Below are 675,489 nucleotides of genomic sequence, written 5' to 3'. Positions count from 1 at the left end.
CGCTGTACTGATTGATAATTATTGCATCTTTAGAACATAGATCGGCTGTGTCGGAATAATTATCAATCTGCACAGCGCATTGAAAAATAGAACTTTGAAAAATTGACACAGTTTATTTTACACTCCCGTCGCTTAACATTTAGTTTACAAATATTGAGTCCAACTCAATTTACCTTAGTTGTCTTATTCATGCTCATTTTTGAAACCCAACCGTAAAATATTATTCCTGCTTTTATTTTCCAGCTTATGCTGGATCATACTATCTCATGCTTTCCAGCGAGAGGATAGTGTCAAACCACAAGATTGGCAATTCCATTTAAATAAAATGGGTAAAAATCCTGACCATGTATCTATGGTTAGTGACCGATTCAAAAAAAGCGAAACAGATAAAGACAATTCGAAACGTCATAAAAAAAGTCTTGTTAGTAAGGCTTTCGCATTAACGCCTTATATTTCTACAAACAGATACACCTATAACATTTCCCGCCAGTATTCCTCTCTCAATTATATGCTGGTTCAAAAGGTGATTGCCCAGCTTTCACTGAGGGGGCCTCCTGCAGCCTGTTAAGCTTTATCATTTCATTTACAATTATGGCCATCAATTAGAATAGGCCATTCTTTTATTTTTTATCAAATCCAGCATGATGCCCCTACACAGAGTAGTTGCAATAAGGCAGGCCTTGCCTGTTTTAATTGTATTTTTTTGCAGTTCAGTTATTGCACAGACCAGCAGTCAAAACTATTTATCGCTTAACAAAGCTGTAAGTCTTGCCCTGAGTAATTATCCTTCCATCCTCTCCAAAAAAGCCACGCTGAATGCAGCTAAGGCCACCCTTGCAGAGACTAAAAAGTCCTGGCTACCCAACCTGAAAGTCAGCGACCAGCTGGATGCCGGCAGTAACAACAATTTAAATGGTGCTTATTTCCCGATGTCGATAGTGCCCTCTAATTCAGGAGGCAGGCGGCTGGACAATAATTCAACCATGGCCATAGGTAATATAGCAACAGCATATGGTGATTGGGAAGTGTACAATTTTGGATTGTATGGAGCCCGAAACAGAGAAGCTGACGCAGCACTTAGAATCCAGGAATACAATCTCGGTGCTGAAGAATATAATATTGAATCGGCGGTCATCGGGAATTATCTCGATCTGGTGAAGTTCCAGCGGCTGGCAGGTATACAGCTTAAAAATATTGAAAGGACTCAAATCATTTTAGATGCCATAAAAGCATTTGTGAAATCTGGTTTAAAGCCTGCTGTGGATAGTTCAGTGGCTGCAGCTGAATTATCAAAGGCCCGCTTAACCTATCTCGACCTGGTGAATACAGTCCAATTACTGAAAATTCAGCTGGCTACATTTACAGGACTTGATTCGGCCCAGGTCAGAGCGGATACTGCTTTAAATATTTTGCAGAAAATCAATTTATCTGAATCGAACTACCTGGACTCAGGGTATTTCCAGCATCCTTTGCTAAAATACCAATACGCCATTTATGAAGATAACCTGGCGCAGCAGAACCTGATCAAAAAAACCAATTTACCAAAGATCAGTATCATGGCTGCCGGTTGGATGCGGGGATCAAGTATATCTCCCTCAGATGAATACAAGAACCTGAGCAGCGGCTTTTCCTATACGAGGTACAATTACCTCGCCGGGCTTGCTGTTATTTACAATTTCACTGACCTGAAAAGGACCCAGCTGAAACTGAATGTTCAGAAATATAAGTCAACCGCCGCTCTGGAAACTTTCAACGAACAGAAAACCCAGCTGGCTAACGCGCAGGCACAAGCGAATAGTGCCCTTCAAAATTCAATTGTCAAGCTGGCGGAAATACCTATACAAAAAAATGCTGCAAGTGCAGCATACCTGCAAAGGAATGCGCTGTACAATGCCGGCCTTACGAATATAGTAGACCTCACCAATGCTTTATACCTGCTGAACAGGGCAGAAACAGATGAAGTATTGGCGGCCGACGAAGCCTGGAAAGCCTTCTTCAGAAAAATGTATGCCGGCAACCAGGTAAACCAATTTATATCCCTCTTTAAATAAGTAATATGTCATTAGTGTCCACTGCCTTAAGAAAGCCGGTTGCTGTAATCGTCTTAACGGTTGGATTGCTGCTCTTTTCGGTTTTGTCAATAATGAAAATACCGATCGACATCTTTCCGAAACTGAATTCACCCACTATCTATGTTATTGAACCGTATGGTGGCATGTCACCCAAGCAGATGGAAGGATTTTTTGCGACCAGGCTGCAGGACCAGTTTCTTTATGTATCCGGTATTAAAAATATTTCCAGTAAGAATATCCAGGGACTATCACTCATCAAGCTAAGCTTTTACGAAAATGCAAACATGGCTGAAGCTGCGGCGCAGGTAGCCCTCCAGGTAAACCGGGCCATGAACTTTTTCCCGCCTGGTGCTCAACCACCGCAGGTAATTCGATTCGATGCCTCTTCCCTTCCGGTTGGTCAATTGGTCTTCAATAGTCCAACCAAAACGTTGAAGGAAATTTATGACCTGGCATCGACCCGGATCAGGCCCTTATTTTCTACCGTATCGGGATTATCGGCGCCGCCTCCTTTTGGTTCAAATGCCCGGTCTGTAGTAGTAAGCTTCGATCCGGCGAAACTTCGAAGCTATAATTTAAGTCCGGACCAGGTGGTGGAGGCCATTGCTAAAAACAACGTGATGTCCCCTTCCGGCAACCTGCGTATCAACAACACCATGTACGTTACCACCCTGAACTCACTGGAAAAGGAAGTGGCTGATTTCAGCCAGATCCCAGTGGTCTCAGAAGGATCGAAAGTAATACTGGTTGGCGATGTGGCAACTGTGGCAGATGGCGCTGATATTACCGTAGACTACGCGCTGATCAATGGTAAAAGATCGGTGTACATGCCCATAGTGAAAACAGCAGACGCTTCTACCTGGGATGTGGTACAGCAACTAAAAGGCAAGCTGCCCGAAATGCAGGCCCTGCTCCCTGATGACATCAGGATATCGTATGAATTCGACCAGTCGGTATTCGTGATCAATGCTGTGAAAAGCCTGATCACCGAAGGTATTCTTGGAGCAATACTAACCGGACTAATGGTGCTGCTTTTCCTGCAGGATTTCCGAAGCAGCCTGATCGTTATCATTACTATCCCGGTATCCATTATCAGCGCTGTATTCTTCCTTAACATGTTCGACCAGACCGTTAATATCATGACCCTGAGCGGCCTTGCGCTCGCAATTGGTATCCTGGTAGACCAGGCGACGGTAACGATAGAAAATATCCACCAACACCTGGAAATGGGCAAACCGAAAAAACAGGCTATTTATGATGCCTGCGAAGAGATATCCTTCCCGTTGCTGCTGATACTGCTTTGTATTTTGGCGGTATTCGCCCCTTCTTTTATTATGACGGGCGTTCCAAAAGCCATGTTCCTGCCACTTTCCCTGTCGATCGGTTTTGCCATGATCATTTCCTTCCTGATGGCGCAGAGCCTGGTACCCGTATTGTCCAACTGGATGCTGAAAACGGAAAAATTCAGTTACCACCATGGTGAACACCACGCTCATGCCGGTATGGCCCTGGATAACGAAGAGATCAATGAAGTGAATGTACACCTGAAACAAGAACTGAAAGAGCCGGAAAAAAATGACTTCTTCCAGCGGTTTAAAATCCGGTACATGAAAATGATCGGGAGCTGGATGAAAAACTCAAGGTTAACTGTAATAGTTTACCTGGTTGGAGTACTTGGACTGGCGGCGACCGCCTATGTCTTTATTGGTAAAGACCTGATGCCGCATATTAATACTGGCCAGTTCCAGCTGAGGATTAAAATGCCCGATGGAACCAGGCTGGAACGCACGGAAGAAAAGTTGCACCAGGTACTGGATATTATAGACAGTACGTCAGAGCATCATGTGGAGATCAGTTCTTCCTATGTGGGACTGATACCCAGCAGCTTCGGTTCCAGTAACCTTTATATTTTCAATAGCGGCACACATGAAGCAGTGCTGCAGGTAAACATGAGCGAAGATTACAAAACCGATATTGATGCATTCAAAGATAAACTGAGAGACAATATCCATAAAGCCATCCCTGATATGAGACTATCTTTTGAACCGATTGACCTGACTGAAAAAATCATGAGCCAGGGTGCATCCACACCAATCGAAGTAAGGGTTGCGGGTAAAGACATGAAACAAATTGAAGCCTATGCCTATAAACTGGAAGCTTCGTTAAAGAATATCCCTTTCCTGCGGGATGTACAGATCGCCCAGCCGCTTAAGTATCCGGTTATCAATGTGAACCTTGACCGTTTCAAGGCAGCGCAGATGGGACTGACGGTTGCCCAGGTAGCCAGGTCTGTTACAGAAGCAACGTCTTCCAGCAGGTTCACGGAAAAAAACCTCTGGCTCGATGAAAAAGTGGCCTATACCTACCAGGTGCAGGTGCAGATACCGGAATATGTCATGAATGAAAAGAGCCAACTGCTGGAAATTCCACTTATAAAAGGGCAGAGCAGGCCCATACTAGCTGATGTGGCCACTTTAACTGTTGATACACTGCCGGGAGAATATGACCGTGCCGGCCCAAGGCGATTTGTAACTGTTGGGGCGAATATCCGTGGGAAAGACCTTGGGAATGCCACCAAATCAGTTCAACAGGTAGTACAATCAATGGGTGAACCCCCTAAGGGAATGGTCGTTGAGTTAAAAGGAACATCCAGCCTTCTTGTAGAAACTATGAGCAGCCTGCAAAATGGACTCCTGATAGCTATCGTCGTTATTTTCCTGCTGTTGGCAGCCAATTACCAGTCCACCAAGGTCTCACTGGTTGTATTAAGTACAATACCGGCAGTTATCCTTGGGTCGCTTACAGCACTCCTGGTGACCGGTTCAACCCTTAACCTGCAATCTTATATGGGTATGATCATGTCGACAGGCGTATCAGTAGCTAACGCCATCCTGATTGTTACCAATGCCGAAAGTTTAAGGTTACAATACCAGGATGCTGAAAAAGCAGCTGTTGTAAGTGCTTCAATTCGTTTAAGGCCAATCCTGATGACGAGTTTCGCCATGATCGCTGGCATGATTCCTATGGCCAGCGGAATGGGTGAAGCCGGTGACCAGACAGCCCCACTTGGCCGGGCGGTAATTGGAGGTCTCATCTTCTCAACACTCGCCGCGCTTTTGGTACTGCCCCAGGTATTTGCCCTGGTCCAGAAAAAAAGCAGCCTTAAATCCGTATCCCTCATGCCCGAGGAAAACACTTTAAATTAATACAAATGAAAAAGTACTTTATTATACTTCCACTTATAGCAGCAGTAGCCTGCAATCATGCGGAAAATGCAAAAAAAGAAACCACATCAGCACCGGCAAAGCAATACAATATTGCAGCAATAACAACAAGTAACCTGTCCCCGGTGATAAAATTGCCCGGTGAATTAAAGCCCTTTGAGATTGTTCAGCTCTACCCGAAAGTGAACAGCTTTGTAAAAGAAGTACTGGTAGACCGGGGCTCCAAGGTTAAAAAAGGACAGGTACTGATCAGGCTGGAAGCCCCTGAAATTGAACAGCAATACTATGCAGCCAAATCGAAATACCTGCAGGCTTATTCCATCTTTATAGCCAGCAAAGACAATTATGAAAGGCTGTTGACAACCAGCCAGACACCAGGAACTGTTTCTGCACACGATATCACCCTTGCAAATGCCAGGATGCTGGCAGACAGTGCGAGTATGCAGGGAGAAATTGCCAACTACAAAGGCCTTGAAGCCAATATGCAATATTTAACAGTAACTGCGCCATTTGATGGAATTATATCTGAAAGGAATGTTCACCCAGGCGCACTGGTGGGACCTAATTTAAAAACAGACGATAAGGCAATGCTGGTGCTGCAGCAGGAAGAGAAGTTGCGGCTCATCATAAACATACCGGAAGTTTACAGTAACCAGCTAAAAAATAAGAATGCCCTGAACTTTACCGTTAGTACGCTGCCTGGCAAATCATTCAAAGGCATCCTGGACAGGTCGGCCGGTGCGCTGGACCTCAAATACCGTTCAGAAGCCATGGAGGCCGACGTAATAAACACCGACCGCTTACTCAAGCCGGGTATGTACGCAGAAGTGGAGTTGCCAGTGCAGAGGTCCGGACTTGCGATGGTAGTTCCAAGTAGCTCTATTATCACCTCCACAGAGGGCAAATACATAATATCTGTAAAGAATGGAAAAGCCTTCCGGATCAGTATCCAGGAAGGAAATACACAGCACGATTCCACAGAGATATTCGGAGATATCAAAGTGGGTGAAAAAATAATTGTAACTGCAAGTGATGATATTAAAGATGGCGCAATAATCAAATAATAATATGGACGCGCTTCCCATTTTATTATTGACTGGTTTTATTGTCGGTATCCTGGGTACATTGATTGGCGCCGGAGGCGGTTTTATCCTGGTTCCTGTTTTACTCTTTGCACACCCCGAATTAAAACCAGAAATCATCACTGCCATATCAATGGCCATAGTAGCCGCCAATGCCATTTCCGGCAGTTTTGCCTATGCACGTGAAAAGCGCATAGACTACAAGGCAGGATCCCAGTTTGCATTGTTTACGCTGCCCGGATCTGTCATTGGCGCATTGATCACAAGCTATATTTCACAACACATATTCAATACTTTATTTGGCTTGCTGTTAATATTGATGGGCATCTATTTAACTATAAAGAAGGAACCGGTACCCATAAGCCACCTTGTTGCAAAACCAGGGCCGGGGTGGAAACAACACACTCTCACAGATAAGTCGGGGCAAAATTATAACTATACCTATAATCAATACATTGGTATGGCTATCAGTGTTGCTGTTGGATTTATCTCCCCTATCCTGGGAATAGGCGGTGGTATAATCCATGTGCCGGTTATTGTACATTATCTTAATTTCCCGGTACATGTGGCCACGGCAACCTCCCATTTTATCCTTGCAATAATGTCATCTGTAACTGTAATTGTGCACCTGGTCACCGGAAACTATTCCGACCCGGCGATTCAGCACCTGGTAATTTTTCTGGCTATAGGGGCAATAACCGGAGCCCAACTGGGAGCCTGGGTCTCTCATAAAATCAAAGGTAGTTTCATCATTAAAGCATTAGCCATATCACTTACCCTGGTTGGCATCAGGATACTACTAAAAACATAGAAAACCAAATACTATGTACGGCTAAACAATGCCTTATTCAGGGTTTTGTAATTAATAGACTAAATTCATCAAATTAATTACAAAACCCTGATTCTCTATGGCACTTATCGTAATCGGATTGATTGTTTTCTTTGCTTCATTTGGGCTCGGTCGCGCAGAAGAGCCACTCAAAAGGTTTTCAGGAACAATAAGAAGCATTGGACTCGCTATTGCCGCAGTAGGTGTATTAACATCCTGTATTATACAAATTGATGCAGGTCAGATTGGTGTTAAAAAACTGTTTGGCCAGGTGCAAAAAGATGTACTAAGCAGTGGTCTCCATTTAATCAACCCCCTGCTTGAGATTGAAAGACTGGATGTAAAAACACAGAACTATACCATGAGTGGCATGCATGATGAAGGCACTAAAACCGGGGATGATGCCATCAGGGTTTTAACAGCAGATGGTTTGGAAGTAACCATTGACCTTTCGGTTTTATACCGTGTGGTAACCAACGACGCACCCATGCTTTTGCAGGAAACAGGTTCAGATTATGAAGACAAGATCGTTCGCCCGATTACAAGAACCCGTATCCGCGATAATGCAGTGTATTATGATGCTGTTGCTTTATATTCTACTAAAAGGGATGAATTCCAGCAAAGGATTTTTAAAAGTATAGAAGCTGATTTTAAAAAAAGGGGGCTGATGCTGGAGAATTTGCTGGTACGCAATATCACTCTACCGCTATCGGTAAAAGCAACCATAGAACAAAAGATCAATGCTGAGCAGGACGCCCAGAAAATGCAGTTCGTTTTGCAAAAAGAAAGGCAGGAAGCTGAAAGGAAAAGGGTTGAAGCCCAGGGAATTGCTGATTACCAGCGTATTATCAGCGAAAGTTTGACAGACCGCCAATTGCAATATGAAAGTATTAAAGCCCAATTGGAAATTGCCAAATCGCAAAATGCTAAAGTTATCATAATGGGAAAGAGCAATTCACCTATAATATTGGATAGCAAAACACAATAACCTATAACAATAATTTATTTATATATTCTATATTAACTGGTAATTTTGCTGCCAGCATATGGAATCAAAAAATACAGGGATTTTTTTCTTAAAGCTTAGTGCGCCGTTATTCATCGTACTGGTTTTCAGTTGCCTGGCTTTTCCGAAAGCTGAATCATTTATTACCCTGAATTTTTACCACAGCAGTTCCCTAAATAGTTTTTTTGAAATTTATACGTATTTGGGAGATGGACTTTTCCCTACTGTGCTGGCAGTATTACTGCTGATTTGGAGGAAATATGAATTAGGTATTAAAGTTCTTTCCTCTTTTCTCCTATCGGGGCTCGTTGCACAAATCCTGAAAACCATATTTCATGCACCAAGACCAAAGGTATTTTTAGCTAATGGTACTTATCCATATTTTATTGATGGGGTAACCCATAGCGGCCTGACCAGTTTTCCTTCCGGTCATTCAACGACTGCATTTGCTTTGGCTGCCACTTTAGCTTTCAACACCCAAAGTAAGTACAAGACCCTGGCCTATTTCCTTTTGGCAACACTTACACTTTACTCAAGGATATATTTAGGCCAGCATTTCCTGGAAGACACTACAGCCGGGGTTTTTATTGGAACTTCCACTGCAATTGGTGTGGAATACCTGTCAAAGAGGGTTAAATTCAGGCTTCCAAAAAAATCCTCCAGGATAAACAATGAACCCATTACAATTGAATTTTAAGCGTCCTGCAATTTGGCTGATCGTCCTGACAACCCTCCTCAAATTAATATTAGCAGGCTGGGTTGAACTGAATAATGATGAAGCTTACTATTGGACATACGCCACCAAACTACAATGGAACTATTTTGACCATCCGCCAATAATTGCCGTTTTACTAAAGTATACAAGGCTCCCATTCTTTCACCATGAATTTTTCCTGAGGCTGCCATTTGTTCTTTTTGGCGCGGGCAGCTGCTGGATGGTTTTTAAAATAGGTTCATTATTAAAGGATGAATTCACAGGATTAATTGGCACCATCATTTGTATTGCATCCTTCTATGTAAGCATCCTGGCGGGAATGCTTGTATTGCCCGATGCGCCAATGGTTTTTTTCTGGTTATTGGCAGCATACCTGTTGCTTGAAATAATCAGTTCTCCATTATCTTCTTTCGCCCTTAATTTTAAATTACTGCTGGTTGGCGTAGTTATAGCACTTTGCATTTTAAGTAAGGTCCAGGGTGTATTTCTGTGGGGTGGTTTTGGTGCATACCTGGTTTTCAGGAAGCACCCCCTTCTCAAAAACCCATTCCTTTACATAAGTATCCTGGTAAGCCTTTTATTATTAATCCCCTCTTCCCTCTGGTCTGTTCAAAACAGTTTAAGTAATATCAATTACCATCAGAGCAGGATACATTTCAACCAGATCGGCCTGAACAATTTTATAACCGAACTATTTGGAGAAATACTTTACAATAACCCCATCATTTGGGGATTACTGGTATATAGTTTTTTTTTCACCGGAATAAAGAATCAATTGCTAAAGCGACCGGACATTTCTTTGCTGCTCTGGCTATCACTCCCTTTAATTGCAACTGTTCTTGTGCTATCGCTTTTCAATAGCACATTACCACATTGGAATGGTCCGGGGTACAGTTTGCTGATACCCATAGTGGCCTTTTTAATAAGGGAAAAAACGCCAGAAATTAAAATCCCTGGTATAGTAAAATTTGCAGCAGGCTTTATCTGGACTTTGCTCATTTGCGCCATACTTCTTGTTAATTATTTTCCAGGATCATTGGGCAAAACGGAAATGCCAAAATATGGTAAAGATGATGTTACGCTGGATATGGCCGGATGGCGCGATTTTGCTAATACCTATAAGTCGAAATTCGGGACTCAATATGTATGTATTCTGACGGATTATTGGTTCCCGGCAGGTCACCTGAATTTTTACCTGGCACCTGATATCCCAGTTATAGCAGTCGGGAATCTTCCTGAAGTCCATCATTTCGCATGGATAAATGCCGATACCTACACCTTAAAAAAAGGGGATAATGCCTGTTTTATCAGTGTTTCAAACTTCTATTCGCAGCCAAAGGATTTTATTCTGAAATCCTTCGATTCGGTTAGCCAGCCTATACTCGTGCCTCAATTCAGGAGTGGAAAAATTGTCCGGTATTTTTATATCTATCCTTTGACTGGTTACCGGGGGGGCATTCCGGCAAATGGAGTCCTTGAAAATATAAATTAGGTACAAGTCGAAAATACCACAACAGATTCAGCTGATTTAGTTAATGTTTTTTTGCATATTGTCATCCCCCGGTTTACCTTTGCGCCAGATTAGCCATTTATAAATTAATAAATTATATATCTGGCTTTTCCATTATTCTTTCCCTTAAATTAACCATTATGAAAAAGCTGATTTTCCTGTTCCTCATGATAAGCTCACTTGGCTTATTTGCCCAGACAGAAAAAGGGCATTACACAGTTTCCGGCGGCCTTCTAGGAGCAGCCAATTTCTCCAGGTTCAGGGTTGGCGGTGATAACCCAAAAAATATTGATTATAATTTTGGTACTGGTTTAGGAGGTGGTGCATGGTTCAACTTTCCTTTTAGCAAAGTAGTATCATTTGAACCACAGCTATTATTTTCTAATTACAGGTATGACCAAAAGGATACTTTTAGCACTGCACTGAACGGTAGTATCGATTATTTTTCCCTGCCGCTTTTGTTGAAATTCAACCTGAATAAAAAAATCGCCCTTACATTCGGACCACAGTTTGATTTTCTCAGTTCAGTGAAGGATGACCAAAATAATGTTAATAAAAGTGCTTTTAATAAAACCAGCACGTCGATAAGCGGTGGTATTGAAGTTATGCCACATGGCCGCCTCACTCCTTTTGCCAGGTATATCCATGGCTTGAACGACATGAATAATTCCGGGTCAGGCGTAAAATATTACAACCAGAATATACAAGTTGGTCTAAAACTGAAATTAGCCGGAGGCAATTTCATTCCATATGATACAGATAAAGACGGCATTCCCGATTCTAAAGATAAATGCCCTACTGTACCAGGTCTTGAAAGATATGCGGGGTGCCCGATTCCTGATACCGATGGAGACGGCATTAATGATGAAGAAGATAAATGCCCGGCAGTAGCAGGTCTTGCCAAATATAACGGATGCCCGATTCCAGACACTGATAAGGATGGCATCAATGACGAAGAAGATAAATGTATAGATGTTCCGGGTATCGCGAAGTACAATGGCTGCCCGATTCCTGATACCGATGGAGATGGTATTAATGATGAAGAAGATAAATGTATAGATGTTCCGGGTATCGCCAAATACAATGGCTGCCCGGCTCCGGACAGGGACAACGATGGTGTAAACGATGATGAAGATAAATGCCCGGATGTAGCAGGCCCTGTTGAAAATAGCGGATGTCCAACCCTGGAAACTGCTAAATTCAGGTCATCTGCTGTGCAGTTTGTATCAGGAAGTTCCGCATTAACTGCAGCATCTAAGAAAACACTGGATGCCGGAGCTAATATCCTGAATACACAGTATCCTCTATTGAAAGTTGAAATAATCGGCCATACCGATAATACCGGTAAGCCAGAAACCAACCAAACACTCAGTATGAAGCGTGCCGAAGCTGTTAAAGCCTACCTGGTTAAGAAAGGTGTTAATGAAGATCGCCTGACTGCAATAGGCTTTGGCCAGGATCAACCAATTGCTGATAACGCTACCAAAGAAGGAAAAACTAAAAACCGCAGGGTTGAATTCAAAGTAAGCCAGTAATTTTTTAAGATGTATAGAAGGTCCTGGAAAATAAATTACCAGGACCTTTTTTTATTCCAGCCAAAGAAATTACTGGTTAGCTTTAATCATAAAAACCCGGGACATGAAAGCTTTACTCTTTTTTATCATGATGGCTATCCTTTCGTTTTCATGTAATAATGGTACAAACCCAGGAAAAATGGCTGAACTAACGGATACAGCCACACTCACACCCAAGGTTTCTGCTACCGGCAGGATACCCGTGGCCGAGATCAGGGAATACAAAATGCATTCAGGAAAATCAGTGCAGGTAGAAATAACGCACCCGGTTGGCATGAGCCTGAGTAATATCATAGTTGGATTTACCGGAGACAGCAGTTCAAACCTTACACTTAAGGATGTTGATCCAGTTAACAAAATACTGGTGGCAGATCTGGATGGCAATGGGTTTGATGAAATCTATATTATTACCACTGCAGCCGGTTCAGGCAGTTACGGAAATGTATATGGATTTGCATCTAACGGGGATAAATCATTTTCTTTCGTCTATTTACCAGAAATAACTGCAGCCGATTTAGATACCGGAGGAAAATTCGAAGGGTATGAAGGACATGACGAATTTGAAATAGCAGGCAAATCTTTATTAAGGACCTTCCCGGTAAAAATTGGAAACAAATCAAGGATGACCATAACCTATAAAATGAAAGCGGGAGAAGCAGGCTACCTTTTTTACATCACAGCGGCTAACGCATACTAGTCAAGCACTTCATAGATAGTCAAGGAAACTGATTTATTCTTCAGGTTAACTTTTCCCACTTCAAGGCAATTGAAAGATTCCTTCACTTTTTGGTAGGATTCTTCACTAATAATTATTTGTCCTTCTTTAGCAGCAGTCTGCAACCGTTGGGCAGTATTCACGGTATCGCCGATAACGGTATAATCTAACCTGCGCAGGCTTGCCGAACCAATATTACCTGAAATCATTTCGCCACTGTTGATACCAATGGATACTTTGGGAATGAAAGAAATACCTTCAGTTAACGGCAATGCTTTATCAATTTGTCGCCTTACCGCAAGAGAAGCCTCAATAGCCCGGTCTAAGTGGTAATTTCCCCGGAATACCGCCATTACAGCGTCCCCAATGAATTTATCAATGTAGCCGCCCTGGGCAATAATTTCTTTCACCATTACATCAAAATAAGTATTGAGCAGTTTCACTACCATATCAGGTGATTCTTTTTCACTAATTGAAGTGAAACTGCAAATGTCAATAAATACAACAGTTGCCTCAACTGTTTCATTGACCATCAATGAAGTTTCAAATTCATGGCTGCCCATAAAATTCAAAACGGTTTCATCGACATACATTTTCAGGATATTGTTCTCCTTTATTGCCTTAAGTGTTTCGCGGATATGGATAACATGTTTAAGCGTTTTTTCCATTGTCAACGACAGGTCCTCGAAATTGATCGGTTTGGTGATAAAATCAAAAGCACCACGGTTCATGGCTGTCCTGATATTCTCCATATCCCCATAAGCGGAAACAATTACTGCTTTGATCAGGGGACTCGATTCGCCAAGTTTGCTTAATAAGGTTAGACCATCCATTTCAGGCATATTGATATCGCTTAGTACGATATCAACATCCGGATTTTGCTGGATCTTTTCGAGTGCGTCATTGCCATTGACTGCAAAAATGAACTCATATTGGTGTTCGCGTATTTTCTGGCGGAATTTCTGTTTGATCAGCATCTCCAGGTCCACCTCATCATCTGCGACTAAAATCTTTGCCATCAAATGATAATTTTAAGTTTTTCTTTCAATAAGGAAAAGTCGACAGGCTTGGTCAGAAAATCATCTGCTCCCAGTTGTTTTGCAGTATTAAAGTTCTCGGCATCACCGTAGGCAGTGATCATCATGACAACCGGTGGTGGTTTCATGTACTTTTGCTTTATATGTGCCAACAATTCTAATCCGCTCATTCCCGGCATATTGATATCTGATAAGATCAGCACAGCTTCATGTTCGTGCCCGTTCAGGTAATTTAAAGCTTCTTCGCCTGAAAAGGCAAATACAAAATTAACCAGGTTTTCCCTGATCTCCCTACGGAAGCGTTGTTCAAACAGTGTTTGAATATCTCTTTCGTCATCAACCACTAATATTTTCATAGCATGCATTTAAGGTTTATACCGGCAACTTTATAATAAATTCAGCGAATTCGCCTTCTTTTGTTTTCACGAGCAACTGGCCACCATGGCCTTTGGTAACGATATCGTAACTCATACTAAGACCTAAACCAGTACCTTCCCCGGTTGGCTTTGTGGTAAAGAAAGGCTGGAAAATTTTGTCCATTACTTTTTTCGGGATACCCGGTCCATTATCTGCAACCTTTATTTCCAACCAATCATTCAACTTTTTAGTACTTACGAAAATAGTTGGGTCATAGTTTTCGGGGTGGTGTGATTTTTTTTCATTTACGGCATAAAATGCATTGGTTATTAAATTCAGTATAACCCTGCCAATATCCTGCGGAACGACATTCACATTCCCGATATGCACGTCAAAATCAGTTTTCATGTTCGCATTAAACGATTTATCCTTTGCTCGCAGGCCATGATAAGCCAGCCGTAAATATTCATCGGCAAGTGCATTGATATCTGTAGGCTCTTTCATGCCACTGCCAAGGCGGCTATGTTGCAGCATTCCCTTTACAATAGCATCAGCACGCTTTCCGTGGTGATTGATTTTGGCCTCATTATCCTTTATATCCTGTGCAATGGCTTTAACTTCCTCATAATTGCCCTTTTCAATTTCCTGCTCCATTTCTCCAATAAGTTCAGCATTTACTTCGGAAAAATTATTAACAAAATTCAAGGGGTTTTGAATTTCATGGGCAATACCAGCAGTAAGCTCACCAAGGGAAGCCATTTTTTCAGATTGTATTAACTGGGCCTGGGTTGCTTTTAATTCCACTACGATCTGCTGTAATTCTTCCTTCTGTTTGGTAAGTTCAGCTGTCCGCTCTGCCACGAGTACCTCCAATTCAGCTTTTTTAGTTTCGGCAATCTGCTTTAAATGTTCTTCATGCAGTGTTTTAAGCTCAACTTTCTTAAGTGCCTTATTCTGCCGCGTAATTATGACAATCATGGCCACAAGCCAAATTATGGCAAAGGCTTTTGCATTTTCGAGCCCGTTTTCAAGATCATTCAGCCACTTCCAGTTACCCAGATGGGTAGCTTCCTGCAGCACTTCCAGCAGGATCAGCGGAAGAAATGCATACATAAGGCTTCTAAGGCGGACAAAATCCTCTATCCGGTATATAATATAAAAAACCACCAAAAGGCTGATATACCAGGCCCAGGTGATGAAATTCCAATCGAAAATAATATCCAGAGCAAAAAGTGCGGCAATAGCAATAAGCCCATACTTGATATTTTGCTGCCATTCAGGCCAGGCTCCCGATTGCATGAGAGTTTGGCGCATTTTATACAATAGTGCTGCAAGAAGGAAAGGACTAATTCCCATAGTTAAATACTCCTACTCAAATATAAAGAGGATCGGTGGTTATATAAATATTAGTTAACCCGGAAATCCTGCCCGGTTAAACCGGTAAAGACACCGTAAAAGTGGTACCTTCTCCTTCCTTTGAGGATACAGAAATTTCACCACCGTGCACTTTTACGATATCGTAGCTCAGTGACAAACCCAGTCCGGTACCCTGCCCTGAAGGTTTGGTGGTAAAGAAAGGCTGGAATATCTTATCCAATACTTTAACAGGTATGCCATTGCCGTTATCTTTCACACTTACTTCAATTTTTCCATTAATATTTTTTGTACTTACTGTCACGGAAGGCCCATAACCCTCATTCGATTGTTTCCTTTTTTCATTCACCGCATAAAAAGCATTATTAATCAGGTTGAGAATAACCCTGCCAACCTCCTGGCGACTAATGCTGACCATAGGCATTTCTTTTTCAAAGTTCATCACCAGGTTAGCCTGGAAGGATTTTTCCTTTGCCCTAAACCCATGGTAAGCTAACCGTAAGTATTCATCGCAAAGGGCATTGATATCAGTAGATTCCTTTATTCCCCGGCTGGACTGCGAATGTTGCAGCATGGATTTCACAATGGAATCAGCACGTTTACCATGTTCATTGATCTTCACATTATTTTGCATTACCTGCTTTGCAACTTCTTTAGCAGCTGCAATTTCACCCTTATCCATTTCCTCCTTCATCTCACCCAGCAGTTCATTGTTGACTTCAGCGAAATTGTTGACAAAATTCAAGGGATTCTGTATCTCATGGGCAATGCCGGCGGTAAGCTCACCAAGGGATGCCATTTTCTCTGCCTGTATCAGTTGGTTCTGGGTGGCTTTCAGGCTCTCATGTGCCTCTGTGAGACCACGGTAAGCTTTTTCAATTTCTTTAGCCTGCTCCAGTTCGCGGTTCCGGTTGCGCTCGCGTTCCTTTTCAACCAACCGGTATCTCAAAATACGGTCCCCAGCAAATAACCCGCCAATAAACATTAAAATGTAAGCGCCATAGGCCCAATAGGTCCGCCACCAGGGAGGCAGGATAGTGATACTTAATGAGGCCCCTTCCTCATTCCAAACACCATTGTTATTGGCTGCTTTAACGCGGAATACATATTTACCAGGCGGGAGTTTGGAATAGTATGCGGAATGTTGGCTACCAACATCACGCCAGTCGTTCTCAAAATTTTCAAGGCGGTAGGCATATTTGTTCTTAGCCGGGTTACCATAATGAATGGCGAGAAAGTCGATGGAAATATTATTCTGGTCGTAGGCCAGGGAGATTTCCTTTGTTTCATTGATGGGCCTTTTCAGGACAGCGTTATCACCGGGAGTAACCGATTTATTAAACAATTTCAGGTCGGTCAGGAAGACTTTTGGGGGAATGGAGTTTTTGGCAATATCCCCAGGCTTAAAAATAGTGATGCCATTTGAGCCGCCAAAGGCAAAATAACCTTTGGAAGTTTTGACAGCAGACCCATCTGCAAACAACTGGCTTTGGATGCCGTCTGCAATTGAATAACTGATACTCTGCCCGGTTTTCTTATCAAACCGGATCAATCCATCAAAACTGCCCATCCATAATGTACCGTTCTCTTCATCGCCCAGGATACTTTGAATACTCATGCTCGGCAATCCATTCTCGGTGGTATAGTTTATAATCTTGTGGGTCTTGAAATCGTATTTGCCCAATCCGCCCTGCCAGGTACCTACCCATAAAATACTGTCTTTATCTTCATAAATAGAATTCACATCCTGGGAGAAGAATACATCACCCTGGGATTTATCAAAGCCATGGCGATCGATCTTGTCAGTTGCATAGTCGTAAAAAAATAAGCCGTTATTGGTCCTTAGCCATAAACCATTGTACCGGCTTTCGAGGATGCCGTTTATTTCATTGCTGGTGAGGTTAGACCCGGGCAAAACAGAAAGTTCGTAAAGCTTAAATGTACTGGCGCCTTTGTCTCTTTTATAGAGACCACGGGAAGTTCCCAACCAGAAATTCTGTTGCTTGTCGGTATAAAATGTCCAGATGACAGTATTATCCGGAACACCTGGTAAATTTAATTTTTCAACTTTTTTTGTGGCTGGCCAAAAAAGGTAATTATCCCGGTAAGTATTGATAATATATTCCCCGGGTGCATTTTCGTATACACCATTTATACCCCAGATCAATGGCGCTATCTCGTTGTTGGGAATTATACTGATCATGCCGGTCACGGGATCCAGTACATTAAAACCACCCGTACCATTTTGCCCACCTGTTGTGATCAGAATCTTTCCTCCGCTAATCTCCCGGACATTATTAGCCCAGCCGGGAGACAAGGAGTTTTTTACTTCATTTTTATTACTGTAGGTCTTGAGTAGTGACGTGTTATCATATTTCAACAATCCCTTTGTGTTGGAGCCCATCCACAAGGTGCCGAATGCGTCAAATTTGATACTCCACAAACCTTCGCGTTCAATTTTTTTATCTGATACCTCCTTAAAAATTTCTGCTTTTTGGGTGTTCTTATTAAACACAACCAGGCCATAATTAGAACCGATCCAAAGTGTTTGGTTTGGCCCGCCATCCATCGAATTGAAAGACATGCCTTCTTTTTTGTTTCCAAATAATCCCTGCAGGGAGTACAATGTTTTTTCGCCAGTCAACAGGTTAATCCGGCACAATTGAGCATTTGATAACCCTGTCCATAAATATCCCTCCTCATCTGCATAAAGGCCTGAAGGGTAGATTTGCGAATTAATTATTTCAGACAACCCAGTGTACCTTGATAATTTACCCGCCGGGTTGATCTTAAAAAGCCCAGTGTTACTCAGGAACCAAAAGTCGCCGGACTTGGCCAGGCTTGAGTACCAGACTTCGCCGATAACCAGGCTGTCTGGATATTCAAACCTTTTTAATGCATCCGTTTTTTCATCATAATACAAAAGTCCATGTGTGATACCAGTTCCACGGTTTATCCTTACCCCAAAGTATATCCGACCTTTTGCATCGCTATTGATGGCGAGAATTCCGGTTTCAACATTTTCAGGCTGGTCTATTAGTGGTAAATAATTATAATGGTGAAATATTTTGGTGACCGGATCATAACGGTTAAGGGCACTGACCCCACCGATCCAGATATTACCATTGGGTTGTTCGAAGAGTGACCAAATCAAACTGCCTTTAATGGAATTGCTGTCGTTGGGATTATAATAATAGCGTTTGAATTCATAGCCATCGAAGCGGGAGAGGCCATTGATGGTACCCGTCCAGATATAGCCAGAGCGATCGGGCATTACCGCAAAAACTTCTGAAGCGGGGAGCCCGTCTTTCTCGCTGTATTGCATTAGCCGGTCGGCATTGAGTTGGGCTTGAACTTCACTTTGAACTGAAGACAAGGCCATCATGGTCAGCAGTAATACAATCGATAAAAGTCCCTGGTTACAACTTCGATACATTATAAATTTTTCATTTAGGTTAAAGGTAATTGAATAATGAATGTTGCACCTTCATCGTCTTTGGTTTCCACTTTCAGGTGTCCGCCATGCGCTTTTATGATATCATAACTAAGGCTTAATCCCAGGCCAGTACCTTGGCCGGTTGGCTTTGTGGTAAAGAAAGGCTGGAAAATTTTGTCCATTACTTTTTTCGGGATACCCGGTCCATTATCTGCAACCTTTATTTCCAACCAATTATTCAACTTTTTAGTACTTACGAAAATAGTTGGGTCATAGTTTTCGGGGTGGTGTGATTTTTTTTCATTTACGGCATAAAATGCATTGGTTATTAAATTCAGTATAACCCTGCCAATATCCTGCGGAACGACATTCACATTCCCGATATGCACGTCAAAATCAGTTTTCATGTTCGCATTAAACGATTTATCCTTTGCTCGCAGGCCATGATAAGCCAGCCGCAAATATTCATCGGCAAGTGCATTGATATCTGTAGGCTCTTTCATGCCACTGCCAAGGCGGCTATGTTGCAGCATTCCCTTTACAATAGCATCAGCACGCTTTCCGTGGTGATTGATCTTCTCTTCGTTTTGAATCAAATCACCGGCAATGGATTTTGCATCGACCAGGTTGCCCTTATCCATTTCCTCCTTCATTTCGGCCAGTAATTCTTTGTTGATCTCGGAGAAGTTATTGACAAAATTCAATGGGTTCTGGATCTCGTGGGCGATACCGGCAGTAAGCTCACCAAGAGAAGCCATTTTTTCAGATTGGATCAGTTGGGTCTGTGTGGATTTCAATTGAGCCAGGGTGGATTCTATCTCTTCCTTTTGTTGTTGCAATAAACTATTGGCTTTTTGTTTTTGCCGGTTATTGCGATACAAGATGAGACCTATGAGAGAAATTGCCAATAAGCCAGCCAGTAATGCCGAGGTCCTGATCTTATTCTGGTAGCTGATCCGTTGAGCAGCCAATTCCTGCTGCCGCTGGTCTTCTTCAAATGTCATCATCTGCAATTGCTGGTTAGCGCGGGTATTGAAAAGGCTGTCATTCGCAGCCCTGTAAATCTTTAAATATTTTATGGTGCTATCGGCATTCGAGTTTTCATACATGTCAGTAAGCAATCTCGCCGGCTTAAAACTGAGGTAGGAAAAGACAGTATGCTGAACTGCCTCAATTGCCTTTTTAGAATAATAAATGGAGGAATCCTGTTGCTTATAGCGTTGGTAATGCTCGGCGAGCCCCAGGTATGCAAAATACAAATACCGGTTTGACCCGCTTTGAATGGCCGAATCCACTGCCAGTTTAAAAAACCTGGCAGCTTCAGTAGCGTTTCCCAACTTACTGTAAGCACCACCAATATTGGATAAAATATAGGGCAGGTTCCGGCTCATATCATTCTTCAGTCCTTTTTCATATACCTGCATGGAATAAAATAGGGAGGAATCCAATTGGTTAGTACCAAGGAATACTGCGCCGAGGTTCATCATTGGCCAGAGCAACATCTGTTCGTTAACGCCCAATCTGGCATTATCCTTAGCCACCGTATATAAACGCAGGGCCTTATCATACTCTTCCCTGTCCTTGTAGATATGTGCCATCTGGTTTTGGGCAAGTGCGAGCAGGGATTTATTGCCTGATTTTTCTGCAAGCGCAATGGCTTTATGGTGGCATTCCAGGCCTTTAATATAATTGGCTGATAAGCGGTAGCTTTGGCCATAAAAACTCCAGGCAGCTGTTTCACAGATAATGTCTTTGTTTTTCTGTGAAATCGTGTATAGTTTTTGAGCTGTTTCAAATACAAGGCCAGGATATGATTCAACGCCGGTTCCAAATAAAGCAAGGATCAGATCAAATCGTTTATTTTCTTCAACGCCTGTACCAAATTGTCGTAAAACCGATTCAACTTTTCGGTTTGTTTCCTGGATAATATCATCCTGGCCCATAACGAACTGAAAACTCATCAAACAATAAAAACAGATTAGTATTCTACTCATGAACATTAGGTTATCGGTAATACAATAATAAATTCAGTCCCTTCCCCTTCCTTTGTTTCCACTTTTAATTCACCATCATGTGCTTTTACTATATCATAAGCTAATGAAAGTCCGAGGCCGGTTCCCTGTCCGGTGGGTTTAGTGGTAAAGAATGGCTGGAAGATTTTGTCCAATAGTTTTTGAGGAATGCCTTTGCCATTGTCAGCAATCCTTACTTCCATTTTATGGTTTAAATTTCTCGTTGAGACTGAAACTGTTGGTTCATAATTATCATTAGCCAGTTTATTCCTTTCCGCAACTGCATAAAAAGCGTTGTTAATTAAATTCAACATCACTCTTCCGATATCCTGCGGAATGATATTTATTTTTCCTAAGCTTTCATCGAAAATTGTTTTCATGCCTGAATTGAAAGATTTGTCCTTTGCACGAAAACCATGATAAGCCAATCTTAAATATTCATCTGCCAGCGCATTAATGTTGGCGGGCTCTTTCGTTGAACTGCTACTCCGGCTATGCTGCAGCATGCCTTTTACAATAGCATCTGCACGTTTGCCATGATGATTGATCTTCTGTTCGTTAACAGCAATGTCATTAGCAATGGATATCGCGTCATCAAAATTCCCTTTATCCATCTCATTCTGCATTTCTGCTATCAACTCGGTATTCACTTCCGAAAAATTATTCACAAAGTTTAACGGGTTTTGAATCTCATGAGCGATGCCTGCGGTTAATTCACCAAGGGATGCCATTTTCTCTGCCTGCACCAGCTGGGACTGTGCCTGTTTCAAATCGATCAACGTTTTATCTACCTGCTGCTTGGCGGCCTCCAGTTTTTTAAAATCCTCATACCGCGCATAGGCCGTGGAAAATGCATCAGCGAGGTTTTGAACCAATTGCAATTCATCAACACTTAATGCTGCAATATTTCCTACATATAACATGCCCTGGAAAAACGGAAGGAAATGCAAATACAAATCTGTTGGCCGGTTTTCTGTCAGGTATTTTTCGCCGGAAGTTATAGCGCCTTCTTGCACAAGGTTTTTGTCAAACTCAATAAACATCATTTCATCCCAATGCTGTGTGTACATTTCATTTTTGCGCCAGCTTTTCACAAGTTCGGAAATTTCCCCCGTTGTATTGTACGGCTGATGAAAAGCGGCAATGGCCTCCCCGTCCGGATTAGATAAATAAGTATTCACCTGTTGCAGTTCTTCGTCCATTATGAATACACCACAACGGATAAAGGGTACGCCGAGTGTGGTTAATTCATTCCAAATTAAAGGGGTTATTTTTTCCAGGTCACTGGTGGAACGCATGGAGGCAATTTCAGCACGGACCCGGTCTACAGAGGCATGTTTAACGGCCTCCAATGCCTGCTCTTCGGCCTGTTCTAAATCTTTAAATCGGGTGTAGGTTTGCTCGAAAACTTTGCCAAAGCGCATGAGTATTGCATTCTCAGCATCCGTATAAGGAATGCCCGCATAATTTGAGATGTACAACCAAACGTTTTTCAAATACACATGAGATTCTGCAAGGCCCGTAGTATTGTAAAGCGCTTCTTTTGCTTCTGGCTTCGCGGGAGCATATTTAAACACCTGATCGAATATTTTATTCCGGTTTTCAATTGTGTGGTTGAATGTTAAGGATTCAACACCCTTTTTCTTTGCTTCGATAATAGCATTAGTAAAAGGGTGATCGAAATAGGGAATATGAATTTTATTTGGAAATGGAGTGTAAGCGTCTGCGTGCCAAAGATTCCAATCATCGGTTTCTCTAAAGTCCAGGTCAAAGCCCGCACTATCAATGTTAATATTTAAACCGACCATTTGTTCATAAATCACCTGGATAACATCGCGAAGTTCGTCACTCTTTTGCATACCCATGGACCGGCTGCGCACCCTTTCCAATGCCGTCTCAATCTGTGATTCCCTTGCCTGGGCAACTGCCTGTGAAATATCCATGTATCGACGATAGGCCAGATCAAATACATTCCGGAAACGTTTGAGTACAATTCGATTCTCCTCAGCAATATTATTAAAGGTAGATAATCCAATAGCGCCTGTGCCCGTTGAATAAAAATAATAGGTGATTGCATCAATATTATCGAACCGCGGATCATCGGATTCGCCGTTATTTAAACGCATCGCCCTGAAATCAGCCAATTCTTTGCCAGCAATTATGATTTCTGAAAAAGCATCTGGCGAGCTCCGGAGTTGGTACACCTGCTTTTGAATAATGGGATGGATATTATAGGAAAATAATGTGACAGTTTTACCCTGTTCAGGGGAATAGTCATAATTCATGAATGACTCCTTTGCATCATCATAAATATTAATCATTGCATTGCGGAGCCGACTAAAACCCAATTTAGCAAGTTCGCTGAACAGCACTTCACAGATATCGAGCAGGTCATTGCCTTTCCGCATACCCATGGCAACTGCACGAACTCTTTCCAGCGCCGTTTCCAGTTCCAGTTCCCGGTTTTTTTGGTCCAGTTCAATAGTACGTCTTTTGATCGCATCCTTTAGTTCGAGGTTTTCGGCTGTGATCTTTTCAATGGCAATATTTTCACCCTCCAGCGTTCTAAGGTCAGGCATGGAAGAATGCTGGTGAATGAACTTCCAGCCACCTTCCTTATTTTGTAAAATTGATGATGCCCTGAATTTGGCATAGAAAGCCCAGGTGCCTTCCATTTTAAAATATAAATCAGCCTGCTCGTTGATCAGAATAAGACCATCAAGCGGTTCGGTTTTAATTATCCTGTTGCGCATATTCACATTTCCCGCAACCTGGTTAATAGTAGATGCCACGAAATTGACAGCATCCTTTTTATTGAAAAACACTTCGCTTTCAGCACTTCCCACCTGGGTATAACCATCATCAAGAAAAGATGCAAGTTTATCAACGTCACCATTAATATAACTTTCCCAGTATGCAAAATAAACTTCCATTACTGCTGATTCCATATCTGCGTTTAGCTTCATTTTTTTTAGTTAACCGGTAAACTGATAATAAAACAAGCCCCCTCGCCTTCTTTTGTCTCTACAGTCAATTCCCCGCCATGCGCCTTGATAATATCATAACTCAAACTCAACCCCAATCCTGTTCCCTGGCCAGTTGGCTTAGTCGTGAAAAATGGCTGGAAAATCTTTTCCTTTACATTGCCCGGTATACCCATGCCATTATCAATAACCCTGATTTCCAGTTTATCACCGATTTTTTTTGTACTGACTGACACCATTGGTTCAAAGCCTGGAAAATTCCGCCTGCTCTTTTCATAAACTGAATAAAAAGCATTGTTATATAGATTAAGCAATACCCGGCCAATATCCTGTGGAACAATATTGATTTTGCCTATTGAATGGTCAAACTCAGTATGCAATGCTGTATTGAATTTTTTGTCATTCGCCCGAAGCCCATGGTAAGCTAACCGAAGATGTTCATCTGCCAAGACATTAATAGCTGTCAACTCTTTTTCGCTGGTACTGGTCCTGCTGTGTTGCAACATGCCTTTTACAATGGCATCTGCCCGCTTGCCGTGATGAATAATTTTATCTTCATTTCCTTTAATATCAAGAGCAATATTTTTCACCTCGTTAAAATTGCCTTTTTCAATTTCCCTTTGCAGCTCTTCAATCAATTCTTTATTTACTTCAGAAAAATTATTGACAAAATTCAACGGGTTCTCAATCTCATGGGCAATTCCTGCAGTTAACTCTCCTAAGGAGGCCATTTTTTCCTTCTGCACCAATTGTTTTTGAGTGGATTTCAATATTGTCAGTGTTTCCTGGATCTCATTTTTCTGATCCTGGAGTAACAAATTGACCTTTTGCTTATGGCGGTTATTCCGGTAAAGTATTATTGCAATAATCAATAAGAAGGCCAACATTCCCAACAAAGCAAACATGCCTATCCTATTTTTAAAGCGCTCCTGTTCCTGTAATATTTCCTGCTGTCGCTGTTGTTCTTTAAGTGTCAGGATCTGGAGTTGCCTGATTTTTTCTGGTCCAAATAAATTATCATTCATAGCAATAGCGATATCCTGGTAATGTATTATACTATCAGGCATATTCTTATCCCTGAATAACTTAACCAGCAAATTGCTTGACTCCAGTATTTGCAATTTTTGGGATACCTGCTGCCCATTAACAAATGCCAGGCGGGCATAAAAAAGGCTTGAATCTTTTTGATTAATCACCAGGAATGTTTCAGCAATCCGTTCCTGAATTTTACTTGGATTTACTATATCATTTATGTTGTAGGCATTCTGAAGGGCTTCATGATAATACCTTAAAGCCTGTTCGTATTTTCCCAACCTTGCAAAAACGATTCCCAGCCTGCTCAGGATTAATATCTTTAAATTTCCGTGGGTAAATTCAAGTGATTTTGTTTGGGCCAGCTGCTGAAAAAACAAGGCAGAATCCAACATATTCATGCCTTCATAAGCATTCCCGATGTTCGATAAAGTAAACGTATTCATTATTGGCTCAGAAATGCCTTCATATATTTTTTTTGACTGGAAAAGAAAATTCAGCGCCTGCCTGTATTCATTTAATTCTATAAAAACAAAGCCGATAAAACCCATTGTTACTGCCTCACCCATTTTATCACCACTAATTCTGTTTAATTGAAGTGCTTTAAATTGCATTTCCAATGCCTGCGGAAAATCACCAAGAAATCGCAGAGCTTCGCCAGCCTTGTTTAAGGCCATTAATTCTCCTTTGGAATAGCTCAATTTCCTTGAAAGTTCAATGGCTTGTTTAGACAGGAACAGGCAGGAGTCTGGTTTATTGAAGTAATATTGATCGGCAAGCTCCAGCAATAAATTCACCCGGTTGGTATCTGGCTTAGAATTTTCCAAAAGGTCTTTGGGTTTCCCTTTTTTTTGTGCATTTACTGCTGATGCAATAAACATTGTAAAAACAAGAAATGCACGGAATATTTTCATCGTATTAAAATTTAAACGATTGGTAATTGAATAATAAATTCAGCCCCTTCACCTTCTGTGCTTTCAACTTTAATATCGCCCCCATGCGCTTTGATAATATCATAACTTAACGACAAGCCTAATCCAGTTCCCTGTCCGGCTGGCTTGGTGGTGAAGAAGGGTTGAAATATTTTATCCGCCACTTTCCGGGGAATGCCATTACCATTATCTTTCACAATTATTTCAACACCAGCATTCACCCTTTTTGTTATTATCGAAACGAGAGGCTCATAGGCTTCGCCAATTTGGTTTTTCTTTTCGGTTACGGAATAAAAAGCATTATTGATGAGGTTGAGTATTACCCTTCCGATATCCTGAGGAATAATTTTAATCTTATCAATACTGTCATCAAAATTTGTTTTCAAGTCAGCGTCAAAAGACTCATCCTTTGCCTTTAATCCATAATATGCCAACCGGACATATTCTGCGGCAAGGGCATTAATATTTGTTGGTTCCTTTACCCCTTTGGCGTTTTGGCTGTGCTGCAGCATGCCTTTCACAATTGCATCTGCCCTTTTTCCGTGGTTAATTACTTTTCCTGCATTCTCAATTACATCATCAGCAATTGCATTTGCACCATCAAGGTTACCATTGGCAATCTCGGCTTTCATTTCCACCAGCAATTCCCGGTTAACTTCTGAAAAATTATTAATGAAATTTAGCGGGTTATCTATTTCATGGGCAATACCGGCTGTGAGCTCACCCAAAGATGCCATTTTCTCAGATTGTATAAGTTGGGCCTGAGCCGCTTTTAGTTCTGCCAACGTTTTTTCAATTTCCATTTTCTGCCTCTGAAGGATGGCATTGGATTTTTGCCGGTGCCTGTTACTTCGCCAAAGTAAAATTGCTACTAAGAAGAATACGGCCATCCCTGAAATCAGCCAATAGACCTGCAACCGGTTCCGGTAAGCATTTGTCGCTGCCCGGATCTCCTCCTTGCGCTGCCGTGCCTCAAAATCAATATTTTGAAACTGTTGTACCTGTTTTGCATTAAATAGGCTGTCATTGATTTTAATGATCAGTGCCTGGTATTTAACAATGCTGTCATTGCGATTAGCTGAATTGTAAAATGCTGCCAGTGTTTTATAAGACCTTAATAAAAGTCCGGGGGAATTCAAATCCCCGGCTACCTTCAGGGCAATGTTTGCATAATAAAGGCATGAGTCGTCATTCCCGGACTGCCTGTATAACTCGGCCAAAGCAAGATTTCCCGCAACCACACCCCTGAGGTAGCTTTGCTCTAAGCTGGCGGTTATTGCCCTATTGAAAAATTCGGTAGCGGATTGTTTGTTTCCAAGAGCCAATTGAATCCTTCCAAAATTCAATAATATACTTCCAAAGTATCTTTTAAATCCTGCCTTTACTGCCTGGTCATACGCTAACTGAACGGTGATTAATGCCGAGTCAGGTTTATTTAAAGAAAGATATACCCTTCCCATTGTACCGTTGATAATACTGAGCAGCCGGGTGTTGCCAGTTGGCTCAACAATTTGCCTTGCCTGCAAATAATAGTATAACTCCTTTTCATGATTATTTGCATTACCATATAAAATACCAATATTCTGGTAAATCCGGCCTAATCTGCTGAGTCGTTGAAAATAGGCCGATGCGGAGCGGTCTATTAATTCATCATTGTCGTTATATTTAACAGATAAAACATTTTGTTCACATTTTGGATCTTCAGCAATTGCGATCGCCGATAAAAGTGTTTGTAAAGACCGGGGGAAGTTACCCAGATTTATGAGTGCATAGCCCATTTTCCCTAAAGAGAGTACTTCTTCAAGGCGAAACTTTAATCTCCTGGTAAAAGCCAATGCCTGCTCACTATAATAAAATGAACTATCCGGATTTAGTTCAGCATAAGATTCTGAAATGGAATTATACAAAACCATTTTCATTGTGTCATCTTTAGCTATTACCAACTCATGCTGCAAACTATCAATGACCCTTAGTTGAGCTCTGCTTCCCGCTGCTGTATGCAGTAGTAATAACAAAAAAATGAGTTTGCTGACCATTCCAAATTTTTAGGAACTTATTATTAGTGCAACTCTTTAATCAAGGGGAATACAATTTCCATTGCCCCATTCATCTCACTATTTCAGGTACGGTTATCGGAAATAAGTTGCTCTACCACAGGGCTAAACTTTGCTAATTAGAAAAGGAGAAAAAACAGAAATTCAAGTTGCCGGACTTCCATCATTACGTGCCATTTAGAAATAAATCTTTCCTGGTTAATACATTTAATAGGGTAAAGAAAGACTTAACTAAACACACTGAATATACACCCAATAATTCAATTGTTATACAATAAAGAAATTGATTTCAAAACGAGGGAAACCCTACATTTTCCTGACTTTTATTTGATTGCCCTGTTCCCAGGCACAAAGGATTTTATTACCTGGCAGGGTAACTGATTTCAGGAAGACACCCTTTCCAATAGTGACAGATTCCCGGTTATTGAAATCTGCTATTTTGACTTCACCGCCATGCTGCATTGCAATGAATATTTTATCGTTATTCAGGCCTGAACTAAAACTGCAAATCTTTCCATTTCCAAGGTTTATTTCAGGTTGGCCCGGCCGGCAATAATAAACAGCACCTTCCCTCTGCCAAACCGTGTGAATTTGGCCTGCGTCATCAATTGTTATTCCACCACCGTCCATCGGGCAGCCATCTAATTTCCAGGTTCCGTTGCCCAGTTTTTTCGAAGCGTCAAAGGTTTGTCCCCCATTTTCAGAACTGCTCATGTACAGGTCCCTGGATCCTTTCAGCCAGTTTCGGTACATCAACGCTAACCTGGAACCATTAACTGCAATACCTGGCTTGCAGCATTCGCAAACATGGCCGTCGGGCGATTGGTAAATCATCCTGTTTTTTGTCCATTTGGGTTTTTCCCCGGAAAGACTGGCAAAGAAAATATTGTTGTGCCTGCCAATTCGGATATCCAGCCAAACCGCATAAAAATTATCATTGGCATCGGCAGTTATGCTCATGAGGCCCTCTGGAGCAGTATCCGGAACATCATTTACCAGACCTTTGTAAGTCCAGCCTGAATCAGTATTCGACAATTCAAAAAAGTGGATATTACCTGCTTTATCCATTGCAGTGATAATCGTATACCTGGAAGAGCTGGCTATCTGAGGGCCCCTGGTCATACCAAGGTGCATGCCTGATATATGTCCAACCAAAACAGGGTCTGAAAAAGTTTCTCCCGTATCCGTTGACGAGGAACAAAAAATACTATCCGCCCGGCCAAAAACTACTCTTATTACACCATTGTAATCCAGGGCAACCTGGGGCTGGGATCCGGTTGCTACAAATGAATCAGATGACGCAAACAAGGAAATGAAAAATAACAGTAACGCTAACATGGCATTTTTTAAAATGAACCTAAAATGAAGGCGATGTAACTTTTAACTGCAGCAATGCTGTCATGGCAGCAGCAAGAATAAGTTGCATTTTCGCATCGGATTTAGCATTGATCCAGACAATATTTTTATTCATCCCCAAAGCACCGCTGCCAAGGTACTGAACAGCACACAATGGATAGCCATTCTCCGTAAATTCATAACCCTGCGCCGGCATCGACTGATGGTCATCACCGGGTTTATTTGAGCTTGCCGGAATGATAAAGATTTTCCTTTCCCCATTTGTCATAAATGCTTCATAGTTACCCTCTGCATTTGCTTTTCTGATCACATTCATTAACAGGACCCATGTTTCGGCGGTATCACTATTAATATTGATAAATGCACTGAAATTTTTAGACTCCTGTACCAATTCGTTAGTTCCTATGGAGAAATTTGCTGTCAGCGGAAAGGATTGCAGGGCCTGTACTTCAATATTATCTGCAGCATTTACTTTGGCCGTATCACTGGCCTTATTGGTCAAGTTAAAGGAAAACTTTTGTGTTGTTTTACTGTCTGTTTTAGTATTCCAAAAATTACTTTTTGAGCTTCCTGTAGTCCAGCCCAGCTTACTGGATACAACAGCATAATCCCCAAACTTAAACTTCCAGATTTTCCCAAAAGACTGCGACCCCATTTTTACGGGCAATTTTTCAGCATTGTTGGCAAGGCTGTCACTTATAATGATATTCTTCTGACCAATAGATAGTCCGGAAATGAATAACAGAGCACTTAAAAATTTGATTCTAATTAGATGGATAGTCATATAATAAGGCTTATATGACAATTTACTAAAACTTAAGCATCATTTTCCTATACAATAAAATTACCTGCCTTCCTCACTGAAAACTCTCGTCCATTTATCAAGATACTTAAATACAACATAAAGAAGTAAGGTGAGAATGGTACCTGCGATTAAAAAATCATTGAAGTCAGTACTGTGTCTTATCAGATTTCCGACGATATCAAAACCCAGGAAAACTAAAAAAACCGCTAACAGTCCATTTTTCTCCTGTTTCATCACTTTTTTCCAGCTAAAGGGCAGGTTGGGCTTTACGAAATTTTTAAAGTCAGGAATAAAAGCAGGCCTGTTTTCTGCCCAATCAGTATACATGGTCCCGAACTTCCGTCTCAGGAATTGCTCTTCTGCAAACATGATCCTTTCATAATACAACCAATAAAATAAACAAAAGGATATTACAAACCATAAATGCCCCGTCAATAATGCCGGGCCTAGCCACATAAAAAAATTCCCCAGGTACAGGGGATGCCTTACAATGGAATATATTCCTGTTGTGTTAAGGGAATCAGCTACTTGTTCCTCAGTATTTCTACCGGATGTATTTGAGGGTGTATGTCCAACCGTATATACCCTTATAAATAATCCTAATAAACTAAAAGCAAGACAAAGTATTTCATAATAATGTTCATAAATAGTCCCTTCTAATGTAACCGGTCCTGGATTGATTTCAGTAAACAGGTAGACAATTAACCCAATTACCAAAATAATTATTGGAAGTGTACTGCGGTATTTAAAAAGCCAAACACCGTCCTGCTCAAATTTTTCAAGTAATGCCATGGATCCTACTTTTTATGTATATAATTGAAATTTAATTGCTTAATGTACTATTAAAAGAACATCACCAACCTTTAATAAATAGTGCAAAAAGTACGATTATTATCATTACCAGTGAAACGAATCCTCCCTTGAGACTTCTGTTTTTTACTTTATTGTTTGACTTTTTCCCAGTAAACCAATGACAAAACTATGCGGCTCTAATGTTTTGGGAAACAGGGTCATTCATTTTTTGAAATAAAAAGACTGGTACTCCGATTCATCAGGCGGACCAGCAGTTACCTGCATGGTTAGTTTACCCGATAAAGTATATATTACGGAGCCAAAAGTAAAGCCTGCATGATTGGGCAAATGTGCACGACAAACCGGGTTTTCCAAATTGTCTTTTGACCTTAAAGTGGACTTAATCAGCTGATCATCTTTCACATCAGCCCGCGTTACCCTGAACTTCACTGCTGCGAATCTAAGTTCGCTGTTATCATTCTGTGTCTTTCCGGCAAGGTAGTCTTGATAATAACTGGTATACCACGATTTGATATCATCATTTACAACAGGATGGTTGGTATGGTAAACAGCACCCGATAAATCAGGTTGCATTCGAACCACCCTGGATCCTGAAGCTTCAAAATCATAAACACTATCAACTGTTCCGAGTATATAATTTTGTCCGGATGCATGTTTTGTATGCTGCACAAAATCGACTGCGTTTTTGCTTTTTTTCTGTGCCAGGATACCGCGAATTATAAAAGCTACCGGTAACCCATCACCACTTGCATTCAGCTGCATGAGCGTATTCACACAAGTGCCGATACCATGTTCATTGAGTCCATTCAACCCGATCAATCCGGCACTGGTAAACACAAATTGTTCAGGCGTATTCCCATTGGGGAGAATATGCATCACCACCTGGTAGCCGTCCATCCAGGATTCCAGGTCCATGTTCTGGGCAATTAAAGCCGGTTGCCCGTTCATCGCCGGAACCCCAATGCCACTGCAATGGTGGTGAGAAGGGTCATTGCTCAGTTTATCCTGGTAAACCCAATATTCATCAACCAATTGATAGGCAAGGATATCATTAAAAGATTGCCCCGAGCCAACCGCTATTCCTTTTACCTCTTCAAGTAAATCGGGAGTATATTTTTTTATGGCGGGTAAAAAATTTGTGCCGGACATGAATTGTTGAATAAAACTATCCGCCGGCATTTTCATGCTGCTTTGCAGGTCATCTTTCCAAAGTACAAGCACCTCAGCAATATCCTTTTTTAATTGTTGTCCATGCTGCAGCCCACGCTGGTAACCATTTCCCGAAACTGTTATGGTTTTTAAATTTCTGGCCTTCGAACCCGGCTGGGAAAAAGCGCCAATAAAAAGTAACTGCAATAAAAATGCAAAACAGATTGATCTCATGGTGGTTGGTTTCAGGCAATATTATTTTATCCTATTATACTTTCTTAACAAGTCAATGACTAATTTATGGGGCATCGCATAGGCCTTGTTCCCATTGACACCTTCCATGGTTTCCGCCGCTACCATCGCATTGATAATCGCTTCTTCAACAGCTTGTACAGTCGCTTCGAATAAAGGATTGATGATGTCATTAGGCAAAACATCAACTTTTACGAATTTTTCCCGTTGGAAGGCATCAGGATTGGCCGTGGAAAAAGCGATAAAAATATCTCCGGATCCATTTTCCCCCCGGCCGCCAACTTTCCCAACGCCAAGGGGTACCCGCGCAGCGATTCTTTTTAATTGATGCGGTAGTAATGGAGCATCCGTAGCAACGACAACTATTATTGAACCATCGCCTTCCTGGCGATATGATGCCGGAGGAGATTTAATATCATAGTTCAGGGTATCTTTTAGTTCAATACCAACAGGCACACCGGCAATGGTCAGGTTGTTTTTTCTTCCGAAATTGGATTGCACCAATACACCAACGGTATAGGAAGAGTCTTTGATTTTTACAATCCGGGAAGAGGTTCCCGTCCCCCCTTTAAAACCAAGGCACATCATACCGGTTCCGCCGCCAACATTACCCTCCTTTAAAAAGCCTGTACCAGCGGTATTTAAGGCTTCATAGGCATTTTCGGCAGTTACATGGAAACCATAAATATCATTTAGGCCACCATCGTATGTTTCCGCTACCACTGGATAGGTGTACCAAAAATCTTCTTTGTACCAATGTTTATCTACAAACCATTTCAGCACTGCATCCCGCACTGCACCAACACTATTGGTATTAGTGATCATGATGGGTGTTTCCAGAAAACCCGATTCTGTAATCCAGGTGGTCCCGGTCATTTCACCATTTCCGTTTAAGGAATACCAATTGGCGTAAACCGGGTTATTTTTCTTCCCCCTGGGCAGGATGGCTGTAACCCCGGTTCTGACAGGACCCTTGCCCAAGATATTTTTACCATTTCCGGTAATTATAGTACTATACCCCACTTCAACACCATAGACATCTGTAATGGCGTTGTATTTGCCTGTATTCCCTTCAAATGGTATACCGATATCCCTTGCCCTGGGTTTTTGTCCATAGGAAGCAATTTGTGTAAACAGGTAAAAAATAAGCCAGGCAGAAAGTCTCATGAGAAGGTTATTATAGTGTTGATCATCCTATTTAAGCTCAAATAGCACAAGGTTAATATCACCCATTCCACTGGAAGAAAAATAAAATGATTCCCCTGGCTCTATATACAGATACTTCCCGGCGATTATTTCCTTCACCAGATTATTTTTTACAGCGTGAAATTGAAGCCCATCACCTGAAATTAGTTCTGCAACCATGGGGCCGCGGCCCTGGATAGGCACCTTATTGAATCCATGATTTACCAATTGATATGCTGTCGCCCTTTCGTTGTCAAATAATACAGGGAATGGCAAGGGGGTATTGTTGCTACTTGTATTATAAGCCGAGAGAATTTCAATATCATTTACATGAAATGGACCTTTATCAAAATTACTTACCCTGTGAACCAAAGTATCCCCAATAAAGGACCGGTATGACGCATTGCCTGAAGAGGGCCGATCTTTAACCCATTCATCCCCCTTTACCTGGGAACCGATATTCGTTGTAGAAAAATGCACAAAGAGAGAAGGTGTGGCGTGTATATGGAATAAAGTGGTGTCACCCGGGGGCAGCCATACATCTAAGACCCTGAGGTATTTATTTTCAAAAACATTGTGATGCCGGGGTTCTTCCCTGACAGGAACCTGCGCCAATATTGATTTTGAAGGTAACAATGATAACCCGATCAATAAGATATTCAAGAATTTAGCATTTAGCATTCATTATATTATTTCTTTTTTGCTCACGCTACCCTATCAGGATAGAATTTAAGGTACAATATTTTTTTCCTATGGCTATTGTCAAAATAATCATGAAATAACAGCACCAGTAACCGAACAAATTTTGACAATAATCGTTGAAAATCATACATTCGATGTTTAACCACTCTTTGTATTTTTGCAAATCCAACCCTTTAAATTGCAACCAAACCGGTGGCAATTTTTGAAATCTGTTTATGTTTCCTATTTACTCTACGAGGTATTTGTTTAACGAAGCGACAGACCGGAAATTTAACTTTCCCCGCCGCGGTGTTTTATCTGCGAATTGTCGTAAATTAATAGTCCTCAGCACTTAAGCCATATAAATTCGTAACGAGATGCCCTGCTCTCAAAAAGTTAACGATTGCGCTCCTTGTAAAAGCGAGTCAAAACCGCCATCAAAGCGGGAAAAAGGCATTGGCCTGTTGTCTGGTATAATACTGGCAGTGCTCCCAAAATGCCCATTTTGTGTTTTGGCCTTTTCCAGCACGATGGTACTCTGCGGCAAGGGAGGCTCGGTTTCTTCTACTGTATCGCATACCCATCCAGTTACACTCTATATTTCCCTCTTTTTTTGTTCGCTTACCCTTGTTAGCCTGACCCTGAGCTTTAAAGACAAAAGAACCTGGTATGCTCTGGGGCTGGCCCTGGCGGGTAGTAGCTGTATATTTTATAGTGTTACTACTGCAGGTGGTCAAGCCCTTTATTTTACCGGCGTGCTCATTATGTTAACCGGCATCGGTATGAACATGAAGCGTTTCGGCTGGCTAGAAAAAATTACTGCCCTTACCCAATCCAAAAACAATTCCACTAATTATCTGACAAAGCAATAAAATCAACAGTTATGATCCCCCAATCCTTCCAGTACGAATCACCAGGCACATTAGAAGAGGCCATTAAATTATTACACCAGTATGGCGAAGAGGCAAAGATCCTTTCCGGGGGTCATAGCCTGATTCCCATGATGAAATTGCGGTTCGCCACACCTGAAGTGCTGGTGGACATTAATAACATCCCCGGACTTTCCCACATTGTTGAAGAAAACGGCAAGATGAAAATTGGCGGACTGACCCGCGAATCCGAATTAGAACATTCGGCGGCCCTGGCCAAGATTTTTCCGATATTCAAAGATGTCACCAAACTGATCGCTGATCCGCAGGTACGCAACCGTGGCACCATTGGTGGTAACCTTGCCCATGGCGATGCCGCAAATGACCATCCTGCTGTAATGCTGGCTTTGAATGCCACCGTTATTGCAACGGGTGCCGAAGGATCAAGAGAAATCCCAATTGATGAATTCTTCTTCGGCTTTTACTCAACTGCCCTGCAGTTTGGTGAGATCCTTACAGAAATTCAGATTCCGATTCCACCTACAGGCACCGGTAGTGCCTACCACAAACTGGAAAGAAAAGTGGGTGATTATGCTACTGCAGGTGTTGCTGTCCAAATTACCATCGGGGATGATGGTATAGTGAAAGCTGCGGGAATAGGATTAACCAATGTGAACCCGACACCCTTGCGCGCAGTGCGCTCCGAACAGGCACTAATCGGCAAGCCACTTACCGAACACAGCATTGCTGAAGCAGCCCTGTATGCATCGGAAGATTGCAGTCCGTCTGCCGACCTGCGGGGCTCCGAAGAATACAAACGCGCTATGGTGGCCGTGCTGGTGAAACGTATGATCCATGAAGCTGCCAACCGGGCCAGTAACAATTAACAATAACTGATAAACTGAACAATATATGTTAAAAGAAATAACCGTAACCGTTAACGGCGAAAAGCATACCCTCGAAGTGGAGCCCCGATTACTATTGGTGCACATGATCAGGGAAGTATTGAACCTGACGGGCACACATATTGGCTGCGATACATCCAGCTGCGGCGCCTGTACCATATTAATGGATGGCAAATCCATCAAATCCTGCACTGTCCTAGCCGTACAGGCCAATGGGAAATCCCTTACCACTATTGAAGCAGTGGCCGTAAACGGGGAGCTTTCTGCACTCCAGGAAGGATTCAAGGAAAACCACGGGCTGCATTGCGGTTTCTGCACACCGGGCATGATCATGCGGGCAACAGAATTACTGGCTAATAATCCCAATCCCACTGAGGAAGAAATTCGCTGGGGTATTTCGGGTAACCTTTGCCGTTGCACCGGCTATAATAATATTGTGAAAGCGGTTATTTATGCCGGCGCTAAAATGCGTGGCGAAGAATTGCCATCCACCGAACCGCAATTTGTATAAAAATTATTTAAAACGATTCAATTCATCATTATATGAATAAGTGTAAAACATCAAAGGAAATCGGTGGCATGGGCCATTCCCTGAAAAGAAAGGAAGACATCCGCTTCATACAGGGTAAGGGCCATTATGTGGATGACATCAAACTTCCGGGCATGCTGTATATGGATATTGTAAGGAGTCCGTATGCCTATGCCAAAATAAAAAAGATCAATATTGAAGAGGCCATGAAAGTGCCTGGGGTAGTTGCAGTGGTTACCGGCCGCGACCTTGAGAAATACAATCTCCATTGGATGCCCACCCTGATGTCTGATACGCAAATGGTATTGCCAACAGACACAGTGATGTACCAGGCGCAGGAAGTGGCTGCGGTTATCGCCACGAGCAGGTATGCCGCACGTGATGGTCGTGAAGCAGTGAAAGTTGATTATGAGAAGATGAAACCCGTGATCGATCCTTACAAATCCATGGATCCGGATGCTCCCGTTTTAAGGACAGACAAAGCTGGTAAAAAAGATAACCATATCTGGCATTGGGAGGCAGGCGACAAAGCCAAAACGGAAGCCGTTTTCGCATCGGCCGATGTAGTGGTTAAAGAACAGATGCATATCCCCCGCATCCATGTGGCTTCCATCGAAACCTGTGGTTGTGTAGCCGATTATGACAAAATCAACAATCACCTCACGATGTATATGACCACACAGGCGCCGCATGCCATCCGCACGGTAATTGCGCTGGTGGCAGGTCACGTTGGTTTAACAGAAGAAAAGATTCGGGTTATTTCCCCTGATATTGGAGGGGGATTCGGTGGCAAAGTGCCGGTATATCCCGGCTATGTAATTGCCATTGCTGTTTCCTTCCTGGTTGGCAAACCCGTGAAATGGATCGAAGACCGCAGTGAAAACCTGCAGGCCGATTCATTCGCGCGCGACTATCATATCACAGCAGAAATGGCAGGTACAAAAGATGGTAAGATCCTCGCTACTCGTTTCAAAATTCTCGCCGACCACGGTTATACCGATGCATCTGCCAACCCATCAAAATTCCCGACGGGTATGTTCTCCATTGCAACTGGCTCCTATGATTACGACACTTCCTATATGGAATGCGATGCTGTTTATACCAACAAACCTCCTGGTGGTGTTGCCTATCGTTGCTCATTCAGGGTTACCGAAGCTGTGCATGCGATCGAACGCATGACCGACAGGTTCGCCCTAGAAATAGGAAAAGACCCGGCTGACCTTAGGATGGAAAACTTCATCAAGAAAGAGGACTTCCCCTGGAAATCACCAACCGGCTGGATCTACGATAGCGGCGATTACCATAAAGGGCTTTTAAAGGCTATGGATGCCGTTGGCTATTGGGAATTGCGGAAAGAACAGGCTGAAAAAAGAAAGAAAGGTGAGCTGATGGGTATAGGCCTCTCCACATTTACAGAAATTGTAGGTGCCGGTCCTTCAAAAGACTTTGATATCCTCGGTATAAAAATGTTTGACAGCGCCGAGATTCGTGTTCACCCAACCGGTAAAGCCATCGCACGTTTTGGTACAAAATCCCAGGGCCAGGGACATGAAACTACTTATGCACAGATCATTGCCGAAGAATTAGGTATCCCGGCAGAGAATATCCAGGTTGAAGAAGGTGATACAGATACCGCTCCTTACGGATTGGGAACCTATGCATCAAGAAGTACACCAACTGCAGGTGCGGCTGCGGCTATGGCTTCCCGCAAGTTAGTCGCCAAAGCCCGTAAAATTGCTGCCTACCTGCTTGAAGTCAGTGAAGAAGACCTGGAATGGGAACCAGGAAAATTCTGGGTGAAAGGTGCTCCTGAAAAATCAAAAACCATCCAGGAAATTGTTTTCGCGTCCTATACCAATCACCCACAGGGTATGGAGGCCGGATTTGAAGCCACACATTATTACGATCCGCCAAACCTCACCTTCCCATCCGGAGCATATATCTGCGTGGTTGATATTGACAAGGAAACCGGCGGAATCCATGTGCGCCGTTTTGTAGCCATAGATGATTGTGGCAATATCATTAATCCAATGATTGTACAGGGACAGGTACACGGAGGTCTGACACAAGGCATTGCACCGGCTATGTATGAAGAACTGATCTATGATGAAGATGGCAACATATTAAATGGAACACTGATGGACTACCTGGTACCCACAGCCGTAGAATCACCCAGTTGGGAAACCGGCCACGTAATTACACCATCGCCACACCATCCGATTGGTGCTAAAGGCGTCGGCGAATCACCAACTGTAGGTGCACCACCGGCCATTGCTAATGCTATTGTAGATGCGTTAAGTCCATTTGGCATCACCCATCTTGATATCCCGATCACACCAGCCAAGGTATGGAAGGCATTGAAAGATAAAGGAGCTATATAACCAGTAAAAAACAGATCATGACAACGAGCATAACAAAATCATTCCATGTAGAACAGCCAATTGAGGCCGTATGGAATAATCTCACTAACCCTGCGCAGGTCGTCGTTTGCGTACCCGGGGCCTCCCTCACCGAAACAGTCGACAACGATAACTACAAGGGTGAGGTGGAGTTGAAATTCGGTCCGGTTAAAGCAAAATACGATGGACTCATCACTTTCCTGGAAAGGAATGCAGCCACCCGGAAGATGTCGCTGAAGGGTGTAGGTACAGACAGTAAGGGAAAAGGTGGCGCAGACATGAAAATGGATGGACAGCTTACAGAAAAAGACGGAGGCACTGATGTGAATGTAACCATGGAAGTAAATGTGACCGGCATGATGGCGCAGTTCGGATCAAGGCTCATCAATGATGTGTCTAACCAGGTCTTCGATCAGTTTGTGACTAATTTCAAGAAGCAACTGGCAGGTGAACAGGTCGACAATACATTGAGTGCCGGATCCATGGTGGGCGGAATGCTTAAAGGAATGTTTGGTAAAAAATAGTGACAGTGAATACAATTGAAAATCAGGAACAGATTATTGAAACACTGGACAAGATGCAGTATGTTGTTGACGAGGAATTCGCCACTTCCTTATTCCTGTTGCTGAAACTGCGGAAGCCTCTCTTGCTGGAAGGTCCGCCGGGCGTAGGAAAAACGGAAGCGGCGCTTGCCTTGTCACAATTGCTTAAAACCAAATTAATAAGGCTGCAATGCTACGAAGGCCTTGATGTGAATGCAGCACTTTATGAATGGAATTACCAGAAACAATTGCTGGGAATCAAACTACAGGAAGAGAGTGGGTTAACAATTGAAGAAAAAGAGAAGCATATATTCGGTCACGATTACTTGCTGAAGCGCCCCCTACTGGAATCTATCACGCAGGAATTTCAGTCACCTGTTTTGCTGATCGATGAACTCGACCGGTCAGACGAGGAATTTGAAGCTTTCCTGCTCGAATTATTATCAGCCTTCCAGATAAGCATACCTGAAATCGGGACCATCAGGGCAAAACACAAACCTTATGTGATACTTACGTCTAATCGTACCCGTGAGCTAAGTGATGCCCTTAAAAGAAGGTGTTTGTACCATTGGATAGACTATCCCGGCCTCGATAAGGAAATGCTGATCGTACGTAAGCGCCTGCCCTCCATTGAAGAAAAATTACTGGCACAGGTGGTACATGTGGCCCAGCAGTTCAGGCAGCGAAAGTTGGCTAAAACACCAGGTGTATCAGAAACCATCGATTGGGCAGAATCATTAATGGCCCTGGGTTACCGCGAATTAAACGAAACAGCTTTCTCTGTATCACTGGGCAGTATCCTGAAATCGGCAGAAGATATTTCGCTGATCAGGGCAGAAGGCCATGGCACTTTCATGACTTGATATTTGTAATCAACACCCATGAAACAACAGGCATTTGAAACTACTAGTATTACCCAAAGTATTGTGGCTTTTGCGCAATTCGCCCGAAGCCATGGAATGAATGTGGGCTTATTGGAAGCCCAGGATGCCTTACTGGCTGCGGATGCCGGATTGCTTTCCAGCCGGACACATTTTAAAAGTGCATTGAAAACGATCATGTGCAAATCACCGGAAGAAGCCCGAATTTTTGAAAAAATATTTTTACTTTACTGGGATACTAATCCTATTGACCTTCAGTCCAGAAAAAGCAAGACTTCTATATTGGGAATGGTTGAAAAAAAAACCAACGCCTCGTTAGTTATGCTTGGCCGGGGAAAACCGGAAGCCGAAGAAACCGAAGCTAAAAATGTTTCCGGGGCCAATGAAACCGAAAGGCTGAAAACCACCGACCTGGCAAAAATCAGCGAAATGGATGCTGCCCAACTTGAAGATCTTTCCAGGAAACTCTTCAGGGAAATGGCTATCAGGATGCGCCGAAGGATGAAAGAATCCCAAAAAAAAGGGCCTGTATACCTCCGCAGGACTATCCGGAAAAGTATACCATTCGGCGGTGAACCCCTGGAACTATTCCGGCGTTCGAAAAAGGCCAAAAAACAAAGATTGATCGTTTTGCTGGACGTCAGCGGTTCTATGGATAAATACAGCCATTACCTGCTTCGATTTATTTGTGCATTGCGTGAACAATTCAGGCAGCTCGAAGCTTTTATATTCAGTACTTCTTTATTAAGGGTAACCCGGGCCCTTCAGTTCAGCCGGATTGACCTGGTACTGGCTACTATTGGCAGCCAGGCTGAAAACTGGTCGGGTGGCACGAGGATCGGGGCCTGCCTTCAGGAATTTACCGATAAATACGGTAAACAATTGCTGAACGGCTCACCAACCGTCCTGGTGCTGAGTGACGGACTTGATACCGGCCAGCCTGAGCAGGTAAGCAAGGCAATGCGCAGCATTCATCTGCGGGCAAAAAGGATTATCTGGCTGAACCCATTGAAGGGAATGAAAGGTTATGAGCCAACGGCAAGGGGTATGAAAGCAGCACTGCCCGCCATAGATGAATTCAGGCCGGCACATAACCTGAAGAGTTTGTTGGAACTGGAAAATATATTACAAGATGCTTGATGAATTTCTAGAAAAAAGCCAGGAACTGCGCAAAAAGCAAGAACCCTTTGCCATCGCAATAGTGGTGAGAAGGGAAGCGCCCAGCAGTGGCAAAACCGGTGATAAAGCCATCGTGAATAAATTCGGTGATATTATCGGCTGGGTAGGCGGCGGCTGTGTCCGCGCGATTATTATTAAAGAAGCAGAAGATGCAATGAAATCTGGTAAGCCAAGGCTGGTCCGGATTGGAAACTCCCTCCACAATACCCATCAGGAATCTGTTATGGAATATAAAATGACCTGCCAGAGTGAAGGCACAGTTGAAGTATTTATTGAACCCGTTTTGCCCCTGCCACACCTTGTTGTAATGGGAAAAACTGCTATCGCGAAATCACTGGTGAAACTGGCGAAAGCGACTGGGTTTAAAGTAACCGCCGTAGCATCTGACGCTAAAATTGACACTTTTGAAAAACCCGATGAACTGATCACCCGCTATAATCTCGACCAGGTTAAAACAGGTCCATCGACCTTTATTGTTGTGGCAACCCAGGGCGAGCAAGATGAAACAGCGCTGGAACAAGCCCTTGGTAAGGATCATAGCTATTTAGGTTTTGTATCAAGCCGAAAAAAAGGCCAGACAGTGATGGATTACCTCCGGAATGCCGGACTCAATGAGAACGCCATAGCTGCCATTAAGTCGCCTGCGGGAATTGATATCAGTGCGAAAACACCTGAAGAAGTGGCAATTAGTATCCTGGCAGAAATCATTGCCGTTAAAAGCGAATTACCGGACGCTGAAGGATTCACCAAATTTGATGAAACCAGGGAGGAAGCCGGCAAACCGAAGTTTTATATCAACCCGGTCTGTGGTGTACCAGTGGATATTAATAATCCAAAACACATTATCGAATACCAGGGCGAAAAAGTCTATTTCTGTTGTGATGGCTGTAAGACTAAATTTGAACTGGAACCGGAAAAATATATGCACAAAGCAAAAGCCTGATTGATGAAGGAAATCAATTCCATCATTGAAGCATTTGATGCTGCTCGTGAGTCGGGGGAAAAATCCGCACTCGTTACAGTCGTACACCTCGAAGGTTCTTCTTACAGGAGGCCGGGCGCTCGTATGCTGGTAACCGATGAGGGACAAATGACCGGTGCCATCAGCGGCGGTTGCCTCGAAGGTGATGCCCTTCGCAAAGCATTGCTGGTATTAAACCAGCAGCAATCCAAACTGGTCACTTACGATACCAGCGATGAAGATGATGCTACTATTGGCGTGCAGCTGGGTTGTGCAGGGGTGATCCAGGTTTTAATGGAACCGATTAACTCGACCGACCCCAATAACCCGATAGAATTATTACGCAAAGCTGCAGCCAAAAGGCAAAACTTTGTACTGGTAACCCTGTTTGCACTCGAAGAAAAAAAATCCATCCAACATGGCACCTGCCTGTTGGTAGAAGCCGATGGCACTATCTCCGGAAACCTTGAAGACGGGTTCCTTAAACATACAATCCTGGAGGATGCCCGTATAGCCCTTACAACGCAACGCCCGGCTTTCAAAAATTATAAATCCGCTGAACACAACCTTACTGCTTTTATAGAATTTGAGCCCCCCCCCATATCCCTCGTGATTATTGGTGCTGGTAATGATGTAATGCCGCTAGTGAATTTTGCAGATATTCTGGGCTGGGAAACAAGGGTAGTTGATGGGCGGCCTACACACGCAAAAAAAGAACGTTTTGTCAGCGCGTGCCAGGTGCTGGTCTCTAAACCTGAACATGTGCTGGAGCAAATACCGATAGACGAACAAACTGTATTTGTACTGATGACCCACAATTATAATTATGACCTGGCCATGCTAAGGGCCCTGTTGAAAACCAAAGTCAATTATATCGGGGCATTGGGGCCTAAAAAAAAACTCGACCGTATGCTCGATGAAATTAGAGCAGCCGGCACGAAAATAACTGCTGAACAGTTATCGCGTGTATACGGTCCGGTTGGTTTGGATATTGGTGCCGAAACCGCCGAAGAAATTGCGTTGTCGGTCATTGCTGAAATAAAGGCTATTCAGGCCGGTAAAACCGGTGAATCGTTAAGACATAAACAAGAAGCGATCCATTCAAGGCATGAAACCCGTATCGAAGAAAAAAGAATATCCGATGGTCAAAAATCCTAACGATATTTATTGTGCCATTGTAATCCTTGCTGCAGGATCGTCGAGCCGGCTGGGGGAACCTAAGCAACTTCTCCCCTTCAATGGGAAAAGCCTGTTAGGCCAGGCAGCATTTACTGCTTTGTCAACCGGACTTAAGCCTGTAGTTGTAGTGCTGGGAGAAAATAATGAAGCCATGAAAAAAGAACTGGAAGGAATGGACCTGGCCATTGCAGAGAATAAAAACTGGCAGCAAGGGATGTCTACCTCGCTGCAATGCGGCTTGGATAAAGCCCGTCAACTGCTACCGGAATTGAATGCAGTTATTTTTATGGTATGTGACCAGCCATTTGTCACAGCCGCCTTGTTGCAGGAATTGGTGAACACACAGGCTGAAACCGGGAAATGGATCGTAGCGAGTTCATACCAGGATACCCTTGGCACTCCCGCCCTGTTTACCCAACGGGTATTTTCCGCATTATCAGAATTGACTGGTGATGCAGGTGCCCGCAAACTGATTAAACAATACGGTAATGATGTGGCGGCAGTTGATTTTCCTAAAGGGTATATAGACATAGATACGAAAGAAGAATACGAATCATTTATTCATCCAACGCAATGGAAAAAAAACTAGTCGATACCTTTAACAGGCCGCATAATTATCTCAGGATATCCTTAACGGATAATTGCAATTTCCGTTGCTTCTATTGTATGCCCGAGGAAGATTACGATTTTACGCCTGCCAGCAGGCTGATGCAGGCGCACGAAATCGAAGCTATAGCAAAAATATTTGTTGAACAGGGTGTCGATAAGATCCGGCTCACAGGCGGTGAACCATTGGTGCGAAAAGATGCCGCAGACATTATTATGTCTCTATCAAAATTGCCTGTAAACCTCACTATTACTACAAATGGCAGCCGTATTCACGATTATCTAGATGTCTTAAAAGAAGCCGGCATCCGGTCCCTGAATATCAGCCTGGACACCCTCGACCGCGATAAATTTTTACTAGTCACCCGCCGCGACCAGTTTAAACAGGTCTATGATAATATCCAACTTTTACTGCAGGAAGGTTTTCATGTAAAAGTGAATATGGTGGTGATGAAAGGAATGAATGAAAATGAAATAAATGATTTTGTAGCATGGACAAAAAACGACCCGGTACACGTACGTTTCATTGAGTTCATGCCGTTTAGTGGCAACCGGTGGACCAGCAATAAAGTGGTGACCTGGCAGGAAATATTAACAGAAGTGGGCGCCCGTTATGATATCCTGCCATTGGCTGGCGACCCGCATGATACTGCCAAGAAATATATTGTTCCCGGTCATGCCGGCACTTTTGCTGTGATCAGCACGATGAGTGCAAATTTCTGCGGAAACTGCAACCGTATACGATTAACAGCAGATGGCAAGATTAAGAACTGCCTTTTCTCCCAACAGGAAACCAACCTGCTGCAGCCATTACGCAATGGTGAAAATATTCTACCGCTGATCCATCAAAATATCCTGGCAAAAGCAAAGGAATTGGGAGGGCAATTCACCACCGATTTCGAAAAAATACATGCAGAAACCATTCACAACCGAAGCATGATAACTATCGGTGGATGAAAAAATATTATACTATACTTCATCTATTACTTTGCCTCGAGGCCAGGAGTCAGGAAAAACATACTACTCCGAATCAGGATACTATTCATACTACATTACTGAATGAAGTGGTCGTGAGCGCTTCACGGATTCCAGAAAATATTTTACGGAGCCCTTTAAGCATTCAAAAAGCTGGTCGTTCATTTTTCACCAATAGCTCCGCTCCTTCTTTTTTTGACGCCCTTGAAAATATGAAAGGGGTACAGATGATCACACCAAGTATGGGTTTTCGCATCCTTAATACCCGCGGGTTTGCCAACACAACAAATGTTCGCTTTACCCAATTGGTAGATGGCATGGACATCCAATCGCCTCATATTGGCAGTCCGATCGGTAACGTATTAGGGCCCAGCGACCTGGATATTGATAATGTGGAAATCATACCTGGTATGTCATCTGCTTTGTATGGCATGAATACGGTAAATGGACTGGCTCAATTCAACAGCAGGGACCCATTTACATCAGAGGGACTCAGTGTTCAGCAAAAAACAGCGCTTACACATTTGGGCGATCCCAACACCAGCGCCAAATTATTTTCAGAAACAAGCCTGCGTTATGTAAAAAAAATAAGCACTAACTGGGTCATTAGGTTCAACGGAACTTTCACAAAGGGGTATGACTGGATTGCCGACAATTACCAGGACATCAATCCTAATGCCAATTCCAGCACCCAGTTATTAGGTGCAGATAATCCAGCCCTGAACCCGGTAAACAGCTATGGCAATGAATCATCGAACCGGAAAACGCTAACGCTTGGCGGGAAATCATATGTTGTTGCAAGGACGGGTTATAAAGAAATTGAGGTGACCGATTATAGCCTCCAAAACATTAAAGCAGACGCGGGGATTTTCTACCACAACAGCAGGGGGGATAAATTTTCTTATACATTCCGCTTTGCAGTATTAGACAATATTTACCAGCGGGCTAACCGGTTCAGGCTGGCTGATTATTTTTTGCAGCAACATGCTCTCAGTTATCAATCCAAAGCCCTGCAAGCGCGGTTATACCTGAACAATGAGAATACCGGCAACTCCTATAACCTGCGTTCCATGGCCGAAAATATCGACCGTAATTACAAATCCGACAAAACCTGGTTTGCAGATTATACTACCGGTTACAACCAGTCGCAGCAGAATGGCACAGATGCAGTGAATGCCCACAAACAGGCCAGGTTATTTGCCGATAATGGCCGGTACGAACCTGGAAGCTCTGCTTTCAATGATGTACTGGGTCAGTTACAACAAATCAACAACTGGGACCAGGGTGCTGCCCTAAAAGTGAAAGCCAGCTTTGTCCATGCAGAAATGCAATTGAACCTCACCGACAGTTGGCTGGGTAAAATGAAAGAGAAAACAGGTATCGAACTGCTGGCAGGCGGCGACCACCGAAGTTATATTGTAATACCTGATGGTAATTATTTTATGAATCCGGCAGCAGGGAAAGAAGGTAAGAATATTGTTTATGGCAGGACCGGTGTTTACCTTTCCGCAAACCGGAATTTTTTCTCAGGAAAGCTTCGCCTTGGCGCAGCAGTCAGGGGCGATAAAAATGATTATTACCCGGTACTGTTCAATCCCCGATTTACCGCTGTTTATTCGCCTTCCGCATTACAGAGCATAAGAATATCCTACCAGGGCGGATACAGGTACCCTATTCTGTTTGAAGCCTTTTCTAATGTAAATAGTGGAGGTGTAAAACGCGTGGGCGGATTACCCGTAATGTCGAACGGCATATTTGAAAATGCCTGGCTACAGACTTCCATTGCGGCTTTCCAGTCGGCAATCCTTAAAGATGTTAACCAGGGAGGTGTATCAAGGCAAGCGGCTTTTGAAAAAAACAAGGAATTATTAATAAAAAGTCCATACACCTATATCCAGCCTGAACATGTGCAATCTTTTGATGCCGGTTATAAAAGGGGTATGGCCAATGGAAAAATACTATTGGATGCTGAAATTTACATAAACAAATACCGGTCCTTTATTGCACAGGCAAATATGAATGTACCCAAAACTGAAGACCCCGATTCAATTCCCTACTATTTAGCTGACAATACAAAACAGGACCAATACCGTATGTGGACCAATTCAAAAACATCGGTATATCAATATGGTGGTAGTATAGGAATACAATGGAAACTAAACCGGGGCTATATGATTACTGCGCATAGTTCCTATGCCAAATTGCAGAAAGCGAAAGGAGAAGACGGCCTTGAAGACGGTTTCAACACGCCCGAATGGATGGCCTTTGCTTCTGTTGCCAACGAAAAATTATACAAACAATTTGGGGCAGGCATCAGCCTCCGATGGCAAAGCAGGTATTACTGGCAATCCTTCCTGACAAATGGTGATGTGCCGGCCACAACCACCCTGGATATGCACATCAGCTATCGCTTTACGAAAATGCCATTTCGCCTTAAATTAGGGGGAAGTAATATAAGTAACCATTATTATTATTCTATTTTAGGCGGACCATCCATTGGTGGTATGTATTACCTTACCGCCACATGGGGAATATAAGCACACAAAAAACATGATCACAGTTACAGCAGCTAAAGAACTTATCAGGACAAATTGCCAGGCATTGTCACCGGTTACAATGCCATTGCTTCAGGCTGCTGGGAAAACCCTTGCCCATGATATCTGGGCGCCTAACGATATCCCTGCTTTTCCACAATCATCTATGGATGGCTATGCTATTTCCTACAAGAGCTGGAAGACATACGGATTACTCGACCTGTTTGGGGAAATTGCTGCGGGCAGGGGGGATAGTATTGAATTACCTGATGGAAAGGCCTTCCGGATTTTTACTGGTGCACCTGTCCCGTTCGGGGCAGATACAGTAGTAATGCAGGAAAAATGCCGTGTGGTAGAAGATGAATTATCGATAGATGACCCATCACTCAAAGCTGGTGACAATGTTCGTCCGGTTGGTTCCGAAATCAGCAAAGGCGCATTAGCCCTGGAAAAAGGCACACTCCTAACTCCAGCTGCCATCGGATTTTTAGCGGGCATCGGGATAACTGAAGTCAGCATTTACCCATCACCGTCAATAAGCATAATTGTAACTGGGAATGAATTGCAAACACCCGGCAACCCACTTTCATACGGACAGGTTTATGAATCTAACTCCCTGACCCTCTCAGCTGCATTGCAGCAACTGTCATTACACTTGAAAGAGACCTATCGCGTAGAAGACCAGTTAGAGACACTTACAAAAACGCTGGGGCATGCGATAGAACAAAGTGACATCGTATTAATAACAGGCGGTATTAGTGTCGGCGACTATGACTTCACTTTAAAAGCAGCGATGCAATGCGGCGCAGAAACAGTGTTCCATAAAATTAAACAGAAACCCGGAAAACCCATCCTCTTTGCAAAAAAAGGCACTAAACTGGTTTTCGGGTTACCAGGAAACCCAGCTTCGGTTCTCACCTGTTTTTATGAATATGTATTGTTGGCCATCAGCATGTTGCAAAACCGTTCAGTGACCCTGGCCAAAAAAACCGCACCACTGGAAAAAGAAATTAAAAAACCAGCAGGCATAACCCATTATTTAAAAGGGCATTTCAATGGAACAACCGTTTTGCCACTCGACGGACAAGAATCCTATAAACTCAATTCCTTCGCCAAAGCAAATTGCCTGATCATGCTTCCGGAAGAAGTTACCCAGTGCCAAACAGGAGAAGCCGCAGAAATCCACCTTTTACCCCAATAAATGCCTGCTATGGACATCAGCCTGGTCTTTTACCTGCTCTTATTTACAGTGGCATTTTTGTATGCATCAGTGGGCCATGGTGGCGCAAGCGGGTACCTGGCATTGATGGCTATTTATGGTTTCGCACCCGATGTAATGAAACCTACGGCCCTGCTGCTCAACCTTTTCGTATCCATAACCGCATTTATACAGTTTTACCGGGGCAAACACTTCAACTGGAAAATATTTTTACCCCTGGCAGTCGCATCTGTCCCAATGGCATTTTTAGGGGGATTAGTTAGTATTGATGCAGTGATCTACAAAAAGATACTTGGCGCATTACTGTTAATCCCGGTAGCAAGGTTTTTCTTTTTTAAAAACACCGAAATATCAGATATGCGCCCTTCCAGTATAGGTTTATCTGTGCTTATTGGAGCAGTGATCGGTTTACTTTCCGGAATGATTGGTATTGGGGGCGGAATAATTCTCTCACCGGTACTGCTTTTGTTAAAATGGACAGACCAAAAACAAACTGCAGCAATCAGCGCCCTGTTCATTTTCGTAAATTCGTTATCCGGGTTGTTTGGCCAGCTCACAAAAGGGATTAGCTTCAGCAGCGATATGTTGCTGATGGTATTGATCGCTTTTGGCGCTGGATTCCTGGGCGCCTGGCTGGGGTCACTGAAATTCAGGCAGGACGTGCTGAAATTCATCCTGGCTTCCGTACTCAGCCTGGCAGCTTTTAAATTATTATTTACCGGCGCATGAGTAGTTTTAAAAAAAATATTATTGTCTTCGGACAATTGACTGATATCATTGGGGCCGCTGAAATAAATTTCCCGGCAGTCGGGGATACCGATGCGCTTAAAAACCAATTAATAGCAAAATATCCGCAATTGGCGGAATTGAGTTTTGTAATTGCGGTTGATAAAAAAATCGCTGCGGGAAATACCCCGCTTCAGCTTGATTCAGGTATCGCACTACTGCCGCCATTCTCAGGAGGATAACCATGCAACCAAACGGTAACAAACCAGACAGATACCAACGCCAGCTTTCACTTAAATACTTTGGCGCTACTGCCCAGGAAAAACTGGGCAAAGCAAAAGTATTGGTGATTGGCGCAGGCGGGCTCGGTTGCCCGGCACTATTATACCTTGCAGCCGCAGGCATTGGCACTATCGGCCTGGTTGATTTTGATACCGTAGCGCTGAGTAATTTACATCGCCAGGTCTTATATACCATGGAGGATATAGGACATCCAAAAGCCATCAGCGCCGCAATGAGATTACTGCAATTGAACAATGAGGTAACTATTCAACCCTACCAGTTAAAGCTCACAAATAATACATGCCTTGAACTTTTTCCAGGGTATGATATCATTATTGACGGAACAGATAATTTTTCCACGCGTTATATGATCAACGATGCCTGTGTATTACTTGGAAAGCCTTTGGTCTATGGGGCTGTATCGCAATATGAAGGACAGGTAGCAATTTTTAATGCCGGTGCGGATGCCGTTAATTACCGTGACCTCTTCCCCCATCCTCCAAAATCAGGGGAGGTATTAAACTGTGCAGAAGCAGGCGTACTGGGCGTACTGCCAGGATTCATTGGCACTATGCAGGCCAGTGAAACCATTAAACTTATCACTGGTATCGGCGAAACATTGGAAAATAAACTCTTCACATTCAATGTGCTCACTAACCATGCATTTGAACTTTTTATAAGTCCAAATGCAGCAGCTACAGGGTTACTGCCGCAAGACAGGGAAACCTTTGCAAACACCAATTATGACTGGCTATGCGGTGTAGGATCACCGGAATTTGAAATCGAACCAGGATTTTTCAATCACCTGCTGCACCAAAACAATGTTACAGTAATAGATGTACGTGAACCCGGTGAAATGCCGGCCATCTCTGCCTTTGTTCACCAAAAGCTTCCGCTATCTTTACTGCGTGAAAAACTCACTTCGATTGAGGCAGAAACTGTTGTATTTATTTGCCAGTCAGGTAAAAGAAGCCTGCAGGCAGCAAAATGGCTAAGCGAAATCAGGAGCCCGGTAAAAAAAATTTATAGTTTACAGGGTGGCCTCCTGAACTGGCGGTCACCATCAACCGATTAATATGGAACCTAGAAAACCGAAAAATATATTTGTAAAGGGTGCTGTCAGCGCATCATTTATTGCAGAAAGTATCCAGAAACACAGCAGCCGCCATGACATTGGCGGGCATAGTATTTTCCTGGGACAGGTAAGGGCAGACAAGGTTGAAGGCAAGACAGTTTCGGCCATTGATTATACAACCTATGAAGAAATGGCCCTGGAAAAAATGCATGAAATCAGGGAGGCTATATTTGCCAAATACGAACTTACCTGTATGCATGTCTACCATAGCCTGGGCAAAGTTGCAGCAGGTGAAATCTGCTTATTCGTATTCACTTCCTCTGCACATCGTAAACCCGCAATAGCAGCATGCTCTGAACTGGTTGAAAGGATTAAGGCTGAATTGCCTGTTTGGGGTAAGGAAGTCTTCGATAATGAAACCTATCAATGGAAAGAAAACAAATAAGGAATGGTTAACATAACGCATAAATCACCCAGCCTGAGGCAGGCAATCGCAACTGCGATAGTAAAAGTGTCGGGGCAGCAGACTATTGATGCCATCGAACAAAGAAAAGTCCCCAAGGGTGATGTTTTTGAATTCTCCCGGGCAGCTGGTTTATTGGCCATCAAAAAAACCAGTGATGTCATTCCCGACTGCCATCCCCTCCCGATAGAATACTCCGCCATTACTCATCGTATTGAAGGCCTTACCATCATAATAACTGTTGAGGTGCATACTATTTATAAAACAGGGGTTGAAGTGGAAGCCATGCATGGCGCTTCGGTTGTTGCTTTAACCATGTACGATATGCTGAAACCTTTGGATAAAGGCATTGAAATTTCCACAATAAAACTTCAGGAGAAAAAAGGCGGAAAGTCTGATTTGAAATATGCCCTTCCCGATACTGTAAAAACGGCTATTGTTATTTGCAGTGACAGTGTAGCTGCCGGAATCAACGAAGACTTCACCGGCGACAGGATTGAACAAAAGCTGCAAGATTACAAATTAACACCTGCACAGCGAGTAGCCATACCCGATGACTTTAGTACTATCCAGGAAAAAGTTAAGGAACTATCCGCTGCAGGTTTCCGGCTGGCCCTTTTCGCAGGAGGAACAGGACTATCTCCACGTGACCTCACACCTGATGCAATCATGCCATTAATTGACCGTGAAATTCCCGGCATCATGGAAACTGCCAGGCAATATGGCCAGCAACGTATGCCTTATGCTATGTTATCTCGCGGCATTGCTGGTTTTGTTGGAAACCTGCTGGTGATTACCTTGCCCGGTTCACCGCGGGGATCAGAAGAAACCATGGAAGCCTTGTTTCCACATGTATTGCATGTGTTTAAAGTGGCTGAAGGTTTGAGGCATTCCTGACCTGTTGGGAATCAATTTACTGAATGACCAGTTTATTACTGACTGTCCTTATACCGTCCTTAAAAATATTGTAAAAATAAACGCCGGACTGCATCCGGGATACATCTATTTCCTGAATAGTGTTTGTAAGTTCCGTTGTCAAAACCTTCCTGCCCAGCATATCATACAGGACAAACCAGGAATTCTCCGGCTCTTTTGTAAGTATGCGTATTGTGTTTCCCTTTTGAACCGGGTTGGGGAATATAAAATAAGAGTGGTTTTCAAACTGGTAAACAGATTCCGGGGTCGTATAGTAGGTTGTCCCATTCTCCAGTTCAACCAGTGCACGATAGATGTTCAATCCATCCTGCGCAGCTGTAGTAAATACGTTTAATATTGAATTGACCGGGCTCAACTCACCAACTGCTACATAATTGGTATTGTTGCGTTTTTCGAATTGGATCCGTTTAACACCATAAGTCGTGCCGAGTTCCAGTGTCAGCCTGGCCTGGTTTATTTCAGCAGGGTCTGCCAGGAAATTTCGGATATAACATCCTGTTTGCTGTTGGGTATAATTAAACGTATATGCCTTTATTCCTTCAATTCCATTCTTGAGGATGGGTGCAACCGTAAACCATTCATCAGGATTATTTGCCTTGTTTTGGACCACAGCTGTGTCGTTTACTTCAAGGGATGATTCGAGGTATTTTTCATGAAGGCTATAGAGGCGGTAATTGCCGTTAGCTTCCGCCGGCGCTTTCTGCCAATAGATAAGGAAGGAATCGATACAATTGAACCCGGTTTTGATGAATAAATTATCGGACAGGCTAACCGTATCTGATAATACCTGCAGATCAGAGGTTTTCATCCTGAACTGTATGTTGGCAAACAAATCCGGCGCCTGCCATTTAAAATATCCCAAAGGCAGGTTAACGGCATTATTGGCAACCTGCCAGTCCGGGCTTCCATCCAGGCGGTACTCAAGGGTTCCCTGGCCATCAATTACAGAAGACCAGCGTATAGTATTCTTTTTCCCGGGAACAATATTATCGCCTTTTACCGGGTAACTGAATTGAAATGAATTCAGTGTATCATATTCCCAGCAAATCGCATAGTCTTGCTGATTAGTTAACAGGGAATATCCTTTAACGTTTATTGTATATGTCCCGCCAACCGGATAGGCAAGGCTTACTTGTTCAATATTATTAAGGCTATCCCTTTTCCGGACTGGTAATTGCTGCAGGGAATCAAGGTTTGGGAAACTATTCAATACCCATGGCAGCCACTTTTCGCTGCTACTTTGATTAAGTATTTCCAGGTCTAGATCGTTTACAAGGGCTGTGGCAGAATTGGCAATCGCAGCAGGGTCTGTCCAGCTCAATGTAACCTTCAGGTTTCTCGCATTATCAGGTATACTTATGCGGTAGCTGCTTGTTTCTCCTTTGCCGATTGTGGCTAAATTAAAACGATGCTCACCTACGGTTTTTATAGCTTTGAATGCATTAATTGCACCGTAGCCAGAGAAATAATCAATACCAGCCGGACCAACATCAGTTGCTGAGTTGATCATTATTGCTTTTACCAATGATGAGCTGGGTAACTGGTTGTTCAGTTGTTTATAGGTATCTTGTAATAGAATAGCCAGTCCGCTTGCAATAGCAGCTGCGCCAGAACTGCCATCCTCACCGAAAGCAACCAGCTCTGGCTTTACACGGCCATCAAAGGCAGGTCCTTTAGAAATGGGCGGCAGGATACTACCAATTGAATCCATCGCCGCTACAACCAGCACATTCTTTGCCATTTTAAAACTTCCAGTCAGGTTAGCCATGCCCGTTATACCTGCATAATTACCGTTTGCACTGGTTTCATTACCTGAATTTCCGGCTGAGAATACATGCAGCAGGTAGGGCAGATTAGCGGCCTGCAGGTCATAGGCCCTGGCATCTGCTCCATAATAGTTTTCGATGGCAGTACCATAAGAATGATTCTGGACCGAAACGTTTAAAGCAATAAGGCTTTGGGCATCATCAGGCAGCAGGTTGGCAAAATCTGAAGAGCTTATCCGGCTTCCCCAGGCCACCCCTTTCCCGGTATAAAAACTGTTACCGCCACCGGCGACTATTGTGGCCATGGTTGTGGCATGGGTTTGCATTAGGGTTGATGCACCAGGAGAGTAAACATATCTTCCACTGAAATCGATATCTGCCGTGTCCATCCGATTTTCCTTGATAGATACCGTTAAACCATTTCCACTAATTCCTGGCCAATACCGGTGGGCCGTGTTCACCAGGTTGGCGGAAAGATCAAAGCCGGTAAGCTCCCGCTCTGTATGTGCAATACGGCTTGTGGCAATGAATATTATATTGTCATCCGATAATCCGCGTTTGTGGATCCAATCATCTGATGCCTGTACCCGGAAAGTTTTTGCAGAAAGATCCTGCTCTATGATTTTCAATTCACTCCCATGCTTCCCAATAAAATCATTAAAATTATTTACCCCGATGATCAATTTATTACTGCCTGTTTTAATCGGCTCAAGATCAATTCCGGCCAATAATTCAGGTGACAATTTCCATTTATCATTTACAGGAACCAGGGCTATCCCGCTATTCTTATAACTTAACCATTCTGGCAGATCTTTCACATTGATGATGGAAATATGACCAGGTAGCGTTCGGAGTATATTTTCCTTCCGGGAAAGCTTATCTGCATCCACAGCATATGCAAGATGACCAGGGATATAACGGGCCAGGGCTGAAATTGGCCCACCTTTTGCAACAGGGTCCAGCAGGAAAGGTTCCAGCAGCTTGCTTTTTTCGCCGGCAACCTGCGACCAGAGCTGATGAGTAAAAAGGAGACAGCAGATCAAAAAGAGAAAGGGTCGCATAGGTATACTTAACGTTAAATATAGTCAAATGGCTGCTAATCGAGATCGTATGTTTACTATAAAAAGGGAAGGGAATCTACCTTACTTTCAGTCATTATTTTTTAATCTCATAAAAAATATTAAATTTCATAAAATCACACACATGCAAAACAATTTACGTATTTCGGCATTGGCAGCATTGTTGCTTCTCGCTGGCTTTTCCTGTAAAAAGTCTTCCAGCTCAGCTGAGGAAACATTCGCAGTTACACCTGCTGTGATCAATAGTATTAAAGAAATGGGATTCACGACCTCGAATATTGCATCCACTGAAGGCGGATTCATTGTTGAAGGGGATATTTTTATTCCAAACAGCGACCTTAACCGATCCATGAAAGGCAGTATACTTAGGGTTGGTGAGTCTGAGCAGTATAGAACAACAAACCTTGTAACTGGATTACCAAGGGTAATTACTGTTCTTGTTTCTACAAAGTTGCCTGTATCTTATATTAGTGCAACCGATGAAGCAATTTCCCGTTACAATGCGCAAAACCTGCAAGTAAGCTTTCTTCGAGTTACTTCCGGATCGCCAAGTATTACCATTACCCCTGCGCCAAAAAGCGCACAATACCTGGCATCAGCAGGATTCCCAACAGCACAAGGCAACCCATACAACCAGGTATTGGTGTCAACACGCCAGATCGGTTCACAACCCCAGGCTACTGTCGCCTCCATACTGGCGCATGAAATGGGACATTGCATTGGATTCCGTCATACTGATTATATGGACCGCAGTTATAGCTGTGGAGGTGCTGCTTCAAATGAAGGGGCATCAACAGTTGGTGCCATCAATATACCAGGAACACCTACCGGACCTGATGCCAACTCCTGGATGCTGGCTTGTATCGGCAGCGGCATGGACCGCCCATTTAATGCTAATGATAAAACGGCATTGAATTACCTGTATTAATAATTTACTTAATAATAAAAAAGGCCGGAAAATTCCGGCCTTTTTTTATGTCAGCAATCTTATGTTCATTTTGTATCCTTTAAGGTGGCCAGGAAGCTCACCACATCCCGGATCTCTTTTTTGTTTAAAATAAACCGCATTTCCGGCATACTGGATTTTGCATTGATCCTTTTGCCGACCTGGTCTTTGGAGATCGCTAAAGGTGCATCACTCCCCGATTTAACCATTAACTGGGTTTTTGTTTCTTCCTGCAGGATTCCGGATATAGTTTTTCCGTCTTTTGTCGTTACCGTAACCATTCCAAAACCGGGGGAAAGCCTGGCGCTCGGATTAATCAGCGCCTCCAGAAGTTGCGGGCGCGTTAACCTCGAAGCTATTCCATTCAGGCGAGGTCCGGCATTCCCTCCATAATCATCATAAGAATGGCAACGGATACATTGGGCTGCTTCACCACCAAAAAACAGGTCCCGCCCTTTTTCGGGATTACCACCATACAAACTGCCTGCAAATGCTGCAGTGAGTGTGTCGGTTGCTAATGTTTTACTGACTTCTTTTAACTTTGATGCCAGTTCCGCTGAACGCGAACTGTCAATAGCTTCCGATAGTTCTATAAGCACATCCGGAGAAAGTTTTTTCTTTTCCATTTTATCCAATTGCTCTTCAAGGACTTTTTTAGATTGATCCAGGGGCAATTTTCCTAATGTCAATAAAGCAGATTGCTTTTCTTCGGTCGACTTGGTATTGATTACGTTGGCTAACAAACTCACCATCAGATCAGCCGGCACTTTTGATCTTCCCAGCAGGTCAATGCCGGCTACGCGAACAATCTTTTCTTTATCTGAAAGTGCCTGCTTAATCGCCATTCCAATCTGGTCGTATTGCAAATTTGCCAATGCTTCCAGGGCTTCTTTCCTGACTGCAGGCTGGGGATCAGTTTTTAATAAGCCCAGCAGCAGTTTTTCACTGCCGCTGATTTGCAGCTTACTGATTGCCTTAGCAGCTCCCAACCTGATCTGGCCGTCTTTACTGGCCAATAGCTTCATTAAAACCGGACCTGCTTTTGCTTTCACTGGAGCAGCGTCGCGGGTTACCGCCCCCCTTAGCCTTCCGTCCACCCTGTCCAGCACCGAAGGTTTGGCCCAGGTGCTTAAGGTTGAAATGGCTTCAAGGCGCATGTTCACGGGGTTGCCATCTTTCGCTGCATAATCCACTAAGGCCTGCAAGGCGTCTTCCGTTCCAACCCGCATATTGGCATTGATAACCCTCCTGATCAAGGCTTCGTTTGTAAAGTGGGTAGTATTCAATAATCCCCCTAATGCAGGCAAAGCTGCCGGAATGGAATTATCATCATTTATTGCCCTTGCAGTTTCGGTAACTACAAATTCATCAGCATCTGCCAGGAAATTCGCGATACTGGGATGGCTCATCCGCCTTAATGCAACAACTGCTGCAATGCGCACCGCACGTGAAGTATCTTTTGACAAAGCAATGATTGGATCTGCTTTTCCTATACGCGATAAAGCCAGCGATCCGGCATGCCGTAAATAAGCATCTTCATCCCTGTTGGCACGCAACATGTCAATTATTGGCTGTATTGCCGGCTCGTAAGATATCCTCCCAAGGGCTTCAGCAGCAAAGAAACGGGCACGGCTATACGAATCATTCAACAGTGGCAATAGCGACTCACCGGCTGCCTTATAACGAATATCACCTAACCACTTAGCTACCTGGGCCCTGATCTCTGGATCCTGGTCTTTCAGGTAAGGCAACAACACAGTCGCCTGATCCTTTTCTTTTCGCGCCAACTGGCTAATACCCCAAATTCCATGAATCCTTGCCAATTGGTTATTTTTCTGTGCCAGCCATTGTTGCAATACAGGCATGGACTGGGTACCTCTTTTTACCAGTTCAAACTGTGCTTTCAAACGCACACGCATATCCGCATTACCTAACAATTCTCCTAACTGTTCTTTACTATAACCCTTGAAATCAGCTGCCAGCAAATCTTTGGTGAGCTTCCGTTCCGGCATTGCTGCACCTGCCTTATCATCCAGCTTCCATATCCGGCCAAATTTTCCCGTTGCCCAGCCATCAATCCAGTCTGCAGCATAAAGTGCGCCATCCGGACCAAAATCCATGCCCGTAGTCAAAATTCCACTGACAATCTTTTTGGTATCACCTAGTTCAAAAGTCGCACCCTTTGGTTTTAAGGTGAAACTGTGAATGGCTGAGCCAGCGGGACTACCCACAAACTCCGCTACAAAAAAATGGTTCTTGTATTGCGGTCCGAGTGCGGTACCCGGATTGTATACAAATCCCGCCGGCCCACTTACATAATTGGAGATGCATGGTGTAATGTAAGCTGCCTGTCCCTCGTAACGGGGCAGGTACATCTTTTCATCCATCCAAACTTTATAGGTATTATTATCAGGATCATTGTATTTACCATATTGCCAATTCGATCTCCAGCCAGCATCGGAACCATTGGTTATATAAACCAGCCTTTCTTTTTCCCCGGCATGGTCGCCGTCATTGTCTTCGCTGATCAGGTTCCCAAACTCATCAAATGCAAATTCATGTGTATTGCGCAATCCCGCGGCAAATACTTCAAAATCACTACCATCCGGATTAGACCGGGCGATGACCCCACTGTTGGGATATTCCCATTTTTGTCCATCTGCCGATTTGCCGTTAAAACCGATATCCCCGATTTGCCAATATATTTTTCCATCAGGGCCCATTTCAACGCCCGACATGCCATGACCGCTAAAGCCAATATGCACGCCGTAGCCATGGGAAAGGGAAGTTTTTTCATCGGCAATACCATCACCATTTTTATCTTTCATACGCCACAGGTCAGGCGCTACAGCTACATACAGGTCATCACCGTCAGATAATACCCCACCGGCCACATCGGTCACCTCATCATGAAAATCATCCACTACCCGCTGGGATTTATCAGCAACGCCGTCACCATTCAGATCTTCCAGCCTGAATACATTTTCCTTTTCAACAGTTAGATCGCGCCAGTCGCGTGAGCTGTCGCCATTCACATCTTTCAGCCATTTATTGCGGTAACTATTTTCAGGTGATAATTCCGTGTGCAGGAAATTACGCCTGTCTTCCACCGTTTGCAGGCTGATGGACCGGATCTCCCAGTCGCGGTGCGCACGGATATCAAACTCGGAATTCACCTGCCGGTTGGTTTTGGTATAGTACAAACGGCCCTGGTCATCAATATCAATGGCAATGGGCGAAATAACCAATGAATCAACACCCCAGAGTTTAATAGTTAACCCATCTGCCAGCTGGGGTTTCAGCACGCTGCCAATGGAATCTGACATTCGCACGGCTACTGCAGGCTCCAACTGTTTGATGGAAGAAATGTCAGTAACGGCCTGCTGTTTGCAGGATACAATAAGGAAAGTAAAAACTACACTACTAAATACAAAACCTTTTTTCATATCTGGCAATTAAAGAGCATTTGAAAAAACGGATAAGATACCCAATTTACATGTTTCTGCAAAACAGTATTCCCTAAATATAGCTGGAATTACCCGTTAATCGTATCCAGCTCAAATGGTAATTTTACCGACAACACTGGCATATGCAAAGAGCCTTTTTTAAAAAAACACTGCCACTAATAGTAACCTCATTATTGGTAGTGGTATATTCCTCTTTTATAATAACTAACAATTCAGCTAAACCTGAAGGCAGGACAAAAATCTTCCCGCTCAGGTATATTTATTTGACTTTTGATGACGGCCCTTTAAAAGGTAGCGAAAACATTGATAGTGTAATCCTTGCAGAACGCTTGAAGATAAATGTGTTCCTGGTTGGTGAGCATGCAGAAAAAAGCAGGCAACTGGATAGTTATTACAAATTATATGAACAAAACCCATTTGTGGAAGCCTGCAACCATAGCTACTCCCATGCAAATGGCAAATACACCCTTTTTTACAGCAACCCGAAAAATGTACTGGCCGATATCCAGAAGAATGAACAACTACTGAAACTGCGGTATAAAATTGTCCGCTTGCCCGGAAGGAATATGTGGCGAATTGGCAATAGAAAGAAAGATGATGAAGTAAGTGGTTCTGCAGCTGCTGATTTACTGGCAGAGAATGGCTATTCTTTATATGGATGGGATATCGAATGGCAACACAATGCTACAGATGGCAGGCCTTTACAAACTGTTGAACAGATGCTGAAAGAAATTGAATCCCGCCTGGAAACCGGCAACACCTTTACCAAAGACCATATAGTGGTATTACTGCATGATGAAATGTTCCAGAAGAAATGGGAAGAAAGCGAATTGAAACAATTGCTTGACAAACTCCGGCTGCATGAAAATTATGTATTCGAACATATCCGCTTTTACCCAAGGAACTTTTTTTTTCAATAAATAATAGGTTAATTAGTAATTTTTCGCCTTTGTATTATTATAAAATCATCATGGATAACAGGAGAGAATTTCTTAAACGGGCTTCATTACTGGCAGGTGGTACAGGTATGCTGAATATACTTCCCATGCCGATCCAAAAGGCACTAGCCATCAACCCCACACCAGGCAGTACTTACCTGGATGCAGAACATATTGTAATATTAATGCAGGAGAACCGCTCATTCGATCATACCTATGGCACATTACAGGGTGTACGCGGGTTCAATGATCCCAGGGCAATAACCTTGCCCAACAAAAACCCAGTATGGCTGCAAACCAATCAAAAAGGGGAAACTTATCCTCCGTTTCACCTGGATATAAAAGATACAAAAGCCACCTGGATGAGTTCTCTTCCCCACTCCTGGAGCAACCAGGTTGATGCCTGGAACCATGGCCGGTACGACAAATGGCTCGATGCAAAGCATTCCGGCCACAAAGAGTAGAGCGAAATGCCATTAACCATGGGATATTATACCCGGCAGGATATTCCATTTTATTATGCACTTGCTGATGCCTTTACGGTTTGCGACCAGAATTTTTGTTCAGCTTTCACTGGCACCACGCCAAACAGGGTTTATTTCTGGTCCGGAACTATCCGTGAGAAACAGCTAGCAGCCGCACATGCAAAGGTTTGGAATGGCGATATCGATTACGATAACTGGGCCAACTGGACAACCTTCCCCGAAAGGCTTGAAAAAAACGGTGTCTCCTGGAAAGTTTACCAAAATGAACTTAGTGTAGGCGTAGGCCTGGAAGGGGAGGAAGATTCATGGCTGGCAAATTTTACGGATAACCCGCTGGAGTTTTTTGCACAATATAATGTGAAACTTACCCCGGGATATATTGCCAACCTGCCCAAATATGCAGCTTTAGCCAAGACCGAAATACAAAAAATGGAACTGGCTTTACCAACTTTAACGGGCAAGGAGGCGGAAGACCTCAGTAATAAAATAGCAGAATATAAAAAGTACCTGGTTAAGAATGCCAATGAGCAAAAAATATATACTGCTGAAAAATTCAACCAGTTAAGTGAATTTGATAAAAACATTCACAACAAAGCTTTTACGACTAATAAAAATGATCCGCATTACCATGAACTGACTTCCCTGAAATACAAGGATGGAAATATCGAAAGGGAAGTACTTGTACCCAAAGGTGATGTTCTGCACCAGTTTCGTGATGATGTTAAAAAAGGGGAGTTGCCGACTGTATCATGGATTGTTGCTCCCGAGAATTTCTCTGATCATCCTGGTGCAGCATGGTATGGCGCCTGGTATATCAGTGAAGTGATGGATATCCTTACACATAATCCGGAGGTATGGAAAAAAACAATTTTCATTCTCGCCTATGATGAAAATGACGGATACTTTGACCATATCCCACCCTTCACAGTGCCAAACCCAACTATGGAAGGAACAGGGTTAACATCTAAAGGCATTGATGCTGGTGTGGAATATGTAACTAAAGCACAACAATCTTCAGATGCCCGCTCCGTTAGGGAAAGCCCTATTGGCCTGGGCTTCCGGGTGCCACTTGTAATTGCCTCTCCATGGAGCCGGGGTGGATATGTTAACTCACAGGTATTTGACCATACATCCACTTTGCAATTCCTTGAAAATTTCCTGAACAATAAATACGGGAAGAAAATAGAAGAAAAAAATATCAGCCAGTGGCGCCGTACGGTCTGCGGGGACCTTACCTCAAATTTCCGGCCATACAATGGTGAAGAGATTTCCACGCCCGCCCCGCTTAAAAGGGATGAAGTTGTAGAAGATATCCACAAAGCCAAATTTAAAGAGCTGCCTTCTAATTTTAAAAACCTTACTGCCGCAGAAATAGAACAAATAAAAAAGGATCCGTCGGCTGTTGATTTTATGCCACGCCAGGAAAAAGGGACTCGTGCGGCCTGCGCTTTACCTTACGACTTATATGTTGATGGCCATCTTAGCCCAGACAAAAAATCTTTTGAAATACAATTCAGGTCGGGCAACAAGGTCTTTGGCCAGCAATCCCTGGGTTCGCCTTTTAATGTTTACACTCCCGGTAATTATAAAAACAAGACGCTTGAAACATGGTCGTATACTGTAATTGCAGGCGATGCATTAAAAGATTATTGGTCAATCGCCAATTTTGAAAACAATGTATACCACCTCTGTGTCTATGGGCCGAATGGATTTTTCCGGGAATTTAAAGGCAGTAGCAATAACCCCGATGTGGATATCCTGTGCGACTATGAACATGCAAAACTGAACCCAAAAAGGCTCACCGGGAATATCGCTTTGCACCTCAAAAACAAAAGCGGCAGGCAACAAGTGTTAGAAATTATTGATAACGCTTACAAAAACCCGGTTGTTACCAAAAACCTGGCGGTTACCGGTTCAGACTCTGCAATTATTTTAAACCTCGACAAAAGCCATAACTGGTATGATTTTTCCATAAAAATAAATGGCCATGATTTGTTTGAGGCAAGGTATGCGGGACATATAGAAACCGGGGAAATCAGCAAAACTGATCCTGCTATGGGCAAGGCAATATAATTATATACCGCTTAAAACTTATTAACCCCCTCATTATAAAAAATACACAGGCCATCTTTTCCGGCAACAATCCAATCAGGACGCCCATCGGCATTAAGGTCAGTCACTGTAAAAAAATTACCGGTGCCTTTGGCAAACCCTAAGGCACCGTAATTAATAACCTGCTTACTAAATGCTTCCCCGTTCCATTGGTAATAATACAGGCCATAATCGTCATAAGCACCGGGATCATGGTCATTGTGTGCCCTGAAGCGTTTCCCGGTTAATAATTCGGGGATATTATCGCCGGTGATATCTGCCCAGGCCATAGTATGGAATTGTGCGTTATTAGGATCAATGTCATGTTTAATCCATTTCCCTCCTTGACCTTGTTCATACCAATACAAGCCGTAGCCGTGACCATTTCCAACGATCAGGTCATTATGGCCATCTTTATTAAGGTCCACAACCAGTATGGGTATACTGGCTTTATCGAAATGGAATTCGGGATGCCATTTCCAGGGTTCAGCCAGGGGCTTCTTAGGCGCTTCAAGCCAACCATCAGCTAATACAAAATCTGAGCGGCCATCATTGTTCACGTCACCAAAACCAAGTCCATGGCCCTGAGTATCGAACAGCTTATGCTCAGCAAAACTGCCCTTACCTTTTCCTTTTGCATCAAGGTCCAAACGATAAAACCTGAATGTCTTTTCCAGGTTATTCGGTACAATTTCCACAATACCATCACCATCAACATCCCAGGCACGGGCAGTTTCAAGGTTACCAATTTGAGCTATAATATGCTCTGGCCAGTTTTCATCATATTTACCAGTATTTTCATACCAGTAGATTGTTCCTCCGAACCAACCGCCGGAAATATAATCCATCCTGCCATCGCCGTTCACATCTAATGGAATGGTAAAAAAATCATCAAAATACTCGCCGGTCCGCTTTACATCCCTCGTAGGAAAGCGTTTGATATATTCCGGGCCTTTATACCAAAACCCACCTGAAACCAAATCTTGTTGTCCGTCACCATCAACGTCGAAAACACCTACCGACTCATATGTTTCTGTGGATACCTTTTGCATCCTGAAATGGACAGGTGGCTGTATTGTATTAACCTGGGCTTGCTGCGAAAAACACATTTCTATTGTAGACTGGAAAAAAAAGGACAGTATTATATACTTGCAGTTTAACATTTTTGGCCTTATAATTTGAACAGCAATCTACTGTATTTACTAAAGCCACAATTGCGCCATTACACAAAAAATTATACCACAGCGCAACGACTTTCCCTTTGTGCCGGACAGACGAGCATATCCACATATCCCCCTTCCCTTAGGAACAAATTTCAAATGGCCTTATTCCCCTGAATAACCCTAAGAATGATGGCGATTAATGCAATTACCAGCAAAATATGTATGATGCCACCAACATGAAATGCAAAGAACCCGATTAGCCATCCTATTATAAGGATCACAGCTATGATATAAAGTAGTCTTCCCATTCTATTAATTTTATTATTTTAAGTTAAAAAATAGTAAATAGGATATTCCTGACCCTTGTCTTACATTCATATGATAAAAATCAGTAAGCCAATAATCTGTCAATAGTTATACCTAACATTTTAAAGTTTAGTATTACATTCTCATTATTAGGTTGATAAGTCAAATTTTTGGAAATATGGCACATGTAGAAAATCACTTAAAGAGTTCAGAATTTATTACTGATATCGTTATTGGCATGAGTGATGGATTAACCGTTCCATTTGCACTCGCTGCCGGTTTAAGCGGTGCTGTAAGCAGCAATAAAATTGTTATAACCGCTGGTATTGCCGAAATAGTTGCCGGATGTATCGCTATGGGTCTTGGTGGATACCTTGCTGGCAGGACTGAGCTGGAACATTACCAAAGCGAATTAAAGCGGGAATATGACGAAGTGGAAAGAGTCCCGGAAAGGGAAATGCAGGAAGTAAAAGATGTATTTGCTGATTATGGGATAAGTACTGAAGGGCAAAACCTTATAGCCCTTGAGTTGGCAAAAGATAAAACCAAATGGGTCAACTTCATGATGAAATTTGAATTGGGCCTGGAGGAACCTAATGCCAACAGGGCCAGGAATTCAGCGCTAACAATAGGTGTAGCTTACTTTATTGGTGGATTATTGCCTTTGTCTGCCTATTTTTTTACCCCTTCTCCTAAAGAAGGTTTAATTGTATCGGCAATTATCACGACCATTTGTTTATTTGTTTTCGGGTATTTCAAAAGCAAGGTTACAGGACAGCCACCACTTAATGGTGCATTAAAAGTTACGCTAATAGGCTTAATCGCAGCTGCTGCCGCTTTTGGAATCGCAAAGCTGGTAAGTTGATTCCTTTATTTATTATTATATGAAATGCACATGGAAATAGGGATTGATAGTTTCGCAGCCGCTACAACCGGCACCGGCAAAAGCACTTCCAATGATTCTATGGATGCGTTGGCAGAATTACTGGAAAGAATAGAACAGGCAGACAAAGCCGGACTGGATTTTTTTGGCATCGGTGAACACCACCGCAAAGAATTCCTGGATTCCGCACCGGCCATCATTCTCGCAGCTGCGGCTGCACGTACAAAACATATTCGCCTAACCAGCGCCGTTACAGTTTTAAGTGCAGCTGATCCGGTACGGGTATTTCAAAATTTTGCTACCCTCGATCTGATTTCCCGTGGCCGTGCTGAAATGGTGGTTGGCCGCGGTTCATTTACGGAAGCCTTCCCCCTCTTTGGTTTGAACCTGCAGGATTACGATGAACTTTTTTCCGAAAAGCTGGATCTCCTGCTGAATATCCGCGACAACGAGGTTGTCAATTGGTCGGGAAAATTCCGGCCCTCACTGCGTAACCAGGCTATCTACCCAAGGCCATTACAAAACCCCTTTCCCATTTGGCTTGGCGTTGGCGGCACACCTGAATCATTTATACGGGCCGGCTTCCTGGGGCTGCCGCTGATGGTGGCCATAATTGGTGGGGAAACCCATCGCTTCCGGCCACTTGTAGATTTATACAGAAAGGCAGGGGCAAAAGCTGGCCATGCCCCGGAAAAATTGAAAGTTGGCCTGCACTCATTGGGTTATGTGGCAGAGACCACAGAAGAAGCTATTAATGATTATTACCCGGGATATGCCGAAACCTTTACCCGTATTGGCAAAGAGCGTGGCTGGCCGCCTGTTACAAGGGCTCAGTTCAATGCACAGATTGGGCCAACAGGTGCATTGCTGATTGGCAGCCCGGAAGAAGTTGCCGCCAAAATCTTACGGCACAGCGAATCGCTTGGAGGCATTTCCAGGGTCAGCTTCCAAATGGATAACGCCGGATTATCGCATGCCAGACTTCAACAGGCCATTGCGTTGATTGGTTCCAGGGTGGCAGCTGCCATACGGCACTAATTTTCGTTAAATTAGAGGTATGAGTACCATTAATATTCCCTCCGCAACCGAAGAAATTGTATCGAATAGCCTGGATTACACCCTGTTTTCCTGGAGCAAACAATCGGGACTTTCACCTATTGCCGTGAAATATGCCAAAGGGGTATACCTGTATGATTACGATGACAGGAAGTACATTGACTTTTCCTCCGGGTTAATGAATGTAAATATCGGGCATGGCGATCGGCGTATAACCGATGCTGTTATAAAGCAGATGCAGGAAGTGAGTTATGTTACCCCATCCTGCATTACAAAAGTGCGCGGTGAATTGGGAAAAAAACTCGCGGAAATTTGTCCGGGCAACCTCAACAAAGCTTTTTTTACCTTATGTGGCGCCACCTCAATTGAAAATGGGATCAAGCTTGCAAGGCACTATACCGGCAGGCACAAAATTTTGACCCGTTACCAGTCCTACCATGGTTCCTCCTATGGGGCAATATCTGCGGGCGGCGATCCCAGGAAACATGCGGTGGACAGCCAGCAGGCTCCCAATTTTATTCATTTTGACCTACCCAATAGGTACCGCTGGGAATATGGTGAAGAAAACCTGCTGAAAGAATCCATCGCCAGCCTGGAAAGGATGATCGCCTATGAGGGAGAGTCAAACATCGCTGCTATTTTGCTGGAAGGGGAATCAGGCACATCGGGATGTTTACAATACCCAGATGGCTTTATGAAAGCGGTTAGGGCTATCTGTAATAAGTACGGTATTCTGCTGATTATCGATGAAGTGATGAGCGGGTTCGGAAGAACCGGGAAATGGTTCGGCTTCGAGCACCATGGCATTATACCAGATATGATCGCTATGGCCAAGGGATTAACCTGCGGATACCTGCCTTTCGGCTGCCTGATGGTTAGCGATACCATTGCCGAAAAATACAATGATACAATGTTGCCATTGGGACTCACCTATTCTGCACATCCGGTGTCCTGTGCGGCAGCCCTGGAAACGCTGAATATATATGAGACTGACGCACTGATTGAAAATGCTGCCAGGATGGGCAGGTTTATGGATGAACAGGTGGCACAATTGAAACTTAAACACCCAAGCATCGGCGATTGGCGAAACAAGGGCTTACTGGGCTGCATTGAATTGGTGAAGGACAGGTATACCAGGGAACCACTGGCACCTTTCAACGCGAAACCTCATGAAATGGCTGTCATGAATAAAGTGGCCGCCCGGATCAGGCAACTGGGCATGTACACTTTTGTGCGCTGGAATTTTATCTTCATCGCCCCACCATTAACTGTCACTAAGGAAGAAATCCTGGAAGGATTGGCCATTATTTCAAAATCTATTGAAATAGCCGATGAGTCAATAGCCACTTCATAATATTTATATTGAAATATAAACGATATATTTCAATGGAATTAAGCCAGCTATTATGAAAAAGTTATTTTGTTATGGCAATACTGTTGCCTTTATTTTATGTATAATAGCCTGCCAAACTACAGATTCAAAAAAATTAGTAGGATCAAAAAAGAAATCAGATACTGATTCTGTTGCAGTAAAGCTTGAATTAGTCACAACCGTAATTGAAACGCCTGTTGAACTGAATGTATCACCCGACAATACCCACCGGATATTCCTTACGGATAATCAGGGAAAAGTATGGATCCTGAAAAATGATTCAGTATTATCAACACCTTTTTTAAATCTCAAGAGCAAAACTGGTCAACAGGATAAAAAACCTAAAGCAGGCGCCATCTTCAGTGTTGCATTCCATCCGCTGTTTGCAACAAACGGCAAATTTTTTGTGGCCTATAGTACCCGTCCTACGATCCAACGAAAAAAATACAAACTGGTTATTTCAGAATTTACAGCCAGCAAATCCGACAACAATTTTGCAGACCCGGAAACTGAGCATCTGGTAATTGGATTAGAAGGGAATAATATTCAAAACAATGGCGCCCAGATTGCCTTTGGCCCCGATGGCTTTTTATATATTTCTATCGGCGATGATAAATTAGGTGACAGCACATATAGATACCACGCCCAGGATTTAAACCTTTTAAACGGGAAATTATTGCGGATAGATGTAAACAGGCATCCTTATGCAATTCCAGCTGACAACCCTTTTGTTGCGATGAAGAATACAAGGCCTGAAATCTGGGCTTATGGCTTTCGTAAAATGTGGCGATTTTCCTTCGACCCATCTTCCCATCAATTATTTGGTGCCGATGTAGGTGAAAAAATGGAGGAGGAAATTGACATCGTTCAGAAAGGTGCAAATTATGGCTGGCCTTTAAAAGAAGGAAACAGCAGTTTTGTAAAAAGCGACTCAAATAACAAATCCACTTTTATTTCACCAATTAATACTTATAACCGTAAAGAAGGCATTTGCATCATTGGTGGAAGTTTTTATTACGGAAAGGAAGTGCCTTTATTAAAAGATAAATATGTTTTTGCAGATTTCGGCGGCAGCATGTTCACCCTTATGAAAAATGCAACAGGAACCTGGATAAGACAACCATTGAAAATAGTCAATAAACCAGCAGATCCCTTTTTAATTTGTGGCTGTAATATTGATGAAAACAATGAAATATATGTAATGGGCATACTGAACACTAAAACAGGCCCTAAAGGTGCAGTGTATAAAATCATAAAAGGATAAGCCCTCTTTTGCTAATCAGCGAAGAATGCTGCACCTATTTTTTAAGGCTATTAACTTTTTCCCGGATCGCGTTAAAAAAGCGGTTCCTGTCTTTTTCACCGGTCTTACTGATAAGCGTCGAACGACTCAATAAAGAATTGAATGAAGACATTACTTTATTTGCGAATCGCTCATCCCTTGTAAAAAGGTAATGGTAAACACTGTAGGTTACCATCGATAATACATTGCTATCGAGCTTAATAGCCATTGTATTGTTGCCCAGAATCAATTCATTTACATAAAATTGAATGGGCGCCTGGTAAGCAGCCGGCCCATCCCCAGGCATGAATTTCACCCCTTTTTCCGCCTGGTGTTGAAGATGGTCGATCATCAGATGAAAGGATTGCAGCACACCGTCAAAATCACTTTGTGTTTTAAAATTGCCTGCATCCCGGTAGTATGCAATCTGGTTGATTGTACTGATCATACTTTCTGTATTCCACAATTCAACGCAGGGAATTTTATTGAATTCGCGCAACACTTTCTGGCCAACTTCATAACAGTCCTTAAAGGGATACTCATTATAAGAAAAAGCCTTATTACTAAGCGCCGGATCGTTGTTTATAGTTTTAGTCCAGAAGAAGGTTTTAAAGGCTGCGATTTCAGGAAAAAGATAAAAATTCCAGATAGTTGAATCCTTGCATAAATAAAATATCTCTTTTTCCCTGAAAGAATTGAAGTATGTGAATTGTCGTAAAATGCCGTTGATATGGTTAATAAATTCCACAGAATTCCCATTCATACCCGGCGCGTCAAACAAAATGGATTCTGTTTTCAGATGCAATAGCTGGTCTACAGACAGTTTGAACTTCTCACATAATAGCTTGAGCTCATGTAAGGCCAGGGGCTTTTCTCCCCTGATGCGGCGATATACACTATCATAACTGAGATTAAGCATTTCCGCGATCTCATCCACCATGGAAATATGCTGGGGCAGGCTATTCTTGATATAGCTGAACAGTTCTTTCTGGAAATTAGGCTCAGTCATGCTCATTTAATTTACGGATTTTCCGTAAAGCCCCAAATCAATTTTTTAAATATCCGTTTTCAATTGACCGTTGAATCTTAAACTACGGGAAACCCTTAACAGCAATACTACTATTTTCTCACCTTTAAGAATATTCGATACGGCGGCAATTCCCGCCGCGATTTTCAATTATGGCTGGCTTTATCCTGGAGGTATTTTCGGATGGCTATACAATAAACCAACAAACATAAAGCCATGAAAAAGCTACTCCTTATCTGCCTCCTTGCCAACTTATTCATGTGGGCTGATGCACAGTTCATTGCTGTCAATTATTTGCAAAAAGATTCCTTCACCAATCACCTTGAAGCATTAAAAGATAACTATGGAATGAATAAAATTATTCCGCCTGTGCTCGAAACAGAATGCCTTACAGCATTGCAGTTCTACCCTGAATTGAAGACGGTGAATATAGAATTCAGGTTTGGTAAAGCTTCTACAACGATGTCTTCAAGGCCAACCCTGTCTTCGCTGCTAAAGAACAGGAATAAGAGATTATATATAGTTACCATCAACCAGGATGGCGCTTCAAAATTAGGTTTAAAATGGAATGAACTGAGTTTTAACCAGACAGTAGGCTGGATTGGCCATGAATTGGGGCATATCCTGCATTATACCCAAAAAACAAACGGGGGAATATTATGGATGGGGTATAAATATTCATTTGCCAGGTACAAAAGAAAAATGGAGCGGTTTACAGACCAGCTTGCAATAGGCCATAACCTGGGCTTCGCTTTATACGATGGCACAGAATATACCCTTAATTGTTCTAATGCTAAAAAAAGCTATAAGAACAATGCAAAGATATTTTACCTGAAACCAAACGAAATTTTACAAAAGAGCTACACCAGGGATTCTGTAGTAGCCAATTACCGGAAAACAAAATTTAGCAGAAAATCAAATGTCATGGCCTGTTTAAAATAATTGTAAAAATCAGAACCGTATTGTAAATACCGTCAAGCCTGTTTCTGCCTGTTTTAGTGAAAACTCAAAACCATGGTTCATTAAGATCTCCTTTACCAGTGTTAATCCTATCCCCTGCCCATCACGTTTTGTACTGAAAAACGGACTGAACAACTGTTCCGAAACCTCCGTACTTATTCCTTTTCCATTATCTGAAATTATTAAAATCCGTGTGGTCCTGTTAAGTTCAATACTTATCACACCATCTGCTTCAATAGCTTCCATGGCATTCTTTACAATATTGATCAGCGCCTGTTCCATCTGCTGGCTGTCGGCTACCAGATGGAATGACTCGCCGTTAGAGCAATAGTTGAATCGGATTGACTTTTCTACTGCCTTCCGTTCCATTAATTGAACCACAGCAATTATCATGGCATTCATGTCAATACAGGTTTTGTTCGGTGCGGGTAACCTGACAAGGTCGGCGAAATTTCGCATGAACAGGTTCAGGTTGTGGTTGCGGTCAATCGCTACTTGCAGGGCATGAGCCAAAGCGTGGTGTTCAGGCAAAGACCAGATTTTTCTGACTGATAACGCGGATGCCAGGATAGAATTAACCGGGCCAATACTGTTATTCACCTCATGTGCCATCATGCGGATGACCTTTCCATAGGCCTTCTTTTCAGCTGCCAGGATTTCTGCAGTAAGTTCTTCAATCATAATGAAATGCCTGGGAAAGCCCCGGTCGACAAAATGGGACTTCTGCAATTTATATGTGACTGCCCCGTTGAATGTGTGGGTAATGGATTTGCCCGAATCCAATAATTTGACCTGGTCCAAAACCGGGTGCGATAATTCTTGGATGGACTTCAATAAAATCGCTGAAGGCTCCATCTCCAGCAATTCAAGAGCCTTCGGATTCACCTGCTGGACGTTGTCATCAAAATCCAAAATAATAATACCGGTTGGTGAAGTCTGGATCAATTTTTCAAGGAACAGATGCTGTTGTTCATGGCGGGTTCTTTCAGTACGCAACTCATCCATCATCTGGTTATAGATATATATGAGCTGGTCTACTTCATAATTTCCTGAAGGCACTAGTTTGACAGTAAAGTCGCGGTCCTTCATGGCTTCTGCACCTTGCGATAACATCATCAGCGGCCGCACTAATTGCTTAAAAAACTGGTAGGAAAGACCTGCCGAAACAAGGATCACCACTTCAGCAGCAAGAAAGAGCAATTTATTCCCATTGAAAATAAAATAGGTCAGCAATAATGCGGTCAAATGCAGAATAGAAACAAACAGGATGTATTTAGTCCTGGTTCTCATCGTAGGGAATACTGTATTTATCCAGCCGCCGGTATAGTGAACTACGGGTAATGCCGAGTGAAGCTGCCGCCTTCGAAATTCTATTATTATGAAAAGCCAACGCTTTCCTTATCATGCCCATTTCTATTTCATCAAGTGTTAAGGTACCCACTTCGGGCAATTGAAGGTAGCCTTTTTTAGCTGTGGATGCAGCCAGTTGCAACCGGAAATCATCCACCGCCAACAGGTCTTTCCTGCTTACCAGTACCGATCTTTCTATAAGGTTTTTCAACTGCCTGATATTGCCGGGCAGTGGCAATTGCTGCAACCACTTCAGGGCATCCCGGCCAACAGCAAGGTAAGGACGATTGTATAGTATTTTCATATTATGGATAAAGGCATTCACCAATAATGGGATATCGGTTGGCCTTTCCCGTAAGGCCGGCAAATGGATGCTGATCAGATTGATCCGGTAAAACAGGTCTTCCCGAAAAGCTCCGGCGCTGACCATTTGTTCAAGGTCTTTATTCGTTGCGCATACCACCCGCATATCTACTGTTTTGGTGCGGCTGCTGCCCAGCACTTCATAGGTGCGATCCTGCAAAACGCGTAAAAGTTTTACCTGGCTGCTCATCTCCAGTTCGCCAATTTCATCCAGGAATATTGTGCCTTTATTGGCCATTTCGAAACGGCCCGCCCTGTCTGTGCGGGCATCCGTAAAAGCACCACGCACATGGCCGAACATTTCACTTTCAAATAGCGAAGTCGAAACACCGCCCAGGTTCACTTTCACAAAGGGTTTCTGCTGGCGCCTGCTATTTTGGTGGATAGCTTCTGCAATGAGTTCCTTACCTGTGCCACTCTCCCCCGTGATCAATACCGCCGCATCGGTGGAGGCAACCCGGCCCACTGTTTCCAGTATCTCCAGCATTTTTTTGTCTTCACCGATAATATGTTCAAAATGGTATAATTCATCCAGTTGCTGGCGCGTATGTTTGTCCACCCCCGTTTTCTGGAGTTCAAGCAAGGTCTTAATAGACTGCAGCAAATGACTATTATTCCAGGGCTTGTTGATAAAATCGTTGGCCCCAAGTTTCATTCCCTGCACAGCCAGCTCAATAGTACCCCAACCTGTGATCAGGATCACTGGAACCCCTGGTTTAAGCTGCCTGATCTTTTGTAGTAGTTCCATGCCTTCTACCCCTGAAGTTTCGACAGAAAAATTCAGATCAAGGATGATCAGGGTAACCGGCTCCTTCGCTACAATATCCAGCGCCTGTCCGGGTGCGGGCGCTTCCATGACATTGAAGCCTTCGCTCACCAGTAAGAGCATCAGGGAAGTCCTAACTGCATGATCATCGTCGATAATCAATATCATAATACATAGACAATTTAATATTTTTTTATATAATGGGCCTAATCTTCATGCAAGGCAGCAGCCGGGTAAATAGCTGCAGCCTGCTTGCCCGGGTAAAGGGAACAGACCAGCACCAACATATACACAAAAATAATGGCCAATAGCAGCGCTGAGAGGTAAATTCCGGCTGGCAGGTCAAATACATTGAGCAACGGAAATTGTATAGCGAAAAAACTTCCGATCATTAAAGCAAGGCATGCCAACAACATCGATTCGGTGACCAATTGAACCGATATGGATTTCCCGCTGGCACCAATGGCACGGCGCAATCCGATCTCGCCCCGCCGTTTATTGATATTATACCACAATACACCAAAGAGCCCCAGTGCCACATTTACGATCAGAAATGAACTAATGATGGATAATATGATCATAGGGACAAGGGCAAAATAATTAATGCTTTTTCGCTTATTAGTAAGGTATTCAATTTCCACATTGCCATTCTTCATTGAATTGGCCAGTACTTTGTATAGCTTTGCCTCGAAAGCAGCATCAGCACCCGGAGCTACTTCAATAAGCATATTACCCACCCAACGGATATTGCCGGTATCAATACGACTAAAACTAGCCAAACCCGCCCCAGTATAATCGCCATCAAATTTCGGATCCTGCACCACTCCTATTACCTTTCGCTTATCCTTATCTGGCCCGTCGCCAATTAGTTCACCAATAGCTTTCCCATTTCCAAAAAGCCTTTGCTTTAGAGAATTATTGATCACGATCGGTTTGTTTTTGAATGTGATATCCGATTTATCAAACCATCGTCCTTCCATGATCTGGAGTCCCAAGATCGCAGCATAACTATCTTCAATATCATAACTGTTTACATTATTAACAGAAATTGCATTCTGTTTAATTCCATATTGTATGGTTCTTTGAAAATAAGGCAAATTACTACTTGCCAAACTAACTGACCTAACCTGAGGGAGAGACAACAACAATTGTTTTACTGCATCATAGTATTGCACCACTGAGTCGGTATTGCTTTCGGCAAATGATTGGTTATATGAAACCGCCCATACCTGCTCGCACTTAAAACCCGCAGGCTTTTTATAATTATGGTAGAAATACACCAGCATAGAAAATACTGCAAACAGCACCAAAAAGGAAACAAGTATCTCAGAAAGGAGCAGGGCATTTTGTTTCTTCTTATTCCAGATCAGCGTAAATAAATGCTTGACCATAGTAACTTTTTTGTAGATAATTAAATTTATTAGGCTTTTAGGGCTTCGACTACCTTCAATCTTGACATACGCCAGGCGGGGAAAACGCCTGACAATAAACCAAACACCAGGCAGGTAAGTAGCCCAATGCCTAACACCTTATAATTAATGGATAATTCAAGGTAGGCAATCAGGTCTGCCCTGTTGATGAAAAAGATGATGATGGCAGTCAGGACTAACCCGATTAGTCCACCTATTACGGTAAGGATAAGGTTCTCTACAATAAATTGGTAAACCAGCGTTGAAGAGGATGCGCCGAATGCTTTCCTGACACCAATTTCAGAAGATCGTTCCATAATCCTGGTGATATTGATGTTCACCAGGTTGATTGTTGGTAAAGAAATGGTGATCAACACAAAAATCCCAAGGGTTAACAACGCAATGGTAACGCCGGAACTCTCTTCATTGCCTGTTCTTACATAACCACGGATAAAGGTATCCGCATGGCAGTATATCTTAGTGAAATTCTTACTCTGTATTGGCAACCTTGCAACCATGGCATCATATTCCTTCTGTATAGTTGGAATATCCGCTTTGGATTTAGCTAATAAAATACCGGTATAACCACCCTGGTACCCTGTACCCTTATAATCAGTTTTGGAAACCGTATAAGGCAGGTAAATATCACTGTACAACATGTACAAGGTAATAGGCACATTTCTTACCACACCACAGACACGGTACTGCACATTATCAGCTTCAATATATTTACCCACAACAGAACTAACATTCCCGAAATAGTTTTTTTTAATGTCTTCTGAAATCACTGTCACCAATTCACCATTGGCGATCTGCTGTGCCGTAAATGGCTTCCCTTCCAGAAATTCATGGTCAAGTACCTCCCAGTATTCTGCATTGGTATATTTATAATTGAGGGCGATCTTTTTGTTGTTTACATAAGTATTGGTTCCATTAAAACCCGATGAAATAGCCAGCTTCAATGGCGTTTTCAGGCTCCTTACATAATGGTCCAGGAAATAAAAGGACAACGACCCGCTTTGCATGGATTCCTTTCCCCTTTCTTCGATTCTATTAATATAAAGGGACCGGTCTCTCTTTTTATCGGGGTAATCGTCGCCAATAACCTTAGTAATGAAGGCTGTCATCACCAGTAGAATGGTCAGTGTAAAACTGATGCCAAACAAACTTATAAAAGTGAAGAATTTCCTTCTTTTCAATACAGCCAGGGCGATCTTAAAATAATTGAGCAACATATTTGCCAGATTTATAAATGAACAATTACTGAACCTGTGAACCATCAAATAACCGCACCAGGCGATGGGTTTTCCTTGCCATGTTTTCATCATGGGTGACCATTACGATCGTTGTCCCTTCGCGCTTATTCAGATCCAGCAGGATATCCATGATCTCATTACCCATGGCACTATCCAGGTTACCGGTAGGTTCATCTGCTAAAATGATTTCCGGTCGGCCAACAATGGCGCGGGCGATGGCCACACGTTGTTTTTGCCCGCCTGATAATTGATTGGGAAAATGTTTGATCCTGTTACTCAACCCTACTTTCCCAAGTGCTTCAGTAGCCAATTCTTTTCTTTCCTTTGCATTGCAGTTCCGATACAAGAGCGGCAACTCCACATTATCAAGCACTTTCAGGTCATTAATCAGGTGATAACTCTGGAAAATAAAGCCCAGTATTTTATTCCTGAACTGTGCAAGTGCCTTATCTGAAAGATCAGTTGTCCGCTGTTTATTGATCTGCAGGTCGCCTTTTGTTGGTGCGTCGAGCAGTCCCATGATATTTAGCAAGGTGCTTTTTCCGCAGCCCGATGGCCCCATGATCGACAGGAATTCACCTTGTGCAATATCCAGGCTGATGCGGCTCAGCGCAAGGGTTTCCACTGTATCTGTCCGGTATACTTTTTCGATGTTTCTTAAACTGATCATATCTTAATGGTTATTTTTATTTATAATATATTTTTTCGCCTTTCTCAAAATCATATAGAGAAAGGTATCGCAGCTGATAATAGGCGCCCCAGAAATCCCTCAGCGCTGCAATATAATCCCGCTTTGCCTGATCTTTTTCCTGGAAGGCAATGCTGAGGTCGGTAATACTGAGATTACCCAACACATACCTTTCACTGGCAATCTGGTATTTTTCACTGGCGATACTATCCGCCCTTGCTGTAAAAACCAATTGCTCCTGCATCATATCAAATAAGGTCACCTGTGTAAATATTTCCTGGATGAAGACTTGCTTATCCTGCTCCACTGAATATGAAGTGAACTCCAGGTTGGCCTCTGCGGTTTTGGTGCGTGACTTAGACCTTCCCCAATCGAGGATGGGAATAGTAAAAGTTAGCCTAACCTCCTGTTGGTCTTGTGGCGACTGGTACACCTTGGGAATTGTAGGTGCACTCTTCGAAAAACCCAACTGTGCTGTTAATGCAGCATTGAGTCCGTTGTCTCCTTTTGCCTTTGAAACGTCCCTTCTCGCTTCCGCCATCCGGCGCACAAACGCTATTGCATCACTACGGTTGGCAAATGCTTCAGACAGGACCCTGTCAGCCTGCGCTTTCATGTTGATAGTTGCATTTGGCATCGACAACGCAATCTGGACGGCACTTTTCAAGCCAGTATAGGAGCGGAGGTTAAGGCGGGCTATTTCCATATCACGTCGCGCAATACCTACAGCTTTCTGCGATTTAAGTTCTTCAAGCTGTAATTGCAGAATCTCATTTTTAGAAATTTTCCCCAGAGTCAGTTTTTCATTGGTGATCACTTGTATTTTCTGTGTATTGGCCAAGTTGGTTTCAGCGACCTGCAAGTTCACCTGGGCCACAAGCAGGTCAAAAAAATAGCCGCAGGCGATAATGGCGATCCGCTCCATTGATTCAATATATGCCTGGTTACTTTCGCGGTATTTCAAGGGCTCAATTTTTTTATCCCATTTCAGCGCATTGAATTGCCAAAGCGGCTGTTTGTAGCCAATTCCGAAAGGAACCCCATTATACAGTTTATTATTCCTGTCATAATCCTCGAAACGTTGTAATTGTGTGGTACCAAAAACGGTTCCCCCTGTCCCTGAAATACTTTGGCTAAAAGAAAGGTCGAGTGATGAGTTATTGTTGTGGATGGATTGAAACAAGATAGTACCATCAGGTTGCTGCACTTCCGTAAAAGTTTTGTTGTAGCCAGGCATTATTCCACTCAATAATAATTGTGGTTTATAATTGGACCGGAAGGTCTGGTACTCCCAATACTTTGTTTTTTTTGTAGTGCTGGCCTGTTTAGAAGCAATAGATTTTTCCCTGGCCATAGCGATGACATCCTGAAGGTTGAGCAAAATGGTATCCTGACTTTGCGCGAAAGCCATCGTACCTGCAAAGAGAAGGAGAATAATATAGAATAATCGCGTTGTCATAACTTGTTAGTCTGTAATAGTAATTGTTTGGGCATTTTTAAAGGCACTCATGTCGGAGGTTACGATAACATCGCCGGGCTTCACCTTGTCTTTGATTTCAACAAAATCAAAATTGCTCATACCCAGATGTACACTTCTTCTTTCTGCTTTGTTTCCTTTCATTATAAAGATATCCTGGTCGGCAGCCCCTTTGAAAGCAGGACCATTGGCCACACGAAGCACGTTCTTGGTTGAGGCTGTTACCAGGAAGACCTCTACCTTCATATTGGGTCGCAACATTTTATTGTTGACATCATCTAGTTGTATGTCGAAAAACACTACACTATTTTGAACTGAAGGTTGAATATTGACGATTGTTCCCCGGAGTTTTTCTTCATTAATGCGGATGAGGGCTTTAAGTCCGGGATGCATTTGATCAAGATAGGTATCAGAGATACTGCCCTGTACCTTAAAACTGCTGAGATCGGCAATTTTAGCCAGTGCATCTCCTTCGCGGATGGCAGCGCCGATATTTTTATTTACCCAGGTAACTACACCATTACGACTGGCAACTATACTGGCACGCTGCAGCTTGCGTTCCAGCCCTTTCAGGTCATTTTCCTGAATAGCGGCAGCAATCTCCGCTTCGCGCATTTCAACCTGCATGGTCTGCTGTTTGCTGCTGATCTCATTTTCAAGTTGCAGTTTTTCCAGTCGGGCTACTTTCAGGTTTTGTTCTGCTTTTTCAATATCCTCACGGGTACCGCCACCCGCTTTAAAGAGTCGTTTTGCATTTTCAACATCAGCTTCAAAACTGTTGATACGCAATTGTTTGATGTCATTGCTAGACTTGATATCATAGAAACCTTTATCAAGCTGCAGTCGCAGTTTCCTGATATCGTTGCGCTTGGATTCGAGCTGAAATTTCAATTTTTCAAATTCTGTCTGGGCGGCAGTTTTATCGAGAGTAAGGATTGATTGTCCGGGTTTCACCGCACTACCGGCATCGAGTAGCACTTCCTGTACAGATGCACTGATCGGACTGGTTATGGTTTCTTCAAACTCTGGCAATACTTCCCCGGAGGCGGAAATCGTATTCTCTATTGTGCCCTTTTCTACAACGGCAGTGGTGATAACCGACCTCGACACTGATGATGTTAATTTTGAACGAAGCATCCAGGCTGCAGCTATAAGTATCACTATCATGACAACAATAGTGATGATTGTTTTTTTTCTCTTTTGTTGGAGGACTTCTGCTTCAATAATCTTGTCCATAGATAAATTTGTATCTATAGACTTCCAAGACGGATGCCAAAGTCAAATACCTGTAAATCAATTATTTGAAAAATAAAAAATCAAATGACCTGTCCGGTTTCGGACAAACTGTTTGATTTCGGAAAGAAGTTTGCGTTATGTTGACTAGGCAGGTAACTCGGCTTCTTTAACAGACCGAAAATCCACACCGGATGTTTCCTGCATCTTACTGTACCAGGTCTTAAATTCAGAAGCAGCATGGTCACCCATCTCTCATCTGTTATGGAAGCGGACAGGATTATAATTTTCCAGTAATTGATGAAAAAGCAAAAAATAAAGAGAAATAAAAAGAGTTGATCTTTGAATCAGTATGTATTCAATAATTATCGGAAGTTTATTAATCAGTTTATTACATGCGGTGATTCCCAATCACTGGTTGCCTATTGTAGCCATTGGTAAAGAAGAAGGGTGGAACCTTGCCAAAACAAGCCGCATTACTTTTATTGCAGGTACCTCACATGTTGTTAGTACCCTAATTATTGGCTTGTTGCTTGGAATGATCGGCAGTAAACTGACTGCGCAAATAGAGGACTTTTCACGAATCATAGGACCTTCTATCCTGGTTTTAATGGGACTCTATTTTTTGAGGCAGCACTATATCCATCATCATTTTCATTTGCAGCAGGACCAGGTCAGGAAAAAGGGAAAAACTGCCATTATAATGGCATTGGTAACAGCCATGTTCCTTTCCCCTTGCATGGAAATCGAAGCATATTTCCTTTTAGCAGGAAGCAAGGGTTGGCATGTAATGTCGGGCATAGCACTAATGTATTCGGTAATCAGTATTGCAGGAATGCTTTTATGGGTGCGGATTGTTTATAAAAGGATGCTACATCTCAACTGGCATAAATGGGCGCACAATACCGGCATTATAACAGGACTCGTATTAATTGCAACAGGCATTGTCTCGTTTTTTATTAATTAAACGTTATGGAAGGCTTACCAGTATGCGGGAAGATGCAGCATTACCGGATATCCATGTATGGAGCTTTTATTCTGTGCGTAAACTCTTTACCGGATTGGCAATTGCTGCCCTGATTGCCTGGTAGCTTACTGTTATGATAGCAATAGCTACAGATAAGCCGCAGGCGGCCGCAAAGACCCACCATTGAATGCTCACCCGGTAGGTATAATCCTGTAACCAATTATGCATACCCCACCAGGCCAGGGGTGCTGCAAGTAAAAATGAAATAACAACAAGCTTCACAAAATCCTTGGACAACAAGGCAGTGATTCCTGTAACGGATGCACCTAATACTTTACGCACTCCAATTTCCTTGATCCTGTTTTCTGCCATATAAGTGGCGAGCCCAAATAAACCCAGGCAGGAAATAAATATCGTGAGTGCTGCAAACAAAGCAGCCAGTGTGCCCTGCCTTTGCTCGTTCTCAAATTTCCGGGCATATTCTTCATCCACAAACTTGTAATCAAAAGGATATTCAGGATTGTACTTTTTGAAAATAATTTCCGCTTTCTGAAGGTTTTGCGCCGTCGGGTTATTTCCATTCAGTTTTATCTGCATGGTCTGAAACCAATTGTTTTTTGCACCTCCAATCAGCATTGGCCTTGTTGGCTCATAAGGATTGGTCAGGATGAAATCTTTGATTACACCTATAATATGCCATTCAATATCGTTGTCCTTCACGATCTTGCCAATCGGGTCTTTGAACTTCATCACTTTCAGGGAAGACTCATTGATGATCATTCCCGTAGAATCGGTAGGGAATTGTTTCAGGTCAAAATCACGGCCCTGTACAAATTGCAACCCAGCCGTTTTACCCAATCCCTCATCACAGACATACCTGGCGAAATCTGTTTTATCATTCGGGTCCTTACCCTCCCATTCCTGGCCCCAGCCATCACTCCAGCTTTCGGTTAAAGGCGCACTTGTTTTAGTTATTGCAACAGCCACACCGGACTCAAGCAATTCATTTTTAATGAGTGGATAATTCTTTGGGATATCACCTGTCATGAAATGATAGATCAGGTTATCTTTATTATATCCTGTTTCACGGTCTCGGGCATAATCGATCTGCTGCTTCACAATAATTGTGCAAATGATTAGTATAATGGCGAAAGTAAACTGAAGTACTACCAGCACTTTGCGTGGATTGATCAGTGCATTCGCCTTTTTAAACGTGCCCTTCAATACTTTAACCGGCTGGAAGGAAGAAAGGAAAAATGCAGGGTAACTGCCAGCCAGCAGGCCGGTAAATAAAATAAATCCAATGCAGGCCAGCCAGGTCCAGCCACTACCGTAATTGATGAATAGTTTTTTATCTGTAAGGTGATTATAGGCGGGAAGGCTGAGTTGAACAATCAGCACGGCAAACACAGCAGCAATAAATGCAATCAGGATGGATTCCGCAATGAACTGACCTATGAGAGATGATTTCTGAGCGCCTACAACTTTTCTTATGCCCACTTCCTTGGCACGCTTTTCACTTCGGGCCGTACTCAGGTTCATGAAATTGATACAGGCAATCAAAAGTATAAAGGCTGCAATAGTGGCAAAAAGTTTAACAAATGTGGATCTGCCACCATTGTCTTCCACCCCGTTAGTAAAACTGGAATACAACCTCCAGCGACTAATCGGGTAAATAAACATTTCCCATTTGTCTTTTTTTGCTTCTTCCTCGTAATGCTGTTTCAGGACTTTAATCTTTGGCTCCACCGATGCATAACTTGCATTTTGCTTCAGCATTACGTAGGTCCGGGTGCTGTTATTGCCCCAACTCGAATCATCTTCCTGCCTGTATGTCAAATAGGACCAGGGCAATAAATATTCAAAATCGAAGCGGGTATTATTAGGCAGGTCTTTCAGGATACCCGTTACCGTGAAATTATCTTTATTCTCAATTTTGATCACTTTACCCATGGCATCCTGGTTGCCAAATAAACTTTTCGCCAGCTTTTCAGTCAACACAACGGAATGCATATCATTCAACGCAGTGGCCGGATTACCTTTTAGCATCGGGAAACTGAACATCTGCAGGAAACCGGTATCCACCATATTCCCCGATTTCATGATTTTTTTATCCCCTACAGTAAAAAGCAGGTTGCTGTTCCAGTTTACCCGCACTGTCCGCTCAACTTCTGGCAGGTCATGCTCCAGGGTACGGGCAAGTATTTTAGGGGTGGTATTCCAGCACCAGAGTTTACCATCAAACCTTGCCCTGTTCCATGCTTCATAAATCCTGCCCTTATTCGAGTGGAACTGGTCATAGCTTACTTCATTCTGGATCCATAACAAGATAAGAATAGCGCTGGCCATACCAATTGCCAATCCAATAATATTAATAGCGGAGAATCCTTTATTCCGGAGCAGGTTCCTGCAGGCGACCTTGAAAAAGTTCTTGATCATAAGCTGTTTTTTGAAGCATCAGGGCTTTGGCAAAAAAAGTATGACGCGATGCAATTCAAAAAGTTACTTTGTACTGTAGAAATAATTTTACTTAAACATGAATGGTAAGGTAACAAAAGCATCTGTTTATATTGGCGCCAGTCTTGATGGCTTTATTGCAAGAAAAGATGGCAATATCGACTGGCTGGTAAAATTTGAAAGTCCGGAAATTGGCCACAGCTATGAGAAATTTATGCAGCATATAGACGCACACGTTATTGGCCGCAGCACTTTTGAAAAAGTACTTGGTTTCACGCAATGGCCATTCAAAAAAAAGGTCTTCGTATTGAGTACCACTATCAATGAACTACCCCAACATTTAAAGGAAAAGGTAACCGTACTTTCCCTGGCTCCGCACGAAGTGCTCCAATACCTTTCGAACAAAGGTTTCTCACATATTTACGTTGATGGCGGAAAAGTTATTCAGCAGTTCCTGAAGGAAGATTGTATCGATGAATTGATAATAACCAGGATACCTGTGCTTTTAGGTAGTGGTATTCCTTTATTTGGATGGCTTGACCATGAACTCTGCTTTAACCATACAGGAACTGAGGTATTTTCCAATGGGCTGGTCAAGAGCCATTATAAGCGGGGTTAACAGCGAAAAACAATAAACCTCCGCTGATGGCGGAGGTTCAATTTAAGTCAGCGGTGAGGGAGGGATTCGAACCCTCGGTACAAGTTTAAGCTCGTACAACGGTTTAGCAAACCGGCCCTTTCGGCCACTCAGGCACCTCACCAACCTACCTCAAAACTGGTTCGAGGGGACGCAAAAATAGGGATTATCCCACTTACCACCCAAAAAACAGGTTCAAAAATTTTATGAAATCCGCAGAGAGACAATTGTCCACTACGCAAGGCCTACCGCTCACCGTTTACCGCTTACAGCTCACCTATAATGCTGCCAGCTGCACTTTTTGCTGCAATTCCATCACATTTTCCCGGAAAACATTGTCCGTATCCATAAGGTCTTTAACGGTCTGGCAACTATGGATTACCGTAGTGTGGTCGCGGCCGCCAAAATGCTCACCGATGGTTTTAAGGGAGTTCTTTGTAAAGGATTTTGCAAGGTACATGGTGATCTGCCGGGCCTGCACGATTTCCCGCTTGCGGGTCTTCTGCAATAATTTTTCGTAGGGAACATCAAAATAGTCGCAAACCATTTTCTGGATCGCTTCAATAGTGATTTCCTTGGAAGAGGTCTTCACAAAGTTACGGAGTACTTTTTTGGCCAAATCTAGGTCGATTTCCCTACGGTTGAGCGAAGACTGTGCCAAAAGTGATATCAGCGCACCTTCCAGCTCCCGGACATTACTATTAATATTATAAGCGAGGTATTTTACTACCTCCCTTGGCATCTCCAGTCCGTCGTTCTTCATCTTCCGCTCCAGGATATCAATCCGGGTCTCATAATCAGGCACCTGTAAATCGGCACTTAATCCCCAGCGGAACCTGCTAAGTAATCTTTCCTGCACACCTTCAAGGTCTTTAGGCGCTTTGTCTGATGTAAGGATTAACTGCTTGCCACTCTGGTGCAGGTGGTTGAAAATGGCAAAAAAAGCATCCTGTGATTTCTCAGCCCGGTTGAAAAACTGTACATCATCAATGATGAGTACGTCAATCAACTGGTAAAAATGAATAAAATCATTGATAGCATTATTACGGCTATGGTCAACAAACTGGTTAATGAATTTCTCCGAACTCACATATAAAACGATTTTATTCGGATTCACCCGTTTAACCTCATTACCAATTGCCTGCGCCAGGTGGGTTTTACCCAGTCCTACACCGCCATATATAACCAATGGATTAAAAGAATTCGCCCCTGGTTTTTCTGCAACAGTTTTACCAGCCCTTCTGGCTACCCGGTTGCAATCACCTTCAATATAAGTTTCAAACGTATAAATAGGATTCAATTGCGGGTCGATCTGCATTTTTTTCAATCCGGGTATCACGAACGGATTCTTCACCGGGTTATTAATAACCAGTGGAAAATCCATTTCATTGTTGGAATAGGTCTTATAACCATGGGCGGGTACGTCCATTGTTAAAGGTTTATTCTTGTGATTGCCGCTATCTACCATGATACGATATTCCAATTGCGCGTCTTTACCCAAAACCCTGCGCAAAGTTTTTGCCAGCAGGTTTACATAATGTTCTTCAAGGTACTCATAAAAAAACTGGCTCGGTACCTGGATTACTAAAATGGTGCTCTTGAGTTCTACGGGTTTAATCGGTTCAAACCATGTTTTGAAATGCTGCCACTCCACGATATCCTTAATGATTTCCAGACAACTACTCCAGACTGTATCTAAGGTTTTGGTCATTTATGAATGTGCAGTTTTTATAATGAGTTACGAATGTTTTTTTCTAATAACAGTTTGGTTTGCTCTCAGGTATTCGGATTGTGAAAAAAGTAACGTAGGGGGACGAATATCAAATTTTTTTGTTGAAAAAAAAATTTTTTACTCACGTGTTTTTTCATCAATAACAACCTTGTGAAATGCCTCCAAATTTTTTTGACCAATCCGCTGAAATGTAAATTCCAAGCGGGCTGACACGATTCCCTACACCCCTACCTGGTTCACAATCACATTGCTGCACGATTTAGTTTATACACAACAGGTGCATCAAAAACTGTATGTGTATATCCACCTGAGACTAAATCAGGATATAGTAACTTCTTTGCCAAAATTTCATCACTTACCTTGTTCCCCTTATTATTGTTTTCTATCTTACTGTACCTGCCCCTTCAACTCAATGCCAACAACAGTTGCGCCATAACCCGGGTCGGCATTTTGGTAACAACTGCCATGGTTTATAGTGATACTCCATTGGCGTATTGCTAAAACTCATGGTTTCCCATAGTTCAGGCAGCCAGACCACAGCCACAACCGCATTTCACCAAAAGAACCTGATTTTTTATCCTGGAAACCACAAATGCGATTATACATAAGGTACAATTTTTTTTCTTTACCTGTTAGTTGGCTTTTCCCTGATAATTGTTATGTAAAACAGAAATCACGTATTTCTACTCGACACATCCATCGCCCTCCTATAATATTTATATTTGCCCTGTTTTAGGATAAAAACCTAACCATGCAACAAGTCATACATTTACAACTCAGTCCTGCAGATGCAGAAAATACCGGGGCTATCCTTACTCATCTCGCATCGGCAACTGCCAGGCCGAAATCCTCCCTCTCCGGATTCCATATCATAAAAAAATCAATAGACGCAAGAGGCAGGCAGGTGCGTATAAATCTTTCCGCACTTGCTTTTATTGATGAGCCATTCCAGCAGCGAAGCATTCATCGGTTTAATTACCCCGATGTGCGTAAGGCCCGGGACCAGGTGATCATTGTAGGCGCAGGACCTTGCGGGTTATTTGCTGCCCTGCAATTGATTGAAGAAGGCATCAGGCCTGTAATCCTGGAAAGGGGAAAAGACGTACGTGCACGCAGGCGCGACCTGGCTATCCTTAATAAGGAGGGAATTGTGAACCCGGAAAGCAATTACTGCTTTGGGGAAGGCGGGGCTGGCACATACAGCGACGGAAAATTATATACCCGATCCAATAAACGCGGCAGTATCGATCGCATTTTACACGCGTTTGTGCGCTTCGGGGCCGATGAACGCATCCTTTATGAGGCCCACCCGCATATTGGCACTAATAAATTACCACAGATTATCACCGCCATGCGCAAGCAGATCATCGAATGTGGCGGGGAATTTCTTTTCGATCAGAAAGTAACAGAATTACTGTCAGTTAATGGTACAATAACAGGCGTTCTAACATCATCGGGCAACCGATTTGATGGCGCGGCCGTCATATTGGCTACCGGGCATTCCGCCCGCGATATTTTTGAATTATTGCATCGCCAGAACATCCTTATTGAAGCAAAACCATTTGCACTGGGCGTGCGCATCGAACATCCGCAGGAACTGATCGACAGCATCCAATACCACTGCGTTAGCCGCGGTGAATATTTACCCCCTGCTTCTTATAGCCTGGTACAACAGGTGCAGGGCCGGGGCGTGTTTTCTTTTTGCATGTGCCCCGGAGGCATTATCGCTCCAGCTGCCACAAATCCGGGTGAATTGGTGGTCAATGGCTGGAGTCCTTCCAAAAGAAACAACCCTTTCGCCAATTCCGGAATGGTAGTGTCGGTAGAAGAAAAGGACTACGGCACCAAAGCAGGACCGCTTGCTGCCATGCAATTCCAGCAGGCCGTGGAACAAAAAGCCTTCCAGTATGGCGGAGGCCGGTTTGTTGCGCCTGCACTTCGTATGACCGATTTCGTTAGCCGGAAGGTTTCCTCCAGTTTGCCCGATTGTTCTTACCTGCCCGGCATTACACCAGCACCCTTATGGGATGTATTACCCGGATTTATTTTCCAGGGCCTTGCAGAAGGATTCGGGGCTTTTGGCCAGAAAATGCGGGGTTATTACAGCAAGGAAGCGGTTATTGTTGCTACCGAATCGCGTACTTCTTCCCCCGTGCGTATTCCGCGCGACCCTCAAACCCTGCAGCATCCACAGTTAAAGGGCCTTTACCCGGCGGGTGAAGGAGCCGGTTATGCAGGCGGCATCGTAAGCGCTGCCATGGATGGTGAAAAAATCAGTCGCTGCATCATTTCGAGGTTGACTGGTAAAGAATTTAATGCAGCTTTGTAATAAATGGCCATCTTTTGTTACCAATCGATGGACAACCCAAATCAAACCAAAACTTGTGCATATGGCTTTGCTGGAGGTGCAACACCTGAAAAAATATTATGCCACGCAAAAAGCCGTGGACGATATCAGTTTTTCTATAGAAGAGGGCAGCATATTTGGATTACTGGGCCCTAATGGCGCAGGAAAAACCACGCTGCTGCGCATGATCACAGGTATTTTTTTCCCCGATGAAGGCAATATCATATTCGAAGGCCGCCCTTTTGATGCCATCAATGATATTATCCGTATCGGATACATGCCGGAAGAACGGGGCCTGTATAAAAAAATGAAAATAGGCGAGCAGGCTGTATACCTTGCGCAATTAAAGGGACTTCCCCGCAATACTGCCATACTAAAAGTGAAAGAATGGTTCGAGAAATTTGAAATGCAAAGCTGGTGGAATAAAAAGGTGGAAGACCTCAGCAAAGGAATGGGACAAAAACTGCAGTTTGTTACTACTGTGCTGCATGAACCTAAACTGATCATCCTGGATGAGCCTTTCAGTGGACTTGACCCGGTTAATTCCAATTTGATCAAGGAAGAAATTTACCAGCTCGCTAAAAAAGGATGCACCATCATATTCAGTACGCACCGGATGGAGCAGGTCGAGGAAATCTGCGATCAAATCGTATTGATCAACAAAGGCCGAAAAATACTGGATGGTAAAGTAAGCGATATCAGGCAACAATTCAAGGAAAACCTGTACCGCGTTATCGTAGCGGAAAACCCCCAAATACCAGGAGCTTCGGGTTTCAGCATCCTTGGGCAAGAAGGCGATGAATGGACCATCCAGCTGCAACCACAAACCAGTACCAATGACTTTTTATCGCAGCTTATTTCACAGGGTGTGGCCATTAAAGGATTTAACGAGATCCTGCCATCATTAAATGACATTTTTATTAAACTGGTACATGATAAGCAATCTGCCACCCGCCAGTTTCAACCCATTTCTGCCTAATACCTATAGACCTTTTCCATGAATAAGACATTTATTATAATCAGAAGGGAATTCTTAAGCAGGGTACAGAAAAAATCTTTTTTACTGTCCACCATTCTTTTACCGCTCTTCATTTTTGGTTTCTACGCACTGATTATTTATTTCAGTGTAAAGGGTGAAGAGAACCTGAAAGTTGCCGTGGCAGACCAAACCGGATTACTGGAGGGAAAACTGGAAAGTTCAGAAACCATCAGGTTCAGTTTCATAAAAGAACAGGATCCTGCTGCCCTTCAAACACTCCTGAACAATAATGATTATACCGGTTATATAATTATCCCTGCCGGATTCAGCGGCAAACCCGGCGATAGCCTCTTATATACCAGTAATTCAAATGTGGGATTGATGACAAAGGAAAAAATTCAATCCACCCTTAATAAAGCCCTGGAGAAAATACAGGTGCAAAAATTACTTGCCCCTGGAATAACCCTTGGCCAGCTGGATAGTACCAGGAGTGATATTACCCTGAAAGTTTCCAAAGCCGGGCAAAAAAGTGGCAGTACTGGTTTCGCATATGCGCTGGGATTCATTTGCGGTATTTTAATTTATGCTATACTATTCATTTATGGTGCCATGGTGATGCGTGGTGTTATGGAAGAAAAAACCAGCCGTATTGCCGAAGTGATGGTGAGCAGCGTTCGGCCCTACCAGCTGATGCTGGGAAAAATTATCGGGATTGGTGCAGTTGGATTGGTGCAATTCCTAATATGGGGCGTGCTGATCATTGGACTGCAAATGCTTTTACCGGTAATATATCCGCAACTACTTGACCATGCTGTAAATAATGCCGGCAATATTTCTGCGGCTAACAATAACAGCCAGCAAATGGAAATGGTGAAAGAAATCCTGAAAAACATGCATGATATAAATATCGGAAAGATCCTTGCCCTATTTATATTGTATTTTCTTGGCGGCTATTTATTGTATTCAGCCATGTTTGCTGCGGTTGGAAGTGCAGTAAATGAAGATCCGCAAGACGCCCAGTCATTAATGCTGCCGATTACAATGCCCATTATTTTTTCGTTTGTGATAATGACCCAGGCTATCAATAATCCGGATGGGGGACTTGCTATTTTTGGTAGCCTCTTCCCTTTGTCCTCTCCCATTGTAATGATGGCGAGGCTACCCTATGGTGTGCCCGCCTGGCAGATCGCCTTATCGCTGTTATTACTGGTGCTGGGAATTATGGGAACCACATGGCTTGCTTCACGAATATACCGCACCGGTATACTTATGTATGGCAAGAAGGCCAACTGGAAAGAACTTTGGAAATGGGCAATGCGTGGATAATGAAACTATATTTTATAGCCTTACTGGCTCCACCTGTTATCGCAGACCAGGTACTGCAATGGAAAAATGATATGCACTTTAAATATGGTTGCCGGGCTGCGTTGAAAAGTCCTGCCCATATTACACTTATCCCACCATTTAATGCAAACCAGGCCGAGGAACTGAAGTTGTTAGAATTCCTGGAGGAATTTACCCAGCAACAACCTGCAATGGAAGTTTCAGTAAACGGGTTTGGTATTTTTGGCCGGCGCACCATATTCCTTGCAGTGGAAAAAAACAAACCCCTTGAAATACTATACCAATTATTAAGCAGTTTATTCTACCACGAATTCCCGACCAAGGGCAAAACCACTGGTCTTAACTTTCATCCGCATATCACCATTGCCAACCGCGATATCCCCCCGGCAAAATTTGATGAGGCCTTTGCCAGGTTTTCATACATTTCCTATAAAGCGCAATGCCCTCTCAATGATATCAGCCTCTTGAGGCTCGACCCCGGTAAATGGACCACCCTTAAATCTTTCCCTTTCCAAACATCCTGTTAATTATTTGCTGCGCCGTCTGAATAATACAAGACATACGAAATGAATCGTATATTTATTACGAATTTATTCGTAATTAAAACCAAACGCTATGTACAAATTCATTAAATCTCCCCGCAAAATGCTTCAGGTTGCCTTATTCATTGGCCTTTCACTTACTGCCATCAGCTGGAGAGGGACACTGGTACATTCGGCCGGTATCAATTTTGACCTCTATGCCGCCGATACCATTCCCGATAAACCGCAAAGCCTTGATGACCAGATAAAGCAACTGGAAAAAGCCCAGCAGGAATTACAACAGGAAATCAGTAGTAAAGACTGGGGCAAAATGGAGGCGGAAATGGCGAACTCCCTGGCACGCATCAATACCAAAGAAATTGAAGCCCAGGTTGAAAAAGCCATGAAAGAAGCAGAACGGTCAATCCGTGAAGTGCAAAAAATTCAGCTAAGCCGGCAGCTTGACCTTGAAAAAATGCAGGATGAACTTTCGGCTACCAAAATTGAAATCGAAAAAGAATTTGCCAAAAAAGACTGGGAAAAGGAAATGAAACAAGCCATGGAAGAAGTAAAAAAGGCATCCATGGAAATCAGCAAAGTGAATGAAAAAGAACTAAGGGAACAAATGGCCAAAATGAAATTGGATCTGCAAAAAAACAAAGAAGTAATGGCAAAGGAAATAGCAAGGGCAAAAGAAGAAATCCGGACCAACGGTCCAATGATAAAAGCAAGCCTAAATAAGGCCCACCAGGAACTATTAAGCACCCGAAAAGAATTTATAGGTTATAAAACAATGGTTGGTGCCATGCAAAATGAAGGGCTTATCACCGATCCCAAAAATTACGATATCGAATTTTCTGGTGGTGAACTTATCATCAATGGCAAAAAACAACCCGCATCAGTAACTGACCGATACCGGTCATATTTCAGGCATGACAACATAAGGCTGAAAAATGAGGAGGATAACTTTAAAGTGGAGGATTAATCACCAGATTCCATCAACAAGCCGCAGTACCGGATGATCTAATTCAACGGGTGATTCAACGGCAGTTTTTTCTGAGATAAAATCAATGTTCATTTTTAACACCATTCCTTCTTTCAGGGCTACCGGTTCCTTGCGGATATTGTGGTAGCCCTTTTTATCGAACTGTATTGACAAATCACCAGCTGGCAATTGCTTAAACTTAAAATATCCGTCGGCATTGGTAGCAACTTCCCTGCTGATCCCGGTTTTTGCGGAAGCTGCCGATACAACAACTCCAGAAACAGGTTTATGTGTTGTGGCATCTACTACGTAACCATGAACCACTCCATCTTTCCCTAAAATTTCACCTGGTGATGCTATCGCCAATTGGGTGGTTGCCAATAGGCCCGCCATTATAATAATGGAATAGAAATTAAACATACAGACAGGTTTATTTTTTAAGAAATGGAGCTTCCACAGCGTCTTCAAATTCACGCCATAAAAATCGGACAATTTCTCCGGCAGGAAGAATTTCTTTTACCAACGCACTGACCTGCCCGATCTCCAGTTCACCCTCTTCCAGGTCACCTTCAAACATGCCTTTTTTCGCCCGCGCCCGACCCAGGATCTGCCTCAATTCTTCTTCATTCGCACCGCGCTGCTCGGCAGCCCGGATTTTTGAAAAAAACTTGTTCTTAATAAGCCGTACTGGCACCAGTTTCTTCATACATAACTGGGTATCCCCTTCACCGGTATGGATCACCAGTTCCTTAAATGCCTCATGGTTCGAAGCCTCAATACTGGCCACAAACCTTGTACCAACCTGCACCCCTTCGGCACCGAGTACCATGGCTGCCATCATTTGCCGGCCTGTTGCGATACCTCCGGCAGCAATAACCGGGACTTTCACTGCTGACGCTACAGCGGGAATTAATACCATACTGGTGGTTTCTTCACGACCATTATGGCCACCGGCTTCAAACCCTTCCGCAACTACGGCATCGCAACCCGCTTCTTCCGCTTTAAGCGCAAACCTGCTGCTGCTGACCACGTGAACAACCGTTATCCCTTTTTGTTTTAAAAAGCCTGTCCAGGTTTTTGGGTTGCCTGCCGAAGTAAAAACAATTTTAACGCCTTCTTCTATTAATATCGCTACCAACTGGTCAATATTGGGATACAGCAAGGGAAGGTTTACCCCAAATGACCGCGAAGTAGCTGCTTTACATTTCCTGACATGCTCGCGGAATACATCAGGATACATACTTCCCGCCCCGATGATCCCCAATGCACCTGAATTGCTAACAGCACTGGCCAGGCGCCATCCGCTTGTCCATACCATACCTGCCTGTATTATGGGATAGTCGATACCGAATAATGCGGTTACACGATTATTAAAGGAAGACATATTTTCGATTATGCATTAACGTTTCCCCAGGTCGATCTCAGTATTGTCGCCGATATTCAGGCTACGGCTTTCACCACGCACTTCGGTATCAGACCCGATCAGTGAGTGGGTGAGGACAATGTCTTTCAGGTCGGAGAAAGCGCCAATAATGGAATCCTTGATAATAGAATCTTTGATGGTAACGCATTCGCCGATGGCAACATTTGGCCCGATTATGCTGTTGGAAATATCACAACCGGCTGCAATGCTAACCGGCGGAACTATAATAGTATTGCCAAGTTGGTGATCAGCCGCAATGGTTTGTCCCATTTTACGGAGCAATGTCGCATTACTCTCCAGCAACGATTCTTTTTTACCGCAGTCGAACCAGTTCAGTACTTTATACGATTTAATATATGCACCCCGGGTAATCATGCATTCTATAGCGTCGGTAAGGTTAAATTCACCGTAGGAAGTAATATTATCGCGCAGGTTGATTGCGAGACAATCAAAAAGTACCGGGGTTTCCCTGATCCTGTAAATACCCACCAGGGCCATATTTGATTTCGGGATCTGTGGCTTCTCCACCACTTTGGTAATCACACCTTCTTCATTTATTTCAGCCACACCGAAATCACGGGGGTCATCCACTCGCTTTACACAAAGCAGGGAATGTTCGCTCTGGATAACAGATTGAACATCATATTCACAAATACTATCCCCAAGTACAATGATTACTTCATCATCCTGAACAATATTTTGTGACAACAAAACCGCATGCCCGAGCCCCAGCCTTTCATTCTGCTGGATGAAATGCGTGGTAAGGGTGGGGTACTTTTCCCTGACAAAATCCTGGATCTTATCGCCGAGGTAACCAATAATAAAAATAAATTCATTTACGCCGGCATCCACAAGCTGGTCGACAATTATACTCAATATTGTTTTACCCGCCAGGGGTATCAGGGCCTTGGGTTGTGTATAGGTATGGGGGCGCAACTTGGTGCCTGCACCTGCTACGGGGATAATCGCTTTCATTCGAAAGATTTTTCGAAGGCCTTAATGGCTGGCCTCAACGTGGCGTGAAAATAGGAAAAAAGCACATGATAAAAATCAGTCGTCCATATGAGCAATGATATTGTCTGCCTTCCGAAGATACCGGACCTTTACATTATTAAAAATAAGGAGGTGTTTATGGCAAACCTGACAATCGGAAAACTTCCAATAGCCAGGCCTTGGACAGACTGGCTTGATGTTGATCGGATTTTCAACGATAAGTTAATGACGGAATTCAGTAAAAAAATGCCGGCTGTTAATATCTCTGAAACGGAAAAAGCCTACCAGATTGAAGTTGTGGCACCGGGGTTCCTGAAAACAGACTTTTCGGTCAACCTTGAAGGAGACTTGCTTAAGATAAGTGCCGAGTCAAGCACGGAAACAACAGGGGAAGAAAAAAATTACTTCAGGAGGGAATACCAAAGGAATAGTTTCAACCGCACATTTACCCTGCCGGAAAATGCTCAGGTTGATGGAATCAATGCCCAATATGAAGATGGTATCCTTAAATTAAATGTCCCTAAAATAACAGAGCAGGCGAAATCAACGCCAAAGTCTATAAGTGTGTTATAAATATGCAGTTGGTTTATTTTACGGCCGTCCCTTTTGGGATGGCCTTTCTATTCTATAATAATTCCCTGCAGATCCTGTATTTTTGCGCCAAATTTTTACCGCATGCAACCCGATACGCTGGTTTTTGACCTGATCCGCCAGGAATTAGAAAGGCAACGTCATGGTATTGAACTTATCGCTTCCGAAAACTTCACTTCCCTTCCTGTAATGCAGGCCATGGGCAGTGTCCTTACGAATAAATATGCTGAAGGTTACCCCGGCCGCCGCTATTATGGCGGTTGTGAAATAGTTGACCAGGTTGAACAACTTGCCATCGACCGCATTAAACAGGCATTTAACTGTGAATATGCCAATGTGCAGCCACACAGCGGCGCGCAGGCTAACGCAGCAGTAATGCTGGCTATCTTAAACCCCGGTGATAAAATCCTGGGACTCGACCTCAGCATGGGTGGTCACCTCACCCATGGTTCGGCAGTTAACTTTTCCGGAAAATTGTACCAGCCCCATTTCTACGGCGTTGTAAGGGAAACCGGCCTGGTTGATTATGATATGCTGGAAAAAGTGGCCCGTGAACAAAAACCCAAACTGATTATCTGCGGCGCTTCCGCCTATAGCCGCGACTGGGATTATGCCCGCATCCGCAAAGTGGCCGATGAAGTTGGCGCCTTCGTTCTTTGTGATATGGCCCACCCGGCCGGACTCATTGCAAAAGGCCTCCTCAATTCCCCTTTTGAACATTGCCATTTTGTGACTTCCACCACCCACAAGACACTGCGTGGACCCCGTGGCGGTATCATTCTGCTGGGCAAGGATTTTGAAAACCCATTTGGACTTAAAGATGTAAAAGGAAATATCCGTATGATGAGCAACCTGCTCGATATGGCTGTTTTCCCAGGCACACAGGGTGGTCCGCTGGAACATGTGATCGCCGGAAAAGCAGTTGCTTTCGGGGAACTGCTTAGCGATGATTTTACCAGCTACGCAAAACAAATTATTGAGAACGCACAGGCTATGTCTGCCGCCCTGGTTAGCCGCAATTACAAAATCATCAGCGATGGCACCGACAACCACCTGATGCTGATCGACCTCCGTAATAAAAATATCAGTGGCAAAAAGGCCGAGCAAGTGCTGGGCAAAGCGGAAATCACCCTAAATAAAAACATGGTTCCCTTCGATGATAAAAGTGCTTTCGTTACTTCGGGTATCAGGGTGGGCGTTCCAGCCATTACTTCCCGCGGCATGAAAGCCGGGCACATGGAATTTGTAGTAAACGCCATTGACCGTGTATTGATGAACGCCGACGATGAAGCGTTACTTAATGCCGTAAAAAATGAGGTGCACGATTTCATGGACCAGTTCCCCCTTTATCCGCAACTAGGATAACCGGAATTCCAACGGTTTACCATATAAAAAATGCGCTTCCAATAACAGGAGGCGCATTTTTGTTGGATTGCTTACCTTTAAGTAACCTCCCTCATTTCGTTTATACATCATAAAAAAATACAGTTATGAAGTTTAGCATCCTCCTGGCAATAATTGCTTTCGCCAACATTATTTTGCCTGCAGACAAAGTTATCTTCAAGCTGGACCAGGGAGAATATATTGTTAGCAGTGAATCACAATTGAAAGTAGGCGGGTCCGGCACTGAAGGGTTTTCTATTATTACTAAAAAGGGAAACAAATTTTTTGTGAACACGGAAAAAGGGAAAGCGGGCCCATTTGAAAAGGTCCCGCTGGAAAACCTGCCCCCAAGCGGGATCAGGAAAAGCGATGTGTACCAGTTTGAAGAACCGGGAGATAAAGATGGCAAACCGGAAATGGGCATGACTCCCCAGGGTAATATGACAATAAAAGTTGACAACAAGGTAATTGCTACGCTCCCCCCGGGAGAAGTGCCCTCTTCTATTGCAATAGATAAAAAAAGGAACCGGTTGGCCTACGTAACCATGGTGGCAGACAATGATGGAAACCTGGCATTTACTGCAACACAAATGCCCGGAGGAAAAAAATTCCAGGTCAAGGGGCCTATGATGGTCATGATCAAAAAAAACGAACAGTCCGGTAATTTTATCTTTGAAGGAATGGAGCAGGATGGCAAAAAAACCTTTTATACCGAGGCAGGAAACAAACAGGGGCCCTTCAGCATGGACGCAAAGGCATTTGAACTGTACGATAACAAAACCATTGTAGTGATGGAACCCGGGAAAGACCAGCAAAATAATTCGGTGACCAATATCATCAAAGACGGCAAAGTGATTCATACCCTAAAGAACACTAACAGCGACAGTCAATTATTATTCAGTGGCGACGCAACAAAATATTGTGTTGTTTCAGCAAGTGGACTGGAATTTTCCGATGGGTCAAAAATTCCCCGTGGCATTCTGCCTACTGTAGAAAAATCAGCTACAGGTACAAAACTTCATTACCTGCACATTAACGAAAACAACGAAGTTATCCAAAGTACGATACCATGGTAACCCGGTTTATTCCACTGCTCTTATTTGTAGTATTACAAGGGAATCCCATCCGGGCCCAGCAACTGGATGCGCATGATTTTGGCACAGATTATACCAGCGCAAAAGAATGGCTGCATTCCAGTGAAGCGCATTGGAAAAAACTGGAACAGGATGGTTATGATAAACGGCTGGCCATGGCTGTTATTTTTCCTGAACTCCTTCGCTACAGCAGGTTGCGGGATAAGATAGAATTATTTGCGCTACAGGTTTTATATATCCAGTTTGGGAAGGATTATGCCGACTTCTCCATCGGTCCGTTCCAGATGAAACCTTCGTTTGCCGAGCAACTTGATGTAAACTTTAGCCAACAACAACCTGTTGAACCTGAAACCATCGCAAACCGTAAAGAACGGGTTGACCTGCTCAACAGTGCAGAAGGACAATTCACTTACCTGCGCCGTTTCCTTCAATGGATGGATAAAACCTACGCAAAAAAACATTGGAATACCGCTGGGGAAAAAATAAAGTTCTATGCATCTGCATACAATTGTGGTTTCAATAAACCAGAAAGTTATATAACCGGAATGCTCAGGCAAAAAAATTTCAGGCTCAGTGAAACAAGTCTTGAAACTTATAACTATTCAGCCATTGCTGCCTGGTTTTATTATGAGGATGCAAATACTGTTAATACCCAATTTATATATCTTTACGGCAATAACCCGTCAAAACCATGATCCAAAGAATTCAGTCTGTATGGCTTGCACTGGCCGCAATTTGCGGATTTACCATGGCCAAAGTACCCTTATTCTCTGCTACCCTTACTGACCAGACTAAACGTAGTTTTTTAGCTACGGAAAGCCTGCTGACTTTTGCCCTTATTGTTGGCATTGCCTGTTTATCTGTGGTGACTATTTTCCTGTACAAAAAAAGGCCCACCCAATATAAACTGGCAATAACAGGGGCCCTGCTTTCTGCTGTCGTGATCGCTTTACAGGTTTACTCTATTGAAGGATTTAAAAAGGCCAACCCTATTCAACAAGGAAGTTACCAGTGGGGCGGATTGTTACCTATCGCCATGGTGATTTTCCTGTTCATGGCTGCAAGTGCCATCAGGAAAGACGAAAAACTGATCAAAAGCCTTGATCGCCTTAGATAAGCCTAAACATCTTTATAAAAATTTCCCGGTCTGGCTGGCCTTGACTTTTTTCAACCCGGCGGGCACACCGGCATAAACCAATTCCCCGCCACCATCCCCCGCATCCGGACCGAGGTCAATCACCCAGTCGGCGCATTTGATTACATCAGTATTGTGTTCGATTACCAATATCGAATGGCCCTGTTCAACAAGCGCATTGAAAGATGCCAGTAACTTTTTTATATCATGAAAGTGAAGTCCGGTCGTAGGTTCATCGAAAATGAATAGAATATTTCCCTGCGACCTTCCTTTCCCTAAGAATGATGCCAGTTTAACCCTTTGCGCTTCTCCGCCCGATAAGGTATCGGATGACTGTCCAAGTTTCACATAACCCAATCCCACATCACTCAGTGCCCTGATCTTGTTCACAACATCTTTTTCACTGCTGAAAAAAGCAATGGCCTCATCAACACTCATATCCAAAACCTCGAAAATATTTTTTTCCTTGTAGGTCACTTCCAGCACTTCTTCTTTAAAGCGTTTCCCTCCGCAAACATCGCAGGTCAGGTGTACATCAGCAAGGAACTGCATCTCCACAATTTGTTCCCCCTCCCCTTTGCAGGCGTCACAACGGCCGCCATCCACATTAAAAGAAAAATGCTTTGGCAGGAAGCCGCGCATTTTGCTCAACGGCTGGCTGGCATACAGGTCGCGGATTTCATCGTAGGCTTTTATATAAGTCACAGGGTTACTTCGCGAGGATTTCCCAATAGGGTTCTGGTCTATCAGTTCAACCTGGGTAATGAATTCAATATCGCCTTCGATGGATTTGTGCATCCCCACTTTATCTGCTGCTTCCCCTTTTATCTTTTGAAGGGCAGGATAAAGGATCTGTTTCACCAGGGTAGTTTTACCACTTCCACTCACCCCGCTCACAACGGTAAATACACCCAGGGGAAACTCGACATCAATATTTTTCAGGTTATGCTGCCTGGCACCTTTCACCGTTACTGACCTTCGCCAGTTGCGGGTTTTATCGGGAGGGTCGATGCTCAGCTTACCAGTAAGGTACTGCCCGGTTAAACTTTTTTTATCCTTGATAATGGTATTGTAATCGCCGGCGGCAACTACTTCCCCACCCAAATGGCTGGCCAGGGGTCCCATATCTATAATATGGTCAGCTTCCCGCATCATCATTTCATCGTGTTCAACAACAACAACAGTATTACCCAGGTCTCGCAGGTTTTTCAAAACGCCAATCAATCTTTCTGTATCGCGGGAATGCAGCCCAATGGATGGCTCATCCAGTATATATAATGAGTTGGTAAGGTTACTGCCCAAACTCCTGGTCAATTGGATACGCTGGCTTTCACCACCACTCAGCGAATTGGCGAGGCGTGCCAGGGTAAGGTAGCCCAATCCCACATCCATCAGCGTGCCGATACGGGTTTCAATTTCCAGCAAGATCCGTTTAGCCACCTGCCGGTCATATTCACTCAAACTAAGCTCGGTAAACCAGGCCTGGAGGTCACGCACCGGTAATGCACATAGTTCACCAATATGCCTGCCCCCTACTTTTATATACAAAGCTTCTTTCCGAAGCCGGTACCCCTCGCAATCGGGACAGGTAGTCCGTCCGCGGTATCTTGATAATAATACCCGGTATTGCACTTTATACAGGTTTTGCTCTACCTCTTTAAAGAAATCGTCAATACCCTGTGCCGGTCCGCTACCCTTCCACAATTGCCTGTATTGTTCTTTGGTGAGATCGGCAATCGGTTTATGGATGGGAAAACCAGTTTGCCTGGCGGCCTTGATGAATTGCTCCTTCCACCAGCCAAGTTTTTCACCTTTCCACGGAGCAACGGCACCTTCGTATACACTTAACCGTTTATCAGGAATAACAAGGTCCTCATCTATTCCGAGTACCTGCGAAAAACCTTCACAGGTCGGACAGGCACCAAAAGGATTGTTAAAAGAAAATAAATTGGGAACGGGTTCTTCGAATACTATGCCATCCAGTTCGAAACGATTGGAAAAAGTTAACCGCTTCTTTTCATTCACCAGCAAAACCACTTCGCCTTCGCCTTCGTAAAAAGCAGTTCCCACTGAATCGGCCATACGGTGCAGGTCATCCTCATCAAATTGTTTTACAACCAGCCGGTCTATTAATAGGTAAACCTGTTTTTTAGAACCTGGCTTCCAAACATTTCCTTTAGCACTTTCTTCCAGCAGATCTTCAATCCTTAACACTTCATCCCCATACAACCTGCTAAACCCTTTCTGTAATAAAATACTCAGTTCTTCCTCAACCGACCTGTTCTGGTGCTGGCGAAACGGAACCATTACCAAAACCTTGTCGCCGGTGGCAAGTCCTTTTATAGCATTCACCACATCGCCAACATCATCCTTCCGTACTTCCTGCCCGGATACCGGTGAAATGGTTTTTCCTGTCCGGGCAAAGAGCAAACGCAGGTAATCGTAAATTTCCGTCATGCTGCCTACTGTAGACCGCGGCGTTCGGGTAATTACTTTTTGCTCGATCGCTATTGCCGGGCATAAACCTTTAATATAATCAACATCAGGTTTGTTCATTCGCATCAGGAATTGCCTTGCATATGCACTCAGGCTTTCCGCATAACGCCTTTGTCCTTCGGCAAATAATGTATCTATAGTGAGTGATGATTTTCCCGAGCCGGAAACACCTGTTACAACTATCAGTTTGTTGCGCGGAAAACTAACATCTATATTTTTCAGGTTATGCACCCTTGCCCCTTTAATATATATATCATGGATGGCAGGAGGCGCAGTGGCGATTGTCTTGTTCATACTTGAACTACAAAAGTATTGGATATTGGAGTATTGTATTTATTGTGTTAAGGGAAGGCTTTATTTTATTATAATGGTTTAAAAAAAAATTTGCTAAACTATTGTTTATTACAAAAAAATATTATCTTGGATGTCAATTACGTCCTAACAGAAAAACCCAAAACTCACGCCTATCGTATATTTACTAAGCCTTACGTATTTTTCCCAAGAACCATAATTGTAACCAATATCCCATTTAAAAATTCAAAACCGTAGAAGTTTATGAAATCACTATGCATCAAAACCGACAATGAACTCATCCACCAGTTTATGGATGGAGACATGGCATCACTGGAAACACTAATCCTGCGCCACAAAGACAAATTGTACACTTCCATCCTCTTCCTGGTAAAGGATAAATACCTTGCCGAAGACATCTTCCAGGATGTGCTTATCAAAATCATTGACACCCTGCGTATTGGCCGTTACACAGAAGAAGGAAAATTCCTGCCATGGGCTATGCGAATTGCGCACAACCTATGTGTAGACCATTTCCGGAAAGTTAAGCGCACTCCAGCAATTAAAACCAGCGACGACCGCGACATCTTTGAAGTTTTGAATTTTACTGAAGATGGTGCTGATGTGAAAATGATGAAACGCCAGAGTCATGACAGGGTTCGTAAAATGCTCGACCTGTTGCCTGAAGACCAGCGTGAAGTAATCATTCTTCGCCACTATGCCGAATTAAGCTTTAAAGAAATCGCAGCGCTTACAAATTGCAGTATTAACACTGCATTGGGACGCATGCGTTATGGATTGATTAATTTGCGCAAGATGATGACAGAAAAAAACATCGCCTTATAATTTAACCAAATCCAAAATATTGTCATTCTGTAGCTCCCTCTAACATCTTTTAATTCGCTTGCCCGTTAGAAGGCTGTTACAGAATGACGCCAAATAAAAAAAACCTCCCGATGGGAGGTTTTTTTTATTTTCCTGTACCACATTTTAGCCATTCAAGATATGCAGCAGCACTGGGTGTGTAGCCAACCGGTTTATTCATTAGCTTTTCCTCAGGGGAAACAATTGCATATAAAGGTTGAGATGCATTTTTGAAATTTTCAGTCTGGAAAGTCACAAACTTATCTCCTACTGTCCTGATCTCCTGTTTCTTGCCGGCTCCATTGGTATAAATGAACTGTTCATTTTCAGGAAGCTGTTTGCGGTCATCCACATATAAAGAAACCAGGATAAAATCTTTTTCAATCATTTCCCTTATCTCAGGTTGTGTCCAAACGTTCTCTTCCATTTTACGGCAATTCACACAAGCCCAACCTGTAAAATCAATCAGCAGGGGTTTACCTGTTTGCTTCGACAATGCAAGGGCTTTCTCATAATCGTTCACCACCTTCGCCTCCACTCCTTTTCCGGCACCTGATGAGGCACCATAAATACTATAGGACAATGGGGGCGGAAACCCGCTGATCAATGCCCTGTTGGCATATCTGGTATTGGTAAGTCCGGGTGACAGGTAAACTGCGAAACAAAGGAAAACCAGGGCCAATATCTTCCTGCCTGCGCTTAATTTTTGGGGGGGCGGGTCATAACTGAACTTTAAAATGCCGAAAAGATATAAACTGGCAGCCAGGGAAATGAGTATCCATATCGCAAAGAATATTTCCCGTTTTAAAAGCCCCCAATGCATGACCAGGTCGGCATTCGACAGGAATTTGATCATCAGTGCCAGTTCTATGAATGCGAAAACAATTTTTACTGTATTCATCCAGGCTCCGGAACGGGGCAAAGTTGACAACCAATTAGGAAACAAGGCAAAAAGTGCAAAAGGCAGCCCGAGTGCCAAGCCAAATCCAGCCATGGCAACCGTTAATTGCAGGGCACCACCATTCTGGTTCAGTGCGCCTACCAGCAAGGTTCCCAGGATTGGCCCTGTACAGGAAAAAGATACAATAGCAAGTGTCAGTGCCATGAAGAAAATCCCCACAGTACCGCCAATTCCCGCTTTTGAATCAGCCGCATTCGTAAACCTGCTGGGTAAGGCAATTTCAAAAAGTCCGAAAAAGGACAGGGAAAAAATAAAAAACACCACGGCAAAAAGCAGGTTCAGCCATGCATTGGTGGAGATATTATTCAGGATATCAGCACTCCCGGCATCCAGGAAATAAAACGGCACGCTCAGCAGCACATAGATCAGGAAGATGAAGAAACCATAGGTAAATGCATTCATGATCCCCTTTGAACGACTCTGCCCTTTTTTAGTGAAAAAGGAAACCGTTAATGGAATCATGGGGAAGGTACAGGGCATGAAAAGACCAATCAACCCACCAATAAAACCAAGTACGAATATCGACCAAAAGCTTTTAGAACCGGCATCTTCACCGCCTGTTCCGCCACAACCTGCAGCCGGATTGGCCAGGTCTATTGACGAACGCCTTAAGGCGCTGGAACTATCGGTTTGCTGGCGTAGCGTCGTACTCTTGCTGGAAATAGCACCGGCAGCGTCAATTGAAAACCTGAATGCCTGTTCTTCCGGCCCAACCACTTCTTCCCCTTTCAGGGCCATATATTGAATACTTCCTTTAATTTCTGAGGAAGGTCCGATACCGGTTATGGGCACTTCGATCAGCACTTCCTTTTTATAATAACCGAGCTTTTCATTATCAAACAATGGCTCAGCTGCAATTATGAGGTTTCCCTTTTCCTGGAATGGCCCAACCTTTCCCTGAAGCGAAGAATCAAAGACCACCCGGGTATTTGGCTGGTCATCGTGCATGGTTGTGGAAAATAATTTCCAGCCTGCACCAATATCACCCCTGAATTGCAGGAGGTAATTACCATCAGACTGCTGCGTAGCCTGGTAGGTCCATTTAACCACAGCAGCAGAATCCTGCGCCATGGTGGTACCGAACATCAGGGTGGCCAGGAAAACAAGTAATATATTTCGCATGGGGCTTGGTTTCTCTTTAAAAAACAAACGAGTCCTGCAAAAGAACTCGTTTTATACGATAATTGTTTAGACTTAAGTCACTAACCACCTACAGGAACCTTAAAATTAACAGTTGCAGGTGGAAGACATTCCCGGTCATTACAAACCATAAATTCAACTTTACCTGCCAGGCTGGTTTTGGCTTTACCCTTTATCTTAACCACCTGGACAAAATCTACCTTTTTTTCAAAAAAACGCACTTCCGAACTAAAAGCCTGCTCGTACACTTTTTTCATTTTACCCTGCTCTTTTATAGCACCATCTAGCGTAATCAAGGGGTTCTTTGTAAAGTCAAAACTTGTAGATACCGGGCCTTCACCGGCATTTTGTGCATATAAATGGTAGTTTCCACCGATATCGGCCACCATATGTATTTCAAAAGTGTTTTCCCCGATTTTTTTAGCTTCGAAAGTCCAATTGACCTGCTTTGTACTTTGGGCAAAAAGGGCACCTGCTACAACCAGGGAAAAAAGGGTCGTAATGAATTTTTTCATGACCCAAAATTGGGTTAAATAGTCCTAATTAAAATCTAAAATTGGCGGGAAGCCAAAAACCGGTAAATAAGGGGATTTACTTCATTAAAAGGGTTTCCAATACAATACGGCCATCGATATTCCCTAAGGCTGAAGAGCAGGCTCTTTCCGGGTGTGGCATCATCCCGAAAACATTACCGGCGGCATTGCGGATCCCTGCAATATTGCGGATTGCTCCATTTGGGTTTGCCTCAGCGGTAATATCGCCTTCTTCATTACAATAGCGATAAATTACCTGGCCATTTGCTTCAAGCCCATCCAAAACGGCATCCGCTGCAAAATACCGGCCTTCGCCGTGTGCAATTGGTATTTTAAGGGCCTTATCAGCACCCAGGCCTTTCAGGTAAACGTTTTTGCAAATAAACTGCTGGTTGGCATTCCGGAGCAATACACCGGGAAGCAGGTGAGATTCGCAAAGGATCTGGAATCCATTGCAAACACCCAGTACTTTACCCCCACGGTTGGCAAAATCGATAACACTTTGCATCATCGGGCTAAACCGGGCAATGGCGCCGCAACGCAGGTAATCCCCATATGAAAATCCGCCCGGTAAAATGATACAGTCGTCTGTATTAAAATGACTAAGGTCTTTGTCCTTATGCCATAACATGATCACTTCCTGGCCCAGGTCCTGTGCTAAAGCATCCTGCATATCCCTGTCACAATTGGAACCGGGAAAAACGACTACTCCGAATTTCATAATATTTATTTTGGGGTGAGCGGTGAGCAGTAAGCCGTGAGCGGTAGATTTTAAATCAACCTTCGCATTTTCTCACTTTTTACGATTCACCGCTTACGGTTTACCGCTTACCGCTTACGATCTGCCATCAGGCCGCAAATTTAGCCGATTCGCAGCAAAAGATCAGCTCAAATGCGGGAAATAATTAACGGCAATGGCAAAAGCAAAAGTGACCCAGTGAAGAATAAGTGGAATTGTCCGTTTATTGGGGTAATAATAGGTAGCAGCATGGAAACAGGTTATAGGGACAGAACTCAGGAACCAGTGCTGGTAGTTAGTCCCGGGGTTCACCAGAATGATCAGCAATCCCACCAGCAAAATGGCAAGGAGCAGGCTCCAGCATTTGCGGACCTGGATCAGCATCTTATTCAGGTTATCCTGGACGAAAAATCCGCCTACCAGGAATGGGCCAACCATCAGCAACATGCCGGCGGTTGTCCATAAAGAAGCCGGCAGCCTTGGCAGGTGAAAACTGATCACCGGCATTAATCCGGCCGACTGCCATTGGTTGGTCAGGAAAAGTATGACCAGCAGAAAATAATAGGGCGTCACAAATCCAACGCCTGCTATAACCCACTCACCCACCCTCAGGGGCCGGGTAATAATTAAGGCAAGGATGAGCATCACTATATAGGCCAGTGATGGACTGTAAATTAGCGGTAATGCCCCTGTCAGCAGGCAGACATTGAATATAGCGGATAGCGGTTTCTGGTTATTATACAGGCCTGTCATACCATACCAGATCCAGATCAGCAGGAAATTCACGATAAGCGTTGAGGAAAACTGGTTCCATTCCGGCAGCAGTGAACTTAAAAGCAGGAATGACATACCCACGAGGTAACTGGGGCGGGGTAAGATTTTTAATGTATTAGCGATGCGGTTTAATAAAGTCGCCTGCAGGTAGAGCAATATAAAAGCCAGTAAACCATATAAAAATCCTTTTTCCCCGGCCAAAGGTTTCAATAAATCCAGGACCAGCCTGTACAGGTAATTATCTTCTTCCTGCCTCAGGGGGGCAGGCATATGGAGGAATACAGGAAACTTCAGGATTAAAGCATATATCAACAAAATGAACGCGTTACCCGGGTTCTTTTGTTTAAAGATTCCTATCACAATGGGTTAGTTTTTAAAAATCGATTCTGGCAAAGCACAGGTAACTCCTGTACATGCAAGGGATAATCATTTGCCGCGCACTCACCTGTTTCCCGAACCTTGGCATAAATTCATACCCCTTATCCAGATTTTTTAACGTCGGAAATCGTGTAATCTTACCAGTTGGATCCATGCTCTGGTCAGTTAGTACGAAAGTCCTGTTCTCGAATGTATTAAAAAGAAAGTGTACTTCACCGCCTGTATTCATATTTCCATAAGAAATCAGGTTATCCGTATCATCCTCAAACTGGCTTTTTGCAATAACATTATTCCAGACCAAAGCACCCGATTTGTCGAAAGACAGCACAAGTATGTTTTCAGCCAGGTATCTTGTGGGAGCGCTATTATTATATCCGTACCGGGTCCAGGGCATTGACCATGGACTATACATGGGCGACCAATAACTATAATTCATCGGAGACATCCAGGGATTACCATAACCACCATAGTCCCACCGGTTAATACTGTTGTTCCGTGAAGAAGTAAACAAGGATTCACTTACAATAACGAAACCACCATCTTTACGGGAATAAATATTCTTAATAAAGAAATCATTAAACACTGTCTTTTTATTGCCTTCTTCCCCCTTGGCCAGGTTCCTTAATTCATCATTGAAAACGAAGGTTGTATCCATTATTTTCTGGTTGGAAGATTTATCCCAGCCAACAACATATATCCCTTCCATATTCCCCCTTTTCTGCCTGGAGAAAAAAGTAGCCATTAAAACACGGTTATTGCCATTATCAACCTTCAGCTGCACATTGTCCAGGATCAGCTTCCCGATATTCAGGCTTTGTACGCTGAACCCAAGTGAATCAGGGTGTTTGATCAGCATTGACACCCCTGAAATAATATCTGTACTGCCCGATTTAATGAATTTGGCAACAACCAGCTCGCCCTTATTACTCAGGTGAAAATCAGAGAAAAAATTATCCTTATCGCCCATATCAACTTCACACTGGCTCCGGGTAATCAGGTCCAGGCTTGAATTGAACAAATAGGAAGCAATAATAAACCGGCGCGGGTTTCCGCTATTCACCTTAAACAGCATGATCTTTTGTTTATCATCACTGTTTATAACATTATAAATTTTGTTGCTGGAAGAATAACTAACCTCGGTTGTATCGAGTGTTACCGGCGGACCCTGTATTTTACCACCCGCACCGATAACCACGTAATCACAATAAACCACCCTTTTCCTTTGGTACTCAAAAAATACCAGGATCTTATCAGGATAGGTTATGTATTGCATGGAAATGGTCTTATCGGGAAAAAAATCGAGATCAACATTTTCCTTTAAGGCCATTTCGCTGTCATACACTGAAAGTTTATGGTTAGAACGGTTGTTCTTATAGACCAACACATCATTACCCAGCTTGCCCATAATCTCAAAATTGGTCTGCCGGGTATCGTCTCTTTCAGGCTGTGAATAAACAACCTTCGGCGCCTGGGCAATCCCACCCTGACCGGTAAAAAATAAAAGGCCAATTACAAAAAGCCCGATTTTCATGACGTACGCTTTTATTAAAGTTAACATGGAACCCCTACAAATCACTTACAATTTATCGAAACATACGGTTGTTTATGTTAGAAACATCTGCATTCCGTATCATCATTTTAACTTTACCTTTGCAAAGCGGGTACGGGAAACCGATACCCTAACTTAATTCATCCAATTGTGGGTAAACACTTGAATAAGGCCACCCTGGCGGGACTGGTCGTTGCTTTAGGCATTATTTACGGAGATATCGGAACATCCCCCCTTTATGTACTCAATGCCATTATTAAAGACAGAGCGATTTCTGAAAAACTGATCCTGGGGGGATTGTCCTGCATTATCTGGACCCTGACCCTTCAGACAACAGTAAAATATGTAATATTAACCCTCCAGGCCGATAACAGGGGTGAGGGCGGGATTTTCTCCCTTTACGCACTGGTCAGAAGGCAGAGAAAATGGCTGGTAATACCGGCAATGTTAGGCGGTGCTGCACTTTTGGCCGATGGTATGATTACCCCTCCAATTACCGTAACCTCTGCTATCGAAGGATTAAGGCAAATCCCCCGCCTCAGCAATATTAACCAGGCCACAGTAATGTATATCGTACTGGGTATCATTTCCATGCTTTTTTTTGTACAGCAATTCGGAACAGCTTCCATCGGGAAACTATTTGGCCCTATCATGGTGGTTTGGTTTGGCATGCTGGCTGCAATGGGACTTTTCCACCTGTCAGATGACCTGGGCATATTTAAAGCATTCAGTCCGCACTATGCCATCGAACTGCTTACCACTTACCCGAAGGGGTTCTGGATTTTGGGGGCGGTATTCCTCTGTACAACCGGGGCTGAGGCCTTATATTCCGACCTGGGGCATTGCGGCAAGGAGAATATCCGCGTATCCTGGATTTTTGTTAAGGCAGCATTGATCTTTAATTACCTGGGGCAGGGCGCCTGGTTACTGGCAAATTACCAGGGCAAGGTTTTTGACACAGCCAATATGAACCCGTTTTACGGGCTTATGCCACAATGGTTCCTTTTACCAGGTATAGCTATCGCAACCGCTGCAGCCATTATTGCCAGCCAGGCCCTGATCAGTGGCTCCTTTACCCTGATCAGTGAAGCAATGCGACTTAACCTTTGGCCAAGGCTGAGAATCAATTATCCATCAGAAGCAAAAGGGCAGTTATATATTCCAGGCATCAACCTGATCCTTTTCCTGGGTTGTATCGGGGTAGTTCTATATTTCAAGAAATCTTCCAATATGGAAGCGGCATATGGACTAGCCATCACCCTTTGTATGATTGCCACGTCCATTTTGTTTTCCAATTTCCTGATTTCAAAAAGGGTACCCTCCGTCCTTATTTATTTATACCTGGCCGTTTACCTGAGTATTGAATTCAGTTTCCTGTTCGCCAACCTCGACAAATTTGAACATGGAGGTTATGTAACCCTTATAATAGGCGGACTATTATTTACCATCATGTACGTATGGTACAGGAGCCGGAAAATTAAAAACCGCTATGTAGAATTTGTCAGGCTCGAACATTATGTTCCCATGATCCAGGAACTGAGCAACGACAAAACCGTTCCCAAACATGCTACCCACCTTGTGTACATGACCAGTGCCAATAACCCGAAAGAGATTGAGCACAAGATCATTTACTCCATATTGAATAAAAAACCCAAAAGGGCAGACATATACTGGTTCGTGCATGTTGATACCCTGGATGACCCTTATACCTGCGAATACGTGGTAGACCATATTATTCCCAATGATATCATACGTGTTGAATTCAGGCTCGGTTTCAGGATGGAATCAAAGATCAACCTGTTGTTCCGCAAAGTTGTTGAAGACCTTGTTGCCAATAAGGAAGTGAATATTTACAGCCGTTATGAAAGCCTTGAGCGCAATAATGTGGTAGGTGATTTCCAGTTTATTGTAATGGAAAAATACTTAAGCCAGGATAATGAATTGCCGCTGTTTGAAAGAGTAGTGATGAAAATTTATTTCATGCTGAAAGACATCAGTTTGTCGGAAGAACGCGGTTTTGGACTCGATCCGTCCAATGTGGTTGTGGAGAAATTCCCGCTGATAGTAGCGCCGGTTACTACCATCCGCCTGAAAAGGGTGTTTCATGATGAAGAGGAAGAAGCCCAATTTTAGCGATGGAACAGATTACTGCACAAGAACTGCAACAATTACTGGTAGCCGAACCAGGCACACTGCTTGTTGATGTACGGGAAGAAACGGAGCATGAATCCCATAATATTGGCGGATTGAATATCCCGCTTAGCGAAGTAGTAAAAGCTGCCGCAGCAATACCCAAAAAAGGGAAAGTGGTCGTCTATTGCAAAAGAGGCATCCGCAGCGCAATAGCCATCCAGCGCCTGGAGGAAAAATTCGGTTATACGAACCTGGTAAACCTGCAGGGAGGCCTGGAAGCCATTCCCGGAAAGGAGCAACAAAAATTCAATTGAATATATTCTGGTATATAATAATCGGTATTGCTGCACTCAGTATACTGGGATATTTTTTCCAGGAGCGTTTCATTTTTAAACCGGAAAAACTTAAGCAGGATTTTAAGTTTAAGTATGACGTTCCTTTCAGGGAACTATTTTTCGATATTGAACCGGGAGTAAGGATAAACGGGTTACATTTTTTCAGGGAACAGCCACACGGACTTGTACTTTATCTCCATGGCAATTCCAGGAGTATCAAAGGCTGGGCAAAATGCGCGAAGGATTTTTACCGCTATAACTATGATGTGGTTTTGGTTGACTACAGGGGATTTGGAAAAAGCACCGGCAGGCGCAGCGAGAAAGAGATACTCGGCGATATACAGTTCGTGTATAACAAACTAACAGAACACCTGCCAGAGCACCATATGATTGTTTATGGCAGAAGCATTGGCAGTGGGTTTGCAGCAAAGCTTGCGGCAGATAACAAGCCGCGCTACCTGATCCTGGATGCACCGTATTACAGTTTTAAAAAAGTGGTGGAGCGGTTTTTACCCATCCTGCCCGTTTCCCTGGTGCTACGCTACCATTTGCGTACCGATAAATGGATAAAGCATGTGAATTGCCATACCTATATCCTGCATGGCACACGCGACCTGTTGATTCCCATCAGGCATAGCGAGCAGTTGCAAAAAATAAATCCGGGTAAAATAACGCTCATCCGCATACATGGCGGCGGGCATAACAACCTGCCTTCGTTCCCGGAATACCACAATTTTATACGAGATATTTTAAAGTATTAGCGAAAAATACTCATGAAAAAAGTTACGTTGAAAATCCTGAAATTCAGTGGCATTTTTGTTGCAAGCATTCTGGCCCTGCTTTTTTTATTACCTATACTTTTCCCAGGTACTATTGCCGAAAAAATTAAAAGCTGGACCAACCAGAGCATCACCGGTAAACTCGGTTTTTCAAAAGCAAGGCTTAGCTTTTTTGAGCACTTCCCCTCCCTCACTTTAACCCTACATGATTTTTCCTTAACCGGTGCTTCGCCATTTGAAAAGGACACACTGATGGCCGGAAAGGCCTTAAGCTTCGGAATAGACCTGGGTTCTGTATTCCAGGAATCTATACGGGTGAATAAATTTTATGTCGACAAAGCAAGCATCAATATAGAAGTTGATGAAAAGGGAAATGCCAATTACAATATTTACAAAAGCGCCGTGGATAGTAAAAGAGATTCTTCAGGCAGCAGCAATACCCAATTAAAAATTGAGGGCATTTACATTTCAGACAGTAAGCTGGTATATAACGACAGGTCTATACCCATGAGAATTGAAGCAGATGGTTTCCGGTATGTGGGCAGCGGCAACCTTGCCAGCGCGGAATTTGACCTGGCCTCACACCTTGAAGCCAAAAGCCTGGACTTCAATTATAATGGCAGCACTTACCTTAAAAAAAGAAAGATTGATGCCGACCTGGTAACAGGCATTAATACATCAAGCCTGGCACTCAAATTCGAAAAAAATAAAATCCTGCTTAATAAATTACCCATCGACTTTTCCGGGAATATGGCCATCCTGAAAGACGGCTATGATATAGACCTTAAACTCGTATCGGGTACAACAGATTTTGCCAATATATTCTCCATACTTCCGCCCGATTATGAACTGTGGTTTGCAGACACCCGCTTTAAAGGAACCAGCAGGCTGACGATGGACATAAAAGGGGCTTATAAAACAGCAGAAAACCTGGCACCGGACCTTACCGTAAAGTTATGGGTGCGCGATGGCCAGGTAATCCATAAAAATGCACCGGCCCCATTAGACCATTTTAATATCGCTGCCAGTGTCGTGTTGCCAAAATTAAACCCCGACAGCCTTACCCTGAATATCGACACCCTGGGATTTGACCTGGATGGAAAACCAACGCAGGCAACTTTAATGACGAAAGGAATCAGTGAACCCTATATTAAAGCTGATCTCAAAAGCCAATTAGACCTTGCTTTGCTCGACCAGGCAATCGGGCTCAGTATCGCTGAACTAAAAGGACAGTTAGACCTGCAATTCCAGGCAGAGGGTAAATATGCCACCGGCCAGAACCCTGATAATTTCAGGCCCGATACAATTGTTACCACCATACCTTCTTACCAGCTCAGGGCCCGCATCAATAACGGCTTCTTCAAACACAAGGACCTTCCCCTCGCCATTGAACAAATCAGTGCAGATATCGAATCCCGCTGTGCAAACAGTGAATGGAAAAATATTACGGCAACCATTAACAACGTGAATGCAGTAATCGGGAAAGGGTTTATAAAAGGAGATATTCGCTTTAAGGGCATAGGGCCATCAGACCTCCAGGCCAACCTGGATGCCAGCCTGCATCTGGATGACCTTGCCAAATCAATTCCGATGCAGGGATATTCTTTCGGTGGCAACCTCAGAACCAACATAACCGCAAAAGGCCGGCTGGATAATCAAAGAAAATTATTCCCCTCAATTAATGCCAATATACAACTGACTAACGGCAAAATACAAACGCCGTACTACCCGGAAGCGATACAAAACCTGCAGGTAATGGGCAAGGCCACCAGCACAAAAGGCAGTTACCAGGACCTTTCTGTAGCCATCCGGCAGGCATCATTTGATTTTGAAGGCCAGCCATTTCTTGTTATTGCAGACTTATCAAACTTCAATAACCTTCGTTATGCTATCACTGCCAAAGGAATCCTGGACCTTAACCGCATATACCAGGTATTTGCCATCAAAAATTACCAGGTCGGTGGTAAAATAAAGGCAGACCTTACTGGCAAAGGAACCCAGTCGGATGCCATGGCAGGCCGTTATGCAAATTTGCAAAACAGGGGCACCCTCGAATTTGAAAACCTTGAATTAAGTGCCAAAGAGTTCCCCTACCCGTTTACTATTCCCTCGGGAATACTGGAATTTAACCAGGACAAAGCCTGGCTTAAAAACCTTGTGCTGCGATACCATGAAAATGAATTTACCCTGGATGGCTATGCGCAAAATATCCTGGGGTACACGTTGCAAAATGGAATATTGACAGGCGCCATGAAACTAAGCAGCAGGAAAGTAATGGTTGATGATTTCATGGTTTTTGCAGGAACTGATACAACTACTACCACCTCCCCGGGTGGAATTATTTTATTGCCTGCTAACCTGGACCTGTCATTGGGTGCAGACTTCAGGGAAGTATATTATGGCACAACAAGGCTGAATGATTTTAGCGGACAGCTCGCTTTGAAAAACGGGAACCTTCGGTTAACCGACACCCGGTTTACTATTGCCGGTGGTACTTTTAGTCTGGGGGCGAGCTACCAGCCGGTTGACCTGCGAACCGCAAATTTCTCCTTCACAGTTAAAGCCGATTCCTTTGATGTAAAACGGGCATACAAAGAAATCCCATTATTCCGGGAAATGGCCAGCTCGGCTTCAAAAGCAGAAGGACTTATTTCCCTGGATTATGGTTTGGAAGGCAGGCTGAACGACCAGATGAAACCCGTTATGCCTTCAATAAAAGGGAAAGGGCAACTTACGCTTGCCCAGGTTAAATTGAATGGTTTGAAACTATTCAGCGCCGTAAGCAAAGCCACGGGAAAAGACAGCCTCAACAATCCAGGCCTGAAAGCAGTGGTGATAAAATCTTCGGTAAAGAATAATATCATTACCATCGAAAAAACCAAAATGAAGGTATTCGGGTTCAGGCCAAGGATTGAAGGACAGACATCATTGGATGGTAAGCTGAACCTGCGTTTCAGGCTTGGCCTGCCACCGCTCGGCATAGTGGGAATACCAATGCTGGTAACCGGCACTGCCGAAAGCCCCATTGTTACCATGAAAAAGGGTACGGAAAAAGACGAACTAACTGAAGAAACAGACCCCGGGGAACAATAACAGGCAGGATACTTACATTTGCGGCTATGAAATGGTCAAGGTTCCTTAAAATTTTTTTGTTACTCTATGCAATTGTGGGCATTGCCTTGTATTACCTGCAGGACCGGTTCCTCTTTCACCCTGAAGTTTTACTTAAAAAAGACAAATTCGATTTCACCCTTCCCCATAAAGAATTGAACATCCCCTTCGATGCAGTTTCAAACCTTAATATAGTGCAGTTCCCGGCAGATACTAATACCCGGCCTGGTGGCCTTTCAGCACCAAAGGGAGTAGTCCTGTATTTTCACGGTAACAGGAAAAACATCTCCTGGTATGCGAAGTATGTACCTTCGTTTACCCGACAGGGTTATGAAGTATGGATGATCGACTACCCGGGTTTCGGTAAAAGTACCGGTCCGCTTACTGAAGAAAGGTTGTATGCCTATTCCGAACAGCTCTACAAACTGGCCCGTTCAAAATATGGCGCAGACAGTATCATTTTATACGGCAAAAGCATGGGGACAGGCATTGCGGCTGAACTGGCCACGAAGCACAACATAAAAATGCTGGTCCTGGAAACGCCGTATTACAGCATACGGTCGCTGGTGAAAAGGTATTTTCCCATTTACCCCATTGACCGTATAATCCATTATGAATTACCCACGGGACAATACCTGGCTAAAGTCATAGCGCCGGTAGTTATATTCCAGGGAACAGATGATGGCGTTGTGCCCTATAGCCAGGCGAAAAAACTGCAACCCCTGTTAAAGCCAACAGACCGCTTTTTTACCATTGAAGGCGGAAGCCATAACGACCTCAGCACTTACCCATTATACCAGTCGAAGCTCGATTCATTGCTGCAACGCTAAACGGGAATTACATTCCGGGCTTTATTCTTCCGGATCTTTTCAGGGATATTCAGCATGATCACTTCTTTCAGTGCCGCCAATTGCTTCTGTTTCACAAAGGATTTGGCTGTCAGCAGGCTCACTTCCCGCATAGGCGCGGGGCTCCTGAAGTGGCGGATCAGTTTGAGTTGTGCAGCCGATAAATCGAAGGTGGCCAGTTCCGGCAGGATGGTGATACCCCGGTTAGTTTCCACCATCCTTTTAAGGGTTTCAAGACTACCTGCCTCATATTCAAACAGCAGGAGGTCTTTATGGGCCTGCTGCAATTCGCAAAGGTTCAGCATTTGTGATCGCAGACAATTGCCTTCCTCCAGCAACCACAGTTCATTAACGTCAATATCTTTAGCCAGCACATAAGTCTTTTTATAGGCCGCATTTTTCTTTGACACATATGCCATCATTTCTTCATAGAACAAAGGGTATTCCATGACCGTATTATGCTGTAAAGGCGTAACTGCGAGTCCCATATCAAGGTGCCCTTTAAGCAAGGCGTCCACGAGATTATCGGTGGTCATTTCCTTTACCTTCAGCTGCACGTCGGGAAAGCGGTCAAGAAAACTTTGCAGGAACAATGGCAGCAGGTAGGGTGCCAGTGTTGGGATAATACCCAGCCTTAATTCGCCATGGATCAAACCCTGCTTTTCCTTAATCGCATCCTCCATCTGCTTCACTTCCCGCATCACTTTACGAGCATGGCCAATCATCAGTTCCCCGATGGGTGTAGGCACCACCGGCTGGCGGCTCCGGTCAAACAGCTTTATACCCAGTTCGTCTTCCAGTTTCTGGATCTGCATACTTAAGGTGGGCTGGGTAACAAAGCAATCAGCCGCGGCTTTGGCAAAATGACGGTGCTCATCAACCGCCAGGATATATTCCAGCTGAACAAGGGTCATAATATAGTTTTTCTCTATTAAAGGGCAAAACTAATCAATCGAACTGATGCAATGAACACCTCATTCCGACCGGGAAGGAAGCCTGGAAGCGTTGTTTATACCTCGTCGAGGCGCACCGTTTTGGCGTTTACTTTCAATTGGTAAACCGCGCCTACTTTAAGCGCATAATTTTCTTTTTCGTGGCTCACGGGAAAATCAAAGCACACGGGATACAGGTAGTTTTTCACATGCTCATGGATGATCTCATGGACTGTTTTACCGAAAGGCCTGTCGGTGTCTTTGTTATCGGTGAAACCACCAATCACAAGGCCGGCCAATTCATCAAATACCCCGGCCCTTTTCAACTGCAGCAACATCCGGTCAATATTGTACAGGAATTCGCCCACATCTTCTAAGAACAGGATCCGGTTTTTCGTTTTGAAAGCAGAAGGTGTGCCAACCAGGTGGGCGACCAGGGTCAGGTTGCCGCCAACCAGTGGCGCGGTGGCAATACCAAACTGGTTGAATTCATGCAATGCAGCAGTATATTTTCCCTTTTTGCCTGTAAGCGCTTTCCGCAGCGATTGTACATAAGGGTTAGTATGTTCCCCGTTATTAAAAGCATTGGCCATTGGCGCATGCAGGGAAGCAATGGAGAAATTCCTGTTGATATGCGCATGCAGTACCGTGATATCGCTGAAACCGATGATCCACTTGGGGTGTTTTTTAAATTTCCGGAAGTCCAGCTGGTCAATAATCCGGCTAACACCATAACCGCCGCGGCCGCAGAGGATGGCTTTAACTTCGCGGTCATCCAGCATTTGTTGGAGATCATCCAGGCGTTCGGCATCCGGCCCGGAAAAATAATTGCCTGAATTGCTGAGCATGGTTTTCCCCAACCGGGTTTTATAGCCCCAGGCCTGCAATTGTTCCACACATGTCTGCCATTTTTCGGGAGGCATATATCCGGCCGGACAAACAAGTCCGATGGTATCACCGGCTTTTAAATAAGGAGGGATGGTCATGCGGCAATCTACACAAAAAAGAAAACCCGAAGCATGACCCCGGGTTGAAAACAAATTACACTACCAGGTCTTTCCGACGGACCGGAGGTTTACAGGCAATGGTCTGCCCGCACCGGTTACGAGTAATCACGTTATCATTTGCTTTAGACATTTTGTCGGTTTTTAAGTTTTATAATAATTGGAATTACTGTTATTTGCGGGTAGCGGGCGTGCATTTTGGGGAATTTTCACATGGTCTTCATGTGGTCCTTAACTGGTCCTTAAGTGGTCCTTAAAAACACTCATCAAACTACCGCAATTTGCCAGGAAAACAGCCAGGCCATTAGCCGTCAATCTGGCATAACCGGAATCATTAAGTGCTGGTTACCGGGGCCGCTCCTCCTGTTCAGCTTAAGTGATGTTCCTGCAGCAATAACAACATTCCAAAAATAATGCTGCAAATCACCGTTTTCCGGCATTTGGGATGGGCTATACTCATTTCCGGTACCGGATATAGAGAAATCCGGGACGTACCGGTTTTTAGGGGGTCTTAAAGCGGGTAGGCGTAATCGGGAAAGGAAGTCCCGACTATGTGCCAACCATGTGCCATCCATGTGAAAAATGCCTATTTTACGCAGGAAAGCACATGGATGGCACATGGTTGGCACATGGATCAGGCTAAAAAAACCAATCCAGGTAAGGCAATATGACCCGGGACGTGAAGCTAGGATCAAGCCAGGATCAAGCCAGGATGGGTCAAATAATCTTACATTTATAAGATGCGGATAAAGTCATTTTTCACCCTGCTGGTTTTTTGCATCTCCTTTGGAACCATCGCCCAGAAAAACAAGGAAGGCTATTTTGTTTCCTTCGACAAAACCCGTATCTATTACGAGGTGAAGGGGAATGGATCGCCGGTACTGCTAATCCATGGTTTCACCAGCAAGGGCGATGACTGGAAAAACATTGACCTGTATAACCAACTCGCCAATGCAGGGTTTTCAGTAATTACAGTGGACCTTAGGGGTAATGGCAAATCCGATAAACCACATGATACTTTTGCTTACCAGGATGATGCAGAAGCAAAAGATGTTATGGGACTGATGCATTCCCTGGGGTATAAAAAATATGGGGCAGTAGGCTATTCGCGGGGCTCTATCATTTTGGCCAGGCTGCTGGTACTTGACAAACATTTACAAGCTGCAGTATTAGGTGGAATGGGCGCTGATTTTACCAATCCCCAATGGCCAAGGCGGATCGCTTTCTACAATGCACTGATGAACGATACCACTGCTGCATTTGCAGCCTTCTATAAACGGATACGCGAAAACAACCTCGACCAGCTTGCCCTGGCTTACCAGCAAAAAGGGCAGCCCTCAACCAGTAAGGAAGAATTGGGCAAAGTAAAGCAAAAGGTACTGGTGGTTTGCGGCGAACAGGACCAGGATAACGGTAATGGACAGGAGCTGGCAAGTCTTATTCCTACCGCAAAGTTTATAACCGTGCCAGGCAATCACGGCACGGCCTGGCATACACCTGAATTCAGTACTACTGTTGTGTCCTTTTTTACAACAAAATAAATAACCGGTTTACTTTACCGCATCATAGTACAACCCGGCTGCGCCAAGGATGCCACTGTTCTGCAGTTCCGATAATTCAATCCTCAAACCAGGTAATGATTTCGTGAAAGCGAAAGTATTAATGCGCTCCCACATGGTTTCCTGGAAATAGGGATACGCATGCCTTACGGAGCCACCAAATACTATCAACGGCGGGTCATAAGCATACAGTATTAATTTGACCGTATTGCCCAAATGCGTTCCCAATTCAGCATACCACTGCAGCGCCTGGGGATCACCTGCCTGCGCGCGTTCAAATACTACCTGCCCGTCTGTCTGGTATACATTACTAAAAAACTGCCCGCTTCCATAGTATTCATAGTTGTGATCGAGATAATCCACCATGCCAAATTCCCCTGCACCGCAATTCGGACCCGCATATAAATGGCGATTGATAATCACACCTGCACCAATGCCGGTGCCAAGGGTAAGTCCAATCATATGATCGCTTCCGATTCCTTTACCAAAATAATATTCACCAAGTGCAAAGCAATTGGCATCATTATTTACAAATACCGGCAAATGGTAGCGCTCTTCCATCCTCTTTTTCAGGGGCACTTCTTTCCAGGAAGGAATATGTTGTACATCGTAAACAATACCTTCCGCCAGGTTCACAACGCTGGGCACACCAATACCAATTCCCGCAACATTTTCATTCACCAGCAGATCGGTAATATCAAAAATATCCTGTAACACTTCTTCCACGGTTCCCTTGCTGCGTATCGGTTTTGCATGGGTGTTAGTTATTTCCTTCCCGGTCACCAGCCCGCCGCGGATATTTGTTGCGCCAAGGTCGATACCAATAATATGTTTCTCTTGCATAAATCTCTTTTGTAAAAGTCTCTTTTGAACAAATTAACTGACAGCTTCTTTTTTCTTCCTGCTGATGGTTTTATTCGTAACAATTGGCCTGGCCCAGAAACCGATACTTAATATATAGCCCATAGTCAGGTAGATGAACAACATGCCATAACGCAGTCCCAGGTGATCACCCAGCCAGCCGACAATAAGCGGGATTACAGCGCCACCCACAATGCCGGTAACCAGAATACCCGCAAAAGATCCATGGTGTTCAGTCACGGAATTGAGGGCCAAAGAGAAAATAATCGGGTACATAACTGATGCAAAAAAGCCCACCATCGGGAAGGCGATCAATGCCCAGTTGCCCGGACCGAATAAGGCTACTGTTAAAGAAACCAGTGCCAGTGCCGTAAACAGGATCAGCACCTTCCGGCTATCCATCAGCTTTACCAGTAACAAGCCCAATACCCCACCGGCAGTCATTAATCCCCAGAAATAAGCCACCACTTCTGCTCCTGTTTTTTGGGGATCATACCCGTGGTAGCTGCTCAGGAATTGTGAGATCCAGTTGGCTACACCCTGCTCTGTGCCTACATAACAAAACAAGGCAAGGAAGTAAAGGACCACCACACGCTTTTTAAACAAATCAATATAGGTTTGGACAGTACCCGCCTTTTCATCCTGTTTAAGTTCAACTTTGGGGAATCGGGATACCAGGATGATGACAATCATGGCCAGGGAAATCAAGGCAAAAAGCCAGTACAAGGATATCCAGGGTAAATCACCCGGCGTATGGCTTTTAAGGAGTCCCATTATTCCGGTAATTTCTCCCTGGGCCTGGAGCTTCGATACCATGCTGGAATAGACCAGCGGACTAACGAAGGATGCCAGTCCAAATATCAGTTGCGCAAGGATGGAATAAAAAGCATAATGCTCTTCACCGCCTGATGTGCGCAGCAAAGGATTGATGACCACCTGTAACATCGCCATACCACAACCGATCAAAAACAAAGACAATACCGCACTCAGGTAATTTGGGAAAAGGGCCAGCAACAGTGCACCAAAAAACGAAACGAAGAAGGCCGCCACCATTACCTTTTTTTCTTTATACCGTTCAATCAGCATTCCCGATGGGATAGACATCACGCCATAAGCAATAAAGAATGCGAATGGCAGCAGGGCTACCAGGGTCAGGCTCAGGTCAAATCCTTTGATAATATCGGGAATCAGCGGACCAATAATGTTCGTAAGGAAAGAGATCACAAAAAACGTGAGCATAATGAGCCCAACAGTGTAATAGCTACGGTTCATTTGAGGCAATTAATTGCAGTTAATTTAATTAGGGTACAACTTAGCCAAAAAAACCAGTTTAGCAAACCGTTTAACGCTGGACCAGCTATATTATTTACCGTTTAGTGATACGAAACCGGTTTCGGGAGATTGAATAATAGTCTTCTTTTATATGTTGCAAGGCCTGCTGTTGGTACAAACAAAAAAAGAGGCCGCCCTATTGAGGCAGCCTCTTCCTGGCTAAATGTATTGCCAATTATTAATTATTTCCGCCGCTCTTTTGCAGGGACTCCAAAACCTGGTCAAGGGAAAAACTACCCACTTTTTGCCGTTGCGGGAAGTCCCGGAATGATCCAAGAAATTGCCCGACATAAGCCTGGGCAGGCACCAATAAATAGACGTGGTCAACCAGCCATTTAGTATACAATTCAGAATCATGCTCTGCCCTTTCAAAAGGGTCAGCCTGAAGATCAAAAATTAAAGGCACCCGAAGCGAGGTCCAGGGTCTTGCCCATACTTCAAAGCCATGGTGTTCCTGGATTTGAAAATGTATTTTCCAGCGGTTGTAACGCAAAGCCACCAGGCTTCCGTCATCATTAAAATAGAACATTTCCTTGCGGGCCGATTGCGCAGTTTGCCCGGTGAGATAGGAAATTTGGTTATAGCCATCGAGATGGACTTTATAGTTAGTATTACCAGCCTGGTAGCCAGTCAATAGTTTTTCCTTTATATCCGTAACACCAGCTGCGGCAAGTAAAGTAGGCATCCAGTCTTCGGATGAGAATATTTCGTTAGAAATTTGGCCTGGCTTTATTTTACCGGGCCAGCGGATCATGGCAGGGACACGGAATCCGCCTTCCCAACCAGTTGCTTTTTCCCCACGGAAAGGCGTCATGCCGCCATCAGGCCAGAACATTATTTCGGCACCATTGTCTGTTGAATAGATCACAATGGTATTGTCTGTAATTTTCAAATCATCCAATTGCTTCAGCAATTCACCTACCATGGCATCATGTTCTGCCATTCCATCTGCATACAAGCCATTGCCGGTTTTTCCTTTAGAAGCATCTTTCAGGTGAGTCCAAATGTGCATCCGGGTACTATTATACCATACAAAAAAAGGTTTGTCGGCCTTAACAGATTTGTCAATAAACCCTTTCGCAGCAGCAAGAAATTCACCATCGATGGTTTCCATTCTCTTTTTAGTCAGGGCGCCGGTATTCTCAATTTTCTGGGTGCCATCGGCATTAGCATATGAATGAATCACTCCGCGGGGTCCAAATTTTTCCTTGAAGCCCGGCATTTGTTTTTCAGTCGGGTAATCTTCATTTTCGGGTTCTTCTTCCGCATTCAGGTGATAGAGGTTGCCGAAAAATTCGTCGAAGCCATGGGCAGTAGGCATGTGTTCATCCCTATCACCCAGGTGGTTTTTACCAAACTGTCCAGTTGCATACCCCTGCGGTTTGAGGAGATCTGCAATCGTTGGGTCTTCCTTTTGCAATCCTTCTTTTGCGCCGGGCAGACCAACTTTCAATAAGCCGGTACGATACGGGCTTTGCCCGGTTATGAAGGCAGCACGGCCCGCGGTGCAGCTTTGCTGGCCATAATAATCGGTGAACATCATGCCCTCTTTAGCAATGCGGTCAATATTGGGTGTTTTGTACCCCATCATGCCCATATTGTATGCGCTGATATTATTCCAACCAATATCATCGCCAAAGATCACAAGGATATTAGGTTTGCCGGGTGCTTTTGCAGCCTGTTGCTTTTTCTGGGCAACTGCAAAAGATACTACTGCCATGAGCAATATCATCATGACAATTTTGCTTCTCAATTTTCTCATAAATTTTCGTTGACTACCAGGTTAAGTCCTTTTTTTGATTTGCGGTAATAAATATATTTTTAAAGGTAATATAAATGACTCAGCCATATGCATAATTTTAGTCATGCATATGGCTGATTGTTCTTTTTTCCACTATTGGTTAGCGGATTACCGGCAATATTATGGAAGAGGCATTTTCCCCGTTGTGAAATATTTTGATATCACTCTTAATGAAATCCTTTTCATCGCAATGGTAGATATCAACAAATTGCTGCGGGTTGCGGTCTACCAAAGGGAACCAGCTGCTCTGTACCTGCACCATCAGGCGATGCCCTTTCTTAAATGTATGCGCAATATCAGGTAACTCGAATTTCACAGTTTCAATTTTACCGGGAGTAAACGCTGCCGGGGTTTCATAGCTTTTCCTGAAACGGCCCCTGAAAATTTCACCGCGCACCAGCATCTGGTAACCGCCCATCGGATAGGGCAATACAGGATCCTCATTGGCATATATGTCAACATTATTGTGGCCCATATCATCCGGGAAAACATCAATGACCTTCACCACGAAATCCGCATCTGTTGTTGAAATACTGGTGCGCAGGTCAGCAATAACTGGTCCGGCTACAGTAACATCATGATCCAGCAGTTCCGTTTCGAAAACCAGAACATCGGGGCGGCGGGCGGCGAAGCGCTGGTCGTTGGACATATATTTCCTGGTCCTTGTAAAATGCACTTCTTCGTCATAAGGCACCGGCTTTGCTGGATCGCTGGTGTATTCGCTGAAACTGTTGTCGCCACCCGGTTTTTCGGCCGACAACTTACCATTCGGCTGCAGGTACATTGTGGTAGCTGTCTTTTCCGCAGGAGGCCATTGTGCAAAAGTTTTCCATTCATTGGCACCTGTAAAAAAGATATTGGCTTCCGCGAATTTGGAAACATCTCCCTTGCCTTTCAGGAAATAATTGAAGAAGGGTACATCGAAATTTTCCTGGTAATATTCACTCGTGTTAGATCCAAACCGGATATTGCCATGGTGGGTTCCATCCTGGTTAGCCCATTGCACATGGTACCAGGGACCTTCAACAATTTTATTAAAGGACTTCCCCGGGTTATTCGCTTCCGCTGCCTTATACGCATTAAAAGCACCCCAGGTATCCTCCGCATCAAACAAACCACCAACCCATAACATCGCCGGACGCAGGTTTTTAGTGGCGTTACGCGCATCACGAGCTTTCCAGAAAGCATCATAATTGGGATGCGCCATCAGGTCTTTCCAGAAGGCGATACTGTCGCCCATATACCTGCTTAAATTTTTCAAGGTGCCGGCTTTTAGGTAAAACTGGTAACTATCGTAATCCGGATAGGGTACAGGGTCTGGTGCTACTGATATCGGCTTCGGATGCGGCACACCAAACCCGCCGCCCAAGGCTGAATAAAAACTAAAAGCATCCATCTGGAAAAATGCGCCGTTATGGTGAAAATCATCGCCAATAAACCAATTGGTGACCGGTGCCTGCGGACTAACGGCTACTAATGCAGGATGGTTACTGGCAGCAGCCATAGTCGAATAAAAGCCCGGGTAAGAGATCCCGAAGACGCCGACCTTGCCATTATTGTTGGGAATATTTTTTACCAGCCAGTCAATCGCATCATAGGTATCGCTTGACTCATCAATCTCCTTCCCTTTTTTATCAGCATTAAATGGCCGTACGTTTTCAAATACCCCTTCACTCATCCACCTGCCCCGCACGTCCTGCGTAACCAGTATATAACCTTCCCTGCAATATGCCTTCAGGTAACTGCCCCAGTATGGTTTATTCTGGCCTGCACCGTATGGCGCGCAGGAATAAGGCGTTCTCTCCATCAGGATCGGATGCTTTTCCGCTGTTGAAACAGGCATATACACAGAAGTAAATAACCTCACCCCATCACGCATGGTAATGTAAACTTCCTTCTTGGTATAGTTCTGTGAGAACCAGGTTGAATCAATATCCTGGGCAAATGAAGACAAGCAAAGCAAAAGGCATAGCCCGACAAAAAAAGGTTTCATCTTGCACTAATTTTTGGTAATAGCATAAGATACGACCTTCGCCATTGATATTTTCAATTCCGGTAAAAAGAATAATTCTCCTTCGTGATAATATCAATCGGCATATAATGGACCTTCTCAACCACTAAACCAAGCACCAGGCCCTGGTAAAGTGTCATAATACCCCTGTACCCCTGCTCCTGCGGTTTATCGCAGATGATAAAATCAATAACCCCTTTTTCAAGGTATTCAATATTGAGGTCGGTAAAGTCAAACCCAACCAGGAAGTAATGTTTCCCGGGCATGGTTTCAAGGCATCGCGCAACAGTGGATACCCTTGAATTAGTAACACAAATAGCCTGGATACCTGGATTGGCTGATAAGATTTTTACCAGGCTTTTGCGTATGGATGACTGGTCCGCTTTTTCAAGGTCTGCTTTGATGATCTCCTGCTGTAGCTGGTTGTTCTTAAAATATGCCCTTATCCCCTCTTCCTTCCTGAAAAGCCTATGATTGCCTGCAGGTTCCATATTTGCCAGGCTAATGTCTTCCGATATATTCATGACCAGCAGTTTAGCCTGGCCGGAAATACCATACCGGATCAGGTGGCCGGCGAGGTAACCACTTTGAAATAAATCGGGGCCAATATAAGAGAGCTTATCCTGGTCCGGAATATCAGCATCAATAAATACATAAGGAATACCCGCTTCCCGGCATGCTGCAATAAATGCAATTGATTCAGCAATAAACAGTGGCGCCAGCAATACACCGGCCACTTTACTTTTAAGGACAAGCCTCGATTGTTTAATAAAAGTAGAAGGATCGTCCTGGTCAAAAAAATATTTGGTAACGGTGATGCCTAGTGGCCTGACCTCCTTTTCAGCCTGCACTATCCCTTCAAGTGGCGCCTGCCAATAGCTGGTCTCGACAGAAACCCCGGGAATTAAAACTGCGAATTCGGTATTTTTCCGGGAAGCCAGCCGCCTTGCAAAAATATTCGGCTGGTAATTCAATTCTGCAATGATCTTGTTGATCCTGTTCCTGGTTTTTTCAGCAACGCCGGTGCGGTTATGTATTACCCGGTCAACCGTAGCAATGGAAACCTTTGCCCGCCTGGCTATTTCCTTAACACCACTTAGTTCAGTTTTTTCTTTCCTATGCATCAAACGTTTATTTAATTCCAAAAACTAATCCTGTGCCTTTCGGGGAATATTATTTACAAACAATTTATTAAAGCCTTTTGTAGCAGTATCGGCAACCAGCCCGTTTCCATTATGATAGATAAAATAAGCTTCCATTTCCTTGTGCTGTGCTAAAAATTGAAATGCCTGCTCCAATCCCATTCCCATTAAAGCATTATCATAACCATCGGCAGTAGTCGCATCTTTTGCGTAGACAGTTACACTGATCAGTTCATTTTGAACAGGGTAACCAGACTTAGGGTTAATGAGGTGGGAAATAACCTTCCCATTGCTTTCATAATAGCGCCGGTAATTACCGGATGTGGTTACTGCACCACGATCAACCTGGATGACCCGCTTTACTACCACATCGTTAGAACCATGTTCAGGCGGACTTTCAATGCCAACACTAAAAGGAATATTCCCTGGTTGTTTATGGCCTTTTATCCTTAGTTCGCCGCCTACTTCAACGATGTAGTTTTGGATGCCCTTCTTTTCAAAATAATCAGCAAGCACATCTACTGTATACCCCTGCCCTATGCCGTTTACATCAATTTTCACACAAGGCATTTTTTTAACCAGCCGGTCTTGCTGAAAGAATATTTTATCTGAACCAACGCAGGCTAAAATTGATTTTATGCTTGCCGAATCAGGCATTGCTGCAATTTTTTTCGTCCCGAAACCCCATTCCCTGACCAGCGGATATACGGTTATATCAGAAATACCATTGGTTGCCTTATAAATAATAAGCGATTGCTTTACTACCCGCCCTAAATGCATACCCGGTGCTATTTCAAGGACAGCCTCATTAAATTTGCTGATCGTTGAATAAGGCTTGTAAACCGAAAGGGAACTGTCGATACTATTGAAAATACTGTCCACCTCAAATTTAGTAACCAGGCTATCCTTTGCATAGTAGCTTATGCTATACGTTGTACCCTGGGCAAAACCTGCAATATGGAAAGCGCTGAAGTTTTCTCCGGCAATATTATGGCTTGCAGCACATGAAACCAGGAACAGGAAGAACCACACAAAACGCTGCTGCCTCATAGCTTCTGGAATAAAACCCGGCCATTAACGATTGTTGTCTCAACAGAAATGCCTTCATCAAAAATGACGATATCGGCATCTTTACCAACTGCAATTTCTCCCTTCCTGTCCAGCACACCCATAATACGGGCGGGAGTAGCCGACATCATTTTAACAGCATCGGCAACCGAAACACCAGCCAAAGCAATCATGGTTCTCACCAAGCGGTCCGTAGTTGCAACACTACCTGCAAATGAAGTCCGGTCCGGCAATTTCGCCACACCATCTTCAACAATTACTTTCAGCCCGATGTGCTCGTTACCCAAAATACTTTCGCTAACATCAGTACCCGCTGCCCGCATGGCATCGGTGATCAATGCAATCCGGTCGGCGCCTTTTATTTTAAAAATCAGTTTAAGTAATGGAGCCGGCAGGTGGGCGCCATCGGCAATAACCTCCACATCCATCTCGTCAATTAAAAAGGCGCTTTCAATAACACCGGCATAACGATAAGCATTCCTGCGTGTTACGCCAGACATGCCAGAATACAAATGGGTAGCCAGGGTATATCCATTATCGAATGCCTTAATCACTTCTTCATAAACAGCATCAGTATGCGCCAGGGCAGGTAAAACGCCATGGGATTTTATGTACCTCCCAAATTCAATAGCGCCTTCCAGTTCAGGGGCGGCACTCCAGCGTTTGATGCAGGAAACCTGCGACAGGATATCTTTATATTCTTGCGGGTCAGGATTTCTTATAAAGCGCGGATCCTGCGCACCCCGCTGGTTCATGGCAAAATAAGGACCTTCCAGGTGCATCCCCAGGAACTGTGCGCCATGGATATTTTTATGGTTTACTTTTTCATACACCGCCAGTGTTTCCAGGATTTCTTCTTTTGATCCGGTGAGCGTTGTAGGCACCATTGCCGTGGTTCCGTAGCGCACATGTGTTTCCGCGATTTTCAGAAAAGCAGTTTCTGAAGCATCCATAAAATCATGGCCACCACCGCCATGGACATGGATATCAATAAAACCCGGGGAAACATATTTTCCTTTTGCATCAATTTCAATTGCGGCTTCGAATTCAATATCCCTGTCACTGATAGCGGCAATGGCACCTTCGATGATCAGTACTGTACCACCGGGAATAATTCCTGATGGTGTCAGTATTTTACCATTAACGATTTTTAAATTTTGCGCAAATTCCATACTCTTATTTTATGTCCGTGAAAAGCATAAAACCCCAGGTAAAGGTAACAGGGAAACAAGACCCAGTAGGCACTCCTGGCAGAAAAGAAGTCGGCGAAATAGCCATACACTAATGGCAGGATAGCATTCCCGCATAAACCCATAATCATAATAGAAGCGCCAAGTTTTGTAAACCGGCCTAACCCATCCAGGGCCAGTGGCCAGATGCCGGCCCATACCAATGAGTTGGCAAATCCCAATAAGACCACAAACCAGATTGAGATATCCGTGGCATGGCCGAAAACAACAACCGGCATGCTGGTGAAAAGGATGCAAAGTGTAAACAGGGCACCCAATAGTGTACATACCCGCAATGCATTAACCTGGCTGATAAATTTCGGGATACAGGCTATTCCCAGTATATACCCGAAAATCGTTGCAGCCAGGGTATAAGATGGAAACACTTTGGCTTCCAGCAGGTCAATATGCATTGAATTGGCATAACCGATTATGGTATCAATCGCAATAACCTGTGTACCCACATGGAGGAAAATACCAATAGCACCCAGTATCAAGTGCGGGAACTGGAAGATGTTTGTTTTCCCCGCATTGGCAAGCGCCAGTTCAGTAGTTTCCTGTTCCGTATTAATTTCTGGCAGGGGCGAAAAGCGAACCATTAAACCAAGCCCAAACAGCACTGTACCCACCACTGCATAAGGAATAATCACCCTCCTGACCAGTTCATCCAAAACGACATTTCTTTGTACGGAATGCATGGAAGCCAGTTCCTTAAACAGGCCGGTATCCGTTGCTTTAAGTATTACCGCTGCAAATACCAGTGGCGCAAGAATTCCGGCGCCCTTATTACAGATACCCATGATGCTGATCCGCTGCGCTGCACTTTCCTTTGGCCCCAGTACCGTTATATAGGGATTAGCAGCAGTCTGCAGGATGGATAACCCGGTGCCCAGCATAAACAGTCCCAACAGGAAAACAGCATAAGTGCGGGAGTAAGCAGCCGGCAAAAAAACAAATGCGCCGGCAGACATCACCCAGAACCCGATCATCATTCCTTTCTTAAATCCAATTCTTTTCAGCAGGTAGGAAGCCGGCACGGACATAATAAAATAAGAAATATAAAAGGCGAATGTAACCAGGTAGGACTGGAAATTTGTCAATTCGCAGGCGATCTTGAAATAAGGAATCAAAATTGAATTAACCCAGGAAACAAAGCCAAAAATAAAAAACAGTAACCCGATGATCAGGATAGATACAATGGTTTGCCTCTTTGTAAGGGAACTAATCTCTACCTGGCTGGTCATTGGGTTATTTTTTGACTGGAAAGCAAGGCAGCGGAATTATGATCTAAATAAAACCGGCAATTGGCATGCGTTTGCAAAATGCTTGCAGGATAAAGATTACTTACTTCCCGTTCAACTGAATTCTTAACAGCAATTGCTTTTCGGCTATCCGGCACTGAACAGATAATTGCTTCAGCTTTCAGGATTTGCTTAACAGACATACTGATTGCCTTGAGCGGCACTTCTTCCAGGGAACCAAACCAGCCTTCACCCAGTTGCTGTTTCCTGCAGGGCTCATCGAGGTTCACAATTATATAAGCAGCTTCTGTATCAAAATCTGCAGGTGGATCATTAAATGCCAGGTGGCCATTTTCCCCGATGCCTACCAAAGCCACATCAATTTTATGCGTGGAAAGAATATGGTGCAGGCGCGCACATTCGCCAGCGGGATCCGCTTCGCCATTTACCAGGTAAGCAGCTTTCAGCGGTGGCACTTTGGCCAGGAAACGTTCTTTCAAATACTTCCTGAAACTGGCCGGGTGTGATTCGGGCAAACCAATATATTCATCCAGGTGAAACATGGTCACCTTATTCCATTCAATATCCTTTTCACTGATTAATTGGTTTAAGGTTTCAAACTGGCTTGCCCCGGTTGCCAGGATAATATTGGCAGTCCCGTTCCTGCGTATCGCATCACGAATTAACTGCGCGGCTGCAGCACCTGCTGCCTTACCCAGTTCTTTCGGATTTTGTAGTACATAAACATCCATAATAATAATCTGCTCTTGGTTATTTAAATTTTTACTTCAGTAGTTCCGCCTGTGCTTAATGAAATATCAACCGGCCGGTTTGTTTTCCAGGAACCAGCGGTGAAGTCAGGGATATCAATTGAATTAGACCGGTTGGCAACAGACTTTTCACTCAATGGCGCAATGGAACTCCAGAGTGCTGCATCGTATACATCCATATCCACCGGCAAGCCATTGCGCAGGCAATCAATAGTCCGCCAGTCCATCAGGAAATCCATTCCTCCGTGACCGCCAACCTGCTTAGCCATCTCCCCCACTTTATTTACTATCGGTGCCGTATACTTGCTTTCCAGGTTTTTAAATTCTTCTTCCGTAACCCAGCCTTCGTGGCCAAAAGCAATTTTACCGGGCAACGGATATTTCAGGCAGGAACCTTTTGTACCGCTGATCTTATGTATCCGGGAATAAACATTGGGAGAAGTAACATCATGCTGCAGCATAATGGTGCGGCCCTTATTGGTACGGATGGTGGTCGTATTCATATTTCCACGGAACTTCTTACCGGCAAATGGTTTATAAAAATCATCCTTAGCGGCCAGTTCATTTGCCATAGCTGCCATCTGGAAATCATTACCAGAAACAGCCACCAGGAAATCCATTTTATCACCCCGGTTAATATCCATTGCCTGGGCTACAGGCCCCAGTCCATGGGTCGGGTACAAATTTCCATTCCTGAAATTCTCTTTTAAGCGCCAGGAATTATAATACTTGTCCTTAGAAAAATTGCCTTCCAGCAAAGTATGGATATAGGCACCTTCGCCATGGACAATTTCGCCAAAGAGTCCCTGCCGGGCCATATTCAACGTAAGCAATTCAAAGAAATCATAGCAGCAATTCTCCAGTATGATACAATGCTTTTTGGTTTTCTCGGAGGTCTCCACCAATTGCCAGCACTCTTCCAGTGTTTTAGCAGCCGGCACTTCAACGCAAACATGTTTGCCCTGGTTCATGGCATAAACTGCCATAGGAGTATGTAAACTCCAGGGAGTGGCAATGTACACCAGGTCAATATCCTTACGGTCGCAAAGTTTTTTCCATTCGTCTTCCTTACCGGTATATATATCCGCATTATGCGTGGTATCTTTCAGCAATTGTTTTGCGGCGGCAGCTTTTTCAGGGCGCAAATCGCATAATGCCTTAATATCTGTTCCCCCGATATGGATCATTCGTTCAACGGCAGCCGGGCCTCGATTGCCCAGGCCAATAAAACCAATCCGGACTGTTTCAATTTTAGGCGCAGCATAACCGCTCATATTAAAATGCTGGAAACTGGTATTGATTAACCGCTCATCAATTGGGGCGGCATACCCCCTTACTACAGCCGGACCAGCCATTCCGATGCAGGCAAGTCCACTCGTTTTTAAAAAATCCCTGCGATTTGTTTTCATTGAATGTTTTTACAAATTATTATAATAGAATTTTATGCTTTCAGCCATTTATCAAACCAATTAAAAGCCTCTGCCTGCATAGCCTTATCAAATTTGTGCGGACCGGGATAATAAGAACATTTGTAATGATCAGTGGCGCCAGCCTTCTGGTACACTTCGCCCAGAATTTTGTCTGCGGCTTTCATTTCCTCAAGGGTATATAATTCATCTTCGGTGTCATTCAGCACCAGGGTTGGCAGTGGAACACGCAAGCCCAGTATCTCCGGAAAGTCCAATTCATTGGGAAGTACCGGCACATAGGTCATCCAGGTATGGGTGGGTGCTTTATTCAGCACAAAATCTTTCCAGGTAGTCATAAACCCTATGCAAACCGCGCATTTGATCCGGTCATCCTGCCCGGCCATAAATACAGTACGCATACCCCCACCCGATAGTCCGCCGCAGCCAATATTCTTTGCATCAACATCAGGCCGGGCGCATAAAATATCAAGCGCTTTCCTGTCCTCTGCGAAGAACACGCCGGGCCAGGTGGTACCGGCGCTGAACAATGATTTGGCCATAATATGTTCATGATCCGAGGCCCATGCGTTATACGCATTTATATGCTCAGGGTTTTCAGGATCATCGTCAGACAATCCCTTCCGCAGGTATTCCGGCACATCTTTTAATAAAACCCGCCGGCTCGCGAAAGGAAATGCATCCGATACGAGTACAACATACCCACGTTTGGCAACTTCATTTGCCCAGGCCAAATCTTCATAATAGGCTTTCTGGTGTTCAGCCATCATCGGGTGGAATTCCCCGGATGTGCGGGTTATTTTCCTTGTCCCAAAATATTTCACCCCGCCATGGTCGTGAAAAGCAAGAATGCCCGGCAATTTGCCTTTAGCATTAAGAGGTTTCAGGAGAATGGCATCTGTTGGCGGCCCGTATGGTAATTGCCAGCTCAGTTCCTCAATATGCAACCCGTCATAGGCATATTGCCTTTTAACAGTTACAGCTGGAACAGCGCCGGTATCCGGAATGGCTAACCGCTCCGTTAACCGCTTGCGGGCCATTTTTTTCCAGGCATCAAGATTTGTGACATCCTTTTTCCGGAAGGACAAGGATGGCAGGTTATGTTCCGTTAAGCCAGCGGCCCATTTACCATAAGCGCCAATGACACTGGTGTTTTCATCCTTCAGCAAAGTATTTTCCACGGCAGATAATTTTTCCGGACTGTTATGAATATTTAATGATGAACCGAAACTATTTAAGAAACTCCCGCTCACCCAGCCGAGTCCGGTCAGGCTGCCAAATTTTATAAAATCCCTTCGTTTGCTTTTCATGCCCGCTGTTTTTTAAAGAATTTTAAAATCATTGCTTTTGAAATAATATTATCTGACTTCAGTTTCCCAAACTCTTTACAGCTATATACGTCATTAGCCCGGTACTGACAGCTAATGCCTCTTCATCAATATTAAATGTCTGGGTATGCAATGAAGATTGAATTCCTTTTTCTGTATTACCCACACCTAACAGGTAAAAGCAGGCATCTGCCGCTTGGGAATAATAGGCGAAGTCTTCAGCAGCCATCCAGATATCGGCATCCAGCACATTTTCCTTGCCCAGGAATTCGCGGGCATATTCCTGCACCTTTCCAGTAAGGATTTCCTCATTGATCAAAAAAGGGTAACCCCGGCCAATGTTAAATTCACAGCTACCGCCCATGCTTTCAGCGATATCTTCTGCCATTTTTTTCATGAGCCGGTGGGCTTCATTGCGCCAGTTTTCATCCATTGTCCGGAAAGTGCCTTCCATGTACACTTCATCGGGTATAATATTAATAGCGCCATTGGCAATTTGCTTACCAAAAGACAAAACTGTTGGCATAACCGGGTTTGCCATGCGGCTGACAATTTGTTGTAACGCAACAATAATATGGGCCGCAATTAAAACCGGGTCGATATTCTGGGCCGGTTGTGCTGCGTGCCCGCCTTTACCACGAACCCTAACAATAAGTTCATCCATGGAAGCCATATGCCTGCCCTTTCTTAGCGCAATTTTCCCGGCAGGAATTGAAGGCATTACGTGCTGACCGATAACAGCCTGGGGAACCGGGTTATCCAGTACGCCTTCTTTAATCATGATACTGGCGCCACCCGGCAATTTTTCTTCTGCAGGCTGAAAGATCAGTTTAACTGTGCCGCCAAAATCATTCCTTATAGCTTGTAAAATAGTTGCGACGCCCAACAGGGAAGCAGTGTGTGCATCATGGCCGCAGGCGTGCATAACACCGATGTTACAGGACCTGAAATCAATATCATTCGCTTCAGTAATTGGCAGGGCGTCCATATCGGCGCGCAAAGCAACAACACGGTCAGAAGGCCGGTCGCCTTTTATGATAGCAACCACGCCGGTATTGGCAACAGGTTGCCAGGCTACGCCCATGCCATCCAAAGCCTTCTTTACAAATGCGCTGGTTTCATATTCATGGAAAGACAATTCAGGATGGGCATGAAGGTGCCTCCTGTTGGCAACAACCATGCTATTGATGGCTGCAGCTTTTTCTTTTATTTTATCAATCAGCATCATCTATAAACCAGGGATATTGTGCATAAATACGGTCAATTTCGGCAGATTGCCCGGGGGAAAGTATTTCATCGGGATTCAGGCACCAAATACCCTCCAGCAATCCCTGCCGCCTTAATGCTTCATGAATACCGGGGATACATCCTTTAAAAGAATTATTCGCATCAAATATAACTGCGTTCATATCCGTCACTGCAATCCCTTTAGCCAATAAGTCTTCAATTCCGGTGTAATTACCGGCAATACAATCTTTGATTTCCCGGAAGAGTGCAACAGCTTTTTTGGTCCATACAGCCCAGTGGCCAAGCAGGCCACCAACAAATCTTTTTTCAATCCATTCACCGTTGATATTAAACCGGTAAGGGGTAAGCAGGTCGGCAACAATATTATCGTCATTCCCGGTATATAAAGCGATGTCATTCCTCCTGGAAGAATTGCAAACGGCCCTTACGACATCCAGAGTCTGGTAACGATTAAATGCAGCCACTTTGATCGCAAAAACATTGGGTATTTCTGCGAATTCCCTCCAGAAACCATAACTCAGGATCCTGCCACCAACAGCAGGCTGCAAATAAAATCCGAATACCGGGATGATTGCTGCAACAGCTTCTACCCGTTTGATTAATTCTGCTTCAGTAAGGGTTGACAGGCCGCCCATGCTAACAAGGCCCAGGTGATAACCATATTTCACCGCCAGTTCCGCTTCGCGGACTGCAATATCTGTTGGCCCGACAATTCCCGCAACCTTAATAAAAGGCCTTCCCGGGTCAGTCCTTTCAATTTCATCTGCAGCCAACTGCAAAACCGGCTCCAAGAGGTTTATTCCGGGTTTCCTGATTTCAAATTGCGTGGTATGGACGCCAACAGCCACGCCACCTGCACCACTTGCCATATAATAACGGGTAAGGGCCCTTTGCCTCTTTTCATCCAGGAATAAATTCCTGTCCAGCGCCAATGGATGCGCCGGTATTACAGTACCCTGTTGCAACAAATTATAAATGGCCTGGTCGGTTGTTTTCACTTTTAGTATTTTAAAATTGTCCTTCCCTTTCCTGGAAATGCGTTGGTTTGTTGATGGTCTTCCCGCCCTGGTTGACCCATTCCGCCAAAAGACCTATCATTTGTTTTAAGGTGACGCGCGGATATCCAAACAACCGGAACGATTCCGCTGCATTACTCAATAAAGCTGTTGGCTTTTCTTCATTTATAAATTGGGGTGTTTTACCAAACAGCTTCCCGAATTCCTGGGCAGCCCATCTTACTGAAACTGTTTCAGGCCCGGTAATATTTACAATTTTCGGAGGGACAGCACAATGCAGTAAAGCCCGCAAGGCTATTTCATTGGCATCACCCTGCCAGATAACATTAACATGGCCCATACCAAGATCAACAGGCCTTCCTTCATTCACTGATTTCGCGATTTCAAGCAGTACCCCATAGCTCAGGTCAACTGCATAATTCAACCGGTAAATAAATAAAGGTGTTGCATATTTAGCGGCAGCGTATTGGAACAGGCGTTCACGCCCCAGGCAGGATTGCGCATACTCACCCAATGGACCGGGAGGGTGGTCTTCGGCCAAACCACCGAGGGAAACAGCTGACAATGGGTACACGTTCCCGGTTGAAAAAACAACGATCCTGGAATGCCTGTATTTTTCAGCAACACGTCCGGGCAGGTAAACATTCATTGCCCAGGTATATGCTTCCTTGCCGGTGGTGCCGAATTTCTGGCCGGCGAGGTAAAGTATATTTTTTGCATCAGGCAGTTGTTGCAGTTGGCCATCATCCAGTAAATCTGCAGAACAGGTTTCAATTCCTGCAAGTTCCAATTCATTTTGCAGTCCGGGTTCCGAAAAACGGGAGACGGCAGTCACCTTCTTTGGGATGCCGGCTTTATCAATCGCCTTCCTGGCGAGCTTTGCCAGGGCCGGACCCATTTTACCACCGGCACCTAAAATAATAATATCACCATCCAGTTTTTTAATATCGGCGACCAGTGCATCTGAAGGCTCTAATAAATCCTGGTACACCTGTTGGATGGAATTCATAAATTAATTTTAATAGCGTGATAATTAAATGGCATAGCCCGGTTTCCATTCCTGGAGTGAACCGGTATCCATGGCTGCATTGCCCATGTGTATTGCAATAGATGTTTCAGCTGCCGTCACCACATTGGAAACAGTCTTTTTATTATTCCGGATACAGTCAAAAAAATCCTGCAAAGCATAGGTAGTTGGTTCAACGATCTCCTCACCAGGTTTGGCAAACGCAATTTCGACAGGCTTTCCCTGTGTTATCGCTTCAATGGTTGCACCGGTAACACCATCCACAATACCTCTTTTATTTTCTGTTGATTCAGCATAAATAAATGCCTTCTCCCTTTGAATATCTACTGTAGCCTTATCACCTAATATCCTGATATTATAGCCATTAAAGGCGTTTGATAAAACGGAAGTGAAACTGGCTTTCACGCCATTAGGGTACTCATATATAGTCCGCACATTATCGTAGGTATCGCGACCATCCTTCCAGTAATTCACACTGCCCATGCCCACAACTTTAAGCGGATGGCTATCGGTTAAATAATTAACCATATCGATTTCATGGGCACATAATTCAGAAAGCGGGCCGCCACAGTATTCCCGGTACATTCGCCAGTTTATCTGCCGTTCCAGTTTCGGGTCACTAACCGGGTTGCGCCAATTAGAATTCCGGTTATACTGGCATTCGAAATGGGTAACCTTACCCAGCCAGTTACTGGCCATTACCTCTTTAATTTTCTGGTACAATCCATAATACCGGTACTGGTAACCTACCTGGAAAACAAGTTTTGATTCTTTCACTTTTTTCACCAACTGCAAGGTCTGGGGAATATCATAAGTCATGGATTTTTCCAGGTAAACATGTTTACCCGCGTCTAATGCATCTGCGGCCATGGGAAAATGCAGGTAAAGTGGTGTGGCGATTATTACCACATCAACATTTTTATCTTCCAGTAATTTCCTGTAATCAGTATATGCTTTAGCGCCTTTGCCGGCAATCTTCATCCCATCCTGCAAATGCGCGGGCAGGATATCGCAACAGGCTACCAATTCTATAGAAGGCAATTCCTTAATGAGTCCGGCTAATCCACAGCCACGGCTACCCGCACCAATCAGTCCAACCCTGATGGATTTCAGACCCGGACCTGCTGAGGCAAAAGCAGGAAGTCCCAAAGCAGTTATTCCAGATGCAGTGATGGCAGTTGTTGCAATAAATTTCCTGCGGGAAATATTTCTCTCGTTCATTGAAGGATTTTTAAGGAACCGGGGGTAATATTTAAATTTCCGGGTACGTACCCGAATTTACCGCAATAATTGATTTTGCCAAAATATGATGACGGGTTTCGGCCTGTTACATCATTGGTTATTTGGTACTGTCATTGCTATAATAGCCTTTAGGTGCAGAAGGCTTCCTGCCAATAAGCTGTATCCGGGTTACCGGTGGCAACTTTTTATTATTGTCACCAATTGAATAGTATCCTTTTTTCACAACAGGGAAACTGGCTGTGTCTGCTTCCAGGTTAACCGGACTTTTTATTGCGGGAAGTTTACCGGATTTCCCGGAAATGGAATAGTATCCTTTGGGGGAGGGACTGCCTTGTGAAAAACCCCTCGTGATGCTTATAGTAAATATGCTGAAGAATAAAATAATTACCTGTTTCATAGTAAAATGCATTGAATGATGAGAATAGCGGAATATCCGGCCAGGAATGCATGTCAGGAAAAATTTGTCATTCAATGATTCCTACAGTAAATGTGAGCAATAATGCTGGTAGCGTTCCTTGTAAATGGCTATTACGGAAATGCCGGATTTGATATCAGTACCAAAACCCGGGGAGGCCTGGCCAATTGCGCCAAAAACAGACATGCCTGGTGAGCTGCTTTTACTGACCCTGGTTTTCCCATCGATAACAGATCTTCCGGCAACGGATTTGCCGGGTAGTATTCCGGCCTTTTTCGGGCCTGCGGATTTGTCAAAATGCAATTGGTGAAAACCTGCAGCAGTATTGCCTGAATGAAATACAAGCGCATTTCCCCAACCGGAAAAAATACAGACCAGGTAAACCAGTCCCAGGGCAAGAACTGAAAAATGCTTTTTCATTGGAACCAAAAATACTGCGGCAAGCTGGCAGAATGAATTAACAGCCTGTTAAAACAATGCATTACTCTAAATGGGCAGTAAGTTATCCTTTAATCGATTGCGGAAAAAACTGAGCCGGGCCGAAGGATTTTTTCATTTATCCCGTCTAAGCATTTGGACAAGACTATCATCATGAAGATTTTATTGACTTTATTGATTGGAATAAGCCTGCAGTTTACAGCAATAGCGCAAAATTCAGTGACCGGAAAAATCCAGGACAGTATAAATAACAGCCCGTTGGCAGGAGCGACCGTTCATTTGCTGAATAAGGGATTTTCACGCACCCTGGTTTCCACAAAAAATGGCGAATTTACATTTTCAGACATCCCCAATGGATCCTATTTTTTACGGATCAGTTTTGTCGGGTTTAGCCGGATTGAAAAACCTGTTGAACTAAGAGGCGGAAATATTAACCTGGGCATCATCCAGTTGCAAAAAGGAGCCAAAAGCCTCGAAGAAGTTGTGGTAAAGGCTAATACGCCCCCGGTACAGCAAAAGGGTGATACGGTGCAATTCAATGCAAACCAGTTTAAGGTGAACCCAGATGCCAATGTAGAAGACCTGGTGAAGAAAATGCCGGGTGTAACTGTCGATAACGGACAGGTGAAGGCCCATGGGGAACAGGTGAAAAAAGTAACGGTAGACGGACGTGAATTCTTTGGAGATGATGCCACGGCAGCACTGCGCAACCTTCCGGCGGAAATTGTGGATAAGGTCCAGGTATTTGACCGGTTAAGCGACCAGGCGCAGCTTACCGGCATTGATGATGGCCAGGGCTATAAGGCCATTAATATTGTTACCAGGGAAGACCGTCGCAATGGGCAGTTCGGCCGCGTTTATGCAGGCTATGGTACAGAAGACCGTTACCAGGGCGGAGGTTCCGTGAACTTTTTCAAGAAAACGCAGCGCATCTCTGTTGTAGGCCTTTTCAATAATATCAACCAGCAGAATTTTGCCGGAACAGATATACTCGGCCTGACTACGGGCGGGAGTGGCCGCGGTGGTGGTGCCGGCAGGGGTGGCCCGGGTGGTGGCGGGAATAATTTCCAGGTGCAAAACCAAAACGGTATCACGAAGACCAACGCATTAGGAATTAATTTCAGTGACGTCTGGGGCAAGAATTTCAACTTTACCGGCAGCTATTTTTACAATAACAATGATAATAACAACAATTCAGTTTCAAACCGCGAACAGCTGATCACCCCTGATTCAAGCACATTCTACAATGAAGGATCCAAAATAGACAGCAAAGGCACCAGTCACCGCGTCAATATGCGCATGGAATACAAGATCGATTCGAACAATTCCCTGCTGATTACGCCCACTTTCAATTACCAGCAAAATAATAACGTCCAGGATATAACCGGCTTAACCAGGTTGCAGGACAAGACCCTGATCAACAGCACTGACAACTTCAACCAGACAAAGGGTGATGGCTATAATTTCAACAATAACATTTTATTCAGGCATTCCTTTGCAAGTAACAAAAGAAGGTCATTTGTAATCGGGCTTACCACAGGAATCAATAACCGAAACTCGACCCAGGAGGTTTCTGCCATCACCACCATGTATAAAACCGGTATCCCGGTTTTTGATTCCACGCTCCAGCAACAGCTTGCCGAGACTAAAGGCTATAACCTGTCAGCAAATATCAACTATACGGAGCCGTTAGGTAAAAAAGCCATACTGCAATTCACCTATAACCCTTCCTACAGCTATAGTGACGCAGACCAGCGGACCTGGAAGTTCGAAGACAACACAGGCAAGTACAGCAAGTTTGACACCAGTCTCTCTAATGTATTTACCAGCCAGACGACCACCCAGCGGGCCGGTGTGAGCTACCGTTTCGGCGACCGTGATAAAAACTTTTCATTTGGTATCGACGGCCAGCAATCCACCCTGGATAACAACCAGACGTACCCGGCTACAGGTACCCTGAAGAAAACATTCAGCAACTTACTGCCAAACGCCATGCTCTGGTGGAAGCTGAACGCCATGAGTAATATCAGGATATTCTATCGCAGCGGTACCAGCAATCCATCCGTGAACCAGTTGCAGAATGTAATCAATAATTCCAACCCTTTATACTTCACTACAGGTAACCCCCAGCTTGAGCAATCCGTTTCGAACCGCCTCGGTGGCCGGTATATTTATACCAATAGCAGGAAAGGCAATAGTTTTTTTGTAAACCTCTTTGCAACGCAGACAGATAATTATATTACCAATGCAACTTATACGGCTTATGCTGACTCGGTACTAACACCAACTGTAACCATGCATGAAGGCGCACAGTTGTCCAAGCCCGTAAACCTGAATGGATACTGGAATACCAATATTATGCTCACCTATACCTTCCCGTTAAAATCCATCAAGTCGAATCTGACCTTCAATGCCGGCAATGTCTTTACCAGTACCCCGGGCATCATCAACAATGTGCTCAATACGGCCAAAACCCTTAACTGGAATGGCGGATTTCTATTAGGCAGCAATATCAGCCAGTATGTCGATTTCAATATCAACTACAACGCCAACTACAGTACGGTAAAAAACAGCTTCCAGCAATCGCTGGATAATCATTATTTCAGCCAGTCTGCTGGTGTGGGACTAAACCTGCTGAGTAAAAACGGCTGGGCTTACCAGACCGATATCAATAACCAGTTATACCGGGGATTAACGGCCGTTTTCAACCAGAATTTCTGGTTATGGAATATGGCTGTTGGAAAGAAATTCCTTAAGGACCAGAAAGGTGATTTACGGTTATCGGTATTTGACCTGCTGAAGCAGAACCGCAGCATCAGCAGAACGGTTGCAGCCAACTATATTGAGGACGTCCAGACAAAAGTGCTGACGCAGTATTTCATGTTAACCTTTACCTATAAGATCAAAAATTTTGGCAAGGCGCCGGCACAACAACAACGGAGGATGGAAGGTCCTTGGGGGCCGCCACCGGGAGCGCCTGGTGGTCCGGGTGGAATGCCAGGCGGACCTGGCGGAATGCAGGGTGGATCTGGAGGAATGTAATTTGGTACCGGTCAATCAGTAAATTAGCAGTTTTCAAGGTATCAACCGGAAACATTGAACGAGACCGAATTAATTGTAAGACTGCAGCAAAAAGAAGAAGCAGCCTTTCGCCAGTTGGTGGAAGGCTGGAAAGACCGGATATACAATACGGCTCTTGGATTGATACAACAGGCTGAAGATGCGGAGGACATTACCCAGGATGTATTTGTTACTGCCCTGGGATCGATAGGTGAATTCCGGGCTGAATCGGGCATCAGCACCTGGCTATACAGGATCACGGTGAATAAATCTATTGACCACCTCCGGAAGAAGAAACGGAAGAAGCTATTTGGCCTGGTACTGTTGATCCGGGGGAAAAATGGCGGGCAGGAAAATGACAACCCCGATTTTATTCACCCGGGGGTGCAACTGGAAAAGAAACAGGAAGCAGCAATATTATTTTCAGCTATCCGGAAATTGCCTGAACAGCAAAGGATAGCTTATAGTTTGCATAAAGTTGAAGGATTGCCTATGGCAGAAATCGGAAAAATTTTAAACCTTTCGGAAGGCGCAGTAGAATCATTACTGCAAAGGGCGAAACAAAATTTAAGAAAATCACTGCTCAGTTATTACCAAAATAATCGTCATGAAAGATAAAGGGGACATTGAATCAAAAACAGATGCAGCACTCAATAGCCTGGATGGGCTGCAGCGGGCAGCCGCTTCACCATTTCTGTATACTAAAGTCCAGGTAAAATTAAAAGAAGACAGAAGTGCATGGTCAGCCCTGGGCCGCTTTATATCGCAGCCTAAGGTAGCAATATCTGTATGCCTGATTTTACTATTGCTCAACACCTGGATCCTCTTATCTGTGATTTCTTCGCGGGTTGATGAAAGGGCAGAACAGTTAAATGACCTGGCGCTGGAATACCATTTTGAAACACCTGCCTTACCAGAACAAAATCCCATCCAGCCATGAAGCAAATCAATAATAAAACATTAATTGTAATAATCGCCGTGTTGCTGGTTTCCAACCTGGTCTTATTAGGCATGGGCTTAAGAGTTTTTCCACGGAAAAAAGGTCCCCGGGAAATGCGTTCACCCACTGAATTCATGACTCGTGAATTACAATTAAATAAAGACCAGGCAGCCAAATTTACTGCCATGTGGGAAGAGAACAAACAAACCAACAAACCGCTTTATGATTCCCTGAAATTGTACAGGGCGGATTTGTATAACCGCCTTAAAACAGGCAGCCAGCCCGATTCCCTGGCTATCCGGCTGGCAGATCGCATTGGTGAATTTGAAAAACAAGTGGTGTTGAATAACAATATCCATTTTGGTAAAGTAAGAGCCATTTGTTCACCTGAGCAACAAATAAAGCTGGATACTGTGATCCTGAAAATGGGCAACAGGAGAAGGTAAGAAGTTACCATTTATACGGACCGAAGCAACCTTGCAGGTAAAAATACAATACCTTTTATGAGGGCCAACACGCCCCCTACAGCAATCCCAAGAATCCTGAATGGCAAAAGAATAATCCAGACCAATGGATACAGGACCAAAGCCAGCAAGGCTATGGGCCAGGAGATGATAAATAATAATATCCAAAGCAGGAATGTAAACATGACATAAAGTTACAAAGGAAATTATTCCACCAGGGTCACTCCATCCTCTTTAACGACCATTTGTACTTTTATCCCGCATTTCAGGGCATAATTATTCCGCTGGTGGCCAACAGGAAAATCGAAGCAAACCGGGAATCCGCAATCGCCAACTTTTTCCAGTACAATCTGGTAAAGGCTCCGGTTAAACTCTTCAGCGGGATCTTCTGAAGGCTTTATTTTAAACCCTCCGATAACCAGGCCGGCAAGGTTTTCCAGTTTGCCGCTTCTTTTCAGGCTCCAGAACATCCGGTCGATGCTGTACAGGTATTCGCCCGTGTCTTCCAGGAACAGAATTTTCCCTTTTGTTTTGATGTCGGAAGCAGATCCTGCAATCGATTCAATAGTTTTACAATTCCCGCCGATGAGTTCACCCCTTGCCTTACCCAGCCGATTGCTTTCATGGGGAGGGATGCTGAAGGACATGGGTTTCCCAAAAAGTGCGTCGCGGATAGAAAGGATAGTGTCCTGGACCATGGGCTCGGCGAACAGCCAGTTATCGGGAAAACTATTACACATTTTAGAATGGATGGACGCTATTTTTACCACCCTGTTAAGGTGTGCATGCAGAACAGTAACATCACTAAACCCGATCAGCCATTTCGGGTGATGCCTCAACCCGCTAAAGTCAAGCTGGTCGATGATCCTGACCATTCCATATCCGCCCCTGGCGCACATAATGGCTTTCACTTCGCGGTCATTGATCAATTGCTGAAAATCACTAACCCGTTCAAGGTCTGTGCCCCCGAATGTACCATCCCTTTTTCCAATAGTTGACCCAACTTTTACAGTCAGGCCCCAGGATTGCATTTGGCTTAGTGCAGGTTGAATTTCTTCAGGGGTAATAAAACCGGCGGGCGCTGTAACAGCGATTGTATCACCCGGTTTAAGGTAGGGCGGAATATGGGTACCCATGCTATCCTCATCCGCCAGGTCTCCTAATGCTTTAAGCGGTAAGGCTGCCGTTGCAAGCAGTCCCTGCCAGATAAAATCTTTCCTTTCCATATTCTTACAATTGAAATCCCATTCCATTGCTCAGGGCCTGCTGGTATTTTTTCATATCGAACCTGTAATAATAAGGCGCTTTAGGGGTAACCCCAACCTTTCTGTCCTTTAGTCTTTTTAAGATGCCTACGCCAAGTATCTTTCGCTGGAAATTCCGGCGGTCGAGCGTTCTACCCAAAATTGTTTCGTACAATTTTTGCAGCTCAGGCATGGTGAATTTTTCGGGCAAAAGGCTGTAGCCAACCGGGCGGTAATTCAATTGAAGGCGGAGGAATTCCAGCGCATCTGCAACCAGGCTGGCATGGTCCATGATCATTTCCGGCAATTCATACACATTAAACCATTCCGCCTCGGTGGAAAATCCATCAAAGCTGGGCGTTGCTTTATTAAAATCAACCAGGGCATAATATCCAACGGTAATGAACCTTTCAAACAACCAGCCCTTATCATTTTTGATACCGGCTTCCTCCCATAATTTTTTATTTACAACCTGCGTAGCCCGGTCTGCCTGGCCAAATACTTTAAATTGTTGCATGTAGATGTCAACCAGGCCGGTCCGTTCTTCCAGGGTACGGTGGGCAGCACTGTCAATATCTTCCTCACGGCCAATCAGTCCGCCGGGTAAAGCCCAGCCCCTGGCGAATTTAGCCTTCAGCAACAATATCTTCAGTTCCCCGGCATTAAAGCCAAATATGATACAGTCAATGGAAATGTTGCGCAGGTAAGATTCATGCCCTTTGGCAAAAAGCTGTTTTATCTCCTGGTTAAACGCCATTCCCAAATCTACATCCTACCCAACAGATATCAGCATTTATACCGGTTTAGCCAGGAAAAAAATAGTCCGGGTAAAATCAAATGCGTTTGGATTGCCTGCCACGCGGCCTCCCTCCTTATCTTTGCGCCATGTTAGCACCAAAAAGATACCTGATTACAGCGGCCCTTCCCTACGCCAACGGGCTGAAACATATTGGTCACCTGGCCGGCGCCTACCTGCCAGCGGATATATATGTGCGTTACCTCCGCAGCCAGAAAAGGGATGTTGTTTTTGTATGTGGCAGCGATGAGCATGGCACTGCAATCCCGATCCAGGCAATGAAGGAAAATACTACCCCGCAGGCGATAATAGACAAGTACCATGGCATCATTAAATCGAATTTTGAGGACATGGGCATTTCTTTTGACATATATCACCGCACCAGTTCACCGCTGCACCACGAAACCTCCCGGGAGTTTTTTACCGTGCTGAACAATGCCGGCGAACTGGAAACAAAGGAAACAGAACAATATTTTGATGAGTCTGCCAAAACCTTCCTGGCTGACCGGTATATTAAAGGCACCTGCCCGAATTGCGGTTTCCCCGGCGCTTATGGCGACCAGTGCGAAAAATGCGGAACAGCACTTAGTCCGGATGAACTAATCAACCCGGTGAGTACCCTAAGCGGGCAGCCCCCGGTAAAAAGGAAAACCACCCATTGGTACCTGCCGCTTAACAGGCATGAAGCGTTCCTGCGGCAATGGATCATTGGGGATCATAGCCAGGACTGGCGGGCCAATGTGGTAGGACAGTGTAAAAGCTGGATAGATGGCGGGCTTCAGCCCCGGGCAGTTACGCGCGACCTCGACTGGGGTATAAAAGTGCCCCTTGAATCAGCAGCCGGCAAAGTGCTTTATGTTTGGTTTGATGCACCTATAGGCTATATCAGCGCAACCAAACAATGGGCAACAGACAGCGGAAAAAACTGGGAACCATACTGGCAGGATAAGGACACCAAGCTGGTCCATTTTATCGGGAAAGACAATATTGTTTTCCATTGCATCATTTTCCCGGTTATGCTGAAGCTTCATGGCTATATCCTGCCTGACAATGTTCCCAGCAATGAATTCCTGAACCTGGAAGGCGACAAGATGAGTACCAGCAGGAACTGGAAACTCGACATGCAGGATTATATAGATGATTTTGTAAAAAAGGAAAATGGTGGCGCCCCACTGGTTGATGCATTACGATATTACCTTACCCAGATTGCCCCGGAAACGAAGGACAGCGAATTCACCTGGAAGGGTTTCCAGGATGCCGTGAATAATGAACTGGTGGCAATTTTTGGAAATTTTGTAAACCGGGCTTTTGTACTGATGCATAAACTGACATCAGGGAAAGTGCCGCCATTGCACCAGGACCTGCTGGATGATAAAGACCAGGGCCTGATTGCTGATATCCAGCTCGCAAAAAACAGGATTGAGAGCCTGCTGGAAGCCTATAAATTCCGCGAAGCGCAATTCGAGGTGATAGACCTTGCAAGGAAAGGCAATAAATACATGCAGGAGAAAGAACCCTGGATAAAAGCGAAAAAACTTGCCGATGGCGCCGCAACTGCAGATGAACAACAAAAGGCACAACAGGAAATAGACAATACCTTACACATTTGCCTGCAACTCTGTGCCAACCTGGCTATTTTCATGAATCCATTCCTGCCCAATACGGCAAAGAAAATGATATACCTGATGAAGGTTGTAGATAAAATGCTGGAATGGGAAAATGGCGGGAAAATTAAATTATTAAGTGTTGGTTACAGCCTCAGGGCACCGGAACTATTATTCAGAAAAATTGAAGACATGGAAATACAGGAACAGATAGACAAATTAAAAAACAACAGTGTGCCAGCCCCTGGTGAAACAGCAGAAGCTGCAGTTCCCGCAGGTGAGCCGGCAAAGGAGGTTTCAAATCCGGTTAAACAGGAGATCGTTTTTGACGATTTTGCAAAAATCGACTTAAGGGTTGGCACAATTATATCAGCTGAGAAAGTGGAAAAGGCAGATAAACTATTAAAACTATCCGTAGACCTGGGTTTCGAAACCCGGACAATTGTGAGTGGCATAGCACTGCATTTTAAACCAGAGGAAATTACCGGCAAACAAGTTGTGGTTGTTGTAAATTTAGCACCGCGGAAAATGCGCGGTATAGAAAGCAATGGCATGATCCTGATGGCAGAAGACGGAAATGGAAAACTGCATTTCGTTCGCCCTGAAACTGTGATTAATGCAGGTGCAGGTGTCAGTTAAAAATTAAATACAATTTCGCATATTCCTGGAGGTTGCCACACACAAGTTGCAACCTCCTTTTTTTTGAGTAATTTGTAGTGCATGGCGATGAGAAAATGGATAAAATGGGGCATAATTGCAATTAGCGGGATTTTACTGATCCTCACGCTGTCTATTGGTCTCTGGATCCGATTAAGGACAGTGTCTGCAGTACAGGAGTTAGTGGCTAATTTATCCGATGGGAAATATGCGCTCAGGGCAAGCTCAATAAGGGTTGACCCTTTCCACATGAAATTCAATGCCAAAAAAATTTACATTTATCCAGTTCATAAAGGCAGCAGCAACAGTGAGTTCGAATTGAAGGCAGATAGCCTTTCGCTGGAGTTGAGCCATATTTTCGAATTGCTTTTGTTCAAAAAGCTGAATGTTGACAATTTTTCCATTGCCAACCCATCCCTGGAGTTGCGTGTATATGAAAAAAATGACCGCGAAAAAAAAGCGCCGGTTCCATTACACCAGCAGGTGGCCAGGATACAAACGGTTTTTTTCGAAGTACTGGAGTCCCTGAAAGTGAAGAAGTTCAGGTTAGCCCAGGGCAATATTGCCTATTATCCCGAACTAAATGTCAGCAACGGCCGCTACTACCTGGACAATATAAACCTGTCAATAGACAACCTACATTTACTGGAAAAATTCACATCCGGCAAACGCCAGAATAAAGCCGCAATACACCTGGAATTGCTGGATCCCAAAATAGAATATCCTGACTCTTCTATAACTGTCGACCTGAAGCATTTCGACTGGAACACGAAAAACAGGCATTTCGATATAACCGGACTTGGATTTCATAAATCTCTCGTAACAAAAGGTGATACCTCTGGATTTGAATTAGAGGATATAGAATTGGATTCAATGAACTGGAACAAATTACTCACCCAGGGTGTAGTTGAACTAGGCGAACTAAAAGCCAGCAGAGGCAGTTTTACAAGCAACGACTTCTCCTTTAAAAAGAAAGTAAAAGACAGCCTTAATATTGCCAAAAATGGCAACCTGCTTGATGTGATCGGACCCATACTGATTAAGCGCCTGTCTATTCATGAAATTAAGTTTGCAGGCAATACACATACAGCCCGGGGCAAAGAAACCATTCAGATTAATGGAGACCAGCTTGAGGTAGAAAACCTGGTCATCGATAAATCACTGAAGAATAAAGTCGAATTGCAGGAACTGAGCCTGAAAGTAAGGGCCTTTATGGAAAATGACAGCAGCAAAACTTTCCAGGCCGGCTTTGATGAAGTGTTGATCCGGAAAAACAACCTCACCTTAAAAAATTATTACCTGCACTCTTTAAAGAATAACCGCCTGGGAGAGAATAAGATTGATGTAAGGGAATTAACCCTTGAAGAACTCTCCATTCAGGACCTGATCAATGGAAAACTGAAAGCCAGGGAATTAGTACTAACAACACCGCTTGTGCATATTAACCTGCCGGCTGCTAAAAAGAAAGGGAAGAATACCGACTGGCAAAAACTACAAGCCAATATCAGGAAGAAATTGGATATCGGTATTATCAGGATTAACAATGCTTCTGTCATAATTAAACAGGCAGGTCGTGAAACGCCCCTCGTTAAAACAGATTCTTTTTTTGCGATAATAGGAAGCCGCAATATACTCAGGTCGAAAACACTGGAAGAAATTTTTGAAGGCCAGGGCTCTTTTAGTATGCCAAAATTAGCAGTCAGGACACCGCTTATAAATATCGATTTCCAAAATGCAGCATACGATAAAAAGAATTTTCATGCCGCATCTGCCAGCGGGGAAACAAAAAATGGAACTGTAAAATTCAAACTCAATAACATTTTTGCCCGGGATATCAATCCCGCAAGCATAATACACCAAAAAGATTCCGGTTTGTTGAGGTTATTGGATATTGGCAATGGTGATATAGTAATCCGCATACCCGAAAGAAAGGCGGAAGACAATAATAGCGCCACTTCAGAACTAGTTCGTACAATCAATAGCGGACCATTAAAATTCCACATTTTCGCTAAAGCCTGGTCACTGGAAACAGAGTTCGACAGCATTTATATAGAGCGCCTGAAAAAACAGGAAGGTATATGGACATGGCAGGAATACCTGTTAAAGGGGAATAACCTGAAAATAAATCACCCGCTGATAAAAGGCAATTCAGGATCTTTTGAATTTGCATCGAACCATGACGCAGTAATATATAACAGCCACTGGGAAATTAACCATCCGAAGCTAATGGCAACTGCACAATTACCTTCGATGCAAGTCACCAATGACATCATCTCTACAAAAAAACCTTTGAACGACATACAGCAAATTTCACTGAAAGACCCTGTCATTACAGTACTCCTTAAACAATCGGGAGTGGCAAATCCCAAAGGGAATAAAACTAAATACACAGAACTACCAGCCATCAGTTTGCAGGACCCAAGGATAAATATCAGTAAACATAAGGGGGACAGTATTATAGAAATTGCCGGCGTGGATGGGGGCAAAATGGCTGTAGGCCGGATGCGCATTGATCCGGAGGCATTTGCAACAAACAGTCTCGAACTGGATCTTAAAAACATTGTTTCAAACCAGGAAAAATATGCTGTGCGGGTACCATACCTGAAGTTGCATACCGGTAACATCACTGTAAAAAAAGATGAACCCATACAAACCAATATAAATGCACTGTCAGTGCAAGATGGCAGGTTTGACTTTCACGACAGCAGCAGGCAATTATCCCTAAATGGAATAAATACCAGCATTGACAAAAGTTTCAGGCTAAATACTGCAAAAGATTCCCTGAAAAGATTGCTAACCACATTACCCCACCTAACCTTCCATACCAATAACCTGTTTTATGAAACAGGAGGCCGGCAAATAAGTGTTGACCAATTGCGGGTAGCGTCAGATAAAAAACAAATAAGTTTCGACAGCCTGAAGTGGGTAGGCACTATTTCGAGGGACAGTTTTTTTAAAGCAGCGAAAGTGCAGAAAGATTTTATACAGCTGCATGCCGGCAAAAGTTTGCTGAATGGATACAAGATGGTGGAAAGAGGCAAAGACACTGTATGGGCCATTGAACAGTTCAACCTGTCGAACCTGGGAATGTTACTGGAAAGAGATAAAAGATTTCCTGCAGACAGCATCAATTACCGGCCATTACTGACAGGCATGCTGCAAAATTTACCACTCCGGTTTTCCATGGGGAAAATAATCCTCGACCATGCTGCAATACGCTATAATGAAATCAGTGAGAAGAAAGGAAAAGAAGCCAGCATTTGGTTTTCAGATATAAATGCAACAATCGGGAATGTAAGGAATATTGATATCAGGCCAACAGACAGTCTTTCCCTGAACGCAAGGGCAAAACTGATGGATAAGGGAAATCTTCGCCTGGCGTTCAGGGAATCGTACACTGATAGCCTGCAGGGTTTTTTCATGCTGGCCAGGATGGGAAACATGGAATTTAATGCCTTATCACCATTGTTATTACCGCTTGTCAACATCAGGGTTGAAAGGGGAACTATTGATAGTTTATGGCTGAAGGCAAAAGCAAATGATTACCTGGCATTAGGAAAAATGGAAATGGACTATCGCAACCTTAAACTAAGCCTGTTAGATGATTCGGGCAGTAAAAAGAAATTCACGAGTTTCCTGATCAATACTTTATTAAAAGGGAAGAATGATAAAACCGGAATGGTTTATAAGGAGCGGTTAAGAAACAAATCGATGTTTAATTTTTGGGGTAAAATCGCGTTAAGCGGGTTATTGACAAATATAGGCGTACAAAAAAACAGGAAATACGCTAAAAAATATAAGCAACAAATGAAAACACTGAACCTGCCTCCAGACCTCCTTGAAGAGTAAAACCCACGGCCTAAAATCCCGGACAATAATTCCCCCAAATTCATTCCGGAATATCAAAATTCCTTAACTTCGAGCAAATTAGTTGTTTAGCTAACTATTATTTATATCATCGCGCGCTCTGAATAAAGTCTTGTAATATGAAAAGAACAATAAAAAAAATTGCGGTGCTTGGCAGTGGGGTAATGGGATCCCGGATCGCCTGTCATTTCGCAGGAGTTGGACTTCCCGTTTTATTGCTCGACATGGTGCCAAAAGAAGCAGTTGAAAGTACAGATAAGGCTATGCGCAATAAACTGGTAAATGATGCATTGCAGGCGGCAATAAAAAGCAATCCCTCCCCGGTATACACGAAAGATGTGGTGAAGAAGATATCCACCGGAAATTTCACCGACAACATGAAAGACATTGCCGGATGCGACTGGATCATTGAAGTTGTGGTAGAGCGGCTGGATATAAAGAAAATCATTTTCGAGCAGGTAGAACAATACCGTAAACCCGGAACCCTGATTACTTCCAATACATCCGGAATACCCATCCATATGATGGCAGAAGGCCGTTCAGATGATTTCAAAAAGCATTTTTGCGGCACCCATTTTTTTAATCCGCCACGCTACCTGCGACTATTGGAAATAATTCCTACACCTGACACAAGTGCTGATGTTATAGACTTCCTGATGAGCTATGGCAGCCTGCAGTTAGGCAAGACCACGGTACTTTGTAAAGACACTCCCGCATTTATTGCAAACCGTATTGGTGTTTATGGCATTATGGCCATATTCGGGCTGGTGGAGAAACTGGGATTGTCAATTGATGAAATTGATGCGTTAACCGGACCGGTAATCGGTCGCCCGAAATCTGCCACTTTCCGGACAGCGGATGTTGTAGGAATTGACACACTGGTTAAAGTTGCAAAAGGAGTCGCAGAAAATTGTCCCGCAGATGAGCAACGGGCAACTTTTACAATACCTGGCTGGCTTGATAAAATGATTACGAACAATTGGCTGGGCGATAAAACCGGGCAGGGCTTTTTCAAGAAGACCAAAGGTGCAGGTGGCGATAAGGAAATACTTACCCTGAACCTGGCCACCCTGGAATATGGCGCAAGGCAGCGGCCAAAATTTGCTTCACTTGAAGCTGCAAAACCAGTTGAAGACCTAAAAACCAGGTTGCAGATGCTGGTGCAGGGAACTGATAAGGCCGGTGAATTTTACCGGTTGTTCCACTATGGTTTATTCTCTTATATCTCGCACCGGATACCTGAAATTTCAGATGAAATTTACCGTGTGGATGATGCCATGATGGCCGGTTTTGGCTGGGAGATCGGCGCCTTTGAAAGCTGGGATGTTCTGGGGGTAGAGAAAACAGCCGCGAAGATGAAAGAAGCAGGCTATACACCTGCACCATGGATAGATGAAATGATTGCATCCGGGGCAAAAACCTTTTACAGGATAGAAAATGGGAAGCGTTTATACTATGACGTAACCAGCAAAACATATAAGCCATTGCCAGGTGGAGAAGCATTTATTGTAATGAAGAATTTCGAAGGCCAGACCGTTTGGAAAAACAGTGCCTGCCGGACTTACCATTTGGGTGATGATGTACTAGGACTTGAATGGTATACTAAAATGGGAAGTATCGGCGGCGAAGTGCTGGAAGGTATAAATAAATCCATCTCGCTGGCAGAAGAAAAATATAAAGGCCTGGTGATCGCCAACGATACGACGAACTTCAGTGCCGGTGCAAATGTGGGTATGATTTTCATGTTTGCTGTTGAACAGGAATATGATGAGTTGGATATGGCCATCAGGCAATTCCAGCAATCCATGATGAGGGCCCGTTATTCGTCTGTACCAGTTGTAATAGCGCCACATGCCCTTGCATTGGGTGGGGCATGCGAGCTAACCCTTCACTCCGATAAGGCTTGTGCGGCTGCAGAAACGTATATCGGCCTTGTAGAGTTAGGCGTTGGCCTTATTCCGGGTGGCGGCGGCACCAAGGAATTCGCTTTGCGTGCTGCAGATGAAATGCATGAAGATGAACCGGAAACAATTACCCTGAAAAACCGTTTCCTGACTATTGCCACGGCTAAAGTGGCCACGTCAGCCCATGAGGCCTTCGAACTGGGTATTTTAAGGAAAGGCCTTGATGAAGTGGTATTAAACCCAGGCAGAAGGATCAGTGAAGCTAAAAAATCGGTCGTGGAAATTTATGACAGCGGTTATGTATTGCCGGTACAACGCACTGATGTAAAAGTACTTGGCAGGTCGGCACTAGGAGCACTACTTGCAGGCATCAATGGTATGTGGCGGGCTAACTATGCTACCGACCACGATGCTTTGGTAGCCCGGAAATTAGCATATGTAATGTGTGGCGGGGACCTTAGCGAACCAACATTAGTTTCAGAGCAGTACCTGCTTGACCTCGAAAGAGAGGCTTTTCTTTCCCTTTGCGGAGAAAAGAAAACACTTGAGCGGATACAAAGCGTATTAAAATCGGGAAAACCAATAAGGAATTAAAAATTAACGATTGATATAAACAGCTTGCCTGCACACTTGAGAAAAGAGGCTGCCCGAAAAGGCAGCCTCATATTTTTTCACATGCGAAGTTACTTTCTATTCTGCTTTACAATTTCACCAGTTTTCTTATCTTTTAAAATCAGGCTGATATCGCCATTGGGTAATATTTCCTCCTTAATCAGGTAATACTGTTCATTATAAGAGGTGAATTTTTCGCCGCTCTCCGCTATTTCATCCCCCCGCCAATCATCAATCACTACTGGTTCCCAGTTTTTGGTTGAGGCAGATAAAAATGCAGCGTCCAAAATAGCATTAACAATATAACCGTCGTAAAAGCTTTCCAATGGTTTACGTCCTGTTTCGATTGCCTCAAACATATCGGTAAACATATTCGGGTATCCCAGTTCATGCGCTTCATCGCCCACAGGAAAAAGCCACCCGCTATTGCTTTCCGCTTTCTCCGCTACATATCCTCCTTTGCCCGTGCTGAACATTTCAAAACCAGTCCTTAAAAAACCATTGATCCAGATGGTACCTTCCGTACCCATCACTTCATCGCGCAAATCCATCCCGCCCCTGAAGTTCCAGCTCACTTCAAACTGGCTGATGGCGCCATTGGCATATTTTACAAGGCCAATTGCGTGGTCTTCAGCCTCAATGGGATGCACCTGCGTCGCGGACCAGCACATCACTTCAACAGGCCTTATATTTTTACCAATAAACCCCCTGCCAATTTCCACGCAGTGGCAACCCAGATCAATTATAGCCCCGCCTCCGCTTTTTTCCTTGTCCCAGAACCAATCGCTATGCGGGCCTGGATGGGCTTCCCTGGATTTTGTCCACAAGACCCGCCCTATTGCCCCGCTTTGTATACTTTCTACTGATTTCAGGAACTTGGGCGTATAACAAAGGTCTTCAAGGTACCCGCCAAAAATTCCCGAATCTTCAACCATCTGCAACATCTTTTTTGCTTCTGCAGCGGTGCGGCCCAATGGCTTCGTGCACAACACATGTTTTTTAGCCCTGGCGCAAGCTTCAACAGCCATTTCATGCAGATGGTTGGGCAGTGAAATCAATACCACTTCAACATCAGGATGGCTGATGGCCAATTCCATGTCGTCAGTAAAATGAGGTAAATGGTAATCATCCGCAAATCTTTTTGCATTCCTGATATTTCTGGAATACACCGTACAAATTGAGTCTTTTCTTCTTTGGGCATGAAGTGAACTGGCATAAAAGCGGGCAATAAAACCAGAGCCCAGCATCGCAATTTTCATGGACAATTAATTAAGTGTTTGGGTTATTTGCAGGAAACAACCTGTTTGGTATCATTCCGGGCAAGGCAATCTTTTTTGACAGATAATTTGCCGATTTAATTTAAGTTATTTAATGCTATACCAGGTTGGTAAAATGAAAAAGTTGCGGGGAAATTTCGCCGTTTTTTACCACTTATAAAATTCATTTCGGCGGGCGCCAATCCCAGCTTAACTTGATAAAAAAACCATGGATGTATTGGAGCTTACTAATATCACTAAATCCTATGGTAAGGTAAAAGCCCTCAATGGTATCAGCCTGGCTGTGCCAGAAGGTGCAATTTTCGGCATACTTGGCCCAAATGGCAGCGGAAAGACAACATTACTAAGTATCATATTAGATGTTTTGTCAGCCGACAACGGGCAATATAAATGGTTTGGCCAAAAGGGCAGTAAAGAGCAGCGAAAGCAAATTGGGTCCCTGCTTGAAACCCCCAATTTTTACCATTATTTATCGGCTGTCAGCAATCTAAAGATCACGCAAAGCATTAGTGGCCGTGGCATGGTGGCTGATATTGAAAATGCGCTAAAGACTGTTGACCTATTTGACCGGCGCAACAGTCGTTTCAGCAGTTTCAGCCTTGGCATGAAACAGCGACTGGCAATTGCAGCAGCCCTGCTGGGCGACCCGAGGGTACTGGTTTTAGATGAGCCAACCAATGGCCTTGATCCGGTTGGCATTGCAGAAATCAGGGACCTGATTAAAAACCTGCATAAAAGAGGGCATACTATCATTATGGCAAGCCACTTACTTGATGAAGTGGAAAAAATCTGCACCCATGTTACCATACTTAAAACCGGTAATATCATTGCAACCGGCGAAGTGGATGAAGTGCTTTCTGATGAAGACACCATTGAATTGGGAAGTGCTGATAACCCTGCGTTATTCAGGTTGCTGCAAGATTATCCGGGATTGCTGCATTGCAAAACTGAAGGCAAACTACTATTACTTGGATTTGAAAAAGGTAAAGCCGATGCTGCGGCCATCAATAATTTCTGTTTTAAGAATGGGTATGTTTTGCAGCACCTGGCAATAAAAAAGAAGAGACTGGAAACCAGATTTTTCGAACTGACCAATAATTAACAAAAAAAATCATGATATCACTGCTGAAAACGGAATGGCTCAAGATGCGAAACTATCCTGCATTCTGGCTTTTACTGGGGCTTTGTGTTTTGTCATATCCGGGTATAAATATTATGGCGATAAATATTTACCAGAACATTATTGAAAAAAAATCTGCTGCCGGCCAGGTGTTGAGCATACTCCTTGGCGAACCATTTTCATTTCCTGAAGTCTGGAGGACCACCGCCTATTTTTCATCCTTGTTTATTTTTATTCCGGCTGTATTAGTGATCATGCTCATCACCAATGAATTCACTTACAAAACACACCGGCAAAATATTATTGATGGCTGGAGCAGGCAGGATTTCATGTTGGCCAAACTGATTGATGTTATCATTGTTTCCCTGCTTGTAACAGCGCTGTATGCCACTGTTGCATTAATAATCGGCATAACTTATACCAGTGCTCCCACAGAAGGAAAATGGACCCTGGTATATTATGTTGGTTTATTTGCCCTGCAAACTTTTTCGCAATTATCAATTGCCTTCCTGGTGGGTTTGGTTGTGCGAAAATCATTTATAGCACTTGGCGTTTTCCTGTTTTATTCAATGGTAGCCGAACCAATCGGAGTAGGCCTATTGCGTTATAAATATTTCAAAAATGATATAGGCCGGTTTTTCCCCTTTGAAATTTCTGACCGCATTATACCTGCCCCGGCTTTTATGAAGGGTATTGATGAAAAAGAATACCAGGCAGCGCTGGATGCTGTTTCCAGGCATGTAGTATATACAATTATACTTGTGATTGTAACCTGGGGTATAAATTACCGGGTATACCAGAAGCGTGATTTATAATGAACCGAAAGCGCTTTCAATAGTGGGATAAGTATACTGAAAGCCGGCTTGCCGGCATTTAGCAGCACTTACAGTAGTACTTTTCAAAACTTCAATACTCATTTCTCCCAAAACCATTTTAAGCATAAATTCAGGAACATGAACTGGCAGGAACAAATTGCCTTTGATTTTCCTTGCCAGTGCCAAAGTCAATTCTTTGTTGCTGACAGGCTTGGGTGCAACAGCATTAAACACCCCACTCCAACTATCATTCTCAATGGCAGTGTTGTACAAACGGATTAAATCAGCCAGGTGAATCCAGCTGATTACCTGGTTACCGCTTCCCAGAATAGCTGCAATACCAAGCCTGATGGGCTTAATGAATTCCTTTAAAGCACCGCCCTTTTCGGACAATACGATTCCTGTCCTTAAGATAACCAATCGAATACCCATTGCTGTTACTTCCTGCATGCTTTCCTCCCATTCCCTGCAGGTATTGCCCAGGAAGTCACTGGCAGCCGGCTGATTTTCTGTAAATGGTGCAGGATTCGGAACTACCGGATCAGGGCCATACCAACCAATAGCCGAGGAGCAAACAACTGTTTTTACCTGGTTCGGGATTTCTTTCAAAGCTTTACACAGTAAAGCACCGCTTTCCACCCTGCTGTCCCGGATTTCTGCTTTCCTGCGGTCTGACCATCTTTTTTCTGCAACGCCGGCGCCTGCCAGGTGGATGATATGGTCGGCAACTGCTATTGCTTCGCGGTCGATTGTACCGCGTTGAATATCCCAGGCGGCATAGCGCATTTTATCTGTACTGGTATAGTTTGAAGGCGTCCTTGTAAGTACAATAACCTGGTGATTATTTTGCAGTAAAAATTCTGTCATGGCACGGCCAATAAGCCCGGTGCCACCTGTAATTAAAATCGTAGCCATACTGATACTAACAAATAATTGACCAGGTAGTTTGAAGCCTGGTTAATAGTGAACAAAAAAGGCCCCTCGCAAATGCGAAGGGCCGACTATCCTTTATGGATAACAACTAAAAACAAACTCATTTTCAAGGCACATAATACCTGACTAGTCGGGCTTTTTGCCGTCCAGGAAAGTATTAATGGTGCTGATCTGGGAATTATTGTGCTCATCTGTTTTCACCGTATAATTGCTATAAAAGTTTTCAGCCGGTGAAACAGTGTTATAAAGTTCAAGATTGCGGCGGATATAGGCCGGCACAGTGTCAAACTCGTTATTAGGGTCTGCAGCATTGATGTTGAATGACAGATTCCGTAGTTTCTGTATCCTTTCAGCGGCTTTCCGTTTCTGTTCCTCCGCTTCGTCCGGCATCGCCGGCTCCTCAGCAGGAGAGGTCCGATTGTTATCGGAATAAGAAGGTAGAGTTGATGGTGCCCCAGGCTGATCCGCCGCAGGAGAAACATCTTTAATCACCAGTTGCATATCGAACGAAGGTTCATCTTCTTTCTGTGGCAATGCCGGCAACTGTTGAGGGATGGGTTCATTCACAGGAGGAGTCGCAAATTCCATTTTGGAATTGATTTCCGGACGACTAGCCGGTTCTGCATAAATATTGGAAGGCTTGGCCAAGTATCCCCCGGATGCTGCAGACACCGGAGAATTCGTTTCAACTATCTTTAATTCAATTCTTTCTTCAGTGGTACTATCGAAATTGCTTTGCGAATCTAGGTCAGCAATGCTATTTCTATCTGATAAGTTATCAACCGTAATATTACGGTCTGAATCATCCGTAAAATACACAATGGATTCAGGCTGCTCTTCTACCAGCACAGGTTGCATGGCAGAAGGCTTTTCTACAACAGGTGCTTGTGGCACTACCCTTTTTTCTTCCTGGAAAAATGGCAAAACCGGTTGATCATATATTTTAGCTTCTTCATTACGCGCACCAAGAGTCATCAGGATTTTTTCTTCCTTTTTAGCCTCGGGTTTTCTCTCAGTCTTTCTGTCAAATGGGTCCTTATACTCAAATCCGGTAGCAATAAGCGTAATACCTATTTTATCCTCCAATGTATTATCATAACCCAACCCGAGTATCACATCAGAATCTTCACCTGCCTGGCTAAGCAGGTAACTCTGGATAGTATCAACTTCATCCATCGTGAATTCATGCTGACCTTCAGCTGAATTAATATTTATCAAAATCCATCGTGCGCCCCTGATATCGTTATCATTCAGTAATGGTGAATTGAGGGCTTCTTCAATGGCTTGCTGCGCGCGGTTTTCACCGGAAGCGGCAGCATTTCCCAAAATTGCCACACCGCCATTGCGCATAACAGTGCATACATCGGCAAAATCGACATTTATCTGTCCGGTGCTGCTGATTACATCGGTAATACATTTTGCAGCAGTAGCCAGTACATTGTCAGCTTTTGCAAAAGCTTCTTTCATTTTGAGGTTACCATACTGGTGGCGCAACTTATCATTACTGATCACCAGCAGGGTATCAACATATCCTTTTAATTGCTGGATGCCTTCTTCCGCCTGGATTTGCCTTTTCCGACCTTCATAGGAAAAAGGTGTAGTAACAATACCGACAGTCAAGATGCCAAGTTCCTTACAAATCCTGGAAATGATCGGGGCACCGCCGGTTCCGGTACCACCGCCCATGCCAGCAGTGATAAAAGCCATTTTGGTGTTAACTTCCAATATGCGCTTGATTTCTTCGAGGCTCTCCTCTGTGGCCTGCTTGCCAATTTCCGGATTCGCACCGGCACCCAGGCCCTGTGTAAGATGTGGCCCCAATTGTATTTTATTGGGAACCTGGCTAAGTGCAATTGCCTGTGCATCCGTATTACAAATAATAAAATTCACGCCGTCAATACTTTGACTGAACATATGGTTAACTGCATTGCTTCCGCCGCCTCCAACACCAATCACCTTAATTATGGATGATTTTTCCTTCGGTAAATCAAAGTGTATCATATTCACAAATTGTTTTCGACTCGCTGTTTCCAGCAGGTTGTTAAGAATAATGGGTTATAAAATCGTTTGGTTAGTAAGAATCCTATAAATGCTGATCTTCTTCTTCCTTAAATAAATCAATCAGGTTGTCTTTAAACTTGCTCCAGAACCTGTTGATGCCAAGTTCAGTTTTTCTGTTTCCAACAGGTACTGATTCCGCCTCAACAGAAGCAACCCTTTCAATTTCTTTTTCCTTTTGCAATTCCCTTGGAATTTCAACAGGCCTGAAATGGCGATCGAACTGCTTTCTGTTGCGCTCATAGTCATCATATCCTTTCAGGATTAAACCGATACAGGTTGCATACATAGGCTTGGTAAGCTCATCAATATGCCCGGATGCCAGGTGCTCGTTGGGATAACCGATCCTGGCATTCAACCCTGTTACATATTCAGTTAACTGGATCAGGTGTTTCAACTGGGAACCTCCCCCAGTTAATACAATCCCACCATTCAACATCCTGCTATCCATCCCTACCTGTTTCAAATGATAGGTCACAAAATCCATGATTTCGCTCATCCTGGCCTGGATGATGTTGGCCAGGTTCTTCACGCTGATTTCCTTAGGGGGCAATCCGCGCATACCCGGAATAGTTATAAAGGCATTTGCTTTGGCTTCATTAGCCAACGCTGAACCGAACTGGACTTTCATTTGCTCTGCCTGTGTTTTCAAAACACCAAGTCCGGTTTTGATATCATTTGTAATATTTTCACCACCAAACGGAATTACAGCAGTGTGCTTAAGGATACCTTCATAAAAAACAGCCAGGTCAGTGGTTCCGCCACCGATATCAACAATTGCAACACCAGCTTCAATGTCTTCCTGGCCCATTACAGCCGCCGCTGAAGCAAGTGGTTGCAGCACCAGGTCTTTGGTATGTAACCCGCTTTTTTCAACAGCACGGTTAATATTCCTTATCGCATTTTTATCGCCTGTAATGATGTGGAAATTGGCGCCCACTTTCACCCCGCCATAACCAATCGGGTTGGGAATATTCTGAAAATTATCCACTGTAAACTCCTGCGGTATTACATCAATGATCTGGTCTCCGGCAGGAATATATGTTTTATACTGGTCTGCAACGAGCTGGTCAATTTCACGCTGCGTGATTTCTTCATCAGTGGTTTGCCGGACTATATCTCCCCTGGTTTGTAAGCTTTTAATATGATGGCCGGCTATACCAACATATACTTCACTGATCTCAAGGTTTGGATTGGACGCATAGCAATTTTCCAAAGCACAGGCAATCGCCTTGATCGTTTCATCGATATTCAGCACCTGGCCATGTTTTACACCATTGCTGTTCGCACGACCAAATCCCAGTATCTCCAATTTTCCAAATTCATTTTTCCTGCCTGCTATTGCTGCAATTTTTGTTGTCCCTATATCGAGCCCTACAATAATGGGTTGTTCATGGTTCATCAGTTATATGTTTTTAGTTGTTGTTACAATTTTTTCTTCATCACAGCCTTCGGCTGCTTGCCAGTATTCGTTTGCACAGGGGATGGATCGGGACCGGGTTTTCTTTCGGATTGGGATATTGGAGATGCAGTAACAGCAAGGTTTTGAACATTACTATTAACCAATAAAGATGTATCAGCAAAATTCCTCCACACTATTTTTTTATCCACGGATGTGGATATTGTATTTCCTTTTATACCTATAACCTGCTTGTCAAATTGCACATCAATTGCCTGGTAATAATCAAAGCCTGTTTTCGAAAGCACTTGTTTATAAAAAATCTGCAATTTGTTGAACTTGTTCTCAATATTTTCCCCATCACCAAAAAGGATAATATGATTGCCAATCAGGGGTATTATCTCAAACTTCTGGTTAACATTCAAATTCACTTGTGCTATCTGTGCCATCCAGAAAGGGTCCGTATTCATAATCCTGCTAATACCCTTCACACCCGAAAGCAATACACTGTCTGCAGCCTGCCTTATTTTTAGTTTTTCCGGCATTCCCGTAAAAACAGGCAGTTTAACCGGGGGCTTTCCAGGTGCAAGCGGCAGGTATTTACCGGTGCTGTCTATATAATAAGAATTTCCGGCTGCGGTAAAAACCCGGGCCAATGGCTCCCTTTCCTGTATCCTGATCTGTAAAACCCTATCCTGGTCAATAAACAATTCCGCATCACTGACCCAGCTTTGCTGGCGCAACTTTGACTCCATACCACGCAAATCGAAACTTGCTACCGGCATTCCCTTAAAAGACGCAGATCCGTTTGGACCAATCAATTTCCAGATATCCGATTTATCAATAAACAGGTAATTGTGCGCACCGTTGATTTCAACCTTTGCCCCTTTGCAGCTGGCATCATTAGTTTTGCGAATGGCAGCAATTAAAATAACCAGCAGGGAAACACCAGCCAGCAGCCACGCGCAGGCCACTAAAATCTTCCTGATATTGATGCGGCCCTTACTCATGCTTCTTCGATCAAACGTTTTATAGGTTGAACCAGGGTGTCAATATCTCCGGCCCCGGCTGAAATCAGTAAATTCCCCTGGCGACTACCTGCATTATCCAGAATATGTTGCCGTATATAATTTTCCAGTTCGTCCTTTTCCAGTAACACAACATGACCTGGTCTCATCTGGTCACTGATTATCTTACTGGTAACACCTTCCATCGGTAATTCCCTTGCCGGATAAATCGGCAGCAAAACAACTTCATCTGCAAGATCAAGGCTTGCTGCAAACCCGGCAGCCAGGTCACGGGTTCTCGAAAAAAGATGTGGCTGAAAAATGACGGTGCATTTTTTACCAGGGAACAATGCTTTCGCTCCGGTAATCAGTGCCTTTAATTCTTGTGGATGGTGTGCATAATCATCAACAAAAATCAGTCCGGTCTTTTTAACCACATATTCAAACCGACGCCTTACGCCGCGAAATGCCTCTACCGCAGACTTTATTTTATCTTCGTTTATACCAAGTTGATGAGCTATAGCAACAGCCACTACAGCATTCTCTACATTATGCAACCCACCCATATGCAAAACAATGCGCGATATTTTTGCAGCAGGCATCACAACAGAAAATTCGTAACTGCCATCCTGCATTTTAATATCTGAAGCATAGATGTCCGCCGCAGTATTATCCAGACTATAGGTCAAATGATGCCCTGCCCTCAGTTCATTAGATTTAGGAAGACCATATTTACTAAAAAGTGTTCCCTGGGGCTTAATACATTTACTAAAATCCACGAAAGCTTCCTGCAAAGCTTCTTCCGTGCCATAGATATCGAGATGGTCGGGATCCATGGAGCTGATCACTGCGATATCGGGATGCAGCCTCAAAAAACTGCGGTCATACTCGTCCGCTTCAATTACCGCAACATTTCTAGGGTCACTCCAGAAATTGGTTTGGTAGTTTACGGCAATACCACCCAGGAAAGCATTACAACCATAGCCGGTATGCCGCAAAATATGTGCAGTCATACTGGTAGTAGTCGTTTTCCCATGGGTCCCACCTATACATATGTTAAAAGAACTATTGCTGATAATTCCTAAAACCTCACTTCTTTTCTTTACAGGATAGCCGCCTTGCTGATAAAAAACAAGCTCTGCATGTGTTGATGGCACAGCCGGCGTATATACTACCAACCCAACCTGCCTGGGTATTAAGGCGATATTCTCTTCATAATGAATATTCACGCCCTCATTTTCCAATGCACGCGTCAATGGTGTTGGTGTTTTATCATAACCGCCCACTTCCTTACCCAGCGATAAAAAATACCTGGCCAGGGCACTCATACCAATTCCACCGATACCGATAAAATAAACACTTTGTATGTCTTTAACTGAAAGCAATTGCTGAGTTAATTTATTCTTTTTAAAATTTCACGCGCCACGGTTTCATCTGCATCCCCAACAGAAAGTGGTGCTAAATTATTGACCAGTTCCTTTTGCTTCAATGGATCTTTTGCAAGGGAAACCGCGGTTTCCACCAACCTTCCTGCCGCTTCTTTATCCATAATCATCAGTGCGGCATTCTTATCTGCAAGGTGCATTGCATTAACTGTCTGGTGATCTTCTGCAGCGAAAGGATATGGCACCAGAATGGCCGGTTTCCTGACAACACAAATTTCAGCTATGGCCATTGCGCCCGCCCTAGAAATAATAATATCTGCCGCTGAATAAGCATATTCCATTTGGGTAATAAATTCGCTTACCCAAACCCCTTTTCTTCCTTCAGCAGATTTTTTTCCCTGTTCTGCAAAAGGCTTTCCGGTTTGCCAAATCAGTTGCAGGTTATTGTGCTCCAGCAATGGCAAACCGCTTTCTATCGCTTCATTTATACTTTTTGCACCTAAACTGCCACCAACTGACAAAATGGTGGTGCGGGCCGGATCAAGACCGAAAAATTTAATGGCAGTTTCGCGGTCAATCGCAGCATGCACAATATTTGAACGGACCGGGTTACCGGTTACCATGATCTTGTCTTTGGGGAAAAATTTTTCCATGCCGTCTGATGCAACAAAAATCACAGTAGCTTTCCTTCCAAGCATCTGGTTAGATTTCCCTGCAAATGAATTGGACTCATGCAGAAAACTATAAATGCCACGTTGTTGAGCCAGCCTGAGAACCGGGAAACTGGAATATCCACCAACCCCTATTGCTGCATCAGGCTTAAACCTGTCAAATATTTTCCTGACCTGGAAAAAACTCCTTATAAGTTTAAAAGGCAACCCAATATTTTTTATCAAAGAGCTTCGGTTAAAACCTGCTATATCCAATCCTTCAATCTGGTAACCAGCCTGCGGTACTTTCTCCATCTCCATTTTACCCTTTGCACCCACAAATAATAATTCAACCTGCGGATCCATTTTTTTCAACGCATTGGCAATGGCTATTGCCGGGAATATATGCCCGCCGGTACCGCCTCCCGCTATAATTATTCTTCTGGCCATTATTCTTCCGTTTTTTCTACTGCTTCTTCCATTTTCAACAATTCATTCTTCTCCACATAACGGGATACACTTAAAATGATGCCTATTGCTATACAGGTAAATAAAAATGAGCTGCCTCCCATACTCACCAGGGGAAGTGTAACGCCGGTAACAGGAAACAGGTTTACATTTACTGCCATATTGGCCATGGCCTGGATCACCAGGGTGAAACTTAATGCAAGGGCAAGAAAGGCGCCAAATGCATAAGGACACTTGCGGAATAACTGTATACTCCGGTACAAAAAAACCAGGTAAACCAATATCACGATTGCGCCACCCAGTATTCCATACTCTTCTATTATTATCGCGTAAATAAAATCCGAATAGGGATGTGGCAGGAAATTCCTTTGCTCGCTGTTACCCGGACCTAACCCGAAAAATCCACCTTTTGCAATGGCAATCTTGGCCTGGTTAACCTGGTAATTATTATCATCGTCTTCCTGTTCCTTTCCACCATAAACAAAAGCTTCTACCCTGTTAACCCATGTAGTGAAACGGGCAGTCAACCTGGATTTACCTTCTGTTTTTGATTTTATGCCATTCCCGCTGTTGTGTTGAATAACCGCGGTGAGTATTAAAAAAATAATGGGCACAAGGGCAATTAAACCGGTTAGCAAAAGATGCTTCATGCTAACCCGGCCGATAAACAACAACATCATACTGGTTGCCCCCACCAGCAATGCGGTAGATAAATTTGCAGGTGCAATAAGTACGCAGGTAATACCTACAGGTATAATAACAGGGAGAAAGCCTTTTTTAAAATCCTTTATCACATCCTGTTTTTTCGACAACATCCTGCTGATATACATGAATAAAGCCAACTTAGCCAGGTCTGAAGTCTGGAAAGTAAGGTTAATAATCGGGAGCCTGATCCAACGGCTTCCCTCATTCAACTTAACCCCAAAAAATAAAGTATAAATTAAAAGGGGTATGGTCAGGAGAAAAACGATTTGTGCGATTCTCGAATAGAGGGTATAATTCACCATGTGTGCAAAATAGATCATCATGATGCCGATACTTATAAACGCCACCTGCTTAAACAGGTATACCTCAGTATTTCCCCGATACATTTTATAAGCCAGGGATCCTGTGGAACTGTACACAACAAGCAATGACATCAGTGCCAGCAACACAACAAGTGTCCAGATCACTTTATCACCCTTTGTTTTGTTAAGTAACTGATTCATTTTTGTTTAATTCGCCATTCACTATAATGCCTTCACTGCATCTTTAAACTGTTTTCCACGGTCTTCATAATTTTTAAACAGGTCAAAACTGGCACAAGCCGGACTCAACAACACAACATCTCCTTTGTTAGCCAACTGATAGGCAGAATGCACTGCTTCAGCCGCACTGGAAGTATTTACAATTACGGCCACATCGTTCTGGAAAGCCTCGTGTATTTTCCGGTTATCTGTGCCCATACAAACAATTGCTTTAACCTTTTCCTTTACCAGTTCCAGGATCAATGAATAATCATTTCCCTTATCAACACCACCCAGTATAAGTATTGTAGGCTGGTTAAGGCTTTCGAGCGCATACCATGTGCTGTTTACATTGGTCGCTTTGCTGTCATTTATAAATTCAACTCCCCTTACCGTAGCAACATGCTCCATCCTGTGTTCAAGAGCCTCAAAAGATTGAATAGCCTCCCTGATCTTGTCTTTCCGCAACCCAATAACGGATGCGGCTAACCCTGCTGCCATGGTATTATATTGATTGTGTTTACCCTTCAGCGCAAAATCATAAATACTCATTTGAAATTTCTCGTCTTTTGCTGCGACGGTCATTTCATGGTCTTTAACAAATGCGCCCGGGTGTAATTCTTTTCTCATACTGAATGGTAATGGGTTAGATAGGATCGAAAATTCCTTGATATACTTTACGGTTACTTCATCATCTTCACAATAAATGAAATAATCGCCTGGTTGCTGGTTCATCGTAATCCTGAACTTGCTATTGATATAATTCCTGAACTGGTAGTCATAACGGTCGAGGTGATCTTCTGTGATATTGGTGAGGATGGCTATATAAGGACGAAAAGTCGATATGTCATCCAACTGAAAACTGCTGATCTCTGCGATATACCAGGCCTTCGGATTCAATGCGACCTGGCGGGCAAAGCTGTACCCGATATTGCCAACCAGTGCACAATTCAATCCTGCATGTTTACAAATATGATAGGTAAGCGCAGTGGTGGTTGTTTTACCATTACTTCCGGTAATTGCAACAACCTTACTGTTTCCAATAAAGCGATATGCCCATTCTATTTCACTAATCACGGGAATTCCCTTTTCCCTGATTTTTTTCACCAATTCATTCTTTTCAGGAATGCCCGGACTTTTTATCACCAATGCGGCGGAAAGAACGCGCTCAATGCTATGCTTACCTTCCTCCCACTCAATTCCATTGGCAATCAATTCAGCCCGGTGATCCTCTTTCAATTTCCCGCCATCACTTACAAAGCAGGAGTATCCCTTTTGCTTTGCCAGCAATGCTGCTCCAATTCCACTTTCACCTGCACCTAATATGATAACTGGTCCATTCATGTCATTAAAAGTGTTTTCCACGGATTGGGGGTTCTTCAACAGTATTGGATTTCTGCACCACAAATGCGTTCAACGAGCCGGTTGGTTTTTCAATAATGATCTAGCGGATTTTCAATGTAACGATGGAAAAAATCACGCAGAATATTGTAACGATCCAGAATCTTGTAACAATCTTACTTTCATGATAACCCAATTTCTGATAGTGATGATGCAACGGGCTCATCAGAAATATCCTCCTTCCTTCCCCATACTTTTTACGGGTGTATTTAAAATAACTCACCTGCAACATCACACTGAGGTTTTCAACAAGGAATACGCCACAAAAAATGGGTATCAGCAATTCTTTCCTGACAATGATGGCCAGGGCAGCAATTACCCCACCCAGCATCAGGCTGCCAGTATCACCCATAAAAACCTGCGCGGGATAAGCATTATACCAAAGGAATCCAACACAGGCCCCGCACATGGCTCCGATGAAAATTGACAATTCACCAAGGTTGGGTATATACATAATATTGAGGTAATCTGCAAGCAACAGGTTTCCGCTTGCATAGGCAAATACCCCCAAACAAATACCAATAACCGCACTGACACCAGTCGCCAGACCATCCAGTCCATCGGTGATATTTGCACCGTTGGAAACAGCGGTTACAATAAAAATCACAATCAGTACATATAACACAGAAGTACCTCCCCTGAGTGCCTGTGGCAACAATTTCGAATAGTTGAACTCATGGCTCTTCACAAATGGAATTGTAGTAATCGGTTCATTCGCTTCAACAAAATATCGCTGCTTTCCCTGGAATTTAACAGTCTTTACCGTTGCTCCGGCATCAGGTGTTCCCGTATATTCCCGCCATACTTTAGTATTGCCATTAAACAAAAGCGTAATTCCTATAACCAGTCCAAGTCCAACCTGTCCAAGGATCTTAAACCATCCTGCCAATCCGTCTTTATCACCTTTCCTGTAAGCCACTCCCTGCTGCTGCGCTATTTTCTTTGCACGCAACTTGAGGAAGTCATCTATAAAACCAATAATTCCTAGCCAGATCGTACTAAAAATCATTAACCGCACATAGGCTTTTGTAAGGTCTGCCAGCAATAATGTTGGAAGCAATATTGCAAGGATGATGATCAGCCCGCCCATTGTTGGTGTTCCCTTCTTTTGTTGCTCTCCCTGCAAACCGAGATCACGCACACTTTCACCTACCTGCCGCTTCAACAGGTATTTAATCAGTTGTTTTCCAAATACAGTTGTAATAATCAGGGACAAAATCACGGCCAGTAACACCCGGGAAGTGATGAACTGAAACAGCGCACTTCCCGGGAACCTGATCCCCAATTCTTTCAACCAATCAATTAAGTGGTACAGCATGATGGTTTTTTTCGTACTGGCTTTCCACCTGGTGTCCAGCCAGGCAGATTTGTGTTTGTAACCGTCCTAAAAAATTAATATCCTTTATTTTCACCCGGCGGGTAATACCCGGCGGGTGAAATGTCACTTTCCTAATAATGCAATCACTTTTACCATTTCTTCCTTATCATCAAAATGATGTTTCACTCCTTTAATTTCCTGGTACTTCTCGTGCCCCTTTCCAGCAACCAGGATAATATCACCAGGACCAGCCAGGCTAAACGCCGTTTTAATTGCTTCATGCCTGTCTTCAATGGAGAGATGTTTCCTCCGGGCCGCAGTGTTTAATCCGGTTTCCATTTCCCTCAAAATCTGGTGTGGATCTTCGCTACGTGGGTTATCTGAAGTAAAAATTGCCTTATCACTATAATCACATGCCGCCTGTGCCATTACGGGCCTTTTACTTTTATCCCTATCACCGCCACACCCAACCACAGTAATTATTTTTTCGTCCCCTCTCCTCAATTCCCGGATTGTCTTCAGCACATTAACCAATGCATCGGGAGTATGCGCGTAATCCACTATGGCAATGATCTTTTCAACGGGTGAAATAAGGTAGTCGAACCTTCCCTCTGCGCCGCTTAGAATACTTAAACAACGCAGCACTTCATCACTCTTTTCACCAAGACAAACCGCAGCTCCATAAACAGCCAAAAGATTATATGCGTTGAATTCGCCAATCAGCCTGAAATGGACTTCCTTTTCGTTAACCGTCATCACCAGGCCTGTCAATCCGTTTTCCAGGATCTTTCCCTTAAATTCTGCAACTGTACGCAGGCTATAATAATATTTCTGCGCATTGGTATTCTGCAGCATCACTGCTCCCCGCTTGTCATCCATATTACTGATGGCAAAAGCCGCTGGAGGCAGGTTATCGAAAAAAGACTTCTTCACCCTGATATACTCGTCAAATGTTTTATGATAGTCGAGATGATCATGGGTAATATTGGTGAAAATCCCACCTGCAAATTCAAGTCCGGCTATGCGCTGCTGGTGAACAGCATGAGAGCTAACTTCCATGAAGGCAAACCGGCATCCTGCATTAACCATTTGTTGCAGCAAGGCATTGATGCTTATGGCATCCGGTGTGGTATGTGTTGCAGCAATTGGTTTCGTAACAATAATGTTCTGCACGGTACTAACCAATCCGCAATCATATCCCAACGCTGTAAAGAGCTTATATAATAAAGTAGCTACCGTTGTTTTTCCATTTGTGCCGGTAACCCCAATTAATTTCAACTTTTGTGAAGGCCGGCCATAATAATGATTCGCCATCCAACCTGCGGCCTCACTGCTGTTTTCAACTTCTATATATGTAACATCCCCGTTCAACTTAGCAGGAAGTTTTTCACAGATAACCACGTTCGCTCCTGCTGAAATAGCCTTTTCAATAAATTCATACCCATCTGACTGAACTCCTTTAATCGCTATAAAACAAGAACCATTACTGACTTTCCTAGAATCTATCTGCAGGTCTTTTACTCCTGTCTGCAGGTTTCCATTCACAGAACGGATCTTAACCTGGTACAATATATCTTGTAAAATGACCATCAATTCAGGGCTAACACGATAGTTTGATTATTCACAACCGGCTTACCGGCTTCTATTGATTGCGTCTTTACTTTTCCTGTACCTTTTACCAACACTTTAAGTTTCATTTCTTCCAGCAGGAATAAAGCATCTTTCAGTCCCATGCCCTGCAGGTCGGGCATCATATTGGCGGCCATTTCCCTTCGCTGCAAAACCGGGTCAAAATTTTCTGCTGCCTGAACATTGGCCCACACATTTTCCTTTACACTATCCTGGTAAGGCACTTTAAGCCTATCAAAAACCGTCCGGACATCTTTTGCAGTGCCTGTATAATAAAATGCCGTACTATCCTTCATGAGAAGCGAAACCGATTTTGCCGGAACCTCCTGCGCCTGAATAGCAAAGAGCTTATCTGCTATTTCTCTGAAAACCGGTCCTGCTACAGCTGCGCCATAATATTTAACAGCATGCGACTTATTCTTTATTACCACGATGCAGCTATATGCAGGTTTTTCTGCGGGGAAATACCCTGCAAAAGATGACTGGTATATATGATCGCTGTACCCGTGGCTACCATTTGCCACCAGTGCAGTACCAGTTTTTCCTGCGAACCTGTAATAAGGAGACTGGAGGGTTTTTCCTGTTCCATTCACCACAACACCTTCCAGGCAGGTTTTCAATTGTTTCAAAGTTGCTTCGCCGCAAATCTTCTCCTCCAATACTTCGGGATGGTTTTCACTCACTGTTAATCCGCCTTTACGAACTTCTTCAACCAGGTAAGGCTTCATCATTTTCCCGTTGTTGGCTACCGCATTGTATACCATTAAAGTTTGCAGCGGACTAACCAAAACCTCGTAGCCAAAAGCCATCCATGGCAATGAAGTTGCACTCCAGGTTTTCGACCTGGGACTCTTGATCACCGGCTGGGTTTCCCCGACGAGGCCAATTCCTGAAAATTCGTTTAGTCGTAACCGCTTTAAATGATCAATATATTGCATTGGGTTCTTTGCGTAATAAGTCATCGCCAGTTTTGCCATCCCTACATTACTGCTCAGTTCAAAAGCCTGTTGCACGGTTACATCGGTGCGGTTATGCTTTTCACTATCATACACCGTCCTGCCATTCACTTTCCAAACTCCGGTCTCAAGGTTTACATGGCTGCCGATATCTATTTTTTTATCTTCAAGTGCCGCTAAAAGCGTTGCCAGTTTAAAGGTTGATCCTGGTTCGCTCGCACGGATCGCATAATTAAGATCTTCCCAATATTCACCTTCGCCTCTTTTTCCCAGGTTGGCCATAGCTTTAATTTTACCGGTGGCTACTTCCATTACTATGCAGGTGCCGTGCTCTGCTTCATTTTCAATCATCGTCTTCAACAATGCATTTTCAGCTATATCCTGGATATTTACATCCAGCGTAGTAATAAGGTCCTTACCGTTTTCGGGCTCAACTTCATAACCCTCAACCGGAACAGCCACACCACCGGAAATAAACCGTACCAGCCTCTTTCCTGTCTCACCCCGAAGCAGACTATCATAAGTCCTCTCCAATCCTACGTTTTGCGCATTTTCCCTGGCCAGTCCGATTGTTCTGTTAGCGAGCAACCCAAATGGATTGAGCCTTTTACTTTTTACATCTGCTATAAAACCACTTTTGTTCCGCCCCTGCCTGACCAATGGAAAATCTCTCAATTGTTTATACTGCTGAAAACTTATATCTTTTCGCAGGAGAAAATAACGGTCCTTTTTGCGGAAACCTTCCTGCAGCATTTTTTTGTATGCCTGTGAAGATTGATCCTGGAATAAGCCAGCCAGTGAAATACTGAGAGAATCTACATTTTCACGAAATCTTTTACCATTCTTTTCCTGTAAACCCTCTGCACCGAAATCAATATATATATTGAAATACGGAATTGACGTGCTGAGCATGCTCCCATCTTCGCTGTAAATTGTTCCCCGATCTGCATCCAGGTTTACTATCCGGGTATGCAAACTATCACTCTTGCTTCTCCAGTAATTACCTTCAACATCCTGTATGTAAAGAGCTCTGCCTAATACAATCACCGACAATACAACTATGCCCAGAAAACAGAGATAAACTCTCCATAGTATGTCGCGTTTTATTTCCAAAGCGCCCGTTGATTAGGTTCTAATTATTATTTGTACTGGCACTATCAATTAAAATAACCGGCGGAGTAATCAGCTCCCTCAATCCCAGTGGCTCTACCGCTTTCGCCAGTTCTGTCTGCTTGCTGCGAAACATCACTTCACTCTTCAGCGTCTTATACTCAAATTGCAATTCCCGCAATTCTTTATTCGTTCTGCTGATCGATTTGATCAGCTTATCAGAATAATGACCGTTATAGATATAGATTACTGCAAGGGCGCTCAGGAATAAAAAAAATGGCAGGTTCTTTACCATTAGCTGGTAATTGATCCTTTTTCTTTTACCTTTTTTGGTGATCACTGGTTCCATAAGCAAAACTGGTCATTCATTTGGACATTAACATTTCACAACGATATCAAACGATACTACGAAATCAAAAAAACTAACCCTATTCTACTATCTTCTTTCTGCTACTCTCAACTTGGCGCTCCTGGCCCTCGGATTTTTTTTCATTTCCTGTTCTGTCGGCACAACCGGCTTCTTGCTGATAACCGCCATGGGTGTTACAACAACCCGGTTTTCAAATGGATGGTCATCCACTATGTCAAAGCTGCCGGACTTAAAAAAAACTTTCACCAACCGGTCTTCCAGTGAATGGAACGTGATGATTGCAGCCCTTCCACCTGGTTTTAATACCTGGGGTAATTGTTGCAGCATTTCTTTCAATGCACCCAACTCATCATTCACTGCAATTCTCAAGGCCTGAAAAACCTGCGCGAAATATTTATTCGGATTACCCTTTACCACACCCTGTAATGCAGCTTTGAACTGGCTAATGGTGCGCATGGGCAATTTGTTTCTTAGTTCCACTATCGTTCTGGCAAGTGTTTTTGCATTGGTTACTTCCCCGTATTGTTCAAATAACTTGTGCAATTCCTGTTCACTATAAGAGGCAATAATATCCGCAGCCTTAAGTGTACCACGCTGATCCATCCTCATGTCCAGGTCTGCATCAAAACGGATGGAAAACCCACGGTCGGCCTCATCAAACTGGTGACTGCTAACGCCCAGGTCAGCCAAAACACCATCCACATTTTCAATACGGTGCAATCGAAGGAACCTTTGCAGGTGTCTGAAATTGTGCGGTACAAAAATTATCCGCGGATCATCAGGCAGGTTATTCTGTGCGGCTGCATCCTGGTCAAATGCGACGAGCTTACCAGCAGGTCCAAGTTTAGCCAAAATAGCCCTCGAATGGCCACCTCCCCCAAATGTGCAATCAACATAAATCCCATCTGGCACAATGCCTAAAGCATCGACCGATTCTTTCAGTAACACTGGAATATGATAGTCACTTTCCATCTGGCGGGCTAAATCTTCACCTTTTGGTATAGTGCTTTTTTTTGCCATTATTTATGCGCCCGTTTCATTGGCCCTGGCCATAACCGCCTGGGCAAGTGTACTGAATGCTTCAGATGAGAATGATTCAAAGAACTTTTTATAAATACCCGCATCCCAGATCTCAATTTTATTAACCGCCGAAACAAGCACAATATCTTTCTCCAGGGCTGCATGCTCTTTCAGATTGGGCGGAAGTAAAAGGCGACCGGCTGTATCTGGTTCTATTTCCATGGCACCGTTCATGAAATACCTTCTGAATTCCCGAACTTTGGGGTCAAAATCGTTCAGCTTGCTGATTTCTGCATATATGGGTTCCCAGCTTTTCATCGGATACAGGGTGAGACATTTCTCGAATCCCCGGTTAATGACGAATTGCAATTCTCCTTCCGGCAGTTGCTTTTTAAGCCCTGCAGGGAGAAGGAAGCGCCCTTTGGCGTCCAGTGTTGCTTCGTATTCGCCTAGAAAACCTTTCATTTACACGTATATGCCGCGATATTGACATTTATTACCACAAAATAACACTTTTTCCCACTTACGGGACAAATTTAGGAAGCTTTATTTTTTCCACACAGGATAACTACGTCCAGATACACCGTGGATATACGTTTGATAGTTTTATGAGCCCTAATTTTTTAGATTAAATGTTAGTTACCTGTGAATTGCGGTGGATAACCTGTGAATTGCTAATTTGCAAACCATGACAACACCCCCGCATCCGCGTGATATTGCCATCGCGGACTTTATTTATGACCTGCCGGAGCACCGCATTGCCAATTTTCCATTGAATAAAAGGGATGCCTCCAAATTGCTGGTTTATTCCGGTGGGCAAATAACAGAAAGCACATACCGCAATCTTGCTCAATTCATCCCCGAAAACTACCTGCTGGTTTTTAATAAAACCCGCGTAGTAGAAGCCCGGCTTTTCTTTACCAAATCAACAGGTGCGGTTATTGAGATTTTCTGCCTGGAACCCCATCCCCAATACCCCGATATTTCTTCCGCTATGGGCCAAACCCATTCTGTAAAATGGAATTGCCTGGTTGGTGGCGCGGCTAAATGGAAAACCGGCCAGGTTTTGGAGAAAACCCTGCCCCGGGAATCCGGCAATTTTGTTTTGAAAGCCTCTCTACAATCCCGCAACGGAGACAATTTTACCATCCTTTTTGAATGGACCCCGGCAGGCCTTTCCTTTGCTGAAATATTGCATTACATGGGGGTAATTCCTATTCCGCCTTACCTTAAAAGGGCAAGTACCAGGGACGATCTCGAAAGATACCAGACCATTTATGCCGAACAGGAAGGATCTGTAGCTGCACCAACTGCCGGACTTCATTTCACCGATGAGGTTTTTACAAAACTGCGCGAAAAGAATATCCATGCTGCATATGTAACCCTTCATGTAGGTGCAGGCACTTTTAAACCCGTTAAATCGGAATTGATCGCCAACCACGAAATGCATGCAGAATTTATAGATGTGGATCGGAATACCATTTCATCTTTACTGGCCGCAAATGGAAAAATAATAGCAGTAGGCACTACTTCATTAAGGACCCTGGAAAGCCTTTACTGGATGGGTGTGAAAGCAATTCTTTATGCGGGGAAAAAACTCGACAGCCTGGCTATCGGGCAATGGGAAGTGTATGATGAACTACTACAGCATGCAAAACCTGTTGAAGAAGCATTACTTGCTTTATTATCACGAATGGATCAACAGTCAACGGATCGTATTTTATGCAAAACTCAAATTATGATCGCACCTGGGTATAAGGTAAAAATGGTGAAAGCACTCATCACCAATTTCCACCAACCTCAATCGACTTTATTATTGCTGGTGTCTGCCCTGATCGGTTCCGATTGGAAAAAAATTTACAACTACGCACTGGAGCATGAATTCAGGTTCCTGAGTTATGGTGATGGGTCACTGATATGGGTAACCGCTTCTTAAGATTATTTTCCGGCAGGCATATCAATTGTGAATGAAGTCCCCTTCCCGGGTGTGCTGTCTACTTTTATCTTTCCATTATGCGCATCCACTATGGTCTTTACATAACTTAAACCGAGCCCAAATCCTTTTACATTGTGCAGGTTGCCGGTATGAACACGATAAAATTTTTCAAAAATCTTTTTGACATTTTCTTTCGTCATCCCAATCCCGTTGTCTTCAATTCTAATCAGTATACCTTTGGAAGTATTCACAGTGCTGATTTTCAGCAGGAGATTATCTTTAGAGTATTTCACCGCATTGTCAACCAGGTTGCTGATAAGATTTGTGAAATGAACTTCATCGGCCATGATCTCATCATTGACAGCATTAAGTTGAATATCTGCATGGCCACCTTTACTCTGCAATTGCAGGTCGAAGTTTTCCAGAACCTGCTCAATCACAGCATGTACCCGTATGGGGCGTTTACTTAACTGGATTTCCTGCCGATCCATTAAAGCCGCTTGAAGAATTGTTTCCACCTGCTTATTCATCCGCTTGTTTTCTTCTTTGATAATGCCGGTAAAATACTGCCCCTTCTCCCGGTCATTGGCCACTTTTTCTGTCCTTAATGCATCCACCGCAAGAGATATTGTAGCTAATGGCGTCTTAAATTCATGTGTCATATTGTTTATAAAATCATTCTTGATTTCACTTAATTTTTTCTGGTTCAGCAAGGCACTAACAGTTACATAAAATGCTGCAAGCAGAATAAGTGTAAACAAAACCGCTCCCGCTATCATCCATCGAAGCTCGCGAAAAACAATATGCTTAATATTAGGCACAACCACAACCATAACCTCTTCCGGAACCAGGCCCTCCAGGCTACTGCCGGCTGGAACCTGCAGGGGAAAGATGAAACTGCGGTTTCTGATTGTGTCTTCAACTTCTTTATCGAAGCCCTTTGACCTTAGTTCATCATAAGATAAAAATCCCGCATCGGAAGTTATAACAAATTCAAAGCGGGTATCTCTTAGTCCAATATCATTGAAATTTTTCCGGAGTTTCTCTTCAACCTCGAAAGCAGTAAACTTCTGGGATATAGTTGAAGGTTTCATCATTTCCATCATCAGCTGGTCTGAAGGCCAGTTCAGGTTTGGCCTGATGCGATTGTTTTTCAGAGAGGGCATGGTACCTTTCTGCTGAATCAGGTCATCGGCGGTAACCTGCATCGCCTTTACCACTTTTTCCGCCAATTGTTCTTCCCGAACTTCCAGCATAGACCTGAACCAGGATACCTGGATCAGTATGATCCCAATCAGAGATAGCGAAACCAGTATGATAATTAGTGGAAAAATTCTCTTCATCAGCGCAAAAATAGCTTTGGTTAATGTTTATTCCGGCCTGTACCGCCCCAAAGCCCCTGAATTAACAGGAGTTTATCACCACCCGCCGGGTAATACCCGGCGGGTGCCAACCGGCAGGCAAAATTGTAAAACCGGTAAAACAAATCTTGTTCTATTCCTCAATATTCTATAAATTAATGGTATGACACAAATATTACCGGCTGCCGGGGTATTGTTGATCGCAGATCCCTTCCTTAAGGATCCGAATTTTAAACGGACCGTAGTCTTTCTTTGTGAACACCAGGATGAGGGAAGCTTTGGATTTGTCCTGAACCGGCCATACGAATATACACTCGACCAGTTAATGGCCAGTGCTGAAGGGATGCCCATTCCTGTTTTTTATGGAGGTCCTGTACAGATGGATACCGTTCACTTCCTGCACAGGTATCCCGATCTGATTCCTGGCGGATTCGAAGTTGCGAATGGAATTTATTGGGGAGGGGATTTTGAAACCGCAGTGGATTTGCTGAAAAAAGGCACTATTAAAAGCACGGGCATCCGGTTTTTTATTGGTTACTCCGGCTGGTCAGAAGGTCAGTTACAGGATGAACTCAAAGAGAAATCATGGATCACTTCCAAAGGAACGAGTAAATTAATCTTTCATGAAAACATGAACGCCATTTGGAAAGATGCCTTACTGGATTTGGGTGGTGAATATGAACAACTTATAAACTATCCCATCGACCCGCAATTAAATTAAAACAGCATACACTTATAAAAGATGATAAGAAGGTAGTTATAACATATTAAGGAAAAAAGAAAAAACTTAAAAGCAAAAAACCGGTTCATCCCATTGGAGACCGGTTTTTTGTTCCACTTACTACCCTTACCCAGAACCTCTGGGATGACAAGCTTTTATCAACACCCTACATTTCCTGCTTGTCTGCAATGCTTGCCACCAGAGATTCTTACTGCAATGTTACTAAGGTTTACCAGCTCCCGCCAGCGTTTTTTAACGGTAATTGAAAGGGTGAATTAACGGCTAAAAAAAATCCCGCAGTGAAATCACTGCGGGATAGTTATTCTAAAGGTTCTGGACCGTGTCGGCTATTGAATTTGTATTCTTACTTTGTTCCCGGGTACAGGATAAACTTCATTACCGGCCAGCTTCAGCGGGAACAGCTCCTTCTACCAACACGGTTACTTTGTTATGGAATACTTCTACAAAACCTCCCTGGATGGCATAGGATGTCGTATCTGACATGCTTTTATCCTTCAGTACTTTAAGCTTTCCAGCTTTCAAAGCACTTACCATCGGCGCATGCTTTTCCAGCACTTCAAATAAACCATCAACACCTGGCAATTGTACACCGTACACTTCGCCATTATATAACTTACGTTCGGGAGTCAGTATTTCGAGATTCATGTAATAATTCTAAGGGTTATCAATTGAAAATTATCCCTGTGCCTGGGCAAGCAGTTTCTTACCTTTCTCAATAGCATCTTCAATTGTTCCCACAAGGTTGAATGCCGCTTCAGGATACTCATCCACTTCGCCATCCATTATCATATTGAATCCGCGAATAGTATCATCCAAGCTTACAAATACACCTTTCAAACCAGTAAACTGCTCAGCCACATGGAAAGGCTGGCTGAGGAAACGCTGTACCTTACGTGCACGCTGTACGGTCATTTTATCATCATCACTTAATTCATCCATACCAAGGATAGCGATGATATCCTGCAATTCCTTATAACGCTGGAGGATCAGTTTAACCCTGTTAGCAGTATTGTAATGTGACTCACCAACAATCAACGGAGTCAATATCCTTGAAGTTGAATCCAGTGGATCAACCGCGGGATAGATACCCAAATCCGCAATTTTACGGCTTAGTACCGTTGTTGCATCAAGGTGGGCAAAAGTCGTTGCAGGTGCCGGATCGGTTAAGTCATCCGCAGGCACATATACCGCCTGCACAGATGTAATTGAACCGTTTTTGGTTGATGTAATCCTTTCCTGCATCAATCCCATTTCTGTAGCAAGGGTCGGCTGGTAACCTACTGCTGATGGCATACGTCCCAACAAGGCCGAAACCTCAGAACCTGCCTGTGTAAACCTGAAGATATTATCAACGAAAAACAGGATATCTCTTCCTTTTCCAGTACCATCACCGTCACGGTAATATTCCGCAATGGTCAATCCACTAAGGGCGACCCTTGCACGTGCTCCTGGAGGTTCGTTCATCTGTCCGAATACAAAAGTGGCTTTTGACTCTTTTAACTCTTCCATATTAACCTTTTCCAGGTCCCATCCGCCTTCTTCCATACTATGTTTGAATGCATCGCCATATTTCATGATGCCTGCTTCAATCATTTCACGCATCAGGTCATTCCCTTCACGGGTACGCTCACCTACACCGGCAAATACAGATAATCCGCCATGGCCTTTCGCGATATTATTGATTAATTCCTGGATCAATACGGTTTTGCCCACCCCTGCACCACCAAACAGACCAATCTTACCACCTTTCGCATAAGGCTCAATCAGGTCAATTACTTTGATACCGGTAAACAACACTTCTGTGGATGTACTCAGGTTTTCAAATAAAGGTGGCTTATTGTGAATCGGACGGCCATTGGTCTTATCCACTGCGGGCAATCCATCAATAGGATCACCAGTTACATTAAACAAGCGGCCCTTGATGCCTTCGCCAATCGGCATGGCAATTGGCTTGCCTGTGTCAACTACTTCCATTCCGCGAACCAAACCTTCGGTCGCGTCCATAGCGATACAACGTACGGTGTCTTCGCCAAGGTGCTGCTGCACTTCGAGTACAAGTGGTGCAGCATTCTCCCGCTTAATCTCCAGGGCGCTAAGAATTTCTGGTAATTTACCATAGAACTGCACATCAAGTACGGCTCCGATGATCTGTTTGATCTTTCCTTTTGTTGACATGTATGAAGACCTTTTTAAGGTGATGTATTCGAAATTTGCCGCAAAGGTAAGGGTTGGGCGATAAAATCCATCAAATTCAAAAGGATTTTGAAGGATTTTGGCCAGCCTTTTAGGTTATTTTTGTCTATTACCAATCTATATGAAGTTATTCACTCTTTTTTTATACCTCACCCTTGTATTTTACGGCTGCAAGCAGGGAAATTCCAATGGTCACACGGCCAAACCTTTCAGGGATACTGCTATTAACCCCTCCAATTCTTTTTCCAGCCTGTTCTTCGACAGTGCAGCCATGGAACAATACCTGTCCTCGCTAAAAGCAACTGATACAGCAAAAAACCTGTTCCGAAACTTTTACATTCAGCGGAATTATGAATATGCCTGGTTCGATAGCACAGGTGTGGCAGAACAGGCTGTTAATTTCTGGAACCTCCAGGAAAATTACATCGCTTATTCAGGCGACAGCACCATTTTTAACCCATATATACAAAGATGGGCTGATTCAATCAGGGCAAACGGACCCAGGGTAGTTCCTGATTCGGCAAGGCTAAACATAGAATGGCAGCTCACCATCCAATTCTTCCGTTACGCAGACAAAGCATATGCGGGTAACCGGAAACTGGATGCCCGCAGCCTGGAATGGTTTATCCCCCGAAAAAAAATCGATTACCTGTCTGTTCTGGATACCCTAGTGAAAGAAAAGGGGAAAAGCATCAGTTCCTATGAACCGGTAAACCAACAGTACAGGTTATTACGCGACCAGCTTATGAAATATTATGGTATCAGGGCGAATGGCGGCTGGAAAACACTCAACCCTAGTAAGAAAAAATATATATTGGGAGATAGCCTGCCGGAAATAAGGCAAATTAAAAGCCGCCTGTTCATGACTGGGGACCTCAAAACCCAAGACACTGGCATAGTATTTAATAAGTCTTTGGAATTGGGTGTGAAAAACTTTCAACGCCGTTACGGAATAAAGGAAGACGGGGCTATTGGAGGTGGCACTCTCAGTGAAATGAACAAACCAATCGATTTCAGGATCCGGCAGATCCTGGTAAATATGGAAAGGATGAGGTGGGTCCCGGCAGAACCAGCAGGCGATTTTATCCTGGTAAATATCCCGCAATTCAAACTTCACGTTTTTGAAGAAGGCAAACCGGCTTTCAATATGAATGTTGTGGTAGGCACAACCCAAAATAACACCGTGATTTTTACCGGCAAATTGAAATATGTAGTATTTAGCCCATATTGGAACGTTCCACCGAGCATCCTGAAAAAGGAAATATTACCTGCCATGAAAAGGAATCCGGATTACCTCGAAAAAAATGACATGGAATGGTATGGTGACCAGTTAAGACAAAGGCCCGGACCCCAAAATCCTTTGGGTTATATTAAATTTCTTTTCCCGAACAGTTATAATATTTACCTGCATGATACCCCCTCAAAAAACCTGTTCAACGAAACTAAAAGAACATTCAGCCATGGCTGCATAAGAATTTCAGATGCCAGGAAACTAGCCAAATGGATACTAAGGGATGAAAGCAGCTGGACAGATCCTGCTATCGATAATGCCATGTATTCCGGAAAGGAAAAATTCGTTACTATAAAAAAAGACATAACAGTATTCGTGGGCTATTTCACTGCATGGGTGGATCGGGATGGCAACCTGAATTTCAGGGATGACATTTATGGCCATGATAGGAGAATGGCTGAAAAAATGTTCGAAAAATAATTGCTTACCATCCGCCCCCTAGCGCCTTGTACAACAACACAACAGCATTAAGCTTTTGCTGCAGCGTTGTCGACTCCTGTAATTCAGCATCGAAAAGTGAATTCTCCTGGACAATCACTTCGAGGTAAGAAGTATAACCGTAATTATACCTGGCCATGGATAATTCCAGGGCTTTACGGGAAGCTTCCACCTGGATCTTCCTTTGTTCGTGTTCTTCCACCAGGGTACGATAGGCAGTTAGGGAATAATCCACATCCGAAAATGCTCCCAGCACTGTCTGCTGGTACTGGTAGATCAATTGTTCTGTCCGTTTACGCTGTACTTCGACCAACCGCTTGTTCTGTCCAAAGTTGAAGATTGGTCCGGCAAGGTTGGCAAAACCATTGGCCACCAGGCCCTGTGTCCCCAGGAATGTTGACAATTGCGGACTGGCGAAACCCAATAAACCAGTCAGGCTAAACGACGGAAACCGGTTGGCCTCCGCTACCCCAATCCGTTCAAACTGGGCCTGCAGGCTGTTCTCCGCTGAACGGATATCCGGGCGCCGAACCAGCAATTGGGAAGGCAGTCCCACAGGGATATCGGGGGTAATGGCCTGGTCATAATTTGACAATCCGCGATTCAGTTGTCCGGGCCCCATTCCCATCATAACCCTGAGTGCGTTTTCTGTCTGGACAATCTGTCGCTGAATATTAGGGATCAGCGCAGCTGCCGCCGCCTGCTGGTTTATAGCTTGCAGCTTATCCAGTTCAGAAACATACCCCGTATCAAAACGATTGGTCAGGATCCGGGTATTTTCCTTCCTGGATTCCAATGTTCTTTTGGCGATCTCCAGGCGGTTATCAAGATCCCTGAGCAGGAAATACAGAGTAGCTGTTTCAGCCACCAGGCTCACCTTTAAAGCATTCCGGCTATCTTCTGCTGAAAGCATCTCTGCAATTGCAGCCCTGTTTGCATGGCGAACTTTTCCCCAGATATCGATCTCCCAGCTAAGCACACCAAATGCATTCAATACCCCACCATCATAACCACCGGAAACCTTTTGCGCTTCGGTACCGGCAGAACCACCACCGCCGGATAACTGGTAATCAAATTTGGGATAGAGGTTTGCTTTCACAACACCGGAAATAGCCCTTGCTTCTTCAATTCTTGCAGCAGCCGTCATCAGGTTGCGGTTGCTGTCCAGTACGCGTTGGATATAATGCTGTAGAACAGTATCCTTATACAGGTCGAACCAGGCCACCAGTGCGGATGTGTCTGTACCCGGTTTTTCCCGGTAATCAATAGCCACATCGGTATTCGGACGACTGTACTTGGGCCCCACCATACAGGCTGTCCAACCCAGTGCCAGGATCAACAGTAATATTATTATTCGATTATGCTTCATGGTTGGTTGCAGGTTCAGGTGAAGAATTAACTTTTTTATCCTTCTGTTTTTTGCTCCTTTCGATCAATACGAAGAAGGATGGGATCAGGATACATCCGATCACAGTTGCGGTGATCATACCTGCAAATACGGCCATGCCCATTACCTTCCTGGCTTCGGCGCCAGCCCCGGCTGCAGTAAGCAGGGGAACTACGCCAAGGATGAATGCAAAGGAAGTCATCAGGATGGGACGAAATCTAAGCCTGGCACCATCCAACGCTGCATCCAGCACTGGCACTCCTTCTTCCATTTTCATCTTGGCAAACTCCACGATGAGGATGGCGTTCTTTGCATTAAGACCAATCAGCATGACCAATCCAATCTGTGCGAATACGTTGTTCACATAACTCTCAGAGTACATCCTTGCCAGGAACAATCCCAGCATCGCACCCATAACAGCCCATGGTGTACCCAGCAGAACACTGAACGGGAGTTTCCAGCTTTCATATTGTGCAGCCAGGATCAGGAAAACGAATAGCAACGCCATAGCAAATACCGAAGCGCTCTGCCCTGATGCAGCCTTTTCCTGGTAACTCATATTGCTCCATTGGTAACCCATAGTATTCGGAAGGGTTGATTTAGCGACTTCTTCCAATGCATCCAGTGCCTGTGCGGAACTATAGCCCGGGGCAGGGGAACCTGAAATTTCAGCCGCCCGGTAAAGGTTGAAACGGTTCGTATATTGCGGACCGGTAGTATCCTTAACAACCGCCAGAGTTGCCAATGAAACCATGTTACCTTTGGCATCCCTGATGAATAGTTGCTCCAGGTCATTCGGTTTCATCCGGTAAGGTGCATCTGCCTGCACGTAGGTTCGGTACTGACGTCCGAAGGCGTTGAAGTTGTTGACGAAAACACCTCCCAGCATTGCTGAGATGGAACTGTTAACGTCACTTAGCTGCAATCCCAGCTTCTCCACTTTCTCTTTATCAACTTCAATACTTTTCTGAGGAACATTAGAGCGGTAAAGGGTATAAATATTGCCGATTTCCGGGCGTTGGCGGGCGGCAGCAATAAAACGTTGTGATTGCTCAGAAAGGAACTGGGGCGAGTTACCTGCCCTGTCCTGCAATTGTAATGTAAATCCTGATGCATTACCGAGGCCCGGAATTGGCGGAGGCCCCACAGCAATAACAGTAGCATCCGTGATCTCCCTGTTGGTAATTGCATTCACTTCGCGGATGATCTCCTTGTCTGTCCTGGACCGCTCATCCCATTTCTTCAATTGCACGAATACGGTAGCCGTATTGGGGGCAACAGTATTTGACAGGATATTAAATCCATTGATTAAAGTATAGGATTCAATGCCCTCAACATTCTTCAGCAATGCTTCCACTTTTTTGGAAACCGCATCGGTCCTTTCAAAGGAAGCTGCATCCGGAAGGATAACCCCCATTATGAAGTAGCCGTTATCTTCTTCCGGCACGAACCCACCAGGCACTTTCTTGCCCAGGACAACCATCGTAACAACAATTATACCCAATACCAGCAGGCTCATAACTACTTTTCGGGCAAAGAACCCTGCTATTCCCATATAGCCATTCGTGAACTTGTCAAACATTTTATTGAAACCACGGAAAAACTTCGCCAGGAGGTTATTGCTCTCTTTCTTGGGTTTCAGGATCAGGGCAGCCAATGCCGGACTCAGGGTCAGGGCGTTAAAGGCAGAAAGCAATACCGATACTGCAATTGTAATGGCGAACTGTTGATAGAGCCTTCCAGTGATACCACCTGTCATGGCCACCGGAATGAATACCGCAGCCAGGATGATGGCAATTGCCACTACCGGTCCGGCCACTTCTTTCATCGCTTTTTGTGTAGCTTCTTTTGGACTAAGCCCATGCTCTATATGATGCATCACCGCTTCCACCACCACTATTGCATCATCCACTACCAGGCCAATAGCCAAAACCAGGCCCAGCAGGGATAGTACGTTAACAGAGAATCCCAGTAAAGGGAAGAAGATGAACACACCAATCAGTGATACCGGAACAGTAAGCAATGGAATCAGGGTTGCACGCCAGTCCTGCAGGAAGATGAATACCACCAGGATCACCAGCAGTATAGCCTCGAACAGGGTATGCAGGATCTCTTCAATACCAGCTTCAATAGGCAAAGTTGTATCGAGGGAAAAACGGTAGTTCAGGTCATTAGGAAAGCGTTCCTTCATTTCCTCCATTACCTTTCGGATAGATTCTGCTACTTCAATGGCATTACTGCCTGGAATCTGGTAAACGGCCATGGTAGCGGCTGTCTGGCCATTCAGGCGGCTGTTCTGGAAATAATTCTCTGTTCCAAGTTCAATGCGGGCAATATCACTCAGGCGAACCACGGCTCCGCTTGTATTCGATTTCAGGATGATCTTACCAAATTCTTCAGGACTCACCAGGCGTGCCTGCAACTGGGCGGTATAAGTATTCTGTACTCCGGGAAGGGCAGGATTATTACCAAAACTACCCCCGGGGAAAATATTGTTGTATTCATTCAATGAATTTTTTACATCGTTCACCGTTATACCCAGTGAAGTCATCTTGTCGGGCTTCAACCATACCCGCATGGCGTATTCAGCACCACCAAATACAGTCACATCACCCACGCCCTTGATGCGCTTGATCTGGTCAAGGATGTTAATGTATACATAGTTACTTACAAACTGTGCATCATAAGAGTTTTTAGGAGAATACACGGAAACCAGCACCAGTGGAAAAGACAATGCTTTCTTTGTATTAACCCCCATATTCTTAACGTCTGCCGGCAGGAAGGGATTTGCCATCGCCACCCTGTTCTGTGTAAGCATGTTGGCATTATCCAGGTTGGTACCGACCTCAAATGAAACCTGGATGGTAGTGGTGCCGTCATTCGCATTGATGGATTGCATGTACAACATTTCCTCTACACCATTCACCTGCTGCTCTATGGGTGTTGCTGTTGTCTGCTCTACGTTTACCGCATTGGCTCCATTATAGGTTCCCGTGATTTTGATCATGGGTGGTACGATCTCCGGATATTGGGCAATAGGGATTTTCCTCAGGGTTAGCAACCCAAGTAAAATGATAAAAATGGAAATGACCATTGCTACTATCGGTCGTCGTATAAAAAACTCACTCATATCTGGGGCAGTTAGTTGGTTCGATTAGATAGAACTTTAATTCGTGATCGTGGAATCGTAGTTCCACTTCATCTGGATGGGCTTTATGGGTACTTTCGGATTAACCACCGCATTACCTACAATGGCAACTTTGTCGCCATCTTTCAATCCCTCTGTAATGATCCAGTTGCTTCCCACCCTGGCTCCAGCCTTCACAACAGTTGGCACAACTTTATTGCTGTCATTCACCAGGTAAACCTGGTAAATGCTCTGCATTTGGTTGACAGCCTGCTGGGGAACAACTATTGCTCCCTTGTATTCATTGGTTTTGAATCGAACCTTTACATATTGCCCGGGCCTGAGCAAACCCAGCTTGTTTTCAAACACAGCCTGGATAAGGATCGAACCAGTTTCAGGATCCACCTGCCTGTTGGCCAGGTCAAGCCGGCCCGCTACAGGATATAGTGTTCCGTCACTCAATACCAGGTTCACGGGCAGGTCCTTATTAGCAAGCATGGCCTGGCCTCCCGTCTGTCTCGCTTTAAAAAACTTGAGCATCTCATCTTCCGCAACAGGGAACCTTACCCTCATGCTGCCGGTGGAAGAAATGGTATTCAAAGGCTCGCCAACGCCCGGAACCTTGCCCACATAATCACCGATCTGTACTTTAGAAATGCCAATAATACCAGAAACCGGCGCTGTAATCCTGGTATAACTCAGTTCAATGTTGGCGGTGTGCAAAGCTGCCTCAGAAATATTCACCTCTTCACGCGCTGCTTCATAGGAGGCAACAGCAGCATCCAGGTCGCGCTTACTGAGCGCATTCATATCTGCCAGGGGCTTTACACGGTCAAGATCTGCTTTTGCTTTAGACATCAGGGTTTTGGCACGGCCAACCTGTGCTGCGGCCGCATCAATCCGGCTTCTTATTGGGAGGTCATCTATTGTATATAACAACTGTCCTTTCCTGACCACATCGCCTTCCTTGTAATGAATTCCGGTGATCCATCCATCCACGCGGGCCCGGATCTCAATATCAGATTCACCAAGTGTCTGGCCCGTATATTCCGAAAAGACCGGAATATCCCTTTGGCCTGCTGCTACTATATTTACTTCCGGATTAATGACCTGCTGTTCGTTTTTCTTCTCCTTGCAGGAGGAAAAGAGCAAACAAAATAATCCTGGGGCCAATATCCAGGCATGGTTTCCGATAATCTTCATTTTTTTCAGTTTGAACTACGCAAATGGCTTTTTTGAAGGAGTATTGGGGATTTTACAGGAGTGATTTTGCCGGATGTTTTGAAACTCGGACCACCCAAATGGATCGAAAATTATCTACCCATTATAAAAAAGTCTCATGAAAATAGGAGAAATAATCGAGTAAACCGCAGATGCTCAAAGAGACTGGTTAATTTCCGGTTTTTAATACTGGCTACTTACCTGCCTTTTTCTTTTTCCTGTTCTGGAACCATTTTACGGCCATATCGGCAAGGGCTGCTATTCCTTCTTTCCTTGAGGAACCGCCCAGCAGGCCTGCCACATTAACAGCGGCTTTGGGAAGCAAATAATTACCCAGTGCGGCTGATCCTACAGTCAATACCAATCCCGCAACCTTATTATTCAGGAAAGACGGTACCGCTCCACCCATTCCGGCTTTCACCGCTTCTTTGGGAAGTTTTTTCAGATGCGCACGAAGTGCTGTTTCCTGCACTTTCAGGCTGTCACTGATGCGCCTTGCCTCAGCCTGCAGTTCGCCGATATTCCTGATCGGTGAAAGTTTAGTTTGGCTGGTTGGTGTCAACGCTTTCATCATCATGAGTTTTATCAAGAATTATACGGATAACCATGTTTGTAAGATAAGGACTGAGGTATTTTTTCCTGACTAGTAATACAATAATTAATAGCAGGAGATAGAAGCCCGCAACGATGCCAAATCCATATAACAGGCTTCCCGTCAGGTCGGCAAAATAATAAGCTGCCGTGAGACTGAGAAACAGCAGTACCAGCAATCCAAGTAAGACCATAATCATCAAAACAAACACCTGAGCAGCCAGTTTCGCAGATTGCTGTGATGCCTTCAATTTTAACAACAATATTCTGTCATTAACATATTGCCGCAGCATCGCTTCTGTTTGCTCAAAATATCCAGGTTCTTGCTGTTCCATAAATTTGCATATCAGGAATTAACTGAATTAGCCGTTTCTTCAACGTCACTTGCCCATTTGTTCACGGTTTCTTTCACTTCACCTGCGGCATTAGCTGCTGCAGACTTAAGGTCTTCTATTATTTCACGGCCCTTTTCTGTTGTAAGCAGGTATCCAATGGCTGCACCGGCAGCTGCACCTAGTAAAACACCAAATAAAAATTTTGAATTATCAGACATAATATTGAGTTTTTTCGGGAATAAATCTGCCTATTAAAATTACGGCATCCAATCCGAATAAAAACCCTGCCTGACGGAAATCAGGTTGTTGCCAAAACCCGTACCTGCCCAAAATAACCCTGTTCGCTTTAACTTGCCTTATCTAATTTCAAGTAATAAATAAATATTCGGGAATAATTTTGAAATCAAGCCCATGACTATTGAAGCAGTAAATACGCCAGAGCAAGCCCTTACCTTTCTGGAAGTTCCCATAGCTATCTATAAGCAATATCCGAATTGGATTCGTCCGCTTAATAAAGATATTGAAGAGGTATTTGACAAATCCGGGAATAAAACATTCCGTCATGGAACCGCAATTCGCTGGATACTATATGACGAAAATCATGTGACTATCGGGAGGATTGCCGCATTCACTAACAAAAAATATAAGAATAAAGGGGATGACGTTCCCGTAGGGGGGATCGGCTTTTTCGAATGCATCAATGACCAGCCTGCCGCAAATCTGCTCTTTGATACAGCGCGGGAATGGCTTAAGGCGCAAGGTATGCAGGCGATGGACGGCCCCATTAATTTCGGGGAACGGGATAAATGGTGGGGATTGGTAACCGAAGGCTTCCAGTCACCATTATATTGCATGAATTACAATCCGCCTTACTACAAAGACTTGTTTGAATCTTATGGTTTTAGGCTATTTTTTAACCAGGTTTGTTTTGGAATGCATCCCAAAGAACAATTATTACCAAAATTCCTTGAACGCCATGCAAGGATCGCTGCAGACCCTGCCCTATCTGCAAGGCATATCCGAAAAAACCAGCTTGATGCCTTTGCCGCAGATTTTCATACCGTGTACAATAAAGCCTGGGCTGGTCATGGTGGCATTAAAGAGCTTAGCCTGGAACACTGCCGCAAAATATTCAAACAAATGAAACCGGTCATGGATGAAAAGATCGTTTGGTTTGCCTACCATGGCAAAGATCCTATCGCCATCTTTATCAACCTTCCAGACCTGAACCAATGGTTCAAATACCTCAATGGAAAATTTGGCCTTTGGCAAAAACTCAAATTTCTATGGATTAAGGCTACCCGGAAAAATCCGCGTTTCGTTGGTATCGTCTTTGGTGTTGTGCCGGAATGGCATGGAAAGGGAATTGACAGCTATATAATAGTGGAAGCAGCCAAAGTTGTTCAGGCAAACCTGAAATATGAGGAATACGAAATGCAATGGATTGGCGATTTTAACCCTAAAATGATAGCGCTGGCCGAAAACCTGACCCCAATAAGGAGTCGTATCCTCACCACCTATCGCTTTCTTTTCGACCGGGAGAAACCCTTCCACCGACACCCTATTCTATAAAAATTTCACCCGGCGGGTAGTACCCGCCGGGTGAAAACTATTCGCTAATTTAGCCGCCTATGGAGCAGTTTATTGTTTCGGCCAGGAAGTATAGGCCACAGAATTTTTCAACGGTAGTAGGACAGTCACATATTACTACAACGCTTAAAAATGCCATTCGCAACCAGCAGCTGGCCCACGCATTCTTATTTTGCGGTCCGCGGGGAGTGGGAAAAACAACCTGCGCCAGGATTCTGGCTAAAACTATCAATTGCGAGCACCCCTCTGAAGACGGGGAAGCCTGTAATACCTGCCACTCCTGTGTTTCCTTTAATGAAGGCAGTTCGCTGAATATCCACGAACTCGATGCCGCGAGCAATAACTCAGTAGATGATATCCGGGCACTGGTTGATCAGGTTCGTTTCGCGCCGCAGGCAGGAAAATACAAAGTTTATATAGTGGATGAGGTGCATATGTTAAGCGCCAGTGCTTTTAATGCCTTTCTTAAAACCCTGGAAGAACCGCCGCCATATGCCATTTTCATACTTGCCACCACAGAAAAACATAAGATCCTCCCAACAATTTTATCAAGATGCCAGATTTTCGATTTTAAGAGAATTACGACAAATGATACGGTGGAACACCTGGAAGATATCTGCAGTAAAGAATCCATCCGTGCAGAAAAAGCAGCATTACAGATAATTGCCCAGAAAAGCGAGGGCTGTATGCGTGACGCCCTCAGCATTCTCGACAAAATTGTAAGCTTTACAAATGGTGAGCTGACTTACCAAAACACCCTCGAACACCTGAATATTCTCGACGCAGATTATTATTTCAGGATGATGGAACATATGCTGAACCAGGATCTTTCCAGCGCCATGCTGCTGTATGACGACATTAACCGAAAAGGTTTCGAAGGCGACATGGTATTGAATGGATTTGCGGAATTCATCCGTAACCTTCTGCTCAGCAAAGATGAAAAAGTAGCATCGCTGATGGAAGTAGTGGAAAGTTTCCGGCACCGTTACATAAAAATGGCAGCTAAACTAAGTGCCGGTTATCTGGTCAGCGCCCTGAATATCCTGGCCGAAGCAGAGATCAACTATAAATCAGCCCGGAATAAAAAACTGCATGTGGAACTTGCATTGATCAGGCTTTGCTACCTGCATCAGGCACTTGAAATAGTAAGTGATTCCAGCAAAAAAAAAATAACTGAATTAAAGCCATTAAATTTTCGGGTACTGCAGCCAGTTAGGCAACCGCAGGAAAAAACCATTCAACCTGCCACTTCTCCCAGGCCTATCCCTGTACCGCAGCCAGTATCAGCTCCTCAGCCTGGCCCCGTGCTCATTATAGAAGACAAGGCCATTGCCCAAAAGGAGAAAACGCAGGCAGGAAAACTTGGATCACTGCAAAAATTAAGGGAAAGGGTTAGCAATAACAGCCAGTCTGAAAAAAAGACGCATGCCATTTGCCTTACCGATGAATTACTGCAAAAAGCCTGGCAGGAATTTATCGAGCAATTGAAGTTATCCCGTAATCCGGCTGCACAGAGTTTTGAAATGGCCGCACTCCAGGTAAAAAATGACAGCAGCTTCTGTATTATTACACCAAATAACCTGCAACAGAAATTCATAGAAGGAGAACGCATCCCGCTATCCGAATACATGCAAAAAAGATTCCATAATAACCTACTTACGTACCAGGTTATTGTTGAACAGAGGGAAGATTTGCAGATAAAATTCGAAGCCCCGCTGAATTCAAGAGAAAGATATCAGCAACTCTCCAGCCAATTCCCGCTGGTAAAAGAACTGAAAGACCGCCTCAGGCTTGAGCTGGATTATTGATGCGATCTATTAACTTCGCGCACCATGAGTAACCCGTTACCACACGATAGCATAGTACCTTTCGGCGATGAGAAACGCAGTAAAAAAGAGCAGGTCGCCGATATGTTCGACCAGATAGCATTCCGCTACGATTTCCTGAACCGGTTTTTGAGTGGTGGCATAGACCTTTACTGGCGGAAGAAGGCAATTGCAGAACTGCGCCCTATCATGCCCATGAAAATACTGGATGTAGCAACCGGAACCGCTGACCTGGCGCTGATTACTATGAAATATTTAACTCCAGAGAAAATAATTGGCATAGATATTTCTACAGGTATGCTTGACCTCGGAAGGAAGAAAATTGCCAAGGCAATGTTAAACGATCGGATTGAGCTTCTGGAAGGTGATAGTGAAACAATAAACTTCCCGGACAACTCGTTTGATGCGGTAACCGTTGCCTTCGGTGTCCGAAATTTCGAACACCTTCGAACCGGATTAGCAGAAATGTTGCGTGTACTGAAGCCTGGGGGAAAACTGGTTGTACTGGAATTTTCCCGCCCAAAGCAAACGGGTTTTAAGGGCTTATATAAAATGTATATGAAACTGGTTGCACCGGGTATTGGTAAACTGGTTTCAAAAAACAAAGTTGCCTACCAATATCTGAATGATTCCGTACAGGCCTTCCCCGAGGGAGAAAATTTTATAACCATTTTACAGGAGACCGGGTATACCAATACCTATTTAAAAACGCTGAGCTTAGGAATATGTACCATTTATTGCGGAACAAAATCACCACATACTTAGTTTTATCTTTTCAGCTTGGATTCAGCTTAATGGGTATTTCCCTTACTGCTTCCGCACAGCTTAGGGAATCCACTAACTTACCAGATAATGATGAAAAATGGTATCATATCGGTATAGTTATTATGGGAACGGCTAACCGTTTTCAAATAAACCAGCACCCGCGCTTCCTTCAATACGACAGCGTTTTAGTATCTAACCCTAATAATAATTTCGGCTTCGGCATTGGCGGAATGCACACTTTCCGCATTAATAACCGATTTGAGGCCCGGGTAGTCTTCCCCCAATTGCTGTTTGTGAACAAATCCATTAACTATCATTTACAATACCCTGACCCCACAAAAGGAGAGTCTGCCGAAATGGACCAAAATGTGGAATCAATACTTCTTGGCATTCCCGTACAGCTTAAGCTGAAGTCTGACCGGATTGGAAATTTCAGGGTATACATGATGGGGGGATTTAAATTCGAAACCGACCTGTCTTCAAAAGCCAGTTCAAGGAATGCAGAAAACTTAATAAAGTTGAATAAATCAGATTTCGGCATTGAAGCAGGTATCGGGTTTAATTTTTATAACAAGATGTTTATCCTATCTCCCGAAATAAAGATCAGCAATGGCATCACAAATGTCCATTCCCGAGACGAGAACCTGAAATTCTCCAATGTCATTGACAAGATTCAGAGCCGGCAAATTATTTTCTCCCTAATTTTTGAAGGATAAACCGAAGGCTGAAAGATTTACTTTTTTTGGTATCGGCCAGATTAAATAAATTGTTGATACCAATTCTCTTTTATGCTGAAGTTTAAAGGCTTTTACAGTTAATTCGGCAATTAATAATAGTTACCTATCGGATATTTAGGTAACTATTGGTTAAAATACTGGTATAGCATGTATCTCCAACCAGGAACAAAACCGTTGGCCAAATCCAACGGTTGTTCTTTCTTATCTAAAAAATAAACTTATATGCTATTCCCAATTAGCGACGACAATAGTGATAGAAGGGTAACACCTTATGTTAACTGGGCAATTATTATTGCTAATATCCTGGTTTTTGTCTTCCTGCAGGGCCTGGGCGAAAATACCAGCTTTACCTATGCCTTCTCCACCGTTCCGGCTGAAATATTGACCAATACAGATATTATCACAAAATCGAAGATCGTTCGTGATCTGGCGAGCGGACAAAGTTTTGAAATACCAGGTCTTCAAATGACCCCGATACCGGTTTATTTCACGATGCTTACATCTATGTTCATGCATGGCAGCATTGCACATATTGCCGGAAATATGCTTTACCTCTATATTTTCGGAGATAACCTCGAAAACAGGCTCGGTCATATCCGTTACCTGGTATTTTACCTGTTCTGTGGAGTAATTGCCTCATTAAGCCATGTTTGGTTTACCGGTTTTATAGGAGCAGATCCTTTAGTTCCAAGCATGGGTGCATCGGGCGCAATTTCCGGAATACTTGGCGGATACCTGCTTTTATACCCTACCCGCCGGGTAAATGCTTTAGTTGGCTGGTTTATTATTGCGATCCCTAGCTGGGTTGCATTGGGTATGTGGATTATCCTACAGGTGGTAAGCGGATTTGGTGCCATTAGCGGCGAATCTGACGGGGTTGCCTATGCCGCCCATATTGGTGGATTTGCTGCTGGATTTTTACTAATCAAACTTTTTGATAAAGGCGAACCTGTACCCTCAATTCAACATAAACAATGGATCAGCAGAAAGCCACGCCGGTAAATTCCTTCACAAAAAAACCCGCTCTGAAAAAGCGGGCTTAATTCTATTGTATGGTTTTATAATGCTTTTTAAACCAGCATACGCAAAGGTTCTTCGAGCAGGCCTTTCAGTGTTTGCAAAAAGGCTGAGCCCGATGCCCCATCTACGACACGGTGGTCGCAACTGAGGGTTACTTTCATTACATTTCCAGGAACTACCTGGCCATTTTTAACTACCGGCACCTGTTGGATTGCCCCCACTGCCAGGATACAACTATCAGGCGGATTAATAATGGCCGTGAACTCATCAATTCCGAACATTCCAAGATTGCTGATCGTAAATGTGCTTCCTTCCCAATCTGAAGGTTGCAATTTTTTATTTTTAGCCTTAACAGCGAAATCTTTTACTTCTGTAGCAATCTGTGCAAGGCCCTTCGTATCTGCAAAACGGACTACAGGAACCAGTAAGCCATCTTCAACCGCAACAGCTACACCAATATTCACATGATGATTTGTACGAATTGAATCCCCCATCCAGCTGCTATTTACTGCAGGATGCTTTTTGAGGGCAATTGCCACAGCTTTCAGCACCATATCATTGAAAGATATTTTCACAGGGGCAACTTCATTAATCTGCGCCCGGCTTGCAACGGCCTTGTCCATATCGATTGACATGGTCAGGTAAAAATGTGGGGCTGTGAATTTACTTTCAGCCAGCCTGCGGGCAATAATCTTCCGCATTTGTGAAACCGGCTTGTCCTCAAAACTGATTTGTCCGGCTGGGGCAGTTGCAACAGTCGCCACGGGGGCAGCCGGAGCTGCAATAACAGTTGCTGTTGTTGAAACGGCCGCAGGGGTAAAGGTTTCAATATCAGCCTTAATAATCCGTCCCCCATCACCTGAACCATGAACCTGGTTCAGGTTAATGCCTTTTTCTGCTGCTATTTTCCGTGCCAGCGGGGATACTTTTAACCGGCCATTTTCCGTGGTGGCAGTTGATGTGATTGCAAGTGCACTTTCGGCAGGAGCCGCAATAGCTGTTGTTGCAGTTGATGCAACTTGCGCAATACCACCACCGGCTGCAGCTTTAATTGCATCCAGGTTCACCTTACCCTCTTCACCAATTACGCAAAGCAGCGAATTCACTGGTACTTTATCGCCTTTTTGGGCACCAATATATAATAAGGTTCCGTTTTTATAGCTTTCCAGGTCCATAGTGGCTTTATCCGTCTCTACTTCAGCCAGAAGGTCTCCTTTACTTACTTTATCACCCACTTTTTTATGCCATGCTGCAATTACGCCTTCAGTCATGGTGTCACTTAAACGGGGCATTAATATTACTTCCTCTATTTTGCTCAGGTCTGTTGCAGCAGCTGCAGGCGCAGAAGATGGCACAGGTGTTTCAGGAGCTTTTGGCGCAGTTGCAGCAACCGGCGAGCCCGAATTAGCAGCAACCAGGCTGGAAATATCCTCACCGGGATTACCGATAATTGCTAAAAGATCATTCACCTGAAGCTTGCCGCCTTTGTCAATCCCGATGTGCAACAGGGTTCCATCCTTGTAGCTTTCAAGGTCCATCGTTGCTTTATCCGTTTCAACTTCAGCCAGCAATTCACCCTTTTTCACAGTATCACCTACCTTTTTATGCCAGGCTGCAATGACACCTTCTGTCATTGTATCGCTCAAACGGGGCATCAAAATCACTTCTGCCATTGGATATATATGTTTTTTAGTCGTTTCTTAAGTGAGGCCGAAATTAATGCAAATTGAGGAAAAGAAAATGGAATTCGCCCTCCCTATCTTTGCTGTATGCACATTACCAAAGCCAGCTACCTTATAAGTAGTCCGGAAGTTGAAAAATGCCCTCCTGCAGACCGGCCGGAATATGCCTTTATAGGAAGAAGCAATGTCGGAAAATCTTCCGTGATCAATATGATTTGCCGAAACCAGAAACTGGCAAAAACCTCCAGGTCTCCCGGAAAAACCCAAATGATCAATCATTTTGAGATCAGCAGCATTTCAAAAGAGGGTGCCAAAGACTTTTTTAAATGGTACCTGGTAGATTTACCCGGATATGGATTTGCAAAAGTTTCCCAGGCCCAGCGAAAGCAATGGGAGAAAATGATAGAAAACTACCTCCGCCAAAGGGAAAACCTGGTGATGGTCTTTATCTTGATTGATGGGCGCCACGAACCCCAAAAAATTGACCTTGATTTCGTAAATCAACTTGGATCATGGGAAATCCCCTTCACGCTGGTTTTCACTAAAGCTGATAAGGAAACCCAACGCGTGGTGGCGAAGAACGTAAAAATGTTCCTTGATGCCATGCGCGAAACCTGGCAATTTCTTCCCGCACATGTCGTTACAAGTGCTGTAAAAATGCAGGGGCGTGATAAACTACTGGGAATGATCAGTGATATGAATAAGGAAATTTCAGAATAAGCTTTCTTTAAAAAAATAATTTTTGTAGATTTCCGGGATAATTTAATTATTCTATATGAAAAGCATCCTGACTATTGTGTTGGCTATGTGTTGTTTTGCAAGTGTTTCCGCACAAACCGGCAATTATGCGAATGACCTGAAATCTGCAGAAGAAACAATTAAAAAAAATGTCTTTAAAAATAATTTCAAGTACCTGATCACTTATTCAGAAAAGACAAATGCTTCATTTTCAGTGTCGCCTAAAACTGAGTACCGGGTTTATTTTGTATACGACAACACTAACCATCCTGTAGGAAAATTCAAGGCTTACCTGATGAACCCCGATAAAAAAATAGTAGCTAAATACACAGCAGTTCCTGAAGACATCGGACAAATTGGAGTAGCACGTGTACAGCGCCTGAAATTCACCACAAAGGACATTGGCGGCAAAGACACACAGCCTATCAAACTGGAAGCTTCTCCTAAAGCCACCATTTACATTTTTTACAAAAATTAGGCCCGCAAACAGTTTTCCACAGACCCGGTTCAGTTTACCACTTTATTGGCACAACTGCTGCTGGCAAAGGCTTCGGGCTTTGCCTTAAAGGCAAAACCCATACCCAGGATATAGCCCATAGCTTCTTTTAATGCATCATTGCTTTTAAAATGCGGATTGGTATTTATATCTGCATGTACTTCCATATCCACATTATAAGCGGTGAACAAATTGCATAAATCGTATGCAATTTCAATGCTGCGCGCAACTTCTACCAGCATCCTTTCCTTAATGGAATATTTCTGGCGGGTCTTTTCATTCTGGATGAACATGAACCCTCCATGGCCTTCCCTCAGGAATACAATAACTGTGGCAAATTCAGTTTCGGCGCCTTTTACCTGGGAGTCTGTTCCGATGCAGACCTTAAGGTGATAACCATTTTCGGTTTCACGCCTGATGGCTCTTTCTACGGCGTCCCGGATCGGCAATTCGATCGGGTCGCCATTAAATTTTCTCCATAACATAACATTGGGTTTTCCTAATTTACCAAAAAACCGGCTCAACCCATACATTTCCACCTGTTATGAAAAAATTAATTTCCCACAATCATGAATAAAACTTTCTGGTCAATATTGCCCGGTACTTAATAAAACCAGGGTGCAGGCCTCCTGGGGGTATATATTATTTGCCCTGGCAAGTTCAGCCAGTTCATCATTTTCCGCCCCTGGATTAAAGATTATCCTACGGGGATGAAGGGATAGTATGTAATCATAATACTCACGCTGATGTGCAGGTGAAAGGTATAGCGTAACTGTATCAATTCCTTCAAATGGCGGCTTGTTGGTATGTATCAGTACGTCTCCAACCTTTACCTCTTCACGACCAATCCCTTCAACTGAATACCCATGTGCCCTTAGCCTTTTAAGAGCCAGGTAACTGTACCTGTTTGTATTGCCTGATGCCCCCAGTACTAAAGTTTTCTTATTGAATAACATAGGAAATTGATTTTTTAAAAGACCGTACGGAAGTGACTAAATATCAAATTCTCTTTTACACTGAAATCTAGCCATAACTTGGGACAATCAGCTATTTTTCGCTTCCCCGCTGCAATTGAGCCTTTCCGGGGAGAATAGTCGGGGAATATATCCACATCACAAATTTAAAATTGTTCGCCATGCGTTTGCTGAACTAAAAAATTGGTTACCCCCGGAAAAATCCTTGCGGTCCTGACCAGTATTTTTGACAGTAACGGATCACCAAAAAAACGCTGTATCGACCTCCCGGCAAATAACCGCCGGCTGAAATTCTTTCGCCAATCTGCCCGGTACATCTTTTCCATTTCCTCCCTGGAAATTTCATTCCGCAAAAACCTGGCTGCATGGCCTGCCAGTATCTTACTGCTATGCAATGCCATGCTCATGCCATTACCGCACAATGGCGTTATCATTCCAGCTGCGTCTCCTGCCATCAGCACATGATCGTGGAGTAAAGGCTTATTTGAAAAAGAAACCTGGGATATAATCAAAGGCTCGCTCCAGATCATTTCAGCAGCACTGAATATTTTTTCCAGATGCGGGTTTTTCCAAAGTACCCGGCGTTCCATTTGGGCGATGGAATTGTTACTGAGCCCAAGATTATTGGCGGTGGTTAGATAACAAAGGCAGGATAACCCGTCTTCAATTCGTGAAAGGCCGCAATAACCATCCTCGAAATTATGTAACGCAATGGTATCAGGAGGATGATCCAGCCGGATATGGTACTTAACACCAATAAAATTATTCAGCTTTCCTCCCTTCGCCAGAGTGAATTCCCTTTTCCACTGCACATCAAGGTTAGACCTCTTTCCAAAACTACCAATAGCAACCGCAGCATTTATTTCACCATGCTGCGATAAAATTTTCATAGCCCCTTTTTCATACAGGATATCATGTACTTTGGTGCCTTCCAATATATGAACGCCAGCAGCCTTTGCCTGTCCGGCTAATAATGCATCCAGCCTATACCTGCTGATACCAAATCCCCCGGACTGAAGTGCTGCGTCCAGTAGCTCACCATCTGGAGCACTTACGACCAGCTTCCTTATCGAAGGCAGTTTTAATTGATCAAGGGAAATTCCCAGGCTTTGCAGGAATGGCCTGCTTTCTTCGCTGACATATTCGCCGCAAACCCTGTGAAAAGGATAAAATTTCTTTTCAAAAAGAATTACTTTAAATCCTTTCCCGGACAACTGGATGGCCGCTGCAAGACCGGCTAGTCCACCGCCCGCCACTGCAACATCATATGCAATATTGTTAATTTTCATGTGCCTCCTTTGAAAAGGTTATAAGCCATCGGAAAGCCCATTTCCAATGAATCTTTCCGGCGGCAATGCCAGAACGCCGGAAAAGCTGTTCCCATTCCCTGCGGGTAAAACTTCTCCGGACTGATAATGGGGCATCGTGTTTAACTAACCGCGACCTTGAAAACAACCAGGTTAATAGTTTAATGGAATAATAGGCTAATGCATTCCTGTGTAAATCATTGATAAAAAAACCAATTTTGCAATGATCATGCATCCAGGATAGCTGTTCAGCAATTTCATCATCTGAAAAATGGTGGCAAAATAAAGAGGAGAAAACGATATCAGGCATTTCAGGCAAACGCACTTTCCTATAATCGCCTGTAAAATAAATTCCCTGCGGAAACTGCTGCTTGGCAAAACTGATGCAATCTTCATTAATGTCAATTCCGGAGCATTTTACTGATATCCCGTTTTTCAAAGCCCAGTTGTAAATAACAGCAAGGTTATCACCACCTCCGCAACCAATTTCACAAACATGCAATACCTGTTTTTTTAAAGCAATCCGACGAAGCCCGTTAATCGTTATTTTATGACCGCCTAACCAATGGTTAATATTATTTAACTCAACCATGTTCTGCCTGATCTCCTCAAAGGAATTCCCAGTGCCATCAAGCAGCTCCTTTTCATATGAACGCTGGCCCCAGCTCATACCGGCTCTGCCTCCATCCAGCAGGTTTCCATCGTAAGTCCCGGCCCAAATGCTGCAGCCAGCATATTTCCACTGGCACCCATTTCCAGCATTTCCTTCAACACAAACAAAATTGTAGGTGATGACATATTTCCGTATTGCTTCAAAACTTCATACCCTGCAGCAAGTGCATGCCCGGGTAAGGCGAGGCTTTTTTCAACCGCCTGCAATATGCGCTTTCCGCCCGGGTGAATACACCATTGGCTGATGTCATTTATTTGAAGGCCAAAACCGCTAACGGCCCTTGAAACCAGCGGTGAGAAATCGGTTGCGATCAGTTCCGGAATATAGCCGCTTAATGTCATCTGGAAACCTGAGGATGACAGCTCCCAGGACATGTCTTTCTTTCCCTTGGGAATAACTTCACTATAAAATCCCCTGATGGCGTGGCCTTTTTGCTGCTCATCATTACTAAGCAGCACTGCTGCCGATCCATCTCCGAACAACAATGATGAGGCGATATTATCCGCAGTGGCAGATTTCTGAAAATGCAGTGTGCAAAGCTCAGTACAAACGACCAGAACTTTTGCGCCCGGTGCAGACCGGCAAATGGCATCTGCCTGTTTAAGGCCATGCAATGCAGCATAGCAGCCCATAAAATTAATAGAACTCCTGTTTAAGGAACGCGGCAATTCCATTAACTCCATCACTTGCAGGTCGAGGCCAGGCGCACTCATCCCTGTACAACTTACCGTAATCAGGTGGGTTATACCCTGGGGACTTTGCTTTGCCTCTGCCAGGCATTTACGGATTGCATCTACAGAAAGTGATGCAGCATATTTCTGGTACCAGCTCATCCGCAACTCCAATGAAGGAAAGGGTTCAAAAGATTCAGTAGCCGGATAGAATTTCCATTCTGCTATTGGTGCGCTGTAATCAGGCAGTACTGAATACCTGCTATCAATACCACTATGTTGATAGAGAAACCTTAGTTTTCTTTCACCAGTATAATCAAGGGCATAAACCCGTTGCATAAATTGCAGGATGTCCTGTTGCCGGTGGCGATAAGCTGGGATAGCTGTTCCTATTGATAAAATCTTAGTCAAATAATTTCCATATTAATAAGATCAAAAAACCGGTATTGGAACATATTGCTGCCAGCTTGTTCATGCCCATCAGGTTATCGAAACTGGCGGCTTCAGTGTTTTGCCATACTTTTTTCGCCCATCGCAAAAAATAAATTAACACCGGGAAAAAGCAAATGAGCAGGACAAAAAACCGCACCAACTCCAATTGAAGCGCAAAATGCAGGCCCAATACAACAAAAGCCATATTAAACAACAAAGCCGATAACCTAAATGTTCCCTTTACCCCTAAAAGCATACTGATGGTTCTTACTCCGTCTTTCTGATCTGCTGCATGCTGGTATACCTGGGTTAGAGGATAAGCGCCTGCTATTAATAAGGTACTGGCTATTATACCGGTTAAAGGAACTATAACCGGCTGCCGCTGATGTACCCCATGATAAACTAACCAGAATACAAGTCCGCCCTGGCATAAGACCACCAATAAAAACCCCAAAACCGGGTATTTTTTTAACCGTGTAACCCTGCTACTGTAGGCCCTCGAAGCAAGTATATAAAGAAGGATGCCAAAGGTAAACCAGGAGCTCACCAAAAGGCTTAGTATTAACGCTGCTATATCCATTACTAACACTACCCATAATAGTTGCCTGGTGGGTTGCATGGGATGCCTGATCCCACCTACAGGGCTTTCGTCCCGGTCAATAAAACTGTTATACCCGTTACTCGCAGGATATACCAGTAAATGAAGTATAAAAAAGACCAAAGCAGCTTTCCACCAATTGGTGTACAAAACCTGGCTAAGAGCAAATAAATATACAGGTAGCAGGAAAAAAGCAAATGGAAAGCGCAGTAACTGTATGGTTGATTTTTTCAGCATACAATTTCGGTTACACTTAATAGTCATACTCTCTCCTGAACATATTCATCCGGAATCCAAGGGAAACCATGGTGATGTTGCGTGTTAACAGGGGATCATCAGGAACATCATATTTGCGAACCATCAATGATGCGTCTATAAATAAATTTTCTGCAAGTTCATATCCAATCCATAAAGAGGCATTAACACCGGTAGCTTTCCTCCCTGTACCAATAGACCAGCCATAATCTGCTGGCCGGGTGTCATAAAGGCGAAATATATTGCTGCCAAAATTAATCCCTGCAGAATCAAGGCCCTGCCTCCAGGCAATCAGTTTCCCCTGGATGTTCCATTTTGGATGTGGCTGGTACCTGGCAATTCCAACAAACTCATGAAAATTCGCACCCAGTGGATGCGCCAATGGCTGGTTATAGTGGCTGTAATTAGACACTGAATCGTTGTGGGAATAGGTAAAAGGCCTGGCCATATTGAACTCGCCCTGAAGGTCCAGGTTCTTCACTCCAAATGCATCTATATACTTCCCACCTAGCTGTAACGCCCATTTATTTCCCCACCATCCCTGGCCTCCTTTTACTTCACTCAACTTGAATTCATCAAACAATACCTGTCCGTAAAACTGAAAGCGTTTAGCCACATTGGTCTTAAAATCAAATCCCACATTTGCATTGTCCTTGCTGCCATTCTGCTGCTCAATTGACCGCAGGAAGATAATTGGATTAAGATAGGAAAATTCAAAATGGTTCTCCCGGCCATAAATAATGGATTCAAACAGCCCGATATTCAGCCATCGGTTTGCCTGCCAGCTGAGGTGGTGCATGGCTGCATATTTTTTATCGAGTAACACACTGCCATTATTTATAGGTTCCTGGGGCGTTAACTCCATAAACAAATTCTGGTAATCCAGTTTCCATATTTTCGTATTGAGTTTGAGGAAAAGGTAATTGCTTGAAAAATCACTTAAAAAGAAACTACGGTATCCATCGCCAATAAAATTCTTATCGTAACCAAACTGCACATTAATATATTTGGTCACATTAAAATACACTGATCCCCTTGCATCAAAATAGTCGTAGGCCGTTTCCTTAAATGCTTTATAGAAACCGTTACCTGGAACAGCATGAAAAGTGTCTTCAAACTGTTTCACAAAATAGGGCGGCCTCTCCTGGTTATCAGTCAGGTAAAAATCAAACCCGATCTTATGGGCAATTAAGCCTCTCGCCGTAGCCCCCTTTGTATTCTGGAACATCTTTTCATCAGTGCCTGACTCCTTCCCGACCATGAACTGAAAAACAGGGTTAACTGTAAGGAAGAAATCCTTGACATCCACATGAACCAGGTCTGTCTTTGTTATATATAATGTTTTCAAAAAAGGCTTCCTGCTCTGGAAGGATTCTTTTGATCCGGTTACCCATTCTGAATTATTCATCAACGCGCTGTTGATATTATGTGCATCTGCCTTCGAAAATACAGCCGTGGTATCTAGCCGCTCGAGTACACCCACCCAGGATTTCCTGTCAAATGGCTTTAAATTCTGGAAAGACATGGCACTGTCCCTGAACCTGATCTCCAGCCTGTCCATCAGTGGCTGGTGTTTATATCCTTGCGGAAGAAGGGTTGATTGCGAAAAACCCACTACGGGTACCAATAAAGAGAGTATGTACAGCAGTCTTTTAATAACTTGCATAGGTTCGAATATTTAAAAGCTAATCAACAAATTATGCAAAAATACCTGATAAAGAATACCCAAATAGTAAACGAAGGAAAGGTTACCGCCGGCGATGTACTTATTTCGGGTGGCCGTATCAGTAAAATAAGCTCAGGGATCAATGTTTCAGGGGCGGTCAACGAGATTAATGGGGAAGGGCTTTTCCTTTTGCCTGGAGCTATAGATGACCAGGTCCATTTCAGGGAACCCGGACTCACACACAAAGCAACTATTTATACCGAATCAAAGGCTGCAGTTGCTGGCGGGGTAACCAGTTTTATGGAAATGCCCAATACGGTACCTCCGGTTTTTACACAGGAGCTGCTGGAACAAAAATACCAGATAGGTGCAGATACCTCATTGGCGAACTACTCTTTTTTCATGGGTACTTCCAATGAGAATACCACGGAAACGCTAAAAACCAATGACAAGAAAGAGTCTGTTTGTGGCATTAAAATTTTTATGGGGTCTTCCACCGGTGGATTATTGGTCGACAACCCTCTCTCACTTGAAAAAGTCTTCAGTGAATCCGAGGTCTTAATTGCCACCCATTGTGAAGACGAGAAGATCATAAAGCGGAACCTCGAACAAATGAAAGCTTCCGGAAGGCCGATAACAGCTGCAGATCACCCCATCATCAGGAACGAAGAAGCCTGCTTTGAATCCTCTTTTTATGCCATCCAGATGGCAAAGAAATTCAATACCAGGTTACATATCCTGCATATCAGCACAGAGCGCGAATTGCAATTATTCTCCAATTTGCTTCCCCTTGAAGACAAAAGGATTACAGCTGAAGTATGTGTACACCACCTTCACTTTACCAGTGATGACTATCCGCAATTAGGTAACCTGATAAAATGCAACCCCGCAATTAAAGCGCCTTCCAATAAAGAAGCGCTTTGGAAGGCATTGCTTGATAACCGGCTTGACATCATCGCCACAGATCATGCACCGCATACCTGGGCCGAAAAACAGGAAGAATACCTGCATGCCCACGCCGGACTTCCGCTTGTTCAGCATTCTCTGTTACTGATGCTCAAATATGTCCAGGATGGCCGCATCAGCCTGGAACAGGTAGTCGATAAAATGAGCCATAGTGTAGCCCGCTGCTTTAACATCAGGGAAAGGGGATTTATACGGGAAGGGTACCATGCAGACCTCGTATTGCTAAACAGGGACCAGGTTTCAACCGTAAATAAAAACAATATTTTGTATAAATGCGGCTGGAGCCCCCTTGAAGGCAGTTCGTTTCCTGCAGCCATTACCCATACATTTGTCAATGGCCACCTTGTTTATGCTAACGGGGAATTTGATGAAACAAGAAAAGGACAGCGCTTATTATTTAACCGCTAGTTTTATGAAATATGAGACAGCCTGCATCTTATTCTATTCCATTACGACCTAACTAGGCCATATACCAGAAAAATTGAAAAGCTATGGATATAGATAAGACCTCTCTACTTGACCTTTCTATTTTTCACCAGGAAGAGGAACATTCCATTTTCCACCACCTCAACTACACCCGAACTGCCGATGGGAAAGCCTGGCTTATGCATCTTTTCCGGGAGCCATTTAATGAATCCGGACCGATTTTGCAAACGCAGCAGATATTGAAAATCATTCTTAGTAACGTTGACCAATGGCCGATGACCATTACCAATGGCACTATTATGGTTATGGAGAAATTCTATGACGCGCAAATAGACCCAATACCTCATAGCCATAACCTCTTCAACGGATTTATTTATAAGCTTACTAATGGCCCCGATTTCGCCATGGTTAAATACAGCATAGGGCACTTTTCAGATTTTGTTAGGGGATTCCGGCAACTTATCGATCATTTATCGGCAAACCAAATCCCGGCAAATCTTAGGATCGTCCTGGAAAGATCCGCGCAATTATTAAAAGATCCGCATATAAGCGAACTCGCAAACCTGCCCGCCGGATACTCACTTACCCCGGTTCAGGTTGTTTACTTTGGGCATTTCCTGCACAACAGGTACAAAAACCAGACTCTTGAACTGATCCATTTATTTGCCCGACTCGACGCATGGTATAGTATGGCTGTGGCCATGAAAGAAAACAACCTTTGTTTTCCTGAGATTTCCGAAAGTGGGCAGCCATTTATCGAAGCAGAAGGATTATACCATATTCTCATACCTGCACCTGTATCGTACGATGTAACGCTCGATAAGCAACACAATTTCCTTTTTTTAACTGGTGCAAACATGGCAGGAAAAAGCACCTTTATCAGGTCAGTCGGTGCGGCAGTTTACCTCGCTCACCTGGGAATGGGTGTACCTGCGAAAAATATCAAATTATCACTTTTCGAAGGCATACTTAGTAATATTAACGTATCAGATAATATCATAAAAGGAGAGAGTTATTTTTTCAATGAAGTACAGCGTATTAAAAACACAATCCAAAAAATTAATGACGGCCATAAATGGCTGGTGCTTATTGACGAATTGTTTAAGGGCACTAATGTTCAGGATGCCATGAAATGTTCCCTTGCAGTAATTAAGGGACTGATCAAAATCAATAATTCCCTATTCATATTATCTACTCACTTATACGAAATCGGGGAGGAACTAAAATCCCATCCCAATATTATTTTCCGGTATTTTGAAACCGCCGTAAAAGACGACCAGCTTGAATTTGGCTACCATTTGAAAGAAGGTATCAGCAATGACCGGCTGGGCTATCTTATCCTGAAACGCGAAAAGGTGATAGACCTGCTCGAAAAATTATAAACCTGCCAAATCTGTTTATATGAGGTTCCTTTGCATGCTGGTTTGCTTATTATACTTTACAAACGCATGGACACAACCCGAACATTATTTCTACCATAATATTGATGTTCAGCATTACACATTTGCATTAAGAATCACCGACAGCAGCAATACTATTGAAGGGATCGCAGATATCGACCTTAGAAAAAAAACCGGCGCTAAAGAACTGGTATTCGACCTTGCGGGAAAAACTCCGGATGGTAAGGGCATGACTATTTCTTCAGTACTGCTGCAGGGGCATATATCCAATTTCAAACACGAGCTAAACCAGCTACACGTCCCGGATTCAAGTGAATATGACAAAGACAGCCTGTTACATCTTCAGGTATACTATTCCGGTATACCCGCAGATGGCCTGATCATCTCAACAAATAAATATGGTCACCGTACATTTTTCGGGGATAACTGGCCCAACCGGGCCCATCAATGGCTTCCGTGCAATGACCATCCTTCTGACAAAGCCACCGTTACTTTCAGGGTTTTGGCGCCTGATCATTACCAGGTTGTTTCAAATGGACTACAAACCGAAAGAACAAATAATGGAAATGGATATACGCTTACAGAATGGACGGAGAATTTTGCCATACCAACTAAAGTGATGGTAATCGGCCTTGCCGGTTTTTCTGTGGGCTATGCCGGCTCCGCTGGCTCTGTTCCTGTATACAGCTGGGTTTTCCCCGAAGACCACGTTAATGGTTTTTTTGACTATGGCCAGGCAACCAGCATATTGCCATTTTTTATGGATAAAGTCGGCCCTTACCCATTCGCTAAACTTGCCAATGTACAGTCCAAAACCATTTTTGGCGGTATGGAGAATGCAGGATGCATTTTTTATTATGAAAATTCAGTGAACGGTAAGCGCAGGGAAGAGCCTCTTCTGGCCCATGAAATCGCTCACCAGTGGTTCGGAAATAGCGCCACAGAAATTTCCTGGCAACATCTTTGGCTCAGCGAAGGGTTTGCAACTTATATGACCGATGCTTACATGGAAAAACAATATGGAACAGATACCCTTCAGGCCATGCTGAAAGAACAACGATTGAAAGTAATCAACTTCCATAAAGTATATCCCGGAAAACCTGTTATCGATAGCATGGAAAACAAACTCATGAACCTGTTAAATGCCAACAGTTACCAGAAAGGTGGTTGGGTTTTGCATATGCTTCGCAGGAATTTAGGGGATGACCAATTCTGGAATTCAATTTCCACTTATTATAGCAGGTTCGCCGGTAAAAATGCATCAACCGATGATTTCAGAAGCGTTTGCGAAGAAATTTCACATAAAGACCTGCGACTATTTTTTTACCAGTGGCTGCGTCAACCTGAAATTCCAGGTCTTTTTGTTAGCTGGAAAAGCAAGCCGAATGGCCAACTTGAAATTTACATCCGCCAAATGCAGGAATACATTTTGCAATTCCCCCTTGAAATAAGCATTAAATCAACAAATGGCATAATCAGCAAAACCTTCAATATTACCGGCCGGAAAAGCGTTTTCACATTACCGGTAGCAGATCCTGTAGTATTGCTCACAGTTGATCCCAATACGAACTTATTAGCCGAATGGACTGTAAAAAGGGTTAAATAACGCTTGATGCATAACCAGCCGGAACCTAATTTTCCCGGATGTTAGTTAAAACATTTGGAAGCGCAGTTTACGGCATTGAAGCAGTAACCATTTCTATTGAAATAAATGTAACACTCGGTGCAAGTACATTTGTGGTTGGCCTGCCCGATAACGCGGTTAAGGAAAGTATTTTACGGGTGGAAAGTGCAATCAAATCCAATGGGTTTTACATGCCCCGCACAAAAGTTATTATAAACCTGGCCCCTGCTGATATCAGAAAATCGGGTTCAGCATTTGATTTGCCTATTGCCATAGGGATCCTTGCCGCAACGGAGCAACTACTCAATGTCCAGGCATTGGCAGATTTTGTTTTAATGGGAGAACTGGGATTGGATGGTAATATCCTGCCTATAAAAGGGGCACTGCCAATTGCCATTAGCTGTCGTAAAGAAAAATTCAGGGGACTTATCCTGCCTATCCAAAATGCGCGGGAAGCCGCCATGGTGAACCAACTGCAGGTATTCGGCGTAAAGCACCTTAATGAAGTAATCAGTTGCCTGGAAAAGCCAGGACAGGCTACTGCAGTTGCTGTCCATACCAGGGAAGAATTCCTGGAAGCCCAATTACAGGCAGACTTCGACTTTTCTGAAGTAAAAGGCCAGGAACATATAAAAAGAGCTTTGGAAATCACTGCGGCCGGTGGACATAATGCGATTTTAATTGGCCCGCCCGGATCGGGAAAATCGATGTTGGCTAAAAGGTTACCCACCATCCTTCCACCACTTACACTGAACGAAGCATTGGAAACAACGCGTATACACAGCGTTGCAGGCAAATTACCTGAAAATACAACCCTTATCAGTAAACGCCCATTCAGGGCACCGCACCATACAATTAGTGATATGGCTCTTGTAGGTGGCGGAAGCCTTCCCCAACCAGGGGAAATATCACTTGCACATAACGGAGTTTTATTTTTGGATGAACTCCCTGAATTTAAAAGAACTGTACTCGAGGTTATGCGGCAACCCCTTGAAGAAAGGAAAATCACGATTTCAAGGGCTAAAACCGCCCTCGATTTCCCGGCTAGTTTTATGTTGCTCGCAGCTATGAACCCCTGCCCATGTGGCTATTACAACCATCCGGTAAAAAACTGTTCCTGCCCTCCCGGGGTAGTACAGAAATACCTGAATAAAATCTCAGGCCCATTATTGGACCGGATTGACCTCCATGTCGAAGTAACCCCGGTCGAGTTTAATGACCTTACAGGTATCCAACAACAGGAATGCTCAGCTGATATAAGGAAGCGCGTTATCGCTGCAAGACTAATCCAGGAAGCAAGGTTCAGTTCTTTCGCAGGCATCTATTGTAATGCACAAATGCACAACCGGCTATTGAAAGAAATCTGCCTGCTTACCCCATCTGGAAATCAATTGCTTAAAACAGCCATGGAAAAACTAAATCTTTCAGCAAGGGCCTATGAAAGAATCCTGAAAGTGGGCCGTACCATTGCCGACCTGGCTTCGAGCCAAAATATCCTTCCGGAACACATAGCAGAAGCCATTCAATACCGGAGCCTTGACAGGGAAGGATGGGCCGGCTAAACCCGAAAGGCAGGTTAGGAATTCAGTAGATTAGTTCAGCTCAAAAATAAAGGGCTAATTTTAGGATTATCTTTCTTTAATATGAAAATACTCCTGCAATACCTTAAACCTTATAAATGGCTGGTACTATTAACCCTGGTATTGGCTGCATTCAATACCGGCTTTTCCATGATCGATCCGATTATATTCGGTAAAATGATCAAGGTCGCCTTCAATTACAAACAGTATAAAGACGTTGGCAATTATTCAGGGTTCGTCAGGGCTGTTGGCTGGTTACTGCTGATGTCTATTTCTGTAGCAATGGTAAGCAGGATAGCAAAAGCCTTCCAGGACTACTTCTTTAACGTGGTAACCCAGAAATTTGGGGCGAGGGTGTTTACCGACGGACTGAAGCACGCCATGAAACTGCCATACCACGAATTCGAAGACCAGAGAAGCGGCGAAACACTTAGTATCCTCCAGAAAGTGGAAACAGATACTGAACGCTTTATTTCCAACTTTATCAATATACTTTTCGGGGTTATTATCGGAATATTATTTGTTGCTATTTATGCCTTTAATATCCATTGGAGCTTACCCATTGTTTATTTTGGCGGTATTATTTTGCTCACATTTATTACCAACCTGCTCAGCAAAAGAATAAAAGTCATACAGAAAAACATTGTTGCCCAAACCACTTCATTAGCTGGCACAACAACAGAGTCTTTGCGGAATATTGAATTAATCAAGAGTCTTGGCCTGACTAACCAGGAAGTGAACAGGCTGAATAAGAATACTTATAAAATACTCAGTCTTGAACTTACCAAGGTTAAACGCATTCGAAGCCTCAGTTTTGTCCAGGGAACTTTCGTGAATACCCTTCGCCAGGTAATACTCTTCCTTTTGATGTGGCTGATCTACCAGGAAAAAATGAAGCCTGAAGAAATGGTGACCATGCAATTTTTTTCCTTTTTTATTTTTGGACCCCTTCAGGAAATCGGCAATATTATTCTCTCCTACAGGGAAGCTGAAGCATCACTTAATAATTTCAAAACCCTGATGCAGAAAAAACCCGAACCAAGGCCCGACCATCCAAAACCAATTTCTGCAATTAGCCATTTGTCTTTTAATAGTGTAAGCTTCAAACACAAAACGGCCCAGCAATCTGCCATACACCAGATCAGCTTTGAAGTAAAAAAAGGAGAAACCATTGCCTTTGTTGGTCCATCAGGAGCAGGAAAAACAACACTGGTAAAGCTTTTAGTAGGACTATACCGCCCGCAACTTGGTCATATAGACTATAATGGGATAAACGAAGACGATATTGATTTTGATGAATTACGCACACAAATAGGATTCGTTACACAAGACACACAGTTATTTTCAGGCACCATAAAGGAAAACCTGTTGTTCGTCAATCCTGAAGCTACTGATGACGATGTGCTGGATGCATTGAATAAAGCCAGCTGCAATAACCTGCTATCAAGAGCAGAAAAGGGACTTGATACGATGATAGGGGAAGGTGGATTAAAACTGAGTGGTGGTGAAAAACAACGTTTATCGATCGCGAGATCCCTCCTCCGCCAACCCGATTTACTAATTTTCGATGAAGCTACTTCGGCACTGGATTCATTAACTGAAGAAGAAATCACAAGGACAATCCGCAATATTTCTGCAATAGGCGACCAGATTACCATCATGATTGCACACCGGCTGTCTACTATTATGCATGCCGACCGGATTTATGTGCTTGAAAAGGGTGAAATCGTGGAAACCGGCACTCACCAGGATTTACTGAGTGAAAAAGGACTTTATTATGCCATGTGGCGGCAACAGATTGGTGAAAGAAAATTGGTCAGCCAACCAGCTATAACTGAATCAATTTCCTGATTTCTGACTCAGCAGCAGGAAGTTGGTTCCTGGATTTCCCTTACAGGTGTGCGACCAGCGGAATCTGCAATTTGATATTAAAATTTCGCCCCATATTGTAAACCCCGGTTCTGCCAGTAGCCAAATTTTCAGCAGTATACTTCAAGCGGCTTAAATGGTTCTGGTAAGCAACATCACCAATATTCATAACATTAAGGAAAATTGTTGCACGGGTTTTCTTATTGGTCATTAGATCGGTACTGACGCCTGCATTTACCAATGCATAACCGGGCGTTCTTGTTTCTGTATTATACACATCAAAAATATTATTCTGCTGGAAAGTATTGTCTAACTGGACCCTAAGTGAAAGGTGGCTGAACAGTACTTCTTTTTTAAGCAGGTCTGCCCTTAATTCAGCTACCCAGTGTGCTGCGGGAATAAAGGGAATATTCCGGTTTCCCTCAATGCCTTCGGCAAAACGGCCACGCACATAGGAAAATGTATTTTCAAAATGCAACCAGTCAAGTGGGTGCGGATGGATATCTATTTCAAGTTCAAATCCGGCAAGTGCAGCATTGCGCTGGTCAAATTTAAAAGCTGTATTTCCATTAACGAGTGAGTCGCCACCCAATACTGACTCAAGTTTGGCATAATAGATATAATTGTTAATGCTATTAATAAAAAAACTTGCAGAGGCCGATATGTGTTCAGCATTATATTCTGCGCCAAGATCAGCCTGCCAGCTGGTTTCAGAGTGAAGTTGCGTGTTACCGTATTCGTAACGGTTTGTTCCTTCATGGGCCCCATTGGAAGAAAGCTCAGGTATACTTGGCGCCCTGAATCCCCGGGAAAGGTTTAATTTGAAAGTGGTTGATTTGGTTGCCAGGTAACTAATGCCCGCGCTGCCCGAGATATTGGAAAAGTCCTTACTGAATGATTCAAATTTTGTCACACCGTTTTCTGCATAAGCAGTAGTGTTGAGATGCCGGTTATCAAACCGGAGGCCGCCACTGAAAGTGAACTTATCCATCCTTTTCTGCAGGTACCCAAATAATCCCGCATCAAACATATGGTATTCGGGAATTAAGGCTTCTATTCCCTTATTTTCATTCTGTTGCAACAGGCCATTAAGTCCCAGGGCTGCTTTCCAGCCCTTCTTTTCTTTTAAATGGTATACGCCGGAATAAGTAACTGTCTGTAAATCAAAATACAATTGCTTTTCCTTCGGGTCATCCGGGTTCCCAAATTCTATTCTCTGGTTTCGTTGGTAACCTATGTTTACCGCCAGGTTATTCCCCCCCAATTGGAAATTATTATCAGAAGCAATTTTGAAATGCTTTATTTCCTGCATCGGAATATTAGGGTGTATGCTGTTATAATCACTTTCATCAGGTAATCCCTGTACACCACCCGGCAATAATTTTATAAACTGTCCGGCTTCATTCCTTTCTCCTTCAATGATACCCAGTTGCTGGTGAAAATTGCTTAATAGCAAATGGCTATAACCCCAGTTGCCATTATAGCCTATGTATCCCCCAAAATTCTGTTCATTGAAATTGGAATTAAAAACCGGCCCGTCATATTTATTCCGATAAGCAGCCGCAGCTTTTAATGATCCGTAAACATTCCAGTTCAACCCATTTTTATTACCCCCCAAATCAAGGTGAACAGACCTGAGTTTATTGTTGGTTTGGTAATTACTTAAAATCGAACCCTTCATTAATCCATCCTGCACAGGCACATTGGTTAAAATATTAATTACTCCTGCCATTGCATCACTGCCATACATCAACGAAGCCGGTCCTTTAAGTATCTCCACTTTTTGCACACTTTGTTCATCAATCTCAATCCCATGCTCATCGCCCCATTGCTGCCCTTCCTGCCTGACCCCATCGTTTAAAACAATTACCCTGTTATAGCCCATTCCCCGAATGACCGGTTTAGAAATTGCCGGTCCCGTAGACATTTGGGAAATGCCTGGTTTGCTGCTCAAAGCATCGATCAGGTTCGTAGATACCGATCGCAATAAGTCCTGCTTCTTCACCACCAAAACCGGTGTCGGATTACGGCGGGCCTGCGTGGCAGTGCTGATACCGGTTACCACAACCTGTTCATTCTCCACCACAGACGGTTGTAACTTAAAATCTTTTACAGCATCTGGCGTTACCATTACAAATTCAGAAACTGAAGCAAAACCCACATAGGATACTTCAACAAGGTGCTGCCCCTCTGATATATTTGTAATATGGTACCGGCCGGCCTCATTGGTAACACCCCCCGTTTTAAGGTCGGTTATCATTACAGTAGCACCTGCAAGCGGTTTTCCCGTTTGCGCATCCAATACAATTCCACTTAATGAGTTTTTTTGATTTTGTGCAGGTAAACTGAGCCAACCTAATAATAAGATCAATAGTGAATAAAACGACCTCGTCATAGTATATTTTTGAAACGCTGTTGCAAATATATAGACAGTCGTGGATGATTTACCACAACGCTGCAACTATTTTTCAAACTGGATTTCAAAGGAGGTTCCCTTACCTTCTTCACTACTAAAGGAAATAGTGCCGTTCAGCTCATTCACCAATCTTTTTACGATTGACAAACCCAACCCTGTTGATTCTTCACCAGCAGTTGGTCTCGGTGACAATTGGGCATACTTGGTAAAAAGTAGTTTCTTTTCACCATCCGGTATTCCTACCCCTTCATCTCTTACAGTAAGAATCACCCTATTTTCATTGCCGGTTACTTCAACCCATACTTTTTTTCCCGGGGGTGAAAACTTTATTGCATTTGATACCAGGTTATCGATTATTCTCTTAACAAGGTCCTGGTCGGTTAATAAGAAAATATTAGTATTTGCGTCAGGTCCGATTAATGTAATATTTTTTGATTCGGCTGTATGCTGGTGTTCCAGTACGACATGGGCAACAAATGCCCCCATATTAGTATCCTCAATCTCCAATTGCCTGGTACTGGTGCCCTGCTTTTCAATATCGAGGATATTCCTTATCAAACGTTCACCACTTTGTGCTGAATCGCGAATCTTACCAAGCGCCTTACGCTGGTCGTCTGATAAGGAACTGTCTTCGTTGATCAAATGGCTCCACATGGCAATACTTGCGAATGGCGTACTAAGGTCATGGGATACAATGCTGATCAACGAATTTTTTTCCTGGTTAAGCGCCGATAATTTTTCTTTTTGCTTACCAATAACCTGGTTAACTTCTTTTAGTTTCTGGTTTGCCTGCCAGTATACCAAAAGGAAAATACCAACTAATAACCCTATTAATACTGCCGCCGCTGTGAGGTAACTCAGGTAGCGATTCCTCAATTTTTCCTGGCCAACTTCAGCCAACAGGAGTTGATTTTGCTTTTCGCGGTCCTGTGCATGAAACCTTTCCTGCATTTCAGCAATGGTCCTGCTGGAAGCTTCATTTACAAGTGCGGTATCCAGTTTATACCAACGCCGTTGGAAATCCAGTGCCTTTTTATACTGGCCGAGCCTTTCATATAATTTTGCAATTAAAGCATAAGAATCTGCCTCTTTACTTTTAGAACCCAGTTTTTGGGCAATTTCCAAAGATCTCTGCGTATAGTATGTGGCTGAATCATACCGGGACAATTCAATAAAACAATCACCAATATTTAAATAATCGATCCATAAATCAGCCTGGCTATTTGTGGAATCATGCAATGCTTTATTTAACCTGAAATACTCAATAGCTTTAGAAAATTCTTTTTTCTTAAAGTAAACATTGCCGGTATTGTTATAAATAAATGGAAGGGTCTTCTGGTTATTGTGCTGCTTGCATAACTGCAAGGCAGCAGTCAGGTAATAAAGTGCACTATCGGGTTCGTTAAGGATATTATATATAGCCCCCATGTTACTATACCCGGAAATAATAGAAGAAATTTCCCCTCTCTTCCTGGTCAGTTTCAGGCATTCCATGTAAACCTCTTTAGCTTTTTCGGGTTGCTTTATTTCAGTGTAGGTAATGGCCAGGTCGCTTAATGCAGATATTTCGTATTCAGGATAGTGGCCCTCACGCGAAGCGGAAAGCGTGGATAAAAAGTAACGGATGGCATCATTATAATTTCCAGAAAGTTCGCTATGCAGGCCAAACAGCCGTTGAGATAAAATTTTGCCTTTCTTAAACCCGATTGCTGCTGATTGTTTTTCAATAAATTTGGCATTCCAGGAAATAGAGTCGAGTTTTTCCTCTGAAAAATTTACACTCCTGTCATATAATTGCTTAAGGTAGTTTGTATCTGCAACTTGTGCGGCAGCGTGCAAAACAGGGCAAAACACAATCAGTATGAGGAATAAATATTTCAATCAATCTATGAGATTATTCCTGATGGCGAATTTAACAAGGCCTACAGTATTCTGAACCCCCAGTTTTGCAATCAGGTTTTTTCTGTGTGTTTCTACCGTACTTACACTTAGGAATAATTTCTGCGCAATTTCAACATTACTGAACTCCTTGCATACAAGTTTCAATACTTCAATTTCGCGCTTTGATAGTATTTCACCCACTTGCTTATCTTCAACAGTAAGGGTGTTGCGAAAATCACCGTCACTTAAAATGTCAATTTCCTTGCTGAAATAAGTTCCGCCACCATCTACAATATTAATTGCATTCAATAACTCATCTACACTGGCATTCTTCAGTATATAGCCCTGGACCTGGTACTTAAGCAGCTTATGCACATATCTTGTTCCCCTAATCAGGGTTAGATAAATGATTTTTTGCCTGGGTCTCAGGGTCCTGATTTGTTTAATCAATTCTTCTTCCTCCATGTCGGGAAGATTAACATCCAATAACAAAACATCATCCGGGGACAAATCAGGCAAACTTGATAACAATTGTAAAGCAGTTGAACTTGTTCCGGTTACTTCTAAACTATCTTGTTTTTGCAATAGCAAGGAAAGTCCCTCTAAATACATTTCATGGTCATCAGTAATAAAAACCCTGGTCATACTACACATTTCTTTTTATTATTATTGTAATCCCCATTGATTCTATGAGGATTACAAAGAAATGATATTTTAATGTTTTCGCTTGACAAATTCCCAATAAAAAACGCCGTGAGGGATCACGGCGTTGAAAAATCACTTAAAATGGGGGCTATAAATTCTCAATAATCCCCGCAATTCCCTGACCACCACCAACACAGGCAGTTACCAACCCATATTTTTTGTTAAGCCTTTTCATATCCTGTGTAACCTGGATAGTCAGTTTGGCCCCTGTGCATCCCAAAGGATGGCCCAATGCAATGGCTCCCCCATTGATATTTACGGTTTCCGGATTCAATCCGGCTTCCCTGATCACAGCCAAAGCCTGCGAAGCAAAAGCCTCATTGAGTTCAACCAGGTCTATCTGTGACAAATTTAATCCAGCCTGCTTTAGGGCTTTTGGAATAGCGGCAACCGGCCCAATGCCCATGATACGGGGATGTACACCAGCACTTGCACAGCTTATTAGCCGGGCAATAGGCTTTAAGCCAAGTTCTTTTACCATTTTTTCACCCATAACCACAACAAAGGCAGCACCATCACTGGTTTGGGAAGAATTTCCGGCGGTAATTACTCCGCCTGCAGCGAATGCCGGTTTCAGTTTGGCCAACGCCTCAATACTGGTATCCGCTCTCGGACCTTCATCAGTATCAACGAGGTAGGTTTTTTTCTGCTTCTTACCCTTTGCATCTAAAGCAACCTGTTCAACACTAATGGGCAATATGCCGGATTTAAAATAACCGGATTGTATGGCATTCATTGCTTTCTGGTGCGACCGGAAGGAAAACTCATCCTGGGCTTCCCGGCTAATACCATATTCTTTTGCCACCGCCTCGGCTGTTAATCCCATATTCAGGTAATAATCCGGTGTTTCACTGGCAACGCTATATGCTGGAACTGTCTTCCAGCCTGAAGTTGGAACCAGGCTCATACTCTCTGTTCCCCCTGCTACAATACATTCAGCCTGTCCGCTCCTGATTTTTGCTGTCGCAATTGCAATAGTTTCCAAACCACTGGCACAATACCGGTTAACCGTCATCCCCGGAACATCAATTCCCAATGCCCTGACCGAAATCATACGGCCGATCTGCAAACCCTGCTCCGCTTCGGGAACTGCGTTTCCAACAATCAGGTCATCCACCCTGGACGGATCCAGTTGCGGTATGCTTGCCATTACCCCCCTGATCACATCAACTGCCAGGTCATCGGGACGTACAAAGCGGAATCCCCCTCTTTTTGACTTGGTAACTGCTGTGCGGTAACCCGCAACTATATAAGCTTCCTGCATAACCTTGATTTATTCAGTAAAAAATGAATCCTAAAATAAGTTGCATAGACAACTTTCTATGCCAAATTTAAGTGATCCGGCTGTTTCATAAAATATTTTTTTGTCAGGATGGGCTAAAGAGTTTTTTTTTGAGCATGTATTCATTGATAAGAAGTATTCTTTTTAAGTTTCCCACCGAACCCGTTCATTATTTCTCGATGAACTGCCTGCAGGCTGCATGCTCAGTGCCATTATTTAAGAAATGGATCAGCCGTAGTTTTTCAGCCCGCCACACTAAACCGGTTGAAGCTTTTGGTTTAAGGTATAAAAATGCTGTTGGCCTGGCGGCTGGTTTTGATAAAAATGCCCGCTGGCTGCGTGAATTAGAAGCACTCGGTTTTGGTTCCGTGGAAATAGGCACGGTAACACCGCAACCACAGGACGGAAATGATAAACCCCGGCTTTTCAGGCTGCCTAAAGACAGGGCGCTTATTAACAGGATGGGGTTCAATAATGAGGGGGTAAAAGTTGTGGCCGAAAGATTGCGACGCTGGAAAGCTGCACAGGCTGAACTTCCCGCTAACCAGGCAAGCCTCGTCATTGGTGGAAACATCGGGAAAAACAAAATCACCCCTAACGAAGATGCCTGGAAAGATTATGAAATCTGCTTCCGTGAATTGTTTGATGTGGTAGATTATTTTGTGGTAAATGTTAGTTCGCCGAATACCCCCGGATTAAGGGAATTGCAGGAAAAAGATGCTCTCTATAAAATTTTATCACACCTCCAGACGATTAACAGGCAGCAACCTAAACCAAAGCCACTGCTCCTTAAAATCGCACCAGATCTTACCAGCCCGCAAATAGATGATGTAATAGACCTGGCTATGGAAGTTCAGCTCGATGGATTGGTAGCAGCTAACACAACCATCAGCAGGGCAAACCTGGTAACTACAGCAAAACAACTGGAAGAAATCGGTGCCGGTGGACTTAGTGGCGCACCATTACGTAAACGTGCAACCGAAATCGTGGCATATATAACCGAAAGATCAAAAGGAACTATTCCGGTTATCGCCAGCGGTGGTATCTTTACCGCTGAAGACGCTCTTGAAAAGTTGCAGGCAGGTGCGGTTTTGGTACAGGTGTGGACAGGTTTTATTTATGTTGGCCCGGCTATTGCCAAAAAAATCTGTTCCGGCCTTTAATAATTTAACAGCCATTCTTTTAAGCACAGCGAAACATGGAATATTTATTCACCAGCGAAAGTATAATCAGTTTTATCGTTTTGGTAATACTTGAAATTGTACTGGGTATTGACAATGTGATTTTCGTTAGCATCATTCTTAATCGCCTGGATGATGAGCGGCAACAGAAAAAAGCACGCAGGTTCTGGATGGTCTCTGGTATTATAGTGCGTAGTTTATTATTAATGGGTTTGGGGTGGTTACTTTCTCAAAAAGGGAAATCTATTTTCTCTGTTTCTGATAAAGGTTTTGACCTTGCCAGCCTTGTAATGCTTTGCGGCGGATTATTCCTGATTTATAAATCAGTCAAGGAAATACACGCCAAACTGGAGGGGGAAGACCCTAATGAATCTGGCGAGTCCCAGGAAGGGACCTCATTACCCAAGGCATTGATACAGATTGTGATAATAGATGCCGTATTCTCCTTCGATAGCATCATTACCGCCGGTGGTACTGCCAAGCATGTTGAAATCATGATCGCCGCAGTTGTAATCGCAATGATCATTATGTTTTTATTCAGTCCGAAAATCGCCGGTTTCATCCACAAACATCCTACCCTGAAAATGCTTGCCTTATCTTTCCTTGTTATGATAGGGCTCAGCCTGGTCATTGAAGGTTGGGATAGCAAGGCCGCCCATGAGCTTCACCTCAAAAATTATATATATTTCGGAATGGCTTTTTCCTTTGGTGTTGAAGTGCTGAATATGGTTATGCGCAAAAGGACCAGGCCAAAACCTGTTGAACTCAGGGAGCCCAGCCTGGAAAAATCCGGTGCTTCAGGAAAGCATCCGGAACATTATAGCGACCGGGCGAAATAATCATCTAACACAAAGCAACGTCGCCCCTACCATGCCTGCGGTTTCAGTCCTCAGACGGTTATCACCCAGCATCACAGGTTCACATTGCAGTGCAAGGGCCTGTTGAATTTCTTCCGGCGTAAAATCACCTTCCGGGCCGATAAGCAACAGCTGCGCATTTTGTGCAGCACCCTGTTCTCTCAGGGATTTCCGTTCTTCGGGAAGGCAATGTGCAATCCATTTACGGCCAAAGCCCTTTTTATCTATCACGGTATTGAAAAGTTCTGGTTCATGCAGCCGGGGAAGCCAAACCTGCTGGCTTTGCAACATTGCACTAATTATTATTTGCTGCATTCTTTCAAACCGGAAATGCATTTTTTCTGTGCGGTGGCAAATTAAAGGAATGATTTCCGCTACCCCTATTTCTGTAGCTTTCTCAAGGAACCATTCCATCCGCGAAACATTTTTTACAGGAGAAATGGCAATTGTGACGAGCACATTATTACGGGCTTCAAATTGCTTTCCGGTCAATTTAACTGCACATTTTTTTTTATGCGGGGAAATTATCGCTGCAGTATAAAGATTCCCTTTGCCATCTGTTATATTAATTTCTTCGCCTTCTGCCATTCTTAAAACAGCAACTACATGCCTGGAATTGGCTTCGTCCAGGTGCAGTATGTCCTCATTTACAAGCTTGGGCAAATAAAAAAAGGGGAGCGCCATGCCTCAGAAGGGGGTTTCATCATCATCAAAGGACACATCATTCATACGGCTGCCGATCTGGCGATATCCATCATTACCTGGTGTGGCGCCTGTTGGGGCAATGGGTTTCCAGGATGGGCCTCCAGCCTGGCTATCACCGCCTTCTATACCATCATCCACAAATTTCTGGATATGCAATTGTGCCCGAAGTTTTATGGTCTCCAAAGAACCATTACGGTGTTTTGCAATCCGGATATGTGTTTCGCCTTTTACACTTTCACCATGCTCATTTGCATTAACATCATAATATTCCGGCCGGTATATAAACATTACCATATCAGCATCCTGCTCAATAGCACCTGATTCCCTGAGGTCACTTAATTGCGGCATCTTATTTCCTTCTTTACGGGTTTCCACAGCCCGGCTTAACTGTGATAGCGCAATAATGGGCACTTCCAGCTCCTTGGCCAGCTGCTTAAGCGAGCGCGAGATTTGGCTGATCTCCTGTTCCCGGTTGGTATTTCCACCTGCACCGCTCATGAGCTGCAGGTAATCTATGATGATCAAACCCAGGTCATGCTTATTTTTTAAACGGCGGCATTTGGCCCTTAATTCAAAAATATTGAGGGCGGCCGTATCATCAATAAAAATTTTGGCCTCGGAAAGACGCTGGATGCCTTTTGCATACAACTGTTTCATTTCATATTCTTCCAGCTTACCCCGGCTGATCTTTTCTAGCCATATTTCACTTTCTGCAGAAAGTATCCGCTGCACCAATTGCCCGGCACTCATTTCAAGGCTGAACAATGCCACCGCCGTAGGACGGACAGGACTCAAAGCTGCATTACGTGCCAGGTTCAGTGCAAATGCAGTTTTACCTACCGCAGGACGTGCTGCAAGGATTATCAGGTCGGTTTTCTGCCATCCATAGGTCACTTTATCAATACTCGGGAACCCGGAAGGCACACCCGAAATATCTTCTTTCTGGTTACGGAGGTCCTCAATCCGCTGGACGGCCTTGACTAACACAGAATCAATTGAATTATAATCTTTCCGAAGGTGATTATTGGTAATTTCAAATAGTTTGCTCTCCGCAGTATCCAGCAAATCAAAAACATCCGTAGAATCCTCGTATGCATCACTTATTACCTCACCACTGATCCTGATTAACTCCCGCTGGATGAATTTTTGAAGGATAATCCTGGCATGCGCGTCAATATTGGCTGAAGAAACTACGGTATTGGTCAGCTTGGTTACATAATACGGCCCTCCCACCAGTTCCAGTTCTTCCTTTTTCCGCAACTCTTCTACAACAGTAAGGATATCAATTGGCTGGTTTTTTTGGGTAAGAGCCTGCATTGCCTTGAATATCCGCTGGTTAGCATCTACATAAAAGCATTCCGGCTTAAGTATTTCTAGCACGGTATCAAAAGCGCTTTTCTCGAGCATAATGGCACCTAAAACAGCTTCCTCCAGGTCTTTTGCCTGGGGGGGCACTTTGCCATAAACCATCGTACTGAGATCAAGCGAACCTTTTCGCCTGGCTTTTCGGTCTTTATTGATATTTGTCAGGTCCATTTATAGTGTACAAAGGGGCTTCAAGGTGATTCAATGCCTTCCCGGGTGCGCTTTCCTGATGTTACTATTAGTTTAAGAAATCATGAAAAAGGTGTTAACACCCTAAGTCGGGACGGCGAATATATACCCCCCCCTTTCTATTTAAAAAATTTTTTATCCCGTTTAGTTATGCTTAAGTAATGCAGAAGGTTACCCACAGATTTTATATTGTTTTCCACATAATCCCATAGGCTTTCCACAATTTAAAAAAGTTTTCCTTGGAATTGCAAAGGAAATTCACACAGGTTGTGTACAAAGATAATGATCTTGATTTTTGGTGGGTAACTGCATACTACAGGATGGGGTTTTATGCATTTCGGCAGGTTTCTGAATGATGACCGACTTACTAAAATCCTTTCCTGCAAGGCCTTCTGGGAAAATCGCTTTTTTCCCTTTACCGCCATTATTCAATACCAGCATGATTTTGAATAGGCCTTTGCAATACCGTTAAAACACCTTTTTTTTCACAATAGCCTGTTTCACTATTGTTTCACGGCAAGGCAGACTTTCATAAATGTGCCCTTTCAGCCACTTCATTATCATTATGACAACTATTGCACCTTTTTACCAGCAGCTGATATCCCTTTACTGCGGCAAGGCTATCCCTTGATTTGATGCTTTTCAGTAGTTCCCCAACTGTTTTATCAAGTTTTACAGCATAATATTCGCTGAATGGCTTATTCAGCCGCTGGTGTTTGGGAAAGTCATCTGACAATTTCGAGAAAACACTGTCCATGGAAACCGTCATTTCATACGCCGATTGCCAATCACCAGCAGCAATGTCTGTTCCAATGGACCCCTGAAGTATAGCCAAAACATCCATTTGTTCACTCAGGTCCTTAAATGGCGTTTGTTCTGCTATATCTCTTCCGCATGCAGTAATACCCCCTAAAATGATTAACAAAGTGACCCGCATCAGCATAATGCACAATTTATTGTTCACAAATCTAGTACAACAATCAAATTTTCAGGCCGGTAAAGGGCATAATCAAGGTCATGCCTGCACAAACTGTTATATTTGCCCTTTAAATAAATCCGGGTTGCAATTTCCGGGTCAACCATTTATATACAATTAATTCGAATACGTTTCATGACCATCTCGTACAATTGGCTTTGCGAATATTTACCGGTTACCGTAGAACCTGACCGCCTGTCCAGGATCCTTACAGCTATTGGGTTGGAAGTTGAAAATATGGAACCTTATGAATCGCTGAAAGGCAGCCTTAAAGGTCTGGTTATCGGGGAAGTACTAACCTGTGAACCCCATCCTAACGCAGATAAATTAAAAATAACTACAGTTGATATAGGTTCGGGAAATCCACTGCAAATTGTGTGCGGGGCGCCAAATGTGGCAGCCGGACAAAAAGTTGTCGTTGCACCGGTGGGTAGTACTATCTACCCCATATCCGGAGAACCTGTTACTATGAAGCTTGCAAAAATCAGGGGAGTGGAAAGCCAGGGCATGATATGTGCTGAAGACGAAATTGGATTGAGTAAAGATCATGCCGGTATCATGATTTTACCTGCCAAACTGAAACCCGGAACTCCTGCAGCCAGCCATTTCCTCCCGTATACAGATACGATTTTCGAAATAGGCCTTACGCCAAACAGGATGGATGCCATGAGCCATATGGGTGTTGCCCGCGATGTTTGCGCCTACCTGACACACCACGATAAAAAAGAATTACGCATCAAATCGCCTTCCGTTAACGCATTCAAAGTGCAGGACCAGGCATTATCCATCACTGTTAGTATAAAAGATGAAGTGGCCTGCCAGCGCTACGCGGGAGTTAGTTTAACCGGGGTAACCATTGGTGATTCCCCGCAATGGCTGAAAGACCGCCTGCAATCCGTAGGCGTTCGGCCTATTAACAATATTGTTGACATTACCAATTTCGTATTGCTTGAAACGGGGCAACCGCTGCACGCTTTCGATGCAGATGCTATTACAGGCAAACAGGTCATCGTACAAACCCTTCCCGATCAAACTGGTTTTATAACGCTCGATGAAAAAGAAAGGAAATTAAGCCAGGAAGACCTGATGATTTGTAATGCAGAAAGCGGTATGTGCATAGCAGGCGTATTTGGCGGCTTGCATAGCGGCGTTACTGCAAACACCAAAAATATTTTCCTTGAAAGCGCCTGGTTCAATCCCGCATCCATCCGTAAAACATCTTTCAGGCATGGCTTGCGCACCGATGCTGCTACCAGGTTTGAAAAAGGCGTTGATATTTCCCAAACGGTCCCGGTTCTGAAACGCGCAGCGCTGCTTATTAAAGACCTGGCAGGAGGTACAATTTCATCAGATATCGTTGATGTATACCCGAATCCAGCAGTGAAAAAGCAGGTGGCAATAAAGTACCACTATCTTAAAAAACTGAGTGGCAAAAATTACCATCCCGACACCGTTAAAAAGATTTTAGAAGCCCTTGGCTTTGAAATCCTGAAAGATGGTATTGATGAACTATGGGTTTCCGTTCCCTTCAGCAAACCAGATATTTCGATACCGGCAGATATCGTTGAGGAAATTCTGCGGATTGATGGACTGGATAATGTTACAATACCACAGGCGATCACAATTACGCCTTCTGTAGAAGATGACCAGGATGGCAAATTGCGCGAAAAAATCGCACAGTACCTCGCCGGCTCCGGCTTCAGGGAGATTTTAACCAATTCTATCACCAATAGTGCCTGGTTTACAGAAGACCAATTGTCAGGTTCCGTAAAAATGCTAAACAACCTTAGCGTTGAACTGGATGTACTGAGACCGGCAATGCTGGAAACCGGGTTATCGGTTGTTGCATATAACCTTAACCGTAAGAATACGGATTTGCAGTTTTTTGAATGGGGTAAAACCTATCAACAAAAAAACATTGGCAATTACCTGGAACTTCCACATTGCTGCATTTACCTTACCGGAACAATTACCCCGGCTTCCTGGCGCAGTAAAGGGAATGCTGCAGATTTGTTTGCGCTGAAAGGGGTCATTGAAAAAATCGCATCCGCTGCCGGGCTTGCCCAGCTTAGCTGGGAAGAGGGTTCAGCTCCCGGCCTTCAGCATTGTTTATTGATTAAAGCAGGGAAAGACCTAATTGGCATCGCCGGCCAGGTCTCCAAAACAAAGGCGGCACAGTTTGACATCCGGCAACCTGTTTTTTTTGCTGACCTGAATTGGCAACAGGTATTAACCCTTGCCACCCGAAATACCATTAGTTTCAAGGAACTTCCCCGCCAATTGCCTGTTCAACGCGACCTGGCGATGCTGGTTCCACGCGAACTGCCCTATGGGGCTATTGAATCAGCTGTTAAAAAAGCCACTATTTCTAAACTTAAAAAACTATCCCTTTTTGATCTTTTTGAAAGTGATAAATTAGGAGCAGGAAAAAAATCGGTTGCCGTAAGCTTTACCTTTCTTGATGAAGAGAAAACTATGACAGATAAAGAGATCGATGGTATGATGCATCGCATTATGCAGTCACTCGAAAAAGAAGTTGGAGCCGAAATAAGGAAATAAAATATTGGTCAGAACCAGGTGCTATCGCTTTAATTGAATTACATGGAAGAAATGCTGCAACATATCAGGCGGATACAGGAGAAACTACAAAGCCTGCAGAAGCAATACCAGCAGCTAGCCCGTGAAAATGATCGGTTAACCCAGGACCTTAAAAGTAACCAGGAAAAAGACCGGTTGCAACAGCACAGGATAGTTGAACTGGAAAAACAACTGGAACTGAGCAAAGCAATCCGCTCCGACATGACAGAAAATGACAGGCAGGCCCTGGATAAAAGAATTAATCAATACCTGCGGGAAATTGATAAATGCATTGCATTATTGAATGAATAAAAATGACTGACACTTTAATACCTGTAAATATTGTTATCGGCGACCGTACTTACCGGATCAAGATTCGCCCGGATGATGAAGAGGCGGTTAGGAATACCATGAAAGTGATCAACGACAAAGTCATTGAATTCAAGACCAGGTTTTCGGCAAAAGATATGCAGGACTATATCGCCATGGTACTGGTTTGGTATGCCACAGAACAAAGCCAGCATACAAAAAACAGCCTTGTAACACAGGATTTAATTGAAAAACTTACCCAAATTGAAAATTTAATAGACAAAATGGCCTGACCTTCCTGCATCCTATTGCCCAATAATTCCCGGGCTTCCCCATTTACCAGGTATGGCTATTCCAGTACAACACAAAAACAGGAAACCCGTTTCGGACCAACAGTATCAAAGTGATTTGTTAAAATAAAAGGTGAGGTAACCGGTTCTGGTCCCTGGCCGGAAAATGGATACATGCCATGGTCGAATGTAATGCTATCCTGCTTGCAGCCAGCCAAATCGAACAAAATCAGATATACCCTATCTGTTGCCAGGGTTGAATTTGAAACAGTTCTGATTAAGTTGAAACCGATTCCCTGCCCCTTTATAAAACCAGGCCAGGTCAAAGGAAAACAAACCATCAATTTCCATATACAGAAGAATAATTTGGTCAAATTACCGCCAGCCCGGGAATGGTCGTCACCTTTTATCCAATGAATTCGTATTTTCGCAAATTAGCATCTGGCTCAATTACTTATGAGGTATGTGCAGAATATAGAAACGATTGTAAACAGTTTAAAAAAACAACTAAATGGACTCAACGATATTGATTTTAATTGCCGCTGTCATAGCCCTGGTGGCAGGCATAGTGGCGGGAAAATTCATTTTTAAAGCAAATACTGACCAAAAAATCCAGGAAGCGGAACTCCAGGCAAAAAAATTACTCAACGATGCTCAGTTACAGGCTGAAACCTTAAAAAAGGAGAAATTACTGGAAGCCAAGGAAAAATTTGTCCAGCTGAAAGCCGAACACGACAGGGAAGTCCTGGACCGTAACAGGAAACTGGGGGACACCGAAAACCGGATTAAGCAAAAAGAGGTTTCCATAAACCAGAAGGAAAGTACGCTTGAAAAGCAGGTTAAGGAAAATGAAGCGATTAAGGAAAATCTTAACCGCCAGATAGAACTGGTGAATATTAAGCGGACCGAACTGGAAAAGCACCAGGAAGAGCATATCCGCCGGCTGGAAAAAATTGCCGGATTAACTGCAGAAGAGGCTAAATCCCAACTGGTGGAAAGCCTTAAACAGGAAGCCCATACCCAGGCCCTGGGCATCCAGCAGGAAATTATTGATGATGCCAAACAAAAGGCCAATAAAGAAGCCCGTAAGATTATTATCCAGACAATTCAGCGAACTGCTGCTGAACAGGCTATTGAAAACTCTATAACCGTTTTCAACCTGGAAAGCGATGAAATCAAAGGACAGATCATTGGCCGTGAAGGCCGTAACATCCGGGCAATCGAAGCAGCCACTGGGGTAGACCTGATTGTTGATGATACTCCTGAAGCCATCATTTTGTCGTCCTTCGATCCCCTGCGCCGGGAAATTGCCCGTCTAAGTTTAACCCGACTGGTTACAGATGGCCGTATCCACCCAGCCCGCATTGAGGAAGTAGTTGACAAAACGCGTCGCCAGATTGAAGAGCAGGTGATGGAAATTGGTGAAAGAACAGTTATTGAACTGGGTATACATGGCCTGCACAAAGAATTGGTCAGGATTGTCGGAAAAATGCGTTTCCGTTCCTCTTATGGCCAAAATCTATTGATGCATAGCCGGGAAGTGGCCAACCTATGTGGAATTATGGCCTCTGAACTTGGAATGAACCCCAAACTGGCTAAAAGAGCCGGGTTACTGCATGATATAGGTAAAGTTCCTGATGAGGAATCTGAACTGAGCCATGCCCTGCTGGGTGCTAAACTCGCGGAAAAATATGGTGAAAATCCGGCAGTTGTAAACGCAATTGGCGCCCACCATGATGAAATGGAAATGCAGTATGTGATTTCGCCGATTGTACAGGCTTGTGATGCCATCAGCGGTGCCCGTCCGGGTGCCCGCCGTGAAATCATGCAGCAATACCTGCAAAGGATCAAGGACCTGGAAAATATGGCTATGGGTTACCAGGGTGTTGAAAAAGCCTATGCAATTCAGGCCGGTCGTGAATTAAGGGTTATTGTTGAAGCTGATAAAGTAACCGATGCGGATAGTGATCGCCTGAGTTTTGAAATAGCGCAGAAAATACAAACTGAAATGACCTTCCCTGGTCAGATCAGGGTTACCGTTATCCGCGAAAAAAGAGCGGTGAATGTAGCCAGGTAGGCATGCGGTAAGCGGTAAACGGTTTGCCACTGTTCACCGCTTACCGTTTTCCGTTTACTTTTTTTTGTTTTTCCAATTCTTCCTCCTACCTTTGCCGTCCGATAAAAATAAGAAGTCATGAACGCAGTAGCATTTGTTCACGAGCAGTTAACACAGAAAAGAGAATTTCCGAAATTCAAGGCCGGTGACAATATCACCGTAAACTATAAAATTGTAGAAGGAAATAAGGAGCGTATCCAAAGCTTTAAAGGCGATGTAATTAAGCGTCAGGGCCAGGGTACAACCCAAACTTTTACAGTTCGTAAAATTTCTGATGGCGTTGGGGTGGAAAGGACCTTTCCCCTGTTTTCCCCAAATATTGAATCACTGCTAGTAAACAAGGCAGGTAAAGTTCGCCGCGCTAAATTGTACTTCCTGCGTGAACGTAGTGGTAAAAGCGCCCGGATCAAAGAAAAGAAAATGGCTGTTGCCACAAAATAATTGTCAACCTGTTGACAAGGAAGCTGCCTTTGGGCAGCTTTTTTTTTTCGTATGGTCCTGCAATATTGCTGCTCCTGGAAACTGTTAACGATTGGTTTACATAATTCCTTTTTCTTTGGTGCAATTCGATGTATAATTGCGTACCTTTATCAACTACAAAAATCAATTTAGCATGTTAGTAGCTAATTCTTTATTAATGATCTCCATGCCCGGAGGTAGCGAGTGGATCCTGATCATCGCAGTTGTATTGCTTATGTTTGGCGGTAAAAAAATCCCCGAATTAATGCGTGGTCTTGGAAGCGGTATCCGTGAATTTAATGACGCCAAGAACAATGTAAAAAAAGAAATCGAAGAAGGTATGAAGGAAAAAGAGAAAGCACCCACTTCTCAGCCTTAATACGCCTTCCACCAACTGAAGAACTTAAGAAACAAACAAGCTTTGTTTTCCTACGAATCAATAGCACAATATCATACCGCACTAAATAATAACTCCACTTCCTGTAAATCGGAAGTGGAGTTTTATTTGAAGCAAATACAGCTAAAGCAACACCTGAATGCTTTTATCGACGTATTCGCTGATACAGCCCGGGAACAGGCACAAAAACTGGATGATGCTATCGCAGCCGGCCAACCATTACTGCCGCTTCATGGGGTTATAACCGGCATTAAAGATGTTTTATGCTACAAAGGTCACCCGGTAAGTGCTGCCTCCCAAATACTCGAAAATTTTACCGCTCCATATTCAGCCACCGTTATACAGAAATTGATTGATGCCGGTGCAATTGTCATCGGAAGGCTCAATTGTGATGAATTTGCCATGGGTTCCTCTAATGAAAACTCTGTATATGGACCAACGCTAAACGACCTCGACAATTCCCGCGTACCTGGCGGATCTTCAGGTGGATCTGCTGTTGCCGTACAAGCCGGACTATGCATGGTAAGCCTGGGCAGCGATACCGGAGGATCGGTTCGTCAACCTGCTGATTTTTGCGGCATTTTCGGCCTGAAGCCAAGTTATGGCAGGGTTTCACGTTATGGCCTTATTGCGTATGCCTCTTCCTTCGACCAGGTTGGCATTTTTGCAAAAAACATTGCGGATACAGCCCTGGTCCTGGAAATAATTGCCGGGGCAGACGAATTCGATAGCACCGCTTCCGTTAAGCCGGTTCCTGCCTATTCCACTGCGCTGCAAACCAACACGGCTTTCCAAAAATTCGCTTATTTCAAGGATGCAGTTGAACACCCATCACTGGATCCAGAAATCAAAACCGGATTGCTGGCCTATTTCGACCGCCTTCGCAAGGAAGGGCATACGGTTACCGGGGTTGATTTCCCTTACCTTGATTATATTGTTCCTACCTATTATATCTTAACCACCGCTGAAGCGTCCTCAAACCTTTCAAGATTTGACGGAGTCCGGTATGGTCACCGCAGCAAGCGCGAAATTTCAGATTTGGCAGAATTTTATGCACATAACCGCTCTGAAGGTTTTGGCAGAGAAGTGAAACGGCGTATTATGCTGGGTAGCTTCGTATTAAGTGCCGGTTACTACGATGCTTACTTTACCAAAGCACAACAGGTTAGGCGCCAGCTATTTGATCAAACTCAATTGATTTTCAAAGACTTCGACGCAATTCTTTCCCCAACAGCCCCAGGTACGGCATTCCGTTTCGGGGAAAAGTCAAACGACCCGATCGAGATGTACCTGGGTGATATATATACGGTTTTTGCCAACCTGGTAGGCATCCCGGCCATCTCTCTTCCCATTTTTTGGCACAGTAATGGTATGCCTTATGGTCTGCAGGTTATGACTAACCGGTTTGAAGAGGTATCTTTACTCCAGGTTTCAACGTTACTGATGCAGTTCAAGAACTAATCCTCCATTGAAAGCCTTACCAAAATTCCTGATGAGAAAGCTGTTTTTATTGTGAACCAAAATCTGGAACATGAAACAATTTCTTATACTGAGCACATTTTTATTGGGATGGCGAAGTTTTTCAATCGCCCAGGATACGAAATTGATCGCTGGTCCGCAAGTGAATGCAGACACTACAGTTGAAAAAGTTTCCCCTTTACCCGAACAATCGGCCGGAATTGAAACGCCCGTAGTCATCAAAGACCTCTTTGTGAGCGATGCAGCCAATTCAAATATGGCCCCAAAGCTCAATCCAAGGGCGGTCAGCTTTGTTTCCGATTATATGGAGAAATACAGCAAATCCCTGCAGGAAATGAAAAGCTGGGCCCTTCCCTACTTCAACATGATTGATGCTATCATGGTACAAAACGGATTACCCCGTGAACTTAAATACCTTGCCGTCATTGAATCTGAACTTAAATCGGGGGCAACATCCTGGGCTGGTGCAGTCGGTCCCTGGCAGTTGATGCCCGGAACAGCAAGGACCCTGGGTTTAAAAGTTAACAGGAAAGTTGATGAGCGCCGCAATTACGTAAAAAGCACACAGGCTGCCGCCAGGTACCTGAAAGACCTGTATGCCATTTACAATGACTGGCTTTTAGTTATTGCTTCCTATAACGCCGGGCCTGGTTCGGTACAAAAGGCAATTGCCAGGAGCGGAAGCCGTAATTTCTGGGACCTGCAATATTACCTTCCCGCAGAAACAAGAAGCCACGTCAAAAAATTCATTGGCACACACTATGTTTTTGAAGGACAAGGCGGTTTAACTACCCTAACCAAGGCGGAAACAAAAGCACATTATGGCCCAAATCTATATGCCTTTACCCGCAACATTACAAGGGAAGAACAAGAATCTGCAATAAGTCAGCAGGTTTCAGGAAAATACCAGTCGGTGGTGATTGCAAAATATACAACTATGGATATTGCCGATTTCAATCGCTTTAATCCTGATTTTGATAAAGTCATGGCGGGTATTTCCAACAGCTATGACATGAAATTACCTGCCGATAAAATGGATCTTTTCAAAGCAAATAAATATAATATCCTTCAGGAATCTGTGCAGTTATTGCTGAACAGTACTGCAGTAAACAATAATAATATTGCAGCAGGTGGTTCTTTAGAGGTAAAATCACTTAAATAAAATAGGACGTAAGCGGTTAGCGGCAAGTCACGCAGCAAATTTACTGCTTACACCTTACCACTCACCGTTTCCATAATGGCGGCTGCTTTCAGCAAACACTCTTCATATTCTTTTTCAGCCTCAGCATACCAGGTAATTCCTGAACCAACGAGGCAGGACAGGTGTTTTTTTGTTTGGTTATACAGGATGCTTCTGATTACAACATTAAAATCAGCATTTCCTTCTGGCGTACAATAGCCTACTGCTCCTGAAAATATCCCCCGCCTGGCCTTTTCATAGGCTTCAATTAGTTCCAGTACGCGTCTTTTCGGCGCCCCGGTCATGGAACCCATTGGAAAGCTTTGCTGCACAGCATCAATCCAGTTCATACCCGGTGACAATTCACCCTTAACTGTTGAAATCAATTGGTGCACCTGTGGAAAACTATATACACCAAATAACTCTTCCACATGAACAGTCCCAGGCTGGCAGAATTTCGACAAATCATTACGTACCAGGTCAACCACCATAACATTTTCAGACTGTTCTTTACTGTTTATTGCCAGTAAGCGTGCCAGTTCGGCGTCTGCATTGGGATCGACAGTATTCCGGGGAGCTGTACCTTTAATCGGTTGCGACCATACAGAGCCGGCGTTAATTCGCAGAAAACGCTCGGGGCTGGCACACAACAGGTATACATCCTCAATTTTGTAAAATACCGAAAACGGATTGGGGGAAACTTCGGTTAAACGTTTGAATACCTTAACCGGATTTATTTCAGCGGGTGAGGCAAAAAACTCCTGGCAAAAATTGATTTCATAACAGTCACCCCGATGAATATGCGCTTTTAATGCATTAACTTTATTAATATATTCATCCTTACCCATAGCAGGCTGAAGCTTAACCGGGCAATCTGCTTCCGATTGATTTACCTCATGACTGTTAATGATACTCAATAAAAGTTTTTCAGGATCTGCTGAGTATGAACTAATCAGCACCTGGTTATCCTGCAGGAGCAGAAGATGTTCCGGAACAAAAAAATAGCAATCCGGAAACCCAATCCGGTCAGGGAGTGCTGTGGGTACCGATTCTGTTTCCGCCTTAAGGTCAAAACCAAAATGACCAAATAACCAGTCTGCCTGATGTTCATAAAAGGCTCTCAGTGTACAAAATGCATTGCCGGCGGTAAGCTTCACCCATTTCCATGCCCCTGCTGCCACCAGCGTTTCATAACTATGGAGGCTTGCCGGATAGTTATTATTATCCATAAAGCAACAAATGTTGAACTGGTTGGCCCAATTCAACATTTGTTGCTTTAAAGTTGGCGTAACAGTCAGGGAAAATCCGGTAAACTGCCGCTTTACAGCATAGTTACTTATAGACATTAAAAGTCATCCTCATCGTCGTCAAAACCAGAGTCATTGAAAAGATCCATTTCCTTGAAATCATCATCAATTCCAAGATCATCTTCATCTTTCCCGGCTTTTTTACTCCCGGTTGCTGGTCCCTTCTTGGTTTTGGATTTTGGAAGATCAAACTCCTCGAAGTCTGGGTCCCAACTATCATCTTCCTCTACCTTATCCCAATCATCTTCTTCTTCACCAACTTCTTCATCATCATCTTCTTCATCAGACTTTGACAACTTAGAAGACTTGGCAGATTTTTTAGCAGTTGATTTCGGGGTCTCTTCATCCTCGTCAAAATCTTCATCCTCATCTTCCAATTTCTTACTTGGTTTAGAAGAAGCTTTCTTAACGGGCTCGCTTGCATTACCTGCAGCTTTCGGGGTGGTTTTTTTTTCTTTATCAGATTTAGAAGCCATAGCACAAATGGATTACGATGTAAATTTCAATGTTCTTTTTAAATGGCCAAATTTTTAAAAAAATATTTTTTCGGGCAGGCTGTAAACTGTTTAAACAGCAACAATCTGGTCACGGCCGGGCCCGTTTGATATATGTGAAACATTTACGCCAGTGAAACGATTAATAAAGTCAACATATTGCTTCATCTTTTCAGGCATTTCAGCAATTTTGGTTACCTGCGTGGTATCAGTATTCCATCCCGGGAAACTCTTCAGCACAGGATCAATCTGGTGCCTGGTCATCTGGAAGGGGATATTTTCTGAAATATTTCCGTCGATTTCATAACCTGTACAAACTTTCAGTTCCTCAAATTTATCCAGGACATCGGCCTTTGTCATAATAACTTTGGTTACCCCGTTGATCATACAGGCATATTTCAATGCTACCAGGTCGATCCATCCGCAACGGCGGGGACGACCTGTGGTGGCACCAAATTCATTGCCAAGCTTGCGTAATTCCTCGCCGGTGGCATCGTGCAGTTCTGTCGGGAATGGTCCACCACCTACTCTTGTACAATAGGCTTTGGTTACCCCCATAACTTCCCTGATTTTCTGCGGGGCCACACCCAGGCCGTTACAAACGCCCGAAGTCGTGGTATTTGAAGAGGTAACAAATGGGAAAGTGCCAAAATCAATATCCAGCATACTACCCTGTGCACCTTCTGCCAAAACTTTTTTACCGGCAGCTATTTTCTCATTTATAAAATATTCCCCGTTCACTACATTCAGGCTGCGCAGGAAATCAATGGCATCGAAAAACTCCTCTTCCCAGGCAGTTATATCTTCCTGGAAATTAAAATTATCGAGCAAACGCTGATGTTTCAGCCGAAGGCGGATATAAGATGTAGTAAAATTTTTATCCAGGAGGTCACCTACACGCAATCCATTACGGCCGGTCTTATCCATATATGCTGGTCCGATTCCTTTGAGCGTAGAACCTATTTTATCATTTCCCTTCTGGAGTTCAGAAGCCTTGTCAAGCGCCCTATGCGTAGGTAGAATCAGGTGGGTACGGTGAGAAATGAAGAGATTTTTCTTTACATCAACTCCAAAAGAAGCTACCGTATCACATTCCCTTTTCAAGGTTACAGGATCCAGGACTACCCCATTCCCTATAAGATTTATAGTGTTTTCATGGAAAACCCCGGAAGGAATTTGGTGCAAAACAACTTTCTTACCACCAACATACAGGGTATGTCCTGCATTTGGTCCACCCTGGAAGCGCGCTATGATATCATAACGGGGGGCGAAATAATCTACTATCTTACCCTTACCCTCGTCGCCCCACTGGAGGCCTAAAATTGCATCTACCATGTATTATTATTTGTGGAAATTGTCAAATGATTAGGCGGCAAAAATAGGCCTTGCGAAATAAAAGCCGAAATAAAAAACCCCTTCGCTGAGAAGGGGCCTTTTGTTTATTTTCCGAATCTACTAATTTTCAGTAGCCGGACGGGGAAATTCAACCCAAACATCATCTCCGGTGCGGTCTATAGGCAGCTCGCTTAGCCGGTCGTACCTGCGCATGTCTATCCACCTGTGCCCTTCTGCATACAACGAATACCTGCGTTGTACCAGTATTTCATTGATGAGGCTCGCAGCATCAGTTGCTCCGCTATAATTTACCAACCCGGCAGCAGTGCGCACCCTGTCAATGGCTTTTATAGCTTCAGTGCTATTATTCGACTGTGCCTGTGCTTCAGCATATATCAGGACCAACTCCTCATTCCGGATGATCGGCATCGGGTCTGTATTGGTTTTATATACCCAAACATCGTAATCGCTTGACAAACCATCTACAAAAGCATTCTGGTCTCTTTTGGAGACTTTATTAAGCCTTGTATCGCCAGGTGCAGCATCGGTGATAAAGGATGGCTGGGCAACCCTTGTTTCACCACTGGAGTTCTGGGGATAATAAAGTGCCGTAAGGGCATCACCTCCTGCTGTTGAAAAAAGATAATAAGAACCGGTCTTTAAATCCCCGGTAAGCGAATAAAACGACTCGGAAAGTGCCGTTAAAGCCTGCGCCCATTCCTGTTTATAAACCGCTACACGGGCAGCCAGCGCACGGTTGAGTTTCGAGAACTCCCCTGCAATATTGGAACTCCATAATGTCGTCGTGAATGGCAATACAGCACCACTGGATTTTAGGTCAGTATTTGCCTCATCGAGCAAGGTTTGGATTGCTGTTAAAGAAGCATCTTTATCGAGGAATGGACCCAGGTTATCAGGGTCTGCAACATCAACCCTTATACCATTTGAATATTGCAGGTTAAACACCATTAACAACTCATGCGCTTTAATGGTTTTTGCATAGGCAATGCCTGCCTTACGCTGGTCTTCACTAATGGCAGCTTTTGTATTTTGCAGGGCTTCGATAAGAATATTCGCGTTTTTCACAACCCGGTAGCGGGACTCAAAAGGGTTTGTTGTATAAAAAGTGTTGTTGTCTAAGGTTGCACTTCCCTTTCCCAATAAATCAGAAGTAAAGCGGGGATCGGATGAAGAGAACCTGTAAAATTCCCTGCCAATAACACCAACGTCGTCAAGATAACCGCCCAGGTTTTCTCTCATGCCCGATTCAATACCTGTTACCAGGTTCTGAATTTCACCCAGTGAAGCGTTTTTGGTTATTTCCCCTGCACTGGGGTTATTGGGATCTGGTATAGGATCTATAGTACAGGCACTAAAAGCAAGTATCGCTGCGCCTACCCAGCACATGGAAAAAATGGATGATCTTTTATATGAAGGTTTCATACTCATTAGTTTTTTAGGTTAGGTTAAAAAGTTACCGTGATATTAAACAGGAAACTTTTTGCAGATGGGAATGGGGTAACTTCTACATTGCTTGAAATAGCGTTGGCCCCAAAATTTGAAACTTCAGGGTCATAACTATTGTACTTGAACACATTGATGAGGTTACGGCCCGAGAACCCGACTTTAACAGCTGCCAGGTTGCGGAACCATTCTTTTGGCAATCGATAACTCAACCCAATTTCCCTCACCCTGAAATAAGACGCATCCTCTATCCAGGGCCCCGCAGTTGTACCCAGCGCATTAAGCCGGTAATTTCCATTAGTGACTTGACTTTTAGGATCCAGGGTCATTTTATCAAAATCAGGGGATGTTCCGAAAATATCACTTAGCAAAGTGGATAAATTAATGTTTTTACCCCCCTGCTTCCAGTGCATCAAAACGGCTAGTTCAAAATTTTTCCAGGTAACATTATTAGACCATGACATGTTAAAATCTGGCTCGGCATCTCCAAATACAGCAAGGCCTGTAGCTGGATCAACTTTATCGTCAGCTGTGCCAATGCCTACTAATTGGGTTGGACTTTTTCCTTTTTCAATTCGGTAGGTACCTAACGTTGCACCAAAAGCGCCGGTATTAAATGCCGGTACGTCAAGGCGCGTAACTTCAGCCTTATTTTTCCAGAAGTTTAACTGTGTATTCCATTTCCATGTTTTCGTTGCAACAGGTATCGCGTTAATACCTAATTCCACCCCTTTATTCTGGATAGCTGCAACATTCTTCCATGCGGTGGTAAAACCTGAAGAACTGGCAACTTCAACATTCAGTAAAAGATCCTCAACATTCTTCAGATAGTAGGTAAAGGTAACACCAATGCGGTTTTTCAAAAGGCCCAGGTCTACGCCCATTTCAAGCTCTTTCTGCCTTTCGGGACCAAGTTTATCATTACCTCTTGTAAGCCCTACAATTGACCCGGTTGTGCCATTAAAGACTGCCGGTACAAGTGGCGTGTAAATAGCTCCAAAAGGTGCAAAGTTTCCGGATTCACCATAGGCAACCCGGGCTTTCAACTGGCTGATGGAACTAGCATTCCAGGAAGGCAATTCATGAATATTGAAAGCCAATGATGCTTTGGGATAATAATACATTTTATTGGCATCACCATTACGGCTCGACTTGTCGCCGCGAAGGCCAATTGTTGCAAGGACAATGTTTTTTAAATTCAATTCTTCCTGCGCAAAGAAGCCTCGGTCTTTTTGGATAGTCTTAGCCTGGTCAACTTTTATGGCACCGGCCTGACTAAGGTTAGTTTGTGTCCCAATCAACTGGGTCGCGGTATTCAATACATTGTTCAGGTTAATATCCTCCGCGGTAACACCTGCCTGGGTCCTGAAATTTAATCCTTCTTTTGGCGTGAACGTATACACTGCAAAGGCGGAAATATTTGAGTTCTTGGCCACTGTGGTACCATAAATAGAAGCACCATTGGTACCATTACCATTTTTTTCAAACTGCAATTCCGGCGGGAATATGGCAGTTGTACCAAGGGTATAATTATCCATACCGCCCCTTGCGGTTAATTTTAAATCGTGGTGTCCAGAAGATAAAACTTTCCAATTCAGGGAGCCGCCTATTAAAATACGGTTCACGTCTTCCCTGTTGGTAATAAGGTCCCTGGTCTGAAGAAAATTTGAAGGAGCAAGTGGGTTATTTGGATAATTACCGTTTGCATCCGGGTGCAGGTCCACCCAGGAAGGGGTAGATACAAATGAAACTCCCATACTGGTGCTGGTATTATCATTATTGAAATACCCTCTGTCGGCCCTTGAAGAAACATAATTGGAATTGACAGAAAGGTCCAGGTTTTTTGCTATTTTTTGGTCAAGGTTTATCCGGAAGGATGTTTTTTTATACCCTGTGCGTTGCACAATTCCATCATCATCACGGTGACTGAAACCAACATAGTAACTCGTTTTATCAGAACCACCGCTTACACTTAACCGCGTATCGCTCATCTGGCCTTTGTTTCCATATAATTCATCTTCATAATTATAGGTTTTACCATTAACTGAATTATACAAATTCAGGCCATTTGCTCCATAGGCGGCTTCAACTTTAGTAGCATCCCAGCTTCTCTGGCCAAGTTTATGTAATTGTGACTGCATACCAAAAGATTGCCCGAATTCTATCTTCGGCTTACCGCTTTTTCCTCTTTTGGTAGTAATTAAAACCACACCGCCCGCAGCTCTTGAACCATAAATTGCCGCAGCAGAAGCGCCTTTCAGGATCTCTACCCTATCAATATCCTCGGGGTCGAGATCAGCAATCCTGTTCGATGGGTTATCCTGGTTTGAATTACTTCCCTGTCCGGCAGCTTTTGATATGGTATTTAAACCGGCCGGAATTGAGGAGTTATCATAGTAAACACCATCAACTATAAACAAGGGCTGGGAGTTACCGACAATTGAGGTAATGCCCCGCATCTTTATGGATATACCACCACCGGGAGCACCGGAATTGGCCGAAATATTGGCACCCGGGAACTTACCATACAAAGCACCGTCGAGTGTTGGCTGAGATGTTGTACCCACCAGTTCTTTTGCAGAAACCGATGAAACTGCATTGGCAAGGTTGGAACGCTTTACAGAAGTGGCCAGGCCTGTAACAACTACTTCCTCAAGCCTGCTAAGGTCTTCCTGCAATTCAATAACAACTTTATTATTTGCCGCAGTTACCTGGATAGTACGGGATAAAAATCCGACTGAAGAAATTTCTATAGTGGCAGACTGCCCGGGAAGCGTCAGGGAAAAATATCCCGCAGCATCAGTACTCGTTCCGGTATTAGTGTTTATGAGCCTGACAGATGCGGCAGGCACCGGTTTTTTTTGGGCGTCTGTAACCGTTCCCGAAACAGTAAACTGGGCCCAACCGTAAGCAGGCAATACCATTACAAGGAAAAATGGCAGAACCCGCATGAGCGTTTTTCTCATACAGCAATATTTAGGTTATTGAAAAAATAAAAAAGCTAGTTATACACTTAGTAATTAAAGCCTATCTATCATTGACACAAAAACCACCTTATTTGCTGCTAAAAACAAACAGATACATTAATCAACTATGACGGAGTATCTGTATCATATCTTTCAATAGAATGAATACCGCTCAATTGCTTCAACCGCATTACCAATTCATCCAGTTCTTCCTTATCGTGAACAAATACCTTAATAGACCCCCTGAAAATACCTTCATTCGCTTCAATGGAAAGGGCACTGATATTGATTTTCATTTCCCCCGAAATAAGGTTTGTGATTTTATTAACCACACCAACATCATCCAGGCCTATAATGTTCAAACCAGTAAGAAAAGATATCTCTTTATTTTTTGCCCATTTGGTTTTCACCACCCTGTGGCCATAATTAGCCAGCAACTTTGAAGCATTTGGGCAATTGGTCCGGTGTATGGTTAACCCTTTCCCTGTAGTAACAAAACCAAAAACATCATCACCAGGAATTGGCTTGCAGCAATTAGCAAGGTTATACATGATCTTATCGCTGCTCTCCCCGAATATGATCAGCTCAGCGTCTTTTTTTGCAAGGTCATGGTTGGTGGATTCCGACTTGTTTTCAATCGGTGGCCGCTGGGGTTTTGGAGCTTCCAGTTTATCGCCCAAAACATGGAATTCTTTCAATTCCTTCAGGTCGATGCTTTTTGTAGCTACCTGGTAAAAAAAATCCAGCGTGCTCGGCTGTTTATAAAAGTCTGCCAGTATTTCAATATTTTGAGGGTTATACCCTGCTCCCATGCCTTCCAGTTTACGCTGGACAAAATATTTTCCGTCTTCGGCAATTTTGCGCTTTTCTTCCTTTAGCGCATCTTTTATTTTCGACTTTGCCTTGGCTGTTACTACAAAATTCAGCCAGTCTTCCGAAGGCTTCTGCTTATTCGAAGTGATGATTTCAATCTGGTCGCCACTACGCAACTTATGGCTCAGGGGCACCAGCTTATGGTTCACTTTTGCGCCTATACAACGAGCACCAACCGCAGAATGGATAGCAAAGGCAAAATCAAGCGCTGTTGAATTTACCGGCAGCATTTTCACATCGCCTTTGGGTGTATATACATAGATTTCTTCTGCCAGGAAACTGGTTTTGAAATCCTGCAGAAAATCTACCGAGTCGGTATCCTGGTTAGCCAGCACTTCCCTTATTTGGTGGAACCATTTATCAAACCGGCTTTCGTCGGCCGCACCTTCCTTATATTTCCAGTGGGCTGCAAGACCTTTTTCTGCAATCTCATTCATCCTTTTGGTGCGGATCTGCACTTCCACCCATTTGCCCTGGGGCCCCATTACTGTTGTATGGAGGGCTTCATAACCATTGCTCTTGGGATTACTGAGCCAGTCCCGCAACCTTTCTGGAGAGGGCGTGTATTCATCCGTAATCATGGAATAAACTTTCCAGCAATCTTCTTTCTCCCGTTCTGGGGGGGAATTAAGTATAACCCTGATGGCAAATAGATCATAAACCTCCTCGAAACTGACCCCCTTTTTTTTCATTTTGTTCCAGATCGAATGGATACTCTTTGGGCGTCCATAGATGTCGAAATCGAATTCCGCCTTCTCCATTTTATCGCGCAGCGGCCGGATAAACTCGTTTATATACCGGGTCCGTTCCCGCTTTGTTTCTGAAAGTTTGCGGGCGATTTCCTTATAAGTATCCGGCTCCATGTATTTCATGGCCAGGTCTTCCATCTCGGTCTTGATATTGTACAAACCCATACGGTGGGCCAGGGGCGCATATATATAGACGGTCTCAGAAGATATCTTTAGCTGCTTCTCCCGCTTCATGCTCTCCAGTGTTCGCATATTGTGGAGGCGGTCCGATAATTTGATCAGGATAACCCTGGGGTCATCGGTTAAGGTGAGCAGGATTTTCTTAAAATTCTCTGCCTGCTGGGAAGCATTTACATCTATGACATTAGCAATTTTGGTAAGCCCGTCTACGATCCTGGCTATTTCACTGCCAAAATTCCGCTCTACATCATCCAGGGTAATATCGGTGTCTTCTACCGTATCATGCAACAGGGCACAAATAGTAGAACGTACCCAAAGGCCAATTTCTTCCACGCAAATACGGGCAACCGCCAGGGGATGAAGGATATAGGGTTCCCCGCTTTTCCTGCGCATGGTCTTATGGGCATCGGCTGCCATTTCAAATGCAACCCGCACCAATTCCTTATCGCCGGGCTTCAATTTCGGTTTAAGGCAACGTAAAAGTGCACGGTATTCCCTCAGGATCAGCTTCTTTTCCTGCTCCTCTGACAGGTTGTATTTTGGTATCGCGGCTACAGTTTCCATCGTCTACGAATTTACAGAAAAGGCGTTGTTTTTAATTTTTTCATGAAATCCCCTACATTTGCGCTCCTTAGGTCAAAGAATACCTCCGGGATATTCTGAATTCTTTCTGCCAAACATAATGCGGGCGTGGCGAAACTGGCAGACGCACCAGACTTAGGATCTGGCGCCGCAAGGCATGTAGGTTCGATTCCTATCGCCCGCACAAAAAGGCTTCCTCCGGGAAGCTTTTTTATTTTCCGGATTTTTTTCTTTTCGGGCAACCCATACAATACAATCCGCATTTACCTTGTATAATAAAACCATACAGTAAAGTATGCATCTTGGACAATTGATTTATGAGGCAAAAAAAGGCAGCGCTGCTGCCCAGAAATGCCTGTTTGATGAAATGGCAGACAGGATGCTGGTGACCTGCTACCGGTATGTCAAAAATCAGGAAGATGCCGAGGAACTTATGCTGAATGGTTTTTTCAAGTTCTTCCGGAATTTACAGGCTTTTACTTATGAAGAAGATGCGGCATTATTTGGCTATGTTAAAAAAATAATGGTAAATGAATGCCTGATGTTCCTGCGGAAGAAAAAGGTATTTACCATTGTCGCAGAAACAGCAGCAGCAGATATTTCTTTTGAGGAAGAAGCCCTGAATAATTTATCAGCAGATGAAATCTTAAACCTGGTTGTACAATTACCGGTTGGATACAGGACTGTTTTTAACCTGAGCATTATAGAAGGTTATAACCACCTTGAAATTGCTGCATTGATGGGCATTTCTGTGGGTACTTCAAAATCACAACTAAGCAAGGCCCGGGGTTTGTTGCAAAAACTGATCACACAAAAAGGAATTGAATATGCCAGACAAAAAACACAATAATCCGGCTGGTTGGCAAAGTCGCCTGGAGCAGCTTGGACAACTGCCTGGTGAGCCTTCTTATAACAAAGGTGCAGCCTGGGGTAAACTATATGCAAAGCTGGAGCAACCGAAAAGAAAAAATAATAAAATCTGGTTATGGATGGCGGCAGCTGCAATATTCACAGCATTATTGATTACAATACCCTGGTTTAAAAAGGAATACAATAATCAGGATCAGCCTGTTGCTAAAACCAGGACTGGCGCAGAACCTTTGGTTACCAGGGAACTGGCAATTGTTCCCGAAGGTCATCCTGAACCTGCTGCTAAAGGCATTAATAAGCTTGTTTTAACAAAAAGAGCCAGTTCCGGGAATCACCAGGCTTCGGGTGCTAAAAAACCAAATACCCCGATAGAACAAATGGAATTAACACCGGCTATTTCCTCAATTCGGATCACTCAACAACCATTCGCAGCAAATGACAACAAAATGGATTCGCCATTATTATCTGTTGCACCCATAGCCAGGCAAAAGAAAAAAATGGCCGTCGTTTACCTGAATGAAATTGAAGCCGGCGGCAACAACTTGATCACTAACCAGGCACACGAAAAACCGCATAGGACATTTTACCCAAATTTTGGGCAAACAGGAGCAGATGATATTTATGCAGCCTCCAAACCCGAAAGATTTACGATTAACATAAGTTCAGCAAACTAATCAACATGAAATATTTTTTATTTGCACTGGTGCTGTTGATCAGCGCCTCAGGAAAGCTTTTTGCCCAGTCCGGCAAAACAGCGGAAACTTTTAATTTGCCAACAAGTTTTAGTTTCAGCAAAAGGTTTATGGTGGACCTTGGCAAAGGCAATAAAATGCAGGTTGAAGTCAGTGATATTAATGACTTAACACGCATACAAAATATTGACTCCATCCTGGCCATATTCCTGCAGGATTTTGCACCGCTCAAAGATTCTGTCAATGATGACCTGGCCGCCATACGCATCGATCACTTGACGAATGCAGCCGGTATCCGGAAGATCCGGTTACAACAATTTCCACAACAAGGCAGTGTTTTTGTCCGGCAGGGGGAAGACATGGCCCCGCTCAAGATTGAACAGGATACCATAAATATTATTGGAGTGGTCAATAACCCCCCAAAAGCAAAGGAACATTATATCAGCAGGTATGATCCCCGCTTCTACCGATTAATATTTTACCTGAATAAGCTGGAAGATCTGGCAACCTTTGATGCCGGTATGCTCAACCAAAAAATCCCCAGCTACCTGGCTAACTATAACGGGAAATGGAAAAACAAATGGGGTAAAACATCAGGCTGGGGGCCGTTTTATTTAAATGGCGATCCTACTATTTATGCCGACAAGCGCCGGGCAACAGCAGGTGCACCGGGCGATTATTTATCCTTCCAGTTCACAGTCAACATCCAGAATTATAAAAATTATTTTGTGCCGTCCTTCGGCCTGGGAACGACGCTTGTGCTCTGCAACAGGGAAAAAGAATGGAAACATGAAATCGGGTTGCAATGGGAACCGAACTTCCTTTTTGCAAAAAATACGGAAGGCAACCTGAGCACCTTCCGGAACGATTTCCTGACCCTGAGTTATGGCCAGGGCCCGGTAAAAGAAAAGGACCCCAGGAAGCCTGTCAGTTTAAACGCCATTGTAAGCCTTGGTTACCTGGTATACCGAAACGGGGAATTCTATGACAAGAATACCTTTCGCCTTGGTGCAGGTCGCCTTCAGTTGCAGAAAACAGCCATTGAACCCGGTCTGTATTTCCATGATTTCTTCCTGAATGTAACCCCAACGATCAGGGTTATCCAGAATTTCTGATAATCTTCATGAGGTTGCATTTCTCATGTACAAAAATGACGAGAATCATATCGGAAAGGCAATCGATCAATTAATTTTAACCATTAAAATTATTGTATATGAAATCTTTCCTGGTTGCCACTGATTTTTCCGAGCCTTCAAGGGAGGCCGCACTATACGCTGCTAACCTGGCCAAATCATTAGGGGCTGAGTTAACACTTTTACATGCCTACCTTTTACCCACTCCAGTGAGTGAAGTTCCGTATGTAATGGTTTCAGTGGATGAATTGCAGAAAGACAATGAAAAGCTGGCCCGGGAAATGGCCGCGAACCTGCAACAGCAAACTGGTATTACCGTGAAAACAATTGTAAACATCGGGATGCCGGCAGATGAAATCGTTTACCAGGCAAAAGAAATTGGCGCTGAGCTTATCGTTATTGGTATGCGGGGTGAAAATACGGCTCTCGACAAGTTCATCGGCAGTACAACAGTTGCGGTTATCAGGAAATCTCATATCCCGGTTTTAGTGGTCCCTGCAAAAAACAGTTATGTCGCCCTGCAAAACCTGACCTATGCAACAGATTTCAGCTATACTATGAACCCCCGCTGCCTTGAGGCCCTTGGCAGCTTGCTGAAAAGTAACCCCGGAGCCAAATTACATGTGGTGAATTTCCAGCGGCCTGGTGAAATTATGAGTGCTGAGCAAATCAGTGGTAAAGTCAGGCTGGAACCAATGCTTGAGAAAATAAACCACCAATACCATAGCCTTGAAAATTCCAGCGTTGAAGCCGGATTAGTGGAATTCCTGAACCAACAACCCAGCCAGATGCTGGTAATGGTAGCCCATAAACACAGTTGGTGGGAACGCCTGGTCAGCGGAAGCCACACAAGGGAAATGGCCTACAAATCAAACATCCCCTTATTGGTATTACAGGATAAAGATTAAGGACGACATTCCGATTTTTTCTTTGTACTTTTGCCCCCCAATTTTGAGGCATGGGGTACCCCCTGTGCCATATTGTATCAATTAAAATCGCATTGTATGGCAACCGTTACGAGGGAAAATATCGGTCTGTTGAATGACAAGATCACAGTAAAAGTGGCAAAAGAAGATTATTTGCCATCTTTCGAAAAAGCTTTAAAAAACTATAGCAAACAGGCCAATATTCCGGGCTTCCGCAAAGGCATGGTACCCTCCGGGCTGATCCGCAAAATGCATGGCCAGTCTGTATTTGTTGATGAAGTGCTGCGTACGGTAGAAAAGCAGTTGAGTGATTTTATGGTGAATGAAAAGCTGGAAATCTTTGCCCAGCCCCTTCCCTTGCCTGAAAATGATTCCCGCCAACTTGATTTCAATACCCCCCATGAATATGCTTTTGCTTTTGAAGTTGGCCTGAAACCAGATTTTAAGGTAGCAGACCTGGCAAATGCCAGCCTGCCTTTCCTCAAAATAACCGTAACCCCAGAAATGGTGGATGAAGAGATCACACGCCTGCAACTGCGTCATGGCAATATGACCGAACCGGAAATGGTTACGGGTGAAGACAACGTCCTTAATGTTGTATTTACTGAAACCGATGCCAATGGCCAGGAAATTGAAGGTGGCGCCCACAAGGAAAATTCACTGCTGGTTAAATATTTCGCTGAAGGTTTCCGCCCATCCCTGGTTGGCAGGAAAAATGGGGATGTTATTAACCTTCAACTCAGCAAGGCGTTTGATGCCAAGGAAAGAGAGTGGGTTTTGGGAGACCTCGGCTTTGCTAAGGAAGACCATTCCGCCGCTGACAAGTACTTTAATATGGCAATCACCAAAGTTGGACTGGTTGAAAAATCCCCCTTGGAGGAACCGTTTTATAAGACTGTTTTTCCAGGTAAGGAAATAGCTGATGAAGCAGCTTTCCGTGAGGCTATTAAAGAAGATATCCAGGAACAACTGGATGCTCAAAGCCGGAACCAGATTTATGATACTATTTATCATTTCCTGTTGGATAAAACAGAGATCAATTTCCCTGAATCCTTCCTGAAACGCTGGATGCAGAGCGGTGGCGAGCAACCTAAAACGCCAGATCAGGCTGAAAAAGAATATCCTTCTTTTGTGAATTCCCTGAAATGGACCCTGATCGTTGACCAGTTGGTTAAAGACCATCAAATTGAGGTTAAACCGGAAGACCTGCGCGACTTCGCGAAAGCGCAGTTATTCAGCTATATGGGCAATATGAACATGGGCCAGCTGGATATCGAGCAACCATGGGTGAACGATTATGTAGAGCGGATGATGAAAGACCGCAAATTTGTAGAAGACAGTTACCACCGTATCCAGACAGATAAGATCTTCGCCCTGGCAGAAAGCCTGGTGAAGAAAGATGAAAAGCCGGTTAGCCTGGAAGATTTCCAGAAAATGCAGGCAGAACATCACCACCACCACTAAAAGGTGAATCGAAGACCATAAATCGTGAATTGTAAAATACAGGGCTACCAGTAAAATGGTAGCCTTTTTTTATAGTAGCTCCCGGGAAACACCCTCAGGTTTGCGCATTACCTTACGCGATTAACCCATTTTGTCAGCATTCTTTACGTTTTTTGTCATGATTTTCAATTGGAAAGATATTTGCACCATTGTTCTACCTTATTTTTAATAAAATAACCCGGAATATGAGTTCAGAATTTGAAAAATATGCCGTCAAGCACCGGGGCATCTCGAGCCTGACCTTGCATGACTACCAGAAGCATCAAGTAACTAACCTCACCCCCAATATTATTGAGGAGCGCCCAATGAATGTTGCAGTGATGGATGTTTACAGCCGCCTGATGATGGATCGTATCATTTTTTTGGGCTACCCAATTAATGACGAAGTAGCCAATATTGTTACTGCGCAGTTGCTTTTCCTTGAAAGCACCGACCGTACCCGCGACATCCAGATGTATATCAACTGTCCGGGCGGAAGTGTATATGCCGGACTTGGCATGTACGATACGCTGCAATACATCACCCCCGATGTAGCAACCATTTGTATTGGTATGGCCGCATCAATGGGAGCTGTTTTGATGTGCTCAGGCACTAAAGGGAAACGCACAGCGCTGAAACATGCCCGCATTATGATGCACCAGCCGAGCGGGGCAATAGGCGGACAAGCTTCAGACATCGAAATAACTGTAAATGAAATCAGGAAACTGAAGCGGGAATTATATGATATTATTTCACACCATACCGGCAAGCCATTAAAGCAGGTGGAAAAAGATTGTGACCGCGATTACTGGCTTACTTCAACTGAAGCCAAGGAATACGGGCTGGTTGATGAAGTGCTGCTGGTTAATCCAAGGAAAGAGCACAGGGATTAAATTTCCCAAACCTGTTGCCGGTAATTCTGTATTAAACTCCGAAAATCAAAAAGTTATATGTACAACTCAAAATATTATTCTCCCCGTTTCGAAGAAGAGGAAGAAAAACCAAGGGATGATAAGCGTGATGACCTGATGATGCTCAACAAAAAACTGGAAAAGTATTTTTTTGACCAGAGGGCAGTTTATCTCTGGGGGCCGGTTGATGACAAATCTGCACGCGAAGTTGTCACTAAAATGCTGCTTCTTGATGCCGATAAATCCGGAGAAGAAATAAAATTTTATATCAATAGCCCGGGTGGTGTTGTAAGCAGTGGCATGGTTATTTATGATACCATGAAAATGCTGAAGAGCCCGGTTTCTACAATTTGCATGGGTTTGGCCGCATCAATGGGTTCAATATTGCTGAGTGGCGGCGTAAAAGGAAGAAGATTCATATTCCCGCATGGAGAAGTGATGATTCACCAACCAAGCCTTGGCGGATATATGCAGGGTGTAAGTGCTGATTTGGAAATCCAGGCAATTCAAACCAAGCGGGTAAAAGAACTGGGCGCCCGGATCCTGGCAGAAAACTGCGGAAAAACATTTTCCCAGATAATGAAAGATTTCGATCGCGACTACTGGATGGACGCGAAAGATGCTATTACTTATGGCATTGTAGACGACCTTGTCGATAAAATTTAACAATTAACCGGAATTATACGGTTAAATAATCGTAATAAACCACCGTAAAATGCCGTTCCGTCTATTCGGAGCGGTTTTTTATCTGCATCAATCTAAAGGAATAGATACCTTTGTAACCTAGTAATGTGCATATGGCTAAAAATACTTTACACTGTTCATTTTGCGGACGCAGCCGGGATGAAGTTAAAATCCTGATTGCAGGTCAGGATGGGCATATTTGCGAGAACTGTGTTGAACACGCTCGTGAAATTATAGAACAGGAATTACTGACAAGGTCAGATTCTCCGGGTTCAGGATTTAAATTAACGGTTAAGAAACCAATAGAGATCAAACGCTTTCTTGATGAGTATGTAATTGGCCAGGATGATGCAAAGAAAGTTCTGGCAGTGGCAGTATACAACCACTATAAAAGGCTCCAGCAAAAAATAAGTGATGGTGATATCGATATTGAAAAAAGTAATATCGTAATGGTTGGTGAAACCGGAACAGGTAAAACATTATTGGCTAAGACCATTGCCAAATTGCTGAATGTACCTTTTGCCATTGTTGATGCTACTGTTTTTACCGAAGCAGGTTATGTGGGCGAAGATGTTGAAAGCATCCTGACCCGACTGCTGCAGGTTTGCAATTATGACGTTACAGCAGCAGAAAGGGGCATTGTTTATATTGATGAAATTGATAAGATAGCAAGGAAAGGAGATAATCCCTCTATTACCCGTGATGTAAGTGGCGAAGGTGTGCAGCAGGGACTTTTAAAACTCCTGGAAGGAACTGATGTATTAGTGCCACCACAAGGCGGCCGCAAGCACCCGGAACAAAAACTTATCAAAATTAATACCCAGAACATATTGTTCATATGCGGCGGTGCATTTGATGGTGTAGATAAACTCATTGCACGCAGGGTTAATACAAACGCTATCGGATTTAATGTAAATAAAGAACAACAGGAACATGCCAAAAAGAACCTGTTGCAATTTGTGAATGCGCAGGATCTTAAGCATTTCGGATTGATTCCCGAATTACTCGGCCGTTTACCGGTTGTCACTTACTTAAATCCCCTTGACGCCGAAACATTGAGGTCAATTCTTACAGAACCCAAAAATGCCCTGATCAAACAGTATAAGAAAATTTTTGAAATTGAAGGAATCGAGTTGACTATCGATAGCGATGTCCTCGACTTTATGGTTTCAAAAGCGATGGAGTATAAATTAGGCGCACGCGGACTACGTTCGATTTGTGAAAGCATATTAACCGATGCTATGTTTGAACTGCCTTCCAGCAAAGAAACCAAGTTTCATCTTAGCCTGGATTATGCTGAAAAGAAATTCGATAAAAGCAAGATGAGCCTGCTGAAAGTTGCTTAAGAATTGGATGGTGCAGTAAAAGTGCCAGGCAGTTAACAGAAAATAGATAATTATATGAAAGAATTGATAGACCAATTAAAAGCGGAAGGATTAACTGAAGAACAAGCATTTAAAGCTGTTGAGATTATAAAGAATTTTGCAAAAGAGAAATTCCCCATTTTCGGTGGGGCGATAGATCGCTTGTTTGATAAATATGGCCCCAAAGACAAAGAACAGGATGATTATCTTGACTAAAAATAAAAGATATTTTAAATGCCCCGCTTTTGCGGGGTATTTTTTTGGCAACCCCTTAGTGGTGAGTGGGATGTAAGACTTCCCGGGCAATAACGATTTTTTGGATCTCAGAGGTGCCTTCCCCAATGGTACAAAGCTTACTATCGCGGTAAAACTTTTCTACAGGAAAATCTTTGGTATATCCATAGCCTCCGAATATTTGTACGGCTTCGGTAGCAGCTCTTACAGCTACTTCACTGGCGAAATATTTTGCCATAGCAGCCTCTTTTGTCATTTTACGCCCCCTGTTTTTAAGATCTGCTGCCTGGTTAGTGAGCAATTCTGCAGCCATAATTTCCGTGGCCATATCTGCCAGTTTAAATGAAATCCCCTGGAAATGGGCAATTGGCTGGTCAAACTGTTGTCTTTCCTGGGAATATTTAAGGGCGGCATCCAACGCGCCTTTTGCTATACCTACAGATAATGCTGCAATGGAAATCCTGCCTCCATCCAAAACTTTCATGGATTGCTTGAAACCGGCTCCAATTTCACCTAACCGGTTTTCATCCGCGACCCGGCAATTGTCGAATATCATTTCGGCGGTTTCACTCGCCCGCATACCAAGTTTATTTTCCTTTTTACCGCCTGCAAACCCCGGAGTACCTCTTTCGACGATAAAAGCAGTGGCATTGTCCTTTGTACGGGGCTCTCCCGTACGGGCAATCACCACTGCTATATCGCCACTTTTCCCATGTGTGATCCAATTTTTTGTGCCATTTAAGATCCAGTCATTTCCATCACGCACTGCGGTTGTTTTCATATTCCCTGCGTCACTTCCGGTATTTGCTTCAGTTAATCCCCAGGCTCCCAGGGCTTCAGCCGAAACCAGTTTCGGCAGGTATTTCTTTTTTTGGATCTCATTTCCAAAAGCCAGGATATGCCCGGTACACAATGAATTATGCGCAGCCAGGCTTAAACCAATAGAGCCGCAGACTTTGGCTATTTCTTGTATAATCGCCACATATTCCAGGTAGCCCAATCCGGCTCCGCCAAATTCCTCAGGCACCATTACCCCCATCAAACCCAATTTCCCCATCTCCGAAAAAAGTTGCCTGGGAAACTCCTGAACTTCATCCCATTGCATTACATGTGGCAGAATTTGCAGCCGGGCGAAATCCCGGGCAGTCTGCGCAACTTGCTGGGTGAGTTCAGAAGTATTAAAGTCCATATAATTGCTTAATTGCCTTTTATACTGCAATATAAATGGATTTTTATTGAACTAACAAGTGTTAGTTATTGCATTTTAAGATAAGGGACAATTTTCTCATATTGTTCCTGTTTCAACAAATGGATGCCCATCAGTTCTTCCTTTTCCTTGAAAGGGCCATGCGCATTTCGGTATTGAATAATAGCTGCCGCTAAGTAATGCCTTATATAAGGATGGACAGCCAACTCCGCCTCTGTGGCGGTATTTATTGGAATCAATTGGAGATGTTGCTGATCTTCCTCCAATAAAGGCTCAATTTTCCGGAAAACGGAATCTGGCAGTCCATATACTTCAGCCACCTGGCTTACCTGGAAAAATCCGCCTAATTTCTTACGGAAATTAAGGATCCTGCCGGCCAACTTTGGACCAATTCCTGGGAGAGCCAGCCATGCCAGGCTATCTGCCGTATTTACAGCCACTTTCTGTGCTTTTTGTTCTTTGGACGGATTACGCCGGAATGGATGTATGCTATCCTGCCGGGGGCGTACCATATAGCTTGGCTGACTTTTTTCCTGCACCTGCATTATTTTAACCCAGGGTATTAACTGCCGGGCTAATTCCGGGCTAAGGCCGTAAATTTTCTCAAGGTCTCCCGCCGACCTGAACCTGCCTCCTTTTGCACGGTACTTCAATATCGTTTCAGCGGTTTTTGGCCTTAACCCCAACCTTATCCATTCATCCCTGCCTAATAAATTGGGGTCAAAGGGAAAGCGTTCAGGAGAACTTATCCCATTGGCCTGGTTTGGCAGGATAGCCTGCGGACCCTTTGTAGTATTTCCGGCACTATCAAATTGCTTAACCGCTGAAGTAATTAGGCTATCGGCTATATTAATCCTGCTTTCCTGCTCCGGTAAAAAATCAGGTAAAATAAAAAGTATCAGGATAATTACCACCAGTACCAGGACTGCCCATCTTTCCCTGGTAGAAAAACTAAAATAGTCTTCGGTTAAACGCCGCAGGTCAAACTTTTTCATACCATAAACCTGTCAAATTAAACAGGTCCGGGCAAGCGTCTTTTCACGGTTTTTCACCCGGCGGGTAATACCCGCCGGGAATTACCCGCCGGGTGGTGATGCAGGGTTAATCCGTCATAAGCCAGGTGCATACCCTGGGGAAGGCGGGAATCGATGCTGGCATGGAGGCCTAACTGGTGACTGATATGGGTAAACCAGGCATTCGGCACACCAAGGGTTTGCACCATTTCGATAGCTTCATTCAGGGTAAAATGGGAAATATGCTTTTCATGGCGCAGGGCATTAAGCACCATGTGTGTGCTGCCTTTGATCTTTTCCTGTTCGGCAGCATCTATCTGGTTGGCGTCGGTGATATAGGTAAAATCGCCAAAACGAAAACCCAGCACCGGCATCCGCATATGCCACACCATAATGGGAGTTACTTGAATATCCCCTACCATAAACGGTTCCTGGTCGATGGAGTTGATTTGAATTTCAGGCACGCCAGGGTATTTTGTTTCAGCAAATGCATATGGGAACTCACGGATGATATTCATCTGTGTCATTTCGTTGGCATAAATATTCATCGGCTGCCGCGAAAAAAAATTATACGCCCTAACATCATCAAGGCCGGCGATATGGTCTTTGTGGGGATGTGTAAATATGATCCCATCAAGTTTTTTTACGCCCGCCCTTAGCATCTGGTAACGGAAGTCGGGGGTGGAATCAACAACGAGGGTGGTCTTTGCCGACCTTACTAAAATACTTGACCGAAGCCTGTTATCCCGCGGATCTGAAGATGTGCATACTTCACAATCACATCCGATCATTGGCACACCACTGCTTGTGCCGCTCCCCAAAAAAGTTATGGTCAGGTCATTCAAAGTGATGAATAATTTAAATGCAGAATAGAATTACGGTCAGTCTGAACCTGTTTCATTCTCCCTGGCCAACCTTAGCTTTTCCATTATTTCAGCATAAGTTTTCCTGGCTTCCGGTGAAAGATCGTCAAGGTTAATATTCAATTGCGGAATTATGTCCATAAGGGTATTAATCCTTCCTTCAAGTGGCAGGAATTTATTCAATACCACCACTTTCTTTTGTTCCAGGATACAATAACCACTTTGGAATGTACCCCTTTCGTACCTTATTATATACGAAGCATCATCGAGAACCTGTTCAATTTTCTGTAAAGTGGCTTGGGTGTACTTCATGCAATGTAATCTTGTTAATGACCAGGTAGCAAAAATACCAAATGAAAGCTGCATAGGGACTGAGAGTACCCACCAATTTTCCACAGACCTGGCAGGCAACTCATTTACTGGACATTTTAATAACCGGGATGATCATTTCCTCAAGGCTAATTCCACCATGCTGGAACGTATTGCGATAATAATTTACATAATGGTTGTAGTTATTAGGATAACACAGGTAACCATCTTCCTTGGCAAATATATAGGACGAGTTGACAGTAGGCACCGGGAGACCGGCTTCTTTTGGATCCTTTATGGCTAATACATCCTTTGCCTCATAATTGAGGTTCCGTCCATGTTTATAGCGCAAATTGGTGGTGGTTTGTTTATCCCCCACTACTTTATGCGGGTTATTAACCCTTACAGAACCATGGTCAGTGGCCAATACCAGGTTGATTTTCTTATCGGCAATTTTTTTCAACGCCTGGAAAAGGGGAGAATGTTCGAACCAGCTTGCAGTTATGCTACGGTAACTGATTTCATCACTGGCCAATTCCTTCAGCACCTCCATTTCGGTCCTGGCATGACTGAGCATGTCTACAAAATTGTAAACAATGATATTGAGGTCGTTCCCCAGCAGGTTATGGATATTATTCACCAATTCATTTCCAGCCTGATGGTTTACGACTTTCACATAAGACAACTTTATGTCTTCCCGCTTTAAGCGTTTTAACTGGGCCCGGAAAAATACCTCCTCATGCAAATTTTTACCCCCTTCCTCTTCATCATTTTTCCAGTACTGGGGAAATTGTCTTTCAATTTCAACCGGCATCAATCCGGCAAAAATAGCATTGCGCGCATATTGTGTAGCAGTGGGCAGGATACTGTAAAAGGTATCTTCCTCCAAAATCCGGAAATGGGCTGCGAAAATTGGCTGGATTGCTTTCCACTGGTCAAAACGCAGGTTATCGAGCAAAATAAAGAAAGTGGGTGTACCCTTTTCAATATGTGGCAGCACTTTAAACCTGAACAAGGTATTTGACATGATCGGCGCTTCGTCTGATTTTGGGTTAACCCAATTCAGGTAATTGCGGGCTACGAATTTGCAAAATTCCGTATTGGCTTCCTGCTTTTGCGATTGCAACACTTCCACCATTTCAGGGCTATCACTTTTTTCCATTTCCAGTTCCCAGTATACCAGTTTCCTGTAGATGTCCATCCAGTCATTATAATCCGGATTATTGTTCAGCGCCATAAATAAATTACGGAACTGCTGCTGGTATGCGGAGGTAGTTTTTTCTGCCACTAGCCTCCTGTTATCAAGAATTTTTTTCAGGCTCAGTAAAACCTGGTTGGGATTGACAGGTTTGATGAGATAGTCGCTGATCTGCGATCCTATTGCCTCATCCATCAGGTTTTCCGTTTCATTTTTAGTGATAAGAACCACCGGTATCTGCTGGTTGATTTCCTTGATTTTAGCCAGTGTTTCCAAACCGGTTATACCAGGCATCGTCTCGTCAAGCAATACCAGGTCAACCTGGTTTTCCCGAACATAATCGATGGCATCAAATCCATTGGTAAGGGTGTGTACGGAATAGCCCTTTGTTTCCAGGAAAAGCTTCTGTGATTGCAGGCTTTCCATTTCATCGTCGACCCAGAGTATTGTTGCTATTGGCATGAATTCAAATGTAATTTATCTGGTGCGCCTTCGTACTTTTACAGGCTAGTATTTAAAGAATTTAACAAAACCAGCAAGGATATGATGGCAAGCCGGAAAATTGTAAACGATCCCGTGTATGGTTTTATTACCATTGACCATCCCCTCCTTTTCAAGGTTATTGGCCATCCTTATTACCAGCGGCTGCGGCGTATCCAGCAAATGGCATTTGCCCACCTTGTATATCCCGGGGCTGTTCACAACCGGCTACACCATTCCCTGGGTGCTTACCACCTGATGAGTAATGCCCTGTCTGAGTTGAAAAGCAAAGGGATTGAGATTTCCGCAGAGGAGGAACTTGCGGCAAAAATTGCCATCCTGCTGCACGATATAGGGCATGGCCCCTATTCTCATGCCCTGGAAGAAACGCTTATCGAAGGTGTTCACCATGAAACACTTTCACTGCTCATCATGGAGGCATTGAATAAAGAATTCAACGGACAGCTAACCCTGGCCATCTGCATTTTTACAGGGCAATACCATAAACACTTTTTGCACCAATTGATTTCCGGGCAACTGGACGTTGACAGGATGGATTTCCTGACGCGCGATAGTTTTTTTACCGGCGTTTCAGAAGGGGTGATCATGTATGACCGTATCCTGAAAATGCTTACTGTGCACAACGGGGAACTGATGGTTGAAGAAAAAGCCATTTTTTCCATTGAGAAATTCCTGGTAGCCCGCCGGTTGATGTATTGGCAGGTATACCTCCACAAAACAGTTTTGTGTGCCGAAAAAATGCTGGTCAATATTATATTAAGGGCTAAGGAACTGATCCGGTTGGGAATCCCGGTACATGCGCCCTCGCAGGTGCTTGATTTTTTCCTGCACCAATCAAAACCGCTGCAGATTTCAGCCCATCTGGATAAGTTTTGCCAGTTAGATGATGTTGATGTTTTGGGTGCCATAAAAAGCTGGATGTTCCATCCAGATAAAGTCCTGTCAGTACTTTGCAGGATGCTGGTAGACAGGCAGTTGTTAAAAGTGAAACTGCAGGCAGAACCTGTCAGCCAGCAGTTCCTTGAAGAAGAACGGCTGGCCATTGCCAACGCTACCGGCCTTAGCCTGGAAGAATCTGCCTATTTCGTTTTCAGCGGTGAAGCAAGCAATACGACTTATGACCCGAGCGAGGAAAAAATCAATATACTTTTTAAAGACGGCAGCGTTAAAGATATCTCTCAAGTTGATAACGCCCTGATCCAGCACAATTTATCCCGCCCTGTTAAAAAACATTACTTTTGCTACCTGAATCCAATTTCGGCATCCGCTTTGTTTAATGCCTTGCCGTATTAAAATATTTATTATGCAATTCAGTGCCGCGCAAATAGCTGTTCTGATCAATGGAAAAATTGAAGGGGATCCCAATATTTCCGTGGGATCTTTTGGTAAAATTGAAGAGGCTGCTACCGGGCAACTGTCCTTTCTGGCCAATCCCAAGTACGAAGATTATTTATATAGTACTTCGGCTTCCATTGTTATTGTGAATGAAAGCCTCGAATTAAAACAAGCCGTAACCCCTACCCTGATCAGGGTACAGGATGCCTATACAGCTTTTGCCACGCTGTTATCCAAATACCAGGAATTAAAAACACAGCAGTTAGTCGGCAGGCAGGAACCTTCCTATGTTCCCGATTCAGCCAAACTTGGGGAAGACGTTTTCATTGGTGCTTTTGCCTATATCGGTGAAAATGTGACCATCGGAAACCATGTAAAAATATTTCCGCATGCCTACATCGGAAACAATGTAAGTATCGGTGACAAAACAATTATCCACCCTGGCGTGAAGATTTATTTCGATTGTAAAATCGGAAAACAGGTTACCATACATGCCGGTAGTGTAATCGGAAGTGATGGTTTTGGATTCGCACCCCAGGCCGATGGCAGTTTCAAAAAAGTACCCCAGATCGGGAACGTTGTTGTGGAAGACGGGGTTGAAATAGGGTCAAATGCAACCATCGACCGGGCGACAATCGGATCTACCATTATCCGTTCTGGCGCCAAACTGGATAACCTGATCCAGGTAGCCCATAACGTGGAAGTGGGACAAAACACTGTTATAGCCGCACAGGTGGGAGTAAGCGGATCCACCAAAATAGGCAACAATGTCATGATTGGCGGCCAGGCCGGTATCGTAGGGCATATAAGCATTGCTGATGGCAGCAAAATCAATGCCCAGAGTGGCGTAAGCAAATCCATAAAAGTACCCAACTCAGCAGTGACAGGCTCCCCGGCTTATGATTATACCAGCGCACTTCGCAGCCAGGCACTGAGTCGCAACCTTCCCGATATTGAAAAACGCCTCAAGGAACTGGAGCAACTGGTAAAGCAATTGCTGGCAGAAAGAATCAACCTCTGACTTCAAACTTCTTTCTGTTTGGCTATCTTTGGCAATTAAGATTACAGCATGGACGCAAATTTCAACCCAGATAAACAGCATACCGTAGGTTCAGAAATAAGTATTTCAGGCACTGGTTTACACACAGGAGTTAAGGTTGACATGACCTTTAAACCCGCAAACCAGGGTTTCGGAATCCAATTCCAGCGTATTGACCTGCCCGGCCATCCAACGATCAAGGCCGATTGCGACCTGGTAACGGATACTTCCCGGGGTACCACAATTGAAGACAATAATGCTAAAGTAAGTACAGTAGAACATGTGCTGGCTGCCCTTGTTGGAATGGGCGTAGATAACTGCCTTATTGAGATCAATGGCCCGGAAATGCCAATTATGGACGGAAGTTCACAACCCTTTGTGGAAATGCTGGAAGAAGTTGGCGTCCAGGAACAACAGGCTGCTAAAGCCTGGTATAGTATCGAAGAAAATATTTACCATTACGACGACAAAAAAAGGGTTGAAATGGTGGCCATGCCATCGGTGGATTACCAGATTACTACCCTGATTGATTTTAATTCCCCGGTTTTAGGCACACAGCACGCCGGACTGAAAAAAATGAGTGATTTTGTAAAGGAAATCTCTCCCTGCCGCACTTTTGTTTTCCTCCATGAATTGGAAATGCTGCTGGAACATAACCTCATTAAAGGGGGCGACATTAATAATGCCATTGTTGTTGTAGACAAACCGGTAACCGCTGAAGAAATGAGCAGGCTCGCCAAATCCTTCGGTCGCGATAAAATAGAGGTGAAGCATGAAGGCTACCTGAACAACCTGGAATTACGCTTCCCCAATGAACCAGCCCGCCATAAACTTTTGGACGTGGTTGGAGACCTCGCACTGATTGGTTACCCGGTAAAGGCACGGATTATTGCCAACCGGCCCGGCCATAGCACAAATGTTGAATTTGCCAGGAAAATCAAGCAGTATATTAAGAAGAACAAGCACCTCAAGGATGTTCCGGTTTATGATTGTACTCAGCCCCCAATTTTCACCGCCCAGCAAATTGAACAGACCCTGCCCCACCGCTTTCCTTTCCTGCTGGTAGATAAAATCATTGAGTTAACCGACAAAGTGATTGTAGGCGTGAAAAATGTAACTTTTAATGAACCATTTTTCCAGGGACATTTCCCGAATAACCCGGTAATGCCTGGTGTACTGCTTTGCGAAGCACTTGCGCAGACTGGTGGGATCCTGGCCATAAATTCCATGCCAACAGGACCATATGATACTTATTTCCTGAAAATTGATAACTGTAAGTTTAAACAGAAAATCGTACCGGGAGATACCATGTTGCTGAAAATGGAGCTGACTTCACCTATCCGCAGGGGAATTTGTGAAATGAGAGGTACCGTTTACGTTGGTAATAAACTATGCGCGGAGGCTGATATGGTAGCCCAGGTAGTGAAAAGACAGTAATTACCCCTATTTTTGCCCGTCAGTTTAAAAGACTGACGTTTTTTATGCCCCCGAATTGTGGGCTTATCGACAATTTCTGAAAATTTACCAATGATTCACCCGCATACCTACATACATCCAAATGCGCGTCTGGCTACCAATGTAAAAGTTGACCCCTTTACAGTCATCCACCAGGATGTGGAAATCGGGGAAGGTACCTGGATTGGCAGTAATGTTACAATTATGGAAGGTGCCCGCATTGGTAAAAATTGCCGGATTTTTCCAGGTGCCGTACTGGCTGCAACACCACAGGACCTGAAATTCGAAGGCGAATATTCAAATGTTGAAATTGGTGATGGCACCACCATCCGTGAATTTGTTACGATTAACAGGGGCACAAAAGACCGTGGTAAAACTGCGGTAGGTAACAATTGCCTCATAATGGCTTATAGCCACCTGGCACATGATTGCATAGTTGGCAACAATGTGATTATGAGCAATAATGTGCAGATGGCTGGCCATGTAACTGTTGGCGACTGGGCAATTATCGGAGGTGTAAGTGCCGTTCACCAGTTCGTTCAAATCGGTCAGCATGCTTTTGTTAGCGGCGGATCACTCGTGAGTAAGGATGTTCCCCCATATATAAAGGCTGCCCGTACACCGTTATCTTATGCCGGCGTTAATTCAGTTGGCCTCAAACGGCGGGGCTTCAGTTTAGACCGCATCAACCACATTCTTGATATTTACAGGGTACTCTATAATAAAGGCATGAATACTTCCCAGGCCCTTGAATTTATAGAGGAAGAATTTAGTGCAACTGATGAACGAGATGAAATCGTAACCTTCATCAGGGAAAGTGGAAGGGGAATCATCAAGCGCTTCACCAAAGGCAGCAGTGATGACGATAGCGCTATCTGAAACCGGCAAAAGGTTTAACCGGGAATGGATATTCCGGCAACTCTCCTATACCTTCCATGCAGGAAAAGCATATGCCATAACCGGACCAAACGGCTCAGGTAAAAGCACTTTACTGCAGGCTATCGCCGGCTCTTTAACCATTTCAGCTGGTAAAATAAAGTACACACTGCAGGGAAAGGAAGTTGATCCTGATGCTGTTTTCCGCCACCTGTCTATAGCCGCACCCTATCTTGAATTAATTGAAGAAATGACAGCGGTTGAGTTCCTTACATTCCATGAAAAGTTCAAACCCCTGCTCCCCGGCTTTACCATCTTTGAAATACTTGCAAAAGTCGGGTTAGACGCAGCAGCGCATAAACAGGTGCGCTATTATTCATCCGGAATGAAACAACGGTTAAAACTTGCCCAGGCCATTTTTTCTGACACCCAGGTAGTAATGCTCGATGAACCCTGCACCAACCTGGATGCAACAGGCATTAACCTTTACCAGCAATTAATCGCAGACTTTGGACCCAAAAGACTGATCATAGTGAGCAGTAATGACCCCCAGGAGTACAATTTCTGTACTGAAGCCATTCATATCCTGGATTACAAATCCCAGGCGGGAAAAAATAGCATAACAAATCCTAACGCTTAGCGCCTGCTGGCAATCAGCAGGTTCAGGTCGGTATATTTCAGGTTGAAGCGCTGGCTGAGGTGAAAATGTGTCAAGGCACCTTTGAAGAGGTAGATGCCGCTGCGGAGATGCACCCGGTGCCAGATCAGGCTTTCTATACCGCCTTCATCAGCCGCTTCTAGCAATAACGGCATCAGCACATTGCTGATGGCATGGGAGGCCGTCCGGGCAAAACCTGAAGGAATATTCGGCACACAGTAATGGATAACCCCGTATTTCATGAAAATCGGGTGTTCATGACTGGTGATTTCTGAAGTTTCAAAACAGCCGCCGGTATCTATACTAACGTCAATGATCACACTGCCAGGACGCATATTGCTGACCATTTCATCCGTTACCACCAACGGGGCCCTTCCGCTGTTACTACGCAATGTACCCACGGCAACTTCACAGGTTTTCAGCTGCTTGGCAAGGATTTTTGGTTCAATTACCGAAGTCCACAAACGATGGCCCACATTATCCTGCAACTGCTTCAGGCGATAAACACTGTTATCGAAGACTTTCACAGATGCACCAAGTGCAAGGGCCGCCCTGGCAGCGTATTCGCCAACAATTCCGGCTCCAAGTATTATTACTTTGGAAGGTGGTATACCTGTTATCCCTCCAAGCAAAACGCCTTTACCATGATTAGCTGAACCAAGATATTGCCCGGCTATTAACATTACAGAACTTCCGGCAATTTCACTCATGCTGCGCACGATGGGAAATGTACCGTTTTCATCCTTGAGGTTTTCAAAAGACAAGGCCGTGATTCTTTTTTCCATCATCTTCTCCAGCAACTCAGCCTTCAGTAATGTGATATGCATTGGGGAAATAATCACCTGGTTGGCCTGGAGAAAAGGGATATCCTCTTCAATGACCGGGGCGCTTTTCACCAGTAAGGGTGCTTTATACACTTCAGCCTTATCGTAAACGATTTTTGCCCCGGCTTCAGCATATTCTTTATCCCGGTAATGGGCCATATCGCCCGCATTGTGTTCAATGATTACCTGGTGGCCATTACTTACCAGCACACCAACAGCATCCGGGGTTAGTGCAACCCTGTTCTCCTGGAAGGCTATTTCTTTGGGTATACCAATAAGCAGCTGCGCACCTGTTGGCTTAACATCGAGTGTTTCTTCAAGCGTTTCATAGCTGAAAGATGGACTGATAAATGGTTTTTGCTGGGCCATGTACTGAAATAAAGGGATAACAAATTACAACTTTATTTCCAGCTCAAGGGTTCGTATTGATGGCGCAGTGACACTAATTTTCAGGATGGCTGCATTTTCAGGAATTAAATGGGGAATTTTTTCCGGCCACTCCACAAAGCACCATTGACCACTATACAGGCAATCCTCTACACCCGCAGCAACCGCTTCTGCTTCATCACGCAACCGGTAGCAATCAAGGTGGTAAACTGTTCCATTTTCAAAAGCATATTCATTGATAATTGAAAAAGTCGGGCTACTAACGGCTTCCTGCACACCAAGCGCATCACACAATGCATGTACAAGCGTGGTTTTACCGGCACCCATCGGGCCATATATCGCAACAACCCTGTGCTCTCCGAGTAAGTCCAGGAGTTTTACTGCCAAACCAGGCAATTCCTGAAGGGAAAAACTGTAATGCATAGCCAAAGTTAATTCACAAGGCGCTATAACTGCAACAGGGTTACTTTTTTAGTGTATCCATCTAAAAGCAATGCACCCGCATATTCGTATATTTGTATGTGCAATTATGTTGATGAAAAGATGAAATATGGAAACAATTAACTGGAAAGTAGAAGGCATGACATGTACCAATTGTGCATTGAGTGTTACCAAATTCCTGGAAAAAGAAGGCATGCAGAATGTGAAAGTAAATCCGATTGACGGTGATGTACATTTTGAAATAGTAGAATTGGATGAAGCACAACAAAAAAATCTTACCCAAGGCATTAACTCACTGGGATATAAAGTGGTGGATGAAAAACTCCGGAAAGCCACGGCATCATCACATAAGCCAATGAACAGGTACCTGCGGTTTTTGCTGATCTGCCTTCCTTTCACCCTGGTTTTAATGCTGCATATGATACCCGGCCTGCATATACACTGGCTGATGAACCCCTGGGTACAGCTGGTTCTCTGCCTGCCTGTGTACATCACCGGAATGTATTTTTTTGGCCGCAGTGCCTGGAAAAGCCTGGGAAGCGGAAGTCCCAATATGAATGTTTTAATTACCATCGGGGCAACAGCAGCCTTTGTATACAGCCTGATCGGAACATTGATGGGACAAGGCGACCAGTTCCTGTTTTATGAAACAGCAGCGGCAATTATTACCCTTGTATTCCTGGGCAATTACCTGGAAGATGTATCTGTCCAATCCACACAGCGTGAACTGAACAAGCTGGCCAGGAGCCAGAAGGTAATGGCCAACATGATTGCTTTTGATGACCATCACCAGGAATTGGTTTTCCCCGTTGAAAATACACAGCTGAGAAGCGGCGACCTCGTACTGGTAAAAAGCGGCGAACAGGTTCCGGCAGATGCTAAAATATTGTGGGGTGAGGGAACTGTGAATGAAGCAATCATCACAGGTGAAAGTTTACCCGTCAGCAAAAAACCAAAAGATAAAATTATAGGCGGAAGCCTGCTTACCAGTGGCACGCTTAAAGCACAGGTTTCAGCGGCTGCAGACCAGTCAGTGCTGGCCAATATTTTGAACCTGGTAAAAAAAGCACAGGGCGACAAACCACCGGTTCAAAGAATGGCTGACCAGATCAGTGCCATATTTGTGCCTGTTGTCCTGGGTATCGCAGCGGTTACATTTGTTGCCAATTATTTCTTCCTGGATGCTTTCACGCCGGCGCTTATGCGAAGTATTGCTGTATTGGTCATCGCGTGCCCATGCGCAATGGGATTGGCTACCCCGGCTGCAATTGCGGTAGGCCTGGGAAGGGCTGCAAAAAATGGTATATTATTCCGGAATGCCAGGTCCCTGGAAGCTTTCAAAACAATACGCCAGGTTGTATTTGATAAAACCGGAACATTAACAACCGGGGAATTCAGCATTGATAAATTTGCTGCTGAAGGCATTGCTGAAAATGAATTTAAACTTATTGCTTATTCACTGGAGAAATATTCCAATCATCCCATCGCGCAATGTATCAGTAAATACTGGAAAACATCCAATGATATTAAATGGACCAAAATTGAGGAAGTTAAAGGAAAAGGGATGATTGGCACCAGTAAAGAGGGGGATGAATATTGGGCAGGATCTTATGTTATGGCAGGCAATAATATTACTGAAGACCACCACAATATTTATGTGCTTAAAAATGGCCGTTTGTTAGGCTGGATAGATGTTAAAGACACTGTAAGGGAAGAAGCCGCAAGCGTAATCAGCTACCTCCATACTAAAAAAATTACAACTATTTTGCTGAGTGGGGATAGTTTGGCCAACTGCAATACACTGGCAAAAGGACTTGGCATAGACACGATATATGCGGAAAAGACCCCGGAAGAGAAGCTGGAAATCATCAGCAGGCTTAGTGAGACCACACCAACTGCAATGGTGGGTGATGGCATTAATGATGCCCCTGCACTGGCAAAAGCCACTATCGGTATTTCCTTAAGTGATGCATCACAAGTAGCCATGCAAACCGCTGATGTTGTTTTAATGAACAATGGCCTGAAAAACCTACCCCTTGCACTTGGCCTGGGCAAGCATACTTTGATAACTATCAGGGAAAACCTGTTTTGGGCATTTTCCTACAATATAATTGCAATTCCAATTGCTGCATTTGGTTTTTTAACCCCGGCATTAGGGGCATTGGCGATGGGCCTGAGCGATGTTGTACTGGCCTTCAATTCCCTGCGTTTGCTTGTTAAGAAAACCACCTGAGTAAAATTGTAGATTGCAGCCGATGCCAGATAACATCCATGCTATTTTAAAGGAATATTGGGGGTATGATACTTTCAGGCCTTTGCAGGAAGAGATTATCCGATCTGTCCTGGCAGGGAAGGATACCCTTGCCTTGCTTCCTACAGGAAGCGGGAAGTCGGTTTGTTACCAGGTTCCGGCATTAGTGAAACCAGGCATATGCCTGGTGGTAAGCCCTTTGATAGCCCTGATGAAAGACCAGGTACAGCAATTGCGCAAAAAAGGTATTTCTGCTCTCGCACTGCATACCGGCATGCCTTACAAAGAGATCATGAAAACGCTCGAGCTGGCTATTAACGGGAAAATAAAATTGCTTTACCTGTCCCCGGAGCGATTACAAACCAGGGTCTTTAAAGAGTTCCTCCCGGAAATGCCGATAAGCCTTGCGGCAATTGATGAAGCGCATTGTGTTTCACAATGGGGATATGATTTCAGGCCCAGTTACCTGCAGATCGCCAGTTTACGCGAAGCAATACCCGCAGTTCCGGTGCTTGCATTAACTGCTTCAGCGACACCGCTGGTGCAGGCCGATATTGTCAATCAACTCGCGCTCAGAAAGGCTGTTATAATAAAGGGTTCTTTTGCAAGGGAACTTCTTTCCTACAGCTGTTTCGAAGAAGACAACAAACTGCAAAAGCTGGCCAATATTTTTAAACAGGTTGAAGGTAGCGGGATTGTATATTGTAAAAGCAGGAAGAGAACGGCCGATATCTGCCGGTACCTGCAGGACAAAGGTCATACCGTTACCTTCTATCACGCCGGGTTAGGTCATGAAGAACGAAATGAAAGGCAACAACTATGGACCAGTAACCAATGCAGGATAATTGTAAGCACGAATGCTTTCGGCATGGGCATTGATAAACCTGATGTGCGGCTGGTTGTGCATTATGATGTACCTGACTGCCTTGAAAACTATTACCAGGAGGCAGGAAGGGCTGGCCGCGACCAGCAAAAAGCTTATGCGGTATTACTATATAATAAACAGGAACTGGATGAGCTGGATGGACAACTGGAAAAGAAATATCCCAACATTGAAACCATTAAGAAAGTATACCAGGCACTGGCGAATTTTTTACAAATCCCCTCCGGAAGCGGCGAGGGCAATACTTATGATTTCGACCTGGGCCTGTTTTGCAATAATTTTAATATCGACAGGGCCTCTGCAATAAACTCGCTGCAGCTACTCCAGGCAGAAGGCTATTGTGCACTGAATGAATCAGTTTACATGCCATCTACCGTAAGGTTTTCAGGCGACCGGCAATGGATCGAAAATTTCGAACAACAATATCCCAGGCTGGAACCGCTTATCAAGGCATTGCTAAGGAATTATGAGGGCATTTTCTCTTACCCGGTCATCATCAGCGAATTATACCTGTGCCGCATACTGAAAATTGAAAATGACCAGTTGATCAATGACCTGAATTTCCTGCACCAGCATGGAATAATAATTTACGAACCTAAAAAAGACCAGCCCCAACTGGTTTTGCTGAGTGAAAGGGTTAAGGTTGAATACCTGAAAATTGACCTGCAGGCCCTGGCAAAAAGAAAGGAACTTGCCAGGGAAAGGCTTCGCAAACTGCGGTTATACATAGAAGGGAAATCCTGCCGCAGCGTTTATATCGGAAATTATTTTGGGGATGAAACCATAAAAGCCTGTGGCATCTGCGACAATTGCCTCAGGAGCAGGAAAGAACCCGTTTCAATTGACGGGCTGGTTAAAGCCATAAAGAAAGTTTTATCGGCAGGAGAACTGCAATTAGACGCAATCAAACTGCAACTGCCTTTTCCCTGCGATGAAACCGAGCTTTGGAAAGCGATTAACCACCTGCAGGCCGAGGAACAGATCGTTATAAGTACGGATGGTAAATTCAGCCTTGTTTAACCTACCACAAACTTTTTTTACGACGGCTTGTCCCGCCCAAACCCAGGGCACCCAACAGGGACCTTGTAATAACACTGGCTGCCGTTCTTCCAACCTGGCGCGCGGCTGGACTCTCCAGCATTTCTTCCAGCATCGACTTTTCTTCCTTCCCTTTTTTAACAGGTTGCTGCTCTTCCTTTTCAGCTTCCCCTGCCGCTTCCTGCAGCTTGGCGTTAAGCATTTCATAGGCGCTTACGCTGTCTATTTCTGCATTGTATTTTTTTATGAGCCTGCTGGATGCAACCAGTGCATTAATTTCTTCGGGGCTTAAAACATCCATCCTGCTCCTTGGTGATATCATCAGTACATGTACCAGCGGGGTTGGAATTCCTTTTTCATTCAGCATGGTAACCAGTGCTTCCCCAATACCAAGCTGTGTAATCAGTTCATCGGTTTTATAAAATTCAGTTTCGGGGTAATTTTCAGCGGCCTGTTTGATCACCTTGCGGTCTGCAGCGGTAAAAGCACGCAATGCATGCTGCACTTTCAAGCCAAGTTGGGCCAGGACGTCTTTCGGAACATCCATTGGGTTTTGGGTACAAAAGAAAATGCCTATCCCTTTGGAACGGATCAGTTTTACTATGGTCTCGATCTGCTGTAACAACGCTTCGCTGGCTTCCTGGAATATGAGGTGCGCCTCATCAATAAAGATGACCAGCTTTGGCTTATCAATATCTCCTTCTTCGGGGCAGGACCCATATAATTCTGCCAGGAGTTGCAGCATAAACGTGGAAAACAATTTGGGCCTGTCCTGCAAATCGGTAACCCGGAGTACCGAAATAATCCCCCGTCCATCATCAGCAATTTTCATGAGGTCATCTACCTCAAAACTTTTTTCCCCGAAGAACTGGTCTGCGCCCTGTTGTTGCAACTCTACAACCTTCCGCAAAATTGTTCCGGTTGATGTAGTGGATATTTTGCCATACTCTTTTTCCATGGCGGCCTTCCCCTCATCACTGACATATTGCAATACCTTGGTAAAATCCTTAAGGTCAAGCAATGGCAGTTTATTATCATCGCACCACTTAAATATCATGGCAACAAAACCTGCCTGGGTATCATTCAGCCCTAATATTTTACTGAGCAAAACAGGACCGAACTCACTAACAGTTGCCCTTAAACGAACACCGGGCTCTTTGCTCAGGGATAGTAATTCAACCGGGTAGGCAGCGGGTGAGTAGGTTAAACCCAGGTGCTGGTATCGTTCTGTTATCTTATCGTTCACTTTTCCGGTAGCCGCTATTCCGCTGAGGTCGCCTTTTATATCCATCAGTAAAACAGGCACACTGTTATCACTGAGTAATTCGGCGAGTACCTGCAGGGTTTTTGTTTTCCCGGTACCGGTTGCGCCGGCAATCAGGCCATGCCGGTTCATCGTTCTTAATGGCAGCAATACGTCGGCTCCATCCACTGGCTGGCCATCGAGCATTCCCACTCCTATTTTAGCCGAGTCGCCTTTAAAAGTATAACCGGCCTTAATAGCTTCTACAAATGCTTTCTTATCTGGCATATAAAAAAATTAAGACAGAAAGATAATTAAAAGACTAACCTTCACCTTGAAAATTACCGGCCGGGGGTGAACTTTTTCCGTAAAACGCATTTAACAAAAGATTAGCCCCCCTAGGTTGGGCCGTTGAAATGAATTAATTTTATATTATCACCATAAATAAATAGCTATGGAAGAAAAGAAAGCAAAAATACTATTGTGCGAAGATGATCAAAACCTTGGCCTGGTATTGAAAAATTACCTGGAACTGAACGACTTTGATGTGGTGCTGGAAAGAGACGGGCGCCTGGGCCTTGCAGCTTTCCAAAGAGAAAAATTTGACCTTTGCCTGCTTGATGTAATGATGCCGAATATGGATGGGTTTTCACTTGCGGAAGAAATAAGGGATATAGATCCTGATGTTCCGTTATTTTTCCTGAGTGCCAAAACGATGAAAGAAGACATTATACAAGGCTATAAACTGGGAGCTGATGACTACATCACCAAGCCCTTCGACAGCGAAGTGTTGCTGATGAAAATAAAAGCGATTCTGAAGCGGAATGAAGAGATAAACAAGGAAAGCGAAAACAGGGAATTTGACCTGGGAAGTTTTCACTTTAACCCGAAGTTGCGTGAATTGAGCCATGTGGGACAAACACAAACGCTTTCCCCGAAAGAGAACGAATTGCTCAAAATGCTCTGCGAGCATATGAATGACCTCCTGCCAAGGGAGCAGGCTTTAAAAAAGATCTGGGGAAGTGACACTTATTTCAATGGCCGCAGTATGGATGTGTATATTGCCAAGTTGCGCAAATACCTGAAAGAAGATACCAATATTGAAATCGTGAATATACACGGTAACGGCTTCAGGCTTGTAGTCCCGACACCTGCCTGACCCGATTTTTAATAATCTATCCATCAACGTTAGCTACCGGAATATAACCGGTAGCTTTTTTTATATTACATAAAACAATAACTTTAATTTCAAGCGCCTTTATCATGCTGAATTAAACACTCCTTAATGAAAAAAATATTTTTTCTGTTTTGCTTTCTATTCAGCCTTTTTCTTAATGGATTTACCCAGGACAGTACAAAAGCCCCAAAAGACAGTTTGTCGAAATTCGACAGCTTCAACCAGAAAATGGAGCACTTGTTTAAGATCATCCCGGTTCCTATTTTTTCCTATTCCCCCGAAGCCGGGCAAATATTCGGGTTAGCCAAATTCAATTTATTTACCCTCAATAAAAAAGATACAATCTCCAATCCCACCAGGCTTTCCGAGGTCTTTACCTTTTCAACTGAAGGGAGGATCAACGCCTCTGTTTCAACAGAAATGAGCTTTAAGGAAAATAAGTATGTGGTACTTAGTGCTGTAAACTACAGGGTGCAGCCGGAATATATTTTCGGCATCGGCAATGAGATTAACCCCGACAGTCTTGAGCAGGTGCAATACAGCCGTTTCCGGTTTATGCTGACCGGTTTGCGGCTCATTGCAAAAAATCTTTATGCGGGCCCGGTCTTTGATTTGTCCAATTATTTCGATATCAAGCCAGACAGCAATAGTTTCCTGATCAGGGATAATGTAACCGGCCTGAACGGGGGGTTCAACTTTGGTGTTGGTATCGCCGTTGCCTACGACAGCAGGGATAACCGCTACAATACCACTAAAGGAACTTATATCATCTCTTCACTAATGGGGCATCCTGCCGCACTGGGAAGTGTCTATCCATTTACAAAATGGGACCTGGATGCAAGGAAGTTTTTTAACCCCTGGCTTAAACATGTCATCGCCCTGCAGGCCACCACAACCTATATTTCAGGGGATGCCCCTTTTTATGATTTAGCCATGCTGGGCGGTGAAAATAAAATGAGGGGATATTATCTCGGTGCCTTGCGGGATAAGGTTTTGGTGGATGCACAGGTTGAATACCGGCTTCCGGTCTGGAATATTTTTGGTCTAACCGGCTGGCTGGGAACCGGAAGGGTTGCGAATACCTACAGCGGGCTTAACATCGATGGATTCTATTTGTCATATGGAGTTGGTTTACGAATCCGGGTAGACACCAAGCATAATACCAATATGCGGTTTGACTTTGGTTTTGGGCCTAACAATGTCCAGGGCGTTTATATCAATTTCGCAGAAGCCTTTTAATCCATCAAAAAGGAATAAATGAATCCAGGTTATCCAGGCAAAGGCAGGACTATTTTATTAATCCAATATATAGCTGCCATTATTTGCATTTTGCTGGCACCCGGTTGCAGCAACAATCCGTTGGCATCTTATAAAGGCCTTGATGAACGCCTTATCCATGCCACAAAAGATAGTGTCATTAAGGAACGCTTATACCTTAACCGGGATTCAACTTTAAGTTACCACAATGTGCGCCTTGACCAGGATGGCGGAATCCTGCCCTGGTATTCTGCTGACCTTGGCGAATCCTATGACAAGGTGATCAACCTGGTTTGGGGTTTCTGGGATAAAATGGAACTGGATTCAAACGGAATAAAGTACTATATGAACCACCAGGTCTGGCGGCCTGAACATGATAAACGCGGACTGGGTGGTGACCAGTTAATGATGGCGCTTTCTTCCTGGGACCTGCTGTATAATTACACCGGGAATAAAGCCATTGTTGAAAACATGAAATACATGGCGGATTATTATTTATCCCATGGATTTTCCGGCCCGGATGATACCTGGGCAAACCTGCCTTATCCATATAATACTTCCTTGCATTCGGGTATTTATGACGGCGATATGATCCTTGGAAAAGGTTATTTACAACCGGATAAAGCCGGATCCTTTGGCTATGAACTGGTGCGTTTGTATAAGAAAACCGGCGAAGAAAAATACCTGGATGCCGCTATTAAAATCGCTAATACCCTGGCAGCAAAAGTGCAACCCGGGGATGAGTTCCACTCCCCCTGGCCATTTAAGGTAAATGCTAAAACAGGGGAAGCAGGAAAGCTGATCAATAAACCAAATATCAATAAGCCGGAGCCGGGAACAACCTATAAGAGCGAACAGGAATCTGTATACACGACAAACTGGACACCAACACTGGGATTGTTTACGGCGTTAACTGCTTTAGGCAAAGGTGATGCGGCAGCATATACCAGGGCACATGATATTGCACTGAACTGGTTGAAAACATTTCCAGCTAAAAACAACAAATGGGGACCTTTTTTTGAAGATATCTTAGGATGGTCCGATTGCCAGATCAATGCAATAACCTATGCCATGTACCTGATGGACAATGAAAAGGCTGACCCGGACTGGAAGAATACGGTTAAAGGCATTTTCCAGTGGGTGCGTTCTTCACTGGATGATAAAGAATTCGCAAAGTATGGTGTAACCACCACTGATGAACAGACCATCTACCGCACTCCGGGCAACAGCCACTCTTCGAGGCAGGCTTCAATGGAATTGCGTTACTGGGAGATGACAGGGGATACAACCCGCCTCACTAACGCCATCAGGCAACTCAACTGGGCAACTTATATGGTCAATACAGACGGAAGGAATTATTATATCCGGGATGACATCTGGCTTACCGATGGATATGGTGATTATGTAAGACATTATATCCGCGCAATGGCTGCTGCCCCGCAACTGGCCCCGGCTAAGGGAGATCACCTGCTTCGCACATCTTCCGTTGTAACAGGTATTACCTATGAAGCTTCTGGTATAAGCTATGCAACATTCGATAATACATCACAGGAACGCTTTCGTTTACAGAAGAAGCCTTTCGGCATAATAGTAGATGGAAATAAACTTAATGAAGTTACAAATGGTAATATGGCAGGATATTTATGGCAGACCATTGGAAAAGATGGCGGGGGCGTACTAACGCTTAATAAGGAAGGCAGTTCTGTGAAAATTTATAAATAACGGCCCTCCACCATTCACTATTCACTGTTCCCAAACAAAGTCCCTGGTTTCCCTGCCGGCTTTTTGCCCAGGTGCTCATAGGCCTTGGCTGTTACTTCCCTGCCCCTTGGTGTACGTTGAATAAATCCTTCCTGGATTAAGAAGGGCTCATATACTTCTTCCAGGGTACCGGCTTCTTCGCCCACAGCTGTAGCGATAGTAGTTATGCCCACAGGCCCGCCTTTGAACTTTTCAATTATAGCAGCCAGTATACGGTTGTCCATTTCATCCAGGCCGTGCTCGTCTACATTCAGGGCCTTTAGCGCATGCTGGGTAATGCCAATATCCAGCTGGCCATCATTCAACACCATTGCAAAATCGCGGACCCTTCTAAGCAATCCGTTTGCTATCCGCGGGGTTCCCCTGCTGCGGCGTGAAATTTCTACAATTGCCTCCGGTGTAATAGGTGCGCTCAGCAGGTTAGCAGACCTGTTGATGATTTTTTCAAGTGTAGCCGAATTATAATATTCCAACCTTGATTTGATACCAAACCGTGAAAGCAGGGGTGCGGTTAATAAACCACTTCGCGTGGTTGCCCCGATAAGGGTAAATGGATTAAGGTTAATCTGGATGCTTCTTGCGTTCGGACCGCTATCAATCAGGATGTCGATGCGATAATCCTCCATGGCAGCGTAGAGGTATTCTTCCACCACATTGCTGAGGCGGTGGATCTCGTCTATAAACAATACATCATTAGGTTCAAGGTTAGTCAGTAAACCAGCAAGGTCGCCGGGCTTTTCAATAACAGGCCCGGATGTTTCCCGGATATTCACCCCCATTTCATTGGCAACAATCCTGGAAAGGGTTGTTTTTCCAAGTCCGGGAGGACCATGAAACAACACATGATCCAGTGCCTCTCCCCTGATTTTTGCGGCTTTGATAAAAATCTTCAGGTTCTCAATAGTCTGTGACTGCCCGGCGAAATCAACGATTTCTTTGGGTCGCAGGCTATTCTCAAATTCCTTTTCTGCAGAATTTAATGCGGATGGCTCAGGATGTAAATTAGGGTTGCTCATGCAGGCCCCAATATTAAAACAATAATTTTACTTGCATATACAAATGAATTTATTTTACCTTTATTTTCATGAAGACGTCGGATAGCAGGTATTGTAAATGCATGTATTTTGCCAGCGGGGCTTTAGCCAGGAAAATGGAAAAGCTGGCTATTAACAATTGGAAAAAAGTGGGATTGTCACCAAGCCATGCTTACCTGTTAATTATGGCCATTGAAGAACCTGGTATCCAACCGGGAACCCTGGCTGATGAATTACAGCTGAGTCCAAGTACCATCACGCGGTTAATAGAGAAATTGGAAGAGAAAAAACTGGTCATCCGGACAACAGAAGGAAAACTAACGAATGTATATCCCACCCCCAAGGGAAAAGACCTCCATCCCCAGTTGAAATCCTGCAGTGCCGAGTTTAACGAAAGCTATACCACCATACTGGGCAAAGAAGAAAGTACGCGGCTGGTACTGAATATCAACCGTATTACCGATAAATTATAATACAATTTTTCTTTACTTATTTGCATGTACAAGCAACTGCAGGTGAAAAAATAATTTGTATCAATACCAGCTAACAAATCCTGGATACCTGCTTTTTAATTCCATTGAAACGCGTCAACCTGCAAACGGGAACATCTGTTTAATTAAGCCTTACCCTACCTGCCAGTCGTTGCCTTTGGCCCTCCTGGCATAGGCGGGATCTTCAGCATGTTTTCCTGTTCCCCTTTATTTTTCATGAAATCGCCCAGCAGGGTGGAATAGACTTTTCCCTGTTCGATCTTCAGCGCAATGGCAATAGCCAATTTCCAGTCCGGGTTTTTTACTACCGTTTTCGCATACAGGGTCGCCAGGCACCATAGGTCATTCACAGCCTTCTTCTTCTCGGTGGGTTTCTTGTTTGATTTCCTTGGCAGGCCGGCCATGACGGTCATGCCCTTGTATTGTTTGATCACGACGCCATTGAGCTTTCCTGAGAAGCCGGCCAGTGGATTACCGGGGTTGGTATTATATGCCATATAATTTGGTTTTGTACCCTTAAGATAGGGAATTCTTCATATTTGGAACTATCTACTAACCGTTTTTTTACCGATATAACAAGGTTTAAATACCGTTTACCAACCGTTATTTTACGGTAGGTAAACTGTAATAAAACGGTTTAAGAACGGTTAAAGAACGGTTAGTACTATATTCCTAAGTGGTTGAATTAAGGTTTTTGGTAACTGGCAGGTTTAGGCAACCTGCGGTTTCGGGTAATTTCCCGGGATGGCATAATTGTGGATTTGGTTATATTAATGGAATATTCGTTTAAGTCTGACCCATGTGGTGAAGCAGTGGCTTATAGGCTGGTATGTTTCGGCAATATGATTTGTATAGCAACAACCTGAAAAATGAAAGGGAAGGGAGAAATGGAATTTGACCCAAATAACAATATTATTAAACTCTGTATTCAGGGCATGGACATGGAGGGAAAAAGCAAACCTGAAGAGGCAAGCAGACTATTTCTTCAAGCCTGGAACGAAGCGACAAATGACTTTGAAAAATTCACTGCTGCTCATTTTGTGGCCCGACATCAAAAAAATATTTCCGACAAATTAAACTGGCTCGAAACAGCTTTACAGTTTGCACTAAAAATAAATAACAACATTGTTAATGGTGCTATCCCTTCTCTATATGTAAACATTTCCAAATGCTATGAAGATTTAGGCGACCTCGACAACGCAAAAAAGAATTATGAATTAGCAATTTCGTTCACGGACAAATTTTCTGACAACGGTCCCTTTTATCACGGGACGAAAGCAGATTTGCAGGTTGGCGATTTGCTGACCGCAGGGGGCAGGTCTAATTACAACCCGGAAGTTATAATGAATCACATTTATTTCACAGGCCTGGTTAATGGGGCGGGACTTGCTGCGGCATTAGCTAAAGGTGATGGGCGTGAACGTGTTTATATAGTTGAACCGACAGGGAGCTTTGAAAATGACCCGAACGTTACAAACAAAAAATTTCCGGGCAATCCGACACGTTCATATCGCACCCAGGCACCATTGAAAATCGTTGGCGAAGTAACAGAATGGGTGAGACAAACCCCTGAGGAACTCCAAAAATGGCGCGAAAAGTTAGCGAATGCCAAAGGAGAAATTATTAACTAATTTCCGAGAAGCAGCATCCCCGCTCAGTCATTGAAATTAACGTCATTTTGGACTGTGATATAAATAGCGGACAGTAACGAAGGATATAATAAACCAAACTGCTGACAAGTGTATCCTATGTATTAAGGCCTTTAGCATTTCTAACCCTATATATTTGAAGATCTAATCAACATTAAATTTTTAAACCAAGGTTATATGCAAAGACATGACTTCAGGATCTATATACTCGCGATAACTGTTGCCATATTTTTTTCACAATTTGCAAATGCTCAAAACGAACTGCTAAATGTAGCAGCAAGTCTTAAAAAAAGTGAAGGTAAAGTAACTGCATATTATCCTGCATCCATAGAAAAACAGGCAAAGAGCATCCAGGGTTTACTGGAAAAAGCTGTTGATTATTACAACAAACAACTTAATATCAATTTCCCTATCACAGTTGTACTGTTTGGCCCTGAAGAATTTGAACGATTTACAAAAGAAAAATACGGCAAGGCAGACCCGTACAACGAGTTTTTACCTTTTGTAACTTCGGGACCGCCAAAGGTTATGTGTCTGCCTGCAATGGGTGGCAGTGCGCTGGATAGTTTGACGCAAATGGCACTTAAAAAAAGCCCCTCACTAACAAAAAAATTGAACTTATCCATTCCTGAAATTTCACAAAGGTTTACTGCACTCGTTGGATTGCATGAATTAGGACATCAATATATAGGAGAACTTGAAATCTGCCAGGCTGTTCATTGGTTCCAGGAAATGATGGCCAATTATATTGCAGATGCGTTTCTCACAGATCTATCTCCCACAGATGCTTTGATATGGCAAGTGGTAAATGAAGCGTATGAAACCAATCTTATGCCAGCCAACAGAACGTTTAGCGGAATACACAAAGGCAACCAGGAAAACTATGTATGGTGGCAGGGAAATATTTCCCGCATAGCTCATGAAGTGTACATGAAATATGGTCTTGATTTCCTCCAAAAACTGAAGAAACTCAGTAATGTTAAAATCTATCATGAAGATGACCTTGCATTTATTATTGCACTTGATGAGATTGCCCCTGGCTTTGAACAATGGGCAGGGAAATATGGGCATATTACTACTGCTGATAAAATACAGATGGACAGTATGAGTAAGAACATTCGTGAAGAAACTAAAATTGCTATTGCCCAAAACATGCCGAACCTTTATACTTCTATTTATTCGAACCAGTGGGAAAAGGGCAATACTTCATATAACAAAACAGTGATGCGCTTTCTAAAAGATTTTGAAACAGCTGATTTTAAACAAACAGACGAAATAGCTGATTATATTGAAATCAATTTTATGGGAGTCGATAATTTTTTTGAAAAAGCTACAGCAATAACAAAGCTTAAAGAAATCCGTTCAGGATTCAGGAACCTTAAAATCAGGTTACAGTCAGTAATTCCTATAAAAAGTGCGGACAGTAATGAAGACTGGGTGTTTGTCACTGGAAACATGATAACTACACAGGAAAATGGAACACTTAAAAATATAGATTTCTTTCAGCAATTCAGTTTTACTAAAGATGGAAAAATCAGACTGATTAAACAATATGAACTTGCATCACAGTAAAAATTAAAATCGGCTCTTATTTATTTAATCTTATCCGTAAACATGAATCTACAAAACAAAGAGAGGCTTCATAGCACTGATTTTTTCGATATTTTTTAAACTTTTCAATCTATGCATTGAATTTAAAATCAAAAAGGAGGTCACTACGGATAAAACGACAAATCATAAAGACAAAAAACAGTTTCTGGATTTCTTTTAGCTTCATTAAATCATGTATTATATGCTATTTGAGCCAGTGGTGCAGTAGGTGCACTATGGACCTTAGACTAAAAAGAACTGCTCATGGAAAGTACTGCAGGCTACAATTGCATTAGTATACGCACTACCGGAAATAGAATTCATCAGCATATGATCATAATTAAACAGTGGTATTCGACGACAGTGGTGCTACTGAAAAACCAAAAAAATCTACTAACTTAATAAGAGATATACTCACTAGCAAAAAGTCCACTTTCTTCTGACAACATATATTATGAAATCAAATGAATTATGAGACCAAATAATGAAACAAGCCGTAGAGACTTTATTAAGCTAGGCGGCACAGCAGCAATAGGCTTATCAGCAATTAACCTGATAGGGTGTAAAAATGAGGCGCCTTCTAGTGAAGAGAAAAATCATTCCCAGGTTGATCATAACAGGAAATTTCCTGACAATTTCGTGTGGGGTACAGCCACGGCAGCTTACCAGGTTGAGGGTGCGGTAAAGGAGGACGGAAGGGGCGTATCTATTTGGGATACTTATTCAAAGATTCCGGGGAAAATAATGCATAATGATAATGGAGATGTTGCCTGTGACATGTACCATCGCTATAAGGAAGATGTTCAATTGATGAAATCCATCTATGCCGGTGCTTACCGCTTTTCCATTTCCTGGCCGCGTATTTTTCCAAATGCCACCGGAGCTCCCAACCCCAAAGGACTTGACTTTTATAATAGACTGATAGACGAATTACTGGCTAATGGCATAACTCCCTATGCCACGCTTTACCACTGGGACTTACCTCAAATTCTCCAGGACAAGTATGGCGGCTGGCAATCTAAAGAAACAGCAAAAGCATTTGCTGAATATGCCACCTACGTAACGGAAAAAATCAGCGACCGTGTGAAGCACTATTTCACCCTCAATGAATTTTATTCCTTCACCGACTTAAGTTATGGTCTTGGTCAATTGGCCCCAGGTTTAAAATTGCCTCAAAAGGGAATATACCAGGTGAGGCATAATGCTGTTTTAGCACATGGCATGGGGGTGCAAGCAATGAGGCAAGTTGCCAAATCACCTATTGAAATTGGTGTGGCGGAAAATATTGTTACTGCTGTACCGGTCATTGAAACGAAGAAAAATATAGATGCCGCTAAAAAGGCGACCCGGGAATTGAATGCCGGACTCTTGACTGTGATGATGGAAGGAAAATACACTGACAACTACCTTAAAAGCATGGGTGCAGATGCCCCCGAATTTACAGATGAAGAATTAAAACTCATAGGAAGCCCATTGGATTTTGTGGGCATCAATGTATACTTTGCCAACAATTATGTGCAGGCTGCGGATAACGAAGCCGGGTATGAGCTAATTCCTCATGCGAAGGATCACCCGACAATGGCTTCGCCATGGCACCGCATAAGTCCTGAGAGTTTGTATTGGGCTCCCAAACTCGTTAAGGAATTATGGAATGTTAAGCAAGTTTATATCACTGAAAACGGATGTGGCACGACTGATGAACTTACAAATGAGGGGAAAATATTAGACACAGACAGGGTAATGTTCCTAAAGAACTACTTAACGCAGCTTCATCGTGCAACGACAGAAGGAATTCCGGTGAAAGGGTATTTTCATTGGAGTTTAATGGACAACTTTGAATGGATATATGGTTATGGGATTCGATTCGGACTGTTTTATATGAATTACAAAACATTGGAGCGGACTCCCAAGCTAAGCGCCGAATACTTTAAAAATGTAGCCAGTAGCAATACTTTACTTTAATTAAGAAAACCTCTTCCACCAGGCCTCAATAAACAATCTTAATTTATAAGATATGAAGAAGATATTAAAACGTACATTAATTGTTTTAATCGCTTTAGGAGGTATCATTTTTCTTGCCTTTAAGCTCTCTCCCTATCCCTCTGTTTGGATAATAAGACATGCTTTTAACAAAGAGGCCATAAGAGTCAATAAAGAATTAGAAAACTTTGTACCTGATAAGATAGAAACAATCAGAAATGTCCAATATGACGAAACCGATAAGGAGGCTTACATGGACTTTTATTTTCATAAAGACTCTGTAAAAGCAAAAGGTAAATTACCTGTAATTGTATGGACCCACGGGGGAGGTTTAATTTCAGGCAATAAAAATCAATTGAGCAATTATTGCAAAATACTTGCTTCCAAGGGATATGTGGCAATATCCATTGATTATACAATTGCTCCTGAAGCAAAATATCCTACTCCCATGCAACAGCTCAACAGGGCATTGGCGTATATTTCATCAAATCCTGATAAATTTAATGCCGATACTTCATTTTTTGTGCTGGCAGGAGACTCAGGTGGTTCAATGATCTCAGCAGCAACAGCCAATGTAATAACCAGTCCTTCTTACGCACAAATTACCAATATAAAACCTGGATTAAACCCCAACCAACTAAAGTGTTTACTGTTGTATTGTGGTATTTATGAAATAGACAACTTAAAAACCGAAGGCGCTTTTGGTTCTTTCTTAAAAACAGTTATGTGGGCATATTTTGGCAAGAAAGATATTTCAAATGACGATTATGCTAAAACTGCTTCGGTTACTAACTTCCTTACGAGCTCATTTCCTCCTACCTTTATTTCTGCAGGTAATAACGACCCTTTATTACCTCAATCCAAAATTCTGGCTGATAAACTTTCAACTCTAAAGATTTCAATAGATACATTATTTTTTCCGGAAAATCACGAACCTGCTTTAGGGCACGAATATCAGTTTACATTGGATGATGCAGGGAAATTTGCACTTGAAAGGTCAATAAAATATCTTAAATCAATTGCCGAATAAAAACCTCCGCTTACATTCGAATTACAAATATGAGGGCGGCGTATCGTAACAAAACCAATTTTGAAGGGTTTGAGACATGATGAGATCGCGGAAAAACAAAAGCAACCTGCAAAGGACCTACTTTTAGGCAGAAATACCTTTGAGATTTTTGCTTCCTTCTCTCCTGAACATGATGACATCAGGCCCGGAGTTAATGATGCCAGAAAATATGTTATGAGTAGCACGCTTGAAAAGTCAGATTGGAAAAATTCAGTTTTTCTTAAAAGCGTTGATGATATCAAAAAGCGCAAAGAATCGGATGGTTCTGATATTAAAGTCCACGGCAGCGGTAACCTGGTCCAGGCACTGCTCAAAAAAGACCTGGTCGATGAACTATGGCTCCTAATTCATCTGTTGACGCTCGGCAAGGGAAAGAAACTGTTCGAAGATGGTACAATTCCGGCGGCATTCACCCTACTGGAGAGTACAGCCACAGCAAGCGGAGTGACCGCTACCCATTACAAAGGAGCTGGAGAATTTAAGACGGGTAATATGGGAGGCTGAGGGAAATTTCACGACGAAAAGTATGAGCCGCTAACAGGCGTATTTTACGCAAATATAGAAATGAACAACAGAAAAAATACTATAACAAACAATCTAACCACTGCATTATCTATCATTTATTTGATCGCACTATTTTGGATTCTGCTTTTTAAGTTAGGTGTCAGGTTTTTTTATATGGGAAACAGGAATGTTAACCTGATTCCGTTTAGTGAATTTTTTAATTCAAAGGCTAAAATTGATGTTAGTGAATTGATTTTGAATATAGTTGTTTTTGTACCGCTTGGTATTTATGCAGGGGTTTTATTTAAAGGACGAACATTTGTAAAATATCTTTTCATTTTTTTCTTAAGCAGTTTAATTGTTGAAGGACTTCAATTTATTCTGAGAGTCGGGATTTTTGATATTACAGATATAATTACTAATACTTTAGGCGGAATAATTGGATTAATGATATTTAAAGCCATTGAAAAAATATTCAACAATGGTGTTAAGGCACAAATATTTATAAACATAATTGCAGCTATAGGAACTGTATTGATGATTTCATTGTTATTATTACTAAAAATGAACATGCTGCTAGTAAGATACCAATGATGCTAATTTTAAGTATTGTAAAACTACCACCAAAAAAAGTGTTGATACAAGCAGGGCTTGACATTAAAAATCCCCCAACTGCAGTCATACCATATCGTTGTTGCTACCTGACTTGATAAGAAACCATGAAATCCATCTAACCGTTACGATCAACCGTTATCCAGGAACTTATTGAGCTGCAGGATACAATCGGGGTCAGGACAATTTTCCAGCCATTGGTCCCGCTCAGAATATTTACATACCCCGGGATAATCACCGCTTCTTCCGCCGAGATCAGCAATTACCTGGAAATGAAGATGGGGTGGCCATTGCCCGTTTTCTGAAGGTTCCCCGAAATGGGCAATTTCCTGCCCATGTGATAAATACTGTCCCGGTGAGACCTGTTGTATATCCTTCTTAGAAATATGACCATATAAAGTATAGAAAGAAGTACCCTCCAATTGATGCAGGAGGATCAGGGTAGCGCCATAATCGCCAAAGTCGCCGTTATAGGCAATGCTGTGGACCATTCCTCCCGAGAACGCAAAAACCGGGGTTCCGGCAGGCGCCCAGATATCTGTACCCAGGTGTAACCTGCGGGGTTCCCTGCCATCTTCAAACAAGGGACTACGGTTATACATGCTTCTTAATTCGCCATAACCGCCCAGCAGGTATGTCGCCGCCCTGTCCTTCCTCAGCTGTTCCATATGCCTACAGAAAGCAGGCAGGTCTTCGGCAATGCCTGGGGGCAAATCTGTGCCCGTCCCTGAAAGATCCAGCGATGCCAGCCTGTCTGCAAGCGGATTAAACCTTACCACCTGGTGAAAAATCGATTGATGGCGAAGCAATAAAGCTGCAAGGGGGGAATGCATAGGTACAAATATAACGCAACGGTTTGCTGTGGAGATATTATCCACAAAATCAGTATAAACCTGAAAAAAGGGAATCAGGAATAATTACATTTAGATACCAATCTAACGCTTGCATATGACATTTTCCAAACCAAGGCTCAGCTTCTGGCAGATCATCAATATGAATGTTGGGTTTTTCGGCATCCAGTACAGTTTCGGGTTACAACAAACCGCCATCAACCCATTGTACAGTTTCCTGCATGCAAAGCCAGAAGACCTCCCTATTTTAAACCTTGCCGGACCAATGACCGGGCTGCTTATCCAGCCAATTATCGGCGCATTAAGCGACCGCACCTGGCACCCCCGGTGGGGAAGAAGGAAGCCCTATTTCCTGTTTGGCGCGATATTTTGCAGCCTCTGTTTATTTACCTTTCCCTTCAGCCGGAGCTTATGGATGGCAGCCGGATTGTTGTGGATCCTGGATGCAGCAAATAACACAGCCATGGAACCCTACAGGGCCTTTATTGCCGATAAGCTCGACGTGCAGCAGCAACCAATGGGCTTTCTGACCCAAAGCTTCTTTACCGGCCTGGGCATTACCCTTGCCAATCTTTCTTTAGGATTTTTCCAGCAAAGGATTAGTGGCGTTTCCGAATCAGGAATTCCGCATTGGGTATATGGATCCTTTTTCGTGGGTGGGATATGTTCCATTTTATCAGTACTCTGGTCAATTATTAAAACACCTGAAATTCCACCTACCCCTGATGAATTAAAAGCACTCAGGGAGAAGGAGGGCGGCATATTGGAACCATTAAAGGAAATCATCCAGGCTATTAAAGAAATGCCTGCAGTTATGTGGCAACTGGCCCTGGTGTACTTTTTCCAATGGTACGCGATGTTCTGTTACTGGCAATTCGTTTCCCTGAGCATTGCCAAATCAATTTTTAAAACTGATTCTGAAAGTCCGCTTTACCAGGAAGCCGTTGTGCTGGCTGGACAGGTAAATGGTTTTTACAATATCGTAACTTTCCTTTCGGCATTCGGGCTTGTGTGGCTGGCCAATAAATACAGTGCAAAGTGGGTGCATGTTTTCTGCCTGGCTATGGCAGCTTCCGCCCTATTGGTCTTCCCGCATATCACCGATAAAAATCTGCTATTTGCCCCGATGGTTGGTTTCGGAATTGCCTGGGCGAGCATGATGGGAGTGCCCTACATTATGGTTGTAAGCAGCATTCCCAAAGAACGGTATGGCGTTTATATGGGCCTCATCAATATGATGATTGTAATTCCAATGATCCTGCAGACCTTAAGTTTCGGATGGGTCTACAAGACCTTCCTGGATAGCAATCCATCGGCTGCCATTAGTTTCGCAGGGGTACATTTGTTGCTGGCAGCTATAGCAACCCTGAGGATAAAAGTAAACCGCAACCCTAATGAAATTGTTCTTCCTGCCGGAGGTGGTCATTAAATTATTTTTCTTATGGTTAATGAAAGCGCATATGCATCATCAATAGACTTATTAAAGCGGGCGTCAACACCAACCGGATTTGTAGCCGCCGTGCAGGAGCATGACAATTACCGGAGGATCTGGACCCGGGATGGCACCATCAACAGCCTTGCCGCAATACTTAGTGAGGACGAAGCACTGGCCGGCACTGCCCGGGCAACGATGCAAACAATTTTCAGTAACCAGCATAAAAGCGGGTTTATGCCTTCCAATGTGAGCCCGTCGGGGGGAGTCAGTTATGGTGGAACTGTTGGCCGGGCTGATAATCCAAGCTGGGCGGTAATCGGACTCTGCCAATATGCGCTGTACAGGAATGACCTGCAATTTGCCAGGCAATACCAAAAAAATGTTGAAGCCTGTTTTTCGGTTATGGATGCCTGGGAATTCAACGGAAAGCACCTGATGTATGTTCCACAAAGCGGTGATTGGGCAGATGAATATATCCAGCACGGTTATGTATTATTCAACCAGCTGTTGAGGGTGTGGGCATTGAGGCTTGCTGCGAAAGTGTTTGGCAATACGGCATGGCTGGAAAAATCCGGGAAAATCACTGACGTGATCCGCGTCAATTTCTGGAATAACCAGGATGCCAAAAACCTGTATGCCCCAAACCTTTCCCACCAACTGGAGCACGCACCGATGGACTTTTGGTTCCTGGGTTTCAATCCATCCCGCATCTATTCACAATTCGATTTGCAGGCCAACACACTGGCTTTATTACTGGGAATTGGCAATAGTAAACAGGACCAAACCCTGGCCGAACTGATCAGGGGGTTATTTATGCAGCAACAAAACCTCCTGCCTTCATTTTTCCCAACCATTCAGTATGGTGATGCAGATATGGCTGAACTGCAAAATAATTATGCCTACAGTTTCCGCAATATCCCTGGTGAATTTCATAATGGCGGCTTATGGTCCGTATGGAACGGGTGGCTTGCCGCTGCACTATGTACCATTGAAGAAACCGGCCTTGCGGTGCAGCTTACCGAAAAAATTGCAGCAGCAAACAGCTTAAACAACAATGAATTCAATGAATGCCTGCATGGTGTTTCAGGGAAACCAATAGGTGTGCCTCATTGCGCATGGAGTGCGGGCGGATACCTTGTTGCTGCTGCATACCTGGAGGGAAAAAGATTATTTATTTAATTAAGCATATGCAACCACCATTTGTACTGGCTATTGGCGAGGCGCTTATTGATGCTGTTTCTACGGAATTCGTAACCGACCTCTCTGAGGCAAGGCAGGCAGACCTGAAACCAGGTGGCAGTCCAGCTAACTTATGCCGGTTCCTTAACCAATTGGGCACACCAGCTACACTTGTTGCGGCAGTCGGCAAGGATGCACTGGCACGCATTATCATTAACGACCTTAAAGCAAAAGGCATCGACAGCAGCAATATCATGCAGGTTCCCGACCAGCCTACCACACTAATATTGGTGGGAAAAAGCAAGGGGACTCCCGATTTCATTCCCTATCGCGGCGCAGACCAGTATATCGGTAAAGTTGGCGAAACGCTTATTCACGACTGTGCAATAATCCACACTACTGCATTTGCCCTCAGCAAGGAACCTGCACAAACCAGTATACTAACAGCAATGCATAAAGGAAAAAACCTGGGCAAAGTGATTAGTGTCGATTGGAATTATGCAGAAAAAATCTGGGGGACAAGTAATAATGCAAAACAGGTTTTTGAGGAACTGGTAAAATTATCCCCGCTTTTAAAATTCAGCCTGGATGATGCAGAGCGTTTTTTTGGGAGGCCAATGGATTCGGACACCGCAAAGGAAATACTGGGCAAATACAACACTACCATTTCCTGTTTAACCTGTGGAGGTGATGGTGCCTGGTACAGGCAGGGCACTGGTAACTGGAAACATGTTGCAGCGAAGCCGGTTGAGGTGAAAGACAGTACCGGTGCAGGGGATTCTTTCTGGGCCGGCTTTATGCATGCTTTCCTGGAAAAGCAAAGTACAGAAGCCTGTATTGAAAATGCCCTGGCAACTGCAGCCCGCAGGCTGGAAGGAAAATTACATTAATCAATCAGTATGAGAATATTGAAACACCCCATATTATTAATAGTCGCAATGGCCATTGCCGTTTCAGTTACAGCGCAGGAAAAAACCGTTATGCATTCAAAGAATTCGGCCATTTCCCTGGTAGTGCAAAATAACGAAGCGGGCAATGTGCAATACAGCATTACTTATAATGGCGAACCTGTAATCCTGCCTTCCGGAACAGGCTTTGTCTTTAACAAGCCTTCCCTGCGTCTTGACAGTTTTGAAACGATTGGTATAGACTCTTCAGCAAATGACGAAACCTGGGAACCGGTATGGGGTGAAGTGAAATCAATCCGGAATAGTTATAAAGAACTGACCTATGCCATGGCAGATAAGAAAGGTTCCGGCATAAGGGTGAATTTGATTTTCCGGGTATTTGATGATGGGGTTGGATTCAGGTATGAATTCCCACAGCAGGAAAAACTCGGGCATTTTATCATTGGTGATGAACTGACAGGTTTCCAGCTTACTGCAGACCATACCGCTTTCTGGATACCCGGTGATTACGATAGCAATGAATACCTATACAACACTACCCGGTTAAGCGCAGTTGATGCAACGAAAGCTGCAGCAAAGGAACCCGATATTGCCCTGAAAAGCCTGTACGGGCCAGATGCCGTACAAACACCACTATTGTTGAAAACGGATAAAGGCATTTATATCAATATTCATGAAGCAGCATTGGTCAATTACCCGGTTATGCAACTTAACCTTGACAAAGCGCATTTGTTGCTCAGCTCACACCTGGTGCCGGATGCCGCTGGCAATAAAGCCTACCTGCAAACCCCTTTCAAGACACCATGGCGCACTATAATTGTCAGTAACAAGGCAACAGACCTGCTGGCTTCCAAAATGATCCTGAACCTGAATGAACCTTCAGTTATCAGCGACCCTTCCTGGATCAAACCACAAAAATTTATCGGGATGTGGTGGGAAATGCATGTCGGAAAAGCCACATGGCCAAAAGCAGGCGGCAAGCATGGTGCAAACACCGGTAATGTGATGAAGTATATTGACTTTGCCGCAGCTAATGGATTTGATGGTGTATTGGTTGAAGGATGGAATGAAGGCTGGGAGGACTGGTTCGGTAACTGGAAAGAAAATGTATTCGACTTCGTAACCCCTTATCCCGATTACAATATTGACAGCCTCAGTGCCTATGCGAAAAAGAAAGGCGTACGACTGATCATGCACCACGAAACTTCAGGCTCGGTAACCAATTATGAACGCCATATGGATACTGCCTACAGGTTTATGCTGGAGCATGGAATCAATACAGTAAAAACAGGTTATGTAGGCCGCATCATTCCGCGTGGTGAATACCACGACGGGCAATGGATGGTTAATCATTTTCAGCGCGTGACTGATAAGACTGCCCATTATAAAATAATGGTCGATTCACATGAATCAGTGCGGCCAACAGGGTTGCATCGCACTTATCCCAATTGGCTGGCCAGTGAAGCCGCCAGGGGCAACGAGTTTAACAACGCGCCTGCACTCGGGCTAAGGCCGGAACATGAAACCATACTCCCCTTTACCCGCCTTATGGGTGGCCCTATGGATTATACGCCCGGTTATTTCCATTTCCAGTTAAACCAGTTTGACAGTACGCGCAAGACAAGAATCAGGACTACCCTGGCCAAACAGCTGGCCTTATTCGTAACTATGTACAGTCCATTACAGATGGCTGGCGACCTTCCGGAGAATTATGAACAATTCCCGGATGCATTCCAGTTTATAAAAGATGTGCCGGTTGATTGGGATGATACAAAGATTTTATCTGCTGAACCGGGCGATTATGTTGTTATAGCAAGGAAAGCAAAAGGCAGGGCTGATTGGTTTGCCGGTGCTGTAACGGATGAAAACAGCAGGTCCGTTGAATTTGATTTTAACTTCCTAGACCCTGGCTATAATTACCAGGCCATAATTTACAAGGATGCTGAAAATGCCAACTGGGAAACCAATCCTGCTGCTTATGCTATAGAAAAGAAAACAGTAACCAACAAAACAAAGTTATCCGTAAAACTGGCTAAGGGCGGAGGTGCGGCTATTGCTTTAACCAGGCTTGCATCGCAAGGTAAACGCCGTTAGTCCAGCCAAAGCCATCCTGGGCTGCATACTCACCTCCGCCGGCAGGTTGGCTGAGGTCAGCTACATTGTATTTTTCCATCAGCTTACCGGTTTCCCTGTAAACTTTTTCATTCAGGCCCATCCAGCGGTTGGCAATTTCCTTTGCCAATCCAATTTGTCCACAGCGGGCCAATCCAAGAACAGCCATCCATTCCAAAGGCGCCCAGCCATTTGGTGAATCCCACTGCTGCCCTGTTTGTAAGGTGGTAGTTTGCAAACCGCCGGGCTGCAATAATTTCTCGTTAACTATTACAGCAGCCTGCCTGCCAAGTACACTTAAATAACCCTGTCTTTGCGGGAAAAAACAAAAGGGGAAAAGCCCTGCAGCAGTGACCTGGTTCGATATTTTAAATTTGTGGAAATTATAATCGGTATAATATTTCAATTCAGTACTCCAGCAATATTTATCAATGGCTTGCCTGCGGCTTTCGGCTTTATTTTTAAATTCAGTGGCAATACTATCCTCTTTATTTATAATTTTTGCCCGTGATAGCACGGTTTCCAGGTTATACAACAAACTGTTCAGGTCAACAGGTATAATATCTGCAGTTTCAATAGTGGTAATATTTTTCCCGTCGGCAAACCAGCGACTGCTGAAATCCCAGCCGCTTGCTGCGCCAGCCCTGAGGTGCTGGTAAACCTCCGGTTTATTCCGCTTCGATTTCGTTGCAGTTTCAATATCTTCCCGGTAACTTTCCTGCCTTGGCAGGGATTGCTCATCCCAATACCTGTTAAGTAATGTACCGTCCTTTAATTTGACTACAGATTTCAGGGCATTACCTGGCTTCACTGTTTCGGCACCATCCATCCAATAGTTATACTCTTTTTCTAACTGTGGCAGGTAGGTTAAATAAACCTGGTCACCTTTTATTCCGGCCAGCAATTCAATCATCATAGCAAAAAAGGGGGGTTGCGAACGGCTTAGGTAGTAGGTCCTGTTACCATTTGGGATATGGCCATAAGTGTCGATCAGGAAGGCAAAGTTCTTTACCATATTCTCGACCATTTCATTTTCGCCGCTTTCTTTCAATCCAAGCATGGTAAAGTAGGAGTCCCAATAATAAACCTCCCTGAACCGGCCACCAGGAACAATATAAGGATTAGGCAGCGGAAGCAGCGATGAGCCCTTCACCGGAACGTCAGGATTTCGTTGAAGCAGTTTCCACAGATTTTTAATGTGTGCTGTGATGTCTTCGTTAGTTTTCGATGAATATTTTTCGGGAGGATTAGCCGGCAATTGAAAATTTTGTTCTATAAAAAGCGGGAGGGAAAATTTTACGGATGTGTTCTTTTTTGCAGTCCTGTAATCCTTTAAAATTTCAGCCGGGTCACGTTTTGGTATACAGTCTGCAAATGTCTTCCCGTCCGGAAATATCTTAGCCAGCTGCACATCAGTGAATAATTCGGCATAAATAATATCTGGCGCAGCCGGAGGCAATTCCTGGCAGATTCCGGACAAGGCTACAAAGATTGCAGCGAACAAAAGCAGGAATTGTTTCATGGCATAATTAATTACCTGAAATTACTAAAACTACAAGTGCAGGATAAACATTTTCCTGCCGGGTACGGAAACCAGGACTTTTATGCCAGGAGCCTCCGTAATGCCGGAATTGGGCTAACTTTACGGAAGCTAATGCAGCGAGCACAAAAACGGGATATTCTTCCCAGCAAGAAGAAAATATGTTAAGAGGGAGAAAATTTCTATCTGTACTTATACTTGGGATAATGAGCCTTTTGCTCCTCCTTTCCGTTTCCATACCCATTACATTCAATACAAAAGCACATGTACCTTTTCCGCTGGCAAAGACCATGGAGCAATTTACATCGGCCCAACAACTTCAAAAATGGTTCCTGCCTTTCGCTGGTTTAGACAGCAGCCAGTTTACCACCAGCCAGGCTCCGCAGGTTGAATTAAAAGGAAGTAATGAATCCCTTATCCTAACCTCTGCTAAACCGGGAAATATTGATTTATTATTTAAGGAATCAGGTTCCGAGCAGGATTACAAATTCCTGATTTCCCGGGACCAGAAAAAAAACATTGGTAGTATCGTTACCATGTCTATCAGCAATACTTTATGGAAAAGGATGATAGACCCTGACCCTATTGATGAAATTGTAATTAATAGTTTAAAAAACCTGGACAGGATCACCAACAATACAGAATTATACTACGGCTATTTAATAAAAAAACTAACGGTAACGGATAGTACTTTTTTATACGCCACTGCTGTTGTTAAGCGAAACCAAAAGGCCTCAGCCGTAAAAATTCTTTTTGATTCGTTATTTCAGTTTGCCGGACAGAATTATATCAATTATACCGGCAGGAGAATACTGTCTGCCAAACCACTAAACGATTCTGAAATGAGGATCTTTACCGGAATCGTTATCAATGGTCCAGCTACCATTGACCAGGATGAATCCGGAATATCAGTTAAAACCATGCATGCCGGGAAAGGCATGCTTGTTGCCGAATATAACGGAGTATACAAAAATATCAGCAGCGTATACAAAGCCCTTGAATCCTATAAGCGGGACAACCAGCTTGCCAGTATGGAATTGCCATTTGAGGAATTCCTCAATAACGGAAATAAGTTTGAGCCCGACGATACTGTTAATGTGAAAGTATGTTACCCGGTTTTCTGACCAATCCTGTTCTTATTTCGCAGAAAAGAATAAGGGCGTTTCATTATTTCGTGCGTACATGATGACCTTCTCCCCTTTTATTGTAAACAGGACAATATCTTTTGTAATTCCCGGAACCATAATACCAGATTTTTGGTCAGGAACCACTTGGAATGACCTTTTGCCATCATTAATAAGAAGGTGTCCAAAGCCCGCATCAATAGCACCAAACTGGGGTTGGAAATCAGACAGGTTACCACCTGTAACCAGGTCGGGCAAACCATCGCCGGTAATATCAGTTACCATAGCTGCATTTAATGAGGTCAATTGTATTTCAAGGGGCAGTAATCCCAGCTGGAATTTCCCATTACCCTCATTCCAGGCAACAAATGACCCGCATTCATTCAGCTCTTTTACAGTTGCCGACTGAACCAACTCCTTGCCAAAAAGGTCTTCGATTGATTTCCTGGCATACTCTTCGTGCTTGAGGTTTTGCTTTATAAGGGAAGGTAACTGGTCATTCAGTTCCCTTTTCATAAATACCGGCATATCGCGCCCATCAACCCTCCTGGTAAGAATTTTATCGACAGTTCCATTACCGTCAAAATCATTCATCCAAAGTTTAACTGGTTTGTCTGCAGTTGCTTTCAGGTAAAAATTCTTACCGATATTACCAAGCACCAAATCATTCTTACCGTCTTTATCCAGGTCAGCCACTCTTACTGATTGCCACCAGCCATTCATCTTTCCAAAATTGGCAGGAAGCTCAGCCAGCTGATCATTCACCACTGAATAAATAACCGGGGACATCCATTCGCCGACTATGATCAATTCCTTTTTTCCATCACCGGTAAGGTCTGCCCATACAGCATCAGTTACCATTCCCAGTGAAGCAAGGTTTTTATTATACCTGTCGGTAGCATCTGTAAAATGCCCTTTTCCATCATTTATGTAGATATAGCTCCTCGGGGAAATACCATATTGCCCTGGCACGGAACGGCTCCCTACAAATAGATCAAGGTCGCCGTCACCGTCTATATCGTTTGCAGCAGCTACTGCAATATTCATTTTATTTAAAGGGAAGGAATTAGGTTGCTCCGTAAACCTGCCATGACCATCATTGAGGTATAGGCGATGTGCATATCCGGCATTGTTTTCAGACTGCCTGTTTCCGCCGGATCCGATAAAAAGATCGGGATCTTTGTCATTGTCCGCATCAAAGAACAAAACAGCCACGTCCTCGCTGGCTTTGAAGTTCTCAAACACGGGCTGTTTATCCATTTGAAACCCTTTCCCTGTCTGAAGGTATAATTGACCTGGCTGGCCCGCAGCGCCCCCTGCGTAAAAATCCAATTTACCATCTCCGTTAACATCGGCCTGGGCAATATGCGGCCCCTCCCTCGAGAGCATAACGGGAATGTTCCTTTCATAATTAAAATCAATATAATCATCTTCCTTATGGGCTTCTATCCCACTAACCACCAATGGCGAAAAATAGGTGGCAGCCTTCGTTAATGCCGGTTGCCATTGCCGGGATGCTGACGCAATGTCCACGGTATGAAACTGGTTAATGGCGGGTTTTTGCAAAATGGACATAGTTTTATCGGGCCATATTACCTGGACTGAATCGGCGATTTTCCCACCCAATCCAAATTCAAGGGTATAATCCATTGATGACTGGAAACCCCGTGCAGGGAAAAGTTCCCTTGATAAAATATCTTTACCACTAAATACTTTCACCAGCGTTCCAACCGCAAAAGGATTTTGTTTTGCACCCTTCAGGCGGAACCCGATAAAATTATTATGGTTCAACTCCCTTGAATTATTCCGGTAAATAAAAGCAGGCTGGTTAACATTGTTCTCCACAAGGTCAAGGTCGCCATCATTATCGAGATCACCGTAAGCGGCGCCATTTGAAAAAGAAGGTGTAGACATACCCCATTTAGCAGCCACGTCTTCAAACTGAAGGTTCCCCTTATTGTGGAACATTTTATTTACGATAGGCTCTGAAGGCATTTTACTGATAATTTCAAGGATGTCTTCTTTCTTACCGGTTAAAACCATTTTCTGAATTACATCGTTGGCGAAAAAATCGATAAAATCCTGGTCAGTTACATTGTTGTAAATACCATTCGAAACATAAATATCATTCAGCCCGTCATTATCGGCATCAAAGAGCAAACCACCCCAGCTCCAGTCTGAAGCAGCGACATCACTATAGAATGCCGTCTCTAAAAACTGTCCATTCCCATTGCTAACCTGCAAGGTATTTTGCTGATACTGGTTAAAGAAACCGGTCGTTTGTTTTAAGTGCTGGATATCGGTATTCTCAAACGTTGTAGTAGTTTTCAAACGGATTTCATTATCGGGAAGCATTTCAGTAACAAAAATATCGGGATGGTCATCATTATTGATGTCGCCGATATCAACTCCCATGGAAGAATGGCTGATATGCTGGATCCGGTTTTCCAGGTCTTCCTTAAATGTTCCATTACCCTGGTTGATATAGAGGTAGTCTTTTTCGAAAAAATCATTCGAAATATAGATATCCGGGTAACGGTCACCGTTAACATCCCCAACTGCCACACCAAGGCCGAACCCGATCAGGCTGCTGTAAATATTTGCCTCCTTGCTAACGTCAACAAATTTACCGTTATCATTCCTAAGCAGGTGGTTACCACTGCCTTTCAGGTAATCAGGAACCTGCCAGTCTTCTGCCCTCAGGTTTCGTTTGCTGGCAGCATTAATTGTATTAACAGGAATCAGGCTGTTGTTCAGGATATAAGCATCCAGGTCACCATCGAGGTCGTAATCAAAAAAGACCGCCTGGGTTGAATACCCTGAATCTGCAAGACCATACTCTTTTGCCCTATCCGTAAAACTAAGGTCCTTATTGTTTATAAACAAAGCATTTTGGCGCAACTTTCCATCCTGGTATCCGGCATTACATACGTAAATATCCAGCCAGCCATCATTATTAACATCGGCCATTACAACACCTGTACTCCACTTTAATGCCTCGCCAATCCCGGCTTTTTCGGAAATATCTTCAAATTTGAAACCACCTTTATTCAGGAACAATTTATTACTGCCCATATTGGCTGTTAAAAACACATCGGGCAGCCCATCGTTATTGATATCTCCGATTGCGCACCCACCACCGTTATAAAAAGTTCGGTAATTGAAAATATTTAAATCGGTCGTATTATTAATTGTATTAGTAAACCTGATACCCGAATCTTCCACCAGGCTGAATGCGTTTTTTTTTGCAGGGGTCGGTCTGCAGCCCGCGAGCACTATCGCCAATAAAAAAACTGCTCCAGCTAATCTCATGATTGTACAAACTAAAACAAAAAAATGGTTACATTATACAAAGACCTGTGCTAGTTATCAAAACAGTAACTTATTTTTCCAAAACTATAAACAGTACCCCATCATCCACCCAAACAGCTATTGTGGCCAGAGTAACGATAAAAGACATTGCCAGGCAACTGCACATTAACCCTTCTACGGTATCGCGGGCCCTGCGCGGCCACCCCGATGTAAGCGGGCCAATGAAAGAATCCGTAAAACAACTGGCTGAAAAACTGGGCTACAAACCCAATTTTATGGCCATCAACCTGAGAAGGGGCAGAACCCATACTATTGGACTTATCATTCCTGAAATCGCCCCGTTTTTCTTCCCGTCTTTAATTAAGGCAATAGAGGAAGCAACACATGAAAAAGGGTACAACCTGCTGATACTGCATTCCAATGATCAAATAGACAGGGAAATTGAAAATGCAGAGATCTGCATGAATATGGGGGTTGATGGTGTATTGGTTTCCTTATCAAGGCAGAGCCAGGATATTGAACATTTCCAGGAATTGCAATCTGGCGGCACACCCATTGTTTTTTTAGACAAGGTAATAACGAACAGCAATTCCCACAAAGTGGTGATGCCCGGAGAGGCAGCAACTGGAATGGCCATTTCCAGGCTGCTTGCCGACCTGCCTGTTGCAAGGAATATTACTGGTTTTTTCGCCGCCCCCCGCTTGTCAATCACCGAAGATCGTATCCTTGGATTTCGTAAGGCATTGCAGGAGCACGGGGTTCCGGAACACGGGATCAATTTTGAAACAGCTGATAACCCGGGGCAGGCGCAGCAAAAGATGCTTGATCTTTGGAACAGTCCCCAAAAACCAGAAGCAGTTTTTGCCATGAGCGATGAATTGCTTTCGGGTATTGTACAGGCTGTTTATCAATTGGGCATCAAAATACCTGATGACCTTTACCTGGTATCCATCAGCGATGGATGGCTGCCCCAATTCCTGCCTTTTCCATTGCCCTATGTAAAAACTTCTGGCTATGAACTTGGCAAAGCATCCGCGGCACTTCTTTTTAAGCTGATTATGAAATTGCCCATATTACCCCAAACGCATTACATCGACGTCAGGATGGAAAGTAACCGTCCTTAAATGGCATAACGCCGCAAAGCATCAACCAGTTCGAATTCCGGATTAAGGCCCGGGCTTTTTTGTGATTCCTTTTATAATAGAATCGGGTCAGCTGCGTTAGCTTAGCTGCGAAACCACCACATATGAAAGCAATTGGCGCGATTTTAATTATTATTAGTTTTTTAAACCTGGCCCAAAATACCCAGGCCCAGGCCATCACCGGGATCTGGAGGGGAAAAATAAAAGGCATCCCTACGGAATTAAAACTTGTAAAAAATGGCGACCAGCTGGTTGGTGTAGTTTACTATTACCATGGAAAAAACAAGGTCAAACGATATAGTGTAAAAGGGAATTTTGATCCCCGGACGAATTCAGTCATTTGGTGGGATGAACTTTTACTGGAAGGCCCATCGTCTAAAAAAAGTTTGTTAATAGGTCCCGACCCCGAAGCGCAAATGACAGTTGCTGATTTTAATTGCCCGGGATCGGAAGAAATGTACCTTGATGGCAACAGTACTTCCCGCGATAACAAGAACCAGCAAAATGGTATTGTTCATTTGGAGAAAACAGACAAAACCCAATTTCCCGATGAATGGGATTATGTGATCGACAATTATTTTACAGGAGGCAATGATCCGCAGCTGATTGATAGTATCAGCCAATATGGATTAGCGACAAAAATTCCGGAAGAAAAACCGCTTCAGCCCCTGGCACTGGCCTCAACTCCTGCCCAGCCCACAGCAACAAATCCACCCGCTGTTGCTGAGGCAGCGGCAGTTGCTGAAACGGCCGGCCAGGACGTTATTGAACGGAAGTTCAATAGCCGGAAAAATGTTTTGCAAACTGTAATCCCGATTACTGCTAAAACCATTGAGCTCCGGTTTTACGATAACGCTGAAGTGGATGGTGACTCTATTGCCCTCTTCCTGAACGGGAGGATGTTACTTAAAAATATCAGGCTTACCGACCAGCCTTACACCGTTAAAATTGATGTAGCCGAACTTGCTGCAGATAACGAACTGGTTATGGTTGCAGAAAACCTGGGGAGCATACCGCCAAATACATCCTTTATGGTGGCAATTGTTGGCGACAAACGATACGAGGCAAGATTGTATGCCAATGAAAAAAGCAGCGCACTGATCAGGATCGTTCAGCCAAAACCGGGAGAATAAAACAACTAATTTCCCCTATTGCTGTAACCTAAATGGGCAGAACATCGTCAAGTAAAGAAAAAAATGATTGCCAGAATTATCGCCTGCGTGTTATTCTTGTCACCAATCTTGTCAACCGCCCAAAAAATCAACTGGCCAGCCATAAACAATACGAAATCTGATAAGGTTTTATATGCAGATGGATACCAACCTGTAAAAACATTATTATTAGGGACTTTTCACTTCGATTATCCAAACCTCGATGCCCATAAAATAGACAGTTCGAAAATGATCAATATCCTTGATACCCGGCGGCAGCAGGAAGTGCGTCAGGTAGTTGAAGTACTCAAACAAATGAAGCCCACAAGGATTTACGTTGAAGCAAAGAAACAGTCAAAACTCGATTCACTTTACAATGCCTACCTGTCTGGAAATTATACTTTAGGGCGGGACGAAATAGACCAGCTTGCTTTTCGCCTGGCAAAAGAATCAGGCGTAAAAAAATTGTATGCAGTTGATGCTTCCAATTTTGCTGAAGACCACGAAAAAGAATACCCGTGGATTGATAGTTTATGGAACCAAAGCATCCCCGTAGATTCTACACTTGACAAAAAATGGAATACAGACTATGCAAAATTATATGCAACGGGCGATTCACTTGAACTAAAAATGACCATCCTCGAATCTTTACTTGTAACAGCCAATCGCGCCAACATGCAAAGAATGCATGGCCATTACCTGAGTGTGGGATTTAATACTACAGATGAAAAGGGACCAGACGCATTATCTATCTGGTGGTTCAACAGGAATCTCCGTATTTTCAACAAAATCCTGCAAACAAAACCAAAAAGTGAGGACCGTATTCTTGTCATATTTGGAGCCGGACATATCCCTATCCTGAGACAATGTTTTGAATCATCACCACAATTTGAAATCGTAGAATTGGAACAATTAGCACGGCAATATGAACAACTTAGCACTCAAAAAAAACTATAAGAAACAATTAATTCCTGTAAATAAAAAAATCCCGTTTTGCAACGGGATCAATTCTTTTCGGGCGATAACCTTAACTGTAGTTTTTCGGATTAACTGGATTTTTTTTCAACAACAGCTTTTCGTGGATAGGATCAGGCTATTTCAATAGATTCGGATAATTAGCTTTCAATGGATCGGATTCGGGATTCAGGATAAGGGTGAATTTTTACAAGGATAGTGGATTAGTTCGTTCCTGATACAAAGATGTAAAACACCAACCCCAATCTGAAATCTGTTCGATTAATTGCCGGAAACCATCGATTTTCGGGTAAAAAACACGGTTTACCGCTGGTTTACAGTACTACGTTTATCATCTTATTTTTTACATAAATGATCTTTTTGGGCGTTTTCCCATCAAGCCATTTCTTCACAGTCTCATCTTCCAGTATTATAGCTTCAACCTGCTGCTGGGTCGCATCCAGAGAAATGGTGATTTCAGCCCTGGTTTTACCATTGATGGCAACCGGATATGCTTTGGCCGATTCTTTTACATACTTCTCTTCAAAAATGGGATATGAGGCATCCAGGATACTGCCTGAATTGCCAGTCAGTTGCCAGAGTTCTTCTGCAATATGCGGTGCATATGGGGTAAGCAGGATAAGCAATTGATCCAAAATCACTTTTTTCCTGCATTTGAGGTCGCTCAGCTCATTCACACAAATCATAAAGCTGCTCACGCCGGTATTGAAAGAAAACCTTTCGGTATCATCTTCGATTTTCCGTATGGCCCGGTGCAATACCTTCAATTCTTCGGCAGTTGCCGGTTCGTTGTTTACGACAACACCTTTTTGTTCATCAATAAACAAGCGCCATAGTTTCTTTAAAAACCGGTGTACCCCTTCTATTCCCTTTGTATCCCAGGGTTTACTAATTTCCACAGGCCCAAGGAACATTTCATACATCCGGAAAGTATCCGCCCCAAAACGATCTACAATCTGGTCGGGGTTTACCGTATTGAATTTCGACTTGGACATTTTCTCCACTTCATTTCCGCAGAGGTATTTGCCATCTTCCAGTATAAATTCAGCCTGGGAAAAATCTGGTTTCCAGTTTTTGAACGCGGCCATATCCAGTTCGTAACCATCTACAATATTTACATCAACATGCAGTTTATCTAACTGCTTTTGCTGGTAGGTTTCCTCCTCTTCAAGCAATCCCCTTGATACAAAAGTATGGGTACCGTGAATCCGGTAAACAAAGCGGCTGCTTCCCTGGATCATACCCTGGTTCACCAGTTTCTTATAAGGTTCATCATGGCCAATATAACCCAGGTCGAAAAGGGCTTTTGTCCACATACGGCTATACAGCAAATGCCCTACCGCATGCTCTGTTCCCCCGATATACAAATCCACCTGGCCCCAGTAATCACTGACTTTCCGGTCACAGAAAGACTGGTTATTATGGGGATCCATATAGCGTAAAAAATACCATGATGACCCGGCATAACCAGGCATTGTATTCGTTTCCAGTTCCCGAGCCACCCATTCCGGAATATTGGCAAGGGGTCCCTCGCCATCAGGACCGGGTTTATAATTATCCACGTAAGGCAATTCAAGGGGCAATTCTGATTCAGGTAAAGGAACCGCCACGCCATCTTTCCATTGAACAGGGAATGGTTCACCCCAATAACGCTGACGGCTAAATGCCGCGTCACGCATTTTATAATTGACTTTCCGTTTACCAATGCCCATTGCTTCAATCCGGTCATTCACAATGCTAATGGCATCGCGCATAAGCACGCCGTTCAGGAATTCACTGTTTTCAAGGATGGCATCCTTGGTAGGATTTGCGTCCCGGCCATTATAATGGGTTCCTATAATATTGGTGACCGGAATATTAAAATGCTCAGCAAATTTATGGTCACGTTCATCACCGCAAGGAACGGCCATAATAGCTCCAGTTCCATATCCGGCCAATACATATTCGGAAATCCAGATGGGTATCTTACGGCCGTTAAAAGGGTTGATGGCATATGCGCCAGTGAAAACACCGCTGATCTTTTTTTCAGCCATCCTTTCCCGTTCGCTCCTGCTTTTTACATAAGCGAGGTATTCTTCAACAGCACTTGCCTGTGCTGCAGATTTCAAATGATCAACTATATCAAGCTCCGGGGCAACCACCATGAAATCTACCCCGAAAATTGTATCGGGCCTTGTTGTATAAACACGTAAATTACCCACTGCTTCCTGCTCACTGCTTACTTTGAAATCTATTTCAGCCCCATAACTCTTACCAATCCAGTTGGTTTGCATTTCCTTCATGGCATCACTGAAATCGACCTGTTCAAGGCCTTCGAGCAGGCGATCGGCGTATTCAGTAATCCTCAGGTACCATTGCCTTAACCTCTTCCTTTCCACAGGATAACCACCTCTTTCACTTACGCCATTCACCACTTCATCATTGGCCAGCACGGTTCCAAGTGCTTCGCACCAGTTCACTTCACCATAACCGCAAAATGCAAGGCGATAATCCATCAGGATTTCCTGCTGCCTTTTGGGGGTGAACGACTTCCATTCTTCCCCTGAAAAAACCAGTGCATTATTAGCAGGACACACATGTTCCTGGTTACCTGCTTTTTCAAAACTTTCCACCAGCTGGCTAATGGGTGTTGCCTTTGCCGTATGCCTGTTAAAAAAGGAATTAAATAATTGCAGGAAGATCCATTGGGTCCATTTATAATAGGAAGGATCAGAAGTACGGACCTCGCGGTCCCAGTCAAAACAAAACCCGATGTTATCCAGTTGCTTCCTGAAATTTGAAATATTCTGTTCAGTGCTTACCGCCGGATGAACACCATGCTCAATGGCATATTGTTCCGCAGGCAGGCCGAAAGCATCATAACCCATTGGGTGAAGCACATTGAAACCTTTCAGCCTTTTGAACCGGCTATAGATATCACTGGCAATATAGCCGAGTGGATGCCCCACATGAAGTCCTGCACCACTTGGGTAAGGGAACATATCCAGGACATAACACTTTGGTTTCGATGATTCATTGGATACCTTATAAGCATTGGTTGCCTTCCAATGCGCCTGCCATTTCTGTTCTATCTGCCGGAAACTATACTCCATTAATATTAAAATTGTTGTACTACCACTTGCTTAAGGGAATGTGAAAGTAGACTTAAATCCTTGCCTATTTCCAGCAAAGCCGCAATATTACAGCTGGTAGCCATCGTTTAGTGGGCGACAAAAATACAAACTGAACCGCTAAAACCGCTATTTTTGTCCATATCGTTACAGTACTAACCCACTGAAAATTGTAAACATGTCTCAAATCGGAAAATCATCCGCCAAACGTTCACAGCCCTCCTATTTCATGTCGATATTGGGCGTTTCGTTGGTGCTATTCATTTTAGGATTGCTTGGCTGGATTGTGATCAATGCCAATAAGCTGGGGCAATATTTCAAGGAAAATGTTGAAGTAAGGGTATACCTGAGAGAAAATATTTCACCAAAAGACAGTGCTGCCCTTGTTCAATATATTGCCAACAAGCCATATGTAAAAGAATACGAATATATTACGAAAGAGCTGGCTAAGGAGAAATTTGTAGCTGACGGAAATGAGGACTGGAAAAATATCCTGGATGCTAATCCATTGCCGGCGAGCATTGATTTCAAGTTGCGTAACCAATATGTAAATAGTGATACACTTATTGCGATCAAAGCCGACCTGCAACAAAATATTGGTGTAAATGATGTGCAGTATCCGCGTTCCCTGGTAGATAACCTGAATGAAAACGTACGTAAAATCAGCCTGATCCTGTTGATTATTGCCATTACCCTATGCGTGGTAGTTATTGTGCTGATCGATAACACAATCCGTCTGGCCATGTTCAGCAACCGTTTCCTGATTAAAACCATGCAGATGGTTGGCGCAACACGTGGTTTCATAGCCAAGCCAATGGATTTCAGGGCAATTATTAACGGTGCCATTTCAGGGATTATAGCCCTGGCCGGTATCATAGCCCTTGTGCTTTTCGCTGAACAACAACTTCCGGAATTGAAAGCCATGCGTGATAATTCATGGTTAATTATGCTGGGATCTGGTATAATCATTTTAGGAATCCTGATATCTTTGCTCAGTACCCACAGAAGCGTAATCAAATACCTTAAAATGAAACTGGATGAGCTTTATTAGTGGATCTTTCACCATTCACTATTCACCATTCACCATTCACTAAAAAATATTCCCCCGATCATTATGTCAAAAAAAGAAACAAAACAAAGTGGCAATGTTGCCCACACTTCCGAAAGCCTTTTTGGAAAGGAAAATTATACCTGGATGCTTGCCGGTATTATTGTAATTGCCATTGGAATGATTGTAATGTCCGGGGGGAAAAGTTCCAATCCCGCAGTCTTTGACCAGAAAGAGGTTTACAGCACAACCCGTATTACAATTGCTCCTTTGCTGATTATAGCCGGACTGGCTATAGAGGTAATAGCCATCTTCAAAAAGTCCAAAGCCTGACCTACCCCACATGAATATTTTTGAAGCCATCGCAGTGGCCATTGTTGAGGGACTGACTGAATTCCTGCCAGTTTCTTCAACAGGGCACATGATTATCCTCAGCTCATTATTGGGGATCCACAAAGAAGAGTTTACCAAACTATTCGAAGTTGCGATCCAATTAGGGGCCATATTAGCTGTTGTAGTACTATACTGGAAGAAATTCATCGATTTTAAAAGCTGGGCTTTTTATGTAAAGCTGGCAATAGCTGTAATCCCTGCTTTGGTGCTGGGCTTTTTATTTTCCAACCAGATTGATGCATTGCTTGAAAGTCCGTTAACGGTAGCTATTACCCTCCTGCTTGGTGGTATTATACTGATATTTATTGACCGGGCTTTTCAACGACCTGCAACAAACGAAGAAAAGGAAATCAGTTCAGGCAAAGCCTTTGTGATCGGGTGCTGGCAGTGCCTGGCTATGATACCCGGGGTAAGCAGAAGTGCTGCATCCATTATTGGCGGGATGCAACAAAAACTAACCAGGTCACTTGCAGCAGAATTTTCTTTTTTCCTCGCCGTTCCGACAATGGCAGCGGCAACCGGGTATTCCCTTGTGATCAAAAAATGGCCCAACCCGGCAGGTGGCGTGCAAAAAGGGTATGAATTATTGATGAACTCCCGGGAGAATTTAATTGCCTTTATTACAGGAAATATCGTTGCTTTTGTTGTAGCCCTGCTGGCTATTAAATTTTTCATTGGCTTTTTACAGAAACATGGATTTAAATGGTTTGGTTATTACAGGATTGTTGCAGGCCTAATTCTTCTTATATTGCTGTTCACGAATGTGATCCATAACTAGGTTTCAAACCAAACCATTTCATGCAAACTGCCTCCAAAAAAGTAATTAATGGCTGGGCTATGTACGATTGGGCGAACAGCGCCTATAACCTGGTAATTACTTCCACTATTTTCCCTGCTTACTATGTTGGCATTACCAGCAATGGTAATTCTGCCGGCAAGCACTATGTTGATTTTTTTGGCAGAAAATTCGTAAACACTGCATTAATGGATTACGCATTATCTGTGGTGTTCCTGTTGGTTGCGCTTAGCTCCCCTATATTATCTTCAATTGCAGATTACCGCAGAAATAAAAAAGTATACCTGCGCTGGTTTTGTTTTATGGGATCTGCAGCATGCCTCGGACTGTTTTTTTTCACCCCGGGGAATATTGAATATGGCATTATCCTATTTGCGATTGCCGCGTTGGGATTCTGGTCCAGCCTGGTATTTTACAATTCTTACCTGCCGGATATTGCAGCACCTGAAGACCAGGACAGGGTGAGCGCCAAAGGATATGCGCTTGGTTATATCGGCAGTGTATTATTGCAGATCGTTTGCTTTATTATCATCTTAAAACCTGCTCTTTTCGGATTAGATGAAACCGACAAAACCATCGGGGCAAGAATATCCTTTTTACTGGTCGGGTTGTGGTGGTTTGGATTTGCCCAACTAACACTAAGGGTTTTGCCGTTAAGCAGCAAGCAGGAAAGAAAGTCAAAAAAACACGTATTGGTGAATGGCTTCCATGAATTAAGGATAGTGTGGGGCCAATTAAAAGAAATGGCGGTGCTCAGGCGCTATTTACTGGCATTTTTCCTTTACAGTATGGGAGTTCAAACTGTTATGCTGGTAGCTGCCGGCTTTGGTAAAAAGGAAATATTCCCTAACCCGGAAGACGAACCAAAATTGCTGGTAACTATCATCCTCATCCAGATTGTGGCTATTTGCGGAGCTATAGGCATGAGCAGGTTATCGAAAAGAATTGGCAACCTTTGGGTATTAATCATTGCAGTGGTCACCTGGATTGTCATTTGCATTGCCGGTTATTTTGTAAGGACCCAGGCTGAATTTTATATATTAGCCTGTTTTGTGGGCCTGGTGATGGGTGGCATACAAAGTATGAGTCGCAGCACCTATTCAAAATTGCTCCCGCAAACACAAGACACTACCTCTTTTTTCAGCTTTTATGATGTAACTGAAAAGATCGCCATTGTAATTGGTATTTTCACATTCGGTTATATGGAAGAATTAACCGGCAGCATGCGGAATTCGATTGTTGCCCTTGGATTTTTTTTCCTGCTAGGCCTGCTTGCTTTATTGTATACAAAAAAAGTTTACGATCAACACTATGCAGTTACACACCATTAATACCGGCAATTTCAAACTCGACGGTGGCGCTATGTTTGGGGTAGTCCCCAAAAGCATCTGGAGCAAACTGGTTCCGGCAGATGAAAAAAATCTATGTTCCTGGGCAATGCGTTGCCTCCTGGTAGAAGACGGAAAGCGGTTGATCCTGATTGACAATGGCATTGGGGACAAGCAGGACGCCAAATTCCTGGGCCATTATTATTTGCACGGTAATGACAGCCTGGATAAATCACTGCAAAAAAAAGGATTTTCAAGGGATGATATCACTGACGTTATCCTTACACATTTGCATTTTGACCATTGCGGCGGCAGTATTATCCGGGAAGGCGACAAACTTGTACCAGCCTTTAAAAATGCAGTTTACTGGAGCAATGAAGGGCACTGGAATTGGGCCACCCATCCCAATGATCGCGAGAAAGCTTCCTTCCTGAAGGAAAATATACTACCTATAAAAGAAAGTGGCCAACTCAGGTTTATTGACAGTCCGGCAGCAAAAAAAATCGACCTCGCTGATCCACATGCTGTTCATCCTGAATTATTATCGATGCCCTTCTCAGAACAAATCAGCCTGAGATTTGTGAATGGACATACCCATTCAATGATGCTTCCGCAGATCAGTTATAAAGGCCGGGAAATTGTATTTATGGCAGACCTTCTACCGTCAGTGGCGCATATCCCCTTACCTTATATTATGGCTTACGATATGTTTCCGCTGGCTACATTGAGTGAAAAAAAATCATTCCTGGCAGAAGCGCAACAAAAGAATTATGTTCTTTTTTTTGAACATGACACTGAGCATGAATGCTGCGACCTTGAACTAACGGAGAAAGGCATACGCCATGGGAAAACATTCCGGCTTGAGGACCTGTAATCAATCCATTTCCAGCAAAGAAGTCAACGGATAGCGCAGGTTCCGGTATTTCATCATATCTACTTTCACGCTACCAACACTAATCGGGCTTTCAACGCGCAAGGGAATTCTGTTACCATCATCGCTAACCCAAACTTCCATTTTTTCCCCGCCCTCAAAAATAGTTCCTTTAACAAGCAGGGGCTTAAACCGTATGGCCTTGAATTTGCCGTATTTCGTATGGATAATTTCCCTACCCATATACCGGATATACAGGTTATAGGTTTCATTATCAAGGAACATGGTAAAAGGAATTTTGTCACCTGCCTTATACTTGTCAAAGTCAATATTCCTGGCGTAATAAACACTACTTACAACATCCTGGACACAATTAGGAACACTGAATGTACCGGTATTGGTAATTGCCTTATTCGCCTGGTGATCAAAGTTGACCAGTTGGTATTTTTTATACCCGCCTTCATTAATATTCCTGACAAAGCGGTACGGCTGGAGGGAACCTGTATCAATATAAGTTTCATATCGGTCGCGCACCTTAAAAAAGCTATCATAAAAACTATAGGTCTTACCCTCACCGGTTATATGATAAACCGGTTGATCATTCAATTTCTGGAGGTCAACGAGGAAACTGGCTTCACCTGCGCCGATAAACATATTTGCCAAAGTATAGAATACCTTAAAAGTAGTGGCCTCGCCATTTTGGAAAGTGATATTTCTTATGCCGCAAAATTCATCACCTGCATCAAGCCTGATTGAAAACAACAATGAAAATATGATGATCAGAAAAAAACTTCTCATTAGTTCATTTTACTTGTGGTGCGCGGGTCGAAAAAATTTTTATACGCAAAATTAAAAGGCTTCCCAAAACAGCCGGTAATACAAGGTTTACTATCCAGATTGAAAACGTTGCCGTGATAATCCCAAGCTGGTTAGCGCTTAACCATCCGAATAACTCAAGTGCCAGTTTCCCCCTTATGCCAAGTTCGGCCAATGCAACCGTAGGTACAATAGCCAGAGCCAGGAATAGAATACTAATCATCCACCAGGTCATCCAAATATCGTTAGTAACGCCAAAACATTGCAACAGTAAGATATATTGAATCACAAATATTACATAACGAAACATTGACCATCCAAGTACTCTTAACAAAATTCTAACCGGCAGGTGATCAACCACCATCAAAACCCTGCCCCATTTTTCAATACCGGGTATCTTTTCCACAAACCTTACCAGCCAGCTTATACGAAGGTATACTAACAATAACAAAACACTGATGGTTGTCATCACCACGCTCAATAATCTTATCCATATGGTATAGGACTGCCAATTATTTGCGGCGTTTAATGGCAGTACACTACTGTTAAATATCCAGAGGCCTGCCGATCCTAAAACCACGGTCACCAGCAATTGGCTGTAACTACCAATAAGTGTAAGGGACACAGCCTGCAATCGCTTTCCCTCGGGAAGATAAATCACTCTTCCGCCATATTCACCAATCCTGTTGGGAGTGTTCACTGCAAAAGCTAAGCCAGCAAGTATAGCTTTCATCGACCTGGCAAAAGAAACAGGGTATAACGGCGCTAATAATTCAGCCCATTTCCTTGCCTCGATACTCCAGTTTACAGCCATTAGAAATAATACCATCCAGAACTTCCATGCCTGATTACCGTTTAATGCAGAATTGATTGTATTCCAGGAAGCATATAAATCAGGCTGTGACTTAACCTGGTGGTAAATAGACCAAGCAAGCCAACCGAATATTATTGGGCCCAGCCAATAGTTGAGAAAGATTTTGATATTTTTGTTATTGAGCATTCCCCGATAAAAATAACCTCTTGTCGCAAAAAGACTCCAAAATAATTCTCGGCATTGATCCAGGCACTATTGTAATGGGATATGGAATTGTCGCTGTCCATGGACAGAAGATACAATTATTGCATATGAATGTACTGAAGATGAATCCCAAAAAAGACCAGCACACGAGGCTTGAACAAATACACAGAAAGGTTTCTGAATTAATTATTGAATTCAATCCAACCACATTTGCGATTGAGGCACCTTTTTTTGGGAAGAACGTTCAAAGTATGTTGAAACTGGGTCGGGCCCAGGGGGTTGCCATTGCAGCCGCGATCCAGGCTGGCTTAAAAGTTTGCGAGTACTCACCAAAGAAAGTAAAGCAATCAATAACCGGAAACGGAAATTCCGATAAGGAGCAGGTATGGCAGATGCTGCAAAGGATTGTTGAGATAAAGGAAATCCCGGATTACCTGGATGCTTCTGATGCGCTTGCAGTGGCTATTTGCCATCATTATCAATCCAATTCACTGGTTCCCGCTGGTAAATCAGCCGGAAAAGGTTGGGATGATTTCATCCGCCAAAACGCGGGCAGGATCAAGGGTTTATAAATAAGCCAGTATCTTTTCCTGGCAGGTTTTCAATTCATCTGCAGACAGGGACATTTTTCCCCTTGTAAAATTCAGGTCGTCGGTGTGTTGCAGGGGAACCAGGTGAAGGTGTGCATGGGGCACTTCCAGTCCAATAACAGCAGAGCCTACCCTTTTGCAGGGAAATGCTTTTTCAATAGCCTGGGCAATTGGTTTGGCAAATACAAGGATTTCTGAAAGATAGGTATCAGGCACATCAAAAAATTTATCCACCTCCATTTTAGGAACAACAAGCACATGTCCCGGCACAATAGGGAAAACATCCAGGAAGGCATAAAACTTGTCGTTTTCGGCTATTTTATAAGAGGGGATTTCGCCGTTGATAATTTTTGAGAATAAAGTCATATAAGTAGTTATTACAAAGTTATGATTCCGGTTGGGAATTGAACCTGATTTATCAAATACTACTTTAGGTGACCAGCCAAAAAAAGGTCTGGTAAATAATACCAGACCTTTCCCGATTTTTTTCATTTTTATTTACGCGCTGATCTGCTCTACCTTGAATCGTAATACACCAGCAGGAGCTTTAATCTCTGCCACTTCGCCCACAGTTTTGCCCAGTAAGCCCTGGCCAATTGGCGAGGTCACTGATATTTTTCCCGACTTGAGATCCGCTTCTTTTTCTGAAACAATCTGGTAAGTAACTACTTTTTGGTTATTCAGGTTGGTTACCGTCACTTTTGTCAGGATAGACACTTTACTGGTGTCAATGGAATCTGCTTCAAGAATGCGTGCATTTGCCATATCACTTTCCATTTTCTTGATTTTGGCTTCCAGCATCCCCTGGGCCTCTTTGGCAGCATCATATTCGGCATTTTCCTTCAAATCGCCTTTTTCCCGTGCCTCGGCAATTGCCCTTGACGCAGCAGGACGCTCCACCGATTTCATATGATGAAGCTCCGCCTTCATTAATTCCAATGTTTCTTTAGATACATAAATTACATCTGCCATAATTAACCTCCTTTGGTTAAAAAGTAAAAAAAAAGAACAACGCCTTCAGCTAATGCGAAAGCGTTGCACTTATAAGTCAAATATAGTAAATCTATTTTTATCCAACCCGGGGGGATGTAAAATTCCTAAAGACCAAGTTTATCCAGCACCACTTTGGCCATTTTAAGGAATGCCTCGTGGCTATAACCAGCAATATGCGGGGTTATCAGCACATTTGACTGCCCGCAGAGCCAGTTGACCTGGCCCTTTTCTTCGGGGGACCATGTTTCTAATTTTTCATTTTCAAGGACATCAAGTCCGGCGGCAGATATTTTGCCCGATTCCAATGCCCTGATAACAGCGGCGGTATCATGTACTTTCCCGCGGCTGGTGTTGAGGAAAACCGGTTGCAATTCAAGGCTATTGAAAAATTCATCGTTGGCCAAATGCCTGGTTTCAGGAGTAAGTGGCACATGAAGGCTGATTACATTAGCATAACGGCCTATCTGTTCCTGGTTAGCCTCCTTAATATAATCACCACCAAATCCGAACCGGTATTTATCATATGCAAGTACAGTAACGCCAAAAGGCTGCAAAAGCCGGGCAAAAGCCTCACCGGTGTTCCCGTAACCAATTATTCCCACTGTTTTCCCGCTCAATTCAGTGCCCCTATTGGCATCCCTGATCCACTTTCCGTCTTTAACTTCAAGGGCACTGCTGGCTAACCTGTTCAGTAAACTCAACAGCATTCCAAGTTCGTGTTCAGCAACGGCATTACGGTTACCCTCAGGACTGCTCACACAGGTTATGCCTTTTGATTCCGCATAAGGTACATCTATCAATTCCATCCCACTGCCTAAACGACCTATCCATTTTAATTGCGGAGCTGCATCAATTGCCGCTTTATCAATCGTTAAGCGGGTTGTAACAACCAATCCTTGTGTATCGGGCAACTCCTTAAGTAATTCAGCATAGGAAATGGCGGGGTGGTAGGCTACCGAAAAACCCTGCTGCCCTAAACGCTCTATCATCCAGGGATGCACCCTTGCTGTTATAACTACTTTAGACATCATCCATTCATTTTGAAGGTTAACGCTGCAAAATCTGCCACAGTTAATTGTTCTGCGCGCTGGTTGAAAAAAGGATCAACCAGTATTTCGGGCTTAAACAAACCCCTTACTGCATTCCGTAGCGTCTTCCGGCGCTGGTTAAATGAAGTTTTAACCAACATAAAAAAATCCTTACGGCTGCGCATGGCAGGTATCTCTTCCCGGGGAACCAGGCGTATAACCCCGCTCATAACCTTGGGCGGGGGATTAAAGCTGCCCGGAGGCACATCAAAAAGGTATTCTACCGTATAAAATGCCTGGATCAGCACACTGATTACACCATAAACTTTGTTGCCTGAAGGCGCTGCCACCCGCTGGGCCACTTCTTTCTGGAACATACCCACTACACATTCAACCGGGCTTCCCCAGTCCAGGACTTTAAATAATATCTGGGTGGAGATATTATAAGGAAAGTTACCTACAACTGTAAATGGCCCGGAAAAAGGCGGCTCCATGTCCAGGAAACTTTTATGAATCAATTTCCCTTTAATTGCAGGATAGGTTTTCTCAAGGAAAATCACTTTTTCACTATCCAGTTCCACCGCAAGAAAATCAATACCCTGCAGTTCCAGCAGGTATTTGGTAAGCGCCCCGCCACCCGGGCCAACCTCCAGTAAACGGCTAAAAGTCCTCTCCTGCAATACACCAACAATTTTGCGGCAAATATTTTCATCGCGCAAAAAATGCTGACCCAATGATTTTTTAAGTGTATACATAACCGGCTGCAAAAATACACTATTGCCCGCGCCCCCTGAATATTGTATTTTTACGCCTTATAATTTTCGCAATCATGTATACCACCCCAGAATATATTCGCCCGGTAATTGGAATCAGCTGTGGCGACCTGAATGGCATCGGGCTTGAACTCATTATAAAGACGGTTACCAATAGCAGGATACTTGACCTTTGCACCCCTATCCTGTTCGCATCCAACAAAGCAATAAATTTCTACCGGAAATCACTACCCGAGAACAATTTCAATTTCCAGGTTATTAAAGAATTCACTCGGATAAACCCCAAACAGGTGAATGTTTTCAGCTGCTGGGAAGAGGATGTTGCCATTACACCGGGCCAGCTTACTGAGGCTGGGGGAAAATATGCGGTATTATCGCTTACCACGGCAGTCCAGGCGCTGAAAAACGGGCATATCCAGGGATTGGTTACAGCACCGATCAATAAGAAAAATACCCAAAGTGAAGAATTCCCCTATACCGGTCACACTCCATACCTTAAGGCGGCTTTTGAAGCAAAGGAAGTGGTTATGATGATGGTTGCCAGCAACATGCGGGTAGCCCTCCTGACAGAGCATGTTCCGGTTACCGCGATAGGACCATTTATAACCAAGGCCAATATAGTTACCAAACTAAAACTTGTGGAAGAAAGCCTTGTAAAAGATTTTGGTATTGAAAAGCCGAAGATTGCTGTTCTTGGCCTTAATCCACATGCCGGTGATGAAGGCCTTATCGGCAATGAAGAAGAAACAATTATTAAGCCTGCCATCAAGGAATTCAAGCACCAGGGCAATAGTATCGTGCAGGGTCCTTTTTCAGCCGATGCTTTTTTTGCCAGGGGCTTTCATGAAAAGTTTGATGCAGTTCTTGCCATGTACCACGACCAGGGACTGATCCCCTTTAAATCGCTGGCCCATGGGGAAGGGGTAAACTTTACAGGTGGGCTCCCAATAGTCAGGACTTCGCCAGACCATGGTACAGCATTCGATATTGCCGGGAAAAACAAGGCGGATGAAAGTTCCATGTATGCCGCAATATTCACCTGCGTGGATATTATCCGTCAACGTGCAGAATACGCCGAAAACCGTAAAAATCCACTCAAAAAAGTCACCAACCGTTTACTGGCAAATGCCGTAGATGAACGCATAGACCTTGATTAAGGAAAATGCTGACTATTTAAAAAGATCAGCAGGCAGGCCCTTATTGATGGTATAACGGCTATACGTAATTGAAACCCTTCCCTTTCCATCTCCTGCAGGTTTTGCAGCACTGGCTTTTTTGCTGCCTTCATATTCCATGGTAACTCCCTTGGGAAGCTTGTAAGATGAAATATTAAACACAAAAAATACCTTGTCGGGCAGACCCCAGGATGCATATTTACCATATTGTAAGCTGGTTTCGTAGGTCCCGTTATCTTTTGTTGTAGTAATGGTTCTATAAACAAGAGCGTCTTTCTCGTTTACATAAAGCGTACTTAGCACAACGCCGTTATTCTCTGCAACCGGAAGCAGTTTCAATACGGCCAGCCGGTTATTTCCTTCCTGTACATATCCACCCGGAACAGCAATGAATTCCTTGCCAGATAAAAGTGAATTCAGTCCAACACTCATTCCACCTTTTGGCAGAATTGAAATTCCATCTTCCTTTACAATTTTAAACTGGTCCGGCTGACGGAAGTAAACCTTTACTTTAGAATCTGCGATATTGATGAAAGTAACATCTGTAGCCATTTCACCTTCTGCCATATAATTATCCACCTGCTGCAATTTAGCTTTCACTTTGGCCAATAAAGCATTGGCATCCTGCGCCTGTGCAGGACTGAGGCAAAAAAAGGAAAGGCAGCAAAGGCAAAATAATGGTATGGATAAGTTTTTCATATCAGGACAAAATATCTTTTCTTTTGAATGCAATAACAGAAGTTGCCAGGAATAAAAATATATGGAAAACCAGTATTGAGGCAGACCCGAGAACCGGTGACCAGGAAACAGGCGCATCAAAAAACCCTTTCCAGCCAATCATATGGGTAGTAAAGAGATAAGGCTTTAATGCGTTAAAAAAGGGGATATCCATGGTCGACAAAATTGTAAACAAAATAATTATACTCATTGTAGATACAATTGGGCCTATGGAATTTTCGGCAAAAATTGACAGCAAAAAAGAAAGTGCGGCAACCGTTGTCATGGCAATTGCAGCAAAGCCAAAAGCAGCAAAATATCGCCAGAGCACATCGGCTTTATTCAGCACAACAACCTCTTCACTTTTCAGTATCATCAGGTCCCCGGTTCCAAAAATCAGCACTGAAACCAGTAATGCCAGAAAGGCCATCCAGACCAGCAGCATTAATGTATAGATGGTTGACGCAGAAAACTTGGCCATCAGCAGACTGGTTCGGCTAACCGGCTTTGTCAGGAGCAGGCGGAGGGTACCCATATTAGCCTCCCCTGCGATCTGGTCACCTGCTACCAAAGCGATCAGTAACGGGACATGGATTAGTAATGTTTGCAGGATAATATAACAAACCAGGTAACCATTCAGCACTTTACCCTGGATATCGAAACTTTGTGTAAGTGATTGCAATCCGAATGCCATGTAATTGTTCCCTTCTGCGTAGAAAGCCAACTGGATTAAAACCACGATAGCACCAATAGCAACAAAGCTGATATAGGTACGCGGACGTTTAAATATTTTAAACAGTTCAATTTGTAAAATTGGCAACATGTTGTTTTCCTGCGGTTAAGGATAAAAAATAATCTTCCAGGGAATTGGCGGGCCGGACAGATAAAAGGCCAATTCCGGCATTAATAATGAGCCGCGACAGTTCGGGTACTTCAAACTGGTCCATCCTGATGACCAAAGCACCATCAGTTCCTGATTCAAGGGCATCAGACCATTTGGATGCACTGATAACCTGGCGGGTTTTTTCAGGATCCTGCACTTTTATGTGCACCCTGCAATTGGTCGAATGAAATAAATCTGAAACAGTTCCTTCCATCATTTTTTTCCCCTTATCGATAATAAGCATCCTGGTGGCAACCTGTTCAATTTCGCCAAGCAGGTGCGAGGAAACCAATACGGTCTTTCCCATTTCCCTGCTAAGCCTTAGTACCAGGTTACGCATGTCGGCAATTCCCTGCGGATCAAGGCCATTAGTAGGCTCATCAAGTATAACCAGCCTGGGGTTATGTACTAGGGCAACAGCGATGCCTAAACGCTGTTTCATTCCCTGTGAAAAAGTCCTCACTTTGCTGCCTGCCCGATCTGCCAGTCCTACCAGTTCCAGTTGTTCCATCAACAATTGCTTTTTGGGACTAAGTCCACTCATGCGTGCAAAAAGGGAAAGGTTTTCGAAAGCTGTAAGGTACTTGTACAGGTCGGGGCGTTCGACCACTGCGCCTACCTGCTGCAATATTTCCTTTCGATGGGTTTTCAGGTTCAGTCCGAATAATTCAATTTCACCTGAACTGGGAGTTACCAGGGAAAGGAGCATCCTTATACAGGTAGATTTCCCCGCACCATTTTGTCCAAGGAAACCATAAACATCCGAAGGGTGAACCTGGAAAGAAAGATCATCAACCGCCAGAAGGCCGTTAAAATTTTTCACCAAATGTTTTACAGTAATAACCGGCTCCATATAAGGGTGCATTATTCAGATCCATTAACAGCCAAATGATGGTATTGTTGGCTTCCCCTCATTTTTTACTGGCTTGCATATTCCAAAAACTCTGCTTAACTTGCCGGAACAATTCCTACGATTACATCTAATCCATCCCTTACGGCTTTTTCCAACTGTTTCAAATCCTTTGAACTTCCCGTTCTATTCCCTGGCCGATCCCGTAATCAACAAAAAGTACGACTATGAAACAGTTACTTATGTCTGCATCCAGTATGATGCTGTCTTTTATTTCAGCTTATTCTTTACATGCCCAGAATATGGAAGTGAAATGGGCCAGGTACACTGAAGACATTCCGGTAAATACATCCTCATCAACTCCAGCTTTTTCAACAGGAATTAAATCTATTTCCGCTTCTTTTACCCACAACAGGGTTAACCTTGAATGGACAACTGCAGGTTTACCCGTTACCGGTTATATTGTTGAAAGGAGTCTTGACGGTGAACACTTTGAATCGATCGGATCAGGATCAGCAGCAGGTTATATGCCATCTTCCTTTAAATATTCATTTACGGATAAGCCCGGGAACAAGGCCATCTATCAACGTGATATTTTTTACAGGCTTGGCAATCGGAACGAATACAATGAAATACAATACACAAAACCCATTTTAGTACGGGTAAACAATAGGGGAAACATAGACTACATAACTGTTATGCCGAATCCCCAAGGCAACGATATCAGTCTTGTGGTTGCACTAAAAGAAGGTGGCTACCTGGCTGCGAAGATCTCAGATGACCAGGGAAATGAGATTATGAACAAAAAAGGGAAAGTCAATAGTGGCCAACAGCAATTGACATTAACGGGAACCCATAAACTTGAGGCAGGAATTTACTGGCTCGACCTGGCCGTTGACAGTAAACCAGCACTTAAACTGAGGTTGATTAAAGATTAATACTGAACACCAATCAGCAAAGAAACAAGGGATCAGGTTTACTGTTTCTTTGACTGGGAAAATAAAAGATAGCCCGGTACAAGGTAACCAAGTAAAACAGCAACTGCCCCTGTAAGCATTTCGTATTTCATATCATCTATTGCAAACATTGCAATACCGGCAATCCAGATCAATACTGCGCCTATCACCAAAGGCCTGAATTTTAAAGCGTTTCCATGGATAAATATCCAGAATCCAAAAAGGATAAAGAAAAATCCCCAGAATTTAATTTCCAAACTACCCACGCCAAGTGCAAAGTATACATTAATGCCAGCAATCATGGCTAATAGGCTGGCAAAAAAACCGATGGCAATTTCTTCCAGCAATTCCTGTGCATAAGTCAGGGTTCTTCTATGCTGCCTTGTTTTCCTGCGGATAACAGAAATAATAATTAAAACAATGCCGAATGGGACTACAATAAACCAAAGCCAAAAGCTTCCCTTTAACTGGTATTCCATCATTAAATAAGTGCCCAGGCAGGAAACGAATAGAATAATACCCCATACTATCCAGCCCAGCCCGTTTTCACTATGTTCCTTACGGGCAGAAATGATCATCTGGTGAATCAGCTCCTGTTTTACTGACTCAGGCAAATTTTCCTCCTGGTTCGATTCGTTATGCATATTGCTTGTTTTTTATACCATTTCTTAATAAATGCCTGGAATTATCCATCCGGGAGCTTTCGCAAAGCAATAATTTCACTTCAAATGTAAACCAGTTTATATCATTAACAGGTATCAAAAAAAATGCCCGGCTAAGAATAGCCAGGCCTTGTTGATCGTACCCTTTAAAACTAAACTATCATTAAATTTTTTACGTAACCCAAGGGCCGGATCATTATATATTTTACATCCTGTTTGCGTGTATTGCATACTGAACTGCGAATTCCTTTTGGCAACTTGACCTGATCACATAAGTTCCGGCAGGCAGGTCATTTAATTCCAATTCAACATTGGCAGGCGCCTTATGCTCGATAACTTTTTTTACCAGGCCAGCATTCTCATTAAAGATTTCAAAAACCACCTCTTTATTATTCCAGTTCTGCGGAATAGTGAGCATTAATTTATCTGTAATTAAGGAAGAAGACAATTTCAGATCAACCTGGCTAGCGCAGTCGGCAAGTATTACCTTACGGATAGCTGAATATTCTTCCCCGCCATTTTCTTTAACCATATGCAGGCGATAATAGATTTGCCTGGTATTGCCGGTGGCAGCCTGGTCAGCATAAGAAAAATGTCCGTTTATATTTTTCACTGCCTTCATATCTATATTGTCAATTGCTGAAAACTGCGCACCATCTGCACTTTTCTCAATAATAACATCTTTCACAGCTTCGGGCCTGGCAGTATTCCACTCAACTGAAACATAGTTCTGTTGTGCTTTTGCATCAAATGAAATCACAGATGGCTTATAAGAAGCAGTAAGGTCCGGAGCTGAATTGCTAAGTGCAAGGTTATATGTACTAACACCTGCCCAGGTTTGAGCTTTCCTGTTCACACCAAATTTCACTTTAAAACCTGTAACCTGCTGATTCAATAAAGAGAATTTCTCAAAAATTGAAGCCGAAGCCATCTTGCCTGTTTGCACACCCCATTTATTTTCTGCACGGTATGAATTTCCAATGCGGGTAACCATCAGGTTATTTATTTCTGTTTCATAAATCACCTGGCTGTTGCGGCCCAGGTCGCACTCAACAAATTCCTGCGCCTTGTCAAAACCGTTAAGTCCATATATTGAAGCTGCAAGCAATGGCAACTGAAACATATCATTGTCATTTTTACCAGCAACATGTGGAATAAAAGAGAAACTGAATTCAATCCATGATGGCCCGATGGTATTCATATGTTCTACTACAGGCTGGAATGCAGCATCATCTGCTGAATTTGGATTGTCAATGTTTTTTAATTGTACACCCGGGGAAATTCCATCAATCCGAACAATACAATCAGCAAGTGGATTTCCTTTGGTATCATTAATGACACCTGTAAAACGGTATTCAGCGCCTTTCTGGCCTTCACCACCATTCACTAATTCATATTTGCTGAAATTTAAAGACTGAGCTGAAACGCTCATAACGCATAAGAGAGAAGTCAACATAAAAAGTGTCTGGAACACTTTAGCCAATGCAATTGCAGTTGGACGTGGGTACATTTGTTTCATGATCTATAGTTTAGGGTAACGAACTCTTGGGTAACTATAGATATTGGAATACGATCAGTATGTAATTCAAAGGAGTTGGGAAAATGAAACTAAGATATGGATACGGTAATCAGGAGGAGATTTGGATAACGCACTTAGGCAAAACAAAGATTAAACGGTTTTTTTAAAGTTGCAAGTACCCCTTGAGGATTTTCGACGAATGGATAAGGGGAGAATGGTGAATTGTAAATCGTGAATGGCGACATCGCTGGAATTGTAGAACAAAAAAGGTGCTATCAAAACCTGATAGCACCTTTCATTCATTTCCTCCAATTCACTATTCACTATTCACAATAACTTACTTCTTATACTGTCCCATTAATCCTTTCGCAAGCTCAACCATTTTCTGGACACCATCTTCAGGAAGATTTCCCTTCTTGAATTCAGCCAATACATTTGGAAGTTTATTCTCCATATCCAGCAGGAATAATTCTTCAAATTCCTTCACACGGTTAACAGGCACTTCGCGTAACAAACCTTGTGTACCCAGGTAAATAATGGCAACCTGCTTCTCTACGGAGTAGGGTGAATACTGGGGCTGTTTCAGGATTTCCACGTTACGGGCACCCTTGTCCAGCACCATTTTAGTTGCCGCATCAAGGTCACCGCCAAACTTAGAGAAAGCTTCCATTTCGCGGTATAGTGCCTGGTCAAGTTTGAGTGTACCGGCAACTTTTTTCATTGATTTGATCTGTGCATTACCACCAACACGGCTTACAGAAATACCAACGTTAATCGCGGGGCGGATACCTGCGTTGAACAGGTTGCCTTCCAGGAAGATCTGGCCGTCGGTAATGGAAATTACGTTAGTTGGGATATATGCAGATACGTCACCAGCCTGGGTTTCAATAATTGGAAGGGCAGTCAGTGAACCACCGCCTTTTACCAGGTGCTTAATGCTTTCAGGCAAATCGTTCATATTTCGGGCGACCTCATCTTTACTGATTACTTTAGCCGCACGCTCCAACAAACGGCTGTGCAGGTAGAATACGTCACCAGGATATGCTTCACGGCCTGGTGGGCGACGAAGCAACAAAGAAACCTCGCGATAAGCAACTGCCTGCTTACTCAGATCATCATAAATGATCAGGGCAGGGCGTCCGGTATCACGGAAAAACTCCCCGATTGCTGCCCCGGCAAAAGGTGCATAGAATTGTTGTGGTGCAGGGTCTGATGCAGAGGCAGCTACGATTGTAGTAAACTCCATTGCGCCATTCTCTTCCAGGGTTTTCATTACTCCGGCAATAGTAGAAGCTTTCTGACCAATCGCAACATATATACAATAAACCGGCTTACCAGCCTTATAGAATTCTTTCTGGTTGATGATCGTATCAACAGCAATGGCTGTTTTACCGGTCTGGCGGTCGCCGATAATCAACTCCCTTTGTCCGCGTCCGATAGGAATCATTGCATCAATGGATTTGATACCTGTCTGCAGCGGTTCTTTAACCGGTTCCCGGAAAATTACCCCTGGCGCTTTACGCTCTAATGGCATTTCATACAGCTCACCTTTAATCGGGCCCTTACCATCAATTGCCTCTCCCAACATATTAATAACACGGCCAACGAGCCCCTCGCCTACATTTATGGAAGCGATTTTGCCGGTACGGCGAACTTTGTCACCTTCTTTTATTTCTGAAGATTCTCCCAACAATACCACTCCCACATTATCTTCTTCAAGGTTAAGTGTAATCGCTTTAACCCCATTGGAAAACTCTACCAGTTCTCCCGCGCGTACTTTGTTCAATCCGTATACACGGGCAATACCATCACCCACCTGCAAAACGGTTCCCACTTCTTCCAGTTCGGCTGAAGTGTTGAAGTTGCTCAGCTGCTGGCGCAATATCGCTGATATTTCATCTGGTTTAATGCTTACCATGATAGATTATTTATTCGTTTTTTCAATGTTTACTTATCTGATTTTCTGAACATACATGTTCTCTACAAACTGTTTCTTGATCACAGCAAGATCATGCCTGATGCTGGCATCAAATAACAGGTCTTCAATCTGTGCAATAAATCCGCCCAGGATATTTTCATCAACTGTTTCAGTCACTTCCATTTTAATACCCTGGTATCTTGGCAGTGCTTCAAATTTTTCGCGAATTTCATTTTTAACAGTTTCGGAAACCGCCATTGCAGTGGTTAGTTGAAGAGTTTTCACACCATGCATCCGGCGGTATTCGGCATCAAATTCCAATAAGATCTCTACCAGTGCAACTTCCCTGCCCTTGGCAAAAACCAGGTTGAAAAAGGATTCTGTTAATGGGGTAATCTTACCGCTGAAAATGGCAGTGAATACCTGCACTTTTTTATCATGCCTGATAATGGGTGATAATAAAACCTGGTTCAGCTCACCGGTAGTGGCCTGGCGAAGCATATCAATATCTTTCTTTACTGCCTCAACCTGTTTGGTTTCTACAGCAAGATCCATTAATGCTTTTGAGTACCTGTTAGCAACACGTGTATTGCGCATCTGATTGTTGTTCTGATTTATTCAATTAATTCCTGCTGCCTTTTGTCAGGTCATCAGCTAAAGTCCTGATATACGATTCCTGCTCTGCTTTTCCTGCCAGCTCACGACGAATTACTTTTTCCGTTACCTCAATAACCATGTTACCAATACTGTTTTTAACATCTGTAAGCGCTGCATTTTTTTGCTGTTCGATGGAAGCCTGAGCATCAATCAGGATTTTATTGGCTTCAACTTTGGCCTGTTCTTTCGCTTCGCTTACAATGCGGTCTTTCATTTCCTTCGCCTCTTTCAGCATTTCAGCACGTTCCTCACGGGCTTTTTGGATCATCGCCTCATTTTCATTTTTCATCTGGGCCATTTCAACTTTTACCCGTTCAGCATTGGCGATTGAATCGGCAATATTTTTTTCCCGCTCATTCAATGTGGTAAGGATGGGCTTCCAGGCAAATTTCTTCAGGATGAAGAACACAATCAGGAAAGCTACCAGTGTCCAAACGAAATACCCTAAGGCAGGCAGTAATAATTCCATAGTAATCTCTTATTAATAGTGAATGGTGAATGGGTTCGTATACACCAATAATTCAAAAATCAAATTCCTTCATCAATTTAAAACATCTTCACACAAGAACATAAGAAGCTGCACCCTCGGCCCTGTGCTCTGGATGCAGCACTTAGTTTACGTGGCTTATTTAGCCAATACAGCCAACAGACCAGCGATTACAGCGAAAAGGGCAACACCCTCAATGAACGCTGCGGTCAGGATCATGTTTCCACGAATGTCATTAACTGCTTCAGGCTGGCGGGCAATCGCCTCAACCGCACCTTTACCGATCTGGCCGATACCGATACCAGCACCGATTGCTGCAAGTCCGGCTCCAATTGCTCCACCCATCTGGGCCTGGCCAACTTCCAACAGAATGTTCATGATTGACATACAATTTGTGTTTAGATGTGTATAAAAAAATTCTACAATTATTAATGTGAAAGCGCTTCATGATGACCAGCGCCTTCGGCATGATGTTCTCCTTCAAAAGCCTGACCAATGAAAACAGCCGTCAGGGTGGTGAAAATAAAAGCCTGGATAAATGCTACTAATATTTCAATCAGGTAAATAAATACAGAAAATGCAATGGAAACAGGTGAAAAACCCCATCCTGCTATTGTACTCATCTGTCCGAAGATAAAGATCAGGGAAACAAAACTTAAAATAACTATATGCCCCGCAGTCATATTCGCAAAAAGACGGATCATGAGGGCCACAGGCTTAATGAACACACCCATCAATTCAACGGGGATAAGAATAATTTTCACTGGCAGGGGTACATTGGGAGGCCAGAAAATATGCCCCCAGAAATGGCTGTTTGTACTGAACATGATTACTATAAAGGAAACCAGGGCCAGCAGGGCAGTAAATGCAATATTACCGGTAACATTGGCTGCTCCAGGTAATAACCCGAATAAATTATTAATCAGGATAAAGAAAAATACGGTTAATAAATAAGGGAGGTATTTTTTATACTTGTGCCCCAGGTTTGGCCTTGCAACGTCATCCCTTACGAAAGTGATGACAGGTTCAATGGCATTCTGGAAGCCAGATGGGGCTTTTCCAGCTCCTTCCTGGGTGTATTTTTTTCCTATAGCAGTCATGACCCAGATCAGGGTAATTACCGCCAGGATCATCTGTACCACATTCTTGGTCATTGAAAAATCGTACACATTCACTGATTCATCTGTTGATCCGTCCTCTTTTACCCCAATCACTTTATCATGTTCCAGCTTATAGCCATTATACACTTCTTCACCATGGTGAAAATGACTTGAAGAAAATATACTTAGTCCACGTTCAGGTGAATAAACAATTACAGGCAAAGGGAGAGAAATATGTTTATCGCCCAAGCTAAAGAAATGCCATTCGTGTGAATCGGCGATATGGTGTAAAATAGCTTCGCCAGCATTGAATTCCTCCTTTGCACCTTCACCATGGCCGCCCTCACCTTCCTCTTTAGCGAACGCTGAAGAACCGAAAAATATTAAAACCGCGCTGAAAGCCGCTACTAGTGTAGTTTTGAAGGAAATTCTTGCCATGCTGGTTGTAAATTTTGCGCAAAGATAGGAAGGAATCAGGTAAATATTCAAAATTCAGAAGGCAAAAAGAAGGGTGAATCTTAAACCATTTATGCCTTTGCCGCTTCAAACTGGCTCTGGTACAACGAATAATAGTATCCCTCCTTACCCATAAGTTCTTCGTGATTGCCGATTTCCCTTATTTCGCCCTTTTCCAGGACAATAATTTTGTCTGCTTTCCTGATCGTACTTAACCTGTGGGCGATTACAATTGCGGTTCTTCCAGAAATTAAAGTTTCTATAGCGTGCTGTATAAGTTGTTCACTTTCAGTGTCTACGCTGGATGTCGCTTCATCCAGGATCAGTATTGAAGGATCGTACAACAGCGCCCGGATGAAAGAAAGCAATTGTCTCTGGCCTAATGAGAGAGTGCTACCCCTTTCCATTACCTTATAATCATAGCCCCCTGGTAATTGCTCAATAAACTGGTGCATTCCGATAAGTTGTGCAGCATTTTCAACTTGTTCGCGGCTGATTTCGGGATTCCTCAGTGTAATATTATCCAGGACCGATCCTGAAAAAAGGAAAACATCCTGTAGTACCACACCGGTTTGCCGGCGCAAGGCATCCAGTTTATAGGCTTCAACCGGAACACCGTCAATCCTGATTTGCCCCTTATTAATATGGTATAACCTGTTTAAAAGGCTAATAATTGAGGTTTTACCACTTCCGGTATGACCAACAAGCGCAACGGTTTCTCCGGGTTCCACCCTGAAATTCAGGTTCTTCAATACATACCTGTTCTCTGTATAGCCAAACCATACATGGTCGAACTCAATTAATCCAGCCACTTTATCAGGGGCATATTCCCCTTCCTGTTGAATATAATCGTCATTATCTATCAATTTGAAAACCCGCTCACTGGCTACCATACCCATTTGAAGTACATTAAATTTATCGGCGATTACCCTGAGTGGCCGGAACAACAGGTTTAAGTACAGGATAAAAGCGATCATTTTGCCAGACATTGCTGCTGCCTCTGCCTCGGGTAGGAGCATTGCCTTGCCGGCACCCCACCATACCAACAATCCGGTTGCAACTGCTAAAACGATTTCCACTACCGGGAAAAAGACCGAATAGGCAAAAATCGCCTTGATATTGGCATTCCTGTGGTCTTTATTGATCTTCATGAACTTCCCATATTCCCGGTTCTCAGCGGCAAATGCCTGTACTACCTGGATCCCGGTTAAATGTTCCTGTACAAATGCGTTTAGTGCTGCCACAGCATTTCTTACCCTGATGAAAGAGCGGTTCACACTTTCCTTGAAAACATAGGTTGCCAATATTAATATGGGAAATGGTAAAAGGCTAATTACCGCCAGCTTCCAGTCCACCCAAAACATCACAAACAGTATGGAAATAATTGATAAAAAATCTGCAATAATCGGAATCAGTCCGTCTGAAAATATATCATTGATGGACTCGATATCATTAATCGTCCGGGTAGTGAGGGTTCCAATAGGCGTTTTATCGAATTGAGACAGGTTAAGGTGGATCACTTTATTAAACACCGTTACCCGCAGGTCTTTTACAACAGATTGCCCAAGCCAGGAAGTGGTAAACGAAAACAGGAACCTGGAAACCGTTTCAATAACAAGGAATACCGCCTGGATAATGGTAATCCTAACTACCCAGTCGAGTAATCCGTTACGGATATAATTATTTACGGTTATTTGTATAAGATAAGGGCGTACCGGCGATAAAACAGCCAGGAAAATAGCAAGTAAAAGCGAACCAATTACTTTTCGTTTATACGGTTCTGCCAACCGAAATACCCTTCTTAGCAGCGCAAAATCAAAAATTTTCTTGTTCGGTGAAGCAAACGACATCCCGCAAAGATAGGGGGTCCTTATTGCTCCTCCTCAACCCCACGGTATGCTTTGATAAAAATTGCGCCCAGGTTCTTGTATGGAGGGATATAATCGTCAAACCGATCCTTGCTTTCCCCGGTGAACTGCTTGCTTAACTCACCCCACATGGGTATCCAATCAATATCATGGCCACTCCGGAGGTTGTTATTGATGGCACTCAGGATAGGTTCATTCACGGTACGGGTACCAATTTGCTTGGAAGAAATGATATGGGCATCAGGACTGATCAGCAAAACTTCATTAAGGTTGTTGTAGCCGCCGCAAGAACCCAGGATAACAATCCTCGCCGAGGGTGTAATTTGGTCCAGGGATGATTTTACATGATAGCTATGCCCGCGATGGATATAAATAGTAGGTTCCAATCCGTTTTTATCAAAATATTCCCGCAACTTAACCTGAGCTTTGGTATCAGGATCATCTTCCCCGTACAAAGGCTTATTGGCAAATATCCAAACCGGTTTGCCCTTGGTTGATTTTATAGTGACAAAATCGGGGTTTTCGGTAATTGCCCAATCTGCCTTCCCTTTAAACAGGGTCATGAAATTATTATAGGAATTTTGCCCGTCTTTATCTTCATCCCCGTAAAAAAACACCTGCTGGATAATCCTTCCTGCAGTATCTAAAAGCCGGTCATAAGACACTTTATAAACAGGGGGTATGCCCAATAATGTCGAAACATCCGTCTTATTGGTGGAATCTGCAGATTCAAAAAGTGTTTTTTCTATGAAATAAACTTTCTGGCCATTGGGGTCACCGTTTTTCAGGCAACGGTCATAATTCCATCTGGCATCCTGCATCATCCTATCGGATAATATCTTGTTTTTTTCATAAATACTGCTATAAGCATCTGCCACATCCACCGCATCTTCAACGGATTTAAGCGTGGTGGTTTTTTCCAAACCAAACATGAATGATTTCATCAGCACAGTGGCATTGGAATCCGGCATCAGTTTTAACAGGGTATCCAGTTCATTATAACCCGCGGCCATTTTGATGAACTTCCTGAAATAATCAAAATTCATTGTCATTAAAAGGCTATCTGTAGGTGTTCCTTTCAGTCGCTGGATAATCCTTTTAAAAACACCCCGGTAACTTGATGTGTAAATTTCATCTTCGCCCAAAACACAGAGGTAATAAAGCTCCTGGGGTGACAATGGGTCCAATACTTTAAAGCGGACTGGGTCAGGTGAAGTATGCAAGCCGTTTATCTGGCTGATATAATACTGGCGGGCTTTAAACTCCATCCGTTCAACCAGGGCTTTGCTTTCCATTGGGGTATCCTTCTGTAACATCCTGCTGGTATGCTGCAGCCTGGTTTTAACCATCAGGCGGTAATATTCGAGGTCGTTGTCTTTAACTTTATCAATATCGTCAAAGCTTATTTTCCCGCGATAGATATCATCAATAAAGGGGAAATATAGTTGCCCGCTTTTACTTGCTGCCATTTCTGCGATCACTTTCACCACGGAATCGGGATGGTTGCGGATATAACGGGCAAGCGCATCATTTGCTGCAGCATAATCGTACACTTTCCTGGGATCACGACGGGCTTCGGCAGCAATCAGGCTATCCCGTTTAGGGTAAGTAAAATTAGTTTTCAGGAAAGGCATTGTCTTCTCAGGATATAACTGAAGGTATTTCATCGTCAGTATTTCCTTACTGGCCGGAACGCCCCTGTTCTCAGGATAACTGAAACAATCAACCAGGGTTTTACCTACCCAGTAATGCTGGTCACGTACAATTCCCTCAATGCTTTTATTCTGGCGGTCAAGGTTCATTGCCGCTTCAAAACTTTTCACCATTTCAGGTGCAAGAGCAGAAGAAAAAGTCCTGGTTTTAACACCCTGGCCAATTTGCCTTACCAGTATTTCAAGGCCTTTCAGGTATTTTTTCTTCTCGTTATCTTTTAAGGCGCTGTCGAGTTCAATATTCTGCTGCATGTCATCAACCATTTCCAGCACTGCATATTTTACCTGGCCATTAAAAGCTTCGTCTTTGGTAATGGGAATATAACCCCTGATATAAGAACCAGGCTGTGTATATAATTTTTTCTGCTCCTTGTCAATATTTTCATGAAAAATCAACCTTCCCCGGTCAATTGCATAAACCGGTGCTGAAGTTTGGGCAGATATATGCTGGAATAAGATAACCAGCAAAATAAAAGATATCAGTTTCTTCATAGATATGAGCCTTAATATAAATGTACTCAGAAATAGAAAGAACGTCATAACATTGTAATAACGTATGTAGGCCCTTAACAATTTCATAATCGCCTGAAAATTGGCAGGTTAGCGCAGTAGGTTACCTTTGTATAAAGAAATTGTTAATGGATACAAAAGGCAAAAAGATCTTAATTGCGGACGATGAGCCGGATATCCTGGAAATTATCCAGTATAATCTGCAGGGGGAAGGATACGAGGTATATACTGCCAGGGACGGCGATGAGGCCTTGATGAGGGCCAAGCAGATAAAGCCCGACCTGATTATCCTGGATATAATGATGCCCAAAAAAACAGGTGTCGAAGTATGTGAAATCCTTCGTACCCAACCTTCATTTAAAGATACCCTTATTATTTTCCTTACCGCCCTGAGCGATGAGTCCTCGCAGCTGAAGGGGCTGGATACAGGTGCCGATGATTATGTAAATAAGCCGATCAGTCCAAAGTTGCTGCTAAGCAGGGTAAATGCATTATTCAGAAGGGTTAATAAAAAAGAAGCTGCAACCAACAGCGTACTGCATATCGATAACATGATTATCGACCCGGTAAAATTCATTGTTATGGTGGATGCAGAAGAAAAAACACTGGCAAAAAAAGAATTCGAACTATTGTATTTACTGGCTTCCCGGCCAGGACGGGTTTTCCTCAGGAATGAAATCTTAAACCAGGTTTGGGGCAATGATGTTATAGTTGGAGATCGTACAATTGATGTGCATATCCGCAAAATCAGGCAAAAACTTGGTCTTGATTGTATAACGACCGTTAAAGGGGTCGGATACAAATTCAGCCTGTAACCTTTTTAACAGTTCTGGGTATCTTCGCTACACCATGTTTAACTTAAAAAACCTTTCCCCAAGCCAGGTATCGGCAGTATTGGCATTAGCTATTTCGGCACTGGTTGGACTGGCTAACCTTATTCTGGTAAAATCATGGCTGATTGCGCTGGCTTCATTCCTGGTTTTGTTCCTGGTCGCTTACCTCCTGATTTTTTATTTTCTCCAGCAGTTTATATACCGGAGGATAAAACTGATATATAAATTCATCTACCAGACCAAGGCAACAAAACGGGAAGAGTTTTATAATAAATATATCATTCCCCAAAAAAGTATTGATGAAGTTAAGGAAGATGTAGAAAAATGGGCCGAACAGCGCCAGGGCGAAATAGAAGTTTTACAAAAAAATGAAGCTTACCGAAAAGAGTTTTTACAGAACCTGGCGCATGAATTCAAGACCCCAATTTTCGCTATCCAGGGTTATGTAGACACATTGCTGGGCGGGGCAATGGAAAACCCGGAAGTGCGAAAGAAGTTCCTGGAAAATACCAGCCGTAATGTAGACAGGCTGGTGAACCTAATGAATGACCTTGATGAAATTTCAAGGCTTGAAACCGGGGAACAGGTTTTATATCGCCAGTATTTTGTTATACAGGACCTTATCAGGGAGGTTATTGAATCACTTTCACTGAAACTCAACCAAAAGCAGATCGTGGCATCTATAAAAAAAGGTTGTGAGTCGCCGATTTATGTATTTGCAGATAAGGAAAAAATCCGCCAGGTATTGATTAACCTGATCGAGAATGGGTCAAAATATGGCAAACCAGGAGGAACAATTGTGGCCAGTATTTACAAAACCGATGAATTTAAAGTACTTATTGAAATACGTGATGATGGTATTGGTATTGAGGAAGAACACCTGCACCGCATTTTTGAACGATTTTACCGTACAGATAAAGCAAGAAGCCGTGATAAAGGTGGCACCGGGCTTGGATTAGCCATCTGCAAACATATTATCGAAGCCCATGGTGAATCGATGCATGTACGCAGCAAACCAGATGTAGGCACCACTATAGGATTTACCCTGTCTGCCCACAAAGAGTAAAGCACTTAGAAGCGAAACTGCAGGCGACAGGTCAATACATTATCCTTTAAATCTGTGGTATAACCATCGAGACCAGTTTTCTCATTGGTCACAAAATCATACCACAGTATCAGTTTCAGGTTATCACTTAAATAATTCAGGTATCCCAATCCAAGTGTATTGTATTTAATATCCGCACTATGGAAATTGCCATCGCCCTGGGCAATCTCGTTACCCTTCACATTAGTATTCGGATCATATATATCATATTTCAGGCCAACCTGGTGATTCCCCATTCGATGCAATAAATAGAAAAAAGCACCATTGAAATGTCTGCTGTACAATGGTTCCGCAGTACTAAAAGGCGGGGTTTCGCTGGTATTGGCTACACTTGTCTGCACTCCCTGCCAATATTCAGCCCTGAAAACTGTTGTGCTTTTTGGGTGTTTGAATTCCAATTGCATATCAGCGCCCGCATAATGCCTTGGTGCTTTGGAGCCTATATTAGCAGTATTGGAATCGACTACAAATCCGGATCCTTTGCCGCTGCCATTCATAGTATAAATATATTGGCTGTTCTGCTGGAATCCCCCATTCAGGTAAGAAATGCCTGCTGAAAATTTAATCTTAGGTGTCAGGAATTGCGGCTTAACCCCTGCCCGGGCAATAAAATCTTTATATGAATCATATTCGCCCAGACCGGTTATGCCCTGGCCATTGAATATGCCGGCATCAATTTTTAGCCAATTCAGTTTATTCGTTATCTGGCGGGGTTCGAAACTAACCATTACCCCGAGGTCACGTTCTGCCTTCATAAGAGTCTGAGACATCCGGCCCCTTTCCGGAGATTCCCGCTCCATAGAAGAAAGGTTCACCTCATAGCCAAATGGCCGTGCAAATACACCCGTGGTTAAGGCGAACATCTGGTATTTATTTTCAAATATCCTACCCCAGACATCGCGGATGGTAACACTACGTTCAGTTCCTTCGAGCTGGAAAACAAATTGAAAACCAAATTTTTCCTCCCTGTTTATGCGGGCATAATCCACGCGGACCCGGGCCCTTCTCAGGATAAACCTGTTATTCACATTTGGGGGGAAATCCGGACCGGCAAAAGTTTTGGCGCCCTTCTCCTGTATATACTGAAACTGCGGCTGGATGTACCCTGATAACCTCAGGTAATTATAGTTCTGGTAAAGGCCCAGCATGTTCTTACCCATATCCTTGGTGGTATCTACCATATCCATTAAAAACTGCCCCTGGGAACGGGCGGAGAAGATCAAAATACAGGAAGTAATTACTGCAGATCTTGCCACAACCGACCTTGACAGTTTTAATTTCATATTAATTTATTGTTAACCGGGCGCAAAGGTAACCGGCGCGGAAATGTGGGTTACCTGGGCTATGTTAAGGAATTATTACCAAAATAAAGGTTGAATATATTCCCTAATCCTTTCCAGGAAGGAAAAAACAGGAGGGAAAGCCCATTGTTAAGAAATTATTATCAAACTGCGAAAGCCCCTTAAGGAGTATAAACGGCCTATTTTTGCGCAAAATTCACGTATGTCACTTTCTTCCATCCTCAAAATCTTCACCCCAAAGGATAGGGTTTTTTATTCTCTGTTTGAAGAAGTAGCCAATACGGTTGCGAAAATGGGCAAGCTGATGAAGGAAGTAGTCAGCGAGTTTGATTTTGATAAAAGGGCAGCGCTGATTGCAAAAATGGAAGACCTTGAGCATGTAAATGACGAGTTGACCCACAATATATTCACCGAATTAGGCCGAAACTTTATCACCCCATTTGACCGCGAGGATATCCACTACCTGGCAAGCTCTTTAGATGATATATGTGATTACATATTTGCATCAGCAAAAAAAATCAATTTTTACAGGGTTAACCCCAACGATCCCGGCATTCAGAAAATGGCCGACCTTATAGAACAGAGTGCAGACCAAATACGGAAAGCCGTCATTGAATTGCGCAATATGAAAAACATGCGCCTTATCACTGATGCACTAGTAAAAGTGAATAGTATTGAAAACCAGGCTGATGATATATTCGACCTTAGCATTGACCGCTTATTCGAAACCGAACCAGATGCAAAAGAGGTGATCAAGAAGCGGGAAATTTACCAGGTGATGGAAATCGTTACTGATAAATGTGAAGATGCTGCAAATGTGATAGAGAGTATAATTATTAAGTACGCATAAAAGTGAGCGGTAAGCAGTTAACCCTAACCCGAATTCCACTCAACTATTCTATATGACCTTTCTCGTCATCATTATCATTTTTGCGCTTGTTTTCGATTTTATCAACGGATTTCATGATGCGGCCAACTCCATTGCCACTATTGTATCCACAAAGGTATTAACTCCCTTCCAGGCTGTATTATGGGCTGCAGTATTCAATTTTGCGGCTTTCTTCATATCAAAATACTGGATCGGTGAATTCAAAATCGGCAATACTGTTGCCAAATGGGTCAATGAAGATTTCATCAACCTGGATGTCGTTTTTGCAGGCCTTATTGCTGCCATTATCTGGAACCTTTTAACCTGGTGGTTTGGGATACCCTCAAGTTCCTCGCATACTTTAATGGGCGGGTTTCTTGGAGCGGCACTTGCCCATGCAGGCGGATTAACGGCAAATGGCCATAATGTTATAAACTATGCCAAAGTTGTCCCTACATTCCTTTTCATTTTCCTGGCTCCGTTTATTGGTATGATCATCGCTTACATTATTACCGTGATCATTTTAAATATATGCCGTAAAGCCCTTCCATACAAAGCTGAAAAGTGGTTCAGAAGGTTACAGTTAATATCTTCAGCCATGTTTAGCCTTGGCCATGGCGGTAACGATGCCCAGAAAGTAATGGGTATTATTGGTGCAGCAGTTATATATGTTGAAGTACATAATGGTAACCAGGCTTATACATCTCTTGAAGCAGCACAAAGATTTTCTCATTTCGTGAATGATTATTGGTGGGTGCCTGTAGCCAGTTTTACGGCAATAGCCTTTGGGACTTTAAGCGGCGGGTGGAAAATTGTAAAGACAATGGGAACCCGTATTACTAAAGTAACCCCGCTGGAAGGAGTTGCAGCGGAATCTGCTGGCGCTGCAACTCTGTATCTTGCGGAAGCAGCGGGAATTCCGGTTAGCACAACGCATACCATTACAGGTGCCATCATTGGAGTAGGCGCTACCAAAAGATTATCTGCAGTTCGGTGGGGGGTAACCATTAACCTGTTATGGGCCTGGATTCTTACCATTCCTGTGAGTGCTGCTTTGGCAGCGGTAACTTATTATTTGCTAAAACTCTTTATGTAAATAGCTAACCCCGTCGAACCAGACGGGGTTTTTAATTATCTTGGGTCCTCATTTACTTTACCAATGAAAGGAATTGTCCTGGCCGGGGGCTCCGGAACCCGCCTCCATCCGATAACATATGCAATCAGTAAGCAGATTATGCCGGTTTATGATAAGCCCATGATCTATTACCCCCTGTCAACACTAATGATGGCAGGCATTAAAGATATCCTGATCATTTCAACACCCCATGACCTTCCCCTGTTCAGGAAACTATTTGGTGATGGTTCCCAACTTGGCATCAGTATATCCTATGCAGAGCAGGCTGTTCCCAATGGACTGGCGCAGGCATTTGTTATTGGCGAATCATTTATCGGAACTGATAAAGTAGCCCTCGTTTTAGGAGATAATATTTTTTATGGTGCTGGTCTCGGCGAGCAACTTACCAAAAACACCAACCCTGATGGTGGTATCGTTTACGCATACCATGTAAGTGACCCGGAACGATATGGGGTTGTTGCCTTCGACAAACAAAATAATGTCCTGTCTATTGAAGAAAAACCAGCCAAACCTAAAAGTAATTTCGCTGTACCCGGACTATACTTCTATGACAATGAAGTAATTGCTATCGCTAAAGCTCTTCAGCCCAGTCCAAGGGGTGAATATGAAATTACTGACGTAAATAAGGAATACCTGCGCCGTGGAAAATTAAGGGTATCCATAATGGACCGGGGCACTGCCTGGCTAGATACCGGCACTTTTGACTCCCTGATGCAGGCATCACAATTTGTTCAGGTCATTGAACAAAGACAGGGAATAAAAATCGCCTGCATAGAAGAAATCGCCTGGCGAAAAGGATTTATTACCACCGAACAACTGGAAAAAATCGCCCAACCCCTGCTGAAAAGCGGCTATGGCCAGTACCTGACGGGAATAATCGCTGAAAACAATTATGTATAACCGAAAATAAGCGTACAGAAAATGAGTAAAATACTTGTAACAGGAGGATGCGGCTATATCGGGTCTCACACTTTAGTGGATCTTGTAGAGAATGGATTTGAAGTTATCTCGGTAGATAACAACTCAAGGTCTTCACCAAGGATCCTTGAAGGCGTTGAAAAAATAACCGGGCAAAAAATAAAAAATTATAAAGTTGACCTCTGCAACTTTGACGATACCTATGCCATTTTCCAGGAGAACGATGATATCACCGGAATTATCCACTTCGCCGCATATAAATCAGTTAGCGAATCGGTGGCACAACCGATCATGTATTTCGAGAACAACCTGGTAAGCCTGCTGAACCTGCTGAAATGCGTACAGGAATTCAAAATCCCTTATTTCGTTTTCTCTTCCTCCTGCACCGTCTATGGGAATCCTGATGTTATTCCGGTTACCGAAAGCACACCGCCCAAGCCAGCTGAATCACCTTATGGCTACACAAAACAAATGGGAGAACAGATCATCAGTGAGTTCGCGAAGGTGAATCCGACGCAATGCATTTTATTGCGGTATTTCAACCCGGTTGGCGCACATCCCAGCATTCAGATCGGCGAATTGCCAATTGGCAGACCAGCGAACCTGGTTCCGGCCATTACCCAAACGGCTATTGGTAAACTTCCGCAAATGACTGTATTTGGAAATGATTACGATACGCGCGATGGAAGTTGCCTGCGCGATTTCATACACGTTTCAGATATCGCACACGCACATACGCTATCATTGGAATACCTGCTAAAAGGAAAGTCCCAGAAATTTTGCGAGGTATTTAACCTCGGAAGCGGAAATGGGGTAACTGTCCTGGAGGCCATCAGGGCCTTTGAAAAAGTGAGTAATATGGCGTTAAACTATTGTATAGGACCGCGCCGTCCGGGAGACGTGGTTGCTATTTATGCAAATAACGAACATGCTGTTAAGGAACTTGGCTGGAAAATCAAGTATTCCCTGGAAGATATGATGGACACTGCCTGGAAATGGGAACGCCGGATTCATGAAGACGAGGCATTATTCCATATCCAGGATGCAAAACTGAATTAACCTTACCTTTGTGCCGCTTAAAATTGTAAAACAGCCTTAACATGTTAAAAGATATCCAGGTTACCGGCAAAAAAGATACCCGCAGCGGATTTGGCGATGGCATCACAGAATTAGGCCGTACCAATAAAAATGTTGTTGCCCTTACTGCAGACCTTGCCGGTTCATTGAAACTGAACCAGTTCATTAAAGAGAATCCCGACCGTTTTATACAATGCGGAATTGCAGAAGCCAATATGATAGGCATTGCAGCCGGACTTACCATTGGCGGAAAAATTCCTTTCACTACAACGTTTGCCAATTTTTCTACAGGCAGAGTGTACGACCAAATCAGGCAATCAGTAGCCTATTCGGGCAAAAATGTAAAGATCTGTGCTTCCCATGCCGGTTTAACGCTTGGTGAAGATGGTGCAACCCACCAGATCCTTGAAGATATCGGGATGATGAAAATGCTTCCCGGTATGATGGTTGTGGTTCCCTGCGATTATGCGCAAACTAAAGCGGCCACCCTGGCTATAGCAGATTACGAGGGTCCCGTTTACCTTCGTTTTGGAAGGCCGGTTTGGCCTATTTTTACAGAAGGCCTGCCTTTCGAACTGGGCAAGGCACAGGTTTTTAGCGAAGGCAAGGATGTAAGTATTTTTGCGTGCGGTCATATGGTTTGGAATGCCATAGAAGCCGGCAGGATCCTGGAAGAAAAAGGTATCAGCGTTGAAGTGATCAATATACATACCATTAAGCCACTTGATACCGAAGCCATCCTGAAATCCATTACCAAAACCCGTTGCGCAGTAACCGTTGAAGAGCATAATGTACTCGGTGGGTTGGGAGACAGTGTGGCCCAGGTTGCTGCCCGTCATTTGCCAACCCCAATCGAATATATTGGCACCAACGATACTTTTGGTGAAAGTGGAACGCCTATGCAATTACTCGAAAAATATGGCCTGGGCACCGATAAGATTGTAGAAGCTGCAGAAAAAGCAATTAAGCGGAAGTCGTGAACATGACTTAAATTCAAACATATTAAAGCTACCATTTTACGGGTAGCTTTTTTCTTCCCCCTAATTCACCATTCACTATTCCCCCCGATTAAACTTCTGCATCCTTCGATAGTCCTATATTTATCCAACTAAACTATTTGCATGTCGATGGCCCTCGAAGACAGTGAACTGCTTAATATGTTCCGGACGCCCGCGTCTAAGGAAAAAGCCTATACCGCTATTATAAGGAAATACCAGGAAAGGCTATATTGGCATGTTCGCCGAATGCTGGTGGACCACGATGACAGTAATGATGTTTTACAAAACGTATTCATCAGGGTCTGGAATGGACTGGAGAATTTCAGGGAAGATGCCCGGTTATTTACCTGGTTGTACCGGGTTGCCACAAACGAATGCCTCACTTTCCTGGAACAAAAGAAGAAAAGGGCTGCTGTGCCATTGGGGGATGTTGAAGAAGGGCTAAGCAACCAGGTAAAAGCAGACAAAGACTTTGATGCAAATAAAATAGAATGGAAACTACAACTGGCAATCCAAAAACTACCTGAAAAACAAAGAGTTGTGTTTAACTTACGGTATTATGACGAAATGCCCTATGAAGAAATGAGCAGGGTATTGGATACATCAGAAGGCGCATTGAAAGCCTCATACCATCACGCTGTAAAAAAAATTGAAGATTATATCCTGAATTCTTAAACTTTTTAACAAATTAATAGTCTAACAGGCAATGACTCCCGACAACCCCATATTAGCAGAACTGCAAGGCATTAGTCCGGCTTTGGCCCTTGCGCCAAGGCAGTTGCCGTATGCCGTACCTGTCGGGTATTTTGAAAGCTTGCCTGGATTAATCCTGAACAGGGTAAAATTTACAGATCACCCAATGGAGGAATTAACCAGCCTATCCCCTTTATTGGCTGGTGTTTCAAAAAAACTACCCTATCGATTACCAGAGGGTTATTTTGAACAAATTACTGATGAGATCAATGCCGGGGTATCGGCAATTGAACAAACTAAAGAGGTTTTGGAAACACTCCATCCCGTACTGGAGGCTGCCCGGTTTAGTAATCCATACAGAGTCCCTGAAAATTATTTTGAAGAGCTTCCGGCTATATTACTGGAAAAAATCCCACAGCCCGGCAGGCTTATTTCCATTAGCCAGCGCTGGTTCCGCTTTGCAGTTGCGGCATCCCTTGCCGGATGCATTGCAATTGCAGGATGGCTGTACTATGGTCAATCTTCGACATACAATACCGTCAATGGAAGCCTGGCGGTTCAACTTGAACAGGAAATAAGCCAACTCAGTGACCAGGCCATTTTTGAATTTGCCGATTCAACACAGGCGATATTTTACGGAAGTACTGCGAACAATGAAGAAGAGATAAATGCCAGCGATATGCATATTATGCTGGAAGAAGTTAGTGATGACGCGCTTCAGCAATACTTGTCCGACCAACCTGGAAAACCTCTGCAACAGACGAACTAAAGTATAGCCATGAAATTGATTTATACAATATTGGGGATGATATTTTTCTTTAGTACTTCGGTAGTTGCGCAACCACCCCGTGATGGTGAAAGACTAGAAGCACTTAAAATCGCGTACCTGACTAAAAAACTCAATCTTACAACTGAAGAAGCCCAGCGGTTCTGGCCCGTTTATAATCAATACATGGCAGACCTGAAAAAAATCAGGGTAGACAATAGTGGTGCCGATGAACTTGAAAAAGATGAGAAAATACTGGGAACAAGAAAAAAATACCAGGGTGATTTTTCCAAAGCCCTTTCACCAGAACGGGCTAATGAGTTTTTCAAAGCAGAAAAAGAGTTTAATGGGTTTGTAGCCAGGGAATTACAGGAAAGAAGGCTACAAAAGCAGGATGGCAAGATGAGGAACAGGGATTTCCGCCCCTGATCCAGCCACTAGCCGGCACGATAAACAGGTGTTTTAATATCGTGGTAAAATAGAAATTCCCAGCCGGCTTCCTGGCCTTCCAGCCACCATTGCTGCCTTAACTCCATCGCTTTTTTACCATCATAATCGTATTTCGCTATAAAACGACTCTTCATTTGCTGCAACTGCGGAGCATTGTCACCTCCGAAAAAAACCGTTTCACCCCCATCAACAATCCTGAATACCTGGTGATACGGGCAATGACCGCCAACCAGCTGGTATTGGATATATCCCCCAATAACCCCGTCCCCATCCAGCAGAACAATATTTGGCGCTTGTCTTAAGCAATCCAATTCCCCGGGCATATACGAAGGTGATCCTTTTTCAAAAGCGAAGTCAAGCTCTTTTTGCTGCACATAATATGTAGCTGCCGGAAATGATAACTCGTACCCATTTCCAGCTTTATTCAATTTGCTAACCCCACCAGCATGGTCTTTGTGCAAATGGCTCATCAAAACTTTTGTTACTTCACCCGGATTTATGCCCGCATCCATCAAATTCCGGTGTAATTGCATTACGCCATCTTTTTCAAAACCAAGCCCGGTATCGATCAACAGAACATCTTCACTGGTGACAACCACAAAAGGCTGCACTTCAACCAGTAAACTTCCTGCAGGCCTGCCCTGCAAGTCATCGGCAGCGCTATTGAACGGTACAAAATGTTTGCTATGGTCTATTGTAAATGAGCCTTCAGAAAGCGGAATAAATTTCATGCTGTGAATTCAGGATTTAGGATCAGCCGCTTACCGCAAAACCATTTGGCGATCAGCATCTAAACGGATCAAAATAAATAATAAAATTGTAAAAGTGAGTAGCGCCGTTCCACCATAACTGATGAATGGCAGCGGTATACCAATTACAGGTGCAAGCCCGATGGTCATGCAAATATTTATCGTTATATGGAAAAACAAAACGGAAGCCACCCCATATGCATAGCACCTGCTGAAAACACTTCTTTGTCGTTCTGCAATGGATATTATTCGCATCAGCAGCAGGAAATATATACCCAGCAAAGCGAAACTTCCTAAAAACCCAAAGCCTTCGCCAATAGTACAGAAAATAAAATCTGTTCTTTGTTCCGGCACAAAGTCATACCGTGTCTGGGTGCCTTTCAATAATCCTTTACCAACCAGGCCGCCACTTCCAATTGCTATTTTACTTTGCTTAACATTATAATCGCCATCTTCTTTTGTCTTTTTCCCTGCTTTCTGTTCAATTTCAAGTATCTCGCTGGCATTTTTTGGAACGTAATCCTTACCAATTGTATCATATATCCTTTTCACCTGGTAAGGCTGCAGCACTTTGTCGAAAACATAAGGAACCGCAAAACGCTGTATTCCCACACATACAAACCATATACCTGCTATCATAAATAGCAACCTTCTTTTCCTTTTAATCTGCCTGCGCAGGATGAATATTGCCGCTCCAGCAATAATCGTTAATACAATAGCCAGGGTATTAGGATCAACTACAAGGGTGGCAACCACCAAAACTGCCAGCGAAAAACCAATAATAAGAATGGCCGCAGGAAGGCCTTCACGGAACATGACGAGGAAAAATGAAAAATATACCAGGGCTAGTCCGGTTTCATGTTGCAAAATCGACAACAGTGCTGGAAAGACTGCAATTGCTGCCGCAATCAATTGTGCCCTTGTATCAGAAAAATTTGTTTCAACACGACTCAGGTATTTCGCTAATGCAAGGTTTACAAATACTTTGCAAAGTTCCGCCGGCTGCAATTGAAAACCGCCAAATCGTATTATCGACTGGGTGCCTTTTACGTCTGTGTGGAAAGGGAATACCAATAGCATTAAACCGATTCCAAATGCATACCAGAGATTAGCGGTTGCTGTAAAAAACTTACTGTCTGTAAGCAAAATAAAAACGGCGAGTACGCCACCAATACCAAAGTATAAGGTCTGGCGGCTATAATCAGTTTTGAGGGAAAGGAAGGTCTGGATCACGGGGTCGCCTTCATGGTAGGTGGCTGCGAATATGCTCATGATCCCAATGCTAACCAGGATGATATATAACCATACCAGTAACCAGTCAATGCCTTTGGATATTTCAGGTTTTCGTTGATTCATGCCTGGTAGGTATTGGAATTTGAAACAATTTTTTGCCTGCCTGGCAAGATGGCTTCGGGGCTCAGGCGGGTTACCCGGCCAACCGGTTCTTTAGGCTGTACTGGATTCAAAGGCTTTACTTCTTCAGGCTTTGGCACTGACTTCCGTAAGAAGCGTTTAATTACGCTGGTGTCCTTAGTCATTTTGAACCAGTTATAGGCCCGGATCGAATCCTGTTTGTACTGTTCCCTGACGAGGTAACCTGGCAGCAGGTCGGCATTGGAAATTCGCTCGACCTCTTTCAGCCGTTCTGTGCGCAATGTGTCATTTAAATATTTTTCCATCATAAGGGCGGCAATAGGTCCGGCCCATGTTGCACCAAACCCGGCATTCTCCACTACAACAGCAATGGCAATCTTCGGGTTCTCACGAGGTGCAAAACAAACAAACATAGAGTTGTCTTTCAGCTTGGTCCTAACACCATCGATCATCCGATAGTTCTCTGCGGTCCCGGTTTTTGCACAAACATTGATGCCGGGAATTTTTGCAACACGGGCAGTACCAATGTCAACAACGTCCTGCATACCGCTGATTACAGTTTCAAAATCGGCATCTGCAATATGGGTAAGCACTTCATTTTTTCTCCTGTACTTGTTCAGTAAAGTGTCATTTTTTGTTTCCCCGTCTATTTTGTCTACGAAGTGCGGCGTGTAGAAATATCCCTTATTGGCCACGATGCAAACAGCATTGGCCATTTGCAATGGTGTTACCAGTAATTTATCCTGGCCGATTCCAATGGTGACCATGGTACAGGAATTCCAGGAACGATTGTATTCCTTGTCATAGGCAGCAGTATCAGGCACATTTCCACCATCTTCACTGGGTAAATCAATGCCGGTTCTATGCCCGAGGTCAAATCTGGAAAGGTAATCATGCCAGCGTGTCAATCCTTCACGGCTGTCTTTAAACTTTGGGTTGTCAATGGCCAGCCGAAATGCATTGCTGAAAAAAGAGTTACAGGACCAGGCGATGGCTAGCCTTAAATTGGCCGCATGGCCTGCAAACTTTTCCGTACACTTAACCGGCCTTCGGCAACCATAATACGCACCGGCACATCCAATCCCACTTGCTGAGGTCAGGACACCTTCATCCAGCCCAACCAGGGCTCCCAAAGGTTTATAGGTTGAACCCGGCGGGTACTGGCCCTTGATGGCCCGGTTCAATAATGGCGAACTCACATCCAAAAAAAGTTTGTTGAAATTCTTTTGTTTATCGGGACCTGTCAACAAATTGGGATCGAAATTGGGACCTGAAGTCATGGCAATGATACCACCCGTTTTTGGTTCAATGGCCACCACCGCGCCAACTTTTCCACGCATCAGTTTTTCCGCCAGTTGTTGCACTTCTATATCTATGTATGTCCGCAGGTTCCTCCCGGCAATAGCAGCCGTGTCAAACTGTCCATTCTCATATTTTCCGACCAGCCTGTTTTTGTTGTCCTTAATCATATACTCCACCCCGCGTTTCCCCATCAGGACCGGTTCATAAAATTGTTCCAACCCGCTCCTGCCCACAAAATCCCCGAGCCGGTAAAAATTCTCAGACCTTTTAATGATTGCAGAATCAGCCTCCCCTATATAGCCCATGATATGTGCGGCAGCCTGGAAAGGATAAGTCCGCACCGGTCTTTCAACGAGGCTGAACCCGGGAAATTTATAAATATTTTCTTCCAGGCGGGCATGAACCAGCGGCGCCAGAAGGTCTTCGAATATACTAGGCCGGTAGCGACCATTTTTCACTATTGCATTGACAACCCTTTTCTTGAATTCGATGGTATCAATTTCAAGCAATTGGCAAAGGTAATTTGTATCAACTCCTTTTATTTGAGAAGGAGTAACCTCCAGGTCATACATGATGGTATTATTCAGAATAGCCTTACCCTTCCGGTCATAAATAATTCCACGGTCGGGATATTTTACTTTTGGATAAACAGCATTATTCAGTGCAAGCGCTTTATACTTGTTAGAAAAAAGCTGCAAATTGACTAGCTGGGCCACAATCAGCAGGAAGATCCCGGCAATGATGAGCCGGATAATAGTGGAGCGAGATTGATTAAAAACAGACATACCTGGATTTATACCTGCTAATTACAGGATGGTTATCCCTGCAATTAAAACAAGACTTTACAAAAGTACTGAATAGCACAGATTCAACGGGAACACTTATGCAGCGTTGGTCCGGTACCGTTCTTTCCGGTAAAACAATAATTCGGTTATTAATATCAGCAATAAGCTAACTGCTGTGGTTGCACCTACTTTTCCCAGAAAATACCAGAAATTTCCAAATTGAAGCCATTCCAGGAAGACCAGGTATCCATGGTGCAAAAATGTTAGCACAACAACAAATATTGAATAAGGTGCAAATCCCATACTGTGGATGGAAGGTGAACCATAACTCTGCTCAGCTCCCTCCTGCCTGATCAGCAGGTTTACCATAAATGGCCGGATATAGGCAATAAGCACACAAGCTGCGGCATGCAGGCCCGGTGTAACCAGGAAGTAGTCAAGTGTTAAACCAAAAATGAACGCAATGACCATTAACCAGGTGCGGTTTGTATTGAATGGTAGCCAAAGAATGAACAGGTAGTAGAGGTAAGGAACAATGAACCTGTGTAATGGCGGCACCTTATGCAGAATATATACCTGCACCAGGATGAAAACAACAAAACGGATAATATTTTTTACAAGATCACTCATTTATTTTCTGTGTCGCTGATTCCAGCTTGCGTTGTTCTTCTATTTGCTTATTCTGGACTACATATACAAACTGCACGGTTGAAAAATTGGTGGAACTGCGTAGGCGCAAAGTAAAGAAATTAGTACTTGGGTCATTAAATACTGAATCCACGGTGCCCACCATAATGTTGGCTGGAAAAATAGACGAAAGTTCGCTGGTAAGTACTGAGTCGCCTTTGGCGATTTTAATATTTTTGGGAATGTTCCTCATCTGGATAAAGTCAGGACTGACGCCATCCCAACTGATAATGCCCCGTTCCCCGGAATTTTTCAATTTCGCATCCACTTTAAACTGGCGGCTAAGCATTGTCATTACTGTGGAGAAATTTGCACTTGAATTGACCACCCTTCCAACCACTCCCTGCGGACTAATTACAGCCATATCAACATTCACCCCCTGGTCGGTTCCGCGATGTATTGTAAAGAAATTAGTTTGCGTTGTAATAAAACCACCCACCACTTTCGCCTCCAAATAGGTGTATTTCTGGTATTTAATCAATGAATCTACACGGATGGAATCTACAGCCACAAGGTGCATGGTGTCAGATTGCAGGTAATTACTTCTCAACAATGTCCTCAATTCCACATTTTCTTTGACCAATGCTTCATTGGTTTTCTTGAGCTTGAAATAATATTCGATGGTATTATACCGGTTATTCACCCTGCCGGTGATTTCACTGGCAACCCCCATAAAAGCAGCTTCATGGAATTTATTGTACCGGAATAGAAACGAAAGGGCCAGTACCTGAAGGGCAAGAAAAAACAGGAAATTGAAATAACGCCTGATGAACAGAAAGATATTACGCATGCCCCCCCTCCTCTTCTATCTTGAATCGAGCGCGTTTTTCTTTTCTGCTATAAATCATCATCGTCATCTTATCAGCGCATTACAAAAGGATAGCGGTCGTAATTTTTAAGCGCGATGCCCGTACCGCGTACCACGCTTTTCAGCGGATCATCTGCAACATGTACAGGAAGTTTAATTTTCTGGCTGAGTCGCTTGTCCAGCCCGCGAAGCAGTGCACCTCCGCCGGTAATATACAACCCCCTTCGATAGATATCTGCAGCAAGTTCCGGCGGGGTAGTCTCAAGGGCTTTAAGGATAGCCTCTTCAATTTTAAAAATGCTTTTATCGAGGGCTTCCGCAATTTCCTGGAAGCTCACCATGATCTGCTTAGGAATACCGGTTACCAGGTCACGGCCGTTAACAGGAATATCATCCGGTGGATTTTCAAGGTCTTTCATGGCTGCGCCAATCTGAATTTTGATCTGTTCGGCCGTTCTTTCACCAATAAGAAGGCTATGGTAACGGCGCAAGGCTTCCATGATATCCGCCGTAAACTCATCACCGGCAATCCGGATACTTTGGTCACAAACAATACCTGCAAGGGCAATCACAGTAATACCGGTAGTACCCCCGCCTATATCAATAATCATATTACCAACAGGCTCTTCCACATCGATGCCTATACCAAGGGCAGCCGCCATAGGCTCATGAATCAGGTAGACCTCCTTTGCACCTGCCTGTTCAGCACTGTCGCGTACAGCCCGCTTTTCTACTTCGGTAATGGAAGAAGGGATACAAATCATCATCCGCCAACTGGGGGGGAATAATGGTTTTTTGGGATAGATCATTTTGATCATTTCCCTTATCATTAGCTCGGCGGCATTGAAATCGGCAATAACCCCGTCTTTCAGGGGGCGCACCGTTCTGATGCTTTCGTGCGTCTTTTCATGCATCATCAGCGCACGCTTTCCTACAGCCAGCACATTTTTTGGATTGTTTCGATCCAAGGCTACTATAGAAGGCTCATTCACCACAATTTCATCGTTATGTATGATTAGGGTATTGGCAGTACCCAGATCCATCGCGATTTCCTGGGTCAGAAAATTGAATAATCCCATTTTTTGAGGTCAGATTTTTAATCAGGATATAATGTCAGCAAAATTGATGCAAATAATTCGATTTATCAAAGTAGTATGCATTGATTACCACTAATTTTTCCACAATTCGCCAACCTTTGCAAAACGGGCCCTTCCCGTATTTAGTGCAAAAACCCATATATTTTTTTAAAATACTAAATTGACGGTATGTCCAAGGGACCAAAGCTTATATCCAAAACTGTCTGGATATTGTCGCTGGTAAGCCTTTTCGCTGATTTCGCCAGTGAAATGCTTTACCCTGTTGTACCTGTATACCTGAAAGATATTGGTTTCTCCGTTGCTTTGATCGGAATTCTGGAAGGAGTTGCTGAATTTGTTGTTGGCTTAAGCAAGGGGTATTTCGGTAAACGTTCAGATATGAGTGGTTCCAGGCTGCCATTTGTGAAGCTAGGCTACTTCCTTAGTGCTATTTCTAAACCAATGATGGCCATCTTCACTTTCCCTATCTGGATTTTTGGTGCAAGAACAATCGACAGGCTCGGTAAAGGCATAAGGACCGCAGCCAGGGATGCCCTTTTAACGGGAGCTTCTACCACAGCAACGCGGGCAAGGGTATTCAATTTCCACCGAAGCTGGGATACGGTTGGGGCAATACTGGGACCTGTAACAGCTTTAACCTACCTCCTTTTTTTTCCGGGACAATACAAATCAATGTTTTTTTTGGCTTTGCTTCCCGGATTAGTTTCGGTTGCCCTGATTTTTACTTTACAGGAAGGAAAAGCCACACCGGCTATAAATTCAAAACCAGGCTTTTTCGGGTATTTCAGTTTCTGGATTGAAGGTGGAAATGACTTTCGAAGCCTGGTAACCGGACTACTGCTTTTTGCATTAGCCAACAGTTCAGATGCCTTCCTGCTTTTAAAAGCCAAATCCATTACCGGAAGTGACACCCTTACGATAGCAGCATATATTTTTTACAATATCGTATATGCGGCAAGCGCTTATCCCCTGGGTATGCTGGCCGACCGTTGGGGATATAAAAAGACATTGCTATCCGGGATCACTGTTTTTATAGTGGTATACCTGGGATTTGCGGTAAATAAAAGCGACACAGGCGTATTCCTGCTTTTCGGGATTTATGGTATTTATGCAGCGGCTACAGAAGGCATTATAAAAGCATGGATCAGCAACCTGGTTCCATTAAATAAAACTGCTACTGCCATTGGGTTCTATACATCCTGCCAAAGTATTTGTACACTTCTGGCAAGTACCATAGCCGGAATTATATGGTCCGGGGCAGGGCCTGTCTACACTTTTTTACTGGCAGCTGCTTTAGCCCTGGCAGCATTACTGCGCATTGCTTTCACCAGGTTCAGGCCGTTTATGGATAACCATTAATCAACTACATTTAACATACCCAAATTGCTTTTATGCCTAAAAACTCTCCCCTCCTTTTTCTTTTTATCATTTTTGTATTTTCAGCAGCTGCGCAAAAGAATTCAGCAAAAACCATTCCCCTTGGAAAAAATCCAAATGGGAAAGCCTATAATATCCGGGGGCTCAAAATGTATACAGAAACATATGGTAAAGGCCAGCCATTGCTGATTATCCATGGCAATGGAGGTTCCATGAAGGATTTCAGCAACCAGGTTCCCTATTTTATGTCCAATTACAAAGTTATCCTTGCCGACAGCCGTGACCAGGGAAGATCACCTGATCCCGGTGATTCATTATCCTATGAACAAATGGCTGACGATTACGCAGCCTTGCTGACTGCGATGAATATTGATTCGGCATTTGTAATTGGTTGGAGTGATGGAGGTATCAATGGTTTACTGCTTGCTATCAGGCATCCGGAAAAAGTGAAAAAGCTGGCCATAACGGGGGCAAATCTGTGGCCGGATTCTACTGCCGTTTACCCTGATGTGATTGAGCTGGTAAAAAACGATTACGACGCACTTCAGCATAAAACCAGTTTAACTGCCACAGAGCACAGGGGTAAAAAGCTTTTGAATTTATTAGTTAATGAGCCGCATATCACAACCGGCCAGTTGCAAACCATCAGTTGCCCTACTCTCGTAATAGGCGGAGACCACGATGTAATAAGGGAAGAACATACAATGCTCATATATCATAGTATACCCCGGGCTTATTTATGGATCCTTCCAAATTCTGGCCATAGCACACCCGTGCATTATAAAAACCAGTTCAATGCAACAGTTAAAGATTTTTTCAAAACGGGTTATAAACAAATAACCGGAAAAGAAAGGTTTTATTAACGGTTTAAGGTCATGCCTTGAATTTGGGCAATTTCAGGATGAAAATTTCGCCTCACACTTCAAATGCAAGGCTTCACAACCGCCTTTCCAGCAGACTATGCAGGGATAAGCCTCACAACATTGTATTGGATAGAAAATAGACATCCTGCAGTGGCGGCAGGTGCTATTTATGCAGATTTAATTCAATTGGGCATGGAAAAAGACCTTGGTCAAATTGCATTTCAAAAGGGGCTGACTCAGGAGTTCATAAATATGATCAAACCCAGGAATTACATGGGCAAATATCAACGCTCAAAAAACAAATCATCTCTGGTTAAAACTCCAAAAAAATTATTCAGAATCCGTAAAACCAAGCCGCTGTTCCATTTTTCGGTCCAGGACGGGCAATTTCCTGCGTTCTACGAGGAAACTGGTCAGTTGCGCGATTTCCTTAAAAATATAGTGTTTGTCCACCGCCCCTTTAAGGTATTCCTTTCCTGTACTTCCACCAGTGCCCACACGACTGCCTATCATCCGGTTCACCATATTCATATGCCTGTAACGCCAGGTACTGAGCTGTTCATCAATCTCCAGCAGCACATTCAATAACTGAAAAGGTAGTTGAAGAATGGGGTATCCCCTGTACAACATAATAAATAGCGCCGCGCGGCTTGACCTTGCCGAAAGCTGCCGGCCATCCACTCCATCTTTCATAAATACGGCATCGAAACCTTCCAGGTTATTTCGTTCATTTTCGGTTAGGCTTTCGTGGTATACAGCAGAATAACTGGACCACCAATCAGGGCTTTCATCCAAAAATGGCATTCTTTCGAGCCAGTCATTCAGTAAACCGATCAGCGGCTGTTCCGATTCCGCCTTTTTGATCAGGGCAATTTGCTCAGGCCGCAATTGCGAAATATAATATTCACGGCCATGCCTTTGCTGATACTGCAATCCCAGCCTGGCTTCCAACACCTTGAACTGCCAGCTCTGAAATCCTGATGCAGGTCGCAACATATCCCTGAAATCGAGAAAATCCATGGGCGTCATGGTTTCCATAATATCAATCTGCTGTACCAGTACTTTCAGGATAGTAACGGTTCTTTGAAGTCGGTGTACAACTGTTTGCAGTTCTGGGGAATTATCATTCAGGGAAGGCCTTTGTAAAATACTATTTACCGATTCCACTTCATACATAATCTGCTTAAACCACAATTCATAAGCCTGGTGAATAATGATGAACAGCATTTCATCATGGGCCGGCATCTGGTGCAGCTCGCTTTCCAGTTGCTGGGCACCTAATATTTTTTCCAGTTGCAGATAGTCGGAGTAGTGTACTGGTTTCATAATGAAAGGTGATAGGTGAATTGCAAACAGAACAATTTGAGAATCACTGAAACCGGGGCGTGCAGATCAGGATTCACGAAATTCGTACCCAATATCCTTCCGGTAGTACATACCATCAAAATGAATATTATTGAGAACCAACTTCGATTTCCTGACTGCTTCGGTTACTGAGTTCCCAAAAGATGTAACACATAGTACGCGGCCGCCATTAGTTACTGTCTGGCCCTCTTTAATGGCTGTTCCGGCATGAAACAATATTGAATCGGCCAACAAGGGCTGATCAAGCCCGCTGATTTTTTTGCCTTTCTCATATTCACCGGGGTATCCTCCACTTACTGCCACAACGGTGCAGGCTACCCGAGGGTCATGCACCACTGTGATTTTATCAAGTTCCTGCTTCCCGGTAGCTATAAATAATTCAACCAGGTCATTTTGAAGACGGGGTAGTACCACTTCAGTTTCAGGGTCCCCCATCCGGCAATTATATTCTATAACAAACGGTTCGCCGCCAACTTTTATCAGGCCAATAAAAACAAAGCCCTTGTATTCAATTTGCTCTTTTTTCAATCCGGCTACTGTAGGCCTGACTACCTGTTCAATCACTTTGTCCATAAAAGTTTCGTCGGCAAATGGAACCGGGCTGACAGCCCCCATACCACCTGTATTCAAACCTGTATCCCCTTCGCCAATCCTTTTATAGTCTTTAGCAGAAGGCAGAAGGACATAATTATGTCCGTCAGTTAACACAAACACACTCATTTCAATGCCTGAAAGGAATGCTTCAACTACAACTTTTTTGCCAGCCTCCCCAAACTTGCTTTGCCTGATCATTTGTTCAAATTCGCGTAAGGCTTCCTCACGGTCATTCAAAATCAAAACGCCTTTACCCGCAGCCAGGCCATCAGCTTTCAATACAATGGGTAAATCATGTTGCCGGATATAAGCCAGCCCTTCCTCAAAATTGCGGTCATCAAACTCACGGTAAGCAGCAGTCGGAATTGCATGCCTGTCCATGAATGCTTTGGCAAATGCCTTCGAACCTTCAAGTTGTGCGCCGTATTGAGCAGGACCAATTATTGGCATACCCTCCACAGGGTTGGCCTTGAAATAATCCACAATACCTAATACCAATGGCTCCTCCGGACCAACTACCAGTAATCCGATTTTTTTTTCTGCACAAAACTGCCTGATCGCCGGAAAATCGGTGACTGAAATTGGAATATTAGTACCATAGGAACTGGTTCCCGCATTACCCGGTGAAATATACAATTGATCACAATGGACACTCTGCGACATTTTCCAGGCAAAAGCATGTTCCCGACCACCAGAACCAAGGAGCAATATATTCATGACGATTGTTTCTGGGTGCGAAAATAGAGAAATGCCATCAAAAGCCGCTCTAGACCCTGCTGTATCAATTTTATCCTTATTTTGGCTGCTTATAACCAACAGCTTTAACCAACCATCAAGAAATTTCATCATGTCTCAAACCCCGATTGCTGCACAGAAGGGCCACCCGAAAGGATTAAGTGTTCTTTTCGCCACAGAAATGTGGGAACGTTTCAATTTCTATGGCATGAGGGCCATCCTGGTCCTGTTCATGACCAAAGCTTTGCTGTTTGACAAGGTTTTTGCTTCCCAGTTATACGGAAGCTATACCAGCCTGATCTATCTTACTCCGCTGTTGGGTGGTTATATTGCTGACCGCTACTGGGGCAACCAAAAATCAATTATTGCAGGTGGATTGGTGATGGCCATGGGAGAATTCGTACTTTTCTTCTGCGGATCATTATACCAGTCAAACCCACAATTGTCCATGCTGCTCTTCTTTTCAGGCCTTGGCCTGATGATTGCCGGCAATGGATTTTTTAAACCGAATATTTCCTCCCTGGTCGGACAACTTTACCCAAAAGGCGACATAAGGATTGACCCGGCCTATACTATATTTTACATGGGCATAAATGTTGGTGGCGCCCTGGGGCCTTTTGTATGCGGACTTGTCGGCGATACCGGCAACCCTGCTGATTTTAAATGGGCCTTCCTCGCAGGCGGCATTGGAATGCTTATTAGTGTTGTGATCCAATTCCTGTTCAATAATAAATATGTTACCGACCCCAATGGTGATCCCCTGGGAAAAGTTCCGGTCACTGCCCCAAAGTTTGCCATACAGCCATTGGTTATGATTATTAGCCTGGTATTATTATCATTTACAACTATTGGATTATTATATATTGACGCAAAAGTTGTCAACTATTTATTCTACTTTTTAATCGCCTGTATCCTTTTCATTGCCTTCATTATTTTTTCAGATAAAACTTTAATCAGTGCAGAGAAGAGTAAAGTTGGCGTCATATTCGTCGTTTCCTTTTTCGTTATATTTTTCTGGAGCGCATTTGAACAGGCTGGCGCATCGCTGACTTTCTTTGCATCAGAACAAACGCAAAGGCAGGTAGGCAGTTTTACCGTTCCCGCCAGCTTCTTCCAATCACTCAATTCTACTTTCGTTGTATTGTTTGCCCCTTTATTTGCCTGGCTATGGATAAAGCTTGGTAAACATGAACCATCCTCACCTACAAAAATGGCTGCAGGTCTTTTCCTGCTCGCATTAGGCTACCTGTGGATCGCTTTCGGGGTTAAAGATGTTCAAGCCGGAATAAAAGTGAGCATGATCTGGCTTACAGGAATGTATGCCATGCATACCTGCGGAGAACTTTGCCTTTCACCTATAGGGCTTTCCCTGGTGAACAAACTGGCTCCTGTAAAATTCGCTTCCCTGCTCATGGCAGTTTGGTTTACTGCAAACGCATTTGCCAATAAATTCGCGGGCTTGCTCAGCTCTCTCTATCCGGATGGGAAAACAACCAGTTTCCTTGGTTACCAGATGAGTAACCTGTATGAATTCTTTATGCTTTTTGTTTTTATGGCAGGAAGTGCTTCACTGATCCTTTTCCTGCTGACCAGAAAATTACAGCGCATGATGAACCAATAAGGGATATCCGAAACAAAAAAGTGATCAGTTGTTCTTAAAGGGCACTATCATTTCAAAGGCAGGGATGTCGACATCAAAAAATTTTCGGGTGTCGACATTTTCCATTTGATAGGTGCCCGACATACGGCCCATTTCAGACCGCAGGTTACACCCGCTTACATATTGGTATCGCTCGGAAGGCTGAAGAACCGGCTGGACCCCAACAACACCTTCACCTTCAACTTCCCTGAACTCACCATTAGAGTCAAAAATATGCCAGTGCCTCCGGTGAAGTTTTACGGGAAAATGGTTATGGTTATCAATGGTAATCCTGTAGGCAAACATGAATTCACCTGAAAGCGGGTTGGAATAATCGGGCTGATAATAAGTTTCCACACTCACTTCAACTCCCTGTGTGGTAGTACTGCTCATTCCCTGAATTTTATTTAAAGATATAAATATACAACCGCAGAAGCCAGTTTTTGTTCAATATTTAACGCTTGAATAATCGCCCGGGCTTACCTTTGCAGCGCCTGCCGTGGCAATGCCCGCAAATAGGAGCCTAATTCAACAAATACACACATATGAAAATAGCAGTAGCTAAAGGGGATGGTATCGGCCCGGAAATCATGGAAGCCGTACTAAATATATTTAAAGCCAACCAGGTTCGGCTGGAATATGAATTTGTAGATATGGGTAAGTGGGTATTTGACAAAGGGTATTCCAATGGAATGACCCCTGAAGCACAACAATCTATCGAATCTCTGGGTATCCTGTTCAAAGGGCCTATGGAAACACCAAAGGGGAAAGGTGTAAAAAGCGTAAATGTGACTGCCAGGAAAACCTGGAACACCTATGCCAACAAGCGGGTTTTCCAGACCCTGCATGGCGTTGATACCGTTTTCAGCAAAGCCGGCATACCCATTGACATCACGATTGTCAGGGAAAATATTGAAGATACCTACGGGGGAATTGAGCATATGCCTACTCATGATGTGGCACTCAGCAGGAGGTTTATAACCCGTCCGGGCAGCCTCCAGGTAATTAAATATGCTTTTGAAATGGCCAGTAAAAACGGGTCAAAGCGTATAACCTGCGGCCATAAGGCCAATATCATGAAAATTACAGATGGACTGTTCCTGGAAGTTTTTTATGAAGTAGCCAAGGAATACCCCCACCTTAAAGCTGATGATGTAATTGTTGATGACCTCTGCATGAAACTCGTAAGCCGTCCGCAGGAATTTGATGTAGTGGTACTAACCAACCTGCAGGGTGATATTGTAAGCGACCTTTGCGCCGGATTAGTTGGCGGACTTGGTTTTGCCCCTTCTGCGAATATTGGTGACCATATCTGCATTTTTGAGGCTGTGCATGGAACTGCACCTGATATTGCCGGTAAAAATATTGCCAACCCCACTGCTTTGTTATTAAGTGGAATTGCCATGTTGCGCCACCTCGGGTTAATGGAAAATGCTGCCACTATTGAAAATTCATTACTCTATACGCTGGAAAGTGGTGTTCATACCGGCGATTTTGGCGATAAAGCCAAAGCATCTGTAAATACCACGGAATTTGCCAATGCAATTATTAACAACCTGGGAAAAGTACCTGAACATGGTGCCCGCCCGATGTTACCTAATAAGCCGGTTACACCTACAATTTTCAAGCTCGAAGAAAACCCCATGATCATGTCAAAAGATCCTGGAAATGATATGATCATAGGGGTTGATATGTTTATTGAAAGCAGTGAGCAACCAAATGTTGTTGCCGAAAAATGCCTTTTGCGCACCGGCGACCTGTTCAGGCTTGTTACAGTAAGTAACCGCGGAACACAGGTATGGCCAAAGGGATCTGTATTCACCAATATGGTGAACCAGTATTGTGCACGTTTTGAGAGTGTTGGGAATATTGAAGTTACCCAAACAGATATCCTTGAACTCTATAGAAGACTGATGGCAGATTTTAAAATCTGTTCCACTGAACTGCTCAATATGTGGGGCGATAAAAAAGCGTATAGCCTGGCCCAGGGACAATAAATTTCTTCCTGAATATTTACTACCGGAGATTATACCCCAAAAGGATAAGTCTCCGGTATTACTTTTCCGTTCGGCGCTATATGCAAAGGATGGACCGCCTTTGTTTCATCAAGATAAATAAAGGCATCGTAGCGTAATGGCAAAATTGTTGGCACATAGTTGCCATATTGTTCATATACCGGGTTATATACAACCCCAATAGCCCGGTGTCCTAAATGGCTTTCCATGAATTGATTATTTTCCCGGAAATCAGCGGTCAATAATAACTTATCAGATGCACCGGCCTTATGCAGCAAATACTCCCAGCTACCCTCTTTCACCTCACCCATCTGCATTTCCTGCATTTCTGCACCCCAGTTCCTGCCTGCCATCACTGTGCCTCTGGCAGAACCAAATCCCACCAGTACAACCCCTTTATCAGCATGTGAAACCCTGGCCAGCTCCCCAATATTAAACATGCCTTCATCTACCATATCAGTGGCCCTTGCATCGCCAACATGCGTATTATGCGCCCACACAATTACTTTAGACTGATCACCATGAAATTTTAACAAGCGTTCCAGGGTATCTGACATATGCCTGTCACGCAGATTCCAGCTATCCGGCCCACCAGCAACCATTGCCCGGTAATACTTCTCTGCATTCACCGCGATCATTGCATTTTGTTCAGCGTTGAAAACATTTTCGTGGTCTGAATTATACTGGGGCAGTTTTCGTTGGATCTCCTTCAGTAATTGCATTACTTCCTGCTGGCAAAGTTCAGGTACCAACCTGCTTGCCTGTGCATAAGAACGACCTTCATCTTTCCTGAATGGCTCAAAACAGGAAAATGCTTGCTCCGCAATTTTCAAAGCCCCGGCATCTGTTTTCTGCAAATATTGCATGATGCTTTCCATGCTTTCCCAAAGGCTATATACATCTAACCCGTAGAAGCCAACTTTCTGATTTAACCTTAAACCCTGGTTATGCTTTTGAAGCCAATCTGCAAGTGCTACCATTTCCCAGTTGGCCCACATCCAGGTAGGCCATCGATCAAAGGCATGCAATACCTTAAAGGCACTCTTATTTTCAGTATCATATCCTTTTATAAATCGATTCAACCGGTAACAATCAGGCCAGTCGCCTTCAACAGCAATAAAATTAAAGCCCTTCTCCTCAACCAGGTGCCTGGTGATATGCGCACGCCAGGTATAGTATTCATGTGTACCATGACTTGCCTCACCCAGCATTACGATTCTCGCATCGCCGACCAGGTCATAAAGCGGCTTAAGGTCTGCTTTACTTTTAAGTGGATAAGCCCATTGCTTAATTGCACTGATCGCTTCCAGTTCTCCAATATTGGCCTTTTTGGTAAAATAGTGCGGCATAAAGTTTTTTTTACCAGTGAATAATACTCAGGGTTCTTCTTCTGTATCTGTAATAATGAACTCATCATCAGAACTCCTGCCTAGTTCATTTAATTCTTTGAATGTAAAATCATCCATTCCCGTAGTCTGCTCCCATTTGCCTTTTTCCATTTTCAGTATCTGGACAGACAAACCAAAACGCTGCTGAAACTCCTTTTCGACATCGGCAATTTTATACCAGGGCTGAATTTCCAAAACTGCGGAAACGTGGGTGTTTTTAATATCCCCGATTTTTTCGGAAGGCGGCAATTCTTCATTATCTTTTGATGGCTGGTATTTTTTGTGGGTATGTTTAAAAAAACCGATTCTCAGGTATGGATAAAAGTCTGAAAAACTTTCCTGTATGTCCTTTATGGTTGTATTATCGTGAATATTTAGAAACATGGCTTCATGAATTTTATTGAATGGAACTACTTACCATTTCTCCCAATGGATATTTTTTTCATCAAACTTATCCTGTGCTTTGTCCTCCCCGGTTGGATGGCCAATAGGAATTAAATTCAACGGGATAACCTCTTCCGGAATACCCAACTCTTTCCTGACAAAACCCATCAGGTTTTTATTCGGGTATACAGCGGTCCAGACCGCCCCTAAACCAAGAGCTTCCGCCGCAAGCAAAATATTTTCAGAGGCGCAGGAACAATCCAGGATAGCAAATTCCCCGCTTCCAAAAGCGGCCTCACCAGGCAAGGCACAAACCAAAATGCAGGTACCTGCCTTCGAAAGCATTTTTGCATAGGGCAATCCCGCAGATAACCTTTCCAGTTCCGCCTTTTCAGTTATAACAAGAAATTTCCACGGCATCATATGGACAGCTGCGGGCGCGGCCATGGCTGCCCTTAGAATTTCCAGGACATCTGCCCTGGAAACAGGCTTGCCGGTAAAATTCCGGACACTCTTCCTTTGAAGAATGACTGTCATAGCGTCCTTTTTTAGCTTTGCTTCCATCATAACGAAGCTATACATATACCTGCTCATGTTCAATGATATCCATTAGCAAGAGAAATGATGTTGGTCAAACATCCGCGAACCAGCTGAAACCCGGAAAAGGAGTGGGAATAAGTGACCGCAATCATATAGTCGTTTGAGTTACGTCATTCAGAAAGCGTAACCTATGAAATACTTTTAGCTTCCATTCAATTAAAAAGACCTGTTATGCTGAACGAAAAACTACCCGGGGAAGATTTAATTTCCCTGCAAAAGGAAAAAGGAAAGATTTGTATTTCCATTATTGTGCCAACACATAAGACGTCTCCTGAAAGGAGAATAGATGAACTGGCTGTTACAAGAGCAGTAAAATCTGCAACAGAATACCTGAATTATAAATATCCGGATACAGATACAAAGCCACTACTCCGTTCACTGGAAGAACTGGTTCAGGAAATTGACTACACCCACAATTCCGAAGGGATCGGATTGTATGTTTCCCCTGGCTTTAAATTATCTGTGAAATATCCATTCCCGATAGAGGAAAAGGTAATTGTCGGCGAATCATTCGAAGTACGCGATTTGCTGTACAAACAAAATTTCGCAAATCCCTATTTTGTATTACTATTATCCGAAAAAGGGGTTCACCTTCTGGAAGGATCATGGTCTCAGCTAAGTGAAATAACCGACAAGAATTTCCCCAGGAAATACACTGAAGAATATATTTATAGCAAACCCAGCAAACCCACTTCTTATTCAGGTTACACACACGAAAAGGGGTTTGAAAAAGACAAATCGGAACTGATAGAAATCAGGGCAAAGGACTTTTTCCGCGAAGCAGATGAATTGCTAAAGGATTACCTTATTGGGGAAACACCGCTGGTGGTAGTGGGGGTTGAAAAAGAATTGTCCTGGTTTGAGGATATTTCAAAGCACCGCCAGCACATCATCAAAAAGATTCACGGGAATTATGCCCATTCCAACCCCAAACAGATTGCAGACATCGTATGGCCGGAAATGCTTGCCCATTTTGAACAAAAAAGAAATGACCTGATTAAGGATTTTGTAGAAAAACTTGGCACACATCTTGGCACAAGCGGGATCCAGGATGTATGGCAGGCGGCAAAGGAAGGGAAAGCGCTTAAATTGCTGGTAGAGAAAGATTACCGCTGTCCGGGTTTTACAGACAAGGAAGGTTATCATTTATACCTGCGGCCACCGGAAAAAACCCATAACATATTAGCAGATGCAGTAGACGACCTGATTGAAATGGTACTCAACAAAAATGGCCAGGTGTATTTCACAGAAAATGGCAGTTTATCTGACTACGAAAAAATTGCATTAATAACTAGATACTGATCCCGTTTTATTCTGTTTAAAAATCAGACTACATGAACCCATCCGGCAGCAGCAATTCACCACAATCAAATCCCCCAAAAAGGGAACCTGCCGGAAGGGGTTTTAATTGGTGGTGGATATACCTTTTTATTTTAACATTCCTGCTGTTCCCGCTATTCTCGAATATTTTTTCATCAGGCGAAGAAATTACCTGGCAAAAATTTGAAAGGGACATTCTGCCACGCAAAGCAGTTGAAAAGATTGTAGTTGTCAATAATGAAAAAGCAGAAATATATATTAAAAAGGAATTTGCGAATGATTCCGCTTTTAAGGATGTTTTAAAACCCGCATTTGGGAAAGGAGAAAGTCCCGGACCCCATTATATCATAAGCATTGGTTCGGTAGAAAGCTTTGAACGAAAACTTGATGAAGCGGAAAAAAACTTTAGTGCTGATGAAAGGATTAATGTCAGTTATGTAAAGAAAACAAACTGGACCTGGGGTATATTAAGTTGGGTGCTTCCCTTTTTACTGCTTTTTGCGCTATGGAATTTTTTATTGCGCAGATCCGGAGGGATGGGCGGAGGGGTGGGAGGAACCTCAATATTCAACTTTGGGAAGTCTACAGCTACTTTAATAGAAAAGCAGAAAAGCAACATCACTTTTGATGATGTAGCCGGACTGGAAGAAGCTGAAATGGAGGTAAGGGAGATTGTTGATTTCCTTAAGAATCCTGAAACTTTTACAAAACTGGGCGCAAAAATACCAAGGGGGGTTATGCTGGTTGGACCTCCAGGAACCGGCAAGACTTTATTGGCCAAAGCAGTAGCAGGTGAAGCGCAGGTGCCGTTTTTCTCTATTTCGGGATCAGAGTTTGTTGAAATGTTTGTTGGTGTAGGCGCATCGCGGGTGCGCGATTTATTCAAACAGGCAAAGGAAAAAGCGCCTTGTATTGTTTTCATAGATGAAATTGATGCCATCGGCAGATCGAGGGGAAAGGGTGCATTCCTGAGCGGCGCTAATGATGAAAGAGAAAGCACGCTCAACCAGTTATTAACTGAAATGGATGGTTTTGGCACGAATAGCGGGGTGATCGTTTTGGCCGCTACCAACCGTGCAGATATGCTCGACCCTGCATTGTTGCGTCCCGGCAGGTTTGACCGGCATATTTACCTTGAATTACCTAACATGAAGGAACGGGAGGAAATATTTAAGGTGCATATGCGTCCCCTTATAATGGATGACACCATTGATATTCATTTTCTTGCAGGGCAAACCCCGGGTTTTTCCGGTGCAGATATTGCAAACATCTGTAACGAATCTGCTTTGATAGCCGCAAGAAAAAAAAGGGAGAAAATCGGGCGGGATGATTTTTTAGACGCCATAGACAGGGTAGTTGCCGGTTTGGAAAAGAAAAGTAAAATCATATCACCCGAAGAGAAAAAAATCATTGCCTACCATGAAGCCGGTCATGCCCTGGTCAGCTGGCTGCTCAGCCGTGTTGACCCTCTGGTAAAAGTTTCCATTATTCCCCGGGGGAAGTCACTAGGCGCAGCCTGGTACCTGCCGGAAGAAAAGCAACTCAGGAGTGAAACCACTTTCACTGAACATTTATGTGCCACGCTTGGCGGAAGGGCTGCAGAGGATATAATATTTGGTGAAGTTTCTTCGGGCGCCTTGGATGACCTTGAAAAAGTTACCCGCGAAGCATACATGATGGTCACTTATTATGGTTTCAATAAAAAAATCGGTAATATCAGTTTTTATGATTCCACCGGACAACGGGATATGGGAATTCAAAAACCATATAGCGAGGAAACCGGGAAGCTCATTGATGAAGAAGTAAGGAAATTAGTTGGTGAAGCTTATGAACGCACTAAAGGAATCCTACAACAAAATAAAGAATCATTGCAGAAAATCGCCGAACTGCTTCTCAGAAAGGAAATCATTTTCAAGGATGACCTTGAAAGCATTTTAGGCAAGCGCCCGGAAACTTCTGTGAAGAAATCGTAAACAAAGGCGACTTCAATAAGGTAGTTTCCGGGTAATAGCAAAGGATACAAATGCAGTCGCCATCATGACAACCACAGCCAACAGCAGCAATAGGCGGGCACGCCGGATTGCCTCAGTATCTTTAAACCGTTTCCCTTCGTACCATGCATAGGCGCTATACATGGCAAGCAGTGCTCCACCTGTGAAAATCAACTGGTACAGCCCCCAGGTTGCATCAGCAGCATTAAGGAGGGTCATACTTTTCTGGTTTTTGCATATCCGTTTTTCAGCAGCCATTGAAGAACTTTTTCGCGCTGGTCGCCCTGAACAATTGCCTCCCCGCCTTTTACAGACCCACCGGTTCCGCAAAAATTCTTAAGTTGTTTGCCCAGTGCTTCAAGGTCTTCTGTAAGTCCGGTAAAGCCGGTAACCAGTGTAACGGCTTTGCCACCACGCTGTTTGGTGTCAAGCCGTACACGCAACAATTGCTTATCAGGCGAAACTGTTTCTACTACCTGCTGATCTTCGGCTTCAAACTTAAAATCCGGATCGGTTGAATATACCAGTCCGTTTTTGCCGGTTGGCTTTTTCTTTGACATAGCTCAAAGTTAGGGAATGGTGAATAGTGAATTGTTTACCGCTTACTTAATAACTGCCTTTAAACTGAGGTCCACACTCCTTGCCTGGTGAATCAGTGCGCCGACACTTACAAAATCCACACCGGTTTTCGCATAATCAACCAGGTTATTAAGATTAATCCCTCCGCTGGCTTCCGTTTCAAATTCCGGACCGATCAGGGGTAATGCCTGGGCGATGAGGTCAGGGCTAAAATTATCCAGCATAATCCGGAAAACTTTCCCTTTACCAACAGCAACAATTTCCCGAACATTATCAAGTGTACGGGCCTCAACTTCAATTTTCATTCCGGGCTTTTTCTCCTGTACATAATCCCAGGCCTTATTAATGGCTTTTGTTATTCCACCACAGTAATCAATATGGTTATCCTTCAGCATAATCATATCATATAAAGCAAAGCGGTGGTTTATGCCTCCCCCAATGGCTACGGCCCATTTTTCCAATAACCGGAAATTCGGAGTGGTCTTTCGGGTATCCAGCACCCGGGTATGGTATCCTTTTAACAGGTCGGTATACTGGCGGGTAAGTGTCGCAATGCCGCTCATGCGTTGCATACAATTCAGCACCAAACGTTCTGCCTGCAAAATTATGTGTATATCAGCGTCCACTTCAAAAGCGAACTCGCCATTATGCATGGTATCCCCGTCTTCCTTGAAGGCGCGGAAAACTGCATCCGGTTGCATATGGTGGAAAATCCTTTCAGCTACTGCCATGCCGGCCAGCACACCATTTTCTTTAATTTTCAGAACCGCTGTTCCCTTTGCAGTTGCCGGAATGGCACTCAAGGTTGAATGATCTCCATCACCTATATCTTCGGCAAGGGCATCGGTAATCAGTTTTAGGAATAGTTGGTCAAATGCTATCATGGAAACAAAGCTAGGAGATTGTTCCGTGTGGGACGAAAAAAAGGGCCGCTGCATTGCTGCAGGGCCCATTGCTTCAAGGGGATATTGTGATCAAATATTATTCCTGCTGGAAACGCATTTCCTGCAGTAATTGCTTGTCACCTTTTTGTTTCATGAATAAGGTAGTTCTGTAATGGCCATTATTGGTCATCAAAACACCAATTACATAATTTGAGCCGTTGTTTTCTCCCCTGTGCTTTAATTCAAAAGATTTCACCCCGCCATTATTGTTAAAAAAATCCTTAAGGATCATTTCAGCCTGGCTTCGGCTGTAATTGTCGCTTTTTTCCGGAAGGGTGATGTCTACACGGGAATCAAAAAAACGGGACAATAAATTGGCATTACCTGATTTCAGGGCAACCACGACAGAATCCATTTCTACGCTGTTATTTGTAGTGAATCCCGAAAAAATAACGCCAAGGCTTAATAGGATAATTGTAAAAAATGCTTTCATACGTCGATATTTAATGGTTTTTCGGCGTTTTCAGGGGATAACAGATGAACAGATGCTTTAATCCATCACCCAAAAGTGTGCCAAGTGTTAACCAGCAACTTTCACAAACTGGCCAGCCGGTTGATTTTTATGCTTTTGCCAACTCCTATACCCTCAAAAAAAACTAGATTTACACCAGCAAAACCAGAAGAACAATTACAACAATGAAAAAAGTAATCCTGATAATAATGGATGGCTGGGGACTGGGGAAAGTCTCTGCAAGTGATGCCATCCAGCATGCTAATGTACCCTTTGTAAGCAGTTTATATAAACAGTACCCCAATACTACCCTGGTAACCTGTGGGGAAGCGGTGGGCTTGCCCGATGGACAAATGGGCAACAGTGAAGTGGGGCACCTGAACCTTGGGGCAGGCAGGGTTGTCTACCAGGAACTTCAGCGTATTAATGTTGCCATCCGGAATGGTGAATTCCAGAAAAATGAGGTACTCCTCCGTTCTATCAGAACGGCAAAACAAAGCGGGAAAGCGCTGCACCTGCTTGGACTGGTCAGTGACGGCGGTGTACACTCCCATACCAACCACTTAAAAGCAATTGTAAGTGTTTGCAAACAAGAAGGATTGTCCAATGTATTTATTCATGCCTTTACAGATGGCCGGGATACCGATCCGAAAAGCGGGTTGTCTTACCTCACAAGCCTGCAGGGGCACCTTGACCAGACAACTGGGGTTATTGCATCGGTAAGTGGCCGCTATTATGCCATGGACCGCGATAAACGCTGGGAAAGGGTTAAGCTGGCTTACGATGCCCTTGTAAAGGGAACCGGCGAAAAAGCGACCAATGCGCTTTCAGCGGTCAGTGAGGCTTATAGCCGGAATATTACTGATGAGTTTATCTTACCTACTGTAATTACCAATGCTGCTGGTTTACCACTGGCCACTATCCATAACGGGGATGTAGTTCTCTGCTTTAATTTCCGCACCGACCGCTGCAGGGAAATTACCCATGTACTTACCCAGGAAGATATGCCCGAATTTGGCATGAAACACCTGCAGCTTGATTATACCACGATGACCGAGTATGATAAAACCTTCAGGGATGTGCATGTAATATTTGAAAATGACAACCTGAACAATACATTAGGAGAAGTGCTGGCACGGTATGGAAAAAAACAAATCAGGATTGCCGAAACCGAGAAATACCCGCATGTTACATTTTTCTTCAGCGGTGGCAGGGAACTGCCATTTGAAGGCGAAACCCGCATCCTGAAACCATCCCCGAAAGTGGCTACTTACGACCTTCAACCGGAAATGAGTGCGAAGGAGCTGACCGACGCGCTGGTTCCTGAAATTGAAAAAGAAGCACCGGATTTTGTTTGCCTGAATTATGCCAATGCTGATATGGTTGGCCATACCGGTGTTTTTTCCGCGGCTATTAAAGCGGTTGAAACTGTTGACCAATGCGTGCAAAGGGTGGTAACTGCAGGTCTCAGACATGGCTATACTATTTTGGTTACAGCCGACCATGGCAATGCCGATTATATGGTGAATGACGATGGCAGCCCAAATACAGCCCACACCCTTAACCTTGTTCCGCTTTTTATTATTGCCAACGACTGGAAGGGAACAGTAAAACCAGGAAAACTTGGTGATATCGCCCCAACGATATTAACTATTATGGGCCTGCCCATACCTAAAGAAATGACCGGTAACGTTCTTATTTAAACCCTCCTAATCATGGTAAAAAAAATATTATTATTCTCGCTGGCTGCATTAGTTATAATACAGTTCTTCAGGCCAAAACTCGATAATAACTCAACTGCAGCCAACGCAGATAATATTAATAATTTTGCGAACGTTCCGGCCGATATAGACCAGGCGCTTAAAACAAGTTGTTACGATTGCCACAGCAATAAAACCACCTACCCCTGGTATGCCTCGGTACAGCCGGTTGGCTGGTGGCTGCAAGATCATATCAATGATGGCAAAAAAGAACTGAATTTCGATGAATTTGGCAGCTATACCCCCCGCAGGCAATACCATAAACTTGAAGAAATTGGCGACGAAGTTGAGCATGGTGAAATGCCCTTGCCTTCTTACACTATCATACATACCAATTCAAAATTAAGCGCTGAACAAAAAAGACAAATAGTGAGCTGGACTGAACAGCTGATGAATGATATGAAGGCGAAATACCCGATTGACAGCCTGGTCAGGAAAAAAGGATGATTCGATGGTTGATAAAATACCCACTTACTATAGATCCGTCTGTTAAAGCGGCTTTTATCATTATTATGTAAAATACTCCACAAGAATGCTTTGGTAAAAAAAAATTGTTAAATTACAAAAGCATAAATCACTGCATGACTGAAGAAGGCCTGCTTAATGGATGTTTACACAACGATCCGATAGCGCAAAAGGAATTGTACCAAAAGTACAGTCCGAAAATGCTGTCAGTATGTTATCGCTTCGCCCATAATAGGGAGGATGCTGAAGATATGCTACAGGAAGGCTTTATAAAAGTATTTTCCCAAATCCATACGTTCCGCTCCCAGGGTGCATTTGAAGGCTGGATCAGGCGTATCGTTGTGCATACCTGCATCAATCACCTTAAAAGAAATAAAAAATTTAATGAAAGCGTGGATCTTATCCATGCATCAGGTTTACAAATCAGGGAGGAATCTGTACCATCAATTGTCCAGGCAAAACAGGTTATAGAATGTATTCGTATGCTGCCTATAGGCTACAGGACGGTTTTAAACCTTTATGCTCTGGAAGGATATTCCCACAAAGAAATTTCGACGGTACTGGATATTGAAGAAAGCACAAGCCGCTCCCAGTATACCCGGGCCCGGCAAATGCTGGAGGAAATACTGGTAAAGAAAAAAATATTGCAAAAACCACAAGATAAAGTGGCATTGTTCGCAGCGTTTGGACGCTAATAATGCTCTTAACTAAGGGAATGGATAATAGAGTGTATCCCTAACCGCAAGAAAGAAGATGGAGCAACAATTTTTTGAGGATGAGTTTGAACAGTTTCTAAGAGAAAACGCCGATCAGCATAGAATGTACCCTTCTGATGGAGTATGGACGAATATCTATCGTCAATTACACTCCGGAAGGAGGAGAATCGCTCTCGGGGGAATGCTCTTGCTGGTAATGTCAGGCATTTTTTGGCTGGCAAACACTGGTTCTGTTATCCATAATCATCCTGCTATAGCTGCTAAAAACTCCCTTCAGTTATCAGAATCTGGTGCTATTGTTTCTGCATCCACGGTCACCGTAGATGATATTATTGAAAAGCTCAGGGCTAAATCCCTGATACCGCCAATGGCTATCGTTGCACCTCTTTCCCTGTCACCACTCCAATTGCATAAACCAGATCATTTATCCGACACATATAATCCCGCAAAAAACCAGGAATCTATCCCGTATTCTTCCATGGACATGACTTTGGAGGAATCGCCCATAAGGACAAACAAAGTTTTCCAGGCAGTTGAAGGAGAAACCCCTGATGCTTTGGCTGACCTTCAGGCATCTGCGGTAAGCAAAATTGAAGTGACTGAACCAAACCAGCCCAAGGTTTCCGAACCAGTTCGCAGATCGCCTTTGCTTTCCATTGCTTCCGCAACTGAAGCTAATTCGCATTTCTCATCCTCAACAACTATTACTGGTCCAAAACCAAAAATAAAAAACAGGCTAAGCTTCCTGATGAGTTTTGCCCCCTCTATTGGTTACCGCAACCTCTTTGAAGGCAATAACCACTATACTTACGGCAGTTCACCATTAATGGTTCGCCACCTTGACGTTAACCGTTTTGTAGACCACCAACCGGCAATTGGTTTTGAATTAGGCGGTGGATTCCGTTACCAGGTTACAAGGTCATTGGCTGTCAGAACCGGACTACAAATCAACCTGACCAGGTATAGTATTGCTGCCTTTTCGCATTCTCCTGAAAAAGCAACGCTTTCCCTGAATCCCGATTTTGGGTATTTAAGGGACACACTTGTAGCTACATCTAATGTTCGGAACCTGGCAGGAAATAACCCGGAACAGTTGCAAAACGAATTCCTGCAAATTGCTATGCCTGTTGCAGCTGAAATGAAATTATTCGGCGACAATAAACTCCAGGTAAACCTTGCTGGTAGTATTCAGCCTGTCTATTTACTGAACACTAATCAATACCTGCTATCGAGCGACTACTCAAATTACATTAAAGAGCCTTCTTTGATTCGTCGCTGGAATATGGCTACAAGTATGGAACTATTTGTTTCCTATACAACAGGCAATGTCCGCTGGCAGGTGGGGCCCCAATTCAGGTACAATCTCTTATCTACTTACAAAACAGAGTACCCTATCCGGGAAAACCTGATGGAATACGGCTTTAAATTCGGTGTAAGCAAAACCATCCGATAATCAATCCCGCTTCCTTAATTTTGGTGGATGCGAAACATAGTCCCTATTTTACTATTTACAGTAATTGCTGTTTTTTCCTGCAAGCAGGCAAACAAACAGGCCGGCACGAAACCAGAAGAACAAACTTATTTCCCTGTTAACGCCTATATCGAATCACAACTTCATAAAATTGATTCCCTGCAACTACCGGTTACCCGGTATTTCACCAGTGAAGGGCACGGGGATACCACTTTATTATCAACCGCTGAATGCAGGAAGCTGGCGGCCCCTTTCCTCGAACAGGACATATCAGATCCGGCCCTGAAAAATCATTATGTCGAAAATAGTTTTGCCGACCAGTCTATTCCCAGCGTCAGTTTCACCTACCAGACAAAAGACAGCAGTTTGCCTTTAAAAAGGGTAGATATAGTTTTAAAACCCGATCCTGTAAATGCCGATAAAGTAAAATCGGTGTATATGGAAAAACTTTTTCAGCAGGGGGATTCCATGGTCAATGAAAAATTATTCTGGAAAAACGATCATTATTTCCAGGTGATCCGTTTTAAGCAAGTGGCAAAAAACCAGCCTGTCCTGTCACAACTTAAAGTTGTTTGGGACCCGACAGAATAAACTCCGCAGCAACATTCCATGACAACGGCAGCCTTCCAGCAAATTGCGCACACCATTCCATTAGCTCCTGGTATTTACAAATATTATGACGCTTCAGATACCCTTTTGTATGTAGGCAAAGCTAAAAGCCTGCGTAAGCGGGTAAGCTCCTATTTTACAAAAACTTTTACCAGCTATAAAACCCATGAACTGGTTCAAAGGATTGAACGCATAGAATTCACCATTGTAGATTCGGAACAGGATGCTTTCTTACTGGAAAACGCACTCATCAAACAATTCAGGCCCCGGTATAATATCGACCTGAAAGACGATAAAACTTATCCTTTCCTGGTCATAAAAAATGAACCCTTCCCCCGGGTATTTCTTACCAGGAAAAAAATAAATGACGGCTCTGAATATCTTGGCCCGTTTACTTCAGTCGGCAAGGTGCGCGAATTGCTGGATTTCATCAGGCAGAATATTCCAATCAGGACCTGTAAACTTAACCTGACCGAAGCAAATATTAGAAAAGGCAAATTCAAGGTTTGCCTGGAGTATCACCTGGGCAATTGTAAAGGCCCCTGTGAAGGATTTCAGTCAGCGGAAGAATATACGGCCGGTTTACAGCAATTGAAAAACCTGATGAAAGGCAACCTGAATCCGGTTATGCAACAGTTCAGGAAAGAAATGCAGGAATATGCAGCAGGTATGCAGTTCGAAAAAGCTGAACTGATGCGCAAGAAACTTGAACACCTGGAACAATACCAATCCAAATCCGTAATTGTCAGCAGGCATTTGGGCAACCTTGATGTTTTCTCTATCCTGAAAGATGGTGATATTGCTTATGTTAATTACCTGATGGTTCAAAACGGTACTATTGTGCAAACCCATACGATCCAGCTGGAGACCCATCTTGATGAAGATGAAGCTGAGGTACTGGCTTTTGCCATAGGCCAGATGCGGGAAACTTTCAAAAGCCTTGCCCTGGAAATCATAGTTCCTTACCCGGTACCCGAAATGCCGGGCGAGTTACTTGTTACAATCCCTAAAGCAGGTGATAAAAAGAAGTTACTGGAATTATCAGAGAAAAATGTGAACTATTTTAAGGAAGAGATCAAAAGAAAAAAGACCCTGTTGCTGGAAGGAAAATCGGACTTCGATAAGAAAAAAGTGCTGTACCAGTTGCAGGAAGATCTGCATTTACATAGCCTGCCTGTTCATATTGAATGTTTTGACAATTCCAATTTCCAGGGTAGCTACCCGGTTTCAGCCATGGTTTGTTTCAGGGATGGTATTGCAAGTAAAAAAGACTACCGGCATTTTAATGTAAAAACAGTTCAGGGCATAAATGATTTCGCCACCATGAAAGAGGTGGTTTTCAGGCGTTATAAACGCCTTCGTGATGAATCTGCAACCTTACCCCAGCTGGTGATTATTGACGGCGGAAAGGGCCAGTTAAGTGCCGCAATGGAAAGTATCAGGGAGCTGGGACTGGAGGGAAGGATGACGGTAGTAGGATTAGCAAAAAATGAAGAAGAAATTTTCTTCCCGGGCGATAGTGAATCGGTTCGCCTTCCTTACCAAAGTGAAAGCCTGAAACTGATCCGCAGGATACGGGATGAAGTGCATCGTTTTGGTATCACTTTTCACCGCCAGAAAAGGAGCCAGGGGACTTTTAAGAATGAGTTGCAATCCATACCCGGAATCGGGCCAGGCACTGCAGACCAGTTGTTGAAAACATTCAGGAGTGTAAGCAGGGTGAAAGAGCAAAACCTCGAATCACTGGTGAAAGTAATAGGGATCGCGAAAGCAAAAATGGTGTGGGAATATTTCAATGGGGAGTCCTGAGTTCTTGCAGGCACTGCCTGGAATTAAATAAGCGTATTAAAGGGTTACATTCCTTGCTTTCCCTCATTTACATAAAAAAAGGGGCCAGGATAGAAATCCAGCCCCGTTTTTAAAATCCAATATCCTATGAAAAACCGAGGTAAAGATACACCTTAAATCCGTAGTTGCAATACCCTTAACCGGGTATTTTTCGCATACAGTTTAACGTTGTGACAATAATGCTTGTCTCGTCTAACGATCCGCAATCCACAAAAAAAGCCCCACCGAAGTGGGGCTAAACAAATTATCGCAGGACCAATTAATAAGACCAGAGATCCTGTTCGTAGTTGAATACTTTTTCTTTGATATTATCGCCTTCCAGGAGTCGGAGGATCGGATCCTTAACATAAGACGCGATCATCACGTCGCCGGGATTATCGATAGTTGACTTGATAATACGGCTTGAAAACATGCGGCTTTCAAATAACTCTTCCCAACTCATCCTTGCACCATAATTCTTGCCATTATACGCTTCATAACGGGCAAGTAATGGACGCATGTCGGGATAATATACCCAGAACAGCGGCGTAACATCACGGAAAGATCCGTCTGTATTCTTGATGGTCTTCAACGGAGCCACACCAAGTATGCGTACATGAAGGCGGGAAGATTCTTTATCGAAAACCACTTCTTCCTTGATCCAGTATTTTTCAATATCATCCGGATTGAACATATTGATGATCGTAGTATCCTTCATGATTCCTTTGGAACCATCCGGATCCTGTGCCCAATCAGGAACAGACTGTACCACTGGCTTTCCAATGAGTTGTTCAGTAATTTCCTTAAGGGTTACCGGTGTGGTGAATCTGTCATCAATAGGGCTGAAAGCCGTTACTTCTCCACTCTTGATAGAACCCAGCAGGATGTTAATAAACCGCTGGTTACCGTTATCGTCATCTGCTTTATACATGAAGGGCAGGTTCATTTTTTCATGAACATCAATTTCCCTCCACAGGCGCTGGCGATAAACCGCATCATCTTCACGGATATGCTCATATGCAAGTGGGGTACGCTCTTTTACCAGGTTGCGTTCGATAGCATTATCATTACGCAATGATTTTTTAGTTTCTCCCAGGTTAAGGTCCGGCAAAACTGCAGTTTCAGCAGGAATGGTATCCTTGGCCGGAGCTGTAGTAAGCGCAGTAGCATTTCCTGATTTGCTTTTATTGGTACTTGTTTTCTTCGCAGTGCTGGTTCTTTTCTTGGATTTCCGCGCCGGTTTTGCTTGTGCATCGGCAGACTCCACGAACAGTCCCATTGCTGCTATGATTAAACAAAGTTGGATGATACGGTTTTTCATTGTATGCCTGTTTTAGTCTTATGCTTATTTCAAGTTAAAAAAGATACCGGGTAATTCACGAACCTTGCCATCTGGACCTTTTACACGGATCTGGTCGAAGTATACTACTGTTCCTGGGGTTGCACGGTTTACAATTGTAGCGGCAGTCCCACCCCAGCGTGGACCTTCGTTTGCAGCCTGCTGGTAGTTCTGGAAAGCGCCGCCGTTAGCTCCAAGGGTATAACCTACCACCTGGAATGGAGCATCAAATTCAGAATCCATCAACTTTGCCAGCACACCACCCATTGCTTTGAAAGTTGCAGCGGGCATTGAACCACCCCTGCTGGCACCAACCATTGCAGCCGGATCAGGAAGTGTTTTACAACGCATAGGGAAAGAGGTTGTTTTTCCTTCAACCGTGATATTAAGTTCAGCAGGACCAGTTTTTGTTGGTTTGATGATATAACGGTCTCCACCGGCAGGGGTAATTGTACCACCTGTGAAAGACACATTCATCTTCTCTTTTCCGGCAGAACCTGCAGATACCATTACCGGGTTGTCTACACCCTGGTAAACAACGTTCATTTTCTCAAGGAAAACAGAGGCTCCGGAAGGAACACCTACAGTATATTTAATGGTCTTGTTCAGCGTAGCCGGAGTACCATCGGGCTTGGTGAAATTAACAACAACATTTACACTTTTTTCACCTGCACCGCTTACAGTTGTTTTGTACAAGGCAGATCCTTCTGCACCTAATGGAACAACGGAACCATTAACTGTTACAGTTGGTTTAGCTGCCTTCGAAAAAGCTCCGACACCTGCATTGATTTCCAATTCCTGTCCAGGCATCAGGTAGGTAGAGTTTGTACCAACAAAAGCCTGGAACTCATCGAACACTACTTCTACTTCACCTATTTCTTTGTGACAATAATCAACTACCTGTGTTTCTGAATTCTTTACATCGTTCTGGAACTTGCTCAGAATGGTGAGGGCGGCGATAGTTGGGGTCATGTGGAAATAAGCGGTCTTCCAGTCATTGTTCAGGGTACCTGTTTTTGATTCAGGAATACTCAGGTCAAGCGGAAATGATTTGGCGAAATTTGCTTTTTCTTCGGGAACAATAGCCAGCATCTGGTTCTTATAATCCTCCAGTTTCTTGCGCAATTCTTCTCCTTTTGGACCTTCAACCAGCATACGGGTTGAAGCGTCGAGGTTATCTTCGCTGAATTTCTCATCAGCTTTACCGATATTCTCACCTTTAGATTCAGTTTTTAATTCTGTCTTCAGGTCTTCGATGTATTTCGTCATTGCATCCGCCAGCTTTTGAGCCTGCTGTGCTTTAGGATACCAGATCGCAGTTTTCTCTGCGGTCTTAGGATCTTTCAGCTTGGCTTCAAAAGAATTAAAGGTGGATTTATTTTTGCTGTCAACTACTTCATTGGCGTGGTTGATGCTCGTGTTTACGGTTTTGAAAGCGTTCAGGATTTCAGATGAAACGTTCAATGCAAGTAGTGCGGTAAGCACCAAATACATCATGTTAATCATCTTCTGCCTGGGCTCTTTAGGTAAGGCCATGGATCTGGGTTTTAAATGTTGTCAATCTGTTTAAACAATTTCAAGAGGTTCAGTGATCAGGCGCTTATTAAGCCCTTCCCTGCATTGCACTCAGCATGTTGCCATAAACCTGGTTGAGGTTGCCCAGATTCTTAGCCAGCAAAGTGATTTGCTCTTTAGTTTTGTTTGCATCTTCAACACTTCCCTGCATGGCTACTGAAGCCTGTGCCAGGTTGCTGTAGAAGTTATTCATCGCTTTCAGGTGATTATTGGTATCCTGCAATTCCAACTCATAGATTGTGTTCAGGGAACCCAGGTTCTTTGTAAGCACCTGCACCTGCGAATGGAATTGTTTGGTTGATTCTGAAGCATCATTGAACGACTGCATTGTAGCCGCACTTTTCACATAAGCCTCTTTCATCTGGCCCAGTGCACCTGCAGCTTCTTTAGTTTTTGATGCATAATCATTGGTTGCAGCAACTACATCAGAAACATCTTTCATTTGATTAACTGTAGTTCCCAGTTTATTGAAACCTTCGCTCAGTTTTTTCAGGTTTGTTGGGGTAATATCAGCTTCCTGCATCATTTTGTCCAGGCTCTGCAAAGCTGGGTTCATACTGTTACCACCAGCCATTTTTGGAAGGGCTTCAGCAAGAGCAGCCATTTCCTGACCCGGAGGTGGAAGCAGTGCATAGATAAGGAAGATCGCTGCTTCAGTCAACAGACCAACAGTCAGCATGATGTCGGCAAACGATTTGTGCAGGATTTTCGCCCAGGCTCCGAAGATTACCACCGCAGCGCCCACGCATACAACGACGTTTACCAGTCTTTCAGTAGATTTAGATGTACCAGCCATAGTTTAAAAGTTTAATAACGTTTGATAAAGGGTTTAGATAAAAGAATAGCAGTTTGATTGTTTCAATCAATTATTTAATAATAAAATGTTGTCTTTAGAAATTTGCTATAGGCCTATTATTTGCCTTTTGTTTGTGTTGGGGGCAGATCGATCGCACAACGGAATCCGATGTAAGACTTAGCTGTATCCTGGTATTCATAAGAACGTGTACCAGTTTGCAGGAAGTACCCTACGTCTTTCCAGCTACCACCACGCAATACTTTACGCTTCATCCTAGGAGGATCAGAATCTTTGGCATTGTAGCGGATATCAGGGTTCATATCATGCTGGAAGTTGTAACCACCTTCATAGTAAAGGGAAGAGGTCCACTCAGCTACGTTACCTGCCATATTATACAGCCCGAAATCATTAGGCCAGTAAGCATCGGCACGAACAGTATAGAATCCACCATCTTCAGGATAGTTGCCACGACCAGGTTTGAAATTGGCCAACAGGCAACCCTTTCTATTTCTCAGGTAATAGTTACCCCAGGGGAACATTGATTGAGAGCGACCACCGCGGGCTGCATATTCCCACTCTGCTTCAGTTGGCAGGCGGAAATCAGATTCCTGTGCACGCTTCTTGCTGGAAAGGTAGGAATTCAGGTATTGGGTTCTCCATTCGCAGAACGCAGTTGCCTGGTTCCAGTTAACCCCTACTACTGGATAATTTCCGAAAGCGGGATGCGAGAAGTACCGCTTGGTCATTGGCTCATTATATGAATAGGAGAAATCACGGATCCAAACCAGGGTATCAGGATAGATGCGTACATCTTTCTTTATGATGAAGGTAGATCTTGGCCGGCCGGCATTTTCTCTTCTTGCAGCTTCTTTATTGTCGAAAGTTTCAGAATGGTAAATCAATTTGGATGCATCGATTTCCTTTTTGCCGAATACCCTGTTCTCAGGAGAAAGGATCAGCTGGTCGATTTTTTCTGTGGTTGACTTATCACCCCATTTAATGGTTTTTGCCTTTGCCCAATCAACATAATCAACCCCATCGGCATTTTTCACATAACCCATCAGCTTTGCAGCGGTTGAGTCACGCACCCATTGAACGAACTGGCGATACTCATTATTGGTAATTTCAGTAGCGTCCATCCAGAAACCGTTAATGGATACCTGCTTATTTCTTGCTGTATAGGCAAAATTGACGTCCTCGTCACTGGGACCCATATGAAAAGTTCCAGGTGGTATATAAACCATTCCCGGAGGCTTGGGCATAGTATACTTATTACCAGGCGCTACGCCATGCAATTGACCATCGTCTGGAATTCCTCCGCCTTTGGAGTTCTTTCCAAACTTTCCGCAACTTGCCAGCATTGTGATCGCCGCAAGTGTCAGCAAAGTGGACAGGTTTTTCATTTTCATAATATTAAAGGGTATTGGGCAAATATAATGTTTAGTCAACATCGGCTTTCCAAGTTTATAGTTTTATTACGGTTTCTTCAATCACTTGTATCCGTGTCTGAATTAACGGCACTTATTACGGTATTATTGTATTTCCACTCATTTTTTCTTCGTTTCCTACCTATAGCTGGAGCAACATTTCCCCAACCGAGGCCACAGGTTGGCTACAGCTATAGTTCTGGCAAACATAAATCAAGGTATCAGGTTCGGAGGGCTTTTTACGCAAAAGCGGGTAAGCATTGTTTTCGTGGGTAGCTGATTGGAGTATCCTAAACGGAATAAAATTAGCTAATATTTCGGAACGCAAAGCATCCGCCTGCGGCCCAACTACAACTATTTCCGCACACCCCCTCACCTTTCTGAACAATTCAATTGCCCAAAAACCGAAGGATCCGGGATACCGAACTATGGTTTTACCTATAGTTTCCAGCATTTCAGCAGATTGTTGCTGCCATTGCGGCTTGTCGAATACCACTCCCAGGTAATAAAGATTTAACACCATTACAGCATTTCCCGAAGGTTGCGCACCATCATAAATCTCCCTTTTTCTAACCACTACATCCCCCTGTTCCTTGAACGTATAATAAAATAATTGGTTGCCTTCCTCCCCAAAATCATCAATTACCCTCCCGGTCAGCTTAGCCGCCCGGTCCAGGTAATCATGGTCACCAGTTATCTCCTGGATATAAATCAAAGCTTGTACCAGATATGCGTAGTCATCCAGGAATCCGGGAAATTTAGCAATTCCTGCCTTATAAGTATGGTATAACCCACCATCGGGGCGGGTAAATACAGCCAGCATCCAGTTCATGTTCCTTACCGCTAAATCCCTGTATTCCTCTATTCCGGTTGCAGCAAAAGCCTTGCTGCAGGCAATATTCATCAACGCATTCCAGGAAAGGATCTGTTTATCGTCTAGTCCGGGCCTTACCCTCCCAGCCCTCCTGGCGATTAACCTGGCAGTTATCTCAATAAGTTTCTCCTCCATGACTGATTCGTCCATTTCATATTTCAAGGATAACCAATGGAGGTTCATCGAGCGGGTTAAAATATTAATGCCCTCCCAATTACCATCTGCAGTAATACCAAAGCGGTCAATGGCAATTGGGGCATCTTCACCTAACACCTCTTCAATCTCCCCTTTTTCCCACACGTAAAACTTCCCCTCTTCACCCTCAGAATCAGCATCCAATGCTGCATAGAACGCGGCCTCAGGTGACATTAACTCCCTTTGAAGAAAGTCCATGGTTTGGATTATCACCTCACGGTAAACAGGTTTTTGCGTTAACTGGAAAGCATCAGCCAAAACAGCAATAAATAACGCCTGATCATATAACATTTTTTCAAAATGGGGAACAAGCCATTCGTTATCGGTGGAATACCTGGCCAATCCGCCACCTATCTGGTCATATATACCACCTTCTATCATTTTATCGAGACTCAACAAGGCTTGTTTTATTGCGTCCTGGTCATTATATATATGCCCATACCGCAGCAGGTAAGCAATGGAATTCGTTTGCGGGAATTTAGGTGCCCTGCCAAAACCACCTTCAATTTTATCGGCAGTTTTAAGCAATTCTGTGGCCATCTGGTGAACAAGGTCCTCATGAAAAAATGGGAAATCTGATTTCCCCCCGAAATTGCTGGATTGTTGAAGGTGCTGGGTAAGGTTTTCAGCCTGTTGTGATATGTCCTCACGCCTTTCACGCCAGGCATTGGCAACACCCGCCAGCACGTCTGACCAGGAAGGCCGGTTAAATGCAGCCTGCGGCGGGAAATAAGTGCCGCCATAAAATGGCTTCCCTTCCGGTGTTAAAAAAACATTGAGTGGCCAGCCTCCACTACCTGTCATCGACTGAACGGCATCCATATAAATATGATCAAGGTCCGGCCTTTCTTCGCGATCAATTTTGATATTGATAAAATGCTTATTCATGGTCGCCGCTACCGAAGGGTTTTCAAAACTTTCGCGCTCCATTACATGGCACCAATGACAGGCTGCATAACCAATGCTTACCAGGATAGGCTTTTGTTCAGTGCGCGCCACTGCCAGTGCTTCATCACCCCATGGATACCAATCAACAGGGTTATGGGCATGCTGCAGAAGGTAAGGACTGGTTTCATTTTGCAGGCGATTGGGCATAGAGAAGAGTGAATGGTAAATGGTAAATAGTGAATGGATTCAAAAGGGGAAACAGTCGTACTAATATAAAGGTTCAGGGTTCTTAATTTTGACGGTTCAGGTGTAAAAAAAATAGTGAATGGGGCTTCATTTTGCTGCTTCCATTCACTATTTACCATTCACCATTCACTATCAACGATTCACTTCTTTTTAATTGTCGCAGAAAGGTACTGCTCCAGGGCCGCAACCATTGATGGCGTTTGCGGCTGGGGCGCTTTGATGTCGAGTATCAATCCGGCCTCTTCTACTGCCTTGGAAGTATTGCTGCCGAATGCACCGATCCTCGTTCCGTTTTGCTGGAAGGCCGGGTAATTATCAAAAAGGCTTTTTACACCGCTTGGGGTGAAAAAGCAAATAATGTCATAGTCGTGTGCCCCCAAGACCTGTTTCAGGTCATTGGAAATAGTGCGGTACATAAAGGGAGTTGCAAATTCGCATTTGTGCGATTTCAACCAACTCACAATATCATTATCCTGTTGGTTTTCAGAGCATGGATAAAGGAATTTTTCATTCTCCTTATGCTTATTAATTACATCGAACATGCTTTTATTGGTGCCATCAGCCCCATAAAAAACCTTCCGTTTCCTATAGAGGATAAACTTTTGGAGATACAAGGCAACCGCCTCAGTGATGCAGAAATATTTGGTGTCCTGTGAAACAAGAACCTTCATCTCTTCACAGATCCTGAAAAAATGATCAATGGCATTCCGGCTTGTGAAAATCACAGCAGAATACTGTGAAAGGTCAACCTTCTGTTTCCTGAAATCTTTAGACGGGATACCCTCGAGTCGTATAAAGGGATGAAAGTCAAGGGACAAGCCGTATTTCTTACCTAGCTCGAAGTAAGGTGACTTGTCGCTTTCAGGCCTAGGCTGGGTAATTAGGATTTTTTTTATAGCGGGTGTTTGTACACCCTGCTTAGCCTCGTTCTTTAGCATTTTATTAAGCTAAATTTTCTTAAAGTTAATTAACTCCTACACAATTTTCAATAACACCTTATAAATCAACAGTAAGGGTGCTACTTCGAAGGCACAAAGGTAAAGAAAAAAATGGAAACGACTCGTTCTCACTTCCCGGTTAATATATCCATAAGAACTTATATACCGGTAAGCAAAAATGGCAACCACAACCACATAGGCAAGTGTCATGGCAACAGTTTTCACATCGGCACTGCCGAAAGCAGCCACCAGCAACAGCGGTAGCAGAAAAATGGCCATTACTTTATTACACATAAAAACGATAAAAATATAAGTATCGGTAGTAGCTTCCATTTTCAGGGTCCAGCCGATCATTTTCAGTATAAAATATTTTCCCAGGTAAAGCAGGGTTAGGCCGCCTGCTGAATACCCATACAGCCACCAAATACTAATAACATCGCCACCCGATTTAACCCTATCCTGGAGAATAAATGTAACCAGCAAACTACCTGTACCAATAAATAACAGGTTCAGAAAGAGGGAAGCCAGGGGCGTTTGTAGTAATTGTTCCCTGATCTGTTTTTGCTTCATGGAGGCCCTGAAAAAAACGGCAAACAAATTCTGGAAATACCGGCCGAAGGAAGCCCTTACAATAGCAAGCAAAAAAAATAATGCAGCCAGCAAATAGAAAATGTCATCCTTGCCCACATTTGTCCTTGGTGTGATTATCCTGTAAACAGCCTTGCCGGTAAAATTGAAATATTTGTTTTCCTTCAAAACCCGCTGGTACATTGATTTTGAAAAATCTACCGGCAGAACCGGGGCAGGTGCGGAAACAGGCAATGAATCTACTTTAACCTGAAGGGTATCTTTTTTGGCAGAACTATCTATTCCAGGAATTACTGTTTGGTGTATAACAGCTTTTTTATTGCCAGTGTCCGCAAGATTCAGGGAATCCTGCGCCAGTGGCTTGTCCTGGGCAGACAAACCTGTAACGAGGCAGCAACAAAATAAAATCAGGGATAAATATCGGTTCATGGATGGGATGCAATTTAGAAATAATTCACATAGCCCAAATGGATCTTGGTCTGGCGCAGGTTCAGGTTGGTATCATTTTTTTTACCGGCAGCAAGGGAAAGATTGAAAAAGCCCGCAGCAGTTTCAAAGGCAATGCCGAAACCTAATCCCAGTAAGCGGTTACTGCCAGGGGCATAATTACTTTTATTGGCAGTAAGGCCGAGGTCGCTAAAGGCAAAGAAATAAGAATTCATGCCAACCAGGTAGCGATATTCAATTGTGCTGACAAGGTACCTTGAAGAAAAAATACTCTCTTCATCAAAGCCGCGCATGAGTTTGTAACCACCAATCTGGAACAGTTCATTACGGTATAATTGCGGGCTTTGCAGCCAGGCCGCACTGGCCAATAACTGCAATGTAGCCTGCCGGCCAATCGGGAAAAACCTGGCTACACGGGCTTTTATGCGAAACTGGTAACTGGATAAATCGACTGTATCATACAATGAAGCATAATTGAATGAAGGGTCTTTTATATTTAAGATGGCGCTGCTCTCCCTGATCTCTCTCATTCCGGCAACAAAACTCGAAAAAACTTCCCAGCCCTTCCTGGGATTTCGCCGGTAATTGGTCGTGAATAATTCGTAATCAGCCCCCAGGCCGTATATACTCATATCAATATCGGCAGGCAATTTCTTTGAATTGATTACCTGTTGGGTATCTACAGTAATCAGGTTTGACCGGAATAAATGCAAAAATACCTTCCCTGTTTGCCTGGCGGTTAAGGAATATTGCAAACCAAGCTGGGTATTGATATTCAGGTAAGAACTGTCTTTTTTAAAAAGGTCAAACTGGGCGCTTATTCCGAATGCACTCCCAAAGATGAATGGCTGCTGGAATAACAGGTTCAGCCTGGGTGACTGCACCTGTAGTTGTTGCCAGTTGAGCCCTATTGTTTCTCCGGCACCAAGGGCATTTTTAAGGTTAAGATTGGCCTCCCCGGTAAGCTTCACTTTATTCCCCGAAAGTTGATCAGTGGTTGGTAATAACCCGATCAACACATTTACCTGGCTGCTTTTTCGGGGTTCCAGAAAAAGGTCGAGCTCTGCGCCATTTCCACCAAAACGCATTGCCCAGGGCTTTGATTCCTGCAAGTAGGGCAATTCCCTGAGGCGCTGGCTTATGGATTCAAAAGTCTTTTGGCGATACGGGCTCCCATATAGCAGATCGAGGTAGCGTTGCAGGAATCGCTCGGTAATATGGGCTGATCCGACAACCCTGATGCTGTCCATTTTATAGGGAATGCCCTTGGTCACCACAACGATTCCATTAACCAGTCCATGATCTAATTGAATACTATCGAGTTGCACTGATGCAAATGGATAGCCACGATCAGACAGATAGGAAATCAAGCCGGACTCTAATTTGTCAACTGCCTGCTGGTTAAAGGGCTGGTGGTTTTTTCGTGGTAATATTATTCCGCTCTGCTGTATTTCAAGCGCCGTTAATCCTTTTACCTGCAACTGGCCCCAGTAAAACTGGTCCCCAACAAAAAGATGCACTGTGGCTGAGGTTGAATCTACCTGCAAACTGTCGACCGAAGCCGATGCATAACCTTTTTTTGCCAGTTGCCGCGGCAGTTGGTTCACATATTGAAGGCATGAATTTTTATTACTGAACCTGGTGCTGATGGACAATTGCTGTACAAAAACAGAGTCTTTATCTATTGGTATGACATGCAGGAAATATTGGGCGTGGCCAATACTACCCGTTGCCAAAAAAATAAGTGATAGCAGCCATTGCCGATATGCCCTTAATTTTGCACTGTGGCCGGAATTTACCTTCATATCCCTTTCTGCAGGAAAGCATGTCATTACTGCAATTTCCATTTTTCTACCCGATTGCAAAACAAGAACGCGGTAGTTAGCGCTTTATTGACTGAAATTGACCGGGAAGCTTACCGGCTTTCGGGCCAAACCATTGAAACAATCTATTTTGGCGGCGGAACCCCTTCCCTGCTCAGTGTCCCTGAACTTAACAGCCTGCTGAACGGACTGGCAAAAAAGTTTTCCATTGCCGAAAACGCGGAACTCACCCTAGAAGCCAATCCTGACGATATCGATAAAGAGTTGCTATACGAATGGGGAAAGGCCGGCATCAACCGCTTAAGTATCGGCGTACAATCCTTCCGGGAAGAGGACCTGATCTGGATGAACAGGGCACATACCGCCGGAGAAGCATTAAGCAGCATCCGGTTGGCCAGGGAGGCTGGCTTCAGTAATATGACCATTGACCTCATCTACGGAACTCCTGATCTTACTGATGAAGCATGGCTGGACAACCTGTCGAAAGCTGTTGAGCTGGATGTGCCACACTTGTCCTGCTACGCACTTACCGTTGAACCAAAAACTGCCCTTCACCATATGGTTGAAAAAAAGCAGTTGCCGGATACAGATCCTGAACAACAGGCCCGGCAATTCCTGCAATTGATGGAGCGGACAAAGGAAGCCGGATATGAGCATTATGAAGTATCCAATTTTGCACGGCCAGGCTACAGAAGCCGACACAACAGTGCCTATTGGCAGGGAATTCCTTACCTCGGCATTGGCCCCGGTGCACATTCCTACGACGGGCTGCACCGGCGGTGGAATTTCCCGAATAATGCCTTATATCTGTCAGGTATCGAAAAAGGATTGCCTGTGTTTGAAGAAGAGAAACTAACACCCGATAACCGGTTTAATGAATATGTGATGACGGCACTGCGCACAATGGAAGGCATACAATTGGAAAAGATCCGTGAACTGAAAGGCAATGACTATGCTGAGGTTATTTTATCGAAAGCTGCCAGGTATGAAAGACTGTTACAGCTGGAGATTACGGATTCCGGTATTCTGCTGACAAATGCGGGAAGGTTATTTGCAGATGGCATTGCAGCTGATTTTTTTACAGACTGACCTTCAATTTGCCTTCAGATAAGGTTTTCCTCAATAAAAGCGAACCCTGTGGCAGGTGGAAGATGCTTCCACAAAATGCGGTAAATAGTCTCAGCTATGGGAATATCCGCCTTCACTTCCTGGTTTACTACATAAATACACCGGCTGGCATTATAACCTTCTGCCACCATATTCATTTCGAGTTGGGCTGACATTACAGAATAACCTTTGCCGATCATATTTCCGAAAGTGCGGTTGCGGCTAAAAAGGGAATAACAGGTCACCAACAGGTCGCCCAGGTATACTGAAGCCGCATAGTTGGCTGCCTTCTTATGGGTAACCGGACTTTCAGCTGCATGAATACCCACTTCAACATGTTTCACTCCTACTTTTCGCAGGAACCCAGCCATTTCATCAGCACAGTTGGCAATTAGTACACTCTGGAAATTATCGCCATATTCAAGTCCATGGGCTATCCCGGCACCGAGTGCATAAATATTTTTCAATACTGCCGCATACTGAACACCAATAACATCCTGGTTCACCACTGTATTGATATAGCAGGTATTAAACAGCCCGGCAATTGCAGCAGTCTTGCTCTCATCCAATCCGGAAAAAGTGAGGTACGACAATTTTTCATTGGCTACTTCCTCTGCATGGCAGGGCCCCATCAGTGTATAATAATCAGACAGGGAAATATTGAATTTATGGGAAAGCCATTCATTCAGCAGGATGTTCTGCTCAGGCAACATGCCCTTTACTGCGGAAACTACAGACTTGCCACGGAAAGCTTCGGCACCAAGCTTTGCGAGGGTATCTTCAATATAGGAAGAAGGCACAGCTAATACAATGCAATCGCTGTCCTGTACAACTTTTACAATATCTGTGCTCAGGTGGATATGGGTCGTATCAAAGGTGGCCGCAGAAAGGTATTGCGGATTATGCTTGCGCTGGTAAATATGCTGTACAATCTGTTCATTCCTTACCCACCAGTTCAAAGGTTGCTTGTTATCAGTAACAATCTTGGCAAGGGCTGTTGCCCAGCTGCCACCACCTATGATGCCTAACCGCATTTTATTTCTTTTTAGCTTCGAAGAGTTCTTCTTTCTTCACCACTTTCACCTTATCACCATTTTTCAATGACTTGGAGATCAGCGAATATGGCCCGGTCACCACTTCATCACCAGCTTTAAGGCCGCTCAGGATTTCGATATAATTAATATCCTGGATATTAGTACGCACCTTAACCTTTTTGATCGTAGTCTTATCCGGTTGCAACACAAAAACAACTTCATCAAGTTCTGTGCTGAGTGATTTCTTCTCTTCCTTCTGCTCGTCGTTCTCTTCCTCGTTTGTACCAATTGAAGTTTTTGTTTCAGCAACAGCTTTATCAGAATCTTTTTCGCGTGTGGTTACAGAATTAATAGGCGTTGCAAGTACATTCTCACGGCGACGGGTTTGAATATCGGCACTGGCGCTCATACCCGGACGGAATGGAAAATCCTTTGCCCTTTTTGAACCAAGCAGGTCGAGGTAAGAATCTTTTAATAACCTGATATGCACTTTATAGTTGGTGACATCATTTGTACTTGCAGCAGTTGATGAGCCTAATGAGGTGCTGCTACTGGCTATCTGGGTAACAATACCTTTAAATTTCCGGTTATTATAGGCATCAACTTCAACAAGCGCAGAATCACCCAGGTGCACTTTGGGAATATCATTTTCGCCTACATCCACGCGAACCTCAATTACATCAAGGTCTGCAATGCGCATCATTTCAGTACCGGTCATTTGCGCAGTACCTACAACACGTTCTCCTTTCTTAACAGCAAGCAATGAAATTACACCATTCATCGGGGAAAGGATGGTGGTTCTGCCAAGGTCTTTATTAGCCCTTTGCAGGTTTGCCTGGGCACTTTGAACTGCGGCCTTATTACCTGCTATACCCTGTAAGGCGGCATTGTAATTGGCTTTTGCAGTATTGTACGCGTTTTCTGCCTGTTCAAATTCTGACTTTGAAATCACTTTCTCCTGCATCAGTTTTAATTGCCTGTTGTATTGGGCTTCAGTTTGGGCAAGCGCTGATTTTAAGGCTTCCAATTGTGCCGTGCTATTATTCACCATTGCTTCCTGTTGCCTCACGGCAGCAGCTACCTGGTCGCGCTGGGTAAGGTAAATATCCGCGAAGATCCGCGCCAGCTCCTGCCCTTTCTTTACGCTATCACCTTCTTCAACTTTCAGGTCAATAATTTCCCCGGAAATATCAGAACTCACTTTTACTTCAACTTCAGGGTAAACTTTACCACTGGCATTAACAGTTTCGATAATGGTGCGGTTCTGCACTTTTTCAGTGGTCACTTTTATGCCTTCTTCTTTGCCAATTACACCGGCTTTCTTTAATCCGAACAGCGTGCCGATCAGCAGCAGAACACCTATGATGATCCATAATAATTTCTTGTTCATACTTGTGGGATAATTGCGTTAGTGGTGTTTTGTTGTTTAGAGTTTAATACCCATGCCTTTATAAAATTCCAGCACTTTCATGCGGAAAACATAATCGAATTGCGCATTGGCAACATCGATTTTAGCTCGGGTAAGGTTTGTTTGGGATGTAATTAATTCAAGGGTGGATAACAATCCAAGTTCATACCGGCGACTGGCAAAATCATATGCCCGCTGTGCTGCATTCCTGCTGGTGTTGGCGGAATTATATTTTTGTAATGCCGTTACTGCATTGGTATACGCGTTATAAATATCCTGTTTTAGTTTCTGGTTGGCCTGTTCAATTACAAGGTTCTGGCTTTCAACATTTAATTTGGACCGCTGATAACCCGTACGGGCCTGGTATCCGTTAAAAATGGGTACACTTATCGCAATGCCCAGGTTCTGGCGGAAGTTATTACTCATCTGCGAACCCCAATCGCTCCACATTTCACCCGGGGTCTTCTTAGCCTGGGTGACCTTAAAGTTGGGGGTCTGAACCGGTGTAAGGACACCATTCACATCCACTACACTGGAATAAGGACGGGGTGGATTATACCCCAGGAAATCAACGCTGGTTGTTTTGAGATTTGAATTCGCAAAATTACTGGCTAGTCCGCCAAAAGCAGAAAAAGTAGGATATAACAAGCTACGGGCCGCCTTTGCACTATATTCCAGCGATTGCCTGCGCAACTCATTTGCTTTTTGGGCTGGCTGGTTTTTCATTGCCAGGTCGAATACCAGTGCTGGCTGAAGTTCAGAGATGGGATCCACTGGAATCTGGTCAACCGGAGGAACAGCTATAGAAAAAGGAGAAGCCGCATCCATATTGAGTAATGCTTTCAGCGACAACAGGTTCAATTCGAAATTACCCTGGGCTGTAATCAGGGTTGAACTGTCCCTGGCAACCTGGGCTTCGAGGTCCACCGCATTCAATTCCGGAACCGTACCCGCTTCCACACGTTTGCGGGTATCGGCTAACTGGTTCTGGCTTTGTTGTAATTGCACCTGGACAATATCAATCTGCACTTTTGACAAAAGTGCTGCCAGGTAGCCTGTTGCAACATTCAGGGAAATATCATTGCGGTTTTTTTCTACATCTGCAGCGGCGGCTTCAGCACCCAGCCGGCTGGCAGTAATATTATTATTGATGCGCCCCCAGTTATAAATGGTCATATCTGTATTGAATTGATAGCCCTGGAACAGGAGTTGCTGGTTGGTAAACAAGTTTGTGGTAGGATCAATGGAACGGCCAAACTGGTAACCGGTATTGGTACTAAAACTGGCATTGGGTATGCGCGTTTTTTTATTCTGCTCGAAAACAAGGTCAGACATGCGTTTCTGGACATCTGACTGGCGCACTGAAATATTATTCTTAATAGCATAATCAACGCATTGGCGCAGGTCCCAGGGCTCATTGTCCGGGTGGGGGGTATTTGTGGTTTGGGCATTAAGTTCGCCAGCTATAAGTGTACTGTATAAAACAAGCAGGGAGAACTTTCTCAAAAGCTTCATGAAAATAAGTTAAGGGGCTAAAAATAAAGAATTCGCCATCAAGACTGTTACCACACGTATAATTATGGTGAAATCACCCCATTCACCCCGCAAGAAATGCCTGCTCAAGGTCTTTGATCAGGTAATCAGCAGATTCCAGCCCTATATAAAGGCGCACCATCCGGTGTTCTTTCTTTGCAGGATTGAAGTCTTTTTCCTTAATAGATGCACAGCGGGGTATCACCAGGCTCTCGTGGCCGCCCCAGCTAACCGCCATCATGATATGTTTTAAGGCCTCACAGAATTGCACAATCTCCTTCCTTTCCTGTGCCTTATAAATGATCGTGAGCAGGCCACTGGCGCCACTCATCTGTGATTTGGCAAGTTCGTATTGTGGAAATCCGGGATCCAGCGGGAAAATTACTGTTTCTACTTTTGGATGTGTTTTCAGGTAATCAACCACCTTGCGTGTAGTTTGTGCAGATTGCTCGAGACGGGCGGGAAGGGTCCTCAATCCGCGGATCAGCAACCAGGCATTGAAGGGCTGGATACCGCTTCCGATATTCAGGTATTCGCTGTCAAAGATTTTTTTCATCATGGATTTCGAGCCCGAAATGACACCGGCTACAGTATCTGAATGACCGCCTATGTATTTTGTTGCCGATTGAAGGGAAATATCTATTCCCATTTCTACCGGGCGCTGGTAAAGTGGCGTACAATAGCTATTATCACAAATAGTGACAATATTTTTTTCCCTGGCCATAGTGGCAACAGCGCGAAGGTCTTGTATGGCATAGGTCCAGCTATTGGGTGATTCCAGGTAAATAACACTGGTGTTGGGCCTGATGGCCTCAGCAAAATTACTCACCTGGGTTCCATCGATATAAGTAGTGGTTACACCAAACCTGGGAAGGATAACATCAAACATCCGCTGGGCCCAGGTATAGGGTTGTTTAACGGAAACAATATGGTCACCGGATTTCACATTGGCAAGTACTGCAGCAAAAATAGCCGCTGCACCACTGTTAAAAACCAGGGCGTCTTCCGCCCCGTCAAGTGCCGCCAGTTTCGCACGTAGGATATCAACAGTCGGATTGATGCCACGGCTATAAAGATACCCCGACATTTCGTCTTCGAATGCCTTGCCCATATCGTCCACTTTCCGGAAAGCGAAATTGCTGGTTTGGATAATCGGGGGAGCAACAGCGTTAAAATACTGACTGCGGTCTTCACCAAGTTCATTTAATATATAGGATATATCCATATTTTTTATTTGAGTGTTTCTTCACGATTCACGTTATTTCTCCCTTTCACGACCAAAAAGTAAATCAGCAAAAATAGGGCGAATACCGCTAATCCGGTAACCGCAAGCTGCGGTGTATTAAACATAATGCTTATGCCTACGAAAGTATAGGCTGCAATAAAAACAAGTGGCATGAGCGGGAATAACCTCATGGTATAGATGCCCGTATTATTGAGGTGGCTGGTCCGCTTCCGTAAAATAAAAATGGTAGCAGCCGATGTAGCCATTCCAATGGAATCAAGGAAAATTGTGAACCCTAATATTTTGTCGAAAGTATTGGCAAAGAAAAGAACCAGCACACATATGGCTGAAAATACAGTAAGGCTGACCGTTAGTACATCCCGCTTTTCATTTTTACGTGAAAATGCGACAGGCAAAATCCCATCCTTACTCATGGCATACATCACCCGTGGATTACTAAGCAGCAGTACGTTTACGTAGGCCAGGACTGCCAGGAATAAGAGCAGCGTGAAAACCGTTTTGCCGGTCGGGCCAAACATCCGTTCTGCAACCACCGCTGCAATGCCCCTGGTAGTTTTAAGTTCATTGAATCCAATGGTATGCACATAGGACCACTGTACTAAAAGGTATAACCCTATAATAACAAGTATACCAATGAAAATGCCCCGGGGTATGGTTTTCCGGGGCTCGTGCACTTCATCACCGAAATTGATGGTTTGCTGGTACCCCCCATAGGTAAATGAAACAGCAATAAGGGCTATGCCAAATGACTTGATATAATCCATGAGTGAATGGGTGGTATTCTCTGCAGCGCTTGTTAATGCCTCCGATTGGGCGGGCGCCCCCGGAAAGAAAAGGGATCCGATGAGTAAAAGCACCATAGATATCTTGATCAGCATTAATACATTCTGGGTGCGGGAACTCATCCGAAGCCCAGCCAGGTTTACACCATAAAAAACTATGATGGCACTCATGGCAACAAGGGCCTTTATAAAATCAGCTGGTGGGTCTTTGAAGATTAGCTGGCAAATATATTCACTGCCAATTAGGGCAACACCCGAAAGCGAAGCAGCATTAGAAATAAGTATAATGCAATTAATGGCAAACGCAACAGAAGGATGATAGCATTCCGCGAAAATTTTATAATACCCCCCGGTGATCGGAAACCTTGACCCTATTTCAGCATAGGTGAGCGCTCCGCAAAGTGCAATTATTCCACCGGCCACCCAGGCTGAAAAATAGATGCCTGGTGTAATGGCTGCCATTGCTGAATCTGTTGCAGTTCGAAAAATGCCCATGCCGATAACCAGCCCGATCACGATCATGGTCAGGTCAAAGAGCCGAAGTTGGTTTTTTGCCGTCATGCCATGAAGATATAGAAAGTAGAAATCAACGTTCACCAAAAATTAATTTCCCGGCATATCTTCGGATATGCGCTGGATAAAACCATTTATTTTAACCTGCCTGTTTTTTAGGGCTATAGCTGTTGTGGCACAGGTTAAGGATTCTGCTGAAAAGACATTCATACCGCTGGATTCGGTAATTGTACAAGGGTATTCACGGCCTATGCGCCTGAAGGAAGCTGCTGCAGCTGTTGGCCTCGTAAGGCCTGAAGACTGGCAGCGGTTTTCCCCTGTTACAGCATTACCGGCAGTTAATGTTATACCTGGTGTAAGAATGGAAGAAAGGTCGCCTGGCAGTTATCGGTTAGCTATCAGGGGTAGTTCACTGCGATCTCCATTCGGGGTCCGGAATATCAGGATGTATTACGATCAGTTACCTTTTACCGATCCGGGTGGCAATACTTACCTGAACGGATTTCCACCTGCAGCATTTTCCCAACTGGAAATCCTTAAAGGCCCTGCCAGTAGCAGTTATGGAGCAGGCACGGGTGGGGCCCTCCTCGCTTATGGTGATACTAGTTCAAAAAAATCAATTGTCCTTAACCTTACCGCAGGAAGTTATGGCCTCCGGCAGGCTGATGCAGGCCTATCATTTGGGACAATCGCAATGAATAACCGAATCACACTTCACCATATGCGGTTGGATGGATACAGGAACCATACTGCAATGGAACGGACCTTCGGCAGCTGGCAGGCAACAGTACGGGAAAATGACAAAGCAAGTTTATCGGCACTTGTCCTGTATAGCGATTTACATTACGAGACCCCTGGCGCTCTTACCCTGGCCCAATACCAGCAGGACCCAAAACAAGCCAGGCCTGCGGCAGGGCCATTCCCTTCTGCAGAAGATGCGCAGGCAGCTATTGCACAAAAAACATTTTACAGCGGTATATACCAGCATTTCCAACCTTCTTCCCGCCTTAGTTTAGGGATATCATTATATGGTGCATTCACAAAAGTTGATAACCCAACAATACGGAATTATGAAGAGCGCTCTGAACCGCATTACGGTGGAAGGGCACTATTCGCGTATACGGCTCCGGTAGGTCGCAGTAAATTACAATTAACTGCCGGGGGCGAATGGCAGGAAGGCCATTACCAGGTAAACGTATTCCGCAATAAGCAGGGCAAACCCGATAGCCTTCAGACTGCCGATGCTGTAACCCCAAAAAATGCCCTCATTTTTTCGCAGGTCGAATTCAGTTTACCCGGCGGGTGGCACCCGGCGGGTGGCATCAGCTGGAATAGTAACCGGGTAACAATCAGCCGGGAAACTACTGTGCCGGTAAGCACATCGTCAACAGACTACAGGGGTGAATGGTGCCCAAGGATTTCCCTCTCGAAGACTTTCCGCTCATCTACCATTTATGCATTGGCTTCAAAGGGATTTTCCCCGCCTACGACCGCTGAATTATTGCCGTCTACAAGTGTAATCAATACGCAGTTACAGGCAGAATGGGGCTGGAATTATGAAGCAGGCTTCAGGGGCAGGACTTTCAAAAACAGGCTTTGGTTTGATATTAATGTTTTTTATTTCCGTTTACAGGATGCAATTGTTTCGCGGCGTGATTCATCCGGGGCTGACTATTTTGAAAATGCAGGTTCTACCCGTCAATATGGATTTGAAGGCTACCTTAAATATGAAATTCTTGCCCAAAAATACAGCCAGCCTGATTCATGGGGACTCCAGTATTGGTGCAGCTATGCCCTAAACCCCTTTTCTTATGACCAGTTCAAACAAGGAAATACCGACTATAGTGGCAAGCAAATTCCTGGCATTGCCAAACAAGTGGTATCAACCGGATTGGATCTCGAAGGCCCTTATAAAATTTCAGCACACCTTACCTACCAGTATGTAGATCCTATTTGGCTGAATGATGCCAATACTGCCAAAGCCTCTGCCTACCAGCTTTTAGGCTTCAGGGTTGGTAGCAAGATCTGGCGGCAGCTAAGCGGGTTTGCCGGTGCAGACAACCTGTTCAATTCAACCTACAGTCTTGGTAATGATATCAATGCTGTTGGCGGCCGGTATTACAATGCTGCAATGAAAAGGAATTATTTTATGGGGCTCCGGATTGTTATTTTATGATGTGCAGTTCCGGAAATTTTCTATAGAAAATTTTTCTTTCAATACCTTCGCGCTGTGCCCGGTTCTGGTGAGCTAACCCTCACCGGATTAAAAGGGAAGTCCGGTGTAATCCCGGCGCTATCCCCGTAGCTGTAAATTCAGGTGATGCAATTGTAGTGTTACCCCTTAAACAAATCAACCACTGTCAGTTTGCGCTGATGGGAAGGTGTTTAACGCAGAATGAGCCAGAAGACCTGCCAGGTGCCGTATAACATTCATTTTGCTTTCGGGAGAAAAGCATGAACTGTAAAAGGCCTTCACAGGCCATTTATATTTCTACTCTTCAATTTTTTCCGGAAGCAGTCACTTAAATCATTTTTTCTACAGATGAAAAAACAATGGATTTTGGTGGCTGCTACGTTAATTGGCAGTCCCCTTTTGGCCCAGCAACAGGGCATTTTACCAGACAGTTCAGGAATCAGGTCGCTTGATGAAGTGGTTGTTACCGCAAACAAAACACCCCAGAAACAAAGCAGCACAGGCAAGGTCCTGACAGTAATCGACAGGCGAACCCTGGAAAACAACAGCGGCCGCACCATCAGCCAGGTTTTGAATGAACAGGCAGGCATCATCGTTAATGGCGCCCAGAATGCATTAGGCACCAACCAGACTATTTACATGCGCGGTGCGGCTGCAGCAAACACGCTGATCCTTATTGATGGCATGCCGGTTACGGATGGTTCTGGAATCACCATTCAGTTTGATATTAACCACATCGCCACCGACCAGGTGGAGCGGATTGAAATCCTGAAAGGGGCACAATCTACCTTGTACGGCTCAGATGCAGTAGCTGGTGTAATCAATATCATCACCCGTAAAAATCAATCAGGAAAAGCCCTGGGTGCCAACCTCCACCTCGCAGGCGGGACCTATGGAACTTTTAAAGGCAATGCCGGGGTTAGCGGACAGTCTGGGAAATTTAATTATTCGCTGCAGTATGACAGGCTGCAATCAAAAGGGTTTTCCGCGGCTTATGATGCAACCGGAAACCAGGGTTTCGACAAAGACGGCTATCACCAGGATATTTACAATGCATCACTTGGCTATTCCATTTCTAATCACTGGTCTTTGCGCGGCTACTGGCAGAAAAGCAGGTATGGCGCCGATATCGATGATGATGCCCTGGCAGATGATAAAAACAATACCATTAAATACGAGCAGGACTTATACAGCCTCCAATCCCTGAATACATTTAAAAATGGATCAGTTACGGTTAACCTGAATTACAACGGTATCAGGCGCAGGTATGATGACCTGGTGAATAACCCTGTTGGACAAAATGACTATGACCCATTTCATGGCGATTACAAGGGCCGTTCCCTTTTCGCGGAATCATACCTTAACCTGGTATTGCACAAGCACCTTGCCTTACTGGCGGGCATCGACTACCGTAGCAATTCGGCAGACATCACCACCAGTTACAGCAATCTTGGCAAAGACAGCCTGGCAGCAAATATGATGAGTGCCTATACCTCTTTTTCATTGAAAGAATTTGGCTGGTTTGGTGCCGAAATCGGTGGCAGGTTAACACACCATAATGATTTCGGGGATGTGTTTACTTATTCTGTCAACCCCTATTTCATGCTGCAGAAAAACATAAAGCTGTATGGCTCAGTGGCAACCGCCTTCAGGGCGCCTTCAGTTTATCATCTTGCTTCCGAATACGGAAACCCTGACCTCGATCCTGAACATAGCTTCCAGTACGAAGCAGGTTTACAATACAATAGCAACTCAAAAAAAATAACGGCCCGGGCAACTTATTTTAACAGGAGTATAAAAGATGTAATTATATTCCAAAGCAGTTTCACTCCTCCTTATGGACAATACAAAAACGCGGATAAGCAAGCCGACAAGGGAGTTGAAACAGAATTCATTTTCAGGCCATCCGGCAAGTTGCAGTTTACCGCTAATTATACTTTCACAGATGGCGCTATAACCACGCAAAATAATGGGAAAGACAGCAGCTATTTCAATTTATATCGCCGGCCGAAACACAACGTCAATTTACAATCTGGCTTTCAACTGAACCCCAGGTTATATGTAAGCGCGAGTTTCCGCTGGGTAGATAAGCGGCAGGATATTTATTTTAATCCGGCCAGTTTTGAAGCGGAACCAAAACAACTTGGCGCCTATTACAACCTCGGTGCCTATGCGAATTATAAAGCCGCCTCATTCCTGGAAATTTATGCAGATTTCAGCAATATAACCAACCAGCAATATTTTGACCTGTATGGCTACAATAGCCGTAGGTTCAATATGATGGCTGGTGTAAAAGTAAAATTGTAATAACTATTTACTTACCGGCTGGTTCACCGATTCCCTTTCTATCATGCTGGTTAGCAGGACAACATGTTCGGTTTCAGACTGAACCTGGCTGATCTGCCTAACCAGCAATTCAACGGCTTTCTTTGCAATGGTTTTTATGGGTTGTGAAACCACTGTAATTCCCGGTGTACCCAAACGAAACAAATCATTGTCATCAAAACACAGCACTGAAATATCATCCGGGATTTTTTTCCCAATCATATGCAAAGCTTCCAAACCTGCTATGCCCAAATTATTGGAAGTGAAAAATATGGCATCAATTTCACCTTCCTTCGCTGTTAAGAACTGCCTGATGTCCTTTACAAGTTTTTCATCACTAAGGCCAAATTTAATTTTCTTAACCAGTGTTTTATCAAATGGCAGTTTATTCCTTTGTAACCCATCGGCATACCCGCTGATACGTTGCACCATTTGCACCTGGTCTGTCTCATTGGTTACCAGTGCAATTTTAGTATGGCCTTTTTTCGCGAGGTAATTCACGGCATCAAGGCTCCCTTTCGTATTATCAATGGTAACATAACTGGTATCCAGTTGCGGGTAATACCGGTCTATTAAAACTGCCGGCTTTTTTTCCCTGACCAGCCGCTCTAATTCCGGGAGCATCGAAGTTGTTGGTGCAATTATATACCCATCCATCTGCTTGTCGACAAGCATGTTCAAAATATTCCTGGACTTCCCTTCATTATTCTCACTGCTGCAAAACATCACAGTATAACCCAGTACATCTGCTTCTTCTTCTACAAACTTGGCCAGGTGGCCGAAGAAGTAATTGGAAATATCATCCACAATCAACCCGATGGTATTAGTTTTACCCGTGCGAAGCCCTTTGGCAAACTGATTGGGCCGGTAGTTCATTTTCTTGGCCAGGCTGGTTATTTTCTCCGCCATGGCATCACTGATCTTCATCTCACGCGCGCGTCCATTCAGCACAATCGAAACAGTAGTTAATGAAACACCGGCCCTTGCAGCAATATCTTTTATAGAAGTCTTCCTGGTCATTTGATTTCACTGATCAAAACGGGGCGGCCTTCAGCGACTGATTTTTTCGCTGCTACTGCAATTACCGTGGCCTTCAGCCCGTCTTCCCCGGTAACAGGTAATGGTGCATTATTACTCAATGCATCTATAAAATGCTGCATTTCGCCGAGGTAGGATGCAGCATATCGATCCATAAAGAAATCGAGTGGCAGGGCATGATGAATACCATTTGCATCCGAAATAATATTGCGGTTGTGCAGGTTATTGTCTACCTGGATCATCCCTTTATTGCCAAATATTTCAATACGCTGGTCATACCCATAAATGGCTTTACGGCTATTGTCGATAACCGCATAAGTACCGTCTTCAAAAACGAGGGTAGTCAGCGCCGTATCGATATCTCCCGCATCAGCCACCTGCTTGTCAACCAATACCAAACCTTTTGAATACACTTCCTTTACTTCTTTACCCATCATGTAACGGGCCATATCAAAATCGTGGATGGCCATATCCATAAACAAGCCACCCGAATTTTTTATATAATCCAGTGGAGGCAAACCCGGGTCACGGCTCGTAATTTTTACTACCTGGATATCCCCTATCCTTCCTGCCTGGATATTCTTGCGCGCTTCCATAAAATCAGGATCAAAGCGACGGTTGAACCCTAGCATCAGTTTCACACCTGCAGCTTTTGCCATTTCAACCAGGGCCCTGGTCCTTTCAAGGGAAAGGTCTACCGGCTTCTCACAAAAAATATGTTTCCCCGCTTTAACGGCCATTTCAATCATAGCCGCGTGCGAACTGGTAGGAGTGCAAATCACAATTGCTTCTACCTCGGGAATGGAAACCACATCTGCAGGCTGGCTCGAAAAAAATATGTCGCGGAATTCCTTTTTAAATTCATCCGCTGGGAAATTGACATCAGCTACAGCAACTACATTCACACCGGAAAAATGCCGAAGCATATTCTTTAAATGGATCTTCCCGATCCTGCCAATGCCCAAAATGGCTATGTTAACTTTTTTCATATACTGGTAATTGTTATAAGACTTTATTTTATTTATAGGCCGATACTTTTCAGGAAATCACGGTTATGTTGCGCACAAACTTTCGGCGCTCCCATACCGGGTAAAACATCCTGTTCCACAACAATCCAGCCTTCGTAGTTCCTGCTGTCCAGGAACTTGCTGATGGCTTCAAAGGGAACATCTCCTTTTCCCAGTTCGCAGAAAATACCATTCCTGACTGATTCAAAATAATCCCAGTTATTAACTGCAGACATCATGGCAACTTCAGGATTGAAATCCTTGAAATGCACATGCCAAACCCGGGAATAATACTTTTCCAGGGCGGCTAAAGGATCTGCACCACCACCCAAACGGTAATGGCCGGTATCGAAACACAATCCCACCAATTGCGGATCTGTAAACTCCAGCAACCAGTCAATTTCCTGCGGGGTCTCAACATAACCTGCACCATGGTGGTGAAATACAGTACGCATGCCATATTTTTCCTTTACTGCCAAAGCCAATGCGTCTGCACCTTTTGCAATTGTTTTGTATTGCGCTAATGGCAACAATTGGCCTGCCTGGACCCTGCCTGCATTGCGGGTTCTCTCAGGGACTGTTCCATTGTTATCTGCCAATACTATAAAGGCATCTGCATATCCCGCGCCATGCATCAACCCGGCAGTCTTTAACGCGCGTTCAATTCCTTCAGCATGGGCCGATTCATCTGACAAAGCCACCGGAACAAAAGCACCCAAAAGTTCCAGGTTCCTTTGCTGGATAGCTGCTCGCAACTGGCCAGGGTCAGTTGGCATAAATCCCCAATCTCCCAATTCTGTACCGGCATAACCCGTCGCGGCAATTTCATCCAATACCTGCTGGTAGCCCATCGCCTCGCCTTCCAATTCAAATTCTAATACACCCCAGCTACAAGGCGCATTGGCAATTTTTATTTTCTTCATATTATTCGTTTATTTATTTCTTCTTTTTTGTTGCTCCCCATTAGAATTTTCTTGCCCATTCTTTCGGCCAGCGTTCCACCACAATTTTTGTTTGGGTAAAGAATTCAATGGCATGCTTGCCTTGTCCATGCAGGTCGCCAAAGAAGCTATCCTTCCAGCCACTGAATGGGAACTGGGCCATGGGAGCGGCAATACCAATGTTGATGCCTACGTTGCCCGCCATTACTTCATTGCGGAATTTCCGGGCATTGCTGCCACTATTGGTAAACAGGCAGGCCATATTGCCATAAACGCCGCTATTTATAAACGCTATGGCTTCATCAACAGTTTTCATGTGCAGGAGGCTCATTACCGGGCCAAATATTTCAGTCTTGATCAGCTCACCGGAAAGTGAAATGTTTTCCAGGATCGTGGGACTGATGAAATTCCCCTGCTCGAAACCACTGATTTTTTTATTCCTGCCATCAAGCAAAACGTTTGCGCCTTCTGCTACGCCTTTATCCACCAGGTGTTCAATCCGGGACTTACTTTCCGGACTGATTACCGGGCCCATATCAATGCCTGCATTTAAGCCATAACCAACAGACCTCGCTTTGGCAGCTTCATACAGGGATTCCTTGATCTTGCCGTTATCTTCAACCGTAATTACCACGGAAGCAGCAAGGCAACGCTGGCCGGCGCAACCATATACACTGTCGGTGATGATCTGCGAAGTCATTTCAATATCAGCATCCGGCAAAATCACAACTGGATTTTTTGCGCCACCCTGGGCCTGGACCCTTTTACCATTGGCCGTTCCGGTTGCATATATATACCTGGCAACCGGGGTGCTGCCTACAAAACTGATCGATTTCACCAGGGGATGCTCCAGCAAACCATCAACTGATGCTTTTCCGCCATGCACCATATTGATCACCCCTTTTGGCAAATCCAGCTGGCTTAACAATTCAAATATTTTCATCATCGTCAGCGGCACTTTCTCTGAAGGCTTAACGATCATGGCATTGCCGGTTGCGATTGCATAAGGCAGGAACCAAAAACTGATCATTGCCGGGAAATTAAATGGCGCGATACATGCCGTTACACCTAATGGCTGGCGGATCATGAACTCATCAATACCAGTTGCTACGTTTTCCAGGAACTCGCTTTGCATCAGCATGGGCGTACCGCAGGCCACTTCCACATTCTCAATTGCCCGCTGTATTTCACCATTTGACTCAGCCAGTGTTTTACCACATTCCAGGGTTATAAGGCGACTGATTTCATCACGGTTTTCTTCCAGCAACTGTTTCAGTTTAAACAACGGCTGTATCCTTTTCAGCACCGGCACATTCTTCCATTCAAGGTATGCCTGTTGGGCTGCGTTTACAGCAAGGTCAATATCCTTCCTGGTTTCGCTGCCATAAGGAACCCTGGCCAGCACTTCCTGTGTAGCCGGATTAACTACATTGGCGGTTTCAGTACTATTGCTGTCCACCCATTGTCCGTTGATGTAATTCTGTAAGATTTTCATAAATCAATTATTTTAAAGGCTTCATTAACTCAATAAATAAAATACAAGTACAGTAACAATTATTAAAAATATTGATACAGGTTTTGTGTACTTCCAGGGCGTTATTTCCACTTCACCGGTATATGTAGGAGTGTATTGGTTTTTATTTTTGTACACAGCAGATACAGCAAGCATCACCCCGATATTCAGCAGGAATTCAATGCCCCATACATGGATAAAATGCAGGTTCACTTTAAACACAAATGAAGTGAGGATATAAAATGCCAGGCCTGTAAAAATAGCTGCCTTGGCACCCTGGGCTGAAATACTTTTGATGAAGAAACCGCCAATTAATATAGAAGCAATTGGGATAAAGAATATCCCGTTCAATTGTTGTAATAGCTGGTACATTCCTTCCGGGGCTTTAGCCACCAACGGGGCCAGTCCCATTGCACATACCGCCAGGGTAAGTGAGGTCATTTTACCTATCCTGACCAGTTTTTTATCATTGGCTGCCGGGTCAATTTGCCGTTTATATACGCCAATACTAAATAAAGTTGCAGCACTATTCAACACACCGTTCAATGTACTTAGCACGGTACCCATTACTACTGCAGCAAAAAAACCTACAAGGCTTATTGGCAATACTTTTTTCACCAGTTCAGGATAAACAGTATCCTGGTTGGCAAACAGGGTATCCTTGAAATAATAAAAGCCAATTACACCAGGCAATACAATAATAATGGGCATTAATATTTTAAACAGGCCCATGATAAGGAAGCCTTTTTGGGCTTCCTTTAAATTTGAGGCACCCAGGGCCCGCTGAACAATCACCTGGTTCATACACCAGAAATATATCTGGTTCACCACCAGTCCGGTGAATAGTGTACTGAATGGCAAAACTGAAGTACTGCTACCAATAGAATTGAATTTTTCCGGTGCTGATGTGTAGACCTTGCTCAGTCCCTCTCCAATATCATTATGGCCAATCTGCATCAATGCGAATACCGGAACCATTAAACCGCCAATGAATAACCCGATGCCATAAATTGCATCAGAATAAGCAACCGCTTTTAGTCCGCCAAACGTAGCATACACTGAACCCAAAACACCAATAATAACAATCAGGTACCAGATCGACTGGTCCCGGGTAATGTTGAACATTTTTGAAATATCAAACAATGTTTCAAAGTTGAGTGCGCCAGTATATAAAACAACTGGTAATAGCGTAACGACAAAAGAAACAATCAACAAAAGGTTTACTATGGTATGTGTTGATTTATCGAAACGCAATTCGAGGTACTGGGGAATGGTGGTTAGTCCCATTTTTAAATACCGGGGAATGAAATAAACGGCACCAATGACCAGCGCTATAGCACTCGTTACCTCCCAGGCCATTACAATAAACCCGTTCTTGTAAGATGACCCGTTCATACCTACCAGTTGTTCCGTGGAAATATTGGTTAACAACATGGATATGGCAATCAAGGGTGCACCAAGACTTCGGCCGCCTAAAAAATAACTGGTGGCGGATCCGAATTTTTCCTTGCGCATTTTGTACCAGGAATAGATTCCTACAAAAACCGTAAACAAGACAAACGTTAGCAGAGCCTGATTCATTTCTGGGCTGGTTTTATTTGATTAATAATTCTTCTGTGTGCTTTTGTTTTTTGCCAGCTTCGCGTAGGCTTCTTTTACTTTTTTACTGGATGACACCTCTGCAACAGGCACTTCCCACCATGCATAACCGCCAACACGGTGCTCGCGGTCTGCTTCCACATAAATCACTGTAGTCTTTGTCATCTTTTTCGCCTCTTCCAATGCGGTTTTCAACGCTGCTATATTTTCTGCCTTAATTACGGTTGCTCCCATACTGGCTGCATTTGCGGCCAAATCAACGGGCAATGGCTTACCATTTAGTTGCCCGGTCTTAGGGTTCCTGTACAGGTACCTTGTGCCGAAACCTTCGGTTCCAAGCGATGCTGATAATCCTCCAATACTGGCATAACCATTATTGTTGATGAGTATTATCGTGAGCTTTATACCTTCCTGGATGGAAGTAATAATTTCCTGCGACAGCATCAGGTAACTGCCATCTCCTACCATCACATACACTTCCCTGGAAGGATCGGCCATCTTGGCGCCAAGCCCGCCTGCAATTTCATAGCCCATGCAGGAGTATCCGTATTCCAGGTGGAATCCTTTGGGATCCCTTGTCCGCCATAGTTTGTGCAGGTCGCCGGGTAAACTTCCGGCAGCGCATAACACGATGTCCTTATCCGCACTGGCGGAATTTACAGCGCCAATGATTTCACCCTGGCTCATGGGTACACCATGACTATACCTGTAAACGGATTCCACTTTCTCATCCCACTCCTTATTGTATCTCACAACTTGTGTGCGATATGCAGCAGGTACTTTATAATCTTTCAGCAATGAATTCAGTTCTTTCAAAACTTCCCTGGCATCACCCACCAGCGGAATTGCTGAATGTTTGAATGCATCAAACTCAGCCACATTAATATTGACAAACTTTACCGACTTATTCTGAAACGCTGCTTCTGAAATGGTGGTAAAATCACTGTACCGGGTTCCGATGCCGATGACCACATCAGCTGCTGCAGCCATTGCAATTGCTCCCGGGGTGCCTGTAACGCCCGCTGCACCTAAGTTTTGCGGCTCATCATATCGAAGGCTTCCTTTACCGGCAAAGGTTTCTGCAACAGGAATGCCGGTTGCATTCACTAATTTTTTCAACTCAGCGCTTGCTTCACTATACAGCACACCACCACCTGCTATGATTATCGGTTTTTTGGCGTCTTTGATGGCTGCTACCGCTTTTAGCAATGCCTGCTTATCTGGACGAAGGCGTTGCACGGGCCATACCCTTTTCTCGAATAGGCTGGCAGGAAAATCAAAGGCTTCTGCCTGTACATCCTGTGGCATGCAAAGGGTTACAGCCCCGGTTTCTACCGGTGAGGTGAGTACCCGCATCGCTTCCGGCAACGCAGTAATAATTTGCTCGGGACGATTGATCCTGTCCCAGTATTTTGATACGGGCTTAAAGCAATCATTCACCGAAATATCCTGTGAATAATTGGCTTCCAGTTGCTGTAACACTGGCGCTACCTGCCTTGTGGCAAAAATATCTCCTGGCAGCAGCAGGACGGGAATACGGTTAATGGTCGCCGTTGCTGCCCCGGTGATCATATTGGTTGCACCCGGACCAATTGATGTGGTGCAGGCAAAAGCGCCCAGGCGGTTTTTTGTTTTGGCATAGGCAATGGCGGAATGGACCATCGCCTGTTCATTGCGGCACTGGTAATATTTAAAGGATGGGTATTGCGCTAATGCCTGCCCGATGCCTGCAACATTCCCGTGACCGAATATGCCAAAGCATCCGGCAAAAAATGGCTGTTCCTTTCCATCGCGGGATACATACTGGTTTTGTAAAAACAAGATGGTTGCCTGCGCAGTGGTTAATCGTTTGGTTTTGATGGCCATAGCCTGTTATTTTATTATTGTAAAACTGTTTATTGTTATTCGGGTATCATCCTTATTAAAATCCACCCCTGGATTCAACCAATGCCATTACATCCTGCAGGGAAGGCATATCATTTGCACAGCCTGGTTTTTGGACCACCCATGCCCCGCTTGCATTCCCCATGCGGCAGGCTTTGTATAAGTCCCATCCCTGCAGATGGCCATAAATAAACCCGCTTGCAAATGCATCACCTGCACCCAGCACATTTAAAACCTCCACTGGAAATCCGGGTACATCTACAGGAGCTTCGCCTTTCTTATAAATCGTAACTCCTTTCGAACCTTTTTTCACCACCAGTACTTTCACCCCGGTATTCAATATTTTTTGTATGGCTGATTGCAGGTCACCTTTTACTTCTGGTGCTGAAATCTGCTGGTGCGCAATGGCAACTGAAGCGGTATCTACAAGGGTTGCCGCAAGCACTTCTTCTTCAGTACCCAGTGCAATATCAACCTTAGGCAAAATAGCCCTTACCATCAATCCGAATGAACGTATATCGGACCATTGGTCTGCCCGGAAATCAATATCCAGCACAACCTGCACGCCTTGCTCAGCGGCCTGTTCAACAGCATAGAAAACAGCACTGCGTGAAGGCTCCTTATTCAAAGCAGTACCAGAAATTTCAACCAGCCTGAAATTTTTAATCCCGGCTTTTATAACATCATCAATGGTTATACGCGTATCGGCAGCATTATCACGGTAATATACCAGCGGGAAACGGTCGGGTGGTTCAATACCTAAAACCACAGCACTGGTCCTTGCATCAGGTACTTTTGGTATGAATGAAGTATTCACGCCTTCTTTATCCAGGAAATGCAGGATAAAATCCCCTACCTTATCCTGTCCAACTGCAGTCAGCAAGGCTGTCTTCAGGCCCAGGCGTTGCGCGCCTACGGCAATGTTCAACGGCGACCCGCCAACGAAGGCATTAAAGCCGGTGATATCCACAAAATCAGCCCCGATATCCTGGGAATATAAATCGATGGAAGACCTGCCAATAGTTAATATATCCATTAAAATATTTTTTTCATTTGCTTATAAGGACGGCGTGTTCATTGCTGCTGTTACGAGGGGGATGCGCGGATCCTTTCCCTTCCAGGAATTAAAAATCCATACCTGGTCGGGATCTGGTGTATTCGCCAGTGACTGGTCACTGCCGGCCAGGAAATTCAGGTAATAACAATGGTAGCCATGCCCGGCTACAACTGGGTGATAGCCTTTTGGCACCAGCACGACATCATTGTTTTTCACTTTCATGATTTCATCCAGGCTGCGGTCATCATTATATACCTGCTGGATGGCAAAGCCTTCGGGCTTTTCTATTTTGTAGAAATAAGTTTCTACCAGGTTGGCTTCAAGGACGTTCCCATTGGTATCTACCTTTCTTTCATCATGCTTATGCGCGGGAAAGGAACTCCAGTTGCCGGAAGGGGTATATACTTCAACGGCAATAATTTTCTGGCAGGCAAATCCCGGTTCCACCAGGCTGTTGATTTGCCGGGTTGCATTGTCACCACCCCGGATTTCTATGGCGGCTTCCTCTGGTGTCTTAAACCGGGCCGGGAAATCCATATCACTGGCTGTCCAACCGTAAGAGATATCGAGCACATCGCTGGTAGCCGTAAGCGAAAAACTGGTATGCCTTGGCAGGTACAATGTGTGTGCTATCCCCTTGAATACACTGGTCCGGCCATTGGTCGTTTGCCAGCTTCCCTTATCTGTAACAACTGAATAGTTCCCGCTTAATAAAATAATGGCATATTCATTATCGCCGGTTTCACCCTGCCATACTTCACCTTTTTTCATAAGCCGGGCTTCCATATTCAGGTGCTGCCAGCCCGCATCCTTGGCCAAAACCTGCTGGTACACGCCAAACCCCTCAGTGCCTTCACTTACCAGGGGATACTTTTTACTTCTGCGCATGATGAGTTGATTTAAATGATGAGGCTTTGCCGGCTGAACCCAAAACGGCAAAGCGTTTACCTATAAATTCAGTATAGGCTTCCATATATTTTTTTCCGGGGATAACCGGGTCGAACAATTCAGGCGTGCCCGAAAAAAACTCGCGGTGTATCCTTGTCCACAGTAACCGCAGGTCCGTGGCAATATTCACTTTACAAATTCCATATTTGATGGACTGCTGCAATTCTGCATCTGTTACCCCTGCTGCATCTTCTTTTAAATTGCCGCCGTATTTATTAATGAGGGCCACTTCATTTTTATCAACCAGTGAACTGCCATGTAACACCAATGGATACCCGGGCAATTCCTGCTGTATTTTTTCCAGTATATGAAACTGGATGCCTTGCCCGCCGCTGAATTTATAGGCACCATGACTGGTACCCACTGCAATGGCAAGGCTGTCGCAACCGGAGCGTTCAACAAATTCCTTTGCCTGCTTCGGATTGGTATAGAGTGCGTCTTTATCGGCAATTTCCAGGTCATCTTCAACTCCGCTCAGCACCCCGAGTTCTGCTTCAACAACCACCTGCCGTTCGTGTGCTTTTTCCACCACGGCTTTAGTGCGGGCAATATTCTTTTCAAACGGATCGTGCGATGCATCGATCATTACTGATGTATATCCCTGCCCGATAGCATCAAAAGCATGCGGCTCAGTACCGTGATCAAGGTGGATTGCGTAGACCGTATCGGGATAAATTGTCTCCGCTGCTTTTACCATGGCCATGAGCATGGCCGGATGGGCATAGTTGCGGGCGGCAGGGGTGATTTGTACTATTACCGGTGACTGGAATTTTTGCGCTGCGGCAAACAGGCCATGCACCTGCTCCATAGTAAAAACATTTACAGCGGCAATGGCATAACGGCCATAGCAATGTTGGTATAACAAGGCAGGAGATACAAGCATATCGGTAGAAAGTGGTAACCCCCGGGCAACCCGGGTGACAGTTACTTTAACGTTTAACTAAAACGTTAAAGTAGGAAGAAAACAGATACCTGCAAAAAAATAAGGACATTTTTAAACCAGGGATTTTAATTGTGACTTTTTGGGGATAAACCTGCGCCAGCCTCTAACCTTAACCCGTTCCGGATGTTCCAGTAAGTACGCCAGGTTATGCTGGCAAAACCTGCCGAAAATTCCGGCATCATGCTTTTTCAGGTAAAGCAACTCTTCCAACCCAATATTTTGCCCTGTATAATATAAGCGCAGGTAAAAGCTTTTCTCCAGTTTTTCCATGTAAAATGAACTGAAATTCAGGACACCTTTCCGGAGACTTTGCTTTTCCTTTTCCGTTGAAATAATTTTCTCCTGCCGTTTAAGTACCCGCAGGGCACCTTCCAGCATGTTTTTACTTTCCCCGGACATATTGGTATCATGAATCCGGTAAACAGTTATGATCTCCTGGTGGTAATGCATGGGGTATTTCCGTACTATCCTTAGGTACAGGTCATAATCTTCACAGGTTTTAAGGGAAGGATCATAACGAAATTCCTTAAAGACCCAATTCCGGTACATCACGGCAGCATGCATTCCGATAAAATTCCCTTCAAGGAGCCGGCAATAATAATCCTCGCGGCTTTCCTTAACTACCGGCTGGAACAAATTATCCTTTTCAATATAGAATTGGTGGGCACCTGCTACAAATGCAAGTTCCGGCCTTTCCAGTAATAACCCGATATTAACCGAAATTGCCTGGGGCAATAGCCAATCATCCGCATCAAGAAAAACAAGGAACTCCCCCGTACTTTTTTCTATCCCGGTATTCCGTGCAGCAGGTAGTCCCTTGTTTTCCTGGTATACATATTTTACCTGGGGAAATTTTCCCACTATACCCGCCGTATCATCCGTCGAACCATCATCTACCACAATAATTTCAATATTGCTATAGGACTGCTTCAAAACACTTTCAATGGCGCCTGTTATATAACGGCCATGATTATAGGAAGTAATGATGACAGATACCAGGTTTATATTTCTATCAGGCCAATTCAACGACACGTTCTGCCATTTTATTAAATAATAGTACGCCAGCCATTAGGATAACTACCATAAACGCGAGTCCATACAATACCCATGCAGCACTAAACAACCCTATCCCGTAAAGGGAATACCGGAATAATTCAAACTGTGCCGACAAAGGATTTATATCCACCATCCATTTATATTTTTCCGGCACCAGGGTCATGGAATAAAAAACCGGGCAAACAAACATGAACAATCGCATCAGTATTTGCACGAACCCATTCAGGTCGCGGTATTTCACGGTTATGATGGAAAAGATAAGTCCACAACCTAATGCAATACCGGTTACTATCAATACGGGTATTATGAATTGTAACAATCCGGCTAAATGAACCTGGACATCGCCCCTGAAAGCAAAATAGGCCAGCACTGCAAAAAGCAGCAAGGCATTGATCAGGAACCTGACCAGGTTTAAAATCACTGCGGCAAGGGGTGCAATTAAACGCGGGAAATATACCTTGCTGAAAACACCTGCATTCGCAACTACAACATTAGACGTACTGAAGAACATATCAGAGAACAGGTTCCATAAACTAATGCCGGAAAGGAAAAAGAGAAAGGAAGGCACACCATTGGTTTTTAACCCGATGATCTTCACAAAAACAAGCATATAAACCAGGACAGAAAGTAATGGTTGCAGCAGGATCCAGAACGGACCTAATAGCGTTTGCTGGTAGGAGCCGAGAAAGTCTTTCCTCACCAGCCCGAATAACAAATCCTTATAGGCAATAAGTTCTTTAAGGGAACTTCCCAGCCAGCTGGTTTGCGGTTTTATTTCCCAATCCCATTCTGATTTGACTTTCTTACTCATTAGTTTACTGTCTTTTCAATAACCGCCTGGCGGACCCCTTCACCAACGAATATACATAGCGCAGGTACAAAAACCCAAATGCCTTAAATGTCCTGGGGTTGCTGTCAAAACGAAAAACCTTGTACGCAAATTCCATGTATTTTTTTTTATCACGCCCAAAATCGGCAACTGATTTCTCAGCCAGATAACTTGAAAAATGGTTCTTTGCCGCCCGCACAACCTGGCTTCTTTGCTGTTCAGGGATCATTTCTGCAATCAGCCCGATCACTTTCTTTACATCTTCCAGGCTTTGCCCGGTCCTGAAGAAACTGCTGCTGATATTGGCCGGGTGAACCCGGTACCAGGCCAGGATCTTTGGTGAGTATGCTACCGGGTAATGCTTTGCAATTCGCACCCACATTTCCCAATCCTCCCCATAATGTACTGCAAAAAATCCACCCAACTGTTCATAGACTGATCTTTTAACCACTATTGCAGGGGGCTGCAGGCCATGGGAAGATGCCACTTTATATAACCAATTGTCAACGACCCCTTCAAAATCCTGGATAAGCCTGCCATTATGTGTTTTCTTTCCTTCACTGTTCACATAGGCATACCTTGTAAATGCAGCGCCGATTTCGGGGAAAGCATCGAATAGTTTTTTTATTTCAGCATAAAATCCCGGCAATACCAGGTCGTCTCCATGCAGGAGGTGAATATATATTCCCCTGGACCTGTTCAGGCAGGTTTCAAAATTCCGCAGGCTGCCGACATTTTCATTTTGGCGGAAATAAGCGACCCTTCCCTTCCCTGTTTCAAGAACCAGTTGCGCTACATCACCATCTGTACTGCAATCATCAACCACTTCAATTTGCATCAGGCCTTCCCCTTGATCCTGGCATAAAACACTTTCAATTGTTGCGCGGAGATAATTGATACAGTTATACGCAGGAATCATTACAGACCATAAGGGCCTGTTTGTATTATCTGGAATGGGATAAACAACTGGCGGCGACTCCGGTATCCTGTCACTCATATCATGAAAAAAATAACCGTTTTTAAATTAACTTCAATAATATGCAAAATCCATCGCATTAATATTTCAGATGAATCCGGTAAAAAAAATTATCCGTTCCTGGCATGCAGCAATATACCACTACAGGCTATTCGGGAAAGATGGGATTGCTTTCCTGTTGCGCAAAAGAAAAAGCAGCAACAAGCTTCTACAGATAAAAATGAAGGGCTATGATTTTCCTTTATTCCTTAGGAATAATACCACCGACATACCCATGTTCTATCATATTTTCTCTGGAATGGATTATGATATCCAGGTTAATGACGACCCAAAAACAATTATTGACTGCGGTGCGCATATCGGACTTGGCGCCATCTTTTTTGCAAAAAAATACCCCAATGCAAAAATAATTTCTGTGGAAGCGGAGGCTTCCAATTATGAAATGCTGGTAAAGAATACTAGTAATTATCCTCAGATCTATCCTGTTTTCGGGGCAATCTGGAATGAAAAAACTGCTTTAAAAGTTGTTGATGTAAACCTTGGCAACTGGGGTTACATGGTTGAGCCAACTGCAGAAGGAGTGAAAAATCCCGTTCCTGCCATTACGATTGACGAACTGATCAACACCTATAAACTGGAAAGCATTGATATCTGCAAGATAAATATAGAGGGCGCGGAGAAAGAATTATTTGCATCCAATTACAACCATTGGTTATCGATTACAAAAGTGCTTGTTATTGAACTTCACGACCGGATGCGTAAAGGCTGCACCAAATCTTTGTTCAATGCTTTGCAGGATTTTGATTTTCAAATCTCCTGGAAAGGTTTTTCGCTTGTTATCCAACTTAATCATTCACCTGCCGGATCGCAAAAGGGAAATCCGGGCGGACAATTCCCCACCACTTGACATACCAGTCATTGTTTTCACTGTAATCCGCTACAGTGAACTGCAGGCAATCGTCCTTATATAATAATGTTTCCTTTTCACGGTTGAAAATTGCAAGGCCGATGGAATACGAACCATCATTGAGGAACTTACCCGGGATCTGCACTTCACCCTCAACCCACCCTACTGAAAATTTTTCAGGTGCATGTGATACATCAAATACACATTCCCCGGAAGTTGTAAACAATACCATTTCAGCCACCAGGAATTCATTGGGTAAATAATTAAAAAACCTGAACTTAACCTGCAGCGGGGTGCGGATATCAATTGTTTCACTGGCGCCTGAAAACCGGGGGATTAATTCAATATACGTGAGCCGTACCTGGTCATTACCTGGCGCCTCTTCAGGCACCGGCCAATTTTGCTTCCAGATGTTTGACTGGTAATTACTCATATAAGCATTCACTGCTTCCTGCGCTTCACCTATATACGCCATCTTACCGCGATCCAGCCAAATGCCCTTAGAACACAACTGGTTCACCGCCTGCATATTGTGGCTGACAAAAAGAATTGTCCTTCCCCTGTCATTGGATGCCTCTTTCATTTTACCAAGGCATTTTTTCTGGAAATCAATATCACCCACCGCAAGCACTTCATCAACAATCAGGATATCAGGCTCCAGGTGCGCAGCAACAGCAAAAGCCAACCGGACATACATCCCGGAAGAATACCTTTTAATGGGCGTATCAATAAATTCTTCAACACCTGAAAAATCCACGATTTCTTCCAGCCGTTTTTGGATTTCCCATTTTTTCATTCCTAAAATATAACCGGCCAGGAAAATATTTTCTTTCCCCGACAACTCATTATGAAAACCCGTACCAATTTCCAGCAGGCTGCTGACTTTACCCTTCCCCCGGATTGCGCCGGTACTGGGTTTTATTATTCTTGAAAGGATCTTTAACAAGGTTGATTTCCCTGCTCCGTTTGCACCAACAATTCCCCAAACTTCCCCATGTTTTACCTGGAAATTAATATCCTTCAGCGCCCAGAATTGGGCAGATTTTGAAAGCGCGTCCTGTTGTCCACTAAAAAAAGGGGATTCCTTTTTTAGTATATTCCTGTTCCACCAATAATTTATGTCCTGCCGCAATGAGCCTGTCCCAATTGTACCTTTCCGGTATAATTTTGATAAATGCTCAACTTCCAAAACCAAATCAGACATAGCCTTATTTTTTAGGTCAATAATTTTTAAACCAGTTTTCTAACTGGGTATTAAATTCTTTTCCGTTCCAGTTTTTTACCTGGAACCTGCCCAATTGAAGTTTTGGCGAATCCCTTCTCACAGAAACAGCTTTTGTGGTAAATCCCATTTTAAAATCAAGTGCCTTTACTACTTCCAGGGTTGTATCATTGTAGGCCCCGTAAGGATAGGCAATTGTATCGGTTTCAGCACCCGCATATTTTCTCAAACAATTTACATTGGCAGCAATTTCACTCTTTTGTATTTCCGCAGGATGACAGTCAAGTGCGGGATGTGTGCTGGTATGCACTGCCAGTGATATCAAGCCTGTTTTTCCTGCTTCACCCAATTGCTTTTTGGTCATTGGTTGGTAGCCTGCTAAAAATTGCTCATCAGCTCCATGGTTCTCCCGCAATTTTGCCAATTCTTTTTTTATTTCCGTGTAAGGCAATGGACGTAGTTTCTCCCAGGCCAGGATGAAATCCTGGCAAACCTGGTCGGGTGCGGGTTGTGGCCATTTCCAGTTACGCCATTTTTCCCTCAATGCTGCATCTGCTTCAACCCTGGAAAAAAATATTTCTGTCAATTCATCCCACCAGAAACATGCCCCGTTTTCAATATAATAATCGGGAATAAAAAAAGTAACGGGAATTTTATATTGCTCAATGACCGGTCTTGCTATCGTGGCATTATCGGTGTATCCGTCATCAAAAGTCAGGCATACTGCATTATATGGCAGGGAAGCTCCTTCAAGGTAATCATTCAATTGCCGGGTTGAAATAACCTTGTATTTCTTTTCCAGTATCTCTACTTGTTGTTTGAAATTCAATGGATCTACACATAAGTCCCAGGGATCAAAAGCCATGCTGGCAATGCGATGGTACATCAGTACGATCACCTTGTTTTCCTTCGCATTGGTATTAAATAATTTCCGGAACAGCATGTCAATTTGCTTTACGTATGGCAACGGTTATGATCAATGGATAATGTTCATCAGAATATTCCAGCTCATGTTGTTTTAATTCCGGTAAGCCTAAGCCATACAGGAATGCTGCAGCGACTTTTACATTTCCGTAAGATTCAATTATGGCATCTCCACTTTTAAATGATTCCGATATGGCCCTGCTGATAGAATTCGGGGTGAACGACCATTGCCAGAATTTTCCCCATTCATCCTGGGCTATATGGGAAATTCCCGGGACGGTAAGTAACAGGCTGCCGCTGGGCTTCAATATCCTGTAGCAGGTATCCAGGGCCTTTTTAAAATCATAAACCAGGTGTAAGGTCTGGGTTAAGATGATGCAATCAAAACTGTTCTCCGGCACCTGCGGAATATCGCAAAGGTCACCCACGATAGTTGCTTTGGGGTGCTTTGGATCAATATGCAATATGTCACTTTCTAAAACTTTTTCACCACCGAAATGAATCGTGTATTCATTGTCCCCGATCTCCAAAACTTTTCCATGGATATCATTTGCGTGCCGCGATAAAAATCCTTCAATATAATACCTGTCAATGGGCCCGCCCCTGTCGTAACCAAACTGCGTGCTTACCGGTTTTACATCCATGCCCATTATACCAGGGCTTTCAATTCGATGTTCCTGAATACCCGCCTTTTTCCTGAAGGACTGGCTAATGCGCCGTAACTTTTGGCTGCAGGCACTTTTAATATGCTTAATCGACATTACCATATTGATTTGCTCAATACAACGAAACCAACATTTTATGAGTAAAATTTCAGCAAAACTCTGGCCAGTAAAGACGTTGTCCTTCTATTAGGATTCAACAGAAATGCTTTATATGCCAAATTGAGGTATTTTTTCTTGTCAACATTAAAATTCTTGTAAGCAAAACCTGAAAAATAATTGGCGTAATTTCTTTTTGCTTCCCGTTTCATCATATGTTGTTTTTCTTCAGGAAGATATTTGGCAATAATTGAGATGAATTTTACAATATCCCTGACACTATTGCCAGAAATATTTGATTGGGTAGTTATATTACCAGCATGAATGCGGTACATCGCCAGGCATTTTGGCGAATAGGCTACTTCGTAATTGGCGGCTATGCGACACCACATTTCCCAATCTTCACCATAATGGCCCGCATAAAAGCCGCCAAGATTTTCATAAACCGACCTCTTTACAACAACAGCCGGAGGTTGGCAAAGATTCACCTGGGAAATCTGCTCCAGCCAATTGGGTATAATTCCGGGCTGCTCCAGGATGCTGGCGGAAATTGAAATTTCATTGCCATTTTCATTCATGTTGGAGTTCTTACAAAATGCTGCGCCAATATTTGGGAATTTTTGAAACAGCGTTTCCATTTCTTTATAAAACCCGGGCTTCACCATATCGTCGCCGTGAAGCAAATGGATGAATTTTCCTATTGCCCGGTTGATGCAGGTTTCGAAATTCCGGAGACTGCCCACATTAAAATCCTGGCGATAGAATTTCACCCTTCCTTTTCCAATCTCCTTCACTAATCCTTCAACATCCCCATCAGTACTGGCATCATCAACCACCTGTATTTGCATCAGGGAGTCCCCCTGGTCCTGGATGAGGACACTTTCAATGGTATCTTTCAAGAATTTCAGGCAGTTATAGGATGGAATCATAACTGACCATAAAGGCATTCCGGCACCCTCTACTTTTCTTATTACAGGCGGTTTTTGAGGTATCCGTTCATTCATATCTGGTCTGGGTTACCTTAAGGCTATTATTCAAATAATGCGGGCGGGAACTGGTCAAAAATGCATTTCTGCAAAAAAGGATGTGGCCTCGCCAGGAATCGAACCTGGATCTGGAGCTTCGGAAACTCTTATACTATCCATTGTACTACAAGGCCATTTTCTCTTTACCCGCCGGGTATTACCCGGCGGGTAAAGAGGGGCGAAATTAAGGCAAAATCGGCTTCGCCCAAGGCCCAATTTTCAATAAACGGAATATTTCAGCCTCAGGAAGCTCCCGGATACACCCGGCGGGTAAATCCCCAAGGGTAAGGTCCTCAATAGCTACCCTTACAAGCCGCTGGCAGGGATGGCGCACTGCGCCTACCATCTTGCGGACCTGGTGGAATTTGCCTTCCGTTAAGGTCATCAGCAGCCAGGAATGGGGAATATCATCGCGGTATTCATTGGGCCGGTTAGCCAGCCAAACTGGCTTTTCAACCAGTTCCACAGCACAGGGCTTTGCTATGTATTCAGCTCCATTGCTTACCGGGATGGCTACCCCTTGCCGCAATTTCTCAAGCGCCTCAGGCAATACCACATTGCGCACCCTTACCAGGTAATCGCGCTTGTGCGGAACAGCCGATGAAAACAACATGGCCGTCATTTTCTTATTGGTGGTCAATAATAGCAGCCCTTCTGAATGATTGTCGAGTCGGCCAATGGCATGCGTACCCGGCGGGAAATCAAAATCGACCTGGCCAAGCAGGTTTACATTATCGGGACTCACAAACTGCGAGACCATATTATAGGGCTTGTGCAGTACAAAATAGCGGTGGCCAGACTCTTCCATTACTTTTATTTAATAAGGCCACTGGCATTGGCCGCGAATATCTTCACGGCAATGGCCAGCAGGATCACGCCAAAAAACTTACGGATGGCCAGCAACCCCATTGGACCTATTAATTTTTCGATCCGGTCCAGCGACCTTAATACCAGGTATACAAATACCAGGTTCAGGGCTATGGCCAGGGCAACTGTCAGGTTTTCGTAGTTTGCCTTAAGGGAAATTATAGTGGTTAATGTCCCTGAACCTGCAATCAGCGGGAAGGCAATGGGGACTATAGTTCCCGCTTTGGCATCGGCGCTTCCCTTGAAAAATTCAATCCCCAGCACCATTTCCAGTCCCAGGATGAATATGACAATTGATCCGCCTACTGCAAAGGACCGTACATCAACACCCAATATATTCAGGAATTTTTCCCCTACCAGCAGGAACAAAATCATCAATGCACCGGAAATCAAAGTAGCCTTCCCCTCCTGGATCCTGCCCATTTTCGTTTTCAATGTAATCAGCAGGGGAATGGAGCCAAGGATATCTATCACCGCAAACAGGGTGAAGGTTACCGTCAGGAGTTCATCGAAATTGATGGGCATGGTGTTATTGCTTTTTTACATATAATCCAATTCCATAAGTCACATCTGGCTTCACTGAATTACTGATAAATTTAATGGTTATGTTATCATCTTTTACATCATCAACCCGCGCCATTCCAATGTATTGCCAACTGGCATAGTGCATAAAAAAAATAGCATCACCGGGTTTAACACCGCTACCCTTGCATTTGATAACCGACTTGTTGCCTGTTATTTTCAATGCCTGTGGAGGCAGGTACTCAAAGTTATATCCGGGTTTATCAACTTTCGATTTTAACCCGAAAACGATGGGCATATAGGTTACACAATCATGTATAATATATTCCCCGTTAAAAAATATTGGAATATCCTGCCTGCCATAATACCTGAAATTACAGTTTGTAAGGGTAACGCCATACCCGGTTAAATGTGCGTCCGGATATATACCCGTATTCTCGGGATAAGCGAAATCGAACAAGGAATTGCTTAACTGGTCACCCACCAATGATTGCCAGTTTCCAATCCTACCGATACTTTCAGCAAAAACATGGGTTACAAATAATGGGAAATAACCACCGCTGGTCCGGTTAAGAAACTGCACTACCCCTCCGGCAATATTTACCCCATCCACAGTATAAAATCCCGGCGTACCATTACCATAATCACCGAATGACAGGAAGGTATGGGTCCTGCCCCAGGCGCCAACATTGATGATCCGGTTGGATTTCTCCTGGGCCTGGCAGCCTGCTATACAAACCTTGTTGTTGTAAAACCGGATATTCTCATAGGTCATCAGTTCGGCATTGGCAGTTTGCCCATTTGGGGAAGCGATGATACCAATGGTGAAATTATTAATAGTACAATCTTCAATCCTTATCCCTGTTGACCCGCCTTGTGATGCTGATCCCCGGTAATATTCTTTCAGTGGCGGATATCCTCCATCGGGCGGAAGCTTATCACGGAAGGGATCTATTACAATTGCTGCATATGGGGAATACTGTGCGTCACGGCAGGTTGGATCGCCATATGTTTTAAAGTCTGAATTATAAAAGGCACTGTCGCTCATCTTGGGGGTCCTGTATGCCCCCTGGAAATTCAGCCCGCTGACAATAATCCCTTTTCCCCTGTGGATACCCAACGCCGGCGCATCTTTAAAGGTTGCTGTAATTACAGAATTATTATTCGTATCCCACATGGTGGCATTACCAATTATTTTAATGGTGAAAGGAACATATTCCTTACCCGTCCATTTCGCGGCAATCAATGATCTGCTGATCCTGTATTTTCCAGGAAGGTACACAGTACCACTAACCGAAATAGCTGAATCAATTGCTGCCTGGATAGGTTTATAATCATCTGCTTTCCCGTCGCCAACAGCGCCAAACACTTTAGGATCAATTTGCGCGGAAGAAAATAAAGGCAATAACAATAACCAAAGGAACCTCATAATGCAAGAATTTTTTTTATCTGAAAACAAATTATTTCACCCAATCGCTGGGCCGGTGCTGCTCCCCTTTTATTTCAATATTTGAAAGCATTTCTATTTCCCCGGATACCGTATTTATTTTTGCCACCGCACCGTAATATAACGGGAAATGATTGAAGGCATCTTTTAGCGGAACTCCTTTTACATGCGACAATATGCTCCTTATTACCCCGCCATGGGCAACAATGGCAGCCGGCAATTCCCTGCTGGCTATTGCTTCATAGCGGAGAACCACACGCGTAAAAAGATCCATATAACTTTCGCCTCCGGGAACCCGCACCTGCACAAAATCTTCCATCCAGGGCTTCAGCTCCTCCCTGGGTATTTCATCCCAATGCTGCATTTCCCAGCTGCCACAATGCAATTCCTTCAGGTCGTCATGAAAATCAATGGGATTGGGAAATAAATGTTCTGCCAGCAGCCGGCACCGGCGAAGGGGACTTGAATACACTTTTGAAATATCACCAGGCAAATGGTTTTTGATAACCGCGGCTTCCTCATGGAAGGTTTCCACCACATCAAGGTCTGTCTGCCCGTAACAGATACCCTTACCAACAGCGGGCCTGGTATGCCTGATCAGGTAAATATTCATAGCCGCAAGATAAACCGCCAAACTATTATTGCAGCCAAATAAAATGTTAGTTCTGTTACCAGTTGGTTAAAGCACCCTTCTTGCAGCACGCAAAAAAGGAAGCGTAGGAAGGCTTCCAATTAAAAGCAACTCTTCCACCATCATGGTATCATTGTCCAGGAAACGGAAAATGCGCTGGGCAGAATTACGGCGAAAAAGTCGGGTGAAAACCTGAGCGCCGGATAATTCCTTATGTGTCAGCACATCCAGCAATACATTGTCATAAAAACGGAAGCGACCCGAATGGGTTAATTGCGTCCGCGGCGTGCCATGCACCAGCATGGATTCGAGCATTTCAGCACTATGGCGCTGTATGAACTGGAAAGTATAACCACTGGATGATTTGGTCTGCCCGCCTGCCATACCAATATTTACAACCCGGCCTTCGCCAGCCGGAAAACGGTGATTGGTCATGGGAATGACCCCAAATTCCTTTTCGGTAATGGTGTAATTTCCGGGTTTCAAAAAGTCCCGGATATAGTCATGAAGCCCCTGCTCATATACTTCGTTATCCAGTAAGGATTCGCTGAACAAAGTGTATTCTATCAGCGCCTTCCGCTCATCAATAGGCATGGTATAGACGAAAGTCGTACCCCTTTCCTGGCTAACCCTGAAATCCATCAGGGTACTGGCAGAAGGATCAAAAAACGGTTCTTCCGTTTCAATGAACCAGCCCTTGAAATGCTGCAAAAGGGTTTGTGTTTTATCGTCTTTTGGCGGTTCCTCAAATAATATGGAATTGAACATGAACTCCTTCGCGTAATATCCCTCGCCGTTTTCCAGCTCCAGGGCTGCATAGCTGTCTTTGTTGATGATCCTTTTAATGGGTTCAAAAAGAATCATCACATTCTCCTGTTGCTTGATATAATTTATGCAATGGTTGTAAAAATCAATCCCCCGGATCATTTTATAGCGATAGGGACTGATCCTGAATTTTTTTGAAAACCCCTGACCATGAAACCAAACATCGTCCCAGCTTTTGTAAACGATCTCGTCAAACAGGCCCTTGCCCCTTTCCCAAAAACACCAGGTACGGTCATTCTGGTCTTTACGGTCTTTATCGACGAGCAAAAAGGTTTTATTGCGGAATTTCCCCGATAATAACATCCGCATCAGGAGGCTTAAACCGGCCGCACCGGCTCCTGTAAATACATAGTCGTATTCATAGCGGTAATCGTAATACTTATATTGGTAAAGTGATGTAGACTGCATAAGTGGCTGTATGACGAGGTCAAGATAGCCAATAATCTACTTGTGTTTAAGGGTGTTTTCACGGTCTTTTTTGACTTTCTCCCAATATTTATGGTGTACCAGCAACATGCCAAAAGATTCACCGTCTTCTTTTTCAATATGCTTATGGTGCATTTTATGGGCCCAGCGGATGGCCCTGATATAAATATTATTACTGCGGGTAAAGTATTTGAATCGCTGGTGGATGATGATTTCATGGACCATGAAATAGGCAAAGCCATATGCCATAACACCAAAGCCAATGGCCTGCACCCACCAGTATGCCGGCTCAAGCGTTCCTAACAGGATCATGCCCATACTCGGGATGGCAAAAATCACAAAGAACCAGTCGTTCTTTTCAAAAAATCCCGGGCCTTTTTTGTGGTGGTCTTCATGCAGGTACCATAAAAAACCATGCATCACAAAACGGTGTGTCAACCAGGTAACACCTTCCATGATAATAAATGTAACCAAAACTATCCCGAGGTAACTTAACCAATGCATAGGGCTGCTTGTTTTTTCCATTCCTTCACACGCGGGAATGCCAGGTGGAACCAGGCTGTAAACCGGGAAGGATGCGATTTTAAGGATGCTTCAATTTCTTCCAGTGACCGGTAACAAAAATCCATTACTTCAGCGGGATTGGGTATTATTATCCCATCGTATTCCCCGACAAAAACATGGTCGAATTCGTGTTCCGTTAACCCGTTGTCGAATGGCGCTTTGTATAAGAATGTGAATGCCTTTTGTATCGGTGTGGAAAATCCCATTTCCTCCTGCAAACGACGGATGGCGCCATCTCCTGCGGTTTCACCCGGGTAAGGGTGGCTGCAACAGGCATTTGTCCATAATCCGCCACTGTGGTATTTATTGAGGGCCCTTTGCTGCAACAGCATATCACCGGCTGCATTGAAAACGAATACACTGAATGCCCTGTGCAACAAGGCCTTCCGGTGCGCTTCCATTTTTTCCATGGTCCCCACTTCATTATCCTGTTCGTCTACCAGGACAATATCTTTATTTAGTTGCTTTTCTGCCAATGCAATTCAATTTAAATCATTAATCAACCGATCATTCCCAACTGGTTCTTCACACCTGCGCGCACCACAATTGCTGCTTTACTGTAGTTAGGGATGCGAATCCTTTCCAGTAAAATATTCTGTGGCTGGCAGCGCTTGATGCGCTTGAACAAGGAAAGGTAGTACTTATAAGCCACGTAAACACCAAAACGCGCTTTTACAGGCAATTGCATGATGCCCTTATAGGCGTTATCAAAATCCTGCTGGATATCTGCTTCTATTTTGGTTTTATCACAGGCCGTGAAATTGGAAAAATCGCAGCCGGGGAAATAAACCCTGTCCAGCTGTTTGTAATCCGCCTTCAGGTCGCGCAAAAAATTCACTTTCTGGAAAGCTGCCCCAAGCGAACGGGCCGACATTTTCAGTTGCTCGTATAATGCCCTGTCGCCTTCACAAAAAACATACAAACACATCAGTCCGACCACTTCGGCTGACCCGTATATATATTCAATATACCCACTATGGTCATACGCTTTTTTATCGAGGTCCATTTCCATGCTCTTAAAGAACGCCTCTATCAGTTCATGGTCGATATTATACGCATTCACTGTTTGCTGGAAACTATGCAGGATCGGGTTCAGGCTTATTTTCCTTTCGATGGCTTCATAGGTCTGTTGTTTAAACTCTGCCAGTAAAACACTCTTGTCGTATTCATGGAAGGTATCAACAATCTCATCGGCAAAGCGAACCAGGCCATAGATATTAAAGATGGGTTGCCGCAGGTCCTGGTGCAACAATTTAATGGCCGATGAAAACGAGGTACTATAGCGTTCCGTGGTAGTCCGGCTACAGCTCTCACAAACATTATGAAACAGGTTCATCATAAGCAACAGGTTAGGTTCTTATCAAAAGATAACTAAAAATTTCGAATCACTTCCTTTGCCACCACTTCCCCGCTGATCAGGCTGGGCGGTACACCCGGACCAGGCACTGTTAGTTGCCCGGTATAAAAAAGGTTTTTCACTTTCTTACTCCGGCAATTGGGTTTTAGGTTGGCAGTTTGTTTAAGTGTATTGGCCAATCCATAGGCATTTCCTTTAAAGGAATGGTAATCCTCTTTAAAATCCTTGTGGGCAAAAGAGCGATTGAGTACAACAGCATCCTTAACCGGTTGGCCAAGATGGGTTTCAAGCCGCTGGATAATCTGGTCAAAATATTTTTCCCTTACTTCTGTAGTATCGCCATCCAGTCCTGCCGCAACCGGCATTAAAAGGAATAGATTTTCAAACCCCGGCGGGGCTACTGTATTATCGGTAACTGAAGTGGCGCTCATATAAAACAAAGGCGCTTTGGGCCATTGGTGTTCGCGGTAAATTTCTTTCGCGTGTGCTTCAAAAGGCGTATCAAAAAACAGGGTATGGTGAAGGATATTGGAGAGTCTTTTATTGAGGCCAACATAGAATAATAAGGAGCTTGGCGCCAATACCCGGCTATCCCAGTATGCCGCGGAATAGCTCCTGTGGGATGCAGGCAACAGTTCACTTTCAATATGGTGGTAATCGGCGCCGCCAATCACAACATCGGCTGTATAACTGCCCTGGCTGGTGGTTACTGATCGCGCTGATGAAGCATTCAACTCTATTGAAGTAACGGCCTCATTGAAACGAAATTCCACCCCAAGTTCAAGGGCCAGCCGGTACATCGCATCAACAATCGCATACATGCCGCCTTTGGGGTACCAGGTACCGCCAACCACATCGGCATAGTTCATAAGGCTATACAAAGCCGGGGTTTGTTCCGGCATCGCACCCAGGAACAATACCGGGAATTCCATCAGTTGCCTCAACCTCGGGTCCTGGAAAAATTTGTGCACGTGCTGCTTCATGGAAGTGAACACATCCAGCTTAAAAACGCCTTTGATCACTTCCCAATCCAGGAATTCAGTGAGTGACTGCCCGGGTTTAAAAACCAGTCGCTGAACACCTACCCTATACTTATAGGCGGCTTCATCCATGAACTGTTGCAGTTTCCTGGCGCTGCCCGGTTCAATGGATTCAAACAAGGCCTGGAGGGCTGGAAGTCCTGCGGGAATATCCATCGGGCCATCGGGCCAGTAAACCCGGTAGGATGGGTCAAGCCTTTCGAGTTCGTAGTAGTCGCTGACCGATTTACCGAACTGGGCGAAGAACCTTTCGAATACATCAGGCATCCAATACCAGGATGGCCCCATATCGAAAGTGAAGCCATCGGATTTCCATTGCCGGGCCCTGCCGCCGGGCTGGTCATTTTTTTCCAAAACGGTAACCTGCCATCCGGCTTTGGCCATGAAAGCGGCAGCCGACATACCGGCGAAACCGCTACCTATAATAATAACTTGTTTACTCACCCTGAAAAGTTAGGGAATTTTCTTCCTTAATAACGCTGGATTTGTGCCTTAAGCAGTTTACGGGCAAAATGGATCCTGCTTTTAATGGTACCCAGCGGCTCACCCAGCATATCCGCAATTTCATGGTATTTAAACCCGTCGAAATAAAGCAGGAAGGGGTTACGGAAGATTTCGGGTAATTTATGCACAGCCTCATTGATCTCCTTTAGTTTCAGGTTGGCTTCCGCAGCATTGGCTGTGGTTACCTGGTTGTAATTGATCAGGAAATCATTGGGGGTATGGTCGAAAATGGTGTTTTGTTTGGCCTTCCTGCGGTAATTATTGATGAAAATATTCCGCATTATGGTATAGAGCCATGCCTTGATATTGGTACCAACATTGTATTTCTCCTTATTGGCAATAGCACGGTACATGGTTTCCTGGAAAAGGTCCTGTGCAGCTTCATTGTCTCTTGTCAGGGTAATGGCAAAGGGACGTAGAAACTCTGCATTGTCCACCAGCATCTCATTAAAATCTACGTTAGGCATGGTCTTGTGTTTAATAGTTACTGACCCAAATTTAAACAAACTACCTTAAATGAGACGGTTTTTTGTTTAATTATTTTGTTAAAACCTAAAACAAAACATAATTCATTGTTTATCCATCGATTAGCTCAGCAGCGTTTACCGGAGACTGGCAACATATTCCATTACTTCTGCCAGTGAGCGTTTAAAATAGATGTTCTCAGGTGCCTTTTTCTTGTACTGCTGGGTCAGCAATCCGGAAATTACCAGGGGGTGTTTGCCGCAACGGATCGAGTAATTGTGCAGGAATTTCTCGAAGTTAAAATTGTGGGCCACCGAGGTCAGGTGGGTATACACATAGTCTGGTTTCTTCAGGTTCGCAACAAATTCAACGTCTTTCAAAGGAACGTTTGCGCCCAGGTAAATCACATTTATACCATGGCTTTTCATCAGGTAATAGGTATACAGGAGGCCGATTTCGTGGTGCTCGCCTTCCGGAAGGAAAAGCAGCACGGATTTCTTTACGCTTACATGTGAAAAGGCGCCGTCTATGCCTACTATTAGTTTTTGACGGATAAGGTTGGTAACCAGGTGTTCCTGGGCCGGGTTGATGTGGTTTGTTAACCACAATATCCCGATTTTTTCCAGGAAGGGGAAGATCACCTGTGTTATGGTTTTGTCAATTCCGCGGGCAGCAATGTAACTGTCGAGCTGTTCTTCAAAGCCGGCAATATCCATGTCAACCATATGTTTTATCATATCGTTGACCATCCTTTCCTGCTGTGCCTCCGCATTGCCGATGGTAACGATCCGGTCGCGGATCTCTTCGGCACACATGCGGTTGATATGGGAAATCTTATACCCGTATTTATTCAGCAAAGCTATATTCAGCAAGGCTTTCAGCTCCTCGCTGCTATAATACCGGATATTGGTATCGGTACGCTGGGGTTTCAGGAAATTGTACCGCTGCTCCCAGATCCTGATGGTATGGGCTTTAATTCCCGAAAGGTTTTCCAGGTCCTTGATGGTGAAAGCATTCATGGCCGCACATTTTTCGTGTTTAATTCAAGTTGACATAAAGTTAAACAATAAAGAAAAGAAAAGGTTGGGGGGAAATTCCTAAGGGTAACCCATTAGCAGTCAAAAAATTAGCGCCTTTCCCACAATTCAATGACCAAAATCTGCGTTCGATAGCCGATTCACTATCCTAAAGAAAATTCCAATAGTCCAACTATGAGATACCTCCTGGTAGCCCTTCTTTTTGCGTCCTGTACCAAGCAAATTGCCACTAAACCTAACCCTGATCCGTTAGTAGTTGCAGTGCCTAAACCCAGCTATTTTATAAAAGCGGATGGCAGTGGAAGCAATACCGGATTATCCCCCGAACAGGCCTGGGACCTCGACAAAGCCAATAATTTTTCCTTCAGCCCCGGGGACACTATCAATATCATCGGAACGGTAAATGGCATGCTGGTCCTGAGTGAATCGGGCACCGCTGATGCCATGATCACCATCCAGGGCGGCACTATTTTCAGCGATACCAAAGACGGCATTTATCTCTACAATAACGACCACATCCTGGTAAGGAACCTGACCGTACTGGGCTCCGGCAAAGTATTGACTACCTTAACCAATTCCGGTATTGTTTTAAAATCTGATGACCAGAAAAGGCATTCCCATATTGTAATTGACAATATTGTAGCAAAAGGGTATGGCCATGCGGGCATTAATTCAAGCCTTGATATGTCGCCTACAGTTGCCTGGGAAAGTGTTGAAGCTTCCATGGCCTATCCCGGTGGTTATGACAGTATCCTCATCCGGAATGCAGTTGCTGACAGCAATGGCTATGCGGGTATTGACATGACAGGATCCTGGCCCGGAAGGCAGAACAGGAATATCCTGATCGAGCATTCCTCCACTTCGCACAACAGGGGCATCCAGGGCATGAAGCCGCATTCCGGCCATGGTATCATAATGGCCAATGTATCCGGTGGCATCATTGATTCCTGTTCAGCTACGAATAACGGTTGGGAATTTGGCAGCGGTAATGTAGGTATCTGGGCTTATAGTTCAGAAAATGTAACTATCCAGAATTCGGTTTCCTCCAGGAACAAATCAACAACAGGAATTGACGGGGATGGCTTTGACCTTGATGGTGGTACCTGGAATTGCGTAATGCAATATAACCTGGCTTATGAAAATGACGGCGCGGGATTCCTTATTTATGAGTATGGTGATCCTTACAGCATGAAGAACAATACCTGCAGGTATAATATCTCCAATAATGACGCGAGGAAGGGAATGAATTATGGCGGGATAACAATCGGCGGGGCTGCAGCTTTATACGATATCAGGATTTATAACAACACGATTGTCCAGAACCAGGGAAAAGCCATAACTAAGATAGGCATGGCTGTCCAGGGTATTTTAGAGATCAAGAATAATATCCTGTCTTCTCCTGATACGCCTTACCTGTACCAGGATGTGGCCAATAATTTATTAGGGGATGCAAAGCTGGATGCAAAATATACACCACTTGATAATTCACCAGCTGTAGATAACGGCCTTGATATTTCAAGCCTGCCAAACAGGGATTTTTATGATAAAAACATTAACGGGAGGAGGGATATCGGCGCTGTGGAGCGCTAAATGCGCCCGTTCAGCAGCATGCCACTATCGAGGAGTGGCTGGAGGTTTTGCATCAACTGGGCTGACTGGCCCATTGCATCAAGGTGCCGCTGGTGATGGCAATCTGTACCAACGAATGATACCAGTTTATTTTTAATTAGTGCCTGGGCAAGGCTTTGAGCGGGCTTACCGTAATAACCGGTAAGGGAATTAAGGTTTACCTGCAATAATATGCCCATGTCCGCAATTTCCCGGAACGGGGCAATACTGGTTCCCATATAGCTATATCGTTCGGGATGGGCCAGTACAGGCTGGTAACCCTGGATCTGCATATCGAATAATATCTTCTTCCATTCGAAGGGCAGGCTGACAAATGAAAATTCCACCAGCACATAGTTCGGACCAAATGTTCTAAGCGGCTCCTTGCGGCTGAGGAGGCTGGTAAAATGGTCATCCATCATATATTCAGCAGCAGCGGTAAGGGGCAATTTAAGTTGTTCTTCGCCAGCCGCCTTCTTCAATTGCGACTGCGCCTCGCCGATAGTTTCGGAATTATTCCGGTACAGGTCCCAGAGAATATGCGGCGTAGTGATGAACTTGTTCAGTCCGAGTTCCTGCAGTCCTTTTATTAATTGCAGGGAAGTGTTAGTATCGGGTGAACCATCGTCAATGCCGGGCAGCAGGTGTGAGTGCATATCGGTGCCGATGGCGGAGAGGTCTACTGTTGGTTTGGATTTACTACGGAAAAAGGAAAACATGTAAAGGTAAAATTAACCTTATTTTGATTGAAACTCTTTATATACTGAAGTAATCCCCTCTTCCAGGCTAATGTGGTGGTGCCAGCCTATTGCATGCAATTTATCGACATTCATCAGCTTTCTTGGAGTACCGTCTGGCTTACTCAGGTCGTGTTCGATCCTGCCTTCAAAACCTACAATTTTCTTTACAAGGATAGCCAGGTCCTTAATCGAAATATCATCGCCAATACCAATATTTACAAGACCGGGGTCATTATAATGCTGCATTAAAAAGTAGCAGGCATCTGCAAGATCAGCGGCATGCAGGAACTCGCGTTTAGGCGTGCCTGTTCCCCAAATAGTAACAGCAGGCAAACCCTGCATTTTTGCTTCATGGAATTTCCTGATCATAGCCGGCAACACATGTGAATTCTTCAGGTCATAATTGTCATTGGGACCATAAAGATTCGTAGGCATTACGGAAATATAATTACACCCGTATTGTGACCGGTAGGCATCACAAAGTTTAATACCGGCGATCTTGGCTATTGCGTAAGGCTCATTAGTGGGTTCCAATTCACCCGTGAGCAGGTATTCTTCTTTCAAAGGCTGCGGCGCCATTTTAGGATAGATACAAGATGATCCCAGGAACATCAGCTTCTTTACGGCATTCTGGTAAGAAGCGTGAATAATATTATTCTGGATCATCAGGTTATCATATAAAAATTCGCCCCGGAAGGTATTATTGGCGAGTATCCCGCCAACTTTTGCTGCAGCCAGGAATACATAATCGGGCTTTTCTGCCTCAAAAAACTGGTTCACGGCTGCCTGGTTTCTCAGGTCAAGTTCCCGGGAAGTCCTGCTTACAAAATTGGTGAAGCCCTCCTGTTCCAGCTTCCTGCGGATAGCAGATCCGACCATCCCCCGATGGCCGGCTATATAAATCTTATCGTATAATTCCATGTTTATTCATATTGGTTCTTCACATAATAACCGCTATCCTTCAATAATTTCTCTTTCCGGAATGCTTCCACATCAGCAGCTACCATTTCCTTTACCAGGGCAGGCAGGTCATACTTTGGTTTCCAGCCCAGTTTGGTTCGTGATTTAGTGGGATCACCGATTAATAATTCAACTTCGGTCGGACGGAAATACCTTGGATCTACAGCTACCACTTCCCTGCCCGTTTCCAGTTGAAAATCGGGATTGGAACAGGATACTACAAATCCAACTTCTTTTTCATTCTCTCCTTTAAATTCCACTTCAACACCTACTTCAGCAAATGCCATGCGTACAAATTCACGCACCGGTGTGGTTACACCCGTTGCGATTACAAAATCTTCCGGCGTGTCCTGCTGCAATATCAACCACATCGCTTCTACGTAGTCTTTTGCATGTCCCCAGTCGCGCTGCGCATTAAGGTTACCCAGGAATATCTTATCCTGCATTCCAAGTGCGATTTTTGCAACCCCACGGGTAATTTTCCGGGTTACAAAAGTTTCACCACGTAATGGGGATTCATGGTTGAATAGTATACCATTCACCGCAAACATATCGTAGGCTTCACGGTAATTTACAGTAATCCAATAGGCATACATTTTTGCCACAGCATATGGTGAACGGGGATAGAATGGCGTTTTCTCGCTTTGGGGAACTTCCTGCACCAATCCGTACAATTCGGAAGTGGATGCCTGGTAAACCTTGGTTTTTTTGGTCAGGCCCAGCAACCTTACTGCTTCCAGTATGCGCAGTGTACCGATACCATCCGCATTTGCAGTATACTCCGGCTCCTCAAAACTTACCGCTACATGGCTCATGGCTGCCAGGTTATAGATTTCATCAGGCTGCGTTTCCTGGATGATCCTGATGAGGTTGGTGCTGTCGGTAAGATCACCATAATGCAATTTCAACCGAACATTTTTCTCATGGGGGTCCTGGTAAAGGTGGTCTATACGGTCGGTATTGAACAGGGAAGACCTGCGTTTGATACCGTGTACAAAATAACCTTTGCTCAGCAATAATTCAGCCAGGTAAGCGCCATCCTGGCCAGTAATACCTGTTACTAAAGCGACTTTACTCATAATTCAGGTTTAATTGACTTGGAGCTTCACGTTTCTTTTAAAGTATGGCTCCTCCAAATATTTATAAGAAAAAAAACTAATAACGTAAGAAAATAAAGATATTGTTAAAAAGGCTTAAAATGTCAGAGAGATTTCATTCATATTTTATTGCTTAATCAGATATTGCGGAAGCTTTCTTACTGGCTTTAAGAAAAAAGTAAAAAAATAGGGAGTTAGACCGTTTACCCGCCAGGCTCGCCTATCTTCTCTGTTAGCCCGATATCTATTCGCCAGTCCTGCATTACTTATTCCACCTGCCCTCATTTTTACAATTACCTCAGGTAAATATGTAGCAGGAATATCATATCGAACAAGGAATCTTAGCATTATTTCGTAGTCTGCTGCTGATCTGAAACTTGTATTGAATACCCCGTATATATCATATAACTCTTTTCGTACAAAAAATGTGGGATGGGGGGGCATCCATCCGTAGTAAAATTTCTGGGAACTAAACCCCCCTGATCTCCAATACCTTATAACCGTTTCAAGGTTCCCGGCTTCAACATACTCCAAATCTGCATATACAGCCTGAACTTGAGGATCCCTAAAAAGATCAACCACTTTTTCGATAACTCTATTATGAGCATAAAGATCATCTGAATTCAAAATGCCTATCACTTCACCAGAAGCTATTGAAATACCTTTATTCATGGCAAAATAAAGTCCATCATCCTTTTCAGAACAAACTTTACGAATTCGTGGGAATTGTTTTACAATCTCTAAGGTAGAATCTGATGACAACCCATCAACAATAATATGCTCTATATCCTTATAGGTTTGCTTGTCGATGCTTTCGATCGTATCCCTGATTGTTAATTCACTATTATAGGTCGCTGTTATAATTGAAACCAACATAATTTATTACAACTTATCAGGATTTTCTTTCAATAACACAATTCTCCAATACAAGCATATCCATATTTGTCCTCAAAAAACATTCCAATGCATGTTCAGGTGAATTTACAATGGGTTCATTTTCATTGAAGGAGGTATTCAATAGTATCGGCACACCAGTTTTCTTTCGGAATGTATCTATTAGCTGATAATATCGAGGAGCGACTTCTTTTATAACTGACTGTAGCCTTCCTGTTCCATCTATATGTGTTACCGCAGGTATTTCTGCTTGTTTTTCCTTTTTTATTGGAAATACTTTCTCCATAAATGGGACTGGCTCATTAATTTCAAAGTAATCTGCCACATACTCTTGCAATATGGAAGGAGCGAATGGTCGAAAACTTTCCCTTCGTTTAATTTTTGCATTTAGCAAATCTTTCGCATCAAGTCTTCTTGGATCAGCTAAAATCGAGCGACCGCCCAAAGCGCGTGGTCCAAACTCGGCTCTGCCACTAAACCAACCTACAACACCTGCATCAACTAACTTATTTGCAACGACTTCATAAAGCTCACTATCTTCGTATCGGGTATAAATAATTTTCCTGCTTTTCAAATATTCTTCTATCTCTTCATTCGTAAATTTACTTCCTGTATATGCAGACCAAATTGGCGGTTGTCTCGTTTGATCAAGAATAACATGATTTACATATAAAGCTGATCCCATAGAAATGCCAGCATCATGACCTGCCGATGGAATATATACTTCCGTAAAATCAGTATTCCTGGTAATTTTTCCGTTGGCAACCGAATTTTGTGCTACCCCTCCGGCAATGCATACCTGTTTTAAACCGGTTCTTTTTTGCAAATGCCTCAGGATATGAAAAATGAGTTCTTCGGTAATCCTTTGTACAGATGCAGCCAGGTCTTTATGGTATTGCGTTAGCTCTTCATCTTTAGACCTGGGGTTTCCTAACAGTCTTTCCATTTCCTCACTAAACAAAGTCGCAACAACCGGAATGTGATCATCTCCATAGGATACTATACCACTCTTTCCGGATCTAAAATACTTTAGGTCCAATTCAAAAAGACCATTGTCTTTAAATACCAATATCTGTTTTAATTTTTCTACATAAAGTGCCTGACCATAAGGTGCTAACCCCATCACTTTGTACTCATCACCATAATGAGGGAATCCTAATAACTGTGTTAACGCCGTATAAAAAAGTCCTATAGAATGAGGAAAGTCAATAGAATCTAACACTTCTATTTGATTCCCTCTCCCGATTCCAATCATAGTAGTAGTAAAATCACCCGATCCATCAATTGAAACTAATGCGGCTTCCTGAAAAGGAGATGCGAAAAATGCCGATGCGAGATGACTCCGGTGGTGTTCAACCTGGTGAATTTTTTTCTTAATCGCAATTTTAGCTACTGTAGGATCTAATTTATAAAATTCATCTTCCAGAGAGGCGACTTTCTTTGCATTCTTCAAACGATCTAATACTGCATTCCAACCGCCGCCAGGATTTTTCAACAAATAAGCTACTTTTCTTCCGAGTTTTGCTTTCGGATCGCGTCCTATGGCAATATGATCCAAATCTTTAAGTGTTATGCCGGCTTCTTTTAAACAAAATTTCACCGCTTCTGAAGGGAATCCAGCCCAATGCTTGGTCCGCCTAAATCGCTCTTCTTCCGTAGCAGCAATCATAATACCATCTTTAAATATTGCAGCTGATGAATCAGCATGATAAGCATTGAGTCCAAGTATATACATATTAATTAAATAAGTTTTGATATTGCTGAATTAATTGTCTCGTATCAATTGTACGAATTGCATAATTCAATGCTTGCTGGCAGCAATCATTAAAAGCTTCCTGGTCCCAGGATAATGCTTTTTTTAATGCTGTTATGAATTCTTCCGGCTTTTCCAGGTTACAATCCCAGCCTGCATCCATCGCACTCAAATTTCGCCAGGGCGTGCGATCACTAATCAGGACAGGCCGCCCGAGAGAAAGTGCCTCAATGATCGCATGTCCGTAATTTTCACCTTTTGTAGGTAATAGAAACAAGTGATATTTTTCAATTTCCTGTGGTAATCGTCCCGGATTGATCTCACCCAGCCAATTTACTATAATATGGTCTGGTAATTTATCTATGATCTCCACGCATTGACTCCAATAATATTCTTCTTCCATCGTACCAATAATATCCAATTGAATTTGGCCGCTCAAATTATGAAGTAATCTAATGGCATATAAAACATTTTTAATCGGGTGAATTCGCCCGACCAGCACGATTTTTAAACTGCCCTGATGCTTAGATAGAAAAGATGGTGACTGCCTTATCGTTGCAGGCAGGTTTGGAATAACTATTACAATAGCAGAGTGAAAAACAGATTTTATTTCATCTGCTTCCTCCTGGTTCGATGCATGAAATTGTATTTTTTCGTGTATCCGCATTATGCGCGCTAATTGCAGAAAAATTCTTTTCTTAACAGGCTTGATAGCAAGTGCACTTGGTTTTAACATACCCCTGGCAGCAAGTAAAATTTTACCTCCAAATCCTATTTTAAGCGCTTCTAGTATGACATCTATAGTAAAACGTTTAGAAAATACACTATTTAAATAAATAACGCATGGCTCTATTTCCTGAAAAATCTTTTTAATTACAGGCCTTGATTTTGATAAATTCGAAGCATACCAAACATGGGCACCAGAATGATGCAGCACCCATCGGTCGGTTAGAATTCCGGGTAAAGGTTCACTTCCCCCAAGATCAACTGCACCTGTATAAATATAAAAATCAAAATTTGGACTTAGTGCTTCTACAAGATTCACACAAGATCGAACTGGACCACCAGCCTTAAAGGCAGGATCAAACCAATCAATGCAAACCAATATTTTTTTCCTCATTTACCTGAATACAATTGCAGATTGTGAGTTACCCATTGATACGCGGTAAATAAGGATATTTGAAACTCCCTTATTGTAACCTTTGATATTAATTGGCATAGCCAATCGATCATCAGCAGTCATCTCAGGCAGGAATATTGCCTGATCTTCAATATTTACTAATACGTCTGCCACAGAAGTCGGATTCTCGCATTGTTTATCGCCCTTTATAAAGCATTGTACTGTATTACCCATAAAAGCAATTTTAGCCTTTGTATTTCTTGGAATTGACCTATCTGGTTGCATTTTATGATAAAAATGCAGATTCCAAGCCAGCATTTTCAATTGCTCATTTACGGGATCAATCTGAAGACCGCCTTGAATATATCCGTTCATAATACTTACACGGCCATTAAAACTACTTACTCGTATAGTTGGATTGCTGTCTGCTTTTGAGGGGGCCATCATTATTCCATCCAAACTTAAATTCCCTTTACCCTTTAGATCAACCGGCACTCTTTGATTTCCCTCCCACCAACAGTCTTTTGCAATAAATGAACCTCCGTTATCAACAGAAACATTTGCAAATTGTGCCCCGAATGCCCATAATGCCGCACTGCCTTTTCCACTTGAAACCAGATCACCACCAATAACTCTGTCACCATCTGCAAAAAAAGAATTGGTCTTCTGCACCAGGAGAAAATTCAGCTTGTCCATTGTAATAGTATTCGGACTTATGGAATAAACCTCATCAATAAATGCATGACTACCTGGCTGATCAACATTATTAAATACAAAAATTGAATTTGAAGATTGCTTGCTCGAAAACTGCCCAACTTCTAAATCATGCATTGTAATATAGGAAGGTCCGTAGATTCTAAAGAAAGCACTATCATTTACACCCCTTATTACGGAAGCATTGAACAATCCGTCACCACATAATTGCATATCAGAGCCCGCAGGAATGGAGATTGTTTTATTTATATTAAAAATACCTGTGGGAAAATGTATAATTGGCCTTTTACCGCTAATTTTTGCAGCTTGGTTAATAATAACTTGAATCTGCTCTGTAGTTGCCTGAAATGGTACTTCGAATATTTTTCGTGTTACAATAGTTGGTGTGACAGCCATTTTTTTTTCAAAATCTGCAACATCCGGAATGCTATTTATAATTAACTGATCGCTATAGCTAAAAATTTTACCGCCTTCATTGGCAATCCGTAGCGGTTGTTTTGCATAGCCGTAAGAATTCCCAATCGATAACATAGAGTACGAAACGGGGCACCAGCTCTTTTGATTAACCAGAAATGGGTGAAGTGTATCAAGTGATTTTGTAATCAAATTATCAAATAATGTAATCCTGCCAACATGATAATATTGAATTGGCATGCCTTTGGTCCTGATTACTTTATTCCCCTGAAAAATCCTTTTAAAGGGGTTGCAGCTGGATCCATCATCACCTGAAAATGCCTGCGATTCGAAAGAAAAGCATCCTCTTACCGAAGTGTAATAACTATTCCTATTAATAAAATCCGCAAAAGTTGATTTAATAAACAAACATTTGTATGCATGGTAATTGCCACTATTATTCCAGACACCAATTTGACAGTTCAAAAATTTTGAATCCCATATCCAATAATCTAATGCATTATAGCCTGCGATTTTTATTCCAGCTTGTGAACATTCTGAAAAAAAGCATCTTTTGATTGTGACTTCTGAATCATTGCTGCCTGTTCCTTTAACGCCCCCACCACCCACTGTTCCACCAAATATTCCAAAATCTGGTTTACCGAAAAATTTCAAATCCGAAAATTCAATATTGACCGTCGCAAAACTCATAGAGGTCTTATCCTTCCATTTTTCCATCCAATGCAAGCCGATACATTCCATTTGCTTTTTACCAGAAGCATCCCAGGAAATCCGGGATACTTTGAAATAAGCGCTACCGCTTGCCAGAAGCATAGTGTCAATATCCCCACCTTTCCAAACTATCCTGGTTTTTTCAGGATCAAACCCGATTATAGAACAACCGATTTTCCCTTTTAGTAATAAAGTTGAGGATATCACATAAGTTCCAGCTGGTATATAAACTACAGAATATGCATCCTTTCCAATATTAAAACCCATAGGGGCCACCGTTAGACTATCTATTGCATTCTGAATAGCTCTTGTGTCATCATGCTTTCCATCTCCTATTGCCCCAAACCTGGTTTTCACATTTGCCCAGGAAGGGAAGGGCCCATTAAATTCTTCCTGTGAAAACAACGGCGAACTATTGCATGATAAAATCAATATTATTCCTAAAATTCTAAGCATCAATAAATTTATGTTATTCGATTTTTTGTTAACCAATATTCCATTTGTATTAGCAGCCACAATTTCATCCATTTAGTAGAATCATCGCCTGTTTGAAATGCATTCCACTGGGCTCTTACACTATCAGCATTAAAATATTTTCGGTCACAAAGACTATCAATATTTTGTTGTCCAAATGATTTCAACTCATTTCTCAGCCAATGTTTCCACGGAAAGGTGAAGCCCTGTTTTTTACGATGTACAATATTTTGCGGTAATAAAGTCCCTAGAGATTCTACTAATAATTGCTTGGGGTAGGCTGGGTATTTCCATTCGTCTGGAACTTGAAGAACATATTCTATTAATTGATGATCAAAAAACGGCTCCCTGACTTCAAGGGAAACTGCCATGCTCATTTGATCAGTATCTTTCAATAAAGTTTGCTGTGTATAGCCCAGGTACTCAGCAATGCTGACCTGGCTTAATGAAGGGAATTTGCAGATTGATTTTAGTTTTTCATTTAAAATCAAAAACAGTTGATCTTCAGCAATCGAATTTGAATTTAGCAATTTTATAATTTCGTTTTTCGAAAGCACTTCTCTCAAAACGGGATAAACAGAAGCAATATCCGTTTGTTTAATATTCAATAAAGATTTCCATTTTTCAGTTGTAACAATACTTGAAGCATATTTTCTCAATAAATGCGTATTGCTCCACAGCCGTTTCCATTTCTTCAACTTAAGATAACGCGTAAAAAAAGGATAACCAGCGAATAATTCATCTCCACCAACACCAGAAAGGGCTACGGTTAGCCCAGCATCTTTAACAGCTTTTGAAACAAGATAAGTGTTTACTCCATCACCACTTGGTGTATCCATCGCATTTAATGCTGAAGGCAAGTCCCTTAAAAAGTCGCTTGGTGAAAATTTAATTGTATGATGTTCTGTAGAGAATTTTCTAGCTACTTCATCTGCATATATTGATTCATCAAATTCTTTCTCATCAAATGAAATATTAAATGTAACCGGACGGCTTTGACTTACTTCCCGCATTACCGCAACAACTGCACTTGAATCAATACCACCGGACAAAAATGCACCCAAAGGCACATCACTAATTAAGCGCTGTTCGACCGACTCAAAAAGCAGCGTTTTAATCTTCTTTTGTGTGTTAGCCTTATTTGTAAATGAGTACTTTTCTTCAGGTTCAGTAATATCCCAAAATGAATTAATTTCTACGCCAGTTGAAGAAAATTCAAGGATGTTACCAGCGGCCAATTGCTTTATGTCTTCCACAATTGTTTGCTCACCGCCAATAGACTGGTAATATAAATATTGCTGCAAAGATGCGTTTGATATTCTCCTGTCCAATAAACCTGTTGCCATAATAGCTCTCAATTCTGATGCAAACAATAATTCCTTGCCTTTAAATGAATAGTACAATGGTTTAACTCCTAGCCTATCACGAACCAGGTATAGTTTGGCCGTGTCATGATCCCATGCAGCTAAAGCAAACATTCCCTTAAATCTGCGAATGGCATCAATACCCCAGCAATTCAAAGCTTCAACAAGCACCTCTGTATCACTTGTTGTTTTGAAATTGATATGGTTAAGGGCAGACTTAACTTGTTTAAAATTGAACAACTCACCATTAAATGCTATTGTCCATCTTCCAGATTGGTCAGAAAATGGCTGATTTGCTGCGGATGATAAATCAATAATAGATAATCTCCTGTGCCCAAGCGTAATATTTCCAGCGGAAAAAAAACCATCCGAATTAGGCCCCCGGTGTGCCATAGCATCTGTCATTTTCCTGACAATAAAAGTTCTTGATTCGCTGCTTGTTGAAGAACTATATCCAGCTATTCCGCACATATATTGTGATATATTTCTTTGTACATTTTAATATATTGCTGAGCGATGTCGTCAGGGTTGTATTTTTTTACCACTTCAAATCCGCGACCTATCAACTGCTTTCTATAATCATCTTCATTCTTCACTTTATTAACTGCCGATCTAATAGATTTCTCATCAAAAGGATCAACCAAAACAGCAGCTCCTTCAGCCACTTCCTTCATTGGCAATAAATTGCTGGTAATTACCACTCTACCTGCTTTAAAACCTTCGATAACAGGAAGACCAAAACCTTCATAAAGTGATGGAAAAAGTATGATGTCATTGTTGACATATTCTTCGGCCAGTTCAATATCTGAAATATTGGATTTTACAGAATAATTTATTTTGTACTCTTTAAGCAATTCCATCTGCTCACTGCTATAATTACCAATTAAATTCAACCGACAATTGATGCCACTCAATGATTTTATCGTACGTTCAAAATTTTTATTTGGTGTTGAGCCTATAAACAATATTTCGGGTACTTCTGAATGGAACTCGCGATCCGCAAAATAAACATACTGGTTAACAGGATTAGCAATCACTCTTACCTTTTGCTCACTGCAGCCAGAATACATTACTACTTCGTCTTTTGTCTTCTGCGATATAGTTGAAACTAAAGCAGCTCTTCTTACTGGCCAGTCAAGTAAAATTTTCTTTAAAATCCACCCTTTTATACCTCTTTGCTGAAGGAATACACAATCATGTATAGTTAATACCGAACGCTTACCAGGAAGGAAAAGAACCAGGTAGTGGTTATCACCAGTTACATGGAAAATATCAAACTTAATGCGTAGCCTTAACTTTATTGATGCCCAAGCATTTCGAGTTGAAATTCCGTAAGCTGGCATTTCAATCCTTGACCAATCAATATCAGTACTAAATGCTGAAATTACCTGGCTAAAAACTCTTTCAATACTAAAGAATTGAAAGTTCTTCCTTCGGAAGAGTAGCGCTACTTTCATGCCTATTTTTAGGGAATATTGTTGGAAAACTTTTGTATAACAACCAAATAAATAAGGATGTTTTTATAAGTGAGTTCATAATCTGCAACGTATCTGTTTCCCCTGAATAAACTGTCTGAAAAAACAATACTGGTAACCAGCAAATTAAAAGTGGATATTTTTTCGAGATTTTAAAAATTGTAAGATAAAACCATCTAATAAAAAAACCTAAAGCAGCCATAAAAATCACACCTCCATATACCCCAAAACTACCATATGCTTCTCCAAGTGGACCAACATTCGTTGAATATCCCAAAATTATCGATCCTGTATAGTATTCCATATTAATCTTACCTCCAGCTTCTGGTTTATCGGGCCAAAGGAACCTGGGAACCACCGATGAAGCAATAGTTTTAAATAAATATTCTCCGCGATCATGTTCTTTGTATGTAGGAATACGACGCATCACCAAGGCAATATTAAAACCCTGATTTGCCCTTACATATAATGGAAAATAAGTATCAGGTTCGGCAATTTTGCCACCTTCAGTAAAGCTTTCCACAAAAAGATTGGCAAATAACATAAATTTATTTCCTTCATATCCCTTGTTCCAAATATAGTTTCTATAAGCCACTTTTGTTTTCTGAATACCGGAAAACAAAACCACAGCAATTAAAAAGAAAATAAACTTTTTCCAAATAGATATTTTCCTGCCTAATAAAAAAAAAGAAAGCAGGGTTAATCCCATGTAAATAATAATCGTAAACATCCCTGAATTCAACGTAGTATTTAAAATAAAAAATACAAAGAATATTGAAATCAAGGTTTTGCTTCTAAATGCAGGCGAAAAATAAACATATAAAATTCCTGCAAAAGATGAGAAAAACAATAATAAAGCAAAAAACTGAAGAGTTGATGGTAAATAATCGGATACGAAATAGAATAAAATCCCATATAAAACAATAAATGCACCATATCGTTCCTTCCCTTTTATAATCTCTTTAATTTTATGTACTTGCCTTAATGTAAATAATCCCTCATCTATTCCACCAAGACTTGAGGATATAGGTAGTAATAATACACTACTAAATAAACATATCGCAGGCACTGCAAACTCGAAATAACGATCACTACTCACAGGCATATACTTTACCCAGATCCTTGCTAATATATTCGTATAAGTAAAATACTTATATCCAAATACCGGAATAAGAAGGCATGTCAAGGTATATAAAAAGGCAACTGATTCAAGGAGGATGATTTTTTTCCCTAGCCTTTCTAAAATCAGGAAAAACAAATACAATGCAGTTGTAATTACAATAAAATTATAATTCTGAATAAAAACTCCAATAAAGCCAAGGAAAAGCAGAATTATTGATGGAATATATTTCAACTAGTGAGTTTAAAAAATGACCTTAACAAATTCTGGTTATTCTCTTTTATCGCCAAAATATTACAACTTCCTTCTTTTAATGGAATCATTATCTGAATCAATTTCTTGTCCTGCACAATAAATAATTGGTAACCAAAATCAAGTAGAAGTTGCTGGGCCTGCCCTGGTAAAAGTTTTGCATTTTTAATTTCCGCCCAATCAACAAACTCGAAATAAATAACTGGGGCATCTTCTTTTTTTAGTAATTCTTTCCCGCCGGCAAATGCAAGAAACTCAAATCCTTCAACATCTACCTTAATAAGATCCGGTCTCTTTTTAATCAAATCGTTGACTAAACGGTCAATAGTTATCGTTCGAATGTCTTGTGTCTTTCCGGCAAATGCTGTACTATATGAGCCCTTCCCAAATTTTTCCTTAGGTGTTGTAAAAGGCAAATACTGATCATTTTCCTGGTGAATGGCCAGATTAAAAGCTGCAATATTTTCCAGTTTATTGAATTCAATATTCTTTTGAAGGTACTCAAATACAAATGGTGATGCTTCGATACAAAAACAAGTTATGGATGGATTTCTCTTGCAAATAGGTATAGCAATTGTTCCTATATTAGCCCCTATATCCAATAAGACTCCATTATTAGGTAATAATGATTCAATTTCTTTTATAGTTTCCTCTTCATAGACTCCATTTACAAAATACTCAAATCCTATATTCTCTTTTAGGTTAGGTATCAAAAAACTACAACCCCATTTTCCATTAATCAAAATATTTTTTTGATCAAGTGTGGATTGCTTTAGCAGTTTTTTAGAAATTCTATACTTTCCAGGGAAAATCGGCAACATTCTCAAAATTCTGCTTAACATATTTTCAGGTAGTTAGTTCTTTATACAGTTTACTATAAATCTCTTCCGATGTATACGTTTTATAAGATATCATATCCTCATTCTTATTGGTACACAAATTTATTTTATCAAGTTTCTCAAAATCAAAAGCAGCAACACAAGGTCTATTATTGGGTAGAGTTACATATTCCATACATCCTACCATAACATCAGGAAACCAAACATCCAGTCCGCAAACTAAGTATTCAAACAATTTATTAGGGGCATTATAAATATAATTAGGTATATGACCATTATATAAAATAACACCAATATCATAATGCCGTAATACCTCCGGCAATTCATTGTAATTTACTGATCCTTTAAACTTGATCCATTCAGTATTTAAGGTGCGAAAATAAGCTGCTGTTTCAGCAGAAAAATTGTCAGAATAAATATCCCATGTAACTTTTCCTCTCTGTTTGATGACCCATTCAGAAAATTCTCGAGTATACATCGTTGTCAAACTTAATGCGCCAACATAAACGACTCTTTTTATTGCTTCATTTTTCTTAACTATCGTCTTATGCCAACTCTGGGGCGGGTAATTAGGCATTACCTTCAAATTTTCACCCAAAATGTTTTCATCCTCTTTAAATAGGTTCAGCCTAAACTGGTTTGTATGCGAAATCCAGATGGCTTCATGGTAGATCTTACGTTCGAGCTTATGAAAATAACGTATTAGCACCATCCCCGATCCATATTCCGGGGGGGAAGTATATTCATGATAGTGAATATAAACCTTCGCCTTTTTGTTTATGAACATTTTATAAAGGACCACAGGAAAAGAAGAAATGGTTTCAAAATAAAGGACTTTAGCAGGTCGATTCCAAAGCAGAAACAGAAAAGCTCGCGTATAAAAAAAGATATATCCAAGCCAACTGGCAAACTTCGAAGAATCCAGTACCTCACCTCCATACCGCTTAATTTTAACAATGGGATTATAATTCTTGTAAATAAATTTACCAGCCTTATTATTGGCCCTCGACAAAATAAAAATATTATTGAAATGCTGCCCAGATAAGTATTCAATCAAATTCATGATAGGCGGATACTTCTCTAATGGCTGAAAATGCAGAATTGTTAATTTTTCAGGCATACCTTTGTTGGAATAACCTAAGCACAAATTTTGCCCGGCTTTTATAATCATATGCCTCAGATATGGATCTATTCTTTGCCGATGACCTGATTTGGTCGGTCTCTTCAGAAGCCATTGATAATAATTTCTTAGCAGTTCCTATACAATCCTCTATATTATCATATAAAAAAACCTCTTTATGGTCTGTAAAATATAATTCATGGTCTGGCGTCCTCGGTGCCAGCATAATACCACCAATACCTGGTATTTCAAAACTTCGCATATTATGGGACCTGAGGTTATGTGGCCTCATATAATTTAACTGTACTCTATAGCGATATAATGTTTTCCAAAATTCCGTTCCATATACTGCATTATAAACACCTGCCTCAGATTTTTTAAAATATACATCCCATCCATGGCCATACAAATCCATAGGTATTCCGGAAGCAATTAATTTTTTTATAAAAGAAACCCTGAATTCATCTGGGTTACCCAAAAAACACACTTTATTGATTTCTTTCTGTTGCAAGCAACCAGAAAGAATATCATTCGAATATTCAAAACCAAATGGCAAAATTTCAACTTTCGCGCCATACTCATCTTCCAATCTTTCCTTAACATCCAGGTTATAAGTCAGGTGAAGGTCAAAATGTTCGATTGATGCCCCAACATTGTTATTACCACTTCCCGAACCAGAGAAAATAAAAGGGTTATCGGGATTAAAATTAACCAAAAGAGTTGCATTCTCTTTTAATTGCCTAAGTGTCTTAGGATATATTTCCATTCCCTTAAATACCCAAATAATATCTGGCTTTCCCGCCTTAGCCAATGCAAGCAATTCATTATTAATTGATTTATATATTCCTGAAATGCCAGCTTTAAATAATAATTTATTGACAAGTGAGTGCTGGTAGTAATTAAAAAAAATACTTTGTGCAGGGAATTGGGTAACATCCGCACCTAGGTCCTGTAGATTCCTTACATATATATTTTCAATAGAATATACTTCTTTGGAACCAACAACTAAAATCTTCATAAGTTAGGCAGGCTGCTTTAAGTCAATTGAAATAGGCTCTAGGCCAGGGTACCAGTTACCTCTTGCCACTAATAAACCATCTTCTGAAAATGCCTGGCCACAATCAGCACTGCATAGTATTGTACAACTGTTCGACTCAAGGAATTCTTTACATTTATAATGAACTTCATTGGAATGAGTAGAGATAAAAATATACCCTACTCTTTGTTGTGTAAATAACTGCCGGGCACCTTGTAACATATCTAATTCAAAACCTTGTATATCACTATGTAAAACGTGAACAAAATCAAGCTTAAACTCATTAACTATAGAGTCAACTGAAATGATCCTAGTGCCGTTTTCAATACTTGCTTTACTGCCTACGAATGCATTAATAAAAGTTCCCCTCATTCTATTAAGGCTAAAATTCCGTTTTCCTTGTCCAAGGTTAAATTTATCAGGTTCTACCATAATGTTTTTCGCACCGGGCACCTTTAAATTAAACCACATGGAATAAAAACTCCAGAAAGCACCTAATTCAATCATAACGCCCCCAGCAGGAATAAGCTTGATTACTTCCTGGAATACTCGTTCTTCCTGGGGCTCATGTACGCCTTTGTTTAAAGAAATCATCCGGGACACCTCTGGTCCATAATAACTGCCCAAGTGTATCAACAAACCATTGTGCATGATTTGCTTCCCCTTTCGGATAGTACCAGCATTAGCTACCCGTTCGATAAAAGCATTGTCTTTACATACTAAAACATCATCAATGCGTTTTTGCCAAACTTCATTGACCACGTAATTCTTAAATAAACGATCAGCTATCCCCGATGAAGCTATATAATAGCCAAATATTTTGCGAACTATTGGGATTTGTCTTACAGTTTCACGGAACTTCTGTATCATTAGCGATGCTTTCCAGGTTTTTTAATAAAACATTATCTTCAATAGTATCAAATAGAGGTCCTTCATAATATTGCCTGTTAAATGATTCAGACCTTATACTTGCTGGTATTTTCTTAGGGTGATGTAACAGTACAGCATTGGAAAGAAAGCCAGCCCAATAACTAAATGTACTACCGGCAGATGTAATAATAATTTTACTCCTACTTAATAACAAGAGATCAACAATATCCCTTTTCCCCGCAGCCAATGATACTTTTGACAAAGCAAGAAGATCATTTAATTCCTTTTCATGGCCATCAGAAAATACTGTTACTGGCAAATCATGGCCAATAAAAGAACGAATGGATTGTATGGAATCAATAAAATATTTAATGGGGGTACGAACTGCTCCAGAGGTATTGAATTCCTGGTCGGACTTCACCGAACGAAAATCCCCCATTCTTATATGAACACCAATAATAGGGGGTGGAATTTTATTTAGTTCTTCCTTAACCTGTTCTGTTAATAAGCCATAAAATAATTGCCGAACTTCCTGCAAATACGGTTTCAGGCTAATGAAATAATCAGCCCAATGGGGGATATCTTCAAAAAGGAAATTTTTTGATGCATTGCCATCCATACGGTCGACCTTTGGCTCGTGCTCAATACCTTGAGCAAATCTAAGCTCGGTCCGGATCAAAAAATCTGAAAGCAGGTTCTTCTGAAAAGTAAATGAGTTCGAATATTTCCGCTTTGATTTTTCCTGCCTGAGGTATACACCAATTTTAAACTGATTATAACCGCATACCTTAAGAGGCATACTATTTAATTGTGCGAAAACTGCTGCTTTCATCAACGGGAAAATTTGATTTCCCAAACCAGCTTTAGGCAGTCTACAAAATACTATAGCCAAAACTTAAGCTTCTAATATATTTTTAATATTCTGCACAATAACATCATTTGAAAAATTCTGTATAATTCGCTTAGATTCCAGCCCCATTTGAACCCGTTTATTGTCATTGTCAAGTAACTCTGTAATATATATACTTAATTGAGGTATATCGCCTTCCATATAAACATAACCGTTCACTTCGTTCCTGACCAGGTCATAAGAACTACCGCAAGTATCTGAAATAATAACAGGTTTGGCAAAATTCATGGCTTCATTGACCGATAGGCCCCAGGTTTCACCAATACCGCTGCACATTACAAAGATGTCGCTTACCAGGTAATAAATCGGGATATCCCGTTGATTTACAAATCCAGTCAGAACTATATTATCAATGTTATTAACCTTAATATAATTCTCCATTTCATTTCTTAATTCCCCTTCACCAACCATTATCAATACTGCATCTTTCTGGTTAGCAATATGAAAAGCTTTTATAAGATCCAATGGCCTTTTCTTTGGAATGTATTTTCCAGAAAATAAAATAATTTTCTTGCCGGTTAACTTAAGGGTAATTTTATGTTGTGAGAGCCTTGGTGTTTCAGTTTGATAAACCTGATCAAAATAATAATTATCAACCGAATAGGGAGTGTATACCATATCTATATCTCTTACACCATAGTATTCGAAAAATAGTTTATTTTGACTACCAATATAAAGGGCCTTATCCACAAAGAATCGAAATAAAATATACTTTAAAAAAAGCTTCTTCAGAAATTTCTTTACGCCTTTAATGTTCTTTTCCTGGTTTAAAGGATTTTCGGCCCTTAACCAGATGCGTTTTCCAAACAGTTTTGCAGAAATAATGACCAGCCAATCACTACAATAAGACCAACCATTAACCATCACAACACCTGCATCACTCTTCCGAATTTCATTGAAAATGCCTGGATTAATTAAACTAAAAAACTGGTTATCCGGAGCAGATTTATTTCTTAAAGAAGCCAGGAATTTATGATCATAGCCTTCTAACAATGGAATATCCCATTTAACTTGCCGCCCAAATCCTTTATCCAGCGCCCCTCGTATACTTGAATCAGAATAATAGTATACAAAGAGAGGAACATTGCAGGACAATTTTTGTAAGAGTGGAGTGAAATATTGAATGGGGTGGCTCAAAAAATAAATAATTCTCATCGTCTTATTTGGTCAACGGTTTCTAATGAATTCCCTGAAGCGAAGTGCTCCCCAAAAGCCAAATAATGAAGTCAATTTTTGAAATCTTTGACCGCCAATTTGATGTGCAGGAAATTCACCTAACTGAGTTATATATGATGCAGCTTCTTCCACGAGGTCAGGAAACAGATTATAATAAATATATACAAATGAATAAAAATGCTTTGTTATAGCACTTCTTATTTCAGTGGTATCCCTTACCTCCAAAATATTTTTAGCATAAGATTTATAACTATTCAACAAGGAATTTGCTTTTTCCCGAGATGATTGATCTCCTGTAATACTTCCACTAATTTTCGACCTATAATAAACCTTACCATTATTTGCAAATAAAACCTGATTTGCATGCAATAATACCCTGCAAAAATACTCGCCATCCTGATTTATTTTTAAAGCCTCATCCCACTTCCCCGCTTTTAGCAATAATGCACGAGGAGTCAACCATACTGCGGTTTGCATCATTTCACCAGCATTCCACATTTCAGTTAGTAAATTAACGGGATCATCATAATCTTTAAAAATGGCAAAATCATTGCCACTATAAATATTAGTATGATTTTCAAATTTCTGCCACTTGCATGTCGAAACTGCCGAGGAATCCAAATTATTCAACAATAGCATTTGTTCTTCAATCTTGCCGGGGGACAGCATATCATCAGCATCCAAAAATTGAATGAATTCACCTTTTGATATATTTAATCCTATATTCCTGGCAGCGCACGCACCCTTATTCTCCTGCTCTATCAATTTTACAGTTTCAGAGAGGTACTTGCGCACCACTAATGTACTATTATCAGTAGAACCATCATCTACAATAATAAGTTCTATATTATGCCACGATTGATCAAGAACTGATTGAATTGAAGCGTCAAGATATTGTCCCGCATTATAACAGGGTAAAATAACAGAAACAAGCTTACGCATAATTTTTAAATAGTACTTTTTCCGGTTTTTACTGGGCAGGCTTCAAAATATTCACCTATATAGCAAACTGCAAAAGTTTCGGAATAAATATCAAATTTTAAACCAAAATCATTCTTCCACATATTTAAGACTTCCAGTTCACCTGATCTTCCAGCATCATCTAAAAAAACTACAGCATTATCAGCAAGCAATTCGTGAAAATATTGAAAAGCGAAATAACGACTCAATTTTATGTCATCATTAAATGCAGTAGGACCATCTACTAAAATAAAATCATATTTCTTTAATTGCAAGTGTTTCAAGGTATTTATATTATACCAGTGATGATTACCTTGAAATTTATTACTTACCGCTAATGATGCATGCACTAGTTCAATATATTTACTAAGGCCCTCTTTTACAATGAATTTTTGAAGAAAATCTATCCAATCTTTATTTTCATCAATACTAACGCAATGAATATCCAGATTATTTCTTTTCGCAAGACGACCAATTAATATTGTTGAAAGTCCCGATCCAAATTCAATTAAATTTTTTCTTTGATTAATAACTATTTCATTCAAAACAAATGCCATTGAAAATGGTCGAAGTGCCATTGATGAATAAGGGAAATATTCCTGGTCATCCAAAAATATTTGGAATTGCGCTAAGGCAATTGCATCCTCCATCAATGACGTAAGTCTTTGATGATTATGCAACAGTCTATTAAACTGCTTAAGTTTATAAAACAAACCCAATATTAATATTATTTAAAGATTTTTTTAATGACTTGTCTTATTTTTCCTTTTTTCTTAGCATGTATAATTTTATTCGCCACTACTGGATCTAGCGGACATCTCTCATCTGATAAATATGCTATGGAGATATCAATATAGTCCTCAATAAAATCAAAATATCGATTCATTTCTTGTTCATCATGCTTTCTGTACCAGATTAGACCCATTGGCATAATTACTACGTTATAAATTAAAGCCAATTTGTGCCACATTTCAAAATCACCAACCATACGCTTTCCTGAAAATCCCCCTATTTTTTCAAATGCTTCCTTCTTTATAATTGCAGATAATGGTGATCTATCAAATATTCCCATGCTACCATAATGCCATTCATATGCTTGTTTTGGTTCAAGGCATATTGGGTAAATTTCTGTCAAATGCTGTCCAATATTACAGAGACCCCAGCCAGCATATGGAAATTTTTTCATAGACTTTACCATAACCTCAAGACCCCAGGGATAAATGTAGTCGTCTGCATCAACATATTTTAGATAACTTCCCCTTGCTAAAAAGGCAGCTTTATTCCGATTTTTATAATCACCAAGATTATGCTCATTTTTGTATATTATTATTCTACTATCAACACTAGCATACTCATTTGCGATTTTAACAGTATCATCTTTAGAATCATCATCCACTATTACCAATTCAAAATCTTCAAAACTTGAAGATAATACAGATTCAATTGCTTGACCTATATACTTCTCCCGGTTATAAGAAGTCATCAGAATACTTACCTGAGGAATATTATTTATTAAATGCATTCTAAATCTTAAGCAGAAAACAAATTTGAAAATAAGCTACGCATATATAAAGCATTTTTGAAACCAATTACTTTAACTAATCTTCTAAACTTTTCACCCCCAGCCATAGGACGTTCTGAAGTTTCAAGATCGATAATACGATTCATGGCTAGTTCGCATATATCCTTGTATTGGGGATAATACTGATAAATAAAATCGGCATATTGCTCAGACAAAATATTTTTAACAATTGAAGTATTTGAAATATTTACCATATGCGATACTTTTCTGTCAATAGATTTTAAAGCCCCCAATACATGTTTAGGAGAACGTTGTTGTGAAAGATTATTGCTTATCGAAAGTGGTCGACGATAATAATTAATTGCATCAGGCGTATATTCAATACTGTGAGCTGCAAGCATTGCACGACAAAAATATTCACCATCTTCATCAGGTGAAGGCGTAATGGACATATCCCAATCACCAATTTTCTTTATCAATTGCCTGGGAATTAAAAAAGCATTCGGCTGTATCATCCCCTTCCTGCCATTCCTTCCATATAAATTCAATAAAAAACTAAACGTATCATCCGTATCATACAAAAACTCAGGATCAATCTCTACAAGTTCAGGATTTTCATTTAATTCATCAATTGAGTGAAAAAAAAAGGTCTTACTCACAGCGATTGCCATTGAAGATCTTTTCAACCTATTAACTTGATGAAAAATCTTATCTCGATGTAAAAGGTCGTCAGCATCAAGATATTGAATGTATTCACCATTAGCCAAGCGCAATCCAGTGTTTTTGGCTCCTGAACATCCTGAATTTGGTTGTTCATGATAAATAAAATTCTTTCCTTGTAAAACCTTATATACAATTTCGCTTGTACCATCGGTTGATCCGTCATTAACAACGACAATTTCAATATTTGGCCATGACTGTTTTAATACCGAATCAAGACATTCTTTTATGTATTGTTCAGCATTGTATGCTGGTATTATTATTGAGACTAATGGTAAATCCATTTAATTTATCAGTTTCAAAAGTTAAATGTAATTCTATTGAATATTTCTAAGTTGTTTAAAAAGACTAAGAGACTTATTAAACTCTTGTCTTTTCAAAAGGAATCGGAAAAGATAATTGTAATGTTCTTTTTTCTTTCTTTTAATAACAACCTGGATTTCCTCCTGACTAAGCGGACAATCTTTTCTATTTAATGCTTCTGCATAAACTCTCAATCCTTCCACAAGATAATAATCAAAGCCTTTATTAAATTCCTGTTCCTCGTGCTGCCTCCAAAATACCAATCCACCATTTATTCTAATGACAGGATACCGGGATGCTAATTTTAGCCAACATTCAACATCTCCGATCATTCTCTTACCAGTGAAACCTCCTATTGCTTCAAAACATTCTCTTCTGATCATAACCGCAAGCGGACCATTATCCATAAAACCATCCTTAAAGAAATGTTGGTAATAGCTCTCATAAGGATTCAATAAAATAGGTGAAATTTCCAATTTTTCATGCGGTCTGGCACTAATACAAAATGCGGCTTGTGAATATGTTTCCATGGCTTCCACCATAATCCCTAAAGTTTCAGGGAAAATCTTATCATCAGAATCTACATATTTTAAATACTTGCGAGTAGCATATGTTGCAGCTCTATTCCGATTAGGGTAATCTCCCAAATTTCTCTCATTTCTAAATACTCTTATTCTAGAATCGGTATTTGCAAGATTATTTGAAAGTTCATATGTTGAATCAGTAGAACAATCGTCAACTATAATTAATTCAAAATCCTGAAATCTAGAATTTAAGATACTTTGAACAGAATCTTCAATATATTTTTCCCTATTATATGCAGTTATAAGAACGCTTACCATATCTTAATATAAACTCACTACAAAAATGCCTTTAATCTCAAAATTGGCTTTTCTAAGTATTTCCACGATAATGATGCAATTAAAAGAAGTAAGCCAAATTGAATAATAAACAAAAACACTGGATTACTCGAAGGAAGTGTAATCCTAAATCCAAAATCATATTTATACAAAATTTCAGTTCCTGCAAAGCATCTTAACAACCAAGGAATAAAATTGTGATATACATAAAGTCCATAGCTAATTTTTCCCAAATAAACAAGTTCTCTACGCTTAACGATATTATTAAACCAACCCAATTTCTCGTACTTGGTATCCCAAATAATGAATACAGAAAACACTGAAAATAAAAGTCCAAACAAAAAAGACAGCCCAAGGACATATGATAAAATAGAAGCAATAGCGCTTAATAGAATTCTATACTTAATAAAAAACGAGTCATTTTTAACAGTAATAAATGGAGACGTATCAAAAAGAGCCAACAATGAACCAACGCCAAAAGCATCAAAACAGCTAAAAGGTAAAACATCATAAAAATTAAAAAAATTAGTTGATTCATGAAATGAATACATTTTATAAATCAAGGAAACTAATATTAATATGATAAAATATATTTTATAATGCTTAATGTTTCCTAAAATAATTACAATTGGCCAAAACAGGTAAAACTGTTCTTCCACAGCTAAAGACCAGAAATGGGAAAGCATTCCTGGCCATTGTTTCTTTATAAATATTAAAAAATTAGAGCAGTACAGAAAGTACCATTGTTGATTTCCTTCATATACATTAGGAATAATGAAATACAAAAAAACTAAAACAAAATAAAATAATGGGAATATGCGTATAACCCGCCTTAGAAAAAAATTTCCAAACTCTTTCCATGCAGTAGAATTCTCATTTAATATTGATAATTTGCTCCGTAATAAATTAGAAGAAATAAGATAGCCACTTAATACAAAGAAAAAAGTAACACCAAGAAACCCATTTGGCAAGTAATTTATGAATGATCCACCCAGCCAATGGGAAAACATCACAAGTAAAACTGCAAAAAAACGTAACGAATCTAACTGAGGAATATATCTTGATTGCATATTCAGTTAAATACTTGGCCAAGAGTAAAGCCTATCTTATCCCATGAATATGTATCTTCTACTAATTTCCTGCCATTATAGCTTAATTCATTAATTAATTGAGCATTTCTAGTTAGTTCAATAATTTTATTAGCGAACTCTGTTGGCTTATTTGCAATCAAAATATTTATTCCATTATTATATAAAATTCCTTCTGCTCCAATTTCAGTAGAAATTACAGGCGTTCCAAAACTCATTGCTTCAAGTATCTTCAGCCGTGTACCACTACCGCTTAATAATGGGGCAATTGAAATGCAACAATCATGATAATAAGGATAGAGCTCTTCAACTTCACCCACAAAGTCAACTGAATTATCCTTAATTAACAATTTATAATCATCCTTATTCCCTCGACCAACTATTACGAGTTTTATTTCGCTATCCATTTCTCTAATTAATGGCCAAATTTTTTCATAGAACCAAAGTAATCCTTCTTTATTTGGTCTGTAATCAAGACTTCCACAAAAAAGTATTTTCTTCATTGAATTCACCATCACATCTCCTCTATACTTAAATTTCTCTATATCAACACCATTAGGCACAACAAATATATTTTCCAATTTTCCACTATTTAGTTTCTGAAAAATAGCCTTATCATTTTCACTACAACAAAGTAGTATATCAATATTTTTATGAAGAGCAGATTCAGTTTCTTCTAGCTTTCGCCACAATGCCTTATTATCTTTAGAAGGATTAATCTGCTTTTCTAATAATGAATCAACATTGTATGCATCGTATATTATTATTGCATTTGGTTGATGTCTTTTAAAAAAGTCTACTTGGGATATTAACCCAAGATTTTCAAGAATAATCGCGTCATATTTAAATTTTCTCAATAATGTTATTAAAATTGGATAAAGTTTTAGAAAAGAAGAATCTGTAATTGTATTGAATCTGCGGGTAATAATCCTATATCTAATTGCATTCAAATATTTTCTAAATCTACTAGTTTCATTCTTTCTAATGTTTCCTTTATCCGATGTACTGTAAACGGTAGTATATTCAAACTCGTTATTCTTAGTGAAGCTATCTTCAACTCTGCTTATGTCCTGATGTACAATTGCATCGACAAAATACAATTTACTCCATTGCTTAAATAGATTATAACATCTAATCATACCACCATTTTTGGGGGGGTATATATTATCATAGGGCATTATAATTAAAACCTTCTTTTTACTCCGTTCAGTCATCGTATAAATAATTAAAATTAAGGAGTATTCATATTTTTAAGCTCTTCTCTAATCAATTCTTCAATTACATCCTCAAAATCTAAGTCATAATCCCATCCTAATTCAATTTTCGCTCTTTTATTTTCTCCGTAGATATCAACAATATCTGTTGGTCTAAATAATTCTTCTGAAATTTGAAGTTTTGTTAATGAGATATTTAAATAATCAAATACGCATTCTATTATTCGCCTCAAAGAAATTGATCGGCCAGAGCATATTAAATAATCACTAGGTTTATCTTGCTGAAGCATTAACCACATTGCTTCTACATACCTTGGGGCATATCCAAAATCACGTTTAACGTCAATATTGCCAACAATTAGATTTTTTCGCCCAAAGTATTTTATTCCAATAGAATCTGAGATTACCTTTTTAACAAAAAAGTTATCTTTTCTCAAATAAGATTCATGGTTAAATAATATTCCACAAGTAGTAAATATGCCAAATGCTTCTCTATAATTATTAGCAATCCAATGTGCTGATGCTTTTGAAACAGCATATGGACTCAATGGATGAAAAGGTGTAAATTCCGTCAAGGGCAAATTTGAAACCTTACCAAACATCTCACTACTCGAGGCCTGGTAAAATTTTACAGGAATTTGAATTATTTTTATCGCTTCAAGAACATTCAATACAGAAATAATATTAAATTGAATTGTCCCGATTGGCTGAGAAAAAGATAAACCAACTGAGCTTTGTGCGGCCAAATTGTAAAATTCTGAAGGATTATACTTTCGTAATAAATAAATTACTTGTGAGATATCTGTTAAATCACAAGATTCGAAAATAATTTTCGATTCAATGCCTAAGTATTGAAATCTTTTTATTTCATCTTTTGCAGAGTTTCTAATTAGCCCAATTACTTTATATCCCTTATCTATAAGTAGTTTTGATAGATAAACACCATCTTGTCCCGTAACTCCTGTAACAATTGCAACCTTAGAAACCACTTATTAGTATTTAAATATTATGGTATCTCTAAAAAATATAAGAGAAAGTGACTTGAAATACTTGATTAATAAATTAAAAGTATCTTTAGCCAATTCAATTTTCTGGTGACGCAAATTATATAAAAAACTTCCCTTATACTTTAATAATGCAAGTCTGTTATTTAAAAATATTTCTGCAGCCTTAAAATCTCTATCACCAATTAAACCACTTTCTTTTTTTTCCTGCCAGACAGTTAATACTTTTTGAACGGCAAATTTATTTAATGATTGAGAAGAAGTTGCTTGGTTAGAATGTTTCCTATAATAATAAAGAAATTCATTAACATATTTAACTTTCCACTTCAATGCTATTTCTCCGAATAATAATACTCCATCTCCGATATTACCTTGGCCTTTCCCAAATCTCAAATCCCATCCAGCTGTTCCGCAATATGCTTCTTTACGAATCAAAGTCATAGGCTCGATCATTTTAGTCCAACAAAAGATTGAGATAAATGGAGTATATGGATATTCCTCTTCTAATACTTTTATTGAAAACAATGTCGGAACAACTCTGAGACCATAAGATGGCTGACCTATAATAGCCCCTCTTTCATCGATCAACAAATGATTACAATAAGCGGCACCTAAAGATTTGTTAAACTCCAATTCTGCAACTAAGGTTGCAACCATTTCTTTATGTAACAAATCATCTGAATCAAAAAAAAGATAATATCTTGAATCATTTGAGATATGCTTTAACCCTTCCACTCTTGCACTAACATACCCTCCGTTTAATTTATGAATCGCGTGAATTCTATTGTCTTCATTTTCAAACTTATTAATAATAGCGGGTGTGCCATCAGTGCTTCCATCATTTACTACTATCAATTCCCATCGGCTATAGGATTGATTCTGAACTGATTTTATTGCGTCAGATATAAATTTTTCGGAATTGTAGGCAGGCATTATTATACTCACTAAACTCATCGTGCAGAACTTATTGTAAAGCGCTTATTAAATGCAATTGTAAGATCATTATAATCAAAATAGAAGCAATCGTTTCTTTTTAATGCAGAATAAATCAAATCACGACATTCAAATTCATCATGTATTTCAATTACTAATACTCTTATTTTTTTTAAAAATGAATCTGCATAATTCTCATCTTTAAAAAGTTCTGCTTCTGTTCCTTCTATATCAATTTTTAATATACCGATTTCATTAGAATTATTATCGATAATATCAATCAATGAGTAGCCTTGTATGAATTCACCTTTCTCTAAGCTATTTGCAGGCTTTAAAGAAACAGACCATTCCTTTCCATCACGAAAATCTCTGTTAATTACCAGCTTCTCATTACGAATCCAAATCCCCCCTTCAATTATCTCAAAGCGACCATTTATATCACCTTTTAAATTCTCTTTTATAACATTAATGTTGCTTTTAAATGGCTCAACAAGAATATATTTTGTATTTGGGAAAAATGATCTAAAATAAATTGAAGCGAATCCAACATTTGCGCCACAGTCCATTATAGTTAAGGGCTCATTATTGAAAAGTTGGTTATAAACATCTATTGCTTTTTTGTAATCTGATTGAAGAAAAATTTGATTATAAACCTGTACATCGCTTGAAAAAGGTCTTAAATAAAGTGACTGAAACGGGCTAAAGGGATTTGTTCTTTTCAAATAAACGATGTTCTCAAGAATTATCTTTTCGGCATTCGCAAATTCCAGATGTTCGTAAATTTTCTTTAGTCTTTTGTCAGAACTTAATCGAATGTTGGTGGCAACCCTTGAATTAGATGCCTTGAAATATATTTTATACACTTGATAGAATACAGAATCCCACAATCCAAGTTGACGAAATAAATAATAAAATTCCTTAAATAAATTCATTCGCGATATTTTATTAATCTGGAAGGTACCCCACCAATTACACTATAAGGTTCCGTAGATTTATTTACGACACTCCCGGCTGCAACGACAGTACCTTTACTAATTGTTATACCATCCAAAATTGAACAGCCATGACCAATCCAAACATCATCCTCTATAATGATACCTGATGATGTGCATCCCTGTTCAATAATTAATTTATTTTTGTTCTTATAATTATGTTGATTTGGAATTATCATTGTGCCGCCCGCAATTAAAACATTATCACCTATATTCAAGCCGCCATGCCCATACAATACTGCATATGCATTAATTGAACAATTTTTTCCAATCTGTATTATACCACCATAAGTAAGAATTAAAACTCCATCCATAATTTCAGTGCCCTCACCAATTATTATAGCACCTCCACCTCTGACTTCCAGTTTTGCAGATAAAGCCACATAAACAGTATTATGCATTCTAAGATCACCAGATCCTGAATGAGAAGAATATCTAAATAATTCTAAAAAAAAGACTTTCAGCTTATGGATTATCTTCATAATACCAGCTACAATTACAAAATACATTTCCATACCTTACACCCTGATATGCTGCCATAGGCGATCCATTATCTATAATTCTAAAAGGCAAAATATCTGAAATATACTCATAAGAGTATACTCTTTCATTAAATAGTGCGATATCTAATGAATAATCGCCAGGTGCAAGAAACTTTTGAGGTATTTCACATATAACATCTATGAAACTATTCCGAGTATTTGACTCGTTAATATGATGTATAGAAGTAAATACTTTATTTTTATAATTATCAAGTACAGCTACGCCAATATCGAAATACTTTTTATCAATACTTTCAATACTACACTTAATCCTAATCTTTTGTGTATAAGAAAATTCCACTTGTTTTAAATTTTCTTCATTTACTAAAATTGCTTTTACCAAATACACATCTTTGCCTTTCTCCTTATTAAAATACTCATCCTCCTTGTTATTATCTCTCAAATATCTACTTACCGCCTCATCAGCAGTTCCTGAAAAAACAAGTCCTCCTTGCTTCAAAAATATACCCTTATTACACAAAGCATTAACTACGCCCATATTATGACTGACAAAAATCACAGTGCGGCCTCCTTTTGAACTTATCTCCTCCATTTTTCCCAAACACTTTTTTTGAAATTGCGCATCACCAACTGCTAAAACTTCATCAACTATTAATACTTCGGGTTCTAAGTGAGCAGCAACAGCGAAAGCTAATCTGACATACATTCCTGAGGAATATCTTTTAACTGGCGTATCCAGGAATTTTTCAACTTCAGCAAATGCAACAATTTCGTCAAACTTGCTTCTTATCTCAGCTCTGGTCATGCCTAGAATGGCCCCATTCAAATATATATTCTCCCTACCACTGAGCTCAGGATGAAAGCCTGTTCCCACTTCAAGCAAACTAGCTACACGCCCTCTGATCCTGATACATCCCTCAGTCGGATCTGTTATCCGGCTTAGCACCTTCAACAAAGTGCTTTTACCAGCACCATTCCTACCAATAATGCCTAACCGATCACCTTGCTCGATATTAAAACTGATGTTCCTTAAAGCCCAAAAATCTTCCTTAAAATCTTTAAACTGATTTTTTGATTTATTGTTTGAAAACGCAAACCTCATTTTTTTTGATATGACATCTCTTAATGCTGTATATCGCTCAGGAGCTTCATGATTAATTATGAATTTCTTTGATAAATTCTCAACTGTTATAATAGAAGATGACATTATTAAATATTATCAGCAAAGCTTTTTTCGGTTTTACGGAAATAACTAATTCCAATCCAGAGAAAAGCCAACGCCACTGTTACTGAAATAATAAAACCTTTAAAATAAATTGGATCACCGAGGATTGACCATCTAAACCCATCTATTACACCTACCATTGGATTTAAATAATATATTAGTCTCCATTTTCCCGGGATAATACTACTACTGAACCCAACAGGAGTTATATATAAACCAAATTGAACTATAAAGGGAATAATATACCTAAAGTCGCGATATTTAACATTTAATGCAGTTATATACAAGCCAATACCAAATGCCGCAATAAATGCAACTAAAATAAATAATGGCAAAAATATTATGTTAATTGAAGGCAAATAACGATACCAAATGAACATCGCAATTAGGATCAAAAATGATATCGCAAAATCCACCATGCTTGTAATTACAGAACTCGCTGGCACAATCATTCGAGGGAAATAAACCTTACTAATTAAATTTGAATTGCCAATTAAACTATTACTTGCTTCACTCAAAGAGTTCGAAAAAAATTGCCAAGGCAACATGCCCGCAAAAACCATAAGAGCATACGGAGATGCACTTGCAGCCTGCAATTTGGCAACTTTATTAAAAACAATTGTAAATATAATTGTCGTTAATAATGGCCTTATAATACTCCAAGCACCACCTATTATGGTTTGCTTATACCGAACTTTTAAATCCCGCCAACTCAGAATATAAAATAACTCTCGATATCGCCATATATCACGCCAATAATTTTTTTCAGAATGACCAGCTTCAATTACCAACTCATCATTAAATATTTCTCCCATTTCTTTATATTAACGCTTAATGCCGAAAAACTCCATCATCCTTTTGGATATACTTTGCTGTTGATTATTAGCTTCAAAATATCCATTATTACCGGCTTTGTGCCCATAGCCATAGCCATAGGCTGAACCATACCCATAGCCATAACCATAATAACTTCTGTAACCGCCTTTCACCTGAATATCATTAATGATAACACTTAGTTGTGGTAATTTTTTTGAATTGTATAATTCATCAGCAAGGAATACATGTTTCTTAGTTGTATACTTATGCCTGATTATATATACAGCCGAATTCGCATAATTACCTAAAGAAATCGCATCACTCACCAATCCAATCGGAGCTGAATCAATTATGATCGCATCAAACTTTTTCTTTAATTCATCAAAAAGTTCCTTCACCTTAGAATCCAATAACATTTCAGCCGGATTTGGGGGCACGGGACCACAGGGTATGACAAACATATTTTCAACGCCCTGGACCGGATAAATAATTTCATTCACGTTGATATCGGAAACAATATAATTGGTTATACCTCGCCTTTCTTGCATGCCAAGTCCTTTCAAGATTTTAGGCTTGCGAATATCCATTTCAAGGATTACAGTTTTCTTTCCGGTTAGTGCCATTACAGCACCCAGGTTTGTACTGATAAAAGATTTTCCTTCACCGCTAAAAGATGAGGTTACTAAAATTACCGGCTTTTCATTCTTTGGTAAAATATACTGCAGATTACTTCGGATAATCCTGAATTGCTCAGCTATATAGCTCCTGTTATTCTCTTTTACAACTAGTGATCTTGCATTGTCCACATGTCCAACTTCACCTAAAATTGGGGCTGATGTAATTTTTTCAATATCACTGCGGCTAACCACCTTATCATTTAATACCTCTAATAAAAATATCAGGCCTGCAGGTATGGCAAGCCCTAAAAATATTGCAATCGTATACAACTCCTTTTTATTCGGACTGGAAGGAATACCGTTGGATAAAGCCGGCTCTAATATTTTAATGTCAGAAACTGTTGATGCCCTTGATATTGCAGTTTCCAGCTTCTTCTGTAATAAAAAAGAATACAATTCCTGGAGTATAGCCTGACGCCTCGTTACTTCAAGCAATTGCTTTTCTTTACCAGGCATTGTCCTGATAGCCTTATCAGCTTCCTTATTTACACCTGAAAGTTCATTATAGGATAAAACTAATGCATTCCGCATATTCTTCAGGTTCTGATCTATGTCCTGCTTGATTTTTCCTATGGCAACCTCAATACTTTTAATAGTTGGATTTTCTGCAGTAGTCGTTTTTAGTGCGGTCTCACGCTTCAATTGCAACTCATTAAATGCAGTTACTTGTTGTACCAAAGAAGGCTCTTCCAAACCTAGGTTTGATGGCACAAGTCTTTCCTTATTCCGGGGATCATTCAGATAGGTTCTCAAATAATCCAACACCTTCAGTTTAACGCCTAAATCAGTTAATTGCTTTTGGGTTTCCGTAATTGTAGTAAAAGTTTGAGTTGACTGTAACTCCGGGTCGAAAACCTGGTTATCTTCACGAAATCTTTGCAGGTTTTTTTCCACACCACCTAGTTCCTGCTTCAAAGTATCCAACTGTTTATCTATAAATTCTAAAGTGTTGTAGGCCATTAACTTCTTATCCTCCATACCAGACTGTTGATACTCTTTCATGAACTGATTTACGATATCAATTCCTTTTTTCATGTTTTGAACAGAATAAGACAAATTAATAATACTGGCGCCCTCTTGTTGCACCACTTTCAAGCTGCCACCTAAGCTTGAAGAAAGCCGATCGGCGGATTGCCACGTTAATACATATTGCTGGTCTGGTACAATTCTAGAAAAATGACTGCCTTCCTTTGGCAGTAACCTAAACTTTATGCTTTTTAAATCAACTAATTGTCCAAAATTATAGCTTACTGTATCGTCATTAATCGCGAACCGATAATCATCCTGAATCTTAATATTCAGAATATACCCCCTTGATGAATCAGAAATGCTTTGAATATACCAGTTAAATGGAATGTCCGTTTGATGGGCATCAGAAGTTAAAATCTTCCCTTTAATCGCATATTGTTGTTCGAGGCCTAATGATCTTATCACCCTTGCAGATATGAACCTGCTTTTAATGATCTCGATTTCATTATTCAAATTGGTGTTATCATCTGGCATCCCAAATAGATTGCTGAACTTGCCATTATTATTGTCGTATGGGTTATCATTTTTAACAAGTACCTTACCATATACAACATAAATTGGTGAAGAATACCTTAGCTTAACCCAGGCAAGTGCAAGGCAAACGACTAGCGAAAGGATTATCCATGGAAGAAATGGAAGGTATCGAAGCAATAACTCCTTCGGTGTGGGGATTGTACTCTTATTTTCTTCTGTATTAATTTCAGGCATTCTTTGAGATTATTACTTAAATAAAGTAATCAGGATTGACAATGTTGAAACGAGGGTTGCAAACGCAGTAATCATGGTCAACTTACGCATTTGTTCCTGTTCAGTAGCTGTAGGTTTCTTACTTGTTGGCTCTACCAGAACCATATCATTTTGTTGCAAATAAAAGTATGGCGATTGAAAGATATCTGTTCTTCTTAGATCGAGAGTTCCAAAGGTTCTTTTGCCATTTTCCTCCCTTATGATTAATACTTTATCCTTTCTACCATAAATGGTTATATCTCCTGCCATTCCAATTATTTCAAGAATATTTACTTTCTCATTTGGCAAACTAAAGACCCCTGGTCTGCTTACTTCACCTATTACAGTAATTCGATTGTTCATAAACCTCACATCAACAAATGGATTGGTCAGGTATACTGTCAACTTTTTACTTAGTGTATCCATTAATTCAGCCCTCGTCATACCTTCTACATGTAAAAGTCCAATTGTTTGAAACCTGATGTTTCCCCGCTGATCTACAAGGTAACCTGCTGTTTTAGACATAGTAGTCTGATCACCAGAACTTGTTTTAGCCCCACCTCCTGTGGATGGCTGGTTATAAATGGCTGTGGCTTCAGGATTGTCACTATATACCACTATGCTTAAAATATCATCTTTTTGAATATGGCCTTCCTTGAGTGGAACATTAAGATTTGGTATTGTATCTAATGTGCCTTGCTGTAAATACAGTAAATCCTTTTTCGCTTGCTTTGCCCCACCGCAGGCCGCTATCAAAACAGCAATGGCCATTAGCATGGCCAGTTGTAAAAATCGTCTATACATTATGGTTGCTTATTCATTTATCAGCTCTGCCAACCGGCATCACCTGCTCCTTCGGTACCTGCGCTACTAGGCGGCAACCGAGGCTTACTATTTCCAAAATAACGGTTTTGTTTCTATCCGACACTACTTTGGCCGACTGGTCCATAAAAACGCCGGAAGTTATTATAACGTCTGTTCCCGGCTTCAAATTTTCAATCGGTTCAACCAAAACATCACCATATTCATTTAAGAACCGCTTGATTTTCTCAATATCTTCATCACGCACCACAGCAGGTTTCCCCAACCAATACACGAAATTTACCACCCCTTCAACAAATCTTACCGTATTCCTTTCCTGCTCACCCGCCCTTATAAACACATAACTTTTAAACAGGGGCTCTTCTACAATCTTATAGCGGTCACTCCACTTCTTGCGTACTTTATTCAACGGGCAATAACTCTCCATCCCTCTTTGGCGCATCAGCTCATGTACCTTCTTCTCCCAGCGGGGCTTGGTGTATAAAGCATACCAGTATTTTGTGGTTTGTTCGGTCGTCATGGTCATAGCTTCGCCTCCTCAGTCCCAGGGCAATTTTTACACCAGGAAAGGCACTGTTTTTAATACCATCTGCTGCTCTAAATACTGTTAATTGATTATCAACACATTAATTCAATCAAAACAGCATTTACAGTTCCTGCAATGATACTAATTTTCAGGGTTCAGGATATATTTTTTGCTACTACCAGTGACCTAAAAAGCGTCGAAGGCAAGGAAGGCCATTTTACGGGCCTCCGATGCCTTCGTCACTAAAAATTATAAATACCAATATGATCCGCTAACACAGTCAGCTCTACTCTCACAGAAAATTTTTTAAGGGTCCAGCGAAGGGCTGCCAGGTACCACACCCTTCCTTTCGCAAATATAAGGAAATCAGGATGATGTACCCACCCCTCACTCTATTTCCCACCACGAATAGCCCCCCGGTTCCAGCCTGATCGTCAGCGCTACCGTATAATCCCGGTCCAGGAAATACTTCCTGGGCACACCCTCTTTTTCCCTGATCATCGCTACCCTGTCGATACCCGTGTAATACAGGGGCACCTTTATCGTCCTGGTTATTGCTTCGGGCAGGGGATTGTACACCATCAGCAAACCCTTTGATTTCAGCGCCGGGTTTACATGGAGTATCCCGTCCCAGTCGCGGCCGTCGGCCCGCCGCAGGTGGATTATATCGCTGTTCAGGATCTCGCGGTACTTTTTATACCAGTTCACCACCCCGGTCACTACCCGGCGGGTGGTATCGGTATCGTAGAGGCGCGGACCGCGGTAACAGGCCTGTATCCCGGCCCCGTAATACTGCATCATCAGCTGTTCGTAGTCTTTCAGGTGCTCCGACAGGGGCTCCAGCACGGCTTCTGGCCCGCCGCCCTGGTACCTGGTCAGCGGCACAAATCCCCAGCCCATCGAAGGTATTTTCTCCCAGGTGCCGTCATAGATGTTCTGGCGGTTCAGCAGTTGCTGGTTTTCACGCGGCAGCGAGAAATTCACCTCCCGGTAGCCTACGGCTATTTTGTGCGTACCATCCAGGAAATACCAGTCGGGCGCATTGATATACACGCCCCGCTCATTCAGCCAATGGTACAGTTCTTTCTGGATTTCCATCTGCCGCCACTGTGAATCATCAAGGCCCTTATGGCCAGGGTGACTGGTCGAAGCGCATACATCCCCGGGATAGGGACCGTCATTTTCCCAGATATTGAAGCCGGTCCGGGTAAAGAAGTACTTTATTTTATCGCGGTAGGCCAGTCCCCATTTGCTGCCGAAACAGGGCGCGTTGCCAAAAAAAGCCCCGCCGGTTTTGCCGGTTACCGGGTTGATCACATCGTCTTCCTCACTGATCCTCCGCGAACTGAACAGCGAATACCCGCCGATCCTGATCCCCTTCGAATGGGCATAGTCGGCCAGGCTTTTCCAGCGGGCAATATTGGCGGCTGAACTGTCTTCCATATCGAGGTGGCTCCCGAAACTTAATATCAGGGCTTCATAGCCGGTTGCCGCGCACTGGTCTACAGCACGTTTCACTTCTTCATCATGCTGGCTCACCAGGTGCATGAAAATGGGATTGGCCAGGGTCCAGGGCGCAATGGTCCGGTACATGCTGCGCACCGCCAGTCCGCGCCGCTCGCGGTCGTAGCTGTCCTGCAGCAGTTCAAAACTGCGCACCGATTCAAAATCTTCCCCCGGCTGCAGGTTAATGCCCGGGGCCTTATCGGGGTACACTTCCAGGATGCAGGGGGTCTGGTAATTATAGTTCACCTGCGATGTGTAGCTGCTATCCGTCTTCCAGTGCGTGGTCTGGTCGCTGAGGGCATAGCGCATGGCGTTGTTAAAGGCATAATTGGTTTCCACATAAATGCCCTGGGGCTTGGCCATCTGCTCCGGGCTGCCTACTACCGCCGATTCTTCTTCCACCAGGGCCAGCACTTCATTGCTTACCCGGTTGAGGTGGAAGGCAATATTTCCTGTATTGTTGAGCGTCAGCCATTTTTCAACCAGGGGGATACCGTCGTAGAGGTTGTAGTGGATCACCACCTGCAGGCCCTCCAGGGCGGGTGCCGTTGCCCGGAACCGCAGTTGTAGTTCCTGTCCTGAAGGTTGCTTCACCCCGGAAGGCATCCAGCCTGCGGGTTTCCAGTTTAGCAGGGGTTCCAGGGGCCGGGTGGTCCATTCCTCGAGTTGGAAATCGCCATTAGCGGCCTTAAGGGTATCGATCCAGGCGGGCTTCAGGTAGGCTTTTTCTCTTTGACCGGCCAGTCCCCCGATTTCGTAAACCTTCCCGTTTATCACCAGCCTGGCTTCGGGGGATATGGCCCGGAGCAGCTGCTGCCCGTTGCTGAGGTTCTGGAATTCCGTGCAGGCTACGGCGGGACTCAACCGGAAACTCCTGCGCAGGAGCCCGTTATCCAGCACCAGGTCCTTGCCGTTGGGGGCGAGGGTAATGGCGGCTTTTGAAGGCACCTGGCCGAGGATCCAATCCTTGCCGGGCGTCTGGCTGTTTGCAGTATGGATACAACTGATCGCTATCAGGGCAGTGCAGAAAATCTTTCGCATAAGACAATGGGATTGATGGTGAAAAGCTACTACAGCGGCCGCAGGAACCGTGTAAGAATTTTATTATTTGTTACCTCGAAATTACCCGGGAAGATTTTTGCCGGAAAAGTGTAAACTATAGAAGTACTGAGAAAGCATGGAGATGGTGCTGAGCTGACATTGAGAATATCGCCATGAAAACGGCCCAAAAACGGCAAAAGGACGGCAAGCCCGGTTATACTAAAATCAGTATATTTAAAAAAAACCCTCCTTTGGCTAAAAATATTAATAACCGGCTGACCCAGAATTACTCGGGTAAATTCGGTAACGAGTTTGTCTTCAGAAACCAAAATAATAATACTTTTATTACAAAGTACCCCGATCGCAGCAATGTAAGATTATCACTTCGGCAACGACAAAGTAATAACATTTTCAGGGAAGCGGTCGATTATGCGCAGTCTGTTATCGCTGACCCTTTATTGTCAGCAGAAATGAAAAAAAAGTTGAAATCCAATAAAAAGACCCGCTACTCCTCTGTCTATCACTATAGTATTCAACAGTTTATGAAAAACAACAGCCCCGCGGAACGGGCCCGGGCTGCGGAGGAATTAATGGATCGTTACCGGATTTCGTTTGATCTGGCAGAGCGCCAGATCCTGGCATTGGAAATCCTCGCCCACAACCAGGAACTTACCAATTTCATTTACCAGCAAGTCAATAAAGTATCAAAAGCAACTGCTACCCGCGATTTGCGGAACCTGGTCAGCAGGGGTATTATCGCGGTGTCCGGATGGGGTGCGGGGATAAAATATATTCTTTTACCATTTCCGGAAGGCGATTAATAAAGGACTCTTTTTCCCCAAATAATGGGCTCATAATAGTAAATAAAGGGCTCATGCATCCTATAAAGGGCTCACCCGGTTCCCTTCCTTGTCCACCGACCCTATAACCCTGGCCGGGTTTCCCACTACCAAAGCATAGGGCGGAACATCCTTGGTTACCACGGCGCCTGCTCCTATCAGGGCATATTCGCCTATCCTTACCCCGCATACTATGGTAACGTTTGCGCCAATACTGGCTCCTTTTGCTATAAGGGTTGGTCTGAATTCTGATTTGCGCTCTATAAATGCGCGCGGGTTGATCACATTGGTGAAGACCACAGACGGTCCTACAAATACATCATCCTCCAGCACTACCCCGTTATACAGCGATACATTGTTCTGGATCTTGCAGCCATTGCCTACCTGCACATTGTTGTCGATAAAGGTATTCTGGCCGATATTGCAGTTCTCGCCTACCACGGCTCCGGGCATAAGGTGACTGAAATGCCAGATCCGCGTTCCGGCGCCAACCTCGGCACCGGCATCTACAACTGCAGTGGGGTGAATTTTCGTTTCCATTGTCGCACGAAGCTATAAAAATCCGGCTTTAATTTGAACGCGCTTATTGGTAGCCGTCAGATAAAGTTTTCAGGAAAGCAACGATATCGGCTTCTTCCTTATCGCTTAGCCCCAGGTTGCCCATTTCCGCCCGGTTCACGCTTGCCGGGAACTCTGGTGCTGGAAAGGCTTCCACATCGCGCCTGTTGTAAAAATGTACGACCTCTTCCAGCGTATTGAAAAACCCGTTGTGGAAATACGGGGCCGTAAGGGCTACGTTGCGGAGGCCCGGTACCTTGAACTGGCCATTAAAGGCCGCATCGCCAAGAAAGCCACCCAGTCCCCGGTCCAGCGCTGCTGCACCCCGCGGGTTGAATTCTTTTGCTACGGTATAGAAGGGGTTACCGGGATTTTTTGGCACACCGATATTATCGTAGGTATAATCGGTAAACAATGCTTTGCCAAGGTCCTCATCTGCTGCCGACGGATGGCAGGCCGCACAATTGCCCTTGCCCGGATCATTGAACAGGACCAGCCCCCTGGCTTCCTGCTCGGTAAGCACTGCTTTCCCGTTGAGGTAGGCATCGTATTTGGAACTGAAGGGGTTCAGTTCCCTTGACCTTTCGAACTGCGCTAGGGCATCCGTCACCTGCCCGAAGGCCTGCCCGGCATCCCTGGCTTCCCCGTACACCTTTTTGAAGAAGGGATAATAAGCCGCTGCCTGCAGTTTTGCCACCAGCATGGCTGCATTGGCATTGTTCATCTCCAGCGGGTTGAGGAATGGCTTCACGGCCTGCTCTTCCAGGGAATTCACCCGGCCATCCAGGAAAAAACCACCCACATATACGGAATCCGCCGGTTCAAAATGAAATGCCGGCGCAAATTGCGTATAAGCTATAGATGGACTGTTACGATTTGTAAATCGGCCACTGATGGCGCCTTCCGGACTGATCCGATGCAGGGGGTCGCTGAAGGCAACCGCCGGGGAATGGCAACTGGCGCAGGATTGCCCTACGGGATTTGAAAGGGTGGTATCAAAAAAGATCAACCGGCCCAGCTGAACCTTGTCAACAGGCACCACGGTGAGCTCATTTTTATCCTTGGCGCAGGCTGCTGCTATGACCACCAGGACGACCAGTACTGCTATTATTTTGGGTATTCGGAATCGGTTCATGTTTTAGAGTTTTACCGACAGCCCGATATAAAAACTTCTTCCAACGGCTGGTATGATGCCCGGTCCGGGATATTCATCGGTCCGGCGGGTAAAATAGGCCTGGTTGGCCAGGTTATTCACCCCTGCCTTTATTGCGTACTGATTGATCTTATAGGTGCCGCTCAGGTCCAGTACCGTATATGCCGGGATATAACCTGCTACCGGGTCGCTGCTGGTCATTGCATTGGAGGCATCCCCAAAGGCATCGCCCACCTTGTTGAACTGGAAGGTGCCGGTCAGGTGCGGACTGCTATACACCAGCCCAATCCGGTTCACGGTCCTGGCGGCTGTTTCCACCCGCTTGCCTTTGTATGGACCCGACTGGTACCGGGCATCGATAAAGGCAAAGGAATTAAAAATGCTGATGCCTTTTTTGGAGGAGGGCTTAAAGTATTTCAGGATGTTAAACTCCACATAGCTTTCCACGCCCTGGTGTACACTGTTGGCGATATTCGTCCGGTAACTATATTCATTGCCGGTTTGCGGGTCCTTCATCACGACAACGCCTATTCGATTATTATAGGCCATGTAAAACAGGCCCAGGTCGAAGTTCAGGATATTGCGGATGGTGCCCCTGTAACCCAGGTCGGCATTGAATCCGCTGGCATCTTTCATGTTCGGGTCAATTTTCGAGGTTACCCCGAACGGCGTCAGCTGGCTGTATTCAATAGGCCGGTAAGCCTGGCTGATATTGGCATACACGCTGGTATTGGACCCGGGCTTGTATTCGAAACCGGTACCGAATAGCGGGATATACCGGTTACGGGACTGGTCGGCGATTAATTTATCCAGTTCATCAATACGGTATCCTTTTGCCGTGCTGTTCAGGTATTCGAACCGGAAACCGGGAGTAACCGTAAAGTGTTCACCGATCCGGAATATATTTTCCACGAATGGGGCCAGGTTGGTGGTGGTGAAATCGAAATCATATCCCCAGCCACCGGTAATACTAAGGTCGAAATCACTGCCAGTTGTCCCCTCGCCGCCACCCTGCTGTTTAAACCAGGAATAACTATAGCGCAATCCGCCGGCAATGGTAGACAACTGGCTGCCCAGCTGGTACTGGTGGGAAAGCCTGATTTCCGTGTTGGTATTGCGCATTTTCTCCATTCCCACTTCGCGCGGAACATAGGCATTGGTAGCCGGGTCAATCTCATCCAGGGCTTCAGGGCCCCCGTCTTCATTGCGCCAAACCAGCGAGCGGCTGCTGAAGAGGTAGGAAGATTTTATACTGAGGGTTGTCCTTTTTGATGGGGTATAATTGAGGTAAGCTGTTACCACGTTCCAGGGACTTTCCAGCCAGTTCCGCGCCCGGACTGAAGTTTTTGGATCGGCGGCAAACATACTGTCGGTCTGGCCACCCGGCATCTGGATCTTGTTGCGGAGCAGGGAATATTCTGCGCCCACTTTCAGTTTATCAGATACAGCATACTGGATCTTCCCGAACCCGGAAACCTGGGTCTGCTGGCTGTTCGGGCGATAGCCTTCCATCCGCCGGTATTGCATTGCGCCTATGTAACTCCATTTACCCGAGGTTCCGCCCAGGGAATTATAGGAATTAAAAAGGCCAAAGCTTCCCATGGTTAATGCGGTATTGAACTCCAGGGGCTTATTGGCAGGGGCGTCTTTCGTAACATAATTCACCAGTCCGCCGAACTGTGGCCCGAACTGCAGGGAGGCTGCGCCGCGCACCATTTCAATCCGGTTCACCCCTTCCATCGGCGGAAGGTAATAGGCTTCATTATAGCCGTAAACATCGGCGCTGATCGAGTACCCGTTCTGGCGGGTATTCATTTCCACGCTTTGCGATGGATTAAGGCCACGGGTTGCAATGCCATTGGCGGTAAAGCCGCTGCTTTCGGTTTCAACAATATTCAGTCCGGGTATCCTGCCCAGGATCTGCCGGGTATTATTAATGGCCTTGTTGGCGTCGAGGCTGTCGGTGATGATCACTTCATTTTTCTTGCCAGCATAAATGATCCCTTCCTTTAGCTCCAGCATATGGCCGACGCCATTCACCGTCCGGTAGCCCTTAATCAATACTTCCTCTAAAACTTTTGCAGAATCCTTTTGCACTTTAGCGGTATCCTTTTGCGCCTGGCTGCAGAAACCCGCCAGCAGGAGCAAACTCACTGATAATAAATTTTTAAACATATGCCTTCCTATAATATTGGGTGCAAAATTGCGGTCGTAGGACAAAACCGGCTTACAGAATCGGGAAAACAGTTATCGAAATGCGGAATATATGCTTTCGGTAAAAAGCTTATTTTCAAAGTAAAATACTGCCCCTTGCCTGCAACTGCCCCTTCCCATCGCTTCTATGCCCTCGATGTATTCCGCGGCGCCACCGTTTGCCTGATGATCCTCGTCAACAACCCGGGCAGCTGGAGTTATATCTACAGTCCGTTGAAACACGCCGCCTGGGAAGGCTGCACACCTACCGACCTCGTTTTCCCTTTTTTCCTTTTTGCGGTTGGTAATGCACTGGCTTTTGTACTACCCAAAATGGAGCAGATGGGCCATGCAGCTGCCCTAACGAAAATCCTTAAGCGCGGTGTACTGATCTTCGGTATCGGGCTCCTGCTGAACTGGTACCCTTTTATCAAATGGGATGGCGACCTGCTCGTGGGCAAGCCGTTTTCCACCCTGCGCATTTTCGGCGTGCTGCAACGCATTGCCCTGGCTTATACATTCGCCGCCCTGCTGATTTATTTTTTTAAAGTGAGGGGCGCTTTTTACGCCGCGGCGCTGATTTTACTGGGCTATTGGATTGTTACAGGTTTATCGGGCTATCCGGCCCCTGATGGTTCCCTTGATCCCTTTAGCCTGGAGGGTTTCTGGGGGACGCATCTCGACCGCGCCCTGCTGGGTACTGACCATCTGTACAAGGGCGAGGGAGTTCCTTTCGACCCGGAAGGCATTGCCAGTACTATTCCTGCCATAGCGCAGGTCATTTTCGGGTTTTTGGTGGGGGATTATATCCGGCAGAAAGGCAAGAATACCGGTATGGTTGCCAATCTTTTCGTGGCTGGCATCGTGTTGTGGATAACCGGCATGGCCTGGGGCATGGTCTTCCCGATCAATAAAAAAATCTGGACCAGCTCTTATGTATTGTATACAAGCGGACTGGCAACCATGGCCCTTGCCACCTTTATCCAGCTCATTGAATTCCATGGCTGGAAAGGCTACTGGAGCCGCTTTTTTGATGTCTTCGGGAAGAACCCGCTGTTCATTTTCGTATTAAGCGCATTGGTTCCAAAAACCCTGGCATTGATCAGGATAGCCAATGGCCTTGATGAACAGGGCCAGCCAAAATACACTGGTCCCCTGGGCTGGTTCTATGAAAATCTCTGCAAACCGGTGAGTGATAAACCTGAAAACGGCTCACTGCTGTACGCCATAATCATCATAATAATTTTCTGGTCCGTCGCCTGGTATATGGACAGGAAGAAGTGGTATGTGAAGGTGTAAAAAATATACTCAGGCAAACATTGCTTCTGCCTCAACAACGCTTTCGGGTTTGCCCACATCCACCAGGCGGTCGCCGGTATGGTCGAACCCCATAATGCGGTGGTCGGGAGCAAGATCGAGGTAGGTATCTACCAGGGAGAATTTTCCCCTTTGCCTGATGAGCGGGAACACGGCCGGCTCAAATACCACCACACAACTATAGGCCATGGGATGCAGGCCGGGTTTTTCGATGGCTATACGCTGTTCGCCCGTCCGGGTATTCGTCCAGCCGCAGAGCCGGTTTGTTTCATCAAATAAAAAATAGCGGGAGGTCTTGCGGTTGGTGATGCCAAAACTGATTAAGGATTGCTGTGCTTTATGGAAGGCCAGCAGTTTATTCAAATCCAGGTCGGTGAGGATATCGGCATTGATGGTTACAAAGGGTTCATTGCCTTCCAGCAGCGGCCTTGCCTTTAATAATCCGCCCCCTGTTTCCAGCACTTCGCCTGTTTCATCGCTGATGGTAACCTTACTGCCCCAGCCCTTATTTTTTTCTATGGCAGCAATAACCTGGTTGGCAAAATGGTGCACATTCACCACCACTTCGGTTATGCCAAAGCGTTGTAAATATTCAATATTCCGCTGCAACAGCGGTTTGCCATTCACCAGGGCCAGTGCCTTGGGATGCTCGTCTGTCCAGGGTTTGAACCGGGTTCCGAGCCCGGCTGCGAAGATCATTGCTTTCATAGTAGTGAATGGTGAATAGTGAATAGTGAATGGTGAATGGTGAATGGGAGGCCGGTCTTCCTATTCACTATTCACCATTCACCATTCACTCTACTTTATAAGTCAGGTTAATCCAATTCTTAGCTTCCTGCTCAATATGCTTCAGTTCTATGCGAACACCAAATTTATTCCTTAGGTGCCGGGCAAGGGCATCGGCAGCGTAAACACTGCGGTGTTGTCCGCCGGTGCAGCCAAAATTCACCTGCAGGCTGCCGAATCCGCGTTTGATATAATCGGTTACGCTGATATCCACCATATCAAAAACGCTGTTCAGGAAATCGGGCATGTTGGTCCGCTGCTCCAGGAAATCCTTAACAGCTTTATCTCTTCCGGTCTGGGTTTTAAATTCCTCGATCCTACCCGGGTTCAGGATGCCACGGCAATCAAACACAAAGCCACCGCCATTTCCGGAACTGTCGGCAGGGATCCCTTTCCGGAAAGAAAAACTATGGATCTGCACCACCAGCGGGGTGTTCTCATCGGCCTTAAGCGGCTCAAAACGAGCCATTATTTCCGCACTGGTACAGAATTCCAGGCAGCGGTCAAATTCAGGCACCGAAATGCCCATTCTCCGGTTATCGGTGAACCATTTCAGGTTACGGAGGGCAAGGGGAATACTGGTCAGGAACTGTGCCTTCCGCTGGAAGAAGCCCCTGAATCCATAAGCACCCAAAACCTGCAACAACCTGATCAGCACATAACCATTATACTGCGCAGTAAATAAAGCAGCATCCAGGGGATGGGACAAATATTTGCCGGCCTCGTCAATATAATAAGTCAACAGCGAATTCTTCCAGTCATCGGGCAATTCAGCGCGGGCCTGCCAAAGCAGGGAAGCCACATCATATTGCAGGGCGCCCCGCATGCCGCCCTGGTAATCGATAAAATGAACCTTGTCATCTTTCACCATGATATTCCGGCTCTGGAAATCACGGAACATAAAATGCTTGTTCCCGGTATGGGTGAGGTAAGTACTCAGGGCCTCAAAATCATTCAGCAGGGCCTGCTTGTCATAAGGGTACTTAAGCGTATCGAGGAAATAGTACTTAAAATACAGTAGGTCGCTCATGATGGCCTGCTTGCCAAATTCATGGGTGGTAAGGCAATCATCATAGTTTATGGCGCTTCCCCCTATAATTTGAAGGTGTGCCAGCTCCCGGAGGCTCTGCTGGAACAGTCCGTAGATATAGTCTGTATAGCCATGCTTTTCCAGCAGGTTGAGCAGGGAAACGTCGCCGAAATCTTCCTGCAGGTAAATATTCCCTGCAACGTTTACCTTTAATACATTACACACCGGGCATCCTTTCGATTGCAGTGCCTTTGAAAATGAAATGAAAGTCTGGTTTTCCTTAAGGTGCTCATTATAAGTGGCGATAACGGTTTTGTTATCCGGTCCGGTTACCCGGTAATAAATGCGGTCGCTGCCGCTTTGGGGCAGTATCGTAACTTCTTTTGCTTCAGTTCCGGCCCACTCCTGCCATAAGGCTTTAATAGCTGATATTATTTGTTCCATATATTCGCGGCCAAAGATAAGATTTCCCCGGGCAACCCTTTTTAACATGGGTTAACAGCCCTGCTGGAAATATTGATTTGTACAGATTTTCTTATATTCATTAAAATACCTGACAGCATGAAACCAACCAGACTGCTTATGCTTGTACTCATCCTTCTGAGTACAGCATATTCGTATGCACAAACCATGATTCGCGGAAAAATTACGGATGGAAAAACCGGCGCCCCGTTGCAGGGTGTTTCGGTAAAAATAAAATCCAGCAACCTGGGGACTGTAACCAATGCCTCGGGTTTATTTGCGCTTAAAGCCCTACCCACAGACCTTTTGGAAATCACAATGGTCGGATATACAAACCGCGAGGTTAGTGTGGGCAGCCAAACAGACCTTACTATAAACCTGGAGCCCAGCATCACCGACCTCAGTGGTGTAGTGCTGGTGGGTACACGCCGCGCCGGAAGGGTGAAAATTGAAACCCCGGTACCGGTTGATGTTGTAAATGTGGCACAGGTATCACTGCCGACAGCGCGGATGGACCTTACTTCCATTATCAACTACGCTGCGCCTTCCTTCAACTATAACAAGCAAAGCGGTAGCGATGGCGCCGATCATATTGACCTGGCTACCCTCCGCGGACTCGGTCCGGATCAGACCCTTGTATTGGTGAATGGTAAACGCAGGCACCAGACAGCATTTATTGCGGTATTCGGCTCACGTGGCCGGGGTAACTCAGGTACCGACCTGAGTGCTTTACCTATTGGCGCTATTGACCGCGTTGAAATTTTGCGCGATGGCGCCTCAGCGCAATATGGCTCCGATGCTATTGCCGGTGTAATTAACATCATACTGAAAAAGAACACCGGTGTATTATCAGGAGATGTAGGTTGGTCGGCCTATATGGATGGCAAATACAATCCGGCTTTGAAAAAGGAACTCGGTCAATATGTGTATGGCAATAAAATTGATGGCAATGCCTTCAATGCCAACCTGAATTATGGCGTTGCCCTGAAGAACGATGGTTTCATCAATTTCACCGGTAATTTCCTGACCAACGGCAAAACCTTTCGCCAGACCTTAACCACCAAGGAAACTGATAAAGACTGGTTACCCACCAATATTTACCGCCGCGCTAATGGTGATGCGTCACTGACAGCCGGTGGCATATTCTATAATGCGGAACTGCCAAAAGCAATCGGCAACAGCACTTTCTATTCTTTTGGCGGATTTAATGCCAAGTCATCAGATTCCTACGCATTCACCCGTAACTGGTCAGCCCGCCCGGACCGTTTCCCTACCGATGAAAGCGGTGCCAGGATTGATGTTCCCGGGATCATGCAAACAACTTCCGACGGTGAAACCTACTACAACCCCCATATACAAACGAAAATCAATGATTATTCCATTGCAGCCGGATTTAAAGGTGTAGTCGGTAAATGGGATTGGGATATCAGCAACAGCCTTGGCGTAAATGATTTTCATTTTTATGGCGACAAAACTTTTAATGCTTCAAAAGGAGCCACCCAAACCCATTTTGACGATGGCGGTTTCAGCTTCCTGCAAAACACCGTTAATGCCAGTATGACCAGGGCATACGATAATATAGCCCAGGGACTGAACCTCTCTTTCGGTGCGGAGTACCGGTTCGAGAATTACAAGATCAAATCAGGCGAAGAAGCTTCTTACAAGAACTATGATCCAACAGGTGCAAAAGCAGGTGGCTCACAGGGCTTCCCTGGCTACCAGCCTGCAGATGTTGTGAATGCTACCCGGTCTGTGGTTGGTGGTTATGCCGATGCTGAAATTGATATCACCAAAAAATGGCTGGTGGGTACCGCAATAAGGCTGGAGAATTACAGCGATTTTGGAACCACGTTTAATTATAAAGTTGCCACACGCTATAAACTCGCTAAGAATTTTAATATCCGTGGTTCTTACAGCACGGGCTTCCGCGCACCTTCACTGCAACAGATCAACTTCTCTTCCACCTTCACCACTGTGCAGGGCGCTGATATAAAAGAAGTAAAAATTGCACCTAACTATAGCCCGATAACGGCAGCAGCAGGCATCCCGAAACTGACACAGGAAAAATCCCAGAATGCAAGCCTTGGTTTCACGACCAAATTAGCACAGGGCTTATCCCTTACAGTAGATGGCTATTGGGTGCAGGTAAAAGACCGCGTGGTATTATCAGGACAGTTTAGTGCAACTGACGAAGGGCTCGATACAAGCCTTACCAATGCCATGAAAAACCTGGATGTAGCGCTTGCACAATTTTTCGCAAATGCGGTAAATACCACCAATACCGGTGTTGATATCGTACTGGAGTACAATAAAAAAATCGGCAAACGTACAATACGTGCCTTGCTGACTGGAAATATCCAGCATATGACCATCGACAAAGTAAACGTTCCCGATAAATTGAACGGCACACAAGACCTGCAGGCTACTTTTCTTTCTGAAAGGGAAAAAGCATTCATCCTGGCTTCAGCACCCAATGCAAAATTCGGGTTAACACTCGAGCATAACTGGGAGAAATTTGGCGTTGGCCTTCGCCTGACATATTTCGGCAAGCAAACTTTGTTGGGTTATGGAGATGGCACAGCAGAAGATTTCAATCCGCCGTTTGAGCGCGGTGACCTTTATGCCTATGTACCGGCTGATGCAGGTGGTGCAAAAGTGAAAGACCAGTATGTTTATGGCGGCAAGGTGGTGCCGGATATTTATATGTCTTACCAGTTCAACAAAAAACTGGGATTGTACTGGGGCGTTGACAATTTCCTCAATATCCACCCCGATATGAGTTTTGCACCCGGAGCAAAAGGCTGGGCTTACAATAATGAAACCGGCGGTCCATGGGATGCGGTACAAATGGGTTCAAACGGATTGAGGATGTTTGTACGCGTGGGATTCAAATTATAATAGCAGCATACATTACCCATTGGGGTATAAAAAAGTCCGCGGCAAAACCGCGGACTTTTTTTATGCTTAACAGCAGGGCTTCCTGGATCAGCCCATAAACTGTGCGATGAGCGAATGAAAATGGTGAGTCCCTTTTTCATGCTTAACGGAATACCGGCCATGGCTATAAAATCGTGACCTGATGCCCCGCTGCACCTGTTCCACCACTTCTTCATCTTCGTGTTCAACAGTGTCCAATCCGCTGCCCGCGCCCATTCCCAGGCGGCTTTCGTCATATACAAAACTCAGGAAAGAGACTTTACATACAGAAGGTGAAATTGGTTGCACCAGGTTAAAAGACAGTCCCCATGGATAAAAATTAAACATCATATTCGGGAAGGCCCAGAAATAATAGGCTGCAACTTCCTTTCCATAATCAGGAGAATCAGCAGGCAAATCAAAACAGCTATCCCCTTTTTTGCCGATACCAATTTGCAGGTTGCAATATTTAAACACTTCGGTACTGTACTCGCCAAAATCCAATACCGCATTGAGGCCGGCATGGACAAAAGGTATATGGAACCCTTCCAGGTAATTTTCGCAATACAGCGCCCAGCTCGCATTTACGGTATAATCCTTTGAAAGATCAGCACGGAATACAAGCTTGTCCAGGGGCAACCAGCCAACCCTGTCGATCATTTCCCTGAAATAAGTTTCCGCAGGCACCAGCGGGTTAAGGGAAGTGAATAACAATTTGCCCCATTGAAAAACCGGGAGTTGTTTCAGGTCGTCTGCAGCGGTTGGAAAATCTTCCACTTCTTTAAACTCGGGCATTGAGCGGAAGCGGCCATCAAGGTCAAAAAGCCGGCCATGGTATTTACAACGAAGCTGGCTGGTTTTACAAGACTCATAGGCAATGAGGTTTCCACGATGGGTACAAACATTTGAAAGGCAATTCAGCTTTCCCGATTTATCCTTCGTTAGTACCAGCGGTTCATCCAGGTAATTCTCAAGAAGGAAAAATGGAATACAATCGCCGCTTTCCTTAGCCTGGTCGGTTGTTCCGATGAATTGCCAGGATGGCGAAAAAATTCGCTCTCTCGCTGATTCAAAATATTTGGGATCGATATAAAAGCTGGTGTCAAGGGTCTTTGCCCTGGCAATATTGGGGTCAATTGAAAACTGTGGCATGCCAAAACTTAGTTTCCGGAAATCTAGATGATTACCCCGGAATTATGAAAAGTAAAATTTATTGTCTTCCGCGCCGATCTTGTAAATAATAATATCAGTATTCTTGTTTTTGTACTGGCTTGAAAAAATGGTGGAGAATAAACCGGTTGCATCAAAAAGATGGCGCAGCAAGGGAAAATAATAGATTATATAAACATCCTGCCTGTTTCCCCTGCAGTAACTGATGATTTTTTCAATTACCTCCTTCATGGTTTTATCACCGAATGGATTAAAAAGGTAAATCAGGTTAGTACCGGCCGGGATAGGAAACCTGGTTGCATCATCGCAATAAACTTCATAGGGCGTTGTAAAACCCTTTTCCTGCAAAATCTTACAATTGTGCATGGCTTTCTGCGCTGATTGTTCATCGATATCAACACCTACAACTTTCTTAAACCCCTTTACCATTCCAACAGACAATATCCTGCCAGAGCCACAGCCAAAATCCAGCAAACTAAGTTGGGAATATTCAACGGCAAGATTTTTTAGTCCCTTGAATATGTAATAGAAATAGGAGGCTTCATTCCTGACCACATCCTTATGGGTCGCTTTTGCACAGCTCTCCTCTACATTTTTTATAAAACTTGTATGGTTAACCCCTATAGATTTGAACTTTAATTTATAGCCATATTCAAAGGCCTTTTCCTGGATAATCCTTGAAACGCCCTTATTTTTTAATTGGTATCCCCAATTGTCATATTTATCCAGCACCTTTTGAACTATACCCATAACCGCGCTTTCACTTGATGAATAATTATCATAAGTTAAGCAAAATTCGGTGTCAAAACATTTTTATTTGCAGACCGGGCCTGCGAAAGGAAGAAGTATCTAATTCCCAGCGGGATTCGTTAAGGTGGAAATGTTTACAGAATTTTTTGAATTGCTGGCTTAATAAGTCGGCCACTTCCCCTTCACCCCGCATCCGTGTACCGAAGCGGCTATCGTTCACCTGACCGCCATGCCCCTCTTCGATGCTGTGCCAAACCTTGTCGGCCCTGTCCGGGAAATTAGTATAGAGCCAGTCGTGAAAAATCAATTTTACAGCACCGTTCAGGCGCACGAAATTATAACCGGCGAATTGGGCGCCGGCTTTTGCGGCAGCGGCCAAAATGGAAGGCATTTCATGGTCGTTTAATCCCGGGATCATAGGTCCCAGCATTACCCCTGCCCTTACGCCCGATTCATTCAATTCCCTCACGACACGGAGCCGCTGTGCTGTTGTTGTCGTTCTTGGTTCCATAGCTCTACGCAGGTTTTCATCGAGGCTGGTAACCGAAACAATTACAGTGGCCAGGCTGCGCTTGCCCATTTCCGACAACAAATCCTTATCGCGCAATACACCGGCATTTTTTGTGATTATGCCAATAGGCTGGTTAAATTCATTGCATATTTCCAGCAGCCTTCGGGTAATACGATATTTCTGCTCTGCCGGCTGGTAACAATCGGTATTTCCGCTGATGGAAATCGGCAAACATTCCCATCCGGGTTTCAGCAGGAATTTCCTGAGCAGTTCAGGCGCATTCTTCTTTATGATGATATTCCTTTCAAAATCAAGTCCGGCGCTATAGCCCCAATACTCATGCGAATTCCGGGCATAGCAGTAAACACAACCATGTTCACAACCCTGGTAAGGGTTCATGCTGTAAAACATATTCACGTCCACACTATCCACCTTATTCACCAGGCTTTTAGCTACCTGTTCAATATAGCGTGTAGCCGGATCGGGCTCGGTCCAGTCGTCAATGGCTTCAACATGTTCCCGGCTGGCAGTTTGCTGGTTAAACCGGTTGCTGGTATTAATCTGGGCACCCCGCCCTTTTTTTTGTTGTTTCATGCTTCAAACAAACTGGCCTGCCTTATGCCAACGGGCAGGTTCCTGAATTCAAAGCGTTGCGCGATTTGCCAGTGCAGCTCGCCAGGCCTGCGTTTCAGCAATAAGGCAGCTTCTGCCATGAATTGAGCCGTAAACTGCTTAGCAGCATATTGTTTCCAGGCTTTATCATAAATTCCGGGTTTTAACCGGGAAGCGACTATGACCTGGTGCTCACCCGGAAAGAAGGCTGCCTGGTCTTTATCGGGCCGCAGGAAATGTTGTATGGTCTTCAGCGACTTTGTACACTGCTGCAAATGATTTTTGCTGGTTACGGGAATATAAATGGAATGGGATGGCTGGCTGGCAAAGCCTTTCAGGTTTACAGGAAAAGGTTGCCATCCCATGATCAATTGCTGCAGGGAATGCCTGAGCTTTTGTTCCAGCAATTGCCGCTGTTTAAATTTCACCAGGGGCAACATGATCGCCGAAGATTTTGCTGATGGCATGTCGAACTGTTCTGCAAATTGCAGCTTTACCTTCCGCAACTTTTCTTTTAAGGCTTCAGGCAATACCAATACCAACTGGTATTCATATACCTGGTATCCTTGCAGTGATACCAGGCTTCCATATTGGTTTACTTCCGTTGTACTTTGCATTGTTTCCATTTGATGTCATTTAATCTTTATTTCCATAATGATCGGTCCGGGTAAGTCCCTTTGGGGAAAGCATCAGGCGACTCACCAATCCTTTTTCGCCAGCAAGGCTATTTTCTTTCAGCAGGCCAATTTCTTCCACTTCCATATCCGCCCTGAATGTCCTGCCGGAAAAATCTAGTAACACTTCCATTTCCTGCTTTGGGTCAATTTGCGGAGCCAACAGGATTCGCGGATGGTGGTTGATTGCAATACCCGGACAGCCATTTCCCTTTAGCAGTCCATCAATAATCCTTAACCCTTCAGCCAGCCCCCTGAATGGGCCCGGGTCCTGCACCCTTACATATAGCGGATAACCTGGCATACTGCCATAGTTATTGAAGCATACTGAAAATGCTTCCTGCTGCCCAATAATCCGGTGCAACCAGCGCAACAGGGTTTCTTCCATTTCCTCCTTGGCCATAAAGCTGGCCAGCAAAAGCTGCCATGGCCCTTTCGAGAAAACGGCAGCGCCAAATGCCTGGTTAGCATAAGCCTGCTCTTCTTCCAGGTGCTGCAGAATTTCCCGCGGCGGATTAATCACCAACTGGTATTGGCATAGCCCGCGTTCCCGGAAAATCCCCATCCCCTGCACAAGACCATGGTGAATGTCAGCCACGGCCGTATCCCCTGATTTTTCCATAAACAAATATTTAAGCGGCCAATTTATTTAGTATAAATTTACTAAGTATTTTAGCATCTCCAAATATTTTTTTATGGACATCGATAACTTATTTACATCTACCTATAAAGGCAGCAAATCCTTTGACCAGCAACAGGTGAGAACCGCCAATGCTACTGGTTTCGGGGCCGCGGCCGATGATTATGCCGAAAGGGGCATCGATCTCAACGAGCAGCTGATCAGGAATAAACCGGCCACATTTTTTTTACGGGTGAGCGGTGAAGCCATGATCGGGGCCGGTATCCACGACGGCGACCTCGTAATTGTTGACCGTTCCATCAAACCGCAAAGCGGAAAAATTGTGATAGCCGTATTGAACGGGGATATGCTCATCAGGCGGTTTGAAAAAAACTTCAACAAGATGCGGCTGATCCCTGAAACCAACCGGCTTGCACCGATAGATATAGATCCCTCCTGCGAGGAATTTAGTATCTGGGGGGTGGTTACTTATGTGGTGCATGGGGTATGAATATAGTGAATGGTGAATAGTGAATAGTGAATGGGCGGAAGGGGATAGGGAATCGGGTCTCGGCTTTCTTCCAATTCACTATTCACCATTCCCCATTCCCCATTCCCCATTCACCATTCCCCATTCACTATTCACCATTCACCATTCCCCCCCACCATGCTCGCCCTCATCGACTGCAACTCTTTCTACTGCTCCTGCGAACGGTTGTTCCGTCCTTCGCTGGAAGGCAGGCCCGTTGTTGTCTTAAGTAATAACGATGGCTGTGTCATTGCCCGCAGCGATGAGGCAAAAGCCCTGGGCATAGCCATGGGTGCCCCTTATTTTCAATGCCGCGACCTCATCAGGGAAAAAAATGTTGCTGTATTCTCTTCCAATTATGCCCTCTATGGCGACCTGAGCATGCGGGTGATGGATAGTTTGCGGCAACTGATGGGGGCCGGCAATGTTGAAGTTTATTCTGTTGATGAAGCTTTTGTGAGCCTGCAAAACCTGCCCGAAAATGAACTCGAAAACCTGGCAATCAATATCAGGCAAACTGTAGAAACCTGGACCGGCATTAAGGTATCTATCGGTATCGCAAAGACGAAAGTTTTGTGTAAAGTAGCCAACAGGCTGGCGAAAAAAAACAAGGAGAAAAGCGGTTGTATTTATATCCTGAATACGAATGCCGAAACCAGGGAGGCCCTGTCGCAAACCGAAGTAGGTGAAATTTGGGGTATTGGTTACCGTTATGCAGAAAAAATGCGGCAACTGGGCATTGAATCTGCCCTCACCCTAAGCCAGATGCCCCTGGAATGGGCAAGGAAAAATATGGGTGGGGTAGTCGGGCAAAGGCTCATCAGGGAATTAAATGGCGATCCATGCCTCACCATGAAAGATCCCCTCGAAAAAAAACAAATGATCGGCACATCCCGCATGTTCGGCAAACCTGTTTATGCTTTGCAGGATGTCCGCGAAGCTGTGGCCACCTATACAGCCAGGGCGGCAGAAAAATTACGCCGCCAGCAAAGCGCCGCAGCTTTCCTGGAAGTCTACCTGGTCACAGCGGCCGACAACAGGTTCACCTACCATCCCAAAAGACACAGCCTCAGTGTCCGCCTGCCCAAACCCAGCGCTTTAACCAATGAGCTGATCAGCTATGCCATGCCGTTAGTGGAAACCCTTTTCCGGGATGGCCCTAAATACCTGAAAGCCGGCATATTGCTCGGCGGGCTGGTACCTGAAGAAACCATCCAGGGAAACTTATTCGCAAAAGACCCCAAAGCACAATTAAAACAACTGATGCTGGCAGTTGACAATATAAATTTCAGCCAGGGGAATGAAATGGTGAAGTATGCCGCCTCTGGACTGGAACGTTCCTGGAAAATGCGCCAGGAGCTCATCAGCCCGAGGTACACCACCCGCTGGAAAGAATTATTTGAAGTACGATAAAGCGCAATTCAGTAACTTCCTGATCTATGCAAAAGCGAAAAAAAAGTTCATCCGCTACTGAATTTTTCAGGGGCATAGCCAGGACCTTACTCACACGGCCGGTTACCTGGACAGCCAACAGAATTTCCTCGGCGCCAAAACAGGAAAATGTGAATGCGGCACTGAGTGAACTCTACCGGTCTATTACCCGGGAACCCGGAAAAATGGGGCCTCTGGTCAATTTCCATCCCGATGAAAATCCTATCATCATTTTTTCAGACATGCACAAAGGGACCCGCGATGGCTCCGATGATTTCGCCAACTGCGAAGAGAATTTCCTGGCAGCACTGGATCATTACAACAAAAGGAAATTTTATTACCTCAACCTGGGCGACAGTGAAGAGCTCTGGGAAAATATTTTACCCGCCGTCATCAAATCGAACAAAGCCTGCTTTGAGGCTGAAGGGAAATTCCTTGAAAGGAATGCCTTCATAAAACTTTTTGGCAATCACGATCTCTATTGGGGCTATGACCTGCTGGCCAGCGCGGTTTTGAAAAGTATTTACAAGATGCCACTAAAAGCGCATGCCGGCGCAGTTTTGCGGGCAAATTTACCCAACGGGAATCTCGACATCTTCTGTACCCACGGGCACCAGGGCGACTCGCAAAGCGATGGAAACGCTTTCAGCAAATGGTTTGTGAGTTATATCTGGGGGCCTTTACAATCCTTCCTGGAAATCAATACCAACACACCGTCCTGCAATGAGGAAAACAAAACCCTCCATAACCAATTCATGTATGAGTGGAGCGCGGTGCAGGAAAACCTGGTGCTGGTTACCGGGCATACCCACCAGCCGGTTTTCAATTCCCTTACCCACCTTGAAAGCCTGTACCTGCAACTGGAAGCGGCCAGGTCAAAAAATGATGAAGCTGCTATCAATACCATATTGGCCGAAATACCCCGGCGCCGCCGCGAATATGACTACGTGAACCAGTCGTACCAAAGCATGAAACCCAGCTATTTCAATGCCGGCTGTTGTTGTTATGCAGATGGAGATATAACCGGAATTGAAATTGCCGAAGGGTATATGCGCCTTGTAAAATGGGGTAAAAAAGAAGGTGTGCCCACCAGGATAGTTGCAGATGAAATCCACCTGGTTGAACTGGCCGGTAAAATTACTGGCTGATCAGTCCGAATAATATTTTCTCAGCCACAGGGGTCATCACAGCCGTGGTATCCTGCAACCAATGCCGCTTAAACGCCAGGATTGCCGCTGTGCTGTCTTTCACATCATAACCAACAAGGCGCAGCGCTATCAGGTGGTCGAAACCGTTAGGAACCTGCAGCATGCTCGTATCTTTATACCAGGTACCAAAACCACGGTCTGCCAGGTCTTTCCAGGGAAAACGCCAATTGGGGTCATTCTTGCGGGTTGGTGCAATATCACCATGCCCTACAAAATTTGCAGCCGGAATATTATACCGCTGCTTCAGGGTATCCAGCAACCGGTAAAGGCTGTTGAGTTGCCTTGGGTCAAAATCTTCAAACCCGTTATTATCCAGTTCAATGCCAATGCTGGATGAATTCAGATCGGTCGCATTGCCCCATTTAGCCACACCGGCGTGGTGTGCACGCAGGTAATCATTCAGCATCTGGTGAATGGTGCCATCCTTGCAGATCACATAATGCGCACTCACCTGTGTACGGGGCGTGGTAAAGGTTTTGAGGGTTTGGCCACAACTATCCTGCGCAGTATGGTGAATAACCACATAATTGGGTTTGCGCATACTAAAATTGGTGGTGCCTACCCAATATTCCCCGTTATCCAGGCTGTTATCTGGAGGAAATTGCCGTAGTTTCCTGGTAAAGCTTTTAACCTGCTTTTTTTGCGCCTTATTCGTTTTTGCAAACGGCTGGCGGCTGCAGGCAAAAATGGTGGCTGCACCAATCAACAGTAAAGTATACGCGCTGAATACCTTCATAGCAAAACAAGAGGCATTTGTTAAGCGTCGCCGCCGCCTGATGGATTTCTCTTTTCAATTTTCTTAGGTACCCCGGTACGCTGGCTTCCTTCCGGTCGTTGCGTTCCTTCAGTTCGAGGTGCCCTTTCAGGGCGCGGCCCGCTTTCATTGTGGCGACCATTTTCCTGGCGATGGCCCTGCCCGGAATGTTTTGGCCTGGCAATATGGTGTCCGCCGCCTGCCTGCCTGTGACCGCCCTGGTGTTCGGCACGATGGCCACCACCTGACCTGCGGTGCACGATATATTCCGGGGCTTTTCCCAATTCAGGGGGCACAGGCGCTTTCTCCACTACCTTGCCGATCAGGGATTCAATCCGGGAAAACCGGCCAATCTCTTTGTCACTAACCAGGGTGAACGCCTTTCCTTCTTTTTCTGCCCTGGCTGTCCGGCCAATACGGTGTACATAATCTTCCCCGTCATGAGGAACATCATAATTCACAACAACATCAATAGTATCAATATCAATACCCCTCGACAATACATCTGTGGCCACAATTACCGGGATCCGCCCGCTTTTGAAGCCCTGCAACAGGTCTTCGCGCTCGGATTGTTCCAGGTCGGAATGGATTTCTGCCACATTTAAATTGGCGCGTTTTAAGGTTTGTGTAAGCTGCTTCACCGTTTGCTTGCGGGAACAGAAAATGATCAGGCTGCGGTGGGGTGTTTCCCGGATAATATGCTGGATCAGCGCATCCTTCTGGGGTTCATACACAACATAGGCTTTCTGGTCAATCTTTTCAGGCGGCTTCGACAAAGCAATATTCACTTCAACAGGGTCCTTCAAAATCTTTTTAGCCAGGCTGCGGATTTTTTCCGGCATGGTGGCAGAAAAGAGCAGGCTCTGCCTTTTCGCCGGCAACTGCCTGATAATGCGCATGATGTCGTCATGGAAGCCCATGTCCAGCATCCTGTCGGCTTCATCCAGCACCAGGTATTGCAATTCATCAAACTTCACATAGCCCATATTCAGGTGGGCAATCAGTTTACCCGGCGTACAGATTACCAGGTCTACCCCTTTTTGTAGGGCCTGTTTTTCCTGCACAAAGGCATTCCCGTCTCCACCACCATAAATGGCAATACTGCTGATAGGGGTAAAATAGGCCATCCCTTCCACTGCCTGCGCTATCTGCACAGCCAGTTCGCGGGTGGGGACTATGATAATACCACTGGTATGGCCTTCATGCCGGTGTTCAATCAGTTTACTTAAAACCGGGAGCAGGAAAGCAGCTGTTTTACCTGTACCGGTTTGGGCAGAGGCTATAATATCACGGCCGGCCAGGATGGTCGGCATCACTTTTTCCTGAATAGGGGTTAGGGTTATGTATCCTGTGGCTTCGATCCCTTCCATTAGTCCCGGATCGAGGGACAATTCACTAAACTTCACAAATAAATTACATTTCTTATTCCCGTAAAGATAGTGCAAAAGGGGGCAAGGGCAATCTATGGTTGAACACTATACATTTCCTATAAAGTTTATAGACTGAATATTCCTAAGTTTGCACCCCGAATAAATCATATATGAAACAAAGAATTATCCTCTGCACCCTGTTGCTGGTTTTTTATGTTTTGTGCCCTTTCAGCGGCTGGTCGCAGAATGGCGCACTGGTTTTCCAGACTGATTTTGGCCTGAAAGATGGCGCCGTTTCCGCAATGAAAGGGGTAGCTTTTGGTGTTTCCCCGCAGCTTAAACAGTTTGACCTGACCCATGAAATTCCTGCTTTTGATATTTGGCAGGCCGCTTACAGGCTGCAACAAACTGTTGCCTATTGGCCCGCCGGTACTGTTTTCGTTTCGGTAGTTGACCCGGGGGTCGGGTCTGTCCGCAAATCGGTGGTCGCCAAAATCCATACCGGCCAGTATATTGTTACGCCCGACAACGGCACACTTACCCTTCTGGCCGAAACGATTGGCATCGACTCCCTGAGGCAGATTGATGAAAAGGTAAACAGGCTGAAAGGTTCGGATGAATCCTACACTTTCCACGGCCGTGATGTGTATGCCTATACCGGGGCGCGGTTGGCGGCCGGAGTGATCCGGTACGAAGAAGTAGGTCCTGCTTTACCTGTTGATATTGTAAAGATCCCCTACCAGCCCGCCCGCTTCGACAAAGGCATTTTCAGCGGAACCATCCCGGTACTTGACGTGCAATACGGCAACGTTTGGACGAATATTCCTTTGTCCCTGCTTAAAGAAAACGGGATCCGGTATGGCGATCAGCTTAAAGTTTCGGTGTTCAATAATAAAAAGCTTTTATACTCCGGTGTCATGCCATTCGCAACCACATTTTCAGCAGTGGCACCCGGCCAGCCGGTTGCCTATGCCAACAGCCTGTTGCAATTTGCATTTGGCATAAACCAGGGCAGCTTCGCTAAAAAACATGCTGTAAGCAGCGGCGGAAACTGGATTGTAACCATCCAAAAAACAGCACCAAAAAATAAATAACCATGAGACCAATCCTAACGCTTCTTTTAGCAACAGTTATTTTCCCTGCATTCCTGCAGGCGCAACCGGTAAAAGTTTCCGGGACTGTCCGCGGGAACTCCGGGGAACCCCTGGCAGGTGCATCGATAGTGGATAATACGCGCAAAAGCGCCACCACAACCGACAATGAAGGCCGCTTTTCATTAACGCTAAACCCGGCAGAAAGCAAAACGCTGACGATTTCGGCTATTGGTTACCGCGATACCGTGGTAAATGCCAATGGTGCTTCAACAGAACTTAATGTCCAACTCCAGGCTGTGAATAATTTCCTTAATGAGGTAACTGTTGTCGGGTCGAGGTCAAGCCGCAGTGGCCTGAAATCTGCCGTTCCGGTCGATATAATTGATTTTCGGAATGCCACTAAAATACTGCCACAATACGACCTCAACCAGGCACTTACCTACCTGGCACCATCCTTTAATTCCAATCGCCAGTCCTCAGCCGACGGAACAGAACATATTGATCCGGCAAGCCTCCGCGGATTAGGTCCTGACCAGGTATTGGTGCTGGTGAATGGTAAACGCAGGCATACCACTTCCCTCGTAAACTACCAGGGTACTGTTGGTAACGGCAGTGTTGGAACTGACCTGAATACAATTCCGGCTGCTGCCATTGAGCGCATTGAAGTTTTACGCGATGGGGCAGCTGCGCAATACGGCTCCGATGCAATTGCAGGTGTAATCAACGTTGTGCTGAAGAAGAACAACCACGACCTGAACGTCAATGTTACCGGGGGAGCAACCTCTAAAGGGGATGGCGGAACCGCGCAGCTTAACCTGAATAAAGGTTGGTCGCTGGGAAAAAACGGGGGTTACCTGAACCTGACCGGCGATATGTTGTACCGCGACCGCACTAACCGCACCCAACACCACGACCTGATCATTTACGACCAAAGCGCGCTGGGTAATTTTTTCGCGTATGATTTTACAGAAAACCCGGCAGCTTCAAGGGCTTATGACGACAGTGTGCTTTCTGCCCGCAAGCTGACCCGCGATGACCATGACTTTGCCGTAGGAGATGCCCGTATCCGTAATGGCTCCGCATTCGCGAACCTGGCCCTTCCTTTCGGTAAAAACCAGCAACACGAATTCTATGCTTTCAGCGGAATCAACTACCGTCATGGCGACGGGTTTGGTTTCCGCCGCCTGCCCAGCGAAACAAGCAATGTGGTTGAATCTATTTTCCCCAATGGCTTCCAGCCTTCCACACAATCTGCAATCTGGGACCAGTCTATCGCTGCCGGGGTGCGCCTCCAGCTGCCCTCCGATTGGAAACTGGATATCTCCAATACATTTGGGCATAACAGCTTCGAATACACGACGGCCAATACAAACAATGCTACGCTTCGCGAAAAAAGTCCGACTACTTTCAAAAGCGGCAGTCACGCTTTCACGCAGAACACCATCAATGCAGATATAAAAAAATTCTTCCCGACTGTTGCATCCGGGTTGAACCTCGCTTTCGGTACAGAATTCAGGATCGACCAATACCAGATCAAGGCCGGCGAGGAAGCATCCTGGAGAAATTATGCATATAGTGCAGATGGAACTACCATCATTGACTCAAGCCTGCTGGATTATGCCGGGGGCGCCCAGTCATTTGTTGGTTTCGCACCAAGGGATGCCACCAAAGTAAGCCGTAACAATATTGCCTTTTATGCCGATGGGGAAATTGACATTACGAAGAAATTCCTGGTAGCAGGCGCTGCCCGCTTTGAACAATACAGTGATTTTGGTGGCACACTTAATGGCAAACTGGCCCTTCGGTACCAGTTCACTGATGCATTCGGACTCCGTGGTGCGGTAAGTACCGGATTCCGGGCCCCAAGCCTTCACCAGCAATATTTCAGCTATAGCAGTACAGATATCCTGCCCGATGGAAAACTCGGGCAATCTGGTTTCTTCCCGAATAACAGCGAAGTGGCCAAAGGCTTAGGTATCCCTAAACTGAAAGAAGAAACATCTGTGAATGCCAGTGCCGGATTCACCCTCTCCCCCAATAGTCACCTCAGGGTAAGCGTTGACGGATACCTGATCAAAATTGACAACCGCATAGCCCTTACCGGTAATTTCGGGTATGATGCCTATGGCGAGCCTGTTCCGGAAATCCAGGACCTGCTGAAGCCTTATGGCGTAGCTTCTGCCCGATTTTTTGCAAACGCAGTGAACACAACCACCACTGGAATAGACCTTGTGGCTTCCTACAATTTCAATGCAGGCAAAAACAGGTTTGATGTTATTCTAGCAGGCAATTACAATGAAAACAAAGTGGGAAATACCCTGCATATCCCTGATGCGCTGAAGGGACAGGAAGATATTTTCTTCGGTCCGGTGGAAAGGTCCATCATCGAAACCTATACACCCAGGACCAAGGGTAGCCTTGCGATCAACCACCACCTCGGCAAATTCACCAATATGCTGCGATTCACTTATTTTGGCAAAGTGACCCGCAATGGTTATCCGTTTGGGGAATTGCAGGAGCATAAAGGCAAAGTGGTTACTGACCTTACTGTATCTTATGCCATTTCGAAAAGCCTTTCTGCAACCATAGGTGCCAATAACCTGTTGAATGTGTATCCCGACAAACAGGTGTATGCGAACAGTTATTTTGGGGTATTCAAATATGCCCCGGTACAGATGGGTGCGAACGGGACTTATTTCTTTGCTAGGTTAAGCTTCACTTTATAAAAAACTAAAAACAATCCACCTGCCATTGGCGAATAAATTCCCCGCCGGGTAAGAGGGATTGGATGCCTTCCTTGGTGGTCAATTGCTGGTCATGGTTAACATGGTCAGCAATTCCACACCAGGGTTCCAGGCAAACAAAAGGCGCATTTGGAGCAGCCCAGATGCCGAAAAAAGGAAACCCTTCCCATGCGAATTTTATACCATGCGGGTGCTTGCTGCATTCCAGCCTGATTTCCGTATCGGGTAAATTTTTTAACACAAGGGCATCTTCCGCAAAAAGGGATTTCGTTAATGGCAGCCTGCCATCTTTCAATGCTATCTTTTCAGTTGTATCGGTTATCAATCCGCCCTTCAGTTTGAAGCGGCTCAATTCGGTTGACCGGTTAAAAACCAGCGAATAGTCATCATAGTTTGTCCCAGGGTTATTAATGGGCAGCGGCACTGCAAATGCAGGATGCGCACCAACCGAAAACCAAAGGCGGTCATCGCCTGTATTTAATACACTATAACTGCATGCCAGCTGGTCCTGTAGCAGGCGATACCGCAATTGCAGGCGGAATGCAAACGGGTAAACCATTCGGCTTTCCGCATCATCGTTCAAGGTGAATACAGCAGATGATTGATCAGGTTGTTCAACAGAAAAAACCCGGTCGCGCGCGAAACCATGCCTTGCCAGCGAATATTGTTTGCCGTTATAGCTATACTTATTGTCCTTGAGTTCGCCGACTATAGGAAACAAGACCGGCGAAAATTTACCCCAATACGCGGGATCACCACTCCACATATAATTAATCCCTGTTTCGGCACTAACCAGTTCCTGCAATTCTGCGCCTTTGGGATGGATCTTAACCCTAAGAAAATCGTTTTGAAGCGTTACCATAGTGGGCATTTTAATAATGCCACAATATTAAGATCTTCCATCCTTACTACCGGCATTGCTGGCAGATATTGGTTCGAGGTCATTTAATCCGGCTTCGCTAAACACCCCAATAATCAAACTGGTCGGCATTCATATAAAATTTACAACCCATCACCTGCCCCAGGCAAACATCGGGTTCAGCGACGTCAATTATTTTGTACGTCTCTTTAAAAAATCAGAGCTACACCTTCAGGTTCTTCGCAAACCTTTTCAGGTCGGCCATTTCAACAGCCGACAACTGTTCATTGTTATCATATTTTGCTTTTAAAAACAGGGCCGTCTTGTGTTGCGGATACTTAGACAAAATTGCATCTATCAGTTCGCCGGCAACAGGATCTTTCTGGTACATCGGTTTTATTTCCGGTGGTACAGATTTTATCCGTGTAGGCATACGCATAATCAGGGCTTCCAGGGTAGCCAGCTTTCCCGGGTTGAGGTCCTTTATTTTTTCGGCTTTACCAAATAAACCCTGCAACTGCTTCTTGCTTAAACTTCCCCGCTGCAGGTATTGCTTATACAAGCTGATCACAAATGAAGAGACCGGGTAGGCCATGATGCACTCTTCCAACACTTCATTCACAATGTCTATCTCAGGTTTCTTTTTTTCCATGCACCATTAATTATTCTGAAGGCATAATCACCCTTTCAATGCCCAGTTTCCTGCACACCGCATTTAGTTCAGCCAATCCCGATTTTACAATGCCATCATATTCATCTTTCAATGGTTTCCAGTTACCGTCAAGCACATTCAGTTGCTCTTTTTGTCCATCAGTAACAAAGGGAATATTAACATCCATTTCCCCTTTCAGGAAAATATAATCGGCACTTAACCTGTTGATATAATTGATGATATCGTCATTGCTTTGTGCTTTATTCTGCACCAGTTCATCCTCCCATTTATTCATCCGGGCCAATAAGGCCTGTGCTGATTTTTTTGCTTCTGTATAACGGTCATCATTGCCGATTACGCTGATCAATTGCGTTACCTGGTCTTTTGCCACCCGCATTTTTAATACCGACTGATGAATATCCCTAACGCCGTTTTCTGTGCGGGTGAGGTATTCATGCTGTTCCTGGTAATCTGCTGTAGCAGCTTTGATTCTTGGGTCAGGCAAAATGGTGAAAGCCCATTTTTGAACGGTCGTACCAACTTTCAATGTGGCGGTATACTTACCCGGAGGTGATTTATGGCCTTCGTAACTACCTTCAATAAAGACAGTGGGCACACCTGGTAAAATCGGGTATCGCTGGTCCCAGACAAAGCGGTTCAGTCCGGCTTTACGTACAAGGGTTGGTTCAGGTGAAGGTCCGCCGGGAAAGCCGACAAATTTCGGATTTGCACTATCAGCAAAACTCCTTACAGTTTCCCCTTTTTCATTGGTGATGGTTAAACTCACACGAAGGCTATCAGAGCCTTTTGGGATATAATAATAAAATACAGCTCCCGAAGGCGCATTTACGCCACTAAAAGCTGCGCTTGCCCCTTCTTCTTCATCGTGTGAAGGTCCATCCAGTATGCTGCCTCCACTGGTGCGGTACACTGAAGCCGGGCCATAGAACTGAACTGCTTTACCTGATTTTATGGCTGCAAAATTCCTCAGCATGTACAAGTCATCCAGTATCCAGAAAGCCCTTCCCATGGTTGAAGCAAGCAGGTTACCCTGGTGAACTTTCAAATCAGTTATTGGTGTAACAGGGAGGTTCAGCTGCAGTTGCGTCCAGGCATCTCCGCTATTAAATGAAATATAGAAACCGGTTTCTGTCCCTGCATACAGTAGGCCTTTTTGCTGGTCATCTTCCCGGATTACACGGGTATATGCATTGGGCGCAATGCCATTATTAATGCGCGTCCAGGTCTTTCCATAATCGGTGGTCCTGAAAAGCATGGGTGAATAATCATTCCATTTGTAGCGGGTGCAGGCAATGTAGGCTGTTGCTTTATCATGGGGCGACACTTCGATGCTGTTCACAAGGCATTCTGGCAGGCCGGCTGGCGTAACATTTGCCCAGTTAGCCCCGTTATCGCGGGTCAGGTAAACCAACCCGTCATCACTGCCGGTCCAGATCACGCCTTTTTCATGGGGCGATTCTTTTACATAAGCAAGCGTGGCATAGTTTTCACCACCAGCGCCTTCATTGGTATAAGGGATACCACTCATGCCCATTTTAGCAGTGTCGTGGCGGGTCAGGTCAGGAGAAACAACCGTCCAGCTCTTACCCATATTACTGGTTTTAAACAAGCGGTTACCGGCATGGTAAAAAGTATTGGGCTCATGCATCGACCAGATAATCGGGGCATTCCAGTTAAAACGGTACTTCATGTTCTTCGGTTGAAGGCTCTGGTATTGGATGGGTGCAACCATTACACCTTTGCCTTCCTTAATATCCTGGTCGTGCAGGTCAATAGTTCCCTGGTAACTGCCACCCATTACATATTTTGGATTATCGGGATCAAAAGCCAGGAAGGCGCTTTCCCCTCCGGCACTGAATGTCCATTCCCTTTCGCCGATGCGGTATCCACCCGGATTACGGCTTGCGATCATAACCGAGGTATTGTCTTGTTGACCGGCATATAAATAATAAGGGAAACGGTTATCGGCATTAACCCGGTAGAATTGTGCAGTGGGCTGGTTGTCTTGCGTGCTCCAGATTTTACCGCCGTTAAAGCTGACTGCAGCGCCACCGTCATTGGCGATGATCATGTTTTCAGGGTTATCAGGATTGATCCAGAGTTGGTGAAAATCGCCATGGGTGCCGCTAATATAGGACCAGGTTTTCCCACCATCATCAGATTTGAGTCCGGGTGAGTTGAAAACATACAATACATTATCATTTTTTGGATCCACGGCAATTTCAATATAATACCAGGCACGTTGGGTTAACCGGTGGTCCTTACTCACACGGTTAAACGATTTACCGGCATCATAGCTGGCAAATAAACCACCCAGTTCTTTTTGGGTATCGCTTTCCACCAGTGCATAAACTTTATTAGGATTTGACCTGCAAACTTCAATGGCCATTTTTCCCTTTTGGGCCGGTAGCCCGTTTTCCAGTTTTGCCCAGGTTAGTCCGCCGTCGGTTGATTTGTACAGGTTACTTCCAGGCCCGCCGCTTTTTATTTCCCAGGGCAAACGGTGGTACTCCCACATTGCGGCATATAAAATCCTGGGGTTGGTCATATCCATGCTTAGATCTGCGCAGCCCGTATTTTCATCCACATACAAAATATTTTTCCAGCTAACGCCGCCGTCGGTACTCATGTAAATGCCTCGGTCTTTTGTAGGGCCGTTGATAGCGCCCTGGGCAGCCACATAAATAATATCGGGATTGGTTGGATGGATCCTGATAGCAGAGATCTGGCGGGTCAGTTCGAGGCCTATTTTCTTCCAGGTCTTGCCCGCATCGGTACTCTTGTACACGCCGTCACCGTATGAAGTCATCACTCCGCGGGGAGCATGTTCGCCCATGCCTACCACAACAATATTTGGGTCGGAAGCAGAAACAGCAATGGCACCAACTGAACCAGTGGTGAAAAATCCATCAGAAATATTTACCCAGCTTTGACCGCCATCGGTTGTTTTCCAGACACCGCCTCCGGTGGTACCCATGTAATAGGTTTGGTCATTCCCTTTTACTCCTGAAACGGCCACTGAGCGACCGCCCCGGAACGGACCGATATTGCGCCATTTTACTGCTTTCATCAATTCAGCAGGATCCGGTTCGCCGGCATCTGCTGAAGCCAGTTCAGATTTGCTTTTTTGTGTGGTGGTTTTCTTTTTCGGTTGCGCATAGGAGTTTAATGCAACCAGTATACTTAGTAACAGGAAGAACTGTTTCATCAGTGAGTGATTTTGAGGGCATGAATCTAGGCTATTTTATTACATGTTCCTGCGGTATTGTCCGCCTACTTCATATAAGGCATGGGTAATTTGTCCAAGTGAACAATATTTCACGGTTTCCATTAATTCTGCGAAAAGGTTGCCATTACTAATAGCCACTTCCTTAAGTCTTTTCAGGGCCATTTCAGATTTGCCTTCATTCCTTTTCCAGAATGCCTGCAGGTTTATGATCTGCTGTTCTTTTTCTTCCTTTGTGCTCCTGATGACTTCGTTGGGAATAATTGTAGGCGAGCCCTTTTTATTAAGGAAGGTATTGACGCCAATAATTGGCAGGTCGCCGGTATGTTTTTGCATTTCATATTCCAGGCTTTCTTCCTGGATTTTATTGCGTTGGTACATTCTTTCCATAGCGCCAAGTACTCCGCCCCTTTCGTTAATGCGGTCAAACTCTGCCAGCACGGCTTCCTCCACGAGGTCAGTCATTTCTTCAACCAGGAAGGATCCCTGGATGAAGTTTTCCGTTTTTGCACTGCCCAGTTCGCGGTTGATGATCAATTGGATGGCCATTGCCCTTCGTACACTTTCTTCGGTAGGTGTTGTGATGGCTTCATCATAGGCATTGGTATGGAGCGAATTGCAATTGTCATAAATGGCATACAGGGCCTGCAGGGTAGTACGGATATCATTAAAATCAATTTCCTGGGCGTGAAGCGACCGGCCCGATGTCTGGATATGGTACTTCAGTTTCTGGCTGCGGTCGTTCCCTTTGTATTTTAATTTCATCGCTTTAGCCCAGATCCGGCGAGCCACACGACCGATAACACTATATTCAGGATCCATGCCGTTACTGAAAAAGAAACTCAGGTTGGGCGCGAAATCATCAATATGCATTCCACGGCTGAGGTAATATTCCACATAGGTAAAACCGTTAGACAAGGTAAAGGCAAGCTGGGTAATCGGGTTGGCGCCGGCCTCAGCAATATGGTACCCGCTGATGGAAACACTGTAAAAATTCCTCACTTTTTCCCGGATAAAATAAGCCTGTACATCGCCCATAAGCTTCAAGGCAAATTCTGTGGAAAAAATGCAGGTGTTCTGCGCCTGGTCTTCCTTCAGGATATCAGCCTGTACGGTACCGCGAACCTGGCTAAGCGCTTCTGCCTTAATCTGGTTATAAACATCAACCGGCAATACTTCATCGCCACTCATTCCCAGCAGGGTTAGGCCAAGGCCATTATTGCCTTCTGGCAAGCGCTCCGGGGAAGCAGGGTTATAATAAATGGGCTTGATACAATGCCTGAACTTTGCTTCGAAAGACTCATGCAGGGTAGCTGATGGATATGCAGCGAGGTATTTCTCACAGGCCTGGTCGATCGCCGCGTTCATGAAAAAAGCAAGGAGGATCGGAGCCGGGCCGTTGATGGTCATGCTTACCGATGTTTTTGGATCACAAAGGTCAAATCCGCTGTATAATTTTTTAGCATCATCAACCGTAGCGATACTAACACCGCTGTTACCTATTTTTCCATAAATATCCGGACGGTAATCGGGATCTTCACCGTAAAGGGTAACCGAATCAAAAGCTGTTGATAACCGCTTTGCGGGCTGGCCTTGGGAAACATAATGAAACCGCTTGTTGGTTCTTTCCGGTCCGCCTTCCCCTGCAAACATGCGGGTCGGGTCTTCGCCCTGGCGCTTTAATTCAAATACACCTGCTGTGTACGGAAATTCGCCCGGCACATTTTCCTGCAATTGCCAAAGCAGGATATCGCCCCAGTCTTTATAACGGGGAAGCACAAGTTTTTTTACCGCTGTGCCGCTGAGCGACCGTGTGGTAAGGGCCTGCCTGATCACTTTTCCCCGCACTTCATATTCAAAAAATGGTTTGTTGTATTTCTCCACTAATGCAGGCCATGCATCAACCAGTTTTTTACAATCGGGGTGCAATTGATTGAGCAGGCGGTTTTGTAATTCTTTTAATTCGGGAATGGAACTTGTTTCTTTTTCCCCTATAACGCCGTTAACCTGGTATAATTTAGAGGCAATGACAGCCTGCTCTTTTGCCCAGGTGTCGTATGCGCGGTTGCTATCAGCTATTTCAGAGAGATACCGGACCCTTTTCGGGGGGATAACCTGCGATTTTGCTGAAGTGTCTTTTGTATGCCGGTGAAAGGCCAGATCGCCAAACCTGGTGCCTGTTTTTGTTTCGATAGTGCCCACCAGCTTTTCAAATAATTCATTAATGCCCGCATCATTGAATTGCGCGGCAATGGTCCCGACAATAGGCAGGTCCTCATCTTTTGCAGTGAACAGGTTATGGTTGCGTTTATATTGTTTGCGGACGTCATGCAGGGCATCCAGCGCACCGTTTTTATCAAACTTATTAATGGCAACGATGTCGGCATAATCGAGCATATTAATTTTTTCGAGCTGTGATGCTGCACCGTATTCCGGCGTCATAACATAGAGGCTGACATCACAGAAATCCAGTATGGAAGCATCACTTTGGCCGACGCCCGCACTTTCCAGAATAATGAGGTCATAGCCGGCAACAGTGCAGATATCAATTGCATCCTGTACATATGCGCTGAGTGCTGTATTGTCATCACGCGTGGCGAGGGAACGCATATAGGCGCGGGGAGAACTGATACTATTCATCCTGATACGATCACCCAGCAAAGCGCCACCGGTTTTCTTTTTTGAGGGGTCTACAGAAATGACCGCGATGGTTTTATCAGCGAAATTGCTCAAAAACCGGCGTACAATCTCATCGGTTACAGATGATTTACCAGCACCGCCTGTTCCGGTAATACCCAATACCGGCCTTTGACGGTATTTATTTCCGGGGGCTGCGGCCTTGTTACTATTTTCAGCAATGGTTATTTGCCTTGCGATAGCCCTTACATCCTTTAGTTCACCCAGGGTCATTGGGCTTTTATAGCCTCCGCTTCCATTGAGCTGGAAGTCACACTGTTTGATTACATCTTCAATCATGCCTTCCAGGCCCATATGCCGGCCGTCGTCGGGTGAATAAATGCGGGTGATGCCATATTGTTGCAATTCCCTGATCTCTTCAGGCAGAATTGTTCCGCCCCCGCCCCCGAATATTTTGATATGCCCGCAACCATTTTGATCGAGCAGGTCTTTCATGTATTTGAAAAACTCTACGTGTCCACCCTGGTAACTGGTTATTGCGATACCCTGAACATCTTCCTCAATGGCCGCTTCCACAATTTCCAGCACAGAACGGTTATGGCCAAGGTGGATAATCTCGGCACCTTTAGCCTGTAGAATACGGCGCATGATGTTTATAGCTGCATCATGCCCGTCGAATAAAGAAGCTGCCGTTACAATCCGAACCTTATGTTTAGGTGAATAACCCATAAATCGTGGAGTTTCAATTGGTTGATAAAGGTACAACCTGCAGGTCATTTACCCGCCGGGTATTACCCGGCGGGTAAATGAAGAAATAAGTTGTATTTTAACTGTCATATAAACATATTATATGGCCCTGGCTTTCTTTGAAAATCTTTTCCGACGGGGCCTGGTCAGTGAGGCTTCGCTGGAAAAATTGAAACAGTTTTACGCTGGTCATCATTCTTTAAGCCTGCATAATGAACTGCGCGCTATTTTATACCTTGGCATTTTACTGATCAGTAGCGGTACGGGTGTATTGGTTTATAAACATATAGGCCAGATCGGTCACGTGGCAATTATAATCAGCTTATTGGCGAGTTGCCTGGCTTGCTTTGGCTATTGTTTTTGGAAACGCCCCAAACTAAAGGCTGGGGAAAAAACAATATCACCCATACTTTTCGATTATATAGTACTGTTAGGTTGCCTTTTGTTGCTCATTTTAATTGCTTACCTGCAGTCACAATTTCAATTTTTCGGGCATCGCCTTGGACTGGCCACTTTCATTCCCATGGTGTTGCTATTTGCCTTCGCTTATTACTTCGACCACAAAGGAGTGCTGAGCCTGGGTATTATAAACCTGGCAGCCTGGGTAGGAATTAATATCAACATAAAAACCTTTTACGGCATAGCCGAACTCAATAAAAAGGAAAATATAATCGCAGCCTTTTTGCTTGGCATTTTCCTTGTTTTAGTAGCAATTGCAGTAAAAAAAAGAGGTATCAAAGCACATTTTGAAAATATATACCATCAATTCGGATCCTATGCCCTTTTTTTGTCAGGAATAGCCGGAATAATCATGTTTGAGAATTTATACCTGGTATGGTTATTACTGTTATTACTGGTGGGTTTATTCCACTATAAAAAAGCATTCCGTGAAAAGTCATTTTACTACCTTGTCATAACCTGCCTGTATTGTTATGTGGGCCTGTCGTACACCTTGTCCGATAAGTTATTCAGCTTATTGCAACCGGGAAACGACCAGGTATATGCAAATCTTTTTTATTATTTAAGTACGGGGGTAGGACTGGCTTATTGGCTAACACAGCTTAACAAGAAAATGAATGCCAATGCTAGCCTATAATAATTCCGATTTACAAAAACTTGAGCTTCAGGGCATAGCAGAACAAGCAAACAGGTCGGGATTCATAACTGAAATAGAAAAACTCGGCATACAAAAAGAATATCCCGTACAATTCTATTCCCCGAATATTTTCCTGCGAATCGGGCTGGGTATACTTACACAGGTTGCATCCGCTGCTTTATTGGGACTCGCATTACTGGCAACAGATGCCCAATCACCAGAAATACTTGCTTTGTTGATGGCCGTAATTTCCATTATAGTTCTTGAATGGATGATCCGGAATAGGCATCACTACAGGTCTGGGGTAGATGATATTCTGCTGCACTCAAGCATAATCTATGTGCTTATTTATTTTGGTTTTAAAATTGAAGGACCTGAAAACCTTACACAATTGATACTTTCTATAATATCCCTTGTTTTATACAGCGTCGCTTTTTCCAGGTATCTCGACCGGTTGTCAGTGTTGTTAGCTTTGGCATCCTGGGGTTATTTCATCTATAATTTATATACCAACTTCAAACAAGGTCCTTCACAATTATTATTTTTTTTATTGGCAGCAACTATGATCAGCGTCTTTTTTTTGGCAAGAGGATTACAAAAAAAGAACAAACTTGCCTTTTACCACAGTGGTTTAAGGTTGGTGGAGTATGCAGCGGTTATAGGCACTTACGCCTCATTACACTATTATACTGTTGAACATCTGATCTTTGACATGAATTTTGATTCAGCGGGGCAACAAAACTCACTTTCACTATCCTGGTTTTATTGGGGATGGACTTTTATTGTTCCTTTAATTTTCCTGCTGTATGGCCTTAAAATCAAAGCCAGGCCATGGATCAGGATAGGCATTGTCCTTGTTATTGCCTTTTTCTTTTTCCTTCAGGTCCATGAAAACCCTGTTGACCATGAAATCGCTGCTGTTTTATATGGAATACTGTTGGCCGCCATTGCCTTTGGTATTATTAAATACTTGAAAATCAACAATTCTAAATTTACGGACCAGTCAATTCCCGGACAATCAGACCTCTTATTTAATGAAGCTTTTTTTATCGCCGCCGGACTGGCCGGACAAATACCACAAGCCCAATCTCCGGCAGGTTCTGATACCCGGTTCGGAGGTGGAAACTTTGGCGGCGGAGGTGCCAGCGGGGAGTTTTAGTTCAATGCACCCGCCGGGTAATACCCGGCGGGTGCATTGAACTGATTTTTTTATTACCTTTCTCGCTTGTGAGAAAACTGGTGGCCATAATAATTGTGGGTTTGCTGCTGTTCAATTGGGGCGGATACCGTTTCGTATTCACTTACCTGGAAGATAGCGCCAGCAAACATTTGAACACAAGGCTCGATGATCATCATTACGATGAAGAGGCCCTTATTACCATCAAATTGCCCGTTGAAAATCTCCCATATTATACCAACTCACCAATTTTTGAAAGGGTAAAAGGGGAAGTGACCATAGGCGGTATGAAATACCAATACGTGGAACGGAGAATTTTCAACGACTCCCTTGAAATGCGTTGCATCCCCAATGCCCAGGCTACACACCTTAATAATGCACGGGATGAATTTTTCAAACTGGTTAATGACCTGCAGCATACAAGCTCATCAGGAAAGCAATTGCCAGCCAAGCAAACAATCACTTTTAAAAATATCCTGACAGAATGCCTTGTTAACGAAAGCACGGCTACTTATACACCTTCTTTTACACAAAAAGACATCGCGTATAATCAATTCAATGATTATCTGCCCTGCAATTATCAATCCCCCCAGGAACAGCCCCCGGATAACAGCTGATTCACTCCGTAACCATTTTATAATCATTTCAAGGCTGTCAGCAACAGTCCTTTGGGAAATTAACCCAAAAGGAAATATTGCTATTAATCTATGACCAAAATGAAGCAGTTCTATCGTGCTAGCCTGGGCTTGTGTTTTTTCGCCCTGCTATTAGCCACTTCATGTACTTCCCCTGATAAATCTGCGGCAGTACTGAATGACCCATTATTGTTTTGTGCAACCGTGAAAAAGCTGAACAATGTTGTACTGGAAAATAATTTTCCGCCGATGATTGCCAGCCGTAACTACGCCTACGCAACAATCGCCGCCTATGAGGTTGTTGCCGCGGGTGATCCTGCACATTACCAAAGCCTGGCTGGACAAATCAAGCACTTACCGGCTTTGCCAAAACCGGCAGATACGGCAAATATTGATTTTCACCTGGCTGCCCTGCTGGCTTTTACCAAAGTGGGCAATGCGGTTACCTTTCCGGAAGGAAGTATGATGGATTACTATGACGAACTGCTCCATATGGCCGATAGCCTTGGCATGCCTGAAAAAAAACAGCAGGGTTCACGCGTCTTTGCAGATACAATTGCGGCTCGTATCCTGGCCTGGTCTAAAGGCGACAATTATGCGCAAACAAGGTCAGCAACCCGTTACACCGTGAATACAGATTCCGGTCGTTGGGTACCAACGCCGCCTATGTATGCCCAGGCAATAGAACCCCATTGGTCAGAAATAAGGCCTATGGTACTGGATAGCGCATCAATGTGCCGGGCAGAAGCACCCCCTGCCTACAACATGAAGGACAAAAATGGAGTTTTTTACAAATCAGTTATGGAAGTGAAACAAATAGGCGACAGCCTTACTGACGAACAAAAACATATCGCTGATTTCTGGGACGACAACCCGTTCAAGATGAATGTAAGCGGGCATGTTATGTTTGCCACTAAAAAATTCTCACCGCCCGGACACTGGATGAACATTGTAGGTATCGCTGCAAAATCAGCGGGAGCGGATTTCAATACTACCGTAGCTGCATATGCGAAAACAGCCATCACCCTTTTTGATGCTTTCATTGGTTGTTGGGAAGGAAAATACAAATACAATTATATCCGCCCCGAAACCGTGATCAACCAGCATATTGATCCGGAGTGGAGGCCTTATATCCAGACTCCGCCATTCCCGTCATTCCCAAGCGGACATGGTACTGTTTCTGCAGCTGCTGCCGAAACTATGACCAGTGTATTTGGAGATAAATTACATTTCACAGATACATCACTCCTGGAATTCGGTATCGGCAACAGGGAAATAACCTCCTTCCGCAATGCTGCAAAAGAAGCCGCAATGTCAAGGCTGTACGGTGGAATCCATTTCCGCTTCGACAATGAGCTGGGCGCTGCATCAGGCAGGAAAATAGGTGAGCTTGTTGTGTCCCGGCTCACACTGAAAAAGTAAACCAAAAAATGTATTAGGCATTTAAACATAGCCATGTTTTAACTGACTAACCATTTTACACCGGCAATGCTTCAACCTATGGTAATGGCATCCGGCTTAAAACCATTTCTTAATCGCTTATAGACAAACCATGTTATCAATAATTTTATATAAAGCCTCCCGGCTTAAAACCGGGAAGCTTATAACTGTACTCCTATTGCTATCTTTTCAATTTTTTATTCATCCTGCATCAGCGCAAACGGAAGTGGATGCTATTATGATGAATAAAAACCAGTTCTGCGCCGGATTCAATTACAGCCATTCTTACTGGAAAGACTACTGGGAAGGAACCTTAAAACGAAATAACGAAAACCTTGGTACCGTTACCACAAATGCTTTAATGTTCATGGCCAATTATGGCATCACCAACTCACTGAATGTTATGGTCGGCGCACCTTATGTATGGACTAATGCCAGTGCTGGTACCTTACACGGATTGCAAGGCGTACAGGATATATCCCTGAACGTAAAATGGAAAGCCTTTAAATATAATTCCGGCGAAAACAAATTAGCCCTTTTGCTGGTCGGCGGAATTTCAACACCACTTAATAATTATGTAGTTGATTTCATGCCACTATCAATTGGTTTGGGCAGCACCAACTTTACCGGTCGCGTTATGGTTGATTATGTAAGGAACAGGATATTTGCTACAGCAAGTGCAGCGTATGTGGTTCGTGGTAATATTTCCATTGACCGTACGTCATACTATGATACCCAAATGCATTTAACCAATGAAGTAAATATGCCCGATGCCGCCAACTACCAGCTGCGGGCAGGTTACAGGGGCAAATACCTGATCGCCGAGGGTTTACTGACTAACTGGACTACTTTGGGAGGCTACGATATTACACGCAACAATATGCCCTTCCCAAGCAATAATATGGATGCAACAAGTCTTGGTATTAACCTGAAGTTTACCCTTCCACAACACACCAACCTGTCTTTTCTGGCAGGAGCTAACTATGTAATTGATGGAAGGAATATGGGACAGGCAACCTCCATAAACGGAGGCATTTTCTATGCCTTTTACTTTAATAAAGCATCAAAAAAATCAGCTGCTAACCAATAAACGTGCTTAGTATGAAAAAGAAAATTCGCATTACAGGGATGCTCACCTTGTTGGCAACCCTTTTAATAATAGCCTGTTCAAAAGACATCCATGAAAGAACGGCAAACCTGCCCGCATTACAACCTGCAAATACAGATGCAGATGCAGGGGACTGGAAACCAATTCTTATTGGTAGCCCAACTGATATAGCAGTGGCGGCGCCTATTCCCACCAATTCACCGGATTATATTGCCCAGATCAATGAAATTAAAGCTACACAGGCCAATTTAACCCAGGAAGAAAAAGACATCGTGAAATACTGGTCGGCTGGCGGCGTGCTTCGCTGGAATGAACTGTTGCGGGAACTCGTTGCCAAACACAACCTGCCACCTTACCAGAATCCGGATGGCACTTATCCTTTCCCAAGTGCTAATAACCCACTGGCCTACCCGCAATTTCCATTTTCAAATCCGCCTTATGCAGCCAGGGCTTACGCTTACGTAAGTGCGGCACAGTATGACGCACTGGTAACAGCCTGGTATTATAAAAAACTATACAACAGGAAGGCGCCATATAAAGTGGACAGCTCACTGCAGGTTTTGGTACCACAATCAGACCTGCCTTCTTACCCATCCGAAGATGCAGTGATAGCCGGAGCTGCAGTGGAAATGCTTAAACTGCTTTTCCCTGGCGACCAGGATTATATCCAGATGAAAGCGGAACAACACAAAATGTCGCGGATCATTGCGGGGGCAAATGTGAGAAGCGATATTGAAGCCGGCGAATTATTAGGTAAAGCAGTCGCCCAGAAATTTGTTGCAAGGGCAAGGACCGACCGTGCGGGGGCAGCAGCAGGCAACCAGGCAATGTGGTCAAAACTTGAAAATGATTGCATAGCCCGTGGTGATACCCCCTGGCGCAGTTTTGAAATACCCCAAAGGCCTCCTATGTTGCCAGCTTTTGGCAAAGTGAAAACATTCCTTTTTGACTCCCTCACTGTCATTGCACTCAGGCCTGACCCACCACCTTCGGTTAACAGCGAAAAGATGAAACATGAAACCGAAGAAGTGTATAATTATATCAACAATCCAAGTCGCGAGAATATCAGGATTGTCCATTTCTGGGCCGATGGTGTTGCCACTTATACACCCCCGGGGCATTGGGATGCCATTGCCTCAGATGACTTTATCAGGGAAAATTTCAGTGAAGTGCGCTGGGCAAGGAACATGGCACTCCTGAATATGGCTTTAATGGACGCTGCAATTGTTTGCTGGGATACCAAGTATTATTATTATAACCCAAGGCCCACCCAGCTTGATCCCCGGATTAAAACACTTACCGGCATCCCGAATTTTCCAAGTTATATATCGGGGCATTCTACATTCAGTGGTGCAGCGGCGACCATCCTTGGTCATATCATTCCTTCACGGGCAGGTGCATATATGGATATGGCCAATGAAGCCTCTATGTCACGCGTTTATGGTGGTATACATTACAGGAGCGATTGTAATGTAGGTTTGGTTACCGGAAAAAATGTCGGCAACTATGCGATTCAGCGTGCTGAGTCAGATGGCGCTGAATAGAAATTAATGATTCAAGCATTGGGTAGCCATATTTTTAAATAAAATATGGCTACCCTTATTGATAACGTATGAGGAAAATTACAACAACTTTTCTTGTTGTCTTAGGCTCTCAACTAATGGCCCAGGAAAAAAATCAAGTGGATACTACGGTTAGTATTAAAGTCCTGGACAGTATCTCAATTACCGCCTTCCAAAAGCAAAACCTGGTTGGGAAATTACCAGATATTAAAGGAACATTTATATTTTCCGGAAAAAAATCAGAATCTATAAACCTGGCCCAGGCACCTTCAAACCTGCCCGATAAAATCGGAAGGCAGGTATTCGCAAAAATTCCGGGTGTTTTCGTTTACGACATGGATGGGTCAGGAAACCAGATCAATATCGCAACCAGGGGCCTGGACCCGCATCGGGGCTGGGAATTCAACATCCGCAAAGATGGGATAATTACCAACTCAGATTTGTATGGCTATCCCGCCAGTCATTTTAGTATGCCATTGGAAAGTATAGAAAGAATTGAATTGGTAAGGGGAACAGGTTCCTTGCAATACGGCGCCCAATTCGGAGGGATGTTGAATTATGTTTCAAAGCAGGGCGACAGTTCAAAAGCTTTCAATTTTGAGAGTATTAATAATGCAGGCTCATTTAATTTACTTAGCACCTATAATGCTATAGGTGGAAAACTGGGTAAATTCCGGTACTATGCATATATGAGCCGAAAGTCAAGAAATGGCTATCGCGATAATGAACATACTGAATCAGAAAATCAAAGTATTGCAATAGATTATACACCTAACAGGGATTTTTCCCTTCGGCTGGAGTGGTCGAGATCTGCATACCTATATAAGATTCCCGGCCAATTGAATGATAGTCTTTTTAAAGAAGACCCAACCCAGTCAACACGAAACCGGAACTATTTCAATCCTGATATCCATATCCCCTCCATTAACTTAAACTGGCAAATTTCAAAGCTTACCCGATTACAATTCACCAGCTCTGCCGTATTGGGAACCCGCAATAGTGTGCTCTTTGATAAACCAGCAAATATTAAAGACAGCATAAATCCCCTAACCCTTCAATACAGCAACCGCCAGGTGGATATTGACCATTTCAATAGCTATACAACAGAACTAAGAATTTTACAGGAATACCATTCAGGGAAACAAATCAGCGCATTAACGGCAGGGATACAATATATGAACAATGACCTGCATCGTAACCAATTGGGTAAAGGCACTACTGGTTCCGATTTCGACTTAACCCTTGTAACACCAGGCTGGGGAAGGGACTTGCATTTTAAAACAAAAAACATTGCCCTATTTGCCGAAAACAGGCTGCAATTATCAAAAAGCCTATCCGTTGGTACAGGTGTCCGTTTAGAAATGGGCCAAACAGATATGAGCGGTCAAATTACCTATTACCCGGATAACGAGTTGCCTGTTACCATTAAACACCAGTTCCCATTACTTGGACTAAATATCTCCTATAAGCCGGGTAAGTTTACGGAATTTTATGGTGGTGCTTCCCAGGCTTACCGGCCTATGATTTTCAAGGATATCATACCCGCATCAACATATGAAAAAGTTGACCCAAATATTAAGGATTCAAAAGGATATAATGCAGAACTAGGTTTCAGGGGAAGCCGAAAATTCATTAGCTGGGATATCAACGGGTATGTCCTAAACTATAAAAACAGGTTTGGAACACTTATCCAAACTGGTGACCAGGGCGAATTCTATACCTATCGCACAAATATCGGCAACTCGCTGACTATAGGCGGGGAGTTTTTTATCCAGGCTGACTGGATGCTGGGCAGAAAAACGGGATTGTCCATTTTCACCTCAACAGCAATTATCCATGCCCGTTATACAACTGCAACCGTTAAATCGGGCCTGGAAAATATTGACATCAGCGGAAATAAAGTTGAAAGTGCTCCCGATTTAATTAGTCGGAATGGTGTGACATTCCGTTATGAAAAATTCAATATTTCCGGTTTAATGAGTTTTACCAGTGAATCCTTCGCTGATCCGTTAAATACTGTTGCACCAGCGCCACGAACAGGTGCAGTCGGAATTGTTCCATCTTACAATATCATTGATCTGAATGCTGGCTACCATTTTTCAAAAAACCTGGAAGCCCGTATTAGTATCAGCAATCTTACCAACAAAGATTACTTCACTAAAAGGCCGGCTTTCTATCCTGGTCCTGGCATTTGGCCATCCGACGGAAGGAATTTTTGTTTTACAATTATGATCCGTATCTAGCATAAAAAAATATGCCATTGGCATTAAAAAAAATAAGGCTAACGCTTAAGCTGCTTTTATTAACCTTTTCTCCTTTACTGGCATACACCCAGCCGGCCGGGAATAAGGAGTTTCCCCAAAACTGGTTGGGCAAATGGAAAGGCACCCTCGATTGGTACCAGGGCACCAATAAACGGCAATCGGTAAACATGGAATTACATATACTTTCAGGAGACAGTACGGACCAATATTCCTGGCGACTAATTTATGGCGACAAACAAGAAGATAACCGGCCCTATATCCTGAAGCCGTTCGACAAATCGAAAGGGCATTGGCTCATTGATGAACGGAATAGTATTATACTGGATCAATTCCTGGTTGGCGACCGTTTTTGCGGCAGTTTCACTGTTGCGGGAAATACTATTTTGAATACCTATTACCTGTCGGGTGATAGTCTTTTAGTGGAATTTTATAACGTGCAGGAAAAACCAATTGCCATATCCGGTGGCCGTGACAGCACCCTGCCTAAAGTAAAAAGTTATGGTGTAAGGAGCTACCAGCGGGCAATGCTGAAAAGATCAGGTGACTAATTCACCCGCCGGGAAGTACCCGCCGGTTATTACCCGGCGGGTGGGGAAACCCAGGCTTCGTTTTCCTTAAGCAGTTTGATTAGTTCATCTACGGCTATTGCACTGTCTACATTTCGCTTCACTACCTCCTTACCTTTATATAATGTGATTTTTCCCGGACCACTTCCCACATAACCGAAATCAGCATCGGCCATTTCACCCGGACCATTCACAATACAGCCCATTATGGCAATTTTAACACCTTTCAGGTGGTTGGTCACTGCACGGATTCGCGCTGTAGTCTCCTGCAGGTCAAATAAAGTACGGCCGCAGCTTGGGCAAGAAATATATTCCGTTTTTGAAATGCGTGTCCGCGTAGCCTGCAATATTGAAAAAGCGGTATTGTTGGTAAACTGGAATACATCTTTCACAGGCAAATAGGTCCTGCCGGAAACCTGCATATTTTCCAGTTTCGAACCACTGGCGTAACCAAGGCAAATGCCATCACCAAAGCCATCCAATAATAATGCACCGGTTTCAGTAGCAAAATGGATCAGGTGGTCATCGGGGGTTTGCCAATTGCTGTCTGTAATGAGCACCACCGGGTTCCTGATTTCGCGGTCAAGTAATTCCACAAACATCCTGCGAACAGATTGCAGTGCATTCAAATTTTTACTGCTAAGGCAAATCACCACGGTTGGGTCATTGGCCAACTGGTCTAGCCAGGTGTAATCATTGCCGGAAATAGCATCATTAAAACAATCCACCATTACAAAATTCAGGTGCGCGCTCCGCTCATCAGCAGCAACAAAACCACTGTCCTGGTATATGGGGAAATACTTTGATTTATCTGCTGCCAGTTCCCATGCAGCAGGATAAACAATAACTTTTAAAGTGCCGGGTAAGGAAAAGTCAAGCAACTGGTGACCGGTAAAAATATAATCTGCAGCTGCATCCCCAATATGCCATTTATCGGTATCTGCATCATATCCATAGCCTATCCCGGACAAGTTTTCCGGTTTGATTTTTTCAATCTTACTTAAGTCTGCAATAACTACCGGCACATGTTTACCACCGATGTTATCTACCGCAAAACTGTTGCGGCGGCGATATTCAAAAGGAGAATATTTTAAAGTCCCGGTATCAATAGCCGGCACTTGTCCAGCAAAAGAACCATACTGTTTTAAGCGGTCATAGCGCTTAACCAGGTCGCGGCAAACCGGGATCTCAAACTCAGGATCTTCGGTAAGTGATACCCGTATAGTATCACCGATACCATCCTCCAGCAGGGAACCTATTCCTATGGCAGATTTTATCCTGCCATCCTCACCATCCCCGGCTTCGGTAACACCCAGGTGCAAAGGATAAATTTCCCCGAATTCAGTATACATTGTATGGATAAGCATCCGGTATGCCTGTACCATTACCTGCGGGTTGGAAGACTTCATGCTCAGCACAATATTGTGGTAATTTTCATTGCGGGAAATACGCAGGAATTCCATTGCACTTTCCACCATTCCCATCGGCGTATCACCATACCTGCTCATAATGCGGTCACTCAAAGACCCATGGTTAGTGCCTATCCGCATCGCGGTACCATACTCCCTGCAAATCTTTACCAGGGGCGTGAAACGGTCCCGTATGCGATCGATTTCTTCAGCATATTCCGCATCTGTATAATCAATCTGCTCAAATTTTTTCTTATCTACATAATTACCCGGATTCACCCTTACCTTTTCAATTATACGCGCAGCAATCTCAGCAGCATTTGGCGTAAAATGGATATCCGCCACAAGTGGTGTTGTATACCCCTGCCGGCGCAATTCATTTTTAATCAACAATAAATTTTCGGCTTCTTTTTTACTGGGAGCAGTGATCCTCACCAATTCCGCCCCTGCTTCAATGCATCGGATAGTTTGCGCAACCGTTGCCATTGTATCCATCGAATCCGTTGTGGTCATGGTTTGAATGCGAATAGGGTTTCCATTGCCAAGCAAGAGGTCGCCAACCTTTACTTCCTTTGTCATTAACCTTTTATAATCCGTCAGCGATGCGCTGTAAAGTTGCATGAGAACATATTTTGAGCTGCAAACATAACAATAGTTGGGGGCAGATGTTTGGTGCACCTACCAATCCTTTTCAGGCTGGCTGGAACTTGCCGCCCGCTGCTGCAGCTTTTTTTGTACTTCTTTCTCCCTCTGCTCCAGGGCTTTCAGCAACTGTTCCACTTCTTTTTGGTTCAGTTTGCTTTGCTGCGGCTCAGGTTTGGGTTTTTCCTGCTCTTTTTTATCATTCTGTTGTTTCTGGTCTTTTTTCTGCTCTTTTTCCTGTTCCTGCTTTTTTTTCTCCCTTATCGCTTTCTCCAGGTTATCGCGTGTTTGTTTATCGTCAGGATCGAGTTTCAACGCTGATTTCCAGGCGGTAATACTTTCGTCAAGTTGCTGCTGTTGCTGGTGCAATACACCCATATCATAATATGCCCTTTGCTGGATAGCGGGGTCCTTCGCGTTGGCAAGAAGCTGGTCATAACCTTTCATCGCTCCCTCCTTATCGCCCTTCCTTGCCAGGGTATTTGTTCGGTTATAGGCTGCCGTTAAATTATCGGGATTTTTCTTAGCAGCTTTGTCGTATGCTGCAAGCGCATCGTCAAAACGCCCTTCCCTGTATAACTTGTTCCCTTCCCGGATAGCCGGATTCTGGGCCTGCACCCGCGCGGCTAACGGAAATAAAATAAGCAAGGTGATGATCATTTTTCTCATGCGGGCATCGGTTTCCTTTCCGGTAAAAAAATTTCTGCAAGCAATAGCAGCAATACTATGGCTAATGCATAAAAATAATAGGTATTGTATTGTACAAAAGATTCGTCTTCCAATTGCTTTTGTCCAATGGTGGCCAATTGCGTCCTTAGGGTAGCAACTGCTGCTGCGGGGTCCTGAAGATATACATATACGCCATTGCCGGTTTGGGCCAGATCACGCAACTGCGGCTCATTGAGCTTGCTGATCACCGTATTGCCGCTGGCATCACGCTTGGTATCCTGGGTGGATGGGTCAAAAATAGTGGCTCCTTCCGGTGATCCAACACCCACCGTATTGATCATAACGCCGCTCGCCGCCAGGCTTTTCGCCATTTTAAGTGCCTCCGGGTCATGGTCTTCACCATCAGAGACCAAAATAACCGCCTTATACTTTTTCTCCTGGCTGTTAAATGCCGCACCTGCCATTTTAAGGGCTTCCCCAATAACTGTGCCCTGTGTAGGAACAGCATCCGGACTGGCATTTTGAAGGTACATTTTCGCAGCGGAAGCATCTGTAGTCAGGGGCATTTGCAAATAAGCCCTTCCCGCAAACCAGATCAGCCCAATCCGGTTTTCAGACAACTGGTCAATGATCAGGCTCACCAGCTGGCGGGACCTTTCAAGGCGATTCGGCTTGATATCCTGGGCAAGCATACTCTTGCTTACGTCCAAAACAATCATCAAATCGAGTCCCTTCCGACTAATGGGGCCACTTTTCCCTTTCGTTTGTGGATTAGCCGCTGCGATGACCAGGAAGACCAGGGCGAGCGCGGCTAAAATAAATTTGACCAGGTAACGGCGGGGTGAAAAATTCCGGATCAGCAACAGGACCAATTCCGGGTCGCCAATTTTTCGGGATACTATCTTTTTCCAGCGCAAGACACCAAGGTATAAAATACCCAACACCGGCAAAAGGGCCAATGCAAGAAACAAATAAGGATGTTCAAATCGGAACAAGGGCAGGTTTTTAATACAATGTATGGCAAAAAAAACGCCAATTACCGCATCACAGAGGGCTATTTTTTCCCCTTCATAAAACCAAGCTCTTCCAGGATGCCTTTCAGTACTTTCATTCTTATTGCGGTTATATCAGCATTGGGATCGGCCGATCTCAATTGTAAAACGAAAAAGTAGGGGTGCTTATTTTCTTCAATCCACCCAACTACCCAGGCGAGGGCATCCCCGTTTTCTGCATTTCCCCAGCCAGTCTTATAGCTAAGGCGGTAATTGGTATTGTCCTCCATAAGCATCATCCTCCCTACGATATCACATGTGCGGCGCTGAAAAGGCAATTGGTTGAAATAAAGCTTTTTCATGAGTCCAAGTTGCTCATCAGGGGTAATCTTAATACTGTTATCGAGCCAAAATGAATCCTTCCTGTTTATTACCGCTCTTCCATACCTGCTTGCATAACCCAGCGTATCCAACCAGTGTTGCATGGTGTCTTTTCCTATCCGCCTGGCCAGTTCCTGGAACCAGGGCACATCAGAAACCCTGAAAGCCCGGTACATACTAAGGTCCTGGTTCCATTCCGGCACCTTGCGGGTAACGCCATCCCAGGGAATAACCGTACTGTCATCCTTTACTATACCTGTTTCCAGTCCAATTAAAGCATTAACCACCTTGAAAGTTGAAGCTGGCAGGTAAGCGCTATCTTTAAACCGCTTGCGGTCACTTAATATAAAACTACCCTGTGCATTGTCAAACAGCCCGAAGACCCCTGTTACCTGCTGCGCAGAAAAATACTTTTCCAGGTCCTTCTCCTCTTTAACACTATTTGGTGAACAGGAAGTCAAAACCAGGAGCCCAAAAACAAAGCCGGATAAATATCGCATACAAATTATTGTGGCGCAAAGTTAGGGGAAGAGTGATTTGAAGTGCATTTATGGTAGTTTTGTTCTATGAGTTTTCGAATTTCCCATACTGTAACCAATGGTATTCCACTGGTAAACCTGCATGATGATAGCCGTACAGTTACCGCTTCAATCGTTCCCGACCATGGCGCAATGTTACACGCCTTCGAAGTGCCACTGAAAAACGGCCCATTTAATATTATGAGTAACTACCAATCCGCTGAAGAAATCAACCGGATATTAAACAGGAGCTACCGAAGCAGTAAGCTTTCACCGTTCGCCTGTCGTATTAAAAACGGGCAATATACCTGGGGCGGACAATTGTATGAATTTGCGGACAAGTTTCCGGATGGTTCTGCCATACACGGACTACTGTTTAATAAAAAATTCGAAGTCAGTAATGAAACAGTCACCGACTTCATGGCTTCAGCGGATTTTACCTATAAATACAACAAAGACGACCCTGGTTACCCTTTTGCATATACCTGCACCATCCGGTATACCCTGTTTCCAGACCAAACCCTGCAATTACAGACGATCCTTAAAAACGATAGTGACATAACCATTCCTATGGCAGATGGCTGGCATCCCTACTTCAGGCTGAATGCCCCGGTAAATGACTGTTTTTTACAATTTCCCTCCGCTGCAATCGTAGAGTTTGATGATAAACTTATACCCACCGGCCATACCAAACCATATTCGGATTACTTAACACCTAAACAATTGGGGGAAACAAAACTGGATAACTGTTTTTTGCTGGATGAAAATGCCGGGCAACCAGTTTGTGTATTCAGTAATCCTGCAGAAGGGATAAGCCTGTGTTTTATTACCGACGAAAATTATCCTTACCTGCAAATTTACACCCCCGATGACAGGGCAAGCCTGGCAATTGAAAACCTGTCTGCCGCCCCGGACAGTTTCAACAATAAGATGGGATTATTGTTACTGGATCCCGGCATGGAAAAAGCGATGACCCTGCATTACCAGGTAAAAACCGGGGAAAGCGCATAAATTGCACCACCATTTTAATTGAGAATCATGTTTAAATACAAATTGTTGTTAGCGGCTTTAATTGCGGTTTGCTTTACCGCCTGCATCCAGATTGACGAAGAAGTTGACCTGAAAGAAGACGGATCCGGGCAAATGACCGTGCATACCGATATGGGGAAGCTTTTTGAAATGCTGAAGAGTTTTTCTTCACCTGAAGACCTGGCTAAGGAAGGGATGGATAAAGCAATGGATACTACCATAATGATGAAAGACCTTGTAGATACTGCGAAAGATATCAGTGCAGAAAATAAAGCATTGTTACGAAACGGGAAACTGCATATGAACCTCGATGTTAAGGAAAACGTATTTAAAATGGATATGAATTATCCGTTTAAAAATCTTAACGAAGCCAATAAATTGTATTCCGCAATGAATCAAAATGGCGTTATGGGAAATGTGCTGAAAGGATTGAACCCTAACAGCAATAATGCGGGAGCAGAAAATGAAAGCGACGGCGGTATTGAGAAAATTGGCACGATGTACGATGTTGAAATTTCAAAAAACAAATACAGCAGAACCCTCAATAAAATGAGGTTCGATAGTATTGCCAATGACCCAAAAGTTCAGGAATCAAAAGGCATGATGGCCATGATGGGCGATATGCAGATGAACCTTTTGGTAAAACTGCCTCGCCCTGCAAAAAATGTCAGCAATCCACGGGCAACACTTTCTGCCGATAAAAAAACTGTGACATTATTAAATGACCTTACCATTGCGTTGGATTCTCCGCAAAACCTGGAAATAATAATTCAATACTAATGCAGGCAAAAGGATGGCTGTATGGGTATGGCTTAACCGCAGTATTGCATGGTTTGGCCATTTTGGCCGGGTGGGAAACTATTCGTTTTATCACCAAGCCCCTGCTGATGATTATACTGCTGGTGTGGTTCCTGTTTACTGCAAATAAAGGAGCTAAAGTCCGCCATTGGATAAGTACGGCAATTTTTTTCTCGTGGCTGGGTGATATTTTCCTTATGAATGAAGGAGACCAGTATTTTATGGCCGGACTAGGTTCTTTTCTGCTGGCCCATCTTTGTTATATCTTTTTTTTTACATTCATCCGCACCGGTCAATCGAAGATGCCAGCCTGGAATATTTATATCCTGGTTGCCTTAAGCCTGTATGTAGGCATATTTTATTTTTTCCTGGCACCCCACCTTAATAATACCCTGAAACCACCTGTTTTCATTTACGCATTTGTGATAGCTGCCATGTTCGCCTCAGCTTATCATGCATTCTCTATCAGGAAATCGGGCAGCGGTCTTTTATGCATTACAGGTGCAGCGCTGTTTATCTTATCAGACAGCCTGCTGGCCATAAATGCCTTTATAATACCTTTTACAGGTGCCTCACTGGCCGTGATGACCACCTATATACTGGCACAATTAACCATTGTAAAAGGCGCGCAGCTTTGCACTGAACAGGCAATAAATGAACGAATGGCACTGAAAAGTAAATTGTAAAAACAATGAAACAAACAGATTACCTGGTGATTGGTTCGGGCATAGCGGGACTCACTTATGCCCTCAAAATGGCGGACCGTTTTCCCAATAAAAAAATTACCGTTGTTACAAAAGCTTCCGCTGATGAAACCAACACGAAATATGCACAGGGCGGTATAGCGGGAGTAACCGATTTTGAGAACGACAGTTTTGAAAAGCATATTAATGATACCCTGATTGCGGGTGATGGCCTTTGTAACCCGAAAGTTGTTGAGATCGTGGTAAAAGAAGGGGTAGAAAGAATCAGTGAACTGATCAACTGGGGTGCTCAATTTGACAAAAAGGATGATGGCGAATATGCCCTGGGTATGGAAGGCGGGCACAGCGAATACCGCATCCTGCACCATAAGGATGTTACAGGAAAAGAAATGGAGCGGGTCCTGATAGAAAAAGTAAAAGAATACCCAAATATTGAATTCATCAAACACTGGTTTGTAATTGAGCTTATTACCCAGCACCACCTTGGTTACCTGGTTACAAAAGCTACCCCCGATATCCAGTGCTATGGCGTTTACGCCCTAAACACCACCAATAACCAGATCGAAAAAATACTGGCCGGAACAACACTTCTGGCCACTGGTGGCAACGGCCAGGTATACCGGTCCACCACCAACCCGTCTATTGCGACCGGAGATGGTGTTGCCATGGTTTACCGGGCTAAAGGCCGGATTGAAAACATGGAATTCATCCAGTTTCATCCAACGGCCTTGTATGAACCAGGTATTGGCGGACAGGCATTCCTGATTACTGAAGCTGTTCGGGGTGATGGTGGCATATTGCGTAATAAGAAAGGTGAGGCCTTTATGGAAAGGTACGATGACCGAAAAGACCTTGCCCCCCGTGATATTGTTGCACGTGCAATTGATAGCGAAATGAAAATTAACGGTACCGAATATGTGTACCTGGACTGCAGGCATATGGACAAGGATAAATTCCTGCATCATTTTCCCAATATTTTTGAAAAGTGCCTATCCATCGGAATAGATGTAAGCCAACAAATGATCCCTGTTGCGCCTGCTGCCCATTATAGCTGCGGGGGCATTAAAACTGATGAATGGGGCAAAACTTCTATCCGAAACCTGTTTGCGGCCGGGGAATGCGCTTCCACAGGACTTCATGGAGCCAACAGGCTGGCCAGTAATTCCCTGCTCGAGGCTATGGTTTTCGGTCACCGGGCATTTGAAGAAGCAGCAAAAAACCATACCGAATTATTAGCTCCGGATCTCATACCAGACTGGGATACAACCGGAACCACTGACCCCCGGGAAATGATCCTGATAACCCAGAGCCTAAAGGAATTACAATTGCTGATGAGCGATTATGTAGGTATTGTACGCACAAATGTGCGCCTTGAAAGAGCGATGAAAAGATTAGACCTGCTTTGGACTGAAACTGAACAATTGTACCAAACCACCAAGCTTTCGCCACAGTTGGGAGAACTCAGGAATATGATCAGCGTAGCCTACCTGATTGTAAAAGGTGCTCAGTTCAGGAAGGAAAGCCGCGGCCTGCATTTTAATACCGATTACCCGGAAAAGAGCAAACTATTGCAAAATATTGTACTGTAACCTTTAAAATACCGTGTTTTTCTCCCCCCAGGGAATTCTTTACTCCAGGTATTGACCATTACATTTGTAAAACAAGTAAGCGACAATGTATTATCTGGTTTATGGATTTTTTTACCTTTTTTCCCTGTTACCAATGTGGGTATTGTATGGGATCAGTGATTTTGCATGCTGGCTCCTCTTTAGCGTATTTGGGTACCGTAAAAATGTTATTAATTCTAACCTTGCCATAGCATTTCCTGAAAAAACAAAAAAGGAACGTGATGGCATTGCCAGTAAGTTCCAGAAAAACTTCACCGATACCTTTATTGAAACCATCAAGCTGTTTTCGGCAAGCAGGGAATTCCTGATGAAGCGCATTAAAGGTGAATTTGAAGTATTAAATGCACTCTATGATAAAGGACTGCGCTGCCAGGTACATATGGGCCATAATTTCAACTGGGAAATGGGAAACCTGGGCTATGCATTTTATTGCAAATACCCGTTACTGGGGGTTTATATGCCCCTGAAAAACAAGGCTTTGGACAGGATTTTCAAAAAGATCAGGAGCCGTTTCGGCACTATTTTAATACCTGCAACCGATATGCGAAAAAGCATGTTTCCATATCGTAATTCACAATACCTGCTTGGATTAATTGCAGACCAGGTACCAGGTGATATTGAAAGAGCCTGGTGGCTGAATTTCTTTGGCATGCCATCACCATTTATTTCCGGACCTGAAAAAGGAGCAAGGGCAGGTAACATTCCGGTGGTCTTTATCAATATTACCCAAACCAAAAGAGGTCACTATTACCTTCATGTGCAGTTGGCAACTGAAACGCCGGCAGATCTGCCTGAAGGAGAAATCACCCGCAGGTACCGTGATTTCCTGGAAAAAGTGATCCGGGAGCATCCCGAAATGTGGTTATGGAGTCATCGACGGTGGAAGAAACCCTGGAAGCCCGATTACCATGCCCGCTGGATTGATATCCAGCCAGCACCCGAAAAAACTATAAATCCTTACGAAACCATTTCTGTTTAATCCATCTTCCTTTTGCCACCAATCACTAATCCGTATCATACTTGATTTACTGCTTAAAAATTCCGTCCCGAATTATTAAAAGTAAAAAAATACAAACATGAAACAGCCTTACAAAGTAGTACTAGTAGATGACCATATACTTTTACGCAAGGGTTTGGCATCAATGGTAGATGGATTTGAAGATTATGAAGTGCTTTTCGAAGCATCCAATGGTAAAGACCTGATAAACCAGTTGGATCCTGGCAAACTGCCCGACCTTGTATTAATGGACATAAACATGCCTGAAATGGATGGTTATCAAGCCACCAGCTTGTTAAAACGGAATTACCCCGGCGTACGAACTCTCGCTTTATCAATGTATGATACCGAAAATGCCATTATTAGGATGTTCAAAGCTGGCGTGCGCGGGTATATTATGAAGTACTGCGAACCTGCTGACTTTAAATATGCAATGGATGCACTGATGGAAAAAGGTTATTATTATTCTGAAATGGTTACCGGCCGTTTAATCCATACCATCAACAAGTATGAAGACCTGGAATTCTTTGAATCTGCTAATCCGCTTTCGGTTCTCAATGACCGTGAACTGGAATTCCTTCGGTATGCCTGCACAGAACTGACCTACAAAGAAATTGCCACTAAAATGTACCTGAGCCCGCGTACTATTGATGGGTACCGCGATTCTTTATTCGACAAGTTACACCTGAAAACCAGGGTTGGGCTGGTAACTTTTGCGATCAGAAATGGAATTGTCAGTTTTTAAAATATTAATTCAACATACTGGCTTCCTTTTCAAATTCGATCCCGGATTGTTCTTTAATGGCTTTCCAGCCGCCGGTAATATTTCGGATATTATGAATTCCCTGTCTTTTTAAAAGGGAAGCAGCAATAACGCTACGGTATCCTCCTTCACAATGCAGGTAAATATTATGGTGGTCCTCAAACTGTGCCATGGAGGCAGGGTCGTTCATATCAGCAAGAGTAAGATTCATTGCCCCAAGTACATGCCCTTCGGCAAATTCCGCAGGCTTGCGGACATCTACGACCAATAAATTGGGGTCATGTGGTATATCCATGGCCAGTTCATCTGCTTCCACATCTATAATCAAATCTATGGGCATTCCTGCTTTTTGCCAGGAGGTAAACCCACCTTTGAGGTATCCGCAAATATTTTCAAAACCTACCCTGGCCAGGCGGATAATTGATTCTTCCTCGTTGCCTTCGGGGCAAACCATAATAATATGTGTATCAAATGGCAATAAACTGCCAGCCCATTCAGCATACCTTCCATCAAGACCAATGCTGATTGATTCTGGGATAAATCCCAATCCGAACTGATCCGAAGGACGGGTATCCAGGAGGATAATGTTTTCACTGCCAGATTTTTTTGAGAAATCAGAAACACTTAAGGGCTGCAATCCTCTTTTCAAAACATCTTCCATAGGACCGTAACCAATTTTATTTATGCGTGCATTAATAGGAAAATACTGCGGAGGGTCGGCTAAGCCTTCTGTCACTATGCGTATAAACTCTTCCCGGCTGTGTACCTTCAGGGCATAATTGCATTTCTTCTGCTCGCCAATTGTACTGAATGTCTCTGGGCCCAGTTCCTTACCACAAATGCTGCCTTGCCCATGGGCCGGATAAACAATTACGTTATCTGGCAATGAAGAGATTTTGGTGGCAAGTGAATCATACAATAAGGATGCAAGTTCTTCTTTGGACATATCTCCGCTGCTAAGGTCAGGCCTGCCAACGTCGCCAACAAAAAGGGTATCGCCTGTGAAAACAGCATTTGGCAGGTCCATTTCATCCCTAAGTAAAAAGCAGGAAGATTCAAGGGTATGGCCGGGTGTATGCAGCACTTCAAAGCTAACTGCACCCAGTTGAAGCCTTTCGCCATCTATTGTTTTTATGATAGGGTAACGGGTATCGGTATCCGGGCCAAAAACTATAGGCGCCCCTGTTACTTTGGCCAGGTCTAAATGACCGCTTATAAAATCAGCATGAATATGTGTTTCAAAAATGTACCGGATCCTGGCATTCCTTGAATCGGCAAGTTCCAAATACACTGAAATGTCTCTCAATGGATCAATAATTGCCGCTTCACCTTCACTTTCAATATAATAAGCTGCTTCACTTATACAGGAAGTATACAATTGCTTGATAAACATAAACATTTAATTCTGAGCGGTTAAAAATCAAAAAACAGCGGGGAACCTGTCCCGCTGTTTTTTAATAATCAGTTTAAAGAGAAGGATTAATTAATAATATCTTCAACACATCGACTGATTTCAACAATGCGAGATTCATTTAAACGGTAATAGATGAATTTCCCATCACGCTCCGTTTTTACAATACCTGCCCTGCGAAGAATGGCCAGATGCTGGGAAGCTACTGACTGCTCCAGCCTTAACCGAACATAAATTTCAGTTACGGTCAGTTTGTCATTTTCTTCCAGCAACTTCATTATTTGCTGGCGAAGTTTGTGATTCATTGCCCTTAGGGTCTGAGCCGCCTTTTTAACATGTAAGAAATCTACTTTCATTTCAGGGCCCTCTACCTCGTTTACCATTAGAAAATTTCCTGCTACTGTGTTCATGTTTGAAAATTGGATTTTTAAAAAATCAATGTTTATGCCTTAACCTTAGCCTGCAAATTTACATACGAATTTTTTAAAATGCATCAGGAATTTACACTTAGATGGCTGTAAAATGCCTTAACGTAAAATGGCTCGGCATATGCCAGGTCTGAAAATTCCTTTTTGGCATACATTTCTGCGGCTAAAACGGCCCCATCGGCTACACAAGCCGGCAGCTTTTTAAAAATCGCCAGGTCGTTTTTTAACAGGTTTTTATACTTTTCAGCCCCATTGCCAAAAAAGCAAATAGGCCCCAAGGCAAGCCAATGATCAAAGCTGTTGGTTTCAAGTACAAGTGCCTGGGGAGGCAATATTTCAACCAATTGATTATCAAAAAGTGATGAAAAAACCTCCATCCTTCTTGCATCAATCATAGGACAATACATGAGTTCTCCCTGCAGCTGTTTTTTTGCTGAAATGGCCATAATTCTTAAGGTATTCATCGCAATTAATGGCTTTGACAAAGCATAACATAGTCCCTTTGCCGTTGCCATAGAAACCCTTAAACCAGTATATGAACCCGGACCTGCAGAAACGGCAATGGCATCCAGTTCTTCCAGCCTAGTTCCTTCACTTTTTAAAAGCTTTGCGATAGCCGGTTGCAACCAGCCAGCCTGCTCTTTCTGGGTATCATTCCGCATTTCCGCAATCGGTTCAGGCCCTTCACAGAGACAAATTCCGCCAATATCTACGGCTGTGTCTATAATTAAAATTCTTGCCATCAGGGTAGTTGAGAAGCGTTTAATAAATTTGGTGCCGGCTGGTATTTACTATCCGTTTCGGCCAATTTTACCAGCAAACGGACGATCCTTTGAAGGCCAATTTTTTCTCCCCATTCAAATGGCCCGAAAGGATAATTAGTTCCCAGTTTCATAGCAGTATCGATTTCATGCCTTGTACTGACGCCTTCGGCCAAGGTAAAGTAAGCTTCATTAATGATCATGGAAACTACCCGGGGCCTAACCAGGCCAATTTTATCCGGAACCTGGATACAGGTTAACCCGCAAGCCATTGCAAATTGTAACAGTGATTCTGGTAACTCCTCTCCATTCCCCGCTAATTCAAGAACCGGCTTGTATCCAAATCCCGGCCAGCCATTAAATCGAATCACTCCCTTTTCATTAGGACCTGCTGCATAGTCCACAGCATTAATCAACACAGGTTCTGGTAATAATGATTGTAATGCTGCTATTCGGTTTGGATCCGGTTCAAATGCACAATCGATATACAACCGGGCTTTAGCATGTATAAACTGCTCAAAATCATTATAGTGCACTATTTCAATAGGATATGCACAGGTTGAAGGAAAAGGCTCATGTATAGCCTTTGAAAGAATTGCAACAGTTATTGCAGAAACAAACATGGCCAAAAGTACAAAGCAATTATTTTTGTGGCATGGAAAAAAAGATCATCAACACAACTAATGCCCCAGCGCCCATCGGCCCCTATAACCAGGCCGTTCAGGCCGGAAATTTTTTATTTATTTCGGGGCAGATAGCTATCAATCCCGCGACAGGTAATTTAGAAAACACCGATACATTGGGAGAAACCCACCAGGTAATGCAAAACCTGAAGTCCGTTTTGCAGGAAGCCGGAATGGATTTCAGCAATGTAGTAAAGACAACCATTTTTTTAAGTGACATGAGCTTATTCAGCACTGTAAATGAGGTTTATGGACGATACTTTTCCGGTGATTTTCCCGCACGTGAAACTGTTGCCGTGAAGGAACTTCCCAGGAATGTGAACGTGGAAATATCGATGATAGCTATGAAGTGAACGGTAAACGGTAAAAGAAAGAATTCTCAAGGCTTACCGTTTACCACTCACCTATTACTTTATAACCCCCAACTCCTTACCAACCCTGGTAAAAGCTGCAATCGCGGCATCCAGGTGTTGCTGGGTGTGAGCTGCACTCAACTGTACCCTGATCCTTGCCTGCCCTTTCGGTACAACCGGGAAGAAGAATCCAATTACGTAAATCCCTTCTTCTAAAAGTCGGGAAGCGAATTGCTGGGCAATTTTGGCGTCATATAGCATGATCGGCACAATAGGATGGTCGCCGGGCTTAATATCAAATCCGGCTTTTGTCATTTTATCCCTGAAATACCGTGTATTAAATTCCAGTTTATCGCGCAGTTCCGTAGTGCTGCTCAACATATCAAGCACTGCAATTGATGCGCCAACAATAGAAGGTGCGACAGTATTGCTGAACAGGTAAGGCCTGCTTCTTTGGCGCAGCATTTCAATAATTTCTTTCCGGCCACTGGTAAATCCCCCGGAAGCACCTCCAAGAGCCTTGCCCAGGGTTCCTGTAATGATATCAATCCTTCCCATTACACCCCTGTATTCATGGGTACCCCGGCCTGTTTTACCCAGGAAACCGGAAGAATGGCATTCATCAATCATTGTAATGGCATCATACTTGTCGGCCAGGTCACAAATTTTATCCAGTTGCGCAATGGTACCATCCATACTGAATGATCCATCGGTAACTATTATTCTGCTGCGCGCGCTTTTTGCTTCCAACAATTTGGCTTCCAGATCGGCCATATCATTGTGTTTATACCGAAAACGTTGTGCTTTACACAGGCGGATACCGTCAATGATGGAAGCATGGTTGAGCTCATCCGAGATAATCGCATCAGTTTCCCCGAATAAAGGTTCAAAAACGCCCCCGTTTGCATCAAAAGCCGCTGCATACAGGATGGTATCTTCCGTACCAAGGAATTCGGCAATCTTTTTTTCAAGGGTCTTGTGGATATCCTGTGTACCGCAAATAAAACGAACACTACTCATCCCGTAGCCATGTGTATCAATTGCTTTATGGGCAGCTTCAATAACTTTCGGATTACTCGATAATCCAAGGTAATTGTTAGCACAGAAATTCAGCACTTTTTTGCCATTAACCGTTATTTCAGGACCCTGTTCACTGGTAATAATCCGCTCTGATTTGAATAATCCGGCTTCTTTTATTTCTTCCAGTTCAGCAGCTATGCGTTGCACAAATTTTTCGTTCATGAACAATTGTTTAGGGCACAAAAATAGGAAAGAAAGGAGCCATGGAACGCATTTCTGAAATCGATTGCCTTGCCCACGGCTTAAACTGGTATGACTTTTTTTACCTTAAGGTGTAACCAGGCAAGTATAACTTACGTCATATTAAAAATGCTATTTATGAAACTGCAGCGCTTATTGAAAAGTTGGGTTGCCACAGGTTTGGTTCTTTTATCATTGGCTTTTTACAAAACAACAGCCCCTGAACCGATCCCGGCGGCCCCTAAAAAACAATGCTGCAGAGGAATAAAAGATTGCCCGGCTGCAAAACCATCCAATTCCAATGCCGGCAGATCCATTATTTGGGATTCCATGGCAGAAAATCTGCTTTCTGCCCGATTATAAGGAGACAGGAATATTACAGGTTTCCAGCTAATCCAGCCTAAAGCTGGATTTTTTTTGCGGTATTGTAACTTTAGGGGTCGGCTGTACGTATAATTAATAAACCATGCAGAAAATTCAACGAAACTGATTATGACGGAAAGGGAATATAACGAATGTGTGCGGATATACTCGGATAATGTATACCGGTTTATCCTGAAAAACCTCCGCCACGAGGAAGATGCGAAGGATGTTGTACAAACGGCATTTGAAAAAATGTGGCAACACCGAGAAGAAGTTTCGTATGATAAAAGCAAAAGTTACCTTTTTACCGTAGCGTATCACCAGATGATTGATCACCTTAGAAAAGTTAAACGGGTGGTTTTAAGAGACGAATTCCAGGAGCATGTCAGTATTTCCAACAAACCGGCTAATAATTTGAAAAAGGTATTGGAAGAAGCCCTTTCGAAATTGAGTGAAACACAACGCAGCCTGGTTTTATTAAAAGATTATGAAGGATATTCTTATGAAGAAATAGGCAAAATCACTGCATTGAGCGAGAGCCAGGTAAAAGTTTACCTGCACAGGGCCAGGATACAATTGAAGAACTACCTGGTAAAACCGGAAAATGTGATTTAAGGTCTTCCTAAAAAGAATAATCATGAACATCAATAGAAATAATTACGAAGAATTTTTCCTGTTATATGCCGATAATGAATTATCAGCAGCACAAAAACAGGCTGTAGACGCGTTCGTTGCAGAGCATACCGACCTGAAAGCCGAGTTGGAAATGATTTTGCAAACTGTATTGCCTATTGAGCATATGCCCGTATTCCTGGATAAAGAAAGCCTGTTCAGGACAACTGATACCCAAAGCCTGGTGAACCCGACCAATTATGAAAGTTATTTTGTTCAGTATGCAGATGATGAATTAACTAATGAAGAAAAAGCAGCAACTGAACAGTTTGTTTACAAACATCCTGAGTGCCAGGAAGAATTTGAACTGATCCTGCAAGCCAAATTCCAGCCAGATACCCAAATTCAATTTCCAGACAAATCACTTCTTTACAGGACCACCGAAACAGAACGCCGCCCGCTAATTGCACTGTGGATAAGGTATGCAGTTGCGGCCGCTTTAATACTGGTTACCGGACTGATATGGTTGCAGCAACAATCAAATACAACTGTACAGCAACAACAGCAAATTGCAGCTGTAAAAGAAGCTACTAAAACAGCCAAGGAAACCAGTTCATTAATTAATCCTGTGAAAAAAGGCCAGGAAACAGAAAAACAACAGATTGCCTCACTGGATAAAACTGGCCAAAGGTATCAACCGGGAAAAAAGGTAATTGAAAAACTGGCAGCAAATCCAGTTAGGGAAATAACACCGGCTATTAAAGCAGTACAGAGTGCAGATCCCCCCCTTGCTGATAACCCTGCAAACCATGAAAATCCTGCTACTGATCAATCAACCATCGATGCACTAGCCGCCAACCTGAAACCTGGCATTACCGTGGATAAGCCAATAGTTGAAGAAACAGGTAAAGCCCCAACTGAAGCTTACCCAAGCAATGCTGCCAAAGAAGATTATATATATGTTGCCAATACCACAATAAACCGGAAAACACCGCTTAGGGGATTCCTCCGGAAAGCTAGCCGGTATGTAGAACAAAACAATCCACTTTCATCAGAACATAAAAAAGGTGGTGTATTCACTGCCTCTTATGAACAGTAATTTCTATTAGTCAAACGATAAAACAAAGGATATGCTAAAGAAGATCAGCCTCTTGGCCCTGGTAACCATTTCCGGTATCAACCTCATGGCCCAGACAGACACAACAAAGAAAACACCACAAAACACCGGAGACACGATGCGGATTGGCAACATCATCATCCTGAAAAACGGGGGTGCAGGAACCACGGGAACAACCTACAGTGACTGGGATATCAATATCTATCGCCATAACCCTGGCAAGCCAAAAAACCTTTCTACCAGTTGGCTCATCTTTGATTTCGGTTTTAATAATTTCACTGATAACACAAACTATTCGAGTGCTGACGTAGCGGTCTATGCACCAGGCAGCAATGCCGACTGGTTCGGCTTACGCAATAACAAATCAGTAAATGTTAACCTATGGATATTCATGCAAAGGCTTAACATATATAAACACGTTGTAAACCTGAAGTACGGAGCGGGATTCGAATGGTACAATTTCCGGTTCGATGATAATATCCGTTATTACAAAAATCCGCCCCGCATAGAAATGGATACGGTGATTACATATTCAAAAAACAAACTGGCCACTGATTATGTAACCATTCCCCTGATGTTGAATTTCAATTTCACCCCGAATAACCCGGAATACAAGTCCTTTGGAATCAGCGCAGGGATCAGTGCTGGTTACCTTTATAACTCAAGGAATAAATATATCAGTGATGAAACGGGAAAGCAAAAAACGAAAGGAGACCTGGGACTTGAGGATTTCAAACTTGCCTATATCGCTGAAGTTCAGTTAGGACCAATAAAGTTGTATGGTTCCTACGCTACCCAAACGATGTATAAAAAAGGGCTTGACCATACTCCATATGCTGTTGGCCTGAGGTTAAGTCATTGGTAAAAAATAATTACCATCCTGTTAAATATATACAACCGCCCTTGCGGTTGTTTTTTTTTGCCCTCAACCGCATCACACAATAACGTATATTAGTAAAAAAGATCATAAAATGAGTTATCCAGTAATTGACATTGAGGGTATTGGCGAAACTTATGCAGCCAAACTTGAACAACACGGCATAAAAAGGACCGAAGACCTTTTGCAAAAAGCAGGGACCAAGGCCGGCCGTGAAATCCTGGCCACTGCAACAAAAATCCCTGAATCACTTATTCTCACCTGGGTAAACCATGCAGACCTTTTCAGGATTAACGGGGTTGCAGGGCAAACTGCCGAATTACTCGAAGCAGCAGGGGTAGATACTGTAAAGGAACTGGCAACCAGGAATGCGGCAAATCTCCATACCCGGCTTTCAGAGGTTAACCAGCAATTTGGGTTGTCGGGAAAAGTTCCTTCAACTGAAATGCTGGAAGGAATGATTCAGGAAGCTAAAAACATGGATAAAAAGGTTTTCCATTAAACCAATCTCTTCATATTAAATCAACAAAAAATGAAACAGCAAATCGGACGGGTCTTATTAGGGCTGTCACTGGTTCTCTCCTTTATGTTTACAGCCTGTGCCCCTAAAGACGCTGACATCGAAAAAAACATTGCTACAGCCATTTCAGCCTATCCCGGTGTTAGTGTAAGTGTGAAAGACGGTGTGGCAACCATCACCGGGCAGGTAGCGGATGAAGCCACCAGGACTGCAGTTGAAACAGCAGCTAAAGCAGTGAAGGGGGTAAAATCAGTATCAAATGAACTCACTATACCACCGCCGCCGCCGCCACCTGCTCCAGTTGTGATTAACCCCGATGAAACCTTGCAAAAGGCAGTAAGTGAAATTCTGGCCAGCCAGAAACAACCCAAAGTCCAGGCCGTTGTAAAAGATGGTGTGGTAACATTAACCGGGGAAATAAAAAAAGCTGACCTGCCCGGGTTGATGCAAAAACTGAATGAGATCAAGCCCAAAAAGATCGAAAACAAATTGGTCATCAAATAAACTAAATTACCATGGGATTACAGGATAAATACAAAGCCCTTATTGATACAGCAAAAGCTGATGGGGTAAGCGATTTGCAGGTCAGGGAGCAGGATGGCGTATTGTATATCGACGGTACAACTTCCAGCAGTTCGGGCAAACAAAAACTTTGGGATCTATATGAAACCCTCAATCCCGATTTCAGGGATTCAGACCTAGTACTGAACTTAAGTATTGCAGCAGGTGCAGAAGAAACCTATACAGTTAAGAGTGGTGACAACCTTAGTAAGATTGCGAAGAAATATCCCGGTTTAACCTGGAAGGATATTTACGAAGCCAATAAGGATAAAATTAAAAATCCCGACCTGATTCAACCAGGCTGGGAATTGAAAATTCCTAAGAAATAATACGATGCGCCCCGGTCACCGGGGCGCTTTTGTTAACATTCACCAAAGTTTTTCCACATCAGTAATATTTTTATGCCTGGCAGCGTTTTTGTTTTACCCTAAGTCGTCGAAGCTTTAAAAAACAAAACATATGCAACTGTCACGTTTTTCCGTATCCTTTATGCTTCTATGCACAGTTGGCCTATTTTCATTTTCCGGCCACAATTATCGCTGTATCCGCTACAACCACCTGAATGGTGAGTTAAATGGCACCCCCCGCATCATGATCGACAAATCAGACTACGAACTCAGCATCTATGATGATGAAGGTTGGTATGCTACCTACCCGGTCGTTTTCGGTGAAAAGACCCTGGGCGACAAAATGATCCAGGGAGACAGGAAAACGCCGGAAGGGGAATACAAGATCGTTTCGAAGCGCCCCCACGAAAAATGGGGCGAGATTATGTTGCTGGATTATCCAACTGCTGCCGACAAGGCAAAATTCAACGAACGCAAAGCCAAGGGGCTGATCCCCCCCAATGCAAAAATGGGGGATGGTATCGGGATCCATGGAACCTGGCAGCGGGATGACATGGCGGTAGACTACTTCCAGAACTGGACAAATGGCTGTATTAGCCTGAAACGCAGTGAGATGGATGAAATTTATGCCCTGATCCCTGTAGGTACCAGAGTGAGTATACGAAAATAGTTATCCACCAATTAAAAAAGCCCATAAATTTTTTAGCCATATCGCCAGATATGGCTATTTTTGTTTGTAATTTACAGAATCTAGTCTTATATATCCTGGTAGAACAACCACAGTTTCCCGACCCCCTTTTTGTAGAAATTTTTTAAACCTATGCAGGTGCATTATGCTACCTGGAGGAATTTAATTATTTCAAAACTGTATTGTTTATGCATTCACTTATCAACAAATACTCTACCATGAGAAGACTATTACACTTAACCTTCCTATGTCTTTTATTTTCGGGTGCTGCGATGTCGCAGGCCAGATACTGGGTAGCCCCGGGCGCTTCTGGAAACTGGAATGCTTCTGCAAACTGGTCATTAACATCAGGTGGTGCTGGAGGCGCAGGCGTACCATCTGGAGCACTTGACGCTATTTTCGATGGTGGCAGTAGTGCAAATTGCGTATTGAATAGCCCTGCATTTATTTCGTTGCGTGATTTCACAATTAATGCAGGTTATACCGGAACTATCACTCAACCCCTGGGTAGTTTCCTGCTGGTTAACCGTGATTTCAATATAGCAGGAGGTACCATCACACCATTGGGATCAGTAGTTATAACGAGAAACCTTACGCAATCTGGTGGCACTTTTAATTCAGCTGCATCGGGTAGTACGATTAGCGGTGTTACTAGTATTTCAGCTGGCACTTTTAATATCGACGGGCAACTCCAGTTCGACGGAAACGTTTTCATTTCCAATCCTGGTGCAACCATTAACCCTGGTACCAGTGCGGTTACGTTTAATGGTTCCACTAGTACTGTCATAAATATTAATGGTACTGCGTCCGGCTCTGTTACATTTTATGATGTCATCCTGGATAAAAGCAATCCGGGTACACAGAACTTTAATGTTGGCACAGCGGTTCCCGACCAGATTTTTGTCCTGAATGACCTAACGTTAACTAACGGAAGTTTGGGTACGGGAACAGGAGTTGTGCATGTTGGCAGGAACCTGCTAGTTGACAATGGCTTTCTTGGCGGCTTGGTTGACCTGGTACTTGATGGCTCAGCAAATTCAACAGTTACCGTAAACGCACCATTCACAACAGGGGGCGGCGGTATTACAACAATAAATAAAACCAACCCGGCTGCAACGGTTTCATTTGTGACTGATCTTCCATCTAATACAATCAATTTTAATACGCTTACCAATAATACATTTAACGTAACAAGTGGTACAGTAAATTATCCTGATGGGGATGCCGTTAATTTAAGCTATGGCACATTTAATGTTGGTGCGGCTGGTACATTTGTTGCTACTTCAAATACTACCACTTTCCAGGGTAATTTAAATATCGACGGTGCTTTCAATGCTAATGGTGGTACTGTAAACTTGCAAGCTGCAGCAGCAAGAACCTTAGCTGTTCAGGGAGCTGCTACAAATGCTTCCGTCAGCTTCAATAACATCATCCTTGATAATACCAGTGCGGCCGGCAACTTTAATATCCAGGCCGGTGATGTGTTGATTGCAACCGGCAATGTCACTATTACTGATGGTCGATTTAATGGAGGAACCCTCCAGGTAGATGGTAACCTTACTACCAGTGCAGCAAGTAATGCTACAACAGCAGGAACAGCCCTGGTTTTTGGCGGAAGTGGAAATTCAATAGTAACCCTTGATCCGGCAGCCACAGGCAATTGGAACGGTCCGATCACCATTAATAAAACTGGCGGTGGCACCGTTACACTTGCCTCCCCTTTTGTTCTTGACCAAAATAACCAGAACATAACATTTACAAGTGGTGTGGTGAACACCTCCGCAACCAATTACCTGCATTTTAATGGTAACAGCATAACTTATTCAGGGGCCAGCAGCGCAAGCTATGTTAGCGGTTTTGTTCGCAGAACCGGAACTACTAGTTTTATTTATCCAACCGGTGATGCGGGTTTCTTTGCACCAGTAAATATTTCAGGTACAACTGCATTTGGAGGAGTTATGGCTTTTAATCCTGTTACCGGGCTTCCGCCAACCTACCAGGTTCAATACCTACGCCAAAATCCACAGGTACCCTTCCCGAATACTAATAACCCGCCAACCGATGGCAATACACCACCTACGGTGCTTACCCTGAGCCAACAGGAATATTTCACTGTAGACTTTGTAAGTGATGTTCCTGGATTCCCACCTACAGATTATCCTACAAACCCACCATATATCTGGTTTTCCTATGAAAACCTCCGCAGTGGTGGTTTGACGGATGTGAGTAGTGTAATTCCTGTTGCATGGTTAACTAACCGCTGGGGTAATTTGGGCCCTTCTGGTAATACCACCACAAATGCTGGCATTACCTATTTAAGAACTGGTATCAGGGCATTCTCTATTGCAGATGTCAATCCTGTATTTACTTTTGGAACAAACGACCCAATAGCCAATGCGTTACCGGTTAAATGGCTAAGCTTTACTGGCCGTGCTGTAAATGGTGCAGTAGAATTGAACTGGAGCACAGCTTCCGAGAAGAATAACGAGAAATTCAGCATTGAGCGTTCTGCTGATGGCACTAACTTCTCTGCAATTGGTACTGTAAATGGCAATGGAACAACTGACCTGACATCTTATTACAATTTCACCGACAATCAACCATTAAGCACTAATGGATACTACAGGATCAAGCAAACTGACCTGAATGGCAAGTTTAGTTATAGCGGTGTGATCAGGATTTCTGGCAGCGGATCTGCATTCGCCGGACTGAAACTTTATCCAAACCCGGTTACAACATCTGTTCCATTGAATATTGAAAATGCAAACTGGAGTAACCAGAAAGTAAAAGTTACCATCATCAACGCAATTGGTAGCGTGGTTCGCCAGGAAGAAATCAGTTTTGGACATGATAGTCGTGCACGCATTAATGTTTCAGGATTGCAAAAAGGCAGTTACTTTATGAGCACCCAGGTAAACGGGGAAAAACAAGTATCCCGGTTTGTCATCCAGTAATTAGCCGTAATTAATAATTATATTCAAGCCCCACAATTGTGGGGCTTTTTTTTATGTTGTATTATTTTGTAAAAATCATGATGCGGGGTGCCCTGGGCATGTTCTTTGAAAAGATTTCGGCCCGAAACCTTGATAATATTCCGCAAAGTGGTGCAGCATTGCTGATAGCAAACCACCCATCTTCTTTAATGGATGCTGCTTTACTGGGAATTTTAATAAAAAGGCCAATTCACTTTTTTGCAAGAGGGGATATATTTATACATCCATTGGTGGCCAGGGTATTAAATGCCTTGCATATGCATCCTGTTCACCACCACCAGGGCGGAAGGCAAACCCTTGGTGCTAATAAAGAATCATTTAAAAAAGCGATAGAATTACTTTCGGCCGGGGAACTCGTCCTGTTTTTCCCGGAAGGAAGCAGCCATATCGAATATAGCCTTCATCCTTTCAGGAAAGGAGCATTCAGGATCGCTTTTCAAACTATTTCGCTAAACCCCGGCCTTACACTTCCAATTATTCCGATTGGCATAAATTATAGTCACCCTACAAATCTTTTCAGCCGGGTTTGGGTGCAGGCCGGGCCGGCCCTAATTACTAATGACTTGCTGGATACTTACCAGCATCACCCAACTATTGCCCTGAAACAATTAACACAGCGTTGTTACCACGCAGTCCAAAACCTGGCTATTGATAGCAGGCATTTGTCCCCTCGCATTCTTTTCCTGGCCCTGGATACCTGGAGACAGTCCAACTATGCAGCTTCATTTTCTTCAACTCATCAAATTGAAGCCGAAACAGCTATCAGCAATGCCTATCCGATTTGGTGGCAGCAAGCTGAAGAACCGCTTAAACATTATGAGGATTTACTATTGCAGGCGGGTTGCACTCCTGCTACTATTGGGGCATCTGCACTTCCCAAAACTTCAGTAATGCCTTTAATAATTGGCTTCCCGGCAGCCATAATTGGCTGGTTACTGAATGCCCTGCCATTGATACTTGCAAGACATATTGCCGATCAAATAGTTAAAAGAATTGATTTTTATTCCTGGATACTGGTCTCTTCATCGGCCATTTTGTGGCTCTGCTGGTTGATTTTCATGGCCATTCTATCCTTTTCATTTTTACCTTCCTGGGAAGCGATAGCGATATTATTCATAAGCATTTCAACAGGACAATATTGCTGGAATTACTTTGCTTATTACCAAAAATGGAAAGCCGGGCAGGCAGCAAAAAAACTGCCAACAACTGAACTTACCAACCTGCAATTGGCTTGTGAAAAGGTATTGGCAGCGATTCAAGAATGAATATTGCCAATTAATTGATTACTCCTTAAAGCTTACCCTGCTTGATTTCATCCACTACTGCGGGATCCAGCAGTGTTGAAGTATCGCCCAATTGCTCCAATTCCCCTTCTGCAATCTTGCGCAAGATTCGACGCATAATCTTGCCACTTCGGGTTTTGGGAAGTCCGGTTACAAACTGGATTTTATCGGGTTTTGCGATCGGGCCAATGATTCGGCTTACCGTTTGCGTTATATCCTGTCGGCGCAGGTTTTCATCACCATGGGTTCCCTGGAATATTACAAAGCAATAAATTCCCTGCCCTTTTATATCGTGCGGATAGCCTACAACAGCGCTTTCCACAACTCCCGCATGCATATTGATGGCATTCTCTACTTCGGCTGTACCTATCCGGTGGCCGCTGACATTCAGCACATCATCAACCCGACCGGTTATACGGTAATAGCCGTTTTCATCCCGGTAACAACCATCACCTGTAAAGTACATATTCTCGTATGCTGTAAAATAATTTGTGCGGCATCTTTCATGGTCACCATAGGTCGTACGAATTATTGATGGCCAGGGAAAACGGATACAAAGGTTTCCACCTACATCATTGCCAGCAATTTCTTCACCTTTTTCATCAACCAGCACAGGTTGTATTCCGGGCATGGGCAATGTAGCAAAGGATGGCTTTGCCGGTGTAACGCCAGCCAGGTTACTGATTAATACACCCCCGGTTTCGGTTTGCCACCAGGTATCAACAATGGGGCACCTGCCTTTCCCGATATTCTCATCATACCAATGCCAGGCTTCCTCATTTATTGGCTCGCCGACAGTTCCTAACACTCTTAACGAGGAAAGATCCTTGTCCTTTACAGGCCCTAATCCAAATCCCATTAAGGACCGGATGGCAGTAGGTGCGGTGTATAAAACATTTACTTTATACTTGTCTATTACTTCCCAGAACCTGCCTGCGTCGGGCCATGTCGGTATGCCTTCGAACAAAAGGGTTGTAGCCCCGGCACTTAGCGGGCCGTAAACAATATAACTATGGCCTGTAATCCAACCTATATCTGCAGTGCAGAAGTGAATATCCCCGGGCTTATACTGAAAAACATTTACAAATGTATAATTCGTATACACCATGTAACCAGCTGTCGAATGCACAACGCCCTTTGGTTTACCGGTTGAGCCGGAAGTATACAGGATGAACAGGGGATCTTCTGAATCCATTTCTTCGGCCGGACAATCCACGTTCCCCTGGGTTTCAACTTTTTTAATTTCATCTTCCCACCAGACATCCCGCCCTTTTATCATCGAAACGGCCGTTCTTGTGCGGGTCAGCACAATAACCCGCTTTACAAATCTGCACTGTATCAACGCATCATCGATTACATTCTTTAACGGGATTTCCTTGTTACCACGGAATGCACCATCACAGGTAATTATATATTCTGCATTGGCATCCATCAGCCTGTCGGCAATGCTTTGCGCACTGAATCCGCCAAAAATTACCGAATGAATAGCCCCAATCCTGGCACAGGCCAAAACTGCGATAGCCAGTTCCGGTACCATACCCATATACAGGCAAACCCGGTCTCCTTTTTTTACGCCATTATTTTTTAGCACATTGCCAAATTGCATCACTTTATTGTGCAATTCGCGATATGTTAGCACCCGGTGGTGTTCTTCAGGATCATTCGGCTCCCAGATAATTGCTGGCTTATTACCCAAAGTTCCCAGGTGCCTGTCGAGACAATTTTCTGTAATATTCAATTTCCCGCCCGAAAACCATTCGACCTTCGGATCCTTGAAATTCCAGTCCAGCACGTTATTCCAGCGCTTTCTCCAAAAAAAATGGCTGGCAATATCTGCCCAAAATGCTTCGGGGTCTTCAACACTTTTTTATAGGCAGCGTTGTACTGCTCCATTGATGTAATCTGATAGGGATATGACATATGGCTTCAATATAGCTTGCTAATTTAGTATGTTTATGAAAACAATAATTTGTAACTATCTTTTCTGATGCAGCAAAATTCACCAACAAGCGGAATATGGCGCGTAATTGGTGCTTCTTCCGTGGGCACATTAATAGAATGGTACGACTTTTACATCTTCGGAAGCCTGGCCACAGTAATAGCTAACCAGTTTTTTCCAAAAACAAATCCAACTGCCGCACTGCTCAGCACATTGGCAACCTTTGCTGCAGGTTTTGTGGTACGGCCATTTGGCGCACTGGTGTTTGGACGGCTGGGCGACCTGGTTGGCAGGAAATATACCTTTTTGCTTACCCTGATCCTGATGGGCGGATCAACATTTGCAATAGGCCTTGTGCCGGGTTACGATCAAATTGGTTTTGTTGCCCCTATTTTGGTCCTGGTGTTGCGCCTGATCCAGGGCCTGGCACTCGGAGGTGAATATGGTGGTGCAGCCACCTATGTGGCGGAACATGCTCCGCCACACCGCAGGGGATATTTCACCGCATGGATACAAACAACCGCAACGCTGGGATTGTTTGTATCGCTGGGCGTTATACTTTTAACCCGGCACAGCCTGGATAGTAACCCCATTGAATCCATAAGAAAATTCAATGACTGGGGCTGGCGAATCCCATTTTTAATATCCATTATACTGGTGGTGATCTCCATTTATATCCGGATGAAAATGAATGAATCGCCCTTATTTGCGAAACTTCAGGCTGAAGGAACGATTTCAGTAAACCCGATAAAGGAAAGCTTTGGTCATAAGTTGAACCTTAAAATGGTATTACTGGCATTATTTGGCGCAACCATGGGCCAGGGGGTAGTTTGGTATACGGGGCAATTTTATGCCCAGTCTTTCCTGGAAAATGTTTGCAAAATTGATTTTGACCAAAGCAGAACAATTTTAATCTGGGCCATCCTTTTTGCAACACCCTTCTTTGTGGTATTTGGAAGCTGGAGCGATAAAGTCGGCAGAAAATGGATCATGATGGCCGGGATGTTGCTGGCTGTTTTAGCCTACCGGCCTATTTATGGAAAAGTATTAGCACTTACTGATACCAATACCCAACAATCTGCATTAGTTAAGCAGGAACTGCTGGCAGATAAGATCGTCGCCATTCCCAAAACACGTGATTCAATAGTAACCCGGAGCAGCAGGAATATCTTAGCCAATGGCTTCATCTTTACCGTGCAACACATTGATACCATATTTTACGCGGCTGCCTTGCCAATGAAAGCAAAAACAAAAGTTTTAACCGTCGAAAAAAAACCCGACCCTGCAACCTATAGGATGCTAATATTTCTTGTCTTCCTGCAAATCCTATTGGTCACGATGGTCTATGGCCCAATCGCCGCTTTCCTTGTTGAATTATTTCCAACCAAAATCAGGTATACAAGCATGTCTTTGCCATATCATATCGGCAATGGAATATTTGGCGGGCTAACGCCATTTATTGCGACCTTACTCACTACAAAATATACAACAGACAAATTGGTCGGGCTTTGGTATCCCATTATTATTGCGGCAGTTTGCCTGGTGATTGGGGTATTATATGTCAGCAACAGGATTGACCCGGATGTAACCGATTAAAACAATTTACAAATGAATCAACTTAAAAAATATCTTGGCATCTTCTGGATGGTTTTAGGGCCGGTAACTATTTATTTTTTAATAAAAATGGCGGCCGGAGAAATAAGACTCAAGCCTGATATCGACACCAAAATACAATGGGGCGTTTTTGTCATCATATTTATTCCCATTGCCTTAGGCATGACACTTTTTGGCTATTATGCACTGCAGGGGGAATATGAAAAAGATATCGAAAGCTAGCAACAGGGTATTCTCAGTTAATGATTTTGTTAAATACATTAACATTAATCGCCCTTTCTTTTCTGTTTTGTATTTTCGCCACCTATTGGCAAAACGAAGTAAAACATATGGTCTCCGTTTATACCGTGTCAGGTGGCTCGTTCAGGGTATAACTGTATTTTTCATAATGGCCCTTACAAGCAGCCTGGTTTCATTGCCTTTTGCTTCGAAAAAGGCAAAAACTGTAATACTTAATACTGTTGAAGAAGAGGCCGTTAACAATGCTGGTAATTTCAATGAAGAACATAAAAGCGGTAAAACACCGCAATGCCAGTTCCTTGATTATGCCGCCTTTCTTGCCCAACAAAATATTCAGGAAAAAACTTTCCTGATTCCCCGTTCCGTAAACTTTCTCTCTTCCGATTACTCCCGGAAAATGATTCAACCCCCGGATTGCTGAAATACCATCTGATTTAACTTGTTATTTTATTTTTCATGTTATTGCCATGTCATGCCATGCTATGCAGTTAAACATGCTGTCAGCATTACATGCATTTCAAACCAATTATTATGTCTCAAAGAAATAAAACCCTCTTAAAAAATATTTCAGCTGATTTACCCGCTTCCATTGTCGTTTTCCTGATTGCCCTTCCCCTTTGCCTGGGAATTGCCCTTGGATCCAATTCTCCCTTGTTTTCCGGAATAATCGCCGGTATCGTAGGCGGTATAGTTATTGGCTTAATGAGTGGATCCCAATTGAGTGTGAGCGGGCCAGCTGCAGGCTTAACTGCCATTGTTGCCGGGGCACTTGGCAAGATTCCCACCTTCGAAATTTTTCTGGTTTCTGTAGTATTGGCGGGTGTATTTCAAATCATCCTTGGATTTTTAAAAGCCGGCGTACTTGGTGATTTTGTTCCGGGATCTGTTATTAAGGCTATGCTGGCAGCGATTGGTATTATCCTTATCCTGAAACAATTACCTCACCTCATTGGATACAATGCAGATTTTGAAGGAGATGAAACATTTTTACAACCCGACGGCACAAATACATTTTCAGGAATATTTAAATCACTGAATTTCATCCATCCTCTAGCATTGGGTATTGGCCTGTTTTCCCTGTTGCTTCAAATTGCCTGGGAAAAAGGATTGGCAAAGAAGTTCAGGCTTTTGAAACAGGTACCGGCACCCCTGGTGGTTGTTTTGATAGCTGTTGGAATTAATCAGTGGTTCATAGGAAATCATTCTGGCAACGCCTTACCCGAAAATGCCCTGGTAAGTATCCCGATTGCCACTTCATTTGATGGGTTTACTTCCTTATTCAGATTCCCCGATTTCAGCCAGCTGGGTAATTTAACGGTATGGACAACCGCCCTTACTTTGGCCATTGTTGCCAGCCTTGAAACCCTACTGAATATCGAAGCCAGCGACGAAATGGATCCCTACCAACGAGTAACTCCTACAAATCGTGAGTTAAAAGCACAAGGAGTGGGTAATGTGGTTTCCGGACTATTGGGCGGATTGCCTGTGACTTCTGTAATTGTAAGAACTTCAGCCAATATTAATGCGGGTGCAAAAACAAAAACAGCTGCTGTAATGCATGGCGTATTACTGTTCTTGAGTATTGCTTTTTTCCCGGGACTTTTAAACTTGATTCCCCTGCCTGCATTGGCTGCAATTTTAATTTTCACGGGCTTTAAGATGGCTAAGCCGGCTATCTTCACTGAATTATTCCGTAAAGGTTTTGACCAGTTTATTCCATTTGTTGTTACGATTGTTGCAATTTTAGTGACAGATTTACTGGTCGGCATATTGATAGGTTGCCTTGTTGGATTATTTTTTGTTATGCGAAGCAATTTCAAGTCAGCAGTTTTTGTTGTTTCCGATGAAAACAGGCATTTGTTCAGATTAAGGAAAGATGTTTCATTTTTGAATAAACCCTTACTGAAAAGAAAGCTTGAAGAAGTGCCGATGAACGCTTATGTGCTGATCGATGCCAGCCGGGCAGATTTTATTGACAGGGATGTGATTGAAGTAATTGAAGATTTCAGGAAGCATGCCAACTTAAAAAACATAAATGTCGAATTGAAAAAAAGCCAGTTTAAAGACCACGGATTCTGAAATATTGACAACTACCAAAAACATTCAAAATATGAAATCGAACGAAAAATTATTGCTGGAAAATAAAGCCTGGGCTGCGGAACAGGTTGCTGAAGATCCCAATTATTTTAAACGCCTTGCAGATTTACAAACCCCGGAATTTCTCTGGATAGGCTGCAGTGATAGTCGGGTTCCTGCCAATGAAATAACAGGTACGCAACCCGGTGAGATATTTGTGCACCGCAATATTGCAAATATGGTGGTCCATACCGACCTGAATCTTTTGTCTGTATTGGAATATGCTGTAGTCCATTTAAAAGTCAAGCATATCATTGTTTGCGGTCACTATGGCTGTGGTGGTGTAAAAGCCGCTATGACCAAACACAATTTCGGCATCATCAACAAATGGCTTCGTAACATCAAGGACGTTTACCGCTTTCACCGGGAAGAAATAGAAAGTATTTCCGACAATGAATTAAGAACGGACCGCCTGGTTGAATTAAATGTACAGGAGCAGGTGATTAACCTTGCGAAAACTTCCATTATCCAGAAGGCTTGGAGGCACGAGCAACGCCCGGACCTGCATGGATGGGTATATGGACTAAAAGACGGTTTGATTAAACCTGTTTTAGAAATGCCTGCAAATACCCATATTGACGAGCTGTATGAATACGATGACATTTAATTCAGTAGGTTTGCTTTAGTATGTCAATCAGCGTTCAATCCTTATTAAAAATTTACGGCGAACAGAAGGCCGTTGACCAGATTTCTTTTGAAGTAGGGAAGGGTGAAATCGTGGGGTTCCTTGGACCTAATGGTGCAGGCAAATCAACAACAATGAAGATCCTTACCGGCTATCTGCATCCCGACGGAGGCAAGGCATTAGTTTGCGGAATTGACGTACAACAAGATCCGCTAAACACGAAAAGGAAAATAGGCTACTTGCCCGAATCCAACCCATTGTATTATGATATGTACGTGCGGGAATACCTCCATTTCATGGCCGATATTCATAAGGTTCCAGACCCCACCAACCGGGTTATTGATGTAATTGACCGGGTTGGACTGGGTCAGGAAAGCGACAAGCGGATAAGCCAGTTATCTAAAGGTTATAAACAGCGGGTAGGCCTGGCAGCTGCTTTAATCCATGATCCTGAAGTATTGATCCTGGATGAGCCAACAACAGGCCTTGACCCTAACCAGATTATTGAAATAAGGGCAGTCATCCGCGCGCTGGGCCGCGAAAAAACGGTTCTTTTTTCTTCCCATATTTTACAGGAAGTGGAAGCGATCTGCGACAGGATAATTATTATAAATAAAGGAAAAATAATTGCAGATAGTACTGTTTCAGCTTTACAGTCGGCCAATAGCCGACCGGTAATAAGGATCCAGTTTCAGGAAACCCTGGAAGCCAAATTGATCGAAAAGGCGGTAAAAAACCTGAGTTCGCTTGAGCAAATAAATCCACGGGAATGGGAAATTATCGCGCCAGACCTGTCCGAAGCCAAAAAGCAATTGCTGGAACTGGCGGTCAGCCAAAACCTGAATATCATTTCCCTCCAAAGCGAAAACCAAAGCCTTGAAGATGTTTTCCGTACACTGACCGGGAAAGTCAGTTGAATTGTCTGACAACCATTCTTTCTCAAAACCACTCCCTATCTTTGTAATATGAGTCACAAAGAACAGCTCCTACCCGAGGTAGTAATCAAATTTGCCGGCGATAGCGGCGACGGGATGCAGTTAACTGGCACCCAATTCACTATTAATACAGCTTTGCTTGGTATTGACCTTGCTACTTTCCCGGATTTCCCTGCAGAAATCCGAGCTCCTCAGGGGACGATTCCCGGTGTAAGTGGTTACCAGCTGCGATTTTCCAGCGACAGGATTTTTACTCCAGGTGACGAATGTGATGTATTGGTTGCTATGAATGCGGCAGCTCTTAAAACGAATTTGAAAAGCCTAAAAAAAGGTGGAAAAATCATAGCAAATACCGAAGGGTTTGATACAAAAAACCTTCGTCTGGCGAATTATCCAGAAGGCGTTAATCCACTTGAAAATGATAGTCTGTCTAATTATGAGGTGATCAAAATGGATGTCACCAAAATGACCAGGGAAGCTCTAAAGGATTTTACCCTTGGTACTAAAGAAAAAGATCGCGCAAAGAATATGTTTGTACTGGGTTTTCTATATTGGATGTACAACCGCGATATGGATAGCAGTATCAAATTCCTTACTGATAAGTTTGGCAAAAAACCAGAGCTCCTGAATAGCAATATCAAAGCGCTTCAGGCAGGTTATAATTATGGTGATACTACTGAAACTTTTACAACCCGGTACAAAGTTGAAAAATCAAAAATGGAACCTGGCGAATACCGCAGTATAATGGGTAACCAGGCTCTTGCCTATGGATTAATTGCAGCCGGCCAGAAAAGTAATTTGCCAATTTTCCTGGGCACTTATCCAATTACACCTGCGTCAGATATATTGCACGAACTCAGTAAATATAAAAGTTTTGGTATCAGGACTTTCCAGGCAGAAGATGAAATTGCAGGCATATCTGCTGCAATTGGCGCTGCATACGGGGGAAGCCTGGGCGTAACTACTACGTCCGGACCCGGTATGGCCCTGAAAACCGAAGCCATGGGCTTAGCTGTAATGTTGGAAATCCCCCTGGTTATAATTAATATCCAGCGTGGCGGACCATCAACTGGCTTGCCAACTAAAACCGAACAAAGCGATCTATTGCAGGCATACTATGGCAGAAACGGAGAATGCCCCATGCCTGTTATTGCTGCTTCAACGCCCAGTGATTGCTTCAATGCAATTTATGAAGCTGTAAGAATTGCAGTGCAACATATGACTCCTGTGATTTTGCTGAGTGATGGTTATATCGCAAATGGTGCAGAACCCTGGAAATTCCCGGCGAGTGCTGATTTGCCTTCAATTACTGTTTCCTTTAAGAAAGAACTGGCCGAAGGCGAAGAAAAATTCCAGCCTTATTTGCGTGATGAAAAAGGGGTTCGCCCCTGGGCAGTACCAGGCACCCCCGGATTGGAACACAGGGTTGGTGGTTTGGAAAAACAAAATATTACCGGCAATATCAGTTACGATCCTGATAACCACCAGTTAATGGTGAATATCCGGGATGAAAAAGTTGAAAAAATTGCTGAGTATATCCCAAAACAACTTCTTGACAGTGGCCCTGAAAAAGGACAAATTCTTGTACTTGGCTGGGGCTCAACATATGGTTCAATTAAAAGTGCCGTAATTGAAATGCAGGATCAGGGTTATGCGGTTAGCCATGCCCATCTCCGGCATATGCGCCCATTCCCAAGTAATCTTGGAGAAATTCTGAAAAATTTTGAACAAGTATTAATTCCAGAAATCAATAACGGGCAATTGATTAAGATTATTCGCGACAAGTACCTTGTTGACGCAAAAGGATACAATAAAATCATGGGTATTCCTATCACAAAAACCGAGTTGGTGCAAAAACTTAAAGAAATGCTGGGCGGAATGAATTAACCCGATACAAGCTTGCCCGATAACTTTTCCAGTTCAATACTGATTTTATTAATGTATTCGAACTGGTCGCTAATGGTTTTTAAACCGGATAATTTTTGCCTGGTACTTGTTTCCAGGCTACCGCTTGCAAGTTCCTTCAACCGTTTATCCAATAACAATTTCAGTTCTTCGCGAAGGGCAAAATTTTCTTCGGCATTTAAAAGATTAAACGTTGGCTTTGGGCTGGAAAGCAGTTCTGCAGCAGACTTCAGGTGACCTATTGAAGCTTCCTTTATTGGCCTGAATTTCTCCGATGCAAAGATATCTGCCATTTTCCTGTAAGCGGAAAGGGTGGCAATATGTGATACAAGCATATGGTTTGATACAACCATCTGGTGGATTATTTGTATTTTTTTCTGTTGCCTTTTCGGTTCGTTCAGCATTCTTTGAAAAGCATCAGACAAATTGGCTAATTGCACAAATGCTTCTTTTCGGTGCAGTTTATAATCCAGATTACTCAAAGGTTCTCCCATGAATGGTTTACAGATGAAAGAAAAATAGTTCGCATTAGCTTCAATGGCATTCTTCAGTAATAGTAAAATTTGTTCATGTTCCCATTTAGGAGGAATGGCAATCGTAGCAATAAAAGCAATCCCAGAACCGACAAAAGTGTCAATCAGCCTGTCACGCAACACTTCCGTAAAATCGCCTGGTTTTAAAAAATGAAACGCTATTAGAATATAAGCAGTCATTGCAATTACGCTAACCAGGTATTTTACCCGTAACATGCTATAAGCAATGATCATTCCTGCCACCATAAGCGCCAGCAAAATATGTTCATCCTTTATAAGCCATAATATCAGTACTCCCATAACTGCTCCGGAAAATGTACCAAATAACCTCTCTATATTGCGGGTCTTAGTTAAACTATATGCAGGCTTAAGGATAACCCCGATAGTAAGCAAAATCCAGTAACCATGGCCAAATGGAAGAATCCTGGATATGAAAAAGCCAGCCAGCAGGGCGACGCTAACCCTTATGGAATGCCGGAATATATTAGAATGAATACTGAAGTTATTGGTAATCAGCTTTGCATTAAATTCTGAGGGCGAAACAAATTTGTCATATTGGATCTTGTGGGTAATTGTATTTCCAATTTTCTTATCAAAACTCGTGTAACGATGCAAGGTTTCGATACGCCGGTATAGGTCCTTCAATCCATCAAGGATGTGCCGCATACTGATAAACCCTTCAATGTTATTGTCACCCAGAGTGGAAGCCCGGGCTTTAAGGAACAAATTTTCAATTGCATACAGGTCTTCGGAAAGCTGCAAATCCGGCTTTGATGCAATACCCTTTTGCAGGGCGAGGCCAATTGATTCAGTTTCGATAGCAAGTTTCCTGATAAATTCACCAAAAGCAGGCAGCAGGTTTGGGTCATCAACCATTTCATGTAACTTCTTGTAATCCTGTTGCGATGTCATGATCCTTTCAAAAAGGTCAACACTATCCAGGAAAATCATCATCATTATCCGGCTGGTATATGTTGATTCCTTTACAATGTCGCGTGTTTTGAAGAGCATTTCACGGACCAGGGATTGCTTATTATGTACCTGAACCTGCTGATCCAGTAAAGCCTGATAAGTTTTTGTAAAATCAGCATTCCGCTGGTAGAAATCAGCTCTTGTGCGCAGGTATGTTCCAGTAGAAATCAAGGCATCTCCCAGTGCCTGCTGGATTAACTTAAAGGGCCTTAAACGATAAATGAGAAGACTAATAACCAGGTAAAAGATTCCGCCGCCGCTTACCAGCAAGGCATTTCTGATAACCTGGGCAGAACTGTAACGTTCGTCAATACTCAGCACCATTATCAGTAATCCTGCTCCACCAACATTATTTGCACGCACCCCGTAAACACCAATCATTGAACAGGCAAAACCCATTATACCAATATAAATAGCCAATAGCCATGGGAGTCCAATAGTAAATCCCGTTAATAGGGTGGTAATAAAAATCAGTATTATAGCCGACACCATACCATTAATCCGGTGGTGAATCGGGCCGGTATTATCGGTAAGTCCAACGCACATGGCTCCCAATGCAATGGCAATTCCAGTAGGTAATTGCCCTAAATAACCAGCCACAAGTACAGGGATCATTACGCCGGCAGTTGTTCGTATTCCTTCCGAAACATAATAACTGCTACTGAATTTTTTATATTCCCTGATATAGTCGATCATGAATGGCCTGCCGGATTTTGGTATGCCCGTAACCAACTAAATTAAGGCTAGTTCTGCATATGGATATTTCTGGTTATAAAAGCCAAATAAAAGAGGATTTTTAAGTACCGCCCGCAGCTAAACTGCCGGGCGGATACATGTAAAATTAAATGAATGCTTTAGGTTTTTTGTGAACTATTGGATAAGAAAAACAGCCTCGATTTCCGCGTTTACGCGTGGTGCATCCAATATTAGCTAGCTGTATTAACAGGTTGGCTATTATTGCTTTTTCCGGTCATAGGAATGTAAGAATCATCATACATCCACATTAATACCGGCTTTTTGCTGCCATCAATTAGTGACCCGAGCTTTTCAAGCATAACAGGAGACACTGATGGGCAACCTTCACTCTGCCAGATTGGGAAATTTGTTTCTACTGTTGGGATACTTCCCATAGAATGCAAAACAATAGAGCGTTGGTAAGCATTCCGGTTAGTTGCATCCATACCATATAATCTGTAAGAACGACCAAAGTCGCCTTCATAGGGTTTGCCGATTTTGTATACTCCAAGGGAGCTGCAATTACTACCTGGATTATTTGAATAATCTTTATCAAGGTTCAACCGCTCGCTTCCCCTGCCCTGTGCAACCAGGGAACTCATTTCAATGGCCCCTGTTTTCAGGTTAACTACAAAAAACCGGTTTTTGTTTGACTTCACACTCATGTCAACCAGGAATGCAAATTCAGTATTATAACCATTTTTTTCGGCCATTTTAGCCAGTTGACGGGCTTTTTCCCTCATTGAATTATGGTCAGCCTTTTCGGCACCAATTTCCTCCGAAAAGCCATCCCAATAGGGAGGAATATACTTGTATAGGCTTGATTTTACGCTTGTTTTCCCCCTGAAGGCATACACTTTTTCAGATTTTTCGGCAACTGAAACACGTGTCACTGCCTCTTCCTGCGTATTAATTGCATCTGAAACTTCTTCATCATGCGGGAATTTCCTCAATGAAGTATTCTCTACATAGCTATTTGAAGAATAATTAATTACCGTACGGCCAGAATTTTCCTTTGATGCAGAACCTGGTTTTGGCATGTTAACAAGAGGTTTAGAGGAATTGTCAGATTTAGAAGCAACATTTCCAGAAACATACGGATTGATATCGCTTTGGTTATTATCTAACTCTTCTGTTGATTCCTCTTCGGAATTTTCTTTGAGTGATTCCTTGGCTGCTGGAAGATCAGCATCCTCCTTCTTCTTGTGACTGAATTTCTTTTCAAGAGAGGCAAAAAAACCTGTTTCAGGAACATTTTTAATAGCAGCGGATTTCTCCTTTTTAGGAGTTTTCTTCATTTTCGCGACTGCCAGTTTATTTACTATTGCGATTTTAGCCGGAGTTTTCACCTCCAGGCCGGGAATATTGGATTTTTCATAGTTCAACAAACCTTCAGACTTCTTAACTTCCTGCTGGGACAGTTCTGCAGGATCAGAAGAAAACATAACGTAGGGCTTAAAATAAGACATAAGCAGCAAGCAGCCACCAATGCCAGCTACGCATAGCTTTGCTTTCATAGATTAGATGTTTTCGTTTTAATAGAATGCGGATCGGGCTATATCTAAAACGAAAATTATTACCTTTTATGCTGGCGTAAAAGGTAAAAGCCCATGAAAAAACCCTATAGTAGAATTACTAAACTACTTAATGAACTGATAAACAATTATTTACGAAATTACCTTTCGATGAATGGGCGATATTTTTCGGTAGAAATTTGGAGGGAATTTGCAGAAAAATACAAGCTGTCTACCTATTTACCATGAGTGGTTTTGCTTGTACTTTTTGCCATCTGCCTGTTGTAAAAGCGGCAAACAGCTTGTAAACCACACGATTCGCATTTGGGAGATCTTGCGGTACATACATACCTCCCATGAAGGATAAGCCAATGATGGGCCTTATGTACAAGTTCTTTGGGAATGTATTTTAGGAGCTGTTTTTCAGCTGCAAGGGGCGTTTTTGCGCGGGTAGTTAGGCCAATTCTTTCTGATACCCGGAAAACGTGGGTGTCTACGGCCATATTGGGTTGCGCGTCAATTACGGAAGTAATTACATTGGCTGTTTTCCGACCCACACCTGGTATCTGAACTAATTCGTCAACAGTCATAGGTACTTGCCCCTTAAACTTCTCTATCAATATTTTACCCAGACCAACCAGGTGTTTGGCTTTATTATTCGGATAGGAAATACTTTTTATATATGGCAGCACCTCTTCGGGAGTTGAGGCGGCAAGTGATTGAGGATCTGGGAAATTCCGGAAAAGTACCGGGGTTGTAAGATTAACCCGTTTATCGGTGCATTGGGCAGATAAAACAACGGCCACCAAAAGCTGAAACGGGTTATCATATAACAATTCCGTTTCGGCATCGGGGGCCGTTTTTTCAAAATACGTAATAAGTTGCTGGTAGCGTTCCCTTGTAGTCATGCGCCGGTTTCCACCGCTTCCCTGGCATAATTCAGCACGTTCAATACCACTTCCATACGGGGTGATTCTAAAGGCTGTTCCAGTTCTTTGATGGATTCCTGCAAGATGGTGATTTTTTCTCTAAGAGACCAATCCTGCATCAGAGCGGCTTCAATAGCGGCATTTTGTTCAGGGGAAGTTTCTTTGTACAAATACAGCAATAAATCTTCCTGTGTAAAGATTGACATAAGCAAACCATTTTTAGTCCAGTAAATATCCCGGGGTCCAATCCGGGGTTTCGTCCATCTTAATAAACGGGGATCAATTGCATATTATTGCCTCAATTGAAAATAAATTTATTCAGGCGATAATTCTCCAATGATATAGAGGTCTTCATTGTCCCTTTTCATGCGATAGCGCTCCCTTGCATATTTTTCCAGCATGCCGGGGTCTGATTGCAATTTGTCTAATTCTTTACGGGTTTCAGTAATCCTGGCTTCATAATATTCCTTACTTTTTTCCAGGTTGATAAGCTCATTTTTATACTTGAAGTGGGTAGTAATGACATCCCTGTCATCGAAAAAGAGCATCCAGGCAAAAAATACCAGTACAGAAAGGATGTACTTGTTCTTGAGGGCAGCAGGAATCCTTGATATCAGGTTATTCATTGCCTGGATGTCTATTTAAAATTTACTTACCGAATTTAATCTTTCCTTTCGGATATACTGCGCTTTCAGCCAGTAATTCTTCTATGCGCAGCAACTGGTTGTATTTTGCTATCCGGTCAGTACGGCTGGCACTACCGGTTTTAATTTGTCCGCAATTTAGGGCAACTGCCAGGTCGGCAATGGTAGTATCCTCCGTTTCACCACTTCGGTGACTCATAATAGTATTATAACCGTTATGCTGGGCGAGCGTTACAGCATTAATGGTTTCAGTTATGGTTCCAATCTGGTTCACTTTAACCAGCAATCCATTCGCAATACTCTTATCAATACCTTGCTGCAGACGCTCCACATTAGTGACAAAAAGGTCATCTCCTACCAGCTGGCATTTTTTCCCCAATACCTGGGTCAGTAATTTCCAACCATCCCAATCGTCTTCAGCCATTCCGTCTTCAATTGAAGCAATGGGGTATTGTTTTACCCAGCTTTCCCAGTATTTTACCAGTTGTTCGCTGGACATCTTCTTGCCATCACTTTTATGGAAAACGTATTTTTTGGCTTTGGCATCCCACAGTTCACTGTTGGCTGCATCCATAGCAATCACGATTTGGGAACCGGTTTTATATCCTGCAGCGGTTATGGCTTCCAGTACAGTTTCTATAGCCTCCTCATTACTTTGGATATTAGGGGCAAAACCACCTTCATCACCTACATTGGTGCTATAGCCTTTTTTCTTCAATACACTTTTAAGTGTATGAAAAATTTCAACTCCCCAGCGAAGGGCCTCAGAAAAATCTGGTGCCCCAACCGGCATGATCATAAACTCCTGGAAATCGATCTTATTATCGGCATGTGCTCCTCCATTGAGGATATTCATCATCGGAATGGGCAGTGTTTTAGCATTTGTACCTCCAATGTAGCGGTAAAGTGGCAGGCCTGCTTCAAGAGCAGCGGCTTTTGCGGCGGCCATACTAACGGCCAGTATGGCGTTTGCACCCAATTTTGCTTTATTGGCAGTGCCATCTAACTGGATCATCAGGTTATCCAGACCAGCCTGGTCTGCAACTTCCCAACCCAGTAATTTGTCGGCAATAATATCATTTACGTTTTTAACTGCTTTTAAAACTCCTTTACCTACATATTTCTTTTTATCATTATCCCGTAATTCTACGGCCTCATGTATACCGGTACTGGCACCGCTTGGAACAGATGCCCGGCCAAGTGCACCTTCATCCGTTATAACATCTACTTCAATTGTTGGATTTCCACGGCTGTCAAGAATCTGACGGGCATGAACTTCAGAAATGTAACTCATTTTTTTGCTTGTTTGGTTTTGAGATGAGTGTGTGTACAGCAAGCGATAGCAAATGTATTAAAAAAGTGAATCGTAATTAACATTCACTTCCTCTCCATTGCTCCATAAATCGCTTCCTGTATAGCCGGACGCACATTCATCCTCAGAAATTTATTCGGATCGCCATTATTATTTACCCGGTTACTCAGGAAAATAAATGTCAGGTTATAAGCGGGGTCAATCCATACGCAGGTCCCGGTAAATCCCGTATGCCCGAATGTTGCCGGTGAAGCAGAAGCAGAGGGATAAGGTTCCGGTCTTATTGCATTGTCCTTTTCAGGCTTATCGAAACCCAAGCCACGCCTGCTGTTATTGCTATTATATGCTGTAAACTTTTCAATAGTTTCGGGCTTGAAAAATTTTACACCATTCATGGTTCCTTTATTCAACAGCATCTGGGATAATACGGCGAGTTCGTAAGCATTACTAAACAAACCCGCATGGCCAGCAACCCCGCCAAACATAGCAGCACCCGGGTCATGTACATCACCCTGGATCAACTGGCGGCGAAATATCGTTTCATTTTCCGTTGGCGCAATAAAATTCCTAGGAAACCTCTGCCTTGGCCGGAACCCGGTATACCGGAGCAATAAAGGATTATAGAATGTTTCCATGGCATACCGGTCAAGTGTTTTTCCTGTAATAGCTTCTACTACTTTGCCCAGGAAAATGAAATCATTATCACTATATACATATTTGCCCCGCTCCGTCAGCTCACTTTGAAGGATCCGCTGGAAAAGGGTATCAGTCCAGTCGTTGCGCATAAATAAATTATCTGCAACGCGCACGCCATGGATGGAATCCTGAGTGTAGGCATATACGGCACCACTAGGTGTTCCATCAACAGGATCAATTGTTTCTTTAAAAAAAGGTATAAATGCTTTGAGACCTGCTTCATGCAACAAGACATCCTTAATTACCAGTTTCCCTTTATTGCTGTTCTTTGTCCAGGGCAGGTATTCGCCAAGTGTCTTATCCAGGTCCAGCCTTCCTTCATCATACAATTTCATGACCGACAGGGTGGTGGCCATAATTTTTGTAACAGACGCCAGGTCGTACATTGTTTCGCAGTAAACCGGTGTAGAATCGGTATATGCATACCTGCCATACGACTTCTCATAAGCGATTTTACCGTCCCGGGCTACCAGGACTACGCAACCTGGAATGGCTTTCTGTGTGATAGCATTTTCACAGATAGAATCGATGGTCTGGAGCTTATGATAGTTAAACCCCAGATTTCCTGCCCAGGCATCGGGCAATAAAGGAGATTCTACAATACCCGAACCGGCAATATAGTCTCCTGAGATTTTTACTGGCAGTTTACCCTTTGCCTGAAATTTTCCATTAATTAAATCTGCGGCTGCTTCCTGGCTAACCGGATCGTCTTCATACGCGGCCAGTAATGTGCTGTTTTTACTGGCATTCCGCATAGCATAGGGGTTGCCAAAAAATACAGTGATGAGTTTTTGCTGGCTCTCCAGTTGTTCTGCAAGGTAAATTGCGGGATTACTAATTCCGAAGTTACCGGCGGGTCTCCTGTTATAATTATGAAAACCTGCAATTACAAGATCATAACGGTTTCGGATCAGCGCCAGTAAGGCATTTGCCTGCAATGAATCCATAGTATAGTCGAAGAAAAAAGTGTGTGCCCTGTAATCGGTGCGCATCCGCTCTGCAAACCGATTATCCTGTGATATTCCAATTCCCACATACGCTACCCGGCGGGTATTACCCGGCGGGTAGGGAATTGTACTGTTTTGATTGCATAACAAGGTTAGGGCCTCGTCAGCCACCCTGCGGCGCATGCCGGGTACATCCTTGTTGAGGTCATCTGCAAGGTGATGGAGGTCCACCGGTTGCCAATTGGCCAATCCATATTGGTATTTGGCATATAAAAGTTTCCTGACTTTTTGATTGATATCCTGCCAGGAGAGTTTTTTCTTTTTTATGGCTTTTTTTATACGGGCGATACTTTCAGGGACATTTCCAGGCAGGCAAAGCATATCATTCCCGGCAATAAGTGATTGCGCTGACGATTCGCCATCCGGAAAGTATTTTGCAACCGCCTGCATTTCGAGTGCATCAGTAAAGCTGAGCCCCTGGAAGCCCAATTCATTCCTAAGAAGCCCATTTACATTTTTTTTAGACAGGGATGTAGGGCGGTTGGGTTTATTATCAATGGCTGGTACAGATAAGTGGCCAATCATAACACTACCTATCCCGGCTTTTATCATAGCCCTGAAAGGATACAATTCAAGGGAATCGAGTTCCTTGCGCGACTTCATAATCACAGGGAGGTCAAAATGGGAATCCACCGACACATCGCCATGGCCCGGAAAATGTTTAGCACATGCCATTACACCATTTTCCTGGAGGCCTTTCATGTATTGGAGGCCCAGCTCCGTTACCCTGTATTTGTTTTCACCAAATGAACGGTCGTTAATAACAGGATTATCGGGATTATTATTAATGTCAACAACCGGCGCATAATCAACCTGGATGCCCATCCGTCGGCACTGGCTGGCAACAATCCGCCCATAATCATACATCAGCGAAGGGTCCTGAACGGCCCCCAGCATCATTTGCCTGGGTAATGCCATTACACTGTCAAACCGCATTCCTAAACCCCATTCGCCATCCACCGTGACCAGTATTGGCGTTTTAGCCATTGCCTGCAGCATATTGATTCTTTGTGCATGCTGTACAGGTCCTCCCTGGAAAAGACAGATTCCGCCAACATTGTATTTACTCACGGCATCGAATACCTGCTCATCATAAAATACGGTAACCCCATTTTTAATTCCAGAGGTCCTCACCACCATCAACTGCGCGATTTTTTCATTGTCTGAGAGTTTGGCAAAAACACTATCAACCCATTGGTCGGCCGGTAATGAGGATTTAAATTGTGCGTCAAGCTGAGTAAAAAAACAAAGCATTCCAGCAAGAAAACATAAGCTTTTCATTCAGGAAGTAGATGATGAGCATCTAAGGTAGAAAACTAACCTTATCCACCGAATAACCTGTTGAGATAATCCAGATTAAATTCAATAAATGTTGGATTACCGGTAACAGTGATATTGGGCTGTGTGCAATTTAGAAGATCTGTTGCCAATTGCCGCATTTCTTTCTGGGTTAATAAAGTACCCGGTTTAATCGCATGCTGGGCTGCAAGTGAACGTATCAGCTTTTCACGCCGGGAAAATTTCACGTCTGAACTAAAGTGTTTATACTGATCCAGCAGATGTTCGATCGCTGCCTTCTCATTGCCTGCAATAATATCTGCCGGTGTTCCCTGGATTACAAAACAATGCTGACCGAAAGGTTCAATCAGGTAACCCAATAAGGCCATGTCCGGGATAAGGTCAGTCAGGAGACTGGAATCTGCCGGGTTCACATCCAGGGTTGCCGGGAATAGGCTTCTTTGCATAGCCATAGGCCTGCCAACAAGAGCTGCCGTATATCTCTCATATAGGATACGTTCGTGGGCATATTGCTGGTGAAGTAATAAATAGCCCTGATGCGTTGGTGTAATAATGAATTGCCCCTGTACCTGTAAAAGATCACCGTGGTCCAGTAGCTGCCATTTTTTTCGGGGTGGGTCCCAGTCGAATGCGCCAGTTGATTCTGTATCAATCCTGGCGGTTAGACTGCTATCGGAATTTTGCCCAGGCTGAAAAAAATCACGCCAGTTTTTTAAACCTGCGAGTTCGCTTCCCTTATCAATATCGGCCCTTGCCACAAAACCAGTTCCTGCCCCCCCTGATCCTTTTTCAATAAAATGGGCCTGGTGTTGTTTACTAAAAGTGTGAAATAGTGTTGAGTTACTTGCTGCAGATTGTTGCTCGTCAGTAAATGGTTTACTAACAGCATCAAGTTGCTGAATGCCCGCATCGATATCAAATTCAAGAGTTGGCGTAATGCTGAATTGAGCAAGGGCGTGCTTTACTGCAGCCTGCACAAATGCATATACAATTTTCTCATCTTCAAATTTGATTTCCTGTTTTGTAGGATGCACATTCACATCAATCTGTTCAGGGTTCAGGTCAATGAATAACACATACATAGGGAAACTATCCCCGGGAATAAGGTCATGGTAAGCCTGCATTACAGCATGGTTCAGGTATGCGCTGCGGATAAAACGGTTATTGACAAAGAAGTATTGGTCGCCTCGTGTTTTTTTGGCGGTATCAGGTTTCCCAACAAATCCCTGGATATTAAGGTAGTCGGTTTGTTCCTGAACACTAACAAGTTTGGCTGCATATGGATTGCCCAAAAGTTGTACGATTCTTTGTTTAATAGACCCCTTATCAAGATGGAAAACCTGCTGGCCGTTATGGCTTAAAGAAAAAAACAAATGCGGAAAAGCCATTGAAACCCTTATAAATTCATCGATGATATGCCGCATTTCTGCAGCATTGCTTTTTAAAAAATTACGACGGGCGGGAACATTGAAAAACAAATTCTTCATAACTATACTGGTACCAGGTGCTGTTGCGCAAGGTTCCTGGCGAACCACCATGCTATTTTCTATTTCAATGTAAGTTCCCATTTCATCATCTGGCCGGCGAGTTCGCAACTCCACCTGGGAAACTGCTGCTACTGAAGCCAGCGCCTCTCCCCTGAAACCCATGGTGCTTATATGGAAAAGATCGTCAATCTGACGAATTTTTGAGGTTGCATGCCGTTCAAAGCAAAGCCTGGCATCTGCTTCAGTCATCCCCTTCCCATTATCCACGACCTGGATAAGGGCTTTCCCGGCATCATTAATAATCAGGCGAATCTCTGTAGCGCCTGCATCTACAGCATTCTCCAATAATTCCTTTACCGCACTGGCCGGGCGTTGGATCACTTCACCTGCCGCAATTTGGTTCGCTATATGATCGGGTAATAATTGTATGCTGTCTGCCACTATTTTCTCTCTTTTCAGCTGCAAAGGTAAGGAACCTGCCGCTTAGCCCCCGAAGTTGGTTTACTGTGGGAAGGCATTCAAAATGGTAATTTCTAATAGGTCAGATAAATATTTTTCAGAAAAGATTCAACACAGCGGCGAACAGTGGCTGCACTGGTAAAATGGTTATTAACCAATACTGAAAAAAGCAGGTTTTTCCCCCTTTTAGTATGCAGGAATCCGCTAATTGCAACCTGTCCGCTTAATGAACCGGTTTTTGCAAAAATTGCCCCGGGCATATCCTTATAGTAACCGGCCAATGTGCCTTCATTGGCTCCGGGCAAAATGGTTTCAAGCCTTTTCCTGGAAAAATCCTTGTCCATTTTCCTTAATATCCAAACAAAATCCCGGGGGGAAAACTGGTTATACCGGCTCAAGCCGCTACCATCTACCCATCGGGGAGCCTGGGGCAGGTCTTTAAGGTCTGTTTTTAGCAGTGTATCAATAATTTTCTGGGTATCCATCTGCTGCAACAGTTTTTGAGATACCATTAGCAACGACTGTTCGGCAAATAAATTATCACTACGATGCATCATAGGCACAAGCATGGAGTCTGTTGGTTGGGAAAACCTGATCTTATTTGGTGGTTTTGTTTTTTGTCCGGGTATATATATTATAGATTTCCCCAGGGTGTCGCGCAACAGGTCAAGGGCAGAAAGCACCCCGTTGGTTACAAATGGAACTTCAATTGTGCGGAGGATTTCTTTGCCTTCTGTAACATGAAAAATATTGTCATTTTGATCACGCGAGACCACAAAATTATTCCCCTTGGAAGGGTTAAACTGCAGTTTCCAGGACACTTCCGGCTCCGAATAAATAAACGCATCATCAACCATTTTCCCTTCAGCATTTGTGGTTTTTTCGACCACCTGGGTCCATTTGACTACATTCCCATAAACCGGGAGAGAACTTCTTTCTGCCATATAGCCGCTATTGTAATCGTCCCATGCCCACCCATACCCCAATGGCTTTTCATTCCAGTTTTCATCACTGATAACCAGTTCCTTTGGGGTTCCTTTCATCCAGTCAATTACTGGCTGACGTTTAAAATCAGGATGCAATAAAGTTGGATCGCCAGCGGGTTGGAGGTAAATACTATCGGGTGTTTCAAAATACCTGATGCCGGGAAGGGAGTCGCCTAAATATTGAAGGGCGGCGTATAGACTGAATAATTTTGTATTGCTTGCGGGAACAAAATACTTTTCAGCCTGATAATTATAGAGGAACTTGCCTTTGTCCTCATCAAAAATACTAATCCCCACATGTGATTGCTTCAAACCTTCCTTATCTATTAAAAGGGAATGTGCCGATCGGTTAAGTTGCCTGGATGGTGAGCAGGCAAGCATAATTGCCGATACGGATAATGCCGCTGCTGTCTGAAGAAAATTAGATCGCATTTTTCAAATGTAATGAATCTGGATTTTATCAATTCCTTTCCTGGGCCCGAAGCCAACGTTCTGGAATATCATTATTGCTGGCAATTATATAATCCTTGTAAGAACAGGCAATAAATCGCTGGTCTGGCAATTGCATCCACCACCTTCCGGTTTTTTTGCTTTGAAGGAACACAGAATCCACTTCTGCGAAGGCGGTATGGTATTCGAAAAATGCTTCCTTCTCTTTCAAGGGTGCTTCCCTTTTACCTTTGCTCCTGCCGTCTATAAAATACCAGATCATTTGACTGATTTGTTTAGCAGTAAGTTGCTGCTGGTCTGCAGCAGGCTGGTAACCGTAAATACCAAAGCTGGAAACATACGGACTCATACCTGCAAACCTGGCAAGTACGCAGGCCTCTTCACCATTCAGACCATTTGGTGATATTGCTGACCCAGGCGCATAAGCATGAGCGATAGCAGACAGATCGAAACTCACCAACTGGCAGTTTCGGAGCACAGGTTCCATTTCATCTATCTGTTCTTTTATTTGTCCAACCCTGAAACAATCAAACCTGAGTTTATCCATATTTTCCAGCATATATGGATGAACGTAATAGCTCTGGAAAGCCAGATGGCTGTAATGCTTTACGAAATTGGGTTCTCCGGTAAGTATTTCCATCAGGAAATGCTCTGCCTGCGGCAATGCATCCATATCCAGGTCTATCCTGGCATCGATACAGGCGGCTTCAATTATTTGTTTCTTATCGGCATATGCGTGGTATTGGGCAAGGGTCAGGTCATGCGCACCGCCGAGAATAAGCACGGTTTTACCGGCTTCGGTCAATTCCTTTATCACGATTTTTAATGCTGCGTATGTGTCTGCCAGTGATTCGCCGGCTTTAATATTGCCAATATCTGCAAGCTGGATGTCGTTGTGCCAGAAGAAACAGGAAAACAATTCATGCCTTATCCGGTCCGGGGCAGAAGAAAAGGGCCTGCCCATTCCAAGACCGCGTTCTTCACCACATCCTACAAGTACAAGGTCGGCCTCGGCAAGGTCAGGAAACTTATCTTCCTCAAATATTCTGATGTGTTTTCCAATTTGTCCCGACCGGAATCCCTCATCACCGCTCAATTCTGACAATGAAACAGGATTCAGGTAGTCGGTTAAATGTTGCAGGTCATTCATGGCTGCAAGATAATAATTGAACTGTTTTATACCGTTAATTATCGGGAATACTACTTTTGCAGTACAACTGATTAACATGACCATTCATAAGGAAGGCTATAAATCTATAGCGATTGCCACCCTGATCTTTTCATTTTTGAACGTTTTTTCTTTTTTCTTTATAAGCGCAAGTTTCCCCTGGCTGAGCTGGCTTATTTTCATGGTATTGCTTGGTTTACTTCTTTTCATCATATCATTTTTCAGGATACCCAATCGTGTCATGACATTTGATGACAACAAGCTTATTTGTCCGGCCGATGGAAAAGTTGTGGTTATTGAAGAAATGACCGACATAGAATATTTTAAGGACAAGCGCCTGCAGGTGAGCATTTTTATGAGTCCGGCAAACGTCCACGTTAACCGAAACCCGATGTCTGGGGAGGTAATTTATAGCCAATACCACAAAGGCAAATTCCTGGTGGCATGGCACCCCAAATCTTCTACTGAAAACGAACGCCACAGCGTCGTTTTGCAAAAAGGCGATACAAAAATCCTGGTTAAGCAAATTGCAGGAGCGGTAGCAAAAAGGATAGTTAATTATTTACAACCGGGTATGAATGTGATGCAAAATGAGGAGCTGGGCTTTATTAAATTCGGTAGCCGTGTGGATATATTATTGCCGGTCGGGACCAAGGTAAATGTATCCCTTAACCAGGCAGTTAAGGGAGGCGTGACTGTGCTGGCGACTTTATCGTGAATCATTCATAATTCAAAACACCCGTTCCATTTCTTTTAAAGAATACACTGTAAAGGTTGGTTCAATAGCCGGGATTTCATTCAAATGGTTCACAAATACCTGGTCAAGACCGGCATTTTTTGCACCTACAATATCTATTTCAATATTATCACCAATCATAATACTTGTTTCCCGTTCAGCCCCGGAGGTCTTAATGGCATAATCAAAAATCTCCCTATGGGGTTTCAGGCTATTACTACCTTCAGATGTAATGACTTTTCCAAAAAATCCATCGATTTCCGCATACTTTAATTTGCTAAGCTGCGTTTCTTGAAAACCGTTGGTGATCAAGTGTAGCTGATACCCTTTATCACGCAGGTAGTGTAACAGCTCGATGGTATAAGGGAAAAGCGCCTTTCTGGTAGGTAATAAATGGATGAAATCATCACTCATTTGCCGCGCCAGCTTGTCGTCGCCAATCTTGAAATCCAACAAGGTATGCCACATGCGTTTCCAGCGGAGTTCATCAACCTTAATAAACCCATTTCTGTAACGCTCCCATAATTTATCATTGTGCAGAACGTATTGCCTGTAAAATACCTCGAAATCAGTTACGCCACGGTCTTTCAGATTAAGCGTAACATACAGATTTTCAAGTGTTTGCCGGGCATTTGTATCAAAATCCCAAAGTGTATGATCGAGGTCAAAGAAAAGGTGCTGATATTTTTTCATATTGCGGTGCAAAGGTAGCCTAAGGAAAATAATCACAACGCTGAAAATAATAGAAACCAATACCCTTAAACCAAACCAGCAATGTCCAAATCCTTTTTCACCGGAGCCATCTTATTGTTCTCCCTTTCCTCAATGGCCGACCCTACTGATAGCTCAGCAATTCAGCCAAAGGATGAAGCTATACTTTACAAGAGATTCAATAAACAACTTGATTCACTGGAAAGTAAAATAACTTTCCAGACCGGGCAAATATCACTGGCAAATGGACACATTAAACTTACCGTACCGGAAGGATTTCAATTCATTAATGCCGAGCAAACCCGCTTTATCCTGGAAGATCTTTGGGGGAATCTGGAGGACAAGGACGTTTACGGTATGCTGGTAAAAAATGGATTCAAGGTTTCCCGCCTGACTAATGATTACAGTTTCGTACTTAGTTACAGTGACCTGGGATATGTTCAGGACAATAAAGACACAGACCTTGACCATGCCGATTTATTAAGCACGCTCCAGAACAACATGGAAATCAACAATGAGAATAGGATTTCCCATGGCGTAAATACCATGACGGTGAAGGAATGGGTACTTGTACCATACTATGACAAATATAAAAAAGCATTATACTGGGCAAATAAGATAGCAGTAAACGGCAGTGATGAAGAAATCCTGAATTATAACCTGCGCCTGCTGGGAAGATCTGGGGTCATTAAAATTAACGCCGTTGCTACAATGGATCAATTGCCCTCTATTAAACAGGTCCTGCCCCTTATCATCAGCCAAACCCGCTTTGAAGAAGGGCAACAGTATGCCGATTTCATGGCAGGAAAAGACAAAATCAGTAACTGGACCATAAAAGAACTGATTGCTGGTAAAGACCAGGATAAAAATTCGATCTCAACCTTCATGCATTCCCCGAAATTCTGGTTATCCTTACTTGCAATTGGCGGTGCAGGATTTGCCGGTTTTAGCATTTTTAAAAGAAACAGGCTGGTGATGGCAAGCGTACAATGACTTACATTTACGCATGAATATTGTGATCACAGGTGCCAGCAAAGGGATTGGGAAAGCCCTGGCTGAGCAATTCGCAGCAAACGGCAATACACTATTCCTTTGCAGCCGTGGGGAAACCGGATTATACCAGGCTTTGGGTGAATTGGCACAACGCTTTCCTGAAGTAACCATTAAGGCCATGCCTGCCGATGTTTCAGATAAACAACAGGTAGATCAATTTGCAGCATGGGTACTTTCTGCAGCTGTTCCGGATATCATTATTAATAACGCAGGTCAATTTATTCCTGGCAGTATACACCAGGAAGATGAAGGGGTACTGGACCAGATGTTAAAATTAAACCTTTACAGTGCCTATCATGTTACCCGCTCTTTTTTACCAGAAATGATCCAAAGGGGTTCGGGCCACATTTTCAATATCTGTTCTATCGCCTCTTTACATGCCTACAATAATGGCGGATCTTATGGTATTAGTAAATACGCATTGCTTGGTTTAACGCGCAATTTGCGGGAAGAAATGAAACCGCATGGCATTAAAGTTACTGCGGTTATGCCCGGAGCCGCCTATACTGCTTCATGGGAAGGCGCAGGAATTGATCCCGGACGAATCATGAAAGCCTCAGACATTGCCATCATCATAGAGGCTGCCAGCCGATTATCCCCCCAGGCCTGCGTTGAAGATATCGTTCTTCGTCCACAACTCGGCGATTTGTAATTTTCAAAAAAATCCCCAAGTGAGATTCCGGTCTTTTATATTATTATTTCCTGCTTTCCTGGCGCCAGTATTTCTATTTGCCCAGGTAAGCTTTTCAACTATTACGGATGAATTATCTGTTCACCTCAACGGTATTTTACAGGTGCAATTTATAGTTGAAAATGCAAGTAAAATTGAACAATTTCAGCCACCTGAATTCAGTGATTTCAAAGTATTACAGGGGCCAATGGAAACTTCCGGGATGAGCCTTGTCAACGCCCAGCTTACCCAATATAAAGCCCTGACTTATGTTTTACAGCCTTTACGGAAAGGACGGTTAACAATTCCCGGAGCCACAGCATTAATTAACGGAAAAAAAATGCATTCTAACCGGGTAGTGGTTGAAGTTGGCGATGCAGATCATTCACCATCAAATCCATATCCCAGAAATCCGGGTATTGCTGACTTACAGGAATCGGCTGAGGAAGATTTCCTATTGGGTGAAAACGAAAATGCCAATGAAAAAATTAAAAATAACCTGTTTGTAAAACTGGACCTTGATAAAACTGCTGCCTTTATTGGCGAGCCGATCGTTGCCACCTATAAATTATATACCAGATTAAGATCTGAATCCAGGGTAAGTAAAAGGCCTTCAATGAATGGATTCAGTGTATATGATATGCTTGAACCAGAAGGGACTGCGCCATCCGTTGAAAAGCTAAATGGAAAAGCCTACATGGTGCATATTATCAGGAAAACACAATTATTCCCATTACAGGAAGGAGATATAACACTCGAACCGGTTGAATTAGAAAATACCGTTCGCTTTCTCAGAACAGGGGATAAGGCAAGAGGGCCTGCAGCCAAATCGTCTATTGAAAAGATGTTTGAAGACCTTATGGCTGAGCCTTCAGGGGAATGGGAAGACCACCGTGTAACGTTAAGCAGTGAACCTAAAAAGATAAGCATCAAAGCTCTTCCCCCTGGCGCCCCGGTTTCTTTTAATGGTGCCGTCGGGAAATTTACTATCCATGGAAAATTGAATGAACCTCAGGTGGAAGCCGGAGAGAACGCCACTTATGTGTTGACAGTTGAAGGAAGTGGAAACCTGCCCCTTATAAATGCACCAGCCTGGCAGCTTCCGGAAAAAATAGAACAATTCGATCCGGTTATTACTGAAGATATAAATAAACTGGTGGCACCCATGCATGGCAGCAAAACATTTACTTATACTTTTACAGCCTCCGAAGCAGCAGATTATGATTTGCCTCCTATCGAATTCAGTTATTTTGATCCTATTACCAAAACCTACAAAACAATTGGGACTGACCCGCAGAAATTAAAAGTAACCCCGGGGAATAACCGAAAGCATAATACCCCCCCGCCATCGGGCCAAACCATTAAAAAAGGCAGCTCAAACAAACTGTTATGGCCGGTTTTTATCCTGCTGTCAGTAATGGCCGCTGTAATTTTGTGGATACTTTTCAGAAATATGAGAAACCAGACCAAACCAACACCTGTTAATATTGAAATGCCGCAAATACCAGTACGAAAGGATCCATTGGCGGCTGCCAAAGCGGCTGCCGAAAAAGAGGATAGCAGTACATTTTATAAAGCAGTGGATCTTGCATTGTGGGCAGTGACTGCCGAAAAGCTAAGGCTTCCGGGATCTGCCCAACAAAAGCCTGCAGCGCTGCTCGGACTTGCAAAAATGGGATTATCAACGGATGACCTTCGGCAATTAGAACAATGTTGGAATGAATGTGAATGGGCTCTATATGTGCCGGCAATTGAAAACAGGGTGAATGAAAGTTTATTGCAAAAAGCCGAGGATTTAATAATGTCAATTGAGGCTTTAAGCTAACACTATTCGGTGTATTTGTAACCTACACCACGGACTGAATGAAAATACCTTGGATTCCGACTGTCTTCTTCGAAATATTTCCGGAAATTCAAAATAAAATTATCAATAGTGCGGGTAGTTGGATAAACATTATAACCCCATACTGTTTGTAATATCTTTTCCCTGGTCACTACTTCATTTTTATTCTCCAGCAACAATTTCAACAACATGGCTTCCTTCTTGCTGAGTTGAATTCTTTCACCACTTTTTGTTATAGCTTCCTGCGCATTGAAATCGACTTTATTATTCCCAAAAGTATAGATGTCTCCAATGCTTTCTTTATCCAATAATTTTTTATTTTTTTCAATGAGTTTATGCACCCTCAGTAAAAGTTCTTCCAGGTTAAATGGCTTGGTCAGGTAATCATCTGCCCCCTTTTTCAGTCCCAATACCCGGTCTGCACTGCCGCTTCTTGCACTCAAAATCAATATAGGCACCTGGTTATTCTGGATACGAATGGTCTCCATAACGGTAAGGCCATCCATTTCAGGGAGCATGACATCTAATATAATAAGGTCAAAATATTCATTCTGTACAGCTTTAATAGCGCTCAATCCATCAAAGGCAGAAGTTACCTCATAGCCTTCAAGTTCAAGATTTAATTTAAGCGCATCATGAAGGTTTTCCTCATCTTCTACAAGTAGTATGGACAAATGCTCAGCCATCAGGCAGATTGTAATTGAATGGTAAAAATACAGCCGCTTGGCTGATTATCCGTCACCTGGATTGAACCATGGTGATCTGATGCAATCTTTTTACAAAGGTATAAACCTAAACCGGTTCCTTTGGCACGCCGCACCTCCTCGCTGCCAATCCGGTAAAACCGTTGAAAAACTTTCACCTTTTCTGTCTGTGGTATACCAGGTCCCTGGTCTCTTACTTCAATGGCTATTTTATCCTGCTTCTTTTTTAGGTTTAATTCAATCGGTCCCTCTTTAGGAGCATATTTGATAGCATTATCGACCAAATTACTGACCATTATCTGAATTAGAAGGGGATCACCTTTGAAATCAATTTCAGGCTCGATTTGCCACCGAAAATGCCTCTCAGGAAACCGTTGCTGGAATTCAAGCATTATTTTTTCAGTAATTGATGAAAGATCAAATTCTTCCCGGACCAGTTTATATCCACCGCCTTCCAGTTGTGATGATATCAGGATATTATTGGTTAGTGTATTGAGCCGGTTGGTTTCCTGCAGGGTCATCTGGATCAGTTTCTGCTGCTTTTGCTCATCCAAGCGATGCTTTTGAAGGGTTTCAAGGTTTAGTTTTGCAACTGCTATAGGTGTTTTTAGTTCGTGGGTAATGGCCATCATGAAATTCTGCTGCTGCTGCGCGACCCTGAACTGTCTTCTTACCGCCCTAAAAACAAATATTGCACATATAATTATTATTCCCAGGAATGTTGCGCCTTCACCCTGGTACTGGTACGTTTTCTTTTCAGCTTCAGAATTGATTTTTTCAACTTTCTGCAAGTACGCCGGGTCATCAGCCACCAATTCCGTCAACCTGAAATTAGCCATCTGCTGGTTTTGTTGCTGCAACCTGATATACCAAAAAAATAAAGCTGCAATAATATAAAACAACAGGAACCAATAAATTGCTGTTGCCAAAGCCAGTTTTTGGCGGGGAAGGAAGCGTTGCGGCATACTCAGTTAGGGGCCCTTTCCACCCTTATTCCAATATTGAGAATATTTTCAAGCGGATCATCGCGCATAATCTGCTCCAATTGAAAGCGGTAAGTGCCTGCTTTCAATGAAACTGGTGACTGCGAAATTTTTATCCGGTGTTCATAAATATCATCCATCCCAGAACCCAGCCATCCCTTTTCATTGCTGGCCAGTTGTAGGTCAAGTGCCTGTGGCTTAACAATTGAATCACCAGGGGCCTGGGTATAAATATTAACCCAAAGGTTATTATAACGGTAGGCGTCTGAGTGCCGGATAACTACAAAAATATTGTAACGGGAAGCTGCATCAGAAATGGTGAAACTGATTTCCGGTTTAACGGAAGAATGCCAATGCTGGTCTTGCAAGGGAATATTTCTTTCAAAAACATCCACTTTTTCACAAGCAGCAAACGGCATTACACCGAAAGCCAGTAGAATTATAAGTTTATAAGAAAATTTCATACAATTAAAAATAGGACTTATAGTACATTTAGTACCTGCTCTTTGGCCTTTTCCAATTCATCTTTCATCATAACCACTGATTGCTGTATAGTTGAATCGTAGGCTTTTGCCCCGGTCGTATTAATTTCCCTGCCGATTTCCTGTAAAAGAAAGGACAATTTTTTTCCAATTTCCGCATCATTCTGGCGCAACAGAACTTTGAAATAATCACAATGGTTTTTCAGCCTAACCTGCTCTTCACTAATATCAATTTTCTCGATATAAAAAATAATTTCCTGTTCCAACCGGTTTTTGTCATAATTATCGCTACCAACATTATCCTCCAGTAGCCTCACCAATCCATCCCTGATTTTTTGTTTGCGCTGAGGCTCAAGTTCTGCAATAAGTTGTTCGTGCTTTTCAATATTGGTGATCCTTTTCAGAAGGTCTTCTTCCAGGACCTTGCCTTCCTCCAGGCGATGCTTGTTAAGATCTTCTACCGCAGTATCTATTATATTCCTGAAAACCAGCCATTCTTCGTCTGTTAAAGTTTCAGAAGTGGGGGTGATTACTTCCGGTAGCTTCAGGATATTCCCTAATATCTGGGAATCATCAAGTCCTAATTCCCTTGATAGTTCAGCAATTGGCTCGAAATAAGCTTTCGCGAGAGATACATTTACAGTTACCGGTTTTGCATTGCCGGTTTGTTTAAGGCTGATCATACAATCGATGGTACCTCTTTGCAATTTCTCCGACAATCGTTTGCGGATATCGAATTCAAAAGGCTTGAGAAAAGCAGGCATTTTGATGGAACATTCAAACTGCTTACCGTTAAGTGATTTAATATCTACCAGGAAGGTTTTATCGCCAACATTCATTTCTGCCCGTCCAAAGCCCGTCATTGATTTCAGCATGTAATTTTCATTTAATCAGCAAGGTAATGAATAAGCGCAAAAAGTTCATTCCTGGTAAACTGCCGTAGCTCGCCAGATGCCCATCCTTCGATATTTAGCTGACCAATACTATGCCGGACCAACCGAAGTGTTGGAAATCCGACTGCTGCGGTCATCTTTCGAACCTGGCGATTCTTTCCTTCCTTAAGGGTCAGCCTGATCCAGCTTGTTGGAATATTTTTTCTGAACCGGATGGGTGGATGACGTTCAGGAAGCTGCGGTTGAATTTCCAATTGCCCGACTTTTGAAGGCAGTGTTTTATATTTTTTTCCATCAACATTTATTACCACACCACTTGCAAGTGCAGCCAGGGCATTTGGAGTAACCAACCCTTCAACCTGCACCAGGTATGTTCTTTCGTGTGCCCGCTGAGGCAATAGCAGCGCCGCATTCAAAGAACTGTCATTGGTCAGTATCAATAAACCTTCACTGTCATAATCAAGGCGTCCAACCGGATAAACATCGGCAGGAACATCTGCGAAATTTTTCAGTGTCTTTTTATTTCCTTCTGCACTGAATTGTGATAAGACCTGATATGGTTTATATAATGCGAAGTAGTATAACATGAGCATAAAAAAAGCCCGGGAGTAAACCGAGCTTTAATATATGGATGGGTTAGTAAGTAAGGGAACAAAAATTCCCTCCACAATATTAAAAATAATTTTTGCTATCGAAAAAAATATTTCTGAATTTTTATACACATTTTTTCATATGCTGTGGAAAAGGGAATGAATATACACGGCTATGATTATGCAGTTACCTTTGTGCAAATTTCAAACTATGCGTTTCCCTTCTCCAGTAGCATTACCCTGGTTGGCAGAACTTATCAAAGCTGAATTGATTGGCAATAGCGCAGGAATGGCAACCGGCATTAATGAGATTCACAGGGTCGAAGCTGGCGACCTGGTATTTGTTGACCATCCAAAGTATTACGAGAAGTGTTTGAAATCTGCCGCATCCTTCATTATTATCAATAACCCTTCAGTTAAAATTCCGGAAGGCAAAGCCCTTTTAGTTGTTGAAAATCCTTTTGAAGCATACACAACTATTGTAAATCATTTCCGGCCTTTCTCTCCGGCAACTCAACCGATTAGTACTACAGCGATTATTGGTGAAGGAACATACCTGGCACCTAATGTTTTTATAGGCCATTATGTTACCATTGGCAGGAATTGCAGGATACAGCCAAATGTCAGCATTATGGACCATTGTATTATCGGCGACAATGTTGTTATTCAATCCGGCTCTGTAATTGGATCGGATGCCTTCTATTACAATACCAAAAAAGACAGGGAAGTATGGTATCGCCGTATGCTAAGTTGCGGAAGAGTTCTAATTGAGGATGATGTGGAAATTGGTGCCTGCTGCACTATTGACCGTGGTGTAAGTCATGATACTTCAATTGGCAGGGGTACCAAAATTGACAACCATGTTCATATTGGACATGACACCATAGTTGGTAGAAACTGCCTGTTTGCGGCTCAGGTCGCTATTGCAGGGGCAACTAACATTGAAGATGGTGTAATACTCTGGGGACAAGTTGGCGTAAATAAAACCCTTACCATCGGAAAGAATACCGTAGTATACGCACAGTCAGGCGTTGGCAGTTCTCTTGAACCCAATAAAGTCTATTTTGGCAGCCCTGTTGAAGAAGCCTCCAAAAAAATGAAGGAACTGGTATGGGTAAAAAGAATTCCTGAAATCTGGAAGAAAGTAATGCAACAATCCTGATTCAAGGTTAATTTGGTTTGTAGTCGTAAGGAACAGCTTCCGCCATTCTTTCATAACTCCAGTATCCGGTATTCACAAGATCAGCCTGGTCATACCAATAACCGTTTTCTTCAATGGCAAATTCATTCTGAATATCGAGGATAGATAATTGCACCTTTATATGAGAAGGCAACTTGTTAACGCTTACAAACCTGGGATCAGGCATTTCATTGCGATAAATTATCCTGTAACGGCCAGTTAGTGAAATATCAACCGACCCGCTATCTGACTGGTAAAAGCTGGAATCATAATAGTTGTCCAGTGGCACAGATTCAAACGTTTTTGCATTCGGATTCACTCTTTCCAATGCAAATCCCTGCTGCTGGATTGTGCTATCATACCAGGATTTCATAAAATGCAGTTTACTCCCGCGGTATGCTTTGTTCCTGTTTACTTTCCATTTCGCGTCTTCCTCTGTAGTTCCGCTAAGGGTTTCAAAAAAGGGGTATCCCGTATATGTGCTGATTTGCGTTGCATATTCATAGGTCATTGAATCTAACTGGTAGCGGACTTTGTACCCTAAGGCATGGTTAATGAACTGTAAATCTTCCCTGACCAGAATTTTCAGCCTGTTGCGCTTCTTGCTATAAAAAAACCTAAGGGCTTCGGGGTTCAACAATTCACATTGTTCGGCATTGGCCGTTGTTCCGAAAAACTGCTCCTTAAAAAAATCACCGTATTTAGTCCAGCCGTCTTTTACTTCATTACTTCCTGCAACGGTAACTGCATCCATACTTTTATCCTTAGCTTTCAATTCAAGTAACAAAGGATCGGTAGTATTGGAATTGATGCGCATTTCTGCAGACTGATAACCTGTATAAGAAACTGCAAGGTCGTAGCCGCCTTTAGGCAACCTGATGGTGAACTCCCCATCGGCATTGGTAATAACACCAAATGTGGTATTCTGGCAAAATACAGAAGCACCGGAAAGCGCCTGATGCGTCGCTGCATCTGTTACTTTACCAGTTACAGTAAATTGTTCCTGGGCAAAAATGCTGTTTACGGTTACCAGCAAAGCAAAGAATAATTGAAATGCGTTTTTCATACGGAGGAAAATTGATTGAAAAATCAAACGAGAAACGTGAAATAACAAAGCCTCGTATATTAGGAAAGCAAAAAAAAGGCCATTTATCCTAAATGCTGTTGTAAATACCGCTCACAGGATGTGCGAATAACGTAATGAAGTGGTGTAAACTGAAAACCAGGAATGGCTTCCAGCAGTTTTGAATTATCAAAATGGGTTTTACTTTGGGCAACTTTTGCACTTTCCCTGCTTAATAGCGGTTGCTTACCCGTAAATGCTGATTTGACCTTTTCCAACCGCCAGGCCAATTCACCCATTAATGCTGTTGCTTCCCGATGAGGCTGTTTTTTACCGAATCCATCTGCTATTGTATTAAATAGTTGCCGAAAGCTCCAGTTCTCTCCATTTACTATAAATCTCTCCCCGTTTATATCACTTTGTAAAAGGCTTACTGTTGCCCTTGCTACGTCTTCAACATATACAAACCCGTTTACGCCATTGGTATACCAGGGAAATCCTTCAAATACATTTTTAAAAATAGCGCAACTGCTATTGGACCAATTTCCATACCCAAGGATGGTGCTTGGATTTATGATAACACCATCCAATCCTTCTGCCATACCACGCCACATCTCCATTTCCGCCTGGTACTTAGAAATCGCATAATGCGTATTTACTTTCCCATCTGTCCAGGCTTTTTTTTCATCCACCAATACGCCATCCTTTGTCCTGCCAAGGGCTGCAACTGAACTTATGTGCACCATCCGCTTAATACCCGACTCCATAGCAATGTTTACTACATTGGCAGTACCCTGTATATTTGTGTTATACATGTTTTTCCGATCAGCCTTATGGAATGAAACAATGGCAGCTGCATGTACGACTGCTTCAATTCCCTGCATTGCTTCCTCTAAACTAATAATATCAAGCACATCACCTTCAACCCAATTCACTTTTTGCAAAATACCGGGTTCTATAAAAAATGGCAATTCACTTGTATTTCTCTTTATTGCTGACACCTGGTAGCCCTCAATGATTAATTGCCTGATGATCCAGGCTCCTAAAAAGCCTGTACCGCCGGTAACTAAAACATTTTTCATAACAGCATCGGAACTTGTATGCATCATAGAGTATAGGTATAATAGCCAGCGCCCGATTTGCGTCCTAATTTTCCCTCGGACACTTTTTGCTGCTGAATAATTGAAGGTTCAAGCCTGGCAGGTTTGCCCAGTTGTTCGTAAACACTACAGCTGACTGCGAAATTTATATCATTCCCAATAAGATCCATTAACCGGAAGGGGCCCATTTTAAAGCCTGCAGATTCCATTAATGCATCTATTGTGGGTATAGATACCCCTTCCTCCGCCAACCTAAGTGATTCAATATAGAATGGTCGGGCAACCCGGTTTACGATGAATCCTGGGGAATCCTTACAAAGAACTGGCACCTTGCCCATATCTTTCGCAAGCTCCATTATTAACCGGATACAGTCATTGCCACTAAACGGTGTGTGAATAATCTCAACCAGTTTCATGATTGTAGGTGGATTAAAAAAATGCATTCCGACTAGGCGGTTTGGATAAGGATGCGCCTCCGCAATATCGGTAACAGGTAAAGAAGATGTATTACTTGCGTAAACAGAATGTTCTCCATTGATTGCAGCCAGCTGCCTGAACAATATAGTTTTCAATTCCAGTTTCTCAGCAATAGCTTCAATAATGATATCTGCGGAACAATACTTCACTTCGGCAACAAAATTGATATTGGCCAATATGCCATGCATGGAGTGGTATGTAATCTTTTGTTTTTCCAGCAATGATTGCAGGTTGTTGCCGATTTGTTCACGTGCATGTATTATTGCTGCTTCATTGTGGTCATAAAGCGTAACCTTAAATCCATGCTGTGCTGCAGCCTGTGCAATTCCGGCACCCATTGTACCGGCCCCGCAAACACAAATGGAATTATTCATGACAGGCATAATTGGCAGTTGGATCAAAAACTAGCCTTGAACTGTTGAAGGAAACGAACATCATTTTCACTAAACAGGCGAAGGTCATTTATCTGGTACTTCAGCATGGTGATTCTTTCAATTCCCATACCGAAAGCGTAACCCGTGTATTTATTTGGATCAATACCACAATTTTCAAGAACCTTAGGATGAACCATACCGCAGCCTAATATTTCCACCCATGTCGTTTGCTTACAAACATTGCATCCTTTTCCTTCGCACAGCAGGCAACTGATATCCATTTCTGCACTTGGTTCAGTAAATGGAAAATAAGATGGCCTGAACCTGATTTTAACATCCCTGCCAAACAATTCCTGTACGAAGAAATACAAGGTCTGTTTGAGGTCGGCAAAAGAAACCTGTTCATCTATGTACAAACCTTCAACCTGGTGAAAGAAGCAGTGTGCCCGTGCAGAGATGGTCTCATTGCGGTATACACGACCCGGACAAACAATCCGGATGGGTAGTTTATTCTTTTGCATTTCGCGGACCTGAACATTGCTGGTATGGGTTCGCAATAACCAGTCTGGAGTTTGATTCAGGTAAAAAGTATCCTGCATATCCCGGGCAGGGTGGTTTTCCGGTAAATTAAGGGCAGTAAAATTATGCCAGTCGTCTTCGATCTCCGGTCCCTCTGCAACAGAAAAACCCAGACGCCTGAATATAGACACGATTTCGTTCCTGACAAGGCTTATCGGATGCCTTGACCCAAGAGGCAACGGGTCACCTGGAAGCGTCCAGTCGAATCCTGCTTCGCCTTTTGCGGTTGCGGCTAATGCTTCATCACCCGACAGGGCTGATTTCCAGGCTTCATATTTTTCTTCTGCAAGCTGCTTGAATTCATTGAGAACAGCCCCGAATTCTTTCTTTTGGTCATTGGACACCTGTTTCATTTGGCTGAAAAGCGCCTTCACTATCCCCTTGGTACCAAGGAATTTAATGCGGTAGTCTTCCAGTTCTGCTGCGCCATTGGGCTCGATTGCGACAATCTCTTCTTTATATTGCGCAATCTGCTCTAACAATTTTTCCATCCTGCAAAGATAAGGAACTGTCCACTTTGCACCCGACAGGCACTATAGGATTTGCTCAGAGGAATAGTTTTACATAAACCCATACAAAAGGGGTTGCCAGTAACAATGAATCAAACCTGTCGAGGAAACCACCATGGCCGGGCATTATGTGGCCACTGTCTTTCACGCCAGCCATTCTTTTCAGTTTACTTTCCAAAAGATCGCCAAACGTACCGGTAATGGCAGCGATAGCTGCTATTGTTGCCGTATGATTAACAGGAAGCCCCGTAAAATGGGCCAGGATGGCCATTGCTGCAATACTAAAAAGAATCCCGCCAATTGTGCCTTCCCAGGTTTTTTTGGGCGATACAGGGGATAATGGTGTTTTTCCAATTATGGAGCCAACCAGGTAAGCCATGGTATCGTTAATCCAAATAGAAAATATTATTCCAATTGGCAATAAGTACCCGTATTCCGCGTGAGTTCTGAGATTTATCAGCAGTCCCCAACTCAAGGAAATATAAATAATGCCAAGGGCAGAATACCGGATATTAACCAACCGGATATCCCGTGTGAATAGTAATTCTATAATTGGGAGGGCAAATAAGAATAAAAGTCCGGTCCACCAGCCAAGCGCGTGCAACGAAAATGGGCCGCTGGTAAATTGGTCTCCGGTGAAATACATGAGCAAACTCCAGCCAGCCAGCATAATTCCATAACGATGGAATGGGGTTATTTCAGCATACCCTGATTCAAATTTCCCAACCAGCTCCTGGTATTCATACCAGCATCCAAAATGAATAATGGAGAAGAGTATAAAAAACGCCCATTGGTTCCACAAAAGCCCGGCAAGCATTACTACTGCGAAAATCAGCGCTGTGCCCGTCCTGGTCCAGAATGTTTGCCAATTAAATGCCATTGGAGAATTATTTTGAACTTTCTATTTCCTGCCTGAAGGTAAAATCATTTCATCATCTGTATCATATATCTCGCCATAATGTGTATGCGAAATACGCTGCATGTACCAAATGATAATTCCTATGGCTGCTGCACTTGCAATAATGATCATAGGCTGCAAATCGGGCTCTTTATCAATATAGGATTTATCATAGTATACATAAATAACCTGGATGGCATTATTTACAAAATGTGCTATTACAGATGGCCAGATACTTCCACTATACCAATAGATTGCACCCAGCAAAATTCCCAATAGGATTCTGGTGAAAAATCCCAGGAACTGGCCATGGAATGCAGAAAAAATAATTGCTGTAATTATTATGCCTGCCCAGGGCCTCTTGGAAATCTGAATAAATAATCTCTGAAGGATACCCCTGAAAAAGAACTCTTCACACATGGCAGGAAGAAAAGCAATCAGGAACAAAATAGCTGCAAGGTCAGACGGGCCTTTCATGTTCAGCATTGCTGCTGTCAGTTTGCTGGCGTTTTCTTCAGCTGCCCTGAGTTTTTCTTCTGTGGCTTTCATGAAAGCCGGAAGGTGAATATGCTGATTAAGCTGGTTCACCCAGGAGGCCAGCGGGAAAGCCAGAAATAATAATATTGCCCCAAGCCACCAGAAATTAAGAGGGATTGGTTTTTTTACCCCCAGGTAATTCAAGGGGCGCTGGTCGCTCAGATATGAAAAAACCAAAGCAGGCAACATGAAAATCACAGTTGACAGCACTCCCTGCAATAATTTTAATGCGGGCAAAACCCCTGGCTGGGAAATGTCAAGGTTTTGCAATTGGTCGAAGGAAACATTATATAATCGGGCAATGCCAAAAAAAGCAACCAGCCCTATTGACAAATAAATGCCAAAAGTAAGGCTGCCAAAAATAACAAGTTGTAACCAGGCTGGTTTGTGCTTAAGATACTTATCCATAATAGTTTACCGGAGGCTGCAACCCGGTTGTTCTTAGCTGCAATATGCAATAAAAAAGGCCATATTTATACATTACACTAGCTTTGCGGAAAATAATTACCCTTGGTTAAGGTTGGTCCAATAGTATTACCTGAATTTCCGCTCTTGCTTGCACCCATGGAAGATGTGAGTGATCCCCCGTTCCGTGCTGTGTGCAAAGATAATGGCGCAGATCTCATGTATACAGAATTTATTAGCAGCGAGGGACTAATCAGGGATGCTATAAAAAGCCGCCAAAAACTCGACATTTTCGATTATGAGCGGCCCGTAGGCATCCAGATTTTTGGCGGCGATGAAGATGCAATGGCAATGAGTGCCCAAATAGTGGATGCTGTTAATCCCGATTTACTGGATATCAATTTTGGGTGCCCGGTTAAAAAAGTAGTGACAAAGGGCGCAGGGGCAGCCGTTTTAAAGGATATCGACCTGATGATAAGACTAACTGCGGCCTGTGTTCGTTCTACCAAGCTGCCTGTAACTGTGAAAACACGCCTTGGATGGGATGCAGATTCCATAAATATCAGTGAAGTAGCCGAAAGGTTGCAGGACACTGGCATACAGGCATTGTCCATCCATGGCCGCACCCGTAGCCAGCTATACAAAGGCAACGCCGACTGGACCCATATCGCCCGGGTTAAAGAAAATCCCCGTATCCGGATCCCGATTTTCGGAAATGGAGATATCGATTCCCCCGAGAAAGCACTGGAGTATAAAAAAAGATATGGGGTGGACGGCATCATGATTGGCCGCGCTGCAATCGGTTATCCCTGGATTTTCCAGGAAATTAAGTATTTTATTCAAACAGGCAGGCATCTCGAACCACCAACTATCGAACAAAGAGTCGAAGTAATCCGCAAGCATTTACACAAATCAGTAGAATGGAAAGGTATTGTACCGGGCATTAATGAAATGAGAAGGCATTATAACAATTACCTGAAAGGGTTGCCTAATATCAAGGATTTCAGGCTTCGGCTGGTAACTGTTAAAACGGTTGAAGAAATTGACGCAACCCTCGATGAGATCATCCGCACCTATTCGGGTTATGTTTTTGAAAGAAGGAAACTTGATATGGATGCGATGGCATACAACTGCGGTTAACCCGCATAATATTTAGTGGGTCAATCTTCTATAGCTTTTATCACTGACGGGTCAAGCGGTGATATACCTGCAGCAAAATAATGCATAAGAATCCCATTTTCATTTACAAGGTATTTGGAAAAGTTCCATTCAGGAACCTGATCACACCAGCCATTTGAGGAGCTATTGGTTAACCAGTAAAATACGGGGTTCTGGGCAGGCCCCTTGATTACCGTTGTTTTTTTTGCCAATGGAAAGCTAATATTATAATTCTTCCTGCAGAATTCTGCAATAGTTTTATCGTCGCTTTTCTCCTGTTGCTTGAAATCGTTTGCAGGAAATGCAATGATCACCAATTTACCTTCAAAACGTTCATAGAGTTTTTGAAGGCTTTCATACTGTGCCGTATAACCGCAATCAGATGCTGTATTAACAATAAACACCTTCTTTCCTCTTAATGAGTCTATAGAAAGCTGGCTGCCATCAGTAAGTGTAATATCCCCGGAATAGAATGAGCGCAATGGCTGCCGCATGTCTTTATTCACCAGGTGTTTTTCTTTTGAACCCAGCAGCCTGCCAGCTTTCATCAAAGCAGGATAAAACCATTTTAACACCTGTTGTCTTTTGCTCATTTGATTATTGGAGTTTAAAATTATACCGGCTCCAATCAGCAAGCCGGCTGAAAGGAATAAAAGGATGCGGCGCTTTAACAGCCAATTCACCCTATAATTTTTTTAAACAACGATAATTTGCCTTTAAATGGCGGATACTTAAGGGATGGATCAAACCATGTCGGCGTTTTTAAAACAGATTTCCTATGGCTGAAGGTGTCATAAGAGAATTTCCCATGCGCAGCGCCTATCCCACTTTTGCCACGCCCACCGAAAGGCATCTCGGGATTGGAAAACTGCCAACTTGAATTATTAACGCACCCACCCCCAAAGCTGACTGCATTAATCCAACTTTCTTCTGTTTTCTTACTGTTTGTGTACACTGAAAAAGACAATGGATTAGGATTTTCAGCGATGACTTGTAAGGCTTCCTGCTGGTTTTTAAAAGTTAAGATGGGTAAAATGGGGCCAAATATTTCTTCTTTCATGATTGGTGAATCACGTGATACATTATCAATTAGTGTTGGCGCAATAAATTTTGCTTCGGCATTGTATTGGCCACCGTGAATAATACGCCCTTCATTTAAATAACCGATCAGTCTATTAAATTGCCGGTCATTTATTATCCGCCCATAATTATCACTGGCATGGGGACTGTCCGAAAAAAAACTTACTATTGATTCCTTCATGGCCTTAACCAATTTATCTTTCACTGTTTCATGCACCAAAATATAATCAGGAGCAACACACATTTGACCAGAGTTGACAAAGGTGGTCATGGTAATTCGCCGTGCAGCTACTGAAATATTGGCATCCGCCTCAACTACGCAAGGACTTTTCCCTCCAAGTTCCAGCGTAACGGGAACCAGTTTACTGGCGGCCAATTCATAAATGATCTTACCAACAGATGTGCCACCGGTAAAAAAAACATGATCAAATGCGAAATGAACCATCATTTCGGGAACAACAGTTGCACCATCGCCTTCTACCACAAATAATTCCTGGTCATCAAAACATTTTGTGATCATTTTATGTATCAGTGTTGCAGTTGCCGGAGCATATTCGCTGGGTTTCATTACAACCACATTTCCTGCAGCCAGGGCACCAACTAATGGGCCAAATAATAAAAGAAAAGGAAAGTTCCATGGACCAATGATTAACACCACACCAAGCGGTTCATTATAAATATAACTTGTGGAAGGCAGGTTAACAAGGTTTGTCCCCACTCGTTTTGGCCGCATCCAGGATTTCAGGTGCTTTAACGCATAGTTGATCTCAGCAAGCACTAAACCCACCTCAGTAACCCAGGCTTCTTCCCTGTTTTTGTGCAGGTCTTTATGAAGGGCGGTATAAATATCTTCCTCGTATTTTAAGACCAGTTCCCTGAACTGTAATAATTTATTCCTGCGCCATTCATAGGTTTTCGTTTCGCCGGCCAGGTACCTGGTACGCATTTTGTTCAAATGAGTTACCATTGCAGTGCCGGCAACTGTTGTAGTATCTTTTATTGGGTAGGCTGTATACATATTTCTTAATTTACAATAATCTAAATAAATCTGGTTGCCCAATTAATTATTTTCGTGCCATGATGGATGATGAATACTATATGCAACAGGCCTTAAAAGAAGCTGAAAAAGCTTATGCAGAAGGGGAAGTACCTGTGGGTGCAATAGTCGTCATTAATGGCAAAATTATAGCAAGAGGGCACAACCAGGTAGAGAAACTTAATGATCCCACTGCGCATGCGGAAATTATAGCCCTTACATCAGCCTTTAATTACCTGGGGGCGAAATACCTGCCTGAAGCCGTTTTATATGTGACCGTTGAGCCCTGCCTCATGTGCACGGGAGCTTTGTACTGGAGCAAAGTAAGCCGAATAGTATGGGGATCTGATGATGAAAAAAATGGCCATTCCAGGTTTACAAAGGACAACTGGCCTTTCCATCAAAAAGCTACAGTAACCCGGGGTATTTTGGCGGATGAATCGGCGGAACTTATGAAATCTTTCTTCAGGCAACGCCGGTAGCAGTCAAATAAAACCCGATTTATACATGTTCCCGGATCATTTTGAAAATTTCTTCCACATTTCTCCTGACTAAGTGCAGATGGCGTAAATTTGTCTTTCTTTCACAAGCACTAATCAATTTATTAATCACTAAAAATTCTGATATTATGGCATTTACACTACCGGCACTACCTTATGCCCATGATGCTTTAGAACCGCATATCGACACACTGACTATGCAGATTCACCATGGCAAACACCACCAGGCTTATGTAGACAATCTGAACAAAGCTATTGCAGGCACTCCCAATGAATCTAAATCACTGGATGAATTGATTGCTATTGCAGGAAGCATTTCAGCAGCAGTTCGTAATAATGGAGGCGGGCACTGGAACCATAGTTTTTTCTGGGATAGCCTGGCACCTAACGCTGGCGGACAACCGAGTGGGAAACTGGCGGATGCAATTAATGCCGCTTTTGGTTCCTTCGACGCATTTAAAGAAAAATTTGCCAATGCCGGAATGACCCGCTTTGGCAGTGGCTGGGCCTGGCTTCTTGTAAAAGACGGCAAACTGGAAATCAGTTCAACACCCAACCAGGACAACCCTTTGATGGATGTTGCCGAAGTTAAGGGCCAACCGATTCTTGGCGTAGACGTTTGGGAACACGCCTATTACCTGAAATACCAAAACCGCAGGGCAGAATACCTGGGCGCTTTCTGGAATGTAATCAACTGGGCAAAGATCGGCGAGCGGTTTGCTGCTGTATCTAAATAAATTTAAACCAAAAATGCTATACGGTCCTGTGGTTCACAGGACCGTTTTTTTAAAACTAGACTATGCGTAATCTTTTTTTTGGCTTATCCGCAATATTAATGCTTTCAGCCTGTTCCTCCGCCCCTACTAAAAAGGTAGTGATAATGGCAAGCGGAAAACTCAGCGTAAACGGGGAAGTGGTAAAGTTTGAGCCGGGAACACAACATAATGAAGAAACAGTTACATTAAGCGGAGAGAAATTGGTCGTTACAACCGGACCGGATAAAAAAGAATATACCGTAAATTCAGCAGGAACCTGGTTATTAAACCTGCAAAATGACACACTTATTGGTGGATACCAGGCCTTTGGGGAAGCTGGATCCCGCGAAGCACGGATAACCCAGGATCAATTGCAGCAAAGAATGGACAGCCTGCAACAGCTTATGGTTGGGGCAAATGTAAGTGACGCTAAAAAGAATTTTTTTCTGGCGCCACATGATCTGAAAAAAATCTCAGACGCAGATAATGCCATCGTTGTAGGTCCATTTAAAGGGATGCCTGCTTCGCTGCAACCTGACAAAGACGGCAAAGTTCCGGAAGTATACAAATTTGTTTCGAATAAGGACGCCAGGGAAACGCTGGAAAGACTGGAGAAGTTATTGAAGCAGTAACAGCCTTATAATTAAGGTACCGGATCATAGCCACTACCACCCCAGGGATGGCATTTGCTGATGCGTTTCAGGGTAAGCCAGAATCCTTTAACCGGACCATGTTTTTTAAACGCTTCCAGTCCGTAATGAGAACAGGTAGGCGTAAACCTGCATTTTGGCCCTAACCAGGGGGAAATGATCCACTGGTACAGTTTAATGATGGCTATAAAAGGAAAACTCAATATGGTTTTAATCCATTTCATTTATTGGGACTAAGCGTGCGGGATAGTTTTTCCAGACCCTGATCAATTGCTTCCCTGCATTGCTGCTGGCCTGGCAGTTCTTTTCCTGTGTATATAAAAAAAAGGACCAGGCGAATATTTTTCATTTCGACCAGACTTTTTAAATGGTGACACTGGGTACGGTAGGCCTCCCTTGTGAGTCGCTTGATCCTGTTTCTGTCAGCCGCTTTTTTGAAATACCTTTTACTAACACCAACACCAAATTGAAGGGAAGGTTTGCCCGCATCTGGTGTTCCCAGGTTTTTATAATACAGGCGATAGGGTGGGACAACAAAAGATTTTCCTTTTTTAAAAAGGTCATCGATCAGTTTTCGATGCTTCAGCCTTTCGGCCCTCCCCAGTGTATGAATAGTGATAGGTTCCAATTTATGTGCTACAATAAAACAAAATTAGCTCCGTTCCGGGAATCCGGGGCGGAGCTAATGACTATATCACCGAACCTCGCACAAGGCGGATTCAATTACTTCAGTTTGCTTTCAGAAGAAACTGACAGTTTCTTCCGACCCTTAGCACGACGGCTGGCCAGTACTTTACGGCCGTTAGCTGTTTGCATGCGTTTGCGGAAACCGTGAACGGTTTTACGACGACGACGGTGTGGTTGAAATGTTCTTTTCATATTACAATTTTTTTCGACCCTAAAAAATAGTCGCCTGTGGAGAAGCAGACGATTGAATTCCAGTCACATCGGGCCACCATACCCGCTTGTGTCGTGAAAGGGACGGCAAAGGTAAGGGAATTCAACGAAAAGAAGTATGCAAAATCCTGAAAAATTTGGGCTTAATTCTTACAGGTTAACCTTTTCAGCTATTACCGCTTCTCCAAAGAAAATACTGGCACTTTGCCCAAAACCTGCTGCGTCATCTGTGGTACAGAACCGCTTATGCCCCCCTAAAGACAACCTTCCGGTTATTTCAGGATGCCTTTCCAGGTAGTCAACGAGACTCCTCGCAACAATTTCACCCTGTGAGAGCAATTCTATACCTAGTGGCAGGTATTGGCGTATTTTATTGATCAACAACGGATAGTGCGTGCAGGCTAATAAGATTGTATCAATTTTTGACCCTTTTTCCAGTAACTGAAAGATGTGCTGGTTTATGAAATAATCAGCGCCGGGCTTATCATATTCATTGTTTTCAACCAGCGGCACCCACATCGGGCAAGCTTCCTGGTATACATCGAGGTCCGGAAAGAATTTTTTGATCTCAATTGGATAAGACTGAGAAGCAACCGTACCATTTGTTGCCATAATACCAACTTGCCTTGTTTTTGAATAATTGCCAATTACTTCGGCAGTAGGCCTGATAACTCCAAGCACTCTATTACCAGGATCCATCAAGGGAAGGTCGTTTTGTTGTATCGACCGAAGTGCCTTAGCTGAAGCAGTATTGCAAGCAAGTATAACGAGGGGACATCCCTGTTCAAAAAACCATTCCACACATTCCAGGGTATACCGGTAAACCGTTTCAAAACTGCGGGTTCCATAGGGGGCCCTTGCGTTGTCCCCAAGGTAGATATAATCAAAGCCAGGCAGGGCTTTGACAATTTCTTTCATAACAGTAAGTCCGCCGTACCCGGAGTCAAATATACCTATGGGGGTTTTGGCCCGCAAATTTACCTGGATGGCCTTTGGATGATTCATATATGGCAAAAATAACGAACGCCGGGATGCTATCCCGGCGTTCATACAGAGCCTGTGATAAGAATATTATTTAATCCCTAATTTTTTCTTTACTAAAGGTAATAGATCATCAGCAGGGGGAGATACGATCAGGTATTCCTTTGGGAAAACATGAGTATATCCGCTTTCTTTAGCAACTGCCGTTACAGCATCCATTGCTTTTTTCTGGATCGGTGCGCTCAGTTCTTCCTGCTTTTTTTGCAGTTCCTGTTGAATCCGCTGTTCTTCTCCTTGCAATTCAGTCAATTTCTGCTGCAGTTCTTTCCTTTTTACGTCTTTAACAGCAGGCGTCATTTTGGTTGAATCCGTGTTGAACTTTGCAATACCTTCATTTAACGCTGTTTCTTTTTCCTGTGCGTTTGCGATCAACGCATCCCGGAACTGCGCCAGTGTAGAGTCTGCTTTTTTTGCTTCTGGCATACCAGCTACCACTTCATTGAAGCTGATATAGCCAATTTTCATTTGTGCCTTAACAGTGCTGCTAACCATCACCAGTGCCACAGCCACCATAAGAATTGATAAAACTTTTTTCATGCGATTGTTTGTTACTTAAAAGTTGTTTTCGTTGTGGTTTTAGTTGTCTTATTAAAAGCCTTTGTCATTTATTTAACACCAAGTTCTTTTAACACATCTTCGCTCTTGTCGAGCTTAGGGTCGGCAAATATAACGGTAATTCCTTCACTTTTATCCAAAATAAAGTCATACATACGGGCCACGGCGATTTTTTGAATCGCAGTGTAAACCTTATCCTGTACAGGTTTCACGAGTTCCTGCCTCTTTTTGAAAAGGTCCCCTTCAAAACCGAACCGCTTGCGCTGAAGCTCTCGAACTTCCTTCTCCCGAACAAAAATCTCATCCTCCCTCTTTTTCCGAAGTTCCTCGCTTAACATTACCTGCTCGGCTTCATAATCTTTATACATTTTGTCCAGTGCCGCCTGCTTCGTATCAATTTCCTTTTGCCATTGCTCACTGAACTGGTCCAGTTTTGTCTGGGCTTCCTTGTATTCCGGCATTTTATCGAGGATATATTTCGTATCAACAATTGCATACCTCTGGGCCTGGACAGCCATGGCGGCTATTACAAAAAAACAAACTGTTAATAAGGCTCTTTTCATAACCGTATATTTTATTTAAATCTCTGTTATTCTGGTTCAAATCCTAACATAAAGGTAAACTTGGCCGCATCCTTTAAACTTCCATTGGGAGTAAGGCGGTCAAATCCAATACCATAGTCAAATCCAAGCAATCCGAACATAGGCAGGAAAAACCGCATACCTAAACCGGCACTGCGCCTTAAACGGAAAGGGTTATAATCTGTGTAGTTGAACCATCCGTTGGCTGCCTCAAAAAATGCCAGTCCATAAATTGTACTGCTCGGGTTGGTAGAAAACGGATAGCGCAGTTCCATCGTATACTTGTTAAAGATGGTGAAAAACTGGCTGGCTGTAGATTTATCAGGGTTGATATTAGGATTCGAATTATCATAAACAGGATACCCCCTATGCGCAATGATATCATACCCCAATAACCCGAAATTATTGGTCAGTCCAGCATCTCCAAGCTGGAACCGTTCAAAGGGTGAAAATTCCAGGTTTTTGTTGTACCTGCCCATGAAACCAAATTTGGCAGCAGCCTTGAGAACGAATTGCTTACTATGGTCAGCTCCCATCGGCCGGCCTATCGGCACATACCATTCGCCGTTGAACCGCCATTTATGAAATTCTGGAAGTTCATAAGGATTTGCTGAAGTTACACGACTGGGATCAATAAGTGAATATGGTGGTGTGGCTTGCACGCTGGCCACGAAATTAGACCCGCTCTTCGGGAAGATAGGCTGGTCGATAGATGACCTGCTTAACGCGATCTTAAGACTTAAATTATGGGCATTGGTATTGTTCAGGCCCGGGAAAAGATTAGGGTAATTTCTTAATTTATATTGGGTAAAATTGAGTGAGTATACGAGTGTGAAATAATCATCCGGCCACCTTAATTGCTTACCAAGTGCGAAAGTTATACCCGTTGTTTTCAGATAGGAAGTATCTCCCCGGCTTTTATCATACCTGCCAGTGTAAGGATTATAAGAATTCGTATACTTTGTGCTGTAGAAACTGGTAGTAAATGAATTCCTCCGTTTACCACCCAGCCAGGGTTCGGTAAACGAAAAATTATATGACCTGAACTGACGACCGTTACTTTGGAAACGAACACTCAACTTTTGACCATCACCAGTTGGAAGGGGGTCCCAGGTTTCCTTGTTGAAAATATTTCTCAGTGAAAAGTTATTGAAAGTCACCCCAAGGGTTCCGGTTAATCCAATGCCCCCGCCCCAACCGGCTGATAACTCAAGCTGGTCATTGGATTTCTCTTCCACTTTATAATTTATATCAACTGTCCCGTCATCCGGATTTGGAACGGGGTTGATATCAATTTTCTCCTGGTTGAAATAACCAAGGTTAGCTATTTCACGGTTGGAACGAATGAGGTCAGCACGACTAAACTTCTCGCCTGGAACAGTCCTTAATTCGCGGCGGATAACATATTCCTTGGTCTTTTCGTTGCCGGCAATATTCACATTTTTGATAGTGGCCTGAGGGCCTTCCCGCATCCTGATCTCAAAGTCAATAGTGTCGTTGTATACAGCAGTTTCAACCGGGTCGACAGAAAAGAACAGATAACCATCATCCATATATAGGCCACTGATATCGCCTCCTTCGGGATTCATGGTTTTCCCAAGTTTTGTATTAAGTGTTTCTAAATTATAGATATCGCCCTTTTTTATTCCAAGCAATACTGTCAGAATGGAATCACCATACTTCGTGTTTCCTTTCCAACTGATATTGCCAAAATAATAGCGCCGGCCTTCTTCTACTTTAAGATCGATATTCAGGTTTCCTTTCCTGGTGAAGTATTGTGTATCTGCTAAAATGGTTGCATCGCGATATCCAACTGAGTTGTAGTAGTCGAGTACTTTTAACTTGTCCTCATCATATTTTGTTTGGTTGTATTTAGCAGAACTGAATAATTTAAACCTGAAATAGGGATCCAGGTAATTACCTGTTTTGGTTGGAGAAAGAAAGCCCCAATCTTTGATGTATTCATTAAAAGAAATTCTCTTATGGGTGCCGAAACTGCTTGAGTCTATATCCGGATAAAGTGTAATCCTGGTAGTTTCCTTTGTTCCTTTCAGTTGCTTTTTCAGCTTCAGTTCATTTACAGCATCATTTCCATAAAAGCTGACCTGGTTAATTCTTACTTTACCTCCTTTACTTATATTGAATACAAGTGTCTGGGAGTTTGGCAGGGCCGGGTCAGTTTTTTCTTCGATGGTAACTTTAGCTCCTCTGAATCCTTTCTCTACATAATATTTTTCGATATTCTGCACTGCAGACCGTTTCATGTTTTCAGTAATCACACGCCCTTTTACCAAACCTGTTTTCTTTTCCAGGTCTTCTGATTCAGATTTCTTGATTCCTTTAAAACTATAACCTGCCAAACTTGGTCTTTCGGTAACATTAATTTCCAGATAAAGGTTACTGCCCTCAATTTTTGTATAATAAATCTGGATATCGGAAAATAGATTTTGCTTCCAGAGATTCTGGATTGCCTTGCCTAAATTATCGCTTCCGGGAATAACAACCTTATCGCCAACGTTTAGCCCGGAAATTGAAAGTAAGAGAGAAGCGTCGCGAAATTTTGTACCTGTCACCTCTATACCTGCTATTACAAACTCCTTAGGCGTTTTGGTAGTAAGCAGCGCCTCCAGCTCAGGATCAATAGCAGTAGGACGAGTTGTATCAGGCTGTTGTGCCTGCGCATTTATTCCGATCAATAGTAGTAAAAAAGCAACAACAGGTAATCTTCTGTACATCCAGTTGGTTTTATAAAGTAGGCAAATTAAGGGGGATAGTTCGAAAAGCTTTGTTAAAGGGGGGCTTCCTGTATCTGGGCACTTGTTTTTCCAAAACGTCTTTCCCGTTGCTGAAAATCTATTATGGCTTCAAAAAGGTTCTCTTTCCGGAAATCCGGCCAGCGGACATTCGTAAAATACAGTTCAGCATAAGCTAATTGGTAAAGGAGGAAATTACTGATCCTGTATTCCCCGCTGGTTCTGATCATTAGTTCAGGGTCGGGGAAATCGCTGGTGCAAAGGTATTTCTGGAGGATATCCTGGTTAATAGTGGCAGGGTCAATTTTCCCTTCCTTTACATCTTCTGCTATGCTTTTAACCGCTTTAACCAGTTCCCAACGGCTACTGTAACTAAGCGCCATTACCAGGTTCAGGCCAGTATTGTGGCTTGTCATTTCCATGGCTTCCTTTAATTCCTGGCGGGCGTATTCCGGTAACATATTCGTATCGCCTATCACGTGTAATTTAATGTTGTTGCGGTTAAGTGTTTCCACTTCATTCCTTATAGTATCTACCAATAACTCCATTAACCCATCAACCTCGTATGCCGGTCGGTCCCAATTTTCAGTACTGAATGCATACAGGGTTAGGTACCCAATGCCCAATTCTGCACAACCCTCTACGATATCACGAACGCTTTCAACTCCATGAAAGTGCCCATAGAGGCGATCCTGCCCCTTTTCCTGGGCCCAACGCCCATTGCCATCCATAATGATAGCGATGTGTCTTGGCAACTTTTGCCGGTCAATTTTCGCTTCAAGCGAAGTCATATGAACATTTTTCAGGGTGCAAATGTACGTAAAAACGAGCTGAAAGCCCGGAATAGCGGGCGTTTGAAAAAATTAATTGGTTAAATACAATGCCACCCTATCCATCATTTACCCTTCTCAGTTCACCCCAATCAGTATTTAGCAGAGGGGCATTGGTAGGAACTCAGGTTAAAACTCAGCGTTACCATGGCAGTTACAAACTGGTCATTTTGCTTGGAATAGCCTCTCTGGCGGCCCTCAATTCCAATAGGTTCACCAATTTCGTAGCTACGGTCCTGCAGTAAAGCAGCAGCCGAAGGGGTACCATCAGGCAAAGGTGGAAACTTATCAATTCCCACATAGGTAGTGCTGACATCGTCCAGATAATCGGTATTGGTAAACCTGTATAGTACTTCAAAACCCAGGTTCATTTTACTATTCAGGGCATATTTTACACCAACACCGAATGGCATTGCAAAAGCCATACTGCTATATGGTTTCCTGTCGGGGTAGGCTGCCGTTCCCTGACCCTCCGTACCTAGCGGGCGAAGAAAATATTTTTGATCGTTTAGGTATGCATAAGGGTCATAACTGAATATACTGGCACCAATAGTTACATATGGGGTAAACCGGTATTCTTCAGTACCTGGAACAAATTTGAAAAAATTGAAATCACCCTGCAGGCCCAGCTCCCAGATACTTGAATTGAAACTTAGGTTGCGGCGCCGTTGAAATTCATTATTGTCGTAGTACTTATCGGCATAGCCAACCTGGGCAAACTGGCCACTGACACGGACCGCGATATAGTTATGAAACTGCTTGCGAAAAAACACTGCCATTGCAAATTTGGGCCGGTTTAAATGTAAATCGGGATTCAAGTCACCAAAATAATGGGACGCGCCTATTGCTAAACCAACTTCACCCTCATGCACTACAGCTTCCATCTGGGCTGATAGAGCAGATTGTATTCCCATTGTTATACCTAAAAGCAGGATTAATCTCTTCATACTTGCAAGTTATTGTTTATCCGTTGTGTTGGAACGTAAGATGGTAGAATTTGGTATAAATGAAATGCTAATTGCGGGTATCCAGGCCCCAGGACAATTTATTACGCAAGGTGGCCAGGAAATTGTTTTCATTCAGGCGTACGATATTAACATCAAATTTTTCTCTTTTTACTGCTAACTGAATATTCCTGGAAACTATTTCCCGCCTGCTGTCCAGGGCGCAAATAAAATTGTCCGAACGGCCCTCAACTTCAAATGAGATGATATTGTCATCGGGAACAATAATCGGGCGGACGTTTAAGTTATGGGGTGCCACCGGGGTAATCACAAAACTGCCAGATTCCGGAAAAACTATTGGCCCCCCGCAACTGAGTGAATAACCGGTTGAACCCGTAGGTGTACTTACAATTAATCCGTCTGCCCAATAAGTATTCAAAAACTCCCCGTTAAGGTAAGTATGGATCTTAATCATTGGGGAAATATCCGTTTTGTGGATAGCAAATTCATTTAGTGCATAAGGTGTTTCACCAAATAATAACCGGTCGGCATCAAGATGAATCAATGACCGTTTATCCAATACAAAACTTCGGTTCACCATTGAAGACACTGCTATCTTCAGCTCTTTTTTACCAATGCTGGCAAGGAAGCCCAGCCTGCCGAAATTTATTCCAAGTATCGGAATCATTTTGTTCCTTACCAGGGTAACAGTGTCCAGTAGCGTTCCATCACCCCCAAGGCTGATAATAAACTCAATAGATTCATCCAGGTCATTCGAGCCGGTGAAGGTATTTATATTAAGTTCCCTGAATTTTACAGTATGGATGATTTGCTCAAAAAATGGCTGGTATATTACAGGCTCTATATGCTGCGCTTCCAGTTCATTGAACAATTCCTGAATTTCTGTGTGATCACTCTGATCTATTACCCGGCTATAAATCGCCACTCTCATGATGGGTTATTTATCCGCTGAAAGATAGGGTTTTAAAAATCATTCTTGAAGTGAAAATACAAACCTTTTTGCCCTAACTGGTTGAAACTGTATTCAAACCGCAAGACCACATCATAGAAAGTTACAATATCCAACCCTGCGCCAGCTGTGTACAAAAAACGGTTAGGCAAATAGTTTTCAGTGTTGTTTTTATTATAGGAATAACCGAAATCACTAAACGCTTTCGCATAAAAATGAAAAGGAATTCTGTCATGGCTTCCGCTTTTAACAGGAAGCCGCAGGATATAATTGAACAGGTCCCGCCTCAGTGTATTCCGGACCATTACCCCAGCCACTCCATCAACGACATATTTTTCAAGTCCGCGTAAATAAAAATCACCATATCCGAAAATGCGCTGTTGGGAAAAGGGCTGATCAAAAGGCACTCTTAGTATGCCATTAAATTGAATGGAATAAGAACTTTTCCATTTAAGTTCCCATGCCTTCAGGCCTTTGAGATAAATAGCCCACAAATCGATATCTTTTCCAAAACCTGCCCTCGCGAGGGTACCTTCAGCCATTTGCCCACGTATCGGATAAGCCACATAGTCGACATCCACATAGTTAATTGCATACACAAATTCAGGATACATTACTTTGCCTTTTCCACTTATACTCAGGTAGGTAGGATTTACAGCCAATACGGCGCTGTCTACCCGGTTAAAATTATAGCCAACCTTAAAAGAATAACGTGTCTTTAATCCCGGCCGGTAGGTATATTGCGCAGAAGCAGCCCATTGCTCCTGTAAAAAATGTCCTGCATCGGGCAGTGAATCAGATTTTAAAAAAAATTGCTGATCATTGACAGTCAGGGCATTAACTTCTTTTTGGGCAATGTAACCGAAATTTAGTCCGTATCCTTTCTTTAAGGTTTTATCAGCAAATGGCTGTTCATATGCTGCCTGGATTTGCCTTGAATAGCCCGTAATCAACCAAAGTCTCAGGTGATCATTTCTTCCGGTAGTATTATAATGGGTAAATTTTGCACCTACATCAAGTCTCTCGAAACTATATCCCTTTGATGCCCAGGTTTGCAGGTTCCTGTCTACCGGTTTTATATATGGAATGGGGAAAATATACCAGCGTTCTTTTACATCTACCTGAACATCAACCATATAACCCCTGAAACTCTTCAACGAGACAATCACCTCATTAAAAAGATGGGTATTGAATAGAAGTTCCTTGGCCAATTTAAATTTGCTGACCAGCTCAGTCAAGGAAATGGAATCGCCTTCCTGGAAAGGCATTTCCCTTTTTACTATATAATCCTTGGTCCTTATATTTCCAGAAACATAAATAATGCCTACAACAAAGGGTTTACGGACTGAATCAGCATGAATTGAAGGAAAGTTTTTTTCTGTAAGGCTGCTATCAGATAAGGGTTGATTTTTTTCAATTGGGGTATTTAGCGCTTTTTGCGCCAAGAGGGTACAACTTAAAAAAGATAAGCCTGCAACCAAAAGCATTCTATATTTCCATACCATATTCATTCTGCGCTGCCCATGAAAATACAGGATTAGCAAGAAGAATGGTAACAGGAATATGATTTTTTCAGAGATTGAGATAATTCATTAGATGATCATAATTGTTGCGGAGTTCATTTTCATACTGTTCTTCTCCAAAAAAATAACTTACCTGGTAGTCATATCGCTGGAATGTGGCAACAATATCAGACAATTCAAGTTTATTCAGTTTAATTGTTACATAAAAAACGCCAAGGTTATTATCAAAATGAGTATTGAGCTGGGTAATTTGTGCATCATTGGTTTCCACGAGTTTACATATTTCAGAAAATGCAAAACTTCGCTTATCCATTTCCAGGACTATAATTCCCCCCGGTTCATCTGCACCAATCATGTGCCCGGTGAATTTAAGGAGGTCGGTAGAAGCAATAGAACCTACCCATTGCATATCAGATTCAGCAACCGGAATAACAGCCAACCCGTATTCATTGGCCAATTGCAGCGCATCCGTAAAATGATTTGCCGGAAGAACTTTGACTTTTGAAATCACTCCCAGCAAAGATTCTACCAATTCCTGGTCATTTTCTGCATTCAGAAGGTCACCCTCGGCGATCAGTCCAAGGTATTTTTCTTCGTCTACTACCGGTAAATGAATGACATTATAATCGTCCATTAGTTGCAATGCACGATACACGGGATCTTTAGGAGATAGCACCGGCAAAGACGCAGAAATAAGATCCTTATTAATCACTGTTAATGTTTATGCGTAGACGCTAATTTTCAGGCTACCGCTGCAGGCGCATTCAGTTTTGTCAAAAATTTATGCAGGATGCGGTTAAATTCATCAGGTACTTCCATCATCGGCGCATGACCACAATGGTCAATGAAATGAAGTTCACTGTTAGGGATAAGCCTGTTGAATTCCCTTCCAACGAATGGAGGGGTAATAGAATCATTATTCCCCCAAACCAGTAGTGTTGGTTGTTTGATTTGGTTTAATTCTTCACCCAGGTTATTCCGTATGGCGCTTTTTGCAAGTGCTATTATCTTGATTACTTTTATCCTGCTGTTTACGATATCATATACTTCATCCACCAATTCCTTAGTGGCCATTTTAGGGTCGTAAAAGGTTAGCTCTGTTTTTTTTCTTATATATTCATAATCACCTCTTTTAGGATAAGTGTCGCCCATTCCATTTTCAAAAAGTCCTGAACTTCCTGTCAGAATGAGGCTTCTGATCCTTTCGGGTTGTTTCAGTACATGAACCAAACCAACATGCCCGCCCAAAGAATTCCCCATTAAATGAATTTGGCGGAGATCTTTGGCCTCAATAAATTTCTGAACGAATTTTTGTAAGCCCCCTACTGATGTATGCAGGATATCCAATTCAAACAATGGCAAAATCGGGACCACAACTTTATAATAGTTGCGGAAATATTCAATCAGGTCCTGAAAATTGCTAAGAGCCCCAAAAAGGCCATGTAATAATACCAGGGGTTCACCTTCTCCTTCCTCAATAAACCTGAACTTATCCAGCTGTTTGATCTCGTATTGCATCTGTATCTAAAAATAATACTTCCAATTATTTGCTAAAATAGGCCATTTGACTCAATTATGGGAAGTGCCTTACTGTACTGCTTGCCATAAAGAGTTCATAGTTATGGTTTAATACCTGAAGATAACTGTTCAAAAAAATGGCCGATATCATCGAAAACGTGTTTGAAAACCGGAATCAGCTCTGCTATCCAATTCATTGTTGCGGGTCCAAATGGAGCAATAACCGCATATGTTACAGATTTTTCCATTAGTTGATCTGTAATAATATGCATTTTAACAAGGTAAAATAAAATAACACTCCAGATTAACAGGTATAATATGCCAAAAAACAAGATACCACCTGCCTTGTTTATCCAGCCCAGAAAAGCCCACTCAATTGTCTTTTCCATCAATAGGGCAATACGGTTAACCAATATTACCACTATTATAAAAACCAATAGAAAGGCAACCAGGGGCAGCCATTTCGATGAAATATTCACTGAGCCTTCCAGCCAAAATGCAGTAATAGCAGATAATTTCAGGGCTGCTGCTAAACCAATTACAAGGGCAACCATAGAAAATACAGCCACTAAAAGTCCTTTTGACAAGCCCTTAACCATAGCCAGCAACAGTATGCCCAATGTAATTAAGTCCAGGACCATAAATTGCAAAAGTGTTTTCACCTTTTTTACCCGGCGGGTAATACCCGCCGGGTATAATTATCCGAGAAGTGTTTTTACCATTGTGCTAATGGCTTTCCCATCAGCCTGGCCAGCTAATTTTTTTGAAGCCACGCCCATCACCTTCCCAAGATCAGCTGCACTCGTTGCTCCAAGTTCTGTAATAATCGCAGTTAAAGCAGCTTTCAATTCGTCTTCGTTCAATTGCTTTGGTAAAAATTGCTCAATTATGGCAATTTCTTCCATTTCCTTTGCAGCAAGGTCTGCCCTGTTCTGCTGATTAAATATCTCCAGTGAATCCTTGCGTTGCTTAACCATTTTCTGAAGCATTTTTCCTTCTGTTTCCGGTGAAACCTGTCCGTTTGCACCAGGTTCAGTCTTCGCTTTAATAATTTCTGCTTTAATGGCACGGAGTCCGCGAAGAGCGGCTTCATTCTTAGATTTCATGGCCTCTTTCATATCGGCCATCACTTTTTCTTCCAGGGACATATAGTTATAATTTAGTATGGGATAAAGATCAGATCAGCCGGCTGCATTTTCTTTCATTTGTTGTTCGCGAAATTTATTGTAAAAATCTTTTGCGAAATTTTTCATGTCTTTCATCATATCATCATTCCTGGTGGCGCGGTGAAAAGTATCAGCCATTGTCATAAACGTCTGGTAGAAAAAATCAGCCATTTCATCTACCATCATTTCCTTTGTCCATAAATCAATCCGCATAGCGGTTTTATCTGCCCCGTCCCAGAATGCCAGCATCATTGCTTTGGCTTGCTGAGCTTCTTCAACAGTACTTCCGCTTGCCCTCCAGTATATATTTGAAGGCACTTTATCTGGGTCGAGTTGTACATCTATAGTAATAGTCGATTCCTGCATATTGTCTTTTAAGGATGCAAAACTAGCCATTATCAGCCAAACAGGTCCTGAATTACAGACTTATACTGTTCTATGGTATATTCCCGGTTTAACTTTTCGACCCTTTCCTTTCCAGCTGAAATCAGGCCGGCGCGCCGGTTTTCATCTTTGTATAATAACATCATTGCATGCGCCAGCTGGTCTATATCCCTGGCAGTAGAAAGCATAGATGCTCCTGTTGTGAGTTCCTTTATGGCCTCAGAATCGCATGTTATTACTGGTGTTCCCGCAGAAAAAGCCCATTCGAGCGGATAGGCATCTTCTGTTGACGCGGCAGGATATACCATCACATAGGCACCGGCAACCAGTTCCTTCACATCCTTTATTTCCAAATTGGGAAATATAGAAACATCCGAACGGTATTTATAGGTGAGCAGTAATTTTTCAAGCGTTGGCGTCCATTCGGTGGAAGGACCGGCAAGAATAAGCGGCATACCTGTCATCAGCCATTTCTTTACCAGCGAATAAGCTTTCAATAAAAACAGGATATCTTGTGATTCATCCAACTCCCCGGCATATAAAAAATAATCTCGGCCTCCGGAATAGCGCATTTTAACCTGCTCCTGTTCTGCCCAGGTAATAGGCAATACCGGCTCCTGGAAAGCAGGATAAACAACTGAGATTTTATTCTCCAATTCCGGATAGTCTTTAAGAATGGCTGTTTTATCGACCTGCAGGGGCACCAGGATCTTTTTGGCGGCAGTCCAACCAGGCATATCCCGCCCCGACCTTTGTTTATTTGTCTTACCGCCCGGTTGCAGTAATTGCTGTGCAGATGCCATTAAAATAGCCGGAACCTCAAGGCCTTCCCAGATAGTCTGCGGGTCTGTAGTAACCCAGGCATTAATTTCAGCCGTCCTGAGCCATTTTTTCAGCACATTCTTATATACGGATTTCCGGCTTTGAAACAGGGCGCCAGGAATCTTCAAACTAACCAGTTCGAGCTGGGTATTTTTTTCCGATCCTGAATCAATAGATTGATTTTCAATTGATTCGGATGTAAATTCAACTGAAGCTGGTTCAAGTTTAACTCCTGTTGCGGTCGTGACTGCAATATGCCGGAACCCGGATAAGCTTTCGGCCAGGTCTGGGATAGCATTTAAAAACGATTGAGCACCAAAATGGGCATGTTCATCCAAGAGTGGGTCTATATTATAGGCCAGGGTGTTCATACAGGTAATTTAAACAATGCCTGCAAATTGGTTCTTTTTCCTGAATGGCATCACTTACATTTGCAATAAGACAAATTGTTTGAATGGAATACAACACAACGAGAAATCACCTGGTGATGAGGGAATATGGCCGTCATATCCAAAAAATGATTGAATACCTGATGTCGCTGGAGGATGATGAAAAACGGCAAAAGAATGCAAAGGCTGTTATTGAATTAATGGGGTTTCTCAACCCACACCTGAAAAATGTGGAAGACTTCAGGCATATGCTCTGGGATCACCTTTTTTTAATTTCTGATTTTAAGCTTGAGGTAGAATCTCCTTATCCAATACCTACTAAAGAAACGCTTAAAGCGAAGCCTTCCCCGCTTAAATACCCTAAAGGATACCCGCGCTATTCCCATATTGGAAAGAATATTGAAGTAGTTATACAAAAAGCCCTGAAAGAAGAAAATCCAGAGAAAAAGCAGGGGTTTGCCAATGCTATTGCCTATTATATGAAACTTGCTTACAGCAACTGGCATAAAGAAATTGTACATGATGATGCGATACAGGGTGAATTGAAAAGTATAACAGGTGGGCAACTCGAGTTTACCAATACACCATATGTAAAGGCATTCAGGCCAAATGAAGGGCAGCGCGATTTTCGTGGTGGTGGCGGTGGAAAACGCCCTCAAAAATTCCAGCAACGCAACACCGGAGGCGGTGGAGGCGGAAACCGTGGTATCGATCGCAGTGACCGTAGTGGAAGCGACCGTAATATTGGCGGTAACAGAGGAAATAATAAGTATAATAAGAAGCGGTTTAAGTAAGCGGCAGAATTGTCTATTTACTATTCACTATCACTCTCCTCCAATGAACAGCTTTGAAGTAAATGGCGGCAAGAAACTGAATGGCACTATCATACCCCAGGGTGCCAAAAATGAAGCGTTGCAAATTATAAGTGCAGTATTACTAACTGCAGAACCCGTTACTATTAGCAATATCCCCGACATTCTTGATGTTAACCTCCTAATTGAGTTACTGGGCGATATGGGGGTAGCCATAGAACGTGTTGAAAGGCATACAGCTATTTTCAAGGCGGACAACGTGAATATTGATTACCTGAATAGTGATGCTTACAAAAAGAAAAGTGGCCGATTAAGGGGTTCTGTAATGTTTGCCGGTCCGCTTTTGGCAAGGTTTAAAAAAGCTTTCATCCCCAAACCCGGTGGTGATAAAATCGGCCGACGCAGGTTGGACACTCATATTATTGGTTTTGAAAAATTAGGTGCGGAATTTAATTACCATCCTGAAGACGGTTATTTCCATCTTGATGCCTCTAACCTGAAAGGTACATATATGCTCCTGGACGAGCCTTCAGTTACTGGTACTGCCAATATTGTTATGGCTGCCGTGATGGCGAAAGGAACAACTACTATTTACAATGCAGCCTGCGAACCTTACCTACAACAGCTCTGCCGTATGTTAAACCGTATGGGGGCAAAAATCAGCGGTATTGGCAGTAATTTATTAACTATTGAAGGGGTTGAAAAGCTTGGAGGGACGGAACACCGCATGCTTCCCGACATGATTGAGGTAGGTTCTTTTATCGGGTTAGCAGCCATGACTAAAAGCCATATCCATATTAAAGGTGCCGGCGTTGAGCATCTTGGAATAATTCCGGAAAAATTTCGCCAACTGGGCATTTCAATGCTAATAGAAGGCGATGATATAATTATACCTGAGCAGGATATTTATGAAATCCAGACCTTCCTGGATGGTTCTGTACTAACTATTTCCGACCATCCGTGGCCCGGTTTTACACCGGACCTGTTGAGTATTGTACTGGTAGTGGCAACACAGGCCCGGGGCTCGGTACTCATTCATCAAAAAATGTTTGAGAGCCGGTTGTTTTTTGTAGATAAGTTGATAGATATGGGTGCCCAGATTATACTTTGCGACCCGCATCGTGCGGCCGTAATTGGATTAGCACGGGAACAAAAATTAAGGGGTATCACAATGAGCAGTCCGGATATCCGTGCCGGCGTTTCCCTGCTAATTGCTGCATTAAGTGCTGAAGGTAAAAGTGTGATCCAAAATATTGAACAGATCGACAGGGGCTACCAATATATAGACCAGAGGTTAATTGCACTTGGCGCTGATATTAAACGAGTGTAATGAACTATTCTGAAAAAAAAATTATTGTTATTACTGCGCCTTCCGGAGCAGGGAAAACATCCATCACCAGGTATTTATTACAGCATCACCCCCAGCTGGCTTTTTCCATTTCAGCTGCAACACGGCAACCCCGGGGTGCAGAAAAAAACGGGGTGGATTATTATTTTATGTCGGTAGAGCAATTCAGGGAACATATTCTCCATAATGATTTTATGGAGTGGGAAATGGTTTATGAAGGAAAATATTATGGTACACTGAAATCGGAAATGGAGCGGATCTGGAAAAATAAGCAGGTACCCATGCTTGATATAGATGTAAAAGGGGCGATACATGTACAGCAACAATACCCGCAGAATACACTCTCAATTTTTATTGAACCGCCTTCTGTAGAAGAACTCAAAAGAAGACTTGAAAGCAGGGGAACAGAAACTGCAGAAAGCCTTCAGGCCAGGGTAAACAAAGCTTCCTATGAAATCTCTTTCAAACATCATTTCGACCATATTATCATAAATGGTGATCTTTCACGGGCTTGTTCTGAAGCAGAAAAGCTGATCCTGGAATTCCTGGCCCGGCCATCATAAGACACATTCAGTACTTTTAACGAAAAAAAACATTGCTTATATTCGTTTTATGCCTAACCTGAATTCACTGGGAGCACTGCTGTTTTTCCTTTTACTTGTCGGATTCTTTGCCGGGATAGAAGCTGCTTTTTCCGGTATTAACCGCCTGAGTGTGGAATTGCGTAAAAAACAAGGCCGCACCGGAGGCATACTTATTAGTCAGTACCTCGACAGGCCTTCCAATTTTATTGGCGTTGTGCTTATCGGTTTTAATATCTGCCTGGTAGTCTATGGCCTGATGATAGGGGAATTCCTTGAACCACTGTGGCATTTTCTGGAAGAAACTATACCGGTAGCATATGCAAACATTATCCATATTTTTTTTGAAATATTTATAGCAACTGCCATATTCGTTGTTTTTGGTGAATTCCTCCCCAGGGCAATCTGGAGAGCCCGCAATGAATGGTTGCTGAGCAGTGCGGTTGCCAGCATAATCAATTTTTTTGTTCAGATATTGCAGCCCATTGCCACCGTTTTTGTATCTATTGCAGAATGGATCCTGAAATACCTCTTCAATATCAGGCTGAGTGAGAAAAGGGAAGCATTTGTACGGGCCGACCTGGATGCATTTTACCAGCAAATCACCGGGGAAAAAGACAGCGACGGTCAGGATGTTAATACAAACCTTTTTGAGAACGCTTTATCCCTGCCCAATATTAAAGTGCGGCAATGCCTGATTCCGCGCAAGGAGATTGAAGGCATTAATGTAACCACCCCGATTAATATTGTAGTGAACAAATTCATAGATACCAAACTTTCCAAACTGGTAGTCTATGAAGGGAATATTGATCATATCCTTGGATATGTGCACCAATTAGACCTCTTCAAACACCCTGCTGACCTGAAATCAATACTGTTGCCTATTCCTGCTGTTCCTGAAAGCATGAACGCCACTGACCTGATCAACAAATTTACCAAGGAACGCAAAAGCATGGCTTGGGTAGTTGATGAGTTTGGCGGCACTTCCGGCATTGTTACCATGGAAGACCTGCTGGAGGAAATTTTTGGAGAGATCCAGGATGAACATGACACTGAAGAACTGGAAGAGAAAAAAATAAGCGATACTGAGTATATTTTATCTGGCCGCCTCGAACTTGATTACCTGCATGATAAATATGATTTCATTTTTGAGCAGGATGAATCTGAAACCCTGTCTGGTTATATCATTCAGCACCATGAAACGATTCCTAAAATAAAGGAACGAATAATTATAGATGATTTTGAATTTGAAATCCTGGCAGTTAGTGATACCCGGATTGAAATGGTACGGCTTAAAATACTGAAGTAAAAAGGCATCCTGAAAATCAGGATGCCTTCAATATTGCCAACCGGCAAATCAGTAACGCTACTTCACTTATGCAGCCGCCATTTCTGCTACCTTCTCCCTTATTTTCTTTTCGATTTCCGCTTGCAGTTCTGGATTATCATGTAACAGTGTTTTCACTGCATCACGGCCCTGTCCCAGTTTATCAGAATTATAGCTGTACCAGCTTCCACTCTTTTGCACGATGCCAAGGTCAACGCCCATATCTACAATTTCACCGACTTTTGAAATGCCTTCCCCGAATATGATATCAAACTCCGCAGCCCTGAATGGCGGAGCTACTTTATTCTTCACCACTTTCACTTTAACCCTGTTTCCCACAGCTTCATCGCCGTCTTTAATCTGGCTCATCCGGCGTATATCCAGGCGGACTGACGCATAAAATTTCAATGCGTTACCACCTGTCGTTGTTTCAGGATTGCCGAACATCACACCAATTTTTTCACGAAGCTGATTAATAAATATGCAGATTGTGTTTGTTTTATTAATTGTTGCCGTGAGCTTACGAAGGGCCTGGCTCATCAACCTTGCCTGAAGCCCCATTTTACTATCCCCCATTTCACCTTCAAGTTCACCTTTAGGAACAAGCGCAGCAACCGAGTCAATCACCACAACATCAATTGCTCCGGATAAAATCAACCGGTCAGCGATTTCAAGTGCCTGCTCTCCGTAATCAGGCTGTGAAATAAGCAGGTTATCCACGTCAACACCTAGTTTTTGCGCATAGGCACTGTCAAACGCATGTTCTGCGTCAATAATAGCACAGATACCACCTTTTTTCTGAGCTTCAGCAATTGCATGTATAGCAATTGTTGTTTTACCCGAAGATTCAGGTCCGTAAATTTCAACGATCCGGCCTTTGGGAAAACCACCAATTCCCAGTGCTACATCCAGTCCGAGTGAACCGGTGGAGATGACTTCCTGCACATCACTCGCCCTTTCGTTCATCATCATAACAGAACCTTTTCCAAAGTCCTTGTCTATTTTATCCATCGTCAGCTTCAGCGCTTTCAGTTTTTCTGCGTTTGACATAAATTCTGTTGTTTAATAGTTATGGGGTTAAAATTATTGGTTGTTCAAAGATAGGTAGCTTTTAATTACCAACACTAACATATTTAGCATTTTTTCACTAAATATTTTATCGTTAAAACACCCTTGCCAACCTCACCAATTCTTTTATTTTGTCTTTACCCCCGCTTTTTGGGTATTAAACCTGCTAAAACAGGTTCCAGAACTCATATTGGCGGGAAATGATAGTTACCTATATTTAACATCATGAAAGCGGTATTGGTTTTTTAATACGGCTGTTGTAAAAGTTTTCATTCAACGTTATCCATAGATATGCATAGCAGGTTATTATTATTTCCACTGTTAATTGGCGGCTGGTTTTCCATTACAGCCAGAATACATATGGGTCCATTATGCACCTCCTTACTGTACCCAACAGGATTATTATCAACATACACCGGAACCGGTGTACAAAATCCCCAACCATCAGTACTTCAGGGCGATTGGCAACTGGAATTCCTGCTTTCGGCTGTCAAGGACAGCAGCAGTTTATTTCCCCGGCAACGGCCGGCAATACGTTTCGATACTGCTACTATGAGCAGTTCCGGCAATACAGGCTGTAACAGGTTCAGCGGCAGCTATGTTGCGGTGAATGGCCAGCTCCGTTTTGACATGGAGAAAATGGCTTTAACACGCATGGCCTGTACGGGTGAAGGAGAAGGCATTTTCCTGGACGCAATGAAAAAAACAAACAGGTTTGCTTTTGAAGGGAGCAGCCTGGTACTGCTAAAGGACGATATTGTACTTATGCGCTTGAAGAAAAAATAATAATATGGTAGCTCGATTTTTCTGGAAAATCTATTGGAAACTTGCCGGATGGTCTGTAAAAGGAAACTGGCCGAAGGGCCTAAACCGGGCTATTATAGTTGTCGGACCTCATACAAGTTGGGCTGATATACTTGTAGGAATGGCAGCGCGGTCGGTAATCCCGATACCACATGCACATTTCCTGGGTAAAAAAGAATTATTTGACGGACCCTTCGGTTGGTTTTTCAGGGCAACCGGCGGTGTTCCCGTGGATCGGTTCAGCAAGAATAATATGGTAGAGCAGGTGGTTGAAGAATTCCATAAAAGGGATGATTTTGTATTGGCGCTTTCTCCAGAAGGAACAAGAAAGAAGGTAGACCGCCTGCGTACAGGATTCTGGCATATTGCCAAACTGGCTGGTGTGCCTATAGTAATGGCAGGAATGGATTTTGCCAATAAAACACTTATACTCTCTGAAGCATTCATGCCCGGCATCCATCCGGATGACGATATGCCCAGGCTGATTGGTTTTTTTGCACCCATAAAAGGGAAGCATCCGGAATTAGGAATGGGACATTTAGCTGTAGAAAATCAGAATTTCAAACAATAAAATCACAAAATTCAGGCACAGTAGTTGTATATTGTGGCCTACTTTTACGTAATCATTCATAAAACGATAACCAATGAAGATTTCTTACATGGTGGTAGTAGCACTTACCTCCGTTACAATGTTTTCTTGTGTAAGCTCCAAAAAATTCAAAGCAGAACAGGCAAAATACGCCGAACTTGATGCGAAACACACACAACTGCAAAATGACCTGAAAGCCTGCGATGACGCTAAGGCAGAGGAAGCCCGTAAAAGAGCCGGCCTCGAAACTGATGTTGCGAACCTCAACAAGCAACTGGAACTGGTGAAAGCAAATAATACTTCAGCACTGAAGCAATTGCAGGATCTTTCTGTAATTAGTTCTACCCAGGCTGAAAGCATTAAAAAATCAATGGATAACCTTGGTTTAAAAGATGCATATATCCAGGACCTGCAAACGCAAATGGCGAAAAAAGACTCCCTGAATATGGCCCTGGTTATGAACCTGAAAGGCGCTATTGGAAATATGGACGATCAGGATATCAATATCAAAGTTGACAAGGGTGTTGTATTTATAGACATTTCGGACAAATTGTTATTTAAAAGCGGAAGCTACAGCATTACTCCAAAGGCACAGGAAGTATTAGGAAAGGTAGCTACCGTACTCAAAGCACAACCTGAACTGGAATTCATGGTTGAAGGCCATACAGATAATGCTGAATTGAAAGGAAATATCGGACCAATGAAAGACAACTGGGACCTCAGCGTTATGCGTGCAACCAGTGTGGTACGTGTTCTCCAAAAGAAATATGGTTTAGACCCGGCAAAAATTACAGCTGCAGGCCGCGGGGAATTCCTACCGGTTGCAGACAATTCTACAGCAGAAGGAAAAGCTGCAAACCGTCGCACAAGGATCCTTATCCTGCCGCAACTTGACCAATTCTACAAATTGCTTGAGAAAAAGCAGTAATTAGTTACTGGCAATATAGTTAAGGGCTTTCCCATCGCGGGAAAGCCTTTTTTATTTTTGGGAAGCTATAAGGGTATTGTGGATCTGGTCCAATAAGCCCGAATTAAATTTGTCTCCGCTAAGTTCCCAGAACATTATTCCGCCCAGCTTTTTGTCCAGTACATACTTTGTTTTTTCAGCTATTGACCGTTCATTATCATAAGTGGCAAACTCCAGCTTCCGGGCATTATAACTATAAGGTGCTTTGGATGCATCATCCCAAAATGAAACAAACCCATTGGCGGTTGAAAGTTCATTACCAAAATCCTTATAGCTTATCATTGTTTTGAATTCCCCTGGTTGGAAAAGTCCATTATTTTCAGATGGAACATTTTTCCAGACGCGGGCATAAAATGCAGCCCCTATTACCAGTTTTTCTGAAGGAACGCCAAGCTTTAAAAGGTAATCAACGCAATGGTCTGTGGCCTCAGGTTGCTTTTCAGTTGCATGCAGGGCAGTATGATGCCCTGTAGTCCTACTATATCCATTAACAAGGTCATAGGTCATCAGGTTAACCCGGTCAACCAAAGGCATGACCTGCTTCCAGTCGATTGATTCTTCCAGGAACCGGGTAAACCCACCCGCAGCAAAACTAAGTTCATAACGTTGCCCCATAGCTGACCTTAGCGAACGAACCAATTCAGTAAAGTTTGCCACATCTTCCTTCATCCAGTGATGGCCCGGGAATCCTTCAATACCCGGATATTCCCAATCGAGATCTAAACCATCTGCGCCGTATGCAGTTAATAACTTAACCACGCTTGCTGAAAATTTTTGCCTTACACCGGCACTGGCAAATGACTGGGAACATGGCTGGCAACCACCCCACCCGCCTAAAGAAACCTCAACTTTTAATTGCGGGAATTTTTTCTTCAATGCAACTAACGACCTTAGTGTTTGCTGCTGCTCAGGTCGTATAAAAGCGAGGGTATCACCCTCGAGTTTGAGAAAACTGTAAATGATGTGTGTTAAACTGGCCAGCGGGTATTTTCGGATAGTGTTTTCATCACCGGTATAATAGGCAATTACAGACCTTTTATTTGTGATTTGTGCCATAGAATAATTAGCAGACAAAAGCAGCAGAAAAAAACACCAAAAGATATTTCGATTCATTATTTACTTTTTTATTTTAATAATCTTTATTCCCCAAGTATAGTAAATCTACGATCACTTTTTTGTTATCGTAGATTTACTATACTGTTCAATCAAAATATTAAAAACTATTTTTTTTCAATTATAATTTACTGATTTTTTAGTCTTAAATACTAGTTAATCATCCCAGTCATGTTTAAGCGAATTTTAAAGTTTCCACATTTAATATTTTTAAAAATATTTGGAAATATTTTTTTATCGCATCTTAAAAAAATTTATCTTTAAACTACTACGATCAGACTATACCAGATTCCCTACCACCCTATTAAGACTACTGGTTATCCCCGATTTTCATAGCATCCAATTCCAATTAATTTTTTATTCTTTAACCGTAGAATTATTCAGGTATGAAACCTTATCGACGTCTAAGACGTTACGCGCTGTCATGTACAGCCATTATCCTTCTTTTGTCCGTATTGGCCTTTCCACTTCTGGCCCAGGTATCAGTCTTCCCGCAGGATTATCAATTGTACCCAAGAAGTCTGAGTACAAACAAAGGCACAGTTAAAGTATCAGGTAGTCTTGATATTTCATCTGGTTATACACAGGTCAGGCTTAAAAGATACCGAAACGGCTACTTGCAAAATACGCTAAGCGTTACCCTGGTATATGACGCTAACGGTACAGCCAGTTATAATTTTAGTTATGATATTGCTGCTGAACTGGCCAACAATCAATTTAGCCTGTATGGTTATGGTAACCTGACTGAAACACTTATCAAGTCAGCAAGTAATGTTGTGGCCGGAGATGCCTTCATTGTTCAGGGGCAATCAAATGCAGTAGCTAACCAGCGGCCTCCCTACACAACCGCAAACAATGCAGATGATTATTCCAATTCTCCCTACCGGACTTATGTTCGTGTTTATGGCAGTGCAAATGCTACCAGCAGTTATACTAAAGCATGGTTTATTGGAAGAGGCAATATATATTATGACACAGATGGAAATACAGGCCAGTGGGGTATGCGAATGGCATCAAATATCGCCGGCATTAAAAAAATACCTATTGCAATTTTTAATGGCGCCTTCCCTGGACAAAACATTGCCTATTTCGCCCGGAATGATGCAAATCCTGGTGACCCGAATACCAACTATGGCCGCCTGCTTAACAGGATCAAGGAAGCCGGTTTGCAAAATAATATCCGGGGAATTATCTGGTACCAGGGTGAATCAGATGTTCTAGGAACCATGAGTCCCGTGACGCTTAGCACTGCCCAGTATAAAACGGCATTCAACGCATTAAAAAGTGACTGGCAGGAAGATTATCCCGGGGTGAGTAAATTTTTCCTTTTCCAGATAAGATTTGGTTGTGAAATGTCAACTGCTGACAACTGCCTTAAGGTCCAGGAAGCCCTGCGTGAATTAGATAAAGAATCAACAGATATAGTTACACTTAGCGCAGGTAATACCACCCAGTATTCTGATAATTGCCATTATAATTTCGTGAATGGATATAAGAACCTTGGGGACTGGGTTTCTAAAGTTATTCGCCGTGATGTATATGGAGAAACAGGTTTGCCTGCCAACATTGAATCACCAGAACCTGCATCTGCTGCTTTTTCAGTGGTTGATGCAAACGGTATTGCCAGCCAGATAAGCCTGGCACTAAAAGACCAGGCAACAACATTTACGATAAGTGGTGACCTGAGTCCGCTCATCAGGTTAGATGGCGGAAGTTATACAGTTAGTTCAGTAAGCTTAAGTGGTAATAATTTATTAATTAATTTTTCACCCAATGCAGGCACTTCAACTAATCCTACAACCATTAGTTACCGTGGTCATAGCGGGCTAGCTTCACCTGATGTTATTAACGCAGGGGGATTAGCCCTGATCAATTTCGATAAGTTCCCGATCACCGGATCAACTACAACGCCACCGCCACCGCCACCACCGCCACCACCGCCACCAACAACCTGTACAGATATAAATGAGCCAAATAACACTCTTGCTACAAGCACAAATATTACAGGTAATGTGACTTATACAGGAAGTATCGGAAGTTCAACGGATGAAGACTGGTTTGGTTTCAGGACCTGGTCCCCTTATAATAATGTAAAAGTAAGTATCTGGGGGATGACTGCAGATTATGACCTTTACCTGTATGATCCAACGGGCACATTGCTGGCTTCTTCTACAGTTAGCGGTACATCACCCGAAGCGGTAATATATAATACCAGTGCCAGTAACTTAAATTTCGAATTAAAAGTTGTAAGCAAAGATGGCACCTTTGACCCAAGTGTATGTTATTCCATACGGCTTCAGGCCAGTTCAGGCGCATGGCCACTCAATTCAGCACCATATACCGGATCAAGAAATGGTGCAATTGCAAGCCCAATGGAAGAAGTTGCCATGACAAGTCCAGAAATATTGAAAGGCATTTCCACTTACCCTAACCCGGTAACGCAAACGATGCGAATCAATTACCCGGCTGATAAAGCTGGTGCTGTTGAACTAAGGGTACTTGACTTTACCGGTCGCGAACTGATACAGAAAAAAGTTACTGCTAATACCGGCCAAAACCAGTTCCAGCTGAATGTATCAAAATTGAGCCCGGGATCATATATGCTCCAGATCCGTAAAGAATCAGGTATAATCACCAGGAAATTCATGGTGGGTTCAAAATAAATGATGGGGTTACTAAAAGTGAGTCATCGTTACTGGAATAGTAACGATGACTTTTTTTTATACCTTATTCTTCCATCGAATCAATTGTTGCCTTTAACATATCCAGGTAAACACCAAAGCTTTTCCTAAACATCCATTTCGCGCAGTAATGGCCAATCGGAACAAGTATAATCACGATAACCGGTAAAAGCCAGGCAAATAAATGCTGCGCCATCAGTTCTTCTAATGTTCTTCCTGAACTAAGGATGCCGCCATAAATATATCCACCGGCAGCTGCAATTGGATATACCCCGATTGCCAGCTTAAGCTGCATTCTACTCCAGGCTGAAATCCCTATGTAATGTTTTTTCAAAACTTCCAATACACTTTCTGTTGAAGAAATTTCCATTTTAATTGACCGGTATAAATGAACTGCCTGAACCAAAATGATAATATTATACATGGAAGTAATCGCCAAAGCAAGCTGAACCGGCCAAACTGAAGTACTGATTATTACAAAAAAATAGGCAAGCGTAATGACTATACCCCAAATGATATTGATAAATAAATTCCGTTTAAGTTTCATCAGGGGATGATTTGGCTGCAGGCGGTTTGCAAAGCCAGGCGAAAGCAACCTGTCAAGGTCATCATCTTTCGGCTGCCAGGATTGCCAGGTATTTTGTTTATCCACGGTTGGCTGCATTTAAAATGTTAGCTAATCTTTGCCTTATCCGGTAGAGTTTTACACTAAGGCTATTCGCAGAAATTCCCATCATCTGCGCGATCTCACCATTATTGTAGCCATCGAGATGCAGAAGAATAATGGCCCTGTCAATATCTGTTAATTGGCGGATGGCCTGTTGCAGTGCAACAGAGTCTTCCTTTTCCAGTGAATTGGGCCTCAGGGCCTGGTTGTCGGGTATACTATCCTGGTACACCAGCATTGTTTTTTTCCTGAGGCTTGAAAAAACCGTATTCAGGCTAACCCTGTATAACCAGGTGCTGAATTTTGAATCATTCCTGAATAAAGGCCAGCCCTTCCAGCATTGCAAAAGGATCTCCTGGTAGAGATCTTTCTTCTCCTCAGGGTCCGCAGCGTATAAGGACACCACCTTATAAATAATGCCCTGGTTAGCACGTATCTGATCCAGGAAGTCTTTTTCACTCAAACGGGAGGAAATTTAAATATAGGTTGGAATTGTTCCTGAAATATTACACCACCAGGCAAATAAAGATCTAAACTTACTAGCTGGTATGGTCTGAAGTGATTAACCACTGGCCATTTATTTTCCTGAAGATCAGTGTGAAGTGGCCGCCGATATCACCAATTGAACGGGTTAAATGCCATTTACCCACTACCATATAAACTTCTGGCGAAAGCGGGAGAATATGCAGAAGGTCGAATTTTAAGGTACCCATTTTATCACGGTTGTCATAGGTTTTCTTATACCGTTCCCATGTATTCCGGAATCCGTAAGTGACCCCTTTGCTACCAATAAACATCAGTGAATCTGACTTCCAGTATCCTTTCATAAATGATTCAATATCCCCCTGGTTCCAGGCATCCTGCTGATCACCCATTACCTGCCGGATCGCATTTTCAGCATTTTGCTGGGCAAAAAGGGATGAAGTGACTAAAAGAACCAACCCGAGGAATAGCGCTTTCATTTGATTTATTTTTAAAAGGAAGGTACATTGGCGCTCTTATTCAACCAAATTGCATGAAAAAGATATACCACCTTTCCACCTGCGACACTTGCCGGAAAATTTTGAAGGAAATTGATGCCACGAAAAAGAAAATTGAATTGCAGGACATAAAATCCAATCCGGTTACTCCTCAGCAATTGGATGAAATGAAAGAACTTGCAGGCAGCTACGAAGCCCTTTTCAGCAGGAAAGCTGTTAAGTACCGGACAATGGGGTTAGCGGAAAAAGACCTAACTGAAAAAGATTACCTGCAATTGATCTTATCAGAATATACCTTCCTAAAAAGACCTGTTGCTATAGCAGGTAACCAGATATTTATCGGAAATACAAAGGCAAGCATTGAAGCGCTTAAAAACGCGCTTTAAGAATACAAGTCAGAAACTTGCTTCATCATAATTATACAGCCTTATAACAAACAGGCCCAGGTTCCGGTATGGCGGTACATATTCTGCAAAAAGGTCATGCGTAAAGTTAGATGAAGCAAATCTGGCACCCATTTTCGTCCATGCATCCGGCCAGTAAATATCCCTGGAATGTAGCAGGTAATCATTCACCATAAGGATCATCGGGTCGTTAATTAGCTTTGAACCGACCTGCTTTGTTGCTACTACCTGTGCCGCCGGGCTTTTTTCGGCAACTGTAAGGATATTTTTGTATCCGCCGCAAGACCCAAGTATAGCCAGTTTCATATTGGGCTGCAGGTAATTCAGAGTTGAAGCCAAATGGTAACTATGTCCGCGGTGAATAATAATTCCGGCTTCTGCTTCTGTCTCCTTCATATATTGGAGCATTGCCAGCTGGGCTTCCTCATCGAGGTGGTCTTCATGGCTCAAAGGCCTGTTTGCAAAGATTTTTATTGGCTGGGAACCAGAAATGGAATTGATTTCTATCCATTGCGGTTTGGCAGCAACCTGCCAGGTCTTTGCATCTTTAAACAGGGCAAGGAAATTCTGGAAAGAGGTCATACCATCCTTATCCCCATAAAAGATAACCAGTTGATTGATGACCCCTTTTTTATCCCTTACAGCTTCAACCGGAAGCAATTCGTAATTCCCTAGTTTGCTGAAAATCACTTTTTGCTCATTTGGGTCATGTGCCATATTGAATACATCCAATAAAATTCCATAAAGCCGGATACCATAATAGTTTTTGTCCAGTTCACACCTTACCCGGTTATCCTTCAGCAGTTGTTCAACAATGCCGCTGTATTGCGGGTCTACCGACAGGCCTGCAAAAGCATCGGCAACATCCATGGCATCTTCAAGGCCGCTTTCTGTATTCCCTTCAATGCCGGTAATAAACTGTTTCAACAAAGTAACCCTTGACAATTCCGGCATGTGGTTCAGGAAGTCCGTAAGTACATTATAGTGCGAGCACACCCGGATAAATTTCCTGAACTGGTCATATTGCACCATTGTTAATAAACTATCTGAACTACCTGCAGGAATTGCCTGCATGATGCGCTTATATATACCCAGGAAACTGGAGGTATACAATTCTTCCTCACCGCTGATTACCAGGTAATACAGATCAATTACCCTGAGTGGCCTAAGGCTGGCAAATCGCACCGGGTCTTTTGATTCGTGCAATTCATTTACCGGCTGCACATAAAAGGCAATGGCTTTTTCTTTCAAAGCTGCCCTGAGTGCAGGTTGCATGCCGGCAGGACCCCCAGCCAGCAATATTGACCGGTTAGACTGGATGGTATTTACCAATAACTGGTAATAACCTTTTACATCTGAACTCCTGATTTTTTGAATGTCTTCTGCAGTATATTTCCCAAGCGCCATTTCCCCGGCAAGCGGGGCTATCTCTGTTGCATTCCTGTTACCCGATAACAATAAAAGCTGGTTGAGCAAAGGATGATTAAGGTGCTTAATCGTGTCGGTAATCCTGTTATTTTTCGTTGACACATAATCCACTATACTCATGGGGGAATGCTCAGCAACATATAAAATGGCAGTATCGATAAAAGGGAATTCGGGCTGGCGTTCTAACAAGGGTAGAATATTGTCGGGATTAACCGACAGCCTGCGGACGTCAGCAGCATATTGAAGTATCTTTCCTTCAGGGTATTGCCGGAATGCATCTGCCATGAGTTGTGTGCGGCGGCCCCCGAATCCCAGGACATACTCCCGGTAAGGCGTTTTGTGTACAATAGCATCAGCAATCAAAGGGAACTTTTGCAAGGCATCAGGTACATCATACAATTCCAATTTATGGCGCTCCAAAGTTGTCCTGAGTGCCTGTATAAAAAACTTTACCGTATTGATGCTTTTTATTTTCTCTTCCCTGCCTGCAGGTTCTATTGCATTAAATGCGGCCTGGAGGCTATCGACCTGGTTATTGCAAAAATCTACCATCATCGAACGTATGCCCTTGTCTCCATGAAAATTGTCCAGGAAGCTTAAAAATTTTACCTGTGCGGCGTCTAATGATGCATTGGCTTCACCTAAAGTCGACTGGGCATTTACCGTGTTTGTATTACAGTATAAAATTATAATCAAACTGTAAATGGCTCTGTACATGGAAAAAATAGTATCAGGATTTACAACCGTTCGACGCGGGTAGAGTGGATGAGTGCAATCCTCCAGCGGTTGCCTACCTTCCTGAAAATTGCTGATTCCAGCCATCGGTATTTTTTTGCATTGCCTTCTTCGGTAATAGTGGATCTCAGGTCATAAACCGCGTAGGCTGTTGAGCCGCTTATCTTTACGGAGCGGATGAAGAATTCATTGGTACGGCTGGCTTTTGAAAGGGCAATTTTTGAAATATAATCGATCTCTTTATCGATATTCCACACTTCGCCTTCTTCAACAAGCTGGTAATCGTAGGTGCAATTCAGCCGATGCTTAATTGTATCGTAATTAGCCAGGGTTTTGTAATCTTCTTCAAGCAGGGTAACAATTTTCGCCGAATCCGCTTTGTACTGAGCCTGTGCGCCAGGCGCTACTAAAAAGCCTGAAACTACAAACAGCAACAACAAGATTCTCTGCCCCATTGAAATTTCAATTTTTGATTTAACCGCGGTTAAAGTATTTGTAAAATTAATATTTCATTTTCGAAATCACCCTACAATTCTAAGTTTGGCATAATTTAACATGATTTTCTTTTCCCCGTTTAAATCAAAAAGAACCGTAGCAACAGGATTATGTGAACTCCCCTCCATTTTACTAACGGTCCCATAACCGAATTTCTGGTGTTCCACTTTCTGCCCGGCCTGCAGGTTACTGGTATCACTGGGTACAAAATCTGCTGCAGGTTTATGCTCCACCACTTTTGGGGCGGATTTTGGCGGGACATACGAAGGCACAGTATCTTTCCTTTTGGAAGGAGGCGGACCGTACATCCTTTCCGCCTGTTCCCCTGAACCCGCACCACGCATGCGGTCGAAGGCGCTGCCCTGGGTATAACCGGCACCCTGGTTCCGGATACCACCGCCGGCAAAACTCCGGTCTAAATATTGCTGGGGTATTTCTTCTATAAAACGGCTCGGTTCATTCTGCTGCAGTTGCCCGAATTTATACCGTGTATTGGCATAGGTAATCCAGAGTTTTGTTTTTGCCCGGGTAATTACTACATAAAAAAGCCTTCGCTCTTCTTCCAGCTCTTCGCGGGTATTGATGCTCATTGCATTGGGAAAAAGCATTTCTTCCAGTCCGGCAGCAAACACTACCGGGAATTCCAGGCCTTTAGCTGCATGTATGGTCATCAATTTCACTGTATCTGCATGGGGATCTTTTTCATCAGCATCGGTAAGCAGCGTGATTTGCTGCAGATATGCACCAAGCCCTTTATCGCCCACTTCGCCATCGTCGTTACTTGGCGTTTCGGTGAATTCCTTGATGGAGTTCAACAATTCCTGCACGTTCTCATAGCGCTGCAGTCCTTCGGTCGTTTTATCGTTAAAAAGTTCCCTGACGATACTGGCCTGTTTACCAATATGGAAGGCCACTTCATAAGCGTTCTTCGTTTGCAGCATGCTCTGGCTGCTTTTGATCATCGTAACAAAGTTCTCGATGGCTTCCAGGGTGCCTGCCTTAAAACCTGCCTGTGCCGCGTTTTCCAGCACTTCCCACATAGTGATATTGTTGGTATTGGCGATCAGCATCAGTTTGTCGATGGTGGTCTTTCCTATACCACGAACGGGATAATTGATGATACGTTTGAGTGCCTCTTCATCGCGGGTGTTCACAATAACCCGCAGGTAGGCCACCATATCCTTGATCTCTTTGCGGGCATAGAAACTAACGCCACCGTACATGGTATATGCAATGCCCATGCGCCGCAGGCTTTCTTCAAATGCCCGGCTTTGTGCATTTGTGCGGTAAAGGATCGCAAAGTCGCGGTTACTGAAATGGTTCCGTAGTTTTTGCTCCTGTATGGTATCAGCTACAAACTTCCCCTCTTCGTTGTCACTCATGGTACGAACCAGCATTATCTTATCACCCTCGGCATTTTCCGTCCACAGTTCCTTGGGGATCTGGTTTTTATTATTCGAAATGACTTCGTTGGCAACATTCAATATATGCCGGGTGCTGCGGTAATTCTGTTCCAGTTTTATCACTTTCACATCATCATAATCTTTCTGGAACTGCAGGATATTCTGGATAGTAGCCCCGCGGAAGGAATAAATACTTTGGGCATCATCACCCACAACGCAAACATTTTCATGTGCGGCACCAAGCAGTTTGATGATCTCATACTGGGCCGGGTTGGTATCCTGGTACTCATCAATGAGTATGTATTTGAATTTATGCTGGTACTTATGCAGTGATTCGGGGAAATATTTCAGCAGGTCATACATTTTGATCAGCAGGTCGTCAAAGTCCATTGCCCCGTTCTTGAAACAACGCTTGGCATAGGCATCATAAATCTGTGCGATAGCCGGACGATTAGAGCGGCTGTCTTCCTGCTGGATGTAATAGTCCTGCGCATATTCCGCCGGGCCGACCAATGCGTTTTTAGCACTGGAGATCCGGTTATAGACGATATTGGGTTTGTAGAGTTTATCGTCGAGGTTCAATTCGTTGATAACTGTTTTAACCACGCTTTTGGCATCGTCGGTATCATAGATCGTGAAAGAGTTGGGGTAACCCAGGCGGTGGGCTTCGCTACGCAGGATCCTTGCAAAAACGGAGTGGAAAGTACCCACATAGAGGTTACGGGCATCGGAATTGCCCAGAATCTTCTCAATCCTTTCCTTCATTTCCTTAGCGGCCTTATTGGTAAAAGTGAGGGCCAAAATCTGGAAGGCGTCAACCTTATGGCAGGCCATCAGGTGGGCAATCCTGGTAGTAAGTACCTTTGTTTTTCCACTTCCTGCACCCGCCACAATCATTAACGGCCCTTTCACATGCAGCACAGCTTCCCGTTGCTGTTCATTGAGTCCTTTCAGGTAATCTTGCGTCATCAAATTCAGTTGACCGGGGAGTTTGGGTCCGGTTTGGCGGGCCCCGGGTCAAGGATGCAATTTACAACGATTTGGGGGAAGGGTGGTGCAGATATTATGATATTGGTATTGGAAACTGTGGCAGGCAGGTTTGGCTGGTTATCCCTAAGTTCATTATTCTTTATTGTAAAAAAATGACAAAGCACCACTTGGGCATTTATTTACCTGTTCAATGATTTTTTCCGAAGAAGCCCCGTCGGGGTTTATCCAGTGTCTTTTTTTGTAATCAAATACTTCAGGTAGTTGCGTCCAGCACCTTGTAGAATGCTGGCATAGTTCGGGCTTCCACACAACAGTGATTTCATCATTGGCGTAATTAACCTTTTTTGCTGATTCGCCTTCCCTGAACAGGAATGTCCGGACCTTGATATCGTTCTCTAAAATTTTTGAGATGGGGCACTTCTTTGCAATTTCGAGTAACCGGGTCTTTTGTTCTTCTTCAACAGTACCCGGGAAACGTATATCACAATCGATAATGGTGACTGTCTTTTCCCCGATTTTTTCAGCGTACAAATTTGTATCTACAGCAATCTGTGGGATTGTCCATTCCTTCCGATCAATATACATACGCAGGGTCACCAGGATGCAGGAAGCAAGAGATGAAAGCAATAAGGTATAAGGATCGGGACCAGTATCTTTTCCGCCAGCAACTTCAGGTTCATCGGCAATGAATTTCCCGTTCCGCCATTCAACTGTAACCTGGTATTTTTCAGTTCCTGTTGACAGGTGGACCGGTTGTTCCAACTTGTATTGCATCGTTTTGATTTTATTCATTCATTGGCAGTTCCATCCATAAGGTTGCCCATCCATTGAATTGGTTATAATAGAAATTTTCCTTTCGATGGCGAGGTCAGTTTCCTGCGGGATGGAAACAATTTCCATATGACTAAGCCCTGATCCCTGAAACCCATGCCTGCTGTGAATAATTGCATCTTACAGGACAATCCGTTTGACATGATTTTTTTACTTACTCCACACGTTCTGTAACAGGATCGGGCACCTCTCCTAAAAATTCCACCCAGGCCTTTTTAATACAAGGGTAATGCTTTGCAGCTTCAACAAGGTTCATGAATGCCACAATGTTATCTTCAAAGCGTTTAGCCAGAGTTGCATCAGCAATATTGCCCTCAGGTGTAAATGCTTTATGGGCTATGGCCAGGGAGAACATATTCGGGAAAACATTTGTACCCAAGTGTTCCAGCGGCATACGCAAAGTCCATAGCGCCCGGTTGCCACCTGCCATTGAAGGGGAAGCCGACATCAGCAAAGCATGCTGCTCGTTGAAAGGTTGAGGACGATACCTTGACACCCAGTCAATCGTATTTTTCAGGAACCCGGGCATGGCGCCGTTAAATTCAGGGGAGGCTATAATAAAAGCGTCATTCGCTAACAGCCGCTTACGGAATTCAACTGCTCCTGCCGGGTGGAAATCATTGATTTCAAGATCCTGGTTGAAGGAGGGGCAATCGAATTCACTCATGTTTGCAAAGTCTACTTTGCCACCATTTTTTTCGATGACAGCTGCAGCAATTTTTGCCAGTCGGGTATTGAGCGAGTCTTTTCTTAGTGAAGCCGAAAAAACAAGGAAACTTATCGGCCCCGGGTTTATGTTTTTTTGTTGCTGGTTTATGGGCATTTATTTTAATTTTTATTTATACCTGCTTAGCCAATTGTACTTCACAATTGATCCAAACTTCTTCGCTTACCAGGACACCACCAGCTTCGAGGGCAGCATTCCAGTTCAGTCCCCAGTCTTTCCGGTTAATTTTTCCATTAATGGTGAAAATTGCTTTGCTATTGCCCCAGGGATCCTTCACGACACCACCAAATTCAACAGCCAATTTCACCTGTTTCCTGATGCCCTTAATAGTAAGGTCGCCATACAATTCATAATTGCCCTGTTTATCAATTTCCTTATAGGTGTTGCCTGTGAAATTTATTTCCTTGAAATTTTCCACATCAAAAAAGTCTGCACTCTTTAAATGCCCATCTCTTTTTTCATCACCAGTGTCAACTGATGCAGGGTTTACCCAGCAATCAATTTCAGCAGTCAAAAAATCCTCGCCAGTGGTGTAGATACTAGCCTCGAATTCCTTGAATGAGCCCCTCACATTCGCAAACATAAGGTGTTTTACCTTAAACCCAATTTCGCTGTGGGCTTCATCAATGTTCCATTTTGTTTTTGTGTTTATACTTGTTGTTTCCATTGTATTCTTTTTAAGTTATTGTTTAAAAAATTCGCCGTCTGCATTTATTATTACATCTGTACTTATATCAAAAGGATCAGGCGGGCCAACATTAAAGTCGGTCCTGCTGATCATACCGGTTAACTGGAACCCAGCCTTTGTTTTTTTCGACATAGCATCTTCCAGTGTTCCCCTGAACCACAAATCCATCGTAACAGTTTTTGTTATGCCATGCATCGTAAGGTCTCCGGTAATCCTGAACCTGTCCTTCATACCGGTTGTGTTACGGATGGCAGTTGACTTAAACGTCATAACAGGGTATTTGGAAACATCAAAAAAGTTCGGACTCCTCAAATCATCGTCACGCATTTTAACTTCAGTGTTAATGGATGCTACATCAACTGAAAGGTTAAAAACGGCATCGCTGAAATCTTGTTTTGATGATGTAATTGATACATCGAATTTTTGAAATAATCCAAAAATTGTGGAGAACCCTTTATGTGTAACTGTAAAGGTCAATTTGGAATGCCATGGATCATTCTTCCACGATGTCGTTTGGCCAAATAAAAAATTGCCCGCAACCAGAATTGCTGAAATAAAAAATAGCTTCTTCATGATTGTTTGATTATTTGGCGGGTGCAGGAATTATTTCCCCAAACCCATTTGTGTCATGTAAGTCTGGTTATCCCAGAATAATGATTCTTCAATCATAAGGCCGTTTTTCCAATGGCCAATGGTACACATAGGCAACTTAAATGATTTACCGGTTGGCTGGATGAATTTACCATTACCGACAGGCATTGGTTTTGTAAATGTGCCTTCCATTACGCCGGTAACGCAGGTCCATTCGCCGGTATTATTACCAAAGCGGATAGGATGCACTTTTATGCGTGTGTCAGGTGCATAAACAAACATTGTTTTCAGGTCTTCCACGTGCCTGGGCAGGCCATTTGTGTGATGCCCGTCGGGCCAGTTCACAATGATGTCATCAGCATGACTTTCATGGAAACGTACCCATTGCTGTCCGCTGAATATTACAAAGTCAAGCGTATCAAATGTCGTCAGGTTTTTTTCAAGCGCCGGACTTCCATTAGCCATTTCTTTCAGGAGGTTTTGCATTGAATCTACCTTAGCCTGCATTTCCTTTGAGTTTCCGGTCTCCTTACTGGTGCAACCAATAAAACCAATAAGTACAGATCCCATGAAAAGTGCAGTAAGCAAATTGAACCTGATCTTTTTCATAAATTTATTTTTAGGCATTACAGAGAAATAAAAACAAAACAACTCCTATTAAAAAATTACAGGAGTGTTTTCAGAAAAGGGAATAATTTTTTAGGCAGGTACAGCTAAAATAAAGGTATTAATAGCAGGTAGCTTATTCAATGATTTTCAACATAGCCATGTATGATAGCCATCAATCATTTTTTATCTGACAGGTTAATTTTTATTACAGCAGCATTTCCAGGCATATCCAGGGCAGTAAAAATGATCACAGTGCCCGGTATGATTTTATGGTGCCAGGTCACCGTATATACCCATTCATCAGAAGTTGCAGATGCCTGCGCGGCACCTTCTTCCACCAGGTCACCAGCGTTTGTTTCTATCCTGCACCAGACTTTGGCAACACGGAAATTATCGGTAGCCTTAACCTTAAGCAGGTCCCCGGCCATGCCGGTATATCCTGAAATGTCATAACCGGTAATCGATGGATCTTCCATGGCATCGGAGATGGCCATGTTGTATTCGGTTTGGGCACCTTTAATAAAGCGTTTATAGAATTTTTTTAAATCGGGGTCGGCTATTACCGTTTTGGCATAGTTTTCGGCGTTTTTAAACCGTTCCCAGCCCTTTTGTTCTCCCGGCTTGGGTTTCCGGTCTTTGGAGCGGATGGGTTTGTTTACAATGTATTCAACGCCACCCCGTTGACGAACATATTGGTGTGGTCCAATAGAGCCGGATATACCCCGAAGCAGGATATTATTGTTGTTTTTGGCCATTTTATTCAGTTTTTTAATTTTATATCCCGCTCAGGTCCCGCTCATCTCCCGCTCATCTCTCGCTCATCTCCCGCTCATCTCTTAATAACAATATAAGATATATATAGCAATTATTATACCTGTTTAGTCCTTCAACAGGTATCCATAAGCAGCAACAAAGCTGCTACCTTTGGAAAAAATCAGCATATGATCGCATTCTTAGGAACAGGCCTGTTAGGCGCAAACTTTACCAAAGCATTGCTGGCCAAGGGAGAAAAAGTGCAGGTATGGAACAGGACAGCGGAGAAAGCCAAAGCCCTTGAAGCCGCCGGGGCAAAATCATTCAGCAACCCTGCTGATGCCGTTAAAGGTGCAATGAGGGTCCACCTGACCCTTTCAGATGATGCTGCAGTGGACAGCGTGCTGGAACAGGCGGCAGCCGGATTCAGTGCCGGTGCAATTATCATGGACCATACCACTACTTCTGTAGAAGGGGCTATCCAGCGTACCAAAATATGGGCGGAAAGGGGATTGACCTATGTACACGCGCCGGTATTCATGGCACCGGTAAATGCCCTGGAAAGCACTGGCTTTATGCTGATCTCGGGCAACCAGGATATTGCGCAGAAGGTTAGCCCCTGGCTTTCGGCCATGACGGGCAAACTGTTGAATTTCGGGGATAAAACGGGTAAAGCAGCCGGCATTAAGCTCTTAGGCAACCTTTTCCTGCTCACCCTAACCGGCGGACTTTCCGATATGCTGGCACTGGCCAAAGCAATGGATATCAGCGGCAATGACATAAGTACGCTGTTTGAGACATTCAACCCGGGGGCTGCGGCACCTGCAAGACTGAAACGGTTAATGCATGCTGATTACGACAATCCATCCTGGGAATTACAGATGGCGCGCAAAGACGCCAGGCTGATGATGGAAGCAGCCGCAAAGGGCAATAAAACCCTGCACCTGGTTCCTGTAATAGCCGGGGAAATGGACAGGTTCCTGCAGAAGGGGAATGCCCATAAAGACTGGTCAGTCATTGCTTCGGATAATTTATAAGTATCTTGTTACCAAAGCAGCAGCATGACGGCTAAATCATTAAAAACCTGGACGGTCCTTAATTTCCTTGCCTTTATTGCAGTTGTTATTGTGAACACACTGGCAATTGTATTACCCATAAATGGTATGGATACAGGGAAAATATCGGACCTGTACCCCAACCTTTTTGTGCCTGCAGGTTTTACATTCAGCATTTGGTCACTCATCTACATCCTGCTGTTATGCTTTTGTGTTTACTGCCTTAAAGTAGCTTTTGGAAAGAACCTGAGGCCAATACCTTTCCAGGCGATTGAATCTGTGCAGGCGATATTTTTTACCAGTTGCCTGCTCAATATCGGATGGATATTTTTATGGCACCACCTGCAAATAGAATGGACCGTTATTGTAATGCTGGGCTTTTTGGTTACCCTGGTTATGGGCTACCAAAGATTGCTGCCCTATAAAAACAGCCTGGGTTTTTTGGAATATTTGTGTATCCGGCTGCCGTTCTCTGTTTACCTGGGCTGGATTTCAGTTGCCACCATCGCAAATATTACCGCCCTTTTAGTGCATCATGAATGGGGTGGATTCGGCCTGGCGCCCTGGGCCTGGAGTTGTGTGCTTATTATAATTGCTACTGCACTGGCTATGGCATTTTTATACAAATGGAAAGAAGTCGCCTATAGTGGTGTAATTGCCTGGGCTTTATTCGGGATTTATTCAAAACAGCAGGCAACAAGCAACCAGGTAAGCCAAACGGCACTCACCGCCTGTATTGCCATCATAATAGCCAGTCTTTGGGGGATATATGCTGCCTACCAAGCCAGGGAAAGGCCTGCTGCAAGGCGAAGTAACAGGTAAAAAATCAGGATCCGCGTTGTGAGCCGCCTGTAAGTTTCGTCTGGCGGGTTGCCGCTTTGGTATTGGTTTTACCCTTATTTGCACCAGGGAAGCCAGGTTTACCTGCAGGCTGGTTTGACTTTTTCTTGTCTTTACTATTCTTGTTATTATTTAGCAGTGACATATGATATTGTTTTAAAAGACAATAATAAAGCATTTTTAAAAACCAGCGGCGGGAATATCTACCACCCAGTTAAAGAGATTTTCCCGGCCCTTGATGTTTGCCGCCTGCCAGCGGAGGTTAAATAAGCCCCCCGACAATACGGCCACTTTGGTGAACCCTTTACCAGCAAGCATCCTGGCGGCTTTATACGTTTCCGGCTGGTTTGAAAAGTCATACAACAGGATGGGGCGGTCTTTGGGAAATGACCAGCCTGCCGATGTTTTTTCCAAATCAGCAGCCGGAATATTAACAGCATTTTTTATATGCCCTTTGTTGTGGTAAGCCTCTTTTGCCTTGTTGTTAAATGCTGCGGCGTCGCGGACATCCACCAGTAAATACCCTGCATTAACGGTCTGCCATGCTTCAAGTTCCGGGGCCGTGATTACCTCGTAAGGCGAATTGCGGATCCAGAAATCAGTTTTTCCCGGGCAATCACCCGGAGCCGTATCCATCCATTTTTCCATTCCTTCCAATAGTACCCGCACATCGGTATATCCTTCCTTAACCATTAACCCGGCCACTTTCATACTGGTCTCCCCGAAATCATCTACCAGTATAATGGTTTTATGCCTGGGTATATTAACAAGTTTCTGGTCCATATCGGCTTCCGAGTTAATAGGAATTGCCCCCTTGATACTGCCGAAAGAATTCCTGATTTCATCTGAAGCGATCCCCTTAAATGCAGAATCACCGCGCAAATCATAAACAATGGCTTTGCCGGGTTTCCGGAGAAGCGTAACTATGGCTGATGGGCCAATTAAACTAAAGCCATTTTTTGTACCATATAACTCTGCCGCACAACCGATACCCGCATCCTTTTTCCAGACAATGCCTGTGAGTCCCTCATTAATATTAAACACCCTGGTAAAGCCGTTTTCGGCCAGCATTGCAGCTGCGCGCCGGCTCCGCTGGCTGTGGGAGCAATACACGAAAACCGGTTTGTTTTTATAGGAAGACAATTCCCCCAGCCTTTTATCCAGCTCCCTGACATCGATGTTTATGGCATTTTCAAGATAGCCAATATTCGCGCCGGTATGCTGGCTGGTATCAGCATATTCGCCCTTGCTCCTCACATCAAGCAGCAGGTATCCGGGCTGTTGTTTCAGGGTAGTGCAGAGGTCTTCGAGGTAAACTGTTTTATAGGAAACATTATCGTTTTTATACTGCGCATTAACTGCAACAGCCATGAATAGCAGGAAAGCGATAGCATATATTCGCATGATCATCCGGTTTGTACCTATAAAAGGTAAATAATTGTGCCGGAATCACCTTGAATAAACTATATGACCGGCAAATCGTTCCTGGGCTGAAGCAGAACCAGGGAAAGAAAGGAATAATAAAAAAATGGGGAGATATTTCATGCATTGACTTGTCCTGCTAATATCGGAACAATGCCAAAACCGGCGAATGTTAAAAAAACATGAAATAATTTGGAAATTTCAGGGGCAAACTATTATCTTCACAACCGCCTATAAAAAAGGAAGGTCCACTGTAGAAACAGTCGACCTCTAACGATTGCTTGCCATATAAAAAAACTCTTAGAATTCTGTGTTGTGAATTCCGGGATTTTTGACCTCTACGATTCTTTGCCACTCTAACGATTGCTTGCCGTATTTTTTTATTTCCCTGAACTCTGATGTAAAAGTACCCCTGGTTGAATCAACCTTCAAATCATATTTGAAGGGTTTTTATTACTTCAAAAGAGTTAATTTTACACTTAAACCATTATCCCACAAGACTTTCTGGAAAAATAGTTAATGATGTCCAACCGATCTACCGACGCTTTATTTCAATTAATTCAATCTCTTCACAAGGCAGAAAAGCGGCATTTTAAACTATATATCAAGCGCAGTTCGGCAAAAGAGGACCTTAAAATCGTGGAATTATTCGATACGCTGGACAAATTACCCGACTATGACGAAAGGCTTTTGCTTAAGAAACTGCCTTCTATCCAGAAACCGCAGCTGAATAATATCAAAACCCACCTTTACAAGCAGTTGCTGGCCAGTTTACGTGACCTGAAAAGCACAGATACCCTGGAACTGCAATTATCCGAGCAGCTCGATAATGCCAGGATCTTATACCATAAGGGTTTGAAGCACCAGGCACTGAAGATCCTTGAGCGGGCGAGGGAACTGGCAAAGGCAAACGGTAAATTCAATTACCTGGCGCAGGTGATATCACTGGAAAAAAAGATTGAAACGCTGCATATTACCCGGACCATCCAGGAGAAAACTGAAAAACTTACCCAGGAAGCCCTGGAAATCAGTGGCCATATTGACCGTGTAACCAGGTTATCTAATCTTGCGCTTAGGTTATACGGCTGGTATGTAATGCATGGGCATGCCCGCAATGAAAAAGATGAAGCAGGCATCAGGAAATTCTTTAAAGAACAGCTTCCTGCTGATGCGTTTCAACTGACTGATTTTTATGAGCGGCTGTACCTCTACCAAAGTTTTACCTGGTATGCATTTATCCGACAGGACTTCCTGATGTATTACCGTTATGCGCAAAAATGGAAGGACTTATTCGATGAAAATGAAGTGATGAAGAAGGTAGAAATCGGTCACTACATTAAAGGCCTGCACAATTTATTGAATGCACATTTTGACCTGCGCAATTTCAGGCAGTTTGAGATCGTGCTAAAGGAATTTGAAGATTTTGGCGCAACACCTATTGCCCAACAGCATGATAATTTCCGCATCCATACAGATATTTACATTAATAGCGCCAGGCTGAACTGGCATCTTATGACCGGCACATTTAAAGAGGGACTAAGCCTGGTTGACAAGATAGCAGCTAACCTGGAAGAATATGCGCTTTATGTAGACCCGCACCGCATCGTAGTGTTTAATTACAAATTCGCCACCTTGTATTTTGGCAGCGGCGATTACAATACCTGTATTGATTACCTGCAGAAAATCATCAATGATACATCAGCCGACCTGCGGATAGACCTCCAGAGTTACGCCAGGCTGATGCATTTACTGGCCCATTATGAACTAGGCAATGATGTAATCATTGAGTCGCTTATTAAGTCGGTGTACCGGTTCATGGCTAAAATGAAGAACCTGACCGTGGTAGAAGAAGAGATGTTCCGCTTTCTCAGGCATTCCTTTGGCCTGACGCCACGGAAGATGAAACCTGAACTGGAACAATTCCTGCATAAGATCAAACACCTGGAAAAGAGCCGTTTTGAAACCCGGGCATTTGCCTACCTCGACATCATTTCATGGGTAGAAAGTAAGGTATACGAAAAGCCGATGAGCAAGGTGATACACGATAAATATTTGCAGCGGGTTAAGCAAAAATCCAGGCACTGATAGGCCTTAATCCACGTTGAATTTTTTCTTCCATAACCTGGTAAAATACCAGATAAGTCCGGCCAGGCTAGCCAGGAACCAGGCATAAAAAAGGTAGTTACCCAAAGTGGGTGCATGATCAAAGAAGAACCAGCCGAACATAAGGCCCAGGGTAGAATTAACCAGCAACCACAGGGACCCTACCGATACAGTCATTAAGGTTCTTCTCAGCAGGTCGCGTGCATCAGGTTCCATTTCACTCATGTAAGCCCATTTCTTTAAAGTTACTAATCAATCAAGAGGTCCTGAAACTCTGTTGAGTCCCCGTTAAAAACATTAAAATCCACCTGCCCCCTGATGCCATTAACATTCCCGGATTCGCTGTATTGCCAGAAAGCCCAGGTGCGTGCGATACGAGGACGGTCTTTTTTCAGGTAATGGGCTACCCAGAGCGGGTACTGGTCAAACTCATCTTTGAGGTACCTGTTATAGAATTCTACATTGGTATAAATAATAGGCTTAACGCCATAATGCGTTTCGAGCCGGTCGAGGAAGGCATGCACTTCCGTTCGCAATTTATCTGAGCTTACGCCATAGGTCTGTTCAACGTCAAGTACCGGCGGGAGGTCGCCTTTTGCCAGCTCAACGCGGCGGATAAAATTTTCTGCCTGCTCTGCCCCGCTTTTCGGTGCTATGAAAAAATGGTAGGCGCCCCTTGGCAAGCCAGCTTCGCCGGCTTTTTCCCAATTCCGTTTAAAACAGGCGTCCATATTGCCCAGGCCTTCGGTTGCCTTGATAAAAGCGAAGCGAATCTGCACGTCGCGCACTTCCATTTCTTTAACTGCGCCCCAGTTTATACGTTCCTGGTATTTGGATACATCAATGCCGTGAATAGAGAATTCAGTTGGAATATCGATGCCAAATGCGTCATAGCGAATAAAATCCGGCAAGGTGCTTTTGTACCACCACCACGATAAAAAGCCAATTACTGTAACTGCCAATAATGCCCAGGCAATTTTGCGTCCGGAAAGGGGTTTCGATTTTTTCTTCGCCATCAGGGGGCAAAAATAACAGTTAGTTACTATACTTATATTTGTATATGCTTCATCTCAGTGATTCCCTGAACCTTTTACGCAAGTTAAGTATACGTCGTGCCTGGAATGCGGGGAAAGTGCTGAGTAGTTATTACGTAAGCAAATACACCAAAAAACCGGTACAGTGGGGCGTTCCGATATCTATATCATTTGAACCAACTACATCCTGTAATCTCCGTTGTCCCGAATGCCCAAGTGGATTAAGGGCCTTTTCACGGCCTACAGGCATGCTGCAAAATGATTTTTTCCGCGAAACAATTGACCAGTTATACAAAGACCTTTTTTACCTGGTATTTTATTTCCAGGGGGAGCCCTACCTCAACCCTGATTTCCTGGACATGGTTAAATATGCAGCTGGTAAGGGTATATACACTGCCACCTCCACCAATGCGCATTACCTTACAGACACGAATGCGCGTAAGACGGTGGAAAGTGGTCTTGACCGCCTGATCATTTCCATTGATGGCACCAGCCAGGAGGTATACCAGCAATACCGGGTTGGGGGCCAGCTCAATAAAGTACTGGAGGGCGCCCGAAATATTGTAAAATGGAAAAAGGAACTGAAGAGCAGCACACCCCTGGTCGTATTCCAGTTCCTGGTAGTAAAACCGAATGAGCACCAGATCGGCGAGGTTAAGCAATTGGCCAAAGAAATTGGCGTTAACGATGTCTGGTTAAAAACAGCCCAGGTGTATGATTATGAAAATGACCCCAACCAATTGATTCCTACTATTGAAAAATACAGCAGGTACAGGAAAAATAAGGAAGGGGGTGTGACGATCAAAAACCCGCTGCAAAACCATTGCTGGAGGGCCTGGCATGCTACAGTAATAACCTGGGACGGACTTGTTGTTCCCTGCTGTTTTGATAAAGATGCGCAGCATAAGCTTGGCGACCTGAAGGGGAAGCCATTCCGTGAGATCTGGCAACATGCCGACTACCGCAACTTCAGGGCAAAATTGCTTGAAAGTCGCGCTAATATTGACATCTGCGCAAACTGTTCGGAAGGCACAAAAGTGTGGGGTTAACATATCATTACTATGACATCATCATTTTTTTAACTTTTAAAGCAGAACTTTGCAACCATGAGCATCAATAAAGATATCAATCAGCGAAAATTCAGGAATGAGCACCAGAAGGCTATGATCAACCTGATATTTACGTACAACTGGCTCATGGAACAGACTAAAAATCACCTTGACCAATATGATTTAACCAACCAGCAATTCAATATCCTGCGCATCCTGAGGGGAGCCGGCGAACCGCTAAGTACGCTGCAAATCCGCCAGCGAATGCTGGATAAAATGAGCGACACTTCGCGGATTGTTGACCGCCTGGTCAAGAAAAACCTGGTTAAGAAAGTAGTTTGCGAGGCAGACCGGCGGCTGGTTGATGTTACCATTACCCAAAAAGGCAATGAGTTGCTGGCCGAAATGGATGCCCATGAAAGCGATTGGGAAAAGATACTGATGAATCTCGATACCAAAGAAGCTGCCCAACTGAACAACCTGCTTGATAAATTGAGGAATTCACAGGACTGACCATTTTTTTATTAAGTAATTACCCATATGAAAAAACGACTCCTCTCCTATATAATCATTTTTGCAGGAAGCTGCTCATTCGCCCTGGCACAACCAGCCGCCCCGGTTAAGGGACCTGCTGAAGAAAGCAGTATACCGGCCAGCAATGCCCCCAGGGAATTCCGGGCAGCCTGGATTGCAACAGTAGATAATATTGACTGGCCCGATAAGGGGTCAACCCAGCCAGAAATACAAAGAGCAGAATATATTAAGCTGCTGGACATGCATGCCGCCAATGGGCTGAATGCTGTAATCGTACAGGTGCGGCCTGCAGCCGATGCGTTCTACCCTTCCCCATACGAACCCTGGAGCGAGTGGCTTACAGGGCAGCAGGGCAAACCACCGGTTCCTTATTATGATCCCCTCCAGTTTATGATTGCAGAAGCCCATAAACGCGGATTAGAATTCCATGCCTGGCTGAACCCTTACCGCGCGGTGTTTAACCTGAATAAATCAATTCCTTCAAAGACCCATGTTACCCGTGAGTTTCCTGATTGGTTCCTGGATTATGGCGACAAAAAATATTTTGACCCGGGAAATAAAGCAGCCCAGCAGTTTGTAGTGAATGTGGTGCGGGATATGGTGCAACGGTATGATGTAGATGGTGTGCATTTCGATGATTATTTTTATCCATACCGTATACCCGGAAAGGAATTCCCTGATGACCGGACCTATACGCAATATGGAAATGGGCTGAGCAGGGATGACTGGCGCAGAAGCAATGTGGACAGCATCATCGTGCAATTATCAAAAGCCATTAAAGAAGAAAAGCCCTGGGTTAAATTCGGTATTTCACCATTTGGTGTCTGGAGAAACAGCGACAAGGATTCCCTTGGAAGCCATACAAAAGCCGGACAAACAAATTATGATGACCTGTATGCGGACATCGTATTATGGTTAAAGAAAGGATGGATTGATTATGTGGCACCGCAGTTGTATTGGGAATTCGGGCATAAGGCTGCGGATTTTGAAACCCTGCTGGACTGGTGGAGCAAAAACTGTTATGGCAAACACTGCTATATAGGCCTTGGTTTATATAAAGCAGGCACGAATGCAGCCTGGCGCGACCCGAATCAGTTGCCCCGTATGATCCGTGCCATCCGGAGCACGCCAAATGTGCAGGGGGAGATCTACTTCAGCAGTAAAAGTTTTGTAAATAATCCCAATGGCTGGTCCGATAGCCTGCGTTTACAATATTACCAGCAGAAGGCAGGCATTCCGGTAATGGACTGGATGCCGGGGAGGGAGCGGTGAATGGTGAATGGTGAATGGTGAATGGTGAATGGGAGGACCGGTGAATAATCATATGAATTTTTTGGGGTCGTATAAGACACAAAATGCAAAAAAAGTGGGTCGTAAATGACCCACTTTTTTTGACCTATGAATTAAAGTACATTTTTACCATTTGTCCCCGCGCACCATTCACCATTCACCATTCACCGCTTCCCCTCCAGCCGGTCGACATATTCAAGCGAACCAAGCCTGAAGCGGAAAGGGATGCCGGTTTTTTTCTCCAGGCGCCATTCCCCTTCGCAGAAAACGCCCCAGTTGCGGGTAAAATAATCGGGAAACAGGGGCCGCAGTGGGTAGGTTAAGGAGGCAGTGGAGGCAGTTGGCAATAAGGCTTCCGGGCCAGTGCGGGCAGGCTGAAATACTGTTTTTTTACCAGTTTGTGGCAATTTTACAGAATCTGCCAGGGAATATTTCGCAGGCAGCAAAACACTTGCCTGTTGGGCATTTGAGCCGAATCCGGCGAGTGAAGCCAGGACCAGGAGAATAATTTTAAGGTTTCCTTTTACCCCCATGTGCATTAATTAAGTAATTTACGGCCTGATTTTTGTGGACAGGGCGGCTCTTATGAAAAACCAGAGCGCCATAAACCCTAACGTATGGCACTGAGTCAAAGTTTACAGCAGAAGTTATTGCAAAAGCTTTCCCCTCAGCAAATTCAGCTTATGAAATTGCTGCAGGTGCCTACTGCCAACCTTGAAGAGCGCATTAAGGAGGAACTGGAAGAGAACCCGGCATTGGAACAGAGCGATGAAGCTTCAGATGAGTTTGATGAAACCCGTGAAGAATTTGAAAGCGGTGAAGAAGAGTATGAAACCGAGGGCACTGAGGATGAGTATGAAAATATCAATATCAGTGATTACGTACAGGAAGGTGATGATGAAATAGCAGATTACAGGTTGAGGGATGACAATTACCCGGAGCTGGACGATAAGCAGGTGATGCCCTTTAAAGTGGAATCCAGCCTTCATGATTCGCTTGCCGACCAATTGGGCATGCTTACCCTCGATGACCGCCGCAGGCGCATTGCAGAGCAAATTGTAGGCAGCATAGATGATGATGGTTACCTGCGCAGGGAAACGGCATCCATACAGGACGACCTCGCCTTTCGCCAGAATATTGAGGCTACAGAAGCCGAAATCGAAGAACTGATCCAGCTGATCCAGCATTTTGACCCGGCAGGCGTGGCGGCACGTAACCTGCAGGAATGCCTCCTGCTTCAGCTGGACCGCCGGAAAAATGAAGGAAAATCCGTGCGGCTGGCCATAGAAATCCTTGCCAACTATTTCGATGAGTTTACCAAAAAACATTATGAAAAAATCCAGCGCGGATTAAACATAGATGACGACCAGCTTCGGGACATCATCAAACAGATCGTCCGGCTAAACCCAAAGCCGGGTGGAAACCTCAGCGAAATGAACAAAGCCGAGACCTATGTTATCCCGGATTTTTTCATGTTCAATAATGCGGGGAAACTGGAGCTCACCCTGAACAGTAAGAATGCGCCCGACCTGCGAATCAGCGAGGGATACCGGGATATGTTGAAAGAATATGACCGGGGGTCTAAAAAAGACAAGCGGCAAAAAGAAGCAGTGCTTTTTATCAAGCAGAAAATTGATGCTGCAAAATGGTTTATTGATGCCATTAAGCAGCGGCAGCAGACCCTGATGATGACCATGCAAACCATCATGGACTACCAGGAAGAGTTTTTCCTGACCGGTGATGAAACCATGCTTCGCCCGATGATCCTGAAAGATATTGCCGAAAGGACCGGTTTGGATATCAGTACGGTGAGCAGGGTAGCCAACAGCAAATTTGTACAAACTGAATTTGGTACTTACCGGCTCAAATTCTTTTTCAGTGAAAGCCTGAGTACGGAAAGCGGCGAGGAGGTATCCACACGGGAAGTGAAAAAAATCCTGAGTGATATGGTGGAAGGGGAAAGCAAGAGAAAACCACTAAGTGATGAACGATTGACCGAGTTATTGCAGGAAAAAGGTTATAACATTGCACGTAGAACAGTGGCCAAATATCGTGAACAACTCAATATTCCGGTGGCCCGACTAAGAAAAGAGTTATAATGACGGCAACAAAGGGGCCCCTTCGGGTATTAGGACAATTTATTTCCATTGTGTTTCATCCCCTGTTTATTCCAGGGTATATTACGGCGTTCCTGCTTTACCTGCATCCTTTTGCCTTTGCGGGATATTCAGACTGGAATAGGACCACCAAATTAATTTCCGTGGGTTTACTCACCGCATTTTTCCCCGCCTTTACGGTGATGCTGCTGAAACTACTGGGTTTTGCAGAAAGCATCCAACTCAAAACACAAAAAGACCGGATTATACCTATTGTAGCCTCCATGATTTATTATTTCTGGATCTTTTACGTCAATAAGACCCTGCCGGATAATCCACCAGAATTCGTTGAGATGCTTTGTGCGGTTTTCATTTCCAGCATCATTGCCCTGACGGCAAACAATTTCAGTAAAATCAGCCTGCACACCATTGCCATGGGGATCCTGGCCGGTTTCTTCATTTACCTTTCCTGGAACAGTATGATTCCAATGGGATTGCCTTTGGCGGTTGCCTTATTTGTTGCCGGGCTTGTAGGAACCGCGCGTTTTTTGGCCAGTGACCATACTATTGCTGAATTGGTATGGGGTTATATAAGCGGAATCATTTCCTTTATAATAGCGGTTTGGGTAATTGGCTAGCCCCAAAATAAAGAAAAGCCCAATCGCAGATTGAGCTTTAGCTTTAGTTGTCCAAACCAGCTGGTGAGCATATCCAAGCTAAGCATTTATAATCCGCGATTTCGACAGGTACTTACTGGTTGGATGATAGATAAAGAGACAGGAGCCATTTTTTATGGTCTCAATAATTTCTTGTGATTCGTTATCCGGAACAGCCGGGCAGCCATAGCTGCGGCCATTAAAAGGATTATTTTCAAGGAAATCATTCCCTAAATATTCAGACCCATGGATGACAATATTCCTTGCGTTGGCCCTGTCATTAAACCCTTTTTCTATGCCATCGATTCTAAGGGAAAGTCCGTGCTCACCAATATAGGTTTCACGGGTAACATAAAAGCCAAGGCTGCTTTGCCGTGACTGGGGTTTATTTGAAAATTTCTGTGCAAATTCACCGCCCGAATTGCGGCCATGGGCCACATAGGTATTCACCAGCAGGGACATATCCTCTACATTAATGATATACAATCTTTTACGACGTGATGATTGGCTGAAATCACAGATGGATAATACATCAGACCTTTGCAGGTAACCTTTTTTCTGTAAAAGCCGGTATCCCTTCCAGCCATAGAGGAAGGCTTTTTTTGTAAGTCCCTTAGCGGCCAGGTCGAGCTGGTTGTAAGCAATTTCAGCTTCTTTAAGAACCTGTGCAGACCAACTGGCATTTTCAGCAAACGAAGCCGTTCCGGGGGAATATTTGCCTGCTGCGCCGTGCCTTGTTTTTTTGTACCCTGATTTCCCTGACCGGCCAGCAGATTTATTGCCGTATGATTTTGAATTACGGGCAGCCAGTTCATTTGGCACCAAAGCCAGGCTAAACAGGCATAAACCTGCCAGGATGTATTTTATGATTGATTGCGTATTCAGGCTTTGAGCGTGTTGGAAATCTATAACGAAGCTACCCAAAAAAAATTATGCCGGAGGGGTCGTTTCTGTTTTTTCAGTAGTGGTAAATTCGATACGGTAAATACGGAAAAGCAACATAAATAAGGAAATAAGCAAAGGGCCAAATACCAGGCCAATAAACCCGAACAGGTTTAAGCCGACCACCACTCCAAAAACGGTTACCAATGGATGGACATCACCAATTTTCTTCTGTAACCAGAATCGCAAAACATTATCAATAGTGCCAATAATCCCGAAGCCCAGTACCAGCATAGCAATACCACGAAAGTTATCCCCGCCGGCGAAAAAAATAATGGCCAGCGGTATATAAGCCAGGGCTGCGCCGACGATAGGAATCATGGCTGTAATGCAGGTTACCGCAAACCAGAGTACGGGTTCATTAACACCCAATATCAGATAACCGATCAATGCCATCACACCCTGGGCAAGGGCTATCAGGGGAATCCCAATGGCATTGGACATGACCAGTGTATTCATTTCCTTTTTTAGCAGGTGCCGGTGGTTCCTGCCCATAGGAAGGAGCCGTGAAAAAGTATGCTCCATTTCCTTACCCTGAGTTAACATGAAATACAGGATAAAATACATGACAGCGATGGTGGTAATTGTGTTGAAGGTAGCGCCTAATACCTGGGGCAATTGGCCGGCGACTGTCCCGCTGAGTTTGTCAATATAATTCTGGCTTAACAGTTCCAAGCCCGTTCTCTGTTCAATATGCTGTATAAAAACCTGGATCGCTTTTATAGCTTCATTAAACTGTACTTCGGATATGCTCAGACGGGAGATCAGCATTTTAATGACCATTCCTATTGGCAAAACAATAACCAGGAAGGAAAAGAGCATAAGCAGGGAGGCGGCAAGAGCTGGCGGCCATTTCCTGGCCACCAGTTTGCCCATCCATTTATTCATCAGCACATAAAAAGTAAATGCCCCAAGTGCAGCAGGCAGGAAGGATTGCAGTTCCCTGAAGAGTAGAATACCCAGGAACGTAATAATTGCAATAAAAAAAACCTGCCTTACTTTATTCTCATCAAAATAGCTCATACGGAAAGATACCAAGAAATTAAGATCGCTAAATTTTGACGGTTTTCCATTTTCCCCTGCGAAACAAAAGCCATGCGGATATGGTAATAGCAGTTTCAGCAACCGGAATCGCAATAAATACACCGAGCGGCCCCAGGGACCACCATTTTGCCAGTATATAAGCCAGTGGAATCTGGAAAAGCCAGAAACCGAAGAGGTTGATCCAGGTAGGTGTTTTAGTGTCGCCGGCGCCATTAAACGCGTTGGCCATTACCATGCCGATGCCATAAAAAATATATCCTGCGCTCATAATGCGGAGTGCCAGGATAGCAACCCGTTTTACTTCAGCCTCAGCGGTGAAAAGTGCAACTACCCAATTGGCACTAAGCATAAAAAACAGCATGACGCAAGCCATAAAAACAGTATTGTAACGGGCAGTAGCCATGACTGACTGTGCGGCTCTTTCAGGCTGTCCGGCACCCAGGTTCTGGCCGACCAGTGTTGCGGCAGCATTGGCCATTCCCCAGGCGGGCAGGAGGAAAAAAATCAGGATCCTGATGGCAGTCTGGTATCCTGCGGATGCTTCGGCATGCCCTGTTTCCGCTACCAGCCTGGCCAGGAAAATCCAGCTGCAGGAGCCGATAATGAACTGGAAGGTTCCCGGGGTAGCAATATTAACCAGTGATTTGATAATGGGCCAGTCGGGTTTCCAATCAGCGATATCCAGTTTAACCAGCGATTTGCCACCAAACAGGTGGTATAACTGGTAGCAAACACCAATACCCCTGCCGATGGTGGTGGCCAGGGCAGCGCCGAATAATCCAAAGGCAGGAACCGGGCCCCAGCCCAGTATAAGCAAGGGGCACAATAGGATATTGGCAGCGTTTGCAATCCACAGGCTCTTCATGGCCATAGATGCATCACCAGCCCCGCGGAAAATACCGTTGATAAGAAACAGCAACATAATAACAAGGCTGCCGCCCATCATCAGCCGGGTATAAGGAGTACCCATGGCAACAGTGGCTGGTTCTGCGCCCATCCATTGTAAAATATCAGGGGCAAGGAATAATCCGGCCATGCTTACAATAAATGTAATGGCCCCTGCCAGCCAAAGCGATTGCATGGCTGCATGGGCCGCTGCCCTGCTATCCTTTTCACCAACCCTTCTTGCAACCATGGCAGTTGCAGCCATGCTGATGCCGATTGCCAGTGAGTAAATAATGGACAGTACAGATTCTGTTAGTCCGACTGTCTGGATATTATGCCGGCTATCGGGGAGCCTGCCTACAAAATAAAGGTCAACAATTGCAAATACGCTTTCCATGCCCATTTCAAGGATCATGGGGATAGCCAGCAGGAATACTGCGCGACGAATACTGCCCACGGTATAATCCTGCGCGTCACCGCGCATGGCTGATTTAATAAATTGGTAGAGCCTACCCAAATTCAGGGTAGATCCGGTATTATTTGACATTGTAATAAACGAATGAAATAAAATAATAAGCCGCCTGAGTGGCTGCTTTTTTTCAATAAAATGTTCTTGTCAGAACCTGGCCTGGAGGGGTACCAGGGTAATTAGAAAATCATAAAAAGTGCATTATCAGTCCTAAAAATAGCTATTATTTTTCTAAACAATGGCTTAAGGCAGCCAAATATTCCTGGTAATACCGGGCTACTGAGGATCGCCGGTATTGCATGATAAACCTTGGATGGGGTACGGAAAGCAGTTCTTTAAAGAATCCGAATTCGTCGTTCAGGGATTTCAGGTAGCGGTAGTTTTTATCGCCTCCGATACAGATGGCCACCTTCCGGTAAATACCAAAGTCAAGTTGTTGCTGCAGGCATCGGGTTGCAAATGGCCTTATCATTTCAGCCAGCTTAGGGTCATCATAATAATTCAGGTTTTTACCCTCTTTTAGAAAACCAATCGGGCTTACCGAGCCAATATAAAAATGCCTGAAAAATTTTTCCGGTCCGCCATACTCATTCACCATAGTGTAAATAAATTCGGCTGATAATTCTGAGGAATTCCCAAACGAATGTTCAATGCCACATTCCTCACGCAATTGCCTGGGGGCGGTAAAATTAATACCGGTTATACCTGCACCAAAACGGCCCGGGTTGATACCTATCAGCATATATCGCCTACCCTTATCCGAATAATACTTATTGAAAAACTCGCGGATCACCTGCTGTACTGCAGGGTCCTTATGAGGGTAAAGCGCTTTGATCCCTTTTGGAAGTCGCGGCGGGGGTTGTACCGCTGCAAAAAATGCAATTGCTGCCTGGGCAAAGCTGGCCACTGTAATACTTATTATCTAATACAAACTTGGATTGCTATTAACAAAATTGACCAGTGATGCAGAATTTTTCAGTTTCAGCTTCTTCAGGATATTATGCCGGTGTACTTCAACCGTTTTGAGGGAAATATCCAGTTCCATGGCAATTTCCTTGGATGAATTGCCCGTTTTAATAAATTGTATGATTTGTATTTCCCGTTCTGTAAGGCTATGGATATCGGGACTATCTGATTCGTTGCCGGTCAGTTGCTCCGAGATAATACTCCGGATTTCGTCACAGATATATTTATTGCCTTTATCCACTTCCAATATCGCTTTCACCATTTCATCGCGACTACTGTTTTTAGTAACATAACCCTGTGCGCCAACCTGCAACATTTTGCGCGCATAAGCAGGCTGCGAATGCATGGAAACGCCAATGACCTTTGTTTGGGGTGATACGCGGCGAATCTGTTCCGTAGCATCAAAACCACTAATGGGGCTCATGTTGATATCCATTAGCACAATATTGGGGGTGAATTCCCTGGCCAGTTCAATAGCTTGTTCAGGGTCACCACAATCAGCAATCACCTGGAAACGCGGATCGCTGCCAAGGATAAAACTCCAGGTTTCGCGAATCAGTTTATGGTCATCTACTATCAGGATGGAAACCTTATTCATGAGGCACTGTATTTTTTGGGGTATTAGGCAAATCTATTATTAATTGGCAACCTTTCCCGGGAGAAGTAATTACCTGTACATCGGCATTGAATATTGCCGCACGGCTCATAATATTTGACAATCCGACACCATCTTTCATTTTTGCGATGCCCAGGTCAAAGCCAATGCCGTTATCAGCTATTTCCAGCCTGGTTTTCTTAGGCATATAAGAGATGGCTATGACAAGGCTGCTGGCTTGTGCATGCTTTAAAACATTATTAACCTGTTCCTGGATGATCCTGAATAACATCAGTTTCTGCTTGGGGTGCAGCAGCTTATCGAGGTTGGCATCATAGCGGAAATCAACCACCAGCTGACGGGCAATGGCAATGTTTTGGACAAGGTCATTGACAGAAGAAATAAGTCCGAGGTCACTAATGCTTGCCGGCATGAGCGAACGGCTGATTTTCCTTATCTCATTGATTGCCCCCATGATTGTATCAGAACTCCTGCGGATCATCTGGGCCCTCATATCCTGGTTATTTTCAGCTACTTCCAGGAACAGTTTTGCGGTGGTAAGCAACTGGTTAATATTATCATGCAATTCCTTACCAATCTCAGCCCTTTCATTTTCCTGGACATCAACCACGGCCTGGGCAATCTGCTGGTGTTTGTGTATTTCCTGCTGGAGCAATTGTTCTTCCATTTTCTTCCTTTCGGTTATATCCTCCACTGAGCCGACCATCCGGATAACTTTTCCCTGGTTGTCATAAAGACAATATCCTTTATCAATTACCATTGCATAAGTACCATCTGCTTTCAGTAAACGGTACTCTTCAGTGAACTGTCCCCTCTTTTCCCCGGAAACAAATTTTGCGATATTACTGATAACCCTTTCCCTGTCTTCGGGATGTACTTTATTCTCCCAATTCTGGGATTCACTGCTGTAATGCCTGGAAGGATAACCAAACAGGGTATTGAAACCTTCACCCCAGAATGACACTTTTTCTTCCGCGTCCCAGTCCCAGATTGCCTCATTTGCTGCCCTTGTGGCAAGCAGGTAACGTTCATTACTAATCCGGAGTTTCTCGGCACTTTGCTTGTTTTCAACGATCATCGTAAGGATATGTGCAGCCCTGCTGATCATGGCGATTTCTTCCGGGTGCGGTTTCCTGGCTTCCATGAAATACACTGCAAAAGTGCCCAGGATTTCATTGGTTGAACTGATAATCGGTATTGACCAGGCAGCCTTAATGCCCAATGACCTGGCGGCATTCCGGGTTACTTCAGCCAGGTCACTTTTTTCAATATCAGGAATCATTACCAGGCTGCGGGACAAAATAGCCCTGCCGCAGATGGTAAATTTTGGGACCAACGGTGTCGATTCAACCAATTCCCGGAATACTGGCGGAAGGCCGGGCGCTGATATACAAATTGCTTCCCGCAGATTGTTTTTTACCAGGCAAATTGCACAGCGCATATTCTCGCTGAGCAATTCCAGTCCGGATAATAAATGGTCTGCGATAGCAGGTAAAGTAGCTGAAGAGCCTGTATGCATTTCCAGTACTTCTTTTTCCAGTTGCAATAAATTTTCGCGGTGTTTCCTTTCGGTGGCATCCTTGAAATATACAAAAATGCCTTCGTCGTAGGGGAATGCGCTAACATCAAACCAGCGGTTGAGTGATGGGACAAACCGCTCAAAACGGATGGTCTTTTTTTCGGTCACTGCCTTGATTAAGGGTGTGTAATCAATAGCATCTCCGGCATCGGGTAACAGTTCCAGCGCATTTCCACCAACTATTAATTTAAGGTTATAGTTAAGCAGCTCTTCCGCGACCGTATTGAACATGGAAATATTGAAATCCATGTCCAGTGCAATAAATCCGTCAGTAATGCTGTTCAGCATCCCGGTTATTTTCCGGGAGTATTGCTTTAATGTCTTTTCGATTTCAATGTATTCCGTGATATCCCGCAAACTAAGTATGATGCCATTGATATTTGGGTTGCCGAGTTTGCTTTGGCCTTTCAGTTCCATCCAGACCCAATTGCCATTGCGGTGCATTACACGCAAAGGGAGTACCAGGTCTTCCTGCTGGCCTGTGGCCATTTTATTAAGCGCTTCATTGAATAAATCCCTTTCTTCGGGGTGAACGATAGAACGGCAGAATTCCTGCATAAGTTCTGTTTCATCGTAACCCAGGATTTTTTGCAAACTTGGGGTAGCAAAAGTGATGCGTGCCAATTCATCTACTACGAAAACTATATCCAATGAATTCTGGAAAAGCGCTTTAAACCTTTCTTCGCTGTCTTTAAGTTGTTTATCCCTGAGGTTTTTGTCCAGGACACTACTCATTGAGGAAGCAAAAGTGGTTAATGAGTCAGTAATCGTTTTACTCCAGGTCCGGGCCTGTTTTTTTTGCCCGCATCCCAATAAGCCCCAAAATCCATCAGACGTAACAACAGGAATCAGTAAAAGAGACTGGTAATCGAGGTCAACCATCCATTGCCGGATTTCAGGATCTACTACAGTAGCTTTCTGGAATTCAAAAAACTGTCCCGGCTTATAGGAATCCGCATCACCGATGAGTACAGATGACCTTAGGAATTGATGGCGCCTGTCTATAACTGAGCATGGGGTGTTTTCACACCAGATATGGTATAATTCAGGTTCTTCAACATTGTATTTCAAAACGAACAGGCATTCTGACCGGACGGCATTACCCAAAACGGGGAAGCAATCTTCAAGGCCTTCCAGCAAGTTGTTTCGTTCCAGCAAAATCCGGGAAGCCTGTGCCAGGGCAGAAGACAGTCGGTCTTTTTCAACCAGTTGCTGTTCAGCTGATTTGCGATCGGAAATATCGCGGGTATTGGTTTGGATATATATGATTTCGCCTTCCTCCAGGATGGGTTGCGACATTGACTCCAGCCATACATACTCCCCGTCTTTCTTAAGGTACCGGTATTGTACGGAAGGGGTTTTCAAACCCTCTGAGTTTTTATTATGTGCATCCCTGACCGCTGTTTCCGCATCATCGGGATGGAAAAAATCATAGGGTGATTTATCGATCAGCTCTTCCGGATCATAACCAAGCATATATTTCGAAGCAGCTGAAACATAAACATAGTCCCCATTGGGCCGGTGAAGGCATACCATATCGCGCGAGTATTCGGATAAGAACCTGAACCTGGCCTCACTTTTTGCCAACTCCTGCTGTGATTTTTTCTGGAGGCTGATATCCCTGGCAGTAACGTGGATGCCGATGGGCAGATTATCCTTATAAATTATCCTTGAACTGATTTCTACGGGGATCCTGGTGCCCGACCGGGATATAAATTCAGATTCATACAACGTTGTTTTAACCTTTCCATTCCTCTTAAGGTCACCTTGCAACTGGGCCGCGGCCAACTTTTCAGGGGCAAAAAAGAGGTGGGATGATTTTCCAATCATTTCTGATTCGGTAAACCCAAGCAACTCTTCCGCCATTTTATTCATTGATGTGATCCTGCTAGCGGTATCAATGATATAAATGATATCATTCGCGTTTTCAAATAAATCGCGGTGCCGTTCTTCACTCTGGCGCAAATTGATCTCCAGCTTTTTCTGCGCGGTGATATCAGTGATGATCACGAGCATGCCTACAATTTGCGATTCGGGATTCTTAACCATTGTAAACCTGCAATTGAACCATTCAGGCAGGCCAGGCAGTTGGTATTCGACGATATTATTGGTGCCGGTTGCGATTGATTCCTTAAGGGCCCCTGTAAATAACCCTGCCAATGGGGTGAAATATTCCTGTATAATTTCAAAAATATTTTTCCCGAGGAAGGCAGCAGGCGGGATAAATAATTTATCCGGGTCCCTGACCCAGAAATTCAGGAATTCGCCTGTAGCGCCCAATTCAAAAACAACGTCATGGAAGGAAGAGACAATAAGTTCCAGTTCCCTCAACCTTCCTTCAATCCTGTCTTTTTCATTGGCCGGGAACCCATACCAGTTGTAGCCGGTTTCACCAGGAACGACAGTCCAGTAAACAGGCAAAAGGCTTTCTTTCTTTATCCTGACAGATGCCCTGAAGCAGACAGGTTCCTGGTATTTTATTACATGCTTAAGTGCATTACCGGCGTTGTTATCGAGGTGTAAGAGTTCATCCAGGGTGCAGGTCTTACTCCGGTCGTTGAAGATGCCTGATTGTTGCTTCAGGTTATCGCAACAATACTGCACCAGGCTATCGTTGTCACAATAAAACCTGAAAGGGATCTTCACCCCTAATTCAATATCAGGCAGGAAATTGGAGTTCATATCTAAATGTACAAATAATTCAGACCAGCCTGCGTTGTCCCTGCATTAAAAAAGCCTGCCCGAAGGCAGGCCTACTGCTGATTTCACAGGAAATTGCATCACTGGTTCTTCGAAATATTTTTAACCCAGGGTGCCAGTTGTTCACAGCTGGCATACTTGGGATCTATGACAAGGTAAAATGTTGGGATTTTACTTTTAAACCATTTTTCAACGGCTTCGGTTTTTTTCTCTTCAATAGCCCTGTCAGCGATCCTGTTATAGTCGTCCTTAAGGTTTTCGCGGTGAGGTTCTGACCTCGATTTAAGGTAGATGATCCGCACTGCTTTTTTACCGCGTTCATCGGTATAAGGAATAGGCTTTGACAATTCGCCGGGCTTGAGATCTTTGAGGGACAGTACGAGGTCTTTATCGAGCTGGTCGAAGGTACAGTAGGTGCCATTTCCGCACTGCCTCATTCCGCCTGTAAACCTTGCCTCATCGGCGTCACTGTATTTTGATACGGCTTCCCCAAAGCTAAGCTCACCAGAATTTATCCTGCTGCGAATGGAGTCAAGTTTATTAACCATCAGGTTCACTTCGGTATCTGTAATCGTTGGAATTTTCAGGATATGCCTTACGGTAGCGTCATCGCCTGCCCTGCTTACCATTTGAATAATATGGTACCCGAATTTTGATTTAAACACGGGAGAAACCTGGCCTTCTTTTAAGCGGAAAGCGTTGGAAAGGAAAGCCGGGTCCCAGGTTTTTTCAGTACGGTTAATATTATACATGCCCCCGGTTTGCTTGCTACCCGGATCATCGGTATAGAGGCTGGCCAGTGTTTCAAATTTTTTGTTGCCGCTTTCCACCTGTTTCTTCATGTCATTCAACTCTTCGATAGCGTACAATTCAAGGTCGCGGCTTGCCTTAGGATAAACAATTACTTCGCCAACCTCAACCTCGCTCTCATAATACTGCAGCTTATCAACAGGGATCTGTTCGTAAAAAGCTTTTACTTCGGTAGGGGTGATTTTTATATTAGCAACGATTTTATTCCGCATCAGTTCGGCCTGTTTGCGTTCCCTGAAAGACACCCTGAAATCTTCCTTGATCTGGTAAACGGTGCGGCCGGCGATTTGCTCAAGGGCATCCTTCGAACCGTACATATTCACGAATCCCCGGACCTGGTTGTCGAGCTGCGATTCAATTTCCTCTTCGCTAACCGGCAGGGAATCTATTTCGGCGTACAAAACCAGGGCTTTCTGGGCCAGGGCCTGTGCCATGATAAAGCAATCCGCATTTTCAGGAACAGGCTGGTTCTGGCGTTGTGCATCCAGGATAGCGTTACGGATATCAGATTGCAGGATAATTTTGTCACCAACCACACCTATTATCTTGTCTGCCACCACTTTACGTGTTTGGCCCTGGGAAAGAAAACCGGCTATGAGCGCGGTAAAAATGAACAATAATTTCTTCATGGTCTTTACTAACAGCTACCAAATTAAAACAGGAGACTGGCTCCTGTTTATTTTAAAGTATGTTTTAACAAAAAGATAGGCCTAATTTAAAGGGTACGCTTCACTTCTTCCTCTTCGATGGCCACAATGGTGTCACCCACCTGGATATCGGCAAAGTTTTTCAGAGTAAGTCCGCATTCGTAATTGTTATTGACTTCCTTCACATCGTCCCTGAAACGTTTCAGGCTGCCCAATTCAGCAAATGCGCCTTCTGTGCGGGGATAGATGAGTACGCCATCACGGAAGAGGCGGACCTTGCTATCGCGTTTGATCTTGCCTTCAGTAACAAAACAACCGGCGATTGTGGCCTTGTCGAATTTGTAAACTTCGCGGATTTCCACGGTAGCCACTTCTTTTTCCTGCACTTTTGGTTCCAGCATCCCTTCCATAGCGCTGCGAATTTCTTCGATAGCGTTATAGATAATGGAATATGTCTTGATTTCCACGCCTTCATTTTCTGCGAGCCGGGCTGCCTGATTAGAGGCCCTTACGTTAAATCCGATGATGATGGCATCAGAAGCGGTGGCCAGCAATACATCACTTTCGGTGATGGCACCTACGGCCTTATGTACAACGCTTACGGCGATTTCTTCTGTGCTTTGTTTGATCAGGGAGTCACTTAAAGCTTCCACGGAACCATCCACGTCACCTTTAATGATCAGGTTCAGTTGTTTGAAGTTACCCAGTGCAAGGCGGCGACCGATTTCATCAAGGGTGATGTGTTTCTTGGTACGGATACCCTGTTCCCTGAGGATCTGGGCGCGACGGGTAGCTACTTCTTTTGCTTCACTTTCGTCATCATATACCCTGAATGTTTCACCGGCCTGGGGCGCGCCATTCAATCCAAGGATCAATACAGGGGTAGAAGGCGGTGCTATATCGAGCTTTTTATTCCTTTCATTGAACATTGCCTTCACGCGGCCAAAATATTGTCCGGATACCACAATATCCCCCTGGTGCAAAGTACCGTTTTGAACGAGCACGGTAGCAACATAACCACGACCCTTGTCGAGGGTGGCTTCAATCATGCTACCATTAGCTTCGCGGTCGGGATTTGCTTTGAGGTCGAGCATTTCGGCTTCGAGCAATATTTTTTCCAGGAGGCGGTCAACATTAAGGCCTTTTTTAGCACTAAGTTCCTGGCTCTGGAATTTACCGCCCCATTCTTCAACGAGGATATTCATACCGGCCAGTTGCTCATAGATTTTCTGCGGGTTGGCGCCGTCTTTATCGATTTTGTTGATGGCAAAAATCATCGGTACCTGTGCAGCCTGGGCGTGGCTAATTGCTTCCTTGGTTTGTGGCATCACCGCGTCGTCAGCGGCGATCACAATAACTGCGATATCGGTTACCTTGGCACCGCGGGCACGCATTGCCGTAAAGGCTTCGTGACCTGGTGTATCGAGGAAGGTAATTTTCTTTTCATTTGGTAAATCAACGGTATAAGCACCGATGTGCTGGGTGATACCACCTGCTTCCCCGCCTACCACGTTGGCTGAGCGGATATAATCCAGCAGGGAAGTTTTACCATGGTCAACGTGACCCATAATGGTAACGATGGGTGAGCGGGGCTTCAGGTCTTCCGGAGCATCTTCCAATTCTTCCTCATCCAAAGTATCCACATCATCCACGCCGATAAATTCAACATTATATCCAAATTCACCTGCAACCAGTTCAATCACTTCAGCATCGAGGCGCTGGTTGATGGAAACCATCATTCCCAGTCCCATACATTTACCGATAACCTCAGCATATCCTACATCCATCAGGCTGGCGAGTTCGCTTACGCTGATGAATTCGGTTACCTGTAATGTTGTATCCTGTATTTCGTTGCCTTCCTGTTCGGCAATTCCCTGGCGTTTTTCGCGAAGGCGGCGTGATTTCACGCTTCTGCCTTTGCTGCTACCACCAGCCATTTTAGCCTGGGTCTGGCGTATTTTCTCCTGTATTTCCTTTTGGTCAATCTCTTTTACTTCGCGAGGTCCGGGACGAGCGCCGCCAGCTGCGTGCGGGCCACGGGCCGGGCCACGGCCCGGAGCACCTTGTCCACCACCGGCCGGACGGTTAAACCGATTGCCACCTTGCTGGCCACCCTGGGCAGGACGGTTAAATCCGCCACCCTGCTGACCTTGTCCAGGGCCACGGCTGATGCCTTGTCCTGGTGCATGGCCGCTTGCCTGCTGCCGGGTAATATTTTCCCCTTTTTTATCGATAGGGATACGCTTTCTTTTGCGTTTCTCATCATGGGAAGCGGCAGGTTTTGGCCTGGTATCGCTATCTACGGGTAATTGGATCTTACCCATTATTTTAGGACCTGTAAGGCGCTGGGCCTGGATATTCTCAATAACAGGAGGACCTTCTGGTTCCTCTGTTTCTGCTGGGGCAGGTGTAGCCAAATCTTTCATTGCCGGAACGGGGACTTCCTCCCTGGTCTCAGCAATTGGGGCAACGGGCGCTTCTTTCGCAGGCTCGGGAGATTTTTTTGCCTGCACCGGTTTAGGGGCAGGTTCTTCGATTGGTTTTTTAACGGTTTTTTTCGGGCGGGTAGAAGAGTCAATAGCCGAAAGATCAATTTTGTCAATGATTTTCGGGCCTTCTATACCGGGCGCTTCCACTTTCACAATTTCAGGGGCTGCGGCGACTGGTTCCGGAGCTTTAGATTCAGGCTCGGGCTTAACAGGCGCAAGCTCTATTGGTTCAGGTTTCGGCGGTTCTACTTTAGCCACCACAGGTTCAGGGGCTGGCTGGGGAGGTTCGACGTGGGGAACTTCTGCTACTACAGGCTTTTCCTCTTTAAAAGGTTCAGCCGCTTTTTTCACATCCTTGCGGAACAGTATTTCTTCCTCTTCTTTTTTCTTTTTCTCCTGGACGCTGCCTTTCGGCAGGTCAATCTGGTCGCTTTTGATCTTAGCCACTTTGTCGCCCTGGAACTCACGCTGAAGAGCATGGTACATATCTTCAGTGAGTTTGGACGTGGGTTTCAGATCATCGCGATGAAAACCTTTGCTCGCCAGAAAGTCCACCAGTGTGTCTTTACCGATGTTAAACTCTTTGGCGGCTGCCATCAATCTGGGTGTTGTTGTTTCTGCCATTTATTTTTTCTGAGTAAACAGATAATTATTCCTTTTCGAACTCTTCCTTCACTACGCGCTTCACATCTTCAATAGTTTCGCGTTCAAGGTCGGTTCTTCTCTCTAATTCGTCAACTGTAAGGTCCAAAACGCTGCGTGCGGTATCGCAACCGATGCGTTTTAATTCGTCGATGATCCAGGTTTCGATTTCGTCGCTGAATTCATCGAGGTCGATATCATATTCTTCCACTTCGCCTTCATTATCCCTGAATACGTCGATGGTCAAACCGGTCAATTCCTGCGCCAGCTTGATATTAACACCTTTACGACCGATAGCCAGGGAAACCTGGTCGGGTTTAAGGAAGACGTTCACATGGTGCTTTTCGTTGTCCAGTTCCATACTGGTAATCTTCGCAGGCGTCAATGCCCGCTGGATGAGGAGCTGCTGGTTGTTGGTCCAGTTAATTACATCAATGTTTTCATTCTTCAGTTCGCGAACGATTCCATGGATACGGCTACCTTTCATGCCCACACAGGCACCCACGGGGTCAATACGGTCATCGTAGGATTCAACGGCAACTTTTGCCCTTTCACCAGGTTCGCGGACGATTTTCTTAATAACAATGAGGCCATCAAAAATTTCAGGCACCTCAATTTCAAGCAATTTAGCCAAGAAAGATGGACTGGTGCGTGATAAAATAATAACAGGTGAATTATTTTTCAGTTCAACCTTTTTTACTACTGCGCGGATGCTTTCCCCTTTTTTGAAATAATCCTGGGGGATTTGTTCGCTTTTAGGGAGGATCAGTTCGTTTCCATCCTCATCCAGCAGCAGGATTTCCTTTTTCCACACCTGGTAAACCTCGGCGCTGATGATATCCCCGACGCGGTCGCCATATTTTTTTACCAGGACGTTCTTTTTCAGGTCACTGATCCTGCTCGCCAGTGTTTGTTTGGCGGCCAGGATGGCGCGACGGCCGAAATCAAGAATTTCGACTTCCTGGTAGAGTTCTTCGCCCACTTCGAAATCGGGTTCAATCTTTCGTGCTTCGCTATAGGCGATTTCTGCCAGGGGGTCTTCAACTGCGCCATCTTCTACGATCATACGCCTGCGCACGATCTCCAGGTCACCTTTTTCGGCGTTAACGATAACGTCGAAGTTGTCATCGGCGCCATATTTTTTGCGCAGCAGGGTTTTAAATACGTCTTCAACGACTTTCATCATCGTTGGGCGATCGATATTCTCTGCCTCTTTGAAATCCTGAAATGCTTCAATCAAATTGATACTTGCCATAGTAGTGTTATTTAGAATACTACCTGAATTTTGGTTTGTTTAATGTTATCGAATAGCAAGGAATGTGCTATAACTTCTTTTTTCTTATTCTTTCCTATTGTTTCTTCGAGAACGATTCCGTCTTCCGTTACTTCCTGCAGTAAACCTGAAAATTTTGCCCCGTCATTCATGGTTACTTCTGCAGTCCGGCCAATATTTTTCTTGTATTGGCGCCACATTTTCAAAGGTTCATCCAGTCCGGCGGAAGACACTTCCAGTGAGAAATCACCTTCCGGGAACCATCCAGCCTCTTCGATCTTTTTATACAAAGCCCGGTTAACCGTTGCGCAGCGGGCAATATTAACGCCGGAATCTGCGTCCAGGAAGACTTTGATGTTGTGCGTAGGCTTAACCCTTACCTCAACAAGGAACATATCGGTATCTCCTGCGATCAATTCCTGGATCAACTGGCTAACGGACTGTATGATAGATTCGTTCGTCATCAAAATGGAAGAAGGGAACGCTTCCGTTCCCTTCTCATGATTCTTTTACTGGTGCAAATGTAAGGTAAATGTCCAATACGGCCCAAATTACCGCATTGTTAAGATTAACAAATGCATTATAAAGATAGCTTGTACCTTTGTTTGGCTATGTTAAAAACTGTATTACTACTGTTATTGGCGTACATCGCATACCGGTTTATTTTTGGCTTTGTGATACCTGTCAGCAAGGCCACCCGCAGCGTGCGCCAGCAGTTCAAAGCCGCACAAGATCAGATGGAGGCCCAGATGCGCGCCCAACAAGGGTATGCGCAAAGCCAGGAGGCAAACCAGAACCGCCCCAACCCTAAAAAATTTTCCAGTGATTATATCGATTTTGAGGAGCTGAAATAACCGGGTTAACGGTTTTTTGGCCAACTACAAATCAAGGTCCAGCACTGTTGTTCCGGGAGCCAGGTGAATGGCTTTCAAGCCTGCATTTATTGCCCCTTCTATATTGGGCATAGTGTCGTCTATGAAAACAGTTTCATGTGCCTGGATACCTGCATCCTGTAGCAGGTGGTGGTAAGATTCCACATATGGCTTCCTTTTACCCAGGATATGGGAATAGTAGGCTTTTTCAAAATAATCATCAAAGGGCTTTCCGGGGTGGGCTGAGGAAAAGCTTTCCTGGAAGGCATCATGGTGAAAAGCATTGGTATTGCTGTACAGGAAAACCCGGTAGCGGTCAGAAAGTTTGTCCAGCCAGCTGATCCGTTCGGCAGGAAAATCGAGCAGCATGGCATTCCAGGCCTTTATTATAGCCTGGTCAGGAACTGTTACGCCGGTTTCCTGGCGAAAATGGGCCAGGAATTGCGACTGGGTTACCGCCCCTGTTTCAAGTTCTTCAAATAAGGGGGAAGATTTGAATTGAGAAAAATGCCGGTTAAAATCAGTAAGTCCCAACCTGGCGAATCCGGCTTCTGTTTCTGCAAAATCCAGGTTCAGGAGAACCCCGCCAAGGTCGAGAAGTACGTTTTTAATTGGTTCCATGGTGCGAAGATAGGGAGGGGGGAATGGTGAATAGTGAATGGTGAATGGTTCACTTCAAGACCTGGATTGCGACGCGCCTGAAATCGACGGGCTGGCCTTCTGCCTGGAGGGCAATGAAACCGCTTTTCAGCAATTTGCCATCCTGCTTTTGTGCGGGATCATAATTGTGCACCACACCCCCACCAACCTGCGGGTGTGCATATTGCAATACTGTATCACCGTTAACTATATGCGTAATTAAAGAATCGCCGAGCACAATGGCTTCAACAGTTACCCATTCGTCGAGTTTGTATGTTTTGGAACTGGATTCTATGCAATGCCGCGGGTCAATGCGGCCTTTGAATTCGACATCGGTACCCGGGGAACACATATTTCCGGTTGGCCTGGGCAATCCGTCATCCAGTCCGGCCAGCAGTTGCAACTCCACCGAAATAGGCCAATCCTGGTCTTTGAGCATTGTTCGTGGATCCTGGGAATGCAGCATTACGCCGCTATTTCTCATAGCATATTCGGGGGCGGATTTTAAAAACTCCCCGGTTATGCGGTATTCCACCAACAAATGATAATATGAATAAGGCGTCTTGTAATAAAGGTGCCCAAACTGTTCATTAAAGTCTTTGTACTTATCGTACCGCACTTTTATGATACCATCTTCTACCCGGAAGGTATTACCAAAATTATCGCCGACATCATGGTGGTTGATCTTAACCATCCAGTCTTTGATATCTTTTCCATTGAAAAGTTCAATCCACTTCCTGTTGTCTTTCTGGTGGGTGGAAAAAGAGCAGATAAAGACTGCCAGTGCCAGTGGAATTGCGGAAAACAATTTTTTCGGTTTCATATTCGGCGTGTAATCTAGTTAATATTACTTTGTCCAATTTACGTCGGCTGATTTTGTATCCCTCGAATTTGTCCCGATAAAAATGCGGAAAGCGCCGGGCTCCCAGTCGTATTTGAGGTCATTATTATAAAACCGGAGATCGTCGGTACTAACGGTAAAGTTTACCTGCTTTGCCTCTCCCGGCTGCAGGCTGATTTTCCGGAACCCTTTCAATTCTTTCAACGGCCTGGTATTGGTACCTACAATATCACGGATATACAATTGCACCACTTCTTCGCCGGCATATTTTCCGGTATTGGTCACCGTTACCGATGCTTCCAGCTTTTGGTTTCCTTTCAGATTTGCACTACTGAGTTTTACTTCACTATATCCAAAACTGGTATAGCTCAACCCATAGCCAAAAGGAAATAACGGATCATTGGGTACATCCAGGTAATTGGACCTGAATTTCTCGAAGCCGGTTCCCACAAGAGGGCGGCCGGTATTTTTGCTGCTGTAGTAAATGGGAATCTGGCCAACGCTCCTGGGGAAACTGGCAGTTAGTTTTCCTGAAGGGTTTACATCGCCAAACAACACATCCGCAATGGCATTGGCGCCTTCAGAACCAGGAAACCAAACGTTCAGGATCGCGGTGGCGATTTTTTCTTCTTCAGGCAAAACAAGGGGCCTGCCGGTGAATAACACCACGACAACCGGTTTCCCGGTATTAACCAATGCTTTTAATAAATCCTTCTGGCTGGAAGGAAGGCTAATATCAGACCGGCTGGATGATTCCCCGGTCATTTCAGCGGCTTCACCCAGGGCCGCAACAATTACATCGGCCCCTGCGGCGACTTTCAGCGCTTCATCAATCAGTACGTCAGCCGGGCGATTATCCCTTTCCATTTTCTTTCCAAATATGCTTACCCTGGCTTCCATATCAGCGTCCCGGGTTAAGTTGGCTCCTTTAGCATAGAGGACATTGGCAGAAGAGCCAACAGCCTGTTTAATTGCGGTCAACAATGAGATTGGGGGGTTTGCGTAATCTGCAGCAACGCTCCAGGTACCCACTAAATTTTCCCTGCTGTCGGCCAATGGACCAACCAGTGCAATGGAGCCTTTCCTGGAGAGTGGCAGGACAGGCCCCTGGTTTTTTAATAACACGAAAGAATGCGCAGCGGTTATGCGTTCCTGTTTGCGGTTCGCTTCCGTAAAAAGTTCATTTTTCGCGCGGTTCTCATCACAATACCGATAAGGGTCTTCAAATAACCCGAGTTTGTATTTCGATTCCAAAACCATCCTGCAGGCGCGATTGATATCTGCCATGGTTACTTTCCCTTCCTTTAAGGACTGCTGCAATGTTGTGAGGAAACCCTCACCCACCATATCCATATCAAGCCCGGCTTTAATAGCCAGTGCCGATACTGTTTTCAGGTCACCCAATCCATGGCTGGTCATTTCATTAACGGATGTATAATCAGAAACCACCATTCCCCTGAAGCCCCATTGTTTGCGCAACACATCAGTAATCAGCCATTTGTTGGCAGTAGCGGGGATACCATCGATTTCATTAAAGGAAGTCATTACGGTAGCAACACCTGCATCCACTGCGGCTTTATAGGGTGGGAAATATTCATTATACATACGCACCCTGCTCATATCAACAGTATTATAATCACGCCCGCCCTCAGCTGCGCCGTAGAGTGCATAATGCTTTACACAGGCCATAATGGTGTTTTTCGCGGAAAGATCATCGCCCTGGTATCCCTTAACCATTGCTTTGGCGATTGCGGAACCCAGGTACGGGTCTTCACCAGAACCTTCTGCAACACGCCCCCATCTTGGGTCGCGGGAAATATCAACCATCGGGGAAAAAGTCCAGTTTAATCCATCTGCGCTTGCTTCCTGTGCGGCAATCCTTGCACTTTGTTCAATTAATTGCATATCCCAGGAGCAACTCAGTCCAAGGGGTATCGGGAAAATAGTCTTGTAGCCATGAATTACATCCAGGCCAAAGAGCATAGGGATCTTCAAACGACTTTCATTCACTGCCATTTCCTGCGCCTTTCTCACCCGGTTCGGGGTAGTTACACTGAAGATGCCACCAACCTGGCCTTTACGGATCTTACTGCTAACATCCATGCTTACCACAGAACCCGTAGTGGCTTCACCGCCAACGACCAGGTTAAGTTGCCCTATTTTCTCTTCGGTCGTCATCCTGGCCATTAAGGCATCAATGAAGGATTTCATTTTTGCCGGATCGGAAGTTTGCGCATTTGCTATGCTATAAAATAACACCAGGGCCAGGAGGGTAAAGCACCTAAAAGGAAATTTCATATATGCGGTTTTATTTTTTCAGTAAATATGGCTGGATCGCTTTTTTCCAGATAGCATATCCGCCGGCATTCATGTGCAGGCTATCGGCAAGAAAAATTTGCCCCATCATTGACCCGTCACTTTCCAGCATCAACGGATAAACATCTACAAATGCTGTATTTTTTTCTTTCGACAAAAAACCACGGATCTGCTGGTTCGCTGCAATTATTTTGGGTTGCAGGTGCCGGCGACTCGGACTGGGTTTTATGGATACAAATACAATGGAAACTTTTGGTAACCGGTGACGGATATCCGAATATAAACGGGTGAAGCGGGCAAACACCATATCAGTTGTAACCGTATCTGCTGCTGCAAAATCATTTTCACCGCAATAGATCACAACCTGCCTGGGTTTATAGGGAAAGATAATATCATTTTCATACCGGATAAGGTCGGGCAGTGAAGAGCCGCCAAACCCGCGGTTGATAAGGGTATATCCCGGAAAATAATCCTGCAGGTCGGTCCATTTGGTGAAGGAAGAGCTGCCTACAAACAAAATAGCCTGCTTTGGCGGCTTATGGACACTGTCCATTTTTTTAAAGGCCTGCATGTCATCAAAAAACGGGGGCGACTGGGCCATCATTCCCTGGCCAAAAAACAAGACCAACAGGTATATAAGTTTGAACCGATGCATTATTCTGCTTTTACTGTTTTGAAATTTTCACCAATACCGTTTTCATTGATTGGCTGTATGGTGAAATAATAGGTTTTCTCTTTATCCATTCCCTTGAAATAATACTCATTGGCATCATGTACCATGATACAATTGTATAGTTTTCCGGGGTTGGTGCCGTAATAAATATTATACGCATATGCGTTGTCGACGGGGCTCCATTTAATCAGTGCACTTCGTTTGTCCTTCTCGGTTCTCAGCACGATAAAATCTTTTACTTTTTTGGGTAGTTCCCCTTTCCCTTTCCCGAAAACGCGCAGGCCGCTTATGGCGAATTTCCCCGTGGGCATATGGATGTTTTCCAACTTTAAAAACCTCGCCTCCACAGGCTTCTCCAGTTCAATGTAATCATGGGGAACGTCTTTTTGGCTGGCAGATTTATCTACGAGGATACGCCATTTATTCCCGTCTGTCGAATACCATAGTTTATACTGGTGGAAAATACCTGTTTGCTTGCCCATAAATTCCGCATCCTGGTCAGCATAATTTATCTGTATTGCATTCACTGTCGAAATTGCCCCAAGGTCGGTGCTGATCCATTCCCCTTTATCAGCAGTTGCTGCACTCCAATAAGTTCTGATGCTTTCATCAACTGCATTGTTTGCACCATAAGCTCCCAATGTAGAGGATACCTGTACCGGTTTTTTATAGTTCAGTAACATCCAGCCGGTGAACTGGCTTTTAAGGTGGTCTGCTTCACCATTGGGAAGGTAATGCGGATAGTCGCCAAATGCGGTGTTACAATACATGACACCATCATCATCAAAGCCGGCAGGCCATATCCCATTGCGTCTTTCGAAGGTATTTTTCACTGAAATAATCATGGTGGAAACATGCCAGTAATTGTTCCATTTATCCTGGAAACTTGCGCCATGGCCGGCTCCCCTTGCAAAGCCACCGGGCTTGAAGCTAAGGGGGTCAGACTGTGGGGTAAATGGACCGAGCGGACTATCACCCACCACTACCCCATCGGCATAACCGCTCATTTCTGTACCCGGCGCACCATATTGTAAATAATATTTGCCCTTGTGTTTGGTCATCCAGGCACCCTCGATAAAAGGATCCAAAAAAGTATTGTCCATGTATTCACCAAAGCGCTGCCACCCATATCGCCAGTCTTCCAGGAAATACATTTCCTTCCTGGTCCCGACAGGCTGAAAGGTTTTACGGTTCATTTCCACCCCATACAAAGGATAGCGGTTACTGCTGCCATTGTACATGTATAATTTGCCATCATCATCCAGGAAAAAAGCGGGGTCCCAGCCGCCGATCTGCAGTGAGTCGATAGCTTCAGACCATACATTACCCTTCGGATTGGTGCTCATCCAGATAGGAAAATCACGGGTATAGGTTGAACCGAAAACAAGCAGTGTGTCACCCATAGCCCAAACCGCCGGCGCGCATAGTTCGTCATAAACTTTGTGGTAAGGCTTAAGGAATTTCCTGGATACAAAATTCCAGTTGAGCATATCACTGCTCCACCAATAACCCCACTGGTTGGTAGAGAATAAATAATAATCTCCTTTGTATAAAACGATAACCGGGTCTGCTGTTGCCCTGTGTTTTCCCCATTCGGAAAAATTAGGGATAGGGCAATAGCCATAATCGATATTGATGGGATTACAATAGGTCTTCTGTTGTGCGATGCCGTTAGTGGATAGCCCGGTTAACAAAAGCAGGCCTGTTAAATATTGAAAGATTACTTTTCGCATGCGTAATGAAGGTTAACGGTTACTGAAAAGAGCATGGTCGGCACTATACTTACCGGGACCATTAAAAAAAAGGAAGAGGCCAACCAGGACAAACATAAATGGATGCTGGTCTTCATAAAATATTTTACCATGGCCCATGGTGAAAACAATGGCCAGCATTGTCAATATCATTGGCCAAACAGCCAGCCTCGTGAACAATCCAATGGTAATAAATATGCCGCTCACTAATTCTGCAAGCTTACCCAGGGTGGCCATCAACGGTGGGCTGGGGAAATGCAAATCAGTTAGCCATTTAGCATAGTCCTGCATCTTCTGTGCATCAAATATTTCCCAGCCATGATAGGCCAGGAAAAGTCCGGTGATGATGCGTAGCCCGGCAATACCAGGCTCATAAAATATTTTTCTTTCCGGTGAAAAAAAATGCGGGATCATAAATTACCATTTTTCATTTCCCGGATAGCATGGTCAACTGCCCTTGCAGTGAAAGCCATGTATAATATTGACGGGCTTTGGTTACCGGTACTTGTCATACATGCGCCATCAGTTACAAAAACATTCTTACAGGCATGCAGCTGGTTAAACTCGTTCAGCATGGAAGTCTTTGGATCCTTACCCATCCTGACGCCACCCATTTCATGGATATCCAGTCCGGGTGCCTGGTGTGTATCGTGGGTAACAATATCTTTTACACCCGCACTGCTTAACATAGCTTCTCCCTGTTCCAGAAAATCCTTCACCATTTTTTCATCATTATCATCATAGCCCACTGAAGTGACCAGCAGGGGAATACCCCATTGGTCTTTCTGGTCTGTGCTGAGGCGAACATGGTTAGATTCTTTGGGTATGGTTTCACCCTGCATATACATGTAAACCGTCCAGTCGCCGGGTTCTGTTATTTCCGCTTTCAATTCTTCACCAATACCATTGGCAACGCGCCATGGGTTTGCGCCTTCCCTGCTGGCCCCGCTGAATATGGTATAACCGCCAATGAAATTGGTGTCTTCTTTTCCGAGGTTCCTGAAATTGGGAATCACACATTCGGCGGGTTTACGCACATAATAATATTTGTCCTTGAAGCCGTCGATCCTGCCATACATGCTGCCGCGGTAATTGTGGAAACAAATATATTTTCCCAGGACCCCGCTATCGTTTCCGAGGCCATTGGGGAAACGGGCAGAGGTAGAATTAAGCAGGATGAGGTTACTGTTCAGGGCGGATGCATTTACAAAAATGATCCGGGCATAAAATTCCATAACCTGTTTGCTAACTGCGTCGATTACCCGAACGCCTGTTGCCTTGCCCAGTTTCTCATCATAGATAACTGAGTGTACTACTGAATGCGGCCTGACAGTTAGGTTGCCCGTTTTTTTCGCCCAGGGAAGCGTTGCGGTTACTGAGCTGAAATAGCCGCCGAAGGGACAACCGCGCATGCAGAGGTTCCTGTTCTGGCATTGGCCCCGGCCCTGGGCCAGGTGCAGTTCCGTGGGTTTTGTCAATTGAGCCCAGCGACCTGTAATATAGTATCGTTTGTATTTTTCCCAGAGTACTTCTTTCATGTGCTGTTCAACGCAATTCAGTTCATAGCCGGGCAGGAATTCACCATCGGGCATAGAAGGAACGCCATCTTTTTCGCCACAGATACCTGCGAATTTTTCTGCATGGCTATACCAGGGAGCGATGTCATTATACCTGATTGGCCAGTCGACGGCGTAACCCAGGCGGCGGGGCGCATCAAATTCGAAATCACTCCAGCGCTGGCAGCTTCTGCCCCAGATTAAAGATTTGCCACCCACCTGGTAGCCGCGGATCCAGTCGAAGGGTTTTTCCTGTACATAAGGATGGTCATTGTCCTTTACGAAAAAATGAGCGGTATCTTCTGCAAATCCCGCTGCCCTGGTGATGAGGGGATTTTCCTTAATAAAATCCCGGGGAATTTCACCACGGTGCTTAAACTCCCAGGGATTGAGGTTATAAGTCGGATAATCCTTAATATGTTCAATTGGCCGGCCCCGCTCCAATACGAGGGTCTTTAACCCTTTGTCGCAAAGTTCTTTGGCTGCCATCCCGCCGCTGATGCCACTGCCTATAACAATAGCATCGTAGGTATTGGCGGCCCTTGCGGCAGTGTTGAGGTGGATGTTGGTTGTATCTGGCATAGCAATTTATAGTAAGCGGTGAGCGGTGAGCGGTGATCCAATATTTACTTTTTCAAATATGGACTTTGAAATCCCAGTTTCCTTAACCCGCCCTGCACTTCCGGAACACTCATGAATAATTTCCACAAAAGACCAGTCCTGTAATTTTCAATCATCACTACAATCGGTCCCTGGTCTATGGCCAGGTGGCTTTTTGCCGTCCAGTTACGCGTTTCATTAAAAGCATCAACAAACCCGTATTCACTCCAGAGCTGGTTTCCGAGGTCGTTATAAAAATGACGGAGGGCCTGCATGGAATAATCCGGGGTGTACGGAAATGCCGATAATGCTGCTGTGGGTGTGATGGTTCCATTGTCGTTGGTGGGAGAATGGGCATCATATCCATTATAAGTATCACTGGCGGTTAACCCCCAGCAATTTACTCCATAGCCTTTGAAATTATTCGGATTTCTGATACAGTGTTCGCGGTTGATCAGCGTATGGTTTTTATTTTGTTCCCAGTAATCGGCGTATTGGTCTTTTAAGCCCCTGGGGTCAAGTCCCATGAATGAATATTGCGAAAAGAAAAGCGGACCGCCATAATCAAAACCCAACGGTAGTTTAATGCCATAAAACTCCTTGCCGTTTTTAAAAAAATTACTCACCGCCCAGCCACGGTGGTAGACAGCGCTGCTAACCGGGTATCGTTCACCCGATGCAGCCAGGACATACATTATAAGGCATTCATTAAAACCGCGTACCGGGAAATTCATGGCCCAGCCATTATTCGGACTCCAGTGCCAGTAAAGCACTTCCTGCCCGCCCTGCGTAAACCAGTTCCATTCAATATCATCCCACATCCAGCCGATTATATTGCGAAGGTCTGTCTCCGTTTGGCCATTGCCGTTAAAATATTGCCGGGCACAAAGCAGGCCCTGGAAGAGGTAAGCAGTTTCCACAAGGTCGGCACCGTCATCCTTGCGGCCGAAAGGAATTGTCTTCCCGGTTGCGCCATCCATCCAGTGCGGGAATGCACCATGGTAGGATTGTGCCTTCACCAGGAAATTCACCATTTTCAGCAGGAACTTTGCGGCAGTATCCCGGCTGATCCACTTTCTTTCCGCGGCTACAATTATGGCCATGATGCCAAAGCCGGTACCCCCGGTTGTTACCACCTCATCACCATAATCAAAAGATACATTGCTGCGCTCACGGGCCATGCCAGAAACCGGGTGGGCAAAATCCCAGAAATACCGGAAGGTTTGCTTTTGGACCAGGTCTAACAAAGCCGAATCGTCAAGGCCTGTTGGCCGGGTTACTGTTTGTTGGGCAACCGGGGCCGCTTTCTTTTTCTGGCCAAAAACCGCGACAGAAAAAATGAATACGGCGGGCAAAAGTAAAAGTTGTCGGAGGTTCATAGTTGTTTATATCCTTTATAAATAAGGTGCATTAAAGCCCAGCGACTTCATACCTGTTTTCACTTCCGGACAGGAAGTAAACAAGTTCCATAATAAACCGGACCTGTAATTTTCAACCATAATAATTATTGGACCCTGGTCGATAGCCAGGAAGGAATCGGCATACCACAATTCCTGTAAGGAAAACGCATCCACAAAGCCATACTCCTTCCAGAGTTTATCACCCAGGGTATAGTAATAAAACTTAAGGGCTTTCATGGCCGGCCCGGGGACAAATGGCATCGAAGATATGGCCGCCGTTGGGGCTATCACACCAATATCATTCGTGGGTGAACTAGCAGTATACCCGCCGGGAATATCACTGGCCGTCAGTCCCCACACCGCATCACTATAGCCAAAAAAATGATTCGGGTTGGCTATGCAGTACTGGTAATTGATCTGCGAATGGTTAGTGGTTTGGATTGCATAATCGGCATAAGGATCCTTTAGTCCATTCGGGTCGATGCCCAGGAAAGAATACTGGGAGAAAAACAGCGGTCCCCCATAAGCAGGCCCCAGAGGTAAAGGAATACCCATATATTGGTGCCCGTTTATAAATCCATTGGTACCATTACCCGCCCAGCCATTGGTATAAACAGAGGCGGGAATACCATGAGTGGTGGAAGAAGCCGCCAGCACATAAGTAACCAGGCATTCATTCCAACCCCTCACGGGAAGGTTCATATCCCAGTTATACTGCTCACTCCAATGCCAGTACAGGACATCTTCATTTCCTTTACGGAACCAACTCCATTCAACGCCGTTACAAATAAGGTTGATATCATTGCGCAGCCCGGTTTCATCTGCCCCTGCACCATCAAAATATTGCCTGGCGGTCAGTAGTCCCATCACCAGGTAAGCTGTTTCAACAAGATCAGCGCCATTGTCTTTTGTACTAAAGGGGATAACAGCACCAGTGCTTCCATTCATCCAATGTGGAAACGCACCATGAAATTTTTGTGCTTTATTATTCAGGAATCCTACAATGGTTTTCATTCTTGCCAGGCCTTCCAGCCGGGTGATAAAATTGCGGTGTATCCCGGTAACAATGGCCATCACGCCAAAACCTGATCCGCCGGAAGTAACAACATCACCGGAAGTATTCCGCTCCCTTGCAAGTCCGCTGACCGGGTGTGCAAAATCCCAGAAATAAGAAAAGGTCTTTTTTTGGACAAGGGTCAACAACTCATCATCGGAGATGCTGGCGAATTTGGGTGTAGAATCAATCCGGGTAACGAATTTCTTATCGATTGTTGCAATAATAGCGCCGCCAGATGCAGATCGCAAGGATGCACTGACAGTAAAATTGTACCTGCTCAAATTAAGGAGATTGGCAGCCGGCTGAACCACCAATACGGAATCATGGTTCTGCAGCGTAGTGGTTATCGGGGTATTGACACCCGATACATTGGTCAATTGAACTGCACTGGCAATACTAGTTGGTAAAACCGGTTCATTAAATTCCACTGTTATCGCCGGCCGGATGCCCACATTGTATAGCTGGCTGTTAAAAGCAGACCCATCCAGCTTTATACTATTAACACTGATTTGTTTAGCAGGCGGGGTTGGTTCAGGTGCTGTAGATGATCTTCCGCAGCCGGTTATGCCCCAAAGGAAAAGAGGTACAATTACTGAATATTTGAAGACCATAGTCATATGGGATTATTTCCTGCCATTACCGTCTCACCAAACATAAGTCGCCACAGCAGCAGCGGGCAGTTTTATTGGAGCAGCCAGGCCATTAAAGGAAATATTAAAATCAACCTCGGTATTCCTGTCATTCACAACAATCAATACTTTTTTACCGGCCGGTGTTAAAAAGGCAACATTATCTATGCCGGGCAACAGGTTGCTGGCAATACGCCTGGACCCTGCCGGAACAAATTTGGCAGCATGGGCTATGATATAATAAGACGCATTTCGCTTAAATGATCCACTGCCAATAGTGAGCGCCCCCTTGCATTCGGTGCAACCACCGGGAGTATGCGGATTATATGCGGGATCACTGGCCAGGTTCCATTCCAGTGCGATCCTGCTCCAGTTGCGGGTTGTTCCGATAATCACATTCCTGGTATGCCAGAACAGGTTGCCATCAAAACTTTCATTGGCACCCGACCATTGTTCGGTAAAATAAAGGTTCTTATCGGGGTGCGCATTATGCACTTTGGACATGGCACTGACGTCGCCTGCATACAAATGAAAAGCGCTGCCATCCACATATTGACTGGCACCCGGATCATTCAATATATAAATCGGGTAATCGGGGCGGTCGAGGTTATGGTCATAAATGATGATTTTGGTTTTGATGCCAGCCGCTTTAAAAGCAGGTCCCAATGCAGTTTTAATAAACTCTGCCTGGTCTTTTTCCAGCATCAGCAAACTTGGGTTATTGCCCGGGTGAAGCGGTTCATTCTGTGGCGTTATAGCCTCAATTGAAACGCCTTCCGCTTTCATTTGCTGCAGGTATTTAACCAGGTAACGGGCATACGTTTCAAAATATTGCGGGAGCAGGCTGCCCCCTTTTGACTGGCCATTATCCTTCATCCAGGTTGGCGGGCTCCAGGGAGAGCCCATGATTTTAATCGCGGGGTTAATTGCGATAATTTCTTTCAGCAATGGGACCAGGTTTTCCCTGTCCTTATTGAGGCTAAAATGTTCCAGGCCGGGATCAGTTTGTCCTGCAGGAAGATCGTCATAACTAAAGACTTCCGGATCAAGGTCAGAAGCGCCGATACTGATGCGGAGATAGCTAATACCAATGGCGTTATCACCCTGGCCAAACAACTCCTGTAAGAGTGCTGCTTTTTGTGGCGCAGCGAGTGTGTTAATCAGTGAAGCACTACCGCCGGTTAAAGCAAACCCAAATCCATCAATTGTTTGAAATGAAGTTGCGCTGTCTATTTCAATGGCAGGAAGATTATTGGCAGGCTTTGCAAAGGAAATATCATTGGCCTGCTTTTGTAAGAGTACTGACTGGTCACCCTTTGTAATCCAGGTGGATACCTTAGCCGGCGAACCAGATACACCGGGTGAACCGGAGGAAATTTTATTACATTCGGAATGAATGGAGATCAACCCAATACAACAAATGATGATCCAGTTAAATCGGTGTGTCTTAATCATGAACTATTCGTTATTAAGTTTGAGAAAAAGCATCGTATCATTATTGCGGGCGATGGCCAGCAGTTTTTTTCCTCCTGCCATCTGCAACCATTTTAAATCCCTTATTTCCCCACTAATGGCGGGGAGTTTGCTTTTACTAATAATACCAGCAGGGTTTTTTTGGTAAGAAAAAAACGTAGGGCAAAGCGCATCATACCGGCCTTCAAAAGGAACGACGTTATAAAAATTCCCGGCAGCTAAAAATGAAGTTCCTGATCCTGTATCAAGCCGGGTGAAAGAAAAGACAGGGGCTTCCTGCAGGGCATCGGGCAGGACAGTTGCTGTAAAATTTCCCTTGCCGTCATTGATAAAACAGGTAGAGGATAATGTCTCCGCTTTAAGTTCGGTATAATCCTTGAACAGGTCGTATAAAATATAGTCAACTGTTTTCCCGGCCACCTCGCTGTATTTCAGGTAGGCCTTTTTCAATACCGGCAGTGCGCGCTCCAGTTCATCCTTTGCCAGGAAGGGGTATTCCTTTCCATCCACGGTATAAGCCATGACCTGCTCTATTGAACCATTGTTATCAAAATCCTTAACATACAATTTCACCGGTCCGTTTTTACCGGCAAACAATTTGGAATTGTGGCCCCAGTTGCCGGCAAGTATATCGGGAAACCCATCCCCATTTATATCTGTTGTTACCACGGATTGCCAGAGGCCGGTGGATTTAGCGATATCCATGGCAATAAAGTGTCCTTTATCGTTATGGAAAATTTTAACGGGCATCCATTCGCCGGAGACCACCAGGTCGGGATAACCATCTTTATCGAAATCTGCAAAAGAAGATGCGGTAACGATACCCAGTTTACCAGAAGCAATAATGGATCCATCGGCCACTTTGAATTTACCTTTACCATCATTGAGCAGTAAGTAAGCATCCTGCGGAAGTCCATAGGCTTTTGCGTTGGCAAGTCCGCCAACAAACAAATCAATATCCCCGTCTTTATCAATATCGGCAGCAGAGACACAAGATTTGTTGGTCAGTATTTTTGGCAGGGCATCACTATCAAGGCTGAAATTGCCCTTCCCATTATTGATATAAAGCCTGTCAGCCAGTAGCGGATTTCCATCGGGGTATTCATTTCCACCGGCTACCACATAGAGGTCCTGGTCACCATCATTATCTGCATCAAAGAAAATAGCGTCGACATCTTCTGCAAATGCTGATACGGCAAAAGCAGGTTGTTCGGTTTTGGTGAATTGACCGTCATGCGATTGCAACATTAGTTGACCTTCCTGTCCGCTGGCACCACAGACATAAAAATCATCGAGGCCGTCGCCATTTACATCGGCCACTGCCAGCTTTGGCCCGCGGGTTGATTCACCATGCGGGATCAGGTACTGCACATTGTAATCATAGAAATTATTTTCCTTGTGCCTGAAACCTGCATTGATGCCTGCATCAGACAAAACGGGCGGTTGTGGTGCAAAAAATACATTATGATCAAACCGGCCGCTAGCAGCTGATTCCTGCAAAGTGAATGTTTGACCCGCCTTAATATTTTTCAACAGCTGGAAATCCTGGCCCGGCCATACGACAAGCAGGCTGTCAATGGTTGCTGCGCTATCCAGGCCAAATAAGGGCCGTGTGTCACTGGCTGACTGGAATCCGCGGGTAGCCATCACTTGCTGGAATTGCATTTTACCTTTTGAAAACAGGTAAATTTTTGCGCCAATACCAAATGTATTTGGAGCGTTTCCTTTAAGGTTGAACCGGATATAATTTTTCTTTTCAACAGTATTTTTCAGCACCAGTGCAGGCGAATTGATGCTATTGATCACGAGGTCGAGGTCTCCGTCATTATCCAGGTCTGCATAGGAAGCGCCATTAAAATATCCTTTCAGTTTTGCTGTTCCCCAGTCTGCACTTTTATCCTGGAAGTTATGGTCATCCATCCCTTTGTAAAAATAAGGATGCGAGGCGCCATCCGGCATCCCGCTAATTGCGGCTTCATCGTATGCATCAGTTTCCTGCCTTCCTTTCTTAACGTCCAGGTCGGAAACAAATCTTACATAATCCAGGTCAACAGGCCTCCTTACAATTCCACTGGTAATAAACAAATCCTTGCGGCCATCATTATCAAAGTCCGCAATCAGCGGGCACCAGCTCCAATCGGTAGCCGATACACCAGCCATGAGGCTTATGTCACTGAAACTCGTACCATTCCCATTATTCCTTTGAAGGCAATTCTTTGAATACTGTTGCTGGTAGCCATTTTTCTCCAGTTTGAATTTGTAAGTGTCGGGGTTCTCATCACTACCATAGGTCTTTAAAATTTTTTCATCAGAAGGTAACATATCTACTGTAACCACATCCAGTTGTCCGTCGTTATTATAATCGGCGATATCATTACCCATGCTGAATCGGCTATAATGCCTGAAGTGGCCGGCACCGCTTTCAGTGAATGTGCCATTGCCATTATTTACATAGTAATAATCATTTTCATGAAAATCATTGCCAATATATATATCATCCCAGCCATCATTATTAAGGTCACCAATAGCAATGCCAAGCCCGTACCCCAGGCTGCTTTGGTAAATTCCGGCCTGGGCAGAAACATCGGTAAATTTCCCGGTTGTACTGATATCATTCCTTAATAACCGGTCACCTGAAAGGGAATCGTACTTGTGCCTGAAACTGGTGTCGGTAATATTTGCGTGGGGGTGATGCGACTGGTTAAGTATATAACAATCGAGGTCGCCATCGTGATCATAATCGAAGAAAGCGGTCTGCGTGGTGAAGCAGGAAGCATCTAATCCATACGCTGCTGCGCTTTCTGCAAAATGGCCATTGCCTTTGTTGATATACAGTTCATTCCGTCCTTTAAGGCCATAGCGATTAGCAACAGCCGAAACATAAATATCGAGCAAGCCATCACCATTTATATCGGCCATGGTAACGCCCGTGCACCAGTCTGAAGTCCCGGCCACACCGGCTTTTTCGGTGATGTCTTCAAATTCGAAATTGCCTTTATTCAGGTATAATTTATTGCCGCCTTTGTTATTCGCTGTAAAGTAGATATCAGCTAAGCCGTCATTATTAATATCGCCGGTTGCCACGCCGCCACCGTTATAATAATACAGGTAATACAGGATACTGAATAATTTATGCTTTTCCAGTTTGTTTTCAAATTGGATATGCGAAGCTGACGGGGAAACACTGGAAAACTGTTTGTTTTCCTGGCGACAGGAAGCCAAAAGAAGACCCAGCATTACCGTATAAAAGAAAATATTTCTGTTCACCTCAATTATTTTAAAATTCATTTTTTGGCCATTTTCCCCTGTACCTTTTTCGTTTCTTCAGGATATATACTGATAAAATGCGTCCGTAATAAGGCCGGCGTGGGTATGTTTTCCCCCTGCAGGAAAACGGCAATAGACCTTGACGCCTGCTTCGGCATATGGCAGTCAATACAGTCTTTATTGATCACCGGGCCAAGCTTTGCAAAAAGCTTACACTGCTTTCCATCTTCCTGTTTATGGCAGGACAAACAGCGTTGGGAAAATACTTCCAGTTTCCCTTTTTCATTTTCATGGGTATTATGACAGGAGGAACAGGTCATCTGGCTCTTGTTAAAACATTTGCTCGATGCAAGCAGTCCATACTGGTTGCCATGCACATCAATGTCAGCAACATTTTTGCGGGAGGTGTCTATCGCAAAATATTTTGACAAGGTATCTCCTGCAGTAAAGGAAAAAGAAGGGCTTGTCTTCACCAGTCTCCCGCCATGGCATAAAGCACACAGGTCAAGGTTCTGCTGCCTGCTTAGCTGTTCCGGTTTTACTATGTATTTCCCGGTAGTATCCAGTGGGTTTTTTGTCTGGAATTCGACGTGCAGGGCAGCGGGGCCATGGCATTTTTCACAATCCACACCATACAGGATTTTATTCCGGTCAAATGCTTCGGGTTCTTTTCCTATTGGTGAAATAACTTCAGCGTAAGTGGTATGGCATTCCATGCAACGGGAGGTAATTGGCCGGTCAAAAGCAGCTTTACCGGGGTAACCCGGACTATTGGACCATTGGTCAGCTGCAGTAAAATAAGTAATTGGCATTTGAAACAGCCTGTTGCCTTTCCAGTTCAGGAAACTCTGACCTTTTGTACCTGATCCTATAACGATATCGAAACGCCTTATTTTCTTTTCAATACCATTGAGGTAGGCAACCTGGTAAAAGCTGTCATTTCTTTTTTCCATGGCCACTTCCATCCCATTATTAAACAGGAATTTATTTTTCCCGGCAGCGAAACTGCCTTTAATATAAGTTTCAGTGGCAGGTTTTGTAGTGAGGAAATGGGCGGTTTTAATATGGGCCGCATAAATATCCTTATGGCAACCTTCACAGGCTGCTGATCCTGCAAACTCAGGCCAGTCCGATGTTTTAACTTCTTCCTGGTTTTGCCTGCCGATACATTTTGTAAGTAGGGCCACCATCATAACAATTGTTACCATGGTAATAATGGAGCGCCTGTATTTATCCATTCCACTCATATAAATAGGCCATGATTTCGGGAGTAAAAAAGGGTCGCAATTATTTCATGCAACCCTTTTTTGCTGATCTGTATTTACACTTACTGCTTATTGGTAAATAAATCCTTGATTTCGGTTGGGGTCAGGACTTTCCCGTATACCCTGAACTGGTCCATGGCTCCGCCGAAGGAGCTGACCCAGTCGTCTGTAGGTCCCGACAAACCTGCATGTTTATTCCAGCCCCCAATTACGAAGTTGGTGGCTTTCGTCAGGTCAAGCGGTCCGCGTGGCTGGCCATTTTTGGTGACATTCAGGGCTGAAGCCGGCACATCGGTAACCTGCTCGCCATCGAAATAATAGGCCATCTGGGAAGTTGTTTCATCATAGACAATTGCCAGGTGATGCCAGTTGCCATCGAGCAAAGGTTCATGGAACTGATGGGAATCGGGGAATTCCATCCATTGGTCCATCAGGCCCACTTTAAAGCTGGCTGCTGTGTCCGTACCATGTTCCACTAGCAGGAAGATGGCACTGTGCGACCAGCCATACGTATCATCCTTCAACGAAAAATAAAACTCCGTATTGGTGTTCACTGACCGCTTTACCCAGAAGGCCAGGGTGAAGCTGGTAGCGGTTTTAAAATCGTTGGCAGAAGGATAATTAATGGCTACGCCGGATGCACCCTGCACTGCCTGTCCGCTTACCCCAGGAATAGAAGTGAGCGGATTAGCGCTGGGAAAATTTGCCCTTATGCTATCCACTGCGTTCATCAGGGGGTTATCGGTTGTGCCATCAAAAGCTGTATAAAATTTTAATGGTCCGCCTGGTGGATTTGCATCCACCGGATAATCCCCAAGAGGGGGCCTGGAAGTTTTTTGGCAACTACCCCCTATCAGTATTACCAGCATACCCAACAGGGATAATCTGAATATATTTTTCATCCTTAAATGTTTTAGTGTACTGATAAAAATTACCATTCGGGGTTCTGCTTAAGCACATTGCCCGTGAGGTCTATGGCTTTCTGCGGAATCGGATAATAGCGGCACCGGTGGGTATAGCCCAGTCCGGATAACACATTATCCGCATCCCCCCAACGCACCAGGTCATAGAATCGGTAGCCCTCCAACGCAAATTCCCAGCGGCGTTCATTCTTGATAGCTGTAAGCATCTGGTCATGGCTAACATACGGGATAGGCTTTACAATATCACGGTTGGGTCCGAGACCGCCACTGGCGCGATTACGGATGACCTCCAGGTCGGCTGCTGCACCCGGACCATCACCAAGTTCATTCAATGCTTCGGCCCGCATCAGGTATACATCGGCATAACGCAATATCCTGTGGTTGATCCATCCGGCAGCGCCATTGTTATTGATAAACCCGGTTAAAGAGCGCATAGCGGGATCATTACCCGTATAGAGTTTTTTATTCCAGTATTTCTGTGCAAGTCCACCAGTGCCATCGGGATTGGTATAGGCCGGCAGTGTAGCCCCAAAACCACCCAAAGCTGTACCACCATCTGACTCACCTGAGTACAGGATGGTTTGCTTTTTACGGGGGTCATCATCAGGCCAGGCGTCTACAAGGTTTTGTGTTGGCGTATTCCAGCCCCAGCCCAGGTTCCAGTCATTCGAGGCTCCGTTCTGGCGAACCTGCTGACAGGTGCCCCAGCCCGATCCATTATCTACAGCTGAATTACTCTGCCCTTTTTCACCCACATTAGCCTGCATTTCCCAAATGGACTCCCTTGTGTTTTTGCCTGCACCATCAACGCCATCGCGCCAGATATTAGAGAAATTATCGGCCAGTTTGTACTGGTTAGATTCGATAACAGCGGTACACAGGTCTTTCACTTTGTTCCATTTGTCCGGGGAAAGATCAATTGGCCTGAACAAGTAAGACTGTGCCCATAGTGTATTAGCGGCACCACTGGTAAGCCGGCCATCGTAACCGGTACCATAAGCAGAGGCATTCAAAGGCAGGTATTTCACCGCAACTGCCAGGTTTGAATCAATGAATTCATAGATATCCTTGATGGGCGACTTGTCTTTAATGCCATCTGACGGACTGAGGATCGGTTCTTTGAACAATGGCACTTCGCCATAGGTTTTCACCAGTTCGAAATAGGAATAAGCGAGGAAGAAACTTGCTTCACCAACGTTCCTTAATGAGGGCTCATCTGAAACATTATTAGCTTTTGCTTCGGCAATAGCAGCATTAGCATTATTAATCATCGCGTAGTGGTCATTCCAATAAGTATTTGGCGCCCAGTCGTCTTTGGTGTACTGGAAAGTTTCAAACTCGGTAATAACTTCCCGACCATCATTGGCATCACTGCCTTTCTGCGCATCATCATCACGGATGCTGTGGAAATCAATCCAGGGAAGGGTAGAAAAGCCGGCATAGGTTCTCAGAATGGTATACATACCCAGGACCTGCCCTTCCAGGCTACCCTGGTGCAAGTCATCGAGCGTAGCTGTAAGTGGTTTACGATCGAGGAACTTGGAACATCCTACGGCAAACACTATCAGGGGAATGGTGATGCCCATTATCCAAACTATTTTTTTACTTCTTTTCATACAACTGCGTTTAATCGTTTAAAATGTTACGTTCAAGCCGAAGGTGGTAACCATGGGAATAGCGCCACCTGCATTGTCATACCCGAAAGCAGTGGCATCTCCACCGTATTCAGCGGTGTAGCCGGTACTGTTCTTCCAGGTTTTCAAGTTTTGAACGTTAGCAAAGACCCGAAGATTTTCGATTTTTAAAGGCTCGATTAACCGACGCTGGAAATTGTAGCCCAATTGGATATTTCTCAGCCTGAAGTAACTACCGTCTTCGATATTATAAGTAGACCCGTTGTAGTTGAAGCGATCACCCTGGCTAACAAGTGGCACCCAGTTGGAGGTACCGGCGCCATGCCAGCGGCCCATTTTGTCAGCTGAATAATTCACACGCTGGAAAGGTGATTCCAGTGATCCCCAGGTACGGAAGATCTGGTTACCATATACACCGTTAAAATCAAGGCCAAGGTTGAACCCTTTATAGGTCAGGTTAATGGACCCGCCATAGGTGAATTTCGGTGTGGGGTTACCGATAAAAGTGCGGTCGTCGGAAGTGATTTGTCCATCCGGGCCTTTACTACCGGGACCTGCGAGGTCCTTGAATTTGAAATCACCGGGACGATAAGCGCCTATAGAAGAAGCGACCGGTGAGGCGAGGATATCAGCATAGCTCTGGTAGATACCAGCCACTTCGTAACCATAGAAAGAACCGATCGGCATACCGGGAACGGTGCGGCTTTCGGCGCTTCCATTGTTCATGAAAGACCTGGAGAGGAAGCCGGTAGGCAGTTCCTCACTAAGGCTCAGCACTTTGTTTTTCAGGAAAGTAATATTACCACCGATGTTTATGCTGAAATCTTTGTTGATTGCCTGGTTCCAGCTGGCTGCAAATTCCTCACCCCAGTTCCGCAGGCTACCGCCGTTCACCAGTTCATTCTTCAGGCCTAACTGTGACCGATCCACGAAAGTCATCAGGTTATTGGTGGTGCGGTCGTAATAGTTGGCTTCAAAATGCAACCTGTTCTGGAAAGCGTTCGCTTCCACGCCGACCTCAAACGCTGTAACGGTTTCCCATTTCAGGTTAGGGTTCGGGATATATTCGCGTTCAGCAGCAGAATAAACATTTGTGCCGAAAACAGCATTGTTACCAGTCAACAGGTTGGGATAGAATGGATAGTTAAGCGGAGTGCCGTCAAGCCTTGAAGCGGTTTGGTTACCCAGTACACCAATGGAGGTTTTCAGTTTCAGGAAATCAAAGATTTTCTGGTTCCTCATAAAATCCTCCCGGGTCATGTCCCAGGCAGCACCTAAAGCCCAGAATACCTGGTTACGGTTGGCTTCAGGAAGCCTTGAAGACGCATCATTCCGGATGGAAGCATTCAGGAAATACTTGCTCTTGTAGTTATACAATGCCCTTCCCAGGAAGGAAACGGTGGAGTATTCACTCTGGTTGGATCCTGAGGAAATTTCAGAAGCGCTGGTGGGATCACCGAATCCATTATTGATATACCAGAAACGCTTGTCATTCGGGATCGGCAGGGCCGTTGGACCGGTGAACTGGCTCACTTTGGTGGCACGGTTGAAATTGCCGAAATAATAAGTAGTGAAACCACCGGTAAGGGTCAGTCCATGGTCACCGAAATTCTTCTTATAATTCAGGATATAATCCTGCTGGAATTTGCGGTAGTTGTTAATATCTTCCCTGACAGAAGTATTCTGGCTATATAAATACGGCACATCATCTTTCGGGTTATACGCATAATACAAGGGTGTATACTGGCGCTTGTCCACGGTACTCATATCACCATAAAGGGTAGCGCGGAAATTGAAATTCTTTGCGAAGTTCACTTCACCATATACACTACCTACGGTGCGGTATTCGATATTGACCGTCTTATTCCATTCATTTTCCAGTTGCAACAGGGGGTTCACAACGCCTGAAGATTGCAGGCCCACATCAAGGCCGGAATAAATATCGGTATTCAGGCTATCGGGACTGTAGGGGTCTTTAACCAAAAAGCGCTTGGTACCAGAAGAAACCTGGGGAATTACTTTCCTGGCAGCATCGAGCACCCAGGTAGCATCATATGGATTATTCTGGCGGGAGATATTGAGGTTCACCCCTACTTTGACGGCCTTGCTCACTTTAAGTTCATCATTCAGTGCCATCAGCCATTTCTCCAGCTTTTCGTGGCGGATAATACCCTCATCGGAAATATAGCCGACACCCAGGTTGAATTTATTTTTTTCAGTACTGCCTGATATGCGCAGGTTACTGGTACCGTAATTAGCCGTCCTGGTCACTGCGTCGATCCAGTTTGTATTAGCGCTGAGGCCAGTATAATCGAAAGGTTCCGTAACGCCGTTATTGGCCCTTTCCTCGGCAAATAAAGTTGCGAACTCGCTGGCATTGGCCATTTTGATCTTATCGGTCAGCTGCTTGAAACCATAGGTGGTATTGAAGTTCACGCTGACAGTACCGGCTTTGGCTTTCTTGGTAGTGATGGCAATCACCCCTGTAGCCCCTTTCACCCCGAAAATAGCGAGGGAGGAAGCGTCTTTCAACACTTCGATCGATTCGATATCATTCGGGTTCAGGTAGTCGATGTTGTCGTTGAAAATACCATCAACAACATAGAGAGGAGCGACCTGGCCGATACTCACGGTACCACGTATCCGAATATCCGGACTGGCACCGGGTGTACCGTTATTAACGACATACATACCGGCAACCTTACCCTGCAGGGAAGCAACGGGGTTGCTGTTAGGCTTATCGGCCACTTCCTTACCGGAGATCTTGGTAATAGAACCTGTGAGGTCCCTTTTAGAAGCAGTACCATAACCAATCACTACTATTTCGTCCTGCAGTTTTTTGGAACCCTGCAAAGTAATGTTCAGGATGGTTTTACCGGATACCGATACTTCCATGTCTTCAAAGCCGACACTGGAAATGATCAGCAATGCATTTTCAGGTACAGTAATGGAGAAATTTCCTGCATTGTCTGCAGAAGTTCCCCCGGAAGTTCCTTTAATACGTATGGAGGCTCCCGGTATGGGATTGCCTGCTGCATCCGTTACCCTTCCCGTAACTTTTTGCTGGAGGAATTCCTCTCCCTTGTATTTAAACACAACAAGGTAATTATCCAGCACCTCATAGGTAAGAGCTGTGTTACTGAGCATTTTATCCAAAACACTAGTGACATCTTCGTTCACCGCCTTAATATCTACCGTGGTATTTTCGCTGAACAAAGCCTGGTTATACAAAAACCGGTAACTCGACTTCCGTTCAATAACATTCAGCGCTTTTTTGATATTAATGCCTTCCAGTTTCAGGCTGACTTTCGTTTGGGAAAAGCCAGCTGCAGAGACCTGCAGGCAACAAATCAGCATACATAGAGCGGTCAATTTCATGATTCGGACAAACTTTAACATACCCGGGTTCAGCCTGGTGGCTTCACCAAGTGACGTTTTTTTCATATTTTGAGCAATTAGGGTTAAAAAAATGGTTTATCAACTTTTGCACGGGTTGATTTCTACCTGTTTTTCCCGCGGGAAATGTTAGCGCATTTCCCGTTTTTTTAGGTGCTGTTTTCTGGCATACACAATCGTTTTTTTGTTTTTGTTATGGTGATATAATTACTTTTCCCTTGTCAATTTTATAGGAAAATGGTGCAGTTATTTTAAGTGCCCTGAGTGCCTGTTGTAATGTTTCATCCTGGAAGACTCCCGTGAAACGAAGTTGATCCAGGCGATTGTCTGAAAACTGGAAAGTAACCCCATACCAGCGTTCCATTTTCAAGGCCAGTTCCTGGAAAGATTCATCCCTGAAAATCAATTTTCCTTCCATCCAGGAGGTTTCTATTACCGTACTGTCAACCGGCATATAACTGATACTGTCAATAACCACCTGGGGTGTTTTATGGACAGCTGCCAGCCTGGGTTTCAGGGTTTTCTCCAGGGGTTTGTCATCCACCGCCACAACCAGTTTTTCATTTGGTTTAAGGATAATTTTTTCTTTGGGCCGGTTATTTATCCTGACTTCAATAATTCCCCTGATAAGGCTGGTTTCGGTGGTTTTATCACCGGGATAAGATTTTACGTTAAAGGCAGTTCCAACCACGCGTATATTGATATTCCTGGCGTGGATAAGGAAAGGTTTTGCCGGATTTTTTACCACATCAAAAAAGGCTTCACCTGTTAATGTAACTTCTCTTAATACCGAACCGAATTCTTTACTATACGTCAATTTGCTTCCTGAGTTCAACCAGACCTGGCTGCCATCGGGGAGCGTGATTTTCGATTTAGACCCATTGCGGGTAGACACTTCATTTCCCTGCGATGACAGGCTCTCTTTGGCTATTGCCGGCTTCACCCCGGAAGGATACCAGTAATATATTGCCCCGGTGATTAAGACAAGAGCCAGCGAAAGCCAAAGGAATTTCCGGGACCTGCTTCCTTCGGATGGATAAATTTCTTCCGGTTCGGCCTCCTGGTCAGCATCAAGATTAACGCCCAGCTCTTTCATCCGGGCTATATGCTTTTCATAAGCAGCAAAGGCGTCTTCAGACTGGACGGGATGGTGAAACCATAAATCCGAGATCGTCTGAAATGGATAATGCATACCAGGTGACTCACGCAACATCTCTTCCAATTCTTCCAGCTCATGCACTGTGGCCTCGCCTGCCAATTTCTTGGCCAATAATTCCCAAATCCTGTCCTGTGTCATGTAATGCTGGTTGTGCCGAGTATGACACAGAAACGAGGGGCATACCCCTAAAGCAATGTTAAATTTATTTTTTACCGGTAGTGGCTGAAACGGTTTTGTTGATATCAAATTTAACGGCCTCGCCAATCCTTTTTAGGGCGATGGTCATTTGGGCCTCTACTGTTTTAGGGGAAATTTTCAGCAGCTCTGCCACTTCGCGGTATTTTAATTCATCTTCCTTAACCAGTTTGAAAATCAGCCTGCACCTGGCAGGAAGGCGGTCTATTACCTCCCTGATCATTTTTTTCATTTCTGCCGTAATCATCATCCTTTCCGGGTCCAATGGCAGGTTGCCCAGTTCCACCGGCAATTCGCTGAGGTCTGTCAATAAGACACGGTTTTCGCGGGAAAGATAATTCAGGGATTTGTTACGCGTAGTTGTATAGAGATATAACTTAAGGCTGCTGATATGTTCAAGCCTTGACCTTTTTTCCCAGATGCTGATAAAAACATCGGAAACAATTTCTTCAGCCGGCTGCCTTCCGCGGGTAAAGCCCATGGCAAACTTTAGCAAAGGGGGAAAAAATGCGACAAATAATTCCTTGTAGGCCTGCTGGTCGTTGAAACGCGCAATACGTTCCTTCAGGAATTGTATTCTGGCTGAAGCAATCATTTGTCTACTAATCGTTATTAATCAAAGGCAATTAAATGTACAATAATGATGCATTTTGCCGATATTTTTTTTCGCCTGTTTGTGCATGTTTTTAAAATTGATAATTATCAATTTTAATTAATTATCATACACAAGATTTGATATTAGTTAAATCATATAAGGGAATTAATGATTAACTTTTTACACTCAAATATTCAAATGAAGCAGATTTTTTACATTGCTATTGTTGCCGGAACATTAGTCCAGGCAGGTTGCACCAACAAAAAAAACGCGGTGGATCCCAACCAGCCGAATACCAATTACAAGCCGGCATTTACAGGGCAGACGCGAATCAATAAAGTAAAAACGGTTACGCCATTTACCGTAGAAAGGATCAATGAAAAATTAGGGAGGCCATGGGCGATTGTACCATTGCCAGACGGCAGGTTGATGGTTTCAGATAAGTCCGGCTTCATCAATATTGTTTCTGCTGATGGTGCTGTATTAAAAAAGATTACAGGGTTACCACCGGTTGATGACAGCGGGCAGGGCGGCTTACTCGACCTGGCATTGGATCCGGAATTTGCGACGAACAAAATCATTTACTGGACCTTTTCAGAAAAGTATGGCCAGGGTAATTTAACTGCTGTGGCTAAAGGGGAATTATCTGAAGCAGACGGCAGCATTAAAAACCCGGTGGTTATATTCCGTGCCACACCCGATTTAAAGAGCGAAGCACATTACGGTTCCCGTTTGTTATTTGACAAAGATGGCTACCTGTTTGTGAGCGCCGGGGAAAGGTCAATCCTGGATGGCCGGAAACAGGCGCAGTGGCTGAACTCCGGACTGGGCAAGGTTTTCAGGATCACTAAAGACGGCAAACCAGCGCCGGGAAATCCTTTCGTCAACCAGGCTGATGCCAAACCGGAGATTTATTCTTACGGCCACAGGAATCCGCAAAGCCTGGATATCAATCCGGTTACCGGTGACCTGTGGGAAGCGGAATTCGGGCCCAGGGGTGGTGATGAACTGAACCTGATTAAACCCGGTAAAAATTATGGCTGGCCGGTTATCACTTACGGCATTGAATACGATGGACGAAAGATTGGGGATTCCATCCAGCAGAAAGAAGGCATGGAGCAACCTGTATATTATTGGGACCCGGTGGTTTCGCCAAGCGGCATGATATTTTATACCGGTGATGCCATTCCCGAATGGAAAAACAACCTCTTTATTGGCGGACTCAGCAGCATGCAACTTATCCGGTTGGTGATTGAGAACAATAAAGTTGTCGGGGAAGAAAGTTTGTTATCCGACCAGAAAGAACGCATCCGTGATGTAACGCAGTTAAACGGAAAATTATACGCTGTATCAGACGGTGGCATCCTATTCCGTATCAGTAAAAAATAAACAAATCAATAATTATATTATGAAACAAATAGTAATAGCAGCCTTGCTTTTATTTTCCGTGCATGCAAAGGCACAACATACCCTGACAAAATTATGGGCTACGGATGCTGTACTGCCAGTGCCGGAATCGGTATTATTTGATGGGGCCGGCAAGTTGTTGTATGTATCCCTGATTGACGGGGAAAACAATAAAAAAGATGGCAAAGGTGAAATAGCCAGGCTAGGGCTGGATGGCAAAATCATCAATGGTGCCTGGGTCTCCGGACTGAATGCACCAAAAGGTATGGGCCGACATAAGAACCTTTTGTATGTGGCCGACCTGGATGAAATTGCAGTCATCGATATCCCTTCGGCAAAAATCAAGAAAAGGATCCCTGTAGAAGGTGCAAAATTCCTGAACGATGTAACAGTTGATGAAAATGGAACTGTTTATGTTTCTGATACAGAAACGGGGAAGGTCCACCAGCTTAAAGCAGGTGAAGTAAGCACCTACCTGTCCGGATTGAAAGGACCGAACGGGTTGCTGGCCCAAAAAGGCAAATTGTATGTGCTGGCAAGCGGGGAATTGCTGGAAGTTGGGGCGGACAAAAAAACCACCGTCCTGGCATCCGGACTGAACCCCAGTACCGACGGTATAGAAGCGATAGATGGCAATAGTTTTATCGTATCCTCCTGGGAAGGGGTGATCTATTATGTACCCAAAAAGGGTGCCTACCAGCAACTGTTAGATGTGCGGGCGGGGAAAATCAATACGGCCGATATCGGTTATGATGCAGTAAAAAAAATTGTATATGTGCCGACCTTCTTTAAGAATAATGTGGTGGCGTACCAGTTAAAATAAGGTCCGGGGAATATTTTTAGCTTAAAAGTTCAGATTCGTCTGTCTTTTTATATTTTTGCGGCCTCAATGTCCTTTCCGTGAAGTCAGGACATGGGCCCTTAGCTCAGCTGGTTAGAGCATCTGACTCATAATCAGAGGGTCGCTGGTTCGAGCCCGGCAGGGCCCACATAAAAATCAAGCACTTAGTACGGTAACACGGCTAGGTGCTTTTTTAATTGCACCAGGCACTCAATTATTTGATATAGATTAGTTATTATTATTTCAATAGGGCCGTTATGCAAAAATTAATCGGATGCTTGATTGTCGCCTTCCTTTTTCAAGGAAAGGTATTTTCCCAGGAAAAATTGGTTTCATCAGGAGATCTCCCCATTTTGGCCTGGTATAGTATTCCAGCCGCAGAAACCTCCCTGGCCAGGTACCAGGAGATGAAGGAGGCAGGGATTAGTTTCCAGGTCAATAACTATTCCAATATTGAGGAATTGCTAAAGGCGATGGATATAGCCTCAAAAGCCGGGATCAGGATCGTTGCTTCCTGCCCGGAATTGAAATCAGATCCCGAAGGAACTGTCCGGCGGCTGATGAAACATCCGGCCCTGGCGGGTTATCACCTGATGGATGAGCCTGGCCTATCTGCCTTTGCAGAACTGGGCAATTGGGCCAGGAAGATCCAATCCATAGATAATAAGCATTTCTGTTATGTCAATCTGTTTCCCAATATTGCGGATTCCTCCCAACTGGGTACAAAAAGCTACCTGGAATATGTAAACGAATCCGTAAAACAGATTCCGGTCTCCTTCCTGTCCTTTGACTATTATCCCGTCCTCAAGGACCGGCTTTCGCTTAGCTGGTATGAGAACCTGGAGCAGATTTCCCAGGCGGCCACCCGGGCAGGAAAGCCATTTTGGGCTTTTGCGCTCACGACCAATTACGATGAGGATCACCTGACACCGCAAACCCTGGCAGCTATCCGGTTGCAGGTTTATAGTGACCTGGCCTATGGGGCGCAGGGTATCCAGTATTTTACGTATTGGTCAGCTACTTCGCTAAATGCACCTTCTTCAGAAGACCAGCGCGGTGCCCCCATCAGTGCCGCAGGCAAAAGAACCGTGGTCTATGACCGGGTAAAAGCGATGAGCGGGGAAATTAAGGCGCTTTCAGGGGTTTTTCTCGGATCCAAACCGGTCTGGGTTCGTCATATGGGCAGGGGCAGGATCCCCAATGGAACAATAAGGCTTACTGCTTTACCGCAAGGTATAAAAGTACTGGAAACCGCCGGTGCCCCCGCCCTGGTATCACTGCTGGAAAAGGGGGATAACTATTACCTGGTCATCGTCAATAAAGACTTCCTGAAAAGCATGGATTTGACCATCTATGGGGATGATTCACTGCAGAAAATACTCAAAGACGGGACCATTGTTCCGGCCTCAGCCTATGAGCCCTCGATGGAAGTCGACCCGGGAGATGCAGCCATTTACAGGATCCCCAAAACAAAACAATAACCTCCAGGAGGGTTTATCCAACCTGTTTTTGGAACCTGAAAAAAGAGCGTGGTCAAATACAACAATCGTTGTGCGATTGGCAAAGAATAACCTAATCCTGTGGATATCGAAGGGTATTTATTAAGTATAACTAAACGGGATAAAAAATTTTATAAATAGAAAGGGGGGGGATATATATTCGCCATCAGCGGTCAAATGAAGTGACCATATGGGAAAATATAACAAAAGGCTCGTTGTTACGATAAAAAGGTTGGAGTTTTTGGTAAACAAAACTCTGCTGCGCCTTTCTTTTGGTAATGGTTATCCAGGTTGTAGGCTTTGGAACTCCCACGGTCAAAGACAATTTGTTACCACTAACTTCATCCCAAATGGAAGGGATCTCGATAGCAAACGCAATGGGCTCGAAATACAGGGTAGGCTCATTGTACATCAGGTCCTGGGCTTTCATGTACTTGGCATCTGGTGTTCGCCCTTTGATCGGTTGGCTTAAACAGACCGACGGCTTGAATATGGTTTCTCCATGATAAATGTCGCTAAGCACCTCTGTCCTCGCTTCAACTAAGCCTGCGTGACTGAGCGTTGGCTCATTAACTTTCGCAAAGACCGGGATAGTGTGCTTCTCGCTGATTTCAGAAAATGGTACAAAAAATTCAAATGCGATTGAACGGGTTTATCTTTTATTACATCGGTCACCTTAAAATTACTGGTGCCATTGATCAGCAAATCCTTTCCAATTACATCGGTTTTATTGAAATATTTTTTTTGCGATGATTTCTTTGGTAACCAATGAATGCGGATCTTTCAATGCGGAATTTAGATTACATGATAGCAAGGGTAAAGTAAACACTTCGAACAGCGTAGAATCGGCCTATCCCACCCGGTTTTCGCTCAGGTTTTTCAGCTCCTTTTTTTTACCAAAAAACTACCGTACCAGTGTAGCCGTGTATATTGTTTCTCCAGGGAAATTCATTTACAATTTCGGAGCCCTTCAAGGCCAGGCCTTGTGCTGCATCGAAATAGTTGTCGCCAAACTTTATTTTATAGTTTATGTGGTAAAAATTGCCGGCATGTTCATAATACCTGTCAAAACTCAATTAATCAAGTATATATCAGGATCAGCATACAGGTAACCAATCCTGCAACGAGGCCAATAATATTGAGGGAAGTATAAAGCTTATAATCCTAAGATTCCGGAAAGAGGATTAAAATAATTTTTATGCATGGGGATAGCTTTGCACTCCTTTTATGACAATGAAGAACGAATTACGTTACAGCCTGTCATAGGTTTTTAGTGTAGCCTACCAAATTCTTTATGGCAAGCGTTTTCACTTAGTAAATTCTGGCTTTTTATTTTGCCAAGTATGTTAAATCTTTACTTCATTTCGTTAATCAATATTTTTCTCCTGTCTGTTCAACTACATAAAGTTTATAATGTATCTGCTGTTTAATTTCACTTGTACCAGTTTTTTTATAGTTTAGCCAGAATTAATATTTCAATAATTATGTTTCCAAAGCTGATTATTTTTACAAGTTTCTTTTTTCTGTTGATTGGATGTAAAAAAGAGGTTAATCAGGGGAAGACTCCCGATATATATGTTGCAGGGAAAATGTACGTTGATGGAGCTAAAGCCTCTGCTGTTTACTGGAAAAATGGACAACTTATGGTTTTAGATAGCGGCTCTTATGCTAAAGCAATTTGTGTTAATGGTTCAGATGTGATTGTTGCCGGAGGTGGTAACAATGGAAACCTTCGAACTGCAAAATATTGGATAAATAGTATTCCATTTAATTTAACTGATGGTTCAAAAGATGCAGAAGTGAATGCTTTATCCGTTTCCGGTTCTGATGTTTTTATAGCTGGCAAAAATGGAAGCTATGCCACCTATTGGAAGAATGGATCAGAGGTAGCCTTGACAGACGGAACAAAGAAAGCATCTGCTCTTTCTATTTTTGTTTCCGGTAAAGATATTTACCTCGCCGGATATGAAGGTAATAAGGCAAAATACTGGAAGAATGGAGTGAGTGGATATAGTTTATCTCCAGATAGTGTATTATTTAGTGCCGCCACTGCGATTTGTGTATCTGGAAGGGATATTTATATCGCATTGTCCGAAGCATCAGCAACAGATGGATCCATAATCTTGTGGAAAAATGGAATTAGGAAAGTACTGGGTACAAGTACACATGGTGCATATGTAGAATCTATTTGTATAACAAACAATGATGTATATGTTTGTGGTGAAATAGCCGATGCAGTGGGTTACAAAGCTAGGTATTGGAAGAATGGTATTGAAACAGTTATAAGTGACCCCCAGGCAAATGATGGCGCCATGGGTATGTGCATTTTTAGGAATGATGTTTATGTAGTTGGCGTAGATTATACAAGAAGTACATGTGTAGCAAAGTATTGGAAGAATGGAACGGAACATAAGTTGGTTACTGAAAATAAATCGTCATGGGGATATGGTATGTTTGTCACGGAATAGGTCAGCAATGCTACGCAGGTGCTTCCATGACGCTATGATCCTGCTATGATCTTGCTTTAAAGAACGCCAAACTAACGGCAAACAATATTTGTATTATCCTTCTACGGATACGGGTGGTAAGACCTGAAGCAGGTCCGGCAGGGGGAGAGCAATACAGGAAAGGGTTCCAGGCATTCAGGCTACACCCTGGTCCGTCCCGCCTTTACAAAGCATCAGCCCTTCCCCCAGGATATTATTAATCCTTGGTTCGCTGATATGGGCAAGCTTCAACAAGGAAGGATTCTCACAAATCTCTTTGCAGAGCACAATGTTATTGTCAAGCAGCAACTGTTTTTCTTTCCTGGTTAATGAGGTCAGGCAGGTTAAGGGATATAAGCCCGATTTTTCTATCAGGTTGTTTAAACTTCCTTTGGACGGGTAATTCCAGCCTACAAGGTGCAGCCCCGCACAGGTTCCATATTGCACCGCATCCGTTGAAAACCGGGTATTTGTTACCAGCCAGCCCTGGTGAAACCTGGTCCTGTCTGCAGCAGCTTTATCCGATCCGTTCTCCACGTCCCTGAACCGGGCCTCAACATATAGCGGTATTTTGACAGTACAGATTATTCCCTGGGCATGGTGATACTTGCACTCAATCATATAGTACTTATCTTCTTTTTCAGCAATCACATCAATTTCATGTTTTACACAATGACCATTAACAATCTCACCAACCTTAACAGTAAAGCCATTGTTTTTCAACAGTTCGGCAATGTATTTTTCAAACGGGTACCCGGATGGGCCTAACTCCATGATCGCTATTTTTATTTTATACTTTGCAGCAACATGTTTTGAATATTTTTTCAATAGTCCATAAGCAAGTTTGTAAATCTTCTTTGTCGGCATCCCGGCATATAATTTACTCTTAACTTCTGCTGCTACCATATCAACCACATTATTGGCAGCACCGGAGCGAAGCAGCGATTGCTTTAATTTCTCCTCCGAGAAAGTAGCCTGTATTCCCGATGCTTTTGTGATGATTACATCATTACCGTTCATAAAGTTTTTTTTGAGTGGCCCTGTTACTAAAATAGCCTTTATAGGGAATGATGAAGTTATAGGACCTGCTATTATTTTCATTGGATCGTTTAGGGAAATATTAAGTTTGCTTAGTATGGCCAATCCTTATGTCTCGCTCCTTCGAACGGCCTGGACCTATGCCCGCCAGGAAAAGCAGAAATTTGTTTTCGTTTACGGCCTTTTTATCTGCGCTAACATAATATCTGCCGCACACCCTATCCTATTCGGCTGGTTCATTGATAAGGTACAGAAGCACAATGACCAGGTGCTGCATTTCACCATGCTGTATGTTGGGGCCTTTATCGTATTAAAATTATCGGAATGGGCATTTCATGGTCCGGCCCGAATCCTGGAACGGCAGCTGGCTTTTAACCTGAGCCGGAACTTCCTGCAGGAGCGGTACCACCAGGCGCTGCACCTGCCGGTAAAATGGCACCAGGACCACCACAGCGGGGCCACCATTAACCGTATCCGTAAAGCCTACGAAGCCCTGAAGGGCTTTTTTGACGGCGGTTTCCTGTATATCCATGCCTTATCCAAATTTTTCTTTTCCTTCGCTGCGATGCTCTATTTTTCCCCGCTTTTCGGCAGTATCGGCATCGGGCTGGGCATACTTACCATTTGGGTAATCTTCAAATTCGACAAGCCCTTCATCAAAACACAGGAAGAGGTGAATGAAAGGGAACATATCATTTCCGCAACCCTGTTCGACAGCTTGTCCAATATCAATACGGTCATCACCCTGCGGCTGGAAAAAAGCATGGAAAGCGGACTGCTTTCAAAAGTCAAAGACCTGCTGAAACCATTCCGGAGAAATGTGATCATCAATGAATGGAAATGGTTCACGGCTGATATGCTGGTGGCCGTTACCTATGGCGTTATCACCTTCGGCTATATTTACCAGCAATGGGACCCGGCTAAAGTATTTTATGTCGGCGGGCTGGTTACCCTGCTTGGCTACGTAAACCAGTTCACCAGTGTTTTCCATGATGTGGCCTGGCAGTATACCCAGATCGTGCAGTACAATACAGATGTGCAAACCGCATCCGGTATAGCATCGGCCTATACCGATGAACACAGGCCAGACAACCCTTCCGCACTGCCCAAAAACTGGCAGCGCATAGTGATCAAAGGCCTCAGCTTTTCACACCGCGATTCTTACAGCGACGCACATGCGCCACAAAGCATCCATGAAATAAACCTCGTGCTCGAAAAAGGGAAAAAAACAGCACTTATCGGGGAAAGCGGGAGCGGGAAAACGACCATACTGGCATTGCTGCGCGGCTTGTACAGCCCGGAACCCGGACTGGAAATAACAGTTGACGGAACGCCGCTTACACTTGATGCACTGAACCAATCAGTAACCTTGTTCCCGCAGGAACCGGAGATTTTCGAAAATACCATCGCCTACAATGTTACCCTGGGACTGCCTTTTGAAGAAAGCAGGGTCAGGGCAGTTTGCGAAGCAGCACATTTTACCGAGGTCATCGCCCAACTGCCCAAAGGCCTGGAATCATCCATCCAGGAAAAAGGGGTCAACCTTTCAGGTGGACAAAAACAACGGCTTGCCCTGGCACGGGGCATCCTTGCTGCTGAAGAAAGTGAAGTGATTTTGCTGGATGAACCAACCAGCAGTGTAGACCCGAAAACAGAAGCGCATATTTATGCCAATCTTTTTGCTGCCTGCGCAGATAAAGTAGTGGTTTCAGCATTGCACCGCCTGCACCTGCTGGTCCATTTTGACCATATCATCGTACTGAAACAAGGCCGTGTCGCTGAAGAAGGCAGTTTCAATTACCTGCGCGAAAATGGCCCGCTTTTCCGTGAGCTTTGGAGACACCAGGAAGAGCTGGAGAAAAGTCAATCACAAGAGGCATTCCGGGCAAAATAAGGAATAGGTTCACCATCAACAGGTTCCTGCTGTTGCTGCTTCCAATAAGCAAGGCTTACAACCTGGCCGCTTTCCGTTTTTAGCAGGCGGCCAAAAATGGCATTAACGGGATTGAACATCACATCGGTAACCCCAATCGTGAACGTATCTTCAGTGGGCACCGCAATCACGGTAAAATTATTGGCTTCGAGCAGGGGTTTAAGGAAAGCCAGCCTCTCCGCAGAAGCTTTACGTTCAACGATAGCACATTTAACGCCTTCCAGGTCTTCAAACTCATGATTTTTATTGATCGCCATACCGTTCTTTTTAAAATCCGATACTCAATGATTGGATATAGTCATACACAAACCTTACAAAACCAATGGAAACAATGCCTGCGATACAAATCAGGAAGGCCAGTTTTGGATAAGCCGGAATAACAACCGGTTGGATCGGCTGCTCATTGCTATCCATGAAAATTGCCTTGATCACCCGCAGGTAATAATACAAAGAGATGATCATATTCATCGCTGCAATAGTAACCAGTATATAATTGCCCTTCCCTGCACCTGCAATGAGCAGGAAAAATTTACCGAAAAATCCTGCTGTTGGCGGTACGCCTGCAAGCGAGAAAAGCCCGATCGCCATCACCCAGGATAAAACCGGGTTTGTTTTGTAGAAACCTTTATAATCGCTGATACTTTCCCTGCCTGTAGTTGCACTTACCAATGATATTACACCGAATGCGGCCAGGTTGGAGAAGACATAAATCAACACAAAATAAACTACTGCGGTACTGCCTGCAGCAGAAGACCCGGTAATCGCCACCAGGATAAATCCCACTTGCGCAATGGAAGAGAAAGCCAGGAACCGTTTGAAGTTCTCCTGCCGTATGGCGAATAAATTACCTACAGTAATGGATACAACTGCCAGCAGGGAAACCATATAATACCAGCTATCAGCCAAAGGTTTGAAAACAGTATACAGCACAGAAACAAAAACAAATAAGACTGCGGCTTTTGAAATCACGGAAAGGTATGAGGTAACAGCAACGGGCGACCCTTCATATACATCGGCGGTCCAGAGGTGAAAAGGGACGGCAGATATCTTGAAACCAAATCCCGCCAGTAACAGAATGAAAGCGAATACCTGCAACGGATTACCGCTGATATGTGTCGTGATACCTGCAAAGCCGACGGTACCCGTAGTGCCGTAAATCAGGGAGATACCGAATAACAATAGTCCCGATGAAAAAGCCGAAGAGATGATCAGTTTCATGGCCGCTTCGGACGATTTTCTTTTTCCCAGGTCGAAATTCGCAATGGCAGCCAGCGGAATCGTAGAAAGTTCCAGTCCCAGGTAGAACATCAATAAATTACCGGAAGAAATCATGAAGAACATACCCAGCAGGGTGCTCAGCAAAAGAATATAAAACTCTGATACATGCTGGTGGTCTTTAAGCCAGGCATAAGATTGCAGGGAAATGATGAGGGTGCCGAGGTTCAGGATATTTTTCTCCAGGATGACCAAAGCATTGGTATGGTACATTTCATTAAAGAGGATGCCATCCTGCGGGAAAAAGAAACCTGCAAGGAAATTCACCACCAACAGGAAGTTCACCAGGTTCAATAACCGGGCATTGCCCATCTCTTTACCGACCTTCAGTGTCAGCAACACAAAGATGATGATCGTGAGCAGGAGCTCCTGTTTCAATATTATAAATAGATCGTTCATCGTATAGGGTTAGGTGTTACCGTAAGAATTTTGTCATGATCAATGTGGTTCCCGGCTGAACGAGGTCATTGAGCCAGAAAGGCATAACGCCAATTACTAAAATGCCGGCGACCAGTAAGACAGCAGCCATTTTTTCATTCCAGCCCGCATCGCCCAATTCCTGGTGAGCTGCCGTGATGGGTCCCATAACAGTCTGGCCGGTTGCCCTGAGTATATACACTGCAGTTACTACAATTGATGCGCAGGCCAGGATGGTGGCGAATCGGTACCAGGGATCGGGGTTTTGCCAGGATCCCATAAAGACAGTCATTTCTGCCACAAAGCCACTGAAGCCCGGCAAGCCGAGTGAACACAGGCCCGCAATAACAAAAACAGAAGAGATGAAGGGCATCACTTTTAATAATCCACCCAACTGGGCAACCTGGCGGGTATGTGTCCTGCTATAGACCATGCCAATAACCGCGAAGAAAAGGGCAGTCATCAGTCCATGCGAAACCATTTGTAACACTGCACCGGTAACCGATGTTTGCGTGAGCATGCCAATGCCCAGCAATACAAAACCACAATGGCTAACCGAAGAATACGCATTAATATATTTCAGGTCAGTCTGCATCATGGTCGCGAATGCCCCGTAGATAATTGCGATAGTGGCCAGCAGGATGATGATCCAGGAATATGCAGCGGCGCCGTCGGGCATCAGGAATGTTGCCACGCGCAGGCAGCCATAACCACCCAGTTTCATGGAAATACCTGCCAGGAACATAGAAGCCGCAGTAGGTGCGGAAGCATGGCCATCGGGCACCCAGGTATGAAAAGGAAATATCGCTGTGAAGATGCCGAAGCCGAGAAATGCAAACGGGAAGAAGATCATCTGGGCATGCACAGGGATTTTCCTTGCTGCAATTTCCAGGAGGTCAAAGGTATAACTGCCACCATTAGTCGCGGTGTTGAAATAAAGTCCAACCAGTCCGACAAAAAGCAATGCCGACCCGCCCATTAACATCAGGGCCAGTTTCATACCGCTGTATTCTTTCTTGCCGCTTCCCCAGATGCCGATCAGCAGGAATTTCGGGATTACTGACAATTCCAGGAAAAAGAAAAGGGTAAAGAGGTCCAGGGAAATAAAGAATCCATAGGCACCCAGGCTAAGGAAGACCAGGAGGAAGAAAAACTCGCGGTTCAGGGTTTCCATGGTCCAGGACACCAGTACACCAGCCACTACAACAAATGCGGTTAAGAGGATCATGGCAATGGAAATGCCATCCACACCAATATGGTAATTGATATTCAGGGCGGTGAACCAGGCCTGCTTATAGTCAAATAACATGGCCGCGTTATTGCCGGCGGCCCTTTCCTGGAGATACTTCACCAGCAGGTTAAAGGCAAGCGCCAACTGAACCAGTGCACCCACCAGGGAAAGGGCCCGCACCTGTTTCAGTCCCTTACAAAACAAGATACCAATGGCAGTAAGCATCGGTACTAATATGAGCAGGTTGAGGTTCATTTGTTATAATTTATTTCCACAGGTAAATGAATATTACACCCAGCGTAAAGATGCCACCGAAAAAATAGATAGCATACCGTTGCACCTGGCCGGACTGCCAGCCTTTGACCAGGTCCGAAATGGCTGCAGTGGTTGAAGCCAGCAGGTTCATGGTACCATCCACAATATTCCGGTCGAACCAGGCAGCCGGCCGGCCTACCAGGTTAAAAAGTATTTTTTTGGTGATGAACAGGTATAGCTCATCGATATAGAATTTTTTATAGGCGGCCTGGTAAAAGCCACCAAGGGATGTTGCCAGTTTAGCCGGTTTATCATTGGCTGTTTTGTATAGCCATGCAGCAAGCGCAATGCCTGTAACAGCCAGTAATACCGGTACCACGGAAAAACCCAAATTGATATGCGTTTCGAGGGGACGGCCATTTGCGGTGATAAATTCAGAAAATGGCAATAGCCCGGCCAGCAAGGAACAGGCAGCCAAAATCAGGAGCGGGATTTTCATCCAGATGTTTCCTTCCCCATGGTGGTTCTCCTGAACAGCAGCCTTACTCCAGAAAATGGAAAAGTATAAGCGGAACATATAAAAAGCCGTAAGCCCCCCTATAACAGGTGCCAGTAAATAGATTGCCTTATTGGATTCGGAGGCTGCCATTAAGATTTCCTCCTTACTGAAGAAGCCCGCAAAGGGCGGAATACCGGCAATGGCCAGGCAGGCAACTAAAAAAGTTATATGGGTAATTGGCATTAATTTCCTGAGTCCGCCCATATCGCGTAAATCATTGCTGTGTACGAAATGAATAATAGCGCCGGCGCAAAGGAATAACAATGATTTAAAGAAAGCATGGGTAAAGAGGTGGAACATGGAACCCATATAACCAAGGCTGTTATCGCCGCCCTCCGGTGAGAGGCCCAGCGCAAACATCATATACCCGATCTGCGACATGGTGGAAAAAGCGAGCACCCTTTTAATATCGGTTTGGGTGCAGGCAATGATTGCGGCTATACAGGCTGAAATTATCCCTGTATAACGGATTAGGGTAAGTACTGCAGGGTCAAGGCTGAATAAAGGAAATAACCGGGCCACGAGGGAAACACCGGCCACTACCATGGTAGCGGCATGGATGAGGGCCGAAACGGGTGTAGGGCCTTCCATCGCGTCGGGCAACCAGATATGCAGGGGGAACATGGCCGACTTACCCGCACCGCCGGTAAATACAAGCGCCAATGCCCAGGTGAGTGCGGAAATCCCTAAAAATGAGGCTGTATGAATGGCCTGGGATGGAGCGGATGACGCGTCTGTCAACCTGGCGATCAATGTCCCGAAATCAAGGGTATTGCTGTAAAAAGCCAGGACGAGGATGCCGACCAGGAAACCAAAATCAGCAAACCGTGTAACGATAAATGCTTTTTTTGCAGCAGCCACCGCGGATGGTTTCTGGTAATAATAGCCGATCAGTAAAAAAGAGGAGACGCCTACAAGCTCCCAGAAAATATAGATCTGGAATAAGTTAGCGGAAAGAACCAGTCCCAGCATGGAGAACGTAAACAGTGAAAGGAAGGCGTAATAGGTAGCAAAACGTTCTTCCCCCTTCATATACCACAAACTGAAGATGTGCACCATCAGGGAAACAAAACTCACGATCACGATCATCATCACCGATATGGGATCCAGGATAATTCCAAGGTCAATAGACAGGGACGGGCTGAATGATAACCAGGTCAGTTTCAGGGGTGTCAACTGCTGGTAAATACCATTCACTTTCCCTTCCACAAAAAAATACTGCCAGGCAACCTGCAGGGACAAGACAGCAGAACCTGCCAGTGCAACCGTTCCAAGGAATCCGGCTGAACTGCTGAAATATTCTTTACCGAACAATCCCAATACCACAAAACAGGCCAGTGGCAGAAGCGGGATAGCGGCTATATAGGCAACGTTTAGCATAGACTTTAATATTTCATATCGGTAGCGTCTTCCACGTCAATAGACTGATGGCTCCTGTAGAGGTTAATGATGATGGCAATAGCCACAGCAGCTTCTGCAGCAGCAATGGTAATGATGAACATCGTAAAGAATATCCCTTCCAGGTTTCCCGGGTAGAGGTATTTATTGAAGGCTACAAAATTGATATTGACACTGTTCAGTAACAATTCGACTGACATCAGCATGGTGATCATGTTACGCCTGGTGAACAAGCCATACATGCCAATAAAAAACAGGGCGGTACTGACAAACAGGATATGCGTCAATGGAATGCTGTTCATATTGTTTCCTCCTTTTTTACAGGTACTGTTTGTTTCATTGCGATCACAATACAGCCAATCATTGCGGCCAGCAGCAAAACACTCACCAGTTCAAACGGCAACACATAGCCGTAGTCCGAAAGGCTGAGCATCCTTTCACCGATATCAGAAACCTTCACTTCAAAAGGCTGTGCTGCTGTTGCGGGGAAGCCGTATTCGCGGATCAGGTTAGCAGAAAACGCAAAGCCGAATAATGCGGCCAGGATCGCGAAAATATTTCGTTTGGCCGTTGGGGCCTTCATTTTTTCACCCGAGCTCTGGGTAAGGAAAATGGAAAAGATGATTAATACAACAATGCCGCCTACATAGACAATGATCTGCAATGCGGCGATGAACTCTACCTGCATCCAGAAGTATAAAGCAGCTATGCCTATCAGTGAAAACAACAACCAGATGGCAGAGCGGAATATCTTCCTGGTGGTAACAGCCAATATTCCTGCACCCAGGATAAAAGCTGAAATAGCGTAAAAAGCAATTGCTGATGCGTTCATTCTACCCCCTCCTTTATTTTAGATCCGGGTTGGTTCAGTTTTTTCGTCAGTTTACTCCGGTCATACACACTATGTTCAAAATTCTGCGCCATTTTAATGGCATCGGTCGGGCAGGCCTGTATACATAGGTTACACATGGTGCACAATTCAAGGTGATAAATAAACGTATCCAGTGCTTTCTTCTTTTTCCCTTCCGGCGATATATCGAATTTGGTAATGATCTTAATGGTGGCATTCGGGCAGGCCAGTTCACAGGCCGTACACCCTGTGCAGGCGTGTTCATTGTTTTCATCGTGGATCATCACCACTTCACCCCTGAACCTTTCCGGGAGATGCAGCTGGTCGCGGTTTTCGGGATATTGCTGCGTGATGATTTCACCGGGATGGATAAAATACTTTCCGGTCGTTTTCATCCCGGTCAGTAATGACCGGACCGCCTTGTACACATCCGAGATATAGTCTTTTATAAACATTTGCGTTTATTAATACATTAGAAATGCCAACCCATAATGGCCATAATGGTAATCACCAGCAGGTTCAGCATACTTATCGGTAAAAGATATTTCCATTCCAGGTTCAACAACTGGTCAATACGTAATCTTGGGAAAGTCCACCGGAACCACATGATCAGGAAAATCAGGAAAAAGACCTTGCCAAAAAACCATATAGAAGAAGGAATATAGTCCATGAGGTGGTTGAAACCCTGCAGGTTACCGAAATGCAGGGGCATCCATCCGCCCAGGAACAAGGTTGCGCCAATGGCACAAACAATAAAAATATTGATATACTCGGCCAGGAAAAACAGCGCGAATTTCATCCCGGAATATTCGGTATGGAAGCCTGCGGTCAATTCAGATTCCGCTTCGGCCATATCAAAAGGGGCGCGGTTGGTCTCCGCTGTGACGGCTATAATAAATATGACGAAAGCAATGAGTGCGGGGATATGTCCTTTGAACAACCACCAGCCGTTTTGCTGGGAAGCCACAATGTCGGAAAGCTGCAGGCTGCCGGTCAATACCACGATGGAAATAATGGACAGTCCGGCTGACAATTCATAACTCACAATCTGCGCGCCGCTGCGCATGGCGCCCAGCAATGAATATTTATTATTACTGGAATATCCTGCCATCAGGATACCAATGACGGAAATGGAAGAAACTGCCGAAACAAAGAGGACGCCGATATTAATATCCCAGATCTGGAAATTTTTTGCAAAGGCGATGGGTGCCAGTAAGAGCATGGCGACAATCATCACCACGAATGGTGCGAGGTTAAACAGGAATTTATCGGCACCGTCTGGTGTAAGTCCCTCTTTCATGATCAGCTTAAGCGTGTCTGCAGTAGTCTGGAACATACCCTGGGGCCCAACGCGGTTTGGTCCAAGCCTGATTTGCATGTGTGCGGCAACTTTCCTTTCCATGAGTACGAGAATTAATCCGAGTACCGCAAACAAGGCAATGGCCAGCAGGATCACAATAATGCTTTCAATGACCAGTACCCAGCCGGCGCTGAAATTTGCGGCCAGCCATTGCTGTAAAGAATTTGTAAGGCCTTCTAAGCTAAACATCGCTGGTTTTTTTGTTTATCGGTCTATGTCCGGAATTACGAGGTCGAGCGTTCCCATCATCGCTACAAGGTCGCCCAGTTTGCTGCCCCTGGCCATATGGTCCAGTGCCGACAAATTGGAAAAACCCGGCGACCTGAATTTGATCCGGTAGGGTGTGGTTCCGCCTTCACTCACGATATACACGCCCAATTCACCGCGGGCTGTCTCAACGCGCGAATAAAACTCCCCTTTAGGCAATTTTAAAACGGCTTTGGTCTTGGCCTGGAAATCGCCTTCCGGGATATTGTCGATCAGTTGTTCAATAATGCTGATGGATTGGTGCATCTCCCTTATCCTTACCATGTAGCGGGCAAATGAATCGCCGGCTGTTTCCGTGATTTCCTCAAAATTGAGCTTGTCATAGATTTCGTAAGGGAAGAGCTTGCGGATATCGGAGCTCACCCCGCTTCCGCGGGCTACCGGCCCGGTACAACCGAAAGAGATGGCGTCTTCCCGGGATAAGGTGCCAACGCCTTTCATCCTGTTCTGGAAAATAATATTGCCGGTTACCAGTTCATCGTATTCGTGGATCTTGGATTTGAAAAGTTGGATGAAATCCTTAACCCTGCGCTGGAAATTGGGATGGATATCATAGTTCACGCCACCCGGACAAATATAATTCATGGTAAGCCTGGCGCCGCAGGTCTCTTCCATAATATCGGTAATCGTTTCCCTTTCACGGAAGGCGTAGAAGAATGGGGTGAAAGCCCCGAGGTCCATCGCCATGG

577 protein-coding genes, 4 tRNA genes, 2 pseudogenes and 1 riboswitch (1 of these 584 only partly in view) are annotated in these 675,489 nt (G+C 43.6%); of the genes and pseudogenes, 232 read left to right on the top strand and 351 right to left on the bottom strand.

What is annotated here, in order from left to right:
- Window positions 1-644: 644 nt before the first annotated feature.
- The 9 genes from LAQ65_RS14665 (at window position 645) to LAQ65_RS14625 (ending at window position 12,709) form a co-directional block, all read left to right on the top strand.
- Window positions 645-2,051, top strand: coding sequence for a TolC family protein (locus LAQ65_RS14665; protein WP_224117729.1), 1,407 nt, complete (start codon window positions 645-647; stop codon window positions 2,049-2,051).
- Window positions 2,052-2,056: 5 nt separating this feature from the next.
- Window positions 2,057-5,278 carry an efflux RND transporter permease subunit gene (locus LAQ65_RS14660; protein WP_224117728.1) on the top strand — a complete coding sequence of 1,074 codons (3,222 nt, stop codon included), beginning with the start codon at window positions 2,057-2,059 and terminating at the stop codon, window positions 5,276-5,278.
- 5 nt (window positions 5,279-5,283) lie between these two features.
- Window positions 5,284-6,360, top strand: a complete 1,077-nt coding sequence (locus tag LAQ65_RS14655) for an efflux RND transporter periplasmic adaptor subunit (RefSeq protein WP_224117727.1) — start codon at window positions 5,284-5,286, stop codon at window positions 6,358-6,360.
- Between the two features lie 4 nt (window positions 6,361-6,364).
- Window positions 6,365-7,189 (top strand): sulfite exporter TauE/SafE family protein, encoded by an 825-nt coding sequence (locus tag LAQ65_RS14650; RefSeq protein WP_224117726.1) that lies wholly within the window; start codon window positions 6,365-6,367, stop codon window positions 7,187-7,189.
- 97 nt (window positions 7,190-7,286) lie between these two features.
- On the top strand, window positions 7,287-8,195 hold the full coding sequence (locus LAQ65_RS14645) for a prohibitin family protein (protein WP_224117725.1): 909 nt from the start codon (window positions 7,287-7,289) through the stop codon (window positions 8,193-8,195).
- 58 nt (window positions 8,196-8,253) lie between these two features.
- Complete coding sequence (locus tag LAQ65_RS14640) at window positions 8,254-8,910, top strand: phosphatase PAP2 family protein (protein ID WP_224117724.1); 657 nt, start codon at window positions 8,254-8,256, stop codon at window positions 8,908-8,910.
- Complete coding sequence (locus LAQ65_RS14635) at window positions 8,885-10,420, top strand: ArnT family glycosyltransferase (protein WP_224117723.1); 1,536 nt, start codon at window positions 8,885-8,887, stop codon at window positions 10,418-10,420. Before LAQ65_RS14640 ends, LAQ65_RS14635 begins: the two co-directional genes overlap by 26 nt.
- A 158-nt stretch (window positions 10,421-10,578) precedes the next feature.
- Window positions 10,579-11,973 (top strand): OmpA family protein, encoded by a 1,395-nt coding sequence (locus LAQ65_RS14630; protein WP_224117722.1) that lies wholly within the window; start codon window positions 10,579-10,581, stop codon window positions 11,971-11,973.
- Window positions 11,974-12,076: 103 nt separating this feature from the next.
- A complete protein-coding gene (locus tag LAQ65_RS14625; RefSeq protein ID WP_224117721.1) occupies window positions 12,077-12,709 on the top strand; it encodes a hypothetical protein in 633 nt (210 codons plus the stop codon).
- Here the strand turns inward: LAQ65_RS14625 and LAQ65_RS14620 are convergent.
- From LAQ65_RS14620 to LAQ65_RS14555, 14 genes are all read right to left on the bottom strand, one after another.
- Window positions 12,706-13,746: an adenylate/guanylate cyclase domain-containing protein gene (locus LAQ65_RS14620; protein WP_224117720.1), complete on the bottom strand. Its 1,041-nt coding sequence runs from the start codon at window positions 13,744-13,746 to the stop codon at window positions 12,706-12,708. The two genes, LAQ65_RS14625 and LAQ65_RS14620, sit on opposite strands and share 4 nt — an antisense overlap.
- Window positions 13,746-14,120 carry a response regulator gene (locus LAQ65_RS14615; RefSeq protein WP_224117719.1) on the bottom strand — a complete coding sequence of 125 codons (375 nt, stop codon included), beginning with the start codon at window positions 14,118-14,120 and terminating at the stop codon, window positions 13,746-13,748. The genes LAQ65_RS14620 and LAQ65_RS14615 overlap by 1 nt, the downstream gene beginning before the upstream one ends.
- Window positions 14,121-14,136: 16 nt before the next feature.
- Window positions 14,137-15,477 (bottom strand): sensor histidine kinase, encoded by a 1,341-nt coding sequence (locus tag LAQ65_RS14610; protein ID WP_224117718.1) that lies wholly within the window; start codon window positions 15,475-15,477, stop codon window positions 14,137-14,139.
- 76 nt (window positions 15,478-15,553) lie between these two features.
- Entirely contained in the window at window positions 15,554-18,931 is a 3,378-nt protein-coding gene (locus tag LAQ65_RS14605) for a sensor histidine kinase (protein WP_224117717.1), read from the bottom strand.
- Window positions 18,932-18,945: 14 nt separating this feature from the next.
- Window positions 18,946-20,925: a tetratricopeptide repeat-containing sensor histidine kinase gene (locus LAQ65_RS14600; protein ID WP_224117716.1), complete on the bottom strand. Its 1,980-nt coding sequence runs from the start codon at window positions 20,923-20,925 to the stop codon at window positions 18,946-18,948.
- 5 nt (window positions 20,926-20,930) lie between these two features.
- Window positions 20,931-23,909: an ATP-binding protein gene (locus tag LAQ65_RS14595; RefSeq protein WP_224117715.1), complete on the bottom strand. Its 2,979-nt coding sequence runs from the start codon at window positions 23,907-23,909 to the stop codon at window positions 20,931-20,933.
- 5 nt (window positions 23,910-23,914) lie between these two features.
- Window positions 23,915-25,873 carry a tetratricopeptide repeat-containing sensor histidine kinase gene (locus tag LAQ65_RS14590; RefSeq protein WP_224117714.1) on the bottom strand — a complete coding sequence of 653 codons (1,959 nt, stop codon included), beginning with the start codon at window positions 25,871-25,873 and terminating at the stop codon, window positions 23,915-23,917.
- Window positions 25,874-25,884: 11 nt separating this feature from the next.
- Window positions 25,885-27,927: an ATP-binding protein gene (locus LAQ65_RS14585; protein ID WP_224117713.1), complete on the bottom strand. Its 2,043-nt coding sequence runs from the start codon at window positions 27,925-27,927 to the stop codon at window positions 25,885-25,887.
- 324 nt (window positions 27,928-28,251) lie between these two features.
- Window positions 28,252-29,283, bottom strand: a complete 1,032-nt coding sequence (locus tag LAQ65_RS14580; protein ID WP_224117712.1) for a hypothetical protein — start codon at window positions 29,281-29,283, stop codon at window positions 28,252-28,254.
- 19 nt (window positions 29,284-29,302) lie between these two features.
- Window positions 29,303-30,085: a hypothetical protein gene (locus tag LAQ65_RS14575; RefSeq protein WP_224117711.1), complete on the bottom strand. Its 783-nt coding sequence runs from the start codon at window positions 30,083-30,085 to the stop codon at window positions 29,303-29,305.
- A 60-nt stretch (window positions 30,086-30,145) separates the two neighbouring features.
- Entirely contained in the window at window positions 30,146-30,898 is a 753-nt protein-coding gene (locus LAQ65_RS14570; RefSeq protein WP_224117710.1) for a methyltransferase family protein, read from the bottom strand.
- A 222-nt stretch (window positions 30,899-31,120) separates the two neighbouring features.
- Window positions 31,121-32,302: a C45 family autoproteolytic acyltransferase/hydolase gene (locus LAQ65_RS14565; protein WP_224117709.1), complete on the bottom strand. Its 1,182-nt coding sequence runs from the start codon at window positions 32,300-32,302 to the stop codon at window positions 31,121-31,123.
- Between the two features lie 21 nt (window positions 32,303-32,323).
- The gene (locus LAQ65_RS14560) at window positions 32,324-33,487 is read right to left on the bottom strand and encodes a DmpA family aminopeptidase (RefSeq protein ID WP_224117708.1); all 1,164 of its coding nucleotides are present in this window, start codon (window positions 33,485-33,487) and stop codon (window positions 32,324-32,326) included.
- A gap of 27 nt (window positions 33,488-33,514) precedes the next feature.
- Window positions 33,515-34,168 carry a hypothetical protein gene (locus tag LAQ65_RS14555; protein WP_224117707.1) on the bottom strand — a complete coding sequence of 218 codons (654 nt, stop codon included), beginning with the start codon at window positions 34,166-34,168 and terminating at the stop codon, window positions 33,515-33,517.
- A gap of 395 nt (window positions 34,169-34,563) precedes the next feature.
- Between LAQ65_RS14555 and LAQ65_RS14550 the strand changes: the two genes are divergently transcribed.
- From LAQ65_RS14550 to moaCB, 18 genes are read left to right on the top strand one after another with little or no spacing between them, the layout of a single operon-like run.
- The gene (locus LAQ65_RS14550; protein WP_224117706.1) at window positions 34,564-35,058 is read left to right on the top strand and encodes a hypothetical protein; all 495 of its coding nucleotides are present in this window, start codon (window positions 34,564-34,566) and stop codon (window positions 35,056-35,058) included.
- A gap of 11 nt (window positions 35,059-35,069) precedes the next feature.
- Complete coding sequence (locus LAQ65_RS14545; RefSeq protein WP_224117705.1) at window positions 35,070-35,942, top strand: FAD binding domain-containing protein; 873 nt, start codon at window positions 35,070-35,072, stop codon at window positions 35,940-35,942.
- Window positions 35,943-35,967: 25 nt separating this feature from the next.
- The gene (locus tag LAQ65_RS14540; protein WP_224117704.1) at window positions 35,968-36,471 is read left to right on the top strand and encodes a (2Fe-2S)-binding protein; all 504 of its coding nucleotides are present in this window, start codon (window positions 35,968-35,970) and stop codon (window positions 36,469-36,471) included.
- A 32-nt stretch (window positions 36,472-36,503) separates the two neighbouring features.
- Window positions 36,504-38,870, top strand: coding sequence for an aerobic carbon-monoxide dehydrogenase large subunit (locus LAQ65_RS14535; RefSeq protein WP_224117703.1), 2,367 nt, complete (start codon window positions 36,504-36,506; stop codon window positions 38,868-38,870).
- A gap of 17 nt (window positions 38,871-38,887) precedes the next feature.
- On the top strand, window positions 38,888-39,412 hold the full coding sequence (locus tag LAQ65_RS14530) for a CoxG family protein (protein ID WP_224117702.1): 525 nt from the start codon (window positions 38,888-38,890) through the stop codon (window positions 39,410-39,412).
- A 5-nt stretch (window positions 39,413-39,417) separates the two neighbouring features.
- Window positions 39,418-40,293, top strand: coding sequence for an AAA family ATPase (locus tag LAQ65_RS14525; protein WP_224117701.1), 876 nt, complete (start codon window positions 39,418-39,420; stop codon window positions 40,291-40,293).
- Window positions 40,294-40,311: 18 nt separating this feature from the next.
- A complete protein-coding gene (locus LAQ65_RS14520) occupies window positions 40,312-41,451 on the top strand; it encodes a vWA domain-containing protein (protein ID WP_224117700.1) in 1,140 nt (379 codons plus the stop codon).
- Entirely contained in the window at window positions 41,444-42,433 is a 990-nt protein-coding gene (locus LAQ65_RS14515; RefSeq protein ID WP_224117699.1) for an XdhC family protein, read from the top strand. The genes LAQ65_RS14520 and LAQ65_RS14515 overlap by 8 nt, the downstream gene beginning before the upstream one ends.
- A 3-nt stretch (window positions 42,434-42,436) precedes the next feature.
- Window positions 42,437-43,609, top strand: coding sequence for an XdhC family protein (locus tag LAQ65_RS14510; RefSeq protein WP_224117698.1), 1,173 nt, complete (start codon window positions 42,437-42,439; stop codon window positions 43,607-43,609).
- A complete protein-coding gene (locus LAQ65_RS14505) occupies window positions 43,593-44,219 on the top strand; it encodes a nucleotidyltransferase family protein (protein WP_224117697.1) in 627 nt (208 codons plus the stop codon). Before LAQ65_RS14510 ends, LAQ65_RS14505 begins: the two co-directional genes overlap by 17 nt.
- Entirely contained in the window at window positions 44,204-45,193 is a 990-nt protein-coding gene (gene moaA, locus LAQ65_RS14500) for a GTP 3',8-cyclase MoaA (protein ID WP_224117696.1), read from the top strand. Before LAQ65_RS14505 ends, moaA begins: the two co-directional genes overlap by 16 nt.
- Entirely contained in the window at window positions 45,190-47,748 is a 2,559-nt protein-coding gene (locus LAQ65_RS14495) for a TonB-dependent receptor domain-containing protein (protein WP_224117695.1), read from the top strand. Before moaA ends, LAQ65_RS14495 begins: the two co-directional genes overlap by 4 nt.
- A 13-nt stretch (window positions 47,749-47,761) precedes the next feature.
- Window positions 47,762-48,946: a molybdopterin molybdotransferase MoeA gene (locus LAQ65_RS14490; protein WP_224117694.1), complete on the top strand. Its 1,185-nt coding sequence runs from the start codon at window positions 47,762-47,764 to the stop codon at window positions 48,944-48,946.
- A 9-nt stretch (window positions 48,947-48,955) separates the two neighbouring features.
- Window positions 48,956-49,693: a sulfite exporter TauE/SafE family protein gene (locus LAQ65_RS14485; RefSeq protein ID WP_224117693.1), complete on the top strand. Its 738-nt coding sequence runs from the start codon at window positions 48,956-48,958 to the stop codon at window positions 49,691-49,693.
- The gene (locus LAQ65_RS14480) at window positions 49,690-49,932 is read left to right on the top strand and encodes a MoaD/ThiS family protein (protein WP_224117692.1); all 243 of its coding nucleotides are present in this window, start codon (window positions 49,690-49,692) and stop codon (window positions 49,930-49,932) included. The genes LAQ65_RS14485 and LAQ65_RS14480 overlap by 4 nt, the downstream gene beginning before the upstream one ends.
- 2 nt (window positions 49,933-49,934) lie before the next feature.
- Complete coding sequence (locus tag LAQ65_RS14475; RefSeq protein ID WP_224117691.1) at window positions 49,935-51,047, top strand: HesA/MoeB/ThiF family protein; 1,113 nt, start codon at window positions 49,935-49,937, stop codon at window positions 51,045-51,047.
- Between the two features lies 1 nt (window position 51,048).
- Entirely contained in the window at window positions 51,049-51,492 is a 444-nt protein-coding gene (locus LAQ65_RS14470; protein ID WP_224117690.1) for a molybdenum cofactor biosynthesis protein MoaE, read from the top strand.
- Window positions 51,493-51,495: 3 nt separating this feature from the next.
- Window positions 51,496-52,407: a bifunctional molybdenum cofactor biosynthesis protein MoaC/MoaB gene (moaCB, locus tag LAQ65_RS14465; RefSeq protein ID WP_224117689.1), complete on the top strand. Its 912-nt coding sequence runs from the start codon at window positions 51,496-51,498 to the stop codon at window positions 52,405-52,407.
- Between the two features lie 16 nt (window positions 52,408-52,423).
- On the opposite strand, the gene LAQ65_RS14460 is transcribed toward moaCB, so the two are convergent.
- Window positions 52,424-55,273 carry a S8 family serine peptidase gene (locus tag LAQ65_RS14460; RefSeq protein ID WP_224117688.1) on the bottom strand — a complete coding sequence of 950 codons (2,850 nt, stop codon included), beginning with the start codon at window positions 55,271-55,273 and terminating at the stop codon, window positions 52,424-52,426.
- Window positions 55,274-55,415: 142 nt separating this feature from the next.
- Here LAQ65_RS14460 and LAQ65_RS14455 point away from each other — a divergent pair, with 142 nt between their 5' ends.
- Window positions 55,416-56,219 carry a M57 family metalloprotease gene (locus LAQ65_RS14455; RefSeq protein WP_224117687.1) on the top strand — a complete coding sequence of 268 codons (804 nt, stop codon included), beginning with the start codon at window positions 55,416-55,418 and terminating at the stop codon, window positions 56,217-56,219.
- Between the two features lie 65 nt (window positions 56,220-56,284).
- Here the strand turns inward: LAQ65_RS14455 and LAQ65_RS14450 are convergent, their stop codons facing one another.
- Window positions 56,285-59,683 carry a HEAT repeat domain-containing protein gene (locus LAQ65_RS14450; RefSeq protein WP_224117686.1) on the bottom strand — a complete coding sequence of 1,133 codons (3,399 nt, stop codon included), beginning with the start codon at window positions 59,681-59,683 and terminating at the stop codon, window positions 56,285-56,287.
- A 143-nt stretch (window positions 59,684-59,826) separates the two neighbouring features.
- Between LAQ65_RS14450 and LAQ65_RS14445 the strand changes: the two genes are divergently transcribed.
- Together LAQ65_RS14445 and LAQ65_RS14440 are read left to right on the top strand one after the other, a co-directional pair.
- Complete coding sequence (locus LAQ65_RS14445; protein ID WP_224117685.1) at window positions 59,827-60,624, top strand: polysaccharide deacetylase family protein; 798 nt, start codon at window positions 59,827-59,829, stop codon at window positions 60,622-60,624.
- Window positions 60,625-60,674: 50 nt separating this feature from the next.
- Window positions 60,675-63,200, top strand: a pseudogene (locus tag LAQ65_RS14440) (phosphocholine-specific phospholipase C).
- Window positions 63,201-63,211: 11 nt separating this feature from the next.
- Here the strand turns inward: LAQ65_RS14440 and LAQ65_RS14435 are convergent.
- Both LAQ65_RS14435 and LAQ65_RS14430 read right to left on the bottom strand, forming a co-directional pair.
- The gene (locus LAQ65_RS14435; RefSeq protein ID WP_224117684.1) at window positions 63,212-64,381 is read right to left on the bottom strand and encodes an FG-GAP repeat domain-containing protein; all 1,170 of its coding nucleotides are present in this window, start codon (window positions 64,379-64,381) and stop codon (window positions 63,212-63,214) included.
- A gap of 152 nt (window positions 64,382-64,533) precedes the next feature.
- Entirely contained in the window at window positions 64,534-64,689 is a 156-nt protein-coding gene (locus tag LAQ65_RS14430; protein ID WP_224117683.1) for a lmo0937 family membrane protein, read from the bottom strand.
- A 176-nt stretch (window positions 64,690-64,865) separates the two neighbouring features.
- Between LAQ65_RS14430 and LAQ65_RS14425 the strand changes: the two genes are divergently transcribed.
- Genes LAQ65_RS14425 through LAQ65_RS14410 form a run of 4 tightly spaced genes read left to right on the top strand, consistent with a single transcriptional unit; the run spans window position 64,866 to window position 69,262 of the window.
- Window positions 64,866-65,552 carry a VIT1/CCC1 transporter family protein gene (locus LAQ65_RS14425; RefSeq protein WP_224117682.1) on the top strand — a complete coding sequence of 229 codons (687 nt, stop codon included), beginning with the start codon at window positions 64,866-64,868 and terminating at the stop codon, window positions 65,550-65,552.
- A 30-nt stretch (window positions 65,553-65,582) separates the two neighbouring features.
- The gene (locus LAQ65_RS14420; RefSeq protein WP_224117681.1) at window positions 65,583-66,608 is read left to right on the top strand and encodes an LLM class flavin-dependent oxidoreductase; all 1,026 of its coding nucleotides are present in this window, start codon (window positions 65,583-65,585) and stop codon (window positions 66,606-66,608) included.
- Window positions 66,609-66,627: 19 nt separating this feature from the next.
- A complete protein-coding gene (locus LAQ65_RS14415; protein ID WP_224117680.1) occupies window positions 66,628-67,980 on the top strand; it encodes an aminotransferase class III-fold pyridoxal phosphate-dependent enzyme in 1,353 nt (450 codons plus the stop codon).
- A gap of 52 nt (window positions 67,981-68,032) precedes the next feature.
- On the top strand, window positions 68,033-69,262 hold the full coding sequence (locus LAQ65_RS14410) for a PQQ-dependent sugar dehydrogenase (RefSeq protein ID WP_224117679.1): 1,230 nt from the start codon (window positions 68,033-68,035) through the stop codon (window positions 69,260-69,262).
- A 34-nt stretch (window positions 69,263-69,296) separates the two neighbouring features.
- On the opposite strand, the gene LAQ65_RS14405 is transcribed toward LAQ65_RS14410, so the two are convergent.
- On the bottom strand, window positions 69,297-70,289 hold the full coding sequence (locus LAQ65_RS14405; RefSeq protein ID WP_224117678.1) for a helix-turn-helix domain-containing protein: 993 nt from the start codon (window positions 70,287-70,289) through the stop codon (window positions 69,297-69,299).
- Window positions 70,290-70,523: 234 nt separating this feature from the next.
- Here LAQ65_RS14405 and LAQ65_RS14400 point away from each other — a divergent pair, with 234 nt between their 5' ends.
- Window positions 70,524-71,249 carry a hypothetical protein gene (locus LAQ65_RS14400; protein WP_224117677.1) on the top strand — a complete coding sequence of 242 codons (726 nt, stop codon included), beginning with the start codon at window positions 70,524-70,526 and terminating at the stop codon, window positions 71,247-71,249.
- A gap of 9 nt (window positions 71,250-71,258) precedes the next feature.
- Here the strand turns inward: LAQ65_RS14400 and LAQ65_RS14395 are convergent, their stop codons facing one another.
- Genes LAQ65_RS14395 through LAQ65_RS14365 form a run of 7 tightly spaced genes read right to left on the bottom strand, consistent with a single transcriptional unit; the run spans window position 71,259 to window position 79,812 of the window.
- On the bottom strand, window positions 71,259-72,557 hold the full coding sequence (locus LAQ65_RS14395) for a sensor histidine kinase (RefSeq protein WP_224117676.1): 1,299 nt from the start codon (window positions 72,555-72,557) through the stop codon (window positions 71,259-71,261).
- On the bottom strand, window positions 72,541-73,914 hold the full coding sequence (locus tag LAQ65_RS14390) for a sigma-54-dependent transcriptional regulator (RefSeq protein WP_224117675.1): 1,374 nt from the start codon (window positions 73,912-73,914) through the stop codon (window positions 72,541-72,543). The genes LAQ65_RS14395 and LAQ65_RS14390 overlap by 17 nt, the downstream gene beginning before the upstream one ends.
- 38 nt (window positions 73,915-73,952) lie before the next feature.
- Complete coding sequence (locus LAQ65_RS14385) at window positions 73,953-75,137, bottom strand: ABC transporter permease (RefSeq protein ID WP_224117674.1); 1,185 nt, start codon at window positions 75,135-75,137, stop codon at window positions 73,953-73,955.
- A 29-nt stretch (window positions 75,138-75,166) separates the two neighbouring features.
- Entirely contained in the window at window positions 75,167-76,390 is a 1,224-nt protein-coding gene (locus tag LAQ65_RS14380; protein WP_224117673.1) for an ABC transporter permease, read from the bottom strand.
- Window positions 76,391-76,415: 25 nt separating this feature from the next.
- On the bottom strand, window positions 76,416-77,081 hold the full coding sequence (locus LAQ65_RS14375; RefSeq protein ID WP_224117672.1) for an ABC transporter ATP-binding protein: 666 nt from the start codon (window positions 77,079-77,081) through the stop codon (window positions 76,416-76,418).
- A gap of 16 nt (window positions 77,082-77,097) precedes the next feature.
- A complete protein-coding gene (locus LAQ65_RS14370; protein ID WP_224117671.1) occupies window positions 77,098-78,558 on the bottom strand; it encodes a TolC family protein in 1,461 nt (486 codons plus the stop codon).
- Between the two features lie 6 nt (window positions 78,559-78,564).
- Window positions 78,565-79,812, bottom strand: coding sequence for an efflux RND transporter periplasmic adaptor subunit (locus LAQ65_RS14365; protein ID WP_224117670.1), 1,248 nt, complete (start codon window positions 79,810-79,812; stop codon window positions 78,565-78,567).
- A gap of 349 nt (window positions 79,813-80,161) precedes the next feature.
- Between LAQ65_RS14365 and LAQ65_RS14360 the strand changes: the two genes are divergently transcribed.
- On the top strand, window positions 80,162-80,776 hold the full coding sequence (locus LAQ65_RS14360; RefSeq protein ID WP_224117669.1) for a hypothetical protein: 615 nt from the start codon (window positions 80,162-80,164) through the stop codon (window positions 80,774-80,776).
- Window positions 80,777-80,842: 66 nt separating this feature from the next.
- Here LAQ65_RS14360 and LAQ65_RS14355 read toward each other — a convergent pair whose 3' ends face one another.
- On the bottom strand, window positions 80,843-83,215 hold the full coding sequence (locus LAQ65_RS14355; protein WP_224117668.1) for an ABC transporter permease: 2,373 nt from the start codon (window positions 83,213-83,215) through the stop codon (window positions 80,843-80,845).
- A gap of 97 nt (window positions 83,216-83,312) precedes the next feature.
- On the opposite strand from LAQ65_RS14355, the gene LAQ65_RS14350 reads away from it, so the two are divergent.
- Window positions 83,313-83,852: a dihydrofolate reductase family protein gene (locus tag LAQ65_RS14350; protein ID WP_224117667.1), complete on the top strand. Its 540-nt coding sequence runs from the start codon at window positions 83,313-83,315 to the stop codon at window positions 83,850-83,852.
- A 51-nt stretch (window positions 83,853-83,903) separates the two neighbouring features.
- Here the strand turns inward: LAQ65_RS14350 and LAQ65_RS14345 are convergent.
- Both LAQ65_RS14345 and dnaA read right to left on the bottom strand, forming a co-directional pair.
- Window positions 83,904-83,994, bottom strand: a tRNA-Ser gene (locus LAQ65_RS14345).
- A gap of 153 nt (window positions 83,995-84,147) precedes the next feature.
- Window positions 84,148-85,581: a chromosomal replication initiator protein DnaA gene (dnaA, locus tag LAQ65_RS14340; RefSeq protein ID WP_224117666.1), complete on the bottom strand. Its 1,434-nt coding sequence runs from the start codon at window positions 85,579-85,581 to the stop codon at window positions 84,148-84,150.
- A gap of 772 nt (window positions 85,582-86,353) precedes the next feature.
- On the opposite strand from dnaA, the gene LAQ65_RS14335 reads away from it, so the two are divergent.
- The 5 genes from LAQ65_RS14335 to LAQ65_RS14315 all read left to right on the top strand — a co-directional run bounded on the left by LAQ65_RS14335 (window position 86,354) and on the right by LAQ65_RS14315 (window position 91,778).
- Complete coding sequence (locus LAQ65_RS14335) at window positions 86,354-87,931, top strand: NAD(P)/FAD-dependent oxidoreductase (protein ID WP_224117665.1); 1,578 nt, start codon at window positions 86,354-86,356, stop codon at window positions 87,929-87,931.
- 61 nt (window positions 87,932-87,992) lie between these two features.
- On the top strand, window positions 87,993-88,928 hold the full coding sequence (locus LAQ65_RS14330; protein WP_224117664.1) for an ABC transporter ATP-binding protein: 936 nt from the start codon (window positions 87,993-87,995) through the stop codon (window positions 88,926-88,928).
- Between the two features lie 18 nt (window positions 88,929-88,946).
- Complete coding sequence (locus tag LAQ65_RS14325; protein ID WP_224117663.1) at window positions 88,947-90,254, top strand: ABC transporter permease; 1,308 nt, start codon at window positions 88,947-88,949, stop codon at window positions 90,252-90,254.
- A complete protein-coding gene (locus LAQ65_RS14320) occupies window positions 90,254-90,799 on the top strand; it encodes a 2'-5' RNA ligase family protein (RefSeq protein ID WP_224117662.1) in 546 nt (181 codons plus the stop codon). The genes LAQ65_RS14325 and LAQ65_RS14320 overlap by 1 nt, the downstream gene beginning before the upstream one ends.
- An 88-nt stretch (window positions 90,800-90,887) precedes the next feature.
- Window positions 90,888-91,778: a coiled-coil domain-containing protein gene (locus LAQ65_RS14315; RefSeq protein ID WP_224117661.1), complete on the top strand. Its 891-nt coding sequence runs from the start codon at window positions 90,888-90,890 to the stop codon at window positions 91,776-91,778.
- Here LAQ65_RS14315 and LAQ65_RS14310 read toward each other — a convergent pair whose 3' ends face one another.
- From LAQ65_RS14310 to LAQ65_RS14300, 3 genes are read right to left on the bottom strand one after another with little or no spacing between them, the layout of a single operon-like run.
- Window positions 91,779-92,198, bottom strand: a complete 420-nt coding sequence (locus LAQ65_RS14310; protein ID WP_224117660.1) for a carboxypeptidase-like regulatory domain-containing protein — start codon at window positions 92,196-92,198, stop codon at window positions 91,779-91,781. It abuts the gene before it with no gap.
- Between the two features lie 10 nt (window positions 92,199-92,208).
- On the bottom strand, window positions 92,209-93,162 hold the full coding sequence (locus tag LAQ65_RS14305) for an NAD(P)H-dependent flavin oxidoreductase (RefSeq protein WP_224117659.1): 954 nt from the start codon (window positions 93,160-93,162) through the stop codon (window positions 92,209-92,211).
- A gap of 15 nt (window positions 93,163-93,177) precedes the next feature.
- Complete coding sequence (locus LAQ65_RS14300; RefSeq protein ID WP_224117658.1) at window positions 93,178-94,176, bottom strand: sugar phosphate nucleotidyltransferase; 999 nt, start codon at window positions 94,174-94,176, stop codon at window positions 93,178-93,180.
- 156 nt (window positions 94,177-94,332) lie between these two features.
- On the opposite strand from LAQ65_RS14300, the gene LAQ65_RS14295 reads away from it, so the two are divergent.
- The 5 genes from LAQ65_RS14295 to LAQ65_RS14275 all read left to right on the top strand — a co-directional run bounded on the left by LAQ65_RS14295 (window position 94,333) and on the right by LAQ65_RS14275 (window position 98,379).
- The gene (locus tag LAQ65_RS14295; RefSeq protein WP_224117657.1) at window positions 94,333-94,767 is read left to right on the top strand and encodes an Hsp20/alpha crystallin family protein; all 435 of its coding nucleotides are present in this window, start codon (window positions 94,333-94,335) and stop codon (window positions 94,765-94,767) included.
- Window positions 94,768-94,869: 102 nt separating this feature from the next.
- A complete protein-coding gene (locus LAQ65_RS14290; RefSeq protein WP_224117656.1) occupies window positions 94,870-96,150 on the top strand; it encodes a serine hydroxymethyltransferase in 1,281 nt (426 codons plus the stop codon).
- A 125-nt stretch (window positions 96,151-96,275) separates the two neighbouring features.
- Window positions 96,276-97,244, top strand: coding sequence for a hypothetical protein (locus LAQ65_RS14285; RefSeq protein WP_224117655.1), 969 nt, complete (start codon window positions 96,276-96,278; stop codon window positions 97,242-97,244).
- Window positions 97,238-97,957, top strand: coding sequence for a hypothetical protein (locus tag LAQ65_RS14280; RefSeq protein WP_224117654.1), 720 nt, complete (start codon window positions 97,238-97,240; stop codon window positions 97,955-97,957). The genes LAQ65_RS14285 and LAQ65_RS14280 overlap by 7 nt, the downstream gene beginning before the upstream one ends.
- Window positions 97,954-98,379, top strand: coding sequence for a DUF4293 domain-containing protein (locus tag LAQ65_RS14275; protein WP_224117653.1), 426 nt, complete (start codon window positions 97,954-97,956; stop codon window positions 98,377-98,379). Before LAQ65_RS14280 ends, LAQ65_RS14275 begins: the two co-directional genes overlap by 4 nt.
- Window positions 98,380-98,391: 12 nt before the next feature.
- On the opposite strand, the gene uvrA is transcribed toward LAQ65_RS14275, so the two are convergent.
- Window positions 98,392-101,187, bottom strand: a complete 2,796-nt coding sequence (uvrA, locus tag LAQ65_RS14270) for an excinuclease ABC subunit UvrA (protein ID WP_224117652.1) — start codon at window positions 101,185-101,187, stop codon at window positions 98,392-98,394.
- A gap of 261 nt (window positions 101,188-101,448) precedes the next feature.
- On the opposite strand from uvrA, the gene LAQ65_RS14265 reads away from it, so the two are divergent.
- Window positions 101,449-102,030, top strand: a complete 582-nt coding sequence (locus LAQ65_RS14265; RefSeq protein WP_224117651.1) for an RNA polymerase sigma factor — start codon at window positions 101,449-101,451, stop codon at window positions 102,028-102,030.
- Window positions 102,031-102,154: 124 nt separating this feature from the next.
- Here LAQ65_RS14265 and LAQ65_RS14260 read toward each other — a convergent pair whose 3' ends face one another.
- From LAQ65_RS14260 to LAQ65_RS14240, 5 genes are all read right to left on the bottom strand, one after another.
- The gene (locus tag LAQ65_RS14260; RefSeq protein ID WP_224117650.1) at window positions 102,155-104,131 is read right to left on the bottom strand and encodes a protein-disulfide reductase DsbD family protein; all 1,977 of its coding nucleotides are present in this window, start codon (window positions 104,129-104,131) and stop codon (window positions 102,155-102,157) included.
- A gap of 80 nt (window positions 104,132-104,211) precedes the next feature.
- Complete coding sequence (locus LAQ65_RS14255) at window positions 104,212-104,664, bottom strand: protein-disulfide reductase DsbD domain-containing protein (protein ID WP_224117649.1); 453 nt, start codon at window positions 104,662-104,664, stop codon at window positions 104,212-104,214.
- A 76-nt stretch (window positions 104,665-104,740) separates the two neighbouring features.
- Entirely contained in the window at window positions 104,741-105,403 is a 663-nt protein-coding gene (purQ, locus tag LAQ65_RS14250) for a phosphoribosylformylglycinamidine synthase subunit PurQ (RefSeq protein WP_224117648.1), read from the bottom strand.
- A 162-nt stretch (window positions 105,404-105,565) separates the two neighbouring features.
- Complete coding sequence (locus tag LAQ65_RS14245; protein WP_224117647.1) at window positions 105,566-106,555, bottom strand: hypothetical protein; 990 nt, start codon at window positions 106,553-106,555, stop codon at window positions 105,566-105,568.
- Window positions 106,556-106,568: 13 nt separating this feature from the next.
- Window positions 106,569-108,104, bottom strand: a complete 1,536-nt coding sequence (locus LAQ65_RS14240; RefSeq protein ID WP_224117646.1) for a hypothetical protein — start codon at window positions 108,102-108,104, stop codon at window positions 106,569-106,571.
- Window positions 108,105-108,272: 168 nt separating this feature from the next.
- On the opposite strand from LAQ65_RS14240, the gene LAQ65_RS14235 reads away from it, so the two are divergent.
- Genes LAQ65_RS14235 through LAQ65_RS14215 form a run of 5 tightly spaced genes read left to right on the top strand, consistent with a single transcriptional unit; the run spans window position 108,273 to window position 115,310 of the window.
- The gene (locus LAQ65_RS14235; protein WP_224117645.1) at window positions 108,273-110,255 is read left to right on the top strand and encodes a KUP/HAK/KT family potassium transporter; all 1,983 of its coding nucleotides are present in this window, start codon (window positions 108,273-108,275) and stop codon (window positions 110,253-110,255) included.
- A gap of 2 nt (window positions 110,256-110,257) precedes the next feature.
- Window positions 110,258-110,569 (top strand): rhodanese-like domain-containing protein, encoded by a 312-nt coding sequence (locus LAQ65_RS14230; RefSeq protein WP_224117644.1) that lies wholly within the window; start codon window positions 110,258-110,260, stop codon window positions 110,567-110,569.
- Entirely contained in the window at window positions 110,566-111,351 is a 786-nt protein-coding gene (locus LAQ65_RS14225; RefSeq protein ID WP_224117643.1) for an alpha/beta hydrolase, read from the top strand. Before LAQ65_RS14230 ends, LAQ65_RS14225 begins: the two co-directional genes overlap by 4 nt.
- A 12-nt stretch (window positions 111,352-111,363) precedes the next feature.
- On the top strand, window positions 111,364-114,462 hold the full coding sequence (locus tag LAQ65_RS14220; RefSeq protein ID WP_224117642.1) for an AsmA family protein: 3,099 nt from the start codon (window positions 111,364-111,366) through the stop codon (window positions 114,460-114,462).
- Window positions 114,463-114,488: 26 nt separating this feature from the next.
- Window positions 114,489-115,310, top strand: coding sequence for an alpha/beta hydrolase (locus LAQ65_RS14215; protein ID WP_224117641.1), 822 nt, complete (start codon window positions 114,489-114,491; stop codon window positions 115,308-115,310).
- On the opposite strand, the gene LAQ65_RS14210 is transcribed toward LAQ65_RS14215, so the two are convergent.
- Both LAQ65_RS14210 and LAQ65_RS14205 read right to left on the bottom strand, forming a co-directional pair.
- Window positions 115,307-116,242 carry a hydrogen peroxide-inducible genes activator gene (locus LAQ65_RS14210; RefSeq protein WP_224117640.1) on the bottom strand — a complete coding sequence of 312 codons (936 nt, stop codon included), beginning with the start codon at window positions 116,240-116,242 and terminating at the stop codon, window positions 115,307-115,309. The genes LAQ65_RS14215 and LAQ65_RS14210 overlap by 4 nt on opposite strands.
- A gap of 95 nt (window positions 116,243-116,337) precedes the next feature.
- Complete coding sequence (locus tag LAQ65_RS14205) at window positions 116,338-117,246, bottom strand: S66 peptidase family protein (protein ID WP_224117639.1); 909 nt, start codon at window positions 117,244-117,246, stop codon at window positions 116,338-116,340.
- A gap of 758 nt (window positions 117,247-118,004) precedes the next feature.
- Here LAQ65_RS14205 and LAQ65_RS14200 point away from each other — a divergent pair.
- On the top strand, window positions 118,005-118,805 hold the full coding sequence (locus tag LAQ65_RS14200; protein ID WP_224117638.1) for an alpha/beta fold hydrolase: 801 nt from the start codon (window positions 118,005-118,007) through the stop codon (window positions 118,803-118,805).
- A 9-nt stretch (window positions 118,806-118,814) separates the two neighbouring features.
- Here the strand turns inward: LAQ65_RS14200 and LAQ65_RS14195 are convergent, their stop codons facing one another.
- From LAQ65_RS14195 to LAQ65_RS14115, 17 genes are all read right to left on the bottom strand, one after another.
- Window positions 118,815-119,666, bottom strand: coding sequence for an ROK family protein (locus LAQ65_RS14195; protein ID WP_224117637.1), 852 nt, complete (start codon window positions 119,664-119,666; stop codon window positions 118,815-118,817).
- Between the two features lie 33 nt (window positions 119,667-119,699).
- Window positions 119,700-120,956: a sugar MFS transporter gene (locus LAQ65_RS14190; protein WP_224117636.1), complete on the bottom strand. Its 1,257-nt coding sequence runs from the start codon at window positions 120,954-120,956 to the stop codon at window positions 119,700-119,702.
- 238 nt (window positions 120,957-121,194) lie between these two features.
- A complete protein-coding gene (locus LAQ65_RS14185; RefSeq protein ID WP_224117635.1) occupies window positions 121,195-122,778 on the bottom strand; it encodes an arylsulfatase in 1,584 nt (527 codons plus the stop codon).
- 139 nt (window positions 122,779-122,917) lie between these two features.
- The gene (locus tag LAQ65_RS14180) at window positions 122,918-124,810 is read right to left on the bottom strand and encodes a CocE/NonD family hydrolase (RefSeq protein ID WP_224117634.1); all 1,893 of its coding nucleotides are present in this window, start codon (window positions 124,808-124,810) and stop codon (window positions 122,918-122,920) included.
- 53 nt (window positions 124,811-124,863) lie between these two features.
- A complete protein-coding gene (locus tag LAQ65_RS14175; RefSeq protein ID WP_224117633.1) occupies window positions 124,864-125,952 on the bottom strand; it encodes a LacI family DNA-binding transcriptional regulator in 1,089 nt (362 codons plus the stop codon).
- Window positions 125,953-125,976: 24 nt separating this feature from the next.
- The gene (locus tag LAQ65_RS14170) at window positions 125,977-127,020 is read right to left on the bottom strand and encodes an FAD:protein FMN transferase (protein WP_224117632.1); all 1,044 of its coding nucleotides are present in this window, start codon (window positions 127,018-127,020) and stop codon (window positions 125,977-125,979) included.
- Window positions 127,017-128,210 (bottom strand): N-acetylglucosamine-6-phosphate deacetylase, encoded by a 1,194-nt coding sequence (gene nagA / locus LAQ65_RS14165; RefSeq protein WP_224117631.1) that lies wholly within the window; start codon window positions 128,208-128,210, stop codon window positions 127,017-127,019. The genes LAQ65_RS14170 and nagA overlap by 4 nt, the downstream gene beginning before the upstream one ends.
- Window positions 128,189-129,511 (bottom strand): sugar MFS transporter, encoded by a 1,323-nt coding sequence (locus LAQ65_RS14160; protein ID WP_224117630.1) that lies wholly within the window; start codon window positions 129,509-129,511, stop codon window positions 128,189-128,191. The genes nagA and LAQ65_RS14160 overlap by 22 nt, the downstream gene beginning before the upstream one ends.
- Window positions 129,508-130,260 carry a glucosamine-6-phosphate deaminase gene (locus tag LAQ65_RS14155; RefSeq protein ID WP_224117629.1) on the bottom strand — a complete coding sequence of 251 codons (753 nt, stop codon included), beginning with the start codon at window positions 130,258-130,260 and terminating at the stop codon, window positions 129,508-129,510. Before LAQ65_RS14155 ends, LAQ65_RS14160 begins: the two co-directional genes overlap by 4 nt.
- 23 nt (window positions 130,261-130,283) lie before the next feature.
- Complete coding sequence (locus LAQ65_RS14150; protein WP_224117628.1) at window positions 130,284-131,687, bottom strand: Gfo/Idh/MocA family protein; 1,404 nt, start codon at window positions 131,685-131,687, stop codon at window positions 130,284-130,286.
- Window positions 131,688-131,719: 32 nt separating this feature from the next.
- Window positions 131,720-133,015: a dienelactone hydrolase family protein gene (locus tag LAQ65_RS14145; protein ID WP_224117627.1), complete on the bottom strand. Its 1,296-nt coding sequence runs from the start codon at window positions 133,013-133,015 to the stop codon at window positions 131,720-131,722.
- A gap of 58 nt (window positions 133,016-133,073) precedes the next feature.
- A complete protein-coding gene (locus LAQ65_RS14140) occupies window positions 133,074-134,261 on the bottom strand; it encodes a M20 metallopeptidase family protein (RefSeq protein WP_317196999.1) in 1,188 nt (395 codons plus the stop codon).
- On the bottom strand, window positions 134,248-135,279 hold the full coding sequence (locus LAQ65_RS14135) for a dihydrodipicolinate synthase family protein (RefSeq protein WP_224117626.1): 1,032 nt from the start codon (window positions 135,277-135,279) through the stop codon (window positions 134,248-134,250). Before LAQ65_RS14135 ends, LAQ65_RS14140 begins: the two co-directional genes overlap by 14 nt.
- 10 nt (window positions 135,280-135,289) lie before the next feature.
- Window positions 135,290-136,306, bottom strand: a complete 1,017-nt coding sequence (locus LAQ65_RS14130) for an NAD-dependent epimerase/dehydratase family protein (RefSeq protein ID WP_224117625.1) — start codon at window positions 136,304-136,306, stop codon at window positions 135,290-135,292.
- A gap of 24 nt (window positions 136,307-136,330) precedes the next feature.
- Window positions 136,331-137,545 carry a Gfo/Idh/MocA family protein gene (locus LAQ65_RS14125; protein ID WP_224117624.1) on the bottom strand — a complete coding sequence of 405 codons (1,215 nt, stop codon included), beginning with the start codon at window positions 137,543-137,545 and terminating at the stop codon, window positions 136,331-136,333.
- Between the two features lie 118 nt (window positions 137,546-137,663).
- Window positions 137,664-137,963 carry a hypothetical protein gene (locus LAQ65_RS14120; RefSeq protein WP_224117623.1) on the bottom strand — a complete coding sequence of 100 codons (300 nt, stop codon included), beginning with the start codon at window positions 137,961-137,963 and terminating at the stop codon, window positions 137,664-137,666.
- Between the two features lie 81 nt (window positions 137,964-138,044).
- Entirely contained in the window at window positions 138,045-138,401 is a 357-nt protein-coding gene (locus LAQ65_RS14115; RefSeq protein ID WP_224117622.1) for a hypothetical protein, read from the bottom strand.
- A 171-nt stretch (window positions 138,402-138,572) separates the two neighbouring features.
- On the opposite strand from LAQ65_RS14115, the gene LAQ65_RS14110 reads away from it, so the two are divergent.
- From LAQ65_RS14110 to LAQ65_RS14090, 5 genes are read left to right on the top strand one after another with little or no spacing between them, the layout of a single operon-like run.
- Entirely contained in the window at window positions 138,573-141,461 is a 2,889-nt protein-coding gene (locus tag LAQ65_RS14110; RefSeq protein ID WP_224117621.1) for a TonB-dependent receptor, read from the top strand.
- A gap of 54 nt (window positions 141,462-141,515) precedes the next feature.
- Entirely contained in the window at window positions 141,516-142,097 is a 582-nt protein-coding gene (locus LAQ65_RS14105; RefSeq protein WP_224117620.1) for an RNA polymerase sigma factor, read from the top strand.
- Window positions 142,087-142,419, top strand: coding sequence for a hypothetical protein (locus LAQ65_RS14100; protein WP_224117619.1), 333 nt, complete (start codon window positions 142,087-142,089; stop codon window positions 142,417-142,419). The genes LAQ65_RS14105 and LAQ65_RS14100 overlap by 11 nt, the downstream gene beginning before the upstream one ends.
- Window positions 142,416-142,865: a periplasmic heavy metal sensor gene (locus LAQ65_RS14095; RefSeq protein WP_224117618.1), complete on the top strand. Its 450-nt coding sequence runs from the start codon at window positions 142,416-142,418 to the stop codon at window positions 142,863-142,865. The genes LAQ65_RS14100 and LAQ65_RS14095 overlap by 4 nt, the downstream gene beginning before the upstream one ends.
- Before the next feature lie 57 nt (window positions 142,866-142,922).
- Window positions 142,923-143,075 carry a hypothetical protein gene (locus LAQ65_RS14090; RefSeq protein ID WP_224117617.1) on the top strand — a complete coding sequence of 51 codons (153 nt, stop codon included), beginning with the start codon at window positions 142,923-142,925 and terminating at the stop codon, window positions 143,073-143,075.
- Window positions 143,076-143,089: 14 nt separating this feature from the next.
- Here the strand turns inward: LAQ65_RS14090 and LAQ65_RS14085 are convergent, their stop codons facing one another.
- Both LAQ65_RS14085 and LAQ65_RS14080 read right to left on the bottom strand, forming a co-directional pair.
- Window positions 143,090-144,109, bottom strand: coding sequence for a S66 peptidase family protein (locus tag LAQ65_RS14085; protein WP_224117616.1), 1,020 nt, complete (start codon window positions 144,107-144,109; stop codon window positions 143,090-143,092).
- 4 nt (window positions 144,110-144,113) lie between these two features.
- Window positions 144,114-144,884, bottom strand: a complete 771-nt coding sequence (locus LAQ65_RS14080; RefSeq protein ID WP_224117615.1) for an NUDIX hydrolase — start codon at window positions 144,882-144,884, stop codon at window positions 144,114-144,116.
- 128 nt (window positions 144,885-145,012) lie between these two features.
- On the opposite strand from LAQ65_RS14080, the gene metG reads away from it, so the two are divergent.
- From metG to LAQ65_RS14065, 3 genes are all read left to right on the top strand, one after another.
- The gene (gene metG / locus LAQ65_RS14075; protein ID WP_224117614.1) at window positions 145,013-147,166 is read left to right on the top strand and encodes a methionine--tRNA ligase; all 2,154 of its coding nucleotides are present in this window, start codon (window positions 145,013-145,015) and stop codon (window positions 147,164-147,166) included.
- Between the two features lie 81 nt (window positions 147,167-147,247).
- On the top strand, window positions 147,248-151,033 hold the full coding sequence (locus LAQ65_RS14070) for a hypothetical protein (protein WP_224117613.1): 3,786 nt from the start codon (window positions 147,248-147,250) through the stop codon (window positions 151,031-151,033).
- 137 nt (window positions 151,034-151,170) lie between these two features.
- The gene (locus tag LAQ65_RS14065) at window positions 151,171-153,549 is read left to right on the top strand and encodes a 3-hydroxyacyl-CoA dehydrogenase/enoyl-CoA hydratase family protein (RefSeq protein WP_224117612.1); all 2,379 of its coding nucleotides are present in this window, start codon (window positions 151,171-151,173) and stop codon (window positions 153,547-153,549) included.
- A gap of 89 nt (window positions 153,550-153,638) precedes the next feature.
- Here LAQ65_RS14065 and LAQ65_RS14060 read toward each other — a convergent pair whose 3' ends face one another.
- Window positions 153,639-154,826, bottom strand: a complete 1,188-nt coding sequence (locus tag LAQ65_RS14060) for a Gfo/Idh/MocA family protein (protein ID WP_224117611.1) — start codon at window positions 154,824-154,826, stop codon at window positions 153,639-153,641.
- A gap of 226 nt (window positions 154,827-155,052) precedes the next feature.
- Between LAQ65_RS14060 and LAQ65_RS14055 the strand changes: the two genes are divergently transcribed.
- Window positions 155,053-155,946, top strand: a complete 894-nt coding sequence (locus LAQ65_RS14055; RefSeq protein ID WP_224117610.1) for an ABC transporter ATP-binding protein — start codon at window positions 155,053-155,055, stop codon at window positions 155,944-155,946.
- Between the two features lie 11 nt (window positions 155,947-155,957).
- Window positions 155,958-156,779 (top strand): ABC transporter permease, encoded by an 822-nt coding sequence (locus LAQ65_RS14050; protein ID WP_224117609.1) that lies wholly within the window; start codon window positions 155,958-155,960, stop codon window positions 156,777-156,779.
- Here LAQ65_RS14050 and LAQ65_RS14045 read toward each other — a convergent pair.
- The 14 genes from LAQ65_RS14045 to mraZ form a co-directional block, all read right to left on the bottom strand.
- Window positions 156,774-157,694, bottom strand: coding sequence for a TIGR01777 family oxidoreductase (locus LAQ65_RS14045; protein ID WP_224117608.1), 921 nt, complete (start codon window positions 157,692-157,694; stop codon window positions 156,774-156,776). The genes LAQ65_RS14050 and LAQ65_RS14045 overlap by 6 nt on opposite strands.
- A gap of 144 nt (window positions 157,695-157,838) precedes the next feature.
- Window positions 157,839-159,713, bottom strand: coding sequence for a cell division protein FtsZ (gene ftsZ, locus LAQ65_RS14040; protein WP_224117607.1), 1,875 nt, complete (start codon window positions 159,711-159,713; stop codon window positions 157,839-157,841).
- A gap of 82 nt (window positions 159,714-159,795) precedes the next feature.
- Window positions 159,796-161,172 carry a cell division protein FtsA gene (gene ftsA, locus LAQ65_RS14035; RefSeq protein WP_224117606.1) on the bottom strand — a complete coding sequence of 459 codons (1,377 nt, stop codon included), beginning with the start codon at window positions 161,170-161,172 and terminating at the stop codon, window positions 159,796-159,798.
- 23 nt (window positions 161,173-161,195) lie between these two features.
- The gene (locus tag LAQ65_RS14030; protein ID WP_224117605.1) at window positions 161,196-162,179 is read right to left on the bottom strand and encodes a cell division protein FtsQ/DivIB; all 984 of its coding nucleotides are present in this window, start codon (window positions 162,177-162,179) and stop codon (window positions 161,196-161,198) included.
- On the bottom strand, window positions 162,176-163,561 hold the full coding sequence (gene murC, locus LAQ65_RS14025) for a UDP-N-acetylmuramate--L-alanine ligase (protein WP_224117604.1): 1,386 nt from the start codon (window positions 163,559-163,561) through the stop codon (window positions 162,176-162,178). Before murC ends, LAQ65_RS14030 begins: the two co-directional genes overlap by 4 nt.
- An 8-nt stretch (window positions 163,562-163,569) precedes the next feature.
- Window positions 163,570-164,661, bottom strand: a complete 1,092-nt coding sequence (gene murG, locus LAQ65_RS14020) for an undecaprenyldiphospho-muramoylpentapeptide beta-N-acetylglucosaminyltransferase (RefSeq protein WP_224117603.1) — start codon at window positions 164,659-164,661, stop codon at window positions 163,570-163,572.
- Window positions 164,661-165,887, bottom strand: coding sequence for an FtsW/RodA/SpoVE family cell cycle protein (locus LAQ65_RS14015; protein ID WP_224117602.1), 1,227 nt, complete (start codon window positions 165,885-165,887; stop codon window positions 164,661-164,663). Before LAQ65_RS14015 ends, murG begins: the two co-directional genes overlap by 1 nt.
- 21 nt (window positions 165,888-165,908) lie before the next feature.
- A complete protein-coding gene (murD, locus tag LAQ65_RS14010; RefSeq protein WP_224117601.1) occupies window positions 165,909-167,288 on the bottom strand; it encodes a UDP-N-acetylmuramoyl-L-alanine--D-glutamate ligase in 1,380 nt (459 codons plus the stop codon).
- Between the two features lie 61 nt (window positions 167,289-167,349).
- Entirely contained in the window at window positions 167,350-168,624 is a 1,275-nt protein-coding gene (gene mraY / locus LAQ65_RS14005) for a phospho-N-acetylmuramoyl-pentapeptide-transferase (protein ID WP_224117600.1), read from the bottom strand.
- Between the two features lie 123 nt (window positions 168,625-168,747).
- Entirely contained in the window at window positions 168,748-170,214 is a 1,467-nt protein-coding gene (locus LAQ65_RS14000) for a UDP-N-acetylmuramoyl-L-alanyl-D-glutamate--2,6-diaminopimelate ligase (protein ID WP_224117599.1), read from the bottom strand.
- Window positions 170,214-172,322, bottom strand: coding sequence for a penicillin-binding protein (locus LAQ65_RS13995; RefSeq protein ID WP_224117598.1), 2,109 nt, complete (start codon window positions 172,320-172,322; stop codon window positions 170,214-170,216). The genes LAQ65_RS14000 and LAQ65_RS13995 overlap by 1 nt, the downstream gene beginning before the upstream one ends.
- Before the next feature lie 19 nt (window positions 172,323-172,341).
- Entirely contained in the window at window positions 172,342-172,668 is a 327-nt protein-coding gene (locus LAQ65_RS13990) for an FtsL-like putative cell division protein (RefSeq protein WP_224117597.1), read from the bottom strand.
- Between the two features lie 87 nt (window positions 172,669-172,755).
- Window positions 172,756-173,709, bottom strand: a complete 954-nt coding sequence (gene rsmH, locus LAQ65_RS13985) for a 16S rRNA (cytosine(1402)-N(4))-methyltransferase RsmH (RefSeq protein WP_224117596.1) — start codon at window positions 173,707-173,709, stop codon at window positions 172,756-172,758.
- Between the two features lie 3 nt (window positions 173,710-173,712).
- The gene (gene mraZ, locus LAQ65_RS13980; RefSeq protein ID WP_224117595.1) at window positions 173,713-174,174 is read right to left on the bottom strand and encodes a division/cell wall cluster transcriptional repressor MraZ; all 462 of its coding nucleotides are present in this window, start codon (window positions 174,172-174,174) and stop codon (window positions 173,713-173,715) included.
- Window positions 174,175-174,397: 223 nt separating this feature from the next.
- Between mraZ and LAQ65_RS13975 the strand changes: the two genes are divergently transcribed.
- The gene (locus tag LAQ65_RS13975) at window positions 174,398-175,645 is read left to right on the top strand and encodes an S-adenosylmethionine:tRNA ribosyltransferase-isomerase (RefSeq protein ID WP_224117594.1); all 1,248 of its coding nucleotides are present in this window, start codon (window positions 174,398-174,400) and stop codon (window positions 175,643-175,645) included.
- Window positions 175,646-175,647: 2 nt separating this feature from the next.
- Here LAQ65_RS13975 and LAQ65_RS13970 read toward each other — a convergent pair whose 3' ends face one another.
- Window positions 175,648-176,988, bottom strand: a complete 1,341-nt coding sequence (locus tag LAQ65_RS13970) for a sensor histidine kinase (RefSeq protein ID WP_224117593.1) — start codon at window positions 176,986-176,988, stop codon at window positions 175,648-175,650.
- 181 nt (window positions 176,989-177,169) lie between these two features.
- Between LAQ65_RS13970 and LAQ65_RS13965 the strand changes: the two genes are divergently transcribed.
- Window positions 177,170-177,727 (top strand): YqgE/AlgH family protein, encoded by a 558-nt coding sequence (locus LAQ65_RS13965; protein WP_224117592.1) that lies wholly within the window; start codon window positions 177,170-177,172, stop codon window positions 177,725-177,727.
- A gap of 396 nt (window positions 177,728-178,123) precedes the next feature.
- Here the strand turns inward: LAQ65_RS13965 and atpC are convergent, their stop codons facing one another.
- The gene (atpC, locus tag LAQ65_RS13960; protein ID WP_224117591.1) at window positions 178,124-178,393 is read right to left on the bottom strand and encodes an ATP synthase F1 subunit epsilon; all 270 of its coding nucleotides are present in this window, start codon (window positions 178,391-178,393) and stop codon (window positions 178,124-178,126) included.
- A 30-nt stretch (window positions 178,394-178,423) separates the two neighbouring features.
- Entirely contained in the window at window positions 178,424-179,923 is a 1,500-nt protein-coding gene (atpD, locus tag LAQ65_RS13955; protein ID WP_224117590.1) for a F0F1 ATP synthase subunit beta, read from the bottom strand.
- A 139-nt stretch (window positions 179,924-180,062) separates the two neighbouring features.
- Between atpD and LAQ65_RS13950 the strand changes: the two genes are divergently transcribed.
- Complete coding sequence (locus LAQ65_RS13950; protein ID WP_224117589.1) at window positions 180,063-181,652, top strand: L,D-transpeptidase family protein; 1,590 nt, start codon at window positions 180,063-180,065, stop codon at window positions 181,650-181,652.
- Between the two features lie 4 nt (window positions 181,653-181,656).
- Here LAQ65_RS13950 and LAQ65_RS13945 read toward each other — a convergent pair whose 3' ends face one another.
- From LAQ65_RS13945 to LAQ65_RS13920, 6 genes are all read right to left on the bottom strand, one after another.
- Complete coding sequence (locus LAQ65_RS13945; RefSeq protein WP_224117588.1) at window positions 181,657-183,039, bottom strand: efflux transporter outer membrane subunit; 1,383 nt, start codon at window positions 183,037-183,039, stop codon at window positions 181,657-181,659.
- Complete coding sequence (locus tag LAQ65_RS13940) at window positions 183,029-186,187, bottom strand: efflux RND transporter permease subunit (protein ID WP_224117587.1); 3,159 nt, start codon at window positions 186,185-186,187, stop codon at window positions 183,029-183,031. Before LAQ65_RS13940 ends, LAQ65_RS13945 begins: the two co-directional genes overlap by 11 nt.
- Window positions 186,188-186,223: 36 nt before the next feature.
- Window positions 186,224-187,387, bottom strand: a complete 1,164-nt coding sequence (locus LAQ65_RS13935; RefSeq protein ID WP_224117586.1) for an efflux RND transporter periplasmic adaptor subunit — start codon at window positions 187,385-187,387, stop codon at window positions 186,224-186,226.
- 211 nt (window positions 187,388-187,598) lie between these two features.
- Entirely contained in the window at window positions 187,599-187,976 is a 378-nt protein-coding gene (locus LAQ65_RS13930; protein WP_224117585.1) for a hypothetical protein, read from the bottom strand.
- Window positions 187,945-188,331 (bottom strand): phage holin family protein, encoded by a 387-nt coding sequence (locus LAQ65_RS13925; protein WP_224117584.1) that lies wholly within the window; start codon window positions 188,329-188,331, stop codon window positions 187,945-187,947. The genes LAQ65_RS13930 and LAQ65_RS13925 overlap by 32 nt, the downstream gene beginning before the upstream one ends.
- Window positions 188,332-188,342: 11 nt before the next feature.
- Window positions 188,343-188,549: a YtxH domain-containing protein gene (locus LAQ65_RS13920; protein ID WP_224117583.1), complete on the bottom strand. Its 207-nt coding sequence runs from the start codon at window positions 188,547-188,549 to the stop codon at window positions 188,343-188,345.
- A 193-nt stretch (window positions 188,550-188,742) separates the two neighbouring features.
- On the opposite strand from LAQ65_RS13920, the gene LAQ65_RS13915 reads away from it, so the two are divergent.
- From LAQ65_RS13915 to LAQ65_RS13895, 5 genes are all read left to right on the top strand, one after another.
- Window positions 188,743-189,903, top strand: coding sequence for a hypothetical protein (locus tag LAQ65_RS13915; protein ID WP_224117582.1), 1,161 nt, complete (start codon window positions 188,743-188,745; stop codon window positions 189,901-189,903).
- 59 nt (window positions 189,904-189,962) lie between these two features.
- Window positions 189,963-191,729, top strand: coding sequence for a DNA polymerase III subunit gamma/tau (gene dnaX / locus LAQ65_RS13910; RefSeq protein WP_224117581.1), 1,767 nt, complete (start codon window positions 189,963-189,965; stop codon window positions 191,727-191,729).
- 24 nt (window positions 191,730-191,753) lie between these two features.
- Window positions 191,754-192,512 (top strand): bifunctional demethylmenaquinone methyltransferase/2-methoxy-6-polyprenyl-1,4-benzoquinol methylase UbiE, encoded by a 759-nt coding sequence (gene ubiE, locus LAQ65_RS13905; protein WP_224117580.1) that lies wholly within the window; start codon window positions 191,754-191,756, stop codon window positions 192,510-192,512.
- 29 nt (window positions 192,513-192,541) lie between these two features.
- A complete protein-coding gene (porT, locus tag LAQ65_RS13900; RefSeq protein WP_224117579.1) occupies window positions 192,542-193,228 on the top strand; it encodes a type IX secretion/gliding motility protein PorT/SprT in 687 nt (228 codons plus the stop codon).
- A 243-nt stretch (window positions 193,229-193,471) separates the two neighbouring features.
- Window positions 193,472-194,251 (top strand): rhomboid family intramembrane serine protease, encoded by a 780-nt coding sequence (locus LAQ65_RS13895; RefSeq protein ID WP_224117578.1) that lies wholly within the window; start codon window positions 193,472-193,474, stop codon window positions 194,249-194,251.
- A gap of 68 nt (window positions 194,252-194,319) precedes the next feature.
- Here LAQ65_RS13895 and LAQ65_RS13890 read toward each other — a convergent pair whose 3' ends face one another.
- Entirely contained in the window at window positions 194,320-195,942 is a 1,623-nt protein-coding gene (locus tag LAQ65_RS13890) for a pyruvate dehydrogenase complex dihydrolipoamide acetyltransferase (RefSeq protein ID WP_224117577.1), read from the bottom strand.
- Window positions 195,943-196,038: 96 nt separating this feature from the next.
- Between LAQ65_RS13890 and yihA the strand changes: the two genes are divergently transcribed.
- Complete coding sequence (yihA, locus tag LAQ65_RS13885) at window positions 196,039-196,671, top strand: ribosome biogenesis GTP-binding protein YihA/YsxC (protein WP_224117576.1); 633 nt, start codon at window positions 196,039-196,041, stop codon at window positions 196,669-196,671.
- 55 nt (window positions 196,672-196,726) lie between these two features.
- Window positions 196,727-197,167, top strand: a complete 441-nt coding sequence (locus LAQ65_RS13880; protein WP_224117575.1) for a hypothetical protein — start codon at window positions 196,727-196,729, stop codon at window positions 197,165-197,167.
- A gap of 29 nt (window positions 197,168-197,196) precedes the next feature.
- Here LAQ65_RS13880 and LAQ65_RS13875 read toward each other — a convergent pair whose 3' ends face one another.
- The 7 genes from LAQ65_RS13875 to LAQ65_RS13845 all read right to left on the bottom strand — a co-directional run bounded on the left by LAQ65_RS13875 (window position 197,197) and on the right by LAQ65_RS13845 (window position 203,761).
- Window positions 197,197-197,670 (bottom strand): ribonuclease H-like YkuK family protein, encoded by a 474-nt coding sequence (locus LAQ65_RS13875; RefSeq protein WP_224117574.1) that lies wholly within the window; start codon window positions 197,668-197,670, stop codon window positions 197,197-197,199.
- Between the two features lie 102 nt (window positions 197,671-197,772).
- Entirely contained in the window at window positions 197,773-198,141 is a 369-nt protein-coding gene (locus LAQ65_RS13870; RefSeq protein WP_224117573.1) for a CoA-binding protein, read from the bottom strand.
- Window positions 198,142-198,305: 164 nt separating this feature from the next.
- Complete coding sequence (locus LAQ65_RS13865; protein ID WP_224117572.1) at window positions 198,306-199,448, bottom strand: NAD(P)/FAD-dependent oxidoreductase; 1,143 nt, start codon at window positions 199,446-199,448, stop codon at window positions 198,306-198,308.
- Window positions 199,438-200,136 carry a methyltransferase domain-containing protein gene (locus LAQ65_RS13860; RefSeq protein ID WP_224117571.1) on the bottom strand — a complete coding sequence of 233 codons (699 nt, stop codon included), beginning with the start codon at window positions 200,134-200,136 and terminating at the stop codon, window positions 199,438-199,440. Before LAQ65_RS13860 ends, LAQ65_RS13865 begins: the two co-directional genes overlap by 11 nt.
- Window positions 200,133-201,221 (bottom strand): type III polyketide synthase, encoded by a 1,089-nt coding sequence (locus LAQ65_RS13855; RefSeq protein ID WP_224117570.1) that lies wholly within the window; start codon window positions 201,219-201,221, stop codon window positions 200,133-200,135. The genes LAQ65_RS13860 and LAQ65_RS13855 overlap by 4 nt, the downstream gene beginning before the upstream one ends.
- Window positions 201,214-202,077, bottom strand: a complete 864-nt coding sequence (locus LAQ65_RS13850; protein ID WP_224117569.1) for a UbiA family prenyltransferase — start codon at window positions 202,075-202,077, stop codon at window positions 201,214-201,216. Before LAQ65_RS13850 ends, LAQ65_RS13855 begins: the two co-directional genes overlap by 8 nt.
- A 16-nt stretch (window positions 202,078-202,093) precedes the next feature.
- Window positions 202,094-203,761 (bottom strand): hypothetical protein, encoded by a 1,668-nt coding sequence (locus LAQ65_RS13845; protein WP_224117568.1) that lies wholly within the window; start codon window positions 203,759-203,761, stop codon window positions 202,094-202,096.
- A 33-nt stretch (window positions 203,762-203,794) separates the two neighbouring features.
- Here LAQ65_RS13845 and LAQ65_RS13840 point away from each other — a divergent pair, with 33 nt between their 5' ends.
- From LAQ65_RS13840 to LAQ65_RS13820, 5 genes are all read left to right on the top strand, one after another.
- Window positions 203,795-205,135, top strand: a complete 1,341-nt coding sequence (locus tag LAQ65_RS13840; protein ID WP_224117567.1) for a dihydroorotase — start codon at window positions 203,795-203,797, stop codon at window positions 205,133-205,135.
- Window positions 205,136-205,218: 83 nt separating this feature from the next.
- A complete protein-coding gene (locus tag LAQ65_RS13835; protein WP_224117566.1) occupies window positions 205,219-206,535 on the top strand; it encodes a MutS-related protein in 1,317 nt (438 codons plus the stop codon).
- A gap of 19 nt (window positions 206,536-206,554) precedes the next feature.
- Window positions 206,555-208,159 carry a M1 family metallopeptidase gene (locus LAQ65_RS13830; protein WP_224117565.1) on the top strand — a complete coding sequence of 535 codons (1,605 nt, stop codon included), beginning with the start codon at window positions 206,555-206,557 and terminating at the stop codon, window positions 208,157-208,159.
- A gap of 38 nt (window positions 208,160-208,197) precedes the next feature.
- Window positions 208,198-209,739: a YifB family Mg chelatase-like AAA ATPase gene (locus LAQ65_RS13825; RefSeq protein WP_224117564.1), complete on the top strand. Its 1,542-nt coding sequence runs from the start codon at window positions 208,198-208,200 to the stop codon at window positions 209,737-209,739.
- Window positions 209,740-209,820: 81 nt separating this feature from the next.
- A complete protein-coding gene (locus LAQ65_RS13820) occupies window positions 209,821-211,608 on the top strand; it encodes an ABC transporter ATP-binding protein (RefSeq protein WP_224117563.1) in 1,788 nt (595 codons plus the stop codon).
- Window positions 211,609-211,648: 40 nt separating this feature from the next.
- Here LAQ65_RS13820 and LAQ65_RS13815 read toward each other — a convergent pair whose 3' ends face one another.
- The 4 genes from LAQ65_RS13815 to LAQ65_RS13800 form a co-directional block, all read right to left on the bottom strand.
- Window positions 211,649-214,021, bottom strand: a complete 2,373-nt coding sequence (locus LAQ65_RS13815; protein WP_224117562.1) for a TonB-dependent receptor — start codon at window positions 214,019-214,021, stop codon at window positions 211,649-211,651.
- Between the two features lie 66 nt (window positions 214,022-214,087).
- Window positions 214,088-215,923, bottom strand: coding sequence for a tetratricopeptide repeat-containing sensor histidine kinase (locus LAQ65_RS13810; RefSeq protein ID WP_224117561.1), 1,836 nt, complete (start codon window positions 215,921-215,923; stop codon window positions 214,088-214,090).
- Window positions 215,924-216,568: a LuxR C-terminal-related transcriptional regulator gene (locus LAQ65_RS13805; RefSeq protein ID WP_224117560.1), complete on the bottom strand. Its 645-nt coding sequence runs from the start codon at window positions 216,566-216,568 to the stop codon at window positions 215,924-215,926.
- Between the two features lie 148 nt (window positions 216,569-216,716).
- Window positions 216,717-217,892 carry a thiolase family protein gene (locus LAQ65_RS13800; protein ID WP_224117559.1) on the bottom strand — a complete coding sequence of 392 codons (1,176 nt, stop codon included), beginning with the start codon at window positions 217,890-217,892 and terminating at the stop codon, window positions 216,717-216,719.
- A 134-nt stretch (window positions 217,893-218,026) separates the two neighbouring features.
- Between LAQ65_RS13800 and LAQ65_RS13795 the strand changes: the two genes are divergently transcribed.
- Window positions 218,027-219,073: a quinone-dependent dihydroorotate dehydrogenase gene (locus LAQ65_RS13795; RefSeq protein WP_224117558.1), complete on the top strand. Its 1,047-nt coding sequence runs from the start codon at window positions 218,027-218,029 to the stop codon at window positions 219,071-219,073.
- Between the two features lie 35 nt (window positions 219,074-219,108).
- Complete coding sequence (locus LAQ65_RS13790; protein WP_224117557.1) at window positions 219,109-219,930, top strand: TerC family protein; 822 nt, start codon at window positions 219,109-219,111, stop codon at window positions 219,928-219,930.
- Here the strand turns inward: LAQ65_RS13790 and LAQ65_RS13785 are convergent, their stop codons facing one another.
- From LAQ65_RS13785 to LAQ65_RS13775, 3 genes are all read right to left on the bottom strand, one after another.
- Window positions 219,931-220,632: an RsmE family RNA methyltransferase gene (locus LAQ65_RS13785; protein WP_224117556.1), complete on the bottom strand. Its 702-nt coding sequence runs from the start codon at window positions 220,630-220,632 to the stop codon at window positions 219,931-219,933.
- A gap of 3 nt (window positions 220,633-220,635) precedes the next feature.
- Window positions 220,636-222,189: a replicative DNA helicase gene (gene dnaB / locus LAQ65_RS13780; protein ID WP_224117555.1), complete on the bottom strand. Its 1,554-nt coding sequence runs from the start codon at window positions 222,187-222,189 to the stop codon at window positions 220,636-220,638.
- A 547-nt stretch (window positions 222,190-222,736) separates the two neighbouring features.
- On the bottom strand, window positions 222,737-223,150 hold the full coding sequence (locus tag LAQ65_RS13775; protein WP_224117554.1) for a hypothetical protein: 414 nt from the start codon (window positions 223,148-223,150) through the stop codon (window positions 222,737-222,739).
- Between the two features lie 168 nt (window positions 223,151-223,318).
- Here LAQ65_RS13775 and pheT point away from each other — a divergent pair, with 168 nt between their 5' ends.
- From pheT to LAQ65_RS13735, 8 genes are all read left to right on the top strand, one after another.
- Window positions 223,319-225,742 carry a phenylalanine--tRNA ligase subunit beta gene (gene pheT, locus LAQ65_RS13770; RefSeq protein ID WP_224117553.1) on the top strand — a complete coding sequence of 808 codons (2,424 nt, stop codon included), beginning with the start codon at window positions 223,319-223,321 and terminating at the stop codon, window positions 225,740-225,742.
- Between the two features lie 42 nt (window positions 225,743-225,784).
- On the top strand, window positions 225,785-226,072 hold the full coding sequence (locus LAQ65_RS13765; protein WP_224117552.1) for a hypothetical protein: 288 nt from the start codon (window positions 225,785-225,787) through the stop codon (window positions 226,070-226,072).
- 2 nt (window positions 226,073-226,074) lie between these two features.
- Window positions 226,075-226,362 (top strand): cell division protein ZapA, encoded by a 288-nt coding sequence (locus LAQ65_RS13760; RefSeq protein ID WP_224117551.1) that lies wholly within the window; start codon window positions 226,075-226,077, stop codon window positions 226,360-226,362.
- Window positions 226,363-226,870: 508 nt separating this feature from the next.
- Entirely contained in the window at window positions 226,871-228,436 is a 1,566-nt protein-coding gene (gene rny, locus LAQ65_RS13755; protein ID WP_224117550.1) for a ribonuclease Y, read from the top strand.
- 117 nt (window positions 228,437-228,553) lie between these two features.
- Entirely contained in the window at window positions 228,554-228,916 is a 363-nt protein-coding gene (rplS, locus tag LAQ65_RS13750) for a 50S ribosomal protein L19 (protein ID WP_224117549.1), read from the top strand.
- Window positions 228,917-229,088: 172 nt separating this feature from the next.
- Window positions 229,089-229,313: a Sec-independent protein translocase subunit TatA/TatB gene (locus LAQ65_RS13745; RefSeq protein WP_224117548.1), complete on the top strand. Its 225-nt coding sequence runs from the start codon at window positions 229,089-229,091 to the stop codon at window positions 229,311-229,313.
- Between the two features lie 42 nt (window positions 229,314-229,355).
- Complete coding sequence (gene gatA, locus LAQ65_RS13740) at window positions 229,356-230,792, top strand: Asp-tRNA(Asn)/Glu-tRNA(Gln) amidotransferase subunit GatA (protein ID WP_224117547.1); 1,437 nt, start codon at window positions 229,356-229,358, stop codon at window positions 230,790-230,792.
- A gap of 70 nt (window positions 230,793-230,862) precedes the next feature.
- Window positions 230,863-231,972 carry a lytic transglycosylase domain-containing protein gene (locus tag LAQ65_RS13735; RefSeq protein WP_224117546.1) on the top strand — a complete coding sequence of 370 codons (1,110 nt, stop codon included), beginning with the start codon at window positions 230,863-230,865 and terminating at the stop codon, window positions 231,970-231,972.
- A gap of 47 nt (window positions 231,973-232,019) precedes the next feature.
- Here LAQ65_RS13735 and LAQ65_RS13730 read toward each other — a convergent pair whose 3' ends face one another.
- The 6 genes from LAQ65_RS13730 to LAQ65_RS13705 form a co-directional block, all read right to left on the bottom strand.
- Window positions 232,020-233,336 (bottom strand): anthranilate synthase component I family protein, encoded by a 1,317-nt coding sequence (locus LAQ65_RS13730; RefSeq protein WP_224117545.1) that lies wholly within the window; start codon window positions 233,334-233,336, stop codon window positions 232,020-232,022.
- A complete protein-coding gene (locus LAQ65_RS13725; RefSeq protein ID WP_224117544.1) occupies window positions 233,336-233,773 on the bottom strand; it encodes a hypothetical protein in 438 nt (145 codons plus the stop codon). The genes LAQ65_RS13730 and LAQ65_RS13725 overlap by 1 nt, the downstream gene beginning before the upstream one ends.
- A 90-nt stretch (window positions 233,774-233,863) precedes the next feature.
- Entirely contained in the window at window positions 233,864-235,126 is a 1,263-nt protein-coding gene (locus LAQ65_RS13720; protein ID WP_224117543.1) for an adenylosuccinate synthase, read from the bottom strand.
- A gap of 120 nt (window positions 235,127-235,246) precedes the next feature.
- Complete coding sequence (locus LAQ65_RS13715) at window positions 235,247-236,569, bottom strand: RagB/SusD family nutrient uptake outer membrane protein (RefSeq protein WP_224117542.1); 1,323 nt, start codon at window positions 236,567-236,569, stop codon at window positions 235,247-235,249.
- A 23-nt stretch (window positions 236,570-236,592) separates the two neighbouring features.
- Window positions 236,593-239,556, bottom strand: a complete 2,964-nt coding sequence (locus tag LAQ65_RS13710) for a SusC/RagA family TonB-linked outer membrane protein (RefSeq protein WP_317196998.1) — start codon at window positions 239,554-239,556, stop codon at window positions 236,593-236,595.
- Between the two features lie 125 nt (window positions 239,557-239,681).
- Window positions 239,682-241,922: a RelA/SpoT family protein gene (locus tag LAQ65_RS13705; protein ID WP_224117541.1), complete on the bottom strand. Its 2,241-nt coding sequence runs from the start codon at window positions 241,920-241,922 to the stop codon at window positions 239,682-239,684.
- A 120-nt stretch (window positions 241,923-242,042) separates the two neighbouring features.
- On the opposite strand from LAQ65_RS13705, the gene LAQ65_RS13700 reads away from it, so the two are divergent.
- From LAQ65_RS13700 to LAQ65_RS13655, 10 genes are all read left to right on the top strand, one after another.
- Window positions 242,043-242,124 (top strand) — tRNA-Leu (locus LAQ65_RS13700).
- A gap of 111 nt (window positions 242,125-242,235) precedes the next feature.
- Entirely contained in the window at window positions 242,236-242,790 is a 555-nt protein-coding gene (locus LAQ65_RS13695; RefSeq protein WP_224117540.1) for an RNA polymerase sigma factor, read from the top strand.
- A complete protein-coding gene (locus LAQ65_RS13690) occupies window positions 242,768-243,484 on the top strand; it encodes a hypothetical protein (protein WP_224117539.1) in 717 nt (238 codons plus the stop codon). Before LAQ65_RS13695 ends, LAQ65_RS13690 begins: the two co-directional genes overlap by 23 nt.
- Before the next feature lie 5 nt (window positions 243,485-243,489).
- Complete coding sequence (locus LAQ65_RS13685; protein ID WP_224117538.1) at window positions 243,490-244,617, top strand: hypothetical protein; 1,128 nt, start codon at window positions 243,490-243,492, stop codon at window positions 244,615-244,617.
- A gap of 98 nt (window positions 244,618-244,715) precedes the next feature.
- The gene (locus tag LAQ65_RS13680; protein ID WP_224117537.1) at window positions 244,716-245,543 is read left to right on the top strand and encodes a universal stress protein; all 828 of its coding nucleotides are present in this window, start codon (window positions 244,716-244,718) and stop codon (window positions 245,541-245,543) included.
- Window positions 245,544-245,639: 96 nt separating this feature from the next.
- Complete coding sequence (gene tig / locus LAQ65_RS13675; RefSeq protein WP_224117536.1) at window positions 245,640-247,025, top strand: trigger factor; 1,386 nt, start codon at window positions 245,640-245,642, stop codon at window positions 247,023-247,025.
- Between the two features lie 224 nt (window positions 247,026-247,249).
- Window positions 247,250-247,936 (top strand): ClpP family protease, encoded by a 687-nt coding sequence (locus LAQ65_RS13670; protein WP_224117535.1) that lies wholly within the window; start codon window positions 247,250-247,252, stop codon window positions 247,934-247,936.
- A 57-nt stretch (window positions 247,937-247,993) separates the two neighbouring features.
- Entirely contained in the window at window positions 247,994-248,620 is a 627-nt protein-coding gene (locus LAQ65_RS13665; RefSeq protein WP_224117534.1) for a ClpP family protease, read from the top strand.
- Between the two features lie 131 nt (window positions 248,621-248,751).
- Window positions 248,752-249,984, top strand: a complete 1,233-nt coding sequence (gene clpX / locus LAQ65_RS13660; RefSeq protein ID WP_224117533.1) for an ATP-dependent Clp protease ATP-binding subunit ClpX — start codon at window positions 248,752-248,754, stop codon at window positions 249,982-249,984.
- A 54-nt stretch (window positions 249,985-250,038) separates the two neighbouring features.
- Window positions 250,039-250,218: a hypothetical protein gene (locus tag LAQ65_RS13655; protein WP_214460115.1), complete on the top strand. Its 180-nt coding sequence runs from the start codon at window positions 250,039-250,041 to the stop codon at window positions 250,216-250,218.
- Window positions 250,219-250,273: 55 nt separating this feature from the next.
- Here LAQ65_RS13655 and LAQ65_RS13650 read toward each other — a convergent pair whose 3' ends face one another.
- From LAQ65_RS13650 to porX, 5 genes are all read right to left on the bottom strand, one after another.
- Entirely contained in the window at window positions 250,274-251,425 is a 1,152-nt protein-coding gene (locus tag LAQ65_RS13650) for an acyl-CoA dehydrogenase family protein (protein ID WP_224117532.1), read from the bottom strand.
- A 65-nt stretch (window positions 251,426-251,490) separates the two neighbouring features.
- Window positions 251,491-252,438, bottom strand: a complete 948-nt coding sequence (locus LAQ65_RS13645) for a ComEA family DNA-binding protein (RefSeq protein ID WP_224117531.1) — start codon at window positions 252,436-252,438, stop codon at window positions 251,491-251,493.
- A gap of 53 nt (window positions 252,439-252,491) precedes the next feature.
- Window positions 252,492-253,301, bottom strand: a complete 810-nt coding sequence (locus LAQ65_RS13640; RefSeq protein ID WP_224117530.1) for an MBL fold metallo-hydrolase — start codon at window positions 253,299-253,301, stop codon at window positions 252,492-252,494.
- A gap of 36 nt (window positions 253,302-253,337) precedes the next feature.
- On the bottom strand, window positions 253,338-253,631 hold the full coding sequence (locus LAQ65_RS13635) for a hypothetical protein (RefSeq protein WP_224117529.1): 294 nt from the start codon (window positions 253,629-253,631) through the stop codon (window positions 253,338-253,340).
- Window positions 253,632-253,731: 100 nt separating this feature from the next.
- Window positions 253,732-255,288, bottom strand: coding sequence for a T9SS response regulator signal transducer PorX (porX, locus tag LAQ65_RS13630; RefSeq protein WP_224117528.1), 1,557 nt, complete (start codon window positions 255,286-255,288; stop codon window positions 253,732-253,734).
- Between the two features lie 81 nt (window positions 255,289-255,369).
- On the opposite strand from porX, the gene LAQ65_RS13625 reads away from it, so the two are divergent.
- The 5 genes from LAQ65_RS13625 (at window position 255,370) to LAQ65_RS13605 (ending at window position 260,672) form a co-directional block, all read left to right on the top strand.
- Window positions 255,370-256,620 carry an HD domain-containing protein gene (locus LAQ65_RS13625; protein ID WP_224117527.1) on the top strand — a complete coding sequence of 417 codons (1,251 nt, stop codon included), beginning with the start codon at window positions 255,370-255,372 and terminating at the stop codon, window positions 256,618-256,620.
- A gap of 10 nt (window positions 256,621-256,630) precedes the next feature.
- Entirely contained in the window at window positions 256,631-257,683 is a 1,053-nt protein-coding gene (gene lpxD / locus LAQ65_RS13620; protein ID WP_224117526.1) for a UDP-3-O-(3-hydroxymyristoyl)glucosamine N-acyltransferase, read from the top strand.
- Window positions 257,684-257,731: 48 nt separating this feature from the next.
- Entirely contained in the window at window positions 257,732-259,138 is a 1,407-nt protein-coding gene (locus LAQ65_RS13615) for a bifunctional UDP-3-O-[3-hydroxymyristoyl] N-acetylglucosamine deacetylase/3-hydroxyacyl-ACP dehydratase (RefSeq protein ID WP_224117525.1), read from the top strand.
- Between the two features lie 90 nt (window positions 259,139-259,228).
- Window positions 259,229-260,035, top strand: a complete 807-nt coding sequence (gene lpxA / locus LAQ65_RS13610) for an acyl-ACP--UDP-N-acetylglucosamine O-acyltransferase (protein WP_224117524.1) — start codon at window positions 259,229-259,231, stop codon at window positions 260,033-260,035.
- Window positions 260,016-260,672, top strand: coding sequence for an ABC transporter ATP-binding protein (locus tag LAQ65_RS13605; protein WP_224117523.1), 657 nt, complete (start codon window positions 260,016-260,018; stop codon window positions 260,670-260,672). Before lpxA ends, LAQ65_RS13605 begins: the two co-directional genes overlap by 20 nt.
- On the opposite strand, the gene LAQ65_RS13600 is transcribed toward LAQ65_RS13605, so the two are convergent.
- Both LAQ65_RS13600 and tsaE read right to left on the bottom strand, forming a co-directional pair.
- Window positions 260,669-261,883 carry an alanine dehydrogenase gene (locus LAQ65_RS13600; RefSeq protein ID WP_224117522.1) on the bottom strand — a complete coding sequence of 405 codons (1,215 nt, stop codon included), beginning with the start codon at window positions 261,881-261,883 and terminating at the stop codon, window positions 260,669-260,671. The two genes, LAQ65_RS13605 and LAQ65_RS13600, sit on opposite strands and share 4 nt — an antisense overlap.
- Window positions 261,884-261,907: 24 nt before the next feature.
- Window positions 261,908-262,324 carry a tRNA (adenosine(37)-N6)-threonylcarbamoyltransferase complex ATPase subunit type 1 TsaE gene (gene tsaE, locus LAQ65_RS13595; RefSeq protein WP_224117521.1) on the bottom strand — a complete coding sequence of 139 codons (417 nt, stop codon included), beginning with the start codon at window positions 262,322-262,324 and terminating at the stop codon, window positions 261,908-261,910.
- A 127-nt stretch (window positions 262,325-262,451) separates the two neighbouring features.
- Here tsaE and LAQ65_RS13590 point away from each other — a divergent pair, with 127 nt between their 5' ends.
- On the top strand, window positions 262,452-264,575 hold the full coding sequence (locus LAQ65_RS13590; RefSeq protein ID WP_224117520.1) for a heavy metal translocating P-type ATPase: 2,124 nt from the start codon (window positions 262,452-262,454) through the stop codon (window positions 264,573-264,575).
- A gap of 22 nt (window positions 264,576-264,597) precedes the next feature.
- A complete protein-coding gene (locus LAQ65_RS13585) occupies window positions 264,598-266,496 on the top strand; it encodes a RecQ family ATP-dependent DNA helicase (protein ID WP_224117519.1) in 1,899 nt (632 codons plus the stop codon).
- 1 nt (window position 266,497) lies between these two features.
- On the opposite strand, the gene LAQ65_RS13580 is transcribed toward LAQ65_RS13585, so the two are convergent.
- Window positions 266,498-268,045, bottom strand: a complete 1,548-nt coding sequence (locus tag LAQ65_RS13580) for a helicase HerA-like domain-containing protein (RefSeq protein WP_224117518.1) — start codon at window positions 268,043-268,045, stop codon at window positions 266,498-266,500.
- A gap of 166 nt (window positions 268,046-268,211) precedes the next feature.
- Between LAQ65_RS13580 and LAQ65_RS13575 the strand changes: the two genes are divergently transcribed.
- From LAQ65_RS13575 to LAQ65_RS13565, 3 genes are all read left to right on the top strand, one after another.
- On the top strand, window positions 268,212-268,916 hold the full coding sequence (locus LAQ65_RS13575; protein WP_224117517.1) for a response regulator transcription factor: 705 nt from the start codon (window positions 268,212-268,214) through the stop codon (window positions 268,914-268,916).
- Window positions 268,917-269,042: 126 nt separating this feature from the next.
- Window positions 269,043-270,173, top strand: a complete 1,131-nt coding sequence (locus tag LAQ65_RS13570; RefSeq protein ID WP_224117516.1) for a BamA/TamA family outer membrane protein — start codon at window positions 269,043-269,045, stop codon at window positions 270,171-270,173.
- 18 nt (window positions 270,174-270,191) lie between these two features.
- Complete coding sequence (locus LAQ65_RS13565; protein WP_224117515.1) at window positions 270,192-271,913, top strand: hypothetical protein; 1,722 nt, start codon at window positions 270,192-270,194, stop codon at window positions 271,911-271,913.
- Window positions 271,914-271,930: 17 nt separating this feature from the next.
- Here the strand turns inward: LAQ65_RS13565 and ruvB are convergent, their stop codons facing one another.
- Window positions 271,931-272,968: a Holliday junction branch migration DNA helicase RuvB gene (ruvB, locus tag LAQ65_RS13560; RefSeq protein WP_224117514.1), complete on the bottom strand. Its 1,038-nt coding sequence runs from the start codon at window positions 272,966-272,968 to the stop codon at window positions 271,931-271,933.
- Window positions 272,969-273,036: 68 nt separating this feature from the next.
- Here ruvB and LAQ65_RS13555 point away from each other — a divergent pair, with 68 nt between their 5' ends.
- The gene (locus LAQ65_RS13555) at window positions 273,037-273,459 is read left to right on the top strand and encodes a MarR family winged helix-turn-helix transcriptional regulator (RefSeq protein ID WP_224117513.1); all 423 of its coding nucleotides are present in this window, start codon (window positions 273,037-273,039) and stop codon (window positions 273,457-273,459) included.
- A 155-nt stretch (window positions 273,460-273,614) separates the two neighbouring features.
- Here the strand turns inward: LAQ65_RS13555 and LAQ65_RS13550 are convergent, their stop codons facing one another.
- The gene (locus tag LAQ65_RS13550) at window positions 273,615-273,974 is read right to left on the bottom strand and encodes a hypothetical protein (RefSeq protein ID WP_224117512.1); all 360 of its coding nucleotides are present in this window, start codon (window positions 273,972-273,974) and stop codon (window positions 273,615-273,617) included.
- Window positions 273,975-274,346: 372 nt separating this feature from the next.
- On the opposite strand from LAQ65_RS13550, the pseudogene LAQ65_RS21200 reads away from it, so the two are divergent.
- From LAQ65_RS21200 to LAQ65_RS13520, 7 genes and pseudogenes are all read left to right on the top strand, one after another.
- Window positions 274,347-274,694, top strand: a pseudogene (locus LAQ65_RS21200) (NAD(+)--rifampin ADP-ribosyltransferase); the annotation flags it as partial.
- A gap of 6 nt (window positions 274,695-274,700) precedes the next feature.
- Window positions 274,701-275,108 carry an NAD(+)--rifampin ADP-ribosyltransferase gene (gene arr, locus LAQ65_RS21195; protein WP_394369730.1) on the top strand — a complete coding sequence of 136 codons (408 nt, stop codon included), beginning with the start codon at window positions 274,701-274,703 and terminating at the stop codon, window positions 275,106-275,108.
- Window positions 275,109-275,303: 195 nt separating this feature from the next.
- Window positions 275,304-276,698 carry a hypothetical protein gene (locus tag LAQ65_RS13540; protein ID WP_224117510.1) on the top strand — a complete coding sequence of 465 codons (1,395 nt, stop codon included), beginning with the start codon at window positions 275,304-275,306 and terminating at the stop codon, window positions 276,696-276,698.
- Window positions 276,699-277,187: 489 nt separating this feature from the next.
- On the top strand, window positions 277,188-278,678 hold the full coding sequence (locus LAQ65_RS13535; protein WP_224117509.1) for a GH1 family beta-glucosidase: 1,491 nt from the start codon (window positions 277,188-277,190) through the stop codon (window positions 278,676-278,678).
- 52 nt (window positions 278,679-278,730) lie between these two features.
- Complete coding sequence (locus tag LAQ65_RS13530) at window positions 278,731-279,726, top strand: alpha/beta hydrolase (RefSeq protein WP_224117508.1); 996 nt, start codon at window positions 278,731-278,733, stop codon at window positions 279,724-279,726.
- Window positions 279,727-279,786: 60 nt separating this feature from the next.
- Window positions 279,787-280,269 (top strand): dihydrofolate reductase family protein, encoded by a 483-nt coding sequence (locus LAQ65_RS13525; RefSeq protein ID WP_224117507.1) that lies wholly within the window; start codon window positions 279,787-279,789, stop codon window positions 280,267-280,269.
- Window positions 280,270-280,329: 60 nt separating this feature from the next.
- Complete coding sequence (locus LAQ65_RS13520; protein ID WP_224117506.1) at window positions 280,330-280,863, top strand: VanZ family protein; 534 nt, start codon at window positions 280,330-280,332, stop codon at window positions 280,861-280,863.
- A 149-nt stretch (window positions 280,864-281,012) separates the two neighbouring features.
- Here LAQ65_RS13520 and LAQ65_RS13515 read toward each other — a convergent pair whose 3' ends face one another.
- Entirely contained in the window at window positions 281,013-281,714 is a 702-nt protein-coding gene (locus tag LAQ65_RS13515) for a peptidoglycan DD-metalloendopeptidase family protein (RefSeq protein WP_224117505.1), read from the bottom strand.
- A 115-nt stretch (window positions 281,715-281,829) separates the two neighbouring features.
- Here LAQ65_RS13515 and LAQ65_RS13510 point away from each other — a divergent pair, with 115 nt between their 5' ends.
- From LAQ65_RS13510 to LAQ65_RS13495, 4 genes are read left to right on the top strand one after another with little or no spacing between them, the layout of a single operon-like run.
- Window positions 281,830-283,161, top strand: a complete 1,332-nt coding sequence (locus LAQ65_RS13510) for an MFS transporter (protein WP_224117504.1) — start codon at window positions 281,830-281,832, stop codon at window positions 283,159-283,161.
- A 12-nt stretch (window positions 283,162-283,173) separates the two neighbouring features.
- Window positions 283,174-284,346: a glycoside hydrolase 100 family protein gene (locus tag LAQ65_RS13505; protein ID WP_224117503.1), complete on the top strand. Its 1,173-nt coding sequence runs from the start codon at window positions 283,174-283,176 to the stop codon at window positions 284,344-284,346.
- Between the two features lie 8 nt (window positions 284,347-284,354).
- Window positions 284,355-285,236, top strand: coding sequence for a carbohydrate kinase family protein (locus LAQ65_RS13500; RefSeq protein WP_224117502.1), 882 nt, complete (start codon window positions 284,355-284,357; stop codon window positions 285,234-285,236).
- 9 nt (window positions 285,237-285,245) lie between these two features.
- Window positions 285,246-287,348: a glycoside hydrolase family 97 protein gene (locus tag LAQ65_RS13495; protein WP_224117501.1), complete on the top strand. Its 2,103-nt coding sequence runs from the start codon at window positions 285,246-285,248 to the stop codon at window positions 287,346-287,348.
- On the opposite strand, the gene treA is transcribed toward LAQ65_RS13495, so the two are convergent.
- The gene (gene treA, locus LAQ65_RS13490) at window positions 287,305-288,888 is read right to left on the bottom strand and encodes an alpha,alpha-trehalase TreA (protein ID WP_224117500.1); all 1,584 of its coding nucleotides are present in this window, start codon (window positions 288,886-288,888) and stop codon (window positions 287,305-287,307) included. The genes LAQ65_RS13495 and treA overlap by 44 nt on opposite strands.
- A gap of 224 nt (window positions 288,889-289,112) precedes the next feature.
- Between treA and LAQ65_RS13485 the strand changes: the two genes are divergently transcribed.
- Window positions 289,113-290,030 (top strand): hypothetical protein, encoded by a 918-nt coding sequence (locus LAQ65_RS13485; protein ID WP_224117499.1) that lies wholly within the window; start codon window positions 289,113-289,115, stop codon window positions 290,028-290,030.
- Between the two features lie 12 nt (window positions 290,031-290,042).
- Here LAQ65_RS13485 and LAQ65_RS13480 read toward each other — a convergent pair whose 3' ends face one another.
- Window positions 290,043-293,342, bottom strand: a complete 3,300-nt coding sequence (locus LAQ65_RS13480) for a VCBS repeat-containing protein (protein ID WP_224117498.1) — start codon at window positions 293,340-293,342, stop codon at window positions 290,043-290,045.
- Window positions 293,343-293,464: 122 nt separating this feature from the next.
- On the opposite strand from LAQ65_RS13480, the gene LAQ65_RS13475 reads away from it, so the two are divergent.
- From LAQ65_RS13475 to LAQ65_RS13465, 3 genes are all read left to right on the top strand, one after another.
- A complete protein-coding gene (locus LAQ65_RS13475) occupies window positions 293,465-294,466 on the top strand; it encodes a LacI family DNA-binding transcriptional regulator (RefSeq protein ID WP_224117497.1) in 1,002 nt (333 codons plus the stop codon).
- Between the two features lie 122 nt (window positions 294,467-294,588).
- A complete protein-coding gene (locus LAQ65_RS13470; protein ID WP_224117496.1) occupies window positions 294,589-295,617 on the top strand; it encodes a hypothetical protein in 1,029 nt (342 codons plus the stop codon).
- A gap of 63 nt (window positions 295,618-295,680) precedes the next feature.
- Window positions 295,681-296,592 (top strand): DUF5694 domain-containing protein, encoded by a 912-nt coding sequence (locus LAQ65_RS13465; protein ID WP_224117495.1) that lies wholly within the window; start codon window positions 295,681-295,683, stop codon window positions 296,590-296,592.
- 332 nt (window positions 296,593-296,924) lie between these two features.
- On the opposite strand, the gene leuS is transcribed toward LAQ65_RS13465, so the two are convergent.
- On the bottom strand, window positions 296,925-299,702 hold the full coding sequence (gene leuS, locus LAQ65_RS13460; protein ID WP_224117494.1) for a leucine--tRNA ligase: 2,778 nt from the start codon (window positions 299,700-299,702) through the stop codon (window positions 296,925-296,927).
- A gap of 196 nt (window positions 299,703-299,898) precedes the next feature.
- On the opposite strand from leuS, the gene LAQ65_RS13455 reads away from it, so the two are divergent.
- The 5 genes from LAQ65_RS13455 (at window position 299,899) to LAQ65_RS13435 (ending at window position 304,159) form a co-directional block, all read left to right on the top strand.
- The gene (locus tag LAQ65_RS13455) at window positions 299,899-300,771 is read left to right on the top strand and encodes a cell division protein FtsX (protein ID WP_224117493.1); all 873 of its coding nucleotides are present in this window, start codon (window positions 299,899-299,901) and stop codon (window positions 300,769-300,771) included.
- Window positions 300,772-300,834: 63 nt separating this feature from the next.
- Window positions 300,835-301,101 (top strand): DUF3098 domain-containing protein, encoded by a 267-nt coding sequence (locus LAQ65_RS13450; protein WP_224117492.1) that lies wholly within the window; start codon window positions 300,835-300,837, stop codon window positions 301,099-301,101.
- A gap of 10 nt (window positions 301,102-301,111) precedes the next feature.
- Window positions 301,112-301,939: an undecaprenyl-diphosphate phosphatase gene (locus LAQ65_RS13445; protein WP_224117491.1), complete on the top strand. Its 828-nt coding sequence runs from the start codon at window positions 301,112-301,114 to the stop codon at window positions 301,937-301,939.
- 20 nt (window positions 301,940-301,959) lie between these two features.
- Window positions 301,960-303,288 carry an MFS transporter gene (locus tag LAQ65_RS13440; protein WP_224117490.1) on the top strand — a complete coding sequence of 443 codons (1,329 nt, stop codon included), beginning with the start codon at window positions 301,960-301,962 and terminating at the stop codon, window positions 303,286-303,288.
- Window positions 303,269-304,159 carry an MBL fold metallo-hydrolase gene (locus tag LAQ65_RS13435; protein WP_224117489.1) on the top strand — a complete coding sequence of 297 codons (891 nt, stop codon included), beginning with the start codon at window positions 303,269-303,271 and terminating at the stop codon, window positions 304,157-304,159. The genes LAQ65_RS13440 and LAQ65_RS13435 overlap by 20 nt, the downstream gene beginning before the upstream one ends.
- Here the strand turns inward: LAQ65_RS13435 and LAQ65_RS13430 are convergent, their stop codons facing one another.
- Window positions 304,160-304,954, bottom strand: a complete 795-nt coding sequence (locus LAQ65_RS13430; protein ID WP_224117488.1) for a DUF3108 domain-containing protein — start codon at window positions 304,952-304,954, stop codon at window positions 304,160-304,162.
- Window positions 304,955-304,958: 4 nt separating this feature from the next.
- Window positions 304,959-305,972: a lysylphosphatidylglycerol synthase transmembrane domain-containing protein gene (locus LAQ65_RS13425; RefSeq protein WP_224117487.1), complete on the bottom strand. Its 1,014-nt coding sequence runs from the start codon at window positions 305,970-305,972 to the stop codon at window positions 304,959-304,961.
- A gap of 20 nt (window positions 305,973-305,992) precedes the next feature.
- Here LAQ65_RS13425 and ruvC point away from each other — a divergent pair, with 20 nt between their 5' ends.
- Window positions 305,993-306,562 (top strand): crossover junction endodeoxyribonuclease RuvC, encoded by a 570-nt coding sequence (gene ruvC, locus LAQ65_RS13420; RefSeq protein WP_224117486.1) that lies wholly within the window; start codon window positions 305,993-305,995, stop codon window positions 306,560-306,562.
- On the opposite strand, the gene LAQ65_RS13415 is transcribed toward ruvC, so the two are convergent.
- The 4 genes from LAQ65_RS13415 to rsmA all read right to left on the bottom strand — a co-directional run bounded on the left by LAQ65_RS13415 (window position 306,557) and on the right by rsmA (window position 309,356).
- A complete protein-coding gene (locus LAQ65_RS13415) occupies window positions 306,557-306,946 on the bottom strand; it encodes an HIT family protein (RefSeq protein WP_224117485.1) in 390 nt (129 codons plus the stop codon). The genes ruvC and LAQ65_RS13415 overlap by 6 nt on opposite strands.
- 132 nt (window positions 306,947-307,078) lie before the next feature.
- Window positions 307,079-307,552, bottom strand: a complete 474-nt coding sequence (greA, locus tag LAQ65_RS13410) for a transcription elongation factor GreA (RefSeq protein ID WP_224117484.1) — start codon at window positions 307,550-307,552, stop codon at window positions 307,079-307,081.
- A gap of 125 nt (window positions 307,553-307,677) precedes the next feature.
- Complete coding sequence (locus tag LAQ65_RS13405) at window positions 307,678-308,601, bottom strand: NAD(P)-dependent oxidoreductase (RefSeq protein ID WP_224117483.1); 924 nt, start codon at window positions 308,599-308,601, stop codon at window positions 307,678-307,680.
- Window positions 308,601-309,356 carry a 16S rRNA (adenine(1518)-N(6)/adenine(1519)-N(6))-dimethyltransferase RsmA gene (gene rsmA / locus LAQ65_RS13400; protein ID WP_224117482.1) on the bottom strand — a complete coding sequence of 252 codons (756 nt, stop codon included), beginning with the start codon at window positions 309,354-309,356 and terminating at the stop codon, window positions 308,601-308,603. The genes LAQ65_RS13405 and rsmA overlap by 1 nt, the downstream gene beginning before the upstream one ends.
- 74 nt (window positions 309,357-309,430) lie before the next feature.
- Between rsmA and pdxA the strand changes: the two genes are divergently transcribed.
- On the top strand, window positions 309,431-310,531 hold the full coding sequence (gene pdxA / locus LAQ65_RS13395) for a 4-hydroxythreonine-4-phosphate dehydrogenase PdxA (protein WP_224117481.1): 1,101 nt from the start codon (window positions 309,431-309,433) through the stop codon (window positions 310,529-310,531).
- 12 nt (window positions 310,532-310,543) lie between these two features.
- Here pdxA and LAQ65_RS13390 read toward each other — a convergent pair whose 3' ends face one another.
- From LAQ65_RS13390 to LAQ65_RS13380, 3 genes are read right to left on the bottom strand one after another with little or no spacing between them, the layout of a single operon-like run.
- Window positions 310,544-311,248 (bottom strand): LolA family protein, encoded by a 705-nt coding sequence (locus LAQ65_RS13390; RefSeq protein ID WP_224117480.1) that lies wholly within the window; start codon window positions 311,246-311,248, stop codon window positions 310,544-310,546.
- Window position 311,249: 1 nt separating this feature from the next.
- Entirely contained in the window at window positions 311,250-312,089 is an 840-nt protein-coding gene (locus tag LAQ65_RS13385) for an ABC transporter permease (RefSeq protein ID WP_224117479.1), read from the bottom strand.
- Window positions 312,067-312,972 (bottom strand): ABC transporter ATP-binding protein, encoded by a 906-nt coding sequence (locus LAQ65_RS13380; protein WP_224117478.1) that lies wholly within the window; start codon window positions 312,970-312,972, stop codon window positions 312,067-312,069. Before LAQ65_RS13380 ends, LAQ65_RS13385 begins: the two co-directional genes overlap by 23 nt.
- A 254-nt stretch (window positions 312,973-313,226) precedes the next feature.
- On the opposite strand from LAQ65_RS13380, the gene LAQ65_RS13375 reads away from it, so the two are divergent.
- Window positions 313,227-313,937 carry a hypothetical protein gene (locus LAQ65_RS13375; protein ID WP_224117477.1) on the top strand — a complete coding sequence of 237 codons (711 nt, stop codon included), beginning with the start codon at window positions 313,227-313,229 and terminating at the stop codon, window positions 313,935-313,937.
- Between the two features lie 38 nt (window positions 313,938-313,975).
- Here the strand turns inward: LAQ65_RS13375 and LAQ65_RS13370 are convergent, their stop codons facing one another.
- From LAQ65_RS13370 to LAQ65_RS13330, 9 genes are all read right to left on the bottom strand, one after another.
- Window positions 313,976-314,599, bottom strand: coding sequence for a hypothetical protein (locus tag LAQ65_RS13370; RefSeq protein WP_224117476.1), 624 nt, complete (start codon window positions 314,597-314,599; stop codon window positions 313,976-313,978).
- Window positions 314,600-314,822: 223 nt separating this feature from the next.
- Window positions 314,823-316,136, bottom strand: a complete 1,314-nt coding sequence (locus LAQ65_RS13365; RefSeq protein WP_224117475.1) for a hypothetical protein — start codon at window positions 316,134-316,136, stop codon at window positions 314,823-314,825.
- 337 nt (window positions 316,137-316,473) lie between these two features.
- Window positions 316,474-318,054: a F0F1 ATP synthase subunit alpha gene (atpA, locus tag LAQ65_RS13360; protein ID WP_224117474.1), complete on the bottom strand. Its 1,581-nt coding sequence runs from the start codon at window positions 318,052-318,054 to the stop codon at window positions 316,474-316,476.
- A 33-nt stretch (window positions 318,055-318,087) separates the two neighbouring features.
- The gene (atpH, locus tag LAQ65_RS13355; RefSeq protein ID WP_224117473.1) at window positions 318,088-318,651 is read right to left on the bottom strand and encodes an ATP synthase F1 subunit delta; all 564 of its coding nucleotides are present in this window, start codon (window positions 318,649-318,651) and stop codon (window positions 318,088-318,090) included.
- Between the two features lie 25 nt (window positions 318,652-318,676).
- Window positions 318,677-319,180: a F0F1 ATP synthase subunit B gene (gene atpF / locus LAQ65_RS13350; protein ID WP_224117472.1), complete on the bottom strand. Its 504-nt coding sequence runs from the start codon at window positions 319,178-319,180 to the stop codon at window positions 318,677-318,679.
- A 156-nt stretch (window positions 319,181-319,336) separates the two neighbouring features.
- Entirely contained in the window at window positions 319,337-319,576 is a 240-nt protein-coding gene (gene atpE, locus LAQ65_RS13345; protein ID WP_224117471.1) for an ATP synthase F0 subunit C, read from the bottom strand.
- A gap of 50 nt (window positions 319,577-319,626) precedes the next feature.
- Complete coding sequence (gene atpB / locus LAQ65_RS13340) at window positions 319,627-320,736, bottom strand: F0F1 ATP synthase subunit A (protein ID WP_224117470.1); 1,110 nt, start codon at window positions 320,734-320,736, stop codon at window positions 319,627-319,629.
- 89 nt (window positions 320,737-320,825) lie between these two features.
- Entirely contained in the window at window positions 320,826-322,604 is a 1,779-nt protein-coding gene (locus LAQ65_RS13335; protein WP_224117469.1) for an ABC transporter ATP-binding protein, read from the bottom strand.
- A 20-nt stretch (window positions 322,605-322,624) separates the two neighbouring features.
- The gene (locus LAQ65_RS13330) at window positions 322,625-324,826 is read right to left on the bottom strand and encodes a hypothetical protein (protein WP_224117468.1); all 2,202 of its coding nucleotides are present in this window, start codon (window positions 324,824-324,826) and stop codon (window positions 322,625-322,627) included.
- A gap of 146 nt (window positions 324,827-324,972) precedes the next feature.
- On the opposite strand from LAQ65_RS13330, the gene LAQ65_RS13325 reads away from it, so the two are divergent.
- The gene (locus LAQ65_RS13325) at window positions 324,973-325,659 is read left to right on the top strand and encodes a response regulator (RefSeq protein WP_224117467.1); all 687 of its coding nucleotides are present in this window, start codon (window positions 324,973-324,975) and stop codon (window positions 325,657-325,659) included.
- Between the two features lie 34 nt (window positions 325,660-325,693).
- Window positions 325,694-326,743 carry a sensor histidine kinase gene (locus LAQ65_RS13320; protein WP_224117466.1) on the top strand — a complete coding sequence of 350 codons (1,050 nt, stop codon included), beginning with the start codon at window positions 325,694-325,696 and terminating at the stop codon, window positions 326,741-326,743.
- Window positions 326,744-326,748: 5 nt separating this feature from the next.
- Here LAQ65_RS13320 and LAQ65_RS13315 read toward each other — a convergent pair whose 3' ends face one another.
- On the bottom strand, window positions 326,749-328,065 hold the full coding sequence (locus LAQ65_RS13315; protein WP_224117465.1) for an OprO/OprP family phosphate-selective porin: 1,317 nt from the start codon (window positions 328,063-328,065) through the stop codon (window positions 326,749-326,751).
- A 220-nt stretch (window positions 328,066-328,285) separates the two neighbouring features.
- Here LAQ65_RS13315 and LAQ65_RS13310 point away from each other — a divergent pair, with 220 nt between their 5' ends.
- The 8 genes from LAQ65_RS13310 (at window position 328,286) to LAQ65_RS13275 (ending at window position 334,967) form a co-directional block, all read left to right on the top strand.
- Window positions 328,286-328,933 carry a DUF47 domain-containing protein gene (locus LAQ65_RS13310; RefSeq protein ID WP_224117464.1) on the top strand — a complete coding sequence of 216 codons (648 nt, stop codon included), beginning with the start codon at window positions 328,286-328,288 and terminating at the stop codon, window positions 328,931-328,933.
- A 52-nt stretch (window positions 328,934-328,985) separates the two neighbouring features.
- A complete protein-coding gene (locus LAQ65_RS13305; RefSeq protein ID WP_224117463.1) occupies window positions 328,986-330,047 on the top strand; it encodes an inorganic phosphate transporter in 1,062 nt (353 codons plus the stop codon).
- A 63-nt stretch (window positions 330,048-330,110) separates the two neighbouring features.
- Entirely contained in the window at window positions 330,111-330,986 is an 876-nt protein-coding gene (gene rfbA / locus LAQ65_RS13300) for a glucose-1-phosphate thymidylyltransferase RfbA (protein WP_224117462.1), read from the top strand.
- A gap of 21 nt (window positions 330,987-331,007) precedes the next feature.
- Window positions 331,008-332,063 carry a UDP-glucose 4-epimerase GalE gene (gene galE, locus LAQ65_RS13295; RefSeq protein WP_224117461.1) on the top strand — a complete coding sequence of 352 codons (1,056 nt, stop codon included), beginning with the start codon at window positions 331,008-331,010 and terminating at the stop codon, window positions 332,061-332,063.
- 41 nt (window positions 332,064-332,104) lie between these two features.
- Window positions 332,105-333,061, top strand: a complete 957-nt coding sequence (locus tag LAQ65_RS13290; RefSeq protein ID WP_224117460.1) for a transketolase family protein — start codon at window positions 332,105-332,107, stop codon at window positions 333,059-333,061.
- A 141-nt stretch (window positions 333,062-333,202) separates the two neighbouring features.
- Window positions 333,203-333,754 carry an RNA polymerase sigma factor gene (locus tag LAQ65_RS13285; protein ID WP_224117459.1) on the top strand — a complete coding sequence of 184 codons (552 nt, stop codon included), beginning with the start codon at window positions 333,203-333,205 and terminating at the stop codon, window positions 333,752-333,754.
- Window positions 333,755-333,785: 31 nt separating this feature from the next.
- Entirely contained in the window at window positions 333,786-334,541 is a 756-nt protein-coding gene (locus LAQ65_RS13280; protein WP_224117458.1) for a hypothetical protein, read from the top strand.
- 9 nt (window positions 334,542-334,550) lie between these two features.
- Window positions 334,551-334,967 carry a hypothetical protein gene (locus LAQ65_RS13275; protein WP_224117457.1) on the top strand — a complete coding sequence of 139 codons (417 nt, stop codon included), beginning with the start codon at window positions 334,551-334,553 and terminating at the stop codon, window positions 334,965-334,967.
- 8 nt (window positions 334,968-334,975) lie between these two features.
- On the opposite strand, the gene LAQ65_RS13270 is transcribed toward LAQ65_RS13275, so the two are convergent.
- The 6 genes from LAQ65_RS13270 to LAQ65_RS13245 all read right to left on the bottom strand — a co-directional run bounded on the left by LAQ65_RS13270 (window position 334,976) and on the right by LAQ65_RS13245 (window position 341,772).
- Complete coding sequence (locus LAQ65_RS13270) at window positions 334,976-335,719, bottom strand: MBL fold metallo-hydrolase (RefSeq protein WP_224117456.1); 744 nt, start codon at window positions 335,717-335,719, stop codon at window positions 334,976-334,978.
- 30 nt (window positions 335,720-335,749) lie between these two features.
- Window positions 335,750-337,093, bottom strand: coding sequence for a rod shape-determining protein RodA (rodA, locus tag LAQ65_RS13265; protein ID WP_224117455.1), 1,344 nt, complete (start codon window positions 337,091-337,093; stop codon window positions 335,750-335,752).
- Window positions 337,090-339,198 (bottom strand): penicillin-binding protein 2, encoded by a 2,109-nt coding sequence (gene mrdA / locus LAQ65_RS13260; protein WP_224117454.1) that lies wholly within the window; start codon window positions 339,196-339,198, stop codon window positions 337,090-337,092. Before mrdA ends, rodA begins: the two co-directional genes overlap by 4 nt.
- Window positions 339,199-339,294: 96 nt before the next feature.
- A complete protein-coding gene (locus tag LAQ65_RS13255) occupies window positions 339,295-339,828 on the bottom strand; it encodes a rod shape-determining protein MreD (protein WP_224117453.1) in 534 nt (177 codons plus the stop codon).
- Complete coding sequence (gene mreC, locus LAQ65_RS13250; RefSeq protein WP_224117452.1) at window positions 339,821-340,675, bottom strand: rod shape-determining protein MreC; 855 nt, start codon at window positions 340,673-340,675, stop codon at window positions 339,821-339,823. The genes LAQ65_RS13255 and mreC overlap by 8 nt, the downstream gene beginning before the upstream one ends.
- A 71-nt stretch (window positions 340,676-340,746) precedes the next feature.
- Window positions 340,747-341,772 (bottom strand): rod shape-determining protein, encoded by a 1,026-nt coding sequence (locus LAQ65_RS13245; RefSeq protein ID WP_039139756.1) that lies wholly within the window; start codon window positions 341,770-341,772, stop codon window positions 340,747-340,749.
- 186 nt (window positions 341,773-341,958) lie between these two features.
- Between LAQ65_RS13245 and LAQ65_RS13240 the strand changes: the two genes are divergently transcribed.
- Both LAQ65_RS13240 and LAQ65_RS13235 read left to right on the top strand, forming a co-directional pair.
- Window positions 341,959-343,149: an MFS transporter gene (locus LAQ65_RS13240; RefSeq protein WP_224117451.1), complete on the top strand. Its 1,191-nt coding sequence runs from the start codon at window positions 341,959-341,961 to the stop codon at window positions 343,147-343,149.
- A 32-nt stretch (window positions 343,150-343,181) separates the two neighbouring features.
- Complete coding sequence (locus tag LAQ65_RS13235; RefSeq protein ID WP_224117450.1) at window positions 343,182-344,030, top strand: alpha/beta fold hydrolase; 849 nt, start codon at window positions 343,182-343,184, stop codon at window positions 344,028-344,030.
- Between the two features lie 330 nt (window positions 344,031-344,360).
- Here LAQ65_RS13235 and LAQ65_RS13230 read toward each other — a convergent pair whose 3' ends face one another.
- Window positions 344,361-345,356, bottom strand: coding sequence for a tryptophan 2,3-dioxygenase (locus tag LAQ65_RS13230; RefSeq protein WP_224117449.1), 996 nt, complete (start codon window positions 345,354-345,356; stop codon window positions 344,361-344,363).
- A 66-nt stretch (window positions 345,357-345,422) separates the two neighbouring features.
- Window positions 345,423-346,706 carry a phosphoribosylamine--glycine ligase gene (purD, locus tag LAQ65_RS13225; protein ID WP_224117448.1) on the bottom strand — a complete coding sequence of 428 codons (1,284 nt, stop codon included), beginning with the start codon at window positions 346,704-346,706 and terminating at the stop codon, window positions 345,423-345,425.
- 130 nt (window positions 346,707-346,836) lie between these two features.
- Here purD and LAQ65_RS13220 point away from each other — a divergent pair, with 130 nt between their 5' ends.
- Window positions 346,837-348,345, top strand: a complete 1,509-nt coding sequence (locus LAQ65_RS13220) for a peptide MFS transporter (RefSeq protein WP_224117447.1) — start codon at window positions 346,837-346,839, stop codon at window positions 348,343-348,345.
- A gap of 24 nt (window positions 348,346-348,369) precedes the next feature.
- Here LAQ65_RS13220 and apaG read toward each other — a convergent pair whose 3' ends face one another.
- On the bottom strand, window positions 348,370-348,756 hold the full coding sequence (gene apaG / locus LAQ65_RS13215; RefSeq protein WP_224117446.1) for a Co2+/Mg2+ efflux protein ApaG: 387 nt from the start codon (window positions 348,754-348,756) through the stop codon (window positions 348,370-348,372).
- Window positions 348,757-348,908: 152 nt separating this feature from the next.
- Here apaG and LAQ65_RS13210 point away from each other — a divergent pair, with 152 nt between their 5' ends.
- Window positions 348,909-350,360 carry an NADP-dependent isocitrate dehydrogenase gene (locus tag LAQ65_RS13210; protein ID WP_224117445.1) on the top strand — a complete coding sequence of 484 codons (1,452 nt, stop codon included), beginning with the start codon at window positions 348,909-348,911 and terminating at the stop codon, window positions 350,358-350,360.
- A 29-nt stretch (window positions 350,361-350,389) separates the two neighbouring features.
- On the opposite strand, the gene LAQ65_RS13205 is transcribed toward LAQ65_RS13210, so the two are convergent.
- The 3 genes from LAQ65_RS13205 to LAQ65_RS13195 are packed head-to-tail and all read right to left on the bottom strand — an operon-like array spanning window position 350,390 to window position 352,687.
- Window positions 350,390-351,727 (bottom strand): erythromycin esterase family protein, encoded by a 1,338-nt coding sequence (locus tag LAQ65_RS13205; protein ID WP_224117444.1) that lies wholly within the window; start codon window positions 351,725-351,727, stop codon window positions 350,390-350,392.
- A 27-nt stretch (window positions 351,728-351,754) separates the two neighbouring features.
- The gene (locus tag LAQ65_RS13200; protein WP_224117443.1) at window positions 351,755-352,150 is read right to left on the bottom strand and encodes a hypothetical protein; all 396 of its coding nucleotides are present in this window, start codon (window positions 352,148-352,150) and stop codon (window positions 351,755-351,757) included.
- A gap of 30 nt (window positions 352,151-352,180) precedes the next feature.
- Window positions 352,181-352,687 (bottom strand): nitroreductase family protein, encoded by a 507-nt coding sequence (locus tag LAQ65_RS13195; protein ID WP_224117442.1) that lies wholly within the window; start codon window positions 352,685-352,687, stop codon window positions 352,181-352,183.
- Window positions 352,688-352,921: 234 nt separating this feature from the next.
- On the opposite strand from LAQ65_RS13195, the gene LAQ65_RS13190 reads away from it, so the two are divergent.
- Together LAQ65_RS13190 and ftsH are read left to right on the top strand one after the other, a co-directional pair.
- Window positions 352,922-354,052 (top strand): baeRF3 domain-containing protein, encoded by a 1,131-nt coding sequence (locus LAQ65_RS13190; protein WP_224117441.1) that lies wholly within the window; start codon window positions 352,922-352,924, stop codon window positions 354,050-354,052.
- Between the two features lie 32 nt (window positions 354,053-354,084).
- Window positions 354,085-356,043 (top strand): ATP-dependent zinc metalloprotease FtsH, encoded by a 1,959-nt coding sequence (ftsH, locus tag LAQ65_RS13185; RefSeq protein WP_224117440.1) that lies wholly within the window; start codon window positions 354,085-354,087, stop codon window positions 356,041-356,043.
- A gap of 12 nt (window positions 356,044-356,055) precedes the next feature.
- Here ftsH and LAQ65_RS13180 read toward each other — a convergent pair whose 3' ends face one another.
- The 4 genes from LAQ65_RS13180 to LAQ65_RS13165 form a co-directional block, all read right to left on the bottom strand.
- The gene (locus LAQ65_RS13180) at window positions 356,056-356,280 is read right to left on the bottom strand and encodes a hypothetical protein (RefSeq protein ID WP_224117439.1); all 225 of its coding nucleotides are present in this window, start codon (window positions 356,278-356,280) and stop codon (window positions 356,056-356,058) included.
- Window positions 356,277-356,621 (bottom strand): translation initiation factor, encoded by a 345-nt coding sequence (locus LAQ65_RS13175; RefSeq protein WP_224117438.1) that lies wholly within the window; start codon window positions 356,619-356,621, stop codon window positions 356,277-356,279. The genes LAQ65_RS13180 and LAQ65_RS13175 overlap by 4 nt, the downstream gene beginning before the upstream one ends.
- 42 nt (window positions 356,622-356,663) lie before the next feature.
- Window positions 356,664-357,524, bottom strand: coding sequence for a carboxylating nicotinate-nucleotide diphosphorylase (nadC, locus tag LAQ65_RS13170; protein ID WP_224117437.1), 861 nt, complete (start codon window positions 357,522-357,524; stop codon window positions 356,664-356,666).
- A gap of 97 nt (window positions 357,525-357,621) precedes the next feature.
- The gene (locus LAQ65_RS13165) at window positions 357,622-358,017 is read right to left on the bottom strand and encodes a DUF4783 domain-containing protein (protein ID WP_224117436.1); all 396 of its coding nucleotides are present in this window, start codon (window positions 358,015-358,017) and stop codon (window positions 357,622-357,624) included.
- Window positions 358,018-358,220: 203 nt separating this feature from the next.
- On the opposite strand from LAQ65_RS13165, the gene gpmI reads away from it, so the two are divergent.
- The 6 genes from gpmI to uvrC all read left to right on the top strand — a co-directional run bounded on the left by gpmI (window position 358,221) and on the right by uvrC (window position 364,865).
- The gene (gene gpmI / locus LAQ65_RS13160; protein ID WP_224117435.1) at window positions 358,221-359,738 is read left to right on the top strand and encodes a 2,3-bisphosphoglycerate-independent phosphoglycerate mutase; all 1,518 of its coding nucleotides are present in this window, start codon (window positions 358,221-358,223) and stop codon (window positions 359,736-359,738) included.
- A 12-nt stretch (window positions 359,739-359,750) separates the two neighbouring features.
- Entirely contained in the window at window positions 359,751-360,242 is a 492-nt protein-coding gene (locus tag LAQ65_RS13155) for a heme-binding domain-containing protein (RefSeq protein WP_224117434.1), read from the top strand.
- Between the two features lie 134 nt (window positions 360,243-360,376).
- Window positions 360,377-360,955: an RNA polymerase sigma factor gene (locus tag LAQ65_RS13150; RefSeq protein WP_224117433.1), complete on the top strand. Its 579-nt coding sequence runs from the start codon at window positions 360,377-360,379 to the stop codon at window positions 360,953-360,955.
- A 58-nt stretch (window positions 360,956-361,013) separates the two neighbouring features.
- Window positions 361,014-362,429 (top strand): hypothetical protein, encoded by a 1,416-nt coding sequence (locus LAQ65_RS13145; protein ID WP_224117432.1) that lies wholly within the window; start codon window positions 361,014-361,016, stop codon window positions 362,427-362,429.
- Window positions 362,430-362,456: 27 nt separating this feature from the next.
- Window positions 362,457-363,038: a hypothetical protein gene (locus LAQ65_RS13140; protein ID WP_224117431.1), complete on the top strand. Its 582-nt coding sequence runs from the start codon at window positions 362,457-362,459 to the stop codon at window positions 363,036-363,038.
- An 18-nt stretch (window positions 363,039-363,056) separates the two neighbouring features.
- On the top strand, window positions 363,057-364,865 hold the full coding sequence (uvrC, locus tag LAQ65_RS13135) for an excinuclease ABC subunit UvrC (protein WP_224117430.1): 1,809 nt from the start codon (window positions 363,057-363,059) through the stop codon (window positions 364,863-364,865).
- A gap of 298 nt (window positions 364,866-365,163) precedes the next feature.
- Here the strand turns inward: uvrC and porN are convergent, their stop codons facing one another.
- The 8 genes from porN to LAQ65_RS13095 form a co-directional block, all read right to left on the bottom strand.
- Window positions 365,164-366,204 carry a type IX secretion system ring subunit PorN/GldN gene (gene porN, locus LAQ65_RS13130; RefSeq protein WP_224117429.1) on the bottom strand — a complete coding sequence of 347 codons (1,041 nt, stop codon included), beginning with the start codon at window positions 366,202-366,204 and terminating at the stop codon, window positions 365,164-365,166.
- 24 nt (window positions 366,205-366,228) lie between these two features.
- Window positions 366,229-367,758, bottom strand: a complete 1,530-nt coding sequence (gene porM, locus LAQ65_RS13125) for a type IX secretion system motor protein PorM/GldM (protein ID WP_224117428.1) — start codon at window positions 367,756-367,758, stop codon at window positions 366,229-366,231.
- A gap of 67 nt (window positions 367,759-367,825) precedes the next feature.
- A complete protein-coding gene (porL, locus tag LAQ65_RS13120; protein ID WP_224117427.1) occupies window positions 367,826-368,593 on the bottom strand; it encodes a type IX secretion system motor protein PorL/GldL in 768 nt (255 codons plus the stop codon).
- A gap of 116 nt (window positions 368,594-368,709) precedes the next feature.
- Window positions 368,710-369,996, bottom strand: coding sequence for a T9SS ring complex lipoprotein PorK/GldK (gene porK, locus LAQ65_RS13115; protein WP_224117426.1), 1,287 nt, complete (start codon window positions 369,994-369,996; stop codon window positions 368,710-368,712).
- Between the two features lie 166 nt (window positions 369,997-370,162).
- On the bottom strand, window positions 370,163-372,184 hold the full coding sequence (locus LAQ65_RS13110) for a thioredoxin domain-containing protein (protein ID WP_224117425.1): 2,022 nt from the start codon (window positions 372,182-372,184) through the stop codon (window positions 370,163-370,165).
- Window positions 372,185-372,363: 179 nt separating this feature from the next.
- Window positions 372,364-373,161, bottom strand: a complete 798-nt coding sequence (locus tag LAQ65_RS13105) for a uroporphyrinogen-III synthase (protein WP_224117424.1) — start codon at window positions 373,159-373,161, stop codon at window positions 372,364-372,366.
- Between the two features lie 36 nt (window positions 373,162-373,197).
- Entirely contained in the window at window positions 373,198-374,178 is a 981-nt protein-coding gene (locus tag LAQ65_RS13100) for a DUF4271 domain-containing protein (RefSeq protein ID WP_224117423.1), read from the bottom strand.
- A 14-nt stretch (window positions 374,179-374,192) separates the two neighbouring features.
- Window positions 374,193-376,028, bottom strand: coding sequence for a BamA/TamA family outer membrane protein (locus LAQ65_RS13095; protein WP_224117422.1), 1,836 nt, complete (start codon window positions 376,026-376,028; stop codon window positions 374,193-374,195).
- Here LAQ65_RS13095 and hemW point away from each other — a divergent pair.
- Window positions 375,981-377,108 carry a radical SAM family heme chaperone HemW gene (gene hemW / locus LAQ65_RS13090; protein ID WP_224117421.1) on the top strand — a complete coding sequence of 376 codons (1,128 nt, stop codon included), beginning with the start codon at window positions 375,981-375,983 and terminating at the stop codon, window positions 377,106-377,108. The genes LAQ65_RS13095 and hemW overlap by 48 nt on opposite strands.
- 14 nt (window positions 377,109-377,122) lie before the next feature.
- Here the strand turns inward: hemW and LAQ65_RS13085 are convergent, their stop codons facing one another.
- The 5 genes from LAQ65_RS13085 to LAQ65_RS13065 form a co-directional block, all read right to left on the bottom strand.
- Window positions 377,123-378,160 (bottom strand): NAD(P)H-dependent glycerol-3-phosphate dehydrogenase, encoded by a 1,038-nt coding sequence (locus LAQ65_RS13085; protein ID WP_224117420.1) that lies wholly within the window; start codon window positions 378,158-378,160, stop codon window positions 377,123-377,125.
- 1 nt (window position 378,161) lies between these two features.
- Complete coding sequence (locus LAQ65_RS13080) at window positions 378,162-379,550, bottom strand: efflux RND transporter periplasmic adaptor subunit (RefSeq protein WP_224117419.1); 1,389 nt, start codon at window positions 379,548-379,550, stop codon at window positions 378,162-378,164.
- 36 nt (window positions 379,551-379,586) lie between these two features.
- The gene (locus LAQ65_RS13075; RefSeq protein ID WP_224117418.1) at window positions 379,587-381,083 is read right to left on the bottom strand and encodes a TolC family protein; all 1,497 of its coding nucleotides are present in this window, start codon (window positions 381,081-381,083) and stop codon (window positions 379,587-379,589) included.
- An 82-nt stretch (window positions 381,084-381,165) separates the two neighbouring features.
- A complete protein-coding gene (locus LAQ65_RS13070) occupies window positions 381,166-382,326 on the bottom strand; it encodes a trans-sulfuration enzyme family protein (protein WP_224117417.1) in 1,161 nt (386 codons plus the stop codon).
- A gap of 5 nt (window positions 382,327-382,331) precedes the next feature.
- Entirely contained in the window at window positions 382,332-383,690 is a 1,359-nt protein-coding gene (locus LAQ65_RS13065) for an APC family permease (protein WP_224117416.1), read from the bottom strand.
- A gap of 67 nt (window positions 383,691-383,757) precedes the next feature.
- Between LAQ65_RS13065 and LAQ65_RS13060 the strand changes: the two genes are divergently transcribed.
- Together LAQ65_RS13060 and LAQ65_RS13055 are read left to right on the top strand one after the other, a co-directional pair.
- Entirely contained in the window at window positions 383,758-385,818 is a 2,061-nt protein-coding gene (locus LAQ65_RS13060) for a TonB-dependent receptor (protein WP_224117415.1), read from the top strand.
- A gap of 42 nt (window positions 385,819-385,860) precedes the next feature.
- Window positions 385,861-386,073, top strand: a riboswitch (cobalamin riboswitch).
- Window positions 386,074-386,184: 111 nt separating this feature from the next.
- Entirely contained in the window at window positions 386,185-388,143 is a 1,959-nt protein-coding gene (locus tag LAQ65_RS13055; protein ID WP_224117414.1) for a TonB-dependent receptor plug domain-containing protein, read from the top strand.
- 3 nt (window positions 388,144-388,146) lie between these two features.
- On the opposite strand, the gene LAQ65_RS13050 is transcribed toward LAQ65_RS13055, so the two are convergent.
- The 12 genes from LAQ65_RS13050 to LAQ65_RS12995 form a co-directional block, all read right to left on the bottom strand.
- Entirely contained in the window at window positions 388,147-389,181 is a 1,035-nt protein-coding gene (locus LAQ65_RS13050) for a LacI family DNA-binding transcriptional regulator (protein WP_224117413.1), read from the bottom strand.
- The gene (iolG, locus tag LAQ65_RS13045) at window positions 389,178-390,188 is read right to left on the bottom strand and encodes an inositol 2-dehydrogenase (protein ID WP_224117412.1); all 1,011 of its coding nucleotides are present in this window, start codon (window positions 390,186-390,188) and stop codon (window positions 389,178-389,180) included. Before iolG ends, LAQ65_RS13050 begins: the two co-directional genes overlap by 4 nt.
- A 32-nt stretch (window positions 390,189-390,220) precedes the next feature.
- Window positions 390,221-391,129 (bottom strand): TIM barrel protein, encoded by a 909-nt coding sequence (locus LAQ65_RS13040; protein WP_224117411.1) that lies wholly within the window; start codon window positions 391,127-391,129, stop codon window positions 390,221-390,223.
- A gap of 40 nt (window positions 391,130-391,169) precedes the next feature.
- Entirely contained in the window at window positions 391,170-392,642 is a 1,473-nt protein-coding gene (locus tag LAQ65_RS13035) for a CoA-acylating methylmalonate-semialdehyde dehydrogenase (RefSeq protein ID WP_224117410.1), read from the bottom strand.
- 24 nt (window positions 392,643-392,666) lie between these two features.
- Window positions 392,667-394,241, bottom strand: coding sequence for a solute:sodium symporter family transporter (locus LAQ65_RS13030; RefSeq protein ID WP_224117409.1), 1,575 nt, complete (start codon window positions 394,239-394,241; stop codon window positions 392,667-392,669).
- A gap of 21 nt (window positions 394,242-394,262) precedes the next feature.
- Window positions 394,263-396,125 carry a 3D-(3,5/4)-trihydroxycyclohexane-1,2-dione acylhydrolase (decyclizing) gene (iolD, locus tag LAQ65_RS13025; protein ID WP_224117408.1) on the bottom strand — a complete coding sequence of 621 codons (1,863 nt, stop codon included), beginning with the start codon at window positions 396,123-396,125 and terminating at the stop codon, window positions 394,263-394,265.
- A gap of 55 nt (window positions 396,126-396,180) precedes the next feature.
- Window positions 396,181-397,179, bottom strand: coding sequence for a 5-dehydro-2-deoxygluconokinase (gene iolC / locus LAQ65_RS13020; protein WP_224117407.1), 999 nt, complete (start codon window positions 397,177-397,179; stop codon window positions 396,181-396,183).
- A 21-nt stretch (window positions 397,180-397,200) separates the two neighbouring features.
- Window positions 397,201-398,088, bottom strand: a complete 888-nt coding sequence (iolB, locus tag LAQ65_RS13015) for a 5-deoxy-glucuronate isomerase (RefSeq protein WP_224117406.1) — start codon at window positions 398,086-398,088, stop codon at window positions 397,201-397,203.
- Window positions 398,075-399,031, bottom strand: a complete 957-nt coding sequence (locus LAQ65_RS13010) for a class II fructose-bisphosphate aldolase (RefSeq protein ID WP_224117405.1) — start codon at window positions 399,029-399,031, stop codon at window positions 398,075-398,077. The genes iolB and LAQ65_RS13010 overlap by 14 nt, the downstream gene beginning before the upstream one ends.
- 111 nt (window positions 399,032-399,142) lie before the next feature.
- Window positions 399,143-400,123 (bottom strand): glycosyltransferase family 2 protein, encoded by a 981-nt coding sequence (locus LAQ65_RS13005; RefSeq protein WP_224117404.1) that lies wholly within the window; start codon window positions 400,121-400,123, stop codon window positions 399,143-399,145.
- Window positions 400,104-400,958 carry an ABC transporter permease gene (locus LAQ65_RS13000; protein WP_224117403.1) on the bottom strand — a complete coding sequence of 285 codons (855 nt, stop codon included), beginning with the start codon at window positions 400,956-400,958 and terminating at the stop codon, window positions 400,104-400,106. The genes LAQ65_RS13005 and LAQ65_RS13000 overlap by 20 nt, the downstream gene beginning before the upstream one ends.
- Window positions 400,959-400,962: 4 nt before the next feature.
- Window positions 400,963-401,973, bottom strand: a complete 1,011-nt coding sequence (locus LAQ65_RS12995) for a glycosyltransferase family 2 protein (protein ID WP_224117402.1) — start codon at window positions 401,971-401,973, stop codon at window positions 400,963-400,965.
- A 70-nt stretch (window positions 401,974-402,043) separates the two neighbouring features.
- Here LAQ65_RS12995 and LAQ65_RS12990 point away from each other — a divergent pair, with 70 nt between their 5' ends.
- Complete coding sequence (locus tag LAQ65_RS12990; RefSeq protein ID WP_224117401.1) at window positions 402,044-402,859, top strand: FkbM family methyltransferase; 816 nt, start codon at window positions 402,044-402,046, stop codon at window positions 402,857-402,859.
- Here the strand turns inward: LAQ65_RS12990 and LAQ65_RS12985 are convergent.
- The 16 genes from LAQ65_RS12985 to LAQ65_RS12910 form a co-directional block, all read right to left on the bottom strand.
- A complete protein-coding gene (locus tag LAQ65_RS12985) occupies window positions 402,798-404,063 on the bottom strand; it encodes an ABC transporter ATP-binding protein (protein WP_224117400.1) in 1,266 nt (421 codons plus the stop codon). The genes LAQ65_RS12990 and LAQ65_RS12985 overlap by 62 nt on opposite strands.
- 16 nt (window positions 404,064-404,079) lie before the next feature.
- Window positions 404,080-405,024 (bottom strand): polysaccharide deacetylase family protein, encoded by a 945-nt coding sequence (locus tag LAQ65_RS12980; RefSeq protein WP_224117399.1) that lies wholly within the window; start codon window positions 405,022-405,024, stop codon window positions 404,080-404,082.
- Window position 405,025: 1 nt separating this feature from the next.
- Window positions 405,026-405,766 (bottom strand): methyltransferase domain-containing protein, encoded by a 741-nt coding sequence (locus LAQ65_RS12975; RefSeq protein WP_224117398.1) that lies wholly within the window; start codon window positions 405,764-405,766, stop codon window positions 405,026-405,028.
- A gap of 38 nt (window positions 405,767-405,804) precedes the next feature.
- Window positions 405,805-406,770: a glycosyltransferase family 2 protein gene (locus LAQ65_RS12970; protein WP_224117397.1), complete on the bottom strand. Its 966-nt coding sequence runs from the start codon at window positions 406,768-406,770 to the stop codon at window positions 405,805-405,807.
- 83 nt (window positions 406,771-406,853) lie between these two features.
- Window positions 406,854-406,925, bottom strand: a tRNA-Arg gene (locus tag LAQ65_RS12965).
- A gap of 50 nt (window positions 406,926-406,975) precedes the next feature.
- Window positions 406,976-407,599 carry a pseudouridine synthase gene (locus LAQ65_RS12960; protein ID WP_224117396.1) on the bottom strand — a complete coding sequence of 208 codons (624 nt, stop codon included), beginning with the start codon at window positions 407,597-407,599 and terminating at the stop codon, window positions 406,976-406,978.
- A gap of 5 nt (window positions 407,600-407,604) precedes the next feature.
- Window positions 407,605-408,183, bottom strand: a complete 579-nt coding sequence (locus LAQ65_RS12955; RefSeq protein WP_224117395.1) for a MarC family protein — start codon at window positions 408,181-408,183, stop codon at window positions 407,605-407,607.
- Between the two features lie 4 nt (window positions 408,184-408,187).
- Entirely contained in the window at window positions 408,188-409,609 is a 1,422-nt protein-coding gene (locus LAQ65_RS12950; RefSeq protein WP_224117394.1) for a glycoside hydrolase family 55 protein, read from the bottom strand.
- A gap of 31 nt (window positions 409,610-409,640) precedes the next feature.
- Window positions 409,641-410,240 (bottom strand): alpha-ribazole phosphatase, encoded by a 600-nt coding sequence (gene cobC / locus LAQ65_RS12945; RefSeq protein WP_224117393.1) that lies wholly within the window; start codon window positions 410,238-410,240, stop codon window positions 409,641-409,643.
- A gap of 66 nt (window positions 410,241-410,306) precedes the next feature.
- Window positions 410,307-411,491, bottom strand: a complete 1,185-nt coding sequence (locus LAQ65_RS12940) for a lycopene cyclase family protein (RefSeq protein ID WP_224117392.1) — start codon at window positions 411,489-411,491, stop codon at window positions 410,307-410,309.
- A 36-nt stretch (window positions 411,492-411,527) separates the two neighbouring features.
- The gene (locus tag LAQ65_RS12935) at window positions 411,528-412,013 is read right to left on the bottom strand and encodes a sterol desaturase family protein (RefSeq protein WP_224117391.1); all 486 of its coding nucleotides are present in this window, start codon (window positions 412,011-412,013) and stop codon (window positions 411,528-411,530) included.
- Complete coding sequence (gene idi / locus LAQ65_RS12930) at window positions 412,001-412,549, bottom strand: isopentenyl-diphosphate Delta-isomerase (RefSeq protein ID WP_224117390.1); 549 nt, start codon at window positions 412,547-412,549, stop codon at window positions 412,001-412,003. Before idi ends, LAQ65_RS12935 begins: the two co-directional genes overlap by 13 nt.
- A 23-nt stretch (window positions 412,550-412,572) precedes the next feature.
- The gene (locus LAQ65_RS12925; RefSeq protein WP_224117389.1) at window positions 412,573-413,412 is read right to left on the bottom strand and encodes a phytoene/squalene synthase family protein; all 840 of its coding nucleotides are present in this window, start codon (window positions 413,410-413,412) and stop codon (window positions 412,573-412,575) included.
- 32 nt (window positions 413,413-413,444) lie between these two features.
- On the bottom strand, window positions 413,445-414,914 hold the full coding sequence (locus tag LAQ65_RS12920; RefSeq protein ID WP_224117388.1) for a phytoene desaturase family protein: 1,470 nt from the start codon (window positions 414,912-414,914) through the stop codon (window positions 413,445-413,447).
- A 26-nt stretch (window positions 414,915-414,940) separates the two neighbouring features.
- Window positions 414,941-415,441 carry an RNA polymerase sigma factor gene (locus LAQ65_RS12915; protein ID WP_224117387.1) on the bottom strand — a complete coding sequence of 167 codons (501 nt, stop codon included), beginning with the start codon at window positions 415,439-415,441 and terminating at the stop codon, window positions 414,941-414,943.
- A gap of 135 nt (window positions 415,442-415,576) precedes the next feature.
- The gene (locus tag LAQ65_RS12910; RefSeq protein WP_224117386.1) at window positions 415,577-416,458 is read right to left on the bottom strand and encodes a MerR family transcriptional regulator; all 882 of its coding nucleotides are present in this window, start codon (window positions 416,456-416,458) and stop codon (window positions 415,577-415,579) included.
- A 192-nt stretch (window positions 416,459-416,650) separates the two neighbouring features.
- Between LAQ65_RS12910 and LAQ65_RS12905 the strand changes: the two genes are divergently transcribed.
- Complete coding sequence (locus tag LAQ65_RS12905; protein WP_224117385.1) at window positions 416,651-418,066, top strand: right-handed parallel beta-helix repeat-containing protein; 1,416 nt, start codon at window positions 416,651-416,653, stop codon at window positions 418,064-418,066.
- Here the strand turns inward: LAQ65_RS12905 and LAQ65_RS12900 are convergent.
- From LAQ65_RS12900 to LAQ65_RS12740, 33 genes are all read right to left on the bottom strand, one after another.
- Window positions 418,063-418,803 (bottom strand): tyrosine-protein phosphatase, encoded by a 741-nt coding sequence (locus tag LAQ65_RS12900; RefSeq protein ID WP_224117384.1) that lies wholly within the window; start codon window positions 418,801-418,803, stop codon window positions 418,063-418,065. The two genes, LAQ65_RS12905 and LAQ65_RS12900, sit on opposite strands and share 4 nt — an antisense overlap.
- Window positions 418,804-418,821: 18 nt before the next feature.
- Window positions 418,822-419,745 (bottom strand): GDP-L-fucose synthase, encoded by a 924-nt coding sequence (gene fcl / locus LAQ65_RS12895; RefSeq protein WP_224117383.1) that lies wholly within the window; start codon window positions 419,743-419,745, stop codon window positions 418,822-418,824.
- A 2-nt stretch (window positions 419,746-419,747) separates the two neighbouring features.
- The gene (gmd, locus tag LAQ65_RS12890) at window positions 419,748-420,863 is read right to left on the bottom strand and encodes a GDP-mannose 4,6-dehydratase (RefSeq protein WP_224117382.1); all 1,116 of its coding nucleotides are present in this window, start codon (window positions 420,861-420,863) and stop codon (window positions 419,748-419,750) included.
- Window positions 420,864-421,007: 144 nt separating this feature from the next.
- Entirely contained in the window at window positions 421,008-421,757 is a 750-nt protein-coding gene (locus LAQ65_RS12885) for a glycosyltransferase family 2 protein (protein WP_224117381.1), read from the bottom strand.
- A 16-nt stretch (window positions 421,758-421,773) separates the two neighbouring features.
- Window positions 421,774-423,510, bottom strand: coding sequence for a carbamoyltransferase family protein (locus tag LAQ65_RS12880; RefSeq protein ID WP_224117380.1), 1,737 nt, complete (start codon window positions 423,508-423,510; stop codon window positions 421,774-421,776).
- A gap of 1 nt (window position 423,511) precedes the next feature.
- The gene (locus LAQ65_RS12875; RefSeq protein ID WP_224117379.1) at window positions 423,512-424,648 is read right to left on the bottom strand and encodes a glycosyltransferase; all 1,137 of its coding nucleotides are present in this window, start codon (window positions 424,646-424,648) and stop codon (window positions 423,512-423,514) included.
- On the bottom strand, window positions 424,649-427,015 hold the full coding sequence (locus tag LAQ65_RS12870) for a glycoside hydrolase family 55 protein (protein WP_224117378.1): 2,367 nt from the start codon (window positions 427,013-427,015) through the stop codon (window positions 424,649-424,651).
- Window positions 426,952-428,796, bottom strand: a complete 1,845-nt coding sequence (asnB, locus tag LAQ65_RS12865) for an asparagine synthase (glutamine-hydrolyzing) (protein WP_224117377.1) — start codon at window positions 428,794-428,796, stop codon at window positions 426,952-426,954. The genes LAQ65_RS12870 and asnB overlap by 64 nt, the downstream gene beginning before the upstream one ends.
- On the bottom strand, window positions 428,784-429,782 hold the full coding sequence (locus tag LAQ65_RS12860) for a glycosyltransferase family 4 protein (protein ID WP_224117376.1): 999 nt from the start codon (window positions 429,780-429,782) through the stop codon (window positions 428,784-428,786). The genes asnB and LAQ65_RS12860 overlap by 13 nt, the downstream gene beginning before the upstream one ends.
- On the bottom strand, window positions 429,736-431,154 hold the full coding sequence (locus tag LAQ65_RS12855) for a hypothetical protein (protein ID WP_224117375.1): 1,419 nt from the start codon (window positions 431,152-431,154) through the stop codon (window positions 429,736-429,738). Before LAQ65_RS12855 ends, LAQ65_RS12860 begins: the two co-directional genes overlap by 47 nt.
- On the bottom strand, window positions 431,151-432,014 hold the full coding sequence (locus LAQ65_RS12850) for an FkbM family methyltransferase (RefSeq protein ID WP_224117374.1): 864 nt from the start codon (window positions 432,012-432,014) through the stop codon (window positions 431,151-431,153). The genes LAQ65_RS12855 and LAQ65_RS12850 overlap by 4 nt, the downstream gene beginning before the upstream one ends.
- Window positions 432,015-432,018: 4 nt before the next feature.
- Complete coding sequence (locus LAQ65_RS12845; RefSeq protein WP_224117373.1) at window positions 432,019-433,182, bottom strand: glycosyltransferase family protein; 1,164 nt, start codon at window positions 433,180-433,182, stop codon at window positions 432,019-432,021.
- Window positions 433,124-434,149 carry a glycosyltransferase family protein gene (locus tag LAQ65_RS12840; RefSeq protein ID WP_224117372.1) on the bottom strand — a complete coding sequence of 342 codons (1,026 nt, stop codon included), beginning with the start codon at window positions 434,147-434,149 and terminating at the stop codon, window positions 433,124-433,126. Before LAQ65_RS12840 ends, LAQ65_RS12845 begins: the two co-directional genes overlap by 59 nt.
- A 3-nt stretch (window positions 434,150-434,152) precedes the next feature.
- A complete protein-coding gene (locus LAQ65_RS12835) occupies window positions 434,153-435,037 on the bottom strand; it encodes an FkbM family methyltransferase (protein WP_224117371.1) in 885 nt (294 codons plus the stop codon).
- Window positions 435,018-435,869 carry an alpha-1,2-fucosyltransferase gene (locus LAQ65_RS12830; RefSeq protein ID WP_224117370.1) on the bottom strand — a complete coding sequence of 284 codons (852 nt, stop codon included), beginning with the start codon at window positions 435,867-435,869 and terminating at the stop codon, window positions 435,018-435,020. The genes LAQ65_RS12835 and LAQ65_RS12830 overlap by 20 nt, the downstream gene beginning before the upstream one ends.
- 63 nt (window positions 435,870-435,932) lie before the next feature.
- Complete coding sequence (locus tag LAQ65_RS12825; protein ID WP_224117369.1) at window positions 435,933-437,102, bottom strand: glycosyltransferase; 1,170 nt, start codon at window positions 437,100-437,102, stop codon at window positions 435,933-435,935.
- Window positions 437,103-437,114: 12 nt separating this feature from the next.
- Window positions 437,115-438,065, bottom strand: coding sequence for a glycosyltransferase family 2 protein (locus tag LAQ65_RS12820; RefSeq protein ID WP_224117368.1), 951 nt, complete (start codon window positions 438,063-438,065; stop codon window positions 437,115-437,117).
- A gap of 5 nt (window positions 438,066-438,070) precedes the next feature.
- Window positions 438,071-438,733 carry a class I SAM-dependent methyltransferase gene (locus tag LAQ65_RS12815; protein ID WP_224117367.1) on the bottom strand — a complete coding sequence of 221 codons (663 nt, stop codon included), beginning with the start codon at window positions 438,731-438,733 and terminating at the stop codon, window positions 438,071-438,073.
- Window positions 438,734-438,810: 77 nt separating this feature from the next.
- Entirely contained in the window at window positions 438,811-439,605 is a 795-nt protein-coding gene (locus LAQ65_RS12810; RefSeq protein WP_224117366.1) for a glycosyltransferase family 2 protein, read from the bottom strand.
- Between the two features lie 8 nt (window positions 439,606-439,613).
- A complete protein-coding gene (locus tag LAQ65_RS12805) occupies window positions 439,614-440,609 on the bottom strand; it encodes a glycosyltransferase family 2 protein (RefSeq protein ID WP_224117365.1) in 996 nt (331 codons plus the stop codon).
- Window positions 440,610-440,642: 33 nt separating this feature from the next.
- Window positions 440,643-441,470, bottom strand: coding sequence for a glycosyltransferase family 2 protein (locus LAQ65_RS12800; protein ID WP_224117364.1), 828 nt, complete (start codon window positions 441,468-441,470; stop codon window positions 440,643-440,645).
- Between the two features lie 17 nt (window positions 441,471-441,487).
- Complete coding sequence (locus LAQ65_RS12795; RefSeq protein WP_224117363.1) at window positions 441,488-442,558, bottom strand: acyltransferase family protein; 1,071 nt, start codon at window positions 442,556-442,558, stop codon at window positions 441,488-441,490.
- Window positions 442,559-442,560: 2 nt separating this feature from the next.
- The gene (locus LAQ65_RS12790; protein WP_224117362.1) at window positions 442,561-443,790 is read right to left on the bottom strand and encodes a glycosyltransferase family 4 protein; all 1,230 of its coding nucleotides are present in this window, start codon (window positions 443,788-443,790) and stop codon (window positions 442,561-442,563) included.
- 17 nt (window positions 443,791-443,807) lie between these two features.
- The gene (locus LAQ65_RS12785; protein WP_224117361.1) at window positions 443,808-444,779 is read right to left on the bottom strand and encodes a GDP-mannose 4,6-dehydratase; all 972 of its coding nucleotides are present in this window, start codon (window positions 444,777-444,779) and stop codon (window positions 443,808-443,810) included.
- Between the two features lie 3 nt (window positions 444,780-444,782).
- Window positions 444,783-445,748 (bottom strand): glycosyltransferase family 2 protein, encoded by a 966-nt coding sequence (locus LAQ65_RS12780; protein ID WP_224117360.1) that lies wholly within the window; start codon window positions 445,746-445,748, stop codon window positions 444,783-444,785.
- Window positions 445,745-446,659, bottom strand: coding sequence for an FkbM family methyltransferase (locus LAQ65_RS12775; protein WP_224117359.1), 915 nt, complete (start codon window positions 446,657-446,659; stop codon window positions 445,745-445,747). Before LAQ65_RS12775 ends, LAQ65_RS12780 begins: the two co-directional genes overlap by 4 nt.
- The gene (locus tag LAQ65_RS12770; RefSeq protein ID WP_224117358.1) at window positions 446,656-447,201 is read right to left on the bottom strand and encodes an acyltransferase; all 546 of its coding nucleotides are present in this window, start codon (window positions 447,199-447,201) and stop codon (window positions 446,656-446,658) included. The genes LAQ65_RS12775 and LAQ65_RS12770 overlap by 4 nt, the downstream gene beginning before the upstream one ends.
- Complete coding sequence (locus LAQ65_RS12765) at window positions 447,185-448,429, bottom strand: ABC transporter ATP-binding protein (RefSeq protein ID WP_224117357.1); 1,245 nt, start codon at window positions 448,427-448,429, stop codon at window positions 447,185-447,187. The genes LAQ65_RS12770 and LAQ65_RS12765 overlap by 17 nt, the downstream gene beginning before the upstream one ends.
- A 2-nt stretch (window positions 448,430-448,431) precedes the next feature.
- The gene (locus LAQ65_RS12760) at window positions 448,432-449,262 is read right to left on the bottom strand and encodes an ABC transporter permease (RefSeq protein WP_224117356.1); all 831 of its coding nucleotides are present in this window, start codon (window positions 449,260-449,262) and stop codon (window positions 448,432-448,434) included.
- Between the two features lie 9 nt (window positions 449,263-449,271).
- Window positions 449,272-451,677 (bottom strand): GumC family protein, encoded by a 2,406-nt coding sequence (locus LAQ65_RS12755; protein ID WP_224117355.1) that lies wholly within the window; start codon window positions 451,675-451,677, stop codon window positions 449,272-449,274.
- 12 nt (window positions 451,678-451,689) lie between these two features.
- Window positions 451,690-452,499 carry a polysaccharide biosynthesis/export family protein gene (locus LAQ65_RS12750; protein WP_224117354.1) on the bottom strand — a complete coding sequence of 270 codons (810 nt, stop codon included), beginning with the start codon at window positions 452,497-452,499 and terminating at the stop codon, window positions 451,690-451,692.
- Window positions 452,500-452,512: 13 nt separating this feature from the next.
- Window positions 452,513-453,037 carry a UpxY family transcription antiterminator gene (locus LAQ65_RS12745; protein WP_224117353.1) on the bottom strand — a complete coding sequence of 175 codons (525 nt, stop codon included), beginning with the start codon at window positions 453,035-453,037 and terminating at the stop codon, window positions 452,513-452,515.
- 393 nt (window positions 453,038-453,430) lie between these two features.
- Window positions 453,431-455,590, bottom strand: a complete 2,160-nt coding sequence (locus LAQ65_RS12740) for a class II fructose-bisphosphate aldolase (protein ID WP_224117352.1) — start codon at window positions 455,588-455,590, stop codon at window positions 453,431-453,433.
- Window positions 455,591-455,841: 251 nt separating this feature from the next.
- Here LAQ65_RS12740 and LAQ65_RS12735 point away from each other — a divergent pair, with 251 nt between their 5' ends.
- A complete protein-coding gene (locus LAQ65_RS12735; RefSeq protein WP_224117351.1) occupies window positions 455,842-456,411 on the top strand; it encodes a Fic family protein in 570 nt (189 codons plus the stop codon).
- A gap of 60 nt (window positions 456,412-456,471) precedes the next feature.
- Here the strand turns inward: LAQ65_RS12735 and LAQ65_RS12730 are convergent, their stop codons facing one another.
- The 3 genes from LAQ65_RS12730 to LAQ65_RS12720 are packed head-to-tail and all read right to left on the bottom strand — an operon-like array spanning window position 456,472 to window position 460,294.
- Entirely contained in the window at window positions 456,472-456,969 is a 498-nt protein-coding gene (locus tag LAQ65_RS12730) for an acyltransferase (protein ID WP_317196997.1), read from the bottom strand.
- A 43-nt stretch (window positions 456,970-457,012) separates the two neighbouring features.
- Complete coding sequence (locus tag LAQ65_RS12725; protein WP_224117350.1) at window positions 457,013-458,122, bottom strand: cytochrome-c peroxidase; 1,110 nt, start codon at window positions 458,120-458,122, stop codon at window positions 457,013-457,015.
- A 3-nt stretch (window positions 458,123-458,125) separates the two neighbouring features.
- Window positions 458,126-460,294: a TonB-dependent receptor family protein gene (locus tag LAQ65_RS12720; RefSeq protein ID WP_224117349.1), complete on the bottom strand. Its 2,169-nt coding sequence runs from the start codon at window positions 460,292-460,294 to the stop codon at window positions 458,126-458,128.
- A gap of 156 nt (window positions 460,295-460,450) precedes the next feature.
- On the opposite strand from LAQ65_RS12720, the gene LAQ65_RS12715 reads away from it, so the two are divergent.
- On the top strand, window positions 460,451-461,632 hold the full coding sequence (locus tag LAQ65_RS12715) for an acyltransferase family protein (RefSeq protein WP_224117348.1): 1,182 nt from the start codon (window positions 460,451-460,453) through the stop codon (window positions 461,630-461,632).
- Window positions 461,633-461,641: 9 nt separating this feature from the next.
- On the opposite strand, the gene LAQ65_RS12710 is transcribed toward LAQ65_RS12715, so the two are convergent.
- The gene (locus LAQ65_RS12710; RefSeq protein WP_224117347.1) at window positions 461,642-462,358 is read right to left on the bottom strand and encodes a nucleotidyltransferase family protein; all 717 of its coding nucleotides are present in this window, start codon (window positions 462,356-462,358) and stop codon (window positions 461,642-461,644) included.
- Window positions 462,359-462,443: 85 nt separating this feature from the next.
- Window positions 462,444-463,910 carry a RapZ C-terminal domain-containing protein gene (locus tag LAQ65_RS12705; protein ID WP_224117346.1) on the bottom strand — a complete coding sequence of 489 codons (1,467 nt, stop codon included), beginning with the start codon at window positions 463,908-463,910 and terminating at the stop codon, window positions 462,444-462,446.
- Window positions 463,911-464,027: 117 nt separating this feature from the next.
- On the opposite strand from LAQ65_RS12705, the gene LAQ65_RS12700 reads away from it, so the two are divergent.
- Window positions 464,028-466,826 carry a TonB-dependent receptor gene (locus tag LAQ65_RS12700; RefSeq protein WP_224117345.1) on the top strand — a complete coding sequence of 933 codons (2,799 nt, stop codon included), beginning with the start codon at window positions 464,028-464,030 and terminating at the stop codon, window positions 466,824-466,826.
- An 87-nt stretch (window positions 466,827-466,913) separates the two neighbouring features.
- Here LAQ65_RS12700 and LAQ65_RS12695 read toward each other — a convergent pair whose 3' ends face one another.
- The 5 genes from LAQ65_RS12695 to LAQ65_RS12675 are packed head-to-tail and all read right to left on the bottom strand — an operon-like array spanning window position 466,914 to window position 471,183.
- On the bottom strand, window positions 466,914-467,996 hold the full coding sequence (locus LAQ65_RS12695; RefSeq protein WP_224117344.1) for an aromatic ring-hydroxylating oxygenase subunit alpha: 1,083 nt from the start codon (window positions 467,994-467,996) through the stop codon (window positions 466,914-466,916).
- Between the two features lie 42 nt (window positions 467,997-468,038).
- On the bottom strand, window positions 468,039-468,764 hold the full coding sequence (locus tag LAQ65_RS12690) for a class I SAM-dependent methyltransferase (protein WP_224117343.1): 726 nt from the start codon (window positions 468,762-468,764) through the stop codon (window positions 468,039-468,041).
- Between the two features lie 52 nt (window positions 468,765-468,816).
- Window positions 468,817-469,869: a PA0069 family radical SAM protein gene (locus LAQ65_RS12685; RefSeq protein WP_224117342.1), complete on the bottom strand. Its 1,053-nt coding sequence runs from the start codon at window positions 469,867-469,869 to the stop codon at window positions 468,817-468,819.
- Window positions 469,866-470,513 (bottom strand): 2'-5' RNA ligase family protein, encoded by a 648-nt coding sequence (locus LAQ65_RS12680; RefSeq protein ID WP_224117341.1) that lies wholly within the window; start codon window positions 470,511-470,513, stop codon window positions 469,866-469,868. Before LAQ65_RS12680 ends, LAQ65_RS12685 begins: the two co-directional genes overlap by 4 nt.
- Window positions 470,514-470,523: 10 nt before the next feature.
- Entirely contained in the window at window positions 470,524-471,183 is a 660-nt protein-coding gene (locus LAQ65_RS12675; RefSeq protein ID WP_224117340.1) for a 2'-5' RNA ligase family protein, read from the bottom strand.
- Window positions 471,184-471,256: 73 nt separating this feature from the next.
- On the opposite strand from LAQ65_RS12675, the gene LAQ65_RS12670 reads away from it, so the two are divergent.
- The 3 genes from LAQ65_RS12670 (at window position 471,257) to LAQ65_RS12660 (ending at window position 474,288) form a co-directional block, all read left to right on the top strand.
- A complete protein-coding gene (locus LAQ65_RS12670; protein ID WP_224117339.1) occupies window positions 471,257-471,691 on the top strand; it encodes a LexA family protein in 435 nt (144 codons plus the stop codon).
- Between the two features lie 156 nt (window positions 471,692-471,847).
- The gene (locus LAQ65_RS12665; protein ID WP_224117338.1) at window positions 471,848-473,122 is read left to right on the top strand and encodes a Y-family DNA polymerase; all 1,275 of its coding nucleotides are present in this window, start codon (window positions 471,848-471,850) and stop codon (window positions 473,120-473,122) included.
- Window positions 473,123-473,148: 26 nt separating this feature from the next.
- Window positions 473,149-474,288 (top strand): metallophosphoesterase, encoded by a 1,140-nt coding sequence (locus LAQ65_RS12660; protein WP_224117337.1) that lies wholly within the window; start codon window positions 473,149-473,151, stop codon window positions 474,286-474,288.
- Here LAQ65_RS12660 and LAQ65_RS12655 read toward each other — a convergent pair.
- Both LAQ65_RS12655 and LAQ65_RS12650 read right to left on the bottom strand, forming a co-directional pair.
- Window positions 474,278-475,084 carry an N-acetylmuramoyl-L-alanine amidase gene (locus LAQ65_RS12655; RefSeq protein ID WP_224117336.1) on the bottom strand — a complete coding sequence of 269 codons (807 nt, stop codon included), beginning with the start codon at window positions 475,082-475,084 and terminating at the stop codon, window positions 474,278-474,280. The genes LAQ65_RS12660 and LAQ65_RS12655 overlap by 11 nt on opposite strands.
- A gap of 20 nt (window positions 475,085-475,104) precedes the next feature.
- Window positions 475,105-476,508: a DEAD/DEAH box helicase gene (locus tag LAQ65_RS12650; protein ID WP_224117335.1), complete on the bottom strand. Its 1,404-nt coding sequence runs from the start codon at window positions 476,506-476,508 to the stop codon at window positions 475,105-475,107.
- A 134-nt stretch (window positions 476,509-476,642) separates the two neighbouring features.
- Between LAQ65_RS12650 and LAQ65_RS12645 the strand changes: the two genes are divergently transcribed.
- Together LAQ65_RS12645 and LAQ65_RS12640 are read left to right on the top strand one after the other, a co-directional pair.
- Window positions 476,643-477,566 carry an SAM hydrolase/SAM-dependent halogenase family protein gene (locus LAQ65_RS12645; RefSeq protein ID WP_224117334.1) on the top strand — a complete coding sequence of 308 codons (924 nt, stop codon included), beginning with the start codon at window positions 476,643-476,645 and terminating at the stop codon, window positions 477,564-477,566.
- Between the two features lie 2 nt (window positions 477,567-477,568).
- The gene (locus LAQ65_RS12640) at window positions 477,569-480,292 is read left to right on the top strand and encodes a TonB-dependent receptor (protein WP_224117333.1); all 2,724 of its coding nucleotides are present in this window, start codon (window positions 477,569-477,571) and stop codon (window positions 480,290-480,292) included.
- A gap of 4 nt (window positions 480,293-480,296) precedes the next feature.
- Here the strand turns inward: LAQ65_RS12640 and LAQ65_RS12635 are convergent, their stop codons facing one another.
- From LAQ65_RS12635 to LAQ65_RS12615, 4 genes are all read right to left on the bottom strand, one after another.
- Entirely contained in the window at window positions 480,297-481,172 is an 876-nt protein-coding gene (locus LAQ65_RS12635) for an aldose 1-epimerase family protein (protein WP_224117332.1), read from the bottom strand.
- Window positions 481,173-481,392: 220 nt separating this feature from the next.
- Window positions 481,393-481,821: a hypothetical protein gene (locus LAQ65_RS12625; RefSeq protein ID WP_224117331.1), complete on the bottom strand. Its 429-nt coding sequence runs from the start codon at window positions 481,819-481,821 to the stop codon at window positions 481,393-481,395.
- A 10-nt stretch (window positions 481,822-481,831) separates the two neighbouring features.
- Entirely contained in the window at window positions 481,832-485,050 is a 3,219-nt protein-coding gene (locus tag LAQ65_RS12620) for a WD40/YVTN/BNR-like repeat-containing protein (protein ID WP_224117330.1), read from the bottom strand.
- Between the two features lie 39 nt (window positions 485,051-485,089).
- The gene (locus tag LAQ65_RS12615) at window positions 485,090-488,434 is read right to left on the bottom strand and encodes a methylmalonyl-CoA mutase family protein (RefSeq protein WP_224117329.1); all 3,345 of its coding nucleotides are present in this window, start codon (window positions 488,432-488,434) and stop codon (window positions 485,090-485,092) included.
- 121 nt (window positions 488,435-488,555) lie between these two features.
- Here LAQ65_RS12615 and LAQ65_RS12610 point away from each other — a divergent pair, with 121 nt between their 5' ends.
- From LAQ65_RS12610 to LAQ65_RS12575, 8 genes are all read left to right on the top strand, one after another.
- Complete coding sequence (locus LAQ65_RS12610) at window positions 488,556-489,548, top strand: DUF2157 domain-containing protein (RefSeq protein ID WP_224117328.1); 993 nt, start codon at window positions 488,556-488,558, stop codon at window positions 489,546-489,548.
- Window positions 489,535-490,707, top strand: coding sequence for a hypothetical protein (locus tag LAQ65_RS12605; RefSeq protein WP_224117327.1), 1,173 nt, complete (start codon window positions 489,535-489,537; stop codon window positions 490,705-490,707). Before LAQ65_RS12610 ends, LAQ65_RS12605 begins: the two co-directional genes overlap by 14 nt.
- Before the next feature lie 68 nt (window positions 490,708-490,775).
- Entirely contained in the window at window positions 490,776-491,342 is a 567-nt protein-coding gene (locus tag LAQ65_RS12600; RefSeq protein WP_224117326.1) for a hypothetical protein, read from the top strand.
- Between the two features lie 99 nt (window positions 491,343-491,441).
- Window positions 491,442-492,782, top strand: a complete 1,341-nt coding sequence (locus LAQ65_RS12595; protein ID WP_224117325.1) for a vanadium-dependent haloperoxidase — start codon at window positions 491,442-491,444, stop codon at window positions 492,780-492,782.
- Between the two features lie 130 nt (window positions 492,783-492,912).
- Entirely contained in the window at window positions 492,913-493,890 is a 978-nt protein-coding gene (locus LAQ65_RS12590) for a hypothetical protein (RefSeq protein WP_224117324.1), read from the top strand.
- An 11-nt stretch (window positions 493,891-493,901) separates the two neighbouring features.
- Window positions 493,902-495,452, top strand: coding sequence for a phosphatase PAP2 family protein (locus tag LAQ65_RS12585; protein WP_224117323.1), 1,551 nt, complete (start codon window positions 493,902-493,904; stop codon window positions 495,450-495,452).
- 68 nt (window positions 495,453-495,520) lie between these two features.
- A complete protein-coding gene (locus LAQ65_RS12580; RefSeq protein ID WP_224117322.1) occupies window positions 495,521-497,713 on the top strand; it encodes a TonB-dependent receptor family protein in 2,193 nt (730 codons plus the stop codon).
- An 11-nt stretch (window positions 497,714-497,724) separates the two neighbouring features.
- Window positions 497,725-498,282 carry a hypothetical protein gene (locus LAQ65_RS12575; RefSeq protein ID WP_224117321.1) on the top strand — a complete coding sequence of 186 codons (558 nt, stop codon included), beginning with the start codon at window positions 497,725-497,727 and terminating at the stop codon, window positions 498,280-498,282.
- A 29-nt stretch (window positions 498,283-498,311) separates the two neighbouring features.
- Here the strand turns inward: LAQ65_RS12575 and ispG are convergent, their stop codons facing one another.
- From ispG to LAQ65_RS12555, 4 genes are read right to left on the bottom strand one after another with little or no spacing between them, the layout of a single operon-like run.
- Window positions 498,312-500,330: a (E)-4-hydroxy-3-methylbut-2-enyl-diphosphate synthase gene (gene ispG / locus LAQ65_RS12570; RefSeq protein ID WP_224117320.1), complete on the bottom strand. Its 2,019-nt coding sequence runs from the start codon at window positions 500,328-500,330 to the stop codon at window positions 498,312-498,314.
- A gap of 57 nt (window positions 500,331-500,387) precedes the next feature.
- Entirely contained in the window at window positions 500,388-501,020 is a 633-nt protein-coding gene (locus tag LAQ65_RS12565; RefSeq protein ID WP_224117319.1) for a tetratricopeptide repeat protein, read from the bottom strand.
- Window positions 501,017-502,015, bottom strand: coding sequence for a vWA domain-containing protein (locus LAQ65_RS12560; protein ID WP_224117318.1), 999 nt, complete (start codon window positions 502,013-502,015; stop codon window positions 501,017-501,019). Before LAQ65_RS12560 ends, LAQ65_RS12565 begins: the two co-directional genes overlap by 4 nt.
- Before the next feature lie 59 nt (window positions 502,016-502,074).
- Complete coding sequence (locus tag LAQ65_RS12555) at window positions 502,075-502,893, bottom strand: penicillin-binding transpeptidase domain-containing protein (RefSeq protein ID WP_224117317.1); 819 nt, start codon at window positions 502,891-502,893, stop codon at window positions 502,075-502,077.
- 66 nt (window positions 502,894-502,959) lie between these two features.
- Here LAQ65_RS12555 and LAQ65_RS12550 point away from each other — a divergent pair, with 66 nt between their 5' ends.
- The 6 genes from LAQ65_RS12550 (at window position 502,960) to LAQ65_RS12525 (ending at window position 508,812) form a co-directional block, all read left to right on the top strand.
- Complete coding sequence (locus LAQ65_RS12550) at window positions 502,960-503,922, top strand: aldose 1-epimerase (protein WP_224117316.1); 963 nt, start codon at window positions 502,960-502,962, stop codon at window positions 503,920-503,922.
- A gap of 27 nt (window positions 503,923-503,949) precedes the next feature.
- The gene (locus LAQ65_RS12545) at window positions 503,950-504,720 is read left to right on the top strand and encodes a hypothetical protein (protein ID WP_224117315.1); all 771 of its coding nucleotides are present in this window, start codon (window positions 503,950-503,952) and stop codon (window positions 504,718-504,720) included.
- Window positions 504,720-505,424, top strand: coding sequence for a lysoplasmalogenase (locus LAQ65_RS12540; protein WP_224117314.1), 705 nt, complete (start codon window positions 504,720-504,722; stop codon window positions 505,422-505,424). The genes LAQ65_RS12545 and LAQ65_RS12540 overlap by 1 nt, the downstream gene beginning before the upstream one ends.
- Window positions 505,425-505,429: 5 nt before the next feature.
- Window positions 505,430-507,031, top strand: coding sequence for an L-aspartate oxidase (gene nadB, locus LAQ65_RS12535; RefSeq protein WP_224117313.1), 1,602 nt, complete (start codon window positions 505,430-505,432; stop codon window positions 507,029-507,031).
- A gap of 85 nt (window positions 507,032-507,116) precedes the next feature.
- On the top strand, window positions 507,117-508,049 hold the full coding sequence (locus LAQ65_RS12530) for a lysophospholipid acyltransferase family protein (RefSeq protein ID WP_224117312.1): 933 nt from the start codon (window positions 507,117-507,119) through the stop codon (window positions 508,047-508,049).
- A gap of 97 nt (window positions 508,050-508,146) precedes the next feature.
- Window positions 508,147-508,812: a response regulator transcription factor gene (locus tag LAQ65_RS12525; protein ID WP_224117311.1), complete on the top strand. Its 666-nt coding sequence runs from the start codon at window positions 508,147-508,149 to the stop codon at window positions 508,810-508,812.
- A 4-nt stretch (window positions 508,813-508,816) separates the two neighbouring features.
- On the opposite strand, the gene LAQ65_RS12520 is transcribed toward LAQ65_RS12525, so the two are convergent.
- The 4 genes from LAQ65_RS12520 to LAQ65_RS12505 form a co-directional block, all read right to left on the bottom strand.
- Window positions 508,817-510,223 (bottom strand): MBL fold metallo-hydrolase, encoded by a 1,407-nt coding sequence (locus LAQ65_RS12520; RefSeq protein ID WP_224117310.1) that lies wholly within the window; start codon window positions 510,221-510,223, stop codon window positions 508,817-508,819.
- Window positions 510,224-510,309: 86 nt separating this feature from the next.
- Window positions 510,310-510,651, bottom strand: coding sequence for an ArsR/SmtB family transcription factor (locus tag LAQ65_RS12515; protein WP_224117309.1), 342 nt, complete (start codon window positions 510,649-510,651; stop codon window positions 510,310-510,312).
- 83 nt (window positions 510,652-510,734) lie between these two features.
- Window positions 510,735-511,412 carry a tRNA (adenosine(37)-N6)-threonylcarbamoyltransferase complex dimerization subunit type 1 TsaB gene (gene tsaB / locus LAQ65_RS12510; RefSeq protein WP_224117308.1) on the bottom strand — a complete coding sequence of 226 codons (678 nt, stop codon included), beginning with the start codon at window positions 511,410-511,412 and terminating at the stop codon, window positions 510,735-510,737.
- The gene (locus tag LAQ65_RS12505) at window positions 511,412-512,053 is read right to left on the bottom strand and encodes a 3-hydroxyacyl-CoA dehydrogenase family protein (protein WP_224117307.1); all 642 of its coding nucleotides are present in this window, start codon (window positions 512,051-512,053) and stop codon (window positions 511,412-511,414) included. Before LAQ65_RS12505 ends, tsaB begins: the two co-directional genes overlap by 1 nt.
- A 32-nt stretch (window positions 512,054-512,085) precedes the next feature.
- Here LAQ65_RS12505 and LAQ65_RS12500 point away from each other — a divergent pair, with 32 nt between their 5' ends.
- Window positions 512,086-512,466 (top strand): RidA family protein, encoded by a 381-nt coding sequence (locus LAQ65_RS12500; protein ID WP_224117306.1) that lies wholly within the window; start codon window positions 512,086-512,088, stop codon window positions 512,464-512,466.
- Window positions 512,467-512,520: 54 nt separating this feature from the next.
- On the opposite strand, the gene kbl is transcribed toward LAQ65_RS12500, so the two are convergent.
- Window positions 512,521-513,708: a glycine C-acetyltransferase gene (gene kbl / locus LAQ65_RS12495; RefSeq protein WP_224117305.1), complete on the bottom strand. Its 1,188-nt coding sequence runs from the start codon at window positions 513,706-513,708 to the stop codon at window positions 512,521-512,523.
- Window positions 513,709-514,218: 510 nt separating this feature from the next.
- Here kbl and LAQ65_RS12490 point away from each other — a divergent pair.
- The 9 genes from LAQ65_RS12490 (at window position 514,219) to LAQ65_RS12450 (ending at window position 523,069) form a co-directional block, all read left to right on the top strand.
- Entirely contained in the window at window positions 514,219-514,704 is a 486-nt protein-coding gene (locus LAQ65_RS12490) for an RNA polymerase sigma factor (RefSeq protein ID WP_224117304.1), read from the top strand.
- Between the two features lie 22 nt (window positions 514,705-514,726).
- Window positions 514,727-515,800: a hypothetical protein gene (locus LAQ65_RS12485; protein WP_224117303.1), complete on the top strand. Its 1,074-nt coding sequence runs from the start codon at window positions 514,727-514,729 to the stop codon at window positions 515,798-515,800.
- A 31-nt stretch (window positions 515,801-515,831) separates the two neighbouring features.
- Entirely contained in the window at window positions 515,832-516,683 is an 852-nt protein-coding gene (locus tag LAQ65_RS12480; protein ID WP_224117302.1) for an outer membrane beta-barrel protein, read from the top strand.
- Between the two features lie 106 nt (window positions 516,684-516,789).
- Entirely contained in the window at window positions 516,790-517,197 is a 408-nt protein-coding gene (locus LAQ65_RS12475) for a DUF4332 domain-containing protein (protein WP_224117301.1), read from the top strand.
- 30 nt (window positions 517,198-517,227) lie between these two features.
- Window positions 517,228-517,719 carry a BON domain-containing protein gene (locus LAQ65_RS12470; protein WP_224117300.1) on the top strand — a complete coding sequence of 164 codons (492 nt, stop codon included), beginning with the start codon at window positions 517,228-517,230 and terminating at the stop codon, window positions 517,717-517,719.
- Between the two features lie 11 nt (window positions 517,720-517,730).
- The gene (locus LAQ65_RS12465) at window positions 517,731-518,105 is read left to right on the top strand and encodes a LysM peptidoglycan-binding domain-containing protein (protein WP_224117299.1); all 375 of its coding nucleotides are present in this window, start codon (window positions 517,731-517,733) and stop codon (window positions 518,103-518,105) included.
- Window positions 518,106-518,235: 130 nt separating this feature from the next.
- Complete coding sequence (locus LAQ65_RS12460) at window positions 518,236-518,793, top strand: L,D-transpeptidase family protein (protein ID WP_224117298.1); 558 nt, start codon at window positions 518,236-518,238, stop codon at window positions 518,791-518,793.
- 236 nt (window positions 518,794-519,029) lie between these two features.
- A complete protein-coding gene (locus LAQ65_RS12455) occupies window positions 519,030-521,765 on the top strand; it encodes a T9SS type A sorting domain-containing protein (RefSeq protein ID WP_224117297.1) in 2,736 nt (911 codons plus the stop codon).
- 53 nt (window positions 521,766-521,818) lie between these two features.
- Entirely contained in the window at window positions 521,819-523,069 is a 1,251-nt protein-coding gene (locus LAQ65_RS12450) for a 1-acyl-sn-glycerol-3-phosphate acyltransferase (RefSeq protein ID WP_224117296.1), read from the top strand.
- Between the two features lie 25 nt (window positions 523,070-523,094).
- Here the strand turns inward: LAQ65_RS12450 and acs are convergent, their stop codons facing one another.
- Entirely contained in the window at window positions 523,095-524,918 is a 1,824-nt protein-coding gene (acs, locus tag LAQ65_RS12445) for an acetate--CoA ligase (RefSeq protein WP_224117739.1), read from the bottom strand.
- 156 nt (window positions 524,919-525,074) lie between these two features.
- Here acs and LAQ65_RS12440 point away from each other — a divergent pair, with 156 nt between their 5' ends.
- From LAQ65_RS12440 to LAQ65_RS12410, 7 genes are all read left to right on the top strand, one after another.
- Window positions 525,075-526,622 carry an MFS transporter gene (locus LAQ65_RS12440; RefSeq protein ID WP_224117295.1) on the top strand — a complete coding sequence of 516 codons (1,548 nt, stop codon included), beginning with the start codon at window positions 525,075-525,077 and terminating at the stop codon, window positions 526,620-526,622.
- Between the two features lie 12 nt (window positions 526,623-526,634).
- The gene (locus LAQ65_RS12435; RefSeq protein WP_224117294.1) at window positions 526,635-526,862 is read left to right on the top strand and encodes a DUF6814 family protein; all 228 of its coding nucleotides are present in this window, start codon (window positions 526,635-526,637) and stop codon (window positions 526,860-526,862) included.
- A 166-nt stretch (window positions 526,863-527,028) separates the two neighbouring features.
- The gene (locus LAQ65_RS12430; protein ID WP_224117293.1) at window positions 527,029-527,301 is read left to right on the top strand and encodes a hypothetical protein; all 273 of its coding nucleotides are present in this window, start codon (window positions 527,029-527,031) and stop codon (window positions 527,299-527,301) included.
- Between the two features lie 110 nt (window positions 527,302-527,411).
- Window positions 527,412-528,959, top strand: a complete 1,548-nt coding sequence (locus LAQ65_RS12425) for a SulP family inorganic anion transporter (RefSeq protein WP_224117292.1) — start codon at window positions 527,412-527,414, stop codon at window positions 528,957-528,959.
- 31 nt (window positions 528,960-528,990) lie between these two features.
- Window positions 528,991-529,623, top strand: coding sequence for a carbonic anhydrase (locus LAQ65_RS12420; RefSeq protein ID WP_224117291.1), 633 nt, complete (start codon window positions 528,991-528,993; stop codon window positions 529,621-529,623).
- 20 nt (window positions 529,624-529,643) lie between these two features.
- Window positions 529,644-530,558: a gliding motility-associated ABC transporter ATP-binding subunit GldA gene (gldA, locus tag LAQ65_RS12415; protein WP_224117290.1), complete on the top strand. Its 915-nt coding sequence runs from the start codon at window positions 529,644-529,646 to the stop codon at window positions 530,556-530,558.
- Window positions 530,559-530,606: 48 nt separating this feature from the next.
- Window positions 530,607-532,463: a 2-oxoacid:acceptor oxidoreductase subunit alpha gene (locus tag LAQ65_RS12410; protein WP_224117289.1), complete on the top strand. Its 1,857-nt coding sequence runs from the start codon at window positions 530,607-530,609 to the stop codon at window positions 532,461-532,463.
- Here the strand turns inward: LAQ65_RS12410 and LAQ65_RS12405 are convergent.
- The 10 genes from LAQ65_RS12405 to LAQ65_RS12360 form a co-directional block, all read right to left on the bottom strand.
- Window positions 532,460-534,682: an FUSC family protein gene (locus LAQ65_RS12405; RefSeq protein ID WP_224117288.1), complete on the bottom strand. Its 2,223-nt coding sequence runs from the start codon at window positions 534,680-534,682 to the stop codon at window positions 532,460-532,462. The two genes, LAQ65_RS12410 and LAQ65_RS12405, sit on opposite strands and share 4 nt — an antisense overlap.
- Before the next feature lie 230 nt (window positions 534,683-534,912).
- Window positions 534,913-536,238 (bottom strand): murein L,D-transpeptidase catalytic domain-containing protein, encoded by a 1,326-nt coding sequence (locus LAQ65_RS12400; protein ID WP_224117287.1) that lies wholly within the window; start codon window positions 536,236-536,238, stop codon window positions 534,913-534,915.
- A 233-nt stretch (window positions 536,239-536,471) separates the two neighbouring features.
- The gene (nth, locus tag LAQ65_RS12395; RefSeq protein WP_224117286.1) at window positions 536,472-537,143 is read right to left on the bottom strand and encodes an endonuclease III; all 672 of its coding nucleotides are present in this window, start codon (window positions 537,141-537,143) and stop codon (window positions 536,472-536,474) included.
- A complete protein-coding gene (locus LAQ65_RS12390) occupies window positions 537,140-537,370 on the bottom strand; it encodes a hypothetical protein (RefSeq protein WP_224117285.1) in 231 nt (76 codons plus the stop codon). Before LAQ65_RS12390 ends, nth begins: the two co-directional genes overlap by 4 nt.
- Before the next feature lie 108 nt (window positions 537,371-537,478).
- Window positions 537,479-537,790: an FtsB family cell division protein gene (locus LAQ65_RS12385; RefSeq protein ID WP_224117284.1), complete on the bottom strand. Its 312-nt coding sequence runs from the start codon at window positions 537,788-537,790 to the stop codon at window positions 537,479-537,481.
- A 22-nt stretch (window positions 537,791-537,812) separates the two neighbouring features.
- Window positions 537,813-539,102, bottom strand: a complete 1,290-nt coding sequence (gene eno, locus LAQ65_RS12380) for a phosphopyruvate hydratase (protein WP_224117283.1) — start codon at window positions 539,100-539,102, stop codon at window positions 537,813-537,815.
- A gap of 83 nt (window positions 539,103-539,185) precedes the next feature.
- Window positions 539,186-542,104, bottom strand: a complete 2,919-nt coding sequence (locus LAQ65_RS12375; protein ID WP_224117282.1) for a glycoside hydrolase family 3 N-terminal domain-containing protein — start codon at window positions 542,102-542,104, stop codon at window positions 539,186-539,188.
- Between the two features lie 41 nt (window positions 542,105-542,145).
- The gene (gene mutL / locus LAQ65_RS12370) at window positions 542,146-544,074 is read right to left on the bottom strand and encodes a DNA mismatch repair endonuclease MutL (protein WP_224117281.1); all 1,929 of its coding nucleotides are present in this window, start codon (window positions 544,072-544,074) and stop codon (window positions 542,146-542,148) included.
- 68 nt (window positions 544,075-544,142) lie between these two features.
- The gene (locus tag LAQ65_RS12365; protein WP_224117280.1) at window positions 544,143-545,486 is read right to left on the bottom strand and encodes a D-alanyl-D-alanine carboxypeptidase/D-alanyl-D-alanine-endopeptidase; all 1,344 of its coding nucleotides are present in this window, start codon (window positions 545,484-545,486) and stop codon (window positions 544,143-544,145) included.
- Between the two features lie 28 nt (window positions 545,487-545,514).
- Window positions 545,515-546,732: a formimidoylglutamase gene (locus LAQ65_RS12360; protein WP_224117279.1), complete on the bottom strand. Its 1,218-nt coding sequence runs from the start codon at window positions 546,730-546,732 to the stop codon at window positions 545,515-545,517.
- Here LAQ65_RS12360 and LAQ65_RS12355 point away from each other — a divergent pair.
- On the top strand, window positions 546,731-547,390 hold the full coding sequence (locus LAQ65_RS12355) for a phosphatidylserine decarboxylase family protein (protein ID WP_224117278.1): 660 nt from the start codon (window positions 546,731-546,733) through the stop codon (window positions 547,388-547,390). The genes LAQ65_RS12360 and LAQ65_RS12355 overlap by 2 nt on opposite strands.
- Before the next feature lie 12 nt (window positions 547,391-547,402).
- On the opposite strand, the gene LAQ65_RS12350 is transcribed toward LAQ65_RS12355, so the two are convergent.
- A complete protein-coding gene (locus tag LAQ65_RS12350; RefSeq protein WP_224117277.1) occupies window positions 547,403-548,101 on the bottom strand; it encodes a YjjG family noncanonical pyrimidine nucleotidase in 699 nt (232 codons plus the stop codon).
- 81 nt (window positions 548,102-548,182) lie between these two features.
- On the opposite strand from LAQ65_RS12350, the gene LAQ65_RS12345 reads away from it, so the two are divergent.
- Genes LAQ65_RS12345 through LAQ65_RS12335 form a run of 3 tightly spaced genes read left to right on the top strand, consistent with a single transcriptional unit; the run spans window position 548,183 to window position 551,667 of the window.
- The gene (locus tag LAQ65_RS12345) at window positions 548,183-549,112 is read left to right on the top strand and encodes a DUF2167 domain-containing protein (RefSeq protein WP_224117276.1); all 930 of its coding nucleotides are present in this window, start codon (window positions 548,183-548,185) and stop codon (window positions 549,110-549,112) included.
- Window positions 549,113-549,125: 13 nt separating this feature from the next.
- Entirely contained in the window at window positions 549,126-549,824 is a 699-nt protein-coding gene (locus tag LAQ65_RS12340; RefSeq protein ID WP_224117275.1) for an SDR family NAD(P)-dependent oxidoreductase, read from the top strand.
- A gap of 19 nt (window positions 549,825-549,843) precedes the next feature.
- Complete coding sequence (locus LAQ65_RS12335) at window positions 549,844-551,667, top strand: BatD family protein (protein ID WP_224117274.1); 1,824 nt, start codon at window positions 549,844-549,846, stop codon at window positions 551,665-551,667.
- Between the two features lie 2 nt (window positions 551,668-551,669).
- Here LAQ65_RS12335 and LAQ65_RS12330 read toward each other — a convergent pair whose 3' ends face one another.
- From LAQ65_RS12330 to LAQ65_RS12310, 5 genes are read right to left on the bottom strand one after another with little or no spacing between them, the layout of a single operon-like run.
- The gene (locus tag LAQ65_RS12330) at window positions 551,670-552,371 is read right to left on the bottom strand and encodes a response regulator transcription factor (protein WP_224117273.1); all 702 of its coding nucleotides are present in this window, start codon (window positions 552,369-552,371) and stop codon (window positions 551,670-551,672) included.
- Window positions 552,371-553,354: a sensor histidine kinase gene (locus LAQ65_RS12325; RefSeq protein WP_224117272.1), complete on the bottom strand. Its 984-nt coding sequence runs from the start codon at window positions 553,352-553,354 to the stop codon at window positions 552,371-552,373. Before LAQ65_RS12325 ends, LAQ65_RS12330 begins: the two co-directional genes overlap by 1 nt.
- Window positions 553,355-553,356: 2 nt before the next feature.
- Window positions 553,357-553,836 (bottom strand): gliding motility lipoprotein GldH, encoded by a 480-nt coding sequence (locus LAQ65_RS12320; RefSeq protein WP_224117271.1) that lies wholly within the window; start codon window positions 553,834-553,836, stop codon window positions 553,357-553,359.
- Between the two features lie 17 nt (window positions 553,837-553,853).
- Window positions 553,854-554,729 (bottom strand): YicC/YloC family endoribonuclease, encoded by an 876-nt coding sequence (locus LAQ65_RS12315; protein WP_224117270.1) that lies wholly within the window; start codon window positions 554,727-554,729, stop codon window positions 553,854-553,856.
- A gap of 11 nt (window positions 554,730-554,740) precedes the next feature.
- On the bottom strand, window positions 554,741-555,334 hold the full coding sequence (locus LAQ65_RS12310) for a pseudouridine synthase (protein ID WP_224117269.1): 594 nt from the start codon (window positions 555,332-555,334) through the stop codon (window positions 554,741-554,743).
- A 214-nt stretch (window positions 555,335-555,548) separates the two neighbouring features.
- Between LAQ65_RS12310 and LAQ65_RS12305 the strand changes: the two genes are divergently transcribed.
- Complete coding sequence (locus LAQ65_RS12305) at window positions 555,549-556,499, top strand: UDP-3-O-(3-hydroxymyristoyl)glucosamine N-acyltransferase (RefSeq protein ID WP_224117268.1); 951 nt, start codon at window positions 555,549-555,551, stop codon at window positions 556,497-556,499.
- A gap of 7 nt (window positions 556,500-556,506) precedes the next feature.
- Here the strand turns inward: LAQ65_RS12305 and LAQ65_RS12300 are convergent, their stop codons facing one another.
- From LAQ65_RS12300 to LAQ65_RS12275, 6 genes are all read right to left on the bottom strand, one after another.
- A complete protein-coding gene (locus LAQ65_RS12300; protein WP_224117267.1) occupies window positions 556,507-557,583 on the bottom strand; it encodes a carboxypeptidase-like regulatory domain-containing protein in 1,077 nt (358 codons plus the stop codon).
- 83 nt (window positions 557,584-557,666) lie between these two features.
- A complete protein-coding gene (locus LAQ65_RS12295) occupies window positions 557,667-558,689 on the bottom strand; it encodes an NAD-dependent epimerase/dehydratase family protein (protein ID WP_224117266.1) in 1,023 nt (340 codons plus the stop codon).
- Entirely contained in the window at window positions 558,686-559,531 is an 846-nt protein-coding gene (locus LAQ65_RS12290; RefSeq protein ID WP_224117265.1) for a 3-hydroxyacyl-CoA dehydrogenase family protein, read from the bottom strand. Before LAQ65_RS12290 ends, LAQ65_RS12295 begins: the two co-directional genes overlap by 4 nt.
- Before the next feature lie 23 nt (window positions 559,532-559,554).
- Window positions 559,555-560,601, bottom strand: coding sequence for a phenylalanine--tRNA ligase subunit alpha (pheS, locus tag LAQ65_RS12285; protein ID WP_224117264.1), 1,047 nt, complete (start codon window positions 560,599-560,601; stop codon window positions 559,555-559,557).
- A 55-nt stretch (window positions 560,602-560,656) separates the two neighbouring features.
- The gene (locus LAQ65_RS12280; protein ID WP_224117263.1) at window positions 560,657-561,499 is read right to left on the bottom strand and encodes a phosphatidate cytidylyltransferase; all 843 of its coding nucleotides are present in this window, start codon (window positions 561,497-561,499) and stop codon (window positions 560,657-560,659) included.
- Window positions 561,500-561,520: 21 nt separating this feature from the next.
- Complete coding sequence (locus tag LAQ65_RS12275; RefSeq protein WP_224117262.1) at window positions 561,521-562,462, bottom strand: CPBP family intramembrane glutamic endopeptidase; 942 nt, start codon at window positions 562,460-562,462, stop codon at window positions 561,521-561,523.
- A 102-nt stretch (window positions 562,463-562,564) separates the two neighbouring features.
- On the opposite strand from LAQ65_RS12275, the gene dusB reads away from it, so the two are divergent.
- Window positions 562,565-563,599: a tRNA dihydrouridine synthase DusB gene (gene dusB, locus LAQ65_RS12270; RefSeq protein WP_224117261.1), complete on the top strand. Its 1,035-nt coding sequence runs from the start codon at window positions 562,565-562,567 to the stop codon at window positions 563,597-563,599.
- Window positions 563,600-563,619: 20 nt separating this feature from the next.
- Here dusB and LAQ65_RS12265 read toward each other — a convergent pair whose 3' ends face one another.
- Both LAQ65_RS12265 and LAQ65_RS12260 read right to left on the bottom strand, forming a co-directional pair.
- Window positions 563,620-564,210 (bottom strand): glutathione peroxidase, encoded by a 591-nt coding sequence (locus LAQ65_RS12265; protein WP_224117260.1) that lies wholly within the window; start codon window positions 564,208-564,210, stop codon window positions 563,620-563,622.
- Between the two features lie 86 nt (window positions 564,211-564,296).
- On the bottom strand, window positions 564,297-565,715 hold the full coding sequence (locus LAQ65_RS12260) for an aldehyde dehydrogenase (RefSeq protein WP_224117259.1): 1,419 nt from the start codon (window positions 565,713-565,715) through the stop codon (window positions 564,297-564,299).
- Window positions 565,716-565,774: 59 nt separating this feature from the next.
- On the opposite strand from LAQ65_RS12260, the gene LAQ65_RS12255 reads away from it, so the two are divergent.
- The 3 genes from LAQ65_RS12255 to LAQ65_RS12245 all read left to right on the top strand — a co-directional run bounded on the left by LAQ65_RS12255 (window position 565,775) and on the right by LAQ65_RS12245 (window position 567,620).
- Window positions 565,775-566,215, top strand: a complete 441-nt coding sequence (locus LAQ65_RS12255; protein WP_262901456.1) for a nucleoside deaminase — start codon at window positions 565,775-565,777, stop codon at window positions 566,213-566,215.
- A gap of 146 nt (window positions 566,216-566,361) precedes the next feature.
- The gene (locus LAQ65_RS12250; protein ID WP_224117258.1) at window positions 566,362-566,970 is read left to right on the top strand and encodes a superoxide dismutase; all 609 of its coding nucleotides are present in this window, start codon (window positions 566,362-566,364) and stop codon (window positions 566,968-566,970) included.
- A 62-nt stretch (window positions 566,971-567,032) separates the two neighbouring features.
- Window positions 567,033-567,620: a putative periplasmic lipoprotein gene (locus LAQ65_RS12245; protein WP_224117257.1), complete on the top strand. Its 588-nt coding sequence runs from the start codon at window positions 567,033-567,035 to the stop codon at window positions 567,618-567,620.
- Window positions 567,621-567,631: 11 nt separating this feature from the next.
- On the opposite strand, the gene yidD is transcribed toward LAQ65_RS12245, so the two are convergent.
- From yidD to LAQ65_RS12160, 17 genes are all read right to left on the bottom strand, one after another.
- On the bottom strand, window positions 567,632-567,862 hold the full coding sequence (gene yidD / locus LAQ65_RS12240) for a membrane protein insertion efficiency factor YidD (RefSeq protein WP_224117256.1): 231 nt from the start codon (window positions 567,860-567,862) through the stop codon (window positions 567,632-567,634).
- Entirely contained in the window at window positions 567,859-568,266 is a 408-nt protein-coding gene (gene rnpA, locus LAQ65_RS12235) for a ribonuclease P protein component (RefSeq protein ID WP_224117255.1), read from the bottom strand. Before rnpA ends, yidD begins: the two co-directional genes overlap by 4 nt.
- Before the next feature lie 95 nt (window positions 568,267-568,361).
- Window positions 568,362-568,517, bottom strand: coding sequence for a 50S ribosomal protein L34 (rpmH, locus tag LAQ65_RS12230; RefSeq protein ID WP_214459837.1), 156 nt, complete (start codon window positions 568,515-568,517; stop codon window positions 568,362-568,364).
- A 168-nt stretch (window positions 568,518-568,685) separates the two neighbouring features.
- Window positions 568,686-569,540: a glutamate racemase gene (gene murI / locus LAQ65_RS12225; RefSeq protein WP_224117254.1), complete on the bottom strand. Its 855-nt coding sequence runs from the start codon at window positions 569,538-569,540 to the stop codon at window positions 568,686-568,688.
- A gap of 66 nt (window positions 569,541-569,606) precedes the next feature.
- Entirely contained in the window at window positions 569,607-570,113 is a 507-nt protein-coding gene (locus tag LAQ65_RS12220; RefSeq protein WP_224117253.1) for an OmpH family outer membrane protein, read from the bottom strand.
- 68 nt (window positions 570,114-570,181) lie between these two features.
- The gene (locus LAQ65_RS12215) at window positions 570,182-570,694 is read right to left on the bottom strand and encodes an OmpH family outer membrane protein (protein ID WP_224117252.1); all 513 of its coding nucleotides are present in this window, start codon (window positions 570,692-570,694) and stop codon (window positions 570,182-570,184) included.
- A gap of 26 nt (window positions 570,695-570,720) precedes the next feature.
- A complete protein-coding gene (locus LAQ65_RS12210) occupies window positions 570,721-573,447 on the bottom strand; it encodes a BamA/OMP85 family outer membrane protein (RefSeq protein WP_224117251.1) in 2,727 nt (908 codons plus the stop codon).
- Between the two features lie 53 nt (window positions 573,448-573,500).
- Window positions 573,501-574,256 (bottom strand): isoprenyl transferase, encoded by a 756-nt coding sequence (locus LAQ65_RS12205; RefSeq protein ID WP_224117250.1) that lies wholly within the window; start codon window positions 574,254-574,256, stop codon window positions 573,501-573,503.
- Between the two features lie 131 nt (window positions 574,257-574,387).
- Window positions 574,388-575,242 (bottom strand): type IX secretion system protein PorG, encoded by an 855-nt coding sequence (porG, locus tag LAQ65_RS12200; RefSeq protein WP_224117249.1) that lies wholly within the window; start codon window positions 575,240-575,242, stop codon window positions 574,388-574,390.
- A gap of 67 nt (window positions 575,243-575,309) precedes the next feature.
- On the bottom strand, window positions 575,310-576,191 hold the full coding sequence (locus tag LAQ65_RS12195; protein ID WP_224117248.1) for an NAD kinase: 882 nt from the start codon (window positions 576,189-576,191) through the stop codon (window positions 575,310-575,312).
- A gap of 32 nt (window positions 576,192-576,223) precedes the next feature.
- Complete coding sequence (locus LAQ65_RS12190) at window positions 576,224-577,654, bottom strand: POTRA domain-containing protein (protein ID WP_224117247.1); 1,431 nt, start codon at window positions 577,652-577,654, stop codon at window positions 576,224-576,226.
- 127 nt (window positions 577,655-577,781) lie between these two features.
- Window positions 577,782-578,444, bottom strand: a complete 663-nt coding sequence (locus tag LAQ65_RS12185; protein WP_224117246.1) for a CBS domain-containing protein — start codon at window positions 578,442-578,444, stop codon at window positions 577,782-577,784.
- Window positions 578,445-578,473: 29 nt separating this feature from the next.
- Window positions 578,474-579,250, bottom strand: a complete 777-nt coding sequence (locus tag LAQ65_RS12180; RefSeq protein WP_224117245.1) for an alpha/beta fold hydrolase — start codon at window positions 579,248-579,250, stop codon at window positions 578,474-578,476.
- 101 nt (window positions 579,251-579,351) lie between these two features.
- A complete protein-coding gene (locus LAQ65_RS12175; RefSeq protein ID WP_224117244.1) occupies window positions 579,352-579,891 on the bottom strand; it encodes a CvpA family protein in 540 nt (179 codons plus the stop codon).
- Window positions 579,892-579,948: 57 nt separating this feature from the next.
- On the bottom strand, window positions 579,949-580,398 hold the full coding sequence (locus tag LAQ65_RS12170) for a GatB/YqeY domain-containing protein (protein WP_224117243.1): 450 nt from the start codon (window positions 580,396-580,398) through the stop codon (window positions 579,949-579,951).
- Between the two features lie 33 nt (window positions 580,399-580,431).
- The gene (gene gldC / locus LAQ65_RS12165) at window positions 580,432-580,782 is read right to left on the bottom strand and encodes a gliding motility protein GldC (RefSeq protein ID WP_224117242.1); all 351 of its coding nucleotides are present in this window, start codon (window positions 580,780-580,782) and stop codon (window positions 580,432-580,434) included.
- A gap of 32 nt (window positions 580,783-580,814) precedes the next feature.
- Window positions 580,815-581,993, bottom strand: a complete 1,179-nt coding sequence (locus LAQ65_RS12160; protein WP_224117241.1) for a glycosyltransferase — start codon at window positions 581,991-581,993, stop codon at window positions 580,815-580,817.
- Between the two features lie 83 nt (window positions 581,994-582,076).
- Here LAQ65_RS12160 and LAQ65_RS12155 point away from each other — a divergent pair, with 83 nt between their 5' ends.
- The 4 genes from LAQ65_RS12155 to LAQ65_RS12140 are packed head-to-tail and all read left to right on the top strand — an operon-like array spanning window position 582,077 to window position 586,061.
- Complete coding sequence (locus LAQ65_RS12155) at window positions 582,077-582,805, top strand: DUF4290 domain-containing protein (protein ID WP_224117240.1); 729 nt, start codon at window positions 582,077-582,079, stop codon at window positions 582,803-582,805.
- A gap of 43 nt (window positions 582,806-582,848) precedes the next feature.
- Window positions 582,849-584,153 carry a UDP-N-acetylglucosamine 1-carboxyvinyltransferase gene (gene murA / locus LAQ65_RS12150; RefSeq protein WP_224117239.1) on the top strand — a complete coding sequence of 435 codons (1,305 nt, stop codon included), beginning with the start codon at window positions 582,849-582,851 and terminating at the stop codon, window positions 584,151-584,153.
- The gene (gene gmk, locus LAQ65_RS12145) at window positions 584,153-584,734 is read left to right on the top strand and encodes a guanylate kinase (RefSeq protein WP_224117238.1); all 582 of its coding nucleotides are present in this window, start codon (window positions 584,153-584,155) and stop codon (window positions 584,732-584,734) included. Before murA ends, gmk begins: the two co-directional genes overlap by 1 nt.
- Before the next feature lie 49 nt (window positions 584,735-584,783).
- Window positions 584,784-586,061 (top strand): hemolysin family protein, encoded by a 1,278-nt coding sequence (locus tag LAQ65_RS12140; RefSeq protein ID WP_224117237.1) that lies wholly within the window; start codon window positions 584,784-584,786, stop codon window positions 586,059-586,061.
- 66 nt (window positions 586,062-586,127) lie between these two features.
- Here the strand turns inward: LAQ65_RS12140 and recA are convergent, their stop codons facing one another.
- Window positions 586,128-587,129 (bottom strand): recombinase RecA, encoded by a 1,002-nt coding sequence (gene recA / locus LAQ65_RS12135; RefSeq protein ID WP_224117236.1) that lies wholly within the window; start codon window positions 587,127-587,129, stop codon window positions 586,128-586,130.
- Window positions 587,130-587,438: 309 nt separating this feature from the next.
- Between recA and LAQ65_RS12130 the strand changes: the two genes are divergently transcribed.
- The 3 genes from LAQ65_RS12130 (at window position 587,439) to LAQ65_RS12120 (ending at window position 589,468) form a co-directional block, all read left to right on the top strand.
- Entirely contained in the window at window positions 587,439-587,933 is a 495-nt protein-coding gene (locus LAQ65_RS12130; protein ID WP_224117235.1) for an META domain-containing protein, read from the top strand.
- Window positions 587,934-587,937: 4 nt separating this feature from the next.
- Window positions 587,938-588,522 (top strand): 1-acyl-sn-glycerol-3-phosphate acyltransferase, encoded by a 585-nt coding sequence (locus LAQ65_RS12125; protein ID WP_224117234.1) that lies wholly within the window; start codon window positions 587,938-587,940, stop codon window positions 588,520-588,522.
- Window positions 588,523-588,595: 73 nt separating this feature from the next.
- Entirely contained in the window at window positions 588,596-589,468 is an 873-nt protein-coding gene (locus LAQ65_RS12120; protein WP_224117233.1) for an OmpA/MotB family protein, read from the top strand.
- 51 nt (window positions 589,469-589,519) lie between these two features.
- On the opposite strand, the gene LAQ65_RS12115 is transcribed toward LAQ65_RS12120, so the two are convergent.
- Complete coding sequence (locus tag LAQ65_RS12115) at window positions 589,520-590,563, bottom strand: glycoside hydrolase family 18 protein (RefSeq protein WP_224117232.1); 1,044 nt, start codon at window positions 590,561-590,563, stop codon at window positions 589,520-589,522.
- A 443-nt stretch (window positions 590,564-591,006) separates the two neighbouring features.
- Between LAQ65_RS12115 and LAQ65_RS12110 the strand changes: the two genes are divergently transcribed.
- Window positions 591,007-593,283 carry a T9SS type A sorting domain-containing protein gene (locus LAQ65_RS12110; protein WP_224117231.1) on the top strand — a complete coding sequence of 759 codons (2,277 nt, stop codon included), beginning with the start codon at window positions 591,007-591,009 and terminating at the stop codon, window positions 593,281-593,283.
- Window positions 593,284-593,347: 64 nt separating this feature from the next.
- On the opposite strand, the gene LAQ65_RS12105 is transcribed toward LAQ65_RS12110, so the two are convergent.
- The 3 genes from LAQ65_RS12105 to LAQ65_RS12095 form a co-directional block, all read right to left on the bottom strand.
- Window positions 593,348-593,965 carry a hypothetical protein gene (locus LAQ65_RS12105; RefSeq protein WP_224117230.1) on the bottom strand — a complete coding sequence of 206 codons (618 nt, stop codon included), beginning with the start codon at window positions 593,963-593,965 and terminating at the stop codon, window positions 593,348-593,350.
- Window positions 593,946-594,431 (bottom strand): RNA polymerase sigma factor, encoded by a 486-nt coding sequence (locus LAQ65_RS12100; protein ID WP_224117229.1) that lies wholly within the window; start codon window positions 594,429-594,431, stop codon window positions 593,946-593,948. The genes LAQ65_RS12105 and LAQ65_RS12100 overlap by 20 nt, the downstream gene beginning before the upstream one ends.
- A gap of 76 nt (window positions 594,432-594,507) precedes the next feature.
- Complete coding sequence (locus tag LAQ65_RS12095) at window positions 594,508-594,930, bottom strand: YybH family protein (RefSeq protein WP_224117228.1); 423 nt, start codon at window positions 594,928-594,930, stop codon at window positions 594,508-594,510.
- 53 nt (window positions 594,931-594,983) lie between these two features.
- Between LAQ65_RS12095 and LAQ65_RS12090 the strand changes: the two genes are divergently transcribed.
- Window positions 594,984-595,334 carry an arsenate reductase family protein gene (locus LAQ65_RS12090; RefSeq protein WP_224117227.1) on the top strand — a complete coding sequence of 117 codons (351 nt, stop codon included), beginning with the start codon at window positions 594,984-594,986 and terminating at the stop codon, window positions 595,332-595,334.
- 9 nt (window positions 595,335-595,343) lie between these two features.
- On the opposite strand, the gene LAQ65_RS12085 is transcribed toward LAQ65_RS12090, so the two are convergent.
- The 9 genes from LAQ65_RS12085 to LAQ65_RS12045 form a co-directional block, all read right to left on the bottom strand.
- Window positions 595,344-597,497 (bottom strand): hypothetical protein, encoded by a 2,154-nt coding sequence (locus tag LAQ65_RS12085; RefSeq protein ID WP_224117226.1) that lies wholly within the window; start codon window positions 597,495-597,497, stop codon window positions 595,344-595,346.
- Window positions 597,498-597,517: 20 nt separating this feature from the next.
- Window positions 597,518-597,970, bottom strand: coding sequence for a nuclear transport factor 2 family protein (locus LAQ65_RS12080; protein ID WP_224117225.1), 453 nt, complete (start codon window positions 597,968-597,970; stop codon window positions 597,518-597,520).
- A 66-nt stretch (window positions 597,971-598,036) separates the two neighbouring features.
- A complete protein-coding gene (locus LAQ65_RS12075) occupies window positions 598,037-600,382 on the bottom strand; it encodes an ATP-dependent helicase (RefSeq protein WP_224117224.1) in 2,346 nt (781 codons plus the stop codon).
- Between the two features lie 153 nt (window positions 600,383-600,535).
- Window positions 600,536-601,177 carry a (4Fe-4S)-binding protein gene (locus tag LAQ65_RS12070; protein WP_224117223.1) on the bottom strand — a complete coding sequence of 214 codons (642 nt, stop codon included), beginning with the start codon at window positions 601,175-601,177 and terminating at the stop codon, window positions 600,536-600,538.
- A gap of 211 nt (window positions 601,178-601,388) precedes the next feature.
- The gene (locus LAQ65_RS12065) at window positions 601,389-602,057 is read right to left on the bottom strand and encodes an NADPH-dependent FMN reductase (RefSeq protein WP_224117222.1); all 669 of its coding nucleotides are present in this window, start codon (window positions 602,055-602,057) and stop codon (window positions 601,389-601,391) included.
- Between the two features lie 16 nt (window positions 602,058-602,073).
- Window positions 602,074-602,628, bottom strand: coding sequence for a YceI family protein (locus LAQ65_RS12060; protein ID WP_224117221.1), 555 nt, complete (start codon window positions 602,626-602,628; stop codon window positions 602,074-602,076).
- Window positions 602,629-602,643: 15 nt separating this feature from the next.
- Window positions 602,644-603,222 carry a YceI family protein gene (locus tag LAQ65_RS12055; RefSeq protein ID WP_224117220.1) on the bottom strand — a complete coding sequence of 193 codons (579 nt, stop codon included), beginning with the start codon at window positions 603,220-603,222 and terminating at the stop codon, window positions 602,644-602,646.
- A 30-nt stretch (window positions 603,223-603,252) separates the two neighbouring features.
- Entirely contained in the window at window positions 603,253-603,849 is a 597-nt protein-coding gene (locus LAQ65_RS12050) for an ester cyclase (protein ID WP_224117219.1), read from the bottom strand.
- A 176-nt stretch (window positions 603,850-604,025) separates the two neighbouring features.
- Entirely contained in the window at window positions 604,026-604,604 is a 579-nt protein-coding gene (locus tag LAQ65_RS12045; RefSeq protein ID WP_224117218.1) for a hypothetical protein, read from the bottom strand.
- 186 nt (window positions 604,605-604,790) lie between these two features.
- Here LAQ65_RS12045 and LAQ65_RS12040 point away from each other — a divergent pair, with 186 nt between their 5' ends.
- On the top strand, window positions 604,791-605,639 hold the full coding sequence (locus LAQ65_RS12040) for an NAD(P)-dependent oxidoreductase (protein WP_224117217.1): 849 nt from the start codon (window positions 604,791-604,793) through the stop codon (window positions 605,637-605,639).
- Between the two features lie 24 nt (window positions 605,640-605,663).
- Complete coding sequence (locus LAQ65_RS12035) at window positions 605,664-606,479, top strand: hypothetical protein (protein WP_224117216.1); 816 nt, start codon at window positions 605,664-605,666, stop codon at window positions 606,477-606,479.
- A gap of 4 nt (window positions 606,480-606,483) precedes the next feature.
- Here LAQ65_RS12035 and LAQ65_RS12030 read toward each other — a convergent pair whose 3' ends face one another.
- Together LAQ65_RS12030 and LAQ65_RS12025 are read right to left on the bottom strand one after the other, a co-directional pair.
- A complete protein-coding gene (locus LAQ65_RS12030) occupies window positions 606,484-606,642 on the bottom strand; it encodes a hypothetical protein (RefSeq protein WP_224117215.1) in 159 nt (52 codons plus the stop codon).
- A gap of 35 nt (window positions 606,643-606,677) precedes the next feature.
- Window positions 606,678-607,901 (bottom strand): rhodanese-like domain-containing protein, encoded by a 1,224-nt coding sequence (locus LAQ65_RS12025; RefSeq protein WP_224117214.1) that lies wholly within the window; start codon window positions 607,899-607,901, stop codon window positions 606,678-606,680.
- Window positions 607,902-608,441: 540 nt separating this feature from the next.
- Here LAQ65_RS12025 and LAQ65_RS12020 point away from each other — a divergent pair.
- Entirely contained in the window at window positions 608,442-610,004 is a 1,563-nt protein-coding gene (locus LAQ65_RS12020) for a hypothetical protein (protein ID WP_224117213.1), read from the top strand.
- Between the two features lie 6 nt (window positions 610,005-610,010).
- Here LAQ65_RS12020 and LAQ65_RS12015 read toward each other — a convergent pair whose 3' ends face one another.
- Both LAQ65_RS12015 and LAQ65_RS12010 read right to left on the bottom strand, forming a co-directional pair.
- Window positions 610,011-610,247 carry a hypothetical protein gene (locus LAQ65_RS12015; protein WP_224117212.1) on the bottom strand — a complete coding sequence of 79 codons (237 nt, stop codon included), beginning with the start codon at window positions 610,245-610,247 and terminating at the stop codon, window positions 610,011-610,013.
- Between the two features lie 23 nt (window positions 610,248-610,270).
- A complete protein-coding gene (locus LAQ65_RS12010; RefSeq protein WP_224117211.1) occupies window positions 610,271-611,038 on the bottom strand; it encodes a glycoside hydrolase family 25 protein in 768 nt (255 codons plus the stop codon).
- Between the two features lie 44 nt (window positions 611,039-611,082).
- Between LAQ65_RS12010 and LAQ65_RS12005 the strand changes: the two genes are divergently transcribed.
- From LAQ65_RS12005 to LAQ65_RS11995, 3 genes are read left to right on the top strand one after another with little or no spacing between them, the layout of a single operon-like run.
- Window positions 611,083-612,105, top strand: coding sequence for a radical SAM/SPASM domain-containing protein (locus LAQ65_RS12005; RefSeq protein ID WP_224117210.1), 1,023 nt, complete (start codon window positions 611,083-611,085; stop codon window positions 612,103-612,105).
- Between the two features lie 57 nt (window positions 612,106-612,162).
- Complete coding sequence (locus tag LAQ65_RS12000; RefSeq protein ID WP_224117209.1) at window positions 612,163-612,618, top strand: MarR family winged helix-turn-helix transcriptional regulator; 456 nt, start codon at window positions 612,163-612,165, stop codon at window positions 612,616-612,618.
- Between the two features lie 27 nt (window positions 612,619-612,645).
- A complete protein-coding gene (locus tag LAQ65_RS11995; RefSeq protein ID WP_224117208.1) occupies window positions 612,646-613,911 on the top strand; it encodes a glycoside hydrolase family 10 protein in 1,266 nt (421 codons plus the stop codon).
- Window positions 613,912-614,093: 182 nt separating this feature from the next.
- Here the strand turns inward: LAQ65_RS11995 and LAQ65_RS11990 are convergent, their stop codons facing one another.
- Entirely contained in the window at window positions 614,094-614,462 is a 369-nt protein-coding gene (locus LAQ65_RS11990) for a hypothetical protein (protein WP_224117207.1), read from the bottom strand.
- Between the two features lie 84 nt (window positions 614,463-614,546).
- On the opposite strand from LAQ65_RS11990, the gene rpoN reads away from it, so the two are divergent.
- Both rpoN and LAQ65_RS11980 read left to right on the top strand, forming a co-directional pair.
- Window positions 614,547-616,028 carry an RNA polymerase factor sigma-54 gene (rpoN, locus tag LAQ65_RS11985; protein WP_224117206.1) on the top strand — a complete coding sequence of 494 codons (1,482 nt, stop codon included), beginning with the start codon at window positions 614,547-614,549 and terminating at the stop codon, window positions 616,026-616,028.
- Window positions 616,028-616,663: a hypothetical protein gene (locus tag LAQ65_RS11980; protein WP_224117205.1), complete on the top strand. Its 636-nt coding sequence runs from the start codon at window positions 616,028-616,030 to the stop codon at window positions 616,661-616,663. The genes rpoN and LAQ65_RS11980 overlap by 1 nt, the downstream gene beginning before the upstream one ends.
- Before the next feature lie 78 nt (window positions 616,664-616,741).
- Here the strand turns inward: LAQ65_RS11980 and LAQ65_RS11975 are convergent, their stop codons facing one another.
- The 10 genes from LAQ65_RS11975 to LAQ65_RS11930 form a co-directional block, all read right to left on the bottom strand.
- A complete protein-coding gene (locus tag LAQ65_RS11975) occupies window positions 616,742-617,605 on the bottom strand; it encodes a murein L,D-transpeptidase catalytic domain family protein (RefSeq protein WP_224117204.1) in 864 nt (287 codons plus the stop codon).
- A 6-nt stretch (window positions 617,606-617,611) separates the two neighbouring features.
- Window positions 617,612-618,646 (bottom strand): AI-2E family transporter, encoded by a 1,035-nt coding sequence (locus tag LAQ65_RS11970; protein ID WP_224117203.1) that lies wholly within the window; start codon window positions 618,644-618,646, stop codon window positions 617,612-617,614.
- Window positions 618,647-618,674: 28 nt separating this feature from the next.
- Window positions 618,675-620,099, bottom strand: a complete 1,425-nt coding sequence (locus tag LAQ65_RS11965; RefSeq protein ID WP_224117202.1) for an MATE family efflux transporter — start codon at window positions 620,097-620,099, stop codon at window positions 618,675-618,677.
- 145 nt (window positions 620,100-620,244) lie between these two features.
- A complete protein-coding gene (locus LAQ65_RS11960; protein WP_224117201.1) occupies window positions 620,245-620,928 on the bottom strand; it encodes a uracil-DNA glycosylase family protein in 684 nt (227 codons plus the stop codon).
- Window positions 620,929-620,943: 15 nt separating this feature from the next.
- Window positions 620,944-621,585 (bottom strand): response regulator, encoded by a 642-nt coding sequence (locus tag LAQ65_RS11955; protein ID WP_224117200.1) that lies wholly within the window; start codon window positions 621,583-621,585, stop codon window positions 620,944-620,946.
- Window positions 621,578-625,864, bottom strand: a complete 4,287-nt coding sequence (locus LAQ65_RS11950; RefSeq protein ID WP_224117199.1) for a PAS domain S-box protein — start codon at window positions 625,862-625,864, stop codon at window positions 621,578-621,580. The genes LAQ65_RS11955 and LAQ65_RS11950 overlap by 8 nt, the downstream gene beginning before the upstream one ends.
- Window positions 625,865-625,962: 98 nt before the next feature.
- Window positions 625,963-627,321 (bottom strand): peptidylprolyl isomerase, encoded by a 1,359-nt coding sequence (locus tag LAQ65_RS11945; protein ID WP_224117198.1) that lies wholly within the window; start codon window positions 627,319-627,321, stop codon window positions 625,963-625,965.
- An 86-nt stretch (window positions 627,322-627,407) separates the two neighbouring features.
- Window positions 627,408-630,452 carry a translation initiation factor IF-2 gene (infB, locus tag LAQ65_RS11940; protein ID WP_224117197.1) on the bottom strand — a complete coding sequence of 1,015 codons (3,045 nt, stop codon included), beginning with the start codon at window positions 630,450-630,452 and terminating at the stop codon, window positions 627,408-627,410.
- Window positions 630,453-630,477: 25 nt separating this feature from the next.
- Complete coding sequence (gene nusA, locus LAQ65_RS11935) at window positions 630,478-631,725, bottom strand: transcription termination factor NusA (protein ID WP_224117196.1); 1,248 nt, start codon at window positions 631,723-631,725, stop codon at window positions 630,478-630,480.
- Window positions 631,726-631,736: 11 nt separating this feature from the next.
- A complete protein-coding gene (locus LAQ65_RS11930; protein WP_224117195.1) occupies window positions 631,737-632,207 on the bottom strand; it encodes an LSm family protein in 471 nt (156 codons plus the stop codon).
- A 147-nt stretch (window positions 632,208-632,354) separates the two neighbouring features.
- Here LAQ65_RS11930 and LAQ65_RS11925 point away from each other — a divergent pair, with 147 nt between their 5' ends.
- The gene (locus tag LAQ65_RS11925; protein WP_224117194.1) at window positions 632,355-632,597 is read left to right on the top strand and encodes a hypothetical protein; all 243 of its coding nucleotides are present in this window, start codon (window positions 632,355-632,357) and stop codon (window positions 632,595-632,597) included.
- A 24-nt stretch (window positions 632,598-632,621) separates the two neighbouring features.
- On the opposite strand, the gene LAQ65_RS11920 is transcribed toward LAQ65_RS11925, so the two are convergent.
- The 17 genes from LAQ65_RS11920 to LAQ65_RS11840 form a co-directional block, all read right to left on the bottom strand.
- The gene (locus LAQ65_RS11920; protein WP_224117193.1) at window positions 632,622-633,236 is read right to left on the bottom strand and encodes an HAD-IA family hydrolase; all 615 of its coding nucleotides are present in this window, start codon (window positions 633,234-633,236) and stop codon (window positions 632,622-632,624) included.
- A 49-nt stretch (window positions 633,237-633,285) separates the two neighbouring features.
- Window positions 633,286-634,077 carry a 3-keto-disaccharide hydrolase gene (locus LAQ65_RS11915; protein ID WP_224117192.1) on the bottom strand — a complete coding sequence of 264 codons (792 nt, stop codon included), beginning with the start codon at window positions 634,075-634,077 and terminating at the stop codon, window positions 633,286-633,288.
- 24 nt (window positions 634,078-634,101) lie between these two features.
- Window positions 634,102-636,393, bottom strand: a complete 2,292-nt coding sequence (bglX, locus tag LAQ65_RS11910; protein WP_224117191.1) for a beta-glucosidase BglX — start codon at window positions 636,391-636,393, stop codon at window positions 634,102-634,104.
- A 10-nt stretch (window positions 636,394-636,403) separates the two neighbouring features.
- Window positions 636,404-637,066: a GDSL-type esterase/lipase family protein gene (locus tag LAQ65_RS11905; protein ID WP_224117190.1), complete on the bottom strand. Its 663-nt coding sequence runs from the start codon at window positions 637,064-637,066 to the stop codon at window positions 636,404-636,406.
- Complete coding sequence (locus tag LAQ65_RS11900) at window positions 637,066-638,817, bottom strand: family 43 glycosylhydrolase (protein ID WP_224117189.1); 1,752 nt, start codon at window positions 638,815-638,817, stop codon at window positions 637,066-637,068. The genes LAQ65_RS11905 and LAQ65_RS11900 overlap by 1 nt, the downstream gene beginning before the upstream one ends.
- 12 nt (window positions 638,818-638,829) lie before the next feature.
- Window positions 638,830-639,249, bottom strand: coding sequence for a DoxX family protein (locus tag LAQ65_RS11895; protein WP_224117188.1), 420 nt, complete (start codon window positions 639,247-639,249; stop codon window positions 638,830-638,832).
- Window positions 639,246-640,973, bottom strand: coding sequence for a GMC oxidoreductase (locus LAQ65_RS11890; RefSeq protein WP_224117187.1), 1,728 nt, complete (start codon window positions 640,971-640,973; stop codon window positions 639,246-639,248). Before LAQ65_RS11890 ends, LAQ65_RS11895 begins: the two co-directional genes overlap by 4 nt.
- A 44-nt stretch (window positions 640,974-641,017) precedes the next feature.
- On the bottom strand, window positions 641,018-642,370 hold the full coding sequence (locus tag LAQ65_RS11885) for a glucoamylase family protein (protein ID WP_224117186.1): 1,353 nt from the start codon (window positions 642,368-642,370) through the stop codon (window positions 641,018-641,020).
- 15 nt (window positions 642,371-642,385) lie between these two features.
- A complete protein-coding gene (locus LAQ65_RS11880; RefSeq protein ID WP_224117185.1) occupies window positions 642,386-644,065 on the bottom strand; it encodes a glucoamylase family protein in 1,680 nt (559 codons plus the stop codon).
- A 27-nt stretch (window positions 644,066-644,092) separates the two neighbouring features.
- Window positions 644,093-645,532: a glycoside hydrolase family 30 protein gene (locus LAQ65_RS11875; RefSeq protein WP_224117184.1), complete on the bottom strand. Its 1,440-nt coding sequence runs from the start codon at window positions 645,530-645,532 to the stop codon at window positions 644,093-644,095.
- A gap of 3 nt (window positions 645,533-645,535) precedes the next feature.
- A complete protein-coding gene (locus LAQ65_RS11870; protein ID WP_224117183.1) occupies window positions 645,536-648,838 on the bottom strand; it encodes a VCBS repeat-containing protein in 3,303 nt (1,100 codons plus the stop codon).
- A complete protein-coding gene (locus LAQ65_RS11865) occupies window positions 648,835-650,055 on the bottom strand; it encodes a cytochrome c3 family protein (protein WP_224117182.1) in 1,221 nt (406 codons plus the stop codon). Before LAQ65_RS11865 ends, LAQ65_RS11870 begins: the two co-directional genes overlap by 4 nt.
- A gap of 89 nt (window positions 650,056-650,144) precedes the next feature.
- Window positions 650,145-650,984 (bottom strand): LamG domain-containing protein, encoded by an 840-nt coding sequence (locus LAQ65_RS11860; RefSeq protein ID WP_224117181.1) that lies wholly within the window; start codon window positions 650,982-650,984, stop codon window positions 650,145-650,147.
- A gap of 29 nt (window positions 650,985-651,013) precedes the next feature.
- A complete protein-coding gene (locus LAQ65_RS11855) occupies window positions 651,014-652,621 on the bottom strand; it encodes a RagB/SusD family nutrient uptake outer membrane protein (RefSeq protein WP_224117180.1) in 1,608 nt (535 codons plus the stop codon).
- An 18-nt stretch (window positions 652,622-652,639) separates the two neighbouring features.
- Window positions 652,640-656,083, bottom strand: coding sequence for a TonB-dependent receptor (locus tag LAQ65_RS11850; RefSeq protein WP_224117179.1), 3,444 nt, complete (start codon window positions 656,081-656,083; stop codon window positions 652,640-652,642).
- Window positions 656,084-656,228: 145 nt separating this feature from the next.
- A complete protein-coding gene (locus LAQ65_RS11845) occupies window positions 656,229-657,332 on the bottom strand; it encodes a FecR family protein (RefSeq protein WP_224117178.1) in 1,104 nt (367 codons plus the stop codon).
- 64 nt (window positions 657,333-657,396) lie between these two features.
- The gene (locus LAQ65_RS11840) at window positions 657,397-657,984 is read right to left on the bottom strand and encodes an RNA polymerase sigma-70 factor (protein ID WP_224117177.1); all 588 of its coding nucleotides are present in this window, start codon (window positions 657,982-657,984) and stop codon (window positions 657,397-657,399) included.
- A gap of 198 nt (window positions 657,985-658,182) precedes the next feature.
- On the opposite strand from LAQ65_RS11840, the gene LAQ65_RS11835 reads away from it, so the two are divergent.
- The 4 genes from LAQ65_RS11835 to LAQ65_RS11820 all read left to right on the top strand — a co-directional run bounded on the left by LAQ65_RS11835 (window position 658,183) and on the right by LAQ65_RS11820 (window position 661,713).
- A complete protein-coding gene (locus tag LAQ65_RS11835; protein WP_224117176.1) occupies window positions 658,183-659,373 on the top strand; it encodes a PQQ-dependent sugar dehydrogenase in 1,191 nt (396 codons plus the stop codon).
- A gap of 19 nt (window positions 659,374-659,392) precedes the next feature.
- Window positions 659,393-660,214 (top strand): strictosidine synthase family protein, encoded by an 822-nt coding sequence (locus tag LAQ65_RS11830; RefSeq protein ID WP_224117175.1) that lies wholly within the window; start codon window positions 659,393-659,395, stop codon window positions 660,212-660,214.
- A 92-nt stretch (window positions 660,215-660,306) separates the two neighbouring features.
- Window positions 660,307-660,380 (top strand) — tRNA-Ile (locus LAQ65_RS11825).
- Between the two features lie 109 nt (window positions 660,381-660,489).
- On the top strand, window positions 660,490-661,713 hold the full coding sequence (locus LAQ65_RS11820; protein WP_224117174.1) for a hypothetical protein: 1,224 nt from the start codon (window positions 660,490-660,492) through the stop codon (window positions 661,711-661,713).
- 184 nt (window positions 661,714-661,897) lie between these two features.
- On the opposite strand, the gene LAQ65_RS11815 is transcribed toward LAQ65_RS11820, so the two are convergent.
- Window positions 661,898-662,341 carry a DUF3871 family protein gene (locus tag LAQ65_RS11815; RefSeq protein ID WP_224117737.1) on the bottom strand — a complete coding sequence of 148 codons (444 nt, stop codon included), beginning with the start codon at window positions 662,339-662,341 and terminating at the stop codon, window positions 661,898-661,900.
- An 874-nt stretch (window positions 662,342-663,215) separates the two neighbouring features.
- Here LAQ65_RS11815 and LAQ65_RS11810 point away from each other — a divergent pair.
- Window positions 663,216-664,199 (top strand): hypothetical protein, encoded by a 984-nt coding sequence (locus tag LAQ65_RS11810; protein ID WP_224117173.1) that lies wholly within the window; start codon window positions 663,216-663,218, stop codon window positions 664,197-664,199.
- A 174-nt stretch (window positions 664,200-664,373) separates the two neighbouring features.
- Here LAQ65_RS11810 and LAQ65_RS11805 read toward each other — a convergent pair whose 3' ends face one another.
- A complete protein-coding gene (locus LAQ65_RS11805; protein ID WP_224117172.1) occupies window positions 664,374-665,237 on the bottom strand; it encodes a restriction endonuclease in 864 nt (287 codons plus the stop codon).
- Between the two features lie 115 nt (window positions 665,238-665,352).
- On the opposite strand from LAQ65_RS11805, the gene LAQ65_RS11800 reads away from it, so the two are divergent.
- Window positions 665,353-667,149, top strand: a complete 1,797-nt coding sequence (locus tag LAQ65_RS11800) for an ABC transporter ATP-binding protein (RefSeq protein WP_224117171.1) — start codon at window positions 665,353-665,355, stop codon at window positions 667,147-667,149.
- Here LAQ65_RS11800 and LAQ65_RS11795 read toward each other — a convergent pair.
- The 9 genes in view from LAQ65_RS11795 to LAQ65_RS11755 are tightly spaced (at most 17 nt apart) and all read right to left on the bottom strand, a layout consistent with a single transcriptional unit that may run on beyond the window.
- On the bottom strand, window positions 667,119-667,445 hold the full coding sequence (locus LAQ65_RS11795) for a hypothetical protein (protein WP_224117170.1): 327 nt from the start codon (window positions 667,443-667,445) through the stop codon (window positions 667,119-667,121). The genes LAQ65_RS11800 and LAQ65_RS11795 overlap by 31 nt on opposite strands.
- Window positions 667,446-667,455: 10 nt before the next feature.
- Entirely contained in the window at window positions 667,456-668,862 is a 1,407-nt protein-coding gene (locus LAQ65_RS11790; RefSeq protein WP_224117169.1) for an NADH-quinone oxidoreductase subunit N, read from the bottom strand.
- Between the two features lie 16 nt (window positions 668,863-668,878).
- Entirely contained in the window at window positions 668,879-670,366 is a 1,488-nt protein-coding gene (locus LAQ65_RS11785; protein ID WP_224117168.1) for a complex I subunit 4 family protein, read from the bottom strand.
- A 10-nt stretch (window positions 670,367-670,376) separates the two neighbouring features.
- Complete coding sequence (nuoL, locus tag LAQ65_RS11780) at window positions 670,377-672,305, bottom strand: NADH-quinone oxidoreductase subunit L (RefSeq protein WP_224117167.1); 1,929 nt, start codon at window positions 672,303-672,305, stop codon at window positions 670,377-670,379.
- A 5-nt stretch (window positions 672,306-672,310) separates the two neighbouring features.
- Window positions 672,311-672,625, bottom strand: coding sequence for an NADH-quinone oxidoreductase subunit NuoK (gene nuoK / locus LAQ65_RS11775; protein ID WP_224117166.1), 315 nt, complete (start codon window positions 672,623-672,625; stop codon window positions 672,311-672,313).
- Entirely contained in the window at window positions 672,622-673,155 is a 534-nt protein-coding gene (locus tag LAQ65_RS11770) for an NADH-quinone oxidoreductase subunit J family protein (protein ID WP_224117165.1), read from the bottom strand. Before LAQ65_RS11770 ends, nuoK begins: the two co-directional genes overlap by 4 nt.
- A complete protein-coding gene (locus tag LAQ65_RS11765; protein WP_224117164.1) occupies window positions 673,152-673,628 on the bottom strand; it encodes a 4Fe-4S binding protein in 477 nt (158 codons plus the stop codon). The genes LAQ65_RS11770 and LAQ65_RS11765 overlap by 4 nt, the downstream gene beginning before the upstream one ends.
- A gap of 17 nt (window positions 673,629-673,645) precedes the next feature.
- Window positions 673,646-674,722 carry an NADH-quinone oxidoreductase subunit NuoH gene (gene nuoH, locus LAQ65_RS11760; protein WP_224117163.1) on the bottom strand — a complete coding sequence of 359 codons (1,077 nt, stop codon included), beginning with the start codon at window positions 674,720-674,722 and terminating at the stop codon, window positions 673,646-673,648.
- Window positions 674,723-674,737: 15 nt separating this feature from the next.
- Window positions 674,738-675,489, bottom strand: partial view of an NADH-quinone oxidoreductase subunit D gene (locus LAQ65_RS11755; protein ID WP_224117162.1) — the 3' portion only. 403 nt of this gene lie beyond the right edge of the window; the window shows 752 of its 1,155 coding nt (coding positions 404-1,155); its start codon lies off the right edge, out of view; the stop codon is at window positions 674,738-674,740.

The organism is Flavihumibacter profundi (assembly GCF_020076305.1).
GTDB lineage: Bacteria > Bacteroidota > Bacteroidia > Chitinophagales > Chitinophagaceae > Flavihumibacter > Flavihumibacter profundi.
Note: the sequence above shows the minus strand (reverse complement) of the source record. Positions and strands in the feature narration are given on the sequence as shown.

What these genes read in the sequence shown, in the direction of transcription:
- LAQ65_RS14665 (WP_224117729.1), top strand. Translation starts at nt 645, where the DNA reads ATGCCCCTACACAGAGTAGTTGCAATAAGGCAGGCCTTGCCTGTTTTA.
- LAQ65_RS14660 (WP_224117728.1), top strand. Translation starts at nt 2,057, where the DNA reads ATGTCATTAGTGTCCACTGCCTTAAGAAAGCCGGTTGCTGTAATCGTC.
- LAQ65_RS14655 (WP_224117727.1), top strand. Translation starts at nt 5,284, where the DNA reads ATGAAAAAGTACTTTATTATACTTCCACTTATAGCAGCAGTAGCCTGC.
- LAQ65_RS14650 (WP_224117726.1), top strand. Translation starts at nt 6,365, where the DNA reads ATGGACGCGCTTCCCATTTTATTATTGACTGGTTTTATTGTCGGTATC.
- LAQ65_RS14645 (WP_224117725.1), top strand. Translation starts at nt 7,287, where the DNA reads ATGGCACTTATCGTAATCGGATTGATTGTTTTCTTTGCTTCATTTGGG.
- LAQ65_RS14640 (WP_224117724.1), top strand. Translation starts at nt 8,254, where the DNA reads ATGGAATCAAAAAATACAGGGATTTTTTTCTTAAAGCTTAGTGCGCCG.
- LAQ65_RS14635 (WP_224117723.1), top strand. Translation starts at nt 8,885, where the DNA reads ATGAACCCATTACAATTGAATTTTAAGCGTCCTGCAATTTGGCTGATC.
- LAQ65_RS14630 (WP_224117722.1), top strand. Translation starts at nt 10,579, where the DNA reads ATGAAAAAGCTGATTTTCCTGTTCCTCATGATAAGCTCACTTGGCTTA.
- LAQ65_RS14625 (WP_224117721.1), top strand. Translation starts at nt 12,077, where the DNA reads ATGAAAGCTTTACTCTTTTTTATCATGATGGCTATCCTTTCGTTTTCA.
- LAQ65_RS14620 (WP_224117720.1), bottom strand. Translation starts at nt 13,746, where the DNA reads ATGGCAAAGATTTTAGTCGCAGATGATGAGGTGGACCTGGAGATGCTG.
- LAQ65_RS14615 (WP_224117719.1), bottom strand. Translation starts at nt 14,120, where the DNA reads ATGAAAATATTAGTGGTTGATGACGAAAGAGATATTCAAACACTGTTT.
- LAQ65_RS14610 (WP_224117718.1), bottom strand. Translation starts at nt 15,477, where the DNA reads ATGGGAATTAGTCCTTTCCTTCTTGCAGCACTATTGTATAAAATGCGC.
- LAQ65_RS14605 (WP_224117717.1), bottom strand. Translation starts at nt 18,931, where the DNA reads ATGTATCGAAGTTGTAACCAGGGACTTTTATCGATTGTATTACTGCTG.
- LAQ65_RS14600 (WP_224117716.1), bottom strand. Translation starts at nt 20,925, where the DNA reads ATGAGTAGAATACTAATCTGTTTTTATTGTTTGATGAGTTTTCAGTTC.
- LAQ65_RS14595 (WP_224117715.1), bottom strand. Translation starts at nt 23,909, where the DNA reads ATGAAGCTAAACGCAGATATGGAATCAGCAGTAATGGAAGTTTATTTT.
- LAQ65_RS14590 (WP_224117714.1), bottom strand. Translation starts at nt 25,873, where the DNA reads ATGAAAATATTCCGTGCATTTCTTGTTTTTACAATGTTTATTGCATCA.
- LAQ65_RS14585 (WP_224117713.1), bottom strand. Translation starts at nt 27,927, where the DNA reads ATGGTCAGCAAACTCATTTTTTTGTTATTACTACTGCATACAGCAGCG.
- LAQ65_RS14580 (WP_224117712.1), bottom strand. Translation starts at nt 29,283, where the DNA reads ATGTTAGCGTTACTGTTATTTTTCATTTCCTTGTTTGCGTCATCTGAT.
- LAQ65_RS14575 (WP_224117711.1), bottom strand. Translation starts at nt 30,085, where the DNA reads ATGACTATCCATCTAATTAGAATCAAATTTTTAAGTGCTCTGTTATTC.
- LAQ65_RS14570 (WP_224117710.1), bottom strand. Translation starts at nt 30,898, where the DNA reads ATGGCATTACTTGAAAAATTTGAGCAGGACGGTGTTTGGCTTTTTAAA.
- LAQ65_RS14565 (WP_224117709.1), bottom strand. Translation starts at nt 32,302, where the DNA reads ATGAGATCAATCTGTTTTGCATTTTTATTGCAGTTACTTTTTATTGGC.
- LAQ65_RS14560 (WP_224117708.1), bottom strand. Translation starts at nt 33,487, where the DNA reads ATGAGACTTTCTGCCTGGCTTATTTTTTACCTGTTTACACAAATTGCT.
- LAQ65_RS14550 (WP_224117706.1), top strand. Translation starts at nt 34,564, where the DNA reads ATGCCCTGCTCTCAAAAAGTTAACGATTGCGCTCCTTGTAAAAGCGAG.
- LAQ65_RS14545 (WP_224117705.1), top strand. Translation starts at nt 35,070, where the DNA reads ATGATCCCCCAATCCTTCCAGTACGAATCACCAGGCACATTAGAAGAG.
- LAQ65_RS14540 (WP_224117704.1), top strand. Translation starts at nt 35,968, where the DNA reads ATGTTAAAAGAAATAACCGTAACCGTTAACGGCGAAAAGCATACCCTC.
- LAQ65_RS14535 (WP_224117703.1), top strand. Translation starts at nt 36,504, where the DNA reads ATGAATAAGTGTAAAACATCAAAGGAAATCGGTGGCATGGGCCATTCC.
- LAQ65_RS14530 (WP_224117702.1), top strand. Translation starts at nt 38,888, where the DNA reads ATGACAACGAGCATAACAAAATCATTCCATGTAGAACAGCCAATTGAG.
- LAQ65_RS14520 (WP_224117700.1), top strand. Translation starts at nt 40,312, where the DNA reads ATGAAACAACAGGCATTTGAAACTACTAGTATTACCCAAAGTATTGTG.
- LAQ65_RS14515 (WP_224117699.1), top strand. Translation starts at nt 41,444, where the DNA reads ATGCTTGATGAATTTCTAGAAAAAAGCCAGGAACTGCGCAAAAAGCAA.
- LAQ65_RS14510 (WP_224117698.1), top strand. Translation starts at nt 42,437, where the DNA reads ATGAAGGAAATCAATTCCATCATTGAAGCATTTGATGCTGCTCGTGAG.
- LAQ65_RS14505 (WP_224117697.1), top strand. Translation starts at nt 43,593, where the DNA reads ATGGTCAAAAATCCTAACGATATTTATTGTGCCATTGTAATCCTTGCT.
- moaA (WP_224117696.1), top strand. Translation starts at nt 44,204, where the DNA reads ATGGAAAAAAAACTAGTCGATACCTTTAACAGGCCGCATAATTATCTC.
- LAQ65_RS14495 (WP_224117695.1), top strand. Translation starts at nt 45,190, where the DNA reads ATGAAAAAATATTATACTATACTTCATCTATTACTTTGCCTCGAGGCC.
- LAQ65_RS14490 (WP_224117694.1), top strand. Translation starts at nt 47,762, where the DNA reads ATGATCACAGTTACAGCAGCTAAAGAACTTATCAGGACAAATTGCCAG.
- LAQ65_RS14485 (WP_224117693.1), top strand. Translation starts at nt 48,956, where the DNA reads ATGGACATCAGCCTGGTCTTTTACCTGCTCTTATTTACAGTGGCATTT.
- LAQ65_RS14480 (WP_224117692.1), top strand. Translation starts at nt 49,690, where the DNA reads ATGAGTAGTTTTAAAAAAAATATTATTGTCTTCGGACAATTGACTGAT.
- LAQ65_RS14475 (WP_224117691.1), top strand. Translation starts at nt 49,935, where the DNA reads ATGCAACCAAACGGTAACAAACCAGACAGATACCAACGCCAGCTTTCA.
- LAQ65_RS14470 (WP_224117690.1), top strand. Translation starts at nt 51,049, where the DNA reads ATGGAACCTAGAAAACCGAAAAATATATTTGTAAAGGGTGCTGTCAGC.
- moaCB (WP_224117689.1), top strand. Translation starts at nt 51,496, where the DNA reads ATGGTTAACATAACGCATAAATCACCCAGCCTGAGGCAGGCAATCGCA.
- LAQ65_RS14460 (WP_224117688.1), bottom strand. Translation starts at nt 55,273, where the DNA reads ATGCGACCCTTTCTCTTTTTGATCTGCTGTCTCCTTTTTACTCATCAG.
- LAQ65_RS14455 (WP_224117687.1), top strand. Translation starts at nt 55,416, where the DNA reads ATGCAAAACAATTTACGTATTTCGGCATTGGCAGCATTGTTGCTTCTC.
- LAQ65_RS14450 (WP_224117686.1), bottom strand. Translation starts at nt 59,683, where the DNA reads ATGAAAAAAGGTTTTGTATTTAGTAGTGTAGTTTTTACTTTCCTTATT.
- LAQ65_RS14445 (WP_224117685.1), top strand. Translation starts at nt 59,827, where the DNA reads ATGCAAAGAGCCTTTTTTAAAAAAACACTGCCACTAATAGTAACCTCA.
- LAQ65_RS14435 (WP_224117684.1), bottom strand. Translation starts at nt 64,381, where the DNA reads ATGTTAAACTGCAAGTATATAATACTGTCCTTTTTTTTCCAGTCTACA.
- LAQ65_RS14430 (WP_224117683.1), bottom strand. Translation starts at nt 64,689, where the DNA reads ATGGGAAGACTACTTTATATCATAGCTGTGATCCTTATAATAGGATGG.
- LAQ65_RS14425 (WP_224117682.1), top strand. Translation starts at nt 64,866, where the DNA reads ATGGCACATGTAGAAAATCACTTAAAGAGTTCAGAATTTATTACTGAT.
- LAQ65_RS14420 (WP_224117681.1), top strand. Translation starts at nt 65,583, where the DNA reads ATGGAAATAGGGATTGATAGTTTCGCAGCCGCTACAACCGGCACCGGC.
- LAQ65_RS14415 (WP_224117680.1), top strand. Translation starts at nt 66,628, where the DNA reads ATGAGTACCATTAATATTCCCTCCGCAACCGAAGAAATTGTATCGAAT.
- LAQ65_RS14410 (WP_224117679.1), top strand. Translation starts at nt 68,033, where the DNA reads ATGAAAAAGTTATTTTGTTATGGCAATACTGTTGCCTTTATTTTATGT.
- LAQ65_RS14405 (WP_224117678.1), bottom strand. Translation starts at nt 70,289, where the DNA reads ATGACTGAGCCTAATTTCCAGAAAGAACTGTTCAGCTATATCAAGAAT.
- LAQ65_RS14400 (WP_224117677.1), top strand. Translation starts at nt 70,524, where the DNA reads ATGAAAAAGCTACTCCTTATCTGCCTCCTTGCCAACTTATTCATGTGG.
- LAQ65_RS14395 (WP_224117676.1), bottom strand. Translation starts at nt 72,557, where the DNA reads ATGAGAACCAGGACTAAATACATCCTGTTTGTTTCTATTCTGCATTTG.
- LAQ65_RS14390 (WP_224117675.1), bottom strand. Translation starts at nt 73,914, where the DNA reads ATGATATTGATTATCGACGATGATCATGCAGTTAGGACTTCCCTGATG.
- LAQ65_RS14385 (WP_224117674.1), bottom strand. Translation starts at nt 75,137, where the DNA reads ATGGTCAAGCATTTATTTACGCTGATCTGGAATAAGAAGAAACAAAAT.
- LAQ65_RS14380 (WP_224117673.1), bottom strand. Translation starts at nt 76,390, where the DNA reads ATGTTGCTCAATTATTTTAAGATCGCCCTGGCTGTATTGAAAAGAAGG.
- LAQ65_RS14375 (WP_224117672.1), bottom strand. Translation starts at nt 77,081, where the DNA reads ATGATCAGTTTAAGAAACATCGAAAAAGTATACCGGACAGATACAGTG.
- LAQ65_RS14370 (WP_224117671.1), bottom strand. Translation starts at nt 78,558, where the DNA reads ATGACAACGCGATTATTCTATATTATTCTCCTTCTCTTTGCAGGTACG.
- LAQ65_RS14365 (WP_224117670.1), bottom strand. Translation starts at nt 79,812, where the DNA reads ATGGACAAGATTATTGAAGCAGAAGTCCTCCAACAAAAGAGAAAAAAA.
- LAQ65_RS14360 (WP_224117669.1), top strand. Translation starts at nt 80,162, where the DNA reads ATGTATTCAATAATTATCGGAAGTTTATTAATCAGTTTATTACATGCG.
- LAQ65_RS14355 (WP_224117668.1), bottom strand. Translation starts at nt 83,215, where the DNA reads ATGATCAAGAACTTTTTCAAGGTCGCCTGCAGGAACCTGCTCCGGAAT.
- LAQ65_RS14350 (WP_224117667.1), top strand. Translation starts at nt 83,313, where the DNA reads ATGAATGGTAAGGTAACAAAAGCATCTGTTTATATTGGCGCCAGTCTT.
- dnaA (WP_224117666.1), bottom strand. Translation starts at nt 85,581, where the DNA reads ATGACCAAAACCTTAGATACAGTCTGGAGTAGTTGTCTGGAAATCATT.
- LAQ65_RS14335 (WP_224117665.1), top strand. Translation starts at nt 86,354, where the DNA reads ATGCAACAAGTCATACATTTACAACTCAGTCCTGCAGATGCAGAAAAT.
- LAQ65_RS14330 (WP_224117664.1), top strand. Translation starts at nt 87,993, where the DNA reads ATGGCTTTGCTGGAGGTGCAACACCTGAAAAAATATTATGCCACGCAA.
- LAQ65_RS14325 (WP_224117663.1), top strand. Translation starts at nt 88,947, where the DNA reads ATGAATAAGACATTTATTATAATCAGAAGGGAATTCTTAAGCAGGGTA.
- LAQ65_RS14320 (WP_224117662.1), top strand. Translation starts at nt 90,254, where the DNA reads ATGAAACTATATTTTATAGCCTTACTGGCTCCACCTGTTATCGCAGAC.
- LAQ65_RS14315 (WP_224117661.1), top strand. Translation starts at nt 90,888, where the DNA reads ATGTACAAATTCATTAAATCTCCCCGCAAAATGCTTCAGGTTGCCTTA.
- LAQ65_RS14310 (WP_224117660.1), bottom strand. Translation starts at nt 92,198, where the DNA reads ATGTTTAATTTCTATTCCATTATTATAATGGCGGGCCTATTGGCAACC.
- LAQ65_RS14305 (WP_224117659.1), bottom strand. Translation starts at nt 93,162, where the DNA reads ATGTCTTCCTTTAATAATCGTGTAACCGCATTATTCGGTATCGACTAT.
- LAQ65_RS14300 (WP_224117658.1), bottom strand. Translation starts at nt 94,176, where the DNA reads ATGAAAGCGATTATCCCCGTAGCAGGTGCAGGCACCAAGTTGCGCCCC.
- LAQ65_RS14295 (WP_224117657.1), top strand. Translation starts at nt 94,333, where the DNA reads ATGGCAAACCTGACAATCGGAAAACTTCCAATAGCCAGGCCTTGGACA.
- LAQ65_RS14290 (WP_224117656.1), top strand. Translation starts at nt 94,870, where the DNA reads ATGCAACCCGATACGCTGGTTTTTGACCTGATCCGCCAGGAATTAGAA.
- LAQ65_RS14285 (WP_224117655.1), top strand. Translation starts at nt 96,276, where the DNA reads ATGAAGTTTAGCATCCTCCTGGCAATAATTGCTTTCGCCAACATTATT.
- LAQ65_RS14280 (WP_224117654.1), top strand. Translation starts at nt 97,238, where the DNA reads ATGGTAACCCGGTTTATTCCACTGCTCTTATTTGTAGTATTACAAGGG.
- LAQ65_RS14275 (WP_224117653.1), top strand. Translation starts at nt 97,954, where the DNA reads ATGATCCAAAGAATTCAGTCTGTATGGCTTGCACTGGCCGCAATTTGC.
- uvrA (WP_224117652.1), bottom strand. Translation starts at nt 101,187, where the DNA reads ATGAACAAGACAATCGCCACTGCGCCTCCTGCCATCCATGATATATAT.
- LAQ65_RS14265 (WP_224117651.1), top strand. Translation starts at nt 101,449, where the DNA reads ATGAAATCACTATGCATCAAAACCGACAATGAACTCATCCACCAGTTT.
- LAQ65_RS14260 (WP_224117650.1), bottom strand. Translation starts at nt 104,131, where the DNA reads ATGCGAAATATATTACTTGTTTTCCTGGCCACCCTGATGTTCGGTACC.
- LAQ65_RS14255 (WP_224117649.1), bottom strand. Translation starts at nt 104,664, where the DNA reads ATGAAAAAATTCATTACGACCCTTTTTTCCCTGGTTGTAGCAGGTGCC.
- purQ (WP_224117648.1), bottom strand. Translation starts at nt 105,403, where the DNA reads ATGAAATTCGGAGTAGTCGTTTTTCCCGGTTCCAATTGTGACAGGGAT.
- LAQ65_RS14240 (WP_224117646.1), bottom strand. Translation starts at nt 108,104, where the DNA reads ATGAAAATCGGGCTTTTTGTAATTGGCCTTTTATTTTTTACCGGTCAG.
- LAQ65_RS14230 (WP_224117644.1), top strand. Translation starts at nt 110,258, where the DNA reads ATGGAACAGATTACTGCACAAGAACTGCAACAATTACTGGTAGCCGAA.
- LAQ65_RS14220 (WP_224117642.1), top strand. Translation starts at nt 111,364, where the DNA reads ATGAAAAAAGTTACGTTGAAAATCCTGAAATTCAGTGGCATTTTTGTT.
- LAQ65_RS14215 (WP_224117641.1), top strand. Translation starts at nt 114,489, where the DNA reads ATGAAATGGTCAAGGTTCCTTAAAATTTTTTTGTTACTCTATGCAATT.
- LAQ65_RS14210 (WP_224117640.1), bottom strand. Translation starts at nt 116,242, where the DNA reads ATGACCCTTGTTCAGCTGGAATATATCCTGGCGGTTGATGAGCACCGT.
- LAQ65_RS14205 (WP_224117639.1), bottom strand. Translation starts at nt 117,246, where the DNA reads ATGACCATCCCTCCTTATTTAAAAGCCGGTGATACCATCGGACTTGTT.
- LAQ65_RS14200 (WP_224117638.1), top strand. Translation starts at nt 118,005, where the DNA reads ATGCGGATAAAGTCATTTTTCACCCTGCTGGTTTTTTGCATCTCCTTT.
- LAQ65_RS14195 (WP_224117637.1), bottom strand. Translation starts at nt 119,666, where the DNA reads ATGCAAGAGAAACATATTATTGGTATCGACCTTGGCGCAACAAATATC.
- LAQ65_RS14190 (WP_224117636.1), bottom strand. Translation starts at nt 120,956, where the DNA reads ATGAACCGTAGCTATTACACTGTTGGGCTCATTATGCTCACGTTTTTT.
- LAQ65_RS14185 (WP_224117635.1), bottom strand. Translation starts at nt 122,778, where the DNA reads ATGAGAAAATTGAGAAGCAAAATTGTCATGATGATATTGCTCATGGCA.
- LAQ65_RS14180 (WP_224117634.1), bottom strand. Translation starts at nt 124,810, where the DNA reads ATGAAACCTTTTTTTGTCGGGCTATGCCTTTTGCTTTGCTTGTCTTCA.
- LAQ65_RS14175 (WP_224117633.1), bottom strand. Translation starts at nt 125,952, where the DNA reads ATGCATAGGAAAGAAAAAACTGAACTAAGTGGTGTTAAGGAAATAGCC.
- LAQ65_RS14170 (WP_224117632.1), bottom strand. Translation starts at nt 127,020, where the DNA reads ATGAGGCAGCAGCGTTTTGTGTGGTTCTTCCTGTTCCTGGTTTCATGT.
- nagA (WP_224117631.1), bottom strand. Translation starts at nt 128,210, where the DNA reads ATGGAATTTGCGCAAAATTTAAAAATCGTTAATGGTAAAATACTGACA.
- LAQ65_RS14160 (WP_224117630.1), bottom strand. Translation starts at nt 129,511, where the DNA reads ATGACCAGCCAGGTAGAGATTAGTTCCCTTACAAAGAGGCAAACCATT.
- LAQ65_RS14155 (WP_224117629.1), bottom strand. Translation starts at nt 130,260, where the DNA reads ATGGATGTTTATGTACTACAAAATCCGAAAGAACTGGGTAAGGCAGCA.
- LAQ65_RS14150 (WP_224117628.1), bottom strand. Translation starts at nt 131,687, where the DNA reads ATGAAAACAAATCGCAGGGATTTTTTAAAAACGAGTGGACTTGCCTGC.
- LAQ65_RS14145 (WP_224117627.1), bottom strand. Translation starts at nt 133,015, where the DNA reads ATGAAAAGCAAACGAAGGGATTTTATAAAATTTGGCAGCCTGACCGGA.
- LAQ65_RS14140 (WP_317196999.1), bottom strand. Translation starts at nt 134,261, where the DNA reads ATGATGCTGATTGATAAAATAAAAGAAAAAGCTGCAGCCATCAATAGC.
- LAQ65_RS14130 (WP_224117625.1), bottom strand. Translation starts at nt 136,306, where the DNA reads ATGAATTCCATCCAACAGGTGTACCAGGATTTATTAGAGCCTTCAGAT.
- LAQ65_RS14125 (WP_224117624.1), bottom strand. Translation starts at nt 137,545, where the DNA reads ATGAACGAGAGAAATATTTCCCGCAGGAAATTTATTGCAACAACTGCC.
- LAQ65_RS14120 (WP_224117623.1), bottom strand. Translation starts at nt 137,963, where the DNA reads ATGAAACAGGTAATTATTTTATTCTTCAGCATATTTACTATAAGCATC.
- LAQ65_RS14115 (WP_224117622.1), bottom strand. Translation starts at nt 138,401, where the DNA reads ATGAAAAAGCATTTTTCAGTTCTTGCCCTGGGACTGGTTTACCTGGTC.
- LAQ65_RS14110 (WP_224117621.1), top strand. Translation starts at nt 138,573, where the DNA reads ATGAAGATTTTATTGACTTTATTGATTGGAATAAGCCTGCAGTTTACA.
- LAQ65_RS14100 (WP_224117619.1), top strand. Translation starts at nt 142,087, where the DNA reads ATGAAAGATAAAGGGGACATTGAATCAAAAACAGATGCAGCACTCAAT.
- LAQ65_RS14095 (WP_224117618.1), top strand. Translation starts at nt 142,416, where the DNA reads ATGAAGCAAATCAATAATAAAACATTAATTGTAATAATCGCCGTGTTG.
- LAQ65_RS14090 (WP_224117617.1), top strand. Translation starts at nt 142,923, where the DNA reads ATGAGGGCCAACACGCCCCCTACAGCAATCCCAAGAATCCTGAATGGC.
- LAQ65_RS14085 (WP_224117616.1), bottom strand. Translation starts at nt 144,109, where the DNA reads ATGGAAAGGAAAGATTTTATCTGGCAGGGACTGCTTGCAACGGCAGCC.
- LAQ65_RS14080 (WP_224117615.1), bottom strand. Translation starts at nt 144,884, where the DNA reads ATGGCGTTTAACCAGGAGATAAAACAGCTTTTTGCCAAAGGGCATGAA.
- metG (WP_224117614.1), top strand. Translation starts at nt 145,013, where the DNA reads ATGTTAGCACCAAAAAGATACCTGATTACAGCGGCCCTTCCCTACGCC.
- LAQ65_RS14070 (WP_224117613.1), top strand. Translation starts at nt 147,248, where the DNA reads ATGGCGATGAGAAAATGGATAAAATGGGGCATAATTGCAATTAGCGGG.
- LAQ65_RS14065 (WP_224117612.1), top strand. Translation starts at nt 151,171, where the DNA reads ATGAAAAGAACAATAAAAAAAATTGCGGTGCTTGGCAGTGGGGTAATG.
- LAQ65_RS14060 (WP_224117611.1), bottom strand. Translation starts at nt 154,826, where the DNA reads ATGAAAATTGCGATGCTGGGCTCTGGTTTTATTGCCCGCTTTTATGCC.
- LAQ65_RS14055 (WP_224117610.1), top strand. Translation starts at nt 155,053, where the DNA reads ATGGATGTATTGGAGCTTACTAATATCACTAAATCCTATGGTAAGGTA.
- LAQ65_RS14050 (WP_224117609.1), top strand. Translation starts at nt 155,958, where the DNA reads ATGATATCACTGCTGAAAACGGAATGGCTCAAGATGCGAAACTATCCT.
- LAQ65_RS14045 (WP_224117608.1), bottom strand. Translation starts at nt 157,694, where the DNA reads ATGGCTACGATTTTAATTACAGGTGGCACCGGGCTTATTGGCCGTGCC.
- ftsZ (WP_224117607.1), bottom strand. Translation starts at nt 159,713, where the DNA reads ATGATACACTTTGATTTACCGAAGGAAAAATCATCCATAATTAAGGTG.
- ftsA (WP_224117606.1), bottom strand. Translation starts at nt 161,172, where the DNA reads ATGAACCATGAACAACCCATTATTGTAGGGCTCGATATAGGGACAACA.
- LAQ65_RS14030 (WP_224117605.1), bottom strand. Translation starts at nt 162,179, where the DNA reads ATGAGTAAGGGCCGCATCAATATCAGGAAGATTTTAGTGGCCTGCGCG.
- murG (WP_224117603.1), bottom strand. Translation starts at nt 164,661, where the DNA reads ATGGCCAGAAGAATAATTATAGCGGGAGGCGGTACCGGCGGGCATATA.
- LAQ65_RS14015 (WP_224117602.1), bottom strand. Translation starts at nt 165,887, where the DNA reads ATGAATCAGTTACTTAACAAAACAAAGGGTGATAAAGTGATCTGGACA.
- mraY (WP_224117600.1), bottom strand. Translation starts at nt 168,624, where the DNA reads ATGCTGTACCACTTAATTGATTGGTTGAAAGAATTGGGGATCAGGTTC.
- LAQ65_RS14000 (WP_224117599.1), bottom strand. Translation starts at nt 170,214, where the DNA reads ATGGTCATTTTACAAGATATATTGTACCAGGTTAAGATCCGTTCTGTG.
- LAQ65_RS13990 (WP_224117597.1), bottom strand. Translation starts at nt 172,668, where the DNA reads ATGGAACCAGTGATCACCAAAAAAGGTAAAAGAAAAAGGATCAATTAC.
- rsmH (WP_224117596.1), bottom strand. Translation starts at nt 173,709, where the DNA reads ATGGCAAAAAAAAGCACTATACCAAAAGGTGAAGATTTAGCCCGCCAG.
- mraZ (WP_224117595.1), bottom strand. Translation starts at nt 174,174, where the DNA reads ATGAAAGGTTTTCTAGGCGAATACGAAGCAACACTGGACGCCAAAGGG.
- LAQ65_RS13975 (WP_224117594.1), top strand. Translation starts at nt 174,398, where the DNA reads ATGACAACACCCCCGCATCCGCGTGATATTGCCATCGCGGACTTTATT.
- LAQ65_RS13970 (WP_224117593.1), bottom strand. Translation starts at nt 176,988, where the DNA reads ATGAAGAGAATTTTTCCACTAATTATCATACTGGTTTCGCTATCTCTG.
- LAQ65_RS13965 (WP_224117592.1), top strand. Translation starts at nt 177,170, where the DNA reads ATGACACAAATATTACCGGCTGCCGGGGTATTGTTGATCGCAGATCCC.
- atpC (WP_224117591.1), bottom strand. Translation starts at nt 178,393, where the DNA reads ATGAATCTCGAAATACTGACTCCCGAACGTAAGTTATATAATGGCGAA.
- atpD (WP_224117590.1), bottom strand. Translation starts at nt 179,923, where the DNA reads ATGTCAACAAAAGGAAAGATCAAACAGATCATCGGAGCCGTACTTGAT.
- LAQ65_RS13950 (WP_224117589.1), top strand. Translation starts at nt 180,063, where the DNA reads ATGAAGTTATTCACTCTTTTTTTATACCTCACCCTTGTATTTTACGGC.
- LAQ65_RS13945 (WP_224117588.1), bottom strand. Translation starts at nt 183,039, where the DNA reads ATGAAGCATAATCGAATAATAATATTACTGTTGATCCTGGCACTGGGT.
- LAQ65_RS13940 (WP_224117587.1), bottom strand. Translation starts at nt 186,187, where the DNA reads ATGAGTGAGTTTTTTATACGACGACCGATAGTAGCAATGGTCATTTCC.
- LAQ65_RS13935 (WP_224117586.1), bottom strand. Translation starts at nt 187,387, where the DNA reads ATGAAGATTATCGGAAACCATGCCTGGATATTGGCCCCAGGATTATTT.
- LAQ65_RS13930 (WP_224117585.1), bottom strand. Translation starts at nt 187,976, where the DNA reads ATGAAAGCGTTGACACCAACCAGCCAAACTAAACTTTCACCGATCAGG.
- LAQ65_RS13925 (WP_224117584.1), bottom strand. Translation starts at nt 188,331, where the DNA reads ATGGAACAGCAAGAACCTGGATATTTTGAGCAAACAGAAGCGATGCTG.
- LAQ65_RS13920 (WP_224117583.1), bottom strand. Translation starts at nt 188,549, where the DNA reads ATGTCTGATAATTCAAAATTTTTATTTGGTGTTTTACTAGGTGCAGCT.
- LAQ65_RS13915 (WP_224117582.1), top strand. Translation starts at nt 188,743, where the DNA reads ATGACTATTGAAGCAGTAAATACGCCAGAGCAAGCCCTTACCTTTCTG.
- dnaX (WP_224117581.1), top strand. Translation starts at nt 189,963, where the DNA reads ATGGAGCAGTTTATTGTTTCGGCCAGGAAGTATAGGCCACAGAATTTT.
- ubiE (WP_224117580.1), top strand. Translation starts at nt 191,754, where the DNA reads ATGAGTAACCCGTTACCACACGATAGCATAGTACCTTTCGGCGATGAG.
- porT (WP_224117579.1), top strand. Translation starts at nt 192,542, where the DNA reads ATGGGTATTTCCCTTACTGCTTCCGCACAGCTTAGGGAATCCACTAAC.
- LAQ65_RS13895 (WP_224117578.1), top strand. Translation starts at nt 193,472, where the DNA reads ATGCTATTCCCAATTAGCGACGACAATAGTGATAGAAGGGTAACACCT.
- LAQ65_RS13890 (WP_224117577.1), bottom strand. Translation starts at nt 195,942, where the DNA reads ATGGCAGAAGTGATTTTGATGCCCCGTTTGAGCGATACAATGACAGAA.
- yihA (WP_224117576.1), top strand. Translation starts at nt 196,039, where the DNA reads ATGCACATTACCAAAGCCAGCTACCTTATAAGTAGTCCGGAAGTTGAA.
- LAQ65_RS13880 (WP_224117575.1), top strand. Translation starts at nt 196,727, where the DNA reads ATGAAAAGCATCCTGACTATTGTGTTGGCTATGTGTTGTTTTGCAAGT.
- LAQ65_RS13875 (WP_224117574.1), bottom strand. Translation starts at nt 197,670, where the DNA reads ATGTTATGGAGAAAATTTAATGGCGACCCGATCGAATTGCCGATCCGG.
- LAQ65_RS13870 (WP_224117573.1), bottom strand. Translation starts at nt 198,141, where the DNA reads ATGTTATTCAATAAGAAAACTTTAGTACTGGGGGCATCAGGCAATACA.
- LAQ65_RS13865 (WP_224117572.1), bottom strand. Translation starts at nt 199,448, where the DNA reads ATGAAAATTAACAATATTGCATATGATGTTGCAGTGGCGGGCGGTGGA.
- LAQ65_RS13860 (WP_224117571.1), bottom strand. Translation starts at nt 200,136, where the DNA reads ATGAGCTGGGGCCAGCGTTCATATGAAAAGGAGCTGCTTGATGGCACT.
- LAQ65_RS13850 (WP_224117569.1), bottom strand. Translation starts at nt 202,077, where the DNA reads ATGCTGAAAAAATCAACCATACAGTTACTGCGCTTTCCATTTGCTTTT.
- LAQ65_RS13845 (WP_224117568.1), bottom strand. Translation starts at nt 203,761, where the DNA reads ATGCAAGTTATTAAAAGACTGCTGTACATACTCTCTTTATTGGTACCC.
- LAQ65_RS13840 (WP_224117567.1), top strand. Translation starts at nt 203,795, where the DNA reads ATGCAAAAATACCTGATAAAGAATACCCAAATAGTAAACGAAGGAAAG.
- LAQ65_RS13835 (WP_224117566.1), top strand. Translation starts at nt 205,219, where the DNA reads ATGGATATAGATAAGACCTCTCTACTTGACCTTTCTATTTTTCACCAG.
- LAQ65_RS13830 (WP_224117565.1), top strand. Translation starts at nt 206,555, where the DNA reads ATGAGGTTCCTTTGCATGCTGGTTTGCTTATTATACTTTACAAACGCA.
- LAQ65_RS13825 (WP_224117564.1), top strand. Translation starts at nt 208,198, where the DNA reads ATGTTAGTTAAAACATTTGGAAGCGCAGTTTACGGCATTGAAGCAGTA.
- LAQ65_RS13820 (WP_224117563.1), top strand. Translation starts at nt 209,821, where the DNA reads ATGAAAATACTCCTGCAATACCTTAAACCTTATAAATGGCTGGTACTA.
- LAQ65_RS13815 (WP_224117562.1), bottom strand. Translation starts at nt 214,021, where the DNA reads ATGACGAGGTCGTTTTATTCACTATTGATCTTATTATTAGGTTGGCTC.
- LAQ65_RS13805 (WP_224117560.1), bottom strand. Translation starts at nt 216,568, where the DNA reads ATGACCAGGGTTTTTATTACTGATGACCATGAAATGTATTTAGAGGGA.
- LAQ65_RS13800 (WP_224117559.1), bottom strand. Translation starts at nt 217,892, where the DNA reads ATGCAGGAAGCTTATATAGTTGCGGGTTACCGCACAGCAGTTACCAAG.
- LAQ65_RS13795 (WP_224117558.1), top strand. Translation starts at nt 218,027, where the DNA reads ATGTATTCATTGATAAGAAGTATTCTTTTTAAGTTTCCCACCGAACCC.
- LAQ65_RS13790 (WP_224117557.1), top strand. Translation starts at nt 219,109, where the DNA reads ATGGAATATTTATTCACCAGCGAAAGTATAATCAGTTTTATCGTTTTG.
- LAQ65_RS13785 (WP_224117556.1), bottom strand. Translation starts at nt 220,632, where the DNA reads ATGGCGCTCCCCTTTTTTTATTTGCCCAAGCTTGTAAATGAGGACATA.
- dnaB (WP_224117555.1), bottom strand. Translation starts at nt 222,189, where the DNA reads ATGGACCTGACAAATATCAATAAAGACCGAAAAGCCAGGCGAAAAGGT.
- LAQ65_RS13775 (WP_224117554.1), bottom strand. Translation starts at nt 223,150, where the DNA reads ATGCTGATGCGGGTCACTTTGTTAATCATTTTAGGGGGTATTACTGCA.
- pheT (WP_224117553.1), top strand. Translation starts at nt 223,319, where the DNA reads ATGACCATCTCGTACAATTGGCTTTGCGAATATTTACCGGTTACCGTA.
- LAQ65_RS13765 (WP_224117552.1), top strand. Translation starts at nt 225,785, where the DNA reads ATGGAAGAAATGCTGCAACATATCAGGCGGATACAGGAGAAACTACAA.
- LAQ65_RS13760 (WP_224117551.1), top strand. Translation starts at nt 226,075, where the DNA reads ATGACTGACACTTTAATACCTGTAAATATTGTTATCGGCGACCGTACT.
- rny (WP_224117550.1), top strand. Translation starts at nt 226,871, where the DNA reads ATGGACTCAACGATATTGATTTTAATTGCCGCTGTCATAGCCCTGGTG.
- rplS (WP_224117549.1), top strand. Translation starts at nt 228,554, where the DNA reads ATGAACGCAGTAGCATTTGTTCACGAGCAGTTAACACAGAAAAGAGAA.
- LAQ65_RS13745 (WP_224117548.1), top strand. Translation starts at nt 229,089, where the DNA reads ATGTTAGTAGCTAATTCTTTATTAATGATCTCCATGCCCGGAGGTAGC.
- LAQ65_RS13735 (WP_224117546.1), top strand. Translation starts at nt 230,863, where the DNA reads ATGAAACAATTTCTTATACTGAGCACATTTTTATTGGGATGGCGAAGT.
- LAQ65_RS13730 (WP_224117545.1), bottom strand. Translation starts at nt 233,336, where the DNA reads ATGTCTATAAGTAACTATGCTGTAAAGCGGCAGTTTACCGGATTTTCC.
- LAQ65_RS13725 (WP_224117544.1), bottom strand. Translation starts at nt 233,773, where the DNA reads ATGGCTTCTAAATCTGATAAAGAAAAAAAAACCACCCCGAAAGCTGCA.
- LAQ65_RS13720 (WP_224117543.1), bottom strand. Translation starts at nt 235,126, where the DNA reads ATGGTAGATGCAATTTTAGGCCTCCAGTGGGGCGACGAGGGTAAGGGT.
- LAQ65_RS13715 (WP_224117542.1), bottom strand. Translation starts at nt 236,569, where the DNA reads ATGAAACCTTCATATAAAAGATCATCCATTTTTTCCATGTGCTGGGTA.
- LAQ65_RS13710 (WP_317196998.1), bottom strand. Translation starts at nt 239,556, where the DNA reads ATGAGAAAAACGCTCATGCGGGTTCTGCCATTTTTCCTTGTAATGGTA.
- LAQ65_RS13705 (WP_224117541.1), bottom strand. Translation starts at nt 241,922, where the DNA reads ATGGAAACTGTAGCCGCGATACCAAAATACAACCTGTCAGAGGAGCAG.
- LAQ65_RS13695 (WP_224117540.1), top strand. Translation starts at nt 242,236, where the DNA reads ATGCATCTTGGACAATTGATTTATGAGGCAAAAAAAGGCAGCGCTGCT.
- LAQ65_RS13690 (WP_224117539.1), top strand. Translation starts at nt 242,768, where the DNA reads ATGCCAGACAAAAAACACAATAATCCGGCTGGTTGGCAAAGTCGCCTG.
- LAQ65_RS13685 (WP_224117538.1), top strand. Translation starts at nt 243,490, where the DNA reads ATGAAATATTTTTTATTTGCACTGGTGCTGTTGATCAGCGCCTCAGGA.
- LAQ65_RS13680 (WP_224117537.1), top strand. Translation starts at nt 244,716, where the DNA reads ATGAAATCTTTCCTGGTTGCCACTGATTTTTCCGAGCCTTCAAGGGAG.
- tig (WP_224117536.1), top strand. Translation starts at nt 245,640, where the DNA reads ATGGCAACCGTTACGAGGGAAAATATCGGTCTGTTGAATGACAAGATC.
- LAQ65_RS13670 (WP_224117535.1), top strand. Translation starts at nt 247,250, where the DNA reads ATGAGTTCAGAATTTGAAAAATATGCCGTCAAGCACCGGGGCATCTCG.
- LAQ65_RS13665 (WP_224117534.1), top strand. Translation starts at nt 247,994, where the DNA reads ATGTACAACTCAAAATATTATTCTCCCCGTTTCGAAGAAGAGGAAGAA.
- clpX (WP_224117533.1), top strand. Translation starts at nt 248,752, where the DNA reads ATGGCTAAAAATACTTTACACTGTTCATTTTGCGGACGCAGCCGGGAT.
- LAQ65_RS13655 (WP_214460115.1), top strand. Translation starts at nt 250,039, where the DNA reads ATGAAAGAATTGATAGACCAATTAAAAGCGGAAGGATTAACTGAAGAA.
- LAQ65_RS13650 (WP_224117532.1), bottom strand. Translation starts at nt 251,425, where the DNA reads ATGGACTTTAATACTTCTGAACTCACCCAGCAAGTTGCGCAGACTGCC.
- LAQ65_RS13645 (WP_224117531.1), bottom strand. Translation starts at nt 252,438, where the DNA reads ATGAAAAAGTTTGACCTGCGGCGTTTAACCGAAGACTATTTTAGTTTT.
- LAQ65_RS13635 (WP_224117529.1), bottom strand. Translation starts at nt 253,631, where the DNA reads ATGAAGTACACCCAAGCCACTTTACAGAAAATTGAACAGGTTCTCGAT.
- porX (WP_224117528.1), bottom strand. Translation starts at nt 255,288, where the DNA reads ATGCCAATAGCAACAATACTCTGGGTCGACGATGAAATGGAAAGCCTG.
- LAQ65_RS13625 (WP_224117527.1), top strand. Translation starts at nt 255,370, where the DNA reads ATGATGGCAAGCCGGAAAATTGTAAACGATCCCGTGTATGGTTTTATT.
- lpxD (WP_224117526.1), top strand. Translation starts at nt 256,631, where the DNA reads ATGCAATTCAGTGCCGCGCAAATAGCTGTTCTGATCAATGGAAAAATT.
- LAQ65_RS13615 (WP_224117525.1), top strand. Translation starts at nt 257,732, where the DNA reads ATGGACGCAAATTTCAACCCAGATAAACAGCATACCGTAGGTTCAGAA.
- lpxA (WP_224117524.1), top strand. Translation starts at nt 259,229, where the DNA reads ATGATTCACCCGCATACCTACATACATCCAAATGCGCGTCTGGCTACC.
- LAQ65_RS13605 (WP_224117523.1), top strand. Translation starts at nt 260,016, where the DNA reads ATGACGATAGCGCTATCTGAAACCGGCAAAAGGTTTAACCGGGAATGG.
- LAQ65_RS13600 (WP_224117522.1), bottom strand. Translation starts at nt 261,883, where the DNA reads ATGGCCCAGCAAAAACCATTTATCAGTCCATCTTTCAGCTATGAAACG.
- tsaE (WP_224117521.1), bottom strand. Translation starts at nt 262,324, where the DNA reads ATGCATTACAGTTTTTCCCTTCAGGAATTGCCTGGTTTGGCAGTAAAA.
- LAQ65_RS13590 (WP_224117520.1), top strand. Translation starts at nt 262,452, where the DNA reads ATGGAAACAATTAACTGGAAAGTAGAAGGCATGACATGTACCAATTGT.
- LAQ65_RS13585 (WP_224117519.1), top strand. Translation starts at nt 264,598, where the DNA reads ATGCCAGATAACATCCATGCTATTTTAAAGGAATATTGGGGGTATGAT.
- LAQ65_RS13580 (WP_224117518.1), bottom strand. Translation starts at nt 268,045, where the DNA reads ATGCCAGATAAGAAAGCATTTGTAGAAGCTATTAAGGCCGGTTATACT.
- LAQ65_RS13575 (WP_224117517.1), top strand. Translation starts at nt 268,212, where the DNA reads ATGGAAGAAAAGAAAGCAAAAATACTATTGTGCGAAGATGATCAAAAC.
- LAQ65_RS13570 (WP_224117516.1), top strand. Translation starts at nt 269,043, where the DNA reads ATGAAAAAAATATTTTTTCTGTTTTGCTTTCTATTCAGCCTTTTTCTT.
- LAQ65_RS13565 (WP_224117515.1), top strand. Translation starts at nt 270,192, where the DNA reads ATGAATCCAGGTTATCCAGGCAAAGGCAGGACTATTTTATTAATCCAA.
- ruvB (WP_224117514.1), bottom strand. Translation starts at nt 272,968, where the DNA reads ATGAGCAACCCTAATTTACATCCTGAGCCATCCGCATTAAATTCTGCA.
- LAQ65_RS13555 (WP_224117513.1), top strand. Translation starts at nt 273,037, where the DNA reads ATGAAGACGTCGGATAGCAGGTATTGTAAATGCATGTATTTTGCCAGC.
- LAQ65_RS13550 (WP_224117512.1), bottom strand. Translation starts at nt 273,974, where the DNA reads ATGGCATATAATACCAACCCCGGTAATCCACTGGCCGGCTTCTCAGGA.
- LAQ65_RS13540 (WP_224117510.1), top strand. Translation starts at nt 275,304, where the DNA reads ATGCAAAGACATGACTTCAGGATCTATATACTCGCGATAACTGTTGCC.
- LAQ65_RS13535 (WP_224117509.1), top strand. Translation starts at nt 277,188, where the DNA reads ATGAGACCAAATAATGAAACAAGCCGTAGAGACTTTATTAAGCTAGGC.
- LAQ65_RS13530 (WP_224117508.1), top strand. Translation starts at nt 278,731, where the DNA reads ATGAAGAAGATATTAAAACGTACATTAATTGTTTTAATCGCTTTAGGA.
- LAQ65_RS13520 (WP_224117506.1), top strand. Translation starts at nt 280,330, where the DNA reads ATGAACAACAGAAAAAATACTATAACAAACAATCTAACCACTGCATTA.
- LAQ65_RS13515 (WP_224117505.1), bottom strand. Translation starts at nt 281,714, where the DNA reads ATGCATTCCCCCCTTGCAGCTTTATTGCTTCGCCATCAATCGATTTTT.
- LAQ65_RS13510 (WP_224117504.1), top strand. Translation starts at nt 281,830, where the DNA reads ATGACATTTTCCAAACCAAGGCTCAGCTTCTGGCAGATCATCAATATG.
- LAQ65_RS13505 (WP_224117503.1), top strand. Translation starts at nt 283,174, where the DNA reads ATGGTTAATGAAAGCGCATATGCATCATCAATAGACTTATTAAAGCGG.
- LAQ65_RS13500 (WP_224117502.1), top strand. Translation starts at nt 284,355, where the DNA reads ATGCAACCACCATTTGTACTGGCTATTGGCGAGGCGCTTATTGATGCT.
- LAQ65_RS13495 (WP_224117501.1), top strand. Translation starts at nt 285,246, where the DNA reads ATGAGAATATTGAAACACCCCATATTATTAATAGTCGCAATGGCCATT.
- treA (WP_224117500.1), bottom strand. Translation starts at nt 288,888, where the DNA reads ATGAAACAATTCCTGCTTTTGTTCGCTGCAATCTTTGTAGCCTTGTCC.
- LAQ65_RS13485 (WP_224117499.1), top strand. Translation starts at nt 289,113, where the DNA reads ATGAGCCTTTTGCTCCTCCTTTCCGTTTCCATACCCATTACATTCAAT.
- LAQ65_RS13480 (WP_224117498.1), bottom strand. Translation starts at nt 293,342, where the DNA reads ATGAGATTAGCTGGAGCAGTTTTTTTATTGGCGATAGTGCTCGCGGGC.
- LAQ65_RS13470 (WP_224117496.1), top strand. Translation starts at nt 294,589, where the DNA reads ATGAAAGCAATTGGCGCGATTTTAATTATTATTAGTTTTTTAAACCTG.
- LAQ65_RS13465 (WP_224117495.1), top strand. Translation starts at nt 295,681, where the DNA reads ATGATTGCCAGAATTATCGCCTGCGTGTTATTCTTGTCACCAATCTTG.
- leuS (WP_224117494.1), bottom strand. Translation starts at nt 299,702, where the DNA reads ATGGAGTATAGTTTCCGGCAGATAGAACAGAAATGGCAGGCGCATTGG.
- LAQ65_RS13455 (WP_224117493.1), top strand. Translation starts at nt 299,899, where the DNA reads ATGTCTCAAATCGGAAAATCATCCGCCAAACGTTCACAGCCCTCCTAT.
- LAQ65_RS13450 (WP_224117492.1), top strand. Translation starts at nt 300,835, where the DNA reads ATGTCAAAAAAAGAAACAAAACAAAGTGGCAATGTTGCCCACACTTCC.
- LAQ65_RS13445 (WP_224117491.1), top strand. Translation starts at nt 301,112, where the DNA reads ATGAATATTTTTGAAGCCATCGCAGTGGCCATTGTTGAGGGACTGACT.
- LAQ65_RS13440 (WP_224117490.1), top strand. Translation starts at nt 301,960, where the DNA reads ATGCAAACTGCCTCCAAAAAAGTAATTAATGGCTGGGCTATGTACGAT.
- LAQ65_RS13435 (WP_224117489.1), top strand. Translation starts at nt 303,269, where the DNA reads ATGCAGTTACACACCATTAATACCGGCAATTTCAAACTCGACGGTGGC.
- LAQ65_RS13430 (WP_224117488.1), bottom strand. Translation starts at nt 304,954, where the DNA reads ATGAGAAGTTTTTTTCTGATCATCATATTTTCATTGTTGTTTTCAATC.
- LAQ65_RS13425 (WP_224117487.1), bottom strand. Translation starts at nt 305,972, where the DNA reads ATGCTCAATAACAAAAATATCAAAATCTTTCTCAACTATTGGCTGGGC.
- LAQ65_RS13415 (WP_224117485.1), bottom strand. Translation starts at nt 306,946, where the DNA reads ATGACTTTATTCTCAAAAATTATCAACGGCGAAATCCCCTCTTATAAA.
- greA (WP_224117484.1), bottom strand. Translation starts at nt 307,552, where the DNA reads ATGGCAGATGTAATTTATGTATCTAAAGAAACATTGGAATTAATGAAG.
- LAQ65_RS13405 (WP_224117483.1), bottom strand. Translation starts at nt 308,601, where the DNA reads ATGTCTAAAGTAGTTATAACAGCAAGGGTGCATCCCTGGATGATAGAG.
- rsmA (WP_224117482.1), bottom strand. Translation starts at nt 309,356, where the DNA reads ATGTATACACTTAAAAAATCATTGGGTCAGCATTTTTTGCGCGATGAA.
- pdxA (WP_224117481.1), top strand. Translation starts at nt 309,431, where the DNA reads ATGTATACCACCCCAGAATATATTCGCCCGGTAATTGGAATCAGCTGT.
- LAQ65_RS13390 (WP_224117480.1), bottom strand. Translation starts at nt 311,248, where the DNA reads ATGAAAAACTTATCCATACCATTATTTTGCCTTTGCTGCCTTTCCTTT.
- LAQ65_RS13385 (WP_224117479.1), bottom strand. Translation starts at nt 312,089, where the DNA reads ATGTTGCCAATTTTACAAATTGAACTGTTTAAAATATTTAAACGTCCG.
- LAQ65_RS13375 (WP_224117477.1), top strand. Translation starts at nt 313,227, where the DNA reads ATGAAACAGTTACTTATGTCTGCATCCAGTATGATGCTGTCTTTTATT.
- LAQ65_RS13370 (WP_224117476.1), bottom strand. Translation starts at nt 314,599, where the DNA reads ATGCATAACGAATCGAACCAGGAGGAAAATTTGCCTGAGTCAGTAAAA.
- LAQ65_RS13365 (WP_224117475.1), bottom strand. Translation starts at nt 316,136, where the DNA reads ATGAAACAAATGTACCCACGTCCAACTGCAATTGCATTGGCTAAAGTG.
- atpA (WP_224117474.1), bottom strand. Translation starts at nt 318,054, where the DNA reads ATGGTAAGCATTAAACCAGATGAAATATCAGCGATATTGCGCCAGCAG.
- atpH (WP_224117473.1), bottom strand. Translation starts at nt 318,651, where the DNA reads ATGCGCAATACACGTGTTGCTAACAGGTACTCAAAAGCATTAATGGAT.
- atpF (WP_224117472.1), bottom strand. Translation starts at nt 319,180, where the DNA reads ATGGAATTATTACTGCCTGCCTTAGGGTATTTCGTTTGGACACTGGTA.
- atpE (WP_224117471.1), bottom strand. Translation starts at nt 319,576, where the DNA reads ATGAACATTCTGTTGGAAGTTGGCCAGGCCCAGATGGGTGGAGCAATT.
- atpB (WP_224117470.1), bottom strand. Translation starts at nt 320,736, where the DNA reads ATGGCAAGAATTTCCTTCAAAACTACACTAGTAGCGGCTTTCAGCGCG.
- LAQ65_RS13335 (WP_224117469.1), bottom strand. Translation starts at nt 322,604, where the DNA reads ATGTCGTTTGCTTCACCGAACAAGAAAATTTTTGATTTTGCGCTGCTA.
- LAQ65_RS13330 (WP_224117468.1), bottom strand. Translation starts at nt 324,826, where the DNA reads ATGAAGAAACTGATATCTTTTATTTTGCTGGTTATCTTATTCCAGCAT.
- LAQ65_RS13325 (WP_224117467.1), top strand. Translation starts at nt 324,973, where the DNA reads ATGGATACAAAAGGCAAAAAGATCTTAATTGCGGACGATGAGCCGGAT.
- LAQ65_RS13320 (WP_224117466.1), top strand. Translation starts at nt 325,694, where the DNA reads ATGTTTAACTTAAAAAACCTTTCCCCAAGCCAGGTATCGGCAGTATTG.
- LAQ65_RS13315 (WP_224117465.1), bottom strand. Translation starts at nt 328,065, where the DNA reads ATGAAATTAAAACTGTCAAGGTCGGTTGTGGCAAGATCTGCAGTAATT.
- LAQ65_RS13310 (WP_224117464.1), top strand. Translation starts at nt 328,286, where the DNA reads ATGTCACTTTCTTCCATCCTCAAAATCTTCACCCCAAAGGATAGGGTT.
- LAQ65_RS13305 (WP_224117463.1), top strand. Translation starts at nt 328,986, where the DNA reads ATGACCTTTCTCGTCATCATTATCATTTTTGCGCTTGTTTTCGATTTT.
- rfbA (WP_224117462.1), top strand. Translation starts at nt 330,111, where the DNA reads ATGAAAGGAATTGTCCTGGCCGGGGGCTCCGGAACCCGCCTCCATCCG.
- galE (WP_224117461.1), top strand. Translation starts at nt 331,008, where the DNA reads ATGAGTAAAATACTTGTAACAGGAGGATGCGGCTATATCGGGTCTCAC.
- LAQ65_RS13290 (WP_224117460.1), top strand. Translation starts at nt 332,105, where the DNA reads ATGTTAAAAGATATCCAGGTTACCGGCAAAAAAGATACCCGCAGCGGA.
- LAQ65_RS13285 (WP_224117459.1), top strand. Translation starts at nt 333,203, where the DNA reads ATGTCGATGGCCCTCGAAGACAGTGAACTGCTTAATATGTTCCGGACG.
- LAQ65_RS13280 (WP_224117458.1), top strand. Translation starts at nt 333,786, where the DNA reads ATGACTCCCGACAACCCCATATTAGCAGAACTGCAAGGCATTAGTCCG.
- LAQ65_RS13275 (WP_224117457.1), top strand. Translation starts at nt 334,551, where the DNA reads ATGAAATTGATTTATACAATATTGGGGATGATATTTTTCTTTAGTACT.
- LAQ65_RS13270 (WP_224117456.1), bottom strand. Translation starts at nt 335,719, where the DNA reads ATGAAATTTATTCCGCTTTCTGAAGGCTCATTTACAATAGACCATAGC.
- rodA (WP_224117455.1), bottom strand. Translation starts at nt 337,093, where the DNA reads ATGAATCAACGAAAACCTGAAATATCCAAAGGCATTGACTGGTTACTG.
- mrdA (WP_224117454.1), bottom strand. Translation starts at nt 339,198, where the DNA reads ATGTCTGTTTTTAATCAATCTCGCTCCACTATTATCCGGCTCATCATT.
- LAQ65_RS13255 (WP_224117453.1), bottom strand. Translation starts at nt 339,828, where the DNA reads ATGAGTGATCTTGTAAAAAATATTATCCGTTTTGTTGTTTTCATCCTG.
- mreC (WP_224117452.1), bottom strand. Translation starts at nt 340,675, where the DNA reads ATGCGTAATATCTTTCTGTTCATCAGGCGTTATTTCAATTTCCTGTTT.
- LAQ65_RS13245 (WP_039139756.1), bottom strand. Translation starts at nt 341,772, where the DNA reads ATGGGATTATTCAATTTTCTGACCCAGGAAATCGCGATGGATCTGGGT.
- LAQ65_RS13240 (WP_224117451.1), top strand. Translation starts at nt 341,959, where the DNA reads ATGTCCAAGGGACCAAAGCTTATATCCAAAACTGTCTGGATATTGTCG.
- LAQ65_RS13235 (WP_224117450.1), top strand. Translation starts at nt 343,182, where the DNA reads ATGCCTAAAAACTCTCCCCTCCTTTTTCTTTTTATCATTTTTGTATTT.
- LAQ65_RS13230 (WP_224117449.1), bottom strand. Translation starts at nt 345,356, where the DNA reads ATGAAACCAGTACACTACTCCGACTATCTGCAACTGGAAAAAATATTA.
- purD (WP_224117448.1), bottom strand. Translation starts at nt 346,706, where the DNA reads ATGAATATATTGCTCCTTGGTTCTGGTGGTCGGGAACATGCTTTTGCC.
- LAQ65_RS13220 (WP_224117447.1), top strand. Translation starts at nt 346,837, where the DNA reads ATGTCTCAAACCCCGATTGCTGCACAGAAGGGCCACCCGAAAGGATTA.
- apaG (WP_224117446.1), bottom strand. Translation starts at nt 348,756, where the DNA reads ATGAGCAGTACTACCACACAGGGAGTTGAAGTGAGTGTGGAAACTTAT.
- LAQ65_RS13210 (WP_224117445.1), top strand. Translation starts at nt 348,909, where the DNA reads ATGAAAATAGCAGTAGCTAAAGGGGATGGTATCGGCCCGGAAATCATG.
- LAQ65_RS13205 (WP_224117444.1), bottom strand. Translation starts at nt 351,727, where the DNA reads ATGCCGCACTATTTTACCAAAAAGGCCAATATTGGAGAACTGGAAGCG.
- LAQ65_RS13200 (WP_224117443.1), bottom strand. Translation starts at nt 352,150, where the DNA reads ATGTTTCTAAATATTCACGATAATACAACCATAAAGGACATACAGGAA.
- LAQ65_RS13195 (WP_224117442.1), bottom strand. Translation starts at nt 352,687, where the DNA reads ATGACAGTCATTCTTCAAAGGAAGAGTGTCCGGAATTTTACCGGCAAG.
- LAQ65_RS13190 (WP_224117441.1), top strand. Translation starts at nt 352,922, where the DNA reads ATGCTGAACGAAAAACTACCCGGGGAAGATTTAATTTCCCTGCAAAAG.
- ftsH (WP_224117440.1), top strand. Translation starts at nt 354,085, where the DNA reads ATGAACCCATCCGGCAGCAGCAATTCACCACAATCAAATCCCCCAAAA.
- LAQ65_RS13180 (WP_224117439.1), bottom strand. Translation starts at nt 356,280, where the DNA reads ATGACCCTCCTTAATGCTGCTGATGCAACCTGGGGGCTGTACCAGTTG.
- LAQ65_RS13175 (WP_224117438.1), bottom strand. Translation starts at nt 356,621, where the DNA reads ATGTCAAAGAAAAAGCCAACCGGCAAAAACGGACTGGTATATTCAACC.
- nadC (WP_224117437.1), bottom strand. Translation starts at nt 357,524, where the DNA reads ATGATAGCATTTGACCAACTATTCCTAAAACTGATTACCGATGCCCTT.
- LAQ65_RS13165 (WP_224117436.1), bottom strand. Translation starts at nt 358,017, where the DNA reads ATGAAAGCATTTTTTACAATTATCCTATTAAGCCTTGGCGTTATTTTT.
- gpmI (WP_224117435.1), top strand. Translation starts at nt 358,221, where the DNA reads ATGAAAAAAGTAATCCTGATAATAATGGATGGCTGGGGACTGGGGAAA.
- LAQ65_RS13155 (WP_224117434.1), top strand. Translation starts at nt 359,751, where the DNA reads ATGGTAAAAAAAATATTATTATTCTCGCTGGCTGCATTAGTTATAATA.
- LAQ65_RS13150 (WP_224117433.1), top strand. Translation starts at nt 360,377, where the DNA reads ATGACTGAAGAAGGCCTGCTTAATGGATGTTTACACAACGATCCGATA.
- LAQ65_RS13145 (WP_224117432.1), top strand. Translation starts at nt 361,014, where the DNA reads ATGGAGCAACAATTTTTTGAGGATGAGTTTGAACAGTTTCTAAGAGAA.
- LAQ65_RS13140 (WP_224117431.1), top strand. Translation starts at nt 362,457, where the DNA reads ATGCGAAACATAGTCCCTATTTTACTATTTACAGTAATTGCTGTTTTT.
- uvrC (WP_224117430.1), top strand. Translation starts at nt 363,057, where the DNA reads ATGACAACGGCAGCCTTCCAGCAAATTGCGCACACCATTCCATTAGCT.
- porN (WP_224117429.1), bottom strand. Translation starts at nt 366,204, where the DNA reads ATGAAAAACCGTATCATCCAACTTTGTTTAATCATAGCAGCAATGGGA.
- porM (WP_224117428.1), bottom strand. Translation starts at nt 367,758, where the DNA reads ATGGCCTTACCTAAAGAGCCCAGGCAGAAGATGATTAACATGATGTAT.
- porL (WP_224117427.1), bottom strand. Translation starts at nt 368,593, where the DNA reads ATGGCTGGTACATCTAAATCTACTGAAAGACTGGTAAACGTCGTTGTA.
- porK (WP_224117426.1), bottom strand. Translation starts at nt 369,996, where the DNA reads ATGAAAAACCTGTCCACTTTGCTGACACTTGCGGCGATCACAATGCTG.
- LAQ65_RS13110 (WP_224117425.1), bottom strand. Translation starts at nt 372,184, where the DNA reads ATGCCCAATCGCCTGCAAAATGAAACCAGTCCTTACCTTCTGCAGCAT.
- LAQ65_RS13105 (WP_224117424.1), bottom strand. Translation starts at nt 373,161, where the DNA reads ATGCTAAAGAACGAGGCTAAGCAGGGTGTACAAACACCCGCTATAAAA.
- LAQ65_RS13100 (WP_224117423.1), bottom strand. Translation starts at nt 374,178, where the DNA reads ATGAACCGATATTTATCCCTGATTTTATTTTGTTGCTGCCTCGTTACA.
- LAQ65_RS13095 (WP_224117422.1), bottom strand. Translation starts at nt 376,028, where the DNA reads ATGACATGCTTTCCTGCAGAAAGGGATATGAAGGTAAATTCCGGCCAC.
- LAQ65_RS13085 (WP_224117420.1), bottom strand. Translation starts at nt 378,160, where the DNA reads ATGCGGTTAGGCATCATAGGTGGTGGCAGCTGGGCAACAGCCCTTGCC.
- LAQ65_RS13080 (WP_224117419.1), bottom strand. Translation starts at nt 379,550, where the DNA reads ATGAACAAGAAATTATTATGGATCATCATAGGTGTTCTGCTGCTGATC.
- LAQ65_RS13075 (WP_224117418.1), bottom strand. Translation starts at nt 381,083, where the DNA reads ATGAAGCTTTTGAGAAAGTTCTCCCTGCTTGTTTTATACAGTACACTT.
- LAQ65_RS13070 (WP_224117417.1), bottom strand. Translation starts at nt 382,326, where the DNA reads ATGGATATATCCTATATATTAAATGAACTTGGTGAAGACCGCAGTCAG.
- LAQ65_RS13065 (WP_224117416.1), bottom strand. Translation starts at nt 383,690, where the DNA reads ATGACGGCAAAAAACCAACTTCGGCTCTTTGACCTGACCATGATCGTG.
- LAQ65_RS13060 (WP_224117415.1), top strand. Translation starts at nt 383,758, where the DNA reads ATGCGCTGGATAAAACCATTTATTTTAACCTGCCTGTTTTTTAGGGCT.
- LAQ65_RS13055 (WP_224117414.1), top strand. Translation starts at nt 386,185, where the DNA reads ATGAAAAAACAATGGATTTTGGTGGCTGCTACGTTAATTGGCAGTCCC.
- LAQ65_RS13050 (WP_224117413.1), bottom strand. Translation starts at nt 389,181, where the DNA reads ATGACCAGGAAGACTTCTATAAAAGATATTGCTGCAAGGGCCGGTGTT.
- iolG (WP_224117412.1), bottom strand. Translation starts at nt 390,188, where the DNA reads ATGAAAAAAGTTAACATAGCCATTTTGGGCATTGGCAGGATCGGGAAG.
- LAQ65_RS13040 (WP_224117411.1), bottom strand. Translation starts at nt 391,129, where the DNA reads ATGAAGAAAATAAAAATTGCCAATGCGCCTTGTAGCTGGGGTGTATTA.
- LAQ65_RS13035 (WP_224117410.1), bottom strand. Translation starts at nt 392,642, where the DNA reads ATGAAAATCTTACAGAATTACATCAACGGACAATGGGTGGACAGCAAT.
- LAQ65_RS13030 (WP_224117409.1), bottom strand. Translation starts at nt 394,241, where the DNA reads ATGAATCAGGCTCTGCTAACGTTTGTCTTGTTTACGGTTTTTGTAGGA.
- iolD (WP_224117408.1), bottom strand. Translation starts at nt 396,125, where the DNA reads ATGGCCATCAAAACCAAACGATTAACCACTGCGCAGGCAACCATCTTG.
- iolC (WP_224117407.1), bottom strand. Translation starts at nt 397,179, where the DNA reads ATGGATATATTAACTATTGGCAGGTCTTCCATCGATTTATATTCCCAG.
- iolB (WP_224117406.1), bottom strand. Translation starts at nt 398,088, where the DNA reads ATGCGCAGAAGTAAAAAGTATCCCCTGGTAAGTGAAGGCACTGAGGGG.
- LAQ65_RS13010 (WP_224117405.1), bottom strand. Translation starts at nt 399,031, where the DNA reads ATGCTTGTATCTCCTGCCTTGTTATACCAACATTGCTATGGCCGTTAT.
- LAQ65_RS13000 (WP_224117403.1), bottom strand. Translation starts at nt 400,958, where the DNA reads ATGAGTAAGAAAGTCAAATCAGAATGGGATTGGGAAATAAAACCGCAA.
- LAQ65_RS12995 (WP_224117402.1), bottom strand. Translation starts at nt 401,973, where the DNA reads ATGAGTGACAGGATACCGGAGTCGCCGCCAGTTGTTTATCCCATTCCA.
- LAQ65_RS12990 (WP_224117401.1), top strand. Translation starts at nt 402,044, where the DNA reads ATGAATCCGGTAAAAAAAATTATCCGTTCCTGGCATGCAGCAATATAC.
- LAQ65_RS12985 (WP_224117400.1), bottom strand. Translation starts at nt 404,063, where the DNA reads ATGTCTGATTTGGTTTTGGAAGTTGAGCATTTATCAAAATTATACCGG.
- LAQ65_RS12980 (WP_224117399.1), bottom strand. Translation starts at nt 405,024, where the DNA reads ATGCTGTTCCGGAAATTATTTAATACCAATGCGAAGGAAAACAAGGTG.
- LAQ65_RS12975 (WP_224117398.1), bottom strand. Translation starts at nt 405,766, where the DNA reads ATGTCGATTAAGCATATTAAAAGTGCCTGCAGCCAAAAGTTACGGCGC.
- LAQ65_RS12970 (WP_224117397.1), bottom strand. Translation starts at nt 406,770, where the DNA reads ATGAATGAACGGATACCTCAAAAACCGCCTGTAATAAGAAAAGTAGAG.
- LAQ65_RS12960 (WP_224117396.1), bottom strand. Translation starts at nt 407,599, where the DNA reads ATGGAAGAGTCTGGCCACCGCTATTTTGTACTGCACAAGCCCTATAAT.
- LAQ65_RS12955 (WP_224117395.1), bottom strand. Translation starts at nt 408,183, where the DNA reads ATGCCCATCAATTTCGATGAACTCCTGACGGTAACCTTCACCCTGTTT.
- LAQ65_RS12950 (WP_224117394.1), bottom strand. Translation starts at nt 409,609, where the DNA reads ATGAGGTTCCTTTGGTTATTGTTATTGCCTTTATTTTCTTCCGCGCAA.
- cobC (WP_224117393.1), bottom strand. Translation starts at nt 410,240, where the DNA reads ATGAATATTTACCTGATCAGGCATACCAGGCCCGCTGTTGGTAAGGGT.
- LAQ65_RS12940 (WP_224117392.1), bottom strand. Translation starts at nt 411,491, where the DNA reads ATGCAGTCTACATCACTTTACCAATATAAGTATTACGATTACCGCTAT.
- LAQ65_RS12935 (WP_224117391.1), bottom strand. Translation starts at nt 412,013, where the DNA reads ATGCATTGGTTAAGTTACCTCGGGATAGTTTTGGTTACATTTATTATC.
- LAQ65_RS12925 (WP_224117389.1), bottom strand. Translation starts at nt 413,412, where the DNA reads ATGATGAACCTGTTTCATAATGTTTGTGAGAGCTGTAGCCGGACTACC.
- LAQ65_RS12915 (WP_224117387.1), bottom strand. Translation starts at nt 415,441, where the DNA reads ATGCCTAACGTAGATTTTAATGAGATGCTGGTGGACAATGCAGAGTTT.
- LAQ65_RS12910 (WP_224117386.1), bottom strand. Translation starts at nt 416,458, where the DNA reads ATGAATGCTTTCACCATCAAGGACCTGGAAAACCTTTCGGGAATTAAA.
- LAQ65_RS12905 (WP_224117385.1), top strand. Translation starts at nt 416,651, where the DNA reads ATGAGATACCTCCTGGTAGCCCTTCTTTTTGCGTCCTGTACCAAGCAA.
- LAQ65_RS12900 (WP_224117384.1), bottom strand. Translation starts at nt 418,803, where the DNA reads ATGTTTTCCTTTTTCCGTAGTAAATCCAAACCAACAGTAGACCTCTCC.
- fcl (WP_224117383.1), bottom strand. Translation starts at nt 419,745, where the DNA reads ATGGAATTATACGATAAGATTTATATAGCCGGCCATCGGGGGATGGTC.
- gmd (WP_224117382.1), bottom strand. Translation starts at nt 420,863, where the DNA reads ATGAGTAAAGTCGCTTTAGTAACAGGTATTACTGGCCAGGATGGCGCT.
- LAQ65_RS12885 (WP_224117381.1), bottom strand. Translation starts at nt 421,757, where the DNA reads ATGTTGGTTTCAATTATAACAGCGACCTATAATAGTGAATTAACAATC.
- LAQ65_RS12880 (WP_224117380.1), bottom strand. Translation starts at nt 423,510, where the DNA reads ATGTATATACTTGGACTCAATGCTTATCATGCTGATTCATCAGCTGCA.
- LAQ65_RS12875 (WP_224117379.1), bottom strand. Translation starts at nt 424,648, where the DNA reads ATGAGGAAAAAAATATTGGTTTGCATTGATTGGTTTGATCCTGCCTTT.
- LAQ65_RS12870 (WP_224117378.1), bottom strand. Translation starts at nt 427,015, where the DNA reads ATGGATGAAATTGTGGCTGCTAATACAAATGGAATATTGGTTAACAAA.
- asnB (WP_224117377.1), bottom strand. Translation starts at nt 428,796, where the DNA reads ATGTGCGGAATAGCTGGATATAGTTCTTCAACAAGCAGCGAATCAAGA.
- LAQ65_RS12860 (WP_224117376.1), bottom strand. Translation starts at nt 429,782, where the DNA reads ATGAAAGTAGCGCTACTCTTCCGAAGGAAGAACTTTCAATTCTTTAGT.
- LAQ65_RS12850 (WP_224117374.1), bottom strand. Translation starts at nt 432,014, where the DNA reads ATGTTAAGCAGAATTTTGAGAATGTTGCCGATTTTCCCTGGAAAGTAT.
- LAQ65_RS12845 (WP_224117373.1), bottom strand. Translation starts at nt 433,182, where the DNA reads ATGATTATAAAAGCCGGGCAAAATTTGTGCTTAGGTTATTCCAACAAA.
- LAQ65_RS12840 (WP_224117372.1), bottom strand. Translation starts at nt 434,149, where the DNA reads ATGAAGATTTTAGTTGTTGGTTCCAAAGAAGTATATTCTATTGAAAAT.
- LAQ65_RS12835 (WP_224117371.1), bottom strand. Translation starts at nt 435,037, where the DNA reads ATGATACAGAAGTTCCGTGAAACTGTAAGACAAATCCCAATAGTTCGC.
- LAQ65_RS12830 (WP_224117370.1), bottom strand. Translation starts at nt 435,869, where the DNA reads ATGAAAGCAGCAGTTTTCGCACAATTAAATAGTATGCCTCTTAAGGTA.
- LAQ65_RS12825 (WP_224117369.1), bottom strand. Translation starts at nt 437,102, where the DNA reads ATGAGAATTATTTATTTTTTGAGCCACCCCATTCAATATTTCACTCCA.
- LAQ65_RS12820 (WP_224117368.1), bottom strand. Translation starts at nt 438,065, where the DNA reads ATGCGTAAGCTTGTTTCTGTTATTTTACCCTGTTATAATGCGGGACAA.
- LAQ65_RS12815 (WP_224117367.1), bottom strand. Translation starts at nt 438,733, where the DNA reads ATGGAGGATGCAATTGCCTTAGCGCAATTCCAAATATTTTTGGATGAC.
- LAQ65_RS12810 (WP_224117366.1), bottom strand. Translation starts at nt 439,605, where the DNA reads ATGCATTTAATAAATAATATTCCTCAGGTAAGTATTCTGATGACTTCT.
- LAQ65_RS12805 (WP_224117365.1), bottom strand. Translation starts at nt 440,609, where the DNA reads ATGGATTTACCATTAGTCTCAATAATAATACCAGCATACAATGCTGAA.
- LAQ65_RS12800 (WP_224117364.1), bottom strand. Translation starts at nt 441,470, where the DNA reads ATGGTAAGCGTTCTTATAACTGCATATAATAGGGAAAAATATATTGAA.
- LAQ65_RS12795 (WP_224117363.1), bottom strand. Translation starts at nt 442,558, where the DNA reads ATGCAATCAAGATATATTCCTCAGTTAGATTCGTTACGTTTTTTTGCA.
- LAQ65_RS12790 (WP_224117362.1), bottom strand. Translation starts at nt 443,790, where the DNA reads ATGACTGAACGGAGTAAAAAGAAGGTTTTAATTATAATGCCCTATGAT.
- LAQ65_RS12780 (WP_224117360.1), bottom strand. Translation starts at nt 445,748, where the DNA reads ATGAGTTTAGTGAGTATAATAATGCCTGCCTACAATTCCGAAAAATTT.
- LAQ65_RS12775 (WP_224117359.1), bottom strand. Translation starts at nt 446,659, where the DNA reads ATGAATTTATTTAAGGAATTTTATTATTTATTTCGTCAACTTGGATTG.
- LAQ65_RS12770 (WP_224117358.1), bottom strand. Translation starts at nt 447,201, where the DNA reads ATGAAGATAATCCATAAGCTGAAAGTCTTTTTTTTAGAATTATTTAGA.
- LAQ65_RS12765 (WP_224117357.1), bottom strand. Translation starts at nt 448,429, where the DNA reads ATGTCATCTTCTATTATAACAGTTGAGAATTTATCAAAGAAATTCATA.
- LAQ65_RS12760 (WP_224117356.1), bottom strand. Translation starts at nt 449,262, where the DNA reads ATGGGAGAAATATTTAATGATGAGTTGGTAATTGAAGCTGGTCATTCT.
- LAQ65_RS12755 (WP_224117355.1), bottom strand. Translation starts at nt 451,677, where the DNA reads ATGCCTGAAATTAATACAGAAGAAAATAAGAGTACAATCCCCACACCG.
- LAQ65_RS12750 (WP_224117354.1), bottom strand. Translation starts at nt 452,499, where the DNA reads ATGTATAGACGATTTTTACAACTGGCCATGCTAATGGCCATTGCTGTT.
- LAQ65_RS12745 (WP_224117353.1), bottom strand. Translation starts at nt 453,037, where the DNA reads ATGACGACCGAACAAACCACAAAATACTGGTATGCTTTATACACCAAG.
- LAQ65_RS12740 (WP_224117352.1), bottom strand. Translation starts at nt 455,590, where the DNA reads ATGCGAAAGATTTTCTGCACTGCCCTGATAGCGATCAGTTGTATCCAT.
- LAQ65_RS12730 (WP_317196997.1), bottom strand. Translation starts at nt 456,969, where the DNA reads ATGGAAACGAAAATTCACCCCACTGCAGTTGTAGATGCCGGTGCCGAG.
- LAQ65_RS12725 (WP_224117350.1), bottom strand. Translation starts at nt 458,122, where the DNA reads ATGAACCGATTCCGAATACCCAAAATAATAGCAGTACTGGTCGTCCTG.
- LAQ65_RS12710 (WP_224117347.1), bottom strand. Translation starts at nt 462,358, where the DNA reads ATGAAAGCAATGATCTTCGCAGCCGGGCTCGGAACCCGGTTCAAACCC.
- LAQ65_RS12705 (WP_224117346.1), bottom strand. Translation starts at nt 463,910, where the DNA reads ATGGAACAAATAATATCAGCTATTAAAGCCTTATGGCAGGAGTGGGCC.
- LAQ65_RS12700 (WP_224117345.1), top strand. Translation starts at nt 464,028, where the DNA reads ATGAAACCAACCAGACTGCTTATGCTTGTACTCATCCTTCTGAGTACA.
- LAQ65_RS12695 (WP_224117344.1), bottom strand. Translation starts at nt 467,996, where the DNA reads ATGCCACAGTTTTCAATTGACCCCAATATTGCCAGGGCAAAGACCCTT.
- LAQ65_RS12690 (WP_224117343.1), bottom strand. Translation starts at nt 468,764, where the DNA reads ATGGGTATAGTTCAAAAGGTGCTGGATAAATATGACAATTGGGGATAC.
- LAQ65_RS12685 (WP_224117342.1), bottom strand. Translation starts at nt 469,869, where the DNA reads ATGAAACAACAAAAAAAAGGGCGGGGTGCCCAGATTAATACCAGCAAC.
- LAQ65_RS12680 (WP_224117341.1), bottom strand. Translation starts at nt 470,513, where the DNA reads ATGGAAACAATGCAAAGTACAACGGAAGTAAACCAATATGGAAGCCTG.
- LAQ65_RS12675 (WP_224117340.1), bottom strand. Translation starts at nt 471,183, where the DNA reads ATGGAAAAATCAGGGGATACGGCCGTGGCTGACATTCACCATGGTCTT.
- LAQ65_RS12670 (WP_224117339.1), top strand. Translation starts at nt 471,257, where the DNA reads ATGGACATCGATAACTTATTTACATCTACCTATAAAGGCAGCAAATCC.
- LAQ65_RS12665 (WP_224117338.1), top strand. Translation starts at nt 471,848, where the DNA reads ATGCTCGCCCTCATCGACTGCAACTCTTTCTACTGCTCCTGCGAACGG.
- LAQ65_RS12660 (WP_224117337.1), top strand. Translation starts at nt 473,149, where the DNA reads ATGCAAAAGCGAAAAAAAAGTTCATCCGCTACTGAATTTTTCAGGGGC.
- LAQ65_RS12655 (WP_224117336.1), bottom strand. Translation starts at nt 475,084, where the DNA reads ATGAAGGTATTCAGCGCGTATACTTTACTGTTGATTGGTGCAGCCACC.
- LAQ65_RS12645 (WP_224117334.1), top strand. Translation starts at nt 476,643, where the DNA reads ATGAAACAAAGAATTATCCTCTGCACCCTGTTGCTGGTTTTTTATGTT.
- LAQ65_RS12640 (WP_224117333.1), top strand. Translation starts at nt 477,569, where the DNA reads ATGAGACCAATCCTAACGCTTCTTTTAGCAACAGTTATTTTCCCTGCA.
- LAQ65_RS12635 (WP_224117332.1), bottom strand. Translation starts at nt 481,172, where the DNA reads ATGGTAACGCTTCAAAACGATTTTCTTAGGGTTAAGATCCATCCCAAA.
- LAQ65_RS12625 (WP_224117331.1), bottom strand. Translation starts at nt 481,821, where the DNA reads ATGGAAAAAAAGAAACCTGAGATAGACATTGTGAATGAAGTGTTGGAA.
- LAQ65_RS12620 (WP_224117330.1), bottom strand. Translation starts at nt 485,050, where the DNA reads ATGAAACAGTTCTTCCTGTTACTAAGTATACTGGTTGCATTAAACTCC.
- LAQ65_RS12615 (WP_224117329.1), bottom strand. Translation starts at nt 488,434, where the DNA reads ATGGGTTATTCACCTAAACATAAGGTTCGGATTGTAACGGCAGCTTCT.
- LAQ65_RS12610 (WP_224117328.1), top strand. Translation starts at nt 488,556, where the DNA reads ATGGCCCTGGCTTTCTTTGAAAATCTTTTCCGACGGGGCCTGGTCAGT.
- LAQ65_RS12605 (WP_224117327.1), top strand. Translation starts at nt 489,535, where the DNA reads ATGCTAGCCTATAATAATTCCGATTTACAAAAACTTGAGCTTCAGGGC.
- LAQ65_RS12595 (WP_224117325.1), top strand. Translation starts at nt 491,442, where the DNA reads ATGAAGCAGTTCTATCGTGCTAGCCTGGGCTTGTGTTTTTTCGCCCTG.
- LAQ65_RS12590 (WP_224117324.1), top strand. Translation starts at nt 492,913, where the DNA reads ATGTTATCAATAATTTTATATAAAGCCTCCCGGCTTAAAACCGGGAAG.
- LAQ65_RS12585 (WP_224117323.1), top strand. Translation starts at nt 493,902, where the DNA reads ATGAAAAAGAAAATTCGCATTACAGGGATGCTCACCTTGTTGGCAACC.
- LAQ65_RS12580 (WP_224117322.1), top strand. Translation starts at nt 495,521, where the DNA reads ATGAGGAAAATTACAACAACTTTTCTTGTTGTCTTAGGCTCTCAACTA.
- LAQ65_RS12575 (WP_224117321.1), top strand. Translation starts at nt 497,725, where the DNA reads ATGCCATTGGCATTAAAAAAAATAAGGCTAACGCTTAAGCTGCTTTTA.
- ispG (WP_224117320.1), bottom strand. Translation starts at nt 500,330, where the DNA reads ATGCAACTTTACAGCGCATCGCTGACGGATTATAAAAGGTTAATGACA.
- LAQ65_RS12565 (WP_224117319.1), bottom strand. Translation starts at nt 501,020, where the DNA reads ATGAGAAAAATGATCATCACCTTGCTTATTTTATTTCCGTTAGCCGCG.
- LAQ65_RS12555 (WP_224117317.1), bottom strand. Translation starts at nt 502,893, where the DNA reads ATGCGATATTTATCCGGCTTTGTTTTTGGGCTCCTGGTTTTGACTTCC.
- LAQ65_RS12550 (WP_224117316.1), top strand. Translation starts at nt 502,960, where the DNA reads ATGAGTTTTCGAATTTCCCATACTGTAACCAATGGTATTCCACTGGTA.
- LAQ65_RS12545 (WP_224117315.1), top strand. Translation starts at nt 503,950, where the DNA reads ATGTTTAAATACAAATTGTTGTTAGCGGCTTTAATTGCGGTTTGCTTT.
- LAQ65_RS12540 (WP_224117314.1), top strand. Translation starts at nt 504,720, where the DNA reads ATGCAGGCAAAAGGATGGCTGTATGGGTATGGCTTAACCGCAGTATTG.
- nadB (WP_224117313.1), top strand. Translation starts at nt 505,430, where the DNA reads ATGAAACAAACAGATTACCTGGTGATTGGTTCGGGCATAGCGGGACTC.
- LAQ65_RS12530 (WP_224117312.1), top strand. Translation starts at nt 507,117, where the DNA reads ATGTATTATCTGGTTTATGGATTTTTTTACCTTTTTTCCCTGTTACCA.
- LAQ65_RS12525 (WP_224117311.1), top strand. Translation starts at nt 508,147, where the DNA reads ATGAAACAGCCTTACAAAGTAGTACTAGTAGATGACCATATACTTTTA.
- LAQ65_RS12520 (WP_224117310.1), bottom strand. Translation starts at nt 510,223, where the DNA reads ATGTTTATCAAGCAATTGTATACTTCCTGTATAAGTGAAGCAGCTTAT.
- LAQ65_RS12515 (WP_224117309.1), bottom strand. Translation starts at nt 510,651, where the DNA reads ATGAACACAGTAGCAGGAAATTTTCTAATGGTAAACGAGGTAGAGGGC.
- tsaB (WP_224117308.1), bottom strand. Translation starts at nt 511,412, where the DNA reads ATGGCAAGAATTTTAATTATAGACACAGCCGTAGATATTGGCGGAATT.
- LAQ65_RS12505 (WP_224117307.1), bottom strand. Translation starts at nt 512,053, where the DNA reads ATGTTTGTTTCTGCAATAACTGTTGCAATTCTTTCAAAGGCTATACAT.
- LAQ65_RS12500 (WP_224117306.1), top strand. Translation starts at nt 512,086, where the DNA reads ATGGAAAAAAAGATCATCAACACAACTAATGCCCCAGCGCCCATCGGC.
- kbl (WP_224117305.1), bottom strand. Translation starts at nt 513,708, where the DNA reads ATGAACGAAAAATTTGTGCAACGCATAGCTGCTGAACTGGAAGAAATA.
- LAQ65_RS12490 (WP_224117304.1), top strand. Translation starts at nt 514,219, where the DNA reads ATGACGGAAAGGGAATATAACGAATGTGTGCGGATATACTCGGATAAT.
- LAQ65_RS12485 (WP_224117303.1), top strand. Translation starts at nt 514,727, where the DNA reads ATGAACATCAATAGAAATAATTACGAAGAATTTTTCCTGTTATATGCC.
- LAQ65_RS12480 (WP_224117302.1), top strand. Translation starts at nt 515,832, where the DNA reads ATGCTAAAGAAGATCAGCCTCTTGGCCCTGGTAACCATTTCCGGTATC.
- LAQ65_RS12475 (WP_224117301.1), top strand. Translation starts at nt 516,790, where the DNA reads ATGAGTTATCCAGTAATTGACATTGAGGGTATTGGCGAAACTTATGCA.
- LAQ65_RS12470 (WP_224117300.1), top strand. Translation starts at nt 517,228, where the DNA reads ATGAAACAGCAAATCGGACGGGTCTTATTAGGGCTGTCACTGGTTCTC.
- LAQ65_RS12465 (WP_224117299.1), top strand. Translation starts at nt 517,731, where the DNA reads ATGGGATTACAGGATAAATACAAAGCCCTTATTGATACAGCAAAAGCT.
- LAQ65_RS12460 (WP_224117298.1), top strand. Translation starts at nt 518,236, where the DNA reads ATGCAACTGTCACGTTTTTCCGTATCCTTTATGCTTCTATGCACAGTT.
- LAQ65_RS12455 (WP_224117297.1), top strand. Translation starts at nt 519,030, where the DNA reads ATGAGAAGACTATTACACTTAACCTTCCTATGTCTTTTATTTTCGGGT.
- LAQ65_RS12450 (WP_224117296.1), top strand. Translation starts at nt 521,819, where the DNA reads ATGTTGTATTATTTTGTAAAAATCATGATGCGGGGTGCCCTGGGCATG.
- LAQ65_RS12440 (WP_224117295.1), top strand. Translation starts at nt 525,075, where the DNA reads ATGCAGCAAAATTCACCAACAAGCGGAATATGGCGCGTAATTGGTGCT.
- LAQ65_RS12435 (WP_224117294.1), top strand. Translation starts at nt 526,635, where the DNA reads ATGAATCAACTTAAAAAATATCTTGGCATCTTCTGGATGGTTTTAGGG.
- LAQ65_RS12430 (WP_224117293.1), top strand. Translation starts at nt 527,029, where the DNA reads ATGGCCCTTACAAGCAGCCTGGTTTCATTGCCTTTTGCTTCGAAAAAG.
- LAQ65_RS12425 (WP_224117292.1), top strand. Translation starts at nt 527,412, where the DNA reads ATGTCTCAAAGAAATAAAACCCTCTTAAAAAATATTTCAGCTGATTTA.
- LAQ65_RS12420 (WP_224117291.1), top strand. Translation starts at nt 528,991, where the DNA reads ATGAAATCGAACGAAAAATTATTGCTGGAAAATAAAGCCTGGGCTGCG.
- gldA (WP_224117290.1), top strand. Translation starts at nt 529,644, where the DNA reads ATGTCAATCAGCGTTCAATCCTTATTAAAAATTTACGGCGAACAGAAG.
- LAQ65_RS12410 (WP_224117289.1), top strand. Translation starts at nt 530,607, where the DNA reads ATGAGTCACAAAGAACAGCTCCTACCCGAGGTAGTAATCAAATTTGCC.
- LAQ65_RS12405 (WP_224117288.1), bottom strand. Translation starts at nt 534,682, where the DNA reads ATGATCGACTATATCAGGGAATATAAAAAATTCAGTAGCAGTTATTAT.
- LAQ65_RS12400 (WP_224117287.1), bottom strand. Translation starts at nt 536,238, where the DNA reads ATGAAAGCAAAGCTATGCGTAGCTGGCATTGGTGGCTGCTTGCTGCTT.
- nth (WP_224117286.1), bottom strand. Translation starts at nt 537,143, where the DNA reads ATGACTACAAGGGAACGCTACCAGCAACTTATTACGTATTTTGAAAAA.
- LAQ65_RS12390 (WP_224117285.1), bottom strand. Translation starts at nt 537,370, where the DNA reads ATGTCAATCTTTACACAGGAAGATTTATTGCTGTATTTGTACAAAGAA.
- LAQ65_RS12385 (WP_224117284.1), bottom strand. Translation starts at nt 537,790, where the DNA reads ATGAATAACCTGATATCAAGGATTCCTGCTGCCCTCAAGAACAAGTAC.
- eno (WP_224117283.1), bottom strand. Translation starts at nt 539,102, where the DNA reads ATGAGTTACATTTCTGAAGTTCATGCCCGTCAGATTCTTGACAGCCGT.
- LAQ65_RS12375 (WP_224117282.1), bottom strand. Translation starts at nt 542,104, where the DNA reads ATGAAAAGCTTATGTTTTCTTGCTGGAATGCTTTGTTTTTTTACTCAG.
- LAQ65_RS12365 (WP_224117280.1), bottom strand. Translation starts at nt 545,486, where the DNA reads ATGCGATCTAATTTTCTTCAGACAGCAGCGGCATTATCCGTATCGGCA.
- LAQ65_RS12355 (WP_224117278.1), top strand. Translation starts at nt 546,731, where the DNA reads ATGACCATTCATAAGGAAGGCTATAAATCTATAGCGATTGCCACCCTG.
- LAQ65_RS12360 (WP_224117279.1), bottom strand. Translation starts at nt 546,732, where the DNA reads ATGTTAATCAGTTGTACTGCAAAAGTAGTATTCCCGATAATTAACGGT.
- LAQ65_RS12350 (WP_224117277.1), bottom strand. Translation starts at nt 548,101, where the DNA reads ATGAAAAAATATCAGCACCTTTTCTTTGACCTCGATCATACACTTTGG.
- LAQ65_RS12345 (WP_224117276.1), top strand. Translation starts at nt 548,183, where the DNA reads ATGTCCAAATCCTTTTTCACCGGAGCCATCTTATTGTTCTCCCTTTCC.
- LAQ65_RS12340 (WP_224117275.1), top strand. Translation starts at nt 549,126, where the DNA reads ATGAATATTGTGATCACAGGTGCCAGCAAAGGGATTGGGAAAGCCCTG.
- LAQ65_RS12330 (WP_224117273.1), bottom strand. Translation starts at nt 552,371, where the DNA reads ATGGCTGAGCATTTGTCCATACTACTTGTAGAAGATGAGGAAAACCTT.
- LAQ65_RS12325 (WP_224117272.1), bottom strand. Translation starts at nt 553,354, where the DNA reads ATGCCGCAACGCTTCCTTCCCCGCCAAAAACTGGCTTTGGCAACAGCA.
- LAQ65_RS12320 (WP_224117271.1), bottom strand. Translation starts at nt 553,836, where the DNA reads ATGAAATTTTCTTATAAACTTATAATTCTACTGGCTTTCGGTGTAATG.
- LAQ65_RS12315 (WP_224117270.1), bottom strand. Translation starts at nt 554,729, where the DNA reads ATGCTGAAATCAATGACGGGCTTTGGACGGGCAGAAATGAATGTTGGC.
- LAQ65_RS12310 (WP_224117269.1), bottom strand. Translation starts at nt 555,334, where the DNA reads ATGTTATACTACTTCGCATTATATAAACCATATCAGGTCTTATCACAA.
- LAQ65_RS12305 (WP_224117268.1), top strand. Translation starts at nt 555,549, where the DNA reads ATGCGTTTCCCTTCTCCAGTAGCATTACCCTGGTTGGCAGAACTTATC.
- LAQ65_RS12300 (WP_224117267.1), bottom strand. Translation starts at nt 557,583, where the DNA reads ATGAAAAACGCATTTCAATTATTCTTTGCTTTGCTGGTAACCGTAAAC.
- LAQ65_RS12295 (WP_224117266.1), bottom strand. Translation starts at nt 558,689, where the DNA reads ATGATGCATACAAGTTCCGATGCTGTTATGAAAAATGTTTTAGTTACC.
- LAQ65_RS12290 (WP_224117265.1), bottom strand. Translation starts at nt 559,531, where the DNA reads ATGAATAATTCCATTTGTGTTTGCGGGGCCGGTACAATGGGTGCCGGA.
- pheS (WP_224117264.1), bottom strand. Translation starts at nt 560,601, where the DNA reads ATGGAAAAATTGTTAGAGCAGATTGCGCAATATAAAGAAGAGATTGTC.
- LAQ65_RS12280 (WP_224117263.1), bottom strand. Translation starts at nt 561,499, where the DNA reads ATGGCATTTAATTGGCAAACATTCTGGACCAGGACGGGCACAGCGCTG.
- LAQ65_RS12275 (WP_224117262.1), bottom strand. Translation starts at nt 562,462, where the DNA reads ATGGATAAGTATCTTAAGCACAAACCAGCCTGGTTACAACTTGTTATT.
- LAQ65_RS12265 (WP_224117260.1), bottom strand. Translation starts at nt 564,210, where the DNA reads ATGAGCAAAAGACAACAGGTGTTAAAATGGTTTTATCCTGCTTTGATG.
- LAQ65_RS12260 (WP_224117259.1), bottom strand. Translation starts at nt 565,715, where the DNA reads ATGTATACAGCCTACCCAATAAAAGATACTACAACAGTTGCCGGCACT.
- LAQ65_RS12255 (WP_262901456.1), top strand. Translation starts at nt 565,775, where the DNA reads ATGATGGATGATGAATACTATATGCAACAGGCCTTAAAAGAAGCTGAA.
- LAQ65_RS12250 (WP_224117258.1), top strand. Translation starts at nt 566,362, where the DNA reads ATGGCATTTACACTACCGGCACTACCTTATGCCCATGATGCTTTAGAA.
- LAQ65_RS12245 (WP_224117257.1), top strand. Translation starts at nt 567,033, where the DNA reads ATGCGTAATCTTTTTTTTGGCTTATCCGCAATATTAATGCTTTCAGCC.
- yidD (WP_224117256.1), bottom strand. Translation starts at nt 567,862, where the DNA reads ATGAAATGGATTAAAACCATATTGAGTTTTCCTTTTATAGCCATCATT.
- rpmH (WP_214459837.1), bottom strand. Translation starts at nt 568,517, where the DNA reads ATGAAAAGAACATTTCAACCACACCGTCGTCGTCGTAAAACCGTTCAC.
- murI (WP_224117254.1), bottom strand. Translation starts at nt 569,540, where the DNA reads ATGAATCATCCAAAGGCCATCCAGGTAAATTTGCGGGCCAAAACCCCC.
- LAQ65_RS12220 (WP_224117253.1), bottom strand. Translation starts at nt 570,113, where the DNA reads ATGAAAAAAGTTTTATCAATTCTTATGGTGGCTGTGGCACTGGTGATG.
- LAQ65_RS12215 (WP_224117252.1), bottom strand. Translation starts at nt 570,694, where the DNA reads ATGAAAAGAGCCTTATTAACAGTTTGTTTTTTTGTAATAGCCGCCATG.
- LAQ65_RS12210 (WP_224117251.1), bottom strand. Translation starts at nt 573,447, where the DNA reads ATGTACAGAAGATTACCTGTTGTTGCTTTTTTACTACTATTGATCGGA.
- LAQ65_RS12205 (WP_224117250.1), bottom strand. Translation starts at nt 574,256, where the DNA reads ATGACTTCGCTTGAAGCGAAAATTGACCGGCAAAAGTTGCCAAGACAC.
- porG (WP_224117249.1), bottom strand. Translation starts at nt 575,242, where the DNA reads ATGAAGAGATTAATCCTGCTTTTAGGTATAACAATGGGAATACAATCT.
- LAQ65_RS12195 (WP_224117248.1), bottom strand. Translation starts at nt 576,191, where the DNA reads ATGAGAGTGGCGATTTATAGCCGGGTAATAGATCAGAGTGATCACACA.
- LAQ65_RS12180 (WP_224117245.1), bottom strand. Translation starts at nt 579,250, where the DNA reads ATGCAATACGAGATCAAACAGCTGGATAAGTTCAGGTTTATTGAGGAA.
- LAQ65_RS12175 (WP_224117244.1), bottom strand. Translation starts at nt 579,891, where the DNA reads ATGGTCCTGGACTTAATTACATTGGGCATACTGTTGCTGGCTATGGTT.
- LAQ65_RS12170 (WP_224117243.1), bottom strand. Translation starts at nt 580,398, where the DNA reads ATGTCCCTGGAAGAAAAAGTGATGGCCGATATGAAAGAGGCCATGAAA.
- gldC (WP_224117242.1), bottom strand. Translation starts at nt 580,782, where the DNA reads ATGCAGGAATCGACTATTACTATAGATGTACAACTCGACCCAGATAAA.
- LAQ65_RS12160 (WP_224117241.1), bottom strand. Translation starts at nt 581,993, where the DNA reads ATGAACACCCTGGCCTATAATATAGACCCACTCTTGGATGAACATGCC.
- LAQ65_RS12155 (WP_224117240.1), top strand. Translation starts at nt 582,077, where the DNA reads ATGGAATACAACACAACGAGAAATCACCTGGTGATGAGGGAATATGGC.
- murA (WP_224117239.1), top strand. Translation starts at nt 582,849, where the DNA reads ATGAACAGCTTTGAAGTAAATGGCGGCAAGAAACTGAATGGCACTATC.
- gmk (WP_224117238.1), top strand. Translation starts at nt 584,153, where the DNA reads ATGAACTATTCTGAAAAAAAAATTATTGTTATTACTGCGCCTTCCGGA.
- LAQ65_RS12140 (WP_224117237.1), top strand. Translation starts at nt 584,784, where the DNA reads ATGCCTAACCTGAATTCACTGGGAGCACTGCTGTTTTTCCTTTTACTT.
- recA (WP_224117236.1), bottom strand. Translation starts at nt 587,129, where the DNA reads ATGTCAAACGCAGAAAAACTGAAAGCGCTGAAGCTGACGATGGATAAA.
- LAQ65_RS12130 (WP_224117235.1), top strand. Translation starts at nt 587,439, where the DNA reads ATGCATAGCAGGTTATTATTATTTCCACTGTTAATTGGCGGCTGGTTT.
- LAQ65_RS12125 (WP_224117234.1), top strand. Translation starts at nt 587,938, where the DNA reads ATGGTAGCTCGATTTTTCTGGAAAATCTATTGGAAACTTGCCGGATGG.
- LAQ65_RS12120 (WP_224117233.1), top strand. Translation starts at nt 588,596, where the DNA reads ATGAAGATTTCTTACATGGTGGTAGTAGCACTTACCTCCGTTACAATG.
- LAQ65_RS12115 (WP_224117232.1), bottom strand. Translation starts at nt 590,563, where the DNA reads ATGGCACAAATCACAAATAAAAGGTCTGTAATTGCCTATTATACCGGT.
- LAQ65_RS12110 (WP_224117231.1), top strand. Translation starts at nt 591,007, where the DNA reads ATGAAACCTTATCGACGTCTAAGACGTTACGCGCTGTCATGTACAGCC.
- LAQ65_RS12105 (WP_224117230.1), bottom strand. Translation starts at nt 593,965, where the DNA reads ATGCAGCCAACCGTGGATAAACAAAATACCTGGCAATCCTGGCAGCCG.
- LAQ65_RS12095 (WP_224117228.1), bottom strand. Translation starts at nt 594,930, where the DNA reads ATGAAAGCGCTATTCCTCGGGTTGGTTCTTTTAGTCACTTCATCCCTT.
- LAQ65_RS12090 (WP_224117227.1), top strand. Translation starts at nt 594,984, where the DNA reads ATGAAAAAGATATACCACCTTTCCACCTGCGACACTTGCCGGAAAATT.
- LAQ65_RS12085 (WP_224117226.1), bottom strand. Translation starts at nt 597,497, where the DNA reads ATGTACAGAGCCATTTACAGTTTGATTATAATTTTATACTGTAATACA.
- LAQ65_RS12080 (WP_224117225.1), bottom strand. Translation starts at nt 597,970, where the DNA reads ATGGGGCAGAGAATCTTGTTGTTGCTGTTTGTAGTTTCAGGCTTTTTA.
- LAQ65_RS12075 (WP_224117224.1), bottom strand. Translation starts at nt 600,382, where the DNA reads ATGACGCAAGATTACCTGAAAGGACTCAATGAACAGCAACGGGAAGCT.
- LAQ65_RS12070 (WP_224117223.1), bottom strand. Translation starts at nt 601,177, where the DNA reads ATGCAATACAAGTTGGAACAACCGGTCCACCTGTCAACAGGAACTGAA.
- LAQ65_RS12065 (WP_224117222.1), bottom strand. Translation starts at nt 602,057, where the DNA reads ATGCCCATAAACCAGCAACAAAAAAACATAAACCCGGGGCCGATAAGT.
- LAQ65_RS12060 (WP_224117221.1), bottom strand. Translation starts at nt 602,628, where the DNA reads ATGGAAACAACAAGTATAAACACAAAAACAAAATGGAACATTGATGAA.
- LAQ65_RS12055 (WP_224117220.1), bottom strand. Translation starts at nt 603,222, where the DNA reads ATGAAGAAGCTATTTTTTATTTCAGCAATTCTGGTTGCGGGCAATTTT.
- LAQ65_RS12050 (WP_224117219.1), bottom strand. Translation starts at nt 603,849, where the DNA reads ATGAAAAAGATCAGGTTCAATTTGCTTACTGCACTTTTCATGGGATCT.
- LAQ65_RS12045 (WP_224117218.1), bottom strand. Translation starts at nt 604,604, where the DNA reads ATGGCCAAAAACAACAATAATATCCTGCTTCGGGGTATATCCGGCTCT.
- LAQ65_RS12040 (WP_224117217.1), top strand. Translation starts at nt 604,791, where the DNA reads ATGATCGCATTCTTAGGAACAGGCCTGTTAGGCGCAAACTTTACCAAA.
- LAQ65_RS12035 (WP_224117216.1), top strand. Translation starts at nt 605,664, where the DNA reads ATGACGGCTAAATCATTAAAAACCTGGACGGTCCTTAATTTCCTTGCC.
- LAQ65_RS12030 (WP_224117215.1), bottom strand. Translation starts at nt 606,642, where the DNA reads ATGTCACTGCTAAATAATAACAAGAATAGTAAAGACAAGAAAAAGTCA.
- LAQ65_RS12025 (WP_224117214.1), bottom strand. Translation starts at nt 607,901, where the DNA reads ATGCGAATATATGCTATCGCTTTCCTGCTATTCATGGCTGTTGCAGTT.
- LAQ65_RS12020 (WP_224117213.1), top strand. Translation starts at nt 608,442, where the DNA reads ATGTCCAACCGATCTACCGACGCTTTATTTCAATTAATTCAATCTCTT.
- LAQ65_RS12015 (WP_224117212.1), bottom strand. Translation starts at nt 610,247, where the DNA reads ATGAGTGAAATGGAACCTGATGCACGCGACCTGCTGAGAAGAACCTTA.
- LAQ65_RS12010 (WP_224117211.1), bottom strand. Translation starts at nt 611,038, where the DNA reads ATGGCGAAGAAAAAATCGAAACCCCTTTCCGGACGCAAAATTGCCTGG.
- LAQ65_RS12005 (WP_224117210.1), top strand. Translation starts at nt 611,083, where the DNA reads ATGCTTCATCTCAGTGATTCCCTGAACCTTTTACGCAAGTTAAGTATA.
- LAQ65_RS12000 (WP_224117209.1), top strand. Translation starts at nt 612,163, where the DNA reads ATGAGCATCAATAAAGATATCAATCAGCGAAAATTCAGGAATGAGCAC.
- LAQ65_RS11995 (WP_224117208.1), top strand. Translation starts at nt 612,646, where the DNA reads ATGAAAAAACGACTCCTCTCCTATATAATCATTTTTGCAGGAAGCTGC.
- LAQ65_RS11990 (WP_224117207.1), bottom strand. Translation starts at nt 614,462, where the DNA reads ATGGGGGTAAAAGGAAACCTTAAAATTATTCTCCTGGTCCTGGCTTCA.
- rpoN (WP_224117206.1), top strand. Translation starts at nt 614,547, where the DNA reads ATGGCACTGAGTCAAAGTTTACAGCAGAAGTTATTGCAAAAGCTTTCC.
- LAQ65_RS11980 (WP_224117205.1), top strand. Translation starts at nt 616,028, where the DNA reads ATGACGGCAACAAAGGGGCCCCTTCGGGTATTAGGACAATTTATTTCC.
- LAQ65_RS11970 (WP_224117203.1), bottom strand. Translation starts at nt 618,646, where the DNA reads ATGAGCTATTTTGATGAGAATAAAGTAAGGCAGGTTTTTTTTATTGCA.
- LAQ65_RS11965 (WP_224117202.1), bottom strand. Translation starts at nt 620,099, where the DNA reads ATGTCAAATAATACCGGATCTACCCTGAATTTGGGTAGGCTCTACCAA.
- LAQ65_RS11955 (WP_224117200.1), bottom strand. Translation starts at nt 621,585, where the DNA reads ATGAATAAGGTTTCCATCCTGATAGTAGATGACCATAAACTGATTCGC.
- LAQ65_RS11950 (WP_224117199.1), bottom strand. Translation starts at nt 625,864, where the DNA reads ATGAACTCCAATTTCCTGCCTGATATTGAATTAGGGGTGAAGATCCCT.
- LAQ65_RS11945 (WP_224117198.1), bottom strand. Translation starts at nt 627,321, where the DNA reads ATGAAGAAATTATTGTTCATTTTTACCGCGCTCATAGCCGGTTTTCTT.
- infB (WP_224117197.1), bottom strand. Translation starts at nt 630,452, where the DNA reads ATGGCAGAAACAACAACACCCAGATTGATGGCAGCCGCCAAAGAGTTT.
- nusA (WP_224117196.1), bottom strand. Translation starts at nt 631,725, where the DNA reads ATGGCAAGTATCAATTTGATTGAAGCATTTCAGGATTTCAAAGAGGCA.
- LAQ65_RS11930 (WP_224117195.1), bottom strand. Translation starts at nt 632,207, where the DNA reads ATGACGAACGAATCTATCATACAGTCCGTTAGCCAGTTGATCCAGGAA.
- LAQ65_RS11925 (WP_224117194.1), top strand. Translation starts at nt 632,355, where the DNA reads ATGTTAAAAACTGTATTACTACTGTTATTGGCGTACATCGCATACCGG.
- LAQ65_RS11920 (WP_224117193.1), bottom strand. Translation starts at nt 633,236, where the DNA reads ATGGAACCAATTAAAAACGTACTTCTCGACCTTGGCGGGGTTCTCCTG.
- LAQ65_RS11915 (WP_224117192.1), bottom strand. Translation starts at nt 634,077, where the DNA reads ATGAAACCGAAAAAATTGTTTTCCGCAATTCCACTGGCACTGGCAGTC.
- bglX (WP_224117191.1), bottom strand. Translation starts at nt 636,393, where the DNA reads ATGAAATTTCCTTTTAGGTGCTTTACCCTCCTGGCCCTGGTGTTATTT.
- LAQ65_RS11905 (WP_224117190.1), bottom strand. Translation starts at nt 637,066, where the DNA reads ATGCATCGGTTCAAACTTATATACCTGTTGGTCTTGTTTTTTGGCCAG.
- LAQ65_RS11900 (WP_224117189.1), bottom strand. Translation starts at nt 638,817, where the DNA reads ATGCGAAAAGTAATCTTTCAATATTTAACAGGCCTGCTTTTGTTAACC.
- LAQ65_RS11895 (WP_224117188.1), bottom strand. Translation starts at nt 639,249, where the DNA reads ATGATCCCGCATTTTTTTTCACCGGAAAGAAAAATATTTTATGAGCCT.
- LAQ65_RS11890 (WP_224117187.1), bottom strand. Translation starts at nt 640,973, where the DNA reads ATGCCAGATACAACCAACATCCACCTCAACACTGCCGCAAGGGCCGCC.
- LAQ65_RS11885 (WP_224117186.1), bottom strand. Translation starts at nt 642,370, where the DNA reads ATGAACCTCCGACAACTTTTACTTTTGCCCGCCGTATTCATTTTTTCT.
- LAQ65_RS11880 (WP_224117185.1), bottom strand. Translation starts at nt 644,065, where the DNA reads ATGACTATGGTCTTCAAATATTCAGTAATTGTACCTCTTTTCCTTTGG.
- LAQ65_RS11875 (WP_224117184.1), bottom strand. Translation starts at nt 645,532, where the DNA reads ATGATTAAGACACACCGATTTAACTGGATCATCATTTGTTGTATTGGG.
- LAQ65_RS11870 (WP_224117183.1), bottom strand. Translation starts at nt 648,838, where the DNA reads ATGAATTTTAAAATAATTGAGGTGAACAGAAATATTTTCTTTTATACG.
- LAQ65_RS11865 (WP_224117182.1), bottom strand. Translation starts at nt 650,055, where the DNA reads ATGGATAAATACAGGCGCTCCATTATTACCATGGTAACAATTGTTATG.
- LAQ65_RS11860 (WP_224117181.1), bottom strand. Translation starts at nt 650,984, where the DNA reads ATGAAAAATATATTCAGATTATCCCTGTTGGGTATGCTGGTAATACTG.
- LAQ65_RS11855 (WP_224117180.1), bottom strand. Translation starts at nt 652,621, where the DNA reads ATGAAAAGAAGTAAAAAAATAGTTTGGATAATGGGCATCACCATTCCC.
- LAQ65_RS11850 (WP_224117179.1), bottom strand. Translation starts at nt 656,083, where the DNA reads ATGAAAAAAACGTCACTTGGTGAAGCCACCAGGCTGAACCCGGGTATG.
- LAQ65_RS11845 (WP_224117178.1), bottom strand. Translation starts at nt 657,332, where the DNA reads ATGACACAGGACAGGATTTGGGAATTATTGGCCAAGAAATTGGCAGGC.
- LAQ65_RS11840 (WP_224117177.1), bottom strand. Translation starts at nt 657,984, where the DNA reads ATGATTGCTTCAGCCAGAATACAATTCCTGAAGGAACGTATTGCGCGT.
- LAQ65_RS11835 (WP_224117176.1), top strand. Translation starts at nt 658,183, where the DNA reads ATGAAGCAGATTTTTTACATTGCTATTGTTGCCGGAACATTAGTCCAG.
- LAQ65_RS11830 (WP_224117175.1), top strand. Translation starts at nt 659,393, where the DNA reads ATGAAACAAATAGTAATAGCAGCCTTGCTTTTATTTTCCGTGCATGCA.
- LAQ65_RS11820 (WP_224117174.1), top strand. Translation starts at nt 660,490, where the DNA reads ATGCAAAAATTAATCGGATGCTTGATTGTCGCCTTCCTTTTTCAAGGA.
- LAQ65_RS11810 (WP_224117173.1), top strand. Translation starts at nt 663,216, where the DNA reads ATGTTTCCAAAGCTGATTATTTTTACAAGTTTCTTTTTTCTGTTGATT.
- LAQ65_RS11805 (WP_224117172.1), bottom strand. Translation starts at nt 665,237, where the DNA reads ATGAACGGTAATGATGTAATCATCACAAAAGCATCGGGAATACAGGCT.
- LAQ65_RS11800 (WP_224117171.1), top strand. Translation starts at nt 665,353, where the DNA reads ATGGCCAATCCTTATGTCTCGCTCCTTCGAACGGCCTGGACCTATGCC.
- LAQ65_RS11795 (WP_224117170.1), bottom strand. Translation starts at nt 667,445, where the DNA reads ATGGCGATCAATAAAAATCATGAGTTTGAAGACCTGGAAGGCGTTAAA.
- LAQ65_RS11790 (WP_224117169.1), bottom strand. Translation starts at nt 668,862, where the DNA reads ATGAACGATCTATTTATAATATTGAAACAGGAGCTCCTGCTCACGATC.
- LAQ65_RS11785 (WP_224117168.1), bottom strand. Translation starts at nt 670,366, where the DNA reads ATGAACCTCAACCTGCTCATATTAGTACCGATGCTTACTGCCATTGGT.
- nuoL (WP_224117167.1), bottom strand. Translation starts at nt 672,305, where the DNA reads ATGCTAAACGTTGCCTATATAGCCGCTATCCCGCTTCTGCCACTGGCC.
- nuoK (WP_224117166.1), bottom strand. Translation starts at nt 672,625, where the DNA reads ATGAACAGCATTCCATTGACGCATATCCTGTTTGTCAGTACCGCCCTG.
- LAQ65_RS11770 (WP_224117165.1), bottom strand. Translation starts at nt 673,155, where the DNA reads ATGAACGCATCAGCAATTGCTTTTTACGCTATTTCAGCTTTTATCCTG.
- LAQ65_RS11765 (WP_224117164.1), bottom strand. Translation starts at nt 673,628, where the DNA reads ATGTTTATAAAAGACTATATCTCGGATGTGTACAAGGCGGTCCGGTCA.
- nuoH (WP_224117163.1), bottom strand. Translation starts at nt 674,722, where the DNA reads ATGTTTAGCTTAGAAGGCCTTACAAATTCTTTACAGCAATGGCTGGCC.